847 protein-coding genes, 9 tRNA genes, 3 rRNA genes, 2 pseudogenes and 5 riboswitches (2 of these 866 running past the window's edge) are annotated in these 902,660 nt (G+C 66.3%); of the genes and pseudogenes, 438 read left to right on the top strand and 423 right to left on the bottom strand.

Annotated elements, in window-relative coordinates:
- The 10 genes from hemA to A3Q7_RS20690 all read right to left on the bottom strand — a co-directional run.
- Positions 1–772: the 5' portion of a glutamyl-tRNA reductase gene (hemA, locus tag A3Q7_RS0116490; protein WP_018413013.1), read on the bottom strand. It extends 500 nt beyond the left edge of the window; only the first 772 of its 1,272 coding nucleotides appear in the window; the start codon lies at positions 770–772; the stop codon falls past the left edge of the window.
- A gap of 117 nt (positions 773–889) precedes the next feature.
- Positions 890–1,651, bottom strand: a complete 762-nt coding sequence (locus A3Q7_RS0116485) for a S1C family serine protease (RefSeq protein WP_018413012.1) — start codon at positions 1,649–1,651, stop codon at positions 890–892.
- On the bottom strand, positions 1,644–2,543 hold the full coding sequence (locus tag A3Q7_RS0116480; protein ID WP_018413011.1) for a transglycosylase SLT domain-containing protein: 900 nt from the start codon (positions 2,541–2,543) through the stop codon (positions 1,644–1,646). The genes A3Q7_RS0116485 and A3Q7_RS0116480 overlap by 8 nt, the downstream gene beginning before the upstream one ends.
- Positions 2,540–3,607, bottom strand: a complete 1,068-nt coding sequence (locus tag A3Q7_RS0116475; RefSeq protein WP_026224946.1) for an SDR family oxidoreductase — start codon at positions 3,605–3,607, stop codon at positions 2,540–2,542. Before A3Q7_RS0116475 ends, A3Q7_RS0116480 begins: the two co-directional genes overlap by 4 nt.
- A 7-nt stretch (positions 3,608–3,614) precedes the next feature.
- Positions 3,615–4,895 carry a nucleotide sugar dehydrogenase gene (locus A3Q7_RS0116470; protein WP_018413009.1) on the bottom strand — a complete coding sequence of 427 codons (1,281 nt, stop codon included), beginning with the start codon at positions 4,893–4,895 and terminating at the stop codon, positions 3,615–3,617.
- Positions 4,896–4,919: 24 nt separating this feature from the next.
- Entirely contained in the window at positions 4,920–7,703 is a 2,784-nt protein-coding gene (gene prsT / locus A3Q7_RS0116465) for an XrtA/PEP-CTERM system TPR-repeat protein PrsT (protein ID WP_018413008.1), read from the bottom strand.
- A 15-nt stretch (positions 7,704–7,718) separates the two neighbouring features.
- The gene (prsR, locus tag A3Q7_RS0116460; RefSeq protein WP_018413007.1) at positions 7,719–9,068 is read right to left on the bottom strand and encodes a PEP-CTERM-box response regulator transcription factor; all 1,350 of its coding nucleotides are present in this window, start codon (positions 9,066–9,068) and stop codon (positions 7,719–7,721) included.
- An 11-nt stretch (positions 9,069–9,079) separates the two neighbouring features.
- Positions 9,080–11,167, bottom strand: a complete 2,088-nt coding sequence (gene prsK, locus A3Q7_RS0116455) for an XrtA/PEP-CTERM system histidine kinase PrsK (RefSeq protein ID WP_018413006.1) — start codon at positions 11,165–11,167, stop codon at positions 9,080–9,082.
- A 345-nt stretch (positions 11,168–11,512) separates the two neighbouring features.
- A complete protein-coding gene (locus tag A3Q7_RS0116450; protein ID WP_018413005.1) occupies positions 11,513–12,859 on the bottom strand; it encodes a TIGR03013 family XrtA/PEP-CTERM system glycosyltransferase in 1,347 nt (448 codons plus the stop codon).
- 344 nt (positions 12,860–13,203) lie between these two features.
- Positions 13,204–14,376: a hypothetical protein gene (locus A3Q7_RS20690; protein WP_157278217.1), complete on the bottom strand. Its 1,173-nt coding sequence runs from the start codon at positions 14,374–14,376 to the stop codon at positions 13,204–13,206.
- 233 nt (positions 14,377–14,609) lie between these two features.
- On the opposite strand from A3Q7_RS20690, the gene A3Q7_RS0116440 reads away from it, so the two are divergent.
- Positions 14,610–18,026, top strand: coding sequence for a VanZ family protein (locus A3Q7_RS0116440; RefSeq protein ID WP_198289177.1), 3,417 nt, complete (start codon positions 14,610–14,612; stop codon positions 18,024–18,026).
- Positions 18,027–18,045: 19 nt separating this feature from the next.
- Here A3Q7_RS0116440 and A3Q7_RS0116435 read toward each other — a convergent pair whose 3' ends face one another.
- The gene (locus A3Q7_RS0116435; protein WP_018413002.1) at positions 18,046–18,630 is read right to left on the bottom strand and encodes a tetratricopeptide repeat protein; all 585 of its coding nucleotides are present in this window, start codon (positions 18,628–18,630) and stop codon (positions 18,046–18,048) included.
- A gap of 329 nt (positions 18,631–18,959) precedes the next feature.
- Between A3Q7_RS0116435 and A3Q7_RS0116430 the strand changes: the two genes are divergently transcribed.
- The 16 genes from A3Q7_RS0116430 (at position 18,960) to A3Q7_RS0116355 (ending at position 37,049) form a co-directional block, all read left to right on the top strand.
- Complete coding sequence (locus A3Q7_RS0116430) at positions 18,960–20,420, top strand: lipopolysaccharide biosynthesis protein (RefSeq protein WP_026224942.1); 1,461 nt, start codon at positions 18,960–18,962, stop codon at positions 20,418–20,420.
- Positions 20,421–20,491: 71 nt separating this feature from the next.
- Positions 20,492–21,562 carry a glycosyltransferase WbsX family protein gene (locus tag A3Q7_RS0116425; protein ID WP_018413001.1) on the top strand — a complete coding sequence of 357 codons (1,071 nt, stop codon included), beginning with the start codon at positions 20,492–20,494 and terminating at the stop codon, positions 21,560–21,562.
- Positions 21,563–21,595: 33 nt separating this feature from the next.
- The gene (locus A3Q7_RS0116420; RefSeq protein ID WP_018413000.1) at positions 21,596–22,408 is read left to right on the top strand and encodes a polysaccharide deacetylase family protein; all 813 of its coding nucleotides are present in this window, start codon (positions 21,596–21,598) and stop codon (positions 22,406–22,408) included.
- Positions 22,405–23,352 carry a glycosyltransferase family 2 protein gene (locus A3Q7_RS0116415; RefSeq protein ID WP_018412999.1) on the top strand — a complete coding sequence of 316 codons (948 nt, stop codon included), beginning with the start codon at positions 22,405–22,407 and terminating at the stop codon, positions 23,350–23,352. The genes A3Q7_RS0116420 and A3Q7_RS0116415 overlap by 4 nt, the downstream gene beginning before the upstream one ends.
- Before the next feature lie 6 nt (positions 23,353–23,358).
- A complete protein-coding gene (locus A3Q7_RS0116410) occupies positions 23,359–24,303 on the top strand; it encodes a glycosyltransferase (RefSeq protein ID WP_018412998.1) in 945 nt (314 codons plus the stop codon).
- 34 nt (positions 24,304–24,337) lie between these two features.
- A complete protein-coding gene (locus A3Q7_RS0116405; protein WP_018412997.1) occupies positions 24,338–25,279 on the top strand; it encodes a hypothetical protein in 942 nt (313 codons plus the stop codon).
- Between the two features lie 27 nt (positions 25,280–25,306).
- The gene (locus tag A3Q7_RS0116400; protein ID WP_018412996.1) at positions 25,307–26,281 is read left to right on the top strand and encodes a glycosyltransferase family 2 protein; all 975 of its coding nucleotides are present in this window, start codon (positions 25,307–25,309) and stop codon (positions 26,279–26,281) included.
- 7 nt (positions 26,282–26,288) lie between these two features.
- Positions 26,289–27,248 (top strand): sulfotransferase family protein, encoded by a 960-nt coding sequence (locus A3Q7_RS0116395; RefSeq protein WP_018412995.1) that lies wholly within the window; start codon positions 26,289–26,291, stop codon positions 27,246–27,248.
- Entirely contained in the window at positions 27,245–28,141 is an 897-nt protein-coding gene (locus tag A3Q7_RS0116390) for a glycosyltransferase family 2 protein (RefSeq protein WP_018412994.1), read from the top strand. Before A3Q7_RS0116395 ends, A3Q7_RS0116390 begins: the two co-directional genes overlap by 4 nt.
- 7 nt (positions 28,142–28,148) lie before the next feature.
- Positions 28,149–28,997, top strand: a complete 849-nt coding sequence (locus A3Q7_RS0116385; RefSeq protein WP_018412993.1) for a glycosyltransferase family 2 protein — start codon at positions 28,149–28,151, stop codon at positions 28,995–28,997.
- Positions 28,994–30,613, top strand: coding sequence for an asparagine synthetase B family protein (locus tag A3Q7_RS0116380; RefSeq protein WP_018412992.1), 1,620 nt, complete (start codon positions 28,994–28,996; stop codon positions 30,611–30,613). The genes A3Q7_RS0116385 and A3Q7_RS0116380 overlap by 4 nt, the downstream gene beginning before the upstream one ends.
- 89 nt (positions 30,614–30,702) lie before the next feature.
- Entirely contained in the window at positions 30,703–31,920 is a 1,218-nt protein-coding gene (locus A3Q7_RS0116375; RefSeq protein ID WP_051079142.1) for a glycosyltransferase family 4 protein, read from the top strand.
- A 46-nt stretch (positions 31,921–31,966) separates the two neighbouring features.
- Positions 31,967–33,826 carry an asparagine synthetase B family protein gene (locus A3Q7_RS0116370; protein WP_018412990.1) on the top strand — a complete coding sequence of 620 codons (1,860 nt, stop codon included), beginning with the start codon at positions 31,967–31,969 and terminating at the stop codon, positions 33,824–33,826.
- Positions 33,807–34,997, top strand: coding sequence for a glycosyltransferase family 4 protein (locus A3Q7_RS0116365; protein ID WP_051079141.1), 1,191 nt, complete (start codon positions 33,807–33,809; stop codon positions 34,995–34,997). Before A3Q7_RS0116370 ends, A3Q7_RS0116365 begins: the two co-directional genes overlap by 20 nt.
- Positions 34,998–35,043: 46 nt before the next feature.
- Positions 35,044–36,015: a glycosyltransferase family 2 protein gene (locus tag A3Q7_RS0116360; RefSeq protein ID WP_018412988.1), complete on the top strand. Its 972-nt coding sequence runs from the start codon at positions 35,044–35,046 to the stop codon at positions 36,013–36,015.
- A 119-nt stretch (positions 36,016–36,134) separates the two neighbouring features.
- Entirely contained in the window at positions 36,135–37,049 is a 915-nt protein-coding gene (locus tag A3Q7_RS0116355; RefSeq protein WP_026224940.1) for a hypothetical protein, read from the top strand.
- A 45-nt stretch (positions 37,050–37,094) separates the two neighbouring features.
- Here the strand turns inward: A3Q7_RS0116355 and A3Q7_RS0116350 are convergent, their stop codons facing one another.
- The 22 genes from A3Q7_RS0116350 to A3Q7_RS0116245 form a co-directional block, all read right to left on the bottom strand.
- Positions 37,095–38,477: a hypothetical protein gene (locus A3Q7_RS0116350; protein WP_018412986.1), complete on the bottom strand. Its 1,383-nt coding sequence runs from the start codon at positions 38,475–38,477 to the stop codon at positions 37,095–37,097.
- Between the two features lie 22 nt (positions 38,478–38,499).
- Positions 38,500–38,895: a GtrA family protein gene (locus A3Q7_RS0116345; protein WP_018412985.1), complete on the bottom strand. Its 396-nt coding sequence runs from the start codon at positions 38,893–38,895 to the stop codon at positions 38,500–38,502.
- A 28-nt stretch (positions 38,896–38,923) separates the two neighbouring features.
- A complete protein-coding gene (locus tag A3Q7_RS20005; protein ID WP_232418011.1) occupies positions 38,924–39,919 on the bottom strand; it encodes a glycosyltransferase family 2 protein in 996 nt (331 codons plus the stop codon).
- 84 nt (positions 39,920–40,003) lie between these two features.
- Complete coding sequence (locus A3Q7_RS0116335; protein ID WP_018412983.1) at positions 40,004–41,341, bottom strand: putative O-glycosylation ligase, exosortase A system-associated; 1,338 nt, start codon at positions 41,339–41,341, stop codon at positions 40,004–40,006.
- 15 nt (positions 41,342–41,356) lie between these two features.
- A complete protein-coding gene (locus A3Q7_RS0116330) occupies positions 41,357–42,718 on the bottom strand; it encodes a phenylacetate--CoA ligase family protein (protein WP_018412982.1) in 1,362 nt (453 codons plus the stop codon).
- Positions 42,711–43,544: a sulfotransferase domain-containing protein gene (locus A3Q7_RS0116325; RefSeq protein ID WP_018412981.1), complete on the bottom strand. Its 834-nt coding sequence runs from the start codon at positions 43,542–43,544 to the stop codon at positions 42,711–42,713. Before A3Q7_RS0116325 ends, A3Q7_RS0116330 begins: the two co-directional genes overlap by 8 nt.
- Positions 43,537–44,784: a glycosyltransferase gene (locus A3Q7_RS0116320; RefSeq protein ID WP_018412980.1), complete on the bottom strand. Its 1,248-nt coding sequence runs from the start codon at positions 44,782–44,784 to the stop codon at positions 43,537–43,539. The genes A3Q7_RS0116325 and A3Q7_RS0116320 overlap by 8 nt, the downstream gene beginning before the upstream one ends.
- Positions 44,781–45,995: a TIGR04063 family PEP-CTERM/XrtA system glycosyltransferase gene (locus A3Q7_RS0116315; RefSeq protein WP_018412979.1), complete on the bottom strand. Its 1,215-nt coding sequence runs from the start codon at positions 45,993–45,995 to the stop codon at positions 44,781–44,783. The genes A3Q7_RS0116320 and A3Q7_RS0116315 overlap by 4 nt, the downstream gene beginning before the upstream one ends.
- A 15-nt stretch (positions 45,996–46,010) precedes the next feature.
- On the bottom strand, positions 46,011–47,924 hold the full coding sequence (locus A3Q7_RS0116310) for an XrtA/PEP-CTERM system amidotransferase (protein ID WP_018412978.1): 1,914 nt from the start codon (positions 47,922–47,924) through the stop codon (positions 46,011–46,013).
- 36 nt (positions 47,925–47,960) lie between these two features.
- Positions 47,961–49,085, bottom strand: a complete 1,125-nt coding sequence (locus tag A3Q7_RS0116305) for a TIGR03088 family PEP-CTERM/XrtA system glycosyltransferase (protein WP_018412977.1) — start codon at positions 49,083–49,085, stop codon at positions 47,961–47,963.
- Positions 49,082–50,596: an exosortase A gene (gene xrtA / locus A3Q7_RS0116300; protein ID WP_018412976.1), complete on the bottom strand. Its 1,515-nt coding sequence runs from the start codon at positions 50,594–50,596 to the stop codon at positions 49,082–49,084. The genes A3Q7_RS0116305 and xrtA overlap by 4 nt, the downstream gene beginning before the upstream one ends.
- Entirely contained in the window at positions 50,583–51,839 is a 1,257-nt protein-coding gene (locus tag A3Q7_RS0116295) for a TIGR03087 family PEP-CTERM/XrtA system glycosyltransferase (RefSeq protein WP_026224938.1), read from the bottom strand. The genes xrtA and A3Q7_RS0116295 overlap by 14 nt, the downstream gene beginning before the upstream one ends.
- 5 nt (positions 51,840–51,844) lie before the next feature.
- On the bottom strand, positions 51,845–52,900 hold the full coding sequence (locus tag A3Q7_RS0116290) for a FemAB family XrtA/PEP-CTERM system-associated protein (protein ID WP_018412974.1): 1,056 nt from the start codon (positions 52,898–52,900) through the stop codon (positions 51,845–51,847).
- The gene (locus A3Q7_RS0116285) at positions 52,890–53,744 is read right to left on the bottom strand and encodes an XrtA system polysaccharide deacetylase (protein ID WP_026224937.1); all 855 of its coding nucleotides are present in this window, start codon (positions 53,742–53,744) and stop codon (positions 52,890–52,892) included. Before A3Q7_RS0116285 ends, A3Q7_RS0116290 begins: the two co-directional genes overlap by 11 nt.
- Before the next feature lies 1 nt (position 53,745).
- Positions 53,746–54,885, bottom strand: coding sequence for a non-hydrolyzing UDP-N-acetylglucosamine 2-epimerase (wecB, locus tag A3Q7_RS0116280; RefSeq protein ID WP_018412972.1), 1,140 nt, complete (start codon positions 54,883–54,885; stop codon positions 53,746–53,748).
- Complete coding sequence (locus tag A3Q7_RS0116275) at positions 54,882–56,000, bottom strand: XrtA/PEP-CTERM system-associated ATPase (RefSeq protein WP_018412971.1); 1,119 nt, start codon at positions 55,998–56,000, stop codon at positions 54,882–54,884. The genes wecB and A3Q7_RS0116275 overlap by 4 nt, the downstream gene beginning before the upstream one ends.
- A 61-nt stretch (positions 56,001–56,061) precedes the next feature.
- Positions 56,062–57,585 (bottom strand): TIGR03016 family PEP-CTERM system-associated outer membrane protein, encoded by a 1,524-nt coding sequence (locus A3Q7_RS0116270; RefSeq protein WP_018412970.1) that lies wholly within the window; start codon positions 57,583–57,585, stop codon positions 56,062–56,064.
- The gene (locus A3Q7_RS0116265) at positions 57,585–58,568 is read right to left on the bottom strand and encodes an XrtA-associated tyrosine autokinase (RefSeq protein WP_018412969.1); all 984 of its coding nucleotides are present in this window, start codon (positions 58,566–58,568) and stop codon (positions 57,585–57,587) included. Before A3Q7_RS0116265 ends, A3Q7_RS0116270 begins: the two co-directional genes overlap by 1 nt.
- 10 nt (positions 58,569–58,578) lie before the next feature.
- Entirely contained in the window at positions 58,579–60,189 is a 1,611-nt protein-coding gene (locus A3Q7_RS0116260; RefSeq protein ID WP_018412968.1) for an XrtA system polysaccharide chain length determinant, read from the bottom strand.
- Positions 60,190–60,249: 60 nt separating this feature from the next.
- Positions 60,250–60,876, bottom strand: a complete 627-nt coding sequence (locus tag A3Q7_RS0116255) for an XrtA/PEP-CTERM system exopolysaccharide export protein (RefSeq protein ID WP_018412967.1) — start codon at positions 60,874–60,876, stop codon at positions 60,250–60,252.
- 84 nt (positions 60,877–60,960) lie between these two features.
- Complete coding sequence (locus A3Q7_RS0116250; protein WP_018412966.1) at positions 60,961–62,172, bottom strand: ABC transporter permease; 1,212 nt, start codon at positions 62,170–62,172, stop codon at positions 60,961–60,963.
- 2 nt (positions 62,173–62,174) lie between these two features.
- A complete protein-coding gene (locus A3Q7_RS0116245) occupies positions 62,175–63,404 on the bottom strand; it encodes an ABC transporter permease (protein WP_018412965.1) in 1,230 nt (409 codons plus the stop codon).
- Positions 63,405–63,537: 133 nt separating this feature from the next.
- Here A3Q7_RS0116245 and A3Q7_RS0116240 point away from each other — a divergent pair, with 133 nt between their 5' ends.
- Positions 63,538–64,425 (top strand): ThiF family adenylyltransferase, encoded by an 888-nt coding sequence (locus A3Q7_RS0116240; RefSeq protein ID WP_018412964.1) that lies wholly within the window; start codon positions 63,538–63,540, stop codon positions 64,423–64,425.
- A gap of 18 nt (positions 64,426–64,443) precedes the next feature.
- Positions 64,444–65,502 (top strand): nitroreductase family protein, encoded by a 1,059-nt coding sequence (locus A3Q7_RS0116235; RefSeq protein ID WP_018412963.1) that lies wholly within the window; start codon positions 64,444–64,446, stop codon positions 65,500–65,502.
- A gap of 1 nt (position 65,503) precedes the next feature.
- On the opposite strand, the gene A3Q7_RS0116230 is transcribed toward A3Q7_RS0116235, so the two are convergent.
- Positions 65,504–66,184, bottom strand: a complete 681-nt coding sequence (locus A3Q7_RS0116230; protein WP_018412962.1) for an acyltransferase — start codon at positions 66,182–66,184, stop codon at positions 65,504–65,506.
- Between the two features lie 264 nt (positions 66,185–66,448).
- On the opposite strand from A3Q7_RS0116230, the gene pepA reads away from it, so the two are divergent.
- A complete protein-coding gene (pepA, locus tag A3Q7_RS0116225; protein WP_018412961.1) occupies positions 66,449–67,243 on the top strand; it encodes a flocculation-associated PEP-CTERM protein PepA in 795 nt (264 codons plus the stop codon).
- Between the two features lie 116 nt (positions 67,244–67,359).
- On the opposite strand, the gene A3Q7_RS20000 is transcribed toward pepA, so the two are convergent.
- Genes A3Q7_RS20000 through A3Q7_RS0116210 form a run of 3 tightly spaced genes read right to left on the bottom strand, consistent with a single transcriptional unit; the run spans position 67,360 to position 70,733 of the window.
- On the bottom strand, positions 67,360–68,550 hold the full coding sequence (locus A3Q7_RS20000; protein WP_018412960.1) for a glycosyltransferase: 1,191 nt from the start codon (positions 68,548–68,550) through the stop codon (positions 67,360–67,362).
- Positions 68,551–68,580: 30 nt separating this feature from the next.
- Entirely contained in the window at positions 68,581–69,984 is a 1,404-nt protein-coding gene (locus A3Q7_RS0116215) for a DUF1302 family protein (RefSeq protein WP_040570706.1), read from the bottom strand.
- The gene (locus A3Q7_RS0116210) at positions 69,981–70,733 is read right to left on the bottom strand and encodes an ABC transporter ATP-binding protein (RefSeq protein ID WP_018412958.1); all 753 of its coding nucleotides are present in this window, start codon (positions 70,731–70,733) and stop codon (positions 69,981–69,983) included. Before A3Q7_RS0116210 ends, A3Q7_RS0116215 begins: the two co-directional genes overlap by 4 nt.
- A gap of 138 nt (positions 70,734–70,871) precedes the next feature.
- Here A3Q7_RS0116210 and A3Q7_RS0116205 point away from each other — a divergent pair, with 138 nt between their 5' ends.
- Positions 70,872–71,597, top strand: a complete 726-nt coding sequence (locus A3Q7_RS0116205) for an outer membrane lipoprotein-sorting protein (RefSeq protein ID WP_026224935.1) — start codon at positions 70,872–70,874, stop codon at positions 71,595–71,597.
- A 52-nt stretch (positions 71,598–71,649) separates the two neighbouring features.
- A complete protein-coding gene (locus A3Q7_RS0116200) occupies positions 71,650–72,399 on the top strand; it encodes a PEP-CTERM/exosortase system-associated acyltransferase (RefSeq protein WP_018412956.1) in 750 nt (249 codons plus the stop codon).
- A 77-nt stretch (positions 72,400–72,476) separates the two neighbouring features.
- Here A3Q7_RS0116200 and A3Q7_RS0116195 read toward each other — a convergent pair.
- The 5 genes from A3Q7_RS0116195 to groES all read right to left on the bottom strand — a co-directional run bounded on the left by A3Q7_RS0116195 (position 72,477) and on the right by groES (position 77,382).
- Positions 72,477–72,552: transfer RNA gene (locus A3Q7_RS0116195), tRNA-Phe, on the bottom strand.
- 309 nt (positions 72,553–72,861) lie between these two features.
- Positions 72,862–74,349, bottom strand: coding sequence for a sensor histidine kinase N-terminal domain-containing protein (locus A3Q7_RS0116190; protein WP_018412955.1), 1,488 nt, complete (start codon positions 74,347–74,349; stop codon positions 72,862–72,864).
- Entirely contained in the window at positions 74,336–75,010 is a 675-nt protein-coding gene (locus A3Q7_RS0116185; protein WP_018412954.1) for a response regulator transcription factor, read from the bottom strand. Before A3Q7_RS0116185 ends, A3Q7_RS0116190 begins: the two co-directional genes overlap by 14 nt.
- Before the next feature lie 387 nt (positions 75,011–75,397).
- A complete protein-coding gene (gene groL / locus A3Q7_RS0116180) occupies positions 75,398–77,044 on the bottom strand; it encodes a chaperonin GroEL (protein WP_026224934.1) in 1,647 nt (548 codons plus the stop codon).
- Positions 77,045–77,091: 47 nt separating this feature from the next.
- Entirely contained in the window at positions 77,092–77,382 is a 291-nt protein-coding gene (groES, locus tag A3Q7_RS0116175) for a co-chaperone GroES (protein ID WP_018412952.1), read from the bottom strand.
- Positions 77,383–77,612: 230 nt separating this feature from the next.
- On the opposite strand from groES, the gene tal reads away from it, so the two are divergent.
- The gene (gene tal, locus A3Q7_RS0116170; RefSeq protein ID WP_018412951.1) at positions 77,613–78,554 is read left to right on the top strand and encodes a transaldolase; all 942 of its coding nucleotides are present in this window, start codon (positions 77,613–77,615) and stop codon (positions 78,552–78,554) included.
- Entirely contained in the window at positions 78,551–78,760 is a 210-nt protein-coding gene (locus A3Q7_RS0116165; protein WP_018412950.1) for a DUF1289 domain-containing protein, read from the top strand. Before tal ends, A3Q7_RS0116165 begins: the two co-directional genes overlap by 4 nt.
- Here the strand turns inward: A3Q7_RS0116165 and A3Q7_RS19995 are convergent, their stop codons facing one another.
- From A3Q7_RS19995 to rsxA, 10 genes are all read right to left on the bottom strand, one after another.
- Positions 78,761–79,693, bottom strand: coding sequence for a VTT domain-containing protein (locus A3Q7_RS19995; protein WP_040570704.1), 933 nt, complete (start codon positions 79,691–79,693; stop codon positions 78,761–78,763).
- Between the two features lie 145 nt (positions 79,694–79,838).
- Positions 79,839–80,648 carry an ankyrin repeat domain-containing protein gene (locus tag A3Q7_RS0116155; protein ID WP_018412948.1) on the bottom strand — a complete coding sequence of 270 codons (810 nt, stop codon included), beginning with the start codon at positions 80,646–80,648 and terminating at the stop codon, positions 79,839–79,841.
- On the bottom strand, positions 80,645–82,264 hold the full coding sequence (locus A3Q7_RS0116150; protein WP_018412947.1) for a nitroreductase family protein: 1,620 nt from the start codon (positions 82,262–82,264) through the stop codon (positions 80,645–80,647). The genes A3Q7_RS0116155 and A3Q7_RS0116150 overlap by 4 nt, the downstream gene beginning before the upstream one ends.
- Positions 82,257–82,541 (bottom strand): RnfH family protein, encoded by a 285-nt coding sequence (locus A3Q7_RS0116145; RefSeq protein ID WP_018412946.1) that lies wholly within the window; start codon positions 82,539–82,541, stop codon positions 82,257–82,259. The genes A3Q7_RS0116150 and A3Q7_RS0116145 overlap by 8 nt, the downstream gene beginning before the upstream one ends.
- Positions 82,542–82,557: 16 nt before the next feature.
- Positions 82,558–83,241: an electron transport complex subunit E gene (locus A3Q7_RS0116140; RefSeq protein ID WP_018412945.1), complete on the bottom strand. Its 684-nt coding sequence runs from the start codon at positions 83,239–83,241 to the stop codon at positions 82,558–82,560.
- A complete protein-coding gene (rsxG, locus tag A3Q7_RS0116135) occupies positions 83,238–83,876 on the bottom strand; it encodes an electron transport complex subunit RsxG (RefSeq protein ID WP_018412944.1) in 639 nt (212 codons plus the stop codon). Before rsxG ends, A3Q7_RS0116140 begins: the two co-directional genes overlap by 4 nt.
- Positions 83,873–84,946, bottom strand: a complete 1,074-nt coding sequence (locus A3Q7_RS0116130) for an RnfABCDGE type electron transport complex subunit D (protein WP_026224933.1) — start codon at positions 84,944–84,946, stop codon at positions 83,873–83,875. The genes rsxG and A3Q7_RS0116130 overlap by 4 nt, the downstream gene beginning before the upstream one ends.
- On the bottom strand, positions 84,943–86,427 hold the full coding sequence (rsxC, locus tag A3Q7_RS0116125; RefSeq protein ID WP_018412942.1) for an electron transport complex subunit RsxC: 1,485 nt from the start codon (positions 86,425–86,427) through the stop codon (positions 84,943–84,945). The genes A3Q7_RS0116130 and rsxC overlap by 4 nt, the downstream gene beginning before the upstream one ends.
- Before the next feature lie 2 nt (positions 86,428–86,429).
- A complete protein-coding gene (locus A3Q7_RS0116120; protein WP_026224932.1) occupies positions 86,430–86,957 on the bottom strand; it encodes an RnfABCDGE type electron transport complex subunit B in 528 nt (175 codons plus the stop codon).
- A gap of 52 nt (positions 86,958–87,009) precedes the next feature.
- Positions 87,010–87,594 carry an electron transport complex subunit RsxA gene (gene rsxA, locus A3Q7_RS0116115; protein WP_018412940.1) on the bottom strand — a complete coding sequence of 195 codons (585 nt, stop codon included), beginning with the start codon at positions 87,592–87,594 and terminating at the stop codon, positions 87,010–87,012.
- Between the two features lie 313 nt (positions 87,595–87,907).
- Between rsxA and A3Q7_RS0116110 the strand changes: the two genes are divergently transcribed.
- The 12 genes from A3Q7_RS0116110 to A3Q7_RS0116050 all read left to right on the top strand — a co-directional run bounded on the left by A3Q7_RS0116110 (position 87,908) and on the right by A3Q7_RS0116050 (position 96,787).
- On the top strand, positions 87,908–89,116 hold the full coding sequence (locus A3Q7_RS0116110; protein WP_018412939.1) for an IscS subfamily cysteine desulfurase: 1,209 nt from the start codon (positions 87,908–87,910) through the stop codon (positions 89,114–89,116).
- A gap of 79 nt (positions 89,117–89,195) precedes the next feature.
- Positions 89,196–89,609, top strand: a complete 414-nt coding sequence (gene iscU, locus A3Q7_RS0116105; protein ID WP_018412938.1) for a Fe-S cluster assembly scaffold IscU — start codon at positions 89,196–89,198, stop codon at positions 89,607–89,609.
- Between the two features lie 17 nt (positions 89,610–89,626).
- On the top strand, positions 89,627–90,004 hold the full coding sequence (erpA, locus tag A3Q7_RS0116100; protein ID WP_018412937.1) for an iron-sulfur cluster insertion protein ErpA: 378 nt from the start codon (positions 89,627–89,629) through the stop codon (positions 90,002–90,004).
- 11 nt (positions 90,005–90,015) lie between these two features.
- The gene (iscA, locus tag A3Q7_RS0116095; RefSeq protein ID WP_018412936.1) at positions 90,016–90,339 is read left to right on the top strand and encodes an iron-sulfur cluster assembly protein IscA; all 324 of its coding nucleotides are present in this window, start codon (positions 90,016–90,018) and stop codon (positions 90,337–90,339) included.
- 34 nt (positions 90,340–90,373) lie between these two features.
- A complete protein-coding gene (gene hscA / locus A3Q7_RS0116090) occupies positions 90,374–92,245 on the top strand; it encodes a Fe-S protein assembly chaperone HscA (RefSeq protein WP_018412935.1) in 1,872 nt (623 codons plus the stop codon).
- Positions 92,242–92,574, top strand: coding sequence for an ISC system 2Fe-2S type ferredoxin (fdx, locus tag A3Q7_RS0116085; protein WP_018412934.1), 333 nt, complete (start codon positions 92,242–92,244; stop codon positions 92,572–92,574). Before hscA ends, fdx begins: the two co-directional genes overlap by 4 nt.
- 651 nt (positions 92,575–93,225) lie before the next feature.
- Positions 93,226–94,362 carry a homocitrate synthase gene (nifV, locus tag A3Q7_RS0116075; protein ID WP_018412932.1) on the top strand — a complete coding sequence of 379 codons (1,137 nt, stop codon included), beginning with the start codon at positions 93,226–93,228 and terminating at the stop codon, positions 94,360–94,362.
- The gene (cysE, locus tag A3Q7_RS0116070; RefSeq protein WP_018412931.1) at positions 94,359–95,171 is read left to right on the top strand and encodes a serine O-acetyltransferase; all 813 of its coding nucleotides are present in this window, start codon (positions 94,359–94,361) and stop codon (positions 95,169–95,171) included. Before nifV ends, cysE begins: the two co-directional genes overlap by 4 nt.
- On the top strand, positions 95,164–95,496 hold the full coding sequence (nifW, locus tag A3Q7_RS0116065; protein WP_018412930.1) for a nitrogenase stabilizing/protective protein NifW: 333 nt from the start codon (positions 95,164–95,166) through the stop codon (positions 95,494–95,496). The genes cysE and nifW overlap by 8 nt, the downstream gene beginning before the upstream one ends.
- Positions 95,497–95,508: 12 nt before the next feature.
- The gene (locus A3Q7_RS0116060) at positions 95,509–95,958 is read left to right on the top strand and encodes a ferritin family protein (protein WP_018412929.1); all 450 of its coding nucleotides are present in this window, start codon (positions 95,509–95,511) and stop codon (positions 95,956–95,958) included.
- A 14-nt stretch (positions 95,959–95,972) separates the two neighbouring features.
- Positions 95,973–96,296 (top strand): (2Fe-2S) ferredoxin domain-containing protein, encoded by a 324-nt coding sequence (locus A3Q7_RS0116055; RefSeq protein ID WP_018412928.1) that lies wholly within the window; start codon positions 95,973–95,975, stop codon positions 96,294–96,296.
- Complete coding sequence (locus A3Q7_RS0116050) at positions 96,293–96,787, top strand: hypothetical protein (protein ID WP_018412927.1); 495 nt, start codon at positions 96,293–96,295, stop codon at positions 96,785–96,787. The genes A3Q7_RS0116055 and A3Q7_RS0116050 overlap by 4 nt, the downstream gene beginning before the upstream one ends.
- 58 nt (positions 96,788–96,845) lie before the next feature.
- On the opposite strand, the gene A3Q7_RS0116045 is transcribed toward A3Q7_RS0116050, so the two are convergent.
- The 4 genes from A3Q7_RS0116045 to A3Q7_RS0116030 all read right to left on the bottom strand — a co-directional run bounded on the left by A3Q7_RS0116045 (position 96,846) and on the right by A3Q7_RS0116030 (position 99,508).
- On the bottom strand, positions 96,846–97,475 hold the full coding sequence (locus tag A3Q7_RS0116045) for a DUF938 domain-containing protein (RefSeq protein WP_018412926.1): 630 nt from the start codon (positions 97,473–97,475) through the stop codon (positions 96,846–96,848).
- Positions 97,472–98,029 (bottom strand): GNAT family N-acetyltransferase, encoded by a 558-nt coding sequence (locus A3Q7_RS0116040; RefSeq protein ID WP_018412925.1) that lies wholly within the window; start codon positions 98,027–98,029, stop codon positions 97,472–97,474. The genes A3Q7_RS0116045 and A3Q7_RS0116040 overlap by 4 nt, the downstream gene beginning before the upstream one ends.
- The gene (gene modD / locus A3Q7_RS0116035; RefSeq protein ID WP_018412924.1) at positions 98,026–98,946 is read right to left on the bottom strand and encodes a ModD protein; all 921 of its coding nucleotides are present in this window, start codon (positions 98,944–98,946) and stop codon (positions 98,026–98,028) included. Before modD ends, A3Q7_RS0116040 begins: the two co-directional genes overlap by 4 nt.
- Before the next feature lie 196 nt (positions 98,947–99,142).
- Entirely contained in the window at positions 99,143–99,508 is a 366-nt protein-coding gene (locus A3Q7_RS0116030; RefSeq protein ID WP_018412923.1) for a hypothetical protein, read from the bottom strand.
- A 222-nt stretch (positions 99,509–99,730) separates the two neighbouring features.
- Here A3Q7_RS0116030 and A3Q7_RS0116025 point away from each other — a divergent pair, with 222 nt between their 5' ends.
- From A3Q7_RS0116025 to A3Q7_RS0116005, 5 genes are all read left to right on the top strand, one after another.
- Positions 99,731–99,967, top strand: coding sequence for an FmdB family zinc ribbon protein (locus tag A3Q7_RS0116025; RefSeq protein ID WP_018412922.1), 237 nt, complete (start codon positions 99,731–99,733; stop codon positions 99,965–99,967).
- A gap of 605 nt (positions 99,968–100,572) precedes the next feature.
- The gene (locus tag A3Q7_RS0116020) at positions 100,573–103,338 is read left to right on the top strand and encodes a class I SAM-dependent DNA methyltransferase (RefSeq protein ID WP_018412921.1); all 2,766 of its coding nucleotides are present in this window, start codon (positions 100,573–100,575) and stop codon (positions 103,336–103,338) included.
- A gap of 32 nt (positions 103,339–103,370) precedes the next feature.
- Positions 103,371–103,664 (top strand): BrnT family toxin, encoded by a 294-nt coding sequence (locus A3Q7_RS0116015; protein WP_018412920.1) that lies wholly within the window; start codon positions 103,371–103,373, stop codon positions 103,662–103,664.
- On the top strand, positions 103,639–105,849 hold the full coding sequence (locus A3Q7_RS0116010) for a DEAD/DEAH box helicase (RefSeq protein ID WP_232418010.1): 2,211 nt from the start codon (positions 103,639–103,641) through the stop codon (positions 105,847–105,849). Before A3Q7_RS0116015 ends, A3Q7_RS0116010 begins: the two co-directional genes overlap by 26 nt.
- Complete coding sequence (locus A3Q7_RS0116005; RefSeq protein WP_232418009.1) at positions 105,746–107,017, top strand: GIY-YIG nuclease family protein; 1,272 nt, start codon at positions 105,746–105,748, stop codon at positions 107,015–107,017. The genes A3Q7_RS0116010 and A3Q7_RS0116005 overlap by 104 nt, the downstream gene beginning before the upstream one ends.
- A gap of 118 nt (positions 107,018–107,135) precedes the next feature.
- Here A3Q7_RS0116005 and A3Q7_RS0116000 read toward each other — a convergent pair whose 3' ends face one another.
- The 8 genes from A3Q7_RS0116000 to A3Q7_RS0115965 form a co-directional block, all read right to left on the bottom strand.
- Positions 107,136–107,744 (bottom strand): nitrogen fixation protein NifQ, encoded by a 609-nt coding sequence (locus A3Q7_RS0116000; protein WP_018412917.1) that lies wholly within the window; start codon positions 107,742–107,744, stop codon positions 107,136–107,138.
- A gap of 22 nt (positions 107,745–107,766) precedes the next feature.
- Entirely contained in the window at positions 107,767–108,078 is a 312-nt protein-coding gene (gene fdxB / locus A3Q7_RS0115995) for a ferredoxin III, nif-specific (protein ID WP_018412916.1), read from the bottom strand.
- A 6-nt stretch (positions 108,079–108,084) separates the two neighbouring features.
- Positions 108,085–108,282, bottom strand: coding sequence for a CCE_0567 family metalloprotein (locus A3Q7_RS0115990; RefSeq protein ID WP_018412915.1), 198 nt, complete (start codon positions 108,280–108,282; stop codon positions 108,085–108,087).
- A gap of 23 nt (positions 108,283–108,305) precedes the next feature.
- Entirely contained in the window at positions 108,306–108,782 is a 477-nt protein-coding gene (locus A3Q7_RS0115985; protein ID WP_018412914.1) for a NifX-associated nitrogen fixation protein, read from the bottom strand.
- Complete coding sequence (gene nifX / locus A3Q7_RS0115980) at positions 108,775–109,188, bottom strand: nitrogen fixation protein NifX (protein WP_018412913.1); 414 nt, start codon at positions 109,186–109,188, stop codon at positions 108,775–108,777. The genes A3Q7_RS0115985 and nifX overlap by 8 nt, the downstream gene beginning before the upstream one ends.
- A gap of 29 nt (positions 109,189–109,217) precedes the next feature.
- Positions 109,218–110,654 carry a nitrogenase iron-molybdenum cofactor biosynthesis protein NifN gene (gene nifN / locus A3Q7_RS0115975; protein WP_018412912.1) on the bottom strand — a complete coding sequence of 479 codons (1,437 nt, stop codon included), beginning with the start codon at positions 110,652–110,654 and terminating at the stop codon, positions 109,218–109,220.
- 10 nt (positions 110,655–110,664) lie between these two features.
- Positions 110,665–112,059: a nitrogenase iron-molybdenum cofactor biosynthesis protein NifE gene (nifE, locus tag A3Q7_RS0115970; protein WP_026224926.1), complete on the bottom strand. Its 1,395-nt coding sequence runs from the start codon at positions 112,057–112,059 to the stop codon at positions 110,665–110,667.
- 222 nt (positions 112,060–112,281) lie between these two features.
- On the bottom strand, positions 112,282–112,596 hold the full coding sequence (locus A3Q7_RS0115965) for a hypothetical protein (protein WP_018412910.1): 315 nt from the start codon (positions 112,594–112,596) through the stop codon (positions 112,282–112,284).
- Between the two features lie 134 nt (positions 112,597–112,730).
- Between A3Q7_RS0115965 and A3Q7_RS0115960 the strand changes: the two genes are divergently transcribed.
- Genes A3Q7_RS0115960 through A3Q7_RS19990 form a run of 4 tightly spaced genes read left to right on the top strand, consistent with a single transcriptional unit; the run spans position 112,731 to position 115,872 of the window.
- Positions 112,731–113,156, top strand: a complete 426-nt coding sequence (locus A3Q7_RS0115960) for a response regulator (RefSeq protein WP_018412909.1) — start codon at positions 112,731–112,733, stop codon at positions 113,154–113,156.
- An 8-nt stretch (positions 113,157–113,164) separates the two neighbouring features.
- Complete coding sequence (locus A3Q7_RS0115955; RefSeq protein WP_018412908.1) at positions 113,165–114,901, top strand: ATP-binding protein; 1,737 nt, start codon at positions 113,165–113,167, stop codon at positions 114,899–114,901.
- 15 nt (positions 114,902–114,916) lie between these two features.
- The gene (locus A3Q7_RS0115950; RefSeq protein ID WP_018412907.1) at positions 114,917–115,459 is read left to right on the top strand and encodes a flavodoxin; all 543 of its coding nucleotides are present in this window, start codon (positions 114,917–114,919) and stop codon (positions 115,457–115,459) included.
- 56 nt (positions 115,460–115,515) lie between these two features.
- The gene (locus A3Q7_RS19990) at positions 115,516–115,872 is read left to right on the top strand and encodes a hypothetical protein (RefSeq protein WP_018412906.1); all 357 of its coding nucleotides are present in this window, start codon (positions 115,516–115,518) and stop codon (positions 115,870–115,872) included.
- 799 nt (positions 115,873–116,671) lie between these two features.
- Here A3Q7_RS19990 and nifK read toward each other — a convergent pair.
- From nifK to nifH, 3 genes are all read right to left on the bottom strand, one after another.
- Complete coding sequence (gene nifK, locus A3Q7_RS0115940) at positions 116,672–118,231, bottom strand: nitrogenase molybdenum-iron protein subunit beta (RefSeq protein ID WP_026224925.1); 1,560 nt, start codon at positions 118,229–118,231, stop codon at positions 116,672–116,674.
- Positions 118,232–118,345: 114 nt separating this feature from the next.
- Entirely contained in the window at positions 118,346–119,800 is a 1,455-nt protein-coding gene (nifD, locus tag A3Q7_RS0115935; RefSeq protein ID WP_018412904.1) for a nitrogenase molybdenum-iron protein alpha chain, read from the bottom strand.
- A gap of 193 nt (positions 119,801–119,993) precedes the next feature.
- Positions 119,994–120,869 carry a nitrogenase iron protein gene (nifH, locus tag A3Q7_RS0115930; protein ID WP_018412903.1) on the bottom strand — a complete coding sequence of 292 codons (876 nt, stop codon included), beginning with the start codon at positions 120,867–120,869 and terminating at the stop codon, positions 119,994–119,996.
- 422 nt (positions 120,870–121,291) lie between these two features.
- Between nifH and A3Q7_RS0115925 the strand changes: the two genes are divergently transcribed.
- From A3Q7_RS0115925 to A3Q7_RS0115915, 3 genes are all read left to right on the top strand, one after another.
- Positions 121,292–121,759 carry a group II truncated hemoglobin gene (locus A3Q7_RS0115925; protein WP_040571010.1) on the top strand — a complete coding sequence of 156 codons (468 nt, stop codon included), beginning with the start codon at positions 121,292–121,294 and terminating at the stop codon, positions 121,757–121,759.
- A complete protein-coding gene (locus tag A3Q7_RS0115920; RefSeq protein WP_018412901.1) occupies positions 121,740–122,333 on the top strand; it encodes a hypothetical protein in 594 nt (197 codons plus the stop codon). Before A3Q7_RS0115925 ends, A3Q7_RS0115920 begins: the two co-directional genes overlap by 20 nt.
- A 113-nt stretch (positions 122,334–122,446) precedes the next feature.
- The gene (locus tag A3Q7_RS0115915; RefSeq protein WP_018412900.1) at positions 122,447–122,887 is read left to right on the top strand and encodes an ArsC/Spx/MgsR family protein; all 441 of its coding nucleotides are present in this window, start codon (positions 122,447–122,449) and stop codon (positions 122,885–122,887) included.
- Positions 122,888–122,922: 35 nt separating this feature from the next.
- Here the strand turns inward: A3Q7_RS0115915 and A3Q7_RS20830 are convergent, their stop codons facing one another.
- Positions 122,923–123,096, bottom strand: coding sequence for a hypothetical protein (locus A3Q7_RS20830; RefSeq protein WP_157278215.1), 174 nt, complete (start codon positions 123,094–123,096; stop codon positions 122,923–122,925).
- A gap of 16 nt (positions 123,097–123,112) precedes the next feature.
- On the opposite strand from A3Q7_RS20830, the gene A3Q7_RS0115905 reads away from it, so the two are divergent.
- A complete protein-coding gene (locus A3Q7_RS0115905) occupies positions 123,113–123,379 on the top strand; it encodes a DUF6156 family protein (RefSeq protein ID WP_026224923.1) in 267 nt (88 codons plus the stop codon).
- Positions 123,380–123,396: 17 nt separating this feature from the next.
- Here A3Q7_RS0115905 and A3Q7_RS0115900 read toward each other — a convergent pair whose 3' ends face one another.
- The 17 genes from A3Q7_RS0115900 to A3Q7_RS0115820 form a co-directional block, all read right to left on the bottom strand.
- On the bottom strand, positions 123,397–123,762 hold the full coding sequence (locus A3Q7_RS0115900) for a ribonuclease HepT family protein (protein WP_018412897.1): 366 nt from the start codon (positions 123,760–123,762) through the stop codon (positions 123,397–123,399).
- Positions 123,763–123,773: 11 nt separating this feature from the next.
- Positions 123,774–124,007, bottom strand: coding sequence for a hypothetical protein (locus A3Q7_RS0115895; RefSeq protein WP_018412896.1), 234 nt, complete (start codon positions 124,005–124,007; stop codon positions 123,774–123,776).
- Positions 124,008–124,056: 49 nt separating this feature from the next.
- The gene (locus A3Q7_RS0115890) at positions 124,057–124,353 is read right to left on the bottom strand and encodes a 2Fe-2S iron-sulfur cluster-binding protein (protein ID WP_018412895.1); all 297 of its coding nucleotides are present in this window, start codon (positions 124,351–124,353) and stop codon (positions 124,057–124,059) included.
- 38 nt (positions 124,354–124,391) lie between these two features.
- A complete protein-coding gene (locus tag A3Q7_RS0115885; RefSeq protein ID WP_018412894.1) occupies positions 124,392–125,240 on the bottom strand; it encodes an SIR2 family NAD-dependent protein deacylase in 849 nt (282 codons plus the stop codon).
- 9 nt (positions 125,241–125,249) lie between these two features.
- Positions 125,250–126,401: a DegT/DnrJ/EryC1/StrS family aminotransferase gene (locus tag A3Q7_RS0115880; protein ID WP_018412893.1), complete on the bottom strand. Its 1,152-nt coding sequence runs from the start codon at positions 126,399–126,401 to the stop codon at positions 125,250–125,252.
- A 14-nt stretch (positions 126,402–126,415) separates the two neighbouring features.
- A complete protein-coding gene (locus tag A3Q7_RS0115875; protein ID WP_018412892.1) occupies positions 126,416–126,679 on the bottom strand; it encodes a hypothetical protein in 264 nt (87 codons plus the stop codon).
- 1 nt (position 126,680) lies between these two features.
- A complete protein-coding gene (gene nifT, locus A3Q7_RS0115870; RefSeq protein WP_026224921.1) occupies positions 126,681–126,896 on the bottom strand; it encodes a putative nitrogen fixation protein NifT in 216 nt (71 codons plus the stop codon).
- 27 nt (positions 126,897–126,923) lie between these two features.
- On the bottom strand, positions 126,924–128,060 hold the full coding sequence (locus A3Q7_RS0115865) for a cysteine desulfurase family protein (protein WP_018412890.1): 1,137 nt from the start codon (positions 128,058–128,060) through the stop codon (positions 126,924–126,926).
- Entirely contained in the window at positions 128,057–128,425 is a 369-nt protein-coding gene (locus A3Q7_RS0115860) for a DUF3024 domain-containing protein (protein ID WP_018412889.1), read from the bottom strand. Before A3Q7_RS0115860 ends, A3Q7_RS0115865 begins: the two co-directional genes overlap by 4 nt.
- Before the next feature lie 17 nt (positions 128,426–128,442).
- The gene (locus A3Q7_RS0115855; RefSeq protein WP_018412888.1) at positions 128,443–128,715 is read right to left on the bottom strand and encodes a nitrogen fixation protein NifZ; all 273 of its coding nucleotides are present in this window, start codon (positions 128,713–128,715) and stop codon (positions 128,443–128,445) included.
- Positions 128,716–128,717: 2 nt separating this feature from the next.
- Positions 128,718–129,068, bottom strand: coding sequence for a nitrogen fixation protein NifZ (locus A3Q7_RS0115850; RefSeq protein ID WP_018412887.1), 351 nt, complete (start codon positions 129,066–129,068; stop codon positions 128,718–128,720).
- Positions 129,061–129,864 carry a 4Fe4S-binding leucine-rich repeat protein gene (locus A3Q7_RS0115845; RefSeq protein ID WP_232418007.1) on the bottom strand — a complete coding sequence of 268 codons (804 nt, stop codon included), beginning with the start codon at positions 129,862–129,864 and terminating at the stop codon, positions 129,061–129,063. Before A3Q7_RS0115845 ends, A3Q7_RS0115850 begins: the two co-directional genes overlap by 8 nt.
- Positions 129,861–130,424 carry a tetratricopeptide repeat protein gene (locus tag A3Q7_RS0115840; RefSeq protein WP_018412885.1) on the bottom strand — a complete coding sequence of 188 codons (564 nt, stop codon included), beginning with the start codon at positions 130,422–130,424 and terminating at the stop codon, positions 129,861–129,863. Before A3Q7_RS0115840 ends, A3Q7_RS0115845 begins: the two co-directional genes overlap by 4 nt.
- A 12-nt stretch (positions 130,425–130,436) precedes the next feature.
- Complete coding sequence (locus tag A3Q7_RS0115835) at positions 130,437–130,862, bottom strand: HesB/IscA family protein (protein ID WP_018412884.1); 426 nt, start codon at positions 130,860–130,862, stop codon at positions 130,437–130,439.
- Positions 130,863–130,870: 8 nt separating this feature from the next.
- The gene (locus A3Q7_RS0115830) at positions 130,871–131,083 is read right to left on the bottom strand and encodes a 4Fe-4S binding protein (protein ID WP_018412883.1); all 213 of its coding nucleotides are present in this window, start codon (positions 131,081–131,083) and stop codon (positions 130,871–130,873) included.
- Positions 131,084–131,140: 57 nt separating this feature from the next.
- Positions 131,141–132,715 carry a nitrogenase cofactor biosynthesis protein NifB gene (gene nifB / locus A3Q7_RS0115825; RefSeq protein WP_018412882.1) on the bottom strand — a complete coding sequence of 525 codons (1,575 nt, stop codon included), beginning with the start codon at positions 132,713–132,715 and terminating at the stop codon, positions 131,141–131,143.
- 280 nt (positions 132,716–132,995) lie between these two features.
- A complete protein-coding gene (locus A3Q7_RS0115820; protein ID WP_018412881.1) occupies positions 132,996–134,555 on the bottom strand; it encodes a flavin monoamine oxidase family protein in 1,560 nt (519 codons plus the stop codon).
- Between the two features lie 346 nt (positions 134,556–134,901).
- On the opposite strand from A3Q7_RS0115820, the gene A3Q7_RS0115810 reads away from it, so the two are divergent.
- The 3 genes from A3Q7_RS0115810 to A3Q7_RS0115800 are packed head-to-tail and all read left to right on the top strand — an operon-like array spanning position 134,902 to position 137,152.
- A complete protein-coding gene (locus A3Q7_RS0115810; RefSeq protein ID WP_018412879.1) occupies positions 134,902–136,437 on the top strand; it encodes a protein adenylyltransferase SelO in 1,536 nt (511 codons plus the stop codon).
- A 27-nt stretch (positions 136,438–136,464) separates the two neighbouring features.
- Positions 136,465–136,899, top strand: coding sequence for an Ohr family peroxiredoxin (locus A3Q7_RS0115805; RefSeq protein WP_018412878.1), 435 nt, complete (start codon positions 136,465–136,467; stop codon positions 136,897–136,899).
- 10 nt (positions 136,900–136,909) lie between these two features.
- The gene (locus tag A3Q7_RS0115800; protein ID WP_018412877.1) at positions 136,910–137,152 is read left to right on the top strand and encodes a hypothetical protein; all 243 of its coding nucleotides are present in this window, start codon (positions 136,910–136,912) and stop codon (positions 137,150–137,152) included.
- 899 nt (positions 137,153–138,051) lie between these two features.
- Here the strand turns inward: A3Q7_RS0115800 and nifA are convergent.
- Positions 138,052–139,695 carry a nif-specific transcriptional activator NifA gene (gene nifA / locus A3Q7_RS0115795; RefSeq protein WP_018412876.1) on the bottom strand — a complete coding sequence of 548 codons (1,644 nt, stop codon included), beginning with the start codon at positions 139,693–139,695 and terminating at the stop codon, positions 138,052–138,054.
- A 458-nt stretch (positions 139,696–140,153) separates the two neighbouring features.
- On the opposite strand from nifA, the gene A3Q7_RS20825 reads away from it, so the two are divergent.
- On the top strand, positions 140,154–140,576 hold the full coding sequence (locus A3Q7_RS20825; protein ID WP_018412875.1) for a SoxR reducing system RseC family protein: 423 nt from the start codon (positions 140,154–140,156) through the stop codon (positions 140,574–140,576).
- 22 nt (positions 140,577–140,598) lie between these two features.
- Here the strand turns inward: A3Q7_RS20825 and leuA are convergent, their stop codons facing one another.
- A complete protein-coding gene (leuA, locus tag A3Q7_RS0115785; protein WP_018412874.1) occupies positions 140,599–142,305 on the bottom strand; it encodes a 2-isopropylmalate synthase in 1,707 nt (568 codons plus the stop codon).
- Positions 142,306–142,776: 471 nt separating this feature from the next.
- Here leuA and A3Q7_RS0115780 point away from each other — a divergent pair, with 471 nt between their 5' ends.
- The 6 genes from A3Q7_RS0115780 (at position 142,777) to A3Q7_RS0115755 (ending at position 165,698) form a co-directional block, all read left to right on the top strand.
- On the top strand, positions 142,777–144,564 hold the full coding sequence (locus A3Q7_RS0115780; protein ID WP_018412873.1) for a glutamine--tRNA ligase/YqeY domain fusion protein: 1,788 nt from the start codon (positions 142,777–142,779) through the stop codon (positions 144,562–144,564).
- A gap of 25 nt (positions 144,565–144,589) precedes the next feature.
- The gene (locus A3Q7_RS0115775) at positions 144,590–145,150 is read left to right on the top strand and encodes a flavin reductase family protein (RefSeq protein ID WP_018412872.1); all 561 of its coding nucleotides are present in this window, start codon (positions 144,590–144,592) and stop codon (positions 145,148–145,150) included.
- A 73-nt stretch (positions 145,151–145,223) separates the two neighbouring features.
- Positions 145,224–146,258: a S1 family peptidase gene (locus A3Q7_RS0115770; RefSeq protein ID WP_018412871.1), complete on the top strand. Its 1,035-nt coding sequence runs from the start codon at positions 145,224–145,226 to the stop codon at positions 146,256–146,258.
- A 139-nt stretch (positions 146,259–146,397) separates the two neighbouring features.
- Entirely contained in the window at positions 146,398–147,981 is a 1,584-nt protein-coding gene (locus A3Q7_RS0115765) for a ShlB/FhaC/HecB family hemolysin secretion/activation protein (protein WP_018412870.1), read from the top strand.
- Between the two features lie 141 nt (positions 147,982–148,122).
- Positions 148,123–164,889 carry a two-partner secretion domain-containing protein gene (locus A3Q7_RS19985; RefSeq protein ID WP_018412869.1) on the top strand — a complete coding sequence of 5,589 codons (16,767 nt, stop codon included), beginning with the start codon at positions 148,123–148,125 and terminating at the stop codon, positions 164,887–164,889.
- A gap of 35 nt (positions 164,890–164,924) precedes the next feature.
- Positions 164,925–165,698 (top strand): FecR family protein, encoded by a 774-nt coding sequence (locus A3Q7_RS0115755; protein WP_051079214.1) that lies wholly within the window; start codon positions 164,925–164,927, stop codon positions 165,696–165,698.
- Between the two features lie 58 nt (positions 165,699–165,756).
- Here the strand turns inward: A3Q7_RS0115755 and A3Q7_RS0115750 are convergent, their stop codons facing one another.
- Both A3Q7_RS0115750 and A3Q7_RS0115745 read right to left on the bottom strand, forming a co-directional pair.
- The gene (locus A3Q7_RS0115750) at positions 165,757–166,470 is read right to left on the bottom strand and encodes a DsbC family protein (RefSeq protein ID WP_018412867.1); all 714 of its coding nucleotides are present in this window, start codon (positions 166,468–166,470) and stop codon (positions 165,757–165,759) included.
- Positions 166,471–166,521: 51 nt separating this feature from the next.
- Positions 166,522–167,688: a UbiH/UbiF family hydroxylase gene (locus tag A3Q7_RS0115745; RefSeq protein ID WP_018412866.1), complete on the bottom strand. Its 1,167-nt coding sequence runs from the start codon at positions 167,686–167,688 to the stop codon at positions 166,522–166,524.
- A 104-nt stretch (positions 167,689–167,792) separates the two neighbouring features.
- Here A3Q7_RS0115745 and A3Q7_RS0115740 point away from each other — a divergent pair.
- The 3 genes from A3Q7_RS0115740 to A3Q7_RS0115730 all read left to right on the top strand — a co-directional run bounded on the left by A3Q7_RS0115740 (position 167,793) and on the right by A3Q7_RS0115730 (position 170,002).
- Positions 167,793–167,869 (top strand) — tRNA-Met (locus tag A3Q7_RS0115740).
- A gap of 376 nt (positions 167,870–168,245) precedes the next feature.
- Positions 168,246–168,776 carry a class I SAM-dependent methyltransferase gene (locus tag A3Q7_RS0115735; RefSeq protein ID WP_157278213.1) on the top strand — a complete coding sequence of 177 codons (531 nt, stop codon included), beginning with the start codon at positions 168,246–168,248 and terminating at the stop codon, positions 168,774–168,776.
- 8 nt (positions 168,777–168,784) lie between these two features.
- Entirely contained in the window at positions 168,785–170,002 is a 1,218-nt protein-coding gene (locus A3Q7_RS0115730) for a glycosyltransferase family protein (protein WP_018412864.1), read from the top strand.
- Positions 170,003–170,028: 26 nt separating this feature from the next.
- On the opposite strand, the gene A3Q7_RS0115725 is transcribed toward A3Q7_RS0115730, so the two are convergent.
- Positions 170,029–171,663 carry a methyl-accepting chemotaxis protein gene (locus A3Q7_RS0115725; RefSeq protein WP_018412863.1) on the bottom strand — a complete coding sequence of 545 codons (1,635 nt, stop codon included), beginning with the start codon at positions 171,661–171,663 and terminating at the stop codon, positions 170,029–170,031.
- Between the two features lie 245 nt (positions 171,664–171,908).
- Between A3Q7_RS0115725 and A3Q7_RS0115720 the strand changes: the two genes are divergently transcribed.
- The 6 genes from A3Q7_RS0115720 to A3Q7_RS0115695 all read left to right on the top strand — a co-directional run bounded on the left by A3Q7_RS0115720 (position 171,909) and on the right by A3Q7_RS0115695 (position 178,127).
- The gene (locus tag A3Q7_RS0115720; protein WP_018412862.1) at positions 171,909–173,528 is read left to right on the top strand and encodes a sigma-54 interaction domain-containing protein; all 1,620 of its coding nucleotides are present in this window, start codon (positions 171,909–171,911) and stop codon (positions 173,526–173,528) included.
- A gap of 126 nt (positions 173,529–173,654) precedes the next feature.
- Complete coding sequence (locus A3Q7_RS0115715) at positions 173,655–174,800, top strand: acyl-CoA dehydrogenase family protein (RefSeq protein WP_018412861.1); 1,146 nt, start codon at positions 173,655–173,657, stop codon at positions 174,798–174,800.
- A gap of 11 nt (positions 174,801–174,811) precedes the next feature.
- A complete protein-coding gene (rd, locus tag A3Q7_RS0115710; RefSeq protein WP_018412860.1) occupies positions 174,812–174,991 on the top strand; it encodes a rubredoxin in 180 nt (59 codons plus the stop codon).
- Positions 174,992–175,051: 60 nt separating this feature from the next.
- Positions 175,052–176,386 carry a CmpA/NrtA family ABC transporter substrate-binding protein gene (locus A3Q7_RS0115705; RefSeq protein WP_018412859.1) on the top strand — a complete coding sequence of 445 codons (1,335 nt, stop codon included), beginning with the start codon at positions 175,052–175,054 and terminating at the stop codon, positions 176,384–176,386.
- A gap of 33 nt (positions 176,387–176,419) precedes the next feature.
- Positions 176,420–176,965 carry an OsmC family protein gene (locus A3Q7_RS0115700; protein WP_018412858.1) on the top strand — a complete coding sequence of 182 codons (546 nt, stop codon included), beginning with the start codon at positions 176,420–176,422 and terminating at the stop codon, positions 176,963–176,965.
- Positions 176,955–178,127: an FAD-dependent oxidoreductase gene (locus A3Q7_RS0115695; protein ID WP_018412857.1), complete on the top strand. Its 1,173-nt coding sequence runs from the start codon at positions 176,955–176,957 to the stop codon at positions 178,125–178,127. The genes A3Q7_RS0115700 and A3Q7_RS0115695 overlap by 11 nt, the downstream gene beginning before the upstream one ends.
- Here the strand turns inward: A3Q7_RS0115695 and A3Q7_RS19980 are convergent.
- The 5 genes from A3Q7_RS19980 to A3Q7_RS0115670 form a co-directional block, all read right to left on the bottom strand.
- Positions 178,090–180,669, bottom strand: coding sequence for a chemotaxis protein CheW (locus tag A3Q7_RS19980; protein WP_232418004.1), 2,580 nt, complete (start codon positions 180,667–180,669; stop codon positions 178,090–178,092). The two genes, A3Q7_RS0115695 and A3Q7_RS19980, sit on opposite strands and share 38 nt — an antisense overlap.
- Positions 180,670–180,866: 197 nt before the next feature.
- Positions 180,867–181,388 carry a PepSY domain-containing protein gene (locus A3Q7_RS0115685; RefSeq protein WP_018412855.1) on the bottom strand — a complete coding sequence of 174 codons (522 nt, stop codon included), beginning with the start codon at positions 181,386–181,388 and terminating at the stop codon, positions 180,867–180,869.
- A gap of 181 nt (positions 181,389–181,569) precedes the next feature.
- A complete protein-coding gene (locus tag A3Q7_RS0115680; protein ID WP_026224913.1) occupies positions 181,570–182,004 on the bottom strand; it encodes a hypothetical protein in 435 nt (144 codons plus the stop codon).
- 205 nt (positions 182,005–182,209) lie between these two features.
- Positions 182,210–187,948, bottom strand: a complete 5,739-nt coding sequence (gene uvrA, locus A3Q7_RS21205) for an excinuclease ABC subunit UvrA (RefSeq protein ID WP_018412853.1) — start codon at positions 187,946–187,948, stop codon at positions 182,210–182,212.
- A 116-nt stretch (positions 187,949–188,064) separates the two neighbouring features.
- Positions 188,065–188,745, bottom strand: coding sequence for a S1 family peptidase (locus A3Q7_RS0115670; RefSeq protein WP_018412852.1), 681 nt, complete (start codon positions 188,743–188,745; stop codon positions 188,065–188,067).
- 117 nt (positions 188,746–188,862) lie between these two features.
- Here A3Q7_RS0115670 and A3Q7_RS0115665 point away from each other — a divergent pair, with 117 nt between their 5' ends.
- Together A3Q7_RS0115665 and A3Q7_RS0115660 are read left to right on the top strand one after the other, a co-directional pair.
- Entirely contained in the window at positions 188,863–190,143 is a 1,281-nt protein-coding gene (locus A3Q7_RS0115665; RefSeq protein ID WP_018412851.1) for a dicarboxylate/amino acid:cation symporter, read from the top strand.
- Positions 190,144–190,190: 47 nt separating this feature from the next.
- Entirely contained in the window at positions 190,191–191,105 is a 915-nt protein-coding gene (locus A3Q7_RS0115660; RefSeq protein WP_026224910.1) for a ZIP family metal transporter, read from the top strand.
- 275 nt (positions 191,106–191,380) lie between these two features.
- Here A3Q7_RS0115660 and mltA read toward each other — a convergent pair whose 3' ends face one another.
- Entirely contained in the window at positions 191,381–192,673 is a 1,293-nt protein-coding gene (mltA, locus tag A3Q7_RS0115655; protein WP_018412849.1) for a murein transglycosylase A, read from the bottom strand.
- A gap of 97 nt (positions 192,674–192,770) precedes the next feature.
- On the opposite strand from mltA, the gene A3Q7_RS20960 reads away from it, so the two are divergent.
- From A3Q7_RS20960 to A3Q7_RS0115610, 9 genes are all read left to right on the top strand, one after another.
- On the top strand, positions 192,771–192,908 hold the full coding sequence (locus A3Q7_RS20960; protein ID WP_018412848.1) for a hypothetical protein: 138 nt from the start codon (positions 192,771–192,773) through the stop codon (positions 192,906–192,908).
- Complete coding sequence (locus A3Q7_RS0115645; protein WP_018412847.1) at positions 192,895–193,791, top strand: ATP-binding protein; 897 nt, start codon at positions 192,895–192,897, stop codon at positions 193,789–193,791. Before A3Q7_RS20960 ends, A3Q7_RS0115645 begins: the two co-directional genes overlap by 14 nt.
- Positions 193,788–194,744, top strand: a complete 957-nt coding sequence (locus A3Q7_RS0115640) for a Nudix family hydrolase (RefSeq protein ID WP_018412846.1) — start codon at positions 193,788–193,790, stop codon at positions 194,742–194,744. The genes A3Q7_RS0115645 and A3Q7_RS0115640 overlap by 4 nt, the downstream gene beginning before the upstream one ends.
- Complete coding sequence (locus A3Q7_RS0115635) at positions 194,744–195,619, top strand: TraB/GumN family protein (protein WP_018412845.1); 876 nt, start codon at positions 194,744–194,746, stop codon at positions 195,617–195,619. The genes A3Q7_RS0115640 and A3Q7_RS0115635 overlap by 1 nt, the downstream gene beginning before the upstream one ends.
- Before the next feature lie 99 nt (positions 195,620–195,718).
- Positions 195,719–197,755, top strand: a complete 2,037-nt coding sequence (locus tag A3Q7_RS0115630; RefSeq protein ID WP_018412844.1) for a methyl-accepting chemotaxis protein — start codon at positions 195,719–195,721, stop codon at positions 197,753–197,755.
- A gap of 16 nt (positions 197,756–197,771) precedes the next feature.
- Positions 197,772–199,472 carry a diguanylate cyclase gene (locus A3Q7_RS0115625; protein WP_040570701.1) on the top strand — a complete coding sequence of 567 codons (1,701 nt, stop codon included), beginning with the start codon at positions 197,772–197,774 and terminating at the stop codon, positions 199,470–199,472.
- A gap of 67 nt (positions 199,473–199,539) precedes the next feature.
- Complete coding sequence (locus A3Q7_RS0115620; RefSeq protein WP_018412842.1) at positions 199,540–200,385, top strand: 23S rRNA (adenine(2030)-N(6))-methyltransferase RlmJ; 846 nt, start codon at positions 199,540–199,542, stop codon at positions 200,383–200,385.
- A gap of 17 nt (positions 200,386–200,402) precedes the next feature.
- Positions 200,403–200,843 carry a DUF2721 domain-containing protein gene (locus A3Q7_RS0115615; RefSeq protein WP_018412841.1) on the top strand — a complete coding sequence of 147 codons (441 nt, stop codon included), beginning with the start codon at positions 200,403–200,405 and terminating at the stop codon, positions 200,841–200,843.
- Positions 200,844–200,997: 154 nt separating this feature from the next.
- Positions 200,998–202,464, top strand: coding sequence for an alkaline phosphatase PhoX (locus A3Q7_RS0115610; RefSeq protein WP_026224909.1), 1,467 nt, complete (start codon positions 200,998–201,000; stop codon positions 202,462–202,464).
- 51 nt (positions 202,465–202,515) lie between these two features.
- On the opposite strand, the gene recG is transcribed toward A3Q7_RS0115610, so the two are convergent.
- From recG to A3Q7_RS0115590, 4 genes are all read right to left on the bottom strand, one after another.
- Positions 202,516–204,552 carry an ATP-dependent DNA helicase RecG gene (gene recG / locus A3Q7_RS0115605; RefSeq protein WP_018412839.1) on the bottom strand — a complete coding sequence of 679 codons (2,037 nt, stop codon included), beginning with the start codon at positions 204,550–204,552 and terminating at the stop codon, positions 202,516–202,518.
- A gap of 42 nt (positions 204,553–204,594) precedes the next feature.
- Positions 204,595–204,975: a Rid family detoxifying hydrolase gene (locus A3Q7_RS0115600; RefSeq protein ID WP_018412838.1), complete on the bottom strand. Its 381-nt coding sequence runs from the start codon at positions 204,973–204,975 to the stop codon at positions 204,595–204,597.
- Positions 204,976–205,235: 260 nt separating this feature from the next.
- On the bottom strand, positions 205,236–206,027 hold the full coding sequence (locus tag A3Q7_RS0115595; RefSeq protein WP_018412837.1) for an SPOR domain-containing protein: 792 nt from the start codon (positions 206,025–206,027) through the stop codon (positions 205,236–205,238).
- A complete protein-coding gene (locus A3Q7_RS0115590) occupies positions 206,027–206,491 on the bottom strand; it encodes a DUF2802 domain-containing protein (RefSeq protein WP_018412836.1) in 465 nt (154 codons plus the stop codon). Before A3Q7_RS0115590 ends, A3Q7_RS0115595 begins: the two co-directional genes overlap by 1 nt.
- 95 nt (positions 206,492–206,586) lie before the next feature.
- On the opposite strand from A3Q7_RS0115590, the gene A3Q7_RS0115585 reads away from it, so the two are divergent.
- From A3Q7_RS0115585 to A3Q7_RS0115570, 4 genes are all read left to right on the top strand, one after another.
- Positions 206,587–207,336, top strand: coding sequence for a YdcF family protein (locus A3Q7_RS0115585; RefSeq protein WP_018412835.1), 750 nt, complete (start codon positions 206,587–206,589; stop codon positions 207,334–207,336).
- Positions 207,337–207,340: 4 nt separating this feature from the next.
- Positions 207,341–208,714: a chromate efflux transporter gene (chrA, locus tag A3Q7_RS0115580; protein ID WP_018412834.1), complete on the top strand. Its 1,374-nt coding sequence runs from the start codon at positions 207,341–207,343 to the stop codon at positions 208,712–208,714.
- Between the two features lie 87 nt (positions 208,715–208,801).
- Positions 208,802–209,497: a hypothetical protein gene (locus A3Q7_RS0115575; RefSeq protein ID WP_018412833.1), complete on the top strand. Its 696-nt coding sequence runs from the start codon at positions 208,802–208,804 to the stop codon at positions 209,495–209,497.
- Positions 209,498–209,526: 29 nt separating this feature from the next.
- The gene (locus A3Q7_RS0115570) at positions 209,527–209,814 is read left to right on the top strand and encodes a hypothetical protein (protein WP_018412832.1); all 288 of its coding nucleotides are present in this window, start codon (positions 209,527–209,529) and stop codon (positions 209,812–209,814) included.
- Between the two features lie 205 nt (positions 209,815–210,019).
- Here the strand turns inward: A3Q7_RS0115570 and A3Q7_RS0115565 are convergent, their stop codons facing one another.
- The 7 genes from A3Q7_RS0115565 to A3Q7_RS0115535 form a co-directional block, all read right to left on the bottom strand.
- Positions 210,020–210,556, bottom strand: a complete 537-nt coding sequence (locus A3Q7_RS0115565) for a GNAT family N-acetyltransferase (protein WP_018412831.1) — start codon at positions 210,554–210,556, stop codon at positions 210,020–210,022.
- Positions 210,557–210,600: 44 nt separating this feature from the next.
- Positions 210,601–214,284 (bottom strand): methionine synthase, encoded by a 3,684-nt coding sequence (metH, locus tag A3Q7_RS0115560; protein WP_018412830.1) that lies wholly within the window; start codon positions 214,282–214,284, stop codon positions 210,601–210,603.
- Positions 214,285–214,366: 82 nt separating this feature from the next.
- Positions 214,367–214,445: riboswitch (SAM riboswitch) on the bottom strand.
- Positions 214,446–214,474: 29 nt separating this feature from the next.
- Positions 214,475–214,873 (bottom strand): c-type cytochrome, encoded by a 399-nt coding sequence (locus A3Q7_RS0115555; protein WP_026224905.1) that lies wholly within the window; start codon positions 214,871–214,873, stop codon positions 214,475–214,477.
- A gap of 159 nt (positions 214,874–215,032) precedes the next feature.
- A complete protein-coding gene (locus A3Q7_RS0115550; RefSeq protein ID WP_026224904.1) occupies positions 215,033–215,407 on the bottom strand; it encodes a hypothetical protein in 375 nt (124 codons plus the stop codon).
- A gap of 60 nt (positions 215,408–215,467) precedes the next feature.
- The gene (locus A3Q7_RS0115545) at positions 215,468–216,676 is read right to left on the bottom strand and encodes a THUMP domain-containing class I SAM-dependent RNA methyltransferase (protein WP_018412827.1); all 1,209 of its coding nucleotides are present in this window, start codon (positions 216,674–216,676) and stop codon (positions 215,468–215,470) included.
- 33 nt (positions 216,677–216,709) lie between these two features.
- Entirely contained in the window at positions 216,710–217,144 is a 435-nt protein-coding gene (locus A3Q7_RS0115540) for a CopD family protein (protein ID WP_018412826.1), read from the bottom strand.
- Positions 217,141–218,076, bottom strand: coding sequence for an NAD-dependent epimerase/dehydratase family protein (locus A3Q7_RS0115535; RefSeq protein ID WP_018412825.1), 936 nt, complete (start codon positions 218,074–218,076; stop codon positions 217,141–217,143). Before A3Q7_RS0115535 ends, A3Q7_RS0115540 begins: the two co-directional genes overlap by 4 nt.
- A gap of 22 nt (positions 218,077–218,098) precedes the next feature.
- Here A3Q7_RS0115535 and A3Q7_RS0115530 point away from each other — a divergent pair, with 22 nt between their 5' ends.
- Complete coding sequence (locus tag A3Q7_RS0115530; protein ID WP_018412824.1) at positions 218,099–219,112, top strand: CDP-6-deoxy-delta-3,4-glucoseen reductase; 1,014 nt, start codon at positions 218,099–218,101, stop codon at positions 219,110–219,112.
- Positions 219,112–220,248, top strand: coding sequence for an EAL and HDOD domain-containing protein (locus A3Q7_RS0115525; RefSeq protein ID WP_018412823.1), 1,137 nt, complete (start codon positions 219,112–219,114; stop codon positions 220,246–220,248). The genes A3Q7_RS0115530 and A3Q7_RS0115525 overlap by 1 nt, the downstream gene beginning before the upstream one ends.
- Positions 220,249–220,395: 147 nt before the next feature.
- Here A3Q7_RS0115525 and ruvA read toward each other — a convergent pair whose 3' ends face one another.
- The 9 genes from ruvA to A3Q7_RS0115480 form a co-directional block, all read right to left on the bottom strand.
- Positions 220,396–220,971 (bottom strand): Holliday junction branch migration protein RuvA, encoded by a 576-nt coding sequence (ruvA, locus tag A3Q7_RS0115520; protein WP_018412822.1) that lies wholly within the window; start codon positions 220,969–220,971, stop codon positions 220,396–220,398.
- Positions 220,972–221,027: 56 nt separating this feature from the next.
- A complete protein-coding gene (gene ruvC / locus A3Q7_RS0115515) occupies positions 221,028–221,564 on the bottom strand; it encodes a crossover junction endodeoxyribonuclease RuvC (RefSeq protein WP_040571005.1) in 537 nt (178 codons plus the stop codon).
- Between the two features lie 11 nt (positions 221,565–221,575).
- Positions 221,576–223,324: a phosphoenolpyruvate--protein phosphotransferase gene (gene ptsP, locus A3Q7_RS0115510; protein WP_018412820.1), complete on the bottom strand. Its 1,749-nt coding sequence runs from the start codon at positions 223,322–223,324 to the stop codon at positions 221,576–221,578.
- Positions 223,325–223,594, bottom strand: a complete 270-nt coding sequence (locus A3Q7_RS0115505) for an HPr family phosphocarrier protein (RefSeq protein ID WP_018412819.1) — start codon at positions 223,592–223,594, stop codon at positions 223,325–223,327.
- Positions 223,581–223,988 carry a PTS sugar transporter subunit IIA gene (locus A3Q7_RS0115500; RefSeq protein ID WP_018412818.1) on the bottom strand — a complete coding sequence of 136 codons (408 nt, stop codon included), beginning with the start codon at positions 223,986–223,988 and terminating at the stop codon, positions 223,581–223,583. Before A3Q7_RS0115500 ends, A3Q7_RS0115505 begins: the two co-directional genes overlap by 14 nt.
- Positions 223,989–224,080: 92 nt before the next feature.
- Positions 224,081–224,899: a symmetrical bis(5'-nucleosyl)-tetraphosphatase gene (locus A3Q7_RS0115495; protein WP_018412817.1), complete on the bottom strand. Its 819-nt coding sequence runs from the start codon at positions 224,897–224,899 to the stop codon at positions 224,081–224,083.
- Positions 224,896–226,782, bottom strand: coding sequence for a polysaccharide biosynthesis protein (locus A3Q7_RS0115490; RefSeq protein WP_018412816.1), 1,887 nt, complete (start codon positions 226,780–226,782; stop codon positions 224,896–224,898). The genes A3Q7_RS0115495 and A3Q7_RS0115490 overlap by 4 nt, the downstream gene beginning before the upstream one ends.
- A gap of 2 nt (positions 226,783–226,784) precedes the next feature.
- Positions 226,785–227,777: an MraY family glycosyltransferase gene (locus tag A3Q7_RS0115485; RefSeq protein ID WP_018412815.1), complete on the bottom strand. Its 993-nt coding sequence runs from the start codon at positions 227,775–227,777 to the stop codon at positions 226,785–226,787.
- Between the two features lie 105 nt (positions 227,778–227,882).
- Positions 227,883–228,848, bottom strand: a complete 966-nt coding sequence (locus A3Q7_RS0115480) for an NAD-dependent epimerase/dehydratase family protein (RefSeq protein ID WP_026224901.1) — start codon at positions 228,846–228,848, stop codon at positions 227,883–227,885.
- A 165-nt stretch (positions 228,849–229,013) separates the two neighbouring features.
- On the opposite strand from A3Q7_RS0115480, the gene waaA reads away from it, so the two are divergent.
- A complete protein-coding gene (gene waaA, locus A3Q7_RS0115475) occupies positions 229,014–230,312 on the top strand; it encodes a lipid IV(A) 3-deoxy-D-manno-octulosonic acid transferase (RefSeq protein WP_018412813.1) in 1,299 nt (432 codons plus the stop codon).
- Here the strand turns inward: waaA and A3Q7_RS0115470 are convergent.
- A complete protein-coding gene (locus A3Q7_RS0115470; protein WP_018412812.1) occupies positions 230,281–231,456 on the bottom strand; it encodes a TIGR03790 family protein in 1,176 nt (391 codons plus the stop codon). The two genes, waaA and A3Q7_RS0115470, sit on opposite strands and share 32 nt — an antisense overlap.
- 121 nt (positions 231,457–231,577) lie before the next feature.
- Between A3Q7_RS0115470 and A3Q7_RS0115465 the strand changes: the two genes are divergently transcribed.
- Positions 231,578–232,588 (top strand): zinc-dependent alcohol dehydrogenase family protein, encoded by a 1,011-nt coding sequence (locus tag A3Q7_RS0115465; protein ID WP_018412811.1) that lies wholly within the window; start codon positions 231,578–231,580, stop codon positions 232,586–232,588.
- A gap of 18 nt (positions 232,589–232,606) precedes the next feature.
- Here the strand turns inward: A3Q7_RS0115465 and A3Q7_RS0115460 are convergent, their stop codons facing one another.
- From A3Q7_RS0115460 to scpA, 6 genes are all read right to left on the bottom strand, one after another.
- Positions 232,607–235,489, bottom strand: coding sequence for a CHASE domain-containing protein (locus A3Q7_RS0115460; protein WP_018412810.1), 2,883 nt, complete (start codon positions 235,487–235,489; stop codon positions 232,607–232,609).
- A gap of 206 nt (positions 235,490–235,695) precedes the next feature.
- Positions 235,696–237,687 carry an acetyl-CoA carboxylase biotin carboxylase subunit gene (locus tag A3Q7_RS0115455; RefSeq protein WP_026224900.1) on the bottom strand — a complete coding sequence of 664 codons (1,992 nt, stop codon included), beginning with the start codon at positions 237,685–237,687 and terminating at the stop codon, positions 235,696–235,698.
- Between the two features lie 346 nt (positions 237,688–238,033).
- Complete coding sequence (locus tag A3Q7_RS21310; RefSeq protein ID WP_269745089.1) at positions 238,034–238,159, bottom strand: hypothetical protein; 126 nt, start codon at positions 238,157–238,159, stop codon at positions 238,034–238,036.
- A gap of 116 nt (positions 238,160–238,275) precedes the next feature.
- Positions 238,276–239,808 (bottom strand): acyl-CoA carboxylase subunit beta, encoded by a 1,533-nt coding sequence (locus A3Q7_RS0115445; RefSeq protein ID WP_026224899.1) that lies wholly within the window; start codon positions 239,806–239,808, stop codon positions 238,276–238,278.
- 184 nt (positions 239,809–239,992) lie between these two features.
- Positions 239,993–240,967 (bottom strand): methylmalonyl Co-A mutase-associated GTPase MeaB, encoded by a 975-nt coding sequence (meaB, locus tag A3Q7_RS0115440; RefSeq protein WP_018412807.1) that lies wholly within the window; start codon positions 240,965–240,967, stop codon positions 239,993–239,995.
- Complete coding sequence (gene scpA, locus A3Q7_RS0115435) at positions 240,964–243,117, bottom strand: methylmalonyl-CoA mutase (protein ID WP_026224898.1); 2,154 nt, start codon at positions 243,115–243,117, stop codon at positions 240,964–240,966. The genes meaB and scpA overlap by 4 nt, the downstream gene beginning before the upstream one ends.
- A 266-nt stretch (positions 243,118–243,383) precedes the next feature.
- Between scpA and A3Q7_RS0115430 the strand changes: the two genes are divergently transcribed.
- From A3Q7_RS0115430 to A3Q7_RS0115410, 5 genes are all read left to right on the top strand, one after another.
- The gene (locus A3Q7_RS0115430; RefSeq protein ID WP_018412805.1) at positions 243,384–244,049 is read left to right on the top strand and encodes a GntR family transcriptional regulator; all 666 of its coding nucleotides are present in this window, start codon (positions 243,384–243,386) and stop codon (positions 244,047–244,049) included.
- Positions 244,050–244,252: 203 nt separating this feature from the next.
- A complete protein-coding gene (locus tag A3Q7_RS0115425) occupies positions 244,253–245,944 on the top strand; it encodes a SulP family inorganic anion transporter (RefSeq protein WP_018412804.1) in 1,692 nt (563 codons plus the stop codon).
- Between the two features lie 157 nt (positions 245,945–246,101).
- The gene (locus A3Q7_RS0115420) at positions 246,102–247,142 is read left to right on the top strand and encodes an aliphatic amidase (RefSeq protein WP_018412803.1); all 1,041 of its coding nucleotides are present in this window, start codon (positions 246,102–246,104) and stop codon (positions 247,140–247,142) included.
- Complete coding sequence (locus A3Q7_RS0115415; RefSeq protein ID WP_018412802.1) at positions 247,139–247,981, top strand: CbbQ/NirQ/NorQ/GpvN family protein; 843 nt, start codon at positions 247,139–247,141, stop codon at positions 247,979–247,981. Before A3Q7_RS0115420 ends, A3Q7_RS0115415 begins: the two co-directional genes overlap by 4 nt.
- Positions 247,965–249,638 carry a nitric oxide reductase activation protein NorD gene (locus tag A3Q7_RS0115410; protein WP_018412801.1) on the top strand — a complete coding sequence of 558 codons (1,674 nt, stop codon included), beginning with the start codon at positions 247,965–247,967 and terminating at the stop codon, positions 249,636–249,638. Before A3Q7_RS0115415 ends, A3Q7_RS0115410 begins: the two co-directional genes overlap by 17 nt.
- Before the next feature lie 109 nt (positions 249,639–249,747).
- On the opposite strand, the gene A3Q7_RS19975 is transcribed toward A3Q7_RS0115410, so the two are convergent.
- The gene (locus A3Q7_RS19975) at positions 249,748–250,707 is read right to left on the bottom strand and encodes a LysR family transcriptional regulator (RefSeq protein ID WP_040570700.1); all 960 of its coding nucleotides are present in this window, start codon (positions 250,705–250,707) and stop codon (positions 249,748–249,750) included.
- A 116-nt stretch (positions 250,708–250,823) separates the two neighbouring features.
- On the opposite strand from A3Q7_RS19975, the gene A3Q7_RS0115400 reads away from it, so the two are divergent.
- From A3Q7_RS0115400 to A3Q7_RS0115375, 6 genes are all read left to right on the top strand, one after another.
- Positions 250,824–252,998 (top strand): xanthine dehydrogenase family protein molybdopterin-binding subunit, encoded by a 2,175-nt coding sequence (locus A3Q7_RS0115400; protein WP_018412799.1) that lies wholly within the window; start codon positions 250,824–250,826, stop codon positions 252,996–252,998.
- Positions 252,999–253,078: 80 nt separating this feature from the next.
- Entirely contained in the window at positions 253,079–253,537 is a 459-nt protein-coding gene (locus A3Q7_RS0115395; RefSeq protein WP_026224896.1) for a (2Fe-2S)-binding protein, read from the top strand.
- A gap of 23 nt (positions 253,538–253,560) precedes the next feature.
- Entirely contained in the window at positions 253,561–255,771 is a 2,211-nt protein-coding gene (locus A3Q7_RS0115390; RefSeq protein ID WP_018412797.1) for a xanthine dehydrogenase family protein molybdopterin-binding subunit, read from the top strand.
- Between the two features lie 62 nt (positions 255,772–255,833).
- Positions 255,834–256,862, top strand: a complete 1,029-nt coding sequence (locus A3Q7_RS0115385) for an XdhC family protein (protein WP_018412796.1) — start codon at positions 255,834–255,836, stop codon at positions 256,860–256,862.
- A gap of 125 nt (positions 256,863–256,987) precedes the next feature.
- Entirely contained in the window at positions 256,988–257,575 is a 588-nt protein-coding gene (locus A3Q7_RS0115380; protein WP_018412795.1) for a nucleotidyltransferase family protein, read from the top strand.
- A gap of 84 nt (positions 257,576–257,659) precedes the next feature.
- A complete protein-coding gene (locus tag A3Q7_RS0115375; protein WP_018412794.1) occupies positions 257,660–258,787 on the top strand; it encodes an HD-GYP domain-containing protein in 1,128 nt (375 codons plus the stop codon).
- A 13-nt stretch (positions 258,788–258,800) separates the two neighbouring features.
- On the opposite strand, the gene A3Q7_RS0115370 is transcribed toward A3Q7_RS0115375, so the two are convergent.
- Positions 258,801–259,634 carry a S1 family peptidase gene (locus tag A3Q7_RS0115370; RefSeq protein WP_018412793.1) on the bottom strand — a complete coding sequence of 278 codons (834 nt, stop codon included), beginning with the start codon at positions 259,632–259,634 and terminating at the stop codon, positions 258,801–258,803.
- Positions 259,635–259,793: 159 nt separating this feature from the next.
- Between A3Q7_RS0115370 and A3Q7_RS0115365 the strand changes: the two genes are divergently transcribed.
- From A3Q7_RS0115365 to A3Q7_RS0115280, 18 genes are all read left to right on the top strand, one after another.
- Positions 259,794–260,657, top strand: a complete 864-nt coding sequence (locus tag A3Q7_RS0115365; RefSeq protein ID WP_018412792.1) for an urease accessory protein UreD — start codon at positions 259,794–259,796, stop codon at positions 260,655–260,657.
- A gap of 19 nt (positions 260,658–260,676) precedes the next feature.
- Positions 260,677–260,979 (top strand): urease subunit gamma, encoded by a 303-nt coding sequence (locus tag A3Q7_RS0115360; protein ID WP_018412791.1) that lies wholly within the window; start codon positions 260,677–260,679, stop codon positions 260,977–260,979.
- A 9-nt stretch (positions 260,980–260,988) separates the two neighbouring features.
- Complete coding sequence (locus A3Q7_RS0115355) at positions 260,989–261,267, top strand: hypothetical protein (RefSeq protein ID WP_026224894.1); 279 nt, start codon at positions 260,989–260,991, stop codon at positions 261,265–261,267.
- Between the two features lie 42 nt (positions 261,268–261,309).
- Entirely contained in the window at positions 261,310–261,618 is a 309-nt protein-coding gene (locus tag A3Q7_RS0115350; RefSeq protein ID WP_026224893.1) for an urease subunit beta, read from the top strand.
- A gap of 51 nt (positions 261,619–261,669) precedes the next feature.
- Positions 261,670–261,885, top strand: a complete 216-nt coding sequence (locus A3Q7_RS0115345) for a hypothetical protein (RefSeq protein WP_018412788.1) — start codon at positions 261,670–261,672, stop codon at positions 261,883–261,885.
- 7 nt (positions 261,886–261,892) lie between these two features.
- Positions 261,893–263,605, top strand: a complete 1,713-nt coding sequence (gene ureC / locus A3Q7_RS0115340; protein ID WP_018412787.1) for an urease subunit alpha — start codon at positions 261,893–261,895, stop codon at positions 263,603–263,605.
- A 117-nt stretch (positions 263,606–263,722) separates the two neighbouring features.
- Entirely contained in the window at positions 263,723–264,232 is a 510-nt protein-coding gene (gene ureE / locus A3Q7_RS0115335; RefSeq protein WP_026224891.1) for an urease accessory protein UreE, read from the top strand.
- The gene (locus tag A3Q7_RS0115330; protein ID WP_018412785.1) at positions 264,229–264,906 is read left to right on the top strand and encodes an urease accessory protein UreF; all 678 of its coding nucleotides are present in this window, start codon (positions 264,229–264,231) and stop codon (positions 264,904–264,906) included. Before ureE ends, A3Q7_RS0115330 begins: the two co-directional genes overlap by 4 nt.
- 138 nt (positions 264,907–265,044) lie before the next feature.
- A complete protein-coding gene (gene ureG, locus A3Q7_RS0115325; protein ID WP_018412784.1) occupies positions 265,045–265,677 on the top strand; it encodes an urease accessory protein UreG in 633 nt (210 codons plus the stop codon).
- A gap of 106 nt (positions 265,678–265,783) precedes the next feature.
- On the top strand, positions 265,784–267,187 hold the full coding sequence (trkA, locus tag A3Q7_RS0115320) for a Trk system potassium transporter TrkA (protein WP_018412783.1): 1,404 nt from the start codon (positions 265,784–265,786) through the stop codon (positions 267,185–267,187).
- Positions 267,187–268,632, top strand: a complete 1,446-nt coding sequence (locus A3Q7_RS0115315) for a TrkH family potassium uptake protein (protein WP_018412782.1) — start codon at positions 267,187–267,189, stop codon at positions 268,630–268,632. Before trkA ends, A3Q7_RS0115315 begins: the two co-directional genes overlap by 1 nt.
- Positions 268,633–268,692: 60 nt before the next feature.
- Positions 268,693–269,760: a uroporphyrinogen decarboxylase gene (gene hemE / locus A3Q7_RS0115310; protein WP_018412781.1), complete on the top strand. Its 1,068-nt coding sequence runs from the start codon at positions 268,693–268,695 to the stop codon at positions 269,758–269,760.
- A 360-nt stretch (positions 269,761–270,120) separates the two neighbouring features.
- Positions 270,121–272,304 carry a primosomal protein N' gene (locus A3Q7_RS0115305; RefSeq protein ID WP_018412780.1) on the top strand — a complete coding sequence of 728 codons (2,184 nt, stop codon included), beginning with the start codon at positions 270,121–270,123 and terminating at the stop codon, positions 272,302–272,304.
- 122 nt (positions 272,305–272,426) lie between these two features.
- Positions 272,427–273,203 (top strand): TlyA family RNA methyltransferase, encoded by a 777-nt coding sequence (locus tag A3Q7_RS0115300; protein WP_018412779.1) that lies wholly within the window; start codon positions 272,427–272,429, stop codon positions 273,201–273,203.
- On the top strand, positions 273,196–274,035 hold the full coding sequence (gene metF, locus A3Q7_RS0115295) for a methylenetetrahydrofolate reductase [NAD(P)H] (protein WP_018412778.1): 840 nt from the start codon (positions 273,196–273,198) through the stop codon (positions 274,033–274,035). Before A3Q7_RS0115300 ends, metF begins: the two co-directional genes overlap by 8 nt.
- A gap of 17 nt (positions 274,036–274,052) precedes the next feature.
- The gene (locus A3Q7_RS0115290) at positions 274,053–274,460 is read left to right on the top strand and encodes a hypothetical protein (protein WP_018412777.1); all 408 of its coding nucleotides are present in this window, start codon (positions 274,053–274,055) and stop codon (positions 274,458–274,460) included.
- Positions 274,457–275,638 carry a multidrug effflux MFS transporter gene (locus tag A3Q7_RS0115285; RefSeq protein WP_018412776.1) on the top strand — a complete coding sequence of 394 codons (1,182 nt, stop codon included), beginning with the start codon at positions 274,457–274,459 and terminating at the stop codon, positions 275,636–275,638. The genes A3Q7_RS0115290 and A3Q7_RS0115285 overlap by 4 nt, the downstream gene beginning before the upstream one ends.
- Positions 275,635–275,850: a hypothetical protein gene (locus tag A3Q7_RS0115280; RefSeq protein ID WP_018412775.1), complete on the top strand. Its 216-nt coding sequence runs from the start codon at positions 275,635–275,637 to the stop codon at positions 275,848–275,850. Before A3Q7_RS0115285 ends, A3Q7_RS0115280 begins: the two co-directional genes overlap by 4 nt.
- A 15-nt stretch (positions 275,851–275,865) precedes the next feature.
- Here A3Q7_RS0115280 and A3Q7_RS0115275 read toward each other — a convergent pair whose 3' ends face one another.
- Together A3Q7_RS0115275 and A3Q7_RS0115270 are read right to left on the bottom strand one after the other, a co-directional pair.
- On the bottom strand, positions 275,866–276,996 hold the full coding sequence (locus tag A3Q7_RS0115275) for a PilT/PilU family type 4a pilus ATPase (RefSeq protein WP_026224889.1): 1,131 nt from the start codon (positions 276,994–276,996) through the stop codon (positions 275,866–275,868).
- Between the two features lie 58 nt (positions 276,997–277,054).
- Positions 277,055–278,098: a type IV pilus twitching motility protein PilT gene (locus A3Q7_RS0115270; protein WP_018412773.1), complete on the bottom strand. Its 1,044-nt coding sequence runs from the start codon at positions 278,096–278,098 to the stop codon at positions 277,055–277,057.
- Between the two features lie 63 nt (positions 278,099–278,161).
- Here A3Q7_RS0115270 and A3Q7_RS0115265 point away from each other — a divergent pair, with 63 nt between their 5' ends.
- From A3Q7_RS0115265 to A3Q7_RS0115245, 5 genes are all read left to right on the top strand, one after another.
- Complete coding sequence (locus tag A3Q7_RS0115265; protein ID WP_018412772.1) at positions 278,162–278,851, top strand: YggS family pyridoxal phosphate-dependent enzyme; 690 nt, start codon at positions 278,162–278,164, stop codon at positions 278,849–278,851.
- A 90-nt stretch (positions 278,852–278,941) separates the two neighbouring features.
- Positions 278,942–279,904, top strand: coding sequence for a magnesium/cobalt transporter CorA (corA, locus tag A3Q7_RS0115260; protein WP_018412771.1), 963 nt, complete (start codon positions 278,942–278,944; stop codon positions 279,902–279,904).
- A gap of 99 nt (positions 279,905–280,003) precedes the next feature.
- A complete protein-coding gene (locus tag A3Q7_RS19970) occupies positions 280,004–280,624 on the top strand; it encodes a hypothetical protein (protein ID WP_077231409.1) in 621 nt (206 codons plus the stop codon).
- 62 nt (positions 280,625–280,686) lie between these two features.
- Positions 280,687–281,502 (top strand): prolipoprotein diacylglyceryl transferase, encoded by an 816-nt coding sequence (gene lgt / locus A3Q7_RS0115250; RefSeq protein WP_018412769.1) that lies wholly within the window; start codon positions 280,687–280,689, stop codon positions 281,500–281,502.
- Positions 281,499–281,963: a VOC family protein gene (locus tag A3Q7_RS0115245; protein WP_018412768.1), complete on the top strand. Its 465-nt coding sequence runs from the start codon at positions 281,499–281,501 to the stop codon at positions 281,961–281,963. Before lgt ends, A3Q7_RS0115245 begins: the two co-directional genes overlap by 4 nt.
- On the opposite strand, the gene A3Q7_RS0115240 is transcribed toward A3Q7_RS0115245, so the two are convergent.
- Positions 281,957–282,280, bottom strand: a complete 324-nt coding sequence (locus tag A3Q7_RS0115240) for a rhodanese-like domain-containing protein (RefSeq protein ID WP_018412767.1) — start codon at positions 282,278–282,280, stop codon at positions 281,957–281,959. The two genes, A3Q7_RS0115245 and A3Q7_RS0115240, sit on opposite strands and share 7 nt — an antisense overlap.
- An 11-nt stretch (positions 282,281–282,291) precedes the next feature.
- Positions 282,292–282,945, bottom strand: coding sequence for a protein-L-isoaspartate O-methyltransferase family protein (locus tag A3Q7_RS0115235; protein ID WP_018412766.1), 654 nt, complete (start codon positions 282,943–282,945; stop codon positions 282,292–282,294).
- Positions 282,946–283,076: 131 nt separating this feature from the next.
- Here A3Q7_RS0115235 and gcvT point away from each other — a divergent pair, with 131 nt between their 5' ends.
- The 3 genes from gcvT (at position 283,077) to A3Q7_RS0115220 (ending at position 288,526) form a co-directional block, all read left to right on the top strand.
- Positions 283,077–284,192, top strand: a complete 1,116-nt coding sequence (gene gcvT, locus A3Q7_RS0115230) for a glycine cleavage system aminomethyltransferase GcvT (protein ID WP_018412765.1) — start codon at positions 283,077–283,079, stop codon at positions 284,190–284,192.
- Between the two features lie 96 nt (positions 284,193–284,288).
- Positions 284,289–287,204 carry an aminomethyl-transferring glycine dehydrogenase gene (gene gcvP, locus A3Q7_RS0115225; RefSeq protein WP_018412764.1) on the top strand — a complete coding sequence of 972 codons (2,916 nt, stop codon included), beginning with the start codon at positions 284,289–284,291 and terminating at the stop codon, positions 287,202–287,204.
- A 110-nt stretch (positions 287,205–287,314) separates the two neighbouring features.
- Positions 287,315–288,526, top strand: coding sequence for an NAD(P)H-dependent flavin oxidoreductase (locus A3Q7_RS0115220; protein WP_018412763.1), 1,212 nt, complete (start codon positions 287,315–287,317; stop codon positions 288,524–288,526).
- On the opposite strand, the gene A3Q7_RS0115215 is transcribed toward A3Q7_RS0115220, so the two are convergent.
- Genes A3Q7_RS0115215 through A3Q7_RS0115205 form a run of 3 tightly spaced genes read right to left on the bottom strand, consistent with a single transcriptional unit; the run spans position 288,501 to position 289,683 of the window.
- The gene (locus A3Q7_RS0115215) at positions 288,501–288,923 is read right to left on the bottom strand and encodes a DUF6691 family protein (RefSeq protein ID WP_018412762.1); all 423 of its coding nucleotides are present in this window, start codon (positions 288,921–288,923) and stop codon (positions 288,501–288,503) included. The genes A3Q7_RS0115220 and A3Q7_RS0115215 overlap by 26 nt on opposite strands.
- A gap of 2 nt (positions 288,924–288,925) precedes the next feature.
- Positions 288,926–289,363 (bottom strand): YeeE/YedE family protein, encoded by a 438-nt coding sequence (locus tag A3Q7_RS0115210; RefSeq protein ID WP_018412761.1) that lies wholly within the window; start codon positions 289,361–289,363, stop codon positions 288,926–288,928.
- Positions 289,360–289,683, bottom strand: a complete 324-nt coding sequence (locus tag A3Q7_RS0115205) for an ArsR/SmtB family transcription factor (protein WP_018412760.1) — start codon at positions 289,681–289,683, stop codon at positions 289,360–289,362. Before A3Q7_RS0115205 ends, A3Q7_RS0115210 begins: the two co-directional genes overlap by 4 nt.
- Positions 289,684–289,813: 130 nt before the next feature.
- Between A3Q7_RS0115205 and A3Q7_RS0115200 the strand changes: the two genes are divergently transcribed.
- The 3 genes from A3Q7_RS0115200 (at position 289,814) to A3Q7_RS0115190 (ending at position 293,875) form a co-directional block, all read left to right on the top strand.
- Positions 289,814–290,587, top strand: a complete 774-nt coding sequence (locus A3Q7_RS0115200; RefSeq protein WP_026224888.1) for an MOSC domain-containing protein — start codon at positions 289,814–289,816, stop codon at positions 290,585–290,587.
- Between the two features lie 338 nt (positions 290,588–290,925).
- Entirely contained in the window at positions 290,926–291,909 is a 984-nt protein-coding gene (locus tag A3Q7_RS0115195; protein WP_040570699.1) for a TerC family protein, read from the top strand.
- 130 nt (positions 291,910–292,039) lie between these two features.
- Positions 292,040–293,875: a putative nucleotidyltransferase substrate binding domain-containing protein gene (locus A3Q7_RS0115190; RefSeq protein WP_018412757.1), complete on the top strand. Its 1,836-nt coding sequence runs from the start codon at positions 292,040–292,042 to the stop codon at positions 293,873–293,875.
- A 24-nt stretch (positions 293,876–293,899) separates the two neighbouring features.
- Here A3Q7_RS0115190 and A3Q7_RS0115185 read toward each other — a convergent pair whose 3' ends face one another.
- From A3Q7_RS0115185 to A3Q7_RS0115165, 5 genes are all read right to left on the bottom strand, one after another.
- Positions 293,900–296,086 (bottom strand): 3'-5' exonuclease, encoded by a 2,187-nt coding sequence (locus A3Q7_RS0115185; RefSeq protein WP_040571000.1) that lies wholly within the window; start codon positions 296,084–296,086, stop codon positions 293,900–293,902.
- 2 nt (positions 296,087–296,088) lie between these two features.
- On the bottom strand, positions 296,089–296,460 hold the full coding sequence (locus tag A3Q7_RS0115180) for a response regulator transcription factor (protein ID WP_018412755.1): 372 nt from the start codon (positions 296,458–296,460) through the stop codon (positions 296,089–296,091).
- Positions 296,461–296,544: 84 nt separating this feature from the next.
- Entirely contained in the window at positions 296,545–296,901 is a 357-nt protein-coding gene (locus A3Q7_RS0115175; protein ID WP_018412754.1) for a hypothetical protein, read from the bottom strand.
- A gap of 133 nt (positions 296,902–297,034) precedes the next feature.
- Positions 297,035–298,843 (bottom strand): sodium:solute symporter family protein, encoded by a 1,809-nt coding sequence (locus tag A3Q7_RS0115170; protein ID WP_018412753.1) that lies wholly within the window; start codon positions 298,841–298,843, stop codon positions 297,035–297,037.
- A gap of 4 nt (positions 298,844–298,847) precedes the next feature.
- Positions 298,848–299,102: a DUF4212 domain-containing protein gene (locus A3Q7_RS0115165; protein WP_018412752.1), complete on the bottom strand. Its 255-nt coding sequence runs from the start codon at positions 299,100–299,102 to the stop codon at positions 298,848–298,850.
- A gap of 320 nt (positions 299,103–299,422) precedes the next feature.
- Here A3Q7_RS0115165 and fabI point away from each other — a divergent pair, with 320 nt between their 5' ends.
- The 4 genes from fabI to A3Q7_RS0115145 all read left to right on the top strand — a co-directional run bounded on the left by fabI (position 299,423) and on the right by A3Q7_RS0115145 (position 303,518).
- Positions 299,423–300,196 (top strand): enoyl-ACP reductase FabI, encoded by a 774-nt coding sequence (gene fabI / locus A3Q7_RS0115160; RefSeq protein ID WP_018412751.1) that lies wholly within the window; start codon positions 299,423–299,425, stop codon positions 300,194–300,196.
- Positions 300,197–300,215: 19 nt separating this feature from the next.
- Entirely contained in the window at positions 300,216–301,655 is a 1,440-nt protein-coding gene (locus A3Q7_RS0115155) for a bifunctional enoyl-CoA hydratase/phosphate acetyltransferase (RefSeq protein ID WP_232418001.1), read from the top strand.
- Between the two features lie 2 nt (positions 301,656–301,657).
- A complete protein-coding gene (locus A3Q7_RS0115150) occupies positions 301,658–302,839 on the top strand; it encodes an acetate/propionate family kinase (protein ID WP_018412749.1) in 1,182 nt (393 codons plus the stop codon).
- A gap of 259 nt (positions 302,840–303,098) precedes the next feature.
- On the top strand, positions 303,099–303,518 hold the full coding sequence (locus tag A3Q7_RS0115145; protein WP_018412748.1) for a GlcG/HbpS family heme-binding protein: 420 nt from the start codon (positions 303,099–303,101) through the stop codon (positions 303,516–303,518).
- Between the two features lie 20 nt (positions 303,519–303,538).
- On the opposite strand, the gene A3Q7_RS0115140 is transcribed toward A3Q7_RS0115145, so the two are convergent.
- Positions 303,539–305,776 carry an AsmA family protein gene (locus tag A3Q7_RS0115140; RefSeq protein WP_018412747.1) on the bottom strand — a complete coding sequence of 746 codons (2,238 nt, stop codon included), beginning with the start codon at positions 305,774–305,776 and terminating at the stop codon, positions 303,539–303,541.
- Positions 305,777–305,961: 185 nt separating this feature from the next.
- On the opposite strand from A3Q7_RS0115140, the gene mscL reads away from it, so the two are divergent.
- Positions 305,962–306,390, top strand: coding sequence for a large conductance mechanosensitive channel protein MscL (gene mscL / locus A3Q7_RS0115135; RefSeq protein ID WP_018412746.1), 429 nt, complete (start codon positions 305,962–305,964; stop codon positions 306,388–306,390).
- Between the two features lie 72 nt (positions 306,391–306,462).
- Here the strand turns inward: mscL and A3Q7_RS0115130 are convergent, their stop codons facing one another.
- The 4 genes from A3Q7_RS0115130 to A3Q7_RS0115115 form a co-directional block, all read right to left on the bottom strand.
- On the bottom strand, positions 306,463–307,191 hold the full coding sequence (locus A3Q7_RS0115130; protein ID WP_018412745.1) for a response regulator transcription factor: 729 nt from the start codon (positions 307,189–307,191) through the stop codon (positions 306,463–306,465).
- 167 nt (positions 307,192–307,358) lie between these two features.
- Entirely contained in the window at positions 307,359–307,844 is a 486-nt protein-coding gene (locus A3Q7_RS0115125; RefSeq protein ID WP_018412744.1) for a WbuC family cupin fold metalloprotein, read from the bottom strand.
- Positions 307,841–311,323 carry a DNA polymerase III subunit alpha gene (gene dnaE / locus A3Q7_RS0115120; protein ID WP_018412743.1) on the bottom strand — a complete coding sequence of 1,161 codons (3,483 nt, stop codon included), beginning with the start codon at positions 311,321–311,323 and terminating at the stop codon, positions 307,841–307,843. Before dnaE ends, A3Q7_RS0115125 begins: the two co-directional genes overlap by 4 nt.
- Positions 311,324–311,404: 81 nt before the next feature.
- Positions 311,405–312,160: a PEP-CTERM sorting domain-containing protein gene (locus A3Q7_RS0115115; protein WP_018412742.1), complete on the bottom strand. Its 756-nt coding sequence runs from the start codon at positions 312,158–312,160 to the stop codon at positions 311,405–311,407.
- Between the two features lie 206 nt (positions 312,161–312,366).
- Between A3Q7_RS0115115 and A3Q7_RS0115110 the strand changes: the two genes are divergently transcribed.
- Positions 312,367–314,112, top strand: coding sequence for a pyrroloquinoline quinone-dependent dehydrogenase (locus A3Q7_RS0115110; RefSeq protein ID WP_026224885.1), 1,746 nt, complete (start codon positions 312,367–312,369; stop codon positions 314,110–314,112).
- On the opposite strand, the gene A3Q7_RS0115105 is transcribed toward A3Q7_RS0115110, so the two are convergent.
- Positions 314,113–314,679 carry a GNAT family N-acetyltransferase gene (locus A3Q7_RS0115105; RefSeq protein WP_232417998.1) on the bottom strand — a complete coding sequence of 189 codons (567 nt, stop codon included), beginning with the start codon at positions 314,677–314,679 and terminating at the stop codon, positions 314,113–314,115.
- Positions 314,680–314,892: 213 nt separating this feature from the next.
- On the opposite strand from A3Q7_RS0115105, the gene A3Q7_RS0115100 reads away from it, so the two are divergent.
- Positions 314,893–316,893 (top strand): methyl-accepting chemotaxis protein, encoded by a 2,001-nt coding sequence (locus A3Q7_RS0115100; protein WP_018412739.1) that lies wholly within the window; start codon positions 314,893–314,895, stop codon positions 316,891–316,893.
- Between the two features lie 142 nt (positions 316,894–317,035).
- A complete protein-coding gene (locus A3Q7_RS0115095; protein ID WP_018412738.1) occupies positions 317,036–317,491 on the top strand; it encodes a PA2169 family four-helix-bundle protein in 456 nt (151 codons plus the stop codon).
- A 245-nt stretch (positions 317,492–317,736) separates the two neighbouring features.
- Here the strand turns inward: A3Q7_RS0115095 and A3Q7_RS0115090 are convergent, their stop codons facing one another.
- The 7 genes from A3Q7_RS0115090 to A3Q7_RS0115060 form a co-directional block, all read right to left on the bottom strand.
- Positions 317,737–318,111 (bottom strand): hypothetical protein, encoded by a 375-nt coding sequence (locus A3Q7_RS0115090; RefSeq protein ID WP_018412737.1) that lies wholly within the window; start codon positions 318,109–318,111, stop codon positions 317,737–317,739.
- A 39-nt stretch (positions 318,112–318,150) separates the two neighbouring features.
- On the bottom strand, positions 318,151–318,669 hold the full coding sequence (locus A3Q7_RS0115085; protein WP_018412736.1) for a hypothetical protein: 519 nt from the start codon (positions 318,667–318,669) through the stop codon (positions 318,151–318,153).
- Between the two features lie 92 nt (positions 318,670–318,761).
- Positions 318,762–319,229, bottom strand: coding sequence for a DoxX family protein (locus A3Q7_RS0115080; RefSeq protein WP_040570698.1), 468 nt, complete (start codon positions 319,227–319,229; stop codon positions 318,762–318,764).
- Between the two features lie 2 nt (positions 319,230–319,231).
- Entirely contained in the window at positions 319,232–320,005 is a 774-nt protein-coding gene (locus A3Q7_RS0115075) for an HvfC/BufC N-terminal domain-containing protein (protein ID WP_018412734.1), read from the bottom strand.
- Positions 319,989–320,822, bottom strand: a complete 834-nt coding sequence (bufB, locus tag A3Q7_RS0115070; protein ID WP_018412733.1) for an MNIO family bufferin maturase — start codon at positions 320,820–320,822, stop codon at positions 319,989–319,991. Before bufB ends, A3Q7_RS0115075 begins: the two co-directional genes overlap by 17 nt.
- Before the next feature lie 47 nt (positions 320,823–320,869).
- Positions 320,870–321,136: a BufA1 family periplasmic bufferin-type metallophore gene (locus A3Q7_RS0115065; RefSeq protein WP_026224884.1), complete on the bottom strand. Its 267-nt coding sequence runs from the start codon at positions 321,134–321,136 to the stop codon at positions 320,870–320,872.
- A gap of 106 nt (positions 321,137–321,242) precedes the next feature.
- Positions 321,243–322,133, bottom strand: coding sequence for an ROK family protein (locus A3Q7_RS0115060; protein ID WP_018412731.1), 891 nt, complete (start codon positions 322,131–322,133; stop codon positions 321,243–321,245).
- Between the two features lie 69 nt (positions 322,134–322,202).
- Here A3Q7_RS0115060 and A3Q7_RS0115055 point away from each other — a divergent pair, with 69 nt between their 5' ends.
- Genes A3Q7_RS0115055 through A3Q7_RS0115045 form a run of 3 tightly spaced genes read left to right on the top strand, consistent with a single transcriptional unit; the run spans position 322,203 to position 323,096 of the window.
- Positions 322,203–322,523 carry a DUF1840 domain-containing protein gene (locus A3Q7_RS0115055; RefSeq protein ID WP_018412730.1) on the top strand — a complete coding sequence of 107 codons (321 nt, stop codon included), beginning with the start codon at positions 322,203–322,205 and terminating at the stop codon, positions 322,521–322,523.
- 55 nt (positions 322,524–322,578) lie between these two features.
- On the top strand, positions 322,579–322,914 hold the full coding sequence (locus A3Q7_RS19965; protein WP_232417997.1) for an Hpt domain-containing protein: 336 nt from the start codon (positions 322,579–322,581) through the stop codon (positions 322,912–322,914).
- The gene (locus A3Q7_RS0115045) at positions 322,911–323,096 is read left to right on the top strand and encodes an oxidoreductase-like domain-containing protein (protein WP_018412728.1); all 186 of its coding nucleotides are present in this window, start codon (positions 322,911–322,913) and stop codon (positions 323,094–323,096) included. Before A3Q7_RS19965 ends, A3Q7_RS0115045 begins: the two co-directional genes overlap by 4 nt.
- A 79-nt stretch (positions 323,097–323,175) precedes the next feature.
- Here the strand turns inward: A3Q7_RS0115045 and A3Q7_RS0115040 are convergent, their stop codons facing one another.
- The 5 genes from A3Q7_RS0115040 to A3Q7_RS0115020 form a co-directional block, all read right to left on the bottom strand.
- The gene (locus A3Q7_RS0115040) at positions 323,176–323,514 is read right to left on the bottom strand and encodes a P-II family nitrogen regulator (RefSeq protein WP_026224883.1); all 339 of its coding nucleotides are present in this window, start codon (positions 323,512–323,514) and stop codon (positions 323,176–323,178) included.
- 85 nt (positions 323,515–323,599) lie between these two features.
- A complete protein-coding gene (locus A3Q7_RS0115035; protein ID WP_018412726.1) occupies positions 323,600–326,701 on the bottom strand; it encodes an efflux RND transporter permease subunit in 3,102 nt (1,033 codons plus the stop codon).
- A gap of 48 nt (positions 326,702–326,749) precedes the next feature.
- On the bottom strand, positions 326,750–327,910 hold the full coding sequence (locus A3Q7_RS0115030) for an efflux RND transporter periplasmic adaptor subunit (protein ID WP_018412725.1): 1,161 nt from the start codon (positions 327,908–327,910) through the stop codon (positions 326,750–326,752).
- Between the two features lie 38 nt (positions 327,911–327,948).
- Entirely contained in the window at positions 327,949–329,169 is a 1,221-nt protein-coding gene (locus tag A3Q7_RS0115025; protein ID WP_026224882.1) for a TolC family protein, read from the bottom strand.
- A gap of 108 nt (positions 329,170–329,277) precedes the next feature.
- A complete protein-coding gene (locus A3Q7_RS0115020) occupies positions 329,278–329,607 on the bottom strand; it encodes a hypothetical protein (protein WP_018412723.1) in 330 nt (109 codons plus the stop codon).
- 225 nt (positions 329,608–329,832) lie between these two features.
- Here A3Q7_RS0115020 and A3Q7_RS0115015 point away from each other — a divergent pair, with 225 nt between their 5' ends.
- The 4 genes from A3Q7_RS0115015 to lipA are packed head-to-tail and all read left to right on the top strand — an operon-like array spanning position 329,833 to position 332,914.
- Positions 329,833–330,969, top strand: a complete 1,137-nt coding sequence (locus A3Q7_RS0115015; RefSeq protein ID WP_018412722.1) for a D-alanyl-D-alanine carboxypeptidase family protein — start codon at positions 329,833–329,835, stop codon at positions 330,967–330,969.
- 11 nt (positions 330,970–330,980) lie between these two features.
- Entirely contained in the window at positions 330,981–331,277 is a 297-nt protein-coding gene (locus tag A3Q7_RS0115010) for a YbeD family protein (protein WP_018412721.1), read from the top strand.
- Between the two features lie 37 nt (positions 331,278–331,314).
- Positions 331,315–331,944 (top strand): lipoyl(octanoyl) transferase LipB, encoded by a 630-nt coding sequence (lipB, locus tag A3Q7_RS0115005; RefSeq protein WP_026224880.1) that lies wholly within the window; start codon positions 331,315–331,317, stop codon positions 331,942–331,944.
- Positions 331,945–331,948: 4 nt separating this feature from the next.
- Positions 331,949–332,914: a lipoyl synthase gene (lipA, locus tag A3Q7_RS0115000; protein ID WP_018412719.1), complete on the top strand. Its 966-nt coding sequence runs from the start codon at positions 331,949–331,951 to the stop codon at positions 332,912–332,914.
- A 21-nt stretch (positions 332,915–332,935) separates the two neighbouring features.
- On the opposite strand, the gene A3Q7_RS0114995 is transcribed toward lipA, so the two are convergent.
- Positions 332,936–336,973, bottom strand: coding sequence for a PAS domain-containing hybrid sensor histidine kinase/response regulator (locus A3Q7_RS0114995; protein ID WP_018412718.1), 4,038 nt, complete (start codon positions 336,971–336,973; stop codon positions 332,936–332,938).
- Positions 336,974–336,985: 12 nt separating this feature from the next.
- A complete protein-coding gene (locus A3Q7_RS0114990) occupies positions 336,986–338,092 on the bottom strand; it encodes a response regulator (RefSeq protein ID WP_040570997.1) in 1,107 nt (368 codons plus the stop codon).
- Between the two features lie 156 nt (positions 338,093–338,248).
- On the opposite strand from A3Q7_RS0114990, the gene A3Q7_RS0114985 reads away from it, so the two are divergent.
- The gene (locus A3Q7_RS0114985; RefSeq protein WP_018412716.1) at positions 338,249–338,995 is read left to right on the top strand and encodes an SDR family oxidoreductase; all 747 of its coding nucleotides are present in this window, start codon (positions 338,249–338,251) and stop codon (positions 338,993–338,995) included.
- 19 nt (positions 338,996–339,014) lie between these two features.
- Here the strand turns inward: A3Q7_RS0114985 and A3Q7_RS0114980 are convergent, their stop codons facing one another.
- The 4 genes from A3Q7_RS0114980 to A3Q7_RS0114965 all read right to left on the bottom strand — a co-directional run bounded on the left by A3Q7_RS0114980 (position 339,015) and on the right by A3Q7_RS0114965 (position 344,915).
- Complete coding sequence (locus A3Q7_RS0114980) at positions 339,015–341,483, bottom strand: FtsX-like permease family protein (RefSeq protein ID WP_018412715.1); 2,469 nt, start codon at positions 341,481–341,483, stop codon at positions 339,015–339,017.
- Positions 341,476–342,168, bottom strand: coding sequence for an ABC transporter ATP-binding protein (locus A3Q7_RS0114975; RefSeq protein ID WP_018412714.1), 693 nt, complete (start codon positions 342,166–342,168; stop codon positions 341,476–341,478). The genes A3Q7_RS0114980 and A3Q7_RS0114975 overlap by 8 nt, the downstream gene beginning before the upstream one ends.
- A 30-nt stretch (positions 342,169–342,198) precedes the next feature.
- Positions 342,199–343,746, bottom strand: coding sequence for an EAL domain-containing protein (locus tag A3Q7_RS0114970; RefSeq protein ID WP_040570697.1), 1,548 nt, complete (start codon positions 343,744–343,746; stop codon positions 342,199–342,201).
- A 224-nt stretch (positions 343,747–343,970) separates the two neighbouring features.
- Complete coding sequence (locus A3Q7_RS0114965) at positions 343,971–344,915, bottom strand: asparaginase (RefSeq protein WP_232417995.1); 945 nt, start codon at positions 344,913–344,915, stop codon at positions 343,971–343,973.
- Between the two features lie 122 nt (positions 344,916–345,037).
- On the opposite strand from A3Q7_RS0114965, the gene A3Q7_RS0114960 reads away from it, so the two are divergent.
- Positions 345,038–345,259, top strand: a complete 222-nt coding sequence (locus A3Q7_RS0114960) for a hypothetical protein (protein ID WP_018412711.1) — start codon at positions 345,038–345,040, stop codon at positions 345,257–345,259.
- A gap of 84 nt (positions 345,260–345,343) precedes the next feature.
- Here A3Q7_RS0114960 and A3Q7_RS0114955 read toward each other — a convergent pair.
- The 13 genes from A3Q7_RS0114955 to A3Q7_RS21305 form a co-directional block, all read right to left on the bottom strand.
- A tRNA-Lys gene (locus A3Q7_RS0114955) sits at positions 345,344–345,419 on the bottom strand.
- Between the two features lie 39 nt (positions 345,420–345,458).
- A tRNA-Lys gene (locus A3Q7_RS0114950) sits at positions 345,459–345,534 on the bottom strand.
- 62 nt (positions 345,535–345,596) lie between these two features.
- Complete coding sequence (locus tag A3Q7_RS0114945) at positions 345,597–346,715, bottom strand: YeeE/YedE family protein (RefSeq protein ID WP_018412710.1); 1,119 nt, start codon at positions 346,713–346,715, stop codon at positions 345,597–345,599.
- Between the two features lie 106 nt (positions 346,716–346,821).
- A complete protein-coding gene (gene queC / locus A3Q7_RS0114940; RefSeq protein ID WP_018412709.1) occupies positions 346,822–347,499 on the bottom strand; it encodes a 7-cyano-7-deazaguanine synthase QueC in 678 nt (225 codons plus the stop codon).
- Positions 347,496–348,260: a tol-pal system protein YbgF gene (gene ybgF / locus A3Q7_RS0114935; RefSeq protein ID WP_018412708.1), complete on the bottom strand. Its 765-nt coding sequence runs from the start codon at positions 348,258–348,260 to the stop codon at positions 347,496–347,498. Before ybgF ends, queC begins: the two co-directional genes overlap by 4 nt.
- Entirely contained in the window at positions 348,260–348,820 is a 561-nt protein-coding gene (pal, locus tag A3Q7_RS0114930) for a peptidoglycan-associated lipoprotein Pal (protein WP_018412707.1), read from the bottom strand. The genes ybgF and pal overlap by 1 nt, the downstream gene beginning before the upstream one ends.
- A gap of 47 nt (positions 348,821–348,867) precedes the next feature.
- Positions 348,868–350,142, bottom strand: a complete 1,275-nt coding sequence (gene tolB / locus A3Q7_RS0114925; protein ID WP_018412706.1) for a Tol-Pal system beta propeller repeat protein TolB — start codon at positions 350,140–350,142, stop codon at positions 348,868–348,870.
- A gap of 33 nt (positions 350,143–350,175) precedes the next feature.
- Complete coding sequence (locus A3Q7_RS0114920; protein WP_018412705.1) at positions 350,176–351,015, bottom strand: energy transducer TonB; 840 nt, start codon at positions 351,013–351,015, stop codon at positions 350,176–350,178.
- A complete protein-coding gene (locus A3Q7_RS0114915) occupies positions 351,015–351,422 on the bottom strand; it encodes an ExbD/TolR family protein (protein WP_018412704.1) in 408 nt (135 codons plus the stop codon). The genes A3Q7_RS0114920 and A3Q7_RS0114915 overlap by 1 nt, the downstream gene beginning before the upstream one ends.
- 24 nt (positions 351,423–351,446) lie before the next feature.
- Positions 351,447–352,124 carry a protein TolQ gene (gene tolQ, locus A3Q7_RS0114910; RefSeq protein WP_018412703.1) on the bottom strand — a complete coding sequence of 226 codons (678 nt, stop codon included), beginning with the start codon at positions 352,122–352,124 and terminating at the stop codon, positions 351,447–351,449.
- Complete coding sequence (gene ybgC, locus A3Q7_RS0114905; protein ID WP_018412702.1) at positions 352,121–352,564, bottom strand: tol-pal system-associated acyl-CoA thioesterase; 444 nt, start codon at positions 352,562–352,564, stop codon at positions 352,121–352,123. Before ybgC ends, tolQ begins: the two co-directional genes overlap by 4 nt.
- Before the next feature lie 120 nt (positions 352,565–352,684).
- Complete coding sequence (locus A3Q7_RS0114900) at positions 352,685–354,232, bottom strand: cryptochrome/photolyase family protein (RefSeq protein WP_018412701.1); 1,548 nt, start codon at positions 354,230–354,232, stop codon at positions 352,685–352,687.
- Positions 354,225–354,395, bottom strand: a complete 171-nt coding sequence (locus tag A3Q7_RS21305) for a DUF2256 domain-containing protein (protein ID WP_077231366.1) — start codon at positions 354,393–354,395, stop codon at positions 354,225–354,227. Before A3Q7_RS21305 ends, A3Q7_RS0114900 begins: the two co-directional genes overlap by 8 nt.
- A gap of 118 nt (positions 354,396–354,513) precedes the next feature.
- Here A3Q7_RS21305 and A3Q7_RS0114895 point away from each other — a divergent pair, with 118 nt between their 5' ends.
- Positions 354,514–355,584 carry a GGDEF domain-containing protein gene (locus A3Q7_RS0114895; RefSeq protein WP_018412700.1) on the top strand — a complete coding sequence of 357 codons (1,071 nt, stop codon included), beginning with the start codon at positions 354,514–354,516 and terminating at the stop codon, positions 355,582–355,584.
- Between the two features lie 8 nt (positions 355,585–355,592).
- On the opposite strand, the gene A3Q7_RS0114890 is transcribed toward A3Q7_RS0114895, so the two are convergent.
- From A3Q7_RS0114890 to gshA, 3 genes are read right to left on the bottom strand one after another with little or no spacing between them, the layout of a single operon-like run.
- Positions 355,593–356,618: an FAD:protein FMN transferase gene (locus A3Q7_RS0114890; protein ID WP_157278209.1), complete on the bottom strand. Its 1,026-nt coding sequence runs from the start codon at positions 356,616–356,618 to the stop codon at positions 355,593–355,595.
- Between the two features lies 1 nt (position 356,619).
- On the bottom strand, positions 356,620–357,570 hold the full coding sequence (gshB, locus tag A3Q7_RS0114885) for a glutathione synthase (RefSeq protein WP_018412698.1): 951 nt from the start codon (positions 357,568–357,570) through the stop codon (positions 356,620–356,622).
- The gene (gshA, locus tag A3Q7_RS0114880) at positions 357,567–358,889 is read right to left on the bottom strand and encodes a glutamate--cysteine ligase (RefSeq protein WP_018412697.1); all 1,323 of its coding nucleotides are present in this window, start codon (positions 358,887–358,889) and stop codon (positions 357,567–357,569) included. Before gshA ends, gshB begins: the two co-directional genes overlap by 4 nt.
- Before the next feature lie 133 nt (positions 358,890–359,022).
- On the opposite strand from gshA, the gene A3Q7_RS0114875 reads away from it, so the two are divergent.
- On the top strand, positions 359,023–360,645 hold the full coding sequence (locus A3Q7_RS0114875) for an ABC-F family ATPase (protein ID WP_018412696.1): 1,623 nt from the start codon (positions 359,023–359,025) through the stop codon (positions 360,643–360,645).
- A 44-nt stretch (positions 360,646–360,689) separates the two neighbouring features.
- The gene (locus A3Q7_RS0114870; protein ID WP_018412695.1) at positions 360,690–361,541 is read left to right on the top strand and encodes a DUF3293 domain-containing protein; all 852 of its coding nucleotides are present in this window, start codon (positions 360,690–360,692) and stop codon (positions 361,539–361,541) included.
- 1 nt (position 361,542) lies between these two features.
- On the opposite strand, the gene A3Q7_RS0114865 is transcribed toward A3Q7_RS0114870, so the two are convergent.
- The 4 genes from A3Q7_RS0114865 to A3Q7_RS0114850 form a co-directional block, all read right to left on the bottom strand.
- Positions 361,543–362,046, bottom strand: coding sequence for a PEP-CTERM sorting domain-containing protein (locus A3Q7_RS0114865; RefSeq protein ID WP_026224875.1), 504 nt, complete (start codon positions 362,044–362,046; stop codon positions 361,543–361,545).
- 129 nt (positions 362,047–362,175) lie between these two features.
- Positions 362,176–362,886, bottom strand: a complete 711-nt coding sequence (locus A3Q7_RS0114860; RefSeq protein WP_018412693.1) for an anti-sigma factor — start codon at positions 362,884–362,886, stop codon at positions 362,176–362,178.
- Positions 362,883–363,443, bottom strand: coding sequence for a sigma-70 family RNA polymerase sigma factor (locus A3Q7_RS0114855; RefSeq protein ID WP_018412692.1), 561 nt, complete (start codon positions 363,441–363,443; stop codon positions 362,883–362,885). Before A3Q7_RS0114855 ends, A3Q7_RS0114860 begins: the two co-directional genes overlap by 4 nt.
- Positions 363,444–363,477: 34 nt before the next feature.
- Complete coding sequence (locus A3Q7_RS0114850; protein ID WP_232417994.1) at positions 363,478–363,885, bottom strand: COG4315 family predicted lipoprotein; 408 nt, start codon at positions 363,883–363,885, stop codon at positions 363,478–363,480.
- Between the two features lie 258 nt (positions 363,886–364,143).
- On the opposite strand from A3Q7_RS0114850, the gene A3Q7_RS0114845 reads away from it, so the two are divergent.
- Together A3Q7_RS0114845 and A3Q7_RS0114840 are read left to right on the top strand one after the other, a co-directional pair.
- Entirely contained in the window at positions 364,144–365,679 is a 1,536-nt protein-coding gene (locus tag A3Q7_RS0114845; protein WP_018412690.1) for a hypothetical protein, read from the top strand.
- A complete protein-coding gene (locus A3Q7_RS0114840) occupies positions 365,676–367,280 on the top strand; it encodes a hypothetical protein (protein WP_018412689.1) in 1,605 nt (534 codons plus the stop codon). Before A3Q7_RS0114845 ends, A3Q7_RS0114840 begins: the two co-directional genes overlap by 4 nt.
- Before the next feature lie 9 nt (positions 367,281–367,289).
- On the opposite strand, the gene phoR is transcribed toward A3Q7_RS0114840, so the two are convergent.
- A complete protein-coding gene (phoR, locus tag A3Q7_RS0114835; RefSeq protein ID WP_018412688.1) occupies positions 367,290–368,621 on the bottom strand; it encodes a phosphate regulon sensor histidine kinase PhoR in 1,332 nt (443 codons plus the stop codon).
- A 116-nt stretch (positions 368,622–368,737) separates the two neighbouring features.
- A complete protein-coding gene (gene phoB / locus A3Q7_RS0114830; protein WP_018412687.1) occupies positions 368,738–369,427 on the bottom strand; it encodes a phosphate regulon transcriptional regulator PhoB in 690 nt (229 codons plus the stop codon).
- Positions 369,428–369,559: 132 nt separating this feature from the next.
- On the opposite strand from phoB, the gene A3Q7_RS0114825 reads away from it, so the two are divergent.
- The 4 genes from A3Q7_RS0114825 (at position 369,560) to A3Q7_RS0114810 (ending at position 372,304) form a co-directional block, all read left to right on the top strand.
- Complete coding sequence (locus tag A3Q7_RS0114825) at positions 369,560–370,000, top strand: gamma-butyrobetaine hydroxylase-like domain-containing protein (RefSeq protein ID WP_018412686.1); 441 nt, start codon at positions 369,560–369,562, stop codon at positions 369,998–370,000.
- Between the two features lie 7 nt (positions 370,001–370,007).
- Positions 370,008–370,745 (top strand): bifunctional demethylmenaquinone methyltransferase/2-methoxy-6-polyprenyl-1,4-benzoquinol methylase UbiE, encoded by a 738-nt coding sequence (ubiE, locus tag A3Q7_RS0114820; protein WP_040570994.1) that lies wholly within the window; start codon positions 370,008–370,010, stop codon positions 370,743–370,745.
- Positions 370,746–370,830: 85 nt separating this feature from the next.
- Positions 370,831–371,733, top strand: coding sequence for a Tim44 domain-containing protein (locus tag A3Q7_RS0114815; protein WP_018412684.1), 903 nt, complete (start codon positions 370,831–370,833; stop codon positions 371,731–371,733).
- Between the two features lies 1 nt (position 371,734).
- Positions 371,735–372,304 (top strand): ubiquinone biosynthesis accessory factor UbiJ, encoded by a 570-nt coding sequence (locus tag A3Q7_RS0114810; protein WP_018412683.1) that lies wholly within the window; start codon positions 371,735–371,737, stop codon positions 372,302–372,304.
- Between the two features lie 77 nt (positions 372,305–372,381).
- Here A3Q7_RS0114810 and A3Q7_RS0114805 read toward each other — a convergent pair whose 3' ends face one another.
- The 9 genes from A3Q7_RS0114805 to A3Q7_RS0114765 form a co-directional block, all read right to left on the bottom strand.
- Positions 372,382–372,804, bottom strand: a complete 423-nt coding sequence (locus tag A3Q7_RS0114805) for a F0F1 ATP synthase subunit epsilon (RefSeq protein WP_026224874.1) — start codon at positions 372,802–372,804, stop codon at positions 372,382–372,384.
- Between the two features lie 56 nt (positions 372,805–372,860).
- Complete coding sequence (gene atpD, locus A3Q7_RS0114800; RefSeq protein WP_018412681.1) at positions 372,861–374,264, bottom strand: F0F1 ATP synthase subunit beta; 1,404 nt, start codon at positions 374,262–374,264, stop codon at positions 372,861–372,863.
- Positions 374,265–374,298: 34 nt separating this feature from the next.
- The gene (atpG, locus tag A3Q7_RS0114795; protein ID WP_018412680.1) at positions 374,299–375,168 is read right to left on the bottom strand and encodes a F0F1 ATP synthase subunit gamma; all 870 of its coding nucleotides are present in this window, start codon (positions 375,166–375,168) and stop codon (positions 374,299–374,301) included.
- Between the two features lie 20 nt (positions 375,169–375,188).
- Entirely contained in the window at positions 375,189–376,727 is a 1,539-nt protein-coding gene (gene atpA, locus A3Q7_RS0114790) for a F0F1 ATP synthase subunit alpha (RefSeq protein WP_018412679.1), read from the bottom strand.
- 10 nt (positions 376,728–376,737) lie between these two features.
- Positions 376,738–377,274 (bottom strand): F0F1 ATP synthase subunit delta, encoded by a 537-nt coding sequence (locus A3Q7_RS0114785; RefSeq protein WP_018412678.1) that lies wholly within the window; start codon positions 377,272–377,274, stop codon positions 376,738–376,740.
- Positions 377,275–377,278: 4 nt separating this feature from the next.
- Positions 377,279–377,752, bottom strand: coding sequence for a F0F1 ATP synthase subunit B (locus A3Q7_RS0114780; protein ID WP_018412677.1), 474 nt, complete (start codon positions 377,750–377,752; stop codon positions 377,279–377,281).
- A 45-nt stretch (positions 377,753–377,797) separates the two neighbouring features.
- The gene (atpE, locus tag A3Q7_RS0114775) at positions 377,798–378,040 is read right to left on the bottom strand and encodes a F0F1 ATP synthase subunit C (protein ID WP_018412676.1); all 243 of its coding nucleotides are present in this window, start codon (positions 378,038–378,040) and stop codon (positions 377,798–377,800) included.
- Positions 378,041–378,102: 62 nt separating this feature from the next.
- Positions 378,103–378,996: a F0F1 ATP synthase subunit A gene (gene atpB, locus A3Q7_RS0114770; protein ID WP_018412675.1), complete on the bottom strand. Its 894-nt coding sequence runs from the start codon at positions 378,994–378,996 to the stop codon at positions 378,103–378,105.
- Position 378,997: 1 nt separating this feature from the next.
- Positions 378,998–379,348, bottom strand: a complete 351-nt coding sequence (locus tag A3Q7_RS0114765) for an ATP synthase subunit I (RefSeq protein ID WP_018412674.1) — start codon at positions 379,346–379,348, stop codon at positions 378,998–379,000.
- 408 nt (positions 379,349–379,756) lie between these two features.
- On the opposite strand from A3Q7_RS0114765, the gene A3Q7_RS0114760 reads away from it, so the two are divergent.
- Genes A3Q7_RS0114760 through A3Q7_RS0114720 form a run of 9 tightly spaced genes read left to right on the top strand, consistent with a single transcriptional unit; the run spans position 379,757 to position 392,453 of the window.
- The gene (locus tag A3Q7_RS0114760) at positions 379,757–380,068 is read left to right on the top strand and encodes an ArsR/SmtB family transcription factor (protein WP_018412673.1); all 312 of its coding nucleotides are present in this window, start codon (positions 379,757–379,759) and stop codon (positions 380,066–380,068) included.
- The gene (locus A3Q7_RS0114755) at positions 380,065–381,234 is read left to right on the top strand and encodes an alanine racemase (protein ID WP_018412672.1); all 1,170 of its coding nucleotides are present in this window, start codon (positions 380,065–380,067) and stop codon (positions 381,232–381,234) included. The genes A3Q7_RS0114760 and A3Q7_RS0114755 overlap by 4 nt, the downstream gene beginning before the upstream one ends.
- Before the next feature lie 15 nt (positions 381,235–381,249).
- Positions 381,250–383,391 (top strand): bifunctional acyl-ACP--phospholipid O-acyltransferase/long-chain-fatty-acid--ACP ligase, encoded by a 2,142-nt coding sequence (gene aas, locus A3Q7_RS0114750; protein WP_018412671.1) that lies wholly within the window; start codon positions 381,250–381,252, stop codon positions 383,389–383,391.
- 2 nt (positions 383,392–383,393) lie between these two features.
- Entirely contained in the window at positions 383,394–384,629 is a 1,236-nt protein-coding gene (locus A3Q7_RS0114745; RefSeq protein WP_018412670.1) for an amidohydrolase family protein, read from the top strand.
- Between the two features lie 28 nt (positions 384,630–384,657).
- A complete protein-coding gene (locus A3Q7_RS0114740) occupies positions 384,658–386,265 on the top strand; it encodes a hypothetical protein (RefSeq protein ID WP_232417993.1) in 1,608 nt (535 codons plus the stop codon).
- An 11-nt stretch (positions 386,266–386,276) separates the two neighbouring features.
- A complete protein-coding gene (locus A3Q7_RS0114735) occupies positions 386,277–388,151 on the top strand; it encodes an MFS transporter (protein ID WP_018412668.1) in 1,875 nt (624 codons plus the stop codon).
- Between the two features lie 10 nt (positions 388,152–388,161).
- Positions 388,162–390,867, top strand: coding sequence for a DUF2339 domain-containing protein (locus A3Q7_RS0114730; RefSeq protein ID WP_026224871.1), 2,706 nt, complete (start codon positions 388,162–388,164; stop codon positions 390,865–390,867).
- Complete coding sequence (locus A3Q7_RS0114725; RefSeq protein WP_018412666.1) at positions 390,864–391,382, top strand: DUF3617 domain-containing protein; 519 nt, start codon at positions 390,864–390,866, stop codon at positions 391,380–391,382. Before A3Q7_RS0114730 ends, A3Q7_RS0114725 begins: the two co-directional genes overlap by 4 nt.
- A 60-nt stretch (positions 391,383–391,442) precedes the next feature.
- Positions 391,443–392,453 carry a hypothetical protein gene (locus A3Q7_RS0114720; RefSeq protein ID WP_018412665.1) on the top strand — a complete coding sequence of 337 codons (1,011 nt, stop codon included), beginning with the start codon at positions 391,443–391,445 and terminating at the stop codon, positions 392,451–392,453.
- Between the two features lie 240 nt (positions 392,454–392,693).
- On the opposite strand, the gene A3Q7_RS0114715 is transcribed toward A3Q7_RS0114720, so the two are convergent.
- From A3Q7_RS0114715 to A3Q7_RS0114705, 3 genes are all read right to left on the bottom strand, one after another.
- On the bottom strand, positions 392,694–393,119 hold the full coding sequence (locus tag A3Q7_RS0114715) for a type II toxin-antitoxin system VapC family toxin (protein ID WP_018412664.1): 426 nt from the start codon (positions 393,117–393,119) through the stop codon (positions 392,694–392,696).
- The gene (locus A3Q7_RS0114710) at positions 393,116–393,382 is read right to left on the bottom strand and encodes a type II toxin-antitoxin system Phd/YefM family antitoxin (protein ID WP_018412663.1); all 267 of its coding nucleotides are present in this window, start codon (positions 393,380–393,382) and stop codon (positions 393,116–393,118) included. The genes A3Q7_RS0114715 and A3Q7_RS0114710 overlap by 4 nt, the downstream gene beginning before the upstream one ends.
- A 175-nt stretch (positions 393,383–393,557) precedes the next feature.
- Positions 393,558–394,100 carry a YaeQ family protein gene (locus A3Q7_RS0114705; protein ID WP_018412662.1) on the bottom strand — a complete coding sequence of 181 codons (543 nt, stop codon included), beginning with the start codon at positions 394,098–394,100 and terminating at the stop codon, positions 393,558–393,560.
- Positions 394,101–394,144: 44 nt separating this feature from the next.
- On the opposite strand from A3Q7_RS0114705, the gene A3Q7_RS0114700 reads away from it, so the two are divergent.
- The 3 genes from A3Q7_RS0114700 to A3Q7_RS0114685 all read left to right on the top strand — a co-directional run bounded on the left by A3Q7_RS0114700 (position 394,145) and on the right by A3Q7_RS0114685 (position 395,216).
- Complete coding sequence (locus tag A3Q7_RS0114700; RefSeq protein WP_026224870.1) at positions 394,145–394,408, top strand: hypothetical protein; 264 nt, start codon at positions 394,145–394,147, stop codon at positions 394,406–394,408.
- Between the two features lie 173 nt (positions 394,409–394,581).
- Entirely contained in the window at positions 394,582–394,764 is a 183-nt protein-coding gene (locus A3Q7_RS0114690) for a hypothetical protein (RefSeq protein ID WP_018412659.1), read from the top strand.
- Complete coding sequence (locus tag A3Q7_RS0114685) at positions 394,761–395,216, top strand: YaiI/YqxD family protein (RefSeq protein ID WP_018412658.1); 456 nt, start codon at positions 394,761–394,763, stop codon at positions 395,214–395,216. The genes A3Q7_RS0114690 and A3Q7_RS0114685 overlap by 4 nt, the downstream gene beginning before the upstream one ends.
- A gap of 298 nt (positions 395,217–395,514) precedes the next feature.
- Here A3Q7_RS0114685 and A3Q7_RS0114680 read toward each other — a convergent pair whose 3' ends face one another.
- Positions 395,515–395,826 carry a Rieske 2Fe-2S domain-containing protein gene (locus tag A3Q7_RS0114680; protein WP_018412657.1) on the bottom strand — a complete coding sequence of 104 codons (312 nt, stop codon included), beginning with the start codon at positions 395,824–395,826 and terminating at the stop codon, positions 395,515–395,517.
- Positions 395,827–396,056: 230 nt separating this feature from the next.
- On the opposite strand from A3Q7_RS0114680, the gene A3Q7_RS0114675 reads away from it, so the two are divergent.
- The gene (locus A3Q7_RS0114675) at positions 396,057–396,362 is read left to right on the top strand and encodes a hypothetical protein (protein ID WP_018412656.1); all 306 of its coding nucleotides are present in this window, start codon (positions 396,057–396,059) and stop codon (positions 396,360–396,362) included.
- Between the two features lie 241 nt (positions 396,363–396,603).
- Here A3Q7_RS0114675 and A3Q7_RS0114670 read toward each other — a convergent pair whose 3' ends face one another.
- From A3Q7_RS0114670 to A3Q7_RS0114595, 16 genes are all read right to left on the bottom strand, one after another.
- On the bottom strand, positions 396,604–397,410 hold the full coding sequence (locus A3Q7_RS0114670) for a cobalamin-binding protein (protein ID WP_018412655.1): 807 nt from the start codon (positions 397,408–397,410) through the stop codon (positions 396,604–396,606).
- A complete protein-coding gene (locus A3Q7_RS0114665) occupies positions 397,407–398,288 on the bottom strand; it encodes a cobalamin-binding protein (protein WP_026224868.1) in 882 nt (293 codons plus the stop codon). Before A3Q7_RS0114665 ends, A3Q7_RS0114670 begins: the two co-directional genes overlap by 4 nt.
- A 68-nt stretch (positions 398,289–398,356) precedes the next feature.
- Complete coding sequence (gene cobD / locus A3Q7_RS0114660; protein WP_018412653.1) at positions 398,357–399,370, bottom strand: threonine-phosphate decarboxylase CobD; 1,014 nt, start codon at positions 399,368–399,370, stop codon at positions 398,357–398,359.
- Positions 399,367–400,293: an adenosylcobinamide-phosphate synthase CbiB gene (cbiB, locus tag A3Q7_RS0114655; RefSeq protein WP_040570992.1), complete on the bottom strand. Its 927-nt coding sequence runs from the start codon at positions 400,291–400,293 to the stop codon at positions 399,367–399,369. The genes cobD and cbiB overlap by 4 nt, the downstream gene beginning before the upstream one ends.
- Positions 400,294–400,313: 20 nt before the next feature.
- Positions 400,314–400,979: a 5,6-dimethylbenzimidazole synthase gene (bluB, locus tag A3Q7_RS0114650; protein WP_018412651.1), complete on the bottom strand. Its 666-nt coding sequence runs from the start codon at positions 400,977–400,979 to the stop codon at positions 400,314–400,316.
- Positions 400,976–401,281, bottom strand: coding sequence for a hypothetical protein (locus A3Q7_RS0114645; RefSeq protein ID WP_018412650.1), 306 nt, complete (start codon positions 401,279–401,281; stop codon positions 400,976–400,978). Before A3Q7_RS0114645 ends, bluB begins: the two co-directional genes overlap by 4 nt.
- On the bottom strand, positions 401,278–401,718 hold the full coding sequence (locus A3Q7_RS0114640) for a MotA/TolQ/ExbB proton channel family protein (RefSeq protein WP_018412649.1): 441 nt from the start codon (positions 401,716–401,718) through the stop codon (positions 401,278–401,280). Before A3Q7_RS0114640 ends, A3Q7_RS0114645 begins: the two co-directional genes overlap by 4 nt.
- Positions 401,719–401,730: 12 nt before the next feature.
- Positions 401,731–406,035: a cobaltochelatase subunit CobN gene (locus A3Q7_RS0114635; RefSeq protein ID WP_018412648.1), complete on the bottom strand. Its 4,305-nt coding sequence runs from the start codon at positions 406,033–406,035 to the stop codon at positions 401,731–401,733.
- Entirely contained in the window at positions 406,035–407,297 is a 1,263-nt protein-coding gene (locus tag A3Q7_RS0114630) for a cobyrinate a,c-diamide synthase (protein WP_040570991.1), read from the bottom strand. Before A3Q7_RS0114630 ends, A3Q7_RS0114635 begins: the two co-directional genes overlap by 1 nt.
- A 35-nt stretch (positions 407,298–407,332) precedes the next feature.
- Positions 407,333–407,932 (bottom strand): cob(I)yrinic acid a,c-diamide adenosyltransferase, encoded by a 600-nt coding sequence (gene cobO / locus A3Q7_RS0114625; protein ID WP_026224864.1) that lies wholly within the window; start codon positions 407,930–407,932, stop codon positions 407,333–407,335.
- On the bottom strand, positions 407,932–408,735 hold the full coding sequence (locus tag A3Q7_RS0114620; protein WP_018412645.1) for an ABC transporter ATP-binding protein: 804 nt from the start codon (positions 408,733–408,735) through the stop codon (positions 407,932–407,934). Before A3Q7_RS0114620 ends, cobO begins: the two co-directional genes overlap by 1 nt.
- On the bottom strand, positions 408,732–409,751 hold the full coding sequence (locus A3Q7_RS0114615) for a FecCD family ABC transporter permease (RefSeq protein ID WP_018412644.1): 1,020 nt from the start codon (positions 409,749–409,751) through the stop codon (positions 408,732–408,734). The genes A3Q7_RS0114620 and A3Q7_RS0114615 overlap by 4 nt, the downstream gene beginning before the upstream one ends.
- 29 nt (positions 409,752–409,780) lie before the next feature.
- Positions 409,781–411,628, bottom strand: coding sequence for a TonB-dependent receptor domain-containing protein (locus A3Q7_RS0114610; protein ID WP_026224863.1), 1,848 nt, complete (start codon positions 411,626–411,628; stop codon positions 409,781–409,783).
- Positions 411,629–411,745: 117 nt separating this feature from the next.
- A riboswitch (cobalamin riboswitch) is annotated at positions 411,746–411,961 on the bottom strand.
- Between the two features lie 257 nt (positions 411,962–412,218).
- Positions 412,219–413,673 (bottom strand): cobyric acid synthase, encoded by a 1,455-nt coding sequence (locus A3Q7_RS0114605; protein ID WP_018412642.1) that lies wholly within the window; start codon positions 413,671–413,673, stop codon positions 412,219–412,221.
- On the bottom strand, positions 413,670–415,343 hold the full coding sequence (locus A3Q7_RS0114600) for an ATP-binding domain-containing protein (RefSeq protein WP_018412641.1): 1,674 nt from the start codon (positions 415,341–415,343) through the stop codon (positions 413,670–413,672). Before A3Q7_RS0114600 ends, A3Q7_RS0114605 begins: the two co-directional genes overlap by 4 nt.
- Before the next feature lie 336 nt (positions 415,344–415,679).
- Positions 415,680–416,255 (bottom strand): NnrU family protein, encoded by a 576-nt coding sequence (locus A3Q7_RS0114595; protein WP_232418087.1) that lies wholly within the window; start codon positions 416,253–416,255, stop codon positions 415,680–415,682.
- 131 nt (positions 416,256–416,386) lie between these two features.
- Between A3Q7_RS0114595 and A3Q7_RS0114590 the strand changes: the two genes are divergently transcribed.
- Together A3Q7_RS0114590 and A3Q7_RS0114585 are read left to right on the top strand one after the other, a co-directional pair.
- Positions 416,387–416,764, top strand: coding sequence for a hypothetical protein (locus A3Q7_RS0114590; RefSeq protein WP_018412639.1), 378 nt, complete (start codon positions 416,387–416,389; stop codon positions 416,762–416,764).
- A 33-nt stretch (positions 416,765–416,797) separates the two neighbouring features.
- Positions 416,798–416,941: an entericidin A/B family lipoprotein gene (locus A3Q7_RS0114585; protein ID WP_018412638.1), complete on the top strand. Its 144-nt coding sequence runs from the start codon at positions 416,798–416,800 to the stop codon at positions 416,939–416,941.
- A gap of 91 nt (positions 416,942–417,032) precedes the next feature.
- Here the strand turns inward: A3Q7_RS0114585 and A3Q7_RS0114580 are convergent, their stop codons facing one another.
- The 5 genes from A3Q7_RS0114580 to A3Q7_RS0114560 form a co-directional block, all read right to left on the bottom strand.
- Complete coding sequence (locus A3Q7_RS0114580; RefSeq protein ID WP_040570990.1) at positions 417,033–417,455, bottom strand: cupin domain-containing protein; 423 nt, start codon at positions 417,453–417,455, stop codon at positions 417,033–417,035.
- Between the two features lie 26 nt (positions 417,456–417,481).
- Positions 417,482–418,411: a patatin-like phospholipase family protein gene (locus tag A3Q7_RS0114575; protein WP_026224861.1), complete on the bottom strand. Its 930-nt coding sequence runs from the start codon at positions 418,409–418,411 to the stop codon at positions 417,482–417,484.
- A 26-nt stretch (positions 418,412–418,437) separates the two neighbouring features.
- On the bottom strand, positions 418,438–418,941 hold the full coding sequence (locus tag A3Q7_RS0114570) for a M48 metallopeptidase family protein (protein WP_018412635.1): 504 nt from the start codon (positions 418,939–418,941) through the stop codon (positions 418,438–418,440).
- The gene (locus A3Q7_RS0114565; protein WP_018412634.1) at positions 418,941–419,315 is read right to left on the bottom strand and encodes a ribbon-helix-helix domain-containing protein; all 375 of its coding nucleotides are present in this window, start codon (positions 419,313–419,315) and stop codon (positions 418,941–418,943) included. The genes A3Q7_RS0114570 and A3Q7_RS0114565 overlap by 1 nt, the downstream gene beginning before the upstream one ends.
- 67 nt (positions 419,316–419,382) lie before the next feature.
- Positions 419,383–419,961 carry a DJ-1/PfpI family protein gene (locus A3Q7_RS0114560; protein ID WP_018412633.1) on the bottom strand — a complete coding sequence of 193 codons (579 nt, stop codon included), beginning with the start codon at positions 419,959–419,961 and terminating at the stop codon, positions 419,383–419,385.
- A 940-nt stretch (positions 419,962–420,901) separates the two neighbouring features.
- Between A3Q7_RS0114560 and A3Q7_RS0114555 the strand changes: the two genes are divergently transcribed.
- A complete protein-coding gene (locus A3Q7_RS0114555) occupies positions 420,902–421,846 on the top strand; it encodes an IS110 family RNA-guided transposase (protein WP_018412632.1) in 945 nt (314 codons plus the stop codon).
- Positions 421,847–421,887: 41 nt separating this feature from the next.
- On the opposite strand, the gene A3Q7_RS0114550 is transcribed toward A3Q7_RS0114555, so the two are convergent.
- The 3 genes from A3Q7_RS0114550 to A3Q7_RS0114540 form a co-directional block, all read right to left on the bottom strand.
- The gene (locus A3Q7_RS0114550) at positions 421,888–422,463 is read right to left on the bottom strand and encodes a YceI family protein (protein WP_018412631.1); all 576 of its coding nucleotides are present in this window, start codon (positions 422,461–422,463) and stop codon (positions 421,888–421,890) included.
- Between the two features lie 69 nt (positions 422,464–422,532).
- A complete protein-coding gene (locus A3Q7_RS0114545; RefSeq protein ID WP_018412630.1) occupies positions 422,533–423,111 on the bottom strand; it encodes a YceI family protein in 579 nt (192 codons plus the stop codon).
- An 87-nt stretch (positions 423,112–423,198) separates the two neighbouring features.
- On the bottom strand, positions 423,199–423,447 hold the full coding sequence (locus A3Q7_RS0114540; protein ID WP_026224860.1) for an accessory factor UbiK family protein: 249 nt from the start codon (positions 423,445–423,447) through the stop codon (positions 423,199–423,201).
- A gap of 314 nt (positions 423,448–423,761) precedes the next feature.
- Between A3Q7_RS0114540 and A3Q7_RS0114535 the strand changes: the two genes are divergently transcribed.
- The 3 genes from A3Q7_RS0114535 to A3Q7_RS0114525 are packed head-to-tail and all read left to right on the top strand — an operon-like array spanning position 423,762 to position 426,382.
- Positions 423,762–424,553, top strand: a complete 792-nt coding sequence (locus A3Q7_RS0114535) for a TorF family putative porin (protein WP_018412628.1) — start codon at positions 423,762–423,764, stop codon at positions 424,551–424,553.
- Positions 424,554–424,592: 39 nt separating this feature from the next.
- The gene (gene glnK / locus A3Q7_RS0114530) at positions 424,593–424,931 is read left to right on the top strand and encodes a P-II family nitrogen regulator (protein ID WP_018412627.1); all 339 of its coding nucleotides are present in this window, start codon (positions 424,593–424,595) and stop codon (positions 424,929–424,931) included.
- 17 nt (positions 424,932–424,948) lie between these two features.
- The gene (locus tag A3Q7_RS0114525) at positions 424,949–426,382 is read left to right on the top strand and encodes an ammonium transporter (protein ID WP_018412626.1); all 1,434 of its coding nucleotides are present in this window, start codon (positions 424,949–424,951) and stop codon (positions 426,380–426,382) included.
- 364 nt (positions 426,383–426,746) lie between these two features.
- Here A3Q7_RS0114525 and A3Q7_RS0114520 read toward each other — a convergent pair whose 3' ends face one another.
- Positions 426,747–428,648: an ATP-binding cassette domain-containing protein gene (locus A3Q7_RS0114520; protein ID WP_018412625.1), complete on the bottom strand. Its 1,902-nt coding sequence runs from the start codon at positions 428,646–428,648 to the stop codon at positions 426,747–426,749.
- Positions 428,649–428,744: 96 nt separating this feature from the next.
- Here A3Q7_RS0114520 and A3Q7_RS0114510 point away from each other — a divergent pair, with 96 nt between their 5' ends.
- Positions 428,745–429,464 carry a hypothetical protein gene (locus A3Q7_RS0114510; RefSeq protein WP_232417989.1) on the top strand — a complete coding sequence of 240 codons (720 nt, stop codon included), beginning with the start codon at positions 428,745–428,747 and terminating at the stop codon, positions 429,462–429,464.
- 13 nt (positions 429,465–429,477) lie between these two features.
- Here A3Q7_RS0114510 and A3Q7_RS0114505 read toward each other — a convergent pair whose 3' ends face one another.
- From A3Q7_RS0114505 to ubiB, 3 genes are all read right to left on the bottom strand, one after another.
- Positions 429,478–430,977, bottom strand: a complete 1,500-nt coding sequence (locus A3Q7_RS0114505; protein WP_026224859.1) for a sodium:solute symporter family protein — start codon at positions 430,975–430,977, stop codon at positions 429,478–429,480.
- Between the two features lie 161 nt (positions 430,978–431,138).
- A complete protein-coding gene (locus A3Q7_RS0114500) occupies positions 431,139–431,747 on the bottom strand; it encodes a chemotaxis protein CheC (RefSeq protein WP_018412622.1) in 609 nt (202 codons plus the stop codon).
- A 138-nt stretch (positions 431,748–431,885) separates the two neighbouring features.
- Positions 431,886–433,412 carry a ubiquinone biosynthesis regulatory protein kinase UbiB gene (gene ubiB, locus A3Q7_RS0114495; protein WP_018412621.1) on the bottom strand — a complete coding sequence of 509 codons (1,527 nt, stop codon included), beginning with the start codon at positions 433,410–433,412 and terminating at the stop codon, positions 431,886–431,888.
- A gap of 209 nt (positions 433,413–433,621) precedes the next feature.
- On the opposite strand from ubiB, the gene argS reads away from it, so the two are divergent.
- From argS to A3Q7_RS0114475, 4 genes are read left to right on the top strand one after another with little or no spacing between them, the layout of a single operon-like run.
- A complete protein-coding gene (gene argS, locus A3Q7_RS0114490; RefSeq protein WP_018412620.1) occupies positions 433,622–435,364 on the top strand; it encodes an arginine--tRNA ligase in 1,743 nt (580 codons plus the stop codon).
- Entirely contained in the window at positions 435,365–435,949 is a 585-nt protein-coding gene (locus A3Q7_RS0114485; protein WP_018412619.1) for an SPOR domain-containing protein, read from the top strand.
- A gap of 34 nt (positions 435,950–435,983) precedes the next feature.
- Positions 435,984–436,616 (top strand): thiol:disulfide interchange protein DsbA/DsbL, encoded by a 633-nt coding sequence (locus A3Q7_RS0114480; RefSeq protein WP_018412618.1) that lies wholly within the window; start codon positions 435,984–435,986, stop codon positions 436,614–436,616.
- Positions 436,613–437,416, top strand: a complete 804-nt coding sequence (locus tag A3Q7_RS0114475; RefSeq protein ID WP_269745088.1) for an SDR family oxidoreductase — start codon at positions 436,613–436,615, stop codon at positions 437,414–437,416. Before A3Q7_RS0114480 ends, A3Q7_RS0114475 begins: the two co-directional genes overlap by 4 nt.
- Positions 437,417–437,494: 78 nt before the next feature.
- Here the strand turns inward: A3Q7_RS0114475 and thiD (A3Q7_RS0114470) are convergent, their stop codons facing one another.
- On the bottom strand, positions 437,495–438,307 hold the full coding sequence (gene thiD / locus A3Q7_RS0114470; RefSeq protein WP_018412616.1) for a bifunctional hydroxymethylpyrimidine kinase/phosphomethylpyrimidine kinase: 813 nt from the start codon (positions 438,305–438,307) through the stop codon (positions 437,495–437,497).
- Between the two features lie 160 nt (positions 438,308–438,467).
- On the opposite strand from thiD (A3Q7_RS0114470), the gene vapB reads away from it, so the two are divergent.
- The 4 genes from vapB to A3Q7_RS0114450 all read left to right on the top strand — a co-directional run bounded on the left by vapB (position 438,468) and on the right by A3Q7_RS0114450 (position 439,888).
- The gene (gene vapB / locus A3Q7_RS0114465; RefSeq protein ID WP_018412615.1) at positions 438,468–438,704 is read left to right on the top strand and encodes a type II toxin-antitoxin system VapB family antitoxin; all 237 of its coding nucleotides are present in this window, start codon (positions 438,468–438,470) and stop codon (positions 438,702–438,704) included.
- A gap of 8 nt (positions 438,705–438,712) precedes the next feature.
- A complete protein-coding gene (locus A3Q7_RS19960; protein ID WP_269745087.1) occupies positions 438,713–439,150 on the top strand; it encodes a type II toxin-antitoxin system VapC family toxin in 438 nt (145 codons plus the stop codon).
- Positions 439,151–439,319: 169 nt separating this feature from the next.
- On the top strand, positions 439,320–439,610 hold the full coding sequence (locus tag A3Q7_RS0114455; protein WP_018412614.1) for a CopG family ribbon-helix-helix protein: 291 nt from the start codon (positions 439,320–439,322) through the stop codon (positions 439,608–439,610).
- A complete protein-coding gene (locus A3Q7_RS0114450; protein ID WP_018412613.1) occupies positions 439,598–439,888 on the top strand; it encodes a type II toxin-antitoxin system RelE/ParE family toxin in 291 nt (96 codons plus the stop codon). Before A3Q7_RS0114455 ends, A3Q7_RS0114450 begins: the two co-directional genes overlap by 13 nt.
- 164 nt (positions 439,889–440,052) lie before the next feature.
- Here A3Q7_RS0114450 and hemL read toward each other — a convergent pair whose 3' ends face one another.
- The 3 genes from hemL to thiD (A3Q7_RS0114435) are packed head-to-tail and all read right to left on the bottom strand — an operon-like array spanning position 440,053 to position 442,905.
- Positions 440,053–441,336 (bottom strand): glutamate-1-semialdehyde 2,1-aminomutase, encoded by a 1,284-nt coding sequence (gene hemL, locus A3Q7_RS0114445; protein WP_018412612.1) that lies wholly within the window; start codon positions 441,334–441,336, stop codon positions 440,053–440,055.
- A gap of 11 nt (positions 441,337–441,347) precedes the next feature.
- A complete protein-coding gene (gene thiE, locus A3Q7_RS0114440; RefSeq protein WP_018412611.1) occupies positions 441,348–441,977 on the bottom strand; it encodes a thiamine phosphate synthase in 630 nt (209 codons plus the stop codon).
- Complete coding sequence (gene thiD, locus A3Q7_RS0114435; RefSeq protein WP_198289175.1) at positions 441,967–442,905, bottom strand: bifunctional hydroxymethylpyrimidine kinase/phosphomethylpyrimidine kinase; 939 nt, start codon at positions 442,903–442,905, stop codon at positions 441,967–441,969. The genes thiE and thiD (A3Q7_RS0114435) overlap by 11 nt, the downstream gene beginning before the upstream one ends.
- Positions 442,906–442,981: 76 nt before the next feature.
- Here thiD (A3Q7_RS0114435) and A3Q7_RS0114430 point away from each other — a divergent pair, with 76 nt between their 5' ends.
- From A3Q7_RS0114430 to A3Q7_RS0114405, 6 genes are all read left to right on the top strand, one after another.
- A complete protein-coding gene (locus A3Q7_RS0114430; RefSeq protein ID WP_018412609.1) occupies positions 442,982–443,170 on the top strand; it encodes a rubredoxin in 189 nt (62 codons plus the stop codon).
- Positions 443,171–443,287: 117 nt separating this feature from the next.
- The gene (locus A3Q7_RS0114425) at positions 443,288–443,701 is read left to right on the top strand and encodes a response regulator (RefSeq protein ID WP_026224857.1); all 414 of its coding nucleotides are present in this window, start codon (positions 443,288–443,290) and stop codon (positions 443,699–443,701) included.
- A 17-nt stretch (positions 443,702–443,718) separates the two neighbouring features.
- On the top strand, positions 443,719–444,102 hold the full coding sequence (locus A3Q7_RS0114420) for a response regulator (RefSeq protein ID WP_018412607.1): 384 nt from the start codon (positions 443,719–443,721) through the stop codon (positions 444,100–444,102).
- Positions 444,095–444,604, top strand: coding sequence for a chemotaxis protein CheW (locus A3Q7_RS0114415; RefSeq protein ID WP_018412606.1), 510 nt, complete (start codon positions 444,095–444,097; stop codon positions 444,602–444,604). The genes A3Q7_RS0114420 and A3Q7_RS0114415 overlap by 8 nt, the downstream gene beginning before the upstream one ends.
- A 62-nt stretch (positions 444,605–444,666) precedes the next feature.
- Positions 444,667–446,730, top strand: a complete 2,064-nt coding sequence (locus A3Q7_RS0114410) for a methyl-accepting chemotaxis protein (protein ID WP_018412605.1) — start codon at positions 444,667–444,669, stop codon at positions 446,728–446,730.
- Positions 446,727–452,519, top strand: a complete 5,793-nt coding sequence (locus tag A3Q7_RS0114405; protein ID WP_018412604.1) for an Hpt domain-containing protein — start codon at positions 446,727–446,729, stop codon at positions 452,517–452,519. The genes A3Q7_RS0114410 and A3Q7_RS0114405 overlap by 4 nt, the downstream gene beginning before the upstream one ends.
- Before the next feature lie 36 nt (positions 452,520–452,555).
- On the opposite strand, the gene A3Q7_RS0114400 is transcribed toward A3Q7_RS0114405, so the two are convergent.
- On the bottom strand, positions 452,556–454,385 hold the full coding sequence (locus tag A3Q7_RS0114400) for a PHA/PHB synthase family protein (RefSeq protein ID WP_018412603.1): 1,830 nt from the start codon (positions 454,383–454,385) through the stop codon (positions 452,556–452,558).
- 25 nt (positions 454,386–454,410) lie between these two features.
- Positions 454,411–455,481, bottom strand: a complete 1,071-nt coding sequence (locus A3Q7_RS0114395; RefSeq protein ID WP_018412602.1) for an MBL fold metallo-hydrolase — start codon at positions 455,479–455,481, stop codon at positions 454,411–454,413.
- A gap of 156 nt (positions 455,482–455,637) precedes the next feature.
- Between A3Q7_RS0114395 and A3Q7_RS0114390 the strand changes: the two genes are divergently transcribed.
- The 12 genes from A3Q7_RS0114390 (at position 455,638) to A3Q7_RS0114335 (ending at position 463,944) form a co-directional block, all read left to right on the top strand.
- Positions 455,638–455,961: a hypothetical protein gene (locus A3Q7_RS0114390; RefSeq protein ID WP_018412601.1), complete on the top strand. Its 324-nt coding sequence runs from the start codon at positions 455,638–455,640 to the stop codon at positions 455,959–455,961.
- A 91-nt stretch (positions 455,962–456,052) separates the two neighbouring features.
- Positions 456,053–456,619 (top strand): LOG family protein, encoded by a 567-nt coding sequence (locus A3Q7_RS0114385; RefSeq protein WP_018412600.1) that lies wholly within the window; start codon positions 456,053–456,055, stop codon positions 456,617–456,619.
- Positions 456,609–456,992: a hypothetical protein gene (locus A3Q7_RS0114380; RefSeq protein ID WP_026224855.1), complete on the top strand. Its 384-nt coding sequence runs from the start codon at positions 456,609–456,611 to the stop codon at positions 456,990–456,992. Before A3Q7_RS0114385 ends, A3Q7_RS0114380 begins: the two co-directional genes overlap by 11 nt.
- Complete coding sequence (locus A3Q7_RS0114375) at positions 456,989–457,783, top strand: enoyl-CoA hydratase-related protein (RefSeq protein ID WP_018412598.1); 795 nt, start codon at positions 456,989–456,991, stop codon at positions 457,781–457,783. Before A3Q7_RS0114380 ends, A3Q7_RS0114375 begins: the two co-directional genes overlap by 4 nt.
- Entirely contained in the window at positions 457,783–458,697 is a 915-nt protein-coding gene (locus A3Q7_RS0114370) for a hydroxymethylglutaryl-CoA lyase (RefSeq protein ID WP_018412597.1), read from the top strand. The genes A3Q7_RS0114375 and A3Q7_RS0114370 overlap by 1 nt, the downstream gene beginning before the upstream one ends.
- Positions 458,694–458,888, top strand: coding sequence for a DUF1289 domain-containing protein (locus A3Q7_RS0114365; protein ID WP_018412596.1), 195 nt, complete (start codon positions 458,694–458,696; stop codon positions 458,886–458,888). The genes A3Q7_RS0114370 and A3Q7_RS0114365 overlap by 4 nt, the downstream gene beginning before the upstream one ends.
- A gap of 456 nt (positions 458,889–459,344) precedes the next feature.
- Positions 459,345–460,193 (top strand): RNase adapter RapZ, encoded by an 849-nt coding sequence (gene rapZ, locus A3Q7_RS0114360; RefSeq protein WP_026224854.1) that lies wholly within the window; start codon positions 459,345–459,347, stop codon positions 460,191–460,193.
- Complete coding sequence (locus A3Q7_RS0114355) at positions 460,190–460,567, top strand: NusG domain II-containing protein (RefSeq protein WP_018412594.1); 378 nt, start codon at positions 460,190–460,192, stop codon at positions 460,565–460,567. The genes rapZ and A3Q7_RS0114355 overlap by 4 nt, the downstream gene beginning before the upstream one ends.
- Complete coding sequence (locus A3Q7_RS0114350) at positions 460,567–461,091, top strand: Gx transporter family protein (protein ID WP_018412593.1); 525 nt, start codon at positions 460,567–460,569, stop codon at positions 461,089–461,091. Before A3Q7_RS0114355 ends, A3Q7_RS0114350 begins: the two co-directional genes overlap by 1 nt.
- A complete protein-coding gene (locus A3Q7_RS0114345) occupies positions 461,088–461,717 on the top strand; it encodes a flavin prenyltransferase UbiX (RefSeq protein WP_018412592.1) in 630 nt (209 codons plus the stop codon). The genes A3Q7_RS0114350 and A3Q7_RS0114345 overlap by 4 nt, the downstream gene beginning before the upstream one ends.
- A 91-nt stretch (positions 461,718–461,808) precedes the next feature.
- Entirely contained in the window at positions 461,809–462,150 is a 342-nt protein-coding gene (locus tag A3Q7_RS0114340) for an STAS domain-containing protein (RefSeq protein ID WP_018412591.1), read from the top strand.
- A 27-nt stretch (positions 462,151–462,177) separates the two neighbouring features.
- Positions 462,178–463,944: a SpoIIE family protein phosphatase gene (locus tag A3Q7_RS0114335; protein WP_018412590.1), complete on the top strand. Its 1,767-nt coding sequence runs from the start codon at positions 462,178–462,180 to the stop codon at positions 463,942–463,944.
- Positions 463,945–463,957: 13 nt separating this feature from the next.
- Here A3Q7_RS0114335 and A3Q7_RS0114330 read toward each other — a convergent pair whose 3' ends face one another.
- Positions 463,958–464,770 carry a peptidylprolyl isomerase gene (locus A3Q7_RS0114330; RefSeq protein ID WP_026224853.1) on the bottom strand — a complete coding sequence of 271 codons (813 nt, stop codon included), beginning with the start codon at positions 464,768–464,770 and terminating at the stop codon, positions 463,958–463,960.
- Positions 464,771–464,941: 171 nt separating this feature from the next.
- Between A3Q7_RS0114330 and A3Q7_RS0114325 the strand changes: the two genes are divergently transcribed.
- The 3 genes from A3Q7_RS0114325 (at position 464,942) to A3Q7_RS0114315 (ending at position 467,242) form a co-directional block, all read left to right on the top strand.
- Positions 464,942–465,700, top strand: a complete 759-nt coding sequence (locus A3Q7_RS0114325) for a GNAT family N-acetyltransferase (RefSeq protein WP_026224852.1) — start codon at positions 464,942–464,944, stop codon at positions 465,698–465,700.
- A 25-nt stretch (positions 465,701–465,725) separates the two neighbouring features.
- Positions 465,726–466,595 (top strand): lysophospholipid acyltransferase family protein, encoded by an 870-nt coding sequence (locus tag A3Q7_RS0114320; RefSeq protein WP_018412587.1) that lies wholly within the window; start codon positions 465,726–465,728, stop codon positions 466,593–466,595.
- 140 nt (positions 466,596–466,735) lie between these two features.
- A complete protein-coding gene (locus tag A3Q7_RS0114315) occupies positions 466,736–467,242 on the top strand; it encodes a macro domain-containing protein (RefSeq protein ID WP_018412586.1) in 507 nt (168 codons plus the stop codon).
- A gap of 5 nt (positions 467,243–467,247) precedes the next feature.
- Here the strand turns inward: A3Q7_RS0114315 and A3Q7_RS0114310 are convergent, their stop codons facing one another.
- From A3Q7_RS0114310 to A3Q7_RS0114260, 11 genes are all read right to left on the bottom strand, one after another.
- Positions 467,248–467,640 carry a hypothetical protein gene (locus tag A3Q7_RS0114310; RefSeq protein ID WP_232417987.1) on the bottom strand — a complete coding sequence of 131 codons (393 nt, stop codon included), beginning with the start codon at positions 467,638–467,640 and terminating at the stop codon, positions 467,248–467,250.
- A gap of 131 nt (positions 467,641–467,771) precedes the next feature.
- Positions 467,772–468,617: a DNA ligase gene (locus A3Q7_RS0114305; RefSeq protein ID WP_018412584.1), complete on the bottom strand. Its 846-nt coding sequence runs from the start codon at positions 468,615–468,617 to the stop codon at positions 467,772–467,774.
- Between the two features lie 57 nt (positions 468,618–468,674).
- On the bottom strand, positions 468,675–468,872 hold the full coding sequence (locus tag A3Q7_RS0114300; protein ID WP_018412583.1) for a hypothetical protein: 198 nt from the start codon (positions 468,870–468,872) through the stop codon (positions 468,675–468,677).
- Between the two features lie 3 nt (positions 468,873–468,875).
- Entirely contained in the window at positions 468,876–469,577 is a 702-nt protein-coding gene (locus A3Q7_RS0114295) for an ABC transporter ATP-binding protein (RefSeq protein WP_018412582.1), read from the bottom strand.
- Positions 469,570–470,358, bottom strand: coding sequence for an ABC transporter ATP-binding protein (locus tag A3Q7_RS0114290; RefSeq protein WP_018412581.1), 789 nt, complete (start codon positions 470,356–470,358; stop codon positions 469,570–469,572). The genes A3Q7_RS0114295 and A3Q7_RS0114290 overlap by 8 nt, the downstream gene beginning before the upstream one ends.
- Positions 470,355–471,461 carry an ABC transporter permease subunit gene (locus tag A3Q7_RS0114285; RefSeq protein WP_018412580.1) on the bottom strand — a complete coding sequence of 369 codons (1,107 nt, stop codon included), beginning with the start codon at positions 471,459–471,461 and terminating at the stop codon, positions 470,355–470,357. Before A3Q7_RS0114285 ends, A3Q7_RS0114290 begins: the two co-directional genes overlap by 4 nt.
- Positions 471,458–472,381 carry a branched-chain amino acid ABC transporter permease gene (locus A3Q7_RS0114280; RefSeq protein WP_018412579.1) on the bottom strand — a complete coding sequence of 308 codons (924 nt, stop codon included), beginning with the start codon at positions 472,379–472,381 and terminating at the stop codon, positions 471,458–471,460. The genes A3Q7_RS0114285 and A3Q7_RS0114280 overlap by 4 nt, the downstream gene beginning before the upstream one ends.
- 118 nt (positions 472,382–472,499) lie before the next feature.
- On the bottom strand, positions 472,500–473,702 hold the full coding sequence (locus A3Q7_RS0114275; protein ID WP_026224851.1) for a branched-chain amino acid ABC transporter substrate-binding protein: 1,203 nt from the start codon (positions 473,700–473,702) through the stop codon (positions 472,500–472,502).
- A 110-nt stretch (positions 473,703–473,812) separates the two neighbouring features.
- On the bottom strand, positions 473,813–474,757 hold the full coding sequence (locus tag A3Q7_RS0114270; protein WP_018412577.1) for an acyl-CoA desaturase: 945 nt from the start codon (positions 474,755–474,757) through the stop codon (positions 473,813–473,815).
- 162 nt (positions 474,758–474,919) lie between these two features.
- Positions 474,920–475,249 (bottom strand): c-type cytochrome, encoded by a 330-nt coding sequence (locus A3Q7_RS0114265; RefSeq protein ID WP_018412576.1) that lies wholly within the window; start codon positions 475,247–475,249, stop codon positions 474,920–474,922.
- A gap of 191 nt (positions 475,250–475,440) precedes the next feature.
- Positions 475,441–476,328 (bottom strand): DMT family transporter, encoded by an 888-nt coding sequence (locus A3Q7_RS0114260; RefSeq protein ID WP_018412575.1) that lies wholly within the window; start codon positions 476,326–476,328, stop codon positions 475,441–475,443.
- 88 nt (positions 476,329–476,416) lie between these two features.
- Here A3Q7_RS0114260 and cobT point away from each other — a divergent pair, with 88 nt between their 5' ends.
- Both cobT and A3Q7_RS0114250 read left to right on the top strand, forming a co-directional pair.
- Positions 476,417–477,481 carry a nicotinate-nucleotide--dimethylbenzimidazole phosphoribosyltransferase gene (cobT, locus tag A3Q7_RS0114255; protein ID WP_018412574.1) on the top strand — a complete coding sequence of 355 codons (1,065 nt, stop codon included), beginning with the start codon at positions 476,417–476,419 and terminating at the stop codon, positions 477,479–477,481.
- An 84-nt stretch (positions 477,482–477,565) separates the two neighbouring features.
- The gene (locus A3Q7_RS0114250; protein ID WP_018412573.1) at positions 477,566–478,333 is read left to right on the top strand and encodes an adenosylcobinamide-GDP ribazoletransferase; all 768 of its coding nucleotides are present in this window, start codon (positions 477,566–477,568) and stop codon (positions 478,331–478,333) included.
- Positions 478,334–478,589: 256 nt separating this feature from the next.
- Here A3Q7_RS0114250 and A3Q7_RS0114245 read toward each other — a convergent pair whose 3' ends face one another.
- The 4 genes from A3Q7_RS0114245 to mnmG are packed head-to-tail and all read right to left on the bottom strand — an operon-like array spanning position 478,590 to position 482,849.
- The gene (locus A3Q7_RS0114245) at positions 478,590–479,447 is read right to left on the bottom strand and encodes a ParB/RepB/Spo0J family partition protein (protein WP_018412572.1); all 858 of its coding nucleotides are present in this window, start codon (positions 479,445–479,447) and stop codon (positions 478,590–478,592) included.
- Between the two features lie 34 nt (positions 479,448–479,481).
- On the bottom strand, positions 479,482–480,252 hold the full coding sequence (locus A3Q7_RS0114240) for a ParA family protein (RefSeq protein ID WP_018412571.1): 771 nt from the start codon (positions 480,250–480,252) through the stop codon (positions 479,482–479,484).
- Between the two features lie 7 nt (positions 480,253–480,259).
- Positions 480,260–480,904, bottom strand: a complete 645-nt coding sequence (gene rsmG, locus A3Q7_RS0114235) for a 16S rRNA (guanine(527)-N(7))-methyltransferase RsmG (protein ID WP_018412570.1) — start codon at positions 480,902–480,904, stop codon at positions 480,260–480,262.
- 55 nt (positions 480,905–480,959) lie between these two features.
- Positions 480,960–482,849, bottom strand: a complete 1,890-nt coding sequence (mnmG, locus tag A3Q7_RS0114230; protein WP_018412569.1) for a tRNA uridine-5-carboxymethylaminomethyl(34) synthesis enzyme MnmG — start codon at positions 482,847–482,849, stop codon at positions 480,960–480,962.
- 163 nt (positions 482,850–483,012) lie between these two features.
- Between mnmG and A3Q7_RS0114225 the strand changes: the two genes are divergently transcribed.
- Complete coding sequence (locus A3Q7_RS0114225) at positions 483,013–483,327, top strand: hypothetical protein (RefSeq protein ID WP_026224850.1); 315 nt, start codon at positions 483,013–483,015, stop codon at positions 483,325–483,327.
- 32 nt (positions 483,328–483,359) lie between these two features.
- On the opposite strand, the gene A3Q7_RS0114220 is transcribed toward A3Q7_RS0114225, so the two are convergent.
- The 6 genes from A3Q7_RS0114220 to rpmH all read right to left on the bottom strand — a co-directional run bounded on the left by A3Q7_RS0114220 (position 483,360) and on the right by rpmH (position 488,077).
- Positions 483,360–484,121, bottom strand: a complete 762-nt coding sequence (locus A3Q7_RS0114220; RefSeq protein WP_018412566.1) for a sulfite exporter TauE/SafE family protein — start codon at positions 484,119–484,121, stop codon at positions 483,360–483,362.
- A gap of 33 nt (positions 484,122–484,154) precedes the next feature.
- Entirely contained in the window at positions 484,155–485,513 is a 1,359-nt protein-coding gene (gene mnmE / locus A3Q7_RS0114215; RefSeq protein ID WP_026224849.1) for a tRNA uridine-5-carboxymethylaminomethyl(34) synthesis GTPase MnmE, read from the bottom strand.
- A 99-nt stretch (positions 485,514–485,612) separates the two neighbouring features.
- A complete protein-coding gene (yidC, locus tag A3Q7_RS0114210) occupies positions 485,613–487,250 on the bottom strand; it encodes a membrane protein insertase YidC (protein WP_026224848.1) in 1,638 nt (545 codons plus the stop codon).
- A 49-nt stretch (positions 487,251–487,299) separates the two neighbouring features.
- The gene (gene yidD / locus A3Q7_RS0114205; protein ID WP_018412563.1) at positions 487,300–487,509 is read right to left on the bottom strand and encodes a membrane protein insertion efficiency factor YidD; all 210 of its coding nucleotides are present in this window, start codon (positions 487,507–487,509) and stop codon (positions 487,300–487,302) included.
- Positions 487,506–487,883: a ribonuclease P protein component gene (gene rnpA / locus A3Q7_RS20580; RefSeq protein ID WP_077231363.1), complete on the bottom strand. Its 378-nt coding sequence runs from the start codon at positions 487,881–487,883 to the stop codon at positions 487,506–487,508. Before rnpA ends, yidD begins: the two co-directional genes overlap by 4 nt.
- A gap of 59 nt (positions 487,884–487,942) precedes the next feature.
- Positions 487,943–488,077 (bottom strand): 50S ribosomal protein L34, encoded by a 135-nt coding sequence (gene rpmH, locus A3Q7_RS20575; RefSeq protein WP_077231362.1) that lies wholly within the window; start codon positions 488,075–488,077, stop codon positions 487,943–487,945.
- A 380-nt stretch (positions 488,078–488,457) separates the two neighbouring features.
- On the opposite strand from rpmH, the gene dnaA reads away from it, so the two are divergent.
- The 13 genes from dnaA (at position 488,458) to A3Q7_RS0114135 (ending at position 506,974) form a co-directional block, all read left to right on the top strand.
- Complete coding sequence (dnaA, locus tag A3Q7_RS0114195; RefSeq protein WP_018412561.1) at positions 488,458–489,912, top strand: chromosomal replication initiator protein DnaA; 1,455 nt, start codon at positions 488,458–488,460, stop codon at positions 489,910–489,912.
- Between the two features lie 247 nt (positions 489,913–490,159).
- A complete protein-coding gene (gene dnaN, locus A3Q7_RS0114190) occupies positions 490,160–491,260 on the top strand; it encodes a DNA polymerase III subunit beta (RefSeq protein ID WP_018412560.1) in 1,101 nt (366 codons plus the stop codon).
- 95 nt (positions 491,261–491,355) lie between these two features.
- On the top strand, positions 491,356–493,860 hold the full coding sequence (gene gyrB, locus A3Q7_RS0114185; protein WP_018412559.1) for a DNA topoisomerase (ATP-hydrolyzing) subunit B: 2,505 nt from the start codon (positions 491,356–491,358) through the stop codon (positions 493,858–493,860).
- Between the two features lie 247 nt (positions 493,861–494,107).
- Positions 494,108–496,222, top strand: a complete 2,115-nt coding sequence (locus A3Q7_RS0114180) for a type I restriction-modification system subunit M (protein WP_018412558.1) — start codon at positions 494,108–494,110, stop codon at positions 496,220–496,222.
- Entirely contained in the window at positions 496,223–497,509 is a 1,287-nt protein-coding gene (locus A3Q7_RS20335) for a restriction endonuclease subunit S (RefSeq protein WP_018412557.1), read from the top strand.
- Positions 497,510–497,590: 81 nt separating this feature from the next.
- A complete protein-coding gene (locus A3Q7_RS0114170; RefSeq protein WP_018410675.1) occupies positions 497,591–499,129 on the top strand; it encodes a transposase in 1,539 nt (512 codons plus the stop codon).
- 217 nt (positions 499,130–499,346) lie between these two features.
- Positions 499,347–502,607 (top strand): type I restriction endonuclease subunit R, encoded by a 3,261-nt coding sequence (locus A3Q7_RS0114165; RefSeq protein WP_018412556.1) that lies wholly within the window; start codon positions 499,347–499,349, stop codon positions 502,605–502,607.
- 196 nt (positions 502,608–502,803) lie between these two features.
- The gene (locus A3Q7_RS0114160) at positions 502,804–503,880 is read left to right on the top strand and encodes a Fic family protein (protein ID WP_018412555.1); all 1,077 of its coding nucleotides are present in this window, start codon (positions 502,804–502,806) and stop codon (positions 503,878–503,880) included.
- A gap of 192 nt (positions 503,881–504,072) precedes the next feature.
- The gene (gene rhuM, locus A3Q7_RS21195; RefSeq protein WP_232418083.1) at positions 504,073–504,168 is read left to right on the top strand and encodes a RhuM family protein; all 96 of its coding nucleotides are present in this window, start codon (positions 504,073–504,075) and stop codon (positions 504,166–504,168) included.
- The gene (locus A3Q7_RS0114150) at positions 504,134–504,475 is read left to right on the top strand and encodes an AbrB/MazE/SpoVT family DNA-binding domain-containing protein (RefSeq protein WP_232417985.1); all 342 of its coding nucleotides are present in this window, start codon (positions 504,134–504,136) and stop codon (positions 504,473–504,475) included. The genes rhuM and A3Q7_RS0114150 overlap by 35 nt, the downstream gene beginning before the upstream one ends.
- Positions 504,472–504,873, top strand: a complete 402-nt coding sequence (locus A3Q7_RS0114145; RefSeq protein ID WP_018412553.1) for a PIN domain-containing protein — start codon at positions 504,472–504,474, stop codon at positions 504,871–504,873. The genes A3Q7_RS0114150 and A3Q7_RS0114145 overlap by 4 nt, the downstream gene beginning before the upstream one ends.
- Before the next feature lie 69 nt (positions 504,874–504,942).
- Positions 504,943–505,281, top strand: a complete 339-nt coding sequence (locus A3Q7_RS0114140; protein WP_018412552.1) for a zinc ribbon domain-containing protein YjdM — start codon at positions 504,943–504,945, stop codon at positions 505,279–505,281.
- A 202-nt stretch (positions 505,282–505,483) separates the two neighbouring features.
- Entirely contained in the window at positions 505,484–506,974 is a 1,491-nt protein-coding gene (locus A3Q7_RS0114135) for an acetamidase/formamidase family protein (protein WP_018412551.1), read from the top strand.
- Between the two features lie 102 nt (positions 506,975–507,076).
- On the opposite strand, the gene A3Q7_RS0114130 is transcribed toward A3Q7_RS0114135, so the two are convergent.
- On the bottom strand, positions 507,077–507,529 hold the full coding sequence (locus A3Q7_RS0114130; protein ID WP_018412550.1) for a nuclear transport factor 2 family protein: 453 nt from the start codon (positions 507,527–507,529) through the stop codon (positions 507,077–507,079).
- 329 nt (positions 507,530–507,858) lie between these two features.
- Here A3Q7_RS0114130 and A3Q7_RS0114125 point away from each other — a divergent pair, with 329 nt between their 5' ends.
- Complete coding sequence (locus A3Q7_RS0114125) at positions 507,859–508,719, top strand: DMT family transporter (RefSeq protein ID WP_026224844.1); 861 nt, start codon at positions 507,859–507,861, stop codon at positions 508,717–508,719.
- A 31-nt stretch (positions 508,720–508,750) separates the two neighbouring features.
- Positions 508,751–509,533, top strand: a complete 783-nt coding sequence (locus A3Q7_RS0114120; RefSeq protein WP_018412548.1) for a helix-turn-helix transcriptional regulator — start codon at positions 508,751–508,753, stop codon at positions 509,531–509,533.
- On the opposite strand, the gene A3Q7_RS0114115 is transcribed toward A3Q7_RS0114120, so the two are convergent.
- The gene (locus A3Q7_RS0114115; protein WP_018412547.1) at positions 509,523–510,653 is read right to left on the bottom strand and encodes an aminotransferase class V-fold PLP-dependent enzyme; all 1,131 of its coding nucleotides are present in this window, start codon (positions 510,651–510,653) and stop codon (positions 509,523–509,525) included. The genes A3Q7_RS0114120 and A3Q7_RS0114115 overlap by 11 nt on opposite strands.
- A gap of 269 nt (positions 510,654–510,922) precedes the next feature.
- Between A3Q7_RS0114115 and hybE (A3Q7_RS0114110) the strand changes: the two genes are divergently transcribed.
- Positions 510,923–511,426, top strand: coding sequence for a [NiFe]-hydrogenase assembly chaperone HybE (gene hybE, locus A3Q7_RS0114110; protein ID WP_018412546.1), 504 nt, complete (start codon positions 510,923–510,925; stop codon positions 511,424–511,426).
- 16 nt (positions 511,427–511,442) lie between these two features.
- Here hybE (A3Q7_RS0114110) and A3Q7_RS19945 read toward each other — a convergent pair whose 3' ends face one another.
- Positions 511,443–512,696, bottom strand: coding sequence for a patatin-like phospholipase family protein (locus tag A3Q7_RS19945; protein ID WP_018412545.1), 1,254 nt, complete (start codon positions 512,694–512,696; stop codon positions 511,443–511,445).
- Between the two features lie 157 nt (positions 512,697–512,853).
- Between A3Q7_RS19945 and A3Q7_RS0114100 the strand changes: the two genes are divergently transcribed.
- The 29 genes from A3Q7_RS0114100 to A3Q7_RS0113960 all read left to right on the top strand — a co-directional run bounded on the left by A3Q7_RS0114100 (position 512,854) and on the right by A3Q7_RS0113960 (position 540,276).
- Positions 512,854–514,245, top strand: a complete 1,392-nt coding sequence (locus A3Q7_RS0114100) for a sensor histidine kinase (RefSeq protein ID WP_026224842.1) — start codon at positions 512,854–512,856, stop codon at positions 514,243–514,245.
- A 221-nt stretch (positions 514,246–514,466) separates the two neighbouring features.
- Entirely contained in the window at positions 514,467–515,549 is a 1,083-nt protein-coding gene (locus A3Q7_RS0114095) for a hydrogenase small subunit (protein WP_018412543.1), read from the top strand.
- A gap of 69 nt (positions 515,550–515,618) precedes the next feature.
- Positions 515,619–517,475, top strand: coding sequence for a nickel-dependent hydrogenase large subunit (locus A3Q7_RS0114090; protein ID WP_026224841.1), 1,857 nt, complete (start codon positions 515,619–515,621; stop codon positions 517,473–517,475).
- A 55-nt stretch (positions 517,476–517,530) separates the two neighbouring features.
- A complete protein-coding gene (locus A3Q7_RS0114085; protein ID WP_026224840.1) occupies positions 517,531–518,133 on the top strand; it encodes a HupE/UreJ family protein in 603 nt (200 codons plus the stop codon).
- A 23-nt stretch (positions 518,134–518,156) separates the two neighbouring features.
- Positions 518,157–518,888 carry a Ni/Fe-hydrogenase, b-type cytochrome subunit gene (cybH, locus tag A3Q7_RS0114080; RefSeq protein ID WP_018412540.1) on the top strand — a complete coding sequence of 244 codons (732 nt, stop codon included), beginning with the start codon at positions 518,157–518,159 and terminating at the stop codon, positions 518,886–518,888.
- A gap of 3 nt (positions 518,889–518,891) precedes the next feature.
- A complete protein-coding gene (locus tag A3Q7_RS0114075) occupies positions 518,892–519,233 on the top strand; it encodes a HigA family addiction module antitoxin (protein WP_232417983.1) in 342 nt (113 codons plus the stop codon).
- A 21-nt stretch (positions 519,234–519,254) separates the two neighbouring features.
- Positions 519,255–519,956 carry a HyaD/HybD family hydrogenase maturation endopeptidase gene (locus A3Q7_RS0114070; protein WP_018412538.1) on the top strand — a complete coding sequence of 234 codons (702 nt, stop codon included), beginning with the start codon at positions 519,255–519,257 and terminating at the stop codon, positions 519,954–519,956.
- Between the two features lie 2 nt (positions 519,957–519,958).
- Positions 519,959–520,285: a HypC/HybG/HupF family hydrogenase formation chaperone gene (locus tag A3Q7_RS0114065; protein ID WP_018412537.1), complete on the top strand. Its 327-nt coding sequence runs from the start codon at positions 519,959–519,961 to the stop codon at positions 520,283–520,285.
- Entirely contained in the window at positions 520,282–520,764 is a 483-nt protein-coding gene (locus A3Q7_RS0114060; protein WP_018412536.1) for a thioredoxin domain-containing protein, read from the top strand. Before A3Q7_RS0114065 ends, A3Q7_RS0114060 begins: the two co-directional genes overlap by 4 nt.
- A gap of 19 nt (positions 520,765–520,783) precedes the next feature.
- A complete protein-coding gene (locus A3Q7_RS0114055) occupies positions 520,784–521,647 on the top strand; it encodes a hydrogenase expression/formation C-terminal domain-containing protein (protein WP_026224838.1) in 864 nt (287 codons plus the stop codon).
- 31 nt (positions 521,648–521,678) lie between these two features.
- Positions 521,679–521,906, top strand: coding sequence for a rubredoxin (locus tag A3Q7_RS0114050; protein ID WP_018412534.1), 228 nt, complete (start codon positions 521,679–521,681; stop codon positions 521,904–521,906).
- A complete protein-coding gene (gene hybE / locus A3Q7_RS0114045) occupies positions 521,903–522,439 on the top strand; it encodes a [NiFe]-hydrogenase assembly chaperone HybE (protein WP_018412533.1) in 537 nt (178 codons plus the stop codon). The genes A3Q7_RS0114050 and hybE (A3Q7_RS0114045) overlap by 4 nt, the downstream gene beginning before the upstream one ends.
- A complete protein-coding gene (locus A3Q7_RS19940; RefSeq protein WP_018412532.1) occupies positions 522,436–523,515 on the top strand; it encodes a hypothetical protein in 1,080 nt (359 codons plus the stop codon). The genes hybE (A3Q7_RS0114045) and A3Q7_RS19940 overlap by 4 nt, the downstream gene beginning before the upstream one ends.
- Positions 523,508–523,852, top strand: coding sequence for a hydrogenase maturation nickel metallochaperone HypA (hypA, locus tag A3Q7_RS0114035; RefSeq protein ID WP_018412531.1), 345 nt, complete (start codon positions 523,508–523,510; stop codon positions 523,850–523,852). Before A3Q7_RS19940 ends, hypA begins: the two co-directional genes overlap by 8 nt.
- Before the next feature lie 62 nt (positions 523,853–523,914).
- Complete coding sequence (gene hypB / locus A3Q7_RS0114030) at positions 523,915–524,772, top strand: hydrogenase nickel incorporation protein HypB (protein ID WP_018412530.1); 858 nt, start codon at positions 523,915–523,917, stop codon at positions 524,770–524,772.
- Positions 524,769–525,929: a Kae1-like domain-containing protein gene (locus A3Q7_RS19935; RefSeq protein ID WP_198289174.1), complete on the top strand. Its 1,161-nt coding sequence runs from the start codon at positions 524,769–524,771 to the stop codon at positions 525,927–525,929. Before hypB ends, A3Q7_RS19935 begins: the two co-directional genes overlap by 4 nt.
- Positions 525,920–526,156: a HypC/HybG/HupF family hydrogenase formation chaperone gene (locus A3Q7_RS0114020; RefSeq protein ID WP_026224837.1), complete on the top strand. Its 237-nt coding sequence runs from the start codon at positions 525,920–525,922 to the stop codon at positions 526,154–526,156. Before A3Q7_RS19935 ends, A3Q7_RS0114020 begins: the two co-directional genes overlap by 10 nt.
- Complete coding sequence (gene hypD / locus A3Q7_RS0114015; protein ID WP_018412527.1) at positions 526,153–527,295, top strand: hydrogenase formation protein HypD; 1,143 nt, start codon at positions 526,153–526,155, stop codon at positions 527,293–527,295. Before A3Q7_RS0114020 ends, hypD begins: the two co-directional genes overlap by 4 nt.
- Positions 527,292–528,368: a hydrogenase expression/formation protein HypE gene (gene hypE / locus A3Q7_RS0114010; protein ID WP_018412526.1), complete on the top strand. Its 1,077-nt coding sequence runs from the start codon at positions 527,292–527,294 to the stop codon at positions 528,366–528,368. The genes hypD and hypE overlap by 4 nt, the downstream gene beginning before the upstream one ends.
- Before the next feature lie 115 nt (positions 528,369–528,483).
- Positions 528,484–529,932 (top strand): sigma-54-dependent transcriptional regulator, encoded by a 1,449-nt coding sequence (locus tag A3Q7_RS0114005; protein WP_018412525.1) that lies wholly within the window; start codon positions 528,484–528,486, stop codon positions 529,930–529,932.
- Positions 529,933–529,934: 2 nt separating this feature from the next.
- Entirely contained in the window at positions 529,935–531,761 is a 1,827-nt protein-coding gene (locus tag A3Q7_RS0114000; protein ID WP_018412524.1) for an NAD(P)H-dependent oxidoreductase subunit E, read from the top strand.
- Positions 531,758–532,450, top strand: a complete 693-nt coding sequence (locus tag A3Q7_RS0113995) for a 2Fe-2S iron-sulfur cluster-binding protein (RefSeq protein ID WP_018412523.1) — start codon at positions 531,758–531,760, stop codon at positions 532,448–532,450. The genes A3Q7_RS0114000 and A3Q7_RS0113995 overlap by 4 nt, the downstream gene beginning before the upstream one ends.
- Positions 532,447–532,995 (top strand): NADH-quinone oxidoreductase subunit B family protein, encoded by a 549-nt coding sequence (locus A3Q7_RS0113990; protein WP_018412522.1) that lies wholly within the window; start codon positions 532,447–532,449, stop codon positions 532,993–532,995. The genes A3Q7_RS0113995 and A3Q7_RS0113990 overlap by 4 nt, the downstream gene beginning before the upstream one ends.
- 4 nt (positions 532,996–532,999) lie before the next feature.
- Entirely contained in the window at positions 533,000–534,520 is a 1,521-nt protein-coding gene (locus tag A3Q7_RS0113985; protein WP_018412521.1) for a Ni/Fe hydrogenase subunit alpha, read from the top strand.
- Positions 534,517–535,020, top strand: a complete 504-nt coding sequence (locus tag A3Q7_RS0113980) for a hydrogenase maturation protease (protein ID WP_018412520.1) — start codon at positions 534,517–534,519, stop codon at positions 535,018–535,020. Before A3Q7_RS0113985 ends, A3Q7_RS0113980 begins: the two co-directional genes overlap by 4 nt.
- Positions 535,017–536,012: an NADH-quinone oxidoreductase subunit B family protein gene (locus tag A3Q7_RS0113975; protein ID WP_018412519.1), complete on the top strand. Its 996-nt coding sequence runs from the start codon at positions 535,017–535,019 to the stop codon at positions 536,010–536,012. The genes A3Q7_RS0113980 and A3Q7_RS0113975 overlap by 4 nt, the downstream gene beginning before the upstream one ends.
- Positions 536,009–537,460: a nickel-dependent hydrogenase large subunit gene (locus tag A3Q7_RS0113970; RefSeq protein ID WP_018412518.1), complete on the top strand. Its 1,452-nt coding sequence runs from the start codon at positions 536,009–536,011 to the stop codon at positions 537,458–537,460. Before A3Q7_RS0113975 ends, A3Q7_RS0113970 begins: the two co-directional genes overlap by 4 nt.
- A gap of 53 nt (positions 537,461–537,513) precedes the next feature.
- Positions 537,514–538,017, top strand: a complete 504-nt coding sequence (gene nikR, locus A3Q7_RS19930) for a nickel-responsive transcriptional regulator NikR (protein WP_018412517.1) — start codon at positions 537,514–537,516, stop codon at positions 538,015–538,017.
- A gap of 135 nt (positions 538,018–538,152) precedes the next feature.
- Positions 538,153–540,276, top strand: a complete 2,124-nt coding sequence (locus A3Q7_RS0113960; protein WP_018412516.1) for a TonB-dependent receptor — start codon at positions 538,153–538,155, stop codon at positions 540,274–540,276.
- A gap of 1,156 nt (positions 540,277–541,432) precedes the next feature.
- Here the strand turns inward: A3Q7_RS0113960 and dbpA are convergent.
- From dbpA to A3Q7_RS0113925, 6 genes are all read right to left on the bottom strand, one after another.
- Entirely contained in the window at positions 541,433–542,821 is a 1,389-nt protein-coding gene (gene dbpA / locus A3Q7_RS0113955; protein WP_018412515.1) for an ATP-dependent RNA helicase DbpA, read from the bottom strand.
- Positions 542,818–543,279 (bottom strand): DUF2127 domain-containing protein, encoded by a 462-nt coding sequence (locus A3Q7_RS0113950; protein WP_232417981.1) that lies wholly within the window; start codon positions 543,277–543,279, stop codon positions 542,818–542,820. Before A3Q7_RS0113950 ends, dbpA begins: the two co-directional genes overlap by 4 nt.
- 39 nt (positions 543,280–543,318) lie before the next feature.
- Positions 543,319–543,648 carry a hypothetical protein gene (locus tag A3Q7_RS0113945; protein WP_026224836.1) on the bottom strand — a complete coding sequence of 110 codons (330 nt, stop codon included), beginning with the start codon at positions 543,646–543,648 and terminating at the stop codon, positions 543,319–543,321.
- A gap of 78 nt (positions 543,649–543,726) precedes the next feature.
- Positions 543,727–544,200: a pyridoxamine 5'-phosphate oxidase family protein gene (locus A3Q7_RS0113940; protein ID WP_018412512.1), complete on the bottom strand. Its 474-nt coding sequence runs from the start codon at positions 544,198–544,200 to the stop codon at positions 543,727–543,729.
- A gap of 89 nt (positions 544,201–544,289) precedes the next feature.
- Positions 544,290–544,907, bottom strand: a complete 618-nt coding sequence (locus A3Q7_RS0113935; protein WP_018412511.1) for an FMN-binding negative transcriptional regulator — start codon at positions 544,905–544,907, stop codon at positions 544,290–544,292.
- Positions 544,908–545,475: 568 nt separating this feature from the next.
- Positions 545,476–545,742: a DUF2798 domain-containing protein gene (locus tag A3Q7_RS0113925; protein ID WP_018412509.1), complete on the bottom strand. Its 267-nt coding sequence runs from the start codon at positions 545,740–545,742 to the stop codon at positions 545,476–545,478.
- A 451-nt stretch (positions 545,743–546,193) separates the two neighbouring features.
- Between A3Q7_RS0113925 and A3Q7_RS0113920 the strand changes: the two genes are divergently transcribed.
- Both A3Q7_RS0113920 and A3Q7_RS0113915 read left to right on the top strand, forming a co-directional pair.
- Complete coding sequence (locus A3Q7_RS0113920; RefSeq protein ID WP_018412508.1) at positions 546,194–546,445, top strand: type II toxin-antitoxin system Phd/YefM family antitoxin; 252 nt, start codon at positions 546,194–546,196, stop codon at positions 546,443–546,445.
- Positions 546,442–546,696 carry a Txe/YoeB family addiction module toxin gene (locus tag A3Q7_RS0113915; protein WP_018412507.1) on the top strand — a complete coding sequence of 85 codons (255 nt, stop codon included), beginning with the start codon at positions 546,442–546,444 and terminating at the stop codon, positions 546,694–546,696. The genes A3Q7_RS0113920 and A3Q7_RS0113915 overlap by 4 nt, the downstream gene beginning before the upstream one ends.
- A 265-nt stretch (positions 546,697–546,961) precedes the next feature.
- Here the strand turns inward: A3Q7_RS0113915 and A3Q7_RS0113910 are convergent, their stop codons facing one another.
- The 3 genes from A3Q7_RS0113910 to A3Q7_RS0113900 form a co-directional block, all read right to left on the bottom strand.
- Complete coding sequence (locus A3Q7_RS0113910) at positions 546,962–547,261, bottom strand: hypothetical protein (RefSeq protein ID WP_018412506.1); 300 nt, start codon at positions 547,259–547,261, stop codon at positions 546,962–546,964.
- A gap of 97 nt (positions 547,262–547,358) precedes the next feature.
- On the bottom strand, positions 547,359–547,799 hold the full coding sequence (locus A3Q7_RS20820) for a hypothetical protein (RefSeq protein WP_157278205.1): 441 nt from the start codon (positions 547,797–547,799) through the stop codon (positions 547,359–547,361).
- A gap of 194 nt (positions 547,800–547,993) precedes the next feature.
- On the bottom strand, positions 547,994–549,532 hold the full coding sequence (locus tag A3Q7_RS0113900; RefSeq protein ID WP_018410675.1) for a transposase: 1,539 nt from the start codon (positions 549,530–549,532) through the stop codon (positions 547,994–547,996).
- Between the two features lie 724 nt (positions 549,533–550,256).
- Between A3Q7_RS0113900 and A3Q7_RS0113895 the strand changes: the two genes are divergently transcribed.
- The 3 genes from A3Q7_RS0113895 (at position 550,257) to A3Q7_RS0113885 (ending at position 551,966) form a co-directional block, all read left to right on the top strand.
- Complete coding sequence (locus A3Q7_RS0113895; RefSeq protein WP_040570693.1) at positions 550,257–551,267, top strand: integron integrase; 1,011 nt, start codon at positions 550,257–550,259, stop codon at positions 551,265–551,267.
- Positions 551,268–551,349: 82 nt separating this feature from the next.
- The gene (locus A3Q7_RS0113890; protein WP_018412503.1) at positions 551,350–551,583 is read left to right on the top strand and encodes a type II toxin-antitoxin system Phd/YefM family antitoxin; all 234 of its coding nucleotides are present in this window, start codon (positions 551,350–551,352) and stop codon (positions 551,581–551,583) included.
- Positions 551,580–551,966: a type II toxin-antitoxin system VapC family toxin gene (locus tag A3Q7_RS0113885; protein ID WP_018412502.1), complete on the top strand. Its 387-nt coding sequence runs from the start codon at positions 551,580–551,582 to the stop codon at positions 551,964–551,966. The genes A3Q7_RS0113890 and A3Q7_RS0113885 overlap by 4 nt, the downstream gene beginning before the upstream one ends.
- Before the next feature lie 143 nt (positions 551,967–552,109).
- Here A3Q7_RS0113885 and gatB read toward each other — a convergent pair whose 3' ends face one another.
- From gatB to gatC, 5 genes are read right to left on the bottom strand one after another with little or no spacing between them, the layout of a single operon-like run.
- Entirely contained in the window at positions 552,110–553,579 is a 1,470-nt protein-coding gene (gene gatB, locus A3Q7_RS0113880; protein WP_026224834.1) for an Asp-tRNA(Asn)/Glu-tRNA(Gln) amidotransferase subunit GatB, read from the bottom strand.
- 26 nt (positions 553,580–553,605) lie between these two features.
- Entirely contained in the window at positions 553,606–554,118 is a 513-nt protein-coding gene (locus A3Q7_RS0113875; RefSeq protein WP_018412500.1) for a hypothetical protein, read from the bottom strand.
- Complete coding sequence (locus A3Q7_RS0113870) at positions 554,115–554,429, bottom strand: hypothetical protein (protein WP_018412499.1); 315 nt, start codon at positions 554,427–554,429, stop codon at positions 554,115–554,117. The genes A3Q7_RS0113875 and A3Q7_RS0113870 overlap by 4 nt, the downstream gene beginning before the upstream one ends.
- A 6-nt stretch (positions 554,430–554,435) precedes the next feature.
- Complete coding sequence (gene gatA / locus A3Q7_RS0113865; protein ID WP_026224833.1) at positions 554,436–555,887, bottom strand: Asp-tRNA(Asn)/Glu-tRNA(Gln) amidotransferase subunit GatA; 1,452 nt, start codon at positions 555,885–555,887, stop codon at positions 554,436–554,438.
- Between the two features lie 8 nt (positions 555,888–555,895).
- Positions 555,896–556,183, bottom strand: a complete 288-nt coding sequence (gatC, locus tag A3Q7_RS0113860) for an Asp-tRNA(Asn)/Glu-tRNA(Gln) amidotransferase subunit GatC (protein WP_018412497.1) — start codon at positions 556,181–556,183, stop codon at positions 555,896–555,898.
- 276 nt (positions 556,184–556,459) lie between these two features.
- Here gatC and A3Q7_RS0113855 point away from each other — a divergent pair, with 276 nt between their 5' ends.
- From A3Q7_RS0113855 to A3Q7_RS0113830, 6 genes are all read left to right on the top strand, one after another.
- A complete protein-coding gene (locus A3Q7_RS0113855; protein ID WP_018412496.1) occupies positions 556,460–557,503 on the top strand; it encodes a rod shape-determining protein in 1,044 nt (347 codons plus the stop codon).
- A gap of 142 nt (positions 557,504–557,645) precedes the next feature.
- Positions 557,646–558,557: a rod shape-determining protein MreC gene (gene mreC, locus A3Q7_RS0113850; protein ID WP_026224832.1), complete on the top strand. Its 912-nt coding sequence runs from the start codon at positions 557,646–557,648 to the stop codon at positions 558,555–558,557.
- A gap of 127 nt (positions 558,558–558,684) precedes the next feature.
- Positions 558,685–559,209: a rod shape-determining protein MreD gene (gene mreD / locus A3Q7_RS0113845; protein WP_018412494.1), complete on the top strand. Its 525-nt coding sequence runs from the start codon at positions 558,685–558,687 to the stop codon at positions 559,207–559,209.
- Between the two features lie 834 nt (positions 559,210–560,043).
- Positions 560,044–561,933 (top strand): penicillin-binding protein 2, encoded by a 1,890-nt coding sequence (gene mrdA / locus A3Q7_RS0113840; RefSeq protein WP_018412493.1) that lies wholly within the window; start codon positions 560,044–560,046, stop codon positions 561,931–561,933.
- On the top strand, positions 561,914–563,080 hold the full coding sequence (gene rodA, locus A3Q7_RS0113835) for a rod shape-determining protein RodA (RefSeq protein ID WP_018412492.1): 1,167 nt from the start codon (positions 561,914–561,916) through the stop codon (positions 563,078–563,080). The genes mrdA and rodA overlap by 20 nt, the downstream gene beginning before the upstream one ends.
- On the top strand, positions 563,077–564,111 hold the full coding sequence (locus A3Q7_RS0113830; protein ID WP_018412491.1) for a septal ring lytic transglycosylase RlpA family protein: 1,035 nt from the start codon (positions 563,077–563,079) through the stop codon (positions 564,109–564,111). Before rodA ends, A3Q7_RS0113830 begins: the two co-directional genes overlap by 4 nt.
- On the opposite strand, the gene A3Q7_RS0113825 is transcribed toward A3Q7_RS0113830, so the two are convergent.
- Together A3Q7_RS0113825 and A3Q7_RS19925 are read right to left on the bottom strand one after the other, a co-directional pair.
- Positions 564,098–566,113, bottom strand: a complete 2,016-nt coding sequence (locus A3Q7_RS0113825; protein WP_018412490.1) for a M1 family metallopeptidase — start codon at positions 566,111–566,113, stop codon at positions 564,098–564,100. The genes A3Q7_RS0113830 and A3Q7_RS0113825 overlap by 14 nt on opposite strands.
- Positions 566,110–566,994, bottom strand: a complete 885-nt coding sequence (locus A3Q7_RS19925; protein WP_018412489.1) for a ChaN family lipoprotein — start codon at positions 566,992–566,994, stop codon at positions 566,110–566,112. Before A3Q7_RS19925 ends, A3Q7_RS0113825 begins: the two co-directional genes overlap by 4 nt.
- Positions 566,995–567,191: 197 nt before the next feature.
- Here A3Q7_RS19925 and A3Q7_RS0113815 point away from each other — a divergent pair, with 197 nt between their 5' ends.
- Genes A3Q7_RS0113815 through A3Q7_RS0113805 form a run of 3 tightly spaced genes read left to right on the top strand, consistent with a single transcriptional unit; the run spans position 567,192 to position 572,121 of the window.
- A complete protein-coding gene (locus A3Q7_RS0113815) occupies positions 567,192–570,173 on the top strand; it encodes an ATP-binding protein (RefSeq protein ID WP_232417980.1) in 2,982 nt (993 codons plus the stop codon).
- Positions 570,170–570,538, top strand: a complete 369-nt coding sequence (locus tag A3Q7_RS0113810; protein WP_018412487.1) for a response regulator — start codon at positions 570,170–570,172, stop codon at positions 570,536–570,538. The genes A3Q7_RS0113815 and A3Q7_RS0113810 overlap by 4 nt, the downstream gene beginning before the upstream one ends.
- Positions 570,538–572,121, top strand: coding sequence for a sensor histidine kinase (locus A3Q7_RS0113805; RefSeq protein ID WP_018412486.1), 1,584 nt, complete (start codon positions 570,538–570,540; stop codon positions 572,119–572,121). Before A3Q7_RS0113810 ends, A3Q7_RS0113805 begins: the two co-directional genes overlap by 1 nt.
- A gap of 597 nt (positions 572,122–572,718) precedes the next feature.
- Here A3Q7_RS0113805 and A3Q7_RS0113800 read toward each other — a convergent pair.
- The 5 genes from A3Q7_RS0113800 to A3Q7_RS0113780 all read right to left on the bottom strand — a co-directional run bounded on the left by A3Q7_RS0113800 (position 572,719) and on the right by A3Q7_RS0113780 (position 578,450).
- Positions 572,719–573,606, bottom strand: coding sequence for a DMT family transporter (locus tag A3Q7_RS0113800; protein ID WP_018412485.1), 888 nt, complete (start codon positions 573,604–573,606; stop codon positions 572,719–572,721).
- On the bottom strand, positions 573,606–575,132 hold the full coding sequence (locus tag A3Q7_RS0113795) for a helicase HerA-like C-terminal domain-containing protein (RefSeq protein ID WP_018412484.1): 1,527 nt from the start codon (positions 575,130–575,132) through the stop codon (positions 573,606–573,608). Before A3Q7_RS0113795 ends, A3Q7_RS0113800 begins: the two co-directional genes overlap by 1 nt.
- Before the next feature lie 70 nt (positions 575,133–575,202).
- Complete coding sequence (locus A3Q7_RS0113790) at positions 575,203–576,801, bottom strand: sensor domain-containing diguanylate cyclase (RefSeq protein ID WP_232417979.1); 1,599 nt, start codon at positions 576,799–576,801, stop codon at positions 575,203–575,205.
- Complete coding sequence (locus tag A3Q7_RS0113785; protein WP_018412482.1) at positions 576,791–577,213, bottom strand: type 2 periplasmic-binding domain-containing protein; 423 nt, start codon at positions 577,211–577,213, stop codon at positions 576,791–576,793. Before A3Q7_RS0113785 ends, A3Q7_RS0113790 begins: the two co-directional genes overlap by 11 nt.
- 4 nt (positions 577,214–577,217) lie before the next feature.
- Positions 577,218–578,450 (bottom strand): porin, encoded by a 1,233-nt coding sequence (locus tag A3Q7_RS0113780; protein WP_018412481.1) that lies wholly within the window; start codon positions 578,448–578,450, stop codon positions 577,218–577,220.
- Between the two features lie 138 nt (positions 578,451–578,588).
- Here A3Q7_RS0113780 and A3Q7_RS0113775 point away from each other — a divergent pair, with 138 nt between their 5' ends.
- From A3Q7_RS0113775 to metW, 4 genes are all read left to right on the top strand, one after another.
- Entirely contained in the window at positions 578,589–579,317 is a 729-nt protein-coding gene (locus A3Q7_RS0113775; protein WP_018412480.1) for a YebC/PmpR family DNA-binding transcriptional regulator, read from the top strand.
- A 19-nt stretch (positions 579,318–579,336) separates the two neighbouring features.
- Positions 579,337–579,654, top strand: coding sequence for a heavy metal-binding domain-containing protein (locus A3Q7_RS0113770; RefSeq protein ID WP_026224830.1), 318 nt, complete (start codon positions 579,337–579,339; stop codon positions 579,652–579,654).
- Between the two features lie 173 nt (positions 579,655–579,827).
- Positions 579,828–580,970, top strand: a complete 1,143-nt coding sequence (metX, locus tag A3Q7_RS0113765) for a homoserine O-succinyltransferase MetX (RefSeq protein WP_018412478.1) — start codon at positions 579,828–579,830, stop codon at positions 580,968–580,970.
- A gap of 8 nt (positions 580,971–580,978) precedes the next feature.
- Positions 580,979–581,581 carry a methionine biosynthesis protein MetW gene (metW, locus tag A3Q7_RS0113760; RefSeq protein WP_018412477.1) on the top strand — a complete coding sequence of 201 codons (603 nt, stop codon included), beginning with the start codon at positions 580,979–580,981 and terminating at the stop codon, positions 581,579–581,581.
- 3 nt (positions 581,582–581,584) lie between these two features.
- Here metW and A3Q7_RS0113755 read toward each other — a convergent pair whose 3' ends face one another.
- The 7 genes from A3Q7_RS0113755 to A3Q7_RS0113725 form a co-directional block, all read right to left on the bottom strand.
- On the bottom strand, positions 581,585–583,009 hold the full coding sequence (locus tag A3Q7_RS0113755; RefSeq protein ID WP_018412476.1) for an AmpG family muropeptide MFS transporter: 1,425 nt from the start codon (positions 583,007–583,009) through the stop codon (positions 581,585–581,587).
- 100 nt (positions 583,010–583,109) lie between these two features.
- Entirely contained in the window at positions 583,110–583,973 is an 864-nt protein-coding gene (locus tag A3Q7_RS0113750; protein WP_018412475.1) for an HDOD domain-containing protein, read from the bottom strand.
- Positions 583,974–584,091: 118 nt separating this feature from the next.
- Positions 584,092–584,379, bottom strand: coding sequence for a YqjK family protein (locus A3Q7_RS0113745; RefSeq protein WP_018412474.1), 288 nt, complete (start codon positions 584,377–584,379; stop codon positions 584,092–584,094).
- On the bottom strand, positions 584,376–584,756 hold the full coding sequence (locus A3Q7_RS0113740; protein ID WP_018412473.1) for a phage holin family protein: 381 nt from the start codon (positions 584,754–584,756) through the stop codon (positions 584,376–584,378). Before A3Q7_RS0113740 ends, A3Q7_RS0113745 begins: the two co-directional genes overlap by 4 nt.
- Before the next feature lie 8 nt (positions 584,757–584,764).
- Complete coding sequence (locus tag A3Q7_RS0113735; RefSeq protein WP_018412472.1) at positions 584,765–585,085, bottom strand: DUF883 family protein; 321 nt, start codon at positions 585,083–585,085, stop codon at positions 584,765–584,767.
- Positions 585,086–585,166: 81 nt separating this feature from the next.
- Positions 585,167–586,159, bottom strand: a complete 993-nt coding sequence (locus A3Q7_RS0113730; protein ID WP_026224829.1) for an SGNH/GDSL hydrolase family protein — start codon at positions 586,157–586,159, stop codon at positions 585,167–585,169.
- A gap of 83 nt (positions 586,160–586,242) precedes the next feature.
- Positions 586,243–587,037: an exodeoxyribonuclease III gene (locus A3Q7_RS0113725; protein ID WP_018412470.1), complete on the bottom strand. Its 795-nt coding sequence runs from the start codon at positions 587,035–587,037 to the stop codon at positions 586,243–586,245.
- Positions 587,038–587,093: 56 nt separating this feature from the next.
- On the opposite strand from A3Q7_RS0113725, the gene pyrE reads away from it, so the two are divergent.
- Both pyrE and A3Q7_RS0113715 read left to right on the top strand, forming a co-directional pair.
- Positions 587,094–587,714 carry an orotate phosphoribosyltransferase gene (pyrE, locus tag A3Q7_RS0113720; RefSeq protein WP_018412469.1) on the top strand — a complete coding sequence of 207 codons (621 nt, stop codon included), beginning with the start codon at positions 587,094–587,096 and terminating at the stop codon, positions 587,712–587,714.
- A gap of 26 nt (positions 587,715–587,740) precedes the next feature.
- The gene (locus A3Q7_RS0113715) at positions 587,741–588,343 is read left to right on the top strand and encodes a hypothetical protein (protein ID WP_018412468.1); all 603 of its coding nucleotides are present in this window, start codon (positions 587,741–587,743) and stop codon (positions 588,341–588,343) included.
- Positions 588,344–588,374: 31 nt separating this feature from the next.
- On the opposite strand, the gene A3Q7_RS0113710 is transcribed toward A3Q7_RS0113715, so the two are convergent.
- The 9 genes from A3Q7_RS0113710 to def form a co-directional block, all read right to left on the bottom strand.
- Positions 588,375–589,874 carry a YifB family Mg chelatase-like AAA ATPase gene (locus tag A3Q7_RS0113710; RefSeq protein ID WP_018412467.1) on the bottom strand — a complete coding sequence of 500 codons (1,500 nt, stop codon included), beginning with the start codon at positions 589,872–589,874 and terminating at the stop codon, positions 588,375–588,377.
- A gap of 89 nt (positions 589,875–589,963) precedes the next feature.
- Complete coding sequence (locus A3Q7_RS21300) at positions 589,964–591,211, bottom strand: sigma-54-dependent transcriptional regulator (protein WP_018412466.1); 1,248 nt, start codon at positions 591,209–591,211, stop codon at positions 589,964–589,966.
- A 15-nt stretch (positions 591,212–591,226) separates the two neighbouring features.
- Positions 591,227–593,329, bottom strand: a complete 2,103-nt coding sequence (locus A3Q7_RS0113700) for a sensor histidine kinase (RefSeq protein WP_018412465.1) — start codon at positions 593,327–593,329, stop codon at positions 591,227–591,229.
- Positions 593,326–593,937 carry a DUF4390 domain-containing protein gene (locus tag A3Q7_RS0113695; RefSeq protein WP_026224827.1) on the bottom strand — a complete coding sequence of 204 codons (612 nt, stop codon included), beginning with the start codon at positions 593,935–593,937 and terminating at the stop codon, positions 593,326–593,328. The genes A3Q7_RS0113700 and A3Q7_RS0113695 overlap by 4 nt, the downstream gene beginning before the upstream one ends.
- Positions 593,888–595,168 (bottom strand): 16S rRNA (cytosine(967)-C(5))-methyltransferase RsmB, encoded by a 1,281-nt coding sequence (gene rsmB, locus A3Q7_RS0113690; RefSeq protein ID WP_018412463.1) that lies wholly within the window; start codon positions 595,166–595,168, stop codon positions 593,888–593,890. The genes A3Q7_RS0113695 and rsmB overlap by 50 nt, the downstream gene beginning before the upstream one ends.
- A gap of 79 nt (positions 595,169–595,247) precedes the next feature.
- The gene (locus A3Q7_RS0113685; RefSeq protein ID WP_018412462.1) at positions 595,248–595,640 is read right to left on the bottom strand and encodes a DUF2237 family protein; all 393 of its coding nucleotides are present in this window, start codon (positions 595,638–595,640) and stop codon (positions 595,248–595,250) included.
- Between the two features lie 119 nt (positions 595,641–595,759).
- Positions 595,760–596,611: a zinc metalloprotease HtpX gene (gene htpX, locus A3Q7_RS0113680; RefSeq protein WP_018412461.1), complete on the bottom strand. Its 852-nt coding sequence runs from the start codon at positions 596,609–596,611 to the stop codon at positions 595,760–595,762.
- A 171-nt stretch (positions 596,612–596,782) separates the two neighbouring features.
- Positions 596,783–597,745, bottom strand: coding sequence for a methionyl-tRNA formyltransferase (gene fmt, locus A3Q7_RS0113675; protein WP_018412460.1), 963 nt, complete (start codon positions 597,743–597,745; stop codon positions 596,783–596,785).
- Positions 597,745–598,248, bottom strand: a complete 504-nt coding sequence (def, locus tag A3Q7_RS0113670) for a peptide deformylase (RefSeq protein WP_018412459.1) — start codon at positions 598,246–598,248, stop codon at positions 597,745–597,747. Before def ends, fmt begins: the two co-directional genes overlap by 1 nt.
- A 231-nt stretch (positions 598,249–598,479) precedes the next feature.
- On the opposite strand from def, the gene A3Q7_RS0113660 reads away from it, so the two are divergent.
- The 4 genes from A3Q7_RS0113660 to A3Q7_RS0113645 all read left to right on the top strand — a co-directional run bounded on the left by A3Q7_RS0113660 (position 598,480) and on the right by A3Q7_RS0113645 (position 603,952).
- Positions 598,480–599,496 carry a LysM peptidoglycan-binding domain-containing protein gene (locus tag A3Q7_RS0113660; protein ID WP_026224826.1) on the top strand — a complete coding sequence of 339 codons (1,017 nt, stop codon included), beginning with the start codon at positions 598,480–598,482 and terminating at the stop codon, positions 599,494–599,496.
- Positions 599,497–599,499: 3 nt separating this feature from the next.
- Positions 599,500–600,579, top strand: coding sequence for a DNA-processing protein DprA (gene dprA, locus A3Q7_RS0113655; protein ID WP_018412456.1), 1,080 nt, complete (start codon positions 599,500–599,502; stop codon positions 600,577–600,579).
- Positions 600,580–600,659: 80 nt separating this feature from the next.
- Complete coding sequence (locus A3Q7_RS0113650; protein WP_018412455.1) at positions 600,660–601,121, top strand: DUF494 family protein; 462 nt, start codon at positions 600,660–600,662, stop codon at positions 601,119–601,121.
- 227 nt (positions 601,122–601,348) lie between these two features.
- On the top strand, positions 601,349–603,952 hold the full coding sequence (locus A3Q7_RS0113645) for a DNA topoisomerase III (RefSeq protein ID WP_018412454.1): 2,604 nt from the start codon (positions 601,349–601,351) through the stop codon (positions 603,950–603,952).
- Positions 603,953–604,077: 125 nt separating this feature from the next.
- Here the strand turns inward: A3Q7_RS0113645 and A3Q7_RS0113640 are convergent, their stop codons facing one another.
- Genes A3Q7_RS0113640 through A3Q7_RS0113630 form a run of 3 tightly spaced genes read right to left on the bottom strand, consistent with a single transcriptional unit; the run spans position 604,078 to position 606,024 of the window.
- Entirely contained in the window at positions 604,078–605,016 is a 939-nt protein-coding gene (locus tag A3Q7_RS0113640; RefSeq protein ID WP_018412453.1) for an MBL fold metallo-hydrolase, read from the bottom strand.
- 53 nt (positions 605,017–605,069) lie between these two features.
- Entirely contained in the window at positions 605,070–605,579 is a 510-nt protein-coding gene (locus A3Q7_RS0113635) for an acyl-CoA thioesterase (RefSeq protein ID WP_026224825.1), read from the bottom strand.
- Positions 605,580–605,637: 58 nt separating this feature from the next.
- Positions 605,638–606,024 (bottom strand): hypothetical protein, encoded by a 387-nt coding sequence (locus A3Q7_RS0113630; RefSeq protein ID WP_018412451.1) that lies wholly within the window; start codon positions 606,022–606,024, stop codon positions 605,638–605,640.
- 119 nt (positions 606,025–606,143) lie between these two features.
- On the opposite strand from A3Q7_RS0113630, the gene A3Q7_RS0113625 reads away from it, so the two are divergent.
- The gene (locus A3Q7_RS0113625) at positions 606,144–607,001 is read left to right on the top strand and encodes a BPSS1780 family membrane protein (RefSeq protein ID WP_018412450.1); all 858 of its coding nucleotides are present in this window, start codon (positions 606,144–606,146) and stop codon (positions 606,999–607,001) included.
- On the opposite strand, the gene A3Q7_RS0113620 is transcribed toward A3Q7_RS0113625, so the two are convergent.
- Positions 607,002–608,456 carry a cryptochrome/photolyase family protein gene (locus A3Q7_RS0113620; protein ID WP_026224823.1) on the bottom strand — a complete coding sequence of 485 codons (1,455 nt, stop codon included), beginning with the start codon at positions 608,454–608,456 and terminating at the stop codon, positions 607,002–607,004.
- 126 nt (positions 608,457–608,582) lie between these two features.
- On the opposite strand from A3Q7_RS0113620, the gene A3Q7_RS0113615 reads away from it, so the two are divergent.
- The 5 genes from A3Q7_RS0113615 to A3Q7_RS0113595 are packed head-to-tail and all read left to right on the top strand — an operon-like array spanning position 608,583 to position 612,344.
- Positions 608,583–609,161 carry a YqgE/AlgH family protein gene (locus tag A3Q7_RS0113615; protein WP_018412448.1) on the top strand — a complete coding sequence of 193 codons (579 nt, stop codon included), beginning with the start codon at positions 608,583–608,585 and terminating at the stop codon, positions 609,159–609,161.
- On the top strand, positions 609,154–609,606 hold the full coding sequence (gene ruvX, locus A3Q7_RS0113610) for a Holliday junction resolvase RuvX (protein WP_018412447.1): 453 nt from the start codon (positions 609,154–609,156) through the stop codon (positions 609,604–609,606). Before A3Q7_RS0113615 ends, ruvX begins: the two co-directional genes overlap by 8 nt.
- Positions 609,593–610,090, top strand: a complete 498-nt coding sequence (gene pyrR / locus A3Q7_RS0113605; protein ID WP_018412446.1) for a bifunctional pyr operon transcriptional regulator/uracil phosphoribosyltransferase PyrR — start codon at positions 609,593–609,595, stop codon at positions 610,088–610,090. Before ruvX ends, pyrR begins: the two co-directional genes overlap by 14 nt.
- 2 nt (positions 610,091–610,092) lie before the next feature.
- Positions 610,093–611,061, top strand: coding sequence for an aspartate carbamoyltransferase catalytic subunit (locus A3Q7_RS0113600; RefSeq protein WP_026224822.1), 969 nt, complete (start codon positions 610,093–610,095; stop codon positions 611,059–611,061).
- Positions 611,058–612,344 carry a dihydroorotase gene (locus A3Q7_RS0113595; protein WP_018412444.1) on the top strand — a complete coding sequence of 429 codons (1,287 nt, stop codon included), beginning with the start codon at positions 611,058–611,060 and terminating at the stop codon, positions 612,342–612,344. Before A3Q7_RS0113600 ends, A3Q7_RS0113595 begins: the two co-directional genes overlap by 4 nt.
- On the opposite strand, the gene A3Q7_RS0113590 is transcribed toward A3Q7_RS0113595, so the two are convergent.
- From A3Q7_RS0113590 to queE, 3 genes are read right to left on the bottom strand one after another with little or no spacing between them, the layout of a single operon-like run.
- Positions 612,289–614,391 (bottom strand): transglycosylase domain-containing protein, encoded by a 2,103-nt coding sequence (locus tag A3Q7_RS0113590; protein ID WP_018412443.1) that lies wholly within the window; start codon positions 614,389–614,391, stop codon positions 612,289–612,291. The two genes, A3Q7_RS0113595 and A3Q7_RS0113590, sit on opposite strands and share 56 nt — an antisense overlap.
- Before the next feature lie 22 nt (positions 614,392–614,413).
- Positions 614,414–614,779, bottom strand: coding sequence for a 6-pyruvoyl trahydropterin synthase family protein (locus A3Q7_RS0113585; RefSeq protein WP_018412442.1), 366 nt, complete (start codon positions 614,777–614,779; stop codon positions 614,414–614,416).
- 29 nt (positions 614,780–614,808) lie between these two features.
- Positions 614,809–615,438 carry a 7-carboxy-7-deazaguanine synthase gene (gene queE, locus A3Q7_RS0113580; protein ID WP_018412441.1) on the bottom strand — a complete coding sequence of 210 codons (630 nt, stop codon included), beginning with the start codon at positions 615,436–615,438 and terminating at the stop codon, positions 614,809–614,811.
- A gap of 64 nt (positions 615,439–615,502) precedes the next feature.
- Between queE and A3Q7_RS0113575 the strand changes: the two genes are divergently transcribed.
- On the top strand, positions 615,503–616,561 hold the full coding sequence (locus A3Q7_RS0113575) for a serine/threonine protein kinase (RefSeq protein WP_018412440.1): 1,059 nt from the start codon (positions 615,503–615,505) through the stop codon (positions 616,559–616,561).
- 714 nt (positions 616,562–617,275) lie between these two features.
- On the opposite strand, the gene A3Q7_RS0113570 is transcribed toward A3Q7_RS0113575, so the two are convergent.
- The 3 genes from A3Q7_RS0113570 to A3Q7_RS0113560 are packed head-to-tail and all read right to left on the bottom strand — an operon-like array spanning position 617,276 to position 620,634.
- The gene (locus A3Q7_RS0113570; protein WP_157278201.1) at positions 617,276–618,487 is read right to left on the bottom strand and encodes a glycoside hydrolase family 2 TIM barrel-domain containing protein; all 1,212 of its coding nucleotides are present in this window, start codon (positions 618,485–618,487) and stop codon (positions 617,276–617,278) included.
- 44 nt (positions 618,488–618,531) lie between these two features.
- Entirely contained in the window at positions 618,532–619,833 is a 1,302-nt protein-coding gene (locus A3Q7_RS0113565; RefSeq protein ID WP_018412438.1) for a hemolysin family protein, read from the bottom strand.
- A 51-nt stretch (positions 619,834–619,884) separates the two neighbouring features.
- On the bottom strand, positions 619,885–620,634 hold the full coding sequence (locus A3Q7_RS0113560; protein WP_018412437.1) for a S1 family peptidase: 750 nt from the start codon (positions 620,632–620,634) through the stop codon (positions 619,885–619,887).
- A 271-nt stretch (positions 620,635–620,905) separates the two neighbouring features.
- On the opposite strand from A3Q7_RS0113560, the gene infA reads away from it, so the two are divergent.
- Positions 620,906–621,163: a translation initiation factor IF-1 gene (infA, locus tag A3Q7_RS0113555; RefSeq protein ID WP_018412436.1), complete on the top strand. Its 258-nt coding sequence runs from the start codon at positions 620,906–620,908 to the stop codon at positions 621,161–621,163.
- Positions 621,164–621,170: 7 nt separating this feature from the next.
- Here infA and dksA (A3Q7_RS0113550) read toward each other — a convergent pair whose 3' ends face one another.
- Positions 621,171–621,599 (bottom strand): RNA polymerase-binding protein DksA, encoded by a 429-nt coding sequence (gene dksA, locus A3Q7_RS0113550; RefSeq protein ID WP_026224820.1) that lies wholly within the window; start codon positions 621,597–621,599, stop codon positions 621,171–621,173.
- Positions 621,600–621,907: 308 nt separating this feature from the next.
- Here dksA (A3Q7_RS0113550) and A3Q7_RS0113545 point away from each other — a divergent pair, with 308 nt between their 5' ends.
- The 5 genes from A3Q7_RS0113545 to A3Q7_RS0113525 all read left to right on the top strand — a co-directional run bounded on the left by A3Q7_RS0113545 (position 621,908) and on the right by A3Q7_RS0113525 (position 630,528).
- Positions 621,908–623,029, top strand: coding sequence for a metallophosphoesterase family protein (locus tag A3Q7_RS0113545; protein ID WP_018412434.1), 1,122 nt, complete (start codon positions 621,908–621,910; stop codon positions 623,027–623,029).
- Positions 623,026–625,653, top strand: coding sequence for an AAA family ATPase (locus A3Q7_RS0113540; RefSeq protein WP_018412433.1), 2,628 nt, complete (start codon positions 623,026–623,028; stop codon positions 625,651–625,653). Before A3Q7_RS0113545 ends, A3Q7_RS0113540 begins: the two co-directional genes overlap by 4 nt.
- Before the next feature lie 79 nt (positions 625,654–625,732).
- Complete coding sequence (locus A3Q7_RS0113535) at positions 625,733–626,677, top strand: YcjF family protein (protein ID WP_018412432.1); 945 nt, start codon at positions 625,733–625,735, stop codon at positions 626,675–626,677.
- Positions 626,678–626,853: 176 nt separating this feature from the next.
- Complete coding sequence (locus tag A3Q7_RS0113530) at positions 626,854–629,229, top strand: bifunctional diguanylate cyclase/phosphodiesterase (RefSeq protein WP_018412431.1); 2,376 nt, start codon at positions 626,854–626,856, stop codon at positions 629,227–629,229.
- A 12-nt stretch (positions 629,230–629,241) separates the two neighbouring features.
- Positions 629,242–630,528: a diguanylate cyclase domain-containing protein gene (locus A3Q7_RS0113525; protein WP_018412430.1), complete on the top strand. Its 1,287-nt coding sequence runs from the start codon at positions 629,242–629,244 to the stop codon at positions 630,526–630,528.
- Here the strand turns inward: A3Q7_RS0113525 and A3Q7_RS0113520 are convergent.
- Together A3Q7_RS0113520 and A3Q7_RS0113510 are read right to left on the bottom strand one after the other, a co-directional pair.
- Entirely contained in the window at positions 630,509–630,838 is a 330-nt protein-coding gene (locus A3Q7_RS0113520; RefSeq protein WP_018412429.1) for a hypothetical protein, read from the bottom strand. The genes A3Q7_RS0113525 and A3Q7_RS0113520 overlap by 20 nt on opposite strands.
- Before the next feature lie 219 nt (positions 630,839–631,057).
- Entirely contained in the window at positions 631,058–632,776 is a 1,719-nt protein-coding gene (locus A3Q7_RS0113510) for an ABC transporter transmembrane domain-containing protein (protein ID WP_018412427.1), read from the bottom strand.
- A 74-nt stretch (positions 632,777–632,850) separates the two neighbouring features.
- Here A3Q7_RS0113510 and A3Q7_RS0113505 point away from each other — a divergent pair.
- From A3Q7_RS0113505 to A3Q7_RS0113490, 4 genes are all read left to right on the top strand, one after another.
- A tRNA-Leu gene (locus tag A3Q7_RS0113505) sits at positions 632,851–632,935 on the top strand.
- Positions 632,936–633,296: 361 nt separating this feature from the next.
- Entirely contained in the window at positions 633,297–634,034 is a 738-nt protein-coding gene (locus tag A3Q7_RS0113500) for a hypothetical protein (protein ID WP_026224819.1), read from the top strand.
- A 15-nt stretch (positions 634,035–634,049) separates the two neighbouring features.
- Positions 634,050–635,051: a DUF6976 family protein gene (locus A3Q7_RS0113495; RefSeq protein ID WP_018412425.1), complete on the top strand. Its 1,002-nt coding sequence runs from the start codon at positions 634,050–634,052 to the stop codon at positions 635,049–635,051.
- 166 nt (positions 635,052–635,217) lie between these two features.
- Complete coding sequence (locus tag A3Q7_RS0113490; protein WP_018412424.1) at positions 635,218–636,276, top strand: NYN domain-containing protein; 1,059 nt, start codon at positions 635,218–635,220, stop codon at positions 636,274–636,276.
- Positions 636,277–636,278: 2 nt separating this feature from the next.
- Here the strand turns inward: A3Q7_RS0113490 and A3Q7_RS0113485 are convergent, their stop codons facing one another.
- The 5 genes from A3Q7_RS0113485 to A3Q7_RS0113465 are packed head-to-tail and all read right to left on the bottom strand — an operon-like array spanning position 636,279 to position 642,011.
- The gene (locus A3Q7_RS0113485; RefSeq protein WP_018412423.1) at positions 636,279–638,309 is read right to left on the bottom strand and encodes a site-specific recombinase; all 2,031 of its coding nucleotides are present in this window, start codon (positions 638,307–638,309) and stop codon (positions 636,279–636,281) included.
- 46 nt (positions 638,310–638,355) lie between these two features.
- On the bottom strand, positions 638,356–639,054 hold the full coding sequence (locus A3Q7_RS0113480) for an ABC transporter ATP-binding protein (RefSeq protein WP_018412422.1): 699 nt from the start codon (positions 639,052–639,054) through the stop codon (positions 638,356–638,358).
- On the bottom strand, positions 639,051–640,274 hold the full coding sequence (locus A3Q7_RS0113475) for an ABC transporter permease (protein WP_018412421.1): 1,224 nt from the start codon (positions 640,272–640,274) through the stop codon (positions 639,051–639,053). The genes A3Q7_RS0113480 and A3Q7_RS0113475 overlap by 4 nt, the downstream gene beginning before the upstream one ends.
- Before the next feature lie 34 nt (positions 640,275–640,308).
- Positions 640,309–641,502 (bottom strand): efflux RND transporter periplasmic adaptor subunit, encoded by a 1,194-nt coding sequence (locus A3Q7_RS0113470; protein WP_018412420.1) that lies wholly within the window; start codon positions 641,500–641,502, stop codon positions 640,309–640,311.
- A 5-nt stretch (positions 641,503–641,507) separates the two neighbouring features.
- The gene (locus A3Q7_RS0113465; RefSeq protein WP_018412419.1) at positions 641,508–642,011 is read right to left on the bottom strand and encodes a TlpA disulfide reductase family protein; all 504 of its coding nucleotides are present in this window, start codon (positions 642,009–642,011) and stop codon (positions 641,508–641,510) included.
- Between the two features lie 36 nt (positions 642,012–642,047).
- Between A3Q7_RS0113465 and A3Q7_RS0113460 the strand changes: the two genes are divergently transcribed.
- Entirely contained in the window at positions 642,048–642,728 is a 681-nt protein-coding gene (locus tag A3Q7_RS0113460; protein WP_018412418.1) for a DUF4197 domain-containing protein, read from the top strand.
- Positions 642,729–642,789: 61 nt separating this feature from the next.
- On the opposite strand, the gene A3Q7_RS0113455 is transcribed toward A3Q7_RS0113460, so the two are convergent.
- Positions 642,790–645,117, bottom strand: a complete 2,328-nt coding sequence (locus A3Q7_RS0113455) for a Tex family protein (RefSeq protein WP_018412417.1) — start codon at positions 645,115–645,117, stop codon at positions 642,790–642,792.
- Positions 645,118–645,238: 121 nt separating this feature from the next.
- On the opposite strand from A3Q7_RS0113455, the gene A3Q7_RS0113450 reads away from it, so the two are divergent.
- Positions 645,239–647,248: a UvrD-helicase domain-containing protein gene (locus A3Q7_RS0113450; RefSeq protein ID WP_018412416.1), complete on the top strand. Its 2,010-nt coding sequence runs from the start codon at positions 645,239–645,241 to the stop codon at positions 647,246–647,248.
- Between the two features lie 112 nt (positions 647,249–647,360).
- Here the strand turns inward: A3Q7_RS0113450 and A3Q7_RS0113445 are convergent, their stop codons facing one another.
- Entirely contained in the window at positions 647,361–647,864 is a 504-nt protein-coding gene (locus A3Q7_RS0113445; RefSeq protein WP_018412415.1) for a c-type cytochrome, read from the bottom strand.
- 150 nt (positions 647,865–648,014) lie between these two features.
- On the opposite strand from A3Q7_RS0113445, the gene A3Q7_RS0113440 reads away from it, so the two are divergent.
- Positions 648,015–648,091 (top strand) — tRNA-Arg (locus tag A3Q7_RS0113440).
- Positions 648,092–648,584: 493 nt separating this feature from the next.
- On the opposite strand, the gene A3Q7_RS20330 is transcribed toward A3Q7_RS0113440, so the two are convergent.
- Positions 648,585–649,211: a DUF2726 domain-containing protein gene (locus A3Q7_RS20330; protein WP_018412414.1), complete on the bottom strand. Its 627-nt coding sequence runs from the start codon at positions 649,209–649,211 to the stop codon at positions 648,585–648,587.
- 617 nt (positions 649,212–649,828) lie between these two features.
- Here A3Q7_RS20330 and A3Q7_RS0113420 point away from each other — a divergent pair.
- From A3Q7_RS0113420 to A3Q7_RS21370, 16 genes are all read left to right on the top strand, one after another.
- Entirely contained in the window at positions 649,829–650,944 is a 1,116-nt protein-coding gene (locus A3Q7_RS0113420; protein WP_018412412.1) for a replication initiation factor domain-containing protein, read from the top strand.
- Positions 650,922–651,302, top strand: coding sequence for a hypothetical protein (locus A3Q7_RS0113415; protein ID WP_157278197.1), 381 nt, complete (start codon positions 650,922–650,924; stop codon positions 651,300–651,302). Before A3Q7_RS0113420 ends, A3Q7_RS0113415 begins: the two co-directional genes overlap by 23 nt.
- Positions 651,303–651,360: 58 nt before the next feature.
- Entirely contained in the window at positions 651,361–651,717 is a 357-nt protein-coding gene (locus A3Q7_RS0113410) for a hypothetical protein (protein ID WP_018412410.1), read from the top strand.
- A gap of 71 nt (positions 651,718–651,788) precedes the next feature.
- Entirely contained in the window at positions 651,789–652,082 is a 294-nt protein-coding gene (locus tag A3Q7_RS0113405) for a hypothetical protein (protein ID WP_018412409.1), read from the top strand.
- 49 nt (positions 652,083–652,131) lie between these two features.
- Complete coding sequence (locus A3Q7_RS0113400; protein ID WP_018412408.1) at positions 652,132–652,395, top strand: hypothetical protein; 264 nt, start codon at positions 652,132–652,134, stop codon at positions 652,393–652,395.
- Positions 652,392–652,994, top strand: a complete 603-nt coding sequence (locus tag A3Q7_RS0113395) for a DUF4417 domain-containing protein (protein WP_077231361.1) — start codon at positions 652,392–652,394, stop codon at positions 652,992–652,994. Before A3Q7_RS0113400 ends, A3Q7_RS0113395 begins: the two co-directional genes overlap by 4 nt.
- A complete protein-coding gene (locus tag A3Q7_RS0113390; RefSeq protein WP_018412406.1) occupies positions 652,994–653,209 on the top strand; it encodes a hypothetical protein in 216 nt (71 codons plus the stop codon). Before A3Q7_RS0113395 ends, A3Q7_RS0113390 begins: the two co-directional genes overlap by 1 nt.
- Positions 653,206–653,418: a hypothetical protein gene (locus A3Q7_RS0113385; RefSeq protein WP_018412405.1), complete on the top strand. Its 213-nt coding sequence runs from the start codon at positions 653,206–653,208 to the stop codon at positions 653,416–653,418. Before A3Q7_RS0113390 ends, A3Q7_RS0113385 begins: the two co-directional genes overlap by 4 nt.
- A gap of 63 nt (positions 653,419–653,481) precedes the next feature.
- Complete coding sequence (locus A3Q7_RS19915) at positions 653,482–653,694, top strand: hypothetical protein (RefSeq protein WP_198289173.1); 213 nt, start codon at positions 653,482–653,484, stop codon at positions 653,692–653,694.
- On the top strand, positions 653,675–653,890 hold the full coding sequence (locus A3Q7_RS0113375; RefSeq protein WP_018412403.1) for a major capsid protein: 216 nt from the start codon (positions 653,675–653,677) through the stop codon (positions 653,888–653,890). The genes A3Q7_RS19915 and A3Q7_RS0113375 overlap by 20 nt, the downstream gene beginning before the upstream one ends.
- 130 nt (positions 653,891–654,020) lie before the next feature.
- Entirely contained in the window at positions 654,021–655,523 is a 1,503-nt protein-coding gene (locus A3Q7_RS0113370) for a virulence factor TspB C-terminal domain-related protein (protein ID WP_018412402.1), read from the top strand.
- Between the two features lie 13 nt (positions 655,524–655,536).
- Positions 655,537–655,851 (top strand): DUF2523 domain-containing protein, encoded by a 315-nt coding sequence (locus A3Q7_RS0113365; RefSeq protein ID WP_018412401.1) that lies wholly within the window; start codon positions 655,537–655,539, stop codon positions 655,849–655,851.
- A gap of 41 nt (positions 655,852–655,892) precedes the next feature.
- On the top strand, positions 655,893–657,047 hold the full coding sequence (locus tag A3Q7_RS0113360) for a zonular occludens toxin domain-containing protein (protein ID WP_018412400.1): 1,155 nt from the start codon (positions 655,893–655,895) through the stop codon (positions 657,045–657,047).
- Positions 657,044–657,787: a TraX family protein gene (locus tag A3Q7_RS0113355; protein WP_157278195.1), complete on the top strand. Its 744-nt coding sequence runs from the start codon at positions 657,044–657,046 to the stop codon at positions 657,785–657,787. Before A3Q7_RS0113360 ends, A3Q7_RS0113355 begins: the two co-directional genes overlap by 4 nt.
- Positions 657,788–657,834: 47 nt before the next feature.
- Positions 657,835–658,068 (top strand): DUF1902 domain-containing protein, encoded by a 234-nt coding sequence (locus tag A3Q7_RS0113350; RefSeq protein WP_018412398.1) that lies wholly within the window; start codon positions 657,835–657,837, stop codon positions 658,066–658,068.
- A gap of 3 nt (positions 658,069–658,071) precedes the next feature.
- The gene (locus tag A3Q7_RS21370) at positions 658,072–658,269 is read left to right on the top strand and encodes a type II toxin-antitoxin system HicA family toxin (RefSeq protein ID WP_018412397.1); all 198 of its coding nucleotides are present in this window, start codon (positions 658,072–658,074) and stop codon (positions 658,267–658,269) included.
- 39 nt (positions 658,270–658,308) lie between these two features.
- On the opposite strand, the gene A3Q7_RS0113345 is transcribed toward A3Q7_RS21370, so the two are convergent.
- Both A3Q7_RS0113345 and A3Q7_RS0113340 read right to left on the bottom strand, forming a co-directional pair.
- On the bottom strand, positions 658,309–659,508 hold the full coding sequence (locus tag A3Q7_RS0113345; RefSeq protein WP_157278193.1) for a ParB/RepB/Spo0J family partition protein: 1,200 nt from the start codon (positions 659,506–659,508) through the stop codon (positions 658,309–658,311).
- Between the two features lie 13 nt (positions 659,509–659,521).
- Positions 659,522–659,761, bottom strand: coding sequence for a hypothetical protein (locus tag A3Q7_RS0113340; protein WP_018412395.1), 240 nt, complete (start codon positions 659,759–659,761; stop codon positions 659,522–659,524).
- Between the two features lie 623 nt (positions 659,762–660,384).
- Here A3Q7_RS0113340 and A3Q7_RS0113335 point away from each other — a divergent pair.
- The 13 genes from A3Q7_RS0113335 to atzF all read left to right on the top strand — a co-directional run bounded on the left by A3Q7_RS0113335 (position 660,385) and on the right by atzF (position 675,527).
- On the top strand, positions 660,385–661,242 hold the full coding sequence (locus A3Q7_RS0113335) for a tyrosine-type recombinase/integrase (RefSeq protein ID WP_018412394.1): 858 nt from the start codon (positions 660,385–660,387) through the stop codon (positions 661,240–661,242).
- Between the two features lie 14 nt (positions 661,243–661,256).
- Complete coding sequence (locus tag A3Q7_RS0113330; RefSeq protein ID WP_157278191.1) at positions 661,257–661,763, top strand: hypothetical protein; 507 nt, start codon at positions 661,257–661,259, stop codon at positions 661,761–661,763.
- A 216-nt stretch (positions 661,764–661,979) separates the two neighbouring features.
- A complete protein-coding gene (locus A3Q7_RS0113325; RefSeq protein ID WP_026224816.1) occupies positions 661,980–662,675 on the top strand; it encodes a hypothetical protein in 696 nt (231 codons plus the stop codon).
- Between the two features lie 245 nt (positions 662,676–662,920).
- Positions 662,921–663,922, top strand: coding sequence for an ABC transporter substrate-binding protein (locus A3Q7_RS0113320; protein WP_018412390.1), 1,002 nt, complete (start codon positions 662,921–662,923; stop codon positions 663,920–663,922).
- A gap of 24 nt (positions 663,923–663,946) precedes the next feature.
- Positions 663,947–664,912, top strand: coding sequence for an ABC transporter permease (locus tag A3Q7_RS0113315; RefSeq protein ID WP_051079207.1), 966 nt, complete (start codon positions 663,947–663,949; stop codon positions 664,910–664,912).
- 3 nt (positions 664,913–664,915) lie between these two features.
- Positions 664,916–665,830: an ABC transporter ATP-binding protein gene (locus A3Q7_RS0113310; protein ID WP_018412388.1), complete on the top strand. Its 915-nt coding sequence runs from the start codon at positions 664,916–664,918 to the stop codon at positions 665,828–665,830.
- A gap of 2 nt (positions 665,831–665,832) precedes the next feature.
- Complete coding sequence (locus A3Q7_RS0113305; RefSeq protein ID WP_018412387.1) at positions 665,833–666,594, top strand: creatininase family protein; 762 nt, start codon at positions 665,833–665,835, stop codon at positions 666,592–666,594.
- A gap of 34 nt (positions 666,595–666,628) precedes the next feature.
- Positions 666,629–668,005 carry a type III glutamate--ammonia ligase gene (gene glnT, locus A3Q7_RS0113300; protein ID WP_018412386.1) on the top strand — a complete coding sequence of 459 codons (1,377 nt, stop codon included), beginning with the start codon at positions 666,629–666,631 and terminating at the stop codon, positions 668,003–668,005.
- 19 nt (positions 668,006–668,024) lie between these two features.
- On the top strand, positions 668,025–668,516 hold the full coding sequence (gene nikR, locus A3Q7_RS0113295) for a nickel-responsive transcriptional regulator NikR (protein WP_018412385.1): 492 nt from the start codon (positions 668,025–668,027) through the stop codon (positions 668,514–668,516).
- Positions 668,517–668,532: 16 nt separating this feature from the next.
- A complete protein-coding gene (locus A3Q7_RS0113290; protein ID WP_157278189.1) occupies positions 668,533–669,345 on the top strand; it encodes an urea amidolyase associated protein UAAP1 in 813 nt (270 codons plus the stop codon).
- Positions 669,346–669,355: 10 nt separating this feature from the next.
- Positions 669,356–670,024: an urea amidolyase associated protein UAAP2 gene (locus tag A3Q7_RS0113285; protein WP_018412383.1), complete on the top strand. Its 669-nt coding sequence runs from the start codon at positions 669,356–669,358 to the stop codon at positions 670,022–670,024.
- Between the two features lie 99 nt (positions 670,025–670,123).
- A complete protein-coding gene (gene uca / locus A3Q7_RS0113280) occupies positions 670,124–673,717 on the top strand; it encodes an urea carboxylase (protein WP_018412382.1) in 3,594 nt (1,197 codons plus the stop codon).
- Between the two features lies 1 nt (position 673,718).
- Positions 673,719–675,527 carry an allophanate hydrolase gene (gene atzF, locus A3Q7_RS0113275; protein ID WP_157278187.1) on the top strand — a complete coding sequence of 603 codons (1,809 nt, stop codon included), beginning with the start codon at positions 673,719–673,721 and terminating at the stop codon, positions 675,525–675,527.
- Positions 675,528–676,484: 957 nt separating this feature from the next.
- Here atzF and mtgA read toward each other — a convergent pair.
- The 3 genes from mtgA to A3Q7_RS0113260 are packed head-to-tail and all read right to left on the bottom strand — an operon-like array spanning position 676,485 to position 678,974.
- Positions 676,485–677,177, bottom strand: coding sequence for a monofunctional biosynthetic peptidoglycan transglycosylase (gene mtgA / locus A3Q7_RS0113270; protein ID WP_018412380.1), 693 nt, complete (start codon positions 677,175–677,177; stop codon positions 676,485–676,487).
- Between the two features lie 8 nt (positions 677,178–677,185).
- Complete coding sequence (gene aroE / locus A3Q7_RS0113265) at positions 677,186–678,016, bottom strand: shikimate dehydrogenase (RefSeq protein WP_018412379.1); 831 nt, start codon at positions 678,014–678,016, stop codon at positions 677,186–677,188.
- Positions 678,017–678,023: 7 nt separating this feature from the next.
- On the bottom strand, positions 678,024–678,974 hold the full coding sequence (locus tag A3Q7_RS0113260) for an energy transducer TonB (protein ID WP_018412378.1): 951 nt from the start codon (positions 678,972–678,974) through the stop codon (positions 678,024–678,026).
- A gap of 133 nt (positions 678,975–679,107) precedes the next feature.
- Here A3Q7_RS0113260 and A3Q7_RS0113255 point away from each other — a divergent pair, with 133 nt between their 5' ends.
- Positions 679,108–679,929 (top strand): undecaprenyl-diphosphate phosphatase, encoded by an 822-nt coding sequence (locus tag A3Q7_RS0113255; protein WP_018412377.1) that lies wholly within the window; start codon positions 679,108–679,110, stop codon positions 679,927–679,929.
- Complete coding sequence (locus tag A3Q7_RS0113250) at positions 679,929–680,513, top strand: YqiA/YcfP family alpha/beta fold hydrolase (RefSeq protein WP_018412376.1); 585 nt, start codon at positions 679,929–679,931, stop codon at positions 680,511–680,513. The genes A3Q7_RS0113255 and A3Q7_RS0113250 overlap by 1 nt, the downstream gene beginning before the upstream one ends.
- Before the next feature lie 21 nt (positions 680,514–680,534).
- On the opposite strand, the gene A3Q7_RS0113245 is transcribed toward A3Q7_RS0113250, so the two are convergent.
- Entirely contained in the window at positions 680,535–682,004 is a 1,470-nt protein-coding gene (locus tag A3Q7_RS0113245) for a hypothetical protein (RefSeq protein WP_198289172.1), read from the bottom strand.
- Between the two features lie 153 nt (positions 682,005–682,157).
- Here A3Q7_RS0113245 and A3Q7_RS0113240 point away from each other — a divergent pair, with 153 nt between their 5' ends.
- Positions 682,158–682,952, top strand: coding sequence for a thymidylate synthase (locus A3Q7_RS0113240; protein WP_018412374.1), 795 nt, complete (start codon positions 682,158–682,160; stop codon positions 682,950–682,952).
- Positions 682,949–683,443, top strand: a complete 495-nt coding sequence (locus A3Q7_RS0113235; protein WP_018412373.1) for a dihydrofolate reductase — start codon at positions 682,949–682,951, stop codon at positions 683,441–683,443. The genes A3Q7_RS0113240 and A3Q7_RS0113235 overlap by 4 nt, the downstream gene beginning before the upstream one ends.
- 73 nt (positions 683,444–683,516) lie before the next feature.
- On the opposite strand, the gene A3Q7_RS0113230 is transcribed toward A3Q7_RS0113235, so the two are convergent.
- The 6 genes from A3Q7_RS0113230 to A3Q7_RS0113205 all read right to left on the bottom strand — a co-directional run bounded on the left by A3Q7_RS0113230 (position 683,517) and on the right by A3Q7_RS0113205 (position 689,865).
- Positions 683,517–685,769, bottom strand: coding sequence for an arginine/lysine/ornithine decarboxylase (locus tag A3Q7_RS0113230; RefSeq protein ID WP_018412372.1), 2,253 nt, complete (start codon positions 685,767–685,769; stop codon positions 683,517–683,519).
- A 110-nt stretch (positions 685,770–685,879) separates the two neighbouring features.
- Positions 685,880–686,545: a hypothetical protein gene (locus A3Q7_RS0113225; protein WP_018412371.1), complete on the bottom strand. Its 666-nt coding sequence runs from the start codon at positions 686,543–686,545 to the stop codon at positions 685,880–685,882.
- Between the two features lie 160 nt (positions 686,546–686,705).
- A complete protein-coding gene (locus tag A3Q7_RS0113220) occupies positions 686,706–687,398 on the bottom strand; it encodes a PEP-CTERM sorting domain-containing protein (protein ID WP_018412370.1) in 693 nt (230 codons plus the stop codon).
- Between the two features lie 120 nt (positions 687,399–687,518).
- A complete protein-coding gene (dcd, locus tag A3Q7_RS0113215) occupies positions 687,519–688,085 on the bottom strand; it encodes a dCTP deaminase (RefSeq protein ID WP_018412369.1) in 567 nt (188 codons plus the stop codon).
- A 191-nt stretch (positions 688,086–688,276) separates the two neighbouring features.
- On the bottom strand, positions 688,277–689,554 hold the full coding sequence (locus A3Q7_RS0113210; RefSeq protein WP_018412368.1) for an NAD(P)/FAD-dependent oxidoreductase: 1,278 nt from the start codon (positions 689,552–689,554) through the stop codon (positions 688,277–688,279).
- Positions 689,551–689,865, bottom strand: coding sequence for a c-type cytochrome (locus A3Q7_RS0113205; protein ID WP_018412367.1), 315 nt, complete (start codon positions 689,863–689,865; stop codon positions 689,551–689,553). Before A3Q7_RS0113205 ends, A3Q7_RS0113210 begins: the two co-directional genes overlap by 4 nt.
- 224 nt (positions 689,866–690,089) lie before the next feature.
- Between A3Q7_RS0113205 and A3Q7_RS0113200 the strand changes: the two genes are divergently transcribed.
- From A3Q7_RS0113200 to A3Q7_RS0113155, 10 genes are all read left to right on the top strand, one after another.
- The gene (locus A3Q7_RS0113200; RefSeq protein ID WP_018412366.1) at positions 690,090–690,467 is read left to right on the top strand and encodes an ArsR/SmtB family transcription factor; all 378 of its coding nucleotides are present in this window, start codon (positions 690,090–690,092) and stop codon (positions 690,465–690,467) included.
- A gap of 13 nt (positions 690,468–690,480) precedes the next feature.
- Positions 690,481–691,812: a sulfite dehydrogenase gene (soxC, locus tag A3Q7_RS0113195; RefSeq protein ID WP_018412365.1), complete on the top strand. Its 1,332-nt coding sequence runs from the start codon at positions 690,481–690,483 to the stop codon at positions 691,810–691,812.
- Complete coding sequence (locus tag A3Q7_RS0113190) at positions 691,796–692,818, top strand: c-type cytochrome (RefSeq protein WP_018412364.1); 1,023 nt, start codon at positions 691,796–691,798, stop codon at positions 692,816–692,818. Before soxC (A3Q7_RS0113195) ends, A3Q7_RS0113190 begins: the two co-directional genes overlap by 17 nt.
- Before the next feature lie 20 nt (positions 692,819–692,838).
- Complete coding sequence (gene soxY / locus A3Q7_RS21180) at positions 692,839–693,300, top strand: thiosulfate oxidation carrier protein SoxY (RefSeq protein ID WP_232417974.1); 462 nt, start codon at positions 692,839–692,841, stop codon at positions 693,298–693,300.
- Between the two features lie 36 nt (positions 693,301–693,336).
- Complete coding sequence (gene soxZ / locus A3Q7_RS21175) at positions 693,337–693,651, top strand: thiosulfate oxidation carrier complex protein SoxZ (protein WP_408630403.1); 315 nt, start codon at positions 693,337–693,339, stop codon at positions 693,649–693,651.
- Positions 693,652–693,756: 105 nt separating this feature from the next.
- Entirely contained in the window at positions 693,757–694,572 is an 816-nt protein-coding gene (soxA, locus tag A3Q7_RS0113175) for a sulfur oxidation c-type cytochrome SoxA (protein WP_026224810.1), read from the top strand.
- A gap of 10 nt (positions 694,573–694,582) precedes the next feature.
- Complete coding sequence (gene soxX / locus A3Q7_RS0113170; RefSeq protein WP_018412360.1) at positions 694,583–695,221, top strand: sulfur oxidation c-type cytochrome SoxX; 639 nt, start codon at positions 694,583–694,585, stop codon at positions 695,219–695,221.
- Between the two features lie 7 nt (positions 695,222–695,228).
- Complete coding sequence (gene soxB, locus A3Q7_RS0113165; RefSeq protein ID WP_018412359.1) at positions 695,229–696,953, top strand: thiosulfohydrolase SoxB; 1,725 nt, start codon at positions 695,229–695,231, stop codon at positions 696,951–696,953.
- Between the two features lies 1 nt (position 696,954).
- Entirely contained in the window at positions 696,955–697,929 is a 975-nt protein-coding gene (locus A3Q7_RS0113160; RefSeq protein ID WP_157278185.1) for an MBL fold metallo-hydrolase, read from the top strand.
- Positions 697,926–698,387, top strand: coding sequence for a thioredoxin fold domain-containing protein (locus A3Q7_RS0113155; RefSeq protein ID WP_018412357.1), 462 nt, complete (start codon positions 697,926–697,928; stop codon positions 698,385–698,387). Before A3Q7_RS0113160 ends, A3Q7_RS0113155 begins: the two co-directional genes overlap by 4 nt.
- A 44-nt stretch (positions 698,388–698,431) precedes the next feature.
- On the opposite strand, the gene A3Q7_RS0113150 is transcribed toward A3Q7_RS0113155, so the two are convergent.
- Together A3Q7_RS0113150 and apbC are read right to left on the bottom strand one after the other, a co-directional pair.
- Positions 698,432–698,740 (bottom strand): hypothetical protein, encoded by a 309-nt coding sequence (locus A3Q7_RS0113150; RefSeq protein ID WP_018412356.1) that lies wholly within the window; start codon positions 698,738–698,740, stop codon positions 698,432–698,434.
- A 44-nt stretch (positions 698,741–698,784) separates the two neighbouring features.
- Entirely contained in the window at positions 698,785–699,873 is a 1,089-nt protein-coding gene (gene apbC / locus A3Q7_RS0113145; protein ID WP_018412355.1) for an iron-sulfur cluster carrier protein ApbC, read from the bottom strand.
- A 148-nt stretch (positions 699,874–700,021) separates the two neighbouring features.
- On the opposite strand from apbC, the gene metG reads away from it, so the two are divergent.
- From metG to A3Q7_RS0113130, 3 genes are all read left to right on the top strand, one after another.
- Positions 700,022–702,169 carry a methionine--tRNA ligase gene (metG, locus tag A3Q7_RS0113140; RefSeq protein ID WP_018412354.1) on the top strand — a complete coding sequence of 716 codons (2,148 nt, stop codon included), beginning with the start codon at positions 700,022–700,024 and terminating at the stop codon, positions 702,167–702,169.
- Between the two features lie 6 nt (positions 702,170–702,175).
- The gene (locus A3Q7_RS0113135; RefSeq protein ID WP_018412353.1) at positions 702,176–702,469 is read left to right on the top strand and encodes an acylphosphatase; all 294 of its coding nucleotides are present in this window, start codon (positions 702,176–702,178) and stop codon (positions 702,467–702,469) included.
- A 571-nt stretch (positions 702,470–703,040) separates the two neighbouring features.
- Positions 703,041–704,051: a hypothetical protein gene (locus A3Q7_RS0113130; RefSeq protein ID WP_026224806.1), complete on the top strand. Its 1,011-nt coding sequence runs from the start codon at positions 703,041–703,043 to the stop codon at positions 704,049–704,051.
- 45 nt (positions 704,052–704,096) lie between these two features.
- On the opposite strand, the gene A3Q7_RS0113125 is transcribed toward A3Q7_RS0113130, so the two are convergent.
- The 4 genes from A3Q7_RS0113125 to thiC form a co-directional block, all read right to left on the bottom strand.
- Positions 704,097–704,663, bottom strand: a complete 567-nt coding sequence (locus A3Q7_RS0113125; RefSeq protein WP_018412351.1) for a YggT family protein — start codon at positions 704,661–704,663, stop codon at positions 704,097–704,099.
- Between the two features lie 65 nt (positions 704,664–704,728).
- Positions 704,729–705,541 (bottom strand): pyrroline-5-carboxylate reductase, encoded by an 813-nt coding sequence (gene proC, locus A3Q7_RS0113120; RefSeq protein WP_018412350.1) that lies wholly within the window; start codon positions 705,539–705,541, stop codon positions 704,729–704,731.
- A gap of 104 nt (positions 705,542–705,645) precedes the next feature.
- A complete protein-coding gene (locus A3Q7_RS0113115) occupies positions 705,646–707,625 on the bottom strand; it encodes a reprolysin-like metallopeptidase (RefSeq protein ID WP_026224805.1) in 1,980 nt (659 codons plus the stop codon).
- Positions 707,626–707,695: 70 nt separating this feature from the next.
- Positions 707,696–707,787: riboswitch (cyclic di-GMP riboswitch) on the bottom strand.
- Positions 707,788–707,881: 94 nt separating this feature from the next.
- On the bottom strand, positions 707,882–709,807 hold the full coding sequence (thiC, locus tag A3Q7_RS0113110; protein WP_018412347.1) for a phosphomethylpyrimidine synthase ThiC: 1,926 nt from the start codon (positions 709,805–709,807) through the stop codon (positions 707,882–707,884).
- Between the two features lie 36 nt (positions 709,808–709,843).
- A riboswitch (TPP riboswitch) is annotated at positions 709,844–709,949 on the bottom strand.
- A gap of 110 nt (positions 709,950–710,059) precedes the next feature.
- Between thiC and A3Q7_RS21295 the strand changes: the two genes are divergently transcribed.
- Positions 710,060–711,643, top strand: coding sequence for a carbonic anhydrase (locus A3Q7_RS21295; protein WP_026224804.1), 1,584 nt, complete (start codon positions 710,060–710,062; stop codon positions 711,641–711,643).
- An 81-nt stretch (positions 711,644–711,724) separates the two neighbouring features.
- Here the strand turns inward: A3Q7_RS21295 and ahcY are convergent, their stop codons facing one another.
- Positions 711,725–713,134 carry an adenosylhomocysteinase gene (ahcY, locus tag A3Q7_RS0113100; RefSeq protein ID WP_018412345.1) on the bottom strand — a complete coding sequence of 470 codons (1,410 nt, stop codon included), beginning with the start codon at positions 713,132–713,134 and terminating at the stop codon, positions 711,725–711,727.
- A 69-nt stretch (positions 713,135–713,203) separates the two neighbouring features.
- A riboswitch (S-adenosyl-L-homocysteine riboswitch) is annotated at positions 713,204–713,300 on the bottom strand.
- A 108-nt stretch (positions 713,301–713,408) separates the two neighbouring features.
- Here ahcY and A3Q7_RS0113095 point away from each other — a divergent pair.
- Positions 713,409–714,869 (top strand): C13 family peptidase, encoded by a 1,461-nt coding sequence (locus A3Q7_RS0113095; RefSeq protein ID WP_018412344.1) that lies wholly within the window; start codon positions 713,409–713,411, stop codon positions 714,867–714,869.
- A 108-nt stretch (positions 714,870–714,977) separates the two neighbouring features.
- On the opposite strand, the gene A3Q7_RS0113090 is transcribed toward A3Q7_RS0113095, so the two are convergent.
- The 14 genes from A3Q7_RS0113090 to A3Q7_RS0113025 all read right to left on the bottom strand — a co-directional run bounded on the left by A3Q7_RS0113090 (position 714,978) and on the right by A3Q7_RS0113025 (position 729,250).
- Positions 714,978–715,361 carry a hypothetical protein gene (locus tag A3Q7_RS0113090; RefSeq protein WP_018412343.1) on the bottom strand — a complete coding sequence of 128 codons (384 nt, stop codon included), beginning with the start codon at positions 715,359–715,361 and terminating at the stop codon, positions 714,978–714,980.
- Between the two features lies 1 nt (position 715,362).
- Entirely contained in the window at positions 715,363–717,462 is a 2,100-nt protein-coding gene (locus A3Q7_RS20325; protein ID WP_051079139.1) for a protein kinase domain-containing protein, read from the bottom strand.
- Positions 717,463–717,945: 483 nt separating this feature from the next.
- Entirely contained in the window at positions 717,946–718,818 is an 873-nt protein-coding gene (locus A3Q7_RS0113080) for a c-type heme family protein (protein WP_018412342.1), read from the bottom strand.
- Positions 718,819–718,940: 122 nt separating this feature from the next.
- Positions 718,941–719,324, bottom strand: coding sequence for a YkvA family protein (locus A3Q7_RS0113075; RefSeq protein WP_051079138.1), 384 nt, complete (start codon positions 719,322–719,324; stop codon positions 718,941–718,943).
- 97 nt (positions 719,325–719,421) lie between these two features.
- Positions 719,422–722,292, bottom strand: a complete 2,871-nt coding sequence (locus tag A3Q7_RS0113070; RefSeq protein ID WP_018412340.1) for an autotransporter-associated beta strand repeat-containing protein — start codon at positions 722,290–722,292, stop codon at positions 719,422–719,424.
- Between the two features lie 145 nt (positions 722,293–722,437).
- A complete protein-coding gene (gene rng / locus A3Q7_RS0113065) occupies positions 722,438–723,892 on the bottom strand; it encodes a ribonuclease G (protein WP_018412339.1) in 1,455 nt (484 codons plus the stop codon).
- Positions 723,893–723,938: 46 nt separating this feature from the next.
- Positions 723,939–724,565, bottom strand: a complete 627-nt coding sequence (locus A3Q7_RS0113060; RefSeq protein ID WP_018412338.1) for a Maf family protein — start codon at positions 724,563–724,565, stop codon at positions 723,939–723,941.
- A 103-nt stretch (positions 724,566–724,668) separates the two neighbouring features.
- Positions 724,669–725,139, bottom strand: a complete 471-nt coding sequence (rlmH, locus tag A3Q7_RS0113055) for a 23S rRNA (pseudouridine(1915)-N(3))-methyltransferase RlmH (RefSeq protein WP_026224802.1) — start codon at positions 725,137–725,139, stop codon at positions 724,669–724,671.
- A 64-nt stretch (positions 725,140–725,203) separates the two neighbouring features.
- A complete protein-coding gene (rsfS, locus tag A3Q7_RS0113050; protein ID WP_018412336.1) occupies positions 725,204–725,578 on the bottom strand; it encodes a ribosome silencing factor in 375 nt (124 codons plus the stop codon).
- 9 nt (positions 725,579–725,587) lie between these two features.
- On the bottom strand, positions 725,588–726,247 hold the full coding sequence (gene nadD / locus A3Q7_RS0113045) for a nicotinate-nucleotide adenylyltransferase (RefSeq protein ID WP_018412335.1): 660 nt from the start codon (positions 726,245–726,247) through the stop codon (positions 725,588–725,590).
- A complete protein-coding gene (locus A3Q7_RS19900; RefSeq protein WP_018412334.1) occupies positions 726,231–727,010 on the bottom strand; it encodes a BPSS1780 family membrane protein in 780 nt (259 codons plus the stop codon). The genes nadD and A3Q7_RS19900 overlap by 17 nt, the downstream gene beginning before the upstream one ends.
- Positions 727,001–727,957, bottom strand: coding sequence for a homoserine kinase (locus tag A3Q7_RS0113035; protein ID WP_018412333.1), 957 nt, complete (start codon positions 727,955–727,957; stop codon positions 727,001–727,003). The genes A3Q7_RS19900 and A3Q7_RS0113035 overlap by 10 nt, the downstream gene beginning before the upstream one ends.
- Before the next feature lie 44 nt (positions 727,958–728,001).
- Complete coding sequence (locus A3Q7_RS0113030) at positions 728,002–728,358, bottom strand: DUF2782 domain-containing protein (RefSeq protein WP_018412332.1); 357 nt, start codon at positions 728,356–728,358, stop codon at positions 728,002–728,004.
- A gap of 163 nt (positions 728,359–728,521) precedes the next feature.
- The gene (locus tag A3Q7_RS0113025) at positions 728,522–729,250 is read right to left on the bottom strand and encodes an LOG family protein (RefSeq protein WP_018412331.1); all 729 of its coding nucleotides are present in this window, start codon (positions 729,248–729,250) and stop codon (positions 728,522–728,524) included.
- 57 nt (positions 729,251–729,307) lie between these two features.
- Here A3Q7_RS0113025 and polA point away from each other — a divergent pair, with 57 nt between their 5' ends.
- A complete protein-coding gene (gene polA / locus A3Q7_RS0113020; RefSeq protein ID WP_018412330.1) occupies positions 729,308–732,031 on the top strand; it encodes a DNA polymerase I in 2,724 nt (907 codons plus the stop codon).
- Between the two features lie 39 nt (positions 732,032–732,070).
- Here the strand turns inward: polA and mog are convergent, their stop codons facing one another.
- Both mog and yjgA read right to left on the bottom strand, forming a co-directional pair.
- Complete coding sequence (gene mog, locus A3Q7_RS0113015) at positions 732,071–732,670, bottom strand: molybdopterin adenylyltransferase (protein WP_018412329.1); 600 nt, start codon at positions 732,668–732,670, stop codon at positions 732,071–732,073.
- The gene (gene yjgA, locus A3Q7_RS0113010) at positions 732,663–733,271 is read right to left on the bottom strand and encodes a ribosome biogenesis factor YjgA (RefSeq protein ID WP_018412328.1); all 609 of its coding nucleotides are present in this window, start codon (positions 733,269–733,271) and stop codon (positions 732,663–732,665) included. The genes mog and yjgA overlap by 8 nt, the downstream gene beginning before the upstream one ends.
- A 60-nt stretch (positions 733,272–733,331) precedes the next feature.
- Between yjgA and pmbA the strand changes: the two genes are divergently transcribed.
- Together pmbA and A3Q7_RS0113000 are read left to right on the top strand one after the other, a co-directional pair.
- Positions 733,332–734,672 (top strand): metalloprotease PmbA, encoded by a 1,341-nt coding sequence (gene pmbA, locus A3Q7_RS0113005; protein WP_026224801.1) that lies wholly within the window; start codon positions 733,332–733,334, stop codon positions 734,670–734,672.
- 61 nt (positions 734,673–734,733) lie between these two features.
- A complete protein-coding gene (locus A3Q7_RS0113000; protein WP_026224800.1) occupies positions 734,734–735,813 on the top strand; it encodes a TRAP transporter substrate-binding protein in 1,080 nt (359 codons plus the stop codon).
- A gap of 36 nt (positions 735,814–735,849) precedes the next feature.
- On the opposite strand, the gene A3Q7_RS0112995 is transcribed toward A3Q7_RS0113000, so the two are convergent.
- Positions 735,850–736,623: a hypothetical protein gene (locus A3Q7_RS0112995; protein WP_018412325.1), complete on the bottom strand. Its 774-nt coding sequence runs from the start codon at positions 736,621–736,623 to the stop codon at positions 735,850–735,852.
- A 3-nt stretch (positions 736,624–736,626) separates the two neighbouring features.
- Positions 736,627–737,790 carry a methionine adenosyltransferase gene (gene metK / locus A3Q7_RS0112990; RefSeq protein WP_018412324.1) on the bottom strand — a complete coding sequence of 388 codons (1,164 nt, stop codon included), beginning with the start codon at positions 737,788–737,790 and terminating at the stop codon, positions 736,627–736,629.
- A 167-nt stretch (positions 737,791–737,957) separates the two neighbouring features.
- Here metK and A3Q7_RS0112985 point away from each other — a divergent pair, with 167 nt between their 5' ends.
- From A3Q7_RS0112985 to A3Q7_RS0112920, 13 genes are all read left to right on the top strand, one after another.
- Positions 737,958–738,833 carry a lysophospholipid acyltransferase family protein gene (locus tag A3Q7_RS0112985; RefSeq protein ID WP_018412323.1) on the top strand — a complete coding sequence of 292 codons (876 nt, stop codon included), beginning with the start codon at positions 737,958–737,960 and terminating at the stop codon, positions 738,831–738,833.
- Between the two features lie 4 nt (positions 738,834–738,837).
- The gene (locus A3Q7_RS0112980) at positions 738,838–739,266 is read left to right on the top strand and encodes a CoA-binding protein (protein ID WP_018412322.1); all 429 of its coding nucleotides are present in this window, start codon (positions 738,838–738,840) and stop codon (positions 739,264–739,266) included.
- Entirely contained in the window at positions 739,263–740,096 is an 834-nt protein-coding gene (gene dapF / locus A3Q7_RS0112975) for a diaminopimelate epimerase (RefSeq protein ID WP_018412321.1), read from the top strand. Before A3Q7_RS0112980 ends, dapF begins: the two co-directional genes overlap by 4 nt.
- A 6-nt stretch (positions 740,097–740,102) precedes the next feature.
- Positions 740,103–740,753, top strand: a complete 651-nt coding sequence (locus tag A3Q7_RS0112970) for a DUF484 family protein (protein WP_018412320.1) — start codon at positions 740,103–740,105, stop codon at positions 740,751–740,753.
- Positions 740,754–741,132: 379 nt separating this feature from the next.
- The gene (locus tag A3Q7_RS0112965) at positions 741,133–742,335 is read left to right on the top strand and encodes a class I SAM-dependent rRNA methyltransferase (RefSeq protein WP_018412319.1); all 1,203 of its coding nucleotides are present in this window, start codon (positions 741,133–741,135) and stop codon (positions 742,333–742,335) included.
- A gap of 145 nt (positions 742,336–742,480) precedes the next feature.
- Positions 742,481–742,918 (top strand): RNA polymerase-binding protein DksA, encoded by a 438-nt coding sequence (gene dksA, locus A3Q7_RS0112960; protein ID WP_018412318.1) that lies wholly within the window; start codon positions 742,481–742,483, stop codon positions 742,916–742,918.
- 10 nt (positions 742,919–742,928) lie between these two features.
- Entirely contained in the window at positions 742,929–743,261 is a 333-nt protein-coding gene (locus A3Q7_RS0112955; RefSeq protein WP_018412317.1) for a hypothetical protein, read from the top strand.
- Positions 743,262–743,356: 95 nt separating this feature from the next.
- Positions 743,357–745,375 carry a TonB-dependent receptor gene (locus tag A3Q7_RS0112950; protein WP_026224799.1) on the top strand — a complete coding sequence of 673 codons (2,019 nt, stop codon included), beginning with the start codon at positions 743,357–743,359 and terminating at the stop codon, positions 745,373–745,375.
- Positions 745,376–745,535: 160 nt separating this feature from the next.
- Positions 745,536–746,747, top strand: a complete 1,212-nt coding sequence (locus tag A3Q7_RS0112945) for an STAS domain-containing protein (RefSeq protein WP_018412315.1) — start codon at positions 745,536–745,538, stop codon at positions 746,745–746,747.
- Positions 746,748–746,943: 196 nt separating this feature from the next.
- Positions 746,944–747,495: an ATP-dependent protease subunit HslV gene (hslV, locus tag A3Q7_RS0112940; RefSeq protein ID WP_018412314.1), complete on the top strand. Its 552-nt coding sequence runs from the start codon at positions 746,944–746,946 to the stop codon at positions 747,493–747,495.
- A gap of 5 nt (positions 747,496–747,500) precedes the next feature.
- Positions 747,501–748,823: an ATP-dependent protease ATPase subunit HslU gene (gene hslU / locus A3Q7_RS0112935; RefSeq protein WP_018412313.1), complete on the top strand. Its 1,323-nt coding sequence runs from the start codon at positions 747,501–747,503 to the stop codon at positions 748,821–748,823.
- Between the two features lie 29 nt (positions 748,824–748,852).
- Positions 748,853–749,332 (top strand): disulfide bond formation protein B, encoded by a 480-nt coding sequence (locus A3Q7_RS0112930; protein WP_018412312.1) that lies wholly within the window; start codon positions 748,853–748,855, stop codon positions 749,330–749,332.
- Between the two features lie 230 nt (positions 749,333–749,562).
- Positions 749,563–750,885 carry an NAD(P)/FAD-dependent oxidoreductase gene (locus tag A3Q7_RS0112920; RefSeq protein ID WP_026224798.1) on the top strand — a complete coding sequence of 441 codons (1,323 nt, stop codon included), beginning with the start codon at positions 749,563–749,565 and terminating at the stop codon, positions 750,883–750,885.
- Positions 750,886–750,950: 65 nt separating this feature from the next.
- On the opposite strand, the gene A3Q7_RS20320 is transcribed toward A3Q7_RS0112920, so the two are convergent.
- From A3Q7_RS20320 to gpmA, 7 genes are all read right to left on the bottom strand, one after another.
- Positions 750,951–753,755 carry a LamG-like jellyroll fold domain-containing protein gene (locus A3Q7_RS20320; protein WP_051079137.1) on the bottom strand — a complete coding sequence of 935 codons (2,805 nt, stop codon included), beginning with the start codon at positions 753,753–753,755 and terminating at the stop codon, positions 750,951–750,953.
- Positions 753,752–754,840, bottom strand: coding sequence for a PEP-CTERM sorting domain-containing protein (locus A3Q7_RS0112910; protein ID WP_018412309.1), 1,089 nt, complete (start codon positions 754,838–754,840; stop codon positions 753,752–753,754). Before A3Q7_RS0112910 ends, A3Q7_RS20320 begins: the two co-directional genes overlap by 4 nt.
- Before the next feature lie 188 nt (positions 754,841–755,028).
- Positions 755,029–755,793, bottom strand: coding sequence for a HesA/MoeB/ThiF family protein (locus A3Q7_RS0112905; RefSeq protein ID WP_018412308.1), 765 nt, complete (start codon positions 755,791–755,793; stop codon positions 755,029–755,031).
- A gap of 35 nt (positions 755,794–755,828) precedes the next feature.
- The gene (locus A3Q7_RS0112900; RefSeq protein WP_018412307.1) at positions 755,829–756,290 is read right to left on the bottom strand and encodes a hypothetical protein; all 462 of its coding nucleotides are present in this window, start codon (positions 756,288–756,290) and stop codon (positions 755,829–755,831) included.
- Between the two features lie 65 nt (positions 756,291–756,355).
- Positions 756,356–757,738 carry a S41 family peptidase gene (locus tag A3Q7_RS0112895; protein ID WP_018412306.1) on the bottom strand — a complete coding sequence of 461 codons (1,383 nt, stop codon included), beginning with the start codon at positions 757,736–757,738 and terminating at the stop codon, positions 756,356–756,358.
- 62 nt (positions 757,739–757,800) lie between these two features.
- Entirely contained in the window at positions 757,801–759,024 is a 1,224-nt protein-coding gene (locus A3Q7_RS0112890; RefSeq protein ID WP_018412305.1) for a murein hydrolase activator EnvC family protein, read from the bottom strand.
- Positions 759,021–759,842 (bottom strand): 2,3-diphosphoglycerate-dependent phosphoglycerate mutase, encoded by an 822-nt coding sequence (gene gpmA / locus A3Q7_RS0112885; protein ID WP_018412304.1) that lies wholly within the window; start codon positions 759,840–759,842, stop codon positions 759,021–759,023. Before gpmA ends, A3Q7_RS0112890 begins: the two co-directional genes overlap by 4 nt.
- A gap of 277 nt (positions 759,843–760,119) precedes the next feature.
- On the opposite strand from gpmA, the gene A3Q7_RS0112880 reads away from it, so the two are divergent.
- Genes A3Q7_RS0112880 through A3Q7_RS0112860 form a run of 5 tightly spaced genes read left to right on the top strand, consistent with a single transcriptional unit; the run spans position 760,120 to position 762,850 of the window.
- Positions 760,120–760,548 (top strand): rhodanese-like domain-containing protein, encoded by a 429-nt coding sequence (locus A3Q7_RS0112880; RefSeq protein WP_018412303.1) that lies wholly within the window; start codon positions 760,120–760,122, stop codon positions 760,546–760,548.
- 4 nt (positions 760,549–760,552) lie between these two features.
- Positions 760,553–760,810 carry a glutaredoxin 3 gene (gene grxC, locus A3Q7_RS0112875; RefSeq protein ID WP_026224796.1) on the top strand — a complete coding sequence of 86 codons (258 nt, stop codon included), beginning with the start codon at positions 760,553–760,555 and terminating at the stop codon, positions 760,808–760,810.
- Between the two features lie 33 nt (positions 760,811–760,843).
- Positions 760,844–761,323: a protein-export chaperone SecB gene (secB, locus tag A3Q7_RS0112870; protein ID WP_018412301.1), complete on the top strand. Its 480-nt coding sequence runs from the start codon at positions 760,844–760,846 to the stop codon at positions 761,321–761,323.
- Between the two features lie 2 nt (positions 761,324–761,325).
- On the top strand, positions 761,326–761,772 hold the full coding sequence (locus A3Q7_RS0112865) for an SH3 domain-containing protein (RefSeq protein WP_018412300.1): 447 nt from the start codon (positions 761,326–761,328) through the stop codon (positions 761,770–761,772).
- A gap of 34 nt (positions 761,773–761,806) precedes the next feature.
- A complete protein-coding gene (locus tag A3Q7_RS0112860) occupies positions 761,807–762,850 on the top strand; it encodes an NAD(P)H-dependent glycerol-3-phosphate dehydrogenase (protein WP_018412299.1) in 1,044 nt (347 codons plus the stop codon).
- A gap of 38 nt (positions 762,851–762,888) precedes the next feature.
- Here A3Q7_RS0112860 and A3Q7_RS0112855 read toward each other — a convergent pair whose 3' ends face one another.
- The gene (locus A3Q7_RS0112855; RefSeq protein ID WP_018412298.1) at positions 762,889–763,371 is read right to left on the bottom strand and encodes a tRNA (cytidine(34)-2'-O)-methyltransferase; all 483 of its coding nucleotides are present in this window, start codon (positions 763,369–763,371) and stop codon (positions 762,889–762,891) included.
- A gap of 260 nt (positions 763,372–763,631) precedes the next feature.
- On the opposite strand from A3Q7_RS0112855, the gene A3Q7_RS19890 reads away from it, so the two are divergent.
- Both A3Q7_RS19890 and A3Q7_RS0112845 read left to right on the top strand, forming a co-directional pair.
- The gene (locus A3Q7_RS19890; protein WP_018412297.1) at positions 763,632–765,920 is read left to right on the top strand and encodes an RHS repeat-associated core domain-containing protein; all 2,289 of its coding nucleotides are present in this window, start codon (positions 763,632–763,634) and stop codon (positions 765,918–765,920) included.
- Between the two features lie 41 nt (positions 765,921–765,961).
- Entirely contained in the window at positions 765,962–766,303 is a 342-nt protein-coding gene (locus A3Q7_RS0112845; RefSeq protein ID WP_018412296.1) for a hypothetical protein, read from the top strand.
- Positions 766,304–766,548: 245 nt separating this feature from the next.
- Here the strand turns inward: A3Q7_RS0112845 and A3Q7_RS0112840 are convergent, their stop codons facing one another.
- The gene (locus A3Q7_RS0112840; protein ID WP_018412295.1) at positions 766,549–767,307 is read right to left on the bottom strand and encodes a ComF family protein; all 759 of its coding nucleotides are present in this window, start codon (positions 767,305–767,307) and stop codon (positions 766,549–766,551) included.
- A 71-nt stretch (positions 767,308–767,378) separates the two neighbouring features.
- Between A3Q7_RS0112840 and bioB the strand changes: the two genes are divergently transcribed.
- From bioB to A3Q7_RS0112810, 6 genes are all read left to right on the top strand, one after another.
- Positions 767,379–768,359: a biotin synthase BioB gene (bioB, locus tag A3Q7_RS0112835; protein WP_018412294.1), complete on the top strand. Its 981-nt coding sequence runs from the start codon at positions 767,379–767,381 to the stop codon at positions 768,357–768,359.
- A 63-nt stretch (positions 768,360–768,422) separates the two neighbouring features.
- Complete coding sequence (locus tag A3Q7_RS0112830; RefSeq protein WP_018412293.1) at positions 768,423–769,277, top strand: methyltransferase domain-containing protein; 855 nt, start codon at positions 768,423–768,425, stop codon at positions 769,275–769,277.
- A complete protein-coding gene (locus A3Q7_RS0112825; protein WP_018412292.1) occupies positions 769,274–769,453 on the top strand; it encodes a hypothetical protein in 180 nt (59 codons plus the stop codon). Before A3Q7_RS0112830 ends, A3Q7_RS0112825 begins: the two co-directional genes overlap by 4 nt.
- A 197-nt stretch (positions 769,454–769,650) precedes the next feature.
- A complete protein-coding gene (locus tag A3Q7_RS0112820; RefSeq protein WP_026224793.1) occupies positions 769,651–770,859 on the top strand; it encodes an MFS transporter in 1,209 nt (402 codons plus the stop codon).
- A 141-nt stretch (positions 770,860–771,000) separates the two neighbouring features.
- Positions 771,001–774,081: an ExeM/NucH family extracellular endonuclease gene (locus tag A3Q7_RS0112815; RefSeq protein ID WP_018412290.1), complete on the top strand. Its 3,081-nt coding sequence runs from the start codon at positions 771,001–771,003 to the stop codon at positions 774,079–774,081.
- 20 nt (positions 774,082–774,101) lie between these two features.
- Entirely contained in the window at positions 774,102–774,608 is a 507-nt protein-coding gene (locus A3Q7_RS0112810) for a hypothetical protein (protein WP_018412289.1), read from the top strand.
- On the opposite strand, the gene A3Q7_RS0112805 is transcribed toward A3Q7_RS0112810, so the two are convergent.
- Both A3Q7_RS0112805 and msrP read right to left on the bottom strand, forming a co-directional pair.
- Positions 774,598–775,263, bottom strand: a complete 666-nt coding sequence (locus A3Q7_RS0112805) for a protein-methionine-sulfoxide reductase heme-binding subunit MsrQ (protein ID WP_018412288.1) — start codon at positions 775,261–775,263, stop codon at positions 774,598–774,600. The genes A3Q7_RS0112810 and A3Q7_RS0112805 overlap by 11 nt on opposite strands.
- Positions 775,263–776,216, bottom strand: coding sequence for a protein-methionine-sulfoxide reductase catalytic subunit MsrP (gene msrP / locus A3Q7_RS0112800; RefSeq protein WP_018412287.1), 954 nt, complete (start codon positions 776,214–776,216; stop codon positions 775,263–775,265). The genes A3Q7_RS0112805 and msrP overlap by 1 nt, the downstream gene beginning before the upstream one ends.
- A gap of 62 nt (positions 776,217–776,278) precedes the next feature.
- Here msrP and A3Q7_RS0112795 point away from each other — a divergent pair, with 62 nt between their 5' ends.
- Positions 776,279–777,079 carry a ferritin-like domain-containing protein gene (locus A3Q7_RS0112795; RefSeq protein ID WP_018412286.1) on the top strand — a complete coding sequence of 267 codons (801 nt, stop codon included), beginning with the start codon at positions 776,279–776,281 and terminating at the stop codon, positions 777,077–777,079.
- Positions 777,080–777,100: 21 nt separating this feature from the next.
- On the opposite strand, the gene A3Q7_RS19885 is transcribed toward A3Q7_RS0112795, so the two are convergent.
- Positions 777,101–777,751 carry a c-type cytochrome gene (locus tag A3Q7_RS19885; RefSeq protein ID WP_018412285.1) on the bottom strand — a complete coding sequence of 217 codons (651 nt, stop codon included), beginning with the start codon at positions 777,749–777,751 and terminating at the stop codon, positions 777,101–777,103.
- Positions 777,752–777,869: 118 nt separating this feature from the next.
- On the opposite strand from A3Q7_RS19885, the gene yihA reads away from it, so the two are divergent.
- The 3 genes from yihA (at position 777,870) to A3Q7_RS0112775 (ending at position 780,911) form a co-directional block, all read left to right on the top strand.
- The gene (gene yihA / locus A3Q7_RS0112785) at positions 777,870–778,505 is read left to right on the top strand and encodes a ribosome biogenesis GTP-binding protein YihA/YsxC (RefSeq protein WP_040570967.1); all 636 of its coding nucleotides are present in this window, start codon (positions 777,870–777,872) and stop codon (positions 778,503–778,505) included.
- 259 nt (positions 778,506–778,764) lie between these two features.
- Positions 778,765–779,778: a porphobilinogen synthase gene (gene hemB / locus A3Q7_RS0112780; protein ID WP_018412283.1), complete on the top strand. Its 1,014-nt coding sequence runs from the start codon at positions 778,765–778,767 to the stop codon at positions 779,776–779,778.
- A 134-nt stretch (positions 779,779–779,912) separates the two neighbouring features.
- Entirely contained in the window at positions 779,913–780,911 is a 999-nt protein-coding gene (locus tag A3Q7_RS0112775; RefSeq protein WP_018412282.1) for a choice-of-anchor A family protein, read from the top strand.
- Here A3Q7_RS0112775 and A3Q7_RS0112770 read toward each other — a convergent pair.
- Positions 780,898–781,518, bottom strand: coding sequence for a pyrimidine 5'-nucleotidase (locus tag A3Q7_RS0112770; protein ID WP_269745097.1), 621 nt, complete (start codon positions 781,516–781,518; stop codon positions 780,898–780,900). The genes A3Q7_RS0112775 and A3Q7_RS0112770 overlap by 14 nt on opposite strands.
- A 100-nt stretch (positions 781,519–781,618) precedes the next feature.
- The gene (gene argB / locus A3Q7_RS0112765) at positions 781,619–782,521 is read right to left on the bottom strand and encodes an acetylglutamate kinase (RefSeq protein WP_026224790.1); all 903 of its coding nucleotides are present in this window, start codon (positions 782,519–782,521) and stop codon (positions 781,619–781,621) included.
- 167 nt (positions 782,522–782,688) lie between these two features.
- On the opposite strand from argB, the gene A3Q7_RS0112760 reads away from it, so the two are divergent.
- Together A3Q7_RS0112760 and A3Q7_RS0112755 are read left to right on the top strand one after the other, a co-directional pair.
- Positions 782,689–783,054, top strand: coding sequence for a thioredoxin family protein (locus A3Q7_RS0112760; protein ID WP_018412279.1), 366 nt, complete (start codon positions 782,689–782,691; stop codon positions 783,052–783,054).
- Positions 783,055–783,065: 11 nt separating this feature from the next.
- Positions 783,066–783,428, top strand: coding sequence for a ribonuclease HepT family protein (locus A3Q7_RS0112755; RefSeq protein ID WP_018412278.1), 363 nt, complete (start codon positions 783,066–783,068; stop codon positions 783,426–783,428).
- A 38-nt stretch (positions 783,429–783,466) separates the two neighbouring features.
- Here the strand turns inward: A3Q7_RS0112755 and A3Q7_RS0112750 are convergent, their stop codons facing one another.
- From A3Q7_RS0112750 to A3Q7_RS0112690, 13 genes are all read right to left on the bottom strand, one after another.
- On the bottom strand, positions 783,467–783,931 hold the full coding sequence (locus A3Q7_RS0112750) for a hypothetical protein (protein ID WP_018412277.1): 465 nt from the start codon (positions 783,929–783,931) through the stop codon (positions 783,467–783,469).
- Positions 783,932–784,038: 107 nt separating this feature from the next.
- A complete protein-coding gene (locus A3Q7_RS0112745; protein ID WP_018412276.1) occupies positions 784,039–784,461 on the bottom strand; it encodes an Hsp20/alpha crystallin family protein in 423 nt (140 codons plus the stop codon).
- A 72-nt stretch (positions 784,462–784,533) separates the two neighbouring features.
- Positions 784,534–784,986 carry a dihydroneopterin triphosphate diphosphatase gene (gene nudB, locus A3Q7_RS0112740; RefSeq protein WP_018412275.1) on the bottom strand — a complete coding sequence of 151 codons (453 nt, stop codon included), beginning with the start codon at positions 784,984–784,986 and terminating at the stop codon, positions 784,534–784,536.
- On the bottom strand, positions 784,983–785,438 hold the full coding sequence (locus A3Q7_RS19880) for a barstar family protein (RefSeq protein ID WP_051079135.1): 456 nt from the start codon (positions 785,436–785,438) through the stop codon (positions 784,983–784,985). Before A3Q7_RS19880 ends, nudB begins: the two co-directional genes overlap by 4 nt.
- A gap of 2 nt (positions 785,439–785,440) precedes the next feature.
- Positions 785,441–785,821 (bottom strand): ribonuclease domain-containing protein, encoded by a 381-nt coding sequence (locus A3Q7_RS0112730; RefSeq protein WP_018412273.1) that lies wholly within the window; start codon positions 785,819–785,821, stop codon positions 785,441–785,443.
- 6 nt (positions 785,822–785,827) lie between these two features.
- Positions 785,828–787,621 (bottom strand): aspartate--tRNA ligase, encoded by a 1,794-nt coding sequence (gene aspS, locus A3Q7_RS0112725; protein ID WP_018412272.1) that lies wholly within the window; start codon positions 787,619–787,621, stop codon positions 785,828–785,830.
- 47 nt (positions 787,622–787,668) lie between these two features.
- Complete coding sequence (locus A3Q7_RS0112720) at positions 787,669–788,298, bottom strand: DUF502 domain-containing protein (RefSeq protein ID WP_018412271.1); 630 nt, start codon at positions 788,296–788,298, stop codon at positions 787,669–787,671.
- 3 nt (positions 788,299–788,301) lie between these two features.
- Positions 788,302–788,634 carry an FmdB family zinc ribbon protein gene (locus A3Q7_RS0112715; protein ID WP_018412270.1) on the bottom strand — a complete coding sequence of 111 codons (333 nt, stop codon included), beginning with the start codon at positions 788,632–788,634 and terminating at the stop codon, positions 788,302–788,304.
- A 197-nt stretch (positions 788,635–788,831) separates the two neighbouring features.
- Positions 788,832–789,695, bottom strand: coding sequence for a prepilin peptidase (locus A3Q7_RS0112710; RefSeq protein WP_018412269.1), 864 nt, complete (start codon positions 789,693–789,695; stop codon positions 788,832–788,834).
- Between the two features lie 7 nt (positions 789,696–789,702).
- Positions 789,703–790,935, bottom strand: coding sequence for a type II secretion system F family protein (locus A3Q7_RS0112705; protein ID WP_026224789.1), 1,233 nt, complete (start codon positions 790,933–790,935; stop codon positions 789,703–789,705).
- A gap of 53 nt (positions 790,936–790,988) precedes the next feature.
- Complete coding sequence (pilB, locus tag A3Q7_RS0112700; RefSeq protein ID WP_018412267.1) at positions 790,989–792,701, bottom strand: type IV-A pilus assembly ATPase PilB; 1,713 nt, start codon at positions 792,699–792,701, stop codon at positions 790,989–790,991.
- A 119-nt stretch (positions 792,702–792,820) separates the two neighbouring features.
- Positions 792,821–794,095: an HlyC/CorC family transporter gene (locus A3Q7_RS0112695; RefSeq protein ID WP_026224788.1), complete on the bottom strand. Its 1,275-nt coding sequence runs from the start codon at positions 794,093–794,095 to the stop codon at positions 792,821–792,823.
- Positions 794,096–794,098: 3 nt separating this feature from the next.
- Positions 794,099–794,905 carry a cytochrome C assembly family protein gene (locus A3Q7_RS0112690; protein ID WP_018412265.1) on the bottom strand — a complete coding sequence of 269 codons (807 nt, stop codon included), beginning with the start codon at positions 794,903–794,905 and terminating at the stop codon, positions 794,099–794,101.
- Positions 794,906–794,942: 37 nt separating this feature from the next.
- Here A3Q7_RS0112690 and ffh point away from each other — a divergent pair, with 37 nt between their 5' ends.
- Positions 794,943–796,298 (top strand): signal recognition particle protein, encoded by a 1,356-nt coding sequence (ffh, locus tag A3Q7_RS0112685; protein ID WP_026224787.1) that lies wholly within the window; start codon positions 794,943–794,945, stop codon positions 796,296–796,298.
- 115 nt (positions 796,299–796,413) lie between these two features.
- A complete protein-coding gene (locus A3Q7_RS0112680) occupies positions 796,414–796,968 on the top strand; it encodes a response regulator transcription factor (RefSeq protein ID WP_232417973.1) in 555 nt (184 codons plus the stop codon).
- On the opposite strand, the gene A3Q7_RS0112675 is transcribed toward A3Q7_RS0112680, so the two are convergent.
- Positions 796,951–797,562, bottom strand: a complete 612-nt coding sequence (locus tag A3Q7_RS0112675) for a lytic transglycosylase domain-containing protein (protein ID WP_018412262.1) — start codon at positions 797,560–797,562, stop codon at positions 796,951–796,953. The genes A3Q7_RS0112680 and A3Q7_RS0112675 overlap by 18 nt on opposite strands.
- Positions 797,559–799,286, bottom strand: coding sequence for a proline--tRNA ligase (locus A3Q7_RS0112670; protein ID WP_018412261.1), 1,728 nt, complete (start codon positions 799,284–799,286; stop codon positions 797,559–797,561). Before A3Q7_RS0112670 ends, A3Q7_RS0112675 begins: the two co-directional genes overlap by 4 nt.
- A gap of 139 nt (positions 799,287–799,425) precedes the next feature.
- Between A3Q7_RS0112670 and A3Q7_RS0112665 the strand changes: the two genes are divergently transcribed.
- From A3Q7_RS0112665 to coq7, 3 genes are read left to right on the top strand one after another with little or no spacing between them, the layout of a single operon-like run.
- Positions 799,426–800,001 (top strand): RNA pyrophosphohydrolase, encoded by a 576-nt coding sequence (locus tag A3Q7_RS0112665; protein ID WP_018412260.1) that lies wholly within the window; start codon positions 799,426–799,428, stop codon positions 799,999–800,001.
- 45 nt (positions 800,002–800,046) lie between these two features.
- Positions 800,047–800,619, top strand: a complete 573-nt coding sequence (locus A3Q7_RS0112660) for a CNP1-like family protein (RefSeq protein ID WP_026224785.1) — start codon at positions 800,047–800,049, stop codon at positions 800,617–800,619.
- 24 nt (positions 800,620–800,643) lie between these two features.
- A complete protein-coding gene (gene coq7 / locus A3Q7_RS0112655; protein ID WP_026224784.1) occupies positions 800,644–801,264 on the top strand; it encodes a 2-polyprenyl-3-methyl-6-methoxy-1,4-benzoquinone monooxygenase in 621 nt (206 codons plus the stop codon).
- A gap of 12 nt (positions 801,265–801,276) precedes the next feature.
- On the opposite strand, the gene A3Q7_RS0112650 is transcribed toward coq7, so the two are convergent.
- A complete protein-coding gene (locus A3Q7_RS0112650) occupies positions 801,277–801,693 on the bottom strand; it encodes an OsmC family protein (RefSeq protein ID WP_018412257.1) in 417 nt (138 codons plus the stop codon).
- A 411-nt stretch (positions 801,694–802,104) separates the two neighbouring features.
- Here A3Q7_RS0112650 and rplM point away from each other — a divergent pair, with 411 nt between their 5' ends.
- The 6 genes from rplM to erpA (A3Q7_RS0112620) all read left to right on the top strand — a co-directional run bounded on the left by rplM (position 802,105) and on the right by erpA (A3Q7_RS0112620) (position 805,639).
- Positions 802,105–802,533, top strand: a complete 429-nt coding sequence (rplM, locus tag A3Q7_RS0112645) for a 50S ribosomal protein L13 (protein WP_018412256.1) — start codon at positions 802,105–802,107, stop codon at positions 802,531–802,533.
- 13 nt (positions 802,534–802,546) lie between these two features.
- Positions 802,547–802,945, top strand: coding sequence for a 30S ribosomal protein S9 (gene rpsI / locus A3Q7_RS0112640; protein ID WP_018412255.1), 399 nt, complete (start codon positions 802,547–802,549; stop codon positions 802,943–802,945).
- A gap of 118 nt (positions 802,946–803,063) precedes the next feature.
- On the top strand, positions 803,064–804,095 hold the full coding sequence (gene argC / locus A3Q7_RS0112635) for an N-acetyl-gamma-glutamyl-phosphate reductase (RefSeq protein ID WP_026224783.1): 1,032 nt from the start codon (positions 803,064–803,066) through the stop codon (positions 804,093–804,095).
- A gap of 92 nt (positions 804,096–804,187) precedes the next feature.
- Positions 804,188–804,829, top strand: a complete 642-nt coding sequence (locus A3Q7_RS0112630; protein WP_018412253.1) for a DUF6776 family protein — start codon at positions 804,188–804,190, stop codon at positions 804,827–804,829.
- Between the two features lie 31 nt (positions 804,830–804,860).
- Entirely contained in the window at positions 804,861–805,262 is a 402-nt protein-coding gene (locus tag A3Q7_RS0112625; RefSeq protein WP_018412252.1) for a bactofilin family protein, read from the top strand.
- Positions 805,263–805,288: 26 nt separating this feature from the next.
- Positions 805,289–805,639, top strand: a complete 351-nt coding sequence (gene erpA, locus A3Q7_RS0112620; RefSeq protein ID WP_018412251.1) for an iron-sulfur cluster insertion protein ErpA — start codon at positions 805,289–805,291, stop codon at positions 805,637–805,639.
- 69 nt (positions 805,640–805,708) lie between these two features.
- Here the strand turns inward: erpA (A3Q7_RS0112620) and A3Q7_RS0112615 are convergent, their stop codons facing one another.
- A complete protein-coding gene (locus A3Q7_RS0112615; protein ID WP_018412250.1) occupies positions 805,709–806,797 on the bottom strand; it encodes an anhydro-N-acetylmuramic acid kinase in 1,089 nt (362 codons plus the stop codon).
- Between the two features lie 99 nt (positions 806,798–806,896).
- On the opposite strand from A3Q7_RS0112615, the gene tyrS reads away from it, so the two are divergent.
- The 10 genes from tyrS to A3Q7_RS0112565 all read left to right on the top strand — a co-directional run bounded on the left by tyrS (position 806,897) and on the right by A3Q7_RS0112565 (position 818,560).
- The gene (gene tyrS / locus A3Q7_RS0112610) at positions 806,897–808,096 is read left to right on the top strand and encodes a tyrosine--tRNA ligase (RefSeq protein WP_026224781.1); all 1,200 of its coding nucleotides are present in this window, start codon (positions 806,897–806,899) and stop codon (positions 808,094–808,096) included.
- A gap of 355 nt (positions 808,097–808,451) precedes the next feature.
- Positions 808,452–809,984, top strand: a 16S ribosomal RNA gene (locus A3Q7_RS0112605).
- Between the two features lie 123 nt (positions 809,985–810,107).
- Positions 810,108–810,184, top strand: a tRNA-Ile gene (locus tag A3Q7_RS0112600).
- Positions 810,185–810,213: 29 nt separating this feature from the next.
- Positions 810,214–810,289, top strand: a tRNA-Ala gene (locus A3Q7_RS0112595).
- 274 nt (positions 810,290–810,563) lie between these two features.
- A 23S ribosomal RNA gene (locus A3Q7_RS0112590) occupies positions 810,564–813,447 on the top strand.
- 130 nt (positions 813,448–813,577) lie between these two features.
- Positions 813,578–813,691, top strand: a 5S ribosomal RNA gene (gene rrf, locus A3Q7_RS0112585).
- The 16S, 23S and 5S rRNA genes sit together here with 2 tRNA genes alongside, the layout of an rRNA operon.
- 160 nt (positions 813,692–813,851) lie before the next feature.
- Entirely contained in the window at positions 813,852–814,667 is an 816-nt protein-coding gene (locus A3Q7_RS0112580; protein WP_026224780.1) for a tRNA threonylcarbamoyladenosine dehydratase, read from the top strand.
- 141 nt (positions 814,668–814,808) lie between these two features.
- Positions 814,809–816,281: a DEAD/DEAH box helicase gene (locus tag A3Q7_RS0112575; RefSeq protein WP_040570960.1), complete on the top strand. Its 1,473-nt coding sequence runs from the start codon at positions 814,809–814,811 to the stop codon at positions 816,279–816,281.
- A gap of 19 nt (positions 816,282–816,300) precedes the next feature.
- Positions 816,301–818,133 carry a DNA helicase RecQ gene (gene recQ / locus A3Q7_RS0112570; RefSeq protein WP_018412246.1) on the top strand — a complete coding sequence of 611 codons (1,833 nt, stop codon included), beginning with the start codon at positions 816,301–816,303 and terminating at the stop codon, positions 818,131–818,133.
- Positions 818,134–818,302: 169 nt separating this feature from the next.
- Positions 818,303–818,560 (top strand): hypothetical protein, encoded by a 258-nt coding sequence (locus A3Q7_RS0112565; RefSeq protein WP_018412245.1) that lies wholly within the window; start codon positions 818,303–818,305, stop codon positions 818,558–818,560.
- Positions 818,561–818,642: 82 nt separating this feature from the next.
- Here A3Q7_RS0112565 and A3Q7_RS0112560 read toward each other — a convergent pair whose 3' ends face one another.
- From A3Q7_RS0112560 to A3Q7_RS0112535, 6 genes are all read right to left on the bottom strand, one after another.
- Entirely contained in the window at positions 818,643–819,182 is a 540-nt protein-coding gene (locus A3Q7_RS0112560; RefSeq protein WP_232417970.1) for a c-type cytochrome, read from the bottom strand.
- Positions 819,166–820,404 carry a sulfite dehydrogenase gene (gene soxC / locus A3Q7_RS0112555; RefSeq protein ID WP_040570959.1) on the bottom strand — a complete coding sequence of 413 codons (1,239 nt, stop codon included), beginning with the start codon at positions 820,402–820,404 and terminating at the stop codon, positions 819,166–819,168. Before soxC (A3Q7_RS0112555) ends, A3Q7_RS0112560 begins: the two co-directional genes overlap by 17 nt.
- A gap of 62 nt (positions 820,405–820,466) precedes the next feature.
- On the bottom strand, positions 820,467–821,570 hold the full coding sequence (locus tag A3Q7_RS0112550; RefSeq protein WP_018412242.1) for an FIST signal transduction protein: 1,104 nt from the start codon (positions 821,568–821,570) through the stop codon (positions 820,467–820,469).
- 9 nt (positions 821,571–821,579) lie between these two features.
- Positions 821,580–821,975 carry a PhaM family polyhydroxyalkanoate granule multifunctional regulatory protein gene (locus A3Q7_RS0112545; protein WP_018412241.1) on the bottom strand — a complete coding sequence of 132 codons (396 nt, stop codon included), beginning with the start codon at positions 821,973–821,975 and terminating at the stop codon, positions 821,580–821,582.
- A gap of 215 nt (positions 821,976–822,190) precedes the next feature.
- A complete protein-coding gene (locus A3Q7_RS0112540) occupies positions 822,191–824,053 on the bottom strand; it encodes an ATP-binding response regulator (RefSeq protein WP_018412240.1) in 1,863 nt (620 codons plus the stop codon).
- Complete coding sequence (locus A3Q7_RS0112535) at positions 824,050–824,724, bottom strand: response regulator (protein ID WP_018412239.1); 675 nt, start codon at positions 824,722–824,724, stop codon at positions 824,050–824,052. Before A3Q7_RS0112535 ends, A3Q7_RS0112540 begins: the two co-directional genes overlap by 4 nt.
- Positions 824,725–824,915: 191 nt before the next feature.
- Between A3Q7_RS0112535 and A3Q7_RS0112530 the strand changes: the two genes are divergently transcribed.
- Entirely contained in the window at positions 824,916–825,560 is a 645-nt protein-coding gene (locus A3Q7_RS0112530; protein ID WP_018412238.1) for a response regulator, read from the top strand.
- Between the two features lie 48 nt (positions 825,561–825,608).
- On the opposite strand, the gene A3Q7_RS0112525 is transcribed toward A3Q7_RS0112530, so the two are convergent.
- From A3Q7_RS0112525 to mutY, 6 genes are all read right to left on the bottom strand, one after another.
- Complete coding sequence (locus A3Q7_RS0112525; RefSeq protein ID WP_018412237.1) at positions 825,609–826,319, bottom strand: P-loop NTPase family protein; 711 nt, start codon at positions 826,317–826,319, stop codon at positions 825,609–825,611.
- Positions 826,320–826,355: 36 nt separating this feature from the next.
- Positions 826,356–827,192, bottom strand: a complete 837-nt coding sequence (locus A3Q7_RS0112520) for a class I SAM-dependent methyltransferase (protein ID WP_018412236.1) — start codon at positions 827,190–827,192, stop codon at positions 826,356–826,358.
- 130 nt (positions 827,193–827,322) lie between these two features.
- On the bottom strand, positions 827,323–828,270 hold the full coding sequence (locus A3Q7_RS0112515) for an SdiA-regulated domain-containing protein (protein ID WP_018412235.1): 948 nt from the start codon (positions 828,268–828,270) through the stop codon (positions 827,323–827,325).
- Positions 828,271–828,288: 18 nt separating this feature from the next.
- Positions 828,289–828,957, bottom strand: a complete 669-nt coding sequence (locus A3Q7_RS0112510) for a lamin tail domain-containing protein (protein ID WP_018412234.1) — start codon at positions 828,955–828,957, stop codon at positions 828,289–828,291.
- A 114-nt stretch (positions 828,958–829,071) separates the two neighbouring features.
- A complete protein-coding gene (locus tag A3Q7_RS0112505; protein WP_018412233.1) occupies positions 829,072–829,350 on the bottom strand; it encodes a YkgJ family cysteine cluster protein in 279 nt (92 codons plus the stop codon).
- Positions 829,343–830,416, bottom strand: a complete 1,074-nt coding sequence (gene mutY, locus A3Q7_RS0112500; RefSeq protein ID WP_157278181.1) for an A/G-specific adenine glycosylase — start codon at positions 830,414–830,416, stop codon at positions 829,343–829,345. The genes A3Q7_RS0112505 and mutY overlap by 8 nt, the downstream gene beginning before the upstream one ends.
- Before the next feature lie 150 nt (positions 830,417–830,566).
- Between mutY and A3Q7_RS0112495 the strand changes: the two genes are divergently transcribed.
- The gene (locus A3Q7_RS0112495) at positions 830,567–831,055 is read left to right on the top strand and encodes a flavin reductase family protein (RefSeq protein ID WP_018412231.1); all 489 of its coding nucleotides are present in this window, start codon (positions 830,567–830,569) and stop codon (positions 831,053–831,055) included.
- A 1-nt stretch (position 831,056) separates the two neighbouring features.
- Here A3Q7_RS0112495 and A3Q7_RS0112490 read toward each other — a convergent pair whose 3' ends face one another.
- The 3 genes from A3Q7_RS0112490 to A3Q7_RS0112480 all read right to left on the bottom strand — a co-directional run bounded on the left by A3Q7_RS0112490 (position 831,057) and on the right by A3Q7_RS0112480 (position 832,883).
- The gene (locus A3Q7_RS0112490) at positions 831,057–832,085 is read right to left on the bottom strand and encodes a DUF481 domain-containing protein (RefSeq protein ID WP_026224775.1); all 1,029 of its coding nucleotides are present in this window, start codon (positions 832,083–832,085) and stop codon (positions 831,057–831,059) included.
- 189 nt (positions 832,086–832,274) lie between these two features.
- Positions 832,275–832,348: transfer RNA gene (locus A3Q7_RS0112485), tRNA-Gly, on the bottom strand.
- 82 nt (positions 832,349–832,430) lie between these two features.
- Positions 832,431–832,883: a cupredoxin domain-containing protein gene (locus tag A3Q7_RS0112480; protein WP_018412229.1), complete on the bottom strand. Its 453-nt coding sequence runs from the start codon at positions 832,881–832,883 to the stop codon at positions 832,431–832,433.
- 99 nt (positions 832,884–832,982) lie between these two features.
- Here A3Q7_RS0112480 and thiS point away from each other — a divergent pair, with 99 nt between their 5' ends.
- The 3 genes from thiS to trmB all read left to right on the top strand — a co-directional run bounded on the left by thiS (position 832,983) and on the right by trmB (position 834,815).
- The gene (thiS, locus tag A3Q7_RS0112475; protein WP_018412228.1) at positions 832,983–833,198 is read left to right on the top strand and encodes a sulfur carrier protein ThiS; all 216 of its coding nucleotides are present in this window, start codon (positions 832,983–832,985) and stop codon (positions 833,196–833,198) included.
- A gap of 15 nt (positions 833,199–833,213) precedes the next feature.
- Entirely contained in the window at positions 833,214–834,002 is a 789-nt protein-coding gene (locus A3Q7_RS0112470; protein ID WP_018412227.1) for a thiazole synthase, read from the top strand.
- A 96-nt stretch (positions 834,003–834,098) separates the two neighbouring features.
- Complete coding sequence (gene trmB, locus A3Q7_RS0112465) at positions 834,099–834,815, top strand: tRNA (guanosine(46)-N7)-methyltransferase TrmB (protein ID WP_018412226.1); 717 nt, start codon at positions 834,099–834,101, stop codon at positions 834,813–834,815.
- 104 nt (positions 834,816–834,919) lie between these two features.
- Here the strand turns inward: trmB and hemW are convergent, their stop codons facing one another.
- Genes hemW through A3Q7_RS0112440 form a run of 5 tightly spaced genes read right to left on the bottom strand, consistent with a single transcriptional unit; the run spans position 834,920 to position 839,354 of the window.
- Positions 834,920–836,128: a radical SAM family heme chaperone HemW gene (hemW, locus tag A3Q7_RS0112460; protein ID WP_018412225.1), complete on the bottom strand. Its 1,209-nt coding sequence runs from the start codon at positions 836,126–836,128 to the stop codon at positions 834,920–834,922.
- Entirely contained in the window at positions 836,125–836,727 is a 603-nt protein-coding gene (rdgB, locus tag A3Q7_RS0112455; protein WP_018412224.1) for an RdgB/HAM1 family non-canonical purine NTP pyrophosphatase, read from the bottom strand. The genes hemW and rdgB overlap by 4 nt, the downstream gene beginning before the upstream one ends.
- The gene (gene rph, locus A3Q7_RS0112450) at positions 836,724–837,446 is read right to left on the bottom strand and encodes a ribonuclease PH (RefSeq protein ID WP_018412223.1); all 723 of its coding nucleotides are present in this window, start codon (positions 837,444–837,446) and stop codon (positions 836,724–836,726) included. Before rph ends, rdgB begins: the two co-directional genes overlap by 4 nt.
- 1 nt (position 837,447) lies before the next feature.
- On the bottom strand, positions 837,448–838,371 hold the full coding sequence (locus A3Q7_RS0112445; protein ID WP_018412222.1) for a PP2C family protein-serine/threonine phosphatase: 924 nt from the start codon (positions 838,369–838,371) through the stop codon (positions 837,448–837,450).
- Complete coding sequence (locus tag A3Q7_RS0112440) at positions 838,368–839,354, bottom strand: serine/threonine protein kinase (RefSeq protein WP_018412221.1); 987 nt, start codon at positions 839,352–839,354, stop codon at positions 838,368–838,370. Before A3Q7_RS0112440 ends, A3Q7_RS0112445 begins: the two co-directional genes overlap by 4 nt.
- A 166-nt stretch (positions 839,355–839,520) precedes the next feature.
- Between A3Q7_RS0112440 and A3Q7_RS0112435 the strand changes: the two genes are divergently transcribed.
- From A3Q7_RS0112435 to A3Q7_RS0112400, 8 genes are all read left to right on the top strand, one after another.
- Positions 839,521–840,375, top strand: coding sequence for a YicC/YloC family endoribonuclease (locus A3Q7_RS0112435; protein ID WP_026224774.1), 855 nt, complete (start codon positions 839,521–839,523; stop codon positions 840,373–840,375).
- 364 nt (positions 840,376–840,739) lie between these two features.
- Positions 840,740–841,018, top strand: coding sequence for a type II toxin-antitoxin system RelE/ParE family toxin (locus A3Q7_RS0112430; protein WP_018412218.1), 279 nt, complete (start codon positions 840,740–840,742; stop codon positions 841,016–841,018).
- Between the two features lie 18 nt (positions 841,019–841,036).
- Complete coding sequence (locus A3Q7_RS0112425; RefSeq protein ID WP_232418071.1) at positions 841,037–841,336, top strand: HigA family addiction module antitoxin; 300 nt, start codon at positions 841,037–841,039, stop codon at positions 841,334–841,336.
- Between the two features lie 278 nt (positions 841,337–841,614).
- Positions 841,615–842,235 carry a guanylate kinase gene (gmk, locus tag A3Q7_RS0112420; RefSeq protein WP_018412216.1) on the top strand — a complete coding sequence of 207 codons (621 nt, stop codon included), beginning with the start codon at positions 841,615–841,617 and terminating at the stop codon, positions 842,233–842,235.
- 1 nt (position 842,236) lies between these two features.
- Positions 842,237–842,443 (top strand): DNA-directed RNA polymerase subunit omega, encoded by a 207-nt coding sequence (gene rpoZ / locus A3Q7_RS0112415; RefSeq protein ID WP_018412215.1) that lies wholly within the window; start codon positions 842,237–842,239, stop codon positions 842,441–842,443.
- A 54-nt stretch (positions 842,444–842,497) separates the two neighbouring features.
- Complete coding sequence (locus tag A3Q7_RS0112410) at positions 842,498–844,753, top strand: RelA/SpoT family protein (RefSeq protein WP_040570958.1); 2,256 nt, start codon at positions 842,498–842,500, stop codon at positions 844,751–844,753.
- Positions 844,754–844,792: 39 nt separating this feature from the next.
- Positions 844,793–844,999: a DUF3460 family protein gene (locus A3Q7_RS0112405; RefSeq protein ID WP_018412213.1), complete on the top strand. Its 207-nt coding sequence runs from the start codon at positions 844,793–844,795 to the stop codon at positions 844,997–844,999.
- On the top strand, positions 844,996–846,459 hold the full coding sequence (locus A3Q7_RS0112400) for an exonuclease domain-containing protein (protein WP_018412212.1): 1,464 nt from the start codon (positions 844,996–844,998) through the stop codon (positions 846,457–846,459). Before A3Q7_RS0112405 ends, A3Q7_RS0112400 begins: the two co-directional genes overlap by 4 nt.
- Before the next feature lie 9 nt (positions 846,460–846,468).
- Here the strand turns inward: A3Q7_RS0112400 and A3Q7_RS0112395 are convergent, their stop codons facing one another.
- The 6 genes from A3Q7_RS0112395 to lptM form a co-directional block, all read right to left on the bottom strand.
- Positions 846,469–848,880 carry a two-component system response regulator gene (locus tag A3Q7_RS0112395; protein WP_026224772.1) on the bottom strand — a complete coding sequence of 804 codons (2,412 nt, stop codon included), beginning with the start codon at positions 848,878–848,880 and terminating at the stop codon, positions 846,469–846,471.
- Entirely contained in the window at positions 848,877–849,965 is a 1,089-nt protein-coding gene (locus tag A3Q7_RS0112390) for a sensor histidine kinase (protein WP_018412210.1), read from the bottom strand. The genes A3Q7_RS0112395 and A3Q7_RS0112390 overlap by 4 nt, the downstream gene beginning before the upstream one ends.
- 205 nt (positions 849,966–850,170) lie before the next feature.
- A complete protein-coding gene (gene fae, locus A3Q7_RS0112385; RefSeq protein WP_018412209.1) occupies positions 850,171–850,707 on the bottom strand; it encodes a formaldehyde-activating enzyme in 537 nt (178 codons plus the stop codon).
- A gap of 70 nt (positions 850,708–850,777) precedes the next feature.
- Entirely contained in the window at positions 850,778–851,203 is a 426-nt protein-coding gene (locus tag A3Q7_RS0112380) for an RNA-binding S4 domain-containing protein (protein ID WP_018412208.1), read from the bottom strand.
- Positions 851,200–852,441, bottom strand: a complete 1,242-nt coding sequence (gene lysA, locus A3Q7_RS0112375; protein WP_018412207.1) for a diaminopimelate decarboxylase — start codon at positions 852,439–852,441, stop codon at positions 851,200–851,202. Before lysA ends, A3Q7_RS0112380 begins: the two co-directional genes overlap by 4 nt.
- Complete coding sequence (gene lptM / locus A3Q7_RS21160; protein WP_077231358.1) at positions 852,438–852,620, bottom strand: LPS translocon maturation chaperone LptM; 183 nt, start codon at positions 852,618–852,620, stop codon at positions 852,438–852,440. Before lptM ends, lysA begins: the two co-directional genes overlap by 4 nt.
- On the opposite strand from lptM, the gene cyaY reads away from it, so the two are divergent.
- Positions 852,619–852,951, top strand: a complete 333-nt coding sequence (gene cyaY, locus A3Q7_RS0112370; protein ID WP_332309905.1) for an iron donor protein CyaY — start codon at positions 852,619–852,621, stop codon at positions 852,949–852,951. The genes lptM and cyaY overlap by 2 nt on opposite strands.
- On the opposite strand, the gene A3Q7_RS0112365 is transcribed toward cyaY, so the two are convergent.
- Positions 852,917–855,421 (bottom strand): penicillin-binding protein 1A, encoded by a 2,505-nt coding sequence (locus A3Q7_RS0112365; protein WP_040570956.1) that lies wholly within the window; start codon positions 855,419–855,421, stop codon positions 852,917–852,919. The genes cyaY and A3Q7_RS0112365 overlap by 35 nt on opposite strands.
- Positions 855,422–855,590: 169 nt before the next feature.
- Between A3Q7_RS0112365 and A3Q7_RS0112360 the strand changes: the two genes are divergently transcribed.
- The 11 genes and pseudogenes from A3Q7_RS0112360 (at position 855,591) to A3Q7_RS0112315 (ending at position 869,797) form a co-directional block, all read left to right on the top strand.
- The gene (locus A3Q7_RS0112360; protein ID WP_018412204.1) at positions 855,591–856,670 is read left to right on the top strand and encodes a pilus assembly protein PilM; all 1,080 of its coding nucleotides are present in this window, start codon (positions 855,591–855,593) and stop codon (positions 856,668–856,670) included.
- On the top strand, positions 856,667–857,248 hold the full coding sequence (locus A3Q7_RS0112355) for a PilN domain-containing protein (RefSeq protein ID WP_018412203.1): 582 nt from the start codon (positions 856,667–856,669) through the stop codon (positions 857,246–857,248). The genes A3Q7_RS0112360 and A3Q7_RS0112355 overlap by 4 nt, the downstream gene beginning before the upstream one ends.
- Positions 857,245–857,910, top strand: a complete 666-nt coding sequence (locus tag A3Q7_RS0112350) for a type IV pilus inner membrane component PilO (RefSeq protein ID WP_026224769.1) — start codon at positions 857,245–857,247, stop codon at positions 857,908–857,910. Before A3Q7_RS0112355 ends, A3Q7_RS0112350 begins: the two co-directional genes overlap by 4 nt.
- A gap of 80 nt (positions 857,911–857,990) precedes the next feature.
- Positions 857,991–858,065 (top strand): annotated as a pseudogene (locus A3Q7_RS21290) (pilus assembly protein PilP); the annotation flags it as partial.
- Between the two features lie 83 nt (positions 858,066–858,148).
- Entirely contained in the window at positions 858,149–858,436 is a 288-nt protein-coding gene (locus A3Q7_RS21285) for a pilus assembly protein PilP (protein ID WP_332309909.1), read from the top strand.
- Positions 858,433–860,577 carry a type IV pilus secretin PilQ gene (locus tag A3Q7_RS0112340; RefSeq protein WP_018412200.1) on the top strand — a complete coding sequence of 715 codons (2,145 nt, stop codon included), beginning with the start codon at positions 858,433–858,435 and terminating at the stop codon, positions 860,575–860,577. The genes A3Q7_RS21285 and A3Q7_RS0112340 overlap by 4 nt, the downstream gene beginning before the upstream one ends.
- Positions 860,578–860,646: 69 nt before the next feature.
- A complete protein-coding gene (locus A3Q7_RS0112335; RefSeq protein ID WP_018412199.1) occupies positions 860,647–861,174 on the top strand; it encodes a shikimate kinase in 528 nt (175 codons plus the stop codon).
- Complete coding sequence (aroB, locus tag A3Q7_RS0112330; RefSeq protein WP_018412198.1) at positions 861,162–862,250, top strand: 3-dehydroquinate synthase; 1,089 nt, start codon at positions 861,162–861,164, stop codon at positions 862,248–862,250. Before A3Q7_RS0112335 ends, aroB begins: the two co-directional genes overlap by 13 nt.
- Complete coding sequence (locus A3Q7_RS0112325; protein WP_018412197.1) at positions 862,243–863,364, top strand: deoxyguanosinetriphosphate triphosphohydrolase; 1,122 nt, start codon at positions 862,243–862,245, stop codon at positions 863,362–863,364. Before aroB ends, A3Q7_RS0112325 begins: the two co-directional genes overlap by 8 nt.
- 282 nt (positions 863,365–863,646) lie before the next feature.
- Positions 863,647–868,313 (top strand): annotated as a pseudogene (locus A3Q7_RS19870) (glutamate synthase-related protein).
- A 17-nt stretch (positions 868,314–868,330) separates the two neighbouring features.
- Positions 868,331–869,797, top strand: a complete 1,467-nt coding sequence (locus A3Q7_RS0112315; protein WP_018412196.1) for a glutamate synthase subunit beta — start codon at positions 868,331–868,333, stop codon at positions 869,795–869,797.
- Between the two features lie 981 nt (positions 869,798–870,778).
- Here the strand turns inward: A3Q7_RS0112315 and A3Q7_RS0112310 are convergent.
- A complete protein-coding gene (locus tag A3Q7_RS0112310) occupies positions 870,779–871,297 on the bottom strand; it encodes a DUF4124 domain-containing protein (protein WP_051079206.1) in 519 nt (172 codons plus the stop codon).
- Positions 871,298–871,489: 192 nt separating this feature from the next.
- Here A3Q7_RS0112310 and glmU point away from each other — a divergent pair, with 192 nt between their 5' ends.
- Together glmU and glmS are read left to right on the top strand one after the other, a co-directional pair.
- Entirely contained in the window at positions 871,490–872,851 is a 1,362-nt protein-coding gene (gene glmU / locus A3Q7_RS0112305; protein WP_018412194.1) for a bifunctional UDP-N-acetylglucosamine diphosphorylase/glucosamine-1-phosphate N-acetyltransferase GlmU, read from the top strand.
- Positions 872,852–872,909: 58 nt separating this feature from the next.
- The gene (gene glmS, locus A3Q7_RS0112300; protein ID WP_018412193.1) at positions 872,910–874,748 is read left to right on the top strand and encodes a glutamine--fructose-6-phosphate transaminase (isomerizing); all 1,839 of its coding nucleotides are present in this window, start codon (positions 872,910–872,912) and stop codon (positions 874,746–874,748) included.
- A 69-nt stretch (positions 874,749–874,817) separates the two neighbouring features.
- On the opposite strand, the gene A3Q7_RS0112295 is transcribed toward glmS, so the two are convergent.
- The 3 genes from A3Q7_RS0112295 to A3Q7_RS0112285 form a co-directional block, all read right to left on the bottom strand.
- The gene (locus A3Q7_RS0112295) at positions 874,818–875,063 is read right to left on the bottom strand and encodes a type II toxin-antitoxin system Phd/YefM family antitoxin (RefSeq protein ID WP_026224767.1); all 246 of its coding nucleotides are present in this window, start codon (positions 875,061–875,063) and stop codon (positions 874,818–874,820) included.
- Positions 875,064–875,273: 210 nt separating this feature from the next.
- Positions 875,274–875,687: a type II toxin-antitoxin system VapC family toxin gene (locus tag A3Q7_RS0112290; protein ID WP_018412191.1), complete on the bottom strand. Its 414-nt coding sequence runs from the start codon at positions 875,685–875,687 to the stop codon at positions 875,274–875,276.
- Between the two features lie 17 nt (positions 875,688–875,704).
- Positions 875,705–875,959 carry an antitoxin gene (locus A3Q7_RS0112285; protein WP_018412190.1) on the bottom strand — a complete coding sequence of 85 codons (255 nt, stop codon included), beginning with the start codon at positions 875,957–875,959 and terminating at the stop codon, positions 875,705–875,707.
- A gap of 176 nt (positions 875,960–876,135) precedes the next feature.
- On the opposite strand from A3Q7_RS0112285, the gene A3Q7_RS20815 reads away from it, so the two are divergent.
- A complete protein-coding gene (locus tag A3Q7_RS20815) occupies positions 876,136–876,288 on the top strand; it encodes a hypothetical protein (protein ID WP_018412189.1) in 153 nt (50 codons plus the stop codon).
- Between the two features lie 271 nt (positions 876,289–876,559).
- Positions 876,560–876,808 (top strand): hypothetical protein, encoded by a 249-nt coding sequence (locus A3Q7_RS0112275; RefSeq protein WP_026224765.1) that lies wholly within the window; start codon positions 876,560–876,562, stop codon positions 876,806–876,808.
- Positions 876,809–877,111: 303 nt separating this feature from the next.
- Here A3Q7_RS0112275 and A3Q7_RS0112270 read toward each other — a convergent pair whose 3' ends face one another.
- The 6 genes from A3Q7_RS0112270 to A3Q7_RS0112245 all read right to left on the bottom strand — a co-directional run bounded on the left by A3Q7_RS0112270 (position 877,112) and on the right by A3Q7_RS0112245 (position 887,423).
- Positions 877,112–877,828, bottom strand: coding sequence for a M48 family metallopeptidase (locus tag A3Q7_RS0112270; RefSeq protein WP_018412187.1), 717 nt, complete (start codon positions 877,826–877,828; stop codon positions 877,112–877,114).
- 3 nt (positions 877,829–877,831) lie between these two features.
- Complete coding sequence (locus A3Q7_RS0112265; protein WP_018412186.1) at positions 877,832–880,942, bottom strand: type I restriction endonuclease subunit R; 3,111 nt, start codon at positions 880,940–880,942, stop codon at positions 877,832–877,834.
- 124 nt (positions 880,943–881,066) lie between these two features.
- Positions 881,067–882,701, bottom strand: coding sequence for an ATP-binding protein (locus tag A3Q7_RS0112260; RefSeq protein WP_018412185.1), 1,635 nt, complete (start codon positions 882,699–882,701; stop codon positions 881,067–881,069).
- A gap of 17 nt (positions 882,702–882,718) precedes the next feature.
- Entirely contained in the window at positions 882,719–883,666 is a 948-nt protein-coding gene (locus A3Q7_RS0112255; protein ID WP_018412184.1) for an endonuclease NucS domain-containing protein, read from the bottom strand.
- Positions 883,663–884,997, bottom strand: coding sequence for a restriction endonuclease subunit S (locus A3Q7_RS20315; RefSeq protein WP_018412183.1), 1,335 nt, complete (start codon positions 884,995–884,997; stop codon positions 883,663–883,665). Before A3Q7_RS20315 ends, A3Q7_RS0112255 begins: the two co-directional genes overlap by 4 nt.
- The gene (locus A3Q7_RS0112245; protein ID WP_018412182.1) at positions 884,994–887,423 is read right to left on the bottom strand and encodes a type I restriction-modification system subunit M; all 2,430 of its coding nucleotides are present in this window, start codon (positions 887,421–887,423) and stop codon (positions 884,994–884,996) included. The genes A3Q7_RS20315 and A3Q7_RS0112245 overlap by 4 nt, the downstream gene beginning before the upstream one ends.
- A gap of 355 nt (positions 887,424–887,778) precedes the next feature.
- Here A3Q7_RS0112245 and A3Q7_RS0112240 point away from each other — a divergent pair, with 355 nt between their 5' ends.
- The gene (locus A3Q7_RS0112240) at positions 887,779–889,413 is read left to right on the top strand and encodes an ATP-binding cassette domain-containing protein (RefSeq protein ID WP_018412181.1); all 1,635 of its coding nucleotides are present in this window, start codon (positions 887,779–887,781) and stop codon (positions 889,411–889,413) included.
- 20 nt (positions 889,414–889,433) lie between these two features.
- Here the strand turns inward: A3Q7_RS0112240 and A3Q7_RS0112235 are convergent, their stop codons facing one another.
- Together A3Q7_RS0112235 and A3Q7_RS0112230 are read right to left on the bottom strand one after the other, a co-directional pair.
- On the bottom strand, positions 889,434–889,826 hold the full coding sequence (locus A3Q7_RS0112235; protein ID WP_018412180.1) for a DUF4149 domain-containing protein: 393 nt from the start codon (positions 889,824–889,826) through the stop codon (positions 889,434–889,436).
- A 43-nt stretch (positions 889,827–889,869) separates the two neighbouring features.
- Entirely contained in the window at positions 889,870–890,814 is a 945-nt protein-coding gene (locus tag A3Q7_RS0112230) for a demethoxyubiquinone hydroxylase family protein (RefSeq protein WP_232418067.1), read from the bottom strand.
- A gap of 391 nt (positions 890,815–891,205) precedes the next feature.
- On the opposite strand from A3Q7_RS0112230, the gene A3Q7_RS0112225 reads away from it, so the two are divergent.
- Entirely contained in the window at positions 891,206–891,427 is a 222-nt protein-coding gene (locus A3Q7_RS0112225) for a hypothetical protein (protein WP_018412178.1), read from the top strand.
- 326 nt (positions 891,428–891,753) lie between these two features.
- Positions 891,754–892,590 (top strand): TOBE domain-containing protein, encoded by an 837-nt coding sequence (locus tag A3Q7_RS0112220; protein WP_018412177.1) that lies wholly within the window; start codon positions 891,754–891,756, stop codon positions 892,588–892,590.
- A 59-nt stretch (positions 892,591–892,649) separates the two neighbouring features.
- On the opposite strand, the gene A3Q7_RS0112215 is transcribed toward A3Q7_RS0112220, so the two are convergent.
- Positions 892,650–893,009 carry a winged helix-turn-helix transcriptional regulator gene (locus A3Q7_RS0112215; protein WP_018412176.1) on the bottom strand — a complete coding sequence of 120 codons (360 nt, stop codon included), beginning with the start codon at positions 893,007–893,009 and terminating at the stop codon, positions 892,650–892,652.
- A 177-nt stretch (positions 893,010–893,186) separates the two neighbouring features.
- On the opposite strand from A3Q7_RS0112215, the gene A3Q7_RS0112210 reads away from it, so the two are divergent.
- From A3Q7_RS0112210 to A3Q7_RS0112175, 8 genes are all read left to right on the top strand, one after another.
- A complete protein-coding gene (locus A3Q7_RS0112210) occupies positions 893,187–894,044 on the top strand; it encodes an SDR family oxidoreductase (protein WP_018412175.1) in 858 nt (285 codons plus the stop codon).
- 41 nt (positions 894,045–894,085) lie between these two features.
- Complete coding sequence (locus tag A3Q7_RS0112205) at positions 894,086–894,412, top strand: excalibur calcium-binding domain-containing protein (RefSeq protein ID WP_018412174.1); 327 nt, start codon at positions 894,086–894,088, stop codon at positions 894,410–894,412.
- 143 nt (positions 894,413–894,555) lie between these two features.
- Positions 894,556–895,113, top strand: coding sequence for a flavodoxin (locus A3Q7_RS0112200; protein ID WP_018412173.1), 558 nt, complete (start codon positions 894,556–894,558; stop codon positions 895,111–895,113).
- A 247-nt stretch (positions 895,114–895,360) separates the two neighbouring features.
- Entirely contained in the window at positions 895,361–896,800 is a 1,440-nt protein-coding gene (locus tag A3Q7_RS0112195; protein WP_018412172.1) for an aldehyde dehydrogenase family protein, read from the top strand.
- Positions 896,801–896,802: 2 nt separating this feature from the next.
- The gene (locus tag A3Q7_RS0112190; RefSeq protein WP_026224759.1) at positions 896,803–897,552 is read left to right on the top strand and encodes an SDR family oxidoreductase; all 750 of its coding nucleotides are present in this window, start codon (positions 896,803–896,805) and stop codon (positions 897,550–897,552) included.
- A 14-nt stretch (positions 897,553–897,566) separates the two neighbouring features.
- Positions 897,567–899,105 carry a citrate lyase subunit alpha gene (gene citF, locus A3Q7_RS0112185; protein ID WP_018412170.1) on the top strand — a complete coding sequence of 513 codons (1,539 nt, stop codon included), beginning with the start codon at positions 897,567–897,569 and terminating at the stop codon, positions 899,103–899,105.
- Positions 899,106–899,165: 60 nt separating this feature from the next.
- Positions 899,166–900,353, top strand: coding sequence for a CaiB/BaiF CoA transferase family protein (locus A3Q7_RS0112180; protein ID WP_018412169.1), 1,188 nt, complete (start codon positions 899,166–899,168; stop codon positions 900,351–900,353).
- 61 nt (positions 900,354–900,414) lie between these two features.
- Positions 900,415–901,233: an HpcH/HpaI aldolase/citrate lyase family protein gene (locus tag A3Q7_RS0112175; protein ID WP_018412168.1), complete on the top strand. Its 819-nt coding sequence runs from the start codon at positions 900,415–900,417 to the stop codon at positions 901,231–901,233.
- A gap of 50 nt (positions 901,234–901,283) precedes the next feature.
- Here A3Q7_RS0112175 and A3Q7_RS19860 read toward each other — a convergent pair whose 3' ends face one another.
- Together A3Q7_RS19860 and A3Q7_RS0112165 are read right to left on the bottom strand one after the other, a co-directional pair.
- Positions 901,284–902,270 carry a LysR family transcriptional regulator gene (locus A3Q7_RS19860; protein WP_198289170.1) on the bottom strand — a complete coding sequence of 329 codons (987 nt, stop codon included), beginning with the start codon at positions 902,268–902,270 and terminating at the stop codon, positions 901,284–901,286.
- Positions 902,215–902,660 carry the 3' end of a LysR family transcriptional regulator gene (locus tag A3Q7_RS0112165; protein ID WP_018412166.1) on the bottom strand. The gene runs 484 nt beyond the window's last position, so 446 of the gene's 930 nt are visible here — the last part of the coding sequence; the start codon falls outside the window, past its right edge — the gene reads right to left on this strand; the stop codon is at positions 902,215–902,217. The genes A3Q7_RS19860 and A3Q7_RS0112165 overlap by 56 nt, the downstream gene beginning before the upstream one ends.

Raw genomic sequence — 902,660 nt, 5'->3', positions numbered from 1 at the left:
TGATGGGCAGCGGACTGGCGGTACAGGACAGCACGATGTCGAAATCCGCCAGGCGATCGCCCAGCTCATCCAGACGCAATGCGTACATCCGGGTGCTGCCGCCAGCAAAGCGATCGGCCAGCGCCTGCGCGCGCTCCGGCGTGCGGTTGGCGATGGCCATCGCGCGCGGCGAACAGCCGGCGAAATGCGCGGCACACAGCTCGATCATTTCGCCGGCGCCGACGCACAGCACGTTCTGGCCGGAAATGCTGCCGAAAATGCGTTCCGACAGATGGACGGCGGCGGCCGCCATGGACACGATATTGGCGCCGATCGCCGTGGTCGAGCGCACTTCCTTGGCGACCGCGAAACTGCGCTGGAACAGCGTGTGCAGCAGGGCGCCCAGAGTGCCCGCGCCTTCGGCCACGCGCACCGCCTGCTTCATCTGCCCGAGTATCTGCGGCTCACCCAGCACCATGGAATCCAGACCGCTGGCCACGCGGAACACATGGCGCACCGCCTGCTGCTGCTCAAGCTTGTAGATGTAGGGCGCGATTTCCGACGGGCCGATGCGGTGATACTGCGCCATCCAGTCGAGCGCGCTGTCCGGGTCGTTGGTGGCGCAGTACAGCTCGGTCCGGTTGCAGGTGGACAGGATGGCCGCCTCCTGTACCGGACGGGCGCGAGTCAGCTCCCCGAGCGCCTCCGGCAGCGCCTCCGGCAGGAAGGTCATGCGTTCGCGCACGGCCAGCGGGGCCGTGTGGTGGTTCAGACCGAGCGCGAACAAGGACATGGGCGGGTGTTATCCGGGGAGTACGGTGACGGCAGCGCAGCACCGCGGCACGGCCAGCGGACTGCGGATAGATGCCGCGAAGTATAGCAGCGGGCCCGCGCGCGCCCGACCGGCGACTCAGCGCACCGATTCGAGCAGTGCCGCCAGATGCGCGATCGGGACCGCGTAGCTGATGCCGCTCGGCTGCGACAGCACGCTTTCCTTGCCGGCCTTGACCAGCACCATATTGAGTACGCCGATCACCTCACCGCTTTCCGCATCGAACAAGGGGCTGCCGCTGTTGCCCGGATAGGCGGTGGCATCAAGCTGGAACACGCTGAAGGTACCGCGCGCCAGACGGTTGCGGTTGGCCGTATTGAGCTGGCTCACGTGGTCGACCGGGATCACCATGGGCGTGATGGCCGACACGATGCCGCGGTGGGTGACCGGCACGAAGCCCAGCACGTTGCCGATCGGAAATCCGGTAAAGGCGATGGTCTGGCCTTCGCGCACCGCTTCCGAGCGCCCCAGCGGCAGGGCCGGCAGGGCCGGCCCCTGGATGCGCAGGATGGCCAGATCGTGCTCGGTGCTGGAGGCCACCACGGTGGCTTCACGCACCTGCTGCCTGCCACCGACACTGGCCAGCACGGCCAGCGTTTCCAGCCTGTCCTTGTCCAGCACCTGGTTGGCGACGTGCGCATTGGTCGCCACCAGCGTGCCGTCACCGATCACGAAGCCGCTGCCTTTCAGCTCGAACATGGGCGCGCGTGATCGCATATGGGTGCCGACGATCACGATGGCGGGCTTGATGCGGGCAATGGTGTCCGGCAGATCGGCGCGGACCGCGAAGGGGGCGGTCAGCAGCGCCGCACAGATCAGGCGTCGGGCCGGATCAACCACGGCGCGAAAGCAGGCTGCGCAGCACCGGCGAGGGCTGCGTCACGCTCTGGTCGAAACGGTGTTCCGTCTTGCCGAACAGGGCCTGGATACGCTTCACGTACTCGCGGGTTTCGCGATAGGGCGGCACGCCACGGTATTTGTCGACTGCGCCCTCACCGGCGTTGTAGGCAGCCGTGGCAAGCACCACGTCGCCTTCGAAGTAGGCGAGCAGCCAGCGCAGGTAAGCCATGCCACCGCGAATGTTCTGTTCCGGATCGTAGGCGTTGCGCACATTGAAACGCTCGGCCGTCTCCGGAATGAGCTGCATCAGGCCTTGCGCATTCTTCGGCGACTTCGCATTCGGATTGAAATCGGATTCGGTGCCGATCACCGCCAGCACCAGATGCGGATCGATATCGTAATGCGGCGCCAGCGCCCGGACGATCTCGATCACGCGCCTGCGTTCGGCGGTGGTGGCAAATGCCGCTTCCAGATCCGGGGGGATACCGGCGACCTGGACCGGCTCGGGCACGGGCGGGTCCTGCATGCACGGAGGCAGGTCGCGCGTGGGCTGTCCGGTGAACCGCAACATGCGCTGCGCGTGCTCATGGCCCTGGCGCGCGGCAAGGTCGAAGAAGGTTGCCGCCAGCGCATCATCGCGCTCGACGCCGCGTCCGTTCGCGTACATCCAGGCGAGATTGAATTGCGCATCGGCGTCGCCCAGTTTGGCCGCCTGACAATAGAGTGCGACCGCCCTCACCGGATCTCGCTGCACGCCCTCGCCGTGCTCGAAGGACTGAGCCTCCGCGAGCAGGCGACGCACCGTGCTGTCGCCGTCCGACGCGAACGCCGGCAGCGCGGTACATAGACCGGGCAGCAGAATGCAGGCGAATCGGCGCAGCAGATGGGTCATGTCGGAACGGATGCGGTGCGGGACGGTGCGAATCGGGCGACATACCAGTTCATCGCCTCGGCCAGGCCCTGGTCTACATCGTGCGTGGGCGCATAGCCGAGCAGCGTGCGCGCTCGGGTGATGTCGGCCAGGGAATGCCGGACGTCGCCGGCGCGGAAGTCCCGATACTGCGGTTGCGCGGCAGCGATGTCCGGGAAGCGTGTCACGAGACCGGCCCGCATGGATGCAAACAATTGATTCAGCGAGGTCTGGCGATAGGCCGCCACGTTGTAGACCGTGTTGCAGGCAGCGGCTTCCTCGGTCAGACCGGCGAGCAGATTGGCCTGCACCGCATTGTCCACATAGCAGAAATCGCGACTGGTTTCGCCGTCGCCATTGATGTGCACCGTTTCGCCCAGCAGCAGCGCGCGCGCCCAGCGCGGAATCACCGCCGCGTAGGCGCCGTCCGGATCCTGGCGCGCGCCGAACACGTTGAAATAGCGCAAGCCGATCACGCTCATGCCGTAGCAGCGCGCGAACACGTCGGCGTACAGCTCGTTCACGTACTTGGTGACCGCATAGGGCGACAGCGGCCGGCCTATCACGTCCTCGACCTTGGGCAGCGACGGCGAATCGCCATAGGTGGAACTGGATGCGGCATAGACGAAGCGGCGCACCTGCGCGTCGCGCGCAGCCAGCAACATGTTCAGGAAGCCGTTCACATTGGCATCGTGCGAAGCCAGCGGATCCGCCAGCGAACGCGGCACCGAGCCGAGCGCAGCCTGGTGTAGCACGACATCCACGCCGGCACACACGCGGGCACAGGTCGCGAGGTCCCGGATATCGCCTTCCACGAAGGTGAAGCGGCACGCGGCATCCGCACCGACGGCAGCCCTCACTTCATCGAGGTTGCGCCGGTGCCCGGTCGCGAAGTTGTCCAGTCCGACCACATGCTGGCCGGACAGCAGCAAGGCCTCGACCAGATGCGAACCGATGAATCCGGCCGCGCCGGTCACCAGCCAGCGTCGCGCATGCGCGTCGAGCCGGCCCGCCAGAGCGGCGGGCAACTGGGCAGGATGCGTCACGGCGCGTTCACAGCCGCCACACGTTGACGCCGTGCGCCTCGAGCGCGGCTGCGTCGAACTGGTACTTGATGTCCGACAGTACGCCACCCTTCTTCAGCTTGGCGACATAGTCCGACAGCGGGCGCGCCCTGAACTCGTTGTGCGACACGGCGGCGACGATGGCATCCACTGCCGGGATGTCGTCCCAGCGCACCAGCGACACCCCGTACTCGTGCTCGGCTTCGGCCGACTCGGCCACCGGGTCGTGCACGATCACCTCGACGCCATAGCTTTCCAGTTCGCGGATCACGTCAATCACGCGCGAATTGCGCAGGTCGGGACAGTTCTCCTTGAAGGTGAGGCCGAGCACAAGCGCCTTCGCACCCTTCACCGACGCCCCGCTCTGGATCAGCTTCTTCACCGTCTGTTCGGCCACATACTTGCCCATGCCGTCATTGATGCGTCGCCCGGCCAGGATGACCTGCGGGTGGTAGCCCACCATGTCCGCCTTGTGCGTCAGGTAGTACGGATCGACACCGATGCAGTGGCCGCCGACCAGGCCGGGGCGGAAGGGCAGGAAGTTCCATTTGGTGCCGGCTGCGCGCAGCACCTCCTCGGTATCGATGCCCAGCTTGTTGAAGATGATGGCCAGTTCGTTAACGAAGGCAATGTTCAGGTCGCGCTGGGTGTTCTCGATCACCTTGGCAGCCTCGGCCACCTTGATGCTGGATGCTTCGTACACGCCGGCGGTGATGACCGCCCGGTACAGATCCGACACCTTCTTCAGCGTGTCCGGCGTATCGCCCGACACCACCTTCAGTATCCTGGTGACGGTGCGTTCCTTGTCGCCCGGATTGATGCGCTCCGGCGAATAGCCGACATTGAAATCCTGCAGCCATTTCATGCCCGAGAACTTCTCGATGACCGGGATGCACACCTCTTCGGTCGCGCCGGGATAGACCGTGGATTCGAACACCACGACCGTCCCCCGCTTCATGTATCTGCCACAGGTTTCGGATGCGCCCACCAGCGGCGAGAAATCCGGCTGGTGCGCGTCGTCAACCGGCGTCGGCACCGCGACGATGATGAAATCGGCGTCCTTGAGCGCCGACCCGTCCGTGGTCACCTTGAGCTGGGTGGCCGCGCGCAGGTCCTCGCTGCTCACCTCGCCGGTCGGGTCGACGAATTCGCGATACGCGGCGACCTTTGCCTCGGACATGTCCAGACCTATGGTGGGCATCTTCTTGCCGAATTCCACGGCAAGCGGCAGGCCGACATAACCCAGACCGATGACGGCAATCGTGGCCATCTGGAGCTCCTAGTTAGATGATGTTCACAGTGATTTCAGCAGCGCGGCGGCTTCCGCCGAGCCGGGATAGTTACGCCCCAAGGCCGCAAGTTTTTCGAGATGCGGACGCGCCTCATCCTTCAACCCGCCCTGAACCAGGGCGCGCGCGAGATTCAGTCGCACATCGTTCGCCTGCGGCGCCTTTTCCACCGCACGGCGCAGCATGGCAAGTCCTTCCGCCTTCTTGTCGGCACTGATCAGCACCTGTCCATAGGTATCCAGCACGGCAGGATTGTTGCCCGCGCGACGGTAGGCGCGCTCCGCATAGCTCAGCGCCGAAGGATTGTTGAGCTTCATCAGACCCCAGGCCAGATTGTTCAGCACCAGCACATTGTCCGGCGCAAGCGCGTTGATTTTCTGATACCGCGCCACCGCAGCCTCGTAATGGCCCCGCACCAGATCGGTATCGGCCAGATGGATCTGCACCGCCACATCCTTCGGATTTTTCTGCTGCCACGCGTCGGCAAGCCGGACGATCTCGGCCTTCTGTCCGTCCAGATCAAGTACCGACAGCAGACGGATGAGCACGCCGGCCGAAGGCTCCAGCGCATAGGCCTGGCGGAACGACGACAGCGCGGCAGACCGCTGTCCGGATGCCAGTTGCACATCGCCCGCGACCATCCAGCCCACCGACCGCTTGGGAAACTTCTTCTGGATGTCGGTTGCCACCTGCATTGCGTCGGCGAAGGATTTGCGACCGACATGGACGGCTGCGAGCTGCACCATGAAATTGGGCGCATCAGGCTGCAACTGTATGGCCTTGCGCACGATCTGTTCGGCTTCGCCCCATTTGCCTGCATTCGTCAGTGCAACCGCCAGCTGGCTCAGCAGGTTCGCGTCATTGGGCGCCGCCTCCACCGCCTTGCGCAATGTCGCCTCGACCTGATCCGGCTTGCCCGCTTCCGCCTGGAGATTGGCAAGCAGTTCGAGCATGCGGGCATCGCCCGGCATGGCGTTCACCGCGTCCTGTGCCGCAGCGATGGCCTTGTCCCGGTCGCCGCGCAGGCGCGCCAGCTGTACCAGCGCCGCGCGCGGCTGCAGCGCCTTGGGGTGTGCCTTGACCGCGCGTTCGAGCAGGCGCTCGGCGTCCGCCACACCCTCGGGTTTCTGCGCCTTGAGGCCGGCAAGCGCAAGCAGCGCATCAAGGTGATCGGCATCCTGTTCCAGCACGCGCTCGAAGCGTTTGCCCGCGGCATCGACCTTGCCTTCGGCGACATCGAGACGCGCCAGATTGGATACGGCCGGGAAATAGGTGGGCTGCAGTTTCAGCGCCTGCTCGAAGGCCGCGCGCGCGGCCGGCATGTCGCGTTTCATCAGATAGGCCGATCCGCGCAGATTGGCGGCAATCGGATCTTCCGGTCGCTTCCTGGCCAGCGCATTCAGTGCCTCGATCGCTGCGTCGGGCTTGCTGTTGCGCAGATGGGCCAGCACCAGCATGAGGTCGGCGCGCGCTTCGGTGTCCCTGGACGCCGCCGACTCCAACGCCTTGACGCCCCCGTCGTAATCGCCATTCGCAAGACGGACCAGCCCGACCTGGGACAACGCATTCACGTCGTCGGGACGTCCGCGCAACGATCCTTCGAAGGACTTCAGCGCGGCTTCGCTTTCGCCGCTGGCCAGTTGCACCTGACCCGCCAGGGCGAGCACTTCAGGATGAGTCGGGTTGGCCTTGAGCACCGGCGCGAGCGACTGCTGGGCCTTGGCGACGCGTCCGGTGCGCAGATAGCTGCCTATCAGCACCTTGCGCATCAGCAGGGAATCGGCGCCGCGTGCAATCACCTTTTCGGCGTACTGTTCCGCCTGCGCATAGGCCTGCAACTCGAAAGACACCAGTGCCGCCAGCGACAGGGCAGGCAGATTGTCCGGCGACTTGGACAGCACCTTGTCTACGCTTGCGCGCGCCTCCTCGTACTTCTGCGTGCTGGCAAGCAGGTAGGCATTCAGATAATCCACCTCGAGCGCCTGTGGCGTGGCCTTGCGCAAGGCGTCCAGTTCCTGCCTCGCGTCATCGTAGCGACGCGCCTCGATCAGGGCGCTCACCACCAGACGACGGGCGGCTACGAGATCGGGGCGCAGGGACGCCACCTTGCGATAGGCCGCGATCGACTGTTCGGAACTGCCCTCGAGCTTGAGCATTTCCCCGTCCAGGAACCACGCCTCGGCATTGGCCGGATTGTCGACCAGCAAGGGCTTCAGCAGAGCCCGCGCGTCGCCGAAACGATTGGCATAGGCGAGCTGGCGCGCCTTGCCGACCACCACGAAGGGCTCTTCCGGCAGCACCGCGATGGCGCTGTCGAAGTGCCGGCCCGCCGCTTCCGTGTTGCGCGCGGCGAGATCCGCGTATCCGAGCGCGGCATCGAGAATGGCCTGACTTCCCGGTTGATCCAGCCGGGTCGTGGAAAAGCGCGTGGTGATCAACTGGAACTGGCCGGTTTCGGCGAGCAGCCTGGCCAGCAAGGGCACCGCCTCGTCCTTCGACGCGCCCAGTTCCAGCGCACGATTCAGCTCCTTCTCGGCTGACGCCATGTCGCGCATGCGATAGGACACCGTTCCCAGCGCGAGGCGTGCCGCCGCGAAATCCGGATTGATCTGGAGCGCGTTCTTCAACTGAATGGCTGCGCTGGACAGATCCTTGGCTTCCATCGCCGCCGTCGCCTGCTGCAGCAGTTCTTCCGGTGTCTGCCTGGCCGAGCAGGCCGCCAGGGCGACCCCGAGCGCCGCGGCCAGGGCGAGCCGTCGGGTCACCTTCAGTGCATTGCGTGAATTCATGGAATCTCCTGCGCTTCAGCGCAGACCGAAACGGTTCATCAGGTCGTAAAGGGTGGGGCGGCTGATGCCCAGAAGCTCGGCCGCCTTCACCATATTGCCATCCACCTTGGCCAGCACGGTCACCACCGCCTTGCGTTCGGCCTCTTCGCGTATCTGACGCAGATTGAAGAACGCAGTCTTTTCGCTGGCCGGTTTCAGCCCCAGGTCGTCCACCGATATCTGGTTGCCATCCGCCATGATGGTCGCGCGCTTCATGCAGTTCTCGAGTTCGCGCACATTGCCCGGCCAGTTGTGCGCCTCTATTGCGCCGACGGCCTCGCGCGACAGCGTGAGCGAGCCGCGCCCCTGTTCGCCGGCGAAGCGGCGGACAAAGGAATGCGCCAGCAGTGCCGCATCACCCTCGCGCTCGCGCAGCGGCGGGATGGTGACCACGATTTCCGCCAGTCGGTAATAGAGATCCTCGCGGAACCGCCCCTCGGAAATCAGCCCCTGCAGGTTCTGGTGCGTGGCACAGACCACGCGCACATCGATGGGAATCTCGTCACGCCCGCCCAGGCGTTCGATCACGCGCTCCTGCAGGAAGCGCAGCAGCTTGGCCTGCAGCGGGCCGGGCAGATCGCCGATTTCGTCGAGGAAAAGCGTCCCCTTGTGTGCCACCTCGATCTTGCCCGGCGTCTGCTTCGTGGCACCGGTGAAGGCCCCCTTCTCGTAACCGAACAGTTCGCTTTCCAGCAGGTTGTCGGGAATAGCCGCGCAGTTGATCGCCACGAAACGCTCGCCCGCACGCTCGGATCGGTCGTGCAAGGTTTTCGCCAGCACTTCCTTGCCGGTGCCGCTCTCGCCGAGCAGCAGCACGGTGGCGCGCGTCGCGGATACCTTTTCGACCGTGCGCAGCACACGCAGCATATTGGCATCGCGCGTGATGAAACGGCCTTCCGCACCGAGGTTCTGGTTGGCGAGCCGGGTGTTCTCGGCCTGCAGGTCGTACAGGCGGAAAGCGCGCTCGATCAGCAGTGCCAGCAGTTCAGGTTCGAAGGGCTTGGCGTAGAAATCGTATGCGCCCATGCCTATGGCGCGCAGCGCGTTCGCCCGGTCATTCTGTCCGGTCAGCACGATCACCTTGGACTGCGGCGACAGCGCCATGATGTCGCCCAGCAGGGCCATGCCCTCGGTCACATCGTCCGGCGCGGGGGGCAGGCCGAGGTCCATCGTGATCACCGCCGGTTCATGGCGCCGGATCTGCGCCAGTGCAGATTCCCGATCGCTGGCGAGCACCACCTCGTAACCATCGAAGCTCCAGCGCATCTGTTTCTGCAATGCCGGATCGTCCTCGACGATCAGCAGCGTGCGACCCTTTTCAGCCATGTGACTCCCGGTCAGGTGACGGCGTGGTCGGCCGTCTGCTGAGGAAAAACAAGCCGGAACAGACTGCCTCTGCCCGGTTCACTCTTTACTTCGATACGCCCGCCCAGGTCCTGGATGTAGCGGAAGCTTTCATACGCGCCGATGCCCATGCCGTTCGCCTTGGTGGACTGGAAGGGCTTGAACAGGCGCTCGCGGATGAATTCCTCGGTCATGCCGCAGCCGCTGTCCTCGACCTCGACCACGACATCGCCGGCATTCCTCCGCGCCCTGATACTGACTTTACCGCTTTGCGGCGTGGCATCCAGTGCATTCTGCACAAGATGCCCCACAACCCGTTCTATCCTGTCTTCGTGCGCCCGGATGACCAGGCCGTCCTCGACTTCCAGTTGCAGCGGGACCGCGGCTCGCGAGCGGGTGCGATGCAGACGCTCCAGCAAGGGCGACAGCGCGACCGGCGCGGCCTGCTCGATCGGCTGGGTGCCGGAACGCAGTTGCAGGAGCATGCTGTTCATGCGGCCGACCGCGTGCTCTATCGTTTCCAGCATGTCCTGCTGGAACTCGGGATTGTCGCGATGTTTCTCCGCATTGCGCAGCAGCAGCGACAACTGTGCGATCAGATTTTTCAGGTCGTGCACGACGAAGGCGCTCATCTTCGAGAAGGCTTCGAACTTCTTCGCCTCTATCAGGGCCTCCATCGCCTGCGTCTGGTTGAGTACACCGGCGACCTGGCGGCCGGCGGTCTTCAGCAGGTCGCGCACTTCCCAGTTCAGGTCCATCACCGCTCGCGGCCGGCACAGCACGACGAAGCCGAGCGGCATGTCTTCGCTGCCGAGCGGGGTGATGAGCCACGCATCGGGAATGAGGCTCACCCATTGCGGCAGCCTCAGATTGCCATAGGCGCCGGGGCGGGCACGATACTCCTCGAGGTTCACCACCCACATGCGCCCCAGCAGAAGCGCCACCAGCGGGCTGTCGGCGGGTTCCTCCGCGACCAGTTCCGGCAGATTGAGGCGGGCCGCCGGCGCATACTGCCCCCTGTCGTTGCGCAGCCACAGCATGCCGCCCGGACTTTCCACCAGATCCGCCATCACGCGTATCGCCGCCTCGCGCAGCATCGGTACGCTCGATGCGCGGTACAGCGTGTCCGCGAGCTTGAGCCACTCGGCGCGGTAGTCGTAGCGCAGGCTGAAGAAGTGCTTGTTCACGAATACGCGCAGGCGCGCCCGCACGCTGCCGGACGCGATGGACGCCAGCAGACCGAGTGCCCCGCTCGCCAGCACGACGGTCTGCAGGGCCTGCCCCCAGGCCCCCCCGAAGAAGCGCACGTAATAGCCGGCCAGCGCGATGATGAGCAGGGCGGCGCCCACCATGAGCAGCGCCGAGGTGTGGAAGACCGCTTCGCGCGACACATTGATGCGTATCGACCACTCGCGTATGCGGGCGCTGGACGCGGCAAAGAGCGGAATCGCGATCGCATGCAGCAGGCCGCGCACCGACCACAGATTGGAATCGAGCTCGCGGAACATCAGCGACTCGGCGAAAAAAAACAGGTCGAACATGAGCGTGAACGCCAGGCCCAGGGCCATGGGCTTCACGCCCCAGCGCCACTCGCGCGGCGTGTTGCGATAGAACTGTTCGGTCATCATGATGCCGAGCAGGCTGAGAGCCAGGCCTGCGCCGGTGAACCACACCAGCATGTCCCGGTTGCCCGGCAGCAGCCATGCGCACAACGCGTAGGCCAGCGACGACAGGAGTGCGCCCGACAGCCCCGCCTTGAACAGCCACGGCGCGCGCAGCAGAAGAACGCGCACGCGCTGTCGCCCGACCGGGTCCACGACGCAGGCGAGCATGAAAGTCATGAACAGCAGGGCGTGCAGCGCGTCGGCCGCATGGGCCAGCGCCCAGGCAAGACGGCCGGGCGCCCAGGCGAAGACGGCCTGACCCCCGCACCATGCCGCCCCTGCGCCCATGGTCCAGGCAAGCAGCCGCGCGCGCGCGGACTGGCCCGCTCCCAGCAGCAGTTGCAGCATGAAGATGAGGAATGCGCACGCCGCGGCGGAATACGCATACAGCGCCACGCTGGCGGGAAGAAAGTCCATCGACGAAGGAAACGTCAGGTCCGCATGTACCGGGAATGATCGGGCTGTCGGCACAGCGGCGACCATTCCCACCGGAAACGACCTGCTTGCACGGAAGCGGAGGCACTCACGTCGAAAATGCACGTGACGGCGCTCGGTGCAGCCCGCCAAGCCACTGCTGACGGCGCGCGGCTAGGGCACGACCCTCCGTCCGGCTCGTCGTCGCATCTCGGTGCTTCAGGCGCTTCAAGCCTGCGATTTGAACACAGCGGAAGAAGGTACGGGTCCTGGACCGGACCCGTCATGCGGTGACATGTCACGAACCGGACTGCAACGGCCCGTCCGACGGACTGCACACCGATGCGTTCAGCGTGCGCCCTCTCCGGTCAGCACCACGCGCACGGTCTGCAGCAGCACGAGCAGATCGAGGAAAAGCGTGTGGTTTTTCACGTAGTACAGGTCGTACTGCAGCTTCTGCACCGCGTCGTCCACCGAAGCGCCATAGCTGTAGCGCACCTGGGCCCAGCCGGTGATACCCGGCTTCACGCTGTGACGGGCGGCATAGAACGGAATCTGGTCAGTGAGCTGATCGACGAAATACGGGCGCTCCGGACGCGGACCGACGAAGCTCATGTCGCCATGCAGCACATTGAAGATCTGCGGCAGCTCGTCGATGCGGGTGCGACGGATGAAATGGCCGATGCGGGTGATGCGGTCGTCGTTGCTGCCCGCCCAGCGCGGCTTGCCGTCGGCTTCGGCGTCGAGCCGCATGCTGCGGAACTTGAGCACCTTGAAGGTGCGGCCACCCTGGCCGACACGCTCCTGGCGATAGATGACCGGACATCCGGATTCGATCGCGATGGCGATGGCGGTCAGCAGCATGATGGGCGCGGTCAGCACCAGCAGCACGCTGGCCGCCGCAATGTCGAACACGCGCTTGACGGCGGCACGGGCGAAACCTTGGCGGAAACCGTCGCCATAGATCAGCCAGCTCGCGCGCAGCGTGTCCAGGCGGACCTGGCCGCGCATGCGTTCGAAGAAGCTCGACAGGTCGTTCACCGTCACGCCGGCCAGCTTGCAATCCAGCAGTTCGCGCAGCGGAAGCACTCCGCCGCGACGCTCGCGCACCGCCACGACGATTTCGTTGGCGCGGAATTCGCGCGCCTTCTGCATCACGCAACTGCCTTCCGGCAGCACCATGCTGGACGGCACGTCAATCGAGCTGTCCGAGGCGACCGGCACGAAACCGACAATGGTGTGGGTCGAACTGGCGGAATTCGATACCGCGGCCCAGACCGACGCCGCCTCGGCACCGGTGCCGACGACCAGGATGCGGCGCACGAACATGCCGGCACCATCGGCCTGTACGAAGGAGGCGGCGCGCAGCAGCAGGATGCCGCCGAAGCCGAGACAGAGGGACACGTCCAGGGCCGGCATCGCCACGCTGCCTTGTGGCAGGAGGCGGAACACGAGGTAGGCGACCGGCAGGCCAAGCAGGAAGGCGAACAGCACGCGACCGACCAGTTCCAGCAGATTGCGCGGCTGTTCGCGCTGGTAGAGCCCGAGCGCGCTCATGAGCAGGGTCATCAGCAGGGCGAACACGGATGCGGGCAACAGCGCAGGCAACAGCGTATCGATGCCGCCCGGGGAACTGATCCAGGCTGCGCCAAAACCCGCGATCAGAAGCAGGACCGCCTCAGCAACAAGTCTCATGAGCGTGACGGAGGGTACGTAATGACTGAACAGTCTGACCACAATCAACCCCTTTTGCCGGTTGCACCGGAACCGCCGTGCAACCCACCGAATATGTTTTTGCGACAAATGCGTCGCACGCGTTGAGGCCGAACGATATGGACATGCCCGCGTATTGGGCGTGAATCTGGTCACACGAGCGAGCGGCCCATGACGCATGTGATAACTAAAGCACGTTGCGACGCCGTTTCAGGAGGGGGAGATTCGGTCGAGACACAATTTTCAACACAGCGGAAGCCGCTTCCGAAGCGCCGGAACGCCATCTGCGGGGACGCAAGTGTGACAGAACTGTGAATCGGTGCGGATCAGATGTAAGCGCTCAGCACGACCAGGATGGTGGTGGCGACAAGCGCAAGCGACAGCTTTCGGCGACGGCCGGTGGTGAGCAAGCGCGCCGGCAGCGCACGAGCGCGCGGCCACGGACGGTGGTCGAAAAGACGGTCGGCATCGGCGCCGCCATAGGCATGCGCCAGTGCCTCGACCGACACGAAGCAGAGGTCCGGACGCCGGCGCAGGGCCTGCTCGAGCAAGCTATCCAGCGCTTCCAGGCTGTCCGCCAGCCGGGCATGGCGACCGACGAAATTGGCACGGTGGGTTTCCAGCAGCAACGGGCGCCGCTGCGCCCACTTGCGGTCCAGCGCGGCCAGTCCGCGCCCGGCGCCGTGACCGCGCACCGGCTCGTAGTAGTCGTCCCTCACCAGAGCGACCAGCCCGCCGTCGCTGCGCTCACCGTTGCGATAGAAGCGGCCGGTATCCTCGGGCAGGCCATCTGCGCCACGCCTTTCATAGCGTTCGCCAGGCGTGACAATGGCAATCACGCCGGCGTCGGCCCAGGCCGCTTCCACCGCATCGTTCCAGACGAAGGTGGGTGGCACGGCAACCGCTGGAATCCGCCCGAACACGCGCTGGAACAGCTCGACCTCGGCGCGTGCGCGCTGCGCGACATCGGCCCGTGGCAAGGGTCGCGACGGCAGTACCGAGGCATCGGTCCACCGGCTTTGCAGCGGTGCCGGCAGGTCCTCGGTGCAGGGCAGCGGGTGCCAGCGCCACGCCTGCAGGGCGGCATCCTGTTGCATGGCGCGTTCCAGCACGGCGGGGTGATAGTGCTGCATGCCATGCAACTGCAGCGAAAACACGCCCCGCGCCACACCCGCCCGTATCGCCTCCAGCACCGGAGCCAGGGCCGGATCGTCCAGGTCCAGCCCATGTTCCAGATCTTCCGGCCGGGCAGGATGCGGCCCGGACAGGATGATGCCCAGCGTCATGACCGGATGCCGGCCCTGCGCGTCGGCATGCCGGGACAAGACACGCGTCAGCGCATGCAGCGCCGCGACCTGGTCGAGCGGGCCATAACCCCAGTCGTCCCCCTCGAACACCAGGACGGGCCGCCGCAGACAGGGCTCGCGCCAGGCAAGGCGCAGGTCCCGGCGCAACGCATACAGGCCCGCCCCCCACGCCAGAGCAACAATGATCGCCATCCACGCCGTCATCGGTCGATAACCTCTCCTCGCGACAATCTCTCACAGTCGCACCGCGCTCTGTGCCGATTTCCCGCCATCCGCGTGACGCCTGCCACTTGCACCGGTTGCCGGACAGCCATGCCGGCATGGACCGGAAGGTATAACGTCGCCATGAACACGGCCTATAGTCGACATTCACGCACGCACCGAACTTGCCGACAAGCAGCGGCCCTGCGCCGGACCGATCCTTCATGACCCCAGTTTCCCGACGCCAGGCAATGATGGCCCTGGCGGCCTACACCTGTCTCATCCTGTACGGCAGCCTGTTCCCCTTTTCCGGCTGGATGCCGCAGGCAGATGCCTGGGAACTGCTGCTGCAGGGCCAGCGCGGCGCCCACCTCTCGTTGCCGGATCTGGTGGTGAATGCGCTGATCTACATCCCGCTGGGCGTGTGCCTGCGGATTGCGCTGCAGCGACATCCGTGGCCGCTCGCGCTGCTCGTCGCAGGCCTGTTCGGCGGCATGCTGAGCCTGGGCGTGGAATGGGCACAGGCGCACATGCCGCAGCGCGTACCGGCGCTGTCCGACCTTTTTCTGAATACGGCGGGCGCCCTCACCGGCGCGCTGGCGGGCGGGCTGTTCAACCGTCAGCACCGCATGGCCGCTCGCGTGCAGGGCTGGCGCGCACGTCACTTCCGTTGCGACGCACTGGCCGACCTCAGCCTGCTCGCGCTGCTGGGCTGGGCGGCAGCCCAGCTCGCCCCTTTCATTCCGTCCTTCGACATCGGCCTGCTGCGCGCCGGCTTTTCGCCGCTGGCGGGCGTGCTGTCCGATCCGGCCCGGTACACCCCTGTCAATGCGCTGATCTACGCATTGCAGGTGATGGCGCTGGCGCTGCTCGCGCGCGACGCCCGACTGCGCGGCGCGCGCATCGGCCCGGCTCTGTGGAGTTTCTTCCTCGCCGTGCTCATCGCCAAGGCTTTCGTGATCAGCCGCCAGATATCTGCGGAAGCGCTGAGCGGCACCGTGGCAGGTCTGGCGCTGGCGCTGCTGTTGCCGCGTCATCTGCGGCCCTGGCGCCCCGCGCTGGCTGCGCTGGTGCTGATGGTCGCGGAAACGCTGAGCCAGCTTGAGCCCGACATCGGACCCATGCGCACGCTCAATCTGGTGCCCTTTCTGGCACATCTGAACAATCCGATGCTTGGCCTCGCGGTGCTGCTGGACAGCGCCTGGCCCTATCTCGCCCTGTCCGCGGCGCTCGCCAGCGCCGGGCTGATCGGTCGTCCCCGGATCATCGTACTGTTCTGCGCCGGCTTCGCATTCGCACTGGAGTGGTTGCAGCAATCGGTGCCCGGACGGGTGCCGGACGTCACCACCGCCGTCGTCGCCCTGTTCGCCGCCTGGCTGGCGACACGGCTCTTGCGCCGGATCTCGCACGCGGCATCATCGCCGCCGGCCGGACGCGCATGGCTGGCAATCGCCTTTTCGCTGCTGTCCTGCGTGCCGGCTGCGCTCTGGATGCTGGCCAGCACGCCCCCCGCGGTCGCGCGCAGTTCCGCATCCGCGCCGATGCTGCCCGCGCCAGAGGCACTGATGCCGGCCGACATTCCGGCCTTCCGCGTCGCACACCCCCGGCTGCCCCATCCGGACGCGCGCGACATCGCGCGACTGCGCAGCGAGAACCCGGGCTTCATCCTGGACACCGTGAGCCGCGCGCGCGGTGGCCAGGGCGATCTGAATGCCGTCATCCTCGCGGAAATGCTGCAACCGGGCAGCCAGGACATGCGCGCACTGACCACCCGCCTGCTCGCACTCAAGCCGACCTGGCGCGGTCACGAACAGACCAAGCCGATCGCACTGGCCTACGACTGGCTGCATGAGCGCATTCCGCCGGATCTGCGCCCGGCCATGCTGGACAAGGTGGCCGACGCCTGCAACTACCAGATCCATGTGATCCGCACGGAAAGGATGTCGCCGTACAACGTCTACCTGTACAACTCGCCCTTCCAGGCACTCATGGCCTGCGCCATCGCGCTGTACCGGGACGACCCGCGCGGCGGCCCCGTCATGGCCTTCACCGAGGATTACTGGCGTAACCGTGTGCTGCCGGTGTGGCGGCAGATCGGCGGGCGCAACGGCGGCTGGCACGAGGGTCAGGAGTATGTCGGCATCGGCATTGGCCAGGCCATCTACCAGTTGCCGGCGATGTGGCGCAGCGCCACTGGCGAGGATCTGTTCGCGCGTGAACCGGCCCTCCGCGGCTTCCTGGACTTCCTCATCCACCGGCTGCGTCCGGATGGGTCGGCCGAGCGCTGGGGCGACGGGCGCTTTCCTCGCCGCGATGTGCCGGACGCGATTGCGCTGGCGCTGGAATACCGGCACGCGGCGGCCTACACGCTGTTCGCGCCGCGCGAACGGCGCATCGGTCCAACCGCATGGCCCTGGGGCCCGCTGCCGGACGACACGCTGCGCGATCCCTCGGCAATCGCCGCCCTGCCGCTCACCCATGTCGCCGACGGTCTGGGTCTGGTGCTCACGCGCACGAGCTGGCGCGAAGACGCCACCTTCATTTCGTTCAAGGCGGGCGACAACTACTGGTCGCACAGTCATCTCGACCAGGGCGCGTTCACCGTTTTCAAGGGGGCGGCGCTGGCGCTGGACAGCGGCTGTTACTGCGGCTATGGCAAGGACCATCACCTGAACTACCACTACCAGACCATCGCGCACAACACGCTGACCGTGACCGATCCGGCCGACGATCTGCCACTGCCCGCGCGCAAGGACAAGCCACCGCGACCGATCGCCAACGACGGCGGGCAGCGGCGCGTCGGGTCCGGCTGGGATCTCAGTGCCGCGCCACTGGATCTCGGCGACTGGGAATCGAAGTACGCGGACTTCCACACCGGCCGGCTGGTGGCGGTGCATGACCGCGACGACCTGCTGGTCGCGCTGGCCGACATCACGCCCGCCTATACCAACAAGGACAGCGGAAACCGCCTGTTCCACGCACGCAGCCGCCGGGTGGAAAAGGCCTGGCGCATCTTCATCCACGATCGCAGGAGCGATGTGTTCGTGGTGTACGACGACATCGAAGCGACACAGCCGGAATTCACCAAGCGCTGGCTGCTGCACGGCGCGCTCGCACCCCGCATCGACGGCCGGCGCTTCACGCTGGAGCGGCCGGCCGACACGGTGCCGGGCGCCCGCGCGCAACTGCAGGGCGAAGTGGTATTCCCGCGCGATGCGCAGTTGCTGCCGATAGGTGGGCCGGGATTCGAGTTCTTCGCCGGCGAGCGCAATTTCGACGATGACGGCGCCGTTCAGGACATGGTCGCCAGGAACGCCCGCGATATCGATGCCGGCACCTGGCGGCTGGAAGTGATGCCGGCGCAGGGCGCCCTGCGCGACCGCTTCCTGGTGGTGATGCGCGCCGGGCTGGATGCGGGAGCACCGCCGCAGGTCACGCCGCTGGAGGATGCCGACGGACTGGGCGCGCGCGTGCAGTCGGCGGGACGGACGCTTACCGTGAAACTGTCAGAAGACCGGCTCGCAGCCGACGTGAGCGCCGACGGGCCGGAGGGCCGGCGCAGCGCACGCGTCACCGGCGACGGCAACCGGGCGCCGGCCGAGGGCTGGCTGCAGGCCTTGCGTCGCCTGCTGGCGCGCTGAACACCCTGGGCCGGACGATCTACTTCTTCTTCTGCATCTGTTCGATGCGCAGCATGATCTTGCGATGATCGCCGGCATGGGTGCGCGCATCCTCGAGCACCTTGAGCGCCTCGTCGCGCTGTCCGTTGTCGTAGAACAGGTCGCTCAGTGCCACCCACGCATCCACCGCGTCCGGCTTCATCTTGAGTGCCTGCTCGAAGGCGCCGCGCGCCTTGCCGGGGTCGTTCCAGAGCAGGTAGCCACGACCGAGGCTGATCAACGCATCGGGTCGCATGTAGAAATCCGGCCTGGTGTTCGACAGGATGTACTTCATGTTGGTGACCACCGAGCGTGCGTAGTAGCTGCGGGCCTTCTTGTCCGAATAGCTCGCGTACGCCAGACCCATGGCCTTCAGCCCGAAGCAGTAATGGTGGATGTGCATGAAGTTGTCACGCCCCATCTGCTTGATCCAGCGATCGATTTCCGCGGGTGGGCCATTGGTGAGTTTCACCCGGCAGAACGGCGGATACAGCGCGTAATCCTGCTCGGACCACTCCACCGTCTCGTCAGCCCGCGCCTGGCTGCCGACGAAGAAACTGAGAGCCACAAGGCAGAAGGTGGCCATCACGGCCCCGGAACGGAGCAAACGGACAATTCGCATGCGAGCTTCCTTGACCTGCCGGAACCGCCCGGCGCGGAATCAATGACGAGGAAAGCGTGCACTTTGCCCGGCTGGACGCCCGCTGTCACTCGATCAGCTCACGCTTGCCACCGGGCCGACCGTGACGGGATGGGCAGCACTGAAAGCCGGTTTCGCGCGATGATCGCGGCCGTTCCGCAGCGGTCACCGCGCGGCCGTCCGCTGCCCGGACCGGGCACGGCTTCCAGCACACGCCCTTATCCTATGTCCTCATGCCCCCTCGCGGCGCCGGTCGCGGCGCGCCACGACCGCCGATGAGCCTCGGCCAGTCCATACGCAGCAGCTCGAAATGGCTGGTCGGCAGCGCCCTGGCCGGCCAGGGCCTGCAGTTCGCGATCGGCATCGTGCTTGCACGCCTGCTGGTACCGGCTGACTTCGGCATGCTGGTGACGGTACAGATATTCACCGGTTTCGTCGGCCTGGTCGCATCCGGCGGTCTGGGACAGGCCTTGATCCGGGCGCGTGACGCCGCCGAACGCGATTTCCAGGTGGTGTTCACCACGCAGATCGCCATCGGCGTGGCCATCTATGTCGCCTTCTTCCTGATCGCCCCATGGTTCGCAGACTGGTTCGGACAGCCGCTGTATCGCGAACTGCTGCGAGTGTCTGCCCTCACCTTCCTGATCCGCCCCTTCCAGAACCTGCACAACATCTGGCTGCAGCGCCACATGCGCTTCCGCGAACTGTCCCGGCTGGGCGTGCTCACCGCCCTCATCGCCGGCTGCAGCAGCATCGCGATGGCAGCGGGCGGCCTGGGCGTGTGGAGCCTGGTGCTCAGCGGCCTGCTGGGCGGCGTGCTGTCGGCCCTCATCGTGTCGCGGCTCACGCCACTGCGTGCCCGCCTGCTGTTCGATCCCGCCATCGTCCGGCAGCACAGCGCCTTCGGCCTGAAAATGACCGGCAATGATCTGGTCGGCTATCTGAGCAGCCAGACCAGCAACTTCATCGTCACCAAGATGGGTGGCCCGGTCATGGTCGGCCTGTTCAACAAGGGCGACAGCCTGGCCAAGCTGCCCTTCAACATCATCAGTGCGCAGATCTACGCGCCCATCTTCCGCTCGATGTCGGCCGAACAGGACAGCGCGGATCGCATCCGCTACCTGTTCCACCGGGCGATCAGCCTGCTCCTGCTGTACACCCTGCCCCTCTATCTGGGCCTGGCCTGGCTGGCCGAGCCATTGATCGTCACCCTTTATGGTCCGAAATGGGCCGAAGCCGCCATTCCGCTGGAAATACTGGCGCCCCTCGGCCTGCTGTACTGCATCGGCCATCCGGCCGGCGCCGTGCTGGGCGCCACCAATCGCGCCGGACGCGAGGCGCTGGTACAGACGGCCGCCTGGGCGCTGGTTGCCGCCGGCTGCCTGATCGGTGTGTCGCACGGGCTGGCGGGCGTAGCGATCGCCATTGCGGTCAGTCAGTTGTATTCCACGTCACACATGTATCTTCTCGCCCGCAAGGCAGTCGGGGCCCGTCTGGGCGAACTGTTCGCAACCGCCGCACCTGCCCTGCTGCTGAATGCGCTCATGCTGGTCGCGCTGTGGGGCACGGACCGGTTGCTGCCCGCCGACATGCGGACATCGTCGCCGCTGCTGTACCTGATGGCGTCGGCGAGCATCGGCGGCCTTGTCTACAGCGCGGGTTTCCTGCTCATGCCGCCGCGCTTCTTCGGCGACGAATCCCTTCGCTGGCGCAGGATGCTGCGCCTGGGGCACTGAAGACAGCGCCTGCCGATGCCGATACGAATCACGGACGAATATTGATGAACACCACGCGGACGACTCCTTCGATGCCAGCTGCAGCCCGCCTGATCGCCTTCCATCTGCCGCAGTTCCACCCGACGCCGGAAAATGACGCGTGGTGGGGCAAGGGCTTCACCGAATGGACCAATACGGCGCGCGCCAAGCCGCTGTTCCCCGGCCATTACCAGCCGCATGTGCCGGCCGATCTCGGCTTCTACGACCTGCGCCTGCCGGAGGCGCGCGAGGCCCAGGCCGAACTGGCGCGACAGTACGGTCTGGCCGGCTTCTGCCATTACCACTACTGGTTCGGCGGCCGGCGCATCCTGGAACGTCCGGTCAATGAAATCCTCGCGTCCGGCAAACCCGACTTCCCGTTCTGTCTGTGCTGGGCCAACCACAGCTGGAGCACGGTGTGGGACGGCACCAACGAAACGCTGATCGAACAGGTCTATCCCGGCTGGGACGACCACGCCGCGCATTTCGACTGGCTGCTGCACGCCTTCCGCGATCCGCGCTACCTGACCGTCGATGGCAAGCCCATCTTCCTCATCTACATGCCGGACAGCGTGCCGGAAATGGCGAATGTGGCCGACTTCTGGCGCGAACGGGCGGTGCGTGCCGGCCTGCCCGGCCTGCACCTGGTCGGCGTATCGCACCGGAACGAGCGCTGGGACCCGCGCAGCAAAGGTCTGGATGCCTGCACCATGCAGGCGCTGCCGGCGCGCGACGGCCGCATCCCGCGGCGCTATCTGTCGACCAAACTCAAGCTCGCGCTGCGGGCGCAGAAGAGCGAACTGACCATCTGGGATTACAAGGACATCCTGCCCTCGCTGTTGCGCAGCAACCGCCCCGACTGGCTGGATTACCCGGTTGCGCTGCCGAACTGGGACAATACGCCGCGCAGCGGCAAGCGCGGTCTCGTGTTTCACGACGCCACGCCGGAACTGTTCCGCGGCCACCTGCGCGAAGCGATCCGCCGCGTGCAGCAGCACGAGCCCGATCAGCGCATCGTGTTCCTGAAAGCCTGGAACGAATGGGCCGAGGGCAACCATGTCGAACCCGATCTGAAGTGGGGCCATGCCTGGCTTGAAGTCATCCGCGATGAACTGTTCCGCTGATCCGCGCGGCGTCCGGCGCGCTCGTCCAGCGCCATGACCGACCCGCTCACCTCCTGGTTGCAGCGCGGTGCCGGTCATCAGGGTCCGGTCGCGCTCATGTACCACTCGGTGCGCCGCGACAGCGGCCAGCCGGCCTGGCCATGGGCCGTGTCGCGCGCGCGCTTCCGCGAACAGCTCGACGCACTGCGCGACCACGGCTGGCACACCGTCACCGTGGACCGGCTGGCGGCTGGCGCGGACCTGCCGGCACGCACGGTCGCCATCACCTTCGACGACGGCTATGTGGACAACCTTGATGCGGTCGAGGACCTGGTCGGACGCGGACAGTGCGCGAGCTGGTTCATCGTGTCGGGCAGCCTGGGCGCGGTACCCGCCTGGTCCGATCCGGGCCGTCCGGACGGACGGCTGCTGTCGGCGTCCGAACTGCAGCACATGGCGGCGGCAGGCATGAGCATCGGCTCGCACACCGTGTCGCATCCGCGGCTCACCGATCTGGACGACGCCGGGCTGGCGCATGAACTGTCGGCATCGCGCGACATGCTGCAACAAGCGACCGGGCGGAGCGTCGACACGCTGGCCTATCCCTATGGCGTATGGGACGCGCGCTGCGTCACGGCCGCGCGCACGGCAGGCTACCGTGCTGCGATCACCACACGCACCGGCTGGGCCCTGCGCGACGGCGACCCGCTGCAGATGCGCCGGCTCACCGTATTCAATACCGACACCGCAGCCAGCGTGCTGCGCAAGGTGGCGCTGGGCAGCAACGAAGCCCGTACCGGCCGCTTGCTGGCGCGAATGCTGCGCCGCTTCGGCGATCGCGCACTGCCCGGACGGAGTGCAGCATGAAGCCGGCGGTTTCCGTCATCATGCCCTGCTACAACGGGCTCGCCCATCTGCCGCGCAGCATCGCGTCGGTACAGGCGCAGACCTGTGGCGACTGGGAACTGGTGGTGATCGACGATGGCTCGCGCGACGGCAGTGCCGACTGGGTGGAATCGCTGGGCGATGCGCGCATCCGCTGCATCCGCCAGGCGAATTCCGGCGTCAGCGCGGCACGCAATGCCGGGCTGCGCGCCGCGCGCGGCGCGCGCATCTGCTTCCTGGATGCGGACGACTGCTGGGAAGCCACCCTGCTCGAAAAACTGTCCGCGGCGCTCGATGCGCAGCCGGATGCGGTGCTCGCCTATTGCGGCTGGCAGAACGTGGGGCTGGGTGGCGGACGCGACCTGCCCTTCGTGCCGCCTGACTACGAAACGCCGGACAAGGCGCAGCGGCTGTTTGCCGGCTGCCGCTGGCCCATCCACGCCGTCATGGTGCGCGCCGATGCGATACAGGCCGCGGGCGGCTTCGACACCGGGCTGCGCAATGCCGAGGACTACCTGCTGTGGCTGAAGATCGCCATCCCCGGCCGCATCGTTCGGGTACCGGAAGTGCTGGCGAAATACTTCTTCCACGGGCAGGGGCAGGCCTCGCAGAACAAGGCGCGTGCCGCGCTCGACTTCCTGCGCGCGCAGACGGCGCATCTGGCGGCCGACCCTGCGCTGCGCCGAACGCTCGGCCCCGCCGCACGCACGCTCATGTATGACGCACTGTTGCAGCGCGGCTACGAATGTTACTGGGCGCGCGAACTGGCCGATGCGCACCGCATCTTCCGCGCCGTGATGCGTGCCGGCTACGGCCGGCCCGCGGACTGGCGCCACATGCTGCCCGCCCTGCTGCCGCAGGGGCTGTTCGTGCGCCTTGTCGAATCGATCGATCGCGTGCGCGGTCCGTCGTCACCGCAGCGTTGACCGCCGATGAAATCGCTCACCTTCGCCTTCTGTACCTATAACCGCGCCGACCGGCTGGATGCGCTGGTCGCGGCGATGCGCGCCCAGGCCTGCCCGCTGCCCTTCGACATCCTGGCGGTGAACAACAACAGCGGCGATCACACCGAAGCCGAACTGCAACGGCTGGCCGCGCTGCCGGGTGCGACACTGCGCCATGTCACCGAAACGAAGCAGGGCATCGTGCCGGCGCGCAATCGCGCGATCGCCGAATCGCTCGATCGCGACATCCTGGTGTTCATCGATGACGACGAACTGCCCGAGCCCGGCCTGCTGACCGCCGCCTGCGACGCGTTGATGCGCGAAGGCGCGCGCTGCGTCGGCGGCGCGGTGCGCGTGGACTTTGCGCCGCATGTGCGACCGCGCTGGCTGGGCAAGGAATTGCTCGGCTTCCTGGCCGAAGTGGATCACGGCGACCAGCCACTGTGGCTGACTGACGACAGCCGTCTGCTGTGGACCGCCAACATCGCCTATGACATGTCGCTGTTCCGCGAGGACCCCGATCTGCGCTTCGACCGTCGCTACAACCGGATCGGTGCCGACGTCGGCGGCGGCGAGGATGCCGCCATGTTCCGTACCCTGGTGTCGCGTGGCGTACCGATACGCTACCGGCCCGACATGGTGACGCGCCATTTCGTCGAAGCCTGGCGCCTGCATCGGCGCTATTTCCTGCGTCTGCACTATCGTGCCGGCGAGCGCTTCGGTCAGTATGCGATGCAGGATGTCGGCGGCGGGCCGCTGGGCGTTCCGCCCTTCATGATCCGGCAATGGCTCGAACACACCTTGAGGTGGGGCATCATGCTGCTGGGCGGCCATCCGCAGTCGGTGCGCCAGGGCATGAATGCCAGCCATGCGCTGGGCAGCCTGGTGGGCTATCGCCGACGCCGGCGCGGCGCCACCGAAGCCCGCCCCTGACCTTACAACCGTCACTACAGCCTCCTCCGCAGCCATGGACCCGATACCGGACAGCGCGAATGCACAGGTAAGTTTCAGCGTGAATGTCTGCAATGCGGACGTTCCCTTCCTCGAGCCGACGATACGCCACATGATCAGGCAGCTCGACTATCGCTTCTGCGAACGCGTGCTCACCTACGACCCGGGCCGGCAGGAAGGCAAGTACAGCGAACGCCGCCAGGGCACCCGCGAGCAGATGGAACAGATACTGGACCGGCTGCTTGGCGACGGCGTGATCGACCGGGTGGATGTGGTGCCCTGGGAGAACGGCGAGCAGGAACGCATACTCGACCGCTATTTCTCCGGCGGCGACGTGGACGACCTGAAGGACTTCTCCGGCGCGCCCATCTACCAGTATCTCTATGCGCTGGATCGCTGCCGCGGCAATTACATTTTCCACGCCGATTCCGACATGCTGTTCCATCGCGGCGATGCGCGCTCGTGGATAGACATCGGGCTGGCGCTGCTGCGCGAGCGCGCCGATGCCGTGGTGTGCACGCCGCAGGGCGGGCCGCCCCGGGCCGCGAACCGGCTGGAGAAGCTGTTCGGGCGGCCACTGCTGCGTCGCGAGCCGATGGACGGCTGGCATGTCGCCACCTTCACCTCGACCCGCTACTTCCTGATGGATGTCGCCCGTTTCCACGCGGCGCTGCCATTGCAGCAGGCCAAGCCGCGCGAACCGCTGGAGAACAGCCTGAGCCACACCTTCAACAGCAAGGGTCTGCGACGCTACTCGATGAATGGCCATGTGCATTACGCTGTACATCCGTGGAAGCACGATGACAACCACATCCGCTACCTGCATGACCTGATCTGGGCGGTCGAGAATGACGTCTATCCCTTCGTGCGCAGTGGCTTCCCGTGGGACATGCGCACCGACGGCGATCTGATACACGAATGGCTGGGCGCCTTGCGCAAGGCCGGCCGCCCGGTCTGACACGGCGTCGACATGCACGCACCGTTCATGAGCTCTGCACAGAACCCGCCGGTCGACGACGCGCGCGAACTGCTGGTGGTGATCTGCACCCACGACCGCAAGGACCTGCTGCTGCAGACGCTGGCTACGCTGGATGCCGACCTGGCCGGCGACGCACACGGCAGCGCGCAGCGTTGCGCGCTGCTGGTGGTGCTGAACAACTGTTCCGACGGCAGCGCATCGGCGCTGGCCGCGCTGGCGGCAAGCCGGCCGCCGGATGCGGCGCCGCTGTACTGGCTGGAGGAAGCGCGGCCGGGCAAGTCGCACGCGCTGAACACCGCGATCGCCGCCAGCACGCATCCGCTGCTCGCATTCGTCGATGACGACCAGTGGGTGGAAGCGGGCTTCGTCGCCGCCATCCTGCGTGGCGCAGCGCAGTTCCCCCAGGACACGCTGTTCTGCGGTCGCATGATGCCGGCCTGGGATGGCAGCGAACCGGCCTGGGTCCACGCACAGGCACCGTACCGCATTCCGATACGGCCCTTCCCTGAATTCGATCTGGGGGCCACCGGCTTGCGCCTCGCGGCCGAGGCGCGCATGCCCAGCGGCGGCAATCTGGTGGTCCGTCGTACCGTGTTCGACCAGGTGGGCGCGTTCGACACCACGCTGGGTCCGACCGGCCACAACCTGCTCGGCGGGGAGGACCACGAATTCCTGCAGCGCGCGGTCGCCGCCGGCCATCTGCCGCGCTACCTGCCGGACATGCGCCAGTTGCACACGATAGATCCGGGCCGCATGGAAACCGGCTACACCTTGCGCAAGAGCTTCCTGCGTTCGCGCTCGAGCGCAATCATCCACAATCCCGGCCAGGCTCTGCGCCCCTTCATGTTCATGAAGCTTTTCGGTCACCTCATGCGCGCGCTGTTCACGCTGGATGGCAACCGCCGTTTCTATTACCTGGTGCGCTCGGCCGCCTCGCTCGGCGAAATGTCCGCCGCCACCACGCGCCACCGCCCGGACTGATCCGCCCATGGCCCGCTTTCTCGAAAAACTGTCCAAGCTGCGCGATCCGGACATCATCGCCAAGAACCTGGTGGAGCTGAAACGCAACGCGCGTGGCCTGTGGTGGGACATGACGCGTCCGGCCGCCGCGCCGCCGGTATTCCTGATCGGCTGTTCGCGCTCCGGCACCACGGTCACTTTCGAAACGCTGGGCGCCTCGCGCGAACTGGTGAATCTGGGCTTCGAAATCCCGCAGTTCTGGAACGACCTGTACGGGCCGCTGAACAATGGCTGGCATTCCGAGGCCGCCAGCGCGGAGCATGCGCGGCCGGCTCATCGCGATGCCGCGCTGCGCTTCTTCTACCGGCGGCTGGGTGGCGGCCGCATCCTCGACAAGACCTGCATCAACGTGATGCGCGTGGGCTATCTGCACGCCCTGTTTCCGGAGGCGAAGTTCGTATTCATCCAGCGCGACGGCCGCGACAACATCAGTTCCATGATCGACGGCTGGCGGCTCGGACGCACCGACGGCGACTTCCACCTGTCGCAGTTCCTCGGAGACTTTCCGGAACCGGTGGCCATCAACGGCGGCGAATACACCGACTGGGCCTTCTTCCTCGCGCCGGGCTGGCAGGCCTACAACCAGGCGCCGATCGAGGAGGTGTGCGCCTTCCAGTGGATCAGCGCCAACCGGCTCGCGCTCGACGCCGCGGCAACGCTGCCGCCGGACCGCTGGATACACCTGCGCTACGAGGACCTGTTCGAACGCCCGGTCGACATGTTCCGTGACGTGTTCGCGCGGCTGGACATCGCCTTCACTCCCGATATCGAGGAACGCTGCCGCACGCTGGACCAGCGGCCGACCAGCATCGTCAAGGGCAAGCCGGCGAAGGCGAAGTGGAAGCAGCAGAACCCGGCACTGATCGAGCGCATCCTCGATCGCATCGCGCCGATGCAGGCGCGCCTCGGCTACGACACCGGGTCATGAACGCCGCGCCGCGCGTCAGCGTCGTCATGCCGGCGTACAACTGCGCCTGGTGCATAGACCGCGCCATCGATTCGGTCGCGGCACAGCAGTTCCGCGATTTCGAACTGATCGTGGTCGACGATGGCAGCAGCGACGACACGCCCGCCCTGCTCGCCCGGCGCGGCAACGCGCTGCGCGTGATCCGGCAGGCCAATGCCGGCATGTCGGCCGCGCGCAACGCCGGCATCGCGGCGGCGCAAGGCGAGTACATCGCCTTCCTGGACAGCGATGACTGGTGGCGTCCGGCCAAGCTGGCGCAGCAGGTGGCACTGCTGGATGCGCACGGCGAACTGGGATTCTGTTCACATGCCAGCGAACTGCAGTCGCCCGACGGCGAGGTACTGGGACTGTGGGGCTGCCCGGACAGCGTGGACGGTCTGGTGGCGCGTGTGCTGGGCGGCCATTCCGCAGTGGCGGGCGGCGCCTCCTCGGTCATGGTCAGGCGCGCACTGCTGGCGCGCACCGGCGGCTTCGATGCCGCGCTGCGCGGAGCCGAGGACACCGATCTGTGGATACGGCTGGCGGCTGCCGGCCGATATGCCTGCCTGCCCGATCCCCAGGTGGTGGTGACGCGCAACCCGCACAGCGTGAGTCGCAACCGCGAAGCGATGCGGCGCGGCGCGCTCGACTGCCTGGACAAGAACCGGCACCTGCTGCCGGCGCATCAACAAGCCGGCTACTGGCGCGCCTGCCGCGCCAGCGTGCTGGCCGATTACGCGAAATGGCGCTATCGCGACGGCGAGCGGACGGCCGCCCTGGCCGATCTCGCCCGCGCCGCTGCGCTGGCGCCACGTGCGCGCGGCCGCCTCGCGCTGTCGCTGGCACTGGCCATGCTGCGCGGACAGCCGCTCTGAGCCGGCCATGCTGAGCGTGGTCATCCCGGCGCGTGACGCCGCCCGCTGGATAGGCAGCGCACTGGCCAGCGTGCATGCCCAGGACGGCATCGCCTTCGACGCGGTGATCGTGGTGGATGACGGCAGCCACGACGGCACGGCCGCCATCGCGCGCGCCGCCGGCGCGCAGGTGATCGCCGGTCCGGGCAACGGCCCGTCGGCGGCGCGCAATGCGGGGGTGGCGGCCTGCGACAGCGAGTACATCGCCTTCCTCGACGCCGACGACATGTGGCCGGACAACAGTCTGCTGCCGCGTCTGCAGCAACTGGCGGCCCACCCGGACGCGGCTTTCGTGTTCGGCGACTGCCGCCAGTTCGACGATCGCGACGGACGACGCTACCCGCATGTCCGTACCGTGTTCGAACAGTCCGGCTGTTCGGAAGCGCTGTTCGGCGATGCCGCGCGGGTGATGCAGCCATTGGCCGCGCTGCTCGACGCCGATTTCGTCACCACCGGCAGCGTCATCATGCGGCGCAGTGTGTTCGTGACCCTGGGCGGCTTCGACACGCGGCTGCGCCGGGTCGAGGATCTGGATCTGTGGCTGCGCGCCGCGGCCAGCCACGCTGTGCTGTGGCATCCCGGCCTGGCCTTGTTGCGTCGGCGCCATGGCGGCAATCTGTCGGCCGATGCGGCCGCCATGCTGGAAGCGCACATCGCGGTGCTGGAGCGGGTAGCCAAGCTGCCGCAAGCCGCCGCACTCGCTGCGCGGCTGCGCGGACTGCGCCGGCGCGACCGGCGCGCGCTGGCGGGCCTGCTGTGGTCGCGCGGCCAGCGACTGGTCGGCCTGGCCAGCCTGCTGCGGGCCTGGGCCTCATGAGCGACGCACACGGCTGCTTCGATCCGCGCAGCGGCTCGCTCACGCTGTCCGCCGGCTGGCGCGCGCTTGCCGACGGACTGTACTGTGCCGGCGCGGGTTTCGAGCACGAGCCGGCCCACCCGTTGCTCGAAGGTCATGCACCGACCTGCGACGGACCTTATGCTCTGGCCGGCCTCGCGTCCGACTGTTCCTCACTGGTGCTGGCGCGCGACCCGGCCGGCGCGCTGTCGCTGTTCTGGCATCGCGACCGCGATGGGGTGCTGAATTTCGCGCTCACGCTGCCGACCTTGCTGTCACGGCTGCCACAGCATCCGCCGTGGTCGCCCGCCAGCCTGGACGAATACCTGCGTCACCTCGATATCGCGCCGCCCAACACCCTGTACCAGGGTGTGCATGCCCTCGAGCCGGGTCAGGCGACGCTGTTCGATGGCCACGGCAGCCGTGACCTGCCAGCCGCGACACACGCCGTGGAACTGCCCGACGACTACGAGGGCGCCTGTGAACAGCTTGCGCAGCGTCTGTCTGCGGCCATCGCTCGCCGCCTCGACGGCGCACGTGCACCCGCCGCCTTTCTCAGCGGCGGCGTCGATTCATCCCTGTTGTGTGCACTGGCCGCCCGCGATGGCCATCCGATCAGCGCGTGGTCGGCCGCATTCGCCGACCCCGCGCTCGACGAATCCACCGTGGCCTCGCGCATCGCCGCCCATCTCGGCCTGCGTCACCAGGTGATCCGGCTGGATACGACGGCGCTGCTCGAGGTGTTCGAACGTGCGCACGCACAGGCCGAACAACCTTACTGCGACCCGGCCGGGGGCGCCACCCGCCTCATGTTCGAAGCCTGCGCCGCGCAGTGCGACCGCGTGCTCGACGGTACGGGCGCCGAGGCGCTGCCCGGCACCGCGCCGGCGCGCTGGCGGCGCATCGCGCACGACTGGCTGGCGCCGATGCCGCGGCCGCTGCGGCGCGCGGCGGCCGGCCTGCTGCGACCGCTGCCCGGCATCGGCGGCTATGCCCGCCTGTTCGATTTCGAACAGGCACACGACCTGTTCATCCGCTGGAACGGTTTCAGCGCACAGGACATCGCAGCCCTGACCGGACGGCCGGCCGATCTGTCGGGCACGCGCTTCATGCGCGATTACCGCGCCCTGCGCGGTGCGACGCACGCGCAGCGACTGGCGGTACTGCAAGGCGCTGCACTGCCCGACGACCGCATCCGTCAGGCCTGGCTGGGCAGCGGACTGCGCGTCGATCACCCGTTCAGCGCGCCGGACGTGACAGCGCTCATGACGTCGCTGCCGGCGGACTGGTGCCGGCAGCCCGGTCGCGACAAGCGCCCGCTGCGCGATCTGCTGGCCCGCCAGGTGCCCGAATCCATCTGGGCGCAGCCCAAGCGCGGCTTCAACATCGATCTGCTCGCCCTGCTGCGCGCCGACCACCACGCGCTGATCCGGCGCTGGCTGGACGCGGACGGACTGGCGCGCCTGCCGCTGGATGCCGCGACCGTGCGTCAGTGGCGCGATCGCTTCCTGAATGGCGAAACCTGGACCGCCCATCGCGTCTGGGCACTGTTGAACCTGTCGGCATGGACCGCCCGCCATGGCGACGGCGCGCACTGAGCAAGGCGGACTGCGGCATCTTCCCTCGCCGCAGCGGGGGCCGTCGGCTAGAGTACGGGCCTGTCATCGATATCCACCGTCCGGCCTGCATGAGCCCCAGCGCATCCAGCCTGTCCTCGCAGGACCTCGCCTCCCCCAGGGATCAGGCCATGCGTCCATTGCGGGTGCTGATGTATTCGACCTATTTCCCGCCGGAATTCAGCGGTGCGGCCCAGCAGGCGCTGATGCTGGCGAGACGTCTGCGGCAGATGGGTCATCACGTCGAATTCGTGACCGTACGCTGGCGCGACCTGCCGGAGCACGATGTGGTCGATGGCTTCTCGGTCACCCGACTGTATGCCGGGCGCGGCAGCAAGCATCGCGAACTGCGCCTGTGGTCCAATCTGTGCGCCTACGTGTGGCGCAGGCGGCATGACTTCGACCTGCTGCACAGCCACGGCGCCTATTACACGAATGCCATCGTCGGCCCGCTGGCCCGGGTCGCCGGCCTGAAATCCATCGTCAAGGCCAGTCTGGCCAATGATGACCTGCACGATGTCGGACGCAATCTCAGCGGCCGGCTGCACCGCGCGCTGCTGCACCAGGTACATGCCTGCGTCGCGATCAGCCGCGATCTGGTCGGTGAATTCGACGCCTGCGGGCTGCGCAAGGAACGCATCCACTATCTGCCCAATGGCGTCGACACCCGCTTGTTCCGGCCGGCAGCCGCCGACGACAGGCGAGCGCTGCGGGACGAACTGGGACTGCCCGCCGATCAGCCGATCGCGCTGTACGCGGGTGTGATGGACGAGCGCAAGAACATCGAGTGGCTGGCCCGGCAATGGGTGGGGCAACGCGCCTTCGGTACCGGCGCCCGACTGGTTGCGGTCGGACCGCAGAGCCGCGAGGACAGGCAGGGAGAACTGCTCGGACGCCTGCGCGCGCTGGCGTCCGGGGCTCCCGATCTGTTCGAGCTGCGGCCGCGCAGCGGCACGATAGACCGCTATCTGCGCGCATCCGACCTCATGGTGCTGCCGTCCCATCGCGAGGGCCTGCCGAATGTGGTGCTCGAGGCACTCGCCTGCGGACTGCCCTGTGTCGCCGCCGACGTGAGTGGCACCCGCGACCTGGTACAGCATGGTCGCACCGGCTACACCTATACGCCGGACAATGCCCAGGCACTGGCGGTGGCGGTGTCCGAAGCGCTGTCGCCCGCCGGTCGCGAGCTCGGCGAGAACGGCCGCATGCTGGTGGAACAGCATTTTTCGATGGACGCGGTCGCGGCCGGATACCAGCGGCTCTATGCCAGCCTGACTGGACAACACTGAATGCAGACGGCCCGCCTTGGCGGACCGCACCGACGGAGAAGGATGGATGAGCAAGATCTGCGGATGGCTGGACATTGACGGCGTTCAGATTGCCGATCGCGCGGCGACCGTGCAGCGCATGGCCGACCGGCTGGGCGGTCTGTCCGGCTGCACGGTGCAGTCACGGCTCGGGTTTCAGGCAGCACTGGCCGTGCGTGCGCGACCCGGACAGACTGAAATCTGCAAGGACGGCAACCTCTTGCTGGCGCTCGCCGGCCGGCCGCGCTGGTCCGACCCGCAGCGCGCCGCACAGGCGGCGGCGACCGGATTCGCGCAGTCGGTCTTGCACGCCTGGCGCGAACAGGGCCCTGCGCTGCTGTCCTCGCTGCATGGTCGCTTCTCGCTCGCCGTGCTCGATGGCGCGCGGAAAGAGGCGTTGCTGGCGATCGACCGTGTCGGCGCGGAAACCCTGTGCTACGCGACGCGCGGCGAAGGCCTGGTGTTCGGTGCAACGGCCGACGCCGTCACCGCCCATCCGGCGGTGCGCGCCGACATCGATCCGCAGGCGCTGTACGACTACCTCTACTGTCACATGGTGCCGGCACCGGCCACCATCTATCGCGACGTGTTCAAGCTGCTGCCAGCGCAGTATGTGCATCTGCGAGAAGGCCGGCTGGACAGCGGCTTCTACTGGTCCATGCCCTACGCCGACGACAGCCCGGACGACTACGCGCGCTATGCGTCGGAGTTCAGGCAGTTGCTGGAATCGTCGGTATGCGAGGCACAGACCGACGCACCGGTCGCCGCCTTCCTGAGCGGCGGCACCGACAGCTCGACCGTAGCCGGCATGATGGCCCGGGTAAACGGGCGCGGCCCCGATACCTATTCCATCGGCTTCGATGCCGAAGGCTTCGACGAGATGGAATTCGCGCGCACCGCCGCGCATCATTTCGGATGCACGCCCCACGAGTACTACCTGACGCCGGGCGATGTCGCCGATGCCATCCCGCGCATCGCGGCGCTGTATGACGAACCGTTCGGCAACGCTTCTGCGGTGCCCACCTATTTCTGTGCGCTCCGCGCGCGCGAGGATGGTCGCGCACTCATGCTGGCGGGCGACGGCGGAGACGAAATATTCGGCGGCAATGCGCGCTATGCCGATCAGGAAGTGTTCGAGCGTTTCGGCCAGTTGCCGTCGCCGCTGCGCGCGCTGCTGGGCGGCGTGTTCGGGAGCCTGCCCGATGCGCTGGCCGTGGGTGTGCTGCGCAAGGCGCGCAACTATGTGCAGCGCGCGCGCATACCGCTGCCCGACCGCATGGAAGTGTTCAACCATGTCGAGCGCGAGGGCGCAGCGACCATACTGGGCGACGCCTTGCTCCACCGCATCGCGACTGACCGGCCGCTCGAGTATGCACGCGAGGTCTATGCGCGCACGCGTTCATCCGCCATGGTGAACCGCATGATGCATCTGGATCTCAAGCAGACACTGGCCGACAGCGATCTGCGCAAGGTGTCGCGCATGTGCGAACTGGCCGACATCGACGTGCATTACCCGCTGCTCGACGAAAGGCTGATGGAGTTTTCGGCGAAACTGCCGGCCGACTACAAGGTGCGCCAAGGACGGTTGCGCTGGTTCTTCAAGGAGGCACTGAACGATTTCCTGCCGCAGGCCACGATCGCCAAATCCAAGCACGGCTTCGGCCTGCCCTTCGGATTGTGGATGCAGCAGGACGCGCGGCTGGGCGGCATGGCGAGCGCCGCGCTGGAAAATCTGGCCGCACGCGGCATCGTCCGGCAGTCCTTCGTGAGACATCTGCTGGAACGGCACCGCAGCGAACACGCCTCATATTACGGCGTGATGATCTGGGTGCTCATGATGCTCGAATACTGGCTGGCAGCGCATCCGGATGCGCGCCTGGAGGTCTGATGCGATGGCTGCACCCGACGCGCGCTACCTCGTCATCACCGAACTGTTCCAGCCGACCAAGGGCGGCACCGCCGTCTGGTTCGACGAGGTCTACCGTCGCCTCGGTGGCGCCGGCACGCACATCCTGACCGCCGATGTGCCGGGCGCGGCGGAACACGACCGGCACAGCCCGAACACCGTGCACCGGCTGGCACTGAAGCGCTACCCGTGGATACGGCCGGAATCCCTTCCGGTGTACCTCGAGTTCTTCCTGAAAACGCTGACCGTGGGCTGGCGCAATCCGGTCACGCAGATCCATGCCGGACGCGTGCTGCCGGAGGGGCTGGTCGCGGTGCGTGCCGGACGCCTGCTCAAGCGGCCGGTGGTGATTTACGCGCACGGTGAGGAAATCACGACCTGGCGCCAGCCACGCCGCGTGAAGGCGATGAAGGAGGCGTATTGCGGCGCTGATCTGGTGATCGCCAACAGCGACTTCACGCGCGGGCTGCTGCTGGACATGGGCGTTCACCCGGACCACGTCGCCATCATCCATCCAGGCGTCGATACCGAACGCTTCCGGCCCGACCTCGATGGCTCGGCACTGCGCGCCTCGCTGGGCCTCAAGCCCGAATCGCTGCTCATCCTGTCGGTCGGCCGGCTGTCGCGCCGCAAGGGCTTCGACTACGTGATGCAGGCGGTGCCCGAACTGGTGGCACGCGGGCTGGACGTGCATCACGCGGTGATAGGCAAGGGCGAGGACGCCGATTATCTGGCCGACATCCGCGCGCGCTCGGCCATGCCGGAGCGTGTGCACCTGCTCGGCGGCGTCAGCGGCGACGATCTGCCCCGGTGGTACGCCGCCTGCGACCTGTTCGCCATGCCCAACCGCGACATCGGTGCCGACACCGAAGGCTTCGGCATGGTGTATATCGAAGCGGCCGCCTGCGGCCGCACGTCGCTGGCAGGCAGTGCCGGTGGCACCGGCGCCGCCGTGCTCGATGGCCTGACCGGTCTGCGCTGCGACGGCAACTCGCTTGCGTCGGTCACCTCCGGCCTGCATCAGTTGCTGGACCGGAGCACCGGCTTCGGGGCCGCATGCGCAGCACGCGCCCGGGAGCGGGCGCATCGCGAGTTTTCCTGGCAGGCCGTCATGCAGCGCACGCAAGCGCTGTGCGGCGCGCTGGACCGATGACCGGCCACCCTGGCGGGCACCCGTGCGCACAGGGGCGGAACTAGCCATGGATTGGCCGCTGGTCACGGTCATCACGCCGGTGTTCAATGGCGAGGCCTTTCTGGACGCGGCGCTGGCGAGCGCGCTCGGTCAGGATTATCCGAATTATGAACTGATCGTCGTCGACGACTGTTCGACCGACGGATCGGCGGCCATCGTGGCGCGCCACGCCGGCGACCCGCGCGTGCGCGTTCTCGCGATGCCGCAGAACTCCGGCGTGGCGGCTTCGCGCAACCGCGCGCTCGAAGTCGCCCGCGGCCAGTACATCTGCTTCCACGACCAGGACGATCTGTGGGTCGCCAACAAGCTGTCCTTGCAGGTTGCCGTGATGCGCGCGCATCCCGAACTGGGTCTGCTGCACGCCCGCTACATCCGGATCGACGACCAGGGCCGGTCCATCGACGACCACCCCGGTCTGTGCGAAGCGGATTTCGGCGCCCGGGATGCAACGGTGAAGGTGGCGGACGTGTTCGCGGACATCTTCATCAGCAACGACATCCAGCCGCTGACCTCGATGATTCCGAAGGCGGTTCTGGACGAGGTCGGGCACTTCGAACCCGATCTGCCCGGCGTGGACGACTACGAACTGTGGCTGCGCATCGCCTACCGCTATCCGGTAGGCCATCTGCAGACCATCGTCGGCTATTGGCGCACGCACGCCCGACAGCAGTCACAGCAGGGCTACCGCATGCTGCAGGTGCGGCTGCGCGCGATGAATCACTTCCTGCAACGGCATCCGGACGCGCGGCAGCGTGTGCGGGCGGATGCCTTCGTCGCCCGGATGGGCGGCATGAACCGCAAGATGGGCGAATACTTCATGTATCACCATCATGACTACGGACAAGCCGCGGCGCATTTCCGGAACGCGCTGGCGCTGAGCCCCGGTGACGCGCGTACCTGGTTGAAGCTGGCTTACTGCAGCCTGCCGGCGCCGCTGCGCAACAGCGTGCGCGCTGTAAAAAGAGCCTGCGGCATGTAGCGCCTGCCCGCCCGGTCACGATATTGCACCGGCGTGTTTGGCGAACACGCGCAGGCATCCGGGCCGGGACTACACTGCAGGCTGGGCATGCGCGAGAGGGCCGCCGCATGAAAACCGGCATGGATATCCGTCGCCTGCTCCCCTGGCGCGTGGCACACGGGCTGGCTCAGCTCCGGCTGAAACTGTCCCGCGCCTTCTGGGATCGCGCGATCGTCCGCACCCGGCCTTTGCCGGCCGGCGGGGATGGCCGCTTCGAAGTCCACAGCCTGCTCGGCAGCAAGCATGTCGGCATGTGCCTGTGGGCGGTGAAAAGCCTGCTCCATTACGCCGGCAGGGCATACCAGGTCGTGCTGCATGATGACGGAACGCTGAGCGCGCGCGATATTGCGACACTCGAGGCGCATCTTCCCGGCGTACGCATCATCCGGCGCCGGTCTGCCGACGAGGCCATCAAGCCCTGCCTCGCGCGCCATCCGCATGTCGCCGCCTATCGCGACGGATCGCTGGGCAGGACGCCCTGGGGCCGCCGGATGAGCGTGTTCTCGCTGAAGATACTGGATTTCAACCTGCTGTCCGACGCGTGCAGGATTCTCGCGCTGGATACCGACGTCCTGTTCTTCCGCAGACCGGATGAAATCATCGACTGGATGGAGCGGGATGAGGACAGCGGTTCGCTTTACTGTTTCGAGGATTACCGTCCGCTGTTCGTGGCCGACCATCTGCTCGCCGGTTTCGAAAAGAAGCGCGAACCGCGCTGCTACTTCAATTCCGGGCTCATCTGCTTCGACAAGCGCGGTCTGGATCTCGATCTGCTGGAGCGCTGGATCCAGGACCATGCCGACGATGTGGACACCGCCTATACCTTCGAACAGCGCGCCTGGAACCACCTGATCCACGCCACCGTCAGCCATGCGCCGCTGCCGGAGACGTATTCCTTCAACTACACCGGATCCGAGTGCGTGGCCACCCATTTCGGCATGAAGCAGCTGTTCTTCGACAACCTGCCGCGGATATACGCCGCCCTGCGTCACTGAAGGTCGCGGCCGTACGCGCGAGCGCCCGGTCGCCCCCTGCCAGGATCAGCGCAGCCGGCCCACTCTCCGGTTGAGCGCCAGCGCCACATAGAGCACCAGCACCCAGGTCAGGCGGCTCATGTAGCGGTCGTCCGGGCGCGACAGGATGCCGGAGGTGAGCGAATTGCCGAGCAGCGCGGCGAGCAGGAACAGGAACAGCGGTGACAGCGTGCCGTACCGCTCCTTGCGATGCCGCAGTGCGAGCCCGGCCCCGATCAGCAGCGCGAGCGCGGTCACGGCGACATGCAGCGGCGCGAACAGGTCCAGATGCAGCTCGCCGGTGTTCTGGCGCGCGCCCAGGAATGCGTCCAGTTCGGATGGATAATAGGTTCGGATGACACGGGTCGTGCCATCGCCGTCCTGTGTGCCGAAAGGTTCCAGCCAGCTGCCGGTGTCCTGCGCCAGCAACTGCGTCCCCCAGTTGCGCAGGGACAGTCCGAACTGCCGCGCCGCGTGATCCTGCAGCGTGGCGCGGATGATGGCGGGTGCCTCATCGCGCACCGCCTTCACGCCGACGGAATAGAGCGGACTGTCCGCCGCCCACAGGAATCGGTCCGACATGGTGTAGGGATCGTCCGGACGCACTTCGATGCGGTCGATCTGCCCGCACAGCCTGAAGCCCGCTTCCGGACAGCGGGTGCGCAGCGTGTCGAGCGCCGTGCCATCGCCGATCAGCCGCGCGAGGATGAACACGTCCTTGTAGGGCGCGAAGCCTTTCTCGCCCTGGAACACCTTCTGCACCGCGAACAGCGCGAACACTGCGCTGGCCAGCGCCGCCGCGTGGAACAGATGTTCGCGGCGCAACAGGCCGCGCAGGCCTTCGTACAGCACACGCAGTCCGATCACTACGACGAGCAGGCCGGCAGCCAGCGAAACATGCGAGTAATGGGTCATGATGGCCGCCACCGCAAGCAGCCAGACATAGGCGTACTCGGCGCGGCCGAGCGCCGGCCGGCCATAGCCGATGACGAACAGCGCGAGCACCACGACCGCGGTGAAGAAATCGGGCAGCAGCAGGCCGACGAACCACGGTGCAGTGGACAGGCAGATCAGCGCGAGGCCGGTGGCCAGGAAGCGGGCGGCGACAACCTCTCCGTGCACGGTCTTGTGCACCAGCCAGAGCAGATGCGACAGCAGCAGGCCCTGCGCGAACACGGTCGGCCACAAGGACCAGCGCCACTGGGTCAGGTAGAGGAAGAGGTTGTAGAAGGGCGGGCGCGACCAGGCCACGCTGAGCCAGTGCCTGTCCACCGAAATGATGCCGCCTTCGATATAGGCGCCGGTATCGCCGGAAAACACCATGGGATAGCCATTCCACAGGGCGGTCCAGGCGAGGCCGAGGGCGACCAGGCAGATCGATGCGAAAGCGGCCGCCGGAGAGGTTCTCATGAGGTAGGCGAGCAGGCGGGCATCAGCGGACGCGGGCGGTGAACACGAATCTGCGCGATGCGAAGAAATTGAAGAACAGGCCGGCCACCGATCCGGCCGCCAGCGCGAGCCAAGGCGCCGACACCAGGGGCAGTCCGCTGCCCACCAGTGCGGCATAGACGCCGAGGTTGACCGCGCCGCCGGCGGCATTGCTCATCAGGAAGCGCGCCCATTCGCGCCACAGCGCATCGGTGCGCTCGGTGGCGAAGGTGAAATGGCGGTTCATGATCCATGTGCTGGTGGCGGCACACAGATAGGACAGGCCGCGCCCGGTGTAGGCGTCCAGCCCGAACACGTGCAGCGCCATCTGCAGCGCCAGCAGGTCGACCACGAAGCCGGCGGTGCCGACCAGAGCAAAACGGAAGAACTGCCGGCTCATGTCGTGCCTGGCAGACAGCGCTGCGGCATCATGCCGCGGAAGCCACCGGCCCGGCCGGCTGCAGCGGCGCAACCGGCGTCCGCTCGTGACCGGGCACTTCGCCATCGACCAGCGCCACCTGCAGATACTGCAAGCGCTTCAGTTCGCGACGCCCCAGGCTCACCGTATCGAGGATGAGGCCGGACGCGAAACTCAGGAAACCGAGAATCATGATGCTCACCGACAGCACCGCGGTCGGCAGCCGCGGCACCAGGCCGGTCTGCAGGAACTCCTCCACCACCGGAATGCCCAGCGCCAGCGATATCAGCGCAAGCACCGCGCCGACGCAGGAAAAGAACTGCAGCGGCATCTCCTCCTTCACCAGAATCATGATGGTTTTCAGGATGCGGATGCCGTCGCGATAGGTGTTGAGCTTGCTGACCGAACCTTCGGGCCGCGAGCGGTATGCGGTATCCACCTCGCCGACCGGCATGCGCAGATTGAGCGCGTGCACGGTCAGTTCGGTTTCGATCTCGAAGCCCTGCGACAGCGCCGGGAAGGACTTCACGAAGCGGCGCGAGAACACGCGGAAACCGGACAGCATGTCCTTGAACTGTTCGCCGAAGAACCAGCACACCAGCCCGGTGAGCATGCGGTTGCCGAGCCGGTGACCGGCGCGGTAGGCCGCGACTTCCTCGGTGATGCGCCGGCCATTCACCATATCCAGGCTCTCGTCGACCAGATGGCGTATCAGCGACGGCGCGGCGAAGGCATCATAGGTGTCGTCGCCATCCACCATCACGTAGACGTCGGCGTCGATGTCGGAAAACATGCGGCGCACCACATTGCCCTTGCCCTGGTGCCTTTCGGTGCGCACGATGGCGCCGGCCGCCCGGGCGATGGCGCGCGTGTCGTCCGACGAATTGTTGTCGTACACATGGACGGCAGCGCCCGGCAGCGCGGCGCGGAAATCGCGCACCACATTGCCTATCGTGGCGGCCTCGTTGTAGCAGGGGATCAGTACGGCGATCCGGAGCGGATTCATCGCAGGCGTATCCATCGCGGCACGGTCGGGAATTCGGAATCCCGGCAGCCTAGCCGGTTTCCGCGACGCGCAGAAGTACATTGGTCACGGCGACTTCCCGGTCAGCAGCCTGCGGAAGTTCGGCAGTCGCCCGCCGGCGAACAGACCGGCCGGCTGTACCTGCTGCCATTCCGTGTCCGGCATGCCGCCCTGGAGGCGTCGCTGGACCAGCGCACGGGTGGCGACCACGATCACGATGAGCGTGTAGTAATAGTCGAAATAGGCCAGCCCCAGGAACTGACCGGCGGTGGCGTAAGCCACCATGCTCACCTGCACCATGCGCATCATGTCGGCCACCCAGGCGATGTCCGGCATCCGGCGCGCCCGCCGCGCGGTCCAGCCCGCGCTGAACCAGGTGAACACGCCGAGCGCGGTGAAGATGGCGAGACCGATGTAGCCATGCTCGCCCAGCACCTCGAACACCACGCTGTGCACCTCGCGCGCATCGTCAGGATTGGGCGCGTACATCGCGAAGGTGGGCGGCCACCAGCAGTCGAAGCCGCCGCCGAGCAACCGGTCGTTGGCGAGATGGAAACTGGTCCACCACGCGTTCACGCGCCCTTGCGCCGATTTGTCCTCGTCGTGCGTCTTGATCGTGCCCATGCGCTCGTACCAGGACTCGGGCATGAAGTTGGCGATCGCCGTCGCGGTCACCGCCAGCACCACCAGCGTGAAGAACTTGTTGCGGCTGTTGATCCAGACGAAGGCGCCCATCGCGGCCATGCCCAGCAACGCGCCGCGGGACTGGGTGCCGATCGCGGCAAAGGCGGTCAGCACCACCCACACGGTCATGAAGGTTTTCAGTCCGGGGTTGGCGACGCGCGAACGCATGAAATAGAGCAAGGGCACCGTCATGGCCATGGCCAGGCCCAGCTCGTTGTTGCCGCCGATGAAGGTGCCGGGCGGCCCCTGCACGCGATAGACGCCGCCATGCAGCACGGTGAAGATGCCGCCCTTGAAACCATAGAAGCCGATCGACGCCGCAGATATCCAGACCAGGGCCTCGATGCGGTCGAAGCTGCGCATCAGGATGAGGGCCACCAGGATCATGAGCTGGATCTTGAGCACCTTCTCGAGCTGTATCTGCGCGAACTGCGGATACATCGCGAACACCGTGGTGAGGCACATCCACAGGATGAAGGCGATCAGCAGCCGCGTCTCGCGCGACCAGATCATCTTCTTCGGCTCCTTCGACGCCAGCAGGCCGACCAGCGTGGTGAGCGCGACAATCATCGCGAACGGGAAATTCAGCGAGAAACCATAGGCCAGACGGTGCGGGTTCATCAGGCTGAGCCAGGTGAACATGATGATGCCCAGCCAGGGCGAGCGGAAAATGAGCGGCAGCGCCCCGAAAACGATCGCGGAAATGAGCAGGTCACGCATCGGCGCTATACCTTGTCATGCCGCGACCTTGCTCACCACATAGCGGAACTTGCCCGATCCTTCGGCGGCGATCTGCGGCACATGCTCGACCAGCACCTCGACCTCGGCGCCGAGCCGGGCGCGCATGCCGTCGCGGATGCGCTGGTCGCCGTCGGCCGGATAGCCGGCTTCGGCCACCACCTTCACGCGCGTCAGATCCAGACTTTCCTGTTCGATGCGGAAGGCGGCCACGCCCGGCATGTCGCGCACGATGTAGATCAGCGCCAGCCCGTGCATCACCGTGCCGTCGCGCGCGACGATGAAATCGGTGGTGCGGCCCTGCACCTCCTTCAGCACCGGCAGCGTGCGGCCACAGCCGCAGGGCGCGTCATCCGGCGCCGCCAGGGTACCGACATCGCCGGTACGGTAACGGATGAAGGGGAAATCGCGCGTCGCCAGATGGGTCACCACGATTTCGCCCGATTCACCCGCGGGCAGCACACGCCCTTCGCGATCGACGATTTCGATGATCACGTCCTCTGCCGTGATGTGCAGGGAACCATGCGGACACTGATGGGCGATGAAACCGGCGTCGCGGCCGCCGTAGCCGTTGGCCACCGGCGCGCCGAAGGTCTGTTCGATCAGGCTGCGCTGGTGGTCGTACAGCCGCTCCGACGTGACGAACACCACCTTGATGCCAAGGTCGTCGATGCGCTGCCCCTGCCGCTGCGCATGCCGCGCGATATGCGCGAAGGCCGACGGATAGCCGAACAGCATGCGCGGCCGCATGGCGCGGATCTCGTCGATGAAACCCTGCACGCGCGCATCCGACATTTCGAAGGCAGGCAGCAGACGGGTGCGCATCAGACGATCGCGCAGCAGGCGCACGCGGTCCTGCGCACCCAGTTCGATCGGACTGCCCCACAGCACGATTTCCGGGTCGCCGATGTCCACGCCCCACCAGCGCGTCGCGCGCCACTTGGCCGCCACGTCCCGGCTGACGCGTTCGCTGCCGATGAAGAAGATGAGCGGCGTGCCGCTCGATCCGCCGGTATTGAAGCGGGCCAGGCCCCGCGCGTCGTCGGCCTTCAGCGCCTCGGTATGCGCGCGTATCGCCGGCTTGTCGAGGAAGGGCAGTCGTTGCAGATCGGCCGGCGACGCGACACCCGCCGGATCGAAAGCGAGCCGCCCGAACAGTTCGCGGTAGTAGGGCACGTGCAATCCGGCATGCGCCAGCAATGCGCGCAGCCGCTGCAGGCGCAGCGCCTCCAGCCGCGCGGCCGGCCACCACTGGCTGTCTTCCATCGCGCGCCGGTCGGCCACCGTGCTGTGGCGCTTCAGCCTCTCCTGAAGCGGAAACACCAGCGAAGCGATGAAGCGGGTGCGCAGGTCAGCCACCGGTGGCCTCCCGCTGCGCCTGGAAACGCTGCATCAGGCCGTCGCACAGGGTCACCAGCTCGCCGGATATCGGCGGCGGCGCCTTCTTGCTGATCGACGTCGCGAACACCTTGCGCGTGATGAAGGGCGTATACGGCAGATCGACGAAGCGGAAGGCCTGTTCGCATTCGAGCGCAGGCTGGGTGACCAGCGCCTCGTAGGACAGCAGCTTCACATCCCGCCTCCGGTCCAGGCCGAGCTGGAAGAACAGCAGATTGCGGAAATACCAGATGAGCGCTGCGGCATCGGCCTCGCTCATGTCCGGATGCCAGACGCTGCGCACCAGTCGGGTGGTGTCGTCGGACATGCCGCGGGCAAACCATTCGTCACCGGCCTTGTCGGTGGCGATGCGCTCGATCTGCTGCTTGAAGCGGCCGAAGGACACCAGCGCGGAATTCACCGCGTCGCGATACTCGCGCACGATCCACAGCGCCTTCGACGGCTGGAACTCGTCCATCAGCGCCGGCAACTGGTCCAGCTCGCACAGGCATTTGATGACGAAATGCGGCGCGCGCGACTGTTCGGCCAGGCGTCGGATGACCGGCAGCTCGCGCATCATGTAGTTGTCGAAGGCACGCGGATCGCGCTCGTGATAGACGTCGGTCAGCATGCTGCGCTCGATCAGATCCATCAGCATATTGGTGCCCGAGCGCTGCATGCCGGCCACGAACACATGGCGGCGCGCACCGCTGGCGCGCGGCAGACGTTGTATGCACCATTTTCCGGCGAGCAGGCTGCGATAACCCAGTTGCTCGCGCAGATGGCGCCATGTCGATACTTCAGCCAACTTGGCTCACTCCTCCAGTGACCGTCTGCCCGGCGCGCACCGCGTGCAGACCGCGAAAGGCGTCGACCAGCGCGGCGATGCGCCCGTCCCATGCATTGTCCCGCGCATGCGCCAGTATCGCGTCACGATCCCAGTTCCGGCCCAGCGCCTCGCGCAGTGCGCCCTGCAGCGCCGCCGCGTCACCGAAAGGCACGACGGCTCCCAGTTCATCGCGGCACACCACCTCGCGGTTGCCACCCACATCGGTGGTGACCACGGGCAGGCCGCAGGCCATGGCCTCCAGGAATACATTGGCCCAGCCTTCGTTGCGCGTGGCCAGCACGAACACATCGGCCGCGGACAGCGGATGCTTGAGCGCCTCGGGTGGCAGCGTGCCGAGGAAGCGCACGCAGTCGTCCAGGCCCAGATCGCGCACCTGCTGCTTCAGTTGCGGCCCGCGGTCGCCTTCCGCACTGGCGCCGCCGACGATCAGGAACAGCAGTCCGGGCAGCTCGCTGCGCAGCGCAGGGAGCAGTTCGATCACGCGGTGAAAGCCCTTGCGCTCGGTCAGGCCGCCCACGCTGATCAGTACCGTGGCGGTATCCGGTATGCCGAGCGAACGCCGCGCCTGGTCGCGGTCCACCGGGTGGAACTTGCCGGTATCGACGCCGTTGCCCACCACCTGCAGCTTGCTGCGCGCGATGCCCAGGCCGGCGGCGATATCCGCCAGCGAAGCCGATACCGAGAACACGCGGTCGGCACGCGCGAGCGCCGCCTGCAGCCTGTCGCGCAGGCCGGGCGTGCGCGCGTGGCGCGCTTCGGTACCCCGCAGCGTGACGGTGAATGGAATGCGCAGCCAGCGCGCGAGCAGCGAGGCGGCATAGCCGTCGGGATAGCCGAAATGCGCATCCAGCACGTCGAGCCGGCCTTCCCGCCGCAACCGGCGCAGACAGGCCAGCGCACCCAGCGCCAGCAGCACGCCGTCGAAGCGCTTGAACATGCCGGGCACCGACAGGAAGCGCGGATGCAGTACGGTCACACCCTGCTGAGTCTCGACGCGCGGCACATCCGGGCGGAAGTGCGGCCGGATCAGCCTGAGCACGGACTGGAAGGGAAACCAGGGTACCGGCGCAACGACGGTGAGCGGCAGTTCGGCACCGACCCGGAACATGCGCTCGCGGATGAACAGCCCGGCCTGCGGCTGGGCGGCATTCGGGAACAGCGTCGAGAAGACGACGATGTGCGGCCCGTCACGCGTCATGCCGCGGCGCGGCCGGTCAGACGGCCATAGACATCGCGATAGCGCGCCACCGACACCGCCCAGTTGCGCTCGGTCTCGACATGGCGCCGGCCGGCGGCGCGCAGTTGCGGCCAGACCTGCTGCATGGACAGCAGGCGCAGCACGCTGCGCGCCAGATCGTCGGCATCGCCGGCACGGAACAGCATGCCGGTTTCACCATCGCGTATCAGTTCCTTGTGGCCGCCGACGTCGGAGGCCACCAGCAGCAGGCCCTGCGCCATGGCTTCCAGCGGCTTCAATGGCGTGACCAGATCGGTCAGGCGCATCGAGTGGCGCGGATAGACCAGCACGTCGACCAGGCTGTAGTAGCGCTGCACCTGGGCATGCGGCACGCGGCCGGTGAATTTCACGTGATCCTGCAGCCCCAGTTCGGCAGCGAGCTTTTTCAGGTTGTCGTCCTGCGGTCCGCCGCCGGTCAGCAGCACCGCCACATCCGGCGCCTCGCGCAGGATGGCGGGCAGCGCGCGCAGCAGAAGGTCCAGCCCCTCGTAGGCGTAGAAGGAGCCGAGAAAACCGAGCACACGCTTGCCTGACAGTCCGAGCTCGGTGCGCAGCGCGTCGTCGCCCGGCACACCATAGGCGAAGTTGTCGATATCGACCGCGTTCGGAATGACAGTGATCTTGCTCTCCGGCACGCCGCGCGCGACCAGATCGCGACGCAGCCCTTCGCATATGGTGGTCACCGCATCGACCTGCTGCACCGCGCGCGTTTCCATCGCGCGCGTGGCGCGGTAGCGCAGGCTGCCTTCGCTGGTGGTGCCGTGGTCCACCGCCGCATCCTCCCAGAAGGCGCGGATTTCATACACCACCGGTATGCCCAGACGGCGTCCCACATTCAGCGCCGGGAAGGCATTCAGCACCGGCGAATGGGCGTGCAGCACGTCGGGCCGGACCTGGGTTGCCACCTCGAGCAGACGCCTTTCCAGCGCCTGCATCTGCGCACGTTCGCGCAGCACCGGCACGCGATCCACCGCGCCGGGGCTCCATGGTGTGCGGTGGAAGGTCAGGCCATCCACCTCCTCGACCAGCGGCCCCGGCGCAGTGTGCTTGACGCTGGTGACATGATGCGTCTCCCAGCCCAGCCGGCGCTGCTCGCGCAGGATGGCGGCGGTGCGGAAGGTGTAGCCGCTGTGCAGCGGAATCGAGTGGTCCAGTACGTGCAGGATGCGCATCGGTGACAGGAATCCTCAGGCGGCGTCGCGGAAGGCCGCGCCTTCCGCGTTGCGCAGGAAGGCGTCGAACATGAGCAGGGTCCACAGCGAGGCGCTGTAGTCGCGCAGGCCGGACTGGTGGGCATCGACCAGGTGCTCGAGATAAGGCCGGTTGAACCAGCCGGTATCGCCCAGCCGGCTGCCGAGCACCGCCTCGCGCACGCGCTGCTTGAGCGGACCGCGGAACCAGCGTGACAGGGGCACCGAAAAACCCATCTTGGGTCGGTACATGATGTCGTGCGGCAGGTGCGGTTCGAGCGACTTCTTGAACAGATACTTGCCTTCCTGGCCGCGCACCTTGAACGATGCCGGCAGCGTGGCCAGCCATTCGACCAGCGGATGGTCCATCAGCGGTTCGCGCACTTCGAGCGAATGCGCCATGCTGGCGCGATCCACCTTGGTATTGATGTCGCCGACCAGATAGGTGTTCAGATCGAGATACTGCACCAGCGACAGCGGTTCGTCAGAGGTGTGGCGCGCCGCGTGGCGGTGGAACACCTCGACCGCGTTGTAGCCGCCGAGCGCCGACTTCATGCGCGGGCTGAACAGGCGCTGGCGCATCGGATCGCGCAGGATGGACACCGAGTGGAAGTAGGCCTCGACCGAGGTGCGCGCCAGCGATTCGAAGGTGCTCTTGGCGCGGAATACGCGCGGCGCCCAGTCCGCCTTGGGATAGAGCTGCCCCAGGGTGCGGAACAGCGGGCGGCGCAGGCCGAGCGGCAGGCGCGCACGCAGCTTCTCTTCCATCAGGTGCAGGCGGTAGCGGCGATAGCCGCCGAAGTTCTCGTCGCCGCCGTCGCCGGACAACGCCACCGTCACGTGCTTGCGTGCAAGCTGGCACACGCGGTAGGTGGGCAGCGCGGAACTGTCGGCATAGGGCTCGTCGTACAGCCAGGCCAGCGTGTCGATCAGGTCGAAATCGTCGGATGCCACCATTTCGACGCGGTGATGGGTGCGGTAGCGGTCGGCCACCTGCTGCGCGAATTTCGATTCGTCGAAAGCCGGATCGTCGAACGCGATGGCGCAGGTATTGACCGGGCTGTCCGAGCCCTGCGCCATCATGGCCACCACCGCCGAAGAGTCCACGCCGCCGGACAGGAAGGCCCCCAGCGGGACCTCGGAAATCATGCGCAGGCTCACCGATTCGCGCAGCCGGCGGATCAGTTCTTCCTGCGCCTCGACCTCGTCGATCGCGTCCACGCGACCGAAATCCACATCCCAGTAGCGGCGCGGTGCCGGCGGCGTTTCGCCGCGGCGGATGCGCAGCGTGTGCGCCGGCTCCAGCTTGAAGGCGCCGCGATAGATGGTGCGCGGATCGGCGACATAGCCGAGCGCGAAATACTCCTCGACGGCGAGCGGATCCATGTCGGTCGCCAGGCCGCCGTGCGCCATCAGCGCCTTCAGCTCCGATCCGAAGATGAGCTGGCCGTCAGGCAGCAGCGAATAGAACAGCGGCTTCACGCCCAGCCGGTCGCGCCCGAGGAAGAGTACGTCCTGGTTGCGGTCGTACAGCGCGAACGCGAACATGCCGCGGAAGCGTTCGACACAGGCTTCGCCCCACTGCTCCCAGGCGTGCACGATGACTTCGGTGTCGCTGCGCGTGCGGAAGGTGTGGCCGAGTGCGGTCAGTTCGGGGATGAGCGACTGGAAGTTGTAGATCTCGCCGTTGAACACGACGATGACCGACCCGTCCTCGTTGCCCAGCGGCTGCTGGCCGCTGGCCACGTCGATGATGGACAGCCGGCGGTGACCCAGCCCCACGCCCGGTTCGAGATGCAGATCGCCTTCGTCGGGGCCGCGGTGATGCTGCGCCTCGTTCATGCGATGCAGGGTGTCGCGCCCGATGTCGCGCCGGCCACGCGTGTCGAAAATGCCTACGAAACCGCACATGCGGAAGGTGTCCTCTGGTGGAGTCGCCGTCAGGCGCTAGCGCGCACTGGACAGCTCGAAGTAGGCGTCGCGGTAGGCGGCCACCATGGCTTCAATGCTAAAGGAGGCCTCGATTTTCTGCCGTGAAGCACTTCCGTGCGCATCCCGCAGTGCGGCATGCGCTGCGTAATCCGCCACATGGTCAGCCAGTGCCTGCACATCGCCCGGCGAGAACAGGCGGCCATTGACGCCCTCCTCGACCAGTTCCGGCGTGCCGCCGACTGCGGTCGCCACGATGGGCAGGCCGCAGGCCATGGCTTCCAGTATGGTATTCGACACCCCCTCGCCCAGCGAGGGCAGCACGAACAGATCGAAGGCGCGCATCAGTTCTGGAATGTCGCGACGCTCGCCGGGCAGCCATGCCCGGTCGGCCACGCCCGCCTGGTCGAGCAGCGCCTGACAGACGGCACGCTCGCCACCGTCGCCGACGATGACCAGACGCAATCGCTCGCCGCCCGGTCGCGCCGCCGCCTCGATGAAGGCGCGCACCAGCGTCGGGTAATCCTTCACGCCCACCATGCGCCCGACGCTGCCGATCACGACCGCTTCCGCCGGCCAGGCGGCCGGCAGCACGTCGCGCGCCTCGCCGTCGCGCGGCCGGAAGCGCTGCTTGTCCACTCCGTTGTAGATCTGTATCACCCGTGCCGGATCGGCACCGATGACCTCCACCAGCCAGCGCTGCAGATCACGACTGACCGTCAGATAGCGGCTCACGAAAGGGCGCACGAGGCGGCGCAGCCGGTTGTAGCGGGCATTGCTGCCATCGAGATCGAACACGTCGCGCCCGTGTTCCCCGTGTATTCGTGCCGGCACGCCGGCCAGCCAGCCGATGAGCACCGCCTCGAGCGCCGACAGGTTGCGCGTGTGCAGGACGTCCGGCCGCAGGCGGCGCAGCAGGCGCCACAATCTGAAGTAATGCGCCGGATCCTTGCCCGGCTTCTTGCCGATGTCGTGGAACACCGCACCGCCATCGCGGATGCGTTCGACGAAACCGGCATGTCCTTGCAGGCACACCACGTGGTGTTCGAAATCACCCTGCGGAAAATGGTTGAACAGGATGACCATTCCGTTCTCCATGCCGCCGGTACCGAAGTGGTGCACCACGTGCACGACGCGCTTCATGGCGCGAGCGCCCCGGTCAACGCAGGCGCCAGCGCCGCGGAAAAATCCTCCAGACGCGCGCGGGCGGCCTTGCCCTCGGCGTCCTGCGGCGTCCACATGACCACCGCATGGCCGTCGTCGCCGCGCCCGAGCAGGATGTCGCGCGCGAACAGCAGCTTGGCGCGCACGCTGCTCGTGGTGGGCCGGTCACCAACCACGAACCAGTCGTGGATGAGCAGGCGCAAGGCGGGCGAGCGCAACTGGGTTTCGCGCACCGGATGCAGCGGGGTATCGGTAATCCTCTCGCCGACGTTCGACCACACCTCATGCTCCTGCCGGATCATGAAGTTGCGCGAGTTGATCAGTTCGGCATCCTGTCTCTGCTTGCCGTACCAGGCAAGCTCGAGCATCACAACCTCGTCATTGCGGCGGTACTGCACCACGTGCACGCGGTCCGGATTCTGGAAGGTGGGGCGCCAGTCGGTCAGCTCGGCACCGTCGTCACGCACCCAGCCACCGTCGAGCACGGCCGGCAGGCGGAAGGCCGGCGCCGGCGGCAGCGGCCGGCCATCGAACAGGGCGTTCAATGCCAGCGGCGCCAGCAGCAGTACCGCGGCGATCGCGGCGGTCATCCACAGGCGCGCGCGCGCGGTGCTGCGCTGCACCGCGGGTGAGGCGGCGGGGACCTCCACGGCATCGCTTTCCTGCCAGAAGGACCCGATCCAGAACAGCAGCAGCATGACCGCGCCGAAGAAAACCCAGCCGTAGATGATGTGATCCACGCCGGTGGCGATCTTCATGTCCGAGTAGTGGGCGAGCAGCACGATCATCAGCGCGCGCAGCCAGTTCGCCAGTACCGGCGTGGCCACAGCGGCGACGATGAAGGCGGCCCGGCGCCATGGGCTGCGATAGCTCAGGTAGGCATACAGGGCCCCCACCGTGAACGAGGCGATCAGGTAGCGCAGGCCGCTGCAGGCCTCGACCACCGACCAGCTGCCGGACGGCAGTTCGAAGAAAGTGCCCTCGCGGTACACCGGAAAGCCCATGGCCTGCAGCGCGAACACGGTGAAATCAGCAGTGGTGTTCATCAGCGGCAGCATCAGGCCTTCGCCCATGGGTACGCCAAGAAAGAGGAAGGCAAGCGGATAGGCGATGTCCCAGGCGATGCGCCAGCCCAGCACGGCAATCACCAGCGCCGGAATGCTGGCGACGAAGGCCAGTTGTCGCACCACCTGCACGCCGGCCAGGTCGGCGACGAGCCAGCCGGCGAAAGCCAGCACCAGCGCCAGCAGGCCGAGTGCGCTCGGCCGGGGATCGAGTGCCGCCAGCGCGGCGCGGCGCCGCCACACCAACCACAGGAAGACCGGCGGCACGATGAGCCCGTGGGCGAAGGTTTCCGAGCGCCACCAGATTTCGGCCATGGACAGTGCCGTATCGCGGTAGAGCACGAACAGCAGCGCGCAGAGCAGCAGGAAGACCGGACCGGCGGAGCGCCAGCCGGCAGAGGTGCGGACGGCATCAGCCACGGGCATGGAGGATGTCTCTGTGTTCATCGGTCAAGGAAAGGAGTGGCGGCGACAGCGGCGCATCCAGCCAGGCATCGAGCCTGGCCAGAGCGCCATCCCAGCGATAGACATGCTCGATGCGCACGCGCGCCGATTCGCCCATCGCCTGCGCCCGGGCGCGATCGAACAGCGCAAGCACCGCATGGCTGAACGAGGCGGCATCGCCGGCGGCGAGGAAATCACGCCCCTCCTGCGCATCCAGGCTGGTCGACAGCCCCTGCCACACGACCACAGGCCGCGCCATGGCCATCGCCTCCAGCACCTTGTTCTGGATGCCGCGGGCGACGCGCAGCGGCGCCACTGCGCAATCGGCATGCGCCAGCCACGGCCGCACGTCATCGACGCGGCCGGTCACGGTGACCACACCGGTCGCTTCCAGCGCGCGCACAGCCGGCGCGGGATTCATGCCGACCACGTAGAAGCGCGCCGCGGGCTCGACCTCCCGGATGCGCGGCAGGACTTCGCCGGCGAACCAGCAGGCGGCGTCGACATTGGGCCAGTAATCCATGGCACCGGTCATGACGATTGCGCGCCCGCCCGCGGGATAGGGCGAGGCATCGGCGTGGCGCGGATGGAAGAACGCGGCATCCACCCCGTTGGGCAGCGCATCGACCCGGCCCCGCACGGCGGGCGACAGCGATTCGAAAAGAGCGACCTCGGCCGGCGTCACCAGCAGCGCGCGGTCCGCGGCAAGCACCGCACGGGTTTCCAGATCGAGCAAGGTGCGCGCCTCGCGCCGGTAGAGCCAGGACATCGGCCAGCGATGGCGCGGCGCGTAGTCGGACCACTTAGCCGAATCGACATCGACCAGATCCACCACGCGACGCACATCGGGGTGGCGGTCGAGATACGGTGCCATGGTCGAACAGAACACGACTGCGCGACGGATGCCGTGCTGCGCGATCGTGCGGTCCACCCAGTCCTGCATCGCCGACGAGCGGTAATAGACACCGCTCAGCGACTCACCGCTCAACAATGCACGCAGGGACGCCAGCTTGCGCAGGCGCGGCGAAATCGGCTGCGCATGCAGCGAGGCACACTGCGCGGCCAGCGCCGGCACCTGCGGAAGATCAGCGGCATCGTCGACGAAGCTGCCCACGTGCACCGCATGGCGCGCGGACAGATGGCGCAACAGGTTCCAGGAGCGGATCTTGTCGCCCTTGTTGGGCGGAAACGGCAGCCGGTGGGCAAGGAAGAGCAGCGGCTCCACACCTGTCATCCCAGGTTGCGGACGATGAAGGGCCCCAGCGTGTTCGCGAGCGCACGCGGCATGCGGCGCCAGGCCTCGATCATGAGCTTGTACTTGGGATTGGAGGGGTTGTTGCGCGGCAGGCTGTCGCGCGTGTAGAGGCAGTATTCGTAGTGCAGCGGCGTCGGTTCGAAGCCCCAGTTCTTCTTGAACGAGAACGAGCCGGTGCCCTGCTTGCTGCGCCCGTAATCGAACACGCGGATGCCGCGCTCGCAGGCATGGCGCATCAGTTCCCAGTACTTGAAATCGTTCGCCGCGAGATCGCGTGCCGCCACCGCGTCACCCGCGTAGTAGGGCAGGATTTCGTCGCGGAAATGGAAGCTCATGACCGAACTGAGCCAGGCGCCATCCGGCCCTTCCACCGTCATGACCGAACAGCGCTCGCCGAAGGTGCTGCGCAGCGCGTCGAAATAGCGGCGCGACAGCGCAGGCGTGCCATGGCGGTGCACATTGTCCGAATACAGTTCGAAGAAGCGGCTGTTGTCGGCATCGAAGGCGGCCTTCAGGCCATTGGCGATGCCCTTGCGCACCATGGCGCGCTGCTTGCGCGGGATGGCCTTCATGTTTTCGTCGACATCGGGCGACATCACCTTGCGGAAGGTGACGTACAGATCCTCGGTCGGCCAGTCGGCATGACGCGCGGCGACATTGCGGAACTCGAGATGGGCCACGCCCAGGGTCTGCGCGATGCGCTGTGCCTCGGCTTCCAGCGCCGACGTGGCCTGTTCGTCCTCGCTCGCCACGCCGGCGTACACGGCGAACGGCAGGGACACCAGGGAATGACCGAACAAGCGGCTCTTCACCTCGGCCAGCGGCAGCACACCGCAGATGCGGCCGGCGCGCTCGGCAATCAGGTAATGCGTGCGGTGGCGGAACACGTCGCGCATGAGGTCGCGCCACTCGTACAGGTGGAAGAAGGTGGCCGGCGGACAGTGTTCGACGAAGGCGTTCCACGCGACGCGATCGGCGTCGGTCGCTGCTCGAACGGTCAACGCCGCCATGAATTCCGCCTCAGGCCGCACGTGCGATCTCCGGAAACACCTCGTCCATGCGGCCCCAGCGGAAATCGCGCATCAAGCGTGCAAGGCGACCTTCGGTGCGATGCAGATTGATGTAATGGCGGAAACGCGACTTCGCATCGACACCGGACACGCGCGGTTGCGCGGCGTCGATCTCCCACGGATGGCAGTAGAACATCGCTGGCTTGCCATCGCGCTTGTTCACCTGGTTCAGCAGCCAGCGCGAGGCGGCATAGGGCAGCAGCCGGAAGTAGCCACCACCGCCGGCCGGCAGATTGCGACTGCCGACGCGCACGGTGGTGACCGGCACTTCCATCAGACCTTCGCGCGAAGCGAACGGAAAGCGCGGCGCATCCGGCATGCCGTAGTGATCGTGCTTGACCGGATAGATGCTGGAGCTGTAGCGGTATCCGGCCTGTGCGACGCAGTCGAGCGCCCACGGGTTGGTGTGACCGATGGAAAAGCTGGGCGCACGATAGCCGTGCACTTCCTGCCCGGTGATGTCCTCGAGCACCTTCTTGGCACGGCTGATGTCGTCCAGGAATTCGGCCGGAGACTGCTCGGTCGCGCGCAGATGGGCCGTGCCATGACTGGCGACTTCGTGCCCCGCCGCGGCGATGCGCCGCACCATGTCGGGATGCCGCTCGGCAATCCAGCCCAGCGTGAAGAAGGTGGCCCGGTTGCCGCTGTCGGCGAGCAAGGCCAGGATGCGGTCGACATTGCGCTCGACGCGGCATTCGATGCTGTCCCAGCGCGCGCGATCGATATAGGGCGCCAGCGCCGACACCTGGAAGTAGTCCTCGACGTCGACGGTGAATGCGTTGCGGATACCGGTATCTGTCGTCATGTCATGCACCCCGCTGCTGCAACCAGCCGTAGAGGTCGGCGGCGATGCGCCGCGCCGCGTTACCGTCCCAGTATTCCGGCACGCGCCCGCGCTTGCCGCCGGTCACCAGGATGTCGTCCAGGCTGCGCACGAACAGCGCGGCGTCGATGCCGATCACGGTGTTGGTACCCTGCTCCACCGTGATCGGCCGCTCGGTGTTCTCGCGCAAGGTCAGGCAGGGCACGGACAGTGCAGTCGTTTCCTCCTGCAGACCGCCGGAGTCGGTGACCATGACCGTGGCGTCGCTCATCAGCCCCAGCATTTCCAGATAGCCCAGCGGCGGCAGCAGAGCGATGCGCGGATTCTGCAGCAACGCCCCCAGGCCGAATTTCTCGAGATTGCCACGCGTGCGCGGATGGATCGCGAATACCAGCGGCAGCCGTTCGGCCGCCTGCGACAGCATGGATGCCAGACGTTTCAGTTGTTCGGGGTCATCGACATTGCTCGGCCGGTGCAGCGTCACCACGCCATACCGTCCGTCGGCGATCAGTGCCGGATCGATGCCGTGGTCGGCCAGCGTCTTCACCGGCGGCACCGCGAGCGGGCGGCTGGACAGCAGCGAATCGATCATCACATTGCCGGCGAAATGTACCCAGCCGGCGTCCACGCCCTCACGCACCAGATTGTCCAGCGCGCTGCGTTCGGTGGTGTACAGGCGGTCGGAAACACGGTCGACCAGGATGCGGTTGATCTCTTCCGGCATCGCGCGGTCGCCACTGCGCAGTCCGGCCTCCACATGCACCACCGGCACGTGCTTCTTCACCGCGACCAGCGCGCAGGCCAGCGTGGAATTGACATCGCCCACCACCAGTACACAGGACGGACGGATATCGTCGACCAGCGGCTCGAAGCGCTTCATGATTTCGGCGGTCTGTACCGCATGCGTGCCCGAACCCACTTCCAGATTGTGCTGTGGCGTCGGCAGCCTCAGCCCCCTGAACAGGCGTTCGTTCATCGCATGGTCGTAATGCTGCCCGGTATGCACCAGCACCCACGGAAGGGCGGGATGGTGCTCGTCGAAGGCACGCAGGATGGGCGCCATCTTCATGTAGTTCGGGCGCGCGCCGACGACGCACAGCACCGGAGACAGCGTGGTGATCATTCTCCGCTCCTGCCGGTGGTGTCGGTCGAGCGCTCCGCGATCTCGTACAGCAGCGCCATCGTCTGTTCCAGCGCTCGTTCCATGCGCACCAGCCTTTCCTCGAGATTGCCGGCTTGATGCGCGTTCACGTAGTCGCGCACGCGCTGCGCCGATTCCGCATCGAGCTTGAACTGCGACAGATCCATGTCGAACAGCGGCGGCGGCGCGAGCAGGCTGCCGCTGCCGAACGCGGCCAGCGGCGGCGATTCCGGCGGCAACCCGCCGTCCGGACGCTTGGCGATGGCGGCCGCGGCGGCGGCGTCACCTGCCTCGTCCTTCATTTCATCGACCACTTCCATCACGTCATGCGTGCTGAAACTGCTGGCACCAGTGAGGAAACCGGCCAGCAGCAGCCGATCGCACAGCGTATTGATGCGGCGCGGCACGCCCTCGGTGGCCTTGAAGATGGCTTCATGAGCGCCCGGCTGGAAGGAGGGCTGGCCGCGCCAGCCGACATGCTTGAGCCGGTGCTCGATATAGGCCTCGGTTTCCGCCGCGTCCATCGGTCCGAGGTGATAGGACGCGATCACCCGCTGGCGCAACTGCTCCATGTGCGGGCTCTGCATGGTTTCCCGGAACTCGGGCTGGCCGACCAGAAAGCTCTGCAGCAGCGCATGTTCGCCAAGCTGGAAGTTGGACAGCATGCGCAGTTCCTCGACCGCGCGCGGCGTCAGGTTCTGCGCCTCGTCCACGATGAGCAGCGCGCGCTTCCCGGCTGCGGTCAGCGACAGCAGGAACATTTCGATCGACAGCAGCAGGTCGGCCTTCTTGAGCTGCTTGTTCGGCAGGCCGAAGGCGGCGGCCACCAGCCGCAGCGTGTCCTCGGCATCGAGATGGGTGCTCACCAGCTGGGCGGCCACCACCTTCTTGGCATCGAGCTTCTGCAGCAGGCTGCGTACCAGCGTGGTCTTGCCGGCGCCGATCTCGCCGGTAATGACGATGAAACCCTCGCTCTGATGCAGGCCGTACTCGAGATAGGCCAGCGCGCGACGATGTCCCTTGCTTCCGAAGAAGAAGGACGGATCGGGATTGAGCTGGAAGGGTTTGCCGGAAAGACCGTAGAAGGATTCGTACATGGACGGGAGGACGGAGGTAGCGGCGAACGGCCGTCGTCGAACGGCCGCTCGTCCGGCCGTATCAGTTGAACCGGGTCGACAGGGTGGCGATCACGGCATTCTCGTCCACATCCCCGTCGGTGACTGTGGCACGCGTCATGCGCAGGCCGATGGAGCCATTGGTGTAGGCACCCAGCTTGCGCGTCCATGTGGCATTCAGCACATCGCGGTCCGCATTGATGCCGGTACCGGCCTGACCGTCGGACTTGGACGAGGTGAGCGACAGATTCACCGACGACAGTGCCGACACCTTGTGATTGTAGTTGGCGGTCCAGCCGCGCTGGGTGATCACCGGGGACAGCGAGAAGTCATCGTTCGCCGTGGTGCTGCGTCCGCCGACGCCGCTGTCGCTGGTGGTGCGGAACACGGTGAGCGACAGCAGGCCGCGCGAGGAGGAATAGGACGCCGACAGTTGCAGGCGCGACTGCAGGAACTGGCGGTCGGACAGGATGACGCCCTGGATGCTGTCGAATCGGCTCAGGCCGCGCAGGGTCAGGAAGGCCTGCATGGCCTGCTCACGCTGAGTCTGGTCGGTGATGGCCTGGAACTGCGGCAGGGTTTCCAGAAAGTCGAAGCGGTCCACCTCGCCCTGGGACAGCAGCGCCTCGGCGCGCGTGGTCAGGTTGCGGTTGTAGGTCGCGCTCAGCGTGGTGCGCGGCAGGCGATGGCTCAGATTGATGGTATTGGTGCGGCCATACGGGCGCTGGTCGACATCGGCCCGCATGGAGGTGCGCGGGTCCGGCCGCCAGCTCACACCTGCACCATAGGTGGCGCCACTGCGCTGGCTCGAGAAGTTGGTGTCCTCGTAACCATAGCGGCCGGTCAGCGTGACCGTGGCATCCGGTCGGTAGTTCAGCGAACCGACGATGCGCTTGCGGTCGGTCGACTGCGAATAGTCGGAATCGGTCTTGGTCGAACTGACGTCGACCTGCCAGCCGACTTTCGCCGGGGTGCTGGCCAGGGTGCCGGTGAAGGTTTCCGAGGTGAGCGTGCCGGCCTGAGTGCCGCCGCTCAGATCGCTGCGCACGATGTTGTAACTGGACTTCCAGGTCGCCACATCGCCCAAGCGGACGGTACCGCGCAGCGACGGCGTGATGGAATAGGTGCGCGACTGCGAAAGCTGGTTCGACGCGATCGTGTTGTCGGTCGGCACCGCGTTGAACACCGACTGGCTGCGCTGGGTCGATACCGCACGCGCATCGAGAAAGAAGAAGTCATCGACGACCTCGGCACGGCCGAGGATGCTGAAGCCGTTCGACAGGCGGTCGTCGTAGGTGTCGTCCGCATAGTACAGATAGCGCGGCAGGTAGCTCGCGTCCAGCGTCAGTCGCGGACTGGTGCGCGACAACCGCACATTGGGCGACAGTTCGATCAGCGTGTCCGACGAAGGTGCGGTCGCCGAGAAGTTGATGTTGTCGCTGACGATGGCGCGTGTGCTCATGCCCGTCGTCACGCGCCAGTTCTCGGCATGCGCCGGCAGCGTGACCACGCCCAGGGCAGTGCACGACAGCCCGCTCAACAGCACGTGGAGCCGGCGCAGGCGCATCAGGCGGCCTTTCCTTCTTCGGCCGATGGCGCATCGCTGCCATAGCCGTAGCCATAACCGTAGTAGCCGTAGTAGCCGTCGGTGCGGGCATAGCGCGCCTTGTTCAGTACCAGCATCTTGACCTGGCAACCCTGCACCTTGGCCAGCGCCTGCTTGACCATGGTGTGGGTGGTACGGCCGGCTTCGACCACCAGCACGAGCTGGCCCATGGACTGCGCGAGCACGGGTGCCTCGGTGGTGACCATGAGCGGCGGCGAATCGAAAATGATGATGCGGTCCGGGTAGCGGTGCGCGAGCTCCACCAGCAGCGACTTCATCGAACTGCTGGCGAGCAGTTCGGTCGCGTTCTTGTGCGGCATGCCGGCCGGCAGGATGGTGAGCTTCTCGACATTGGTGCGCAGCAGCACGTCCGGCAGCCCGACGTTGCGGTCCAGCAGGACATCCATCAGGCCCTTGGCAGGCGGCAGGCCGAGCAGATTCAGCACCGACGGCCGGGCCACGTCGGCGTCCACCAGCAGCACCCGGTTGTCCAGTTCCATCGCGATGCTCATCGCGAGATTGATGGAATTGAAGCTCTTTCCCTCGCCCGGGACCGAACTGGTCACCATGATCAGGTTGCCGTTATCCACCGGCGCCGCGCCCTTGCCATGCGCGTTCGCGAGTATCGGACGCTTGATCACGCGGAACTCCTCGGCAATCTGCGAGCGCGGGGCCGAGGGCACCACCATGCCCATGGAGTCAAGCCGGGCCAGATCGAGATCGACATAGCGCGACTGCTCGTTTGCCGCGCGCGAAACCTCCACAGCCGGTTCCGCAGGCACGGGACGCGCCGTCGGCCGGGCATCGGCGACCGGACCGGCCTGCGTCGGCGCTGCCGAAGCCGGAGCGGAGGCGGTCGCCTCGTCCGGCGTCGCTTCACCGATGTCCACACCGGCCCGCTTGAGCTGTCCCATCCGTTCGATGGCTTGTTCGATGATGCTCATTGTTCCGTCCTCACGCGCTGCGCATCACGAGCGCCACGAAAGCCATCAAACCGGCGTAGGCGGCAACCAGCCCGCCGAGTCCGCCGAAGAACACCAGACTCCGGCGCCGTTCGTAGCGCTTGCGCTCACGTCCCATCAACATGGATACCGACCCCAGCACAGGTACCCCGGCCACTTCCGCCAGCAGACGTCCGTCGTGGAACACCGGCCGGACCTGCGACACCACGAAGGCACTCGCACCGCCCGCCACCAGGGCCGCCAGAAGCACCGCCGGCAGCAGTATCAACCGGTTGGGGGCCGCCGGCTTGGGATCGACCCGCGGCGGCTCGATGAGCCTGAATTCGGCCACGCCAGTGGCATCCATTTCCTCGGACATCGAAGCCGATTCGCGGCGCGCCACCAGGTTGTTGTAGTTGGTGCGATGCACTTCGTAATCACGGTTGAGCTGGCTGAACTCGGCCTCCAGCTCGGGCACCAGTCGCGACGATTGCTTGAGGGAATCCAGGCGCGCCTGGTATTCGCTCACCCGTGCCGACAGCGACGCGACGGAAGCTTCGGCCGAAGCGAGCGCCACCTTGATCTGCTGATACACCGGATTCGGAATCTGCGCGCTGCCTGCCGTCGCGGTCGCCTTCGGCGCAGCGGCCTTGCTGTCGGCATTCTTCGCCTGTTCGGCTTCGTACTTGTCGACGATCTGCTTGCGCTCCTCTTCCAGGCTCTTGATGCGCGCGCGCAACTGCAGCACATCCGGGTGCTTGTCGGTGTAGCGCTGCAACAGCCCTTCGATGTCATTGCGCATGGCCGAAATGCGGGCATCGATCTCGGCAGTCGACGGACCGCCTGCCGCACCGCCGCCATAGCTCGCGATCTGGCTTTCCGCCGCTATCGTCGGCTCTTCGCCCAGCAACTGGCGCTTCAGGGCGTCGCGCGAATTGGTGGCCTCGCGCAGATCGAGCTGGGCCTGATTGAGCTGCGACTGGATCTCGCCGAGGCTGCCGAAATAGTCCTTCTGTCCGCCACCAGGACGGTCCAGATTCTTCAGCTTGAATTCCTTCAAGCGGTTTTCCGCCTCGAGCAGCTTGGCCTCGTAAGCCTTGATCTGCTCCTCGATGAACTTGCGCGCCTGGTCGGCGTCCTTGCGCTTGCTGCCCAGCCCGGATTCGACGAACAGCGTCACCATGGCCTGCACGACCTTCTGCGCACGCGCCGGTTTCGGGTCACGGTAGGACACGATGTAGAGGTTGTCACGACCCGAGCCGCCCAGTTTCACATTGGCGATCAGGTCGTCGATCAATCGATCACGGTCGGCCTTGGTTTTGGCTTCCAGGTCGAGATCAGCCATGCGGATCAGCTTTTCGATGTTCGGGCGACTGATCAGCGTACGGCTGAGCATATTGATCTGCTGGTCGAGATTGGGCTGCACCGCCAGCCCCAGCATCAGCGGACGCAGTATGGACTGCGTATCGACATAGATCTTGGCGGTCGCCTGGTACTGGTCGGGCAGCACGAGCACGACGGCCATGCCGACCACGCCGACCACCCAGGATACGACAAGGCCGACCCAGCGGTAGCCCCATGCCGACCTCAGGTAGCCCGAGAACTGGCGCAGAAAATCATCCACGGTTGCACGACCCTTCCGGCTCTGCTGCCCTTGCGCGATTCATACGATGCCGCAGTCCGCTCAGAACCAGCTCTGCGGAATGATCAGGATGTCGCCCGGCTTGACGTCCACGTTGGCGGTCACGTCGCCGCGACGGACCAGGTCCTTCAGGCGGACGTTGTACTGTTTGTCGCCCTCGGACGTGCGCAGGATGGTGGCCGCGTTTCCGTCGGCAAAGTCGGTGATGCCGCCGACCGCGATCATCACGTCCAGCAAGGTCATCTTCTGCTTGTAGGCCAGCGCCTGCGGCTTGGCCGCCTCGCCGATCACGCGTATCTGTTCGCTGTACGGGCCGATGCCGCCGGCGACGATGACGGTCACGATGGGATCGCGGATGTACTTCGACAGCACCTGTTCGATCTCGCGCGCCAGCGTCGTGGGATCACGACCCGCAGCCGGCAGATCCTCGAACAGCGTGCCGGTGATCTTGCCATCCGGACGTATGGTGACGGTCGAGGAAATCTCCGGATTGCGCCAGACGACGATATTCACCGAATCGCCAGGACCCAGGATGTAGTTGTAGTCGTCGCTGTAGGCCTGGGCGGGCGCCAGCGGATAGGGCGAAGACGCGCACCCGGCGAACAGCAGCGGGGCAAGCAGCAATGCGCACAGGCGCAAGGCGGAAGTCAGTCCGTCATTACTCAACATTGCATCCTCCACAGGACAGCGGCAGACAAGTTTCGAATCATATCGACGCAGGCGCGAACGGGCTCACCATTGCGTCACGGCTTTTCAGATGTTGTACCTCAGCGCATCGACGATGGGCGTGCGCGACACGCGCCGGGCCGGAATCAGCGCCGCAGCAACGGTCGCCGCGATGCCGACCAAGAAAGACATCAGCACGGTATCCGGCAGCAACCGTATGGATGCGGTATAGCCGACGTTCGAATTCGGCGGCGGCGGCATCGGAATGCCGATCCTGCTCGCCAGCAACGCCACCGCGACGCCGATGATGAGGCCGAGCACAGCGCCTGCCAGCCCGAGCATCAGATTTTCGGTCATCACCAGACGGAACACATATCCTCGCGAATTCCCCAGTGCCATGAGCGTTCCGAATTCACCGACACGCTCGAAGACACTCATGTTCACAGTGTTGAACACGCTCAGCAGCACCATCATGAGCACGATCCATTGCAGCACGCCGAACTGGTTGCGATACAGCTCGACCGTCTTTGCGTAGAAATCCGACAGTTCTATCCAGTCGCGTACGTCGAACCCGCGTCCCTCGAGCTTGGGCTGCAGCAGATCCTTCACGCGCGAGGTATTCGCGGTATCGTGCAGCAACAGCACCACCGAATTGGCCCCGGCCCGGTCCACCAGCTTGCGCGCAGCGTCCAGTGGAATTCTTACGGCACGCGCATCGAAATCCTTCGAAAAACTCTGGAACACACCCACTACCGAGAATTCGCTGGTGTTGACCGCTCCGTCCACGGTGGTCAGCAGCAGCGTCACTGTGTCGCCCGGCTTCACCGCGAGCGCCTTGGCCACGCCGTCGCCGATCAGGATGCCGTCGGCGTCGCCGTCGGCAAGCGCTCTTCCCTGGATGACACGCACGAAAGTGCCCAGGTGGTTTTCCTTGTCCGGCTCCACGCCTTCGCCAATGATGGCCCAGTCCGCCTTGCCGTTGTTCAGCAGCCCGGAAAAGCTGACCCGCTGCAACGTGATATCGACCTCGGGCATGCGCGCCACGAAGTCGACGATTTCGCCCGCGTCGTCGATCACATACTTTTCCGGCGAACGCGCACCGTGCTCGTAATAGCCCTTCTTGAACAGTTGCACGTGGCCGAGCTGGCTGTGTATCGTCGCTTCCCCGAGCTGGGTGAGCACATCGGCGATGAAACCGCCGCTCAGGATGAGCCCGGCGACACCGAAGGCGATGGCGGCCAGCGTCATCGCGGTGCGCGATTTCTGGCGGAAAATGTTGCGCAGGGCCAGTCTGAACATGATCAGCGGCTCTGTCTCAACGCGTCGACGATATTCATGCGCGACGCCTTCCAGGCCGGGTAAACGCTGGATACCAGCGCGCTGCACACGGCGATCAGGAAGGCCTGCACGACGATGGGCAGGGTGAGCAGGATTTCGCCGTCGAACCCCTCGTCCATGCCCGGCGGCGGCGGCAGCGGAATGCCGACCCGCGACAACAGCACCGCCAGCAGACAGCCGATCGCCACGCCGAGGCCGCCACCCACCACGCCCAACATCACGCCTTCGAACAGGAAGATGCGGCGGATGCGGCTGCGATTGAGCCCGAGCGCCATGCAGGTGCCGATTTCGCTGATGCGTTCGAGCACGCTCATCGACAGCGTGTTGGAAATGCTCAGCACGATGATGAGCAGGATGATGAGCTTCACCACATCGAGCTGGCTGGAAAAAAGCTCTCGCGTCTTGTTGTAGAAGTCGGCCAGCCGGTACCAGGGAATCAGGTCGAGGCGGTCCGCCGGCAACTGCGCCCGCAGTTCCTGCATCCTGGCGTCGGTATTGTCGGTCTGGTCGATCAGCACCAGCCATTGCTGCGCGCCATTCACCCGCACCAGTTGCTGCGCCAGACCGATGGGCACGCGCAGCGAGGCGTCATCGAACTCCTTGCTCACCGACGCGAACACCCCTACCACCGGCGCTTCCACGGCGTTGATGCCGCCCGATGCGGTGGTCGCCAGCAGCACCAGGGTGTCGCCGACATCGGCGCCGAGGTTGGCCGCCAGCCCCCGGCCCATGATGATTTCGCTGGCCTGGTCCGACGACAGGTTGCGCCCGCGCATGATGCGTATGGATTTGGACAGCACCGCCTCGGCGGGGGGCGACACGCCCTGCGCGGAAAACGTGAGCGTGTTCTCGCCGCGGCTGGCCAGACCGTTGAATGTCAGGCGCGGCGCGACCACCCGGACACCCGGACTGCTGCGCACCGCATCGAAAGCCTTCTGTTCGCCGTCCATCACGAAACCGAAAGGATCCGAAGTGCCCCGCTCGATGAAGCCCGGGCGGACGATCTGTATATGACCCAGCTGCGATTCGATGGTCGATTCGCGCATGCCGCGCATCAGCCATTCGATGAAACCCGACGCAAGAATCATGGCGATCACGCCGAAGCTGACCGCAGCGACCGCGATGAGCGTGCGTCGCCCCTGGCGCAACACGCTGCGCATGGCCAGCCAGAGGTCGAGCAGCCAAAACTTCATGCGGAATCTAGGCCCGGGATGCTAAGGTATTGCCAGAATAACAGTTTTCACATCTTGACACTGAATACCAGAAGGGTGTTTACCCCTTTATTTCAGTGCATTGGAATGCACGCAATCACGGCGACAGGATCCGATGACAGCCATGAGCGCCCGGACTTTCGATTATCACGAGGCCTTCAGCCGCAACCTCGGCTGGTTCACCGAGGCGGAACAGGCCAGGCTGCGCAGCGCCCGCGTCGCCATTGCCGGCCTCGGCGGCGTCGGCGGCATCCATCTGCTGACGCTGGCACGGCTGGGCATAGGCCACTTCAATATCGCCGATTTCGACCGCTTCGATCTGGCCAATTTCAACCGTCAGGTCGGCGCGACCATGAGCACGCTGGATCAGTCCAAGCTGGATGTGCTGCATGCGCAGGCACTGGACATCAACCCCGGCATCGAACTGCGGGCCTTCCCGCAGGGCGTCACCGATGACAATCTCGACCGGTTCCTCGAGGGCGTCGATGTCTACGTGGACGGGCTGGATTTCTTCGCATTCTCCGCGCGTCGCGCCACTTTCGCCGCCTGTCACCGGCTCGGCATCCCCGCCGTCACCGCGGCGCCGCTCGGCATGGGCGCGGGACTGCTGGTTTTCCTGCCCGGCGGCATGAGTTTCGAGGACTATTTCCGGCTCGAAGGCTGCGACGAAACCGAAATGGCGCTCCGCTTCCTGATCGGGCTGGCGCCGGCCGGGCTGCATCGCCCCTATCTCGCGGACCCGTCGCGCATCGATCTTGCGAACCGGCGCGGCCCGTCGACCATGATCGCGTGCACGCTGTGCGCAGGAGTGGCCGCCGCCGAAACGGTCAAACTGCTGCTCGGGCGCGGCCCGGTGCGCGCAGCCCCCTGGGGGCTGCAATTCGATGCTTTCCGCAACCGCATGGCGACCACCTGGCGCCCGGGCGGCAATCGCCACCCATTACAGCGGCTGATGATCGCCATCGGCCGGCGTCAGCTGCTGCGCCAGCTGAATACGCGCTGACGCAGACCGGGAGATCCGATGCGCGCCATTGAAGCGATTCTCGACGCTGCCCGCTGGGCCCCGAGCGGCGACAACACCCAGACCTGGCAATTCGACATCCTGGCCGACGACCGGGTGCGCATCCATGGCTTCGACACACGCGACTGGTGTGTGTACGACCTGGATGGTCACGCCAGCCAGCTCGCGCTCGGCGCCCTGCTGGAAACATTGCGCATCGCGGCCAGCGCACACGGGCTGCGTGCCGAATGGACGCGTCGCGCGGCGACCGCCGACAACCACCTCATGATCGATGTCGTGCTGACGCCGGATCCCGGCCTGGGCGCGGACGAGCGCCGCCCTTACATCGAAAGCCGCTCGGTGCAGCGCCGCGCCATGGGAAGCGCCGCACTGAGCGCGGCGGAGAAGGCGGAACTCGAAGCTGCGGCCGTCCCCTGCCGGGTGATCTGGTTCGAAGCCCTGCCGGCACGCGCGTCGATCGCCCGGCTCAACTTCGACAGCGCAGAAATCCGGCTCACGATACCCGAGGCCTACCGTACGCATTCGACCATCATCGAGTGGGGCGCTCGCTTCAGCGAGGACAGGATCCCTGAAGTCGCCGTCGGCGTGGACCCGGCCACCGCGCGGCTGATGCGCTTCGTACTGGCGAGCTGGCGGCGCGTCGAATTTTTTAACAGGTGGCTCATGGGCACGCTGGTACCCCGCCTGCAGCTTGACCTGATTCCCGGACTGGCCTGTTCGGGGCACGCCTATCTGGTCATGCCCTCCCCGCCTGTCACGGTTGACGACTATGTCGCGGCCGGCCAGTGCATGCAGCGCTTCTGGCTGACCGTGGAAAAGCTGGGCATGCAGTCGCAGCCGGAAATGACCCCGCTCATCTTCGCCCGCTATGTGCGCGAGAACCGCCCTTTCACGGATCTGCCCGCCGGCCGGCAAGGCGCGGCCGGGATCGCGGACCGGCTGGCCGCCCTGCTCGGCCCGGAAGCGCTGGCCCGCGCCACCTGGGCTTGCCGCATCGGCCGCCGCCGCGCCCTGCCCGGCCGCTCGCTGCGCAAGCCGCTGTCCGCCCTGTTGCGCTGATTCAGGCCGACGCGGCAGCGCCGGCCGACCTCAGGCAGCGCGCCGGCACACCGCCCCACACTTCACCCGCCCGCACATGCGAACCCTTGGGCAGCACGGCGCCAATGGCAACGGTCGCGCCATCCTCGATCACGCAACCCGCGAGAATGACGGACCGCGCACCTATCGTCACGTTGTTGCCGATGCGCACCGGGTAATGCGCCAGTCTTTCGCCTTCGATCACATGCGGCACGATGAGGGCGCCCTGCCCGACTATCGTGTTCGACCCCAAGTGCTGGAAGGGCGGATCCATCAGGATGCCTCCGGGGTAGGTGTTATCGCCGAGGCGCGCGCCAAGTGCCTGATAGAAAAGGCGCATCAACGGCACCGGCAATATCATGCTGAACATGACCGGATAGAAGGCGATCAGGAAGAACAGCAGGTATACGTGATAGCGGAACTCGGCGGCCGACTCCTTCGGTATCTCTCCCTCGGGAAGGGGAAACAGCCGGCAGAACAGCCGGAAGATGACCATCAGCGCGAGATAGCTCGATGCCGCCGCGAGCAAGACCGTCACGATGGGCCGGTAGCCGGGCGCCGGCAGCAGGCTGCCAAGCCGCACGCCCGCAGTCACGCCGACGACCGCCGCACAGGACAGCAAAAACAGGAATACGACCACCTGCAGACCTGACACCTTGCGCATGACCACTCCACGAGTGAGACCCGTCAGGAATTGTCGTCGATAAGAGCGACCATGAGTAATGCCTGTACGCGTATGAATGAAGGTCGGGATGAGCTGTCGACATTTCTTACACACAGCGTGTTTCGCTCGCGGCCGCCTTCGAATAACCTTTTCTTTTCATGCACTTGCAAGTCTGGCACACCGGTTGCTAGATCAACCGTGTCTGAAAAGTCAAACCGAACGAATCAGATATCCGTTCGTTTCAATTCACTGGAGAGCTGAATCATGATGAAGCAACTGAAGACGCTGGCCGCCGCAGCAGCTCTGTTCGCGGGCAGCAGCGCCGCGATGGCGACCACCCTGACCAACTCCGCCGGCTCGTTCAACAACTGGGGTGGCTTCGACTGGGCGTCCAACGGCACCGCCGTCGTCGATGGCTACCTGCCCGTTGCCGGCGACACCTTCGAACTGACCTATTACGCCAAGGCCGGCACCATCACCGACTCGATCGGCAACATCATTGCCGGCGCGACGGTGGGTCTGCTGACCAACCAGTACGAATACACCATCCTGGTGACCCTGACCGAGCGCGTCGAAACGATTTCCGCCGACCTGTCGACGGCCACGTTCTCGATCCTGAGCGGTTCGTTCAGCATCTGGTACGACACCACCCCGGATACCAATATGGTGACCGGCACCGGCATCACCGACGGCATCCTGCTGATCAGCGGCGACATCGCTGCCGATGCAAGCGGCGGTTTCAACGTGATCACCGGTGGCAATGCAACCCTGGTGGGCGAAAACATCGTCACCAACACCACCTACATCTCGCCGACGCTGGAAAGCACGACTGCAACGACTACGCTGCAGATCGGTGCCACGCAGACTGGCTGGCTGCCGCCCACCGGCATGCCGGACACCGCGGGTGGCTCGCAGCCGCTGCCGGATCGCCCGATCCTGCTGCAGGCCGATGCGAACCAGATCTTCACGCCGACCACGGTTCCGGAACCGGGCACCATGGCTCTGCTGGGCGTTGCCGCTCTGGGCATGGGTCTGGCCCGCGCCCGCAAGAAGGCCTGAGTCCTTCTGCGGATCGATGCGGAAGCAGTTCCGCATCCTGAATGAAACAAAGCCACGGCATGCCGTGGCTTTGTTTTTTTACCGACACCGCAAAGCAGAAGCGGTGCAGGCGATGTTCAGTGCGCCAGTGAGAGAACGGCGTCGCACACCTTGCGGACGATATCCTCGTCGCGCCCCCCGGCCCCCGCCAACCTGGCTGCAGCCCTCCTTTCGTTGTCCAGATGCCTGACGGCCTCCCTGAGCTTCGCGGAAGAAAAGCGGTCACTGCGCACAACGCGCCCCAGGCCGTTGCGCAGCAGCGCTTCCATGTTCAGGAACTGATCCAGATTGCCCGGGATGCCGATCACCGGCTTGCCGGCGCGCAGCGCCTGCTGCGTGGTCGGACTGCCCCCATTGCACACCACGAGGTCGGCAAGCGCGCAGGCGGCTGAACCCGGCACCATGTCCGACTGCAGCACGCGCGGATGCGCCACGACTTCGCCACTTCGCCCCGCTGACGACAGGATGACCTGGAAACCTTCGTCCACCAGTGCATTCACTGCCGGCGCCACCAGTTCCGCCCGCCCGGAGCTGCCCAGCGTGACATAGGCGGTCGGCTCCCCATCCCGCAGCCGGTCCCAGCATTCCGGCCTGGAGACGGCGGGCGACCACGCGAGCGGCCCCACAATGCGATGATGAGGCGGCGCATGGTTCAGTGCGAACACCTCGGCCATGTCGCAGTAACAGACGAGGTCGGCATCGGTATAGACCTGCTGCAGGCTGACGTCCGCTGGCAGTCCGTGTTCCCGGCGCAGACGACGCATAGCGCGTGCGTGCATGGCGAAGGCCAGCGGCCGCGCCAGATTGAACAGCGCGCGGGCAAGAGGAATCGGCATGGCGCGGGTCAAGGGCAGATCCGGCACCGGCCAGCCATCCGGAAGGCGATAGTACGGGCTCCAGTAGGCGTTGCTGAGCGTCGCGTACGGACAATGGTCAAGCCGCGCGCTCACCGCGAGGGACAGACGGAAATCTCCCACGACGATGTCGGGCCGGTAAGCCCTGATCAGCTCGCGGTCGGCGGCAACATAGGCCTCCAGGGTGGCGAAGTCATAGAGCGGCTGCCCCCGGGCGAGCCGTTGCGCGAACACCTCGGGCGACTGGGCGGCAAGGTCGATGCACTCGAAACGACCACCATTCGCAATCCAGCCATATCTGTCCGGACGACAGAACAGGACTTCATGTCCGCGCCGGGACAGCTCTTCCGCCACCATGAGTGGCCGCCCCACATGGGCGAGCGTTGCGCCTTCTGCAAGGATCAGCACACGCATTGCTCATCCCCGGGCCCGTCGCCCACGCGTTCAGAAACTGTAGCGAAGTTCGCCGTAATAGCGATCGGCGTTGCCATAACGGCCGAACAGGCCGGCCGAATTGCCCCCGAACAGGTCTGCGCCGAACTGCGCACGCCAGTTCGGCTGCAGCCGCCAGATCAGTTTCGGGCGGAACATGTAGTCATTGCGCACCAGCGACTGCACCCACAGCAGTTCGCCTTCCACGCGATCGGCGAACTTGTGGTTATACAGGAAGGACCAGCCGTGCTCCCGCCGCGCGGCGAGCAGATCCGGATCACGATCGAGGTGGGTACGCTCGAAATACTGGAGATTGAGCCGCGACTCGGTCAGGAAGGGAATGTCGACGCCGATCGCGTAATCCACCATGTTCTGCCGGACCAGACCATCGGGCCGGTTGGCCAGCGGTGAAACCGGCACAAGGCGATCGAGCGTGAGCACCGCTTCCGCGCGCAACAGAAAAGTACCGAAATCCTTGCTGAGCGTACTGCCGTACTGGTGTATCCAGTCGTGGCGCGGCGTATAGATGACGTTCGCGCCACTGAACTCGCGTGCGAACACCGGGTTGACGTCGACGCTGCGGTAGTAGAAGGCAGACAGATCCCAGCCCTTGACCAGCGTACCGACGCGCAAGCCATAGTTGGAGTTCTTCAGGGAATGTCCGGGTTTCTGTTCCGACGCATAGACCGGGCTCAAGCCGAAATTCGGTTGCGCCGGATAGTAATCGCCTCCGAAGCGGCCGATGTTGTCCACGCTCACATAGGGCACCCAGATCAGCTCCGCCCGCCAATCCTTGGCGAAGTACTCGGCGCGGGCGGCCCATTGCGGGATGCGCAACTGGTCGAATTCCTGGGTGTAGAACTCGCGCATGTCCTTCGCCGACACGACGTCGGCGAAGAAAAGCCCGACCATTTCGCCCCAGACGATGTGCTGGCGACCGAGACGCAGTTCGACGTCGCCGAACGGGACGTCAACATAGACTTCGCGCCACGCGAATTCGGTGCGGCGGTCATCCCGCACCGCCGCCGGATAGAAGTCATCCTCCCAGCCGTAGGCCAGATCGACATCCACCCGGCCGACGGCCTTCCACTTGATACCCTGGCCGAAACTGCCGCTGCGCCCCAGTTCGGTCCGCAGCCGCGCCTTGGACCAGCGATCCTCGCCGGACGGGGTCCGTGCCAGCTCGAACTGACTGAATCCACGCCAGCCGGACACCGTGCTCGCTGCGGGTGACAGCTCCTCGGCTGCCGCCGACTTCCCGGCCACGGGACCACCAGGCGAAGCATCCTGCGCCGGCGGGTCGGCAAAAAGATCATCCACCGATTCGGCGCATGCGGGAAGCACCGGATTCAGCGCCATCGACGCGCACAAGGCCAGACCGGCAACGCGCGGAAGACCTGAGAAACGCTCGATCATGACGCCACCTTTATCGCGCTGTCGCGGGGCGGCTTGACATACGCCCACTCGCCGGGCGCCTTCTGCACCCCCAGAGCCGTCAGCTCGCCGTCCTCGATGCGCACCAGGCGATCGGCCATGGACATCACGCGCTTGTCATGGGTCGAAAAAATGAAGGTCGTTTTCATTGTTCGGTTGATTTCCCGCATCAACTGCAGAATCGAATCGCCGGTCTTGCGATCGAGATTGGCCGTCGGCTCGTCCGCCAGCACGATGGCGGGTTGCACGGCCAGCGCGCGGGCAATCGCTACGCGCTGTCGCTGTCCGCCCGACAACTGGTTGGGCCGGTGCGTCATCTTCGCGCCGAGACCGACGATGTCGAGAAAGTATTTGACCCGCTTTGCGCGCTCTTCCTTGCCGATCTCCGGAAGCTGCAGTAGCGGATACTCGACGTTCTCGTACGCGGACAGAACCGGGAGCAGATTAAAGGTCTGGAAGATGAAGCCGATGGTACGGGCACGCAGTCCCGCCAGTTCATCCGGCGACTTGCCCGACACGTCCTGACCGTTGATGAGTATCTGGCCGGAGGTCGGCGTGTCTATGCAGCCGATCAGGTTGAGCAAGGTGGACTTGCCGCTACCCGAAGGGCCGGCAATGGCGATGAATACGCCGTCCTCTATATCCAGCGTGATATTCTTGAGCGCATTGACCTGCTGCCCGCCCAGCATATAGCTGCGGCTCACGTTCCGGACCTGGACGACGTTGTTCATCAGCTTGCCCGACCCTGAAAATGGATTTGGCGTCCAACGCCGGAGAAACGAAACATGGCATCCACAGTCTTGCAACCGTTCGGAAGTACAGATGTTTCAATGTCGGGACGCGCGTCAAGCGCAGCCCGCCACGCACCCATGCTTCCCGCATTGTTCTTTTTCGCGCTGCTTGGCATCGCGTCGTCCGCCTGTGCGCAAGATGCGGCGAGTATACTGGAAAAGGCCGACACCATTCGCTTCCCGCGCGAAGCCTTCCAGGTCGAGGTGAGCGTCAATTCGGCGACCTCCAGCGGCGACGAATACCGCAAGTTCCGCATCCTGTCCAAAGGCAACGAGAACACCATCGTGCAGACGGTCGAACCGGCCTCCGAGCGCGGTCAGATACTGCTCATGAAGGCGCGCGATCTCTGGGTGTTCATGCCCAATGTATCGCAGCCGGTGCGACTGTCGCTGGCTCAGCGGCTGACCGGCCAGGTGGCCAACGGCGATCTGGCGCGCGCCAATTTTTCCGGCGATTACACACCAAGGCTCGTGCGCACCGAGAAGATAGACGGTCAGGATCACCACGTACTTGAGCTGACTGCGGTGGACCGTGGCGTCACCTATGCACGCGTCATCCTGTGGGTGCGCGCATCGACCAGCGCACCGCACAAGGCAGAGTTCTATTCGCTGTCGGACAAATTGCTCAAGACCTGCATCTATGAAGAATACAAGAGCCTGGGCGGCAAGCTTCGCCCGACACGCCTCATCATGCAGGACGCGCTGAAGCAGGGCGAGCAGTCGGTGCTGGAGTATTCGGCCATGCAGTTGCGGGACATTCCGGACAAGGTGTTCGACAAGGAATACCTGAAGAAGCTGCAGTAAGCACCTATCCACACACCGGGCCCCGGCGGGCCCGGCAACAGGCCAGACCATCATGTTTCTGCTTGAAGTCGGCAATCTCAAAGAGAATTTCGCCAAGTACTTCTCCGTGGAGCAGGCGACGGACGACGCGCTCAAGCATGAGATCTACCGGGTACGACATGCGGTCTACTGCCAGGAACTGGGCTACGAACCGACCAATCCGGAGCAGGAGGAGACCGACGAGTACGACGACCGCTCCCTGCTGATCGCGCTGCGCGCCCAGGCGTCAGGGCAGGTCGTCGGCTGTGTCCGCCTGGTGCAGACCGACCCCGACCATCCCGAGCAGTTGCTCCCCTTCGAGCACCTGTGCGCCGATGCGATTGACCGCAGCATCGTCGACCCGCAGGCCATGGACCGGCGCCACATCGTCGAGATTTCGAGGCTGGCCGTACTCCCGCAGTACCGCAAGCGGAAAGGTGACAGCGAAGGCCCGATCTCGATTTCGGAAGAGGACATGGGTACGCGCGAGCAGCCGCGCTTTCCCTACATTCCGGTCGGCCTCTATCTGGCCATGTTCGCGATGTCGGAAATCCACGGCATCGATCATCTGTTCACGCTGACCGAACCCCGCCTCGCGCGCCACCTGTCCGCGCTCGGCTTCCGCATCCACCTGATCGGCCAGGCAGTCGAACACCGCGGCAAAAGGGTGCCGTCAGTCATTCATCGCGATGAAGTCAAGCACACCCTGCCTGCCTTCATGCAACCGCTGTTCGACCAGCTCTACCAGGACATGTCGGCCCGCGCCGTCGCAACCGGCACCTAGCCCCATCGCCGAATGCGCCGCGGTTACGGCGCGCGCAAAAGAAAACGGCCCGCCTGAAAGGCGGGCCGTCTGGAGACTGGTGGCCTGGGGCGGAATCGAACCACCGACACGCGGATTTTCAATCCGCTGCTCTACCAACTGAGCTACCAGGCCAAGTGAGCGCGCAATAATAGTGAGTGGATGCGCCGGTGTCAAAGTGTTTTTTCCGGCCCCGCCGCTCGCGCAGATGCCCCCGGATCGTCGTCGCGGCAGGAGGATCGTGCCGCCCGAACGACCGGCCGCGAAGCCTGGAAACCGGACAGGAGGTGATCATTGGCGGCGCCTGGACGCATGTGTCGGCGGCTCGCTGCGCGCACCGATACGACACCGGCCCCGGCGCGAGCCCGGTCCCGTCACGCACATGTGACCATCTCGCAGGATGGCATCGGTGTGGTCAGTGTTCCTCGCCGCCCGCGCACAACTTCATGGAGACTGCGCCGGGGCGGTTTCGCCGACGCTGCTCGCCGGACCGGGCAGCGCAAGTATGCGTGGAAAGGACACGCGGACCAGAAGCCCGCCGGTCGGCGCATCGAGCAGTTCGACCGAAGCGCGATGCAGCTCGGCGATTTCGCGCACGATGGGCAGCCCCAGACCCGAGCCCCCGGCCTGGTTGCCCAGCACGCGGTAGAAGCGCTCGAACACCCGCTCGCGCTCGTCGGCGGCGATGCCCGGCCCGGAGTCCTCGACCTCGAACTGCGCGCGGATATCCGCGCGCAAGCGCACGGTCACGATACCGCCGTGAGGCGTGTATTTGATCGCGTTATCGATCAGGTTCCTGAACATTTCACCGAGCAGAACCGGATTGGCCGCCACATGCAGCGGCACGTGAGCACGTTCGAAACCGAGATCGATGCGCCGCGCGCGGGCCACCGGCACCCAGTCGGCCATCTGCGACTCGACCAGTGCATTCAGTTCGACATGTTCGACGGCATGGATCTTTTCGGTACTGGACTCGGCGCGCGCCAGCGCGAGCAACTGGTTGATCAGGTGAGCGGCCTGGGTGGAGCTGAGCAGTATCTGCTCCATGCACGCCCGTATCTGCGCCGGATCATTTTCCAGAAGCGCGAGCTGTGCCTGGCTGATCAAACCGGTGAGCGGCGTGCGCATCTGGTGCGCGGCGTCGGCGATGAAACGCTGCTGCGCGGCAAGATTCAGTTCCAGGCGCAGCATCATGTCATTGAGCGCAGTGACAAAGGGGCGGAGTTCTTCCGGTACGCGCCGCACCTCGATCGGCGAAAGATCGGTGGGGCGCCGCTGCTCAATCAGCGTCTGCAGGCGCTTGAGCGGTCGCAGGCCGCGTCCCAGCCCGAAGTACACGAGCACGACCGCGATCGGGATGATGACGAACTGCGGAAGCAGCACCCCGGACAGGATGCGAGACGTCAGCGCCTCTCGCTTGTTCAGGGTTTCCGCCACCTGGACCGACACGAAGCGGCCGGGCAGCGTGGTCACCGGCACGACCATGTGCGCGATGCGCACATCCTCGTTGTTGATCCGGCCTTCCCGGAAGTACAGTTCGCCGGGTTTCCATATCCGGTCATTCGGAATGTCCGGCAGCTCGATGTCGCCGGCGAGCATTTCGCCGGACACGCCGATCACCTGATAGTAAATGATGTCCTCGCCGTCGATGTGGAACAGATCGCGCATCTGCGGCGGTTTGGCGAGCATCGCGCCGTCCGGCGTGAAGCGGACCTGGCGGCTCAGTTCATAGACGCTGTCGCCCAGCACCTTGTCGTAGGGTGCATGTGCGATGTCGTCCGCCACATTGTGGATGATGGCAATGCTGATCGGCCACACGAACATGAGCGGTGCCAGCATCCAGTCGAGTATTTCGCCGAACAGCGAGTTGTATTCGCCCGACTTCTCCTCGACCGTACGCCGGCCCTTCCTCGACTTTTCACGCGACGGCATCCGGTCTTTCCAGGCAATAGCCCAGTCCGCGCAGCGTCACGATACGCAGCCCGCTGTGCTCGATCTTCTTGCGCAGGCGATGCACATAGACCTCGATTGCATTGTTGCTGACTTCCTCGCCCCAGCCGCACAGGTGATCGACCAGTTGTTCCTTGTTCACGAGCCGGCCGGCACGCAGCAACAGCACTTCGAGCAACGCCGTCTCGCGCGCCGACAGTTCGATCGGCTGTCCATTCACGCTGGCGACATGATCGGCCTGGTCGTAAGCCAGCGAACCGATCTCGATGCGCGTCGGCAGTCCGGTCCCGCGGCGCGTCAGAGCTCGCACCCGCGCTTCCAGCTCGGGCAGCGCGAACGGCTTGCACAGGTAGTCGTCGGCGCCCGCATCCAGCCCGCGCACGCGATCGTCTATCCCGTCCTGCGCGGTCAGTATGAGCACCGGCGTCGTGCTCTTGCGCGCCCGCAGCCGGCGGATCACCTCGATACCCGAAAGCTTGGGCAGGCCGATGTCTATGATGGCCAGATCGAAGGTCTGTCCATGCAGTGCGGCGTCCGCCTCGCCACCCGTGATCACGCTGTCGACCGCGTAACCAGCGCGGCGCAGCGCGCGCACAACGGCATCGGCAATGACCGAATCATCCTCGGCAAGCAGTATATGCATCGCTCATCGGCCGTCGGCCGCCTCCTCCATGAACGTCTGTCGCGTCCGCTTGCGCATGCATCGGCCATCGGCCGCCCCGCAGCCGACTTTGCCCTGCCTGTGCGAGATCTAGTGTAAGGGAGATGTAAGCGCTCAAGAATAGTCTGCGCAGCGCTGTACTTCTTTTGGTCTTGGGGGTCGTTGCTTCACGGCGCGCCCCGGGGAGCACCTTTCCCCCTGCACGGGGTGCTCCCCGCCGATTTTTCCCGCCCAAGCTTCGCCCATCGCATCGCGCCTTCGCAATGCGCCGCGCCTGCCTGCGCGCAAACGAAAAAAGCCCGCACCGAAGTGCGGGCTTCTTGCGGTCGGCGTGACCGGGCCCGGCCGCATGGAGCGGCCGGTCGGACCTTACATGTCCATGCCCATGCCGCCCATGCCGCCCATGCCGCCCGGCATCCCGCCGGCAGCCGGCTTCTCTTCAGCCAGCTCGGCCACCATGCAGTCGGTGGTGAGCATCAGCGAAGCGACCGACGCGGCGTTCTGCAGCGCGGTACGGGTCACCTTGGTCGGATCCAGAACACCCATCTCGACCATGTCGCCGTACTCGCCGCTGGCGGCGTTGTAGCCGTAGTTGCCCTTGCCTTCCTTCACCTTGGCAACCACCACGCTCGGCTCTTCACCGGCGTTGGCGACGATCTGGCGCAGAGGCTCTTCGACGGCGCGCATGATGAGCTTGATGCCGGCATCCTGATCGGCGTTGTCGCCCTTCAGGTTGCCGAGGTTCTGCAGCGCACGCACCAGGGCGACGCCACCGCCGGCCACGATGCCTTCCTCGACGGCGGCACGGGTCGCGTGCAGCGCATCTTCCACGCGCGCCTTCTTTTCCTTCATTTCGACTTCGGTCGCGGCACCGACCTTGATCAGCGCAACACCGCCAGCCAGCTTGGCCTTGCGTTCCTGCAGCTTTTCACGGTCGTAATCGGAGGTGGCCGATTCGATCTGGGTGTTGATGTTGGCGACGCGGGCCTGGATCGCATCTTCCGAACCGGCGCCATCGATGATGGTGGTTTCTTCCTTGCCCACTTCGATGCGCTTGGCCTGGCCCAGATCCTGCAGCGTGGCCTTTTCCAGCGACAGGCCGACTTCCTCGGCGATCACCGTGCCGCCGGTCAGGATGGCGATGTCTTCCAGCATGGCCTTGCGACGGTCGCCGAAGCCCGGCGCCTTGACGGCCACGGTCTTCAGGATGCCGCGGATGTTGTTCACCACGAGGGTGGCCAGCGCTTCGCCTTCGATGTCCTCGGCGATGATGAGCAGCGGACGACCGGCCTTGGCAACCTGTTCCAGCACCGGCAGCAGATCGCGGATGTTGCTGATCTTCTTGTCGTGCAGCAGCACGAACGGGCTTTCCAGGACGGCGATCTGACGGTCCGGATTGTTGATGAAGTAGGGCGAAAGGTAGCCGCGGTCGAACTGCATGCCTTCCACGACTTCCAGCTCGTCATTAAGCGACTTGCCGTCTTCCACGGTGATCACGCCTTCCTTGCCCACCTTGTCCATCGCTTCGGCGATGCGCTCGCCGACCGAGGTGTCGGAATTGGCCGAGATCGAGCCGACCTGTGCGATTTCCTTGCTGGTCGAGCAGGGCTTGGACACCTTCTTCAGCTCGCCGATGATGCCGGCGACAGCCTTGTCGATGCCGCGCTTCAGATCCATCGGGTTCATGCCGGCGGCCACGTACTTCATGCCTTCACGCACGATGGCCTGGGCCAGCACGGTGGCGGTGGTGGTGCCGTCACCGGCGACGTCCGAGGTCTTGGACGCCACTTCCTTCACCATCTGGGCGCCCATGTTCTCGAACTTGTCCTTCAGTTCGATTTCCTTGGCGACCGACACACCGTCCTTGGTCACGGTCGGGGCGCCGAACGAACGCTCGAGCACCACATTGCGGCCCTTCGGGCCCAGGGTCACCTTGACTGCATTGGCCAGCACATTGACACCGGCGACCATGCGTTCGCGGGCGGAATCACCAAAACGTACCTCTTTTGCGGGCATGTCCTAACTCCTTGAGAATTCAGTTAAACGTTCGGGCGGAAAGGCGATCAGGCCTCGACCACGCCCATGATGTCTTCTTCACGCATCACGAGGTATTCCTCGCCGTCGACCTTCACGGTCTGGCCGGAATACTTGCCGAACAGCACGCGGTCGCCGGCCTTCACGGCCATCGGGCGGACCTTGCCGTCGTCGAGGATCTTGCCGGCGCCAACGGCGATCACTTCGCCCTGATCCGGCTTTTCAGCAGCGGTGTCGGGGATCACGATGCCCGAGGCGGTCTTGCGCTCTTCTTCCAGACGCTTGACCAGCACGCGGTCGTGCAACGGACGGATTTTCATGCAATGACTCCTTGAGAATTGAAGGCGCGAACCCAGTCGCGACGATTGACGATATCCGGGGCGCTGCGCCGGGCGCAGCACCGTGTTAGCACTCACTGCCAACGAGTGCTAATAGTAGTGGCGGCATGTTGTGATTTCAAGAGTGCCGAACGCCTGATTTTTGTCCTCATATGTCCGCCCCGTTCACGGCACACTGCCGCCCTGCGTGATCAACCGCATCCGGAGCTCCCATGAATCACCTCGAATCGCTGAAACAGCATTCCACGGTCGTCGCCGACACCGGCGACATCGAGTCGATCGCCCGACTCAAGCCGCAGGACGCGACCACCAACCCTTCGCTGTTGCTCAAGTCGGCGCAGGACGCGCGCTATCGACCGCTGGTGGATGGCGCGCTGGCACAGGCTCGCGCCGCAGGCGAGGACGCCGCCGGCGCCATCGACCGCCTGTTCGTCGCCTTCGGCTGCGAAATCCTGAAACATGTGCCGGGCCGGGTATCGACCGAGGTCGATCCGCGCCTGAGCTTCGACAGCGAAGCCACCATTGCCCGCGCCCAGCGCCTGATCGCTCTGTACGAAAAGGCGGGCATCGCGCGCGATCGCGTACTGATCAAGATCGCGACCACCTGGGAAGGCGTGCGCGCCGCGGAGCGACTCGAGCGCGAAGGCATCCACTGCAATCTCACGCTGCTGTTCGGCATGGCACAGGCGGTGGCCTGCGCCGACGCCGGTGTGACGCTGATATCGCCCTTCGTCGGCCGCATCTACGACTGGTACTGCGCACAGCAGAAGGTGGCCGACATTCCGCTCGAACAGGATCCGGGCGTCGCGTCGGTCAGCCGCATCTACAGCTACTACAAGCAGTTCGGCTACCGCACCGAGGTAATGGGTGCGAGTTTCCGCAAGGTCGGTCAGGTGGAGGCGCTGGCCGGCTGCGACCTGCTCACCATCGCGCCCGATCTGCTGGACCAGATGGCGGCGCAACCCGGCGCCATCGAACGCCGGCTGGTCGCCGGCCAGGCCGCACCTATGGAACGCATAGCGCTCGACGAGAAGGCCTATCGCTGGCTGCACAACGAGGATGCGATGGCCGTGGAGAAGCTGTCCGACGGCATCCGCCGCTTCGATGTCGATGCGCGCAAGCTGGACCGCTTCGTCGCGGGCCTGTTCGCGTGAGCAGCGCCGACGAGGAAGCGGACACGCCCTGCGTCGCGATCTGCACCACCTTGTTCGACGATGTGTGCCGCGGCTGCGGCCGCACCGTCATGGAGGTGGCCAACTGGGTGTTCATGACGCCGGACGAAAAGCGCGCTGTGTGGGTGCGCATCCGCGCGGAAGGCTATCCCCGGCGCGACATCGCGTCGCCTGCCCGAGCGCGCTGATCAGGCCGCGGTGAAGCTTTCCACCTGGTAACCGGCGGCACGCCAGCCGTCTATGCCACCGCGCAAGGGACGCGCATGTCTCAGGCCTGCGGCATGCAGCTTGAGCGTGGCACGCACCGCCGACACGTCGTTCGGGCAGGCGCAATAGACGATGAGCGCGCCCTCGCGCGGCAGACTGGCGAGCAGCTTGTCCAGCTTCTCCAGTTCGATGTGCACCGCACCCGGAATGCGGACCGGCTGGGCATCGGCGATCAGCCCCGAGCGCACATCGACCACCGTCACCGGCTCACCGCTGCCGAGCAGGGCCAGCAGCTCTTCCGGCGCGACGCGCTCGGACTGCAACTGGCGGATCGCCTTCTGCCGTTCCACCCAGCGCCAGGCTATGTAGAGCGCCAGCAGCAGCGCAAGCAGTGCCGCCGCATAGCCACCCAGCTCGCCCAGCATGGCGAGCGCCGCCTCGATCTGCTGCGCGAACAGCAGGCCCAGCACCAGCGCCGCGCCGGCCCACAGCACCGCACCCAGCGTATTGAACAGCATGAAGGCCGACGGCTTCATGCCCAGCGCGCCAGCCAGTGGCGGCGCGATGGTGGACAGCCCGGGCACGAACTTGGCAATCACCAGGGTGGCGATTCCGTAGCGCGTGAACGTGGACTCGCTCTGTCGCACGCAGGTGTCCGGCGACAGCGATATCCGGCACAGCAAGCGCAGCACGCGATGGCCCTGCAATCGCCCCGCCACATACCAGGCGATGTCGCCGAGCGCCGACGCGAACACCGCGACCAGCAGCGCGAACACGCCGTAGATCGGATCGTCCACCGCCTGCGCGCCCGCCAGCATCACCAGCGGTACGGCCGGTATCGGCAGCCCGAGCTGTTCCGCCAGCACCACGCCGAACACCAGCCACAGGCCGTACTCGGCCAGCAATCCACTCACTGCGCTCTCCCGCGTCACCGGCGCCGCGACAGGAGCGGCGCTACCCTGCGGAGCATATCGGGGCGGGACGAGGAAAATCCAGCGGCACGCGAAGAAAGACCAGGAAGGGTCCTAGCTCCTGCCGGACCACCCACGGAGGCGCGGTTCAGCTCACCGTGTGCCGCAGCAGCCTGAGGCACTCGACGGTCGAGGCGAGATCGGCGGCCAGATAGTCGTCGTCGGTGCGCAGCAGCGGATCGGCGCCAAGGTCCAGCAACAGCGCCAGCATGTCGTGCTTGCCGCTGGACGCGCAGTACATGAGCGCGGTGGCACCCGTATCGTTGCGATTGTCCAGATCGATGCCGGCACCCGCCAGCGCGCGCACGATGGTGCTGCTGCCGCCGACGCAGGCCAGCCACAGCGCATTGTTGCCATCGCTGTTGCGACAGGCGACCGAAGCCCCGGCGGCCAGCAACGCGTCCGCAATGTCCTCGCGCGCGTCCAGTGCGGCACGCATCAGCGGCGTCAGGCCATAGGCCACTGGCTGATCGAGGTCCGCGCCGGAAAATCCATGCTCGACAATGAAGCTGCGCAAGGCGTCCGACGCATCGGCGGGCAGCGCGGGGGGCGTCGCCGCCGGCTGATCGGCGCGCGCCAGAGCACCGGCCAGCGCCGGATAGCCACCGTCGACGCTGTACACCTCCGGATAGCGGAAATCGCTGAAGCGTTCCGCCCACACCTGGCTGGCGTTGCCGTGATAGCAATAGACGATGACCGGCACCGAGCGCGGCACGCTCTGCAAGGCGGTGGAGAACGCCGCATCGGACAGCGGCTGGGCACCATCGACATGAGCGCGTGCATAGCTGGCGGCATCGCGGCTGTCAAAGATGGCCAGGCCCGGCAGATCGCCGGCGCGGTTGCGCTTGATCAGAGCGGCAGCCTGATCGGCAGCGATTCGCTGGAAAGAGGTGCTCATGCGGCCAGGGCCTCCGTGGCGATGCCGGCATAGGCCGGCGTGGTTTCGATGCGCGCGTCATCGATCGCGCGCCCTATCGTGAAGTGGTAGAGCGTGCGCACGCCGTCGTCCTCCAGACCCAGCAGCTCGTGCACCGCATCGTCGAAGAAGCAGCCGATGCCGGTGCCGCGCAGACCCAGTGCTTCCGCCTCGGTGTACAGCATCTGGCCCAGCAAACCGGCCTGGCGATGCAGTGCGCGGTAGGCCGAGGGTGCGCGTTCGATTTCGACCTGGAACTCGGCCAGCATGCCGAGCGAGAAGCAGGACATGGACGCGATGTCCTGATGGCAGTGCAGGCTCCGCGCGAGGCGGGCCAGTGCCGGTGCGCTCATGGTTGCCAGCAGGCGCAGGTCGCACTGCAGGCCCTCGACGCGCGGCAGAGCATGATGCATCGCGAGTGCCGGCCCCGCGCCTGCATCCAGCGGCCCCCGCGGCAGGAAGTACACGCCGGACTCGACGCCGGCCACGCGATGGATGAACAGCACCAGATCGATGCGACTGCTGTCGGGCAGCGCATCCCAGGGCGCCGCGCGACAGGGCTGCATACGCTGCATCATCCCGTCGAATTCCTCGCGCGCCATGACGTGGCGACCGTCGAAACGCTGCGCGCTGCGGCGCCCGAGCAGCACATGGCCGACCGAGCGGCCGCACGGCGCATCGACTTCCCTCGGCGGCACGGGCAGTTCGGCGGGAGGCAAGGCCTCGCGTGTCGCCTCGGCAATCTCGCCGATGACCGGCCAGCGATACATCGGATGCGGATCTATCGTGCTGGCCGTGCCGTACCAGCGCTGGACGGTGCGTACCGGCAAGGGCCCGGCGGGCTGTCCCGCGCCGACGCCGAGCAGAAGTTCCGCCTCTTCGATCTCGGTCGCCTGATCGCGTCGTGCCGGAAAGTCGGGCAGGCGATCCAGACCGAGCGCGGACGCAAGCAGGTCCGCCCGCACCGGCTGCGCGCTCAACGACCAGCCGAGCACCGCGGCGGCATTGCGCAGCGCTGCCACGGCATGACCGGTATCGAGCTGGCAGTAGCGGAAGGCGCGTTCGCCGTACTTCCAGGCCTCCCGCCACATGACGGAACTGAGCGCCACATGCAGCCCGGGGGCGCAACCCGGCTCGAACGATGCACGCAGTTCCAGCTCGTGGGTTTCCGGCAGGTAGTGCCACAGGCCGTCATCCAGGCCGGGCATGCCGACGGCAAACACCCAGCCCTCGACCGGATGCAGATTGCCGCTGGATGGATTGGCGCGTACCGCCCAGCGGTCGGGCCCGGTGGACTTCCAGGCGGTCAGGCCCAGAGCCAGATGCAGCAGGGTGCCCAATGCCCCCAGCGTGGCCGGCAGCGCCGGCAGCCCGGTGTCGAGCATGCGCCAGTCCAGCCTCAGCCGTGCGGCGACGTCGCTGTCATCGTCGGTCGCCAGCGGCAGGTGCACGCGCGGCGCGCCGACGTAGTGCCGGAACGGCGCGGGCTGGGCATCCCAGTCCAGCGTTTCCGGTCCGGCGGCATAGGTGGCGTAGCGGTGGGTGGTCCGGCGGTGATAGTCGCGCACGGTCTGCAGCGCGCTCTCGTGTTCAGTCATCGTCATCGTCGTCGTCGGCGCCATTCTTGCGCGGGACCTTGGCGGGGTCGCAGATGATGGGGCGATAGATTTCCACGCGGTCGCCCGGCCGCAGCGGTGCATCCTTCTTCACCGCCTTGCCGAATACGCCGATCTTCTGGGTGTCCAGATCGATCTCCGGACAGCGTTCGAGTATTCCTGACGCCGCTATCCCTTCCGCAACCGTACAGCCGTCGGGCACCTCGACCTGCAGCCACACCTTGTCGCTGACCCCGGCATAGGCAATATCCACCCTCATCGCACGCTCCCGCCCCTCAGTGCGCCGCAGCCGCTACGGCGACATCTGCGGTGCGCTTGTCGATCTGCTTCTGGAGCCAGCGCCGGCCGGCTATGAGCAGGCCCAGCACCAGAAATCCCCCGGGCGGCAGGATCATGTACAGGGCGCCGGTGTCGGCCGGCAGCACCTTTGTCTCGAGAAAGGCGAAGTGCTGGCCGAGCAGCAGATGCGCGTTCGCGAACAGCGTGCCGGCCCCGGTGATTTCGCGCACCGCACCCATGGCAACCAGCGCCACGGTGAAGCCCACGCCGGTCACCAGACCGTCCAATGCGGCGAGCGACACCGGGTGCCTGGACGCAAAGGCCTCGGCCCGTCCGAGCACGGCACAGTTCACGACGATGAGCGCGATGAAGATGCCGAGCACCTTGTACAGGTCGTGGAACCAGGCATTCATGCTGATATCGACCAGCGTGACCAGACCGGCGATGAGCACGATGAAAACCGGAATGCGCACCGCGTCGACCACCCATGCGCGCAGCGCGGAAATGAGCACGTTGGACAGCACCAGCACCGCGGTGGTGGCCAGTCCCATGCCCAGGCCATTGGTCGCGCTGCTGGTGACCGCCATGGTCGGGCACAGTCCCAGCATCTGGCCCAGCACGACATTGTTGTCCCACAGGCCGTCGCGCGTGATGTGCCTGAGTGAAGGTGAGTCGCTCATGAACGCTTCTCCTGTTGCCCGCCTGTCTGTCCGAGCAGCTCGTCGCGATGCGCGACAAAGAATTCCAGCCCCTGGCGCACGATACCCACCACGGCCCGCGGCGTGATGGTCGCGCCCGCGAACTGGTCGAAATCGCCGCCATCCTTCTTCACCGACCAGTGCGCCGGTGTCGGCTGCTGCAGCGACTTGCCATCGAAAGCGCGTATCCAGTCGTTGCGTGCCACTTCGATCCTGTCGCCCAGACCCGGCGTCTCGTTATGACGCGTGACACGCACGCCGACGATGCGGCCATCGGTGTCCACCGCCATCAGCAACACGATGCGGCCGCCATAGCCGTGACCGCTCATTTCGTACAGCACCGCGCGCAACACACCCTGCTTGCTCGCCCGGTGCACCACGAGCGGCTGCCCGTCGGGTCCTGCGAGCGTCAGCGTATCGGCGAGCAGATTGTTGTCGGCATATCCAGCGGGCAGTATCTGTTCGAGCTGCTGGCGGCTGTCGTCGGCCACCGCCTGCGCGATCCGGTCCGCGGTTCCCGCCTGGCCCAGCGCCAGTATCGCGGTGGTCGCCAGCATCACGACGCCCAGCGACAGCCCGGGATACCAGTGGGCCGATGTCAGTCTGTCCGCACTCATCGGATGAACTCCTGGCGACGGCGGGCCGGCAGCGAACGCCCGGTCAGACTGCGGCCGAAGATGCGCGGTCGGGCCCACAGATCGAGCAGGGGCGTGGTGGCGTTCATCAGCAGCACCGCAAAGCCGACGCCTTCGGGATAGCCTCCCCAGCTCCGGATGAGCCAGGTGAGCAGGCCGGCGCCGATGGCGAATATCCATTGCCCCGCCGGCGAACTGGGCGACGTCACATAGTCGGTGGCGATGAAGAAGGCGCCCAGCAAGGCCCCCCCGGACAGCAGATGCGCAAGCGGCGGCAGGAAATGATCGGGAGCGCTGGCATGCGCGATCGCTGCCGGTACGCACAGCCCGGCGATGAATCCCAGCGGAATGCGCAGGCCGATGATGCGCTTGGCCACCAGGAACAGCCCGCCCGCCACGACCAGCAGCGATGCCGTTTCCCCCAGGCTGCCGGCGCGCGATCCATCCAGTCCCTGGCCCGGTGTGAATGCGGACATCGCTTCGAGCAAGGGCACGCCACGGCCGAGATCCGTCTTCACATGTCCGAGCAGGGATGCGCTGGTATAGGCATCCGGAATGCCCCCGCCCAGCCCCACCTGCACGGCGAGCGACAGGTCGGTGCCCTGGGCCAGCATCTGCGGATTCACCCACTGCGTCATCAGTACCGGAAACGACACCAGCAGCACGGTGCGGCCCACCATGGCGGGATTGAACACATTGCATCCAAGGCCGCCGAACACCTGCTTGCCGATCACGATGGCGATGGCCGCACCGAGCACGCCCAGCCACCAGGGCGCCCACGGCGGCAGCGACAGCGCGAGCAGCCACCCGGTCAGGGCGGCGGAGCCGTCAAGCAGCACCGGCATGGCGCGCCGGCCGCCGATCTGCAGGCAGATGGCCTCGAACGTCACGCAGGACAGTATCGTCACCAGCCACAGGCAGAACGCCGGCCAGCCGAACTGCCAGAATCCGGCCACGGTCGCCGGCGCAAGCGCCAGCATGACCATCCCCATGATCTGGCGCGTGGTCCGCGTGGTGACCGCATGGGGCGAAGCATAGACAGGCGCATTCATGCCGCGGTCTCCTTTTTCGCCGCCGCCGCGCGCTCGGCCTTGCGCCGGGCTTGCGCCTCGGCCTTCTCCCGCGCTTCGCGCTCCAGCCGTCCGCTGCGCGCCTCGGTCAGTTCGCGCACGCGATCCAGGCGCTTGCCCTCGCGCTCGAGCGCGACCAGCTCGCCACGCGCGTGCATGAAGTACTGCACCAGCGGTATGCGCGAAGGACAGACGTAGCCGCAGGCGCCGCAGGTGAGACAGTCGCGCAGCCCGATGTCCTCCGCCTGTCCGAGTTCGCCGGCATGGATGCGGTTCGCCATTTCGAGCGGCAGCAGCCCGACCGGACAGGCGCTGACACAGCTTCCACAACGTATGCACGCGCTCGGTTCGCGTTCGCCCACTTCGGCATGGGTCAGCGCCAGCACGCCACTGGCGCCCTTGCCGATCGGAATGTCCAGATCGCCGACCGCCACGCCCATCATCGGTCCGCCGACCACCATGCGTGCCGGCTGCCGGCTCAGGCCGCCCGCGCGATCGATGAGCCACTGCAAGGGCGTACCGACACGCGCCCTCAGATTGCGCGGCGACGCGATGGCGCCGCCGGCAACCGTGACGACGCGTTCAATCAACGGCTCCCCGTAACGCAGCGCACGCCATACCGCCGCGGCCGTGCCGACGTTATGCACCACCACACCGACGTCGGCCGCCCGGCCGCCTGCGGGCGGCTCGACACCGAGCAGGGTGTAGATGAGCTGGCGCTCCGCACCCATGGGGTAGCGGCTGGGAATCTTCACCACCGACACTTCCGGGAAGGGGTGGGCAGCCACCTTCATCGCGTCGATGGCTTCCGGCTTGTTGTCCTCTATGCCCACGAGCACGCGCTTCGCACCGGTGGCCCGCATGATGAGCCGGGACCCTTCGATGATGTCGGCGGCGTTCTCGCGCATGACGCGATCGTCACAGGACAGATAGGGTTCGCACTCGCTGCCGTTCAGGATGACGGTATCGATCGCGCTGCGCTGGCCCAGCGCGAGCTTCACCGCCGCCGGAAACGCCGCCCCGCCCATGCCGACCACGCCCGCTTCGGCCACCCGGCGCGAAATCTCCGCCGGTTCCAGCCGGATCGGATAGGGGTCGCCGTGCAGTTCCACCCACCGGTCCTCGCCATCCGGCCGCAGCGAAATGGCCAGGCCGGGCAGACCGGAAGGATGCGGCATCGGCGCCTCGCCGATGGCGATCACCGTACCCGAGGTCGATGCATGCACCGCGGCGGAAATCGCGCCTGCCGGATCGGCAACCCTCTGGCCCTTGAGCACGTGTTCGCCCACCTTGACGACAGGACGGGCCGGCGCGCCGGCCTGTTGCGCCAGCGGCAGCACGATGAGCGGCGGCAGGCCGGCATCGACGATGCCCAGATCGGCGGCCGGAAACTTGTGCGCGTCCGGATGTATGCCCCAGCGGGTAAGCAGGTGGCGGATGGGCGGTATGACGAAATGAGCCATGATCAGGCTGCCAGTGCGGGTTTGGGCATGACCCAGGTGCTCGCGGTGGCCGGCAGCGACTGCAGCGAAATGGCGCCGGTGGGGCATTTCTCCACGCACTGGTTGCAGCCGGTGCACGCCTCGGCGAACACATAGTGAAGTTGCTTCATCGCGCCGATGATGGCGTCCGAGGGGCACTGCCGGTAGCACTTGGTGCAGCCTATGCACAGCGCATCCTCGACCACCGCCACCAGTGGGCCCTCATCCACGCCGTCGTCCTCGAGCGTCAGTCCGAGGTGGGTGGCGATGGCCAGCGCCACCACCTTGCCGCCCGGGGGACAGCAGGTCGGCGACGCGTCACCGGCGACAATGGCCTCGGCCGCGCCGGCGCAGCCTGGAAAGCCGCACTGGCCGCAATTGGCGGCCGGCAGCATGGCCTCGACTTCCTTCACCCGGCTGTCGCCCTCGACCGCGAAGCGCCGCGCCGCGGTACCGAGTATCCAGCCCAGCCCGGACCCGATCGCAGTCAGGCTGACCACCGCTGTAATCATCTGCTCCATCATCCGCTCCTCAGAACCGCTTCTTCGAACACGCCATTCCGCATCAATGCGCCGGCACCAGACCGGTGAAACCCATGAAGGCCAGTGCCAGCAGACTTGCCGTGATGAAAGCCAGGGGCGGCCCACGGAAGGCTTCCGGCACGCCGGCACGCTCCAGCCTCTCGCGCAATCCGGCAAACAGGGTCATCACCAGCGTGAATCCGACGCCCGATCCGAACCCGCCGAGCACGCTCATTCCCAGTCCGCTGCCGCTCTGCGCATTGAGCAGCGGCACCCCGAGCACGGCGCAATTGGTGGTGATCAAGGGAAGGTAGATGCCGAGCACGCGATGCAGATCGGGCATCGTCTTGTGCATCACCATCTCGACAAACTGCACAACCGCTGCAATCACGACGATGTAGGCCAGGATGCGCAGATAGGTCAGGTCGAACGGCAGCAGCAGCGCATGCTCGAGCGCCCATGCGGCAAGCGCCGACAGCGTCATGACGAAGGTCGTGGCCATGCCCATGCCGAGCGCGCTGTCGAGCTTGCGCGACACGCCCATGAACGGACACAGCCCGAGAAAGCGGACCAGCACCACGTTATTGACCAGGACCAGCCCGATCAGGGTCATCAGCACTTCTTGCATCGCAACCTCCTTCGAGGATGAGCAATGCATGCGCTGTGCCATGTCCCGCCGCCCCGGAATCGCACCGGCCCGGGCGCTGATGTCTACGCACGCATCCGCCCCCGTGCGCACGTGTACGCGCACGCGCGGGCGTTGGCCCGACGCGCGCTGTGCGCAGCGCTTAGTAGGCAACGCGACAAATTCGACAAGCGCTGTCGCACCAATCCGCACCACGCCCCGGCCGGATTCGCAAGTAGTTGATCCAGATCAATTTTCAAAACCGGCCCGCAAATTGCTGTGAGCTGTCCAGACCTTCCCTTTCGGAGATGCCGACATGAATCGCCCGATCTATCTGGACTACGCCGCCACCACTCCGGTCGACCCGCGCGTCGTGAGCAAGATGCTGCCCTGGCTGTTCGACAACTTCGGCAATCCGGCCAGCCGCTCCCACGCCTACGGCTGGGCCGCAGAAGAAGTGGTCGAGCTGGCGCGCGAACAGGTGGCCGCACTGGTCGGCGCAGATCCGCGCGAAATCGTCTGGACCTCCGGTGCGACCGAATCGAACAATCTGGCGATCAAGGGCACCATGCAGTTCCACGGCGGCCGCGGCAAGCATGTCGTCACCGTCAGGACCGAACACAAGTCGGTGCTGGACACGGTGCGCGAACTGGAGCGCAGCGGCTGCGAAGTGACGCTGCTGGACGTGAAGGAGAACGGCCTGCTCGACATCGATGCCTTCCGCGACGCGCTGCGCCCGGACACCGTCCTGGCTTCCGTCATGTTCGTGAACAACGAAACCGGCGTCATCCAGGACATCGGCGCGCTGGGCGCCATCTGTCGCGACAAGGGCGTGCTGTTCCATGTCGATGCCGCACAGGCCTCGGGCAAGGTGGCTTTCGACCTGGACAGCCTGCCGGTGGACCTGATGTCGCTGTCGGCACACAAGACCTACGGCCCGAAGGGCATCGGCGCGCTGTACGTCTGCCGCAAGCCGCGCGTGCGCATCGACGCCATCATCCATGGCGGCGGTCATGAGCGCGGCATGCGTTCCGGCACCCTGCCCACCCACCAGATCGTCGGCATGGGCGAGGCCTACTGGCTGGCGCGCGAGAACATGGGCGCCGAGAACGAACGCATCCGCATGCTGCGCGACCGCCTGCTCGACGGCCTGATGTCGCTCGACCAGGTATTCGTCAATGGCGATATGGAACGTCGCGTGCCGCACAACCTGAACCTCAGCTTCAACTTCGTCGAGGGCGAATCGCTGCTGATGGGCATGAAGGACATTGCCGTGTCATCCGGCTCGGCGTGCACCTCGGCCAGTCTGGAGCCGTCCTACGTGCTGCGCGCCATGGGCCGCAGCGACGAACTGGCGCACAGCTCCATCCGCTTCTCGATCGGCCGCTTCACGACCGCGCAGGAAATCGATGCGGTCATCGCGTCGGTGTCGTCCGCCGTGCGCAAGCTGCGCGAACTGTCGCCGCTGTGGGACATGCACAGCGCCGGCATCGACCTGTCCACCGTGCAGTGGGCGTCGCACTGAGCTGCAGACGCTCGCGAACGTCACGCCCGCGCCACCACACTTTGCTTCCCCGACCAACAGAAAGACTGGGAGAACCACCATGGCATACAGCGACAAGGTACTGGATCACTACGACAACCCCCGCAACGTCGGCTCCTATGGTGCCGAGGAAGACGGCGTCGGCACCGGCATGGTCGGTGCCCCGGCCTGTGGCGACGTGATGCGCCTGCAGATCAAGGTCGGCGCCGACGGCATCATCGAGGACGCCAAGTTCAAGACCTATGGTTGCGGCTCGGCCATCGCCTCCAGCTCGCTGGTCACCGAGTGGGTCAAGGGCAAGACGCTGGACGAAGCGCTCGCCATCAAGAACACCGAAATCGCCGAGGAACTGGCGCTGCCGCCGGTCAAGATCCACTGCTCCATCCTGGCCGAAGACGCCATCAAGGCCGCGGTGGCCGACTACCGCTCCAAGCAGGGTCTGGACACCCCGACCGAAACCGCCGAAGCCGCCTGAAAGGACACATCATGAGCATGCAAGTGGATGAATCGACCCTGGCGGCCGTGGCCGCGCCCGTGATGCCCGCCCCGCTGCGCTTCTGCGAAGCGGCGGCCGGCAAGGTGGCCGAACTGATCGCCGAAGAGGGCAACCCCGCGCTGAAGCTGCGCGTCTATGTGACCGGCGGTGGCTGCTCCGGCTTCCAGTACGGCTTCGCCTTCGAGGAGAAGGTGAACGAGGACGACACCCAGGTCATGACCAGCGGCGTCACGCTGCTGGTCGATCCGATGAGCCTGGGCTATCTGATGGGTGCCGAGATCGACTTCGAGGACGGACTGGAAGGTTCGCGCTTCGTCATCCGCAATCCGAATGCCACCTCGTCCTGTGGCTGCGGCAGCTCGTTCTCGATGTAAGGGGGCCCGCCATGACCATCACGCTGAGTGAAGCCGCTGCACGCCACGTGCAGAAAAGTCTGGGCAAGCGCGGTCAGGGCGTCGGCCTGCGGCTGGCGGTGAAGACCAGCGGCTGTTCCGGTCTCGCCTATTCGCTGGAATTCGCCGACGCCGCGCAACCCGAGGACATCCTGTTCGACAGCCACGGCGTGACCGTGCTGGTCGATCCGAAGAGCCTGCCCTTCCTCGATGGCACCGAGCTGGATTTCGTGCGCGAGGGCCTGAACGAAGGCTTCAAGTTCAACAATCCCAACGTCAAGTCCGCCTGCGGTTGCGGCGAGAGCTTCGGCGTCTGATCCACCCGCTGCATCGACGGAAGAGCCCGCGCCCATGGCCCTGCTGCAGATCGCCGAACCCGGCATGAGTGCCGCGCCCCACCAGCACAGGCTGGCGGTCGGCATAGACCTCGGAACGACCAATTCCCTCGTGGCCACGATAGCCAGTGGCCAGAGCCGCGTATTGCCGGACGACCAGGGCCGCATGCTGCTGCCCTCGGTGGTGCGCTACACCGGCGGGGAGGTGGTCGTGGGCCACGAGGCGCAGGCGGCGCAGACCGAGGATCCGCGCAACACCATCGTGTCGGTGAAGCGCTTCATGGGGCGTCGACTGTCCGACATCGACACGACACAGACGCCTTACGTACTGCTGGACACGCCGGGCATGGTGAGTGTGGACACCTGTGTCGGCGTGCGCTCGCCGGTCGAGGTATCGGCCGACATCCTGCGCACGCTGCGCTCGCGCGCCGAAGCGTCCCTCGGTGGCGAACTGGTCGGTGCCGTCATCACGGTGCCGGCCTACTTCGACGATGCGCAGCGCCAGGCCACCAAGGATGCAGCAAAGCTCGCGGGGCTCAACGTGCTCCGCCTGCTCAACGAACCGACCGCCGCGGCCATCGCCTACGGGCTGGACCGCGCGGCCCACGGCACTTTCGCGATCTATGACCTGGGTGGCGGCACCTTCGACATTTCCATCCTCAAGCTCTCGCGAGGAATGTTCGAAGTGCTGGCCACGGCGGGCGATGCCGCACTGGGCGGCGACGATTTCGATCACCGTATCGCCGACTGGCTGCGGCAGCACTGGGCACTCGCAGCGTCTTCCCCCGGCGAGACGCGCATGATGCTGGCGCGGGCGCGTAGCGCCAAGGAAGCGCTGTCGAGTGCACCCACGACGACCATCACGATGACGCTGGACGACGGCCGCTCACTGACGGCTGAACTGACACGCGAGTTCTTCGAACAACTGACCGCCGACCTGGTTTCACGCAGCATGGCGCCGGTACGGCGCGCACTGCGCGACGCGGGCGTGGCCGCCGACGAGATCGACGGCGTCGTGATGGTGGGCGGTTCGACCCGCATGCCGCACGTGCGGGCCGCCGTCGGCCGGCTATTCGGACAGGAGCCGCTGACCGATCTCGACCCGGATCAGGTGGTGGCACTCGGCGCCGCGATACAGGCCGACGTACTGGCCGGCAACAAGCCGGCCGGCAGCGAAGGCTGGCTGCTGCTGGATGTCTGTCCGCTGTCGCTCGGGCTGGAGACCATGGGCGGCCTCGTGGAAAAGGTGATTCCGCGCAACAGCACCATCCCCACCGCCCGCGCCCAGGAATTCACCACCTACAAGGACGGCCAGTCGGCGATGGCCATCCACGTGGTACAGGGCGAGCGCGAACTGGTGAGCGAATGCCGCTCTCTGGCGCGCTTCGAACTGCGCGGCATCCCGCCCATGGTGGCCGGCGCCGCACGCATCCGCGTCACCTTCCAGATCGATGCCGACGGCCTGCTGTCGGTCAGCGCACGCGAACAGATCAGCGGCGTGGAAGCCCATATCGAGGTCAAGCCGTCGTACGGGCTGACCGATACGCAGATCGCCGACATGCTGACCGACGCCTATGGCAAGGCCGACAGCGACATGGCGGTGCGCATGCTGCGCGAGGCCCAGGTCGATGCACGACGCCTGGTCGACGCGACGACCGCCGCGCTGGAAGAGGACGGACACGCCCTGCTCACGCAGGAGGAATTCAGCGGCGTGCAGGCGGCCGTGCATGCACTGGCGGAAGCGCTGCAGACCGAACAGGATGTGCAGAAGATCAAGCTGCTCACCGAAGCGCTCAACGCCGCCACCGCCAACTTCGCCGCGTTGCGCATGGACGCGGGCATCAAGCGCGCGCTGGCCGGTACCCGCCTGACGGAGCTGCAGCCATGAGCCTGCTCACGGTTCTGCCGCATCCCCAGCTCTGTCCGGAAGGCGCCCGCTTCGACGTGAAGCCGGGCACGTCCATCTGCGACGCACTGCTCGGCCAGCACATCGAGATCGAACACGCATGCGAGAAGGTGGCAGCGTGTTCGACCTGCCACGTCTATGTACGCGCCGGCATGTCCTCGCTGAACGAAGCGAACGACGAAGAAGAGGACCAGCTCGACGACGCCTGGGGCGTGCAGCCCAGCTCCCGCCTCGCCTGCTGTGCGCGCATCGGCGATGCCGACGTCACGATAGAACTGCCCCTGCACACCCGCAACCTCGCGCGGGAATAGCGCCAACCACGGCGCCAACCACGGAGCCCGCGTGCCCCATCGCGGCCAGAGGCCGCTCCCACGACAGCTCGCCCGAACCCCCATCGGAGCCGGTGTTTAGTGGGAGCGGGCTTGCCCGCGATGCAGCTTCGAACGAAGCCCGCGGCCCGCATGCGCCGCGTCGCGACCTTCGGGTCGTTCTTACAACAGCCCGCCCTGACCGCGAACGGAGCCGAGGTTCTGTAGGAGCGAGCCCCGCTCGCGACCGCGGCCCCGAACGAAGCCCGCGGCCTGCATGCGCAACGTCGCGACCTGGGGGTCGCTCCTACAACAGCGCGCCCTGACCGCGAACGGAGCCGAGGTTCTGTAGGAGCGAGCCCCGCTCGCGACAACACCCTCGAACGAAGCCACCGGCCCGCATGCGCCGCGTCGCGACCTTGGGGGCGCGCCTACAACCGTGCGCGCTGAGCGCGCACCGGGCGGGATGTGCGTGGGTGCTTCGATCACCTGTTGCAAACAAAACATTCGCGACAGCCGTCCGGGATCAGAACGGACAGCGGGTGTCGCCCCGACCGGCACGCGGTTGCAAAGCTGATCCACATCAAACACTTGCGCACTTTCCTGCGCGTGGCACAGCGCTTGCTGAACCACAGGCAAGGGAGGTCTGAACAGATGACTGGCGCATTCATCATCAACGACACCACATTGCGCGACGGCGAACAGACGGCCGGCGTGGCATTCACCGCCGACGAGAAGTTCGCGATCGCCCGGGCGCTCGACGCCGCCGGTGTGCCGGAGATGGAAATCGGCATTCCGGTCATGGGCGGCGCGGAGATCGAGGTGATCCAGGACATCGCCCGCCTCGGCCTGAATGCACGCCTGATGGTGTGGGCGCGCATGACGGCCAGCGATCTGCGCGCGGCGCTGGCCTGTCCGGTGGACATCGTGCACATGTCGCTGCCGGTGTCCGACCTGCAGATCGACAGCAAGCTGCGTCGCAGCCGCGACTGGGTGCTGGCGCAGATCCGCCCGCATGTCGAGCAGGCGCTGGACGCCGGCGTCGATGTGAGCATCGGCATGGAGGATGCGTCACGCGCCGACATCGATTTCGTGTGCCGGATCGCCGAGGAAGCGCAGGAAGCGGGGGCGCGCCGCGTGCGCTTCGCCGACACGCTGGGCATCCTTGACCCGTTCGGCACCTGGGCGCTGCTGTCGCAACTGCGTCGCGCGGTCGACATCGAGATCGAAATGCATGCGCACAACGACCTCGGGCTGGCCACCGCCAACACACTGGCGGCTTTCCGGGCCGGCGCGACGCACGCCAACACCACGGTGAACGGACTGGGCGAACGCGCCGGCAATGCGCCGCTGGAAGAGGTGGTGATGGCACTTCGCCACATCCACGGTCATGACACCGGCGTGGCACCCGCCGCCCTGCCCTCCATCTCGGCGCTGGTCGAGCGGGCGTCCGGGCGGCCGATCGCCGCCAACAAGAGCATCGTGGGTGCCGCCGTGTTCACGCATGAATCCGGCATTCATGTCGATGGCCTGATCAAGGATCCGCGCAATTACGAGGGTTTCGATCCGGCGGAACTGGGCCGTTCGCACCGCCTCGTGCTGGGCAAGCACTCCGGTTCGCAGGCAGTGCGCGCCGCCTGTGCGCTGATCGGGCTGCATCCCTCGGATGCCGAGGTGGCAGTAATGATTGAGCGCATACGCGCTTACGCGACGGAAACCAAGAGCGGGCCGGACGCGACGCAGTTGAGGGATTTCTATCTCGAAGCCAGCGAAAGCGAGGCGGTATCGTGAGTGCGGAGCAAGTGACGGTGGATGGAATCGAGGTGGCGCCGCGCGCGCCGGGCCTGCTGGCCATGCTGCGGGAAGACGTGGCCTGTGTGTTCGAGCGCGATCCGGCGGCGCGCAACCGGCTGGAACTGCTCACCATCTATCCGGGCATACAGGCGCTGGTGATGCACCGCTTCGCGCACGTGCTGTGGCGGCGCGGCCTGCGTTACCTGCCGCGGCTCATTTCCTTCGTGAGCCGCCTGTTCACCAATATCGACATCCACCCGGGTGCGCGCATCGGCCGCCGCTTCTTCATCGATCACGGCGCCTGTGTCGTGATCGGCGAAACCGCGGAGATCGGCAATGACGTGACGCTCTACCACGGCGTGACCCTGGGCGGCACGACCTGGTCGGCAGGCAAGCGACACCCCACGCTCGGTGACGGCGTGGTGGTCGGTGCGGGCGCAAAGATCCTGGGCCCCATCACGGTCGGCGACCGTGCCCGCGTGGCGGCCAATTCCGTGGTGATCGAGGACGTCACGCCGGGCATGACCGTGGTCGGCATTCCCGGGCGCATGGTGCTGCCCAAGAGCCAGCGCCGCATCGCCGGTGGCATCGATCTGGACCATCACCAGATGCCCGATCCGGTCGGCAAGGCCATCGCCTGTCTGCTCGAACGCATCGCCGACCTGGAACACGACGTGGCGCGTCTTGCCGGCGCCCAGAGCACCGTGCAGGGCGCCTGCCGCGACTGTGACGACACCTGTTCCCAACCCGCTTTCGACGGCAGCGTGCATGCCGCCGCTCAACAAGGAGTGATACGACATGGATGACCTGACCAAACGCCTGGCCCAGCTTTCGTCGGCCGAGGACTTCCTGCAGTTCTTCGCGCTGCCGTATGACCAGGCGGTGGTGAATGTGAACCGCCTGCACATCCTCAAGCGCTTCTACCAGTACCTGCGCAACGAGAAGGGACTGGCCGAGGGCGACGAAGGTACGGTCTATGCGCGTTACCGCGGCCTGTTGTCGCGCGCCTACGAGGATTTCGTGACCTCCACGCCGGCGCAGGAGAAGGTGTTCAAGGTATTCCAGGAACAGGATGGCCAGCAGCGCGTATCGCTCGACAGCCTGCGCGCCACCCTTCCCTCGGTGGCGTGAAGGAGATGCGCCATGCACGACAGCGATCAATTCCTGGCCAGCGTCGGCGCACTTGAAAGCGAAGCCGCGCGGCACTACGAGAAAGCCGCCCGGCAAGCCCTGGCGGCCGGCGATGCGGAACTGGAAGCCTTCTTCCTGAATCTGGCCGAGCTGGCCCGCATGGAGGCGCACGATGCGCTGCATGGCAAGCCTCTGCCGGCAGCGGTGGCATTGCCGCGCATCCGGCCGATAGAGATAGAGAAGCCGCGCACCGCGGTGAAGGTGATCAGCGACGAAGTGCTCGACCTGCACCTGGCACTCGAGCGCGCACTGGACCTGAAGCGTCGCAGCCACAGCTACTACGCAACCATGGCCGTACTCGCCCCCGACCCCGGCCTGCGCAAGATGGCGCGTGCGTTCGAGCACGACGACGCGGCGCATCTGGCCGAGATCGAAAAGTGGATCGCCCGCCTTACCGCCTGAAACCGGAGAATCAAATGGCCAAGCCCAAGAAGCATGTATTCGTCTGTTCACAGCAGCGCTCGCCCGGACATCCGCGCGGCTCCTGTGCCCACAAGGGGGGTGCGGAGGTGCTGCAGACCTTCTGGGCGGAACTGCAGAAGCGCAACTGCTACGAACAGGTGGCGGTCACCTACTCCGGCTGTCTCGGCCCCTGTGATCTCGGCATCAATGTGGTCGTGTATCCGGATGCGGTGATGTACTCCGCCGTGACCAAGGACGACGTCGCCGAAATCTTCGACCAGCACCTGCTCGGCGGCACGCCGGTCGAACGCCTGCTCACCCCGGAGCCGGTCTGGTGAATCTGTTCACGGGAGAAGCGTCGGACGAGTACTTCGGCGGCGAAGTGCCGCAGACCGTCCGGCGCCTGTTCGACGAAGCGGCGGGCGCACCGCCCCAGCGCATCGAAGCCCTGCTGTGGACGGCGCACGCGAGCGCGCCGGAATGCCTGCCGGTGTACTACCTGCTGTACAAGTTCCACGCCGGCCGCCGCCAGTTCGATCTGGCCGAGCGCGCGGCCAGCAAGGGCATCGCGGTGGCCGCGCGCCAGGCCGGGCTGGCCGCCGACTGGCGCGAGGTACAGCCCGGTGCGGCCGACTTCGCGGTGAATGGCCCGGCGCGCTTCTGGCTGTTCAGCCTGAAGGCGCTCGCCTTCATCTGCCTGCGTTCCGGCCGCAGCGACGAGGCGCGGGCCCTGGTCGCCCATATCGGCAGGCTGGACCCGACACACGGCCTGGGCGACGAGGTGATCGCCTCGCTGCTGGCCGGCAGCGGCGGTTCGTCGGCCCGCTGATCCGCCCGTCCGGCGCTGCATGACAGATGAACCGTCATGCGCGCGGCGAGCCGAACCATCAGCGGTCGAATACCAGGCAACGATTGTTGGCAGGCATTTCGATGTCGTGCGACAGCGCGAAGCCCTGCCGGCGCGCCAGCGACTCCACCGCCTCGAAGTCGCGTATGCCCTGGAGCGGATCGCGTGCCTTCAGCCAGCGGTCGAAGTCGGCGTTGCTGTCGCTGGTGAAACCGCCGCGGTAATTGAACGGGCCGTAGACGAGCAGCGTGGCCGACGGGCCGAGCACACCTGCGGCCCCGGCGAACAGTTGTTCCACCTGCTGCCAGGCCATGATGTGCAGGGTGTTCGCGGTGAACAGGGCATCGAAGCGCACATCCGGCCATTCGCCCGCGACATCGAGCGCGAGCGGTGGCGGCAGGTTGTCCAGCGCCGCTTCATCCAGCCACAGGCGCATGCCCGGAAGCATGTCGGCGCGATCGCTGCACTGCCAGACCAGGTGAGGCAGGGCCCGCGCGAAATGCACCGCGTGCTGACCGGTGCCGCTGCCGATCTCGAGCACCCGGCTGCGATGCATGAAGGCGGTGCGCAGCACCTGCAGGATGACGTCGCGGTTGCGATCGCAGGACGGGGCATAAGGCTTTTCCGGCATGCCGGACTGTTGCGCGGCGGTATCGTCCGGCATCGTCATTCTTCTCGTCTCACCTTTGCATGCATCAAGGCATCACGCGGTTGCGGCGACAGATTGGGGTGCAGGATGTAGCGGCCCAGCCGCGCCTCCAGCTTCATGCCCGCCTGCTGCAGCAGCCGGGAAGAGCGGTCGTTCTCGGCGTCGCACACCGCCTCGACGCGATAGACCGACGGGTGCGTGAATGCGACAGCGACCAGGGTGGCCACGGCATCGGTCGCCAGACCGCGCCCCCAGAACCGTCTCGCCAGCGCAAATCCGATCTGTCGTGTCGGTCCCTGGCCGATCACCTGGAACATGCCGCACACGCGGCGTTCCGGCAGGTCGAGCACCCAGGTCCGCGCCACGTCGCGCTGCCAGCGCGCCAGTTCGTAACTCACCAGATTGCGCGTCTGGTCCAGTGTCTCATGCGTCCGCCAGCCGAGATAGCGCGTGACCTCGCGGTCACCGGTGATGCCTTCGAACAGCGCTTGCGCATCGCCCGGCTGCAGCCGGCGCAACAGGCCGCACGCGGTGTGCAGTTCATCGGGCCAGGCGCCTGCGGCGGGGGCATTCATGGCGCACCCTCCCCGGCCGCGCTCACCGTCACCTTCACGTCCGCCCGCGGCGCCATGTAGGGCCATGAGGTCACCAGCATGTCCGCGCCGGCGCGCGCGTAGTCCAGCGCGGTGGCCGGTGTCACGCCGCCCGCCACCGCGAGCGCCGGAGCCGGCCGCCGGCCGTCCTGGTCGAGCCGCTGCCTGAGCGCCGCGAGCTGTTCGGGCGCGAAGCGTTCCAGTTGCAGCACCTCGGCCCCTCCGGCGGCAGCCAGCATGGCCTGGTCGATGTCGGTCACCTCGACCACGCGCTTCCTTTCCGGCTGGCTGCGTCCCATGCCGGTCAGAGCCTCGGGCCACAGGCCGGGGGCGAGCAACGCCCGATGTTCGGGAAACACCAGCAGCGTCTCCGACAGTCCGCAGCGATGCATCACGCCGCCGCCCGCCTGCACCGCGCGCACCGCCAGCGCGCGCGTGCCCGGGATGTTCTTGCGCGTGCAGGCGACCGGAACGTGATGCCCGGCTTCGGCCAGCATGCGCACCAGCAGGGCGGTCGCGGTGGCGATGCCCGACGCGACTTCAACCAGGGTCTGCGCCACCTTCCACGCGAGCAGAAGGGCGGGCGCATCGCCCTGCGCATGCAGCAGCGCCTGTCCGGGCAGCACGCGCTCGCCGCTCACCGCCGCGAGCGATGCCTGTCCGCCGCACAGTTCGACCAGCCGGACGGCTTCCTCGACACAGGCCACGGTACAGCTTTCCCGCGCGAAGAAGTCCATCCTGGCCGAACGGCCGCGCAGCGGCAGGCTGTCGGTGGTCAGATCACCATAAGGCGCATCCTCGTGCAGCCAGCTCCACAACAGGGTATCGGGCAGGCAACGCGAGGACGCGTACGGCCGTGCCGCCGACGTATCGAAAACCGGATCAGAAGACATATGCATGGCCGCCCGTCGTTTGTTCCGGCATGCCGGATGGCACGGCGCACTCCAGTACGATCGGCCATGTCGTCGGCGGAGCTCCGGTCATCCCGGCCCGCGAATCCATCCATCCGCGTGAAGGCCCGGTCGCCTGTCCACTTTGTCGGACATGCCACGCCAGGTGTCGCAGATGCGACATGACTCCGGTGCCGGCGGACATTCAGAGCCGCGGCACGTCCCGGGCGCTCACGCGCTCGTAGCCGCCATCCTGGATGCGGTGGCCGCAGATGCCCTCGCCCTGCGTCCTGACCAGGCGGCGCAGCCAGCTTCCGTCGCGGCATCGCCAGGCTTCCAGCGACTCGCCTCCGGCCTGGCGCTGGAACGGCAGATCGTCCTCGTCGAAGCATTCTTCCCACAGCATGAAGCTGTGGCGGTACCAGCACAAGGCGCCATCGGCACCGTAGCCGCGCCACTTGCTCGCCGGCACGCCGTCGTCGTGAAAGCTCTCGCTCCACAGCACCGGCACGACGTCCGCGCACAATTCTTCCGGCAGCCTCGCGCGCCAGTCGGTTTCATTGCTGATCATCTGTACACCCGCTCCTTGCGAACACTGCGTGCAGAGTTGCCGGAGCAGCCCCGCATATCGTTATGTCAGTCCGTGCATACCGGATGCCCAGCAGTTAGCGTGCCAACGAGAGCAGGACGACCGCGGCCTGCGCGTCGCGCTGGACGGCCAGGCGGCCCATCGGCCCCATTCTTGCTCGGAGCCGGAATATCGATACATCGCGCACCCCTGGAGGCCCGGGCCATGCCCATCTTCGAATTCCGTTGTCGCAACTGCGACAAACCCTTCGAGAAACTCGTACGCGGCAGCAGCACCGAGGTGCTCTGTCCGGCCTGTGGCAGCAATGCCGTCGACAAGCTGGTGTCCGCCCCGATGGCGCCCGGGCGCAGCAAGGCCCTCATCGCCGCGGCGCGCAGCCAGGCGAAGAAGGAAGGCCATTTCAGCAACTACTCGGCAGCCGAGCGCGCGCGCATCAAATAGCCCCGCCGGATGACCTGTGCGTGCGCGGGGGGATGCCCGCGCACGCGACGGACGCGACAGGGCGCACCGCCCGCGCGCCCCACATGCGCGTCCATGGCGGACGCGCACGACGCCCCTCGGCTACGCGTCAATGCGGCGGAAGACCCGCTGCACACCCGGAAGAGCGCCGCCGGTGAGAGGCCGATCCAGCACGCCCTCGCCCGGGAGCCTTCCCCACTTCTCGGCTCTGGCGTGACGGCCTGCAAGGCGGGCGAGGCTTTCCGGCACGCGACGGCCACTTCGCCGCGATTGCGGCGGCGCGCGGATTCGCCATCGCATCGCGCCACACCTCGCCCCATCACGCGGCCATCGCCCCGGTCATCACGCCCTGGAAGAGCGCGCAATTCGCCTGCCCAGCGCTGACGCGCTTCGGCGCTCCAGCGGCGCACGCGACCAAAAGGCCGATTGCAGAATGTCGTGACGTCCCCGAAAATTCCCGGTCCCCGAAAGTTGTCCTGCCCGGACGGCGACCGGATCGGCAGCGGCCACCACACAAGACGAAAAATGAGCATTCCGCACAACGACTGCACGCCAGCGTCCTCGCCCGGAGCGGGCGCCCCACGCCCATGAACGCCGTAGAAATCGAACAGGCGATCACCGACCTCGCGGAACAGCCCTTTGATCCTGCGGAGTTTCCCTACGCCTTTCTCGAAGCCTTCGGCAACAAGGAAACCACGCTCAAGCGACTGCGCGCGGGTACATCCAACAAGTCCGACCTGGGCGGGGTGCTGCAGACCAACAATATCCACATCCTGACCTGTGCCGCGGGTCAGGTCACGCAAGCGCTGGCGGCACTCAAGGCCAGCCCGGCCACCGTCAAGGCCAAGGCCCGCTTCATCCTCGCCACCGATGGCGTCGATCTCGAGGCGGAAGACCTCACGAGCGGCGATACGGTCGTCTGCATGTTCAAGGACTTCCCGGACCACTTCGGCTTCTTCCTGCGGCTGGCCGGCATCAGCACGATCCGGCAGATCCGCGAAGACGCGTTCGACATTCGCGCCACCAGTCGCCTGAACCGGCTCTATCTTGAACTGCTGAAGGACAACCCCGTCTGGGGTCAGGCAGACCGTCGCCACGACATGAACCATTTCATGGCGCGGCTCATCTTCTGTTTCTTCGCCGAGGACACCCATATCTTCGTCGGCAAGGGCTTCACGGAAACCGTGGCGCAGATGAGTGCCACAGACTCATCCAATACGCACGAAGTCATCAGCACGCTGTTCCGCACCATGAACACGCGGGCCGATGACCGGGCCGCCGCCGGCATCCCCCGCTGGGCGGCGCACTTTCCCTATGTCAACGGGCAGCTGTTCTCCGGCAACGACGACGTGCCCCGCTTCAGCAAGATCGCGCGTTCGTACCTCTTGCACGTCGGCGGACTGGACTGGACCAGGATCAACCCCGACATCTTCGGCTCGATGATCCAGGCCGTGGCCGAGGATGAAGAGCGCGGAGAACTGGGCATGCATTACACCAGCGTGCCCAACATCCTCAAGGTGCTCAACCCGCTGTTCCTCGACGACCTGCGCGCCAAGCTGGAACAGGCGGGCGACAATCCGCGCACGCTGCTGAACCTGCGCAAGCGCATGGCCCGGATCCGGGTATTCGACCCGGCCTGCGGCTCCGGCAACTTCCTGGTCATCGCCTACAAACAGATGCGGGAGATCGAAGCCGACATCAACCGGCGGCGCGGCGAGCCGGATCGTGCATCCGACATTCCGCTCACCAACTTCCGCGGCATCGAACTGCGCGACTTTCCGGCGGAAATCGCGCGCCTGGCGCTGGTGATCGCCGAATACCAGTGCGATGTGCTGTACCGCGGGCAGAAGCTGGCACTGGCCGATTTTTTGCCGCTGAGCAACGAGAACTGGATCGTCAGCGGCAATTCCCTTCGCCTTGACTGGCTGAAGCTTTGCCCACCGACAGGAACAGGTGTCAAAGTTCAATCAGATGACCTGTTCGGTACACCTCTAAAACAAGCAGAGATTGACTTCGCGAACGAAGGCGGTGAGACATACATTTGTGGAAATCCGCAATTTAAGGGTGCACGAAAGCAGTCAAGATCGCAGAAGCAAGACATGGCTCTCGTTTTCGGACAGGGTAATGAATTCAAAGATTGCGACTATGTCACGGCATGGTATCTGAAGGCTGCAGAGTACGTTAAAAGCACGGACGCCGTCTTTGCCTTTGTGTCCACGAGTTCGGTTTGTGAGGGGGAACAAGTAGCACACCTTTGGTCACGGTTATATGGTGACGGTCTTCACATTCAGTTTGCGCACCAAGGGTTCAAGTGGAGAAACAATGCTGCGAATAATGCCGTTGTCCAATGCGTGATCATTGGCGTGGGGGCCGCGAAACCCACACGATGCGCCTTGTATCAGGGCGAAACCAAACGGGAAGTTGATTCGATTTCGCCGTATTTGATTTCGGGGGCCGAACAATACGTTTGCGCGGAAGACTTGCCGCTTTCCCAAGACTTGAATCCGATGGTCATGGGCAGCATGGCCCGTGACGACGGTAACCTTATTCTTTCCGTCGATGAAGCGGCGAGACTGATCGAGCGCCGACCTGCTGCTGGGCAGATGCTCCGTGGCCTGCTAGGTTCTCAAGAACTGATTCACGTGCGCAATCGAAAATGTCTGTGGATCGAGGATGATCATCTGAAGCTAGCAACCGAGATCCCCGAGATACTTCAACGAATTGAAGCGGTCAGAGCATTTCGCAGCTCTTCGCCAGCCAAGACCACCAGGGGATATGCCACTATCCCCCACAAGTTTGCGCAGAGGGCGCACAAGGAATCTCTTGCTGTGATTGTTGCGGCAACCTCGTCCGAGGAACGCGAGTACATCCCGGCAGATCTGCTAGGCCCAGCCAACATCATTACTAATGCGGCATACGCAATCTATGGTGCCTCTGTTTGGGAGCTGGCCATTGTGGCGTCGAGGCTGCACATGGTGTGGATCGCCACAGTATGTGGCAAGTTAGAAACGCGACTTCGTTACTCTTCGACCCTTGGCTGGCACTCCTTCCCGCTTCCAATTCTTACCGAGAAGAACAAGTCCGACCTCACGCGCTGCGCGGAAGACATTCTGCTGGCGCGGGAACACCACTTCCCGGCGACCATTGCCGACCTCTACGATCCCGACAACATGCCGGCCGACTTGCGCGCGGCGCATGAGCGCAACGACGAAGTGCTGGAGCGCATCTACATCGGCCGGCGCTTCAGGAACGACACCGAGCGGCTGGAGAAGCTGTTCGATCTCTACACCAGGATGACGGCTGTCTCCACCCCGGTGAAGACCAAGAAGCGAAAGGCCGGCGCCAGCACATGAGCGACCGGCTCGAACACGTGGAATGACGCCCGATGAACAGATTCGAATGCGACAAGGACAAGGCGCGCGCAAACCATGTAAAACATGGCGTCCGCTTCACCGATGCCGGCAAGGCCATCAAATCGGCGCCTACCCTGACCGGGCGGTCGCCGCAGTCGGACGATCTGGGGGAGGAGCGCAATCTGTCGATCACGACGCTGGCCGATGGCCGGGCCGTCGTCGTGGTGTGGACGCCGCGCAACGGGAATGTGCGGATCATCAGTGTCCGGCACGCGCGCAAGAACGAAAGGGAGGCCTTGAATGCCTATCTCCAGAACCTCCAGTGACATGGGCGGTCTTGCCGACGAGGACATCGACGTGTCTGACATTCCTGAACTGACACCCGGCTTTTTTGCCGGCGCCATACTCAACCGCCCCGGCGCAAGCCTGATCGACACGGTGCGGGCCGCGCGGCGGACCATACCGACGGTTTCGGTCAGCTATGCGCGCAGCGGTGCCTCGACCAGGGCCAATGCGCTGGGCATGCGTCCGATGCAGGAACGCGCTTACGAGAAGCGCGGCGAGCAGTATCTGTTGATCAAGTCGCCACCGGCTTCGGGCAAAAGCCGGGCGCTGATGTTCGTGGCGCTGGACAAACTGGCGAACCAGGGCTTGAAGCAGGCCATCATCGTGGTGCCGGAACGGTCCATCGGCGCCAGCTTCAACGACGAAGCGCTGTCGCAATACGGCTTCTGGGCCGATTGGCATGTCGAACCGAAATGGAACCTGTGCAATGCGCCAGGCACCGACAACGGCGGCAAGGTCCAGTCTCTGGGCGCCTTCCTTCAGAGCGCGGACCCGGTGCTGGTGTGCACCCATGCCACCTTCCGCTTTGCGGTGGGCGCTTTCGGCGTGGAGGCCTTCGACGACCGCCTGATCGCGGTGGACGAGTTCCACCATGTATCGAGCAATCCCGACAACAAGCTGGGCGCGCACCTGGGGCAGTTCATCGCGCGCGGGCGCACGCACATCGTCGCCATGACCGGCTCGTACTTCCGCGGCGACGCCGAGGCGGTGCTGGCGCCGGGCGACGAAGCGAAATTCGACACCGTCACCTACACCTACTACGAACAGCTCAACGGCTATGAATACCTGAAGCGGCTCGACATCGGCTACTTCTTCTACGGCGGCTCGTATGTCGACGACATCCTGAAGGTGCTGGACCCCGCGGAGAAAACCATCATCCACATCCCCAGTGTCAATTCGCGCGAAAGCACGAAGGACAAGATCAAGGAGGTGGAACACATCCTGCATGAACTGGGTGAATGGCAGGGGACCGATCCAGCGACCGGCTTCCAGCGGGTCAGGATGGCGGACGGTCGCGTGCTGCGCATTGCCGATCTGGTGGACGACGATGCGGGCAAGCGCGACCGCGTTTCCGCCGCGCTGAAAGACCCGACGCAGAAGAACAACCGCGACCATGTGGACATCATCATCGCCCTGGGCATGGCGAAAGAGGGTTTCGACTGGATCTGGTGCGAACACGCGCTGACCGTGGGCTACCGCGCGAGCCTGACCGAAATCGTGCAGATCATCGGGCGTGCGACCCGGGATGCGCCGGGCAAGACCCGTGCGCGGTTCACCAATCTCATCGCAGAGCCGGACGCCAGCGAACAGGCGGTGACCGAAGCGATCAACGATACCCTGAAGGCGATTGCCGCGAGCTTGCTGATGGAGCAGGTGCTGGCACCGCGCTTCGAGTTCAGGCCCAAGCATGCCGACAGCGGCCCCGCGTCCGGTTTCGACTACGGCGAGAACGGCTACGACGCCGACAAGTGCAATGTCGGGTTCAACGGGCAGACCGGCCAGTTCCAGATCGAGATCAAGGGGCTGGCCGAGCCCAGGAGCAAGGAGGCCGCGCGCATCTGCCAGGAGGACTTGAACGAGGTCATCGCGGCTTTCGTGCAGGACAAGACCACCATCGAGCGCGGCCTGTTCGACGAGGAACTGGTGCCCGAGGAACTCACCCAGGTCCGCATGGGCAAGATCATCAAGGACAAGTATCCGGAACTGGATGCGGAAGATCAGGAAGCGGTACGCCAGCACGCCGTCGCCGCGCTGAACCTGACGCAGCAAGCCAAGCAACTGGCGGCCGGCTTCAATGAGACGAATGTGGACGATATATCGCCCAACACCGCCCTGGTCGATGGTGTGCGCCGCTTTGCCATGGATGTGCGGGAACTGGATATCGACCTGATAGACCGCATCAACCCGTTTGGTGAAGCCTATGCCATTCTGGCCAGGGCGATGAGCGAAGAGAGCCTGAAACAGGTGGCCGCGGCCATATCGGCCAAGCGCACCACGATCACGCCCGAAGACGCTGTCGTCATCGCCAGACGCGCACTTGAGTTCAAGAAAGAACGAGGCCGTGTTCCGTCCATCACCGCATCCGATGCCTGGGAAAAGCATCTGGCCGAGGGCGCAGCGGCGTTCATGCGCTTCAGAGCCGAAGGTCGATATGCGCAAGTCTGATCTGGACGAACTCGCGGACGAGCTCGCCGAGTTCGCCCCTCCCGAGAAAACGGCGGCGCGCCCGGCCAGCGAGGAGCGTGTCATTGCGGGCTTCGAGGAGATTCAGCGCTTCGTCGAAAAGCATGGCCGTCCGCCCCAGCACGGAGAGGACCGCGACATCTTCGAGCGGCTGTATGCCGTGCGTCTGGACCGCCTGCGCGCGCTGCCGGCGTATCACGATTTGCTGCGCCCGCTCGACCACCAGAATTTGCTGTCGGGTGCGCCATGTGCGGCGGAACCCCCGGCCAGCTACAACCTCGATGAACTGGCGGCCGAACTGGCGGCCGCATCTGACGCCGAAGACATCACCGTGCTGCGCCACGTTCGCACCAGCGCCGACAAGCGCGCAGCCGAGGAGATTGCGGACCGCAAACCGTGCGAGGACTTCGAAACCTTCCGCCCCTTGTTCGAACGCGCGGCAACCGAAATCAAGACCGGTCTGCGCCAGTCCCTGCCCATCACGGCAGGCAATCGTGCGGTGGAGGGCGGGGATTTCTTCGTTCTCGATGGCGTGACCGTGTACGTCGCCGAGGTCGGAGAGCCACTGAAAACCACCGCTGGCGAGGTGGATCGCCGGCTGCGCCTGGTTTTCGCCAACGGTACGGAAAGCAATCTGCTGCTGCGATCGCTGCAGCGTGCCTTCTACAATGACCCTGCCGCGCGCCGGCTGGCTTCGCCCGAGACGGGACAACTGTCTTTCGGGGGCGAACTGGAGGCCGACGATGTCGAGAGCGGCACAATCTATGTGTTGCGCTCGGACTCGGACCATCCCTATGTCGCGCAGCATCGCGATCTAATCCACAAGATCGGCGTGACCGGCGGCAACGTCGACACGCGCATCGCCAACGCAGAAAACGAGTCGACCTACCTGCTGGCGAAGGTCGAAGTGGTGGCGACCTACAAGCTCGCGGGCATCAACCGCACCCGGATGGAAAACCTCTTCCACCGGCTTTTCGCACCCGCGCGGCTGGACATCACGATTCAGGACCGTTTCGGCCACCCGGTGCAGCCGGAGGAGTGGTTCCTGGTTCCGCTCTTCGTCATCGATGAAGCTGTGGCACGCATCAAGGATGGCAGCATTACCGGATACGTCTACGATCCGGGGGCTGCAAGGCTGGTCAAGGCATAGCGGTGCGCGGATGGGTGAATGGCCTGGGTACAGGCCGTGATCCGCTGCGCGTGTCCAGCGTCGATCCGTGTGCGTTCCCGCCCTGCTTCTATCCAGCGCCGTCGCGCCGATCCCCGCCTCACTCCTCCGGCCCGAAGCACTTCGCGTAATCGCTGCACACGCTGCAACTGGGGGCCTTGCACACGCGGATCTGGGCGCGGTCGCATAGCTGCTTGTACAGGAACTTCTTCCACTTCATGTCCTGCGTGTTGCGCGCGGCGAGGGCTGCGAAGAAGGTGTTCATGAGCGCGGACAGGTGGCTGCGCGAGGGCAGTTGCATGTCCTGCCACAGGTGATCGTCGCCCAGGCAGCCGGTGGCGACCGCGTGCGCGAGCCACACGCCGTCCTCGCCGCTGCCCGGAGGCAGGTGCTCGACCAGCATGGCGAGCACATCGTCCATTTCGATGGCGTCGTCGAAGGCGGCCGGGGTGGCCGGCTTCAGCGAGGGCAGCCATTCGGCGCCCGGGAAGTGGCGCGCCAGCAGGCGCCGGGTGGTGGGCGCATCCAGTCCGTACAGCGGCTGTTCGTCCAGCCCGCGCACCTGCCAGCTACGGCCGATGACACCGGCAAGCGCGATGGACGCTAGGCTGTCCGGCCGCTTCGCGAGCCGCATGAGCAGGCCGCGGAAGGTGGGCGACAGCGGCTCGGCCGCCAGGGCGGCCGATACGAACAGGGCGTCGGAGTGCATCGCGATCTCCTTGCGTGAAGACTTACAGCTCGGCCGGTGCGTGCGTGTAGCATTTCTTCGGACAGACCTTGGAACAGGCCTGACAGCCTATGCAGTTGGCCTGGCGCGAAATGGTCATGACCTTGCGCTCGAATTCCTCGTCATCGTCGTCCTCGTTCTCGGGGTCGACCAGGATGACGTCGCCGTCCTCGGTGACGCCGGCGAGCTGCAGCACGTCGTTGGCACAGACCTTGACGCAGCGCGCACAGCCGATACAGGTGTCCTGGTTCAGCGTGGACACGAATTTCGGTGTCCACACTTCGCCGCTCGGCAGGGTGATGGTGAATGCGGCCATGATCGTTCAGGCGGTCGCGGCCGCCAGCTCCTTGCGTGCAGCCATCAGGTTCTGATGGGCGTCATAGGCGATCTGCGCGACTTCCATGATCTTCTCCCAGTTGGTCGGCAGGTCCTCGGACAGGTCGTGCAGGTCCATCTTGGCCTGCGTGGCCTGGGCGTTCAGCTTCTTCACCCGGGCCTTGAGTGCGTCGACGTCTTCCATCGCGTTCTTCCTTCCTTCGTGCGTCAGCCGTAAGTGGCCACTTCGTTGTACTTCTTCACCATGTCGACGCCTTCCTCGACGAACTTCGTGCCCGCCTCGGCCAGCTTGGCGAGACTGGGGAAGCCGAAGCGATGGGCATCGCGCAACTGCTTGTTCACCGCGATGAGCCGGCCGGCGATGAGCACCATGCGGCCGAAGCCTTCGTGGTGCATCTTCATCATGGGCGTGACCATGACGCCGGTGGCGCGCTCGATCGACAGGCCGATGGCGTTGTAGAACAGCTCGATGCGCCACAGGGTTTCCGGGTCCGGATCGCCCATCAGCGGCAGCGCGCGGCGCGCCTCGGCACTCAGGATGTAGGGCTCGAGCAACTGCGCATCGCTCTTGCCTTCCCATGCGCCGTGCAGGTCCTGCGCGCGGTACTGCTTGATCAGTTCGCGCAGGTAGGGGGTGGCCAGGGCTTCGTTGTCCTCGGCGCTCAGTTCCAGTGTTTCAGCCATGTTCTTCAACCTCGTCGTCAAAATCGAATGCGCGCTCGGAGCCCTTCTGCAGCACCTTGCGCAACCAGGGCGGCGGCGTGCCGCGCAGCACTTCCTGCAGCTTTTCCAGGATGTCCATGATGGGTTCCGGCTGGCTCACCTTGATCGGATGGATCTTGCTCGCCACCACGCGCGCGGCGGCCGAGCCGCCGATCGCCGCCACGTAGACGATGGCCACGTCCTTGATCGCATCGAGCTTGGGCGCGAGCTTGTCCTCGTCGCCGTCCTCGTCGAGCTTGCCGCCGAAGTCGAAGTCCTCGACATGGTGGTAGCCCTCCTTGTCGATCTCATACACAGCCAGATGCTTGGCCCAGCCGAAGTGCGCGTCGACGCGCTGCTTGTCCTGGGTGGCGAAGGCGATCTTCATGATGCGCTCCTTGCAGGGTGGGGCCGGATTCAGCCGGCCATCTCGGATTCGGTGCCGCTTGCCGGCGCACTGCTGCCGCAACCGCAACTGCCGCCACCGCTCGCACAGCCGCCACCCGCGGCGGCCTGCACGCTGGCCTCCGGCAGCGGCCAGTCGTTCGGGGTGTTCACATGCTCGTCGGCGAGGAAGGTGTTGGCCCACAGCAGGATGAGTTCGCGCGTGCCGCGATAGCCCACGCGCAGCACATGCGCCGCGCCCAGGCGGTCGAACATGGGCAGGCCCTCGCGCAGCAGCGGAATGCCCAGCCGTTGCGCGGCCTGGCGGCCGTGGGCATGGGTGATGAGCACCTGGGCGCCGGCCGCCTTCGCGCGCAGTTCCAGATCCTCGAGGTCGCCGATCAGCACTTCGTCGCAGGGCATGCCTTCGAGCACGCGCGACGGCGTGGTGGTGACGGCGGCGACCACTTCGGCCCCCATTTCGGCGGCGGTCATGGCCAGGCCGTACAGCAGGTCGGGCTCGGCGCCGATGGCCATCTTCTTGCCGCCGACCCAGAAGTGGGCGTCCAGCATCACGTCGAGCAACTGGGTGCGCGCGCGGCGATACTTCGCAGGCACCGGCCGCCCGGACAGTTGCGACAGATGGGCCAGGAAGTCGTCGAAGGCGGCGAGCCCGGTCAGGCGGTCGAACACCTTGTATGGCACGCCGCAGCGTTCCTCGATCGCGGCCGCCGCGGCATCCATGCGCGCGCCCAGCGCCAGCGTGGCACGGGCGGCGCCGAGCGTGCGCAGCCCGTCCATCTTCATGCCTCCCAGCGTGGTGGGCGTGAAGTTGTCCGGTATGTGCCCGTCGAGCGAACCGGAAATGTCCGGCAGCACGTTGGCGCGCAGGCCGAAAGCTTCCAGCGTTTCGCGCACCTCGTCGATGTCGGCCGGCGTCATCCAGGCCGCCGGCAGCACATTTACCCGATCGTCCTCGCGCGCGCACGGCTGCGCGAATGCGTCGATCAAGGCCAGCACCGCCTTGCCCCAGCCGTCCTCGAAGGCGCCCACGTAGTCCGGCGTGGACACGTACACGATTTCCGTGCCTTCCAGCGCCTCGCCATGCTTGCGCCGGATCAGGTTCAGATAGCCATCGACATCGTCACCCTTGGTTTCGGTCAGGCCGGTGGAGGCGATGGCGATCAGGCTGGGACTGGCGCGCTTCTTGATGTTCAGCACCGCCTGCTCGATGTTCTCCAGCCCGCCGAGTATGGTGCTCACCTCGTTCATCGCGGTGGTCTGCAGCGGAATCGCCTCCTTGAAGTGGCGCACCAGCAGCACCAGACCGAAGGACGTGCAACCCTGCGAGCCGTGCATCATGGGCATGCAGTTGTCCAGGCCCATGAAGGCATAGCAGGCGCCGAGCGGCTGGCTCATCTTGAGCGGATTGACCGTGCACGCCTTCTTCGATTCGACCACCTTGGCCATCGCGCGCTCCTCAGGCCGCAACCACGTCCCAGGGCGCCGGGCGGCGCACCTGTTCCCAGATCGGGTTGTACAGCGCCTTGTCGATCTCGCGCACCAGATCCACCATGCCTTCGTAACCGGCGTAGGCGTGGTGGCGTTCCTGGTTGATGTCCAGCCAGGGCATCTTGGCCTTGAGCGCGATGAACTGGCTGCGACCGCCGGACAGCATGATGTCGGCCTTGGCGTCCTTGAGCATCGCGTACATTTCGCGCGGCGTCATGTCGTCGATCATGTGGGCGTCCTGGCCCATCAGCTCCTTGATCTTTTCCTTGTCTTCCTTGGTGGATTTCTTGACGCTGGTACCGACGATCTCCAGGCCGGCTTCCTGCAGCGCGGCCACCACCGACCAGCTCTTCACGCCGCCGGTGATGAGCAGCACCTTCTTGCCCTCCAGCCTCGGCCGGTAGGCCGCGATGCGATCGAAGGCGCGCTTTTCCTCGACCGCGATGAGCGCTTCGGTGCGCGCCTTCAACTCTTCCGGCGCGCCCTTCTCGACCAGCAGGCGGGCGATTTCGCGCAGCGTTTCCGACATGTCGCCGATGCCGTAGAAGGAGCCCTCGAAGAACGGAATGTCATAGCGCTCTTCCATCTTGCGCGCGATGTTGATCATCGACTTCGAGCACACCATCATGGCCGCCTTGGCACGATGGCTGTAGGCCACTTCCTTGTAGCGGCCGTCGCCCGAGATACAGGACAGGATGCGCACGCCCAGCGCATCGAGCAGCGGCTTCACCTGCCACAGCTCGCCGGACAGGTTGTACTCGCCGATGATGTTGATGTCGTAGGGCGTGACGAACTCGGGCTCTTCGGTGCCGATCACGTAGTCGAGCAGCGCTTCGGCGCCCAGCTTGTTGCCGAGATTCTTCGGGCCGACGAAGCCCGGCGAGTTGACCGGAATGACCGGCTTGCCGAATTTCTCGGACGCCTTCTTGCACACCGCCTCGATGTCGTCGCCGATCAGCGCGGTGACACAGGTCTGGTAGACGAATACTGCGGGCGGGTCGTACTTCTCGATGATTTCCCGCACCGATTTGAACAGCCGCTTCTCGCCGCCATAGACCACGTCGAGTTCGTTGATGTCGGTGGTGAAGCCGGTGCGGTACAGCGAGGAACTGCTGGACGAGGAATTGCGGTTGTCCCACGAATTGCCTTCACAGGCGATCGGGCCGTGCACCAGGTGGGCGACATCGACGATGGGCTGCAGCGCGATTTTCGCGCCGTCGAAGGCACAGCCGCCGGCGGCCGCACCCGGCGAAAGCTGCTTGGTACAGCCCTTCTTCTTTTCCTTCGCCGACTTGTTCTGGTTGTGCTCGCAGGCCGGTTCTTCGAACACGTCCTGGATCTTGGCCGATACCCGTGCATCCATGGCACACCTTCCTTCCTGTCGATGTCTCGCGGCGCGAAGTGCTTCGCCCTGCACCGCAGCACGATTGATGCCAGCGCCGCGTTCCGCCATGAGGCGCCCTGCGCGGGCGGTATCGGGCTGCATCCGTGCGCCGGGCGCCGGCCGGCGTCCGACAATCGGCGGCTGCTTTGCGACAAACCCGACAGGCCGCCCCGGGCTCTGTCGCATCGCCGCCGCGCCCGCTTACTCGATGCCTTCCATGCGCGCCTTGTGATTGATGGCGTCCTGCAGGCGGCGGGCGATGCCGGTGGGACTGGCGTCGAAATCGCGGCTGGATTCGGTCAGCGCGTCCTGCGCGATCTGCGCCTCCTCGAGCGTGAGCGGCAGACGGCCGGCGACATGGGTGGCGCCGGGCACGGCGCGCTGTATCGCCTGCCGGTTCGGGTGTTCCAGCAGCGGCACCAGCCGGGTCGCCTCCGGCTTGCCGTCCAGACAGACCGCACCATCGATGACTTCGACGCGTCGCCCGTCCTGGGTCGTCTTCACAAGTACAGCCATGGCATATCTCCTGACAGTGGATGAGTGGACGCAAGCCACGAAGCGAAAGCCATGCCGCCATCGCCGCATCGGACACTGGAACGGAGCTTGCTGGTCACCCGGAAAACATCACATCGCCAACCGGGAGAAACGCCATGCAGATCGGAGTGGATAGCGAACGCGCGGTCGACAACAAGCGCGTATTCGTCGTGGACAACGACGACGTGGCCAGCACGGCCCTGCAGTTCATGCTGGCCGACGAAATGGAAACCCATGTCTACACGGATGTCGCGTCCGCGCTGGCGGCCGGTGCCGCGACGCCGCCCGATCTGATACTGCTGGGGGCTGGCGTGCTGGAGAGCGAGGGCGCCGAGGCGGTCACGCGGCTGAAAGGTGCGCTGGAAGGGGTGCGCATGCTGCTGGTCTGTCTCGACGCGGACGAGCCGGTGATCCAGCAGGCGCTGTCGCTGGGCGCGGAAAGCACGCTGCAGCGCCCGCTCAAGGTGGAAACCGTGCGTCGGCGCGTCGACGCACAGCTCGGCCGGCGTGCCGCGCTGGCGATTCCGGTGGTCACCCGCTGAGGCCGCCCATGAGCATGAATGTGTCGATGGATGCGCCGCTGGTCGAGCGCATGATAGAGGCGTATCCGGATCTGTCCGGCCTGCGCGATCAGTTGCGCTACGGTCACCGCATCGAGGTGCCGGTGTCCCGCCTGTCGGTCGGCGCGCTGCGCTTTCTCGCCGGCATCTATGCCGAATCCGGTCCGGTGCTGGCGCAGCGCGGCGCCCTGCTGTCCACGCTGGCCGATGCGCTGGATGGCGATGGCCAGCGCTTCGAGGCGGGTCAGCTCGAACAGCTCGTACCGGCGCTGGCGCGCCATCTGGCGCGCAACGCGATACGCGGCTGGCTGTTCACCGCCAATGCGACGACGCGTCCGCTGCCCTGGGTGGTGACCCGTCTGGATTACACGCCCGCCAACAACGAGGAGACCGGCAAGGTCTTCATCGAACTGAAGGCGAACGTGAAAGCCAGCATCGCCACCCAGGTGATACGCATCTACGGCAGCGACATCGAAAACCGCACCGTCGCCGAGGTGCTCGCCGAGAAGGGCTTCGTGAAGGAAACGGCGGCGCTGGTCGCGGCATCCGACGTGACGACCGAACGCTACGTGGAGTGGCGCGCGCGCTATGGCGCGCAGTTCTCGGGCGATGGCACCGGCTTTCATGCGGAAGATCCCACGGCCACGCATCGCGACACCGACTGGTCACGCAAGGACAGCGTGGTGCTGAGCGCGGGCGGTGGCCGTGCGCGCCTGGTGAACGACGAAGGCATCCTGCCGCCGCGCTCGCTGCTGCTCGATGCGCCGGGCGACATCCTCGGCCCCTATCTGCGCAAGGCGGCCAAGAGCAACCGCTACGAAGCGGAGGACGAGGTCGATGCCTCGCGCGCGGAAATGCCGGAGGGGCTTTTTTCGCAGCTTCCGGTGCATCCCTTCATGCTCATGTTCCATCTCGACCTGCATCACCACGTGTGGGTGCATGTGGACGACATCGAGCCGTGGGCCTATCAACCGGGCCTGAAAGCCAAGCTGGTGCTGCCGCCGGCGCAGACCGACCTGATCGACATCCTGACCGCCGAGATGGATGTGCTGATGGACGACATCGTCGCCGGCAAGGGCGGCGGCACCACCGTGCTGTGCGCCGGCCCCCCCGGCGTGGGCAAGACCCTCACCGCCGAGGTGTACGCCGAAATCATCGGCCGCCCGCTCTATCGCGTGCACTCCGGGCAACTCGGCCTGAACGTGGCACAGATGGAATCGGCGCTGAAGAACGTGCTGGTGCGCGCGCAGCGCTGGGGCGCGGTCATGCTGATCGACGAGGCGGATGTCTATATCAAGCGGCGCGAGGACGACATGACCATGAATGCCGTGGTCGGCGTATTCCTGCGCGTGCTCGAGTATTTCAACGGCCTGCTCTTCCTGACCACCAACCGCATCGACGACATCGACGAAGCCATCGTGTCGCGCTGCATCGCGCTCATCCGCTATGACGCGCCCGACCTGCCGGCGCGCGTGCGCATATGGCAGGTGATGGCGGCGCAGTTCGGCCTGTCCATCGACGAGGCGCTGTGCACCGAACTGGCCCGTCGCTACCCGGACGCCTCGGGTCGGGACATCAAAGGCCTGGCCAAGCTGGCAGCCAAGTACTGCCAGCACAAGCTTTCCGCGCCCACGCTGGACGTGTTCCGGCGCTGCGCGGTCTTCAGGGGCATGAACGAAGGTCCGGAATACCGGAACGAAGCCGCCCCGCATTCACCACCGCACTGACTGGAGTTTCATCCCATGGCACGCATCGGACTCTTTTTCGGCACCAACAGCGGCAGCACGCGCAAGGTCGCGAAGCAGATCAAGAAGCGCTTCGACGACGACACGATGGCCGAACCGGTCAACATCAACAAGGCCAGCGTCGAGGATCTGCTCGCCTACGACTATCTCATCCTCGGCACGCCCACGCTGGGCGACGGCCTGCTGCCCGGCATCGAGGCGGAATGCGACGACGAAAGCTGGGCCGAAGCACTGGGCAAATTCAAGGGCGCCAGCTTTGCCGGCAAGACGGTTGCGCTGTTCGGCCTGGGCGACCAGGACACCTACGGCCACGAATTCGTCGATGGCCTCATCCTGCTGTACGACTTCTTCAAGGACGCCGGCGCGCGCATCGTCGGCGCCTGGCCGACCGAAGGCTACAACTTCACCGAATCGCAATCGGTGATCGATGGCAAGTTCGTCGGCCTGGCGATCGACCAGGACATCCAGCCGGACATGACCGCCGAACGGCTGGAAGGCTGGCTCAAGCTCATCGCTCCGGATTTCGGCCTGCCGGCCTGATCCATCCTGATGACCGGGGACGGCCTGCGCCGTCCCCCGACACCTGTGCATACCTCATGGCCCGCTCACTGATTGCCGCCCTGCCCGCCGCGCCGGATGTCACGTCGCTCAATGCCGCACTGAAGCGCGCCGGTTTCGCCTTGCGCGTGGAAGCGGAATGGGACGACCCCGACCACACCGGCTTCACGCCCTGCACGCTTGACGGCGAGGACGCCGGCTTCGAACTGAAGCGCAGCCCCGGACAGCTTCAGGTGCGCTGGAGCGGCGACCCGCGCGAACACGCGGCCGCCCTCGCCGTCGTCGCGGTTCTGGCGGACGCCTTCGGCGCGCAGGTCAGCGCCCCCGATTCCGACGCGCCACTGTCGCCGCCGGAACTGAAGGACAATGCACACGCGCTGTTCGAAGGGCTCTGACGCCTGCACCGCCTCGACGTCGAGCGACGCTCGATCGCTTGCAGGAGCACGCACCGCTCGCGACCCCACCCTCGAACGAAGTCGCCGGCCCGCGTGCGCCGCGTCGCGACCTGGGGGTCGCTCCTACAGAACCGTGCGCTGACCGCGAACGTAGCGAAGATGTCGTAGGAGCGAGCCCCGCTCGCGACCCCACCCTCGAACGGAGCCGCCGGCCCGCGTGCGCCGCGTCGCGACCTGGGGGTCGCTCCTACAGAACCGTGCGCTGGCCGCGAACGGAGCGGGGTTGTCGTAGGAGCGAGCCCTGCTCGCGACCCTAGCCTGGAACGAAGGCTGCGGCCGACATGGGCCGCGTCGCGACCTGGGGGTCGCTCCTACAGAACCGCGCGCTGGCCGCGAACGGAGCGGGGTTGTCGTAGGAGCGAGCCCTGCTCGCGACCCTAGCCTGGAACGAAGCCTGCGGCCGGCGTGGGCCGCGTCGCGACCTGGGGGTCGCTCCTACAGAACCGCGCGCTGACCACGAACGGAGCGGGGATGTCGTAGGAGCGAGCCTTGCTCGCGACCCTAGCCTGGAACGAAGCCTGCGGCCGGCGTGGGCCGCGTCGCGACCTGGGGTCGCTCCTACAGAACCGCGCGCTGACCACGAACGGAGCGGGGATGTCGTAGGAGCGAGCCCCGCTCGCGACAACACCCGCAAACGAAGCCCACGGCCGGCATGCGCGGCGTTGCGCCCTTGGGGCGAAGGGGCAAAAAAAAGCCGCGCCTGCACGGAAGTGCGGCGCGGCAACCAAGGAAATGCGGTTCAGCGGATGATGTCGTACGAGTAGTCGGTCTTGCCCGGCACGATGGTGTTCGTGTCGATGGACTCGAAGAACTCGTCCAGCAGCATGACCAGCACGCGCAGGCCGCCTTCGTAACCCCAGATCGGGTAGCGGTGGTAGTGGTGACGATCGAAGATCGGGAACACCATGCGGATCAGCGGGGTGCCGGTGTCGCGCTCGAGATACTTGCCGTAGGTGTTGCCGATCAGGAAATCGACCGGTTCCGTGTACAGCAGGGAGCGCATGTGCCAAAGGTCGCGCTTCGGATACACCTTGCAGCCGCCGCCATAGGGCGAGGCGTCGAGCACCTGCTGCACCTTCGCCGCCCACTCCTTCTCGCCATTGGTGGCGAGGATGTGCACCGGCTCGGCACCCAGCTCGAGCAGGAATTCGGTCAGGCCCAGCATCATGTCGGGGTCGCCGTACATGGCGTAGCGCTTGCCGTGCAGGTGAGCCTGCGAGTCGGCCATCGCATCGACCAGTTGGCCGCGTTCCTTTTCCAGCTCGGCCGGGATGGGCTTGCCGGTCAGGCGCGAAATTTCCATCAGGAACTTGTCGGTGCCGGCAACGCCGATCGGGCTGTTCAGCAGCACGACTTCCTGGCCATGGTCGGCGATGAACTTGGCGGTACGCTCGCAGCAGAACTCCTGGAAGATGACCGTGGCCTTGGAATGCAGGGCGCGCTCGACGGTTTCCTTGGTGGTGCCGCCTTCGTACATCCGGAATTCGCCATCGGTCGGCGTGTTCCAGGTTTCCGACGGATCGCAGATGATGTTGTAGTCGATCTCGAACATGTCGAGGATGCGCTTCATTTCCTTCATGTTGCCGACGACGAAGCCGTCGAAACCGAAGATGAAGTTGATCGCATCGTTGGGCTGGCGCTCCAGCTTGGGCGCGGTGTCGGCCTTGCCGTCCCAGAAGTGGCGCAGGATGCCGAGCAGCGCGTTGTCGTAGCCGGTGATGTGGCTGCCGACGAAGGCCGGGGTGTGCGCGAACGGCACGTCGAATTCCATCGGCACGCTGCCCTTGTCCTTCGAGGTCTTGATGAAGGCGTTCAGGTCATCGCCGATCACTTCGGCCATGCAGGTGGTCGACACGGCGATCATGTCGGGCTTGTACAGATTGTACGAGTTCGCCAGGCCATCGATCATGTTGTTCAGGCCACCGAACACCGCTGCATCTTCGGTCATCGACGAGGACACGCAGGAGGTCGGTTCCTTGAAGTGACGCGAGAAGTGCGAACGGTAGTAGGCGACACAGCCCTGCGAGCCATGCACGAAGGACAGCGTCTTGTGGAAGCCATTGGCTACATAGACGGCGCCGAGCGGCTGGCAGGCCTTGGCCGGATTGACGGTCAGGGCTTCACGGGCGAAGTTCTTTTCCTTGTAGTCCTCGGTCTTCGTCCATTCGACGATTTCCTGGATCTTCGCGTCCGGATGGTTGTACTCGAACTGTTCCTTCTTGTTCTTCAGAAGGTCCTGGTATTCCGGCTCGCGGAACAGGTGTTCGTGGTCGAGGATCTTGTCGGCTGATTGAGGCATGGTGAACACTCCTTGTTGTAGGGTGGGCAGGGGCTGATCCCCGCCCGGTGACCTTGCGGTCCTGGTGGTGGGTTTCGGTGCCCTCAACCCACCCTACGCTTCACGTCGTACTGCTTACTTCTTCCACGGAGCCCTGGACAGGCCCCAGATCGGCGAGCTGATCGCCATGTCCATGTCACGGGCGAAGATGGCGAAGCCGTCGTAGCCGTGGTACGGACCGGAGTAGTCCCAGCTGTGCATCTGACGGAAGGGCACGCCCATCTTCTGGAACACGTACTTTTCCTTGATGCCGGAGCCGACCAGGTCGGGCTTCACCTTTTCGACGAACTTCTCGAATTCGTAGCCGGTGACGTCGTCATAGATCAGCGTGCCGTCCTTGACGTAATGCGTGGTGCGCTGGTAGTCGTCGTTGTGGCCGAATTCGTAGCCGGTGCCGACCACTTCCATGCCCAGGTCCTCATAGGCACCGATCACGTGACGCGGACGCAGACCGCCCACGAACAGCATGACCTTCTTGCCTTCCAGGCGCGGACGGTACTTGTCGATCACCGCCTGCATCAGCGGCTTGTACTTGGCGATCACCTTCTCGGCGTTTTCCTTGATGCGATCGTCGAAGTGTGAGGCGATCTCGCGCAGCGATTCTTCGATCTTGCTCGGGCCGAAGAAGTTGTATTCCACCCATGGGATGCCGTACTTCTCTTCCATGTGGCGGCTGATGTAGTTCATCGAGCGATAGCAGTGCAGCACGTTCAGCTTCGCCTTCGGGGTGTTCTCCAGCTCGGCGATGGTGCCGTCGCCGGACCACTGGGCGATCACGCGCAGACCCATCTCTTCCAGCAGGATGCGGCTGGACCAGGCGTCGCCACCGATGTTGTAGTCGCCGATGATGGCCACGTCGTACGGGGTGGAGACGAACTCGCGTTCCTTCTTGGTGGTGCCTTCGAACACCCAGTCGCGGATCGCGTCATTGGCGATGTGGTGGCCGAGCGACTGGCTGACGCCGCGGAAGCCTTCGCAGCGCACCGGCACGATGGTGTGGCCGCCGTATTCCTTCGACTTCTTCTTCGACACCGCTTCGATGTCGTCACCGATCAGGCCGATCGGGCATTCCGACTGCACGCTGATGCCCTTGTTGAGCGGGAACAGTTGCTGGATTTCATCCATGATGACTTCCAGCTTCTTGTCACCGCCGAACACGATGTCCTTTTCCTGGAAGTCCGACGTGAACTGCATGGTGACGAAGGTGTCGACCCCGGTCACGCCGATGTAGTAGTTGCGGCGGGCAGCCCACGAGTACTGGCCGCAGCCGACCGGGCCATGCGAAATGTGGATCATGTCCTTGATCGGGCCCCACACCACGCCCTTGGAACCGGCATAGGCACAGCCACGGATGGTCATCACGCCGGGCAGCGACTTGATGTTGGACTTGACGCCGCAGTCCGGCTTGCCTTCCTCATGCACATTGAGGTGCTTGGCGCGCTTCTTGGCGGTCTTTTCCGGGTAGGCCTTCAGCACTTCGGCGATCAGTGCTGCGTTCTGTGCCTTCTTTTCGTCTACGGTCATGCTCATGTGAATACTCCTGTCGTATCAAGCGCCCCCCAGGGCCGGTCTGTCCGGCCCCTCCCCCGCGGGGGATGAGCGGATCGCGGGGCGTCCTGCGTTCCGCTCAGAGAGCAGAGGGAGGGAGAGTCGCGGGCTTGCTGGCGCTGGCCGGAAAGCCACGGACCGGAATCCGCGACTCCCCTTACTCGACTCTCGCTTCTCAGGCGGCAGTTGCGGCCTTGCCGACCTGCGACTCGTCGACCTGGGCCATGACGCCGTGCTCCATCAGCAGGTCTTCGAGTTCGTCCATCGTGATCGGGGTCGGGATGATGCCCTGGCCCTTGTTCGCATGGACCTTCTCCGCCAGCATGCGGTACTGACCGGCTTGCGCAGAATCCGGCGCATACTCGATCACCGTCATGCGGCGCAGTTCGGCGTGCTGCACGATGTTGTCGCGCGGCACGAAGTGGATCAGCGTGGTGCCCAGCTTCTTGGCCAGCGACTCGGCCAGTTCCAGTTCCTTGTCGGTCTTGCGCTCGTTGCAGACCAGGCCGCCCAGACGCACGCCGCCCGAATTGGCGTACTTCAGAATGCCCTTGGAAATGTTGTTGGCGGCGTACATGGCCATCATTTCGCCGGACATGACGATGTAGATTTCCTGCGCCTTGTTTTCGCGGATCGGCATGGCGAAGCCGCCGCACACCACGTCACCCAGAACGTCGTAGGACACGTAATCGACGCCTTCGTAGGCGCCGTTCTCTTCCAGGAAGTTGATCGAGGTGATCACGCCACGGCCGGCGCAGCCGACGCCGGGTTCCGGGCCACCGGATTCGACACAGCGGATGTCGCGGAAGCCGATCTTCATGACGTCTTCCAGTTCCAGGTCTTCCACCGAACCGGCTTCAGCGGCCAGCGACAGGATGGTGTCCTGTGCCTTTGCGTGCAGGATCAGGCGAGTCGAGTCAGCCTTGGGATCGCAACCGACGATGAGGATCTTCTGACCCATTTCGGCCAGCGCGGCCAGGGTGTTCTGCGAAGTGGTCGACTTGCCGATACCACCCTTGCCATAGAAGGCGATTTGTCTGAGAGAGGACATGTGTGTTTCTCCTGAGTCGATGAGACGTTGAATGCCGCCAAGCACAGGGTCTTGACGGAGTACCGTGCCACCGGATGCAGCCCCTCGTGCCCATTGTTGGTCTTCATGGTCAGCCACTGGTCGGCAAGACATGGTCGGTGCATGACCGATTCAGCAACTGGCGTGCCATTCTTCATGGAGGACATCGGAATGGCGTGCGCACGCCGTTCCAGAGAGTTCCGGGGGTGCCGTGACGGGCACCGCGCGCTTGCGACAAATGCGACAAATCCCTCAGCGTTGTGGGGTTTTGTCCGGGAACGATGGCAATGCGACAGCGTTGTGAGTCTCGCGACATTCCGCGTGCACAGGCGGTTTGGCGTCGCCGCGGGCAAACGGGTACGGCGCTTGCTCCCGTGGTCATGTCAACCCATAGGCAGATGATCATGAACCCGCGCCCGCCTGCCCCGCCTCCCGTTGCACCGTCGGTGGCTTCGGCCCCCGTTGCGCACAATCCGCATTACGAGCGCATAGGTGGAGAAGCGACGATCACCCTCCTGGTCGATCGCTTCTACGCCCACATGAGCGAGCGGGAGGATGCGCAGGCCATCCGTGCCATGCACGGACCGGACTTGCGCGATGTGAAGCGTGTGCTCGTGAACTATCTGGTCGAGTGGATGGGTGGCCCGCAACGCTATTCAACGGAGCGCGGCCATCCGCGACTGCGCCGCAAGCATCTGTCCTTCCGCATCGGCCAGGCCGAACGCGATGCGTGGATGGTCTGCATGCGCGCAGCGCTGACGGAAACGGTGAGCGACGACAACCTGCGTCGCGAACTCGACAACGCCTTTTTCAAGACCGCGGACTTTCTCCGCAACGATCAGGGGACCCCTCATGAGCATTCAAATCGCTGAAACCGCATTCGCCGGCCTGGACGCAGACAAGCGTCTGCTGAACCCGGTGTTCAAGGGTGAAACACCCAAGGGCGGACGCTTCGGCTTCCGCGGTGACATCGCGCTGAAATTCGCCCAGCAGTTCGCGGATGAGGCCCGTCCTCCGGAAATCAGCACCGACCAGGTCATCATGGCCGCCGAGGCGGGCTCGTCGCACATCGCCTACTTCACCGGCTTCCTGCTGTCCTTCGAGTACCTCGCGCTGCTGGCCGACGTACTGGGTGACGCACTGTCGCCGAGCGGCAAGTACTTCCTGTTCTGCGACAACATCGACCTGTCGACCCGTTACCAGGTGCAGTACGGCGGAGCGACCTTCTACATCCTGCCGATCGACGAAGCCACCGTGTACAACGAAATGCTCGAGTTGCTCTATCTCGAGAAGAACGACCTCAAGAAGCTGGACACCGGCGGCAAGGTCGATGCCATCGCCGACGCGGCGGCGAAGTTCACCGGCAAGTTCCCGGAAATCACCTATGAGGAAGGCCTCAAGCTCATGGGTCCGATCCGCAATATGTACGAGAATCGTCCGGTCTGAGATGGAGGCCCCCACGCTCGCTTCGCTCGCACAGGGCCGGCTTTGCATGGCCGGCCCGTTCGGCAGGCGCAGCGCGGCGGTACACATGACATGTGCACGGAGGATGAATCTGTATGGCACACGTGGTGTTCTACGAGAAGCCGGGCTGCGGCGGCAACCCGCGCCAGAAGAAATGGCTGCAGGACGCGGGCCATACGCTGACGGTGCGCGACCTGCTGAGCGAGCCGTGGTCGGCCGAGCGTCTGCTCGATTTCCTGGATCCGCTGCCGGTGACCGACTGGTTCAACCGCGCCGCACCCCGTATCAAGCAGGGCGAAGTGGTACCGGAGTCGCTGGAACGCGGGGAGGCGCTGCGGTGGCTGCTGGCCGAGCCGCTGCTCATCCGTCGTCCCTTGCTGCAGGTGGGTGACGAAAGGCGGGTGGGCTTCGACCCGGCCGCGATCGACCTGTGGATAGGGCTCACGCCGGACGCCGCGGCGCGTGCGCAAGCCGCGGCGGAAGGCTGTGCGGCCGGCCCGGCGAAGGCGGCACAGGGGTGCCAGCCACCGGTCTGACCCGGCGCTGCGCGCACCGGTCCGGCGCGACGCATTCAGTCCGGCGTCATGTCCGGCTGCAGCACCACCTCGTCCGGCAGGCCGCCACCGTTGCCGAGCATTTCCAGCGCACCCAGCGGCGAATAGCCGGCGTCGCCCTCGAGCAGCACCGTGGCATCCGCGGGCATGTCCTGCAGCGCGGCAATCAACTGTTTCACCGTCATCGACATCGAATCACCTCACTTCATGAGCACGATGCATACACGCTACTTCCTGACCTATCGCGGCGTGAAGCTGCCGCTGCAGTTCGCCGAGGAACTTCAGCCGGAGGCCCTGCGCAACCGGAACACCTGGTTCCAGGTCGATTACGACGCCTCCGGCCGCATCGTCAGTTGCGAAAAGAAGGTGTATGGCGAAACCGAAATGCGCCACGACTACGAGTGGGATGGCGAGCGGCTGGTCCGCGCCCGCATCGCGATCGGCGACGACGAACCCCAGGTCATGGAGTTCTGACCGCAAGTGCCGGCCTCTCAGCTCGCGAACGAAAACAGACCGGGTTCGCGCTCGCGGTACAGGCGCAACCACATGAGCGTGGCCGGCACCAGTGAGGTGACCGCGAACCATATCGTGTCATCCGCCGGCGGACCGCCATCGGGCAAGGCCCGCGACAGCAGCGACCAGCCGGCCCAGTCGATCTCGGGCAGACGCTGACAGGCTTCCGGCGGCATGCCCTGCATCAGTCGCGCGATGATCTGCAGCAGGCGGCACACCTCGGAACGGGTCAGGCGCGAACCGAGGAATTCGTCGCGTTCCAGGCCTTCCGCGAGGATGAGCACGCCACTGCAGCTTTCATCCAGCATGGACAGCGAGGCGGCACTGAACAGCACGCCGGTCATCGCGATCCGCCTCAGGCGCCGATGCGGTATTCGTAGCTCACCGGCCTGGCCTTGCCGACCGCGCCGCACTTGGTGCAACGGAAGCCGGCGGAATAGGCCTGGTTGGAACAGGCGTTGTCGTAGGTCTGACGGCAACCGACATTGCCGCATTCGCACTCGAACAACTGTCCGTTGCACTTGCCGGCAAGACCGGGGCGGTTTCCGGCACACAGGCCGCGTTCGGATTTGATCGCATCGTAGCTCATGGTGTTCTTCCTGTAGTCCTGGTCGTTTTTGTCGAGGGGGCCGGTCGCGTCAGACGAAGCTGAGCAGTTCGACCGTCACGTTCTCTTCACCCATCTTCGCCTGACAGGCGAGACGGGATTTCGAGCCGACGCCGACGATGCTGTCGAGCTTCTCGTTCTCGACGCCGCTGGTCCGGGACAGACTTTTGCGGCCTTCGAGAACGAACAGATGACAGGCGCCGCATTTGGCTTCGCCGCCACACTTGCTGGCAAGCTTTTCGCCGGCAGCCAGAATGGCGGCCAGCAGCGAGGTACCCGGCGCGACTTCGGTGGTGGCGCCGGACGGCTGTATCGTGAGAGTGGGCATGATCAGTTCTCCTTGTGAGGGTGGGACAAAAGGGCGGGTCAGACAGCCGCCGGCGCGAGCACGCGTTCGGCGAATTCGGACAGCGGCATGACAATGCGGGTGATGTTCTGTTCGCCCAGGAACTTCGCCTCCATGCGCGTCGGTTCTTCCGGCATGACGACCCAGTGACGGTCGCTGGAGCGCTTCATGATCTGGCGCGCGAAGGTGCGCGTGAGCTGGTCGTTGAAGCGGCAGCCGAGGAACAGGAAGCTGCGCCCGCTGCGCAGGGCCTGGATTTCCTGCGGAATCGGCGTCTGGATGTCGATCTCGGTCAGCACTTCGACATAGTCGGTGTCCGACACCAGGTAATTGGCCGCCGGCGACGCCGAGCCTATCGGCTTGTACAGGATGGTCTTCCAGTCCGGCGCGCGGTCCGGCACCGGATTGCCGTCCTTGTCGTACCAGCCGGTCCAGGTGCCGAAATGTTCGGACTGCGACAGTCCCTGCACCTCGCCCCAACTGACGCCGGCTTCCTGCAGTGCAGCCGCCATGGCTTCGTCGTACCAGGCATCGACGATCAGCGGCAGACCCAGTCCGGCCAGCCAGGCATGCAGCGGCGATGCGAGCGGCGACGCGGCGAACGCGCTGTTCATCTGGTCGACCAGGGTCTTGCGATGCTTGAAGTTCTCGATGAACTGCGCAGCCTGGGTCAGGCGGTTGCGTATCTTGTGCGGTACCGACACCCTGGCGGTGAGCAGGGCCACCAGCGCCTCGGGATTGGCCGGCACCGCGTACTCCGGTACCAGGGACAGCATGCCCGGGCCGAGATAGGGCACGACGGTGCCCGCGCGCAGGCCGTCCTCGATGGCGCCGATGCGGGCCGACAGATCGCTTGTGCTCGTGGTCATTGGAATTCCTTATAGATAGATGGCGGCGCCGGCACCGACATTGGTGGCGGCGTCCTTGAGCGTCTTGACGATGAAGCGCACTTCGTCCAGCTCGATGAAGCCGTGGAAGGGCAATGCCAGCGAGCGGTCGGCGATGCGGTCGGTATTCGGCAGGCTGCCCTTGGTGTAGCCGTACTGCTGGTAGTGGAACTGCTGGTGCAGCGGCCGACAGTAGCCGGCCGTCTCCACCGCCTCGGTATCCATGTCCTCGATGAGCTGCTGACGCGCGCTCGCGGTGAAGCGCTTGCCCAGATGCACCACGTAGAGCATCCAGTGAACCTCGTCGACGTCCTGCGCCAGATACGGCGGCTTGATGCCTTCGAAGGTCTGCATCTGTTCGTGGTACCAGACCTCGACCTGCTTGCGCCGGGCGTGGATTTCGTCGATGCGTTCCGCCTGGGCGATGCCGATGGCGGCCGCGATGTCGCTCATATTGGCCGACAGCGGTACCCGGCTGCCGACCGATACCGAATTGCGGTCGGCCAGCGAATGCGCGCGCAGATAGCGCAGCTCCGACGCCAGCTTGGGATCGTCGGTCAGCACCATGCCGCCCTCGCCACAGTTCATCGCCAGCGGCTGCGAGAAGTCGAAGATGGACATGTCGCCGAAGGTGCCGACCAGTTTCCCCATGTAGCGGGAGCCGATGGCCTCGGTGGAATCCTCGATCAGGGCCAGGCCGTGCGCGTCGGCAATGTCGCGCAGCGGCTTCCACGCGGCGGGATGGCCGTTGCAGTTGTTGGCGATGATGGCGCGTGTACGCGGCGTGATCTTCGCCTGCACGGCTTCCGGCGCCACCGCGCCGCACCAGTAGTCGATGTCCGCCAGCACCGGCGTCGCACCCACGTGCACGATGGCATGCGCGATGTGATGCCAGCTGTAGGCGCTGGCGATGACCTCGTCGCCGGGGCCGATGCCGAGCGCGCGCAGCGCCATCCACGCACCCGCCATGCCGCTGGACACCGCGACCGCATAGCGGCGGTCGTGCAGGTCGGCAAACACCGATTCGAAGGCTTCGACCATGGGACCGCCGGACAGGCGCCCGGATCGCATCACCTGTTCGACCAGCAGGGATTCGCGTTCGCCGACGTCGGCGATCGAAAGGGGGATCCAGTCACTGTCCATGTCGTTCTCCCGGTTCAGGTGTTCTGCGTCAGCACGATGCCGTGCGCGTTCAGCGGGTCGGTGGTGACCGACCAGCAGTGACCGTCGCTGTGCATCAGGAAGAGGTCGCGGTCGCCGATGCGCAGCGCCGGCTGCTCGCCGCGCATGTCGTAGGGATCGACCGCCGAGGCGTGCACCCCGGGCAGGGCCTGGCGCACGCCGGTGATTGCCTCACGCAGAGTGGGCGCGGCCAGCGTGATGCGCGCCACCTCGCGCAACTGTTCTGCGTTCAGAGCCATGTCAGTCCTTGCCTCCCGTCAGCCGGGCTTCCACCGTGATCGGCAGCTTGGTGTCGGCAGCCATCTCCGGCAGGTCCAGGGTCCAGCCGTTGCCCAGCGTGATCTGGCCACCCCACATATCGGGGCGCTCCATCTGGACGATGGGCTCCTCCAGGTCCTTCTTGGGCACATAGAGCGACAGTTCGCCCTTGCTGCTCCTGCGGATCATGACTTTCATGAAGACTCCTTCTGTTGGGTGATCGGTTCACGCCGCCTCGGCGGCGGCTTCGGTCTGCAGGCTGCGCAGCACGTGCACCACGTGCGACAGGTGTTCGGCGTCGGTGCCGCGGCCGAGCGATATGCGCACGGCGCCGCGCGCAAGACCTTCCGGCACGCCCATGGCAAGGAGCACATGCGAGGGCGCATTGCCGCCGGACGAACAGGCGGCGCCCGATGCGGCATTCAGACCTTCGCGCTCCAGACGCGACAGCACCCGGTCGGCGGAAAAGCCCTCGATCGCGAAGAACAGCGTGTTGGGCAGGCGCGGCACGCCGCGGCCGAACACGGTCAGTCCACTCACGGTTTCCAGCAGCGCGTCTTCCAGCGCGTCGCGCAGCGCGCCGAGCCGCAGAGCTTCCGACTTCAGGCTGGCCTGAGCCTGCCGGGCGGCGGCGGCACAGCCGAGGATGCCCGGCATGTTCTCCGTGCCGCCGCGACGGCCGCGTTCCTGCTGGCCGGGCATCAGCGCGGGCCAGTCCAGTCCCTTGCGTTGCACCAGCACACCGCAGCCCTTGGGACCGCCGAACTTGTGTGCCGACAGCGACATCAGGTCGACGCCCCAGCCGGCGAAGTCCACCGGCATGCGGCCGACCTGCTGGGTCGCATCGATGTGCACCGGCACGCCGGCAGCGCGGGCGGCGGATACCACCTCGCCCACCGGCTGCAGCACCCCGGTTTCGTTATTGGCCGCCATGACCGACACCAGAGCGGCGGGCGTGGCGAGCGCGACACGCAAGGCATCGAGGTCCACCACGCCCAGCGGCGTAACCGGAACGAGTTCGACCTCGACCCCCTGGTCGCGCAGCTTCTGCGCGGCCTTCAGGAAACCGCTGTGCTCGATCGCGGACAGCAGTACGCGCGCCGGTACCGATGCCCGGGCGAGCGCGCCATGCAGCACATGATGATTGGCTTCGGTGGCGCCGCTGGTGAATATGATTTCCGCCGGCTGGGCGCCGATCAGTGCCGCGACGTCGGCCCGCGCCGCCGCCAGCGCGCGCTTCGCCTCCTGACCGGCCGGGTGCTTGGACGACGGGTTGGCCCAGAGCTGGCGCATGCACGCCACGATGGCGTTGACCACCTCGGGCAATGGCTCGGTCGTCGCGTTGTAATCCAGGTAGATCATGGCCAGAACTCCTTGCAGGGATCGTGAACAATGAGATCCAGCACGCGGTCCAGACTGTTGGACCGGGTATGAGCGACCCAGCGCGATGCCGCGTGATCGCGCGCCTCGAGCAGCCAGCTCGCGTCGACATGGCGGATGCGTGCGATGTCTATGCTGCCGCCCTCCGGGTCTACGTTGCGCGAGCAGCACGGACTGGTGATCAGCCAGCCATCGTCGATGTCGTGCAGCACCGGATGCACGTAGCGGTAACGTTCGCGCTGCGCCAGCGCGCGCAGCACGCGCCGCCGCAGCAGCTCCGATTCGGCGACCAGCACGCCGCCGCCGGACACGGCCGCGATGCTGACCGGGCTCAGTGCGGGCGTCATGGCGCGGTCCGCACCGGTCAGACCGGTGCGATCTCCTCTTCCAGCACGCCGATCACGCACGGGCGCGGCTTGTCGTCGGTGCTGCCCGGACCGGCCGCGAACTCGACCATGTAGATCGGAATGTTGGCTTCCTCGTGATGTCCGATCTGCACGATTTCGCCGGGTGCGCCTTCGGCCACCAGCAAGGCATCGAGCGGCACATCGGGATGCGAGCCGTCGTTGTACAGATCGACCGTGGCGGTCACTCTCTGACCCCACTGGTACTTCGCTTCGCGCAGATCGGCAAACATGGTCAGGCGCTCCCCGGACGTATGCCCGACAGTTGCTCGATCTTCTCGTTGCCGAGCGCCTCGGCAACATGGTCGGGCAGGTTGTCGAGGGACACCAGCTCGCGCCCGCGCATGCCGACGCGGTTGCCGGTGTCGATGAACTCGACCGCGTAGATGTAGTACTGCTGCAGGAAATTGCCGATCGACGTGACGAAACCGACGTCACCCTTGCGCGCGAGCACTTCGCCGATGTCCTTGCCGACATAGGTGCCGTCGTTGCGTATCGTGTAGCGGCTGATCACGCGCTCGCCATACTTGAATATCGGCGGAGCCGTCAGTTCGACGGTGTCGCTGTCGCGGCTGATGTCACCCATTGCGATCTCCCTGGTTCAGTCCATCAAGTTCCTCGATGCGCATGCGCGCACGCTCGCGCACATCCTGTTCCGGATCCGCGGCGGACATGCGCAGCGCAAGTTCGCGGTCGGCACGGGCCGCGACCTCCCAGCGCACCTCCCAGGCCGGGTCGTCCGCCATGCGGTACAGCTGCGCAACCGGCAGCCGCTCGACCACCTCGCGCCGCACCGCGGGCTCGCGGTCGCCGCACATGCGCAGCAGTCCCGGCATGCCTATGCGCTTGATCGCCTCCAGCCTCACTTCGGCATCGCGGTCGTCCAGCATGCGCGGCAGCAGGGACAGCGGCAGCCGCTGCGCCACCAGCTTGCGCACGTAGTAGTCCTCGTCTCCGGCCATGGCCAGCAGTTCGCCCCCCTCCAGCCGCATGGCGACGCGGATGCGCACCTCGCGATGCGGGTCCTCGCGCAGACGCACGGTCTGCGCCAGTGGCAGACGCACCGCGACCGAAAGCCGCACGGTTTCGTCTTCGTCGTCGATCAGGGACATGAGACGGAACACGTCGGCATGGCGACAGGCGATCGCCCTCACCTCGAAATAGGGGTGATGCAGGAAGTGATTGCTCAGCGCGGGATTCCAGCGGAAGAAGCGGTCGATGCGCTTGGCGTAGCGGTCCTGCACGCAGGCATGGCCGCGCTGGCAGCGCGCGCCCTGCTCGCGCGCCTCGCAACCGGTGCAATCGAGGTCGGCGCCGGTCCAGTCCAGCGGAGGAATGTCGTCGCCGAACCCGCGTTCGATATCGGCCGTGGCACTCATCATGGCGTCGCCTCCACCGGCGGGGCGGCAATATCCGGACAGTCCTCGTAGCCGATATCGTCCCGTCCCATCCGGGCCAGCACCGCCTTGATCACCTTGTGGCCGACCTTGTCGTCAGGATCCAGTTCGTCCAGTTTGGCAAGCGCCCGCCGCGACGCATCCAGCTCGCCCAGGCGCGCGCTCAGATAGGCGTGGCCCTTGAGACAGAACAGCAGGAAGCGCGGCAACACCTCGAGCCGCGAGAAGCGTTCGTCGGCAGCGATGAGCGCCCAGTCGGCAGGCAGGTCGAGCGCGGATGTGGCCAGAGCGATGGCCCGGTCGGCCACCTCCCGCGCGTCGGCGAGCCGGTTGCCGTAGAAGTGAAAGCGATACAGCGCGATCAGCGTCGCCGGATGATCGGGTGCCAGCGCGCACGCCTGTTCGAGCAGGGCCTGCGCCTCGGCAACGCGGGAACGCACGGTTCCCGCGCGGGCTATCAGCGCTTCGGCCTCGGCCGGCAGACCGTGGCCGAGTGCGGCCAGATCCACGCCGCCCAGCGCGTCCTCGTTGCCGATCGCCTGCATGACATCGCTCCTTCAGCTCCGCCGGATCGCGTCCAGACCGACAGTCACGACGCCAGGCATTGCATGCCCGTGACCGTCGTGTCCATGCGCGTGCTGAACCACCGGCGCACCAGCCGGCGCGCTGCTGCTGCAGGCGCATGGCGCCTGGTTCGGCACGATGAAGGTGAGGCCGCTCTTGGTCGGCGTGTCCGCGAAATCTATGGTCACCCCCTCGAGCAGCAGACGCGACTCGGCGGGCAGGAACAGGCGGCTGCCCGACACCTCGACGACGGAATCGCCGGACGCCGGTGCGGCCTCGACGGTGAACTCGGCGTTGTAGCCCGAGCAACCGCCCGGACTCACGAGCAGGCGGAAGCCGGCTCCTGCGGGTTCACCGGAGAAGCGCACCATGCGCTGGATGAATTTCGACGCGGCGGGCGTCAGGGTCACGTTGGTCATGGTTGTCCTCAGGCGGCTGCCTCGGTTTCAAGGGGGAGGATGCAGTCGTCGATCGGACAGACCGACAGGCACTGCGGGTCATCAAAGTCGCCCTCGCATTCCGTGCACTTGGCCGGATCGATGACGAAGATGTTCTTCAGTTCGCTGATCGCGTCGTTCGGACATTCCGGCTCACAGGCCGAACAGCCCGTACAGAGATTGGCGACGATCTTGAGTGACATGGCTCTTTCTCCTTGGCGAGGGGGACCGCGGCCTGCGCCGCGGTCCGTCCGGACAGATCAGGCTGCGGCGGTGAAGGCACCCTGGCGGATCGATGCATCGCCGCGCGGCACATGCGTGATCTCGCCGCGGGCAACGCGGCCGGTGTAGTCGGCAAACCACGACAGCGCCGCCTTCTCGATGAACTCGTCGGCATAGCGATCCACCGGGTCGATGCCGGCGCCCACCAGTTCGTCGCGCGGGCAGGCACCGATCTTGGACACCAGCACCGCGTGGCAGTCGTTGATCGCATTGACGATGGAGGGCAGTTGCTCGTCCTCGCCATAGCCGCCCTGGCAGTACAGATCGACACGACGGTGACCGACGAACAGCGCCTCGCCCGCCGACACCTCGAAGATCTGGAATTCGTCGGCGTGACCGAAATGCTGGTTCACGCGTCCGCCACCGGTGGTGGCCACGGCGACCAGCACCTTGATGTCCTTGGTCAGCTCGTTGACCTCGGTCGCGCTGAGCGCCTCGATCTTGGCAGCGTGCTGCGCCTGACGTTCGGCTTCGACGCGCTCCTGGTAGCTGCGGCGGCGATCCAGGTCATACACCACTTCCATCTCGTCGATCTTGTCGAGCGTGAATTCCGCGCTGCGGTCCTCGCCCAGCAGGCCGACCGCATCGGCGCGACACTGGCGGCAGTGACGCATCAGGTTGGCACCGCCCATGCAGGCGTCCTGCACCGCCTTCAGCTCTTGCGCGGTGGGGCCGCGCTGGCCGGTCAGGCCGAATACGGTGCCGTGCTCGGCTTCCGAAATGAGCGGCATGATGTTGTGCAGGAAGGCACCGCGTTCCTTGACCGCCTTGTTCACCTCGATCATGTGCGCATCATTGATGCCGGGGATGAGCACCGAATTGATCTTGGTGAGCACACCGCGCGCGGTGAGCATTTCCAGGCCCTTCATCTGCTGCTCGTGCAGGATGCGGGAGGCTTCGACGCCGGTCACGCGCTTGTGGTCCCAGAAGATCCACGGATAGATCTTGGCGCCGATTTCCGGATCGACCATATTGATGGTGATGGTCACGTGGTCGATGTTGTACTTGCAGATCTCGTCGACCAGATCGGGCAGCGCCAGGCCGTTGGTGGACAGGCACAGCTTGATGTCGGGCGCCTGCTCCTGCAGCATCCTGAAGGTGTCGAAGGTCTTCTTGGGATTGGCCAGCGAGTCACCGGGGCCGGCCACACCGAGCACCGTCATCTGCGGGATTTCGCTGGCGACCGCCACCACCTTCTTCACCGCCTGTTCCGGCGTCAGCTTCTGTGACACCACGCCCGGACGCGACTCGTTCGAACAGTCGTACTTGCGGTTGCAGTAGTTGCACTGGATGTTGCAGGCCGGCGCCACCGCCACATGCATGCGTGCATAGTGGTGATGCGCCTCTTCCGAATAACAGGGATGGTTCTTCACCTTGTCCCAGATGTGGGAGGGCATGTCATCCGGACCACCGGACGTGCCGCAACTGGCCTTGCCCTCTCCACCCTTGGTTCCACAGCCCGAATGCGACGGGGCTTCATTGGTGACCGCCAGGGCGTTGCCACTGGATTTCAGGTCAGCCAGGCTGACATAGCTCGCTGCTGCACTTTCCATGAATAGGCTCCTTCTTCTGCTGTGGCGCGACGTGGGCTGGCCCGTTCAAATTAGCCAGTTCCGTGCCACCGCAATTTCCTCTTTTTATTCATGGACATGCAGACACCCTGCCGACCACCTCGATTGCGCGTAAACCTACGCTTGCGACAAACCCCACAAAGCATCCGCTGCACCGGTGAAATGCGGCGACACGGCGCACCGTGCCCCCGCCCCCATCCGCATCCGCACAAATGAAACGGCCCGGCAGCGACGCTGCCGGGCCGGCCTCCCGGTCGATCGGTCAGAGCGAGGGCTGAGAGGTCGCCAGGCCCCTCTCGATCAGCAGATCGTTGATCGACTGCGCGAAAGCGCGCCACGCGATCAGCATGTCGCGGCGAATGAGGCCGAGGTAGTCATCCGACGGCTGGTGTTCGTCCGGGAAGTTGGACAGTGCACAGGAGGTGCGGTTGTGCTGCACCGCCGTTTCGATCAGTGTTTCGCTGAAGCCGGAAAACGGCTGCAGCAGATGCGGCGTTAGCACGCATCGGCCCTGCTGAACCGAAAGCTCCGCCACGTCGAATTGCAGCGATGCCGCGTGATCGAGCGCCGACTGGTAAACATGGTCGGTCACCGCGGCCAGCACCGCCTGGGTCATGCCCTCACTGCGCGATGCCGACAAGGCGCGCACCACGCTTTGCCGATACAGGTCGGGCGCCGCCGCCCGCTTGGTTGCCACCCATTCGGCGAAGGCCTGGACCGCCGCCTGGTTCGACGCCGACAATGGCGTCGCCACTGCCGGGTGGCGCAGACGGGCCGCCACGCGCGCCGCCGAATCCAGTGCCCCCTCAAGATAGCCGGCTCCGCGGCTGGCGGTTTCACTGCCCGCCAGATGCAGACGGCCGTTCCACAGTGCGGCGGCGAGCAGGGCTACATTGTCGTCCGGATGACCGCCGGGCTCGGCGGCATCAAGCGTGCTGCAGGTATAGGGTTCGCCCGCCCAGTCGCGCAGGTGCAGTTCGCCCTGGTCCATCTCCGGACCGAATATCTGTGCGAACTGGCTGCGCACCATCAGCGGCATGGCGGACGCGCAGGCGCGCCGCATGTCCGGCTGCAGGGCGACGAAGCCCCCGAGTGCAGCCGCGCCGCCGGGCGCGCAGGCATCGAACACTTCCGCCAGCACCGCCTGACCGTGCGTGACGAAGGCGTTGCCGGACTGGCCGCGTTCGCGCCAGAACGCGCGCGGCAGACGGATGCAGGCCTTGGCCTGCGCCGCCATCCAGGTCGGCGTCTCGCGCAGCGTCTGCACCACGGTGCGGTCCAGCGGCGGATCGAAGGTGATGGATTCGGCGATCAGGCGCGGCGGCAGCGCGAGCACCACATGGCGCGCGACGATGGTGACCGTTTCGGCGCCGGATCGCGCGCCGACCTCCACGTGATCGCCACGCAGCCGGATGGCCTCCACCACGCAGCCGGTGCGCAGCCGGTCGCCGATCGCGCGCACCAGCGCATCGACCAGCTTCACCATGCCGCCTTCCAGCCGTCGCGCGCCGTTATGCACCGGTCCGTTCGACAGCACCTCCGGATTGCCGTCGGCTTGCGAAAGCTGCAGCACCGCCCCGCTGTCGTGCTGTTCGAAGCTGGGCAGACCCAGTTCCTGCACCAGCGCGGCCATGCGCGGCTGCACCTCGGGCCAGAACCAGCCGGGACCGAGATCCAGCGGTGCCGCGCCAGCCACCGTATCCACGCGCCCCCCCGCGCGATGTCGCGCCTCCAGAACCAGCACGTCGCGACCGCTTGCGACGAGGTGACGACAGAGCGTCAGGCCGGCCACGCCGGCGCCAATGATCAGCGTATCGAGCATGCTGCAGTCCTCCGGCAGACATTCGTGAGTCGTGACGCGGCACGCAGCAAGCATCGCGCCATCGCGCGCGACCTGCGCCCGGCGAGCGATGGCGCGGCGCAGGTCGCGTGGCGGCGCCCTGTCGGCGCGACCGGCTTGCCGCGTCCGGACGTCGCGTGTCGGCTGCGACACGGCAGGCTGTCGGCTTTGTCGCGCCTGCGACAGCGCGACCCGCCGACCGCCCCGGATGCGTCATCCGGCTCGCGCGTTGCGGACGGCGTCGGCTCGGGGCTGATCCCGGGCCGACCGTGAGCAGCACCGCCAGCGGACCGATTCTTGCTGCGCGATCCTCGCCACGGATATCGACATGAACGCTCCGCTTCCTCCTCCACTGCCCTTTGCGCGACATCTGTCGCCACCAAAGACGCTGGAACAGCTCATCACGGGCAGCCGCCAGGCGGCGTTGCCTGCGGCCTTTCACGTCCGTGTTGCGCCGGTGCCGCTAAGCGAACCGCGTTTGCTTGCTTTCAGCCCCGACGCGGCCGGGCTGGTCGGGCTGGACGACGCACAGATGACGCGCCCCGAGGCGGCTGCCTGGCTGTCCGGATCGCAGCTCCTGCCGGGCGCGCAGCCGCTGGCCACCGTCTATGGCGGTCATCAGTTCGGCACCTGGTCCGGACGGCTGGGCGACGGCCGTGCGCATCTGCTGGGCGATGCGGACAGCGCCGACGGTCCGCTGGAAGTCCAGCTCAAAGGCTCAGGCGCCACACCGTATGCGCGCTTCGCTGACGGGCGCGCGGTCCTGCGCTCGTCCTTGCGCGAATTTCTCGCATCCGAAGCCATGCATGCGCTGGGCATTCCGACCACGCGTGCACTCAGCATCGTCGGCTCATCGCTCGAAGTGCAGCGCGACGGGATGGAAACCGCCGCCGTGGTGACCCGCCTGGCGCCGTCCTTCGTGCGCTTCGGCACACCGGAGCATTTCCACGCGGAAGACGACACCGCCCATCTGCGCCTGCTCGCCGACCATGTGATCGCCCATTTCCGGCCCGAACTGCGGGACGCCGCGCAGCCTTACGCGGCACTGCTCGCGGATGTCTGCAACACCACCGCCGCACTGGTCGCGAGCTGGCAGGCCATCGGCTTCATACACGGCGTCATGAACACCGACAATATGTCGCTGCTCGGCCTCACGCTGGATTACGGCCCGTTCGCCTTCATGGACCGTTTCGATCCCGGTCGCATCAGCAACCGCTCGGACACCTACGGCCGCTACGCCTTCCGCGCCCAACCCCGCATCGCGCACTGGAACCTCTATGTGCTGGCGGACGCGCTGGGACCGCTGATCGGACACCCGGACGTGACGCGCGACATCGTCGACCGGCATTTCCAGCCCGCCTTCGACCGCTGTTACGGCGAGCGCATGCGCGCGCGCCTGGGCCTCATGCACGCACTGCCTGGCGACGACGATCTGATCGCCGGCACGCTGGGACTGCTCGCGCGCGAACGGGTGGATTACACCTTGTTCTTCCGCACGCTGTCGCGCCTGCCCGGGGCGCCCGCGCGGGACGAGCGCGCATGCAGCGACGCGCCGCTGCGCGACCTGTTCGCCGACCGCGAAGCCTGCGACGCCTGGCTGATCGGCTGGCGCGCCCGGCTGGCACGCGAAGCCAGCCGCGACGAGCCGCGACAGACAGCCATGCTCAAGGTCAATCCGCGCTACATCCTGCGCAACTGGATGGCCGACGAAGTGATCCGCGATGCGCGGCAGGGTGATCTGCGCAGCCTTCACCGGGTGCTGGACTGCCTGCGCCAGCCCTTCGACGACCAGCCCGCTCTCGCGCGCTACGCGCAACCGCCGGCGGACAGCGCATGCTCCGCGCCGCTCAGTTGTTCCAGTTGAACCTTCCACCCCGCCAGGAGATTTTTCATGGACCTCATCTACAGCACACGCATATTCAGTCAGGGCGGCCGCAACGGTCGCGTCCAGAGCGAGGACGGCCAGCTCAAGCTGCAGCTCGCAGCGCCTGAATCCATGGGCGGCAGCAAGCCGGGCGCCAATCCGGAACAGCTCTTCGCGGCGGCCTATGCCGCCTGTTTCGAGCATTCGGTGCGCCACATCGCGCGCGCGGACCGCCTGCCGTTGAAGGGCTGCATGGTGGAGGCGGAAATTTCGCTGTTCAAGAACTTCGAGGAGGCCTATCGCATGGCGCTGCGCTTCACCGTCATCCTGAACGGCATCGATCAGCCGACCGCGGACAGCCTGGTGGAACGGGCACTCAAGGTCTGCCCCTACACCGATGCAACCAAGAACAACGTGACAGTGAGCGCATCCGCGGTGCTCGAAGATCCCGCGCTGGCGTGAAGGAGCGGAGATGACTTCTGAAACCGGCTATTTCATCGACTGGAACGGCAACGCGCGCAGTGTGCAGGACGCAGGAGGCGATCTCACGGTAGAGGTCGACATGCCGTCCAAATACGTCGCACTGTATTCGAAGAGCGGCACGCTGATGCATGAAGCGACGTTCTACCGCACGCTGGACGACATCGCGAAAAAGGGCATCACCGCCGAGCTGGTGCCCGGCTCGCATCCCTGGGGCATGCGCAAGGAATGGTGACAGGGGCGTCGCGATGCGATGCTCGCTCCGGCCTGGAATGCGGGGCGTTCCGCGGCCATGGCGCGCTTCTGTGGGAGCGGCCTCTGGGCGTGATGCGGAATGTGCCGGCCGCGGGCTTCGTTCGAGGGTGCAATCGCGGGCAAGCCCGCTCCCACGAAACCTTCGCTCCGTTCCCGGCCTGGCCGAGCTTTTGTGGGAGCGGCCTCTGGCCGCGATGCGGGCTATGCCGGCCGCAGGCTTCGTTCGAGGGTGTAATCGCGGGCAAGCCCGCTCCCACGAAACCTTCGCTCCGTTCCCGGTCTGGCCGAGCTTTTGTGGGAGCGGCCTCTGGCCGCGATGCGGGCTATGCCGGCCGCGGGCTTCGTTCGGGGGTGCAATCGCGGGCAAGCCCGCTCCCACGAAACCTTCGCTCCGTTCCCGGTCTGGCCGAGCTTTTGTGGGAGCGGCCTCTGGCCGCGATGCGGGCTATGCCGGCCGCGGGCTTCGTTCGAGGGTGCAATCGCGGGCAAGCCCGCTCCCACGAAACCTTCGCTCCGTTCCCGGCCTGGCCGAGCTTTTGCGGGAGCGGCCTATGCCGGCCGCGGGCTTCGTTCGGGGGTGCAATCGCGGGCAAGCCCGCTCCCACGAAACCTTCGCTCCGTTCCCGGTCTGGCCGAGCTTTTGCGGGAGCGGCCTCTGGCCACGATGCGGCATTTGCACGCCGCAGGCTTCGTTCCAGGCCGCAATCGCGGGCAAGCCCGCTCCCACGAAACCTTGGCTCCGTTCCCGGCCTGGCCGAGCTTTTGTGGGAGCGGCCTCTGGCCGCGATGCGGGCTATGCAGGCCGCAGGCTTCGTTCAAGGCCGCGGGCTTCGCTTGAGGGTGGAATCGCGAGCTGCGCTCGCTCCTGCGGCACACAGGTCAGAAGCGACGCACCTCGATGTCGTACTTCTTGAGCGCGTAGCCCATCTGGCGCGGCGTGATGTTGAGCAACCGCGCCGCCTTGGCCTGTACCCACCCGCACTGCTCCATCGCCCAGATCAGGCGTTCGCGCTCGCCATCCGGCTTCTCGCCGCCGACCGCCGGACGGACCGGTAGTGTCATTCCGGACGGGCTACAGGATTCCGCGTCATCCTCGGCTGCGCCGACGGTTGCTTCGACTGGCGCCACCGCGTCGTCCTTCTTGACGAAATGCAGCACCTGGGTCAGGCAGCGATTGGCCGAACAGGGAAAATCCGAGGCCTCGATGGCGTCGTGATGTGCCATGGTGGCGGTACGCTCGATGCAGTTCTCGAGCTCGCGCACATTGCCCGGCCAGTAACAGTGCATGATCACCGCCTGACCGCTGGGCGCGATCCGCATCTGGCGGTCGTTCTCGCGATTGAAGCGGTCGACGAAATGCTGTGCCAGCGCGGGCAGATCGTCGCGGCGTTCGCGCAGAGGTGGCAGGAAGATGCTCACCACGTTGATGCGGAAATAGAGATCGGCGCGGAAGGTGCCGGCGGCCACCATCTTTTCCAGATTGCGGTTGGTGGCACAGATCAGGCGCACATCGACCTTGATCGCCTTGCTGCCGCCGACGCGCTCGAATTCGCGCTCCTGCAGCACGCGCAACAGCTTGGTCTGGAAGGCCGGGGATATGTCACCGATCTCGTCCAGGAACAGGGTGCCGCTGTCGGCCAGCTCGAACCGGCCCTTGCGCTCGCTGGTGGCGCCGGTGAACGATCCCTTCTCGTGACCGAACAGCTCGGATTCGAGCAGGGACTCGGACAGCGCCGCGCAATTCACCTTGATGAAGGGCGCGCTCTTTCGGGGCGAAAGTTCGTGAATGGCACGGGCGATCACTTCCTTGCCGGTACCGCTCTCGCCCCGCAACAGCACGGTGGATCGGGTCGGCGCAACCTGGTGCGCCTCGGAAAACACCTGCTGCATGCGTGCGGAGCTGCCGATCACATTGTCCAGCTTGACGCGACCGCGACTTTCGCGGCGGATCTGCTTGGCCTGATGCAGCAGGCGTTCATGTTCGTCATTGACCACACGCTGCAGGGCAACAGACTGCCCGATCAGATTGGCCGCCATGGACAGCACGCGCACGTCGTTGCCAAAGCTGCCGTGACGCGATGCGACACGGTCGGCGCAGAGCACGCCCAGCATGTCGCTGCCGGCGCGCATCGGCACACAGATGAAGGCGATCGCCTCGTCGGTCTGCTGGTCGAGCGCGCCGGTGCGATTCAGGAACAGCGGTTCCATCGATATGTCGGGCACCACGACCGGCGAGCCGGACGCGAACACGCGCCCGATGATGCCCTCACCCGACCGGTAGCGTCCGCTGGACCATTCCTTGGTGGTCAGGCCCACAGCCGCAGCCAGGCTCAGCGCCTCGCCGTCGTCGTCCGCCAGCGCGATCATCATGCGCCGGAACTCGAGGTGATGCGTCAGCAGGTTCAGCGCCTCACGCAAGGTCTTGCCCATGTCCAGTGATGAACTGAGTATCTTGCTCAGTTCGTACACGGTCACCAGTTCGACGTTCGCCCGAACGTTCACATCACTGCCGATTGCCGCCATGGCACAGCCCCCAGGTCATGCGTTTCACGGGCGTCCGTTCCGGACGCACCTTCCCCTTTTGTTCGCTGCCCCTGCTCTGCTTCTTCTGTCGGGGAATTACCGGCGTACTCTCCGCCTCCACGCATGCCACCACCGGTAAGGCCGACGGATGTCGACTCCGCGGGCCAGTTGTCACAAAGCAAACCTTGTACCGAGAATCAGGCTCCTGCCCGGTGTCGAGGAAAGGCGTCTATAAGCCCTTCTGTCGAAATGCCTCCGGCGCCCGCACATATTCCGCTGTCAATGTTGGTGCAGCGCGTCACAAAACGGTGCGCAGACCGCTTGAATGCAAGGTTTGTCGCGTTTGTCGCGGAGCCAACACAGCCACTTTTTCGTCCAGTTCACCGCCCGGCCCAACTGGCCGGCGTGCTTCGTTGGCACGCAGTCTGCTTCGGTCCCGAGCAGGGAGGATTGCATCGATGAGCGAACGTATTGCGCAAGTGCTCGGCATCCAGGGCGCACGGTTGACCGTGCGCACCGAATCGCCCGAAGCATGCGGTAGCTGCAGGTCGCAATCGGCTTGCGGCAGCGGAAGCAGCGCAGTGCACCGGATCGAGGTCGATGCCGGGCTTGCTGCGCGCCTGCGCGCCGGCGACCACATCACGCTGAATGTTGACGATGGCGTACCCGCGACCGCCGCACTGCTCGCCTATGTCGTGCCTCTGGCCGGTCTGCTGCTCGGCATGGGGCTGTACGGCGCGTCCGGCGGACCGGAAGCCGGCATGCTGGTCGCGGGCATGACCGGACTGGGCAGCGGATGGTGGCTGTCACGCCGCCTGTCGCGCCGCTGGGGCCAGGCACTGCAGCCGCAGGTATGCGGCAGCAAGCGCGACGCGGACTGAATCGCGCCGCGCGCGGCCGCACTCACTCCGTCGCGGGAGCAGCGCAACCGTCCAGCAGCTTGAGCGCAGCGGCCGGGTCGAGCTTGGCGATGCCTCGATTCAGGCCGCTGATCAGGGCGAGCACCGAAGCGGTCACGATGTTGCGGTGCATGCCGGCACCGAAGGTCGTACCGGGCACGCCTTCGATCACGAATTCCGCGAAGGCGATGGCGGCCGCATCGGCACCGTGACCGATGGCGCGCTCTTCGTAATCGTGCAGACGTACCGGCAGTGCGAGCGCGTCCAGCGCGGCGGCGATCGGTCCGTTGCCGCGTCCGGAAAGACGGCACTCCACGCCGCGCACCCTCACGACCAGGTCCATGCCCTGTTCGTCGCCGATCTCGTACAGGTGATGGGTGACATAGTCGAGCGGCGCATCGGCTTCGAAGTAATTCTGCGCGAACAGCTTCCAGATATCGGCGGCGCACACTTCGCGGCCACTGCTGTCGGCGATCTGCTGCACCGCGCCCGAGAACTCGACCTGCAGTCGGCGCGGCAACGATATGCCGTATTCGCTTTCGAGCAGGAAGGCGACGCCGCCCTTTCCGGACTGGCTGTTCACACGGATGATGGAATCGTAGGTGCGGCCGAGGTCGGCCGGATCGACCGGCAGATAGGGCACCTCCCACAGCGCGTCCGGCTGCTGTACAGCCAGGCCCTTGCGGATCGCGTCCTGATGCGAACCCGAAAAGGCCGTAAACACCAGGTCGCCCGCGTAGGGATGGCGGGCGTGCACCGGAATGCCGGTGCACTGCTCGACCGTGCGCGCAATGTCGTTGATGCGCGAGAAATCGAGACCCGGGTCGATGCCCTGCGTGTAGAGATTGAGCGCCAGCGTCACCAGATCGACATTGCCGGTGCGTTCGCCGTGGCCGAACAGGCAGCCCTCGATGCGGTCGGCGCCGGCCATCACCGCCAGTTCCGCGGCCGCTACAGCGGTACCGCGGTCGTTGTGCGGATGCACGCTGAGGATGATGGCGTCGCGCCTGGCCAGATTGCGGTGCATCCATTCGATCTGGTCGGCGTAGTGATTGGGCGTGGCGATCTCCACCGTCGCCGGCAGGTTCAGGATGACCGGCCGCTCGGGCGTCCCGCCCCAGGCATCAACCACGGCGTCGCACACGTCCTTCGCGAAATCGAGTTCGGTCGCGGTAAAGGTTTCCGGGCTGTACTGGAAGGTCCATTCGGTTTCAGGCCGCGCGTCGGTCAGGCGCTTGATGAGCAAGGTGCTATCGACCGCGAGCTGCTTCACCTCGTCGCGGCTCATGTCGAACACGACACGGCGAAAGGTAGGCGAGGTCGCGTTGTAGACATGCACGATGGCGCGCCTGGCCCCACGCAAGGATTCGATGGTGCGTTCGATAAGGTGCGGGCGCGCCTGTGTGAGCACCTCTATGGTCACGTCGTCCGGAATGTGGCCGCCTTCGATCAGCGTGCGCACGAAGCTGAAGTCGGTGTCCGACGCCGACGGGAAGGCGACTTCGATCTGTTTGAAGCCAATGTCCACCAGCATCCTGAACATGCGCATCTTGCGCTCGCCGTTCATCGGCTCGAACAGGGCCTGGTTACCGTCGCGCAGGTCGGTGGACATCCAGATCGGTGCGCGGGTGAGGGTGCGCGACGGCCACTGGCGGTCGGCGAGTGGAACAGGGGTAACGGGACGGTACTTGGTATTCGGCTGCTTCAACATGATGGGCTCCGGCTTGGATTCAAGGAAAAGTGGCCGGAATGCAGGGCTGTCAGGCGGCCACGGGTTTCTCGGCCTGACAACCGCTGCGCAGTCGCAGCATCGGCAAGGTTTGATACAGCTCGAACATGATGGGAATGCTCCGGGAAAACGGAATTCACCCCCCCGGTCCATCGACCGGAGGCAGGCACTGCACGACAGGAGGGGGAAGTTTTATGTGCGCGCGGGGCGCAGCAGCAGACCCGACGCGAGCAGCGTCGAGGGGAGGAAGGGCAGTTGGGTCTGGTGCGAGGGCATGGGCTAGACCATAGGCAAGCCGCAAAAAGCTGTCAAGCCTGAATTTCGCCGGCAAGCAGCTAGAATTGTGTTCTTTCGTCAGGCTACGGCCTGAGCCCTGCATCGAGCGGACAGCCTGACGGCTGCCGCTCATGCTCTGGCAACGACACTCATCCTCAGATTTCTCCGCTGCCCAACATGTCCGAACGCAATACCCCAGCCCCGGCGTCCAATTTCCTGCGTGCCGTGATCGAAAAGGATCTGGCCAACGGCACCTACGCCAGCCGCCGCTGGGCGCGCAGCCCGGGCGACGCTGCCCACCACGCCGCTGGCGAAGCCGATCCGGCGAAAATACGCACCCGCTTTCCGCCCGAGCCCAACGGCTATCTTCATGTGGGCCACGCCAAGTCCATCTGCCTGAACTTCGGCCTGGCCCGCGACTACGGCGGCGTCTGCCACATGCGTTTCGACGACACCAATCCGGAAAAGGAGAACGTCGAATACGTCGAATCGATCAAGGACGCGGTGCAGTGGCTGGGTTTCGGCTGGGACGCCTTCGGTGCGTCGCACCTGTATTTCGCCAGCGACTACTTCGACTTCATGTACCGCGCGGCGGAATACCTGATCACCGCCGGCCATGCCTACATCGACCAGCAGACGCAGGAGGAGATGCGGGTCAACCGCGGTTCGCTGACCGAACCGGGCAAGGATTCGCCGTGGCGCAATCGGCCGGCCGAAGAATCGCTGGCGCTGTTCCGCGAAATGCGCGACGGCCGGCATGCGGATGGCGCCATGGTGCTGCGCGCGAAGATCGACATGGCCAGCCCCAATATCAATATGCGCGACCCGGCCATCTACCGGATCAAGCATGCTCACCATCACAACACCGGCGACAAGTGGTGCATCTACCCGATGTACACCTATGCCCACCCGCTGGAAGATGCGGTCGAGGGCATCACGCATTCGATCTGCACGCTGGAATTCGAGGACCAGCGTCCGTTCTACGACTGGGTGCTGGAACGACTGGCCGAGGGCGGCCTGCTGGCTCATCCGCTGCCCAGGCAGTACGAATTCGCGCGTCTGAACCTCACCTATGTGGTCACCAGCAAGCGCAAGCTCATGCAACTGGTGACCGAGAAGCATGTCAGCGGCTGGGACGACCCGCGCATGCCCACCATCGTCGGTCTGCGCCGCCGCGGCTACACGCCCGAAGCGCTGCAACTGTTCGCCGAGCGCATCGGTGTATCCAAGGCCGATTCGTGGATCGAATACTCGACGCTGGAAGGCGCGCTGCGCGACGATCTCGATGGACGTGCGGCGCGCGCGATGGCGGTACTCGAACCGCTCAAGCTCAAGCTCACGAACTGGAAAGAAGTGTTCGGTGAGCGTGACGAGGAGCCCTGCTCGGCGCCGGTGCATCCGCATCACCCGGAGCGCGGCACGCGCAGCTTCAACCTGACGCCGGAAGTCTGGATCGAGCGCGACGACTTCATGGAAGAAGCGCCCAAGGGCTATCACCGGCTGTTTCCCGGAAACAGGGCGCGGCTCAAGTACGGCTATGTGATCGAGTGCACCGGCTGCGAAAAGGACAGCGACGGCCGCGTCACCGCGGTACTCGCCACCCTCGTGCCGGATACCAAGAGCGGCACGCCGGGTGCCGACAGCGTGAAGGTGAAGGGCGTCATCACCTGGGTCAGCGCAAGCCAGGGTCTGGCCGCCGAAATCCGTCTGTACGACCGATTGTTCACCGAAGCACATCCGGATGCAGGCGGCCGCGATTTCCTGACCGTGATGAACCCCGATTCGATCAGGTCGGTGCACGGCTGGGTCGAGCCCGGTCTGGCCGCGTGCGCGCCGGACGACAAGTTCCAGTTCGAGCGCCACGGCTATTTCGTCGCCGACCGTGTCGACTCGAAAGCGGGCGCGCCGGTGTTCAATCGCGCGGTGACGCTGAAGGACAGTTGGTCGGCGCCGGCGGGCAAGTAGGCACGGCGTTTCCGGAGAGTCCGTCATGAGCATGCAAGCCGTTCCGCTGGCCAAGGCCTATCGTCTGCTGAATCATGGGCCCACCGTGCTGGTGAGCGCGGCCGCTGATGGCCGGCGCAATCTGATGGCGGCGGCCTGGTGCATGCCGCTCGATTTCGAACCGCCCAAATTGCTGGTGGTGCTGGACAAGGCCACCTACACGCGCGAACTGATCGAGCGCTCCGGCGAATTCGTCATCAATGTGCCGCCGCGCCGCATGCTGGATGTCACGGTGGCCGCCGGCAATCGAAGTGGCCGCGAGGGCGACAAGTTCGTCGAACTGGGTGTCGCGGCCGAGCCGTCGCAGCGGGTCGCGGCGCCCTGCGTCGCCGGCTGCATCGCCTGGCTCGAATGCGTGTTGCTGCCGGAAGCCCACAACCAGAGCCGTTACGACCTGTTCATCGGCGAGGTGGTGGCCGCACGCGCGGACGAGCGCGTGTTCAGCGACGGTCGCTGGCACTTCGGTCCGCAGGATGACGCGCTGCGTACCTTGCATCATGTGGCGGGCGGCGCCTTCTTTGCCATCGGTGAAGAACTGGACGGCTGAACCGGACAGACTGAACTTTCGCGGCGGTCGGCCGCTCCGATCACCGATGCCGCCATTCCCACCGGAGCTTACGATGCCGCGCCTGACCCTGCTGCTGTCCGCGTTGCTGTGTTCGCCGGCTTTTTACCCTGCCGCCATGGCCGCCGATGCGCCGCGAGAATTCGGTTCGGCCTTCTTCACCGGACTGTCCATCAGCGTGGTCCAGGTGCGGGTGGCCGACGCCGCGGGCAAGAGCTACTTCGGTTCCGGCGTCGTGGTCGCCGAGAACGAGGTGGTGACCAACTGCCACGTGACCCGCCACGCGGCCAGGCTCGAAGTGGCCAAGGGCGCCCTGGTGTTCCCGGTATTCGGGCAGAAGGCCGACATGGACAACGACCTGTGCCTGCTGCGCACCGCCCCCATGCCATTGCGCGTGGTCGCGCTGCGCGATTCGGCATCGGTGAAGCCGGGCGAACGATCCTTCTTCTACGGCTACCCGGGAGGGATGGAAGCCTTTTTCGCGCCGGGCCGCATTTCCACTCTGCATCCGCACGGCGGCAGCGCGATCTTCGAAACCTCCAGCGGCTTCACGCTGGGCGGCAGCGGCGGCGGTCTGTTCGACGACCAGGGGCAGCTCATCGGCATCACCACCTTCCTGAACGCCGGTCATCGCGGCGGCTATTTCGCCATGCCCGCCGACCGGGTGAGCGCGCTGCGCAGCCTGCCGGAACGCGACATCGGACCTCTGACCGGGCTTGCGCTGTGGGAAAGGCCGGACGCGGAACAACCCTGGTTCCTGCGCGTCGCGCGGCTTACCGCCCAATCGCGCTGGCAGCAGGCAGCCGACACGGCACTCGCCTGGACACGCGCAGAGCCCGACAATCCGGACGCCTGGCACCAGGCCGGCGCGACACTGGTGCGCGGCGCGCGCTACCAGGACGCGATCGCGCCGCTGCAGAGGGCGCTGGCCGGGATGCCCGATCATCCGGACGTACTTTTCCACATGGCGCTGGCGCTGAGCCTGTCCGGTTCGGCGGAACAGGCCAGCGAAATGCGCATGAAACTGGTCGGTGCCAACGCCGAACTGGCCCGCAGGCTCGATGATCTGCTGGAGCATCGCGACCGCTGATACATTCCGCAACGGTGTACCCGTACGGTTTGCCCGCGGTTCCGGCCATGTTGCGTAGGCCTTAAGTACTACAGTCATCGGGCTGCGAAAGCACTAGACTTCAACGGATAAAAGTCCTTACATCCGGGCGGGGTCAGCGGTGGTCAGAATCGGCGTGCTGTGCGCACTCATCTGTGCGGTACAGCTTTCAGCAGTGGTCGCACATGCGGAAGAGGCGGCGGACGGACCGCGTTTCGAGGTGCGCGCCTATTCGCTCGCCGGCGGTTCGGTATTCCGCCCCTCGGAAATCGACGCACTGCTCGCCCCCTATACCGGCCGCGAGGTCGGTTTCAGCCAGATCGAAGCGGCGCGCACCGCGCTGCAGACCGCCTACCACCGGCGCGGCTTCGGCGCTGCACAGGTCAGCGTGCCGGAACAGGAGCTGAGCGACGGCACCGTCATCCTCGAGGTTCTGGAACCACGGCTCACCGAGATCACGCTGCAGGGCGCCCGTCATCACGACGATGACAACATCCGGCGCAGTCTGCCCGGTCTGGCGGACGGCCGCATGCCCAACACCACCGACGTGGCGCGCCAGTTGTCGCTGGCCAACGAGAACAGTTCCAAGCAGAGCGACGTGGTGTTCCGGTCCGGACGCAAGCCAGGCGAGATCGCCGCCACGGTATCGGTCGCCGACGACAATCCGTTGCGCCGCTTCATCACGGTGGACAACAGCGGCACACCTTCGACCGGCACGCACCGCGTGGCCGTCGGCCTGCAGCACGCCAATCTGTTCAATCGCGACCATGTCGCCACCTTCCAGTACACCACCTCGGTCGAGCAACCAGCCGACGTGACGATTTTCGGTCTTGGTTATCGCATCCCGCTTTATGAAAGCGGCAATTCGATCGACCTGATCGCCGGCTATTCCAGCGTCAACTCCGGACAGGTACAGATACTGAATTCGACCGCCAGCGTGTCGGGCGCCGGCCGCATCTTCGGTGCGCGTCACAACTGGCATCTGCCGCGCGACGGCGAACTTTCCCAGCGCATCAGTCTGTCGCTCGACTGGCGCGACTTCGACAGCAGCCTCACGCTGGACAATGTGCCGGGCAATCTGGTGCCGCGTGTCATCACGCATCCGGTCAGCCTGGGCTGGTACGGCAACTGGCGCAATGACATGCGGGAAGCAGCGGTCAATGTGAGCATCGCCCGCAACATCCCCGGTGGCGAGCATGGTCGTGACGAGGACTTCGCCGCGCTTCGCGCGCGGGCAGACGCGCGTTTCGTCATCGTGCGCGCCGGCGCGTCCTGGCTGCAGTTGCTGCCGCGCGACTGGCGGCTGCGGCTGCAGGCGCAGGCGCAGTACACCAATGACGCACTGGTATCGGGCGAACAGTTCGGTGTCGGCGGCGCCGATTCGGTGCGCGGCCTGCGCGAGCGCGTGCTCGCCGACGACCGCGGCTGGCGTATCGGTGCCGACCTCGATACGCCAGCATGGATCGCCGCGGACACCTGGGTGATGCGCGGCGTGCTGTTCGCGGATGGCGCACACCTGTACCGCGCGCGCGCAGAACCGGGCGAAGTCACATCCTATGGCGTTCTGTCGGCCGGCATCGGCCTGCGCGTCAACTATTCCACGTGGTTGTCGGGGCGCGTCGACTACGCTCAATTGATGGACGGAGCCGGCAGATACGACTCCGGCAGCCACCGCGTGCACGCATCGTTCAGCCTGACCTTCTAGCGTCTGTCAGGCGGTTCCGTTCAATGAATGCCGCATCGGCAAGGTTGCCGGTGAGGCCGAAATCCTTCCGTTCCGGCGCGCCGCGCGCGAGCAGCATCCCGATGCGCTCATCGGCCCGGAAACCGGAAACTTGAGGTCAGCATGAACAAAGGTCGCTACACCCTGGTGTATTCCGATGCGCAGGGCACTTATATGCCCGCGCCGGAGGAAACGAGCCGCCGCGGCAAGGGACGCGGCAGCCGGGCATTGCGCCGGCTGGTCGCCGCCATGGCCGCAGCCATGCCCGGTCTGGTCATCGCCAATCCGAGCGGACATCAGGTGATCCAGGGGCCGGTCGAGGTGCAGCAGCAGGGCAATACGCTGAACATCACGGCGGGCGACAAGTCCATCATCCACTGGAAGCACTTCTCGATACAGGCGGGCGAAGTCACCCGCTTCATCCAGCCGGACGCGAACTCCAGCGTGCTGAACCGGGTGGTCGGGCAAGACCCCTCGCACATCCTGGGTTCGCTGATCGCCAACGGCAAGGTGTTCCTGATCAACCCCAACGGCATCCTGTTCGGTGCCGGCGCACGCGTCGACACCGCCGGGCTGGTGGCCTCGACACTGAACATCAGCAATCAGGACTTCGCCAGCGGCCGCCTGCGCTTCACTGCCGAAGGCGCCGCCGGCAAGCTGCGCAACGAGGGCACGCTGAAAACCACGGGTGGCCCGCTGCTGCTGATCGCGACCGACATCGAGAACACCGGACTGATCACCGCGGACAACGGCGACATCGTGCTCGCCGCCGGCAAGAGCGTAGACATCGCAGATCCTCACCAGCCGGCTCTGCGCGTGCGCATCGAGGCGGGCGGCGAGGCGGTCAACCTGGGACAGATCATCGCACGCAGCGGCAATGCCGGCATGTTCGGCGCCGCGCTCGTGCAGGGCGGCAAGGTGCAGGCCACCGGCGCGGAACGGACGGCGGACGGCCGCATCGTGCTGAAGGCGTCGAAATCGGTCACGCTCACCGCGCAGTCGGAAACGACCGCGCGCACCAGCCAGGGCGATGGCGGCCAGGTCGACATCGCGGCACCGGAAGTGAAGGTCGAGGCAGGCGCGGTGATCGACACCAGCGGCATGCGCGGTGGCCGCATCGATATCGCGGCCGAACATCGGGCGGTGGTCGAGGGCACGCTGCGATCGGTGGGCAGACTGCCGGCTCCGGCGCCCGCGCCAGCGCCAGCCGCCCCCGCCGACATCGAACTTCCGGCCACCGCCGCCGGCCCGCTATCGCCCGGCACCCCGCCGGTCGATGCAGGCCAGGGCGGCCACATCGTGGTTACCGGCGAAACGGTACGCATCGGTGCAGAAGCCGAGCTGGATGCCTCCGGCGACCGCGGCGGCGGTTCGCTGCTGATCGGCGGCGACTGGCAGGGCGCCAATCCGGCGGTGCGCAATGCGCAGACGACGCAGGTGGCTTCCGGCGCGCGACTGCTGGTCGACGCACTGCAGGAAGGCGATGGCGGCAAGGTGGTGGTGTGGGGCGATCAGGTCACGGCCTTCCACGGCAATATCTGGGCGCGTGGCGGCCGTGATGGCGGCAACGGCGGCCAGGTGGAGGTATCGGGCAAGGTCGCCCTGCTCTATCGCGGACGCACCGACACCTCGGCGGCCCGCGGCCGCAACGGCACCCTGCTGCTCGACCCGCTGGCCATCGTGATCCAGGGCGGAAGCGGCGACGGATCAATCGATGGCAACGCAAGTTTCGGCGACGACGGCCGCATCGATGCCGGCGCGCTCGGTCCCACCGTGCTGTTCGAGAGCGAGATCGAGGAACAGAGCAAAACCACCGACATCGTGCTGCGCGCGCAGCGCTCGGTTACCGTCGGTGATCAGGCCTTCAGTTACACAGGCAGCGGCAATGCCAGTGGCGAAACAAGCGGTCAGCTCACGCTGGCGGCGGACAGCAGCCTGCTGATCGAGACGCGCAATCTCGGCACCGCGGAAGGCGGTGCCAGCGCCGGCATCGATCTGGTGACCGGCGGTGCGCACGGTGCTGCGCTGCGCATCGTGACCCAGGGCAGCGGCAGCATGACGCTGCAGACCGGCTACAGCAACGGTGTGCAGGTGGGCGACCAGCGCGCCGACATCGTGCTGCCGGTGCTGCAGACGGCGGCCGGCGGCATCCTGATCCGCGCTGGCAGCAGTTCGACCGTCGACCTGCGCGGCAGCCGCTATGACTCGGGCGCCGGCATCGACATCGACGCCGGCACCGTCACGGGCGGCGTCACCTTCAACGCGAGCGATGGCACGCACATCGACGGCGACTACAGCGCGACATCGGGCACACTCACCTTCAATGGCGGCGCATCGTCCATCAGCGGACGCCTGACGCTGGCCGCCAACCTCGGTGGCAATGCCGCACTGACGCTGGGCGGCCTGCTGTGGCAGAGCGGCCAGATGCTGAGCGGCGCCACCACGACGCTGACCGGCAGCGGCCTGATCGACAACAGTGTCGCCTACCGCTACCTCGACCGTCGGCTCAACGTGACCGGCCAGCTCGAACTCGCCAACAGCGCCGGTTACGACCTGTACGTGCGCGATGGCGGACAACTGAACATCAGTGCCGGCGGCAGCGTCGGTACCGCGGCCGCCGACGGCTTCCTGCGCCTGGCCGCGTCCTCCGGCACCGCCCTGTTCAGCGCTGAAGGCAGCGCCAGCCTGGCTCTGGGCGACGGCAGCACATTCAACCTGTCGTCCGACAACGCGGCCGGCAATCTCATCGCCGGCAGCTTCACCACCACCGGCAACGGCCTGCTTCTGTTGGCGGCGGGTCGGATAAATACCGGCGCCGATACGACCATCAGCGGCAGCGGCTCACTGCGTCTTGCGAATTCAGGCGCGATCGGTGGCAGCCACGTGCTCACGGTCGCTACGCTGTTCGACTGGCGTGGCGGCAGCATGGACGGCAGTGGCAGCACGGTGCTGAGCGGCAACGGCCTGATCGACGACAGCAGCGCCTATCGTTACCTGCAGCGCACGCTGCGCATCGACGGCACGCTGACGCTGGACAACCCGACCGGCTATGACCTTCGCATCGGCAACGGCGGGCATCTGCACATCGGCTCGACCGGCACGCTCGCCACCGGCACGACGAACGGCTTCATCTACATGCAGGCCGGCACCGGAGGTACGACGACGCTGAGCGCCGACGCGGGCGGGCGCATCGCAGTGGCCGACGGCACCATGCTCACGCTGCGCAGCGACAGCAACAGCGGCAACCAGCTTGCGGGCAGCTTCGATCTCGATGGAAGCGGCGTGCTGCATCTGGACAGCGGCGCGATCCATGTCGACGGCAACGCCACCTTCGGCGGTGACGGCCTGCTGCGCATGAGCGGCGGCGCAACGATCAACGGCGGCGGCACGCTGACGATCGCCAGCGGTTTCGACTGGCGTGGCGGCCGCTTCGGCGGCAGCGGCACCACCCGCCTGATCGGCGACGCCGTCATCGACAACACCTCCGCCTACAAATACGCAAGCCGCAGGATCGAAGTGTCCGGCCATCTCACCTTCGGCAATTCGGCCGGTTACGACCTGCGCATCGAGAACGGCGGCGCACTGCATCTGGCGGCGGGCGGACGGTTGTCCACCGCCAGTAATGGCCTCATCTACATGCAGGCGGGCAGCGGCGGCAGCGCAGCCTTCTCCGCCGCCGCCGGTTCGGCGATCACGGTCGGCGAAGGCACCACGCTCACACTGCGCGGCGACGGCAACGCAGGCAACACGCTGGGCGGGCAGTTCGTGCTCGACGGCGCCGGCGCACTGCACATCGACTCCGGCCTGTTCACGACAGCCGCCCCCACCACCGTCGGCGGTACCGGTCTGCTGCGCATCAGCGGTGGCACGACCCTGAACTTCGATCACGCCTCGACCATTTCGACGCAGTTCCGCTTCGAGGGCGGCACGCTGGGCGGCAGCGGCAACGTACTGATCAACGGCCCCATGATCTGGTCGGGCGGCACCTTGTCCGGCAGCGGCACCGCCACCCTGGCGGGCAATGCGGTGATCGACAACACGGCGGCTTACAAGCTGCTGAACCGCCGCATGGTGGTGACCGGCTCCATGCAGTTCGGCAACAGCAGCGGCTACTACCTGCAGATCGGCGCCGGTGGCACTCTGCACATCGCCGCCAGCGGGCGGCTGTCCACCGACGCCGCAGCCGGCATGATCTACATGGCGGCCGGCAGCGCCGGCAGTGCGCTGTTCAGCGCCGACGAAGGCGCGCGCATCGATGCGGCCAGCGGCGCGGACCTCACGCTGCAAGCCGACAGTAGCGGCAACAACTTCATCGGCGGTCATTTCACGCTGGGCGGCACCGGGGATGTTCACCTCGATTCCGGGCTGATGCGCACCTCGGCCAGCACGGTCATCGACGGCAGCGGCCGCCTGCGCATCAGCAGCGGCGCCACGCTGGAAGCCGCCGCTGCACTGACCCTGGCCGGCCCGGTGCGCATGGATGGCGGTACGCTGGGCGGCAGCGCCGACATCGTGCTGAGCGGCGACTTCAGTTGGGGTGGCGGCACCATGGCGGGCTCCGGCACGACCACGCTCACCGGCCACGGCCATGTCGATGGCAGCTCGGCATACCGCTATCTTGACCGCCGCATGGTGGTCGGCGGCGAGCTGCTGTTCAGCAACAGCACCGGATATTTCCTGCAGATCCGCCAGAACGGCGGCGACAGCGGCGCGCTGCACATCGCGACCGGCGGACGTCTGCTCACCGATGGCGCGAACGGCTACATCCATATGGCGTCCGGCAGCGGCGGCAGCGTGCTGCTGTCTGCCGACGCCGGTTCCGTGATTTCGCTGGGCAGCGGCACCACGCTGCGCCTGCAGTCGGACAGCAATGCGGGCAACCGCATCGCCGGACAGTTCACGCTGGAAGGCGACGGGCGGATGCACCTGGATTCCGGCGTCATTTCCGCGGACGCGGACACCACCTTTGCCGGCGACGGCATACTGCAACTGTCCAGTGGTGCGACGCTGGCCGGCAGCGGGCTGGTGAACATCGCATCGCGCTTCGAATGGCTGGGCGGCAGCATGGCCGGCAGCGGCACGACGCGGCTGCTGCGCGACAGCGCGCTGAGTGGCAGCGGCGCACGCTATGTGGATCGCCGTTTCGAGGTGGCGCAAGGCGTCACCCTGAGCCTGGGCGACAATGTGTCGCTGCAGCGCTCGACCAGCAACGGCGGCAGCGGCGCACTGATCGCATCGGGCGAGGTGGTGAAGGACAGCGGCAGCGGCACCGCCTACCTCCAGTACCTGGACCTGTCGGGCACCATCGCGTCGTCCAGCGGCACGCTTTCCTTGCATGGCAACACCCAGGGCAGCAGCCTGCATGGCCTGCGCGCCGCCACCCGCGACAGCGGCTTGCTGCGTCTGGATTCGGGCCTGTTCACGCTGGGCGACGGGCAGCAGCTCGCCATCACCGCCGGCCGCCTGGATCTGAGCGGTGCCACGCTCGCCAGCAGCGGCAGCGCCACCGTCCAGGGCACGGGACAGTTCCGCATCGAATCCGGCACCCTGGGCGGTGCCGGCACGCTTACCGTCAGCGCCGGCTTCGACTGGACCGGCGGCAGCATGTCGGGTACCGGCACCACGCGCCTTGACACCTCGGCAACGCTGACCGGCAGCGGCACACGCACGCTCGACCGCACGCTGGAAGTCGCCGCCGGCCGCACGCTCACGCTGGGCGAGAACGTGGCCATACAGCGCTCGACCAGCAATGGCGGCAGCGGTACGCTGGTCGCGCTGGGCAATGTGGAGCGCAGCGGCGATGGCACCGCCTATCTGCGCTATCTCGACCTGCGCGGCAACGTCACCGCCACCAGCGGCATCCTGTCGCTGGTCGGCAACACGGCGGGCAGCCGCATCGGCGGCGCCGTGCTCACGACCTCGGGCAGTGGTTCGCTGCGGCTGGATTCCGGCAGCTTCGTACTCGATGCCAACGACACGCTGCAGATCGCCGCCGGATCGCTCGAGCTGTCGGGCGCCACACTCACGACTTCCGGCAACAGCAGCATTGCCGGCGCCGGACGGCTGCGTTTCACTTCGGGCAGCATCACCGGCAGCGGCGTGCTCGATATACGGACCGACATGGACTGGAGCGGTGGCAGCATGGCCGGCGCCGGCACCACGCGTCTGTCCGGCGCAACGCGCATCCTGTCGGGTTCTTTGCGCGCGCTCAGCCGCACGCTGGAAATCGCCGGGACGACGCTCGCACAGAACACCAGCGGTGCGCTGCAGATACAGACCGGCGGCCGCCTCGCCATCCTGTCCGCCGGTGAGCTGGAACTGGCCGGGGCGCCGCAGATCACCCACGAAGGCAGCGGGCGCATGGACAACGCGGGCCTGCTGCGCAAGACCGGCAGTGCCACCGCCACGCTGGCCATGCCGCTGACCAATACCGGCACGCTCAAGGTGGAGAGCGGCACGCTCATCACCAGCCAGTTCCCGCTCAACGCGGGGCTGATCGACGTGACGGCGGGCGCGACACTGCAGACCGGCGCTGCGGCACTGAACAATACCGGCATCGTCCAGGGTGGCGGCACGCTGAATCTGGGCGGCGCGCTGTTCAGCAATGCAGGCACCGTGCGCCCGGGCGGCCAGGGCAGCGCCGGCACGCTCACCTTGATCGCTCAGTTCGAACAGACCGCCGAAGGCGTGCTCGAAGCCGATGTGCTGGGCACTGCCGCGGCCGACCAGGACAAGCTGGTGGTCAGCGGCAGCGCTGAGATGGGTGGCGCGCTGGTCATGCTGCCCGCCGACGACGTCAAGTTCGGCGCCAACGATCGCTACACCGTGCTGTCCTGTGGCAGCGACGGCTGTCTGAGCGGACGCTTCGCACGCATCGACACCGGCGCGCTGCAACTGAGCGCCAACACGTTCTCGAATGCGCTGAGCTTCGCCACCGGCACCATTGCCAGCAACTGGATATCGGAAAGCTCCGGCTACTGGGACGTGGCGGCGAACTGGGCCGGTGGCCTCATCCCGACCGACGGCAACGAGGTGATCATCGATCGCGCGGGCGACCTGACGATCACGATACGCAGCAGCACCCGCTACAGCGAAATCCGCCTGGCATCGCTGTTCTCCAACGAGAACATCGAAGTGACCGGCAGCACGCTCACCCTGAGCCGAGATTCAGTCATCAATGGCCGGCTCGTCATGAGTGGCGGCACCATCAACATCGGCAGCGAACTGCGCACCGGTGGCTTTGCGCTCAGCGGGGGCACGATACGCGGCGGAACGCTGATCTCGGACAGTCTGGTGAGCACGCTGTCCGGCGGCCGGCTGGACAGCCTGGATCTGGTGCTGGGCGAACGGCTCAATGCCAGCGGCGGCACGCTGTCGAACGTGACGCTGTCGGCCACCGGCAACCGCGCCGGCGCCGGGAATATCGTGGTGAGCAATGGCGGCGATCTGCAGGTGGCCGGCGCGCTGGTGCTGGACGGCAGCACGGTCACGCTGGCTTCCGATGGCAGTTCCACCTTCCTGCGCGGCACTTCCGGCGCATGGTCCATCGGCGGCAATGGCACCATCCTGTTCGCCGGTTCGCACGACGCCGTGCGCGCCAACAACTACCTCGGCTACAGCTCCAATTCCCCGCTGTCCATCGGCGCAGGCGTCACCGTCACCGGCACCAATGGCGGGTACATCTACTTCTCGGACAACGGCAGCAATGCCGGCACCATCCTCGCCGCCAGTGCCGGCAAGGAGATTTCCCTCAACGCATGGAACAGCGGCGCGAGCTGGACCAATAGCGGCACGCTGCAACTGGATGGCGGCGGCTTCCATTCCGGCAGCAATATCCTGAACACCGGACGCATCGTCGGCGCCGGCGAAATTTCGATGAGCGGCCGCACGCTCACCAACGCCGGTCTGCTCGAGGTCGGCCGCGGACTGTTGCTGCTCACCGGTAATCTGACCCAGACCGCGGACGGCACGCTGAGCATGGATATCGGCGGCCTCGATCGCGGCAGCGGGCATGGCGCGCTCGATGTCGATGGCACGCTGGCCTTTGGCGGCCGCCTGCTCGTGCGCCATGTCGATGGCTTCGAGCCGGACAGCAGCGAAGCCTTCCCGCTCATCCGCTACAACGTCCGCGCCAGCGGCAGCGCGTTCGCCAGCCTGGATACCCCGACCGGCTATGGCTACGGCAGCTTCTATGGTGTCGGCACCTTCCTCATCGCGCGCGGCGACGCGCTGGACGGGCAGGTGAACGAGTGGATATCCAATTCCAGCGGCGACTGGGCCACCGGCACCAACTGGTCGCTCGGCGTCGCGCCGAATGGCGAAGCAATGACGGTGCTGATCGACCGCATCGGCTATACGCCGACGGTCACCGTGTCATCCGGCAACTGGACGGTGGCGGAGCTCATATCGCAGGAGCATCTGAGCATCACTGGCGGTTCGCTGACCGTGACCAACGAACTGGAGATCGCCGGCAACCTCACGCTGAGCGGCAGCGGCCAGCTCACCGCACTCACACCGGTCGACCTCGCCACGGTGACACTGAATGGCAGCTCCGCGCGCTTCACGGTGCGTGGCGACGGCCATATCGGCAGCTTCCTGCAGTACAACGGCACCTCCACCTTCGCCGGTGCGGGCCTGGCCTTCGACGCCATCGCCATCAGCGGCGGCACGGTGAATTACGACGCCGCCCTGCTGCTGCCCTCCTCGCTGCTGCGCGTCGCCGGTCATACCGCCAATCTCAACGCGGACCAGGGTCAGACGCGCATCGAACTCGTGTCCGGCACGCTCAACCTCAACCTCGCCACGCTGGCCTCGGACATCGCGCTCAGTGGCGGCACGCTGAATGTCGCCGGCAGCACCGACAGCAGCGGCAGACTTGAATGGACTGGCGGCACGATAGCCGGCGGCGGTCGCCTCGCGGTCGGCGGTGTACTGACCGTGGGCGGCGGCAACGCGTCGTTCGGCCTGGACAACACGGTGCTCGCCCATGCCAACACCAGCGGCGACAGCCGCATCGCCAAGACCGGCGGCTACTTCTACCTGACCGGCAGCGAGGCGCAACTGATCAACGAAGCCGGCGCCGTGCTGACGGTGGACACCGGCGGCGGCAGCTTCGGCACCTATTACACCGGCGGCAGTGGCGGCACGCTGAACAATCAGGGCACGCTGATCAAGAGCGGGTCCGGCACGCTGTCGGTGTACAGCCCGACCCGGTTGCAGCAGGACGGCGTGCTGGACATCCGCGAAGGCAGCGTCGCGCTGACCGGAGCCGGCAACGAATTCAATGGCCGCACCACGCTCGCGGCCGACACCGCGCTGCAACTTTCCGGCAGCGCCGCTGCAAGCGCGGGCGAGACAGCGCGCTTCACCGGCGCCGGCCGGATCCAGCAGTCCGCGGGCACGCTCACGCTGGCACAGGGCGCCCGCATCGACACCGACTACCTGCTGTCCAATGGCAACCTGGTGCTCGCCGGCTCGGCGGCGCTGAATGGCCGCTTCACCTGGACCGGCGGCTCGCTGCGCGCCGCCGACGCGGCAAACGCCGGCACGCTGACCGTGGCCGGTCGCTTCGAGCAGAGCGGCAACAACACCGTCTATCTGCGCGACGGGCTGACGCTGGCGCACACGAACGACTCGGGCGACAGCCGCATCAGCAACAGCTCCAGCAGCGGCTTCAACATCGAGAACGGCGCCATCTTCCGCAACACCGGCACGCTCACGCTGGAGTCAGCGAATGCTGAAAACATCCTGTACATCGATCAGGACAGCGGCAGCGCCGGCCTGTTCGAAAACACCGGCACGCTGATCAAGACCGGCGCAGGCCGGCTCGATTTCGGCAGCTACGGCAATCTTGCGTTCAGCCAGATCGGCAGTTTCGACATTCGTGCGGGCCAGGTCGATCTGGGCGGCAGCAACATCACGCTGGCCCAGCTCGGCATCGCCGGCGATGCGCGTGTGCTGGTGCGGGCCGGCACCTCGAGCACGCTGAGCGGCTTTACCGCGACCGGAGACGGTGTGCTCACGCTCGCCGGCGGCACACTGGTACTCGGCAATGCATCGGCCATCGGCAGCCGGCTCGAAATGTCGTCCGGTACGTTGCGGGTGGACACCGGAAGCAGCGTTTCGGTCGACGGCGATTTCGGCTGGACCGGCGGCGTCATCACCGGCGGAGGCACGCTGCAGCAGCGCGGCGTGCTGAGCCAGACCGGCAGCAACCCGGTCTACCTGCGCGGCGGCACCGTGTTCGATCACCGCAACGCGAGTGGTGACAGCCGCATCGCCGCGACCATCCAGCGCAGTCTGGTACTCGACGAGGGCAGCGAGTTCCGCAACGGCGGCACGCTCACGTTCGACGTGGCGGGCAGCGGCGTGCAGTACATCGACCAGGACAGCGGCGCGGCGGGTCGCTTCGTCAATACCGGCACGCTGATCAAGACCGGCAGCGGCCGCCTGGATTTCGGCGCATCCGGACAGGTCGCGCTCGCGCAGAGCGGTCGCCTGCGGGTGGATGCCGGACGCATCACGCTGACCGGCAGCCAGACCGAACATCAGCTCGGTGGCCAGATCGAGATCGCGGATGCCGGGACAATGGACATCACCGGCGGCGCCAGTCGCGCGCTGGCCGGCGTCGTCGTGTCCGGCGCCGGTGTGCTGCAGATCAGCGGCGGCACGCTGACGCTGGACGACGGCGTGAACCTCGCCGGCATCGTGCGCCAGAGCGGCGGCAGTCTGGCCGGCAACGGCAGCAACGAACTGTCCGGACGCTACGAGTGGACCGGCGGCAATGTGACCGGCAGCGGCACCCTCACGGTGAGCGGCGTGCTGCAGATCAGCGGCAACGGCAGCTTCGGACTGGCCGGTCGCTCGCTGCGTCACACCAACGCGTCCGGCGGCAGCGCGCTGTACAAGAGTTCCGGCTACCTGATGCTGAGCGATGGCGCGGACTTCATCAATGCCGACGGCGCGCTGTTCTATCTCGACAGCGGCAGCGGCAGCGGCGCCGGCACCTGGTACAGCGGTACCGCCGGCCGCTTCGTCAATGACGGCACGCTGGTCAAGCAGGGCAGCGGCCGGTTCAGTTTCTGGCAGCCGACGCGGCTGGTGAACAACGGGCAATTCACGGTCGCCCAGGGATCCATCCTGGCCGATGGCTTCTCGGCCAACGCGGGCACGCTGCACCTGTTGAACGGCACCGGATTCTCGACCCAGAACAGTGCGCTCACCAATACCGGCACCATATCCGGTTTCGGCACGCTCACCGTGGGCGGCACCGGCCTGCTCAATCGCGGCATCGTGGCGCCGGGCGGCGCGGGCGCTACCGGCACGCTGCGCATCGCCGGCGTGTTCACGCAGGCCTCCGATGGCAGTCTGCTGGTCGAGCGCGGCGCAAGCGGCACCGATGCGCTGTTGGTCGACCGCACGGCGGCGATCGATGGCGCCCTGGTGGTGAGCATGCTGGACGGTTACACGCCGGTGAATGGCAGTACGCCCTTCGTCAGCGCGTCGGCGGTCAGCGGACAGTTCCGCACGCAATCACTGCCCGATGGTTTCAATGTGTCGAGCAGCACGCAGCAGTTCATCCTGAATTACACCGGCATCCAGTGCGCCGGCATCTGCTGGGACGGTGGCGCCGGCACGCTGAGCTGGCTCGATGCGGCGAACTGGACCGGCGACGTGCTGCCGGGTGTGAATGACCTGGTGTTCATCGCGCTCGATGGCGGCGTCACGGTGGAACTGTCCTCCGGTGACCACAGCATCGCCGCGCTCACCACGCTGGCCGGCAACACGCTGTTGCTGAGCGGCGGCACGCTGCGGTTCACCGGCGGCGCCCAGGGGCTGGCCACCTCCTCGCTCGCCGGCGACGTGCTGCTTGCCGGCGGCACACTGATCGCCGATACCGCGACCACCCTGCAGCGGCTGCTCCTGAGCGCCGGCACGCTGGCCGGCAGCGCCACGATCACGCTCACCGGCAACGGCTCGAGCTGGACCGGCGGCAGCATGACAGGCAGCGGACGCATGGTGCTCGATGCCGGCGCCCGCCTGGATTACGACGGCGACGACAGCAGCAGTTCGCGCTTCACCGAAGTCCGCCAGGGGGCCGTGCTGCGTCACCTGGGCGGCGTGCTGACGCTGACCGGCGGCAGTACCGTGGCCGGCGCGGTCGATTACGCGGCAGAAGCCACCGCGCGCTATGGTGGCAGCGCCAGCTACCATCTGGACAGCACCGGCCAGCTCGGCGGGGCGGGCCGGCTGGAGTTCATCGGCAACGCGGTCGGTACGACCGCCAGCACTGCAGCGGTCGTCGCGGGGGCTGACTACACGGTACGGGTGCAGGACAACGCGCGCTTCACCGTGCAGTCCGCTGCAGCAATCCCGCATCTGGAGATCGCCGGCAGCGCCCAGGTCGTGCTGCAGGCGGGTCTGCTCGCCGGGTCGATCGCGCAATCCGGCGGCAGCGTCACGGTGAATGCCGATTCCGCCACGAATGCCTTCACGTGGACCGGCGGCACGCTGACCGGCCCGGCTTCCCTCACGCTGACCGGCGCGGGCGAATGGTTGCGCGGTACGCTGACCGGCCATCTGCGCATCGCCGAGGCGGCAACGCTCACCTTGCGCACCACCGGCAGCGACGACGTGCAGAGCGGCAGCTACAAGCGCTTCGGCGCCGGTTCGCTCACCAATCTGGGCACGCTGGACTGGCAGGAAGGTCATGTCGACATCGTCGGCAATGCGCGGCTGGACAACGCCGGGCGCTTCGCGATAGCGGGCAATTTCTCGATGGGCGACCGCTCGGTCGGCACCGGTACGCTCACGCTGAACAATCTGGCCGGCGGTCTCATCCGCAAGGACGGCGGCGGCGAAACCAGCATAGGCACGCTGGGCATACCGGGCGGCACCGCGAATTACGCGCTGGTGAGCAACGCGGGCCGCATCGAGGTCGGCAGCGGCAGCCTGCGCTTCGGCATCGGCTACGCCAATGCGCCCGGTGGCGGCAGTTTCACCCACACCGGCGAGATCGACATCATCGCCGGCGCCACGCTGGAAATCGGCGGCAGCTTCAGCCACGCCGGTCACACCTTCATCGACCGCGGCGCGACGCTGCGCCGCACCGGCGGCTTCACCGTGAATGCCGGCAGCACGATGCAGGGCTTCGGCACCCTGGACGTCGGCAGCAATGGCACGCTGATCAACCAGGGCACGCTGCAGGTCGGCGACACGGAATCCGGTGTTCATGTCACCGGCACGCTGACGGTATCGGGTCACTATGTGCAGGGCGATGACGGCCAGCTCGTGGTGACGGTCGGCGGCAATGCCACCGGCCAGTCCGATCGCCTGGCAGTGAGCGGCAGCGCCAGCCTGTCCGGACATCTCGAAGTGTCGGAATCGCCGGGCACGGCCACCACCAACCTGCAGGTCGATGTGGTGAGCGCGGGCGAAGGCGTGAGCGGGCGCTTCACCTCGACCCGCCTGCCGGGTGCCGACTACAGCCTGCGCTACACGGCGGATGCCGCGCGCGTGAGCTTCGCCCGCGTGCAGTGCGGTGGCATCTGCTGGGACGGTGGCGCCGGCACCAACCTGTGGACCGATGCCGCGAACTGGACCGGCGATGTGCTGCCCGGCGTGAACGATCTGGTATTCATCGCGCTGGATGGCGGCGCCTCGGTGCTGCTGTCCAGCGGCGACCAGCGCATTGCGGCGCTCAACACAGCGACCGGCAGCACGCTGACGATAGCTGGCGGAACACTCACGCTCACCGGCGGCACCAACGCCAGCCTCGCCTCGTCGCTGCAGGGCGATGTGCTGCTCACCGGCGGCACGCTCGCCGTGGCCGGTCCGGCCAGCTTCGCCCACCTGCAGCAAAGCGGTGGCTTCAGCCAGTTCGATGGCGTCGTGACGATGGACAGGCTGACGCTGTCCGGTGGCGAGAACGTCACGCTGCGCAGCCATGGCGAAGTCACCGTTACCGGCGAATTCGACTGGCGCGACCGTGCCGATATCGACGGCGGCGGACGCTTCACCACCGCCGGGCACACCACGGCCACGGGCGGTGGCGGCCAGGGCTTCGGCATCAGTGTGGTCTGGCACAACAGCGGCCGCATCGACCTGGTCGACGGCGCGCTGCTGCATTTCTACGATACCAGCGACGGCGATGGCGGCGCGCTGATCAACGCGGCGACCGGCATCCTCGACATCAGCGGCGGCAATGCCCTGGCCGTGGGCAGCCACAGCGGCAGCGACTCGCGCTTCGAGAACTTCGGCACGGTGATCAAGAACGGCGCGAACGAACAGCGCATGGAAGGCGATTACCGCTTCGACAACCACGGCGTCGTGCAGGTGAATGCCGGTCGTCTGGACATCCGTGTCTCGGGCGGCGACGGCGACAGCGGGGTGTATGCCGTCGCCTCGGGTGCAACGCTGGCCTTCGGCGCCGGCCAGCGCACGCTGGCCGCAGGCAGCGACGTGAGCGGCGCCGGCACGGTCGAGTTCGCCGGTGCGCAGCTTGTCGTGAATGGTGGCTACGGCATCGCGGCGACCGGGCACACCCGTGTCACCGACGGGCGGGTCGATTTCGCGCCGGCACTGCAGTTCATCCAGCCTCTGGTGCTGCGCGGCGGCATCGTGAACTTCAACGGAGCCACCCGCCTGAGCCGGCTCGACATGGGCTGGACCGGCGGTCAATACACCAGCCTGGGTGGCCTGGGCACGCTCACGCTGACCGGCAGCGGTTCGACCGTGAGCGATGGCGTCATCGCCAGCGGCCTGATCAGCGGCTACGACATTGCCGGCGGCCCGCTGTACGCGCTGCCGCCGGAAGGCCAGCGTCTGCTCACCGTCGCAGAGGGCGCCGACCTCAGCTTCGGCGGCGCTCAGTACGCCGATCTGTCCGGCCTGCACATCGTCAACGACGGCACGCTCACGCTGGTGAGCAATGTGCATTTGAATCTTGCGAACCGCATCACCAATCACGGCACCCTGAACCTCGGCAGCGACACCACCGCGCTGGCGGACCTGGCCGATGTGGCGTGGACGCCAACCGGCACGCTCACGATAGACAACACCGGCGACGGCCTGCTGGTAAAGCGGAACGACGCCAGCACGCTGCTCGATGCGGACATCCTGAACAGCGGCACGCTGGAACTGGTCGACGGCACGCTGCAGCTCGGCGGCAGCTTCAGCCAGTCCGCCGGCGGTGTACTCATCACGCATGTCGATGACGACGGCGCCGGCCTGCTGCGCACCGCTGGCAGCACCACGCTGTCCGGCGCGCTGCAGGTGGTCGAGGACAGCGGCTACGACCGCGTGCCGCTGGATGCCGACATCGTCACCGCATCCGGCGGCGTGAGCGGCGGCTTCCAGACCACGACATTGCCGGAGGGCTACACCACGGCCAGCAGCACCGGCAGCCTCAAACTGCGCTACCAGCCGGTGCAGTGCGGCGGCATCTGCTGGGATGGCGGTGCCGGCACGCTGAGCTGGCTGGATGCCGCCAACTGGAGCAGCGATGTGCTGCCCGGCCTGACCGATCTGGTGTTCATCGATTTCGCCGGCGGCGCGCAGGTGACGCTGAGCAGCGGCAGCCACCAGATCGCCGGCCTGCACATCGGCGCCGGCAACCGGCTCACATTGAGTGACGCGACGCTTGCGCTGGGCAACGCCGACCCGACTTTGAACCTCGCCAGTCAGCCTTCGGTCGTCGGCGGCGACCTCGTGCTGGGCGGCGGCGCCACGCTGGCACTGGTCGACGGTCACCAGATGAATGTGTTCGGGCGCATGGACTGGAACGGCGCCGGGCGCATCGAAGGCGGCCGGCTGGCGATAGGCGAAGGTGGCGAGTTCCGGATAGGCGGCGCGTCCGGCGGCCATGTGCTGTCCGATGTGCGGGTGCAGAACGGCGGCAGCCTGACGATAGAAACCGGCGGCAGCGCGGAGGTCGCCCAAGGTCTGGCCGCGGCCGCCGCGGCAGCGGACGGCCTGCAGATGCTCGATGGCAGCCTGATCGACAACAGCGGTGTGGTCACCCTGGTCGGCGACAGCAGCGTGGAGGGCAGCGGCACCGTGCTCATCAATCGCGGCCTGGTCATCAAGACCGGCAGCGGCGGCACGCGCTTCGCCGATGGCGCGCTCGTCGACAACACCGGCGCCGGTACGCTGGATGTGCGCGAAGGATTGCTTGCGCTCGCGCTGTCCCGCGGCAATGCCGGCCGCATCACGCTCGCGTCGGGTGCGGCGCTATTGCACACCGGCACGCTGGACAGCAGCGGCATCATCGACGGCGGCGGAACCCTGTACGGCGAGGTGGTGAATGCCGGTGTGCTCAGACCGGGTGGCGCGGCCGGCATCGGCACGCTCACGATAGAAGGTTCGCTCACCCAGACCGGCGCCGGCCGCATGGAATTCGACCTGGCCGCGTCGTCGCAGGACCGCATCGTGGTGCGCGATGGCGGCACGCTGCTCGATGGTGTGCTGGCCATCACGCGCCTCGGTAACGTGCAACCGGTGCAGGGCGAAAGCCGCGAACTGGTAAGTGCTTCCGACATCGCCGCCGGCGCACTGGTACTGCAGGCGGCCAGCGGCGACGAGCTGGGCCGCTCGGCGAATGTGCTGGTGCTGCTGCATCCGGCCTGCGTGAGCAACTGTGGTGGCGAAGCACCGGTCGAGCCCGCGCCGGTCGATCCCGGTACGACGCCGATCACCGTCGTACCCCCGCTGCTGCCCGAAGTGTTCAAGCCACCGCGCATCGATCCGCCGACGCCGCCGGCCACGCCGCGCGTGCCGACGCTCAACGTCGCCGACACGGTGGAAGCCGTCGGCAGCATTGCCACCGCGGCTGGTCCGCAGCCGGATCAGCCGTTGCGCGACTTCCGCGCCAGCCGGCTGCAGTGCCGCTGAGCCCAGCGCATGGCAACCTTACCCAGGAGAACCTCATGAGTCCGCTCCGCCTTCCGCTTGTGCTGCTGGGCCTGCTGCTGTCCGGCACATGCGTCCATGCGCAACAATCATCGTCGCAGGCGGCGGGTCGCGTGAGCTATCTGTCGGGCACCATGTATGTGCAGACCCCGGACAACAAGACGCGCATCCTTGCGCGCGATTCGGCGGTGTATTCGGGTGACGTGATCAGTACCGAGAAGGCCACGGTGGCGCGCATCGAATTCGGCGACGGCTCGACGCTGGCGCTGCGGCCGCGCAGCCAGATCCGCATCGACGGCTATGCCTTCGACGAGGCGAAACCGGAAAGCGACAGCCTGCTGTACAGCCTGGTCAAGGGCGGCCTGCGCGCGGTGACCGGGCTGATCGGCAAACGCAATCGACAGGGCTACCGCGCGAGTACGGTGACCGCAACGATAGGCATACGCGGCACCCGGTTCGGCCTGCTGCTGTGCGACGAAACGACCAAGGAAGAACCCGCCTGCATCAAGGCGCTGCAGGACGCGAAGGAAGAGCGCGGCAGCGAACCGGCGCTGGTGCTGGATGTCGAGGAGGGCAGCATCGAGGTGAAGAACGATGGCGGCAGCAAGACCTTCGAAGTCGGTCAATCGGGCATCGTCATCGGCAGCAAGAGCGCACCACAGTCGCTGAACGAAAACCCGGGACTGGATGGCGCACTGCCCTCGTCCACGGCGCCGCGCCCGGGTGCCGGCGGGCTGGGCGGCAGCACCGGACTGGGCAGCGACGCCGACGCATCGTGCACGGTCCAGTAAGCGGCGTGGGCGCACAGGCCAGGCCGCTTGCCGGACCGCCCGCGTCGCGTCGCTCAGCTCACTTCACCGCACTCATGCGCTTGTCGAGCTGGGCGACCGGCACATAGCCGGGTATGCGCTCGCCATTGCTGAGGAATATGGTCGGCGTGCCGCGCACCCGGTACTTCTCGCCGAGCGCCGCGGATTTCTGCAGACCGCTCAGGTCGCACGAAGCTTGCTGCGCAGCGGGCGCCACATTGGCGGTCATCCAGTCGGTCCAGGCCTTCTGCCGGTCGAGCGAACACCAGATGGCTTCCGACTTCTTCTGCGAATCCGGGCCCAGCACCGGCGTCAGGAAGGTGTAGACGGTCACGTCATTGAGCGACTGCAGTTCCTTCGCCAGCTTCTTGCAATAGCCGCAGTTCGGATCCTCGAAGGTGGCGATGACGCGCTTGCCATTGCCGCGCACCTGCTTGATCGCCAGTTCCAGCGGCAACTCGGCGAAATTGATTGCCGACAACTGCGCCTGACGTGCCTGCGTGATGTTCTGCCGGGTCTTGGCGTCGAGGATTTCACCGAGCAGCAGGTAGTTCGCCTTTTCGTCGGTGTAGATGATCTCGCCGCCGACACGCACCTCGTACAGGCCGAGATACGGCGTCTTGCTCACCCCCTCGACCTTGGCGCCGCCGCCCAGCGTGGCTTCGACCGCGGCCTTGATGGTGTCCTCCGGACCGGCCCAGGCCAGCGAAGAGGCGAGAACGCAGGCGATGGCTGCGGTGTGCTTGATGGACATGTGTTTTCCTCGTCGGGGTGCCTGTGGCACCCATTGATGTAATCGGTCGGCTCAGCCGAGCGCATAGCGTACCAATGCGTTGCGTACGACCGGCAGCCGGCGCGTCAGGTTCAGCCCGGTATTGCGCAGCCAGGAAAGTGCCGGCCACTGCGGCCGGAACAGTTCGTGCAGCGCATGGGTGGTGAGCTGCATCGCCTTCACTTCCTCGGCGCGCCGCCGCTCGTAGCGGCGCAGCACGCGCACGTCGCCCAGCACCGACCGGTCGACGCCGGAAATCACCTCCGCCATCACGCGCGCATCGGCGAATCCCAGGTTTACGCCATGGCCGGACAGTGGATGGATGGCGTGCGCCGCATCGCCGATCAGCGCCAGCCCGGGCGCGATCACCTGCGGCACCTGCATCAGGCGCAGCGGAAAGCCGGCGGCCGGCGTCACCAGCTCGAGCCGGCCCAGCACATGTTCGCCCGCGGCGGCCACATGCGCCGCCAGTGTCGCCGGCTCATATTGCAGCAGTTCGTGCGCCACCGCCTCCGGCGCGGACCACACCATGGACATGTGCTGATCGGGCAGAGGCAGGAAAGCCAGCACGCCGTCGTTGCGGAACCACTGCCAGGCGGTGCCCAGGTGCGGCTTCTCGCACCGGAAATTGGCTACCACGCCCTGCTCGCGGTAGTCGGTGAAGCGTGCATCCAGTCCGGACTGCGCCCTGACCCAGGAATTGACCCCGTCGGCACCGACCACCAGCGCGGCATCCAGCACCCGTCCATCTTCCAGCGTGAGCCGGCTGCGGCCATCGCTCGCGTGCAGCGCCTGCGGCCGCGCCGGGCACAGCAGCGTGACATTCGCCTGCCGCTTCACGCCTTCCCACAGTTCGCGCGCGATCAGACTGGATTCGCCTATCCAGGCCAGTTCCGGCACCCCCACGTCAAAAGCGGAAAAATCCAGCCGCGCGCCGCGATCACCGAACACCTCGATGCGCTTCATCGGTTGCAGCCGCGAGCGATCGAGGTGGGCCCAGGCACCCACGCCGTCGAGAAACCGCGCGCTGCCCGGGCTGAAGGCATAGACCCGCGCATCCCAGCCACCCACCGGCCATTCCGGCACGCGGCCCTCGACCAGGGCCACCGAAATCTGCGCACGCCGCAACGCCGCACACAGCGCCAGGCCCGGCAGGCCGGCACCGACCACCACCACATCGAATTCCAGATCCCGCTGCATCGCGGACTCTCCAGCGTTGTTCGGGGCAAGCCCGCAATTGTCCGGCGCCACCGCCGTCCTTGACAAGTCCCCGCCGCTCCACGAAAATCCACCGCCTTTCGCGTGGTGATGTAGCTCAGCTGGTTAGAGCGACGGATTCATAATCCGTAGGTCGAGGGTTCAAGTCCCCCCATCACCACCACTAGATTCAAGCACTCAGGCCAACTCTTCGGGGTTGGCCTTTTTGCTTTTGCAGGCCCGATGAAGCCGTGGTGTCGCCGGCTTCCGGGTCGACCGGAGTTCGGCTCCGCCCATCTTCGCAGCCCTGCGCCTGTCCCGGCGCGGCGGTGACGCAGTGCGCTCACGTCAATGTACTATCTGCGACGGCTGTGCGCAGTCCGACCGCATGCCTGCTGCCGCACATTGCTGCGGTTCGTGCCCCGACCCTTGCCACCCCAGTTGACGCCTGCCGCGCGATGAATCTTCCCGCCGCCGCCCGCCGTGTCCGCTCCGCCGTCCGCGCGTGGCGCTGGCGTCGCCGGCTCGCGGGCTTGCCGGCGACGGCGGACGGGCGGCGGTTGCTGCACATCGGCTGTAGCGACGTCGATGCGCCGGGTTTCATCAAGCTCGACGCGCGTCCGCTGCCGCATGTCCATTTCGTCCGCCGCGACATCACGCGGCTGACGATGATTCCCGATGCTGCGCTGGACATGGTGTACATGTGCCATGTGCTGGAACATGTGATGCGCCCGCGCATCGTCGCCACGCTAAAGGAAATGGCGCACATATTGAGGCCGGGCGGTCTGCTGCGCCTGTCGGTGCCGGATTTCGACCGCATCGTGCGCCTGTATGAGGCCGCCGGCCGCGACATCCGGGCCATCGCCGCGCCGCTGGTGGGTGGACAGGACTACGCCCACAACATTCACTACGTGGCATTCAATCGCGATTTCCTCGCCGATCAGTTGCTGCGGGCGGGCTTTGTCGGGATCGCCGACTGGCATCCCCACGCGTGCGCGCACCACGATTTCGAAGACTGGGCTTCACGGCCCATCCATCTGGGCGACCGCTCCTTTCCGGTCAGCCTGAATCTCGAAGCGCACAAACCGTGAGCCCTGCCATGGCGTCCGAAGACCGCTCCGCACCGTTGCAGAAACGCATTCTTGTCGTCGGTCCTTTCATGCACAGGCTGGGGCACTACTCCACCTTTCCGCACGACCTCGCGCGCGGATTCGCGCTGAATGGCGCGCAGGTGACCGTGCTCGCACCCGCGCAGCCCGCGCTGGCGACACCCGCCGATGCCCCCTACCGGCTCATCAGCCTGGCCACGCTGGCTCCACCCGGCGGCGGCGTCGCGCGCGCAGCCTGGCATGCGCTGCAGCGCGCGCCGATACTGCTCGCGCTGTTCTGGATCGCGCTCAATACGCGCCCTGCCGACTACGATCTGGTGTACTGGACGGACTTCAAGCCGGACAACCAGCAGAGCACCTGGCCGCTCGCCGTGGCACGCTGCCTGGGTCTGTATCGACACCGGACGGCATTCACCGAACACTACAGCTTCAGTTGGACGCGGCACCGGCTGCAGCGTCTGCTGCGGCTGGACCGTCTGCGCCTGCACAAGACCACCCTGATCGTGCACTCGCGAAAGCTGCTCGAGTGGGTGCGCCTGAACATGGCGTGGCCGGACAAGGGCCACTATGTGCCTTGGGGTCTGTGGCCGGTCGCCCCCGCGCACCTGGACCGGACAGCCGCGCGGCGCGCGCTGGGCATGGCGGAGGACGCGCGTGTGCTGCTGGTATTCGGCATGCAGGCGATACGCCGAAAGCATGTCGACACGCTGGGTGCCGCGATCGACCGGATGACTCTCGATCGCCCGCTTACCCTCGTGTTCGCCGGCATCCGCACCTCGCACGACGAGGAACATCCTTTCGATTCGCCCGCCCTGCTGGCGAAGCCGCAGTTGACCGTGATGCGGCACGAGCACTTCCTGGACGACGACGCGGTGACGCGCCATTTCGCGGCAGCCGACGCAGTCTGGGCCTGTTACCGCGATTTCATGGGTGCATCGGGCGTACTGTGCCAGGCGATCGCGCACCGACGGCTCGCCCTGTGCGCGGATGCGGCGGAAAGCGGGGCACTGGTGGCCGACTACGGCGTTGGCCTGATGCCCGCCCGGACCGACGTCGAAGGGGTGCGGCAAACCTTGTGCCGCTTCATCGGAATGAGTGCCGGCGAGCAGGCGAGCTACGAAGCGAACACCGTTGCTGCTGCGCGCGAGCTGGCCTGGCCGCACGTCGCGCAGCGCATCCTCGCACTCGCGCTCGCGGCGGACGACTGAGCGCGCGCCGTGCCCCGGCGCGCGGCTCAGCCGGCGATGCGGAAGCGGCTCACCGTGTGTTCCAGTCCGTCGGCAAGCTGCTTGAGTTCCTCGGCACGCGCGGCCGAGCGGCTGGTCGATGCGCGCGCCTCGTCGCTCATGCCGGCAATGCGTTCCACGCCCTGCGCGATCTGGGTGCTGGCATGGCGCTGTTCGGACAGCGCGTCGTTGATGGCACCCACCGCAGCGCTCACCCGCGTGGCACCATGTTCCAGCGACGCCAGCGCCTCGCGCGCCCGGCCGGCGCTGTCGGCGCCGCGTCCGGCCAGTTCTCGTCCTTCTTCCATGCTGGCGATGGCTTCGCGCGTATTGGCCTGCACCCGGCCTATCATTTCCGTGATCTGTCGCGTCGACTTGCCGGTGCGCTCGGCCAGCTTGCGCACCTCGTCGGCCACAACGGCGAAACCCCGTCCGGTTTCACCGGCACGCGCCGCCTCGATCGCGGCATTCAGCGCGAGCAGATTGGTCTGATCGGCGATTTCCTCGATCACCCCGGTGATCTGCGAAATGCTCGCTGCGCTTTCGGCCAGTTCGGCCACCACCGCGGCAGACGCCGTCATCCGTTCGGCGACGCGGCTGATCGCATCCACCGCTTCGTTGATCACGACAACACTGGCACGCACTTCCGCCTCGGTGTTGATGCCGAGCTGGTTGGCTTCGGTCGCGTGGTCGGCCACGACGGCAATGCTGGCCGTCATCTGTTCCACCGACGCAGCGATGGACTGCGTGGCTTCACTCTGCATATCGGATGCGCTGGCCACCTGCCCCTGATCCGCGTGCAGACCTTCCGACGCGCTGACCACGCGCGCTGCTTCGGCGCGTATGCCCCGTATCATGGCCTGCAGGGAGTCCTGCATGTCCTTCATCGCGGCCAGCATGCTCTGGCTCGCACCGCGCCCGCAGACAACCGGCTGCTGCAGATCGCCGACGGCAATGCGTCGCGCCACTTCGGCGGCGTAGGCGGGTTCGCCGCCAAGACGGCCGAGCACCGAGCGGACGACCATGAGGGATGCGCCGACACAGGCGCACAGCGCGACCAGACCGAGCCCGGCCACGACGAACATGCCCCGTTCCAGTGCCGCCGCCGAATCCGAGCGCATCGCCAGCGCCAGTTTCTGCAGGTGTTCGCTCTGTTTCATCAGTTCGGCGCGCATTTCCCGCCAGGCGGGCGTTTCCGCGCGCACCAGGGTGTCGCGTGCAGTGGCCACATCGCCCGGCTGAACCTGCGCGACCACCTGCGCCTGCAGCGGCACCCAGGCCTTGGCCAGTGCCTCCATGCGGGCAGCGGCATCCGCTCCGCCATCAAGCAGGGTGGCGTGCTGACGGATGAGGGGCAGCGCCTCATCGAAGGCCTTGCGTGCGCGGTCGAGATTGTCGTAAGCCTTCTTGTTGGCCGGATCGAGCAGGATGTTGCGCAGCGCCTGCCCCATCTGCAGGCCCTGGGCATAGGCCTGCACAACATGGCGCTCGACCGCCAGTTCGTTGTCGATGAAAGCGGACAGACGCGTGCCGCTGACCTTCATCTGCCACAGCGCACCGGCCAGCGCCACGCCCAGCAGGCCGCAGGTGACGAGCGCGAGGAAGCCGAGCTGGGCGCGGATGGAAAGATTACGTATCTGCATGGTTGGAACACCTCGGGGTTCGTGGGCTGTTTCGCCTCATGGTGTACAAGGCATTGAATCCACGAGCTTCTACGGCGCCCGTTCGCTCGACTTGACCGAATTTTTTACGCGTACGAAAAATGCACCGGGCAGTGTGCGCCGGCCCGGCGTGGAACGCGATGCCACGTACGCACTTTCCCTGCCCGCTCCGGACCTGCGGCGGACAGCGTTATGCTTGGCGCGGATTCCCACGCACATCCGCGCCCATGACCCGCACCCGCAACGCATCCTCCACCGACCACGAACACCTCGTGGAACAGGAACAACTGCTGCTGCGGGAAAGCATACGGCTGGTCGGCAAAGGGCTGGCGCCGGATCGCGCGGTGCGTGAAATCCTTCACCTCATGTCGGAACTGCTGGGACTGAACCGCGGCCGCTTCATGATGCCCGACGCGGCCACCGGAGAACTTGCGATACGCGTGGCCTACGGACTGACGCGGGCGGAAGTCGCGCGCGGCCGCTATGCGCCGGGCGAGGGTGTGAGCGGCCGCGTGATGCAGACCGGCGAGCTGCAGATCGTGCAGGACATCGACGACGAGCCGGTCTATCTCGCTCGCGCGGTCGCGCGCAGCACGCTGCCGGATGAAACCGTGTCCTTCATCGCGCTGCCGGTGCGCGCCAACCGCAGGACCATAGGCGTGCTGGGCGTGCACCGGCTGCGTTCGCGCAAGCGCGCTCTGGGCGCCGACATCGAGGTGCTGCGCACGGTGGCGGAACTGATGGGCCAGATCTACCGCATCCACGAACTGGTGGAGAAGCGCACGGCCGATCTGCAGCAGGAGAACCGCACCCTGAAGGCCGCGCTCGAACATCGCGCGTCGCCGGGCGCGAACTGGGGCATCGTCGGCGATTCGCCCGCGCTGCGCGCCGCGCTCGGCCAGCTCGAACAGGTGTCGCCCACCGACGCCACCGTGCTGCTGCTGGGAGAATCCGGCACCGGCAAGGAGCTGTTCGCGCGCGCGCTGCACCTGCAGAGCCTGCGCCGCGATCAGCCCTTCGTGAAGGTGAATTGCGCGGCCATTCCCGAAACGCTGTTCGAGGCGGAGCTGTTCGGCCATGAGAAGGGCGCCTTCACCGGCGCCAGCGAGCGGCGCATCGGCCGGCTGGAGCAGGCCAGCGGCGGCACGCTGTTCCTGGACGAGATCGGGGATCTGCCGCTGCCGGTGCAGGTGAAGCTGCTGCGCGCGCTGCAGGAGCGCGTGATCGAGCGGCTGGGTGGACGTGTCGAGATACCGGTGGATGTGCGCATCGTCGCCGCCACCCACCAGGACCTCATGGCCCTGGTGCAGGGCGGCCGCTTCCGGCTCGACCTGTTCTACCGGCTCAACGTGATCCCGATACGGTTGCCGGCACTGCGCGAGCGGCCGGGCGACATCCGCCAGCTCGTGCGGGTGTTCGTGTCGCAACTGAACCAGCGCCACCAGCGCAACATCACCGTGCCGGCCGATGCGCTCGCCCTGCTGGAAACCCACGACTGGCCCGGAAACATCCGTCAGCTCTACAACGTGGTCGAACGTGTCGTGCTGCTCACGCGCAGCGACCTGGTCGGCGCGTCCGACATCGCGGCCGTGCTCGCCAACGAAGCACCGGCGCAGGCGGCATCGGTTGCGCGCAGTCCCGGTGGCCTCGCGCACTCGGTCATCCGCGACTATCAGCCGGTGGCATCCGACGAAGCGGCGCGCATCGCGCAGGCGCTGCAGCAGCACCGAGGCAACAAGTCGCGCGCGGCGCGCAGCCTCGATCTGACGCTGCGTCAGTTGAATTACCGGATACAGGTGCTGGGGATAGACGTGGCATCGATAAAGTCGACATTGTGTAAACAATAAGTGAACATTGGCACCCGCGCGCCCGGGCAGGCGGAATCGACAACCGCTTGATCCGCAACAACTTTCCAGTCTGGCACGGCACTTGCGAAAGCGTCTGCAACACAGATCGTCACGCAGGAGAGTTGAATGTCCGCCAGCGCACTTGCCGAACGCGCCTTCCCCGCCGCTGCCGATGACCTGTCGGCCATACGCGCACTGATCGCTTCGTCGCTCGCCCCCAAGGTGCTGGACATCGACCAGAAGGCGGAATACCCCGAGCAGTTCCTGCGTGCACTCGGTGCGGCGGGCGGCTACCGGGGCGCGGCACACGCCGGCCCGGATGCGGGCCTCGCCCATGTGATAGACGTGATGGACGAGGTGGCTCGCGAATGCGTATCCACCGCCTTCACCGTGTGGTGCCAGACCGCCTGCGCACGCTACATCCAGCAGTCCGACAACGAAGGGCTCAAGCGCAGCCTGCTGCCGCGCGTCCTCAGCGGCGAACGGCTCGCCGGCACCGGTCTGTCCAACACGCTGAAGTCGGGAGATGGCATCGAGGACTACCGGCTCTCGGCCGTGCGGGTCGACGGTGGCTACCGCGTCAATGGTGTGCTGCCCTGGGTATCCAACCTCGGTCCCGACCACGTGTTCGTGACCGGTTGTCCGGTACTGCGCGACGGCACGCAGGACGGACTCATGTTCATGCTCATCGATTGCGCGCAGGAGGGTTTCCGCCTGGTGGACTGCGCACATTTCGTGGGACTGGAGGGCACGCGCACGCTGGCCTGCCATTTCCGCGACACCTTCGTGCCGGATGCCCATGTGCTCGCCCACCCCGAACAATCGGCCGAGTATGTGAAACGCATCAAGCCCGGCATGATCCACGGCCAGATGGGCATGGGACTGGGCCTGGTCGAAGCCTGCATCCGCCTGATGGAACAGTCCAACCGCACGCATGCCCATGTGAACCAGTATCTGGACGATCAGGTCGGCCCGCTGCGCATCGCGCTGGACGCGGCGCGCGAGCAGGCGCGGGCGCTGGCGCTGCAGGTCGATGCCGGCAGCGCCGACGTTCTGGACATCCTGAAGCTGAGGCTGGCGGGCGGCGAACTGGCGTTGCGCGCCGCGCAGGCGGCAATGCTGCACATGGGCGCCAAGGGCTACCTGCTGCGCAGCCCGGCACAGCGACGCCTGCGCGAAGCCTATTTCATCGCCATCGTCACACCGGCCACCAAGCACCTGCGCCGGGAGATCGCGCGCATCGAAGCGGCACGCGCCGCCGTTCCCGCCTGACCGGAGCCACCATGAACACGACTGTCACGCGTGCCTGGATATGCAAGGTGTGCAACTGGATCTACGACCCGGAACAAGGCGATCCGCAAGGCGGCATCGCACCCGGCACCGCGTTCGAGGACATCCCGGATGACTGGTACTGCCCGGAGTGCGGCGTCACCAAGACCGACTTCGAGCCACTCGATTTCTGAGTGCCTCCCGCTCGCATCACGCAACGATACCTCGCACCTCTTCGACCCGGGAGTTCCGCCATGCCATCTGATCGATCCGACGATACGCCCCACGCCCATGCCGGCTGCCGCTGCGGCCGCCATGCCTCGGAAGCCGAACACGCCCGCGCCACCTCGCTCGATGCCGGCATCCTGCAGTCGGCCGCGCTGCGCGCGATCGTGCCGGACGCGCGACAGCGTCGCGGCTTCCTGCGCGCGGTAGGGGCGTCCGGCGCGATGGCCGCCCTGTCGGCCCTGTTCCCGTTTTCCGCGCTGGAAGCGATGGCGGACGAAAAGCTGCCGCTGGAAAAAAAGGACCTCAAGGTGGGCTTCCTGCCCATCACCTGCGCCACACCCATCATCCTGGCCGGCGCCGCCCACTTCTACGACAAGGAGGGGCTGAAGGTCGACCTTCAGAAAACGGCGGGCTGGGCGGTGGTGCGCGACAAGGTGCTGTCCAGGGAGTACGACGCTTCGCACATGCTGTCACCGATGCCGCTGGCGATATCGATGGGCCTGGGCTCGACCTCGGTGCCGATGGTGATGCCGGTGATGGAAAACACCAATGGCAACGCGATCACGCTGCACACGAAGCACCGCGAGAACCGCGATCCGAAGAACTGGAAGGGCATGCGCTTCGCCATTCCATTCGACTACTCGATGCACAACTTCCTGCTGCGCCACTATCTGGCCGCGCACGGCCTGGATCCGGACCGCGACGTGCAACTGCGCGTGATGGCGCCGCCCGACATGGTGTCCAACCTGCGCTCGGGTGCGATCGACGGCTTCATCGTTGCCGAGCCCTTCAACCAGCGCGCGGTCTATGACAACGTCGGCTTCATCCACTTGCTCACCAGCGAAATCTGGGACAACCACCCGTGCTGCGCCTTCGCGGCGAGCGACGAGTTCGTGCGCGCCAATCCGAACACCTTCGCCGCCCTGGTGCGCGCGCTGATACGCGCCACCGCCTACGCCAACAAGGCGGAGAACCGCAAGCAGGTGGCCGACCTGATCGCCCCGGCCAACTACCTCAACCAGCCCCTGACCGTGGTGGAACAGGTGCTGACCGGGCGCTTCGCCGACGGGCTGGGACAGGTGCGCAACGAACCGAACCGCATCGCCTTCGACCCCTTCCCCTGGCACTCGATGGCGGTGTGGATGCTCACCCAGATGAAGCGCTGGGGCTATGTAAAGGGCGACGTGAACTTCCGCGACATCGCCGAGCGCGTATTCCTCGCCACCGACGCGCGCAAGCGCATGGCCGAACTGGGCCTGGCGCCGCCGGGCGACACTTATCGCACCCACACGATTCTGGGCAAGACCTTCGATCCGGCCAAGCCGGATGCCTATCTCAAATCCCTGCAGGCCAGCCTCTGAGCCGGTCCGCCCCCTCACCCACAGGAGCATGCAATGAGTACCGAAACCGTCAAGACCTATCTGCGCCCGATCGATCGCGAAGGTCTGCTGAAGTTCGCCGCCGCCGGGCGTGAGAATCCCGAGCGCAAGGGCATCAACAAGGTGCACACCGTGATGCAGGGTCAGTACCGCTCGTGGAGCTTCGTCGGCATCCACAACCCGGTGGTGGTCGACGAACCGCTGCATCTGTTCGGCGAGAACACCGCGCCGGCGCCCGGCGAGATCGTGCTGTCGGCGCTCGGTGGCTGCCTCGCCGTGGGCATCACCGCGGTCGCGACCTATCGCCAGATCCGGCTCAGCCGGCTGGAGGTGTTCCTTGAGGCGGACATCGGCAACACCGCCGCGTGGGGTGCCGGCGGCGCCGAGCGCAAGCCGGAGCAGATGGGCTTCCAGAACATCCGCGTCAAGGTGATCGTGGAGGGCGAGGGCTCGGCCGAGGAGATGGATGACATCGTGAAGACCGCCAACTACTTCTCCCCGGTCGCCAATACGATGCGCAATCCCATCCCGTTCAGCATCGAGCGCGTCGATGCCGCCTGAGAGCGACGCCGGCATCGTCGTCGTCGGCTGCGGTCACGCGGCGCTGTCCCTGGTGCGCGAACTGCGCCGCCGCGATGCGCGGCGTGCGCTCACCATCGTGACCGCGGACAGTGGCGATGTGTATTCCAAGCCGGCCTTGTCCACCGCGCACGCGGACCAGCGTCCGGTACAGGCCCTGGTGAGCCAGAACGCCGCGGCCATGGCGGAGGCGCTGGACGTCCGGCTGCTCGTGCACACGCGCGCGCTGTCCATCGACGTACCGTCGCGGCTGTTGCACACCGACCGCGGCATGCTGCGCTACGAGGCACTGGTGCTTGCCACCGGCGCCTCGCCACGGCCATTGCAGGTGAGCGGAGACGGCGGCGCCGACGCGATCGCGGTGAATTCCCTGGACGACTACCGTCGCTTGCGCGCCCGTCTCGGGCTCGATGCGCGGGTGGCAGTGATCGGTGCCGGGCTGGTCGGCTGCGAACTGGCGCTCGATCTGCGCACCGGCGGCCATGCGGTCGCACTGTTCGACAGCGCATCGCGGCCATTGCACCGCCTGCTGCCGGACTTCGCATCGCAGCGCATTGCGGGCGCGCTCGCGCGCGCCGGCGTCGCGCTGCACCTGGGACAGGCACCGGACCGCGTGGTGCGAGGTCCGGGCGGCTACCGCGTCGGCGCGGGTGCGATCGAGGAAGAAGTCGATGTCGTCATATCCGCCATCGGTCTGCATGTGGAGGCCGGTCTGCCGGGCAGCGCCGACATCGCGACCGCGGCCGGCATTGTGACCGACGACTGCCTGCGCACTTCGGCGCCCCATGTGTTCGCGCTGGGCGACTGTGTGCAGATCGACGGCCGGCTGCAACCTTTCCTGCTGCCCATCATGCATGGTGCGCGGGCGCTCGCGGCCACGCTGTGCGGCACGCCCACGGCGGTGCACTACCCACCCATGCCGGTCACGATCAAGACCCCCGCCTGCCCGACACTGATGTGTGCGCCCGCCCCTGCGGATGCCGGCCGGTGGGTCGTCGAGGCGGATGACTCTGACGGTCTGCGCGGCGTCTTTCTCGCCGACGCATCGGACGATGTGCTCGGATTCGTGTTGCAGGGCGGCCGCATCCGCGAACGCGCGGCCATGCTCACCCGCCTGACGCAGCGCTCGCCAGTCGTGGCGTAAGGGACGGCACAGGCGGCTGTGCGCCGCCATGACCGGCCTGTTCGAGCAGGGCCGGATCGATCAGCTCGCCGCGCATGCGCTCACGCAGCATGTCGTAGAGCGCATCCAGATCCAGCACGGTCGCCAGCGGCCGGTCGCGCCCGGTGATGATGAGGCGTTCCAGCCAGCGGAAGCGTGCGGTGAGCATGTCCGGAACCGGGCGCACGTTGTCCGGCCCGAATTCGGCTACGGTGAGCAGGTCGTCGACGATGAGGCCGAGGCGGCCGCGCGCGCACTGTGTCACCACCACGTGACCTCGACCGGGCTGCAGCGGCAGGTCGAAGAAGGCACGCAGATGGATCACCGGCACATGTTCGGCGCGCACGCCTTCATCCAGTTGCAGCACACCGGCGACCAGTCCTTCGCCGCTGCCGAAGCAACGCACACGGTCTGGCTCGGCCGCTTCCAGCACGCGCTGTGCGGTGACCGCGAGATGGCGGTCGTCGAGACGAAACAGGGCGAATTCCTCGCCTTCACCCTCTCTCACGTCCACCTCATAGGCGGCCGCCAGTTCGTCCAGCGACACACTTGCACTGCGAGCCCCGGGCAAGGGCATGGCGACCACCGCCAGCACATCGTTACGGTAGTCGCCTGTGGTCTTGTATTCGCGGTAACCCGCAGAGGCGGCGATGCCTATGCTGTGACGTGTGCCAGCCAGTTCGTCGACCGCGTGTCGACTCGCACCCGCGGCCAGCCCCTGCGCCAGCCCGCCCAGCGGAAGCCGGGCGCCCGGCGGCAGGTCGGCCCGGGTGCTGGCGATCACCCTGCCGTCCGGTTCGCAGAAGGCAGCCCATACCCCTTCGCGCTGCGGCAACAGCTCACCCAGCATGGCGCGGAATTCGCGGCCGGATTCGAACACGATGCCAATGCCACCGACCACGCGCGCGTCGTCGTCCGGCGCGCGCACCGCCGCGCAGTAGATGTAAGTATGTTCGCCGCGATGCAATGGCGTCGGCTCGAACGCAGTCACCGTATAGGACTGCGTATCGGGCAGGCGCCGTACCGCATCGAGCAGCGCAGCATCGACATGCCGACCCAGTGTGCGCTCCGCCGCACCGGACAGATTGCTGCACGCCACGATGCAGCCCTGTTCGTCGAACACGAACAACCTGTCGTAGACGGTGTAGAGCCGGTTGATGTCGTCCAGCAGCCGGCCGAGCATGTGCGCGTCCGGCCGTCCGCCCGCAAGACCGGCACGCAGCGCGGGCGCGAGCGACCACCAGCGGCAGTCGTTGGCGCGTTCGTACAGATTGCGGTCCATCACATCCATCATGAGCCGCGACACGAACTGAAGATCGAGCAGCGTGGTGCTGTGCACCGTGTCGGACAGCGTGGCGAGCGCTCCTGAAAAAACGGCGCGCATGCGTTCGCCGGTTTCGCTGATCTGCTGCAGCATGGATTTCAGTTTCAGCGAATCGCCGCGGCGTCCGCCCGCCATGACCTGGCCGTTCCACACGACACGGTTCAGCGCGTCCTTGATCGCGCCTGCCTGGGCCTCGATCGCCATCAGCTCGCCGGATTGCAGAGCCCAGTCGGACCCGTCGGCCGGGACGTCGCCCGCCACCTTCTCGTCGCGGAAGGCGGTGTCGGCCGGCACCATGACCTGGCCGCGCCAGCCCGGGCCGGCATAGCCCTGGTAACCGGTGGCTTCACGGGTACACACGATGTATTCGCGACCGCCGAACTCCACCAGTCCGCCGCCTGAAGCGTCCCTCTCGTTATCCGGGCTGCGGCCCAAGGGGACATGGTCCGGATCGCTGCTGGCGATGACGCGTCCGCCGGCATCCAGCAACAGCATGACGGCGCGGTCGCGCGGCCGGCGGAAGGTGGCGAAAATGCCCGCCATTTCGTTGTCGAAACGAAAGGACAGCACCAGCACACCGAGCGCCCGCCCCTCGCATTCGATACGGTGCGCGTACAGCAGCGCCCGCTCGCGATCCGGCAACAGCGTGCTGTGGCCGAAATGCTCGACATGCCCCTGCGCGTGCAGCGCGCGTTCGAACAGCGCATGCTCCAGACGCGCACTGCTTGCCCCGCCTATCGCCGCTGCCACATCGCCCCGGTGATCGAGCACGAAAATGCCGTCGTAGACGGTGTATTTGCGGATGTATTCGTGCAGCCGCGCTTCGAGCAGTTCGCGGTCTCCGGCATCCTCCATCAGGAAGCGACAGATGTCTGCGTCGGTCGACAGGAAACCGACATCGGCAGTGCGCTCGTACAGATTGCGCACGACGACGTCGACCACCGCCTGTGCCCGCGCCGACAACTGCAGCGCCACCTTGCGCACATTCTCCGCCGCGAGCGCGCGCACAAGATCCGATTCCAGTTGTCCGAACGCTTCACGCGTACTGGCCATGGCCGGCAATATGGTCTTGGCTTCGGCCGGACACACCATCTTGGCGGTGGTTTCGATCAGGCGCCAGGTCAGCCGCAGCTCGGCAAGTTCGCGCTCGCAGGCGAGCACGCCCCTCATATGGGGCAGCAAGGTTTCAGTTCCGGTCACCGGGGGCTCCGCTCAGGATTGGAAGGCATTTCGCTCCCTGAACGACCGCACCGGCCGGAAGTTGAGAAAATCCTGAAAAATCACAGATATGGTGCGGACTTTGCACCAGATCGGCCCATTTCCGGCCGGTGAACGAAAAAAGGGGCGGTGTCGACCGCCCCTTCTTCAATCGGCTCGCTGTCGAAGACAGCGCTGCATCATTCCTTGCCGATCTGCCAGGCCTCATCCGACTGCGACGTGATCTCGCCGCTTTCGGTATCCACTTCCAGCTTCACTTCCTTGCCGTCCGCGGTCTTGATATCGAACTCGTAGGAACCCTTGCCGTCGGATTCGATTTCGTACTCGACTTCGACGATCTCGCCCGGCACCTTCTTCAGTGCGATTTCACGCGCCGCAGCTTCGTTCACCTTGGCACCCGCGAACTTGGGATGATCCTTGGTGACTTCTTCCTCGATTTCGGTCACCTTGCCGGACTTGCCTGCACATTCGACATCCCAGGCCTTGCCATCCGGCGTTTCGATGTCGAATTCATAGTTGTAGCCTTCGCCCTTCTCGTTCTTCAGCTCGACCTTCACAATGGTGCCGGACTTGGCCTTGAGCGCGGCTTTCATGCACTTTTCGAGGCCGGCATTGGTCTTGGGCATGTGATGGTCGGCGGATGCCGGCGCTGCGATACCGGCAGCGAGCAGGGCAGATGCGATGAGGTGCATGGATTTCATGGGATTCTCCTTGGTAGATGCTGTGCGCACAGCCGCAATTCTTGCGACGCAACAATCACAGTCTATCGATATTTCGGGAAAATTTCCCACCAAGCCCAGGGAATGGGTCCATATTGGGATCTTTTCCCGACAAATACGGGATTTTTTCCCTGTTCAACGCCACTTCCGGAGAGTTCGCTGTTCACCCGCCCCGGCCGCGCTCGTCACCCCTCCTGTCGTGCGGGCCGCCGCGCTTGCCGTGCGGGCCACCGCGGTGTTCATCGTGATCGTGCGGGCGATGCCGCTCGCGGTAGGCCGGCGCGTAAACAGTGTTGTACCAGCGATCCTGCACGAAATACACCGGTCGTCCGCAGGCGCCGTAGCGGCCGCAGTACCTGCGCCACTCCTTCGCGTGGCCCGGCGGCACATGCATGTAGATGGGCGGCGGCAGCGCCGGACCCCGGACGATCACGACCGGCTGCGGATAGATGAGCTGCGGCCGCGGATAGGCGTCGTCGATGTCGATATGCCCGTAGAAGCCGGGCTGGCCGATGCTGATGGACACGCCCACGTCAGCGGCCTGGACTGGCCACGCACTTGCGGCTGCGAGTGCTGCAATCACCATGCTTCTCTTCATGCTCTCGTCTCCTGTAAGGACAAGGAGAGCAACGATTGCCGCTGCCGTGCGAGTGACGCCCGCATGTAGCAAAGCTGCTTCAAATCGTATCCGCCGGCTCCTCGTCAGATGGCGCGCAGTCTGGGGCAGCCAGCGAAACGTTCACGTAGGAATCGAGGAAGAAGGCTGTCAGGACACGGCGCAACGACGGCGCCCGGCATACGCGTCAACCGGCGCGTGCCGTGCGGAAGCGCGCAAGCTCGCGCGCCGTGTGCGAATGCGCTGCAGCGGACAGAATATCCGCCGGTGCGCCCGCGGCGATCACCTGTCCGCCCTGGCCCCCGCCTTCCGGACCCAGATCGATGATCCAGTCCGCCTCGGCCATCAGGTCAAGGTCGTGTTCGATCACCACCACTGAATGGCCGGCATCGACCAGCCGGTGCAGCACGCCGATCAGTCTGGCGATGTCGGCCATGTGCAGGCCGGTGGTCGGTTCGTCCAGCACGTACAGCGTGTGCGGATTGCCGCGACCGCGCCGCGCGCTCGCAGGGTCGTTCGCATCGGACGGTGATTTGGCCAGTTCGGTCACCAGCTTCATGCGCTGCGCCTCTCCGCCGGATAGCGTCGGGCTGTGCTGGCCCAGCGTCAGATAGCCCAGCCCTACTTCCTGCATCAGCTTCAGCGTGTCGGCCAGCTTGCGGTGGGCGGCGAAGAACTCCACTGCCTCGTCCACGCTCATCGCCAGCACGTCGGCAATGCTCTTGCCGCGCCAGATGACCGCCCGCGTTTCCGAGTTGAAACGGGCGCCATTGCAGGCTTCGCACAGCACCCGCACGTCCGGCAGAAAGGACATTTCGATCTGCCGCAGGCCCTGTCCCTCGCACACCGGGCAGCGGCCGGGACCGGTGTTGAACGAGAAGCGCGCGGCGGTGAAGCCGCGCTCGCGCGCATCCTGCGTGTCTGCGTACAGCTTGCGTATCGCATCCCAGAAGCCGATGTAGGTCGCCGGGCAGGAGCGCGGCGTCTTGCCGATCGGCGTCTGGTCGACTTCGAGCACGCGGCCGAGCGCACCCCAGCCTTCGATGTCGCGGCAGCCGGTGAGTGTCGCCTTCGGGTCGCCCAGCCGCTGTGCCACGCCATCGCGCAGCACGTCGCGCGCGAGCGACGATTTGCCGGAGCCGGACACGCCGGTCATCACGACCAGCCGACCGAGCGGCACCCGCACATCCATGCCCTTCAGGTTGTGCAGCGTGGCGCCGCGCACGACGAGCGAAGGCGTGTCGTCGGCGACCGGTCGGCGTGCCTTGAAGCTGTGTTCCAGCGGACGCGCCAGGAAACGGCCGGTGATCGATTCCGGCTGCTTCGCCAGATCGCTGGCGTGTCCTTCGGCGATCACTTCGCCACCGAGCCGGCCGGCGCCCGGGCCGAGGTCGATCACGTGGTCGGCGCGCAGGATCGTGTCCTCGTCGTGCTCGACCACCAGCAGCGTATTGCCCTTGTCGCGCAGCTTCACCAGCGTGTCGAGCAGCACTTGGTTGTCGCGCGGATGCAGGCCTATGGTCGGTTCGTCCAGCACGTAACACACGCCGCGCAGATTCGAGCCGAGCTGGGCCGCCAGCCGGATGCGCTGCGCCTCGCCGCCGGACAGCGTGGGCGCGGCACGATCCAGCGACAGATAGCCGAGGCCGACCTCGCTCAGGAAATGCAGCCGGCTGTTCAGTTCCGCGATCACGTCGCGCGCGATTTCGCCTTCGCGGCCTTCGAGCGACCAGCGGGCAATCGCCAACTGCAGCGCCGATACCGGCTGCGCCGTGAGCCGGGCGATGGACTGGCCGAACAGCTTCACGTTGCGCGCCACCGGATTCAGCCGCTCGCCGTGGCAGGCCGGGCATTCTTCTGGCTCGTCCTGCTGCCACTCGTTCCAGGTGGCTTCCTCGCCCGTCTGTTCCGCATCGAAACCCGGCAGCTTGAGGCCGGTGCCCATGCACTTCGGACACCAGCCATGTTTCGAGTTGAACGAGAACAGGCGCGGATCCAGTTCGGCGAAACCGGTGCCGCAGCTCGGGCAGGCGCGCTGGGTCGAGTACACCTCCACCGCGGGCAGCGGCGCATCCGGCTGCCCCAGCCGGTCCAGCGGCGACATCAGGTGCAGCACGCCCTTGCCGTGTTCCAGCGCCTGGCGCACCGCATCGCGCAGCGTGCGCTCGTCGCGTTCGTTCACGACGAAATCGCGGATCGGCAGTTCTATCGTGTGTTCCTTGAAGCGGTCGAGCCGCGGCCACGGCGAGGTGGGCAGGAATTCGCCATCGACACGCAGATGGGTGTGGCCGTGCGACTTCGCCCAGCGCGCCAGTTCGGTGTAATAGCCCTTGCGGTTGATCACCAGCGGCGCCAGCAGACCGATGTGCTGGCCGCGCCGCTCGCGCAGGATGCGCGCCACCATCGCGTCCTCGCTCTGCGGCGCGATTGCGCAGCCGCAGTCCGGACAGTGCTGAACGCCCAGCTTCACGTACATCAGGCGCAGGAAATGATAGATCTCGGTCTGCGTCGCCACCGTGCTCTTGCGGCCGCCCCGGCTGGTGCGCTGGGCGATCGCCACCGCCGGTGGAATGCCGAACACGCCATCGACGTCCGGCTTGCTCTCCGGCTGTACGAACTGGCGCGCATAGGCGTTCAGCGATTCGAGGTAGCGTCGCTGGCCCTCGCCGAACACGATGTCGAAAGCCAGCGTGGACTTGCCGGAGCCGGATACGCCGGTCACCACGGTGAAGCGCTCGCGCGGAATGTCGACCTCGATGTTCTTCAGATTGTGCTCGCGCGCCCGGTGCACAACGATGCTGTGCGCAGCGCGCGCGCGCAAGCTGGAAGCGTGGTCGTAGCTTGCAGGCTCTTCCCTCACCCCGACCCTCTCCCGCTGATGCGGGAGAGGGAGCGAACCGTCGCCCGAACGTCCGTTCCGCGGCACGCTCAGGGAAGCGGGTGTCCCGCTCGTCTCCCTCTCCCCGATCTTGGAAGCCGAAGTCCCGCGCTTCTCCCTCTCCCCGATCACGGGGAGAGGGTCGGGGTGAGGGGCAAAGACCTCCGCCAGCCGGTACTCCGCCAGCGCCCGCCCTGTGTGCGAGGTGACGCACGCCGTGATCTGCGCCGGCGTGCCTTCGAACACGAGCTGGCCGCCGTCCTCGCCCGCTTCCGGACCGAGGTCGATCAGCCAGTCGGCCGCGGCGATCACGTCGAGGTTGTGTTCGATTACCAGCACCGTGTGGCCGGCGTCGAGCAGCCTGGCGAAGGCGCCGAGCAGGCGCGCGATATCGTCGAAGTGCAGGCCGGTGGTCGGCTCGTCGAGCAGGAAGAGCTTGCCGCTGTCGGCCTTTTTGTCGGCCTTCCTGCCCGCCTCGGCGCCCTTCACGTTCGCCGCCTCGGCCAGGAAACCGGCCAGCTTGAGCCGCTGCGCCTCGCCACCGGACAGCGTGGGCACCGGCTGGCCCAGCGTCACGTAGTCGAGACCGACATCGACCAGCGCCTGCAGGCCGGCCACCGCGTTGTCCGCGTGGCGGCGCAGCTTGGGTTCGAGGTCGGCCAGATCGCGCAGCCAGTCCAGCGCATCGCGCACGGTCATCGCCAGCACGTCGGAAATGCTGCGGCCGTCGAGCCGGATTTCGCGCACTTCGGCGCGGTAGCGGGTGCCGTCGCAGTCCGGGCAGCGCAGGTACACGTCGGACAGGAACTGCATTTCGACGTGTTCGAAACCGGTACCGCCGCAGGTCGGGCAGCGCCCCTTGCCGGCGTTGAACGAAAAAGTGCCGGCGGTATAGCCGCGCTGTTTGGCCTCCGCCTGCAGCGCGAACAGTTCGCGCACCGGGTCGAAGGCGCCGACATGGGTAACCGGATTGGAGCGCGCGCTCTTGCCGATCGGCGACTGGTCTACCATCACCACGTCGGCGATGTGTTCCAGCCCCTCGAGCGCGTCGTGCTCGCCGGCCGTTTCGGTCGGCCGGCCGTAGTGCTTGAGCAGCGCCGGATGCAGCACGTCCTGGATCAGCGTGGACTTGCCGGAGCCGGACACGCCGGTCACCGCGACCAGGCGGCCGAGCGGGATGGCGATGTCGACATTCTTCAGATTGTGCGCACGGGCGCCGCGCAGCAGCAGGCGCGGCGTCACATCATCGACCGGCCGGCGGCTGCCGAGCGCGGCATCCACCTTGCGACGGCCGGCCAGATAGTCGGCGGTCAGCGTGTCGGCGCCGGCCATGGCCGCCGGTGCGCCGTCGAACACGATGTTCCCGCCGCGCGTGCCGGCGCCGGGGCCGATGTCGAGCAGGCGGTCGGCGTGACGCATGATCTGCGGGTCGTGCTCGACCACCACCAGCGTGTTGCCGGCGTCCTTCAGCCGCTGCATCACGCCGATCACCCGTTCCATGTCGCGCGGGTGCAGGCCGATGGACGGTTCGTCCAGCACGAACAGCGTATTCACCAGCGAAGTGCCGAGCGCGGTGGTGAGGTTGATGCGTTGCACTTCGCCGCCGGACAGCGTGCGCGATTGCCGGTCGAGATTCAGATAGCCCAGGCCGACGGTGCAGAGATAGCCCAGTCGGGTGCGGATTTCCGCCATCAGTTCTTCGGTGGCCGAATCGAGCGGCGGCGGCAGGTCGAGCGCGTCCATCATCGCGCGCAGCTTCACCACCGGAAGCCGCATCAGATCGTGTATCGACTGCCCCTCGATCTTCCACAGCGCGGCGTCGGGCTTGAGCCGGCTGCCGCCGCAGGCCGGGCACTCGGTGTAGGCCCGGTAGCGCGACAGCAGCACGCGGATGTGCATCTTGTAGGCCTTGGTTTCCAGCCACTCGAAGAAATGACGCACGCCGTACCAGGTGCCGGGCCAGGACTTCTGCCAGCTCTTCCACTTCGGGTCGCCTTCGAGCACCCACTGCCGGTGCTCCGCCGACAGCTCGTCGAACGCTGCATCGAGCGGCACGCCGTACTTCGGCGCGAGTTTTTCCAGGTCGGTCTGGCACTCCTTGTAGGACTCGGTCTGCCAGGGCTTCACCGCGCCGCCGCGCAGCGTCTTGCGGCCGTCCGGAATGACCAGGCCGAAGTCGATGCCGATCACGCGGCCGAAGCCACGGCAGGTTTCGCAGGCGCCGATCGGCGAATTGAACGAGAAGGTGGCCGGCATGGCCGGGCTGTAGGCGATGTCGCAGTCGGCGCAGTGCAGCGTGTTCGAGAAGGCCCAGCGCTCGCCGCCCTCGCTGTCCAGCACCTGCACATGCATGCGGCCGTGACCCAGCTTCAGCGCCGCTTCGACTGCCTCGGCGATGCGCGACTCGCCGGCGTTGCCGGCGCGGAAGCGGTCCTGCACCACGTGCAGCACCGTGCCGTCGCGCGCGTGGATGCGGGTGTAGCCCTGGCGTTCCAGCCAGCCCTGTACCTCGGCGTCGGTGAAGTTGTCCGGCACGGTCACCGGCGCAGTCACCGCCAGCCGCGGGTCGCCCGCCGCGGCGGCGCGTTCGGCGATCCGCTGCGCGATGCGGTCCGCTGTGTCGGCCTGCACCGGCTCGCCGCAACAGCGGCAGTGCAGCGTGGCCACGCGGGCGAACAGCAGCTTCAGGTGGTCGTTCAGTTCGGTCATGGTGCCGACCGTCGAGCGCGAGGTGCGCACCTGATTGGTCTGGTCGATGGCGATCGCCGGCGGTACGCCTTCGATGCGGTCCACCTGCGGCGCATCCATGCGGTCCAGGAACTGCCGCGCGTAGGGCGAGAAGGTTTCGACATAGCGGCGCTGGCCTTCGGCGTACAGCGTGTCGAACACCAGCGAGGACTTGCCGGAGCCGGACACGCCGGTCACCACGGTCAGCTTGCCGAGCGGAAAGTCGACATCGAGGTTCTTCAGATTGTTCTGCCGCACGCCGCGCAGGCGGATGGCGGCGTCCGGCGCGGCGGCCAGGGGACGATAGGACTTGCGGGACACGGGAGGCGGACCGGTAGTTCGTTTCGGGAGATAGGGTAACAGCGTGGCGGACGTCGACAGCGCGCCGGCCGCGTCACGCGCGCGATGACTGCGGCCGGAGGCCCGCCACGAAGCATCTACTGCAGGAAGGCGGGCCGCAGTTCCGGACCGGCCTGCCAGAACGGCTCGCGCCGGCTGGCGTCGATGTCGGCATCCAGCCATTCAATGGGAATGGCGTAGCGCTCCTCGCCGGGCGTCCGGGCGACGAAGGCCATGATGCCGACCAGTTCGCCCGCGGCATTGAACAGCCCGCCGCCGCTGTCGCCGATCGCGAAAGGCACGCTCACCTGCATGACCGGCGCGCCATCCATGTCGAAAGTACGCTCCAGCGCACCGACCAGCAGCCTCACGTCGACCCCGTAGGCGCCGTTGAAGGCAAGCAGCCGGTCGCCGGCCTTCAGCCCTCCGGCACGCGCGATCACCGCGGCCGGCGCCGACAGGCCGGGCGCCGACAGCACGCACAGGTCGCGCCATTCATCGCGCCGCAGCACGGTCGCCGGCTGGGCCACATATTTGTAGCTCGCCTTGAGCGTCTGCGCGCCGCGGATGACGTGGCAGGCGGTGACCACGCGCTCGCCCGGCAGCACCACGCCACTGCCTATCGATAGCGAACCATCCGGCCGCATCGCCTGCACCCGCACGGTGGTCTGTATGGCCACCGCCACGTTCATCGCGGCAACCGGCCCCGCGGTCAGCACGCCGCAGGCCGTCGCCGCCGTGGCGAGACAACGGGCGAAGCTCTGCACACTCCTGTTCATTCCGGCTCCGGGTGTTTCATTCGACGCATGTTCGGACTGCGAAGACAGCACTTGGTTTCCGCCCGCAGCGCAGGCCGCCGGTGGTAAGTTGGCAACCTCGATCATGCGGACATCGACATGCGTCTTTCGCTCAACACACAGATACTGATAGGCGCCATTGCCGGCGTGGTCGGCGGACTCGCGCTCGGCCAGCTTGACGGCGACAGCGCGCTGCGCGCGCAGGCGCTTTACCTGGCCGGCCTGATCGGCGCGGTATTCATCGCCCTGCTCAAGATGGTGCTGGTGCCGCTGGTGTTCGCGTCCATCGTGGTCGGCGTGGCGCAGTTGCGCCAGCATGGCAATATCCAGCGGGTATGGCGCATCACAGTGGGGTTCTATCTGTTCACGTCGCTGATCGCGGTGGTACTGGGCGTCAGCGCCGCCAATCTGTTCCGGCCGGGCGAAGGCTTGCAGGTCGACATGTTCGCCGACGCACTGGCCGGCTTTCAGGCGAAACAGATGCCGTTTCCGGACTTCGTCCAGCAGTTCCTGACCGGGCTGTTCCGCAATCCATTTTCCGCACTGGCCAATGGCGACATCGTCGCGCTGGTGGTGTTCGCGCTCATCCTGGGCGCCGCGCTGGTGAAGGCGGGTGAGCGCTACACGGTGATCAGCCGCGCAATGGAAGAGGCGCTGGACCTTTCGTTGCTCATCGTCAATGCCATCATGAAGCTGGCGCCCTGGGGCATTGCGGCGCTGCTCGCGAAACTGATTGCGACCCAGGACGTGGCGCTGCTGGAAACCATGGCGCGTTTCGTGGCCGTGGTGCTGGGCACCACGCTGTTCCACGGCCTCGTCGTGCTGCCCGGCCTGCTGTGGCTGATCGCCCGGGTGAGCCCGCTCGCACTGTGGCGAGGCGGCCGCGAATCCTTCCTGACCGCGCTCGCCACCAGTTCCAGCTCGGCCACCATGCCCATCACCATGCGCATCACGCGTGACCATTTCGGCGTGCGTCCGGCCACCGCGGGCTTCGTGATACCAGTGGGCACCACCATGAACATGGATGGCACGGCACTGTATGAAGCGGCGGCCGCACTTTTCATCGCCAGTCTGGTCGGCATAGACCTGAGCCTGGGGCAGCAGATGCTGGTATGCGGCATGTCCATGCTGGCGGCCATGGGCGCGCCAGGCATACCGAGCGCCGGCATGGTGACCATGGTGATGGTGCTGCAGTCGGTCGGCCTGCCGGCCGAAGCCATCGCCATCCTGCTGCCCATAGACCGGCTGCTCGATGCGGTGCGCACCGTGGTGAACGTCGAGGGCGACATCATCGGCAGCATCGTGGTCGATCATCTCGCCGGAGACGATTCCGCGCTGAACGATGCGCAGGCTCAAGCGAATCTTGAGGCAAGAATCTGACGCGGGTGATTATGATGCGGGGAACGCCCCGAGCATCGATGATCGCCATGGATCCGACACCTGCCGCTTCGCCACGTCCATCCCCGCTGTTCCCCTGGTTGCGCATGGACCCGGCGCTTCAGTTCATGTTCATGATGGGCATCGCAGTCGTACTGGCACTGCTGTCCTGGGTCTTCGCCGACACGCGTACCCCCCAGGCCATGCGGCTGGGGCTGATGGCGGGACTGGCCGGTTTCGCCGCGACGGCGATCGGTGCGCTCCCCGCACTCGGCCTGCGTTCGCTCGGTCAGCGCGGATCTGACATGCTGCTCGGATTCGGTGCCGGCATGATGCTGGCCGCGTCGTCGTTCTCGCTCATCGTGCCCGGTCTCGATGCCGGCGAGACGGTGACCGGATCGCGCAGCGGTGGAGCGGCGGTGGTGGTGATCGGCATGGCCCTGGGCGTCTGGTTCATGATGGCGCTCGATGCCATGACCCCGCACGAGCACGAACACTGCGGCAGTTGCGGGCCGGAAACACGGATGGGCCGCGTCTGGCTGTTCGTCAATGCCATCGCGCTGCACAACCTGCCGGAAGGCATGGCCATGGGCGTGTCCTTCTCGCAAGCCGACATGGCGGTCGGCCTGCCGCTGTCCACGGCGATCGCTATACAGGACATTCCGGAAGGACTTGCGGTCGCCGTCGCGTTGCGTGCCGTCGGCATGTCGCCATTCAAGGCAGTCGGGATCGCGATCGTCAGCGGTTTCATGGAACCGCTGGGGGCGCTGATCGGTGTCGGGCTGTCCAGCACCTTCGCGCTGTTCTACCCGGGCGGACTCGGCCTGGCTGCCGGCGCGATGCTGTTCGTGGTGTCGCACGAAGTCATCCCGGAAACCCATCGCAACGGTCATGAAAAGGTCGCGACCCTCGGCCTGATGGCCGGTTTCATGGTCATGATGGTGCTCGACACCACGCTGGGCTGAATACCCGTACCGCGGTCCGGCGCCGCTCGTGGTCATGGCGCGCTTCTGTAGCGCCCCCAGGGTCGCGACGCGGCGCATTCAGGCCGCAGGCTTCGTTCAAGGCTGCATCGCGGGCACGCCCGCTCCCACAAAAAGCCGGCTTCGTTCGCGGACAGGGCGAGCTTCTGTGGGAGCGACCTGTGGCCGCGATGCGGCGTGTGCAGGGCCGCCGGCTTCGTTCGGGGAGTGTTGTCGCGAGCTTTGCGCCCGCCTGCAAGACCCGGCTCCGTTCGTGATCAGGGCGTGATGCCATCCGGCAACAGTACCCACATCCGCCCCTGCTGCTTCATCCTGCCCGCCTGGGCGCCCGCTTCCGGGCCGAAGCCCCAGAAGAAGTCGGCGCGCACGCCGCCCTTGATCGCACCTCCCGTGTCCTGGGCCATCATGAGCCGGCGCAGCGGCTGGCTGCTGTTGGGTCGGGTGGTATCCAGCCAGACCGGCGCGCCCAGCGGCACGCTGCGCGGATCGACCGCGATCACCCGGCCACCCGCGAGCGGCACGCCAAGTGCGCCGAGCGGCCCTTCGGGAAGGCCGGGCGCCTGTTTTCCGATCGGCAGTTCGCGGAAGAACACATAGCTCGGATTGGCCGCCAGCAATTGCGGCACGCGCGCCGGATGGGCCCGCGCCCAGTCGCGTATGCCCTGCATGGACGCCTGTTCCAGCTTCAGTTCACCCTGGTCGACCAGCCAGCGGCCTATCGACGCATACGGATGTCCGTTCTGGTCGGCATAGCCGACGCGCACCCGGCTGCCGTCCGGCAATTCGACCTGCCCCGAACCCTGCACCTGAAGGAAGAACACATCCAGCGCGTCGGTCGCCCAGAACAGCACCTTGCGCTCCAGATCGGCCGCGCGCTGGTCCAGTTCGGCGCGACTCCAGTAGGGCACCACCTTGCGCCCGTCGATGCGGCCACGCAAGCGCATGTTCTTCAGGTCCGGATTGACGCTGGCAAGATCGATCACCAGCAGGTCATCCGGCACCGCGTGGATGGGATGCGTGTAAGCCCCGCCACGCGTCCGGCTGGCCTTGAGCAGCGGCTCGTAATAGCCAGTGATGAGGCCCTGCTCGCTGCCATCGCCGTTCTGCAGTTGCCAGGGCCGGAAGTGCGTTTCATAGAAGGCGCGCACCGCGTCGCGGTCGCCGGCATCCAGCCCCTCCAGCGCGCTGCATGCGGCGCGCCAGCCCGCGCGGCTGGCCAGCGCACTGCAGGACGCGCGCAGGGCCGGCAGCGACTCGCGCACATCGTCGTCCTGCCAGCCATCGAGCTGCTTCCAGTCGGCCGGCAGCAGGCGCGCCTGCTGCGGTTTCGCTTCCGGCGCCGGTACCGCCGGACAGACCGGGCAGGCCGGACACAGTGGGCAGGCCGGGCACACCTTGTCCGGAACGACCGGCGCAGGTGGACAGGCCGGCGCGGCCACCGGTGTCTGTTCGATCGGGGGCGCCGTTACGGGGGTGCCGGAACATGCCGCCATCAGCAGCGACAGACAGATCAGGGCACTCGCCCCGCGCAGGCGGATTTGCTGGAACATCGGGATTTATTTAGATTGGCGCGCCCACAGGCGCCGAGTGCGCAATGATAACGAGCCCTGACCGCGCCGCCGGCGCTCACTGACGGAAGCCTTGCCCATGTGGTTATTCCTGCTCGAAGCCGGCACCGCGCTGGCGCTGTTCATATTCATCCTGTGGTGGACACTCCCCAAGAAGGACCCGGCCAGACCGGCGGAACCCGATCATGAAAAGAAGGATGACCATGGCCAGCACTGACAGTTTCGAAAGCCTGATCGCACGCGCCCACGCCCTGTTCGACCGGCTGGAACACCTGCTGCCACCACCACCGGCGGCCCCGGACTGGAAGGCCATCGCTTTCCGCTGGCGACGCAGCAACGGCCGCGGCCGCCTGGAAGCGGTGAGCCACCCGCACAAGCTCCGCCTGTCCGACCTGCGTGACATCGATGTGCAGAAGGCGCGGCTGAAGGCCAATACCCTGCAGTTCGTCGAGGGGCGACCGGCCAACAACGCGCTGCTGACCGGCGCGCGCGGCACCGGCAAGAGCTCGCTGGTGAAGGCGCTGCTGAACGAATACGCGAAGAAGGGCCTGCGCCTGATCGAGGTCGACCGCGACGATCTGACCGACCTGCCCGACATTACCGACCTGATCGCCAGCCGGCCGGAGCGCTTCATCATCTACTGCGACGACCTGTCCTTCGAATCGGGCGAGCCCGGCTACAAGGCGCTGAAGAGCATACTGGACGGCTCGGTGTCGGCAGTGCTCGACAATGTGCTCATCTACGCCACGTCCAATCGCCGCCATCTGATGCCCGAGTACTTCTCGGAAAACCTGGAGGCCCGGCATGTCGACGGCGAGGTACACCCGGGAGAGGCGATCGAGGAAAAGGTGTCGCTGTCGGAGCGGTTCGGGCTGTGGCTGTCCTTCTATCCTTTCGACCAGGAGGCCTACCTGGATATCGTGAATCACTGGCTGAAGCGCTTCGGTCTGACGGCCGGCGAGATCGAGGCGGCGCGCAGCGCGGCGCTGCTGTGGTCGCTGGAACGCGGCGCGCGCAGCGGGCGGGTCGCCTGGCAGTTCGCGCGCGACTGGGCCGGACAGCACGCGACGGGCGCCTCCGCTTCACGGAGCGGACGATGAGCACACGCAAGCAGGTTGCGGTGGCGGCCGCCGTCATCCTGCGCGACGGCCCGCAAGGACGGGAGTTCCTGCTCGGCCAGCGCGCACCCGGTACCTTCTACCCCGGCTACTGGGAGTTTCCCGGGGGCAAGGTGGAGCCCGGCGAAGCGCCTGTGGATGCGCTGAAACGCGAACTGGACGAGGAGCTGGGCATAAGGGTCGAGCGATGCACCCCCTGGATTACGCTGTCGCACGAGTACGAGCATGCCCACGTGCGGCTGCACTTCTTCCGCGTGGAACGCTGGAGCGGCGACGTGAAGGACCATGTGCACAGCGCGCTGTCCTGGCAACGCGCCGATGCCCTGACGGTGGAGCCCATGCTGCCTGCCAACGGACCGGTCATGAAGTCGCTGCGTCTGCCTGAGCGCATGGCCATCACCCATGCCTTCGCCATCGGTGCCGCCGCGCAGCTCGACGCCCTGCATGTGGCCTGCCGGCAGGGGCCGCTGCTGCTGCAGATCCGCGAGCCGGCCCTTGACGCAGCGGCAATCGCGTTCGCGCGCGAGGCGATACGCATTGCCCGTGCACACGGCTGCCCGGTGGTGCTGAATGGCGAAGCCGCACTGGCGCGCGAACTGGGCGCGGATGGTCTGCACCTGAAGGCCGGCAGACTCATGCAGACCGCGAACAGACCCGATTTCGCGTGGGTGGGTGCGTCCTGTCACACGCTGGACGAACTGGAGAAGGCAAGCCGGCTGGGCCTCGACTACGCGGTGGTCGGGCCGGTGCTGCCCACGGCCACGCATCCGGACGCGGAGGCGCTGGGCTGGGAGTGCTTCGCCGGACTGATACACGGTGCCGCACTGCCGGTGTTCGCAATAGGCGGGCTGGACGCGGATCACCTCGAGCGCGCTCAGCGGTGCGGCGCGCACGGCATTGCCGCGATACGCGGCGCGTGGCGGCAGGCGCTGTGATGCGCCGCCTCCTGTTCAGCCTGGCCTGCGCGGTGTGCGCGGCGCTGCCGCCGGGCGCGCTGCATGCCGCCGATTTCGAGCGTGGCGTGCTGTGGACGGTGCGCTGCGGCGATGCGCCGGTGAACCATCTGTTCGGCACGCTGCACATCGGCGACCCGCGCGTGCTGGCGCGTGCCGAACCGCTGCGACCGCTGATCGCGCAGGCGCGCGTATTCATGCCCGAGCTGAATCTCGACGCCGGCGCAGTGGCGCTCTATGCCAGCGCCAGCAGCTACGAGCGCGAGGAGCTGCCGCGCAAGGTCGGCCGGGCGAAGTGGGCCCGTATCGAGAAGGCGCTCGCACTGCACGGCGTGGACGCGCGCGTCGGCGCACGCCTGCGCCCATGGGCCGCACTCATCCTGCTGTATCAGCCCATGCAAAGCCGCGGACCGACGCTGGACGAAACCCTGATACGGTTCGCGCAGACGCAGCGTGTGCCGGTACGCGCACTGGAACAGATGCAGGAGCAGATAGACGCGATCGCCCTGTTGCCGGAAGCAACGCTGCTCGATCTGCTGATCGATGCCGCGCGCCGGCACGACAGGCTGCAGGCCGGCAACGAACCCATGGTGCAGGCCTGGCTGGCCGGCGACCTGCCCGCGCTGGCGCGCATCAACAGCGATCTGATGCGGGAGGCGCCGGACATGCGGGCGCAGGCGCAGGCGCTGATCGATGCGCTGCTGACCCGGCGCAACCCGCGCTTCGTCGAACGCCTGCTGCCCGAGCTCAGGGAAGGCGGCGTGTTCTCGGCCTTCGGCGCCTCGCACCTGAACGGACCGGACGGCGTACTTGCCCGGCTTTCGGCGCAAGGCTGCTCGGCCAGCCCGGGACCGTGATTCAAGTCTCATGGCCAGGCAGCCGTAAACAGGGTCTCGGACCGGCATGACCGGATCGCCAGGATGGCGCGATCCGGAGCAAACCAAAGGAGGCCCGCCATGTTTTCGTTCAACCGTATGTCGGTTGTCAGCCAGCTCTCTCTGTCCATCGGAGCGCTCTGTGCCGTCGTTTTCGCAGTGCTCATCGGCATGGTGACGATATCGAGCAACCATACCGCGCTTGAAATGACCGAGGACAAGCTCGGCGAACAAGCCGATGCGGTCGCCAAACTGCTCGATCTGAGCTACGAGAACGCGATCACGACCGCGGACAAGGGCATGGGAGCCTTCAAGCGCGCGCTGAATGGCGAGGTCACCATCAGCGACGACACCATGGCCATGGGCAAGTATCCGGCGGTGCGCATCGCACGCGTCGGCGGCAGTACGATCAATGGTGACGAAGCCCGCATGAAGGGCATACGCGACCTGATCGGCGCCGATCCGGCGGTCATGGTGCGCGTGGGCGACGAGTTCGTGCGCGTGGCCACCCTGCTCAAGGACGCGGAGGGACGTTCCCAGGCCGGTGTTGCCATCAAGAGCGGGCCCGACACCGAGACGCTGCTGCGCGGCGATGCCTACAAAGGTGTGGTGGTGCGCAACGGCAAGTACTACATCTCGTCGCTGGAGCCGATCAAGGATGAGGCCGGCAAGGTGGTGGGCGCACTGTCGTCGCGGGTCGAGGTGCAGCAGGTAATCGACCAGCTTTTCGCGTCACTGCGAAGCCTGAAGGCCGGTGAAACCGGCTACGTCTACATCATCAAGGCCGGCAAGGATGCGGAATCGAGTGAAATGGTGCTGCACCCGACGCTGGCCGGCAAAACCATCGCCGAGGTGAACAACCCCGTCCTGACCGGTCTGGTCAAGGAGCAACTCGACAAGAAGAACGGGCATGTCGTGTATGACTGGCCCACCCCGGATGGTGACAATGCGCCGAAAATCGTGGCCTTCCGCACCTCCGACAAATGGAAGTGGATAGTCGCCACCGGTTCGCACGTGCACGAATTCACCGGTGATTCGATCGCGCTGCGCAATATGCTCATCCTGATCTGCGTTTCGGCCGCCGTGCTGCTCGCCGGCATGACCTGGTGGCTCACCCGCAGCCGCCTAGCGCGACTGCAGACGGTATCGGCTGCGATGAACCGGCTGGGCAATGGCGACTTCAGCCAGCGCCTGCCGGTGGTGTCGGGCACCACGCACAATGAACTGGATCTGATCGCGATCCAGATGAATGAAGCGACACGCAAGACGGCTGCGCTGATCAGCACGACCGCCGATGCGGCACGCGCAGTCGGTGAAGCGGCGCGCACGCTGCGCGCCGGGTCCTCCGAGGTGGTGCATGGTTCGACCGAACAGAGCACGGCCGCCGCCGGACTCGCCGCCGCAATCGAGGAACTGTCGGTCAGCATCACCCATGTCGCGGACAGCGCCGGCGTGGCCGACAGCATCACGCGCGAGGCCCGCAGCGCGGCGTCCGAAGGCGAACAGAAGCTGGACAGCATGGTGCAGAGCATGCAGCGCATCGTGACCGAGATTGGCGATGCATCGGCCGCCGTGACCGCGCTGGCGGGACGCACGCGCGAAATCTCCAACGTCGGCCGCATCATCCAGGAAATCGCCGAACAGACCAATCTTCTGGCGCTCAATGCGGCGATCGAAGCGGCGCGTGCAGGCGAATCCGGGCGCGGCTTCGCGGTGGTGGCCGACGAAGTGCGCAAACTCGCCGAACGCACCGCCGCGTCCACCCAGGAAATCGCGAACATGGTCACCACGGTGCAGGCCGATGCCGACAAGGTGGTGCGCCGCATTTCCGAAGTGAGCGGTCAGGTTGACAGCGGCATGCAACTTGCGGCCGATGCCGGCGAGGTGTTGCGCGTGATCAGCGGCCACAGCGAACGCACCGCGGATGCGATGCGGGAAATCGCGGCGGCCACGCGCGAACAGAGCAGCGCCAGCCAGGTCGTGGCGCAAGGCGTGGAACGCATCGCCTGCATGGCCGAACAGAACGCTGACATCACCCGCAAGGCGGACGGCCAGACCGAGGGGCTGGAAACCCTGGCCGGCGACCTTCAGGGCAATGTCAGCCGATTCGTGATTTGATGAGATAAGGGCGTCCATGCTCCGCCAAACTCCTGCCGGATTGCGCCGGCGCAGCACGGTCTGGCTGGCGTGCCTGATCGTGATCGCCGTCAATGCTGCATGGGTGTGGCACAGTCTGGATACCCTGGTCGCCGAGAAGGAACCGGTGAAGCAGGCGCACCTCAAACTGCGCTCCAGCAGTATTCTGCTGGAAAACCTGCTGGAGGCGGAAATCAGTCTGCGCGGCTATCTGCTGACCGGAGACCAGCACTTCCTGCGGGACTATCACGGCGCACTGGCCATGCTGCGCCAGTTGCGGCAAGAGGTCATGCGCCAGATGAGCAGCCATCCGGCGCACGCCGCGCGCGTGCCCGACCTCGAACTGGCGATAGACGACAAGCTCAACGAGCTGGACGAGAAGATGACGCTCTATGCCGGGGGCGAACATGCGGCCGCCCTGGCGAAGGTGGCCGAAGGTCAGGGGCCGCGGCGCATGGAAAAAGTGCGCACCTTGCTGAATGACTACCGCACCGCGGAACAGGCCATCCTCGACACGCACTTCAGCATCCAGGCCGCAGCGGTACGCCACGCCTATCTCACGTTCGCCATTTCGACCTTCATCAGTGTCGTGCTGGTGGCACTGGTGGCCTGGCTGGTGCGCAGCACCGCACAGCGGAACGCCGAGGCGGAAGCCGAACTGCAGTCGCGCAATGCCGAACTGCGCCAGGCGCTCGATCGTGCGGCCAGACAGAGCGAGCACAGCCATGCGCTGTCCGAACTCGGGCGCTTCATGCAGTCCTCGCGCGACCTGGACGAAGCCATGGCGCTGCTCAACCATTACCTGCCCACCGTATTCGATGCCTCTTCCGGCGCACTCTACCTGACGGCATCCTCGCGCAACCAGTTGCGTCTGGCCTGTCAGTGGGGCAACCGGATGCACGAGGAATTCTTCGAACCCGGGGACTGCTGGGGCCTGCGTCGCGGTCAGCCCTACGACCAGCCTGAGGTGGCCGGCCCGACATGCTGCGGACATCTTCACCCGCAGGATGTCGCCGACAGCCGCTGCCTGCCGATCACCGCCCATGGAGAAGTCATCGGCCTGATCACGCTGCATGGCTGCAGCGCAACGGGGTTGCATGCCGAAAGCCACATGGCGCAGACGCTGGAACAGGTGGCACTGTCCATCGGCAACCTGCAGTTGCGCGAAACGCTGCGGCAGCAGTCGGTACGCGACGCGCTGACCGGCCTGTTCAACCGCCGCTACCTGGAAGAGTCGCTGGCACGCGAGTGCGCCCTCGCACAGCGCAAGGGACAGTCGATCGCGGTATTCATGATCGATGTCGATCACTTCAAGCAATTCAACGACAGACACGGCCACGAAGCGGGCGACACGGTGCTGCGCGCGGTCGGACGATTGCTGCGCGAACACGCCCGCGAATCCGATATCGCCGCCCGCTACGGCGGCGAGGAATTCACGCTGGTACTGTCGGAAGCCGAGCGCGAGGTCGCACTTGCCCGCGCTGAAACGCTGCGCACGGCGGTCGAGGCGCTGGAACTGTCCTTCCATGGCAGTGCACTGGGTTCGATCACGATATCGACAGGCATCGCGCTCTATCCGCAGCAGGGCAGGACGCCGTCCGAACTGATGCAGGCAGCCGATCAGGCGCTGTACGCCGCCAAGCGCAACGGCCGCAACCAGGCCCGACTTGCCGGTCAGAGCGAGCCGATCGCCGCCTGAATCCGGCCGCGGCGGCGATTCCCGCACACCCGGCGTATACTTGCGCTCGCCCTTCCTACGCGCCCCCATGCTCAGCTACCGCCACGCCTTCCACGCAGGCAATCCGGCCGACGTGCTCAAGCACTTCGTGCTGGTCGAACTGCTCCAGTACCTGAACCAGAAGGACAAACCCTACTGGTATATCGACACGCACGCGGGTGCCGGTGCCTACGCGCTGGACAGCGGCTACGCTGCCAAGAACGCCGAGTACGCGCAGGGCATCGGTCGTCTCTGGAATGCACCGGACCTGCCCGCGGCGCTGGGCACCTATGTGGACGTCGTGCGCGCATTCAATGACGGAGACGCACTGCGCGCCTACCCCGGTTCGCCGATGATCGCCCGCGCACTGCTGCGCGAGCAGGACAGGATGAAGCTGTTCGAGCTGCACAGCACCGACTACCGCCTGCTCGGCGAGAACTTCGCCGGCGCAGGACGCAGCGTGCGGCTGGAGAAGCTGGATGGCTTCTCCAATCTGAGGTCACTGCTGCCGCCGCAGCCGCGACGCGCGCTGGTGCTGATCGATCCGCCTTACGAAATGCGCGAGGACTATCGCTACACCTTCGAAACGCTGCGCGATGCGGCGGCCCGCTTTCCGACCGGCACCTACTGCGTGTGGTATCCGCAGTTGCAGAGGATGGAATCGCGCGATCTGCCGGCGAAATTCAAGCGCATGAAGGTCGACAGCTGGCTGCATGTTTCGCTGACCACGCGCACGCCTTCGCCGGATGGCTTCGGCATGCTCGGCAGCGGGCTGTTCATCATCAATCCGCCATGGACGCTGCCCGCCACGCTGAAATCCGTCATGCCGTGGCTGGTCGAACGGCTGGGCAGCGACGCCGGCGCGAAGTACGAACTGGAATTCCATATCCCCTGAACTCCTGGCCGGTATCCATGTTGCTGCAGACGACGATAGACACGATCACGCACGCCATCGGCCTGGCCGTGGCACCGGTGTTCCTGCTCACGGCGATCGCCACGCTCATCACGACACTGAACAACCGGCTGGGCCGCGTGATCGATCGTCGCCGCGTCGTGCTCGCACGCGGCGGTCAGCAGTGCGAGGATGAAACCATGAGCAATGCGACCGAGCTCGAACTGCTGTCGCGGCGTGCCAAGCTCATCTACCTGGCCATCCTGTTCGCGGTCGCCGCCGCGCTGCTGGTCTGCCTGGTCGTGGCCTGCGCCTTCTTCGGCGTACTGTTCACCGTGGTGCTGTCCGGCCTGCTCGCCGTGCTGTTCGTGCTCGCCATGCTGGCGCTCATTTCCTCGCTCGGCCTGTTCCTGCGGGAGGTATTCGTCGCGGTCGCCACCGCCACCCATGCCAACCGCTGACCAGCACGGCATATCGCCGTTGTCATTAATGGCGCTTAATCTTTCATGCGCCATTCGGACCAGCCGGGGCCAGGATGATGATCACATGACATGAACACGGACTGACTACCCTGCGCTCACCCTGCACCGTGCAGGGCGACACAGGGAGTCAGACATGCATACTCGCAAGCTTGCCATAGCCGCCGCCATGGGCCTGATGGGCGTCAACGCCCCACAGGTTCTGGCCGCAGACCTCACCCACTTCGACAATTTCACGCCGCTGCCGGTCTCCGCGGGCCCTACCGCCATGCCCGCCGCGCCGCTCACGCTGTCGTCGCCGAACTTTTCGCAGAAAACCATCGCCGACCGTGCGACACAGAACCTGACGACGCCGAACTCGAACTCCGGCAACTGGGACATGATCACCGCGAACGAAAGCGGCCCGGATGCGGGACGCTATCTGTTCATGCCGTTCGAGACCGGTCAGGGCGGGGTACAGCGCATCGACCTGTGGGACGAGAACTACGCCACGCGCACCGTCACCCTCGTGGCGCCCGGCACCCAGGGCTTCGTTTCTGGCGATGCCTCGCGCTGGACTCCCTGGGGCAGCTATCTCACCGCCGAGGAATCCTGGGGCAACGGCAGCAGCAAGGGCCGGCTGTTCGAAATCACGAATGCCACCAGCGCCGGCGCGAACGGCGGCGAATTCGTCCAGCGCAACGTCATCCCTCGCGTGTCGCACGAAGGTCTGGCTTTCGACCGGCACAACAGCTTCTACTTCATCGACGAACTGAATGGCGGTTCGATCTACAAGTATGTGTCCGCGAATCCCGATGCGAGCACGGGTGACGAGTACTTCAGCAAGGGCCAGACCTTCGCGCTGAAGGTCGGCGCAGGCGGCCAGTTCGAAGGCAACAATGGTCCGGCCATCACGGGTGCGGCGCAGTGGGTGGCGATCACCACCGCCAGCGGCACGCCCACCGGCGAAACGTTCTCGGCGATGCTCAATATGGGCGGCGGCAACTTCTCGCTCGACGGACGCGTCGCGGCCGATCTGGTGGGCGCGACCGGCTACAACCGGCCGGAGGACCTGGAAGTGCAGACCCGCGCAGACGGTACGCAGATGCTGTACTTCACGACCACGGATTCCGACAGCAACGGCAACAGCGGAGATGGTCGCAGCCGCGTCTATACGATAGATGTCGAAAGCGGTGCGGTGAATCTGTTCGCAGACGCATCGACCATCGATCTGGCCACCGGGCAGCCGGTCGGCGGCGCCCTGCGCAATGCGGACAATCTGGCCATCGACGCGAACGGCAACATCTACCTGATCGAGGATCGCGATGGCGCGGTCGATGACGACATCTGGTTCGCCAGGGACATCAACAAGGACGGTGACCTGCTGGACGAAGGCGAGGGGCTTGCGCGCTGGGCATCGAACGGTACGCCGGGCTCGGAACTCACCGGACTGTACTTCGACAAGTTCAATCCCAACGTGGCCTATGTGAATGTGCAGCATCCGGCCGACGGTATCGACCGCACGATACAGATCACCGCGGTACCCGAGCCGGAAAGCCATGTCATGTTCCTGGCCGGCCTGAGTCTGCTGGGCGTGGTGGCGCGTCGCCGCATGCGCGGCTGAGGCCCGCATCCGGCATCGGGGCAGTCGGGGAGGACCGCGCGCCTCCCCTCTTCATGCCTTGAGCAGATCCTCCCGCCCGGCCAGCCAGCGGGAAAGATGCAGATCGGCGGCGGCGACATGGTCGCGCAGCAGGGTGTCGGCCGCCTCGCGCGCCTGTTCCACCAGCCCCTCGTCGACCACCAGATCGGCAAAGCGCAGCAGCGGCTGACCGGACTGGCGGCTGCCGATGAACTCGCCCGGACCGCGCAGCTTGAGATCCTCGGCGGCGATCATGAAGCCGTCGGTGTAGGCATGGATGACGCGCAGGCGTTCGCGCGCGGTCTGTGACAGCGGTCCCTCGTACAGCAGCACGCAGGCCGATTCGCGACTGCCGCGACCGACCCGTCCGCGCAACTGGTGCAACTGCGACAGGCCGAAACGTTCCGCATGCTCGATCACCATGAGGCTGGCATTGGGCACATCGACGCCCACCTCGATCACCGTGGTCGCCACCAGAAGATGCGTGTCGCCGGCGACGAAACCGGCCATCACGGCCGCTTTCTCGTCCGGCTTCATGCGGCCGTGCACCAGCCCCACGGCCAGTTCCGGGCACGCGGCCACGAGTTGCGCATGGGTATCCAGCGCGGTCTGCAACTGCAGCGTTTCCGATTCCTCGATCAGCGGACATACCCAGTAGGCCTGGGCCCCGGCCGCACACGCATCGCGCACGCGCGAAACCACCTGATCGCGGCGCGCGGCGGCGATGAGCTTGGTCAGTACCGGCGTGCGCCCGGGTGGCAGTTGGTCGATCACCGACACGTCGAGATCGGCGTAATAGCTCATGGCCAGGGTGCGCGGGATGGGCGTGGCGCTCATCATCAACTGGTGCGGGCTCACATCGCCGGCCTTGGCGCGCAGCGCCAGCCGCTGGCGCACGCCGAAGCGGTGCTGCTCGTCGATCACCGCCACGCCCAGGCGCGCGAAATCGACCGCATCCTCGATCAGCGCATGAGTGCCGACCGCCACCGGCGCCGCGCCGCTGGCGATCGCCTCCTTCATTGCGCGCTTGTCGCGCGCCTTCAGGCTGCCGGACAGCCAGGCCACCTGCACGCCCAGCGGCGCGAGCCACTCGGCCAGCTTGCGGTAGTGCTGCTCGGCCAGGATTTCGGTCGGCGCCATGAAGGCGGCCTGATAGCCGGCCTCGACCGCACGCAGGCAGGCCAGCGCGGCCACCACTGTCTTGCCGGAGCCGACATCGCCCTGCAACAGCCTCTGCATCGGCCAGTGCTGCGCCAGATCGGCGGCAATCTCGATCCAGGCGCGCGTCTGCGCGCCGGTCAGCGCGAACGGCAGGCCGGCCAGGAAGCGCTCGATCAGCGTGCCGGCGCCATCCACCGGCTGCGGCAGCACCGGCGCATCGCGATCACGCCGCGCCGCGTGCGCGCGCTTCAGGCTCAGTTGCTGCGCCAGCAGTTCGTCGAACTTGATGCGCCGCCAGGCCGGCGCCAGCCGTTCGTCGAGATCGCGCAGCGATTCGCCGGGACGTGGACGATGCAAGGCCTGAACGGCAGCGCCGAAAGGCACCAGCGCATAGTGACGGCGCAAGGCGTCCGGCAGGCTGTCGCTCAGATCGGTGCGCTCCAGGGCATCGTCGATGGCGCGGCGCAGATTCGCCTGGGACAGCCCGGCGGTGGCGGGATAGACCGGCGTCAGCCGGTCCGGCAACGGCGAGTCCTCGCCCACGCTGCGCACGCGCGGATGCAGCATTTCCGCGCCGAAGAAGCCCGGATTGATGTCGCCGAACAGGCGTACCCGCTTGCCCGGCGCCAGTTGTTTCTGCTGCGATGGATAGAAGTTGAAGAAGCGCAGCGTCACCGTGCCGCTGTCATCGGCGGCGGTCACCACCAGTTGCCGGCGCGGACGGAACTTCACTTCGCACTGCGTCACTTCGACTTCGACCTGCACCGGCTGGCCGGCGCGCGCCAGCGCCACCGGCGTGATGCGGGTCTCGTCCTCGTAGCGCAGCGGAAAGTGCAGCACGAGCGCGGCATCCGAGCCCAGGCCCATCCTGTCCAGCGCCTCGGCCAGCGCTTCGCTGCGGGTAGTCACCGGTGGCGACGGTCAATGGCGGAGCGGTACGCCGCGAGCGGGTCAGTCGATCACCAGCACCGCATCGACCTCGACCAGCGCGCCGCGCGGCAGCGCGGCCACGCCGATGGCCGCACGCGCCGGAAACGGCTCCTTGAAATAGCGGGTCATCGCCTCGTTCACCTTGGCGAAATTGCCCAGGTCGGTCAGGAACACGTTCACCTTGACCGCATCATCCAGCGTCGCACCGGCCGCAGCGGCGACCGCCTTCAGGTTGTCGAACACGCGTGCGATCTGCGCGTCGATGCCATCGGCCATGGTCATGGTGGCGGGATCGAGACCGATCTGGCCCGACATGTAGACGGTGCTGCCGACCTTGACCGCCTGCGAATAGGTGCCGATGGCTGCGGGGGCGTCTGGAGTGGATACGATGGTGCGCGACATGCGAAGTCTCCGGGGTGGGATGGAAAACCTGGCGGCGCGGTCTGTGCCGAGCCGGTGAGCCCCGGATTATCGCGGATTCCCGTCCGGCCGGGCGCGTCGGCAGTGCAAGGGAATGCGGCGTGGCCGGTTCGGCCGCCAGGCTCACGCGGCCCGCTTCGTCGAACACGACAACCGGCTCGCGCGCCCGGCGCCGCATGATCGCCGGCCCACCCCGGTCCGGGGATGGCGCCATGCCATTCCGGTTCTGCGGGTCGACGGATTCAGCGTGCAGGAGCGCGCGCCGGCGCCGGCGCGGCGGCTTCCATTCCCAGGGCCTTCAGCCGGGCGCGTGCCTGGTCCGCTTCGGCGCGCGTCCGGAAGGGGCCGACCTGCACCCGCGCCTCGATCTGCGCCGGAATCCCGTTGAGCGCGAGCTTTGCCCGCACCTCCTCGGCATTGGCGACATTGCTGAACACGCCGACCTGGACGATGTAGCCGGCAGGCGCGGGCGCCGGCCGCGACAGCGGGCGCGCCGCAGCAGGGGGCGTGTCCGGCACTGTCTGCGCTGTCGGAGCGGGCGGTGCTGCAGGTGCGAAGGCGGCGGGTGCCCCGGGCCGGGCGGTCTCTTCGGGCACGGCCGCGACCGGCGTTTCCGAGGCGCGGGCAGACGGGCCGCTCGCACGACGCGGTTTGGCCGCCGGGCCTGCATCCGCGGGCGGCGGCGCGTCGGACGCCGGTGCGGGCGTCTCCGCGGTCCGGGCATCCGCGTCCGGCAGCGGCGGTGGCGCGTCCTGCAGCGCCGCCGGTCCGGCGTCGACCGCCGGCGTTTCCTCGGCCGGGGGCGGCGGCGCCGGCTCAGCCGGTGCCGGCTCGGCAGGCTTCGCGGGCGCGACCCTCGGCGGTTCCGGCGGCTCCAAGTCCCCGGCCGGCTGGCGGCTGGCTTCGAACAGAGCCAGACCACCGATCAGCGCGGCGATCAGTCCGCCGGCAACCGCCACCCTTCGCAGCAGCGCGCTGCGCTGGGCCGATGCGTCGTCGTCACGTCCCGCATGATCGGCTGTACCGGTCGCCATCATCGTTCCCCCGTATCCCGACTGTGCGCAAGATTGAGTACCAGTTCGGCTTCGCCGACCGACATGCCGCACTGTTCCGCGATGTCCTGGGCCGAATAGCCGCGTGCCGCGAGCGACAGCGCCTCGCTGTACTGTGGCGCGACCGGCGGCAACTGGTTGACGGTTTCGATGCGGCGACCGACGCCATCCAGCCTGTCCTCGATCAGGTCGAGCCGCGTTTCGATCGCCTGCATCAACGGCGCAAGCCGGGCATCGAACAGGGCGTCGAGCTCGGCCTGCAGATCGACGGGCGGCGGGGGCGGGGGCGGCGGAGCGACCGCTTCCTGCGGCGCGATGGCCACCTCGTCGCGCTGCCGCGCATTCAGCATGGACAGGCGCATCAGGGCGTACCCCATGTAGGCCGCGAGGATGATCAGCGCAATCAGCGCCGCTTCTTTCCAGCCGATGGCCGACAGATCGATCAAACCCCTCTCCGCGAAATCGACGTGCGCAGGACGACAGTCCACGCGCGCGCAACAATGGCCGGGATAATACGGCTTTTCGCAAGGCCGCGCCGACCATGGATTCCCTGTCCTTCCTGCTGAAGAAGCTCCTGTCCTTCATGGTGCTGCCGCCAGCCAGCCTGCTGCTGCTGATCGCGGCCGGCCTGCTGCTGTCGCGCTGGCGCCGGCGCAGCGGCATGGTGCTGGCATCGGTCGGGCTCGCCCTGCTGTATGCCTTGAGCACACCGATGCTGTCCGGCCGGCTGGAACGCAGCACCTATGCCGACGACACCTTGCCCGGCGTCCCGGCCGGCGCGGCCGCCATCGTGGTGCTGGGCGCGGGCATACAGGACAATCTGGTCGACTACGGCGGCGATACCGTCAATGGCTGGGCGCTCGAGCGCGTGCGCGCCGGTGCCCGGCTGGCGAAACAGTCCGGACTGCCGGTGCTGGTGAGCGGCGGCGTCGTATGGGGTGGCCGCCCCGAGGGCGTGCTGATGGCCGAAGCCATGCAGGATTTCGGCATCCGCGTGCGCTGGATTGAATCGACCTCGCGCGATACTGCGGACAACGCGCGCATGTCGGCGGCCATGCTGGGTGAAGCGGGCATCCACCGCGTCGCCCTGGTGACTCACGCGATGCACATGCGGCGCTCGCTCGCCGAGTTCCGGCGCGCCGGGCTGGACCCGGTGCCCATGCCGACCCTGATCCGGCGCCCGGGCGACGACACCTTGACCGATCTGCTGCCGGGCACACGTGCCTTGCAGCAGTCCGCCTGGGCGCTGCACGAGTGGCTGGGCTGGCTGGCACTTGCACTGCGGTCATGACGGCATGAATCCGACCGACACGGACGAACACGGCACTCGCATCGCGCCGGCCGAGGTGAGCCGCGGCGAGGCCTTCCGCTTCTGGCTCAAGCTCGGTTTCATCAGCTTCGGCGGACCGGCCGGGCAGATCGCCGTCATGCACCAGGAACTGGTGGAACGCCGGCGCTGGATTTCGGAACGCCGCTTCCTGCACGCGCTGAACTACTGCATGCTGCTGCCGGGGCCGGAGGCCCAGCAACTGGCCACCTATATCGGCTGGCTGATGCACCGCAGCCGGGGCGGCATCGTTGCCGGCGGTCTGTTCGTGCTGCCGTCGCTGTTCATCCTGATCGCGCTGTCATGGGTCTATGTCGCCTTCGGCAATGTGCCGCTGGTGGCCGGCTTGTTCTATGGCATCAAGCCCGCAGTCACCGCCATCGTCGCTCATGCCGCCTGGCGCATCGGCGGACGCACGCTGAAGAACGGCGTGCTGTGGGCCATCGCTGCCGCCGCCTTCATCGCCATCTTCGCGCTGAACATGCCCTTTCCAGCCATCGTCGCGATCGCGGCAGCGATCGGCTACGCCGGCGGACGGATCGCACCGGCGCGCTTCCGCGTCGGCGGCGGCCACGGCGCCACGCGCACGGCCACCGGCCCTGCACTGATCGACGACGACACGCCGCCGCCGCCGCATGCGCGCTTCAGTGCATCGCGTCTGGCCGGTGTGGCGGTCGCCGGCGCCCTGCTGTGGTCGGTGCCGATGGCCCTGCTCACGCTCGCGCTGGGCTGGTCGCACCCGCTCACCCAGATGGGCTGGTTCTTCACCAAGGCGGCGCTGCTCACCTTCGGAGGCGCCTACGCGGTGCTGCCCTATGTCTATCAGGGTGCGGTCGCGCACTACGGATGGCTGACGCCCACCCAGATGATCGATGGCCTGGCCCTGGGCGAAACCACGCCCGGACCGCTCATCATGGTGGTGGCCTTCGTCGGCTTCGTCGGCGGCTATCTGAGCGACGAAATGCGCGCGCTGTTCGGCCCGGACATCCCCTTCCTCGCCGGCGCGGCAGCGGCCGCGCTGGTGACCTGGTTCACCTTCCTGCCCTCCTTCCTGTTCATCCTGGCTGGCGGCCCGCTGGTGGAATCCACGCACGACGACCTGAAGTTCACGGCGCCGCTCACCGCGATCACCGCCGCCGTGGTGGGCGTGATCGTGAATCTGGCACTGTTCTTCGGCTACCACGTTTTCTGGCCGGCCGGTCCCGGCACTGCGCCCGACTGGATCGCGGCGGCGATGGCGCTGGCGGCCGCGCTGGCCTTGTTCCGCCTGCGCGTGGGCGTGATTCCGGTCATCGCCGCAAGCGGCCTGACCGGTCTCCTGCTGCGCACACTGACAACCTGAGCCGCGTTGCTTTTGCGACAGGTCAAACCACGGCAATGCGGCACGCGTACAGTAGGTCATCCCGCCATCCGTCCACCGTCCCCGACCATGCATGCTGAAGATGACAACCTGCGCTTCCTGAATGCGCAAAGAGCCCGTTTCGACGCGGTAATCGCCGAGCATGAGGGCCAGGACAGCCTGCCACAGGCCCTGCTGGACAACGCGGTCGAACATTTCGAGCGTGCGTTGTGCGAACGTCTCGCCGCGGAAACCGGTCACGCCACGGCGACGTCCTGTTGTCGCTCGGCACTGCGCGCAACCCCTCCGGAGGTGCTGTCCATCGCGCATCATCTGCGTTCGCTCGATGTCGCCCAGCGCGACGCACTGCTGCGGCGCATGGATGCCCGCGAGGCAGAGCGCGGCGCGAGCTGTGCCTTCGCCATCGCCGGCGCCTGTTCGATCGAGGGGGTGAAACCCCTGACCTGTCGCAGCGGCTGTCGCTGCGGCGCGACCGGCACGCTGGCGCATCAGGTGGTGCGCAGCCTGGTGCAGGACGCGCTGCAGGCCGCGCTGCGCGACGCGGGCTATGCCTGGATGCGCTGCGAACTCGATCCGGCATTGCGCATCGCGCTGGTGCATCCGGATCCGCTGGCCGCCTGGCTGGACGGCGAGGATGTGTTCGCCGATGCGAGCAGCACCGATCTGCCGCCAGCCGAAATCGGCCAGACCTTCGACTGGCTGCGCCGGCGGCCGCGCACGGCTCGCCGGGAAACAGTCGATGCCGAGCCCGGCAATGAGGCATGATGCGCTTTCGTTCCACCGGGAGACCTCCGATGAAAACCGTGATCACAGCAATCCTGGTCGCCGTGTGCGCCAGCGGCACCGCCTGGGGTGCCGAAGTGACGGCATGTGAAGCGCGCGCCGTCGACAAGAACGGCAAACCGCTGTCCGGCGCCGCCAAGATTTCCTTCCTGCGCAAATGTGAACGCGAACTGGCACCGCGCAACGACTGCGAAGCCGCCGCGGTGAGTGCGGACGGCAAACCGCTGTACGGCGCCGCGCGCACTTCGTCCATCCAGAAGTGCGAGCAGGACCGCGCAGCGGCCAGCGCCAACCGCTAGGGTCGGTCGACGCGGCACCGCCAGCCGCGTGCGAATCCCGGTGTGCCCGGAGCAAGGCGGTCCGACGCCGGGCTGACGGTCCGTGACTCCAGGCATTTCAAGGCGTATCTGGCCGCATCCGGAATGCACAGCGGATGAGCCGGGTGGGTGGTCCGGAACGAGCGGGTAATCGCGGTGTGCCGCAGCGCAGGTTCAGGTGGTCTGCTCATGCCGCGCCGTGCAGCGCGCGACTCATGTAGCAGGCGCCGGGGCCATAGCCGGTGAGCGGCTGCGCACGGTGCGGCTCGGCGCGATAGCCGCGGCGCTGCCAGTAGGACGCGGCACCGGCCACCGCCACCAGCGCCCCCTTGCGCAGGCCGCCACGCTGTGCGGTCGCCAGTGCGCAGTCATACAGTGCGCCGGCGATGCCCAGGCCGCGCGCAACTTCGTCGATCGCACAGTCGTGCAGATACCACAGCGCAGGACAGGCAGGCAGTCGCCGCAGCACTGCGTCCAGCTTGGGCGGTTCGTCGCCGTGCCAGGGGTGGGACACCAGATAGCCGAGCAAGCGGTGTCCGCGCGCTTGCGCGACCAGGCAGTACGCGGGCGCAACAGCGATGCGATCGAGGAAGACCGCAGCGCTTTCGGGGGCGAAGCCGGCCATGGCGTACGCTGCGGCCTGCAGCCGCAACACCTCGGGCAGGTCGTCCGGGCGCATTGGCCGCACGACGGTCACCGCATCGCTCTGTGCTGGATGCTGCATCGGCAGGACCGACAGCGAGGAGCACCTCGCCGCGGATTCAGCGTTCAGATGACCGGCGCCAGCCAGCGCTTCATGATCGGCTCGGGCATGCCCTTGCGCACCGCCAGATCGGCCACCTGGTCGGCACCGACCTTGCTGATCGCGAAGTACTGAGCGTCCGGGTGGGCAAGGTAGAAGCCGCTCACCGCTGCGGTCGGCAGCATGGCGTAGCTTTCGGTCAGCGACACGCCTATCGCCGCTTCCGCATCGAGCAGGCGGAACAGATCGCCCTTCTCGGTGTGATCCGGGCAGGCCGGATAGCCGGGGGCGGGACGGATGCCGCGATACTTCTCGGCGATCAGGGCTGCGTTGTCCAGATGCTCGTCACGCGCATAGCCCCAGTCCTCGCGGCGCACCTTCTCGTGCAGCCATTCGGCGAAGGCTTCCGCCAGGCGGTCGGCCAGTGCCTTCAGCATGATGGCGTGATAGTCGTCGTGCTGCGCCTCGAATTCCGCCAGCTTGCGTTCGATGCCGATGCCGGCGGTCACCACGAAGGCGCCCGCCCAGTCGGCGACACCGCTGGCACGCGGCGCCACGAAATCGGACAGGCAGTAGTGCGGCTTGCCGGCCGGCCGTTCGTGCTGCTGGCGCAGGTTGTGCCAGGTCATGGCGGTATTCAGCCGCGTCTCGTCGGTATAGAACTCGACATCGTCGCCGCGGCTGTTCGCCGGCCAGATGCCATACACCGCGCGCGCGATCAGCCACTTCTCGTCCACGATGCGCTTCAGCATGGCCTGCGCATCGGCCAGCAGCTTGCGCGCCTCCTCGCCGACGATGGCGTCATCCAGGATGGCCGGATACGGACCCGACAGTTCCCAGGTCTGGAAGAAGGGCCCCCAGTCGATGTAATCGACCAGCGCCGCGAGATCCTGGTCGACGATGACCTGGCGACCGATGCGCTCCGGTTTTTCCGGAATCACCTCGCTGCCCCAGGCACAGCAGTAGCCGTTGTCGCGCGCGGCCTCCAGCGGCACCAGCGTCACGCCCTTCTTCGCGGCGTGCTGTTCGCGGATCTTCGCGTAATCGGCCGCCACTTCCTCGGCATAGGCGGCGCGCTGGTCCTGCGACAGCAGGCTGGTCGCCACGCCCACCGCACGCGAGGCATCCGGCACATACACCACCGGATGATCGTAATGCGGCGCGATCTTGATCGCGGTATGCGCGCGCGACGTGGTGGCACCGCCGATCAGCAGAGGAATGTCGAAGCCCTCTCGCTTCATTTCCGACGCGACATGACTCATCTCTTCCAGAGACGGCGTGATCAGGCCGGACAGGCCGATGATGTCTGCATCGTGCTCGCGCGCCGCATGCAGGATCTTGTCGCAGCCCACCATGACCCCGAGGTCGATCACGTCATAGCCATTGCAGCCGAGCACCACGCCGACGATGTTCTTGCCGATGTCGTGCACATCGCCCTTCACGGTCGCCATGACGACGCGGCCCTTGGTTTCGCCAACCTTCTTCGACGCCTCGATATAGGGCTGCAGATGGGCCACCGCCTGCTTCATGACGCGGGCCGACTTCACCACCTGCGGCAGGAACATCTTGCCGGCGCCGAACAGGTCTCCGACATGGTTCATGCCGGCCATCAGCGGGCCCTCGATCACCGCCAGCGGCGGCTTGCCTTCGGCTTCCAGCCGCGCGCGCACCTCTTCGGTGTCTTCGACCACGAATTCGGTAATGCCCTTGACCAGCGCGTGTTCCAGCCGCTTTTCCACCGGCCATTCGCGCCACGCCAGATCCTGCGTCGATTCCTTGGCCTGCCCCTTCACCGTGATCGCGAATTCGACCAGCGCGTCGCCGGCACCCGGATGACGGTTCAGCACCACATCCTCGACCTTGTCGCGCAGCGGCTGCGGAATGTCTTCGTACACGCCGAGCTGTCCGGCGTTCACGATGCCCATGGACAGGCCGTTGCGGATCGCGTGGTACAGGAACACCGTGTGGATCGCTTCGCGCACCGGGTCGTTGCCGCGGAACGAGAAGCTCACGTTGGACACGCCGCCCGAGGTCTTCGCATAGGGCAGGTTCTTGTGTATCCAGCCCACCGCTTCGATGTAATCGACCGCGTAGTTGTCGTGCTCGGCAATGCCGGTGGCGATCGCGAAAATGTTCGGATCGAAGATGATGTCTTCCGGCGGGAAGCCCACCTGTTCGGTCAGCAGCGTGTAGGCGCGCTGGCAGATTTCGGTCTTGCGCTGATAGGTGTCGGCCTGGCCCTTCTCGTCGAAAGCCATCACGATGACCGCGGCGCCGTAGCGGCGCGCCAGTTTCGCCTGACGCAGGAATTCGGCTTCGCCTTCCTTCATCGAGATGGAATTGATGATGCCCTTGCCCTGGATGCACTTCAGGCCGGCTTCGATCACGCTCCACTTGGACGAATCGAGCATGATGGGCACGCGCGAAATGTCCGGCTCGGAGGCGATGAGCTTCAGGAAGCGCTCCATCGCGGCGACCGAATCCAGCATCGCCTCGTCCATATTGATGTCGATCACCTGCGCGCCGTTCTCGACCTGCTGGCGGGCCACCGCCAGCGCATCGTCGTAGCGCGATTCCAGGATCATCCTGGCGAAGGCGCGCGAGCCGGTCACATTGGTGCGCTCACCCACGTTCACGAACAGCGCGTCGGCGCCGACGTTGAACGCTTCCAGCCCGGACAGACGCAGCTTGCGCTCGATCTCCGGCACGGCGCGCGGCGGCATGTCGGCCATCGCCTCGGCGAAGGCGCGGATGTGGTCCGGCGTGGTGCCGCAGCAGCCGCCGACGATGTTCAGGAAGCCGGACTGCGCCCATTCGCGCAGATGGGCCACCATATCGGCCGGCGTTTCGTCGTATTCACCGAAGGCGTTCGGCAGGCCGGCGTTCGGGTGGGCGGACACATGGGTGTCGGCCAGATGCGCCAGTTCCTCGACATGCTGGCGCATGTCCTTCGGACCGAGCGCGCAGTTGAAACCGAAGGAGATCGGATTGGCGTGACGCAGCGAATTCCAGAACGCCTCGGCGGTCTGGCCGGACAGGGTGCGGCCGGAGGCGTCGGTGATGGTGCCGGAAATCATGACCGGCCAGCGGCGGCCGACCTGGTCGAAGAACTGCTCGACCGCGAACACCGCCGCCTTCGCGTTCAGCGTGTCGAACACCGTTTCGATCAGCAGCAGGTCGGCACCGCCTTCGGTCAGGCCGCGCGCCGCGGCGACGTAATCATCGACCAGTTGATCGAAGCTCACGTTGCGGTAACCCGGGTCGTTCACGTCCGGCGAGATGGAACAGGTGCGCGAGGTCGGGCCCAGCACGCCGGCAACGAAGCGCGGCTTGTCCGGGTTCTTCGCGGTGTATTCGTCGCACACCTCGCGCGCGATGCGCGCGCCCTCGACGTTCAGTTCGTGCACGATGGCTTCCAGGCCGTACTCGGCCTGCGAAATCACGGTGGCGTTGAAGGTATTGGTTTCGATGATGTCCGCGCCGGCCTCGAGATAGGCCGCGTGGATGCCACGGATCACGTCCGGCCGCGTCAGCAGCAGCAGATCATTGTTGCCCTTGAGATCTTTCGGATGGTCGGCGAAGCGGCTGCCACGGTAATCGGCCTCGACCAGCCTGTGCTTCTGCACCATGGTGCCCATTGCGCCATCCAGTATCAGGATGCGGCGGGCCATCAGGGCCTTGAGCTGTTCGGTGCAATCTGGGCGAATCATCGCTGTCTCCGTGGAGCGGGACCCGTGATGACAGGAAAGGGCGGACGCAGAAGCGAGAAACCCGCCAACGCGGAAAGCGCGCTGACGGGTCGGGCAGCTCGCTTTAGCGGCATTTATAACGCGCCCGCAAGCTGGAGGCTCAAATCGGCGCGGACCCGCACCTTAAGGGGGTGCGGGGTGCAAGTCAAGTTCAGCGGACATCCATGGACAGTATCCAGCCCACCAGCCGGTTCGCGTCGCGTTCGCTGATCGCCACCGCATTGGGTGGCATGGCCAGCCCGGCCGCCCTGCCCTTCCAGTGGCTGTCGTATGGACTGGAGCCCTTCAGCACGGTCTGCACGAGCTGTTTCTGCGCGTCCTTCACCCCGTAGTAGCGCGCCGCGACGTCGCGCCAGGGCGGGCCGACCGGCGTGCGGCCATCGGCGTCCTGCTTCGGCTCGACACTGTGGCAGGCGGTGCAGCCGCTGCGCGCGGCCAGCCCGAGCATGGCGGCGTCGACCTCGGGATCGGCGGCGGAAGCCGCACCCGCGATGGCGATGGCGAGCGCGGAAAGCGAATGGAGGGCGACAGAACGACGTAGCGTGCTCACGATGATCTCCCGTGACGGATGGAATGCCTTCCGGCGCGCCGGCCGGTTCATGCCATTACGCTAGACGCAGCCGCGGACAGCGGATTGACATGCATCAACGGGATGTTGCAACGCAAAATATTTCGCTTCGCGCGCAAAGCGGCGCCGTGGCGCCTGCGTTCAGAAGCAGCTTGCTTCGGCAAGCTGCAATCGGCAGCTCCACTGGAACTGTTCGCGCAACTGCTTGACCGAGCGCTGGAACATGGCGGTCGGCTCGGCCAGTATGGCATCCGGCAAGGGCACCGCCGGGGTGGCGCCGGTGCTGTTGGTGAAGAAGCGCAGGAAGCAGGTCTCTTCCTTGCCGCAGCTCTGTTCGATCACCCGGTTGTAGTAATCGCGGTCACGCGCCGAGCCCTCCGGCACGACGATGAACTGCATCAGTCCAAGTCGACCGGCGACAGTCCAGTCGCGCACGTCCGGCGCCGCAGCATCCGGCGTAGTGGCGATGGCGCCGACAGTCACGGTCATCAGGCATGCGGCAAGCAGGATTCTCATCTGTCGTCCTCCATTCCGGTGCGTCGTCTCACCGTGTCGTCCTCCGACCGGCCGCCGTACTCAGGGTTCTGCGCTGTCCTTGCGTGCGCGCAGGCTGCCTTCGACCATGCGGTACTCGAACAGCCGGCATTCCAGCGCGCCGTTGTACAGCGGCGTGCGCCGGCTGGCTTTCAGTTTGATCAGCTTCGGGAAGTCCGGATCGGCGGTGATGAACAGGCAGCGCCAGCCGGCATAGCGCCGCTTCAGCAGATCACCCAGCCTGGGGTAGAAGGCCTGCAGCGCGGTCTGGTCTTCCAGTCGCACACCATAAGGCGGGTTGGTCACCATGACGCCACGCTCGGCAGGCGGGTCACGCTGCAGCAGGTCCGCACCTTCCACCTTCACCACCCAGGGCAGCTTCGCCGCCTGCAGATTCTCCTTGGTGCGCGCCAGTTCACGCCCGGAAATGTCGGAGCCGAAGATGGGCAGTTCGCGCGGCGGCTGGGCACGGGCGGCGGCGGCATCGCGCACGGTGTGCCACACCGCGGGGCTGAAGGGCGTGAGCTTTTCGAAGGCGAAACTGCGCCCCAGGCCGGGCGCGATGTCGAGCGCCATCTGCGCCGCCTCGATCAGGAAGGTGCCGCTGCCGCACATCGGGTCGAAAAAGGGCTCCTCCCTGTCCCAGCCGGACAGCATGATGATGCCGGCCGCGAGGTTTTCCTTGATCGGCGCCTCGACCGCAGCCACCTTGAAGCCGCGCTTGTACAGCGGCTCGCCCGAGGTGTCGAGATAGAGCGTGGCTTCGCGATCGGTCAGGAAAACGTGGGCGCGCACGTCCGGGTTGGCCGTATCTATGCTCGGCCGCTGCCGGGTCTGTTCGCGCATGCGGTCGCAGATCGCGTCCTTCACGCGCAGCGTCACGAAATCGACGCTCTTCAGCGGCGAGCGCACCGCGGTGGTGTAGACGCGCAGCGTGCGCTTGGGGCTGAACCAGCGCTCCCAGGGCAGGCCGTAGGCCAGCTTGAAGATGTCGTCTTCCTTGCGGTAGGGGCCCTGGCCGACGCGCCACAGCACGCGGGTGGCGATGCGGCTTTCCAGATTCACCGTGCAGGCGAGCTTCCAGTCACCGGAAAAGCCGACGCCGCCGGGCACGCCCTTCACCTCGGCCGCGCCCAGTCTGCTCAGTTCGTCAGCCAGTACCTGTTCCAGGCCGCGCGGACAGGGTGCGAAGAAATGCTGGCCGGCCTGCAGCTCGGGTTCGTCACGGACGACACGGCGCACGGCGCGCACGCCTGGCCTGGGAGGATTCGATGGGTTCATGGATCAGAAAGGCTTGAGCACGACCAGCACCACCACGAGCAGCAGCACGAGCACCGGAACCTCGTTGAACCAGCGGTACCAGACATGGCTGCGCGTGTTGCGGCCGGCCTCGAAATCGCGCAGCAGGCGCGCACAGTAGTGGTGATAGCCCACCAGCAGCAGAACCAGGGTGAGCTTGGCATGCATCCAGCCGCCGCCTATGCCTTCACCCAGCCACAGCCACAGCCACAGGCCGAAACCGACCGCCAGCCCGGCCAGCGGACCCATGAAGCGCAGCAGCTTGCGCGCCATCAGCAGCAGCCGGTCGCGCACCGCCACCTCGTCCGGCCCGAGCATGGCAAGATTCACGAAGATGCGCGGCAGGTAGAACAGGCCGGCGAACCAACTGGTGACGAATACGATGTGCAGGGCCTTGGTCCAGAGATAGCTGCTGGTCATCGGGAAATCCTCGGATCGTGAAGGAAGGCCGCGAGCACCGCGTCGACATCGGGCCGGGCCAGCCGGATACGCAGTTCGCGCTTCATGCGGCGATTGTCGAGGATGCGGGATTCGGCCATGAAGGACAGGGTCATCGGCGACAGCTTCTGTGCCGCTTCGGCCCGGCTCACGCGCGGCGGGCGCGGCAGGCCGCAGGCATCGGCCACGCGGTCGTAGTAGTCGGCCATGCGCAAACGGGTGTCGTCCGACGCATTGTAACTGCGCCCTCCGCGCGCACGGTGCAGCGCCGCCCAGGCCAGCCGGGCCAGGTCGGCGGCATCGATGTGATTGGTATGCACATCGTCCTCATCCCGCAGCACCGGATCACCACGTTGCAGACGCTCCAGCGGCAGGCGGTCCGGCCCGTAGATGCCGGGCGCGCGCAGGATGGACGCCGCGACGCCACGACGGGCAAGGCAGCGCACCGCGCGCTCGGCGTCGACCCGGCGCCGGCCGCGCGCGCTGACGGGCCGCAGCGGCCGCGTCTCCGGCACCACGGCGCCGGCGCAATCGCCATAGACGCCACTGGTGCTGATGTAACAGAGCCGGCGCACCCGACGCGACGCGAGCAGGGCAGCCACCAGCGCCCGGCTGCGCGGGTCATGCGGACCGCCGGCAGCGGGCGGTGGCGCGAAGTGCCAGACCCGGGGCGCAAGCGATGCAATGCGCCGCAGGCTGCGCCGGTCGTCGAGGTCGGCCCGTATGCAACGCACGCCCAGTGGGCGCAATGCTGCGGCAGCGGCGTCCGATCGGACCGCCGCCAATACCCGCATGCGCGGCGCGAGCCAGGGCAGCGCGCGACGCGCGACATCGCCACAGCCTACAATCAGCAGTCTTGCGCGCGGGCCGCACCATGTGTTCGGCGCCGTTCGCGGCCGTTTCACCCTGTTCATAACCGGATTGTCTCACGCAGCCATGTCTTACCAGGTCACCATCCAGCCCAGTCAGCACAGCTTCAGCATCGATGACGAAACCCGCCTGCTCGATGCGGCCCTCGCCGCCGGCTTCAATCTGCCCTATGGCTGCCGGAACGGCGCCTGCGGCTCGTGCAAGGGGAAAATCCTGTCCGGCACCGTGGATTACGGCCACTATCAGGCGGGCAAGCTGAGCGAGCAGGAAAAGACCCAGGGCTATGCGCTGTTCTGCGTCGCGAAAGCCTGTTCCGACCTGGTGCTCGAATGCCGCGAAGTGGGCGGCCTGAAGGATATCGCGGTGCGCACGCTGCCCACACGGGTACAGGAAATGCACCGGCTTGCCCCCGACGTGATGCTGCTCAAGCTCAAGCTGCCGGCCAACGAACGGCTGCAATTCCTGGCCGGCCAGTACATCGACTTCCTGCTGAAGGACGGCAAGCGGCGCAGTTTTTCCATCGCCAACGCACCGCACGACGATGAATTCATCACGCTGCACATACGCGAAGTGCCGGGCGGCCATTTCACCGGCCATGTTTTCAATACCATGAAGGAACGCGACATCCTGCGCTTCGAAGGGCCGCATGGCAGTTTCTTCCTGCGCGAGGAGGTCGAGCGGCCGGTGGTCATGCTGGCAGGCGGCACCGGTTTCGCGCCGATGAAGGCGGTGATCGAACATGCCATCAAGATCGGCTACGCACAGCCGATCACCCTGTACTGGGGCGCACGCACGAAAAAGGATCTGTACATGAACGAACTGGCAGAGAGCTGGCAGTCGGACCTGCCCGGCTTCCGCTACGTCCCGGTGCTGTCGGAGCCGGCCGCAGACGACGCCTGGACCGGCCGGACCGGTCTGGTGCACCACGCGGTGATGGCCGATCTGCCTGATCTGTCCGGCCACCAGCTCTATGCCTGCGGCAGCCCCGGCATGATAGATGCAGCGAAGGAAGACTTCACTCGCCGCTGCGCGCTGCCGATAGAACACTTTCACGCCGATTCCTTCACCTTTTCAACGTAATGGATCAGCACGTCTTTTTCACGCGGGAACCCGTCGTCAACAAGCAGCGCGCGATCACCGCAACCCGCCTGCGCGTGCATGCGCCGACCTGTGCCGCTGCGGTTGCGGCCCTCGATTGCATCGGTGAGGACTGGCCTCCGGCGCGCCCGGTATTCGTCGGTCTCGCCGGCTGCACACCGGATGCATCACTGGCCGACTGGATCGCGCCGGAAGGCGCCATGCTGGAAGTGGGCGCACAATCTATGGCCGAGCCGGTCACGGCGAATGCGGTCACCCAGCTCGCGCAGTCCGGCCTGCCGCTGGTGCTGTCCGACTACAAGGCCGGCATCGAATTGCCGGGTGGCCTGTCCTTCCGCTTCGTGATGGCCGACGCACGCGTGCAACCGGTCACCATCAAGGTGCCGGGCATCCTGCTCGCCACCGGCCTGACAGATCCGACCGGTTTCGATGCCGCAGTGAAGGATGGCTATGGCGGCGCCACCGGCTGGTTCTTCAAGAATGCGCTCGCCAGCGGCAAGAAGCTGGCACCCGCCCACGCGCAGATCGTGCGCGTGCTGAACCTGGTGCGTCGCAATGCCGATCCGAAACAGATCGAGGACGCGTTGAAGCAGGACGTCGCGCTGTCCTTCAAGCTGCTGCGCTACATCAATTCAGCCGGCTTCGGCCTGATGTGCCAGGTGCAGTCCTTCCGCCACGCGGTGGTCATCCTCGGCTACGAAAAGCTGAACAAGTGGCTGTCGCTGCTGCTGGTGACCGCAAGCAAGGATCCGTCGGCACCGGCGCTGATGCAGGCGGCGATCGCCCGCGGCCGGCTCATGGAAGTGCTCGGCGCAGAATTCTTTCCGCGCGAGGAACACGACAATCTGTTCATCACCGGCGCCTTCTCGCTGCTGGACCGGCTGCTCGGTGTGCCGATGGAATCGGTACTGGAGGAAATGACGCTGCCGGACCGCATCGGCGACGCACTGCTCGGACAGGACGGCGCCTACACGCCCTTCCTCGAACTGGCGCGCGCCTGCGAAAGCGACAGCGCCGAAGCGCTGGCCGCCCAGACTCACGCGCTCGGGCTGGGCAGCGAAGCGGTGAACCGGGCACAGCTCGCCGCGCTGAAGTTCGCCGACACGCTGGAGTTCTGACCGCGCGCCTGGCCGCCGGAAACCGCGCGGGGCCGATGCCGGCGCCACATACCCGGCGCCGTCCGCGATCACGCCTCGACCGATGCCGAACCGCCCGCCAACGCCGCATCGCGGCAGAACGGGCCGCGGGCGGACCCCGCCCCCGATTCAGGACCGGGACAGGGCCTTCAGCGCCAGCCTGATGCCATCGGACACGCCCACGCCTTCGGGCAGGGTCTTCAGCGCCGTCTGCGCTTCGCGCTCGCTGTACCCGAGCGCCATCAGGGCGTTCAGGATGTCGGCGCCGGCATCCGGCGCCACCGCGGCAGCCAGCGACACGGAGGGCATCAGCTTGTCGCGCAGCTCCAGCAGCAGCCGCTCGGCCGTCTTCTTGCCGATGCCCGGAATCTTCGTCAGCCGCCCCGCCTCCTGCATCGCCACCACGCGCGCCAGTTCATCGACCGACATGCCGGACAGCACGGCCAGTGCCATGCGCGGACCGATGCCGCTGATTTTCACCAGTTGCCGGAAGGCGGCCAGCTCAGCCGGTGCGCCGAAGCCGAACAGGAAATGTCCGTCCTCGCGCACGACGAAATGCGTGTGCAGTGTCACCCGCTCGCCGATGGCGGGCAGGTTGTAGAAGGTGCTCATCGGCACATCGACTTCATAGCCCACGCCCTGCACGTCGAGCAGGATGCGCGGCGGATTCTTTTCCAGCAGGGAGCCGGTGAGGCGACCGATCATAGGGACTCCGGAGTGGTCGGGGACGCGGAAAAAGCGGAACAGGCGGCGAAGGCCGGTCAGGCCGGGCGACGCGCGATGATACGCCCGCCCCGGCGGCGCGCACCCGGGCCACCGATCGCCCCCATGCCGCGTGCGGCATGGGCGTGGCAGATGGCGCACGCCAGCGCGTCGGCCGCGTCGCTACCGGGCGCGCTCGCCAGCGCAAGCAGGCGGGCCACCATGTACTGCACCTGTTCCTTGTTCGCCTTGCCGTGGCCAACCACCGCCTGCTTGACCTGCAGCGCCGTGTATTCGGCCACCGGCAACGCGGTGGCGGTCAGCGCCGACAGTGCCGCGCCGCGCGCCTGACCGAGCAGCAGCGTCGATTGCGGATTGACGTTCACGAATACGATTTCCACTGCGGCGTGGGTGGGCTGCCAGGTGTCCACCACCTCGCGTATGCCGGAAAAAAGCGTGGCGATACGCGCCGGCAGCGGATCGCGCTGGTCGGACGTGATGCGGCCGCTGGCGATGTAGCGCAAGGTCGCCCCTTCCGCCTCGAGCACGCCGAAGCCGGTGATGCGCAGGCCGGGATCTATGCCCAGTATCCGCATGCCCTGCATGCTCACGGCTGGACCGCGCTGCCCGCATTGATGCGGTCCAGTTGTTCGCGTATGCGCACCGGATCGTCCGAACGCAGCAGCTTCTGTACACGCGGCGCGATGTCGCCGCAGTCACAGCGCAGTACTTCGCGCTTCACCTCGAGCAACTGCGACGGATGCATGGAAAACTGCCGCAGGCCCATGCCCAGCAGCAATCGCGCGAACTGCGGCTCGCCAGCCATCTCGCCACATACCGCAACCGGCATGCCCGCGCGCTTGCCCTGCGCGATCACCTGCTGCACAAGACGCAGCACGGCCGGATGCAGCGGGTCGTACAGATGGGCGACCGCCTCGTCGGCGCGATCGATGGCCAGTGTGTACTGGATGAGGTCGTTGGTGCCTATCGACAGGAAGTCGAACTGGTTGGTGAGCGTACCGAGCGCCATCGCCGCCGCAGGAATCTCGACCATGGCACCGATCTCGACCCGCTCGTCGAACTTGCGGTTGGCATCGCGCAACTGTTGTTTGGCCAGTGCGATCATGGCCAGAGCCGACTCGATCTCGTGCTGGAAAGCCACCATGGGCAGCAGGATGCGCACCTTGCCATAGTGGGCTGCACGCAGGATGGCGCGCAACTGGGTGACGAACATGCGCGGTTCGGCCAGACAGTAGCGTATCGCGCGCAGACCCAGCGCCGGATTCGCTTCACTGCGCTCGGCACCGCGCAGCGCCTTGTCCGCCCCGATGTCCAGCGTGCGCAAGGTCACCGGCTTGCCCTTCATGGCCTGCACCACGCTGCGATAGGCCTCGAACTGCTCGTCCTCGTCCGGCAGCAGGTCGCGATTGAGAAACAGGAATTCGGTCCGGAACAGGCCGATGCCGTCAGCATCGACCTCCTTCACCTGCTCGACGTCCTGCGGCAGTTCGATGTTGGCGAACAGTTGCACCGATTCGCCATCCAGCGTGGTCGATTCGGTGCGCGTCAGGTGCCTGAGCTTGGAGCGCTCGATCTCGATTTCGCGGGCGCGCAGCCGGTACTCGTCCAGCAACTGCTGGTCCGGGTTCACGATGAGCACCCCGCGCGTGCCATCCACGATCAGCAGATCCTCGTCGCGGATGAGCGTGCGGGCGTGATGCGCGCCGACCAGCGCGGGAATGGCCAGGCTGCGGGCGACGATGGCGGTGTGCGAGGTGGCGCCGCCGAGATCGGTCACGAAGGCGGCGATGCGCTGCGCCTTGAACTGTATGGTGTCGGCCGGCGACAGATCGTGCGCCACGATGATGCTGTCGGTGTCGCGACGGCGCGCGCTGAGCCGGCGGCTCTTGCCGGCGAGCGCCTTGAGCACGCGCTCCACCACCTGCACCACATCGGCGCTGCGGCTGCGCAGATAGGCGTCGTCGATCTCCTCGAACTGTTCGACCAGACGGTCCATCTGCACCTTGATCGCCCACTCCGCATTGCAGCGGCGCGAACGGATGTACTCGCCCGCCTCGTCGAGCAGCATGGGGTCGTCCAGTATCATGCTGTGCAGATCGACGAAGGCCAGCAGTTCGCTGCGCGCGTCCGGTCCGTCGGCGAACAGCCCGCTGCGCAGCTCGCTCAGTTCGCCGCGGACCGTGTCGAACGCCTTGCCCAGGCGGCCGACTTCGTCATCCACGCGGCGCGGTGGCAGCGTGTAGTGCGCCACTTCGAGCGTCGCGTGCGACACCAGATAGGCATGGCCGATCGCGATGCCACCGGACACCGCCAGCCCGTGCAGCATGAAGGCCACTTACTCTCCCTCGCCGAACTTGTCCTCGATCAGCGCGACCAGCGCCTGCATCGCCGCGTCGGCATCCGTGCCTTCGGTTTCTATCGTGACGACCGTACCCTTGGCCGCGGCCAGCATCATGACGCCCATGATGCTCTTGGCGTTGATGCGACGGCCATTGCGTTCGAGCCACACATCGCACGCATGACGGCTTGCGATCTGCGTGAGCTTGGCGGAAGCCCGTGCGTGCAGGCCCAGCTTGTTGGTGATTTCGATATCACGTCTTGGCATCGCGCCCCATCCTCATTGCCATCACGCCATCGCGGCCGCCACTGACCGCCTTGTTCACCAGACCGTGCAGATCCTCGCGCTCGCGGTAGGTGAGCGTGCGCAGCAGCATGGGCAGGTTCACGCCTGCCACCGCCTCGACATGGTCGCGCTCGCACAGCTTGAGCGCCAGATTGGCCGGCGTGGCGCCAAACACGTCCGTCAACAGCAACACCCCTTCACCGCTGTCGATCACGGACATCAATCGCTTGGCCATCGGCAGCAGATCCAGCGGATCGTCCTGGCCGGACACCCCGAGCTGCACCATCTGCGGGGGCCGGCTGTTCAGTACATGGCAGGCACACTGGATCAGCGACTCGCCATAGCTGCTGTGGGTTATCAGAAACAGCCCGATCATCGTCCGTCCTTTTCGTGTCGAGGCTGCATTCTATGCGCAGGTAAGGCTCCGCCGCCGCTTCGCGTGCGCGGCCGCCGACGACACGACCGGATTCAATCGCGCGCGCAGCGCTCACAGCCCACCTGCACCGCATGTCCGTCCTCGAGCCGCACCGCCGTCAGCGCGCCGCCCCACAGGCAACCCGAATCGAGCGACAGCAGCGGCGGCTGGTCACGATAGCCGAGCGCCGACCAGTGGCCGCACACCACGGTGTGGGTGCGCGCCCATGCAGCAGCGGGAATCGAGAACCAGGGCAGGTGACCGGGCGGCGGCTCGTCGGGAGAGCCCTTGCGCGAGAACTCCATGCGGCCATCCGGCGTACAGAAGCGCATGCGCGTAAACGCGTTGACTGCCACGCGCAGCCGGTCCCAGCCGGTGAGTCCATCGTCCCACGCGGCCGGGTCGCTGCCCCACATGTGGCACATGAATTCGTCGTGCGCCGGCCCCTGCAGCGCCACCTCGACCTCACGCGCCAGCGTCTGCGCCTGGTCGACCGTCCATTGCGGCAGCAGCCCCGCATGCACCATGGCGTACCGCCCCTCCACATGCATCATCGGACGGTCGCGCAACCAGGCCAGCAGCTCGTCGCGATCGGGGGCATCCAGCACATGGTCGAAGGTATCCAGCCGGTGCTTCTTGCCATGGCCGGCCGCGATCATGAGCAGCGACAGGTCGTGATTGCCCAGCACCGTCACCGCGGCATCGCCCAGATCGCGCACGAAACGCAGCGTTTCCAGCGACTTCGGCCCGCGATTGACCAGATCGCCGACGAACCACAGGCGGTCGCGGCGGCGGTCGAAGCCGCATTTCCCGAGCAGGGACTGCAACGGGTCGAAACAGCCTTGCAGGTCGCCGATGGCCCAGGTGCTCATGCCGATCCCGTCGCCGCGTTCATATCGTTCGGCACGACAGGTCCCGGCGCGGGACCGTCGTTCTGCGGCTGGTACTCGGGCACCCAGCCAGCCAGCTCCAGGCGCAGAGCGGCCGGCGCGTCCGGCAGCGGACCGGCGAGCCAGCGTTCCAGCCGGCCCAGCCACAGCGCGTCGTCAACCGGCCGCGCACGCGCGATGCGCACCTTGGGATGATGAGTGGGACGTGTCGTTTCGTCGCTCGCCAGCAGTTCCTCGAACAGCTTCTCGCCCGGCCGCAGGCCGGTGAACTCGATGCGCACATCAGCCTCGGAGGCGCCGGACAGGCGGATCATGTCGCGTGCAAGCTCGGCGATGCGCACCGGTTCGCCCATGTCGAGCACGAATATCTCGCCGCCGTCGCCCATCAGTGCCGCCTGCAGCACGAGCTGTGCCGCCTCGGGTATGGACATGAAATAGCGGATGATGTCCGGATGGGTGACCGTGACCGGACCGCCGCGGGCGATCTGTTCCTGGAACTTGGGAATGACGCTGCCGGCGCTGCCCAGCACATTGCCGAAACGCACGGTACTGAACAGCGTATTGCCGCCACGCGCGGACAGCGCCTGGCAGGTCATTTCCGCCAGACGCTTGGTCGCACCCATCACGTTCACCGGATTCACCGCCTTGTCGGTCGACACCAGCACGAAGCGCGCCACACCGCAGGCTTGCGCGGCCCGCGCTGCGGCCAGCGTGCCGCCGACGTTGTTGCGTACCGCTTCGACCGCATTGCCGCTTTCCATCAGCGGCACGTGCTTGTAGGCGGCGGCATGGAACACGGCGACCGGCCGGAAGCGCTGCATGACCGCATGCAGTCGCGCCTCCTCGCGCGCGTCGCCGATCACCGGCTCGACCGGCACGTCCGGAAACAGCTCGGAAAACTCCTCGGTGAGCGAATACAGGAAGTACTCGCTGCGCTCGAACGCCACGATCATGGACGGCGCGAAGCGCGCGATCTGGCGGCACAGTTCGGAGCCTATGGACCCGCCTGCGCCGGTCACCATGACCACCTGCCCTTCGATCAGCAGGCGCAACCGCGGCGCGTCGATCTTCACCGGATCGCGGCCAAGCAGATCCTCGACCTGCACTTCCCGCACGGTGGCGATTTCCACCCTGCCGCTGATCAGGTCGTCGAACGACGGCACGGTGAGCGGCTTCACCCCCGCGCGCACGCACATATTGGCGGCGTTGCGCCGGCGCTGGTGCGAGTCGCCGGGCATCGCGATGATGGCGTGCGATACCTTGAGATCCCGCGCGAAGCGTTCGAGCTCGCCCAGGGTGCCGAGCACCTTGTGTCCGTACAGCGTGCGATGCCGCTTGGCGGGGTTGTCGTCGAGCAGCCCCACCACCCGCCACTGTCCGGAGCGCGACAGCTCGCGCAACAGCGTGGCGGCGGACTCCCCGGTGCCGAGCACCAGGACCGGCTTGCCGGTCGCCATCAGCGCGCCGAATTCACGGTGCTCGCGCCAGGCGCGGTAAGCGAAACGTGCACCGCCCATCAGCAGCATGAGCAGTATGGGATCGAGCACATACACCGAGCGCGGTACGACCGACGGCATGATCATGAGCACGATGACCGGCGCGCACAACGAGGCCGCCCCTATCGTCCTGACCAGGCGCTGCAGGTCAGGCAGGCTGGCGAAGCGCCAGATTCCCTGGTACAGCCCGAACAGCCTGAACACGACGGCCTGCGACAGGACCACCCAGGGCAGGGTGACCAGGAAGGAATGGAAGTACTCCGGCGGTATGCTGAAATTGAAGCGCAGCAGGTAGGCCAGATACCAGGCGCTCGCCGCCAGCACGATGTCACAGATGCAAACGATTACCGAACGCGACACTCTGCTCATGGTCAAGATGCGCTCCCCGCAGCTTCGGACTGATGATGGGCCCAGCGCCGGTCCAGCCTGCGCCCCCACGCCACCGCCAGTGCGGTCCACGCGAACAGCACCGGATAGCCCGCCCAGGGATGCAGTTGCTGGGCCAGCACAGCGGATGCCGCGCAACCGGTCATCGCCACCGCGTAAAGTCTGGCGGTCGCGGCGTGGCCGAAACCCATGCGCACCAGACGCTGGTAATAATGCGTGCGATGCGCCTGCCAGACGCGCTCGCCACGCAGGCCGCGCTGTACCAGCGTGGCCGTGGCATCCAGCACGAACACCAGGAAGGCCAGCAGCGGAAACCAGGGCGCCCAGATATCGCGCACCACACCGAGCAGGCCGACCGCGGCGGCCAGGAAGCCGAGCGGAATGGATCCGCCATCGCCCATGAATACGCTTGCAGGATGGCGGTTGCGCAGCAGGAAGGCGAGCGCCGCGCCGCACACGGCGAGCGACACCGTGCAGATCTCGACATCGCCGGCCAGCGCCGCCGCGAGCGCGTAGGCGGCAAAGCCGGTGAGCGCCATGCTGCCGGCCAGCCCGTCGGAACCATCCATGAAATTGAACAGATTGGTCATCCAGACCATGGCCAGCACCAGCGGCACGACCCACATGACATGCAGCGGCAGTTGCATGACGAAGACCGTCGCCACGGCGAGCTGGATCAGCAGCCGGGGCAGGAAGGGCAGGGAAAGGAAATCGTCGGCGAGCGACACCGCAGCCAGCACGGCAAGCGGCCACAGCCAGTGCGGAAAAGCGATTCCACCGTTTGCCCAGGCGAGGGCGAGCGCGCCGCCCGCGAGCATGGCCAGTCCGCCGAAACGCGGTATCGGCCGCACATGCAGCGATCGCTCGTTTGGCTGATCCACCGGCAGCAGATGTCGCGCCCACTGCAACGCAAGCTGCAGGATGACGCCGGTCAGCACGAAGGCGGCCAGAGCCGGTGCAAGAATTTCAATGGACATCGACAAGGTCGGGGAAGGCGTACGGAATATTCATTTTAGCAAGTGCGGCATGCACGCCCGATGTCATCGTGCAAAGTTGCGGCGTACGCTTGGTGAGCAGTCGTTTCAGGGGCTGTCTGCCTGCCGGGCAGGGGCCAGCGCGCGCGCCAGTCCCTGGTCGAGCGATACGACCGGACGCCACCCCAGCAGCGCCTTGCTGTCCGACACATCGACCGTGAGATCGCCGGCGAGCCGCTGCATGAGGCCCCGGCGCCCAAGCAGACCGGCCAGCACATCGAGCAGCCCGCGCGGTACCGTCAGCAGCCGGGCCGGTCGGCCCATGGCTGCGCCCATGCGACGCACCAGGCCGGCGGTCGATACGTCCTCGTCGTCGCTCACCATCCACACCCGTCCCGGCGCGCGCTCATGCGTCACGCACAGCGCGACGAAGTCGGCCAGATTGTCGACCGCAACGAGCGATCGCCGGTTGCCATCGAGCGCGCCCAGCGGCAAGGGCCACCCACCGGCGAGCGCGCGTGCAAGCGAGCGGAAATTGCCGGCAGCCTCCCTGCCATAGACCAGAGGCGGGCGGACGATGACGAGCTCCAGCGGACCGGCGGCGGCAAGCGCATGCAGGCCGGCTTCCGCGGCCGCCTTGGACCGGCCGTAGGCGTCGGCGGGGGCCGGCGCCTCGTCCGGGCGATAGGGCTGCCCGGGGCGCCCTTCGCCGCTGACCTTGATGCTGCTCACGAACACGAAGCGCTTCACGCCCATGTCCTGTGCCACCCGCGCCAGTGCGAGCGTACCTTCGCAGTTGGCGCGGTGATGCAGCAACTCCGCTTCATCGGCACGCTCGTGCATCTGGTGCACACGTGCGGCGAGATGCACCAGCACGTCCGGCGGCGGCACCTTCCTGAGCCACTCGGCCGGCCCATCCAGGTCACCCGCTGCGACCGTGCCGGGCAGGCCGTCCGGCCGGCGCATCGCGCGCAGCACCTCGTGGCCCTGCGCGGCCAGCACTGGGCACAGCGCGCGTCCCACGAAGCCCGAAGCCCCGGTCACCAGTACTCGCATTGCAGTCCTCGCACTCATGGGTCGCTCCTGCTCGGGTGCGACGGGTGCGCAGCTTAGCGCCTCACGCCGGCGGCGCCCAGCCCCGCGGCGGGGTCCTTCGCGGCCCGCGGGTGCGGCCGGAAGACATGCGAGCGGACCGGGATTGCTATCCTTCGCTCCCACGTCCACCTGTCGCCAAACCCCTTGTCCCGCACCCTCTATTCGCTGCTGTGGCTCTGCCTGCTCCCGCTGGCCGTTCTGCGCCTGCTGTGGCGGTCGCGTCGCGAACCGGCGTACCGGCTGCACATGGCGGAACGACTGGGCATGTCCGCCCGCGCCATCGGTTCGCCCGTGATATGGATCCATGCGGTGTCGGTCGGAGAAACCCGTGCCGCACAGCCGCTCATCGAAGCGCTGCAGCGCCAGCGGCCGGACGCGGTCATCCTGTTGAGCCAGACCACCGCAGCCGGTCGCGGCGTGGCGGAAACGCTGTTCGATGGTCGCGTAATGCTCGCCTGGCTGCCCTGGGATCTGCCGTGGGCGCAGCGCGCCTTCCTGCGCCGCTGGCAACCGGAGCTCGGCATCGTGCTGGAAACCGAAATCTGGCCCAATCTGTTGCACGAAGCCGCGCGTGCCGGCATACCGGTGGTACTCGCGAACGCCCGACTGTCGGCCCGGTCGGCCCGCGGCTATGCCAGGCTGGGTGGTTTCATCCGGCATGCCGTCAGCACTTTCGCTCAGGTGATCGCGCAGACCGATGCAGACGCCGTTCGCCTGCGGGCACTCGGCGCCCGCCAGGTCACGGTCGCGGGCAATCTGAAGTTCGACATGGCGCCGCCCGCATCGCAGACGCGGCAGGGCAGCGATTGGCGTGCCTCGCTGGCCCGGCGTGCGGTCGTACTGCTCGCCAGCACCCGCGACGGCGAAGAGACGATGCTGCTGGATGCGCTGTTGCCGGTGCTTCCGGCCGAGGTACTGATCGCTCTGGTACCGCGCCATCCGGATCGCTTCGACGAGGTGGCGGCGCTGGTGCGCGCCCGCGGTATTTCCATGTGCCGGCGCGGCGCCGGCGAAATGCCCGCTGCCGGCACACGCCTGTGGCTGGGCGACTCGATGGGCGAAATGTCCGCCTGGTACGCGCTCGCCGACATCGCCCTGATCGGTGGCAGCTGGCTGCCGCTCGGTGGTCAGAATCTGATCGAGGCGTGCGCGGTCGGCTGCCCGGTCATCGTCGGTCCGCACACATTCAACTTCCAGCAGGTCACCGCGGACGCCGTTGCCGCCGGAGCCGCGCTGCGTGCCCGCGACACGGCGGAGGCTGCGGCGCAGGCGGTGCGCCTGCTCGGCGACGCGCAACGGCGTGCCGCCATGGGCGAAGCCGGGCGCACCTTCTCCGCCGCGCACCGCGGCGCCACCGCTCGCACGATGGCGGCGATCGAACCGCTGCTGCGCCGATCAAGCGAGGGTGCGATCAGCGCACCCGGACCGCGCCCGCGCTCCTGACCGGCAGCTTCTGCCGGGAGTAGCCCGGTGGCAGCATGGCGGCGCCCACGGCCCGGTAAGGACCGACGATGCTGGGCGCGACTTCCAGTACTGCGCGCCGGCCGGCGGCCGTGTGGGCCTCGACCCACCACGCACCGTCCTCCTGCACGGTACGCGTGCCGAAGGGGCGCGCGAGCGGCTCGCCGATGAACACCCCCTCGCCCGGCCACGCCACGCTGCGCCAGTAGGCCTCGATCAGCGTTTCGCCGTTGGCATAGGCATTCATGAGCAATGCCGGATTGGGGAACTTGCCCAGGTGATTGCAGGGCTCGACCACCGTCCCGTAGCTGGCGGTGGCGCCCGCCTTGAGCCATTCGAGGGCACTCATCTGCGACTTGTTGTCCAGCAGTTGCCCGCCGAAGGAAGTCAGATGGTCGGCCGGCGCGCCGGGCAGGAAATGCAGCGTATCCAGGCCGGGTACGCGCACCGCGCCGGTGAAATAGCCGAGCACGTCCTGGCGTCCCTGCGCGTCTGCCGCAGGGACATTCTCGAAATGCAGGCCCTTGATGATCTGCACCGTCTGATCGAAGGTGACCGCGCGCACATTGCGCGCCGCGTCCTCGGTGCGCACCAGGTAGACGCTGCCCTTCGGATAGGTGAAATCGGATGCCAGGCCACGGTCGATGAGCTGATGCACCTGCTGCCGCGATTCACCAGCCAGCAACATGGCCGGCCGCGGCATCAGCGCATCCTCGGGCGCGTGGACGCCTCCGTTGTAGAAGCGGCTGCTGCGGGTGGGGCCGCAGCTCGCCGAGCAGAAGCTTTCGTCATAACCGAAGGCAAAGGCCGACGTGATGCTCATGCAGCCGGCCCGCCAGGGGCGGGTCCATGCAAGTGCGAAGGCCTGTATGCCCGGCGGCAACCGTCTTTCCACGTCGCGGTAGAGGTCCTCGAATTCGCCGCGCGTCAAGGCGGCGCGGTCGTGCGGGAAATTGACGGTGATCACGTTGGCTTCGGGAATGCCCCTGCGCTCCCGGTAATAGCGCGCAATGTCCACGCTGTCCGGGTCCGCACCATTGACGATGACGGCGAGTTCGGCGGGGCCGAGCGCATGGGCGTGCCCGATCGCGAGCAGCAGGGAGAGAAGGCAAAGAATGCGGATCATGCGGACGACGGGCTGCTGGAGGAACGCCGACAGTCTAGCGGCACCTGGCGGCAACTGGACGTGGCACGATATGTTGCCGCATGGCAACCCGATCAAGAACAACCCACGAGGACAGTTCCCGATGCGCTACCACGCTTACCGCGAGCACTGCGATGCCGACAGCCTGACCCTTTTCGAATCCGCGGTGCCACGCCCCGGACCCGGCCAGGTCCTGGTGCGCATGCGCGCCGCTTCGCTCAATTACCGCGACCTCCTCATCGTGACCGGGCGCTACCCCGGCATGGAATCGCGCGGTCTCGTTCCGTGCTCCGATGGCGCCGGCGAAGTGATCGAAGCCGGCCCGGGGGCCGACCGCTTCAAGGTCGGCGCGCGCGTGATCGGCACCTTTTTCGAAACCTGGCTCGGCGGACCCATGCTTCCGGCCCATTACGCCGCTTCGCTGGGTGGAACGGCACCGGGTGTGCTGACCGAGTACCGCATCTTCCCGCAGGAGGCCCTGGTCGCGATACCCGAACACCTGAGTTTCGAGGAAGCGGCCACCCTGCCCTGCGCGGCGCTCACCGCGTGGAATGCGCTGTTCGAAGGTCCGGTCGCGCTGCGCCCGGGCGACACGGTGCTGATACAGGGCACCGGAGGCGTGTCGATGTTCGCGCTGCAGTTCGCGCGGGCGGCCGGCGCCCGCATCATCGCCACGTCGTCGAGCGACGCCAAGCTGGACAAGGTGCAGTCCATGGGCGCGCACGTGCTGATCAACTACCGCACCCATCCGGACTGGGACATCGAGGTGAGGCAAGCCACCGGCGGTACCGGCGTGGATCACGTGGTCGAGGTCGGCGGACCCGGCACGCTGCAGCGCTCGATCGCCGCCGCGCGGCACGGTGGCTGGGTACACCTGATCGGCGTACTGACCGGCGGCGACATCAACCCGCTGCCGATACTGTTCAATACGACCACGGTGCGCGGCGTGTTCGTCGGCTCGCGCGACATGTTCGAGGCGATGAACAAGGTGATTTCGCTGCACGGGCTGCGGCCGGTGATCGACCGCGTATTCGCCTTCGAAGAGGCGCGTGCCGCGCTGGCTCACCTGGAGAGCCAGGCGCACTTCGGCAAGGTCGTGATCCGGATCGCCTGAAGCGGTGCGCACCGGCGCTCAGCGGGACGGCAGCCACAGCGTGACCGTCGTCCCCTCGCCCGGCGCGCTGTCGACATCGATGTCACCGTCGTGCAGCGCGACGATCTCCTTCACCAGCGCCATGCCAAGGCCTGTGCCCGGCACCGGTCCGGTGGGATCGGCACGGTAGAAGCGCTCGCACATGCGCGCCTTCTGTTCCTCCGTCATGCCGATGCCGTGGTCGCGCACCGATATGCCGGCCATGGCGCGTCCGGCGCGCGTGCCTTCGCCAACCGCGATGCAGACCTCGCTGCCTGGAGGCGAATACTTGAACGCGTTGGTGAGCACATTGATCAGCACGCGCACCATCTTGTCGCGGTCGGCACGCACACAGGGCTCGCTGTCCGGCAGGTCGAGCGCCACCGGATGCGTGTCGTCGATCGCACCCAGGCTCTCCAGCGCGGCGCTCACCAGCCACTTGAGCGGCACCTCCTCGTAGCGGAAATCCTTGCCTGCGCGAGCCTCGATGCGTCCAAGATCGAGCAGGTCGTTCACCAGGTTCACCAACAGACGCGACTGGCGATGGATGATGCCGTACATGCGCTTGCGCGCGGTTTCGTCGTACTCGCGGTTCAGAAGCAACTCGGCGAAACCCGATATCGATGCCAGTGGCGACCGCAGCTCGTGCGCCGCTGTGCCGAGGAATTCGCTCTTCACGCGATCCAGTTCGATCTGCTGGGTGACATCGCGAAAGTACAGTACCGTCTCGGACCGGCCCTCGCGCACCATGCGCACCCGTCGCTCCAGCACACGCGGCTCCGGTATCCGCATCCACAGGTGATCGGCGCTATCCCGCGCCGCATCCTGCGCCACGGGAGGCCAGCGCCGCGAAGGGTCGGCCAGCGCGGACATCGCACGATCCAGGCCGTCAAGGGTCAGCCCCTGAAGCGCAGGCGCCGACAGCCCGGTCATCTGCAGGAAAGCGGGATTGACGTTGCTGATCACCCCGCCCGCGTCAATCGTCACGAAACCATCCGGCGACAGCGAGAACACGGCGTTGAGCCGGTGCGTGCGGCGGATGAGTGTGCGTTCGAAGCGCACCCTCTCGCTGACATCGCCGATGATGTCGATGTAGTGCGTCACCCGCCCGGTCACGTCGCGCACCGGCGAGCTCGACAGCGCCAGCCACAGCACCTCGCCGGACGGCAGGCTCACTTCCACCGTGGTCGACAAGGTCCTGTCCTGCGCGATCGCGCGGCGCAGATCGTCGTAGACCGGATGTCGTTCATCCGCGTCGCGGGAGAACGTGAACGGGCGACCGATCAGATCCTCGCCGCGCAGTTTCATCATACGTTCGAGTGCCGGATTGACATAGACGACCGGGTAGGCAGGATCGCGCACATCGCGTATCACCACACCCTCTCCCGACGACTCCAGCGCACGGTCATGCAGACGCATGCGCATCTGCGCCGCCTGCTGTTCGCTCATGTCGTGCAGCAGCAAGGTGTAGTTCATGCGTCCGTCCATCTCGAAACGGCTGGCGAGCACGATGACCGGAAAATGCTGGCGCGCATTGCGCACGGCCGACATTTCCGCCCGGAACTGCCAGCGCGCCGCGCCCGCCCCCTCGCTCCGCCAGCGCAGGAAGCATTCGGCATCCAGGTCGGGTATGAGGCGGGACAGGGGCAGGCCGATGAGCCGGGACGGATCGCGCCCGAACATGTTCACCGCGGACTGGTTCAAGGTCAGCAGGCGCCCGCTTTCGTCGGTCGTGACGATGCCATCGGGCGCGTGATCCAGCACCGCCGACAGCCTCTTTTCGCTGCGTGCCCGTTCGTGACTGCTGATCTGCGCCTGCAGCCTGGCCTCCTGCGAACGGGTAAGCAGGCGCAGCAGATGGAACAGCAGACCGCTCAGCAGCGCGCCACCCAGCGGCAGCAACCACAGCAGCGGGCGCGCCGAGGCGAAGCCGGACGGCGCACGCGTCAGCAAGGTCCATTGATGGCCGGCAAGCCGCAGAACGCGCTGGTCGGTGAACGCTGCCTCGCCTTCCGGGGCCGGACCAGCGCGGAAAAGTCTGCGCACGGGCGATGGCGTGTCGCCGTCGAACAGCTCTATGCCCAGTTCCCGGCTGTACGCCTGCAAGGTGTTGCCGAACAGGTCGTGCGCGCGAAAAGGGCTGTAGGTGAAGCCGATCAGCGCCTCGCGCCGGGACCCTGCGCTGTCCGGCACGCTGTCGCGGCGATAGACCGGGTAATAGAGAAGAAAGCCGGGCTGCACATCGCGCCCGTCCTCCTGCACGAGTACGACCTGGCCGGACAGCGCGGCCACGCCATTGTCGCGCGCACGCGCCATGGCCTCGGCACGCGTGGGTTCGGAGTACATGTCGTAGCCGATGGCGCGCAGATTCCGCGCATCCATGGGCTCCAGATAGACGATGCTGTGATACTCGTCGCGCGCCGTGTCCGGCCGGATCGCATAGGGCGGATATTCCTCGCGCACGGTGCTCTCATGCGCACGCCTGTCGCTGGACGGGATGCGCAGTGACAGGCCCAGACCCTGCAAGCCCGGGTAGTTGCGCTGCAGTTCGAGCTGGTCGGTATAGCGCTTCCAGTCCTCGCGCGACACATGATCGCTGGCGCGCAGCAGACCTGCGGCGCCGCGCAGCAGCGATTCGTGGGCGATCATGCGCCGCTCGATGCGCGCCTCGATACGTTCCACCTCATGCAGGAAGCGGGCGCGGTCGACCTCCGTCATGCGGATGGACACGTACACGGTCAGCAGCACGGTGAACAGAAGTCCGGCGCACAGCGCGCACCAGGGCAGACCGATAGCCAGCCAGCGCCGACGATTTCCCCATGCATGCGCACGCGTGAATCGCGTGGCCACCGGGTCGAGGGTATCCAGTCCAGCCCTGTCCATCCGCTTCGGTCACCTCAGTCGGGCAGTGCCGCCGCCGGGGCGGCCCCTGAGCCGGACACCCGACAGGGCGGCCATGGCCGGGCAGCGATGCGATGGCAGAGGGTGTCGGCGTTGCCGATGAGCGGCTTCATTGATCGCGGCGGTTCCCGGGTCTGGTTCATCATTCCTTCAGGTTAACGGCCGCAGGACGCCTGCCTGAACCGCGCTCAGCGCGGCGCGAACACCAGGATGACCTGATCCACGGACAGGCTTTCACCGGCCGCCGCCGACACTTTCTCGACCACGCCATCGCGTTCGGCACGCAGGATGTTCTCCATCTTCATCGCCTCGATCACCGCGAGACGCTCGCCCGCCTTCACCGCCTGTCCGGGCTGCGCGCTCACCTCGCGCAGCAGGCCCGGCATCGGCGACAGCAGGAAGCGCGACATGTCGGGCGCCGCCTTCTCCGGCATGCGGGCGAGCAGTTCGGCGGCACGCGGACTCATCACCTCGGCGTCCACGCGCACGCCACGGTGCTGCAGCCGGTAGCGCAGTCCGGTACGCTCCACCTGCACGGCAAAAGGGCGGCCATCAAGTTCGGCGCGATACACCGGATCGGATACCTTCCAGTCGGACACGAGCCGGTGCGGGTGTCCGTCGATCATGACCACGTGATCGTCGCCATCGACCTCGAGCTGCACGAAATGGGCGACACCGCGCAGCCGCACCACCGCCTCCGGCTTGATGCGGAACTCATGGCCGGGCAACTGGCCCACGATGCGCGACGCGCGCTCGTTGTAGCGCTGGTGCACGCTGGCGGCCACCGCCAGCAGCAAGGGTTCGTCCTCGAAAGCCGCCACCGCCGGGTCGTAGCCCTGCGGGTACTCCTCGGCGATGAAGGCGGTCGTGAAGTGCCCGCCGGCGAAGCGCTCATGACCCAGCACGGCCGACACGAAAGCGATGTTGTGGTTCGGCCCGCGGATCACGAAGGCATCCAGCGCATCGCGCAGCCGCGCGATCGCCTCGTCCCTCGTCCTGCCATGGCAGATGAGCTTGGCAATCATCGAATCGTAGTGCATCGACACCTCGCCGCCTTCCTGCACGCCGGTATCGACCCGCACCGACGCCGACTGCACCGGCGGTCGGTACTTCACCAGTCGGCCGACGGAAGGCAGGAAGCCGCGCGCCGGGTCCTCGGCACAGATGCGCGCCTCGATCGCCCAGCCATCCAGCTTCACATCTGCCTGCGTCATCGCCAGCGGCTCGCCAGCGGCAACGCGGATCATCTGTTCCACCAGATCGAGGCCGGTGATCAGCTCGGTCACCGGGTGCTCGACCTGCAACCGCGTATTCATTTCGAGGAAGTAGAAGGACTTGTCGCGGCCGACCACGAATTCCACGGTACCGGCCGACTGGTACTGCACGGCCTTCGCCAGCTTCACCGCCTGTTCGCCCATCGCGCGCCGGGTGTCCGCGTCGATGAAAGGCGACGGCGCCTCTTCGATCACCTTCTGGTGGCGACGCTGGATGGAGCACTCGCGCTCGTTCAGGTAGAGCACGTTGCCGAAGGCGTCGCCCAGCACCTGGATTTCGATGTGGCGCGGCTCCTCGACGAATTTCTCCATGAATACGCGATCGTCGCCGAAGGCGTTGCGTGCCTCGTTGCGGCAGGACGCGAAACCCTCGTAGGCCTCGCCATCGTTGAACGCCACGCGCAGCCCCTTGCCGCCGCCGCCGGCGCTGGCCTTGATCATGACCGGATAGCCGATGCCGCGCGCAATCTCGACCGCGCGCTCCGGGCTTTCGATCGGATCGTTCCAGCCGGGAATGGTGTTCACACCCGCCTCTTTCGCCAGCTTCTTGGACGCGATCTTGTCGCCCATGGCAGCGATGGCGTGCGTCTTCGGGCCGATGAACACGATGCCTTCGCGCTCCAGCGCCTCGCAGAAGGATTCGTTCTCCGACAGGAAGCCATAGCCCGGATGCACCGCCTGGGCGCCGGTGGCCTTGCAGGCGGCGATGATGCGGTCGGCCACCAGATAGGACTCGCGCGCCGGTGCCGGGCCGATGCAGACCGCTTCATCCGCCAGCTCCACGTGCAGCGCATTGGCATCCGCCTCGGAGTACACCGCAACCGTCGCGATGCCCATGCGGCGTGCGGTGCGGATGACGCGGCAGGCGATCTCGCCGCGGTTTGCGATCAGGATCTTGTCAAACATGGTGGCTCCCCGCGGCGAGATCGCCTTCACACGCTTCGCGTGTCAGGCGAAATGGGTTGTTCGCAGCGCGGCCGCGCTGCCAGGCGCCGCGGTTGGAGATCAGCATCCTGTCAGACATGGCGAGCCTCCCCAGCGAGATCGATTCCACACGCCGCGCGTGTCAGGCGAAATGGGTTGTTCGCAGCGCGGCCGCGCTGCCAGACGCCGCGGTTGGCGATCCGCATCCTGTCAGACATGGCGAGCCTCCCCAGCGAAATCGATTCCACACGCCGCGCGTGTCAGGCGAAAAGGGATGTTCGCAGCGCGACCGCGCTGCCACACGCCGCGGTTGGCGATCAGCATCCTGTCAGACATGGCGAGCCTCCCCAGCGAGATCGATTCCACACGCCGCGCGTGTCAGGCGAAAAGAGATGTTCGCAGCGCGGCCGCGCTGCCAGGCGCCGCGGTTGGCAATCAGCATCCTGTTGAACATGGCAGGTCTCCTGCGATCCGTACGTTCTGGAACATGTCATGGCATTGCGCAGCGAACACGCACCACTCCCCTCTCCTGCATCAGCGGGAGAGGGGTCGGGGGTGAGGGTGCATGCCTCACAGCGGAATGTTGCCGTGCTTGCGCCACGGGTTCTCGATCTGCTTGTCGCGCAGCATGGCCAGCGAACGACAGATGCGCTTGCGCGTCTCGCGCGGCATGATCACGTCGTCGATGAAGCCGCGCTTGCCGGCAATGAAGGGGTTGGCGAACTTCTCGCGGTACTCGGCTTCGCGCGCGGCGATCTTTTGCGGATCGTTCTTCTCGTCGCGGAAGATGATTTCCACCGCGCCCTTCGGTCCCATCACCGCGATTTCCGCGCTCGGCCACGCGAAATTCACGTCGCCACGCAGGTGCTTGGAACTCATCACGTCGTAGGCGCCGCCATAGGCCTTGCGCGTGATCACGGTCACCTTGGGTACCGTGCATTCGGCATAGGCGTACAGCAGCTTGGCGCCGTGCTTGATGATTCCGCCATATTCCTGTGCGGTGCCCGGCATGAAGCCCGGCACATCGACCAGGGTGATGACCGGAATGTTGAAGGCGTCGCAGAAGCGCACGAAACGCGCCGCCTTGATCGAGCTCTTGATGTCGAGGCAGCCCGCCAGCACCAGCGGCTGGTTGGCGACGATGCCCACCGTGCTGCCTTCCATGCGGGCGAAGCCGACAATGATGTTCTTCGCGTAGTCCGGCTGTATCTCGAAGAAGTCGCCGTCATCCACCATCTTGACGATGAGCTCCTTCATGTCGTAGGGCTGGTTCGCGTTGGCCGGCACCAGCGTGTCCAGGCTGGGGTCGAGGCGGTCCCCGGCGTCGCTGCTCGGACGGACCGGTGGTTTCTCGCGATTGGACAGCGGCAGGTAGTTGAACAGGCGCCGCGTGTACATGAGCGCGTCGACATCGTTGTCGAAGGCCAGGTCGGCCACGCCGGACTTGCTCGTGTGGGTGGTCGCGCCGCCCAGATCCTCGGCGCTCACTTCCTCGTGCGTCACCGTCTTCACCACTTCCGGGCCCGTGACGAACATGTAGCTGGAATCGCGCACCATGAAGATGAAGTCGGTCATGGACGGCGAATACACGGCACCGCCCGCGCACGGCCCCATGATGAGCGAAATCTGCGGGATGACGCCGGAGGCCATCACATTGCGCTGGAACACCTCGGCATAGCCGCCGAGCGACGCCACGCCTTCCTGGATGCGCGCACCGCCCGAGTCATTGAGGCCGATCACCGGCGCGCCGACCTTCATCGCCTGATCCATCACCTTGCATATCTTCTCGGCGTGCGCCTCGGACAGCGAACCACCGAACACCGTGAAGTCCTGCGAGAACACGAATACGAGGCGGCCATTGATGGTGCCGTAACCGGTCACCACACCGTCGCCCGGCACCGATTCGTCGGCCATGCCGAAATCGGTGCAGCGATGCTCCTTGAACATGTCCCACTCTTCGAAACTGCCTTCGTCCAGCAGCACCTCGATGCGCTCGCGCGCAGTGAGCTTGCCGCGCGCGTGCTGCGCCTCGATACGACGCTGCCCGCCGCCCAGCCGGGCCTTGTCGCGCTTTGCGTCGAGCTTGCGGATGATGTCCTGCATCGTGTCTGCCTCCTGTTCGACCCGCACACCGATATGTGCGCGTCACGCCTCAACCCTTGCTCATGTCCGGGCAGGTGCGCGGTGACCCGCACGCTGATGCGTGCTGCCCCCCTCACCGCGACCCTCTCCCGCGGGGAGAGGGCGAATTCATGCACCGCTGTCCGGCTCACGCCGGGCCACGGTGTTACTCCATTGCCTGCAGCAACCTCATTGCGGCGGCGGATGCAGGCAGGGTGCCTGCGGCGACCGCCGCGCGGATATCCGGCAACGCGGCTCGCACCGCCGGATGATGTTCGAAGCGATGGCGCAGGCCCTGGTCAACCAGGGCCCACATCCAGTCCAGCGCCTGCCGGCTGCGCCGCGCCTCCCAGGCGCCAGTGGCCTGCATGACCTTGCGATAGCGCAGGATGACCGACCAGAAATCCTCCAGCCCGTCGTGCTTCACCGCCGACGCCTTGAGCACCGGTACCGTCCAGTCGGGCGACGCGGCACGCAGCAGGTGCAGCGCACCGGTCATCTGCTGCATCGCGCGTTCGGCCGCCGCTTGGTCGAGATCGGCCTTGTTGAACACGACCACATCCGCCAGTTCGACGATGCCCTTCTTGATCGCCTGCAGGTCGTCGCCGGCATTGGGCAGTTGCAGCAGCACGAACACGTCGGTCATGCCGGCGACCGCCGTTTCCGACTGACCCACGCCCACCGTTTCGACGATGACCACGTCGAAGCCGGCCGCCTCGCACACCAGCATGGCTTCGCGTGTGCGCGCCGCCACGCCGCCCAGACTGCCGGCCGACGGTGACGGACGGATGAAGGCATCCAGACTCTGCGACAGATGCTCCATGCGCGTCTTGTCGCCAAGGATGGAGCCGCCGGTGAGCGACGACGACGGATCGATCGCCAGCACCGCCACCTTGTGCCCTTGTGCGATCAGCGACAGGCCGAGCGCCTCGATGAAGGTGGACTTGCCGACGCCGGGTACGCCGGAAATGCCGATGCGGATCGAGCGGCCGGTGCGCGGCAGCAGTGCGTGCAGCACCTCGCCGGCGCGTTGCCGGTGATCGTCGCGGGTCGATTCGATCAGCGTGATGGCCTTGGCCAGCGCTCGGCGCCGGCCGGCCAGAACGCCATCGATCAGTGACTGATCGGACGCGTCGATCACGCGACCTTCGCCCGGATCGCGGCCAGCGTATCCTGAGCCGCCTTCGGAATCGGCGTGCCCGGCCCGAACACGCAGGACACACCGTGGCCGTACAGCTCGTCGTAGTCCTGCGCAGGAATGACGCCGCCCACCACCACCACGATGTCGTCCGCGCCCTGGGCGCGCAGCGCATCGATCAGTTGCGGCACCAGCGTCTTGTGGCCGGCCGCCAGCGTCGACACACCGACCGCATGCACGTCATTTTCGATCGCCTGCCGCGCCGCCTCTTCCGGCGTCTGGAACAGCGGCGCGATGTCGACATCGAAGCCGAGGTCGGCAAACGCGGTGGCGATCACCTTGGCACCGCGGTCATGACCGTCCTGCCCCAGCTTGGCGATCAGGATGCGCGGGCGACGGCCCTGCTCTTCGGCAAACCGGCTGACCTCCTCCTTCATCGCGCCCCATCCTTCGTCGTCGGCCACCACGGACTGATACACGCCACTCACCGCCTGCGTGCTCGCGCGGTGACGACCCCACACCTTTTCCAGCGCGTCCGACACCTCGCCCACCGTGGCACGCGCGCGCATCGCGGCGACCGACAGTTCGAGCAGATTGCCCTGGCCCGACTCGGCCGCCGCAGTCAGCGCCGCCAGCGCGGCCTTTACCGCGGCGGTGTCACGGCTGGCGCGGATGCGCGCGAGCTGCGCTACCTGCGACTCGCGCACCGCGACATTGTCGATCACCAGCACATCGAGTGCGTCTTCCTTGTCCAGCCTGTACTTGTTCACGCCGACGATGACGTCGCGGCCGGAGTCGATGCGCGCCTGCTTCTCGGTGGCGCACTTCTCGACCTGCAGCTTGGCCCAGCCGGATTCGACCGCCCTGGTCATGCCGCCCATCTGTTCGACTTCCTCGATGATGGCCCAGGCGTGGTCGGCCATGTCCTGGGTCAGCTTTTCCATCATGTAGCTGCCGGCCCACGGATCGATCACGTTGGTGATGTGGGTCTCTTCCTGCAGGATGAGCTGGGTGTTGCGCGCGATGCGTGCCGAGAATTCGGTGGGCAGCGCGATCGCCTCGTCGAAGCTGTTGGTGTGCAGCGACTGCGTGCCGCCGAACACGGCGGCCATCGCTTCCACGGTGGTGCGCACGACGTTGTTGTACGGGTCCTGTTCGGTCAGCGACCAGCCCGAGGTCTGGCAGTGGGTGCGCAGCATCTTCGACTTGGCGCTCCTGGCGCCGAAGCCGTCCATGATGCGGCTCCACAGCAGCCGTGCGGCGCGCAGCTTGGCCACCTCCAGATAGAAGTTCATGCCGATGGCGAAAAAGAAGCTCAGTCGCCCGGCGAAATCGTCGACGTCCATGCCGCGCGCCATCGCGGTGCGCACGTATTCCATGCCGTCGGCCAGCGTGAGTGCCAGTTCCAGGCCCTGGGTCGCGCCCGCTTCCTGCATGTGGTAGCCGGAAATCGAGATGGAGTTGAAGCGCGGCATATTGCGCGCGGTGTATTCGATGATGTCGGCAACGATGCGCATCGACGGCTGGGGCGGATAGATATAGGTGTTCCGCACCATGAATTCCTTGAGGATGTCGTTCTGGATGGTGCCGGACAACAGGGCCTGCGGCACGCCCTGTTCCTCGCCGGCAACGATGAAGCCGGCCAGCACCGGCAGCACCGCGCCATTCATGGTCATCGACACACTGATCTTGTCCAGCGGAATGCCGTCGAACAGGCGCTTCATGTCTTCCACGCTGTCGATCGCCACACCGGCCTTGCCGACATCGCCCACCACGCGGGGGTTGTCCGAGTCGTAGCCGCGGTGGGTGGCCAGATCGAAGGCCACCGACACCCCCTGGGCGCCGGCCGCCAGTGCCTTGCGATAGAAGTCGTTCGACGCCTCCGCGGTCGAGAAGCCGGCGTACTGACGTATGGTCCAGGGCCGCGCCGCGTACATCGTGGCCTGCGGACCGCGCACGAAGGGCGCAAAGCCGGGCAGCGTGTCGGCGTGCGGCAGACCGTCGACATCGGCGCGCGTATACAGCGCCTTGACGGTCAGGCCTTCCGGCGTGATCCAGTCCAGCCTGGCCGGGTCGCCGCCCGGCGCGGATTTCGCCGCGGCCTTGAGCCATGCTGCGTAGTCGGGAGGGGCGCTGCCGGTGGTGTCGGCCATGGTTCTGTCCTTGCGCTGTACTTGCGCGCTGTACTTGCGTATTGCGGGTCGGCGCCGGAGCAGCGGCATGCACGATGCCGGCTTGACTCAGCGCGCAACGGAGAATACTTTATCCATAATTATGAATGCAAGAGGATGTTGCGGCGCGAGAAGCCGTGCTGAATCCGACAGGGCGGGCCGCGCGTGTCTCAGCACACCGCGCCCCGCCGCGTCCAACGGATACAGCGGCGTGAGCGCCGTCCATCCGCGTTAAGCTCCGGACCCACATGAACAGCGAAACCCTGAACCCCGCCGCCGACGCCATCGCGCCCCGCGCCCTGTATATCGAGGTCGCCGACCGGCTGCGCCGGCTCATCCAGAGCCATGCACTCGCCCCCGGCGCATGGATAGACGAACAGGCGCTGGCGCAGCAGTACGGCATTTCACGCACGCCGCTGCGCGAGGCGCTCAAGGTGCTGGCCACCGAAGGCATGGTGGTGCTCAAGCCGCGGCGCGGCTGCTATGTCGCGCAGATCAGCGGCGGCGACCTGGAAGAGATCTACCCCATCATGTCGCTGCTTGAAGGCGAATGCGCCGCCATGGCCGCGCGCCGCGCCTCCGACGCCGATCTGGCCGAACTGGCCGGCCTGCACGCCGCGCTCGAGGACAGCGCGACCGCGCGCGACATCGACCGCTTCTTCGACGCCAACCAGCGCTTCCATCTGTTCATCCACCACATCGCCGGCAACCGCCGCATGGCGCAGATGATCGAGGACCTGCGCGCAGTGCTGAAACTGCAGCGCCACGATTCGCTCTACCTGGAAGGCCGGCTGGTCGCCTCGCTGGAAGAACACCGCACGCTGCTCGCCGCGCTGCAGGCGCGCGACGGCGAAGCCGCCCGGCGCGCGATGCAGGAGCACATCGAAAGCAGCCACCGCGCGCTGAGCGGCTGAGCGGCCCCGGTCGTCCACTGCGCACGGTCTGGACAAGCCCGCCCGCCGGCGCACACAATCCGTACATGAATCCCCGTGGTGATCCGCCATGCCGCTGACCGCGACCAAACGCTGGGTCGTGCTGCGTCATGCCGGGCACGGGCCACAGTCTCCGCACCGCCTTGCGCCCAGCGCAGCGCCCCTCATTCGATTGCGGAGACATCATGACCTTCAGTTTCAGACCCAAGCTTCTTGACACCCTGCCCGGCTACGGCAAGGGCGCCTTCGCCGGCGACCTGTCGGCCGGCATCACGGTGGGCGTGCTCGCGCTGCCGCTGGCGATGGCATTCGCGATCGCCAGCGGCATGTCGCCCACCACCGGCATCTGGACCGCCATCGTCGCCGGCTTCCTCATTTCGGCGCTGGGCGGCTCGCGGGTGCAGATAGGCGGCCCGACCGGCGCCTTCATTCCCATCGTCTATGGCATCGTCGCCGACTTCGGTGTGGCCAATCTGCTGGTCGCCACCATGATGTCCGGCGTCATGCTGTTCGCGCTGGGCGCGTTGCGGCTCGGCAGCATGATCCGCTTCATTCCGCTGTCGGTGGTGATCGGCTTCACCAACGGCATCGCCGTGGTCATCTTCCTGTCGCAGATCAAGGATTTCCTCGGCCTCGAGATCGCCGTCATGCCGGGCGAGTTCTTCGCCCGGATGCAGGCGCTGTGGTCCGCCCTGCCCACGCTGGATCCGCTCACGCTCGCCGTGGCGCTCGCCTCGCTCACCGTGCTGCTGGGCTGGAACAGGCTGGCGGTGCGCCTGGCGTGGATGCGCCGCCTGCCGGGCCCGCTCGCCGTGCTGGTGATCGCCACCGGCGCCAACGTGCTGCTGCAGTTGCCGGTGGACACCATAGGCAGCCGCTTCGGCGGCATTCCGCGCGAACTGCCGGATTTCGGACTGCCCGCGCTGTCGCTCGGCCTGCTCGGCAAGCTGATCGCGCCGGCGCTGGCGATCGCGCTGCTGGGCGCCATCGAGTCCCTGCTGTCGGCAAGGGTGGCGGACAGCCAGATCGACGACCGGCACGACCCCAACCAGGAACTGATGGCCCAGGGCATCGCCAACGTGGCCGCGCCGCTGTTCGGCGGCTTCGCCGCCACCGGCGCGATCGCGCGCACCGCGACCAATATCCGCACCGGCGGCCGTACCCCGGTGGCCGGCATCGTGCATGCGACGGTGCTGCTGCTCATCGTGCTGGCGGCGGCACCGCTGGCCGCGCACATTCCGCTCGCCACGCTGTCCGCCATCGTCGTCGTGGTGGCAGTCAATATGGGCGAATGGCACGCCTTCGCGCCCGGCGAACTGAAGCGCTATTCGGCCGGCTATCGCACGATACTGCTGGGCACCTTTCTGGTGACCGTGGTATTCGACCTCACGCTGGCGGTGGAACTGGGCATGCTGCTGTCCAGCCTGTTCTTCATCTGGCGCATGTCCGACCTCACCCGCATCGAGCGCGTGCCGCTGGAAGAGCACTATGGCGTCGATGCCCTGAACCGGCCCGACGGCACGCCGCGCATCCTGGCCTGGCGGCTGTCCGGCGCGCTGTTCTTCGGCGCCGCGAACAAGCTGGAAAACCTGATGTTGATGCAGGACGGGCATCCGGACGCGGTCATCCTGGACCTGGAAAAGGTGATCCACCTCGACACCACCGGTCTGGACATCCTGCGCACCTTCCACCGCACGCTGGACCGACGCGGCGCGGCGCTCATCCTGTGCGACCTGAACGCACAGCCGGCCTCGCTGATCCGCCGTTCCGGTTTCGCCGACGCGATCGGCGAACAGCGCATCGCCGGCAACCTGACCGACGCGCTGCTGATCGCCCAGCGCACGCCGCCCGCGCCGGTCCGCATCGCGTACACCTGAACCGAAGCCCGCGGGTTCCCCGACGCCGATACGTCGTTCACCGTATTGGCCTCGCGCTGCACATTCGCAGAATGGAAGGTCCCTTTCGCCGGTTCCTGGACATACGGGTTCCACCCCTTCCATCCGTCACCCCTACCCTTACGCAGCGGAGGCCACAATGCACCACGGGGACATATCGAGCAGCAAGGACACAGTCGGCGTCGCGGTCGTCAATTACAAGATGCCGCGCCTGCACACCAAGGCAGAAGTGCTGGACAACGCACGCAAGATCGCCGACATGATCGTCGGCATGAAAGCCGGGCTGCCCGGGCTGGACCTGGTCATCTTCCCCGAGTACAGCACGCACGGGATCATGTATGACTCGAAGGAAATGTACGACACCGCGTCCGCCATCCCGGGCGAGGAAACCGACATCTTCGCCGCCGCCTGCAGGAAGGCCAAGGTGTGGGGCGTGTTCTCGCTGACCGGCGAGCGCCATGAGGAACATCCGAACAAGGCGCCGTACAACACGCTCATCCTGATGAACGACCAGGGCGAGATCGTGCAGAAATACCGCAAGATCATGCCCTGGGTGCCGATCGAAGGCTGGTATCCGGGTGACTGCACCTATGTGTCGGATGGCCCCAAGGGCATGAAGGTCAGCCTCATCATCTGCGACGACGGCAACTACCCGGAAATCTGGCGCGACTGCGCGATGAAGGGCGCCGAACTGATCGTGCGCTGCCAGGGCTATATGTATCCGGCCAAGGACCAGCAGGTGACCATGGCGAAGGCCATGGCCTTCGCCAACAACTGCTATGTGGCGGTCGCCAATGCCGCCGGCTTCGACGGCGTCTATACCTACTTCGGCCATTCGGCCATCGTCGGCTTCGACGGCCGCACGCTGGGCGAATGCGGCGAAGAAGAGATGGGCATGCAGTACGCCGCACTGTCCAAGAGCCTCATCCGCGACTTCCGCAAGAACGGTCAGTCGGAAAACCACCTGTTCAAGCTGCTGCACCGCGGCTACACCGGCCTGATCAATTCGCGCGAAGGCGACAAGGGCGTGGCGGCCTGCCCCTACGAGTTCTACTCGAAGTGGGTGAACGATCCGGAAGGCGTACGCAAGGCGGTCGAGGCATTCACGCGCAGCACGGTGGGCACCGAGGAATGCCCGATCGAAGGTCTGCCCAACCCGGCCACCGTCGGCCACAAGTGAAGCCGCTGCACACCGCCGGATCGGGCGACACAGCCGCCCATCCGCTGGACGACTGGCGCATCCGGGACGAACCCTGGTATGCGCCGGTCGGCGACGAGATCGCCGCCTTCGAGGCCGCGCATGCGCGCGGCCTGCCGCTCATGCTCAAGGGGCCCACCGGCTGCGGCAAGACGCGCTTCATCGAGCACATGGCGTGGAAGCTCGGCCTGCCGCTGATCACCGTGGCCTGCCACGAAGACCTGTCGGCGGGCGACCTGATAGGCCGCTTCCTGCTCGACGGTCACGGCACCCGCTGGCAGGACGGGCCGCTCACGCGTGCGGTGCGGCATGGCGCGATCTGCTATCTGGACGAACTGGTCGAGGCGCGCGCCGACACCACGGTGCTCATCCATCCGCTGACCGATGCGCGACGCCAGTTGCCGCTGGCCGCCACCGGCGAACTGCTGCACGCGCATCCGGACTTCCGGCTGGTGGTGTCCTACAACCCCGGCTATCACGGCGTGCACAAGACCTTGAAGGCATCGACGCGGCAGCGCTTCACCGCGCTCGAGTTCGGCTACCCGGATGCCGCGCGCGAAGCCGCCATCGTGACGCACGAATCCGGCGTCGATGCCGCCCTCGCGCAACAACTGGTCGGTCTGGCCGAAGGCACGCGCCGGCTGGCGGGCGAGGAACTGGACGAAGGCGCCTCCACGCGCATGCTCATCCATGCCGGCCTGCTGATCGCCGAGGGCCTGACGCCGCGCACAGCCTGCCGCCAGGCAATCGCGGTGCCGCTGTCGGACGACGCCGAGGTGGGCCAGGCGCTGGCCGCCATGGTCGATGCCTGCATCGCCTGAAGCATCGCTCACGGGCCAGCGCGCGCTGGGCATCTATCTGTCCGCCCTGTGGTCGGTGCAGCCGCGGCTGGCTGCGCTGGCCACGCAGGACGAGCGGCCGCGCGCCATCCTGTCGCGCGCCGGCACGCGGCCGGTGCTGCACCTGCCGCCGGCTGCCGCGACGCTGACACGGGCGCGCGCCGCGCATGCCGCCGCCCATCTCGTGTGGGGCGGGCCGCCGCAGCCGCGCGCGCAGCTCAAGCCGATACAGCGGGTGTTGCTGGAAACGCTGGAGGACGCGCGCGTCGAGTGGCTGGCGATGCAGGCACTGCCCGGCCTGCGCGCGCTGTGGGCGCCCTTTCATGTCGCCGACGCGAGCTGGGGCATGGGCTTCGACGCGCTGCTGGTGCGGCTGGCGCACGCGCTGTTCGATCCGCGGCATGAGGACGGCCACGCCTGGATCGCCAGGGTGCGGCGCATGTTCTTCACCCCGCACGGACAGCTCGCGCTCGACACGCCGCAGCGGCTGCGCGAAGCGGCCTCGCTGCTCGGCAACGACATCGGCCAGATGCGCCTGTACTTCAATCCCGCCGGCTGGCGTGTGGAGCCGGCCTATCGCGACGACAACCACCATCTGTGGAGCAGCGACGACAGTCTGCCGCCCTCGGCCAGCGAACTGGAGCGGGAGGACGCCGACAGCCATGGCGGCGGTGAGGGCGATGGAACGGCGGAACGCCCCCCGCCGCAAGCCATCGCCGGAGCCGGACACGGCGACGGCGGCGCGGCGGCGCTGTGGGCCGAGGCGCCGCTGCGCACCTTGAAGTATCCGGAGTGGGACCGCCTGATCGAGCGCACGCGCACCGACTGGTGCACGGTGATCGAAAGCCGGCCGCTGGAAGCGGATGGCCGTGCGCTGAAGGCGCGTCTGGCGCCCGCGCTGCGCCGCCTGTCGCGACGCGATGTCCGGTGTCATGGCGGTCGGCCTGGCAGCGGGCGCGAACGCGAAGGCGAGGTGCTGCACACCGACGCGCTGGTCGAGGCCGGCATCGCGCTGCGCGCGCGTACCCGGCCGCCGGCGCGCCTGTATCGCGCGCCGCGCGCGGCCGGAGCCGGCCGTGACCTGCTGCTGCTGATCGACGCCTCGGCCTCCACCGGCCACCCGTGCGAAGACGGACGCCCCTTGCTGGATGCGCTGCGCGAGGCTGCCCTGCTGGCCGCGCGCGTGCTGGAGGACGAAGGACACGTCGTGCGCATCTGGGCCTTCGCATCGGACACCCGGCATCGCGTGCGCGTGCAGCATCTGAAGGCGGAGCGGGAGAACGCACTGGACGTGCGCGTGCGCGCGCGCGCCGCCGGACTGCGCAGCCATGGCTCGACCCGCATCGGTGCGGCGCTGCGGCACGCGGTCGCGCACCCGGTCGGTGTGCGCCCCGCCGTGCTGGTGCTCACCGACGGCGAGCCGCACGACATCGACGTACACGACGCACGCTATCTGCTGGAGGATCTGAAACAGGCGGTGCGCGAAGCGCGCCGCGCCGGTACCGAGGTGCATTGCCTGCACATCGGTCCGGCGGCACCGGCCGGCCTGCGCCATGCCTTCGATGCCGGCCGCTGCCAGGCGCGGGCGGATACCGGCCGGCTCGGCGAAGCCGTGCTGGACAGCCTGCGCGGACGATGATCATGAAGGGGCACGCACGCGGATCCGTCGCCGGTCCTGCGCGGCCGGGATGGCCGGCTGCACGATCCGCGGCCAGACCGGACGCCGGCCGGGACGTGGCGGATGGCCGCTAGCCGACGCTCGCGGTCAGGCGACTCGCCGTCTCGGGCACCGCCGGTTCGTTCGCTTGCTGGAAGTAGTCGATGAATACGCGCAGCCGCTGCGGCATCTGCGCACGGCTCGGAAAATACAGATGGATCGCGGACATGGGCGTCGCGTGCTCGCTCAGCACCGCGCACAGCCGGCCCTGCGCCAGATCGTCCGACACCAGGGATTCCAGCGTCTGCACCATGGCCAGACCGCGGCGGGCGAGATCGATCTCGACTTCCGCATCGTTGACGATGTAGCGCGCATCGACTTCCACCTCGAGTGGCCGGCCTTCGCGCTGGAACATCCAGCGCATGGTGCGACCGCTGGACGCGAAACGATAGCTCACGCACTCGTGGCGTCCGAGGTCATCCACCGAAAGGGGCGCGGGACGGCGCGCCAGGTAGTCCGGCGCCGCCACCGTGATCATGCGGTTGGGCCCGCCCAGGCGCACCGCCACCATGTCCGCCTCGATCGCCTCGCTCATGCGCATGCCTGCATCGAAGCGCCCGGCCACGATGTCGGCGAAGCCATCGTCGAGGGCGAATTCCAGTTTCACGTCCGGATGACGCACCGAAAAACCGGCCAGATGCGGCGCGATCAGCACGCGATAGGCGGGCCGCGGCATATTGATGCGCAAAGTGCCGCTGGCGCGCCCGCGCGACGCCGCCACACCTTCCAGCGCAGCGGAAAACTCGTCCAGGCCGATGCGCACGCCGTCGTAGAAACGTTCGCCCTCGTCCGTCAGCGACACGCTGCGCGTGGTGCGGGTCAGCAAGCGCACCCCCAGCCGCTGCTCCAGCGTGCGCACCGACTGCGACAGCGCCGACGCCGACACGCCCAGTTCGGCTGCCGCGCGCGTGAAGCTGGCATGGCGCGCCACGCATTCGAAAGCGCTGAAGGCCGGCAGGAGGGTGGGCTCTATTTTTAAGTTTTGCTTCATAGGTCTTAAAAGATTAACCAGTCGACCTAAAAAAACAAAGGGGCTATGTTGCGCACTGTGTCGCCGCCTCCCGGGCCTCGTGCCCCCTCTCCCCGCACAGCAAGGAGGATTCCCGCATGCAGATGACCCTACCGAGGACGGATTCCGGTCCCGGCCTGAACCGGCGCACCTTCCTGAAACTGAGCGCCGCCACCGGTGGCGGCCTGCTGATCGAACTGACGCTGCCGGGTGCGCGTGCGCTGGCGGCCGATGGCGCCGCGCTGGCGCCGAACGCCTTCATCCGCATCGGCCGCGACGGCGTGGTAACCCTGGTCATGCACAAGGTGGAAATGGGCCAGGGCACGTACACCGCCATTTCCCAGCTCATCGCCGAGGAGCTCGAAGTGCCGCTGGATTCGGTGAAGCTCGAGCATGCCCCACCCGATCCACGCTATGCCGACCCCATCATCGGCGCCCAGGTCACCGGCGGTTCGACCTCGATACGCGGCGCCTGGAAACCGATGCGCGAAGCCGGTGCCACCGCACGCATGCTGATGATCCAGGCGGCGGCGAAGAAGTGGGCGGTCGCCCCATCGCGGCTGACCGCGCGTGACGGCGTCGTGATGGAAACCGGCGGCACGCGTCGCGCCGGCTACGGCGAGCTGGTGGATGTCGCCGCCACGCTGCCGGTACCTGCCACCGTCACGCTGAAGGATCCACGGGATTTCCGGCTGGTGGGCACCCCTACGCGCCGCATCGATGCGCGCGGCAAGGTGGATGGCAGCGCACGCTTCGGCATCGACGTCGCGCTGCCCGGCATGAAGATCGCGACGGTCGCCGCCTCGCCGGTATTCGGTGGCACGCTGGCGGGTGTCGACGAAGCGGCTGCGTTGAAGGTGAAGGGCGTACGCCAGGTGGTGAAGCTGGACCATGCGGTGGCGGTGGTGGCGGATCACATGTGGGCCGCCAAACAGGGTCTGGCCGCCTGCAAGCCGCGCTGGAACGACGGCGCGCACGCGAAGCTGGATAGCGCGGCCATCTTCGCCCATCTGGAAAAGTCGTCGGCCGGCCCGGGCGCCATCGCGCACAAGGCGGGCGATGCGGCGGCGGCCATGCAGTCCGGCACGCGCCACTTCGAAGCGGTGTACCGGCAGCCCATGCTGGCGCATCTCACGATGGAACCGATCAACTGTACGGTGGACGTGAAAGCGGACGGCGTGGATGTCTGGGTCGGCACCCAGGTCCCCGGCATCGCGCAGGCGGTGGCGGCGCAGACTGCCGGTGTGAAGCCGGAGCAGGTACGCATCCACAACCACCTGCTGGGTGGCGGCTTCGGTCGCCGGCTCGAAGTCGATTTCATCGCCCAGGCGGTGGCCATAGGCAAACAGGTGCGCGGACCGGTGAAGGTCGTCTGGTCGCGCGAGGAGGACGTGCAGCACGACATGTACCGCCCGCCCTATCTGGACCGCATCGCCGCCACGGTGGACGCGAAGGGCATGCCGCTGGCGTGGACCCATCGCATCGCCGGCGCCTCCATCATGGCGCGCTTCTTCCCGCCCGCCTTCAAGGATGGCGTGGACCCCGACGCGGTCGATGGCGCGGTGGAACTGCCCTATGCCATTCCAGCCGTGCAGGTCGAGTACCAGCGGGTGGAGCCACCGGCGGTGCCCACCGCCTTCTGGCGCGGCGTCGGCCCGACCCGCAACGGTTTCGTGGTGGAAGGTTTCATCGATGAACTGGCGGCCGCGGCCGGACAGGATGCGGTGGCCTACCGCCGCGCGCTGATCAAGGATGCGCGCACGCGGCACGTACTCGACCTGGCCGCGGAAAAGTCCGGCTGGGGCACGCCGCTGAAGGCGGCAGCCGGTACGCGTGCCGGGCGCGGCGTGGCGGTCATGCATGTGTTCGGCAGCTACATTGCGCAGGTCGCCGAAGTCGAGGTGAATGCCGACAACGAGGTGCGCGTGCGCCGCGTCACCTGTGTCATCGACTGCGGCTTCGCGGTCAACCCGCTCAGCGTCACGGCGCAGATGGAAGGCGGCATCGTATTCGGCCTCAGCGCCGCGCTGTGGGGCGAAATCACGCTCGCCGACGGCCGCGTGCAGCAGAGCAATTTCCACGATGCACGCGTGATGCGCATGAACGAGATGCCGCACATCGCAGTCCATATCGTGTCCAGCGCCGAAGCGCCCGGCGGCGTCGGCGAGCCGGGCACATCGCTGGCCATTCCGGCGCTGGCCAACGCGGTGTTCGCCGCCACCGGCCAGCGCATCCGCACGCTGCCCATCGCCGGGCAACTGACGACGGCCTGATTTTCCATTTGAACTGCGGGCGCTGCCCGCACATTCCAACCACCACCGGCGGCCTGACCGCCATCGATGAGGGCTCAATCATGGCAACGATCAATCTGAACGGACGCGATGTCAGCGTCGACATGCCGGACGACACCCCGCTGCTGTGGGCGCTGCGCGACGGCCTGAACATGACCGGCACCAAATTCGGCTGTGGTATCGCGATGTGTGGTGCCTGTACCGTGCATGTCGACGGGCAGGCCACGCGCTCCTGTGTCACGCCCTTGTCTGCGGTCAAGGGCAAGAAGATCACCACCATCGAATCGGTCGGTGAGGCCAAGGTCGGCGCTGCGGTACAGGCCGCCTGGCAGAAGCTGGACGTGGTGCAGTGCGGTTACTGCCAGTCCGGCCAGATCATGTCGGCCACCGCGCTGCTCGCTTCGAATCCGAAGCCGAGCGACGCCGACATCGATGCCGCGATGAGCGGCAACGTGTGCCGCTGCGCGACCTATGTGCGCATCCGCGCGGCCATCCACGAAGCCGCGAAAACGCTGGCCTGAGTGCATACCCGAGGAGCGCACAGATGATCTTCCGCATCGAAAACGCATTGCAGACCACCCGCCGCGGTTTCCTCAAGGGCGGCGCCGGCCTGGCGCTGGCCATCGTGACGCCGGCCGTCGCGCTGGGCGAGACCGGCGGGCCCGGCCACGCCGGCAGCGCGATGGTCGACGGCGAATTCTCGCCGAACGCCTTCCTGCGCATCGGCACCGATGGCACGGTCACCGTGGTGTCCAAGCACCTGGAAATGGGTCAGGGTGTCTACACCGGGCTGGCCACACTGGTCGCCGAGGAACTGGACGCCGACTGGTCGCGCGTGACGGTCGAAGGCGCGCCGGCCGACGCGAAACGCTACAGCAACCTGTTCTGGAAGGCGCAGGGCACCGGCGGCAGCACCGCCATCGCCAACTCCTACGAACAGATGCGCCGCGCGGGCGCCACCGCGCGCGCGATGCTGGTGTCCGCGGCCGCGGAGCAGTGGAAGGTGCCGGTGTCGCAGATCACGGTGAAGAACGGCGTCGTGTCGCACGCGGCCAGCGGCCGCAAGGCCGGCTTCGGCGAACTGGCCGAGGCGGCGGCACAACGGCCGGTGCCGGCGGACGTGAAGCTGAAGGATCCGAAGCAGTTCAACCTGATCGGCCGCGCCGCACCGCGTGTGGACAGCGTGGCGAAGACCACCGGCCGCGCCATCTTCACCCAGGACATCAAGCTGCCCGGCATGCTGGTCGCCGTGGTCGCCCACCCGCCGCGTTTCGGCGGCGTCGTCAAGTCGGTCGATGACAAGGCCGCGCGCGCGATCAAGGGCGTGAACGACGTCGTCGTCATCCCGAACGGCGTGGCGGTGCTCGCCACCGACTACTGGACCGCGAAGAAGGGGCGCGACGCGCTCAAGGTCGAGTGGGACGAGGCCAAGGCCTGGCGCGGCAGCAGCGATGCCATCGTCGCCGACTACCGCGAGCGCGCGAAGACGCCGGGCCTGAACGCGCGCAACGACGGCAATGCCGAAGCCGCGCTGGCCAGGGCCGGCAAGGTGATCGAGGCTGAGTACGTGTTCCCCTATCTGGCGCACGCGTCGATGGAGCCGCTGAACTGCGTCATGAAACTGGAGAACGGCCAATGCGAGGTGTGGAACGGCGAGCAACTGCACACCGTCGATCAGTTCGCGCTGGCCAAGACGCTGGGCATCGACGCTGACCGCGTGAAGCTGAACATGGTGTATGCCGGCGGCAGCTTCGGCCGCCGCGCCAACCCGCAGTCGGACTACCTGCTGGAAACTGCGCAGATCGTCAAGGCGATCAACGGCCGCGCGCCGGTCAAGCTGGTGTGGAGCCGCGAAGACGACATGCGCGGCGGCTACTACCGCCCGCTCTATCTGCATCGCGTGCGCGCCGCGCTCGACGCGACGGGCATGCCGATCGCCTGGCAGCAGCGCATCGTCGGCCAGTCCATCATCGCCGGCTCGGCATTCGAGCCCATGCTGGTGAAGGATGGCGTAGACGTCACTTCGGTCGAGGGAGCGGCCACTCTGCCCTACGCCATCCCCGACCTGAACGTCGATCTGCACACCACCAATGCCGACGTGAAGGTACCGGTGCAGTGGTGGCGCTCGGTCGGTTCGACGCACACCGCCTATGCGACCGAACTGTTCCTCGACGAGCTGGCGCTGGCCGCCGGCAAGGACCCGGTCGCCTACCGCCTGGCGCTGCTGAAGAAGCATCCGCGCCACGCTGGCGTACTCAAGCTGGCCGCCGACAAGGCGGGCTGGAACAAGCCGCTGGCGCCGGCCGCCGACGGTGCGAAGCGCGGCCGCGGTGTCGCGGTGCATGAATCGTTCAACAGCTTCGTCGCCGAAGTGGTCGAGGTGACGGTGCAGAAGGACGGCAGCTTCAAGGTCGACCGCGTGGTGTGCGCGGTCGATTGCGGCGTGGTCGTGAATCCGGACGTGGTCAAGGCGCAGATGGAGGGCGGCATCGGCTACGCGCTCGCCGCTGCGCTGACCGGCGCCATCACGCTGAAGGACGGCATGGTCGAGCAGTCGAATTTCAACGACTACCCGGTGTTGCGCATCAACGAAATGCCCAGGGTCGAGGTGCATATCGTGAAGTCGGCCGCCGCGCCCACCGGCGTCGGCGAACCGGGCGTACCGCCGCTGGCCCCGGCGCTTGCGAGCGCGCTGCGCGCAGCCACCGGCAAGGCCATCCACACGCTGCCGATCGGCGAACAGTTGCAGGCCTGAGCGGGGCGTGCCCCCGCGGGCGGCCGCTCACGCGCGCCGCCCGCGTCATGAAGGAATGACCTATGGACAGCCTTGATCTCGACGTACTGACCCGCGCCCGCGACTGGTTGCGCGACGGCCACCGCGTCATGCTGGCGACCGTGGTGCGCACCTGGGGCTCGTCGCCGCGGCCGCCCGGTGCGCTGCTGGCGCTGCGCGAGGACGGCCGCGCGGTCGGTTCGGTGTCCGGCGGCTGCATCGAGGACGATCTGATGCACCGCTTGCGTCGTGACGGCATGCCGCACAGCGCGCATGCGGTGAGCTATGGCGTCAGCGCGGATGAGGCACGCCGCTTCGGCCTGCCCTGCGGTGGCACGCTGCAACTGGTGCTGGAACCGCTCGCCGACGCCGACGCCCTCGACGAGCTGCTGGCGCGGCTGGCCCGCGGCGAACTGCTCACCCGCCGGCTCGACCTCGCCAGCGGCCGCGCCGTGCTGCACGCCGGCCACGCCGACCAGGCGCTGCATTTCGACGGCCACACGCTGATCAGCGTGTTCGGACCGCGCTACCGGCTGCTGCTGATCGGCGCAGGACAACTGTCCGCCAGCCTCGCCCGCATCGCACAGACGCTGGATTTCGCGGTCACCGTGTGCGACCCGCGCGAGGAATACAGCGAGGAATGGTCAGTGCCCGGCACCACGCTTACGCGTGGCATGCCGGACGATGTGGTGATCGCAATGCAGCCGGACGCACGCACCGCGGTGATCGCGCTCACGCACGACCCCAAGCTCGATGACCTGGCGCTGATGGAGGCGCTGAAATCGCCCGCCTTCTACGTCGCCGCGCTCGGCTCGCGGCGCAACAATGATGCGCGTCGGGAACGGCTGAAGGAGTTCGACCTGGGCGAGGCGCAGATCGACCGCTTGCGCGGACCGGCCGGGCTGTACATCGGCAGTCGCACGCCAGCCGAAATCGCGGTATCCATCGCCGCGGAACTGGTGGCGATGAAGAACGGCGCCGCCGCCGACACGCTTCTCAATGTGCGCGACGCCAGGGCTGCACTCGACATCGCCGCCGACACGCTGTCGTCGTGCACGCTCAGCCCGAACTGAATCTCGCGCCCGCCCGCGCGGACTCGAGCACCAACGGCGTGCGTCCGCCGGGCACACGACACCCCCCCTCCGTCATCGTTCCGGCGCGTCGGCACGCCGTATCCCGGTCGCCGGCACATCGGCCGATGATGCAGGGCATCCTGCTCGCCGCCGGCTACGGCCGGCGCTTCGACCCGAGCGGCCGCAGCAGCAAGCTGCTGGCTGCGCTGGCTGACGGCCGCAGCGTCGCCTGGCACGCTGCGCGCGCACTGTGCAGCGCGCTGCCCGGCAGCATCGCGGTGATCCGGCCAGGCCACGCCGCACTGGCCGAAGTGCTGCGCGACGCCGGCTGCCGCGTGCTGGAAAGCCACGACGCCGAGCGCGGCATGGGCTCGGCCCTGGCGCACGCGGTGCGCGAAACCGCCGGGGCCGACGGCTGGCTGGTCGCGCTGGCCGACATGCCCTGGCTGCCGCCCGATACCATCGCCCGCGTGGCCCGTGCGATCGACCACCCGCTGCGCCTCGCCGCCGCCTTCCATGACGGCCGACGCGGCCACCCGGCCGCTTTCGGCGCCGCCTGGTATCCGCTGTTGAGCGAACTGGATGGCGACCAGGGCGCGCGCAGCCTGCTCGCCGGGCATGAAGTGGTGTGCGTGGACAGCCCGGACGACGGCGTACTGCGCGACGTGGACCGTCCTGCCGATCTGACCCGACCCCTGTCCGGTCGCGGCTGATTGCGCTTATCATCGGCATCAGCCGGAAACCCGCCCCGGCTGGCACCCGCAGCCCGAACCCCGCTGCACGAGGACACGCCGAACATGACCCGACAGGTATCGTTCGATGCATTGAGTGAGGACGGCGGCACATCGCTGACCGAGCAGATGGCCTGGCTGCATGACCAGATCAGGCAAGGTCATCCGCAGGTGCACCGCATCGCCATCGCGCTCTACGACGCCCGGCACGCGCTGCTGAAAACCTATGTGCACAGCAGCGATGTGAGCGACCCGCTCGACCGCTACCAGAAGCTGCTCAGCGAGGTACCCTCGCTCGAGGAACTGGCGCTGCGACGGACCAGCCGTATCATCAGCGACCTCACCCGCCTGCCCGCTCCGCACGGCGAACACACGCTGTGGCTGCTCGGTCACGGTTACCGCAGCAGCTATACCGTGCCGCTCTATCAGGCCGGTGCGCTGCTCGGCTTCCTGTTCTTCGATTCGCGCAAGCCGGCCGCCTTCGACGGCTCGCTGCCGGCTGCGCTGCAGATTCACGTGCAACTGTGCCGGCTGTCGGTGCTGAACGTATTCAATCTTTCGCACGCGGTCGAGGGCATGGTGAAGATCGCGCGCGGCCTGGCCCATTTGCGCGACATCGAGACCGGACGCCATCTCGACCGCATGGCGAGCTATTCGCGGCTGATCGCGCAACGGGTGGCGGCCCGGTTCGGGCGCGACGACGAATTTGTCGAGCATGTCTATCTGTTCGCCCCGTTGCACGACATCGGCAAGGTGGGCATACCCGACAGCATCCTGCTCAAGCCCGGGCGGCTGGCCGACGACGAGCGCGCCATCATGCAAGGTCATGTGGACCTCGGCGTGAAACTGGTGGACGAGGTGATGCAGGAGGCCGGGCTCGCCACGACCCCCTATCTGTCCACCCTGCGCAACATCGTCGGCGCGCATCACGAATGGATGGATGGCAGTGGCTACCCGCGCGGCCTGAGCGGCGACGCCGTTCCTCTGGAGGCGCGCATCGTCACCATCGCCGACGTTTTCGACGCACTCACATCCGAGCGCCCGTACAAGAAGCCCTGGCACAACGAGGATGCCTTCGACGAACTGGGCCGCATGCGCGACGCGGGCAAGCTCGACCCGGTGTGCGTGTGCGCATTGCGCGACGCCCTGCCGGCCGTACAGGGCATACAGCAGCGCTTCGGCCTGAGCGCCTGAGCGCCTGCCGTGCTCAGTGAGCGCCGCCGACCCGGCTCAGCGCCAGATCCAGCGTGTCCTGCGCCTCGAGCGCAGCCGGCTCGCGCGCCAGCCAGTCCCGCGCATGGTCGGCGAGCCGATCCCAGCGCCCCTCGAACTCGTACTGCACCGCCTGCAGGAAGGGCAAACGGGCATCCTGGGCGTCGGCCCAGAACGGCTGCACGCCGGGCAGGCGAGGCTGTATGCCGCGTGCCAGCACTTCGGGTACCCAATCGGCCGGGATGGCGAAGAACATGCTCTTGTCGCGGCTGAGCCTGTAGAAGGTAAGGATGCCCACCAGCCGTCCTTCGGCATCGAACAGACCGCCGCCCGACGCGCCGGCGGCGAAGGCGGCGCTGCCGCGCAGCACGCGACTGCCCGCCATCGAATAAGTCTGCGTGACCTCGCCCAGATCGTAGGCAAAGCGCCCGGCGGTGAAGCCCATGCTGACCACCGGGTCGTTCTTGTTCACCTGGCTGGCCGGAATGAGCGGAGCGGCGCGCGCATCGATCTGGTCGGAGCGCATGATGCACAGGTCGCGCCGCCAGTCCGCAGCCACCAGCGCGACCGGCAGCGCATCGCCTGTCTGCAGCACCACCGCCTGCGTGGCACCGTTGAGCACATGGCAACTGGTGGCGAGCAGACCGGGACCGACCACCACCGCCGAGCCGCTGGAGGTGCCGCGCTCACCCTGGGCATAGAGCTGGAACACCGTGCGCGCGGCGGCAGGAATGCGCTGCAGGATGTCGGTCGTCGTGTCGGCCGCCCACGGGGTTGCCGGCGCAAGTACCATGCAGGCCCACAGCAGGCCGCGTGTCGCTTCCCTCATGATGGCTACTTTCTTTCCTTGCGGGTTGGGCACATGTCGTGCTTGCTTCGCCCCGGCGGGTCCGACCGTCCGGTACGGACAGCCGGTCGATCCGCAGTCACGCACGCGAGCAACAGACCCTGGACATCCGGCCCGGTTCCATCGCCGGACCAACCCGACATGACATCGATACTTTCTTCCGCACCCGTCGGCAACGAAGCCGGCTGGCAGGCGGGCATCACGCTGGGCTACACCGCCGAGGGCGGCCGCACGGTGCTCACCCGCCGCATGCACGTCGGTCCGCTGCGCGTGCAGAAGCCGCTCTACCCGGAGGGTGGCGACATCTGCCACACCTTGCTGCTGCATCCACCGGGCGGCATCGCCGGCGGTGACCGGCTGCAGATGGACATCGCCGCCGGCAGCGGCGCGCATGCCCTCGTCACCACGCCGGGCGCCGCCAAGTGGTACCGCAGCGCTGGCGGCCAGGCGCGCGCGGACCTTTCGCTGAAGGTGGCGGCCGGTGCCATGGTGGAATGGCTGCCGCAGGAATCCATCGTGTTCGACGGTGCGCGAGCGCACAGCGCGGCGACGATAGACATCGACACGGGGGGGCTGTTCATCGGCATGGACCTGTGGTGCCTCGGCCGCACCGCCAGCGGCGAACGCTTCACGTCCGGCACGCTTGCACTGGATACGCGCATCCGCATCGACGGGCGCTCGCGATGGCTGGAACAGGCGCGACTGGAAGGTGGCGGTCCGCTGCTTGGTTCGCCCGCGGGGCTGGCGGGCGCACCGGTTTTCGGCAGCCTGATCGCGGCCGGCTTCGACGCCGACGACGCCCTGCTCGCCGGCTGTCGCGCCGTGCCGGCACCGACAGGCAAGGCGAGCAGTTGCGGAGTCACCCGTCTGCCCGGCATGCTGATTGCGCGCTATCGTGGCGGCTGTACGCAGGAAGCCCGGGCATGGTTCGTGCATCTCTGGGCGCTGATACGTCCGGCCATGACCGGACGGCCTGCGCGTACGCCGCGCATCTGGAACACCTGACGGGCACACACAGAACAATATGGAACTGACACCCCGCGAGAAGGACAAGCTGCTCATCTTCACCGCCGCGCTGCTGGCAGAGCGCCGCAAGGCGCGCGGTCTCCGGCTCAATTACCCGGAAGCGGTCGCCTACATCACCGCCGCCATCATGGAAGGTGCGCGCGACGGCCGCACCGTGGCGGAACTGATGAGCCATGGCACCACGCTGCTGACGCGCGCCGACGTGATGGAAGGGGTGCCGGAAATGATTCCCGACATCCAGGTGGAAGCCACGTTTCCGGATGGCACCAAGCTGGTCACCGTTCATCATCCGATTCCGTGAGGGCGCGCCGTGAGTGACGACGACATGGAGCTCGCGCGCCGGCTGGCGCGTTTCAAGCTGGGCGTGCGCCGCACTCTGGGCGAGTCGGTCAATCTCGACGCATTGCGCACCGATCTCGACTATCGTGTGCGCACGCTGGCCGACATCGAGGAGCGCACCGACGACGAAGAGCTCCTGGTGAGCCTGCTGCTGGTGCGCGAAATGCTCGAACGCCGACGCGAGCCCGCGGCACCGTCCGAGGGCATGAAGCCGGCCCGCGATTACCGTTTTGGTGCGCGTTCGGGTTGAGCGCGCCTCCACTGACACTCCCACGCCCCCGATGACATGTCACTGATACCCGGACAGATGCAGGTCGCCGACGGCGACATCGAACTGAACGCCGACCGGCCCACATTGACGCTGGACGTGCGCAACACCGGCGACCGCCCGATACAGGTCGGATCGCATTACCACTTTGCTGAAACCAATGACGCGCTCGATTTCGACCGCGCGGCGGCACGCGGCTTCCGGCTCGACATCGCCGCCGGCACCGCGGTGCGCTTCGAACCCGGACAGTTGCGCACCGTGCAGCTCGTCGCGCTGGCCGGCGAACGCAAGGTCTATGGATTCAAGGGCCGCATACAGGGCCCGCTCGACTGATCCCTTCCGCCTCCACCCCGCCACCATGGATGACACCACCGGAGACCCGACATGAAGATGATCGCCCCCCTGATTGCCCTCGCCACCAGCAGCGCCGCCCTTGCCCATCCGGGCGGGCATCACGGCAATGTCGGCAGCACGCTGCTGCACCTGATGAGCGAGCCCGACCACATCGCGCTGCTGGTCGCCGCCGCCGTGGCCGGTGGCCTGGGCGCCCTGTGGATGCGCCGTCGCGCCGCGCGTTCGCGCAGCATGTTCAGGGACTGACGCGCGCATGAGCACACGCATCAGCCGGCAGGCCTATGCGGAAATGTTCGGCCCGACCACCGGCGACCGCCTGCGGCTGGCGGACACCGAGCTGTGGGTCGAAGTCGAGCGCGACTACACCGTGTACGGCGACGAGGTGAAGTTCGGCGGCGGCAAGGTGATACGCGACGGCATGGGCCAGAGCCAGCGCTGCGCCGCCGACGTGATGGATACGGTCATCACGAATGCGCTCATCATCGATCACTGGGGCGTCGTGAAGGCCGACATCGGCATCAAGAACGGCTTCATCGCCGCCCTCGGCAAGGCCGGCAATCCGGACATCCAGCCGGGTGTCGGCATCGTGATCGGCCCCGGCACCGAAATCATCGCCGGCGAAGGCATGATCGTCACCGCGGGCGGCATAGACAGCCACATCCACTTCATCTGCCCGCAGCAGATCGAAGAGGCGCTCATGTCCGGCGTCACCACCATGCTGGGCGGCGGTACCGGGCCGGCCACCGGCACCTATGCCACCACCTGCACGCCGGGGCCCTGGCACATCCATTCCATGCTGTCCGCGGCGGACGCCTTCCCGATGAATCTCGGCTTCCTCGGCAAGGGCAACGCATCGCAGCCGGCGCCGCTGCGCGAACAGGTCGAAGCCGGTGCGATCGGCCTCAAGCTGCACGAGGACTGGGGCACCACGCCTGCCGCCATCGACACCTGCCTGTCGGTGGCCGACGAGATGGACGTGCAGGTGGCCATCCACACCGACACGCTGAACGAATCGGGCTTCGTCGAAGCCACCATCGATGCATTCAAGGGCCGCACCATCCACACCTTCCACACGGAAGGCGCGGGCGGCGGCCATGCGCCGGACATCCTGCGCGCCGCCGGCCTGCCCAATGTGCTGCCGTCGTCGACCAACCCGACCATGCCGTACACGGTGAACACCATAGACGAGCATCTGGACATGCTCATGGTGTGCCACCACCTGGATGCGGGCATCGCCGAGGACGTGGCGTTCGCGGAAAGCCGCATCCGCCGCGAAACCATCGCCGCGGAGGACATCCTGCACGACCTCGGCGCCTTCTCGATGATGTCGTCCGACTCGCAGGCCATGGGCCGCGTCGGCGAGGTGATCATCCGCACCTGGCAGGCGGCACACAAGATGAAGGTGCAGCGCGGCACGCTGTCCGACGCGCAGGGCCGTTCGCCGGCCGCCGACAATTTCCGCGTGCGCCGCTACATCGCGAAATACACGATCAACCCGGCCATCACGCACGGCATCGGTCACATCGTCGGCTCGGTCGAGCCGGGCAAGCTGGCCGATCTGGTGCTGTGGCGCCCTGCATTCTTCGGCGTCAAGCCCAGCCTGATCCTGAAGGGCGGCATGATCGCCGCCGCCGCGATGGGCGATCCGAACGCCTCCATCCCGACGCCACAGCCGGTGCATTACCGGCCGATGTTCGGCAGCTATGCCGGCGGCCTCAAGACCTCGCTCACCTTCGTGTCGCAGGCGGCGATGAACAATCCGCGCGTCACCGGGCTGGGCCTGGCGAAGCGGCTCGAGCCGGTGCGCAACATCCGCACGCTGCGCAAGGCCGACATGGTGCTGAATGACTGGCAACCGACGATAGAGGTCGATCCGGAGAACTACCTGGTGCGCGCCGACGGCGAACTGCTCAGCTGCGAACCGGCCGAGGTGCTGCCGATGGCACAGCGGTATTTCCTCTTCTGAATGTAGCGGTGCCGGCGACGGTTGCCGGCATCGGTGAGGCAGGCGGATCCGTCACGCACCGCATCGATGCGCGCGGACACCTGCCGCCTGGGCACTCACCGCGCTGGAACGGACTTCATGCTGCTGATAGAAACCTTCGCGCCGGCCGACGCCGCGCCGGCCGACGCCGCGCCGGCCGATACATTGACGCTGACCTTCGAACTGCGCGCCAAGTGCCGGCTGCGCACGCGCCTGGATTCGGGCGAAGAGGTCGGGCTGTTCCTGCCGCGCGGCACCATACTACGCGGCGGTGACCGGCTGGCCGGCAGCGACGGCCGGGTGGTGGCGGTGCGCGCGGCGGACGAGGAGGTGATCGAGGCGCGCTGCGACGACCCGCTGCTGCTCGCGCGCGCTGCCTATCACCTCGGCAATCGCCATGTGGCGGTCGAGGTGAAGCCGGGCCTGCTGCGGCTGGCGGCCGACCATGTGCTGTCGCAGATGCTGGAAGGCCTGGGCCTGGCTGTCGCCGTCACCCGTGCGCCCTTCGAACCGGAAGCCGGCGCCTATGGTGGCCACCCGGCCCACCATGCGCATGCCCATGCGGAAGAGACCGGCGCGCGGCTGCATCTGTTCGGATCGCGACCATGACTCCGCTTGCGCTGGTGCGCCTGCTGCATCTGGCCAGCCCGACGCTGCCGGTCGGCGCGTTCAGCTATTCCCAGGGCCTGGAGTGGCAGGTGGATAGCGGCGCCATCCGCAGCGAAGCCGATGCCGGCGAGTGGATAGCGGCGGTATTCGACGCCGGCATCGCGCAGTTCGAACTGCCGCTGCTGGCGGCGCTGATGCGCGCCTGGGCGGCGGACGATCCGGCCGCTGTGCGCGAATTGAACGACGATTACCTGGCCAGCCGTGAAGCGGCCGAACTGCGCGCCGAAACCGTGCAGATGGGCTATTCCTGCGTGCAGCTCGTGCAGGCGCTGGACGCTTGCGCGGCGGTGGCGGCACCCCTGCGCGCGCTGGGCGAGGTGGCCTATCCCACCGCATGGTCGGCGGCTGCCGTCGCGCTGGCGGTGCCGGTGGACGATGCGCTGACCGCCTGGGCCTGGGCCTGGGCGGAAAACCAGGTGATGGCGGCGATCAAGGCGGTGCCGCTGGGCCAGACCGCGGGCCAGCGCCTGCTCATGGCGCTGGGCGAGGCGATACCGCCACATGTGGCGCGCGCGGCTGCGCTGCCGCGCGAGGCATGGAGCAATTTCGCGCCCGGCCTGGCGATCGCCAGTTGCCGGCACGAAACCCAGTACTCGCGGCTGTTCCGCTCATGACCCCGTCTCCTGCGACTGCGCTCGCCGGTCGCGACAGGCCATGAATCGCCAGCGGCGGATGATGCGCAGCCGCATCGCGACCGGTGGACGCTCATGCCGCGGCAACATGATGACTGACACTGACGAAAGGACAGCACAATGACCGCATCCACTCCCCGCCCGCCGCTGCGCGTGGGCATAGGCGGCCCGGTCGGCTCCGGCAAGACCGCGCTCACGCTGGCGCTGTGCCGCGCATTGCGCGACCGCTACAACATCGCCGCGGTGACCAACGACATCTATACCGAGGAGGATGCGCAATTCCTGGTGCGCAACGAGGCACTGCCGCCGGAGCGCATCGTCGGCGTGGAAACCGGCGGCTGCCCGCATACCGCGATACGCGAGGACGCGTCGATCAATCTGGAGGCGGTGGCGCGGCTGAACGCGCGCTTCTCCGGGCTGGAAATCATCCTGATCGAATCCGGCGGCGACAATCTGGCAGCCACCTTCAGCCCGGAACTGTCCGATCTCACGCTGTATGTGATCGACGTGGCGGCGGGCGACAAGATTCCGCGCAAGGGCGGGCCGGGCATCTGCAAGTCCGATCTGCTCATCATCAACAAGATCGATCTCGCGCCCATGGTGGGCGCCTCGCTCGAGGTGATGGAGCGCGATGCGAAGAAGATGCGCGGCGAGCGCCCCTTCCTGTTCTCCAACATGAAGACCGGCCACAACCTCGATGCCATCATCGCCTTCATCGAGAGGGAAGGCATGCTGGCCGGTACCGCAAGCTGAACCCGCGGCACACCCGCCATCCGGCGGCCGGGCGGTCAGACCCTGATCAAGCCGGCCACCTGCCATTCCCGCTACACTCGCGCCACTTTCCTCAGCGGGCCATGGCGTGAAGATCATCATTCTCGGAGCAGGTCAGGTCGGTTCGTCGGTCGCCGAAAATCTGGTGTCGGAAGCCAATGACATCACGGTGGTGGATACCGATGTGCCACGCCTGCAGGCCTTGCAGGACAGGCTGGATCTGCGTGTGGTGGTCGGCAATGCGGCGAGCCCGGCCGTGCTGGCGCAGGCGGGCGCCGACGATGCCGACCTGCTGGTCGCGGTCACCGCGTCCGACCAGACCAATCTGTGCGCCTGCCGCATCGCGCGCACGCTGTTCAACCTGCCCACCCGCATCGCCCGGCTGCGCTCGATGGATTACACCGACCATCCGCAGTTGCTGGACGAGGACAATTTCGCGGTCGATTTCTCGATCTGCCCGGAGCAGGAGGTCACCGATTACCTGAAGCGCCTGATCGCCTTCCCGGAAGCGTTGCAGGTGATCGAGTTCGCGGGCGGCCGCATCACGCTGATCGCCGTGCGCGCGGTTGGCGGCGGGCCGCTGGTAGGCCGCCAGATCAAGACGCTGCGCGAGCATCTGCCACACATCGATGCGCGCATCGTCGCGATATTCCGGCATGACCGCGCGATCGCGCCGGATGGCGACACGGTGATCGAGCCGGGCGACGAGGTGTTCTGCCTGGCCGCCACCGAATCGGTGCGCGCGGTCACCGCCGAACTGCGCCCGCTGGACAAGCCGATGCGCCGGCTCATGATCGCCGGCGGCGGCAATATCGGCTTCCGGCTCGCCGCGTCGCTGGAAAAGAACTACGAGGTGAAGCTGATCGAACACTCGCGGCCGCGCGCGGAATTCCTTGCATCCAGCCTGCACGACACGCTGGTGCTGCAGGGCGACACCACGGACGAAATGCTGCTCGAGGCGGAAAACGTCGACGACATGGATCTGTATCTCGCGCTGACCAATGACGACGAGAACAACATCATGTCCTCGCTGATGGCCAAGCGCATGGGCGCCCATCGGGTGGTGGCACTGATCAACCGGCGCGCCTATGTCGACCTGGTGCAGGCCGGCCGCATCGATGTGGCCATCTCGCCCGCCCAGGTGTCCATAGGCTCTCTGCTGGCTCACGTGCGCCGCGGCGACGTGGTCGCCGTTCACAGCCTGCGGCGCGGTGCCGCCGAGGCGCTGGAACTGGTGGTGCACGGCGACCGTCGCACGTCCAAGGTGGTGGGACGTCGGATAGACGAGATCGGCTTGCCCGAGGGCGCAATGATAGGCGCCATCGTCCGGCGACGGCAGGGCGACGGCGATGAGCGGGGGCGCGACGAGGTCATCATGCCGCATCACGACACGGTGATCGCGGAGGACGACCATGTCGTCGTGTTCTGCGCGAACCGGCGCATGGTGAGCCGGGTGGAAAAACTGTTCCAGGTCGGACTCGGATTCTTCTGATGCTGCATGTCGCGAATGTCCTCGGCCGGCTGCAGATCGTTTTCAGCCTGACCTATCTCGCTCCGATACTGTGTTCGCTGATCTACCACGACGGCATGGTGTGGAACTTCATCGACAGCATGGCCATCAGCGCCGCCGGCGGCGCCCTGCTCTACATCGCGACCCGCCGCCACATGCGCGAACTCAAGCCACGCGACGGATTCCTGCTGGTGACCCTGTCCTGGATACTGATGTCGTCGATCGCGGCACTGCCACTGGTGCTGGCGCATGACATGAGCTTCACCGATGCCTTCTTCGAAACGATGTCCGGCCTCACCACCACCGGCGCCACCGTGATGACCGGTCTGGACCACGCGCCGCAATCGATCAATCTGTGGCGCCATCTGCTGAACTGGATAGGCGGCATGGGCATCATCGTGTTCGCGGTCGCCATCCTGCCTCTGCTCGGCGTGGGCGGCAGCCAGCTCTACAAGGCGGAAACGCCGGGGCCGATGAAGGACAGCAAGCTCACCGCCCGCATCGCCGATACCGCGAAGGCGCTCTACCTGGTGTATCTGGGCATCACGCTGGTGTGCGTGCTGGCCCTGAAACTGGCCGGTCTGGACTGGTTCGACGCGATCTGTCACGCCTTTGCCGCAATGGGACTGGGCGGTTTCTCGACGCGCGATGCCAGCATCGGCGCGTTCGATTCGCCCTGGATCGAGGGCGTGCTCACCGTGTTCATGCTGATCGCGGCCATGAATTTCGCCACCCACTTCCTCGCGTTCCGCGGGCGCTCCCTGCGCGTCTATCTGGCCGATTTCGAAGTGCGTGGCGTGCTGATCGCCTGCCTGGGAAGCAGTGCGCTGCTGGCCGGCTACCTGGTCTGGACGGGTACCTATCCGGGCTACTGGACGGCGCTGCGCCACGTGAGTTTCAACCTTGTGTCGATCGCGACCGACTGCGGGTTCGCCAGCACTGACTACGGTCAGTGGCCGATCTTCGTACCGCTGTGGATGCTCTTCCTGTCCTGCGTCACGGCCAGTTCAGGCTCGACCGGCGGCGGCATCAAGATGGTGCGCACCCTCATCCTGATCGGGCAGGCGCGGCGCGACATGCTGCGGCTGGTGCACCCGAACGCGGTGATCCCGCTCAAGGTCGGCCGCGTCTGCGTGCCGGAATCGGTCGCACAGTCCGTACTGGGCTTCATCTTCCTCTATTTCATGAGCGTGGTGCTGCTCACCTTCGTGCTGCTTCTGTCGGGCCTGGACTTCATGTCGGCCTTCAGCGCGGTGATCGCGACGATCAACAATGCGGGGCCGGGCCTGGGTGTGGTCGGGCCGGCGGGCAACTACCAGGGGCTGAGCGACTTCCAGACCTGGGTGTGCAGCTTCGCCATGCTGCTCGGCCGGCTGGAGGTCATGTCGCTGCTCATCATCTTCAGCCCGGGATTCTGGCGCAAATGAGCGGGCGGCGGGCAGGCACGCCATCGGCTATCCTTGCGTACTGAACCTCCGGGACATTCCATGGCCACACTTCGCAACGACACCTTCCTGCGCGCGCTGCTGCGCCAGCCCACGGACCACACGCCGATCTGGCTGATGCGGCAGGCGGGTCGCTACCTGCCCGAGTACTGTGCGACGCGTCGGCGCGCCGGCAGCTTCCTGAACCTGTGCAAGTCGCCCGCCATGGCCTGCGAAGTGACGCTGCAGCCGCTGGAGCGCTTCCCGCTGGACGCCGCCATCCTGTTTTCCGACATCCTGACGGTGCCGGACGCCATGGGGCTGGGCCTGTATTTCGCCGAGGGCGAAGGGCCGAAGTTCGAACGTCCACTGCGTTCGGAAGAGGCCATCCGCGCGCTGGCGGCACCCGATCCCACGGTGGAGCTGTCGTACGTCATTGATGCGGTGAGTGAAATCCGCCGCGCCCTCGACGGGCGCGTGCCGCTGATCGGCTTTTCCGGCAGTCCGTGGACGCTGGCCTGCTATATGGTCGAAGGCGGGGCATCGGACGACTATCGGCATCTGAAGACGCTGATGCTGGACCGGCCGGAACTGTTGCACCACATGCTGGGCGTCACCGCCCAGGCGGTCACCGACTACCTGAATGCGCAGATCGAGGCGGGCGCGCAAGCCGTCATGGTGTTCGATTCATGGGGCGGCGCACTGTCGGCGCACGGCTATCGCGAGTTTTCGCTGGCCTACATGCAGCGCATCGTGCAGGGCCTGACACGGGAGAAGGACGGGCAGCGCGTGCCGGTCATCCTGTTTACCAAGGGCGGCGGACAGTGGCTGGAAATGCAGGCCGAAACCGGCGCCGACGCGCTCGGGCTGGACTGGACCACCGATATCGGCGAAGCCCGCCGGCGCGTGGGCGACAGGGTGGCGCTGCAGGGCAATTTCGATCCGACCGCGCTGTTCGCGCAGCCGGAAGGCATACGTGCGGAAGCACGCCGCATCCTTGACAGCTACGGCAATCATCCCGGCCATGTATTCAACCTGGGCCACGGCATATCGCAACACACACCGCCCGAGCACGTTGCCGCGCTGGTCGACGAGGTGCATCGCCACAGCCGCGCCATCCGGGGGCGATGAATCCAGGAACAGGGCGCGTACACGCCCTGTTTGCGTGCATGTCGTTTGCTTGAAGGGGTTGACTTATGCACAGTCGCCCTCACACGTCGCCTGCAAGCCAAAGTCCTGTTTGCCTCCGGACACCGCCCTGCCAACAGAATGATTTTCAAAGGAAAAATTTTTTCTTGACGGTGGGAATCTTTTTTGGTGAGCGTTCAGAAGTCCTGTATGACGGATTGCAACGAAGTTTCCCACAAAGTTATCCACAGCTTTTCGGGCAGCCAAAAACCTGCCGGATGAGTGTCTTGCACAGAGAAACGCCGAGTCTTGTTGAACGACATGACGCAAGCCACTGAATCCATTAACACTCGGCGCCAGAGCTTGGAAAGCACCGCAGCAAAACTGTCACAATCGTTGGTCGAGGTGGCCCTGCCCCGCCCCATTCCGGCGCTGTTCGACTACGACGCGCGCGATTTTCCCGATACCGAGCCGGGTGACCGCGTGAAAGTGCCCTTCGGGCGGAGCGAACTGTGGGGCATCGTATGGGGCCGCAAGGACGTGGGCGAGCTTGCGCCCGAGCGCATCAAGCCCCTGCTCGCGCTCGATCGCGCCACGCCGCCGCTGCCGGCGACCTGGCGCGCCCTGGTCGACTTCATCGCCGGTTATTACCAGCAACCGGTGGGCGAGGTCGCCGCGATGGCGGCACCGCCCGCCATCAGTGCACGGCGGGCGGAACGGGCGCTCCGCCGCTACCGGGTAACAGCGGCCGGACGGTCGGGCATGGACGATCTGCCGACGCGGGATGTAGGCCGCAAGCTCATCCAGGCCCTGATCGCGGCCGGCGAAATGTCGGAAGCCGAACTGTGCGCGCTGTCGACGCGCGCGCGGACAGCCATCGTCCGCCTGCTCGAACAGGGCTGGCTGGAGCCGGCCCAGCCTGCGGTCGCGGCCGAACCGGCCCATGTGCTGACCGAAGGACAGGCGGCGGCACTGGCTGCACTGCTGGGCGACAACGGGTACCGCGCCAGCCTGCTGCACGGCGTCACCGGCAGCGGCAAAACCGAGGTCTATCTGCGGCTGATCGAAGCGCAGATCGCCAACGACCGGCAAAGCCTGCTGCTGGTGCCGGAAATCGCGCTCACCCCGCAACTGCAGGCGCGCGTCGCCGCCCGCTTCCCGCGCGCCTGCCTGCACGTGATGCACAGTGAAATGAGCGATGGCGCGCGCGCCATGGCGTGGGCGGCGGCGCAGTCGGGCGAAGCGGACATCCTGCTCGGCACCCGGCTCGCGGTCTTCGCACCGCTGCCGCGCCTGGGCTGCATCATCCTGGACGAGGAGCACGATCCTTCGTTCCGTCAGACCGAGGGCGTACGCTATTCGGCACGCGATGTAGCGATCTGGCGCGCGCGTAACGAGAACGTGCCCATCGTGCTGGGCAGTGCCACCCCGTCTCTGGAGTCGCTGCGCCATGCCATGGACGGCCGCTATCGCTGGCTGCGCCTGAATGCGCGCGCCGGCGAGGCGAAGCTGCCCGCGGTGCACCTGGTGGACAGCCGCGTATTCCGCGCCACCGACGGTCTGAGCCAGCCCATGGTGAACGCCATAGAAAGCCGGCTGGCGCGCGGCGAACAGACCCTGCTTTTCATCAATCGCCGCGGCTACGCGCCGGTGCTGAGCTGCCCCGCCTGCGGCTGGGCTGCCGGCTGCACCCAGTGCAGCGCCCATCTGGTACTGCACGCGGCCGACCGCCGGCTGCGCTGCCACCATTGCGGCGCCGAAGGTCCGGTGCCGCCGGCCTGCCCGAAATGCGGCAACCAGGACATCCAGGGCTATGGCCGCGGCACGCAGCGGCTGGAGGAGACGCTGGCGCAGCGCTTCCCGCAGGCGCGGCTGCTGCGCATAGACCGCGACAATGTGCGCGGACGCGAACACTGGCAGTCCCAGCTCGACCTGATACGCCAGGGAGAGGTGGATCTGGTGGTCGGCACCCAGTTGCTGGCCAAGGGCCATGATTTTCCGCGCATCACGCTGGTGGGCGTGATCGGGGCCGATGCCTCGCTGCACGCCGCCGACTTCCGCGCGCAGGAAAGACTGTTCGCCCAGCTCATGCAGGTCGGCGGTCGGGCCGGACGCGGCGACAGCGCGGGCGAAGTGCTGATACAGACCGCGCAACCGGAACATCCCCTGTTCGCCGCGCTGGTCGCCCATGACTTCGATGGCTTCGCGCGCAGCCAGTTGGCCGAGCGCGCGCTGCTCGGCCTGCCGCCGCACGGCTTCCAGGCGCTGCTGAGCGCCGACGCGCCGGAACTGCCTGTGGCGCTTGAGTTCCTCGAGGCGGCACGACGCGCGGCGCGGGCCCTGCAGGTGGAAGGCGTGCAGATCTACGATGTGGTGCCGATGCGCATGGTCCGGCGCGCCAACCGCGAACGCGCCCAGCTCGTCGTCGAGTCGCGCAGCCGGCCCGCACTGCGCGCGCTGCTGCAGCCCTGGATCGCCAATCTGTACCGGCTGCGTCTGGCGCGCGGCCTGCGCTGGCATGTCGACGTGGATCCGGTGGACGTGTGACCGAAAGGACCTTCCGCCCCCGGACACGATGATGAAACGAGGGCAGGTGCGCGGGTCACCGCGAAAGCGGGCGCCGCGCAGCCGTTTTTACAATCAAGGACTTGCATCGATACCGGAACACCATGAGAGCCGACCAATTGCTTGTCGCACGCGGGCTTGCCCGCTCACGCACCGCCGCGCAGGGCCTGATCGCCGCCGGTCGGGTGAGCATGGTCGACGTGGCCGGACTGACGTCAGTGACCAAACCGGCGCAGGACATCCCGGACAGCGCCGAACTGCGGGTGCAGCCCGCGCCGGAAGACCGCTATGTGTCGCGCGGCGGACTCAAGCTCGCCGGCGCCCTGGCACGGACCGGCATCGATGTGGCGGGACAGGTGTGCCTGGACGTCGGCCAGAGCACCGGTGGCTTCACCGACTGCCTGCTGCAGCAGGGCGCGCAAGGCGTGGTCGGCGTGGATGTCGGCCATGGCCAGCTGGCCGCACGGCTGCGCGAAGATGCGCGCGTCACCTGTCTGGAACACCTGAATGCGCGCGCACTCGATGCGGCAATGCTGGGTCCGCACCTGCCGCCGCGTGGCTTCGACCTCATCGTGTGCGACGCCAGCTTCATTTCGCTCACGCTGCTGCTGCCGCGCTGGGCGGCACTGCTGGCAGCGCATGGACGGGTGCTTGCGCTGGTCAAACCGCAGTTCGAACTCGGACCCGACGCATTGGGCAACGGCGGCATCGTGCGCGATGCGGCACAATACCCTGCCCTGGAAGTGCGCATGCGCCGCTTCGCCGACGAGAACGGCCTGCGCACCCTGGACTATTTCGACAGCCCGATCACCGGCGGTGACGGCAACCGCGAGTTCTTCCTGTTCGCGGCCCGGCGCCCGGCCCCCGACCATCATGACTGACACTTCACAACGCGTCTGCAGCGTCGAATTCTTTCCTCCCGCCACCGAAGAGGGGGCGGAAAAGCTGCGTGCGACCCGTCGCCAGCTCAGGCAGCTCAATCCCGCCTTCTTTTCGGTCACCTACGGCGCGGGCGGCACCACGCGCGACCGCACACTGGACACCGTGCTGGAAATGAAGGCGGAAGGTCTGAATGCCGCACCTCATCTGTCCTGCATCGGGTCCACCCGGGACAACATCCGCTCCATCCTGCAGCGCTACCGCGACGAGGGCATCCACCACATCGTTGCGCTGCGCGGCGACCTGCCGTCGGGCGTGGTCGACCCGGGCGATTTCCGCTACGCCAACGAACTGGTGGAGTTCATCCGCACGGAAACCGGTGACTGGTTCCACATCGAGGTGGCGGCCTATCCGGAAGTGCATCCGCAGGCGCGCAATGCCGGCCGCGACCTGCAGAACTTCGTGCGCAAGATGCAGGCCGGTGCCGATTCGGCGATCACGCAGTACTTCTACAACACCGACGCCTACTTCGCCTTCGTCGATGACGCGCGTGCGCTCGGTGTCGATGCACCGATCTACCCCGGCATCATGCCGATTGCCAATTTCTCGAAAATTTCGCGCTTTTCGGAGGCCTGCGGCGCGGAAATCCCGCGCTGGATGCAGCGCAAGTTCGAAAGCTTCGGCGACGACGCCGCATCCGTGAAAGCCTTCGGCCTGGACGTGGTGACCACGCTGTGCGAACGGCTGCTCGCCGGCGGCGCGCCGGGCCTGCATTTCTACACGCTGAACCAGGCCGGACTCACGTCGACCATCTGGCAGCGGCTCGGCCTCTGAGCGGACGGAGCCCACCCATGCGCCTGTTCTCGGTACTTGCGGCACTCATCGCGCTGTTCGGCGGCTACACCTGGCTGGTGCTGAACTGGAGCTATTCCAGCGGCGAGCGCGCCGGCTACGTGCAGAAGTTTTCCAGCAAGGGCTGGATCTGCAAGACCTGGGAAGGCGAGCTGGCCATGGTGACCATGCCCGGCACGCTGACCGAGAAGTTCGAATTCAGCGTGCGCGATCCCGAAGTCGCGAAGAAACTCAATGAAAGCATGGGAAAGCGCGTGTCGCTTCATTACGAACAGCATATCGGTGTGCCCACCTCCTGCTTCGGCGAAACCCAGTATTTCGTCGACGATGTGCGCGTGGTCGATGTGCCGGATGCAGAACGATCGCTCATGCCGATGACGGCGCCTGCCGCGGTACCGGCAGAGTGAGCCGCTCGCCGCGCAGCCTTGCGCTGACCCTGGCCGGCCTGACGGCCATCGGTCCGTTCGCGATCGACACCTATCTGCCCGCCTTCCCGGCCATCGCCGCCGATCTGGGTGCCACCCGGCTCGAGGTGCAGCAGTCGCTCACCATCTATCTGGCTGCCTTCGCGCTGATGACGCTTTGGCACGGTGCGCTGGCCGACGCGCTGGGGCGGCGGCGCGTGGTGCTGTGGTCGCTGGCCATGTTCTTCATCACCTCGGTCGCCTGCGCGCTGGCCACGCAGATCGAACATCTGTGGATCGCGCGCGCGCTGCAGGGGGTGTGCGCCGGCGCCGGCATGGTGGTGGGACGCGCCGTCGTGCGCGATCTGTTCGACGGCCGCGAGGCACAGCGCCTGATGAGCACGATACAGCTGCTGTTCGCGCTGGCCCCGGCCGCGGCCCCCATCATAGGCGGCTGGGTGTACGGCCTGTTCGGCTGGCGCGCGGTATTCGGCTTTCTCGCGTTGTATGCCGCGGTGATGTGGGGAGTGTGCTGGTTCCGGCTGCCGGAAACGCTGGACCCGGCGCATCGGCGCAGTCTGCATCCGGTGAAGCTGGCGCGCGATTACCTGCACATGTATTCCAGTCCGGCGCTGCGCGCGCTGGTGATCGCGGTGTCGATGAACTTCGCCGGTTTCTTCCTGTACGTGATGTCGGCACCCGCCTTCCTGATCGATCACCTGGGCGTGTCGCCTCAGGGCTTCGCCTGGCTGTTCGGTCCGACCGTGGCGGGCATGATGACCGGTTCCTGGCTGTCGCGGCGACTCGCCGGCGGCATGCCGCAGGCCACGCAGTTGCGCATCGCCTACGCCATCATGCTTGCCGCGGCCTTCATCAATGTCGCGATGAATCTGCTGATGCCGGCGGCGCTGCCCTGGGCGGTACTGCCGATCGCGCTGTACAACGTGGGGCAGGCACTGGCCATGCCCATACTGTCGCTGCTGGCACTGGAACTGTTTCCCAGATCGCGCGGCATGGTGTCGTCCTGCCAGGCGTTCGCACAGTCGCTCACCAACGCCGCCGCCGCCGGACTGGTGGTGCCGCTGCTGTGGGGCGAACCGCTGCACCTGGCGTGCGGCATGGCCGGTTTCATCCTCGTCGGCTGGCTGGCCTGGCTGCGCTATCGCGCGAAGCATCCATGAGCGAGCGACGTTTCCAGGTACGCAGCCGCAGCGAGCACAATTTCTGGCTGCACGAGGTGTTCGACAGCAGCACCGGTCAGACCGTGCTGGAACCGCACACCGACCTGTCCTGGTGCTTCGATGGTGCGGCCCTGCTCGAATCCGGACTGAGCGTGGACGAAACGCTGGAACTGCTGGCGATCAGACCGGTGATACGCCAGTGCGGCTGCTGAAGAGCCGCCGCACCGTCACACCAGATCGAGACCGCTGGTGTTGAGGTTGCGGTCCTTCGCTTCCTTGCTGTTGAGCTTGATCTGCAGCCGCAGGTCGTTGACCGAATCGGCATTGCGCAGCGCGTCCTCGTAACTGATGCGACCGGCTTCGTACAGATCGAACAGCGCCTGGTCGAAGGTCTGCATGCCCAGTTCGCGCGAACGCTTCATCACGTCCTTGATGTCGCCGACATTGCCCTTGAAGATCAGATCGGCGATCAGCGGCGAATTCAGCATGATTTCGATCGCTGCCGCGCGACCCTTGCCTTCCTTCAGAGGCACCAGCCGCTGCGAAATCATCGCGCGCAGGTTCAGCGACAGATCCATCAGCAACTGTTCACGCTTGTTCTCCGGGAAGAAGTTGATGATGCGGTCTATCGCCTGGTTGGCGCTGTTGGCGTGCAGCGTGGCCAGGCACAGGTGGCCGGTTTCGGCGAACTGGATCGCGTGCTCCATCGTTTCGCGGTCGCGGATTTCACCCATCAGGATCACGTCGGGCGCCTGGCGCAGCGTGTTCTTCAGCGCGATTTCCCAGTCCGCGGTATCGAGCCCGACCTCGCGCTGGGTCACCACGCAGTTCTTGTGCTCATGCACGTACTCGATCGGATCCTCGATCGTAATGATGTGGCCGTAGCTGTTGGTATTGCGCCAGTCGACCAGGGCCGCCAGCGAGGTGGTCTTGCCGGTGCCGGTGCCGCCGACGAAGATGACCAGACCGCGCTTGGTCATCGCCACGTCCTTCAATACCGGCGGCAGGTTCAGTTCGTCCAGCGTGGGAATCTTGGAATTGATGGTGCGCAGCACCGCGCCGATCTTGCCCTGCTGCACGAAGGCATTCACGCGGAAGCGGCCGATGCCGGCCGGCGAGATCGCGAAATTGCATTCCTTGGTCGACTCGAATTCGGCCGCCTGGCGGTCGTTCATGATGGCGCGCGCCAGTTCGGCCGTGTGCTGCGGCGTGAGCGACTGGTTGGACTGCGGGATGATGCGGCCGTCGACCTTGATGGCGGGCGGAAATCCGGCGGTCACGAACAGATCCGAGCCGCGCTTGGTCACCATCAGGCGCAGCAGGTCGTACATGAATTTGAGGGCCTGGTCTCTTTCCATCTGCGCTCTCCGCGGGCGTGGGGTGTACTGTGTCCAGTGTAGCCGCTGTGGCGCATGTTCAGCCGGCGAACATATCCTTGTTCTGCGCACGGGTGCGCGCTTCGGCCGGGGAAATGACGTTGCGGCGAACCAGTTCGGTGAGGTTCTGATCCAGCGTCTGCATGCCCATCGCCTGACCGGTCTGGATGGCGGAATACATCTGCGCGATCTTGTTCTCGCGTATCAGGTTGCGGATGGCCGGGGTACCGATCATGATTTCGTGCGCCGCAACGCGACCACTGCCATCCTTGGTCTTGAGCAGGGTCTGCGAAATGACCGCGCGCAGCGACTCGGAGAGCATGGCGCGCACCATGTCCTTTTCCTCGGCCGGAAACACGTCGACGATACGGTCGATGGTTTTCGCGGCGCTGGAGGTGTGCAGCGTGCCGAACACCAGGTGACCGGTTTCGGCCGCGGTCAGCGCCAGCCGTATGGTTTCCAGGTCACGCATTTCGCCCACCAGGATCACGTCCGGATCTTCCCGCAGTGCCGAGCGCAGCGCATTCGAGAAACTGAGCGTGTGCGGCCCGACCTCGCGCTGGTTGATCAGGCAGCGCTTGGATTCATGCACGAACTCGATCGGGTCCTCGACGGTCAGGATATGGCCGTACTCGTTCTCGTTGATGTAATCGACCATGGCCGCCAGCGTGGTCGACTTGCCGGAGCCGGTCGGACCGGTCACCAGCACGATGCCGCGCGGCGTATTCGCGATGTCCTGGAAAATCTTGGGTGCCTTCAGGTCCTCCAGCGTGAGCACCTTGGACGGAATGGTGCGGAACACGGCGCCAGCGCCGCGGTTCTGCACGAAGGCATTGACCCGGAAGCGGGCGAGATTGGGCACCGCGAACGAGAAGTCGCACTCCAGGTGCTCCTCGTACACCTTGCGCTGGGTGTCGTTCATGATGTCGTAGATCATGCCGTGCACGTCCTTGTGCTCCATCGGCGGCAGATTGATCCGGCGCACGTCGCCATGCACGCGGATCATCGGCGGCAGACCGGCCGAGAGGTGCAGGTCGGACGCCTTGTTCTTGACGGAAAACGCGAGCAGTTCGGTGATGTCCATGGCGGGTCTCCATCGTTGGCGGGCCGTGACGGGCCACTATAATCCGAAGAAATTCAGGGCATTATGATGAGTGTTTCAGACAACCTGCAAGCCATTCGGCACCGTATCTCCGAAGCGGCGCGCGCCTGTGGCCGCGACGCTGCCGACATCCTGCTGCTGGCGGTGAGCAAGACCAAACCCGATGCGGACATCATTGCCGCCCACGCGGCCGGCCAGACCGCCTTCGGTGAGAACTACGTACAGGAAGGCTGCGACAAGGCGCAACGGCTGACCGAGGCCGGGCTGAAGCTGGACTGGCATTTCATCGGCCCGATCCAGAGCAACAAGACGCGGCCGGTGGCCACCTGGTTCGACTGGGTGCATTCGATAGACCGCGAAAAGATCGCCTCCCGATTGTCCGAACAGCGCGACGCACACCGCCCGCCACTCAATGTATGCATTCAGGTCAACGTCAGCGGCGAAACATCGAAGAGCGGCGTCGCTCCGGATGAACTGCCGGCACTGGCGGACGCCGTCGCCCGGCTGCCGCGGCTGGCATTGCGCGGATTGATGGCCATTCCCGAGCCGACCGACGATGCCGCCCTGCAGCGCCGCCGTTTTGCCCATTTACGGCAGTTGAGGGACGAACTGAACGCGCGCGGTCACGCGCTGGACACCCTGTCCATGGGCATGTCGCAAGACCTCGAGGCCGCCATCGCCGAAGGCGCCACCCTCGTACGCGTCGGCAGCGCGCTGTTCGGCGCGCGGAGCTGACCGCCCGGTTCGTCATCGCGCGCCGGCGACGGCACGCTTGCGCATGCAGCCGCCACGCATGCCCGCGCACCACCTTCGAAAGGCTTTTCCATGCTGCACTGCTATGCCCTGGTTGACGGACGACTGTCGCACATTGCCGACGATGCGGTGGATGCGTCGCTGGACCGCATCGTCTGGATAGACGCGGTGTCTCCGGACGCCAAGGAAACGGTCTGGCTGCTGGAACAGGCCGGCATAGGCGTCGATGCGCCGGACGACGACGCCGACATCGAGGCGAGTGCCCGCGCCTTCATCGACGAGAACGGCGCCCTGCATCTGCGCACCGACATGCTGATCGGCCGCGCCAGCAGCTACACCACAGAGGCCTTGCGCTTCGTGATCGGTCGGCAACGGCTGGTCAGCCTGCACGACGAGGACCTGCCCATCATGCGGCTGCTGCGGCTGCGCAGCCGGGCGCGTCCGGGTCGCGTCACCCAGCCGACCGACATCGTGGTCGAACTGTTCGCGCTCGATGTCGAACAGTCCGCCGACGCGCTCGAGGACATCTACGCCGAGCTGGAATCGGTCAGTGCGCGCGTGCTCGGCGAACAGCGCGGCTCGGACGAGGATGCGGCCGAAAGCATCACCCGCCTCGCGCGCAACGAAGACCTGAACGGCACGATACGCCGCAACCTGATGGATACACGGCGCGCGCTGTCCTGGCTCATGCGCGAGCACCGTCTGAGCAAGGCCCAGACCGACCAGGTGAAGCAGATCCTGCGCGACATCGAGTCGCTGAACGGCCACACCGCTTTCATCTTCGACAAGATCAACTTCCTGATGGATGCCATCATCGGCTTCATCAACCTGAACCAGAACAAGGTGGTGAAGATCTTTTCGGTCGCCTCGGTCGCCATGCTGCCTCCCACGCTCATTGCCAGCATCTATGGCATGAATTTCGAATACATGCCGGAGCTGCGGCAGAGCTGGGGCTATCCGTTTTCGCTGGTGCTCATGGCCCTCAGCGTCGCGCTGCCGTTCTGGTACTTCCGGCGCAAGGGATGGCTGAAATGACCGCGCGGGCCGCGCAATCGTGATCATTTCCTTGGCATGACCTGCCGGAGCAGGCCGACAATGCAGGTGACCCGCTTCGTGGCGACCGCCGGACTCACCATGGACAGACATTCACGGAATTCCGCATCGGCCTGGCATCGGACACTGAACCGACGGGCCGCAACGGGTGCACTGTGCGCCGTGCTCACCGGCGCACTGGTGCTCGGTTTCATGTGGGACATGGGGCGGCCCACCGCACCGGTCGGCGAGCTGTCCAGGCAGATGGCCGCACCCCGCGCACCGACGCCCACCCCGCTGTCTCCGCCCGCCGCGGCGGCCATAGTCGCGCCGCTGGCCACCCGGTCCACCGTACCGGCCTCCGGCATCCATCGCTGCGTTGACGGCGCACGCGTGATCTATGCCGACCGCCCCTGCGGCGCCAACAGCGTAGCAGTCGCCCTGCCGGCACCAAGTGCCGGGCTGCAGCCCGATCGAAGCTATGCCGAACAGTTGGCACGCGTGCGCGCCGAGCGGGCCCGGAATGCCGCCCCCCGACCGATGGCGCAGGTGAGCGCCGTGCCGGTCCGCGACGAAGGGACGCGCTGCGCCGCCATCGACGCGAGCATCCGGCAGATCGACGCCACCACCCGGCAGGCGCTGACAGTGCCGATGGCCGAGTACTACCGGGCGCAGCGACGTGCCCTGATGGACGAACGCTTTTCCATCGGCTGCAATGGCTGAACCGGGGTGGTCGGCCGCGCTCGCGGTACACTCCGCTTTCACGCCGTCCGCCAAGCTTCCCCGTGCCCATTCACGACTACCTGATCCACCCCACCATTTCGCCGATCGCTTTCGAGATCGGACCGCTGGCCGTGCGCTGGTACGGTCTCATGTATCTGGTCGCCTTCGTCGCCTTCATGCTGCTGGGCCGCGTGCACGCGCGACGCATGGCCGCGCAGGGCGTGGCGACGCTGGATGCGAAGCAGATCGACGATCTGCTGTTCTATGGCGTGCTGGGCGTGGTGCTGGGCGGCCGTCTCGGCTATGTGCTGTTCTACAAGCCGGCTTACTACCTCGAACACTGGATGGAAATACCGGCCGTGTGGTCGGGCGGCATGAGCTTTCACGGCGGCTTTCTCGGTGTTCTGGTGGCCTGCGCGCTGTTCGCGCGGCGCATGGACTGGCGCTTCCTGCAGCTCACCGATTTCATCGCGCCGCTGGTGCCGCTCGGGCTTGCGGCGGGCCGGCTGGGAAATTTCATCAATGCCGAACTGGTAGGCCGGGTGACCGATGTGCCCTGGGCCATGATCTTCCCGAGCGTGGACATGCTGCCGCGCCATCCTTCCCAGCTCTACCAGTTCGCCGGCGAAGGGCTGGCACTGTTCGCGCTGCTGTGGTGGTATGCGCGCCAGCCGCGCCCGGTGGCCGCGGTATCGGCCATGTTCCTGATCGGCTACGGCTGCTTCCGCTTCCTGGCCGAATTCGGCCGCGAACCGGATGATTTCCTGGGTCTGCTGGCAGGCGGTCTGTCCATGGGACAGTGGTTGAGCCTGCCCATGATCGTTGCCGGCGTCGTCATGATGGTGCTGGCCCATCGCCAGAAAGGAGCCCGTCCATGAATCGTCCCTTCCGCATACTCGGCCTGCAGCAGATCGCCATCGGCGGGCCGGATCGCATGAAGTTGCGCACTCTGTGGGTGGACCTGTTCGGCCTCGGGCTGGAGGGCGACTTCACGTCGGAACGCGAGAACGTGGTGGAGGACATCGCGGTGCTCGGCCGAGGCGCGCACCGGGTCGAGGTGGACCTGATGCAGCCGCTGGATCCGGCCAGGAAGCCGCGGGTGGACGAACCACCGCTCAATCACGTCGGCCTGTGGGTGGACGACCTGCCGCGTGCGGTGGAATGGCTCACCGCCCAGGGTCTGCGCTTTGCGCCCGGCGGCATACGGCGCGGCGCGGCCGGACACGACATCGTTTTCGTCCATCCGCGCGGCAACGAACAGTTTCCGCTGTGCGGCGAGGGCGTGCTGATCGAACTGGTGCAGGCGCCGCCCGACGTGATCGTGGCACTGACTCAGTAGCGCGGCATCGAGTTATCGACCTGGGTGGCCCAGGCGTCCACGCCACCGGCCAGGTTGTAGACCTGACCGAATCCGTTGCGCTCCAGGAACATGGCCACCTGCATCGAGCGGCCACCATGGTGGCAGACGCACACGACAGGCTGGTCCGGGTCCAGCGCATCGATCTGCGACGGTACGGTGTTCATCGGCATGAGCCGGGCGCCATCGATGTGGCAGATGGCCCACTCCTGCTGTTCCCGCACATCCAGCAGTTGCGGCTTGTCGCGGCTGTCATCGGCCAGCCAGGCCGCCAGGTCGGTCACGGAAAGCTGCTGCATCGCCAGTCCCTTCAGAAAACGAAGCGCTGGGCGCCGCGCGCGTTCTTCAGCGTGGGCACCACGGTTTCGAACAGCACTTCGCTGCTCTGGCTGCCGTCTGCATTGAGCTTGATCAGGGTGCAGTGCATCAGCGGATCTTCGCCGATGAAAGCGACCAGACGACCGCCCGGACGCAGCTGGGCGACCAGTTCCTGCGGCAACACCGGCAGTCCGCCGGACACCACGATGACATCGTAGGGCGCATGGACCGGCCAGCCAGTCGCGGCATCGCCCACTTCGACGCGCACGTTCAGCGCACCGGCGGCGGTCAGGCTCTCGCGCGCCTTCTGCGCAAGCGCAGGGTCGATCTCGACCGAGGTCACCTGGCTGGCGCGTGCGCCCAGCAAGGCGGCCATATAGCCGGAACCGGTGCCGATCTCGAGCACGCTGTCGGTGCTGCGCACTTTCAGCTCCTGCATCACGCGCGCCTCGATCTTGGGTTCCAGCATGGATGCGCCATGACCAAGCGGGATGGCGGTGTCGACGAAAGCCAGCTCGCGCAGCGCGGGCGGCACGAAAAGTTCACGCTTCACGATGAACAGCAGGTCGAGCACGTCCTGGTCCAGCACGTCCCACGGCCGGATCTGCTGTTCCACCATATTGAAGCGAGCCTGTTCGATATCCATGAGTCCATCCCCTGAAAGAAGCCGCAATTGTAGCGTGACGCAATGCGGCAGAAACGGGCATTGCGCATGGCCTATCATGTCCGGGCCCACAAGGCAGAACACGCGCTACGGTACCCCCGAAAGGAGTCCAGATGGACCACGACGCGCCATCCTCGCTGCACACCACACCGCTGCACCCGCTGCATGTCGCGGCCGGTGCCCGCATGGTGCCCTTCGCTGGCTGGGACATGCCGGTCCAGTACGCGGCAGGCATCGTGCAGGAGCATCTGCACACACGCGCCCATGCCGGTCTGTTCGACGTGTCCCACATGGGCCAGATCGACGTTTCCGGCACCGGCGCAGCGGCCTGGCTGGAATCGCTCACCACCGCCGATCTGGTCGGTCTGGCGGACGGACGCCAGACCTACACGCTCATGCCCAACACGGCCGGCGGTCTGATCGATGACCTGATGATCCAGCGCCTCGGCGACTTCTTCCATGTCGTGTGCAACGCGTCGCGGCGGGCTGCCGTGCTGGCGCAGTTCAACGCGCACCCTCCCGGCGCCGACTGTACCTGGACAGTGCGCGAGGACCGCGCACTGCTCGCACTGCAGGGACCGGATGCGCAAGCTGTTCTGCAGCCGTACGGCGATCTGCCCGGCATGCGCTTCCTCGACGTGCGCACCTTCCCGCAGGACCTGCGGGTGAGCCGCAGCGGCTATACCGGCGAGGACGGTTTCGAGATTTCGCTGCCGGCCGTGGCGGCCCCGGCCTTCGCCACGCGCCTGCTGGAACATCCTCATGTCCGCTGGATCGGCCTCGGCGCGCGCGACACGCTGCGCCTGGAAGCCGGCATGTGCCTGTACGGCAACGATATCGACGAACGGACGACGCCGGTGGCCGCCTCGCTGGGCTGGGCGGTGGCCCCGGCACGGCGCGCCGGCAGCGGGCGGGCGGGTGGCTTTCCAGGAGCCGCGGCCATCCTGGGCGAGTTCGTCACGCCACCGTCTCGCATGCGCGTCGGCCTGCTGCCGGAAGGTCGTGCGCCCCAACGCGCCGGCAGCACGGTGACCGATGCCGACGGACGCGAGCTCGGTATCGTCACCAGCGGCAATCACAGCCCGTCGCTGGGCCGGCCGATCGCGATGGCCTCCATCGAGCGTGCAGCGAAGGCAGCCGGCACCGCCCTGTTCATCGAATCACGCGGGCAGCGGGTGCCTGCCGCGCTGACCGCATTGCCCTTCGTGCCCCACCGCTATACGCGCTGAATGCTGTACTCGACTCCGGTGGCGCCGTCGATGCGACGGACCGCCGGTACCTTGTGAAAAGGGCCGCCACAAGCGGTCCGGAAAGGACAGTTGAACATGGAAAAGCGTCCCACCCTGGAAGCACTCGAAGATCGCGGTGACTTCATTCGCCGGCATATCGGTCCGGACGAGCGCGATCTCGCGGTCATGCTTGCCGCGCTGGATGTGGCCAGTCTGGACGCACTGATCGACCAGACCATCCCGTCCGACATCCTGCTCGATCAGCCGCTCAACCTGCCGCCACCGCGCTCGGAACGCGTGGTCGACGATGCGCTGCGCCGCATGTTCGCGCGCAACGAACTGCACACCAGTCTGATCGGCATGGGCTATCACGACACCATCACGCCCAATGTCATCAAGCGCAACGTGCTGGAGAACCCGTCCTGGTACACCGCCTACACGCCCTACCAGGCGGAAATTTCGCAGGGCCGGCTGGAAGCCTTGCTGAACTTCCAGCAGATGGTGATCGATCTGACCGGCCTGCCGGTCGCCAATGCGTCGCTGCTGGACGAGGCGACCGCCGCCGCCGAGGCAATGACCATGGCGCATCGCATTTCCAGGGTGAAGTCGCCGCGCTTCATCGTCGATGCCGATACCCATCCGCAGACGCGGGCGGTGGTGCGCACACGCGCCGAGCCGCTGGGCATCGAAGTGGTGGAGTGCGATCCGTGGGCCGGCGTGGACGGCGAGTATTTCGGGCTACTGCTGAGCTACCCGGGCTCCAGCGGCCGCCTGCGCGACCCGGCGCCGGTGATCGCGGCTGCGCGTGCCGCAGGCGCACTGTCGGCGGTGGCGGCCGACCCGCTGGCGCTGGTGCTGCTGAAGGAGCCCGGAACCACGGGCGAGGACGGTCTGGGCGCCGACATCGTGCTGGGCAGCGCGCAGCGCTTCGGCGTGCCCATGGGCTACGGCGGTCCGCACGCGGCCTTTTTCGCCTGCCGCGACGAACACAAGCGGCAGATGCCCGGTCGCATCATCGGCGTGTCCACAGATGCCGCCGGCCGCCCGGCGCTGCGCATGGCATTGCAGACACGCGAGCAGCACATACGGCGGGAAAAGGCGAACAGCAATATCTGCACCGCCCAGGTGCTGTTGGCGGTGATCGCCGCCTTCTACGCCGTATATCACGGCCCGCAGGGACTGCGCACCATCGCCGAGCGTGTGCACCGCATGGCGGTGCTGTTCGCGCACGGTCTGCGCGCGCTGGGCTTCACCGTGGTCCATGACTGCTTCTTCGACACGGTGCAGGTGCGCGTACCGGGCATCGCCCGCCGCATCGCCGCGCGGGCCCGCGCGGCCGGATTCAATCTGCACGTGATCGATGCCGACCACCTGTCCGCCGCGTTCGACGAAACGTCGCGCCGCAGCGAACTGAAGCTGTTGCTGTCGGTATTCGCGACCCGCGCCGACACGCTGCTCGATCTCGGCCGCATGGATTCCGGGGCAACCGACTGCATACCGGATGCACTGCGGCGGCGTACGCCGGTGCTCACCCACCCGGTGTTCCAGCGCTATCACTCGGAAACCGAAATGATGCGCTACATGCGCAGGCTGGCCGCGCGCGACATCGCGCTGGACCGCTCGATGATCCCGCTCGGCTCATGCACCATGAAGTTGAACGCGACGACGGAAATGGTGCCGGTGAGCTACCGCCTGTTCGCTGCGCTGCATCCGTTCGCGCCGCTGGAACAGGCCCAGGGTTACCAGCAGTTGTTCGAGGAACTGGAAGAGCGGCTGTGCGAAATCACCGGCTTCGCCGCCATGTCCTTCCAGCCGAACGCCGGTTCCCAGGGTGAGTACGCCGGACTGCTGGTGATCCGCAAGTATCACCGGACGCGTGGCGAGGGTCATCGCGTCGTGTGCCTGATTCCGGCATCGGCGCACGGCACCAACCCGGCCAGCGCCGTGCTCGCCGGCATGGAGGTGGTGGTCGTGGACTGCGACGCGCACGGCAATGTGGACCGCGACGATCTGGCGGCCAAGGCGGCGCTGCACGCCGACAGGCTGGCCGCGCTCATGATGACCTACCCGTCCACGCACGGCGTGTTCGAGGAAGGTGTGCGCGACATCTGCGCACTCATCCATGCGCATGGCGGCCAGGTGTACATGGATGGCGCCAACATGAATGCCATGGTCGGACTGGTGCGCCCGGCGGACATCGGCTTCGACGTGTGCCACCTGAATCTGCACAAGACCTTCTGCATTCCGCACGGCGGCGGCGGACCGGGCATGGGGCCGATAGGTGTGGCGCCGCACCTCGCCCCCTTCCTGCCCGACCACCCGGTGGTACAGGGCGTGAACCCGGTTGCGGGCGCGGCCGGCACCATAGGCACGATATCCGCCGCGCCCTGGGGTTCGGCCGGCATACTGCCCATCGTGTGGGCCTATATCGCGCTGATGGGCGCGGCCGGACTGAAGCGTGCAACCCAGGTCGCCATCCTGAATGCGAATTACATCGCGCACCGGCTGGCGCCACACTACCCCGTCCTGTACAGCGGCAAGCGCGGGCGTGTCGCGCACGAATGCATCGTCGACCTGCGGCCGCTGAAGGACAGCAGCGGCGTGACGGTGGAGGATGTGGCGAAGCGACTGATGGATTACGGCTTCCATGCGCCCACCATTTCCTTCCCGGTGCCCGGCACCATGATGATTGAACCGACCGAAAGCGAGAACCGCGCGGAGATCGATCGCTTCTGCGATGCGATGATCGCCATCCGCGGCGAGATCGCGGACATCGAAGCCGGCCGCGCCGACCGCGAGGACAATCTGCTCAAGCACGCACCGCACACGCACGACCTGCTGATCGCCGACGAATGGGCGCGCCCGTACAGCCGGCGCGCCGCCTTCTTCCCTTGTGCGTCGCCGGACCGCGACAAGTACTGGCCGCCGGTGGCGCGGGTGGACAACGTGGCCGGTGACCGTCATCTGGTGTGCACCTGCCCGCCTCTGTCGGCCTATGCGCACGACGAGTGAAGGCGGCCCGCCTTGCCTGCGCACGCGCCTGCGTGCGGCTTGACCTCGCTCAAGCCGCACGGGTGAGGTGGCGGCTATCTTGATCGCCCGCCACTTACGAACCTTCCGCCATGCCGTCAACGGTCGAGCCCGCCACCGATCTCCCGCACGCTGAATCCTTTGCGCGCAGTGGCCTGAAGCTGCTGCACCTGGCCGGACGCCGCCTGCTGCCCATCGTGCAGGGCGGCATGGGTGTCGGCGTGTCGGCGCACAGGCTGGCGGGTACCGTCGCGCAGCAGGGTGGCGTGGGCACGATATCGTCGGTCGACCTGCGCCGTCACCATCCCGATCTGATGGACGCGACACGCGGTCTGCATGGCGAGGCGGCGAAGGCTCGCATCGATGCCGCCAACGTCGAGGCGCTCGGCCGCGAAATCCGCGCCGCGCGCGCCCTTTCCGGCGGACACGGAATGCTCGCAGTGAACGTGATGCGCGCGATCAGCGCCTATGCCTCGCATGTGAAGACCGCGCTCGAATGCGGCATCGACGCCGTGGTGGTCGGTGCCGGCCTGCCTCTGGATCTGCCCGATCTGGCGCGCGAACACCCGAAGGCCGCGCTCATCCCCATCCTGTCGGATGCGCGCGGCGTCCACCTGCTGCTGCGCAAGTGGGAACGCAAGCAGCGCATGCCGGACGCCATCGTGCTGGAACACCCCGGCTGGGCCGGCGGCCACCTGGGCGCGGCACGCATCGAGGACACGCACGACGCGCGTTTCGAGTTCGAGCGCGTGGTACCGGAGACGCTGGACGTGCTGCACCGGGCCGGCCTGGCCGATACGGTGCCGCTCATCGTCGCCGGCGGCCTGCGTTCGAACGAGGACATCCGCCGCATGCAGGCGCTGGGCGCCTCTGCGGTTCAGTTTGGTACCGCCTTTGCGGTCACCGAGGAATGCGATGCCGACGACACCTTCAAGCGCGTGCTGGCCGGCGCGAGCGAGGACGACCTGGTCGAATTCACCAGCGTGGCCGGCCTGCCGGCGCGGGCGGTGCGCACACCCTGGCTGCAGAAATACCTGTCGTTGATCGAACGCACACAGGCGGCAGCGCATCCCAAGTCACGCTGTGCGAAGCACTTCGACTGCCTGGCCCAGTGCGGCCTGCGCGACGGCCTGAAGGGCTGGGGGCAGTTCTGCATCGACCACCAACTCGCGGCCGCGATGCGCGGCGACGTCAGGACCGGGCTGTTCTTCCGCGGCCGCGGCACGCTGCCCTTCGGCAACCAGATCCGCAGCGTGCGTGCGTTGTTCGATCACCTGCTCACGCCGGTCTGCGCCACCGCGTGATCAGCGCGTGCAGGGCCATGCCGGCCAGCATGGCCAGCACGAAGGTGTCGGCGGCGGCCGAGTCGAGACCGAGCGACACCAGGGCCGGGCCGGGGCAGTAACCGGCCAGCCCCCATCCGACACCGAAAGCCAGACTGCCCAGCACGAGCGGGGCGTCGATGCGGTGTGCCGTCGGCAATACCAGGGCATCGCCCGACCAGGCACGGCTGCGACGCCTTGCCACGGTGAACGCCGGCAGCGCAAGCGCGATGGCCCCGGCCATCACCAGCGCAAGAGACGGGTCCCATTCCCCTGCCAGGTCCAGAAAGCCGATCACCTTGGCGGGTTGGGCCATGCCCGACAGCAACAGGCCGACGCCGAACAGCAGACCGGCAGCGAGAGCGATCACGACCTGCATGTTCAAGCTCCGGACAGAAGATGACGCACCGCGTAGACGGTGGCGAAGCCCGCGCCCATGAAGACCAGCGTCGCCGCCAGCGAGCGCGGCGAAAGGCGCGACAGCCCGCACACGCCGTGGCCGCTGGTGCATCCCGAGCCGTAGCGGGTACCGACACCGACCAGCAGTCCGGCCAGCACGATGACCTCTGTGCCGGCCACCGGCGGCACCGCGGGCAGGGGCAGGAACAGTCCCCACAGCACGGGGGCGGCGATCAGGCCGATCAGGAAGGCCAGGCGCCAGCGCGTATCCGGGCTGCGCGGTACGAACAGGCCGCCAAGTATGCCGCTGATGCCGGCGATGCGGCCGGCTCCCAGTATCAGCAGCGCGGCGGACAGACCGATCAGCGCGCCACCGGCCAGCGCGGACCATGGGGTGAAGGCATGCCAGGCAATCGTCATGGGGCGACTCCATCGGACTCGTTGCAGAAGCGCGCGTGCAAGGTGCGCAACAGGGCCAGCGCGTCGTCGCTGGCGATGCGGTAATGGATGTACTTGCCGTCGCGTCGCGTATCCACCAGGCCTTCGCGACGCAGCACCCCAAGCTGCTGGGACAGCGTGGGCTGCACGATGCCCAGCCTGGCTTCCAGTTCACCCACCGTGTGCTCGCCACCGCTGAGCTGGCACAGCAGCACCAGCCTGTCCTCGTGGGCGAGCGCTCGCAGCAGGGCACAGGCCCGCGACGCCCGGGTACGCAGTTCATCGAGAGCTGGCCGATCCATGCATTCAATATACCAATCTATATATTGTTTTTCAATCAATTGTTACTGCCCGACTGCGTCGAATGACTTATTGCCGCAGCGCCTCGCCGAAGCGAGCATGCGGCGCATCCGCCACATACGGGTTTTCGCCATGATCACGCTGCGTCAGCTCTACCGTTATCCGATCAAGGGCCTGTCGGCCGAGCCCATGGACCAGGTCGCATTGCGCGCCGGCGAGGGACTGCCGCTCGACCGCGTCTATGCCATCACCAATGGCGGCTGGGACTACGATCCGGCGACCTACCAGCCCCGTCCCAAGACCGATTTCATCGCCCTCATGTCGCATGCAGCGCTGGCGGCGCTGACCACGCATCTGGACGACGAGGCGCGCCGGCTCACCGTGCGCGACGCCAGTGGCGAATGTCTGGAAGTGGACCTGGATGACGCCGGTGGCTGCGCCGACTTCGCCCGCTTCGTCTATGGCCGGCTGGACGCCCGTTTCGAGGCGCCGCCCGCTTTCGTCGCCGGCGAAGGTTTCCGCTTCACCGATGTGAGCGTGCTGTCGCATGGCATGATGAACGCCGTGTCCCTGATCAATCTGGCCACGGTGCGCCACATGGGCGAAGAATGGGGCGTGGAGCTCGACCCTCTGCGCTTTCGCGCCAACCTCTATATCGATGGCGCGGCCCCCTGGGAAGAGGCGGGCTGGCTGGACCGCGAACTGAGCATCGGCGAAGTGCGCTTCAAAGTGGTGATGCGTACGCCGCGCTGCGCCGCCACCAGCGTGAACCCGCAGACGGCCCTGCGCGACATGAATCTGCCGGCCACCATGATGGAACGCTACGGACATCGCGACCTGGGCGTCTATCTGCAGGTCGTGCGGGGCGGCTCGATCGCACCGGGTGCCGAACTGGTGATCGCCTGACAGGCGTTCGAAGCCGGTTCCTCCGCCCGGTCGGAACCGCCTGCGGATCATGCCCCGGCACGCCTGTAGGAATCGTCCGGCAGCGCAGTGATGGCACCGGCCGCTATCTTTCGCAGGTCCCAAGGGGGAGTAGCTCCAACCGCTGTGTCGTCATTCCGATCCGCCCACCGGGCGATCCGGCACACCGGGCGCCGCGCCGTGCAAGACGGCACGGCGCGAGCAAGACCTTTGCCGCGATGGCAAAGGTCGTTCCGGTCCGCCGGTCGGTCCGTGCGCCAGCGCATGGACCGGGGTGCCGCAGACGCGGCACGAGGCAGACACTCGACGGAACTCTTCTGATGGAAACAATAGGCACCTGGTGGATGTGGGCCGGCTTCTTCGGCATCGTCCTCGTCATGCTGGCGATCGACCTGTTCGTGGTCGGTGGCGGCAAGCAACATCGCGTGAGCGTCAAGGAAGCGGCCATCTGGTCGGGCATCTGGGTCAGCGTATCGATGGCCTTCGCCGGCTTGCTGTGGTGGTATCTCGCCGGCAGCGCCGGCCGGGCGGTCGCCGACCAGAAAGCGCTCGAATATCTGACCGGCTACGTGATCGAGAAGTCGCTTGCCATCGACAATGTGTTCGTATGGCTCATGCTGTTCAGCTTCTTCCACATTCCGCTCGAACTGCAGAAGCGCGTGCTGGTGTACGGCGTACTGGGCGCCATCGTCATGCGCACCGGCATGATTTTCGCGGGCGCCTGGCTCATCACCCAGTTCCACTGGCTGCTGTACGTGTTCGGCGCCTTCCTGCTGGTCACCGGCGTCAAGATGTGGTTCATGGCCGAGCACCAGCCCGACCTGGAGCGGAATCCGGTCATCCGCTGGATACGCGGCCACATGAAGGTGACCGACCGGCTCGAGGGCGAGCGCTTCTTCGTGATGAAGGAAGAAGGCGGCCGCATGGTGCGCTATCTGACGCCGCTGTTCCTGGTGCTGGTGCTGGTCGAGCTGACCGACCTCATCTTCGCGGTGGATTCCATCCCGGCCATCTTCGCCATCACCACCGACCCCTTCATCGTGCTCACCTCGAACGTATTCGCCATCCTCGGCCTGCGCTCGATGTACTTCTTGCTGGCCGACATGGCCGACCGCTTCTCGCTGCTGAAGTACGGTCTGGCGCTGGTGCTGGTATTCGTCGGCGCCAAGATGCTGCTGATCGATCTGGTGAAGATTCCCATCCTGCTGTCCCTGGGTGTGGTCGCCACCCTCATCGCCGCATCGGTCGTGCTGTCCTTGCGTCGCGGGCCGCCGTCCCGGTCCGCACCCGCGACGCAGGACTGACGCAGCGGTCGCCCGACCTGGCCGTCCCGCTTGCTCACGATCAAGCGGGACCTGCCGAATACAGGCATGCTGCGCACTGACGGGCGCCGCATCCGGTGTCATCGGAGCGGGTCCTTGCGGAGGAGCATGAATGCCGATGGACGATGGCGCAGACAAACGTGTACTCAGACGTGCGCTGGCGGCCCAGCGCGTGTTCTCGCAGCTCGATCCCGCGGCGCGCGAGGCGCTGCTGGACGGGACACAGATCGTCGTCCTCGACGGTGATGCGACGATAGACGGCGAGGCCCTCTACATGGTGATCGACGGCCGCATTTCGCTCGTTCACACGGAACAGGCGTGTACTGCGAAGCTGGGGCCGGGCGATCTGTTCGGCCACGGCACGCCGGCCACCGTACCCGACCCCTGGTCGGTCAGGGCGGACCGCGCAACGCTGGCCCGTATCGGGGCTGCCGACATCGACGCAGCATGCGCCAGCCAGCCGGTATTGCAGGCCTTCCTCACGCTGCGGGGTTCAGGGCCGCCCCCCCGCGGCAACGACCCCTTGCTCAACCTGATGACCACGCCGGTACGCGCGCTCGCGCGCAGAGCACCGGTAACGGTTGCGCCCGGCACGCCCGTGCGCGATGCCGCACGGCTGATGGCGGAACATCGTGTGTCATCCGCACTGCTCGTGAAGGACGGACAACTGGTGGGCGTGGTGACCGACCGCGACCTGCGCAGCCGCGTCATCGCCCAGGGTGTGGACACCGGGCGTCCGGTGATCGACGTCGCAAGCACCGCCCCCATCACCATGGACCTGCGCAAACCGGCTTTCGAAGCACTGCTGCTGATGGCGCGCCACAACATCCATCACGTGCCCCTCATGGATGGCTCGACCGTGGCGGGCATGGTCAGCGCGACCGACCTGAGTCCGCAGCACAGTACGTCGGCAGTCTATCTGGCCGGCGACATCTATCGCCAGCAGGACGTCGCCGGTCTGATCGAAGCGGCGTCGCGCGTGCGCAGCCTGCAGCAGGCGCTGGCCGCAGCCGGTGCTTCGGCCTACAGCACCGGCCACATCATCACCGCGATTACCGACGCGATCACGCGCCGCCTGCTGCAGCTCGCCGAAGCACGCTTCGGCGCGCCGCCGGTCGACTACGTGTGGGTCGCGGCCGGGTCGCAGGCACGCAGCGAACAGACCGCCAAGTCGGACCAGGACAACTGCCTGGTGCTCGACGATGCCTATGACGAGGCAAGGCATGGCGAGTACTTCCGGCAGTTCGCCACCTGGGTGTGCGACGGCCTGGATGCCTGCGGCTATGTCCATTGCCCGGGCGACATGATGGCCATGACCGACCAGTGGCGACAGCCACGCACTCGATGGCTGAACTACTTCGACCGCTGGACCGCCCAGCCCGAACCCAAGGCGCTCATGCTCACCTGCGTGTTCTTCGATCTGCGCGCGATCGGGGGACGCAGCGAGCTGCTGGATGCGCTGCGCGCCGAGGTGCTCGCACGGACACGCGGCAACCGCCTGTTCCTGGCTCACATGGTGGGCAATGCGCTCACCCACACGCCGCCACTGGGCCTGTTCCGTTCGCTGTCGGTGCAGCGCAGCGGCGAGCACAAGGGTACGCTGGACCTGAAGCATGGCGGCATCGTGCCGGTGGTCGATCTGGCACGCGTGTATGCGCTGGCAGGCGGGCATGAGGCCGTGAACACCCACGACCGCCTGGCCATCGCGGCGGACAGTGGCGAAATCAGCGCGCAGAGCGCACGCGACCTGAGCGATGCACTCGAATTCATCGCCACGCTGCGCATCCGGCACCAGGCGCGCCAGATCGCACAGGGCGTGGGCGCCGACAACCATGTGTCGCCGGACGAACTGTCGAATTTCGAACGCAGCCAGCTCAAGGATGCATTCTCGGTGGTGCAGACGCTGCAGAGCGTGCTCGGCCAGCGCTACCAGGGACTGCGTCGCTGAGCACAGCGGGTGCGGCTGTCCTGGTCAGTACTTGAGGCGGGCGAAATAGGTTTTCTGGGAGGCATCCATCGCCTCACCCAGCGTGTGTATGCCCATGCCGGCAAGCAGCGGCAGCAGCTTGAGCAGCACTTCCGCGGTGACCAGGGCGTCGCCCAGAGCGGTGTGGCGCGCGGTGATGACGACGCCGAAACGCTCGGCGATCGCATCCAGCCGGTGCGACGGCAGTCCGGGATGGACCAGGGCCGACAGCAGCAAGGTATCGAGTACCGGCTGATCGAAACACACACCGGTACGTGCTTCCTTCAACTGCAGGAAGCGCATGTCAAAGGCGGCGTTGTGCGCGACCAGCACGGTGTCGCGGGCGTAGGCATGGAAGGCGGGCAGCACGGCATCGATCGCCGGCTGTCCGCTCACCCTGTCCTGCGTGATGCCATGTATCGGTATCGACGCCGCGGGAATCGGACGACCGGGGTCTATCAGCTGTTCGAAACTTTCCTGCCGGAGCAGTCGCCGGTTCAGGATGCGCACCGCACCGATCTGGATGATTTCGTCGCCCGCCGAAGGATCGAGCCCGGTGGTTTCGGTATCGAACACGGTATACGCCAGTTCGGACAGCGGTCTGTCCACCAGTGCCCGCCCGGATTCACTGAGCGCGAACAGGTCGAAATCGTAGAATTCCGGTCGCCCTTCGGCGCGCATGCAGGTTTCGCTGTCGGTGACATCGCAGGCCTTCAGCCGCGGCAGGCGGAAGCGGAAGAATGCGCGATGGCGCACGCGTTCGCGCTCCAGCCAGAACTCGCCGCCGTGCCGTTCCACCACCTCGCGCACGGATAGCGTGGACCGCTCGTCGCCGGCGTTCATCGCATCCATCTGCCAGCCCATGATGGTTTCGGTGCTCATGGTCTGACCCTGCCAGATCAGATCGAGATGCGCGCGGTCGTCCTGCGGCGACGCCTCCAGCCTGATCTGCAGCGCCCGGATGTCATATTCGTCGTTCAGGCGAGCCGCCAGATAGGCCAGCGCCTGCAGCAGGGAATAGCTGTCCACGCGCAGCCATACCTCGGCCGCGACCTCGTCAGCCAGCACACGCATGCCGGGAAGCGCACCTATCCGGCGCACGGCTGCATTGACCAGATCGGAACCCAGCATGTCCTCCAGCGGCCAGCGGGTCTTCATGCCGCGCGCCGCGTACTCCGCCAGTTCCTTCACGCGCGCCGTCATCGCGCCCACCTCGTCCCGGATCACTGTCTGGAACCGCATGCGCGTAGGCTCATCCAGATCCGGGCAGTCGAGCATGTCTATCGCCATCTGCATGCTGGCCAGCGATCCGCGGCTGCCGTCGGTCAAGGTCAGCAGCATGCGGTCACGCGCGGTTTCGTCCTCGAAGGCGCGCGTGATGTTGTCCAGCATGAGCACGAAACCGCCCAGCGCAGAATCGGTGCACGCGCCCTCGTCCGCCTCTCTTACCGGTGCCACCTGCACACGCAGCAACTGGCCACTGCGCGTGGTGGTGACGAACTGCGCAAGCGGACTGGCGGCACCGCGCTGCAGCCGGTGAGCAAGGGAATCCAGCGCGTGCACCACCAACTGCCGGTCGAACACCGCGTAGATCGATCGGCCGAGCCCGAGCAGCTCGGCGCCATCGGCCAGCAGGGGTGTGTCGGACAGGGTGCGGAACTGCAGCCGGGCGCGGTTGTTGTACAGCAGGATGCGGCCATCCATATTGCACACCACGATGGCCTGGCTCAGCTCCGACATGAGCGCGGCCAGCCGGCTGCGTTCGCGCTCGAGCGAACGGCTGCTCGCCTCTATCCGCGCCGCGATATCGGCACGCAAGTCGCGGCGTTGCCGGACAAAGCCATTGATCCTTCGCACCAGCGCACGCAGTTCGTCGCTGCCTCGCTCCGGCAGCATGCGTTCGGTGTCGGTATCGAGCAGGATGCCCGCCTCGTCGGCAAGGCAGGCGAAATCGCCGATCAGGCGCCGGTAGAGAAGCATGAGTCCGTAGGCGGCCGGCAGCAGCACGCACAGCAGCGCCACCAGCGGCAGGGGCCACCGGCCTTCGAACAGGGTCGACAGTTGCGCACGCTGGGCTGCGTCGAGGGTGGACAACAGCAGCGCCGCACTGAGGGTGCCCCAGGCCAGCAGCAGACCGATGAGCGCCGCCAGAGCGAACCAGAACCGCCGGTCGGGGCGACGGCTGCGGCTCACCGTCACTGTCCAGCGGTCAGGGATTGCACCGTCCGCAGCAGCTCGCGCGCGGTGAACGGTTTGGCCAGCACCGCGTCGGCCCCGAGTGCGCGTCCGCGCATGGCGTCGTCATGCCGCGTCGAGCACGACAGAAGCACGATGCGGACCGGCCGCGCATCGGCGCGACGCCGGATTTCCTGGCATATTTCATAACCGGAACGCCCGGGCAAGGCTGCATCGAGCAAGAGCACATCGGGATGCACCCGCTCCAGCGTTGCGTCAAGATGTGACGCATCCTCGGCGACGCTGACCGAATAGCCTTCGCGCGTCATCAGATGGTCCAGCGCCTGTCTTATCGTGGGCTCGCCATCGGCAATCAGCATGCTGCATGCCATGTCCCGTCCTCCGCCGACTGATCGTTCAGTCTGGCGCGTGAAGCATCGCGCCACCTTGTCATGGATCAGCCCGCCAGCGCTTGTTCACACCGTCTTGCCGGAGCGGGACTTCAGATGCGCATGCCGGCCGAGCGCGAAACTCGCCATCAGCTTGCACCAGATGGTCGAACCGGCAATGGCCGACCATGTTTCGTAATTCAAGGTTGCGGTCACGATACCCCCTATCACGAACACAAGGATGATACCGGCCAGAGCATTGATCACCAGTTCATAGGGCGCCCAGCGCTCGGCATCCGCCGGCGGCTCACCCGCTTTGAGGGCCACCTCGGAAAAATCGCGTTTGACCGCGATGCGCCAGGCACGACGCAACCAGAAGAAACTCATCGGAAACAGCGCGAGGAACAGGATCCAGGTCAATGCAACGCTGACATCGAACACCATCTGACATCTCCTGCCGGCACGGTTGCGAAATCCGCAAGGCTCCGGACTGCAAAGTGAAAAGGCCCCGCCAGGGTCGCCGGCGGGGCCTTCTGGACGCGGCCCTGCCGGGCCGCGTCCGGGGCTGTCGCCGAACTCAGTGAGCGCCGTCGACCGCCTTGGCACCGCGCGGGATACGCACGGCTTCAACCATGTGCTGGATGTGCTCCGGCGGTTCCTTGGTCACCTTGTCGACCACGAAGGCGACGATGAAGTTGAACAAGGCACCGACCGCACCGAACGCTTCCGGCGTGATGCCGAAGAAGCTGTTGGCGCCGCCGATCAGATCCAGGTACTCGGTTCCCTTCACGAAGAAGATGCCCTTGTGCGCGAACACGTAGAACAGCGTGACCGCGAGACCTGCCAGCATGCCGGCGATGGCGCCCTCCTTGTTCATCTTCTTCGAGAAGATGCCCATCATGATGGCGGGGAACAGCGAGGAGGCGGCGATGCCGAAGGCCAGCGCGACGGTACCCGCAGCGAAGCCCGGCGGGTTCAGACCCAGCCAGCCGGCGATCACGATGGCCACCGCCATCGAAATCTTGCCCGCCATCAGTTCGCCCTTTTCGCTGATGTCCGGCTTGAACACGCCCTTGATCAGATCGTGCGACACGGCGGCGGAAATCGCCATCAGCAGACCGGCCGCGGTCGACAGCGCGGCAGCCAGGCCGCCGGCCGCCACCAGCGCGATCACCCAGTTCGGCAGCAGCGCGATTTCCGGGTTGGCCAGCACGATGATGTCGGCGTTCACCGTCAGCTCGTTGCCCTTCCAGCCAGCCGTTTCGGCCTTCGTCTTGAAAGCCGCGTCCTCGCTCTTGTCGTTGTAGTACTGGATACGACCGTCACCGTTCTTGTCCTCGAACTTCAGCAGGCCGGTGGCTTCCCAGCGCTTCATCCAGTCCGGACGCTTTTCGTACTCGATCTGCGAGCCGGCCTGATAAGGATCGGCATTGCTCATCACGACGCCGGGCGTGACCGTACGGATCAGATTGGTCTTCGCCATCGCGGCCACCGCCGGAGCGGTGGTGTAGAGGATGGCGATGAACACCAGCGCCCAGCCCGCCGACGAGCGCGCGTCCTTCACCCGGGGCACGGTGAAGAAACGCATGATCACGTGCGGCAGACCGGCGGTACCGATCATGAGCGACATGGTGTAGACGAACATGTTGAGCGTGGAACCCGCCGTGGTCGTCGTGTACTTGCCGAAGCCGAGATCGGTCACCACCTGATCGAGTTTCGCCAGCAGGGACAGATCCTGTCCGACCAGGTTGGAACCCAGACCCAGTTGCGGAATCGGGTTGCCGGTGAGCTGCAGCGAAATGAAGATGGCCGGGATGGTGTAGGCCAGGATGAGCACGATGTATTGCGCCACCTGGGTATAGGTGATGCCCTTCATGCCGCCGAACACCGCGTACGCGAACACGATGGCCATGCCGACATAGATGCCGGTGTCGCTGGACACGCCGAGGAAGCGCGAGAACGCGACGCCGACGCCGGTCATCTGGCCGATGATGTAGGTGATGGACGCGGTCAGCAGGCAGATCACCGCCACCGTCGAGGCCGACTTCGAGTAGAAGCGGTCGCCGATGAACTGCGGCACGGTGAACTTGCCGAACTTGCGCAGGTAGGGCGCGAGCAGCATGGCCAGCAGCACATAGCCGCCGGTCCAGCCCATCAGGAACAGACCGCCGCCGTAACCCATGTTGGAAATCAGGCCCGCCATCGAAATGATGGACGCGGCCGACATCCAGTCGGCTGCCGTCGCCATGCCGTTGGTGACCGGATGCACGCCGCCGCCTGCGGCGTAGAACTCCGCCGTGGACCCGGCACGGGCCCAGATGGCGATGCCGATGTAGAGCGCGAAGCTCAGACCGACCACGATGTAGATGGTTGTTTGCAGATCCATGTGCTCAGTCCTCGTGTACGTCGAACTCGCGGTCGATATCGCCCATCTTCTTCGCGTAATAGAAGATCAGCGCGATGAAGACGTAGATCGAACCCTGCTGCGCGAACCAGAAACCGAGCGGGTAGCCGCCCAGATGGATGCCGTTCAGTGCGTCGGCAAACAGGATGCCGGCACCGAAAGAGACTGCGAACCAGATGATCAGGATCTTGGTCAGCAGGCCAAGCGTGGCTTTCCAGTAGCCTGCGCTCTTACCGTCCATGGATGTCCTCCTCCGTGTTTATTGATGACCCGGTCCATCGTGCCGACGGGCGGACCGTCGGCGCCGGGCGCCTTGACTGCAGCGTGGCGGATGCTAGGCAGGAAACCTTACGGCAAGCTTATAAATGCGGCGCAACTTATGGTGCACCGCAACCCCGGAAACCCGCACCGGAGAGGGGTTTGCCGGCATGCAGGGCGGCTGCGCTCCGCCGGCCGGCGGCAGGAAACACCGCGAAAACCCTTGTTTGCGCTGCAGCAAGAATTGCGCAACCGGGATGCGCTAAGGTGCATACTCCGAACAACTTCGAGCGAGACACGTCCATGGCCGAGATTCTCCCTTTGCTGACGGGCAAGAAGGGGCTGATCGTCGGCCTGGCCAACGAACACAGCATCGCCTGGGGCTGCGCGCGGCTGGCGCACGCGCAGGGCGCGCAACTCGTGCTGTCGTGCGCCAGCGACAAGGCGCGCAACTGGGTGCAGCCGCTGGCCGACGGCATCGCCAGCCCGCTGCACGCGTGCAACGTCGAGAACGACGGCGAACTGGCAGCTCTGGTCGATGCCGCAGCGCAATATCTCGGCCAGATCGACTTCGTCATCCACTCGATCGCATGGGCGCCTCTCGAGGACCTGCACGGTCGCGTGGTCGACAGTTCCAGTGCCGGCTTCACACACGCGATGGACGTGTCCTGCCACAGCTTCGCGCGTCTGGCGCGGCGGTGCCTGCCCCACATGCCGGCGGGTGGCAGCCTGGTCACCATGTCCTACCTGGGCGCCGACGAGGCGGTACCCGATTACGGGCTGATGGGACCGGTGAAGGCGGCGCTCGAATCCATGGTGCGCTACATGGCGATGGAACTGGGGCCGCAGGCGATACGCGTGCACGCCGTATCGCCCGGCCCCGTCCCGACGCGCGCCGCCTCCGGGCTCGCCCATTTCGACCGCCTGCTCGACGACGCCCGGCGCAAGGCACCGCTCGGCCGGCTGGTCACGCTGGACGAAATCGCGCAGCTCACCACCTTCCTGTGTTCCGACGCGTCCTCCGGCATGACCGGGCAGACGCTCTATGTCGACGCCGGCTATCACGCCATCGACTGATGGAGAAATGCATACCGCCATGATGATGACGCCCCCCGATCACGACACACCCCGTCCGGAGTGGATAGAGAACGTCACCTTCGACGAACTGCAACCGGGCCAGGGCGCCCGCCTGCTGCGCACGCTGACACCCGCCGACATCCAGGCCTTCGCGGCGGTATCGGGCGACACCAATCCGGCGCACATGAACCCGGAGTACGCGGAAGACACCGCCTTCCACGGCGTGATCGCGCACGGCATGTGGAGCGGCGCCCTCATTTCCACGCTGCTGGGTACCCGGTTTCCCGGTCCGGGCACCATCTATGTCGAACAGGTGCTGCACTTCTCGCGTCCGGTGCGCATCGGCGACACCCTGGCGGTCAGTGTCACGGTGACGCGCAAGGACGAAGCGAAGAAACTGGTGGAACTTGATTGCCAGGTGGTGAACCAGCGCGGCGAACGGGTGCTGCATGGCATCGCCCGGGTACTGGCCCCGGTGCGCAAGCTGCGCATCGAACATGTGCGGGCGCCGCGCATCCAGCTGTTCGACCCGGAAGCACGCTTTCGCGAACTGCTGGCTCTCGGCCAGGGCATCGCGCCGGTGCGCTGCGCGGTGGTCCACCCGTGCGACGGAGGTTCGCTGCAGGGCGCGCTGGATGCGGCGCGGCACGGCCTCATCGTGCCGCTGCTCATCGGTCCTGAGGCACGCATACGACGCGCGGCAGAAGAGGCCGGTCTCACGCTCGAACACGCCGAACTGATTCCGGCGCCGCACAGTCACGCGGCGGCGGACATGGCGGCGGACATGGCCGCTGCAGGCGATGTCGGCATGCTGATGAAGGGCAGCCTGCATACCGACGAATTGCTGCACGCGGTGCTGGGCCGGCCGGCACTGCGCACCGGCCGGCGCATGTCGCATGTATTCCGCTTCGATGTGCCGACCTACAGCAAGCCGCTGCTCATCACCGATGCCGCGCTGAATATCCGGCCGACGCTGGCGGAGAAGGTGGATATCGTGCAGAACGCCATCGATTTCGCGCACATCCTGGGCATCGTCGAGCCCAAGGTCGCCCTGCTGTCGGCAGTGGAAACGGTCAGTCCCAACCTGCCCTCCACGCTGGACGCCGCCGCCCTGTGCAAGATGGCGGACCGTGGACAGATCAGGGGTGGCGTGCTCGATGGCCCGCTGGCTTTCGACAATGCGATATCGGCCCATGCCGCACAGATCAAGCAGATCGTCTCACGTGTGGCGGGTGACGCCGATATCCTGGCGGTGCCGGACCTCGAGAGCGGCAATATGCTGGCCAAGCAGCTCGAGTACCTGGGCGGCGCAACGGCATCCGGCCTGGTGCTCGGCGCCCGCGTACCGATCGCGCTCACCAGTCGCGCCGACGGCCCGATGTCGCGGGTGGCCTCGGCGCTGCTGGGCGTGCTGGTGGCGAGCGCCAGGAACGGCGCGCGCAACACGATCACTGACTGATCATGGCCATACTCGCGGTCAATGCCGGGTCCTCTTCGCTCAAGTTCTCGCTGCATCCGCTGCAGGGCGCCGACATTGCCGCAGCGACACTGATCGGGAGCATCCAGGGTCTGGAACCCGGCGGCGCACCGTTCATGCGCTGGCGCGAAGGCGGCGAGCGCGGCGAACAGACCTTGCCCGGCGGCGGGCATGGCGCGGCGCTGGACGCGCTGCGCCGCCTGATCGCTGACAGACATCCGCGCGACATGCAGGCGGTGGCGCACCGGGTGGTTCATGGCGGCAGCCGCTTCCGCGAACCGGTCGTGGTGACCGACGAAGTGCTGACCGCGCTGTCGGCACTGGACGCGCTCGCACCGCTGCATCAACCGCACAATGTAGCCGGCATCCGCGCCTTCCGCAGCGCGTTTCCGGATACGCCGCAGGTGGCCTGCTTCGACACCGCCTTCCATGCGACGGTATCCGACACCGCCAGCCGCTTCGCGCTGCCGCGCGCACTGCACGACGAAGGCATACGCCGCTACGGCTTTCACGGCCTTTCCTACGAATACATCATGTCCTGCCTGCTCGGCGCATCGCGGCGCGCCCGCGGTCGCGTGCTCATGGCCCATCTGGGCAATGGCGCCAGCCTGTGCGCCGCCGTCGACGGCCGCAGCCAGGCCACAACGATGGGTTTTTCCGCACTCGACGGCCTGATGATGGGCACCCGCAGCGGCGCGCTGGATGCCGGCGTGCTGCTCTATCTGATGCAGCGCGGCTGGGATCACGACCGGCTGCAGACGCTGCTGTACCGGGAGAGCGGCCTGCTCGGCGTGTCCGGCCTGTCGGCCGACATGCGCACGCTGCGCGCGGCCGACCGCCCCGAGGCGCGGGAGGCGATCGCGCTGTTCACCCACCGTATCGTGCACGATGCGGGCGCCATGGCCGCCTGCATCGGCGGGCTGGACGCGATCGCCTTCAGCGGTGGCATCGGCGAGCATGACGTCGTGCTGCGTACCGATGTGTGCGCGGCACTTTCGTGGATGGGCGTGCGCATCGATGCACAGCGCAACGAGGCGGCCAACGGCAGCGCCATGATGCGCATCGACGATCCGGCGAGCGGCATCGAAGTCTGGGTGGTACCGACCGACGAAGGCAGGGTAGCGGCGCGTTGCGCGGCACGGCTGTTGTCGGGTGCACCGGCCTGAACACACGCGGCGTGCCGCAGTTGGCACACGGCGCACGCCGCCGTCGCGGCCGGGAACCCGGCCGCCATCGGTCGGTGTAGGATGCGGGCTGCAGCAAGACGCACAGTGCGCGCGACCATCCCCCCGCCCGCCTGCGCCCGGCCGGACCACCCGTCACGGCACGCGTCGCCGGGGAATCGACGCCTGTCCGAAAGCTTCGCGCCGTACTTCCCCGTCAGTCCAGAGGTCGCCAGACCCGCCCACCTGACGGAGACTATCCATGAAAACCCGCCTCACCCTCACCCTCGATGACGCAAAGCAGATTGCCGCCGCGGCCGAAGCCGAGGCCCTGCGCCGCAACTGGGCCGTCACCATTGCCATCGTCGATGATGGCGGCAACCTGATGTGGTTGCAGCGCCTCGACGGCGCGCCGCCGATGAGTACCCAGATCGCACCGGAAAAGGCGCGCACCTGCGCGCTGGCGCGCAAGCCCAGCAAGGCGGTCGAGGATGTGGTCAACAGCGGCCGGCTGGCCGCGCTGCGCATGCCGGTGCTGCCGCTGGAAGGCGGCGAAATGATCATCGTCGACGGTCAGTGCGTTGGCGGGGTCGGCGTGTCCGGCGTGAAATCGAGCGAAGATGCCATCGTTGCCCGTGCCGGCATCGCGGCCATCGGCGCGGCCTGGGACATGCCGGTCTGACAAGCACCGGCCGGCGCCGCTCACTGGCCGATCAGGCCTTTCAACGCGTCGCCGGCACCTTCGCCCAGTCCTTTCCGCAGCCTGTCGGTGGCCGCATCGCGCACACGGGCGCCCTGATCCTGCAGGGTGGCCCGGGCCGCCTCCTTGATCAGATTGCCGGGTTCCAGCCGATAGGACAGATCGCCGAACGGACCCGAGAGGCGCACCGGAAGCGTGATGCCCGCCAGATCGTGCAGCGCGCGCCCGTCCTGCCCCTTGCTGGTGGCGACCACGCTCACCCGCGCGTGATAGTCCAGGCTGGACGCGGGCAGATCGATCTGCCCGTTGCCGGCCAGGCGCAGGAAAGGCGAACTGGCTTTCAGGTCGTCGTTGCGGGCGATGCCGTCCTTGATGCGGAAGCTTGCGCTGAGCTCGGACAAGTCGGTCTTTTCACCGGCACGGGCCTTCTGCTCGGCGGCTTGCCCGCCAACCAGCATGGCTCTCGCCTCACGCAGGCTCTGCGCCAGATTGATGCCGCGCACCGCCCCGTCGCGCAGGCTGACGCGCGCACTGCCGGCGAGCGAGGACTTGAGTTCGGCCAGCGAGCTGACGCCGCCGCTGAGGTCCAGCGACAGACTGCCGCGTCCTTCCAGCATGTCCACGCCGGCCGCGGCGGACAGCAGCGGATGCAGATCGACATCTTTCAGGGTCTGCGTGAGCGCCATGCGGCGGTTCTCCGCATTGACGATGAAGCGCCCGTCCAGCCGCCCCTGGTAGAGCTGGGCCGAATAGGGCGCCAGTTCCAGCCGGCCCTTCGCCAGCTTGAAGTCGGCAGCGACCTTGTCGAGCTTGAGTCCGGCGGCGCCCAGCGCACCGATGCGGACGCGGCCGCCGGCATCCAGCGCACGCAGCGGCGATAGATCGATCGCCGCATCGTCCGGCCGTGCCGCCGCATCGCCGGTATCCGGGGCAATATAGCGGTCAATGTCGATGCGCGCCGCCTCGACATCAAGCGTCAGGGCCAGCGGCTCGAAGCGCATCGCAGCGAGCTTGATCGACAGCGGCTCCTCGTCGAGGCGGCCCTCAACCGCCAGATCCGCGCGTTTCTGCGCGAAATCGGCGGCGGCGCGACCGTTCATCGTCAGCTTCGCACTGCCCGCTGGCCATGACGGATCGCTGGCCAGCAGTTCGCCCTCGAGCGCAGGCAGTTCGACGGCGGGCAACTCGGGCCGGACGCGGACCGGGGACGCCACGCTCACCTTGACGTTGCGGCTTCCTTCGCTCGCATCCAGCTTGAGCGTCACCGTCGCTGACACACCGTCTTCCACCACGTAGCTCGCGCCGGTCAGGGCCAGATCGGCCGCGACCGTGCGCGCCGGCGCGCTGAGCCTGAATGCCAGTTTCGCCTCATCTGCCTGCCAGCGGCTGCCGTCGAATGCAATGGCGGGCGAGGCCGCGCCGAGTGACAGTGCGTCTTCGGCGCGGCGTCCCGACAACTCAAGCGCCGGCTTGCCGATCTGCATGGCGCCATCGCCGGACATGACCAGCCGGTCCGCGGAGAAACGCCCGTTCAGATTCTGCATGTCCATCGCCTCGCCTTCGAGCGAAAGCGCCACCTGGCCGATTTCGTACCGCCCCGCAACCATGTCGTAATCATACGAAGCGTCGAGAGTCAGACGTGCATCCGCGGCCGGTCGGGCCGAACGCGCATGGGCCGACAGCTGCACCTTCCCCCTTGCGGTCTGCGCGATCCTGCCTACGGTGAGCTGCATGCCATCCAGCGAAAGCTCGACACCGCTTGCCTCGTCACGGTAGGACAGCGATGAATTCGACAGACGGAAACCCGCGACGTCGAACCTGACAGGCGAGTTGTCCCGGCTTTCGTTACTCAGCAGATCGGCGAAGTTGTAACGTCCGTCCTTGAGCCGCACCGCGCTGAGCCGGGCCCCGTCTATGCGTATCTCGTCCACCACCAGCTCGCCCGACAACAGCGGCAGAACGGCGACCGACACCCGCGCCGACTCGAGCTCTGCGAAACGGTCCGCACTGCCCGGCTCGGACAGCGTGACGCGACCGAGCGAAAGGCCCAGATTGGGGTAGAAAGACAGATCGACCTGTCCTTCCACCTCCAGCGTGCGCTGCTTCTGTTCCTGCACCACCCGTTTCAGCTCGACCTTCAGGCGCTCGGCATCGAACGTGATCGCGACATAGAGCACTGCAGCGGCGATCAGCGCCGCGATGCTGCCGAGCGCAAATGCTGCATATCTGATTATCTTCATGCCTTCTCCATGCGAAACGGACAGTCGGGCATGAGCAGCAGGACTGTCCCGTCGGGGCACTCGTTGAGCACGATGGCCCGCGAGCGTAACAGAGAAGGCCGCAGCTGACCCGGAAGCGCTGCGCGGGGCGGCTGTGCTATCTTCCCGGCCGATCGGCAGTCCCACATGGAACAGAGGAGAACCGCATGAGCTTCGTATCCGAATTCAAGGCCTTCGCGATGAAGGGCAATGTGGTCGATCTCGCGGTCGGTGTGATCATCGGCGCCGCCTTCGGCAAGATCGTCGATTCGGTGGTGGCCGATCTCATCATGCCGGTCGTCGGCGCGATTTTCGGCGGACTGGATTTCAGCCAGTTCTATTTCGTGCTGAAGGACATCCCGCCCGGCGTGCCGAATACGCTGGCCGATCTGAAAAAGGCAGGCGTGCCGGTGTTCGCGTGGGGCAGCTTCCTGACCGTGTCGCTGAATTTCGTCATCCTGGCCTTCATCATCTTCATGATGGTGAAGCAGATCAACCGGCTGAAGCGCGACGAACCGGCAGCACCTGCCGCTCCGGCCGAACCGCCGGAAGACATCGTGCTGCTGCGCCAGATCCGCGACGCGCTGAACAAGTAGCCCCGGCGGCGTCGTCCGCTGCAGAGAAAAAAAGGAGCCAGCGGCTCCTTTTACATTTGCGCACGGAAGGCCTCAGGCGGCGGGCTGTTCGTCTGCACGCCTGAGGTCGTCGGCCACCCGCTCGAGGCGATAGCCGTAGTTGTAGGTCGACGCCAGGCGATAGCCGTTCTCCGGACGCAGTGCCAGCTTGGACCGCACACGCGACATATGGGTATCGACGGTGCGGGTAGGCACATCGCCCTTGCGACCCCAAAGCGATTCGAGCAGGTGACCGCGCGACACCAGGCGGCCCACATTGCGGAACAGGAAAACCGCGAGTTCGAATTCGCGCTCGGTCAGTTCGACCTCCTCGCCATTCAGCCGTGCGGTGTGCGAATTCAGGTCGAACTGGTAGGGCTCGGCATCGATCACCGGCTGGTCGGCCGGCGGGCGGCTGCGGCGCAGGACTGCCTCGATACGGGTGAGCAGTTCCATCCGTCGCGCAGGCTTCACGATGTAGTCGTCGGCGCCGGCAGACAGCGCGGTCACGATGTCGTCCTCTTCCTGACGCGCGGTCACGAAGATGACCGGGGTGTGCAGCGCCTTTTCGGTGCGCAGCCAGCGCAGCACATCCGCGCCCGGCAGATCGGGCAGTTCCCAGTCGATCAGCAGCAGGTCAAAGCTTTCACGGACCGCCTCGCGCATCAGATCACGCGAGCGCATGAAGGTATGCACGTCATGGCCGGCCGCCTTCAGCCAGCCGCCGAGAATTTCGACCTGGACCGGGTCGTCTTCAAGCAATGCGATTCGGGCGTTCTGCACGGCAGTTCAGTATCCGGAAGAAAACGGGTTCAGACAGCGTTCACGGCAGACATTGCGCGGACTGAAGAGCTTCTGTGTCATTTCGTGAAATCCTCCTGGCTACCGGCCATGCGGCAGGGATAGGGACGCGTGGCACGCTCGCCCGTTGCGCGTCGGCCATTGTCGGCTCAGCCGGCCGATGCGAAAAGCCCCTTCATCCAGGCCAGCCAGCGCTCGGCCGCCTCGCCGTCCGCTGGCGCCCAGGGTGCGAATTCCGCCGTCTCCAGCGGCCGGTACGGCCCGGCCTTGGCCTCGAACATGACCGATCCGGCTTCCAGCGCGACCAGGCTGTGGAACTGGCCGTGCGCGATATCCACGCCGATGCGCTCGCCATCCGGCTGCAGCACGCAACAGTCCTGCACCGCACCATCGTCGGCAAACAGTATGCACCCGAGACGACCGCGCAGGCACAGAATGGTTTCGTCCTTCGAAGCATCAAGATGGCGGTGCGGCCTTACATAACTGTCCGGCTCGATCGCATTGAGCAGCCTGTGCGCCGGATGCGCGTCATGCGGATGGAAATTCAGGTTCATCCGGCCGCGCGCGCTGTCACGCGCACGCGCCGACACCGCATCGAGCAGCGCGCGGTCTATCCAGCGCGTGTCCTCGCTCATGAGTAGGCCACCGTCACCGCGTCCGGAGGCAGCCAGTCGCGCAAGCCCTCGAACAGTGCATCGTCCAGCCTGACACGCCAGGGATCGCCGAAATCCAGCGGTCCGACCGCGTCGCTGCGGCGATAGTGCAGCCGCACCGCACAACCGCCTTCGCTGCGGAACGGTTCGAGCAGGCTGCGCAGCCTGGCACAGGCCGCCTGCGGTCCCAGCTCGCTCACTTCGCCATTGAGCTTCAGTTCCAGCCGGCGGGCAAAGCGCGCGCGCGCCTCGCCTGCGGTGAGCAGCGTGTCCGCCACCACCCGCATCGAATTCGAGTACTCGTCGAACTGCGCACGCCCCTCGACCACCAGCACCTCGTCCTCGCGCAACTTGTTGCGCGAGGCCTCGAACAGCTCATTGAACACCGATACCTCGATCTGCGCGCTGCCGTCGTCCAGCGCCACGAAGGCCATCTTGCCCCGCTTGGTCATCTGCACGCGCGAGCTGACCACCAGGCCGGCGACCACCGTCGGATCGCGCGAGGACTCGAGCTGGGCCAGCTTGCGCCGTGCGAAGCGCGAGAACTCCTGCGCATAGGTAGTGTAGGGATGCCCGGACAGATAGAAGCCCAGCGCCTGCTTCTCGTTGGCCAGCTTCTCGCGTTCGGGCCAGGGTTTGACCTGAATGTATTCGGGCGCGGGTGCGCCCTGCCCGGCCGGCGCGTCGTCGAACAGCCCGCCCTGGTGCGCATTGGCCGCGGCCTGCTCGGCCGCCTCCATGGCCAGCGCGACGCTGGCCATCAGCGTATTGCGGTCGTGCGGCGTGCCGGCCAGCGTGCCGTCGAAGGCGCCGGCGCGGATCAGCGCCTCTATGGTGCGGCGGTTCACCATGCGGCGATCCACCCGCATGCAGAAATCGAACAGGTCCTTGAACGGACCGCCGGACCTGCGCGCTTCCAGGATGCAGTTCACCGCCTGTTCGCCGGTGCCCTTCACCGCGCCCAGGCCGTAGCGGATTTCGCTGCGCGATACCGGCACGAAGCGGTACTCCGACTGATTCACGTCGGGCGGCAGCACCGTCAGCCGGTTCTTCTTCGCATCGAGATAGAAGATGTTCACCGTGTCGGTGTTGTCCATGTCGGACGACAGCGACGCGGCCATGAAGGCGGCGCAGTGGTGCGCCTTCAGCCAGGCGGTGTGATAGGTAACGACGGCATAGGCGGCGGTATGCGACTTGTTGAAGCCGTATTCCGCGAATTTGGTCATCAGGTCGAACAACTGCTCGGCAAGCTGCGGGTCGTAGCCCTTCTTCGCGGCCCCCTCGGCGATGGTGGCGCGATGCTTGGCCATTTCCTCCGGCTTCTTCTTGCCCATGGCCCGGCGCAGCATGTCCGCGCCACCGAGCGTGTAGCCGCCGATGATCTGCGAAATCTGCATCACCTGTTCCTGGTACACGATGACGCCGTAGGTCGGCGACAGGCAGGCTTCCAGGTCCGGGTGGAAATAGTCGATCGCCTGCTGGCCCTTCTTGCGCAGGATGAAGTCATCCACCATGCCGGAACCCAGCGGGCCCGGCCGGTACAGCGCCAGCACCGCGATGATGTCCTCGAAGCGGTCCGGCGCGAGCTTGCCGAGCAGCTTCTTCATGCCCTCGGATTCAAGCTGGAAGATGGCGGTGGTATTGGCGTCCTTCAGGATCTGGTAGGCGGCCGGATCGGTGAACGGCAGGCTGAGCAGGTCCGGCTTGTCACCGGTCATGCGCTCGATGTAGTCCAGCGCCAGCTCGATGATGGTGAGGTTGCGCAGGCCCAGGAAGTCGAACTTCACCAGGCCGATGGCTTCCACGTCGTCCTTGTCGAACTGGCTCACCGGAGAGGCGTCGTCGCCGTCCTGCTGGTAGAGCGGGCAGAAATCGGTGAGTTTGCCGGGGGCGATCAGCACGCCGCCGGCATGCATGCCGACGCCGCGGGTCAGACCTTCCAGCGGCTCGCACAGCCGCAGCAGCTCCGCCACCTCTTCTTCCGCCTGTTCGCGCTCGGCCAGTTGCGGCGCCTGCTCGCGCGCCTCGGCCAGCGACAGCGGCTTGTTCTGCACGACCGGGATCAGCTTGGACAACTGGTCGCAGAAGTTGTAGCCCATGTCGAGCACGCGGCCGACGTCGCGGATGACGGCGCGCGAGGCCATGGTGCCGTAGGTGGCGATCTGGCTCACCGCGTCGGCGCCATACTTCTGGCGCACATACTCGATCACCTTCCAGCGGTTGTCCTGGCAGAAGTCCACGTCGAAGTCGGGCATGGACACCCGTTCCGGATTCAGGAAGCGCTCGAACAGTAGCGCATAGGCCAGCGGATCGAGATCGGTGATGCCGAGCGAATAGGCCACCAGAGAACCGGCGCCGGACCCGCGCCCCGGCCCCACCGGCACGCCGTTGTTCTTGGCCCAGTTGATGAAATCGGCCACGATGAGGAAGTAGCCGGGAAAACCCATCTGGATGATGGTGTCGCACTCGAACTTGAGCCGCGCCTCGTATTCCGGCCGCTTCTGTTCGCGCTCTGCCGCGTCCGGATAGAGCTGGGCCAGCCGCCTTTCCAGACCGGCCTTCGCCTCGGCGATCATGAAGTCGTCGATGGTCATGCCGGGCGGGGTCGGGAACTGGGGCAGGAAGTTCTTGCCCAGCGTGAGCGTGAGATTGCAGCGGCGCGCGATCTCCACGGTATTGGCGAGCGCCTCCGGAATGTCGGCGAACAGTTCGGCCATTTCGGCCGAGGTCTTGAAGTACTGCTGTTCGGTGAATTCGCGCGGCCGGCGCTTGTCGGTCAGCACATAGCCCTGGGCAATGCATACCCGCACCTCGTGCGCCTTGAAGTCCTCGCGCGCCATGAACTGCACCGGATGCGTGGCGACCACCGGAATGTCCATTTCGGACGCCAGCGCGCAGGCATCCGCGATATAGGCCTCGGTATTCGGGTGGCCGGCACGCTGCAGTTCGATGCAGTAGTCGCCATCGAACAGCCGCAGCCATTCGCTGGCGGCGCGGCGGGCCGATTCCATATTGCCGGCGAGAAGGGCCACGCCGACATCACCCTGCATCGCGCCGGACAGCGCGATCAGGCCGGTCGTGCCCTCGGCGTCGCGCTCGAGCCACTCGCGCCTGATTTCGGCGCGGCCGCGGTACTTGTTCTCCAGGTAGGCGCGTGTGAGCAGACGGCAGAGCGTGCCATAGCCTTCGCGATTGCGCGCCAGCAGCAGCAGGCGGTGCGGCTTGTCACGTTCGGCGTCATTCGTGACATAGACGTCGACCGCGCAGATGGGCTTCACGCCCTTGCCGCGCGCAGCCTTGTAAAGCTTGACCAGCGCAAACACATTGGTCAGGTCGGACACGGCGAGCGCAGGCATGCCGTCCTGCGCGGCGGCCTTGACCGCGGCGTCGACCGTCACGATGCCGTCGACGATGGAAAATTCGGAATGAAGCCGGAGATGAACGAAGGCGGGAGCAGACATGCGCGAAGTTTACTACCCGCACACTGCGCCAGGGAAAATCGGCGCGGAACCGCCAGGATTCCGCGCCGATGAACCGGTCGCTCAGCCGCGGCGACGGGCGGCGACGCCGATCAGGCCGAGGCCGGCCAGCAGCAGCGCGTAGGTTTCCGGTTCCGGCACCACGGCGATCTGGAAGTTCGTGGTGTCGGGCACCGTGCTGGCGTAACTGCCATTCGCGGTATCGACGGTCCAGTTCTTCGCATCGGCCAGCAGCGCGCGGTAGGCGTCAGCAGTCAGGCCGGTACGCGGCCCGGTGTACTCGGCATAGTCCGGCGAAGCGCTGGTGGCATAGGCATTCAGGCGGATGGCGCTTTCGCCTTCGCTCAGGCCGGTGCCGGTGAGCGAGCCATCGGCGGTGAAGCTGCCATTGGTGATGGCGGCCAGGAAAGAAGTCGGAGCGGTCGCGCTCGTGCCCAGATAGGCGTAGACCGTCTCGTTCGAATTGGCGATGCCCCAGTTCGAGCTGCCGGACACGGACACGCGGCTCAGCGTGCCGACCGACGCGGACAGCGAAGTCTTGTCATAGGCCGACAGACGCACCACGGTGCCGGCGGCGATGACCGACGACCCGGACGACCACTGGTTGTAGCTCTCGCCGGTATTGAAGGCGGAACCGTTCCATTCATTGTCGGAGAAGTAGATGGTCGTATTGGCATCGATATCGGCCAGCGCGACGAAGGACAGGCCATCCTCGTCAGCGTTGAAAGAGGTGAGGGCGATGTCGCCGGCGCTCAGCGCGGCGTGTGCGCTGAAGCCGAGCGAAGCCAGCACCAGTGCAAGGGCGGTATGGCGGAACATGGATATCTCCGGATAGTGGACGGAGCACCGGACGGACATCCGATGCGCGCCGCTACTTTCCGCAAGACGCGTTACAGGACTGCGGGCCGACGCCCGGCCGCTTCATGATCCGAACGGATCAGCGCGCGTCATTCATCGTGCACCGCCGGATGACCCTGCGACGGCGTCACCCTATGATGCCGGCTCCACCACCATGACTGACCGCCATGCGCCGAGTGCTCTGCCCCGCCCTCATCATGTTGTGTCTGGCCCAGGCCGCGCCAGCCGCCGATCGCGAGTGGCCCAGTTTCGGACTGGATCCGGCGAACACCCGGCTCGCCGACCTGCCCGGCCTCACCCCCAAGACCGTGCGCAAGCTGGTGCCGAAGTGGATCTATCAGAGCGGCATCGCGGCAACCTTCCAGGCCACGCCCATCGTGGTCGGCGACCGCATGTACGTATCGCTGCCCGGCTCGCACGTGGTCGCGCTCGACGCACGCAGCGGCGAGGAACTGTGGCGCTACACACACAGGAAGCGCAGCGGGAAGCTGTGCTGCGGTCCGGCCAACCGCGGCGTGGCGGTGGATGACGGGCGTGTGTTCGTCGCCACGGTCGATGCCCGGCTGGTGGCGCTGGATGCCTCGACCGGCAGGCCGCTCTGGGACATCGAACTGGCGAAGCCTGACAGCGCGATCACCGAAAGCGGTGAAGGCATCAAGGGCGAAGTCGGCGGCGGCTCGGGCGTCGGAGCGGCCGCCGCCCCGCTGGTGGTGGATGGCAAGGTGATCGTGGGCATCAACGGGGTGGGCTATGGCCTGCATATCGATGCACAGGGCCGGGCCGGACAGCTCGCCGCGGTTGTAGGTCTGGCCGGCAAGTACGGCGGCATCGGCTTTCTGGCCGCGTTCGACGCGAAGACCGGACAGCGCGTATGGCAGTTCGACACCGTGCGCAAACCGGAAGATGGCGGCTGGGAAGGCGATTTCGTCGAGCGCACTGCGGACGGCCTGGCGCTGAACCGCAATGTCGCTGAAGAGCGGGCCCAGGCGGAGCGCCATCGCGACGCGTGGGAATATGGCGGCGGATCGGTCTGGAACGCGCCGGCCTACGACGCGAAAACCGGCCTGCTGTACTTCGGCGTGGGCAACCCCAGTCCGCAGATCAACGACAGCACGCGCCCTGGCGACAATCTGTACACCGCGTCGCTGGTGGCCATCGATGCGCGGACCGGGCGTTACGCCTGGCATTACCAGCAGGTTCCGCACGACAGATGGGGCTATGACGTGGCCAGTCCCGCCGTGCTGTTCGACCATCGCGAATCCGACGGGCGTGTCGTGCCGGCGGTCGGACAGGCCTCCAAGCTCGGCTGGTTCTATGTGCATGACCGCCGCGACGGTCGTCTGCTGTACAAATCCGACCCCTTCGTGCCGCAGGACAATCTGTTTGCCGCAGCCAGCCGTGAAGGCACGCGCATCACGCCGGGTGTGGCGGGCGGCGTCAACTGGTCGCCCGCTGCGGTGGACAGCGGTCGCGGCCTCGCCTTCGTCGCCGCCATGCACATGCCCATGCGTTACTGGATCAAGGAAACGCCGGCCACCGCCGACAAGCCCGCACAGCGCTACGACAGCATGGAGCCGGCCGACGAAGCGCGCTGGGGCGTGCTGGCCGCGCTCGATCTGAAACAGCGAGGAAAACTGAAATGGACGGTGAAGACCGACCAGCCGCTGGTCGGCGGTGTGCTGGCACTGAAGTCAGGCGTCGTGTTCACCGGCGAAGGCGATGGCCACCTGTCGGCATTCGACAGTCTCACCGGCCGGCGGCTGTGGCGATTCCAGACCGGCGCCGGCGTAAACGCGCCACCGATAGGTTTCACGCTGGATGGCAAACCCTATGTCGCGGTCGCGGCCGGCGGCAGCGCGATCTGGGGGTATCGTCAGGGCGACGCGGTCATCGTGTTCGGCCCGCCGGACTGATCAATCGCCGCCGACCAGCCGGGTCAGAGCGTCGCCATCCAGCCGCATGACATCTTCCAGCCCGTCGACCGGATCGATGAAGGATGCGATGCGAACGAAACCGGTGCTGCACAACAAGGACGAAGATGCCGCGTTGTGCGGCTGGACCGATGCGACGAACTGTGTGACGCCACAATCGACATGCGCCCAGCGCACGAGCGCGGTCAGGACTTCGCGCGCGTAGCCGCGGCGGCGATAGGCCGGATAGATCGCGTAGCCAAGTTCAACCCCGGTGGGCGCGAAGGCGGCGAGGTATTCCGGCGCCGGCACCGTGTGAAAACCCGCATGGCCGATCATGAGCTCCGGTTCGCGCAACACGACCGCGCGCAAGGACCACGGTGCAAACGCGGCGTCCTGTTGCAGATCGCCGAGACGCAGCGCCGCAAGATCGACTTCCTCGCGCCAGTCCTCCGGCACGCAAAAGCCGGCCAGCACGGACAGCGCGGCGGCCGGGCGTCGCTCCAGGGTGGCGCGGAGAAAGGCGCTGTCCATCGGCTTGAGGACAAGTCGGGGAGAGTGGATATCCACGGGTTCTGGCCTGCACTGGGGACCGCCAAGATAGCGTGCCGCTCCCGTCATCCGTGCTGCAACAGGCCGGTACAGCGCCGGATACGGCCCGGAGTGTGTCGCCTGAGAGACACATTCCGGATGTGGTGCATGCCATGCACCAAAAGTCATCCTTAAGTAACGACGGCGGAAGGTCGACGTACACATGTATCGATAACCCGCTTCCGGAGATGGATGATGCAATCCCTCAGCCTGCGCGCCAAACTGCTGTGGTCCACCGTGGCCACCGTGGTGCTTGGCTTTTCCATCACGCTCGGTGTGCTGTCATGGCGCGCCGAGCAGGCCATACTCGAACAGGGCATGGCCCGCGCAGACACTGTGGCGCTTGAAACGGCCCGCGCGGTGGGCAATACCCTGGACGACGCGATGTCGGTGTCGTCCACGCTGGCGCTGTCGCTCGAGGGGATGCGCGCACACGGCACGCCGGACCGCGCAGACGTGAATGCGCTGTTGCAGGCGGTACTCCAGGGTCGCCCCGGCCTGCTCGGCGTCTACACAGGCTGGGACGCCCACACTTTCGATGGTCGTGACGAGAACTTCGCCGGCACCGCCGGCCACGATGCGAGCGGACGCTTCGTTCCCTACTGGAGCCGCAATGGCGACAAGATTTCGCTCGAACCGCTGGTCGATTACGACAAGCCGGGCGCCGGCGACTACTACCTGAAGCCCAAGCAGACCGGAAAGGCGTATCTGGCCGATCCCTACGAGTATGTCGTGGCCGGCAGACCCATGCTCATCACCTCGCTGGTCCAGCCGGTGCGGAAAGAGGGTCAGGTGATTGGCATTGCCGGCGTCGACATGGCGCTGGATGGGGTCGTCAGCATGCTGGACACGATGAAGCCTTTCGGCGTCGGCGCCGTTTCGCTCTACACGCCCGGTGGCACCGTGGTCGCGCACCGCGACGGCGCGCTGATCGGCAAGACGGCCAGTCATCTGCCCGCCGAAGCGCTTGCCGCGCTGCGCGAAGGACGCGGCCTGCATTGGCGCGACGACCAGGGGGTGCTGCATTTCCTGCAGAAGGTGGCGCTGACCGACGCCGATGCCTGGTGGGGCAGCGTCGTATCGGTGCCGGAGGCGGTCATCACCGAATCGGCGGCGAGCCTGCGCTATACCGCCATTGCCATGGGTGTGGTCAGCGTGCTCATCACGGGCAGTGTGCTGTCCTTGCTGCTCGGCGCGCTCACCCGTCCGCTGCAGACGCTGGCCGACGCCATGCAGGCGCTCGCCGGCGGCGAAGGTGACCTGACGCGGCGCCTTCCCGAAACGGGCGGTCAGGATGAACTCGGACGGGTGGCACGTTCGGTCAATGCCTTCCTGTCGACGCTGCAACGCATGTTCAGTGACGTGCGCGACCAGAGCCATGCGCTGGTGCAGGGCCTGCACGACGTCCGCCACACGACGGAGCGCATTGCCGACAGTTCCCACCTGCTGTCCGGCAGCACCAATGCCAATGCAGCAACGATAGAGCAGATCACCGTTTCCATCGGCCACATCGCGGATCACGCGAAGGAGGCCGACGACACCATGACCGACACGCGTGCAGCCTCGCAGCGCAGTGGTGCCGCAGTGCATGACATGCAGGGTCATATGCGCGACATCGCGGGGAGCATGGAAACGCTCGCCAGTTCGCTGAACGGGCTGGCAGAGCGCTCGCAGCAGATCAATGGCATCGTCCAGGTGATCCGGGAAATCGCGGACCAGACCAATCTGCTGGCGCTCAACGCCGCGATCGAAGCGGCGCGCGCCGGAGAGCAGGGACGCGGCTTTGCGGTGGTCGCCGACGAGGTCCGCAAGCTGGCGGAACGCACCAGCGGCGCCACCACCGAAATCCGCGAAATGATAGAAGCGATGCGCAGCGAGACCGGCGATGCGGTCAGTCGCATGCACGCAACGCGCGGCGCGGTGGAATCCGGTGTCCAGCGTGCCGTGCGGGTGGCGGAGGAAATCGTCGGCATTGAACAGGCAATGAACCGCGCCGCCGGGCGTGTGCGGGAAATTGCCGATGCCACACGGGAACAGTCTGCGGCGACGACAGCGCTCGCGCAATCGGCAGAGCAGGCATCGACGGTCGTGCAGAGCACCGACGCGGCCATCCAGCATACTTCGCAGACCCTGCAGCAGCTTGGCCGGACCTCGGACCACCTGGGCGAACTGGTGGGTCGTTTCAAGCTGTGATGCCGGTTCGGCGCAGGTCGGCGCACACCTACAGCGTCCTGCGCCGGCAGCCCACAGACCGGCCGTCCGCTGACGCCTAGCATGCAAGTTCAGTGGCGTGCCGGCATCCCGCCGGCGCCGCATCACCTGCCAGGAGACGACCATGACAAACGCTTCCAAGGTCATCGATACGCTGAACGCACTGATCGAAACGTGCAAGGACGGCGAATACGGCTTCCGCGAATGCGCGGAACACGCGACCGCCGCCCCGCTCAAGTCCATGTTCAACGACCGCGCTCTGGAGTGCCAGGCGGCAGCCGCCGAGTTGCAACGGGCGGTGGCGCAGGCCGGGGCAGAACCGGGTACCGGCGGCAGCGTGAAAGGCGCCTTGCATCGCGGCTGGCTGTCCCTGCGCAGCGCCTTCCCGGGCGACGACAACGTCGCCATGCTGGATGAAGCCGAACGCGGCGAGGACCGCGCGCTCGAAAGCTATCGTCAGGCGCTCGCCGAAGATCTGCCGCCCAATGTGCGTCTGCTGGTGCAGCGCCAGCTCATCGGCGTCCAGCGCAATCACGACCGCGTGCGCGAACTGAAGGAACAGTATCGCGCGGTGGCGTAGACGCCCCGCCGCGGGCTGCGGACGAGGCCTGATCCGCGCCCGGCCGCACCCGGTCATCGGCAGGCAGCCGATGGCGCGCCGCGGCCGGTGCCGCCCGGACCGTCGTGTGATCCCGAGCGGATCGCGTGCATCGCGGCGGCATGGTTGCCTGCGACAAGGCCGGAACAGAACGGAGTCGGCGGCCGCAGCATGCCGCACCGCCGCTCCTGGCCGCCCGGCGTACGCGGTACCCGGATTTGCGCGCGCTAGCGCCCGAGTACCGACGCCAGAGTCGCCACGACCGCGACCAGCAGACCTGCCCCGGCGAGTGTGAGCACACGCACGCGAAGCTGCAGCGCATCGGCCTTTGCGATGAGCTGAGCGTTCTGTTCCGCCAGGGTACGTATGAGTTGCGACGATGCGAGCGCTTCCTTCTGCAGCTCGACCACCGTTCGTTCCAGCGCCGCGATGCGATCGCCCTCCGGTTCGCCCGGGTGGACGGCAGGGGCCGCCTCGTCACGGCCGCGTTTCCTCGCCACCCTTTCCCACAGCGCATTTGCGCCTTGCACCACGCCCGGTGCCGCCGCGATGACATCGCCCCAGGGCACCGCCTTGACCGCTCCTATCCAGCTGATGGCCATACAGATCCTCCTGCCCGCCGGCACGGCTCGAAGCCGCACCTACCATTTGAACAGATCCACCCCTATGGTGAACATTACGCCAGCGGTGCCCAGCAGCGCGACCTGGGCATTGAATCGATCCACCTGATAGCCGATCGCCGGGATGACTGCAAACGCCACGCCATCGTGGTTGAAGGGAATCTTGTCCTCGTAACGCCCGGTGTAACCGACCAGGGCACCCGCGGTCACCTTGGCGTAGAGATTGGGGCTCAGGCCGTCGAGATCCCAGCGCTTGCCGGCGTAGTAATACTCGGTCGGCTGACCGAACGAGTTTCTCAGGATGGAAGCCCCCGCCAGCCATTGCGACGGCGCCATGTATTCCACGCCGATCAGGCCCGGTGTGTTGTCGTGCTCGGGATCGCTGTCCCAATGCAGGACGTAGGGAGCGAATTGAAGTCCTATCGTGTGGCCCTTGTCCTGCGCATGCGCCGGTGACGCGCAAAGGAACAGGCCAAGTGCCGGCAGACCGAATGCCCGTGCGCCGGATGTCCATCGCAACGGGTCGAGTTTCTTTTTCATGGGGATACGTGTGAAGCCGGTGGGTACCGGATGGGGCACGCATCCTGCCCGTGATGTTCCCATCCGCCATGATGCGGATGTTGCCGGATGTATCAGCGCGCTGCGCCGATCCGGCGCACGAGCAACCGGTCGAGCGACCAGCCGCCCGGCCCGAAACCGACCAGAAGCAACAGTCCGAAGCCCCACGCGAAGTGCGACTGGATCGCGGCGGGGCATTCGAATCCCCACAACGCCGGGTAGGCCAGAACCGCCACGGCATTCACCACGAACAGCCCCAGCGCGGCAAAACGGCCGGCCAGTCCCAGTACGAGAAGTACCGGCAGTGCGAGCTCACCCGCGGTGCCCATGAAGGCGGCCAGCGGCGGCGGCAGCACCGGTACCGCGTACTCTTCGGTAAACAGGAAGAGCGTGGTGTCCCAGTCGGCGATCTTGGTCAGGCCCGACTTGAAGAACACCGATGCGAGATACAGCCGCAGCAGCAGCAGCAGCGCGGGCTGCAGCACATCGGCCAGACCAGCGACCCGCTCGGTCACCGCACGCAATCGATGCAAGGCATTCATGGTCATTTCTCCCGTACGGATGCCGCGAGCCAGCCGTGGGCGATGGCGCCCGCCAGGCTTGCGGCCAGATCAAAACCGGATTGCAGCGCGCTGGCGGCATGCCAGCCCTGCTCGATGCTGCCGCCTGCAGACACGACGGCCCAGAACGCATGCTCGGCCTGCGTCACCGCGATGACCCTCACCCGCAAGCCCTCCCGCCACACCACCGCGCACTCGCCGCGCGCCAGCTCGACCTGCGGATCACGATCGCTTTCCTGATGCTGCGACCAGATATCGACCACCGGCCACGCACTTTCCAGAAGCGCGAATCCGGGCGTGCACCGCAACGTGGACACGGCCAGCTCATCGATGCTGGAAGCGGCGAATACCGTGTGATCCGCGGGCTCGCAATCGGCAGCCATTGACGCCGCATGAACCCGCCATTCGAGTCGTGCGACATCCGGCAGATAGGGCAGCGCACGCGCCGGCTCGAAGCCGTCGAGAAAGTCGGCGAACAACAAACCGTAGCGATTCAGATCACCGTCGCGCGATGCGATCGCCACCCGGTAATGACGCACCAGCGCCTCGAAACCCTGCGCTCCGACCAGCCTGGCGCAGACCGGATGACTGAGTTCAAGCGCAGAGACCGCATTGGCAATCGACGTCCTGCGATAGATCGACAGCAGCGCCCGGTTGCGCGCCGGCTCGCCCGACAGGCGATGAAGCAGGGCATCGTCGCCACCGGGCGTCAGCAAGGCAGCGGCGAAGAGCCGCTGCGATTCAAGCAGCGTCGACATCGGCCATCTGCCTCGCATCGATGCCGTCGGCACGCGCCGCTTCGTCGACCAGGACGTCCAGCGCCGGCAGAGCAGTGTCCCACTCGATCAGCGCGGGCGCCTTCACACCTCGCCGTCTCACCTCGCTGAACAGCGTCCACACCGCTTCGCACACCGCTTGTCCATGCGTATCGATGCGACCGTGCTCGGTGATTTCGTGTCCTGCCAGATGAATTTCGCCGACCGCGTGCAATGGCAGGACATCCAGCACGCCTCGCGCATCCTCGTCGAAGTTGCAGGCGTTCACGTAGAGATTGTTCAGGTCGAGCAACAGCCCGCAACCGGTGCGGCGCACCAGGTCCGCAAGGAAGTCCGCCTCGGTCATTTCGCTGTCGGCAAAGCGTACGTAGGCCGACAGGTTCTCGATCAGCAGCCGGCGCTTGAGCCGGTCCTGCAAGGCCGACACGCGTGCGGCAACGCGATGCAGCGCTTCAGCGGTGTACGGAAAGGGCAGCAGATCGTTGAAATGCCGGCCGTCCACGCGGCCCCAGCACAAATGCTCGGAAACGAGCACCGGCTCGACACGCTCGACCAGCGCAGCCAGACGTTCCACATGGCCGTCGTCGTCGGCATCGGCCGACGCCAGGGCGAGACCGACGCCATGCAGGCTGAGCGGATAGTGCTCGCGCACCCGCTCCAGCACGCGCAGAGCGGCGCCGCCGTCGTGGAAGTAGTTTTCGCTGTGCACCTCGAGCAGACCGAGCGGCGGCAGCGACTGCACGAGTGCGGTGTAGTGCGGCTGGCGCAGGCCGATGCCGCAGCGGGGGATGGGGTTCATGGCTTGAAGCATGTCACCGGGGCATGCGCCCCGGATACCGGACAACCTTACTTGCCCGGCGGCATGGTCTTGCCACCCATCTTTTCGCAGGTGCCGGCCGCGACGAATTTCCATTCGTTCGGATCGTTGTCGGTCTTGGCCTGGCCGGCGCAACTATGGCTGCCATTGGCCGATGCGCAGTCATTCGCGCCCTTCTTCGCAACCCCGAAACATTTTTCCTTGTCCTTGCCTTCGGCGGCGGATGCGGTCTGGGTAGCCACGCTCATGGCCAGTACCGATGCCAGTGCTGCGCCAAGTGCGACGGATGCCTTCATGGTGCTCTCCTTCATGGGTGGTTGAAGCCGGCCGATCCGGCTTTCGTTGCAGTAGACCGCCTGCCGCGGCAGACCTTACATCGACCAGGCAGGGTCGCACAGCCCCTCACCACAGCCAGGCCGCACCGCGCACACCCGACGCATCGCCATGTACGGGCGGCAGCAATCGCGTGACGATGGAATCGGAGAACACGTGCGGCCGCCACAGTTCAGGCACCGTGCGATAGAGCCGCTCGAGCCGCGACAGACCTCCGCCGAGCACGATGACATCCGGATCGAGCAGATTGATCACACCCGCGAGCGCGCGAGCCAGACGCTCTTCATAGCGCTGCAGCGATGCAACGCAGTCCGTATTCCCGGCCATGGCGGCCTCGGCGATATCGGCCGCAGACATGTGCGCGCCACCATGGCGCACATGATCGGCAGTCAGCGCCGGCCCGAACAACCAGGTTTCGATGCAGCCGGTGCGTCCGCAATAGCAAGGCTGCGCCTGACCGTCGCCATTGCCCGCCCCGGGCAGAGGGTTGTGGCCCCATTCGCCGGCCACACCGTTGGCGCCGGCGAGCACGCGACCGGCAATCGCGATGCCGCCGCCAACCCCGGTGCCCAGGATGACGCCGAATACCACCTGAGCACCGCTGCCCGCACCATCGACCGCCTCGGACAAGGTGAAACAGTTTGCGTCATTCGCCAGACGAACTTCACGTGCGAGCGCAGACTCCAGATCCTGCTTCAGCGCCCGGCGGTTCAGGCAGGTCGAGTTCGCGTTGCGCATCAGTCCGTCGCGCGGCGAAATCGATCCTGGCGTGCCCACCCCCACGCTGCAGCGGACGTTCACCGCGATCTCGGCGTCGCGCACCATGGCGGCGATCTGGGTTACCGTGGCGAGGTAGTCGCCGCCAGGGGTTGGGCGCCGGTCGCGCATACGGACCGCACCGAACTCATCGAGTACGACCAGTTCGGTCTTGGTTCCGCCCAGATCGATGCCTATACGCATGACGCCTCCGGCGCAAGGCGCGCGAAAATGGTGTTCATTCCGATATCTGCGCAAAGTGGAGCTGCATTCATGATCGTCACCTTCAAATCCCGGGCCACGGCCGATACCCTCATGTTCGGCGAAAACGCGGAACAGTTGCTGCAGGCGATCGGCAAACCTTTCGAGGCGCGCGGAATTATCACGCTGGAACAACTTCCGGCCGCCATCGCGGCATTGAAGGCGGCGGTGGCCGCGAGCCGCGAGACCGAGCGATCGGTAGCCGAGGACGACGACGAAGACCGGCCGCCTGCGATGCTGATGCCGGTATCGCTGGCACAGCGAGCGGCGCCCCTGGTGGAGCAGCTCGAGCGCTCGCTGCAGGCCGGCGAGCCGGTGATCTGGGAAAGCTGACGGCGGCGGGCAGATGGGCGACCTCCCGGACAGCGATGTGGACCCACGGCCTGTGATGGACACCGCCCGGCTGACAGAACTCGGCAAAATGGTGGGTGGCTCACTGGATGTGGTGCTGTCTGCCTGGGCGGAGGACACCGATGCCCGTCTCGAGCAACTTCAGCACGCGCTCGAGCAGCGGGACATCGAGTCCGCACGTCTGTGCGCTCATGCGATAAAGGGCAGCAGCCTGAACGTGGGCGCCGCAAGAACGGCAAGTGCGGCGCGCGAGCTCGAACACGCCCTGGACGCGCAGCATCCGGATTGCGCTGCAGCATCGATCACGCTGGCAAAGCTGCGCGGGCAGTACGAAAATGCGGCCCGTCTCATTCGAGAACGACTGGATTCATGACCGAAGAACTGCTGCTGGACGACCCCGCCCCGATCGCCCCCGACATGCCCTCCGAATCCGAATGCTGCGAGTCCGGCTGTGACCGCTGCGTGTGGACGGTGTACCAGGAACACAAGCTCGACTACGAAAGACGCTACGCCGCCTGGCTGCTGCGCCATCCCGAGGCGCGCCCCGGAATCTGATTCCACGCGCGCAGACAAAAAGACCGGTACGCCCCGGAAAGAGCGTACCGGCCCGGTTCATCGCGAAAGCTGGCGGCAATCAGCCGTGCGGCGACCCCACCGTGGTCTTGTTGATGAACACCGCGCGGTCTATCGGCACCACCCAGACCAGTCCATCTCCGGTCTGACCGGTGCAGGCGATGTTGATGATGCGCCTCACGATGTCATCGACCATTTCATCGGGCGACACGATTTCTATCCTCACCTTGGCCGAGTAATCGGTCAGCTCCTCCTTGATGTTGTGCGGCACATGGGTCTTCGGCGCGCCGAAACCCTCCACCTTGCCCACCGTCATGCCCGGAAAACCGGGCATTTCACGCAGCACAGTGCGCAGCTTGGGCAGCTTGTTCGGCCGGATGACGGCCCGAATTTCCTTCATGTCGCGTTCTCCATAACCCTGCGGTGTGCGCACACCGCCCCGCCGGGCAGGCGGCAGGTCGATGTGGCGCATCCATTTGTCAAGCTCAAGCTTCGAACGGCTTGTCGTCGAACCATGTATACAGCGCAGGCACCACCACCAGCGTGAGCAGCGTGCAGGTGATGAGCCCGCCGATCACCACGATGGCAAGCGGGCGCTGCACCTCCGAGCCCGGCCCGGTCGCGAACAGGAAGGGCACGAGGCCCAGCATCGCTACCGTCGCCGTCATCATGACCGGCCGGAAACGCATCTTCGCGCCCTGCACGACAGCCTGCATCAGTTCCATGCCCTCGTTGCGCAGGCCCCGGATGTAGGACACCAGCACGACCCCGTTCAGCGTGGCGATGCCCCACAGCGCGATGAAGCCCACCGATGCCGGCACCGACAGGTATTCCCCACTGACGAACAGTCCGACCACACCTCCTATCGATGCGAACGGCAGCACCGTGATGATGAGGGTGGCAAAGCGCAGCGAACCGAACAGCAGGAACAGCAGGAAGAAAATCGCTGCCACCGTGATCGGCACGATGATGGACAGGTGACCCAGCGCGCGCTCCATGTTCTGGAACTGCCCACCCCATTCGAAGTAGTAGGCCTCGGGCAGTTGCACCTGGGCTTGCACCTTCTGCTGCAGCTCTGCCACGAAACCGCCGAGGTCACGATTCGCGACATTGATGCCGATCACGATGCGGCGCTTGCCGGTTTCGCGCGAAATCTGCGCCGGGCCGTCGCGCACGTCGATGGTGGCCAGGCTGGACAGCGGAATGCCCGCACCATCCGGCGTGGGCACCAGCAGGTTGCGGATCGCCTCGATATTGTCGCGGAAGCGCTCCGGCAGACGGACCACCGCTGCGAAACGACGCTCGCCCTCGAACACATCCGTCACATGGCGACCGCCGATGGCCGCTTCGATCAGATCGTTCACATCACCGACATTCAAACCGTAGCGCGCAATCGTCCGCCGATCAATCTCCACCGTCAGGTATTGCTGTCCGGTGACGCGTTCGATCTTGATTTCGCTGGCACCCTGGATGGTGCGTGCAACCCGCGCAATCTCGTCGGCCTTGGACTTGAGCAGGTCGAGGTCGTCACCGAAAATCTTCACCGCGACGTCGGCGCGCACACCGGTCACCATTTCATCGACGCGATCGGAAATCGGCTGCGCCATGATGATGTTGACGCCCGGCAGCGCGGTGAGCTTCTCGCGCATGGCTTCCTGGATGGTTTCCTGGGTCCAGCCCTCGGGCCACTCGTCGCGCGGCTTGAGCGAAACGATGGGGGTGGATTCGTTCTGCGACTGCGGGTCCGCCGGCGATTCGCCGCGACCGACGCCGGATACCGCAGACTTGACCCCGGGCACCTCCATCACCAGACGCATCGCTTCGCGCTCCATGCGCAGCGATTCCTGCAGCGAAATGTTCGGTACACGGTCCATTGCAGGCACCACCGAACCCTCCTTCATTTCCGGGATGAAGGCGGTGCCGAGCAAGGGCAGCAACAGGACCGCGCCGACGAAGGCGGCCACGGCAAGCGCCACCGTCTTCCTGGTGTTCTTCACTGCCCATTCCAGCATCGGTACATAGGGCTTCTTCAGCGTCCGGATGAGCCAGGTATCGTGGTCGCCCCCCCCCTTGAGCATGTAGGAGCACAGCACGGGAGTGAGCGTCAGCGACAGCACCAGCGAAACGGCAAGCGCGATGGCGATGGTATAGGCGAGCGGAGCGAACATCTTGCCTTCCATGCCCTGCAGCGTCATCAGCGGCAGGAACACCAGGATGATGATGCCGATACCGAAAATGACCGGCGTAGCCACTTCCATCACTGCGGACAGGATGACGCGGATGCGGCTCTCGCCCTCTTCCTTGGCATGGCCCAGGCGCTCGAATGCGTTCTCGACCACCACCACCGATCCATCCACCATCAGACCGATGGCGATGGCCAGCCCGCCGAGCGACATCAGGTTGGCGGACAGGCCGAGCTGGTTCATGAACATGAAGGTGACCAGCGGCGTGATCACCAGCGTGGAAATCACGATGACCGACGAGCGCAGATCTCCGAGGAAGAGGTAGAGCACGATGACAACGAAGATGACACCTTCGATCAGCACCTTGATGACGGTGGCAAGCGCCGCGTCTACCAGTTCGGAACGGTCGTAGTAGGCCTCTATCTTCAATCCGCCCGGCAGCATGTTGTTGTCGTTGATCTCGGCCACTTTCTTCTTGATGTCCGACACCACGGCCTTGGCATTGCCGCCGGCCATCATCATGACGATGCCGCCGACCGCTTCGGTGGTGCCGTTCTTCACCACCGCACCCACCCGCACCGCGTGGCCGAATGTCACGTCGGCGACATCGCGTATGTACACCGGCGTACCGCCCGTCTCCTTCACCACGATGAGGCGGATGTCGTCCAGGTCCTTCACCAGGCCGACGCCGCGTATCAGGTACTGTTCGGCGTTCTGCGGCAGGATGCCGCCGCCGGCATTGGCATTGTTGCGTGCCAGCGCCTCGTACACATCCTTCACCGTGATCTGGTAATGGCGCAGCCGGTCCGGATTCACCAGCACCTTGTACTGCTTCTGATAGCCGCCCTGCGAGTTGATTTCGGCCACGCCGCGTGTGGACCGCAGCAGCGGTCGCACCACCCAGTCCTGGATGGTGCGGCGCTCGGTCAATTCCTGCTGCGTCAGTTCGCGATCCCCGTCGTCCGGACGCACCAGCGTGTACTGGTACACCTCGCCCAGACCGGTAGACACCGGGCCCAGCACGGGCACCACGCCATCGGGCATGCGGTCGCGCACCTCGAGCAGGCGCTCCATCACGAGCTGGCGCGCGAAGTACACATCGGTCTGGTCGGTGAACACCAGGGTGATGAGCGACAATCCGGGCTTGTTCAGCGAGCGCATCTCGACCAGGCCCGGCAGGCCGGTCATGCCGATCTCGATCGGCACCGTGATGAAACGCTCGACCTCTTCCGGCGAACGCCCGGTCGCATCGGTAGCGATCTGCACCTGCACATTGGTCACGTCGGGGAACGCATCCACCGACAGCTTGCGCGCCGCATCCAGGCCGAAGGCCAGCAGACACAGCGCGACGACAACGAGGACGAGACGCTGCTTGAGCGCCCCGCGCACGAGGGATTCAATCATGGCGGCTCCAGTTCATCGGTTGCGCGGAGAGGCGACTTCGTGCGGCACTCATTCGAGTTCCTTGCGCTTGCGCTCGTTGTTCAGATGAAAGGCGCCTTCCACCACCACCGGCGTGCCTTCGGCCACGCCGCCCAGAACCGGTCTCATGTCACCGATCGCCGCACCCAGCGCCACCTCGGTCAGGCGGTACTGCTGCGGGCCGACCTCGACGAACAGGTAGTCCTTGTTGTTTTCGCGCACGATGGCGGTGGCCGGGACCGCGAGGCGTGCGGTCGGACGACCTTCGATCATCACGGTGGCCAGCATGGCGGGCTTGAGCGAGCGGTCGCTGTTGTCCAGCTCACTGCGCACCATGACGGTACGGGTGGCCGGATTCACCGTATCCGCGATGAAGATGAGCTTGGCGGTGAGCTGCTGGCCGAGCGCCGGAATCTCGACCTGGATGTTCTGTCCCGGGCGCACCGCGGCCGCCTGCTGTTCAGGCACTTCCGCCTCGACCCACACGCGCGACAGATCGGCCACCGTGAACATGACTTCGCTCGGCTGCACGACCTGGCCCTGGGCCACGAGGCGCTCGACCACGGTGCCGCCCATGGTGGCGACCACCGGCGACACCGAATTGATGGTGCCCTTTTCCGACAGCTTCTCCAGCGACTTCGAGGACACGCCGAGCACGCGGAGCTGGTCGGCCGCGGCGCGCTGTTCCGCGAGCGAGATCGCCAGTTCGCTCTCGCGTCGCTGCAGTTCGGCACTGCCGATCACGTCCGCCGCGAACAACTGCTGCGCGCGCTCGACATTGCGCTGGTTGAGCTGTGCCTGTGCGCGCGCCTTCATGTAGGACAGTTGCGCCGCGCCCAGCTCGGTACTGTTGAGCACCGCCAGCGTATCGCCCACCTTCACCGGCTGACCCAGCGTCGCCACCAGTTCGGTGACGCGCCCGGTCACCGTCGCACCGATGCGGGTGACGCGCTGTTCGTCGAAGTCGACCTGGCCGGCCACGCGCAAGGTGTCGGACAGCTCGACCTTGCTCACCTTGCCCATCTTGATGATGTTGCCGAGGTTGTCGCCCGCCGTGACCAGGTTGGGATCGGCCGGCGCCTGCGCCTGGGATGCTGCCGGTTTGTCGGCATCGCCGTCTGAACATGCGCCAAGCAGGAGCGAAGCACCGACCAGTGCTGCGCTGAGGACCGGGAATTGGATGCGTTTCATTTTGTGCACTCGGATCTTGAGGAATTCTGTTCAGTGGCTCAGCGCAGGGCGCCCAGCCGCTCGATTTCGGTGACCGCATTGATCAGTTCGTAGCGGGCGCTGATCAGCTCGTTGCGGGCGGCACGGAACACGCGCTGCGCGTCCAGGAAATCCAGGATGCCGCGCTCGCCGAACTTGTAGGCGGCTTCGGCCACCTTGAGTGCGCCCTCTGCTTCGCGCAGGATGCCGTTCTCCAGTGCGGTGATCTGCATGCGGGACAGTTCGTACTGACGGTAGGCAGCGTCCAGTTGCTGCTGAAGTTCGAAGGTGCGGCCTTCCAGCGCCATGCGGGTGCGTTCGCCCTGTGCAGCGGCCTGGGCAATCGGCCCCTGACGACGATCGAACAGCGGCACCGTCACCGCCACGCCAATCTTGTTGGCTTCGTATTCGGGATCGCGGTCATAGCCCAGGCGCAAGGACACATCCGGCATGCGGCGCAGCTTCTCCAGCTCGAGCTGCTGTTTCGAACGCTCGATTTCCGCCTTCAGCCGCTGCATGTCCGGATTGGTATCGAGCATGGTGTCGCGCAACTGGTCCAGCGGCGGCAGCGTCAACTCGCTTGCCAGCACGCCATCCACCTCGAAGTCCGCCGGCACGCCTCCTCCCACCAGCGCGCGCAGCCGCGCCTTGGCCTGTGAAATGCGCAGCACGGCGGCATCCGCGTTCTTCTGCGCATTGAGCAGTTCCGTGTCGGCCTTGATCAGCTCGTAGCGCGCCGCTTCGCCGGTATCGACCCGCACGCCCACGCGATTGCGTATCGCCTGCGCCAGTTCCAGGTCCTCGCGCGCGGCGCGCAGCTCGCTCTCGTATCTCACGACGAGGAAGAACGCCTGCTTCAGGCGGGCCAGCAGATCGATCTCGAAGGCCTGCGCCCCGGAACGCGCCGACGCGACGCCCGCTTCGGCAACACGCAACCGGGCATCGCGCTGTGACGGGTAGTCGAAGCGCTGCGACAAGGTGACCGAAGCGAGCGAACCGGGCGCCAGCCCCGGGCTGCGCGCATCGCGATCACCACCGGACACTTCGATCTCCGGATTGGGATAGGCGCGGGCAGTCAATGTGTCGGCCTTGCTCACGTCGACGTCGGCACGCGCGGCACCCAGGGTGGCATTGCCGGACAGCGCGAGCGATCGCAACTGGTCCAGCGTGAAGCGTTCGGCTGCCATCGCAGGAATGGACAGGCCGAGCAGAAGCACGAGGGCAAATGCTTTTCTTTTCATGGGTCGAATGCCCTGACAAATATGGAAAACGGCGAAACAGCGGGCAACGCCTGCCACATCCGGCAGACGTTTGGCGGAGACCAGGCTCCGCCGGAGAAAGCGCTTTGCTCAGGCCAGTCTTGGTGGCCGGAGAAGCACGCGCGAAGCGTGTGGATCGAGCAGTGCGAGAAAGCCGGCCACCCATTCCGGACGGGCCTCGCGCGCGGGACGACGACGGACTTCCGCCACGAAGTTATCCGGGGGATCACCGGCAAGCTCGAACTTGTGCATCAGCACGCCATAGACATCGGTCGGCGCGAAATCAGGCGTTTCGACGACTTCGCATTCCACGCACTCCTGTGGTGCATCGGCGAGCGCCGACGCGCCAGGCCATTGCAGATGAACCGCGAGGGCCAGCACCAGTGTGATGAACAGCAGAGGGAGACGGGTATATGTCATCAGGCGCGTCAGAACGCATGAACGTAGCCGGAGTTCCTTGCGCAGGAAGCCCGGCGCGGCGCGGACGCAAGTCGCCGCGGCATTACTGTGAATGAAAACACATCTTAATGAAACCATTGTTGCCGGCTGCACTGCAACACGAAGTAATCAAAGCAGATTCCATGCCGGATGACGGCGCAGCTTTGCTAAAATTGCGGCGCTGTCCTGCTCACCCCGGTACCTCAAATGTCCAAGTTGTTGCGCTGCTGCGCGCTCGTTGCATCCGCCTTCCTCCCGCTGCATGCGTCCGCCGAACAGATTCCCCCGCCCCAGCCGGATGCAAAGGCCTGGCTGGTGATCGATCATGAGTCGGGCGCCGTGCTCGCGCAGTCCCGGCCCGACGATGCAGTCGAGCCGGCTTCGCTCACCAAGCTGATGACCGCCTACCTGACCTTCAAGTCATTGAAGAACGGACAGCTCAAGCCCGACCAGGTGATACCGGTCAGCGTTGCCGCGTGGAAGACCGGTGGCTCCAAGATGTTCATCGCGCCGGACAAGCCGGTCACGGTGAACGAACTGATACGCGGCATGATCATCCAGTCCGGCAACGACGCCTGCGTCGCGCTGGCGGAAGCCATCGCCGGGTCGGAGGCCGCGTTCGCCCAGATGATGAATGCCGAAGCGAAGCGGCTGGGCATGACCGGAACCACCTACCGCAATGCCACCGGACTGACCGAGGAGGGCCACACCACGACGGCACGCGATCTTGCCCTGCTCGCGCGCGCGCTGATCACGGATTTTCCGGAGTACTACCCGCTCTACTCGACGCTGGATTACACCTACAACGGCATCAAGCAGGGCAACCGCAACCGGCTGCTCACGATGGACCGCAGCGTCGATGGCATGAAGACCGGGCATACCGATGCCGCCGGCTGGTGTCTGGTGTCGTCCGCCAAGCGCGACGGGCGCCGCATCGTGTCGGTGCTGCTGGGTGCGCCGAACGAGAAAGGCCGCATCGAATCGTCCGCCACCCTGCTGAACTACGGCTACAACGCATGGGAAAATGCGCGCGTGGCTCTGGCCGAAGAGGTGCTCGCCGCGCCAGCGGTGTACAAGGGCAGCGCCGGCAGCGTGCAACTGGGGGTGGCACACGACGTCGTGCTGACGCTGCCGCGCGGACAGGGCGGGAAGGTGAGCCGCGACATCGTGCTGCAGTCGCCGGTGATCGCGCCCGTCGCCGCAGGCCAGGCACTGGGCACCATGAAGGTGTCGATCGACGGCAAACCGGCCGGTGAGTATCCGCTGGTGGCCAAGGTGGCGGTCGAGGAAGGCGGTTTCTTCCGCCGCGCATGGGACCAGATCCGGCTCTGGCTGGGTCTCTGAGGAATACTCGCATGGCCGATGGACAGGACGCATCGCAGACCGGCTCGCGCGCCGATACGCTGCTCGAATTCCCGACCGATTTCCCGCTCAAGATCATGGGCGAACGCCACGACGACTTCGCCCAGGTCGTGGTCGAGGTGGTACTGCGGCACGCGCCGGATTTCGATCCTGCCACGCTGGGCATGCGTCCGTCGTCCGGCGGTCGCTACATCGGACTGACCGCCACCATACGCGCAACCTCGAAGGCCCAGCTCGACGCGCTGTACCGCGAGCTGAGCAGCCACCCGATGGTGAAAGTGGTGCTATGAACACGCACCCGCCGCATGCCGGCAAGGGGGCGAGGCGGTGAGCGCGTGCGTGCGCACGCTGGGCCGCCGCGACTACCTGCCGGTGTGGCGGGACATGCAGGCCTTCACCGCCTGCAGGGAAGCGGGCACGCCGGATGAGCTCTGGTGCGTCGAGCACCCGCCGGTGTTCACGCTGGGACTGGCCGGCCGCCGCGAGCACCTGCTGCATGATATCGACGTGCCGGTGGTGGACAGTGATCGCGGCGGGCAGGTGACCTATCACGGACCGGGCCAGGTGATCATCTACACACTGCTCGACCTCAGGCGCGCCGGCCTCGGCGTGCGCGAGCTGGTCCGGCGCATCGAACAGGCGGTCATCGAGCTGCTGGCTGACCACGACATCCGGTCGCAGCGACGCGAGGGCGCGCCCGGCATCTATGTCGGCACCGGTGCGGACGAGGCCAAGATCGCCGCGCTCGGGCTGCGCGTGCGCAACGGCTGCACCTACCACGGGGTGTCGCTGAACGTGGATATGGATCTTTCCCCGTTTGCCGCAATCAATCCCTGCGGTTACAGTGGCCTGCGCGTCACACAGACGCGCGATCTCGGCCTGGACCTCCCACCGGAGGTGCTGGGCCGGCAACTGACGGATGCGCTACAGCGTGTCCTCTATCCTCCGCGAACCTGAAGCCATGAGCGAATCGACCGCCTACGACCCGACCGCAAAACAGAAGGGCAGCTCCAAGACCGCACGCATTCCGATCAAGGTGGTGCCGGCGGAAACGCTGCGCAAACCCGAATGGATACGGGTGCGCGCTGCACGCCACGACAGCCGCTTCGGCGAGATCAAGCAGATCCTGCGCGAACACGGCCTGCATACCGTGTGCGAGGAAGCAAGCTGTCCGAACATCGGCGAGTGTTTCGGCGGCGGCACCGCCACCTTCATGATCATGGGCGACAAATGCACGCGCCGCTGTCCGTTCTGCGACGTCGGCCACGGGCGCCCCGACCCGCTCGACGCCGAGGAGCCGGAGAAGCTCGCGCAAACCATCGCCGCACTCAAGCTGAACTATGTCGTCATCACCAGCGTGGATCGCGACGACCTGCGCGACGGCGGCGCACAGCATTTCGTGGACTGCATACGCGCGGTGCGCCTTCATTCGCCGCACACCCGCATAGAGGTGCTGGTGCCCGACTTCCGCGGTCGCCTCGACATTGCGCTGTCCATACTCGACGCCGCGCCGCCGGACGTGATGAACCACAATCTGGAAACCGTGCCCCGCCTGTACAAGGTGGCGCGCCCCGGTTCCGACTACGCGCATTCGCTGGACCTGCTGCGTGAGTTCGGCGCACGCCACCCGGAGGTACCGACCAAGAGCGGTCTCATGCTCGGACTGGGCGAGACCGACGACGAGATACTGGACGTGATGCGCGACATGCGCGCGCACGGCGTGCAGATGCTCACCCTGGGGCAGTATCTGCAACCGTCGGGCGGTCACCTGCCGGTGCTGCGCTACGTGCATCCGGATACCTTTGCGAGGTTCGAACGCGAGGCGCAGGCCATGGGCTTCACTCATGCCGCCTGCGGCCCTCTGGTGCGCTCCAGCTACCACGCCGATCGCCAGGCACACGCGGCAGGGGTGGCCAGCGCAGGCTGAAGCGGCCCGCCCTGCCGCGCTTCACGGACGGGCGAGGCCGGGATGGGCAGCAAGCAGTGCCCGCAGTGCCACGCTGGCCTCGCTGAACTCGAAGGACTCGATCAGCCGTGCGAGTTCTCCGATGCCGGCACCGCCATAACGCGCCTGCAACTGAGGTTTCAATTCCCGCCATACGGTCGATGCCCGCATGTCGTCATGTTCGAGCAACAGGCCGAGGTGGGCGAGCAGATCGCGCAGCACGCCATCGTCGGCCGACGATGAGCGATCACAGTTCACTTCCGGCAAACGGGCGATTTCGTCCAGCACCGACTGCATCGCCTGACGGCATTCCGCCAGGTGACCGGGCGCACAGCCGCCGCCGCTCCGCAAAGCGCGCTCGACGTTCGCGGCGCAGGTCTGGAGCGCGCGCGCGCCCAGCGTGGCCGCAACGCCTTTCAGCGCATGCACGACATGGATGGCCATCTGCGTGTCCTGCCGCGCCAGCGCCTCCTCAAGCGCATCCACATCCTGCGCATGGTGCTCGGCGAACACCGTCAGCAGGCTGCGATAGGAGTCCCAGTCTCCGGCGAGCGACTGCAGTCCGGCTTCCACATCGAGTACGTCCGCGCAGGCCGGGGACCGCAGCGCCGGAAGCACACTCGCGGTGATCACCGGCGATGCGGCAGCAAACTCATTGTCATCGTCGTCCGCGGCGATCCACTGCGAGAGGGCGGCAAACAGACGTACCGGATCGACTGGCTTGCTGAGGTGCCCGTTCATGCCGGCTTCGATGCAACGCCGCCTGTCCTCCTCGAACGCGTTCGCGGTCATCGCGAGAATCGGCAGATCCGCCATGCCATCCAGTGCACGTATCCGGCGCGTGGCTTCCAGGCCATCCATGACCGGCATCTGCATGTCCATCAGCACGAGATCATAGCCGCCGGCCCGCATCGCATCGACCGCCTGCTCGCCATTCGCTGCCACATCCACCTTGAGCCCGAGGCGCAGCAACAGCTCACGCGCCACTTCCTGGTTGATCGGATTGTCTTCCACCACCAGCACCCGGGCGTCGTGACGCAGGGCCCTGCGCACGCCGTCGGTCCGGGCGTCGACAGGTGAGTGCAGGCGTCGGAAACGGGCCGTGAACCAGAAACAACTGCCCACTCCGGGTTCGCTCATCACGCCGGCCTCGCCACTCATGAGACGCGCCAGTCTCCTGCAGATGACCAGCCCGAGACCCGTGCCGCCATACTTTCGCGTGGTCGAGGCCTCGGCCTGCTCAAATGGCTCGAACAGCCGCGGCAACTTCTCCGGAGTGATCCCTATGCCGGTATCCTCGACTTCGAAGCGCACCAGCACGTGGTCCTCCTCCTCGTCCTGCAACCGAGCCCGCAGCGTGATGCGACCCGCCTCGGTGAACTTCACCGCGTTGCCGATGTAGTTGATCAGCACCTGGCCGACGCGCAGCGGATCGCCCAGGAGCTGCAGACCGTTCAGCGCGGGGTCGACCTGCTCGACCAGACTGAGATGCTTCGCCACGATGCGTTCGGTCATCATGCTGCGCGCATGGTCTATCGTCGCCAGCACGTTGAACGGCACTTCCTCGAGCTGCAGCCGGTCAGCCTCGATCTTGGACAGATCCAGCACGTCGTTGATCAGACCGAGCAGATGCGTCGCCGAAGCCGACACCTTGTCCAGTTTCTCGATCTGCGACGGCGTGGTCATTTCGCGTCGAAGCAGATGGGTGAAGCCGATGATGGCATTCATCGGGGTACGGATCTCGTGGCTCATATTGGCGAGGAAGGTGCTCTTCGCGCGGCTGGCCGCTTCCGCGTCGATACGCGCCCGCTCCAGTTCCGCTGTGCGGCTGCGTACCAGATCCTCAAGATGGTGCCGATATGCATGCAGCTCGGCTTCGGCCGCCTTGGTTTTGGAGATGTCGCGGGTCACGCCCTGCAGCAGCGTCACCCGGCCATGCGCATCGGTACGCAGGGTGATCGCGATGTCCACCCACAGACAGCTTCCGTCGCGCCGCAGCTTCTCGATCTCGATCGACCGCGTACGGGCCGCTTCGTCTCCCGCCGCGAAGTCAGCGATCTGGGCCGCGAGCGCTGCCGTGACGCGGCGGTAGCTGTCCGCTGTCATCACCTGCTCGAAGGACAGTGCCATCGCTTCCGTCACCGTCAGGCCGGTGATGCGTTCGACCGCCTGGCTGATGTACAGGAAGCGCTGCGCATCCAGGTCATACAGCCAGATCACGTCATTCGCGTTCTCCGACAGAAGACGGTACCTCTCCTCGCTTTCGCGCAGCCTCTCCTCGGCCTCGCGGCGCTCCGACACATCGATATGGGTGCCGCTGATCACCAGCGGCTGTCCCGACGGCGTACGGCGGGTCACCTGGCCTCGCGCCGCCACCCAGACGTAGCGACCTTCACGGTGTTTCATCCGTATGTCGTATTCGTAATGCGGGGCCTCGCCCGCCAGATGCTTGAACAGCCGGTCGCGCGCGACCGCCAGATCGTCTGGATGCACGTAGCGCTCAAGGTTGTCGATGGTCAGCGGCATCACCTCGGCCAGCGTATGGCCAAGCATATCGGCCCAGCGCTCGTTCACGCGCATGGCACCGGTGCTCAGCTCGAGTTCCCAGGTAGCGGCGCGCGTGGCATCGATGATGTCCTGCAGGCGGCGGCGCTCGCGATCGAGCTGGGCCTGTACCTTGGAACGCTCCGTGATGTCGGACCAGATGCTGGAAAGGTAGATCCGGCCCTGGAGCTGGATGGCCTTCACGCTTACCCTGACATCGATGACGGTGCCGTCCTTGCGCCGGCCCCGCACATCGAAGTCGCCGCCACCGGCCTCGACCAGACGTGCGATGTTGCGGCGGACCTCGGCCTCGTCCTGGTCGGCCTGCACATCGGTCAGCCGGAGCCGCGCGAACTCCTCGCGCGTGTAGCCGTGGGAACTGCATGCCGCATCGTTGAATTCGACAAAGGCCAGCGTCTCGACATCGATCAACGTGATCGCCTCGGAGGCCTGCGAAACGATTGCGCCGTAGATCTGGGCGGTGCGACGCGCCTGGGCTTCGTCCTCGCGTCTCTGGATGGTGCTTACAAGCCGATCGGCGACCGCCTCGAGTAACAGCCTCTCTTCGATCAGGAAAGGATCGGGTACGCCCCCCACCCCGACGGGGTAGGCCACCGTCACGCTGCCGCGCGGCACGCCGCGGATTTCGAGTGGCTCCTCGATCCGGCTCACCGCCAGGTCGAACTCGCCACTCTCGTATGTCCGGCCGTCATACTCGATGCAGGCACAGGCACGGTCCGCATGCAACCATCCGGCGGGCAGCAGGGCCACTACCTCGCTCAGCACCTGGTCCAGCGGCCGCAGCAAATCCTCGGTCGCACGGAATACCGCGTAGAGGCAACGCTGTTCCTTGATGCGCTCAGCGAGAGCCAGCTCGGCACGCCGCGCCTCGGTGATGTCGCGCGCGATGCCCAGCACACCGACCGGTACGCCGCTGCGATCCACCACCGGTGTCTTGGTGGTCAGGAACAGCCCGTGATAACCGGTAGAGGAGAACGTCAGCCATTCCTCGTTGGAGCGCGGACCGTCGGCCTCGAGCGCCGCCCTGTCCTTGGCCCGGAAGAAGTCGGCCAGTTCGCGGTCGACGAAGGCATAGTCGTCGCGACCGATCAGATCCGGCTCGCTGCATCCGTAAAGTTGCTCGAAACGCGGATTGCAGAAGCGGTATTTTCCATCTACGTCCTTGAACCACACCAGATCCGGGATGGCGTTGAGCAGCATGCGCAGCCGCGCACGCTGCTGCGCCAGATCGGCGGCATCGCGATCGGCCTGGGCCCGGGCGCGGCGCAGATGGCGGGCATGCATGCCCTGCAGGATGATGAGTGCGCAGACAAGCAGCAGGGCGGCAAGCAGTACGATCATGAAGCTGAAGTGATCGCGCCAGACCTCGACGGCATCGCGCGCGAGCGCCTCCAGCAAACCGGCTGCGCGCGCGACGTCCGGCGCGAGCAACACCAGTGCCGCACACCACGGACCGGCTGCGAACCGCCCGCTCATTGCCGGCCCCGTTCAGGCGGCCCGGCCATCAGCGTAGCGGGCGGCGATTTCGGCAAAGTTGTCGGCTCGCATCAGAAAGGCATCGACCACGTCGGGGTCGAAATGGCTGCCTCGTCCGGCGCAGATGATGGATTTTGCCTGCTCCATCGGCAGCGCCGGCTTGTAGCACCGCTGGCTTATCAGCGCGTCGAACACATCAGCCAGCGCCATCAGCCGTGCCGCAAGGGGAATGTCCTGACCGGCCAGGCCGTCCGGGTAGCCGCTGCCGTCCCATCTCTCATGGTGATGGGCAGCAATGTCCATCGCCACGTAAAGGAAATCCAGGGCCTCGCGTTCCTCATTCCGGTCGTGATCGCGGATGGCGCGCCAGATCGCGTCCGCACCCTGTCGCGCATGGGTTTTCATGACCGCCCATTCATCCTCGCTCAGGCGGCCCGGTTTGTGCAGGATGTGATCAGGTATGGCGACCTTGCCGATATCGTGCAGCGGTGCCGCCCTGCTCATCGCGTCTATGCGCTCCTGCGTCATGAGCGACCGGAAACCGGGCCGTGTCGCGAGCGTCTCCGCAAGAGTCCGCACATAATTCTGGGTGCGCAGTACGTGATTGCCGGTTTCATTGTCGCGCGCCTCGGCGAGGCTGGCCAGCGCGCGCATGCTGACATCCTGCATCATGCGGTACTGCCCGATCCGGCGCGCGATCTCGGATTCGAGCCACTGCGCATGGTCGCGTGCATGGTCGCGCGAAGTCTTCAGTTCGAGCTGACCCCGCACACGCGCCAGCACGATGGCCGGACGAACCGGCTTGGTGATGTAGTCGACCGCACCCAGTTCGAGTCCGTGCGCCTCATCCTCCGTGGTGTCGAGCGCGGTCACGAAAATGACCGGAAGGTCCACGGTCCTCGGGTCCTGGCGCAGGCGGCGCAGGACTTCGTAGCCATCCATGTCCGGCATCATCACGTCGAGCAGCACCAGATCCGGCCGTGGATCGGTCATCGCTGCACTCAGCGCACGCGAGCCGGAACTGGCCACCCGCACCCGGTAGTACGGCATCAGGATTTCGCCAAGAACAGTGAGGTTCTCCGGCGTATCGTCAACCAGCAAAACGGTCTTCTGCGCCATGTCGGCGTCGGTGTGCGGTGCGTTCAATGCAATCTCCGGGACATGCGCCGCGCTCGATGTAAGCAAATATTACTCCGCAAGGGCCATCGTCCGGATGGCGTAATCCCTCGGCGCAGGCTGAGTGACAATCCGGACTTCCCGAATCGGATCTGGAATATGGATATCGGCAACTGGCGAGCCGTCGTGACCGGTCACAGCAGCGGACTGGGCCTGGCGCTGGCTCATGCGCTGCTGGACCGGGGCATGACCGTGCTTGGCATTTCCCGACGAAGGCTTAACGGCAGCGTACGCGCCGGGCTTCAACAGCAGTCCCTCGATCTGTCCGATACCGGCGCACTGCGCAAATGGCTGGACGGTCCTGCGCTGCGCGAGTTCCTGGCGTCCGGGGACCGTGTGCTGCTGATCAACAACGCGGGCACGCTGGGGCCGGTCGGGGCACCGGGCACACAGTCGGGCGAAGCCATCGCACGCGCGATCGCGCTCAACGTGACCGCACCGCTGATGCTGACCGATGCCGTGCTGGCGGCCAGCGCGCAGGCCGCCGAGAGACGTATCGCCCATGTGTCGAGCGGTGCCGCCGGCACCCCGTATGCCGGATGGTCCATCTACTGCGCGAGCAAGGCCGCGCTCGACCAGCATGCGCGCGCAACCGCACTGGACGCGCCGGCGCGCTGCCGGATATCGAGCGTCGCGCCGGGCGTTGTCGACACCGACATGCAGGCGCGTATCCGCGCCTGCGATCCCGCCGATTTCCCGCAGCGCATCCGCTTCGACGCACTGAAGCGCGACGGTCAGCTATGGACGCCCGATGCCTGCGCGCAGCGCTTTGTCGCCCACCTGCTTTCCACACACTTCGGCAATGCGGCGGTGGTCGACCTGCGACGGCTGGACGAAGCCGGCTGACAGCGCAGTGCGAAGGCGGTCAGTCGCCCCTGCGCACTGCGCGCACCGGCTGCACGCCCAGGGCCTGGCGCGCGCCCAGCAGCGCGGCACTCATCGAGCAGGTCAACATGGCAAGCACGATGCACAGCAGCAGCATCCAGGGCACCTCCCATTCCATGCTCCAGTGAAAGGACTGACGGTTCACCACCTCGATCAGCAGCGCGCTCATCACGAATCCCGCCAGCAATCCGAGCAGCAGCCCCGGCAATGCGGTCAGCAGGCCTTCGGCTGCCAGTTGCAGCGCGATCTGCCGGCGCGTGCAGCCGATGTGGCGCAACAGCCCGAATTCGCCGATACGCGCCGCAGCCGATGCGGCGAAGGCGGCCGCGATGCCGGCCAGTCCGATCAGCGCCGAGGCGGCTTCAAGCGCGTAGGTCGCGGCGAAAGTGCGGTCGAACACGCCCAGGGAGAGGCGGCGGATGTCGGCGCTGGAACTGAGTTCGAGCGTATCGCCGCGCCCGCTCGCCCGACGCAGCCCTGCGGCAACCGCGGACGCGTCGGCGTCGGCACGCAGCCATATGGCGAAGTCGTCCGTCAGCTCATCCCCGGTGAGCTGACGGTACTGAGCGAGATCGATCACGATGGCTCCGTGCTGGCGTGCGTAGTCCCGCCACAGGCCGGCGACCTGCACGCTGACCGTACGGCCGGCCAGCGGCAGATCGACCTGCAATCCGGCGCGCCAGCCGTAAAGATCGGCCATGGCTTCCGAAGCCCACACGCGCGGCAAGTCCGTCGGCGGAGCGAGGGGCCCGACGCGAGGCAGCACGCGCCCTGCATCCTCGGGCACCGGCCGCGCAATGAGCGCGACAGCCGGCAGGTCCGGACCTAGCTGGAGCGTACGGTGGCGCAGCGGCTCGACGCGCTCGACCCCGGGGACCTGTTCCAGCCGTCCCGCCACGTCGTGCGGCCAGGGGCGGTCCCGGTCACCCCGGACATAGAACTCGGCGGGCAGCACGTCGCCCAGCCAGCGGTCGACCGAGGATCGAAAGGACGTGACCATGACAGCCATTGCGGCCATCAGCGCGGTGGCCGCAAGCATGCCCGCCGCGCTGCGCGACGCGAAGGCCGGTTCGGCACGCAGACGGTGCAGCGCAAGAGCGAGCGGCACGCTGGCGGGCTCGGGGAGCCGCGCAGTCAATGCAGCCGTGGCCCAGGGAATGCACAGGATGGCCAGCGACAGCGCACAGGCAATCGCCACATAACCGCCCAGTGGCAAGCCGGCCACCGGTGGCGCCAGCGCCGCCGCCACACCGGCTGCCGTCAGCACGAGCAGCAGGGCTCGGCGCGCACGGTCACCAAGCAGACGGACCCGAGGCGCGAACACGCCGGCGCGCAGCGCGCGTGCAGGCATCATGGCCAGCGCGTCGCGCGCCGGCCATGCCGCGCCAATCGCCGCCGCGACCATACCCAGCACGCCATACTGCAGACTTGCCGCGGCATCGAAAACCAGTTCCGGAGCCACACCCGTCACCAGTCCGGCCCCCAGATCCGCGCCCATCACGCGCAGCACCAGCGCGGCGAAACCATGGCCGAAGAGAATCCCCAGCAAGGCGCCTGCCGCGCCCTGCAGCACCCCTTCGCCCACGAGCAGGCGCATGAGCTGGGCGCGCGTCATGCCGAGTGCACGCATGAGGGCAATTTCCGACGCACGACGCGCAATCGCCGATGCCTGGGTGGCGGCGACCAGGAAGCTGCCGACGGCAAGCGCGATCAGCGCAAGCAGGCCAAGATTGACGCGGTAGGCGCGCGACAGCCGGTCGGCGCGCTCGAGGGCCTGGTCAGGCGTCTGCAGCAGCACGTCCGGCGGCAACACCGCCACCACGCGCTGCAAAGCGGCCTCGCGCGACACCCCCTCCCGCAGCCGCAGGGCAATCCGGCTCAACTGCCCGGGCGTGCCCAATCGCCACTGCACCTCGGCGATGTCGGCAACCGCCAGCACCGCGCCTTCACCGGCCGCCGGCAACAGCCCGCTTACTGCGAAACGGTGACCGAGCAGATCGAGCCCGTCGCCTGGCCGCACGCCGAGAACGCGCGCGGCCGCAGGGCTCAGAAACAGCGACGAAGGTTCCATCAGCCGGGCCGCCGCGTCCGGGGGTGGCAACAGCGTGGGCTGCACGTCGCGGGCACGGAACAGATCGATGCCGACCACGCGCAGGCGCAGTGCGCGGCCCTGGCTTTCCACGCCGACCTCGCGTTCGACCACCGGGCTGGCTGCAGCGACATCGGGCAATCGGGCCAGTTGAGGGTAGAGCCGCTCGTCCATGCCGCCCGGCGCCACCGCCTCGACGTCGGCACTGCCGGACACGCCGCGCATGCCCGCCTCGAACTCGTCGAGCGCAGCGCGATGGATGGCGGATACCGCAACCCCGAGCGCCACGCCGAGCGCGATCGCCAGCACGGCCAGCACGCGCAGGCCGCGGCGCGCCGATCGCCAGACCAGCTCAAGCACGATGCAACCGGCCGTCGCGCGCGAGTCGCAGCACGCGATCCGCGGTGGCGGCCACGGCGGCCGAATGCGTCACGATGAGACCGCACGCCGTACTGGTCTTGACCGCATTTCGCAGCAGCGCGGCAATACGTTCCGCGTTGTCGGCGTCGAGATTGCCGGTCGGTTCGTCGGCCAGCAGCAGCCGCGGCCGGTGCACCAGTGCGCGCGCGATCGCCACGCGCTGCAGCTCTCCGCCCGAAAGACGGGTCGGACTGTCGTCGGCGCGCCCCTCCAGGGCAACCGTCCGCAAGGCCTCTCGCGCACGCCGCTGGCGTTCGCCACGCGCGGCGCCAGCAAGCGCCAGCGGCAGCGCGACATTGTCCGCGAGGTCCAGCCAGGGCAGTACATGGAAGGACTGGAACACGAAGCCGACCTCGCGCCGGCGCCAGAGTGTCGCGGCATCCTCATCCAGGACGGACACGTCGTCATCGCCGAAACACACGCTGCCTGAGTCGGGCCGATCGAGCGCCGCCACCAGATTGAGCAGGGTGGATTTGCCGGCACCGGATTCGCCGACGATGGCCACGTACTCGCCGGGCGCGACCGAGAGGTCCACGGAATCCAGCAGGCGGCGCAGCGGCGGGCCGGGCAAGGTCTTGCTGAGAGCGCGCAGTTCAAGCACGGTAGCGTCCAGATCCAGGGGCATCCGGCGTCGACTGTGCCGGTCGGCGCGCGTTCAGCTCCGGGTGGCGAGGAAGTGCCGGAATTCGCCGGCATCCATGGGCCGCGCATACAGATAGCCCTGCGCGATCTCCACCCCCTGCTCGCGCAGATAGCGTGCCTGCTGTTCGGTTTCCACGCCTTCGGCCACCATCTGCAGGCTGCGTGCGCGCGCAATTTCTGCGATGTGCGGGATGAGCGGCGCATGCGGCGTGTCGGCACCTATCGTGCCGACGAAAGCGCGGTCTATCTTCAGCGCATCCACCGGCAGGTCGTGCAGATAGGACAGGCTGGAATAACCGGTGCCGAAATCGTCAAGCAGCACTTTGTGTCCAGCCTCGCGCAGACGTGCCAGCGCATCGGCGGCGGCCCCCGCCTGTATCAGGGTGCGCTCGGTCAGTTCGAGTTCGATCTGGCTGCGCCGGATGCCGCTGGCGTCCACCACCTCATTCAGCAGCTCGCTCAGATCGCCGCGCTCCAGATCGAGCGAAGCGAGGTTCAGCGATACGGTGAGCTCCGGTCGTCGCTGCAGCAAGTCCCCGATCTCCGAAATCGCGTTGCGCAGCACGCGTGCGGTGATCTCGTGCTCGAATCCCGAGTGTTCCGCCAGATGGACCAGATCATCGGTAGTCATGACCGGATCGTTCTGGTCCGGCCAGCGCACCAGCAGTTCGGCGCCCACACAGCGGCCATCGGACAGTCGTATCTGCGGATGATAGGCAACGCGCAGTTCGCCGCGTCGTATCGCCGACAGCAGGGCGGAAGCCGGCGAGAAATAGTCGCGCGAAAAGCGACGTACCGCCCACACCAGCAAGGCGCTCACCAGGATGCCCAGCGCGGTCATCATGACCAGCGGCTCGGTCCACGCGGCAAGAAGCTGGGCCCGTGTCTGTGCGCCCACCACCACCATGGGCAGATGGCGGGACTGCACCACGGCATACAGGCGGTCGCCCTGTATGCGCTCGCGGCCGGTGACCGCGGTATCGATCATGCTGGGCAGAAGGAGCTCGTCTATGGGCGCGAGCGGCAGCCAGTCGGTCGTGCTCAGCACCGCCAGCCGCGTATCACCCACGGCGCGTGTCTCGAAGTGGCTGGCGTGTATCAGGGCGAGGTAATGCCCCCGCCCTACGCCCACCGACGGCTTCTTGTCATCCAGTGCATGGGTGACGCGGAACCATATCTGGCGGCCCTGGCTGTCCGCCCAGTCGGGAGCCGGCAGGCGGCGCTGGAAGCCATCGCCCATGCTCGTGCAGAGGATTTCCCCGTTATCGACATAGGCGATCTCGCGCACGAAAGGCGTGCGGTAGTTGATGTCGCGCAGCGCCTGCACATGCTCTTCCGAGCAGACCTGGCCGTGATGATCCTGCAGCAGATCGAGCCCGACTTCAGCATCATCGAATACCTGCTCCGCACGATTGAGGGCGTGCTGGGCCAGGGCGTCCAGATGCAGGGTTTCCACCCGCAGCGTATACACCCACGAAAAGTACAGCGCCGCCACGACGGGCAGCAGGCCGGCGACCAGCGCCGCGGCAGTGAGCAACCAGGTCAATGCGCGACGTCGCATTGGAAATCTTCTTGTGTTCTGCGGCCACACCTGACAGGGCGCCCGGAATCGAAGCGCTTTCAGTCGGGCGGCACTTGTGGTGTGTGCACGGAATTTACAAGTGTAAGCGTACATGCGCGCGCAGCACGCATTCGGCACCGGATTTGCGCGCGCCATTCTGTGAAACTTTGCTGAAAGCCGTGCGGCTTTCACCGCTGCGGCACCTGCATCGTACGCAACGATCGCTACAGCAGACGCAACAGCAGTTCGACCCTTGCCTGCACCGGCGTCAGCGCGCCGGCGGAGGGGAGTCGCGATGCCGAGCCGTCGATCAGACTCCCCCGCGCGACGCGGCCCGCGCGCAGCACGGCGATGCCCGCCTCCTGCGCACGCAGCAGTGCCGATTCGAGCGAGGACGACAAGGTGCCGTTGCCGGTACAGGCCGCCACGAAACCGCGCGTGCCCGACGCGAGCAGAGCATCGACGATGCGACCATCGGCACCGACGTGATTCATCACGATATCGACGCACGGCCAGTCAGTGCGTTCCAGGCCCGCCACCCCGCGCGGGGTTCCGGCAGGCCAGTCACGCAGGCGACGCAAAGCGCCTTCCTCCATGTAGCCGAGCGGCCCGGCATCGCCGGAATCGAAGGCGTCGAGCCGGTAAGGATGGATCTTGCGCACCTCGGCGCCGGCATGCACCTGCCCGGCCATGCAGACCAGCACACCGCGCGCCTCCGGCATCGCGGCGAGATGCAGCGCATCGAGCAGGTTCTGAGGGCCATCCGCCGCCAGCGAGGTGGCCGGCCGCATCGCCGCGGTGAGCACGACCGGGCGCGAAGGCGCGAACACGCGGTGCAGGAAATAGGCGGTTTCCTCCAGCGTGTCGGTTCCGTGCGTGATCACGATGCCGGCGACGTCCGCGCGCGCAAGATGATGCGCAACGCGCTGTGCCAGACGGCGCCAGATATCGAAGGACATGTCGCGCGAATCGATCTGCGCGATCTGCTCGGTTTCAAGCCGCGAATCCGGCTGCGCCGGCACACCGGCGACGAGATCGTCGACCGCCACGCGGCCCGCCTCGTAGCCGACATTGTCTCCAGCCTGGCCAGCCAGTCCGGAAATGGTGCCGCCGGTACCCAGAATGACGATGCGCTTCATCGATGGAAACAGTGCGGATAACCGCTGCATTCTCGCGACCGCGCGCCCCCCGTGCAAGGCATACCGCTCGCGGCGCCGTGACGACACGGGATGTGCAGGTCCGCAGGCTTGCGACACAATGCGGCTTCACGCCCCGAACGGATCACGCACCGATGCGCCTGCTGTTCTTCTTCGCCGCGCTGGGCTTCGCCATACTTGGCATGTCCGGCGTCACGCTGAGCCTGCTCAACCTGATCGACGACAGCCAGACCGGCGGCTGGTCGCTGGGGCTTTCGCTGCCGATGGCGGCGGTTGGCGCCGGCGGCTTCCTGTACTGCCTGGTACGCGTCATCCGCGGCGTAAGCGGCGACGCCACGACCAAGGGCGAGCGCTGAGCACACATGGATGGGGCCGATAGCGAAAGAAAACCGGACCCGGAAAGCAAAACGGGCCGCAGAATGCGGCCCGTCCTGAGCGTCTGGTGGGTTGTGAGTGGCTCGAACACTCGACCTACGGATTAAGAGTCCGCTGCTCTACCAACTGAGCTAACAACCCGGAAATCTTTTTATTCGCAACTTTTCTCGGCCCACCGTGTGGTGGGTCGGGCGAGACTCGAACTCGCGACCAACGGATTAAAAGTCCGCTGCTCTACCGACTGAGCTACCGACCCTCGCCTTGCGAAGAGCGCGGACTATAGGCGAGCGTCACGGGTCTGTCAACCCGCACACCGCCTCACTCGCGCATCATCCACCACAAGGTCAGCTTCATCGTCAGTGCGCAGCCGGCGATCATCGACAGCAGTGCAAGGAAAGATCCGAACGCCAGCGTGGATACGCCGGTGATGCCCTGTCCTATCGTGCAGCCGAGCGCGAGTACCCCGCCGATGGACATGAGCGCGCCGCCCACGCCATGGCGCACAAGGTCGCCGGCATTGCGGAAGAACTCGATGCGGAAACGGCGGCTGACGAGCGCGTAGAGGAAGGCGCCGACGATCACGCCGGCCAGCGCCATGACCCCGAAGTTGATCAGCGACGTATTGCCCGGGTCGGCCAGATAGCGGGCGGTATCGGCCATCGGCGCGACGAAGGTGTAGGACTGCGCTTCGACCCGGCTGGGCACCACTTCGCTGAATTCGGCAAATTCCTTCCAGGCGGCCGCGCGCGGGCCGGCGGTGAGCCACCAGCCGAGCAGCACGGCGACACCGAAACCCAAGCCGCCGGCAAGCTGGTCCGGATTGCGTCTGAATTCCGCCGAACTGAAAACCCACAGCGCGAGCGCGCCGGCAAGCAGCCAGGGCAGCACGGCGTGGGTGCGCGCCGCATCGATGCCAGCAAGACCGGCAAGGATTGCGGACAAGGACTGACTGCTCATGCCCGACGGTTCCAGCGGCACGGTGAACTCATGCGTCCAGCCGAACACCGCGTGATTGAAGTCGGTGTAGTTCATCAGATAGGCGAAGCCGCCGGCCACGACCAGCACGAACAGCGATTTCAGGTTGCCGCCGCCGATGCGCACAAGTGTCTTGTTGCCGCAACCGCTGGCCAGCGTCATGCCGACGCCGAACAGCAGGCCGCCTGCAATATTGCGCAGCCAGGCGAGCTGGGGCGCGCGGTAGGCGGGGTAGGTGGTGGTCAGATCGATCACCCCGCCCGCTTCCATCGCCGCCACGCCGGCAATCGCGGTGGCCACCGCCAGCATCCACGAACGCATGCGGCCCAGGTCGCCCATGTTCACCCAGTCGGATACCGCACCCATGGTGCAGAAGCCGGTGCGTGCGGTCAGCGCGCCCAGCGCCACCGACACCGCGAACACGGCGGCGAGCGTTTCGGTATGTATGTTCAGTTCCGTCATTGCGGTTCAGCCAGTTTGTGATCGCAGGCACGATGCGGACGCGCCCGGGTTTCCGCGCCCCGGGGCGGGCAGCGGCCGCCCCTTGCGCAGACCGGGGCCCCGCCACTCAGCAATAGCGCGTGGGATCGGACAGCCCGGCTGCCGCAAAACCTTCCCGCCGCAGCCGGCAGGAATCGCACAGGCCGCAGGCGCGGCCTTCATCGTCGGCCTGATAGCAGGACACGGTCAGGGCGTAATCGACTCCGAGCTGCGTGCCGGCACGGATGATACCCGCCTTGGTGAGACTGATCAGCGGCGCGTGAATGGAGAGCTTCGCGCCCTCGACCGCCGCCCTGGTCGCCAGATTGGCCATGGCTTCGAAAGCGCGGATGTATTCCGGGCGACAGTCCGGATAGCCGGAGTAATCGACCGCATTCACACCGCAGAAAATGTCGTTCGCGCCCAGCACCTCGGCCCAGGCGAGCGACAGCGACAGCATGATGGTGTTGCGCGCCGGAACATAGGTGACCGGAATGCCCGCTTCGAGGCCGCCGGTCGGCACGTCGATCGCACTGTCGGTGAGCGCCGAGCCACCGAAAGCGCGCAGGTCGAGTGCGATCGTGCGATGACTGGCGGCACCCAGCGCCGCGGCGACCCGCTCGGCGGCCACCAGCTCGGCGCGATGCCTCTGGCCGTAATCCAGCGACAGGCAATAGCACGCGTAGCCGTCGGCGCGCGCCATCGCGAGCACGGTGGCGGAATCCAGCCCGCCTGACAGCAGCACGACGGCGCGGCGCACGCTCACTTCTTCTGCGCCATCTGCTTGAGCCGCTGGCGCGCGGTATCTGCCGAAGAAGTGCCGGGATACTGGGCCACCACGGTATCCAGCGTCTTCTTCGCGCCCTTGACGTCGCCCTGAACCTGCTGCGTGTTGGCCAGACCCAGCAGCGCCTCCGGCGCCCGCGCGTCATCCGGCCACTGCACCTGCACCTGCCGGTACAGTTCGGCGGCCCGCGAATAGGCCTTGGTCTGGAACGCGGCGCTGGCCGCCCAGTAATGGGCCGCCGGCAGGAAGCTGCTCGCCGGCCAGGTCTTGATGAAGCTCTCGAACGCCACCTGGGCCTCGGCGTACTTGCCCCCCTTGAGCAGGTTCAGCGCCGCCTCGTAATCGCGCGATTCCGCGGCGGGATCGACTGCGGGCTGAGCCGGCTGGGCCGCCGCCGCGGCGGCAGTGCTCTCGACCGCGCGCAGCCGGTTGTCCAGGTCCAGATAGAAGTCCTTCTGCCGCTTGGTAGCGGCTTCCAGCTCGTAGGTGAGCACCTCGACCTGGCCCCTCAGTTTGGCGATTTCACCCTTCAGCGCCTCGATCTGGTTGTTCAGGTCGATCTGCACGCGCTGCGCCTGCTCGACCTGGCCATCCAGCTTGCCGAGCCGGTTCTTCGTCTCGGCGCGCAGGTCCTCGATGCGCTGGCGCGCGACCTCGTCATCGAACAGCGCAGCCCGCGCCGGCGCCGCGACCAGAAACAGCGCGGCGAGCGCAGCCGCGACACCGGTGCGGGCCGACATCAGTATTCACCCGAATAGAGGATTTCCGAACGGCGGTTCTCGGCGTAGGACTCTTCATCGGTGCCGGATGCGCGCGGCTTTTCCTCGCCCAGGCTCACCGCTTCGAGCTGCGCCTCGTTCACGCCCAGCAGCATGAGTGCACGCTTGACCGCCTCGGCGCGCTTCTGGCCCAGCGCGAGGTTGTACTCACGCGAGCCGCGCTCGTCGGTATTGCCCTGGATGAGCATCCTGAACTTCGGGTTGGCGACCAGGAACTTGGCATGCGCCGAAATCAGGCTGGCATAGCTGTCCTTGATCGCGTAGCTGTCGTAGTCGAAATAGATGATGCGCTTGGACAGCGGGCTGTTCGGGTCCTTCAGCGATGCCAGCAGGGCTTCTTCCGGCGTCATCTGCTTGCCGGTGACTTGGGACGGCTGGACCGCGCTGCCGGTCGGACCGGACGGCGTCGCCGGGCTCTTGTCTTCGGTCGGAGCGGCCGGCTGTTCCGGGCCGGTGGACGAGCAGCCGGCCAGCACGGCCAGCGTCAGTGCAGCGATCGTAAGCTTGGTGGTGGTGCGCATGATGAAAGGCCTCTCCGAGGAAGTGCCGACAGTGCGTCGGCTGGTGATCAAGGTTGATTGAACGGACCCCAGGCCGGCTCGCGGACATCGCCGCCCGCCGATCCCGACAGTTTCTGCTTGACGCGGCCATCGGCCGATACCGCCGACAGCACGCCCCGACCGCCGATTTCCGATGCATACAGGATCATGCGGCCATTCGGTGCGAAGGACGGCGATTCGTCGCGCGACGATTCGGTCAGTATCTGGGTCTGACGCGTCGCCAGGTCCATCACGGCGATCTGGAAACGGCCGCCATTGCGGGTGACGTAGGCCAGCGTCTTGCCGTCTGGCGACAGGCGCGGCGTCACGTTGTAGCCACCTTCGAAGGTGACGCGCTCGGCATTGCCGCCGCCGGAGGGCACGCGATAGATCTGCGGGCTGCCGCCGCGGTCGGACGTGAAATAGATATGGGCGCCATCGGGCGAGAACTGGGGCTCGGTGTCGATCGCGCTGGAACTGGCCACGCGGGTGAGACCGCTGCCATCGACATTGATGGTGTAGAGCTGCGAGGAACCATCCTTGGTCAGCACGACCGCCAGCCTCTTGCCGTCCGGCGCCCAGGCCGGCGCCGAATTCGAACCCTTGAAGTTGGCCACCACGGTCTGCACGCCGGTGGCCAGCGAATGTACGTAGATGATGGGCTTCTTGGCCTGGAAGGACACATAGGCCAGGCGTGTGCCATCCGGCGACCAGGCGGGCGAAATGATGGGCTCGGTCGAGCGCAGCGCGATGCGCGGATTCTGCCCGTCGGCGTCATCCACCTTCAGTTCGTAACGACCGGCGCTCTTGCTCACGTAGGCGATGCGGGTCGAGAACACCCCCTTCTCGCCGGTGAGCTTCTCGTAGATGAAATCGGCAATGCGATGGCCGGTCTCGCGCATGGTGGCCGATGCAAACACGAAAATCATGCCGTCCGGCTTGCCCTGCCGCGCGATGTCATACAGGCGCATGCGGATTTCGTAGCGACCGCCGGGGGCCGGCACGATGCTGGCCAGCGCGAGCGCATCGGCGCCGCGCTCCTTCCACTGAGTCAGATCCACCGCGGCATTCTCGGCCACCTGTGCCGGGCCCGGGTCGACCAGCTTGAACAGCCCGCTGCGTTCGAGGTCGGCGCGCACGATGCCGGTGAGGGCCTGCGGCAGCAGGCCTTCGCCGGCGAAATTGGCGATGGCCACCGGAATGCGGTTGGCGCCGGCGCCGGTGATTTCGACCGTAAGCTGGGCCCAGGCGCCGTGCGCGACGAACAGACATGCAGCCAGCAGCCATCTGAAATGCTTGATCATCGAATCCCTTCCCTGAATGTCCATCGGTTCCGCCTAAGGTTCAAGCGGCCTGAAAATGAGTTCGACATTGCGCTCGAAAGCCGCTGGGTCCTCCGGCTTGGGCAGCGGCGACGACTTGACGATGGCACGCAGTATCGCCGCATCAAGCGCAGCATTGCCGGTCGATCGCTTCATGCGCGGCTCGCCGACCACCGAACCATCCGGCAACAGCGAAATCGACACCAGCGCCTCGGGCTGGCCGCTCACGCCCGGCGGCAGCACCAGATTGCCGCGCACCTTGGCGCTGATGCGGCCGGCCCAGCTGTCGCGCGCCTTGCTGCGCGCGCCATCGGCGGCAAGCCGGGCGATCAGGTCGGCTTCCTGCGCCGCCTGGCGGCGCATCTGCTCTGCGTTCTCGCGCGCGAGCGACTCCTTCATCAGCTTTTCCTGCAGCGCCTGTTCGATGCGCGGATCCGGTCGGGGCGGCACGGGCGCCTTCGCCTCCGGCTTTTTCTCGACCTTGGGTTCCGGCTTCGGTTCCGGTTTCTTCTCGACCCTGGGTTCGGGCCGTTTTTCAACCTTGGGCTCGGGCTTGACCTTGGCAGGCTCCTTGATGACGATATCCGGCTTGGGCGGCGGAGGCGGCGGCGGTTCGACCACCGGCTCCGGCCGCTTCTCGATTGCCGGCTCCGGCGGAGGCGGCACCGGGGCTGGCGCGGGCGCCTCGACTGGCGGCAGGCTGCCCACCAGTTCGACCTGCACTGCCGCAGGCTTGCGGGTCTGCCAGCTCACGCTGTAGTACAGGAAAAGGCCGAGCAGCACATGCATGCCGACCGCCAGCGCGGCGGACTGCCATTTACCCGGTTGCGGCCGTTTCAGCGCGAAGTCGTGCATCAGCGCGCGGGCCCTGTCGGCTGGCCGGTCTGCACCAGCAGGCCGATGCGGGTGAATCCATTGTTCTGCAGCGCATCCATCACGCGCAGGATGTCCTCGTAGCGCGCGGCCTTGTCACCGGCCACCACGATGTTGCGCGGGGCGTCACCCTGCATCTCGCGCAGGCGCTCGACCAGGCTGTCGCGGCTCACCGCGGTTTCCTTGCTGCCGCGATCGCGGTCGCGCAGCGCCAGCTTGCCGTCCGCCTTGACGATCACCTCGATAGGCTGAGCCGGCGTCTGCGACGACTTGCCGACGCTGGGCAGCTCGATGCTGCCGGTCGGCGTAGCCTGCGGCGCCACCATGAAGATGACGAGCAGCACCAGCATCACGTCGATATAGGGCACGACGTTGATCTGGTTCATCATGCGGCGCTGTCTTCTCATGGTGGCTTACCGGGTCTGGCGCTGCAGGATGTTGGAAAACTCCTCCATGAAGCTTTCCCAGCGGATGGAAATGCGGTCGATGTCGTGCGCGAAGCGGTTGTAGGCCACCACCGCGGGAATGGCGGCAAACAGGCCGATGGCGGTGGCGACCAGTGCCTCGGCGATGCCGGGCGCCACATGGCTCAGCGTCGCCTGGCCGACATTGGACAGTCCGCGGAAGGCATTCATGATGCCCCACACGGTGCCGAACAGACCGATGTAGGGGCTGACCGAACCGGTGGATGCCAGGAAGGCGGTGTGCGATTCCAGTTCGTCCACTTCGCGCTGGTAGGTCGCCCGCATCGCGCGTCGCGCGCCATCGACAATGGTGGCCGCATCGAGATTGGGACGCGCGCGCAGCTTGGTGAATTCACGATAGCCGGCTTCGAAGATGCGCTCCATGCCACCCGCGTTGTGACGGTCGTTCGCCGCACTCTGGAACAGCGCATTCAGGTCACCGCCGGACCAGAACTCGAGCTCGAACTTGTCGGTACGCAGCCGCGCATCGCGGATCGCGAAGAACTTGCGGAAGATCCAGTACCAGCTGATGAACGAAATGGCCAGCAGCAGGCCCATCACCAGCTGCACCAGCAGGCTGGCGTGCGCGACAAGCGAAATGATGGAAAGGTCTTCGGTGACGTTCATGAATGTGTGCGGACGGGTTGGATGTGGGGATGCAGACGTTCGCGCAGCGCTGCCGGCACGGCGATCGGCCTGAGCGTGGCTGCATCGATGCAGACCACGCCGACCGTGCCCTCGAGCAGCAGTTCCTCGCCGCGGAACACCTGCTGTTCGAAATCCAGCACGCTGCGCCGGTTCGCCCGGACGATGCTGCGCACCTCCAGTGCATCGTTGAAACGCGCGGGCTTGAAATAAGTGCACTGCACCGTGCGCACGACGAAACCTATGCCCTGTCCTGCCAGCTCAACCTGGTCGACACCGAGCGCGCGCAGCCATTCGGTGCGCGCGCGCTCAAGGAAACGCAGATAGTTCGCGTAATAGACCACGCCGAAGCTGTCGGTGTCTTCGTAATAGACGCGCACCGGCCAGCGGAACACCGGCGCGTCCTGCGCAGGAGAGGTCATGGCGCCCGATTTTACCCGAGGCGACCGTCAGTCTTGGCGCACAGCAGCAAAATCCGCCGGAAAACGAATGTAAGCGCGCATGTGAGGCGCCGCCGCTGCGACGCAGGCGTCGTGCTCGCGTCACAGCCTGTCCAGATTCTGCAGCAGTTCGCCAGCCTTGTCGCGCACAGCCGCGCGCTCGGCATCGCCCAGTCTGGCGAGATTCTTCGCCATCAGGGCGGTGCGCGGGTTGGCCGCCAGGCTGGCTTCGTTGCGATCGACGAAATGCCAGTACAGCACGGTGACCGGGCAGGCCGCATCACCGCTGCGCAGCGTCGGACGGTAGCGGCAACCGTCGCAGTAGTTGCTCATGCGCTGGATGTAGGCGCCGCTGGCGACATAGGGCTTGCTGGTGAAGCGGCCGCCATTGGCGTACAGCGTCATGCCGGCCACGTTGGGCAGTTCCACCCATTCCACCGCATCCACGTAGACCGCGAGATACCAGTCCTCGACCTGCTTCGGGTCGATGCCGGCCAGCAGCGCGAACTGGCCGGTCACCATGAGGCGCTGGATATGGTGGGCGTAGCCATGGCGGAGCGTCTGGCCGACGACCGCCTTCATGCAGGCCATGCCGGTGTCGCCGGTCCAGTACCAGCGCGGCAGCGCGCGCGTGTGGCCATAATGATTGGCTTCGCGCAGTGCCGGCATGTCCAGCCAGTACATGCCGCGGACGAACTCGCGCCAGCCCAGCACCTGGCGCACGAAGCCCTCGACCGACTGCAAGGGGAGGTTTCGCTCGCGCCAGGCGGCGAGCGCCGCATCGATCACTTCGCGCGGAGACAACAGCTTGAGGTTCATCGCGGCGCTGAGCCGCGCATGCCACAGCCACGGCTGCCCGGTCCACATCGCGTCCTGGTGCGGGCCGAACAGATCCAGGCGATGGGCGATGAAGTCCTCCAGCGCCTGCAGCGCATCCACACGCGTGACCGGCCAGTCGAAATCGACCGCCGATCCGGGGTGGCCGGCGAAACGCGCCGACACCTCGTCCATGACCCGCCGCGTCAGCGCATCAGGCGTAAAGCGGCGCGGCGGCGGCACCGGACCCGGACCACGGCGCCCGAAGCCGCTGCGATTGTCGGCATCGAAGTTCCAGCGCCCGCCGACCGGCTCTCCATCCTCCATCAGCACGCCATGGCGCTCGCGCATCATGCGGTAGAAGAATTCCATGCGCGGCTGCCTGTAGCGGGCGGCCCAGCGCGCGAAGTCGCCGCGCCCGATCATGAAGTGCAGGTCCTCGCGCAGATCCAGCGCCAGCCCGAGGCGCCCGCACATGTCGCGCAGGCCCTGTTCCAGCCACCACTCGCCCGGCTCCACGACGATCAGGCGCTGCGGCATGTCCGCCCGCAGCCGGTGCTCAATGACATCGAGCAGGTGGTCACCACCCTCACCGCTCCCCGGCAGCGCGCGATAGTCGACCTGCCAGCCGCGCGCGCGCAGCGATGCCGCGAAGTGGCGCATCGCGGACAGGAACAGCACGATGCGGGCAGGATGGCTCCAGATGCGGGTCGATTCGCCCGCCGCCTCCACCATGAGTACGCGGTCGGCCCCGGGGTCGAAGCCAGCAAAGGCCGTCGAATCAACATCGAGCTGGTCGCCCAGCACAAGCACGATATTGCGCGGATCAGCCATCTGCGCGACCCTTGCGTCGACAGGCCTGCGAGCAGTACCTGACCTGCCCCCACGTGTTGCGCCACGCGCGACGCCAGCTCATCGGCCGACCGCACGCCATGCAGGGCTTGCTCGGCAGACTGGATTTGTTGCCCCGGAACGGGGTCTTGCGATCATGGGACATCACACCTCCGCAGGCTTTCGCGACGCAGACCGGAATCGCGGCAGCGGGTTCCGCCTCGCTACGGTGCATTCAGGATTGCTGCTGGGCGGACGTTGATGCCAGCCATGGAAGGGACACCATGAAACAGGCGCCGATTCCCGAGCGCGAGGATGAACGGCTGAGTGCGCTGCGGGCGATGGCGGTGCTGGACACGCCCCCCAGCCAGGCCTTTGACGACCTGACCCGGCTGGCCAGCGCGCTGTTCGATCTGCCGATTGCGCTGGTGAGCCTGGTCGACAGCGACCGGCAGTGGTTCAAGTCGGTACAGGGGCTGTGCATCAGCAGCACCCGGCGTGATCAGGCCATGTGCGCCCGCACCCTCGTCGCGCGCGACGGGCTGATGGTCGTGCCCGATCTGGCGCTGGACGAACGCTTTGCCGACACCGAACTGGCGCGCGCGCATGGCGTGCGTTTCTACGCCGGCGCCACGCTGTACAGCCCGGATAGTCATGCGCTGGGTGCTTTCTGCGTCATGGACAGACGACCGCGCCAGCTGGACCCGGCGCAGCAGGAGCTGCTGCGCGCGCTGGCGCGCCAGGCACAGGCGCAGCTGCAGCTCGTGCTGAGGCTGGACCAGTTGCACACGCTGGCGAGCGAACTTCACCTGCGGCAGCAAATACTGGAACAACGGTGCGTGGAACTGGAAAACGAAGCCAGCACCGATGCGCTGACCGGGGTCGGCTCCCGCCGGGCGGCCGAGGACAGACTCCGTCACGAATGCGCGATCGCGCAGCGGCTGAGGCTACCCTTTTCGCTGTGCCTGATCGACGTCGATCACTTCAAGAAGGTAAACGACCGGTACGGCCATCCTCACGGGGACGAGGTGCTCAGGCAGGTCGCCTCGCTCATCGCCGACGCGGCGCGGAGCACGGATTACATTGGACGCTGGGGTGGCGAGGAATTCATCGCGCTGTTGCCGAACACCGATCAGGGCGGTGCGCACGCGATTGCCGAACGGATACGCCGGCGGGTCGAGAACGGCGACTGGGACAGACCCGAGGCACTCACGGTCAGCGTCGGACTGAGCACATTCACCGCCCGCCAGCCAGGCGCGGAACATCTGATCGGTCTGGCCGACGCGGCGCTCTACCGGGCCAAGGCGGCCGGGCGCAACCGCATCGAAGCCGCCGCCACACCGGGAGACGGCTGACCGGATGCTCACGGCGCGATCAGTCGCGCCTTCATCGCATCGGTCATGTCCATCGATCCATCGACGTCCACGCGCAGGGCCATCGCCACGCCCATGCGCTGCGCCAGCGCATGCCAACCCTCCCGGCCGACGATGAACAGCGGCTTGCTGTCCGCATCCGAGCGCGCGCCGGCATCCGGCGCCGCCGGCATGAGCACGGTGAGCGACTGCGTGTGGCGCACCGGCTCCGCCGTGCGCGGGTCGATCAGATGGCAGTAGCGCTCGCCATCCATCTCGAAGTAGCGCTGATAGTCGCCCGATGTACCGATGGCTTCACCGTCGTGCAGTTCTACCGTGGCTAGCGCCTCGGGCTTGCGGGGATGCTGGATGGCAATGCGCCACGGCTTGCTTCCCTTGGCGCCGACCGCCATCACATTGCCACCGATATTGATGAGCGCACAGCACAGGCCACGCGCGCGCACCAACGCGGCCGCGCGATCCAGCGCATACCCCTTGGCGTAGCCGCCGAGATCGAACTGCACCGCACGGTTGCGGCTGGTGAGCCGGGCTCCGCCCTCCGGCTTGGCTGCGATATCGATATCGGCCATGCTCGGGCGCGCCGCCAGCCAGCGCTCGCGGAAAGCCGGATCGGGACGGTGCGGCACGAATTCGTCGGCATGGAAGCCCCAGGCGGCGATGAGCGCGCCGGCCGCCGGGTTGAACAGTTGTTCGCCGCGCGCTGCCTCGGTCTGTGCGCCGCGCAGGATGGCGGCCATTTCGGCATCGATATCGACCGCCTGCCCATCGGCGATGGCCCGGTTGATACGCGTCAGTTCCGACGGCTGCCACGCATGCAACAGCCGGTGCAGCCGGTCGAATTCCCGCAGCACCTCGCCCAGCGCCTCGCGCGCGACGGCGCGGTCGGCGCCATACACCACCACTTCGACACGGGTGCCGAACACGAAGGATTCCTGCCGCTCGACCTGCTCGCGGCTGCCGCACCCGGCGGCCAGCGCACACAGCAGGCACAGCGCGACGCGGAACATGCGGCCCATGTCAGCAGGCAGCGGCGCGCTCCAGCGCATCCACGAACATGGAAGCGACGTCGAAGCCGGTCTGCTCGGTGATTTCGACGAAACAGGTGGGACTGGTGACATTGATTTCGGTGAGCCGGTCGCCGATCACATCCAGCCCGACCAGCAGCAGGCCGCGCGCGGCCAGTATCGGCCCGAGCCGGCGCGCGATCGCCAGATCGGCGTCCGACAGCGGCTGCGCGACGCCGCGACCGCCGGCGGCGAGATTGCCGCGCGTCTCGCCCGCCTTCGGAATGCGTGCCAGGCAATAAGGCACCGGTTCGCCGGCGATCAGCAGCACGCGTTTGTCGCCGTGGATGATGTCCGGAATGTAGCGCTGCGCCATCAGGGTGCGCGCGCCATCCTCGGTCAGCGTTTCGATGATCACATTGCGGTTGGCGTCATCGGCGCGCACGCGGAATATCCGTGACCCGCCCATGCCGTCGAGCGGTTTCAGTATCGTGTCACCGTGCGCGTCGATGAAGGCGTTGATGGCGAGCCCGTCACGCGACACCAGGGTGGGTGCGATCAGATCAGGGAACTCGCAGATCGACACCTTCTCCGAATGATCGCGTATCGCGCGCGGATGGTTGAATACGCGCGCGCCATCGGCGGCAGCGCGTTCGAGCATCCAGGTCGCGGTGATGTATTCGAAATCGAAGGGCGGATCCTGACGCATCAGCACGGCGTCGAACGCCCGCAGCGCGCAGGTCGCGCTTTCCTGCTCCAGGTACCACGCGTCGCCGTCAAGCTGCGGCAGGATGCGCACCGCCCCGGCGCTCACCGCGTCGCCGTGCAGGCTGAGCGCGCCGCGCTGCACGGTCCAGATCTGGTGGCCGCGGCGCGCTGCTTCACGCATCATGGCGATGCTCGAATCCTTGGCCGGCTTGAGCGCATCCAGCGGATCGACGATGAAGGCCAGACGCAGGCTCATCCTCTCACTTCCGCCTCGAGTGCCTGTTCCGCCTCGCTGAGCGGCAAACCGCGTTCCAGTTCCAGGCTGGCCGCCAGCAGCGCCAGCCTGGCCACCACGCCATAAGCGTAGAAGCGGTTGGGCGGCGCATCCGGCGCGCAGCCGGGATCGGGCATGGAACAGCAGGATTCGAACGCCAGCGGCTTGAAATGCATGCCCGGCGCGTTCAGGTTCTCGTCGATGCCGCGCTCGCCATGCACGCGGTAGAAGCCACCGACCACATAGCGATCCATCATGTACACCACGGGTTCGGCAGCGCCGCCATCGACGCTTTCGAAGGTGGGCACGCCTTCCTGGATCATGACCGAACTGACCTCCAGGCCTTCCTTGACCACCGCCATCTTGTTGCGCTGCTTGCGGTTCAGCCCGACCACCTCGGACGGATCGCGCACCGTCATGATGCCCATGCCGTAGGTGCCGGCATCCGCCTTCACGATGACGAAAGGTTCATGGTCCACGCCGTGCTGCGCGTACTTCTCGCGGATGCGTGCCAGCAGCGCACCGACGCGCGTCGCCAGGCACTCCTCGCCCGCGCGCTCCTGGAAGTTGATTTCGCCGCACACGTCGTACAGCGGGTCGATCACCCACGGGTCGATGTCCATCACCGCCGCGAACTGGCGGGCAATCTCGCTGTAGGCCTCGAAATGCTGAGACTTGCGGCGCGTGGTCCAGCCGGCGTGCAGCGGCGGAATGAAGGTCTGCTCGTTCACATCGCGCAGCAGATCCGGCACGCCGGCGGACAGGTCGTTGTTGAGCAGGATGGCGCAGGGGTCGAATCCCTCCACGCCGAGGCGCCGACCGCCGGCCAGCCTGACCAGCGGTTCGACCGTCAGCGTCTGGCCGTCGCCCAGATCGAGAGGCGTCGGGCCGGCAAGGTCGGGAATCAGGCTGCCGATGCGCACGTTCAGCCCGGCCAGCTTGAGTATGTGGGCCAGCCGCGCCACATTGCGCAGGTAGAACAGGTTGCGCGTGTGGTTCTCCGGCACCAGCAGCAGGTTGCGCGCTTCCGGGCACAGCTTTTCCACCGCGGTCATGGTCGCCTGCACGCACAGCGGCAGGAATTCCGGGTTCAGGTTGTTGAACCCGCCGGGAAACAGATTGGTATCGACCGGTGCCAGCTTGAAGCCGGCATTGCGCAGATCGACCGAGGCGTAGAACGGCGGCGAATGGTCCAGCCACTGGGCGCGGAACCATTGTTCGATATCGGTCTGGCGTTCGAGAAAGCGGCTTTCCAGCGCGAGCAGCGGGCCGGTGAGCGCGGTCGTCAGGTGAGGCACCATGGGCGTGAGCGGTCGCGATCCGCGGTGATATTCGGGCCCGCGGATTCTACACCTGGGCCGGGACGTGCTTTCCGCTCCGGTACAATTGCGCCTTCCCTGCGCATCCGCGCATGTCCCGCCCTGTGAGTTCCCCATGCTGTCCGCTTCAAACATCACCATGCAGTTCGGCGCCAAGCCGCTTTTCGACAACGTCAGCATCAAGTTCGGTGACGGCTTCCGCTACGGCCTGATCGGCGCCAATGGCGCCGGCAAGTCCACCTTCATGAAGATACTGGCCGGCGTGCTGGAGCCGACCGCGGGCAATGTGTCCCTCGATCCGCACGAGCGCATGGCCTTCCTGCGCCAGGACCAGTTCGCCTACGAAGATGAGCGGGTGCTCGACGTGGTCATGATGGGCCATGCCGAAATGTGGGCCTGCATGAAGGAAAAGGACGCCATCTACGCCAATCCGGAAGCAAGCGAGGATGACTACATGCGTGCCGCCGAACTGGAAGCGCAGTTCGCCGAATACGACGGCTACACCGCCGAATCGCGCGCCGGAGAGCTGCTGCTGGGCGTGGGCATCCCGACCGAACAGCACAACGGACCGATGCGCGAGGTCGCGCCGGGCTGGAAGCTGCGCGTGCTGCTGTGCCAGGCGCTGTTCGCCAATCCGGACATCCTGCTGCTGGACGAACCGACCAACAACCTGGACATCAACACCATACGCTGGCTCGAGAACACGCTGAACGAGCGCAACAGCACCATGGTGATCATCAGCCACGACCGCCATTTCCTGAACCAGGTGTGCACCCATATGGCCGACCTGGATTACGCCACGATACGGCTGTATCCGGGTACCTGGGACGATTACATCGAGGCGTCGACCCAGGCACGCGAGCGCGCCGCCGCGGCGAACGCCAAGGCCAAGGAAAGAGTGGCCGAACTGCAGGGCTTCGTGCGCCGTTTCTCGGCCAACAAGTCCAAGTCCAAGCAGGCCACCTCGCGGCTGAAGATGATAGACAAGATCAAGATCGAGGAATTCAAGCCCAGCTCGCGCCAGTACCCCTGGATACGCTTCGAATACGACGCGAAGGACAAGCTGCACCGCCAGGCGGTGGAGCTGGAGAACGTGGTGTTCGGCTACGAGAGCGGGCCGCAGATCCTTAAAGGCTTCACCGCCACCTTCGACGGCGGCGACCGGGTGGCCATCATCGGCGAGAACGGCGTCGGCAAGACCACTTTCCTCAAGCTGCTGGTGGGCGAGCTGCAGCCACAGCATGGCGCGATCAAGTGGGCGGAAAAGGCCCGGCTGGGCTATTTCGCGCAGGACCATTCGGCCGATTTCGACAGCGACGCGAACCTGACCGACTGGATCAGCGGCTATGTGCGCGAGGGCGGCTACGAGGGCGACGACGCGATCACGCTGGTGCGCGGCACGCTCGGCCGCCTGCTGTTCGGCGGCGACGACGTGAGGAAGTCGGTGCGCGTGCTGTCCGGCGGCGAACAGGGCCGCATGATGTTCGGCCGTCTCATGCTGCAACGCAAGAACGTGCTGCTGCTGGACGAGCCGACCAACCACATGGACATGGAATCGATCGAATCGCTCAACGCCGGCCTCGATGCCTTCGAAGGAACGCTGTTCTTCGTGTCGCACGACCGCGAATTCGTGTCCTCGCTGGCCACCCGGGTCGTGGAAATCCGCGGCAACGGCGACATCATCGACTACCGTGGCGGCTACGAGGACTACCTCGCCAGCCAGGGTATCGAGGGTTGATGAGATGAAGGCCCCCGGGCTCTTCGCGTATCGACGTGACTGCGATGGCTGACAACTGCCCCCTCTGCGACGACCTGCCCGGCCACCACTGGCTGTGGCGGGACGACCGGCTGCGCGTGATCGACGCGCGCGAGCCGGATCATCCGGCCTTCCTGCGCGTGATCTGGAACGCACACGTGAAGGAAATGACCGATCTGGCGGACGCCGACCGCCAGCACCTGATGCAGGTCGTTTTGCAGACGGAAAGCGCGGTGCGCGACATCAGCCAGCCGGACAAGATCAATCTGGGCAGCCTTGGCAATCGCGTGCCTCATCTGCACTGGCATGTGATCGGCCGCTGGGCGGACGATGCGCACTTTCCGGATTCGGTGTGGAGCGCACGGCAGCGCGAGGGCGCGGCGCGCCCGCGCATTCCGTCGGCGCTCTGGCGGACCGCGCTGCTGGCGCGGCTGGGACTGCCGACGGTGCCGGTGAGCGATGCGCTTGCCGCAGCGTACGAACACAGCGACTACGCGATATCGCTGCCCGATGGCGAGGCGGTGGTGCACGCCGGCAGCCCGACGCCGATGCTGGACCGCTGGCTGACCACGCAGCCGGTGCAGCAGTGGGCGCTGCTCAGCGCGGCCAACCCATGGTCGTCCCGCTGTGACGAGGCCGACAACCGCCACGCACTCGCCGCGCTGCGTGCATTGCTCACGCAGCGCGGGCTTGTCGTGCTGGACGGCGAAAACCGCGCACCGGAAGGCGGCTGGAGAGAAGCGTCGCTGCTGTGCGCCGGGCTGACGGCGGACGATGCGCTGCGCATCGGTGCCGCCTTCGGCCAGAACGCTGTGCTCACCGGCGAGGCAGGCGAAGTCGCCCGCCTGCGCTGGTGCGTCCGTCGCAGCGGCGACTGATTCAGGCTGAACGCATGCGGTGTCGGGCCACACCCGCCACCGCCACCAGTCCGGACAGCAGCATCGCGACGCGGGTCGGTTCGGGCACCGCTGCCGTGATGCCCAGACGGTAGCTGGGGTTGCTGAGCGAGTTGTCGGTACCGGACACGGTCACCAGGAACTGCGTGCCGCTGGCGAACGGGAATGCGCTGCTGCCACCGCCGGTGAACGGCCCCCAGGCGAACGTGAGATTGCGCCCGAAACTGCCGACGATTTCCGTTCCATTGAGGAGGACGGACAGCGATGCGCGCGAGCCCAGCCCGAGATTGCTGAAATCCAGCGTGAAGTCGACCGGCTCGCCGACCACGAAGCTGAAGCTGTCGGCGAAACTGCCGGCGCTTTGCTCGAACTGCAGCGTTTCCCCCAGTTCCACCACCCCGAGATCGACGATTTCCGCCATTGCAGGTGAAGCGAGGGCACATGACAGGCCGGTACCCAGCAAGGCCGCACGAATGAGGTTATGCATGACAAGCTCCTTCGAATGAGAGGTGAATGAAAGCGGATGCTTTCATCACGCATCTACGGAGCGGTCGTGGAAACAGAGGCGGACACAGGGAGCGCGCCGCGCGACCGGTGTGACGCAGTTCCGGATTCGCTACCAGAGCTTGACGCAGTGGCCGCGCAGCGCGAACCGCGCAGGGTCGGGCAGATCGGGAATATTGCCGGCCGCTTCGATCGACACCGCCAGTTCGGCCACATTGGCGAGCAGCTTTTCCGAGGTATCGGCCAGCGTGACCCGTTGCTTGGCCTGTGGCTGCAGCGTGCCGAGCCGGAACGGATGCCCCTGTTTCGGCAGGGCCCACAGCACCGCGACCTGTCCTTCGGACAGCACCGGCGCATGCAGGAACTTGACCCCCAGATCGCGACCGTGCCGCCGCGAAGACGCCAGAGCGGCCGGACGGCCGTCGCGATCCAGCAGCAGCCCGACATAGCTGGCCGGCAGCACCGAATGCTCCGGCAGTTCGGGTGCCTGCCCGCGTTCCGGCAACGGACCGACGATGGACACCGTCAGCAGCACACCAAGTGCGAAACCGAGGGCGGGACGCAGCCATGCGCGCCAGCCGGCGGCGGCACCGACTCCTGCGGTACGGCGCTCGATCTCGCGCCACACGCGCGGAGCGGGCTTGACCGGCGGCACGACGGCCGCCAGACGCGCCGAATGCGCCTCCCATACGTGCAGTGCGTGTGCCGCCGCATCGCTGCGCCGCGCCAGTTGCAGGAAACGGCGGCGCGCACGCGGGCTCAGCGTGCCGAACACGCAGGCCGCTGCCAGCCGGTCCAGCAGATCGGGATTGTCATATCTCACGACAGCGGCTCCATGCAGCGACGCAGCCGCTCGAGCCCGCGCCGCAGCCACGCCTTCACGCTGCCGACCGGCGCGCCGAGATGGCTGGCCAGTTCGGCGTGCGACAGACCGTGATAGCAGGCCAGCGCGAGACACTGACGCTGGGGACCCTCTATCTGGTCGATGCAGCGGCGCAGATGCAACGCATCAGCCGCCCGTTCCAGCAGGCCGAGAGGCGTGGGTCGCTCATCCGCGGATGCCGCACCCTCGTCCTCCTCTTCCAGCGCCTCGGTCGGGCGCGACGCTTCTGCGCGCAACAGGTCGAGCGCACGATTCCGGACCACCGCAGTCATCCAGGTCATGGGCCGGCTCGCCTGCGGGCGATAGCTTTCAGCGCGGAGCCAGATGCCGGTAAAGGCGTCCTGCAGCACGTCTTCCGCCAGATCGCGGCGCCGCAGCAGGCGCAGCGCCACACCGAGCAGCGGCGGCGCGCAGGCGTCGTAGAGCTGGCGGAATGCTGCGCGGTCGCGCAGTGCTACGCATGCGAGCAGATATTCCAGGTGAGCGGGATCCGGCATGGCCGCATCATGCCATGTTCATCGAGCGGGCGGATCAGTAGCCATCCGGCCGGTAGTTCCCTGCAGCGGCTGGCGCGGCACCGCTGCGGATCACATGCCATACGCCCTTCACGCCATCGCCGGCGCTCTCCCCGGGCCGCTGGTCACCGGCATAGAAGTACAGCGGCCGTCCGCGCAACGCCCACTGCCGACGGCCGTCATCACGCGTGAACAGTGCGTACTCGCCCACCGGACGGGCGTCCGCATCGGCGGTAAAGGGCGGCCACAGCGCGGCGCACGCGTCCGTGCACCGACTGCGCGCTTCGCTGTCCTTGTCGAACACATAGAGCACGCGTCCGGCAGCATCGGTCAGCAGACCCGCGGCATCGACCACCGGTTGCGCCAGCGCGGCGCCCGACAATGACGCCAGGCACAGGGCGAAGTTGAGCATGGGGGAGTTCATGGTGAATCTCCTCGTCTGACAGGATGAACGTGGCGGACAGGTGTCCGCCTTCCCGCATGTACGTACGCGGCGGCCATCCGGAGGCAGTGCAGGGAGCGGATGGCGACTGCGCACCTGACCCGGCACCGACCGCCGCCGTGCGGGCTGAAGCACCCCGTGACTGTCAAACAGCTTGTCACCCCCGCTTTTCCGACGCACGCAGGGTGGTCCTTGAACATAGAATGAGCAATCTCCAAGTCAAACGGCCTGCCGTCTCGAATGTTCCATTTCGGTCTTCCAGCCACCTCGACGCAGACACGTCCGGATTTCGTCGATGCGCGCGGCGCGCGCGAGTGGCTGACGGAACTGGATTCAAACCAGCCGCTTCCGGCGCAAGCGAAGCTGGTGGGCCAGCTCAACCTGTTGAATCGCTTCGTCGTGCCGGCGGTCGAGCGCCTGCGCATGGTCGAGGAATTGCGACCCGCGGTGCTCGCGGTACAGGCGAACACGATCGTCCGTTTCGCCGGCCGCCCGTTGCCGCTGGCCAACAGCGAACGTGCCGCGCTGGATGCCAACCAGAGCCTGTGGGACACCCTGGCCACGGCCTACCTGCACTGCCTGTCCGCCGCACTGGACGGCGACGGCAAGGTGGTCGGCCAGACCGCGCTCATCGCTCATCGCGCGCTGAGCGCGCTGGCCTGCATGCAACTCGATGCGCTGCGCGCGGCCCACGTTCCGGCCGCGGGATACTGGCGACGCGTACATGCCTGCTTTCTCGCCGCCGACAGTCTTGCCGCGAGCGAGCGCCGCATCCGCGACGAAGTGATGCACGAAGAACGGCCCACCGCCGTGCGTGCGGCCTACGTGCTGTGCGTGCTGCTGAATGTGGCCAGCCCGTTCGGGCTGAATCACCGGCAATTGAAGATACTGTTCCGCTGGCTGGGGAAATGGTCGGGCAAGGTGGAAACAAGCCTTTCGCCGGTCGCCGGATCCGCTCTGCCCCCGCTGATGGTGGATCTGAACGCCGACGACCCGGTAGCGCGTGCTCCACAGGCGCACAGCCGCATGCGCTGGCTCATCCTGGACGAGTTCGCGCACACGGTGCGCAAACGTCTCCTTCTGCTCGCGCAGGGCGAGGCGCCGGCGACCCTGCGCTTGGGCGAGGAGTTGAGCCCGTCCCAGGCCAACAGACTGCTGCGCCATCTGCATGGCCACTGCTGCCGGGGCGGACTCACGCGTACCGAGGCACGCCGTCCGGTCCGGCGCAGTGCTGCGGTGGTCATCGGCATGGATGGGGTGCTGCGGCTGCTGGCCGGCGGCACCGCGCCGGATGCTGCAACAGCGCCGGACAGCTCCTCGCCTGCCGCGATCGAAACCTGGCAGATCGTCGACGACAGCGCGACCGGCCTGCGTCTGACCCGGCGTGCCAGCGGTGACGGCACGCGCATCGGCCTGGGCATGCTGGTGGCGGTGAGGCCGGATGACGCCGCACAGTTCATGCTGGCCCACGTGTGCTGGACCATGGCCATCGACGGCGATCTGAACATGGGCATCAGCCTGCTGGCCGGTACACCGACGGCGGTCGACATTGCACGCACGCCGGACGGTGAGGGTGTGCAGTTCTCGCGGGCACTGCTGGTGCCCCGGGTCGAACGGGTCGGCCAGCCGGAATGTGTGGCGCTGCCCAGTGGCTGGTATCGCAAGTCGCGCGACATCGTGCTCGGCGGTGACGGCCTGCGGCGACGGGTGAGACTGGCGGAGTCGCTAGAGCGCGGCAGCGATTTCGATCTTGCCCGCATCGAATCGCTTTCATGAGCGCACCCACACTGAATTACCGCGACGCGGCGCAATGCATGACCTTGATCGCCGAACTGCCGCTGACCAATGTGCCGCGTGTGCGCGACACACTTACTCGCATGTTGTACGGCTTGCGCCAGACTTCGCCCGCCAGCGTCGACTATCTGTCGGTCCTGGAAGCGATGCGCGCACCCATGCATTTCCTTCAGGAAAGCCTGGGCAAGCGCTACAGCAGCCGGCCGGTCGCTCCGGGCGGCAGCGAGGACGCCGTATTGCGTCAGGTGGTCGCACTCTGGCTGGCCATGGCGCAGGCCTACGCACAGGCTGCCGAGAATGCCGGTGCGCTGCCGCTGGACGACGGCCGGCTGGCGCTGGTGTGCCAGCGCTGCGTGCTGTATGCGGGCCGCGCCGTGCTGGAGTACTTCCGTGCACGCCGCGCGCCGCCGCGCGGACTGTGGCTGGATCTGCACGGCTACTACGGCAGCGCCGAGGAATGGGGGCTGGCGCTGCAGCCGGTGGCGGACAGCCTGAAGGAAGGCGGCCACCCGCAAAGCGCAGCGGAGGCCTACTGCACGGTGCTGCTGGTCGATCTGGCCAATCCCTACGGGCGCAGTCCACGCGAATTCGAGTGGGTGTGCCGCTGGTCAGACCAGTATGCCGGCCTGACCGAAATCATGCCGGTGTTCGGCGGCACCGATGCCCGGACCTATGCGGTGGACCTGAACCAGGACTGCGGCGCCAAACCGCTGGAAGTTTTCCAGCGCACGCCGCATCTGCGCCGGCTCGGCGCATCGCGGCTGGCCAACGAGATCGAACGCGTGATCGCCGGTCTGAAGAAGGGCCTGTCGCCCGAAACGCTCGGACTGGGTGCCGATTGTCATCCGGTGTCGGCCGGCCGCCTGCTGCTCAACCTGTACAAGCCATGGTGTCATGCCGCCAATCCGCGCCGCGTGCAGCGCAGGCAGGGGAGCGGGGACATCGACATTGCGCTCACGACCGAGGCGATGCACTACTTCATCGCCGGCGAGGAATTCGTGCAGCCACCGGCAGCGCGCGTCTACAGCCACAGCGACTTCCTCGACATCGCCACCTTCGGCGAACGTGCCACCGAAGGGGGCGGCCTGGTGCTGCGCCAGGCCGGCGCGCGTGCCCGCTATCCTGCACAGCGCTGGACCATGCTGGATCACAGCGTGATGGGCTACCGCCTGCTCGCGCCGGCCGATGCACCGGCCATCGAATATTCGCAGATGCTGGCCGTGTTCGGCCCTGACGCCGAACACTGGCGCCTGGCCCGCGTGTCCTGGCTCATGTATGACCACGATGGAAGGCTGAGTACCGGGCTTTACGTACTGCCCGGGGTGCCGCGCGCCGTGGCTGCGCGCCCGATGCCGGAAGAGGGGCAGGCGGCCGAGCGCTTCGCGCGCGCCTTCGTGCTGCCGGCGGTCCCGCTGATGGGCGAGGACGCCACGCTGGTGCTGCCGCGCGGCAGCTTCATCCCGGAACGCGTGATGGAAGTGTTCATGACCGGCCGCCTGCGGCGCCTGAGACTGCATGCACTGCACAGCTTCGGGATCAATTATGAGCGCATCACCTTCGCCGATGCCGCGGCGCCCGCCTGATGCGTCCGCTCACCCTCCGGCCAGAGCAGGTTCGGGCTGCCTGCGCGTGCGCAGCGGCGGAAAACGCACCGTGAAGGTGCTGCCCACGCCCGGTTGGCTCTCTACATGGAGTGTCGCCTGGTGGCGTTCCAGTACGTGCTTCACGATGGCCAGACCGAGGCCGGTGCCGCCAGTCTCGCGCGATCGACCGCGATCGACGCGATAGAAGCGCTCGGTGAGCCGGGGAATATGCTGCGCGGCGATGCCGATACCGTTGTCCGATACCGAGAACATCCCGCCGCCATCCGGTTCGATGTGCCAACGCAGCGTGACGCGGCCTCCATCCGGGGTATAGCGCACCGCATTGCTCGCCAGATTGCCCAGCGCACTGCGCAGGTCGCGCGCGCAGGCCAACAGCCCTCCCGGCGCGCCATCGACCTGCAGCGACACGGTATGCCGGCCGGAGGACAGCGCCCGCGTTTCGACTGCGATCACGTCCAGCAGATTTCGCATGTCGACCACCTCCTCCTGCGCCGGCGTGTCGGTCTCCAGCGCGGACAGCGTCAGCAGGTCATCGACCAGGCGCTGCATCCGTATCGATTGCTGCTGTGCCATGCGGATGAAGGACAGCGACTGTTCGGGCGGCAGGTCCTGCAGGCCGTCCTCCAGCGTTTCCAGGAAACCGTGGATGACGGTGAGCGGCGTCTTCATTTCGTGCGACACGTTGGCGACAAAATCGCGCCGCATGGTTTCGAGCTTCTCGAGCTGGGTGACATCGCGCGTGAGCAACAGCCGCTGGTCGTCGCCGAAGGGCACCACCAGCAGTTGCAGCGTGCGCCCGGGATGTCGCGGCGAGGGCATGGTGAGCGGTTCGCTGTACTCGCCCGATTCCAGGTAGGCGGAGAACTCCGGCTGACGCAGCAGATTGAGCACCGGCATGCCCAGGTCGCGCCGGCCATCCAGCCCCAGATGCTCCTCCGCCTTGGGGTTCAGCCATTCGATCAGTTCGTCGCGCGACATGATGAGCGCACCATCGGGCATGGCACGGCTGGCTTCGCGCATGCGCTCGAGCCGGCTGCGCAAGTCCTCGCGCAACTGGCGGGCCGTGCGCTCGCGACGCGCCAGCTTGGCAAACAGGAACTCCCACTGCCCGGCCCCATCGGGGACCTCCTCGCCTTCGCTCGTGGAACTGAGCCAGCGGTCGAAGCGCACGATTTCGTACTGGTCGCGCAGGCTGCCGAACAACAGCACCAGACAGGCGATCACCAGTGCCGGTACCAGGGCATTGACTGCGTAACCGAACAGCAGGCCCAGCAGCAATACGATGCAGCGGCCAACGGCACGGATCCAGAATTCACGCATTCGAGGCAGATGAGGAAGTCAGCAAGGGCTTTGCAACCGGCGGCGGTCCCGCGCCGGCGCCTGTCGGAGCACGGGAAATTATGCGCGCACGCGGCGCTGGCGTCCTGCCGTGCGCCTCATTCCTTCTGCGCGGACAGTCGATAGCCACTGCCGCGCACGGTCTGTATCAGCGCGTCGTGCCCGCTCGCTTCCAGCGCGCCACGCAGGCGGCGGATGTGTACATCGACCGTGCGCTCCTCGACGAACACATGGTCGCCCCAGACGCTGTCGAGCAACTGGGCACGCGAGTGCACACGTTCGGCGTGGGTCATGAAGAAGTGCAGCAGCCGGAACTCGGTCGGGCCCAGCACCACGGCCTGGCCGTTGGCGGTGACGCGATGCGTCGCCGGATCGAGGCGCAGCCCCTCGATCTCCACCGGATCCTCGGTCGCCTGCGGCTTCTGGCGGCGCAGTACCGCCTTGATGCGGGCCGCCAGTTCGCGTGGAGAGAAGGGCTTGGTGACATAGTCGTCGGCGCCGGTTTCCAGCCCGGTCACCTTGGATTGTTCATCGCCGCGCGCGGTGAGCATGATGATGGGCACGCTGCGGGTACGGTCGTCGGCACGCAGTCTGCGTGCCAGATCGACGCCGCTCTGCCCGGGCAACATCCAGTCCAGCAGCACGAGATCGGGCAGTTCGGCCTGCATCAGCTTGAGCGCGCTTTCCGCATCGTTCGCGCGGAGCGGATCGTGACCGGTACGCGTCAGCGTGACACCGATCAGCTCCTGGATGGAGGGTTCGTCTTCGACGATGAGAATGCGGGCCATGTCTGTGCAAGGTTGGATGACGTGAACACGACACAGTCTATTTCAGCAAGGTGACGGTTTGGTGACGGCATGCCGCCGTTTCATGCGAGGCGCGAGGGGTATCATTCGGTTTCCATTCGAGGAGTGCAGGACATGGCTGGACTGGACAAGGACACCCCCATCCCCACCGAAATCACGGTGCAGCAGAAATCCCGACAGATGCAGGTGAGCTTCGACAACGGCCGCAGTTTCACCTTCACATTCGAGTTTCTGCGCGTGTGCTCGCCGTCGGCCGAGGTGCGCGGCCATGGGCCGGGACAGGAAACACTGCAGGTGGGCAAGCGCGACATCGATATCGTGCGCGTCGAACCGGTCGGCAGCTACGCCATCAAGCCGGTGTTTTCCGATGGCCACGACAGCGGCATCTATTCGTGGGATTACCTGTACATGCTGGGCGAACACCAGATCGCGCTGTGGGACGACTATCTGATGCGGCTGACGGCTGCCGGCGCCAGTCGTGACGCCGACCAGAGCGTTCCGCAGGCGCAGCGGGGCGCGGACGGCTGCGGCGGCGGTTGCGGCCACCATCACTGAGATGACGATGAGCGACAACACCACCGATTTCGGTTTTGAACGGGTAGACGAGACCGCCAAGGCACAGCGCGTGGCCGGCGTGTTTTCGTCGGTAGCACGCCGCTACGACGTCATGAATGACCTCATGTCCATGGGCCTGCATCGCGCGTGGAAGGCGTTCGCCATCCAGATGGCCGGTGTGAGGCCGGGCCATCGCGTGCTCGACGTGGCCGCCGGCACCGGCGATCTCACCGTCGCCCATGCACGGCGCGCCGGCAGCAGCGGCGAGGTCTGGCACACCGACATCAATCCGGACATGCTGAGCGCCGGTCGCGACCGCCTGCGCGACGCCGGGCTGGTGCTGCCCAGCCTGCTGTGCGATGCCGAGAAGCTGCCTTTTCCGGACAACCACTTCGACTGCGTGACGGTTGCTTTCGGTTTGCGCAACATGACGCACAAGGATCGCGCACTGACCGAGTTCCGGCGCGTGCTCAAGCCGGGCGGTCGCGCGCTGGTGCTCGAATTCTCGCGTGTGGCCCGGCCGCTGGAGAAGGCCTACGACCTCTATTCGTTCAAGGTGCTGCCCTGGCTGGGCCGTCGTGTCGCGAACGACGAAGCCAGTTACCGCTATCTGGCCGAATCGATACGCATGCATCCCGACCAGGAAACGCTGGCCGGCATGATGCGCGACGCGGGTCTCGGCCGGGTCGAGTACTTCAATCTCAGCGCCGGAGTCGTGGCGCTGCATCGCGGTTTCAAGCTTTGATACAGAGTTTTTGAGAACTCCGTTTGGCATCCGGACTCAATTCGTGTGCTAACTTTTCGTTTTTTCCAACGCGGAGACCTCTTTCATGAAAAAAATGCTGTGCGCGCTGAGCGTCGTTCTCGTCGCCCTGACCGGCGCGATCCAGGACGCGGAAGCGGCCAAGCGCATGGGTGGGGGCAAGTCCTTCGGCGCCCAGCGCGATTCGTCGGTCATGCGACGTGACGCCGCACCGGCGCCGGCGGCGCCTGCGCAGAATGCCGCCGCCGCGCAGCGGCAGGCGCAGCCGGGTACGCCCGCGGCGGGCGCCCAGACGCCCAAGCGCTCGTGGATGGGGCCGCTGGCCGGGCTCGCCGCCGGTCTGGGCCTGGCTGCGCTGGCGTCTCATCTGGGCTTCGGCGAGGAACTGGCATCCTTCATGATGATCGGTCTGCTGGTACTGGCCGCGCTGATCGCCTGGCGCTTCTTCGCCGCACGCAAGGCGGGCGCGGGCAGCACGGATGCGGTCCGGACCTCCCCTTACGCGATGGCGGGCAATGTCAGCGGAGCCCCGGCCCGCTTCGAATCCGCCGCACCGGCGGCTGGCGCTGCGCCGCAGACGAGCGCATCGCCGGCCATCCCGGCCGATTTCGATGTGGACGGTTTCCTGCGTCAGGCCAAGCTCAATTTCGTGCGGATGCAGGACGCCCATGACAAAGGCGATATCGACGACATCCGCCAGTTCACCATGCCCGAGGTGTTTGCCGAAATCCGCATGCAGATCCAGGAACGTGGCGCGTCGTCGCAACATCTCGACATCGTGCAACTGGATGCCGCCCTGCTCGACCTGGCCGAGGACGCAGGACAGTACGTCGCCAGCGTCCGGTTCAACGGCCTCATCCGTGAGGATGCCGATGCGGCGCCGTCTGCCTTCGACGAGGTCTGGCATCTGGCGAAACCGGTGGCGGGCGACCGCGGCTGGATGGTCGCCGGCATCCAGCAGATGCAGTGACATGCTCGCCACGGCCGCGCTGCGCATCCTGAACCATCTGATAGGGCATACACCGGGTGCCGCAGCGCGGCTCGCCCGGCATCAGGGCGCGCGTGCGCGGCTGTCCGCCGGAGGACTGGCGGTGGATTTCCGGATAGACGGCGATGGACGCTTTGTCGCGGCCGACGACGGCACGCCTCAGGTCATCCTGAGTCTGCAGGCCGACGCACTGTTCCGTCAGGCTTATGAGGCGGGTGCCCTCACCCGTGGCGCACGCATAGAAGGCGATGCCGCGCTGGCCGAGTCGCTTGGCCAGGTGCTGAAAACCCTGCGCTGGGATGCAGCGGAAGATCTCAGCCGTGTGGTCGGCGACCCGCTGGCTGAACGCATGGTCGGCACCGCCTCGCAGGTCGCCGCCGGCGTGCGTGATCTGGGCGGACGCATGGCATCCGCGCTCGGCGAATATGCCGCGGATGAAGCCGGTCTGCTGCTGCGTCCTTCCGCGCTGTCCACCTTCAGCGATCGGGTCGACACCTTGCGAGACGACCTGGCACGACTGGAAAAACGGATATCGCGGCTGGAAAGGCGTTAGCCAGGCGGAGCAGGAAAGAAAAGGACAACAAAAAAGCACGCCTGAGCGTGCTTTTTTGTTGTCTGCGTCACGCTGGATCAGTGGCGCTTGCGCAGCTTCTGGATTGCCGCAAGCTGGGCGATGGCCGATGCCAGTTCCGCCTGGGCCGCTGCGTAATCCACGCCGGCCTGGCGATTGGTCAGGGCCTCTTCGGCCAGACGCTTGGCCTCGCTGGCCTTCGCTTCGTCAAGATCCTGACCGCGGATCGCGGTATCGGCGAGAACGGTCACCAGACCCGGCTGCACTTCCAGCAGGCCGCCAGCGACGAAAATCAGCTCATCGGTGGCCTGGTTGGGCACCTTGATGCGGACTTCGCCCGGACGGATGCGGGTGATCAGAGGCGTGTGACCGGGCAGGATGCCCAGTTCGCCGCTTTCGCCCGGCAGCGCGACGAATTCGGCCAGTCCGGAAAAGATCTTTTCTTCCGCGCTGACGACGTCGACATGTACGGTCATAGCCATGATTACTCCGTCTAAGCGGCACCTGATCCGGAGACAACCGGATCAGGTGACCGGCTTCACTGCAGGGACTTCGCCTTTTCGAACGCTTCCTCGATGCCGCCGACCATGTAGAAGGCCTGTTCCGGCAGGTGGTCGCATTCGCCATTCACGATCATGTTGAAGCCTTTGATCGTGTCGGCCAGCGGAACGATCTTGCCCGGCGAACCGGTGAACACTTCCGCGACGTTGAACGGCTGCGACAGGAAACGCTGGATCTTGCGGGCGCGCGCCACGGCCAGCTTGTCTTCCGGCGACAGTTCGTCCATGCCCAGGATGGCGATGATGTCGCGCAGTTCCTTGTAGCGCTGCAGCGTGGTCTGCACCTTGCGGGCCACCGTGTAGTGTTCTTCGCCGACGATCAGCGGATCGAGCTGACGCGAGGTCGAGTCGAGCGGATCGACTGCCGGATAGATGCCCAGCGAAGCGATGTCGCGCGACAGCACGACCGTGGCGTCCAGATGCTGGAAGGTGGTGGCCGGCGACGGATCGGTCAAGTCATCCGCGGGCACATACACGGCCTGGATGGAGGTGATCGAACCGACCTTGGTCGAGCTGATCCGCTCCTGCAGGCGGCCCATTTCGTCAGCCAGCGTCGGCTGGTAGCCCACGGCGGAAGGCATGCGGCCCAGCAGCGCGGACACTTCGGTACCGGCCAGCGTGTAGCGGTAGATGTTGTCCACGAAGAACAGGATGTCGCGGCCTTCGTCGCGGAACTTCTCTGCCATGGTCAGGCCGGTCAACGCCACGCGCAGGCGGTTGCCCGGCGGTTCGTTCATCTGGCCGAACACCATGGCCACCTTGTCGAGAACCTTGGACTCTTCCATCTCGTGGTAGAAGTCGTTGCCCTCGCGGGTACGCTCACCCACACCGGCGAACACGGAGTAACCCCCGTAGCTCTTCGCGATGTTGTTGATGAGCTCCATCATGTTCACGGTCTTGCCCACGCCGGCGCCACCGAACAGGCCGATCTTGCCGCCCTTGGCGAACGGGCAGATCAGGTCGATCACCTTGATGCCGGTAGGCAGCAATTCGACCGACGGGCTCAGTTCGTCGAACTTGGGCGCCTTCTGATGAATGGCGCGGCGTTCTTCGGTCGCGATCGGGCCCGCTTCGTCGATCGGGCGGCCCAGCACGTCCATGATGCGACCCAGGGTCGCGGTGCCGACCGGCACGCTGATCGCGGCGCCGGTGCTCTTCACCTTCATGCCGCGACGCAGACCGTCGCTGGAACCGAGTGCAATGGTACGCACGACGCCGTCGCCCAGCTGTTGCTGGACTTCGAAGGTCAGGCCGGCTTCGGCGGTGTGGCTGCCATCCGCCTCGTCGAGTTGCAACGCTTCATAAATCTTAGGCATCGAGTCGCGCGGGAACTGGATATCCACCACGGCGCCGATACACTGAACGATGTTTCCGGTATTCATCGTCTATCCCCAATACAAAAATTCGTTTGCGCGATCAGACTGCCGCAGCACCGCCGACGATTTCCGCCAGCTCCTTGGTGATCGCCGCCTGACGGGTCTTGTTGTAGACCAGCTGCAGCTCACCGATCACATTGCCTGCGTTGTCGGAAGCGGACTTCATCGCCACCATGCGGGCGCTCTGTTCCGACGCCATGTTCTCGGCGACCGACTGGTACACCAGCGCCTCGACATAGCGCACGAGCAGGTCGTCGATCACGGTCTGCGCGTCCGGCTCATACAGGTAGTCCCAGGTGCCTTCCGGCGTGCCCAGGCGATCACCGGTCAGCGGCAGCAACTGCTCCAGCACGGCTTCCTGCTTCATCGTGTTGATGAAACGGGTGAAGGACAGGTACACCGCGTCGAGTTCGCCGGACTGGAAGGCGTCGATCATGACCTTGACCGGTCCGATCAGCTTTTCCAGATGCGGCGTGTCACCCAGCTGGGTGACCTGCGACACGACCTTGGCGCCGATGCGCTGCATGAAGCCCAGACCCTTGTTGCCGATCGCGGCAACGCGAACCTCGGTGGCGCCCTTGGCTTCCCATTCCTTCATCGTGTTGGTCGCGAGACGCAGCACGTTGGTATTCATGCCGCCGCACAGACCCTTGTCGGTCGTGACGACGATGACACCCACGCGCTTGATCTGACCGACCGTGGCGAGGAAGGGGTGCTTGTAATCGCTGATCGTTGCGGCAGACAGATTGGCAGCAAGACGGCGGATCGTTTCGGCGTAGGGCCGGGCAGCCCGCATCCTGTCCTGCGCCTTGCGCATCTTGGATGCGGCCACCATCTCCATCGCCTTGGTGATCTTCTTCGTGTTTTGCACGCTCTTGATCTTGGAACGGATCTCTTTTCCGCTGGCCATGGCTTATCTCCGTCCGCGCTTTACGCCCAGCTCTTCTTGAACTCGGCCACCGCGGCAGCGAGCACCTTTTCCGATTCACCGTCGAGATCCTTGGTGGACTCGATCTTGTTCATCAGATCAGCGTACTTCTGCTGCAGGAACTGGTGCAGGGCCGATTCGAAGGCAAGCACGCGCGACACTTCGATGTCGTCGAAGTAGCCGTTGTTGGCGGCATACAGCGACACGCCCATCTGGGCCACCGACAGCGGTGCGTACTGCGGCTGCTTCATCAGTTCGGTCACGCGGCGGCCGCGCTCGAGCTGCTTGCGGGTCGCTTCGTCCAGGTCGGACGCGAACTGCGCGAATGCAGCCAGCTCGCGGTACTGGGCCAGCGCCAGACGCACACCGCCGCCCAGCTTCTTGATGATCTTGGTCTGTGCGGCACCGCCGACGCGGGACACCGACACACCGGCGTTGATGGCCGGGCGGACGCCTGCGTTGAACAGATCGGTTTCCAGGAAGATCTGGCCGTCGGTAATCGAGATCACGTTGGTCGGCACGAAGGCGGACACGTCACCAGCCTGCGTTTCAATGATCGGAAGAGCGGTAAGCGAACCGGTCTTGCCCTTCACTTCGCCGTTGGTGAACTTCTCGACATATTCGGGATTCACGCGTGCCGCGCGTTCGAGCAGACGACTGTGCAGGTAGAACACGTCGCCCGGGTAGGCTTCGCGGCCCGGCGGACGGCGCAGCAGCAGCGAAATCTGGCGATAGGCGACGGCCTGCTTGGACAGATCGTCGTACACGATCAGCGCGTCTTCGCCGCGATCGCGGAAGTACTCGCCCATCGTGCAGCCGGCGTACGGAGCCAGGAACTGCATGGCGGCCGAATCCGAGGCCGACGCGGCAACCACGATGGTGTATTCCATCGCGCCATACTCTTCCAGCTTGCGCACCACGTTCGCGATGGTCGAGGCCTTCTGGCCCACCGCAACGTAGATGCAGGTCATGTTCTGACCCTTCTGGTTGATGATGGCGTCGACGGCGACCGCGGTCTTGCCGGTCTGACGGTCGCCGATGATCAGCTCACGCTGACCGCGGCCGACCGGCACCATGGAGTCGATCGACTTCAGGCCGGTCTGCACCGGCTGCGACACCGACTGGCGTGCGATCACACCCGGCGCGACCTTCTCGATCTTGTCGGTCAGCTGGGTGTTGATCGGACCCTTGCCGTCGATCGGCTGGCCCAGTGCATTCACCACGCGGCCGATCAGCTCGGGGCCGACCGGCACTTCGAGAATACGGCCGGTGCACTTGACGGTCTGGCCTTCGGAAATGTGTTCGTAGTCACCGAGAACCACGGCGCCGACGGAGTCGCGCTCGAGGTTGAGCGCCAGACCAAAGGTATTGCCTTCGAATTCCAGCATTTCACCCTGCTGGACGTCGTCCAGGCCGTGCACGCGAACGATGCCGTCGGTCACCGAAACCACGGTGCCCTCGGTGCGTGACTGCGACGTCAGATGCAGGTTCTGGATCCGGCTCTTGATCAGGTCGCTGATTTCAGACGGATTGAGGTTCATCAAAAAACTCCTAGTTCTGTAGCGCAGTGGCCATCGCGGCAAGCTTGCCGCGGACCGAGGCATCGATCACTTCGTCACCGACCGCAACCTTCACGCCGCCGATCAGCTCGGGGTCGAGCGTGACCTCGGCCTGCAGCTTGCACCGGAATCGCGGCTCCAGGTCGGCCAGCAGGCGCGACACGGTGGCATCGTCCATCGGGAAGGCAGAACTGATGCGGGCGACGGCGGCGCGCTCATGCTCGTTCTTCAGCTCGACGAAGAGCTGGAAGATTTCCGGCAGGATGGCCAGACGGCCATTCTGCGCGAGCAGGCGGGCGAAACTGCGGTGCTCGTCGGTCAGTTCGCCGGGCACGGCGACGAGGAAAAGGAAGCCACGGTCGGTCGAGGTACGGATCGGATCCGCCAGCAGCTGCTTCAATGCCGGTTCGGATGCGGCGGCCGCCATGCGGCCAAGCGCATCTTCCCAGGCCGGCAGCTTGCCCGCGTCACGGGCAAGCTGGAACGCGGCTTCGGCGTAGGGTCGCGCGATGGTGACGTTCTCGGCCATGATGTCAGCTCAGTTCCTGCTTGAGGTTGGCGAGCAGATCGGCGTGGACTTGGGCATTGATCTCGCGGCGCAGGATGCGCTCCGCACCGGCCACGGCCAGCTGGGCGACCTGATCGCGCAGCGCGTCCTTGGCCTTCTGCGCGGCGGCATCCGCCTCGCCAGCGGCCGCTTCGCGCGCTGCGGCGATGATGCGGTTGGCTTCCGCGCGGGCATCCTCGAGCAGCTTGGCAGCCTGCTTTTCGGCACCGGAGCGCAGTTCGGCCGCGGATTCCCGCGCGGAGCGCAGTTCCTCGATCGACTTCTTCTCGGCGTTGGCCAGATCCGTCTTTGCCTTTTCCGCAGCCGCCAGTCCGTCAGCGATCTTCTTCGCGCGCTCGTCGAGAGCCTTGACGATCGGGGGCCACACGAAGCTCTTCGTGAACCACACGAACGTCAGGAACACGACGATCTGGATGATGAGCGTTGCGTTCAGATTCACGGCAACTTTCCCTTCATTAAATCGGTGTTGGGGCGGGTGCCGTTCTTACTTCAGGAAGGTCGAAGTGGCGAACCAGAGAGCGATACCGAGACCGATAATGAAGGCGGCGTCGATCAGGCCGGCCAGCAGGAACATCTTGACCTGCAGCGCGTTCATCAGCTCGGGCTGACGGGCCGACGCTTCCAGGTACTTGCCACCCATCATCGCGATGCCGATACATGCGCCAATGGCGCCCAGACCGATGATCAGACCGCAGGCGAGGGCGACGAGACCGTACACTTGTTCCATGACAACTCCTTAGATTATTGAAGTGATAAACAAAAACAACGAACCGGACTGAAACAGCAAGCTCAATGACCTTCGTGAGCCTGACCGATGTACACCAGGGTCAGCATCATGAAGATGAATGCCTGGAGCGTGACCACGAGGATGTGGAACACCGCCCACGCGAAGCCCGCGACGATGTGGCCGAAGGCGAGCAGGAAGCTCGGCAGGTTGGCCCCCGTCCAGGCGGCACCCATCAGCGCGATCAGCATGAAGATGAGTTCGCCGGCAAACATGTTGCCGAACAGACGCATGCCATGCGACACGGTCTTGGCAAGGAATTCGACGATGTTCATCGCGAAGTTGAACGGCGCCAGAATGAGCTTGTCGCCGAACGGCGCCGAGATCAGTTCGTGCGCCCAGCCGCCCGGGCCCTTGATCTTCACGTTGTAATACAGGCACACCAGCAGCACGGAAATCGACATGCCCAGCGTGGCATTGATGTCGGCGGTCGGCACGACGCGCATGTAGGCGTGATGCGGATCGTGACCGGCCGAGGCATAGATGCCTTCCCAGATGCGGGGCAGCAGATCCAGCGGCAGGAAGTCCATCGAATTCATCAGGAAGATCCAGACGAACACGGTGAGCGCCAGCGGTGCCACGGTACGGCGCGATTCTTCGCTGTGGATCAGCCCCTTGGCCTGGTCGGCCACCATTTCCACAAGGATTTCGACCGCCGCCTGGAAGCGGCCCGGCACGCCGGACGTCGCCTTCGACGCGGCGCGCCACAGGACGAAAAGACCGATGACGCCGAGCAGGATGGCGTAGAACAGGGTATCGACATTCACCAGCCCCCAGTTCACGAGTTCTTTCTGGGGCTCGCCGGAACTGTTGAGGAAGGTGAGGTGGTGGGCGATGTACTCGCCGGGGGTCGGGCCGTGATGCGCCGCTTCGGTCGCCAGTTCGGTTCCAGATGCCATGTCAGTGTTTGAGCAAAAAAGCAAAAAAACCTGCCTGCAGCGCAACTATCAACCCTCCAAGAAACCAGCCCCACGACAGGCCCGGCACGAAGAAGTGACAGAGCAGCAACAGCCCAATCGTCGAGGCAACCTTGATCGCCTCGCCGACGAAGAATTCAACCGGGTACGACACTGCTGTCCCGGCCGACCGATGAGCCAGCCGGCCAAGGCGGATCGCGAACAACAGGCTGGGCAGCGAATAGCTCAAACCACCCAGCAGGGCAGACATGCCCGCCGACGATCCGCCTGTCAGCAGACCGACGCCGGTCACAAGCAGCACCATGGAGAGCTGCAGCATGATGGCCTTCAGCATGCGACAGACTCCTGTGCGACTTGGCCTGACCTGGGTTCACGAACGCCCTGATCTTTTATAAGACACAAGTGTTCGCACTGCGACGCGCCGGAACTGCCCTGGCAACGCGCGCAAAGCCCTTGACGATACATACGCTTACAGCACCCGTCAAGAAGTTCCCGGATTGTGCCGTTATTTCAAGGTTGTGCAACACCCCGGCGAAAATTTTTCTTCCTGTCGCCTCGTGGGCGGGACGCATGTCGGGGCAGACGTTCGCCGAAAGAGGGCACCAACACGGTGCAGACATCCCGCGGGGCATGCGCGCCCCTCCCGCACGCTCAGCCGCCAATCCGCACATGGCGGGTCGTATGACCGCTCATCCTTCCGGCCGATTTGACCGCGGCGCCAAAATAGTCGATATTTTTCGACATGAGAAAGACCTACGCACAAACCATCCCGGCCGAATGGCAACAGTACTCGCAACTGTTCGCGGCGCTGGGCGATCTTGAACGACAGCGCATCCTGCTCACCTTCGAGCCGGGCGAAACGCTGAACGTGACCGACCTGACGCGTGCGTCCTCGCTGAGCCGCCCCACCGTGTCCCACCATCTCAAGCTGTTGTGCGAGGCCGGCGTGCTGGAGCGCGAAAAGCGCGGCCGCGAAGTGCATTTCCGGCTGCGCGCCGACGCGCTGATCGAACGGCTGCAGACGGTAATCGACTATCTGGGCGAGCACCGGTGAAACCCGCACTCCTGCCGCTGGACGAACTGCTTGCACGGGCCGGTTCGACACCCTTCTACGCGATCGATATCGCTGCCGTGCGGGACAAGATTGCCGGCTTGCGCGCACTGCTGCCGGCCGATCTGCAACTGTGCTACGCGGTCAAGGCGAATCCGCTGCCGGCCTTGCTGCGCGCGATCGCGCAGTCGCTGGATGGTGCCGATGTCAGTTCCGCGGGCGAACTGGTCAGAGCGCTCGATGCCGGCTTCCGCGCGGACAGCCTAGGGTTCACCGGGCCAGGCAAGCGCGATGACGAACTGCGGCAGGCCATCCTTGCCGGCGCGCGCATCTGTGCCGAATCGACCGGCGAGATCGGACGCATCGCCGCGCTGAGCGAGCAGCTCGGCCGGGCGGCGCGGGTTGCCTTGCGCGCCAATCCGGACTTCACGGTCGACACCAGCCGCGTGCGCATGAGTGGCGACAGCTTCTTCGGCATGGACAGTGCCTTGCTGCCCGCGGCCATCGCCCAGCTTCGCCACGCCGGCCTCGAATTCGCCGGCCTGCACTATTACTGCGCGTCGCGCATGCTCGATGCCGCAACGGTGCGCGCACTGCATGCGCACTGCGCGGAAGAGGCGCTGCGCATCTGCGACGCGGCGGACCTCGCCCTGCCCTGGCTCAACCTGGGCGGCGGCTTCGGCGTTCCGGTGGCGAAAGACGAATCGCCGCTGGACATGGTGTCGGTCGGCGATCACCTGCGCGCGCTGAGCGACATGCTCAAGCGCGCATGCCCCGGCATCGTGCTGGCGCTCGAGCCGGGACGCTATCTGGTCGCGGAGGCAGGCCATTACATCTGCCGCGTGATCGACCGCAAGACGACGCGCGGACGCACCTGGCTCATCGTGGACGGCGGTGCGCACCAGCACCTGCACGCCACGCTGCAGCCGGATCGCAGCGAGCCGGCCGCCTTCCCGATGACCTTGCATCCATCGGTCCCCGGCGAAAGGGAAATCGTGAGCATCGCCGGGCCGCTGTGCGCGCCTTTCGACATATTCGCGCGCGACATCGAGTTGCCTCGGGCATCGCCCGGCGATCTGCTGGTGGTGCACTGCTCCGGCGCCTATGGCGCCAGCGCCAGCCCGCTGCATTTCCTCGGCCATCCATCGCCGGCCGAAATCGTGTTCTGACCTGACGGAGCCTCCATGCTGCGTTCCTTCGCACGCCCCCTGCTCGCATTCGCCTGCCGCATCCTGTTCCGCATACAGCCGCCCACCGGGCTGCCACCACAGCCGTCGCGGCTGCTGGTCGTGGCCAATCACGAATCCTTCCTCGACGGCCTGCTGCTCGGCCTCTTCCTGCCTTTCGATCCGGTGTTCGTGGTGCACACGGGCGTCGCGCGCAACCCCTTCTTTCGCCTGTTGCTGTCGCTGGTCGACTACCTCGCGGTCGACCCGACCAGTCCGATGGCGATGAAGAAGGTAATCCGCCTGATCGAATCCGGTCGTGCCGTGGTCATTTTCCCGGAGGGCCGCATCACCACGACCGGCAGCCTGATGAAGGTGTACGATGGCCCGGCCTTCGTCGCCGCGAGGACCGGTGCCACGGTGCTGCCGGTACGGCTGGATGGCGCGTCGCGCAGCTATTTCTCGCGCGTGTCGGGCCGCTACCCGAAGTCGCTGTTCCCGCGCATCGCGATCACCGTGCTGCCGACGACGCAGATCGCCATGCCGGAAGCGGGCAGCGCGAAGGAACGCCGCCGCCGCGCGGGCGACGCGATGCGTCGCCTGATGCAGGAAATGATTTTCGCATCGCGTCCGCAACAGACGCTGTTCGACGCGCTGTGCGATGCCGCCGAGATACATGGCCGCGGCCGCCGGCTGATCGAGGACATGAAGCAGATCGAGTATTCCTACGGCGATCTGTTGAAGATGGCCTTCGCGCTGGGACGTCTGGTTGCCCGCATCACGCGGCCGGACGAGCGCGTCGGCATTCTGCTGCCCAATCTCGCGCCGACGCTGGGCCTGCTGTTCGGACTGAACGCCCATCGCCGCGTGCCGGCCATGCTGAACTACACGGCCGGCGTCGACGGCATGCAGGCGGCGTGCACCGCAGCCGGGCTGCGCGTCATCGTCACCTCGCGCGCCTTCGTCGATCAGGCCAAGCTGGGCGACAAGCTGGCGGTGCTGCAAGGTATCGAACTGCACTACCTGGAAGACCTGCGCGAACGCATCACGCTGACCGACAAGCTGTGGCTCATGCTGTGGGCACTGCGGGCACCGCGGCTGGCGGCCGAAAGGCTGTCGCCGGAGGCGCCTGCGGTCGTGCTGTTCACCTCCGGTTCTGAAGGCAAGCCCAAGGGCGTCGTACTGTCGCACCGCGCCCTGCTCGCCAATATCGCGCAGATCCGCGCGGTGATCGACTTTTCGGTCGACGACAAGATCCTGAATGCGCTGCCGCTGTTCCATTCCTTCGGCCTGACCGCCGGCGGCCTGCTGCCGCTGCTGACCGGCGCCAACGTGTTCCTCTATCCGTCGCCGCTGCACTACCGCGTCATTCCCGAACTGGCCTATGACCGCAACTGCACGGTACTGCTGGGCACCAGTACCTTCCTCGGCAACTACGCGAAGTTCGCCCACCCCTACGACTTCTACCGGCTGCGCTACGTCATCGCCGGCGCCGAGAAGCTGTCGGAAGCGGTGCGCAGCGCCTGGTTCGAGAAGTTCGGTCTGCGCATTTTCGAAGGCTACGGCGCCACCGAAACCGCACCGGTTCTGGCGGTGAATACGCCGATGGCCTATCGCAGCGGTACCGTCGGCCAACTGCTGCCCGGCCTGCACGCGAAGCTGATGCCGGTGACCGGCATCGATCGTGGCGGCGTGCTGCACGTGAGCGGCCCCAATCTGATGAGCGGCTATCTGAAGTGGGACCAGCCCGGCGTACTGCAGCCGCCCATGTCGGAGGCGGGCACAGGCTGGTACGACACCGGTGATGTGATCGAATTCGACGACGACGGCTTCGTGCGCATCGTTGGCCGTGTCAAGCGCTTCGCCAAGGTGGCCGGCGAAATGATGTCGCTCGAAACCGTCGAGAAGCTCGCCACCGCGGCCAGTCCGGCGGCGCAGCACGCAGCGTCGACACAGCCCGATCCTGCGCGCGGCGAAACCATCGTGCTGTTCACGACCGACGCCGCGCTCGGCCGCGACGCGCTGCAGACGGCCGCCCGCGAGCGCGGTGCGCCGGAGATGGCGGTGCCGCGCAAGATCGTCGTCGTCGACGCGCTGCCGCTTCTGGGCACCGGCAAGACGGACTACGTGACGCTGAAGCGGATGGCGGAGTCCGCCTGACCATGGATGCCCGTCGTCGTCGCCTGCTGAAGACCGGCCTCCTGCTCGGCGGTGCCGCGGCCAGCGGCTGGGCGCTGAGCACGGTCGCGCGCAGCCAGCTGATGAATCCCTGCCTCGCCGCGCTGCCGCCGGAACTGGCCGGCCACGAACTGATCGCGCACACCTTCGACGGGCTGGATCCGACGCTGCTGCGCGACGTCCACGTGCATCTGGCCGGCACCGGCGATTCCGGCCGCGGCATCGAAATGACGCCGCGCATGCTGAGCCCGCTGCATCCGGCCGAATACGTGCAGCGCCTGTTCTACCTGAACGCCGGTTGTGCGCACGAAGACCCGGGCCGCGTCGACGCCAGTTACGTCGACCGCCTGCACAACCTGGTCGAGGCGCTGCCGGCCGGCTTCAAACTGATGCTGTTCGCCTTCGAGCGCGCCTACGACGCAGCCGGTCGCCATCTGCCCGAGCACACCGCCTTCCATGTGCCGGACACCTATGCGCGTGACGTCGCCCGCGGCAACCCGGACCATTTCGAATGGGTGTGCTCGGTCCACCCTTACCGCGAAGACGCGGTCGACGCGCTCGAAACGGCAGCGCGCGACGGCGCGCGCGCCATCAAGTGGCTGCCGCCGGCGATGGGCATCGACCCGTCCTCGAAACGCTGCGATCGCTTCTACGCCGCTGCCGCCCGACTCCGCCTGCCGCTGATCAGCCACGCCGGCGAAGAAAAAGCGGTGCATGGCGCGGGCGGGCAGGCGCTGGGCAATCCGCTGCGTCTGCGCCGCGCCCTCGACCACGGCGTCAACGTCATCGTCGCTCACTGCGCAAGCATGGGCCGCGATGTCGACCTCGACGCCGGCCGCAGTGCGCCGCTGCGCAGCAGCTTCGACCTGTTCGCGCGGCTGATGGGCGAACGCCGCATGGGTCGTCTCTATGGCGATATTTCGGCGATCACGCTGCGCAATCGCGACGTCGAGATCATCCGCGCACTGCTGCGCAATGAAGACTGGCACGACCGCCTGCTGTACGGTTCCGACTATCCGCTGCCGGGCATCCTGCCGCTCATGTCGCCCGCCTCGCTGGCGCGCGCCGGCCTGCTCGACGCGGCCGCTGCGCCGGTGCTCGAACAGGTACGCGAGCACCATCCGCTGCTGTTCGATTTCATGCTCAAGCGCCTGCTGCGCGACGGGCACCATCGCTTCGCCCACAGCGTGTTCGAAGCCGCGCCCGCCTTCCCCACCTGACCCGCTCACTCGACCGACTCCACTCCGCATGCGCATTCCCGTCGCCCTCCTTACACTGGCACTCATGACGAGTGCTCTTCCCACGCACGCTGTACCGCGCAACGCGCTGGCCGACAAGCGCATCGGCCTGTACGCCGGCAGCGACTTCCGCCTCACGACCGGTCGCTGTTCCGACTGTCCGGCGCCCGCGCAGGCGCTGTGGTACTTCGCGGACGACACCGTCGCCGTACCGCTGACCGGCGCAGCGGGCTTCGTCGCCACGCTGCCGGCACAGGACGACGTGCGACAGTGGGCGTACGCCAATGAGTGGCAGCCGGACGCGCAGAAGCCCGCGCTGATCTGGCTCGGCTCGCCGTTGATCGCACACGACGCCCGACTCGATGCCGACGGCCGCGCGCTCAGCTTCGCAGACGGCGCGCGCAGCGGCTTCGCGCTGGTGTCGCGGCTGCCGTCCAATGTGTCCTGGTTCAACGCCGACAGCACGGCCTGGCTGCAGGGGCAGCGGCTCGCACTGCGCGGCGTGCAGTCGGACGGCACCTTCACCGCGCGCACCATCTGGCCGTCGACCTTCGACATCGATCTGGCGGCCCTCGCGCCGCAGCCTCTCAAGGACGGCGAAACGCTGGCGACCCTGGTGCGCGCCGACGACGGCGGCGCCCGCCTGCCGGCCTCGGCGCGCCTGCTATGGGAACGCACGCCGGGCGCCGCACGGGCGGCGGCCGGCAAGCCGGTGCTGGCCATCATGCTCAATGGCGCGCAGGGCGACGACGACGAGGCGCACGGCGGTCACTTCGCGCTCGCCACCGGCATATTGGGCGCGCGCGGCGAGTGGAACGACTGGCTGGTAGCCAATTTCTACAACCTCGACATCCACAGCGAGAAGGGCATCGTGGCGTCCATGCTGCCGATGGACGCCTATCTGACCGACCTGAACGCCGGACAGGGCTGGTACCGCCCCTCATGGATGGTGGTGGCGGTACTGCGCGACGAGCGCGGCGCACGACTGGTCGACCAGGGCCTGGCGCGCGTATTCAACCATTTCTACCGGCACGATTTCAGCTACCGTCATGCCACCGCGAACTGCGCCGGCATCAGCCTGGACACCTTGCGTTCGCTGGGCTGGGCGTTGCCGGTGCTGGGGCCGACCTCGAAGGCGAAGGCCTGGCTGGGCCTGCCCTGGATGGCGATGCGCGAACTGAGCGTGGACAGCGGCCTGCAGGCCTATGAATACATGATGGCCGAGCGCAGCGGCCTGTTCCCCTTCGTTGCCTTCAATCTCGCCGGCAGCGACCTGCTCGGTCGCCTGACCGCAGGCAAGGTGAATGACAGCGGACTGGAGCGCACGCTGGCCGACGACGTCGAGGCGGTGATCTTCGTCCGCGTGCCACAGATTCCGTCCTCGCGCGCCTTCGGCCGCGAGCCGGTGGCGTCCTACGACGAATACATGGCGCGGGTGCCCGCCGACCGCAGCAGATGGATCGTGCGCCCGGCGCCGCCCCGGCCCTTCCCCGATGAACTGCGCGATCCGGGCGCGCCGAAGGAGCCGCTGCCCGCCTCGCGCCGGGCGCTCATCGTGTGGCTGATGGGCGCCGTCGCCGTGCTCGGCTTCATCGCGCACCGGCTGCTGCGACGCTGAACGGAGATCGCATGAGTTCACAGTTCCATCTGCTGAAGGAAGGTCGCTTCCGCCCCTTCTTCCTGACCCAGCTTCTGGGTGCGCTCAACGACAACGTGTTCAAGACGGCGCTCATCACCCTGCTCACCTTCCGCGCCGGCAGCATCACCGATGTGTCGCCCGCTCTGCTCGCCACCGTGCTGCCGGGCGTGTTCATCCTGCCCTTCTTCCTGTTCTCGGCTACCAGCGGGCAGATTGCCGACAAGTACGACCGCGCCCTGCTGGCGCGCCTCAGCAAGGTGATCGAAATCGCGGTGATGGCGCTGGGTGCCATCGGTTTCGTCGCCGCCAGCCTGCCGGCGCTGGTACTCGCGCTGTTCCTGATGGGCAGCCAGTCCACGCTGTTCGGACCGGTCAAGTACGCCTATCTGCCGCAGCATCTGGACGACAGAGAACTGGTCGGTGGCAACGGCCTGGTCGAGTCGGCCACCTTCGTCGCCATCCTGCTCGGGCAGATCGTCGGTGCGTGGCTGGTCGGCGTGACCGATGCCTGGGGGCTGTCCGCCGCGGTGCTGCTGCTGGCCGTCGCCGGTTGGTGGACCAGCCGCGGCATCCCGCGCTCGCCGGCTCCCGAGCCCGGCATGCGCATCGACTGGAATCCGCTGAGCTCGACCCGCGACACGATACGGTTCGCCACCGGCAACCGCACCGTCTGGCTGTCGCTGCTCGGCATTTCCTGGTTCTGGTTCTATGGCGCAACCCTGCTCGCACAGTTTCCGGTCTATGCGTCGGACGTGCTGGGCGGTGGCGAAGGCGTGTTCATCCTGCTGCTGGCGGTGTTCTCGGTGGGCGTCGGCGCCGGTTCGCTCATGTGCGAAAAGCTGTCCGGCGGACGCATCGAGATCGGGCTGGTGCCTTTCGGCGCCATCGGCCTCACGCTGTTCGGCATCGATCTGTTCCTCGCGACACCGGCCGCCGCCCTGCCCGGGGATGGCAGCGTGAGCACCTTCCTGCAGCACGCGTCGCACTGGCGCATGCTGACGGACATCGCGCTGCTGGGCGCCGCCGGCGGCCTGTACATCGTGCCGCTGTACGCGCTCATCCAGACCCGTTGCGAGCGCAGCCACGCCGCACGCATCATCGCCGCCAACAACATCCTGAATGCCGGCTTCATGGTCGCGTCGGCCGGCATCAGCCTGTTGCTGCTGCACGCAGGCCTGGACATTCCACAGCTCTTCCTGGTCGCCGCACTGTTCAATGCCGCAGTAGCGGCATTCATCTACATGCTGGTACCGGAATTCCTGCTGCGCTTCGTCGTCTGGCTGCTCATCCATACCGTGTATCGCCTGCAGGTCAGGCATATCGACGCGATCCCCGAGCAGGGGCCCGCGGTCATCGTGTGCAATCACGTGAGCTTCGTCGATGCGCTGGTGATCAGCGCCGCCTGCCGCCGGCCGATACGCTTCGTGATGGATCACCGCATTTTCCACACGCCGCTGCTCGGCTGGCTGTTCCGCAGCAACCGCTGCATCCCGATCGCGTCGGCGAAAGAGGATCCTGCCTTGCTCGCACGCGCCTATGACGACATCGCGGCCGCGCTCGAGGCCGGCGAACTGGTGGGCCTGTTCCCGGAGGGGCGCATCACCGGGGACGGCGAGCTGCAACCTTTCCGCAACGGCATCCTCCGCATCGTCGAACGCACGCCGGTTCCGGTGATACCGCTGGCGCTGCGCGGTCTGTGGGGCAGCTTCTTCTCGCGCAAGGATGGCCGTGCGATGAGCAAACCGCTGCGCCGCGGTCTGTTCAGCCGCATCGAGCTGGTGGGCGGCGAACGGCTGGATCCGCAGAACGCCACGCCGGAGGCGCTGCATGCGCGCGTCGCCGCGCTGCGTGGCGACCGGCGCTGACGGAGGAGACATGCAGGCTCTCGTACTGGCACTGCTCGGACTGCTCGCCGGATCGGCACACGGCGTGTTCGAGGCCTTCGCCGGCACGCTCGGCGGTCTGGGTGCGGGCCTCTGGATCGCATCGCGCACGTCCGCGCGCGAACGCCTGATCGACGACAAGCTGCGCGACCTCGATCGCAAGACGCGCTGGTTGTACGAAGCGCAGAAGGAGGGCAACGCGTCCACGGAACGGCCGCATCCGGCCGGCGAGCAGGTGAGTGCTGCGGACACCGAAGGCTCGGCCGCCGCCACGACTCCGGACTTGCTGGAAATGCCGGAAATGCCGCACGCGGCCGAGTCGCGCGCAGCCGGGGCCGTGCCATCGCCCGCGCGTCCACCCGCGACGCCAGAACGCGACGCGGTGGCGCTTGCGGACACGGCCCCACCCTGGCTGGCCAGCCTGTGGTCACGCCTGATGGGCAGCAACCCGCTCGCGCGCATCGGCATCGTCGTGCTGTTCTTCGGCGTCGCGTCGGCGATGCGCCTCGCGGTGCAGGCGGGCTGGCTGCCGCCCGCGCTGCGGCTGGCCGGCACGGTTTTCGCGGGTCTCGCGCTGATCGCCGGTGGCCTGCGCATGGCGACCCGCGGCGCCGAAGGCCAGCGCCTGATGTTCGCGCTCACCATACAGGGCGGCGGCTTCGCGCTGCTCTACCTGGCGGTGTATTTCGCGCTGGCGCGTTACCACTTCCTGGAAGCCACGCCAGCCTTCCTGTTGTTCGCCGCACTGGGCGTCGCATGCGCGGTGACGGCGGCGCGCCAGTCCTCGCAGGCGCTGGCATTGCTCGGTCTGTCCGGCGCCTTCGTCGCACCCATGCTCGCCTCCACCGGCGGCAACGACTACATGCTGCTGTTCAGCTACTTCCTGCTGCTCGATGCCTTCATCATCGCGCTGAGCTGGCGGCGCGCCTGGCGCGCGCTGGTGCTGGCCGGCTTCCTGTTCACCTTCGCCATCGGCACCGGCTGGGGCCTGCACGGCTACACGCCGGACGATTATCCGGTGGTACAGGCCTTCCTGATCGCCTTCTTCCTGCTGTTCACGGCCAGCCATGTCGCGCAGACGACAGTGCACGCACCCGGCGGGGCAAGCTGGGAATCGGGCGCGCTGCTGTTCGGCCCGCCGCTGGCCGCCGGCGTGCTGCAGATGGCGCTGGTGCAGCCCTTCGCCCATGGCGGCGCGCTCAGCGCGGCTGCCGCCGGCATCTACTATCTGCTGCTGGCCAGGGTGCTGGCACGCCGGGCGCCTGAGGCGGATCTGCTGCGGCGCGCGCATGCCGGCATCGGCGCCGCGCTGCTGACGCTGGCCGTTCCGCTCGCGCTGGACCTGCAGATGACCGCCGCGCTGTATGCGGTCGAGGGCGCCGCGGCGGTGTGGTACGGCTGCGCGCGCAAGGCAAGGCTCAGCCTGTGGTCGGGCCTGCTGCTGCAAGGCGCGGCTGGCCTGTACCTGATCGATGCGCTGCCGCTCCCCGCCGGCCAGTGGCCGCTGCTCAATGGCCGCAGCCTGGGCGGCCTGCTGCTGGCGGGCGCCGCCCTGTGGTCGGTGCGCGTGCTGCGGCGAAGCGATGTCGCGCGGCCGGACTGGCTGCTGCCGCTGCTGACGCTCTGGCTGGCGGGCTGGTGGCTGTTCGGCGGACTGGCCGACATCGACGATTTCGTGCCGCTCCACCTGCAGCCCGCGTGCGCGCTGCTGTTCGTGATGGCAAGCTGCACCGTGGCGCAATGGCTGGGCCGGCGCCATGCATTCGCGTTTGCGCGCGCGCTGGCCGCGCTGTCGCTGCCGGTGCTGTGGCTGGGCAGCGCGTTTGCGTGGGATGCGCACCACCATCTGCTGTACGGCGCCATGGTGCTCGTGCTGCCGCTCGCCTGGGCCACCCATTTCCGGATGCTGCGCCAGCAGGACGAGGACGGCGACGCTCTGTTCAATCCCTTCCGTCACATCGCCGGCGCGTGGACGCTCATGCTGTCGATCGGGGTGGAGGCTGGACGGTGGCTGGACGATGTGCTGCCCGACCCGGCGCTCTGGCAGTGGCTCGCCTGGACCGCAATCTGGCTGCTCGCCGCGCGGATCGTGCAGCGGGGCCTGCAATCCACTGCGGAATGGCCCTGGGGCGTCACGCCGGACGGCTGGCGCCGCGCCGTGCTGCGACCGGCCGCCGCGCTGACGCTGCTGACCGTGCTGACGCTGCAGTTCGCGCATGACGGCGCATCGGCCCTGCCCTACCTGCCGCTGCTGTCGGTGCTGGACCTGGGCAGCCTGATCGCGCTGGCCTGGCTGGCACGCAGCGCGCTGCTGCCGCCGGTCGTCGTCGGCATCGGCGCCCTCACATGGGTGTCCGCACTGGCGGCGCGCAGCGTGCATCACCTGGCCGGGGTGGCGTGGTCGGCCTCCGCCATGTTCCAATCCACGCTTTTGCAGGCGGTGCTGTCGCTGACCTGGGCGCTCACTGCGCTCGCGCTGATGATGCACGCGACACGACATGGCGCGCGCAGCCTCTGGTTCGCCGGTTTCGGCCTGCTCGGGGCAGTGGGCGGCAAGATGCTCATGGTGGATCTGGCCGGCGCCGGTACGCTGGAATGGACCGGCTCGCTGCTGGGCATAGGCGTGCTCATCCTGATCGCCAGTTATGTCGCGCCAGTGCCGCCCGCAGCGCCACCCGTATCCGAGGATCTACGATGAAACGAGTGCTGACCGGCTTTCTGATCGCGTCGGGCCTGTGTGCGCCGGCTTTCGCTGCGGACATCCAGCCAGGGCTGTGGGAATTCCGATCGCGGGTCAACCTGCCCGGCATGGGCGACGCGATGGCGCGCATGCAGGAAGAACTGAAGCGCATGCCGCCGGAAACGCGCCGCATGATGGAAGAGCGCATGGCGTCGCAGGGCGTGGCACTGGGCAATGGCGGGGCGATCAAGGTGTGCATCACTGCGGAAGACGTGAAGCGCAGCGACGTATTCTCCGGGCGCAAGGAAGGCGACTGCAGCTACAGTCAGGTCGCCAACACACCCAATCTGGTCAAAGGCACCCTGCAGTGCAGGAACCCGAAGGCCAGCGGACAGTTCGAAGCTCGCATAGACAGCCCGACGCATTTCACTTCGACTGTTAACATGGCGTCCGAACACGGTGCCATGCAGTCGGAAACCGACGCCCGCTGGATCGGGGCGGACTGCGGTGCGCTCAAACCCACGGCCCGTTGACGGCCCTTGCGGCGGCGGCCAGGTCCGTCGCTCTCTCATTGCAGGAAACGCTGAACAGGAATGAAGGATTCGCTGCGGAGGGCCATGCCCGCCACCGGACAGCAGGCCGCTCCGCAGACGCCTGAACAGCCCATGCACACCCGCCACCCCGAACACCCGCGCAACCGCCGCCGCGCCGACAGCCTCGCTCCGTTCTCGGTCGACGTCGAACGTTCGCCGCTGGGCGACACCAGCGTGCATCTGCACCTGCGCCCGAGCGGCCTCGTCGCGTTGATCGCCGCGCTGCTGCTGCACGGTCTGGCGCTGTGGTGGGTGCTGTCGCCACGCACCCTCCCGGAACAGCCGCTGGGCAGCAATCAACCCATCAGCGTGCGCATGATCGAGCCCGACACGCCGCGTCGGGCCGCCGCCGCACCCCCTCCGGCCGCCGCGCCTGAACCGCCCGCGCCCAGGCCGAAGAAGCAGACCGCCCAGAAAAAGCGCGACAGCCGCAAGACGCCGCCGCGTCCGCCGGAGCCGCCGCCGGTGGCGCGCGTCCCGGTACCCGAGCCCGCCCCACCGCCGCCGCCCAGGCCGGCACCGGCACCGGATGCACCGACCGACATGGCCTCCTACGTGGCCGCGCAGCGCGAGAAACGCCGTCTGGCAGAGGAGGCTGCGGCGTCAGAGAACGCCGAAGCCCGCGCGCGCGAGCGCGGCCCGTCCGCCGACGACATCGCCGCCGCCAACATCAAGCGCAACCTGCAGCAGCCCGGCACCAACGGCATCTTCCGCATCACGCGCAAAGGCGTGCGCACAGCCGCTTTCGAATTCCGCGGCTGGACCACGGACGCCGGCAATGCGCGCAAGGAATTCATCGAAGTCGACGCCGGCCTGCACGGGGACATCGAACGCGCCATCGTGCAGCGCATGATCGAACTGATACGGCGCTACTACAGCGGCGACTTCAACTGGGAATCGCTGCGCCTGGGCCGCACCGTCGTGCTGTCGGCGCGCCCGGAACACCAGAAGCAGCTCGAGGACTTCCTGATCAAGGAGTTCTTCCAGGTGGGCGCCTACTATCCGCAATGATGGCCGGCCGGTCGGCGGTACGGCTTTGCCGCATGCAGCCGGTCTGCATGGAGTCACACCTGATCGCGCAGGCAGCATGACCTTCGCGCCGGAGCGGAAGGAAGGGTCCGGGGTAAGGAATCCCGATCAGGACAAGGACTGCCACAGGACACGCCGAACGCGGTGGCGTGGATCAGATCACGGGAGCGTGATGAGCGCCGCCGGCGCCCAAGTCCTTGCGGCGGCAGTCGCCCGTTGCCGCTACCCCGTGCTCCGCATTCCCAGCACTCTGGCCGCCTTGTTGAGCCGGCTATCGAAACAGGCAAAGGCGACCGCGCCGACACCCGCCAGATTCAGCGTCTGGGCTGCGGCGAGCTGGATGCTGTCGTAGCCGCGCAAGGCGAAGGTATCGGCATAGTCGCCGGCCAGTTCGACCAGCGTCTGCGTGATCTCGACGATCGCGAAGTCCGGCCAATGCGTCCGCAGACGGCCGCGGGCCTCGTCCACGATCGCGTCGTCCGCCGGATTTTCGCGAGCACGGCGCGCAAAAGCGGCCATCGCTTCGGCCCACGCGACGCGACACACCGCGACCACCGACGAGCCGGCCACTGCATCCAGCAAATCCGCGCTGCCCTCTTCTTCGATATAGAGCTTGACCAGCGCCGACGTGTCGCAGAAGACGATCACCCGCGGTCCTCGATCACCATCCGGGCGATGTTTGTCCCGCCCGCGCCGGGTTTCAGTGGCGCAGCGAACACCGGCTTGCGACCTGACCAGGTCAGGGCCTGGCTTGCCACCAGCCGCTGCAGCGGCGTGTCGGCCTCCGGCGGGATGCCTGTGATCCGCGCGATGGGCTTGTTGTGCGAGCGCACTTCAACCACCTCGCCGGCACGGGCTCGCGCCAGATATTTCGACAACTGCGCCTTCAGTTCTCGTACCGCCACGTCCATAGAATAAGCTTTACAGAGCAATAGATGTGATCCCAATATAGCATCCAGCCATTAATTGTGACCACAATCGTTCCGGCACCGCCTCACCCCCGATCGCCAGGACTGCACGGTCAATGCGCAGAACGGGATGTTCACATGACGATGAGGAGGACATCGGCCCGGCGCCCTCCTCCATTCAGCCCCCGCCGAACACCGTCTCCAGCGCCGGCTGCAGCATGCCGCCCTCGTCGCCCAGCCAGATCTGCCCCTCCTGCACGATGCACTGCAGGTCGGCGCCGCGCTGGGCGAGGCCGGCCAGGGCCTGGCTGTCGGCGGGCGACAGCCGGTAGACGGTCAGATTGGCCAGCTTCGCCAGCGTCGCCTTCGACTGTTCCCACCACTGCGCGGCGGTACGGCCGTAGCTCAGCACCACCACGCGTGCCGCGCGTGCCGCCGCCTTGCGCACCAGACGTTCGTCCGGCAAGCCGACATCCAGCCACAGCCGGATCGCGCCGGTCAGGTCCGCGGCATGCAGGTCGGCTTCGTCCTCGCTGCTCAGGCCGCGGCCGAAGCGCAGGTCATCATCGGCGTGCAGCGCGAACGCCAGCACGCGCACCATCATGCGTTCGTCGTTCTCCGACGGATGGCGGGCGACGGTCAGCGCATACTCGCCGTAGTGGGGGCGGTCCATGTCGGACACGTTCAGCTTGAACTTGTAGATGGTGGATTTCAGGGCCATGGCCGACAATGTGCGCAATTCGAAAGACCGCACAGGATACCGACGTGAAGAAAACAGATCTGTACAAGAACGAAAGACTGAAAGTCGTGGCGCAGATGAAGCACGCCGCTGGCGCGAAGGCACCGCTGGGCGCGGCGCCGCTGCTGGACCGCAAGGAACAGCGCAGGCTGGATGCGGAACGCGGCCTCGTGCCCTTCGCGGTCAAGATCCCCTCCGACCTGGCGAGCCGCTTGCGCGATCTGGCGAACGAACGCCAACTGTCGCTGAACGACCTGGTGACCGAGTTGCTGACCCGGTCGCTCGACTGAATCCGGCCATGCACATCGATCGGCGACGCCGCGCCGAATGGCACGGCACGACGTGGCGGCAGGCGACCGCGCGGAGCCATCACGCGAAGGGCGAGGCCCATACGTTGGACCTGTTTGCGACGAAGCCCTCTGTCGGCGACGGGACGGGTACCCGCACCGGAGCGCCGCGCTAGATGCTGCGCCTGGTCTTCCTGCTCAATGTCGCCACCGTCGGACTGTTCTACGGCCCCGGCTGGCTGCTGCTCAAGGTGTTGAGCCTGGGCCGCTATCCGCCGCGCGGCGAACCGCACAGCGTCGCCTTCGTCGCACTGACCGGCCTGGCCCTGGTGGTGACGCTGCTGGTGGTGCTGACATGAATCCGCTGTCGGTCTGGGTGGATGCCGACGCCTGTCCGGCGCCGGTCAAGGACACCCTGTTTCGCGCCGCCAACCGCGCCGGACTTACGCTCACGCTGGTGGCCAACCGCCTGCTGCGCGTGCCGCCGTCACCGCATATCCGCGCCGTGCAGGTGGCGCATGGTTTCGATGCAGCCGACCGCTATATCGAACAGAAAGTGGCAAGCGGCGATCTGGTGATCACCGCCGACATTCCGCTGGCGGCCGCCGTACTCGCGCGTGGCGCCCATGCGCTGGAGCCGCGCGGCGAGTGGTTTTCCGCGGACACCATCCACGAACGCCTGCAGATGCGCGCGCTGATGAGCGAATTGCGCGACAGCGGCGTCATGAGCGGCGGACCGTCGGCGTTCTCGCCCGCCGACACACGCGCCTTCGCCGCCGCGCTCGACCGCTTCCTCGCCCGGCGACGCTGACCGCGAACGGTGCGGGTGTTCGGCGATGCTGCTTCGAACAAAGCCCGCGACATGCCAAGGCCGCATCGCGGCCAGAGGCCGCTCCCACAAGAGCTCGCGGCAAACACGAATGGAGCGCGGGCTGGGCGGGAGCGGGCTTGCCCGCGATTGAAGCCTGGAACGAAGCCGGCGGCTCGCCAAGGCCGCATCGCGGCCAGAGGCCGCTCCCACAAGAGCTCGCGGCAAACACGAACGGAGCCAGAATTTCGTGGGAGCGGGCTTGCCCGCGATGCAACCCCGAACGAAGCACGTGACGTGTTCAATCCGGCAGGTCCACCTCGACCATGCCGTCGACCACGCGCATCGGGTATTCGGTCATTTCACAGCCGGTGGGTGACAGTCCTTCGCCGTTGCGACCGTCGAACACCCAGCCATGCGCGATGCAGATGAGGGTGCGGCCATTGAACACGCCGCGCGCGAGCGACACGTCCTCGTGCGGACAGGCGGCGTCCCAGGCGCGCGGCCGGCCGCCGTCCGGCCACATGATGAGCAGTTCGTGGCCGTCCGCCCGGCACGGCACCAGTTCCCCCTCGTACAGGATCTTCTCTTTGCATACCGGCTTGTAGGCCATGTTCCGATTCTCCGCGACGGATGCGACAGACCTGGCAGCGCCACGTGCGCTTCGCGACAGAACGCGGCGCCGGACGAGCCCCCGCGCCTTGCCGAGCAAGATGCGCACCCATTACCGCCGGACGATGCGTTGACCTGGCTCAAGGAACGCCGCGGTCGCGATGCGTAGTCTGCGCAGCGACCCGTGACGCCAGCGACGGGTCACCCCACCACACTCAAGGAGAAATCGACATGGTTCGTGAGTTCTTCTATCGGGGCGACCGTTACCGCGCAACGGTGCATGGCCGGCCCGGCAAGGAAGAGATTTTCATCGTGCAGATGCTGGATGACGATGAGGAAGGCCCGGAAATTTCGATCGACCGTTTCGAGGATGCATCGAACGATCCGGAAGCAAGCCTGGAAGCCGCGATCGCCACCCTGGTCGACCGCATGCACGTGGAACAGGGCCTGCGCGCAAGCGATCCCGCCGCCGCATTCGCGTGGTCCGACGGCAAGGTGATGGCCCGGGTCCATAACGGCGTGCAGCTCGCTCACTGAGCGGACAGCCGGTCGCACCGGTATCCCGCCCGTATCGCGGTTCTCTTTTCCGGCCCGGCCGGACCGTGAACGGAGCGGTCGCGACTTCCGTCCCCCCGCAGCACCCTGATCCCCGGGGCATAAGAAAAACATCGGAAAAACCACGCAAGAACTTCGCCTCAGCCAGCGCGGTCCTTCCCGGGTTCAGGCTTCTCCCGCCGCCTTTTCTTCCGCTCTCGCGAGACCGGCGCGATGCGCGCGCTCAGCCGTCCAGACAGGCCTCCAGCGCGACCAGTCCGTCGGTCAGCGCGGCGATGCCGGGCGCCAGTATCAATGGCGACTTGATTTCGTATACGCGATTCGCCGCCACGGCCGGCAGCGCTGCCCAGCCGGGTCTGGCGCGCACCTGCGCCGGCTGGAATTTCTTGCCGCACCACGAAGCGATCATGACGTCGGGCGCGCGCGCCAGCACGCTTGCCGGGTCGTCTATGCGGCGCTCGCGCGCGCTGTGGAAGCGGGACAGATCGGCGAACACGTCCTCGCCACCCGCCAGTTCGATCAGCTCGGACACCCAGCGTATGCCGGATATCAGCGGCTCGTCCCATTCCTCGAAATAGACGCGCAGGCGCCGGCCATGGCGGGCGATGCGCGCCTCGCCGCGCATGCGCGCCGCTTCCAGCCCCTGCCGCAGCCGCTCGACCAGCGCCTGCGCCTCGACACTCCGGCCGACCAGCGCGCCCAGCGTCGTCACCATGCGCAGGATGCCGTCGAGCGAGCGCTGGTTGAATACATGCACCTCCAGCCCGGCACGCACCAGATCGCGACACAGGTCGGCCTGCAGATCGGAGAAGGCCAGCACCAGATCGGGTTGCACCGCCAGGATGCGCTCCACCTTGCCGGTCGAGAAGCCGCTGATCTTCGGTTTTTCGCGGCGCGCTTCGGGCGGCCGCACGGTGAAGCCGGAAATGCCGGCGATACGGTCGGCTTCGCCGAGCGCGTACAGCACCTCGACCGCTTCGGTGCACAGGCAGGCGATGCGGCGTGGCAGCCGGTCCGCGGGCGAAGTCATCGTGGCGCCCTGCCGCGCGCCTGTTCGAGCTGTTCGCACAGACGCGTGGCGCCATCGAGGATGCGCGGCGTGTGCCGTTGCAGGATTTCCGGCGGAATGAAGTACAGGTTGTCGTTCTTCACTGCCGGCAGCGCGCTCCAGCGACGCCAGGCATCCAGCCATTCCGGCCGTGACTCGCCCATGCCGCTGGCGACGATCACCTCGGGTGCGGCCGCCAGCACCGCCTCCTCGGTCACCGTCGGCGCCAGCATGGGCAGGCCGGCGAACACATTGCGCCCGCCACACAGCGCCATCACATCGGAAATGAGGTGCTGGCCGTTGATGGTCATCAGCGGCTTGTTCCAGATCTGGTAGAACACGGTGAGCGCAGGCCGCTGCGCGTACTGCGCCGCCAGCGCATCGCGGCGCGCACGGAAGGCGCGCGCGGCCGCCTCCGCTTCGCGCGGCGTGCCGGCCAGCCGGCCGAACTGTTCCAGCGAACGCGCCACGTCCTCCAGCGAGCGCGGTTCGTTCACATACACCGGGATGCCCAGCTTCTGCAGCCTGTCGTACTGCTGGTTGCGGTTGCCGCTCTTCCAGGCGATCACCAGATCGGGCTTGAGCGCCACCACCGCTTCCATGTCGACCGAGGTATAGCCGCCCACGCGCGGTACCGCCTTCGCTGCCTCCGGCCAGTCGCTGTACTGCGTGGCGCCCACCACCTGTGCACCGGCGCCGGCGGCGAACAGCAGTTCGGTCACATGTGGCGCCAGACTGACGATGCGCCGGGCCGGCGCCGGCAACACGACGGCATGGCCGGCGTCGTCGGTCACTTTCAGTTCCGCCGCCGCCGCCGGCAGCGCCAGCACGGCACACAACAGGACACACAAGGTTCTCATCGTTCTCTTTCCGGATTCCATCCCTTCATGCGGGGACATGCCCACGCTGGCGCACCCCGCGCTCGTCCTCATGCGGGCACGCCGCGCAGCGCATCGATCGCCGCTTCCAGCCGCTGCCACTGCGCCGCGTCACCCGGCAGGCCGAAGCGCAGCGCGGACGGCGCGTCGAACAGGCGCAGCAGGATGCCGCGCCGGCAGAAGGCGTCGTGCACCGCCGCGGCACGCGTGGTCAGCACGCGCTGGAACAGCGCACAGCCACTGACCTCGCCCCAGCCGCTTGCGCGCAACAGCGCCGCCAGCCGTTCCGCGTCGGCGGCCAGCCGCGCGCGCTGCGCGTGCTGCCAGTCGCGATCGGCCAGCGCACGCGCCGCCACCCAGCGCGACGGACCGGCCACCGGCCACGGTCCGATGTCGGCGGCCAGGCGCTCGCGCAGCGCACGCGGGCCGAACAGGAAGCCGACCCGCGCCCCGGCCAGCCCGAAGAACTTGCCGAGCGAGCGCAGCACCACCAGGCCCGGCACCTCGTCTCCGCAATACGAAACCACGCTGGCATCCGGCTGCGCATCGATGAAGGCTTCGTCCACGATGAGCGTGCCGCCGCGCGCGGCCAGCCGGGCATGCCAGTCCAGCACCTGGCCGACCGGAAACAGCGTGCCGCACGGGTTGTTGGGCTGCACCAGCAGCAGCACGTCGCTGTCATCGACCGCCGGTTCGATGTCGCGCGGTGCGACACCGCGCACCGCGTGGCCGGCGCGCAGCCAGCCGTGCGGATGTTCGTTGTAGGTGGGCGCGAGCAGGGTCACCCGGCTGCGCGGAAACAAGGACGGCAGGCGCTGTATCGCGGCCTGGGATCCGGCCAGCGGCAGCAGCGCGGCGCTCCCGTAACAGGCCGCCGCGATGGCATCCAGCCCGTCGTCATCCTCGGGCAGACGCTGCCACACCGACTGCGGCAGCGGCGGCACCGGCCAGGGTTCGGGATGGATGCCGGTGGACAGGTCCAGCCAGTCTTCCACCGGAATGTCGTAACGGGCGGCGGCCTGCAGCAGCCGGCCGCCATGTTCGGGTGTCGCGGTGCTCCTCATGCGAACTGCAACAGCACCGCCACGATGGCGAGCACGGTCATCCACACTCTGAGTGCTGCGCCGACCAGCGCCACCGCGCGGTCGATGTCGGCGGCCGACGGCTGGGCCCCCTCGCCCAGCGGCGGTCGCTGTTCCACATTGCCGTGGTAGATGGCCGCGCCGCCCAGCGACACGCGCAAGGCACCGGCGCCGGCAGCCATCACCGGGCCGGCATTCGGGCTGTCCCATGCCGGCGCCTGGGTGCGCCAGCAGGCGAGCGCGCGTCCGGTGGCGCCGCACAGCGCATAGCTCAATGCGGTGAGCCGGGCCGGCACGAAATTGAGCAGATCGTCGATGCGCGCCGCGGCCCAGCCGAAGTAGCGCAGTGGCGGCGTGCGGTAACCCCACATCGCATCCAGCGTGTTGGCCAGCCGGAACAGCAGCGCGCCGGGCCCGCCCAGCAGCAGGAACCAGAACAGCGCAGCGAACACCGCGTCGTTGCCGTTTTCCAGCACCGACTCGGTGGCGGCGCGCGCCACGCCCGCCTCGTCGAGCTGCGAAGTGTCACGGCTCACCATCCAGCCGACGCGGCGACGGGCCTCGCCGAGGTCGCCGGCGGCCAGCGGCCGCGACACTGCATGCGCGTGTTCGGCCAGACTGCGCGCGCCCAGCGCGAGATAGAGCAGGCCGACATCGACCAGCACCGCGAGCGACGGATCCAGCCCGCGCAGCCAGCCGGCCAGCCCCACCAAGGGCAGCACCGCCAGCGACCAGGCGATGAGGCCGGTGAGCCGGGTCGCCGGATCGCGCTGCGTGAGCGGCGCATTCATCAGGCGCTGCAGACGCCCGGCCAGGGTACCGAAGGCGACCAGCGGATGCAGGCGGCGCGGCTCGCCCAGCGCGCGGTCCAGCATGATGGCGGCGGCCGCGCACAGCACCGTCATCAGGAAGCCCTGCTGGGCGATCACTGCGCATCCTCCGGCCAGCGGTTTTCGCCGATCAGCATGTCTTCGGGCAGGCGCTGCGCCCAGCCCTCCATCTCCAGCATGGGCGCCGGGTAATAGCCATCGACATGGCCCAGGCACAGCACGGCGAGCGGGCGGGCGCCCTCGGGCATGGCGAGCAGCGCGGCCAGACGGGCGGGATCGAAGATGGAAACCCAGCCCATGCCCAGGCCTTCGGCGCGCGCCGCCAGCCACATGTTCTGGATGGCGCAGGCGCAGGAGGCGACATCCATGTCCGGCATGGTGCGGCGGCCGAACACGTGGCGCTCGCGATCGGCGCACAGCGCCACCACCACCACCTCGGCACAGTCCAGCACGCCTTCGACCTTGAGCCGCATGAATTCCTGTTCGCGTTCGCCCAGCGCCTGCGCGGTGGCGACGCGCTCCTCGTCGATCAGCGCGTGCATGCACTGGCGCAGCGCGCGGTCGGTCACGCGCACGAAGCGCCAGGGCTGCATGTAGCCGACGCTGGGCGCGTGATGCGCCGCCCACAGCAGTCGCGCCAGCACATCCGGCGCCACCGGATCCGGACGGAAATGCCGCATGTCGCGCCGCTCGGCGATGGCGCGGTACACCGCGGCACGTTCGTCGTCGGCAAAATCGGGCAGAGGCTGGCGTGAAGTCATGGGGCGCGGGTCGCGGGCTGTTCGATCAGTATCATTTTGCCGGTCTGCGGATCGAGATACACCTGACCCAGCGCCTGCATGCCATCGCCGGGCTGGCGGGCGCCACGCTCGGGCGCACTGATTTCGCGGCCGCGCTCGACCTCGACCGGCTTCAGGATGGCCTGACCGCCGGCGGTCAGCGCGGCCAGCAGACCGCAGGCGAATACCAGCATCACGTCGACCAGGTTCACCAGGCTGGCGCGCGGATCCTCGTCACCGGTGTCGAAACGCGAATGCAGCCGGCGCGGCAGCGTGCGCCTCATCGTACGCCCTCCATCTCCAGTTCATCCAGCAGTTCGTCATACCAGCGGCGGCGCAGCCGGCCCACCCACAGCCCGACGATGCCGGCAGCCAGGCCGAGCACCGTGGCATCGAAGGCCACCGTGACCGCCTGCGCCAGCAGTTGCGATTCGCCGCGACCGAGCGCGGCCAGCCCCGGCCCGAGCGGAATGATGGTGGCCATCAGACCGAGCATGGGCGGCACCCGCGCCAGCAGGTCGGCGCGTTCGAGCCGGCGCCGCGCCAGTCTTTCCACCGCATGTGCGTCGCCCTGCGCGCGCAGGCGCGCCAGTCCGCGCAGCCGCTCGCCAGCCGCCAGCCCGGCTTCCAGCAGCGCCAGCGCACACGCGGCGAGCAACACCGCCATCACCGGCAGCAGCAAGAGCTTCACCCCTTCATGGACCCAGGACAGATCGGTCATCGCTTCATCCTTTCATCGAAATCGTGACAGGCCGGCACCGCGTGCGGCGCCGACCGCGACCAGCAGCACGGCCAGCGCCGCCAGCGGCCAGGGCGGGGAGGACGGCGCAGGCGCGGGTGCGCGCTGCAATTCGGTCCACTTCAGCGCAGCGGAGGCGGCAACGGACGCCGCCGCGGTCGCTTCGTCAGGCCGTTGCGCAGGGGCCGCCGCGCCGGGCCGGGTCGCAGCGTCGGCAGCGACCGCCGGGCGTGCGGCAGACTCGCCGCGCGCGCCATCGAGCACCGCGCGCAGGCTGCGCGCATCGCCATCGTCGAGCCGGGGCACCAGCCAGTCCCACATCGGATGCCCGGGCGCGGTATGACCGCTGCCGGGCAACCCGGTGCGCCGCAACTGGGCCACCAGATCGTGCGCCAGACGCCGCACGGTCGCGTCGTCGGCCTGCCAGAAACCCTTGTGTACCGCGACCAGCATGATGGCCAGCATCTGCGCCTTCACATGTCCGTTGTGCCCGCGTTCGAGGAAGGCCGGCAGACCGAGGCCGTGACGGTCGTCAAGATAGACCTGCTTCACTTCTTCCCACGCCCAGTCGCGGATCAGATCGGGCCGCGTGACCTGCCAGCCCCACAGGTTCTCCATGAATTCCTGGCCGAAGGTGCGCGCGCCGGCATAGCCATGCCCCATCAGCGGCCCTATCCACTCCGGGTTCAGATAGCGGCCGCGCAGTTCCGACAGCAGCGCGGTCGCCAGCGGCTGCACATCGGTGCGCGCAGGGTCGGCGTTGTACAGCACCTGCGCATCCGGCACGCGACCGGTCAGCGTTTCCGCCGCCAGACTGAGGCCACCGAGATAGTCGAAGGCATCGTTGTTGTCGAGCAGGCCATACAGATTGCTGGCGCGTCCGTGATAGGTGCGTGCGAGCTGCGCAACGGAAAGATCGAAGGCGGCATGCGCCGGTTCGCCGCCGGCATCCAGCCCGTAGGCATGACCCATGCGGCGCAGATAGACGCGGCCGAGCTGTACGCGCGACTGCCAGCTTCCCGAACGCTCGGCCAAGCGGTTCACGCCGGCACCATAGGCACCGGGCGCGTCGCCGAACACGCGCCAGGCCGCTGCGCGCCCGGCCTGTTCCGGGCTGTGGCCAGCGGCCATCAGTGCCTGTGCGCGCTGCCGCCATTGCGAGGCCACCGCATTGCTGTCCAGCGGCTCGTCGCCCGCCGCCGGCACGGCATCGCCCAGCGGCGCAAGCGCCGCCCGCAGCGCCTGCGCCAGCCTGTCGTCGCCGGCGGCGATGTGGTGCGCGCTGGCGGCCAGCGCCAGGCGCCCGGCGCGGTCCAGCATGTTCACCAGATTGGGATAGAGGTCGCGGAACAGGCCGGACGTGGTGACGATGACATCGCGACGACCGCCCTCCGGGGCCGGCGCCAGCGTCAGTCCCTGCACCACGCCGCGCGCATTCCACTGCGGCTCCACGCCCATCAGCGCCAGGCTGAAGCCGAGCATGACACCTTCGTCGCGCACCGCATCGGACGCCCACATGACCACGCCCTCCGACCCGCCCGCCGCCGGCCGCGCGAGCACGCGCGCCGCCTGTTCGCGGCCGAGCGCATGGCCGAGCCGGGTCGGCAGCACGTCGCCATCCACCGCATGGAAATTGCGGCCGGTAGGCAGCGCATCGGGCGCGCGCAGCGGATCGTTGCCCTTGCCGGGCGCGACGAAACGGCCGTCGAGCGCGGCCAGCAGGGCGGCCATTTCCGCATCGGGCGATGCCGCCAGCCGCGCGCGCACCATGTCGGCGTCGTCGCCGCGCGCCATGGACACCATCATGGTGTCCAGCGCCTGCTCGCTCCAGCGCCGGCCGAACACATGCAGTCCGAGCGGCATGAACTTTTCCTGCAGCTTGGTCAGGTAATGGCCGATTTCGTGCGCGAGCAGTTCATCGTCCACCTGTTCGAAGCGCAGACCGCGCACGGTAAGTACATCGGCCATGCTGGCTTCCAGCTCGGCGCGCAGTTCCAGCGCTTCGACCTGGCGGCGCATTTCGCCGGCAGCGCGCGCGCGCAATTCGTCCGAACTGGAACTTTCGAAGCTCTCCACCAGCTGGCGCAGCGTGAGCAGGCTGTCATACAGCGGCGTGGCAGACAGCGGCGGCGTCAGATGATCGATCATGACCGCGCCGCCGCGGCGCTTGGCCTGGGTGCCTTCGCCCACGCCATCGACGATGTAGGGATAGATGCCGGGCAGATCGCCGGCGATGAGCGAGGGATAGTCGGTGGCCGCCAGACCCACCGCCTTGCCGGGCAGGAATTCATAGGTGGAATGGCGGCCCACATGCACCAGCGCATCGGCGCGGAAGTGCTCGCGCAGCCACTGGTACACCGCCAGATACTGGTGCGGCGGCGGGATGCTGGTGTTGGCGTGCAGCAGTTCCTCATCCACTTCCCAGCCGCGCGGCGGCTGCGGACCGACCCACACATTGCCGAACTGCAGACCGGGTATGACCAGCCGGCCGCCGCTCACCATGACCCGCCCGGGCGCACGGCCCCAGCCGCGCAAGCCCGGAATGCCGAGCGCGACGATGTCGCGCCGCAACTGCGCGGCATGCGCGCAGTGCTCGCCCGGATCGCGCGCGACACAGCGCAGCCAGGCCCGTTCGATGGTGTCGAGCAGCGCCAGCGCGCGCTCGCGTCGCGGATGTTCGATGCCTTCCAGCAGATGGCGCAGCTCGGCCACGCCATGCTCGATGCGCGCGCGACCGGTGGCGGGCAGACCGGCTTCGCGCGCCGCCAGCACATCACCGTGGATGCGCCCCGGCGCGCCTTCGGCCACTTCCAGCCGCAGCGCCAGCGGCAGGGTATCGAACCAGCGCTGGTAATCCGTCGCTCCGAGCGAAGGCAGCTCGCGCGCCAGTCGCGCCAGTTCGCGGCCGTCCTCCGGCAGATTCACACCGCGATCCATCAGCATATCGAGCAGGGCCTCCGGCGTGTCGGGCAGCGCACCGGTGTGGTAGCCGGCGGCCTGCAGCGCCTGCAGCATCTGCAACAAGGACGCCGGCACATCCAGATTGTCGGCACCGATGTTCTGCCGGCCTGGCGGATGGTTGTAATAGATGAGGGCGATGCGTCGCTGCGCCGGGGGCGTGTCGCGCAGCGACTGCCAGCGGGCGACGCGCGCGGCCAGACGCGCCATTTCCGCCTGCAGCGGTTGCGGGCGACGGAGCTGCACACCGGTCAGCGCATCGATCATCAGCGGACCGGCCACCGCCACCACCTGCGGCTGGCCCACGCCCTGCAGTTCCGGCAGTGCGATCCGGTACTGCACGCTGGCCGCCGGCAAGCCGTCGGCGGACAGCGCCCATTCGGCGCGGCTGCGTTCCTGCAGCCGCAGCGCCTTGAACACCGGCACATCCAGCGACTGCAGCGCGGCGGTCACCGCCTCGCGCCCTTCCGCCGCGCCGAGCACGAAATCCTGCAGCACGACCAATGCGGACAGCCGCGCGGGCGCGATGCGTGCCGGCAGCGACAGCACGGCGCGCCGGGTGGCCTCGCCCCAGCGCGCCATGACCGCGACACAACGCAGTCCGCGCGCGCGGAGGGCAGCGCACTGCGCATCGGCGATGTGCGCGTCCTGGTTCACCAGATCGAGCACCGCCACCACCGGGCCGTCCGCCGGCAACGCCAGCATCTCGTCATCGCCATGCGCGCGTCCATCCACACGCCATATCAGGTCGGCGACCGGGCGCACGGCGGGCAGCGGACCGGGCTGTGCCAGATGGCGCAGCAGGGCGACCAGATTGTCGGCGCCACCGGCCTGCCACAGCGCCCGCAGCGCGCGCCACTCGCGCAGCAGCGCATCGCTGTCGCCGCGCGCCGCGGACGCGGCATCCGCCGGCTCGCGCAGCAGCACCGACAGCGCCTCCGGCGACCACGCCTGCAAGGACGACGTGCCGCGCCGGGTCAGTGGCGCCAGCGCGCCCGGGCCTTCGGCATTGAATGCGAATACCGCAGGACGGGGCGGCAGCGCCTCGAGCGCGTGCCGCAGTCGCGGGCCGGACTCGCCGAAGGCGGCCACCGCCAGCACCGTATCGGCCGCGGCCAGCGCGCGGCCCAGTTCCGCCGCCGACATCGCCTCGATCTGCGCCGGCGTGCGCACGCGCAGCGTGTGGCGCCGGGCGAAGGCCGGATCCGCGGCAAGTACCGCAGCGGCAGCGGCCACATCGGGCGCCGCGCGCTCGGACACCACGGCGAACACGGTGGCGGCCATCGCTGGCAGCGACAGCCCGCAGCACAACAGGCACAGTGCGAACAGGCGCATTGCCATCAGGGCATGAACAGCGCGGCCACCGCCTGCGGCTGTGACGGGAAGTACAGATGGACGTAGCTGGCGGTGAGCCGGCCGACGCGATACACCGCCTCGCCCGGACGTCCGTCCGGTGTGCTCGCCTGCAGCACGGGCGGCAGCGGCGTATCGGCCACCGAGTAGTGGAAGGTGTGGCCGCGCACCAGGCCTTCCGGCAGCGCGACCTGCTGCAGGCCGAGTGCGGCCAGACGCGCCTGCATGCGCACCGTGCCGGGCAGCAGGCCGGCGCCGCAGTGGCAGGCGCCGGCCTTGTCGGCGAGGGTTTCGAACAGGCTCATCATGCCGCCGCATTCGGCGAGCAGCGGGCGACCGGCATCGACATGCCGGCGCAGGGACGCATGCATCGCCGTATTGCCGGCCCAGCGCGCGGCATGCAGTTCCGGGTAGCCGCCGGGCAGCCACACCGCATCGCAGTCGGGCAGCGCCGCGTCGGTCAGCGGCGAGAACTCCGTCAGTTCCGCGCCGAGTGCGCGCAGGCATTCGATATTGGCCGGATAGACGAAGCAGAAGGCGGGGTCGCGCGCGACCGCGACACGCACACCGTCGAGCAGGCGCGGCAGCGGCGCATGCGCGAGCGGCGCGAACGCCACCGCCGGCGGCAGATCGGCTGCGGCCGACGCGCCCAGCAGTTGCGCGGCGATGTCGAGCTGCGCATCCAGCCCGTCGATCTCCGCGGCGGGCAGCAGGCCGAGGTGTCGTTCCGGCAGCGCGATGCGCTCGTCGCGCGGCAGACCGCCGTACCAGGCGATGTCGGCGGGCAGACTGTCGCGCAGCATGTCGGCGTGGCGCGCGGAACCGATCCGATTGGCGATCACCGCACACAGGTTCACACCATCGCGATAGTGCTTCAGGCCGTGCGCCAGTGCGCCGAAGGTCTGCGCCATGGCGCGCGCGTCGATCACCGCCAGCACCGGCAGGCCGAAGCGGCGCGCGATGTCGGCGCTGGACGGGCTGCCATCGTGCAGGCCCATGACCGATTCGACCAGGATGAGGTCCGCCTCGCCCGCCGCGGCATACAGCCGTGCGGCGATATCGTCTTCGCCGGTCATCCACAGATCGACGTTGCCCACCGGCGCACCGCTGGCCAGCGCATGGATCTGCGGGTCGAGGAAATCCGGTCCGCACTTGAACACGCGCACGCGCCGGCCGCACGAGCGATGCAGACGGGCGAGTGCCGCGACCACCGTGGTCTTGCCCTGACCGGACGCCGGTGCCGCCACCATCAGCGCCGGACAGCGGCGGATTGCCGGCGACACGCTCACCATTCCAGTCCGGGCATGGCCTTCACGCCGGCCTTGAACGCGTGCTTCACCAGAGTCATGTCGCTCACCGTATCGGCGGCTTCGATCAATTCCGGCGGCGCCGCGCGGCCGGTCACGATGACGTGCTGCATGGCCGGCCGCGCGCGCAGGTCGGCGATGACGGTGGCGACATCGAGATAGCGGTATTTCAGCGCGATATTCAGCTCGTCCAGCACCACCAGACCGATGGCCGGATCGCCCAGCAGCCGGCGCGCCTGCTGCCAGGCCGCCTCCGCGGTGGCGACGTCGCGCGCGCGGCTCTGCGTCTCCCAGGTGAAGCCCTCGCCCGACACATGCCAGCTCACGTCCGGCTGGCGGCGGAAGAAGGCTTCTTCGCCGGTGTCCGAGCGGCCCTTGATGAACTGCACCACGCCCACCTTCATGCCGTGGCCGAGCGCGCGCGCCACCACGCCGAAGGCGGCGCTGGACTTGCCCTTGCCATTGCCGGTGTTCACCACCAGGACGCCGCGTTCGACCTGGGCAGCGGCGATCGCCTGATCCACCACCGCCTTCTTGCGCTTCATGCGCGCCTCGTGCCGCTCATCGATATCGCTCATCACGTCCTCCGCTCATTCCCTTCCTGCGCCGGCACGAAATAGCGCCGGCCCTCGTCGCGCAATTCCTTCAGCGGATGGCAGAAGGCGCGCGACAGCACCTCCGCCTGCAGCACTTCGTCGACCGGTCCGCACAGCCAGGCACCCGCACCGGTCAGCAGCAGTGCGCGATCGGCGAAGCGCAGCACCTGATTCAGATCGTGCAGCACCGCCACCACCGCGCGGCCCTGTTCGCGCGCCAGACGGGCGAACAGATCCAGCGTTTCGATCTGGTAGTCGAGATCGAGATGGGTGACCGGCTCATCGAGCAGGCACAGTGGCGCCTGCTGCGCCAGCAGCGCGGCGATGGCCACACGCTGCCGCTCGCCGCCGGACAAGGAGCGCACCTCGCGCAATTCACGCCCGCGCAGCGACACCGCCGCCAGCGCCTCGAGCGCGATCGCGACATCGGCATCGCTCTCGTCGGCCCAGCGGCCGATGTGCGGATGGCGACCGACCAGCACCGTATCGAGCACGGTCGATGCGAAGTGATCTTCGTGCGACTGCGGCAGCAGCGCACGCCGCTTCGCCAGTTCCCGCGCCGGCCAGGCGCCCGGCGCGCGGCCATCCAGCAGCACGCTGCCAGCAGCAGGTGCGCGCAGGCCGGCGAGCGTCGCCAGCAGTGTGGACTTGCCGATGCCGTTGCGGCCGACGATGGCCAGCAGTTCGCCGGCGCGTACCTCCAGGTCGACGCCCGCGCACAGCACATGGCCGGCCACCGATACATCGACACCGCGCGCGACGAGGGATGCGTGGCCGGCCGTCATCGATGGCGGTTGAGCAGGAACAGGAAGACCGGCACGCCAAGCAGCGCGGTGAGTACGCCCACCGGCAACTGCGCCGGCGCGATGACGGTGCGCGCGGCGGTATCGGCCAGCAGCAGCAGCGCGGCGCCGGCCAGCGCACTGGCCGGCAGCAGCAGGCGCTGGTCATTGCCGAAGGCCAGCCGTATCAGGTGAGGCACGACCAGGCCGACGAAACCGACCGAGCCTACGGTGGTGACCGCGACCGCGGTCAATGCCGACGCCAGCAGATAGACGACGAGCCGCAGCCGCGCCACCGGCACACCGAGCAGTTGCGCCGTCGCATCGCCGCGCGTGAGCAGATTGAGATCGCGCGCCAGCGGCGCGCAGGCGAGCAGACCGGCGATCAGCACGATGGCGGCCACACCGGGGCGGCTGGCGGTGCTGGCGTCGCCCATGAGCCAGAACAGCATGCCGCGCAGCGACTGTTCATTCGCCACCGCGAGGATGAAGGACACCGCGGCGCCACAGCCGGCCGACACGATGACGCCGGTGAGCAGCAGACGGGTGGGCGTGCGGCTGCCCGCGCCATGCGCCAGCCCGAACACCAGCGCCATGGCGGCAAGCGCGCCGGCGAAGGCGGACAGTTCCAGCAAGGCGGACGCCACGCCGAACAGCATGGCCAGCAACGCACCCACCGCAGCGCCACCTGAAATGCCCAGCACATAGGGGTCGGCCAGCGGATTGCGCAGCAGGATCTGCATCAGCGCGCCGGCCAGCGCGAGCAGCCCGCCGCAGGCCGCCGCCGCGATCGCGCGCGGCAGGCGCAGCGTCGCGACGATGGCACCCGCCATGCCGGCATCGCCACCGGTCACCAGGGTCCACAGATCAACCCATGTGACCGGCACGCTGCCCACCGCCAGCGCCAGCACGAATGCCGCCGCGAGCAGCAGCGCAAGCAGCGGCAACACCCACACCCGGCGGCGCCGCAGATCGGCGACCGGCACGGGTACGGTGGCGGCGGAAGCGTGGCTGTCCATCGGGCAAGTATGGCGGTCGTTGGGCGTGATCAGAGGCGCGGCGTGTAGCGCAGGCCGACGAATACCGTGGCGCCCGGGGTCGCATAGCCATAGACGGTGCTGTACTCCCGGTCGGTCACATTGTTCATCCTGCCTTCAAGCGCCAGTTCCGGCGTCACCTTCCATACACCGAACAGATTGATGACCGAGTAGCCGGCCACCCAGTCGCGCTGGCCAGCGGTCGAATACGTATCCCCGACCAGCAGCAGTTCGATGCCCACGCGGCCCCACGCAAGATGCTGCTGCACCATCAGATTGCCGCTCTGCGCCGCGCGCCGACGCAGCCGCAGGCCGGTGTCCTCGTCCTCGGCATGCAGCAGGTCAAGGCTTGCCGACAGTTCGGTGTGGCCGACATAGGTGGATGCGGCGAAGGTTGCGCCGCGCAGCGTCGCATGCGCCACGTTCTGCACCGGCAGATTGGTGCCGGGTGTCTGAATCAGGCCGTCCACGCGATTGTCGTACAGGGTGACCGAAGCGCGTGAGCCACGGCGCTGCCACACCAGCCCCGCCTCCTTGTTGCGCGAGGACTCGGGCCCGACATCGGGATTGCCGAAGTTGGAGCTCGGGCTGTACAGCTCGTTGAACGTGGGCAGGCGGAAAGCCGTGCCATAGCCGGCGTGGATGCGCCACTCGTCGGTGAGGTGATAGCCCCAGGCCGCGTTGCCGGTGCTCTTGCTCTGACCGCCGGAAAACCTGTCATGCCGGCCATTGAGCTGCAGCGTATGGGCGCCGATGCGACCGGACCAGCCCAGTTGCGCGGAATCGATGTCGCGCCGGCGGTCTATCGCGGCGGTATCGACATCCTGGCTGCGATGTTCCACCGCCGCGAACAGCGATCCACCGGCCAGCTTGAGCCGGGCATCCAGCGTGCTGCTGTCCTCGACCGTGCGGAAGGGCGACACGACGCTGGTGATGCTGTCGTAGGAATCGACCGCGCGCGCCACCCGCAGCGTGGTGCTGAAGTCCTCGTTCCAGGACTGGCGGATATGAACGCTGCCGCTGTAGTTCTCGAATTCGTTGCGATCGTCGGTGGTGAGCCGGCTGTCATAGCGGTTGCGGCCGCTCGAGTACAGGAACTGGCTGCCCAGTTCGGTGCCGCGCACCGGCGTGAAACTGACGCTGCCGGAATAGCTGCGGTTGATGTAGCCGTCCAGATCCGGGTTGCGTGAGGAGGCCGAGCGCCGCGAGTTGGAGGCATTGATGCCGTCGGTGCGCAGCACCGATGCGCCAAGCGACAGCCGCCAGCGTTCGTCGCCGCCGCGCAGGAAGGCGCTGGCTTCGTTGGTATCGTGGGTACCGGCGCCGGCGAAGGCATCCAGCGTCATCCCGTCGTCGCTACCGCGCCGGGTGAATATCTGGATCACGCCGCCCACCGCATCGGCGCCATACACCGCGGAGGCCGGACCGCGCACGATTTCGATGCGCTCGATCTGCGACAGCGGCAGGTATTGCAGCGAAGCAGTGCCGGTGGTCGCGGATCCCACGCGCACCCCGTCGATCAGCACGACATTCTGTTTCGATTCGGCGCCGCGGATGTAGTAGTCGCTGCTGGCACCCGGGCCGCCATTGCTGAAGGTCTGCACCCCCGGCTGACGGGCCAGCAGTTCGGTCAGCGTGGACTGGCCGGCCGCCTCGATCTGTTCGCGATCGATGACGGTCACGTCGGACAGCGTGTCCTGTACGCGCTGTTCGGTGCGGGTGGCGGTCACCACGACCGCGTCGAGCGCATGTGCGTCGGCCCGGGCCATCGAAGCGGGCAAGAGGGTTGAAACAAGGACCGATGCGAGTGCAGCGGCCGGCGCGGTGCCGCGCGCAGCCGGCGGGGTGAGGCTTGGCATGTGTTGTCGTGCTCCCTGTGCCGTCGCCCGTCCCCGAACGACAGCCGTGTCATGAAGCCATGACCGGGGAAGACACACAGGCAGCAAGGCCCGGTGACGATGCCACACCCCGGGCATGACCGCTCAGCACGCAAGGCCGGTATCCGGGCTCGTGGCTGCGGTCGATGTCGACCACGGATGTACCGCCTTCCCGGGCAAAGAGCCCAGTGGCATCCGGCACGTCCTGACCACTTACCGTTGCGGGGGCAGCGCAGGCATTGCGAAGGATCCGCTCACCTGCTTCCCGTTTAACTTCCGGCCTGCGCCGGAAGCACCCTGCACGCGTTCCGCCATGGCGGAACAGGCGCGCACGATACCACCACACCCGGCCGCGCCCAAATCCGACCGACGGACGCACGGCGGGCGCAGGCTTCGTTCGAGGGTGCATCGCGGGCAAGCCCGCTCCCACCAAACACCGGCTCCGTTTGTGGTGCGGGCGAGTTCTTGTGGGAGCGGCCTCTGGCCGCGATGCGGCATTGGCACGCCGCAGGCTTCGTTCCAGACTGCAATCGCGGGCAAGCCCGCTCCCACAAAGCCGGGCTGCGGTCGGCCTACAGACCGCACAGACGGTCGATGTCGATTTCGGCCGCCATGCAGTCGGCCAGCCGGTCCAGACTGGCTTCGCGCAGGGCCTGCAGGTCTACGGTGAGCGGACTGTCCAGGCCGGCCCAGGCGAGCAGCGCGCGACAGGCCTCCGGCGTGTCGAACAGGCCGTGCAGATAGGTAGCCAGCAACTGTCCGTCGTCCGATCGCGCGCCATCCGGGCCGTGTTCCAGTTCGAGCGCCGCTTGCGCCAGCGCCGGGCCCTCGCTCACGCCCATGTGTATTTCATAGCCGCGCACCGGCTCGCCGCCGGGCAGCAGCCGTCCGCGCGTGACCCGCAACAGCTTGTCCGGCGCCAGCGTGCTGGCGTAGTCCAACAGTCCCAGCCCCGGCACGCTGCCTGGCGCACCTTCCAGACCCAGCGGATCGTGCAGCACGCGGCCCATCATCTGCATGCCGCCGCAGATGCCGAGCACACGGCCGCCGTAACGCAGGTGGCGCGCGATCTGCGCGTCCCAGCCAGCGGCGCGCAGCGCGGTCAGGTCGGCCTGCACGCTCTTGCTGCCCGGCAGGATGACGAGGTCGCAGGCCGGCAGCGCTCGCGACAGCGGCGCGAACTGGAGGTCGACCTGAGGATGCGCGCGCAGCGCGTCGAAATCGGTGTGATTGCTGATGCGCGGAAACACCGGCACTGCGACGCGCAAGCGTTGCCCGTCGCCGCCGGACTGTTCGGTGCGCAGCGCGTCCTCGGCATCCAGGTGCAAGTCCTTCAGCATCGGCAGCACGCCAAATACCGGCAGGCCGGTACGCCGTTCCAGCCAGTCCTCGCCGCCGCGCAGCAGCGCGCGGTCACCACGAAAACGGTTGATGATGAAGCCGCGCACCAGTGCCCGTTCCTCGTCCGACAGGCAATCCAGCGTGCCGACCAGATGCGCGAACACGCCGCCACGGTCGATGTCGGCGACGATGACCACCGGGCAGCCGGTCGGCAGCGCGAAACCCATATTGGCGATGTCACGGTCGCGCAGATTGATTTCCGCCGGGCTGCCGGCGCCCTCGACCACGACGAAGTCGTACTGCGCGGTGAGTCGCTGCCAGGACTGCATGACCGCATCCATCGCGATGCGCTTGTAGTCGTGGTAGGCACGCGCTTCCATATTGGCCAGCGCGCGACCCTGCACGATCACCTGCGAGCCGGTATCGGAATTGGGCTTGAGCAGCACCGGGTTCATGTCGGTGTGCGGCGCCAGCCCGCAGGCCTGCGCCTGCAGCGCCTGGGCGCGGCCGATCTCGCCGCCATCTTCGGTGACCGCGCTGTTCAGCGCCATGTTCTGCGGCTTGAACGGCGCAACGCCGACGCCGCGCCGGTGCAGGATGCGGCACAGGCCGGCCGCCACCGTGCTCTTGCCGGCATCGGAGGTGGTGCCCTGCACCATGAGCGCGCGCCCGGACAGTCGACTCATGACGCAAGCAGCGGACCGAGGCGTTCGCGCAACTGCGCCGCCGCACGGTCGCTGGCCACCAGCACCAGCTTCATCATCGCCCGCGTGGCACCGACGAACAGCTTGCGCAGTACGCGCTCGTCCAGCGTGTCGAAGTCGATCTCGGCGAGGATGACCGCGGGCGCCGACTGCCCCTTGAAGCGATACACCGATTCGATCAGCACCTCGCCATCCTTGTATTCGGGCTGGCCCAGCAGGTCGTACTGGCCGGTGAAGCTGCGCAGCGCATTGGCGCCCAGCCTGTCGTGCTTGAGCAGTTCCGACTGTTCGCGGCCGCGCCAGCTGATGATGGCGACATCCGGCGCGTGAAAGCCGGCGGCGAAACACAGCCGTATCGCTTCCTTGACGCGCTGGGTCAGCGAGTGTGCCGCGTCGACCGACAGCAGCACCACGTCGTCCGCATCGAAGGGAGACGCCGCCTCGATGCGCTCAACACCCGGCATGACGCCTTCCATCAGCGTCTGCAGCATGCGCACCACCGGTCGCGGGCTGCGGAAATTGCTGTGCGCATGCAAGGTGACCCAGCCCGGCAAGGCAATCGGCGTGCGCCCGTAAAGATTCTGCATCGGGTCTTCCAGCCAGATGCGCCGCGCATGCGCATCGGCGTGGCGCCACAGCGGATCGGCCCATTCGGCGGCGAAATCCTGGCCTTCATCGACGATGAGCGCATCGAAGCGCAGATCGTCCGGCACCGGCAGTTCGGCGGCGCGCGCGATCAGGGCATCGAAGGCATCCGGTCGCGCGTAGTCGGGCCGCTCGCCATGCGCGGCGAGCACGCGTTCGCACAGGTGATGGAAGGTGCAGGCCAGCCCGCCCTCGGGCGCGATGCGCGCAAGATGATCGGCCAGCGGGCGGTTGAAACAGACATACAGCGGCCGACCGCCCGCCGCGAGCGTGGCGCTGTATTCGGTCAACGCGAGCTGGGTCTTGCCGGAGCCGGCGGTACCGACGACACGCAGATGGAAGGGCTGGAAATCCAGCGATCGCGCCCACTGCGTGAGTCCGCCCGACACGCGCGTGATGCGCTCGCGCGCCATGCCAAGTCGCGCCGACACATCGGGTTCGAGACGGATTTCGTCGCGCAGGAAACGATGTACCTCGGCTGCTCGCGGCGCCGGGTCCGCTTCGGGCAACACGGCGCGTATGCGCGCGACAAGCTGGTCGCGCAGCGCGGCGTCGATGATGCGCTCCGGGTCCAGGCCCGCAGCATGCGGCTGCCGCACGAAGTGATCAGGACAGTAGAGCAGGTACTCGATGCGCGGCGCTGTCTCGCCCAGCCGCTGCCCGAGACGCGACTGCAGGGCGTGGCGCGAGCGCGCGATGCCCATCGCCACGCTGCGGCTGCGACCACGGCGGCGCGAACTCAGGCCCTGCGGACCCTCCTCCAGGAAGCCGCTGCGTTGTTCGATGGCCAGCAGGTCACCGGCGGCATTCACCACGACGAAATCGATGTCGCCATAGATGGAAAAGCCGCTGTCGTCGAGGCGCGTCCAGTGCACGCCGTGATAGACCGTGTAGCCGGATGGCAGGCCGCGTTCGAGCAGCGCGAGGGTCGCCAGCTCGCGCTCCGCGGCGCTGCCGGCATCGCCTCCTGCCAGCTCGCGCCAGCCATCGGGAACGACCTTGGCCACTCTTCCATCCATCCCGGAAAAAACCGCGAGCTTACACGTACGCTGCAGCGAACCCTCACGCGCCGATTTATCCACAGCTTCTGTGGACAATCGCCCTCGGTTTCATCGCCCCGCCGCGCGGGCTAAAGGAGTCAATAGGGTTGCTGCATTTTTGAGCAACTGTACGTGTATGGATAATCTGCACCACCTGGCCGCCGATGTCAGGGTATCGCCCCCCCGGCGCGATCGCTTCATCCACAGCTTCTGTGGACAACCATGTGAGCGGAAAATGTATAGCGCCGGCAAACGACCACTGCATGCGGCTGTCAAGCGCCCTGCCTGTTTTTTGGGCAGGTGTCACATGAACGGTCGTACGCCGATCAGGGGCTGATGCAGCCAGAACGCGAACACCGCCCAGGCGATCACGCCTACAGACAGCACCACGACGTCGCTGCGCGATGTGGCCGGCGGTCCTTTCCGCTTCTCCGGCGTCTCGCGCCGGTACAGCAGCACGAAGGACAGCAACCCGGACAGCAACAGGCTGCCGAACAGCAGAAGGTCACCCAGCGTGCCATTCGCCCACAGGTGTCCGGCCGCCCACCATACTACCGCGGCAGCCAGGGGCTGGCGCACACGCCGGGCGATGCGTGAGCCCGGCACCACGGCCGCCGCCAGCAGTATGAAACTGAGCAGCATGCAGGCCCCGGTCAGGTGCGCCGCGCCGGCAGGCGGCAGCCACAGCCAGACCGGCCCTTCCCGCCGCACGGCAGCGTAGCCAGCCACCACCAGGACCAGCCCGAGCGAGGACACGCTGGAATGCAACAGGTGCCAGGCGCCCGCCCCGGCACGTTCGATCACGCGCGCACGCAGGCCAGGAGCGAGCGGCCGCAGCGCATGGACTGCGATGACGCAGCACAGCCCTGCAATGAGCATGATCAAGAAGCGGCCCTCCATGGCGAAGCGATGACGGATCAGTCCTACACCGGCCGCTGTTGGCGGATGACAGGCGGAAAAGGGCGGGCCCGCAATACTGCCACCATGCCAAGACGAAGGGGATTCCGATCATGACCGGACGTATCCTGACCACCACTCTCGCTGTTGCGCTCGCCGCCGTTGCGCTGTTTGCCGCCTATCAGACCGGGCGCATCGACAGCGGCGCGGATGCGACGCACGTGGCCTTGTCCCCGCTGGACGGACGCGAGGTATTCGACGAGGACGGCGCCACGCTGGGCGTGGTTGAACAGACCGTGGCCGCACGCCACGGCGAGCGCGGTGCGCGCTACGCGATGGTTCGCGTGAGCCGCGGCCAGGATGCGGGACTGCGTCTGGCCATCCCTGAATACCGTCTGCAGCCGGTGGAGGACGGACTCATGCTGTCCGTCGATGTGGACGAGGAAGGCGATTTCCAGCCCACCATGGCCCAGCTCCGCAACCGCACCTGATATCCCTCACCCGACCTCCAGGAGAGTTCGTTCATGCGCAAACTGATCACACTCATCACGCTGTGCGCCGGCTTCGCACTCGCCGGCTGCAACACGATTGCCGGTGCCGGCAAGGACATCGAAGCCGGCGGCGAAAAGGTGCAGGACACCGCCCGCGACGTGCAGCGCAAGATGTAGCGGGCCGCACGCGGGGTTCCCGCGCCGGCGCTTCACCGTTGCTCCCTCCTCCTTGCGATGGCCCGGTTCGACCTGAACCGGGCTTTTTTTTTCATCGCATGCGCGTTGCGGTTGGCCCGGAGCCCGACTCCTGGTACTCGACATCGCCCTCGCGCGCCCACACCCAGTGCGGTACGCCAGCCGGCGCCTCGTACAGCATGCCGGCCGGCACCGCGATGGCTGCCGCCTCGTCCATGGTGTCGCCAAAGCCGACGTGGAGAGTGCCGGACAGCACCGTGGTGTAGCGGCGGTCCGGATGGGTATGCGGCGGCACGCGGCCACCGGCGGCCAGCTTCACGCGCAGCACATAGGGGCCGGGCAGTGTCTCGTCACCTGCCAGCCAGGCCGCGCGCAAGCCGGGCAGCGATGGCGGCGCGAACCAGCGCGCAAGTGCCGGATCCAGCGCTTGCGGCGAGGGATCCGCGACCGCGGCGAAGGCGGCAAGCAGAAGGGCCAGAGGGAGCGCAGTGTGCATGGTTGCGTTGCTGATGCCGCTGGCGATCACTGTCCGCGGTCGCTGCGCAGCGGGCTGTGCCCGTTGCTGGCGCGGCTGCGCTCGCAGGCATCCAGTGCGTCGGCGGCCAGTTGGCGGCCGATGGCGATGAGCGGTGTCGCGAGATGGAATTCATGGAAGGCGCAGGTGTTCTTCGGCACCGATATCACGACGTCCGGCCAGAAAGCCGCCAGATGCTGGCGGGTGATCGCCGCCTGCATGGTTTCCAGCGAGCGCATGAGCACGGCCGACATGGCGATGCCGGTTTCCACCGGCCGGTTGTCCCCCCCGCCGCCTCCGGGCAGGTATCCGCGCAGCCGCGCGAACAGCCCCGGACCTTCGTCGGGTGCCGCCTTCTGCAACGCGGCCGACGCCACCACCTCGCCATTCAGGTCGACCACCACCGTCAGATCGGTCAACGTGCGCTGAGTGGGTGCCACCGGGACCGGATTCAGCACGCCGCCATCGACCAGCATGCGGCCGCGGTAGCTGTGCGGGGTGAAGATGGAAGGCACTGCCATCGAGGCGCGCATGGCCTCGAACAGCGATCCGTCGGTGAACCATACTTCGCGGCCGCGTTCGATATCGACCGCCACCGCGGTGTAGTCCAGCGGCAGATGCTCGATGTCGCATTCGCCCACCAGTTCGCGCAGCCGGCCCATGAGCAGTGCGCCGCGTATCGGTCCGCCGCCGGACAAGGTCCAGTCGAGCAAGCGGAACAGGTCGCCCTGCGCCAGCCCGGTCACCCAGGTTTCGTACGCATCCAGCCCGCCGGCGGCATAAATGCCGCCCACCACCGCGCCCATGGATGAGCCCGATACCGCGCGGATGTCGTAGCCGCGCGACTGCAGCTCGCGGATGACGCCGATGTGTGCGAAGCCACGCGCACCGCCCGAGCCGAGCACAAGGGATACCGTCCTGTTGCGCTGTGTTTGCATGCGCGCAGTGTAGCGCCGGCCGGCGCTCAGGCGGTCCCGCCGGACAGATCGAGGCAGGTCAGATGCAGGCGCAGATCGAATTCGTACTGGTGATAGCGCGGCTCCATGTGGGTACACAGCGCGTAGAAGCTCTTGTCGTGATCGCGCACCTTCAGGTGGGCCAGTTCGTGCACCACGATCATCTTCAGGAACTCGGGCGGACCGTCGCGGAACAGGGAGGCGACGCGGATTTCCCGCTTGCTCTTGAGCCGGGCGCCCTGCACGCGTGACACCGTGGTGTGCGTGCCGAGCGCGCGTGCGGCCAGCCCGAGACCGCTGTCGTAAGTCACGCGGGCGAGCGGCGGCGCGGTGCGCAGATAACGGTTCTTCAAGTCGAGCACGTAGTCGTACAGCGCGGCATCGCTGCGCACCGCGTGGCGCTCGGGGTAGCGCCGCAGGAGATGACCGGCCAGATCATCGCGCGCGATGAGTGCGCGCACCTGTTCCTGGATGTGGGCCGGATAGGCCGCAAGGTACTTCAGCGGCGGCATCAGGCGACACGGTTGGCCGCCTTGCGCGGCCGCTCGGCGGCCAGCACCCGTTCCGCGTCCAGCGACGAGATCGCCACCCGGGTGTCGGCCGGAATCGCCCCGGCGAGCTGCAGCGCCATGTAACGGCCACAGCACACGCGCAGGAAGGAGGTGAAATTGGCCGGCAGCAGATGGCCGCCGCCGGCCTCGGCCAGCTCGTCATACAGTTTGGAAATGAGCCGTGGCAAGGTGAGGCCGTCGCGTGCGCCGATCTCCTCGAGGATGTCCCAGAACTGGTTCTCCAGCCGTATGCTGGTGGCGACACCGCGCAAGCGCATGGAGCGGCTGCGCATCACATACAGTTCTGAATCGGCGCGAATGAAGATCTGGCACATGGGGGCTTACCTCCTGCCCCTATTGTAGACAGTGTGAGGTGCGGGGCGCGAACGCCCCGCATCGCACCTATTCGATGCGCGTGCCGAGCACAGCCAGGAACTGGCCGATCCAGGCGGGATGCGCCGGCCAGGCAGGTGCGGTGACCAGATTGCGGTCGGTGACCGCGGCGTCGATCGCGACTTCCGCGTAGCGGCCGCCAGCCAGCTCCACCTCGGCGCGGCAGGCCGGATAGGCCGAGCACAGACGCCCTTCGAGCACTTTCGCACCCGCCAGCAACTGCGCGCCGTGGCAGATCGCGGCGATCGGTTTGTCGGCCAGCGCGAAGTGGCGCACGATGGCCAGCACCTTGTCGTTCATGCGCAGATATTCCGGTGCGCGGCCGCCCGGAATCACCAGGGCGTCGTAATCCTCCGGCTTGACCGCATCGAAGCTCGCATTGAGCGCGAAATTGTGGCCGCGCTTCTCGGAATAGGTCTGCTGGCCTTCGAAGTCGTGGATGGCAGTCGCCACCGACTCGCCCGCCTTCTTGTCCGGGCACACCGCATGCACGGTATGTCCCACTGCCTGCAGCGCCTGGAAAGGCACCATGATTTCGTAGTCCTCTACGAAGTCGCCGGCCAGCAACAGAATCTTCTTCACTTTCATGTCCGTCCTCCTCGGGTATGCGCATCTCGGGCGCGGATGCATACCGTGCCAAGGAGCGGACATTGCCGGGTGGTAACCGGTTAACACATGAACCCAGCCCCCGGTCGCGGTTCGGGGCACGCTCTTGTGGGAGCGGCCTCTGGCCGCGATGCGGCGCTTGAAGGCCGCGGGCTTCGTTCCAGGCCGCAATCGCGGGCAAGCCCGCTCCCACCAAACACCGGCTCCGTTTGTGGTTCGGGCGAGTTCTTGTGGGCGGCCTCTGGCCGCGATGCGGCGTTTGAAGGCCGCGGGCTTCGTTCCGGGCCGCAATCGCGGGCAAGCCCGCTCCCACCAAACACCGGCTCCGTTTGTGGTGCGGGCGAGTTCTTGTGGGAGCGGCCTCTGGCCGCGATGCGGCATTGGCACGCCGCGGGCTTCGTTCCAGGCTGCAATCGCGGGCAAGCCCGCTCCCACCAAACACCGGCTCCGTTTGTGGTTCGGGCGAGTTCTTGTGGGAGCGGCCTCTGGCCACGATGCGGCATTTGCACGCCGCAGGCTTCGTTCCAGGCCGCAATCGCGGGCAAGCCCGCTCCCACCAAACACCGGCTCCGTTTGTGGTGCGGGCGAGTTCTTGTGGGAGCGGCCTCTGGCCGCGATGCGGCATTGGCACGCCGCAGGCTTCGTTCCAGGCTGCAATCGCGGGCAAGCCCCCGCTTGTATGTTCTGCCGTGGCAAGCGTAGGAATAGCTTGTCGGGCGGAGGGACCCAGTCCGGATCTGACGGCAAGCACGTACAGACAGTGGGAGAGATGTCCCGCCCTCACCCCAAGCACCGATCAGGAATCCATCGGACCGTGACCGCGGTACCGTCCATACCCTGCAAGCCAGTGCTGTGGTGAATCCCGACAAGCCTTTTGAACCTTAGTCGGGAGGATCCCATCGTGACAAGTCAGAACGAGGCAGTGTGCTTTGGCATCGACGTCTCCAAGCACTGGCTGGACATCGCCGAGCATCCCAGCGCGCAGGTAACGCGCGTCGACAACACCGCTGCGGCCATCCGCGGCTGGTTGCGCACGCTGCCCAGAGGTGCCCAGCGCATCGCCTGCGAATCGACCGGCAGCTATCACTGCACGCTCGTCAAGTTGCTCATCAAGGCCGGGCATCAGGTGTTTCTGATCGACGGCTTCAAGCTGTCCAGGTACCGCGACACCGTGGGCCAGCGCGCCAAGACCGATCGGCACGACGCACGCCTGATCGCCCGCTACCTCGCGCACGAGGGCACGGATCTGCGTCCGTTCTCGCTCCCGGCGCCCGCGGTCACAGAACTGCGCTGCCTGCTGCGTCGTCGCGCAACCGTGGTACGCAGCCTGGGTCGCATCCGTCAGAGCATGGAAGATCTGCCCGGCTTTGCTCGCGAAGTGCGTGTGGCTCTCGCGCGGCTCACCGCCTTGATCAAACGGTTCGAACAGCGCATCGCCTCGCTGATCAACGAGAGCGGATGGACTGAACCGTACCGGCGCATCCTGAAGATCGAAGGCGTCGGCGCGCTCACCGCCGCCGGCCTGTGCGCGATGTTCCATCGCGCTGCCTTCAGCGGTGCGGACGCCTTCATCGCCTTCCTTGGCATGGACGTCAGCGTGCGCGATTCGGGCAAGAAGACCGGACGCCGTGCGCTGAGCAAGAAGGGGGACTCGGAGATGCGCCGCCTGCTCTACAACGCCGCCATGGCGGCCAGCAGATCCACGACCTGGCAGCCGTTCTACCAGCGCATGCTCCAGCGCGGATTCAGCCGCACCCAGGCGCTGGTTGCGCTGGCAAGAAAACTCGCTCGCGTTGCCTTCTCTGTGATGAAGAACGCGGCCGACTATGTCCCGAAACAACACGAAAACGCTTGCGGCGGAACATAGAATCTCCCACCAAACCTCCGGCTCCGTTCGAGGGCGGTCGCTCAGTCCCTGAAGGCCTCGACCGGGATCTTGATCACCACCTCGTCGGCGATGCTGGGCACGTACTTGGTCATGCCGAATTCAGAGCGCTTGATCGTGGTGCTCACATCCGCCCCGCACAGCGGCTTCTTGTTGATCGGGTGGGTGCCGCAATTGAAACCCTTCACCTCCAGGCGTATCGGCCGCGTCACGCCCAGCAGCGTGAAATCGCCGTCGGCGCCGACCAGCTTGTCGCCATCGAAATGCAACCTGGTCGACTTGAAATTCATGGTCGGGAATTTCTCGACATTGAAGAAATCCTCGCTGCGCATCTGCTTGTCCCAGGCGTCCATGCCCATGTCTATCGACGCGCTGTCGATCGAAATGTCGATGCTGCCGCTTTTCTGTTCCGGCACCAGCATGATCTTTCCGGTGACATTGTTGAAGCGTCCGCGCTGAGTGGAAAAACCCAGATGGTTGATCTCGAACACCGGAAAGGTGTGGCGCGAATCTATCGTATAGCTGTCCGCCGCCATGGCGGCGGATGTCATGGTGAAGCCGGCACAGCAGGCGAGCAGCAGACTGGAAATCCTGGTCATCGTGAGCGCTCCGTCAGAAGGTGAGAAAGGAAGCGGCGGGAGGCGCGGAAGGGGCCGCGCCGGGCAGGATCACTTTCCCGCCACGGTGAGCCGGAAACGGATCTGCACTTCATCGGCCACCACCGAGGTATCGCCCCAGGCACCGGTGCCAATGCCATAGTCAAGGCGCTTGATCGGGAAACTGCCTTCAAGCACGGCCATCGCACCGTCCTGCTTCAGCGTGAACGGGGCGCTGACTTCACGCGTCTTGCCCTTGATGCTCATCTGGCCGCGCACCTCGAACTTGCCGCCGCCCAGAGACTTCACCGCCGAGGACACGAAATGAGCGGTGGGGAACTGCTTCACGTCGAACCAGTTCTTGCCCTTCACCTCGTCGTTCGCTTCCGGGCCTCCGGCATCTATCGACGCGACATCGATGTCCAGTGTGGCCTTGCCCGCTTCCGGCTTTGCCGGATCGAAATCCAGCGTCGCGGAAAAGCGCTTGAAACTGCCATCCACCGACACCCCCATCTGCTGCGACACGAATGCCAGACGGCTCTTGTCCGGCAGGATGCGCGTATAGGTCACGGCGGAGGCCGCGGCGGCAAACGCCATGCCCGACACGAGCACGACCGCACGGCAAGCCGAGGTTGCTGAAATCCACTTCATGAAAACTCCGTTGGCTGCTGTCTGGAATGCTTCTGGATACGGACTGACTGTGGGGCCGGGGAAAAATTCCGGCCGTTTGCGGGATGATCAGCCCTCTTTCTCGAGGAGGCGACGTTCCAGTTCGGCCACGCGGACTTCCAGCGCCTCCAGTTGCGCCCTGGTGCGTGCGAGGACCTCCTGCTGCACCTCGAATTCCTCGCGTGTCACCAGATCGAGCCGGGAAAACATCGCACTCGCCATGGCTTTGGCGTTCTTTTCCAGGTCACGCGCCGGGCTGGCGGCAATCAGTTCGGAAAAGCGTGCGCTCAGTTCCTCGAGCATTTTCGGGTTCAGCATGGCGATCTCCATCGTCTGTCATCCAGACCACCACGGTCTGGCCGCGCATTGTGCCCTGAAGTTTCCCCGCGGGTCTGTCGCACCGATTACGCACAAAAAGTGATCGCGCCCAAGGATGCACCACAATAATGCACTGTTATGGTGCGCGGCTGGATGATCGCGCGTGAACTTGGGGCGACCGCGTGTTGCAGTTCACGCTCCGATCCGGCACATAAAACGCAAGTCGTTGAAAAACTTGAAACAACTTTGCTGGCACAGTCCGTGCAAGAAACCCTCCGCAGTTTTCCCGATAGATATCGAAAAGGAGTGAATCCATGCAAAAGACCCTGATCGCCGCCGCACTGGCCAGCGCACTCGCCGTTCCTTCGTTCTCCGCCATGGCGGAAGAGCCGGCCAGCCCGCACACCTTCACCGGCAACGTCGGTCTGTTCAGCCAGTATGTGTTCCGCGGTCTGAGTCAAACCAACGAGGACGTCGCGCTGCAGGGTGGTTTCGACTACTCGCACGCCAGCGGCTTCTACGTCGGCACCTGGGCGTCCAACATTTCTTGGCTCGAAGATTTCGGTGCCTATCAAAGCTCCAGCCTCGAAGTCGATGTCTACGGTGGCTATCGCGGTGCAATCACCGACGACATCACCTACGACGTCGGTGTCCTGCAGTATCTGTATCCGGGTTCGAAGTTCGCGGCTGCGGTGAATCCGAACACGACCGAAATCTATGGTGCACTCGCCTGGAAGTGGCTCAGCGCCAAGTACTCCTACGCCGTTACCGACGCATTCGGCGTGGACGACAGCAACGGCACCTGGTATCTCGACCTGAGCGCCGCCTACCCGATCACCGACAAGCTCACTCTGAACCTGCACTACGGTATCCAGGAATTCGACGGTCGCAGTGGCCTTTGCGCAAGTGGCAAGAACGACGACTGCGCCTCCTATGAAGACTGGAAGATCGGCTTGGCATACGCGCTGCCGCAGAGCTTTACCGTCGGTGTTTTCTACACCGACACCAGCATGAACCGTCAGCAGACGACCAATTACACACCGACCTCGACGGGCAAGTTCATCGGCGACGAACAATACGTCGTCTTCCTTTCGAAGACCTTCTGATCCACCACAACGCTTCAAGGCATCTGCCAGGGGAATGTCATGAAACTAGTCACTGCCATCATCAAGCCATTCAAGCTTGACGAAGTGCGTGAGGCGCTGTCCGCCATCGGCGTGCAGGGCATCACCGTCACCGAGGTCAAGGGATTCGGCCGCCAGAAAGGCCACACCGAGCTGTATCGCGGTGCCGAGTACGTGGTCGATTTCCTGCCCAAGGTGAAGATCGAAGCGGCGATCAGCGATGAGCTGGTCGACAGCGTCGTCGAAGCGATCGAAAAGTCGGCCAGTACCGGCAAGATCGGCGACGGCAAGATTTTTGTGTTCGATCTCGAACAAGTCGTCCGCATCCGCACCGGTGAAACCGGCGTAGACGCGCTCTAAGAAAGGGAGAATGGGAGATGAAGCGCTTTTTGAGCATCCTGTGCGCAACGCTGGCCATCGGCCTGGCAGCGCCTGTCATGGCAGAAGACCCCCCGGCAGCGCCGGCGGCGGCTGAAGAATCCGCAGCCGCCCCGGCCACCGAAACCGTGGTGACCGAAACCGTGGTCGCCGCCGAAGCCGCGCCGGCCGCGGATGCGGCGCCGGCCGAAGAAGTGAAGGGCGAAGTTCACAAGGGTGATGTGGCCTGGATGCTGGTCGCCACCATCATCGTGCTGTTCATGGCCCTGCCGGGTCTGGCGCTGTTCTACGGCGGCATGGTCCGCGCGAAGAACATGCTGTCGGTGCTGATGCAGGTCATGGTGGTGTTCTCGCTGATCGGCGTGCTGTGGGTCATCTATGGCTACAGCCTGGCCTTCACCGAGGGCAATGCCTTCATCGGTTCGCTGAGCAAGCTGTTCCTGAGCGGCGTGACCGTCGAATCGGTGTCCGATACCTTCTCGCCGGAAGCCAAGCTGCCGGAGTATCTGTTCATCATCTTCCAGCTCACCTTCGCCGGCATCACCGCCGCGCTGATCGTCGGTTCCTTCGCCGAACGCGCGAAGTTCTCCGCCGTGCTGCTGTTCTCGGTGCTCTGGTTCACCTTCTCGTACATCCCGATCGCCCACATGGTGTGGGGTGCCGGCGGCTATCTGCTCGGCCAGGGCGCGCTGGACTTCGCCGGTGGTACGGTGGTGCACATCAACGCCGGTGTCGCCGGTCTCGTCGGCGCCTACGTGATCGGCAAGCGTGTCGGTTACGGCAAGGAATCGATGGCGCCGCACTCGCTGGTGCTCACCATGGTGGGTGCGTCGATGCTGTGGATGGGCTGGTTCGGCTTCAACGCCGGTTCCAACCTGGAAGCCAATGCGACCACCGCGCTGGTCGCACTGAACACCATGATCGCCGCCGCCGCCGCCACCGTGGCCTGGATCGCCGCGGAAGCCATCTTCAAGGGCAAGCCGTCGATGCTGGGCGCCGCCTCGGGTTCGATCGCCGGCCTGGTCGCGATCACCCCGGCCTGCGGTACCGTCGGTCCGATGGGTTCCCTGGTGATCGGCCTGCTCGCCGGCGTGATCTGCCTGTGGGGCGTGAATGGTCTGAAGCACATGCTGGGCGCCGACGATTCGCTCGACGTGTTCGGCGTGCATGGCGTCGGCGGCATCCTGGGTGCCATCCTGACCGGCGTATTCACCGCGCCGTCGCTCGGCGGCACCGGTGCCGAAGACTTCGCGATGGGTGCGCAGGTCGGCATCCAGGCGCTGGGCGTGGTGATCACCATCGTGTGGTCGGGCGTCGTGTCCTTCGTGGCCTACAAGGTGGTCGACATCTTCATCGGCCTGCGTGTGCCGGAAGACGAAGAGCGCGAAGGCCTGGACGTGACCGCCCACGGCGAAACCGCCTACCGGCTGTAAGCCGACGCAAAGAACACTCCTCCAGCAATGGTTTCGGGCGCCCTCGGGCGCCCGTTTTTTTTTGATCGCGTGATGACGGAACGACCGATGCGGACCTGCGGTCCGGACTGGCTTCGATTCCGGTCCTGGGCGGAGGCGCGTCCCGGGCAGGAGCGATGCTTCCATGCCGGGTGCGGCAGGCCGGCGCCGTGCGCAAGCCCTGCATCGGATGGGGCCACGCTGGCGAGCCGGACGTCCGCCTGCGGGCGGCACGCGCTGCGCCGGTCAGCGGAACGAACAGAGCGGCCTTGTGTCCGGTCGGGCTTGATCCGGATGCATCCGCATTCGCGCACGGGCCGTGCTCGAATGGCAGCCGGCTCTCGCGCTAGGGCACGGGCAACTGCTCGAGCGCGTCCTGCACTTCCAGCCAGCGCAGTTCGACCGCATCGACCTGTTGTGCCAGATCGGACTGGCGCTTCAGCAAGGAGGCCAGTTCCGGACTGCCTCCAGCTTCGTAGAGAGCGGCGTCGGTGAGCCTCTGATCCAGCAACGCCTTTTCGCCATTCAGGGATGCGAGCTTCTTTTCGAGCTGCTCGGCCTCCTTCACCAGCGGTCGCCGCTTCGCGAGCAAGGCATTGCGGTCTGCCTGGGACAACGCACGTTCTTCGCGACGTGCGTCGCGCGCCTCATCCCGGTTGCCGTCGCGCAGCGCCGCCTGGGTCTGGGCGGTCAGCCAGCCCGCATATTCGTCGAGATCGCCCGCGTAAGGCCCGGCTTCGCCCGCGTGCACCAGCCACAGGTCGTCACAGCAGGCGCGTATCAGGTGACGGTCGTGCGACACCAGTACCAGTGCGCCATCGAAGGCCTGCAGCGCGAGCAGCAGCGCCTCCCGCATATCGAGGTCAAGATGGTTGGTGGGTTCATCCAGCAGCAGTATGTTGGGCCGTTCCCAGATGATGAGGGCGAGCGCCAGTCGCGCGCGCTCGCCCCCGGAAAACCGCCCGCAAGGCGCATCGGCGTGGTCGCCGCCGAAATCGAAGCCACCCAGGTAGTCGCGCAGCTCCTGCTCCCTTGCATCGGGCGCCAGGCGCGTCAGATGAACCAGGGGAGAATCCTGTTCACGCAACTGTTCGACCTGGTGCTGCGCGAAATAGCCTATGCGTGCGTGGCGGGAAAGGATGCGCTCCCCGGCGGACGGCGCCAGCTCGCCGCACAGCATCTTGACCAGCGTGGACTTGCCCGCGCCATTGCGCCCGAGCAGACCCAGCCGCGTACCGGGGCGCAAGGTCAGATCCACACGGCGCAGCACGACGCGTTCGCCATAGGCGGCGCACGCACGTTCGAGCTGCAACAGAGGGTCCGACATGGCCGGCGCTTCGCGGAAAGCGAAGCGCAGCGGCGAATCGACGCGCGCCGCTACCACCTTTTCCATGCGCTCCAGCGCCTTGATGCGGCTCTGGGCCTGGCGCGCCTTGGTCGCCTTGGCGCGGAAGCGGTCGATATAGCCCTGAAGGTGCGCCACTTCGCGCGCCTGCTTCTCGAAGGCCGACTGCTGCTGAGCCAGTTTCTCGGCGCGCGCGTTCTCGAAATCGGTATAGCCGCCGCTGTACAGCGTGAGTGCGCCCTGCTCGATATGCGCGATGCGCTGCACCACGCGATCCAGGAAATCGCGATCGTGGGAGATCACGATGAGGGTGCCGCGATAGGCCTGCAGCCAGCCCTCAAGCCAGAGGATGGCGTCCAGATCCAGGTGATTGGTCGGCTCATCGAGCAGCAGCAGATCGGAACGGCACATGAGCGCTCGCGCGAGCGCCAGTCGCATGCGCCAGCCGCCGGAGAAATCGCCTACGGGTCGCGCGAACTGTTCATCGCTGAATCCCAGGCCATGCAACATCGCACTGGCACGCGCACGAGCACCATAGCCTTCGATGTGTCGCATGTCCTCGTGCAGACTGCCCAGTGCGTGGCCGTCGTTCGCCGCTTCGGCCGCCGCGATGGCCGCCTCGATGCGGCGGAAATCGAGGTCGCCGTCGAGCGCGAATTCGAGCGCCGGGCGGTCCAGATCATCGATGTGCTGTTCCACTCGTGCCCGGGTCCACGCCGCCGGGATGTCGCAATCGCCGGTGTCGGGCACGATGTCGCCCCACAGCAGCGCGAACAGGGTGGACTTGCCACAGCCATTCGCGCCAACCAGCCCGATGCGCTGTCCATCGTGGATGCGGGCTTCCGCGTTACTGACCAGGGTACGGCCAGCGCGCGAAAAACTGAGCTTACGGAGTACGATCATGGGCTTTCATGCCGTGGCAACGCACGGCGTGCTGGATTCGATGGACGACGGGGCGCGCAAGCATAGCGCCATTGCCCCGGATGCAAAGGATAGCGAGTGAACAAGTGTGTACTTCATGGGGCGGCGTTCGCGCTGCTATTGACGGTACGCGCCGCTCTCGGCGCAGAAGTGAAGGCGCCTGCTGCGGCGGCCGGCGAACTGTTCCCGGCAGCGGAACGTACGCGGCTGAGCGAGCGCGCCGCGGATCTGAAGCAGCAGGCCGCCCTGATCGAGGACAGGGCGCGTCGCACGCGCGATGCCGAACAGACGGAATGCTGGAAGCGTGTCCTGGTCTCCTCCTGCCTTGAGGAGGCGGAGGAGCGCTACCGCAAGAGCACGGCCGAGGCGCGCCGCATGGACCAGGATGCGGGCGACATCGAGCGCGAAATCCGTACCCGGGCGGCCGAAGCGCGCCGCGCCGAGAAGCGCGACGCAGCCGCTGCGCGGCGCGAGAAGGGCATCGAAATGAGCGTGCGCACCCGCGAGCAGGAGGCCGAGCGGGAGCGCGCGGCTGCCGCGCGGGCGGACAAGGATGCGACCATGTCGGAACGGGCTGCGGCCGAAGCCGAGGCACGCGCGGAAAAGGAGGCGGCGCAAGAGGCGAAGCGCGCGCGCGAAGACGCGCGGGCCGCACAACGGGCCGCCGACCAGCAGGAACGTGCGGCAAAGGTGGACGAGCGCATCCGCAAGCGCGAGGAAGCGCGTGCGAAACGCGACGCCGATGCGGCCGCGCGCGCGGCCGCAAAGGAAGCGGAAAGCCGCCGCGGCGCGGAATAGACGGGACCGGCGGTCAGCGCGGGCCGTGGCCGCCGCCCGGCGCGTGATGCGTACCGGCGGCGGCATGGTGGTGCAGCGCCGCGTGCTCCGGCTCGTGCGGCAGGCGATGGCCCACCCATTGCGGCAGCAAGGATCCGGCGACCATGCCCGCCATGCTCACCGCGAGTCCGATGAGCTGGGGCGGCACCGGGCTCGCTTCGCCGATCAGCACCTCGATCATGAGCCAGGACGTGAGACCGCCGAATATCGCAGCCAGCGCGCCCTGCGTGGTTGCCCGCTTCCAGAAGGCGCCGAAGAACAGGGGCACGAAGGCACCCGCGAGCGTCACCTTGTAAGCGTTCTCGACCATGCCGAAGATGCTGGTTTCGGAATTGAGCGCCACCAGCAGCACGGTGCACGCGAAACCGACGATGGTCGAGCGCATCACGCGCAGCAACTGACGGTCGCCCATGCGCGGGTAGAAGCCCTTCACGATGTTCTCGGCGAAGGTGACCGAAGGCGCCAGCAGCGTGGCGGACGAGCAGCTCATGATGGCCGACAGCACGGCACCGAAGAACAGGATCTGCGCGATCAGCGGTGTGTGCTGCATCACCAGCGTGGGCAGCACGCGCTGCGAATCTTCCTCGATCAGCGCGCCGAAGGTGGCCGGGTCGATCAGCGTCGCGGAGTAGGCGATGAACATCGGCACGAAGCAGAAGCAGAAATAGATGCTGGCGCCGAGCACCGAACCGCCGACCGCAATCTTCGCGCTCTTGGCAGACGTGACGCGCTGGAACACGTCCTGTTGCGGGATGGACCCCAGCATCATGGTGAGCCAGGCGCCGATGAAGGTGACCCACAGCCAGGGGTCGGCCGGCGGGAAGAAATCGAGCTTGCCGGCGGCCGACGCGTGTTCGATCACCGGCGCCACGCCACCGGTCAGGCCGCTGATGATGTAGGCGATGTACAGCAGCCCGCCCATGGACACGGCCATCTGTACGAAGTCGAGGATGGCGACCGAGAACATGCCGCCGAAAGTGGTGTAGGTGAGCACGATGGCCGCGCCCAGCACCATGCCCGCCTCCTGGCTCACGGCGCCGTCGGTCACCATGAAGAAGATGAGCCCCATGGCCTTGATCTGCGCTGCCACCCAGCCCAGGTAGGACACCACGATGCACAGCGAGGTGATCACCTCGACCGGGCGGTTGTAGCGCATCCGGTAGTAGTCGCCGACGGTCAGGATGTTCAGCTTGTACAGCTTGGTGGCGAAGAAGAAGCCGGCGATGATGAGACACATCGACGAGCCGAACGGATCGGCCACCACGCCACCCAGCCCTTCGGTCACGAACTGCGCCGATACGCCGAACACCGCCTCGGCACCGAACCAGGTGGCAAACACCGTGGCGGTCACGACCGGAAGCGGCAGCGACCGGCCCGCCACGGCGAAGTCCTTGGCGTTGTGAACATTCTTGGAGGCATACAGGCCGATGCCGACCGACACCATCAGATAGAGCACTACGAACCAGATCAGCATGGCAACGCCCGACAGGATGAAGGACCTGCGCGGCAGAAGGCCGCGCGCACGCAATGATAGCGGCGCGCGGCGCGCATGGGATCAGGCTTTCACGATAATTGCCGGGGGCGATTCCAGGGCTGCGCGAAAATGCGCCGACCGGCCGGGCACGCAGCGGGCTGTCAGGTCGGCATCGCCGGCATCAGTGGCTGGGCCAGCACCGAATCAGGGCGCAGTTCAAGCACCACCCGCGCCTCGACACACAGGCCACTCAGATGGATGTGCGTATGGGTGACCAGGGCATGCTGCAGGCTGTCTTCCAGTCCGTAGCGGTGGTCGCGCTCGACCAGCGCGACGCGCGGCCGCAATGCTTCGATCTGCCAGCCGAACGCACCGGCCAGCCCCAGGGTGCAGGCGTCGATCACGATGCTGCCGGCTTCGGCCAGCGCATCCTGTTCCAGTTCGCTGAGGGAAGCACTCAGGCCGGACATCCCGAGCATGCGTCGCACCACCAGCAGAGCGCCCTCCTCCGGCAGCACCAGCATGGCGTCGGCACGACGATCTTCCGGCGTGCGCATCGATTGTGCGATGACGCAGAGCCGGCCACCGCTGCATTCATCGAGCGCCTCCAGGCTGCGCAGCAGCCCCTCGCGATCGGCCAGCGCCACGTGGGACACCGACATGCCCACACGCTCGGAAACGATCTGGGAAAAGGTGAGCGCCGCGCCCAGCATGCTGCGGCTCATCGACCCGGCGAGCGCACCCAGCCTGGCCAGCCGCGCGGCACTCAAGGGGTCACCTCGCGTGAAATACAGAAACGCCTGCCTACCGTGGTCGTTGTCATCGTTGTGATCTCCCGGCATGAAACTGCACTAACGACGACACGATGGAGGACTTGAGAAGGCCTTCCCGGGAAAACATCCCGAACTTCAGTGATGGAATGCGCGCCAGAGCTCGACGGCGATCAACACCGCGAGCAGGACACTCACGATGCGCAGCCAGCGCAACTGCCGGCGATGGCGGCGTTCCGCACGCGCATCGTCCGGCAAGGCATCGAGCGCGGCGCTGCGGCTGAGCACGCGATGCGCCAGGCGAGGCAGTTCCGGCAGCGTGAGCGCCCAGCCCGGCGCCTCCTCGACCAGCTTGCGGCGCAGCGCGCGCCAGCCCACCTGTTCGCTCATCCAGCGTTCGAGAAAGGGCTTGGCGGTCTTCCACAGATCGAGATCGGGATCGAGCTGGCGCCCCAGCCCCTCGATGTTCAGCAGCGTCTTCTGCAACATGACCAGTTGCGGCTGTATCTCGACATTGAAGCGGCGCGACACCTGGAACAGGCGCAGCAGGGTACGGCCGAATTCGATTTCCTTCAGCGGCTTGTCGAAGATGGGTTCGCACACCGCGCGTATCGCCGCTTCGAACTCGTCCACCCGGGTGCCGCGCGGCACCCATCCCGCATCGACATGAGCCTGCGCCACGCGCTTGTAATCGCGCTGGAAAAAGGCGAGGAAATTCTGCGCCAGGTAGTTCTTGTCGACGTCGGTGAGCGTGCCCATGATGCCGAAGTCCAGCGCGATGTACTGGCCGTCGGGTGCGACGAAAATATTGCCCGGATGCATGTCGGCATGGAAGAAGCCGTCGCGGAATACCTGGGTGAAGAAGATTTCGACACCGGCGCGCGACAGCGCGGCCATGTCCACGCCCTGGGCACGCAATGCCTCGACCTGGGAAACCGGCAGGCCATACATCCGCTGCATCACCATCACTGCGGGTCCGCAATAGTCCCAGTAGACCTCTGGCACCGCCAGCAAGGGCGAATCGCGGAAATTGCGCCGCAGTTGAGAACAGTTCGACGCCTCGCGCATCAGATCGAGCTCGTCGCCCAGATGCTTGGAAAACTCAGCCACCACCTCGCGCGCCTTGAGGCGCCGGCCTTCCGACCATACGCGCTCCAGCAGCGCGGCAGCGGTTTCCATCAACGCAATGTCGTTCGCAATGACGCGTTCGATGCCCGGGCGCAGCACCTTTACCGCCACGTCTTCTCCCGATGGCAGCAGAGCGAAATGCACTTGCGCAACCGAGGCCGACGCGACCGGCACGCGTTCGAAGCGCGCGAACACCTGGTCGAGCGGACGTCCGTAGAAGGCTTCCAGCCGCGCGATCGCCAGTTCCGACGGAAAGGGCGGCACGCGGTCCTGCAACTTCGCCAGTTCGTCGGCCAGATCCGGCGGCAGCAGATCGCGGCGCGTGGACAGCATCTGGCCGAACTTGACGAAGATGGGCCCCAGGGCCTCCAGCGCCTGCCGCAGGCGCACGGCGCGCGGTGCGTCGAAACGCCGCCCGAAGCGGGTAACCCGCAACAGGCTGGCGAAACGCAGCCGGCTGCCGGCATCGATCAACATCTGGTCCAGCCCGAAGCGCAGGCTGACCGTGATGATCTTGAGCAGTCGCAACCAGCGCATGGGTTCAGCTCCCGCGACCGGACAGGCGATGGATGACGATGGGAGAGGTCTGTTGAAACGTCATGTTGCGATCGGTGACGGCTGCGCGGCGAGCGCGCACTGTACAAGAAGGCCTGCCGCCCCGGAAGGCGCGGCGAAGGGCCGACATCGCCTCGCGCTATAATCCGCGGTTTGCGAATGCCGGTGCGTCCCGCACTGCTGTTTCATCCATGACTCCCGAATTGCGCCTGGAACTGACCCGCCTGCTCCACGCCGCGCTTGCCAGCGTGGCACCGGAACTGGCCGCGCCCGAAATCATCCTTGACCGCCCGAAGCAGGCCGCCCACGGCGATCTCGCGTGCAATGTCGCGCTGCAGCTCGCCAAGGCGCTCAAGCAGAACCCGCGCGTGATCGCCGAACGCATCGTGCGCGAACTGCCGCCGTCACCGCTGATCGAGCGCGCCGAGGTGGCCGGCGCAGGATTCATCAATGTCTTCTTCAGTGCGGCGGTCAAACAGGGCATCGTCACCCGCATCCTGGGCGAAGGCAAGGACTACGGCCGCTCGGACATCGGCCGTGGCAAAAAGGTGCAGATCGAATTCGTATCTGCGAATCCGACCGGTCCGCTGCATGTCGGTCATGGACGCGGCGCGGCCTATGGTTCCGCGCTGTCCAATCTGCTGGAAGCCGCAGGCTACGCGGTGACGCGCGAGTTCTACGTGAACGACGCCGGCCGCCAGATGGACATCCTCGCCGTATCGGTGTGGCTGCGCTATCTGGAAGCCCAGGGCATGGCCGTGAAGTTTCCGGCCGATGGCTACCGCGGCGACTATGTGCGCGACATCGGCTCGGAACTGTTCGTGCAGCAGGGCAATCGTCTGAATCGTCCGGTCGCCGAACTGCCCGATGCGTCCCGGCCGGGCGATACCGCGGACGCCATGCTCGACGCGCTGATCGCCACCGCAAAGAAGGCGCTTGGCGATGACTGGTGGACCGTGCACCGCTTCGCGCTGGATGCCATGCTCGCCGATCAGCGCAACGATCTGTCGGAGTTCCGCGTGCATTACGACGTGTGGTACTCGGAACAGTCGCTGCATGCCAATGGCGCGGTCGATCGCGCGGTGAAGCGGCTGCAGGACGCCGGCCACATCTACGAGCAGGACGGCGCGTTGTGGTTCCGCTCGACCCACTTCGGCGACGAAAAGGACCGCGTGGTCCGTCGCGACAACGGCATCTACACCTATTTCGCATCCGATATCGCCTATCACGCGGAAAAGTTCGCGCGCGGCTTCGACCGGGTGATCGACGTGTGGGGCGCCGACCACCACGGCTACATCCCGCGCGTCCGGGGCGCGCTGACCGCGCTCGGCGAGGACCCGGACAAGCTGGAAATCGCACTGGTGCAGTTCGCGGTGCTCTATCGCGGTGGCGAGAAGGCGGCCATGGGCAAGCGCTCCGGCGACTTCGTCACGCTGCGCGACCTGCGCGCCGAGGTGGGCAACGACGCGGCGCGTTTTTTCTACGTGCTGCGCAAGAGCGACCAGCATCTGGATTTCGACCTCGACCTCGCGAAATCGGAATCCAATGACAACCCGGTCTACTACATCCAGTACGCGCACGCACGCATCTGTTCCGTCATCCGCGAGGCGGTGGCCAACCATGCGCTGGACACCTCTTTGTTGCCACAGGCGGCGGTCGATGTGCTGACCGGCGAGAAGGAACTGCTGCTGGCGCAAAGGCTGGCCGAGTTCCCGGATGTGATCGCGCAGGCGGTGGCCGAGCGCGCGCCGCACACGGTGGCCTTCTATCTGCGCGATGTGGCGTCCGACTTCCACGCTTTCTACAACGCCTCGCGCATGCTGGTGGACGATCTGACGGTGCGCGAGGCACGCCTTGCGCTTGCCGCCGCAACCCGGCAGGTCATTGCCAACGGCCTCGCCCTGCTTGGCGTATCCGCCCCGGAATCCATGTAAATGGCGACACAGAAAAAGTCTCCGGCCCGCAAGAACCGGGGCGGCACCTTGCTCGGAGTGTTCATCGGCCTGGTGCTGGGCGTGGTGCTGAGCGCAGCGGTCATGTGGTACATCAATGGCTCTTCCCTGCCGCTGCAGGTGCGGCCGAGCGCCCCGCCGCCCGCCGCGCCGCCTGCGGAACCGGCGGCCCTGCCCGGCAAGCCGGGCGACAAGGCGCCGGAAAAGCGCTTCGACTTCTACGATCTGCTGCCTGGCGACGCCAGGACGCCGGGCGACACCCCGTCCGGCGGTGCAGAAACGCCCGTCTCACCGCCACCGGCGGACACGCCCGCCACCCGGCCTGACGACAAGGCGTCGGCGACCCTCTTGCTGCAGGCCGGAGCCTTCTCGTCGGAGGACGATGCTGACAACCTGCGCGCGCGACTTGCGTTGATCGGCATTGAATCCCGTGTGCAGAAGAGCGATGTACCGGGCAAGGGCATGATGTACCGCATCCGGCTCGGTCCGTTTGCAAACGTGGAAGACATGCAGCGCGTACGCGCTGAACTGGCACAGAACGGAATCGACGCCTCGATTGTCCGATGAGCTCGATTCGGAACCCCGGAACACAGGAGACAGCATGAAATTCCTCAGCACCCTTGCCGCGCTTGCCGTTGCCGGCTTCATGTCGCTGTCGGCCAGCGCCGCGCTGACCGACAAGGACTACCGTGAAATCAAGCCGGCACAGGCCACCGAACCGGGCAGCAAGGTCGAGGTGATCGAGTTCTTCTGGTACGGCTGCCCGCACTGTTTCGACCTCGAACCCAAGCTGAAGAAGTGGCTGGCATCCAAGCCGGACGACGTGATCTTCAAGCGTGTGCCGGCCATCTTCCGGCAATCCTGGGTGCCGGGTGCCGCCACCTATTACACGCTGGAAACCATGGGCGAGCTCGAGCGCCTGCACGGCAAGGTGTTCGATGCCATCCATATCGAGCGCCAGGCCTTCAACGATCTGGGCGCCATATCGACCTGGATGGGCAGGAACGGCGTGGACTCGAAGAAGTTCGAAGAAACCGCCAAGTCCTTCGCGGTGGCCGGCAAGGTGCAGCGTGCGCAGCAGATGAGCGCGGCCTATCAGCTCACCGGGGTGCCGGCGCTGGTGGTCGATGGCAAGTACATCGCCCAGGGCGGCAGCTTCGACGCGATGCTGGACAACCTGAACGCGCTGATCGACCGCGCCCGCGGCGAGCGTGCCGCTTCCGGCAAGAAGTGAGCGAACCGTCCGGTTCCGCTGCAACGGGTGCCCGCGCGGCACCCGTTGTTTTTTTGACCGGTGCGTCGACCGGCATCGGCGAAGCACTGGCACGCCATTACGCCGCAGCCGGCGCGACCCTGGGTCTGGTGGCGCGTCGCGGGGACCTGTTGCACCGCGTGCGCGACAGCCTGCCCGGCAGTCACCACAGCTATGTCGCCGACGTGCGCGATGCAAAGGCGTTGCAGCAGGCCGCAGCCGACTTCATGCAGCGGGCCGGTCTGCCCGATGTGGTGATCGGTAACGCCGGCGTGTCGGTCGGCACGCTGACCGGCGAACAGGAAGACCTGCCGGCCTTCGAAGCGGTGATCGACATCAATGTGCTGGGCCTGGTGCGCACCTTCGCGCCCTTCGTCAAACCGATGCAGGCGCGCGGCCGCGGCACGCTGGTCGGCGTCGCCTCGGTCGCCGGCATACGCGGCCTGCCCGGCGCCGGCGCCTACAGCGCGTCGAAGGCGGCGGCCATCAGCTATCTGGAAAGCCTGCGCGTCGAACTGCGCGGCAGCGGCGTGAAGGTGAAGACGCTGTGCCCCGGCTATATCGACACGCCGATGACCGAAAAGAACCCCTACCCCATGCCCTTCATGCTCGAAGCGGCCGATGCCGCCGAACGCTTCGCGCGTTTCTTCGACAGCCGGCGCAGCTACGCGGTCATCCCGTGGCAGATGGCGGTGGTCGCGAAACTGATGCGGCTGCTGCCGGATCCGGTGTATGACGCACTGGCAGCCAGATCGGGGCGCAAACCGCGCGGCACGCTGTAGCACCCGCACACCTCGCGCGCGACGTGTTCGCCTGGGTGAGCCCGGTTCCAGCCACGCAGATCAACACCGACGTCGCGGTCAGTCTGCGTGGGGGCGCGGCCACAGCGCGTGGAAGTGGTGCACCGGCCCGCGTCCGGAGCCCACGTCCAGCTCAGCGGCGGCCGCCAGTGCCGCATTGAGATACTCCTTCGCCCGGCACACCGCGCGCACCAGGTCATTTCCCGGCAACAGCGCCGCCGCAGCGGCAGCCAGCGTGCAGCCGGTACCGTGATCGCGCGTGGTGGCGATGCGCTGCGCCGGCAGTTCGAGCGCGCCTTCCGGCCCGCCCAGCAGGTCTGTGCTGTGTGGCGCGCGCAGATGGCCGCCCTTGAGCAGCACCCACCGCGGCCCGAGCGCACAGAGCGCGACCAGCATGGCACGCATGTCGTCCAGCGTCTGCGGCGGCGGGCAATCGAGCAGCACCGCCGCCTCCGGCAGATTGGGCGTGATCAGCGTGGCCAGCGGCAGCAATTCGTCGCGCAGCGCGGCCACCGCGTCCGGCAACAGCAGATGATCGCCGCTCTTGGCCACCATGACCGGATCGACCACCACCGGGCAGCGTGCGTGCCGGCGCAAGCGGTCAGCCACCACACGGGCGATCGCGGCGTTGGCGATCATGCCCACCTTCACTGCATCGACGCGCACATCGTCGAACACGGCGTCGATCTGTTCACCGACGAAATCCGGCTCCAGCGCGACGAAACTGCGCACACCGCGCGTGTTCTGCGCGACCACCGCGGTGATCGCGCTCATGCCATAGGCGCCGAGCGCGGAAAAGGTCTTCAGGTCGGCCTGTATGCCGGCGCCGCCGGTCGGGTCGGTGCCGGCGATGGTGAGGACGTTGTGGATCATGGAACGGGTTTCAGCGAGCGGGCGATCATGATGGCGCAAGCGGCGCGCGGCGGTCGAATCCGTGTGCAGTGAAACGGCAGATACGCTCCGAGTTTCCGTCTGCAGGTGCCGACACTCGGTTATATGGCCCGCGTATATCGCATTGGATCGAGGCCCGGCCATGACCACCAGCACCGTGTTTACCAACAGCCGCACCCAGGCCGTGCGCCTCCCCGCGGAGGTGCGATTTCCTGAAGAGGTGAAGAAGGTCGTCGTCCGGGTCGCTGGCCGGGAACGCATCATTTCGCCAGCGGATGCGGTGTGGGACAGCTTTTTCCCGGGCAGCGACAACGCCGCCACCGACGACTTCATGACCGAGCGCGCCAGCCAGGATGAACCGGCGCGCGAGTCGTTCTGAGCAAGGCCATGCTGCGCTATCTGCTCGACACGAATATCGTCATCGATGTGATCAGGCGCCGGCCGCCGGAAGTGCGCGAGGTGTTCAACCCGCGGCACGGCCGCATGGCCATTTCGGCCATCACGCTGGCCGGGCTGGCGCACGGCGCCGAAAGGAGCAGCGACCCGCCGCGCAATCTGGCGGTGATCGAGGAATTCTGCAGCCGCCTGGAAGTGCTGCCCTACACCGCCAAGGCGGCCATGCATTTCGGCAGCATCCGTGTAGCCCTCAAAGCGCGCGGCACCCCGATCGGCCCGATGGTCAATCCCGGTCCTCCGCATCGCCGCCCATGCGCGCAGCGAAGGCCTGACGCTGGCGACCAACAATCTGCGCGAATTCGAGCGGGTGCCGGGGCTGTTGAGCGAAAACTGGCTGTAAGGGCCCGGGCGGCCTCTCGATGCCCATGACGCCGCGTTCGGGCCTGTTCACCGGAATCCATCCCTGCACTGCGACCGCGGCTTCAGTCTCCGGATCGGCTTTTCCGGACGGCCACGGGGCGATCCGGCGCAGAGCGGGTAAAGGGCCCGGACCATCGGGTATAGTGAGGTAATACCAAACGATACCTGGTAATTCACCATGCCTGCTTCGACCCCACGCCCGGTAGCGGTCAAGATCGACGACGAGCTCCGGATGCGTGTGAAACGCCTGGCCGATCTGCGTCAGCGCACCCCGCACTGGCTGATGCGCGAGGCCATCGCGCAGTATGTCGAGCGCGAAGAGAAACGCGAAGCTTTCCGCCAGGACACTATGAAGGCATGGGAGGCCTACCGCGCCACCGGACTGCATCTCAGCAGTGAGGAAGCGGATGCCTGGCTGGCCCGGCTTGAACAGGGCGACGATGCAGAGCCGCCCGAATGCCACGTCTGATCTGGTCGCAGGCAGCGCTGTCGGACGTGCAGCGCCTCCACCGTTTCCTCGCCGACAAGAACCCCGACGCCGCCCGTCGTGCCATCGCGGCCATCCGTAATGAGGTGAACGTGCTGACACGGCAGCCCGCCATCGGCCGTCCGGTCGACGATCTGCCCATCGAATTCCGCGAGTGGCTGATCGACTTCGGCGACAGCGGCTATGTACAGAGATATCGCCTCGACGCAGACCTCGTCGTCGTGCTGGCCGTGCGCCATCAGAAGGAAGCGGGGTACTGACGGGCGATGGATGCAACAACAGCGCGACGTCATGTCCCCGGCTCTGCCTTCGACCGAACCGTGCGCAGGGCTCCCCACCCAGTCCCTTGGAGGCTGAAGCCTTCAGGAGAGAAGAAAGGTCTTGCGTCTTTCCTTGCACCTTTGGGCGTACGTTTCGCGCAGCCTCAAGCCACCTTGGCAAACGCCGCCTTCGCCCGCGCGATCGTCTGCGCCACGTCGTCCTCGCTGTGTGCGGCCGATACGAAGCCGGCTTCGAAGGCCGACGGCGCGAGATAGACGCCGGCATCCAGCATGGCGTGGAAAAAGCGGTTGAAGCGCTCGCGGTCGGACTGCATCACTTCGGCGTAGCTCGCCGGGCAGGCGTCGCGGAAGTAGAGGCCGAACATGCCGCCGACCGACTGCGCGGAGAAGGCCACACCGGCGTCTTTCGCGGCGGCGACCAGGCCGTCGCAGAACTGCCTGGTGCGGGCGGCGAGGCGGTCGTGGAAGCCGGGGACGTCGATCAGTTCCAGCGTTTTCAGGCCGGCGGCCACCGCTACCGGGTTGCCGGACAGCGTGCCGGCCTGGTAGACCGCGCCCAGCGGCGCGATGGCCGACATGATGTCGCGCCGGCCGCCGAAGGCGCCGACCGGCATGCCGCCGCCGATCACCTTGCCCAGCGTGGTGAGGTCGGGCGTGATGCCGAACAGGCCCTGGGCGCCGGTCGGGCCGACGCGGAAGCCGGTCATCACTTCGTCGAAAATGAGCACGGCGCCGTACTTCGTGCACAGCGCGCGCATGGCGTCGATGAATGCGCGGCTGGGCACGATGAGGTTCATGTTGCCGACCACCGGCTCGACGATGACGCAGGCGATGCGGTCGCCATGGTTGCGGAAGCAGTCTTCGAGCTGCTGCACGTCGTTGTAGTCGAGCACCAGCGTGTGCCTGGCGAAATCGTCCGGCACGCCGCCCGAGCTGGGATTGCCGAAGGTGAGCGCGCCGGAGCCGGCTTTCACCAGCAGGCTGTCGGCGTGGCCGTGGTAGCAGCCTTCGAATTTCACGATGGCGTCGCGGCCGGTGAAGCCGCGCGCCAGCCGGATGGCGCTCATGGTCGCTTCGGTGCCGGAGCTGACCAGGCGCACCTGTTCGATCGACGGCACGCGCGCGCAGATCGTTTCCGCCATCAGGATTTCCGCTTCGGTCGGCGCGCCGAAGGACAGTCCGCCGACCGCCGCCTGCTGCACCGCGCGAATCACCTCGGGATGCGCATGACCGAGTATGGCCGGCCCCCAGGAGCCGACATAGTCGATGTATTCGGCTCCGTCGGCATCCCACAGCCGGCTGCCTTCGCCGCGGGTGAAGAAGCGTGGCGTGCCGCCGACCGAGCGGAAGGCGCGCACCGGCGAATTGACGCCGCCGGGAATGCTGCGCTGGGCACGTTCGAAAAGCTGTTCGTTGCGGCTGCTCATGAGGGTTTCCTTCAGAAAAGTCGCGCGTAGGCGCGGGCCCGCGCGGCGATGTCGGGGGCGTCGAACAGGTCGGACACCACGGCCAGCAGATCGGCACCGGCGGCTATCGGTTCCGGCGCCCGCTCCAGCGTGATGCCACCGATGGCGCAGCGCGGCAGGCCAAGATCCGCCACTTCGGCGAAGCGATGCAGCGAAGCGGCTGGCGCCAGCGGCTTGGTGGAGGACGGATAGAGAGCACCGAAAGCGACATAGTCGGCGCCCTGCGCCGCGGCGGCCCGGGCGCGGGCGGGATCGTCATAGCAGGAGGCGCCGATCACCGCCGCGGCGCCCAGCCGCGCCCGTGCGGCGGCGATATCGCCGTCGTCGCGGCCAAGATGCACGCCATCGGCCGCGCATTCGAGCGCCAGCTCGACATCGTCATTCACGATGAACAGCACGCCCAGTTCGGCGGTGATGGCGCGCAGTGCCCGCGCATCCACCCGGCGGCGCACGGGGTCGGACGACTTGTCGCGATACTGCAGCAGGCGGGCACCGCCGCTGCAGGCGGCGCGTACCGCTGCGTGCAGCGCGGGACCGTGCAGCCCCTGCGGGGTGACCGCATACAGGCCGCGCAGCGCACTGCGCCGTTGTTCAGGCGTCATGTCCGTCGTCGCTTCCGGACTGCCGCAGCGCGAACAGCCGGTCCGGAATGTACTGGCCCATGCCGGGCCGGAAACCGTCACGCAGCGCGTGCCAGGTGTAGGCCTGCGCGGCGCGTGCCGCCTCCGGCAGGTCCATGCCGCGCGCCAGGCAGGCGGCGAGCGCCGATGCCAGCGTGCAGCCCGAACCATGGTAGCTGCCGGGCAGGCGCTCCCATTCGTCGCGCCGGATCACCCCGCTGCGGCCGTACAGCACATTGCTCACCCGCACGCCCGATTCATGCGTGCCGGTCAGCAGCACATGGCCGCAGCCGGCGGCGATCAGCGTCTGCGCGCACTGGTCGAGCGAAGGATCCTCCGGCACATCGCCGTGCGCATCGTCACCATCGGCCAGCTCGTCCGCCAGGTCGTCATCGCGCTCGATATCGCCGTCATCGTCCTCATCGATCTCGTCGTCGTCCGACCACTGTGCAAGCCGCCGCGCTTCCAGGCTGTTGGGCGTGAGCACCGTGGTGAGCGGCAGCAGCAGTTCCTGCAGCGCGAGCACCATGTCCTCGTCGGCCAGTTCGTCACCGCGGCCGGACGACAGCACCGGGTCGAGCACCACCGGCACATCGGGATAGTCGGAAATGATTTCGGCGATGGCAGCGATGTTCTCGACGCTGCCCATGACGCCGATCTTGAACGCGGCAACCGGCATGTCGGCGAGCAGCACACGAGCCTGATCCACCAGCAGGTCGTCGTCCATCGGCACCACTTCCTCGACGCCGGCGCTGTCCTGCACCGTGACGGCCGTCACGACCGTGAGTGCATGGCAGCCCAGTGCCGCAATGGTGAGCAGATCCGCCTGCATGCCCGCGCCGCCCGTAGGGTCGGTGGCGGAAAAGCACATGACAAGCGGAGGAAGCGCCCGCACCTCGTTATCGACCATAAAGCGCGCGCCCGGAGTGTCGTTACAGATGGTTAATTACGGTAATATCGACCGGATTCTAACAAAGCAGCCTGCCATGAGTTCCACAGTGACGGCCGAATTCCAGACTTATATGTGCCTCATCTGCGGCTTCATCTACGACGAAGCCGCCGGCTTGCCCGACGAAGGCATCCCGCCCGGCACGCGCTGGGCCGATGTGCCGCCGAACTGGACCTGTCCCGAGTGCAGCGCACGCAAGGACGACTTCGAAATGGTCCAGATCTGACGCGGGGTCGGCCCCCGGTGCGCGAGCGCCCGGGCCGTTCACCCCGGCAGGCAGGACGACCACCGGCTTCCCGCGCATTCCGTGCTCGCGGCAGCCGGTCACAACAGGGAGGGCATCTTGGCTGATTCGGGTGGCAAGACCGGCGTCAAGGTGATGGTGATCGACGACAGCAACACCATACGCCGCAGCGCCGAAATCTTTCTGGTACAGGCCGGCTATCAGGTCGTGCTGGCCGAAGACGGCTTCGATGCCCTGTCCAAGATCAGCGACCATCATCCGCAGGTCATCTTCTGCGACATCATGATGCCGCGTCTGGATGGCTATCAGACCTGCGCGCTGATCAAGAAGAATCCCCGCTTCGCATCGACGCCGGTGGTCATGCTGTCGTCGCGCGACGGCCTGTTCGACCGCGCACGCGGTCGCATGGTGGGATCGGACGAATACCTGACCAAACCCTTCACCAAGGACAGCCTGCTGCAGGCCGTGACCCGACACGCCCGCAGCGCGACTGACCGGACCAGCACCCCGTAAGGCACGTGGAGCCCACAATGGCGATCAAGCGCATCATGGTGGTGGACGACTCTCCCACCGAACGCCATGTCCTCAATGAATTCCTGAGCCGCAAGGGCTTCGAGGTCATCATCGCCGAGAACGGCGAACAGGCGATCGAGAAAGCCAAGGCCGAGAAACCCGACCTCATCCTGATGGATGTCGTGATGCCCGGCATCAATGGCTACCAGGCCACGCGGACCATCACCCGCAACGAGAGCACCCAGGACATTCCCATCATCATGTGCACCAGCAAGGACCTGCCGACGGACCGCATCTGGGGCATGCGCCAGGGCGCGCTCGACTACATGGTCAAGCCGGTCAATCTCGATGAACTGCTGGGCCGCATCAACCAGCTCAATGCAGCAGGCAGCGATGGCTAAGCTCTCGCTGCGCGAATTCCAGGAAGAACTGGCGCGCAAGCTGTCCGACACGTCGGGACAGAGCAGCGCGCGGGCACTGCTCGGCCTGCAGGCCGGCGGCGAGCTGTGGCTGATCGATCTGGCCGAATCCGGTGAAATCCTGCCGGTGCCGCCGCTCACGCCGGTGCCGCTGGCCACCGGCTGGCTGCGCGGCGTGGCCAATGTGCGCGGCGTGCTGTACGCGGTGACCGACCTGGCCGCCTTCCACGGCGCTACGCCCACGGTCTCCGGCAGCGAGGCACGGCTGCTGCTGCCGCACGCCAAGTTCCACTGCAACAGCGCATTGCTCGTGTCGCGCGTGCTGGGCCTGCGCGCGTTCGAGGATTTCGAGGCGGCGGACGCGCCGGACGATGCCCGACCCTGGGTGGCCGCGCAGTACGCCGACACCCAGGGTCGGCTGTGGCGACGCATCGATCCGCGCAAGCTCTACACGCATGAACGCTTTCTCGATGTTGCCGCCTGAGCACGCCATGGACTGATGGCCGCCGTACCCCAGACACCGAACCGATTCCCAGGAAAGCCCACATGGCACAAGAACTCCAAGGACTGACCTCCGGCCGGACCGCAGACGGGAGCACACTGCGTCGCGGCGCGCTCGGCCTGCTGAGCGGCCGGCTGCCGTTGATCGGACACCTGCCGCTGGCGCAGCAGGTGAAGGTGCTGGCTACCCTGTTCCTGTTCTTCATCGCCATCGCCGCCTTCATGGTGTGGCAGGATCTGCGCATCACCCGCTTCAATTCGAGCTATGTGTCGGCCGCCGGCCAGATGCGCACACTGGCCCAGTCGCTCGCCCGCTCGACGCAACAGGCAATGGCCGGCGACCGGAAGGCCTTCGGCGAATTGCGGCGCGACCGCGATGGCTTCTTCCAGTTGCTGGATCGCCTGACCCGCGGCGGCGAAATCGACGGCGTCAATGTGCCGGCGAGCACCGCGGACGGCGTTCTGAAGCAGCTTGATGCAAGCTGGACCGGCATCGACCGGAACATTTCGGTCGTACTGTCGAACGAAAAGGGACTGCGGGCGGCGGGTGACCTGTCCACCGCGCTGAACGCGAATGCCGGCGCCTTCGCCGTGCGCGCGTCGCAGGCAACGGCGAAGGATCCGGCCAGCTTCCGCACCTTCGCCGGCTTGCTCAGCGAAGTGCAGGCCGGCGTGCATGCGCTGGCATCGGTGTCGGGCAGCGCCGAACAGGTGGCCTTGCTCGCGCGCTCGGTACCGGCACTGCGCGAAGCCGCGGCCCTGATCGAACAGATGGCCGACGGTGAAGCACGCGTCGCGTTCGCTGCCGAGCGCGAAAAGCTCGATGCGCAACTGGGCTCGCTGGGCGAGCATCTGGACAAGGCGGACGAACTGGCGGCCACGCACAAGGCGGGACTGGCGGTGCTGGGCGAATCGGCGACGCTGTCCGGGCTGACCGAACAGCTCAATGCGGCCTTCGTCGCCGAACGCGAGGGGCGGCTCGCGCTGGCCGGGGCCGGCGCACTGTGCGTGGTGCTGGCACTGGCCTGCGTGTTCATGATGGTGCGCGCCTACAACCAGGAACAGAACGAACAGCGCATGCAGGCGGAAATGTCGCGCGAGGAAGCCAAACGGGAAAAGGATCAGACCCAGCAGGCCATCCTGCGCCTGATGAATGAAATGGGCGACCTCGCGGACGGCGACCTGACCGTGCGCGCGACCGTGTCGGAAGACATCACCGGTGCGATCGCCGATTCGGTCAATTACACGATCGAGGAACTTTCGGTGCTGGTGAAGCGGATCAACGATGCCGCAAGCCGCGTGACCGAGGCCTCGGAAACCGCCCAGCGCATTTCCGCGCAACTGCTGTCCGCAGCCGAGAGGCAGTCGCGCGAAGTGACCGACTCCGGCCAGTCCGTGCTCACCATGGCGCAGTCGATGAACGCGGTGTCGCAGGAGGCAACGCGTTCGGCCCAGGTGGCGCGACAGGCGCTGGCCGCCTCGCAGAACGGCTCGAACGCGGTGTCGAACTCGATACGCGGCATGAACGACATCCGCGAACAGATCCAGGAAACATCCAAGCGCATCAAACGACTGGGCGAGTCGTCGCAGGAAATCGGCGAAATCGTGGAACTCATTTCCGACATTACCGAACAGACCAATGTGCTTGCGCTCAACGCCGCCATCCAGGCGGCAAGCGCCGGCGAAGCGGGCCGCGGCTTCACCGTGGTGGCGGAAGAAGTGCAGCGCCTGGCCGAACGCTCGGCTGAAGCGACCAAGCAGATCGCCGCCATCGTGCGCACCATTCAGACCGACACTCAGGATGCCGTAGCCGCAATGGAAAATTCGACGCGCGGTGTGGTCGAGGGTGCGCGCCTGTCCGACGCCGCAGGACAGGCGCTGGGCGAGATTTCCACGGTGTCGTCCGAACTGGCGCAACTGATCGAATCGATCTCCTCGGCAGCGCAGGTGCAGGCCGAGCAGGCCACGCGCGTCGCACAGGGCATGCAGGGCATTCTGAGGATCACGGAACAGACCACGGTGGGCACCAAGCAGACAGCGGTATCGATCGGCCAGCTCGCTGACCTCGCGGCCGAACTGAAGGGCTCGGTTGCGGGCTTCAAGGTATGAGCGCCCGCGCCGGGGATCAGGACCTGGGCCCGCTGATCTGGGTCCGCGGCGAGATCGATCTCGCGCTGGTGCGGGCGGCCGAGGCGCTCGGCGATGCCGCTCATCCGCCAGGCGCCGAAGCGCTCAAGTTCGCGCAGACCCATGTGCACCAGGCCCGCGGCGCCTTGTCCATCGTCGGGCTGGACGGTCTGACCCATTTCTGCGATGCGATCGAACAGACCTTGTCCGACTGGCACGCCGGCCGGGTGAGCGACAGCGCTGCGGGCAGCATCGTGCAGCGGGCAATTTCGGCGCTGCGCACCCATCTCGATGAACTGGTGGCGGGCGGTGAAGACCGTCCGATGCGCCTGATGCCGCTGTACCGCGACCTGATGGCGGCACGCGGCGAGCCGGTGGTTGCGCCATCGGAACTGTTCTTCCCCGACCTGTCGCTGCGCCCCCCCGCTTCGGCCACACATGGCATGGCGCTGTCACCGCTCGACCGTTCGCGCGCACTGCGCAATGCGCGCAGCCTGTTCGAACGCGGGCTGCTGCGCTTCCTGCGCGACGACCGCGAAGGCCTGACGCAGATGCGCAAGGCGGTCAAGGCGATCGAACAGACGCAGACCGCGCCGTCGACGCGCGCCTTCTGGTGGGTGGCCGGCGCACTGTTCGACGGCATGGCACAGGGCGCGATCGAAGGCGATATTTTCATCAAGCGCCTGTGCGCACGCATCGACGTGCAGATGCGTCGCCTGCTCGAGGGCTCGCGCGGCGTGGCCGAGCGCCTGATGCGCGATTCGCTTTACTTCGTCGCCAACGCCTCCCATGTGACACCGGCGCTGCGCGCAGTACGCGAGGTCTATCACCTCGATGCGCTGCTGATCAGCGGCGAAGCCGATGCACGCGACGATCTGGCCGCGCTGCGCCCGGCCATCGCATCGCTGCGCGAAGCGCTCGGTCAGGCAAAGGAGGCCTGGACGCGCTTCTCGTCCGGCTCGGCGGTCGCGCTGCCACAGTTCCATGAGCACTGCGAGTCGATGGTGGCCGCGGCCACGCGGGTCGGTCAGGCCGATCTCGCGCGGCTCGCCGCAGCGTTGCTCGACCTGGGACAGTGGCTGCGGCGCGATCCGCTGCAGCACCAGGACAACCTGGCGATGGAGGTCGCCACCGCACTGCTGGTGATGGACGCACTGGCCGAACAGTACGGCCGCGCTGCCGCGGACGATCTGCCGGCGCAGGTTGATACGCTGATTGACCGGCTGGCGCGCGCACGTCGCGGCGAGGCGCTGCCGGCGATGCAGATACCGCTGTTCGACGAAATGTCGCGTCGTGCGCAGGAACGCTTGTTCATGGGCCAGGTGGCACGCGAGATCCAGGCCAGCCTGACCGAGGTCGAACAGCAGCTCGATGCGCATTTCCGCGATCCATCGAAGCCGGGGGAGCTGGCGTCCCTCGCCGCGCCGCTCAAGCAGGTCGAGGGCGCGCTGAACATCCTCGGCCAGGATGCGGCGGTCGCTCTGGTGCGTCGCTGCGCACGCCAGATCGCACAGATGGCGCAACCCGATCACCTGCCGGGCGAAGGCGAGTTCGAACAGCTCGCCCATCAGCTTTCGGCACTCGGTTTCTTCGTCGAACGCCTGCAGTACGGACCGGCGGACCTGGAAGCCATCCTGAATCCACGCGCGTCACAGCCCACGGGCGACGACCCTGCGATCGAAAGCGACGCGCAGAGCGTGGAAAGCGAACTGGCGGCCCGGCGTGCCGAAGCCGGACAGTTGCTGGACCGGCTGGCGCGTGGCGACGCCGACGAAGGCACGCGCGACGAATTGCGCAGTGCGCTGGAAACCATGCGTCAGGACGCCGCGCTGCTGGCCGACGAGCAGCTCGAACGCCGCGTGGGCGAGGCACTCAGCGCGCTGAAAGCCGGTGATGCGCTGCAGTCGGAAGCCGTGCAGGCTCTCGCCGAGCCGACGGTGGAGTCGCTGACGCCGTCGGCCGACACGGTGCGGCTGGCGGAAGCCAGCCAGGAAGAGTTCGACGCCGAACTGCTGGACATTTTCATCGAGGAAGCGCGCGAGGTGCTGGAGGCCATTTCGGCCAGCAATCAGGCTGCGCGGGCAGCGCCGCACAGCCAGGACGTGCTGACCGCACTGCGCCGCGGTTTCCACACGCTCAAGGGCAGCGGCCGCATGGTCGGCCTGCGCGATCTGGGCGAAGCCGCCTACGCGGTCGAGCAGGTGATGAACCGCTGGCTGGCCGGCGAACGCGATGGCACGCCGGAATTGTTCGACCTGCTGGAACGGGCACGCACCCTGTTCGCCGACTGGGTCGAGCAGTTGTCGAGGGGCGATACCGCAACGCCGGGTCACCAGTGGTTGCTCGAAGCCTGCGCGACGCTGCTGGGCAGCGACGCCACCGGTGCCGACGTGGCATCGCCCGCGGAACCTGACCTCGTCGTGCCGCCGGTATCCGCCAGCACGGGACCGGACGACGACGCAGAACTCGATTTCGATCTCGGCGAAGCACTGCCCGCGCTCGACGCGGGTCCGCTTGACGTGGAGCTCGACCAGCCGCGCGAACCGCATCCGGCGGATCCCTTCGCCGAGCTGGATTTCGACCTTGACCTCGCACCGCCATCGGCCGAGGCCGGTTCGCCGGACCAGGACAGGCCCGCCGCCCGCACCCTGGACATCACGGCCGACGTCGATGCCGAGGACCTCGCACTCGACGCCGGCACCGACCGCACCTTGTTCGAACTGTTCATCGCCGAGGCGCAGATCCATCTGGCGACACTGCGGCGCGAACTGGCGCGGCTGCACCTGAACCCGACGCTGCGGCCGAACGCGGACAGCCTGCTGGCCGCGCACACGCTGGGCGGCATTTCCCGCACCGTGGCGCAACACGACATCAGCGCGCTCGCGCGCGAACTGGAGCACGCGCTGCAGCGTTGCCAGACTTACCGCGATACGCTGCTGGATACTGAATCGACATTGCTGAACAGCGCCGCCGGCATGCTGGAAAAGCAGGTCGCTGCAGTGGCCGCGGGCGGTCTGGCGCCGGCCGCACCGGAACTGGTGGCCGGATTGAACGCCCTGTTCCAGCCGCCTGGCCCGCCGTCGAAACTGGTAGAGCTGCCGGTGTTCGAACTGCCCTTGCTGGAGAACGGCGAGCAGGCGGCAAACGAGGCCCCCGCTGCCCGTTCGGTGCTGAGCGATCCCGCCGCACTGCGCTGCGGTGTCGACGCGGACGGCAACACGCTGCCGGAACCTGCGCCGCGCAGCGAGGAAGCGGAGGCGCTGGTGGAGGACTCCGCCGCGGACGCCGTCGCCCTACCCGCGGTCGATACGCTGGAGTCAGCGGAATCCGGGCACGGCCTCCGCCACGAAGCGGAGCTTGAAACCATAGACCTGGAAGCGGGCGAGCTCGACCTCGAACTGCCGGACGCACCGCACTCGGATTTCGGCGACGTCGAAAAGGTTGCGCTGCCCGACGAGTATGTGCCGGCGGACACGCCCTTGCAGGCGGCCTCGCCGGTCGCCTTCGAGACGCCGCGCGAGCCGGCGGAGACCGACGGTCCGCGGCTGAGCGATGATGTCGATCCGCAGCTTCTGCCGATTTTCCTCGAGGAAGCGCGCGACCTGCTCGGCGAGATCGGCCACGAACTGCGCGCATGGCGCGATCAGCCCGACCAGCTCTTCGCGTCGGATGCGCTGCGCCGCCAGTTGCACACGCTCAAGGGCAGCGCACGCATGGCCGGCGTCATGAGCTTCGGCGACCTGGTGCACGGCATGGAAGGCGTCATCGAGGCGCCGTGTGACGGGGACGAACGCGCGTCCGTTCTGGACGAGCTGGATCAGGCCTACGACCGCTGCGAACAGATGGTGCAGCGCCTGGAACGCGGCGAGGATGCGGTACCGGTGGCCACGCCGGAGGCGTCTGCCGACAGCGTGCCGCAGAGCGAGGACGACAGCGGGACGCTGCGCGAACGGCCGACCGTACGCGTGCGCTCCGACATGGTGGACCGCTTCGTCAACGAAGCGGGCGAAATGAGCATTTCGCGCACCCGCATCGAAGGCGAACTGCGCGCCCTGCGCGGCTCGCTGAACGACCTGACCGAGAACGTGCAGCGCCTGCGTGGTCAGTTGCGCGAAATCGAAATCCATGCGGAAAGCCAGATGCAGTCGCGCATGGCCGCGGCCGAGGCGCAGCACGAGGACTTCGATCCGCTGGAAATGGACCGCTTCACGCGTCTGCAGGAACTGTCGCGCCTGATGACCGAAAGCCTTTCGGACGTCACCACGGTGCAGTACAACCTGGTGCGCAACCTGGACAACGCCGATACCGCCATCCAGGCGCAGGCGCGGCTCAACCGCGAGCTGTCCCAGGCACTCATGTCGGTGCGCATGGTGCCGTTCTCGACGCTGGAGGACAGGCTGTATCGCGTAGCCCGGCAGTCGGCCAAGGAGCTGGGCAAGAAAGTGAACCTGGAGCTGCGCAACACGCAGATCGAGCTGGACCGCGAAGTGCTCGAACAGATGACCGGGCCGATCGAGCACCTGCTGCGCAATGCGGTGGCGCATGGCATCGAGACGCGCGAGGAAAGGCTGGCGGCCGGCAAGTCGGAAACCGGCGAAATCGTCATCACGCTCACACAGCAGACCAATGAAGTGGTGATCGAACTGAGCGACGACGGCGGCGGACTGGCGCTCGACCGCATCCGCGCGCGCGCCATCGAACGTGGCCTGCTGGCGCAGGACGAGGACGCCGACGAACGACGCCTCACCGGCCTCATATTCGAGCCCGGCTTCAGTACGGCAACCCAGGTATCGGAACTGGCCGGTCGCGGCGTCGGCATGGACGTGGTGAAGAATGCAACGACCGCCCTGGGCGGCCGCATCGAAACCAGCACCGAAGCCGGCCGGGGCACGCGCTTCCGGCTGTCCCTGCCGATGACGCTGGCGGTCATGCAGTCGGTTCTTGCGAGCAGCGGCGGCAAGACCTATGCCATTCCGTCATCCATGGTGCAGCATGCGCGCGAGCTGAAAAGCGGCGGCGACGCACTGCGCGGAGCCGGCGGCCAGGAATGGCTGGGTACCTTCTACCGCTATCAGTATCTGCCGCACCTGCTGGGCGAAACGCACGCGCGACCTGGCCCCGGCACCTGGGTGCTGCTGATCAGCAGCGGTAACGAGCTGATGGCGCTTGAAGTCGATGCGCTGCGCGGCAACCAGGAAATCGTCGTGAAGCCGATCGGCGCGCAACTGTCCAAGCTGGTGGGCATATCGGGTGCCACCGTGCTGCCCGATGGCGAGGTGACGCTCATCATCAACCCGGTCGCAATCGCGGCGCGCCTGCGCGGCGATCTGTCGCGCGCAGGCGAACAACCGGTCGAGGCGGCGCCGCCGCTGCCGGCCAGCGAAGTGCCACTCATCATGGTGGTGGACGATTCGCTGACGGTGCGCAAGATCACCAGCCGGCTGCTGGAACGCGAGGGCTATCGCGTAGTGACCGCCAAGGACGGCGTCGATGCGCTGGAAAAGCTGATCGATACGGTGCCGGCGGTCATGCTGGTGGATATCGAAATGCCGCGCATGGACGGTTTCGACCTCACGCGCAACGTTCGGGCGGACGCCCGCACGCGCGGCGTGCCCATCATCATGATCACGTCGCGCACGGCGGAAAAGCACAAGACCTATGCGCGCGAGATCGGCGTGAATCACTACCTCGGCAAGCCCTACAACGAGCAGGAACTGATGGCGCTCGTTTCCGGCTATGCGCCCTTGCCCGAGGACGCCGCGCCGCTGTGAGGCCGGGGGCGTTCCCGGCTCGCAGCGGCGCCGGCCTTACTTCTTCATCGTATCGAGGCGCAGCTTGGCGTAACGCCCCGGCGCATCCTCCACCGGCTTGAGCTTGCCCCTGGCCGGATCGCGCGCCGGCACGCGCTCGTCGTCCTGCGCGCTGACCCACTGCTGCCAGTCGGTCCACCACGACCCGGCATTCTGGGTGCAGCCTTCGAACCACTCGTCGGCAGACGCGGGCAGCTTCACGCCTGGATGCGTCCAGTAGCCGTATTTGTTCGCGGCCGGCGGATTGACGATGCCGGCGATATGGCCAGACCCGCCGAGCACGAAGCGCACCGGCCCGGACACCAGGCGAGCGCCGCCATAGGTGGTCTTCCACGGCGCGATATGGTCCTCGATGGTGGAAATGAAATAGGTGGGCACCTTCACCTTGCCGATGTCTATCGGTTCGCCCAGCACCGTGATGCCGCCCGGCTCGCGCAGCTTGTTCTCCAGATACATGCGGCGCAGATAGTAGCTGTGCATGCAGGCGGGCATGCGGGTGGAATCGGAGTTCCAGTAAAGCAGGTCGAACGGGAAGGGCTCGCGCCCCATCAGGTAATTGTTCACCACGAAGGACCAGATCAGGTCGTTCGAGCGCAGCATGTTGAAGGTGCCGGCCATTTCCGACCCTTCCAGATAGCCACGCTCGAACATTTTTTTCTCCAGCCCCTCGACCGCTTTCTCGTCGATGAACACGCCCAGTTCGCCCGGCTCCGCGAAATCGATCAGCGTGGTGAAGAAAGTGGCGCTGGCGATGCGCTTCTGCTTTTTCCCCGCCAGATACGCCAGCGTGGTGGCCAGCAGCGTGCCGCCCAGACAGTAACCGGCGGCATTCACCTCGCGTTCGCCAGTCTGCTTCTCGATCATGTCGAGCGCCGCCAGCGGGCCCTTCTCGACATAGTCCTCGAATGTGAGCTGGGCCAGCTTCTCGTCCGGATTGACCCAGGACATCACGAACACGGTATGCCCCTGATCGGTCGCCCACTTGATGTAGCTGTTCGATTCGCGCAGGTCGAGGATGTAGTACTTGTTGATCCAGGGCGGCACGATGAGCAGCGGACGGCGGAACTGGGTTTCCGTCGTCGGCGTGAACTGCAGCAGCTGCATCAGCTCGTTTTCGGCCACCACCTTGCCCGGCGTGGTCGCCACGTTGCGGCCCAGCTCGAAGGCCGAGGTGTCGGTCATGCGCACGCGCAACTGGCCGTCGCCGTCCTCGATGTCGCGCAGCAGGTTGTTGAAGCCCTTCACCAGGTTCTGACCGTGGCTGCGCACGGTCTCGCGCAGCACCTCCGGATTGGTCAGCGCGAAATTGCTGGGGCTGAAGGCATTGATGGTCTGCCGGGTGAAGAAATTCACCTTCTGCAAGGTGTGATCGTCCATGCCTTCCACATTGCTCACCACGTCATGGATGTGGCGGGCGGCGATCAGATAGCTCTGCTTGAAAAAATCGAACAGGAAGTGGCTTTCCCACTCCTCGTCGCGGAAGCGGTTGTCGCCCTTGATCGGCGTGACCACTGGCGCCGCGTCCACGCCCATGAAGCGCAGCATGGATTGCTGCCACAGCGTGTAGTAGTCCCACACCAGGCTCATCTGCGCCTGCGCAAGCTTGTAGGGGTTGGACAGCAGGCGCGCGGTCATGTCCATGAAGGCCTGGGCGATGCCCAGTTCGTCGGCGGGCGGCGTGATGCCGCGCTTGAGCTGGCGCTGCGCATGTTCAGCCAGCAGCTTGGACGCCCGTTCGGCAACCTGGGCATAGGTGCGGGCCACTTCGGCCGGATCGGGCAGTGCGGGCTTTTCTTTGGTGGCGTCGTTCGCTGCAGGCTTGTTCATGGTCTCCCCCTGGGCTGGTTCGAGGCTAAGGCTGGATCTCGTGCTGTGCAAAACGGAACACGCCGTCCGCGTGCTGCTCACGGCGCAGGCGTCCGGTCAGGAACAGGTGGTTCAGATGAGCAATCACTTCGCCCATCGCAAAACGCGTCTGGAAGCTGTCGAGTGCGCGCTTGAACAGGTGAGGCAGCAGATCGAATGCCGCCGTGGGCCGCGCGCACAGTGCCACCATCTGGTCCAGACGTTCCGCATGATGGGCGCGCAGCGCATCCACGCGGGCGGCGATGCCGCGGTACGGATCGCCATGCGCCGGCAGCACCAGCGTATCCGGATCGAGCGCGCGGAAGCGCTCGATCGAATCGAGATACTGCCCGACCGCGTCGGCCTCCGGTTCGAACGGCAGCGTCGGCGTATTCGGCGAAATCTTGGGCAGCAGCATGTCGCCGGCAATCAGCACCGGATCGTGCGGGCGATGGAAGGACAGATGTTCCGGCGAGTGACCATAGCCGACGATGGCCTGCCAGCGGTCGCGACCTATGGTAATCGCTTCGCCCGGCAGGATGCGCCGCATCGCGACCGGCAGTGCACCGACGGTGCGCCGGTAGCGGCTGCCTTCGCGCCGCATGGCATCGGTCTGTTCGGCGGGCAGGCCGTGCAGGCGGAAGAAGTCGGCCATGAGATCGATGCCCGAGGCCGGCGTATCGCCGAACCACGCCTGGGCGGTCAGATACTCGCCAAGCGACATCCAGATGCGCGCACCGGTCTGTTCAGCCAGCCACTGGCCGAGACCGAAGTGATCCGGATGGCAGTGGGTGACCAGTATGCGGCGCACCGGCCGGCCGCCCAGATCGCCGGTCAGCGCGGTCAGCCAGCTCGCGCGCGTCGCATCGTCCGGAAAGCCGGCTTCGACCAGCGTCCAGCACGGCCCGCGTTCATCTTCGTCTTCCAGCGCCCACACATTCACGTGACCGGGCGCGAACGCAACCGGCATGCGCAGCCACCACACGCCACGCGCAAGCGGTACCGCGCGACCGGGCGAGGGACTGTCGGATGAACTGAACTGCAGTGCGGACACAGTGAAGTACCGGCGCGTACGCAAGATTGGAGGTCGTTGAATGGTAACCCGAAAGCCGGCTCATGGTGCGGTGCAATATGGACGGGAAGTCTTCCCTTGGTACCCTTGCGACCGCCACGTCCGCGCGGACGGAACACGGCACAGACCGTGTGCTCCAACACCAGTAAAGAGAGGAGAACCATGCGAGCAGCCCTGCTTGTCGCCGGCCTGTCGATCTGCGTCGCGGCGGTCGCCGAGGATGAGGACCCGACCCGGTTCGTGACCTTCAGCCAGGATTTTGCTGCCCAGTGCGTGTCGCGCAACGGGGTGCAGATTCTGGTCGGCAACAGCCATCCCGGCCGCACCGTCACGGTCTGGCTCGACCGTTATCACATGGGCGTCGGTACCGGCGACCGTTCCAAGACCGAAATGAAACCGGGGTCGGAGCCGGTGCCACTGGGGTGTTCGCGCACGATGGACGGCCCCCAGGAATGGCGCATCGTGCGCGCGAAGTTTTCAGACTGACACAGGGCGGTCCGCCCGGCGGTCGTGCCGAGCGTGCAACGCCCGGTCCGGCCGGTGCATACTTCGCATTCCCCATCATGAACGCGTGCCCATGCGTGTCTGTGTATTCTGCGGTTCGCGCACCGGCGACGCACCCATCCATGCCGACACCGCGCGCCGGTTCGGCCGGCTGATCGCGTCGCAGGGTCACGGCCTGGTCTACGGCGGCGGCAATATCGGGCTCATGGGTGTCATCGCCGACAGCGCGCTGGAACAGGGCGGCGAAGTGATCGGCGTCATCCCGCAGCACCTGCTCGAGCGCGAGGTTGCGCACCAGGGTCTGAGCCAGTTGCACGTGGTCGACAGCATGCATACCCGCAAGGCGCTGATGGCCGACCTGGCCGATTTTTTTGTTGCGGCACCGGGCGGTTTTGGCACTCTGGACGAGTTGTGCGAAATTCTGACCTGGGCGCAGCTCGGTTTGCACCGTAAACCCTGTGGGTTGCTCAATATCGCCGGCTACTTCGACCCCTTGCTCGCGATGTTCGACCGGGCGACCCACGAAGGTTTTCTCAGCCAGTCTCATCGCCAGCTGATTGTTTCGGACGACGATCCGTCCCGCCTGCTCGAACGGCTGGCGGCCGGAAGGATTTCGGGAGTGAATGCGCATGAAGCCTGAACGGACGCGCCTCGTGTTTGCCTGCATCGTGCTGGCCCTGCCCTGGTCGGCAAGCCAGGCCGAAAGCAATGACTGGCTGCGCCCGGTCGATCTCATCGAAGCGGTACCTTTGCTCGACGACAACGGTCGCGCCGGCTATGGCCGCTTCCTGCAGGTGACCATGCGACCCCGCGCCTTCGCGCTGAACATGAATGGCGAGTGGGCGTGGCACGCTGGCGACGGCGCGGTGCGCGAAGCGCTGTCCGCCTGCGAAGCGCAGGGGCTGCCCTGCCAGCTTTACGCAATCGACGATGAAGTCGTGATGCCCGGGTTCGAACTGGGCGCGCCGCTGCGCGCCCTCGGTGGTTCGCTGGTGCAGGGGACGGCCCCTTGATCGGACACCGCGATGCGCTGGTCCTGACCGAATGCGCGGACGGCATCGGCATCATTACGCTGAACAGGCCCGACTGCCACAATCTTCTCGACGCCTCGCTGGCGGAATCGCTGATCGCCGCGATCGAAGGCATGGTGGAACGCAGCGACGTGCGTGTGCTGGTGCTGTCGGCGCTCGGTGACAGTTTCTGCATCGGCACCGATCCGCTGGAGCTCGACCGCCACGGTCTGATGGCAGTCGAACCCGCGGCAGTCGCCCGCCTCATGCGCGCGCTGGGCGAATGCCCCCGCCCGGTGGTCGCCCGCGTGCAGGGAACCGCGGTCGGCATCGGTGCCGGCCTGCTCGCCGCGTGCGACGTCGCTGTCGCCAGCTTCGACGCCCATTTCGCGTTCGACGCAGTGCGCACCGGTCGGGTGTCGGCGGTGATCGCTCCTCACGTGATGGCGGCGCTCGGTCCGGCACGCACACGGCGCTATTTCCTGACCGGTGAACGCTTTTCCGCATCCGAGGCCTATCGCATCGGCCTGGTATCGGAAATCGTCGCTTCGGCGAACGACCTCGATGAGGCGATCGGCGAAATCGTCGACGCGCTTCTGCTCGGCGGCCCGCGCGCGCAGCAGCAGATCCGCGCGCTGGTGCGCGCCCTCGGGCGGCCGCGTGCCGACGACAAGACACTGGACCACGTGGTCGAGATGGAAAACCGGCTCGATGCCGGCGCCGAGGCGCAGGAAGGGCTGGATGCACTGCTCGCCCGACGCCGGCCGGGCTGGGTGCCGGGTCTCGCGAGCTGATGTCCGCGTTGCCGGCACGGGCGCGCATCGTCGAAGTCGGCCCGCGCGACGGCCTGCAGAACGAAGCGGTCGCGCTCGACATCGATACCCGCCTCGAACTCGTTCGGCGGCTGATGGATTGCGGTTTGCGGGACATCGAGGCCGGCGCCTTCGTGTCGCCCCGACGCGTGCCGAATATGGCCGGCAGTGGCGATCTGGCGCGCCGCCTGCCGGCGCCGGAAGGCGTGCACTTTCCCTGTCTGGTTCCGAACGATACGGGCCTCGACGCGGCACTGGCTGCGGGCTGTCGCGACATTGCCGTGTTCACCGCGGTGTCGGAAACCTTCTCGCAGCGCAATACCGCCTGCAGCGTCGCCGAGTCGCTGCAGCGCCTGTCCGGCGTCGCTCGGCGCGCGCTGGATGCCGGGGTGCGTGTGCGGGGCTATCTGTCCTGCGTCGCCACTTGCCCGTATGAAGGTCCGGTCGCCGCGGAACGCGTGGCGGACCTGGCGCAGCGCCTGATGGACATGGGCTGCTACGAAGTCAGCCTGGGGGACACGACGGGCACAGGCACGCCGGAACAGATCAGGCGCCTGTTCGATCTGGTGTCGCGCCGGGTACCGACCGACCGCCTGGCCGGACACTTCCACGATACCTGGGGCATGGGCGTGGCCAATGTCTATGCGGCACTGCTGTCCGGCGTCAGCGTATTCGATGCATCGGTCGGCGGCCTCGGTGGCTGCCCGTTCGCGCCCGGCGCAAGCGGTAATGTGGCAACCGAAGATGTGGTGTATATGCTGTCGGGCGCCGGTATCGAAACCGGCGTGGCACTGGATGAACTGGTCGATACCGCGTGCTGGATCAGCGCGCGACTCGGCCGCCCCCCGGCTTCGCGCGTCGCGCGGGCGCATCGGGGAAGCGGGAGGATTGGATGATCGCATCACCCTGTACCGGCGTGTGTACTCTGGACCGGATCAGCGGACTTTGCGTGGGCTGTCTGCGCTCGCGTGACGAAATCGCTGTCTGGGGCACGGCAAGCGACCGCCAGAAGCTGCAGATACTGGCGCAGATCGCCGACAGAGAATCCGCGGGCACGCGCGAACGATTCGTCGAACCGACGCGCTGACGGCTGACGGCGAAGCCGGCGTCCCCCGATTCAGTTCGACCGACGGCGGCGACCTTCCGGTGGCTGACCGCTGCTCGGTGCCTCGCGTTCGGCACTGTCGGCGGGCATTTGCGGCGGACGGGCCGCCTGGAGAGAATTGCGTTCGGCTTCACGCTCGGCCCTGCGGCGGTTCGCCTGGCTGCGCTGAAGTCTCAGATATCGCATGGTGTACACCTCCGCTCGGGTGTCCCGGATACACGGCAATTGGGTGTCCGGATGCAGCGGGACGTTACGAACATTGCGAACCTCGTGCCGGACGGGGGGTCCCTCGCGGGACGCATCCGGCCAGGTGCGCTATCGTTTGTCTGACCACACCCTGTAAGGGTAGTTTCCAGACGCGTGGTGTCAACGATTCATTTTGCATGAGCATGACTTTCCGGCAGGTGAAGCACTGTGAGTGAACCCCGTCGCGGCGCGATGCGCCTGGTACTGATCACCGGCATGTCCGGTTCCGGCAAGAGCGTCGCACTCAACGTACTGGAGGACGCCGGCTTCTTCTGCGTCGACAACCTCCCGGTGCCTTTGCTGCCGCAGCTCGTCGGACATCTGCGGGACGCCGGCTACAGCAAGGTGGCAATCGCGGTCGATGTGCGATCCGGCAAGAGCATGACCGCGCTGCCCCCCATGCTGGGCGTGCTGCGCAACGGCACGCAGATGCAAACGCTGTTCCTGGATGCGCGCGACGAAACCCTGATCGCCCGTTTCTCGGAAACGCGCCGCCGCCATCCGCTGGGCAATGACCAGACCTCTCTCGGCGAAGCGATCCGGCGCGAGCGCGACATGCTGGCGCCCATCGTCGCACTCGGCCATCGCATCGACACCAGCGATCTGCCGTCGGCGGTACTGCGCAAGTGGGTACGCGAACTGGTGCAGATCGACGAAGGTTCGGGGCTTACCCTCATGTTCGAGTCCTTCGGCTACAAGCACGGCATTCCGCTGGATGCGGACCTGGTGTTCGACGTACGCTGCCTGCCCAATCCGTTCTACGACCCGGTATTGCGGCCGCAGACCGGGTATGACCCGCCGGTGATCGATTTTCTCGAGCGCAGCGCCGACGTATTGCGCATGCGCGACGACATTGCGCGCTTCGTGCGCGACTGGCTGCCCTGCTACGTCAAGGACAGCCGCAGCTACCTGACGGTGGCGATCGGTTGTACCGGTGGCCAGCACCGCTCGGTCTATCTTGCACAATGGCTGGCCGATCACTTCCGCAGCGCGGCGCGCGTGCTGCTGCGCCACCGCTCGCTGGACGCCAGCAGCAAGTGAATGGCGTGAAGCCGGGCGACTGGCTCATGGTTGCCGCGGGACTTGCGCTCACGCTGTGGACCGCTGCGCTGCAGTGGGGAAAACCGTCGCCCACCGTCGCCCAGGTAAGACTGGACGGCCGCATCGTTGCGGAACTGCCACTCGTGGGCAGGCACCGCATCGAGATCGACGGTGCGCTGGCGGCGCAGGGCGGCCCCACGGTGATCGAGGTCGATGCGGGCCGCGCGCGCATCGCGCGCGATCCGGGTCCACGCCAGTACTGCGTACACCAGGGGTGGCTCAACCGGGCCGGTTCGGTGGCGGTGTGCGCGCCCAGCCATCTGACGCTGCAGCTTGTGGGCCCGGGCAGCGACCAGGACACGGTGGCGTTCTGATGGATGCAACTGCCCGACAGATCGAGGTCCGGCCCAGCCCGCGCGACCGGCGCCTCGCGCGCTACGCCGCCGCCGCCATCGCCGCCTCCCTGGTCGAGGCGGCCATTCCCAGTCCGCTGCCCGGCGTGAAACCGGGCCTGGCCAACATCATCATCCTGCTGGTCCTCAGCCGGCACGGCTGGCGCGACGCCGCCTGGGTGAATGCCTTGCGCGTCGTGGCGGCATCGCTTCTCGCCGGCCAGTTCCTGGCGCCCGGTTTCTTCCTGTCGGCCTGCGGCGCATTGTGCAGTCTTGCCGTGCTTGGCGCACTGAGCACCGTCCCTTCGCGCTGGCTGGGTCCGGTCGGTCTGTCGGTGGCGGCAGCGTTCGCCCACATGAGCGGCCAACTGCTACTGGCCAGACTGTGGCTGGTGCCGCACGACGGCCTGTTCAACCTCGCACCGGTGTTCTTCGCCGCCGCCCTGCTGTTCGGCGTCGTCAATGGCGTGGTGGCGGCGCGCTTGTTGCGGGACAATGGGGCATGACTTCATCGCACGCTCCCACCATCCTGGTCGCGCTGACCGGTGCATCCGGCATGCCTTACGGCCTGCGACTGATCGAAATGCTGGTGACCAGCGGTTGCCGGGTATGGGTGGTGTACTCGCAGGTGGCACAAATCGTGGCCAGCCAGGAGAGCGAACGGGTGCTGCCGGTGCAGCCGCAGCAGGCGGCACGCGAACTCGCCGCCCTTTTCGGCGCCGCACCGGGGCAACTCGAGGTATTCGGCCGCGAGGACTGGAACTGCCCGCCCGCCTCCGGCTCGAACCCGCCCGACGCCATGGTGGTGTGCCCCTGCTCCATGGGCACGCTGGCGGCCATCGCACACGGTCTGGCCTCGAACCTGATCGAACGCGCCGCCGACGTGGTGATGAAGGAAAGACGCACCCTCATCCTGGTACCCCGCGAGACGCCTTTTTCCACGCTGCATCTCGAGAACATGCTGGGCCTGTCGCGCAACGGCGTAGTCATCCTGCCGCCGTCGCCCGGTTTCTACCAGAAGCCGCAAAGCATTGCCGATCTGGTCGATTTCGTGGTCGCACGCATCCTCGACCAGTTGCGCATCCCGCACGCGCTGCTGCCGCGCTGGGGCGAGCCACGCGAAGAACGCTGACGCTGTCACACGCCTGACATGCCAATGAAACAAGCTGACGGTCCGGCCATGCGCATGCGCGCGCGCGGCCGCCCAATTCAGGAGCACCTGCATGAAGATGGACAGCCAGCCGCTGGAAGGCGGCGTCACCCTGATCCGGCTGGACGGCCGGCTCGATATCGAAGGCACGGAAGCGCTGGACCAGCCCTTCATCTACGCCACCAGCACTCATCCCGCGAAGATCGCGGTCGATCTGTCGGGCGTGAGCTTCCTCGCATCGATAGGCATCCGCACTCTGCTGTCCGCGGCGCGCGGACAGGCGGCGCGCGGTGGCCGGCTCGTCATGTTCGGCGCTCAACCCATGATACGTCGCGTACTGCAGACCGCCGGCGTGGACCAGTTGCTGACATTGTGCGACGACCTGGAAAGCGCGCTGGCCGCTCTGGCGGACTGACCGATCCAGCCTCCGGCGGAGCGTGCGGTGCATAGCGCCCACGCGCGCCGCAGCCTGCGGCTGATCAACGACAGTGGCGCCATTTCTGCGGCGAGCGCCTGGCTGCGTTCGCTGGGCGACACTTTCGATCTGGGCAGCGAACTGGTGTTCCGGCTCGACCTGTGCGCGTCGGAGCTGGTCGCCAACATCGTGAACTACGCCTTCGATGACGAAGCGCCGCATACGATCGCACTCGATCTGATCCTCGAACCGCAGTCGGTCAAGCTGGTGGTGGCCGACGACGGCCGCGAATTCGACCCGCTTTCGCTGCCCGAACCGGTGCCGCCGGCGACGCTGGAGGCAGCGAGCCTGGGCGGCCTGGGCGTACACCTGGTGCGCCAGTTCGCCGAACAGGTCAGTTACGAACGCGCCAGCGGGCGCAACCAGGTCACGCTGGCCTGGACCCGTCCCGGCCGTAACGAACGCGGACCGCGCACGCCGATCCGGCGCGGCATCGAGCGGCGGCGCCAGCAGGCGCCCGCCTTTCCGGTCCAGCGCGCCCGGCTGGGAATGGTTGAACGGGACGAGCGCAGCGGCCTGGAGCGCCGCGCACTCGGCTTCATTTCACGGCTGGAACTGTTCCGCGACGTGCCCTATGCGCTGATCGAGGGCGTGCTTGCGCATTGCGCGCAGCGCGACTACCCGGATGAGTACATCGTGCTGTCGCCCGGCATGCACAACGATCATGTGGCGCTGGTCATCGAAGGACGGCTGCGCGTGCATCTTGAAGATCCGGCGCGGGAGCCGTCGCTGAGCGGGGTGAGTTTCATCGGTCGCGGAGAATGTGCGGGCGAACTGTCCATCATCGACGGCGAACCGGCCTCCGCCTGGGTGGTCGCCGAGCCCGGCACACGACTGCTGCTCATCGATGCCCACACCTTCTTTTCCGAACTGCTGCCACTGCCCCAGGTCGCGCGCAACCTGCTGCGGCTGATGGCCGGTCGCATGCGCCGTGCCAATCAGCAGACGGTGGAACAGGTGCGTGCGTCGATGCTGCTCGAGCGCCTTCAGTCTGAACTGCGCACCGCGCGGGAAATCCAGTCAGGCATGCTGCCGATGCGTTCGCCCATGTTCGCCGAACATCCGGAAATCGAATGCGAAGCCAGCATCCAGCAGGCCCAGGAAATCGGCGGCGACTTCTTCGATGCCTTCTTCATCGATGAACATCGCGTCTTCGTCGCCATCGGCGATGTGTGCGGAAAGGGCATGCCGGCCGCCCTGCTCATGATGCGCACGCTCACCACGCTGCGCGCGGAAGCGGCGCGCAAGCAGGGCCAGAAGGGCCACCTCGAACGGGTGATGGAACGGACCAACCGCAAGCTCGCGCTGAACAATGAACGCATGCTGTTCGCCAGCCTGTTCATCGCGCTGCTCGATACGCGCAGCGGCAGCCTGCGCTACGCCAATGCGGGCCATCTGCGGCCGGTGCTGCTGCGTACCCGCCACACGCCGGCCTTGCTCAAGGTGCCGCGCAACCCGATCGCCGGGATCGATCCGACCATCGATTACAGCCTGGGCGAAACCCAGCTCGGTCCGGGCGATCTGCTGGTGCTCTATACCGATGGCGTGACCGAGGCGCTGAACGGACGCGGCGAGCTGTACGGCGAACAGCGCCTGCTGGCCACGCTGGCCGGAGTCTGCGGCGCACCCGGCGCAATCGAAGCGGTGCGGCAATCGATGCAGCAGTTCTGCGCCGGCAGGTCGCCGTCGGACGACGTGACGCTGCTGGCGCTGCGTTACAACGGGCCGGCCTGAACGGCCCGCTGCTTCACTCGATCTTTGCCTTGCTCACCAGGGATTCGATGTGCTTCTGCACCGCCTGCTGCTTCATCGATTCCATCAGGCGTTCCTTCACCAGCTCGAATTGAGGTGGCTGCACCGCCCGCGTGTCTTCCAGCAGGATGATGTGATAGCCGAAGTCGGTCTTCACCGGTTCGGTCGTGTACTGGCCTTTTTCCAGCTTGGTCAGCGCCGCGTCGAATTCCGGCACGAAGGCGCCGGTGCGCGTCCAGCCCAGTTCGCCGCCGCTGTCCTTGCTGCCCGGATCCTTCGACACCTCGCTCGCCAGATCGGCGAAAGCCTTGCCTTCCTTCAGCTTGGCAATCGCATCGAGCGCGTCCTGCTCGGTTTCGACCAGGATGTGTCGCGACAGGTATTCGCGGGGCGCAGCGCTTTCCTTCAGCAGTCGCTCATATTCCGCGCGTGCAGCCTGTTCGCTGATCGGATTCGCTTCCACCCAGCGTGACAGATAGGCGTTGGCCAGCAACTCGCTGCTGGCGAAGCCGATGCGCTGACGCACTTCCGGCAGCTTGTCCGTGCCGGCCTTGCGCGCAGCCTGCTGCAGCACCTCGATGCGCACCAGGTGCTCGCGCACGCGCTCGCGCAGTTGCGCGCTGTCCGGGCTCTCTTCCTGCGAAGCCTGCGCCTGGTCCTTCACCAGCATGTCGGCAAGCGAGGCCGGGATGGCCACGCCATTGACGCGCGCCAGCGGCGCCGCCGCCGGCTGCTTGTCGGCCGCATGGGCCGGCAGAACAAAACTGAAACTCAGGGCGGCGATCAGTGCGCCAGCGCGGTAATCCATGTTGTCGTCCTCTTGATGGTCGGTGTGCGCGGCGCATGCCGCGCCTGCGCCGTGCTTATACGCCGTTTCCGCGCCGCGTGCGAGCGTGCCTGTAACCATAGCGTCGTCATGTCGTCACATCGCCTGAACACGCGCTGCCTATCGTGAAACCGATCTTTCATGGAGACAGGCATGTTGCAACTGGATCCGGCACGCGAACGGCGTGCCGAGCGCAATCTGAGCGTAAGGCTCTCGGCCTGCGCGTCCGAAGTGCTGGCCGCCCAGCAACTGCGCTGGCGGGTATTCGCGGAAGAACTGGGCGCCCGGCTGGACAGCCCGATCGACGGCGCCGACATCGACCGCTTCGATGCCGTGTGCGAACACCTCATCGTGCGCGACGACGACAACGGTCGCATCGTGGGCTGTTACCGCATTCTGTCACCCGAAGGTGCGCTGCGTGCCGGCGGGTATTATTCGGAAACCGAATTCGATCTGGGCCGGCTCGATCATCTGCGGCCGCATCTGGTGGAAATCGGCCGCTCCTGCATCGACCCCGACTATCGCAGCAATGCGGCAGTGATCAGCCTTCTCTGGTCCGGCCTCATGCGCTTCATGGTGGAACGCGGCCACCGCTACCTGATGGGCTGTGCCAGCATAGGCATGGCTGACGGCGGCCACAACGCGGCGGCCATCTGGGCCGGTCTGGGCGGACACATGGTCGATCCGGAATACCACGTTTTCCCGAAGCTGCGCCTGCCTCTCGAGCGCCTCAGCCCGAGCGCCGCCAGCGTCACCCCGCCCCTGGTCAAGGGCTATCTGCGCGCCGGTGCGCGCGTGTGCGGCGAACCCGCCTGGGACCCGGATTTCAACACGGCCGATCTGCCCATGCTGCTCGATATCGCACAGATGGACGAACGCTACGCGCGCCATTTCATGCCCAGGGCGGCCTGAACCCGGAAACGCTGGAGGCGCTAAGATGTCCGTGATCAGTCTGTTTTCCGATCTGGAACCCTTCTTGTACCGACCGTCCACCGAAGCCCACGACGGCACCGCGCCGCAGACGCCCGCCACTGCCCTGCCATTGCCCGCCGACGCAGATGGCCTGCGCGGCCATCTGCGCATGAGCTGGCGCATCGCCCGTCTCGCGGCACACCTCGCGGCCGGCTGTACCCGCGTCGCGCTGCTCTATCCACTGGTGAGCGAACGAACGCAGCGCAAGATGCGCGCACGCTGGTCACGCCAGTTGCTTGAAGTGCTCGGCATCGAACTGCGCGCGCGCGGTGCCCTGCCCCGACCCGGCAGGCTGCTGGTGAGCAACCACATTTCGTGGATAGACGTATTCGCGATCAATGCCATTTCCCCGCTGTCCTTCGTGTGCAAGGACGATGTGCGCGGCTGGCCGGTCATCGGCTGGCTGGTGGCACGCAACCACACGGTTTTCATCCGGCGTTCAAGCCGCAGCTCGGCGGCCGAGGTGCGCGACCGGCTTGTGCACGCGCTGGCGCGCGGGAACAGCGTGATGGTGTTTCCGGAAGGCACGACCAGCGACGGACGCGATGTGCTGCCCTTCCGTGCCGCGCTGTTCCAGTCGGCCATCGATGCCGGTCGCGCGGTGAAGCCGGTACGCCTGCGCTATGTCGATCATCGTGGCGAACATTCAGAGGTGGCGCCTTACATCGACGAGGTGAACTTCTGGCAATCGGTGTGCATGATCGCCCGCGCACCGCGCACTGTGGCCGAGGTGGAACTGCTGCCCGAGCTGCCCAGCCACGGCCTGCACCGCCAGGATCTGGCCGCGCTCGCGCACGCCCGCATCTGCGGCAAGGACGGGCCGCAGCCGGTTTGACGACGGTCAATGGGCGGTCGCACCGGCGGCGTACCTTGTGATCATGGTTGCCGGCGCGGTGCCGGCAGCGGACCGGGGCAGGACGGCCATCTTCGCGTACGCACGGACAGGCGGTCGGCGCAAGCCCCAAGGAGACCATCATGATCCGGGAAGTCAGCGGCGACATCCTGCTCAGCAAGGCGCAGGTGATCGCGCACGGCATTGCCGTGCAGGAACATTTCGACCACGGACTGGCGCTCGCGCTGCGCGAGCGCTGGCCGGCGATGGCGCGCGACTACCGCCACACTCAGCACGGCCGGCACATGAATGCCGGCGAGGTATGGACGTGGGCTGGCGTGGACAACGCGGGTCAGACCCGCAGCATCGCCAATCTGCTCACCCAGAACATGGTGGGCGAAGGACCGTCGGCCCGGCCCGGCAAGGCGACGGTGGAAAACGTGCATCACGCGCTGAAATCGCTGGCGCGGCAACTGCAGGCCGGCGGCGTGCGCAGCGTCGCCCTGCCGCGTCTGGCGACCGGCGTGGGGGGCCTCGACTGGGACGACGTGAAACCGCTGATCGAACAGCATCTCGGGCCGCTCGGCATCCCGGTCATCGTCTATGAAACCTACCGCAAGGACGTGGCGGCCGACGAAAGACTGAACTGAACGGATCAGCGGCCGTCGCGCAGACTGTCGATGAGCGCCATATTGTGTTCGAGCAGACGGTTGCATTCGTCGTCGCGCCGCTCGAAGGCCTCATCCAGCGCGGCAGCGCCGGCGGCATCGGCGCGCCGCTCGGCGACGGCCTTTCTTTCCTTGCCCAGTACGGCACCGATCTGCGGCTTTTCGCCCAGTCTCATGGCCAGCGAAGTGTAGTTCTTCGCCGCGTACTGGATGCGCAGCACCCGGCTCGATTCCGGGTGCGCCCGGGCCATGTCGTCGAACAGGGCCGAGCACGCGGCCAGCCTCTCCGCCAGCGCCTGCCGGTCCAGCACCTGGGCACCCGCCGGCGCAGCCATTGCGGCCAGGATCAGCCCGGTCCCCAGCATGGACATTGCTCTCATCTGTGTTCTCCTCCTCGACAAAGCGACGCAGCGTAGACAGCTCGCCAGCGCAATGGCACGCGCGCGGTCGATTTCGGGCGCAACACCCCGGTGTCGCGGGACGCCATCCCGCCACGCGAAGCCACGAGCACTCAGGGCAGCGAACGTTCGCGCACGAAAACCGGAAAGCGCGGCACGCCGCGCGGCGTGCGTTCGCGATAGCGGAAGGTGATGCGCGCGCCGACCGCCGGCGGATCCATGCGTTGCGCGTCGCTGAAGCCGGACCCGACCGAGAACACGCGGCCCTGGTCGTCGCGCACCCGCAAGGCGCCCAGACGACCCTGCAACCGTCCCCGCCCCGGCACATGCGCGATCACTTCGGCCTCTTCATCCAGAAAGGGGGTGAGCTTGAGCAGTGCCGGGCTGCGACCGGGCTGCCAGCGCGCGTCGGCGCGATGCAGCACGAGCCCCTCGCCGCCGCCGTCGAGCACCTGGCGGTACAGCGTCCGCAACGCGGCCCGGTCGACCAGTCGCTGCTGCGGAACGACCTCGACCCAGGGCGCCTCGATGCGCGCCGCCAGCGCCTGCAAGGCGTGCAGACGCGCACTGAAGTCCCCGTCGGCGCCCGGCAGTTCGAACAGCATGTAGCGCACCTGGCGCCAGCGCGCATCGTCGACGCGCAGGCGCCGGACCAGGCCCGAAAGTTCGTCGAAGCGGCGGCGTCCCAGCCACAGTTCTCCGTCAAGCACGACACCGGCAGGCAGTGGCGCGACGAACCAGTCCGGCACCACGACAGGTTCGCCATTGCGGAAGCGCAAGATCCGTCCGTCCCAGCGGGCGCGCACGCCATCGAGCTTCTCGCTCACCCAGTACGCGGCGGGATCGGGATCGTCCGGCGCACGCTGCGCCAGCATCGGTGGAAGATCCAGCGCCAGTCCCCGCGCGGGCCACGCTCCCAGGCACAGAAGCAGGCACAGCGGAATGAATGCGATTCGCATGGCGCACTCTCCATCCACATGCGGAATGTCGACGATGCGTCATGATGCCATATGCATTCAGGGGGCCGGCTTGTCCTTTTCTTTCCGGTAGCGCTCGTAATCCATGTCGGCAGCCTCCATGCAGCGACGATGTTCCGCGCTGTCGACCACCTGGTCGCACTGGCTGCGCCGCAAGGGCTGGGCGCTGTCATACATCTGTCTGCCGCTGCAGGCGCACAGCAGCACCGCGGCCAGCACGATCATCCACTTCGTCATCGCTCATTCTCCAAGATAGGCTGCGCGCACCGCGGGATTGTCCAGCAACGCCGCCGAAGGCGCCTCGAGCGTGACCCGGCCGCTGTCCATCACATAACCGCGATCGCACAGCGACAGCGCAAGCCGGGCGTTCTGTTCCACCAGCAGCAGCGTCACGCCCTCGCGCGCGACTTCGCGTATCACGTCGAACACGGTGTCCACCATGATGGGCGACAGGCCCATGGACGGCTCGTCGAGCAGCAGGATGCGCGGCCGGCTCATCAACGCACGCCCTATCGCCACCATCTGCTGCTCGCCGCCGGACAGGGTGCCGGCGGTCTGGGTGGCGCGCTCCTTCAGGCGCGGCAACAGCGCGAACACGCGCTCGATGTCGGCCAGGATCTGCGCCCGGTCAGTGCGCGAATACGCGCCCATTTCGAGGTTCTCGAGCACCGACAGACGCGCGAACACGCCGCGTCCCTCCGGCACCAGCGCCAGCCCCCTGCGCACCAGCGCATGCGGTGCCGCGTGCGCGATGTCCTCACCTTGCAGCTTCACGCTGCCGCGCGCCGGCAGCATGCGCGCGATCGCCTTCAGCGTGCTGGTCTTGCCGGCACCATTGGCGCCGATCAAGGCCACCTTCTCGCCCGCCGCGACATGCAAGTCAATGCCCTTGACCGCAGCGATGCCACCGTAATGAACCTGCAACCCGGCCACCTCAAGCATCGTTCAGCTCCGTACCAAGATAGGCGCTGATGACGCGCGGATCGCGACGCACGAGCTCGGGGATGCCTTCAGCGATCTTCTCGCCATAATCCAGTACCGCGACGCGATCACACAGGCCCATCACCAGCTTCACGTCGTGTTCGATCAGCAGTACGGTCAGTCCGTCCGCACGCAGCTTTTCTATCAAGGCGCGCAGACCGGCGGTTTCCGTCGCATTCATGCCGGCCGCCGGTTCATCCAGCGCCAGCAGTTTCGGTTCGGTGGCCAGCGCGCGCGCGATTTCCAGCCTGCGCTGGTCACCATAGCTCAGGTGGGTAGCCTGGTGGTTGGCCAGGCGATCGATGCCGACATAGCGCAACAGGTCGTGCGCGCGCGCCTCGGTTTGCGCTTCCTCGCGACGCGTCGCCGCTGTGCGCAGGACGGCGCCCAGCACACCGCTGTGCAGCCGCGCATGGCGCCCGACCATCACGTTCTCGAGCGCGCTCATGGCCCCGAACAGACGGATGTTCTGGAAGGTGCGCGCAATGCCGAGACCGGCGATGCGGTGCGGCACGCCGAGCGGCAGTGGCTGGCCGTCGAAAATGACCTGGCCCTGATCGGCGGAATACAAGCCGGTCAGCACATTGAAGAAGCTGGTCTTGCCAGCGCCATTCGGTCCGATCAGACCGCAGACCTCGCCCCGGCGCAGTGCAAGCGACACGTCGCGCAGCGCCTGCACGCCACCGAAGCGCTTCGATATGCCCGAGGCGACCAGCAATTCATTCGCAGCCTGCCCGTTCATGCGCCATCCGCCGCATGGGTCGACAACTCGCGACGGCGCAGCGCGGACGGCCACAGCCCTTCCGGACGCCAGCGCATCACCAGCACCAGCGCGACACCGAACAGCAGCAGCCGCAGCGATTCCGGGTCGATGAGCACCTTGCCGAACAGCGACTGCTGCATGGGCACCGCGCCCCAGCGCAGCGCCTCGGGCAACAGGGCGAGCAGCACCGCACCGAGGATGACGCCGGGTATGTGTCCCATGCCGCCGAGCACCACCATGCACAGCACCATGATGGATTCCAGCAGTCCGAACGACTCCGGACTGACGAAGCCCTGGAAGGACGCGAACAGTCCGCCGGCCACGCCGCCGAAAGTCGCACCCAGCCCGAAGGCCAGCAGTTTCACATTGCGCGTGTTGATGCCGCACGCGCGCGCGGCCACCTCGTCTTCGCGTATGGCCACCCAGGCGCGGCCCAGCCGCGAATCCTGCAGGCGCACGCAGACGAAGATGACCAGCAGGGTGAGCGCGAGAAAGAAGTAGTAATGCAGATGCACGCCCGGCAGCACGATGCCGAACAGCTCCAGCGGCCTGTTCAGCGCGTGCCCGCCGATGTGCACCGCCGCGATGTTGTTGATGCCCTGCGGGCCGTTCGTGATGTTGGCCGGCGCATTCAGGTTGTTCAGGAAGATGCGGATGATTTCGCCGAAACCCAGCGTCACGATGGCGAGGTAGTCGCCACGCAGCTTGAGCGTGGGCGTGCCGAGCAGCACGCCGCACAGCCCGGCCAGCCCGGCACCCAGCGGCAGCACCAGCCACACCGGCCAGCCCGGTGCCGCCGCGAACAGGGCGGGAAAGGCCTGCGCGAGATGCGGGCTGGACAACAGGGCGTACAGATAGGCACCGACCGCGTAGAAGGCGATATAGCCCAGGTCGAGCAGGCCGGCGAAGCCGACCACGATGTTCAGGCCCAAAGCCAGCATGATGTAGAGCAGCGCAAAGTCGATGATGCGCACCCAGGAATTGCCGAAACCGGCGCCGACGACGAAGGGCAGCACGGCCAGCGCCACCGCGATCAGTGCGATGCCGAGGCGCGATTTCAGGCGGGCATTCGTCGCGCTCATGCCCGCTCCGCCACCTTTTCGCCCATCAGGCCGGAGGGCCGGAACACGAGTACCAGGATGAGCACGAAGAAGGCGAACACATCCTTGTAATGGCTGCCGAGGAAGCCACCGGTGAGGTCGCCGATGTAGCCGGCAGCCAGGCTTTCGATGATGCCCAGCAGCAGGCCACCGAGCATGGCGCCGCCCAGGTTGCCGATGCCGCCGAGCACTGCCGCGGTGAAGGCCTTGAGGCCCAGCATGAAGCCCATGGCGTAATGCGCGATCGAATAGTTGGCCGCCACCATGACGCCGGCGACCGCTGCCAGCGCCGAACCGAGCACGAAGGTGAACGAGATGACCCGGTCCACATCCACACCCATGAGACGCGCCACCGCCGGATTCTCCGCCGTCGCACGCATGGCCCGGCCGAGCCGCGTGCGATTGACCAGCCAGACCAGCCCGGCCATCAGCACGGCTGCGGTCAGCACGATGATGATCTGCAGGTCGGTAATGGCGGCGCCGGCAAACTGATGCGGCGCGGTCGGCAGCAGTGCCGGAAAGGTGTGGTAGTTGCGGCCCCACCCTATCATCGCCAGTTGCTGCAGCACGATGGACACACCGATCGCCGTGATGAGCGGCGCCAGTCTCGGCGCATGGCGCAGCGGGCGGTAGGCGATGCGCTCGACCGTGAAGCCGACCGCCATGCACACCGGAATGGCGATCAGCAGACCGGCGAGCACGAGCATCGGGCCGGGCAGACCGGCCGGCAGCAACAGACCGATTGCGGTCAGCGCCGTGAGCGCACCGATCATGACCACTTCGCCGTGCGCAAAATTGATCAGGCCCAGAATGCCATAGACCATGGTGTAGCCGAGTGCGACCAGCGCATAGATACTGCCAAGCACCAGGCCATTGATGATCTGCTGGATGAAGATATCCACGTGTGGTCGGGGTCCTGTACCGTACAGTGGCGTCGAGGCAACGCCGTGAGGAGGAGCGCCGGAACCGCCCGGCGGTCAGCGCGCAAGGCCGGCCGGCGCGGAGCCGGCCGGCGCGAGGTCAGTTGGAGGCCTTGCCGCCCATGGTTTCCAGCGCCTGCCAGGCGCCGCTCTTCGCTTGATAGAGCGTGATGGCACCGTCCTTGATGTCGCCCTTCTCGTCGAACTGGATCTGGGCGGTCAGACCGGGATAGTTCAGCGCCGCCAGCGCCGGCAGGAATTTGTCGGTGTCGGTCGAGCCCGCCTGTTTCATCGCTTCGGCGACCACGCGCACCGCGTCGTAGGCATAGGGTGCGTAGAGCTGGATTTCCGAGTTGTACTTCGCCTTGTAGCGTTCGCGGAAGGCATTGCCACCGGCCATCTGCTCCAGCGGTACGCCGGGCAGCGAGCAGTAATTGCCCTCCGCCGCATCGCCGGCCAGCTTGTGGAACTCGACCGTGCATCCGCCATCGCCGAACAGCATGGGCACGGCAAGACCCAGTGTCTTGATCTGCCTCGCCATCGGGCCAGCCTGGGTATCCATGCCGCCGTAGAACACGAGATCGGGCCGCGTCGATTTCACCTTGGTCAGGATGGCGGCGAAATCGGTTTCCTTGTCCGTCGTGTATTCGCGCGTCACGATGCTCGCGCCAGCAGCCCTGGCGGCCTTCTCGAATTCGTCGGCCAGGCCCTGGCCGTATGCGGTCCGGTCATCGATGATGGCGATCTTCTTCGCGCCCAGCGTGCTCACCGCGAAGGCGCCGAGCACGCTGCCCTGCTGCACGTCGTCGGCAAACACGCGGAAAGCGGTCTTGTAGCCCTGGCGGGTGTAGGTCGGATTGGTCGCCGACGGCGACACCTGCACGATGTGCGCGTCGTGATAGATGCGCGACGCCGGTATCGTGGTGCCGCTGTTCAGATGACCGATCACCGCATGCACATGCGCATCGGCCAGCTTCTGGGCCACCGTCGTGCCCTGGCGCGGATCCGCCTGGTCGTCCTCGCCCAGCAGTTCGAATTTCGCGACCCGGCCGCCTATCAGCATCTTTTCGGCATTCAGGTCATCGATCGCCAGCTGCGCTCCGTTCTCGTTGTCCTTGCCGAGGTGAGCCTGCGGACCGGTCAGCGGTGCGACATGGCCCAGGCGCACAGTGAGGGTCGCCCCGCCCGCATCCGCCGCCACGCTCGCGGAGGGCGCCGGCGCATCGGACTGCTGGCCGCAGGCCGCGAGCATGCAGGCGGCTGCGAGGACGGACAAAGGGCGCAACGGGACATGCTGGGTCATCGATCTCTCCGCAATGGACACGGGTCGGCCGACCCGTGAAGACTGTTCAGTCCCGGATTTTGCGGGCGGCCGCGCGGAGCGTCAATTTCAACGCTCTGCGAAGCGGCCGCTCATCGACCGATGCGGCGTGCTCCCAGCATGCCGCCCAGACGCCCTTCTTCGATCACGTCATCGGGCAGACGGTCGCGCAGATCGTGGATGATGCCGAGCGCGGCAAGCAGGCGCAGGATGTAATAAGTGATGTCGATCTCATACCAGGCAAAGCCGGCGCGGGCGCTTGCCCCGTAGCGATGATGGTTGTTGTGCCAGCCGCCGCCGAAGGTGAACAGGGCAAGCAGCGGGCGGTTGACCGAATCGTCATCGGTATCGAAGCGGCGGTAGCCGCCCGGCAGGAAACGGAAATGGCCGACTGAATTGACCAGCGACACGGTCTGGACGCCGAGCGCGGTGGGCAGGAAGAAGCCCCACATCAGTGCCGCCCCGCCGGTCACCGAGGAACCGAAGGCGCCCGTTTCGGCCAGGCCCCAGATCAGCGCAGCACCGGCCAGCATGAGCAGGGTGTAGTGCTTGTTCACCCACAGGATTTCCGGGTAGCGCGCGAAGTCGGGCACGCGGTCCAGATCGGTGTCCTTGTAACGCTCGCACCACACCCAACCGACATGCGAATGGAACAGGCCATGCTGGCGCGGTGAAATGGGGTCGTCCGGGCGTTCGACATTCTGGTGATGGTGGCGATGTACCGACGCCCACCACAGCGGCCCATGCTGTCCGCACTGCGAAGCGATCACCGCCAGGATGAACTGCACCGGACGCGAGCAGCGGAACGCACGGTGCGAGAAATAGCGGTGGTAGATGCCTTCGACACCGAACATGCGTATCGCGTAGCTGGCCAGCGCCAGCAGCACGAGCGGCCAGGTCGGCGGATAGATGAAGGGGGTGGCGATCGCCGCGACACACAGCACGACATAGCGCACGCGCGTCTGCTGTATCGATTCGGTGACCTGCTTGCCGTACCGGGTACGGGCGTGCGGGAGGGAGTCTTGCAAGGCGCTCATGGTCGATGTCCGTCCGTCGAAGGATGTGGTCGCGCATGAGTCTAGGCGCTTCTGATGCACAGTTTGCCGCAGAATAGCCGTGACGGAATACCGTATTTCAGATCCCGGAAACAAAAAAGCCGGTCCCTGGGGACCGGCTTCGGACCGGGCGCGCCGCGTCGATCACTTGGCGCCGGCGAGCACCCATGCCGCCAGGGTCTTGGCGTCGGCTTCGGAAACCTGGGCCTGTGCCGGCATCGGCATCGGGCCACCCCAGATGGTCTTTGCGCCCGCCGGCGTGCCGGCGCGGATGAAGGCGGCCAGCTTGCCCACGGCATCCTTCTGGCCGGCGTACTTCTTGGCGACGGCCGCATAGCCCGGACCGATCTTGGTGTCCGCACCCTGCGAATGACAGGCCAGACAGCCCTTGGCCGTGGCGAGATCCTTGCTGGCGAAAGCCGGGGCTGCCGCAAGCGCGGCAGCACAGACGACGGCGGAAATCAGTGCTTTCATGAGTGTCCTCGATGGTGTTTTGAAAGGTCCGACAACGGTAGTCGCGTGGCTCGCCGACCGTGCTGACTGGCGCTGCTGCGCGGCTTGCGAGTCTATGCCAGGCGACGCCGGTCTACAAGGGGCTGGCTGTGCTGGCTGACTCGTATAACGGCGCGAACAAGGCCTGCGTTGACCCCGTGCGACAACATGTCTCAGGACCGGTCCGGCGCGCGGCGGTTCCGCGCCCCTCCGACGCTGAGCGCGGTGCCGATCAGGATGATGGCGGTGCTGCCCAGCATGGCCAGCGTGGGCCATTCGTCGAACAGCAGATGGCCCCACAGCATGGCAAAGGGCGGGATCAGGAAAGTCACGCTGAGCGCCTGTGTGGCGCCCATCAGCCTGACCAGCCGGAAATACATGAAATTGGCCAGTGCGGTCGATACCAGCCCGAGTACTGCGACCGCCACCAGCGCCCGCGGCGACGGCATGACTGGCGGCGGATCGATGAGTGCCCACGGCAACAGCAGCAGCGCGCCAACCAGAGAGAAGGCGGTGGCCACCGACGACGATGGCAGGGCATGCAGGCGGCGCCGTACGAGCTGCACGCACAGACCGTAGGACGCGGCACCGGCGAGGCCCAGTCCCACTGCGTCCAGGCCCACGCGCAGCGGACCGGTTTCGCGCAGCGCGGTGAGCATCGCCACGCCGGCGAAGCCGAGCAGCAGCCCGAAAGCCTTGCCGCGCGACACCGTCTCGCGCCAGATGAAGATGCCGAGCAGGGCGGAAAACAGCGGCGAGGTGGCATTCAGCACAGCGGCGAAACCGGCGCTTGAGCGCATGACCGTTTCGGCGAACAGCGCGAATGGCAGTGCGGTGCTGCCGGCGCCGGCCAGCAGCAACCAGGGCAGGACACGGCCGATGTCGTCGCGCGCGATCTGCCGGAGCGGCCAGCCGAATACCGCAATCAAGGCGGCGGCGGCCAGCGACAGCCGCAGCGCAACGGTCAGCGGAAGGCCCAGTTCCGGTATCGCCACGCGATAGAGCACGAAGGATGCGCCCCAGATCAGCGCCAGGAAGAGAAATTCGAGTCGTACGCGCACGGCGGCGGTTGGATGGCGAGAAGTGCCATTGTCGCCGGACCCCGGCCGGCCGGCTACACTCGCGGCCTGCTCCACACTCCGGCACGCCATGTCATCCCGCCCTGCCCTTCCGCACTTCGCTCTCGACCCACCCGCGCCCGACCTCGGTCCGGCGCTGCAAGCCTGTCTCGACGGCAAGACCAAACCGGTCGGATCGCTGGGCAGACTGGAGTCGCTGGCGCTGCAGATCGGACAGGTATTCGGCACGCTGGTGCCGGAACCCGGCACCGGTCACCTGCTGGTATGCGCCGGCGATCACGGCGCGCTGCGCGATGCACGCGGGCGCGGGCTGTCTGCCTATCCGGCGGATGTGACCTGGCAGATGGTGGAGAACTTTCTGGCCGGCGGTGCCGCGATCAATGTGCTGGCACGTGAAGCCGGCCTCGCGCTGCATGTGGCGGACTGCGGCGTGGCGCATGATTTCGGCACGCGCCCCGGACTGCTGGCCTGCAAAGTGGGCCATGGCACCGCGAGCTGGTTCGACGGTCCGGCCATGCAGGACAGCGAATGCGCCCGCGCGCTGTCGAATGGCGCAGACTTCGCACGCGGGCTCGCGGCGCAGGGGGTGCGCGTGCTCGGTTTCGGGGAGATGGGCATAGGCAATACCGCGTCGGCATCGCTGCTCACCCATCTGCTGACCGGTGTCGCCATGGACGATTGCGTCGGCCGTGGTACCGGTCTCGACGACGCTGCGCTGGCCGAAAAGAAGCGCGTGCTGGCTGCGCTGGCCGATGGCTATCGAGGCGAGCGCGAAGCGTGGTCGGTGCTTGCCGCCTTCGGCGGCTTCGAGATCGCCACCATGGTGGGCGCCATGCTGGCCGCCGCACAGTCGCGCATGCTGCTGCTGGTCGATGGTTTCATCAGTTCGGCCGCGGCACTGGTGGGCTGCGCCCATGCGCCCGCGCTGCGCCATTACTGCGTGTTTTCGCATCGCTCGCAGGAACGCGGCCATGCGATACAACTGTCCCACATGCAGGTGCAGCCCTTGCTGGATCTGGATCTGCGCCTGGGCGAAGGTACCGGCGCCGCGCTCGCCTGGCCGCTGGTGCGATCCGCGGCAGCCATCCTGCGCGATATGGCGAGCTTCGAGTCGGCCGGAGTATCGAAGGCGTGAACCGCACTGCGCGCATGGTAGCGATGGGCGCAGTGCAGGGCCTGCCGGCCGCCTCCTTTGCGCCTGCTCGCGGGTGACGGACGCATGATGCGCCGCGAACTTGAACTGTTCTTCAATGCGCTTCGCTACTTCACACGCCTGCCGGTGCCGGCCTGGGTCGGTTGGTCCACCGACATCATGAATGCCTGCGCGCGCTGGTTTCCGGCAGTCGGCCTGCTGGTCGGCGCGGTGGCAGCGGCGGTGCTGTGGGTCACCGGCCAGTGGCTGCCGGCGGCGCTGGCAGTCGTGCTGTCCACCGCGGCCACCCTACGTCTGACCGGCGGCTTCCACGAGGACGGCTGGGCCGATGTGTGCGACGGCTTCGGCGGCGGATGGACGCGCGATCAGATCCTGACCATCATGAAAGATTCGCGCATCGGCGCCTATGGCGCCATGGGTCTGGTGATCATGCTGGCGGCAAAGATGGTGGCGCTGTCGTCGATGCCACTGGCGAGCGCGATGCTGGCGCTTCTGGTCGCCCACCCCGTGTCGCGCCTGTGCGCCACCGTCCTCATCTTCACGATGCGCTACGCGCGCGACGAGGACCCGGACGGCGTATCGCGTGCCAAACCGCTGGCGGTCCGGCTGTCCGGTGGCGGCATGGTGTGGGCGGCGCTGTGCGGACTCGCACCGCTGGCGCTGCTCGCGCCATGGCAGATCGTCGCAGTGATCGCCCTCGCGGTGCTCGCCACCGTCGCGGCCGCCCGTCATTTCCAGCGCCGCATCGGCGGCTATACCGGCGACTGTCTGGGGGCGACGCAACAACTGGCCGAAGTGGCCGTGTACATCGCGCTGTGCATGCGTCCGGGCTGAGCCCGCACACCACACCCCGGCTCCGTTCGCGGTTTGGGCGAGCTGTTTCAGGAGCGACCGCAGGTCGCTATGCGGCATTTGAAGGCCGCTGGCTTCGTTCCTGGCTGTATCGCGCGCAAGCCCGCTCGCCCGCATCAGCGGGAGAGGGTGGCGCGCAGCGCCGGGTGAGGGTCAGCGGTTTCTACGGGCCGCAGGCCTCGTTCGCGGGTGGATCGCGAGCTGCGCTCGCTCCTGCACAACCTGGCGCCGGTCGCGGTCAGCCGCGCAGGCGGGCGATCAGGCCATCGAGCTGGTCAAGATCGGAGAAGCGGATGCTGAGCTTGCCGGCGCCGCGGGCATTTGCCGAAATCGACACCGGCGCGCCTATCGCATCGGACAGTTCTTCTTCCAGCCGTGCCAGATCGCGCGACGGCTCGGCTCTGGCCCTGACGCCCTGCTCCGCCAGTCCACCGCGGGCGACCAGCTTTTCGGTGTCGCGCACGGTCAGGCCCTGCGCGACGACGCGATTGGCGAGCGCGATCTGGTCACCCTTGGGCAGGCTGAGCAGCGCTCTCGCGTGACCCATATCCAGGTCGCCGGTCACCAGTTGTTCCTGTACCGGCTCGGCCAGTTGCAGCAGACGCAGCAGATTGGTGGTGGCGGAACGCGATCGGCCGATCGCGTTGGCCGCCTGTTCGTGCGTCATGCCGAATTCGTCGATCAGGCGCTGCACGCCGGCCGCCTCTTCCAGCGGATTCAGGTCCTCGCGCTGGATGTTCTCGATCAGGCTCATGGCCAGTGCGGCGTCATCCGGAATGTCGCGGACCAGTGCCTGTACCTCGCTCAGGCCGGCGATCTGCGCGGCACGCCAGCGGCGTTCGCCGGCAATGATTTCGAAGCGGCCGCCACCTATGCCGCGCACGATGACGGGCTGCATCAGCCCCTGCGCCTTGATCGATTCGGCCAGTTCCTCCAGCGAACCCGGATCCATGCGGGTGCGCGGCTGGTACTTTCCTGGCTGCAGCAAGCCCACATCCAGCGTGCGCAGTTCGCCGCTGTGGGCAGCTTCGCCGGAATTGCCGGCCAGCAGCGCATCGAGGCCGCGGCCCAGGCCCTTGAGTTTGGGAGGAGTCATGGTTGTTCTGGCAAGTGTGGGGTGGCGGGCGGGTTCAGAAATCCTTCACCCGCTCGATCATTTCCTGAGCGAAGGCGTTGTAGGCTTGCGCGCCCTTGGCGGCACGGTCGAACAGCACGCCCGGAATGCCGTAGCTGGGCGCTTCCGCCAGCCGTACATTGCGCGGCACCAGGGTGCGGAACACCTTGTCGCCGAAGTGTGATTCGAGCTGGGCCGATACCTGCTGCGACAGGGTGCTGCGCGGATCGAACATGACACGCAGCAGACCGATGATCTTCAGGTCGCGGTTCAGGTTGGCGTGCACCTTCTTGATGGTGTTCACCAGGTCGGACAGGCCTTCCAGCGCGTAATACTCGCACTGCATCGGAATGATGACGCCATGCGCCGCGCACAAGCCGTTCAGCGTAAGCAGGCTCAGGCTGGGCGGACAGTCTATGAGCACGAAGTCGTAATCGGCCGCATGTTCGGCGATGGCGTTCTTCAGCCGGTTTTCGCGGTTCTCCAGCCCGACCAGTTCGACCTCGGCACCGGCGAGGTCGCGGTTGGCCGGCAGCACGTCCAGACCGCTGTGCGGGCTGCTGACGCGCGCATCGGCCAGCGACGACAGGCCGACCAGCACCTGATAGACGCTGGCTTTCACGGTGCGTTTGTCGACGCCGGCACCCATGGTGGCATTGCCCTGCGGGTCGAGATCGACCAGCAGCGTGCGCTGGCCGGCCTGGCCCAGGGCGGCGGCGAGATTGACGCTGGTGGTCGTCTTGCCCACTCCACCCTTCTGATTGGCGACTGCGAAGATATGCGGCATGGCGGGCTCAGGCGGTGGCGGCTTCGCGAGCCAGCCAGAGCAGGTGACGGGCGCCGTCGACGCCGGGCACCTTCAGCTCCTCCGAGCGTGACAGTTTCCAGCCGGCCGGGATGGCGCGCACCTCTTCGTCCGGATACACGCCTTTCATCGCCAGCATGCGGCCATCCGGCTTGAGCAGATGGCCGGCCACCTTGATGAAATCGGCCAGGTCGCCGAAAGCGCGCGAAATCACGAAGTCGCGCAATTGCGACGCATCCGGTTTCACCTGCTCGGCGCGCGCGGTCTGCACCTCGAAATTGTCGATCGCCAGATCGATGCGTGCCTGCTGCTGGAACGAAGCCTTCTTGGAATTCGGTTCGATCGACAGCACCTCGATATCGGCGCGCGCGATGGCCAGCGGTATGCCGGGCACGCCCCCGCCGGAACCGATATCGGCCAGACGGGCGCCGTCCGGAATGAAGCGGGCGACCGACAGCGCATCCAGCAGATGATGGGTGAGCATGCGCGATTCCTCGCGTATCGCGGTCAGGTTGTACACCGCGTTCCACTTGGCCATCAGGGCAATGTAGCGCAGAAGACGCTCACGTGCGGACGGGGCGAGAGCAAGGTCCAGCTCGGCGAGGCCGGTTTCGAGTTCTGTGTGCAAGGTCATGCGTGATCCAGACAGCTTCGGTTCGGTCCGTCCGGTCGCCCGGAACGGGAGAGGTTCAGGCCACGCTGCGTACGGCCTGGCGCTTCTTCAGATGCACCAGCAGCAGCGAAATGGCGGCTGGGGTGATGCCCTGGATGCGTGAGGCCTGCCCCAGGGTTTCCGGTCGGTGAGCGGCCAGCTTCTGCTGCACCTCGCGCGACAATCCGCCGACGGCGGCGTAGTCCAGGTCATCCGGCAGCCGCAACGATTCGGTGGCGCGCAGCTTGTCGACCTCGTCCTGCTGCCGGTCGATGTATCCCTGGTACTTGGCCAGGATGTCGAGCTGCTCGATGGCCTGTGCGTGATCCACCGGCTCGGGCGCGCCCGGCAAGGTCATCAGCGATGCGTAGCTCACATCGGGCCGGCGCAGCAGATCGAACAGCGAGTACTCGCGCTCGATCGCTTTGCCGAGCACGCGAAGCGCATCGTCCGCCGGCAGCGTTTCCGGACGGACCCAGGTCGAGCGCAGTCGCTGTTCCTCGGCCGCGATGGCATCGCGCTTGCGGTTGAAGGCATCCCAGCGTTCGTCGCTGATCAGACCCATGTCGCGCGCGATTGCGGTCAGGCGCAGGTCGGCGTTGTCCTCGCGCAGACTGAGCCGGAACTCGGCACGCGATGTGAACATGCGGTAGGGCTCGGACACGCCGCGCGTGATCAGGTCATCCACCAGTACGCCCAGATAGGCCTCGTCGCGACGCGGGCACCAGGGATCCAGATCCCGCGTCTGGCGGGCTGCGTTCAACCCGGCCAGCAGACCCTGCGCCGCCGCCTCTTCATAGCCGGTCGTGCCATTGATCTGGCCGGCGAAGAACAGTCCGCCTATCGCCTGGGTTTCCAGGGAGGACTTCAGACCGCGCGGATCGTAGTAGTCGTACTCGATGGCATAACCCGGACGCAGGATGTGCGCGTTCTCGAGACCGGGAATGCTGCGCACCAGATCGACCTGCACATCGAAGGGCAAGGAGGTCGAAATCCCGTTCGGGTAGACCTCGTGCGTGGTCAAGCCCTCCGGTTCGAGGAAAATGTTGTGGCTGTCGCGGTCAGCGAAGCGGTGGATCTTGTCCTCGATGCTCGGGCAGTAGCGCGGTCCGACCCCTTCGATCACACCGGTATACATCGGCGAACGGTCCAGTCCGCCGCGGATGATGTCGTGGGTACGCGAAGTCGTGTGCGTGATCCAGCACGGCAACTGGCGCGGGTGCATGGCACGCGAGCCGATGAAGCTGAACACCGGCGTCGGTTCGTCGCCCGGCTGCGGCTGCATCGCGGAATAGTCGATCGTGCGACCATCGATGCGCGGTGGCGTGCCGGTCTTGAGGCGGCCCTGAGGCAAGCCCAGCTCCTTCAGCTTTTCCGCAAGACGGATGGCCGGAGGATCACCTGCCCGGCCGGCCGAATGATTCTGCAGACCGATGTGCACCCGTCCGTTCAGGAAGGTGCCGGCGGTGAGCACGACCGCCCGTGCATGAAAGCGGATGCCGGCTTCGGTCACCACACCGGCCACGCGGTCACCTTCCATGATCAGATCGGCCGCCGCCTGCTGGAACAGATCGAGACAGGCCTGGTTTTCCAGGCGGCCGCGGATGGCCGCCTTGTACAGCACACGGTCGGCCTGGGCGCGCGTGGCGCGAACGGCCGGTCCTTTGCTGGCATTCAGGATGCGGAACTGGATGCCGGCTTCGTCGGTTGCCAGCGCCATGGCGCCACCCAGCGCATCGACTTCCTTCACCAGATGGCCCTTGCCTATGCCGCCTATCGACGGATTGCAGGACATCTGACCCAGGGTTTCGATATTGTGGGTGAGCAGCAAGGTACGAACACCGACCCGGGCAGCGGCGAGCGCGGCTTCGGTGCCGGCGTGGCCGCCACCGATCACGATCACGTCGTAACGAGTCGGAAAATCCATGTTCGCTGCGATGCGGAAGAGACGAAGGGGCTGAATGATACGACCTTGCCTGCGGAACATAAAGGCTGAAAGGTTGACACCGTTTCACGGCCTTACAGTTACTTACGGCGCAAACTATCGCACCGTCCTAGATTGGAATCGTGTTCCCTACATGAGAAACGACATGAAAACGCTGGGTACTGCTGCTGTCGCTGCGCTGACCATGGCTTTCAGCGGCGCCGCCTGTGCAGATTGGGACGATCATCGCCGCCATCAGTATCGTGGCGATCATCATCGCCATCATGGAGGCAATCACTGGAAGCATCACGACCGGCACTTTCATCAACACCATCACTACCGCGGACCGGCAGTGGGCTACGGCTACTATCCGGCACCGGTGTACGTGCCGCAGCCGTATTACGCACCACCGCCCCGCTATCATCATCGGCCACGCGATGGCGTGACCATCATCCTGCCTCCGGTGCGCATCGGCTTCTGATGTTCCACGTGAAACACACCTGAATCCGCGGTTCAGGACACGATGTCCCAGATCAGGCGGGCGATCAGCACGCTGACGACGACGATGAACACACGGCGCACGAACTGTGCGCCGTTCTTTATCGCGAGATGCGCACCTACCCAGGCCCCGGCGAGATTGGCAACCGCCATCATCGCTGCGATCTTGGCCATGATGGCCCCCACCGGTATGAACCATGCCAGTGCCGCGAGATTGGTACTCACGTTGACCACCTTGGCCGCTGCCGAGGACCGCAGGAAGTCCCACGCATAGCACCGCGCAAACAGGAAGATGAGAAAGCTGCCCGTACCCGGTCCGAAGAAGCCGTCGTAAAAACCAATGGCGGCACCGAGCGCCAGAGCCAGCAGCGGTTTCGGGCGATGCGCCAACCCTTCTGCACGCAACACCCCGAAGTCCTTCTTTTTCAGCGTATAGACCAGCACCGCCAGCAGCAGAACCACCACGACCGGACGCAACATCGCCGGCGGGAAGAGGCCGACCGCAGCCGCACCCGCGAAGGATGCGACAAAGGCCGCCAGCGCAGCACGCCCGACCACCCCCCAATCCATATCGACCTGACGGATGTAGCGTCGCGCAGCGAAACCGGTGCCGACCACGCTCACTGCCTTGTTGGTCCCGAACAGCGTTGCCGGCGCCCCATTCGGGAATACATTGAACAGAAGCGGAATCTGGACGAGCCCTCCTCCGCCGACCATCGCATCCACCAGTCCCGCGAAGAATGACCCCAAGCAAAGAAGCAGCAGTTCACCGACCATGGTGCGGACGGCCGTAATGTTTCACGTGAAACATCATTTACCGATACAGAAACGAGTGAATATTTCGCCCAGCAGATCGTCCGGAGTGAACTCGCCGGTGATCTCACCCAGCGCCCGATGCGCCAGCCGCAATTCCTCCGCGAACAGTTCGAGCTGCAACGTCGCGCCTGAAATACAGCATTCCGCACGCTCGACATGTGAAGCCGCCATATCCAGAGCATGCAGATGACGCCCTCGCGCGGACAGCGCATCCTCGCCGCCACCTGACCAGGCGACCTGCTCCAGCAGCACCCGCGAAAGATTCGACAGACCCTGCCCGGTCTTCACCGACACCCTGACCGTGGTCAGCTCACCCTGGTGATCGACACGTTCCGTTTCCCCGGTCAGATCTATCTTGTTGAACACGCGGATGCGCCGTAACCCGATCGGCAGACTGTCGTCAATTGCGCGCGCACTGTCGTCGAAACCCGTGCGCGCATCCATCAGGTGGACCACCGCATGCGCCCGCGCAAGTTCGCGCCGGGTTCTGTCCATGCCAGCGCGCTCGACCGGATCGTCGGTCTCGCGCAATCCGGCGGTATCGATCACATGCAGCGGCACGCCGTCTATCTCGATCAGTTCACGCAAGGTATCCCGGGTCGTCCCGGCGATGTCGGTGACGATGGCGCGGTCAGCCCCCGCCAGCGCATTCAGCAGGCTGGACTTGCCCACATTCGGCGCGCCCGCCAGCACCACGGTCAGCCCCTCGCGCAGCACCGATCCGACGCGTGCCCTTTCCCGCAAGGCGGCGAGTGCGGCGTTCACATCAGCAAGCTTGGTCCGTGCGCCGGACTGTTGGAGAAACTCGACTTCCTCTTCCGGAAAATCCAGCGTCGCCTCGACGAACATGCGCAAGTGGATGAGCGACTCTTCCAGCGCATGTACATGGCGCGAAAACTCTCCATCGAGCGAACGCATTGCCGAGCGCGCAGCAGCCCGGGTACTTGCATCGATCAGGTCGGCCACCGCCTCCGCCTGCGCCAGATCCATGCGGTCGTTCAGGAAGGCGCGCTCGGTGAACTCGCCGGGTCGTGCCGGTCGCGCGCCCGCCTCGAAACATCTTTCCAGAAGCGCGCGGAGTACCGCCACCCCCCCGTGCCCTTGCAGTTCGAGCACATCCTCGCCGGTGTAGGAGGCGGGTGCGGCAAACCACAATGCGAGTCCGTGATCGATCACCGACCCGTCACCCGCGCGGAAAGGCAGGAAAGCAGCGTGCCGTGCAGGTGGCACCCGCCCGAGCACAGCCCTCGCCACATCGGCAGCCCCCGCACCCGATATGCGCACGACGCCTACCCCACCCCGTCCGGGTGGCGTCGCGATGGCGGCTATGGTGTCACGTGCGATTACGGACATGAGCTTTCGGAAAACGAGGTCGCAGTCGTGACAAGGGCGTCGCCCTCGCAGGATCATGCCCGCGCGAACGACGCCCCGGATGGGTTCGAGAACGGGCGCTCAGCTCTTCTTCTCGCCCTCGATCATGCGCGTGATCTGCCACTGCTGTGCGATCGACAGGATGTTGTTCACCGTCCAGTACAGTACCAGACCGGCCGGGAAGAACAGGAACATGCCGGTGAACACCACAGGCAGCACCAGCATCACCTTGGCCTGGATCGGGTCCGGCGGGGTGGGATTCAGCTTGGTCTGCACGAACATGGTGACGCCCATGATGAGCGGCAGCACGAAGTACGGATCCTTTACCGACAGATCGGTAATCCAGCCTATCCACGGCGCATTGCGCATTTCCACGCTGCCCAGCAGCACCCAGTACAGCGCGATGAACACCGGAATCTGGATCAGGATGGGCAGGCAGCCACCGAGCGGATTGATTTTCTCGGTCTTGTACAGCTCCATCATTTCCTGCTGCATGCGCATGCGGTCGCTGCCGTAGCGCTCCTTGATCTGCTGCATGCGCGGCGTGACCAGACGCAGCTTGGCCATCGAGCGGTAGCTCGCGGCCGACAGCGGGAAGAACAGCGCCTTGATCAGCACCGTGAGCAGGATGATGGACCAGCCCCAGTTGCCCACCATTCCGTGCAGCTTTTCCAGCACCCAATGCATGGGCGAGGCGATGATGGTGAGCCAGCCATAATCCACGACCAGATCCAGCCCCTCGGCCATGGACTTGAGGTTGGACTGGATCTGCGGCCCGGCATACAGCGGCACGTCCAGCGTACCGGTGCTGCCCGGCGCCACCGTCGGCAGCGGCACCACCACGCCGGCCGAATACAGGTTGTCCGCGATCTTCTTGGCGAAGAATTCGCGCTCGACGCCCTGTTCAGGCACAAAGGCGCTGACGAAGTAATGCTGCACCAGCGCCACCCAGCCATCGCTGGACTTGGCCACGAACTTCGCCTTGCCCTTGTCGATATCGCTGAATTCAACCTTCTGGTACTTGCCGGCCTGGGTATAGAAAGCAGGACCGGTGAAGGTGCTCAGCATGCTGGTGCCGTTGGAAATCTTGTGGCCGTCGCGCAGGATCTGGAAGTAGGCATGCGCCTGCACCGGCTCGCCGGATGCATTCGCGATTTCGAAGCGCGTGTCGATGCGGTAGCTGCCGCGATGGAAGGTGAGCACCTTGGTCACGGTCACGCCTTCCGGGCCGGCCGCGGTCATGCGCAATTCGACCTTGTCCTGCCCTTCGGCCAGGCGCAGCTCGCCTTCCGGCAACTGATATACCGTCTTGTGATTCGGCAGGTCCTTGCCTATCAGGCCGCTCTGCGCGTGGTAGAGACTGTTCGCACTGTTGTCGAGCAGCACGAAATTGCCTTCCGCATCCGGACCCGCTTCATGTTTGAGCAGTTCGAGGCGGATGAGCGAACCACCCTCGGCCGACACATCGGCAGCGAACAGATCGGTCACCACCTTCACCGCCGTCTTCTGCGTCGCTGCAGCGGCCTGCGGAACATCCGACGGCGCCACCGGCGTGCTCACCGTAGGCACCGGCGCCTGCGAGCCGGCCGAAGGGGTGGCCGCTTCGCCCGCGGCGGGTGCCGCGGCGGGCGGCGGGCTGGTGAATCGCTGCCAGCCATCCCACAGCATGAACAGCGAAAACAGGAAAACCATCAACAGGGCTGAACGTCGGGTATCCATCGTCGGAATGATTCAATAGGAAGAGGGGAGAACGCGCATGCGGGAGGGCTCAGGGCACCGGATCGTAACCGCCGGGATGCCACGGATGGCAGCGCAGCACGCGTTTCAGCGACAACCATCCGCCGCGCACGCTGCCGTGCCGGGTGATGGCTTCCACTGCGTATTCGGAACAACTGGGCATGAAGCGGCAACTGCGCCCCAGCATCGGACTGATCGCATAGCGGTAGATGCGAAGCAGGGTGAGCAACAGATACTTCATTGCGCATTCTCCGGTGACCTGCGCAGGCGTGCGATCAGACCATCGATCTCGCCGCGCAGTGCCTTGCGGTCCATGACGTCCGGACGCGCATTGAGCCGCAGCACGATGTCCACCGGCTTCAGATGACCGCGCAGATGCCTGAATGACTCGCGCGCGAGCCGCTTCAGCAGATTGCGCGCGTGCGCCCGCTTCACGAAGCGCTTGGCGATCACCACACCAAGACGAGCGCCAGCGCAGCCCGACGGTCCGTGATGAATCACGAAATGCCGACTGCGCTGGGTACGCCTCAAAGCAAAAACGGATGAAAACTCATCCGTTTTTCTGAGCCGGTATTCCGGGCGGAAGGCATGGCGGCCTTCGACAGCCGCATCCATCCGCTTTTCAGGCCGTGCAGCGGGGCTCACCTGCAGACCGGCCGGACAACTTCGGGTCGTCAGACCGCCAGGCGGGCGCGGCCCTTGGAACGACGGGCGCGGATGACAGCGCGGCCACCGCGGGTACTCATGCGGACCAGGAAACCGTGGGTGCGGGCACGACGAATCTTCGACGGCTGATAAGTACGCTTCATGGCGTGCTCTCTGTATGTTGGCGAAAACGCGCGATTACAGCGTAGAAGCGTCGTTCTGTCAATCACTTCCGCCGGCTGCGCGAGTACCCAGCACCGGCGCGGAAAAATTTTTTCGCTGGCGCAGTACCGTGCTTTCGTCGCCATGGCGGCCGCACTCCGGCCTGCCATGCAGCTCTCCGCGCGCAACGGCCCTGTGGATAAGATGGCCCGAAGTCGCTAGAATTCACACCTCGACACAGCCATAAGAAAGCCGCTCCGGACCGGAGCTCGCATCGTCCTCAGCCCGCATGCGAAATCATCGGCTCATCCGCCCGGTCCCGGACGCATCCCGCAACGCTGTCCCACCCACACACCCAATCGACCCGGCGACCACGCAGACCATGATGCAAGAGTTTTGGGAAGTCTGCCTCAGCCGCTTCGAACAGGAACTTCCCGCTCAGCAGTTCCAGACCTGGATCAAGGGTCTGCGTATCGGACAATGCGAAGGCGATGACACGCTTGCGCTGGTTGCGCCAAACCGATTCGTGCTGCAGTGGGTCCGCGAACGTTACGTTTCGCGCATCGAAGCGCTGGGGCTGGAGTATTTCTCTCAGCCGCTGTCGGTCAGGCTGAGCCTGCCCGATCCGGCGGCCAAATCGGGGCCGGCCGCACACGCCGCTGAGGCCACGGCCGGCGCCGCCCGTACCGCGGACTCCGGTGATGCCGGCCGCGCCGCCAACGCGTCCAAGGCCGCCGCACTCAGCGCCAATCCGACCAGCAATACGCAGATCAGGCTGCCCGGCATCATCGTGCCTGCGCGCGACGGCGAACGCGACCGCTCGCGCCTGAATCCCGGCTTCACCTTCGACAATCTGGTGACCGGACGCGCCAACGAACTGGCGCGCGCCGCGGCGATCCAGGTCGCGCAGAACCCCGGCATGTCGTACAACCCCATATTCATCTATGGCGGTGTCGGCCTGGGCAAGACCCATCTGGTGCACGCGCTGGGCAACGAGGTGATGCGGCACAACCCGGACGCGGTCATCCGCTACGTGCATGCCGACGACTACTACGCCGACGTGGTGCGTGCCTACCAGCAGAAGAGCTTCGACGCCTTCAAGCGCTACTACCGCTCGCTGGACGTGCTGCTGATCGACGACATCCAGTTCTTCAACAACAAGACGCGCACGCAGGAAGAGTTCTTCTATGCCTTCAATGCGCTGACCGAGGCGAAGAAGCAGATCGTCATCACCTGTGACACCTATCCGAAGAACATCCAGGGCGTTGAAGAGCGCCTGACCACGCGCTTCGGCTGGGGCCTCACCGTGCAGATCGAACCGCCCGAGCTGGAAATGCGGGTGGCCATCCTGAAGAAGAAGGCCGAGATGGAGCGCGTGAAGGTGGGCGAGGACGTCGCCTTCCTGATCGCCAAGAACATCCGCAGCAATGTGCGCGAGCTCGAAGGTGCGCTGAAGAAGGTGATCGCCTACGCACACTTCCACACGACGCCCATATCGCTCGAGGTGGCGCGCGAGGCGCTGAAGGATCTGCTGGGTGCGCACAACCGGCAGATCACGCTGGAATTCATCCAGAAGACCGTGTCCGACTACTACAAGATCAAGGTGGCGGACATGTACTCGAAGAAGCGGACGCGGGCCATCGCCCGGCCGCGTCAGGTAGCGATGTTCCTGGCCAAGGAACTGACGCCGGAAAGCTATCCCGCGATCGGTGAATCCTTCGGCGGGCGTGACCACACGACCGTGCTGCACGCCTGTCGCACCATCGCCGACCTGAGACTGAAGGACGAAGTGCTGAATCACGACCTGCACGTGCTCATCCAGACCTTGCGCAAGTGAAGGCGGGGCTGTGCAGGACATGTTGACGCTGTATGGATAACCACGCCGGCAAACATGTATGAATGCTGTGGATAACTGCCCCTTTCTGCACGGGGGTCCGATTCACCCACATTTGTTCATGCGTTGACCGGTGGCTTATACAGACAACCATACATACCGCAGGTATCTGATAGTTTTACGGTTTCGGTTGTTTTCCACAGAAATCGGCTGACGTTTACGGTTTACAGAGGTTTATAAAATGCTCTTAATGAAGATCGAACGCGAACAGCTTCTGCGCCCCCTGCAGTCGGTGAGCGGCATCGTCGAGAAGCGCCACACGCTGCCCATCCTGTCCAACGTTCTGATCGAAACCGAAGGCGACGCCCTCACGCTGCTCGCGACCGACATCGAAATCCAGATCCGCACCCGGTCCACCGGCAGCATCAGCGCCGCCCAGCCCGCCGCGCTGACCGTGGCCGCGCGCAAGCTGCAGGACATCCTGCGCGCCCTGCCGGAAGGCCAGGAAGTGAGCCTCGATGCCGACGACCGCAAGCTCACGGTGCGCGCCGGCAAGAGCCGCTTCACGCTGCAGACGCTGCCGGCGCAGGACTACCCGCGCATGCAGCTCGCCGAGGGCAGCACGGTGAAGCTCAGCGTCACGCAGAAGAAGCTCAAGCGCCTGCTGTCGCTGGTGCAGTACTCGATGGCGCAGCAGGACATCCGCTACTACCTGAACGGCCTGCTGCTGTCGGTCGGCAACGAGGAACTGCGCCTGGTGGCCACCGACGGTCACCGCCTGGCCTTCGTGTCGGAAGCCATGCCGGGTGTGAGCGACAAGCTCGACGTCATCCTGCCGCGCAAGACCGTGCTCGAACTTTCGCGCCAGCTCGCCGAAACCGACGACCCGGTCGACATCGAACTGGGCAGCAACCAGGCGCGCCTGCGCTTCGGCTCGGTCGAACTCATCACCAAGCTGATCGACGGCAAGTTCCCCGACTACGAGCGCGTCATTCCGAAGGATCACCCGAAGGAACTGATGCTGCAGCGCGCCACCTTCCTGCCGTCGCTGCAACGTGCCGCCATCCTGACCAACGAAAAGTTCAAGGGCGTGCGCATCGTGCTGTCGGCCGGCACGCTCAAGCTCATTTCCAGCAACGCCGAACAGGAAGAAGCGGTGGAAGAGCTGGAGGTCGATTACAACGGCGAAGGCCTCGACATCGGCTTCAACGTGAGCTATCTGCTGGACGTGCTGAACAACGTGAGCGGCGACACGCTGAGCCTGAAGCTCAATGACGGCAACAGCAGCGCCCTCATCACGTTGCCCGGCACCGAAGATTTCAAGTACGTCGTGATGCCGATGCGCGTGTAAGCCGCGCGCACCCGCAGCCACCGCCCGGCCCTGTGCCGGGCGTTTCCGTTTTTTGATGGATCCCGCGCACCCCGTGCGCAGCACCGGAATACGCCATGTCTGACGAAGCACAGAGCCCGAATACGCCCAACCCTGCCCCGGCCGGCACGCCCAACGCCGATGCCTACGGCGAAGGCAGCATCCAGATCCTCGAAGGTCTGGAAGCCGTGCGCAAGCGGCCGGGCATGTACATCGGCGACACCTCGGATGGCACCGGTCTGCACCACCTGGTGTTCGAAGTCGTCGACAACTCGATCGACGAGGCGCTGGCCGGCCACTGCGACGACATCGTCATCACCATACACACCGACAACTCGATTTCGGTCACCGACAACGGTCGCGGCATCCCGACCGGCATCAAGTTCGACGACAAGCACGAGCCCAAGCGTTCGGCCGCCGAAATCGCGCTGACCGAACTGCACGCCGGCGGCAAGTTCAACCAGAACTCCTACAAGGTGTCCGGTGGTCTGCACGGCGTCGGAGTGAGCTGCGTGAATGCGCTGTCCAAGTGGCTGCGCCTCACCGTGCGTCGCGACGGCCAGAAGCACTTCATCGAATTCGAACGCGGCGTGCCGCTGGACCGCGTGGTCGAAGTGCAGAACGGCGTCGAGGTTTCGCCGCTGAAGGTGATCGGTCCCACCGAAAAGCGCGGTACTGAAGTGCACTTCCTCGCCGACGAAACGATTTTCGAGAACATCGAATTCCACTACGACATCCTGGCCAAGCGCCTGCGCGAGCTGTCCTTCCTGAACAACGGGGTAAAGATCAAGCTGATCGACCAGCGCAACGCGAAGGAAGAGGATTTCGCCTTCGCCGGCGGCGTGAAGGGCTTCGTCGACTACATCAACCGCAACAAGACGGTGCTGCATCCGAACGTGTTCTACAGCGCCGGCACCTCGGTGCTGAATGGCGTGCAGATCGACGTCGAAGTAGCGATGCAGTGGAACGACAGCTATGCCGAACAGGTGCTGTGCTTCACCAACAACATCCCGCAATCCGATGGCGGCACCCATCTCACCGGCCTGCGTGCCGCGATGACGCGCATCATCAACAAGTACATCGAAGAAAACGAAATCGCGAAGAAGGCCAAGGTCGACATCACCGGCGATGACATGCGCGAAGGCCTGGCCTGCGTGCTGTCGGTGAAGATGCCCGACCCGAAGTTCGCGTCGCAGACCAAGATGAAGCTGGTGTCGTCGGAAGCGCGCCCAGCGGTGGAAGAAGTGGTGGCGCAGAAGCTTGCCGACTTCCTGCTCGAGCGCCCGAACGACGCCAAGACCATCTGCGGCAAGATCGTGGAGGCCGCGCGCGCGCGCGACGCTGCCCGCAAGGCGCGCGACATGACGCGGCGCAAGGGCGTGCTCGATTCCTTCGGCCTGTCCGGCAAGCTCGCCGACTGCCAGGAGAAGGACCCGGCCAATGCCGAGCTCTACCTGGTCGAGGGTGATTCCGCAGGTGGCTCGGCCAAGCAGGGCCGCGACCGGAAGTTCCAGGCCATCCTGCCGCTCAAGGGCAAGATCCTGAACGTCGAAAAGGCGCGCTTCGACAAGCTCATTTCCAGCCAGGAAATCGTCACGCTCATCCAGACCCTGGGCACCGGCATCGGCAAGGACGAATACAAGCCGGAAAAGCTGCGCTACCACCGCATCATCATCATGACCGACGCCGACGTCGACGGCGCCCACATCCGCACCCTGCTGCTCACCTTCTTCTACCGCCAGATGCCCGAGCTGGTCGAGGGCGGCCACATCTACATCGCCCAGCCGCCGCTGTACAAGATCAAGCACGGCCGCACCGAGCTGTACGTGAAGGACGACCACGAGCTGAACCAGTACCTGCTCAAGCTCGCCTTCGACGACGCCAGCCTGCTGCCGCGCGAAGGCGGCGAACTGCTGGCCGGCAGCGCATTCGAGGAAATGGCGCGCGAATACCTCACCGCCGAAGCCATCGTCGACCGCCTGGCCGAATATGCCGACGGCGAACTGCTGCGCGCCCTGCTCGAACACAATATCGCGCTCGACCTCGCCGACGAAGTCGCCGCCCGCGCCAGCGTCCAGCGTCTGGCCGCCGTCATGCCCACCGGCGGCAAGCTCGATGCCGAATACAACGACAAGACCGAAGCCTGGCAACTGCGTGTCGAACGCATGCATCACGGCAACCGCAAGGTGGGCCATGTCGACGGCGAATTCCTGCTGTCCGGCGACTACCAGCGCATCCGCCACGCCGCCGAACTGGTGGCCGGCCTGATCGGCGAAGGCGCCACCGTCAAGCGCGGCGAGAAGTCGCAGGACGTGAAGTCATTCGGCGAAGCCGCCCACTGGTTGCTCAACGAAGTCGAACGCAACCTCGGCAAGCAGCGCTACAAAGGCCTGGGCGAAATGAACCCCGAACAGCTGTGGGAAACCACCATGGACCCCACCGTGCGCCGCCTGCTCAAGGTGCAGATCGAAGACGCCATCGCCGCCGACGAAATCTTCACCACCCTGATGGGCGACAACGTCGAACCGCGCAGGGACTTCATCGAGCGTAATGCGCTGAATGCGCGGAATATCGATGTTTGATCTTGACGGACACAGCCGTTACTGAGCCCTCAGCGAAGTTTCTGCGAAATCAATGTCATATATAGCGACGAAAGCTCCGCAAGGAGCTTTCGTTTTTTCAACTTACTGGAACGGTGGACGTCTGGTTTGAACAACAAGCGATAGAGCGCTTGGTGCGAGGCAGATAAGTATCATCTGTGGCCGAATTTGGCGTGTGCCGTGTTGGCCCGCCACCAAGCTTTTTCACACGACCGTCACCTAACTATCTGTGAATAGAGAACAACTCAAAAAGCTGGAGCGCGACCTGTGGGCCGCCGCTGACAAGCTCCGCGCCAACTCGGACCTCAAGGCCAGCGAGTACAGCACGCCTGTCCTTGGCCTGATATTTCTCAAGTTTGCCGACAACAAGTACCGACAGCACGAAGCTGCCATCCTCCAGGAATACGAAAAACTTAAAGGCACGCGGCGAGAACGGAGTCTCGAGGAAGTCGCGATCGAAAAGTGCGGCTTCTACCTGAACCCCCACGCGCGCTATGACTACTTGTTGAACCTGCCTGAACAGCAGAACATCGCTCAGGCCATACGCACGGCAATGGCCAGCATCGCGAATACAAAACCCGAGCTGCTGGGCGTACTGCCGCAGGAGGAGTACGACCGCTTCACCCGCAGCCCCAAGAACCAGCACATCCCCAAGGATCTGCTCAAGCTGTTCTCCGACATCCCGGTCGATGCCTCGGGCGATGTGTTCGGCCAGATCTACGAGTACTTCCTCGCCAACTTCGCACTCAGCGAGGGCCAGGGCGGCGGCGAGTTCTTCACGCCGCGCTCCGTCGTCAAGCTGATGACCGAGATCATCGAGCCCCATGGCGGCAAGGTGTTTGACCCCGCCTGCGGCTCGGGTGGCATGTTCGTGCAGTCGGCCGATTTCATCCACCAGCACCAGGCCGACAAGGCGGCCGACCTGGACGTGTTCGTCTGCGGCACCGAGAAGACGCTGGAGACGGTGAAGCTCGCCAAGATGAACCTCGCGGTGAACAACCTGCGCGGCGACATCAAGCAGGCCAACACCTACTACGAAGACCCCTTCAACGCCTTCGGCGCCTTCGACTACGTGATGGCCAACCCGCCGTTCAACGTGGACGACGTGACGCTGGACGCCGTGGAGAAAGACCGCCGCTTCAACACCTACGGCGTACCCCGCAACAAGACCAAGGCCAAGGGTGCGGCGGGCAAGGACGGCAAGGAAAAGGCCGTCGAGACCGTGCCCAACGGCAACTACCTCTGGATCAACCTGTTTGCCACGTCGCTCAAGCCCGGCGGCCGAGCCGCGCTGGTGATGGCCAACTCGGCCAGCGATGCCCGCCACTCCGAGGCCGACATCCGCCGCACGCTCATTGAGCAGAACCTCATCTACGGCATGCTCACGCTGCCGTCCAACCTGTTCTACACCGTCACGCTCCCGGCCACGCTGTGGTTCTTCGACAAGGGCAAGACCGATGACAAGGTGCTGTTCATCGACGCCCGCAACATCTTCACGCAGGTGGACCGCGCCCACCGCGAGCTGAGCGACGAGCAGATCCAGAACATCGCCCTCATCCCCCGCCTGCACAAGGGCCGCCGCCAGGAGTTCGTGGACCAGGTGGACCGCTACCTGCACCAAGGCATGGCGCAGCTCAAGGAAGCCGCCGAGCACCTGCCCGCCCTGAGCGAGAGGCTGTTGGCCGTGCTGGCCGAAGAGGCGGCCGATGCCCAAACCAGCCAGGCCGCGCGCGACGCCATTGCCGCGCTGCAGGCCCAGTGGGGCCAGCTCGCCGCGCTGGCGCAGGCGCAGGACCAGCACGAGCGCACCCGCGGCCAGAAGCACAGCGTGGACGAGCGCAACCAAGCCCAGCACCTGCTGCGCGCCCAGTTCACGCCCTTCTTCACCGGCCTGCACGCGGCCGTGAAGGCGCTGGACAAGGCCATCCGCGAGATGGACAAGCGCAAGGCCGAGGCCGCCAAGGCAGACGGCAAGCGCGCCACCGCCAACCGCCAGACCAAGGGCGTGAAGGCCGCGGTGCAGGCCCTGCACGACGAGCTGAAGGCCGCCGAGCTGTACTACCAGCATGTGAGCTGGCTGCAGGAGCGCTTCCCCCACGCTGCCTACGAAGACGTCACCGGCTTGTGCAAGCTGGCCAGCCGCGAGGAGATCGCGGAGCAGGATTGGTCGCTGAACCCGGGGCGGTATGTGGGCGTGGTGATTGAGGAGGATGGGAAAACGGAGGAAGAGTTCCTGGCGGACCTGCAGTCGTCCATGGATGAGTTGGACGAGCTTGACGGCGCAGCGCTGCGTTTGAAGGCTGTCATCGACGCCAACCTCAAGATCATCTGCGAGGTTGGCTAAGTGAACGGTTGGCGCGACATCAAGCTCAAAGAGGTGAGCGAGTACGTGACCGTGGGCTTCGTTGGCTCCATGGCCGATCAGTACATCGAAGCCGGTGTCCCATTCCTGCGGTCACTGAACATCCAGCCGTTCAGGCTCAACTACAACGACTTGAAGTACATCCCTGAGTCGTTCCACGATGCCATCAAGAAGTCGAAGTTGCGCCCTGGCGATGTGGCCATCGTTCGAACCGGGTATCCCGGCACAGCCTGCGTGATTCCGGCTGATCTGCCAGATGCCAACTGCAGTGACCTCGTCATCCTGCGCCCTGGCGCGGAGTTGAATCCGCACTACATCGCTGCCGTCTTCAATTCCTCGTTTGGGCAGAACCTGGTTGGCGGCAATCTGGTCGGTGCCGCGCAGCAGCACTTCAATGTGACGGTCGCGAAGGAGTTGAAGCTGCGACTGCCGCCTCGGGCCGAGCAAGACAAGATCGCAGCCGTCCTCGTTGGCCTGAACGACCTGATCGCCAACAACCAGTGCCGCATCGCCTTGCTGGAGTCCATGGCCGAGGAGATCTACCGCGAGTGGTTTGTGCGGATGCGGTTTCCTGGCTATGAAACGGCGGCACACGAGCGGGGAATGCCTTTGGGCTGGCAGGCATCAACGGCCGCCGCAATGGTGCAGGTTCAAGGTGGTGGCACGCCAAGCACCGAGGTCAGCCAATACTGGGGTGGTGAGATCCCCTTCTTCTCTCCGAAGGATTCGCACGACGGTGCGTATTGCCTGCAGACCGAGCAGAACATCACCGAACTGGGCTTGGAGAACTGCGCATCCAGGCTCTTCCCCAAGCACACGATCTTTATCACCGCACGGGGCACGGTTGGCAACCTGGTGTTGTCCGGTGAGCCGATGGCCATGAACCAGTCCTGCTACGCACTGGTCCCCAAGCTCGATAAGAAGCCGTACTTCGTGTTTGCCGGGCTGAGGTGCGCAGTCGATGTGATCAAAGGAGTCTCCAACTCTGGCGTCTTCGACAACGTGGTCATGGATACGTTCAAGATCATTCCGCTGGTCAACCCCGGCGACGGCCTTCGTGACAGGTACAACGAAGTAGCCGGGCCCATCTACGAGCAGTCGCTAATGCTGCGCCGAGCCAACGCCCGCCTCCGCGCTACCCGCGACGCCCTGCTCCCGCGCCTGATCTCCGGCAAACTCCGCGTCGACGCGTTAGACATCCAGTTCCCGCCCAGCATGCAGCCGCCGCCCGCAGAGGCCGCGCCGCGTGGTGAGGCGATAGCCCGTTGAGGCTGTAGAAAAACCCCTCCTTCCGCCCCACCGTTCACATGCCGTTGTTATGATTGCGCATCGCCTCTGCGGAGCCCTGCGATGCCGCGATTCAAGACCCCCGACTACGGCCTGAAGCTCATCCCGGTCGATTTCGCGCAACAGGTGCTGCCCGGCACCTTCGAGTTCGCGCTCTGCCACCTGGTCGACAACGACCTCGATCTTTCCGTCCTCCGTGCCCGCTACGCCAACGACGCCGGCGGTGCCCCGGCCTTCGATCCGGCGGTGCTGCTCAAGATCGTGCTGCTCGCCTACTCGCGCGGCGTGCTCAGTTCCCGCTCCATCGCCACCGCCTGCCGCCACAACGTGCTGTTCATGGCCGTCTCCGGCGACAGCGCCCCGCACTTCACCACGGTTGCGCACTTCATCAGCACGCTGGGTGACGAGGCCCAGGCGCTGTTCACCCAGGTGCTGCTGGTATGCGACCGCCAGGGCCTGATCGGCCGCGAGCTCTTTGCCATCGACGGCGTGAAGCTGCCGTCGAACGCATCGAAGGCCAAGAGCGGCACGCGTGCCGATTTCGAGCGCGAGGCGGCGAAGATGGACGCGGCCGTGCAGCGCATGATCGAGGAGCAGAAGGCGCGCGATGCCGCCGGTTGCGACGACGAGGCCGCCCGCGCACAGCGCACCCGCGAACGCTTGAGTCACGAAGCGGCAAAGATACGCGACTGGCTCGCGCTCAATCCGGACGAGCGGCGCGGCGCCAAGGGCGGGGTGCGCCTGAGTAACCGCACCGACAACGACTCGGCCAAGATGGCCACCGCCAAGGGCGTGATCCAGGGCTATACCGGCGTAGCGGCGGTCGATGCCGCGCACCAGATCGTGGTCGATGCGCAGGCGCACGGCACGGGCTCGGAACAGGAACTGCTGCTGCCGGTGATCGATGCCTGCGCACCACAGCGCCACACCGACACGGCGATCTGCGCCGACGCCGGCTATCACTCCGAGAAGAATCTCGCTGGACTGGATAGCCGAAACATTCCAGCCTGGATCTGTGACAACGGCTACCGGCAGCGCGACCCGAGGTACGCCGATCAGGCGAAGCACAGAGCCAAGCCCGATGCGCTGTGGGATAAGAGTGACAAGGCGAAGGCAGCGCGCAGCGCCAGCAAGAACAAGCGCTACGCCAATACCGACTTCACCGAAGCGGACGACCGCAGCCACTGCATCTGCCCGGCGGGCAAGCGGCTGTATCGCAACGGCGGCGACTGCACGATCAACGGCTACGCCGCCACGAAGTACACCGGCGCCGAGCGCGACTGCGTGCCGTGCGCGCTGCGCACCCGTTGCCTGCGCACGCCGGAGACGACGAAGGTGCGACAGGTCGCCTTCTTCCGCGGCAAGCGCGATGGCATCGAATCACACACCGAGCGGATGAAGCGGCGCATCGATTCAATTGAGGGCAAACGGATGATCGCCGCGCGCTTCGCCACCGTCGAACCCGTGTTCGGCAATCTGCGCCACAACAAGCGGCTCACCCGCTTCACGCTGCGCGGACGCAGCAAGGTCGATGGGCAATGGAAGCTGTACTGCCTGGTGCACAACATCGAAAAGCTCGGGCACCATGGCTACGCGAACTAGGTAAGCTGGCGGCCGACACCGACGCCATTCGAGTGCGCCGGGCAGCGGCCGAGGCAGACCTCAGGAGACGACGATGAAGCGAAGATCGCGAGACTGAAATGAGGAAGAACGACTTCGAACCGGCGAGGGCCGGAAGCAACTGCTTGCCCCGGAATGGGGTTTTTCTACAGCGTCGTTAGCAGGTCTTCTCCACAACCGGCAACACCAGGGAGGTGCCGTGGCCGCCGCGAAGAATTTCATCAGCGAGGACGACATCGAGCAGGCCCTGCTGCAGCGGCTGGAGCAGCAATGCGGCTTCGATGCGCTGAACTGCTTCACGGCCCAACCTGATGACCTGAACGACGGGTCCGGCCGCGCCGACAAGCGCGAGGTCATCCTGGCCGACCGTGTGCGCGCCGCGCTGGAGCGGCTGAACCCGCAGGCCCCGGCCCACGCGGTGGACCAGGCCCTGGCCCAACTGGTGCAGCCGCGCACGGCGATGAGCCTGGTGGCGGCCAACCGCGAGCTGGACGCACTGATCCGCGATGGCGTGCCCGTGACCTACAAGCCAGAGGCCGGGCCGCAGGCCGGGCAGACGGTGACCGAGCGGCTGAAGGTGATCGACTTCGACGCGCACGACCCGCGCACCGGCCGCAACCACTACCTGGCGGTGAGCCAGCTCTGGGTGCGCGGCGAGCATGGCTACCGCCGGCCCGACGTGCTGCTGTACGTGAACGGCCTGCCGCTGGTGTTCATCGAGCTGAAGAACAGCAACGTGAAGCTCCGCGCGGCCTTCGACGACAACCTCACCACCTACAAGGCCGAGATCCCGCAGTTGTTCGCCGCCAATGCGCTGTGCCTGCTGAGCAATGGCATCGAGACCCGGCTGGGCAGCATCACCGCGCAGTGGGAGCACTTCTTCACCTGGCTGCGGGTGAACGACGAGAAGGAAAAGCTGGACCGCCCGGCCATTGCCGCCCAGGGTCTGAGCGTCGAGCGGGTGGTGCTGGGCCTGCTGAAGCCCGAGCGGCTGCTGGACTACGTGGAGAACTTCTGCGTGTTCTACCGCGAGACGCAGAAGGTCATCGCACAGAACCACCAGTTCATTGGCGTGAACAACGCCTTCGAGCAGTTCAGGCGCCGACGCGAGCTGGGCGGCAAGCTGGGCGTGTTCTGGCACACCCAGGGCTCGGGCAAGAGCTTCTCGATGGTCTTCTACACGCGCAAGATCTTCCGCAAGCTCACCGGCAACTTCAGCTTCGTGGTGGTCACCGACCGGGACGACCTGGACGGGCAGATTTACCGCAACTTCCTGCATACCGGCGTGGTGGCGCCCAAGGACGATGTGCGGCCCAAGGGCAGCGCGCAACTGCGCGAGATGCTGGGCAAGAACAAGCGCGTGGTGTTCACGCTGATCCAGAAGTTCCGCTTCGAGAAGGGCAAGGACTACCCGCTGCTGTCCGACCGCGACGACATCGTCGTCATCGTGGACGAGGCGCACCGGACCCAGTACGCCGGCTTGGCCGAGAACATGCGCGCCGGCCTGCCGAACGCGAACTACCTGGCCTTCACCGGCACGCCGCTGCTGGGCCAGGAGCGCAAGACGAATGCCTGGTTCGGCGATTACGTGTCGGAATACAACTTCCAGCAGAGCGTGGAGGACGGTGCCACGGTGCCGCTGTTCTACGAAAAGCGCGTGCCGGAGGTGCTGATCCAGAACGACGACCTGAGCGAGGAATTCGCCGCGATCCTGGAAGACGAGAACCTGGATGGCGAGGCGCAGGAGAAGCTGGAGAAGCGATTCGCGCGGGAGATGGAGGTCGTCAAGCGCGAGGACCGGCTGGACACGATTGCGCGCGACATCGTCTACCACTTCCCCCGCCGTGGCTACCTGGGCAAGGGCATCGTCATCTCGGTGGACAAGTTCACCGCCGTGACGATGTTCGACAAGGTGCAGGCGCTGTGGAAGGCCGAGATCAAGGCGCTGAACGGCCGCATCGCCTCCACGACCAACGACGTGGAGCGCCAGCGGCTGAAGCAGCTCAAGGCGTGGATGGGCACGGTGCAGATGGCGGTCATCGTCAGCGAGGAGGCGGGCGAGGAGGAGAAGTTCGCCAAGAAGGGCCTCGACATCAAGCCGCACCGCCAGCGCATGAATGCGCTGGATGAGCACAGCCATGACATCGAGTTCAACTTCAAGGACCCGGAGCACCCGCTGCAACTGGTGTTCGTCTGCGCGATGTGGCTGACGGGCTTCGATGCGCCCACGGTGAGCACGCTCTACCTGGACAAGCCCATGCAGGGCCACACGCTGATGCAGACCATCGCGCGGGCCAACCGGGTGAGCGGCCACGAGATCCTGGGTGTGGCCAAGCGGCACGGCGAGATCGTGGACTACTACAACGTCTTCCGCCGCATGAAGAAGGCGCTGAAGGACTATGCCGCCGGCCCCGAGGATGACGAACTGCCGGTGCGGGACAAGAGCCATTTGTTCACGCTGCTGGATGAGGCCATCGAACAGGGCCTGGCCTACTGCCATGCCCAGGGCGTGCCGCTGCACGAGGCGCTGGAGCGCAGCGACGTGTTCACCAAGCTGGGCCAGTTCAACGGCTTTGCCGACACGCTGCTGGCCAGCGACGAGCAGCGCAAGTCCTTCAACGTCTACGAGAACACGATCTCGTCGCTCTACGAGGCCTGTAAGCCCGAGGTGCTGGGCCGCAAGCTGGCCCGCGTGGTGTCGGCCTTCCAATACCTGCGGGGGATAATCGACTGCGTCGTCGAAGGCACCGACATCGACGGCGCGGTGCGGCGCATCGAGGTGCTGCTGGACGCAAGTGTGGTGGTGGACAACACCGAGGCCTTCTCCGCGAAGGAGTTCGAGGCGCAGTACCAGATCGTGCAGCGCGGTAAGGCCTGGGACCTGAGCAAGGTCAACGTCGAGAAGCTGCGGGAGGAGTTCAAGCAGGCACCGTTCAAGAACATCCAGATCGCCGACCTGCAGGCCTTCCTGCAGCGCAAGCTGGCTGAGATGCTGGCGCAGAACAGCACGCGGGTAGACTTCCTGCAGCGGCTGCAGAACGTGATCGACGCCTACAACTCCGGCGCTACCTCGACAGAGAACTACTATGACGAACTTACGGCCTACGCGAGGGAGCTGCAGGATGAGGCCGAGCGGCACATCCGTGAAGGCCTGACCGAGGACGAACTGGAACTGTTCGACCTGCTCAATAAGGCGTCACTGACGCAGGACGAGACCCAGCGCGTGAAGCTTGCGGCCAAGCGATTGTTGAAGCGTCTGATTGACGAGCATCCCAAACTGCTGGTTCAGGATTGGTTCAAGGATCGTCAGTCCATGCAACAGGTACGGTCGGAAATCGAGCGAGTGCTGGATGAAGCCCTTCCAGAAAGTTATGACCGGACGACGTTCAAGCAGAAGTGCGACAACATCTTCGATCTCGCGGTTGATCATGCTGCGCATCATCGACGGTGGGCTGCCTGAGACGTTGATCCATGAATGCGGGGGCTGGTCGATTTCGTACGTCGAATCGGCTCGCTAGCTGAAATAGACCCTCTCCGTATTTGCAGCCATTGCGACCGATGCACATGTATAGAAAACAGCGATTTCTATACAGATCACTCGCAATATGTCTAAAAAGTATCTATTTTTAGACATGTCCTCACACAAGAGTCACTGAATGCCGTTCGATCGCGCGCAGCCCTACAACGATCTACCCCTCCTTCCGCCGTCGGTCGAACTGGAAACCAAGGCAGTACTGAAGCAGGCGATCAGCGCAAATCGTGTGCTGGCCAACCTGCGCGGTCTGGCGGCACAGATCCCGAACCAAGGCATGCTGATCAGCAGCATTGCGTTGCAGGAAGCCCGTCTTTCGTCCGAGATCGAGAACATCGTCACCACCAACGATGAGCTGTATCGGGCCGATGCCGATCCCGAAGGCAAGAGCGATCCGCACACGAAGGAAGTGCTGCGCTACCGCGAAGCGCTTTATCACGGCTTTCAGGCGCTGAAGGCACGGCCGCTGACGACCAATCTGTTCATCGAAATCGTCCGCTTGATCAAGCAGACGGAACTGGACATCCGGGCGATTCCGGGTACTGCGCTGAAGAACGACGCCGGCCAGGTGATCTATACCCCGCCGGTCGGCGAGGCCGTCATCCGCGACAAGCTGGGCAATCTCGAACAGTTCATCCATGCCGAGGACGGCATCGATCCGCTGGTGAAGATGGCGGTGATGCATTACCAGTTCGAGGCCATCCATCCGTTTCCGGATGGCAATGGCCGTACCGGGCGCATCATCAACCTGCTCTATCTGGTCGAGAAGGGGCTGCTCGACATCCCGGTCCTGTTCCTGTCGCGCTACATCATCGCCAACCGCGCTGCCTACTACGAAGGTTTGCGCCGCGTCACCGAGTCGCAGGACTGGGAGAACTGGATTCTGTTCATGCTGCGCGCCATCGAATCGACGGCGCAGCAGACCCATGACCAGGTGCAGCGGATCCGTGCCCTGATGGAAAGCGTGCGCGCACGGGTGCAGACCGAAGCGCCGGCGATCTACAGCAAGGATCTGATCGAGGTCATTTTCCGGCACCCGTACACCAAGATCCAGTTCGTCGTCGACGCAAGCATCGCCAAGCGGCAGACCGCCTCGACTTACCTGCAGACGCTTGCCGGGCTGGGCATCCTGCGCGAGCAGAAGCATGGCCGTGAGAAGTACTACATCAACGAAGCCCTGTTCAACGAACTGGCCAGTTGAGCGCGGGACGCGTCGACGCGATCGACACGTCCGGAAAACGTGTCGATTTTCAGCGGACTTTTAAACACGAACTTCGCATGTGTCGATTCGCTCGACAGGTTTCAGTGCATTCTGAGCCAGGACGGAGAGTTGGACCCCGCAGCAACTGTCAAGGAATCCTTGACAACTGCGGCCGACGGAAAGCGGAATGGGATGCAGCGCTACGACCCCGATGCCATCCTCGCCGTCGGCTACCGGGTCCGCTCACCCCGCGGTGTGCAGTTCCGCCGCTGGGCATTCTGCCTTTGATCGACGCTTCCTCTTCGCCTATGATTCCTTACCTCAAGTAAGGAAACCGGAGGCCGGGGTGACCACATCGACACTGACGAGCAAGGGCCAGATCACTGTGCCGCTGGCTGTTCGTACCGCGCTCGGTCTGCAGACTGGCGACAAGGTGGATTTCGTCGCCGATGGTGCAGGCTTCCGGATCGTTCCGCTGCGCAATGACATTCGCAATCTGAAAGGTCGCTTCGCCGGCCGCACAGATGTGCCGATATCGATCGACGACATGAATGCGGCCATCGCCGATGCTGCAGCGGGCGTTGGCGAAAAATGATCGCGCTCGCCACCTGCGTACTGGTGCGCTACCTGGCGCAGGACGACGCTCAGCAATCCGCGCTCGCCACCCGTCTGATCGAACAGGAAGTGAGCGAAACGTCGCCAGCCTTCGTATCGCTCGTTGTGCTGGTCGAAACCTGCTGGGTGATGCAGCGCCTGTACAAGGCGTCGAAGCGTGAAATCTGCGAGCTGGTGCGCGATCTGCTCGATTCGCGCCAGTTGCAGATCGATCAGCGCGCCACCGTGAACCAGGCGCTGGCCGCGATCGAGGCGGAACCGTCCATCGACTTCCCGGACGCGCTCATCGTGGCGAGCGCACGCGCCGCCGGTTGCGAGCGCATCGTGAGCTTCGATCGCGGCGCGCAGCGGGCAGGCATGGAACTGCTCGCAACGTGATCGCCGGCCAGCGCTACACGGCGGCCTCCTCTTCCAACCTTTCCATCCCTTTTTTCCCCGAGGACACTCGTGAGCACCCTTCCCCCCTGCCCGCAATGCAATTCCGGATTCACTTACCACGATGGCGCCCAGCTCGTCTGTCCTGAATGCGGCCACGAATGGCATCCGGACGCGACCGCCGCTGGCGACGAACAGCGCGTGTGGAAGGACGCACATGGCAATGTGCTGCAGGACGGCGACACCGTCACGCTGATCAAGGATCTGAAGGTGAAGGGCAGTTCGTCGGTACTGAAGGTGGGTACCAAGGTGAAGAACATCCGCCTGGTCGAGGGCGACCATGACATCGATTGCCGCATCGACGGCTTCGGTTCCATGCAGCTCAAGTCGGAATTCGTGAAGAAGGTCTGACCGGCCTCGAGCCGTGCGTCCAGGGCCAGGGCATGGCGCGCCAACCGGCCGTGCTTCGCGCCGCCGCAGTGCGCCCGCACCTTCAAGGGGCACGCTCCTTGTCTGCGAACCATTGATCTGAAAGGACTTTTCAACTGGCACGAATGCTGCGCGGGGTGGGCACCCCTTCCGTCCCATCCAATCCACGATAGGAGCGCATCACATGGCTGGTTGTACCCATCCCGCACATCAGCACTGCAGTTTCTGTGACGCCAAGGGCCGTCTGACCGTACAGGTCGATGGCAACGGAGACCCGCACCTCGACGACCCGGCACCCCGGGATCCGGCGCGGCGCGGGTTGTTGAAGGGCTCACTTGCGGCGGCGGCGGGGCTTGGCACGCTCAGTGCCGGACTGGTGGGCAGTTCGGTGGCGCGGGCGGCGGATGGCACGCTGCAGAAGCGCAGTCATTACTTCATCCCGGCGAGCGCCGACACGGTGCACTGGGGCTATTTCTCGAAATCGCTGAAGCCGCAGGTCGAGATCAATTCCGGTGACTTCGTCACGATAGAAACGCTCACCCACCATGCCGGCGACGACTTCGATCGCATGATCAAGGGCGATCCGGGCGCCGAGAGCGTGTTCCACTGGGACAAGAAGAAAAAGGGCGTGAACCGTCGTGGTGCCGGGCCGATGGATGCCAGCCTGTTCGGCCGCGGTGCGGGCGAAGGCCTGGGCGTGCACATCTGCACCGGCCCGGTCTATGTGAAGGGGGCGGAGGAAGGCGATGTGCTCGAGGTGCGCATCGTCGATGTCACGCCGCGTCCGAGCGCCAATCCGCAGTACAAGGGCAAGAGCTTCGGCGTGAATGCGGCGGCGTGGTGGGGTTTCCACTACAAGGACCTCATCACCGAACCGAAGGAGCGCGAGGTCATCACCATTTACGAGATCGACGCGCAGATCGACAAGAACTGGGCGCAGGCGGTGTACAACTTCCAGTGGATGCCGCAGACCGACCCCTTCGGCGTGGTGCACAAGACCATCGACTATCCCGGCGTCGTGGTCGATCACAGCACGGTGAAGGAAAACCATGGCGTACTGAAGAACATCCGCGTGCCGGTGCGCCCGCATTTCGGCGTGGCGGGCGTGGCGCCGAAGGAAGCGGACATGGTGGACTCGATTCCGCCCAGCTATACCGGCGGCAATATCGACAACTGGCGCATCGGCAAGGGCGCCACCATGTACTACCCGGTCGCGGTGAAGGGCGCGCTGTTCTCGGTGGGCGATCCGCATGCCGCCCAGGGCGATTCGGAACTGTGCGGTACGGCCATCGAATGTTCGCTCACCGGCACCTTCCAGTTCATCCTGCACAAGAAGGCCGACCTCGCCGGCACCTCGCTCGCCAGGCTGCAGTACCCGCTGCTGGAAACGCAGGACGAATGGGTGATCCACGGCTTCAGTTTCGCCAACTATCTGGCCGAGCTGGGCGAGAAGGCACAGAGCGACATCTACTCGAAATCTTCGGTGGATCTCGCGCTGCGCGATGCTTTCCGCAAGAGCCGCGCCTTCCTGATGGACACCCAGGGCCTGACCGAGGATGAAGCCATTTCCTTGCTGTCGGTCGGCGTGGACTTCGCGGTCACCCAGGTGGTCGACGGCAACTGGGGCGTGCATGCCGTGATCAAGAAGGCCCTGTTCTCCGGCGGCAGCCTGTAGCAACCCGGCCGAGGCTCCGTTCGAGGCTGTAATCGCGGGCAAGCCCGCTCCCACCAAACCCCGGCTCCGATGCCGGTCCGGCCGAGCTGTTGTGGGAGCGGCTCAGAACATGGTGTTGTCGTTGTGCGACTTCGCCGGCACCGGCTGGTCTACGTCCCAGTGCTCGACCAGCCAGCCGTTCTCGACGCGGAAGATGTCCACCAGCGCCGAGCCGCGGTCCTTAGGATCGTCCGGGTCGTTACGGCAGTGGCTGTGGATCGCCACCAGATCGCCTTCGGCAATCACGCGCTTGATGTCGCAACGGTATTTCGAGATCGATATGTAGTGCGCGACGCCGTCGATGAATTCCTCGCGGCCGTCGCCCGCGCCCGGACTGTGCTGGATGTAGCGCTCGGGCGAAATGTACTTCTTTGCCGCCTCCACCGGCTTGCGCTGCACGAAAGCCAGGTCGAAGAAAGCGACCGCGATGTCCCTGGGCGAACGCGTGTCCGCCATGATCGACATGCTCAGCAATGCGCCGGCCAGTGCCACCGCGCTCGGCAGGAAAGTCTTCACATCGGGCCTCCGTGAGGTGCGAAGCCGCGATGATAAGAGGCATCGCGGCCGGCGGCGCGGGTGGCGCTCCCGTCCGCATGCACAGGCCCCACATCGTCCCGCTCCTCGCGCAAGGGGCGATCGCGGTGCACGATGCGATCCATGTCCTCGGCCACGCTGTCTCGCCGGCGCAGAGCCGGCCGTCGGTCGTGCCGCATGCCGGATCGATCGCAGGGCGCCCTGACATCATCGACTCGGGAGCACAGTTTCCGGCGATTGCAGTTTTCGACAAGACAGCCGCGCGGCGGACCCGGCAGACTGCGCGCCTTGTCTGTCGCGACCTGTCCGTCATGCTGTCCATGCTCGCTCCGGCGCTGTTCGTGCTCGTCTGGTCCACCGGCTTTGTCGTCGCGCGGGCCATAGATGGCGTCGCCGATCCCAACCTTTTCCTGCTGGCCCGCTTCGTCGCCACCACCGCGCTGTTTGCCGCGATCGCGCGCGCCACCGGCGCGCCGTGGCCGGCGCGCGCACAGTGGCCGCTGCATCTGCTGGCGGGCGCGCTGCTGCAGGGCGCGTACATGGGTGGCGGCTACTGGGCGGTCGCCCATGGATTGTCGCCTGCGGTGATGGCGCTGCTCGCCACGCTGCAGCCGGTGCTGACCGCGCTGGCGGCACGCCGGCTGTTCGGCGAGCGCGTGGCGCCGCGTTTCTGGCCCGGCGTGCTGGCCGGCGTGGCCGGTGTCGCACTGGTACTGGCGCCGCGTCTGGCCGCGGCGGGGCCGCAGGCGCTGTCGCCGCTGGTGGTGGCGGTGGCGCTGCTGTCGGTGTCGGCCATCACCGCGGGCACGCTGATCCAGAAGACATCTCTCGCAGCGGCCGATCTGTTCGCGGCGTCGTCGGTACAGAACGCGGGCGGTGCCCTGGTGTGCGCGCTGGCGGCCGCGCTGCTGGGCGAATCCCTGTGGGTGCCCGGCATCGCGCTGTGGGGCGCGCTCGCCTGGGCGGTGTTCGGCCTGTCGGCGGTGGGCAGCACCCTGCTGGTGTGGATGGTGCGCCGCGGGTCGGCCGCGCGGGTGACCGTGCTGGTGCTGCTGGCCCCCCCGCTGGCGGCGCTGCAGGCCGCCCTGCTGTTCGGCGAAAGCCTGGATGCGGTGCAGATGGCGGGCTTCGCGCTCACGCTGGTCGGCGTGCTACTGTGCCGGCGTCGCTGAGCATACGGCCAACATCGTCAGCCGCACCGCCATGCATACCGCCGATCCCAACGTCGATACCCGCTGTTACGAGGCCGAACCGGCCGGGCATGCGCATGACTTCCATCAGGTCGTGCTGGGTGGCGAAGGCGGGACCGAACTCGAGGTCGAGGGCCATCTGCACCGGGTGGATGCGGGCGCCGGCCTGCTCATTCCGGCCGGCACCCGTCACGATTACCGCGGCCTGGGCGAGAACCGGCAGCTCGTGGTCGACCTGCCGGCGGATTCCGTCGCGCTGCCCGCCGCACTGTTCGAGCGCACCGCAGGCTTCGTGATCGACGAGCGCCTGCGTACCCGGGTCCGCCCCTTGCTGGGTGTGCAGGGCCGGCGGGTGTCGCGACCTGCGCACTGGATGCTGGCCGCGCGTTTCGCCGACGATCTGGCACAACGGCTGCAGGACGGCTCGCCGGCGCGGGATGCGCGGCCCGGCGACGCACGGCGCTTTCCGGTCGCGCGCATCGATGCCTGGCTGCGCGCCCATGTCGGCGAACTGCCGACGCTGCCGGCGCTGGCGGCCCGTTTCGGCTATGGCCCCCGCCGCTTCCACGACCTGTTCGCGGAAGCGTTCGGCTGTCCGCCGCACCGCTACCTCACGCGTCTTCGGCTGGATGCCGCGCTCACGCTGATGGCCGAGGGCGGCCATGCGCTGAGCGATGTCGCGGCCGCCACCGGTTTCGCCGACCAGAGCGCCTTCACGCGGCGCTTCGCGCAGCGCTTCGGCGTTTCGCCCGGCCGCTGGCCGAAGGCCGGCGCGCTCGAGTGCGTCAGCCGCTGATGCGGTCCAGCGCGTCCTTGAAGCTGGCCACCGTGCGCTCGACGTTCTGCAGCTTGTCCAGGCCGAACAGGCCGATGCGGAAGGTGCGGAAATCGGCCGGTTCGTCGCACTGCAGCGGCACGCCGGCAGCGATCTGCAGGCCCTGTGCGGCGAACTTCCTGCCGGACTGGATATCCGGGTCGCTGGTATAGCTCACCACCACGCACGGCGCCTGGAAGCCTTCCGCCGCCACGCTGGCGAAGCCGCGGGCTTCGAGCAGCGCGCGGATCCGGCGGCCCATTTCGATCTGGTTGGCTTTCACCTTGTCGAAACCGAAGCGCTCGGTTTCCAGCATGACCTGGTGCAACTGGACCAGGCCGTCGGTGGGCAGCGTGGCGTGATAGGCGTGGCCGCCGCTCTCGTACGCTTCCATGATCTGCAGCCACTTCTTCAGATCGGCCGCGTAGCTGGTGCTGGTCGTTGCGTCGATGCGCGCGCGGGCGCGTTCGCCCAGCATGACCAGGCCGGCGCACGGCGAACCGCTCCAGCCCTTCTGCGGCGCGCTCACCACGATGTCGATGCCGAGCGCGGCCATGTCCACCCACAGCGTGCCAGCGGCGATCGCGTCCACCACGAACAGGCCGTCGACCTCGCGCACCGCGGCGGCGATCTGCTTCAGGTAGTCGTCCGGCAACAGCATGCCGGCCGAGGTTTCCACCTGCGGCGCGAACACCACGGCGGGTCTGTGTTCGAGGATGGCGGCCACCGCCTCCTGCACCGGCACCGGCGCGAACGGCTTCTGCGATCCGGCTTCGGTCTGGCGCGCCTTCAGCACGATCTGCTCGGACGGGATGCGGCCCATGTCGAAGATCTGCGTCCAGCGATAGCTGAACCAGCCGTTGCGCAGCACCATCACCTTGCGGTCGGTGGCGAACTGGCGTGCCACCGCTTCCATGCCGAAGGTGCCGCTGCCCGGAACGACCACCGCGGAGCGGGCGTTGTAGACCTGCTTCAGGACGCGGGAAATGTCCTTCATGACGCCCTGGAAGGCGACGGACATGTGGTTCAGCGCCCGGTCGGTGTAGACGACCGAGTACTCGAGCAGACCTTGCGGGTCGACATGGGGAAGCAGGCTGGGCACGGTGAATCTCCGTCAATCGAAAGGGCCGGTCGCACGACCGGCCGGAACGCCGGTCCGCGCGGCCGTTCGTGGCGGCCGCCAGCGCCGGCGGGCTGGGGTCCGGAGCGGCCTTTCGCCGTCCGGAGGGCGAGCATTCTAATCCACCGCCGCAGCGTGTCGACATGACGGAATTCCGTCATGGCTTCGCACCTGCCGCACCGGTTCCGCCGCCCGGGCCGACTTGACCGACAATGGCGATCTGCCTCCGCCCTCCGCCCTCCGCACTCACGATGACCGACCCCGCGCTGCCCGACCCCATGGTGGATTACCGCCTGTCCGCGCTCGAAGCCGTATTCCGGCGGCAGGCGGAGGGTGCGCGCAGCACGTTGCCACCCTGCAATGAGGCGCTCGATGTGGAGCGGGTCGATTTCCTCGCCCTGCCCGCCGGCCCGCAGCCGGAGCGGCTGGAAGGCGCGCTGGTCACGCCCTGGTCCATCCTGCTGGTGCGTCTGCCGCTGGTGCGCGAGGACGCGGCATGGCGCGTGGGCGAGGCGCGCTGGCTCACGCTGGGTCACGAGCGCTTCGAATTCGTCGCCGCGCACGATGCCATGCTGGGCACTTTCGACGTGCACACGCTGTTTTCGCCGCTGCACGATTTCGCCAGCCAGGCGCTGGCGGTGGCGGCGGCGCGCGCCGTGCTCGAGCGTGCCCGCCGCGCGCCGCCGGCCGTGGAGGACGGGACGGGCCTGTCCAGCCCGTCGCGCCGGGGCTTCCTGTTCGGTCGCCGCGGCTGATCGCGCGCCGCGCCGGTCAGCCCCCGGCTGCGGCCAGCGTGCGACGCAGATTCTTGTAGCCTTCCCAGTCGAAGCCCGTGCTCTTGCCCGGCTCGCCGCACAGGAAGGTTTCCGCGGTTTTCACGCCGGCCACGAAAAGCTGCAGCTTCTCGTCGTCCGCCATTTCGAAGTTCAGCCAGTTGTGGCTGTCCTCCACATCGATATTGGCCACAAGCTGCCGGTAATCCGGATTGCTCACGATGAAGTCGTAATCCAGCGTGTGGCGGGCGGAATCGAATATCGCGCCTATCAGTGCCGCTGGCTTCGTCACGTCGCGCGCGCGCCGGTCGAAGCCGATCTTGGCGCCGAAGGTGGGCGCGTGCGGCACCCGGTTCTTCACGTGGAAGGTGTTGATCGGGAAGTTGGACATGATGCCGCCATCCATGAACATCGCCTTCTTCGGCAGCGGGTGGGTATAGCTCGCCAGTTCTTCCCAGCGCTTGCGCGATTCCTCGCCCTGCGGCACATCGACCGTGAAGGGATGGAAGAAGAAGGGAATGGACATCGATGCGCGCGCCAGCCGGGCCGGATTCACCTTGGCCGGGTCCGTCCAGTACAGCGGCGCCATGCGCGGGAAGTCCACCTTGGTTTCGGTGGAAATGTCGGCGGCGATGATGACCAGGCGGCCGCACTCGCGGTCGCCCCTGAAGGCGGCATCGTCGAGCCGGTGCTTCAGTCCGGGCGGCACCTGCTGCAATACCGCCTCCAGGTCGCCCAGCGTGCGCACGCCCTGCTTGGCCAGCACGTCCGACAGCCAGTTTTCGAACTTGCGGCCCGGGTGCAGGCCGAGGTCCTCCTTCAGGTTGTCGATGCATTGCGCGGCCTTGAACAGCAGCTTGGCCGGACCGGACTTCGCCAGCATGGCCTGGGTGAAGTCGCGCGCGTCGCCGTCGCCGTCGATGAAGGACGCCATCGGCATGGCGGCCAGGATGTCGACCGCGCGTTCCGCCTTGGCCTGGTCGGCACGGCCGAGCGCGGCGAGGATGAGCGCAACGATGGAGCCGGCCGACGTGCCGCCTATGCCGAGCAGACGTATGCCGGCCTGTTCCAGCGCATAGACATAGCCGAGCAGCGAAATGCCGAGTACGCCGCCGCCTTCCATGACGAAATCGACATACTGCCGGCCCTCCGCGTCCACGATGTCGGACCAGGCGCGGCCGCGCGAACATTCGGCGATGCGCTTCACGGCGTCGCGCACCTGTGGGTCCTGCGTGAACAGATTGCCCATCATGCGTCCTCCTCCACACGGTGAAGGCGCGAGTGTAGGCCCGGGATCCGGGACTGCACGCGGTTAACCGCATTGGATGAGGGGCATTCCCGGCTGCGCGGCAACGGTGCGCGCCGACGTGCTACCGTACCGCGATCACCGAATGACCCACCGTGCCGCCATGTCCGACGCACGCAAGGAAGCCGGTATCGCGCCGGACCATCCGCTCACCGCCCGCAGCGCCATCGACGGCGTGGACGAAGCCACCTGGCTGGATGTGATCCAGCGCATGGACGAGGTGTATTCGCAGCTCGTCAGCGACGAAATCGCGCTGGAACAGAAGAACGTCGAGCTGGAAGAGTCGCAGCAGTTCATCTTCAGCATCATGTCGGCGATGTCCGATGTGCTGCTGGTGTGCAACGAAGGCGGCGAGATCGAGGAAACCAATGCCGCGCTGTGCGAGCTGGTCGGCCGCAGCGACGACCAGTTGCACGGCATGCCGGTATTCGCGCTGCTGGCCGACGCCGACAGCGTCGAGCGCATGAAGCGCTTCCTGGCCGATGCGCAGGCATCGCGCCGCGGCCAGGCGAGCGAACTGAACCTGGTCGATGCCGAAGGCCGGCCGGTACCGGTGGATGCCAACCTGACGCCGCGTTTCGCGCGCAACGGGCGGCGCGCCGGCACCGTGGTGGTCGGCCGGCCCACGGCCGAACTGAAGCGCGCCTATCACGAACTGCGCGAGGCGCATGAGGCGCTGAAACGGGCGCAGCAGCAGCTCCTGCACTCGGAAAAGATGGCCTCGCTCGGGCGTCTGGTGGCCGGCGTGGCGCACGAGCTGAACAACCCGATCAGCTTCGTGCTCGGCAATGTGCATGCGCTGAAGAAGTACGGCGAACGCATGGGCCGCTACATCGACGCGGTGCATGCCGGGGTGTCCGGGGAAGCGCTGGCCGATCTGCGCGAGCGCCTGCGCATCGAACATGCGCTGGCCGACCTGCCGTCGCTGATCGAAGGCACGGTGGAGGGCGCACAGCGCACCGCCGACATCGTCAATGGCCTGAAGCGCTTTTCGGCGATGGATACCGGCAGCCGCGAGGCGGTGGATCTGAATGCGGTGATCGACCGTGCGCTGCACTGGACCGGCAAGGGCCGCGCGATACCGGTGGAACTGCACTGGCAGCCGGGCGAGGCCTGCATCGTGCAGGGCAGCGCCGGCCAGTTGCAGCAGGTGGTGATGAACCTGCTGCAGAACGCCTGCGATGCGGCCGGCACCGCCGGTGACGCGGCGGGCGGCACGGCGCGTCTGCACATCGCCTGCGCGGTGGAGGGCGACCGCGTGCGCATGACCTTGCGCGACAACGGCCCGGGCATTCCGGAACAGTATCTGTCCCGCATCTTCGAACCCTTCTTCACCACCAAGCCGGTCGGCAAGGGCACCGGGCTCGGGCTGTCCATCAGCTATGGCATCGTCGAACAGCATGGCGGCCGGCTGTCCGCGCGCAACCATCCCGAAGGCGGCGCCGAATTCACGCTCGATCTGCCGCGGTCAACCGACAGCCCGGCGTCCACCTGAGCGTCATCTCTGGCAGCGCAGTGACCGGCGCAGCCGCGTCAGGCAAACAGGCGTTCGTGACGGACTGCATAACTTTCGCACGCCGGAACAAAGACTTGATCTGAATCAAGCGCCTGCTGCGCCGCCATAAAGGCGGCTGGCCCGCTCCTTGTTAGTCCTCTCCACCGCCCGGTCACCGCCGGGGACCGCCGACAACAAGAAGCCGCAGAGAGGAGAGCAGGATGGAAACCTTCTACGAGGTGATGCGTCGCCAGGGCATCTCGCGCCGCAGTTTCCTCAAGTACTGTTCATTGACCGCCACCTCGCTCGGGCTCGGTCCGGCCTTCGTGCCGCAGATCGCGCACGCGATGGAAACCAAGCCGCGCACGCCGGTGCTGTGGCTGCACGGTCTGGAATGCACCTGCTGTTCCGAGTCCTTCATACGCTCGGCCCATCCGCTGGCCAAGGATGTGGTGCTGTCCATGATTTCGCTCGATTACGACGACACGCTGATGGCCGCCGCCGGCCACCAGGCGGAAGCCATCCTCGAGGAGATCATGACCAAGTACAAGGGCAACTACATCCTGGCGGTCGAGGGCAACCCGCCGCTGAACCAGGATGGCATGAGCTGCATCATCGGCGGCAAGCCCTTCATCGACCAGCTCACCCATGTGGCCAAGGATGCCAAGGCCATCATTTCCTGGGGGTCCTGTGCGAGCTGGGGCTGCGTGCAGGCGGCCAAGCCCAACCCGACCCAGGCCACGCCGGTGCACAAGGTGATCTTCGACAAGCCCATCATCAAGGTGCCGGGCTGTCCGCCCATCGCCGAGGTGATGACCGGCGTCATCACCTACATGCTCACCTTCGACCGCATCCCCGAACTGGATCGCCAGGGGCGGCCCAAGATGTTCTACAGCCAGCGCATCCACGACAAGTGCTACCGCCGCCCGCATTTCGACGCTGGCCAGTTCGTCGAAGCGTGGGACGACGATTCGGCGCGTCGCGGCTACTGTCTGTACAAGGTCGGCTGCAAGGGCCCGACCACCTACAACGCCTGTTCCACCGTGCGCTGGAATGAAGGCACCAGCTTCCCGATCCAGGCCGGCCACGGCTGCATCGGCTGTTCCGAGGACGGCTTCTGGGACAAGGGTTCGTTCTACGACCGCCTGACCGACATCCACGCCTTCGGCATCGAAGCGAATGCCGACCAGGTCGGCGCCACCGCCGCCGGTGTGGTCGGCGCGGCAGTCGCCGCGCACGCCGCGGTATCGGCGATCAAGCGCGCGTCGGTCAAGCAGGACGCCACCTCCACCACAGAACAGTAAGTGCCGGCCGTGCCGCGTCCGCCGTGAGGGCGGCGCGGACCGTCCCGCCGCCAGACAAGGAACACGAAGATGGGTGCATACGAAACTCAGGGCTTCAAGATGGACGACTCCGGCCGGCGCATCGTCGTCGATCCGGTCACCCGCATCGAAGGCCACATGCGATGCGAAGTGAATGTCGATGAGAACAACGTGATCCGCAACGCGGTGTCCACCGGCACCATGTGGCGCGGCCTGGAAGTCATCCTGAAGGGTCGCGACCCGCGCGACGCCTGGGCCTTCGTCGAGCGCATCTGCGGCGTCTGTACCGGCTGTCATGCGCTCACGTCGGTGCGCGCGGTGGAGGATGCGCTGGGCATCAAGATCCCGCTGAACGCCCACCTGATCCGCGAAATGATGGCCAAGACGCTGCAGGTGCACGATCACGTGGTGCATTTCTACCACCTGCATGCGCTGGACTGGGTGGACGTGGTGTCCGCGCTCAAGGCCGATCCGAAGCAGACCAGCGAACTGCAGCATCTGGTGTCGCCGTCGCATCCGCTGTCCTCGCCCGGCTATTTCCGCGACATCCAGAACCGCCTGAAGAAGTTCGTCGAAAGCGGCCAGCTCGGTCCGTTCATGAACGGCTACTGGGGCAGCAAGGCCTATGTGCTGCCGCCGGAAGCCAATCTGATGGCGGTCACCCACTATCTCGAAGCGCTCGACCTGCAGAAGGAGTGGGTCAAGGTGCACACCATCTTCGGCGGCAAGAACCCGCACCCGAACTATCTGGTCGGCGGTGTGCCGTGCGCGATCAACCTCGACGGCACCGGCGCCGCCGGCGCGCCGATCAACATGGAGCGGCTGAACTTCGTCGAGGCGCGCATCAAGGAAATGATCGAGTTCAACAACAAGGTCTACATCCCGGATGTGCTGGCCATCGGCACGATCTACAAGCAGGCGGGCTGGCTGTACGGCGGCGGCCTGTCGGCGACCAATGTGGCCGACTACGGCACCTACGAGAAGGTGCCGTACGATCACGCCACCCAGCAGCTTCCGGGCGGCGTCATCCTCAATGGCAACTGGGACGAAATCCACGAAATCGACCCGCGCGATCCGGAACAGGTGCAGGAATTCGTCGCGCACAGTTGGTACAAGTACGCCGACGAAAGCAAGGGCCTGCACCCGTGGGATGGCGTGACCGAGCCGAATTTCGAGCTGGGCGCGGGAACCAAGGGCACGCGCACGAACATCGAGGAAATCGACGAAAGCGCGAAATACTCGTGGATCAAGTCGCCGCGCTGGCGCGGTCACGCGGTTGAGGTCGGCCCGCTGTCGCGCTACATCCTCGGCTATGCGCACGCCAGCAAGGGCAACAAGTGGTGCCAGCGCGTGAAGGAACAGATCGACGGCGCCGCGATCGCGATCAACAGCGCCATCCCGAAGGCGCTGGGCCTGCCGGAAACCGCGTTCACCGCGAAGCAGCTGTTGCCCACCACCATAGGCCGCACGCTGGCGCGCGCGCTGGAAAGCCAGTACGCAGGCGAAATGATGTATGACGACTTCAAGCAGCTCGTCGGCAACATCAAGGCGGGCGACACCAGCACCGCCAATGTCGAGAAATGGGATCCCAGCACCTGGCCGAAGGAGGCCAAGGGCGTGGGCACGGTGGCCGCGCCGCGCGGCATGCTGGGCCACTGGATACGCATCAAGGACGGCCGCATCGAGAACTACCAGTGCGTGGTCCCCACCACCTGGAACGGCAGTCCGCGTGACACCAAGGGCCAGATCGGCGCCTTCGAGGCCAGCCTGATGAACACGCCCATGGTGAATCCGGAACAGCCGGTGGAAATCTTGCGCACCCTGCATTCCTTCGATCCCTGCCTCGCCTGCTCCACCCATGTCATGAGCGAGGACGGACGCGAACTGACCACCGTGAAGGTGCGCTGAACGCCCCGGCGCCATCGTCACCGGACCCACCCGACAAGAACACGAAGGAGGAAACATGAACATGTCCCCGATCCGCCGTGCTGCCTTCGCCACCGTGTTGCTCGCGGCGGCGGGCGTGGCCCAGGCGCATGAGGCGGCCGTCGCGCACAGCCATGTCGGCGGCTTCGCTGCCGGCTTCACGCACCCGCTCTCCGGCCTCGACCACCTGCTCGCCATGCTGGCGGTCGGTCTGTGGTCGGCCGCCGCGCTGCCGCCATCGCGCCGGCTGGTCGCGCCAACGCTGTTCATGCTCACCCTGTTCGCCGGTGCGCTGCTGGGCCTGTCCTTCGGCGCCGTACCGTTGACCGAGACGGGTGCCGCGCTGAGCGTGGCCCTGTTCGGCCTGCTGCTCGCCGGTCGCGCGCGTCTGCCGCAGGCGGCCGGACTGGGTGTCACTGCGGTCGCCGGCCTGCTGCATGGCGTGGCGCACGGCGCCGAGTGGGTGCCCGGCGCATCCTTCCTCGCCTATGTCGCCGGCTTCATGGCCGCCTCGGCGCTGCTGCACGGCGCCGGTCTGTCGCTGGGCGCACACCTCGCCACCCGCGGCGGCTGGCTGTGGCGGGCGCAGGCGGCGCTGTTCGCGGCCGCCGGTCTGTTCATGCTCGCCACGCGCGTCTGATCGCAGTCACCGGGAGAACCGCCATGTCAGCCAGTACCTCGGAAAAGCTGTCGCACGCCACCGGCATCGATGAAGGTGCGGTCGCGCACGGCCGCTCGATCAAGTCGGTCTATGTCTATGAAGCGCCGGTGCGCGCCTGGCACTGGATCAATGCGCTGGCCATCACGGTGCTGGCCATCACCGGCTATTTCATCGGCTCGCCGCTGCCGACCCAGCCGGGCGAGGCCAGTGCCAACTACCTGATGGGCTACATCCGCTTCGCGCATTTCAGTGCCGGCTATGTGCTGGCGGTCGGCTTGATCGGTCGTGCCTACTGGGCGCTCGCCGGCAACCACCACGCGCGCGAGCTGTTCTCGGTGCCGGTATTCACCCGTGCCTACTGGGTCGAGGTGCTGGGCATGCTCAAGTGGTACGCCTTCATCAGTCCGCGTCCGGGCCGCTATGTCGGCCACAACCCGCTGGCGCGCTTCGCCATGTTCTTCGGCTTCCTGCTCATCACCCTGTTCATGATCGTCACCGGCTTCGCGCTGTACGGCGAGGGCGCACAGATGGGATCGTGGCAGGAGCGGCTGTTCGGCTGGGTGATCCCGCTGTTCGGCCAGTCGCAGGATGTGCACACCTGGCATCACCTCGGCATGTGGGCGCTGGTCGTGTTCGTCATCCTGCATGTCTATGCGGCGATACGCGAAGACATCATGGGCCGCTCCAGCGTGGTGAGCACCATGATTTCCGGTCACCGCACCTTCAAGGACTGAACCGTGTCCTCCTCACGCCCCGGACCGCTGCGTCGTCCGCACCTGCCAGCCGGCATTCCGGTGCGGGCGCCGTGGCATCCGGGGCGCTTTCTCCAGCGCAACTTCCTGTCGCCGCTGGGCCTGACGCAGAGCGAAGCCGCGCGCGCGCTCGGCATGTCGCGCCGGCGCCTGCATGAAATCGTGCACGGCCAGCGCGCGCTGACACCCGACACCGCCATACGCTGCGCACTGCTTTTCGGCACCGATACCGCCCTGCTGCTCGCCATGCAGTCGGCCTGGGACAGCTTCCATGCGTGGAAGACCCTGCGCGCCGAACCCGCCGCCCTGCCGCGCGCGGCTCACTGACCGTTACGGAGTCATCACACCATGCGCATCCATCCGTCCGGAATCGCCTGTCACCCCGGTGGTGACAGCATCGTCGTGCTCGGCATCGGCAATGTGCTGTGGGCCGACGAAGGCTTCGGTGTGCGCTGTGTCGAAGCGCTGCAGCAAGGCTGGGAGTTGGGCGCCGAAGGGACCTCGGCGGGCGACGCCATCGATTCCGCGGCAGGAGGACCCGACGTGCAGCTCATCGACGGCGGCACGCAGGGGCTCTACCTGGTGCAGCACGTGCAGGCAGCCGACCGCCTGCTCATTTTCGACGCCATCGACTACGGCCTGGCGCCGGGCAGCCTGCGCTGCATCGTCGACGACGAGGTGCCGCGCTTCATGGGTGCGAAGAAGATGAGCCTGCACCAGACCGGCTTCCAGGAGGTGCTCATGCTGGCCCAGCTCACCGGCCGCTATCCGCGCGAGGTGCTGCTGATCGGCTGTCAGCCCGCGGTGCTCGAGGATTACGGCGGCAGCCTCAGCGCACCGGTGCGCCAGGCGATGGACGAGGCGCTGCGTCTGGGCCTCGCCGCGCTGGCGCGCTGGGGCGCCCGGCCGCGCGTACGGCGCACCCCGCTGACCGAGCGCGAGCGCATCACCTTTGCCGAACTGGATCTGGCGCGCTACGAGGCGGACCGTCCGCCGGCGGACGCCGCCTGCCGCCACGGCGACGAGCGCTTCATGCCGGGCGGGCGCTGACCATGTGCCTGGGCATTCCGATGCAGGTGACCGCAATCGACCCGGGCCACGCCTGGTGCGACGGCCGGCTCGGCCGGCAGCGGGTGCGTACCGCGCTGGTGGGCGAGGTCGCCGTCGGCGACTGGCTGCTGGTCTTCCTCGACAGCGCGCAGTCGCGCATCGGCGCCGAACGCGCGCGCGAGATCGAGGCGACGCTGGATCTGGTCGAGTCCGCCATGCGCGGTTCGGGCGGCGAGGGCGATGCATCGTTCGCGCTGCCGTCGGCCATGGATATGGATTTTCTGCGGTCGCTGTCCGGCGGCCGCTCTCATGGAAAGGAGCAGGCATGAGTTCCGAGCTGCAACAGACGGGCGCCACGTTGCCACTGCAGGTGGGGGCACCGGTGGCGATACCGCCGCTGGTGGACCGCCTGGTGAGCGCGCATGGCGCGCAGTGGCTGGACAGTGACGATGTGGCCGCGTGGGCGGCCGAAGGCGGCGACCGCATCATTTTCCTGGTTGGCGATCCGGTGCGTTTTCCCGAGGCACTGGACGTGGCGGTGGTGCTGCCGGAGCTGCTGGCCCGCTTTCCGCAACGCTTCCGCGTCGGCGTGGCGCGGCGCGAACACGAGGACGCGATCGCCCGCCGCTACGGTTCCATCCGCTGGCCGGCACTGGTATTCGTGCGCGATGGCGGATATGTCACGACGCTGTCCGGCATGCTGGACTGGGAGGTGTTCGTCGAGCGCGTGGCCAGCGCGCTGGACATGCCCACCTCGCGCGCACCGATCGCGCTGCGCAACGGCAATGCCGACGCATCCTGTCACTGAACCCGGCGGAGACCCCGACATGAAACCATTCCCGATTCCCGTCGCGATGATCGGTCCGGGCAGCCAGGTCGAGGAGGACACGCTGCAATATCTGCAGATGCCTGGCGGCATGGACACCTACCGACCGCCGGTGCTGCCCGAGCCGGAACAGCTCGCCGGTCACGACGGCGCGGTCGCCGCGTTGCGAGCGGTACAGGCGGCGCTCGAGCGGTGTCGCGACGACGGCGTGAGTCGACGCATCGATCTGGCCGGGCTCGCGCCGGCCGACCTGCAGCTCATCAACCAGGTGATGGGCGAGGGTGAGGTGAGCGCCCAGGTGCGCAGCGATGACGGCGGCGTGCGCGTGGCGGTGCAGGAATCCGTGTTCGCAGGCGTGTGGCGGGTGGTGACGCGCGATGGCGACCGCGTGGTCGCCGACGCCATCGAGGTCGGCGCCATTCCGGAGGCGCTGCGCCGCGCGCCGGCCGAGGACCTGTGGCGCGAGCTGCCGCGCTGGCAGGGCGCGCTGCCGCCCAATGTGCAGAATGCGCCAGCGGTGCTGGCCGAGATCGAGGATCACTGGCGCGGCTGGAACGCCGGTATGCCGGCGCAGGTGGTCAATCTGACGCTGCTGCCGATGTCGGTCGAGGACATCGGCTTCCTCGATCATCACCTGGGCACCGGCCGCGTGCTCATCCTGTCGCGCGGCTACGGCAACTGCCGCATCACCAGCACGCGCGTGCCCAATACCTGGCGCGTCGTGTATTACAACTCGCAGGACGTGGTCATCCTGAACACGGTGGAAGTGAGCGCGCTGCCGGATGTCGCGCTGGCCGCGCGGGAAGACCTCGAGGACTCGCACGAGCGTCTGGCCGAGGTGCTGGATTGGGTCGCCCGTTCATGACCGGCGTGCCGCACCTGCCGGAGCCCGCGCGATGAGCGCTCCGGCGACCCGTTTCGAAGGCAGCTATCTGGGCGACGCCGCCCGGCTGCCGGCGGATGCGCGGCTGGAATGCAAGATCTGCTGGTGGGTGTACGACCCGGCCGAGGGTGACCCGGTATGGCAGATTCCACCCGGCACCGCCTTCGCCGACCTGCCGCCGCACTGGCGCTGCCCGCAGTGCGATGGCGACGCCGAACAGTTCATGGTGATCGAGCCGTGAGCGACAACGGCGCCCTGCTGGCCGCGCGCGTGGACCTGCTCGCCGCCACCTTCCGTGACATCGCGCGCGAGCGCATGCACGGGCTGCCCATGGTGAATCCGGCGCTGCAGGTCGAGGCCATCGGCTTCATCGTCGATGAAGGCGTGGCTGACGAGCCGCCGGTGGCCGCCGGCGTGCTGCTGACGCCCTGGTTCATGAGCCTGCTGCGTCTGCCTCTGGTGCGCGTGGACGACCTGTCCGGCATCGGCCTCTGCCGTCGTGTCGCCTTCGGATGCGAGCATTTCGATTTCATCGGCAGCCACAAGCCCGCTTTGGGCCGCTTCGAAAGCTGTTCGCTGTTCTCGCCGGTATTCGAATTCGCGGACCTCATCGCCGCGCGGGCGACCGCGCTTGCCGTACTCGATGCCTTGCGCGGCGTGCCGCCGGAGGCGAGCGCAGCACCCGCGGCACCGGTGCAGCCGGGGCGTCGGGGCTTCCTGTTCGGTCGCGCCGCCGGCGCCATGTCCGGTGACGGCAGGAGCGCACGCCGATGACGCCGGCCGTCGATGCGCTGGCCGGTGCGCTGCACGTCCGCCTGCGCGCCGACGGTCGGCACACACTGTCGTGCGACCGTCCCGACATCGCGGCGCGACTGGCGCGCGGCCGCGGAGCGGACCTGCTGCCGTCGCTGCTGTCGGCGGTATTCAATCTGTGCGGTCATGCCCATCGCAATTGCGCCGCGATGGCGGTCGCAGCGGCGCGGGGCCGCGAGCCGGCCGTGATCGGCGCGCAGGCGAATGACACGCTGCGCGATCATCTGCACCGGGTGCTGCTCGACTGGCCCGCGCTGTCCGGCGATGCCGGCCACGCCGAGGTGGGCCATGCGCTCGCCACCTGTCCGCTGCTGGCGGCGCGCGAGCCCGGGCAGGCGGCGCACTGGCTGCATCATGTCCTGCTCGGGGCCGAGCCGACGCGCTGGCTGGACGACTGGCGGCGCGATCCGGCTGTCGCCCTCAAGAACTGGCAAGACGGTTCGCGCGGCTGGCTGGCGGCATGGCTGAACCGGCATGCCGAGCTGATCGAACGGCCGCTGGAACTTGCCCCGCCCTTGCGCATCGCCGACATCGACTGGTCCGACATGGCGCAGGCCATGCGGACGCAGGCGGATTTCACGCGCCGCCCGCAGTGGCGGGGCGACTGCGCCGAAACCGGCTGCTGGACGCGCGACGGCCTCGCGCCCTTGCCACCAACCGCGGTCGCCCGCATCGGTGCGCGCATCGCCGAACTGGTGGCGCTGGCGCTGGGCGAGCCCGTGCGGCTGAGTGCCGGCGCGCGCGCGCTGGGGCCGGGCGAGGGCATCGCGTGGATGGATACCGCGCGAGGTCTGCTGGTTCATCATGTGGTCCTGGACCGTCCGGGCGAACATGCGCGGGTGGACGCCTGCCACGTGCTGGCGCCGACCGAATGGAATGCGCATCCCGACGGTTCGCTGGCGCGTGCCATCGCGAACGTCGATGCGGCGGCGCCGGATGCGGTCCGCCGGGTATCGGTGCTTGCCGCCGCCTGGGACCCGTGCGTGAAACTGGATATCGAGTGCCCGGACATGAGCGAGAACACGGACCATGCATGAAGCCAGCCTCGCCGGCGGCGTGCTGCGACTGGTCGAGCAGACCGCGCAGCGCGAACGCTTCAGCCGCGTTGCCCGGCTGCGGCTGGAAGCGGGTGCGCTCGCCGGTGTCGAGGTGCGTGCGCTGCGTTTCGCGCTGGAAGCCATCGCACCCGGCACCGTGCTCGAGGGCGCGGTCATCGATATCGACCAGCCGCCGGGCCAGGCCTGGTGCATGGATTGCAGCATGACGGTGGCCATGGCGCAGCGCGGCGACGCCTGTCCGCACTGCGGCGGCTACCGCCTGCAGCCGACCGGCGGCACCGAGCTCCGGGTGGTCGATCTCATGGTCAATGATTGAAGCGGGAGGAGGACGCGATGTGCGTGGTATGCGGATGCGCCGGTGACGGCGGCGGAGTGACGATGGACGGGGCGGGACATGCGCATGCGCCGAATCCGTATTCGCCGGCGGCGCGACGGCCGGCGCGTACCAGGGCGGCATCCGCGGTCGCGGTGGATGCGGCGACCGGCGACCTGCACTTCGGCGCCGGCGCGGCGCGCGTGTCGGTGCCCGGCATGAGCCAGACGCGCGCGATCCGGCTGGAGACCGACATCCTCGGCGAGAACGATCGCATCGCCGCGCGCAACCGCGCGAGCTTCGCGGCGCAGGGCGTGACCGCGCTCAATTTCGTATCCAGCCCGGGGTCCGGCAAGACCACGCTGCTGTGCGCCACGATAGACGCGCTGAAGGCCCATGCGCCGCAGTTGCCGGTGGCGGTGATCGAGGGCGACCAGCAGACCGCCTTCGACGCCGAACGCATACGCGCCACCGGCGCCCCGGCGATACAGGTGAATACCGGCAAGGGCTGCCATCTCGACGCGCCCATGGTGGGCGAGGCCTTCGCCCGGCTGCACGGCTTCGCGCATGCGGCCCCGCGCAGCCTGCTGTTCATCGAGAACGTGGGCAATCTGGTGTGCCCGGCCATGTGGGATCTGGGCGAGCAGGCCAAGGTCGCGGTGCTGTCGGTGACCGAGGGCGAGGACAAGCCGCTCAAGTATCCGGACATGTTCGCCGCGTCCGCCCTCATGCTGCTGAACAAGGTCGATCTGCTGCCCCATCTGCGCTTCGACGTCGAGCGCTGCATCGAACTGGCGCGCCGCGTGAATCCGGCGATATCGGTCATCCGGCTGTCCGCGGTCACCGGCGAAGGCATGGCGGAATGGCTGGCCTGGCTGGATGGCCGGCTGTCGGCGACGGCGCAGCGCGGAGCCGCGGCATGAACACCGGGCTGCCCGCGGTGCTCGCCTGTGGCGCCTGGCTGAAGAACGCGGCCTGCCTGCTCGAGCAGGGCGAGCCGCACTGGTCGCCGGTGCATGGCGACCTCGGCGATCCCGCCGCGTGCGCGGCGCTGGATCGCTCGCTCGATGCGCTGCGGGCCGGGGCGCGCACGGGCATCGCCGCAGTCGCCCACGACCTGCATCCGGATTTCTACAGCACGCAGCGCGCGCACGCGCTGGCGGCGCATCTGGGCGTGCCGGCCATCGGCGTGCAGCACCACCACGCGCACATTGCCGCCGTGATGGCCGAGCACGGCATCGCCGGGCCGGTGATCGGTCTGGCGCTCGACGGCGTCGGCCTGGGCAGCGATGGCGGCGCCTGGGGCGGCGAACTGCTGTGGGTGGCGCCGCAGGGCTGGCGCCGTCTGGGCAGCCTGTGGCCCTTGCGCCTGGCCGGCGGCGACATCGCCGCGCGCGAGCCGTGGCGCATGGCCGCCGCGGCATTGCATGCGCTGGGCCGGAACGACGAGATCGAAAGCCGCTTCGCGCCCGTGGTCGGTGCGCAGGCGGCGCGCGTGGTTGGCCGCATGCTCGAGGGCGGTCTGAACAGCCCGGCCACCAGCAGCACCGGCCGCTGGTTCGACGCGGCGGCCGGTGCGCTCGGTCTCAGCGTGCGGCAGTCGCACGAAGCCGAAGCGGCGATCGCGCTGGAACAGGCGGCCACGCGCTGGCGCGGCGGCGAGGTGTCGACCGACGGGCTGTTCGCACTGGGCGCCGATGGCCGGCTGGATCTGCGACCGGCGCTGGCCGCGCTGCTCGACCGACGCTTTCCCGCGGTCGAACAGGCGGCGGCGGCGTTTCATGCCGCGCTGGCCGACGGGCTCGCACAGTGGGCGCTCTCCGCCGCACGCGCGCACGGCTGCGATACCGTGTGCCTGGGCGGCGGCTGTTTCATGAATGCGCTGCTGAGCGCGCGCGTCGCGCGCGTCCTGCAGCAGGGCGGACTGCGCGTGCTGCGCCCGCAGGCCGCATCCTGTGGCGATGCCGGGCTGGCGCTCGGACAGGCATGGGCGGTGGCGCAGCAACTGCACGCGGGACACTGCACCACGCCGGATCACACCGGACCGCACCATATCGAGGAGATGCGCGCATGTGCCTAGCGATACCCGCCCGCGTGGTCGAACTGCGCGACGACGAACAGGCCCTGGTCGAGCTGGGAGGCCTGCGCAAGGCCATATCGGTCGAACTGGTGCCGGAAGCCCGCGTCGGCGACTACGTCATCGTGCATGTCGGACACGCGATCGGCATGGTCGATCCCGACGAGGCCGAACGCACGCTGGCGCTGTTCGGCGAAATGGCCGAAGCGGTGAAGGGAGCCACGCCATGAAATACATCGACGAATTCCGCGACGGCGACATCGCGCGACGCATCGCCGAACGCCTGCAGGCCGAGGTCGACCCGTCGCGCCAGTACGGCTTCATGGAGTTCTGCGGCGGCCACACGCACGCGATCTCGCGCTATGGCGTGAACGATCTGCTGCCCGCGAACGTGCGCATGATCCACGGTCCGGGCTGTCCGGTATGCGTGCTGCCCATCGGCCGCATCGACATGGCGATACGGCTGGCGCTGGATCATGGCGCCATCGTGTGCACCTATGGCGATACGCTGCGCGTGCCGGCGTCCGGCGGCCTGTCGCTGATGCGCGCGAAGGCGCGCGGTGGCGACATCCGCATGGTGTATTCGGCGGCCGATGCGCTTACCGTGGCGCGCGACAATCCGCAGCGCGAAGTCGTGTTCTTCGCCATCGGCTTCGAAACGACCACACCGCCGACCGCGCTGGCCATCCTGCGCGCGCAGCGCGAAGGTCTGAACAATTTCAGCGTGCTGTGCTGTCATGTGCTGACGCCCGCCGCCATCACCCACATTCTCGAGTCGCCGGAAGTGAGCCGCTACGGCACGGTGCCGCTCGATGGCTTCGTCGGGCCGGCGCATGTGAGCATCGTCATCGGCTCGGCGCCCTATGAGCCCTTTGCCGCGGCCTATCGCAAGCCGGTGGTGATTGCCGGCTTCGAACCGCTGGACGTGATGCAGGCGGTGCTCATGCTGGTGCGCCAGGTGAATGAAGGCCGCGCCGAGGTGGAGAACGAATTCACCCGCGCGGTCGACCGCCAGGGCAATGCCGGCGCGCAGCACAAGATGGCGCAGGTGTTCGCCATGCGGCCCGCGTTCGAATGGCGCGGCCTGGGCGAGGTGCCGCACAGCGCGCTGTGCATGCGGCCGGAGTTCGCGCAGTTCGACGCCGAGCGTCGCTTCGACATCGGCTACAGCGCGGTGGCCGACAACAAGGCCTGCGAATGCGGCGCCATCCTGCGCGGCGTCAAGAAGCCGACCGACTGCAGGATTTTCGGCACCGTCTGCACGCCGGAAAACCCGGTCGGCTCCTGCATGGTGTCGAGCGAAGGGGCGTGCGCGGCACACTATGCGTACGGCAGATTCAAGGATATTCCGGTCAGGGCAAGCGCATGAACGCGAGAGACGACAGCAAGGGCGGCACGGTGCGTGCCGGCTATGTCCGGCCGCTGGACATCCGCAACGGGCGCATCGACATGAGCCATGGCGCAGGCGGGCGCGCCGCCGCACAACTGGTGGACGAAATCTTTCTCGCCGCCTTCGACAATCCCTGGCTGCGCCAGGGCGACGACGGTGCGGCGCTCGTCATGCCGGCCGGCCACACCCTGGTCATGGCGACCGACGCCCATGTCATTTCGCCGCTGTTCTTTCCCGGTGGCGACATCGGCTGTCTGTCGGTGCATGGCACGGTGAACGATGTGGCGATGATGGGTGCCGTGCCGCTCTGGCTGTCGGCCAGCTTCATCCTGGAAGAGGGCTTTTCGCTGGCCGATCTGCAGCGCATCGTGCAGTCGATGGCGGCGGCGGCGCGCGAAGCCGGCGTGGCGGTGGTGACCGGCGATACCAAGGTGGTCGAGAAGGGCAAGGGTGACGGGGTGTTCATCAGTACCACCGGCGTCGGCGCGGTGCCGCCCGGGGTGCGTGTGTCGGGGGCGCAGGCGCGGCCGGGCGATGTCATCCTGCTGTCCGGTCCGGTCGGCGACCACGGCGTGGCGGTGCTGTCGCAGCGCGAATCACTGGAATTCGAAACCACCATCGTGTCCGACACCGCAGCGCTCAACGGTCTGGTCGCCGCCATGCTGGAGGTCTGTCCCGGTGTGCGCGCACTGCGCGACCCGACACGCGGCGGCTTGGCCACCACGCTGAACGAGATCGCGCGCCAGTCCGGTGTCGGCATGCTGATCGACGAGGCGGCGATACCGGTGCGCCCGGAGGTCGACGCCGCCTGTGAACTGCTCGGGCTGGATCCGCTGTATGTCGCCAACGAAGGCAAGCTGGTTGCCATCGTGCCCGCCGCCGCCGCCGACGCGGTGCTGGCCGCCATGCGCGCGCATCCGCGCGGCCGCGAGGCCGTGCGCATCGGCGTGGTGCAGGAAGACCCGCATCGCTTCGTGCAGATGGCGACCCGCTTCGGCGGCCGGCGCGTGGTCGACTGGCTGGCCGGCGAGCAGTTGCCGCGCATCTGCTGAGCGGCATGTCGGGCGTACAATCCGCCGTGTCGCGCCGATTCCGGATGAGCCGCACTCGCATGACCTGCCCCGTTTCCGCCATGCACCCATCCTGTAGCCCGGGCGCCGCAGCGTCATGAGCGCCGCGCTGCGCCTGCCCACCGTGCTGGTGGTCGATGACGAGGTGCGTTCGCAGGACGCGATGCGCCGCACGCTGGAAGAGGACTTCACCGTACTTACCTCGAGTGGGGCCGGCGAGGCGCGGCAGCAGCTCGAACGGCAGGAGGTGAATGTCATCCTGTGCGACCAGCGCATGCCCGAGGTAAGCGGCGTCGCCTTCCTGAAGGAAGTGCGCGAGCGCTGGCCGGACGTGGTGCGCATCATCATTTCCGGCTACACCGATTCGGAAGACATCATTGCCGGCATCAACGACGCCGGCATCTACCAGTACATCCTGAAGCCCTGGGTGCCCGACCACCTGCTGGCCACGGTGCGCAACGCGGCGGAGGCGCAGAGCCTGCAGCGCGAAACCGCGCGACTGGACCTGGAACTGCGCACCGCGACACCGGTATTGCGCGAACGCGCGGCCGACAAGCGGGAGCGCGCGCGCAGCGCCTTCGGCTTCGAACGCATCGAGCGCTCGCCCGGCAGTCCGCTCGACAGCGTGTGCGACATGGCGGCGCGCATCGCGCGCTACGACCTGTCGGTGCTGGTGCTGGGCGAATCCGGCACCGGCAAGGAATTGCTGGCGCGCGCCATCCACTACACCAGCCCGCGCGCCCATGGCGCCTTCGTGGTCGAGAACTGCGCGGCGATACCGGAAACCCTGCTCGAATCGGAACTGTTCGGCCACAAGCGGGGTGCCTTCACCGGCGCCTATGAGGACCACGTCGGCCTGTTCCAGCGTGCCGATGGCGGCACCGTGTTCCTGGACGAGATCGGTGAAACCTCGCCCGCCTTCCAGGTGCGACTGCTGCGCGTGCTGCAGGAGGGCGAGGTGAGGCCGGTCGGTGCGGCGCGCGCGGTGCCGGTGGACGTGCGCGTCATCGCCGCTACCCATCGCGATCTGGAACAGCGCGTGCGCGACGGCCAGTTCCGCGAGGATCTCTATTACCGCATCGCCGGCGCCACTTTCACCGTGCCGCCGCTGCGCGAGCGCGCGGGCGATATCGGCGCCATCGCCCGCCGCATGCTGGCCGAGGTCGGGCTGGAGCTGGGCCGGCCGGACGCCATGTTGAGCGACGACGCCATGGCCTGTCTGATGGCCTATCCCTGGCCGGGCAATATCCGCGAGCTGCGCAACGAACTGGCGCGTGCGCTGGCACTCAGCGATGGCGCGCGCATCGAGCCTCCCGCCCTGTCGCAGCGCGTGCTGCAGGGACAGGCCGGTCGCAGCGCGGCCGCCGCGGCGCCTGCCCTGCCCGCGTCCGGCACCCTGGCCGAGCGGCTGGATGCGATGGAAGCCATGCTGTTGCGCGAAACCCTGCTGCGTCACCGCTGGAACAAGACGCGCGCGGCGAAGGAACTTGGCCTGTCGCGCGTCGGGCTGCGCGGCAAGATGGCGCGCTTCGGTCTGGAGGGTTGAGCATGGATGCGGCGGACAGCGACGGACCGGCGCGCCTCGCGGCCGATGCCGTCATGGCGCGCTGGCGGCGCGACCCGCATGCGCTGGTGCAGATCCTGCGCGACACGCAGGCGGTCACGCACTGGCTGTCGCGCCCGCTGCTCGCCCACATCGCCGGCGCGCTCGGCCTCACGCTGGCACAGGTCGAAGGCGTGGCCGGTTTCTACCGCTTCTTTCACACCCGTCCGGTCGGCCGCACGCGGCTGCTGTTCTCGGACAACATCACCGATCGCATGCTGGGCAGCGAAACCCTGCTGGCGCAACTGTGCGCGCGCCTCGGCGTGGCGCCGGGCGAGGTGGATGCGCAGGGCCGCTTCAGCGTGGACCGCTGTTCCTGTACCGGGCTGTGCGACCAGGGGCCGGCGCTGCTGGTGAATCACCACCAGGTCGTCACCCGCCTGGACGCGGCGCGCGTCGACGCGCTGGCCGATCTGCTGCTCGCCGGCACGCCGGTCGGGCAGTGGCCGGCGGAGTGGTTCGCCGTGGTCGATGGCGTGCAGCGCGCCGATGTGCTGCTGGGCGGTCTGGCGGACGACGCACCCGCGTTGCCGGTGGTGCTCGCGCAGTCGCCGCAGGCCCTGCTCGACGAAGTGGCGGCGTCCGGCCTGCGCGGACGCGGCGGTGCCGGTTTTCCCGCCGCGCGCAAGTGGCTGGCCTGTCGCGACGCGGCCGGCGACCTGCGTGTCGTCGTCTGCAATGCCGACGAAGGCGAGCCCGGCACCTTCAAGGACCGCGTGCTGCTCGCGAGTCATGCCGACGCCGTGTTCGATGGCATGACGGTGGCGGCGCGCGCGGTCGGCGCGCAGCAGGGCTTTGTCTATCTGCGCGGTGAATACCGCTTCCTGCTGCCGCAGCTCGAACAGGTGCTGGCGCGCCGCCGCGCCCAGGGCCTGCTCGGCCCGGACGCGTGCGGCATCTCCGGTTTCGATTTCGATATCGCCCTCCATCTGGGTGCCGGTGCCTATGTCTGTGGCGAGGAATCCGCGCTGATCGAATCGCTGGAAGGCAAGCGCGGCACGCCGCGCATCCGTCCGCCCTTCCCGGTGCAGGCCGGCTATCTCGGCCGGCCGACCGTGGTGAACAACGTGGAAACCTTCTGCGCGGTCGCCCACATCGCGCGCCGTGGCGGCGCCTGGTGGGCCGGCATCGGCACCGCGCAATCGACCGGCACCAAGATCCATTCGGTGTCCGGCGACTGTGCGCGACCCGGGCTGTACGAATACCCTCTGGGCACGCCCATCGCGCAGATGCTCGACGACTGCGGCGCCCGCGACGCGCAGGCGGTGCAGGTGGGCGGGCCGTCCGGCACCTGCGTGCCGGCGCCGGAATTCAACCGCGCCATCGCCTTCGAGGACGTGCCGAGCGCCGGCGCCTTCATGGTGTTCGACCGCACGCGCGATCTGTTCGAGGTGGCGCGCCACTTCGCCCGCTTCTTCGCGCACGAGAGCTGCGGCCTGTGCACGCCCTGCCGCGTCGGCACCGAACTGGTGGTGCGCCGGCTGGACAAGCTGGCGCATGCGCGCGGCGCCGGGCAGGGCTCGGCCTTCGACATCGCACTGCTGCACGATCTCGATACCGCGCTGCACAGCGGCACCCACTGCGGCCTCGGCGCCTCGGCCTGCAATCCGCTGCGCGACACGCTGCGACATTTCGGCGCCGCCTACGCGCAGCGCGCGACCGCGCCGCAGTTCCAGCCGGATGTCGACCTCGATGCCGAACTGTCGTCGGCGCGCCGCGCCACCGGCCGCGACGACGCCGGCGCCCATCTGCACACGGACACACCGGCATGAGCGCCGTCGATCCGACCTTCGACCTTGACGGCCAGCCGGTCCCGCTGCAGCCGGGCGACACGATACTGAGCGCCGCGGCGCGCGCCGGGCTGGACATCCCTCACCTGTGCTGGAGCGACGAAGTGTCGGGCAGTGCGTCGTGCCGGTTGTGCACGGTGCTGGCCGACGGCCGGCCGGTGGCCGCCTGTGTCACGCCGGCGGTGGCCGGCCAGAAGGTGGAATGCCGCACCGCCTCGCTCGCCACGCAGCGGCTGCGCCTCTTGCAGATGCTGTTCGTCGAGGGCAATCACTTCTGCCCCGGCTGCGAGAAAAGCGGCAACTGCGTGCTGCAGGTGCAGGCCGAACGCGCCGGCATGACCGCCCTGCATTTCGAGGCGTTGAACCCGGAACGGCCGGTCGATGCCAGCCACCCGGACGTGCTGTTCGAACCGAACCGCTGCATCCTGTGCCAGCTCTGCGTGCGCGCCAGCGACGAAATCGACGGCAAGCGGGTATTCGCGATCGGCGGCCACGGCATCGCCACCCGCCTGCTGATCGACAGCCCGAGCGGCCGCCTCGGCGACAGCGCGCTGTCGGTGCACGACCGTGCCGCCCACATCTGCCCGGTCGGTGCGCTGCTGCCCAAGCGGGTCGGCTTTGCCGTGCCGATCGGCCGGCGCCGCTTCGATAACGAGGACACGCGCGGATGAATGCGCCGGTCGCATCCACACCGCCGCGCAAGCTGCGCGTCGCCACCGTGTCGCTCGCCGGCTGCTTCGGCTGCCACATGTCGCTGCTCGATATCGACGAGCGGCTGTTCGATCTGGTCGAGCGGGTGGAGTTCGACCGCTCGCCGCTGACCGACATCAAGACCGTCGGCGAGCACGACAGATGCGACATCGGCCTGGTCGAAGGCGGGCTGTGCAATGCCGAGAACGTCGAGGTGCTGCGCGCCTTCCGCGACCGCTGCACCGTGCTGGTGGCGGTCGGCGCCTGCGCCATCACCGGCGGCCTGCCGGCACTGCGCAATCACCTGGATGTCGGCACTGTGCTGCAGTCGGTGTATGGTCGGGTACCGGATGACCCGGAGCTGCCGCTGCCGCTGAACCGGGTGTTGCCGATACACGAGGTGGTGCACATCGATCACGCGCTGCCCGGCTGTCCGCCGCCGGCCGATGCCTTCTGGCAACTGCTGCAGGACCTGATGGCCGGTCGCGCGCCCGCATCGGCGCCCGGACTGATCCGCTACGACTGAAGCCATGAGTACGCGCCCGCTCGAAACCGCCGCCGACCCCGAAGGACTGCGCCGCATCGCGATCGACCCGCTGTCGCGCGTCGAAGGGCACGGCAAGGTGACCTTGCTGCTCGACGACGACAACCGCGTGCGCCAGGCGCGGCTGCACATCGTCGAATTCCGTGGTTTCGAGAAATTCATCGAAGGCCGGCCGTACTGGGAAGTGCCGGTCATGGTGCAGCGGCTGTGCGGCATCTGTCCGGTGTCGCATCACCTGGCCGCGTCCAAGGCGCTCGACCGTGTGGTGGGTGGCTGGCCGGTGCCGCCGGCGGCCGACCGCATCCGTCGCCTCATGCACTACGGCCAGATCGTGCAGAGCCACGCGCTGCACTTCTTTCATCTCGCCTCGCCCGACCTGCTGTTCGGCTTCGATGCCGAGGTCGACCGCCGCAACATCGTCGGCGTGGCGGCCGCCTTTCCGGATGCTGCGCGTCAGGGCGTCATGCTGCGCAGGTTCGGTCAGGAAGTGATCCGCATCACCTCGGGCAAGCGCATTCACGGCACCGGCTCGATACCGGGCGGCATGAACCGCGCGGTCGATCCGGCCGAGCGCGACGCGCTGCGCGCCGGACTGCCGCAGATGCTGGACTGGGCGCAGGACGCGGTGACGCTGGCGCGCCGCCTGCACGAAAACCTGCCGGCGCGCTACGCCGGTTTCGCCGACACGCCGGCCGCCATGCTGTCGCTGGTCGGCCGCGACGGCGCGATGGAACTGTACGACGGCGTGCTGCGACTGCGCGAGGCCGACGGTCGCATCGCCATCGACGGCTTCGACGATCAGCGCTACCGCGAACTGATAGCCGAGGCGGTCAAGCCCTGGACCTATATGAAATTCCCCTACCGCCGCAGTCTCGGCGTGGACCAGGGCTGGTACCGCGTCGGCCCGCTGGCGCGCGTGCAGAACTGCGATTTCATTCCCACGCCGCGCGCCGAAGAGGCGCGCCAGGGCTTCGTCGCCGCGCACGGCGGGCAACCGGTGCACGCGGTGCTGGCCACCCACTGGGCGCGCATGATCGAACTGCTGCACGGGGTCGAGACGGTGGCCGAACTGCTGGACGATCCGCTCATCCTCGGCGGACCGCTGCGGACCGAGGGGCCGCGCCAGTGCTCGGGCATCGGCATCATCGAGGCGCCGCGCGGCACGCTCATCCACGAGTACGAAGTCGGCGACGACGATCTGGTCACGCGCTGCAACCTCATCGTGTCGACCACCCACAACAACCAGGCGATGAACGAGGCGGTGCGCGCGGTGGCGCTGCGCCATCTCGACGGTGAAACGATTACCGAAGGCCTGCTCAACCATATCGAGGTGGCGGTGCGCGCCTACGACCCCTGTCTGTCCTGTGCCACTCACGCGCTCGGCCAGATGCCGCTGGCGGTGAGCCTGCGCGCGGCCGACGGCCGCCTGCTCGACCATGTATTGCGCAGCCCGGGCGGCGAACTGCTGCGCGACGCGCCCGCGCACGCCGCGGAGACCGCATCGTGAGCGCGCCCGTCGCACCACTGCTGGTACTGGGCTGGGGCAATCCGGCGCGCGCCGACGACGGCCTCGGCCTCATGCTGGTGGACCGGCTGGCGCAGTACGCCGAGCGCGCGCTGCCCCCCGGCCGCGTGGAATGCCTGTGCGATTTCCAGCTCCAGGTCGAGCACGCCGTCGATCTGGCGGGCCGCGAGCGCGTGCTGTTCGTCGATGCCGCGCACGGCCTCGCGCAGCCCTTCGCGGTGAGCACGGTGCGGCCGCAGCGCGAACGCCATTTCACCACCCACGCGCTGTCCCCGGAGGCGCTGCTTCAGGTGTATGTCGATGTGCAGCGGGCGGCGCCGCCCGCCTGCACGCTGCTCGCGCTGCGCGGCCGGCACTGGACGCTGGGCGAGGCACCGGATGCGCAGGCGCTGGACGACCTCGCCCGGGCGCAGGTCTGGGCCGAGCGCTGGCTGCAGGGTGAAGTCTCGCCCGCCGCGCCCCCGCCGGGAGCGAACCCGTGAATGTGCTGTGGTTGCAGTCGGGCGGCTGCGGCGGCTGCAGCATGTCGCTGCTGTGCGCCGATACGACCGACTTCCACGGCGAACTGCGCGACGCTGGCATCGAACTGCTGTGGCATCCGTCGCTGTCGCTGGAAAGCGGCGCCGAAGTGACCGCGCTGTTCGACCGCATCCTCGACGGCGAACTGCCGCTCGATGCGCTGTGCATCGAAGGTGCGCTGCTGCGCGGCCCGCATGGCAGCGGCCGCTTCCACATCATGGCCGGCACCGGCCAGCCCATGATCCACTGGGTGAGCCGGCTCGCCGCGTGCGCGCGCCATGTGGTGGCGATCGGCAGTTGCGCCGCCTGGGGCGGTGTCACCGCTGGCGGCAGCAATCCGACCGAAGCCTGCGGCCTGCAGTACGACGACGAGGTGCGCGGCGGCCTGCTCGGCGCGGAGTTCCGTGCGGCCGGCGGTCTGCCGGTCATCAACGTCGCCGGCTGTCCCACCCATCCGGGCTGGGTCATCGACACGCTGACGGCGCTGGCCGCCGGCAGCTTCAACGAAGCGGACCTCGACACGCTGGGTCGCCCGCGCTTCTTCGCCGACCAGCTTGTGCACCACGGCTGCTCGCGCAACGAGTACTACGAATTCAAGGCCAGCGCCGAGAAGCCGTCGGACCTCGGCTGCATGATGGAACACCTGGGCTGCAAGGGCACGCAGGCGCATGCCGACTGCAATACCCGGCCGTGGAATGGCGAAGGTTCCTGTACCCGTGGCGGCTACGCCTGCATAAGCTGCACCGAGCCGGGCTTCCAGGAACCGGGCCACCCCTTCCATGCCACGCCCAAGCTGGCCGGCATCCCGATCGGCCTGCCCACCGACATGCCCAAGGCCTGGTTCGTCGCGCTCGCCTCGCTGTCCAAGTCGGCCACGCCGAAGCGGGTGAAGGTGAACGCGGTGTCGGACCACGTGGTGGTGCCGCCGGTGGCGAAGAGGACACGGTTGAAGTGAGCCGCCTCATCGTCGGCCCCTTCAACCGCGTCGAGGGCGATCTGGAAGTGACGCTGGACGTGGCCGAGGGTCGTGTCGTGTCGGCGCATGTCAATGCGCCGATGTACCGCGGCTTCGAACAGATCCTGCGCGGTCGCGATCCGCACGATGCGCTGGTGTATGTGCCGCGCATCTGCGGCATCTGTTCGGTGTCGCAGTCGGTGGCGGCGGCGCGTGCACTGGCGGCGCTGGGTGGCATCACCATGCCGCCCAACGGGCAGCATGTGACCAATCTGGTGCTGGCCACCGAGAACCTGGCCGATCACCTGACCCATTTCTACCTGTTCTTCATGCCGGACTTCGTGCGTCCGGTCTATGCCGGGCGGCCCTGGCACGCGGAAGCGGCGCGCCGCTTCGCGCCGCACACCGGCGAGCGCGTACGCGCGGCGATCGCGGCGCGCCAGCGCTGGTTCACGCTGCTCGGCACGCTGGCTGGCAAGTGGCCGCACACGCAAAGCCTGGATCCGGGCGGTTCGACGCGTGCGATCGATGCGTCCGAACGCAGCCGGCTGCTGGCGCGCGTGCGCGAGTTCCGGCGCTTCCTGGAAGCCGTCACCTTCGGCGCCGCGCTGGAAGAGGTGGCGGCGCTGGACAGCGAAGCCGCGCTCGATGCCTGGGTGGATGCCGATCCGCAGCGCGGCGACCTGCGCTTCTTCCTGCAGATCGCGCGCGACACCGCGCTTGCCGCGCTCGGTCCGGGCCCCGGCCGCTTCCTGAGCTATGGCGCCTATCCGCAGCCCGCGGGCGGCCATGCGCTGGGAGGTGGCGTGTGGCAGGCCGGCAAGCTGTCGCCGCTCGATGTCGAGGCGATACGCGAGGACGCGACCCACGCCTGGCTGAGCGACGAGGGTGGCGCGCGCCATCCGGCATCGGGTCTGACCGAACCGGTCGCGGACAAGCCGGGCGCCTACACCTGGAACAAGGCGCCGAGGCTGGCCGGCGAAGTGGTGGAAACCGGTGCCATCGCGCGCCAGCTCGCGAGCGGACATCCGCTGGTGCTCGACCTGGTGCGCCGTCACGGCGCCTCGGTGCACGGTCGTGTCGTGTCGCGGCTGCTGGAACTGGCGCGCGTGCTGCCGATGATGGAAGACTGGTTGCGCGCGCTGCGTCCGGGCGAGGCCTTCTGCACGCCGGGCAGCCTGCCGGACGAGGGGGTGGCGGCGGGCCTGGGCGAGGCGGCGCGAGGCAGTCTCGGACACTGGCTGTCGGTGCGCGAACGGCGCATCGCCAACTACCAGATCGTTGCGCCCACCACCTGGAACTTCTCGCCGCGCGACGCGGCAGGCCGCCCCGGCGCGCTGGAAGCCGCGCTCGAAGGCGCGCCGGTGCAGCCCGGTGAAACCACGCCGGTGGCGGTGCAGCACATCGTGCGTTCCTTCGATCCGTGCATGGTGTGCACCGTGCACTGAAAGCCGGGAGCAGGTCTTAGAATGGCCGCCACCCCTTCGCGCACCGATTACGTATGCAACGTTTCACCATTTCCCTCGACGACCAGCTCGCGGCGCAGTTCGATCAATGGATCGCCCGGCGCGGCTATGAAAACCGTTCCGAGGCGGTGCGCGACCTGTTCCGTGCGGAACTGGAGCGCACCCATCAGCAGACCGGCGCGGCCAGGCATTGCGTGGCCTGCCTGTCCTATGTGTTCAACCATCACGAGCGCGACCTGTCGGAGCGGCTGACCGGCTTGCAGCACGCGCATCACGACCTCACCGTGTCCACCATGCACGCGCACCTGGACCACGACCACTGCCTGGAAACCGTCATCCTGAAAGGCGAGCTGTCGGCGGTGCGGCAGTTCGCCGACGCGGTGTGCGCCGAACGCGGCGTGCATCATGGACACATCAATGTGATCAGCGTCGAGCTGGATACCTCGCAGCACCATGCGGCCGCTGGCTCGCATCCCTACCGCGCCCGCCACGCGCGCGGCCCCGGCTTCGGTCACGTGCACATCAAGCCCGCTACCTGAACCCGGCGCGGGCGCCCTCTATCCTTCCGGGCGGAAGCCGTTCCAAGCGGCGCTGGCTGCAATCAATCGGTCATCGTTTTCTGGCAACATCGTGATGTAAGAAAAAATCAACAAACATCACAAAAAGAGAGCGCCATGAAACAGGGAAGCAAGGGCCGCACGCCGGGCTCATTCCGTCCGACGCGGCTGACGCGCGCATTGATGCAGGCGCTGTGCCTCCCGCTTGTCGGCATCCCGGTGATCGCGCAGGCGCACGAGGCGGCGCCGGTCGGCCACCACCTCGACCCGGTCGCCGTGGAAGGGCATTACGACAATGCGGTCGGCACCTCCGACGCCGCCAGCCAGGGCAGCGTCACCGCCAGGCTGATCGAGAACCGTCCTACGCTGCGGCCGGCGGAAATCCTCGAATTCGTGCCCGGCGTCATCGTCACCCAGCACAGTGGCGGCGGCAAGGCGAACCAGTACTTCCTGCGCGGTTTCAACCTCGACCATGGCACCGACTTCGCGACCTGGGTGGACGGCATGCCGGTCAACATGCCCACGCATGCGCACGGTCACGGCTACACCGATCTGAACTGGCTCATTCCCGAACTGGTCGAGCGCATCGATTACCGCAAGGGCCCCTATTACGCCGAAGAAGGCGACTTCTCGTCCGCCGGCTCGGCACGGCTCAGACTGCGCGACCGTCTGGATGCCGGCATGGCGGAAGTGACGCTGGGCGAGGACGGTTACCGTCGCGCGCTGATGATGAATTCGCATGCGCTGGCCACCGGCACCCTGCTGTACGCGCTTGAAACGTCGCGCAATGACGGGCCGTGGACCAATCCCGAAGACTTCCGCCGGGTGAATGGCGTCTTGCGCTACACCCTGGGCGAAGGCGCGCAGCGGACCTCGATTACCGCCATGGCCTATACCGCGCGCTGGGACTCCACCGACCAGGTGCCGCTGCGCGCGCTGCAGTCCGGACAGATCGGCCGATACGATGCGATCGACCCGACCGATGGCGGACGCAGCCGGCGCTACAGCCTTTCGGTGGACAGCCAGCAGTTGCGTGACGATGGCGTGCTGCGCGTGCAGGCCTATGCCATACGCTCCGAACTGGACCTGTGGTCCAACTTCACCTACGTGCTGGACAACGATCCGGACGGCGACCAGTTCCGTCAGTCCGAGCGACGCAACACCTATGGGGGCGCGATCAGCCGGAGCTGGGACGGTCACCTTGGCGGCCGTGCCGCCACGCACACCCTGGGTGTGCAACTGCGTCACGACAGGCTGGATCCGGTCGGGCTCTACAGCACCGTCGCGCGCCGGACCACCTCCGTCACGCAGGAAAGCCGGGTGCGTCAGACCAGCGTCGGCGTGTTCGGCGAAACCAGCGTGCAGTGGAACGACTGGCTGCGCAGCGTGGCCGGCCTGCGCTTCGACCGCTACGACTTCGATGTCGACAGCTCCATCGCCGCCAACAGCGGCGACGCGTCGGACCACATTGCTTCACCCAAGCTGTCGCTCATCTTCGGGCCGTGGTCGCGCACCGAATATTTCCTGAACTACGGCTTCGGCTTCCACAGCAACGATGCGCGCGGCACCACCGCGCGCGTGACGCCGGGCGGCGATCCGGCACAGCGCGTCGACGCGCTGGCGCGCGGTCGCGGCGGCGAACTGGGCGTGCGCACCGAAGTGCTGCCCGATGTGCAAAGTTCGCTCGCGCTGTGGCAGCTCAACCTGGATTCCGAACTGCTGTTCGTCGGCGATGCGGGCGAAACCGAAGCGACGCGCGCGAGCCGCCGTCAGGGCATCGAATGGTCCACCCGCTGGACACCGCAGAACTGGCTGCTGTTCGACCTCGACATATCGCTGTCGCGCGCCCGCTTCACCAATGACGATCCCGCCGGCGACCGCGTGCCCGGTGCCGCCGCCCGTGTCATTGCCTTCGGCGCCAGCCTGACCGACAGCAATCCCTGGGCGCGCGGCTGGTTCGGCCACCTGCAGGTGCGTCACATCGGCCCGCGCGACCTGGTCGAGGACGGCTCGGTCAAGTCCGACACGGTCACGCTCGCCTATCTGCGCGTCGGTCGCGCGCTTACGCCGTCGGTACGTCTGATGCTGGATGTCTATAACCTGTTCGACAGCAAGGACAACGACATCGAGTACTACTACACCTCGCGCCTCGCGGGCGAGGCCGCCGGCGGCGTCGACGACCGCCACATCCACCCGGTCGAGCCCCGCACCCTGCGCCTGACGCTGAACGCGAAGTTCTGACCGGAGCGGGTCCTCTCCCACAAAAACTTGGCTCCGATGCCGGTTTGAGCGAGCTGCTGTGGGAGCGGCCTCTGGCCGCGATACGGCGGATGCGTGCCGCAGGCTTTGTTTGAGGCTGCATCGCGGGCAAGCCCGCTCCCACCAAACCCCGGCTCCGCTCGTTTGTCGCGAGCTGCTGTGGGAGCGGCCTCTGGCCGCGATACGGCGGATGCGTGCCGCAGGCTTTGTTTGAGGCTGCATCGCGGGCAAGCCCGCTCCCACGAAAACCAGGCTCCGCTCGTGTTTGTCGCGAGCTGTTGTGGGAGCGGCCTCTGGCCGCGATACGGCTGATGCCGGCCGCAGGCTTCGTTCGAGGCTGCATCGCGGGCAAGCCCGCTTCCAGGAAACCCGCGGCTCCGTTCGCGATCGGGGCGAGCTTTTGTGGGAGCGGCCTCTGGCCGCGATGCGGCGCGTGCGGGCCGCAGGCTTCGTTCGAGGCTGTATCACGGGCAAGCCCGCTTCCAGGAAACCCGCGGCTCCGTTCGCGATCGGGGCGAGCTTTTGTGGGAGCGGCCTCTGGCCGCGATGCGGCGCGTGCGGGCCGCAGGCTTCGTTCGAGGCTGTATCACGGGCAAGCCCGCTTCCAGGAAACCCGCGGCTCCGTTCGCGATCGGGGCGAGCTTTTGTGGGAGCGGCCTCTGGCCGCGATACGGCGCATGCGGGCCGCAGGCTTCGTTCGAGGCTGTATCGCGGGCAAGCCCGCTCCCACCAAACCCCGGCTCCGCTCGTGTTTGTCGCGAGCTGTTGTGGGAGCGGCCTCTGGCCGCGATGCGGCGCGTGCGGGCCGCGGGCTTCGTTCGAAGCTGTATCGCGGGCAAGCCCGCTCCCACCAAACCCCGCCTCCGCTCGTGTTTGTCGCGAGCTGGTGTGGGAGCGGCCTCTGGCCGCGATGCGGCGCGTGCGGGCCGCAGGCTTCGTTCGAGGCTGCATCGCGGGCAAGCCCGCTCCCACCAAACCCCGGCTCCGTTCGCGATCGGGGCGAGCTGTTGTGGGAGCGGCCTCTGGCCGCGATACGGCGGATGCGGGCCGCAGGCTTCGTTCAAGGCTGTATCGCGGGCAAGCCTGCTCCCTCAAAAACCCTCGCTCCATTCATGGCGCACCGTGCCGGCAAATCCTTCTATTCCTCCACCACCTTCACCTTCACGTAGCGGCCTTTCACCATGCCGCCATCCAGCTTGAGCACCACGGCGCGCGCGATGCTGCGTTCGACCGCGACGAAGGTGAGGTAATCGGTGATGTCGATGCGGCCGATCTGTTCGCGCGTGAAGCCGGCCCATGCGGTGAGCGCGCCGAGCACGTCGCCCGGGCGCATCTTTTCCTTGCGGCCGCCCAGTATCTGCACCGTGGCCATCGGCGGCTGCAGCGGCGCCGGATCGGCGCTGCCCAGCGCGTCCAGCGTCTGCCACATGAGCGGCTGACCGCGCATGTCGGCAATGCGCTGCGCGCGCACCTGTTCGAAGGGCGCGACCAGCGCGTAGGCGCGGCCGGCGGCGTCGCCCCGGCCGGTGCGGCCGATGCGGTGCACATGCACTTCGGGATCGGGAGTGAGATCGACGCTGACCACCGCATCCAGCCCGGCGATATCCAGGCCGCGCGCCGCGACATCGGTCGCCACCAGCACGGACACGCTCTGCTGGGCGAAGCGCAGCAGCGCGCGATCACGGTCGCGCTGTTCCATGTCCCCGACCAGCTCGATCGCGACGATGCCGGCTTCGCCCAGCTTCTGCACCAGGTCGTGGCAGCGACGGCGGGTGTTGCAGAAGGCGAGGGTGCTGACCGGCCGCACGCGCCGCAGCAGGTCGACCGCGGTCGCCAGACGCGCCGCTTCGTCGATCTCGATGAACACTTCGTCCACCGCACGCGGCGCGTGCGCGGTGTCCACCGCAATGCGTTCGGCCTCGCGCATGAACTGCGCGGCGATGCGCTCGACACCGTCGGGAAAGGTGGCCGAGAACATGAGGGTCTGGCGCGCCGGCGGACACTGGCGCACCACGTCGGCAATGTCGTCGAAGAAGCCCATGTCCAGCATGCGGTCGGCTTCGTCGAGCACCAGTGTGGAAATGCCGCGCAGGTCCAGCGTGCGTCGTTCGATATGGTCGAGCAGCCGGCCGGGCGTGCCCACCACGACATGCGCGCCATGCGCCAGGCTGTCGATCTGCGGACCGATCTTGGCGCCGCCGCACAGCGTGAGGATCTTGATGTTGGGGATGCCGCGCGCCAGCTTGCGCATTTCGCGCGCCACCTGGTCGGCCAGTTCGCGTGTCGGGCACAGCACGAGGCCCTGCGGCGAGAACCAGCGCGGATTGAGCTTCTGCAGCAGCGGCAGCGAAAACGCGGCGGTCTTGCCGCTGCCGGTGCGCGCCTGGGCGATCAGGTCGCGGCCGGCCAGCGCGGCGGGCAGCGCGGCCGCCTGTACCGGCGTCATCGCGTTGAAGCCGAGTGCGCCGAGGTTGGCGAGTGTGGCGGCCGACAGCGGCAGCGTATCGAAGGAGGAGGCGGAGTTCATGCGCGATTATCGTCGATGCGACGACGCCGGCGCAGCAAAGCGCGCACCATCACCGCCACCACCGCAAGATTGGCGATGAACAGCGCGATGGCCAGCGCGGAACCGCGGGTCAGCACTTCTGCCAGTTCGAACGGCACATAGATGGCGCCGCTTGCCGCCGCCAGCAGCTCCGCCCAGGCGCGGTCGAAGTACAGGCCCCAGCCTTCGGCCAGCCGCAGCACGCCGTAGGCGGCGGCACCGGCCGCGAGCAGCATCAGATGACGGTCATCGAGCGAGGCTGCGGCGTCGATGAAGATGCGCGGGTAATGCGACGCCGGGTTCAGGTGCGCATGCGCCACCAGCGAGGCGGCGAGCGCATGCACGTCCTTGTGCAGCAGCGTGAGCACGCCGCTGCCCGCCAGCAGCACCAGCACGCCCTTGAGCGCCTCGAACAGCGCGATCAGGCGAAGCGGACTCACGGCCTGCAGACGCGGTTCGCGATTCAATGCCGACAGACCCTAAAGGATGGCATAGGCGATGATGGAGCAGATGCCGGCCATGGCCACCAGCCCGCACAGGAACAGCGTATCCACCACCACGCGCAGGCGCCGCCGCAAGGCGATGTGACGGGTCTTGAACGACCAGAAGGCCAGACAGGCACAGCTCACGAACACCAGTGCATCGATCGCCAGCAGATCGTCGCCCACCGTCTGCACCTTGGTTTGCGACGCGATCAGGCGCAGCAGGCCGATCGCGGTCAGGCACACGCCCACCATGCCGGCCGACACGGTGAACACATGCATGGTCAGTTCGTGTTCGCGGATTTCCTTTTCCGGGGCGGGGTTCATGGTGGCGGGGCAGGACGGGACGCGCGCCATCATAGCCGCGCCGCGTGAATGCGGCGCGCCGCGCTGTTGCGGAATCCTTCAGCCGGCGGTGGCGGTCGCGAATTGCGTGGCGGTGAGCGACAACGCCTGTGCGAAGCCGGCAACGAAGCGCGCGGACTCCACGGTGATCAGGAACAGCGAGAAATCGCCGAAGGAGAACAGCTCTTCGCTGTCCGGCAGACGTGCGACATAGGCGGCGCGCAGGGCGGCGTAGCCGGCCGAATCCGGCGCACAGCGCGCGGCCTGACCGCGCACGCTGAGCCGGGCCAGTGCAAGCGGCGACGTGCCCGCGATCAGCGGCGCGGTCACCATGACACCGACCGCGGGATGCGCCAGCATGTCGGCCGTATGCGTGGCCAGACCGCTCACATGGATGATGAAGCCGCGTCCGTCCGGCCGCAGCGCGAAGGGCACCATGGACACCGCCGGGTCGCCCTTGTGCAGCGTGGCGAGTGCGGCGCAGGGCTGGTCGGCCAGCAGTTGGCGCAGGGTCCGGGTCTGTTCGGGCGTCATCGGGCAGGAGGTGGCGGGCGATGACCCATGATCGCGCGCCGCCATCGCCGGACGCAAGGCCCGCGCCGGCAACGCGCCGCGGCGAGCGGTCAGTCGCCGCGCACCGCGGCCGCGACCGCGCGCGCCTGCGCGTCGTGCAGCGCGTCCAGACCTTCGGCCACGCCGCGCCGGTTGTCCGCCGGCTGGTTCTGGCTCATTTTCCACTTGCCCTGCATGTGCAGGATGGACAGTTCCAGACCCACCACGTGGTCCAGCATGCGCGCCATGTAATCGTCGGGTGCATCGGCGATTCGCCAGGGCGCGGCCTGACCGGCTTCGTGCGTGTCGGTCAGCCGCTGCAGCAGCGCGCGCAGCCGCGCCGGGTCGTCGAAGCTGCGCAGCGTGGCGCGCACATGCACCACCGCATAGTTCCAGGTCGGCACCACGCGCCCGTCGCGCGCCTTGGACGGATACCAGTTGGGCGACACATAGGCCGCCGGCCCCTGGAACACCAGCAGCAGCGCGTGATCGGCCGGCGTGCGCCACAGCGGGTTGGCGCGCGCGACATGGCCCAGCAGCATGCCGCGCGCCGGATCCGCCAGCAGCGGAACGTGATCGGCCACCAGTCCGTCGTCCGACTGGCGTACCACCGTGGCCAGCGGATGACGCGCGATCAGGTCGAAAAGGAGGTCCGGATGCGTTTCCTCGAAATGCGCGGGGCAGTACATGCGTCGACTCCAGCGGGTGCAAGCGCCATGGTGAACCATGCTTCGCCGCCCGGCGATGGCGCGGGCCCGACTGTGCCGGCGCGTCCGCGCATACAGCGCAAGCGGGCTCGCGTCGCCGCGCTCAGTCGTCCGCGCAGTCGGCTGAAATCGCCCTGCCTTCGGACCCGGCCCATCCGTGCAGCGCGGCCGTCCGCTGCGCCGTCTCGATGTGACCCTCGCCCGCATCAGCGGGAGAGGGTGGCGCGAAGCGCCGGGTGAGGGCTGGCGGCCGCCATGGATCGCCGGCTTCGTTTCGGGCCCTGTCGCGGGCAAGCCCGCTCCCACAAAAACTCGCCCTGAGCGCGAACGGAGCCCCGCTGTTGTGGGAGCGCCCTGGGGCCGCGATGCGGCGCAACCAGGCTTCGTTCTCGGTCGGCATGCTCGCGCTCACGATGTCGAACGCAAACCTGAGGTCTTTCTGCTTCACCCGGGTCCGGCTCATCCGTCCTCCTTTCGGTTCAGGGCGCGCGCCGGCACTCGCCGGAATGGCGATGCAACGACCCGTGCCGGTGCGCGTCGGATCGACCGGTCAGGCTGTTTGAACGATCATGGCAGTCAGTTTGCGGACGACGGGCAAGACAAGCAGCAGCACCGGAAATGCGACGAGCCAGGAAAGTGCCCACGCACCGGGCCAGACCTCGAAGAAGTCTGGGCTCCAGCCGATACTTCTCAGTGTGCTGATAAGCGACACCACGCATGTCATCAGCACCGAAAGTATCAGTGGCATGACGATGCCCGCATAGCGAACAGGAAGCTTGCGAATGCCATCAGTGGATTGCGATTTCAGGAAGTTCATGGATGCTCCATAAGCCGGTCAGGCAAGGCGCCTTCCCTTCACAAGAAGAGAAATCAACCCCCGGCGTGAGCCGGCAGAAGTGGCGCGTTGATTGACGTAAACGCTTACGGCGTGCTTCGACTGAAGATCGCAAACGAAAGCTAGCAGATGCGGGCGAGGCGCGCCAGGGCGATCCTTCGTGAAGCGCCCGGACGCCACCGCATCCCTGCGGCGAAGCACCGCCACTCGCCTTGCCGTCGGACCTCGTCGCGACCGGGCAGCCAGGTCGGCCGGTGTGCGTTCCGGAAGGCGTCGAGTCAGCGCGGCCAATCGCGGTCGGGATTCCGTGCACCCGTGAGCGGCAGGCATCCAGGCGTTGGCTGCCGTAACGGGTCGCCTTGAACGACTTGTCAGGCGGCTGCTCCGCGGCGCGCCATCGTTGTACAATAGAACGTACATACAGGAGCTCGACATGGACGCGATCACCTACAGCGCCGCCCGCGCCAACCTTGCCAAAACGATGGATCGGGTTTGTGATGACCATGAACCGCTGATCATTACCCGAAATGGCGAACAGTCGGTCGTGATGCTGTCGCTGGAGGACTACAAGGCGCTGGAAGAGACCGCCTACCTGTTGCGCAGCCCGGCCAATGCGAAGCGCTTGCTTTCTGCAACGGCGCAGCTTGCGGCTGGAAAAGGCGTCGAACGCAAGCTGGCCAAATGAAGCGGGTGTTTGCGGACGAAGCCTGGGACGACTACCTGTACTGGCAGAAACAAGATCGGAAGATGGTTGAGCGGATAAACCGCTTGATCCAGGAAATACGGCGCGAGCCATTCTCCGGCGTCGGCAAACCGGAGCCCTTGAAACACGCACTGGCAGGCTTTTGGTCACGACGGATCACTGACGAGCACCGGATGGTGTATCGCGTTGACGGCGATGAACTCCTGATTGCTCAGCTTCGCTATCACTACTGAACTCCGTTCAGCCGCCCAACGACGCTGTACCTGAAGACGGCGATCCAGCATGGTGTCGGCAGCAAGTTTTCGAGCTTTAGGTTGATTGCGTAGGCCAATGAGGCTACGGCAAACCCGAGAAAAAGATTGGCCGCGAAAGATAGCTGCGTGATTCGATGGTCTTGCCATCGTACGTATCGCGCGTGATCGTCGGGAGTCATGGGCGCCTTAGGCATGACGATTAAGGCCAGCGGCGGCCGAAGGCCGTCCGTGCTGGGCCGACTTGTTAAACCTCATGATCACGCACGCTCTCCTTCCAGTCGAGAAGAATTCGGGCAACCTCGCTGTCATGATCCGGTCGCGACGAAAGTCCCATGCGCTCCGTGGTGATCGACGTGAGGACTGCTGCGATTGCGAACTGGTCCGCTCCGTCACGCAACAAGCCGAAGACCTGCGGTAAGTAGCCGTGGTATTCGTCGCGTGCTTGCGGCACCCCACAGACCCCGATCGGGTCCCAGACGTAATGCAGAACTTCGTCAACGGCGCGATACAGCAATAAATCCGGTCCACTGAGCTTTTGCCCCATGCTGTTTAACGTGGAGCTAACCGGCCGCCGGAGCGGAAGGCGGAGGGGACCTGCAAGCGCAGCTTGCAGGCGGTCCGGTTGAGCGCAAGGTTATGCATCACGGCTGCTTGCCGAAGACCATTTCAGGCGGTAGGACCGCCGCCGCCTCGGTGTGGAACTTGAATTCGGTAGTGACCCATGTGCCCGACTTGGTTCGGTAGGCCTGGAACCGGCCAAACACAACACCTTTTGCGTGATTGACTGCGAACACAACCATTTGAGATCGAGGAGAGATGGCGTTCTCCTTCACGATGTCGTAACTCTCCGGCTTACCGTAGAAGTCTTCGATTTGTCTAAGACTGTTTGCTTGAGTAAGGGCTTGGGTATTGCCTTCCATTCCGCTGCCTTTCAACCACGCTTTTATCGCTGCATCCGGACCACCGGTGAGATAGGCCGACAAACCGCGCTCAACAAGCGCTTTTGCTCCGGGATCGGCGGCGAGAACGGAATTGGTCAGGAAACTTGAACAAAGAACAAGAACAACCGAGAGCATGCGCATGATGACTCCTGATGCATAACGACGCTGTAGAAAAACCCCATTCCGGGGCAAGCAGTTGCTTCCGGCCCTCGCCGGTTCGAAGTCGTTCTTCCTCATTTCAGTCTCGCGATCTTCGCTTCATCGTCGTCTCCTGAGGTCTGCCTCGGCCGCTGCCCGGCGCACTCGAATGGCGTCGGTGTCGGCCGCCAGCTTACCTAGTTCGCGTAGCCATGGTGCCCGAGCTTTTCGATGTTGTGCACCAGGCAGTACAGCTTCCATTGCCCATCGACCTTGCTGCGTCCGCGCAGCGTGAAGCGGGTGAGCCGCTTGTTGTGGCGCAGATTGCCGAACACGGGTTCGACGGTGGCGAAGCGCGCGGCGATCATCCGTTTGCCCTCAATTGAATCGATGCGCCGCTTCATCCGCTCGGTGTGTGATTCGATGCCATCGCGCTTGCCGCGGAAGAAGGCGACCTGTCGCACCTTCGTCGTCTCCGGCGTGCGCAGGCAACGGGTGCGCAGCGCGCACGGCACGCAGTCGCGCTCGGCGCCGGTGTACTTCGTGGCGGCGTAGCCGTTGATCGTGCAGTCGCCGCCGTTGCGATACAGCCGCTTGCCCGCCGGGCAGATGCAGTGGCTGCGGTCGTCCGCTTCGGTGAAGTCGGTATTGGCGTAGCGCTTGTTCTTGCTGGCGCTGCGCGCTGCCTTCGCCTTGTCACTCTTATCCCACAGCGCATCGGGCTTGGCTCTGTGCTTCGCCTGATCGGCGTACCTCGGGTCGCGCTGCCGGTAGCCGTTGTCACAGATCCAGGCTGGAATGTTTCGGCTATCCAGTCCAGCGAGATTCTTCTCGGAGTGATAGCCGGCGTCGGCGCAGATCGCCGTGTCGGTGTGGCGCTGTGGTGCGCAGGCATCGATCACCGGCAGCAGCAGTTCCTGTTCCGAGCCCGTGCCGTGCGCCTGCGCATCGACCACGATCTGGTGCGCGGCATCGACCGCCGCTACGCCGGTATAGCCCTGGATCACGCCCTTGGCGGTGGCCATCTTGGCCGAGTCGTTGTCGGTGCGGTTACTCAGGCGCACCCCGCCCTTGGCGCCGCGCCGCTCGTCCGGATTGAGCGCGAGCCAGTCGCGTATCTTTGCCGCTTCGTGACTCAAGCGTTCGCGGGTGCGCTGTGCGCGGGCGGCCTCGTCGTCGCAACCGGCGGCATCGCGCGCCTTCTGCTCCTCGATCATGCGCTGCACGGCCGCGTCCATCTTCGCCGCCTCGCGCTCGAAATCGGCACGCGTGCCGCTCTTGGCCTTCGATGCGTTCGACGGCAGCTTCACGCCGTCGATGGCAAAGAGCTCGCGGCCGATCAGGCCCTGGCGGTCGCATACCAGCAGCACCTGGGTGAACAGCGCCTGGGCCTCGTCACCCAGCGTGCTGATGAAGTGCGCAACCGTGGTGAAGTGCGGGGCGCTGTCGCCGGAGACGGCCATGAACAGCACGTTGTGGCGGCAGGCGGTGGCGATGGAGCGGGAACTGAGCACGCCGCGCGAGTAGGCGAGCAGCACGATCTTGAGCAGCACCGCCGGATCGAAGGCCGGGGCACCGCCGGCGTCGTTGGCGTAGCGGGCACGGAGGACGGAAAGATCGAGGTCGTTGTCGACCAGGTGGCAGAGCGCGAACTCGAAGGTGCCGGGCAGCACCTGTTGCGCGAAATCGACCGGGATGAGCTTCAGGCCGTAGTCGGGGGTCTTGAATCGCGGCATCGCAGGGCTCCGCAGAGGCGATGCGCAATCATAACAACGGCATGTGAACGGTGGGGCGGAAGGAGGGGTTTTTCTACAGCCTCAACGTTCAAGGTGAGGGGCGGCCCGGCGGCGAAGCCGACGGGGAACCTGCAAGCGTAGCTTGCAGGCCGTCCCCTCGACCGCAGGGTTGGGCCACGCGCCCCGAAGAACCGCATTGCAAGCGGCACGACAGGGCACGGACCGACGAGAGCGAGAGGAATGAGCTTTTGGGAGCCACGAAGCGCAGGCCGTCGAGCACAGATGAGCGAACCTCTCGCGGAGGCTCATACTCAGCAAAGGACGGGACGACCACAGGCCGCCACAACTCGATGATTCCGCGCCCTCAGGCGCGGCACCACTGAAACCGACGTTCTGTCCAAGTGCGCGTCGAGCACCCACGGAAAATCGAACAGGCGACGACCGACCGATAGCCAAGAAGTCAACGGCGCGAGGGCGAACCACTGTGCATTGAAGAAGACCACCGACGCAAACGCCACCGCCACCGAGAGACGGCGCCTGGAAAGGCAGATGCAGAGGGGCTAGACGGAGCATGGGATTACGGGGCCCAACGTGAGGTCGACGCCAGATTCGGCGAGTAAGCCGGCGTCTGTCCGGATAAGCCGTCAAACCGGACATCAAATTCACTTTGCATTTTCTGGTTCTCCGGTCTATTGCTGTGTTTACGTACAGTACGAAAGAGACCATGAAACCGGACACCCACTCGCCCGGCGCTGCGTCGCCTGCCCAGCCTCGGCTGCTTGATCGCATGCGCGATGCCATCCGCGTGCGCAACTATAGCGTGCGCACCGAGAAATCGTATCTCGGATGGGTACGTCGCTACATCCGGTTTCACGGCCTCAGGCACCCGGCGGACATGGGCGGGGTGGAGGTTGAAGCCTTCCTGTCTCATCTTGTTTCGCAGCGCGATGTGGCGGCGGCGACCCAGCAGCAGGCGCTGGCGGCGATCCTGTTTCTCTATCGGGATGTGCTGGGCGTCCAGTTGCCCTGGCTGGATAACGTCGTGCGGCCGAAGAAGCCGCGGCGGTTGCCGACCGTGCTCAACCGAGACGAGGTGATGCGGGTGCTCGCGTTGATGGACGGCCGTCACGGCCTGATGGCGCGCCTGCTCTATGGTTCCGGCATGCGGTTGATGGAATGCCTGCGGTTGCGGGTGAAGGACGTCGATCTGCAGCGCCGCGAGATCATGGTGCGTGAGGGGAAGGGCAACAAGGACAGGGTGACGGTGCTGCCGGAAACGCTGGTTGCGCCTCTGGTGGGGCAACTGCAGCGCGCGCGCGCGCTTTTCGAGCTCGATCAGGCGCAAGGGCGCGCCGGCGTCTTCATGCCGGATGCGCTGGACCGGAAGTATCCGGCTGCCGGTGCGTCATGGGGCTGGTTCTGGGTGTTTCCCGCCGACGGTCATTCGGTCGACCCGCGCACCGGTGTGGTTCGCCGTCATCACATGCACGAGAAGTCGCTGCAGCGCGCACTTCAGATCGCATCGCGACAGGCAGGCATCACGCGGCAGGTGTCCGTGCATACGCTGCGCCATTCGTTCGCGACCCACCTGCTGGATTCGGGGCAGGACATCCGCACCATCCAGCAACTGCTCGGCCATGCGGACGTCAGCACCACGATGATCTACACGCACGTGCTGAATCGCGGGGCGCACGGAGTCCGGTCGCCGCTGGATGCATTGGGGATGGTGCGCTGAGGAACGGAGGATTGCGGAGCCTCTTGATCCGGCCAGACTTAGTCCTCAAACGTAGTCCGATCAATCCTTCTCAGGAGTCGCTATGCCGCTGATCGTCAATGTGCACGAAGCCAAGACGAATTTTTCGCGTTTGCTGGAGCAGGCTCACGCCGGACAGGAGATTGTGCTGGCGAAGGCGGGCAAGCCCTATGCACGTCTGGTGCCCTTGGCGCCCGAATCGGCTGGCCGGCGACCCGGCAGATTGCCCGGCCGCATCGATGCGTCTTTTTTCGAGCCCTTGCCTGAGGACGAGACGCGCGTTTGGGAGGGCAGATGAAGGCGCTGCTCGACACCCATGCGCTGCTCTGGTGGTGGACGGACGACCCTCTGCTCTCAGCGACGGCTCGCTCCTTCATCCAGAACCAGGACAACACCATTCTGGTCAGCGCAGCGAGTGCCTGGGAAATCGTGACCAAGCATCGTCTTGGCAAACTGGAATCTGCCGCCGAGGCGGTGTCCTGTTTTCACGAACTGGCCACGCTTGACGCCTTCGAGCATCTGCCGGTGACGAGCCTGCATGCGCTGCGTGCAGGTACGCTGGAAGTCGACCACCGTGACCCCTTCGACCGCATGCTGGCCGCGCAATGCGAACTCGAAGGAGTGCCGCTGATCACGTGCGACGCGACTTTTGCCGGCTTTCGCGTACGGACGGTGTGGTGAGGCGGGCGCCCGCTTGCGGCCATGGCATGTATCCGCGGTCCGCGGCGTGCAGGCGCAGTTGCCCTTACCCGGCGCTGCGCGCCACCCTCTCCTGCTGATGCGGGCGAGGGGGAAACCGGAGCGCCCGCATGAGGGGCGCGGCCTCAGCCTTCCAGCTTCTTCTTCAGCAGTTCGTTCACCTGCGCCGGGCTGGCCTTGCCGCGGCTGGCTTTCATCACCTGGCCGACCAGGGCGTTGAAGGCCTTTTCCTTGCCGGCGCGGTACTCCTCGACCGACTTCGGGTTGGCGGCCAGCACCTCGTCGATGATGGGTTCGATGGCCGAGGCGTCGGTCACCTGCTTCAGGCCCTGCGCTTCGATGATGGCGTCGGCGTCACGGCCTTCGCCATTCCACAGCGCGTCGAACACCTTCTTGGCGATGCTGTTCGAAATCGTGTTGTCGGCGATGCGGGCGACCAGGCCCGCGAGCTGGGCCGGGCTGACCGGGCTGTGCGCGATGTCGCGCTCTTCGCGGTTCAGGCGCGCGGCCAGTTCCCCCATCACCCAGTTGGCGAGCGGTTTGGCCAACTGAGTGGCCTGCCCCGCGCCGGCGACGGCGAGCGCGTCGGTGAAGTACTGGGCGGTTTCGCGGCTGGCGGTGAGGCCGGCGGCGTCGTAGGCGGACAGGCCACAGTCCGATTGCAGCCGCGCGGCCAGCGCGGCCGGCAGTTCGGGCATGGCGCGGCGCACTTCGTCCACCCACTCGGCGGCGATCACCAGCGGCGGCAGGTCGGGATCGGGGAAGTAGCGGTAGTCATGCGCGTCTTCCTTGCTGCGCATCATGCGGGTTTCGCCGGTGTCCGGGTCGAACAGCACGGTGGCTTGCTGGATCTTGTGGCCGTCCTCGATCTGTTCGATCTGCCACTGGATTTCGTAGTCGATGGCCTGCTGCAGGAAGCGGAAGCTGTTCAGGTTCTTGATTTCGCGGCGGGTGCCCAGCGGCTCGCCGGGACGGCGCACGCTCACGTTGGCGTCGCAGCGGAAGCTGCCTTCCTGCATATTGCCGTCGCAGATGTCCACCCAGCGCACCAGCGCGTGCAGCGCGCGCGCGTAGGCCACCGCCTCGGCGCTGGACGACATGTCCGGTTCGCTGACAATTTCCAGCAGCGGCGTGCCGGCGCGGTTCAGGTCGATGCCGGACATGCCGTGGAAATCCTCGTGCAGGCTCTTGCCGGCATCCTCTTCCAGGTGGGCACGGGTGAGGCGCACCACTTTTTCGTAAGCCTTGTCGCCCTCGCCGACGCGTATGGTCAGCGTACCGCCCTGCACCACCGGCAGTTCGTACTGGCTGATCTGGTAGCCCTTCGGGAGATCGGGGTAGAAGTAGTTCTTGCGCGCGAACACCGAGCGCGGCGCCACCGTGGCGCCGATCGCCAGACCGAAGCGGATGGCGCGCTCCACTGCGGCGCGGTTCATCACCGGCAGCACGCCGGGCAATGCCAGATCCACGGCGCTGGCCTGCACGTTCGGCGCCGCGCCGAAGGCGGTCGAGCTGCCGGAGAAGATTTTCGAGGCCGTGTTGAGCTGGGTATGCGTCTCCAGCCCGATCACGACTTCCCAGTTCGATCTGCTCATGATGCGTTCTCTCTGTATGCGGTGGCTCAGCGGCAGCCGCCGGTTCGGCGGCTCACCAGCGTGGGCCACAGGTAATCGTTCGCGCCCGGCGTGCAGTGGGCCGCGCAGTTGCGGTAGGACACGGTGACTTCGTCCTTCTGCTCCCACATGCTGATGGTGCACGCACCGGCCACCAGTGTGGGCGTGTGGTCGAAGCGGGTCTGCGTGAAGGCGGACAGGTCGAAGCTGCAGCGGCCTTTTGCGCCCATGTCCACCTCGGATGCGAAGCGCTCCACCCGGGAATCCTGCACGTCCAGCACCAGCCGGCCTTCGGTGCCGCCGTCGTCGCGATAGCGGCAGTCGGCCCGGGCCTGCAGCGCGCGCGCCGGTATCGGCAGGGGCTTGGCGCTGCGGCCGGGCGCCGGCCGGACCACCGTGGGCGGCAGCGCGGACGGCGCCGGCGCTTCCGGGGCGGACGGCGCGCCGGGCGGCTTCAGCGGCGCGCAACCCGCCATCAGCAGGGCGGCCAGCGCACCGGGGCGGATCGCGCCAGCCCTCAAAGCAGGGCGTCCCGCTTCTTGCGCAGCCCTTCCGGCATTTCCAGGCTCGCCTTGTCCCAGCCTTCCAGTTCCAGCACGCGGTCGAAAGCGTCCTCGAGCAGTGCATGCGCCTGCGCCGCCGCCTCGGCGATCGCGCGATGACTGTCCACCATGTCCGGCATGTCGCCCATGCAGGCGAGCTGGTAGTCGTGCAGCTTCCGCAGTTCCAGCAGTTGCACCGCAAGCTGCGCCGGGCAGGCGCACATATAGATGCCGGCCTGGTCGACGATGGCCTGGAGCTGTCGGGTGCTGTAGCGGAAGGTGTTGTTCATGGTGGCTTACTCCGGCGTGCGCAGATGCCAGTCGGTCGCCTGCTGGAACTGGTGCGCCACGCCCAGCATGCGCGCTTCGTCGAAATAGTTGCCGACGATCTGCAGGCCCACCGGCAGCCCGTTGGCGCCGAAGCCCGCGGGAATGCTCATGCCGGGCAGGCCGGCCAGGTTGATCGACGTGGTGTAGATGTCGCCGAGGTACATGGCGAGCGGGTCTTCGTCGTTCTGGCCCAGCGCGTACGCGGTGCTCGGCGTGGTCGGCCCCATGATGACGTCGCACTGCGCGAAGGCGGCGCGATAGTCGTCGGCGATCAGCCGGCGCACCCGCTGCGCCTGCAGGTAGTAGGCGTCGTAATAGCCGTGCGACAGCACATAGGTGCCGATCAGGATGCGCCGCTTCACCTCGGGGCCGAAGCCCTGCGCGCGGCTCTTGCCGTACATGTCGTCCAGGTTGCCGTAATCGGGCGCGCGGTAGCCATAGCGCACGCCGTCGAAGCGGCTGAGGTTGGAGCTGGCTTCGGCCGGCGCGATGACGTAGTAGGCGGGCACCGCATAGCCGGCGCGCGGCAGGCTCACGTCCACGGTCACCGCACCGAGCGTGCGGAAGGTGGCGAGTGCGGCGTCGACCGCGGCGCGCACGTCGGCCGACATGCCATCGCCGAAGAACTCCTTCGGCACGCCGATGCGCAGGCCGGCCAGCGGCTGCGCCAGCGCGCGCGTGTAGTCCTCGGCCGGGCGCTGCAGGCTGGTCGCGTCGCGTTCGTCGAAGCCGGCGAAGGCATTGAGCAGCAGCGCGCAGTCCTCGGCGGTGCGCGCCATGGGGCCGCCCTGGTCCAGGCTGGACGCGTAGGCGATCATGCCCCAGCGCGACACGATGCCGTAGGTGGGCTTGATGCCGCTGATGCCGCAGAAGGCGGCCGGCTGGCGGATCGAGCCGCCGGTGTCGGTGCCGGAGGCGGCGGGCGCCAAGCCGGCGGCGATGGCGGCGGCCGAACCGCCGCTCGATCCGCCGGGCACGTGCGCGCTGTTCCACGGGTTGCGTACCGCGCCGTAGTGGCTCGATTCATTGGTCGAGCCCATCGCGAACTCGTCCATATTGGTGCGGCCCAGCGTGACCAGGCCGGCGGCGCGGGAACGTTCGATCAGGCCGGCGTCGTACGGCGCGGCGAAGCTTTCCAGCATTTTCGAGCCACAGCGCGCGTGCCATCCGGTCTGGCAGAAGATGTCCTTGTGCGCGATCGGCACGCCGGTCAGCGGACCGGCGCGGCCCTCGGCGCGCAGTGCGTCGGCGGCCCGGGCGTCGGCCAGCGTGGCGTCCTCGTTGATTTCGACGAAGGCATTCAGCGCCGGGTTGGCCGCGCGTATCCGCGCCAGATAGTCCTGCGCCAGCTCGACCGCCGACGCTTCGCCCGCCGCCAGCTTCGCCGACAGCGACTTCACGGTTTCGGGGGGGCTCATGCGATCGCTCATTCGATGACCTTGGGCACGAGATAGAGGCCGTCCTCGACCGCCGGGGCGACCGCCTGGTAGGCCGCGCGACGGTCGCCTTCGGTCACGCGGTCCTCGCGCAGCCGCAGCACGAGATCGGTGGCGTGCGCCATCGGCTCGACGCCGGTGGTATCGATGGCCTGGAGCTGTTCGATCAGGCCCAGCATGGAATTCAGATGGCTGCGCGTGCGCTCGATGTCGGCATCCGGCAGTTCGATGCGGGCCAGTCGGGCGATGTGGCGCACCTGTGGGTCGGTCAATGACATGGGGTGACGTTCCGGGATGTCGGGCCGGGGCGCCTGTCTGGCATTCCCGGACACCGGGGTACAAAGATGTTTCGGTTCAAGGTGCTTATGCGCCGTTGGGTTATCATTATGAACCATTCAGGCTGCGCGCCCGGCAGTGGGCCTGGATGCGCGAGCGGGGCGGGCAGTCCCCGGCTGGCGCGAGCAGCCGCCGGGCCCGGCAGGACAGTACTGATCGATCACATCCGCCCGATTCTTCACCGGCCGCTGAGCGGCCGCTTTCATATAAGACCATTCATGTTCGGTTTCCTGCGTTCCTATTTTTCCAATGACCTCGCGATCGACCTGGGCACCGCCAACACGCTGATCTACGTCCGTGGCCAGGGCATCGTGCTGGACGAACCGTCGGTCGTGGCCATCCGTACCGAAGGCGGCCCCAACGCCAAGAAGACCATCCAGGCCGTGGGCCTGCAGGCCAAGCTCATGCTCGGCAAGACGCCCGGCAACATCACCGCCATCCGGCCGATGAAGGACGGCGTGATCGCCGACTTCACGGTGACCGAGCAGATGCTCAAGCAGTTCATCAAGAAGGTGCACGATTCCCGGCTGTTCTCGCCCAGTCCGCGCATCATCATCTGTGTGCCCTGCGGCTCCACCCAGGTCGAACGCCGCGCCATCCGTGAATCGGCGCTGGGTGCCGGCGCCAGCCAGGTGTACCTGATCGAGGAACCGATGGCCGCCGCGATCGGCGCGGGCCTGCCGGTGTCCGACGCCACCGGCTCCATGGTGGTCGATATCGGTGGCGGCACCACCGAGGTGGGCGTGATCTCGCTGGGCGGCATGGTGTACGCGGGCAGCGTGCGCGTCGGTGGCGACAAGTTCGACGAAGCCATCATCAATTACATCCGCCGCAATTACGGCATGCTGATCGGCGAAACCACCGCCGAGGCGATCAAGAAGGAAATCGGCTCCGCCTTCCCCGGCTCCGAGGTGAAGGAAATGGAAGTGAAGGGCCGCAACCTCGCCGAAGGCATTCCGCGCAGTTTCACCATCTCTTCCAACGAAATCCTCGAGGCGCTGACCGAACCGCTGAACCAGATCGTGTCGGCGGTGAAGAGCGCGCTGGAACAGACGCCGCCGGAACTGGGTGCCGACATCGCCGAGCGCGGCATGGTGCTGACCGGCGGCGGCGCGCTGCTGCGCGACCTGTACCGGCTGCTGATGGAAGAGACCGGCCTGCCGGTGGTGGTGGCCGACGACCCGCTGACCTGCGTGGTACGCGGTTCCGGCACCGCGCTGGAAAAGATGGACCAGCTCGGCAGCATTTTCGCCAACGAGTGATTGCTCCATGATGTCGCGGTCACGGCGCGCGCCTGCAATCGAGGCGGCCGCCTTCGGCCGCGGTCACCGCCTGCCCGCCGCCGGCCACGCCGCGCGGCGGATCGGCCTCCCTCCCGCAACTGCGAAGTCGGTCTGCTGATTCATGGTTTCACCGGTCGCCGGACATTCTCCCCCGCCCTTCTTCCGGCGCGGTCCTGCGCCTTTGGCACGCCTGGTCGTGCTGGTGAGTGCCTCGCTCACGCTGCTGGTGGTCGATCACCGGCTGCACTATCTCGAACTGGTGCGCCAGGGCCTGTCGGTGATGACCACGCCGCTGCAGGTACTGGCCGGCATGCCGGTCAAGGGCGTGCGTTCGGCCGGCGACTACTTCGCCGATCTCGCGCAACTGCAGGCGGAAAACACCGAACTGCGGCGCGAGCACACCGAACTGTCCACCATGCGGCTGCGCCAGGAACAGCTCGACCGCGAGAACACGCGGTTGCGCGCCTTGCTCGACATGCGCGAGCGGGCGCAGGTCGAGTCGCGCGTGGCCGAGGTGGTGTACGAGGTGCGCGATCCGTTCTCGCGCCGCATCGTGATCGACAAGGGCATCACGCACGGCATCGAGGCCGGCAGTCCGGTGGTGGACGATGTCGGCGTGATCGGCCAGGTCACGCGCGTGTATCCGCTGTATGCCGAAGTCACCCTCATTTCCGACAAGGACCAGGCGCTGCCGGTACAGGTGGCGCGCACCGGTGTGCGCGCCGTCATGTTCGGCGCCGGCGCCGGCCTGCTCGAACTGCGCTATCTGGCAACCGACGTCGATCTGCGCGAGGGCGACCGCATCGTCACTTCGGGACTGGATGGCGTATTCGTTGCCGGTCTGCCGGTGGCGCGCGTGAAGTCGGTGGACCGCGACGGCGTCGGCGGTTTCGTGCGCATCGTGTGCGTGCCGGTCGCCGGCGTCGAGGCCCATTCGACGGTGCTGGTGATGAAGCCCGGTCAGCCGGTGCTGCCCGAGGTCGACATGCCCACCGCGGCGGGCGAGGAGAAGCTGGAGGCGGTGCGCAAATGATGCGGAACACGACGATCGAGCCGCGGCACGAGGCGCCGGGCATCCGGCAAGGCGCGAGGCGGCGGCAGGGTGCGCCGCACCGCACGGATGCCGCACGGATGACGTGTGGTCGGGCGGAGGGCGGTGGATGAACCAGCCCACCTTCAGCTCGCGTCGCATCCTGCGCCCGGTAAGGCCCTGGTTCATCTGGCTGTCGCTGTTGCTGGCGCTGCTGGTGAACCTGATGCCGCTGGGCCGGGCATTCTGGTTGCCGGACTGGGTCGCCCTGGTGCTGTGCTTCTGGTGCGTACGCGAACCGCTGCGTGTCGGCATGGGCGCCGGCTTCGTGTTCGGACTGGCGATGGATATCGGCTATGGCAGCCTGATGGGCCAGCATGCGCTGGCCTATGTGCTGCTCGCCTACGCGGCCACCTCGCTGTCGCGGCGCATCCTCTGGTTCGGCCCTTTGCAGCAGTCGCTGCATGTGCTGCCCATGCTGTTCGGCGCGCACTGCGTCATGCTGGCTGTGCGCATGGTGGCCGACGCCGACTTTCCCGGCCCGGTGTACTTTCTCGGTCCGGTCATTTCCACCCTGCTCTGGACGCCGGTCGGCATGTTGCTGATGCTGCCGCAGTACCGGCCGGAAGAGAAGGACGAGAACCGGCCGATATGAGGGCCCCCACGCTCACTTCGTTCGCTGCCCCCCAGGGGGGCTGCGCTCGCCCTCGGGGCGGCGCTACCCACGGTCGGCTTTGCACAGCCGACCGGTTGCGCGGGCGGCGAGCAGTGCTCGCCGAAACCCCCGCTTCACCCCCCACGCTCACTTCGTTCGCACAGGGTCGGCTTTGCACAGCCGACCCGTTCGGCAGGCGCAGCGCAATGCGCTGCGAAATCCCGAGGCACGGGGACCGGCTTTGCACAGCCGGCCTGTTCGGCAGGCGCAGCGCATGCGCTGCGAAACCCCTGCCTCACCCCCCACCAAGGGGGCTGCGCTCGTTCCGCGGTCGGCTTTGCACAGCCGACCGGTTGCGCGGGCGGCGAGCAGTGCTCGCCGAAAGCCCCGCTACACCCCCCACGCTCACTTCGTTGGCACGGGGGCCGGCTTTGCACAGCCGGCCTGTTCGGCAGGCGCAGCGCAATGCGCTGCGAAACCCCGAGGCACGGAGGTCGGCTTTGCACAGCCGACCTGTTCGGCAGGCGCAGCGCAATGCGCTGCGAAACCCCGAGGCACGGAGGTCGGCTTTGCACAGCCGACCTGTTCGGCAGGCGCAGCGCATGCGCTGCGAAACCCCGAGGCACGGGGGCCGGCTTTGCACAGCCGGCCTGTTCGGCAGGCGCAGCGCATGCGCTGCGAAACCCCTGCCTCACCCCCCTCCCCACGGGGGCTGGGCTTGTTGTCGGGGCGGCCCCGCGATCCGCTTGGAAGCAGGGCGCGTGCTCGTCCGCATGCGGCCCGTTGCGCTCGGCGGGTCCGATGGCGCTGGATTGACGCGATGACCCGCCTGTCATGATCGATCTGCTGAGTCCGGAAACACAGGTCTTGCGATTCCGCCGCCGCGTCTATTTCGCGGCCGGCATCGTGCTGGTGTGCTTTGGCCTGCTGTTCGCGCGCTTCGTGTGGTTGCAGGTGGTGATGCACGACTACTACCAGACGCGCGCCGAGGACAACCGCATCGCGCTGATGCCGATCTCGCCCAACCGCGGCCTCATCGTGGACCGCAACGGCGAAATCCTGGCGCGCAACTACTCTGCCTACACGCTGGAAATCCAGCCGTCGCGCGTCACCCATCTCGACGACACGCTGGACGAACTGGCGCGCGTGGTGACCATAGAGCCGCGCGACCGGCGCCGGCTGCGCAAGCTGATGGAGGAGTCGCGCAACTTCGATTCGCTGCCGATACGTACCCGGCTCACCGACGACGAGGTGGCGCGCTTCATCGCCCAGCGTTACCGCTTTCCGGGTGTCGAGGTGAGGGCGCGCCTGTTCCGGCAGTATCCGAACACCGAGCTGGCGTCGCATGTGCTGGGCTATATGGGGCGCATCAACAAGCGCGACGCCGAGCGCATCGACGAGACCGGCAACGCCGACAACTACCGCGGCACCGATCACATCGGCAAGGCCGGTCTCGAACAGTTCTACGAAAGCGATCTGCACGGCGTGACCGGCTACGAACAGGTCGAGGTGACGGCCGCCGGCCGTCCGGTGCGCGTGCTGTCGCGCACGCCGGCGCAGAACGGCAACAATCTGCGCCTCACGCTGGACGCCGGGCTGCAGCGCGTGGTCGAACAGGCCTTCGGCGAGCGGCGCGGCGCGCTGGTGGCGATCGAACCGTCCACCGGCGGCGTGCTCGCGCTGGTGAGCAAACCCACGTTCGACCCCAATCTGTTCGTCGATGGCATCGACGCGACGAACTGGGACCTGCTGAACAATTCGCCGGATCACCCGCTGCTGAACCGCGCCATCTATTCTTCCTATCCGCCCGGCTCGACCTTCAAGCCGCTGATGGCGCTGGGCGCGCTCACCGCCGGCAAGCGAACGCCGGAATTCGCCATCGCCGACCCCGGCCATTTCGATTTCGGCGGCCATCGCTTCCGCGACGACAAGGTGGGCGGCCACGGCATGGTGGACATGCACAAGTCCATCGTCGTGTCCTGCAACACCTACTATTACCGGCTGGCCGCCGACTGGGGCATAGACGGCATCGCCGGCTTCATGTCCCAGCTCGGGCTGGGCAGCCGCACCGGCATCGACCTGGAGGGTGAATCCACCGGCGTGCTGCCATCGCCGGAATGGAAGAAGAAGCGCTTCAAGCGGCCGGAGCAGCAGAAATGGTATGCCGGCGAAACGGTGTCGGTCGGCATCGGTCAGGGCTACAACGCCTACACCATGCTGCAGATGGCGCACGCGGTATCCATACTGGCCAATGACGGCGTGGTGTACAAGCCTCACCTGGTGAAGCAGGTCGAGAATGTGCGCACCGGTGCCGTGCGCAGGGTGGAAGCCGAGCCGACGCGCAGGGTGAATCTGAAGCCGGAGCACATTGCGGTGATCAAGCAGGCCATGGTGGACGTGAACCGCGAAGGTACCGGCGCGAGAGCGTTTGCCGGCGCGCCCTACACGGCGGCCGGCAAGACCGGCACCGCGCAGGCCTTTTCGCTGCGTGGCGCGCAGTACCGCGGCAGCAAGCTGGCCGAAAAGCTGCGCGATCACGCGCTGTTCATCGCCTTCGCGCCGGTCGAGAACCCGAAGATCGCGCTGGCGGTCATCGTCGAGAATGCCGGCTTCGGCGCGCAGTCGGCGGCACCGATCGCGCGCCAGGTGTTCGATTACTACCTGCTCGGCAACAAGCCGGAGGGACCGGCGCCGGAGGACAGCGATGCAACTGACAGCGAATAGATGGTCCGTCCTGCGCGAGCGCATCGGCCGCCTGCTGTCGGCGCTCGATCCGCCGCTGCTGCTGATCACGACCGTGCTGCTGTCGCTTGCCACGCTGGTGATGGCGAGCGCCACCGCCGACTTCATGTTCCGCTTCGAAGCCCATCTGGTGAATCTGCTGGTGGCCGGCAGCGTCATGGTGCTGGTGGCACAGATTCCGCCGTTGCGGCTCATGCAGCTCGCGCTGCCCTTCTACATCCTCGGCGTGGTGCTGCTGTTGGGGGTGGAACTGTTCGGCGAAACGTCCAAGGGCGCGCAGCGCTGGCTCCACATCGGCTTCACGCGGATACAGCCATCGGAAATGATGAAGATATCGGTGCCGCTGATGCTGGCCTGGTACTTCCACCGTCACGAGGCCCAGCTCAGGGTGCGCGACTTCGTCGTCGCGGCAGTCATCCTGCTGATTCCCGTGGTGCTCATCTTCCATCAGCCGGATCTCGGCACCGCCATCCTGGTGCTGGCGGCTGGCGTATTCGTCATTTTCTTCGCCGGCCTGTCGTGGAAGCTCATCATTCCGGTGCTGGCGGTCGGCGTGGTGGCCATCACCGCGCTGGCCATCGAGGGCGATGCCATGTGCGCCGACGGCGTCGAATGGCCCGGGTTCAAGGCCTACCAGCGGCAACGCGTATGCACGCTGCTGGATCCGACCACTGATCCGCGCGGCAGCGGCTTCCACATCATCCAGTCCAGCATCGCCATCGGCTCCGGCGGCATTTTCGGCAAGGGCTGGCGCGAAGGTACCCAGACCCATCTGGAATTCGTGCCCGAGCGGCATACCGACTTCATCTTTGCCGTGATGGCGGAGGAGTTCGGCCTCGCCGGCGCGGTGGTGCTGCTGCTCATCTATATTGCGCTGATCGGCCGCGGGCTCATGATCGCCGCCAGTTCGCCGCTGCTGTTCGGCCGTCTGCTCGCCGGCGCGATTTCGCTGTCCTGCTTCACCTATGCCTTCGTGAACATGGGCATGGTGACCGGCATCCTGCCGGTTGTCGGCGTGCCGCTGCCCTTCGTGAGCTACGGCGGCACCGCGCTGGTCACGCTGTGCACGGGCCTGGGCCTGCTCATGTCGATCGAGGCGCACCGCCGCCGCCGGAGGGAAAGACGGTGATCGGTCCGCTGCGAACCGGCGCGCCATGCGCGCTGCTGCTGGCGCCCCTGCTGCTGTTGCTGGCGGCCTGCGCCGGCACGCCGGTCTCCACCCCCGACGCCGCGTCCGGTGCGCCGTCGCCCCGCGACGATGCCGCGCTGGATGCGCCCGCGCCGTCAGCGCCGGTCAGTGCGCCCACGGCACCGCGCCGGCCGGCCGGCGGCGGCTACTACCTGGATGACGGCCCCGGCGACAACCCGCTGGACGCGGCCGCGCTGGCCGCCATTCCGGATGCCGTGCCGCGCGATGAACCGCTGCATCGTTTCGCCAACCGTCCCTATACCGCGCTCGGCATGCAGTTCGTGCCGATGACCGAAGCGCAGCCGTTCCGGCAGCGCGGCCGCGGCTCCTGGTACGGCCGCAAGTTTCACGGCCAGAAGACCTCCAGCGGCGAGCCCTACGACATGTACGGCATGACGGCCGCGCATGCCACGCTGCCCATTCCGAGCTATGCGCGCGTCACCCACCTGGCGAGCGGCCGCTCGGTCGTGGTGCGCATCAACGACCGCGGTCCGTTCAAGCCGGGCCGGGTGATCGATCTGTCATGGACGGCGGCGGCCAAGCTGGGCTATGTGAATGACGGCAGTGCCGAGGTCGAGGTCGAGGCGGTATTTCCGGAAGGCAGCGCGGCCGACCTGCTGGCGCGTCGCGCCGCCGGCCGGCCGGAACGCGTGCGATCCGCACCGGCGGAGGTCCCGGCCACGGACGACGCCATCGCCGCACTGGCGCGCGACGGAACGGCCGCCACAGCGGAGGCGTCCGGCCGGCACTGGCTGCAACTGGGCGCCTTCGCGGCGCTGGACAATGCGCAGGCGCTCAGCCGGCGCGTCGCCGATGGCCTGGCCGACTGGGCCGAGCGGCTGCGCGTGACCAGCGAAGGCAGCCGTCACCGCGTGCAGGCCGGCCCGTTCGCCAGCCGCGACGCCGCGGAATCCGCGGCGCGCGAACTGCGCGAACGGCTGGGCCTGGAAGCGCTGCTCATCGTGCGCTGAGCGCGGCCGGGGCATTGGCCGGGCAGATTCGCGTCCAGCGCGGTGCGGCCGGCCACTGTCCGCGTTCGACCGCGCGGCCGCCGCGCAACACCACCCAGCCCTGCTGTCCGTAGTGCGGCAGTCCGCGTCGGGCGGCAGCCAGCGCATCGGCGTCGCGCGCGGCCACCAGCGCCAGCACGCCCCCTTGCGGGGCGCGCATCGCCCAGGCCACCACCTCCCCGTCGTGCGGGCGCGCCGGCAAGTTGTGCCTGCGCAACCAGCGATCGAGCGCCGCAGTGCTGCCGACCACCAGTCGTGCCTCGCTGCCAGGCGGGCTGTCGGCGCCGGGACGGGGCGGGCGACGGTCCAGCCAGTCGTCGAGCAAGCCTTCCGCCGCCGCGCGCAGGCGCGTGTCACCGTCATCGAGCACGGTCACCGTGAGCGCCGGATCCAGCGTCGCCTCGCGCAGTATCGGTGGCGCTTCGCCAGCGGCCAGCCGGCGCGCGAGGCGGAAATCGGGGTCGAGCGCGATATCGGCACAGCGCGTCAGTCCGAGCTGCACAGAGGTGTCCGTTCCGCGCAGCGCGATCTTCTCGATGCGCGTGCTGCCGTCGCCGGTATCGCGCAGCGCGAGCGGCACGGTCAGCGCATAGGCCGGGCCGGCCTGCCGCAGCGTCAGCGTCACCGCGCCCGGCTGTGCGCGCAGGTCGTGCAGCGACAGCGCGGGCAGGCCGGCGCGCCGTATCCATTGTTCGAACAAGGCGCCCAGCTTGCGGCCCGAGCTGCGCTCGAAACTGTCCTGCAGCGTCGTCCAGCTCGCGCGCCGGAAGCGCTGTTGCTGCCAGAAGTCGCGCAGCGCCCGCGCGAACGCTTCCTCACCCAGCTCGTCGCGCAGCATCAGGAACACCAGCGCCGCCTTGTGGTAGCCGACCGCCTGCGAGGCGTCGTGGGTACGGCCGCGGAACGCCGCCAGCGTGCCCTGGCTGGCGTCCGGCAGCGCCGACAGGCCGCGCAGCCAGTCCAGCCGCATGGCGCGCGCCGCGTCCTCGCCCTGCGCTTCACGCTGCGCGTAGTCGGCCATGAAGGTGGTGAGCCCCTCGCTCCAGTTGCCGCTGTCCGGATCGACATACACGCCATTGCCCCACCAGTTGTGCAGCACCTCGTGCGGCAGCGAGGTGTGGCGGATGAAGGGCAGGCGCAGCACCTCGCTGCCGAGATAGGTCAGCCCGGCCATGCCGAAACCGGTGGGCGTCGGCGATGCGGCGATGGTGAAGCGGCGATAGGGATAGGCACCGATGCGTGCCTCGTAGCGGGCCAGCGCGTCGGCCGCCGCGTCGAGATAACCCGCCGCCTCGCCGGCCAGTGCGGCCGGGAACAGCGTGGCCAGCTCGATGTTGCGCCCGTCGATCGAACGCACGCTGCGCAGCGTTTCCTGCCACGGGCCGGCCATCACATCCAGCCCTTCGCCATCGGCCTCCTGCTGCCACACCAGGCGGCGGCGCGCGCCGTCGAGCTGTTCGCTCACCCGCTCGCCGGTGCTCACTGCGCGCTGGCCGGCCGGCAGGTCGATCCGCACGCTGCAGCGATGCAGTGCCACCCGTTCGCCGTCCATCGGCAGCGGATACCACCCGGCCTGGGCGGGCAGGAAGCTGCCGGTTTCATCGATGCGCAGCGCGAAATCGGTCAGCGTGTCGCGATGACGCTGGCCGCTTGCCATCGCATCGCCGGTGAGGGTCCACTTCAGCGTCAGCGTGCGCGGGCCGGGCGCTGGCGTCAGGTCGATCTGCCACAGCCCGTCACGAGCAGTTGTCGCATGCGGCCGTCCGTCGACCTCCAGCGTGTGGATCGGATGCCGCGCATCCATGCGCAGCGCGACGCCTTCGCCCGCCGCCAGCATGAAGCGCCCATGCGCGCGCGCGCTGTGCGTGGCCGGGTCGAGCGACAGTTCGATATCGCAGCCGGGGGCTGCGCGGGCGCACGAGGCTGCGAGCAGCAGTGCCAGGCCGACGCGAACCGTCGTCACTGGCGCGCCTCGTGCCGCGGCGACTCCAGGCCATACACGCCGTCGGCCAGGCCGCGCACCAGATCGTCGCAATCCGCATGGTCGTCCCACGGCAGCAGGCTGCCGACGGCGGGCAGGCCGAGCGCACGCAACTGATGTTCCACGCCATGGCCGTGCACGATGTGGCCGCTGCCCATGAGGCCGATCACCAGCGCCTGCGGATGTGACCGCGCCGCATCCGCCAGCGCTTCGGCCATGGCGCGGTCCCACAGCAACTGTCCTTCGATGAAGCGCTCGCGCGCGGCGTCGCCACCGCGTGCGTGGGCGACATGGCCGCGCCATATTTCCTCCAGCCAGGCGCGATAGTCGGCGTCCGGCGCGGCCGGATCGCCCACGCCCTCGCGCCGCTCGCGCGGCACGCCGGCCAATCCGCTGCGCGACACCTCGCGCACGATGGAACGGTCGATGTTGAGTGCATGCATCGGAATGCGTTGTTCGCGCGCGAAACGGAAAATGTCGACATACAGCGCCGACGGCACGCCCCAGGCCTTGTTCCAGTCGGCGAGCCGGAACAGCGTGACTTCGTCGAGTTCGCCGCGCACCCACGCATCGAGTACCGGTTGCGCGCTGCGTGGCAGCATTTCCAGTCCGATCACCAGTTGCGGCCGCAAGTTCTTCAGCGTGCGCAGCGTGTCGAGCTGCCATTGATGATGCGCCGCGACATCGTGCTTCTCGCCCAGCAGCAGTACGGTCTGCTGGCTGGCCTGCGCAAATACCTGCTCGGCCGGGATTTCCCCCGCGCCCGGTTCCACCCAGCGTCCGGCGGGCACGCAGGACGCGGCACTCGCGCAGGCCGGTACGCAACACAGCAGCCAGGTGGCCAGGGTGGAGGCAAGATTCACGGCATTCTCCCGGAACGACATGCTTGGAGCGGGTGGCGCCACGCGGCGCCGGTGCGTGGACGGGCGACACACGCCTTCGTTCCCGGTCGGCCGGACGCTGCTGACCGGGCCGACGTCACGCCGGAACGCAATCAGCGGATGAAATTCGCCGCAACAGACCCTAACATGGCGACCGGTCCATCGCACGCAGCCCCATCGTGTCCGCATTGTCGCGCGCCCTGCTGCAGCTTCCTGCCCTGTTGCTGACACTCGTGGCCTGTGTGGCGGCGGGGCTGATCGATCCCATGCTCGGCCTGAGCGAAGGCCAGCCCCCGGTACTGCAGATCCGGCTGGGTGTCGCGTTCTCCGCGATACTGATGTTCGGACCGCTGCATGTGCTGCCCGCTGCGCTGGCCGATGGGTTGCTGTCGCTGATGCACGGCGGGTCGCCGTTGCCGGCGATCGCCCACGCGCTTGCGCTGGGCGTCGTGCTGGTGGCGGCGGTACGCGTGCTGCGCACCTATCCGCTGCAGCCCTTTCCGCGCATGCGGGCCGACCACTACGGCTGGTTCCTCGGGGCCGCGCTGGCGGTGGCCATCCTGCATGCGGCGGTGGATGCGTGGTCGCCGGATGAAGGTCTCCCTCTGTCCGACTGGACCTTGCACGCGGCCGCCCAGTTTGCCGGCGCGCTGCTGGTGGTGCAATTGGTCGCCGGCTGGAGCGGTGTGCATGTGTGGCGACGCGTGCCGGCGGATCTGCCGCGTGCGCTGCCGTGGATGCTGATCGCGCTTGCGGTGGCCGCCGCCATCTTTCTGCGCCTGTTCGACGGTCCCGAGCCCTATATGCTGGTGCTGCCCGCCGTGCTGGTGTGGGCGGCGATCACGCTCAAAGTGCGCTGGATGGCGCTGCTGCTGGTGCTGATGAATCTGCTGGCGCTGTACGGCACCCGGAACGGCACCGGTCCGTTCGGCAACGAAACGCCGCTGCGCGCACTGCTGCTGCTGCAGACCTTCCTCATCGCCATGTCGGTCGCCGTGTATTCGCTGTCCATCACGCTGAGCGAACGGGCCACCGCCTCGCGCCGGGCGCGCACCCGCGAGGCCCAGTTGCTCGATCTGGTCGATGGTTCCATCCAGGGCATCCTGATCCATCGCGAATTCCGGCCGCTGTACGCCAACCGGCGCGCGGCCGAACTGCTGGGTTTCCACTCGGTGGCCGACCTGATGGCGCAGCGTTCGCTTGCCGGCATTGTCGTGCCGGACGATCTGGCACGCATTTCCAGCGAGCAGAGCCGCCGCCAGCTCGCCGCCGGACGCATGCTGCCGATGCAGCTCGACGTGATACGCCAGGACTGCAGCCGTCGTACGCTGGATTCCATGGTGCGTCACGTCATGTGGGACGGCGAGCGCGCGGTGCAGGCGACTTTCATCGACGTGACCGACGATCTGCGTGCGCGGCAGGAACAGCGCGAGCGGCTCGAGCGCCAGGAGAAGCAGCTCGCGGCGATGCTGCGGCTCGGTGTCGATCCGCTGCTTTCGGTGGGCGACGAACTGGGGCTGTGTGTGCTGACCGAGGCGGTGTCCGAGGCACTCTCGGTCATCCGCGTCAGCGTGTGGCAACTCGATGCGGACCAGATGCATCTGGTGTGCCTGGATCTGTTCGATCGTCGCGCACTGCACGACCGCTCCGGACTGCAGGCCCACCAGGCCGGAAGCCGGCTCGCCGTTGCCGACTATCCGGGCTACTTCGACGCCTTGCGTGGCGGCCAGCCGGTGGTGGCCAACGATGCGCGCGCCTGTGCGCAGACCCGCGAGTTCGCGTCGCTCTACCTGAACGATGCCGGCATCGAGGCCATGCTGGACGCACCGGTCTTCCTCGATGGGCGACTGGCCGGCGTCGTCTGCATCGAACACGACGGGGGGACGCGCGACTGGGCGCACGACGAAGTGCGCTTCGCGGGCGAGATCGCCACCCTGCTCGGCCGCTTCCTGGTGGCACGCGCGCGGCGTGACATGCAGCGCGAGCAGGACCGGCTGTCCGCCATCCTGGATGCGACGCCCGACTATGTGTCCACGGTCGACACCGAACTGCGCTTCAGATATCTGAACCTGGCGGCCCGCCGCACGCTGGGCCTGAGCGACGGCGGCGAACTGCCGACCGACATGCGGGTGCGCGACCTGTATACGCCGGACATGTACCGCCATTACCTCGAGGTGCAGTTGCCGGCAGTGCTCAGGGACGGCATCTGGGTCGGCGAGATCGAGCTCAAGACGCCGGTCGGCGGCGTGCGCCCGGTGTCTGCGGTGCGGGTTGCGCATCGCGATGCCGACGGACGCCTGCTCTACATTTCCAGCCTGCTGCGTGACATCACGGCGATCAAGCAGACCGAACTGGCTCTGCGCGAGGCGAACGAAACGCTGGAACAGCGGGTGTCCGAACGCACGGCCGAGCTCGCGCGCGCCAACGAAAGGCTGAAGGATCTGGACCGGCTGAAATCCATGTTCATCGCCTCCATGTCGCACGAACTGCGCACGCCGCTCAATTCCATCATCGGCTTCACCGGCGTGGTGCTGGCCGGCATGGCCGGCGAACTGAACGAACGCCAGCGCGACCAGCTCGGCCGCGTCTATGGTTCGGCCCGTCACCTGCTCGCGCTGATCACCGACGTGATCGACATTTCCAAGATCGAAGCCGGTTTCATCGACGTGTTCGAGGAAACTTTCGAGGTCGAGAAAATGATCGACGAGGCGATACAGACCGTCATGCCGGGGGCGCGCGAGAAGAAGCTGGCGGTCGAGGTGCAGGTGCCGCCCGGGCTCATGGTGCGCGCCGACCGCCGCCGCCTGTTGCAATGCGTACTGAATTTCACCAGCAACGCGGTAAAGTACACCGTTGAAGGACGAATCCGCGTGGAGGCAAGTGTGCACGGAAGCTGGCTCGACATCAGCGTCGAGGATACCGGGATCGGCGTTGACGAAGCCGGTCTGGCGCGGCTTTTCCAGCCTTTCGAGCGCATCGATTCCCATCTGCGGGTCAAGACACCGGGCACCGGACTGGGGCTGTACCTGACCCGCAAGATCGCCACCGAACTGCTGGCTGGCGGCGTCGATGTACACAGCACACCGGGGGTGGGCAGCCGCTTCACGCTGCGCATCCCGCGCGAGGGCTCGGGTCGGGCCGCGGAGGGTGCGCGACCGTGAAGACCGCGCTGGTGATCGAGGACAACGACAATAACCTCGAACTGATCTCGTTCATCCTGAATGCCCGCGGCTACGCGACCCGCAGCGCGATGACCGGCCTCGACGGCGTGGCCGAGGCCTTGCGCGAACGCCCCGATTTCATCCTGCTGGACATACAGCTCCCCGACATCGATGGCATCGAGGTTGCCCGGCGCATCCGCGCAGGCGAAACTGCGCCGCCCATCCCGATGATCGCGATCACCTCGTTCGCCATGGCCGGCGACCGGGAGAGGGTGCTGGCGGCCGGCTGCAACGGCTACATAGAAAAACCCATAGACCCGCTGCGGGTCATGACCCAGATAGAAGACGTGCTGGCCCAAGCCTGATGGACATCCTGATTGCGGAAGACGACGAGAACTCTCGCCTGATGTTGTGTGCAGCGCTGGAGGCACGTGGTCACGCCGTGCGTTCGGCACCCGACGGACGCACGGCGCTCGAACAGGCGCTCGCGCGGCCGCCCGATCTCATCGTGTCCGACATCCTGATGCCCGACCTCGATGGCTATGGTTTCTGTCGCGCGGTGCGCGCTCATCCCCAGTTGTCGGCCACGCCATTCGCCTTCTACACCGCCACCTTCACCGACCGGCGCGACGAGGAACTGGCTTACCGGCTCGGCGCCGACCTTTTCCTGGTCAAGCCGTGCGAGATCGACAAGCTGGTGGCGGAACTGGAAACCCTGGGCAACACCCGCGCGAAGCGGACCCAGGCGGGGGAGGTGGATGCCCTGTATGCCGAACGCCTGCGCGACAAGCTGGACAAGAAAATAGGCGAACTCGAGGCCGAGCGCACCCGCTTGCGCGATTTCGCCGAAGCGGCGGCCGACTGGTTCTGGGAAACCGACGCCGACGGGATCATCGTCTACACCTCGGAAGGTGCCTGGCCCTTGCGCGGGCTCACGCTCAATGCCTTGTTCGCAATGCGCCGTCCCGGTCCGCAACGGCACGACGATCTGGCGCAGCTCGCCTCCGAGTTCCGCCCGTTCCGCGACATCGTGATCGACTGGCGACAGCAGGACGGCGGCGTGCGCATCATGGCGCTCTCCGGCCGGCCGTGGAAGGACGCCAGCGGCCGCACGGGCGGTTACCGCGGCAGCGCGCGCGACGTGAGCCGGCAGGTGCGCGCCGAGGAGGAACTGCGCGCGCTGAATCATGAACTGGATGAACGCGTGCGCAGCCGCACTTCCAGCCTGCGCGCCGCGTTCGAGGAACTGGAAAGCTTCAGCTACTCGGTGTCGCACGATCTGCGCGGCCCCTTGCGGTCGATACACGGCTTTGCCAGCGTGCTCGAATCCGAACTGATGCGACCGGATGTGTCCGGTCTGTCGCCCGCGACCTTCGATGCGCTGGCGCGCATCCTGCGTGCCGCGCTGCGCATGGAGCATCTGGTGGACGATCTGCTCGAGCTGTCGCGCGTAACGCGCCTGCCCTTGCAGCGTCAGCCTGCCGACCTGAGCGCCATCGCGCAGGACCTGGCGGACGCGCTGCGCGCCAGCGATCCGCAGCGAAAGAGCACGATCAACATACAGCCAGGCATGCTGGTGGCAGGTGATGTCGGCCTGCTGCGCATCGCACTCGACAACCTGCTGCGCAACGCGTGGAAGTTTTCCGGCCCGGTCGACGATCCGGTCATCGAGGTCGGCGCCGAGGGCCGTGGCCAGCAGGCGGTCATCTATGTGCGCGACAATGGCGTCGGTTTCGACATGGCGCACGCGGACAAGCTGTTCACTCCGTTCGCGAGACTGCACCGCGACGGCGAATTCGAAGGCACCGGCATCGGTCTGGCGCTGGTCCAGCGCATCGTGCGCCGCCACAACGGACGTGTCTGGGCGCGCGCCGAACCGGGCAAGGGCGCCACCTTCTGTTTCACGCTGGGTGACACCGAAACGGAACTGCCTTCGACAGCCGCCTGATCGAGCCACCGCCTGCCGCCCGCAAGAACTCGCCCGGACCGTGAACGGAGCCGGGGTTTCGTAGGAGCGGGCTTGCCCGCGATGCAGCCTGGAACGAAGCCGGGCGGCCTGCATCCGCCGCATCGCGGCCAGAGGCCGCTCCCACGGAATCTCGCGACAAACGTGAGCGGGGCCAGGGTTTCGTGGGAGCGGGCTTGCCCGCGATGCGGCCTTGAACGAAGCCGGGCGGCCGGCATCCGCCGCATCGCGGCCAGAGACCGCTCCCACGGAATCTCGCGGCAAACGTGAGCGGAGCCAGGGTTTCGTGGGAGCGGGCTCGCCCGCGATGCAGCCTGGAACGAAGCCGGGCGGCCGGCATCCGCCGCATCGCGGCCAGAGGCCGCTCCCACGGAATCTCGCGACAAACGTGAGCGGAGCCAGGGTTTCGTGGGAGCGGGCTTGCCCGCGATAGAGCTTCGAACGAAGCCCGCGGCCCGCACACGCCGCATCGCGGGCAAGCCCGCCCACAACAGCTCGCCCGAACCGCGAACGCAGCGGGTTTTGCGGAGCGAGCACCGCTCGCGACCCCGCCCTTGAACGAAGCCCGCGGCTGCGGTGCTATTTGCGGCCCACCGCCAGCACGCCGGCGATCACCAGCGCGGTGCCGGCGAGCTGCAGCGCGGACAGCGGCTCGTCCAGCATCCACCAGCCGAGGAATACGGTGATGACCGGGCCGGTACTGCCTACCAGTGCGGCGGTCTGCGCGCCCATGCGGCGTATCGCCACCGATTGCAGGAATACTGGCAGCACCGTGGCGAAAAGCGCCATGGCGACCGCCAGCCACAGCACCGGCGCCGGCTGCGCCAGCGCTTCCAGCGGTCGCAGCGCGGCGAAATGCAGCATGACCGCGACGGTGGACACCAGGGTGGCGAGCGCGGAGAAACGGGTGGCGCCCATGCGGCGTATCGGTTCCGCTGCGCCGGTCAGGTAGATGGCGAAGCTGAGCGAGGACGCGAACACCAGCCCGCAGCCCAGCGCGATCGCCGCGGCTTCGCCACTCACTTCGATGTCATGGACTACCGCCAGCGCGATGCCGCCGTAGCAGAGCAGGCTGGCGACGATCTCGCGCGCGGCGATGCGGCGGCCATGGGCGATCCAGCCTATCAGCAGCGTCAGCGTGGGATAGGTGAACAGCACCAGGCGTTCGAGGCCGGCCGAGATGTAGAGCAGCCCGTAGAAATCGAGCATGCTGGCGCCGTAATAGCCGAACAGGCCGAGCAGCGCGACGGTCGCCCAGTCGCGCCCGCTGAGGGCCGCGCCGCGTGCCGCCTCGCGCCAGGCCACCACCACGAACACCGGTGCCGCGAGCAGCATGCGCAGCGCGACCAGGGTGACCGGATCGACGCCATGCGGGTAGGCCAGCTTGGCGAGGATGGCTTTCAGCGAGAAACCGGCCGACGCGATGATGGCCAGCCACACGCCCAACTGCCTGTCGTGCGCCGCCACTAACGTTTTCGCCCGCCGAGCAGGGAACCGAGGACGCCGCGCACGATTTCCCGGCCGATGGAACTGGCCACCTGGCGCGCCACGGTTTTGGCCGCGGTCTGGATCAGGCCGTCGCGCTGACCGCCGCGCGGGCCGGTGGATCCGAACACCAGGTCCTGCAGCCCGCCCAGCATGCCGCCATCGGCGCCGCTCGCAGTGCCACCTGCCCCGGCACCGGGCAACGGCTTGCCGGTAGCCTGCGGCGCAGCGGTCACCGCGGCGGTGAGCATTTCGTAGGCGGATTCGCGGTCCAGCGCCTGTTCGTAGCGGCCCTGCAGCGGAGATTGCCGGATCGCGGCACTGCGTTCTTCCGCGCTGAGCGGGCCCAGGCGGGAGGCGGGCGGCAGCACGAAGGCACGCTCCACCACCGACGGCCGTCCCTTCTCGTCGAGGAAGGAAATGAGTGCCTCGCCGGTACCCAGTTCGAGTATGGCCTGTTCGGCGTCGAACTTCGGGTTCTGCCGCATGGTCTGCGCCGCGGTCTTGACCGCCTTCTGGTCGCGCGGCGTGAACGCGCGCAGTGCGTGCTGCACCCGGTTGCCGAGCTGGGCCAGCACGCTGTCCGGCACGTCGAGCGGGTTCTGCGTCACGAAATACACGCCCACGCCTTTGGAGCGGATGAGGCGCACCACCTGTTCGATCTTCTCCAGCAGTGCCGGCGGCGCCTCGTTGAACAGCAGGTGAGCCTCGTCGAAGAAGAACACCAGCCTGGGCTTGTCCATGTCACCCACTTCGGGCAACTGTTCGAACAGTTCGGCCAGCAGCCAGAGCAGGAAGGTGGAGTAGAGCTTGGGCGAGTTGTACAGCCTGTCCGCCGCCAGGATGTTGATGGTGCCGCGGCCGTGCTCGTCGAAGGTCATCAGGTCGGCGATGTCCAGCATGGGCTCGCCGAAGAAGCGGTCGGCGCCCTGCTCCTCCAGTTGCAGCAGGCCGCGCTGTATCGCGCCGATGGATGCGGTGGAAATGTTGCCGTACTGCGTCTTGAACTGCGCCGCGTTGTCGCCGACATGCTGTACCAGCGCCCGCAGATCCTTCATGTCGAGCAGCAGCAGTCCGTGGTCGTCGGCCACCTTGAACGCGATGCTGAGCACGCCGGCCTGGGTGTCGTTCAGGCCGAGCAGGCGGGCCAGCAGCAGCGGGCCCATGTCGCTCACCGTGGCACGCACCGGGTGGCCGGATTCGCCGAACACGTCCCAGAAGCGGACCGGGTTGGCATAGGGTACGAAATCGGTGATGCCGAGCAGGTCCAGCCGCTGCTGCAGTCGGGGGCTGACGGTGCCGGCCGCGGCCATGCCCGACAGGTCACCCTTCACGTCGGCCATGAATACCGGCGTACCGATATAGGAGAAGCGCTCGGCGAGCGACTGCAGGGTGACTGTCTTGCCGGTGCCGGTGGCACCGGTGATCAGGCCATGGCGGTTCGCCATGCCGGGCAGCAGCGCGATGGATGCGTCGCCGGCGCGGGCGACATGGAGCGGATCGGCCATGGCATCTGTCCTCGGAAGGGATGGCCGATGCTACCAGTGCGCGGGCCCGCCGGCGGTGTGGAAATCCGAATCAGGACGCGAAGCGGTACTGCGACTTGCCGGCGCGCTTGGCTTCGTACATCGCCTCGTCGGCACGACGCATCAGCGCGTCCGGCATTTCGTCGCGGGTGCGTGTGTACGCGATGCCGACGCTGGCGCCGATGCGTGCGTGCACCGCGCCATCCAGCTCGATCGGCCGCGCCAGCGAGGTGACGATCTTGGCGGCGATGAAGCGCGCGGTATCGGGCGAATCGAGCGCGCCCAGCACGACGATGAATTCGTCGCCCCCGAGTCGCGCCACCACGTCGCTGCGCCGGACGATGGATTCGAGCTGCCGTGCCACCGCGGTCAGCACGCGGTCTCCGGCCTCGTGTCCCAGGGTGTCATTGACCTCCTTGAAGCCGTCGAGGTCGACCAGCATGAGCGCCAGCCCGCCTTCCTGCAGACCGTCCAGCGCCTGGTCGAGCCGGTGTTCGATGCCGCGGCGGTTGAGCAGGCCGGTCAGTGCATCCCGCTCGGCCATGGCGATGGCCGAGGCCTCGGCGCGCTTCTGGTCGGTCACGTCGTTCACGATGCCCTGAAGAAGCTGGCCCGACATCGGGTTGAGCACCAGGTGCAGCCACAGCACATGGCCGTGTGCCGAGGTGGTCTGGAAATCGGCGGCGGCCGGTCTGTGATCGGACAGTGCGCGCACCATCAGCGCATCCAGGCGCGAAGCTTCGGGACCCAGCAGCCTGCGCAGGGAATAGGGCTCGGTGTCCTCGTTGCAGGCGGGCAGGCCCAGGGTACGTGCCAGCCACGGGTTCCAGTTGTGCATGCAGCCTTCGGCATCCAGCGTGAACATGCCGGTCTGCGCTGCCTCGAAAATGAGCCGGAATCGCTTTTCCGACTCCTCGCGCTGCGCGCGCAGCTCGCGTTCGCTGTCCAGCATGCCTTCCATGCGCACGATGAGGCCATTGATGTCGCCCGCCAGACGGCCGATTTCGTCGCCGCTGTGCCCGGCCGGCACCGGCACCCGGTCGCCGCTGCCGGCGCGCAGACTGTGCAGGCTGTCCGACAAGGTCTTGACCGGGCGTGTGATGACATTGAGCACGACCCACGCGGCCGCCAGCGCCACCGCCACCAGTTGCATGCCCAGGATGACCGCGATGAAGCGCGAATAGGCACCGGCATCCTCGTCGATGCGGTGGGCTGCCGGCCAAACCTCGATCTCGCCCACCTGCTGCTCGGGCATGAAGGGCGACATGAGCGGACGCACCTGCACCGGCAGAGCACGCCCGCTGCGTGCCGTTTCATGGCCGAGTTCGATCATGACGCGATTGCCCTCGCGTATCACCACCTTGTGCACCGAGCGGTTGCCGAGCAGGCCCTGGGCAACCTCGGCGGCGAGCTGTTCGTCGCGCGCGAAGGCGGCGACGCTGGCGGTGCGCTCGACCGACTGGATGAGGTCGGTCACGTTCTGCTGCAGGCGCTTGCGCTCTTCCTGCGCGACGACCACCGTGCTGCCCAGCGCCACCAGGGCACCCACCAGTCCGGCGAAGAAAAGGATGAGCAGCGTCGTGCGGCTGACGATGCCGTGGAGCAAGGGCTGCCGCCGCTGGCGCGCGGACGGTGACGGTTCAGTCGCCAAGGCGCAGCACCTGTCTGACGCGCCGGTCGTTCGCCGGCATTTCGACAAAACCTATCGCGCCGGGCTGGCGTGCGACACGCTCGAGCACTTCGCTCGCATCCTCGATCTGGTCCGGCGGCTGGGTGCGGCCGGAAAAGCGCAGGCGTGCCCAGTAGGCGTTGATTTCAGGCAGGCTCTTGCCGACCAGGGCACGATAGAACGCCTCGCGCAGCGGCCGGGTGTCCAGCACCACTGCCGGCGTACCCGAAGGCAGGGTCTTGAGACGGCCAAGGAAGACGTGGCTGGCTTCTTCACGGCTCAATTGTTCGATGCCCGAGCCCTGGTTCACGATGATCATCAGTTCGGCCGCCGGCGTACGCGTGCCGCACAGCGCGAGCAGGCTTATCAGTGCGGTGTTGACGACAGCCTTCATCGGCTCAGAACACGAAATCGAGTGCGATGGTAAACAGCGTGACACTGCGGTCCCGCACCGGCTGCCCGGCCTCGTCCACCAGCAGGAAAGACGCTGCTGCATCGACGTGGTCCACCTGCATCTTCAGGGCGTAGCGCCCGCCAAAGTCATAGCGTACCCCGGCGGTCACGGTATGGCTTTCCATGCGCAGACGGTCGCTCACCCGGTCGTACGACGCCTGCAGCGCGGACAGCACCGGCGGCAGCGCGAGCGGTTTGTCCTGCGGCTTCAGATGATTGAAGCTGTAACCGAGGTAGGGCTTGAACGCCCCGATGCGCCAGGCGGCGACCAACGATCCCGCCCAGCCCTCGAACACCGGAAAGGCACTGAAGCGTTCGCGGCCGATCACCGCCTCCAGCGACAGCGGCCCGCGTTCGTACAGCACGCCCATGCCGGCATGGGTCACCCGCGTTTCCTCGTCGATCTGTCCGGCCCGGATCGCGGCCTCCGGCACCAGCGCGGATGCGGTGAGCAGGGCATCGCGCAGCGTCAGCAGCGAGGGGTCGTGGTGGGTGCGACTGCTGCCCCAGGATGCCTTGACGGTGAGCGTTTCATTGCTCCATTCGGCGGTGGCGCCGAGGCGCAGCGGCTTGTCCTTGGTGAAGGACTGGCCATAGAGGTAGTAGCCGCCCCGCGCGCGGCCGCCATACACCTTGAAACTGCCGATCCCGCTGCCGAGCGGCCGGCTGGCCGTCAGTTCGGCGCCGTCGAACACGTCCTCGGTGCTCATTCCGAATACGTCGGCGGGTGGCCGTATCGTCGTATAGGCGTATCCGACGTGGCGGGATTCGCCGTGAAGATAGATGTCGGCCACCATGCGGCCCATCCGCAGATCCAGCCAGTCGCTGGCCGAATACCGGACGACCGCCCAGGTGAGTTCGGGCGACCAGTCGCCTTCGCGGCTCATGCGGCTCACCGCCTGTGCCATCACCGACCAGTCCGGCGAGAAATCGCGGTCTATCTGTACGCCGAGCCGGGTGTCGGTGCGCAGACCGAGCCTGTCGGCCTCGTAGCCGCGGGACTGATCGAGATCGCGCCGATACTGCACGCCGTCGCTGCCATGGTAGCCGGCGCCCAGCGTGCCGAAGCCGCCCAGCCGCCACCGGTCGGCCTCGTCGGCGGCCCGGACCGGGGCGGAAGCGATCGCGCATGCGATGCAGACGGTGATCAGAAAAGAAAGGAAACCAGTGCGCCTCATGCCGAACGGGGCCGCAGAAGGTCCCGGTCCAAAGAATGCCCGTAGGGCTCTAACGGATGGGCCGTCGTGGCGCTTGAGCCCGCCGGGCGGCGCCTCGTCTAAAATCCCGTTTTCAACATCACTGGACGGAAGTCTGAAATGGCCGGTCATTCGAAATGGGCCAACATCCAGCACCGCAAGGGGCGTCAGGACGCCAAGCGGGGCAAGGTGTTCACCAAGCTGATCAAGGAAATCACCGTCGCCGCGCGCATGGGCGGTGGCGACCCCAACTTCAATCCTCGTCTGCGCATGGCCATCGACAAGGCCAAGGCCGAGAACATGCCGGGCGACAATATCGATCGCGCGGTCAAGCGCGGCACCGGCGAGCTCGACGGCGCGAGCTACGAGGAAATCCGCTATGAAGGTTATGGCATCGGCGGCGCCGCGGTCATGGTGGATTGTCTCACCGACAACCGTACCCGTACCGTGGCCGACGTCCGTCACGCGTTTTCCAAGCACGGCGGCAATCTGGGTACCGACGGTTCGGTTGCCTTCATGTTCAAGCACTGCGGCCAGTTCATCTTTGCACCCGGCACCGCCGAGGACGCGCTGATGGATGCGGCGCTCGAGGCCGGCGCCGAGGACGTGCTGAGCAATGACGACGGCTCGATCGAAGTGATCAGCCCGCCGGCCGATTTCGTCACCGTGAAGGATGCGCTGGAAAAGGCCGGCTTCAAGGCCGAATTCGCCGAAGTGACGATGAAGCCGCTGAACGAATCGCCGCTCGCTGGCGACGACGCCGCCAAGATGCAGAAACTTCTCGACGCCCTGGACAGTCTGGACGACGTGCAGGAGGTCTACACCACGGCGGTGATGGACGAAGAGTAATCCACTGGAGGACATGCGCATGCTGCTCGCCACCACCCCCACGCTCGAAGGTCGTCCCGTCCGCCAGTATCACGGCGTGGTGACCGGCGAGGCCATCATAGGCGCGAACATCTTCAAGGACCTGTTCGCCAGCATACGCAATGTCGTCGGCGGGCGCGCCGGTGCCTACGAAAGCACGCTGGCCGATGCCCGCAACGCCGCGATGGAGGACATGAGCGAAGCCGCCGCCCGCCTGGGCGCCAACGCCATCGTCGGCATAGACATCGACTACGAGGTGCTGGGCGCCGACAACGGCATGCTCATGGTGTGCGTCAGCGGCACCGCGGTGACGGTCTGACTGCCCGACCGATTGACTTTCCGGCCCGATTCGCGAGAATGGGGTTTGTTTAAGGGCGCCGATTTGTCTCAGCTTGCGGGCGCCCGGGTTTTTCCGGCTTGGCCGGATTCCCTCATAAATTCGGCTAAAGCGAGGGCGAACCCGGTCCTGGCTTTGGCCTACCGGGTTTTTTCATGACCACTGAACATGCCATTCCCGCCGACAGCGTGGGCGTCGTCAGCCCGCTGTGCGCGCGTTTCGATTCGCCGCTGACCTTGAAGAGCGGCGCCGTACTGCCGGCTTTCGAGTTGATGTACGAAACCTACGGCGAACTCAATGCGGCGCGCAGCAATGCGGTGCTGGTGTGTCCGGCGCTGTCCGGCCATCACCACGCGGCCGGTTTCTACGCCGACGCGCCGAAGAACCTCGGCTGGTGGGACAACCTGATCGGTCCGGGCAAGCCGCTGGATACGCGCCGCTTCTTCGTCATCGCGGTGAACAACCTCGGCGGCTGTCACGGCTCGACCGGGCCGATCACGGTCAATCCGGAAACCGGCAAGCCTTGGGGCGCCGACTTCCCGGTGGTGACGGTCGAGGATTGGGTGGCGGCGCAGTCGCTGCTGGCCGACCGCCTCGGCGTCGGCGAATGGGCGGCGGTGATGGGCGGCAGCCTGGGCGGCATGCAGGCGATGAGCTGGAGCATCCATTGTCCGTCGCGCGTGCGCCACGCCATCGTGATCGCGTCCGCGCCCAAGCTCACCGCGCAGAACATCGCCTTCAACGAGGTGGCGCGCCAGGCCATCATCACCGATCCGGACTTCCACGGCGGCCACTTCTACGAACACGACACGCTGCCGCGTCGTGGCCTGCGGCTGGCACGCATGCTGGGTCACATCACCTATCAGTCGGACGAACTGATGGCCGAGAAATTCGGTCGCCGCCTGCGCGAGGGCGGGCGCAAGTTCAGTTTCGAGGTGGAATTCGAGGTCGAATCCTATCTGCGCTACCAGGGCGACAAGTTCGCCGGCAGCTTCGACGCCAACACCTATCTGCTGGCGACGCGTGCGCTTGACTACTTCGATCCTGCGGGCGATGCCGGCGGCGATCTGGCGGCGGCCTTCGCGCCTGCGCGCGCCGACTTCCTGCTGGTGTCCTTCTCGACCGACTGGCGCTTTGCGCCATCGCGCTCGCGCGAAATCGTCGACGCGCTGATGCGCAACCGCCGCAATGTGAGCTATGCCGAAATCGAATCGAGCGCCGGCCATGATTCCTTCCTGCTGGACGATCCGCACTACCACTCGGTGCTGCGCGCCTACTTCGACAACATCACGACTTGAGGCCTGCCATGAGCGCATTTGACGGACGTGTGGATTACGGCGTGATCGCCGGCTGGGTCAGCGAAGGCAGCCGCGTGCTCGACCTCGGCTGCGGCGATGGTTCGCTGCTACGCCATCTGGAACGCACGCGGGGAGCGACCGGCTACGGCGTGGAGATCGACATCGAGCGCGTGATCGCCTGCATGAAGAACGGCATCAACGTGCTGCAGATCGATCTGGAGAAGGGGCTGTACGACTTCGTCGACCAGAGCTTCGACCTGGTCATCATTTCCAATGCGCTGCAGACCCTGCACCGGACCGAAAAACTGCTGACCGAAATGCTGCGCGTCGGCCGCGAGGCGGTAGTGAGTTTCCCGAACTTCGCCTTCTGGAAGCACCGCATGGCCATCATGGACGGCCACATGCCGGTGTCCGACCGCCTGCCTTACCAGTGGTACGACACGCCCAATGTCCGCTTCTTCACCATCGTCGATTTCGAGTCGCTGTGCGACAAGCTGGGCATACGGATACACGAACGCCTGGTGCTCGACGACGACGGCCAGCCGGTCAAGGACGAACCGAACTTCCTGGGCAGCTTTGCGCTGTATCGGCTTGGAGGGACTGGAGGCTAGGGATCAGGGAGTTCCGGGCGGCGAAACCGCCCGCATGCTTTCTCCAGCCCCTGGCCCCTGTTCCCTGCCCTTCGCGCGCGCAGCGAGCAGCACCAGCGCCAGCACCGGTACACCGAGCAATGCGGTACCGGTGAAGAAGGCTTCGTAGCCGTGGGCATCGACGTACACACCTGAAAAACCGGCCACGAATTTCGGCAGCAGCAGCATGAGCGAACTGAACAACGCATACTGGGTGGCCGAGTAGGCGACATTGGTCAGGCCCGACAGATAGGCGACGAAAGCCGACGACGCGATGCCGGCCGACAGGTTGTCGGCGGATACCGCGAATATCAGGCCGTTCACGTCGTGGCCCCGCCCGGCCAGCCAGACGAACAGCAGATTGGTTGCCGACGACAGCAGCGCGCCCAGGAACAGCGTTTTCATGACGCCCAGCCGGGCGGTCAGCACGCCGCCGATGAAGGCGCCCGCTATGGTCATGGCCACGCCATACACCTTGGCCACGCTGGCCACTTCGTCCTTGGTGTACCCCATGTCCACATAGAAGGTATTGGCCATGATGCCCATCACCACGTCGGAAATGCGGTAGGTGCCGATCAGTGCGAGCAGCAGCACCGCCTGCCAGCCGTAGCGCCGGATGAAATCGACGAAGGGCGAGACCGCCGCACCGTGCAGCCAGGTCGCGAGCTGCAGCAAGGGGCCGTGCAGCCCGCCCCGCATGAGCCATTCGCGTGCGCGCCGTTCGCGCTGCAGCGTGTCGGCCGACACCGGCGCGTCCGGTTCGCGGATGAGCAGCGTGGTCACCACGCCGACCGCCATCATGGCCGCCATCACCAGATAGGCGAAGCGCCACGGGCCGTGTTCGTAAAGCTGTTCCGTCGTGTCGGCCCAGGCCGCCAGCCACAGCACGCCGGCTGAAGCGACGATCATGGCGATGCGGTAGCCGCCCTGGTAGGTGGCCGCCATCGCGCCCTGCAGGCTCTGTTCGACCGCTTCGATGCGATAGGCATCGAGCGCGATGTCCTGGGTTGCCGAGGCGAAGGCGACCGCCAGCGCACACCAGGCCATGCGTTCGATCGCCTGCGCGGGGTCGGTCTGCGCCATGCCGAACAGCGCGCCGGCGATGGCGAGCTGCGACAGCAGCAGCCAGGCGCGGCGGCGGCCCAGCCTGCGGGACAGCAGCGGCAGCGGCAGCCGGTCCACCAGCGGCGACCACATCCACTTGAAGCCATAGGCCAGCCCTATCCAGCTGAAATAGCCTATGGTCGAGCGCTCTATGCCGGCTTCGCGCAGCCAGAAGGACAGCGTGCCGAGCACCAGTATCAGAGGCAAGCCGGCGGAAAAACCGAGAAAGAACATGCCGGCCACGCGCGGGTGCGCATAGACCTTGAAACTGTCCAGCCAGCCGGACAGCGGGGACGAAGGATTCACGGGTGCGGATCGGTGGAAGCGGCGTCAGCCGGCGAAGATACCAGTCCGCGCCCGCGTGTGCCGCATTTCCTCGGATGCCTGCCGCTGCGCGGCGCCGCGTTCAGGCGAAGTCGGTGAAGAAGAGGTTCATCACCGCACCGAGGGCGCTCGACGCCTCGGCGCAGGCGCCTTCGAAGGCCTGGGGCTCCAGGCGCACGATGTGCCAGGCGGTGGGATGCGTGCTGGCGACGATGCGTGCGGAATCGACCAGTTCCGCGTCATGGCCGACTGCGTTGCGCGCAAGATGCAGCAGCGACGCCTCGAATTCATGCGGTGCAGCACGCAAGGGGTCGAGCTGGCCGCCTATCGATACCGCGAAGCCGCGCGGCAACCGCCATTCCTGCAGCAGCGCGGCACCGACCTGGGCGTAATCGCAGCCGACGATGTCGCGTTCGAGCTGATCCAGCGCGGCGCCCGAGGTGCGGCTTTCCACCAGCGCCTGTTCCGCCCGTTGCGGCGTCTGCATGTACATGACCATGTGGCCGATGTCGGCCAGTATGCCGCCGACGAAAAGACGTTCCGCATCGAGCAGGCCGCAGCTCTTGGCTGCAGCGCGGGCGAGCAGGCCGCGCATCGCCGAACAGCGCCAGAACCGGGCCACATCCATCCGTTCGGGACGCATGCCGGCAAACACCGAGGTCACCGTGGTGGCGAGCACGATGTCGTGCACCTGTTGCATGCCGAGCACGCTGACCGCGCGCGACATCGTTTCGATGCGCCCGGGAAAGCCATAGAACACGCTGTTTACGACCCGCAGCACGCGCAGGGTGATGCCCGGATCCGCCGCCACCACCTTGGCCAGTTCGATGACCGATCCATCCGGATCGTCGATCACCTGTTTGACGCGGTGATAGATGGCCGGCAGCGTGACCAGTTCGGTGGTGCGCCGCGCCAGTTCTTCGGCGGTATGGGGAGTGCTGCTCATGGACGGGAGGGTGTGATCTGTGCGGATGAGCTGAATTCGGCCTCGTTGCCAGAAACTTGAGTGTCGCCTGCCTCGGGCGACCGGTCGGTTCGCCCGGTCTTCCCGGGAAAAACTCCGATCAGCGATCCAGCCGCTGGTGCAGCGACCCGAGAAGGCGCCATGCGCCCCACAGTCGCAGGCCCCAGCGCCATACCCTGCGGGGCCGGACCAGCGCGAACCCCACCACCCCGGCTGCCAGCATCTCGGGATTGCGGCGCACCCAGGCGATGCCGTCCCGGACATGGTCTATCGTGTTGAACAGCGGATCGAGCACCGCGGACTGCGTTGCGGCTTCACGGCGCAGCCTGCGCGAACGCTCGACCAGGCGTTCCCTGCGCAACGCCAGGCGCAGCCGACGCTCGTTCATGAGTCCAGCATGTCCCGATCGCGTCTCAGCTCGTCCAGCGTGGAGGCGAACAGACGCGTGCCCTCGGCGATGCGCGCGCGGGCGATCACGGCGGCAATGCCACCGAGCGTGATGAACAGCGTGGAAAACAGAGTAAGGACCAGCAGACGGTGGCTGTCCCACAGAAGCACGGTCAGCAGCACAGCGAGAAAGGCGATGCCGAAGGTGAGGAAAGCGACCGCCAGCGCGCCATAGACCAGCAGTTCGGTCAGGCGCAGGGCCTCATCGCGTGCTTCGACGGTCAGCAGTTCCAGCCTGACATGAATGATTTCGATCAGGCTGGAAATGAGTCCCTTGAGCGAAACGGCAGCACGTTCGGGCCGGGGAGGGGCGGCCACGATGATGCTCAGCGGCGGCCGATCAGCAGGCCCACGAGCAGGCCGACACCCGCAGCCACGCCCATGGATTTCCATGGGTGCTCGTGAACGTAGTCGTCGGTGGCGCGCGCCACTTCGCGCGACTTTTCCTTCAGCGCGGCTTCCGCATCGGCCAGCTTGTGGCGCGCGGAAGTCAGGTTTTCCTGCATGCGGGCACGCAGTTCGACGACCTTTTCGCCGGCCTGGTTGGCAGTGGCGCGCAGAAGCTCTTCCGCGTCGGCGATCACCACCTTGAGGTCCGCCACCAGCTTTTCCTTGGTGACATTGCTTTGATCGATCAGGTCGGACATATCAGTTCTCCTTGTTCGTTGCATCGTTCCGCGATTCGGAACCGGTAGGTCGAAGGTAAAGCTTTATGGCATCGGCCGCAATCAAAGCCTGTCGCTGTTTGCCGTCCTGCGTTGTAGGCGCAGGGCTACGCCGGTCGCGAACAGTCCGCCTGCCAGCAGCATCCACGAATGCGGCTCCGGCACCAGCGCGACCGCAAAGGTCTGTGCCACCAGTCGATGCGCCTGGGAGGTGATGTGAACGTCATCCCAGAACAGATGGCCCACGCCGCTGACCACGCAGGCCAATACTTCCCTGCAGGGTGTGTCGACATCGGTGAAGCCGTATTGATCCGGATCAGCGATGGCCGATTCCATCATGCCGAACACATCGGCGCTGCGGATGTCGGCGTTCGCCAGTGTCAGGTCGAGCGAGGCAAGCAGGCTCTCCAGTGCTGCGTTGTGCTCGATGCTGCGCTGGCTGCCGAGGGTGGATACCAGCGGCCCCTCCTCCAGCAGCGAGGGCGTGCGGCCGAGGTCGGCCATGTTCGGGATCAGGAAGTTGCGGGCACCCTGGTCGTACAGCGCGGTGATGGCGCTGCCGATGTGGGCGATCGCATTGCTCACGGTGGCGGACGAGGACAGCGCGTCGGGCAGAAAATAATCGTTCGGACCGGCCCAGATCAGGTACAGCGCATTCGCGTCGGCGCCGCCGGCATCGCCCAGGTAGCGGGCGACCTGGGCCGTCACGCCGGTGCCGTTGAAGGCGTTGGCGGGCAGACCGAGCAGACCGCTGTCGTCCACATAGTTGTCCGATCCCCCGCCGGCCGGGGTGCCGGTGCGGGCGCCTCCAAACGCGTAATTGGTCAGCGTCGTGCCCAGGCTGTCCGCCAGGTACTCGACCGCGACCGGTCCGTTGGAAAAGCGTCCGCTGGCATAGCCGAAGGCGGGCGACGGGAAGACATTGCCGGTGGCCGCCAGGAAATTACCGGTGTCGGACAGGCTGTCGCCGAACACGTACAGACCTGAATAGGCTGCGGCCGCCGGCATGGACAGCGACAGCGCCGCAATGTACGCAAGGACCTTGACCCGCTTCATGATCCCTCCTCCTCGCTCGGTGAGCTGTTTCTCGGCCCGACGCCATCCGGGTTCGGCCGGTTCCGTCAATGCGCTCCGCACCTTCACGCGCTATCGACATCGTAGTCGACAATGAGCGGAGCATGATCGCTGAAGCGTACGTCCTTGTAGACGCGGGCCGCGCGGGCACGCGCCGCGATGCCCGGTGTGGCGATCTGGTAGTCGATGCGCCAGCCCACGTTCTTCGCCCTGGCCTGGCCGCGGTTGCTCCACCACGTATAGCAGTCCTCGGTGGCGTCCGGATGCAGCATCCGATAGACATCCACCCAGCCGAGTTCCCCGAGCAGGGCGCTCATCCAGGCGCGTTCCTCGGGCAGGAAGCCGGAATTCTTCAGATTGCCCTTCCAGTTCTTGAGGTCCATCTCCTGATGGGCGATGTTCCAGTCGCCACAGATGACGATTTCGCGGCCGCGTGCCCGCAGGGTGGCCAGATGCGGCACGAAGGCGTCGAGGAAGCGGAATTTCGCTTCCTGGCGCTCGGGCGCGCTGGAGCCGGACGGCAGGTAGAGCGATACCACGGTGAATTCGCCGAAATCGGCTTCGACGTAACGGCCTTCGTCGTCGAACTCGGGTACGCCGAAGCCGGTGATGACGCGTTGAGGGGCCTGACGGGCGTACAGGCCGACGCCGCTGTAGCCCTTTTTCTGCGCGAAATGGAAATGGCCGTCGGCCCCGCCCATCGCCGCCGGAGCGCGCATCGTGCTGTCGAGATCGGCCTGCTGCGCTTTCAGTTCCTGCACGCACAGCACGTCGGGCGCTTCGGTCGCCACCCAGTCCCAGACCCCCTTGCCGGTCGCCGACCGGATACCGTTGAGGTTGAGCGACACGATACGTAACATGATCGGTTTGTCCGTTCGAGTGATTGGAAAAGCCCGTGGATTCTAGACGTGAATTCGTGAAGTTCGCCTGCGATGCCGGCGTGTTGCGGTTCGGCCGCTTCACCACCAAGGCGGGGCGCGAATCCCCGTACTTCTTCAACGCCGGCCTGTTCAACAGCGGCGCCTCGGTGCTCAAGCTTTGCGGCTTCTATGCCGAAACCATCCTTGAACGCGCGCCGCAGTTCGACATGCTGTTCGGTCCGGCCTACAAGGGCATTGTGCTGGCCGCCGGTACCGCGATGCAGATCGCGCAGCGGGGGCGCGACCTGCCTTTCGCGTACAACCGCAAGGAGGCGAAGGACCATGGCGAGGGCGGCACCCTGATCGGAGCACCGCTCAAGGGCCGCGTGCTCATCATCGATGACGTGATCAGCGCCGGTACCTCGGTGCGCGAATCGGTGGACATGATCCGGGCGGCGGGCGCCGAACCGGCCGGTGTGGCGATTGCCCTCGACCGCATGGAAAAGGGCACGGGAGAATTGTCAGCGGTGCAGGAAGTCGAAAAGGCCTACGGTATCCCTGTCGTGGCGTGCGCGACGCTGGCGGATCTCATCGCCTATGTGCAGGATGCGCCGGCACTGAAAGACAACCTCGAAGCGGTGCGCGCCTACCGCGCACGCTATGGAGTAAGTGACTGAACATGCGATCGGCCACGCTGCGGCAGATGACGGGAGGGCTGTTCGCCCTGGGACTGCTGCATGCATCCTGTACCGAGGCGCGCGTCTTTTGCTGCAAGGATGCGCGCGGCCAGCAGGTGTGCGGAGACACGCTGCCGCCGGCTTGCGCCGACCGCGGCTATCGCGAACTGAACAGCCAGGGCGCGACCGTGCGGCAGATCGAGGCGCCGATGACCGAGGATCAGCGCGCACGCCGTGACGCCGATGCAAAACGCCAGGCGGACGAGGAGCGGGCGCGCCAGGAATTGCGCCGGCGCGATACCACCCTGCTCAATACCTACACCAGCGAAAAGGAAATCATGTCGGCGCGCGATCGGCGCGTCGCCGACCTCGAGGAATTGCTCGCCCGGCTGCGCGAACAGCAGGGCACGCTGGCCGAGCGCCGCAAGAAGCTGGAGGAGGACGCTGCGCGCTTCACCGGCCAGGGCAAGCGCGTCCCCTCGGGCATCCAGGACAGGCTGGACACCACGCGCGAGGATCTGCGCCAGATCGGCGAGAACATCGCTTTCAAGGAACGCGATCTGGCGGACACCCGCAAGCGCTTCGAGGACGATCTGAAGCGCTTCCGGGAGTTGCACAAGCAGCCCTGAGCCTGGCTGTCGCCGGTGAGAGGGTCATCCCTCAGTCCGGCCTCGCATCGAGCTGACGACGGTATTGCACGGCCTCCGCCACATGGGCGGCCGACAGGTGCGCCGAACCCGCGAGATCGGCAATGGTGCGCGCGACCTTCAGGCAGCGGTGATAGGCGCGCGCCGACAGTTGCAACTGGCCCATCGCGCGCGCCATGAGCGCGCCGGCACCTTCATCCATGATGCACATGCGATCGATGTCCGAGGCGTCGAGCGCCTGATTGGGCTTGCCCTGACGCGTCCGCTGCCGCTCGCGCGCCGCGTGCACGCGCAGACGCACGGTTGCGCTGTCCTCGCCCGGCTTGCCGCGCAACTCCTCGGCGGTCAGCGCAGGTACGTTCACCATGATGTCGATGCGGTCGAGCAGCGGGCCGGACAGCCGTCCGCGGTAACGGGCGATCTGATCCGGGGTGCAGCGACACCGGCAGGACGGGTGGCCCAGATAGCCGCAGGGACAGGGGTTCATCGCCGCCACGAGCTGGAAGCGCGCCGGAAACTCGGCGCGCCGGGCCGCGCGCGCAATGCATACGCGACCGGTTTCCAGCGGTTCGCGCAGCGACTCGAGCACGCGGCGATCGAATTCCGGCAATTCGTCGAGGAAAAGCACGCCGTGATGGGCCAGCGATATTTCTCCCGGACGAGGCAGCGTGCCGCCGCCCACCAGCGCCGCCATGCTGGCGGAGTGATGCGGCGCGCGGAACGGTCGCTGCCCCAGCCGTGCCGGATCGAACAGGCCGACGGACGACAGCAGGGCGGCGCTTTCCAGCGCCTCGTTCTCGTCCATGTCGGGCAGCAGGCCGGGAAAGCGCGCGGCCAGCATGGATTTGCCGGTGCCGGGCGGGCCGCTCATCAGCAGCGAATGCGCCCCGGCAGCGGCAATTTCCAGCGCCCGCCGCGCACCCTGCTGGCCGCGCACATCGGCCAGGTCCGGGGGCGGGATGAGGAGGCGCGGCCGGTCAGGGTGAGCGGGAGGCAGGATGCGCTGTCCGCACAGGTGAGCGCACACATCGAGCAGCGTGCGCGCGGCACGGATGTCGCAGCGGGCCGCCAGTACCGCTTCGCCTGCCGATTCCTCGGGCAGTATGAATGCGCGACCGGCGCTGCGCGCACCCAGTGCCATCGGCAGCGCGCCGCGCACGGGTCTGAGCGCGCCGGTCAGCGACAGTTCGCCGGCGAACTCGATGTCATCCAGAGCGGACGCGTCCAGCGATCCGGCGGCGATCAGGATGCCGAGCGCGATCGGCAGATCGAAGCGACCCGATTCCTTGGGCAGGTCGGCCGGCGCAAGATTGACCGTGATGCGGCGGGACGGGAAATCGAAGCCGGAACTGAGGATGGCGGCGCGCACGCGATCGCGCGCCTCGCGCACCTCGACATCGGGCAGCCCGACCAGGCTGAAGGCCGGCAGGCCGTTCGAAACATGTACTTCGACGGTGACTTCCGGCGCATGCATGCCGGCGAGGGCACGGCTGCGCAACAGGGCAAGAGACATGGCATCGCCATCCGACGGGATGGCATGCAGTCTATACAAATGTCATTGCCGGTGCGCGCCCTGCGCGCGTCACCCGGCTCCGCCACCGACTACTCGTGCGTTTCGCTGCGGCGCCCGACCGGCAGTCCCAGTTGCTTGAGCTTGCGGTACAGATGGGTGCGTTCCAGTCCGGAGCGCTCGGCCAGGCGCGTCATGTTGCCGCCCTCGCGTTCCATGTGATGTTCGAAGTACATGCGCTCGAAGGCCTCGCGCGCCTCGCGCAGCGGCTGGTCCAGTCCGGGCATCGACGGCGTGCCGGCCTGGCGCAGCAGCGGGCGCAGGGCCGAGGCGTCGATGTCCTCGCCCAGTTCCGCCAGTGCGGCCGAGCGCAGTACCGATACCAGTTCCGCATAGCCATTGGGCCACGCGTGCTGTCTGAGCATGGGTCGCGCACTGTCGGCCAGTCGCCGCGCCGGGACTTCGCCGGAGTCCACCAGGTGCTTCAGCACGTCTTCCGCGAGGTCGGCGACCTCGTCGCGCAGATCGGCCAGCGGTGGCAGCGGCAGAACGATTTCGAACAGCCGCGCGAGCAGGCCGGGATCCCAGCCTGCGGCCTGCAGCTCGGCCGGATGCTGGGCACAGCATCCGATCAGGCGCGCGTCCAGCCGGTCCAGGCGCTCCAGCGCAAACGCGAGGTTCTTCTGCTGCATGCGCGACAATGTCGCGATGTCGCCTGCGTACAGCACGCCGCTGCGCGCACCATCGAGCTGCTCCTGCGTGATCGGGCCGGCGATGCCAGCGAAGTCAAGCCAGCGCCGACCCGGCACCATGAGGGTGCGCGCCGCGAGTTCGCCAAAGCTGGAAGGTCCGCAGCGCAGCAGTATGGTGCGCGAGCGAGTGGACATCTGTTCGATCTTGCGCCGCACGTCGCGCAGCATGCCGCTGCGGCCGATGGCCGACAGCGACGGTGCAGTCGGCCGCGCGTCGGGTGAACTGGCGCGCGCCAGTGCACGCTTCACGGTGGCCAGCAGCTTGGCCAGTGCGATCGGTTTTTCGAGAAAGTCCATGGCGCCGATGCGGGTGGCTTCGACCGCCGAATCGATGGTGCCGTGACCGGACATCATGACCACCGGCATCGTGAGCTGTCCGGCCGCGGCCCATTCCTTGAGCAGCGAAATGCCATCGGTGTCCGGCATCCAGATGTCGAGCAGCACCATGTCGGGTCGCTGCGCGGCGCGCGCGGCGCGCGCCGCGGCGGCATTCTCGGCGAGCGTCACGTCGTGTCCTTCATCGCTGAGGATTTCGGACAGCAGTTCGCGTATGCCCATTTCATCGTCTACGACCAGTATGCGAGCCATTCTTTCCTGATTCCTTCATGCCGCCAACGGCAGCGATATGCGGATTTCCGCGCCATGGGGCGCGATGTTCTCTATTTCGATGCGTCCTTCGTGCTCGTCGACGATCTTCTTGACGATGGCCAGACCCAGGCCGGTACCTTTTGCCTTGGACGTCACATAGGGTTCGAACGCGCGCGCCAGCACCTGCGGAGGAAAGCCGCTTCCGTTGTCGCGTACCGCAAGTTCGGCACGGCTGCCGCGGCGTCGCGTCTGGATGCAGATGACCGGTGCACCGGCGTCGGTCAGCGCATCTTCGGCGTTCTGCAGCAGGTTGTGGATGACCTGCCGCAACTGACCTGCATCGCCGGACACCCTTGGCAGGCCGGCAGCAAGTTGCCGCTCGATGCGTGCATTCGATGTTTCGTACAGGTCGAGCACCTCATCCACCAGGCCATTGAGGTCCAGAGGCGCGAGCGCGGGCTGCGGCAAGCGCGCGTAGTCGCGGAAGGCGTTCACCATATTCTTCATCGCTTCCACCTGTTCGACGATGGTGGATGTCGCGCGTGACAGCATGCGGCGACCGTCCTCGTCCAGACGTTCCGACAGCTTGAGTTGCAGCCGTTCGGCCGACAACTGTATCGGCGTCAGCGGATTCTTGATCTCGTGCGCGAGCCGCCGTGCCACTTCGCCCCATGCCGCGCTGCGTTGCGCGGCGATGAGCTGGGTGATGTCGTCGAACACGACGACGAAGCCGCCACCGCCCGCCTGCGGCAGTTGCGATCCGCGTATCAGCAGTGTGGTACCGGGTCCGTAGGGATCGGGAATGTCGATCTGGCGACTCCACGCCTCCTGGCCGTCGTCGATGGCGGCAACGATGGCGTCGCGCAGTTCGAGGTGGCGCGGCCATTGCGCCAGCGTCAGCGTTTCCCAGCCATCCAGCGCGTCGCGCAGTATGGACATCGCCCCCTGGTTGGCCGCGCGCAGCCGGGTTGACGGGCTGAACGCCAGCACGCCGGCCGACAGATTGCCCAGCACGCCTTCCAGATAGGTGCGCGCCGCTTCCGTTTCGGCACGGCTCTTTTCCGCTTGCGCACGCGCGTCCTGCAACTGTTCGGTCATGCGACGGAAGGACTGGGTCAGCGCACCCAGTTCGTCGCGCGAAGCCACGGCCGGAATCGGGCTGAAGTCGCCCTGCATCACGGCATCGGTGCCGCGCGCCAGGATGGACAGCGGCGCCGACATGCGCCGGCTGATCACGAAAGCCACCGCGAGCGCGGACAGCAGTGCGAGCAGCAGGGCCAGCGTCAGCGTAAGTCCGAAAATGCGCTTGAGCCCCGCGCGCGCCAGCGACAGTTCCTCGTAGTCGCGGTAGGCACTCTGCACCGCTTCGGCATTTTGCGCCAGCGACGGCGGCAGGGGCTGTATCAGTTGCAGCACCGGCGCGTCGCCTGCCAGCGCGGTGCCGCCTATCATGACCAGTGCGCGTACGCGCAGACCTTCGCTGTTGTCGGTGTCGACCGCCGCGATGCCCATGCCCTGACGCGCCTGACGCAATTGCGATGGCGTGGGCAGCGGCGGCACCAGCCGGGTGGCGGCCGAGCTGGTGGACATGACGCGGCCCTGCGCCGAGAACAGCGCCGCGCTCGCCACGCCGGCCTGTTCGCGCAACTGGTCCATGCGCGCGCCGCGCTGCGCCGGCGGTGTGTCGGCGAGATCGAGCGCGATGGCGCGCGCCTTTTCCAGCAGATCCTCCGACAGGTAATCCAGCGTGTTGCGCCCGAGATTGAGACCACCCTCCAGCGCCTGTTCGATCCGCACGTTGAACCAGGAATCGACCGAACGCGACACGAAGCTCACCGACAGCACATAGATCATCGCGCCCGGCGCCACCGCAAGCGCGGCAAAAGCGGCGAACAGCCGCAGCTTGAGGCGCGAACCGAACACCGCGCGGCGGTTCTCGCGCAACAACTGGCTCACCAGCCAGGCGACCAGGCCGAGCAGGCCGAGCGCCGCGGTCACATTCAGCCCGAGCAGCAGTGGATAGTTGCGCGCGAACAGTTCGGTGTTCTCGCTGGCCAGCGACAGCAACACGAGCAGCACGCCACTGATGGCCGTGGTGATGACGATGAACAGCCTCATCGATGTGTCCCCGCTTGTGCCGTGAAGCCCCAGCGCGCCCAGTCGGATTCCAGCGTCCAGTCGCGATTGCTCATGGCGCTGAGCTGGAAGGGCTTGGGCAATTGCGTCACGTCCAGCCGCAGTCGCAAGGCCGCGACATAGCTCGCGCCCGGCGTGAGCTTGCCGGTGTCCACCACGGCCCAGCCATGCACGCGACCGATCAGGCGAAGTGCGTCGTCCAGGGTGTCGAAGCTCTGGTGCAGCGCCCCGGTGGATACGCGGTACTGCCGCGTCAGCGCGTGATAGCTCAGGCGGTAGGTCTGGCTGCGTTCGACCACCTCCTCATCCAGCCAGTACCAGCGCGGCCGGGTGATCTCGAACTCGAGCACGAAGTAGAGCGGAACGCCGCGGGTCACCGCATCGGCCAGCCGCTGCGACAGCGTGACCGCCACGTCGGTGCTGAGCTGGTAGCCCTCCTCGCCGTGATCCAGCCTGACCTCGCGCAGCGTGATGCTGCCGGCGAGCACGGCGCACGACCACAGGGCGAGCAGCAGGGCTGCCAGCCAGGCGCGCGGCCGTTCAGCCCTGGCGCGGCCGCTTCTGCAGCAATGCGTAGTAGAAGCCGTCATGCTCGGCGGTCGGCAACAGTTGCAGATCGGGCGCACCACATGGGCTCAGTTGTTCACAGTCGGGATGGCGGGTCAGGAAGGCCGCCACCTGATCCTGATTCTCGGCGCGGAACACCGAGCAGGTGGCATAGAGCAATTTACCACCCGCAGCGAGCAGCCGCCAAAGTGCGTCCAGGATGGCGCGCTGCTGAGCGACGAAATGCGCGATGTCACCCGGGCGGCGCAGCCACTTCGCGTCGGGGTGGCGCCGCAGTACGCCCGAGGCGCTGCAGGGCACGTCGGCCAGGATGCGGTCGAAAGGTCGACCGTCCCACCAGTCGTCAGGCTGCGCCGCATCGCCGATCGCGACGCGTCCGGGCAGCCCCAGCCGGCTGAAGTTCTCGTCGATGCGCCTGGCCCGGACCGGGTTGTGGTCGAGCGCCAGCAGATCGATGTCGGCGACTTCCAGCAGATGACAGGCCTTGCCGCCGGGGGCGGCGCTGGCGTCGAGCACGCGCTGGCCATTGCCGGCATCGAGCAGTCCGGCGGCATGTTGTGCGCCGATGTCCTGTACCGACAACTCTCCCTCGGCAAAGCCGGGCAGCCGCTGTACCGGTACCGGCTTGTCCAGCAGCAGGCCACAGTCGCCGCGCACCTGGGCGGACAGCCCGGCATCGACCAGACGTGCTTGCGCGCGCGCGAGGTCGGTGCGGCGGCGATTGATGCGCAGGGCCATCGGCGGGTGGGCATTGCCGGCACGCGCGATGTCCTGCCAGTGCCGCGGATGATCCTGTTGCAGGCGCTCCAGCCACCACTGCGGATGCTGCCACTGCGCCGCCGGGCTGGCCGCGACCGCGTCGTCCAGCGCCTGGGTGCGACGCTGCGCGGTGCGCAGCACCGCATTCATCATGGACGCGAAGCGGTCGCCGCCGAGCGTGCGTGCGGCATCCACTGCCTGGCTCACCGTGGTGTGCGCGCTGTCCGGCCGAGCTTCCATGCGACACAGCGCCACCAGCAGCAGCGCCTGGCGGTCGGCTTCGCGCAACGCGCGCGGCACCAGCACGCCCAGCCGCGTCTGGATGGCGGTATGCGCACGCAGGCACTGATAGGCCATGTCGCGCACGGCAGCCGTATTCACGGCGTGAGCCGCGCCGCGCGACAGCGCTTCGTCGAGGGTGCTGCCGGCGATCACCGCGGCGACCGCGCGGGCCGCATCGAGCATGGATGCCGCGAGCGACTCGGCCGGCGGCATGCGGGAAGGGGAAGGACTTTTCAAGTGCGCAAGGTGTATGGCCGGAGCGCGATTGTACGCGTGCCGCCACGATCGGCGGTTACGGGCCCGGCCAGGCGTGCTGCTGCAGCGCCTCCAGCGGTACATGACGCAGCGCGGCCCGATGCGTGGCGACCAGGATGACCTGCGGGGCCTGACCGGCGGCAAAAGCCTCGTACCAGCGCGTGGCGCAGAGGCACCAGCGGTCGCCCGCCCGCAAGCCGGGGAAATCGAATTCCGGCCGTGGCGTGGACAGATCGTTGCCACGCGTGCGCGAAAACGCGAGGAATTCATCGGTCAGCACCACGCACACGGTGTGCGAGCCGAAGTCGTTCTCATCGGTATTGCAGCAGCCGTCGCGGAAGAAACCGGTCAAGGGCTTGAACGAACAGGGTTCGAGCGGGCCCCCGAGAACGTTCTGTGCGCCACCTCCGCCGTTCCAGCCTCTGTCCATCGGTGATGATCCCGTCGCCTGAAAAAGGAAATCCGCAGTCGCGGTCATGCACGGGCATGAACCGCACTGCGGTCATGATGCCGGATCAGCGTCGCTGTGTCGCGCCGCCCGGCTGCCGTTCAGCGACCGGCAGCGAAGGCGCGCAGGCGCGCGATGCGTTCCTCGGTTGCCGGATGGGTGCTGAACAGGCCGCGCAGGCCACCGCCGGACAGCGGATTCATGATCATCATCTGCCCGGTTTCCGGATGCGCTTCCGCGGTCGGCATCGGAATGCCGCGCGCGTAGGCATCGATCTTGGCGAGCGCGCTGGCCAGCGCCTCCGGGTCGCCGGAAATTTCGGCGCCGCCCCGGTCGGCACCGAACTCGCGCGTGCGCGAGATGGCCATCTGTATCAGCATGGCGGCGATCGGCGCGAGGATGGCGACGATGATGCCGACCACCGGATTGGCCGGCCGGCCTTCCGAATCGCGACCGCCGAAGAACATGCCGAACTGGGCCAGCGCGGAAATCGCGCCGGACACCGTGGCGGAGATGGTCGAGATCAGGATGTCGCGATTCTTCACGTGTGCCAGTTCATGCGCCATCACGCCGCGCAGTTCGCGCGCCGACAGCATCTGCATGATGCCGGTCGTGGCGGCCACCGCCGCGTTCTCCGGGTTGCGGCCGGTGGCGAAGGCATTCGGCTGCGCCTCGTCGATCACATAGACGCGCGGCATCGGCAGCTCGGCGCGCCTGGCCAGCTCCGCCACCATGTTGTAGAGGTAGGGCGAGGACGCGGCATCGACTTCGCGCGCGTTGTACATGCGCAGCACCATCTTGTCCGAGAACCAGTAGGCCCACAGATTGGTGGCGCCGCCGAACAGCAGTGCGATCAGCATGCCCTGCTGACCGCCTATGGCCGCACCGACGACGCCGAACAGCGCGACGATGCCCGCCATCAGTATCGAGGTCTTGAGCCAGTTGCCGAACATGTGTGACACCTTTCAGTAGAGAGGAAGCGCACTATAGATTGTGCGCGAAGAAAGAAATTCAAGCGGACCGCGCAAGGAAAAACGCGGTCACAAATCGGCGCGACGGCGCGCCGTGAGCGAGTCGACGCGAGGCGAGGCGCAGGGCGGTGCGCGTCCCGGCGTGTCCGCCTTTCAGCGCACCGGCAACTGTGCCTGCTGGCCGGCTTCGAACGCGTGACCGCGCAGGAAATCGGCGACCGCAAGCCGCTTGCCGCCCGCCTTCTGCATTTCGGTGACCCGCAGGCAGCCGCTGCCGCAGCCGATCACCACGCCGCGGTCGCTCACCTCCACGATGCGGCCGGGCTCGCCGGTGCGTTCGATGGCCTGCGCGCGCCACAGCTTGATCGCGACGCCCTGCATCGTCATCACCGCTCCGGGGAAGGGATCAAAGGCGCGAATGGCACGTTCCAGCTCGCCCGCCGGCCGGGCGAAGTCGAGCTGCGCCTCGCCGCGCGAAATCTTGGCCGCGTAACAGGCGCCTTCGGCCGGCTGCGGCACCGGCTGGATCCGCCCCGCCAGCAGCGCGGGCAACGTGTCGATCAGCAGGCGGGCGCCGCATTCGGCCAGCCGGTCGTGCAGGCTGCCGGTGGTGTCGGCGGGCAGGATGTCCAGCGCGCGCTCGGCCAGCATCGGACCGGTGTCCAGCCCTTCGTCCATCTGCATCAGCGTGATGCCGGTGCGCACGTCGCCGGCTTCGATCGCGCGGTGTATCGGTGCGGCGCCGCGCCAGCGGGGCAGCAGCGAGGCGTGGATATTGATGCAGCCCAGTCGGGGAATGTCCAGCACACTGCGCGGCAGCAGCAGTCCGTAGGCGACCACCACCAGCAGGTCCGGTGCGGCCTCGAGCAGCGGCGCGCGCAGTTCCGGCGTTTTCAGGGTTTCCGGCTGGGCCACTGGCAGCCCGTGCGCCAGCGCACGCTGCTTCACCGGGCTCGGCATGAGCTTCATGCCGCGTCCGGCCGGACGGTCCGGCTGCGTCAGCACCAACGGGATATCACAGTCGAATGTCGCGAGCGCATCGAGCGCCCGGGCCGCGAATTCGGGCGTGCCGGCGAACGCGATGCGCGGCAGCTTGCTGTCGGGAACGGTCGGCATCACGCGCTTTCGCGCGCCTGCTTCATGAGCTTGGTGCGGATGCGGGTCTGTTTGAGCTGGGACAGGTGATCGACGAAAACCTTGCCCTGCAGGTGATCCATTTCGTGCTGGATGCACACCGCGAGCAGACCGTGCGCGTCGATGTCGGTTTCGCTGCCATCCAGCGTCAGCGTGCGCACCTTCACATGCTCCGAACGGGTCACCTTGTCGTAGATGCCCGGCACCGACAGACAGCCTTCCTCGTACACCTGTTCGCCGTCGCGCTCGACGATGCGCGGGTTGATCAGCGTGATCAGCCCGCTCTTGTCCTCGCTGATGTCGATCACGATCACCTGCTTGTGCACATCGACCTGGGTCGCGGCCAGACCGATGCCCGGCGCGGCGTACATGGTTTCCGCCATGTCCGCGGCCAGCTTGCGGATGGCGTCATCCACCGCGGCAACCGGCGCCGCCTTCTTGCGCAGGCGGGGATCCGGGAATTTCAGAATCGGGAGCAGGGCCATAAAAGTCGTGCTGATTTAATGGATTAGCGCAGGGAATTCATGCAGACTGTCATTACACGACACCGCTTGCTACACTGCGGCATGCGAATGGCGTGCCGCGTCTGCGACGAGCTCCTTTTCCGGCGCGCGCCACTTCAGGCGGCACCGGTTGTTCACGATATTGAAAGGCAAACCCTGGGCAGGTTCCGCATGCGCCGTCGCGCAGCGGCCTGGTCCGAGCGAGGCCCCAACATGCGCAAGATTATATGCTCCCTGCTGGTCGCGCTTTCAAGCGCAGCCACCGTCGCCCATGCCGCGTCGCCGGCGATCGCTCCCGACGCGCCCGACCGCCATGTGGTCAAGCCGGGCGATACGCTGTGGGGCATCGCCGGCATGTTCCTGAAGGAGCCCTGGCGCTGGCCCGAGGTGTGGCGTCTGAACAGGGAGCAGATCCGCAATCCGCACCTCATCTATCCGGGCCAGATCGTCTATCTCGAGGATTTCGGCGGCGACCCGCGCCTGCGTCTGGGGCAGCCGGTCAGGCTCACGCCCAGGACCTACGAAGAGCCGGTGGCGGAGCCGATCGCATCCATCCCGCACAAGGCGATCGAACCCTTCCTGGCCAAGCCGATCGCGGTCGAGGCCGGTTTCAACGAGACTGCGCCGCGCATCGTCGCGACCGAGGAAGGGCGGGTCTATCTGGGCGCCGGCGATACCGCCTACGCGACCGGCGTGACCGAAAGGACGGAAATCTGGAATGCCTACCGCCCGGCCGCCCCCATACGCGACCCCGAAACCCGCCAGATCATCGGTTTCGAGGCCGAATATCTGGGCGACCTGAAACTGGTGCGCGAAGGCGACCCGGCCACCTTCCAGGTCGTTTCGTCGCAATACGAGATCGGCAAGGGTGACCGCCTGGTGCCCGCCCGTCCGCCCGAACTGATCGCCTACGCGCCGCGCGCGCCGGAGACGCAGATCGAGGGCAGCGTGGCGCGCATCGTCGGTGGCGTGGAGTCGTCGGGGCGTCACAATGTGGTGCTGCTGAACCGTGGTAGCAACGACGGCGTCGAGGTCGGTCACGTGTTCGGGGCCTTCCTGGCCGGCAAGCTGGTCAGCGTCCGCGAGGACCAGAAGGTCGAGAACTACCGCCTTCCGGACGAACGCTCGGGCCTGCTGTTCGTGTTCCGGGTGTACGACACCATTTCCTACGCGCTCGTGATGGACGCCAAGCGTCCGATCGAGGTCGGCGACCGCTTCCGCAATCCCTGAGGCGTGCCGCTGCACGACCACGCATCGGCAGCCGCCTGGCTGCAGCTTACGCTGACGCGCGGGGTCGGGCTGGACGCGCAGCGCCGCCTGCTGTCCGTGTTCGGGCTTCCCGAACGCATCCTCGCCGCCTCCGGTGCCGCTCTGAAAGCGGCCGTGGGCGAACGCATCGCGCATGCCCTCGCCACCTTCGACCGGCACGAGCTGGTCGCGCGCACGCTGGACTGGGCGCAGCAGCCGGGCAACCACATCGTCACGCTGGCCGACGCAAGCTATCCGCCCACCCTGCTCGAAATCGCCGATCCGCCGTCCCTGCTTTACGTGAAGGGCCGGCTGGACCTGCTCGACCGGCGCGCACTGGCCATCGTCGGCGCGCGCAACGCGACCGCCCAGGGGGTCGTCAATGCACGCCAGTTCGCGCGCGAGCTGGCGTGCGGCGGGCTGACCATCGTGAGCGGGCTGGCGCTGGGCTGCGACGCCGCCGCGCACGAGGGCGCGCTGGATGGCATCGGTTCCACCATCGCCGTGATCGGCACCGGAGCCGACCGCATCTACCCGCCGCGCAACCAGGAACTGGCCCGGCGCATTGCCGAGCTTGGCGCCATCGTGACCGAGTTTCCGCTCGGCACGCCGGCGCTGCGCGAGAACTTCCCGCGCCGCAACCGCATCATTTCCGGTCTCGCGCGCGGGGTGCTGGTGGTGGAAGCGGCCGCCCGCAGCGGCACCCTCATCACCGCCCGGCTGGCCGGCGAACAGGGGCGGGAGGTGTTCGCCATTCCGGGTTCCATCCATTCGCCGCTGTCCAAGGGCTGCCATCAGTTGATACGGCAGGGGGCCAAGCTGGTGGACGATGCACGCGACATCCTGTCCGAGCTGCAGGCCGCGCCGGCCGCCGCGGTGGAGAAAGCGAGCGATGCCGGCGAACAGCGGCTGCTCGACGCGATGGGGTACGACCCGGTCGGAATCGACCTGCTGGCGCAACAAACCGGCTTGACGGCCGACACCCTCTCTGCCACGCTGCTTGCGCTGGAGCTTGAAAAGCGGGTGGCTGTGCTGCCCGACGGACGGTTCCAGCGCATCAGGTAGCACGGTGACGGCCCTGGCCGTCACCGGGTGACAAAACCGCCGGCGGGCTGACCTGCCGCCGGCTCGCGCGGAGCCGAATCATGATCGACGTACTGGTCTATCTTTTCGAAACTTACGCGCACCTCGACAGCTATCCCGAGCCCAATCTGCTGGCTCGCAAGCTCTCCGCCGCCGGTTTCGAGCAGGACGAAATCGAAGAGGCGATGGGCTGGCTGTCAGGCCTTGAAAGTGCGGGCGGCGCCGACAGGCCGCAGATCGCGGCGGACAGCCGGTCCATCCGCATGTACTCGGCCACCGAACAGGCCCGGCTCGATACCGAGTGCCGCGGTTTCCTCGCCTTTCTCGAGGAAGCGGGCGCGATCAATGCGTTGACCCGCGAAATCGTGCTTGAGCGCGCGCTTGCGCTGGAAGACGAAGAAGTTTCCCTGTCGCAGCTCAAGGTGATCGTGCTGATGGTGCTGTGGAATCAGCAGGTGACCACCGACACGCTGGTACTGGAAGAGCTGCTGTCGGACGACGACGAACCGCGCGCGCCGCACTGAGTGGCATGTCGGGGGCGGAGCGGCGGGGTTTCCGACGCTCCGCTGCCGACGAGGCGCGAAAGCCTCGACGCGAGGGGGTTTGCGACGGCGCGAGCGGTCACAGTGCGCGCCTTTGCCGCCGCACGGCTTGCCTGTTCCGATTTTTTGTCCCTATCATGCGCCGCTTTCCCGCCGCTTGATCCCGCGTGCATCCTGCACGCACAAGCCGGCGCAGGGTCCGGGCATCCATGGGCAAGAAACTGATCATCGCGGAAAAGCCGTCGGTGGCGCAGGACATCGCACGCGCCGTAGGCGGCTTCACGCGCGACGGCGACTATTTCGAAAGCGAGGACTACGTGCTGTCCTCGGCGGTCGGCCATCTGCTCGAACTGGCCGTGCCGGAGGAGTACGAGGTCAAGCGCGGCAAGTGGTCGTTCGCCCATCTGCCGGTGATTCCTCCGCGTTTCACGCTGAATCCGATCGACAAGACGGCGGAGCGGCTGCGTCTGCTCACCCGGCTGATCAAGCGCAAGGATGTGGACGGCCTGGTGAACGCCTGTGACGCGGGGCGCGAGGGCGAACTCATCTTCAATTACATCGTCGAGCACAGCAAGACGAACAAGCCGGTCGAGCGGCTGTGGCTGCAGTCCATGACTGCGGCCGCGATCCGCGACGGCTTCGCGTCGCTGCGCGCTGCGCGCGATGTCGAAGGGCTGCGTCAGGCGGCGATGTCGCGCGCCGAGAGCGACTGGCTCATCGGCATCAACGGCACGCGCGCGATGACCGCCTTCAATTCCAAGACCGGCGGTTTCCATCTGACCACGGTCGGGCGTGTGCAGACGCCGACGCTGGCCATCGTGGTGCGCCGCGAAGAGGAAATCCGCCGTTTCAAGTCGCGCGATTACTGGGAAATCGAAGGCCGTTTCGGCGTTGCCGCCGGCGAATACGCCGGGCGCTGGTTCGACGAGAAGTTCAGGAAGCCGGAAGGCGACGAACACGCGCGCGCCGAGCGCCTGTGGGACGAAGCAAAGGCGAAAGCCATCCAGGCCAAATGCGCCGGCAAGACCGGCACGGTGGAAGAAGAGGCCAAGCCGTCGACCCAGTTGTCGCCGCTGCTGTACGACCTCACCTCGCTGCAGCGCGAAGCCAACGGCCGCTTCGGCTTTTCCGCGCGCGTCACGCTGCAGATCGCGCAGGCCTTGTACGAAAAGCACAAGGTGCTGACCTACCCGCGTACCGATGCGCGCGCGCTGCCGGAGGATTACCTGCCGACCGTCACCGATGTGCTGGCCCGTCTGCCGCAGACCTACGCGCCGCACGCCAACGAGATCGTCAAGCAGGGTTGGGTGCGTCCGAACAAGCGCATTTTCAACAACGCCAAGATTTCCGATCACTTCGCCATCATCCCGACCGGCACCGAGCCGAAGTCGCTTTCCGAGGCGGAAGCCAAGATCTACGACATGGTCACCCGCCGCTTTCTGGCGGTGTTCTTCCCGGCCGCCGAATACCGCATCACGACGCGCATCACGCGCGTCGAGGGCGAGGCATTCAAGACCGAAGGCAAGGTGCTGGTGAATGCCGGCTGGCTGGCCGTGTATGGCAAGGAAGCGGCGATTGCCGACGAAGAGGGCAAGGACAAGAGCGAAACCGCGTCGGCCAGCCTGGTGCCGGTGAAGCCGGGCGAGCAGGCGCGCGTCGATGACATGATCCTCAAGGCGCTGCAGACCAAGCCGCCGGCGCGCTATTCGGAAGCGACCTTGCTGACCGCGATGGAAGGCGCTGGCAAGACGATAGATGACGAGGAACTGCGTGCGGCCATGGCCGGCCGTGGCCTCGGCACTCCGGCCACGCGCGCGCAGATCATCGAAAACCTGATACTCGAGAGCTATATGCTGCGCGAGGGGCGCGAGCTGATTCCGACGGCCAAGGCCTTCCAGCTCATGATCGCGTTGCGCGGCCTGAAGATAGACGAGCTGAGTTCGCCCGAACTGACCGGCGAATGGGAGTACAAGCTGTCGCAGATCGAACGCGGTGCGCTGTCGCGCGATGCCTTCATGCGCGAGATCGCCGACATGACCAAGCACATCGTCGATCAGGCCAAGAGCTACGAGAGCGACACCATTCCGGGGGACTTCGCCACGCTGGCCGAAAAGTGCCCGCGTTGCGGCGGTGTCGTGAAGGAGAACTACAAGAAGTTCCAGTGCCAGAGCTGCGACTTCTCGCTGTGGAAGATCGTTGCCGGTCGCCAGTTCGAAACGCACGAGATCGACACGCTGCTGCGCGAGCGTCAGGTCGGTCCGTTGACCGGATTCCGCAACAAGATGGGCCGCCCCTTCAATGCGGTGATCAAGCTCAACGACAAGCTGGAGCCGGAATTCGATTTCGGGCAGCCGCGCGAGGACGAAGCCGGCGAAGCGGTGGATTTTTCGCAGCAGACCTCGCTCGGGCCATGCCCGAAATGTTCCGCCGGCGTGTACGAACTGCCCATGTCCTATGTGTGCGAAAAGTCGGTCGGGCCGGACAAGTCCTGCGATTTCCGCTCCGGCAAGATCATCCTGCAGCAGCCGATCGAAGCGGAACAGATGCAGAAGCTGCTCGGTGCCGGCCGCACCGACCTGCTGAAGGGCTTCGTGTCCTCGCGCACCAAGCGCAAGTTCTCCGCCTTCCTGGTGCGGCAGCCGGATGGCAAGGTCGGCTTCGAATTCGAACCGCGTCCGGTCAAGCCCAAGGCCGGTGCCAAGGCGAAGGCCACCGATGCGGCGGTGGACACCGAAGCCGAAGCGCCGACGAAGAAACCTGCCGCTGCGAAAAAACCCGCCAGCAAGGCCGCCGCGCGCAAGAAGTCGGCATAGACCCGGAACCACGGTGCCGGCCGGTCGCTGTTGGCGCGGCAGCGGCCGGTGACGGCGCCTCGCGCGGGAGGCCGCTCATCCGCTGGCGAATCGCCGCCGCGCCCGTTCCGCCGGCGCCGCAGCGGTCATGCCGCCGCGCCATCCAGCCACACCTCCAGCCCCTGCGCGTTCAACTCGATGTCCAGCCCCCAGATCGCCATCGCCTCATCATGGGTCAGCGGGCTGCCATGCGCGCGCAGCTCGTCCATCAGATAGAGGCTCAGCGCCGACAGCAGCGCCTGCTTGCGGCCGTCCCCCGCGGTGGCCGCGGCGCGCGCGATCGCCACGTGTGCATCGATGCGCGCGAGCAGCGCGCGGCCCAGCTCCGGTACATGGGTCACGCGACCGTAATGGGTCAGGAACATGGCCTCCGGGTTGCGCGCCAGCAGGCGTTCCACCGAGGCCTTCATGGCTTCCGGATCGAACTGCACCGGCGAACTGGTCGGGAAGATGAAGGCGCGACCGTCCACCGTGCATTCCGGATAGGCGAGGCCGAAGGTGTCGCCGGTGAACCAGCTCGCCGAACGAGCATCCCAGATGCAGTGATGATGCTTCGCGTGTCCGGGCGTGTCGATGAATTCCAGCGGCCGCCCGTTGAAGTCGAGCACGAAGCCGTCGTGCGTTTCGATCACGCGTGCGGCGTCAACCGGCAGGATGTCGCCGTACATGACGGCCATGGCCTGTTCGCCATACACCGCCGTGGCGCCGGCGATAAGCTTCGATGGATCGACCATGTGGCGGGCGCCGCGCGGATGCACCACGAGTTGCGCATCCGGGAAGGCGCGCATCGCCGCTCCGGCGCCGCTGGCGTGATCGAGATGCACATGGGTGAGGATGATGTAGCGCAGCGCCTCCGGCGCGACGCCGCGGGCGGTCAGCGCAGCCCGGACATTGGGCAGCGAATGGCCGGTGCCGCAATCCACCAGCGCCGCCTGGTCGCCCGCGCGCAGCAGGTGGATGGCCGCCATGCCATGGCGGATCAGGTCGGCGTCGATCGCCGATATGTCGTGCTCGTAATCGATCATGTCGGGCCTCCGGAGCGGATGCCCGACAGTATGAAGCAGCGGCGGAGGCTGCGTCAGGCGCCGCGCCCGGCCTTGGCCTGTTCCTCTTCCATCAGCTCCTGGAAGCGCGCGTCGAATTCCTTGCGCAATTGCCGCCTGACCTGGGCCGCCGTATGCCGGCGCTGCTCATCCGGCGTATGCGGAACCAGTTGCGGCACCTGGGTCGGCCGCCGATGCTCGTCCATCGCCACCATCGTGAGATAGCAGGTATTGGTGTGCCGGGTCGTGTGTTCCTGGATGTTCTGGGTCATCACCTTCACGCCCACTTCCATCGAGGTGTTGCCGGTGTAGTTCACCGAGGCGAAGAAGGTGACCAGTTCGCCGACATGGATGGGGCAGCGGAAAATGACCTGGTCGACCGACAGGGTCACCACATAGGACTGCGCATAGCGCGCGGCGCATGCGTAAGCCACCTGGTCGAGCAGCTTGAGCAGGGCGCCGCCGTGTACGTTGCCGGAGAAATTGGCCATGTCGGGCGTCATGAGCACCGTCATGGTGAGCTGGTGTGTGGGCAGTTCGTTCATTGCATCGATTCCGTGGCCGCCGTGCGGCCGCTGCATGTCCGTCAGTGCCCGCGACCGGTCAATCGCGCTGTTCTATGCGCCAGCCCGGTTTGCTGTAGTCGCGGACGTTGCTGTAAGGCGCGGTCGGATAGACGCTGGTGCCGTACGCATCTTCCTCGATGCGCATGCCCGGTCTGGAATAGTCCCGGATCTGGGTGCCGCGCAGGGTCGGGTAGATGTCCGTGGTGCGGCTGCGCGCGTTGGGCCGGATCAGCTCACGCGGGTGCTGTCCTATCATGCCGCCCGGGGTGCCGCCCGGGGTGCCGCCCACGCCCTGTCCGTAGGCATCGCTGCCCAGCGGGGTGACCGGCACATGACCGCTGCCGCCGGCCGCCGCCAGTACGGGGGCGTACAGGCAGGCCGACGCGGTCACGGTGCTCGCTGCGATCAGGATGAAGGGCTTCATGGCGACCTCCGGTCGGGTGACCTGAATGGACCCGTGCAGTGTAGAACCAAACCGGCTGCACCGGCCGCCAAGCGCGACACGCGGCGCCTGATGTCACGGATTGTGAGCACATCGGCGACATGCCCGCCGCCGCAAGTGTGCATCTGCAACGCAGTGCGGACGGTATGGCCACCTTGTGGAATCATGCGCGCATGGACGCCGACCCTCGCAATCCCTTCGACCCCGCCTCCGCCAGTCCGGGTGCGGACAATATGCCGCCCGGCAAGGACCGGACCGAGCCGGATTCCCGTTCGGTCGCCGCTGGCCAGGGCCTGGAATGGCTGCGTCAGGGCTGGCAGGCCTTCCTGGCCGCGCCCGGCGTCTGGGTGGTGGTCACGCTGCTGTGGGTGGTCGCCGTCGTCGTGCTCAATCTGGTGCCGCTGTTCGGCATGATTGCCGCGACCCTGCTCGCTACCGTCACGATAGGCGGCCTCATGCAGGGTTGCCGCGCGCTGTCGCGCGGCGAACCTTTCGACATCGCCTGGCTGTGGGCCGGCTTTGGCGAACGCGTCAATCCGCTGCTGGCGCTCGGCGGCTGGTATCTGCTCGCCTCGCTGGCGATCGGCATGCTGGTGGTGCTGCTGTCGGCGGTCACCGCGGGGCTGGCCGGGCTGGCCGCGGTGGCGGGCGTGGCGGTGCTGATGGCCGCCATACCTTCCATGCTGGTGATCGCCATCGTACTGATGGCGCCGGTGCTGATGGCGGTGTGGTTCGCGCCCGCCCTCATCGTGTTCCACCGGCTGCCGGCGCTGGATGCGATGCGCGTGAGTTTTTTCGCCAGCCTGCGCAACGCGCCGGCCTTCCTGGTGTTTTCCCTGCTGTACTTCGTGCTGGTGATGCTGGCGTCGCTGCCCGCGATGCTGGGCTGGCTGGTGCTGCTGCCGGTCACCTTCGGCACGATGTACGCCAGTTATCGCGACGTGTTCGCACAGCCCTGATCAGTCCTCCGGTGCCTCGCTGGCGCCCTTTACCGCCTTGAAGCGTGCCAGCGTCGCCTCGCGCGCCTGGGCGTGGTCGACGATGGGCGCCGGATAGTCACTGCCGATCGCGCAGCCAGCCATCTTCTGTTCCAGCGGCGTGGCCAGCCAGGGCGCGTGAATGCGCGTGTTGTCGAATTTCGCCAGTTCGGGACAGTAGCGGCGGATGAACTGGCCGTCGGCATCGAATTTCTGCGACTGCGTGACCGGATTGAAAATGCGGAACCAGGGCTGGGCGTCACAGCCGGTGGACGCCGCCCACTGCCAGCCACCGTTGTTGGCCGCCAGGTCGAAATCGTTGAGCTGGCGCGCGAACCAGTGTTCGCCGCGCCGCCAGTCGATGCCCAGGTCCTTGGTCAGGAAGGACGCGCTCACCATGCGCAGCCGGTTGTGCATGTAGCCGGTCTGCGCGAGCTGGCGCTGCGCCGCATCCACCAGCGGATAGCCGGTGCGGCCCTCGCACCAGGCGCTGAACTTCGCGTCGTCGTCCTCCCAGCGCAGCGCGTCGTACTCGGGCCGGAAGCAGGCGCCGACCACCTGCGGGTGGTGCCACAGGATCTGGAAATAGAAGTCGCGCCAGATCAGTTCCGACAGCCAGGTTTCGGCACCGGCGCCGCCGCGCTCATGCGCTTCGCGCGCGAGCCGGCGTATCGACAGGGTGCCGAAGCGCAGATGCACCGACAGATAGCTGGGGCCCTTGGCCGCCGGATAGTCGCGCAGCGTCTTGTAGCGGTCGATGCGCTCGCGGAAATCATCGAACAGCGCCTCCGCGCCGGACATGCCGGTCGGCAGTTTCAGCGACGACAGATTGGTGGGCGCGAAGCCGAGCTCGGCCAGCGAGGGCAGGCCGCCCGGCGGCGGCGGGGCCAGCGCAGAGATGTATGTGCGCACCGGATAGGCCTTCAGATGAAAGGCGGTGAGCTTCTTCAGCCAGGCGTTCCGGTACGGCGTGAACACCGAGAACGGTTTGCCGCCCTGGGTGAGCACCTCGTCGCACTCGAACACCACCTGGTCCTTCCAGCTTTCCAGGGCGATGCCGGCCGCCGCCAGCGCAGTCTCAACCACGGCGTCGCGCCGTATCGCCGCCGGCTCGTAGTCACGGTTCACGCATACCGCCGCCACGCCCAGTTCGCGAGCCACGGCCGGCACCATGTCCTGCGCGCGGCCGTGGCGCACCATCAGCCCGCCGCCCAGCGCGCGCAGCGCGTCGTCCAGCTCGCGGATCGAAGCCAGGATGAATTCGACCCGTCGGTCTGCGCTCACGCCCTCGGCGCGCAGCTCGTCCAGGATGTCGGTGTCGAACACGAACAGGCACCAGGTCGGGCCGCCCGCGCGCAATGCGTGGTACAGGGCCGCGTGGTCGTCCAGCCGCAGATCGCGGCGGAACCACACCAGCCGGGAAGCATCTCTTGCCATGAAACTCGGATCCGGGTGACGACGAAAGGGTGGGCGCGGTCCGACTTGCCGGACCGGAACGGCCCCTTGGAGCGCGCTCGGGACATGCGGTTCGCGACAGGCGCCCCAAACGGATAAAATCATCCCATGTCTTCCCATCCCACGACGCCCACGGTCGACCTGACCGGACACTTCCTGATCGCCATGCCCGCCATGGTCGACAAGAACTTTTCGCGTACGCTCACCCTGGTGTGCGAACACAATGAACAGGGCGCGCTCGGCGTGATCGTGAACAAGCCGATCGACATGTCGCTGGATGACCTGTTCGAGCGCATCGACCTCACGCTCGAATCGCCGCGCTTCCAGGGCCAGCCGGTGTATTTCGGCGGGCCGGTGCAGACCGACCGCGGCTTCGTGCTGCACCGGCCGATCGGCGACTTCCAGTCCTCGATCGACATCGGCAACGGCCTCGCGCTCACCTCGTCGCGCGACGTCCTGCAGGCGCTGGGTGGCGAGCACGAGCCGGACGACGTGCTGGTGACGCTGGGCTATGCCGGCTGGCAGGCGGGCCAGATCGAGTGGGAACTGGCGCAGAACGCATGGCTTACCGTGCGTGCCGATCCGCAGATCATTTTCGCCCTTCCGCCGGAAGAGCGTCTGGTGGCTGCCATGCAGCTGCTGGGCGTCGATTACGCGACGCTGTCGGACGTGGCGGGGCATGCCTGATCCGGCCGTGCTGCCCGCGCGCGGATCCGTGCTTGCATTCGATTTCGGCGAGAAGCGCATCGGTGTCGCGGTCGGCGAATGCGAGCTGCGCACCGCTTCTCCGCTCACCACGCTGGAGGCGGCAAGCAACGATGCGCGCTGGTCCGGCATCGCAGCGCTGCTTGACGAATGGAAGCCGGTGCTGCTGGTGGTCGGCCTGCCGCTGAGCGCCGACGGCCTGCCGCACGACATGACGGCGCGCGCGCAACGTTTCGCACGCCAGCTCGAAGGGCGCTACCGGCTGCCGGTGGCTTTGCAGGACGAGCGCTACACCTCGACCGAAGCGGACGCGCAATTGCGCGATCAAGGCGGCCGCGCCATGAAGGACTGGCGCGAGCGCAAGAAACAACTGGACGCGCATGCGGCCCAGCTCATCCTGAAGGACTATTTCGATGTCACTGCCTGACGCAGAAGCCCTGCTCGCCGGACTGGCCGAGCAGATGCGCCCGCATGTCACGCCCGACACCGCGCTGGTCGGTCTGCACACCGGCGGTGTGTGGGTGGCCCAGCGCCTGCACGCGCAGCTGGGGCTCACCCAGCCCCCCGGTGCGCTCGACGTGAGCTTCTATCGCGACGATTACGCCCAGCGCGGCCTGGCGCGCGACACCCGCAGCTCCAGCCTGCCCTTCGATGTGGAAGGGCGCCACCTGGTGCTGGTGGATGACGTGCTGCACACCGGCCGCACGGTGCGCGCCGCGCTGAACGAACTGTTCGACTACGGCCGCCCGCAGCGGGTGGAACTGGCGGTGCTGATCGACCGCGGCGGTCGCCAGTTGCCGGTGGCGCCGACCTACTGCGCGACCCGATACATGCCGCCCGACGGCCAGCGCGTCAAGCTCGCACAGGAGGACGACCGCCTCCTGCTGCGACTGGCCCCGGATACGGAGTGAACATGGCGCGCAATCCGCAACTGAACAAGCACGGCGAGCTGCAGCACCTGCTCACCACCGAGGGCCTGCCGCGCGACGTGATCACGCGCATCCTCGACACCGCCGAACCCTTCGCCGGCGTGGCCGAGCGCGAGGTGAAGAAGGTGCCGCTGCTGCGCGGCAAGAGTGTGTTCAACCTGTTCTTCGAGAACAGCACGCGTACCCGCACCACCTTCGAAATTGCCGCCAAGCGCCTGTCGGCCGACGTGATCAACCTGAACATCGCGACCAGTTCGACCAACAAGGGCGAAACCCTGCTCGACACGGTGGACAATCTGGCGGCCATGCAGGCCGACATGTTCGTCGTGCGCCACGCGTCGAGCGGCGCCCCCTACCTGATCGCACAGCATCTCGAAGCCACCGGGCGCGACCACATCCATGTGGTGAATGCCGGCGACGGGCGCCACGCGCACCCGACCCAGGGCCTGCTCGACATGTACACCATCCGCCACTACAAGCGCGACTTCACGCAACTGTCCGTGGCCATCGTCGGCGACATCCTGCATTCGCGCGTGGCGCGCAGCCAGATCCATGCGCTCACCACGCTGGGCGTGCCCGATCTGCGCGCGATTGCGCCGAAGACGCTGCTGCCGCACGACATCGAGCGCCTCGGCTGCCGCGTGTTCAACGACATGCGCGAAGGCCTGCGCGACGTCGACGTGGTGATGATGCTGCGGCTGCAGAACGAACGCATGCAGGGTTCGCTGCTGCCCAGCGCGCAGGAGTATTTCAAGTTCTTCGGCCTGACCGAGGACAAGCTCGCACTCGCCAGGCCGGATGCCATCGTGCTGCATCCGGGCCCGATGAACCGCGGCGTCGAGATCGATTCGGCGGTGGCCGATGGCCGTCAGGCCGTCATCCTGCCCCAGGTCACCTTCGGCATCGCGGTGCGCATGGCGGTGATGGCCATGCTGGGCGGAGGAAACGCATGAAGATCCATATCAGGGGTGGCCGGCTCGTCGACCCGGCGCAGGACATCGATGCACCGACCGATGTGTTCATTGCCGCCGGCAAGGTGGTGGCGCTGGGCACGGCCCCGGACGGCTTCCATGCCAACCGGGTGGTCGACGCGCGGGGCCAGGTGGTGGCGCCCGGGCTGATCGATCTGTGCGCGCGGCTGCGCGAGCCGGGGCAGGAATACCGCGCCACGCTGGAATCGGAAATGGCGGCCGCAGTGGCCGGCGGCGTCACCAGCCTGGCCTGCCCGCCGGATACCGACCCGGTGCTCGATGAACCCGGTCTGGTGGAAATGCTCAAGCATCGCGCGCGCATGCTCAACCTCGCCCATGTCTATCCGCATGGCGCGCTGACCGTGGGCCTGAAGGGCGAGCGGCTGACCGAGATGGGCGAACTGACCGATGCCGGCTGCATCGCCTTCAGTCAGGCCAATTCTTCGGTCGACAACAGCCAGGTGCTGTTCCGCGCCATGCAGTACGCGGCCACCTTCGGTTACACCGTCTGGCTGCAGCCGACCGACCCGCATCTGGCCGCAGGCGGGGTGGCGCACGATGGCGAGATCGCGGCCCGGCTCGGACTGGTGGGCATTCCGGTGCTCGCGGAAACGCTGGCCATAGGCCGGTTGCTTCAGCTTGCGCGGTCCACCGGCTGCAAGCTGCACCTGACCCGCATTTCCAGCCGTGCCGGCCTCATGCTGATCGACCAGGCCAGGCTGGATGGCATGCAGGTAAGCTGCGACGTCGCCATCCACGCGCTGCATCTGTGCGATGTGGACATCGGCTATTTCGATCCGCAGTGCCGCACCGTGCCGCCGCTGCGCGCCCAGTTCGACCGCGAGGCGCTGCGCGCCGCGCTGGCCGACGGCCGCATCGATGCGCTGTGTTCCGACCACACGCCGGTGGATGACGATGCCAAGCAGGTGCCATTCGCCGAAGCGGAACCGGGTACCACCGGCCTGGAGCTGTTGCTGCCGCTGACGCTGGCCTGGGCGCGTGAAATGCAGTTGCCATTGTCGCTCGCGCTGGCGCGCATCACGTCCGATGCGGCGCGGGTGCTCGGGCTGGATGCCGGCCATCTGCGCGTGGGCAGCGCCGCCGATGTGTGCATTTTCGATCCGGAGGCGCCGCTGCGCATCACGCGGGAATCCCTGCGCAGCCAGGGCAAGAACACGCCCTGGCTGGGCCGCGAGGTGCTCGGCCGCGTCAGCGCGACGCTGGTGTCGGGCCAGGTGGTGTACGAGGCGCCGGCAGCGCGCTGAGCGTGTCTGCCGTCGGGTGCTCGAGCCGGATTTCGAATTCGGTCGCCTCGATCTGCAGTCCGGTCGCATCCTCCAGCACCAGCCGGTGCCGGCCCGGCCGTGGCGCCCACAGCGCGCGCCCTTCCACCGCCGGCACGCGTTCGCCATTGATGTGCCACACCAGACCGGGCTGCGGCGGCCGCGCTTCGAACAGCAGTGGCTGCCGTCCGCCGGGAATGGCCGCGCTCACCAGCTTGACCCCGGGTGCCGGCAGCACGATGCGTGGCCGTCCGTCCGGCAGATCGTGCGTGGCATCGACGAAGGCCTGGCGCGTGCCCGGCAGGAAGAATTCATCGCGTTCGGGTTCGATGTCGGGTTCGAAATGCACACGTGTGCGTTCCAGTCCGGCCGGCGGAGGCAGGCCCTCCTGCGGCAGCGGATCCACCGCCTGCGCCACCGACTGCCACAGACCTTCGATCGGCTGGCTGCCGCGCACAGCGATCGTGTAGCGCCGCGTCCAGCCTATGGTCCAGTGGGTGCCGCCATCGCTGCTGCGTCCGTGCGCGCGGGCGAACCCGAGCCTGCGCTCGCCGCCGTTCGCCTGCGAGCTGCGGCTGGACAGCAGGTCGCCGATCAGCCAGGCCACTGCGGGCGACCACACGCGCCGCTCGCTGCCGGCGCCTTCACTCGGCGATGACACCGGCTCGAGCAGCCAGGGACTCCACAGTCCCTCGTTGGCGAGCGCGCGATAGGCGTTCGCCAGATCGGGCAGGGCGGCACGCACGCTGCCCGCACTGCTCTCCAGTTCGAGCTGACGCAGTCGCTGCGCCAGTGCCTCGTCGCCCACCATGGCACGCAGGCGCAGCGCCGGGAACTCGGCGCTGCGCGACAGTGCGCTGCGCACGCTGAGCAGGCGACCGCTGCCTTCGCCCGCAGCCGGACGTGCCGGCAGGGCCAGCAGCGTCGGGCTGTCGTCGAGCACGCTGGCGGCGCTGATCCAGCGCTGTTCCAGTGCAAGTCCGTAGAGGAAGGGCTGGATCGCGCTGCCCGCCGGCAGCCGGCGCACCACCGCATCGTTGTCCTCGCCGCCCACCCAGGCCAGCGCCTCGCCGGTCAGGTTGTCCAGCACGATCGCTGCCGCGTCGCGGCGGGCGCTGCCCAGCGCGTCCAGCGTCTTCTTCTGCAGCCGCACATCCAGCGTGGTGGTGCGTCGTTCGCCCGGCGTACGCAGCAGGCGTCGCGCCAGTGGCAGAGCGTCCTGCCAGCGCGGCTCCAGTCGGTAGCGCTGACTCAGCGTGCGTTCGGCGAGCGCCTGCAGCGCCTCGCACGGCGGCGGCGGACTGAGCCGCTTCGCCACCGCGCAGGCGCGGCGTGCGACGCGTTCCGGTGGTGCGTTCGGACCGCGCAACAGGGCGGCCAGCACGACCGCTTCGCGCGCATCGATGCTGCCCGGATCCTTGCCGAACAGGCCGTGGCTGGCCGCCGAAATGCCGCGCAGCTCGCCGCGGAACGGGGCCAGATTGAAATAGGCTTCGAGTATCTGCGCCTTGTTCCAGCGCCGTTCGATATCGCGTGCGGCCGCGGCCTGGTCCCACTTCTGACCGACGCTGCGGCGCTTGCCCTGCAGGCTCAGCGCCGGATCGATCAACCCGGCGAGCTGCATGGTCAGCGTGGACGCGCCGCGCGGGCGGCGGCCCTCCAGCGTGCGCCAGATATTGTCCCAGGTGGCGCCGGCCAGCGCCGTCCAGTCCACGCCGCTGTGTTCGAGAAAGCGCTTGTCCTCGGCCACCAGCAGCGCGCGCACCAGAGGTGGCGACAGCGTCCGCGCATCCACCCAGTCCAGCCGGCGCTCGCTGAAATCCAGACGCAGTTCGGCCAGCGGCTGTCCGTGGCGATCCAGCAGGCGCGCCTCGGACGAGCGCCAGGCCGCCCTGACCGTATCGAAATCCGGCGCCATCGCCCTTGCCGGCAGCGTGGTCATCACGGCCAGCGCGAACAGGAAGGAATAGCGGGCGCCGCGCAGCGCGGTGCGGCGAGCCGGGTATCCGCGACGCTGGAATGCGGTCATTCCGGGAAACGGCGCGTCCGTGTCAGCACGCGGACAGCGAGCATTTGTCGCCGGAAGCCTGTCGTTCCACCGTCACCCGCGCCAGTTGCGGCAGCACCGGCGCCAGTTCGCGCCACAGGTAGTGACAGAGGTTTTCCAGCGTGGCCGGACCGATGCCCTCCACCTCGTCGAGGAAGCGGTGGTCGAGCTGCTCGCGTACGCGCGCCAGCTCGGCGCGGAACAGCGCCAGATCCATCAGCATGCCGCTGGCCGGATCCGGTTCGCCGCGCAGCGTCACCTCGGCATGATAGGTGTGGCCATGGATGCGCAGGCTGGATTCGGTCTCCACCTTGCGGTGCAGGGTGTGGGCGGCTTCGAAGAAGAAGCGCTGGCTCAGTTCAACAAGCATTCGATGACATCCGGAAAGAAACGGACGGTTCAGCGCAGGCCGACCGCCTTGTGCGTCTGGAAGGACAGCCTCCAGCGCGGGTTCTGCAGGCACCAGGCGATGGCCCAGCGCGTATTGTCGGCCACCGCCGCATTGTCCATCGGCTGCACCAGGAAGTGGCGGAAATCCCAGCTTTCCATCGCCGCCAGATCCAGTCCGGGCTGTGGCACCACGACCTTCAGTTCATGCCCGCGTGTCTGCAGCACCGGATTGCCGGCCTTGGGGCTGACGCAGATCCAGTCCAGCCCGTCCGGGGCGATCAGCGTGCCATTGGTTTCCACCGCGATTTCGAAGCCGCGCGCATGCAGCGCGGCGATCAGCGGCGCGTCCACCTGCAGCAGCGGTTCGCCACCGGTGAGCACGGCGAGGTGCGCGCCGCCCTGCCCCTGCCAGCAGGACGCAATGGCGTCGGCCAGCGCTTCCGCGTCGTAGCGGCCGCCCAGCGTGCCGTCGGTACCGACGAAGTCGGTGTCGCAGAAGCGGCACTGTGCGCTCGCGCGGTCCGCCTCACGCCCGCTCCACAGATTGCAGCCGGCGAAACGACAGAAAACGGCGGCGCGACCCGCGTTCAGGCCCTCGCCCTGCAGCGTGTAGAAGATTTCCTTGACCTGGTAAGCCACGACCGATGCCAGAAATGGCGCAAAACACGTTAGGGTAGCGTGTTTATTGAAATTTTCCCATGCGATGAGCGATGCAACGGCGGCCGACAAGGCCGCGCCAGACCCTGACCAGCCGTCGGAGCAGTCCGCAGGGCAGCCTTATGCCGACCTCGATCCCGACACCGTGCTCGATGCGCTGGAGTCGGCGGGCTATGCGGTGGATGGCCGGCTGCTCGCGCTCAACAGTTTCGAGAACCGGGTCTATCAGGTCGGGCTGGATGAAGGTCCGCCGGTCATCGCCAAGTTCTACCGGCCGGCGCGCTGGAGCGACGACGCCATCCTGGAAGAACACGCCTTCTGCCTCGAACTGGCCGGCCACGAGATTCCGGTCGTCCCGCCGCTCGTGCTGCCGTCGGGTGGCACGCTGGCGCGCCATGGCGGCTACCGCTTCGCGGTGTTCGCGCGCCGCGGCGGGCGGGCGCCCGAACTGGACCGGCGCGACACGCTGGAATGGATAGGCCGCTTCATGGGCCGCATCCACGCGGTCGGCGCCGTGCGACCGTACGCACACCGGCCGGCGCTGGACATCGCCAGCTTCGGCGAGGAGCCCGCGGCATTTGTACTCGACGGCGGTTTCGTGCCGCCCGAACTCGAGAAGGTGTATCGCGGCGTGGTCGCGCAGGCGCTCGATGGCGTGCGCGCCGCCTTCGACCGTGCCGGCGCGGTGGCGCGTATCCGCACCCATGGCGATTGTCATGTCGGCAATATGCTGTGGGTGGAGGGGCAGGGGCCGCATTTCGTCGATTTCGACGACAGCCGCATGGCGCCGGCCATTCAGGATCTGTGGATGCTGCTGTCCGGCGATCGCGAGGACCGTGCGCGCCAGCTTGGCGACGTGCTGGCGGGTTACGAGGAGTTCTGCGAGTTCGACCTGCGCGAACTGCATCTGGTCGAGGCGCTGCGCACCCTGCGCCTCATCCACCACAGCGGCTGGATCGCGCGCCGCTGGCAGGATCCGGCCTTTCCGGTCGCCTTCCCGTGGTTCGACACCCCGCGCTACTGGGAAGCGCGCATCCTCGAACTGCGCGAACAGATCGCCGCGATGGACGAGGCGCCGCTGTGGCGCGCGCCTGGCATGGCTTGACCACGAACGGAGCCGGGGTTTGCGCAGGAGCGAGCGCAGCTCGCGATACCACCCCCGAACGAAGCCCGCGGCCTGTCGATGCCGCTGGCCCTCACCCGGCGCTGCGCGCCACCCTCTCCCGCGGATGCGGGCGAGGGTCACATCGGCGCCTGTCTCCCCTCGCCCACATCAGTGGGAGAGGGGCCGGGGGTGAGGGTGAGCGGGCTTGCCCCGCGATGCGGCCTTGAACGAAGCCGGGCGGCCTGCATCCGCCGCATCGCGGCCAGAGGCCGCTCCCACGGAATCTCGCGACAAACGTGAGCGGAGCCAGGGTTGGGCGGGCGCGGGCTTGCCCGCGATGCAGCCTTGAACGAAGCCGGGCGGCCTGCACACGCCGCGTCGCGGCCAGAGGCCGCTCCCACAACAGCTCGCCCGAACCGCGAACGCAGCGGGTTTGCGCAGGAGCGAGCGCAGCTCGCGATACCACTGACGAACGAAGCCCGCGGCCTGTCGATGCCGCTGGCCCTCACCCGGCGCTGCGCGCCACCCTCTCCCGCGGATGCGGGCGAGGGTCACATCGGGGACGGCGCCTGTCTCCCCTCGCCCACATCAGTGGGAGAGGGGCCGGGGGTGAGGGCGCGCGCGGGCTTGCCCGCGATGCAGCCATGAACGCAGCCGGCGGCCCGCCGGACCGCCACCGACAAGGCCGCGGTCGGCTTGCGCTGGCGGAGCATTTCAGCGCACGCGGAACGGCAGGTTGGCGGTGGCCACCTTGCCGTGACGGTCGCGCAGCGTGATGAACAGCCGGTAGGCGCCGGGCGTGGCCGGGGCGATGAAGCGCACGCTGCGTGCATCGGCGTGCAGCACGTTCACCTCGATGCGCGGCGGCACCGCTTCGATGTCGCCGCCCACGCGCAGGTCGGTGGCTTCCGCGCGCACCGTCCACTCGGTGTCCAGTGGCGAGCCCTCCGCCGCGGTCGCATCGACGCCCGCCGACACTTCCGCGCCGGGCGCGAATTCGTCGGCCGCGATACCGATGCCGGCGATGCGCGGTGCCGCGTGCTGCGGTGGCCGGCCCCAGGCGGTGGCGATGGCGTCGGTCATCGCGGTGAGCCGGCCGTCCGCCAGCAGGCTGTGCCAGGTCGCCGTCTGTTCCTGCTTTTCGCCCCACAGGAAAGGATGGGCGGCGACGATCTGCGGCTGCCCGGCAACGAAAGCCAGCGCATCGCGGAAGAAGTCGGCCTTCTGCGTGCTGGTCAGTTCCACCGGCGCGCCCCAGGGTTTGCGTCCGGCCTGCCACTGGCCCAGCGGCCCCAGTTCGCTCACCAGCACCGGCTTGGCGATGCCCAGCGCCTTCAGCCGCGCCGGCAGATTGAAGATGGACCCGCCGTACAGATTCAGTCCCAGCAGATCGACCTGATGGCAGCAGTCGGCCAGCGGACGCAGCCAGTCGTCGCTGTTGTCGGCCACCACCATGAGTGTCGGGTGCTTCGGGTCCAGCGATTTCACGATGCCGGCGAGGCGGTTGATTTCGCGCCACAAGGGCAGCGGCTCGGCAACCCCGGTTTCCACCTCGTTGCCCACGCCCCAGGCCAGCAGCGCCGGGTGAGACCGGTGGCGCTGCACGAAATCGCGCACCCGTGCCTCCTGCGCCGCCACCTGCATCGGGTCGGCGTAGTTGAAGCCGTGGCGCGGATGCCCCAGCCAGATGCCCATCACCACCTTCAGGCCCAGCGCCTGCGCGGCGTCGAGCACCCACGCATCCTGTTCGCGATAGACGCGCACCACGCGCGCGCCGGCATCGGCCAGCTTCTGCAGCGCTGCATGATCGCCTTCGAAGGCGGCGCCCTGCCAGGCCGGATCGGCGGCATGACTCGGGACGAACGGACCGAACAGCATGAGCGCGCACGCTGCGCGACGGAGTGATCGCAGAGCAGTCTGATGCATGCCCGTCAGAGCCGCCGGCGCGCGAAGCGTTCCCGTACGCCCGCTCAGCTTCCGGCTTCCGGCACCACCCGCGTCACCATGACCTGATCGATGCGGAAGGCGTCCACGTCCATCACCTCGAAGCGGTAGCCGCCCCAGGTGACGGTGTCGGTGCGGCGCGGCACGCGGCGCAGCATTTCCATCAGGAAGCCGGCCAGCGTGTCGTAATCGGCTTCGTTCAGCAGTTCGTCGATGCCGAGCACGCGCTTCACGTCGGCGATCGGCGTCACGCCGTCGATCAGCCAGGAATTGTCGTCGCGGCGCACGATCTGTTCCTCGTACCAGGGCGACACCAGATCGCCCATCACCGTGCTCATGACGTCGTTCAGCGTAACCAGGCCGACCACCAGGCTGTATTCGTTCACGATGATGGCAAAGTCCTCGCCCACCTGCCGGAACTGGTCCAGCACCTCGGCCAGCGTGAGCCGGTCCGGCACGATGAGCACCTTGTGCACCAGGCTTTCGTCGGCCAGCGACAGCGGCTGGTTCTTGAGCACGCGCTGGAACAGGTCCTTGGCGTCGACATAGCCGATCACGTGGTCGATGTCGCCGTCGCACACCGGATAGGTGGAGAAGGGTTCTTCCGTGATGCGGGCGCGGATGACCGCATCCGGGTCGTCACGCAGGAAGTAGGCGATGCGTTCGCGGTGGGTCATCGCGCTCGGCACGGTGCGGGTGTCCAGCTCGAACACGTTCTCGATCACCTGCTGCTCGCGCCGCGCCAGCGCGCCGCTCTGCGCGCCCGCTTCGGCCAGCGCCAGGATGTCGTCCGGGGTCACCCTGTCCTCGCGCACCTGCGGCAGGTGCAGCAGCTTCATCAGCAGGTCGGTCAGGCGGGCGTAGATCCATACCGCGGGCCTGAACAGCGCGGTCATGAACATCATCGGGCCGGCCACGCGCACCGCCAGCGCCTCCGGCACCACCATGCTCACGCGCTTGGGGATGAGGTCGGCGCACAGCACGAACAGCGAGGTGACGATGAGGAAGGACAGCACGAAGCCTGCGGTGTCGGCGGTGCCGCTGCTCATCCAGTGCGCGAGCACGCCGGCGACATAGGGGCTCAGCATGCCCTCGCCAACGATGCCGCCGGCCACTGCGATGGCATTGACGCCGATCTGCACCACGGTGAAGTAGTGGCCCGGATCCTCCTGTATGCGCATCACCTTTTCCGCGCGCGCGTCGCCGTCGTCCGCCATCTGGCGCAGGCGCAGCCGGCGCGATGCGGCGAGCGCGATTTCGGCGATGGAAAAGAAGGCGCTGGCCAGTATCAGCGCGAACAGGATGAACAGGTTCTGGGTCAGGCTCATGGCAGGTGCGCCGGCCTGCGCGCCGGCGGGTCGTGCTGCGATGCGCGCAGTCTACCTGCTGGCGCTGAGTGTCATCAGGATGTCGGCGTACCAGGCGCAGTTCAGGCCCAGCGCCTCGTCCAGTTCCAGGTCGCGCGTGCCGACATCCAGCCGCGCCGAATGGACGCCGAGCAGCATCCACGGCAGGTCGCCCAGCCGCGCCGGATCGTCGGCCACGCGCATCACCACCGGCGCGCCGCTGATGCCGCGATGCGTGCGCGCATCGGTCAGGAAATAGCCCTGGCCCTGAAAGCGCAGGCCGAACGACGAGGCGATGCCCGCCTGGCGCACCACCGGCATGTGATGCAGCGTGTCGTGGAAACCGAGCGGGAAGCCGACCACCAGCAGCGAACTGCCTACCTCGATGCGATCCAGATCGGCCGACAGGTGGGCCGGCGTATAGGCGCGCCAGACGGCGGATGGCGGCAGCGCACGGCGATCGACCTCGATCAATGCCACGTCGATGGCACCGGCGCGATCGGTGCCCTGTCGCCACAGGCTCTTGCCGTCGCGGTAGAGCGGGATGGAAAAGCCGGTGGAGCGCGTCATGTTGGCCGCGTCGACGTGCAGTTCGATCTCGATGCGATCGGGAAAATGACGGCTCGGCTCGTCATGCAGCACATGCCGGCTGGTGACCAGGAACAGACGCTTGTCGCGCTCGAAGAAGAAGCCGCTCGCATTGGTGAGCACGCGCGTGCCATTGAAGGTGCAGATGCGCGCCGCGGCGAGCAGCAGCGGTTCGATCACCGGGTTTGCCTGCATGGGATATCCGTCCTGTGATGCTTCGCCCGCAGATTTCCGGGCAGAAAATGAACAATCGGTGCATAGTAGCGGCCGGTGCCGCGCCACGGACAAGTCATCCTGCGTCACCGCCACTGCAGTTTTCCGGTTTCCTTCCCGCGCAGACTCTGTCGTCGGCGACCCGAATCCATTCGCATCCCAAAGCGATTCCGCAGTCAGTCCCGCCGATGCCCGCTGGCCAGAATGGCCGCCGCCCGGCATCTTTTCTCATGCCCTATCCGGGAGTATCGCAATGGCCAAAGAAGAACTGTTGGACATGAATGGCGTCGTGACCGAAGTGCTGCCCGATTCGCGCTATCGCGTCACGCTGGAGAACGGTCACATGATCGTGGCCTACACCAGCGGCAAGATGCGCAAGCACCACATCCGCATCATCGCCGGCGACAAGGTGTCGCTCGAAATGTCGCCCTATGATTTCAGCAAGGGCCGCATCACCTTCCGCTTCATCGACGGCCGCGGCGCCGCCGCGCCGGCACGGCGCACGCACTGAGGCGGCATCAGCCGCCGCGCATGCGGCGGCGCTTCTCGTGCAGTTCCTGCGCCTCGACCGACAGCGTGGCGGTCGGTCTCGCCAGCAGGCGCGCCAGCCCTATCGGTTCGCCGGTGAATTCGCACCAGCCGTAGCTGCCGTCGTCGATGCGTGCGAGCGCCTCGTCTATCGTGTGCAGATGCTTGCGCTCGCGATCGCGCACACGCAGTTCAAGCGAGTGGTCTTCCTCGAGCGAGGCGCGGTCCGACGGGTCGGGCGTGCGCTCGAATTCGTGCAGATGCAGCGTGGTCTGGTGAGCCGACTTCAGCAGCGCGTCCCGCTCGGCGAGCAGTCGGGCGCGAAAGAAGGCAAGCTGCGCGGGCGACATGTATTCGGACGGCGGGGATGCCAGCAGTTCGGCTTCGCTGTCGACGTCGGTCACGGCGGGTTGTGTCATGAGGCTGGCCTTCCGGTGACGCGTGGGCGGGAGCACGCCTTGCGGTGTGCCTGACGGTCGGGTGGGCAGCACCGACCCGTGAAAACCATCATACACGCGCAGCACGGCAGGTGTTCGATCGTCGCGCGAGCGGCCTTGCGTCAGCTTGATGACCGCTGGTGCCGGCGTATCGGCATCGCGCCGCCCCCTCGTGTGCCGTCATTTTTCGCGGCGCGCGGCTCGAGTCGCCGTCCGCCCCGGGGACAAGGCTGCGCACGCGGATAGAATGCCGGTGCAGTGCGCGCCCATCGTGTCCTTCATTCCATCCAGTGCTCACAATCCTCCACACCGCCGATTGGCAGATCGGCAGGCAGTACGGTCAGTTCGAAGCGGACGAAGCGGCCCTGCTCGCCGAGGCGCGGCTCGCCGCGGTCGAGCGCCTGGCCGCGCTGGCGCATGAGCGGCGCTGCGACCTGGTGCTGGTCGCCGGCGATGTATTCGATGCCCAGGGCATCGCCGACAAGACCGTGCTGCGGCTGTTCAATGCGCTGCGCGGCTTTGCCGGTCCGTGGGTGCTGCTGCCGGGCAATCATGACGCCGCGCTGGCCGAATCGGTGTGGACGCGTGCATTGCGCTTGGGCGCGGTGCCACCGCATGTGCACCTGTGTCTGTCGCCACAGCCCTTGCATCTGCCGGCGCAGTCGGTGGTCGTGCTGCCGGCGCCGCTGACGCAGCGTCACACCTACAGCGACCTGACCGAGTGGTTCGACGCGCAGGCCACACCGCCGGACCTGTTCCGGCTCGGGCTTGCGCACGGCGCGGTGCAGGGTGTGCTGGCCGAGGACATCGATTCGGCCAATCCGATCGCGGCCGACCGCGCGGCGCGTGCGCGGCTCGACTACCTCGCGCTGGGCGACTGGCACGGCTGCCGTCGCATCGATGACCGCTGCTGGTACAGCGGCACACCGGAAACCGATCGCTTCCGCAACAATGATTCCGGACGCGCGCTCGTGGTCGAACTCGAGTGCGCTGGCGCCCCGCCGCGGGTCGAGCCGGTGAGCACCGGCCGCTATCGCTGGCGTGACGAACAGCGCAGCCTGCGGGTCGACAGCGATGTCGATGCGCTGTGCGACTGGCTGGCCGCGCTGGAGCCGCACGAGGTGGTGCAACTGGGCATCGACGGCCAGGTTGACCTGGCCGGGCTGAACCGCGTGCGCGATGCACTGAACCACGCGCGCGGCCGCGCGCGTGCGGTGCTGGCCGATGTCGACCGGCTGTGCATCGAACCCACCGATGCCGACATCGCTGCGCTGGCGGCCGAGGGCTATCTGGGCGAGGTGATCGCCGATCTGCGCGCCGCCCAGCAGGAGGCCGACGGCGAAGCGGCACGCGACGCCCTGGTGCTGCTGGCCGGTCTGCTCGACGCGCGCCGCACGGGGGCGTCGCGATGAAAATCACGCGTCTGCGCGTGGAGCAGTTCCGCCGCTTCCGCCAGCCCTTCGAGATCGCCGGCATGGACGCCGGCATCAATCTGTTCGCCGGCCCCAACGAGGCGGGCAAGAGCACGCTGGTCGCGGCACTGCGTGCGGCCTTCTTCGAGCGCTACCGCTCGGGCGCGGTCGAACATCTGCGGCCGTGGGACGATCCGGCTGCGTCTCCCGAGGTCGACATCGAGTTCGAACTGGATGGCCGGCACTGCCGCTTGAACAAGCGCTTCCTCGGTCGCAAGCGCTGCACATTGCAGTACGGCGACAGGTCGCTCGAGGGCAGCGAGGCGGAGGACTTCCTCGCCGCTCGGCTGGGCTTCACGCATGCGCTGCGCGGCGCGAGCAAGGCCGAGGACTGGGGCATACCCGGCCTGCTGTGGATAGAGCAGGGCGGCGCGCAGGAGGTGGGCGACGCGGTGACGCATGCCACCGACCACCTGCGCGGCGCGCTCACCGCCTCGCTGGGCGAAGTCGCCGGCGGCGACGGTGACGAGGTGACCGCCGAGGTCGAGAAGCTGCGTAACGAACTGCTGACGCCGGCATCCGACAAGCCGCGCGGAGCCTGGCTGGACGCGCAGCAACGATGTGGCCGCCTGGCGGATGAACTGGCGCGGGTCGATGCCGATCTGCAGGCATGCCGGCAGAAGGTGGATCGCCTGGCACAGTTGCGTGGCGAGCAGGCGGCCGACGCCGCCGAGCGTCCATGGGAGACGCTGCGCACGCAGGCGGCCGCTGCACGCAGCGCGCTGGCCGAAGCGCAGTCCATGCAGACGCGTGTGGCGGTCGAACGAGAGGCGCTGGATTCGCTGGATGCGCGCATCGACCTGCTGCGCCGCCAGCTCGACGCGCTGGCCGGCGAGCAGCGCAGCGCGGAGGTGCGCGAGCAGGCGCTGCGCGAAGCACGGCAGGTGCACGATGATGCGCTCGCGGCGGCCGCGCCGTGGCAGCGGGAGGCGGACGCTGCGCAGCGGCGCCATGACGAGGCGCGCCGGGTACTGGCTGCCGTACGGATGCGTGACAGCCACACCGCGGCGCAGCGCGAGCGCGACGAGCTGCGCGCCCGCATCGCCGCGCTGCAGACGACGCTTGCCCAGGCGGAGGCGGAGCAGACGCGCGTACTGGCGCTGCAGGCTGCGGCGGCCGCGTGTGAAGTGCGCGCGGCCGATCTGGCCGCGCTGCGCGAACTGGCGCAGCAGATGCGCGAACTGGACATCCGGCGCGCGGCGGTGGCCACGCGGTTGCGCTTCGCACTCGACGACGGACGGGCGCTGCACATCGGCGATGAGGTTTTCAGCGGCAGCGGCGAACGCCTGCTGTCCGAGGCGACGACCGTGCTGCTGCCCGGCCACGGTCGCCTGCGCATAGAGCCGGGCGGTCGCGACCTGGCCGCACTGGCGCGCGAAGGCGCGCAGTTGGCCGACCGGCACGCGGCACGGCTGCTCGCACTGGGGGTGGCATCGCTGGATGAGGCGGAGGCGCGTCAGAAGCGTCATGCCGGACTGCAGGGCGAATCGCGCGCCGCGGCGGCCGCACTCAAGGTACTGGCGCCACAGGGTGTGGACGCATTGCGGGTGAGCCATGCGGCCCTCGGTGGCCGTCTGGCGGAACTGGAAAAGCGGCTGCAGGCCGCACCGGAACACGACGACGGCACCCTGCCCACGCTGGCGCACGCCGAATCCGACGAGGAATCGGCGGGGCGTGCCCTCACCGAGGCGACACGGCGCCTGTCCGAGGCGCGCAACCGCTGCGCCGCCAGCGAGGCGGCGCTGCATGCCGCGCACCGCGAATCCGTCGCGGCGCGCGCCCGGCTGGACGATCCGGCGCGGCGGCAGCAACAGGACACGGCACAAGCGGCCCTGGTCGATGCCGTCTCGCAGCGCGCCGTGCTTGCGCAGCGCATCGATGCACTGCTGAACGAACTCGAGCGCGTCCGGCCGGATGCCTTGCAGCAGGACGTGCAGCGCCTGGAGCGCAGCGCCGAACTGCTGGCGCACACGCAGGCGCAGCGACGCGACGACATCACCCGGCTGGAAGCCGAATTGCAGGCCATCGGCGCGCAGGGGCTGGACGAAAGACGGGCCGCTCTGGCGCGCGATCTGGCGGCGGCCCGGCGCCGGCAGGACGAACTGGCACGGCGTGCCCGCGCGCTCGATCTGCTGCTGGCGCGGCTGCGCGAAAAGCGGCAGGCGCTGACACGGCGGCTGCAGGCACCGCTGCAGCGTCATCTGAACCACTATCTCGGCCTGCTGTTCCCGGGCGCCGTCGTTACGCTGGACGAAGACCTGAAGCCCGGCCCGCTGCGGCGCGACGATGGTGTGCCGGGGCGGGTGGACGAACTCAGCTTCGGCGCTCGCGAGCAGATGGGCGTGATTACCCGTCTCGCCTGTGCCGATCTGTTGCAGGCCGCCGGCCGCCCCACGCTCATCATTCTCGACGATGCGCTGGTACACAGCGACAGCGAGCGACTGGCGCGCATGAAACGCGTGCTGTTCGATGCTGCGCAGCGCCATCAGATACTGCTGTTTACCTGCCATCCGGAGAGCTGGCGGGATATCGGGGTGCGACCGCGTGCGCTGAGCACCGCTTGATCGCGCGGCACGGCCGCGGAACTGCAGCCGGTGTTGCCGGCTCACAGCACAGTCCCTTTCCGCATGAAGCCCTCGCCCCATGACAACCGATCACGCCCTGCTCACCCTCGCGCTGTTCGCCGCCTTTGCCGACGGCATGAAGGATGACCGCGAGCGCGAACATGTGCGCCGCTTCGCCGAATCGCTCGGCAGCGAGTTGCCGGATCTGCCGCGCATCTACCAGGACGTGCTGCTGCGGCGCGTGACGGTGGACGCCGCGGTGGCGGCGCTGCCGGACTTGGCGCAGCGACAGCTCGCTTACGAGATCGCGGTATGTGTGTGCGATGCGGATGGCCGGCAGTGCGACGCCGAACGGGCCTTCCTCGCGGACCTGAAATCCCGGCTCGGACTGGCGGCTGACACGCAGGCGACCGATGTCGAACGGCGGGCCGATGCCTTGTCCGATCTGACGACGCTGACGCCGGCCGCGGCGCCGTTGCCAGCGGCGGCATCCGCCAGCGGAACGGCGGTAGACCCGGCGGCGCTGGACCGCAGCATCCTGAACTACGCCATCCTGAACGGCGCGCTGGAACTGCTGCCGCAATCCTGGGCGTCGGTGGCCATCATCCCGCTGCAGGTGAAGATGGTCTATGGCATCGGTCGCAGCCACGGCTATGAACTCGACCAGGGGCACATCAAGGAATTCCTCGCCACCGTGGGCGTCGGCCTCACGTCGCAGTATCTCGAACAGTTCGGACGCAAGTTGCTCGGCGGGCTGCTCGGCAAGGCAGGGGGGCGCATGGCGGCCGGTCTGGGGCGCGCCGCGACCGGTGTCGCCTTCTCGTTCGCCAGCACCTGGGCGCTGGGCCATCTGGCCAGGCGCTATTACGCCGGCGGACGGCAGATGAATGCCGACGCGCTGCGCCAGGGCTTCCAGCAGATGCTGGAACCGGCGCGCCAGATGCAGGCGCAGTACCTGCCGCAGATGCGCGAGCGGGCGGCCGGACTGGACGCGGCCAGCCTCATGGCGCTGGTGAAAGGCTGATCCGCCGCCCTTTCGCCTGTTGCGGCTGAACCACTGCACACTGGCGCGCCGTCGCCGCGGCTAGAATCCGTCTCGAATACCCGCAGGACATCCTGTTCGCGGCGGGGATGCCCGACTGGAGAAACAATGCGCGGCGGCTGTCACATCCCGTCCCGGCCGGACGGAGGGCTCGATCCGTGAGCCTGCGCCTGCGCATCCTTGCGCTGGTGTGCGCTTCGTCATTGCTGCCGCTGCTGGTGGTGCTGTGGACCCTGCTCGAAAGCCGCTCGGCAGCCATCGTGCAGGCGCGCGAGCGCATCGGCACGCGCGCCACACAGCTCGCCGCCGAACTCGACGACAAGGTGTCCGGTACTGCCCAGCTCCTGTTCGGGCTGTCGCGCGCCAATGTGCTCGACAGCGGGGACGTGGCGGCCTGTTCCGATTTTCTGGCCGACGTGCTCAGTGCCCATCCACACTACGCCGGTCTGCTTACGGTGCGCCCCGACGGTTGGATGAAGTGCGATTCGCTGCGCACCGGCCGCAAGCTGAACGTGAGCGACCGCAATTACTTCAGGCGCGCCTTGCAGGCGCAGGGCATCGTGACCGAGTCCGCCATCGGCCGGCTCACCGGCAAGGGTGTGCTGCAGATTGCCTATCCGGCACGCCAGGCCGACGGCAGTCTGGCCTTCGTGCTGCTCGCGTCGATCAATCTCGATGAATTCGGCAGCAATGCGGCGCGTTCGTTGCCGTATGGCCGCATGAACCTGCAGATGTGGAACCATGATGGCAGCCTGGTGCTGGATTATCCGGCCGAAGGCATGGCAAAGCTGTCGCCCGAGGTGTCGGAGCGCGCCTTCGTGCTCGCGGCCCAGGCACCGAAGGTCGGTGAATCGACGCGCGACCCGGACGGTCGCCTGTGGGCGGTGGCGCCGCTGTCCGCAGGCGGCGGCACCGGCATCAGGCTGGTGCTCAGCGTGCCGCAGGATGAACTCGAGCAGGCGGCCGACCGTCAGTTCCGCAACGCGCTGTATGGCATGGTGCCCTTGGTGCTGCTGATGCTGGTGGCGACCGCTCTGCTCGGCGAATTGGCCTTGCGCCGGCAGGCACAGCGAGTGGTTCAGGGCATCGCCAGGCTGGATGCGGGCGAGTATGAAGAACCTCTCGGTCCGCCCTATCCGCGCGGCGAACTGGGCATGGTGATGAGTGCGCTCGACCGCATGGGCCGCTCGCTGCGCCAGCAGCGTGAGGAACTCCAGCTCAATACGCAGCAGCTCGAGCGCCAGGCCACCATCGATGCATTGACTGGCCTGGCCAATCGCGCATTGCTGACCGACCGGCTGGCGCAGGCGCTGATCCATGCGCGCCGTCGCAGCGGTGGGGTCGCCGTGCTGCTGCTGGATCTGGACCGATTCAAGACGGTGAACGACAGCCTCGGACACCGCAGCGGCGATGAACTGCTGCAGGGCGTGGCCCAGCGGCTGCGCGCATGCGTGCGCGAGGGCGACACCGTGGCACGCCTGGGTGGCGACGAATTCGTGCTGGTGCTGCCGGCGGCCGACAGCATGGCGGATGTGGCGCCGGTGGCAAAGAAGATACTCGACAGCCTGCTGCAGCCGCTCGCGGTGAATGGGCATCCATTGACCGTAGGTGCGAGCATAGGCGTGGCCATGTTTCCCAGCGACGGACTGAATGCCGACGACCTGCTGCAGCACGCCGATCTTGCCATGTACCGCGCCAAGGCACAGGGCGGCAATGTCGCCGCCTACTTTTCGCTGGAAATGATGCAGGCATCGGTCGAGCGGCTCAGGCTGGAAGCCGGTCTGCGGCGAGCGATCGAACAGGGCGAATTCGTGCTGCACTATCAGCCCGTGGTGTCGGCGGACGGCGGCCACGTGGTGTCGGCGGAAGCACTGATACGCTGGCTGGACCCGGAGCGTGGACAGATACCGCCGGTTGCGTTCATCGGCATCGCCGAGGAAACCGGCCTCATCGTTCCGATCGGCGAATGGGTGCTGCGCACCGCATGCGCGCAAGCGGTGGCCTGGCGCCGGCAGGGGCTGGGCGAGCTGCCGATCGCGGTCAACATCTCGCCGCGCCAGTTCCGTTCACCCGCCTTCGACCGCGTGGTGGCCGGCGTGCTGTCGGCCACCGGCTGTCCTCCGGCGCTGCTGCACCTGGAACTGACCGAAAGCAGCATCATCGATCAGCCGGAAGCGGCGCTGCTCATGCTGGAGCGGCTGAATGCGCTGGGTGTCGGATTGTCGATCGACGATTTCGGCACCGGCTATTCATCGCTCAGCCGCCTGAAGCAGCTTCCGGTCGAGAAGCTCAAAATCGATCGCTCCTTCGTGCGCGAGATCGAACGCGACGACAGTGACCAGGTGATCGTCGAAATGATCATCATGCTGGCGCGCAAGCTGGGCCTGCGCACCGTGGCCGAGGGGGTGGAGACGGAAACGCAGCGCGCCATGCTGCGCGCACTGGGTTGCGACGAGCTGCAGGGCTTCCTGTTCGCCGCGCCCATGGAGGCGTCCGGCTTCGAGCGTTTCATCGGCGCGCTCGCGCCGGCCTGAGCAGGCGATCCGATGGCGCATCGCGGCATTCCTCTGGACACCATCCTGGATCTCATGCTCGATGCGGTCTGCGTGGTCGATCCCCATGGGCGGTTCCTGTACGTCAGTCCTGCCTTCAGCCGCATTCTGGGTTACGACGGCGAAGAGGTGCTGGGCCGGAACATGATCGAATTCGTGCATCCGGACGATCGCGCCCGTACGCTCGAAACCGCGCTGGAAATCATGTCCGGTCAGCCCAAGCCCCTGTTCGAGAACCGCTATCTGCATCGCGACGGCCACGTGGTGCATCTGATGTGGTCGGCACGCTGGTCGGATGATCGGCAGGTCCGCGTGGCGGTGGCGCGCGACATTACCGCGCGCAAGCGGGCGGAAGCGATGCAGGCGGCGCTGTACGCCATGTCGGAGGCAGCGCATGAGGCGCGCGCGCTGCCCGAACTGATGGCCTGCATGCAGTCGCATCTGATCGGTCTGGTACCCGCAGCGCAATGCGTGCTCGCCTTGCGCACCGACCCTGCGGGCGATCTGCGCGTGGAATACGCCGTGGATCAGGCCGGCCACCCGCTGGCGCACGTGCCGGCGGCGGGCCGCGATTTCCTGGCGCGCCTGGCCGATGGCTGCGAAGCCCGGATATTCCGGGACGGGCTGGCCGCACAGTGGTGTGGTGCGCCGGTCGGATCGGCACCCGGATGCGAGGGGGTTCTGGCCGTCATGCGCCCGGCGGATGGTCCGGGCTTTTCCGAGGCCGATGCCGAACTGCTGCATTTCGTGGCGCTGCAGGTGGCGACCGCGCTGCAGCGGCTGCGGCTGCAGCAGCGACTGCGCCAGATGGCGCAGTTCGATGCGTTGACCGGTCTGCCCAATCGCGCCTTGCTGATCGACCGCATGGAAACCGCCATTGCGGCCGCGCGCCGCGCCCGGGTGAGACTGGCCGTGCTCTACCTGGATGTCGATCGCTTCAAGTCGGTCAACGACACACTGGGGCACGCGGCCGGCGACACGCTTTTGCAGGTGGTGGCGCAGAGACTGCGCGCCAGCGTGCGCGATGCCGACACGGTGGCCCGCCTCGGCGGAGACGAGTTCGTCGTGCTCATCCCCGAGTTGCGCCGACGCGACGATGCCGACGCGGTGGCCGACAAGATCCGGACGGCGCTGGCACTGCCGGTGGACATCGACGGACATACCCTGCAAGTGGGCGCCAGCATCGGCGTCGCGCTGTGGCCCGCCGACGGCGAGGACGGCCGCGCCCTGCTGTCGGTCGCCGATGCCGCGATGTACGCGCTCAAGCGTCGCGGTGCGTGAAATTCCTCTGCACGCGATGCAACCGTCGGGCGCGCTGCCGTCGCGGCGCGTGAAGCGCGTGTCGGGCGAGGTCGCCACCAGCAGACCGAGCCGCCCATCCCAGTCTGCCGCCAGATAGGCAGGCTTCGGTGTAGGGATACAACCCGTCCGGAGCATCCTTGTAGAGGTAGCGGGCCACACCTGCCTGGAACTGCCACCGCGCGTCGAGCTGGCGCTGCCAGCCCAGCCCGAGGATGGCTTCGACAGCCCCGCCGTCGTGCAGCGTGGCACTGCTCAGCGACAGCAGCCAGCCGCCGTCGCTGCGCCACACCGATGGCGATGCTCATGTCGCGGGGCAGGTCCGGTCCTGCCGTGGCCGCTGCGCAGGGCAGCAGCAGCGCGGCAGCCAAGCCGCACAGCAGTCGGTGGGGCGCGGTGCGCGCGGGGTATTCACGCATGGGCTTGCATCGGATCCGGCAAACGGAGAGGGGCGGGGGCGACCGCCCGCGCCCGGGCATTCTGACAGACGACCCCGACATCGCCGCGACGGTCAGCCGTGCGCGATGAACTGCAGCCGCGCGAGCTGGGCATAGAGGCCGCCGCTGTCCATCAGTTCGACATGGCTGCCCATCTCGACCACGCGTCCGTGGTCCAGCACCACGATGCGGTCGGCACGCTGCACGGTGGCCAGCCGATGCGCCACCACCAGCGTGGTGCGGCTGGCCATCAGCGGTTCCAGCGCCGCCTGCACCATGCGCTCGCTTTCCGCATCGAGCGCCGAGGTCGCCTCGTCCAGCAGCAGGATGGGCCGGTCGGCCAGGATGGCGCGCGCAATCGCGATGCGCTGGCGCTGACCGCCGGACAGCCGCACGCCGCGCTCGCCGAGCGGGCTGTCATAGCCGCCCGGCAACTGTGCGATGAAGCCGTCGGCAAAGGCCGCGACGCAGGCGGCGCGCACCTCGTCGTCGCTCGCCTGCGGCCGTGCATAGCGTACATTGTCCGCGACGCTGGCGGCGAAGATGACCGGCTCCTGCGGCACCAGCGCGATGTGCTGTCGCACCGCCTGCGGGTCGGCCTGGTCGAGCGCCACACCGTCGAGCGTGATGCGGCCGGACTGAGGATCGTAGAAGCGCAGCAGCAACTGGAACAGCGTCGACTTGCCGGCGCCGGACGGGCCGACCAGGGCCACCGTTTCGCCAGCGCGCACCTGCAGCGAGAAATCGTCGAGCGCAGGGGTGTCCGGCCGGCTCGGATAGCAGAAGCGCACGGATTCGAACGCAAGGTCGCCGCGCGGCGGTTGCGGCAAGCCGCGGGGCGAAGCCGGCGCCGCGATCGCTGGCGATGTGTCGAGCAGTTCGATCAGCCGCTCGATGGCGCCGGCGGCGCGCTGCAGTTCGCCCCACACCTCGGACAGCGCACCGACCGAGCTGGCGACGATGGCAGCGTAGAAAACGAAGGCGGACAGCTCGCCGGCGCTCAGCCGCCCGGCCAGCACATCATGCCCGCCCACCCACAGGATGAGCGCGACCGAACCGAACACCAGCAGCATCACCATCACGATCATCGCCGCGCTGTGACGGTAGCGCCGGATGCCGGTGGCGAAGCTGCGCTCGACCAGTGCCGCGAAATCGCGCCGGTCGGCGTCCTCGTGCACGCTGGCCTGCACCATGCGTATCGCGTGCACCGTTTCGTCGATATGCGTGCCGAGGTCGGCGATGCGCTCCTGGCGTTCGCGCGACAGGCCGCGTACGCGGCGGCCGAACAGCACGATGGGTGCGACCACCAGCGGCACGCCGGCCAGCACCATCAGTGTCAGCCGTCCGCTGGTGAGCGCCAGCATGATCAGACCGCCGCTCAGCAGCAGCACATTGCGCAGCGCGATGGAGAGAGTCGATCCCACCACGTTCTCGATCTGTGCCGTGTCGTTGGTGAGCCGGGAAATCACCTCACCGGTACGACCGGCCTCGAAGAAGGACGGTGGCAAGGACAGCAGGTGGTCGAACACCCGCCGCCTGAGGTCGGCCGCGACGCGCTCGCCCAGCCAGGACACATTGTAGAAACGCAGCCAGGTCGCGCCGGCCAGCAACACCACCAGCGCCAGTGTGCCCAGCAGCGCGCGGTCCAGCCACTGCGCGTCGCCGGCCGCGAAGCCCTGGTCGATCACGCTGCGCAGCCCCTGGCCGAGCGCCAGCGCGGCGCTGGCCGCGAGCACCAGACCGGTCGCCGCCAGCAACAGCCGTGCGCGATGCGGTCGTATGAGGCCCCACATCACCTCGCGAAGTCGTCTTGAATCAGTCACGCAGAACAATCCTTTTTGTTGTATATTCCCGCCCCTACCCAAGTGCGCGGGTGGCGAAATTGGTAGACGCGCTGTCTTGAGGGGGCAGTGCCGCAAGGCGTGAGAGTTCGAGTCTCTCTCCGCGCACCACATCCTTCTGCACCTGCCGGTGCAACCGGCATCGTTCGATGCCTGTGCTTTTCCCCGATCCTATCGTTTGCGTTGCACCGCAGTGTGCGCGTCTCGGCCGTGCTGCCGGCCCGGTGACCGCCACGCACATTTTTCCGTCGCCCGCGATCGATGCGCTGGCGAAGACATGAAAAATGTCACGCTGCATTGCTGCTGGGCGCAGCAAGGCATTCCTCCGGCATGTTGCACGTCGCAATGCTTTGCTAACATGCGGCTCGCCCCGTGGTGCCCCGCATGGACCGCGCGGTCAGCCCAAAAATTCAGAAGATCCCCGGCCATGAAGGTGCCCGGGGGCGGGAAACGGGTCGGAGAAGGAGACACCATGGCGTTGGACAAGGTCCTGCTGGGACGCTTGCTGCAGTTGAATGAACCGTGGACGGTACGCGATTTCCGTTTCGATCCGGGGTCTCGGCGCATCGATGTGTGGATAGGTCTCGAGGTCCAGCGCGGCTGGTTCGGTCTGGGCCGCAAATCGGCAGAGCCGGAAGGCGCAGAGCGCGTCTGGCGTCACATCGATCTGGCCGGCTGGCGCACCCATCTGCGCGTGCTCGCACCCCCCGACGCCGATCTCAGCGCGCTGCCCTGGGCAGGCAGCGCCGACATGCCCTTCTCGCAGGCGCTGTCGAAGCAGGTGTTCGCGCTGTTCAATGAAGGTGTGTCGCTCAACGGCATCTGCGCCATCACCGGCATTCCGCTGCAGGAACTCTGGAAATTCAAGTACGCGCTGGACCAGGGCAAGACCGCGATCGGCGACGCGAACCGCATGGCGAGCGCGGTGGTGCCCGACCTGACCGCTTCGGCGGCACCTGTCGGCGATGCGGTCGGGGCCGACGACGTCCCCGATCTTGCCGACCCGATCTGGCTGCAACTGATCGAGGGGCAGCGCGACATCGATATCCGCGCGCTCAGCCTCAAGCTGCTGATGACGCGCCTGCGCAGCCAGATGGAACTGATCACCGACGACGAAGTGCGCATGCTCAAGCTGCGCGAGCTGCACCGCTACTTCGTCAAGAACGCTCGCATGCTCGGTCATGAGCTGTCGCAACTGCGTACCCACTGATTTCCGGACACATCCATGACCATACCGACCACGTCCGCGACGGGCGGACGCATGATGGGCCTTTCCGAAGCCACCGCGCTGATCCGTTCCGGCGGCTATTTCAGCGTCGCCGGCGATGAAGCCCTGCTGCGCCAGTTGCCGCGCGGCCACTGGATAGGCGGCACCATTCCCTATTTCATGGGCCAGGACGGCGGCGTCACCACGCGTGACCAGCTCTATGTATCGCAGGTGCCGGGCAACATGCCGCTGATCCGTTTCTACGACCCGATCAGCCTGGAGCGGGTGTGCGTCGATGCGCCGGAGAACGGCTTTTCCATCATCGTGATGCCCGCCTTCTCTGCGGTGCACTCGCTGTTCGCGCGCAACGCGCCGGGCTACGAGGACATGTTCCTGAAGCCGCTGGTGGGCTGGGTGTCCGGCATTCACCTGTCGGATATCGGCCGCATCAGCCCGCTGGTGGTGAACGGCGAGACGCTGGAATTCGATGGCGAGCGCGCGCTGGTGATGCATGTGCCGTTACCCGAGGACAAGTACGCACGCATCGACATCATCAATCTGTTCACCCAGGGCGATGGCGACCGCATACGTTTCCCGGCCAAGGGCTTTTCGGCGACCGAATGCCTGATCAACGGACAGCCCGGCAATTTCGCGCAATACGTGCAGTCGCGCGGCATCGACACGCGACTGCCGCTGGTTGCCGACTACAGCGGCGCGATGATCAATATCTGCATCAAGTCGGTCGACCCCGCCAAGGGTGTGGTGGATTTCTATGCACCGGTATTCGACGACGTGGAATACCGCTTCGCCGCGCCGGTGCCCGATTACGTGAGCGCCTTCCACGCCGCGCTGCCGCAGCAGACCGGGCCGCTCGGCTTCAGTTGCAATTGCGTGCTGAACTACCTGTACTGCGAACTGGAAGGCAAGCGGGTACCGTCGATGCTCGGACCGATGACCTTCGGCGAGGTCGCCTACCAGTTGCTGAACCAGACCCTGGTGTATCTGACGGTCGAAGGCTGAGCGCCGAGGACTGCACAGGCATGATGGCGAGCGGCGCCCGCGGTCATGCAAACCCCGGCTCCGCTGGCGAGCGAGGGACGTGCGCGAGCGGGGCGACGTGCCGCGACAGGGCACTCATCGATCCGATCGCGTAGCATCGCTACTTTGGACTGTCCCGGTTTTCCGCATGAACGACACCTCATCGCAAAGTCGCCGCCTGGCGCTGGTCATCGACGCCGACAACGCACAGCCTTCGCTCATCCAGCCGGTGCTGCTCGCCGCGGCCTCGCGCGGGCGGGTGACGGTGCGCCGCATCTATGGCGACTGGACGTCGCCCAACATGACGAGCTGGAAGGCTCACCTGCTGGATCATTCGATACGCCCGATCCAGCAGTTCCGCATCGTCGGCGGCAAGAATGCCACCGACAGCGCCATGATCATCGACGCGATGGATCTGCTGCATTCCGGGCTGGTCGATGGCTTCTGCATCGTGTCCAGCGATTCCGACTTCACGTCGCTCGCCCGCCGCATCCAGGAAAGCGGTCTGTTCGTGATGGGCGTAGGCCGGCGCACGACGCCTCTGGCTTTCCAGCGCGCATGCGAGGAATTCGTGTTCACCGACGACATGCGCGCGGTGCCGTCTTCCGGCGTGCCGAAGAAAAAGGCCGGTGCGCCGGTGCGCGGCAGCGAACAGCCGGCGCGCAAGCCGCGCAGCCGTCAGCCGGACGCACAGATACTGGAGCTGCTGGCGCAAGGCATACGCTCGGCGGCCGACGAGGACACCGGCTGGGCCGGCATTGGTCGTATGGGTCAGATCGTGCGTCAGTTCGAACCCGGCTTCAGCCACAAGGACTACGGTTACGCCAGCCTGTCCGGATTGCTGGAAGCGCATCCCGAGCTGTTCCGCCTGCACAAGGGGGACAACGGACAGGCGCAGGTGCAGTTGATCGAACGTGTTGCCGACAAGCAACTGGAGCTGTTACCGGATCCGTTGCCCGATCCGGGCGCAACGCCGGCCACGGAACCGGAGGCGGCGCCTGCGTCCCCGCGCCGCAGCCGGCCTGCCCGCAAGTCGCGTTTGGCGGACGCCGGCGGCGAAATGCCGCTGCTGCGTGGCGAGGCAAGCGCGCCTGCCGAAGCAATGCCGGCTGCTGTCCCGTCTGATGACGCTGGCAAACCCGTCAAGACGCGTACGCCGCGGCGCAGCCGTCCGCGCAAGCCGGCGGGCGACACACCGGCCGGCTGAGTTCAGTCGCGTTCGGTTTCCGGCCCGGCGGCGTCGGACCTGGGCGGCCAGAAGAAGTCGCGCGGACGGGTCAGGAAGCGACGCAGCAGCTTGACCGACAGGCCGCGCGTATCTTCCGGTTCGACGCCGCGCGAACGCAGCGCCGTCTTCATGGCAAGACTGAAGCTGACGATGAGATTGGTCAAGCCTATCAGTATCACGCCCGATGCGCTGATCACCACGTCATGCCAGTCGACGTCGAAAGCCAGTGCCTGCAGGCCGTAGGCCAGGTTGGCCGACGCGAATGCGACGTGGCGGATGTCCAGCGGCAGGCCCAGCAGGCCGCCGATGATGGGTGTGCAGCCCAGCATGCAGCCGAACAGGAAATTCCCCATCAGCGCGCCCAGATTGTGTTCGACATAGTCCGACAGTCGATGCAGGCGCTGTTCGCCCAGTAGCGTGCGCAGCCACTTCACGCGGCGTAGCCGTTCCGGCACGCGATGGTACAGCGACTGGTTGTCGTAGTAGCCGGAGATGAGTCCGCTCAGGAACAGGTAGATGCCGGCGATCGCTGCGTGCAGCAGGGCAAGGCTCTGCCATGGATGCAGGTCATGCAGCAGATGCGCCCCCTTGGCCGGATCGACCGGCTGCCAGCCCAGGAACTGACCGCCCACCATGGCGATCGCCAGCGCCGTCAGGAAGCCTATCGATACGTTGCCGGCGATGGATATCCACTGCGTGCGGCTCACCTGGGCCGCCAGATCGGTCAGCACGTTCAGCCGCGCCTCGCGGTTCTGCTTGCCATCGAGCGCGGCTGCAAGCGTCGCTGCGGTCATCGCGGGCTGCTTGGTGGCGATGGTGAGGTGCAGGATGTGTATCAGCACGAAACCCAGGCCGTAGTTCAGGCTGTAGGCCAGCGCCTCCCACACCGGCGGCAGGGCGAGCTTGGCGGTCAGTATCTTGATCATGGCCATTGCGCCGATGATCAGGCCGGCCCCGGCCGCTGCGCGGAACATGCCCAGGAATTCGCTGCGCGTGCCGGTGACGTAATGTTCCCCCGACTTGCTCGCCTGTTCGGTCACGCGTCGCGCGAGCAGTTGCGTGGTGCCATTGAACAGATCGCGCACGCTGTGCCGGCGGTTTTCCTGGCGCACCAGGTCGACGAAGAAATCGATCGCCTGACGACGCATGTCGAGCGGATCCTGTCCGGCGGCCGGAAGCGCCAGCGAGCGCAGCAGCTTGAGCCGCTGCACGATCTGTTCGATGCGCGCCAGGATGAACACCAGGTTTACGCCCACGCCAGCTTCGCGCGAACGCCGGCGTATCGTGTCCACATAGTTCATGCACTGTTCGAGCAGCACTTCGAGGTGGCCGTCATGTTCGGTTTGCTCGTCGGAATGCGCGTGCCGGTCGATGAAGCCGCGTACCTCGTCGCTCTGCGCGAGGAAGGGCGATTCGTGGCGGGCCAGGGCCGGCTGGTACCGCAGCAGCGCGGGTTCCATTCCCAGCGCGGCCAGACGGTGCGAGGCCATGCGCATGGCCTCGAACACTTCGTGCCGGCAGCGCTGCCGTGCCGGCGCGAAGGCTTCGCCGTCGAGCGACAGCACGGCGAACAGATCCAGCCAGTCCTCGCGCGGGATGGCCGCCATCCATTCGCCATCGCGTGCATCGTCGAATACTTCGCTGAAAAGATCGCGCAGGAAATCGGCGTCGATGGCGGGCGGCAGCAGGCGTCCCAGGATGCGGCTGCCCAGCCCGCTGAAAAAGCCCTGGTTCGCAAGAACCCCCGATTCCGCGTACAGCGCGCGGTGCATGCGGGCGGTGAGTACCGCATTCAGGTGCGTGGTGAGCACCCGGGCGAGTTCAGGGCGCGATTCGAACAGGCGCAGCAGTGCCCTCAGGCGCGATTCGGCGACCTCGGCGCCTGCGCCGCGACCGGGTCGCAGCAGCGCCACCAGTCGCGCCAGGTGTTCGCCGCCCGTATCCTGCGGGTCGAGCGCCAGCTCTTCGAGCAGTGCGGTCAAGTCGGCGACAAAGGTGGATGATGTCGTCATGGTCGGGCCCGGAGATGAAGTGCAGGTGGCGGTGGCGCGAGCCTGATCAGCGGCCGTCGCGGGCGACGCGACCGTCGACCAGTTCGATCTGGCGATCGCATCGTGCCGCAAGGCGGGGGTCATGCGTCACGATCAGGCAGGCGCTGCCGCGTTCGCGGTTGAATTCGCGCAACAGCGCAAAAATATCATCCGCAGTTTGCGTATCGAGATTGCCGGTGGGCTCGTCCGCGAGTATCAGGCGCGGCGCCAGCGACAAGGCACGGGCAATCGCAACACGCTGTTGCTGACCGCCGGAAATCTGGTTGGCCTTCTTGTTCTCGTGGCCCTTCAGACCCACACGCGCCAGCAGCTCGCGCGCCGTCGCTTCGGCTTCTGCCGTGGCGACGCCGCGTTCGATGATGGAAGGCATCATGACGTTCTCCAGCGCGGTAAAGGCGGGCAGCAGGTGATGGAACTGGAACACGAAGCCGATGTGACGGCCACGCAGGCGGGTGAGCGCCTGTTCGCCCAGTCCGCGGGTGGCTTCGCCGGCGATGGACAGTTCGCCGGAGGTGGGGCGTTCCAGCAGACCGATCAGGTTCAGCAGCGTGCTTTTGCCCGAACCGCTGGGGCCGATCAGCGCGCAGAACTCGCCTTCGGCCAGATCGAAATCGATGCCATGCAGCACTTCGACCTCGACCGGCGTGCCCACCCCATAGGACTTGCGCAGCCCGCGCAGCGATACGATTGCGCCGTGTCCGCTCACGACCGTATCGCCTGTACCGGGTCCATCTTGGCGGCGCGGCGCGCGGGGATCAGCGCCGCCAGCACGCCCACCACCAGGGCGATGCCGGCTGCGGACAGCGCGATGCCGGCATCGAGCTGCGGCTGGAACAGCGGCGCGCCGTCGCCGCTGCGATAGACGGTGGAAAAGAACACGAGCAGCCCCCATGCCAGCGCCACGCCGACCAGCGCACCGACGAATCCGACCAGACCGCCCTGCAGCAGGAAGATGCCCATGACGCGGTTCGAACTGGTGCCCATGGCGCGCAGGATGCCGATTTCCTTCTGCTTCTGTACCACGCTCACCACCAGCACGCTGGAAATGCCCAGTGCGACGATGACGATGACGAAGCTGCGGATCAGGTTGTTCGACACCGTCTGGTTGCGCAGCGCCGCGAGAAGCTGCGAATTGGTGGTCATCCAGCTTTCCACCGTGAGGCCGCTGCCGGCCTGCAGCCGGTCGCTCACATCCTGCGCATCGAAAATGTCGGCCACCGTGATGTCGATGTTCGACACGCCGCCCGGCAGGTCGAGCAGCGACTGGGCGAGCTTCATGGTGGTGAACACCCAGCGCCGGTTCAGGTCCTTGTTGCCGATGTCGAACAGACCGGTGATCTGCAGCAGTTCGTCGCGTCCGCCGGCGGCGCGCAGGTACATCTTGTCGCCCACGGTGACCCCGAGATCCTTGGCCAGTTCCACGCCTATGATGGCGTTGCTGCCTTCGACCTGGAAGGTGCCGCGCGTCATATAGGTATCCATCTTGACGATGCGCCGGTAGCGATCCGGATCCACACCAAGCAGCGCCACCGATTTGCTGGCGCGTCCGCGCAATGCGAACGCCGGTCCGCTCACCACCGGCGACACGGCGACCACGCGCGGCTGTACCTCGGCCAGCTTCACCATGGCTTCCCACTGGTCTATCGAGCGCAGGCGCTGGGCGCGCGGCTCGACCAGCGCGATGCTGCCGGCCTCGGGCATCGCCCGCAGGTTGGCCTCTTCCAGCGGACGCATCACCACATGCGCCTGGCTGCCCAGCACGCGGTCGATGATGCTGGCCTGCAACTGGGAGATGAGCTGGGACAGGAACACGATGACCGCCACGCCGCCGGTCACGCCGAGCAGGATGAGCGCGGTCTGCATGCGTCCTTCGCGCAGGAAGCGCAGCGCGACCAGGAACTCGAAAGGCAGGCGGGGGCGGGACATGCTTGAATTCTAAGGGGCCAGGGGCTGGGGCGAGTCAGCGCTTCTTCCTGATGCGGATGCGGTCGCCTTCGAGCGCGCCACCTGCCGGCATGATGACCGCATCGCCTTCGTCCAGCCCCTCGCTCACTTCGACCCGGCCGACGCCGCGCAGGCCGACCTTGACCGGCTGCTTCGCCGCCCGCCCGTCGCGCGCGACCAGCACCCAGGGCGTCTTGCTGTCGATGTCGCGCACCGCTTCCAGCGGCAGCGACATTGCCTGTTCGTTGCGACCGATCACCACCTCGACCGACACCGTCATGTCCGGCCGCAGGAAGCCCGGCGGATCGATCACGCGCAATCTCACCTCCACCGTGCCGCGTTGCGCGTCGACCGCCGGTGACAGGTAGTACACCTCGGATTCGAAGGGCTGGCCCGGGAAGGCGTCGGCCACCGCCAGGGCCCGCGCGCCGATCTGCAGGTAACGCAGGTTCTTCTCGTCCAGCGTGGCATGGATGCGCGTTTCGCCCGCTTCCGCCAGCGTGAGCAGGGCGCGTCCGGCCTGCGCGACGTCGCCCGGTTCGGCGTCGCGCGCGATCACCAGGGCGTCCACCGGCGCGCGCAGTGTGAGCAAGTCGCGCTTCGCCTGCGCCAGTTCGAGCGCTGCCTGCGCCTGCGCCATCCGTGCCTGCGCGTTCTGGCGCTCGGCACCGCGCGGCGTGTTGGCATCGCGCTGCGCCTGCATGGTGCGCAGTTGCGCGCGCGCGGTTTCGAGCTGGCGCGCCGCCTCGTCCAGCTTGGAAGGCGAATAGAACTGCTGCGCTACCAGCGCCTCGGCGCGCCGGTATTCCGCTTCCGCCACGCGCAGATTGGCCTCCGCCTGGCGCAGTGCCTGTTCGGCCACCGGCAGGCCCACCGCATCGAGCTGCACGAAGCGCGCCTGCGCCTCGGCGATCTGCGAGCGCGCCTGCGCTATCGATGCGTCGGCTTCGGTTGCGCGCAACTGGACCAGCACATCGCCGGCCTTCACGCGTGCGCCCTCGCGCACGGCGACCGCATCGATGATGGCCGTCACCTGGGTGCCCACTTCTATCCGGGACGGTGTGGCGATGCGCCCGGTGGCGACCACGCTCTGGGTCAGCGGCGCGCGCTGTGCGTTCTCCACATCGACCGCGACGCCGCGTGGCCAGGCCCACCACGCGACCAGCGCCGCTGCAGCGAGCAGCAGCGCGACGAGATGTCTTGATTTCATGGGGATCAGGAGGACTGCGTCAGCATCTGTTCGATGCGCTGGTCGAGTGCACGATGGTCGGGAATACCTATATAGCGTTTCACGATACGGCCGTCGCGGTCTATCAGGTAGCTGGTCGGCGTGGCGTTGACGCCGCCGAAGCCCTGGCCGATCGCACCGCTGGGGTCGAAGCCTACGCGAAAAGGCAGGTTTTCGCGCCGTGCGAAGGCGCCGACGTGCTCCGGCGCGTCATAGGGCATGGCCACCGCCACGACCTCGAAACCGCGCGCCGCGAACTTGCGGTGGGTTTCCGCCAGCCGCGGCATGCCGCGTATGCAGGGCGCGCAGGATGTCGACCAGAACTCGACCAGCCTTACCCGGCCATCGGCGCTGCCCAGATCCAGATGCTGCCCGTCGAGCAGCGCCACGGTGAGCGGAGGCACCTGGTCGGGATGACCCTGACCGCGCAGCATGAGCACGCTGGCGATCAGGGCGGCCAGCACTATCGGCGATGTCCATTTGCCCTTCATAATTCCGCTTCAATGTGACCGGGGGAGGTGTAGACCATGCGTGCGATTGTCGGTTTTGTGGCGTGTCTTGTCATGTGCACTCAGGCGTGGGCACTTTCGCTGGCCGACCTCAGCGACAAGGATGCCAGCGGGGGACTGAAGGAGGCGCTGACCCAGGGCGCGTCGAGGGCGGTGGACCTGCTGGGCAGGCAGGATGGCTTCCTGAAGAACGCCAAGGTCAAGATCCCGATGCCGGACGGACTGCGTCAGGCGGAAAAGCTCATGCGCACCTTCGGCATGAAGAAGCAGGCCGACGAACTGGTGACCGCGATGAACCGCGCGGCCGAGGCTGCGGTGCCTGAAGCCCGGGACTTGCTGGTCGGCGCGGTGAAGGACATGAGCGTCGACGATGCGAAGAAGATCCTCACCGGCGGCGATACTTCGGCGACCGAGTACTTCAAGGGCAAGACGTCTGCGCAGTTGAAGGAGCGCTTCCGCCCCATCGTGCAGAAGGCGATGGAAAAGGTGAATCTCGCCAGGACCTACGAGAAGTTCGCGTCCAGGGGCGCGCAGTACGGCGTGATCAGCAAGGAGGACGCGGATCTCGACAATTACGTGACGCAGAAGGCGCTCGACGGCTTGTTCACGATGGTGGCCGAGGAAGAGAAGGCCATCCGCAAGGACCCGGTCGGCGCCGCCGGCAGCCTCGCCAAGAAGGTGTTCGGCGCGCTGCGCTAGGCCTCGCGCGATGCCGCAGCCGAGCGGAGCGGCCGCGCGGCCCGGATGAGTCGCGCGCGTGTCAGCGCTTCGCGGCGCGCGCGAAGGCGGCCGCCAGGGCGTTGTTGGCGGCCGGCGCTTCCTTCGCCTTCGCCATCGCCCGCGCATCCGGGCGCGCGCCGCGATTGTCGCGGGCCCCGCCTGCCGGCTTCCTCACCGCCTCGTCGCCCAGACGCATGGACAGCGCGATGCGCTTGCGCGCGAGGTCGACCTCGATCACCTTCACCTTCACGATGTCGCCCGCCTTGACCACTTCGGCCGGGTCCTTCACGAAGCGGCTGGACAGTGCCGACACGTGCACCAGACCATCCTGATGCACGCCGATGTCGACGAAGGCGCCGAAGTTGGTCACATTGGTCACCACGCCTTCGAGCTGCATGCCCGGCTCCAGGTCCTTCAGCTCCTCGACGCCATCGCGGAAGCTCGCGGTCCTGAATTCGGGGCGCGGATCGCGTCCGGGCTTTTCCAGTTCGCGCAGGATGTCCTGCACGGTGGGCAGGCCGAAGCGCTCGTCGGTGTATTTCTGCGGCGACAGCGTCTTCACCGTGGCGGCGTCGCCGATCAGTTCGCGCGCCTGCTTCCGCACGTCGGCGAGTATCCGCTCGACCACCGGATAGGCTTCCGGGTGCACCGCCGACGCATCCAGCGGGTTGTCGCCATTCATGATGCGCAGGAAGCCGGCGCACTGTTCGAAGGTCTTGTCGCCCAGCCGCGGCACCGACATCAGCGCCTTGCGCGACGGGAAGGCACCGTGCGCATCGCGATGCGCGACGATGTTCTGCGCCAGCGTGCCGTTGAGGCCGGAAATGCGCGCCAGCAGCGGTGCCGATGCGGTGTTCACATCCACACCGACGGCATTCACGCAGTCCTCGACCACCGCGTCGAGCGAACGCGCGAGCTTGCTCTGGCTCACGTCGTGCTGGTACTGGCCCACGCCTATCGCCTTCGGGTCTATCTTCACCAGTTCCGCCAGCGGGTCCTGCAGGCGGCGTGCGATCGATACCGCACCACGCAGGCTCACGTCGAGATCCGGAAACTCCTTCGCCGCCAGTTCTGACGCGGAATACACGGAAGCGCCCGCTTCCGACACCACGATCCTGGTCAGTTTCAGTTCCGGTTTCATGCCGATCAACTCAGCCGCCAGCTTGTCCGTCTCCCGGCTCGCCGTGCCGTTGCCGATGGCGATCAACTGCACGCCGTGCTTCTGCGCCAGCGCGGCCAGCGTGTGCAGCGCGCCGTTCCAGTCGCGGCGCGGCTCGTGCGGATAGATGGTGGCGGTATCGACCAGCTTGCCGGTAGCGTCCACCACCGCCACCTTCACGCCGGTGCGCAAGCCGGGGTCCAGACCCATGGTGGCGCGCGGGCCGGCCGGTGCGGCCAGCAGCAGGTCCTTCAGGTTCTTGGCGAACACACGGATGGCTTCCAGTTCGGCGCGGCTGCGCAACTCGCCCATCAGGTCGAGCTCGATGTGCACCGACAGCTTCACGTTCCAGGTCCAGCGCGCGGTATCGACCAGCCAGCGGTCGGCGGCGCGACCCTGGTCGCGAATGCCCGCGTGCGCCATGATGCGGCGCTCGCACGGATTGGGCTCCGGCGAGCGGCTGCCGTCTTCCGGGTCGGAGTCCAGCGCCAGCTTCACCCGCAGCGCTTCTTCATTGCGACCGCGGAACAGCGCCAGCGCGCGATGCGACGGAATGTCGGCCAGCTTTTCGCGGTAGGCGAAGTAGTCGCGGAACTTGGCCGCCTCGGCATCGTTGTCCTTGCCGTCGGCCACCACCGACACCACGACGCCATGTTCCGCCACGTAATCGCGCAGCGCGCCGACCAGGGTGGCGTCCTCGGCGAACTGCTCCATCAGGATCTGGCGCGCGCCGTCGAGCACCGCCTTGATGTCGGCGAAGCCGGCTTCCGCGTTCAGATAGCCCGCCGCCTCGGTGTCCGGCGTCAGCGTCGGGTCGGCCAGCAGAGCCTCGGCCAGCGGACCGATGCCCGCTTCGCGTGCGATCTGCGCCTTGGTGCGCCGTTTCTGCTTGTACGGAAGATAGAGATCCTCCAGCCGCTGCTTGCTGTCCGCGTTGTCGATCTCGGCGCGCAGTTGCGGCGTGAGCTTGCCCTGTTCGGCTATGCTGGCGATCACCGCGGCGCGGCGTTCTTCCAGTTCGCGCATATAGCCCAGGCGCTCTTCCAGCAGGCGCAACTGGGTGTCGTCCAGGCCGCCGGTCACTTCCTTGCGGTAGCGGGCGATGAAGGGCACGGTAGCGCCCTCGTCCAGCAGCGATACCGCGGCCTGGACCTGTTGCGGGCGCGCGCCCAGTTCGGCAGCGAGACGTTGTTCTATCGGTGGAAGCATCTGGAGCGGACGGGTAATGCAACGGAAGGCGCGAACCTTACCCACGTGGGCGGTTCGCCGCAAGCCGGTAGAATGCAGGCAATCCCATCCCCGACCGGTGCGCCTGCGTGCCGGGCCTCCCATGCTGTCCGACATGAACGCGCCTCAGCGCGAGGCGGTGAAGTATCTCGACGGCCCGCTGCTCGTGCTGGCCGGCGCCGGTTCCGGCAAGACGCGCGTGATCACGCGCAAGATCGCGTATCTGGTGCAGGAATGCGGTTTCGATCCGCGCAATATTGCGGCCATCACCTTCACCAACAAGGCGGCACAGGAAATGCAGGAGCGCGCATCGCACCTGCTCGAAGGGCGCGCCGGCAAGCAGCTCAACATTTCCACCTTCCATGCGCTGGGCGTCAAGATGCTGCGCACGGAAGCCGCTGCCGCCGGGCTCAAGCAGGGTTTTTCCATCCTCGATTCCTCGGACGCCATGGGCATCGTGTCCGACATTTCGAAGGAGACCGAGAAGTCGCGTTTGCGCGCGCTGGTGTCGCGCATATCCAACTGGAAGAACGCGCTGCTGACGCCGGCCGCCGCCGCCTCGCAGGTGAATGACGAGCTCGATGTGCAGGCCGCGCGCGTGTTCGAGGAGTACGAACGCACGCTGCGCGCCTACCAGGCGGTGGATTTCGACGACCTGATCGGCATCCCGGCGCGCCTGCTCGCCAGCGACGAAGCGCTGCTGAAACGCTGGCAGGGCCGGCTGCGCTATCTGCTGATCGACGAATACCAGGACACCAACAGTTGCCAGTACCAGATCGTGAAACTGCTGGCCGGTCACCGCGGCGCCTTCACCGCGGTCGGTGACGACGATCAGGCCATCTATGCCTGGCGCGGCGCCGACGTGGAAAACCTGCGCAATCTGCAGCGCGACTATCCCAAGCTCAAGGTGATCAAGCTGGAACAGAACTACCGTTCCATGCAGCGCATCCTGACCGCCGCCAACACCCTCATCGCGCGCAACGAAAAGCTGTTCGACAAGAAGCTGTGGTCGGACATGGGGCGCGGCGATCCGATCACGCTGTTCGTCGCGCGCGACGCTGAACACGAAGCGGAAAGCGTGGCCATGCGCATCGCCTCGCACAAGTTCGAACATCGCGGCAAGTTCAGCGACTATGCGGTGCTGTACCGCGGCAACCACCAGGCGCGGGTGATCGAAACCGCGCTGCGCGAACAGAAAATTCCCTACGTCATCAGTGGAGGCCAGAGCTTCTTCGACCGCGCCGAAATCAAGGACGTGATGGCCTACCTCAGGCTGATCGCCAACGCGGACGACGATCCGGCCTTCATCCGCGCGGTCACCACACCCAAGCGCGGCATCGGTGGCGCCAGTCTCGAGGCGCTGGGCCGCTATGCCGGTGAGCGCCACGTGAGCCTGTTCGCCGCGCTGTTCGAAACCGGTGCCGAACATGCGCTGCCGGCGCGTGCGCTGGCGCCGCTGCGTGAGTTCGGCGATTTCATCAACCGCATGGAATGGCGCGCCCGCACCGAGTCCGCGCGCCTTTTGCTGGAGGACCTGCTGCGCGGCATCGGCTACGAAACCTGGCTGTTCGAACAGTTCGAACCCAAGGACGCCGAGACGCGCTGGTCCAATGTGCGCGATTTCGTGGACTGGATGGGGCGCAAGGGCGAGGACGACGGCAAGACGCTGATCGAGCTCACGCAGACGGTCGCCCTGATCACCATGCTGGACAAGCGCGACGGCGACGAGGAGCGCGACGCGGTGCAGCTATCGACGCTGCACGCGTCCAAGGGCCTGGAGTACAAGCACGTCTATCTGATCGGACTGGAAGAAGGCATCCTGCCGCACCGCGAATCGATCGACGGCGGCAAGATCGAGGAAGAGCGCCGGCTCATGTATGTCGGCATCACGCGCGCCCAGCGCACGCTCACACTGAGCCATTGCGAACGCCGCAAGAGCGGCCGTGAATCGCGCGATTGCGAACCGTCGCGCTTCATCGGCGAAATGGGCGAGGACATCAAGCGACCCGATGCCAACAAGGGGGCGCCGAGCGCTGCAGATCGTGCCGCCAACGTCGCGCGCCTCGAGGCGATGAAGGCGCTGCTCGCGGGCAAGGCGCCGCCCGGGGGATGAGGCGCGGTGCCGCGCATTCGTGCACGCAGGCTCCGCCCGGCGTGTTGCGATCCCGCGCGCGCAAAGAAAAAGCCCGCCGGAAGGCGGGCTTGCGGTGACGGAAAGACCCGACTTACTTGGCCGCTTCTTCCGCCTCTTCCATCTTCGGCTCCGGGAACTTGGCGCCGCCCTGGTTCGCCAGGTACACCACCGCGCGGGTGATTTCCTCTTCGGTCAGCGAGGCATTGCCGCCCTTGGCCGGCATCGCGCCCTTGCCATTCACCGCCGAATGCACCAGCGCATCCAGGCCGGTGGCAATGCGCGCGGCCCAGGCCCCGGTGTCGCCCTTCTTCGGTGCGCCGGCCATGCCGGCGTCGTGACAGGCCGCACAGACGCCCTTGTAGATCTGTTCGCCGGTCTTCGGCCCCTTGGATTCCGGCTCACCCAGCGTCAGTTGCGCAACCGGCTGGATCGCGCGTGCCACATCCTCCGGATCGGCGCTGCTCACGCCACGATAGCCCGACGACACGAACTGGGACACGATCACCCCGATGCCGACGAAGCCCACAAACGACAGTACGACGACCGCGGCCAACTGTTTCGGCGTCTTGATGAGTGTTCCGTGCTCTTCCGACATGGTGCCTTTCCTCTGTGACCTGGATGGTGAAAAAACAAAACGCGCCATTATAACGGCAGCCGCCCGACCTGCGCCGGCCGCGTGTACATGGACGCGCGGCGCCAAAGCCGCTATCCTTCGCGGCCTGCGGGGCCTTGCGGCCCCCTTCCCGCGCCCGTAGCTCAGCTGGATAGAGTACTGCCCTCCGAAGGCAGGGGTCGTGCGTTCGAATCGCGCCGGGCGCGCCAGTCATCAGAAAGGGTCAGACCGTCATGGTCTGGCCCTTTCTTCTTTTCTGCTTCAAGTACGTCGTTCCAGTACTTCAGCTTCACGGGGTTCACCTCGCGCTCGATCTCCAGGCGCGCGGTCACTTCGCGGAAGGTCCTCTTCGTCAGCTCGGCAAGCTTTGCCTTCGCATACTCGTCCGGGTAGCTTCGTCCGTGACGATATCCGCTGATCGTCTGCCGTGTTATGCCAATGGCTTCCGCAAGCTTGTAGTCGCTTGGCAAGCCCGCCTTCTCTTTCGCCTCGTCCATCAGGAACTCGAGCTGGTTCATGTCTAAGACCTCCTACGTTTGAGGTTACAAACGTCTGAGGATGTTGACAATGTACGAAACTTCTTACTACAGTAGTAAGCAAGTTCTTACGTCCCTTGTCTCTGACTATGGCTCTTGCTCGGTCCTGTGTTGTTCTCGCTTCTGGTAGTGCCGGTTTTCGGCACTCCAGAGCCGTTGCGCCGGCTCAAGTCTGCTGGTCAGGCGCGAGGCGCGTTCGCGGCGTTGCGGTCTTCGGTACCGCTCTCGGGGTGTTCTCCTCTTCCTTCAACGTGACGTGCTCGAGGATGGCCTTCCGTATCGTCTCGACGTTGGGCAGCCTGCGCGCCTCCCAGGTGATCAGCGGAATCCCGGCCGACTTCAAGGCCGCTGCTTTGTCGATATCCGAAGCGATCCGGTCGCCAGCGTTGTGGCTCCTGTCGTTTACCTCTATCGCTACCAGCGGCACGAACATCGCATCGCAGATGAGGAAGTCGAGTGACTTCCGGATGATGCGATCAAGAGGTGCTTTCGATTTGCTTGCCGGTTGCACGACACGAGGCAAGTGCACCTGCGCCAGCACCACCAGTTCCGGCAGCGCCTTGTTCAGTCGCTCGTACAGGATCTTCTCCGGTGGCGATGCGACATGGTGGAGTGACACATACCTGTATTGCGAAGCGTCGCCGGTCCGTTCGTCCGCCCGTTCCGCTTTGCGCTGTTTCATCCACCTGTTGAACCAGTACTTGATCAACAGGCTTGCGATCCCTATCAGCACCATCCAGAAGATGATTCCTTTCATCGCGCCGATGACGGCATCCGCAGGATTCGGCGTCATGTCCACTCCTGATATTTATAAAGCCATCGAGCATAACAAACACGCTTTCCGGCAAGCGGAGCGCGCAGGCGAAAGGGATGAGAAGGGATTCATTCCCGAAGGGATGAGCGCAAGCGAACCCGTATCAGTCCGTTCCCCTATGGGGATTCGCACAATGTGGCAGTGCTGACATGCATCCCGGCCACCTCAACGTCATCCAGGACCTCGAACGCCAGCTTTCGGCGCCGATGCCGCCGTCCATGCGCCGCGCGAAGGAAAGGCACCTGAAGCGCGAAATCGAAAGCGCGAGGAAGGCCGGCTATCAGGCGCAAGCGATTCTTGATGCGCAAAGGCGTGGAAGGAATCTCCGGTGATCGCCCTTCCTCTTTTCTCCTGGGTGTTCATGCGCTGTTACGACTGCGCCTTCCTGTGGCGGGAAGCGTGCTTGACGTTCAACGGTCGCGAGACGCGCCCGGCATTCAGCCGCATCTGCATCGATTGCGGGTCCATCGAGACATTCGAGCGCGGCCGCGCAGCGCCGGGACCGCAGGGCACGGCCGGCGCGGCCGCGCCCCCCCTGACTAACAGGGGGGGAACACGGCAGACAACCCAAACGAAGTATCCGAGGAGGAACCGGCGTGCTCGCTTTCACTGAAACCCATTGGCCCCGGAACCGGCACGGCGAACGCTTCACGCTCAATCACCGGGGTGAAGAGTCCGTCGTTCTTGAAACCTCATCGCGTGGTGATGGCAAGGCCTTCATCGACTGGCTCACCGTCACCTTCCCCGATTCCGCAATCCATCCCGATAAGGGATGGAACTGCCTCGTGCCCGTCGTGGATGAGGACTTCGCCCTCGCGCTGGCTGCGCGCCTGGAACAGATCCTCGGATTCGGCGTGTTCGAGAAGCGCAAGAACGGCCATAAGTTCTATCTGAACTCGTGGTCACTCGGCCCGGAAGGGCGCTTCGGCTATATCGCCATCGGCGGCCAGAAGGGCACCGTACTGTTCGAGCTTACCGGCGAGGGCTGCATGCACGCAAAGCCCGGCTGGGAACAGACGATGTACGACTTCCTGCGCTCGGGCGAACTGGCGACACCGAAGATCACGCGTATCGATCTCACGCACGATGATCGCGAAGGCCGCTACAACGTCGACCGCGCCTTCGACGACTGGTCGAACGACCGCTTCAGGTTGCCGAAGGCGCCGCAGTCGCCGGCCATGGCGCAGTTCGGGAATTGGGCCAGACCGGACGGACGCGGCCGAACGCTCACCGTTGGCCGTCGCTTGTCCGGCAAATTCCTGCGCGTCTATGAGAAGGGCAAGCAACTGGGCGATCGTGAGTCGCCCTGGACGCGGATTGAACTCGAGCTCAAAGCCGAAGATCGCGTCATTCCCTTCGACACCCTCATCCGCCCCGGCGAATACCTCGCCGGCGCATATCCCGCGCTCGAATTCCTGAACGCGAAGCAAGAACGCCTTGCCACGGTCCGCCACACCGCGAAGCAAGGCTGGCTCTCGATGCTCAAGTACATCCGCCGCGCCGCCGGTCCTGCACTGGCGGTTGCGCTGTCCGTGGTCGGTGCCCAAGGCGTGGAAGATCTGGTCGCCGACGTCACGCAGGACGACATTCATCGCCAGCTCGTGAAACGCGGGATGGACGTTCCCTTACACCTCGTCGCCGATCTCGCCGAATCGGAGCACGACGCACCAGGCGAACCACTGAAAGGAAATGACGATGTCCATCCTGTTTGACATGGCCGAAGCCGAACAAGTCCGCACCGAACGCCGTGTAGTTCTCGGCGCTCGGGGTCGGCAATTCAACATCGACGGCACGAACTTCGACTACACCGAACTGTTCCTCACGGTGCCGCTGGCGCGTCCGGATGATCCCAATCCGATGAGCTGGGGCCTGGGCGTGGAAGTTCTGAAGATGCCCGGCAGCAAGCACGCGATGCAGATCAAGCAGCCGGACGCCTTCCTCGCGGAAATCCAGATCCGCGAATACCAGGCGGGTAAGGATGTGCGCAAGGAAGTCGTCAGCGTGAAGCCCTTGCACATGCTCGGCCAGAACGGGAAACAAGCCGCTGCGCCCCAGGCGCCAAAGGCGTAAGGTGATCCGCACGCGTTTCGCATGCGAAACGCGCCATCCATTTCAAAGGGGGTAGCACATGAAGATTCAATTCAACGGCGATGGGCTGACCGTGAATGGTCAGCCCGCGAAGTGGTGGCAAGCGGTGCTCGCGCTGCTCGGCGCACCGCTGCTGTTTCTCTTCCTCTTGCTGGATGCGCTGCTCGAGGCGCCGGGCAAGTTCGGCATGTGGTTCTGCAACACGCTGGGCCGCGCGGGACTGCCTGAGATTGGCGGCGCCCTGCTTGCAATCTTCAAGCCATGGGCGCGTTACGAGTGGCTGCCCGAAGGTGAAGAAGCGGATCTGGTCGACGCGCTCGAGACGCTGCGCGGTCGATCCATGGCGCATCTGCGCGAACCGCACTTCATCCGCGTGCGCGTGATTCGCGATGACTGAAAAGAAAAAGGCCGCACGCGGCGGCCTTTGAAATTCCTTTCGTAGGGCTTTGGCCCGGAAAGGAAAGTGTCATGAAAAAGTCTATCACGCTGTTTGGTTGGAAAGTAGTTGTTTCAGTTGAAGCATCACGCATCGATCGGCCCTTCGTGATCGAAGTCATGGATGCGCGAAAGTCCTTAGAGCTCCTGGAGTACCGCTACAGCAACCGGAAAGATGCTTTGAAGCGCTTCCGGCGGCTGGTGAATGAGTACATCCGGGACGGAAAGGAATACCGCGTCTCCCTGTCATGCGATGGCGAAGAACAGGTCGTCGAAAGAGTGGGCCGTGTATTGAGGTACGACGTCACCTATCGCAGCAAGAAGTAATCCTCATCAATAAGTAACCGATGGGCCGAAGCCCTACGAAAGGAATTTCATGATGTCTCATCCCGCACTCGTTCCGCCGCCCGCGACCGGTACCGGCGAACACCTCATGTCGCGCGCCGTGTCCGTGCTGTCGGTCACCCAGATCAAGGGCGCCTTCCACGTCGCCCATGTCCAGCTCGAGAACGGACGCTACGGTGATGTGCCGTGCGATCCGGACGTGACCAAGGCCGACCGTGTCGGCCTGTTCAGCTCGATCCAGATCCGCAATGGACGCATCGAAGCCCGGCTTCGCCTGCGGAGGCTGCACGCATGACACGCCGAATCGGATTTCCGGAGGCCTTCCGGTCTGTGGATCCGACCGCGCTGTGGTGCGATCCGAACACGCCCATTCCTGACGATTGGGCACCGCGCGGTCGCTGGCGCGTTGGCCAGGCCATGCACACCTTCACCGATGACTATCGCCAGGAATTCTTCTGGCGCCGTCCAGAAGAAGGCAGCCTCATCGCCATGGCGGCACGCACGTGCACCGCACCGGATTACACCGTGTGGGTCGAGGATCCGGACGAATGGGGCCGTCACCAGGCGTGGCGATCGGCGCTCGTCGGTGCCTACTGGCAAGCGCTCGGCGTGACCGTCATCCCGGTCATGACCTGGTGTGCGGCGCTTCAGGACTACATCGCGCCGGGCTCGCTGTGGGCGGTGCGCGGTCCGCGCCGTGACGATCCGGGCTGGCGTGAGCGTGCGGCCGTGTTTGAGGACACGCTCGAGCCCGGCGCTGTGCTGGTGTTCGGTAACGAACCGCCGGCGGGCGCGTTCTCGTGCCCGGTCATTCGCCGTCCTTTGCATTCCGGCAAGGTTGAGGCGCTGCACACAAAGAGGGGTGAAGCGCCATCCCTGCGCAGGGTGGCGTGATGGGGGGTCGCACTGAACGCAAGGAACGCCAGACGCCTGACCGCGAGCTGTGGATTCAGGAAGTGAGCGAACAGCGCCTGGCTCGATATGAACTCATGCTGTCCTCGGGTGGACGCGTGCATCGCTCGGACGGCTCGACGCAGAGAACGAACGATCAGCAGGCGTACTTCCGGGATCTGATCGCGCGCGAACGCAACAGAAGGAATCGGACATGAACCTCACGACGGAATGCACGGTGCGCCAGGTCAAGCGCGCCGGAAACGGAATGCGCATCGCCATGGTTGAACTGCCGGATGGCACCTATGGCGAGTTGCCCGCGGCTGAAGGCCTCAAGCCGGGGGAACCGGCGCGGCTGTCGGTCACCATCGGCCTGCAGCTGGGCCGACTGTATCCGCGCGCGTTGCGCGCCGAACGCAAGGACTGAATCACTTTCGCGAAAGGATCAGACATGTTGTGCGTAACGGTAGGCGAGGGCGGTGCTCTCGTCGTGCAAGACCCTCAACCCGCAAACCTCAGCGAATGCGGGATGGTGGTGCTTTCGGGCTCGGAGGCGATGGGTAACCCCTTCGCGCTGAGTGCGGAAGCGGGGGCGACCATCGCGGTCGCCATCATTGGCGTGTGGGCTGTTGCCTTTGGCATACGCGCCGCAATTCAAACCCTGTTCCTGAAAGGAAGCAATCATGAAGAAGTATCTGCGTAAGGTCGGTGGTGTCGTCGTCTCCGCTCCGCTGCTCGCTGTCGGCACCGCGCACGCCTCGGGCGGTGGCGGCATCGACGTGTCCGCCGTGACCTCGGCCATTTCCAGCGCTGGCGGCCCCATCGCCACCATCGGCGCGGCCGTGCTGGTCGTGCTCGTGGGCATCAAGGTCTACAAGTGGATCGCGCGCGCCCTGTAAGGGTCGAGTGATCGAAGTTCGGTAGTTCAGTCGTACAAGCAGTAACCCGGGGGGCTGCGGTCGGTCCCGGCATTCACCTGGGGGAATCAACGATGGGCGCTTACGTCATGATTGCGCTGCTGGGGGCCGCATGGATCATCTTCCGCTACTGAGCCCGCAGCGGCTCGCACGCGCCTTCGGCGCGTTCCTTCTGGCGCTGGTTTCGGTAGTCGTCGCCAATCCCGTTTTTGCCGACTATCCACCGATCTATGACTATCGGGTCGCGAACTCGACTCAGCCGAACATTCCCGGCGATGCGGCGAACGCCTGCAACAACTTTTGTACGAAGTCTCCTCCGTATTGGCCGATTACGTCGGACGGCTGGACCTACGTGTCGACCTCGTTCCCGACCTGCACATGCAGGAATCCAGGCGGAACCACGTCGCACTACACGATGGAGAAGAACCCGTTCTGCATCTATGGTGGCTCGGGCTTCAACGCAAGCACCGGGATGTGTGGTGGCACGCCATCGTGTCCGTCCGGCCAGTCGTTCAATACAAACACGGCGAAGTGCGAGGAGAACGCATGTGCCCCCGGCCAGGTCCGCAACACCATCACCAATCAGTGTCAGCCCCCGTGCCACGCAGCCGGCACCGCCGGCGGCTCGAACTACGTCTCGCCCTACACCACACTGCCGCCGGTCATCTGCCGCGACGGCTGCTCGCTGACGGTCGGCGGCGGTACCACCATCCCGAATTCCAGCGGAACGCCCTGGTACATGGTGACCGGCCTGGTTCATACCGGAAACTTCTGCTCGGGAACGATCGACGGCAACGGTACCGGTAGCGGCGATCCGTACGAAGGTCCCGAAGATGAGCCACCCGTCACCGTGACACCCGATGACGATCCGCCCAAGTGCACCGCCGGTCAGTGCCCCGGCACGGTCAACGGCGTCATGGTGTGCGTGGCCTGCTCGTCGGTGGCCACGCCCGAGAAGCCGGTCACTCAGTACGACAAGAAAACAGAAACCACCACCACCGGCACTCCGCCGAATCAGACCACCGAAACCAAGACCACAGAGACGAAGGCCACGCACGACGGATCGGGCACGGTCACGACCACCACCACGACCAGCACGACCAAGACGGACGGCAACGGCACCAGCACCACCGAACAGAGCAAGACCGAGAAGAAGGAACCGCAGGAGTCCTTCTGCAAGGACAACCCCACGTCCGCCTTCTGCAAGGAAGGCAAATGGGGCGGCTCCTGCGGTGGCTTCACCTGCGACGGCGACGCCGTGCAATGCGCGATCGCGAAGGAGATTTACCAGCGCAATTGCGAAGGGGTCGCGAGCAACAAGTACACCGACCTGTCCGATGCGGCGGAGGCTGGCACGGATACCGGGGCCAACTACGTGCAGGGCCAGAAGGATGCCCCCGGCCTCGACGTCCAGGCGAAGTTCAATCAGAGCGTCCAGGCGTCGCCCATTGCGGCGTCTTGCCCTTCGTCCCGATCGGTTGCGCTGCCCGGTGGCAACAGCCTGGAAATCTCCTTCGAAAAGCCTTGCGAATACGCCAGCGTGCTCGGCCGCTTCGTCGAGGCCTTCGCCTATCTCTTCGCGGCACTGATCGTGTTGCGCAACCCCGCATCGTGATGGAGCGCGAACCATGGCCCTGCCTCTGATCCCCATCATCGCCGCCAGCTCCATCGGCGGCATCCTGCTGTCCATCGTGACATCGCTGGTCGGGCGCGTGCTGCTTGCGCTCGGCCTCGGACTGGTGACTTACCAGGCGCTCGATCCGCTGCTCGAAACCTTCAAGAGCAGTTACTTCAGCCAACTGTCCGGACTGCCGTCCGAGATTGCCGGCTTCGTCGGCCTGCTGCGCGTCGGTGAGGCGGTGCAGATCATCTTTGCAGCGCTCGCTACCAAGCTCTTCATGTCCGGAGTGCAGGGGCTGATCAAGCGCTGGGTGGTGAAGTGATGTCCTGCAAGGTGAAGCGCTGCACACAATGAGGGGCTGAGGTGATCGAACTGCAAACCGGTCTGCCTGGCGCCGGCAAGACCCTGTACACCTTGTGGCGCATCAAGGCACGGGCGGAGGCCGAAGGCCGGCCCGTCTACTTCGCCGGCATCCCGGACCTGAAGCTGCCTTGGCTGCCGCTGGAAGATCCGACGAAGTGGTACGAGTGCGAAGCAAACGCCATCATCGTGATCGACGAGGCGCAGACCTACTTCCGACCGCGCGGCAATGGCTCGGCCGTCCCCGAACACGTCGCCAGGCTGGAAACGCATCGCCATCAAGGCATCGACCTGGTGTTGATCACACAGCACCCGATGCTCATCGACAGCAACGTCCGGCGCCTGTGCGGCAAGCACTTCCATTCGGTGCGCCAGTTCAGCCAGCAGAAGGCGCGCGTGATCGAGTTCGAGTCGGTCAAGGACAACCCGCTCGCCGCACGCGCCAATGGCCTCGAACACAGCTTCAGCTACCCGAAGGAAGCCTTCGCCTGGTACCGCTCGGCCGAGGTCCATACGCACAAGACGAAACGGCCAGCGCGCTTCTACCTGCTCTTCATCTTGCCGCCGGTCTTCATTGGCCTGGTCGCCTATACCGTGTCGTGGTTCTACGCGCGCACCCAGGGCGAACCGCTGGGCGCTGGCGCCTCCGCATCGCAGCGCGGGCAAGCCTCGGCGCCACAGAACAGCGCGCCCAGCAGGACGCGAGAGGGCAAGCTCACGACTGCGCAGTATCTGCACGAACAGCGCCCACGCGTCGAAGGCCTCGCCTACACGGCGCCGATGTACGACGAAGTGACCCGACCGACACAAGCGCCGTATCCGGCCGCCTGCGTCGATCTGAAGGGGCAATGTCGCTGCTACAGCCAGCAGGCCACGCGCCTGCCGATGACTGAAGAGCTGTGCAAAGCCATCGTGAAGGACGGCTTCTTCATCGCCTGGGATGCGCGCAGCGCAGAACAGCGCGAACGCAAGAGCGACAAGGCCACGTCCGCGCCGCTGCTGGCCAGCGCCGACACCGTCACATCACCTCACACCGTGATCGAAGCGCCGGCACCTCGCCAGGGCCTGAGCGGCGGGGCCACCACGACCACACCCCAGACCGAACAACAGCCGTATCAGCCACGCGTGCCGGCGACGTCGCCATGGCGCGCGCAATGATCCGCCGACTGCTCGATCTCCCGGAAAGGGCGGTCGAGGCCTTCCGGGGCATGCTGCTGCCGGTGCATCCGCTGCAGATCGACGTGCTGAAGGCGATTGCATGCGTGTGCATGCTCATCGATCACATCAACACCTGTCTATTTGATCGCGCCTCGGTCTGGGCCTGGCTGATCGGCCGTCTCGCCTTCCCTCTTTTTTCTTTCACCTTTGTTGTTACCCTCACCGAGTCGAACGCGCTTCGCACCGCCAAGCGCACAGCGGCCGCCGGCGTTCTCGTGCAACCGATCTACGCCGTAGCCTTTGCGGACGCGGGTTTCAGTCCGTGGTGGGCTGGAAATATCCTGATTTCCTTTGCCGTCGTTGCCTACCTTGTCGAACTTGTGAAGGCTCTAACCTGGTCAAACATCGTTCAGGCCGTGGCCTTGCTGATGCTGGCCAGCGTCGTTCAAGCGCCGTCGTCCTTCGGTGTGGCAGGTATCGCGTTTATGTTGGCGCTTTGGTTTACGCTGCACCGTGTCGCGCCTTGTATCGGTTCGGCCGTTGCGGCAGTCGCGTTCCTGAACTTGAATCCCGGCGCCCTGGCCGTGTCCGTGTCCATGGCGCTCGCGCTCGTGCTCATTCTTTTCGCGTCCGGCGCATTGCGCGCTTCTCCCCCGCGTCGCTTGCTTCATCCACGCGCGACGCTGTGGTTCTATGCTGGACACCTCGCTGTGATTGGGTCTCTCGTCAGTTCCTTTTGAACGATGTACCCTATTGTTTTGCAGTGGGGTAAATGCGGAGATTCCTTATGGAAAATTATCGAGTTCGGTGCTCCTGGGATGAAGAGGCAAAGGTCTGGTATGTCGAGGACTCGAACGTGCCTGGTCTGGCTGCCGAAGCACCGACCTTCGAAGGCCTTGTTTCCATGCTCGAAAGGCGTGTTCCTGAACTGCTCGATGAGAACGACGTTTCGGATGGGACGGAAATTCCGCTTGAAATCACGTCGTCGTCGCACCGCGTCGTCCATCGTCACGCGGCCTGACGCATGGGGAGCGGCTACACGGCAAAGCTCAAGGAAATTCTTCGAGAGGCTGGCTGTTACTACGTGCGTCCGGGCAAGGGCGATCATGAAATCTGGGAGAGTCCGATTAGCGGTACGCGCTTCCCTGTCGATCACACGATCAAGTCGCGGCACACGGCGAACCAGGTACTGAAGCAAGCAGGACTGCCTAAGCAGTTCTAACGTTAGAAGCCGGCTTTTGCCGGCTTCTTCCATTCGCCATCACCGTTTCGCATGCGAAACGACCGTCCCCCTGAAATCCCGCAAGAACCCCCTTAGCACCTCTTCCTCACTCTCTGGCAACGGCTTCGGCTGCATCGCAACCCATAGCATCACTGGCAGTACATCCGGTTCTTCTTCCAGAGCCGCGACCGCCGCCCGTTCCATCATCTTCGGCAACAGATCGCCATCGAGCGCATCGTTAATGACATCGTTCCAGTACGCCCGCGCTTCCGGTTCCAGGTGCGCATAGATCTCGAGCTGCGCCTCGTTCGGCTCTTCATCCAGCGTCGCCACGCTCAACAGTTCCCACATCCCGCACTGTCTTTTGGCCCTCGACTTTCGCTTCATTTCGGCCGTTTCCTGCCGATACCTTTCCTGCTCTGCCTCGCGCTTCGCCTGGGCCTCCGGCGACGCGTCCTCGTCTGTCTGCCGCAGCCTGGCGGCGGTGTCGCCGTCGCCGCCATTCATCTGTCCGACCAGATCCGCCTTCGGCTCCTTCGCCTTCCTCACCAGCTCGCGCAACGAGTCCCGGTTCTCTTCACCAGCCCGCAGCCGGGTCGCCGCCCAGTACGCACCTCCCCAATCGAGCCCCGACAGTTCCTTCAACGTCAGGACGACTTCCGGATCTTCGGTGATCTCCTCGTCCACCAGTTGGGCGACGAATGACGGTAGTTCGTCCACGCACGCGATGCGCTTGCACACCCAGGACCGCGACTTGTTCACCAGTCCGCCCAACTCCGCCAGGGTCATCCCCTCATCGCGCAGTGCCAGCAGCGCCCGCCCCTCTTCCAGCAAGGTGAGGTCTTCGCGCTGGATGTTCTCGGCAAGCTGCGCCTTCTTCGCGTCGAGCGTCGAGAACTTCGTCACCACCGCCGGCACCGCGGTGGCCGTCGTCAGCCGGACGGCCGCTGCGCGGCGATGACCGGCCACGACCTGGTACTTGTTCCCCTTCGCTGGCGTCACCACGATGGGCTGCAGCAGTCCGCGCACCTCGATGTCACGCGCAAGCTGCTGAAGCGCTTCTTCGTCCATGGCTTCGCGGATGTTCTGATCCGTCACCAGATCATCCAGCGGCACCAGCACCACATTCGCCACGCTGGCCAGCTCCGGCCGCTTCGGCTTCGCCGTCTTCGCAGCCGTCGCGGAGGTCTTCTTCACTGCCTTGGCCGGCGTCGCTTTCTTCTCGCTCGTCGTCGTCATGGTCAGCACCCTCTCAAAACCACTTGTCCGCGTGCGCGTTATTGTTGCGCTCGTCGTACTGCCAGAAATCGAACGCACCCTCCGCTTCCCAAGAGCCCGGCCGTTCGTGCTGCGATATCGCGTAGTGCAGCAGCGCTTCAAGGTATTTCGCCGGCGTCGTCTCGTTCGCGGCCGCGATCTCTGCAAGCTTCGCCTTGGCGGTCGGATGAATCCGTACCGTTGCCTTAGAATTACGGTGTTCGGTAGTACGCATGTCCTTGTCCTTTCGTCTGTCAAAGCCGACCTAGCCGCTAGATTCCGAGCCCCCGAGTGTTGTTTCGGGTTTTCACGGATCGACAGGCTGCGGCGTCTCCTGCCGTCCCATCCGCTGAGTTCCTCGCCCCAAAGGGTCGCGGACAGCACGCGAAGCGTCTTCCACACAAAAGCACGCAAGAAGGCATGACAGCGGCCTTATCGCTGGCGTGACTTCTTGCCTGCTTTCAAACCAAGGAAGCGATATGCGAGGAAGGAAGCGGATGGAACGGCGGGCGCTGGCGGTTGAGACGCGACAACCCGAAACCCCGCGCAGCGGGCTCCGGGCACAGCCCGCAAACACCGGCTGTCCAAAGGACAGGGTCCGGCCTCGAGCTGGACGATGTGTGCGTGCACACTTCGTCGCCTTTGATCTTCGGTGGTGCGCAGCACGACCGGCGGTTTGTGTTTGGTCTCATGCTTCGCGCAATCGGAATTTGCGCGTCATTTCTGCATCGTCCAAACGGCTGATCAAGTACCGATGCATTCAGCCGATTGCTTCCGCATGCATCGGCAGAACGACGCCCTAGAGCGACGACCGCTGACAGTGCAGAGGACGCAACTCAACTCGGCAGGCTCACGCGCATGAACTTCGAAGAAGTCGTGGGCGCCTACCTATCTGCGCGTGCGCACACCCAGCAGAAGTCGGACCGTGACAGCTACAGTCTCAAGAGACTGCAGCCGCACTTTGGCGGCCGCAGGATTCGTGACCTGAAGCGCGCCGACGTTCGCAAGTACGTCCAGCACCGACTGGACGAGGGCGTGAAGATCAGCACTGTTCGCCGTGAGCTGCGATTGTTCTGCGCCGCCATCAACTTCGTGCGGCTCGAGTACGAGCTGGACGACATGCCGAACCCGGCGGCCAAACTCGGCCTTGCGTCGGAAGAACCCAGAGTTCGATGGCTTACAAGAGAGGAGGCGCGCCGCCTGCTTCAGGAGGCCGAGAGGAGTTCATCCAGGCCGCACCTCGCATGCTTCATCCGGCTCGCACTCAACACCGGTTGCCGGCGTGGTGAGTTGCTGAATCTCGAGTGGTCGCGTGTCGACTTCGAGGGGCGCCGGTTCCTTCTTGAAGCCAGGCACACAAAGGCGCGGCGTCGAAGAACCGTTCCGCTGAACGATGACGCGATCTCGACCCTGCACCGGCTACGTATTTGGCAGCAGCGTCATGTTCCTGGCTCACCGTGGGTTTTCGGATGGCGTCCCGGAGGTCGCATCACGACGTTCAAGACTTCGTGGACAGCCGCTCTCAAACGGGCGGATATCCACGATTTCCGGATACATGATTTGCGACATACTTTCGCCAGTTGGCTGGTTATGCAAGGTGAGTCGCTGTACGTGGTAAAAGAGCTGCTCGGTCATGCGAGTGTTACGCAGACCGAGGTCTACGCGCACCTTGCGCCAAGTGCTTCTGCCCAGGCTGTGCAACGACTACTGTTCTAGTATCGGAGATCTTTGTGGACCATGCTTCGGATTGGGCTGCCGTTATCGTTGCGGCCTGCGCGCTCGGGATTTCGATCTGGCAAGGGTTTGTTGCTCGAACTCACGCACGTCGTAGCGTGCGGCCTCACCTCGTGTGGTGCGAGAACAAGGAAAAGACAGAACAAGGCGTCGGCGTCACGTTCTCGGTCAGCAACTACGGGATAGGGCCTGCGGTCATTCGGGATCGGTACTTCGAGCTTTCTGGTGCTAGGTACGCTTCTGCAGATACTGAAGGCGATCTTGTTGAGGAACTCGTTCGTCAACTACTCGGAGACAAATTCGCCCATCGGCTTCTAGTGCACGGCTTGCCCGGTATGAAGTCGGCTATTCCCCAAGGGGGAAGCCAGGTGATAGCTAGCATTTTCTTCCCGGAAGGCAATGACAGCACGGTCAAAACTCTGCGGCATCACCTTGAGTCCGTCGTCTTCGTGGTCGAGTACTCGTCCATCTATGGGGAAAAGTTCACCTTCCGAACCGATTAACGTCATGACAATACCCTCCGAAGGCAGGGGTCGTGCGTTCGAATCGCGCCGGGCGCGCCAGTCATCAGAAAGGGTCAGACCGTCACGGTCTGGCCCTTTGTCTCATCCGGCCACGCTTTTGTCCGCAGGCTCATCCAGCCGGACGGAGCCGCGCAATGTGTTGCTTACGGGCGACGGGGGCACGCCTGCAACAGGTCGCACCTACACTGCGCAGCCATGCGCTCCCCTGTGAATGTCTGCATCGCTTGCCTGCTGGCGGTCCCGGTGGCCGCGCACGCTGCGCGCCCCTTCGTCACTGACGATGCCCGCCTGAGTACCGCCGGCAGTTGCCAGCTCGAGAGCTGGAGCCGCGTGCATGCGCACAGCGTGGAGCTGTGGGCGCTGCCGGCCTGCAACCCTTACGGCGATCTCGAATTCACGGCCGGTGTCGGCATCGCGAAAGCGGATGCCGGCACCAGCGACTACGTGTTCCAGCTCAAGACCCTGTTCCGGCCGCTGGATACCCATGATTGGGGCTGGGGGGTGGCCGTGGGCACGGTGCGGCATCCGGCGGTCAATCCCGGCCCGAATCTGCTCGGCAACAGCTATGTCTATGTGCCGCTGTCGCGGTCTCTGCTGGATGACCGCATCGTGCTGCACGTGAACGCGGGCATGCTGCATGACCGTCAGTCGGACCGCTCCAACCTGACCTGGGGCGTGGGCGCCGAAGTGAAACTGGGTGGCGCCTGGACAGGCATCGTCGAAACCTTCGGCGACAACCGTGACAAGCCCTTCTGGCAGGTGGGTGCGCGCTACGCGCTGGTGCCCGACCGGGTGCAGATCGACGCCACGATCGGCCAGCAGTTCGCCGGGCCGGGCGACAGCCAGTGGTTTTCGCTGGGGCTGAGACTGACGCCCGACCGCCTTTTCTGAACGCGTATTCCGGCACTGCCCGCGCCTGCCGCCCGCGGCAGTGCTCCGCACTTGCGCAGTGCAAAAAACCGGTTCTTGCACCAAAGGCGTGATCGTCAGCGCACTCGCCTTTCCTGTCCATGAATGGCAAGTCATTTTTAATCAACGGCTTGCCTTGGGGTCTCCCCATGGCATCGTTCCTGCTACATCGATTAAAGTATTACTAACAAACACGCCAGTAATATTTGCCATCACAGGAGCCCGCCGTGAACATCCTTTCCCTGAGCAATAGCCTGAAGCGTCTGACCACCCGTCTGCTGATGCCCGTCGCGCTGGTTGCGGCCTCGCTGGCGGCGCAGGCAGCGCCGCCACTGAAGATCGGATACAGCGACTGGCCGGGCTGGGTGGCCTGGCAGCTGGCGATCGAAAAGGGCTGGCTCAAGGAAGCGGGGGTGGATGCGAAGTTCGAGTGGTTCGACTACTCGGCTTCGCTGGATGCTTTTGCGGCCGGCAAGCTGGATGCGGTCACCATGACCAATGGCGATGCGCTGGTGACCGGCGCCGGCGGCGGCAAGAGCGTCATGCTCATGCTGACCGACTATTCGAACGGCAACGACATGATCGTCGCCAAGCCCGGCATCAAGTCGATCAAGGATCTGAAGGGCAAGAAGGTGGCGGTCGAGTTCGGCCTGGTCGAACACCTGCTGCTGCTCAATGGCTTGAAGAAGGCGGGCCTCAAGGAAAGCGACGTCATCCTGGTCAATGCCAAGACCAATGAAATGCCGCAGGTATTCGCATCGCCCGACATCGCGGCAATCGGCGCCTGGCAGCCGATTTCCGGCGAGGCGCTGAAGGCGGTGCCGGGTTCGCGCCCGATCTACACCTCGGCCGACGAGCCGGGTCTGATCTATGACGTGCTGGCGGTGAGCCCCGCCAGTGCCAAGGCGCGCAAGGCTGACTGGGCCAAGATGCTCAAGGTGTGGGACAAGGTCGTCGCCTACATCCGCGATCCGGCCACCCAGGCCGACGCGGTGAAGATCATGGCGGCCCGTTCCGGCGTGTCACCGGCCGATTACCTGCCGCTGCTCAAGGGCACGCATTTCCTGAGCATCGAGGACGGCCGCAAGATCTATGTGAAGGGCGAGGGCTTCGGATCGCTGTATGGCTCGACCCGCTTCGTCAATGACTTCAATGTCGCGAACAAGGTGTATGCCGCGCCGGAAAAGATCGAGGCCTATCTCGATCCGTCCTTCACGCAGGCCAAGTAAGCGGCACACCGGGGCGCGATGACGATGCAAGCCTTCCTGTCACGTTCGGGCGCATGGCTCAAGGGCCCGGCATCGAGCCGCCTGCTGGTGGTCGCGTCCTTCGTGTTGCCGGTGCTGCTGTGGGCGCTGGTGAGCTATGTCCCCTTCCTCTGGCATCCCAAGGTGCTGGTCGAGGAGGTCGGCGGGGTCGATTACTTCCAGGTCGGCATGCGTGTCGATCGCGCCGAATTCGATGACCAGGTGAAGGAGATGCGCGAGGCAGGCGAGGCACTGCCTGCGGGCCGCCCGGCCAACCCCATCTACCTGCCGGCGCCGCACGAGGTGGCGAGCGCGCTGTATACCGCGTTCACCACCGCACCGGAGCAGCGCGGCGCGCCCTGGCTGCACGAAAGTCTGTGGCACAGCATACAGATCATCTTCTGGGGCTTCGTGCTGTCGTCGGCACTGGGTGTGCCTCTGGGCATACTGGCGGGTACCTATGCCGGATTCTCGCGGCTGACCGAGCCCTTCATCGAATTCTTCCGCTATCTGCCCGCGCCGGCTTTCGGCGCACTGGCCGTGGCCGTGCTGGGCATCTACGACGGTCCCAAGATCGCCATCATCTTCATCGGCACCTTCTTCCAGCAGGTGCTCATCATCGCCAATACCACGCGCAAGCTCGACCGCACGCTGATCGAAGCGGCGCGCACGCTGGGCACGCGCGGCAGCCGGCTCATCACGCGCGTGGTGCTGCCCGGCATCCTGCCCGATCTGTATCGCGACCAGCGCATCCTGCTGGGCTGGGCGTGGACCTATCTGCTGGTGGCCGAACTGATAGGCACCAGTTCGGGCATCACCTTCTTCATCACACAGCAGGCGCGCTACCAGCACTTCGACAACGTCTATGCGGCCATCATCATCATCGGCGTGATCGGCCTCGGGTCCGACCTGCTGCTGGCCGCGCTCGGTCGCAAGCTGTTCCCCTGGGACCAGGCGCAGAAAAGAGGCTGAGCCATGACACAGAGCGGACTACCCAGCTATCTCGAACAGTCGGACGCGGTGCGCGAACGCTTCGCGCGCATCCGCGAGCGCGAGGTCATTCTCGAGGTACGCAATCTGCACAAGCGCTATCCGGCGCCGGGTGGCGAGACCGAGGCGCTGCGCGACGTGAGTTTCCGCATCCACCGGCGCGAATTCGTCTGCGTCATCGGCGCCTCCGGCTGCGGCAAATCCACGCTGATCCGCACGCTGGCCGGACTGGAGAAGCACAGCGCCGGCGAGGTGCTGCTCGACGGCAAACCGGTGGACGGGCCGGGCCGTGATCGCGGCATGGTGTTCCAGGGCTATTCGCTGTTCCCCTGGCTCACCGTCAAGCGCAATGTCATGTTCGGACCGCAGATGAGCGGTCACAGCTTCGATGCCGCCGAGCGGCAGGCGCGGCAGTGGCTGGAGCTGATCGGGCTGTCCAAGTTCGCCGACAGCTATCCGCACCAGTTGTCGGGCGGCATGCGCCAGCGCGTGGCCATCGCGCGCGCGCTGGTGAACCAGCCGCGCATCCTGCTGATGGACGAGCCCTTCGGCGCACTGGACGCCCAGACGCGCAGCCGCATGCAGAGCCATCTGCTCGACATCTGGCGCAATATCGACATCACCATCCTGTTCATCACGCACGATCTGGACGAGGCCATCTACCTTGCCGATCGCATCCTGGTGCTGAAGCCGCATCCGGGCGAGGTGCTCGAATTCATCGAGGTGCCGGTGCCGCGCCCGCGCACGCCAGCCCAGTTCTCAAGTCCCGAATTCCTCGCCACCAAGGCGCGCCTGGACGCGCTCATCCATCCGCCGGAGGCGGAAGCCGATCACGACGACGACAGCGGCGACAAACCTTCGATCTACCGGCTCACCGACGTGGCCGACAGCGTGGAGTAAAGATGATGAAGTGGTCGGACCTGACCTGGGAAGAACTGCCCTCCGCGCTCGCCGCCTGCGGCCAGGCCGCCATGCTGCCGGTGGGTGCCACCGAGCAGCACGGCCCGCATCTGGGCTGCGGCGTGGACAGCGTGATTGCCGAAGAGCTGTGCCGCACCGTGTCGGCGCGCACCGGCGTGCCCATGCTGCCGACCCTGCCCTATGGCTGCTCGCTCGGTCACAGCCGCCGCTGGCCCGGCACCATCGCGCTGCCGCCGGTGCTGCTGATCGAGCTGGTGAAGCAGATCGGCGACTGGGCCTATCACAGCGGCGTGCGCCGCCTGTTCATCGTCAATGCCCATGTCACCAATGCCGCACCGCTGCGCTGCGCGCTGGAAATGCTGCGTGCCGAGCACGACGACCTGATGGTGGCGGTGATCAATACCGCCACGCTGAGCGAGCGGGTACGCGAGTTCCACAGCGCCGACGCCGCGGACTGGCACGCCAATGACGCCGAGACCTCGATCATGCTGGCGATCGCGCCGGAAGGGGTGCGCCCGGATCGGCTCAAGGATGCCGACGATCCCGACCGCACCTGCGGCTGCGTGTTCGCCCATCCGGTCAATCGCACCAGCCTCAATGGCGTGACCGGCAAGCCGAGCATCGCGTCGCGCGACAAGGGCGACACCTGGTTCAACTGGCTGGCGGACGACCTCGCCGCGCTGCTCGAGTCGGGCTGCCGCGAAAACCCGCCACTCGATCATTCCTGGTACAGCCGCGTCTGACGCGGCCTTCACAACGACACCCACGAGGACAGTCATGAGCACTCCCACCGATCACACGACGACCGACATCGCCGCGCTGCAGGCCGATCTCGAAGCCCGCGGCGTCAAATACTGCATAGGTGCCTATGTGGACATCCACGGCGTGCCCAAGGCCAAGGTGGTGCCGATCAGCCATGTCGGCCACATGGCAAAGGGTTCCGAGCGCTACACCGGCTACGCGCTGGATGGCCTTGGCCAGGCACCGAACGAGGACGAACTGACCTCCATCCCGGATTTCTCGCGCCTGATCCAGCTTCCGTGGGAACCGAAGATCGCGTGGATTCCGTCCGACAACCATTTCCAGGGCAAGCCCTATCCGCTGAATACGCGGGTCGCGCTGCAGAACCAGCTCGCCGAGGCGGCGAAGATGGGCTTCGGCATGAATCTGGGCATCGAATGCGAAATCTATCTGCTCAAGCAGGGTGAGGACGGCGCGCTGAGCGTGCCCGACCCCGAGGACAAGCTGGTGAAGCCGTGCTACGACGTGCGCGGATTCACCAACAATTTCGAGTGGCTGGACAAGATGGCCAGCGCCATCAACGGCCTGGGCTGGGATCTGTATTCCTTCGATCACGAAGATGCCAATGGCCAGTTCGAATTCGACTTCCAGTACGCCGATGCGATCACCACCTGCGACCGGCTCACCTTTTTCCGCTTCATGGCCAAGCACTATGCGCGCGAGCAGGGCCTGCTCGCCACCATGATGCCCAAGCCCTTCGCCGACAAGACCGGCAATGGCGCGCACTTCAACATGTCGCTGTACGACCTGAAGAGCGGCGCCAACCTGTTCGCCTGCGACCCGAAGGAAGACCCGCACGGCATCGGCCTCACCCCGCTGGGCTACCAGTTCATCGCCGGCATCCTGAAGCATGGCCGTGCGCTGTGCGCGGTGTTCGCCCCCACGGTCAACAGCTACAAGCGGCTGGTGCGGCGCGGCGCCATGAGTTACTTCTCGTGGGCGCCGGTGTTCAACTCCTGGGGTTCCAACAACCGGACCAATTCGGTCCGCGTGCCGGCCGGCGGCGGGCGCTGCGAATCGCGCAATGCCGATGGCGCGGTCAATCCCTATCTCGCCGCGACGCTGGTGCTGGCAGCCGGCCTGGAAGGCATACGCGAGGGGCTGGACCCGGGCCGTCCGAACGAGGACAACCTGTATGCCATCAGCGAGGAGGAACGCCGCGCGCGCGGCATCGAGTTCCTGCCGCAGACGCTGCAGGAGGCGGTCGCCGCCTTCGCCGCCGACCCGCTGGTCGAGAAGGTGCTCGGTGCCGGTCTGCGCGACGAATTCATCCGCTACAAGAGCGAGGAATGGGAGGCCTATCACCTGTCGGTGAGCAAGTGGGAAGTCGAGCGCTACAGTTACATGTTCTGACCACGTCACGCACAGGAACATGAACGACAAGGCCCGCACTCCAGGCAGGTCGCGGCAGGATGCCGGCAGCACGCCGGTCAGCCGCATCAGCATGTCGCTGCCGCCGCAACTGCTCGACGAGCTGGACCTCATGGTCGCCAGCCGCGGCTATGACAGCCGCTCGCAGGCGATCGGCGAAATGGTCACCTACCAGCTTGCCGAACACAAGCGGCGGCTGGGCAACGACGTGATGGTGGGTACCATCACGCTGCTGTACGACCGCCTGACGCGCGGCCTGCAGAAGAAGCTGGCCGACCTGCAGTACCAGCACATCGATGAGGTGATCAGTTCGCTGCATGTTCACCTCACGCATGACCAGATGATGGAAGTGATACTGGTGCAGGGTCCGGCCAATCTGCTGCAGGACATCGCCGACGAAATGATCGCGCAGCGCGGCGTGCGCACCGGCCGGCTGCAGTTGCTGGCGGCGGTCATCCCGCCGCTGCATGCGGCGACCGACGATGCACCGTGACGACGAAGGAGCTGCAATGAGCCTTACCCCGGACAGCCTTGCCCCCGCCGATCCGCCGGCCGAGCAGCCGGTGGACGTGTTCGACCACTGGCGGCGTTTCGCCCCCGACCTGGCCGATCGCGCCGTGCTGTTTTCCGAGCTGCTGCCCGGCGGCGCGCACTGGTCCTGGCGGCTGCCGCGCGGCACCACGCTGCGCATGACCGCGCTTGAAGCAGGTGCCAACCTGAGCATGGTGCTGTACTCGGCGCAGGAGAAGCTCGAGCGCTACAACATGCCGGATTCGCTGAAGGCGCAGCACACCGCGCACTACACGCGCGGCCACGTGCTGATGAGCGACATGGGGCGAGCCATGGCGTCCATCACCGGCGATGCGCTGGGCTGGCACGATCCGCTGGGCCTGTTGCTGGACGCGCAGCGCATGGCGGCCAAGTATGGTGAGCGGCGCTACCAGGAGGCGCGCAACGGCATGTATCGCGCCGGCCGCGAAGGCCTGCTGATCGAGATCGGCAAGTACGGTCTGCGCGCGCGCGACCTGGTGGCGCCGGTCAATTTCTTCACCCGCGTCGAGGTGGACGACGAAGGCCGCTTCCGTTTCGATCCATCGCACTGCCCGGCTGGCGCCTGGGTGGACCTGCGCTTCGACATGGACGTGATCGTCGCCATCAGCACCGCACCGCACCCGCTCGACCCGGCGACGACCTATGCGCCGAAGAAGGTCGGGGTCGCGCTGTGGCGCTCCGGTCCGGCCGCCGCGGACGACTTCTGCCGTCGTTTCCGGCCGGAGAATGCGCGCGCGCTGCACAACACCGACATGATGTATCTGGCCTGAGGACATCGCGATGAGCATCGATCAAGCATCCGCCGCCGCCATCCGCATCCGCGAAAGTACGCTCGACCCGGCACACGCGGTCTTCGACCGTGTGCAGCCGGCGGGCGAGCCGCTGCTGTGGGAAATCCGCAAGGGCCAGACCTTGCGCATCGTCGATGTCGAAGGCAACCAGGCCGCCGACGTCATCTTCTACAACCGGCACGATACCGACGAGCACTACAGCGCGACCGACACCATGCTGCAACAGGGGGGCATCTATCTCACCACCGGCAGCGTGCTGTATTCGAACGCGGGTCGCCCCATGCTCACCATCGTTGCCGACACCTGCGGCCGGCACGATACGCTCGGCGGCGCCTGCGCCGCCGAAAGCAATACCGTGCGCTACGCACTGGCGAAGAAGTTCATGCACAGTTGTCGCGACAACTATCTGCATGCCATCCAGCATTCCGACAGCGGGCTGAGCAAGGCCGACCTGGTGCCCAACATCAATTTCTTCATGAATGTGCCGGTGACCGCGCAGGGCGAACTCACCTTCGCCGATGGCGTGTCGGCGCCGGGCAAGTATGTCGAGATGCGCGCCGAGATGGATCTGTACGGCCTGCTGTCGAACTGCCCGCAACTGAACAATCCGTGCAACGCCTACAACCCGACGCCGGTGCGCATCCTGATCTGGGACTGAAGCGCGTCGCACACCGTCCGGCGCCGCCGGCCTCCGGGACGACCCGGATGGACAGACCGACCTCGCGGGACGACCCGCAGCTTTCGCGAGACACGCATCATGTTCAGCAAAGTCCTCATCGCCAATCGCGGCGCCATCGCCTGCCGGGTCATCCGCACGCTGCGCAGGCTGGGCATCCGGTCGGTCGCGGTGTACTCCGAGGCGGATGTCGATTCGCTGCATGTGAGCCTGGCCGACGAGGCGGTGTGCATCGGTCCTGCGCCCGCCGCCGACAGCTATCTGCGCGGCGAGCGCATCCTCGAGGCGGCGCGCGGCACCGGCGCCCAGGCCATACATCCCGGCTATGGCTTCCTGTCCGAGAACCCTGATTTTGCGGAGGCGTGCGAGGCGGCCGGCATCGCCTTCATCGGTCCGACGCCGGCGCAGATGCGCGCCTTCGGCCTCAAGCACACGGCACGCGATCTCGCCATGCAGGCCGGCGTACCGCTGCTGCCCGGCAGCGGACTGCTGGCCGATGCGGCACACGCGCGCAGCGAGGCGGCGCGCATCGGCTATCCGGTCATGCTGAAGAGCACCGCGGGCGGCGGTGGCATAGGCATGCGGCTGATACGCGGCGAAGGCGAGCTGGACGAGGCATATGCCTCGGTGGACCGGCTGGCGCGCGCCAATTTCAAGGAAGCCGGCATCTATCTCGAGAAGTTCGTCGAGGCGGCTCGCCATATCGAGGTGCAGGTGTTCGGTGACGGACAGGGCCATGTGCTGGCGCTGGGCGAGCGCGACTGTTCGGTGCAGCGTCGCAACCAGAAGGTGATCGAGGAGACGCCGGCGCCCGGACTGAGCGAGGCGCAGCGCCAGGGGCTGGCCGATACCGCGTTGCGCCTGATGCAGTCGGTCGCCTACCGCTCGGCCGGTACGGTGGAATTCGTCATGGATGCGCCGACCGGCGAGTTCTACTTCCTGGAGGTGAATACCCGGCTGCAGGTCGAGCATGGCGTGACCGAGGAAGTGACCGGTCTGGACCTGGTGGAATGGATGGTGACGCTGGCATCCGGTGACCTTGCGCTGCCGGCCGCAGCCCCCGCGCCGCGAGGCGCGTCGATACAGGTGCGGCTGTATGCCGAGGATCCGGCGCGCAACTTTCAGCCCTCGTCCGGCCTGCTGACCGAGCTGGTGTTCCCGCCCGGGGTGCGCATCGAAACCGCGGTGAGCGCCGGCTCCGAAGTGCCGCCCTACTACGATCCCATGGTGGCCAAGATCATCGTGCGCGCCGACGACCGGGTGGCCGCCATCGACGCGCTGATCGCCGCGCTCGATCGCACGCGCGTGCACGGCATCGAAACCAATCTCGCCTATCTGCGGCAGATACTCGATGGCGATGTGTTCCGCGCCGGGCTGCAGACCACGCATTACCTGAACCGCTTCCGCTATGTGCCGCACACCGTGGAGGTGCTGGAGGCCGGCGTGCAGACCACGGTGCAGGACTGGCCGGGGCGTGTCGGTTACTGGGACGTCGGCGTGCCGCCATCCGGCCCGATGGACGATCTGTCGCTGCGTGCCGCCAATCGCCTGGTCGGCAATCCCGAAGGCACGGCCGGGCTGGAATGCACCATGGCCGGCCCCAGTCTGCGCTTCAACTGCGATGCGGTGATCGCGCTTACCGGCGCGCAGACCGGTGCCACGCTGGATGGCAAGCCGTTGGCCTTCTGGTGCGCGCACCGCGTGTCGGCCGGGGCGGTGCTCAAGGTCGGCGCACCGCTCGATGCCGGTGTGCGCAGCTATCTCGCCATCGCCGGCGGCATCGACGTGCCGGACTATATGGGCAGCCGGTCCACGTTCACGCTCGGCCAGTTCGGCGGGCATGGCGGCCGCACACTGCGCCCCGGCGACGTGCTGCACATCGAGCCGGCCACCGCACTGCCCGCCGCGCCGGCATACCATGCGCCGGCATTCGGCCATCGCTGGGACATCGCCGTCATGTACGGTCCGCATGGCGCGTCCGACTTCTTCACCGACGCCGACATCGACACTTTCTTCGCCACCGACTGGGAGGTGCATTACAACTCGAGTCGAACCGGGGTGCGGCTGATCGGCCCGCGTCCGCAGTGGGCGCGCAGCGATGGTGGCGAAGCGGGCCTGCATCCGTCCAATATCCACGACAACGCCTATGCCATAGGCGCCATCGATTTCACCGGCGACATGCCGGTCATCCTCGGTCCGGACGGGCCCAGCCTGGGCGGCTTCGTCTGTCCGGCCGTGGTGGTGCAGGCCGAGTTGTGGAAGCTGGGTCAGTTGCGTCCCGGCGACCGCGTGCGTTTCGTGCCGGTGCTGCGCGCGACCGCCGCGCACAGGCTGGCGGCGCTGGATGCCGTCCTCGCTGGCGGCGGTGCGCTGGACTGGGCCGCACGACCCGATGACGGCGCACGCGCAAGCCCGGTTCTGGGCGAATTGCCGGCGCAGGGCGAGCGGCCGCGCGTCGTATATCGCCAGGCGGGCGACGCCTATCTTCTGGTGGAGTATGGACCGCTGGTGCTGGACATCGAGCTGCGCTTCCGCGTGCAGGCGCTGATGGACTGGCTGAAAGCGCATCCCCAGCCCGGCATCGTCGATCTCACGCCGGGCATCCGTTCGCTGCAACTGCATTTCGATCCGCGTCGCACCGACCCGGCCGCGCTGCTCGCGACCTTGCAGGCGGCGGAGGCGCTGTTGCCGCCGGTGGATGACATGGAGGTGCCCAGCCGTACCGTGTGGCTGCCGCTGTCCTGGGACGATCCGGCGACGCGGCTGGCGATAGACAAGTACATGCAGTCGGTGCGCAAGGATGCGCCCTGGTGCCCGTCCAATATCGAGTTCATACGGCGCATCAACGGACTGGATTCGATCGAGGCAGTGCATGACATCGTGTTCGGCGCCAGCTATCTGGTGCTTGGACTGGGCGATGTCTATCTTGGCGCTCCGGTGGCCACGCCGGTCGATCCGCGCCATCGCCTGGTCACCACCAAATACAATCCGGCGCGCACCTGGACGCCGGAAAACGCAGTCGGCATCGGCGGCGCCTACATGTGCGTCTATGGCATGGAAGGGCCGGGCGGCTATCAGTTCGTCGGCCGCACCGTGCAGATGTGGAACCGCTGGCGGCGCACGCGCGAATTCGAACGGCCCTGGCTGCTGCGCTTCTTCGATCGCGTGCGCTTCACGCCGGTCGGCGAACAGGAGCTGCTGCAACTGCGGCGCGACTTCCTGGCCGGACGCGCGAGTCTGCGCATCGAGGAAGGCCGCTTCCGTCTCGCCGACTACCGCCGCTTCCTGGCGGACAACGCGGATGACATCGCGGCGTTCAAGCAGCGCCAGCAGGCCGCTTTCGATGCCGAGCGCGAGCGCTGGAAGGCCGCCGGCCAGGCCGAATACATCGACGAAGCCGATATCGCGGCCGCGGCACCCGACAGCGAAATCGACCTGCCGGACGGCGCGCAGCTCATCGCGGGCCATGTGCCGGGCAATGTGTGGAAGGTGATGGTGGACGCCGGCAGCCGCGTGCAGGCGGGCGACACGCTGGTCATCATCGAATCGATGAAGATGGAATTCGCGGTCGTGGCGCCGGCCGATGGCGAGGTGCTGCAGGTGTTCTGCCGTGCCGCCACACCGGTGGCTGCCGGTCAGGACCTGCTGGTGTTCAGGGCTCACGGAGATGAATGACATGACCGATCTGCTGCCCGCGAGCCTGGATCTCGCCTCGCTGTCCGCCGCCTACCGTGCCGGACTGAAGCCCTCGCAACTGTTCGCCCGGCTGCACGAACGGGCGTCGGCCGACGCATTGAACGCCTGGATCAGCCTGATGCCGCGCGATCGCCTGCTGGCCATGGCGGCGGCGCTCGACGCGCGTGATCCGGCGGATCTGCCGCTGTACGGCGTGCCGTTTGCGGTGAAGGACAATATCGACGTGGCCGGCCTGCCGACCACTGCCGGCTGCCCTGATTACGCCTATGCGCCGCAACGGAATGCCTTCGTGGTCGAGCGGCTGATCGCGGCCGGCGCCATTCCGCTCGGCAAGACCCAGCTCGACCAGTTCGCCACCGGACTCAATGGCACGCGTTCGCCGCATGGCGCCTGCCGCAACGCGTTCCGGCCCGAGTACATTTCGGGCGGTTCCAGTTCCGGCTCGGCGGTGACGGTAGCCGACGGCCAGGTGAGCTTTTCGCTCGGCACCGATACCGCCGGCTCCGGTCGCGTGCCAGCGGCCTTCAACAATCTGGTGGGCCTCAAGCCCAGCTGCGGCACCTTGTCCGCCCGCGGTGTGGTGCCGGCCTGCCGTTCGCTGGATTCGGTGTCCATCTTCGCGCTCACCGCGGCCGACGCGGCCAGCGTGTTCGCCGTCGCGCACGCGGTCGATGACGCCGACGCCTACAGCCGCGCCCTGCTGCCGCACGGTCGGCTGTTCGACGCGCAGACCGGCTTCCGCTTCGGCGTGCCGGCGCGCGACCAGCTCGAATTCTTCGGCGATGGCGAAAATCCTGCGCTGTTCGACGCAGCGGTCCAGCGCTTGATCGCGCTGGGCGGCACACCGGTCACGCTGGATTTCGCCCCCTTCCTGGAAACCGCGCGGCTGCTGTACGGCGGACCCTGGGTGGCCGAGCGTTATCACGCGATCCGCGATTTCATCGAACGACAGCCGGATTCGCTGTTCCCGGTCACGCGCGACATCACGCTGGGCGGCGCGCGCGCCACGGCGGTGGACGCGTTCGATGCCGCTTACCGGTTGCAGGCGCTGAAGCGGCGCTGCGACGCGGTCTGGCGCGAGGTGGATGTCGTCGTCACGCCGACCGCGGGACGGCATCCGACCATTGCCGAAGTCGAGGCGGACCCGGTGCGCATCAATACCGACCTCGGCTACTACACCAACTTCATGAATCTGCTGGATTACGCGGCAGTGGCGCTGCCGTCGGCGCAGCGCGGCGACGGCCTGCCCTTCGGCATCACGCTGTTCGCGCCGGCGCACCAGGATCTGCCGTTGCTGGAACTGGGTGCGCGCTGGCAGGTCGAGGCGGGCTTGCCCATGGGGGCGACCGGCCAGCCGCTGGTGGCCGGGCGCCTGCCGGTCGAGCGCTATCAGGCGGGCACGATACGCGTGGCCGTGTGCGGCGCCCATCTGTCCGGCCTGCCGCTGAATCCGCAGCTCACCGCGCGCGGTGGCCGGCTGGTGGCCAGCGTGCGCTCGGCGCCCGAGTACCGCTTCTACGCGCTGGCAGGCGGTCCGCCGCGCCGGCCCGGCATGGTGCGCGTGACCGAAGGCGGCGCGGCGATCGATATGGAGGTGTGGGAGCTGCCGATGGAGCACTTCGGCAGCTTCGTCGCCGGCATTCCGTCGCCACTGGGCATAGGCAAGGTGAAACTGGCCGATGGCAGCGAGGTATGTGGCTTCATCTGCGAAGCCGCTGGCGTCGCGGGCGGCGAGGACATCACCGCCTTCGGTGGCTGGCGCGCGTGGCTGGCTGCGCAGCCGGGCTGAGCGCGCGGCTGCGTCAGCGGCCTCTGGCCGCGATGCGGTGCATGCCGGCCGCGGGCTTTGTTCAAGGTTGAATCGCGGGCAAGCCCGCTCCCACAAAACCGGGCTCCGTTTGCGGTTTGAGCGAGTTCTTGTGGGAGCGGCCTCTGGCCGCGATACGGCGCATGCCGGCCGCGGGCTTCGTTCAAAGCTGCAATCGCGGGCAAGCCCGCTCCCACAAAACCGGGCTCCGTTTGCGGTTTGAGCGAGTTCTTGTGGGAGCGGCCTTTGGCCGCGACGCGGCGCATGCCGGCCGCGGGCTTCGTTCAAGGTTGAATCGCGGGCGAGCCCGCTCCCACCAACCCCGGCTCCGTTTGCGGTTTGAGCGAGTTCTTGTGGGAGCGGCCTCTGGCCGCGATACGGCGGATGCGTGCCGCAGGCTTTGTTTGAGGCTGCATCGCGGGCAAGCCCGCTCCCACCCAACCCCGGCTCCGTTTGTGGTCCGAGCGGGGCTGTTGTGGGAGCGGCCTTTGGCCGCGATGCGGCGTGGGCATGCCGCAGGCTTCGTTCAAGGCTGCAATCACGGGCAAGCCCGCTCCCACAAAACCGGGCTCCGTTTGCAGTTTGAGCGAGTTCTTGTGGGAGCGGCCTCTGGCCGCGACGCGGCGCATGCCGGCCGCGGGCTTCGTTCAAGGTTGAATCGCGGGCGAGCCCGCTCCCACCAAACCCCGGCTCGTTCACGGTCCGGGCGAGCTTTGGTGGGCCTGACAACCGGCTCCGTTCGCGCTTTGAGCGAGCTCTTGTGGGAGCGGCCTTTGGCCGCGACGCGGCGCATGCCGGCCGCGGGCTTAGTTCAAGGTTGAATCGCGGGCAAGCCCGCTCCCACCCAACCCCGGCTCCGCTCGCGTTTGTCGCGAGCTGTTGCGGGCGCGGCGTCTGGCCGCGATGCGAGTGCGCGCGCCGTCCGCGGATGGGTCGCGCTCAGGGTACCTGCGAATACTGCATGCGAGCCGCGACACGGGCGGCATGGGCCTGCAGGCGCGGGCCGAAGGTCTTTTCGTACTTGCGTGGATTGGGCAGCATGACCGCCAGACGCGCCGCCTGTTCCGGGCCCAGGCGGGCGGCCGGTATGCGGTAGTAGCGCTGCGCCGCGGCTTCGGCGCCGAATACGCCGTCGCCCCATTCGACCACGTTCAGATAGATTTCCAGGATGCGTCGCTTGTCCATCACCGCTTCCATCATGAAGGTGATGGCCGCTTCCTGCGCCTTGCGCAGATAGCTGCGGCTGGGGCTCAGGAAGAGGTTCTTCGCCAGTTGCTGGCTGATGGTGGACCCGCCGGCGACCGCGTGGCCCTTGCGGCGGTTCTTTTCCATGGCTTTCTGTATGCCTTCCCAGTCGAAGCCTTCGTGGTCGACGAAGCCGTCGTCCTCGGCCGCCACCACCGCGCGCTTCAGGTGCACCGAGATGCCTTCGTACGCTACCCAGGTGTGGCGCAACTGCGCGTCCGGCCTGCGTTCCCGCAGCTCCTGCAGGCGCAGCGACATGAAGCTCGTTTCGCCGGGATTGAAGCGGGTCCACCACAGCAGGTGGCCGAATACCCAGAGCTGATAGGCGAGCACCAGCAGCACGAGGCCGGCCAGCAGCCATTTCAGTGCGCGAAGAAAGCGACGCATGGTGATCGTCAGGTCAGCGGCGGCAGCGCCGCACGCAGCATGGCGCATACCGGACCGGTGTCGGGGCGCACGCCGCGCCACAGCGCGAAGGACTCGGCGGCCTGCTCGACCAGCATGCCCAGGCCGTCGGCCAGCCGCACGGCGCCGTCGGCCCGGGCCTGGCGCAGGAAAGCGGTGAGGCCACGGCCATATACCATGTCGTAGGCGAGGCCGTCCGGTGCGTACAGGCCAGCGGGCAGCGGCGGCGCCTGGTCGCTCAGACTGGCACTGGTGGCGTTGATCACCACGTCGTGGCGGCCGGCGACATCGTTCCAGCCACCTGCATCCAGCGCACCGCGCGCATCGTGCGAAGCGAAATGCAGGCGCAGCGCCGCTGCCTTGTCCGGTGTGCGGTTGGCGATCATCAGCGCGGACACACCCGCCTCGAGCAGCGGCAGGATGACGCCGCGCGCGGCGCCGCCCGCACCAAGCAGCAGCACGCGCGCCCCCGCGAGTTTTGCGCCCAGCGCATCGAGGTCGCGCACCAGGCCCGCACCGTCGGTGTTGTCGCCGAGCAGATCATCATCGAATGCCAGCGTATTGACGGCGCCGGCCAGCCGGGCCCGTTCGGTCAAGCGATCGGCCAGTTTCCATGCCTCTTCCTTGAACGGCACGGTCACGTTGGCACCGCGTCCGCCTGCGGCGCGGAACCCGGCCACGGTATCGGCGAAGCCTGCCAGCGGCGCGAGCAGCGCTTCGTAGCTCAGGTCCTGTCCGGTCTGCGCGGCGAAGGCGGCATGGATGGAGGGCGATCGGCTGTGGGCGATCGGGTTGCCGATGACGGCGTAACGGTCGGTCATGACATGCTCAGTGCGATTCGAGCTGGTCGGCCTGGGTGAAGGACCAGGTGCGGGTGATGGACAGGATTTCGTAGTCGCGGCGAATGTCGGGCGGGAACGCGGCGTAGGGGGCCGCCATGCGCACGATGCGCAGGGCGGCGTCATCCAGCACCTTCTGGCCCGAAGAGCGGTTCAGCTCCACTTTCTCGATTTCGCCGTTGGCGCGTATTTCCACAGTCAGCGTCAGGTTGCCGTACAGCTTGCCACGCGCCGCAGGCGGATAGTTCAGATTGCCGATGCGTTCCACCTTCTGACGCCAGTCCTCGATGTACTGCGCGAAGCGGTACTCCTGCGCGCGCGCGCCGATGAATTTCTTGCGCGGGCGCTTGTTGTAGTCCTCGACGTTGCGCGCGATTTCGGCTTCCAGCCGCGCCATGGCCATGGCGCGCGCTGCCAGTTCCGCGCCGGACAACTGTTGCAGCGGTGTCGGCGCCGGCTCCGGCTGTTCCAGCTTGCGTTCCTGCGGCGTGGCGCGCGCGCGCGATTCGAGTTCCGCCAGCAGCTTCTGCTGCTGCGCTTCCATCTCCTGCACCCGTCGCTGCGCCTCGGTGAGCTGGTCACCGGCCTTGTCGCGCCGGCTTGCCGGCAAGGGGGTTTTTGCGCGTACATCGCGATCGGTCGTGCCGCCGCCATCGAGGCTGGCCTGCGCCAGCACCTGGGGATCGAGCGGTTTCTGCCGGCTGCGCGCGTTCACCAGCACCACCTCGAGCGGCTGGTCCCTGGCCTTCTGTTTAGGCTGAGTCTCCGGGCTGAACTGGATGGCCAGCGCCAGCGCGTGCAGCAGGACGGACAGCGCGATGCCGATCGCCAGCGGCGGGATGGCCGGTGCGTCGGCCGCCACCGGCGGCGCAAGCACGCGCGGTGCGGCAGCGTGGGCGGGAGCAGCGGACTTGCCGCGGGCGGCGCGTTTCTTCGACATGGCGCGGGATTTTACAGGCGGGCGGTGAAATACCGCCCGCCCGCAGATCGAAACCCGAACCCGCTTGACGCGGTGTGAAGGGATCGTCGCCTATACTCGGGCGCCTGTTCCGACTTTATTGCACTGCAACTTCATGGATCTGCTGCTGATCAAGGCCGTCATTCTCGGCGTTCTGGAAGGCCTGACCGAATTCCTGCCGATTTCGAGCACCGGCCATCTCATCATCGCCGGCAGTCTGCTGGGCTATACCGACGACACCAGCCGCGTATTCAAGATCGTGATACAGCTTGCCGCCATTCTCGCCATCTGCTGGGAATACCGTCGCAAGATCATCGATGTGGCGGGCGGTCTGGGGCGCGATCCGGCGGCCAACCGTTTCGTCACGCATGTGCTGGTCGCCTTCCTGCCGGCCGCAGTGCTGGGCTTCCTGTTCCACGGCCTGATCAAGAGCTACCTGTTCAATCCGCTCACGGTGGCCGCAGCGCTCATCGTCGGCGGTGTCATCATCCTGCTGGTCGAGCGGCGCGAGCGCGTGCCACGCTATGAAACGACCGATGATCTGGACTGGCGCGCCGCGCTGAAGGTGGGATTCGCGCAGGCGGTGGCGATGTTTCCCGGCGTGTCGCGTTCCGGCGCCACCATCATGGGTGGGCTCATGTTCGGCCTGTCGCGCCGCGCCGCCACCGAATTCAGTTTCTTCCTGGCGATACCGACCATGTTCGCCGCCACGGTGTACGACGTGTACAAGAACTGGGCCCTGCTGAGGCTGGAGGATCTGCCGGTATTCGCGGCCGGTTTCGTCGCCTCTTTCCTGGCCGCCTTCTTCAGCGTGCGCTGGCTGCTGCGCTACATTTCCAGTCACACCTTCGAACTGTTCGCCTGGTACCGCATCGTGTTCGGCCTGTTCGTGCTGGCCAGTGCATGGTTCGGCTGGGTGGACTGGTCCGATCACTGATGCAGAAGCTGCTGTATTTCCACGGTTTCCGCTCCGGGCCGCAGTCGGTCAAGGCGCAGCAACTGCGCGCCCACCTGGCGCGCCGCGGTCGCGCCGGAGACCTCTGGTGCGAACAGTTGCCGCCCGCGCCGGACGCGGCGATGGCCTTGATCGAGGCGGTACTGCTGCCGGCGCTGGACGCCGGCACCGAGGTGTCGCTCGCAGGTTCTTCGCTGGGCGGGTACTACGCGCTGCACCTGGCGGAGAAGTACGGCCTGCGGGCGGCGCTGATCAATCCAGCGGTGGTCGCGCCACGTTCGCTGGCGGACTACATCGGTGAGCACACCCACATGTACACCGGCGAAGCCTTCACCTTCAGCGAGCAGGATGTCGCCGCGCTGCGCGCGCTCGATCTGCCGGCGATCACGCGGCCCGAGCGCTACCTGGTGCTGCTGGAAACCGGGGACGAAGTGCTGGACTGGTGGCAGGCGGTGTTGAAGCTGCGCGGTGCGAACATGGTGATACATGCCGGCGGCGACCACAGCCTGCGCTGTTTCGCCGAGGAACTGCCGCGTCTCACGGATTTCCTGCTGCCCGAGCGCTGATTGCCGGGCAGGCGACTGGATTCAACGGAAGTCGCTGACGCGGAAGCGGGCAAGGTCGAAATTGGTACCGCGCTCTATCAGTTCCACCGGATCCAGCCGCACGTGGCGGCCATTGATCGACGCGTGCAGCGGGTATTCGGCCGAATACCCGGTGCCATTGATGGCCAGCCGCACCACCGCGCCGGTGACCGGCTCGTCCAGCGCAACCGCCTCGCCGCTGTTGCGCTCGGAAAACACCTCCAGCGGACGGGCCGTGGTCGACAGCGTCTGTATGCCCACGGTGCCGCGTGCATCGCGGCCACGCAGGTAGCGGCGCACGACGCCCACCAGCCAGTTGTCGCCGCCGGAGGGCTGCATGCCGACCAGGGAGCCGACGCGCACCCATTCCGCGCTGGCAGTCGGCGCGGTGGCGCCGATGCCGCCCAGGCTGGCATCCGACATTTCCCAGCGATAGATGACCGCCTCGTCGCGCGCGCCGCGCAACACGTGGTGCAGGTGCTTGATGCCATTGGCCACCGCCAGAGCACCGCCGAGCGCGTGGCGGCGATACTGGCGGGTGGGCGGGTCGAGCGCCCACTGGGTCGCCAGATGACGCTGCAGGCGCGCCAGTTCCGACGCTGAAGGCGGGTCTTCCAGCGTCAGCGTATCCGGCGTTTCGCCGTTCTCCAGCCGGCGCGCCAGCGCCAGCGCAGCGTCGGCGGCGGCGATGCCGGAAAAGAAGCGGATGCCGTCGGAAGGCTGAGGCGGGCGAACCAGACGCAAAGGTGGCGCCGGCTGGTTGGCATCCATCCAGTGCGTGCTGCCACGCTCTATCGTGCTGGACATCGAATAGCGCGCGGCGAAGTAGCTGGTGAGCTGTTCGGTCAGCCGCACATTGTTAGGCGTCAGGCCTTCCGGTGCGGCGACATGCAGCGCGATCAGGCGCAGGTATTCGCGTTCGACCGAGGTCGGCACTTCGTCGGCCGCATTGACCACCTCGCGCGCTTCCGCGCCCGAGGCCTGGGCCAGCAGATAAGCCTGGCCGGCCACCTGCCACAGGCCGGCATCGACCGGCCCGTTGTGATACACGTCCCATTTGAAGCGCTGGCGACAGGCGCGCACGGTGCGGGCGGCCAGCCGCGACAGGCCGCTCAGCACCGAGGCATGCGCGGGGTCGGAAATGTAACGGTCGAGCGCCAGTTCGTAGGCGCCCGACAGGATGGCCCAGAAGTCGCGTCCGGTACGCCACACCACGTCCTTGCCTTCCGGGTCGTCGGCATAGATGAGGTCGAGCTTGCGCAGATGAGGCTGCGCGCTGGAATCGAACTGGTAGAGCAGATTGACGTGATGGGCGAGATCGATGTTCGGCGCGTCGCCGACGGTTTCCACCCAGCCGGTCAGTTCATTGATCGCCAGGTCCGGCTGTGCGGAGGCGATTTCGGCCAGCACGCGGCGCAGCTCGGCCGGGTTGCCGAGCACGCTCGCGGGAGAAGATGAGAAGACGCCGAACATAGACTGCTACCTCCGCCCGCCGGACGCTCGCCGGCTGGCTGCTGAGTGTGTTCTTGTACACGACCACGATCCGCTGCCGTGGTGGCGCAGGATGCGACCCCGGTGGTCTAGAATCCCGACCTGATAGCGTAACGCGACTGCGCAAACTTTTCCATGCAGCAATATCTCGACCTCATGCGCCATGTTCTTGAACATGGCGCGGTCAAAAGCGACCGCACGGGTACCGGCACCCGCTCGGTTTTCGGCTGGCAGATGCGTTTCGACCTCGCCGAGGGTTTTCCGGTACTGACGACCAAGAAGCTGCATCTGCGGTCCATCATCGTCGAACTGCTGTGGTTCCTGCGTGGCGACACCAATATCGCCTGGCTGAAGGAACACGGCGTCAGCATCTGGGACGAATGGGCCGATGCCGACGGCAACCTGGGCCCGGTGTATGGGGCCCAGTGGCGAAGCTGGCCCGCCCCCGACGGACGCCGCATCGACCAGATCAGCGAGCTGCTGGAAGGCCTGCGCCGCAACCCGGATTCGCGCCGTCACATCGTGAGCGCGTGGAATCCGGCCGACATTCCGTCGATGAAGCTGCCGCCCTGCCACGCACTGTTCCAGTTCTACGTTGCAGACGGTCGACTTTCCTGCCAGCTGTACCAGCGCAGCGCGGACATATTTCTCGGTGTGCCCTTCAATATCGCCAGTTATGCGCTGCTGACCATGATGATCGCCCAGGTGTGCGGGCTGCAAGCGGGCGAATTCATCCACACGCTGGGCGATGCGCATCTTTACAGCAATCATTTCGCGCAGGCGCAGGAGCAGCTCGCGCGCACGCCGCGACCGCTGCCCGCCATGTGGATCAATCCCGAGGTGAAGGATCTGTTCGCGTTCACGCTGGACGATTTCCGCCTCGAGGGCTATGACCCGTGGCCGCACATTGCCGCCAGGGTGGCGGTATGACGCCGCGCCTGTCCCTGATCGCCGCGCTGGCGGCCAATGGGGTGATCGGCCGCGACAACGGCATGCCCTGGCATCTGCCGGAAGATCTGAAGCGCTTCCGCGCGCTCACCACCGGCCACCCCATCATCATGGGGCGCCGCACTTGGGATTCACTTGGCCGGCCGCTGCCCGGCCGCACCAGCATCGTGATCAGCCGTCAGCAGGATCTGTCCCTGCCCGGCGCGCTCGTCGTGCCCTCGCTCGATGCCGCGATCGATGCCGCGGCGTCCGCCCCGGGCGGTGAGGAGGCCTTCATCATCGGCGGGGCCCAGCTCTATGCGCTGGCGCTGCCACGGGTGCACCGGCTGCTGCTCACCGAGCTCGCCGACGCGTTCGACGGCGACACGGCATTCCCGCCCTTCGATCGTGCAGCCTGGCGTGAGAGCGTGCGTGAGGAGGCGGTCAGTGCCGGTGGGCTGCGCTACGCCTTTGTCGACTATCAACGGCGTTGACCCGGGCCGTGGGCCCGGATGAGCACCTGTGTCACCGTCGCGTCCGGCGCGGGCCGCGATGCCTCTCCGGGCTTCAGTCCCGCACGCAATCGACGGCGTAATCCAGCACATCGCCTTCGCCGATGCCGACCAGACCGTGAATGTCGGTTTCGAACCCCGGGAAAGCACGGTTGAATTCGCGCGCGAAACGCAGGTAATTCACGATGGTGCGGTTGAAACGCTCGCCCGGAATGAGCAGCGGTATGCCCGGCGGATAGGGCGTCAGCAGCACGCTGGTGATGCGGCCTTCCAGCTCGTCGATGCCGACGCGGTCGATCTCGCGATGCGCCGTGCGCGCCCACGCGTCGGCCGGCTTCATCGCCGGTTCCATCGGCGACAGGTACATCTCTGTCGTCAGGCGGGCGATGTCGTGCTTCTTGTACATTTCGTGGATGCGGGTGCACAGATCGCGCAGGCCGACCCGCTCGTAACGCGGATGGGCGGCGACGAATTCCGGCATGACGCGCCACAGCGGCTGGTTGTTGTCGTAATCGTCCTTGAACTGCTGCAGCTCGGTCACCATGGTGTTCCAGCGGCCCTTGGTGATGCCTATCGTGAACATGATGAAAAAGCTGTACAGCCCGGTCTTCTCGACGATGATGCCGTGCTCGGACAGATAGCGGGTCAGGATGCCGGCCGGGATGCCCCAGTCGGCGAAATCGCCATCGACATCCAGGCCCGGTGTGATGACCGTGGCCTTGATCGGGTCCAGCATGTTGAAGCCGTCGGCCAGATCGCCGAAGCCATGCCAGCGCTCGCCGGCGCGCAGCGTCCAGTCCTCGCGCGATCCCAGTCCCTCGTCGGCGAGATGGTCGGGACCCCACACCTTGAACCACCAGTCGTTGCCGAATTCGGCCTCGACCTTGCGCATGGCCCGGCGGAACTCGACCGCCTCGGTCAGCGACTCCTCGACCAGAGCGGTGCCGCCCGGCGGTTCCATCATCGCGGCGGCGACGTCGCACGAGGCGATGATGGCGTACTGCGGGCTGGTCGAGGTGTGCATCAGGTAGGCTTCGTTGAACACGTCGCGGTCCAGTGAGCGCGTTTCCGAATCCTGCACCAGGATCTGCGACGCCTGCGACAGGCCGGCCAGCAGCTTGTGGGTGGACTGGGTCGAGAAGATCATCGACTCCTTGCAGCGCGGCCGGCCTTCGCCGATCGCGTGGTAGTCGCCATAGAAGTCGTGGAAGGCGGCGTGCGGCAGCCAGGCTTCATCGAAGTGCAGCGTGTCGATCTCGCCGTCCAGCACCTCCTTGATCGCCTCGACGTTGTACAGCACGCCGTCATAGGTGGATTGCGTGATGGTGAGGATGCGCGGCTTCTTGTTCGCGACCTCGCGCGCGAACGGATTGGCTTCGATCTTGCGCCGGATGACCTCCGGGCTGAATTCCGACAGCGGAATCGGGCCGATGATGCCGTAGTGGTTGCGCGTCGGCGTCAGGAACACCGGGATGGCGCCGGTCATGATGATGGAGTGCAGGATGGACTTGTGACAGTTGCGGTCCACCACGACGATGTCGCCGGGCGCCACCGTGGAATGCCACACCATCTTGTTCGACGTCGAGGTGCCGTTGGTGACGAAGAACAGGTGGTCGGAATGGAAGATGCGTGCCGCGTTGCGCTCGCTTGCCGCGACCGGGCCGGTGTGGTCGAGCAGCTGGCCCAGCTCCTCCACCGCGTTGCACACGTCGGCACGCAGCATGTTCTCGCCGAAGAACTGATGGAACATGCGGCCCACCGGGCTCTTCAGGAAGGCAACCCCGCCCGAGTGGCCCGGGCAATGCCAGGAATAGGACCCGTCCTGCGCGTAATGCGTCAGCGCGCGGAAGAAGGGCGGCGGCAGCGAATCGAGGTAGGCGCGCGCCTCGCGCACGACGTAGCGCGCGATGAATTCGGGCGTGTCCTCGAACATGTGGATGAAACCGTGCAACTCGCGCAGGATGTCGTTCGGGATGTGGCGCGTAGTGCGCGTCTCGCCGTACAGAAAGATCGGGATGTCGGCGTTGCGGCGGCGGATCTCGGCAACGAAATCCCGCAGGTGGGTGAGCACCGCCTCGATCTCGGCGCCGCTGCCCGAGCCGAATTCCTCATCGTCTATCGACAGGATGAAGGTCGACGCCCGGCTCTGCTGCTGCGCGAACGACGTGAGGTCACCGTAGCTGGTGACCCCGAGCACGTTCAGGCCTTCCTTTTCGATTGCTTCGGCCAGTGCGCGTATGCCCAGACCGGACGCGTTCTCGGAACGGAAGTCCTCGTCGATGATGATGATAGGAAAATCGAAGCGCATCGCCGCCACCCTCAAAGTAAAGAGGGCGCCCCGGGGCGCCCATGTCCAAGCGCGCGATGGTATCAGGTCGATGTGTCAATACAACCGCCGGCGCCGGGCGGCAGCGGGGCTCAGCGCAGGCTGCGGCGTATCATCGCCAGCACCGCCACCAGCCCGGCCAGCAGCATGGCGTAGCCATCGGCTTCCGGCACGACGCTGACGACGCCGCTGGACAGGAACTCCACGCGCACGCCGGTCGGGTTGCCCGATGCCCGGGCGAAATTCAGCACATGGAACTCCAGCGTGTTCACACCCGCGACGAAGCCGGCGGCTGCACTGAAGGAGGTCGGGCTGGACAGTCCGACGCCCGATGACACGGTCTGGCCATTCAGGACCACATAGCCGTCGTTGTCCGCCCACCAGCGGCCTTCCAGCCAGGCGGAATCGGCGTCGTAGCCGGTGAGGTCGAAGCTGAGCGACCACACATAGTGGCCGTTGCGCTGCGGATCGTAGGACTGTCCTGCCGCGGCGTCCGGGGTGAGCCAGGATGAATCCTCGCTGTTCGCACTCCAGATCGGGAAGGGGAAACCATTGCCCGAGGTGACCACGCCGTGCCCCGAGGTGCCGCTTGCCGTACCGTCGATGACCGAAAATGCGTAGTGCGTGTCGAGCTGGCCAGCGTCGGATTCCTGTCCGGTGCTGTACAGACCGCCGATCGCTTGCTCGTCCGCATGGGCCGCCGGGAGTGCCGCAGCGAAGGTCAGTACGGCGATGGCGAGGAGTAAGCGCGGGTTCATGGGGGGCGATGTGCGAAGATGGAATGGACCGAGTCTAGGCGGGTCCGCGCGAGACAGGCGCTGCATCCCGTCACGCTCCGCGCGCATCCGTCGCATCGCAAAACAAAAAGGGTCTCACCTCGCGGTGAGACCCCCCGTGCGCCTGCACCTTGACGCAGGATTAGCCGATGCGGCGACGGGCGATCGCGCCCATCACGGCCAGACCGGCCAGCAGCATCGCATAGGTTTCAGGTTCCGGCACCGGTACGCTGGGCGTCGGAATGACCGGCGGCTGTTCGACGATCAGTTCCTCGGCGAAGCTCTCCCCGAATTCGACGCGGATGCCGGTCGGATTGCCGGTGGAGCGCGCGAGGTTCGTCACGTAGAAGTCCAGCGTGTTGATGCCTGCCACGAAGCCTGCGCTGGCGGCGAAGCTCGTCGCCGAGCGGTAGCCGGCGCCGGACGAGATGGTGACGCCATTGAGCTGGATGTAGCCGGTGTCGTCGGCCCACCACTTGCCCGAGAAGAAGGCGCTCTCGGTGTCGAATCCGGTGAGGTCGAAGGTGAGTGTCCATTTGTACACGCCGTTGCTCACGCCATCGTAGCTCTGGCCGGCATTGGCTGTGGGGGCGAGCCAGCTCGACGCTTCCGAATTGGCCTGCCAGTTCGGGAAGGGGTGGCCTATGCCGCTGGTCACGACGCCGTAGCCGTCGGTACCGGTTGCCGTGCCGCTGATGGAGGCGAAGCTGTAGTGCGTGTCGACCTGACCGGCGGCGAAACCTTCGCCGGTGTTGTACAGGCCTTCGATCCCGGCCGCCGAAGCGGACATGGCGGTCAGCGCCAGTCCCGAGGCGATGAGCAGTTGCTTGATCATTGTTGTGCTCCGTTGCAATTGAAGTCGGACGGAGTGTGGCAGTCGGCCACGCTCGCTTCCGTTCATAAAATCACGACTTCAGCCGCCGGGAACGGATGGAGACAATCCTTAACAGAGGTGTCAGATCTTGGGCAGGGTGACGCCGGTCTGGCCCTGGTATTTGCCGCCGCGGTCCTTGTACGAGGTTTCGCAGGGCTCGTCGGATTCGAAGAACAGCATCTGCGCGACGCCTTCGTTGGCGTAGATGCGCGCCGGCAGCGGCGTCGTGTTGGAAAACTCCAGCGTCACATGGCCCTCCCATTCCGGCTCGAGCGGTGTCACGTTCACGATGATGCCGCAGCGCGCGTAGGTGCTCTTGCCCAGGCACACCACCAGCACGTTGCGCGGGATGCGGAAGTACTCGACCGTGCGCGCCAGCGCGAACGAATTGGGCGGAATGATGCAGGACTCGGCATCCATCTCCACGAAGGAATCCGGATCGAAGGTCTTCGGATCGACGATGGTGGAATTGATGTTGGTGAACACCTTGAATTCCGAGGCACAGCGCACGTCGTAGCCGTAGCTGGATGTGCCGTAGGACACGATGCGCCGTCCGTCGACATGGCGCACCTGACCTGGCTCGAACGGGTCGATCATGTGGTGCTCCTGGGCCATGCGGCGTATCCAGCGGTCGGATTTGATGCTCATCTGCGTGCTTCCTGACGGAGGGGCGTGGGTAAGCGCGCGATTGTAGCTCGGTCGTACCGGGTGGCAGGCATCCGCCATGCGGCGGGCGGAAAGCCCGGCTGCGCTGGCTTGTGCGGACATGGGCCGGCGGTGTTCCCGGGCACCCCGCAGGGCAGGCGGCGGAGGGCGCTGCCTGGCCGCCTGCCTGGCTGTCAGGTGAGCATGTCCGCCCAGATGTTGCGCGCCCATGCCAGCGCGAACTTGCCTTCCATTTCGCTGGGTGCCGGCGACAGGCCGCCTGCGCCCTTCACCGGCTGGACCTGCTTCGTCGCCGCGTCGTAGGCATGCACCGACGACACGTGGATCGCGCTGGACGCATCCACGAAGCTGTAGCAGGTATTCATGACCAGCGGCGAATCCGATGGCGGCATGCCGGACATCATGTTGATGAGGGCGGCTGCCGCGAGCTTGGCGTGCTGGTTCGCCATATGGCCGGACTTGGGCATGGTGGGCGCCGGGAAGATGGCGTCTCCGAGCACATGTACATGCGGCGTCGAGGTCGACTGCATGGTGAGCCAGTCGATGTCCACCCAGCGGTTGTTGATGAGCTTGAGCCCGGCCTGCGCAGCGATGTGTCCCGCGCGCTGCGGCGGGATCACATTCAGCACGTCCGCTTTCACCTGTTCGAACTCGAGGATCGCCGTTCTGCCTGCGACGTCCACGTCGCGCAATTCGCTCTGCGGACGGTACTCGATGATGTCCTTGTAGTGGTCCGCCCACGCCTTCAGGAACAGGCCCTTCTTGGACACGATTTCCTCGTTCGCGTCCAGCACCAGCACTTTGGATTTCGGTTTGCGGGTCTTGAAGTAATGCGCCACCACGCTGGCGCGTTCGTACGGTCCGGGCGGGCAGCGGTAGGGCGCCCTGGGAATGGCGATGGCGAACACACCACCATCCGGCATGGCCTCGAGCTGCCGGCGCAGAGCCACCGTCTGCGCGCCGGCCTTCCAGGCGTGCAGGATGGCCTGCTGCGCGGCGGCGGATTGCATCCCGGGCAGCGCGTCGTAGGTGAAGTCCACGCCCGGCGACAGCACCAGCTTGTCATAGCTCAGGTTGCCGCCGCGCGCCAGCCTGACGACACGCCGTTCCGGATCCACGGCCGTCACCTCGTCCTGCACCACCTTGATGCCGTACTTGGCCAGACCTTCGTAGCCGACCGTGATGTCGGACATCTGCCTCTCGCCAGCGATCACCAGGTTGGATATCGGGCAGGACACGAAGGCCGCGTCGCGCTCCACCAGTGTCACCCGTATGCTGCCATTGCTCCACATCGATATGTACTTGGCCGCGGTTGCGCCGCCATAGCCCCCCCCGACCACTACCACATGCCCCTTGCCCGAGCCCTTGCCCGCGCCGGCGCAGCCGTACAGTGCGGCCAGGGCCGACGCACCGGCGACGCCCTGAAGGAAATTCCGACGATGCATGCTCATCGGGCACCTCCTGCCGTAACGGAAGCGAAGTAGTCCGCAATGAGCTCGAGCTGATCCTCGGTATAGCCCCTGGAAATCTGATGCATGATGGTCGCCGGCTTTTCGCCTGCGCGGAATGCCTTCAGCGACGCCAGAAGCTTGCTCCTGGGCATGCCGGCAAGCGCTTCCATGCCGCCTGCGCTGCGACCGTCCGTGCCATGGCAGTTGGCGCAGGTCGCGGCCAGATTGCGGCCAATATTCGGGTCGGCGGCGTGGCTGCCTGGGGTACAGAGCGACAGCGCCAGCGCGGCGACCGGCAGGGTTCTCGTCACGGTGCTTCCTCCTCGTTATGAGCCCTCTCGGGGCGGGCCGCGTCCGTTCCGTTGTCATGACGTGGCGCGGGTTACCGACACGCTAGACAAAAAAAACCGCTCCCTCAAGTCAAAAAAATGGAAATCTTTTCTTGCAGATATGCGCAAATGCGCATATGCTGAATTGAAAGGATATGCACAAAAAGACATATCCGCAGTCCAAACAACGAGTTGGAGGAGCAGCGATGGAGCACGATCCGGAGCTGGACACTGTTTTCGAGTCCGTTGCCGATTATTTCGGCCTTCTGGCTGAACCCGCGCGACTGAAAATCCTGCACTGCCTGTGCGGGGGCGAGCGTTCCGTCGCCGACGTCGTTGCCCAGTCGGGCCTCAGCCAGACCAATACCTCACGCCATCTCAACATGCTGTACCGCGCCGGCATCGTCGGCCGGCGCAAGGACGGCAGCATGGTGTTCTACAAGCTGATCGATCCGAATTTCCCGTCGATCTGCCGCACCGTCTGCATCCAGATTGCGTCGGGCAGCGCACTCAATCTGCCCAGCAAACCCAGCAAGGCTTCGCTGAAGAAGGTGGGGCGCGCGCTCGAGATCGCGTCCGAGTAAATACGGAGAACACATGTCCCAGCTACCGGTACGTCCCGGGCGCATACGCCGTGCGCCCGAGGGCTTCCTCACACCCGAACAGGTCGGCGACGTGGCGGCCGGCAGGCGCGATTTCCTGCGCCAGGCCTTCGCTGCGGCCAGCGTCACCGCACTCGGCGTGTCGGCGGCGCATGCCGCCGACGGCGATCCGGCCATCCTGAACCTGCCGGAGCACAGCACTTCGCTCGGGCGACCGGTGGCGGAGCGCCCTTACGGCCTTCCGTCGCAGTATGAAGCCGGGCTGAAGCGGCGCGAAAGTCCCGGCCTCACGCGGGTGGCCGCGGCCTCTGTGTCGTTCGCGCCGCTCCAGGGCTTGTTCGGCATCATCACGCCGTCAGGCCTGCATTTCGAGCGGCATCACCAGGGCTGGCACGACATCGATCCGGCGCGCCACCGGCTCATGATCAACGGCCTGGTGAAGGAGGCTCGCGTCTACACCATGGACGACCTGATGCGCCTGCCGTCGGTGTCGCGCATCCATTTCATCGAATGCGGTGCCAATACCGGCATGGAATGGGGCAATGTGGCCGTGCCCACCGTGCAGTACACGCACGGCATGCTGTCCTGTTCCGAATTCACCGGCGTGCCTCTGTCGGTGCTGCTGGACGACTGCGGCATCGACATGAAGCGTGCGAAGTTCGTGCTGGCCGAAGGTGCGGACGGTTCCAGCATGACGCGCACCATTCCGCTCGATCGAGCGCTCGACGACGTGATCGTCGCGTGGGGTCAGAACGGCGAAATGCTGCGCCCGGAGAACGGCTATCCGCTTCGCCTCGTGGTGCCCGGCATACAGGGCGTGTCCTGGGTGAAGTGGTTGCGTCGCATCGAGGTGGGCGACCAGCCCTGGGCGACCAAGGATGAGGCGGTGCATTACATCGATCTGCTGCCGGACGGCACCCACCGTCAGTACACGTCCATCCAGGAGTGCAAGTCGGTCATCACCACGCCATCCGGCGGGCAGACCTTGCTCGATCGCGGCTTCCACAACATTTCCGGGCTCGCATGGTCCGGCCGCGGGAAGATCCGGCGGGTGGACGTCTCCACCGACGGCGGGCGCAACTGGCGCACTGCACGGCTGGAGACGCCGGTGCTGTCCAAGGCGCTCACCCGCTTCAACATCGACTGGGTGTGGGATGGCAGTCCGGCCATCCTGCAATCGCGCGCGATGGACGACACCGGCTACGTGCAGCCCACCTACCGCCAGTTGCGCGAAGTGCGCGGCACGCGTTCGATCTATCACAACAACGCCATCCAGTCCTGGAAGCTGGCGGAAAGCGGAGACGTGAGCAATGTCCAGGCTTACTGAACTCGCGCTGGTGGCAGCGCTCATGTTCGGCGCGACCGGAAGTCACGCAGCGGGTCGCTACGAGGGCATAGGCCGGGCCGCGACGCCGGCCGAGGTGAAGGCTTGGGACATCGATGTGCGCCCGGATTTCAAGGGCCTGCCCGCCGGATCCGGGTCGGTGGATCACGGCATGGAGGTGTGGGAAGCGAAATGCGCCTCCTGCCACGGCACATTCGGCGAAAGCAACGAGGTGTTCACGCCCATCGTCGGCGGCACGACGAAGGAGGACATCGAGACCGGCCGGGTCGGTGCATACATCCGCGGTGATGCGCCGCAACGCACGACGCTCATGAAGGTGGCGACGGTTTCCACGCTGTGGGACTACATCCATCGCGCGATGCCGTGGAACGCGCCCAAGTCGCTGAGCGTGGACGATACTTATGCGGTGCTCGCCTACATCCTGAATCTGGGCGAGATCGTGCCGGCCGACTTCGTGCTGTCGGACAGGAACATCGCCGATGTGCAGAAGCGCATGCCCAACCGCAACGGCATGACCACCCGGCACGGCCTGTGGGACGTGAAAGGCAAGCCGGACGTGAAGAACGTGGCCTGCATGAAGGACTGCCGGACGGACATCACGATCGGGTCCAGTCTGCCGGACTACGCGCGCGACGCCCATGGCGATCTGTCGGCACAGAATCGCACGGTGGGACCGGTGCGCGGCCAGCATACCGGCAACGCGACCGCTGCCGCCGCGATCAAGCCGCATCCGGCTCTGGAACTGATGAAGAAGAACGGCTGCAGCGGCTGTCACGGCATCGACAGCAAGGTTCTGGGGCCGGGCTTTCGCGAGGTCGCAAAGCGCTACAAGGACGACAAAGGTGCAGAATCCAGCCTCTCCGCGCGCATCCGCAAAGGGAGCAGCGGCAACTGGGGCGATGTGGCCATGCCTGCGCAGAGCCAGGTCAGCGACGCCGACCTGGGCGCGCTGGTGAAATGGATCTTGTCGGGTTCGCCCGAAAACTGAGGAGGAAGAAGCAGATGAACATGCAGCGAAGAGAGGCCCTGAAGAGCACGGGCGCCATGGGCCTGTTCGGTGTGCTGGTGGCCGCCGGACTGATCACGCCCGAACTTGCGCACGCAGCCTGGGACAAGGCGGCGTTCGAAGCGAAGTCGATGGAGGATGTGCTCAAGGCACTGGGAGCGGGCAAGCCGGCCGATTCCAAGGACGTGCAGCTCAGCGGTCCGGATATCGCCGAGAACGGCGCCGTGGTGCCGGTGGGCGTGAAAAGTGCGCTGCCGGGCACCGAGTTCGTCGCCATCCTGGTCGAGAAGAACCCGAACATGCTGGCCGCCAGCTTCACGTTGCCGGAAGGCACGGCGGCCGACGTGAGCACGCGCATCAAGATGGGCCAGACCTCGAACGTCTATGCGCTGGTCAAGGCTGGCGGCAGCTACTACATGACGGTCAAGGAAATCAAGGTGACGCTGGGCGGCTGCGGCGGCTGAGCGTACCCACGAGCGAACGAAGAAAAGGAGCAGGACATGGCAGCAGGCCCGATGCGCATCCGCGCAGCCAGCAATGGCACCGAAACCGAAGTGAAGATACTGATGAGCCACGACATGGAAACCGGTCAGCGCAAGGACGCGTCCGGCAACCTGATCCCGGCACACCACATCACCGAAATCACGGCGACCCACAATGGTCGCGTGGTCCTTGCCGGCCAGTTCGGACCGGCCGTGGCGAAGAACCCCTATCTGCAGTTCAAGTTCAAGGGGGGCGCCAAGGGTGACAAGGTGAGCGTGAGCTGGGTGGACAACAAGGGCGAGAAGCGCACCGACGAAGTCGTGGTGTCCTGAGTCCAGGTCCGCGCAGACGGACCACGCAGGCACCGGTGAAGGCGGGCGATCCGATCGGGATCCGGCCCGGCACGGTCGAGTCATCACAGGACTGGAGGAAGAGACATGAAAGGCAGTCGATATGCCGTATGCCTGGCAACGTCAGCGCTTGCGCTGATGCTGCCGGCGACGCCCGCAGGGGCCGATGAGACCGCAGAGGGCATTGCCAGGTATCGCGAAGCGCTGGCCGACGGCAACCCCGCCGAGCTGTGGGAGATGCAGGGTGAAGAGCTGTGGCGCACCGCACGCGGACCGAAGAACGGCACGCTCGAGAAGTGTGACCTGGGCCAGGGGCCGGGTGTGGTGAAGGGCGCCTTCGTCGGCTTGCCGCGCTATTTCGCAGATACCGGACGCGTGCAGGATCTCGAATCGCGCCTGCTCACCTGCATGGAAACCCTGCAGGGCATCCCTGCGGACGAAGTCGCGAAGACGCCGTTCGGCAAGGGCGAGCAGAAGAACATCGAGGCGCTGGTGGCCTGGATTTCCGCCGAGTCACGCGGCATGAAGTTCAACGTGCCGATGCAGCATCCGGAAGAGCGGCGCATGTATGAAATCGGCAAGCGCGTGTTCAATTACCGCAGCGGCCCGCACGATTTCGGTTGCGTCACCTGTCACGGCGAGGATGGCAAGCGCATCCGCCTGCAGGACCTGCCCAATCTGACCAAGTCAGCTGATGCGGCGCGTGGCTTCGGCGCCTGGCCGGCCTATCGCGTGTCCTCCGGCGAGCTGTGGAGCATGCAGCGTCGCCTCAACGACTGCTTCCGCCAGCAGCGTTTCCCCTATCCCTTGTACGGCTCGGAAGTGACCGTCGCCCTGTCCACCTATCTGGGGGTGACCGCCAACGGGGCGGGCGAGAGCACCGCACCGGCCATCAAGCGCTGAGGAGAGAACGATGACAACGAATCTGCGAAATGCCGTGCTGGTTGCGGGCGCGATCGCCGCCGTCGCCGGCTGTGCCGGTACCGGGTCCAGCCCGGAGCAATCGGCCGCCTGGGATCGCGAAGCGCAGGAGGTGATGGCGCGCTCCTTCCGTGACCAGGGCATCGCCACGGTCGACCGCCTGAAGCAGGACGAGGTGATGGCCGCCTGCTCCACGCACGGCCAGCACATCGACGACGAACTGCGCGAGCGCATACAGGCCGCCGCACAGGCCGACATCAAGTGGCCGTCCGACGGGAACTACCTCGGCGACTGGAAGGAAGGCGAGAAACTTGCGCAGAGCGGACGCGGCATGACCTGGTCCGACAAGGCCGACGCACCGAATGGTGGCAACTGCTACAACTGCCACCGCATCACGAAGAAGGAAATTTCGTACGGCACGATAGGCCCCAGCCTCTACCAGTACGGCAAGCTGCACGGCAATACCGAAACGACGCAGAAGTACGTGTGGGGCAAGATCTGGAACCCGAATGCCTACACCGCGTGCACCAATATGCCGCGCTTCGGCGCACACGGCATCCTCGACGAGAAGCAGATCAGACATCTGGTTGCGCTGCTGCTCGACCCGAAGTCGCCGGTCAACGCGGAGTGATGCGCCGATGAGCATGCACCGCCGCGAATTCCTGCAGTTGCTCGCGATGGCCAGCGCCGGTGGCATGGCGCTGCACAGCGACTTCGCCCGCGCGGCGGGCGCCGCTTCGTCGATGTACGAACTGCCCCGCTTCGGCAACGTGAGCCTGCTGCACATGACCGACTGCCATGCGCAGCTGATGCCGATCTATTTCCGCGAACCGGATGTCAATCTGGGCATAGGCGACATGGCGGGCCGGCCGCCGCATCTGGTGGGCGACAAGCTGCTGAAGCAGTTCGGCATCGCGCCCGGCACGCCGCAGGCGCACGCGTTCACCTTTCTCGACTTCGCGCAGGCGGCCAGGACCTACGGCAAGGTGGGCGGCTTCGCCCATCTCGCCACCCTGGTCAAGCGCATGAAGGCCAGCCGGCCCGGTGCGCTGCTGCTCGATGGCGGCGACACCTGGCAGGGTTCGGGTCTGTCGCTGTGGACCAAGGGCCAGGACATGGTCGACGCCTGCAAGCTGCTCGGCGTCGACGTGATGACCGGCCATTGGGAATTCACCTACGGTGCCGAGCGCGTGAAACAGATCGTCGACGGCGACTTCGCCGGCAAGGTCGATTTCGTCGCGCAGAACGTGAAAACCACCGACTTCGGCGATCAGGTGTTCCCGCCCTTCGTCATCCGTCAGATCAATGGCGTGCCGGTGGCCATCGTCGGCCAGGCCTTTCCGTATACGCCGATCGCCAATCCGCGCTATTTCACGCCGGAGTGGAGCTTCGGCATCAACGACGAATCGATGCAGGAACATGTCGATGCCGCCCGCGCGAAGGGCGCGCAGGTGGTGGTGGTGCTTTCGCACAATGGCATGGATGTCGACGTCAAGATGGCGTCGCGCGTGCGCGGCATCGACGCCATTCTCGGCGGCCATACGCACGACGGTGTTCCGGCGCCGATCGTCGTGAAGAACGCGGGCGGACAGACCCTGGTCACCAATGCCGGCTCCAATGGCAAGTTCCTCGGCGTGCTGGATTTCGACGTGAAGGGCGGCAAGGTGAGCGACTTCCGCTATCACCTGCTGCCGGTGTTCTCCAACCTGCTGCCGGCCGATCCCGACATGACTGCGCTGATCGCGAAAATGCGCGCGCCCCATGAAGCCAGGCTGGGCGAGAAGCTGGCGGTGACCGAAGGTCTGCTGTATCGCCGCGGCAACTTCAACGGCAGTTTCGACCAGCTCATCCTGGATGGGCTGATGAAGATGAAGGACGCCGAAATCGCGTTCTCGCCGGGCTTCCGCTGGGGCACCAGCCTGTTGCCGGGCGACACCATCACGATGGAAAACCTGCTCGACCAGACCGCCATCACCTATCCCTACACCACCCTTACACCGATGACCGGCGAATTCATCAAGACGGTGCTGGAGGACGTGTGCGACAACCTGTTCAATCCCGATCCCTACTACCAGCAGGGGGGCGACATGGTGCGCGTGGGCGGACTGCAGTACCGCTGTGATCCGACCGCGAAGATGGGCGGCCGCATCAGCGGCATGATGCTCAACGGCAAGCCGCTGGAAGCGTCCAAGACCTATCGTGTCGCGGGCTGGGCGCCGGTGTCGGAAGCGGCCAGGGATGCCGGCGGCGAGCCGATCTGGGACCTCATGACGCGCTACCTGAAGGACGTGAAGACGGTTGCGCCGATCAAGCTCAATCTGCCGGAGCTGCATGGCGTGGCCGGCAATCCCGGAATGGCCTGACATGGCCGCGCCGCGTCGCCCGCTGTTCCGGCGCATGGTCGCCGCCTGCGCGCTCCTCCTCGCGCAGTGCGCAACGGCGGGCGACGCACCCGGCGTTTCCGTTACGCTCAAGCCGGTACAGGTCGGTCCGCACAGCTGGTATGTGCAGGGCGATTCCGGGCCGGCCAGTCTGGCCAATGAGGCCTTCAATTCAAATGCCGGCTTCGTGGTGACCGGCGATGGCGTCGTGGTGATCGATGCGCTGGGCTCGCCGGCCCTCGGTCAGGCCCTGGTCGCGGCAATACGCGGCGTGACCGACCAGCCGATACGGCGCGTGCTCATCACGCACTATCACGCCGATCATTTCTACGGGCTGCAGGCATTCAAGGCGGTGGGCGCCGAAGTGTGGGCGCATCGCGCCGGCCGCGAGTACATCGAGGGCGAAGAGGGGCGCGCGCGGCTGGAGCAGAGGCGACGTGATCTCGACCCCTGGGTCGACGCGAACACGCGGCTGGTGCCCGCCGATCTGTGGCTGGAAGGCGATACCAGCTTCCGCCTGGGCGCGCTCACCTTCGAACTGGTCTACATGGGCCCGGCGCACGCGCCGGACGACATGGTGGTGATCGTGCGCGAGGACAGGGTCGTCTATTCCGGCGACATCCTGTTCATCGGCCGCATTCCCTTCGTCGGCGATGCCGACAGCCGGCGCTGGCTCGCAACCATGGATCAGTTGCTGGCGCTCAGGCCGGGGACCCTGGTGACCGGCCATGGTCCGGCGTCCACCGATCCTGCGCGCGATCTCGCGATGACGCGCGACTACATCGGCTATCTGCGCAGTGAAATGGGCAAGGCGGTGGCGGAATTCGTGCCTTTCGACGAAGCCTACGCCCGCACCGACTGGAGCCGCTGGCAGAAGGTGCCCGCGTTCGATGCGGCCAACCGCATCAATGCCTATGGCACCTATCTGCGCATGGAGCAGGAGGTGCTGGGCAGATGAAGAGCCTGCTGGTCGCCCTGCTGTGCATCGGACTGAGCGCGCCCGCGCTGGCCGCAAAGCCCGCGCGGGCGACGGCGCCGGTATTGCCGCTGCTGCTCGATGCGGGCGGCGATGTGCGGCCCGGCAGCCTTCTTGTCGTGCTGTTCTCGCTGCCCGACTGTCACTGGTGCGAGGAGGTCCGCAGCCACTATCTCGCCCCGCTGGCACGCGATGCGGGACTGGTGATACGCGAGGTGGATCTGAACGGGCGTCGTCCGCTCACCGACTTTGATGGCACTGTGACCACGCAAGCGGCGTTCGCGAAGCGGCTCAAGGTGCAGTTCGCACCCACCGTGCTCTTTCTCGATGCGCAGGGACGCCAGGTCGCCGCGCCTCTGGTCGGCGCGGGCAAGGCCGATTTCTATGGCGCCTACCTCGACGAAGCCATCGCCAGCGGCCGCAGGGCCGCGTCGAAATAGCGACTGCGAGCCGCCGCGGCCGCTTGCGCTCGCCCGGAGCAAGCTCAGCGGAACTTGTAGTACTGCCGGTTCAGGTAGGCGACCACATGCGCCTCGTCCTCGGGAAACCAGCCGGTGCTGAGCTGCGCGTTGCATACACTGACCTGTGCGGCCAGTTGTGCCAGCGAATTCACGCGCCGGTCGCTGCGCAGATAGATCTGCGTGCCATCGCCGCCGCCATAGCGGTCACTGTGGCAGTCTTCGCACCGCGCCTCGATCACCAGCGTCCTGCCCTGGTCGGCGTCGGCCGCAAGAGCATGCGCTGGCGGCCAGCCGATACAAGCGACAGCGAGCAGGTGGTGCGGCAGCTTCATGGCCTTCTCCTGATCGACGCCGGGTACTCCGGCGGGCGGGTGCTTCAGGTGTTCTGCACGACGATGCTCGGGAACTTCGCGCTCATGTCCTTCGCCTTTTCCGCGATACGGATCGCAACGCTGCGCGCGATGCTGCGGTAGATCTCGGCCACCCGGCTGTCCGGATCGGCCACCACGGTCGGTCTGCCGGAATCCGCCTGCTCACGGATCTGCATCGCCAGCGGCAACGAACCGAGCACGTCGAGACCGTAATCGGCCGCCATGCGCGCGCCGCCACCCTCGCCGAAGATGTGTTCCTCGTGGCCGCACTTGGAACAGGTGTGCAGGCTCATGTTCTCGACGATGCCGAGTATGGGGATGCCCACCTTCTCGAACATCTTGAGCCCCTTGCGTGCATCCAGCAATGCGATGTCCTGCGGCGTGGTGACGATGACCGCGCCGGTGACCGGCACCTTCTGCGCCAGCGTGAGCTGGATGTCGCCGGTACCCGGCGGCATGTCGATCACCAGGTAATCCACGTCCTTCCAGGCGGTCTGGGTCAGGAGCTGTTCCAGTGCAGAGGTCACCATCGGACCGCGCCACACCATGGGCGTCTCGACATCGATCAGGAAGCCGATGGACATGGTCTGCACGCCGTGCGCCATCATCGGTTGCAGGGTCTTGCCGTCGGGAGATTCCGGCTGACCGGAAATGCCCAGCATCTGCGGTTGGGAAGGACCATAGATGTCGGCATCGAGCAGGCCGACGGTCGCCCCTTCCGCAGCCAGCGCCAGCGCGAGGTTGGCCGAGGTGGTGCTCTTGCCGACGCCGCCCTTGCCCGATGCCACCGCGATGATGTTCTTCACGCCCGGCAGCAGCTTCACGCCACGTTGCACGGAATGCGACACGATCTTCTGCGTCACGTTCACGCTCACGTTCGCTGCGCCCGGGATGGCACGCAGGCGGGTGATGACGAGATGGCGAAGGTGCTCGATCTGGCTTTTCGCCGGATAGCCCAGTTCGATATCCACCGACACGTCGGCGCCATCGACACGGATGTTGCGGGCACTGCGCGTGGTGAAGAAATCCTTGCCGGTGTTCGGATCGATCAGCTCCTTGAGGGCGCTCTGGACCTGGGCTTCGCTGAGTGACATGTCTGCTCCATGTGTCGGGCTGCCCGCCGCCGCACGTGCTGCGCGGCCGTCGCGGAATACCCGATCAATTTAGTACAGTATAACCGATGGCCGGCCGCCTGCGCTCCGCGGCAGTAGAATCGCGGGTTTTCCGGCTTCAACTTCCATCATGTCCCGCCGCAGACTGCTCGTCACCAGTGCCCTGCCCTACGCCAATGGGGCCATCCACCTCGGCCACCTGGTCGAATACATACAGACCGATATCTGGGTCCGCTTCCAGCGCATGCGCGGTCATGAGGTGCACTATGTGGGTGCGGACGACCAGCACGGCACGCCCATCATGCTGCGCGCCGAGAAGGAAGGCATCACGCCGCGCGAGCTGGTCGAGCGCGTGCTGCACGAACATGCCCGCGACTTCTTCGGCGGTCTCGATGTGCAGGCCGCCTGGAAGAAGGGCGCCGGAGAGCTGGGCGGCTTCCTGATCAGTTTCGACAATTACCATGAAACCGATTCGGACGAGAACCGCGCCTTCTGCGAGGACATCTACGGCAAGCTGAAGGCGGCCGACCTGATCGCGCAGCGCTCGGTCGAGCAGTTCTACGACCCGGTCAAGGACATGTTCCTGCCGGACCGCTTCATCAAGGGCGAATGCCCGAAATGCGGTGCGAAGGACCAGTACGGCGATTCGTGCGAAGTGTGTGGCGCCACCTATGCCCCGACCGATCTGAAGAACGCCTATTCAGTGGTGTCCGGCGCCGCGCCCGAGCGTCGCTCGAGCGAACACTATTTCTTCCGGCTGTCGGCGCCGCAGTGCGAAAGCTTCCTGCGCGCGTTCACCCAGGGTTCCGGCCGGCTGCAGCCGGAAGCGGCGAACAAGATGAAGGAATGGCTGGGCGAGCCGGGTGACAACCGCCTGTCCGACTGGGACATTTCGCGCGACGCGCCCTACTTCGGCTTCCGCATTCCGGGCACCGACAACAAGTTCTTCTACGTCTGGCTGGACGCGCCGGTCGGCTATTTCGGCAGCTTCCGCAACTACGTGGCGAAGCAGAAGGCGCTCGGCCACGACATCGACGAGGTGGACTTCCTCGACGCCGCGGGTGCGAGAGCCGCCGGCACCGAAATGGTCCATTTCATCGGCAAGGACATCCTGTACTTCCACGCCCTGTTCTGGCCGGCCATGCTGGAGCACTCCGGCTACCGCACGCCGACCCAGATCAACGCGCACGGCTTCCTGACCGTGAATGGCGAGAAGATGAGCAAGAGCCGCGGCACCTTCATCACCGCGCAGAGCTATCTCGACCTCGGCCTGAATCCGGAGTGGCTGCGCTACTACTTCGCCGCCAAGCTGAATGGCTCGATGGAAGACATCGATCTGAACCTCGACGACTTCGTCGCGCGCGTCAATTCGGATCTGGTCGGCAAGTACATCAATATCGCCAGTCGCTGTGCAGGGTTCATCAGCAAGCGCTTCGGCGGTGCGCTCGCCGCGCCGACGGTACCCTTCCACTGGCACGAGGCGTCTATCAGGGAAGCTTACGAATCGCGCGACTACGCGCGCGCGCTGCGAGAGGTGATGGCCTGCGCCGACCAGGCCAACGTGTTCGTGAACGACCACGCGCCCTGGGTGCTGGCCAAGCAGGACGGCCAGGACGAAAAGCTGCAGTCGGTGTGCAGCACCGCGCTCGAACTGTTCCGCCAACTGTCGGTGCTGCTCAAGCCGGTTCTGCCGCGTCTGGTGGCCGAGGTGGAGCGTTTTCTGAACATCGCGCCGCTGAGCTGGGATGACTTCGGAACTGCGCTCAAGGCCGGTCACAGGATCAACGAATACAAGCACCTGATGACCCGCATCGACCCGAAGCAGATGCAGGCACTGGTCGACGCCAACAAGGAATCCCTGGTGAACACGCAAGCCCCCGCCGCGCCGGCCAAGACCGAAGCCCCGAAGAAGACCGACGCCCCGGCCGCCGACGCCGGTGCCCACATTTCCATCGATGACTTCTCCAAGGTCGAACTGCGCATCGCGAAAATCGTCGCTGCCGACCATGTCGAGGGCGCGGACAAGTTGCTGCGCCTGCAACTGGACATCGGCGAAGAGCGACCGCGCCAGGTGTTTGCCGGCATCAAGTCGGCCTATGACCCGGCCGCGCTGGTCGGCCGGTTGACCGTCATGGTGGCCAATCTGGCGCCGCGCAAGATGAAGTTCGGCATGTCGGAAGGCATGGTACTGGCGGCCTCCGACGACAAGGGCGAGCTGCCGGGCCTGTTCATCCTGTCGCCGGATTCGGGTGCAGCCCCTGGCATGCGCGTGAAATAAGCCGCGATGGACGAGAACGAAGTCGAAGCGCTGCATTTCGCAGTCCGCGGATTCGTGCAGGGCGTGCATTTCCGCGCCTCCATGGTGCAGGAAGCGCGCCGCCTCGGCGTCACCGGGTGGGTGCGCAACCGGCGCGACGGCTCGGTCGAGGCTTATGCGGTCGGACGCCCGGCCGCGCTGGATGCGCTCGCCACCTGGGCCGAGCGCGGCCCGGCGGCCGCCCGGGTCGACGAGTGCATCGTGACACCGGCCGAAGCCGACCGCAGCCTGACCGGTTTCGTCCAGGCGCCCACTGCCTGAGGCAGGCGCGCGGCGGTCCGAGCGCGCGCTTTGCTGCACTGCCGCCATGGCAGTGCGTCATGACTCCTGCTGTGCGGCGTTCTAAGCTGGAATTCAGGCACGCACATGGACGCGATCCACCTTGAGTGGAGGAGACAACCATGCTGCCAATGGAGGATGCATGTAAAGCGCCTTGTCGCGTGCCTGCCCTCCACCTTCATTGCATCCGCGAACCGCTTCCCTTGATCCACGCAGCCCCTGTGGGCGCCGGCGCCGCCCGGCAGGGCCACACCCGCCCTGCATAGTCTCTGACCCTGCGGAAGCGCATCTGCCGGACGTAAACCCTGACATCCGCCCGGACCGCGAAACGCACGTCCGGCTGACGCCCCCGTCCGGGGTGCGGCGGCTGCATCCGACTGCTGTCAGATGCCGCGCCGCCAAGCCGCCCGCGGCTGGTGGCGATGCGTGTTCCCGTCCTTCACGCATCGTCGCCGAGCAGGATGGGCAACGGGCGTGCGTTTCCTTGTCCGGGCGGATACGCGTGGCGCCATGCCGCGCGGCCCGAGGTCAGAACACAACAAGGAATATGACAATGAAGGTCAGCAGCCATACGGTCGGGCTCGCATCGAGCCATGCGGAAAGCCGTCGCCTGAAAGTCAGCGAACGGATCGAACAATGGTCCGGGCCTCCGCCGGATTCATCTGCAAGGGTCGAGCTGTCGGGACAGGGGCAAGCCGCCCTGCAGGCCGATGCCGCATCGGCCACTCCGGAACTGGAGGATGCCTTCCGCGACGATGCGCGGCTTACACTGCTCGTCATGCTGATCGAGAAGATCACCGGCAGGCCGGTGCGCTTCATGCGGGCCTCCGATCTGCCCGCTCTTGCCGACGCGAAGTCCGCATCGGCTGCAGCGGAGCCGGGCGCGCCCGCCGCTGCGGAGTGGGGCATGATCCGTGAAACCCGCACCGAGTACAGCGAGCAGGAATCCACCCGCTTCGCGGCCCGCGGCACGGTGCGTACCGCCGATGGCCGCAGCATCGAGTTCGATCTGCAGATCGACATGTCGCGCAGCTTCAGCATGAGTACATCGGACACGCTGCGCGAGGGCAATGCGCGGCTCAAGGATCCGCTCATGCTCGATTTCGCGGGGCCGGCTTCTGCACTGTCCGACCAGCGCTTTGCCTTCGATCTCGACGCCGACGGCGTGAAGGACGCGGTGCCGCTGCCATCCGGTCGTGGCATGCTGGCTTTCGATCGCAATGGCAATGGCCGGGTAGATGACGGGCGCGAGCTGTTCGGGCCGCTCTCCGGGGACGGCTTCGCCGAACTGGCGGCGCTCGATGACGACGGCAATGGCTGGCTGGATGAAGCCGATGCGGCCTTCGGCCGCCTCATGGTCTGGCAGCCTGACGCCTCCGGCGCCGGAACGCTCACCAGCCTGAGCCGCGCCGGCATCGGCGCTTTCTACCTCGGTCGCGTCGATACGCCCTTCTCGGTGCGCAACGCCGCGAACGACACATTGGGCGAGGTGCGCGCGACCAGTGTCTATCTCAACGAGGATGGCAGCGCCGGCACCGTGAGCCAGGTGGATCTGAGCGTGTGAACGCGATCGCCGCGCGCCACGGAAATGACGCGCGCACGCCGCGCCTCAGATCAGCAGACCGAACAACTGGCGCGACAGGGCGTCGATCAGGTAGAGCACGATCTGCAGCAGCAGGATGAGCACCAGCGGCGACAGGTCGACATTCGCGATCGGCGGTACGACGCGCTGGACGGGCTGCAGGAAGGGGCGCGTGATCGCATTCATCATGCCGCCTATCGGATTGCCTGGCGATACCCAGCTCAGCACTGCCGAAATGATGAGCACGATGATCAGGAACCACACCGACAGGCGCAGAATTTCGATCAGACCACTCATGAGAGCCATCGGGATCAGTCCATCTGCCCCCAGCCTGCCATGCAGCGCGGCGGCGACGATGATGAGTGCGACCTGGATCAGCCACGCGACCATCAGTGTGGCGGTGTCCAGACCCGCAATGGAGGGGATGATGCGGCGCGCCGGCAGCACCGCCCAGTCGGTGGTCTGTATCACGAAGGCGCCGAGCTGGTTGCGGAAGCTCACGCGCGCCCACTGCATGTAGAAGCGGGCCAGCAGCAGCGTGGTCACGAAGCTGGCCACGGCATTCAGCACCATCAGTACGAGATCGTTCAGCATGGAATCCTGTGTCGTGTCATGAGTTGTTCGGAAATGGTGCGCAGACAGCGCCCGCGCGGGGCGGTTCAGGCGCGGCCGAGCCGGTCGCCCAGTTCGGCGCCGCGCGTCGCCGCGGCCGCCAGTGCCCGCACGATGGCGTCACTCACCTGGTCGGCTGCCATCGATTCCAGCGCCGCCTCGGTGGTGCCGCCCTTGGAGGTGACCCGTTCGCGCAGCGTTGCCGGGCTGTCCGGGCTGCCGGCCGCGAGCGCGGCAGCGCCGGTGAAGGTGGCGAGCGCCAGGTCGCGCGCCTGCGACGCGCTCAGCCCCAGTGCCTCGCCGCCACGTACCATGGATTCGATGAAGTAGAACACATAGGCCGGCCCACTGCCTGATACCGCGGTCACGGCGTCGATCTGCTTCTCGTCATCCACCCACACGGTGCTGCCGACCGCGCGCAGCACCTGGTCGGCCTGATCGCGTACCGCCTGACCCAGGGCCGGATCGGCATACAGGCCGGTCACGCCCTGGCCGATCAGCGCCGGCGTATTGGGCATGGCGCGGACGATGCGACCGTGTCCGCCCAACCAGCGCGACAGATCCGCCACGCGCAGTCCGGCGGCGATGCTGAGCACCGTCTGTCCGGACATCCGTCCGGCGATGCCCGCGCACACCTCGCGCATCTGTTGCGGCTTGACCGCCAGCACCAGCAGGTCGCAGGCCGCCGCGTCCTCATCCAGCGCGGCCGCCGTGCGCACGCCGAAGTCGCTGCCGAGCCGCGCGCGCGCCTCGGCCTGCAGTTCGATCACGCACAGATCGCTCGCCGAAGCGCCGCGCGCCAGCAAGCCGCCGATCAGCGCGCTGGCCATATTGCCGCCGCCGACGAAAGTAATCTTCATGTTTGCCCCGCTTGAAAGACCGCTCGGTCGCAGGGCGCTATGGTACCCGCGTCCGCCGCACCCGCAGCGTGCGGCGGGTGGTTCGGTCGCGGCAGGGTGCTGACTCAGCGTACGACGAAATTGCCCTGCGTGACCGAAGCCCGCACGTTCGTGAACGAGAATCTGCTCGGCGTGATCACGCCGCTGACCCGGGGGGCGATGGAGCCGGTCCAGCCAGCCGGCACCGAGCACGTATAAGCGCCATTGGAGCCGGTTGCGCCGCAGCTCGCGCCGCTGCTTGCGGTCATCGCCACCTTGGCGAGCGCGCGCCCGGCGCGCGATACCGTGCCGGATATCTGGTAGCGGGTCGCGACCGTCACGCTCATCCAGTTCGCCACCGCGGCGCGGTTGTTGCTCAAGGCCAGCGCATTGTGGGCGCTCTGTGCACTGTTGATCGGCACGCCGCACGCGTTGCTGCCACCGCAGGTCGACAGATCGGGGTTGGAGAAGCGGCCGATGACCGGCGAGATGTAGCTCATGACGGTGCCGAAGCTGCCGCTGCGGCCATGGCCGTAGGCATAGGGGTGGCTGCCCCGGCCGCCACCCTGCTTCGCGACCGTGGCGCGGTCGTGCATCAGTCCCATGTTGTGGCCGAGCTCGTGGGTGAAGGTGTAGTCGGTGCAGTAGTAGCTGCTGCCCGCCACATCGCGTCCGTCGCTCACCACCGAATAGCCGTAGGCGGCGTAGTTCGCGATGTTCGCGCCGTTGTAGCCGCCGACATAGCCGACACCGCAACTGCCGCCCTGGGCGCTCATGTAGAACGGCCGGATCAGGGTGACCAGATCGGCGCCGTACTTGCGGCGCAGCGCCGGTACGCCGGAAAAGCTGCCCGAGCCGGCCGCGAGTGCGCTCAGCGTCGTACTGTTGCTGGTGGTGTCGGCGATGGAAATCTGTTCGCTGCCGACCAGCCGCAGCGTGATCGGCACGTTCGAATCCTTGTAGGCCTGATTGCCGAGCGCGATCAACTGCGCGATGCGGGTGGCGTGCAGGCTGCCGTGCCGGCTCACGAATCCCGGCGTGTAGAGCACCAGCACATCGATCGTCGTGGTGCTGCCGCTGCTTGTGGTGCCGGTCGTCGTGCCGCTGGTCGTGCTGCTGCTGCCGGTCGTGGCCGCCGCCGTATTGCCGTCGGCGGTCACCCCGCCGGCAGCGACTTCCGCGCCCACGGCATCCACATGTTCCGACTCGTAATGGGTCAGACCGGAGCGCACCGGATCGACCAGCCACTGCCGGCCGCCGGACTCGACCAGCATCAGTTCGCCGGAGGGCGTCAGGATGTTGCCCACGCTGCCATCGGGACCGGACGTGATGATGACGCGGAACTCGCTGCCGTAGTCCTTGAGATGGCCGACCCAGGTGCTGGTGCCCGCCGCGCCGGCATCGCTGCCATCGAAGCTCACGCGGTAGTCCCCGTGTTCCGGGATGGACAGAACGACCTCGTCGCCCGGGTTGAGCGCGGACATGGCGATCAGGTTGAAATCGACCGGATGCGCGACATCGGCCGGCGGCTCCACAGCGCGGGCGCGCGCGCCGCGCCCGACATCCGCGGCGGTCCGGTCGCCGTCGGCGTCGGCTGCCGAGAACATGGCGGGCAGACCGTCCAGCACGATCGGTACGCCGGCACGGGACAGATCGTTACCCATGAGCTGGGTGCCATCGACTCGTCCCAGCACGAAGCTGCCCTCGGGCGTACGGATGACGCCGGCCACACCGGTATCGTCCAGGCGCAGCCGGACCGCGTACTGGCGTCCTGCCACGTGATGGCCTATCCACTGCGGACCGCTCTCGCCGCCCAGTCGGGCATCGAACACGATGTCCAGCGTGCGACCGTCAGGCAGCGCGAAATGAACGCGCTGTCCGGCCTGTACCGACCGCAGTGCGGACACATCCACCTTCACTGGCCACATGCCGCCGATGTCCTGCGACGGGAGAGACTCCACCACCCGCTGCGCCGTCGTGCTGCCGGTTGCTGCTGCGGGCGTATGGATCAAGGCGGCGCAGACCAGGGCGGCGCACAGGGCGGACAGGCGGGGAAGGGCGTTCATCGTCAGGGAACTCCGGTCGTGGTGTTTGATCACGCCACACGTCGGGTTCGCCCTCACGGAGGAGAATGGATCTGGCGACCCCGCTGTCGTGCCGCGCTCGCGCGCGGATTAGACCGGTGGCTTTGCGTCCCCGGCTTTCGCGCGGGTTTGCCTTTTTCAGCTTCGAACTGGATTACGGGTGACCGGCGGATGACTTGAGGGCGCCGCGCGGAAAAGATGTGTTTCCCCCGCGGTCGCCCTGTGCCCGCGCAAGCCGTCACACCTTGCGATAGAGCTCGGCGCCCGACTGCACGAATTCCACCGCCTTCACCTGCATGCCCTTCTCCAGCGCCTCGTCGTCGTTCAGACCCTGGGCGGCGGCGAAGTCACGCACGTCTTGCGTGATTTTCATCGAGCAGAAGTGCGGGCCGCACATCGAACAGAAGTGCGCCACCTTGGCCGATTCCTTGGGCAGCGTCTCGTCGTGGAAGCTCTTGGCCTTGTCCGGATCGAGGCCGAGGTTGAACTGGTCCTCCCAGCGGAATTCGTAGCGCGCCTTGCTCAATGCGTTGTCGCGGATCTGTGCGCCCGGATGACCCTTGGCCAGATCGGCGGCGTGCGCGGCCAGCTTGTAGGTGATGATGCCTTCCTTCACATCGTCCTTGTCCGGCAGCCCGAGGTGCTCCTTGGGCGTGACATAACAGAGCATGGCCGTGCCGTACCAGCCTATCTGCGCGGCGCCGATGCCGCTGGTGATGTGGTCGTAGCCCGGGGCGATGTCGGTGGTGAGCGGACCCAGTGTGTAGAAGGGCGCTTCCTTGCAGTACTCGAGCTGCAGGTCCATGTTTTCCTTGATCAGGTGCATGGGCACGTGACCCGGACCTTCGATCATCACCTGCACGTCGTGGCGCCAGGCGATGTCGGTCAGCTCGCCCAGCGTCTTCAGTTCACCGAGCTGCGCCTCGTCGTTCGCGTCGTAGATCGAGCCCGGGCGCAGGCCGTCGCCCAGCGAGAAGGCCACGTCGTAGGCCTTCATGATTTCGCAGATCTCTTCGAAGTGGGTGTAGAGGAAGCTTTCCTTGTGGTGGGCCAGACACCACTTGGCCATGATGGAGCCACCGCGGCTCACGATGCCGGTCATGCGGTTGGCGGTCAGCGGCACGTAGCGCAGCAGGACGCCGGCGTGGATGGTGAAGTAATCGACGCCTTGTTCGGCCTGTTCGATCAGCGTGTCCCTGAAGATGTCCCAGGTGAGCTCTTCCGCCTTGCCATCCACCTTTTCCAGTGCCTGGTAGATGGGCACGGTGCCGATCGGTACCGGCGAGTTGCGGATGATCCACTCGCGGGTTTCGTGGATGTTCTTTCCCGTCGACAGATCCATCACCGTGTCGCCGCCCCAGCGTATGGCCCAAGTCATCTTGTCGACTTCCTCGTTGATCGAGGAGCCGAGCGCCGAGTTGCCGATGTTGGCGTTGATCTTCACCAGGAAGTTGCGGCCGATGATCATCGGCTCGCTTTCCGGGTGGTTGATGTTGTTCGGAATGATGGCGCGGCCGCGCGCGACCTCGTCGCGGACGAACTCTGGGGTGATTTCGGCGGGGATCGAGGCACCGAAGCTCTGGCCCGGGTGCTGGCGGGTGAGCAGGCGGGCCATCTTTTCGCCGGTGGGACCGGTCGCGCGCAGGCTCTCGACGTAGGCCGCACGGTTCATGTTCTCGCGGATGGCGATGAATTCCATCTCCGGCGTGATGAGGCCCTGACGCGCGTAGTGCATCTGGGTCACATTGCGACCGGCGCGGGCGCGGCGCGGGTGACGATGCAGACCGGGGAAGCGCAGTTCGTCCAGTTTCGTGTCGGCGGCGCGGGCGCGCCCGTACTCGGACGACAGGTCGGTGAGCTGTTCGGTGTCGCCGCGCTCCTCTATCCAGCGTGCGCGCAGCGCGGGCAGTCCGCGACGGATGTCGATACCGGCAGTCGGGTCGGTATAGGGGCCGGAACAGTCGTAGACGAAGACCGGCGGGGTCCTCTCCCCGCCGAAGCCGGTCGGCGTGTCCGACTGCGATATCTCGCGCATCGGCACACGGATGTCCGGGCGCGAACCCTGGATGTAGACCTTGCGCGAATTCGGCAATGGCGCAATGGCGGCCGCATCGACATGGGCCTCGTTGGCGATGAAGGTGTGCAGCGGGTCTTTGGCGTTCATGGAAGCTCCTGGTGGCGGGGAAGCCGGCTCCCATGACAGAAGAGATGCCCGTTTCCCTACGCCGGCATGATCCGGATCAGGTGTTGAGGGTGTTTCTCAGCCGGCGGCATGAAGCGGCGTACCGGCACCCCTAACGTGTGCCGCGCAAAGGTAACCCGCCCGCCCGGCCCGCGCAAGCAGGCCGTTCAAGCCGGTCCGCCGGCCTGCCGTAAACCCTTCATCGCGTGCTGGACCCGCCCGACGAGACCGGATATGAGTACTTCCAGATTGTTCCGCCCCGCCCTGATCGCGCTCGCGGTCGGCGCCGCCAGTCCCGCCGTCATGGCGGCGGACTGGCACACCATTTCCACCGAACGCGGAAAGAAGATAGAGATAGACCGCGACAGCGTGCTGCGTGCCGAGGGCGGAAAGAAGGTGGCCTGGGGCCGCCTGGTGCTTGGCGATGCCGATGCGGAGAAAACCGGCTACGCCATGGTGCAGGCACTCAACCGCTACGACTGCCAGAGCCTGCGCTTTGCCACCATCAAGCGTGTCTATCTGGACGCGAACCAGCGCATCCTGCGCGAGGAGCGCACCGGCAGCGATGCCGAGATCGCGCTGCTGCCCGGCACCCTGGACGAAAAGCTGTTCCGCGAGGTGTGCCAGCCGCCTGCCGCGGAGGAGCTGAAGCAGGTGGCCGAGCAGGCGGGCCGCGCGGCGCGCACGGCAGCGGGTGAAGCGGACAAGGGCCGGGTCGAGCGGACCGATATGGTGAGCATCAAACCCGACCTTCGTGAAGCGGCGGCCGCCTCGCGCGAGGAAATGGCTGCCCGCACGGGCGACAAGCCGGCCGACAAGGCGGCTGGCAAGGCGGGTGCGGAAAAGTCGCCCGCCAAGGCTGCCGACAAGAGCGCCGACAAATCCGCCAAGCCCATGCTGGCCGCGGCGGAACAGAGCAAGCCAGCCGAAGCCGCGCAGGGCGCAAAGACCGCGCCCGCACCCGCATCCAGGCCGGATGCGCAGCCGGAAAAGGCCCGCCCCCCGGCGCGCAGCGACATTCCGCTGCCACCGCCCCCGCCGGCTCCGAAACCGCATGCGCGACCGGCGTCCCAGATCGCACTGGCGGCGCCGCGCAAGCCGCCGGTCCCGCCCCTGCCGGAACCGGCGCTGCACGCGCATGGCGACATCCACTGGAGCTACGAAGGCGAGTTTGGTCCGCAGAACTGGGGCAAGCTCAAGCCCGAATGGGCACAGTGCGGCGCCGGCCGCATGCAGTCGCCGATCGATATCCGGGAAGGCATACGGGTGGATCTGCCGCCGATACAGTTCGACTACAAGCCGACCTATTTCACGGTGATCGACAACGGCCATACTGTGCAGGTGAATGTGGGCGAGGGCAGTTCGATCACGCTGGTCGGCAAGCGCTACGAACTGGTGCAGTTCCACTTCCACAAGCCGTCGGAAGAGCGCGTGAATGGCAAGACCTATGACATGGTCGCCCATCTGGTGCACAAGGATCTGGATGGCAAGCTCGCGGTGGTGGCGGTTCTGCTGGACCGCGGCACTGAACATCCGCTGTTCAATACGCTGTGGGCCTACCTGCCGCTGCAGAAGAATGTCGAATCGCGCCCCGACGTGAGCATCGATCTGGCCAAGCTGCTGCCGGACACGCGCGACTACTACACCTTCATGGGTTCGCTCACCACGCCGCCGTGCAGCGAGGGCGTGACCTGGCTGGTGCTGAAGACGCCGCTGCAGCTTTCGCCGGACCAGATTTCCATCTTCGGCAGGCTCTACCGCAATAACGCGCGGCCGGTCCAGGCAGCGAATGACCGGCTGATCAAACAGTCGCGCTGATCGCAGCGGTCATGAAAAAGGCCATCCCGAGGGATGGCCTTTTTCATCGTAGGCGCGTCGGATGGCCGGCGCACACGCCGATCAGTAACGGTAGTGATCCGGCTTGTAAGGACCTTCCTTGTGCACGCCGATGTAGCGGGCCTGCGCATCGGTCAGTTCGGTGAGCTGTGCATTCAGCTTCTTGAGCTGCAGGCGCGCCACCTTTTCGTCCAGATGCTTGGGCAGCGTGTAGACGCCCACCGGATACTTGTCGGTTTCGGTGAACAGCTCGATCTGCGCGATGGTCTGGTTGGCGAAGCTCGACGACATCACATAGGACGGGTGACCGGTGCCGCAGCCCAGGTTCACCAGGCGACCCTTGGCCAGCAGGATGATGCGGCGGCCCGACGGGAAAATGACGTGGTCGACCTGCGGCTTGATCTCTTCCCACTGGTATTTCTCCAGCGAGGCGACATCGATCTCGTTGTCGAAGTGGCCGATGTTGCAGACGATGGCCTGGTCCTTCATCTTCGCCATGTGGTCGTGCGTGATCACATGGTAGTTGCCGGTGGCGGTCACGAAGATGTCTGCGTGTTCGCAGGCGTAATCCATGGTGACCACGCGGTAGCCTTCCATCGCTGCCTGCAGCGCGCAGATCGGATCGACTTCGGTCACCCACACCTGGGCCGACAGCGCGCGCAGCGCCTGCGCCGAACCCTTGCCCACGTCGCCGTACCCGGCCACCACCGCCACCTTGCCGGCCACCATCACATCGGTTGCGCGCTTGATGCCGTCGACCAGCGATTCGCGGCAGCCGTACAGGTTGTCGAACTTGGATTTGGTGACCGAATCATTGACGTTGATGCCGGGGAAGGCGAGGCGGCCTTCCTTGTGCATCTGGTACAGGCGGTGCACGCCGGTCGTGGTTTCCTCGGTCACGCCCTTGATGTGCTTGATGCGCTTTGAGTACCAGTTCGGGTCGCGCGCCAGCGTGGTCTTGATCGCGTTGAACAGGCACACCTCCTCCTCGCTCGCCGGGTGATGCAGCGCGGTCGGGTCGGTTTCGGCCTTGGTGCCCAGATGCAGCAGCAGCGTCGCGTCGCCGCCGTCGTCCAGGATCATGTTGCTGTAGCCACCATCCGGCCATTCGAAAATGCGGTGGGTGTAGTCCCAGTACTGTTCCAGCGTTTCGCCCTTCACCGCGAATACCGGTGTGCCGGCGGCGGCGATGGCGGCGGCGGCGTGGTCCTGGGTAGAAAAGATGTTGCACGAGGCCCAGCGCACTTCGGCGCCGAGCGCTTCCAGCGTCTGGATCAGCACCGCGGTCTGTATGGTCATGTGCAGGCTGCCGGTGATGCGCGCGCCGCGCAGCGGCTGCTGCGTGGCGTACTCCTCGCGGATGGCCATCAGGCCTGGCATTTCGGTTTCGGCGATCGCGATTTCCTTGCGTCCCCAGTCGGCCAGCGACAGGTCGGCAACGACGAAATCCTTCAGTTCGGCGGGTGCGTTCATTACGGGCTCCTTGTCAAACGGCAGGTGTGCTCACCTGCCAGCCACGGCCGGATGACGATCCGTGGCGGGTCCAGGCGAGCGCCGTTGCAAAATGCCCGCGACCGTTGCGGTCTGGCGGGGTCCGAGCCTGGGGGCCTTGCGGCACCTTGCAGCGCTCCTCGGAAGGTCGTGATTATACGGTCAGACATCAGGCGCTGATCGCAGCATCACGGCGACGAACAGACCCTGCTCGGGCATCATCCGTTCCCGCATCGTTCATTATCGGCATTGCCTCATGGAACTTGAATCGAGTGTCCGTCCCGATCTGCCTGCGCCCGGCGCGGCCCGCTCACTGCGCGCCAACCTGATCGCCGGGCTGCGCTTTCTTGCGCTGCGCGATGGCTGGACCCCGCTGCAGGCGGGCGTGGGCGCGTGGTTGCTGCTGCTCGCGCTGATGCAGGCAAGCGCGCTGGTGTTCGACATCCTGCGTGTTGACGGTCCGGGCCGGTTCGCCGCCGACGCATTGCCGCAGCGGCTGGCGCCGGTCATGTGGAGCATGCTGGCCGTATGGGTGGTCGTCCGCGTGCTGGGCCGGCCCGGAGCCTGGCTGGCCGGCGTCACCGGCGTGGCGGCGATCGGGCTGTGGATCAATCTCGTGTGGGGCGGGTTGAGTTTCGCTCCGGACGCGTTCTGGAGCGCGCTGTCCGATCTGCTGGGCGAGGCGGGCGACTGGCTGTGGTGGTTGCCCGCGCTGTGGGCGCTGTGCGCGGTCACGATCGCGCTGGCGCGCCTGTGTCGGGCTTCGCCCGGGCAACGGCTGTTCGTCTTTGCGGTGGTCGGTCTGGTCGATCTGCTGCCTTCGCTCACGCTGGGCGATCATGAGCCACTGTGGGTGGCTGTTGAGCGGGACGAAGGCGAAGACGCCGACGATCGCTGGGCGGCGGCGCGCAGCGAAGCGGTGATGTATCGGCAGCCGGTGCTGCTGGCAGAGGCGATCGCGCGCGTCGAACCGGGGCAGGCAGGCAAGCCGGAACTGTTCCTGCTGGCGGTGGCCGGCCACGCGGCACAGGACGTGTTCCTGCGCGAGGTGGACAAGGTGGAGCGGCTGTTCGCGGAGCGCTTCGGCACCGCCGGGCACAGCATCGTGCTGGCCAACAACCCGGCCACGGTGCTCGATCGCCCGCTGGCCACGGCGAGCGCGATCGAAGCCAGCCTCAATGCGCTGGGGGCACGCATGAACCGCGACGAGGACGTGCTGTTCGTGTTCCTGACTTCGCATGGCGCGGAGGACTACCGCTTCGATCTCAGCATGTGGCCGTGGGAACTGGAGCAGCTCACGCCCTACCGGCTGGCCGGCATGCTGGACGCGGCGGGCATCCGTCACCGCGTCATCCTGGTGTCGGCCTGCTATTCCGGCGGCTTCATCGGTCCGTTGTCCGGTCCGGACAGCCTGGTCATGACGGCGGCGCGGGCCGACCGCAGCTCGCACGGTTGTTCGCATGAGGCCGACTGGACCTTCTTCGGGCGCGCTTTCTTCGACGAAGCGCTGCGCGCCACCACGTCCTTCACCGAAGCGTTCGCGCGCGCCAGCGCGGCGGTCCGCGAGCGCGAGAAGGCGGAAGGGCTGACACCCTCCGAACCGCAGATCGCGGTGGGCGAGGCGATCAAGCCGCATCTGGATGGCCTCGATCACGTGCTGCGTCAGTCGCCGCCGGTGCATGCCGCCGGCGACTGCGGACGCAGTACGGCATGCTAGGGACTGTTCGCGATCGATGCCGGCGCAGTGCCGGAGGTCCATCCCGCAATGCCTCCGGCAAGCCGCCGCGACGCAGCCGACCGTGCGCGTTCCGCGCGCCGGTTTTCCTCAGGCACTTCCCGACAGGAACCACCAGCCGCCGCCGGCAGCGAACAGCAGCGCGACCACCACGATGGCGATGTTCCGCTGCAGCGGGAAGCGCTCCAGCTTGACCAGAGGCGTGCGATAGCAGATGTACAGGAAGCCGCCGCCGAACAGCGCGAGCACGGCCAGCAGAGTCCACCGGTTGCCGATGCGCGCGGCCGCCCGCAGCAGGGTGCCGCATACCAGGATGAGCCCGAAGTGCGCGAGCAGCGACAGCGGCGTGATGCCGGTGCATGAGCGCCCGCCACAGGCCGGACACACCGCCGGCGAGCGATGGCGGGCAGTGAGCTTGAGCAGGCGCGGGATGGTGTGCTGCCTGCAGTGCGGGCAGCGGTTCAGTGCCGCCACGTCAGCGGCCGGCCAGGAAGGCGGCGCGCTGGGCCGGATCGGGTATTTCGCGTGCAAGGTCCTCGAGCAGGGCCTGTTCAGTACTGACCCGCTTCAGTGCGCGCGTGATCAGGATGCGCGCGACCGGGCCGATGCAGCGCGCCAGCCTTTTTTCGATGTCGGCCAGCGTCGCTTCGTCGAGCGGCCGCGAGGTATAGCCGCGCGAGCCGCTCACCGGTACGCTCGGTGAACTTGCCGGCGCGCTGCGCGGCGTGCCGGACAATGCCGCGGAAGCACCGCTGCGACCTACTGCCGACAGGCTGGACGTGCCCGACAGATGACGCCGCGCCTCGATCAGGAAGCCGGCACGTTGGGCTTCGCCCGGAATGTGCACCGCGAGCTGTTCGATCAACTGTGCCGGGCCTGCGGCCTGCGTCGACAGGCGCGCGACCAGCACGCGCGACATGGGGCCGATATGGCGTGCCAGCAGCGCTTCCACTACCGGTGTGAAGCCGTCGTGCAGCGGCTGCGAAAGTCCTTCGTCCAGCCGGCGCGTGATGCCGCTGCGCGCGTCCAGCTCGAACACCTCCTGGCTGCGCGAGGCGATGTCGGCGCGCTGGCCGGTGGCGCGCAGGCCATCCGGCGCGCCGCTGCCCAGTGCCGACACCGTTTCGTAATAGGCGCGTGACACCAGAACCTGCCCCGGCTGGGCCAGCCGCGCCAGCGCGCGCGCGGTATCCACGCCGTCGCCGTGCAGGTCGAGCGCGCCGGTGCCGGCTCGCGTCACCCGCACCGGACCGAGGTTGATGCCCTGGCGCACGCCGCCTGCATCATCGAGATCGAGCTTGCGCAGCCGCTGCGCGACGACGCAAGCGTCCTCCGGCTCGCCCAGCAGGCACAGCACGGCACCATCCGGCGTGTCGTGGATGAGCCGGCTGTCGATATCCACCGAGCGCGCCGCGCGTGCCAGCGCCTCGTCCAGTTCCGACTTGCTGGCCAGCCGGCGCGCGGTGTCCAGTTCTTCGCACTGGTCTATCCGCGTGTACAGCACGCTGCACACGATGGTGCGGCGTTCTTCCGAGGCCCCGCTCGCATGCACGGCGGGTGCGGCCGGCGGGTTGCCGCTGGCCAGCGGCCCGCGCGCGGCCTGCGCCGGCGCCGGCATGAAGACGCGCCGGAAATCCGCCACGCTGCGCGGGCGGCGGGTCTCGTCCGGCTCCAGTCCCCAGTCGATCGCGCGCAGCAGCGAGGCGCCGAACACATTGGCGTCGGCCGCGCGCGCCGCCGGCTGCAGCGGATCGTTGTGCACCCGTGCCGCCGATTCCACCGGGCGTTGTCCGGTCACCAGCCAGTACATGACCGCGGCCAGCGAATAGATGTCGGTCCATGGCCCCTGGTTGCCATGCGAGTGGTACTGCTCGAAGGGCGCGAAGCCCGGCGTCACGATGGCGGTCAGCGTGTGCCCGCCATCGTGGTAGCGACGGGCGGCGCCGAAGTCCAGCAGTACCGGCATGCCGTCGTCGCGGATGCAGATATTCGCCGGCTTGATGTCGCGATGCAGGAAACCGCCGTCGTGAATCACCTGCAGTCCTTCCAGCAGCGGCTTCACGATGGCCACCAGCGTCGTGCGGTCGAGCGCCTCGCGCCGTTCGCGCATCCACTGGCTCAGCGTGCGACCCTGTACATAGTCCATCACCATGTAGGCGCTGCCATTCGCCTCGAAGAAGCGATTCACGCGCACGATGTTGGGGTGGCGGAAATTGGCCAGCGCGCGAGATTCGTCCAGGAAGCGGCGCAGGCCCTGCTCGAACATGTCCAGTGCCGGACCGGCGCGCGGCATCACGCGCTGGCCCTCGCCGCGCACCGCCAGATCGGTGGGCAGGAATTCCTTGATGGCGACCTTGCAGTCGAGCAGCGTGTCGTGCGCGAGATAGGTCAGGCCGAAGCCGCCGCCGCCGAGCAGCGACTCGATGCGGTATTCGTTCAGCGCCCAGCCCGAGGGCAGGGCGCCGGCCGAAGTGGTGGCCGTGGGCAGGAAACCGCTGCCCTTCAGCACATCGCGGACAACGCTGTCCTCGGTGATCGAGTCGTCGTCATCGTCTTCCGGCGGACCTTCGGTCATTTCAGTCACCCGCGGCGCACCGCGCCTTGCCTGCCAAACCGGTCGGCTGTGCAAAGCCGACCGTGGAACGAGCGCAGCCCCCGTGGTGGGGGTGAGGCCGGGGTTTCGCGGCGCATGCGCCGCGCCGGCTGAACGGGCCGGCTGTGCAAAGCCGGCTCTGTACGAACGAAGTGAGCGTGGGGGGTGTAGCGGGGGTTTCGGCGAGCACTGCTCGCCGCCCGCGCAACCGGTCGGCTTTACAAAGCCGACCGTGGGTAGCGCCGTCCGCCGGGCCGCCCCAAGGGTGTAGCGGGGGTTTCGGCGAGCATTGCTCGCCGCCCGCGTAACCGGTCGGCTGTGCAAAGCCGACCGTGGAACGAGCGCAGCCCCCGTGGTGGGGGTGAGGCCGGGGTTTCGCGGCGCATGCGCCGCGCCGGCTGAACGGGCCGGCTGTGCAAAGCCGGCCCTGTGCGAACGAAGTGAGCGTGGGGGCCATATTTCCCCTCAACCGTCGATCATGCGCATCGCCGTTTCCAGGCTGCGGCGCATGCGGTTGAATGAAGCGCCGAGTACCGACACCTCGTCACGCCCGTGATCCTTGAATTCGGGCACCGTGAAATCGCCGGTGCTGATGCGGTCAGCGGCAGCGGACAGACGCGCCACCGGACGGATGATGAGCCACTCGAGCATCACGTTCAGCGCCACCATCACGAACACGAACACGCCCACCAGCGATGCCATGAAGGTGGTGAAGGCGCGGTCGGCATTGGCCACCGGCACCGTCATCGGCACCGATACCACCTGTGCGCCGATGATTTCGTTGAGCTTCCAGCCGAAGCCATTCGCCTCGCCATACACCTTCACCATGGAGGCGGGCGCCACCGACGGCGTGGTGTGGCAGGCCAGACAGGCCGGATTGGTGATCTGGATCGGGCGCGCGATATACATGTGGCGACCGGTCGGCGTGTCGCGCTCTCCGGTCAATTCCTTGATCTCGCTGGCATTGCGGAAGCTGGTGACCAGATCCGCTTCCCAGTCGGAGGCGCGATCCCGCGGATTGGTCGGATTGAGCGTCGCCTCCTTGTAGGCGTACTCGGGATGATTCTTGCGCAGTTCGTTCAGCGTTTCGGTCGCCGCGTAGGCCGGCACGGTCTGCGGCAGGAACTGCTCCGCCAGCATGGGATCGAGGTGGGGCTTGATCTGGCTCACCGTGTAGGCGCGGATGGCCAGCGCCGTTTCCATCATGAGCCGCGCGTTGCGCTCCACCTCGGCGCGCGCATTGTCGTGCAGCAGACGGTGTGACAGCACGGCGCAGGCCGCCAGGCCGAGCGCGAACACGCCGATCAGCACCAGGTTGAATTTGAGTCTGAGTCCCATCTGAGGTCCCGGTCAAAAGAGTGCGGTGGCTTCTTCCGGGCCACGCGCTGCGGCCCGATTGTAAGTCATCGACCGGAGTGCAAGGAATTGTGACAGCCCCGCCGGGGGGCCGCAGTGACGATTCAGGCGGCGACCTCGCGCTGCATCCACCACCACACGAGGGCGGCGATCGACCCGGCCCACAGCAGCGCGATGAAACAGCCGGCCACCCAGTTCGCCGGCAGTTTGCCGGCGCGTGCGCGGGCGCGCGCCGCCTCCATCACGTCCGGCGGAATCATGCGCACCGCCAGCCAGATGCCCAGCGGCAGCAGCACCAGCTCGTCGAGCAGGCCGAGCACCGGGATGAAATCGGGAATGAGGTCGATCGGGCTGGCCGCGTAGGCCAGTACGAACAGCAGCAGGATCTTCGCGCGCCGTGGCGTGCGGGTGTCCTGCGCCGCGACGGCGAGCGCCATCACCTCGAGTTTCATCGCCTGGATACGCGCCTTGAGACCTGACCCCGCCATGATCGCCCACCTGGAGCTGTTGTGATTTTGCGCGATCAAACCACAAAACGCGGCGGGCGTCAGCCGCGCGGGCAGAGGAAGGTGCGCGGCACGCCGTTCATGCATGCACGCGGGTGACCCGCCGTCCGCCCCAGGCGACCACGGTCAGGCCCGCAAGCATCAGGGCGATCGACGAGGGCTCTGGCACCGGGGCAGCCAGCAATGCGATCGAACCTCCGGACGTTTCGATGCGGTAACCTGCCTGTGTCAGTTCGTCGGACAAGGAGAGTCGTCCGCCTTCCGCAAAAACGATGTCCCCGGCCCGTACCAGTTCCACGCGTGGTGCGCGACCGGCGACATCCAGTCCGCTCAACACGACTTCCACCGCCTGCGAAATGGTCAGCCTGCCGGCCGCCAGCAGCGGGCCGCGCCATGCGTGCGGCGCAAGATCGATGTTCAGACCGCCCTCCAGGTCGATGTCGCCGGAAACCTCGAGCGCATCGCCGGTCAGCCACAGGCTGCCGCCTTCGCTGACCGATATATCGCCGCCAAGCACACCGGATGCGACCAGTCGCGCGCCGGCCAGTACTTCGAAGCTGCCCTTGAGCGCACCGGCGAGAACCAGTTCGCCGCCTGCGACGACGGTGTGTCCGGCGTAGTCGTAATCGCCCAGCAGGGTCAGTCGGCCGTCGCCGGTCTTGGTCAGCCCGCCCGGCCCGTCGATGCGGCCGCTCAAGATGATGTCGAAACCATTGCTGTCCAGCGTGCCGCCATCGGCGCCGAGGGCGATGTGCCGCCGCAGTTCCAGATCGGCCAGCGCCTGCAGCGTGCCGCCGGCGATCAGCAGGCCGGCGCCCGCGGCGCCGAGCCGGGCGTCGCTGTCGACGCGCAGCGTGTTGCTGATCGCGGTGCCGCCGGTGTGTTCGTAGCGGCCGGCCAGTGTCAGCGCGCCACTGCCGTAGCTGTAGAGCACGCCGGCGCCACGGATCACACCGTCGTGCCTGTCGTCCTGGTCGATGAAGAAGGCCACGCCCGCATCCTTCGCCACTTCGATGTCGCGGCCCAGCGTACTGCTGCGCCCGGCCAGCACGCCCTGCAGAATCTGGACCCTGGCCTGGCTGTTGGCACCACGCAGCCACAGCAGACCGCTGCCGTCCTTGATGAAGCGACCGCCACCCGACAGTTCACCCGACCACGCCGCGGCGCTGCTGGATGGTGTCATCCGCAACACGCCTTCGTTATGGACGCGCTGACTGGCCATGCTGGAGTCGACCACCAGTTCACCAGCCAGGATGCGCGTGGAGCCTGTCCACGCTGCATCGCCGACGTGCAGGGTACCTGCACCGTCCTTCTCGAAGGCGCCGCTGCCTTCGATGCGGCCGGCGAACCCGTCGCTTCCCGCATGCGCCACACGCAGCGTGTTGGCGCCCAGCTTCACCACGGCTCCGCCATCACCGTTCGACAGCCCGGCAAGTACGCGCGGGCCCGCCGCGCCCTCGAGGTCGAACACGGTGTCACGTGCGAGCACGATGCGGCTGTTCGCGCCGCTATCGCCCTGGCCGAGAAGCGTCAGCGAGCCGCTTCGGACATCCACCGTGCCGACCAGATCGCCCGCCTGCGTCAGTGCCAGATCGCCACTGCCAGTCTTTGTCAGCACACCGTTGCCGGACAGGGCCTGGCCCAATACGAACCGATGCTCCCCCTGGTCGAGCACGCTGCTGCCCGTGCTGTGCAGCACGCGGTCGAGCTCGAAAGCAGAGGAAAGCGTCAGTTGACCGTCATCCAGACGCAAGGCCTTGCCCGTTGCGCCCAGGCTGGCATCGCTGCCGGCGACCAGCGTGCCGCGCACCAGTGTTCCACCTGCCTGCGTATTGTGTCCGGTCAGTTCGATGCGCGCACCGCCGTCCACTTCGAGCGCACCGGCGCCGGACAGGCGGCCGGCGAAACTGTCGCCGGCCTGGGCCTCGGCCAGGATGCGCAGTGCGCCGCTGCCCAGCACTACGTCGCCGCCGCCTGACAGTGTCGCCACAGCGGTCACGTCCGCCCGCGCGGCCAGATCGAATGTGGCACCGCCCTCGACCAGGATACTTGCACGCTCGCCGGGCGTGGCTTCGGCGGACAGCGTCAGCCGGCCCTCGGCAACATGCAGTTGGCCAGTCAGTGCCTGGGCACGGCTCAGCAGCAGATCGCCCTGGCCCGCCTTGACCATGGTGCCACTGCCCGATACCCCATGATCGAAGCGGTCGGCTGATATCTGTTCGAAGCGCAGGGTTGCGCCGGATGCAAGGGACACGTCGGTGCGCAGGCTCGCGGCCGATGCCGCGAGCACGCCCCCATTCACCACCGGTGCGGCCAGCCACACATTGTCGCCATGGGTCAGGCTGAGCGTGCCTGCGCCCTGTTTGTAGAGTGTCTGGTAGGCGGTGACCTTGCCGTGAATGGCGAAATCGTTCCCCTGCGTGTCTATCCACACCGGCCCGGCTGGACGGGGCTGGGGCGGTGGCGGTGGCGGAGGCGGTGCAACCGGAAGCTCGCCCGCAGCCGGTTCAAGTATGAAAACGACCGGGTCCGCGTACTCGACAGAGTCGCTGGGGCGCGTTGTATACCCGATCACCACATCGCGGAAGGTGGCGAAACTGGCGCCGATATGAAGGACTTCAGATCCGAGGTAGAGGGTGCTGCCCGGTTCGCCGAAATCGGCGTCGCTGTAGACGGTCCGTCGAGCGATGTTCGTGAAGATGGGGAAATAGGCGTCCGCGGGTGTGCTGTCGTGGATGATGACGCCAGTACCGGGGCCGATGCCGTCATGGGTTGCACCGCCGTGGATGGGGCCGATGAGATAGATCTCGTCGTGCAGCCTTTGCCAGCCCTCGTACGCGGCAACAAGGGACGCCGCATCGACCGGGCCGTCGTACAGCCCGGCTGTTGCAGGCAAGGGCGTAACCAGAGCCAGCGTCAGCAGGAACGGAGGGAATCTTGTCGAATTCATGACGGTACGCTACCCGGACGGAATCGCATTCAGCCTACCGCGGACGCCCGACTGCGAGGTGAATATTCGATGACGCTGCGTCCAGCGTTCTTGTGCCGCCGGCAGCCCTGTCCCGGCAGGGCTCAAGCCGGCGGACCGATGACCGTCAGAGCAGCACGATGTCGAACTGTTCCTGCGAATAGCTGGCTTCGGCGTGCAGCGAGATCGGCTTGCCGATGAAGTCCGACAGCATGGCGAGTGACTGCGATTCTTCCTCGAGGAAGAGGTCGATCACCTTGGGATGCGCCAGGATGCGGAATTCGCGCGCGCTGAACTGGCGGGCTTCGCGCAGCAGCTCGCGCAGGATGTCGAAGCTCATGGTCTGCGCGGTCTTCACTTCGCCGCGGCCGCCGCAGGTGGGGCAGGTTTCGCACAGCACGTGGGCGAGCGATTCGCGCGTGCGCTTGCGCGTCATTTCGACCAGACCGAGCGAGGTGAAGCCGCTGACCGAAATCTTGGTGTGGTCCTTGGACAGCGCCTTGTTCAGTTCGGCCAGCACCTGGGCGCGGTGCTCCTCGCTTTCCATGTCGATGAAGTCGATCAGGATGATGCCGCCGAGATTGCGCAGCCGCAGGTGACGCGCGATCTGGTGCGCGGCCTCGAGATTGGTCTTGAATATGGTTTCGTCGAAATTGCGCGAGCCGACGAAGCCGCCGGTATTCACGTCTATCGTCGTCATCGCCTCGGTCTGGTCGAAGATGAGATAGCCGCCCGACTTCAGGTCGACGCGCCGCGCCAGCGCCTTCTCGATTTCCTCGTCCACGCTGTGCAGTTCGAACAGCGGGCGTTCGCCGGTGTAGTGTTCGAGCAGCCGGGTGAGCTGCGGCATGTACTCCTCGGCGAAGGCGCGCAGCTTCACGTAGTTCTCGCGTGAATCGATCTGTATGCTCTGCGTGTCGGCGCAGGCCAGATCGCGCAGCACGCGCTGCGCCAGCGTGAGGTCCTCGAATACCAGCGACGGCGGCCGGGCAGACTGAGCGCGATTGCGGATGTCCTGCCAGGTCTTGCGCAGGTAGGCGATGTCGGCCGCCAGCTCTTCGTCGGTGGCGCATTCCGCCATGGTGCGCACGATGTAGCCACCCGGATCTTCCTGCGGCAGCAGCGCGTGGATGCGCGCGCGCAAGGCCTCGCGTTCCTCGGTCGATTCGATGCGCTGCGAAATGCCGATGTGGCGGTCCTGCGGCAGATGCACCAGCAGCCGGCCGGCGATGCTGATCTGGGTCGACATGCGCGCGCCCTTGGTGCCTATCGGGTCCTTCAGGGCCTGTACCAGCACGTTCTGTCCCTCGTTCAGGATGCGCTCGATCGGTTTCGGCGGCTCGCCGTTCTGGCGTGCCTCCCAGATGTCGGCGACGTGCAGGAAGGCGGTGCGTTCGAGGCCGACATCGATGAACGCCGACTGCATGCCGGGCAGCACACGTACGACACGGCCGAGATAGATGTTGCCGACGATGCCGCGCGCGCTGCTGCGCTCGATGTGCAATTCCTGCACCGCGCCCTGCTGCAGCAGGGCGACGCGGGTTTCGGCTGGCGTGAAATTGATGAGGAACTGGTCGTTCATGGCGCGGACCGGATGTGCGGGTTCTGGGCGTAAGCGATGGGTCGGATCAGATATCCATGCCGAAACGGCGAAGAAGCTGCCAGGTTTCGTTCAGCGGCAGACCGACAATGCCTGTGTACGAGCCTTCTATATGTTCCACGAAGGCGCCGGCCCGACCTTGTATGCCATAGGCACCGGCTTTGTCCATCGGTTCGCCGCTGAACACATAGCGCTCGATGTCGCGGCTGTCCAGCCGGGCGAAGCGCACCGTGGTGGCCGACAGCACGTGTTCCAGCCGCTGGCCGTCGCTCAGCGCAACCGCGGTCAGCACGCGATGGGTGCGACCGGACAGCCGGCCGAGCATTGCCGCTGCGTCGCCCGCGTCGCGCGGCTTGCCGAGTATGTCGCCATCGAGCTCCACCGTGGTGTCGGCCGCCAGCACCAGTCCGGGTGACATGCGTCGCCACGACAGCCGGGTTTCACCGCCCAGCGCCTTGGCGCGGGCGACCCGTACGACATAGCTGTCAGCGTCCTCGCCGTCGCGCACATCCTCGCTGACATCCTCGTCCTCACGCGGCAGTCCGCGGAAGGGCAACATCAGGTAGTTCACGCCGATCTGTGTCAGCAGATCGCGTCGGCGCGGGCTGCGCGACGCGAGATAAAGGACGGGCGGGACGGTGTTCAGCAGGCTCATGGTCGTGATTTCAACACGAAGCAGCACGCCGTGAGGGTCGACGCCGCCCGAGCGCGGGTCCGGTTCGTCGCGGTCCGGGCGGGCGCAGCGGGACGTGGCGGCTTCATTCGCGGTGATAGGGATGGTTGGATTCGACAGTGAACGCACGATACAACGCTTCGGCCAGCAGCAGGCGTGCAAGCGCATGCGGCAGCGTCAGGCTGGACAGCCGGATCAGTTCATGCGCGCGCGATTTGAGCGTCGGTGACAGTCCGTCCGGCCCACCGATCAGCAGAACGACGTCGTCCCCTTCGGCGCGCCAGCGTCGCAGGCGAGCGGCCAGTGCCACCGTCGAGAGGTCGTCGCCGCGTTCGTCCAGCGCGACGATGCGGGCGCGCGCCGGGATGGCTGCTTCGATGCGCTGGCGTTCGGCGTCCAGCAGCGCATCGACCGGCTTGCCCTGGGTGCGCGGTTCGGCCTTCACCTCGACGATCTGCAACGGCAGGTCGCGCGGCATCCGGCGCACGAATTCGTCGACACCGGCATCGACCCAGTCCGGCATGCGGTGCCCGACGCAGACAACCTTCATCTTCATGTCCGTCGTATCCGCCGGGTGGGTGGGACGGCGGTGTGGCGGCCGTGTCGCGACACGCCTGCGTTCAGCGCAGCGAGCCGCGCGCGCGCGCCGCGGCGGCCTTGTCGCCCGGCCTGGCCTGGCCGGACCACAGTTCCTCGAGGTTGTAGTAGGCGCGCACCGCCGGCTGCATCACGTGCACCACGATGTCGCCCAGATCGACCAGCACCCATTCTCCGGTGTCCTCGCCCTCGACGCTGATCACTGCGCCGCCGGCTTCTTTCACCTTCTCCTGGACGTTGCGCGCGAGTGCGCGGGTCTGACGGTTGGAGTCGCCGCTGGCGATGACCAGACGATCGAACAGCGAGTTGAACTTCGAGGTGTCTATCACCTCGATGTCCTTGGCCTTGATGTCTTCCAGCGCGTCGATCACGAGCGCCTGCAGTGCGTTGATGTCCATGTGCAACTTTCAGTAGAGCCGTTGTTGGCGTATGTATTCGAGGACGGCGTCGGGCAGCAGATAGCGCACGCTGGCGCCATGCGCCAACCGCGCCCGGATGTCGGTCGCGGAAACCGCCAGCGGCGTCATGTCGAAGCGTACGATGCGGCCGGCCGGCGCATCGCGCAAGTCCTGCTTGTTGTCGCTGGCGCGGGCGGCCAGTTCGGCGGTCAGTGCCGGGTCAAGCGTCAGCGCATCCACCGATTGACCGGCGCGGGAGGCAAGCCCGATGTGTGCCAGCCCGAACAGCTCACGCCAGCGATGCCAGGTGTGCAGCGCCGAAAAGGCATCCGTTCCGAGTATCAGCACCAGCGGACGCAGGTCGCCTTCGGCCGTACGCAGGGCGGCAAGCGTATCCACCGTGTAGCTGGGCCGGCCCGCGGCGACCTCGCTGCCGTCGGCTTCGAAAGCGTCATTGCCGGCGATGGCCGCCCGCACCATGCCGAGCCGATGCTGCGGCGACGTGCGCGGCGGCGCACGGTGCCAGGGCTGGCCGGCCGGTATCCAGCGCACGCGGGCAAGGCCCAGCGCTTCGCGCGCCTCTTCGGCCAGCCTGAGGTGGCCGATGTGCACCGGGTCGAAGGTGCCGCCGAAAACACCGAGCGGGCCTGGCTCAGGCGGGTGCGCCATCGCCGTCGGTGGCGTTCTCGCCACGCTGGAACACCGTCCTGAAACTGAGATAGGTGGCCGCCGCCACGGTTGGTACGCAGACGAAGAACACCATCATGAACATGGCCGACATCGCCACTTCGGCCGGCAGGCCGATGGCACCGAGCGTCAGGGTCAGCGCGGTGGTGATCAGCATCATGAGGGCCAGACCCGCCGCCGCGAATACGGCGAAGGGCAGCAGGTTGCGCAGCACGCCGATCAGGCCGAAGAAGATAGCCTTGCCAAGGCCCAGGTCGAACACGGCGATCAGATAGGGCGGAAACCACATGAGCAGCACCCACGGCAGCACCAGCGGCAAAAGTTTCAACTGGGACGAGGACCAGGTCGCCACATCCTCCGGGGGTGCCGCCTCGCCCGGCAGCCCCATCGTCATGTGTACGATGAGGGTGACAAGCTGGGTGATGGCGAGCTGGGTCAGCCCCAGGTAGACGAGCGTGCGGCCATTGCGACGTATGCCGGCCGCCAGTTCGTCGCCATTGAGCTTGAGCCTGAAGTCGACGATGCGTACCGCGTTGAACACCACGACCGAGAACGAGGGCAGCACCAGTGCGCCCACCAGCGGACCGATCACGCCGCTGTACGACAGCGCCAGAGCCACCACCACATAGCTGAGCGCCATGGCGGTGATCAGCGGCGGGTTGCGCCGGAACAGCGCGAAACCTTCGCGTATCCATTGCCAGCCTGCCGAGGCCGGCAGCGTCTTCGCCTGCAGTCCTATGGCCATGGCAGGGCATCACCGGCGCGGATGCGCGCGCGCAGCACGTCGCGAAAACGGCTGGGGTCGTGCTTGTGCACCATTTCCCCTTCCCGCGGCAGGTGGTAGTCGTACAGCCGGGACATCCAGAAGCGCAGCGCTGCGCCCCGCAGCATCAGCGGCCACGCGCGGCGTTCCGCGTCGCTCAGCGCCCGCTCCGCGCAGTAGGCCCGCAACATGGCTTCCGCACGCTCGGCCACCAGTTCGCCATCGCCATCGGAACACCAGTCGTTCAGCGTGACCGCGAGGTCGAACAGCAGGAAATCGTCACCGGCGAAATAGAAGTCGATGATGCCGCCCACGCGTTCGCCATCCATCAGGCAGTTGTCGCGGAACAGATCGGCATGTACCACGCCCGCCGGCAGCTCGCGGCACAGACCCTGTTCGCGGGCGCTGCGCTGGAAGGCGATTTCGTCCTGCAACAGCGCGCGTTCGTCGGCCGGCAGGAAGTCGAGCAGCACCGGCGCGGTCGCGCACCACCAGTCGAAGCCGCGTGGATTCGGGAAGCGGCGGCCATAGCTCTGGCCAGCCACATGCATGGCGGCCATCATGCCGCCGATGGCCGCGCAGTGTGCCGGGCCGGGTTCCATCTGCGAACGCCCGGACAGCCGGGTGGCCAGCATGGCCGGCTTGCCGTGCAGCATGCCCAGGTATTCGTTGTCGCGGTCGGCGATCGGCGCCGGGCAGGGAATGCCGTGGCGCGCCAGGTGGGCCATCAGATGCACGTAGAACGGCAGTTCGGCGCGCGTGAGCTTCTCGAACACGGTCAGCACGTAGCGCCCGTGCGAAGTGTCGACGAAGTAATTGGTGTTTTCGATGCCGGCCGGAATTCCTTCCAGCGACACCAGATGGCCGATGGAGTAATTCTTCAGCCAGTCGCGCAGTTCGTCTGCGGTGACGGTGGTGAAGACGGACACGAGTCAGAACGGATGGTTGGGCGGGCGCTCGGTGCGCCCGCGGGTCAGTCGAATGAGAAGATCACCCACTTCGGCACGCGCAGGCCGGAATCGAGGTCGTCGTAGCGCGTCATCGCGCCGGAACCGGTCTCGTCCATCAGGTAGTACGGCACGCCATGCCTGGGCGTCACCTTGATCATGTAGAGCTTGCCGTTCACGCGATGCTCCTCGACGGTTTCACCGTCGCGCTGCTTGATCGTGATCTGCGGCTCGACCGCGACGCCGCCATCCAGCGGCTCGGGCGGCGGCGGCGGTTCCGGAATGGGCTGCAGGTCGGCCGGCCGGTTGGCCTGCGCGAACACGGGCGGCACGGTGGCCGCGAGAGCGGCGGCGATCAGGGCGGCGGAAAGAAGCGGTCGCATCGAAAATCCTTTGTGATTCCGGCAGTTTAACAGAGGCGGGAAGAGGAACTGGTGCAGAGGGAGGGGCTGGGAGCCCGTGGCCAGGGGTCAGTGAAAATCTCGCACGGCGCCGGCCGCGCCTGTTCGCTCGCCCCTCATCCCTGGCCTCTGCACCCCCTTCCCTTCAAAGATTCAGCATCGCCTCATGCTCTTCAGGCAGCGGCATGAAGCTGCGGTTCTCGTAATGCCGGAAAATCGCGTCCACCACCTGTACCGGGTCGTCGATCACCTGTACCAGATCCAGATCGGCGGGAGAAATCATGCCTTCGGCCACCAGCGTATCGCGGAACCAGTCGAGCAGGCCCTGCCAGAACGGCGAGTGCACCAGGATGATGGGAATGCTGCGGCTCTTGCGCGTCTGGATCAGCGTGAGCGCTTCCATCAGTTCGTCCAGCGTCCCGAAGCCGCCAGGCATCACGACATAGGCGGCGGCGAAGCGCACGAACATGTATTTGCGGGCGAAGAAGTGCTCGAAGGAGTGAGAGATGTCCTGGTACTCATTGGCATGCTGTTCCATCGGCAACTGGATGTTCAGCCCCACGCTCGGCGACTTGCCATGGAAAGCCCCCTTGTTGGCCGCTTCCATGATGCCCGGGCCGCCGCCCGAAATGACCGAGAAGCCGGCGTCCGACAGCGCGCGTGCGATGCGCTCGGTCAGAACGTAGTAAGGATGGGTGTCCGGCGTGCGCGCACTGCCGAAGATGCTCACCGCCGGGCGTATCGCCTGCAGTCTTTCCGTCGCCTCGACGAATTCGGCCATGATGCCGAAGATGCGCCAGGCCTCGCGGGCACTGCTGGCGCGCGCCGCATCGCCCGGGTCTATCATGCCCGGCAGTTTGTCTTTCGCACTCATGGGAAGGTGTCCGGTGATAATCGCGGGCTGACCGAATGACCCCAAGCGGAATCCGCCATGCCCACATTGCTGCTCGTCGATGGTTCGTCCTACCTCTACCGCGCCTTCCACGCCATGCCCGACCTGCGCAACAGGCAGGGCGAACCTACCGGCGCGCTGCGCGGTGTCATCAACATGCTAAGGCGGCTGGCAGCCGACTACAAGGCGGACTATCGCGCGGTCGTGTTCGATGCCAAGGGACCGACCTTCCGCGACGAGTGGTATCCGGACTACAAAAGCCATCGCCCGCCCATGCCCGAGGATCTGGCGGCGCAGATCGCGCCCATCCACGAGGCGGTGCGCGCGCTGGGCTGGCCGCTGCTGTGTGTCGACGGCGTGGAGGCGGACGATGTGATCGGTACGCTGGCGGCGCACGCGACACAGCGTGGCATGGAATGCATTGTTTCAACCGGCGACAAGGATCTCGCCCAGCTCGTGAACAAGCATGTGATGCTGGTGAACACGATGAGCGAAGAAAAGCTGGATGAAGCCGGCGTGCTGGCCAAGTTCGGCGTGCCGCCGTCCGCCATCGTCGACTATCTTGCACTGATCGGCGACAGCGTGGACAACGTGCCGGGTGTGGACAAGTGCGGCCCGAAGACGGCGGTGAAATGGCTGCAGCAGTACGGCACGCTGGATGCCATCGTCGAGCACGCCGCCGACATCGGCGGCAAGGTGGGCGAAAACCTGCGCGCGCATCTGGACTTCCTCCCCATGGCGCGCAGGCTGCTGACCGTGAAGTGCGACGTCGAACTGCCGCAGCCGCTGGAATCGCTCACCTCCGATGGCGAGAACGCAGAGGCGCTGCGCCCGCTCTACGAGCGCTACGGCTTCCGCGGCCTGCTGGAGGACCTGGGCAAGGCGCCGCGCGCGGGCGTGCAGGCCGCAGCGCCGGCCGCCGACGCACCGGCATCGACCGCGCCCGAAGGCAGTCACCGAGCCGATTACGAAACCCTGCTGGACTGGCCCGCCTTCGAGCGCTGGCATGCGAAGTTGAGGGCGGCCTCAGTCGTGTCGCTGGATACCGAAACCACCAGTCTGGATCCGATGGAGGCGCGGCTGGTGGGCATCAGCTTCGCCACCGCGGAGGGCGAGGCCGCCTATGTGCCGCTGGGTCATGTCTATCCCGACGCGCCGGCACAGTTGCCGCTGGACGAAGTGCTTGCGACGCTGCGGCCATGGCTGGAATCGCCGGCGCACGGCAAGCTGGGCCAGAACCTGAAATACGACCGGCATGTGTTCGCCAACCACGGCATCCGGCTCGCAGGCGTGGTGGATGACACGCTGCTCGAAAGCTATGTGCTGGAAGCCGACCGCAACCACAATCTGGATACCCTGGTCACCCGTCATCTCGGCCTGAAAGTGATCAGCTATGACGAAGTGACCGGCAAGGGCGCGTCGCGCATCGGCTTCGAACAGGTGCCGGTCGAGCGCGCCTCCGCCTACGCGGCCGAGGATGCCGACGTGACCTTGCGTGTGCATGAGGTGCTGGCACCGCGCGTGCAGGCCGACAGCAAGCTTGCATACATCTATCGCGACATTGAACTGCCGGTGTCCGACATCCTGTTCCGCATGGAGCGCACCGGCGTATTGCTCGACACGGCATCGCTCGCCGCGCAGAGCAACGAACTGGGCCAGAAGATGCTGGAACTGGAGCAGCGCGCGCACGAGGCCGCGAAGCAGCCGTTCAACATCAATTCGCCAAAGCAGCTTGCGGAAATCCTGTTCGAGCGCGAAAAGCTGCCGGTGATCAAGAAGACGCCGTCCGGCACGCCGTCCACCGACGAGGAAGTGCTGTCGCAACTGGCGCTCGATTACCCGCTGCCGGCCCTCATCCTCGAATACCGCAGCCTGGCCAAGCTGAAAGGCACCTATACCGACAAGCTGCCGCGCATGGTGCGCGCCGACACCGGCCGGGTGCACACCAGCTTCGGTCAGGCGGTGGCGGTGACCGGCCGGCTGTCGTCCAACGATCCCAATCTGCAGAACATTCCGGTACGCACCGCCGAGGGCCGGCGCATCCGCTCCGCCTTCATCGCGCCGCCCGGGCATGTGCTGGTCAGTGCCGACTATTCACAGATCGAACTGCGCATCATGGCCCACCTGTCGCAGGACGCGCGCCTGCTGCAGGCCTTCGCCGACGGCGAGGACATCCATCGCGCCACCGCGGCCGAGGTGTTCGGCGTGGCGCCGGAACAGGTGAGCAGCGAACAGCGCCGCTATGCCAAGGTGATCAACTTCGGCCTCATCTACGGCATGAGCGCGCATGGTCTGGCCAAGAACCTGGACATCGAGCGCAGCGCCGCGCAGACCTGGATAGACCGCTATTTCGCGCAGTACCCCGGGGTGGCGCGCTATATGGACGAAACCCGCGCGCTGGCGCGCGAGCAGGGCTATGTCGAAACCGTGTTCGGTCGCCGGCTGCAGTTGCCGGATATCCGCGCCCAGCAGGTCGGCCGGCGCCAGGGCGCGGAACGCGCCGCCATCAATGCGCCCATGCAGGGGACGGCGGCCGATCTGATCAAGCTGGCGATGATCGCGGTCGACGGCTGGCTTGCGGCCGAAGGTCTCGACACGCGACTGATCCTGCAGGTGCACGATGAACTCGTGCTCGAAGTGCCGGAGGCTGAACTTGACCGGGTGCGCGAGCGCGTGCCGGCCCTGATGGAAGGGGTGGCGCAGCTCGCGGTGCCGCTCAAGGTCGAGGCCGGCGTCGGCCGCAACTGGGATGAGGCGCATTGAGCCGGGACGCGGCAGCCGACCGGCAGGCGCTGTATCAGATCAGGTTTGTGGCGGACGCTGCGCCGACTTCGGCCGGAACGCCTTCACCACGCTGTCGTCGGTGACCACATAAGGACCGCCTATCAGATCCAGGCAGTAGGGCACGGCAGCAAAAATGCCCGGCACGACGGACTTGCCCTCCACGTCCTTCAATCCTTCCAGCGTTTCCCTGATCGATTTGGGCTGACCGGGCAGGTTCAGGATGAGCGTGCTGCCGCGGATTGCCGCAGTCTGTCGGGACAGGATGGCGGTGGGTACGAAGTGCAGGCTGATCTGGCGCATCTGTTCGCCGAAGCCGGGCATCTCCTTGTCCGCGACAGCCAGCGTCGCGTCGGGCGTAACGTCGCGCCGGGCCGGGCCGGTGCCGCCCGTGGTCAGTACCAGATGACAACCGGCGCTGTCGCACAGTTCGATCAGCGCGGCTTCGATCTGCGGTCGCTCGTCCGGGATGAGACGGGTTTCAAAGCGTACTGGCGACGTGAGCGCGCGCATGAGCCATTCCTGCAATGCCGGAATGCCCTGGTCCGGGTACACCCCGCTCGATGCGCGATCCGACACCGACACCAGGCCAACGATCAGTGTCTCTTCCTGTTCACTCATTTTCCGGTTCGCCTTCCTGCATGTCCTGTTCGTCCTGCGTCGCGTCATCGCCAGATGCCGCGTTGTCGAGCTGCCGCAACACCTTGAAGATGTCTCGATAGGCGCGCGGCGGCTTGTGCTGTTCGCGTTCGCGCAGGGCGTTCCTGCGCAGCGTGCGCAGATGCGTCAGGTCGGCATCCGGCCACTGGGCGGCGATGTCGCCCAGCACCTGTTCGTCTTCCAGCAGGCGTTCGCGCATGCGCTCCAGCATGTGCTCCCGCGCCACCGCACGCGCGGACAGGCCGCGTATCACATCCAGTGCCTCGACCAGCGGTTCGGTATCGACGCCGCGCATCACCTTGCCGACATACTGCATCTGCCGGCGCAGGCCTTCGTGGCTGCGCGTGCGCTGCGCTTCGGCGATCGCGCTGCGCAGCGTGTCCGGCATGTCGATGCGCCGCAATTGTTCGGCCGACAGCGCCACCAGTTGCGAACCGAGGTCCTGCAGCGCGTGCGCGTCGCGCTTCTTCTGGCTCTTGCTCGGGCGCCCGGCGAAGGCGTCCTCTTCCCCGGCGTCTGCCGGTGTTGCGGGATCGGTGGTCGGAAATGATTTGCGGCGCATGGCAGGGTGGTCACGTTTCAAGCGGCTATTATTGCAGCTTTGCCCGAACACGAATCCGCCATGTCCCGACAGGGTTTCAGCTATAACGACGCCAGCCTGCGCGATATCGCGCAACAGCTTATCGATCATGCCCGCGCAGGCGGGGCCTCCGCAGCCGAAGTCGACGTGTCCGAAGGTTTCGGCCAGTCGGTCACGGTACGCCGTGGTGAGGTTGAAACCATCGAATACAACCGCGACAAGGGCATAGGCGTCACCGTCTATGTCGGCCAGCGTCGCGGTTACGCCAGTTCCAGCGACTTTTCCGCCGACGCCATGCGCGCCACGGTCGATGCCGCGCTTTCGATCGCCCGGTTTACCGCCGAGGACGATGCGGCAGGACTGCCTGAAGCGTCGCTGCTGGCGACCGAGTTCCGCGACCTCGATCTGTTCCACCCCTGGGAGCTGCCGGTCGAATCCGCCATCGATCTGGCGCGCCGCTGCGAGGACGCCGCGTTCGCGCTGTCGCCGGACATCCGCAATTCCGAGGGCGCTTCGGTGTCGGCCCAGCAATCGCAGTTCGTGTCGGCCAACAGCCTGGGCTTCATGGCCGGCTATGCGAGCACCCGCCAGTACATCAGTTGTTCCGTCATCGCCGGCGAAGGCGATGCGATGCAGCGCGAGGACTGGTACGCCAGCCGGCGCGCGGCCGGCGACCTGCCCGATCCGGAGGCGATCGGCGACTATGCCGCGCGTCGCGCGCTGGCTCGCCTTGGCGCACGCCGCATCAAGACCACGCGCGTGCCTGTGCTGTTCGAGGCGCCGCTGGCCATCGGCCTGCTCGGGCATTTCGTGCAAGCGGCCAGCGGCGGCGCGCTGTACCGCAAGTCGTCCTTCCTGCTCGACAGCCTGGGCAAGCGGATTTTCCCCGCGCACATCAACATTTCCGAGCGGCCACATCTGCCGCGCGCCATGGGCTCAGGCATGTTCGACGACGACGGCGTCGCCACCCGTGACCGCGAAGTGGTCGAAGGCGGCGTGTTGAACGGCTATTTCCTGAGCAGCTATTCCGCCCGCAAGCTGGGCATGCAGACCACCGGCAATGCCGGTGGCTCGCACAATCTCATCCTGCAGTCGGGCAAGCAAAGCCTGAACGATCTGATCCGCAGCATGAAGCGCGGACTGCTGGTGACCGAGTTGCTGGGCCACGGCGTGAATTACGTGACTGGCGACTACTCGCGCGGCGCCGCGGGCTACTGGATAGAGAACGGAGAGATCGCGCACCCGGTGCAGGAAATCACCATCGCCGGCAATCTGCGTGACATGTTCATGGGCATACAGGCGGTGGGTTCGGACGCACTGGTGCGCGGCTCGAAACAGAGCGGTTCCATCCTGATCGACCGCATGCGGATCGCGGGTGCGTGAGTGTGAGCACCCACGCTCACTTCGTATGCGCAGGGCCGGCCTTGTGCGGCCCGAGGTACGCATGACTGACCGGCGCGGCTTCCTGAAGGCGTCACCCCTCGCGGCTCTGGCGGGAGCGCCGGCGATCGTTGCTGCTCAGCCGGCCTTGCGCTGGCGTCTTGCGTCCAGCTTCCCGAAGGCGCTCGATGCGCTGTACGCGGCCGCAGAGCAGGTGGCGCAGCAGGTCAGTGCGGCCACCGGCGGGCGTTTCCAGATCCAGGTATTCGCCGCCAACGAGATCGTGCCGCCCTTCGGCGTGCTCGATGCGGTGCGCGAAGGCACGGTCGAGTGCGGGCATTCGGCATCCTATTACTACATCGGCAAGGACCCCACCTTCGCGTTCGACTGTGCCATGCCTTTCGGGCTGAACAGCCGGCAACAGTCCGCCTGGCTGGTCGATGGCGGTGGCATGGCGCTGCTGCGCGAACTGTTCGCCGGCTACAACATCGTCAATTTCCCGTGCGGCAATACCGGCGCGCAGATGGGCGGCTGGTTCCGCCGCGAGATACGCAGCGTGGCCGACCTCAAGGGCCTGAAGATGCGCATCGGCGGCTATGCGGGCCAGGTGGTGTCGCGGCTGGGCGTGGTACCGCAGCAGATCCCCGGTGCCGACGTCTATCCCGCGCTGGAGAAGGGCGCCATCGATGCCGCGGAGTGGGTCGGCCCGTACGACGATCTGAAGCTTGGCTTCTACAAGGTTGCGCCGTATTACTACTATCCGGGCTGGGCCGAAGCGGGGCCGCAGCTCACGATCTATGTCAATCGGCAGGCCTTCGACGCCTTGCCGGCCGACTACCGGCAGATACTCGAATCGGCCTGCGCTGCGGCGCATGTCGGCATGCAGGCGCGCTACGACGCGCGCAATCCCGCCGCGATGAAGAAGCTGATCGAGGGCGGCGCGCAGTTGCGCATGTTCTCGCGCGACATCCTGCTCGCGCTGCAGAAGGAAGCGTTTGCGCTGTACCGCGAAACCGCGGCCGCCAACCCGCAGTTCCGCAAGGTGTTCGAACCGTGGAGCCGCTTCCGTTCGGAACAGCATTTATGGACGCGCATCGCCGAGAACTCGGTGGATGCCTTCGTGGGAAGGCATCCGGTTCCCTAGCGCGCAGTCGTCACCGCTTGCAGCACGCCGGCTGCATCAACGGCGGGAGACCTTTTCCGTCGTGTCGATTGCGTGTTTCAGACGCAGAGCGATCTGCAGCATGCCGTCGTCCTTGGGGTGGATGTCCACGCCGACATTCGTGAAGTCACGTGTGCTGCGATCCGGGTTGCCGGGGCGGCCGAAAATGTCGCCGATATGCACCACGCGTCCGCCATGCGCCGAACAATGATGACGGATGATGAAATCGGTCAGCGGGGTTTCCCACCAGGTCGACACGCAGAACAGGCGATCGCTTGCCGCGCCCGCCGCCTTGGCCAGCGCGCCGAAATTGAACCAGAAGCTGTACAGATGGCGCAGCGTTTCGAGCGGTTGCCCGCTGTCCACCGTCACGTTGTCGCCCAGTTGCAGAACGATGATGTCGGGCCGGGACGCGAATACCGTCTGCAGCGAAGCCAGATGATCGTCGCGTACCGCGCCGTCCGTCTCGAAAGGATAGAAATTGCGGATGTAGGCTGCGGTGACGGGCACCGACAGCATGTCCAGCAGGCGGTGTGCGTAATCCTTGTCCGGTCTGCTTGCCGCCATGCCGTGGTCGCCCTGCCAGCCCAGTTCAGGTTTGGGCGGATGCAGGGTGATGCTGTTGCCGATGAGGGCGATGCGCGGGGCCGCCGGCATTGCCGGCGGTGGATAGCCGGTGAAGCGCTCGCGGTCGTCCGAACAGCCGGAAAGCACGATCAGGCTGGCCGCCAGCGCGCTCCTCGCGCCGCGGGCGGCGGCGGACCTAGAAGCGGTGCGCGCCGCCGTCGCCATGAATCAGACTCCGGCGTCCGCTTTCAGCGCAGCGGCCCTGTCCGTCGCTTCCCATGTGAATTCCGGTTCGTCGCGGCCGAAGTGACCGTAGGCGGCGGTCTTCTGGTAGATCGGCCGCAGCAGGTCCAGCATCTGCACGATGCCTTTCGGGCGGAGGTCGAAATGCTGGCGCACCAGCTCGGTCAGCTTTTCGTTTGAAACCTTGCCGGTGCCGAAGGTTTCGACCATGACCGAGGTCGGCTGGGCAACGCCGATGGCGTAGCTCACCTGAACCTGGCACTTCGACGCGAGGCCGGCGGCGACGATGTTCTTCGCCACGTAGCGGCCGGCATAGGCGGCCGAGCGGTCGACCTTGGACGGATCCTTGCCGGAGAAGGCGCCGCCGCCGTGCGGCGCGGCCCCGCCATAGGTGTCGACGATGATCTTGCGGCCGGTCAGCCCGCAGTCGCCCTGCGGGCCGCCGATGACAAAGCGGCCGGTCGGGTTCACCAGATACTTGATTTCGCCTTTCACCAGTTCCGGCGGCAGCACCGGCTTGATGATGTCCTCGATCACCGCTTCGCGGATGGCTTCCAGCGACATGTCCGGCGCGTGCTGGGTGGACAGCACCACGGTGTCGATGCGTTCCGGCTTGCCGTCGACATAGCGGATGGTGACCTGGCTCTTGGCGTCCGGGCGCAGCCAGGGCAGGCGGCCGTCCTTGCGCAGGTGGGCCTGGCGCTCGACCAGACGGTGCGACAGGTGCAGCGCCAGTGGCATCAGCACCGGCGTTTCGTCGCAGGCGTAACCGAACATGAGCCCCTGATCACCGGCACCCTGGTTCAGGTAGTCGTCGCTGGCGCGGTCCACGCCCTGGGCGATGTCCGGGCTCTGCTTGTCGTAGGCCACCAGTACCGCGCAACCCTTGTAGTCGATGCCGTATTCGGTGTTGTCGTAGCCGATGCGCTTGATGGTGTCACGCGCGACGTGGATGTAATCCACATTGGCCGTGGTGGTGATTTCACCGGCCAGTACGACCAGCCCGGTGTTGCACAGCGTTTCCGCGGCGACGCGGGCGGTCGGATCCTGCGCCAGTATGGCATCGAGGATGGCGTCTGAAATCTGATCGGACACCTTGTCCGGATGACCTTCCGAAACCGATTCGGACGTGAAGAAATATTCTGACATCTGCCTGCTCCTGTGTTCTTCCCTGTGCTGGTTCGTCGAACCAGCCCCGGGAATCAGGCAGGCGACGCTTTAGCAGTATTTGTAAACCGCCCTGCAAGTTGTCCGTTTAACTCGGCGGTAACGGTAGTCTACTGCGTCCTGTCACCTTTGCGAAATACGAATTACCGATGAATGACGTCGCGAGTTGCGCGGTCATCCTGGCATTCCGGCTCCTGGCCATGCTACCGCTGCGTGGGCTGCATGCGGTGGGTGCGATGACCGGACGCCTGATGCATCGCCTGTCCGCCCGTTTCCGCCGTGAGTTCGACCGCAATATCAAGGTGGCGATTCCTGGCGCCGATGCAGCGCTCATCCGTCACGCCGTGGAACAGTCAGGGCGAACGATTCTGGAGTTGCCCTGGCTCTGGTTGCGTCCGCGCCGGCAGGTACTGAAGAGTGTGGTCGAGGTCAGCGGATGGGAATATGTCGAGCGGCTGCATGCCAGCGGGCGCGGCGTCGTGCTGTTGACGCCGCATATGGGCGCGTTCGAGATCGCCGCCCGCCTGATCGGTTCGCGGCTTCCGATCACGGTGCTCTATCGCGCGCCTCGTCAGCGCTGGCTCGGCCCGCTGATGGAACGCGGACGCGCCGGCGATGGGGTGTCGCTGGCCGCTGCCGACGGTACCGGGGTGAGGCGGCTGCTGCGCACGATCAAGGACGGCGGGCTGGTCGGCATCCTTCCGGATCAGGTGCCGCAGAACGGCGAGGGCGTGTGGGCCGGTTTCTTCGGCGGACAGGCCTACACCATGACGCTGGCGGCGCGCCTGACATCCATGGCCGCCGGCACTCTCATTGTGTTCGCGGAACGGCTTCCTGATGCGCGTGGCTATCACCTGCATTTCATCGAGCCGGACGTGCCGATCGAAGGCGACACGCTGCAGCGTGTCGAGGCGATCAACCGCAATGTCGAGGCGTTGGTGCGGCGCTGGCCGGCGCAGTACATCTGGGGCTACAAGCGCTACAAGTGTCCGCCCGGTGTGCAGCGTCCGGCGCCTGTAGAATAGAAGGATGTTTTCCAATCCTTCGCCACAGGCCATAGGCGATCTGTTGCGCCGCGCGCGCACGGTGGCGGTGGTGGGTCTGTCGCCCAATCCCTCCCGCCCCAGTCACGGCGTCGCGCGTGCAATGCAGCGCTTCGGCTGGCGTATCGTGCCGGTGCGCCCTGCAGTGGACCAGGTGCTGGGCGAACCCGCGCATGCCACGCTGAGCGACATCCCCGAGCCGTTGCGACGTCAGATCGATCTGGTCGACCTGTTCATTTCCGCCGATCGCGTCGGGCGTTTCGTCGATGAAGCGGTCGCGTTCGGGTTTCCCGCAGTGTGGATGCAGGACGGTGTGATCGATGAAGCGGCGGCGCTGCGTGCGCAGGCTGCCGGCCTGACCGTGGTGATGAACCGCTGCGTGTGGCGCGACTACGTTTCCATGGTGGCCGAATGAAACTGCGTTTTTCGAAGATGCACGGGCTGGGCAATGATTTCATCGTGATCGACGCCATCCGCCAGCGGGTCGATCTCACGCCGGAACAGGTGCGTTTCCTGGCCGACCGCCATTTCGGCATCGGGTGCGACCAGTTGCTGGTGGTCGAACGGGCGCAGCAGCACGGCGTCGATTTCCGTTACCGCATCTTCAATGCCGATGGCGGCGAGGTGGAACAGTGTGGCAATGGTGCGCGCTGCTTTGTCCGCTTCGTGCGCGAACAGGGTTTGACCGACAAGCGCGAAATCCGGGTCGAGACGCAGGCCGGGGTGATCACCCTGATCGCCGCTGACGACGAGCATGTGACCGTCAACATGGGGGCACCGGTGTTCGAGCCGGCCCGCATTCCTTTCCTGTCCGATTCCGATGCCTTCGTACAGCCGCTGGATGTCGCTGGCGTGAGGGTGCCGATCACCGCGGTGTCCATGGGCAATCCGCATGCGGTGCAGGTGGTGGCCGATGTCGACACTGCGCCGATCGCGCAGCAGGGACCGCTGATCGAGAGGCACGAGCGCTTTCCTGCTCGCGTCAACGCCGGCTTCATGCAGGTGGTCGATGCGCATCACATCCGGCTGCGCGTGTACGAGCGGGGTGCCGGCGAGACGCTGGCCTGCGGCACCGGCGCCTGCGCCGCGGTGGTGGCCGGCATTGTGCGCAACCTGCTGGAAAGCCCGGTCCGCGTCAGCACCCGCGGCGGGGATCTGAACATCGCATGGGCCGGCCCCGGGGAGCCGGTACTCATGACCGGACCTGCCATCACCGTATTCGAAGCCGACATCCATCTGGAGTAGCTGTTCATGAAAGCCGACGACGTCGCGCGCTATCTGCAGGATCATCCGCAGTTCTTCGAGCAGTATCACGAACTGCTTGCCCATCTCTACGTGCCTCATCCGCACGGCGGCCGCGCCATCTCGATCACCGAACGGCAGATACTGACGCTGCGCGAGAAGGGGCGCACCCTGGAATCCAAGCTGTCCGAACTGCTGCGCTTCGGCGAGGACAACGACGTCATTTCGACCCGTGTGCACGCCTTGTCCATTGCGCTGATGACTGCCGGCAGTTTCGATGCAGTCATGAATGCGCTGCGGGAACAGTTGTCCGAGGGGTTCTCGGTGCCGCACACCGCGCTGCGTCTGTGGAACAGCGTGCTTACCCGCGACAGCGAGGTGTTCCTGCCGGTGGACGAAGGAGTACGCGTATTCGCCAACGAGGCGCGGCAACCGTATTGCGGGCCGGTCAACAACCTCGGGGTCGAGGGCTGGTTCGGCGAGGCGGCCTCCGCCGTGCAGTCGATCGCACTGGTGCCTTTGCGTCGCGACGCACGCGTGGTGGGGCTGCTGGCGCTCGGTGCCAATGATGACGCGCGCTTCGTGCCGGACATGGGCACGCTCTACCTGGAGCGCATCGGCGAGTTGCTCGGCGCCGCGCTGATCCGCGAGCTGGGATGAGAGTGAGGGCCCCCACGCTCACTTTGTTCGCGCAGGGTCGGCTTTGCACAGCCGGCCCGTTCGGCCGGCACGGCGCAGTGCGCCGCGCAACCCCGTGGCACGGAGGCCGGCTTTGCACAGCCGGCCCGTTCGGCCGGCGCAGCGCAGTGCGCCGCGCAACCCCGGCCTCACCCCCCGCCGAGGGGCTGCGCTCGTCCACGGTCGGCTTTACGCAGCCGACCGGTTACGCGGGCGGCGAGCAGTGCTCGCCGAAACCCCCGCTACACCCTTGGGGCGGCCCTGCGGGCGGCGCGTCGGACTCCACGTTCCCTTTGTTCGCGCAGGGTCGGCTTTGCACAGCCGGCCCGTTCGGCGGGCGCGGCGCCATGACTGACCCAGCATGAGTGCCACCCTGATTCTTGCGCCGGGTCGCGAGCGCTCGGTCATGCGCCGCCACCCCTGGGTATTCGCAGGTTCGGTCGACCGTCTGGAAGGGCGGGCGCGACCGGGCGATACCGTGCTGGTGCAGGCAGCGAACGGGCGGGTGCTCGGACGTGCAGCCTACTCGCCGGCCTCGCAGATCCGCGCCCGCATGTGGACCTTCGATGACGTGTCGGTGGATGATGCATTCTTCCGCCGTACCGTGAGCCGGGCGGTGGAACAGCGTCGCGAACTGCCGGAACTGGCGGCGGAATTCGGCCCGGCCGGCGGCGTGCGCCTGTTGCATGGCGAATCGGACGGCCTGCCGGGCGTGATCACCGATCGCTACGGCGATGTGATCGTGCTGCAGATCACCAGCGCCGGTGGCGAGAAGTGGCGGCTATCAATAGCCGATGCGCTGGTGCGGGCCACCGGCCTGACCCGCGTGTTCGAACGCTCCGATTCGGATGTGCGTGCGCTCGAAGGACTGGAGCCGCGCTGCGGCTGGCTGGTGGGCGACGGCGACGCACCGTTCCCGGTGATCGCGGAGCATGGCGTGAATATCGAGGTGGATGTCGCCGGCGGACACAAGACCGGCTTCTATCTCGATCAGCGCGACAACCGCCGCCTGTGCGGCGAACTGTCCGCCGGCCGCCGCGTACTGAACTGTTTCTGCTACACCGGCGGCTTTTCGTTGCACGCGCTCGCCGGCGGTGCGCAGTCGGTGCTGTCCATCGATTCATCCGGTCCGGCGCTGGAGACCGCGCGGCGCAATCTGTCGCACAATCCTGCGCTGGATTCCGCTCGCGCCGACTGGCTGGAAGCCGACGTGTTCCAGGCGCTGCGCACTTTCCGCGCCGAAGGGCGGAAATTCGATCTGATCGTGCTCGATCCGCCTAAATTCGCCCCTTCGGCCGCGCATGCGCGATCCGCTGCGCGCGCCTACAAGGACATCAATCTGCTCGGTTTCCGGCTGCTGGCACCCGGCGGGCTGCTGATGACCTATTCCTGTTCCGGCGGTGTCGATCCCGACTTTTTCCAGAAGATCGTCGCCGATGCCGCAGCCGATGCCGGGGTGTCGGCACAGGTGCTGCGCCGGCTGGCGGCCGGCGCCGACCATCCTGTGGGCCTGGCGTTCCCCGAAGGCGAGTACCTGAAGGGGCTTCTGCTGCGCCTGTGCTGAGACCGCTCTGCGGGCGGCCGGGCGCCGTCCGCGCGGTCGCCCGCGCCGCCATCCGCCGGCCATCGGGGCAAAGTGAAGTGGTCCACTGTTTTTGTCCAAAACATTGGTATCCTCTGCGCCTTCCCAACCTCCGGAGTTCCTGCGGATGGCCACCAAGAACGCCAGCAAGGCCGACAAGCCGCTGACCGAAGCCGACATCCTGAAGATGCCGGAAAAGGACTATATGAACGAGGCGCAGCTCGCCTTTTTCCGCGACCTGCTTGCCCGCATGCGCGACGACATCCTGCGCAAGGCCGACGAAACCGTGGAGCACATGCGCGAGGTCGACAACGTGTCCGACCCGGCAGACCGTGCCACGGTGGAAGAGGAACACACGCTGGAACTGCGTACCCGCGATCGCGAGCGCAAGCTGCTGAAGAAGATCGAGCAGGCGATAGACCGCATCGACGCCGGCGAGTATGGCTACTGCGACGAAACCGGTGAGCCCATCGGTATCGCCCGCCTGCTCGCGCGGCCGACCGCCACGCTGACCATCGAGGCGCAGGAGCGTCGCGAGCGGCTGCAGAAGCTCTACGGCGACTGAGGTCGAGCGCGTGTTGTCCGGGCGCCTGGGTGCACTGCGCCTGTTCTGGCTGCTGCTGTGCCTGATCGGCGCGCAGCACGCGTCCATTGTTCATGCCTTCCAGCATCTGCCCACGCCGGCCGCGACGCTGTCGCAACCGGACGAGGGCAGCGCGTCTCATGCAGCCACCTGCCCGGAGTGCCTGTCCGCGTGCTCCCTCAGTGTGCTTGCGGTCGGTGCGGCGCCCGCCTCCAGCCCTCCCGTACTGGGGCATGTGTTTCACGCGGTCGCGCAGTCCTTCGCGCGGCACGGTTCCGCCCCGGAACCGTGCGCGCACGATCCGCCTCGTTTCTCCCTGATCTGATCCCCGGCCTTCGCGGCCACCCAAACATACAGATTCCGGATCCATACGCCTGTGCGTGCGCAGGCGCGCCCGCGTTCGGGCGCAGGGAGATACTCATGCAGATGAAACCATACGTGCGTGCCGCCATGCTGGCGGCCGCCTCCATAAACTTTTCCGTGCCGGTATTCGCGCAGGCGCTCAAGGAATTGCCGGCCGTCGTGGTGACCGGCAATCCGCTGGGCAGCGACCTGTCGGACCTGGTCAGTCCGGTGTCCGTGATGGATGACCACGATCTCACGCTGCGCGGTGCCAGTACGCTGGGCGAAACGGTGGGCACTCTGCCCGGCGTCAGTTCGACCTGGTTCGGCCCCAACGCCAGTCGCCCGGTCATCCGCGGCCTGGATGGCGACCGCGTGCGCATCCTTGGCAATGGCAATGGCACCGTGGATGCGTCGTCCTTGTCCTTCGATCACGCGGTGACCGTGGATCCGCTGGTGATCGAGCGGGTCGAGGTGGTGCGCGGCCCGGCGGCGCTCATGTATGGCGGCAACGCCATCGGCGGCGTGGTGAACGCCCTGGACAACCGCATTCCGCAGGCGCCGCAGGACGGCGTGAGCGGGCGGGTCGATGGCGTCGTCGGCGGCGCGGATTCCACGCGTGCCCTGGCCGGGCGCGCCGAGATCGGCAAGAACGGGCTCACGCTGCACGCCGACGGTTTCACGCGGTCCACCTCCGATCTGCGCATTCCGGACAGCACCGGCGCCTCGCGCCTGCGAAATTCGGCAGCCGACACCGATGGCGGCGGCATCGGCGCGTCGTTTGCGGGTGACAAGGGCTATATCGGCGCGTCCTACGGTGTGTATGACTCGACCTACGGTACGGTCGCGGAAGAGAACGTCACGATAGACATGCGCAGCGAACGCTGGGACCTGGCGGGCGAGCTGCGCGATCTGGACGGTTTCATCACCGGGGTGAAATTCCGCGCGGGCCACACCGACTATCGCCATGTCGAACTGGATGACGGCGAGCCGGCGACGCGCTTCTTCAGCAAGGGGACCGATCTGCGGCTGGAAGCCAGTCACCGGCAGATCGGCGCCTTCCGTGGCGTGATCGGTGCCCAGTACGACAGCAGCGACTTTTCCGCGCTCGGCGACGAAGCCTTCGTGCCATCCACCCATACCCACAACCGCGCGCTGTTCGTGTTCGAGGAAACCCGCGTCGGCGACCTGAAGCTCACCTTTGGCGGCCGCATCGAGCGGGTCGAGGTGGGCAGCGAAGGCGGCGGGCCCGATGATGCGAACAATCCCGGCACGCCGCGTTTCGATCCGTCGCAGGAGCGACGCTTCACCGCGCGCAGCGCGGCCTTCGGCGCGATCTATCCGCTGAATGACATGTTCTCGGTCGCGTCACAGCTCGCACACACCGAACGGGCGCCCACCTTCTACGAGCTGTATGCCGACGGCCCGCATGCGGCGACCGGCAATTACGAGCTCGGCGACTCGACGCTGGACAAGGAAAGGTCCAATTCCATCGACGCCCAGTTGCGCATCAGGAAGGGAGAACACAGCGGCAGCATCGGCGTGTTCCATAGCCGCTTCAGCAATTACATCGCGCTGGCGGGGACGGGGACGCTGCGCGACGAGGACGGCCTGGTCAACAACGCGACCGGCGAGTTGCCGGAGTTTCTCTACCAGGGCGTACCGGCGAAATTCTACGGAGTCGAGGCCCAGGCCCACTTGCTGCTGTGCCATTGCGCCGGCGACCTGCACCTGGACCTGCAGGCCGACATGGTGCGCGCGAGCAACCGGGACACCGGCGAACCTCTGCCGCGCATCGCGCCGGTGCGCGGTCTGGCTGCGCTGAACTGGCAGCGCGAGGCAGTGAAGCTGCGGCTGGAGGTGCAGGGCGCGCGTCGTCAGGACAGGGTGGATGCCGAAAGCACGCCGACCGCGGGTTACACCCTGGTCAATGCCTTTGCCAGCTATGCCTTCCAGTCCGGGGGCGTCAACTGGGAGGCCTGGCTGCGCGGCAACAATCTGTTCGACACCGAGGCGCGCAATGCGGTGTCTTTCCTGAAGGACATTGCACCGATGGCTGGCCGCAGCGTCATGGCCGGGCTACGCGCGAGCTTCTGATCGCCAGGACGCGGTTGGGGGCGATTGGCCCCTGCAATTGTCAAGAGACTTTTGCAGGGGTTCAGTCGGGCCGCCTCGAAGGGTAAAGTTGCAGTTCTTTGCAGTTTTCGTCGGTGCTGCCGTTAATACCGATTCGTCGGCCCGACCTCCCTTACACACCGTGGCTTTCTCCTTTTTCAAGAAGAACTCCCAGGCGACGCCCCAGGTCGAGGTGCGCAAACCGGCACGTCCGGCCGGTGCACCGTCCGAACCGTCGCCGTCCGCCCCGCCGGCCAGCGATTTCGGCAGTCTGGCACCGTCCTCTGCCGGATTGGCGTCGCTGGATTTCGTGTCGCGCGATCCGCTCGACGGTGCGCGTCGCAGCGGCAAGGGAGAGTTGCAGGTACAGGATGTGTCGGCGGGTCTGCACCCGGTGGTCGAGGAGGCCGCCATGCTGTTCGCCAATGGCGACGATGAGGCTGCGCTGAGCGCACTGGAGCGCGCCACCTTCGACGACCTGGGCAGTTCCACCGAACAGGTGTGGGCCATGCTGTTCGACCTGTGTCACGCGCTGGGCCGGGTTGAGGCTTTCGAGGCTCATGCGCTGGCCTACGCCGAGCGCTTCGAACGCTCGGCGCCCGCCTGGCCGTCCCAACCTTCGTTGTCGAGCGGTGGTGCCGCACCGACGCTGACGCTGTCGGGCAGGCTGACCGGTGCATCACGCGCGTCGGTGGACCAGTTGCGCCGCCTGTGCGCCAAGCTCCCCGTGGTGCGCGTCGATCTGACCCGGCTGCAGGGGGTGGATGATGAAGGCGCCTCTCTCTTGCTCGATGCACTGACCGAAATCCGGCGTCGTGGCCAGGGAGTCGCCATGCTCAAGGCCGAAGTGCTGCGCGATATCCTGGCGCCGCAGGTGGTGCCCGGCACACCCGAGCACCCGGCGCTGTGGCGGCTTTATATCGAGGCCCTGCAGCAACTGGGCGATGAGCCGAATTTCGAGGAATTCGCGATCCAGTACGCCGTCACCTTCGAACAGTCGCCACCGTCCTGGGATGCGCGCTGGGTCGCATCCACCTTGCTGCCGGCCGAATCCGGAACGCCGCACAACGAGCGCGCGAGCATGATCGCCTTGTGCGGCGAAGTCGTCGGTGCGCGGCAGGACGCTTTTTCGGCGCTGCAGTCGTCGGATCTGCCGCAGGGGGTGGTGAAGGTCGATTGTTCCGCGCTGTGCCGCATGGATTTCATCAGCGCCGGCCTGCTGTTCAACGTGATCACCGCGATGCAGGCCACCGGTCGGCAGCCCCGCCTGATCGATGTGCGACCCATGGTCGCAGCACTGCTGCTGCTGCTGGGCGTAGCCGCGGTGGCGGAGATCCAGCAGCGGCGGTTCTAGCCCCCGCGTGCCGGGCTACAGCCGGTATGTGAAGCGGTGGCCGGACATTTTTGCGGCACAGGCGATCTTATCCGCGCCCACGCTGTCCATGCCGGCAAGTCGGGGCGACACGGCGGAGCGGGCGATGCTGGAGACCGGTTTGGGGTTTAATGTGCGCCCCTGTGCGCCTGTCGATGCGCATTTCTCAGGAACAACCATGGAACAGTTTCACGGCACCACCATCCTGTCCGTGCGTCGTCCCTGTCAGGTCGCGCTGGGTGGCGACGGTCAGGTCACGCTCGGCAACATCGTCGTCAAGGCCAGCGCGCGCAAGGTGCGCCGCCTTTATCAGGGCCGCATCCTCGCCGGTTTTGCCGGTGGCACGGCGGACGCATTCACGCTGTTCGAGCGCTTCGAATCCAAGCTGGACAAACACCAGGGTCATCTGCTGCGCAGCGCGGTCGAACTGGCCAAGGACTGGCGGACCGACCGCATGCTGCGGCGGCTCGAAGCCATGCTGGCGGTGGCAGACCGCGAATGCTCACTCATCATCACCGGAAATGGAGACGTGCTTGAACCGGAGGGTGGCATTGTCGCCATCGGATCCGGCGGCGCCTACGCCCAGTCGGCCGCGCGCGCACTGATCGACAACACCGAACTGCCGGCGCGCGACGTGGTGGCCAAATCGCTCGCGATCGCCGGCGATCTGTGCATCTATACCAATCAGAGCCACACCATAGAATCGATAGACTGGTCCGTCACAGCCTGAAAATCATGACCCCATCCGAAATCGTGTCCGAACTGGACAAGCACATCGTCGGCCAGTCGCGCGCGAAAAGAGCGGTGGCCATCGCCTTGCGCAATCGCTGGCGACGCGCGCAGGTCGATGAACCGCTGCGCAGCGAAATCACGCCCAAGAACATCCTGATGATAGGGCCGACCGGTGTCGGCAAGACCGAAATCGCGCGTCGGCTGGCCCGGCTGGCGAATGCGCCCTTCATCAAGGTGGAAGCGACCAAGTTCACCGAAGTGGGCTATGTAGGGCGCGATGTGGATACCATCATCCGCGATCTGCTCGAAATCGCGATCAAGGACCTGCGCGAGAGGGCGATCAAGGCGGTGCGCACGCGTGCCCAGGATGCGGCCGAGGACCGCATCCTCGATGTGTTGCTGCCACCGGCGCGTCCGGTCGGTTTCGGCGTGGATGCGCCATCGTCCGACGATTCCGCCACGCGCCAGAAATTCCGCAAGAAACTGCGCGAAGGCGACCTGGACGACAAGGAAATCGACATAGAAGTCGCAACAGCACCGCCGACGATGGAAATCCTCACGCCTCCCGGCATGGAGGAACTGACCGGACAGCTCCAGTCCATGTTCCAGAACATGGGGGGGCAGCGCAGGCGCAGCCGCAAGATGACCTTGCGCGAAGCGATGCGCGTGATCACCGACGAAGAGGCGGCACGCCTGATCAATGAAGAGGAAGTGAAGCAGCAGGCGCTGGCCGCGGTGGAACAGCACGGCATCGTGTTCATCGACGAGATCGACAAGGTGGCGACGCGCTCCGATCACAGTGGTGCCGACGTGTCGCGCCAGGGTGTGCAGCGCGACCTGTTGCCGCTGGTCGAAGGAACCACGGTCACCACCAAGTACGGCATGGTGAAGACCGATCACATCCTGTTCATCGCCAGCGGGGCTTTCCACCTGTCGCGGCCCAGCGATCTCATTCCGGAGCTGCAGGGGCGCCTGCCCATTCGCGTCGAGCTGGATTCGCTGTCGGTGGAGGACTTCGAGCGCATACTCACAGCCACCGATGCCTGCCTTACGCGCCAGTATGTGGCGCTGCTGGCTACCGATGGCGTGGCGCTCGAATTTGCGCCGGATGGCATACGCCGGCTCGCCGAAATGGCCTGGTCGGTCAACGAGCGCACCGAGAACATCGGCGCCAGGCGGCTGCATACCGTCATGGAAAAGCTGCTCGAGGAAGTGTCCTTCGACGCCGGGCAGCGTGAAACCGCGCTGCGCATCGATGCCGCCTATGTCGATGCCCGGCTCGGCGAACTCGCGCAGAGCGAAGACCTCGCCCGCTACGTCCTCTGAACCTGCTGTCTTCCCGAAGAAAGTTGCTGATGACTCCGATCGCCCGCACGCGACTGAATTTCCTTCTGTCCTACCTCTGTTTCGGCCTGGTGGCCTTCGCGCTCTGGTTGCAGCATGCCGAGCAGCTCGCGCCTTGTCCGCTGTGCATCCTGCAACGCTACGCCTTCGTCGGCGCCGGCGTGTTCTTCCTGCTCAGCGGCCTGTTCGGCGGATCGCTGGCGCGCAGCGGTCTGTGGGCTGGTGCGCTGGTGTCAGGGCTGGGGGTGGCCGTGGCCGCGCGGCACGTGTATGTGTTGTACAACCCGTCGGTCAGTTGCGGACTGGATCCGGTCGAGGACTTCGTCAACAGCCTGCCGCCGGCGCAGTGGTTGCCCCAGGTGTTCTTTGCCGACGGCACTTGCGGCGCGAAGCTGCCGCCCTTCCTCGGGCTGGACATTCCGGAGTGGTCACTCATCTGGCTGGTGCTGCTCACCGTCGTTGCTCTGGTCCTGTCGCTGCGCCGCCAGTGAGCGTCCCCGTCATGTTGCAGCGGTTCAGACCGCGCCGTCCGCGCCGATAACGTCGATGGGGTCCGTTCACTTCCCCGGCATTCTCATGCCGCGGCGCGGCCTGTTCGGGTATCCGCGCGATGCGCGGATCGGAGGTGACGGCGCCGTGTGTGCATCGCACAACAGGCGGGCCATGTAGCAGAATGCGCCCTTCGCGTCCGTGCGGGGCGGAAGAACAATCCGAGGAAACCATGAACAATTCCAAGAAGCCTGTCATCGTGGTTGTGGGAGGCGGTGCAGGCGGTCTCGAACTGGTCACCCGGCTGGGTGACCGATATGGCGCGAAGGGCCAGGCCGACATCGTACTGGTCGATGCGTCGCCCATCCATATCTGGAAGCCGCATCTGCATGAAGTGGCGGCCGGACGCATGGACATGCACATGCACCGGCTGGAGTATGTGGCGCAGGCGCGCTGGCACAGCTTCGAATTCCAGCTTGGCCGCATGACGGCCATCGATCGCAACCGCAAGATCATCCGCGTCGAGGCGGTGCCGGATTCCGATGGCGAACCCATGCTGCCGGAGCGCGAACTGCACTATGACTTTCTGGTGATCGCCGTGGGCAGCACCGTGAATACCTTCGGCATTCCCGGTGCCGACGAGCACACCATGGCGCTCGACACCACGCATGACGCGGAGCGCTTCCGCCAGAAGCTGGTCGCCGCCTGCATGCGCGCCGATGCGTGTGCCGAACGCGGCGAGCCGCATGCCGTGTCGATTGCCATCATCGGTGCCGGTGCCACAGGGGTAGAACTGTCGGCTGAACTGCGTCATACCAGCAAGGTGTTGCGCGCCTTCGGCGTGCACAGCCTGGACCCGAGCAACGACGTGAAGATCACGCTGATCGAGGCGGCCGACCGCATCCTGCCGGCCCTGCCGCCGCGCATTTCCGCCTCCGCGGAAGAACTGCTGGGTGGCATGGGCATTGAGGTTCGCAAGTCCGAGCGTGTCAGCGAGGTGCGTTCTGATGGCCTGCAGACGGCTGGCGGCCAGTTCATACGCGCCGACCTGATGGTGTGGGCGGCCGGCATCAAGGCGCCCAATATGCTGTCCGGCTTTGGCGGGCTGGAATCCAACCGCATCAATCAGTTGGTGGTCGACGATCATCTGTGCACCACGCACGATCCCGACATCTACGCCTTCGGCGACTGCGCGGCCTGTACCTGGCTGGGCGGTGAAGGCACCATTCCGCCGCGCGCACAGGCCGCTCACCAGCAGGCGAGCTATCTGGTGAAGGTGTTCGCGATGCGCCTCGAAGGCAAGGGCGATCCGGGCCCCTTCCGCTATCGCGACTTCGGTTCGCTGGTATCGCTGGGCAAGAGCGGCGCCACCGGCAACCTGATGGGCGGTCTGGTCGGTGGCAGCATGTTCATCGAAGGTCTGGTTGCGCGCATGATGTATCGCTCGCTGTACCAGATGCACCAGATCGCGCTGCACGGCTGGTTCAAGAGCACGCTGGACGCGGTGGCGCGCTTCCTGAAGCAGAGCACCGAGCCGCATGTGAAGCTGCACTGACATCAGGGATCAGGGATGAAAAAAAAGGGGCGCCGGATGGCGCCCCTTTTTTGTTTCGCGCGTGCTCAGTGCGCGCGCTGGTACAGGAACTCCGACGGCGCCAGGGCGCGGCCGCTGATGCGGACCTCGCCTATGCAGCCATTGAAGATGTACGGACCGTGCTCGTAGTGCGATGCCCCGAGCATCCAGCCCGCGCCCATGGCGCTGGCGGCCAGCCCGGCGGCGTCGCTCACCGTCGGGTTGCGGAAGTCGGTCACGCCGTCGATGTAGAGCCGGATTTCCTTGCCGTCATTCACCGCCGCCACGTGATGCCAGGTTTCGCGGGGGATTTCGAAGCTCCATGCGGTCTGCATGTCGCTTCGGCTTGCCGGGAAGGTGGCCCACTGCACTTCGCGAATGTTGGAAATGTTCAGGCCGGCTGCCGATTCGCCGGCGTCGCCGCCGCCGCGTCCGGCTTCCGCCCCGGTTTCCACGCGCGAAATGATGCCTGACCAGCGATTCAGGTCGGCATTGAAGTTGCGCGACAGCTTGAAGAAGGCTTCGAAGGTGTAACCCTTGCGGAAGCTTTCCGTGCCCAGGGGCATGCCTTCGAAGGTGGTGAGATAGGCCCCGGGCGCGCCATCTCGGCCGCCACCTGCGAAGCATACGCTGCCGCGCGAGGCGGAGCCGGGATGGGCGTCCGACGAGAACACCAGCGCCTGTTCGTCCGGACCATTGAAGTCCACGCGCACCAGATCGTTGCCCTGACCGCTCACGTCGACGAACAGCGGCATGCCTGCGGGTACCGGATCACCGTCCGCCTGACCGTCGAAGCGCCAGTGGGCCAGCGTTTCCTGCACCTGAGGGTAGTCCAGATCGCCCTGGGCGGGCACGTGCTGCAGTACCGGCGCCGCCGGCAGCGCGGCGATGTCGGCACGCACCAGCGCGAGCGCATCGGGCGCGCTGTCGTTGGACGCGAAGTCGGGACGGCGTCCGCTGATGCCGGCGATGCGGGAAGCCAGATCGAAGTCGATCGAGAACGTTTCCTGTGGTCCGGTGCGCATCGCGCGGTCCAGATGGTTGAGCGCTTGACCGCTGCCTGCCTTGGCCATCACCCAGGGCGAGAAATCCAGCGTGCTGATGCGGTTGTCGGCCAGGTCGAGCTGCAGCAGGCGCATGTCGCCGTTGCCGCCCTGATAGCCGACCTGGTAGTCGACCACCATGAACAGCACCGGATTGCCGGCGTCATTGCTGCGGATGTCGCGCGCCGCACCGTGGTGATGGCCGCTCAGCACGACAAAGATCTGGTTGCTGGACTTGATCAGGTTGTCCCACACATAGTTGCCGTAGGAGGTCCACAGCGGCGACACTTCATCCGCCTGGATGTCTATCACCTGGTGACTGGTCAGGATGACCGGCAGATCCGGATAGGCCGCCATCACGCGCTTGGCCCAGTCCAGCGTCTGCGTGGTGGAGTTCCAGCCCAGCGCCAGCGTCAGGAAGCGCTGTCCCTGCGCCTCGATCAGGTGGTACTCGGCATAGCCGAGCGGATCGCGTCCGCCGAAGGTAGCCGGGTTGCGGTTGACCCGGCGTGTGCCGAACCAGCTCAGATAGTTCTCGCGCGACGCGGTGCGCGCGTTGTCCCACTGGCCTGAGCTGTATACGTCGTGATTGCCGGGCAGGATGCTGTAAGGCAGGCCGGCGGCATCCAGCTTCTTCATCGCGGTGTCGGCGGCCTGCCACTGCGCGGTTACGCCATGCTGGTCGACCACATCGCCCAGATGCAGGGTGATCGGTATTTCCAGGCGCGCGGCGTTGTCGACGATCCACTGTGTCTGAGCGTTGTAGATGCGCGGGTCGTAGCGCGAGGCGTTCTGCGTGTCCGGCAGCACGGCCAGCGTGACGGTGCCCGGGCGCAGTCGGGTGGCCGGGCTCACGGCAGGTCGGCTGAACAGGAAGCGGTCCGGCGTCAGCGCTTCGTCGGAAATGCGCACTTCGTCGATGTAGCCGAAGAAGCGGTCGGCGTGGTTGTCGCCCTGTCCGTTGCCGCTGCCGTAGCGTCCGCGTCCCACGGTCCAGCCCCATTGCGTGTCGCCCGCGCTGCTCGAGCCGGCCGTGTCGTAGGCCAGGCGGCGGTCCCCGCTGCCCAGACCGGTGGACCCCACCAGCGCGTAGCCGCTGCCGGAATCGCGATACAGGCGCAGCGTCACGCCATCGCTCACCGCGGCCACGTTGTACCAGGTGTTGGCCTGAAGCGCGCCGCCGCTGTCGGACACGCGGTACTGCTGGCCGGACTTGTCGGTGAAGATGATGGTGACTACGCCATTGACCGTCTGGAAGTAGAGCGGTGCGGCGCTGCCGTCACTGCCGACGCCATTGCCGTCGCGGCCGACGAAGGTCTGGTTGCCGCCCAGCGATGTCAGGTTGATCGAAGCCTCTATCGTCCAGCGCAGCGGCGTGACGGTTTCGATGTCCACTTTCGGCTGGCTCTGCTTCGACCAGGTGAACAGTGCCGGGTAGCTGCCCGCATTGCGCACGCTGAAGCCGTTGCTGTCGCCGGTCTGCGGAATCACCGTGGCCGGCACCGCCGACTGGTAGGTGTGGCCGGCCCAGGCGTGGTCCCAGGCCCACATGTCGTTGCCATTGCCGGACACGTCCTTGACGCGGATGCCGGTGCCGGTCGCGGTGGTGGCACGGCCATTCGTGTCCTCGACCTGGGTGCTGCCGGCGACCGGCACGTTCGCGCCGTCGCCTTCGAAGCGCCAGTAGGCCAGCGTGGCTGCTTCCGCCGCCATGCCCTGGGCGGCCAGCAGTGCGGCCAGAAGCGTGGGCCGGAATGCGGCCGCGCGGATGTTCTTGTGCATGATGAATTCCTTGATGCGTAATGTCATGCCGGCAGGCGGCGACGGGCGAAGGCGCCGATCACGGCGATGCCGGCGACCAGCAGGGCCCAGCTTTCCGGTTCCGGTACCGCCTGCAGCAGAACGGCGTGCGACACGCCGTTGAACGAGGCGGTGGCGGCGATCCAGCCCTGGTTGTTGATGCTGCGCGCATCGGTGACGGTCCAGCCGGCGTACTCTTCGCCCAGCAGCGTGCTCAGCAGGACCATGCCGGAATCGGCGCGCCACAGGAAAGCCTGGTTGCCGCCTTCCACCCGGACCTGGCCGACCACCCAGCCGGCGTCATTGATGTCGTAGGCGGTTGCTGCACCGGTGGCGCCGGCGACCGAGGCGATCTGGCTGATCTGCCCGTCCTGCCAGATGGCGGCGAAGCTGCCGCTCGCGCCGACGATGGTGCCGCTGGCATTGATGGCATTGGCGCGGCTCGTGGTCGTGCCATCCAGCACGCCCAGGTCGCTCATCACGCCGTTCTGCCATACGAAGGCGTGCTGGCCGCCGCTCGCGCTGGAATAGCCGACGATGGTGCCTGCAGCGTTGATGTCGTTGGCGTAGCTGGCGAATCCGCCGCTGGCGGCACCGTCGTTCAGGCTGCCCAGATCGGTGAGCACGCCGTCCTTCCACATGACCGCGCGGCTGGTGGCGCCGGTGCCGGCGCTGCCGGTGCTGTAGCCGACCACCACGCCCTGTCCATTGACCGCGGTCGCGGTGCTGAACACCGCGCCGCCGGGAAGATCGCCGATGCTGGTCGAGCTGCCACCGGCAGGGAGCGAGAAGCCGGCGCTGCCGAAGGAACCCGCGACGGTGCCCGAGGCATTGATCGCGTTGGCGATGCTGGTACCGGTGAAGCCGAGATCCAGGATCTGGCCGTCCTTCCACATGACGGCGCGCTGTCCGGCCGCGCTGCGTCCCCAGCCGACCACGGTGCCGGCATCGTTGATCGACAGCGCGGCGCTGCTGTCGCTGCCCCCGGCCAGATCGCCGAGATCGACGAGGGTGTAGAGGCTGGCCGCATTCGCCGATCCGGCGAACAGTGCCAGCGCCAGGCCGCTGATGGCGGCGTGTCTGATGACCTGCATGGTGCTTCTCCCTGAAAGACTGATGTGCGGCGACCGGCTGAAACGCGGGCCGCTCGGACGGGAGAAGCTAGAGGTGGAAGGTTACGCGTATAGTTATTCTGTCTGGATCGCGATGGTTCTTTCGGACCATGGGAGTGATCCGAACGGCTCATTGGCGGCAGATTTTCAGCGGGATGGCCCGGCGCGTGTCACGAATGTTGACGCGATGGCGATGCGCAGACCGCACAGCCGGGGTCGCGTGGCACGCCTATGCTGCGCCACTCCATGCTCAGCGCGTCGAGCAGCAGCAGCCGTCCGGCCAGCGAGCGGCCGGTGCGCGCCAGCAGTTTCAGCGCTTCCGCCGCCTGCAGCGTGCCGACGATGCCGGTCAGCGGGGCGAACACACCCATGACCGCGCAGCGCACCTCCTCGACGTCGTCCGCCTCCGGGAACAGGCAGTGATAGCACGGCGCGTCGTCGTCGCGGCTGTCGAACACCGCGATCTGGCCATCGAAGCGGATCGCGGCGCCCGATACCAGAGGGGTGCCGGTCTGCACACAGCCTCGATTGATCGCGTGACGGGTGGCGAAGTTGTCGCTGCAGTCCAGCACCACGTCGGCTGCCGCGATCTGTTCCATCAGCGCGTCGCCGGTCAGGCGCATCTTCAGCGGGATCACTTCGCAGCCGGGGTTCAGTTCGCGCAGCGCGTCGCGCGCCGAGTCCACCTTGGGACGACCGACCGAATGTTCGCGATGCAGGATCTGGCGCTGCAGATTGGTCAGGTCCACCTCGTCATCGTCGGCGATGACTATCGTGCCGACACCCGCGGCCGCAAGGTAGAGCGCCGCCGGACAGCCCAGGCCACCCGCACCGACGACGAGTGCCCGGCTGGCGAGCAGTCTTTCCTGGCCTTCGATGCCTATCGGATCGAGCAGGATGTGGCGGCTGTAGCGCAGCAGTTGTTCGTCATTCATGGCGCTCGCGTCCCGATGCGCGAGGCCGCGCCTGCTCAGCGGTATTCGCGCAGTTCGTTCGGCGTGTCGTCGTGGTCGCCGTGCCGATGCTGCTGCCAGGCCTGCACATAGATTTCATTGGATTTCTTGATCAGTCTTTCCGGCTGCCGCAGATTGCGCAACTGGGTGTCTTCGCAGAAATACAGCAGTGCCCGGACCAGCCGCATCCACGGCGACGCGTCGAGCACGAAACCGCGTGCGCCGAAGTGGCGCTCGATGCTGCGGAAGCTGTGGTCGGACAGACTGTATTCGATGGCCACGCGGCGCGGCAGTACCGCTGTGACGCGTATGCGCCCGAGATGATCCAGTGTGTCGAGCACCTCGTCGGTACTGCGCGTGCAGTGGCGGCAGAAGCGCAGTTCCCTGTGCTTGAGCAGTCCGGTCTGCGGACCGTAACCCGGCTTGCGCGGTGCGCGGTGTTCGCGGCCGAAACGGCGCTGGCTGGCATGTGCGACCATGGTTCAGCTCCTGCATCCGGTGACCGCCATGCAGCGGCGGTCACGTGATCCGGCCCGGGCCGGGTTCAGTTCTTCTGGATGATCTGCAAGCCCTTCAGCAGATTCAGTGCCTGCGTGAACTGGTAGTCCGACGCGGTGGCGAATTCGAAGGGCGCGGCGGGCTTGGCGTCGTCGTCGTCGTCGCGCGCCGGGCGCGCCGGCTTGCCGCTCGCTTCCGGCTTCGCGGCTTCTTCCGGATCCTTGTCGTTGTTCAGATGGCGATCGAGATCCGCTTCGCGCAGACGGATGCCGCCGCCGCCATTCGCGCTTTCCTCGACGACGATGTCAGGCACGATGCCCTTCGCCTGGATGGAACGCCCGTTCGGCGTGTAGTAGCGCGCCGTGGTGAGCTTGATCGCCGCGTTGTTGGGCAGTGGCATGATGGTCTGCACCGAGCCCTTGCCGAAGGTCTGCGTGCCCATGATGATGGCGCGCTTGTGATCCTGCAGTGCGCCGGCCACGATTTCCGATGCCGACGCGGATCCGGAATTGACCAGCACGACCAGCGGCACCGACTTGATGCCGGCCGGCAGACCCTGCAGGTAGTCGTCCTGCGAGGCGCGGTAATCTTCCGGCGACGCGAAGAACTTGCGCTTGGCATCCTCGGTGCGCCCGTCGGTGGATACCACCAGGGATTTCGGCTGCAGGAAGGCGGCGGATACGCCGACCGCACCGTGCAGCAGGCCGCCCGGGTCGTTGCGCAGATCGAGCACCAGACCCTTCAGGTCGCCGTCCTTGTACAGCTTGCCGATCGCCTTGGCGAGGTCGGGCGCGCTCTGCTCCTGGAACTGGGTGAGCCGCAGATAGCCGTAGCCGGGCTCGACCAGCTTGGATTTCACGCTCTGCACCTTGATGATTTCGCGCGTCAGCGTCACTTCGATCGGCTTGGCCTCTCCCTTGCGCGCGATGGTGATCCGGATCGCGGTATCCGGCTTGCCGCGCATGCGCTTGACTGCCTCGGCCAGCGTCAGCCCCTTGGTCGAGGTGTCGTCAAGCTTGATGATGAGGTCGCCCGCCTTGACCCCGGCGCGGAACGCCGGCGTATCCTCGATCGGCGACACGACCTTGACGAAGCCGTCTTCCATCCCGACCTCGATGCCGAGGCCGCCGAACTCGCCCTGGGTACCCGCCTGCAGATCCTTGAACGCGTCCGGATCGAGATAGGCGGAGTGCGGATCCAGTCCGGACAGCATGCCGCTGATGGCATGCGTGATGAGCTTCTTGTCGTCGACCGGCTCGACATAGCTGGTCTTGACCGCATTGAGCACGTCGGCGAACTGGCGCAGTTCCTCGACCGGCAGCGTGCTGCCGGACACCTTGTTCGCGTTGGCGGAGAAATTCAGACTGAGCAGTACGCCGGCACACAGCCCGATCATGACCAGTCCGGTTTGCTGCAGCTTTTTTTGCATCGAACATCACTCCGCTAGAGGTATCCGGCCGGGCGACCGCATGCAGACCGGGTGGTCCGGTGCTACGGATTGGGGCGTGCGACCCATTTCAACGGGTCCAGCGCCTGTCCCTGGTGCCGCAATTCAAAGTATAAACCCGATTCCGAAGCCCCACCGCTGGCGCCGATCGAGGCAATCGGCTCGCCGCTGCGCACCTGCGTCCCCACCGTCTTCAACAGGGCTTCGTTGTTGCCATACACGCTCAGATAGTTGTCGCCATGATCGACGATGATGAGGTTGCCGAAGCCACGCAACCAGTCGGCAAATACAACGGTTCCGGCGGCCACCGCCTTGACCTCTCCGTCGGCGGCGCGAATGAACACGCCGCGCAGCGGGGTGCCGCCTTCCGCGCCTTGGGCACCGAAACGGCGGGCGAGTTCGCCGCTCGCAGGCCAGGGCAGGCGACCGCGCAGCTTGCCGAAGGGCTGGCCGCCGTGGTCCACCACCACCGAGTGCACGATGGGGCCGCCGCTTTCCCGTGCGCGTGGCGTGCCGGCACCGTCGTCCGGCGGCGTGCGCGCAACCGGCGGGCGCGCCGGCCGGCGCGACAGCGCATCGATCAGCCGGCTCAGCCGCGCTTCGTCGCGTTTCAGCCGGGTCAGTTCCTTGCGCTCGCTGCGCAACTGGCCGGCGATGCGATCGAGTACCTTGCGGCGTACCGCGTGCTCCGCCTGCAGGGTGCGCCGCTGCTTGTCCTGTTCGGCCTCGATCTGACGCATCTCGGCCAGCTTGCCGTCCAGGTCCGCCTGCAGGCTGCGTTGCCGCGACAGCGTGTCGCGGTGCGCCTGGATCAGTGCGAGCTGGCCTTTCGACAGACTGCGCAGATAATGCAGGTCGCGTGCGCTCTGGTTGGGGTCGCTGCCGGACAGCAACTGGCGCAGCGCATCGGCCTCGCCCGCGCGCTGATGACCGCGCAGCAGCCGCGCGAGTTGTTCCTGCTGGCCGCGCAGCGTGGCTTCGGTGTCGGCGATGGCCTTGCGCGTCTGTGCCAGCGACGCCTCGATTGCCTTGCGCCGGCCCGCGATGTCGCGCAGCGTGCGCGTGGCATCGGAAATCGATTGTTCCGAGGCGCGCAATTCGTCGCGCGCTTCGCGGTGCGCCGATTCGGACTGGTTCAGCTCATCGCGCAGCGCTTCCATGCGCTGTTGCAGCGCGCGCAGTTGTTCCGGACCGGGAGGCGCAGCGCGCTCGGCCTGGCTCAGACCCGGCAACACACACAGCAGCGCCGACAGAATCCAGCGCCTCACTCCATCCACGGCGTGCGCTGTTCGGGCGTCTGCGGCTCCTCCGCCTGCGGGATGGGGGGGCGCTGACGCTGCGGCACGGCGCGGCTCTGGTTGGCCACCGCGTCGATCGCTGCGCGTATGGCTTCCTGGTCGCCGAGGTAGTAGTGACGGAGAGGCTTCAGGTTCTCGTCCAGCTCATACACCAGCGGCTGGGCGGTGGGAATGTTCAGGCCGAGGATGTCCTGCTCGGACACATCGTCCAGATACTTGATCAGCGCGCGCAGGCTGTTGCCGTGCGCGACGATGAGCACATTTCGGCCGGCCTTGATCTGCGGCGCGATCTCGGCGTCCCAGAACGGAATGACGCGGGCCACCGTGTCCTTCAGGCATTCGGTGCGCGGGAACTGCTCGTTGGCCACTTCGGCGTAACGCGGATTCTTGCGGTCCAGCCGCGGATCGTCCTCTTCCAGCGCGGGCGGCGGCGTGTCGTACGAGCGGCGCCACACGAGCACCTGTTCCTCGCCGAATTTCTGCGCCGTCTGCGCCTTGTTCAGACCCTGCAGCGCGCCGTAGTGGCGTTCGTTCAGGCGCCAGGTCGGGCGGATCGGGATCCACATCAGATTGAGCTGCTCGAGTGCCACATACAGCGTCTTGTTGGCGCGCTTGAGCACCGAGGTGAAGGCAACGTCGAAACGGTAACCTTCACGATGCAGCAGGCGACCCGCTTCGCGGGCCTCGATTTCGCCTTTTTCGGTCAGACCGACGTCGGTCCAGCCGGTGAAACGGTTTTCCTTGTTCCAGACGGATTCGCCGTGGCGCAGAAGAACGAGCTTGTACATATGTCGGGTGGGCTATGTGTGAAGTGCACGCCATCCGGGTGCGGCATTGGGCTGCGGACTCGTGGTCTGCAGGTGGACGGGTCGCGCTTGGGCTAAAATGCGCATTTTCCCAGAAAACGCGTGTCACGGCCCGGTAAAAAGTCTACAAGTCATGACACCCGTTCCTGATCGGCTTGTCCTTGACGGAACGAATGACCATCATGTCGGCCACAGCGCATGCCGGGCGCCGGCCCCCGCCGCCTTCACGGCAACCCTTCATGGACACGCAGCACTCAGAATGACCTCTCCGATCGATTTCCTGACACACGACAACAACTACATCTGGGCCATCACCGCCGCCGTCAGCGGCATCGCGCTGCTGGTCATGACCTTGCGCCAGAAGTCCGGCGGCGCCCTGCTGTCGCCGGCGCAGGCGACGCTGAAGATCAACCGTGAGGACGCGGTGGTGATCGACGTGCGCGATGACGGCGAATGGTCCAAGGGGCGCATCAGCGGCGCGCGCCACATTCCGTCCGGCCAGGTCGGCGAACGCCTGGGCGAGCTGGACAAATACAAGCAGCGACCGGTGATCGTCGTGTGCGCCAGCGGCCATCGCTCGGCCAGCGCGAGCGCCACGCTGCGCAAGGCGGGCTTCGAACAGGTGTTTTCGCTCGATGGCGGCATCGGCGCCTGGGAACAGGCCGGCCTGCCTCTGACCAGGAAGTGACACCATGGCGCAAGTGCGGATGTACACCAGCGGCTACTGTCCTTACTGCGTGCAGGCGGAGCGCCTGCTGCGCAGCAAGGGCGTCGACGACATCGAAAAGCTTCGTGTCGACACCGATCCGGCACTGCGCACTGAAATGATGGAGAAAACCGGCCGTCGTACAGTGCCGCAGATTTTCATCGGCGACTTCCATGTCGGCGGATGCGACGATCTGCATGCGCTGGACCGGGAAGGCAAGCTGGACCCCCTGCTGCAGGGCTGACCTGCGGCGATCAACACTACAGAGAAGAGAGATATGGCCGACGAAGCAGTGCAACCCCAACAGCCCCAGGGCCCCGTGTTCTCGATCGAGAAGGTCTATGTGAAGGACCTGTCGATCGAAGTGCCGAATGCGCCGGAAATCTTCCTGAACCGCGAAAACCCCAATGTGCAGATCCAGTTGCAGACCGAGGGCAAGGCCGTGCAGGACGGCGTGTATGACGTGACGCTCACCGTCACCGTCACCGCGAAGATCGGCGACAAGAACATGTTCCTGGTCGAAGTGCGTCAGGCCGGCATCTTCCAGATCCGCAACGTGCCGCAGGAAGACATCCAGCCCATCCTCGGCATTGCCTGCCCGAACATCCTGTTCCCGTATGCGCGTGAGAGCGTGTCCGACGCGGTGAACCGCGCCGGCTTCCCGCCGGTCATCCTGGCGCCGGTCAATTTCGAGGTGCTGTACCAGCAGCGTGCGGCCCAGGCGCAGCAGACGAACGGCGCCCCGACCGTGCAGTGACGATGCGCACGGCTCGGGCACTTCTCCTGGCCATCGCACTGACGCCCGCCGCGGTGTGTGCGGCGGGCATCGAATATCGCTCGCTTGCCGACGTCGCCGTCATGTATGACGCGCCGTCGCGGCAGGCGAGACAGCAGTACGTCATCGCGCGCCAGACCCCGGTCGAGGTGGTGCGCACCCAGTCCGGCTGGGCCAAGGTGCGCGAGCCGGGCGGCATGCTGGCCTGGGTCGAATCGTCCGTGCTGTCCCCCCAGCGCACTGTCATCGTCACCGCGGACAAGGCGCGCGTGCTGGCGCAGCCGCAGGACGACGCGCCGCTGGTGTTCGAAGCGGAAAAGCGCGTGCTGCTCGAACCGGTCAGCGAAGCCGCGCCCGCAGGCTGGACGCGGGTGAAACACCGCGACGGCCAGACGGGTTACGTCCGCATTTCCCAGATATGGGGCTTGTGATGCGAACGGCCGCACGAGCCGGAAGGTCGTTCCGATGAAGCTGTGCGTGCTGGGCGCAGGCGCCTGGGGCACCGCGCTGGCGGTCGCCTACAGCGCTGATCACGACGTCACGCTATGGACGCGCGATGCCGCCCACGCGGCGCTGCTCACCCGCGCGCGCGAAAACGCGCGCTATCTGCCGGGCATCACGCTGCCGGAGAATCTGCGCATCACCGCCGAGCGCGCGGCTGCATTGCACGGCTGCGATCTGGCGCTCATCGTTACGCCGATCGCCGGCCTGCGCGAAGCGCTGAAGGCGGTGGCGGCGGCCGGTACGCCAGCCGTGCTGTGGGCGTGCAAGGGCTTCGAGGCGGGTAGCGGCCTGCTGCCGCACGCGGTGGCGGAACAGGAACTGCCGGCCGCGGTGGCGCGTGGCGCCCTGAGCGGCCCCAGCTTCGCCATCGAAGTGGCGCGCGGGCAGCCGACCGCCATCACGGTCGCGAGCAAGGATCTCGCTTTCGCCAGTCGCATGGCGGCCGAACTGCACAGTCCGCGTCTGCGCCTGTACGCGCAGGACGACCTTACTGGCGTTGAGGTGGGCGGTGCGGTGAAGAACGTGCTGGCCATCGCCACCGGTGTGTGCGACGGCCTGGGGTTCGGGCTGAACGCGCGTGCCGCGCTCATCACCCGCGGCCTCGCGGAAATCGCCCGCCTCGGTGAAGCGCTTGGCGGGCACGGCATCACCTTCATGGGGCTGGCCGGCATGGGCGACCTCATCCTCACCTGCACCGGCGACCTGTCGCGCAACCGGCGCGTCGGCCTCATGCTGGCCGAGGGACTGTCGCTCGCCGAGGTGCTGGACAAGCTGGGTCACGTCGCCGAAGGCGTGTCCACCGCGCGCGAAGCCGCCGCGCTGGCGCGCCGCACCGGCGTAGACATGCCGATCACGCGCGCCGTCGCCGATGTGCTCGACGGCCGCGTCAGCGCGCGCGATGCAGCGGAACGACTGCTTGCGCGCGATCCCAAGGTCGAGCAGGAAGCCGTGCTCGAACGCGCCGACGAAGCCGACATCGCACCGCTGCAATCGCCCCGCGGCTGAACCGGCTCCCGGCTGCGCCGGCTTGACCGGCGCTCCATTCAGGGCGCGAGCGCACCCTCGAAATCATGCTGTCGCCATGCCTCGTAGGCGACGATGGCCACCGAATTGCTCAGGTTGAGGCTGCGGCTGTCCGGCCGCATCGGAATGCGCAGCCGCTGTGCCGACGGCACGGTATCGAGCAGCCATTGCGGCAGGCCGGCGGTTTCCTGACCGAACAGCAGAATGTCGCCGGCGCGGTAGCGCGGCGCGGTGTGCGGCGTGCGGCCGCGCGTGCTCAACGCATACAGCCGCGCATCGTCCGGCTGCAGCGCCAGCGCCTGCGCCAGCGCCGGCCAGTCCTCATGCACCGTCACATTGATCAGGTCGCGGTAATCCATGCCGGCCCGTTTCAGGTGGCGGTCGCTGATATCGAATCCCAGCGGCTTCACCAGATGCAGCCGGAAGCCGCCATTCGCGCACAGCCGCATCACATTGCCGGTATTGGGCGGAATTTCGGGCTGGAAAAGAACGATGTGGAACATGTGGGGCAGGGCGGTTGGACTGGCGCGATTGTGCCGCAGACTGGCGGGACGGGGCGAAACCGGCTCAAACCTCGTCGCGCGCGGGACGGAAGTGGCAAGTCAGCTCCACCTGAAACGCGCAGACCTTGATGCGCGGGAGTGAGGTTCAGCAAGGGCCGACTTGCCATCGGCACTGAACCACTCCATACGGAATATCTATTTGGTATTCGTGGTGCGTCCCCTATTGTTTATTCGCAAGGACGCATGACGACTGGGGACGGTTGCTGACCGAAACCGACCCGCTCGGGCGCGTCTGGCGCTGGAGCTGGAATGTGCACGGCCAACTGGTATCGAGTCAGACGCCCGAGCAGGCCGCCGCGAATCGCTCCACGGCATACACCTACGGAGTGAAGGGCAGCCCGGGTCAGATACAGGGGCAATTGCGGCGCAAGACGGCTAGCGGAGAGCAGACCGTCATATGGACGCGCAACCGGCTGGGACAGGTGAGTCGCGTCGAAACCCTGGATGGTGAGGGCAAGCTTGTCGTGGCCTATGACTATCGCTACGACATCGCGCATCGCCTGTCCTCGGTAACGGACAGTCGGGGCAACAAGACGCTCGAATATGCATGGACACCGGGTGGGCGCCTTGCGAGGGTGGCCGACAGCGATGGACATGTGACCAGCTATGCCTATGACGCGGTCGGGCGCTTGGCCACCATTACCGCACCCAATGGGCAGAACATTTCGCTCACCTGGGATGCAGCCGGCCGTTTGACCGAAAGGCGATTCGAGTCAGGCTTGCGCACGACGTTCGCGTGGTTCGAGGACGGCAGCCTCAAGCAAAAGAGAAACCTCTCGGGCTCGACGATTCTGAGCAGTCACCTCTATGGTCTCGATGCGCAAGGTCGCCGCATGAGCCAGGCGGAAGCACTGGGTGGAGTGACCCGCAACCTGAGTTACAGCTATGACAATCTCGACCGGCTGATCAGTGCCAATGATGGCGTCCTGGAAACCTACAGCTACGACATCTGGGGCAACCGTCGCAGCAAGACACGGGCCGGCGAAACCCGGGCCTACCTCTACGATGCAGCGCACCAGTTGTTCGCGATACGACAGGGGAGCGATGCAGGTCAACGGATCGGCGCGGCGACCCACAATCGGGACGGACAGCTAACGGAGCTATGCTTCGTGGCCGGTTCAGGCTCTGTTTCAGAGGACTGCGGATCGAGCACTAGCGTTATTGATTCGATCAAGCTGTCCTGGACTTCGCTTGGAATGATGGCCAGCGCAACGCCTCCTGCCTCTGCGGGTGGGGGGAACTCATCGTATGAGTATGACCACGAGGGGCGCCGGCTCAGCGTTACTAACCTAGTCATTTCTCAAGTCCTTCCGCCCCAGACCCAGATGCGACGTTACTGGTACGACGGAGACGACATCCACGCCGAACTGGATGGAACAGGGGACGCTGGCGCATCGCCTTCTGCTGTGTATGTACACGGAGCAGGCATTGATGAGCCTCTGTTGAGACTCACGGGGGCTACGCATTCCCCGTCGGCGCAGCAGAGCGCCTACATCGCGGACGGGCTGGGCAGCGTGATCGGTCTGGTCAATGGAGGATCGCTGGCGGCAAGCCAGCGCTTCGACGCCTGGGGCAAGGTGGTCGCGGCCAGTGGCGCGGTGCCGGCTTTCGGCTACACCGGCCGCGAACCGGATGCCACCGGCCTGGTGTACTACCGTGCGCGCTATTACCATCCCGAAATCGGCCGCTTCATCAGTAAGGATCCGCTTGGGTATGCGGCAGGGGATGTCAATTTCTATGCTTATGTCGGGAATAACCCGGCTAACTACAACGACCCTACCGGTGAGGTTGCCAACTTTGTGGTTGGGGCGATTTATGGGGGCATAGCTGGTGGTGTCGGTGGCGTAATCACTGCTGGGTTTTCACCAGATCAAACCATTGGGAGCACGTTAAAGAGTTGGGGATTGGGCCTTCTCGCTGGTGCTGCAACCGGGGCGGTAGCGCCTTGGCTCTCAAATCAGGCGGGTGCCGCAGCCGCTGCTGCGGGTCTTGCGCGCACGGTTGGTACAGTGACGGCCACGGCGGCAGTGGGTGGAGCTTCCAGCGCTGCGGGCCAGTTATCTGGTAACGTAGCCATCGGTCAGCCTCTCGGCACGAACTTCAGTTGGGGCGCGGTAGGCGGTTCGGCCATTGGGGCGCCAATGGCCATTCTGCCGGCCAAGCTGGTGGGCAGCATGGCGGCTACAGCGGTGGGAACAAACATAAGCTGGGGCTCTCGCTCCCTGACCATCGCCACGCCCACTGTTCAGCACACCGGCAGCACTTTCCGAGCTCTGACGGAAGGAGCCTTCGGCGGGGTCTTCGAGGTGGGCGGGCAAGCCATCGAGAACATGCTCGTCCCTGACAGGGCTAGCGGGGGTGCATCGAGCGGCGGCCAGACCCTGCAAAGCTTCGAGCAGTTGGCCAGCCCTTCGGGCGCGGCCGGCGGTTATCTGCTCGATCCCAACCAGTCCAACACCGGCATCATGCAGTCGGTGTATGGGAAGTAAGCAAGGGGCCGGCTACTTCAGCGTTGTGCAATTGAAATCAAATGAGCGGCGTTGACGAAAACGATCCCCTGATTCCAGCAGAAGGCAGACTCCGCATCGCGATAGCTTGGCTGTCTTGGTTGTTAATACTCGTTGGCTGTGGACTCGCCTTGGCTTATCTGCTCATTTTTATCTCATTCCTTGCGATCGGGGGCGTAGAGCTTGTTTCTGGTGTGCTGGCTGGACAAGAGAAAACTGCTCCGATGCACACAAGGATTATTCTGGTTGCGCTCTTTATTGGTTGGCCGCCTGGCGCCATCTTAGGCGTCCGCCTGTGGGCGCGGCTGATGCGGCGGATGGGTTGGATCAGCGCGGAGCGGATCAAGCGGATGAGCGGGTTCTGAGGGCGAAGGATGTTTAGTGATCTGGCTCGCCGCTTTGTTGGAGCAAACCCTGGCCCGTTGGTCTGAGTGATGCGGCGGTACCGCGCCGCAGGGGCGGCATGATGTGGGTCAGGGCGATGAGGGTCGGTGGCGTGACCTGCCCTGTTTCTTCTGCCCCGCATTTTTCCGAACGAGGACGTCCGGGCGTGTCGCCACGCCGGGGTGTCACCGACTGCGCCGCGACCCGCCAGCGCCGGGCGCGGCGTTCAGCGCCCGCGCAGCCTCGGCGTGCGGGCCAGCACGACGGTGCTGACCGATGCCGCGCCGGCCGCTTTCAGCACCTTGGCCAGTTCGTGCAGGCTGGCGCCGGTGGTGAGCACGTCGTCCACCACCGCGACATGCAGGCCGGCGACGTCGGCGGTGCAGGCGAAGGCGCCGCGTACATTGCGCCGGCGCTTCGCCCAGGCCAGTTCGCGCTGCGGCGGGGTGTCGTGCAGCCGCACCAGCGCACATGGATCGAAGCGCCAGCCCTGCATGCGCGCGAGCGCGCGGGCGATTTCGACCGACTGGTTGAAGCCGCGCTCGCGCAGCCGGTTCGGATGCAGCGGCATGGCGAGCAGCAGGTCCGGCCTGTACGGTGCGTGCGCGGCCGCCTGGGCCGCCGGCGCGGTGACGCCCTCGTCGGTGCGTTCTGCAGCGCGTTCTTCGGCAAGATGGGCGACCAGTTGTGCCGCGAAGAAGCGCGCGAGCGGCAGGCAGGCGTGGAATTTCAGATCGTGGATGAGCCGGTCGGCGGGCGCGTCATAGGTCCAGAGTGCGCGCGTGCGGTCGAAGGCGGGCGGATGGCGCAGGCAGCGCCCGCACACCTGACTGTGCGGCTGCGGCAGCGCGCACACCGGGCAGTGCGCGCGCGGCAGACGCGGCAGGTCGGCGCGACAGCCCGCGCACACCGCGTGCGCGCCGGAGGGCAGGCCGCACAGCCGGCAGGACTGGGGCAGCAGCGCGTCGATCACGCGCCGCAACATGGATGCCCCGTTTTCGAAGAAAATGGCGGTTTGGTCGTTCCGGCGCCCGCTGAGGCGCCCGTCTTGTCGCCATGCATACACAGGTCATCCATCTTCCGCCTTCCTCCCGTACCGAAGCGCCCGCGCGCTGGAGCACCGCGCAGGTCGAGGCATTGTTCGAACTGCCGTTCAACGATCTGCTGTTCCGCGCGCAGACCGTGCATCGTCAGCATTTTGATGCAAATGCCATACAGCGTTCCACCCTGCTGTCGATCAAGACCGGCGGCTGTCCGGAAGACTGCGGCTACTGTCCGCAGTCGGTGCGCCACGACACCGGCGTCACCAGCCAGGAACTGATGCCGATCGACGAGGTACTCGAAGCGGCCCGCGCGGCCAGGGACGCCGGCGCGACCCGCTTCTGCATGGGCGCGGCCTGGCGCGGCCCCAAGGACCGCGATGTCGAAAAGGTGGCCGAAATGATTTCGGCGGTGAAGGGCCTCGGCCTGCAGACCTGCGCCACGCTGGGTCTGCTGCGCGAGGGACAGGCGGAAAAGCTGAAGGCGGCCGGCCTCGACTACTACAACCACAACATCGATACCGCGCCGGATTACTACGGCGAGGTGATCGGCACGCGCACCCAGCAGGACCGCTTCGACACGCTGGAAGCGGTGCGCGAGGCCGGCATGAATGTGTGCTGCGGCGGCATCGTCGGCATGGGTGAATCGCGCCGCGCGCGCGCCGGCCTGATTGCCACGCTGGCGTCCATGGATACGCCGCCGGAATCGGTGCCGATCAACAATCTGGTGAAGGTGGACGGGACGCCGCTGGCCGACGCGCCCGACCTCGATCCGTTTGAATTCGTGCGCACCATCGCCGCGGCGCGCATCACCATGCCGACCAGCCATGTGCGCCTGTCCGCCGGACGCGAACAGATGAGCGACGAAATGCAGGCGCTGTGCTTTCTCGCTGGCGCCAATTCCATCTTCTACGGCGACAAGCTGCTCACCACCGGCAATCCGCAGGCGGAGAACGACCGCCGTCTGTTCGAGCGCCTGGGCCTGCGCTCGGTCTGAGCGCGGAGAACCGCGATCGCCGCACGTCCTCCCCCCGCATTCGCGCTCGACCGCCGTGCCGTCGTGCGCGGCTTCGAGCGGGCGGCCGCGCGCTTCGACGCCGCCGCGGTGGCGCACCGCGAGGTCGCGCGCCGCATGGCCGAACGCCTGGACATGGTGATGCTCAAGCCGCAGCGCCTGCTCGATCTGGGCTGCGGTACCGGCGCCGATCTGCAGCCGCTGCGCGCGCGCTATCCGGAGGCGCAGATGACCGGGCTGGACGCATCGGCGGCCATGCTGGCGATCGCCGCCGCGCGCACGCCGCGCTGGCGGCGCTGGCTGCCCGGCGTGCTGGGCGGCAGCCAGACTGCCTTCGTGCGCGCCGATATCGCCGCTCTGCCGATCGCGCCGCGCAGCCAGTGCATGGTGTGGTCCAATCTGGTATTGCACTGGCTGCCCGACCTGCCGGGCGCGCTGCGCGAAATCCAGCGCACGCTGCGTGTGGGCGGCCTGTTCATGTTTTCCATGCTGGGGCCGGACACGCTGCGCGAACTGCGCGCGGCACTCGACGAAGCCGGTCTGCCCGGACGCGCCCATCAGTTCGTCGACATGCACGATGTCGGCGACATGCTGGTCGAAGCGGGTTTTGCCGAGCCGGTGATGGACATGGAACACCTCACGCTCACCTTTGGCGAGCCGGCCGCGCTGTACCGCGATCTGGCCGACACCGGCGGCCTCACCGCCCTGATCGACCGACCGCGCGGACTGCTGACACCGCGCGCGCTGCGGCGGCTGGATGCGGCGCTGATGCGCCGGGTGGACGATGGTCGCCTGGCCACCACGCTGGAAATCACCTATGGCCATGCCTGGCGAGGTGAGCCGCGGCAGACCGAAGACGGCCATGCCATCGTGCGCTTCGAACGCGGACTGCGGCGATGAAGACGCGCACCGCTGCTCGACTGGCCGCGAAGCCGCGTACGCTGAAGCCGCGCAATCCGCTCGCCACCGCGGCGCTGATGCGCAAGGGCGGCGAACATGCGGAACGCGGAAAGAAGGCCAGCCGCGCGCGACAGAAAGCCGACTGGCTGCGCAAGGGCGGCCGCGATGACGGCTGACGTGGGGGCTGGCATCGGGGCTGACGTGGGGTGCCGGAGCCGGCGGTGCGCGCGACGACCCGCGAGCGGCCGCGCGCCGGGGCGGCTGCGTCGGCCTGCGGCATGACGCATCGCGCGCACCCCCGGATGGACTGCGCGCTTGCGCGCCTGCCGGCGCGCGGACGGCTGCGCCGACCGGGCCGGCGATCGGGGCGAGCGTGAATCGGCCTCTCGGCCCCGGCCGGCTCACGCTGCTCATGTGCAGCGCCGAAGTACTCGGCATGACCAGCCTTGCCGCCTACCCGTCCTTCCTGACCGAATTGTCCGCGCTGTGGTCGCTCACCGGTGCCGAAGCCGGCTTCATCGGCGGCGCTTTCTTCTTCGGCTACATGCTGGCCGTGCCCTTCCTGTCCGGCGCCACCGACCGTGTCGACGCGAGGCAGGTCTATATCGCGTCCAATCTGCTGATGGCGCTGGGCATGTTCGGCTTTGCCTTCGCCGCCTCCGGCTTGTGGACCGCGGCACTGTTCCAGGCGGTCAGCGGGGCCGGTCTGGCCGGTTGCTACATGCCCGGCCTGCGCATACTGGCCGACCGCATTCCGCCGTCGGCCGGCACGCGCCCCATCGCCTTCTACACCTCGAGCTTCGGCATCGGCACCAGTGGCGCGCTGTTGCTGGCGGGTGTGTTGGACCGCGTGTTCGACTGGCATCACACGGTGGCGCTGATGGCGACCGGTCCCTTGCTCGCTGCCTTGCTGGTGTGGTGGCGGGTGTCCCGCGTCGCGCCGCCGGCTGCGCACGAGGCCCGCTGGCTGCCGCGCTTCGGTCCGGTGCTGTCGCATCCGCGCGTGCGCAGCCTGGTCGCCGGTTACGCGGTGCACTGCTGGGAACTGTTCGGCCTGCGCTCCTGGCTGGTCGCCTTCATCGCCTTCGGCTGGACGCGGTCGGCATCGCCGCCTGCCATGACGCCGACCGAAGCGGCCGCGCTGGTCATGCTGCTGGGCCAGCCGGCCAGCATTCTCGGCAACGAGATGGCCGGCCGGGTCGGGCGCAATCGCTGGATCGCCGGCGTCATGCTGGCGTCCGGCCTGTCGTGCTGGCTGGCAGGCGCCAGTGCCGGATCGCCCTGGTGGTGGCTGCTCGCGCTGCTGTGCCTGTACAACATCGCGGTCATGGCCGATTCGGCCTCGCTGACCGCCGGCCTGGTGCATGCCGCGCCAGCCGCTCAGCGCGGCGCCGCGATGGCGCTCTATTCGCTCGGTGGATTCGGTGCCGGCTTCATCGCCCCGCTGGTGTTCGGTGCCGCGCTCGACGCGACCGGTGGCGCGGCGGATGCCGATGCCTGGATGTTCGCCTTCGGCACCCTGGGTGCGGGCTGCCTGCTGTGGGCGCTGCTCTCTCGCGGCCGCGCGTCATCGGCCGGATAGTCTGTTCGGACCATGGGCTGCCGTCGTGCCGGACGACGGCTGTCACATTCGTCTTCTAGTCTTGCGCACCGATTCCTCCCCGCGCTCGCTCCCATTTCGAGAGCTTGGCGCGGAATCGATTACGCTATCCGGATGTCATCCATGTCGCTCAAGCCCCCCGCGTGTCACCTGGCGCTCGCCATTGCCGTCGCCAGCCTGTTTGCCGTTCCGGCGCAGGCCGATCTTGTCGCACAGAGCCTGCCGTATTCGCAGGACTGGTCGAACACCGCCCTCATCGGCAGCAACGACAACTGGGACGCGGTGCCCGGCATCATGGGCTATCGTGGTGACGATCTCACCAGCGCAACCGGCACCGATCCGCAGACCTTGCTCGCCGAGGGCGGCGGCGTGATCGATGTGAATGTGAACCAGAGCGCGCCGAATACCTATACCACCGGTGGCGTGGCGGAGTTCCAGCTCGCCGACCCGGTGGTCGCGCTGAATGGTTCGGGCACGGCCGATGCCCCCTTCCTGCTGCTGTCGCTGAACACCACCGGCCACAGTGGCATCACGGTGCGCTACGACCTGCGCGACCTGGACGGATCGGCCGACAACGCGGTGCAGCAGGTCGCGCTGCAGTACCGTATCGGCGCCAGCGGGGCGTTCACCAACGTGCCGGCCGCGTATGTGGCGGACGCCACCGAAGGGCCATCGCTGTCCGGCAAGGTGACGCCGGTTTCTGTCACGCTGCCGGCGGCGGCCGACAACCAGGCCCTCTTGCAGTTGCGCATCATCACCACCAACGCCCCCGGTAATGACGAGTGGGTGGGTGTGGACAACATCGTCATCGCCAGCGGGTCGGGCGGCGGCGTGAATGCGTCCATCCTGACCACCTGCCCGGCACTCAATCTGACGCAGGGCGAGGCCGGCAGCGTGACCGTGAGTGCCAGCGATGCCGACAGCCGGGTGAATGCCCTGAGCCTTACCAGCACGCTCCCGGCCGGCTTCTCGCTCGATGCGCTGCAGCCGGCCGCCGCCGATGGTGAAACCGCCTCGGCCACACTGAACGTGTCCGCCAGCGCCGCCGCCGGCAGCTACGCCATCGGCCTGCGCTTCGCGAATGACGACGCACAGAGCGCCGACTGCACCGCGAACGTGACGATAGGCGCCGCTGCGGCGATCACGCGCATCCCGACCATCCAGGGCAGCGGAGACGCCAGCCCGCTGGCCGGACAGACGGTCACCACCGAAGGGGTGGTGAGCGCGGTGTTCCCGGGACTGTCCGGCTTCTACCTGCAGGACGAGGCGGGCGATGGCGACGCCGCCACCTCGGATGGCATCTTCGTCTATGCGCCTTCGACCGCGGTCGACGTCGGCCAGCGCCTGCGCCTGACCGCCTCGGTGACCGAATTCAATACGGTGACCGAACTGGTGTCGCCGTCCGCGCTGCAGGTGCTGGGCTCGGCCACGATACAGCCGACCGACATCGTGCTGCCGGAAAGTGTCGAAGGCGAGCTGGAGCGTTACGAAGGCATGCTGGTGCGCATCGTGACGCCGCTCACCGTGTCGCAGAACTACTTCCAGGGTCGCTACGGCCAGGTCACGCTGTCCGCCGACGGCCGGCTGGAAATCCCGACCAATCGCCATGCGGCCGGCAGTGCCGGTGCGCTGGCCCTGCGCGACGAGAATGCGCGTCGCCGCATCGTGCTGGATGACGGCTCGAGCGCGCAGAACCCGAATCCCATCCCCTTCATCGGCGCCGACAACACGCTGCGTGCGGGCGACACGGTGCAGATGCTGACCGGCGTGATCGATCACGGTCTGATCACCGCATCCAGCGATGGCCCGCGCGACTACAAGATCCATCCGGTCGTCACGCCGGTGTTCGAGCGCAGCAATCCGCGCAGCGCGACGCCGGCCAGCGTCGGTGGCAATGTGAAGGTGGCCAGCTTCAATGTGCTGAACTACTTCACCACCATCGATCAGAGCGGCGCCTCCTGCTATCCCAGCGGCACGCGCAGCGATTGCCGCGGCGCCGACAGCGCGGAGGAATTCACCCGCCAGCGCGCCAAGATCGTCGCCGCATTGCGCGCGCTCGATGCCGACGTGGTCGGGCTGATGGAAATCGAGAACAATGGTCAGGTGGCGGTGCAGAACCTGGTCAATGCGCTCAATTCCGCCGCGGGTGCGCAGATCTACGCGGCGGTCGGCGCGCCGACCGGCGGCAGCGGCACCGACGCGATACGCGTGGCCATGATCTACAAGCCGGGCAAGCTGTCCCTGGTCGGCAGCGCGGTGAGCGACACGGCGGCCATCCACAACCGCCCGCCGCTGGCGCAGACTTTCGCCGCCGCCAATGGCGAGCGCTTCAGCGTGGTGGTGAACCACTTCAAGTCCAAGTCCTGCGGCGATGCGAGCGGCAGCAATGCCGATCTGGGCGATGGACAGGGCTGCTGGAATGCGCTGCGCGTGCAGCAGGCGCAGGCGCTGAATGGCTTCGTGCAGCAGCTTGCCACGCGCACCGGCGCCGGCGTGATCGCGCTCGGCGACTTCAACGCCTATGCGAAGGAAGATCCGATCAATGCGCTGGTTGCAGGCGGCATGGTCGATCTGTCCGCAGGCATTCCGCTGCGCTACACCTACACCTTCGATGGCGAGAGCGGGCAGCTCGATCACGCGCTCGCCACGTCGGCAATCGCCGCCCGGGTCAGCGCTGTGGGCGAATGGCATATCAATACCGATGAGCCCTTCGTCATCGATTACAACACCGAGTACAAGCCGCAGGATCTGTACGCCGCCACGCCCTACCGCTCGTCCGACCACGATCCGGTGCTGATCGGCCTGTCGCTGTTCAAGCCGCTCGACGGCACGGCGGGGCGCGATGCGCTGACCGGTACCGCAGGGGATGACGAAATGTACGGGGGCCTCGGTGCGGACACGCTGACCGGCGGCGCCGGCAATGACCGCTTCATCTATCGCAGCCTGCGCGACGGGGTCGATACCGTCACCGACTTCGTGCCCGGCAGCGATCGCATCGTGCTGGACGAACTGCTGGCTTCGCTCGGCCTGTCGGCCTCGACCGCCTGGGCGTCCGGTCATGTGACGCTGGTGGACAGCGCGGCCGGCCTCAGTGTGCAGATCGACACCGATGGCAGCGCAGGCGCCGGTGTGCCGCGCGCGCTGGTGGTGTTGCGCGGCGTGACCGCCGCCCGTATCGACGTGGCCCGCGATCTGGGCCTGTGAATTCAAAAAGGATGTGTGAAATGAACAGAACCCTTGTTGCCGCGCTGGCTTTTGGCGCACTCATGAGCGGCGCGCCCGCGCAGGCCGCGGTGCAGAACTGGACCTTCTCCGGCAGCTTCGATTCCGGCGTATATGCCGGTGCGAGCTACAGCGGCAGCGTGAGCTTCGATGACGCGGGCGTGCTCGGCGCCGGTCAGGAATGGATTGCGCTGGACGGCTTTTCGATCAGCCTGCTCGGTCACAGTTTTTCGCTGGCCGACGCGCTCGGTCTGGCCGAAGCCGCCTTCTTTGACGGCAGTTTCGTCGGCGTGAGCTACTCGGTCAATGACGCAGCCGAGCCGCTGTTCTCGATGATCGCCGGCTATGCCGCGATCGAGGACGCCTTCATCGCCTACGACAGCGCCAACGGCTTTTCCGGCGCGGGTTCGCTGCTGTTCGCGCCGGTGCCTGAAGCGGACGGCTGGATGATGATGCTGGCCGGCCTGTGCGGCATGGGCGTGATCGCCCGTCGGCGCATCACGCGCTGACCCGCCGCGCGCCGTTCGCGTCGGCGTCGGCCTGAACGGCCAGCCGGCGCGTACGGCGCAGCGCGTGCCACAGGCGCAGCGCGAACAGCAGGCCGAGCACGCCCGCATAGATGGCCGGTTCGGTGATGTCCTTCTTCACCAGCCACCAGTAGTGGGTGACGCCCAGCACCGCGACCAGGTAGACCGCGCGGTGCAGCCGCTGCCAGTTGCGGCCACCCATGCTGCGCATCATCGCGTTGGTCGACGTGACGGCCAGTGGCAGCATGAGCACGAAGGCCGCGAAGCCCAGCGTGATGAAGGGTCGTTCGATGATGTCGTCGACGATGGCCACCCAGTCGAAGAACTGGTCCAGCCACAGATAGGTCATCAGGTGCAGGCTGCCGTAGAAGAAGGCGTACAGCCCGAGCATGCGGCGCAGCCGCACCAGCCAGTGCAGCCCGGTGAGCTGGCGCAGCGGCGTGATGGCCAGCGTCAGCAGCAGCAGGCGCAGCGTCCAGTCGCCGGTGCCGCGCGTGATCGCCTCGATCGGATTGGCACCCAGCGCATCGCGCATGCCGGACAGCACCATGTCCAGCAGCGGCCACAGGCAGGCGATCCACACGGCGCGCCAGATGAGGGTGAAACGTTCGCGGTCCGGCGTGAGCAGCGCTTGCATCAGTAGTTCTTCTTCAGGTCCATGCCGGTGTAGAGCGAGGCGACCTGGTCGCCATAGCCGTTGAACATGAGGGTCTTGCGCTTGCCGAACTCGCCCAGGCGGCGTTCGCGTGCCTGGCTCCAGCGCGGGTGGTCGACCTCAGGATTCACGTTCGAGTAGAAGCCGTATTCGCGCGGCGCGGCGGCGGTCCACGACGACACCGGCTCCTTGTCGGTGAAGCGTATCCGGACGATGGATTTCGCGCTCTTGAAACCGTATTTCCACGGCACGACCAGACGCATCGGCGCACCGTTCTGGTTGGGCAGTACCTCGCCGTACAGGCCGACCGCGATCAGCGTGAGCGGATGCATGGCTTCGTCCAGCCGCAGACCTTCGACATAGGGCCAGTCGAGCACGCGGCTGTTTACGCCGGGCATGGTCTTCGCGTCGGCCAGCGTCGTGAATTCGACATACTTCGCGCTGCCCAGGGGCTCGACCTGCTTGAGCAGGGCGGACAGCGGCATGCCCACCCAGGGAATGACCATGGACCAGGCCTCGACGCAGCGCAGCCGGTAGATGCGCTCTTCCAGCGGCGCCAGCTTGAGCACGTCCTCGATGGCCAGCGTTTTCGGCTTGTGCACCAGGCCTTCGATGCTCACCGTCCATGGCCGCGTCTTCATGCGCTGGGCGTAGCGGGCGGGGTCGGTCTTGTCGGTGCCGAATTCGTAGAAATTGCAGTAGTTCGTGATGTCCTTGTAGTCGTTCAGCTTCTCGTCGGTCGAGAACGGACTTTTCTGCAGCGGGCCGAGCGACGGGTTGCCGTAGCCGGCGTGCGCGTCGCCGGGCAGGGCGCCGTACAGCAGCGCCGCGCCCACGCCCAGCCCGGCGTGACGCAGGAAGTCGCGACGGCCATCGAACAGCGCGCGCGGGGTGATTTCGGACGGGGCGATATCGTCGGGATGTCTGATCAGCATGTGTACACTCCTGGTTTCCACTGCAGCAGACCGTGCTGCACCGCGAGACCTTACGACCGCACATGAGCCGAAAGATTTACCGCGAATTGCAGGCGGCGCTGATGAGCGCCGACGCCGACGACAAGTGCGCACGGACCGCCGCGCTGTGGGCCGACTGGCAGGCCGGCGTCGCCTTTTCGCTGGCGGCCGATCCGGCGCCGCCGATCGAGGATGCCGGACGGCCGGCGCGGCCGGAACTGGTCGATCCGTCGGCCCTGCGTTCGCGCCGGCTCGGGTCGCGCGAGGGCCATGGTGCGATGATCCACGCCATCTGCCACATCGAGTTCACCGCCATCAATCTGGCGCTGGATGCCGCCTGGCGCTTCCGCGATCTGCCGCGCGAATTCCTCGCTGACTGGCTGCGCATCGCGGCCGACGAAGCGCGCCACTTCGGGCTGCTGCGCGCCCATCTGCGCGGGCTCGGCTACGACTATGGCGATTTCCCGGCGCATGCCGGCCTGTGGGACATGGCGCGTCGCACCGCGCACGACGCGCTGGTGCGCATGGCACTGGTGCCACGCGTGCTCGAGGCGCGCGGCCTGGATGCCACGCCGCCCATCATGGCGAAGCTGCGCGCCATCGGCGACCAGGCTGCGCTGGACATCCTGGACATCGTGCTCCGCGACGAAATCACCCATGTCGCCGCCGGCGATCGCTGGTTCCGGCATCTGTGCAATCAGCGCGGACTGGATGCCGAAGCCACCTTCCTGCAACTGTTCGATGCCTTCGATGCGCCGCGCCTGCAGCCGCCGGTCAACGAAAAAGCCCGCCAGCAGGCGGGCTTCTCGTCGCATGAACTGTCACGGCTCACGGCGCGGCGCTGAGCGCGCCGAAGCGCTCGTGTTTCAGTGCAGGCCGGCCGCGTAGTCGGCCACGGCCTTGATTTCGGCGTCCGACATCTTGGCGGCGATCATGCGCATCATCTTGGCCGGATCGTTGGCGCGTTCGCCGGCGCGGAAGGCCTTCAGTTGTGCTTCGGTGTAGTCGGCATGCTGACCGGCGATGCGCGGGTACGGCGCCGGCAGGCCGGCGCCGGCCGGGCCGTGGCAACCGGCACAGGCGGGCAGGCCCTTGCTCAGGTTGCCGGCGCGCCAGATCTTCTGGCCCAGATCCACGCTTTCGCGCGCGCCCTTGGCCTCACCGCCGGTCGGCTTCTGGCTCGTGTAATAGGCGGCGAGGTTGCGGATGTCCTGATCGGACAGGCCGGCGGCCATGCCATTCATGATGCTGTTCACGCGCTCCGGCTGTTTGCCATCCTTGGCCTGGAAGTTGTGCAGTTGCTTGGCGATGTACTCCGGATGCTGGCCGGCGAGCTTGGGGTTGGCCGGAATGATGCTGTTGCCGTCCGCGTTGTGACAGGCCGCGCACACCTGGCCGGCAATCGCCTTGCCCGCCGCAGGATCCGCCTTGGGCGCGGCTTTTTCATCCGAAGCCAGTACGCTGGCCGATGCAAATGTCAGGGTGAGGGCGAAACCAAGAGCGGTGAGGTGGCGCATGACTATCCTTGTGCGTGTGTTCCCGGCCCGGGGCCGGCGGAAAGTTCGTGAATGGCAGGGATACGCTAAACTCCTCATTTTACCGTGTTTTCCAGGGCGCGCATTGCGCGAATCCGATTTGTCCTCATTGTTCCGCGGCGCCGAGTTCCACATTTCCGTTGCCAAGCCATCCGGCCTGCCGCCGGCCACCGGCCCGGAAATCGCATTCGCCGGACGGTCGAATGCGGGTAAATCCAGTGCCATCAACACGCTGGTCGGTCACACCCGGCTCGCCTTCGTGAGCAAGACGCCGGGGCGTACCCAGCTCATCAACTATTTCAGGCTGGTGAAGGGCGGATTCCTGGTCGATCTGCCCGGATATGGCTATGCACAGGTCCCGGTCGAGGTGCGTCGCGCCTGGGCCGGACTGATAGAGCGCTACCTGAAGGAAAGGGACAGCCTGGTCGGCCTGGTGCTCATCATGGATGCCCGTCACCCGCTCACCGAGCTGGACTGGAACATGATCGAGTGGTTTTCCGGAACCGGTAAGCCGATGCATGTGCTGCTCACCAAGGCCGACAAGCTGACACGCAGCGCCCAGGCGCAGACGCTGGCGACGGTGCGCAAGGCGCTGGGCGAGCTGCCGGGTGAAGTGACGGTGCAACTGTTTTCCAGCCTGAAGAAGACCGGTGTGGACGAAGTCGAGAAAGTCGTATCGCCATGGCTTCGTTCTGCGCTGGACCCGACGGGCCTTCCGGAGGGCGGTGTCGCGTGATGTCGTGCAAAAAAGAAGAAGCCCACGGCCAAAGGGGATGAAGCCGTGGGCCCGAAACGCCTCGCGAACAAGGCACCCGCTCAGGGAGGTGAAGCGGGTAACGGCTCGCACCGTCGCTTGCATAGACCGGCCCCTGTTGTGCCGAGTTCCCGGTTTGTCCAGGACAAACCGGGGTGTTTTTTGCGACCGGAACAGGCCCACTGCATTCGCAGCGCCGATCGGGTCCTCCCCGAAATGATCTGATCACCACGGATACGCCATGCCGCAGAAACTCATATCCTCCGCTTTTCCGTCCACCCGCATGCGCCGCATGCGCCGCGACGATTTTTCGCGCCGGCTGATGCGCGAGCACCGCTTGACTGTCGATGACCTGATCTATCCGGTGTTCGTGCTGGACGGGCCGACGCGCAGCGAAGCAGTGGCGTCGATGCCGGGCGTGCATCGCCTGAGCGTGGATCGCCTGCTGGGTGTCGCCGAACAGGCGGTGTCGCTGGGCGTGCCGGCGCTGGCGCTGTTTCCGGTCATAGAGGGCGCGCTCAAGAGCGAGGACGCGGCGGAGGCCTGGAACCCCGATGGCCTGGTGCCGCGCACCGTGCGCGCGCTCAAGCAGCGCTTTCCCGAACTGGGCGTGATCACCGATGTGGCGCTCGATCCCTATACCTCGCATGGCCAGGACGGGCTGATCGACGCGTCCGGCTACGTGCTGAACGACGAAACGCTGGAAGCGCTGGCACGGCAGGCGCTCTGTCACGCGCAGGCGGGGGCCGACGTGGTCGCCCCGTCCGACATGATGGATGGTCGGGTCGCGCGCATCCGCGCGGAACTGGATGGGCAGCGGCTCATCCACACGCGCATCCTCGCCTATTCCGCCAAGTACGCGTCGGCCTTCTACGGCCCGTTCCGCGACGCCGTGGGTTCGGCGGGCAATCTGGGCAAGGGCAACAAGTACACCTACCAGATGGACCCGGCCAACAGCGACGAGGCGCTGCGCGAAGTGGCGCTGGACATTGCCGAAGGCGCCGACATGTTCATGGTGAAGCCGGGCCTGCCCTATCTGGACATCGTGCGCCGCGTCAAGACCGAACTGGGGGTGCCGACCTACGCCTACCAGGTGAGTGGCGAATACGCCATGCTGAAGGCGGCGGTGGCCAATGGCTGGCTGGACGAGCGCGCAACCGCGCTGGAGTCGCTGCTCGCGTTCAAGCGCGCGGGCGCCGATGGCATCCTGACCTATTACGCGCTCGACGCGGCGCGCTGGCTGGCAGGCAAGTAGGACACGCCCGCAGCGGCGCGAGCCGGGCGTGCCGTGAGCCGTTTCACGCTCGTGCTGAAAACAATCGTCAATAAGGGGCCGCTTTTGTTGCGGTGTGTCATAGCACGCATCGCGCGGCCCGCACCGACGCTAGCATGGACTCCATCGACGCGGGCCTCAGCCCGCAGCGCACCGAATATCTGTTACCGGAGTCCATGATGTCCTTTGCCAAGCGCCTTCTGCCTGTTGCCTTTCTTGCCGCCACCGGCGCCGCCCAGGCCGGTGTGCTCGATCTGGGTGCGGCCGCTTCCTACAATCTGCTGAGCTTCGGCGACTTCGTCGCCAGCGGCAGCGATGTGGAAGGCGCGGTGGCGGTGGCGGGCAATGTCCAGGCATCCTCGTACAGCATTAACGCGAACAACCGTGCCGCCAATGGCTATGCGCTGGTGGTCGGCGGCAACCTGAACTACGGAAACGGGTCCATCAGCCATGGCGACGCCTATGTCGGCGGCAGTCGTTCGACCTACAGCCTCGGTTTTTCCGGTGCCTGGCAATCCGGCGTGTCGCCGCTGTCCTTCAGCGACCAACTGAACTACCTGAGCAATGTGTCGCTGTCGCTGTCGGGTCTGGCTTCGACCGGCACCACGGCGGCGCAGTGGGGTGGGCTGTATTTCACCGGAGGCGGCAGCGGCGTCGAGGTGTTCAATGTGAGCGGTTCCGATCTGGCGTCGGTGAACTGGGCCTCGCTGTCCAATATCGCCGCTGGCAGCACCATCATCCTGAACGTGAGCGGCAGCAGTGCAGGTCTGTCGGGCGGCACGCCCAATGTGTTCGCCAACTACAACGTGCTGTACAACTTCTACGAAGCGACTTCGCTGTCGTTCAACAATGTCGGCGTCTATGGGTCCATCCTTGCGCCACTGGCCAGCGTGACCGGCGGTGGTGGCCAGATCAACGGCAATGTGATCGTCGCGGACTGGAATTCCGGCATCCAGGTCAATGCCAACCGCTACTTCGTGGCGACCGACATCCCCGGCTTCACGCTGGCGGTGCCCGAGCCCCGGCAGTACATGATGCTGCTGGCCGGTTTTGCGATCATCGTCATGATGTCGGCCCGGCGTCGCCGCCAGCCGGCGCACTTCAGAAAAGTCTGAGCGCGCGGCGCAGATCCAGCGCCGATCCCACTCTCAGATCCACGTAAGGGTGGTGGGCTGCGCTGCGACTCACCCACACCGTGCGCATGCCCAGTTGCTTGGCGGTGCGCAGGTTTTCCGCCGTATCCTCGACCATGATGCAGCGCGACGCCGTCAGCCGGTGGTCGCGCAGCAGCCGCAGGAATCCGCCCACGCGCGGTTTCGGGGCGTAGCGTGAGTGCTCGATCGCGTGTACGCCGTCGACCAGCGATTCCAGTCCGGTCGCCCGCAGCACGGCACGCGCATAGTGCTCCGGCCCGTTCGTGAATACGATCTTGCGGCCGGGCAGGCGCCTGAGCATGTGGCGGATGGCGCGGTCGAATACGATGCCCGGGCGCAGTGCCTCGACGTCGTGCGTGCCATGCAGGAAGTGGCGGGGCTGCGTGCCATGGTGCCGCATCAGTCCCAGCAGCGTGGCGCCGTAGCGATGCCAGTAATGCATCCGCAGCCGGTCAGCCTCGTCGTGCGGCAGGTCCAGTTCCCGCATCAGCCAGTTCGTCATCGCCCGGTTCAGATGCGGAAAGATGTGCGGGTTGGCGTCGTGCAGCGTGTTGTCCAGATCGAATATCCAGACCGGCGTGCTGTCGGTGCGCAGGACGTGACTGCGGTCGGTGCTGATATTTCACCCCTCGGGCGAACGGACCGTGGCGCCCGGTCCTGGGGACAGGCTACTTGCTCTTGATCAGCGTGCCGACACCGTCGTCGGTCAGCACTTCGAGCAGCAGCGCATTCGGCACGCGGCCATCGATGATGTGCACGCTCTTGACGCCGCTGCGCGCGGCATCCAGCGCCGAACCGATCTTGGGCAGCATGCCGCCGGACAGCGTGCCGTCGGCGATCATCGCGTCGACGTCGCGCGGCGTGATGCCGGTCAGCAGATTGCCGGCCTTGTCCAGCACGCCCGGCGTGTTGGTCAGCAGCACCAGCTTCTCCGCCTTCAGTATCTCCGCCAGCTTGCCGGCCACCACGTCGGCGTTGATGTTGTAGCTCTCGCCTTCCGGGCCGACCCCGATAGGCGCGATGACCGGAATGAAGTCGCCACTGTCCAGGAAGTTGATGATGGTCGGGTCGATGGACACGATGTCGCCGACCAGGCCGATATCCAGCATTTCGTCCGGCTTTTCCTTGTTCGGCATCATGAGTTTGGTGGCGCGGATGAAGGATCCGTCCTGCCCTGTCAGGCCCACCGCCTTGCCGCCGGCCTGGTTGATCAGGTTCACGATGTCCTTGTTCACATGGCCGCCGAGCACCATTTCGACGATGTCCATGGTTTCCTCGTCGGTCACCCGCATGCCCTGGATGAAGGTGCCCTGCTTGCCGATCTTCTTCAGCACCTCGTCGATCTGGGGGCCGCCGCCGTGCACCACCACCGGATTCATGCCCACCAGCTTCAGCAGAACGACGTCGCGCGCGAAGCCGAGCTTCAGCGCCGGATCGGTCATCGCGTTGCCGCCGTACTTGACGACGATGGTCTTGTCCTGGAAGCGGCGGATGTAGGGCAGCGCTTCCGCGAGCACGGCCGCTTTGGCGTTGGGAGAGATTCCGGAAGTGAGGTCGGCGTGGTCGGTCATGGGCGCGCACCGGTCGGTGCCGGTCGAGGAACGGACGATGGGGCGGAATTCTAGCGCTTTGCCCGGCTGCCGCACCAAATGCTTGCAGCGCATCCCGGCGCATCATTTGCTTGGTCCGGAGGGAACAGGACATCCGTCGGGGATGGCCGTCGGGCGGAGCTTTCGATATGTCGGTGCGTGGGGTGACGGCGGACGACTTCCAGCAGGTGGTGCGCGACAACGCGGTGGTGGTGCTGGATTTCTGGGCGGCGTGGTGCGGCCCGTGCAGGGGCTTCGCGCCCATTTACGAAGCCGCCGCGGCGCGACACGGCGATGTCGTGTTTGGCAAGATCGATACCGACGCCGAAGCGGATCTGGCGCGTTCGTTCGAAATCAGGTCGGTGCCCACGCTGGTCATCATCCGCGACGGCATCATGGTGATGCGCGAAACCGGCGCGGTGTCGGCCGGCACGCTCGATGACATGCTTCGCTTCGTACGCGAGCTCGACATGGATGAGATACGTGCCGAAATCGCGGGCGGGGAGCCGTCCTGATCGTGCCCGACATGCTCACCGCGGCACTGCTGGCCAACTTCTTCGAGGCGGGGTGGTCGGTGCAGGTCCTGCTTGGCGACATGGACAGGTCGCAGTATCTGTCGTCCCGGCTCGCCCGACCGCAGATCGAGAAGCATCTGAGAACAATGGCCGAGACGGCCGGTGCCTTGCCTGAGGAGATACGCCGGCAGATGCCGAACGTGGACTGGGCATCCTGGGCCGCGCTGGCGTCCGCCCTGCCACCGAACAACGCCGCCAGGATGGACAGGGTATGGACCGCCATCACCGAATGGTTGCCGCCGACCGGTCTGGCCATGCGGCAGTACCGCTTCCGGATGCCGGAACTGTTCGCCTTCCGGCTGCCTGGCCGATGAGCGGCCTTGCCGTCGGCCTGCGCCGGCATCCGCAGGCGTCAGACCATGCGCACCGGCTCGTCGAGCAACTGCAGCTCCAGCCTGTCCGCGCGCTCGAAGGCACAGACCGGTATGTCGAACACGATGCGGTTGTCGTACCAGGCGCAGGCGTAGGGCAGGAAGATCTGCGGCTGGCGCATTTCAAGCAGCAGGTCCGTGCCGGACCACAGCCGCAGCGACAGGCCGATATTGGGCGCGAGCGGCGTGTTGTTGTCGCCGAACACCTCGAACAGCAGGAAGAGCTTGGCGCTTTCAGCCCCGCCTTCGATCGTCCTGACCGCGATGGCGCGCACATTCTGGTACATGCGGCCGACCCGGCCGTCGTCCAGAGCCTGAGAGAACTCACCCAGCTTGCCCTTCTTGACCAGGGTGCCCTCGACCAGTGGCACCCCCAGCTCGTTGAGGCCGGTGGTTTTCGCGGGCGCGAGATCGATGGTTGTACTGTTTGCTACAAGCGCGGGCACGGCGGGCTCCTGTTTTCGTAGGGTTGGCGACAAGCCGGATACGTACCTGACGGTCCGTGCCCGGCTTTGCCTCACCTAGCAACTTGGATGCCCCCTTGCCGGGCGGCTCACTGGATGGTGAGCTTGCGCGATGCCGCGCTCACCTTCTTCGGCAGCTTCAGTTCCAGCACGCCGTCAGCGAAGCGCGCCTCGGCCCGTGACTCGTCGATGTCCTGTCCAAGCTGGAAGCTGCGCGACACCTTGCCGAAGTGCCGTTCCGAACGCAGCACGCGTTCGCCGTCGCGGTTCTCCACCGTGCGCTTCTTCTCTGCGCTGATGGACACCACCGCGCCCTCGATGCTCACGTGGATGTCATCCTTCGCGACGCCGGGCAGGTCGGCGTGCACCGTGTAGTTCTCCTTGTCCTCCTTCACATCCACCTTGAGTGCGGGGACATCGGGATTGCCAGCGAAATCGACCGGCTGCAGCACGAGGCCGCGGAAGTCCTTGAACAGGTTTTCAAACGGATCCCAGCGGGTGACTTGGCTCATCGTTCCTCTCCTTCGGTTCGTCGGGTGCGGATCGTCCGCATACCTGCAAACTAGGGGTCGGTCACGACGATTTCAAGGCGTCGGCGAGCGCAGCGGCTTGCGCTGGATCAACATCCGTATGGCATCGCGGTTGGTCCATGAAAACACGGCATCCTGCGCCTCGCGCCAGGGCAGCCAGCGCCAGTCGCGATGTTCGTCCGGCGCCAGGCGGATCGGCGTGTCGCGCGGCACGCACAGGCTGAACGCGTGCTCGGTGTTGTGCGTGACGCCGGGCGGATAGCGATGGCGCCAGATCGGATAGATCTCGAAGCGGCTGCTGTGATGCCAGCGGTCAAAAGCTTCGGCTGGCGCGACGATGCCGGTTTCTTCCTCGACTTCGCGCTGCGCCGCCTGTTCCGGCGTTTCGCCTGCTTCGATGCTGCCGGTCACCGACTGCCAGTAGCCGGGATGCTTCACCCGCTCGATCAGCAGCACTTCGCCTTCCGGACTGTGGATCAGCACCAGGACCGAATGCGGGCGCTTCATTCCGCCTCCTCGAACAGCGGCAGACCGGGGCGCGACAGGTCCAGCAGCACATGGGCGGCGATGCCGCGGGCGCGCCAGTCGTCCACCGCGTCGCGTACGACGTCCAGCACATCGTCGAAAGCTTCGGTACATGTGGTGGCGGGCATGGCGCAACCTTCGATCACGATGAGCAAGCCGTACTCCGGCGCCAGCCAGTCCAGATCGGTCAGGCAGTCGAGCAGTGCGTCGAGGTTGTGACCGAAATGATCGGGGAAGGACAGTGCATCGGCGAACACCGTGAGCAGGCCTGCCTTGTCGGTGACATGTGCGACATCCAGCAGGCGGACCTGCAGGCCACCCGCGTGCGCCACGCTGGTGGCGCGCCGTCGGTCTGCGGGCGTCGCCAGATAGACGCCGGAGCGATCGGGGTCGCGCAGACGGGCGAGCAGAGCACTGTGCGCGGACGATGCCATGTTCACTCCTTGATACGGCGGAAACTGCGGTAGTGGTCGGCCGTGTACCAGTACTCGCCCGAGCTGCGGACATCGCTGTCGCGGCCGGAACCGGCGACGATGCGCCGTGCGCCGCGGTGTTTCAGGCCGGGCGTGGGCACCGTGTATTCGCGGTAGTAGCCCCGCGGGCGTTCGGGCAGCAGGCGTTCGCGGTTCTGGAACACGATGCCGTCGCGACGATGCGGGAACGGGCCGCCCTGCTTGATCAGCGCCAGCGTCTGCGCTGCCTCGGGCGGCAACTGTGCCAGCTCCACCTCGGGCAAGGCGAAGCCGGTCAGCAGGAGCCAAAGCGCCAGAACCGGTGCCAGCAGCGACACCTGGAGCCGGTTGAGCGGGCCGGCCATCGAGGCTTACGCGCCGGTGTCGGCCTTCGGCGCGTTGCGCAGCTTGATGTGCAGCTCGCGCAACTGGCGCTCGTCCACCGGGCTTGGCGCCTGGGTGAGCAGGCACTGCGCGCGCTGCGTCTTCGGGAAGGCGATCACGTCGCGGATCGATTCGGCGCCGGTCATCATGGTGACGATGCGGTCCAGACCGAAAGCCAGGCCGCCGTGTGGCGGCGCACCGTACTTCAGCGCGTCGAGCAGGAAGCCGAACTTGAGCTGCTGCTCTTCCGGGCCGATATTGAGCGCGTCGAACACGGTTTCCTGCACGTCGGCGCGGTGGATACGCACCGAGCCGCCGCCGATTTCCCAACCGTTCAGCGCCAGGTCGTAGGCCTTGGCCAGGCACTTGCCCGGATCGGTCTTGAGCAGCGGAATGTGTTCGTCCTTCGGACTGGTGAAGGGGTGGTGGCAGGCGTTCCAGCGCTTCTCGTCCTCGTCGTACTCGAACATCGGGAAGTCGACCACCCACAGCGGACGCCAGGCCTCGCCGGTGACATAACCCTTCTCGTGGCCGATCTTCAGGCGCAGCGCGCCGAGCGCGTCGGACACCACCTTGGCCTTGTCGGCGCCGAAGAAGATCAGGTCGCCGCTCTGCGCGCCGGTACGGGCCATGATGGCGGCCAGCGATTCCGCGCTCAGGTTCTTCACGATGGGCGACTGCAGGCCTTCCTCGTTCAGCTTGCTGACGTCGTTCACCTTGATGTAGGCCAGGCCCTTGGCGCCGTAGATCTTGACGAATTCGGTGTAGCCATCGATCTCGCCACGCGACAGAGAGGCGCCGCCGGGCACGCGCAGTGCGGTGACACGGCAGGCCGGGTCATTGGCCGGACCGGAAAACACCTTGAACGCCACGTCCTTGACCGCGTCGGCCACGTCCACCAGTTCCAGCGTCACGCGCAGGTCCGGCTTGTCGGAGCCGAAGCGGCTCATCGCCTCGGCGTAGCTCATGCGCGGGAAGGGCGCCGGCAGTTCGACCGCCAGCGCTTCCTTGAACACGTAGCGGATCATGTCTTCCATCAGCGCGGTGATGTCGTGCTCAGTCAGGAAGCTGGTTTCGATATCGACCTGGGTGAATTCCGGCTGGCGGTCTGCGCGCAGGTCCTCGTCGCGGAAGCACTTGGTGATCTGGTAGTAACGGTCATAGCCGGCCACCATCAGGAGCTGCTTGAACAGTTGTGGCGACTGCGGCAGCGCGAAGAACTGGCCGTCGTGCACGCGGCTCGGCACCAGGTAGTCGCGCGCGCCTTCCGGCGTGCTCTTGGTGAGCATCGGCGTTTCGATGTCGATGAAACCCTGGCTGTCGAGGAAGCGGCGGAAGGCCATCGCCGTCCTGTAACGCAGCATCATGTTCTTCTGCATCGCCGGGCGGCGCAGATCGATCACGCGGTGGGTCAGGCGCACGGTTTCCGACAGATTGTCGTCATCCAGCGGGAAAGGCGGCGTGACCGACGGATTCAGCACTTCGACCTCGTGCGCCAGAACTTCGATCTCGCCCGACACCAGATTCGCGTTGGTCGTGCCCTCAGGGCGGCGACGCACGCGGCCGACCACCTTCAGGCAGAACTCGTTGCGCACCGATTCGGCGACGGCGAAGGTGTCCGCCCGATCCGGGTCGCACACCACCTGCACCAGGCCCTCGCGGTCGCGCAGGTCGATGAAGATGACGCCGCCGTGGTCGCGGCGGCGGTGCGCCCAGCCGAACAGCGTGACGGTCTGGTCGAGATAGCCTGCATCGAGCAGGCCGCAGTATTGCGTGCGCATGGTGTGATTCCGGAATTGGCAGGGTGGGCGCGGGGTTCCGGCCCGGTTCAGTTGTCGAGTGCGGGTGCGGCCGCGGGATGTGGCTTGGGTTTGCGTGCCGGCGGGACCACGCCCATCGACACGATGTACTTGAGTGCTTCGTCCACCGTCATGTCCAGCTCTATGGTGTCCTTGCGCGGCACCATAAGGAAGAAACCCGACGTCGGATTCGGCGTCGTCGGTACATAGACGCTGATGTGATCCTGCAGGTGATTGGCGACGTCACCGCCCGGCTGGCCGGTCATGAAGGCGATGGTCCAACTGCCGGTGCGTGGGTACTGGATCAGCAGGGCCTTGCGGAACGCCTCTCCCGAACTCGAGAACAGGGTATCCGAAACCTGTTTCACGCCGTTGTAGATCGACTTCACGACAGGGATGCGGGACAGCAGGCCCTCCCAGTAGCGCAACAGGCGCTGGCCGATGATGTTGTGACCGATGACGCCGCTGACCAGGATGACCAGCAGCGTCAGGATGACGCCCAGACCCGGGACGTCGAATCCGAACAGCTGGGCCGGACGCCACTGCCAGGGCACCAGCAGCATGGTCTGGTCCAGCGTACCGAGTATCCATGCCAGCACCCACAGCGTGATGGCCAGCGGAATCCAGATCAGCAGTCCGGTGATGAAGTAACGTTTCATCAATCAGTGGCAGGCGCAGGATCCGCCGCACGGCGTCGCCGGGGCGGAGCTGCTGCTTTCCGCGCTTGGCGCGGCAGCTTCACTCTTGCCGGCGGGTGCGCCGCCCCCTTCGCCAGCGGTGCCGCCGCTCGAGCTTCCGCTGCTGCCGGAGCCGTTGCCGCGGAAGTCGGTCACGTACCAGCCGCTGCCCTTGAGCTGGAATCCGGCCGCGGACAGTTGTTTGGTGAAGGTTGACGCGCCGCAGGACGGACAGTCGGTCAGCGGCGCAGCACTGATTTTTTGCATCACGTCCTTTTCGAAACCGCAGGACGTGCAGCGGTAACCGTAGATCGGCATTTCGGACTCCAGAAAACACGCAATTATAGACGACCGGCGTTGCCTTTCCCGCCGATCCGGCATCGGCACCCTTGGCGAGGCAGCACCTCCGGGGCAATACAGGCATGTTTCATACCCGTTGCCCGACATGCGCAGAGCGCATTGCAGATGGAGGCGATCGCCGGCTGATTCAAGAGTCGGGGGCGATCCGGTGCGGGTCAGGTCGGGAACAGGCCGAGGTAACGGCTGACCAGGTCCTTGCCGAAGAACAGGGCGATCAGTCCGGCGGCGGCCAGGTAGGGACCGAATGGAATCGGTGTTTCGCGGCGGTGTGCGCGGGCGACGATCAGCAGGATGCCGACCAGTGCGCCGACCACCGATGACAGCAGGACGACCGCGGGCAGCATCTGCCAGCCGAGAAAGGCGCCGATGGCCGCGAGCAGCTTGAAATCTCCATAGCCCATGCCCTCCTTGCCGGTCACCAGCTTGAACAGCCAGTAGATGCTCCACAGCACCAGGTAGCCGCACATCGCCCCGAGCACGGCCGACTCCAGGTCGGTGAAACCGCCGTGGAGATTGATGGCCAGCCCGGCCCACAGCAGCGGCAGCGTGATGCTGTCCGGCAGCAACTGCGTGTCCAGATCGATGAAGGTGAGCGCAACCAGTGCCCAGCAGAACAGCAGCGCACCGATCAGGAGCATGCCCGGGCCGAACACCTGGGCACAGGCGACACTGAGCGCCGCAGTGAGCAGTTCGACCAGCGGATAGCGCATGCCGATGCCGGTGCCGCAGGCGCGGCAGCGACCGCGCAGCCATAGCCAGGACAGCACCGGAATGTTCTCGAGCGCGCCGATGCCGTGGCCGCAGTGCGGGCAGCGCGAACGCGGCCGGAGCAGCGACAGCGGGGCGGCGGCGGGTGGATCTTCACCACGGAGTTCGGCGCACTGCATGGCCCATTCCCGTTCCATCATCAGAGGCAGACGATGGATGACCACGTTCAGGAAACTGCCCACGGCCAGACCGAGCAGGCCGGTCAGCGGCAGCAGTGATCCGCTGGCGGCCAGCGCTTCGAGCGTATCCACTGCGCGGTCAGACGGTCTGAGCGACCTTGAAGATGGGCAGGTACATCGCCACCACGAGCCCGCCTATCAGTGTGCCGAGCACCACCATGATGATGGGCTCGAGCAGGCTGGACATGGCTTCCACCGCGTCATCGACCTCCTGCTCGAAGAAGTCGGCGACCTTGGACAGCATGGAATCAAGCTGCCCGGATTCCTCGCCGATGGACGCCATCTGCACCACCATGACCGGGAACACGCCGGTGTTCTGCATCGCCACCGTGAGGCTGGTACCGGTGCTCACCTCGGACTGGATCTGCCGGGTGGCGGTCTTGTATACGTGGTTGCCGGCGGCTCCGCCGACCGAATCCAGTGCCTCGACCAGCGGGACGCCTGCGGCGAACATGGTCGACAAGGTGCGCGCCCAGCGCGCGACTGTCGCCTTGCGCAGGATTTCCCCGAGTACCGGCAGCTTGAGCACGAAGCGGTCGACCGCGATCTGCAGCGCTTCCGAGCGCTTCAAGGCATAGACGAAACCGGAGAACGCGGCAAAGGCGCCACCGAAGATGAGCCACGAGTATTCGATGAAGGCATCCGATATCGCGATCACGAACAGCGTCGGCGCGGGCAGGTCGGCGCCGAAACTCTCGAATACCTTCTTGAACTCGGGAATGACGAAAATCATGATGACCGCGGTGATGACGATGGCCACCACGATGACCGCGATCGGATAGAACATGGCCGACTTGATCTTGCCCTTGATCGCCAGGATCTTCTCGCGATAGGTCGCGAGGCGGTCGAGCAGGCCGTCCAGGATACCGGCCTGTTCGCCCGCCGCGACGAGGTTGCAGAACAACTGGTCGAAGTGCTGCGGATACTTGCGGAAGGCCTGGTTGAGGCTGGAACCGGATTCGACCTCCAGCCGGATGTCGCCCAGCAGCTTGGATACCGCGCGGTTGCCGGCACCCTTGCCGACGATGTCGAACGCCTGCAGCAGCGGTACGCCGGCCTTCATCATGGTGGCCAGTTGCCGCGTGAACAGCGTGATGTCCTTTTCCGTGACCTTGCCGCCACGCCCGAAACTGCGCTTCTTGATCTTGGTGACAAGGATGCCCTGCCGGCGCAGTGTCGCCTGCACCATGGCTTCACCGCCGGCGCGCATTTCGCCACGCACCTGCTTGCCGGTCTTGTCCTTGCCTTCCCAGTTGAAGACGTGTTCCTTGGAACCGCTGTCCTTGCGTACGGTGCGGGTTGCGGTGGCCAAATCAAGCTCCTTGCAGCGGTTGTGCATCCGGGCGTCGCGGCGTCCGGATCACCCTATTCATTGGTGCAGGCCAGAACCTCGGCCAGCGATGTCACGCCCTGCTTGACCTTCAGCAGCCCCGACTGGCGCAGATCCTTCACGCCCTCACGTCTCGCCTGGTTGGCGATGTCGATCGAATTGCCGTTGGTCATGATGATATGCGCAATCTCGTCCGATATCGGCATCACCTGGTAGATGCCGACCCGGCCCTTGTAGCCGCTGCCCTTGCAGCGTTCGCAGCCGACCGGCCCGTACGGCTGCCAGCTCCCGTCCAGGTCGGCTTCGGTGAAACCGGCTTCGAGCAGCGCTTCGACCGGAATGTTCACCGGCTGCTTGCAGGAGCATAGACGGCGGGCCAGACGCTGCGCGGTGATCAATATGACACTCGATGCAATATTGAAGGCCGCGATGCCCATGTTGCGCATGCGGTCCAGCGTGGTCGGCGCATCATTGGTGTGCAGTGTGGACAGCACAAGGTGACCGGTCTGGGCGGCCTTGATCGAAATCTCTGCAGTTTCCAGGTCGCGGATTTCGCCCACCATGATCACGTCCGGATCCTGCCGCAGGAAGGACTTCAGCGCTGCGGCAAAGGTGAGGCCGGCCTTGTCGTTCACATTGACCTGGTTGATGCCGGGCAGGTTGATTTCAGCCGGATCTTCCGCGGTCGAAATGTTCACTCCCGGCTTGTTCAGCAGGTTCAGGCAGGTGTAGAGCGACACCGTCTTGCCGGAACCGGTCGGACCGGTCACCAGGATCATGCCGTAGGGCCGTTCTATCGCGTGCATCATCGCGGCTCGCTGTTCCGGCTCGTAACCCAGCGCATCGATGCCCAGCATGGCCGAACTCGGGTCGAGGATACGCATCACGATCTTCTCGCCGTGCAAGGTCGGCAGCGTGCTCACCCGGAAGTCGATGGCCTTGTTCTTGGACAGCACGAATTTCATGCGGCCATCCTGCGGCACACGCTTTTCCGATATGTCCAGCCGTGAAATGACCTTGATGCGCGACGCAATCTTCTCGCGCAGCACCAGTGGTGGCTGGGTAATCTCGCGCAGCACGCCATCGGTGCGGTAGCGGATGCGGTAGTACTTCTCGTACGGCTCGAAGTGGACGTCGGACGCCCCCTCGTTGATGGCGTCGAGCAGGATCTTCTGGATGAAACGCACGACCGGCGCGTCGTCGATATCGACCTGCGGTTCGCCCGCGCCGCCCTCTTCTTCCGGCGCCAGTTCGCCCTCGAAGTCGAAATCCACCGACGAGATCGATTCGAGGGTCTTTTCGACGGTTTCGGAGAGCTTGTCGACCAGGGTTCCCAACTTGTCGGATTCGACGACCACCGGGTCGACCGCCAGCCCGGTCTGGAAGCGCACTTCGTCGATCGCGCGCAGGTTCGAAGGGTCGGCGATCGCGACGGCAAGCCGGTTGCCGCGCTTCTTCAGCGCGAGCACGCGGTGCGTGCGCATCAACTTCTTGTCGATGGCGTCGGCAGCGAACTGGTCGGGGTCGAACTGCGTGAGGTCGAGCAGCGGATAGCCGAAGGTTTCCGACGCGAAGGTGGCCACGTCGCGCGCGTTCATGCGACCGCTTGCCACCAGTTGGGCGACAAAGCCGTTGCCGGACTGACTGCCTTCGCGCATCAGCGATTCCGCTTCGTTCTCGGTCAGTCGTCCGTTCTGCGCGAGGGCCCGGGCCAGACCGGACAGTGCATTCTTGGCAGTGGCAGCCATGGCGCGGTCAGTGAAGGGATCCGGTTATTTGAAGTATCGCCTTCGATGATGACGATTCGGGCTTGATCTGTAAACGGATTGCACCGGCCATTCTTGAGGCGGGACGGGGCTTCGCGGGCCTATTCGGGTTGCGCCTGCGGCTGGAAGATGCGTACGCTGCGCACCATGCGATCCTCGGTGTGCAGGATTTCCATCGCCACCTGACCGATACGCACCGACAGGCCCGATTCAGGAATGTCCTGCAGGTGTTCCAGCAGCAGGCCATTGAGCGTTTTCGGTCCTTCGAGCGGCAGACTGAGTCCCAGCTTGGCGTTCAGTTCGCGCAGGCTGCGGCCGCCATCGACGATGACGCTGCCGTCGGTCCAGTTCAGCGCATCCACCTGCCCGGGTTGGCCGGTGGTGAACTTGCCGACGATTTCCTCGATGATGTCCTCGAGCGTGAGCAGGCCTTCGACCTCGCCGTACTCGTTCACCACCAGCGCCATGCGTTGGCGGTTCTCCTGGAAAAATTGCAACTGGCTGTAAAGCGGGGTGGCCGAAGGCACGAAATAGGGGCGGGTGAGCAATCCGCGTATCTCGTCCTTGTCCAGTTCCCCCGCCGACAGTGCGCTGACGACACGGCGCTGCGGCAGCACGCCGAGCACGCGGTCGAGGTCGCCTTCGAAAACAGGTACCCGGCCATGGTGCGCGGTCGCGATCTGCTCCTGTATCGCTTCCAGCGGCTGCTCCAGGTCTATGGCTTCGATCTGGTTGCGCGGCGTCATCACGTCTTCGACCGTCACGTCCTCCAGTTCGAACAGATTGATCAGGATGCGGCGGTGGGCGGCCGGAATGAAATGGCCGGATTCGGTCATGAGCGCGCGCAGTTCGTCGGCCGACAGGGTCTGGTTTTCTTCCTGGCGCGTCGGCTGCAGACGAGTGATCTTGAGCAGCGCCGACACGAACAGGTTGACCGTCCACACCACCGGATAGAACAGGCGCAGCAGCGGTGCGAGCACAAAGGCAACCACCGGCGCGAGGGAATTGGCATAACCGGCACCGATCACCTTCGGGGTGATCTCGGAAAACACCAGAATGAGGAAGGTAACGACGATGGTGCCAAGGCCCAGCGCAAGTTCGCCTTCGCCGAACAGGTCGATGGCGAGTACGCCGGTAAGGGTCGCCGCGGCGGCGTTGATGAGGTTGTTGAACAGCAGGATGACCCCGAGCAGCTTGTCGGTCTGCGCCAGCAGATCGAGTGCCCGCTGCGCACCGCGCGACCCGGCACGGGCGGCCGCCTTCAGCCGGAAGCGGTTGCAGGCCATCATGGCCGTTTCGGCCATCGAGAACAGGCCGGACAGCACCAGAAGCACGCCGAGCGCCATCATCTGGGTCGATTGCGGCACAGAATCCATGTATCAGCTTCGGCCCAGCACGACTTCAAGGACGAACTGCGTGCCGATGTAGGCCAGCAGCAGTACGAAGAATCCGCCCAGAGTCCAGCGCAACGCCATCCTGCCTCGCCAGCCGCGGAAGTGGCGACCGGCCAGCAATGTGCCGAACACCACCCACGCGGCGATGGCGAATACCGTCTTGTGACTGAAGGCCAGCGGCTTTCCGAATACCTGCTCGGAAAAGGCGATACCGGTAACCAGTGTGGCGCTCAGCAGCACGAAGGCGATGGTGATGAGGCGGAACAGCAGGCCCTCCATCACCAGCAGGGGAGGCAGATTTTCAAGTACGCGACTGAGCCGGCCACGGTGCAGGTTGCGTTCCACCGCCGACATCAGCATGGCGTGCAGGGCCGCCAGCGTGAACAGGCTGTAGGCGGTCATCGCCATCACAAAATGTGCGCGGAACAGCGGGCTCGCGGCATTTCCGATTTCGTGCCTGGCGGGCAGCAGCAGTGGCGCTGCCGCGCACAGCGCGGCAGCAGGCAAGGCCAGCATGTGCAGGCCGTCCAGCCGTGAGGACAGGCTTTCCACCCAGTAGAACACCAGAGCGAGCCAGGTCATGACGGCCAGCGCATCACCGGCCCCGAAACGCATGTGGCCATCCGGGAATATCTGGTGTGACAGCACGAAGGCGTGGATCACCAGGGCGGCAGCAAGGCCGGCCGAACGCACGCCCCCGCCGCCGGTCGGCCTTCCATTGCCAGCCGGCCGCATGAACCAGATGGCCAGCGCGGCGTAAAGGGCGGTCGGAAGCAGTTCGATTAGAATCATCTGCTTCAGTTTAACCCATGGCGCCCGCTGCTCTCCGATGCTGGATAACCTTACTCAACGCTTGGCCAAGGTCGTCAAGACCTTGCGTGGACAGGCCCGCCTGACCGACGAGAACATTTCCGACATGCTGCGCGAAGTGCGCATGGCATTGCTGGAAGCGGATGTGGCATTGCCGGTGGTGAAGGACCTGATCGGCCGGATAAGGGAAAAGGCGGTCGGGCAGGAGGTCCTTGGTTCGCTGACGCCGGGCCAGGCGCTGGTCGGTGTGGTACACGACGAACTGGCGGCGCTGATGGGTGGCGCCACCGCCGGCCTGAATTTCGCGACCCAGCCGCCGGCCATCGTACTGATGGCCGGTCTTCAGGGGGCCGGCAAGACCACCACGGTGGGCAAGCTGGCCAAATGGCTGAAGGAAACGCAGAAGAAGAAGGTGCTGACGGTGTCCTGCGACGTCTATCGTCCAGCCGCCATCGAACAACTGCGGACTGTCACCGGCCAGGCCGGCGCCGAGTTCTTCCCGTCGACGCCGGACCAGAAGCCGGTCGATATCGCGCGCGCCGCAGTCGAATTTGCCCGAACCCGCTACTTCGACGTGCTGCTGGTCGATACCGCCGGCCGGCTGGCAATCGATCAGGCGATGATGGACGAGATCCGCGCGCTGCATCACGCGCTGGATCCGATTGAAACGCTGTTCGTCGTCGATGCGATGCTCGGGCAGGACGCGGTCAATACCGCCAAGGCGTTCAAGGATGCGCTGCCGCTGACCGGCGTCGTGCTGACCAAGCTCGATGGCGATGCGCGCGGCGGTGCCGCGCTGTCGGTGCGCCACGTCACCGGTGCGCCGCTCAAGTTCGCGGGCGTCGGCGAAAAGCTGACCGGGCTGGAGGAATTCCATCCGCAGCGCATGGCCTCGCGCATCCTCGGCATGGGCGACATCATGGGCCTGGTCGAGGAGGCGAGGCGTCAGGTCGACGAGGATCAGGCCCGGGAGTTCGCGCAGAAGCTCAAGAGCGGCAAGGGCTTCGACCTGAACGACTTCAAGACGCAGATCGCGCAGATGCGCAAGATGGGCGGGCTGTCGGCGCTGATGGACAAGCTGCCGGCGCAGTTTGCCGGTGCCGCGCAACAGTTGCAGGGTGGCGCCGACGACAAGGCGATCCGGCGCATCGAGGGCATCATCAATTCGATGACGCCAGCGGAGCGCGGCAAGCCCGAACTGATCAAGGCAAGCCGCAAGCGGCGGATCGCGGCTGGATCCGGCACGTCCGTGCAGGAGGTGAACCGTCTTTTGAACCAGTTCGAACAGACGCAGAAAATGATGAAGCAGTTTTCCAAAGGCGGAATGCAGAAGCTCATGCGCGGCATGAAGGGCATGCTGCCGGGAATGCGATGACTCGATTGTGTGCGAACCGTCACCACGACCGCGACTGTGCATCATAGAGGGGGACACGACCCTGCGTCGGGCTGTGGCCCAGGCGCTCATGCCCCTGGACGCCGAGCAGGTTCTCATGCAGGGGCTTACCGACCTGCTGCATGAGCGCGATGTCGCGCAGTCGGCGCGATGTTTCGTCATCGGCGCCAGTCAGCGCAGTCTGGACGGGCAGGAGCCGGTGGAGTGTACGCGACGCATGGGCTTGCGCGCGCCGGTCGTGCTGCTGTCCGGCCCCTGCGACGTGGCATTTGCGGTTCGTCAGATGAGGGCCGGTGCGTTCGACTTCCTGCTGACGCCGGTACAGCCATCGGCACTGAGATTGTCAGTGTCGGAGGCGATGGATTTCGCTGCGGCCCGCGCGGCGCGGGAGACGCGCTTGCAGTGGACGACCCAGGCAGTCGATGGATTGACCCCGCGCGAGAAGGAGGTGCTCGACCGCGTGGTGACCGGATTGTCCAATCAGGGTGTCGCCGACTCGCTCTGCATCAGCGTGAAGACCGTGGAGCAGCATCGCGCGCGCGTCATGCAGAAAATGCGTGCCGCTTCGCTTGCCGAGCTCGTGGCGATGGTGACCGAGTGGCGACTGATGAAAGCGGGCGCCCCGGGCACGTCGTCAAGGATTGCTGGCTGACGTGAGCGCGGGCCACGACCAGTGGCGTTCCCACGCAGCGCGCACCATGTTCGGATACTCCGCACGACCGAGGCTGCCGTTGTAGCGGCCGAGCGCCCTGAACAGATTGCCTCTTTCTATGTCGAGGTAGTGGCGCAGGATGGTGCAGCCGAAGCGCAGATTCGTGCGCAGGTGGAAAAGGTTGCTGTCCTCGCTGCCGATGAGCTTGATCCAGAACGGCATCACCTGCATGTAGCCACGTGCGCCGGCTCCCGAGATGGCGTATTTGCGGAATCCGCTTTCCACCTGGATCAGGCCGAGCACCAGCTGTGGGTCCAGACCCGCACGTGTGGCCTCGTAGTGGACCGTCTTCAGGAATTCCTGGCGACCGGCTTCGTCCGGCATCTTTTTCGCGAGCCGCTCGGACATTGCATCGAGCCACATCTTCTGCTGCGGAGAAGACAGCTCCGGCAGATCCGGTGCCGCGCGGTCGCTGATCGCAAGATGAAGCGCCGCGCGCACGCTGTCGGCCAGGGGTTCGTACTGTTGCGACGCATGACCATCACCGCCCCGCAGGGCGATGATGGTCAGGGCGACGGACAGCGCAGTCTTCATCGTCCGGCGGGTTTGCCCAGGGCGGTGCGTACCGCATCGGGTGTGAGGCGGGTGGCTGCGGCATCGCGGCGATGCTGGTATTCGACAATGCCGTCCTTCAGTCCGCGCTCACCCACCGTGACACGATGCGGAACGCCTATCAGCTCCCAGTCGGCAAACATGACACCGGGCCGCTCGTCGCGGTCGTCAAGGATGACATCGAAACCCGCTTCGGCCAGTTCGTCATAGAGCCGCGTGGCCGCGTCGCGCACCGCCTCCGACTTGCTCCAGCCCACCGGGCAGATGACGACCTCGAAAGGTGCGATGGCCTGCGGCCAGATGATGCCGCGCTCGTCATGGTTCTGTTCGATCGCCGCGCCGACCAGCCGGGTGACGCCTATGCCATAGCAGCCCATCACCATTGCGCGCGGTTTGCCGGTTTCGTCGAGATAGGTGCAGTTCATCGCTTCTGAATACTTGGTGCCCAGGAAGAAAACGTGGCCGACCTCGATGCCGCGCTGGATGCTGAGCCGTCCCTTGCCGTCCGGCGACGGGTCGCCTTCGACCACGTTGCGCAGATCGGCCACCGTCTCCGGCTCGGGCAGATCGCGCCCCCAGTTCACGCCGGTCAGGTGCGCATCGATTTCGTTTGCACCGGTGACGAAGTCGCTCATATTGGCCACCGTCAGATCGGCAATCACATGCACCGGCTTGCGCAGCCCTACCGGCCCGAGATAGCCCGGCCGGCAGCCGAAGTGTTCGACGATTTCCGCCTCGCTCGCGAAACGGAAGCCGTCCTTCAGTCCGGCCAGCTTGGATGCCTTCACCTCGTTCAGCTCGTGATCGCCGCGCAGCATGAGCAGCCACAGATCGGTCCTGCCTTCCTTATCGGTTGCAAGAACGACGGACTTGACCGTGCGTTCGATCGGCAGGCCGAGCAGCTTGGCGACGTCCTCGCATTTCATGGTGTCCGGTGTGGCGGCCCGGGCCATGGTTTCGCCAGGCGCCTGTCGTTGCGCGACCAGCGGCATGGCCTGTGCAAGTTCGATGTTCGCGGCGTAATCGGAATCCGGACACCAGGCGATCAGATCCTCCCCGGTGTCCGCGATGACCTGGAACTCGTGACTGCGCGAACCACCGATGGCGCCGGTGTCGGCGGCCACCGCGCGGAACTCGAGGCCCAGGCGGCGGAAGATGCGCATGTAGGCGTCGAACATCCGGTCGTAGCTGCGGGCAGCCCCTTCCTCGTCGCGGTCGAAGGAGTAAGCGTCCTTCATCGTGAACTCGCGCCCGCGCATGACGCCGAAGCGGGGGCGGCGTTCGTCGCGAAACTTGGTCTGGATGTGATAGAAGTTCTTCGGAAGCTGGCGCCAGCTGTGTATCTCCGCGCGAGCGATATCGGTCACCACTTCCTCCGAAGTGGGCTGGATGATGAAGTCGCGGTCGTGCCTGTCCTTCACTCGCAGAAGTTCCGGGCCCATCTTGTCCCAACGGCCGGTTTCCTGCCACAGCTCGGCCGGCTGGATCAGCGGCATGAGCAATTCGATTGCGCCCGCGTGGTCCATTTCGTCGCGGATGATGCGTTCGATCTTGCGGATCACCCGCAGGCCCATGGGCATGTAGTTGTAAATGCCTCCAGCGAGCTTGCGGATCATGCCTGCGCGCGTCATGAGCTTGTGTGATACGACCTCGGCGTCCGAGGGGGCTTCCTTGAGCGTGGATACGAAGAATTTGCTGGCGTACATGGTGACGGTTGTGCCGGAAGAGGCAATAAACCTTTAATTCTAGCCGTTTACGCCAGGATTGCCCGGGCGGCCCATCTGCTTTGATTCGGCGTGGAATTGTGAAAGAATCCATGGAAATTTTCACTTGGCAGGACCAACCATGCTCGACCGGGAAGGGTACCGCCCGAATGTCGGCATCATTCTGATCAACGGGCGCAATGAGGTCTTCTGGGGCAAGCGCATCGGAGAGCATGCGTGGCAGTTTCCCCAGGGCGGCATCAATCACGGCGAATCGCCCGAGCAGGCCATGTATCGCGAGCTATGGGAAGAACTCGGCTTGCGGCCCGAACATGTTCGCATCATCGGTCGTACGCGTGACTGGTTGCGCTATGACGTGCCGCGCAACTGGGTGCGACGCGAATGGCGCAGCGCCTATCGCGGTCAGAAGCAGATCTGGTATCTGCTGCGCATGGTCGGCCGGGATTGCGATGTCTGTCTGCGCGCGACCGATCATCCGGAGTTCGACGCCTGGCGCTGGAACGATTACTGGATTCCGCTCGAGACGGTGATCGAGTTCAAGAGGCAGGTCTATCAGCAGGCGCTGACCGAACTCGCCCGGCTTGCTTTCCGCGGCGCGCGAGCGCGCCAGAGCCGCCCCTGGCCGGTGATGGAGCAGCCGTCGCTCACCCAGGTCGCCGATGGCAGCCCGGGTGAGGGCGTACGCTCCGCCGGCTGAATTTCGCTGCGGCACAGTAACGCTCCCTTCGTACGTACTGGATCGATGCCTTCATATTTCTTTCCCCGGATCGCACTCGCCGCTTTCGTTTTGAGTGTTGCAGCCCTTGCGCAGGCGCAGATCACCGACTGGGACCGTGCCAAGTCCACGTATGAAGCGCCCGAGGGATCGGGTATTCCGGTCAAAGAGGATGATTACGAACCGCCAGCGCTGGCTTCGGGCGTCAAGTGGCAGGAGTACTACCTCAACGCGTCGACACGCAACGAGTACTTCGTCGCCCGCGATTTCATTTCCATCGGTCAGGACGGCGCCATCCGCTACGTGTCGCGTGTGGTGTCGTCGAATGGTACCGAGAACATCGCCGCCGAGGGCATCCGGTGCAGCACCGGTGAGCGGCGGGTTTACGCGACCCTCAATTCACGCAAGGAATGGGTTGCGGTCAGGGGCAGCCGTTGGCTGCCCATTGGCGGCGGCAACCGCCTCAATTCTTACGCGTTCGCGCTGTATTCCGACTACATGTGTTCGGCAGAAGTGGCTGTGCCGCCGAAGAAGGTGCTCGAGAACCTTGCGAACAGTTTCACAGCGCGCACCGGTACGCCGCTTAGCGGCTATCGGTGATTGTCCAGATCAAGGGGGGGGGGCATGCTTGACGCCATCATTTCGGAATTGGATCGCATCCTGCGGACGCTTGCTGCGCCAGCGCGTACCCTTCGCCCCCTGCCCGGAGGGGACTTGCCGGACGTGGATATGGATGAGGCGCAGCGTCGTCGTGTCGGCGCCCTCATGCGCATCAATCATGTGGGAGAGATCTGCGCGCAGGCGCTTTACCAGGGGCAGGCTCTGACCTGTCGCGATCCGGGGGTGCGAAATGCCCTGAAGCAGGCGGCGCACGAAGAGGTGGAGCACCTGTCCTGGACCGCATCGCGCATGCAGGAGCTGGGCGCTCGTCCCAGTCTGCTCAATCCCTTGTGGTATGGCGGTGCGCTGGCCATCGGGGTGACTGCGGGCCTGATCGGCGACAAGTGGAATCTCGGATTTCTGTCCGAGACGGAGAAGCAGGTCGAGGCACATCTGCAGAGCCATCTCGACCGTCTGCCTGCGGGTGATCAGAAGTCCTGGCGCATCCTTGAACAGATGCGTCAGGACGAACGCGAGCACGCGTTGACGGCGCAACGCCTGGGCGCTGCGGAACTGCCCGCTCCGGCGCGACTGGCGATGAAGGCCGCTTCGAAAGTGATGACCGGTCTCGCCTATTACGTCTGATATCGGTTGCGCTCAGGCTTCGGCGATTTCCCAGGTGTGTTCTATCGTCGCGGTCTTGCCGAGCATGATGGACGCCGAGCAGTACTTCTCGGCCGACAGGTGGATGGCGCGTTCCACCGCTTCCGGCTTCAGATTGCGACCCGTGATCCGGAAGTGGAAGCCGATGCGGGTGAAGACCTTGGGGTCATGCTCCGCGCGGTCGGCCCTCAGCGTGACTTCGCAGCCGCTGACGTCGTGGCGGCCCTTCTTCAGGATGAGCATCACGTCGAATGCGGTGCATCCGCCGGTGCCCGCGAGAACCAGTTCCATCGGCCGCGCAGCGAGGTTACGGCCCCCGGCCTCGGGCGCGCCATCCATCGTGAGCATGTGTCCGGATCCGGTTTCCGCCACGAAACTCATGTGATCAACCCACTTCACCACGCATTCCATCTTCAGCTCCTTGTCGAGGACGCAGATTCTACTGTCCGGCGAGCACTTCTGCGGTGAGTGGGGCGTGGTGCGGCGCAAGATCGGTCCATCGTTCTCCGGAAATTAAAAAGTGTCGAGGATGACGGGCAGTGTTCCTGCGGTGAAAAGCGCCTGGTTGCCGTGATGGTGCGATGCAAAATAATCCTTGCTTTTGCGCCTTGCGTTGTCAATAATTCAGACAGGTTTTGCAGAGTTCTGTCTGGACTTTCTGCCGCAAGTGTCTCCTCCACCCTCCTCCATTGGTGTGGATTCAGCGCGACTCATCTGAGTCGCGCTTTTTTTGTTCCCGCCCGCATCAGTTGACATGATCTGGCACGCACGCTAAATTCGCGGGCTTTTGGGCGATCTCGCCCAGAACACAGGACGTTCGAGATGAAAACCTTTTCAGCCAAGCCGCATGAAGTCGTGCGCGACTGGTACGTTGTCGATGCCTCTGACAAGGTACTCGGGCGCCTCGCCAGTGAGATCGCCCGTCGCCTGCGCGGCAAGCACAAACCCGTATTCACGCCGCACGTGGACACCGGTGACTACATCGTGGTTGTCAACGTCGACAAGATCCGCGTGACCGGCGACAAGGCCCAGGACAAGAAGTACTACCGCCACTCGGGTTACCCCGGTGGTATCTACGAAACCAACTTCACCAAGCTGCAGCAGCGCTTCCCGGCGCGCGTGCTTGAGAAGGCCGTCAAGGGCATGCTGCCCAAGGGTCCGCTCGGTTACGCGATGATCAAGAAGCTGAAATGCTATGCCGGCGGTGAACATCCGCACGCCGCACAGCAGCCGAAGGCTCTGGACATCTGAGGACGGAACGGTCATGGCATTCAAAGTTGATTATTACTACGGCACCGGCCGTCGCAAGACCGCCGTCGCCCGCGTCTTCCTCCGTCCTGGCAAGGGCGCTTTCGTGGTCAATGACAAGCCGGTCGATGAGTTTTTCTCGCGCGAGACCGGTCGCATGGTCGTTCGCCAGCCTCTCGAACTGACCGAGCATGTCAGCACATTCGACATTCTCGTCAACGTGACGGGCGGTGGCGAGTCGGGTCAGGCCGGCGCCGTGCGTCACGGCATCACCCGTGCTCTGATCGATTACGACGCGAATCTGAAGCCGGTGCTGAGCAAAGCCGGATTCGTGACGCGGGATGCGCGCGAAGTGGAGCGCAAGAAAGTCGGTTTCCACAAGGCGCGTCGTCGCAAGCAGTTCTCGAAGCGCTGAGCGCTGCTCGTTGCGTCGAAAAGGCCGCCTTCGGGCGGCCTTTTTCATTTCTGGCATCATGCTCAATTTTCTGCTGTCCAGCGCTTTTGCTGGAGGGTGATTCGTCGGGAGCGTCGGAGTGGTCATCAAGGTCGGTATCGTTGGCGGGACGGGATACACGGGGGTCGAGTTGCTCAGACTCCTCGCCCGTCATCCCGAGGTCGAGTTGTCGGTCATCACCTCGCGGGGAGATGCGGGCCGTCCGGTTTCGGACATGTTTCCCAGCTTGCGCGGTGTGGTCAGTCTGGCGTTTTCCGATCCCTCCGAAGCGGATCTGGGCAAGTGTGATGTCGTGTTCTTCGCTACACCTAACGGCGTCGCCATGCAGCAGGCTGCTCGGCTGATTGACTCCGGAATACGCGTCATCGACCTTGCTGCGGATTTCCGATTGAAGGATCCGGACGTCTGGGCCGAGTGGTACGGCATGCCGCATTCGTCTCCTGATCTGCTCGATGTGGCGGTGTACGGACTGCCTGAAGTCAACCGTGACAAGATCCGTGCTGCCCGGCTGGTCGCCAATCCGGGTTGCTATCCGACTGCTGTACAGCTGGGCTTCATTCCGCTCGTCGAGGCGGGGGTCGTCGACGTCGGCAGTCTGATCGCCGATGCCAAGTCGGGCGTGTCGGGGGCGGGGCGCAAGGCGGAGGTGCACACGCTGTTCGCGGAGGCCGGCGACAATTTCAAGGCGTATGGTACGCCAGGGCATCGTCATCTGCCCGAAATACGGCAAGGCCTGTCGGCCGCTGCCGGATGTGCTGTCGGGCTCACTTTTGTCCCGCATCTGACGCCTTTGATCCGCGGCATTCATGCGACCTTGTACGCCCGGCTGACCCGCGAATGCGATCTGCAGGCGCTGTTCGAGAACCGCTATGCAGGAGAGCGTTTCGTCGATGTCCTGCCGACTGGAAGTCATCCCGAAACGCGTTCCGTCCGTGCTTCGAACATCTGTCGCATCGCCGTGCACCGACCCCAGGGCGGCGATACGGTGGTGGTGCTGTCGGTGATCGACAATCTGGTGAAGGGCGCCGCCGGACAGGCTGTCCAGAATATGAACCTGATGTTCAACATCCCTGAATCGTGTGGGCTAGAACTCGTTCCGGTATTGCCCTGAAGGCGCGCCGCTGGCGGCTGCGCCACGGCCTCGCGGCTCAATCTGTCTCGATTCGGCAGCGGGTTCCATGGTGGCTGAAGCTGCCTGCGGCCGTGCTCGTGCTCGTTGTGGCTGTGCTGGCGGCGCTCGCGATCTATGAATCCGGCCGCGGTTGGACGGGCGTAGGGCTGGAGGTCTTCAAGGCGGAACTTGCGCAGGTGCGGGCCGAGCTGACCGCGAAGGATGCCGAGCTGGGTCTCGCCCGGCAGCAGGTCGATGCCGCGCACAGTGCCCTGCAGATCGAGAAGGCGTCGCAGGAGCAGCTTGCAGCACGGATACGCACCCTCGAGGCCGAGAACGCGCGACTGCGGGAGGACGTCCTGGTGTTCGAAAGTCTCGCGGGCGGCGCGTATGCCGGAATACAGCCCGGCTTCAAGATCAACCGGTTTGCGGTCGAGCCGGATTCGGTCCCCGGTCGTTTCCGCTACCGCATGCTTATCCTGCGTCAGGGCGGGCGGGTCGAGGCCGAGACCAAGGGGTCCTACCAGTTGCTGGCCACCATTGACCGAAACGGTCAGGGTGCTACCATCCAGTATCCAGCAGAAGGGAATCCTGCTGCCTCAAGGATTGCCTTCAAGCATTTCCAGCGGGTTGAGGGGGTTTTTCAGCTGCCGGCGGATTCACGGCTTGTTTCGATCGAGGTCCGGTTTCTTCAGGACGGACAGATCCGCGCAAAGGCTTCCGCTTCGCTCTGACGCACTTTCTCCCGACAAAGGAGGTATCCGGATGTTTGGAAAGAAGGCTGAAAAGCCCAGCAAGAGGATAGACAGCCTGATCGGTGCGGGTACCCGCATCAGCGGGGACATACACTTCCGTGGGGGGCTGCGCATTGATGGCGAGGTGATCGGGAATGTGCGCGCCGAGGACAGTGAATCCAGTACGCTGGTGCTCAGCGAACACGCAAGGATCGAGGGTGCTGTCAGTGTGACCCATGCGATGATCAACGGGACCGTGGCCGGTCCCATCGTGTCGACCGAGTTTCTCGAACTGCAGCCTCAGGCACGAATCTCAGGGGATGTGGTCTACAACAGGCTGGAAGTGCACTTGGGCGCCATCGTGAAGGGTCGCCTGGAGCATCAGGAATCGGCGCATCGCGCCGTGGAACTCAAGTTGGCCAGCGGCAGCTGACCGACAGCAACACGAGGAGTCAAATCATGAATGCAGTCACCGACATGCCGCTGCCGTTGAATTTCACCGACAGCGCCGCCAACAAGGTGAAGGAGCTGATACTCGAAGAGGGCAATCCCGATCTGAAGCTGAGGGTGTTCGTATCGGGCGGCGGCTGTTCGGGCTTCCAGTATGGCTTTACATTCGACGAAGTCACCAATGACGACGACACCACGCTGGAAAAGAATGGGGTGCTCCTGCTGATTGACCCGATGAGCTATCAGTATCTGGTCGGTGCCGAAATCGACTATACCGAGGGTCTGGAAGGCGCGCAGTTCGTCATCAAGAATCCGAACGCGACATCGACCTGCGGGTGCGGCTCGTCCTTCTCCGTCTGAAATCCGTTCGAGCAGTCGGGGCGCGTTGTGTTGCCCCGTTGCTGGCGATCGGTGACTCATGCGGGCCATTCATGCGGGCCATATTGCACCGATCACGCGTGCGCCTCTCGCCCCGGTGACCGCGGGCAGGTTGGCCGGGCGACCATTCAAGGTCTGGTGAGCAAGCCAGGCAAATGCGAGAGCCTCCACCTGGTCGGGGGGGATTCCATATTCGGCAGTTGACAAGACCGGGCGTTCGACGAGCCTGGTCAGGCGCTCGAGCAGGTAGCCGTTGAATGCCCCGCCTCCGCACACCAGCCACTCGTCGCCGTTGAATCCCGTTCTGTCAACTGCGTCCGCCACTGATCGCGCGGTCAGCTCCAGCAGCGTTGCCTGCACATCCTCAGCGCGAAGTGCTTCAACCTCGAGTTCGTTCAGCCACCGGAGATTGAACTCCTCGCGGCCACAGCTTTTGGGTGGATCGAGCCTGAAGAATGCGTGGCCAAGCATGCGTGCGAGAAGGGCCTTGTTCGCGGTCCCGGATCGCGCCCAGTCGCCATTGGAGTCATAAGGCCGGCCTCGCCGTGCATGTATCCAGCCGTCCATCAATACATTGCCTGGGCCACAGTCGAAACCACGCGTCGTGGCGCCCGGATCCAGCAGGGTGACGTTGCTCATGCCCCCGATATTGAGCACGACGCGTGAACGCGATGCATGTGAGAACTGCGCCGCGTGAAAGGCCGGGACAAGGGGGGCGCCCTTACCACCCGCCGCTATATCGCGCGAACGGAAGTCCGCGATTACGCAGATTCCCGTCAGCTCGGCCAGTCGAGCCGGTGCGTTGAGCTGGACGGAATAGCCAAGCTCCGGTCGATGGCGAATCGTTTGACCGTGGCATCCGATGGCAGCGATCCGGCCGGCTACCACATCTGCTTTCCGCAGTAACGCTCGAACGGTGTCGGCGTAAATCCCGGTGAGTGCAAGTGCCGTCCGATGAACTGCATCGACGCCATCGTCTTCGGCTTCGCTGAGCGCCAGCAAAGTGGCGCGTAATCGGGCCGGAAGCTCTGCGTGGACATGCGCGAGCGCACGGCATCCCGGCTCATCGATCTCTGCGAGTACCGCATCGACGCCGTCCAGGCTCGTACCGGACATCAAACCGATGTAGAGCGCGCTCATCGAGTGCCCTCCGCGCTCGCCCTGTGCATGCGATAACATCGAACGCTTTGCCGGAAAGGGCGTGCAGACGGACTGCGCCCGAACTTACAGGATCGAGTCATGGTTGATGTGGACAAGGCGTTGGCGTTGATAAAGAGAGGGGTGGACGAACTGCTCCCGGAGGCGGATTTGCTCGAGAAGCTCAAGAGCGGGCGTCCGTTGCGCATCAAGGCGGGATTCGATCCTACCGCACCGGATCTCCACCTTGGGCATACCGTGCTGCTGAACAAGATGCGCCACTTCCAGGATCTTGGCCATCAGATCCTCTTCTTGATCGGCGACTTCACCGGCGCCATCGGGGACCCTACCGGAAAGAATGTGACACGCCCGCCTTTGTCGCGGGAGCAGGTTCTGCAGAACGCTGAGACATACAAGGAACAGGTGAGCAAGATACTCGACCCCGCTCGGATGGAGGTGGTTTTCAACTCGGCCTGGATGGGCGAACTGGGCGCAGAAGGCATGATCCGGTTGGCCTCGCGCCACACCGTTGCTCGCATGCTCGAACGGGACGATTTTGCTAAACGCTATGCGGCGAACCAACCGATTGCCATCCACGAGTTCCTTTACCCGCTGTGCCAGGGATACGATTCCGTGGCGCTCAAGGCGGATGTCGAATTGGGTGGCACCGACCAGAAGTTCAACCTGCTGATGGGCCGCGAGTTGCAGAAGCAATACGGCCAGTCGCAACAGGTTGTGTTGATGATGCCGCTGCTCGAAGGACTGGACGGCGTCAACAAGATGTCGAAATCGCTCGGCAACTACATTGGCGTCTCCGAGCCGCCCGGCGAGATTTTCGGCAAGGTGATGTCGGTTTCCGACGAACTGATGTGGCGCTACTACGACCTACTGTCGTTCAAGACAGGCGAAGAGATCGATCGCTTGCGGACGGAGGTCGCCGAGGGGCGGAATCCGCGTGACGTCAAGGTCCTGCTTGCACAGGAACTCGTGGGACGTTTCCATGGCGCAGGTGCTGCGGCCGCCGCGCTTGCCGACTTCGAGTCGCGTTTCCGGCAAGGCGGTATACCGGAGGATCTGGCCGAGCATGTACTGGAAACGCATGGCGCTGGCCTGCCGATTGCCCAGGCTCTGAAGTCGAGCGGCTTGACGGCGACAAGCTCGGAAGCGCTGCGGATGATCGATCAGGGTGGCGTGCGGCTGGATGGCGAGAAGGTGTCCGAGCGGAATCTTCTGCTGGCGGCTGGAACGAGTGTCGTTGCACAGGTGGGAAAGAGAAAATTCTGCAGGTTGGTGGTGCGGTAGGTGAAGCATGTAAGTCCTTGTCGCGCTGACTCTAAATTATTCCTCCGGGGTATGCGTGGGCGGCGTGAAAAGAACCGATGGAAAAAAACTTCAAAAATCTTTCGGGAAGGTGTTGACGCTCTCGAAATTCTCCGTAGAATGCGCACCTCTCGTTGCTCAGCAGCGAACGCTCTTTAACAAAACAAACAGCCGATAGGTGTGGGCACGGCGATGTTGTAACGGCGAGCAGCTGTCGTTCCAGGGGAACCTGGGGTGGTGGTTGTGGCCATGACAACTAAATTGAAGTGCTCATACGAATCAGAGGTTTTAAGCGAAAGCTTATATACCTGTGAATTCTGATTGAGTTTTGGGAATTGAACTGAAGAGTTTGATCCTGGCTCAGATTGAACGCTGGCGGAATGCTTTACACATGCAAGTCGAGCGGCAGCGCGGTCTTCGGACTGGCGGCGAGCGGCGAACGGGTGAGTAATACATCGGAACGTACCCAGTCGTGGGGGATAACACTTCGAAAGAAGTGCTAATACCGCATACGTCCTGAGGGAGAAAGCGGGGGATCGCAAGACCTCGCGCGATTGGAGCGGCCGATGTCAGATTAGCTAGTTGGTGGGGTAAAGGCCTACCAAGGCAACGATCTGTAGCTGGTCTGAGAGGATGATCAGCCACACTGGGACTGAGACACGGCCCAGACTCCTACGGGAGGCAGCAGTGGGGAATTTTGGACAATGGGGGCAACCCTGATCCAGCCATTCCGCGTGAGTGAAGAAGGCCTTCGGGTTGTAAAGCTCTTTCGGCAGGAACGAAACGGCGGGCTCTAACATAGCCCGTTAATGACGGTACCTGAAGAAGAAGCACCGGCTAACTACGTGCCAGCAGCCGCGGTAATACGTAGGGTGCGAGCGTTAATCGGAATTACTGGGCGTAAAGCGTGCGCAGGCGGTTGTGTAAGACAGGTGTGAAATCCCCGGGCTTAACCTGGGAACTGCGCTTGTGACTGCACGGCTAGAGTACGGCAGAGGGAGGTGGAATTCCACGTGTAGCAGTGAAATGCGTAGAGATGTGGAGGAACACCGATGGCGAAGGCAGCCTCCTGGGCCAGTACTGACGCTCATGCACGAAAGCGTGGGGAGCAAACAGGATTAGATACCCTGGTAGTCCACGCCCTAAACGATGTCGACTAGTTGTTCGGTGAGGAGACTCATTGAGTAACGCAGCTAACGCGTGAAGTCGACCGCCTGGGGAGTACGGTCGCAAGATTAAAACTCAAAGGAATTGACGGGGACCCGCACAAGCGGTGGATGATGTGGATTAATTCGATGCAACGCGAAAAACCTTACCTACCCTTGACATGTACGGAACCCTGCTGAGAGGTGGGGGTGCTCGAAAGAGAGCCGTAACACAGGTGCTGCATGGCTGTCGTCAGCTCGTGTCGTGAGATGTTGGGTTAAGTCCCGCAACGAGCGCAACCCTTGTCATTAGTTGCTACGCAAGAGCACTCTAATGAGACTGCCGGTGACAAACCGGAGGAAGGTGGGGATGACGTCAAGTCCTCATGGCCCTTATGGGTAGGGCTTCACACGTCATACAATGGTCGGTACAGAGGGTTGCCAAGCCGCGAGGTGGAGCCAATCCCAGAAAGCCGATCGTAGTCCGGATCGCAGTCTGCAACTCGACTGCGTGAAGTCGGAATCGCTAGTAATCGCGGATCAGCATGCCGCGGTGAATACGTTCCCGGGTCTTGTACACACCGCCCGTCACACCATGGGAGTGGGTTTCACCAGAAGAGGCTAGCCTAACCGTAAGGGGGGCGGTCGCCACGGTGAGATTCATGACTGGGGTGAAGTCGTAACAAGGTAGCCGTATCGGAAGGTGCGGCTGGATCACCTCCTTTCTAGAGTCAGCGACGTCGTCGTGGCCACAACCTATCGGCTGTTAAAGCAACAAGGGCAAGGAGCTCGGGCGTGCTTCCGGAATGGGAGCAGGTTCGCAGTGAGCACCCGACCCTGGAAAGACCGGGTCTGTAGCTCAGCTGGTTAGAGCACCGTCTTGATAAGGCGGGGGTCGTTGGTTCGAACCCAACCAGACCCACCAGATTGCCTGCATGAAGTCTGTGTAGTCATGGGGGATTAGCTCAGCTGGGAGAGCACCTGCTTTGCAAGCAGGGGGTCGTCGGTTCGATCCCGTCATCCTCCACCATGATCTGTCGGATGCGGTTTGTTCTTGTTGCGCACTGTTGAGTGTGAGGCGTGGGATGTAGAGATACTGCCCAGACCTCACCCGCAAGGGTGTGGAAGATTGATCTTTAAAAATTTGGAAGAAGTAAAGGGATGTCAGCGTTCAACCGCGCTGGCATCCATGGGTAGTGATTGCATCGTCCCACCTCTTTGAACCAGCGGTGGGATGGATAGCGCGAGCGCTTGAGAAGAACCTGTAGTGAAGTGCAAGACGCAAGTCGAGCACAGCGTTATAGGGTCAAGTGAATAAGTGCATGTGGTGGATGCCTTGGCGATCACAGGCGATGAAGGACGTGCAAGCCTGCGAAAAGCTGCGGGGAGCTGGCAATGAAGCTTTGATCCGCAGATGTCCGAATGGGGAAACCCGGCCCGTAAGGGTCATCCCTGGCTGAATACATAGGCCAGAGGAGGCGAACCGAGCGAACTGAAACATCTAAGTAGCTCGAGGAACAGAAATCAACCGAGATTCCCAAAGTAGTGGCGAGCGAACTGGGAGTAGCCTGCACGACTAAACCATTTACTTAGCAGAACGGTCTGGAAAGTCCGGCGATACAGGGTGATAGCCCCGTATGCGAAAAGTAGATGGCGGGTCTGAGCGTGCGACAAGTAGGGCGGGACACGTGAAATCCTGTTTGAAGATGGGGGGACCATCCTCCAAGGCTAAATACTCGTGATCGACCGATAGTGAACCAGTACCGTGAGGGAAAGGCGAAAAGAACCCCGGGAGGGGAGTGAAATAGATCCTGAAACCGCATGCATACAAACAGTGGGAGCCTCGCAAGGGGTGACTGCGTACCTTTTGTATAATGGGTCAGCGACTTACGTTCAGTAGCGAGCTTAACCGAATAGGGGAGGCGTAGCGAAAGCGAGTCTGAATAGGGCGATTCAGTTGCTGGGCGTAGACCCGAAACCAGATGATCTATCCATGGCCAGGATGAAGGTGCCGTAACAGGTACTGGAGGTCCGAACCCACTAGTGTTGAAAAACTAGGGGATGAGCTGTGGATAGGGGTGAAAGGCTAAACAAATCTGGAAATAGCTGGTTCTCCCCGAAAACTATTTAGGTAGTGCCTCATGTATCACTCTCGGGGGTAGAGCACTGTAATGGTTGGGGGGGTCATTGCGATCTACCCCGCCATAGCAAACTCCGAATACCGAGAAGTGCGAGCATGGGAGACAGACGGTGGGTGCTAACGTCCATCGTCAAGAGGGAAACAACCCAGACCGCCAGCTAAGGCCCCCAATGCGTGGCTAAGTGGAAAACGAGGTGGGAAGGCATAGACAGCCAGGAGGTTGGCTTAGAAGCAGCCATCCTTTAAAGAAAGCGTAATAGCTCACTGGTCGAGTCGTCCTGCGCGGAAGATGTAACGGGGCTCAAGCCACGAGCCGAAGCTGCGGATCTCGAAAGAGATGGTAGGGGAGCGTTCTGTAAGTCTGCGAAGGTGTCTGGTAACGGATGCTGGAGATATCAGAAGTGCGAATGCTGACATGAGTAGCGATAAAGCGGGTGAAAGGCCCGCTCGCCGAAAGCCCAAGGTTTCCTACGCAACGTTCATCGGCGTAGGGTGAGTCGGCTCCTAAGGCGAGGCCGAAAGGCGTAGTCGATGGGAAACAGGTCAATATTCCTGTACCAATCCATGATGCGATGGGGGGACGGAGAAGGTTATAGCAGCCGGGTGTTGGACGTCCCGGTTTAAGCAGGTAGGCGTGCTGCGTAGGCAAATCCGCGCGGCTTAGCCGAGATGTGATGACGAGGAGCCACGTGCTCTGAAGTGCTAGATACCACGCTTCCAGGAAAAGCCTCTAAGCTTCAGTCATGGATTGACCGTACCGCAAACCGACACAGGTGGGCAGGATGAAAATTCTCAGGCGCTTGAGAGAACCCAGGAGAAGGAACTCGGCAAATTGATACCGTAACTTCGGGAGAAGGTATGCCCCAAGTAGGTGAAATCCCTCGCGGATGGAGCCCAAAGGGGTCGCAGAGAATCGGTGGCTGCGACTGTTTAATAAAAACACAGCACTCTGCAAACACGAAAGTGGACGTATAGGGTGTGACGCCTGCCCGGTGCCGGAAGGTTAAGTGATGGGGTGCAAGCTCTTGATCGAAGCCCCGGTAAACGGCGGCCGTAACTATAACGGTCCTAAGGTAGCGAAATTCCTTGTCGGGTAAGTTCCGACCTGCACGAATGGCGTAACGATGGCCACACTGTCTCCTCCTGGGACTCAGCGAAGTTGAAATGTTTGTGAAGATGCAATCTCCCCGCGGCTAGACGGAAAGACCCCATGAACCTTTACTGTAGCTTTGCATTGGACTTTGACGGGACTTGTGTAGGATAGGTGGGAGGCTGTGAGACGTGGTCGCCAGATCACGAGGAGCCATCCTTGAAATACCACCCTGGTGTCGTTGAGGTTCTAACCTAGGCCCGTGAATCCGGGTCGGGGACCGTGCATGGTGGGCAGTTTGACTGGGGCGGTCTCCTCCTAAAAGGTAACGGAGGAGTTCGAAGGTTCGCTTGGTACGGTCGGACATCGTACCTAAAGTGCAATGGCAAAAGCGAGCTTGACTGCGAGACTGACACGTCGAGCAGGTGCGAAAGCAGGACATAGTGATCCGGTGGTTCTGTATGGAAGGGCCATCGCTCAACGGACAAAAGGTACTCTGGGGATAACAGGCTGATTCCGCCCAAGAGTTCACATCGACGGCGGAGTTTGGCACCTCGATGTCGGCTCATCACATCCTGGGGCTGTAGCCGGTCCCAAGGGTATGGCTGTTCGCCATTTAAAGTGGTACGTGAGCTGGGTTTAAAACGTCGTGAGACAGTTTGGTCCCTATCTGCCGTGGGCGCTGGAAGTTTGAGGGGGCCTGCTCCTAGTACGAGAGGACCGGAGTGGACATACCTCTGGTGTACCGGTTGTCACGCCAGTGGCATCGCCGGGTAGCTAAGTATGGAAGAGATAAGCGCTGAAAGCATCTAAGCGCGAAACTCGCCTCAAGATAAGACTTCCCGGGGACTCGATCCCCCTGAAGGGTCGTGGAAGACCACCACGTTGATAGGCTGGGTGTGGAAGTGCAGTAATGCATTAAGCTAACCAGTACTAATTGCCCGTGCGGCTTGACCCTATAACCGTGTGCTCAGCAAAACCTTGCATCGCACCGGTGACCCAAGTGCCTCGCGCACCGCAATCACCCCACCTTTACTTCTTCCACATGGGCGCGCAACCGCACCGCGCGCGACCATGAAAAGCTTCAGCCTGGTGCCCATAGCGCTGTGGAACCACCCCTTCCCATCCCGAACAGGACCGTGAAACGCAGCCGCGCCAATGATAGTGAGCAATCCGCTCGCGAAAGTAGGTCAGCGCCAGGCTACCCCTCTAAACGCCCGATCACCCTCCCGTGATCGGGCGTTTGCATTTGTGCATCCCCAGTGCGCATCCCGATCACGCCCCCCCCTGCAGCCGCCCCCCTCACCAACACTAGGCGAATAAACTAAACAAACTGAACCGATCCCTCGCCCCTCAGCTTCCATGCCCCTCCAAACACCCTCACAGCAAAACACACCCCCTCGCGCCTTCTCCGCAATCGAACGACTCCACGGCAACGGATCCCACCAAATAATCAGAAAATCAACCCTACTCATCGCAGGCATCGGCGGCGTAGGTTCGTGGGCGGCGGAGGCGCTGGTCCGACACGGTATCGGGCAGATCATTCTGGTGGATCTGGACAATGTTGCCGAATCCAATATCAATCGGCAGCTGCAGGCACTGCCGAGTACGATGGGCATGGCCAAGGTCGATGCGCTGGGCGAGCGACTGGCCTCGATCAATCCAGAGTGCGCCATCCAGCGCATAGAGGATTTTATGACGCCTGACAATGCGGCCGGTTTGCTCGCATGCAGGCCGGATGCGGTGCTCGACTGCACCGACCAGACCTCGGCCAAGGTCGCAATGGCCGAGCACTGCCACCTACTGCAGCTCCCGCTGTTCATGGCCGGCGCAGCGGGCGGGCGTTCCGATCCGACCTGTGTCCGTCACTCAGACCTGGGGGCCACGCAGGGCGACGCACTGCTCGCGCGCGTGCGCTCTCTTCTGCGTCGCAACGGACGGATGTCGCTCGCGCGCAAGGACCGTTTCGGAATCCGCGCGGTCTATTCCACCGAGCCGATGCGCCGCCCCCAGGAGGGCAGCTGCAGCACCAGCGACGGTCAGGCGCCGCAAGGCCTCAACTGCGCAGGTTATGGATCAAGCGTCTGCGTAACCGGTACCTTCGGATTCGCGCTCGCTGCGTGCGCCATCGACCATCTGCTCGCACGCGGGACAGCGCGTGACACACAAACACGCTAGAATCCCTCAGCGTTTTGCCAATAGACGCATTCCCTTGTCTGCCTGACAAGAGGGAGTCGAACTCCCCTTCCGGAAATCCTCACTTGCCTGCCTGTATTGGTGTCTCTCAGCTTGAGCGACGGGCTGTCGCTGGAGAACTGTTTGAACACTGAAGTTGAATTTTCCGGGCTCGGCCTTGCCGAGCCTTTGCTGCGCGCCGTTTCCGAACAAGGTTACTCGCATCCCACCCCGATCCAGCAGAAGGCCATTCCACTGGTCATGGAGGGCCGCGATCTGCTCGCAGCCGCCCAGACCGGAACCGGCAAGACCGCCGGCTTCACGTTGCCCATCCTGCATTCGCTGCTGCAGCGTCCGGTAAAGGTCCAGCCAGGACGCCCTCGGGTTCTGGTCCTGACGCCGACACGTGAACTGGCGGCCCAGGTCGAGGAATCGGTCCGGACGTACGGGGCGCACACCTCGCTCCGCTCCATGGTCATGTTCGGTGGTGTCGGCATGAATCCCCAGTTGCAGGCCTTGAAGCAACGCATCGACATTCTGGTCGCGACACCCGGCCGCCTGCTGGATCATGCGGGTGAGAAGACGCTGGATCTGTCGGGGATAGAAATCTTTGTTCTTGACGAAGCCGATCGCATGCTCGACATGGGCTTCATTCGCGACATCCGGAAGGTGATTGCCGCGCTGCCCGCGAAGCGGCAGACCTTGCTGTTCTCGGCCACCTTCTCCGCCGAGATTCGCACCTTGGCGCACGGACTGCTGAAGGACCCCGCCGAGGTCGAAGTCGCGCCACGCAACACCACCGCGGAACGCGTTGACCAAGGCGTGTATCTGGTGGATCAGAAGCAGAAGCGACATCTGCTTGCGCACCTGATTTCGGCCGGAAACTGGTCCCAGGTGCTGGTGTTCACGCGAACCAAGCACGGCGCGAACCGACTTGCCGAACAACTTGAGAAGCAAGGAATATCGGCCGCCGCCATCCACGGGAACAAGAGCCAGAATGCGCGTACGCGTGCGCTGGCCGATTTCAAGTCCAATGCGCTGCGCGTACTGGTTGCCACCGACATCGCAGCGCGCGGTCTGGATATCGATCAGTTGCCGCACGTGGTGAACTTCGAGCTGCCCAATGTGGCGGAGGACTATGTCCATCGGATCGGACGAACCGGACGTGCGGGCGCCAGCGGCGCCGCAGTGTCTCTGGTTGATCGTGAAGAAGCCAAGCTGCTGACCGCAATCGAGAAGCTGACTCGCCAGACCATACCGCGACTTTCCGCGCAAGGATTCGTGCCGGTTACCGCCGCCGCAGACGAAGCGGAACGTGCGCCGCGGCCGCCGGCACGACCGCGCCAGGAATCGCGAGGGCGCAACGATGCGCGCGTGACAGGCGGGCAGGCACCGGTGCGTCCGGCCGCCAGCGCAGGCGCGCGTTCCTCCGGTGAGCGAGCCGCCCAGCCGCGTCGCTCCAATGCGAATCCGCGTCAGGGCGGCGATGGCCGGACGCGGATTCAGCCGGATATGAGAACCGAATCGTCGGGAGGGGCTGTGCCGAAGGCGGCGGATCAGCCACGCCGCCCGGCTGCCGCGTTGTTTACGCCGCGCAACCGCGGTGGGCAGCGCTGAACGGAACACGCCCTAAGTGATGCGCGCGCCGGACACTTCATCGCACGATGCCGCGCTGCATGTGCTCAAGGAAGTGTTCGGTCACGCGGCCTTCCGTGGTGCCCAGGGCGAGATCGTTACGCACCTTGCCGGAGGCGGCGACGCGCTGGTCCTCATGCCGACAGGCGGTGGCAAATCGCTGTGTTATCAGGTGCCCGCGCTGCTCAGGCAGGGTACCGCGGTCGTCGTGTCGCCGCTGATCGCGCTCATGCAGGACCAGGTAGCGGCGCTCACGCAGCTCGGCGTGCGTGCCGCATTCCTGAATTCGACACAGGATCTCGAGCAGGTCAGGCAGGTCGAGCGCGGTCTGCTCGATGGTTCGCTCGATCTGCTCTATGTCGCGCCGGAGCGACTCAACACGCCGCGGCTGCTCGACATGCTCGATCATGTGCGACCGGCGCTGTTCGCGATCGATGAAGCCCATTGCGTCGCGCAGTGGGGGCATGACTTCCGTCCGGAATACCTGCAGCTTTCGGTGCTGCATGAGCGCTTCCCGCAGGTGCCGCGGATCGCGCTCACCGCCACCGCCGATCCGGCCACCCGTGCGGAAATCATCGATCGGCTGTCCTTGCATGACGCACGGGTGTTCGTATCCAGTTTCGACCGGCCGAACATCCGCTACACCATTGTCGACAAGGACGATGCGCGCAAGCAGTTGCTTCGCTTCATCCGCAACGAGCATCCGGATGAGGCGGGCATCGTGTACTGCCTGTCGCGCAAGAAGGTGGACGAGACAGCCGAATGGCTGTCGGCACAGGGGCTTAAGGCGCTGCCTTACCACGCCGGTATGGACGCCGCGACGCGGGCGGCACATCAGGCGCGCTTCCAGCGCGAGGAGGGGCTGATCGTCGTGGCGACGATCGCCTTCGGCATGGGCATAGACAAACCGGACGTGCGCTTCGTCGCACACCTCGATCTGCCGCGATCGGTCGAGGGCTACTACCAGGAGACCGGTCGCGCCGGACGTGACGGCGCGCCGGCGGACGCCTGGATGGCATACGGGCTGGCCGATGTGGTGCAGCAGAGACGCTTCATCGAACAGTCGGAGGGGAGTGAGGCTTTCCGCAGACTGTCAGGCGCCAAGCTTGATGCGCTGCTCGGCCTGTGTGAAACCGCGCAGTGCCGTCGCGTGCATCTGCTCGCCTACTTCGGCGAACAGGGCGAACCGTGCGGCAATTGCGACAACTGTCTCAACCCACCGGAAACATGGGATGCCACGATTGCCAGCCAGAAGGCGCTGTCAGCCATATACCGCACCGGACAGCGCTTCGGTGCCGGCCATCTGATCGATGTGCTGCGCGGCAAGGACAGCGAGCGCATCCGTCAGTTCGGGCATGATGCCCTGAGCGTGTTCGGCATCGGCAAGGCGGAGGACGATCACCACTGGCGCGGCGTGTTCCGCCAACTGGTGGCGCTGGGCATCGTCCGCGTGGACCACGAGGCCTGGGGAGCGCTGCGGCTCACGGAAGCCGCGCGGCCGGTACTGCGCGGCGAGCAGCTTGTCATGATGCGCCGGTTGAGCGCACGGCAGCGCGATGCCTCCACCCGCAGAACACGGCCGGCCGCGCCGCTGTCCATGGCGGGCGTGAACGGCGGTCTGATGAGCGAACTCAAGGCATGGCGACTGAACGAGGCTCGTGCCCAGTCACTGCCTGCATACGTCATCCTGCACGACAGTACGCTCGCCGAACTTGCACGCGAAATGCCGCATGACCTGGAGCAGTTGGCCGGGATTTCCGGCATGGGTACCCGCAAGATAGAACGCTATGGCGACGCACTGATGGCCTTGATCAGGCGTCACGTGACGGGTTGATGCTGCACTGCAAAAGTGCAGGTGAGTGCGAATGCGCATACTCGGTGCAGGATTTCAGCCAGTCCTCGCAGGGTTGCTTTTCATAATCAACAGCTTGTTCTCCGCTCGAAACCGGGTCCATATATTGCATAGTGCATCAGTGACCAGGTAATCCGAGCAGGAGGCAGTCATGCGGTGCATCAAACAAACCCTGTTCTTCATTCTTGCAGCCGGTTGCATGTCCTTGGCCCACGCGGCACCGTCGTGCGAACCCGGCGTCGATCCGGCACTGGACGAGTGCGCACTCAATCCGGGCGGCGCTGAAGCGCGGGAACGCAAGTGGTCCTATCCCTATCCAGAACTGTTCGGCGACGTGGGCTCCGGTACGTCGCTGACGGTCGCATCCTCCCTGCTCTTGCTGTTCGCTGCCCGCGCCCGCGCGCGCTGAGTCGGGGCGGCCATGGCCGCGCTGCGTTGCGTCATGCACTTACGGGATGGCGGCAGCAAGTCGAATCGATTGCGACCCCTCGTCAGGGAACGGCCTCGATCCAGATGAAGCCGTCCCGGTTGGGCATGCGCACCGCGGGCAGGGAATGAGCATCCAGTGTCGCGTCGCGTTCCAGGACGCCATTGAGATACAGCAACCACGCACACAGCGCATAGACTTCGTCCGCGTTCAGGGTGGCTGGCGCGGTCATCGGCTTGGCACGACGGATGTAGTCGAACAGTGTCGTGGCATGGGGCCAGTAGCTGCCTATGGTCTTGTCGGGATGGGGCACGGTGAGCGGGCGCTGCGCGCCGGCCAGCTCTTCCGCACTTCCGCCTCGGCCATCGCGACCGTGGCAGGCAGCGCAATGCTGCGCGAACAGCCTTTCTCCGCTGGCGACGTCGCCGCTTCCGTCCGGAAGGCCTCGCCCGTCCGGAAACACATTCCATCGCAGTGCGGCGATGTCGTGGTCCGCGACCGGGATGCCGAGGCGGGGCGCCTGCGCAACGGGCACAGGCTGGGCACAGCTCGCCGTCAGCGCCACGGCGCAGGCGATACCGAATCGCTCAATAGGTGTGCGCAACACTGCCATCTTCGTCAACTGCCCAGCTCACGATGCCGTTGTAGTGGAAGTATCCGGAGCGACCGCGTTCGGCGATCAGTGCGGCGCGTGTCGGTTGCACATGGCCGTGCTCGTCGCTTGCACGACTCATCAGTACCGCAGGGCGCCCGTCCCATCGCCACGGGATGCGGAAGCGGGTAAAACAGCGCGCCAGTACCGGCGTCTGCAGAGCGGCGACCGCCCAGCTCCTGCCTCCATCCGCCGATACCTCGACTTTGCGTATGCGCCCGTGGCCGCTCCATGCGAGGCCGCTCACCTGGTAGATGTCCGGCCGCGGCAGCGTGTGGCCGTGGGATGGAGAGGTGATGAGCGACTTGCACTCCATCGTGAAGGTGAACTGCCGGGCCTTTCCCGACGGCATCAGTTCGGTGTACTTCGATGTTTCGTTGCGTGCCATGACCGGCTGGTCAGCCAGTTCCAGTCTCTGCAGCCATTTCACGTGCAGTACGCCCTCCCAGCCGGGAACGATGAGCCGCATCGGATAGCCGTTCTCCGGGCGCAGGCGCTCACCGTTCTGGTAAAGCGCGACCAGACAGTCGTCCCGCATCTTGGCCAGCGGAATGCTCACATTCATCGCCCCGGCATCGGCGCCCTCGGCGATGATCCATTTGGCTGTCGGCTGAACACCGGCTTCGTCCAGCAACAGCGAGACCGGTACGCCAGTCCATTCTGCACAGGACACCAGTCCGTGCATGGACCCTGCGGGACGCTGCATGGGTTCCGTATGCCAGCCCGCATTGCTGTTGCCGCCACACTCGATGAACAGCATCTGCGAATGCATCGGATAGCGCAACAGTGACTTCACCGTGAAGGACAGCGGCTGCTCGACCTGTCCGTGCAGGGTCAGGCTGTGTCGCGCCGGGTCGATGCGGGGTACGCCATTGTGATGACGCTCGAAATGCAGGCCGTTCGGCGTGATCACGCCTTCGAGCTCGTCGAGTGGCGTGAACGACACGCCATTGCCCGCTACGGCCCGATTGGCGCCTATCCGGCGCGTGGTTCCCCTTTCCGTCTGGGCTGGCTGGCCATAAGCGGAAAACGGTGCTCCCGGCTCGTGCAGCCAGGCCGGGTCTTCGCCCTGCGCCGGCTGCGTTGTGCCCGCACCGACGGCCGTCGCGAACACCATGCCGCGACGCAGGAAAAGTCTTCGATCAAGCAATCCGCCGCCAGCTCCTTCAGGCATGTCGGCCGGTGCTGCGGGGCGCGATTTCATAGGGGCGATCGGAAGTCCGCCTCGGCAATGGATCAGAGAAAGAGCGTGAGTACGCCAGTGTAGCCATACAACTGGTCATGGGAGATTTCCCCGCCCGCGAAGAAGCCCGCGACCGGCAGACCGGGAAACACTTCATCCAGCATCTGCGCTTCGGCATTGTCATCGCCGAACATCTGCATGCCGCGTGCCGCGCAGGACACGTAAAGCCCGGCAAGCGGAGGATGCTCAAGCGAATCGCGCAGGTCGGCGAGCATGCGCCTCATGTCCGCGCGAGCACAATCCGCGTCCCGTCTGAAGAAACGCAGCTTCTGACCGGCTTCCACGCTGTCATTGATGGCGATCAGTCCGTTGTCCGGATCCAGTCCGATCACATTGCGCACCCGGAAGCTTGCATCGTCGCGACCGGTCACTCCCAGACCGGGCAGAATGTAGCGCGCGGCGCGTCTGAGGTCCTGTCCCAGCGAGGTACCGGCGGCCGACAGGAACGCATCCATCGCCGGACGGCCATCTATTTCGCTGATCACGTTGCGTTCGCTGGCAGTCACCGTATGAACGTCGCCGACCGGGCAGCAGCCCTGCGTCAAGCGCGTCGTGACCATGATCTGTTCGGAGAAAGCCACGCCGCTGATGCCTCCGTGCAAGGCGCCATTCGCGAGCATGGGGGCTTGTCCGCGAGCGAGCGCAAGCCCGCCGGTCACGAAGCCGCTCGATACCTTGCTCGCCATGTCGGCGACCAGATCGGCCATGTCGGGGGTCGAAGGGTCTGCGTGAACGATGGCGAAATAGGGCTGCTCGGCATCAGTGTCCGTGCCCTGCGGGTTGGGCAGGCGCTCGCGACCGGAAAACACACGGAAGCTGCCCTCGGGCAGGTTGCCCACCAGCAGGGACATGCCGGTCTGATCCTGAGCGCCCATGCCCTGACCGATGATGCCGACAGAGCTGGTGCCGACCCAGTTCGGAATGCCCGTCAGCTTGACCAGGCGGTCGAACATGTCCTGGACATTGCCACCGTACTGATCCGAGAAGTAGGCGAATCCGAGGCTGGCGCGCCGTGGAATGTCCAGTCCGGACACGGCCAGATCCATGGCGACCGGCCAGTCTTCGTGAAATGCCGAACTGGCGGAAAAACGGATCATCGAATCTCCTCAGCCGCTTTCTTTTCCCGGCGGTACGGGATCGGACGCATCTGCCGGCGAGGCAGGGCTCTGCATCATGGACCAGGGCCACAGGGCCGGGTTGCCGAAGGCCTGCATCGGATTTGCGGAAGATTCGCTGCCGGCGGCGGCTCCGGCAGCACTGGCCGCCATGGACTGCATGGTCGCCAGCGTGGCGCGCTGGACTTCCAGTGCCTGGATACTGGTGTGAAGCATGCCGAGATTCATGCGCAGCCAGCCTTCCACAGCCTTGAGATCGGCGATGCGTTTGTCGAGTTCGCCGACATCCAGCGTGGGTGTGACGAAACCCGGCACCGGAAAGGGCATCTGCCCCCATACCGATCGCAGGAATTCCATCGGGTCGTAATGCGACGAATCGTTCGCCATGTCTTCGCCCCTCGAGGTCCGTGTGCGACAAGCATAGCGCGCACCAGAGGCGGTCGCGCACTCCCGCGCCCAAAAAGAAAACGCGGCCCGGCGGACCGCGTCAAGGGAGACACAACGTGCACAACGCCTTCATTGTCTGCCCGCTGACGGGCGACGACAATCGTCCTTTGGTACTAAGACGGATGTAGCGACGCGACAAGGGGCCGAGCGGGACCTCAGGCCGGCTGTTCCTTCAGCTTGAACTGGATGAGCGTGCGCAGCTTGGCGGGCATGACCGGCTTGAGCAGCAGATGGTGTCCCAGGTCCTTGGCCTGTTCCAGGCGTTCCGGCGTTGCGCTGCCGGTGACCAGGATGGCCGGAATCTCACGGCCGAAGTGTCGACGCACTGCCGCGACCACATCCGGACCGACCTCGCCGTCGCGCAACTGGTAATCGGCGATGATGAGGTCTGGTGGTGCGTCGCGATCGCTCACCTTTCGGAGGGCTTCTTCCCCGCGGCTGGCGAGCACCGTGAGTGCGCCCCAACTGCCGAGCAGTGCGCCCATGCCGTCGACGATGCTTGCTTCATCGTCGATCACCAGGATGCAGCGTCCGCCGAGGTCAGCCTGGCTGCGTTCGCTGCGAACCGCGGTCGCCCGCACCACCGGTGCCCGGCCCATCGGGACATCCACCCGGAACACGGTGCCGCGCCCGGAGCGCGACGCGAGTTGCACGGGATGGCCCAGCAGCGACGCCAGTCGCTGCACGATGGACAGCCCCAGGCCAAGGCCCTTGCGGCGGTCACGTTCGGCATTGGCGAGCTGGACGAATTCCTCGAAGATGCGTTGCTGGTCTTCCGCCGCGATGCCCAGGCCGGTATCCCACACCTCGAAGCGCAGCTTGCCACCCCGAATGCGCGTGCTCACCAGCACACCGCCCTGCGGCGTGTAGCGCATCGCATTCGAAATGAGGTTGCGCAGGATGCGCTCCAGCAGCACCGGATCGCTGCGCACCCACGCGGCACGGGAGCGGATACGGAAGACCAGACCTCGTTCGAAGGCTTCAGGCTCGAAGTCCATGCGCAGACGATCGAACAGTGCGCTCACCGACACGTCGGTCACCTCCGGCTTCACCTTGCCCGAATCGATCTTCGAAATGTCGAGCAGTTCGTTGAAAAGCCCTTCCAGCGCCTCGACCGAACTGCTGATACTGGTCACCAGATTGGCGACCTCCGGCTCGTGCGCCTTGGCCGACAGGGCGGCCGCGAACAGGCCCATGGCGTGCAGAGGCTGGCGCAGATCGTGGCTGGCGGCCGCGAAGAACTGACTCTTTGCGCGGCTGGCCTGATCAGCACGGTCACGCGCCTGGGCCAGTTCCACGTTCTGCGATTCAAGCCGTCGGCTCAGTACCTCGTTCGCATAGCGGCTGCGCAGCGCCCGCTCGATCAACGCATTGAAATTCTTCCCCACTCGCCATAGCGCAATCATCAGCACGCTGATGATGAAGGCGATCAGCAGGTCGTCCCGGCTGCCTTCCCACACATAGCGCGCGATCACCGGAAGCAGGGTGGCCGCAAGGAAGGTGTAGTAGCTGGCCAGGTGCATGGACGTCAGCGCTGCGGCGACGCCGCAGATGGACACCAGCAGGGACATGAGCACGATCTGCTGCTGTGCGGCCGCCGGACTGAAGAACAGCCAGAGCGTGGAGCTCCACAGCACGCCTGAAACCGCTGCGCCCACCAGCCAGTAACGCCCCCAGCGTGGCGCGGCATCGGGGTCGGGATTGGTACGGCGATAGCTGCGCAGAAGCAGCAGTCGCGAAATCTGGTTTGCCATGGACAGCACGAACCACGTGATCACCGTCCATGGCGGGCTGGTGTCCATGACCGCCCACGCCACCAGCAAAGTACCGAGCACCTGACCGCCGAAGGCAGTACCCAGATTCGCATACAGCATCTGGATCTGGGTCGCGAGTACCTCGCGATCCAGAGCCGACTGCTCCTCCGGACTCAGTCGCGCCGCCGCGTCCCCCCGGTCGCGCGTCAGCGACTCTATCGTCGTGCCGGAGGGCGCGAGCAGTTCCGGCGCGGGCGTGCTCACCGAGAGCCACCCGTGGTGCCGAGCTTGAGGCCGATACGGCTTACCGCCAGCACTGCCTGCGTGCGGTTGCTGGCGCCGAGCGCCTTCAGGATGGCGGTGATGTGCACCTTCACCGTGCCTTCGGCCAGATTGAGCTCGCGACAGATTTCCTTGTTCGGCTTGCCCTGCACCATCAGCGTCAGCACTTCGGCCTGGCGTTCGGTCAGACCGATGTCGGAAGCGGTCTGTGACTTGCGGGAACTGTCTTCGACCCGCGGCGAGCCCATTCCCAGCTCACCCACGATGGCCTGACGGGGCACGTAGATGCCGCCCGACAGCACCAGGCGCAAGGCCCCCAGCAGCACCTCATTGGAACTCGATTTCGGAATGAAGCCCATGGCCCCCTCGTCGAGGGCCGCCAGCACGGTGCTCGCATCGTCGAAACCGGACAGTACGACGATGGGCAGGGCCGGATGGGCACCGCGGAAGGTCTGCAGGGCGCTCATGCCGCTGCTGCCAGGCAAGGTCAGGTCAAGCAGTGCGAGATCGAGATCGGGGTGCTGGTCGGCCAGCTTGAGCCCGGATTCGCAGTCGGGTGCGTCCAGCAGCCGGATATCCGCAGCCAGTCCGGGCAGCACGTGACGCAGCGCCTCGCGGATCAACGGGTGGTCATCGACGATCAGGATTTTCATCTGCAGGGGCGGGGGCGACTGACGCGCGCGCAAAAGATGAATGATGGCGCAAAGCGCGCTTTCTGGGAGGATGGATGTATAACTTTAGTCGTAGTCCGCTTGGACGAACTTGATGTGATAACGCGTACGCTTAAACTGCGCATCCCGGCGCGGGAGCCCGTGCCTTGCTCCCGCATGCTCCTGGAGGCATTTTGGCCAGTCTTCTGCTCGTTGACGATCACGTACTGGTGCGCGAGGGTCTGGCGCAGACCATCGCTCGCGCATGTCCCGACTGGACGCTCATCGAGGCCTCGGATGCGGCCCAGGCGCTTTCCATCCTGGATGCAGGCGCGGATATCGACCTGGTGATGACCGATCTGATGCTCCCCGGGATGAACGGTTTTTCACTGCTTGCCACCTTGCGGGAGCGTGATCCGTCGTTGCCGGTCATCGTCGTGTCCGCGCTGGGCGATCGCGCCACGGTTGCCCGGGCGCTGCGCCAGGGGGCGTCGGGTTTCGTGTCGAAGTCGGATTCCGGCGAGCAGCTTGTGCGCGCCCTGCGTGCCGTACTCGACGGCGACATCTACATGCCGTCCGACAAACGGCCGCAGGCGGCGGGCAATCACGGCGCCGCTGCGTCGCTCCACTCCTTGCCGGATGACTTCGGTCTGACCCAGGCCCAGCAGCGTGTGCTCGATCTTTTGGGACAGGGGCGTTCCAACCGCGAGATTGCCGAGTCGCTGGGCCTCGCCGAAGGCACGGTCAAGGTCCATCTGTCGCGCATCTTCAAGGCGATGAAGGTGGGTTCGCGAGCGCAGGCGCTCATCCTGCTGTCGCAACGTCGCGCGCGCAAATGAAAAGAAAAGGGCCGCGAAACGCGGCCCGCTGATGGCGTGTCCGGACAATCAGTGGGTGGCGCCGAGGACCGCTTCGGGTTCCAGAGTGGCGCGCGCGGTGGCCGCCATGTCGGCGCCTTCCATCGCATCCTCGGCGTCGATATCCACTTCTTCGTGATCGATGCGCAAGATGTCCAGCACCGGTGCCGCGACGCGCCGGCAGGCATTTGCCAGTGGCGACGGCAGCGAATCGGGAATGCGCTTCTGCAGCAGCAGCTTGGATGACGAAATCGCGAACACCGGCTCGAGTATGCGATGGTGGTACTTGCCCAGCTGGCTTTCGACCAGCTTGTCGGCGGCCTCCCGTGCCCACGGATTGGTCGGCCACTGCATCGGGACGGCCAGCGCACGCGGGAAGGTTTCCAGGTCCTGCATCACGGTGCGGATATCCTCGTGCGAGTCGCGGAAGGGCAGCAACACGAGGTGGGCGAGACCATAGAGGTGACGATCCATTTCACCGCGATTCGCGCCGCCATCGATCACCCCCATCCACTTGTTAAGCGCCCGTATCTTGTCCACGACCTTGGCCAGCGCATCGCGCGAGCGCGCGTCGGCCGTGAGGTAGCGGCGCCCCTCCGGATCCAGCGGCTCGCGACCGATGTCGGTGAGCACGCACACCGAACGCTGGTCCAGCAATCCGAGGCCCTGACAGAGCATATGCGACAGGGTGGTCTTGCCAGTGCCGCCCTTGTTTCCGATGACGCAGATGATTTCAGCCATGTCCTGATCTCCAGCCTGTGCGGGTGTGAACGTCCATTATTCAGCGATCAGTCCGTGTCCATCGCCGGAAAGTGCAGTGGAATCCGCCCGCAATTCCGCCTCGGGTTCGACCACGGTGCGGCCATTCTTGCCGCGCCGGGCGGCAAATCCGTAGACGTGCAGCGGGCGGGCAGCAGGGTCGTTATCGATCACACGGTCCGCACGCATGCCGGGAATGGTGAAACTGTTGGAAATGAACAGCGCCTGCGGGCGCATTTCGATGGCCGCCTTGCGGCCAAGACGCGGCATGGGCACCGGCGACAGAAAAGCGTATATGACGTCGAAGTCGCCAAGGTCGACCGCCCACAGATCCTGCCGCCGTATGGTCACATTGGGCAGGCCGCGATTGGTCCAGCGGGCGACGAGCCAGGGAAGTGGCGCGTTTTCCACGCCGGTGAAGGTGCAGTCCGGGCGGGACAGCGCAAGCCTGCGCAGCAGGCCGCCGGTGCCGCAACCCAGATCGACCAGATGGATGGCGCGATCCTGAGGCAGCGCCTGCAGCAGGCTGCGCGCAGTGGCCTGGTTGGTCAGGAACAGTGGCACGCGGCTGCGGAAGGTTGACCAGAATACCGCGGCCAGCGCCACGAAGGCGGCGAGATACCAGGCGGGGGCGATAGCCAGCGTGCGGGTGATGACGATCAGCGGCGAGAACAGCAGGTGGATCATCACCCACCAGCGCGGGGCGCGCATTGCCAGCGCGAATGCGCCCGCGATGCCCGCCTGCATGATGACGACCGAACCCAGTCCGGCCGGAGGCGTGATGGTGTAGCGCAGCGCGAACAGCGCGACGATCCAGGAAACGAGCTGTATGCCGAGCGCGCGCAGCAGGTGCATGGGATGCCCCGTCGGAAGGTCACCTTCGAACAGTAGATCATTTGGCGCCCGAATACCCGTGGATAAGCGGGCGCAAACGACGGCAATCCCGGGAGGCGGGCGGAGGTGCGTGCCTTCCGCCCGACCCCGATCAGGCTGTGCGGCGGGTACGGCGGGCCAGCGGCGCGATCAGTGCCAGACCGGCCAGGGACATCGCCCAGCCGGCAGGTTCGGGCACCGGCGTCAGTACGAACAGACGGGAGTTCGGCGTGCCGGAATCTTCCGCGACGAGATAGATGATGCCCTTCTCGTCTATGGTCACTCCTTCGATCGCCTGGTTGGTGATGCCGCTCAGATCGAAGCTGCTCAGCACCTGGCCGCTGCGGTCGATCTCGACCAGCAGACGCGAGTCCAGGCTCAGGATGAGCAGGTTGTCGGCGGCCGAGGTGCCGGCCAGCGCGTCGACCGGCGACAGCGTCTGCACGTCCGACAGGCTGGCCAGCCCGAACAGGGACGTCCCGCTGAACAGCGTCTGCATCGTCGATACGCCACCACCCTGGGCGAAGGTGAGGCCGCCGGCCAGCAGGGCCTGCGGATTGTCCTGCTTGACGCTCACGAAGCTGCCGTCGCGCGGGTCGTAGCTGATCCCCTCGGTGCCGACGTTGCCGACGGTGGCGCCGATGGAGACCGAGTCTGCCTTCGCCAGATCGACGCTGCCGCCCGCGACATAGGTGAAGCGGTAGGCGTCCTGCAGGCGTTCCTCGGCGACCACCAGCACACCGTTACCGAGATAGGTCAGGCCCTCGGCATCGTTGTTGGTGCTGGTTGCCGGCCAGCCGGAGAACTCCATGGACGACAGGACCTGGCCGGTCAGGCTCAGTTCGATCACGCCCAGCCCTTCGTCACCGACGACGAACAGGCTGCCGCGGTCGCGCGCATAGGTGACGGCGGAGGCCTCGAGGCCCAGTTCGCCGAGGCTGTCTATCGTGTAGTTGCCGGTGACCGAGTAGTTGGCGAGGTTGAGCGAGCTCGCCGCGCCTGCGCCGGCAGACAGTGCAGACAAGACGGCAACGGACAGCAGTTTGCGAATCAGAGTCATGATGGTGTGTTTCCCAGATCAGTTGAAGCGGCGGCGCGCGACCGCGGCCACGATGGCCAGGCCGGCCAGCATCAGTGCGTGCGTGGTCGGTTCCGGCACCGGTGCGTAGATGAAGCTGCCCGGGTTGCCGATGTCGCCATTGGACGAGGCGTAGGAGCCGAAGCTGTCGCCCGCGCTGGCCAGTACCCAGCCGGTGGTTACGGTGCTGGGCACGAGGTCGGCGACCACCGACGGATTGCCGCTGGCGTTCTGGGCACGCACGGTGCCGGCGATGGCGTTGTCGCCATAGGTCAGGCGATCGACCAGCGAGCCGGACGCGTCGTACAGATTGATTTCGTCGCCGCGGCCCAGATTGTTCGTGTTGCCACCGATCACCTTGACCGAGGTGTCGAGCGACCAGGCCGCGCGAAAGGCGCTGGCGGCCGCTTCGGTCAGGATGACCGACTGTCCCGGCAGCACGATGCCGAAGGCCGACAGGTCGACCGAGCCGGCGGCGCGCGAGCTGTCGTCGAAGGACCAGCCGGCGAAATCGACCGCGCTGCTGCCCATGTTCGTGAATTCGATGTACTCGCCGGTTTCATCGGCGCCGTTGTACATCCATTCGGTGATCTGGATGTCCGGGCCGGCAGCGAAGGCCGATGAGGTGGCGATGGCCGCGATCAGACCGCTCAGTGTTCTGGTTTTCATGGAAGTCTCCGGGGTAGGAACAACCCGGGCGGCTTGGCGCTTCGCCCGGTGCGACGAAGCTTCCTTATATTCAGCGCAGGCTACCGAAATATGACAGTCCCGCGACGGCGTGTGTCAGGACGCGCCGTCCGGCGCGGTCTGCCTTTCCAGCCAGGTGAGATGGTGCAGGGCGTGCTCGCGGCTGCCGCCACACATGGCCTCGCCCGGTTGCAGCGAGGCACACACGGGCGGTCGCTCCGGATGCCCGAAGATACGGCAGCGCAGCCGCTCGTCGAGCTGTACGCAAGGCACGCCCGCCGGCTTGCCTTCGGGCATGCCGGGAATCGGACTCGATATCGACGGCGCGATGCAGCAGGCGCCACAGTCCGCGCGACAGGCAATGCCATCAGCCATCGAGCGATTCCAGCAGGCGGCGCACCGGCGCTGGCAGCGCGGCTCCTGCGAGTGTGGAGCGGTCCTGCCAGTCCAGCGCGGTGTCCGCGGCGAACGGCGTCGCCGCGCGTACATCGGCGCGGATCGGATACAGATGCAGTTGGAAATGGGTAAAACCGTGCTGTACCGCCGGCAGCGGCCGCAGCGATTCGCTTTGCAGCCCGTGTGCCTGAAGCCATCGCAGTGCTTCGTCGTGCGCAGCGGCCGGTGTGTCTGCGGCCAGTTCGGGCAGGCTGAGCAGTCCGCCCCAGATGCCGTGGCCGGGGCGTCGTTCCAGCAGCACGGCATCCGGCCGCAGCACCAGCAGAGCGTGGCGTTCCCGCAGCGGACGCGCGCGCGCGGGGCGCGGGGCAGGCAGTTCGCGCTCGCGTCCCTGCACATGCGCCACGCAGTCCGCGGCGACCGGACAGGCTGCGCAGCGCGGGCGGTTGCGGGTACAGACCGTGGCGCCCAGGTCCATCAGTGCCTGCGTGTAGATCGCCGCATCCTGCTGCGGCATCCGTTCCTGTGCCAGCGCCCACATGCGCTGCTCGACAGCACGCAGTCCCGGAAAGCCCTCGATGCCGAACACGCGCGCGAACACGCGCTTCACATTGCCATCCAGTATCGGTGCTCGCGCGCCGAAGCAGAAGGTGGCGATGGCCGCCGCGGTAGACCGCCCGATGCCCGGCAGGCTTTCGATGTCCTCCACAGCGTGCGGGAAACGCCCGTCGAAGCGGGTCATGATTTCGCGCGCCGCGCGGTGCAGGTTGCGTGCCCGCGCATAGTAGCCGAGGCCCGACCAGTGCTCGAGCACGCTCGTCTCGTCGGCCTCGGCCAGCCGCCGGAGGGTCGGAAAGCGTTGCATGAAGCGTTGATAGTAGGCGATCACCGTCTGCACCTGGGTCTGCTGCAGCATGATTTCCGACACCCACACACCATAGGCATCCGCGCCCTGCCACGGCAGATCGTGACGGCCGTGCCTGCGCTGCCAGTCGATCAGCACGGCAGCGAAATCCATATCGGTTCCAGGGGTTTTCTGCTTCATCGGTGGAATTGTAGGGGCGGAGGCAAAAGCGGCGATAATCCGGTCGATGATTTCAGCCGCTTTTTCCATGACGCGCCCAATACACGCGGCCGGCCTGTGGCCGGCCGAGCATCGCCCACGCCATCAAGCTGTGTCCTCAGGTGGCCGTCGATGAGCAATCCCGTCCATGACAGCCGCGCCTTTCGTGATGCGCTCGGCCTTTTCGCCACCGGCATCACCGTCGTTACCACGCGAGGCGCCGACGGTGAGCCGGTCGGCCTGACCGTGAACTCGTTCAATTCGGTGTCGCTCGAACCGCCCCTGGTGCTGTGGAGCCTGTCACTCGGATCGTCCAGCGCGCCGCCCTTTCGCACCGCCTCGCATTACGCCATCCATGTCTTGTCGGCGGCGCAGGTCGGGCTTTCGAAGCAGTTCTCGGGCAGCCGCGAACAGCGCTTCAAGGGCTTGCAGACGGTGGAGGGACTGGGCGGCGTGCCACTGCTGGAAGGTTGCCTCGCCCGCTTCGAGTGTCGCAACGATCTGCAGTACGCCGGTGGCGACCACCTCATTTTCGTCGGACGGGTTGAGCGTTTCGAGCGTGGCGCCGGCGAGCCGCTGCTGTATTTCGGCGGCGCCTATCGCGCCATAGGCGCGCCCTGACTCACCACAGGTAGCCCAGACCCAGCAGAAGCGTGGTGTCAGTCGCCTTGCGGCCCGGAGCGGGCGTCCTTTCCCAGTCGGCGTTGAGCTGGGCCGATGCGGTGATGCCGCCGGCGATGGGCAGGCGCACGCCGCTCTTTGTCCGCAGCGTCAGGAAATCCGGATCGGAAAGACTCAGGAAGCCGTCCTGGTCGTGGAACAGCTCCGCGCTGCGATTCATTATCCAGCGCGAGGCGCGCACGCCCCAGCCGAGTGCGGGGTAGTCCTCGTCCATGCCGGCCTCGCGGTCCAGCCGGACATAGTCCAGACCGGAACGCAGCGACAGTTTCGTGGTTTCGTCGTCGTAGAGCTGCCAGCCGTAACCGGCACCGGTCGTGGTCCGCAGGCGTATGTCCTTGAACTTGTCCTGCTGCAGCGATGCGCGACCATAGATGAAGTGACGATCATCGAGGAAATGGTCGTAGTTGCCGTCGAAAAGCCATTGCCGCGCGGTCGACACGCCGCGATCCTCGCGCTTGTCCACCTTCATGCCCAGTCCCCAGCCATAGGTCTTGGCGCGCGCGAGAAGCGAAGCGTCGCCATAGAGCCGCTCATTGTCCGAATTGCCGTTGACGATGGCCGCGGACACATTGGCACGCCCGGAATAACTTACGCCGCGGCCGGACTGCTCCGGCGTGGGGTTGATGAAGACGATGTCCTGTCTTTGCACGACGGTGCGGCCGTCTTCGCTGCTCAACTCGATCCGGTCGCCGCCGGTGCTGCCGAGTCTGGCATCCGGCATGAACGAGCCATCGCGGGTCTGGACCGCCATGGTGTCCTCCGTGAACAGGCTAGACACCTGATCCCAGCGCAGCTTGATCTGACCTGCATAGTCGGTATCGACCACCAGCTCATTGTCAGCCTTGCTCACGATGCGGCCGGTGATGCGGTCGCCGTTGATCATGCGGATCTCGTCGGCCGTGGCGGTCATCGGCAGAGACAACGCGGGCAGTGAAAGGGCGAGGCAGAGCGGCAGGCGGCGCAATCGCATGGGCAATCTCCTGGATTGTGTGGCGTGCGTGACGGCAGGGCCGTCGGACAGGCGCGGTCAGGGAAAAAAGCGGTGGTGCGGGGATGAAGTGAAAAAGGCTTCGGCACATCGTCAGCAAGTCTAGCGACCGGAGCCGCAGCGGGCTGTAGGACTGGGCGAAGCCGAACGGACCGGACAAGGCTTGCAGGCTGGAGCGGGTGAAGGGAATCGAACCCTCGTATGCAGCTTGGGAAGCTGCCGTTCTGCCATTGAACTACACCCGCGCCGATGGGGCAGCGGGCGGATTGTACGCTGGCCCGGGCGCCGCCTCCAGTGGGGACGCAGTTCGGCGGCGGTGCCCGCGGCCTACTGGACTTCTATGGTCGCCCGCATGCCGGCGTCGAACAGGCTGCGCGTGGACATGACGTCCTCGAAGCGACCGGTGCGCACCGGCAGGAACCACCACTCGACGGTGTGGCCGGCGGCGATTTCCATGCGGCGTGTCGGGCCATAGATCTCGGCCACCACCTTGCCGGCGGCATCGAGGGCCACCACCTTGCGCGTATAGACCGCGTCGGCCAGCCCCTGCGAGCCGAAGTACATCGGCCGGTCGGTGGCATTGCTCACCTTGAGCGCATACAGCCGCCCGGTTTCCAGCGTGAGCTGCTCGGGCAGGAAGCGTGGCTTGCCGTCCTCGACCGCCATGCGCAAGGCGACATTGAGCGGATCCTGCTTGCCGAGGTCGCCGGCCGCCAGAGCGGGCGCTGCGGCGAGCAGGGCGGTGAGGGCGATGGCAACAACAGGGCGACGCGCGTTCATTGATCATCCTCCGGTGACAGGCGACAGGCCGGTCATTGGACGGCGCAACGGCATCCGGGTTCTCGACCGCCTCCATGCATAACCCGGTAAACTTGCGGCGTGAGCGAACTTCTTACTTCGATACAACTGAATGGCCGGCTGCATCCGATACAGCCGGGCCAGACCTTGACAGACCTGATCGCGGCCCTGGCGCTGACCGGCAAGCGCATCGCGGTCGAGCGCAATGGCGAAATCGTGCCGCGGGCACATCATGCCGCCACCGTGCTGACGGCGGGCGACCGCATCGAAATCGTCATCGCCGTCGGTGGCGGCTGAAACCTGGAACATCCCATGAAAAAGGACACCCTGAACATCGGTAAGCGCGAGTTCTCGTCGCGCCTGCTGGTCGGCACCGGCAAGTATCGCGATTTCGACCAGACGCGCGACGCGGTCGAGGCGTCCGGCTCGGAAATCATCACGGTGGCGATACGCCGCACGAATATCGGTCAGGAACCGGGTCAGCCCAGCCTGCTCGACGTGCTGCCGCCGGATCGCTACACGCTGCTGCCGAATACCGCCGGCTGCTATACCGCGGACGACGCAGTGCGCACGCTGCGGCTGGCGCGCGAACTGCTCGATGGCCACAACCTGGTCAAGCTGGAGGTGCTGGGCGATGCGGATACGCTGTTCCCGGACATGGTGCAGACGCTGGCCGCCGCCGAAACACTGGTGCGCGACGGCTTCGACGTGATGGTCTACTGCTCGGACGACCCCATAATGGCCAAACGGCTGGAAGAGGTCGGCTGCGTTGCGGTGATGCCGCTGGCCAGCCTGATCGGCTCCGGCATGGGCATCCTGAACCCGTGGAACCTGCGCCTCATCATCGACAACGCGCGCGTGCCGGTCATCGTCGATGCCGGCGTCGGCACCGCGTCGGACGCAGCCATCGCGATGGAGCTGGGCTGCGACGGCGTGCTGATGAACACCGCCATCGCCAAGGCGCAGAACCCGGTGCTGATGGCCAGCGCAATGAAGAAGGGCGTCGAGGCCGGTCGCGAAGCCTTCCTCGCCGGACGCATGCCGCGCAAGCTGTACAGCGCTGCCCCCAGTTCGCCGACCGGCGGTCTGATTAACGGCTGACGTCCGCACCGCGGCGCGCTCTTCCATCACTTTGTGTCCGGCGTCTGCCGGACGCGTCGAACCGCATGGGCCGGACCATGCGGCAGGACTGCTTTCATGAACGAAGAACATACAGATTCCGCCGGTGATGCGGGCGACCCGTCATTGCAGCGCCACATCCGCAGCTATGTGCTGCGCCAGGGGCGCATGTCGCCCGCGCAGATCCGCAATATCGAACAAGGCATGCCGCGCTGGGGCATCGCGCATGCGGAGGCGCCGCTCGATTACGCGGCCCTGTTCGGCCGCGTCGCGCCGGTGGTGCTGGAAATCGGCTTCGGCATGGGCTTCTCCACCGCCGAAATCGCCGCCGCGCGTACCGATACCGATTTCATCGGCATCGAGGTGCACGGGCCTGGCGTCGGCAATCTGCTCAAGTTGATCGCGGAACAGGGGCTGAACAATATCCGGGTGATCCAGCACGACGCGGTGGAGGTGCTGCGCGACATGATTCCGCGCGACTCGCTTGCCGGCATCCATGTCTATTTTCCTGACCCCTGGCCGAAGAAGCGCCATCTGAAACGGCGACTCATCCAGGCGCCGCTGGTGGCCCAACTTGCCTCGCGGTTGGCGCCGGGCGGCTATCTGCACTGCGCCACCGACATCGAGGACTATGCGCAACAGATGCTGGACGTACTGGCCGCCGAACCGCTGCTCGAGAACACCGCGCCGGGTTTCGCACCGCGCCCCGACTATCGCCCGCTCACCAAGTTCGAGGTGCGCGGCATCAAGCTGGGTCACGGCGTGTGGGACGTCATCTTCCGGCGCAGGGGCTGAAGCGCCGGGCCTTTTTCATGGGCGCAACGGAAAGCAGGCCCGGTGAATGCGCCGTTCAAGCGGTGCAGGGAGCGTCCATCGATGCTTGACGCAGCCCGGCCACGTCAGTCCAGGAAGCGCTGCAGCAGTTCGTTCAGGAAGCGCCGGCCGCGCAGCGTCGGCTTGACCAGCCCCGCATCCAGCGTGAGCAGTCCGTCTTCGCGTGCGGCGAGCAGATCCGGCAGCAGGCGGTCCGGCGGCAGGCTGGTGTGGCGACCGAACAGATCGATATGGAAGCCGTCGTTCAGGCGCGCCGCATTCATCATGAATTCGAACGGCAGTTCGGCCGCGCCCACCTCGCGCGATTCCTGGATGAAGTGCCTCGAGGCGGCCGCTTCGAGATAGGCGTTGGGATGGCGTTGCCGCATGTCGCGCCGGATGCGGTCGTGGAAGCTCAGCTTGCCATGGGCACCCGCGCCAATGCCGAGATAGTCGCCGAACTGCCAGTAGTTCAGGTTGTGCTGGCAACGCTGTCCCGGTTTCGCGAAGGCCGATGTTTCGTAGTGCTGGAAGCCGGCATCTGCCAGCGCTGCCTCGATCGCTTCCTGCATGTCGGCCGACACATCGTCATCCGGCAGTGCCGGCGGCGCTGCGGCGAAGGGCGTGTTCGGCTCCAGCGTCAGGTGATAGCAGGACAGATGGGTCACACCGCTGGCCTCGGCGGTACGCAGGTCGAGCAGTGCCTGATCCAGAGTCTGCTGCGGCAAGGCGTACATCAGATCGACGTTCACCCGTTCGAAGGTGTGCAGCGCCAGATCGATCGCGCGCCGTGCCTCGGCATGGTCATGGATGCGGCCGAGTGCGGCCAGGTGAGCATCGTTGAAGCTCTGTACGCCGATCGACAGCCGGTTCACCCCGGCGTCGCGGAAGCCGGCGAAGCGCGCCGCCTCGACCGTGCCCGGATTCGCCTCGAGCGTGATTTCCGCGTCCGGCGAAAGATGCGTGCGCATGCGTACCGCGGTGAGCAGCCGGTCCAGCCCTTCGGCCGACATGAGGCTGGGCGTGCCGCCGCCGATGAACACGGTCTGGATGCGCCGGCCCCAGATGTCCGGCAGCGCGCTTTCCAGGTCGGCGATCAGCGCCTCGATATAGACGGCCTCCGGAATGCTGTCGCGCACGGTGTGCGAATTGAAATCGCAATACGGGCACTTGCGCACGCACCAAGGAAAATGGATGTACAGCGACAGCGGTGGCGGCGTGGTGAAGGAGAGCGCCGCTTCATCGGCAGGCGCGCGCGCGGCCCGTGCCGGATGCAGCGGGATGATGCGGGTCATGGTGTGGCGAGCAGGCGCAGCCGGTCGAGCAGGTGTCGCATGGCCGCAGCGCGATGCGACAGCGTGTTCTTGAGTTCCGCCGGCAACTCGGCTGCCGTCTGGTCAAGCGACGGCACCCAGAAGTGCGGATCGTAGCCGAAGCCACCGTCGCCACGCGCATCGGCGACGATTTCGCCATGCCATTCGCCGTCGGCGATCAGCGGCTGTGGATCGTCGGCCGAACGCACCAGCACGATGACCGAATAGAAGTGAGCGCGGCGATCCGCGACGCCGTGCAGGTCCGCAATGAGGCGGGCGTTATTGGCGAGATCGGATCGGGGTTCGCCGGCGTAGCGCGCGGACAGCACGCCGGGGCGTCCGCCCAGCGCATCGACGCACAGTCCGGAATCGTCGGCCAGCGCCGGCAACCCGGTTTCGCGCGAGGCATGGCGTGCCTTGGCCAGCGCGTTCTCGACGAAGGTGGGCCAGGGTTCTTCCGCCTCGCCGACACCCAGTGCGCCCTGGTTTACCACCTCGATGCCGAGCGGTGCCAGCATGGCATCCAGTTCCCGCAGCTTGCCGGGATTGTTGCTGGCGAGCACCAGTTTCTCGAGTTTCATCGGATCTCCAGCGCGCTGCGCTGCGCCGCGATCAGCGCTGCAATGCCGTTTTCCGCGAGGTCCATCAGCGCATTCAGTTCGCTGCGCGTGAACGGTGTGCCCTCGGCCGTGCCCTGCACTTCGCACAGTCCGCCGGAGGCGGTCATCACCACATTCATGTCGGTGTCGCAGGCCGAGTCCTCGTCGTAGTCCAGATCGAGCACAGGCGTGCCCTCGAAGATGCCCACCGATACCGCGGCCACGAGTTCGCGCAGCGGGTTGGCTGCAAGCAGTCCCTTCGTGACCAGGCCGTTCAAGGCATCGTGCAGCGCGACGCAGGCCCCGGTGATGGCGGCGCAGCGCGTGCCGCCATCGGCCTGCAGCACGTCGCAATCCAGCGTGATCTGGCGTTCGCCCAACGCCGCGAGATCGGTGACCGAACGCAGGCTGCGACCGATCAGGCGCTGGATTTCCTGCGTGCGGCCGCTCTGCTTGCCCTTGGCCGCTTCGCGCGCGCTGCGCGTGTGCGTGGAACGCGGCAGCATGCCGTATTCGGCGGTCACCCAGCCCTGGCCCTTGCCGCGCAGGAAGGGCGGCACGCTCTCTTCCACGCTGGCGGTGCACAGCACGCGCGTCCGCCCGACTTCGATCAGCACCGATCCTTCGGCGTGGCAGGTGAAATGGCGGGTGATGCGCAGCTCTCGCGCCTGGTCCGGCCGGCGGCCGCTGGGTCGGGTCACGTCATGATCCTTTCGAATACTTGTTGATGGCGGAATTGATTTCCGCGATGGCCGATTCGATCGCCGAATCGTCCCATTCCTCACGCATGGAGGCACGGTCGCCGAAGCTTTCGATCACCGTGGTGTGGCGGTCGAGCGGCAAGGTGCGCGTCGTGACCGCGCCATGCGGCGCATCCGCGTCGGCATAGTTGTCGTGCCAGTTGATCGCAATCATGGTGAGGTTGTCGCAGGTTTCCGCACCCGCGATTTCGGCCTGATCCATCACGCGCGGTACCGCCGTCATGACGTCGGTGTTTTCGAACAGCTTGAGCAGGCTGTCGTTGCCCAGCGGCCCCCAGACACCGTCGCTGCAGAGCACGATGGTATCGCCCGCCAGCAGTGGCGTCTTGCGCGAATAGTCGATCTGCGGCGCGATCGGTCCGCCCAGGCAACTGTAGATGCGGTTGCGGTGCGGGTGTGTGGCGGCGCCGTCCTCGTCCAGCAGGCCGCGATCAATCATGCGTTGCACGCGGGAGTGGTCACGCGTCTGTGTCATCACATGGCCGGCGCGCAGGATGTAGAGCCGCGAATCCCCGGCATGCGCCCAGTAGGCCACCGAGTCCTGGATGACGCAGGCGACGCAGGTGGTGCGCGGGCCGTCCTCCAGATCGCGCTCGTCGGCGTAATCCAGGATGGCGCAGTGTGCGTTGGTCATGCCGCGCGACAGGAACAGGAAGGGGTCGTTCAGCTTGGGCTTGGCTTCGCGCTGGAACGATTCGATCAGGTACTGCACGGCGATCTGCGCGGCGACCTCGCCCTGGAAGTGTCCGCCCATGCCGTCCGCCACCACCATGAGCAGTGCATCGCGCGAATAGGAGTAGGCCATGCGGTCCTGGTTCGCCTTGCGCTTGCCAAGCCGGCTTTCCTGGTAGATGGTGAATCTCATCGGTTCATCCAGGTGCTGAAGCGGCTGAACTGGGCGCGCACACGATCGAGCCAGCGATCGCTCGACGGCCGCGGTACGCCGCCGACCGCTTCGCCGTCCTCACCCGCGCGGTCCCAGTTGGCGAGCGATTTCTGCAGTGCGAACACGCTCTGCGGGCGCTTGAGGTGGTTGAGCTGCATGCACAGGTCTATCGTTTCGAGCAGGTGTTTCGAGTACTGGCCTATCCAGCGTTCGGCCGCCAGAATGACCGAATCGTTCTCCAGACGCTGGTCCGCCGCCTGCGGCGGACCGCCGGCGAGGCAGGCATACATGCTGGCGCCCACGCTGTAGATGTCGCTCCACGGGCCGAGCAGATCGCGGTTGCGATAATGCTCGGGCGCCGCGAAACCCGGCGTGTACATCGGCTTGAGCATGGGCGTGTCGACCATGAGTGTGTTGCGCGCCGCACCGAAATCGATCAGTACCGGCGAGCCGTTGTTGCGCAGATAGATGTTCGAAGGCTTGATGTCCAGATGCAGCAGCTTGTGCGCGTGCACTTCGCGCAGGCCATTGAGCAGGCGCGTGAACACGTAGCGGATGAAGCTTTCGCGAATCTCGCCGCGCCGGCGCGTGATGTAGTCCTGCAGCGTGCGTCCCCGCTCGTAGCGCATGACCATGTACACCGTGTCATTGGCCCGGAAGAAGTTCAGCACGCGCACCACATTGGGATGGTTCAGGCCGGCCAGCGTGCGCCCTTCCTCGAAGAAGCACTTCATGCCGTAGCGGAAGGCAGGCAGGAATTCCTCGGGAATGTTGGGCTTGATCTGCCCCTCTTCGCGCAAGGCCAGCGCATTCGGCAGATATTCCTTGATCGCCACCGGCGAATTGTCGCGGTCGTATGCCAGATAGACGATGGAGAACCCGCCCAGGCTCAATTGGCTGTGGATGCGGTACTGATCGAGTTCGAAGCCCGGCGGCAGGGCGCAATTGACTTGTGGGGGCATTCTGCGGGCCGCTATGATCCTTGTTTCGGCGCGATTCTGGGCGTTTGCCCGGAGGCTGTAAAGCTGGATGCCGGCCGCCCAGGTGCGGCAAGCCGGCCTGTCATCGACGACCACTTCAAAAACTTTCGACGCGACGGGGGAACACTGCGTGAGTGGCATACACAGCATGACCGGATTCGCGACGGCTGCAACAGGCATCGGCGGGGCAACGCTGAATCTTGAGCTGCGCACCGTCAATTCCCGATTCCTTGACCTTCATTTCCGCCTGCCGGACGAATTGCGCGCCATCGAGCCGGTGCTGCGCGAGCAGATCACCGCTGCGCTCGGTCGCGGCAAGGTCGATTGCCGTGCCAGCCTGCAGGCGAGCGGCGATGCCGGCCGCGAACTGGCGATCAATGCGGGATTGCTGGCACGGCTTGCGGCGCTCGATGCCGGCGTGCGTGCCGCCCTGCCGCAGGCCGCGCCACTGTCGGTGGCCGAGGTGCTGCGCTGGCCCGGAATGCTGGGCGACGATGCCATCGCGAGTGAGGCCTTGGTCGAAGCAGCGGGTCGCCTGGTCCGTCAGGTTCTGGCCGAACTGACCGCCAGCCGGGCGCGCGAGGGCGGGCGGCTGGCCGCCATGCTGATGGAGCGCGTCGTGCGCATGCGCGAACTGGTGGCCCAGGTCACGCCGCGCGTGCCGGAAGTGGTGCGCGACTATCAGGCCAGGCTGGTGCAGAAGCTGCAGGAAGCGATCGGCAGCGCGGACGACGAACGCATCCGCACCGAAGTCGGCCTGTTTGCGGTGCGTATCGATGTAGCCGAGGAACTGAACCGGCTGTCCGCCCACCTGGACGAGGTCGAGCGCATCCTGGGCAAGGGCGGCACCGCCGGCAAGCGGCTGGATTTCCTGATGCAGGAACTGAACCGCGAAGCCAACACGCTGGCATCCAAATCGGTTGCGCAGGACGTGGGCGCCGTTGCGATGGAGCTCAAGATACTGATCGAGCAGATGCGCGAGCAGGTGCAGAACATCGAGTAGTGAATCAGGTCGTTTCTTTCCGTGTCAGTACCTTGTGAAAAGCCCGTGCACGCGGGCTTTTTTCATTTCATCCCGTTCCACGTCGTGTCACGCAAGTGCAGAGTTTCGTCCACGGGTTTCGACGGACTGCGCGTACCTACCCCGAAGCCCTGGGGGCGCCGCCACACGTCGCCGAGCGGTGCCTGAACCACAAGATCAAGGGTGTCGAAGGCGTCTACAACCGGCATGACTATCTCGAGGAACGTCGGGAAGCGCTCTGCAGATGGGCAGACCTGCTCGACGAGCGACGAGAGCGAATGTTGTGGCGATGCGGGCCGATGCGTCTGCCGATTGAAGCCTGTGCCTATACGCTATACACTCTGAAATGATCAAGAGCTTCGAGCACAAGGGGCTGCAGGCCTTCTTCGAGAAGGGCAGCAAGGCAGGCATCCAGCCGCACCACGCCAGCAGACTGGCGAGGCAGTTGGCGCGTCTGGATCTGGCGAAGGGGCCAGAGGACATGAACTTGCCGGGTTGGCGCTGTCATGCCCTGGAAGGAGGGCTTCGCGGGCACTTTGCGGTGACCGTGAATGGAAATTGGCGCCTCACCTTCCGCTTCGACGGCGAGGATGCCGTATTGGTCGACTATCAGGACTATCACTGAAAGACTGCCGTGACCCGAATGCACAACCCGCCGCACCCTGGAGAGACTATCAGGGATGACATCCTTCCCGCCTTGGGGCTGACCGTTACCGAGGCCGCAGCACAACTTGGCGTTACTCGTGCTGCGTTCTCGCGGGTGCTGAATGGACGGGCGGGCATCTCGCCGGAAATGGCGCTGCGGATCGAAGGCTGGCTCGGCGTCGAGAACGGAGGCCGGGCCGATGCCTGGATTGCCCAGCAAGCGGCCTACGACCTGTGGAAGGCCCGCTGTGCCGGTACGCCGAAGGTGCAGCGCGCACCGTTGGCGACGCCCGCCTGAGAAGTAGAACCGCGCCGGCCGGTAGCCGGCAATGCGGCGGAACAGGGTGTTCTGTTCCGCCCGACGTAACGACCGGGCAAGGAGCCTGTCGATCACTTCTTGCCCGTCAAACTGCGCAGGCGCAGAACATCGAGTGAGGCGGGCGCCGGACGGCAATGCGCATCTGTGCTGGAGGGTCGGTCGCCGCGGACGTGACATGTACGGATGAACTGCGGCACCATCCATTTTTTGGCTGCCCGGCCGGTGCTCTTCGCGCGCGGCCGATTTCCAGGACACACATGGCACAACGCGGCGTACTTTTCATCGTCAGCGCACCGTCCGGTGCCGGCAAGACCACCCTCGTGCGCGGGCTGCTCGAACGCGATCCGAAGATCGGTCTGTCGATTTCCCATACGACCCGGGCACCGCGCCCGGGCGAACTGGACGGGGTCGCCTACCACTTTGTCGGCATGGACACCTTCGAGGCCATGCGCGACGCCGGCGATTTCATCGAATGGGCTCAGGTGCACGGCAACTGCTACGGCACGTCGCGGCGCTGGCTGGAAGATCGGCTCGCGGCAGGGCACGATGTGCTGCTCGAGATAGACTGGCAGGGTGCCCGGCAGGTGCGGGTGAAGTTTCCAGAGGCGGTCGGCATCTTCATCCTGCCGCCTTCGCTCGATGCGCTGGCGCAGCGGCTCACCGGGCGCGCATCGGACGCGCAGGAAGTGATCGAAAGACGGCTTGCGGCGGCGCGTGAAGAGATCGGCCACGTGCACGAATTTGATTTCGTTATAATTAACAATATTCTCGAGCAGGCGCTGGATGAAATGGTCACGGTGGCGCGCGCCGCGCGTCTGTTGACCTCCAGCCAGCTGGCTCGTCATCCCGACTTCTTCAATTCCCTGGGTGTGAACTGACATGGCACGCATTACCGTCGAAGATTGCCTGAAAAGAATCCCGAACCGCTTCCAGCTCACGCTGGCCGCTACCTACCGCGCGCGCCAGCTTTCCGCCGGCAGCACGCCGCAGGTCGACGCGGAGAAGGACAAGCCGACCGTGATCGCACTGCGCGAAATCGCGGTCGGCAAGGTAGGCCTTGAAGTGCTCAATCGAGGTCAGGCCTGATGAGGCCGGACTGCAAGCGCTGAACTGAATACGCGACCGGTGGACAAACTGATCATGCACACACCGGTCGCTCACATCCCGCCTGTCCAGGCTCTTGCCGGCCTCGATCAGGCCGACAACGATCCGCATGCCGGCGAGCCCTGTCCGACGGCGGAAGACCTCGAACGCCTGATCGATACCATTTCCGGCTATCTGCGCGACGAGGACGTGCAGCGTGTGCGCGACGCCTACGCACTTTCGGCGTCGGCCCATGCGGGCCAGTACCGTATGAGCGGCGAGCCCTATGTGTCGCATCCGCTCGCGGTGGCCGAAATCCTCGCCGGCTGGCAACTCGATTCGCAGGCGCTGTGCGCCGCACTGCTGCACGACGTGATGGAAGACACCGCCATCACCAAGGCGGAAATCGCGGAGCGTTTCGGCAAGGTGGTGGCCGAACTGGTCGATGGCGTGTCCAAGCTGGACAAGATCGAATTCCAGTCGAAGGAAGACGCGCAGGCCGAGAACTTCCGCAAGATGCTGATGGCGATGGCGCGCGACGTGCGTGTCATCCTGATCAAGCTGGCGGACCGCATGCACAATATGCGCACGCTCGGGTCCATGCGGCCCGACAAGCAGCGCCGCATCGCACGCGAAACCCTCGAGATCCACGCGCCCATCGCCAACCGGCTGGGCCTGCACGCGGTATTCCGCGAACTGCAGGACCTGGCCTTCCACGCCATGCACCCGATGCGCTATCGCGTGCTGGAACGCGCGATGAAGGCGGCGCGCGGCAACCGGCGCGAGGTGGTGGGCAAGATCACCGAGGCGATCCGCACCCGGCTTCCCGAGCGGGGTATCGAAGCCGACGTGTTCGGGCGCGAGAAAAGCCTGTATTCCATCTTCCGCAAGATGCGGGACAAGCACCTCACCTTTTCGCAGGTGCTCGACATCTACGGTTTCCGTGTGGTCGTCAAGGACGTACCGGCGTGCTATCTCGCGCTGGGCGCGCTGCACGCGCTGTACAAGCCGGTACCGGGCAAGTTCAAGGACTACATCGCCATTCCCAAGGCGAACGGCTACCAGTCTCTGCACACCACGCTGATCGGCCCCTTCGGCACACCGGTGGAGGTGCAGATACGTACCTCGGAAATGCACCAGATCGCGCAGAACGGGGTGGCGTCGCACTGGCTGTACAAGGACAGCGAACAGTCGCTGGACGATCTGCAGGCCAATACCCACCGCTGGCTGCAGTCTCTGCTCGAACTGCAGAGTTCGGCGCCGGATTCGGCGGAATTCCTCGAGCACGTGAAGATCGACCTGTTCCCGGGCGAGGTCTATGTGTTCACGCCCAAGGGCAAGATCATGTCCCTGCCGCGCGGCGCCACCGCAGTCGACTTTGCCTATGCCGTGCACACCGATGTCGGCCACTGCTGTGTCGCCTGTCGCATCAACCAGGAGCTCATGCCGCTGCGCAGCGAGCTCAACAGTGGCGACCAGGTGGAAATCATCACCGCCACCCACCCCAATCCCAATCCGGCCTGGCTGGGCTATGTCAAGACCGGCAAGGCGCGCGCCCAGATCCGCCATTTCCTGAAGAACATGCAGGTCGAGGAGTCGGCCCAGCTTGGCGAACGCCTGCTGACCCAGGCGCTGCGCCAGTTCGGCGTCACGCCGGACGAGATCGGCGATGCCTCGTGGGCGCAGTGGCTGGAAACCGCCGAGGTGAAGAACCGCAAGGAAGCCCTGGCCGACATCGGCCAGGGCAAGACCTCGGCCACCTTCGTCGCGCGCAGCCTGCTCAAGCTGCAGACCGCCAGCGACAGCCAGGGCACACCCTTGCCGACACCGGAAAGCGCGCTGCTGATACGCGGCGCCGAAGGCATGGCGGTGCAGATCGCACGCTGCTGCCAGCCGATACCGGGTGACCCCATCGTCGGCCAGTTGCGCGTCGGTTCCGGGCTCATGATCCATGCGCACGACTGTCCGACGCTGCGTCGTCATCGCAAGGACGGCGACCAGTGGGTGGATGTCGAGTGGGAGCGCGATCCGGGGCGCGTGTTCGAGGTCGGTATCCGGGTGATTGCCGCGAACAAGCCCGGCGTGCTGGCCAAGGTCGCGTTCGAGATCGCCGAGTGCGGCGCCAATATCCAGAACGTGGGCATGGAGGAGGACGGCAGCCTCTATACCCAGATCCATTTCACGCTGCAGGTGACCGATCGCGTGCATCTCGCGCGCATCATGAAGGGCCTGCGCCGCGTGCCGGAAGTGGTCCGCATCGCGCGCGTGCGTGCGGCCGACAAGAGCGACAACGGTCGCAACAAGTCGAACTGAGGTGTCCGCCCGGACACCGGACGAATAACGGAGCAAGTCGTGGCAGAGTACGAATCGGATCACACGCGCTTCATGCGCGAATACCTCGAAAAGCATCCCGAACAGGTCGAGGAGCAGCGTCGCGGTCGTGCGTTGTGGTGGGACAAGCCGCAGGATGCCGAACAGCAGCGTCGTTTCGACGCAGCGCGTGTGCCGCAGAAGTCCTACCCCTACCAGACCGATCTGACATCCAGCGACACGCATTGAGCCTGTTCGAACGCCCGCTCGCCATCGTCGACCTCGAAACGACCGGTGGCGACCCGCGGGCCGATCGTGTCACCGAGGTCGGTGTCATCCTGGTTGATGGCGAGCGCAGACAGAGCTGGTCCAGTCTGGTCAATCCGGGCGTGTCCATACCGCTGTCCATCCAGCGCTTCACCGGTATCACCGATGACATGGTGGCGGCCGCGCCGCGCTTTGCCGACATCGCGCCCGAGCTGGCGGAGCGCTTGCACGGCCGCCTGTTCGTGGCGCACAACGCGCGTTTCGACCAGGGCTTCCTGCGCAACGAATTCGCCCGCGTCGGACTCGATTTCTCGCCACGCGTGTTGTGCACGGTCAAACTGTCCCGCACGCTGTATCCGCAGTTTCCCCGCCACGGTCTGGATGCGCTGATCGAACGTTTCGGACTGGCCTGCGCAGCACGGCATCGCGCACTCGATGATGCACGCTTGGTGCTCGATTTTCTCGATATTGCGACGCGCGAACGCGACGCGGCCAGCATCGAAAGCGCGATGGACCGTGCCGCACGTACCACGGCGACGCCACCCGGGCTGCCCGCGGGTGCGCTGGACGACGTGCCCGACGCGCCCGGTGTTTACCTGTTCTATGGCGAGGCGCCGGCCTCATCCGATCTGCTGCCCGCCACGGGCGAAATGCCGCTTTACGTCGGCAAGAGCCGCAATCTGCGCTCGCGCGTGCTGGCCCATTTCACCGGTTCGCACAAGGGCGGGCAGGCGGCCCGCATGCTGCGCGAGACACGCCGCGTGGACTGGGTGGAAACCGCTGGCGAACTCGGCGCGCTGCTGCTCGAAGCCCGGCTGGTGAAGCAACTGCAACCGCTGTACAACCGGCAGTTGCGGGCGAGCGGACCGGCGGTCGCCTTGCTGCTGCATGGCGGGCCGGGCGAAGAGTTGGCGGCGGGTGAGGTGGCGCTGAAGCGCATCGATCTCGATCGCGTATTGCCGCATCAACTGGCAGGCCTCTACGGTCCGTTCCGCTCACGCCGTGACTGCACGGCCGCGCTGCGCGACATGGCCACGGCATGGCAGCTCTGCCCGAAACGCATAGGTTTGCAGGAGGCGGAGCGCCACACCGCCGCCTGCGTCAATGTTCAGGTCAGGCGCTGCCGGGGCGTGTGCTGCGGACGCGAAGACCCGCGCCAGCATGACCTGCGGCTCATGAGCGCGCTCGATGGCCTGCGCATTCCGGTCTGGCCCTGGCCAGGCGAGGTCGTGCTGGACGAGCGGCGACCCGGTCGCCTGTACGGCGACCGGCACTGGCTGTCTCACTGGTGCTACCTCGGTACCACGCGCGACGAAGACAGCGGCCGGCCCGCAGGCGAAATGCGCTTCGACTACGACCACTACCGCATCCTGCGACGGCATCTGGACGGCTTGCCGGAGGATGCGGTCGAGCGCGTGGCACCGGGAGAGGTGGACGTCTGAAACGCGGCTTCAGACAAGGCGCCGCAGGTCCGTCAGCGTCATCGGGCGCGCGAACAGGAAGCCCTGTCCTTCGACGCAGCCGAGCCGCCGCAACATGTCCTCCTGTTCCTGCAGCTCTATGCCTTCGGCAATCGTGCTCATGCGCAGCGAGCGTCCGAGCGTGAGCATGGCCTCGACCATGACGCGCGTGTCGTCGTTGTCGGTGAGGTCGACCACGAAGGAGCGATCTATTTTTATGCGGTCAATCGGCAGGTCGCGCAACACGCTCAGCGATGAATAGCCGGTGCCGAAATCGTCGATGCTGATGGTGATGCCGGCGGCCTTCAGCCGGTTCAGAACGCCGCTGCTGTGCTCGATCACCTGCAACGTCGATTCGGTGATTTCCAGTTCGAGCGACGCCGCGGGAAATCCGGTGTCGCCGACGACCTCCAGTACATGGGACACGAAGTCGTCGCGCAGGAACTGACGCACTGACACATTCACGGCAAGACGCAACTGACGTCCCTCGGCATCGGTCATGCCCAGCACATCCCGGCACGCGTGCCTGAGCACCCACATGCCGAGCACCTCGATGATTCCGCTTTCCTCGGCGACCGGAATGAAGCGCGCCGGCGAAATCATGCCCAGCTCCGGATGTTGCCAGCGTACCAGCGCCTCGACACCGATGATGCGCCGATCGGACAGCCGGATCTGTGGCTGGTAATACACCTCCAGTGCATCGGCCTCTATGGCGCGACGCAGGCCCTGTTCCATCTGCATGCGTTCGCGCGTGCGTTCCGACATGTCGGCGGTAAAAAACTGGTAGCGGTTGCGGCCCTGAGCCTTCGCGGCATACATGGCGATGTCCGCCGCGCGCATGAGCTGGTTACCGTCCTGCCCGTGATCCGGATACATGGCAATGCCTATGCTGGCCGAAATGCGGATCTGTTCGCTGCCCACATAGAAGGGCTGGCACAGCGCGGCGAGCAGCTTCACGGCAAGATGGCCCGCATCGTCGGGCGATGTGCCGAAGGTGAGTACCACGAATTCGTCGCCGCCCAGCCGGGCCAGCGTGTCGCTGCGGCGCAGGGTGTCGCGCAGGCGACCGGCGACGGCACGCAACAGATCGTCGCCGGCAGAATGGCCCAGTGTGTCATTCACCACCTTGAAGCTGTCGAGGTCGAGAAACAACAGGGCGCAATTGAGGCTGTGCCGCCGTGCCTGCTCCAGCGCGTGGGCGAAGCGGTCGTCGAACAGCAGCCGGTTCGGCAGATCGGTCAGCGCATCGTGATGGGCAAGATGGTTGAGCTTTTCCTCCGCCACATGGATGGCGGTGAAATCGGACAGCGCGGCGACGAAGTGAGTCAGGCGACCGCGCGCGTCGCGCACCGCACTGATGCTTTCCCACGCAGGGAAGCGTTCGCCGCTTGTGCGCCTGCACAACACCTGACCCTGCCAGTATCCGCCACCGCTGTCGGCGCCCAGTGCGCGGTAGAAGGACTCGTCATGGCCGCACTCGAGTACCGCCTCCGGATCGAGGCCGATCACATCCTTTTCCAGATGGCCGGTGATGCGCGTGAACGCCTCGTTGACCGCGACGATGCGGCGCGTGCAATCGGATATGACGAGAGCTTCGGCGGCGGTATGGAACACCACGCTGGACTGGCGCAACCGCGCCTCGTCCTGCTTGCGCTGGGTCACGTCCTGCAGGATGCCTACCACGCGCCGCTGTCCATCCTTGTAGTCGTAGGCGCGCGCGTGCGCCTCGATGGCGCGGGCTCCGCCGTTTCCGACCGTGCGGAACTCGACGCGCACCGGGTCGCCTTCCGACAGCGCGGACGTGAGCATGTCCAGGACGTGCTGCCGGTCCTCGGGCGTGACGCGTGCGACAAAGGTGTCCCAGTCCTCGTCCAGCGGGAGCGGACGATCGCCGAACAGGCTGCGCAGATGACCTTCGCCGCGCAGGCGCATCGATTCGGGCAGCCATTCGAGGACGCCCAGCGACGCGGCGTCGAGTGCCTGTTTGAAACGCTGTTCGCTGCGTTCCACCGACGCTTCGACCTCGCGTCGGGCAAGCGCCATCTGTATGGTCGCGTGCAGTTCACGTGGTTCGCAGGGCTTGACCAGATAGCCGAAAGGACGCGAGGCCAGCGCGCGCTTCAGCGTGTCGTCTTCCGCATAGGCGGTCAGGAATACGACCGGAACGCGATGCCGGCTCTGCATCTGCAATGCCGCATCGATGCCATCTATCGGGCCTTCGAGATTGATGTCCATCAGCACCAGGTCCGGCGCAAGCTCGGCAACGCGTTCGACCGCCTGTTCGCCGTTGGCGAGCACCGCCCCGACGCGGTAACCGAATGACTGAAGCTGGTTCTTCAGATCGAACGCGATGACGCGTTCATCCTCGACCAGCATAAGATTGACCGGCAAAGGAGCGTTCATGTTGTCGCTGCTCCCGGAATCTGGCCCGAGAAATTGATCCGGTAGTGGGCGCCGCCGCCCGTCGGCATGTCGAGTCGCGCGTGCAGTTGGTCGGTCAGCAAAGGTACGAGCTGCAGCCCCAGCGATTTCACGCTTTCCAGAGAAAAATCGTCCGGCAGACCGACCCCGTCATCGCGTACCGTCAGCGTGACGCTGCCATCCTCTTCGCGCGCAAGTTCTATCGTGATTTCACCGTGGCGCGGAGGCGGAAACGCATGCTTGAACGCGTTCGTCACCAGTTCGTTCACCAGCAGACCGCATGGAATGGCCCGCTCAAGATCGAGATAGACCGGGGTATCGGGGCGCTCGAGCCGCAGTTCGATACGGCTGGCGCTTTCGCGATAGCTGCCGCGCAGAAGCTGGGGGAGCCGGTACAGATAATCGCCCAGATCCATTTTCGAGAAATCCTTGCGCTCGTACAGCAACTGGGGTGTGAGCGACATCGCCCGTACCCGGTTCTGGCTTTCGCTGAGGATGTCGCGCAGACGGGGGTCGTCCGCATTGTTCGCCTGCAGGTTGAGCAGGCTGGTGATCACCTGCAGATTGTTCTTTACCCGATGGTGCACCTCGTTCAGCAGTACGGTCTTTTCGAGCAGCGCCTGTTCCAGTACCTGTTGCGCACGCTTGCGTTCGGTGATGTCCACGATGGATGCGAGCACCAGCGTGCCACCTTCGGTGGGCATGGGGTTCAACCCGATCTCGACCGGGAACTCGCTGCCGTCGGCGCGTCGCGCGTGCAGGTCGCGGCCTGCGCCCATGGGGCGCGGACTCGGCGTGGACAGGAAGCCGTCGCGAAACTGCGCATGGTGGGCTCGCGCAGCCTGTGGCACCAGCAGGTCGACGCTGTGGCCGATCAATGCGGAGCGCGGATAGCCGAACAGCCTTTCCGCCTGCTCGTTCACCATTACGATGGCGCCGCGCGTATCCACCAGCACCATGGCGCTGGGCGCATATTCGACGACGCGTCGGAAGGCATCATCCGTCATCTGCGGCAGCAGTGGACTGCCGCGTTCGCTGGCGGGATCGGGGTGGGCGCGAGCATCCATCCGGCACTCCTCCGTATCGACGCACCGGCCGGGGCATCCTGCAATCAGTGACCGGATGTCATGAGATTCGACATTCCAGTGTGGACGTTATCCGGGCATGACACAAGAGAAAGGGCCCGTTCCCCGAAGCCCCTCGTTTCGCGCGACAGCGGAAAGAAAAAACCCCGCCTGAGCGGGGCCGATCTTCCTGGCACGCCGATTGCGCTCACGCGTCCGGGTCGTACATGCAGTGCTTGATCTTGTGGCGGTTGGCGATCAATTCGTCCGCTGTCGGCTTGCCGGTCAGCGCGCGCTGTATTGCCAGCTTGGTGGCTTCGTAATTGGTACGGTACAGATCCTTCATGTCGAGGTTGGGGTCCTTGACCGCGTTCGGATCCAGCCACACCAGATCGATGATCACCAGCTCGTCCACCAGGTCCTTCGGGATGATGCCCTCGGACACGCAATCGACGACCGCATCGGCGGTCGCCGCCTGCACCACGCCACCGAGCAGTTCCACGGTGCGGGAATTCTTGATCGTGACCTTGGGCACCATCATGGTCGCCGGCTTGGCCATCTGGTTGCAGTCGCGCACGGCGAGCATGCGGGTGTGGCCGGCGGTCTGCCCCATCATCTGGGCGAAGGCCTGGCCGACCGGGCCGTCGATCGAACCGATCACGATTTCCGGCATGGCGTCGGTGAACTGGCCTTCCTTGGCGAATACGGTGGCTTCACCCACCTTCATCACGATGCGTTCGGACATGTGTATTCCTCTGTCTGGGTTTGAATGCGTCTGGCGTCGTCGCCGCGCCCCGCGGGGGCCGGCAGCACGCTCAGCCGCCGCGAAGTTTAGCGCGCATGCGGTCGATTTCGCGCCGCTGCGTCTTGGTCGGCCGTCCATGCAACATCTGTGACGGTTCCGGCGCAAGTCGTCGCTGCTCGCGCTCGCGCTCCCGGCGGGCGAGACTGTCCCCGGTTTCGGCATAAAGCCGGCGCGCTTCCTCGGCCGGTCCGCGGCGTCCGGACAATGCCTGCACGATCACCGAATAGCGCACCTCGGGTGCCTGGATGTCGAGCTGGTCGCCCACGTGCACCTCGCGCGAAGGTTTGGCGCGCGCGCCATTCACCTGGATGCGTCCGGCGTCGATCGCATCGGAGGCGAGGGTGCGCGTCTTGAAGAAGCGCGCCGCCCACAGCCACTTGTCCAGCCGCAGCCGCTCGTGTCCGGCGTCATCGTCGGGGTCGGGCTTGCGGCTCACGGCAGCAGGCGCTCCCCGGCGAACAGGGCGTCGACGCGTTCGCGTTCGCGGATCAGGTGCGCGGCTTTGCCGTCGACCATCACCTCGGCGGCGCGTGCGCGGGTGTTGTAGTTGGAGCTCATGGTCATGCCGTAGGCTCCGGCCGAGAAGATCGCAACCAGATCTTCCTGCTGCACGGCCAGCGCGCGTTCGCGCCCCAGGAAATCGCCGCTCTCGCAGACCGGACCGACCACGTCATAGGTCTGCGCCTCGCCGTGTGGCCGCACCTCGGCGATACGGTGGTAGGCATCGTACAGCGCAGGCCGCGCGAGATCGTTCATCGCGGCGTCGATGATGGCGAAATTGCGATCCTCTCCGCGCTTCAGATATTCGATCCTCGAAAGCAATACACCGGCATTGCCCACCAGCGACCGGCCCGGTTCGAGCAGCAGACGTTCCTTGCGGCCGGCCAGGGCGGCAAGAAGTGGCGCCAGATAATCGGCCGTGGCCGGTACCGCCTCGTCGTCATAGCGTATGCCCAGGCCGCCGCCCAGATCCAGATGGGCGAGCTCGATGCCGTCCGCGTTCAGCGCTTCAGCCAGCGCCACGACCTTGGTGGCCGCTTCCGCGACCGGCGCCGGATCGAGCAGTTGCGAGCCGATATGGCAGGCAATGCCGCGGATGTCGAGCTGGGGCAGCCCGGCTGCGGTGCGATAGAGGCGCCGCGCATCAGCGATCGGTACCCCGAACTTGTTGCACTTCAGTCCGGTGGAAATGTAGGGATGAGTCTTCGGGTCGACATCCGGATTCACGCGCAGCGCGATCGGTGCGCGCACGCCGAGCGTGCCGGCGACCTCGGCGAGCCGGTGCAGCTCCGGTTCCGATTCCACATTGAAGCAGTAGATGCCCAGTCCGAGCGCCGCTCGCATTTCGTCACGCGTCTTGCCGACGCCCGAGAACACGACCCTGCCCGGATCCGCGCCCGCGGCGACAACGCGGGCCAGTTCTCCGCCGGACACGATGTCGAAGCCGGTGCCCAGCCGCGCGAACACGTTCAGGATGGCGAGATTGGAATTCGACTTGACCGCGTAGCACAGCATCGAATCGCGGCCCGACAGCGCGGCCGCGTAGGCTGCGTGGGCCTCGGTCAGCGCAGCGCGCGAATAGACGAAGGTGGGCGTGCCGTGTTCCGCGGCGATCCGCTCCAGGGACACGCCTTCCGCGTGCAGCGTTCCGTCGCGAAGTTCGAAGTGTTTCATCGGGGAAAGGCCTTGTTACTATCGTACGGGTTGCTGGTCGGAGCGGCGACGGGCGGTTTCGTCGGGTGGCGGGTGGTCGTGTCGCCCGGTTTCGGCGGCAGGGTCAGCGGCCCCTTGGTGCCGCACGCGGCAAGTGCCAGCGCCGCAGCGGCTGCACACAGGACGGATCTGGAAAACATGTCGGATGGCCGGGTTATGAACGAGAGTGAATTTAACAAATTGGCTGATGCCATGCTGGCGCGGATCGAGCAGTCGATCGATCGCTGCGGGGCGGACATCGATTACGAGCTGCAGGCCGGTGGAGTGCTCGAGCTCGAATTCGGCGATGGCTCGAAGATGGTGATCAACCGGCATGCCGTGGCACAGGAAATCTGGGTTGCCGCGCGTTCCGGCGGTTTCCATTTCCGGCACGAGAACGGTCGCTGGATCGGTACGCGCGACGGCAAGGAGCTGATCCAGGCGCTGCAGGAACTGGTCAGCCAGCAGGCTGGCGTGTCAGTGACGCTGTAGCGCGCGGACATGCTCCGCGCGGGCGGCAGGCCGCGGTAGCCACCGGCGCGCCGGCTGCGGCGGGCGGAGCGAGCCGGGCCTCTCCCGGCACGATGTGACCGGTCGGCGACGGCTGTCTCGGGGCGGGAGACGGCGCAGGTGCGGGCGCTGGTGCCGGCGGCAGCTCGCCTTCCGAAGCCGGACCTTCCGGTTCCGAAGGCAGGGAATCCGGCTCCGGCGGCAGATGTTCCTCGTACATCAGGTCGGTGCGCTGCTGTCCCTTCGCATCGATACCGGCGTCGATGCGGATCAGTCCGTCGGGCATCGGCAACTGCTGTTCCTCCACGTTCTTCAGCGCCTGCCGCATGTAGTCCACCCACATCGGCAGCGCCGCCGAACCCCCGGTTTCGCCGCGGCCGAGGGTGCGCGGATTGTCGAATCCTATCCAGGAAATGGTGACCAGCGAGGGCTGGTAGCCGCAGAACCATGCATCCAGATAGTCGTTGGTCGTGCCGGTCTTGCCCGCCAGATCGCTGCGGTTGAGCGCGAGTGCGCGGGTGGCCGTACCCCGTCGCACCACGTCCTGCATCATGCTGTTCATCAGGTAGGCATTGCGCTCGTCGATCACGCGCAGCGAATCGTCGCCGGCCTTGCGTGGCGTGAAGCGTGCAAGCACGTGACCTTCACTGTCGGTGATTTCCTTCACCACATAGGGTTCCACGCGGTAACCGCCATTGGCGAACACGGCATAGGCGGAGGCCATCTGCCAGGGCGTGACCGAGCCGGCGCCCAGGGCCATGGTCAGGTAGGGCGGGTGACGCGTGGCGTCGAAGCCGAAGCGCGTGACATAGTCCTGGGCGTAGCGTGTGCCGATGGCGCGCAGCACGCGGATCGACACCATGTTCTTCGATTTCGCCAGCGCGGTGCGCAGCGAGATCGGTCCGTCGTACTTGCCGTCGTAGTTCTTCGGCTGCCAGCTCTGGCTGCCGGTTTCGCCGGCCGGCACGACAAGAGGCGTGTCTTCTTCCACCGTCGCCGGGCCATAGCCCTTTTCCAGCGCGGCCGAATAGATGAAGGGTTTGAAACTGGAACCTGGCTGACGCCAGCCCTGGGTGACGTGGTTGAACTTGCTGCGGTTGTAGTCGAAGCCGCCGACCAGCGCGCGCACGCTGCCGTCCTGGCTGTCGATCGATACCAGCGCGGCCTCGACCTCGGGCATCTGGCCGATCACCCAGCCCAGCTTCGCATCCTGCATCACGCGCACAATGGCGCCGCGGCGCAGCTTGCGCGCCGCGGGCGCCTTGTCGTCGAGCATGGCGCGCGCGAACTTGATCGCGTCGGCGCCCAGCGTGAGCACCTCTCCGCCGCGCTTGTACACCTTGAGCGAGGCCGGCGAGGCGGCAAGCACCACCGCCGCGTGCAGGCCTGCGGCATCGGGTACGTCCTGCAGCAGATCATCGAGCAGTTCGTCGTCGTCGCTGCCGACGTCCTTCATGTCCACAAAGCCCTCGGCACCCCGGTAACCGTGGCGGCGGTCATAGTCGAACACGCCCTTGCGCACGGCGTCGATGGCGGCTTCCTGGTCCGACCTGCGTATGGTGGTCGTGACGCGCAGCCCCATCGTGTAGGCGTGCTCCCCGAAGCGCTCGACCGCGATCAGTCGCGCCATCTCGGCGACGAAATCCGCCTGCTGGCGTTGCCCTGGCGTGCCGGCGCCATCGCTGCGGCGCACCTGCAGCTCTTCCTGCTGCGCCTGTGCCCGTGTGTCCTCGTCGATGTAGCCCAGTTCATGCATGCGCCTGAGCACATAGGCCTGACGCAGGGCGGCGCGCTTGGGATTGACCACCGGGTTGTACTTGGACGGGGCTTTCGGCAGCCCGGCGAGCATGGCCGCCTCGGCGACGCTAATGTCCTTCAGGTTTTTGCCGAAATAGGCTCTTGAGGCGGCGGCGAAGCCATAGGCTCGCTGGCCGAGGTAGATCTGGTTGATGTAGAGCTGGAGTATCTGGTCTTTTGTGAGGCTGTTCTCGATTTTGAACGCCATCAGGGCTTCATACACTTTACGGCGCAGTGTACGTTCGCTCGAAAGGAAGAAGTTGCGCGCCACCTGCATGGTGATGGTGCTCGCACCCTGGCTGCGTCCGCCGCTGGTCAGATTGCTCAGCGCGGCGCGCGCGACGCCCACGTAGTCGATGCCCGAGTGCTGGTAGAAGCGTTCGTCCTCGGCGGCGATGATGGCGTGCTTCAGGGATTCGGGCACCTGTCCGATGGGCACGACCGAACGTCGCTCCTCGCCGAATTCGCCGATGAGCTGGCCGTCGGCGCTATAGACGCGAAGCGGGATCTTGGGACGGTAGTCGGTAAGGATGTCGAGCGACGGAAGTTGCGGGTAGGCGAGCAGTACGACGATGACCGCGAGGGCGGCGCCAATGGCGGCAAGTCCGGACAGGGCGATCAGCGGGTAGGCGATCCAGCGTAGCGAGGGGGACAAGACGGTCGGCTTCCGGAGCAGGTGCAAACCCGAAAGTATAGCTGGCCGACCGTGAGAAGCTTGTCAGAACCCATAACCAAAATGTGTTTACTTGTCCAGACCTTGCTGCTAGCATCTTAATGTAATTTGTCGGTATTCTGCCTAAAATACTGTCTTTAAAGGAAAAAGCTTGGCTTTCGACCTGTCGATTTTCAACCCTGGAGCGCGTCCCCTGCTGGGATTGGACGTGTCATCCTCGGCGGTCAAGCTGGTCGAGCTGTCCCGGACAGCGAAGGGCGAGCACCGCATCGAGCGCTATGCGATCGAGAACCTTCCGCGCGATTCGGTCGTGGATGGCAATATCGCCAAGCTCGAGGAAGTGGCCGAGGCGGTCCGCCGTGCCTGGAAGCGCATGGGGACATCGACGCGCAATGTTGCGCTGGCTCTGCCGGCAGCGGCGGTCATTACCAAGAAGATCATCGTTCCGGCGAACCAGCGAGAGCAGGAGCTCGAGGTGCTGGTCGAGTCGGAAGCCAACCAGTACATCCCTTTCCAGCTTGACGAGGTGAACCTCGATTTCCAGGTCGTGGGGCCGGCGCCGGGCAATCCGGAGGAGGTCGAGGTGCTGATTGCCGCCTCGCGCAAGGAGAAGGTCGAGGACCGGGTGGCGGTTGCCGAGGCGGCCGGCCTGCGCGCGGTGGTGGTGGATGTCGAGTCCTATGCGGCGCAGGCGGCTTTCGAACTGGTCGAGCGGCAGCTTCCGGAAGGTGGCAAGGACAGCAATATCGTGCTGGTCGATATCGGCGCCAATGTGATGAACGTGATCATCCTGCGCAACGACCAGCCGGTGTATTCGCGGGAGCAGGCCTTCGGCGGCTACCAGCTTACACAGGACATCATGCGCAACTACGGCATGAGTCCGGAAGAGGCGGAAGCCGCCAAGCGTACCAACACCCTGCCCGAGAATTACGAGAACGACCTGCTGCGTCCCTTCATGGACAACCTTGCGCTCGAAGTGTCGCGCGCGCTGCAGTTCTTCTTCACGTCCACGCAGTACAACGGCGTCGATCACATCGTGCTCGCGGGGGGATGCGCCGTGATCCAGGGGCTGGATGAGGTGGTGGCCAACCGGACCCAGGTGGAAACGCGGGTCGCGAACCCCTTTGTCGACATGCAGCTCGCCCCCTCGGTGACCGCGAAGCGGCTGAGCCAGGACGCGCCATCGCTGCTGGTGGCGTGCGGCCTCGCCCTCAGGAGGTTCGACGCATGATACGCATCAACCTTCTGCCGCACCGCGAAGAGAAGCGCAAGGCGCGGCGCCAGCAGTTCTACGCGCTGACCGGGCTGACCCTGGTGCTGGGCGGTCTGATCGTGGCGCTGGTCAACGGCATCATCAGCGGTTATGTGTCCGCTCAGGATCAGAAGAACGCCTTCCTGAAGACCGAAATTGCCGCGCTGGACAAGACGATCGACGAAATCAAGCGCCTGCGCGAACAGACCGAGGCGCTGCTGCAGCGCAAGCGCGTGATCGAGTCGCTGCAGGGCAATCGCTCGGAGGCGGTCGGACTGTTCAACGAGCTGGCCCGTCACGTGCCTGAAGGCGTCTATCTGCGCAAGGTGGCGCAGCAGGGCAACAAGATCAATCTGGTTGGCTACGCCCAGTCGAATGCGCGCGTATCCAGCCTGATGCGCAATCTCGAGTCCTCGCCACTGCTCGAGCGGCCCACGCTGATCGAAATCAAGGGTGTCAGCGTGGACAAGCGCCGCATGAACGAATTCAGCCTCGACCTGTTCATCACCCGTACGGTGGATGAGAACGAAGGCAAGTCGAACAAGGGGCGTTCATGAAAGCGATGCAGATGCCCAGGTTCGATTTCGAACGGCTTGCAGATGATTTCCGCAACCTCGATCCGAAGGATGTCGGCAACTGGGCGCCCGCGCCCAAGGCGGCCGTGCTGGTTGGCGTGCTCGTCGCCACGCTGGCGGCCGGCTGGTGGTTCCTGTGGGATCCGCTGCAGATGGAGCTGGAGCAGAAGCGTGGCGAAGAGCAGGCACTGAAGGACGAGTGGCTGAACAAGAAGCGACAGGCGGTGAACCTCGATCAGTACCAGCAGCAGCTCGCCGATATCGACAAGTCCTTTGGAGCGCTGCTCAAGCAGTTGCCGAACAAGGCGGAAATGGAATCGCTGCTGGTCGATATCAGCCAGGCCGGTCTGAGTCGTGGCCTCACCTTCGAAACCTGGAAACCGGGCGGCGAGGCGGTGAAGGATTTCTATGCCGAAATGCCGATCACGATACGGGTGCTCGGGGGTTACCATGACCTGGGCAACTTTGCCGGAGACGTGGCCAAGCTGTCGCGCATCGTGACGCTGGGCGGCCTGGTGGTCGAGTCGACCAAGGATGGCCTTCGCATGGACGCGGTTGCCACCACCTATCGCTATCTCGACGACGAGGAAATCGCGCGTATCCGCAAGGAAAAGGCGGACAAGGCGAAGGGAGGCAAGAAGTGAAGCGCCTCGCCCTGTTTGCCGCACTGTGCGTCCTGCTCGCCGGCTGTGGCGACGAAAGTCACGACGATATCCGGGCCTGGATGGAAGAAAGCACCCAGGGCATGAAGGGGCAGGTCAAGCCCCTGCCCGAAATCAAGCCGTCCATCGTCGTTGCCTATGAAGCGGCTGCGTTGATCGATCCGTTCAACGTGCAGAAGATCGAACCGGAACGCAAGCGGGGCGGTGGGGGGGGACCGGTCTGTCTCCCGATCTGGATCGGCGCAAGGAGCCGCTGGAGCAGTATCCCCTGGATTCGCTGGCCATGGTCGGGGTGCTCGAACAGGGCAAGGTGCGCTATGCCCTGGTTCGCGCCGATTCCACGTTGCACCGGGTGCGCACCGGAAACTACATGGGCCAGAATTTCGGCGTCATCACGGCGATCGAAAGCGACGGCATCACGCTGAAAGAAATCGTTCAGGACGCGGACGGCGAGTGGGTCGAACGCACCAGCATGCTCCAGCTGCAGGAGCAGGAGGCCAAGAAATGAATTACGTTCCCCGTCTTTTCCGCCTGTTCGGGGCGCTGGCGCTGGGTTTTCTGCCCGCGCTCGCGTCGGCGCAGGCCGAACCCAAGGCCCCGTCCAATGCGATCGAGTCGCTTCTCGTGTCGCAGCAGGCGGGCGAAGTGCTCATCAAGATCACCACCCGCAATGAACTGCCGGCGGTGCCCGCCAATTTCAGCGTGTCGCAGCCGGCACGCATTGCCTTCGATTTCCCGGATACCGGCAACGGCCTCGGTCGTTCGTCGCAGACCATCAATGAAGCGCACCTGCGCAGCTTCAACGTGGTGGAAGTCGGAGACCGCACGCGACTGGTGCTGAACCTGAACAAGCTGTCCACCTTCAACACCCGTCTGTCCGGGCGCGATCTCTACATCACGCTGGCCGCTCCGGCGAGCGCGGAACCGGCGGTGGCCAGCGACAAGGCCGCCCGTTTTGCCGAACCGGGCAGCAGCGTCGGCAAGGAAGCACCCGCGCTGCGCAATGTCGGCTTCAGGCGCGGCAAGGACGGCGAAGGTCGCGTGGTGGTCGAACTGTCCGATCCGGATACCGGCATCGACATCCGCCAGCAGGGCAGCAAGCTGGTCGTTGACTTCCTGCGTGCCACGGTCGCCGACGAATTCCTGAAGCGTTACGACGTGACGGATTTCGGCACCCCGATCACGCAGATGGACGTCGTGCGTTCGGGCGCCAATGTCCGGCTCACCATCACGCCCAACGGCCTGTGGGAGCACAACGCCTACCAGAGCGAAAACCAGTTCATCCTCGAGGTGAAGCGTCTGGTCGAGGATCCGAACAAGCTGGTCCAGGGCAGCAAGCCGGGCTACCAGGGCGAGAAGCTGTCGCTGAATTTCCAGAACATCGATGTGCGGTCGGTGCTGCAGGTGATCGCCGATTTCACCGACAACAACATCATCACGTCCGATACCGTGGGCGGCTCGCTCACGCTGCGCCTCAAGGATGTGCCGTGGGACCAGGCGCTGGACATCATCCTGGACGCCAAGGGGCTGGACAAGCGCAAGACCGGCAACGTGATCTGGATCGCCCCGCGCGACGAACTGGCCGCCAAGGAAAAGCTGGCGCTGGAGAGCCAGATGCAGGTGAGCGAGCTTGAACCGCTGCGTACCGAAACCTTCCAGCTCAACTATCACAAGGCCGACGTGATCTACAAGGCGATCACCGAGAAGAAGGATTCCGATCGCAGCTTCCTGTCGAAGCGCGGCTCCATCGTGATGGACACGCGCACGAACAAGCTCATCGTGACCGACATCCCGAGCCGCCTGGAAGAGATCCGCCGCATCATGAGCGAGCTCGACATCCCGACCCGCCAGGTGTTGATCGAGGCACGCATCGTCGAAGCCAGCGAAGACTTCGCGAAGAACCTCGGCGCACGCCTCGGCATCAACCAGTCGCAGGCCGGGTCGGTCCAGCTCGGTCGTGCCGGCCTGAACATCGGCGGCTCCACCTCGGCTTCCGGCTTCCAGACCGGTCAGGTGCAGACCACACCGAACTACCTCACCGACTCGATGGGTGTGAATCTGCGCGCGTCGAACATCAGCGGCCGCTCGCCCGGTCAGTTGTCCTTCGTGCTGTTCAATTCCGCCGCATCGCGCTTCCTGAACCTCGAACTGTCGGCGCTGGAGCAGGACGGCAAGGGCAAGGTGATTTCCAGCCCGCGCGTCATGACCTCGGACCAGAACGAGGCGCTGATCGAGCAGGGCGTGGAAATTCCTTACCAGCAGGCCACCAGTTCGGGCGCCACCAGCATTTCCTTCCGCAAGGCCAACCTGAAGCTGCAGGTGAAGCCCCAGATCACGCCGGACGGCCGTGTGCAGATGGCACTCGACGTGAACAAGGACACCCCGAACACGGCGCTGGCCACCGGCGCCGGCGTGGCCATCGATACCAAGCACGTCAAGACCGATGTGCTGGTCGAGAACGGCGGCACTGTGGTGATCGGCGGCATCTACACCCAGGAAGAGCGGCGCACCCAGACACGCATCCCTGTCCTCGGCGACCTGCCCTACGTCGGTTTCCTGTTCCGCAATACCGAAACCGACAACAGCCGCGCCGAACTGCTCATTTTTGTGACGCCGCGCATCGTGAGTGATGCGCTCACGCTGCGCTGAGCCCGAGCGCTGCGTTCCCGATGCGGCCGCTGGGGCCGCATTGTCGGGGCGCGCTGCTAGAATCGGCGCGTGGAACACAGTGACAACATAATCCTGGTCGGCATGATGGGGGCGGGCAAGACGACCGTCGGCCGCCAGCTCGCCCGTCGTCTGCACAAGCGCTTCGTCGATTGCGATCACGAAATCGAGGCGCGCACCGGCGTCAGCATTCCGACCATCTTCGAAATCGAGGGCGAGGCCGGCTTCCGTCGCCGCGAGGCGGCGACCATCGAAGCGCTGTCGCACGAAACCGGCCTTGTGCTTGCCACGGGCGGCGGCGTGGTGATGGATCCCGCGAACCGGCGCAACCTGAAGGCCGGTGGCTGGGTGGTCTACCTCGATGTGCCGCCCGATGTGCTGTGGTCACGCACGCGCGGTGATCGCAACCGCCCTCTGCTGCAGGTCGACGATCCGCGCGCCCGCGTGCGAGAACTTCACGGCGTGCGCGACCCTCTGTACCGCGAGGTCGCCGATTACATTGCGGAAAGCGGCCAGGGCAGTCCGCTGTCCATCGTCCGCAAGCTAGAACGGGAATACCTGAACCGATGCGCAGCCTGAATGTGGCGCTCGACGAGCGCGCCTACGACATCCATATCGGCAGCGGTCTGATCGATCGCGGCGATCTTTACGCCTCGGTGCTCAAGCGCAAGCGCGCGGTGGTCATCAGCAATGACGTGGTCGCACCGCTGTATGCGTCGCGCGTGCTCGATGCGCTGGACCGCGCCGGCGTGGCCCACCAGCTCGTGGTGCTGCCGGATGGCGAGGCGCACAAGGACTGGCCCACGCTCAATCTGATTTTCGATGCGCTGCTCGGCGCGCGCGTGGAGCGTTCCACCACGCTCATCGCGCTCGGAGGTGGCGTGATCGGCGACATGGTGGGTTTTGCCGCGGCCACCTACCAGCGCGGCGTGCCTTTCATCCAGGTGCCCACCACGCTGCTGGCGCAGGTCGATTCGTCGGTCGGTGGCAAGACCGCGATCAACCATCCGCTGGGCAAGAACATGATAGGCGCCTTCCACCAGCCGCGGCTGGTGCTGGCCGATACCGCCACGCTGGATACGCTGCCGGAGCGCGAGCTGAAGGCCGGCCTGGCCGAGGTCATCAAGTACGGCCTGATCCGCGACCGCGAATTCTTCGACTGGCTGGAAGTGAACATGCCGCGTCTGCTGGCGCGCGAGCCGGACGCGCTGTCGCATGCGATCGAGCGTTCCTGCCGCAACAAGGCCGAAGTGGTGATAGAGGATGAAACCGAGACCGGCGTGCGCGCCACGCTCAACCTTGGCCACACCTTCGGCCACGCCATCGAAACCGGTCTTGGCTACGGCGAGTGGTTGCACGGTGAGGCGGTGGCGTCCGGCACGCTGATGGCGGTCGAGCTGTCGCGTCGCCTCGGCTGGCTGAACGACGATGACGTGGCGCGCATCCGCGATATCCACGCGTCGGCCGGCCTGCTGTTCGCCGGTCCGCGACTGGGCGTCGAGCGCTATCTCGAACTGATGTCGCACGACAAGAAGGTGGACGCCGGCAAGCTGCGGCTGGTGCTGCTCAAGCGCATCGGCGAAGCGGTCATCCATGGCGACGCGCCGCTGTCCGACATTGCCGCCGCGATAGAACACTGCTGCGCGCATGCCTGAACTCGCGCCCTACGCCGCCTGCGACGACAACTCCCGCGGCCGTCGCTTCGCCGAGGATTCACCGCCGGGCCGCAGTCAGTTCCAGCGCGACCGCGACCGTATCGTGCACAGCACTGCCTTTCGCCGGCTGGAATACAAGACCCAGGTGTTCGTAAACCATGAGGGCGACCTGTTCCGCACGCGGCTGACGCACAGCATCGAAGTGGCGCAGATCGCGCGCTCCATCGCCCGCGCGCTCCAGGTGAACGAAGACCTGGCCGAGGCGGTGTCGATCGCGCACGACCTCGGGCACACGCCTTTCGGTCACGCTGGCCAGGATGCGCTGAACGACTGCATGCGCGAATACGGCGGTTTCGAGCACAACCTGCAGAGCCTGCGCACCGTGGACCTGCTGGAAGAACGCTACGGCGCCTTCGATGGCCTGAATCTCACGTTCGAGACGCGCGAGGGCATCCTGAAGCACTGCTCGCCGAACACCGCGCGCGCGCTGGGCGATCTGGGCGAACGCTTCCTGAACCGCACACAGCCGACGATAGAGGCGCAGATCTGCAATCTTGCCGACGAGATCGCCTACAACAACCACGATGTCGATGACGGTCTGCGCTCCGGTCTGATCACGCTGGAACAGCTCGAGCAGGTGCCCATCTTCGCGCGCCATCGCGCCGAGGTGGTGCGGCTCTATCCGCAGATCGCCGGTCGCCGGCTGATCCACGAAACCATCCGGCGCATGATCAATGCGCAGATCATCGATCTGGTGAGCGAAAGCGCCCGCCGCATCGCCGCCGCCGCGCCGCGCACGATAGACGAGGTACGCGCGGCACCCGTGCTGGTCGCCTACAGCGACGGCATGAAGGCGGAGCAGCTCAAGCTCAAGCAGTTCCTGCGCGACAATCTCTATCGCCACTACCAGGTGCTGCGCATGACCGCCAAGGCGCGGCGCATCATCGCCGAACTGTTCGCCGCTTTCATGGACGATACCCGCCTGCTGCCGCCGCAGTACCAGGCGATGGCGCGCGATGACACCGCCCGCGCCATCGCCGACTACATCGCCGGCATGACCGACCGCTACGCGATGCGCGAGCACCGGCGGCTGTTCGCCGTCGGCGAGATCTGAGGCGGCCTCTGCCCCGTACAGCGCCTGCTCGTGCGCTGCGTCACAGGTGGTTGTACGCAGCGTATCAAGGTCTTATACTCCGCCGTCCACCCCAAAAGTGCCCGTTTTGACCCTGTGCAGGGTCCGCCCGGGCCACCCGAGCCGGTGTCCGCCTCGTTTCTTTCAATGAAATGACCGCGGAAGCCGGCTTTTTCACGGTTACTGGCGGTGATCTTCCCGCAGCGGCCAGCGATCAGAGCGAAGCCGTGCGCGGTTGGCAAACGAGTTCCGAGGACGAAAGCAATGGGTCTTCCCCATAGTCAGGGTCTGTACGACCCCGAAAACGAGCGCGATGCATGTGGTGTGGGTTTCGTTGCGAACATCAAGAACCGCAAGACCCACGACATCATCGAACAGGGTCTGCTGATCCTGAAGAACCTCGACCATCGCGGTGCGACTGGCTATGACCCGCTGCTCGGCGACGGCGCCGGCATCCTGATCCAGATGCCGGATGCACTGCTGCGCGAGGAAGCCGCCAGGATCGGCATCACACTGCCGGCGGTCGGCGACTATGCCTGCGGAACCGTTTTCCTGCCTCAGTCGGCCAATGGCTGTGCCGCCTGTGAATCGGTCGTCGCACGTGTCATTCACGAAGAAGGACTGACCTTCCTGGGCTGGCGCGACCTGCCGCGCGACAGCAGCATCCTGGCCGAAGCCGCGCGCGCGATCGAACCGCGCATGCGCCAGGTTTTCATCGCGCGCCCGGACACCGTGGCCGATCAGACCGCCTTCGAACGCAAGCTGTTCGTGGTGCGCAAGCGCGTCGAGCATGCGGTGCGCGCGCTCAAGCTCGCCGACGTGAAGCAGTTCTACATCCCGTCGCTGTCCTCGCGCACCATCGTCTACAAGGGCATGCTGCTGGCCCACCAGGTGGGCGAATACTTCGCCGACCTGACCGACCCGCGTGCCACCTCGGCGCTGGCGCTGGTGCACCAGCGCTTCTCGACCAATACCTTCCCGACCTGGGATCTCGCCCATCCCTTCCGCATGATTGCCCACAACGGTGAAATCAACACCGTGCGCGGCAACATCAACTGGATGAAGGCGCGCCAGAAGTCCATGAAGTCGGCCGCTCTTGGCGCCGATCTCGACAAGCTGTGGCCGCTCATCGTCGAGGGCGGTTCCGACTCGGCCTCGTTCGACAATGCGCTCGAACTGCTGGTGATGGGCGGCTATTCCATGGCGCATGCCATGATGATGCTCATCCCGGAAGCCTGGGCCGGCAACCCGATGATGGACGAGGAGCGCCGCGCCTTCTACGAATTCCACGCCGCCATCATGGAGCCGTGGGACGGACCGGCCGCGGTCGCCTTCACCGACGGCCGCCAGATCGGCGCCACGCTGGACCGTAACGGCCTGCGTCCGGCGCGCTTCCTGGTGACCGACGACGACATGGTGGTCATGGCGTCGGAAATGGGCGTGCTGCCGATTCCGGACGAGCGCATCGTGCAGAAGTGGCGCCTGCAGCCGGGCAAGATGTTCCTGATCGACCTCGAGAAGGGCGCCATCATCGATGACTCGGCGCTCAAGCACGAGCTGGCGACCGAATATCCGTACGACACCTGGATCAACGATTCGCGCTTCTTCCTGACCGAACTGGAAGAGATCAAGTACAGCACCGAGCGCAGCGAATCGCTGCTCGATACGCAGCAGGCCTTCGGCTACACGCAGGAAGACATCAAGTTCATTCTGGCACCGATGGCGGCCGGCGGCGAGGAAGCCATCGGTTCGATGGGCAATGACAGTCCGCTGCCGGTGCTGTCGGACAAGAACAAGCCGCTGTATTCCTACTTCAAGCAGTTGTTCGCCCAGGTCACGAATCCGCCGATCGATCCGATCCGCGAAGAGATCGTGATGTCGCTCGCCTCCTTCATCGGCCCGCGTCCCAACCTGATGGGCGTGGCCGACAACGAGGACGGCCTGACGCCGCGCCTGGAAGTGACCCAGCCGGTGCTCACCAACGAGGACGTGCTGCGCCTGCGCGATATCGAGCGCCTGACCGGCGGCAAGTACCGTTCGCTGGTGCTGGACATCACCTATCCGGCCAGCGAAGGTTCGGCCGCCATCGAAGCGCACATCAAGCGCCTGCAGGACGCGGCGGAAAAGTCGGTCAACGACGGTTTCAACATCGTCATCCTTTCCGACCGCACGGTGTCGCGCGACCGCGTCGCCATTCCGGCGCTGCTGGCCACCTCGGCGGTGCACCATCACCTGGTGCGCAAGGGGCTGCGCACGCTCACCGGTCTGGTGATCGACACCGGCTCGGCGCGTGAAACCCACCACTTCGCGCTGCTCGCCGGTTACGGCGCCGAAGCCATCTGTCCGTGGCTGGCCTTCGACACCATCGCCGAAATTTCCAACGAGCTGCCGTCCGGCCTGTCCACCAAGGAAGCGTCCAAGCGCTTCATCAAGGCGGTCGGCAAGGGGCTGAACAAGGTCATGTCCAAGATGGGCATTTCGACCTACCAGTCCTACAGCGGCGCGCAGATTTTCGAAGCGATCGGCCTGAATTCGGCTTTCGTTGCGCGCTACTTCACCGGTACCGCCACCCAGGTCGAGGGTATCGGCCTGGTCGAGGTGGCCGACGAGGCGCTGCGCACCCACGCCCAGGCTTTCGGCAGCGATCCGGTGCTGGCCAATGCGCTCGATGCCGGCGGCGAATACGCCTTCCGCGTGCGCGGCGAAGAGCACATGTGGACGCCGGATGCGATCGCCAAGCTGCAGCATTCGACGCGCGCGAACAAGTACGACACCTACAAGGAATACGCGCGCATCATCAATGACCAGACGCGCCGCCACATGACGCTGCGCGGTCTGTTCGACATCAAGCCGGCGGGTCCGCCGGTGCCGCTGGACGAAGTCGAACCGGCGGCCGACATCGTCAAGCGCTTCGCCACCGGTGCCATGTCGCTCGGCTCGATCTCGACCGAAGCGCACACCACGCTGGCGATCGCGATGAACCGCATCGGCGGCAAGTCCAACACCGGCGAAGGCGGTGAAGACCCGATCCGCTTCAGCCCGGTGACCGAAGACACAACGCTGGACAAGCTCATCGGCTCGTCGCGCGTGGAAGTCGCGCTGCCGCTGAAGAAGGGCGATTCGCTGCGTTCCAGGATCAAGCAGGTCGCCTCCGGCCGCTTCGGCGTCACCGCCGAGTATCTGGCCAATTCCGACCAGATCCAGATCAAGATGGCGCAGGGCGCGAAGCCGGGCGAAGGCGGTCAGCTGCCCGGCCACAAGGTGACGCCAACATCGCCAAGGTCCGTTGCGCCGCCCCGGGCGTCGGCCTGATTTCGCCGCCGCCGCATCACGACATCTATTCGATCGAGGATCTGGCCCAGCTCATCCACGATCTGAAGAACTCGAATCCGACTGCGTCCATCTCGGTCAAGCTGGTGTCGGAAATCGGCGTCGGCACGGTGGCGGCCGGTGTGTCCAAGGCCAAGGCCGACCATCTGGTGATCGCCGGCCATGACGGCGGCACCGGGGCCAGCCCGATTTCGTCGATCAAGCACTGCGGCACGCCGTGGGAACTCGGCCTGGCCGAAACCCAGCAGACCCTGGTGCTGAACCGCCTGCGCGGCCGCATCCGCGTGCAGGCCGACGGCCAGATGAAGACCGGCCGCGACGTGCTGATCGGCGCGCTGCTCGGCGCCGATGAATTCGGCTTCGCCACTGCGCCGCTGGTGGTCGAGGGCTGCATCATGATGCGCAAGTGCCATCTGAACACCTGCCCGGTGGGCGTGGCCACGCAGGACCCGGTGCTGCGCAAGCGCTTCTCCGGCCAGCCGGAACATGTCGTGAACTATTTCTTCTTCGTCGCCGAGGAAGTGCGCGAACTGATGGCGTCGATGGGCATCCGCAAGTTCGACGACCTGGTCGGCCGTTCCGACCTGCTGGACATGCGCGCCGGCATCGAGCACTGGAAGGCGCGCGGCCTCGACTTCTCGCGCATCTTCTACATGCCGCCGGTTCCGTCCGAAGTGTCGCGTCTGCACACCGAGACGCAGGACCACGGCATCGAGCGCGCGCTCGACCACACGCTGATCGCCCAGGCCAAGGACGCCCTTGAGAACGGCAAGCCGGTGGTGATCGAGTCGCCGGTGATCAATGTGAACCGCACGGTCGGCACCATGCTGTCGCATGAAGTCGCCCGCCGCTACGGCCACAAGGGCCTGCCGGACAACACCATCATGGTGAAGCTGCGCGGCACCGCCGGGCAGAGCTTCGGCGCCTTCATCGCGCGCGGCATCACGCTGGAACTGACCGGCCAGGGCAACGATTACGTGGCCAAGGGCCTGTCCGGCGGCCGCATCATCATCCGTCCGTCGGACGCCTTCCGCGGCGCGTCCGAGAAGAACATCATCGTCGGCAACACCGTGCTCTACGGGGCTACCGAAGGCGAGTGCTACTTCCGCGGCGTGGCCGGCGAACGCTTTGCCGTGCGCAACTCGGGCGCGGTCGCGGTGGTCGAAGGTACGGGTGATCACGGCTGCGAGTACATGACCGGCGGCACCGTGGTGGTGCTCGGCCAGACCGGCCGCAACTTCGCCGCCGGCATGTCGGGCGGCGTCGCCTATGTGTTCGACGAGGACGGCAGCTTCGGCAAGCGCTGCAACATGTCCATGGTGGAACTGGATGCCATCAGTGGCGACCTGGCCGACGCCGCCGACGAAGCGATCATCGGCGAGGCGGCCATCAATCATCTGACCATGTCGGACGAAGCCATCCTGCGTCGCCTGATCGCCCGTCATGCGGCGTTCAGCGGCTCCAAGCGCGCCGCCGACATCCTGGCCGACTGGGCGAATGCCCGCGGCAAGTTCGTCAAGGTGATGCCGACCGAGTACCGTCGCGCGCTGCGTGAAATGGCTGCCAAGGCGGATGCGCCGGCTGCAGCGATGGCCAAGTAACAGGAAAAGAATCGAACATGGGAAAGTCCACCGGTTTTCTGGAATACCAGCGTCTGTCCGAGGCCTCGCTGCCGGTTGCGGAACGCGTCCGCAACTACAAGGAGTTCGTGCTTCACCTGAGCGACGAAGAAGCCAAGATCCAGGGTGCGCGCTGCATGGACTGCGGCATTCCGTTCTGCAACAACGGCTGCCCGGTCAACAACATCATCCCTGACTTCAACGACCTCGTTTACCGCCAGGACTGGAAGCAGGCGATCGAGGTGCTGCACTCGACCAACAACTTCCCGGAATTCACCGGCCGCATCTGTCCGGCTCCGTGTGAGGCCGCCTGTACGCTCAACATCAACAGCGACGCGGTGGGCATCAAGTCGATCGAGCACGCCATCATCGACAAGGCCTGGGAAAACGGCTGGGTCGTGCCGCAGCCGCCGGCGAAGAAGACCGGCAGGAAGGTGGCCGTCGTCGGTTCCGGCCCGGCCGGCATGGCCGCCGCCCAGCAGCTCGCGCGAGCCGGTCACGACGTGACCGTGTTCGAGAAGAACAGCCGCGTCGGCGGTCTGCTGCGCTACGGCATTCCCGACTTCAAGATGGAAAAGTCGCACATCGACCGCCGCGTCGCGCAGATGGAAGCTGAAGGCGTCACCTTCCGCACCGGCGTGCAGGTCGGTCCGCTGCCGGAAGGCTCGCCGGTGCACAGCGACGCCAGCACGGTGGTCACGCCCGACCAGCTCAAGGCCGAGTTCGACGCGGTCGTGCTGGCAGGTGGCGCGGAACAGCCGCGCGACCTGCCGGTGCCCGGGCGCGAACTGGCAGGCGTACATTTCGCGATGGATTTCCTGCCGCAGCAGAACCGCGTGGTCGCCGGCGACAAGCTGCCCGACCAGATCATGGCCACCGGCAAGCATGTGGTGGTGATCGGCGGTGGCGATACCGGTTCTGACTGCGTCGGCACCTCGAATCGCCACGGCGCGGCCAGCGTGGTCCAGTTCGAACTGATGCCGCAACCGCCCCAGGCCGAGCACAAGCCGCTGGTGTGGCCGTACTGGCCGATCAAGCTGCGTACCTCGTCCAGCCATGAAGAAGGCTGCGAGCGCGACTGGGCGATCGCCACCAAGGAATTCATCGGCGAGAACGGCCGCGTCACCCAGGTGAAGACCGTGCGCGTCGAATGGAAGGACGGCCGCATGCAGGAAGTGCCGGGCACCGAACAGTTGCTGAAGGCTGACCTGGTGCTGCTCGCCATGGGCTTCGTCAGCCCGGCCGCCAGCATCATCGACAGCTTCGGCGTGGAAAAGGATGGCCGCGGCAACGCGCGCGCCACCACCGACGGCGAAGGCTGCTACGCCACCAATGTGCCCAAGGTGTTCGCGGCAGGCGACATGCGCCGCGGGCAGTCGCTGGTAGTGTGGGCGATCCGTGAAGGGCGTCAGTGCGCCCGCGAGGTCGATCAGTTCCTGATGGGCAGCACCACCCTGCCGCGTTGAGTGTCGTCCGGCTCCGCGCGCGGTTCGGGCGAGTTCCTGTGGGAGCGGCCTCTGGCCGCGATGCGGCGTAAGCATGTCGCCGGCTTCGTTCGAAGCCGTAATCGCGGGCAAGCCCGCTCCCACCAAACCCGCGCTCGCTTGAGGTCAGGGCGCGCTTTGATGGGTCAGACAACCGGCTCCGTTCGTGGCTCGGGCGAGTTCCTGTGGGAGCGGCCTCTGGCCGCGATGCGGCGTAGGCATGTCGCCGGCTTCGTTCGAAGCCGTATCGCGGGACAAACCCGCTCGCCCTCACCCCCGGGCCCCTCTCCCACTGATGTGGGCGAGGGGAGGTAGGCGTCGCCGAGGTGACCCTCGCCCGCATCAGCGGGAGAGGGTGGCGCGCAGCGCCGGGTGAGGGCCGGCGGCCTTAGCGAGCCGCCGGCTTCGTTCGAAGCTGCAATCGCGGGCAAGCCCGCTCCCACCAAACCCGCGCTCGCTTGAGGTCAGGGCGCGATTTGATGGGTCAGACAACCGGCTCCGCGCGCGGTTCGGGCGAGTTCTTGTAGGAGCGACCCCAGGGTCGCGACGCGGCGCATGCGGGCCGCGGGCTTCGTTCGAGGGTGTTGTCGCGAGCGGTGCTCGCTCCTACGGCAGGCATCGCGCTGTTCGCGGCCAGGGCGCGCTGTTGTAGGAGCGACCCCAAGGTCGCGACGCGGCGCATTCGGGCCGCGGGCTTCGTTCGAGGGTGTTGTCGCGAGCGGTGCTCGCTACGGCAGGCATCGCCCCCTTCGTGGCAAGGGCGCGCTGTTGTAGGAGCGACCCCAAGGTCGCGACGCGGCGCATTCGGGCCGCGGGCTTCGTTCGAGGGTGTTGTCGCGAGCGGTGCTCGCTACGGCAGGCATCGCCCCCTTCGTGGCAAGGGCGCGCTGTTGTAGGAGCGACCCCAAGGTCGCGACGCGGCGCATGCGGGCCGCCGGCCTCGTTCGTGATCCGGGCCCAGCCTCAGGGCAGCTTGCGCATCAGCACCGGAGGTTCGCTCGGCGCGGGGCGGGGGGGCTGGACCGGAGCGACCGGGTAGGTCGGGTGACGCCGCACGATGCGCGGCGTCACATAGACCGGCTCGTCCAGCGCGCCGGCCTGGTCGCAATCGACCCGGCGCTGTTCTTCGCAGCGCTTGCGGGCTGCCATGCGGGCGGCCTCGGCTTCGCTGGCCGCTTCACGCTCGCGCGCCAGCCGTTCGCGGCGCATCGCATCCTCGATTTCCTCGCGCACGGCCCGGCGGTCCAGCGCGTCCTGACGGCTGCCCGGAGCCTGCGCCGGGGGCGCATCGGCCGTTCTTTCCGTCGCCAGCGGGTCGGTGGTGACGATGCGCGTCGTCTTGCGGCCTTCCGGCGGACTGTCGCCGTAATTCACCACGCCGCGCTCATCCACCCAGCGATGTATCGTGGCCTGTGCGTGACAGATCACCGGAACCAGGCATAGTGCAGCGCCGATCAAGCCATTAAGGGCGGGCATATTCATGTCGTACACCTCCTGAGGCCTGCTCTCCGCAAAGAGAGGCGGGCGGCCCGACGCATGTCCGGGCCTCGAGCGTAAGGCAATATCCATGCTTACTGGTTGCATCCGCACCGTCCGCCGAGAACTGCTGCGCAGCAGGCGATACGGGCGCGGATGCTAGAATCCATGCGGTTTTCCGCCGAATCGTGGTGTCCGATGCAGATCGTCATTCTGGCAGCAGGACAGGGCAAGCGCATGCGCTCCGCCCTGCCCAAGGTGTTGCAACCCCTGGCTGACCGGCCGCTGCTCGGCCATGTGCTGCGCACCGCGGCTGCACTTGAGCCCAGCCGCACCTGTGTGGTGTACGGCCATGGCGGCGACGCCGTGCGCGCGGCCTTTCCCGATCTGCCGGTCGACTGGGCGCTGCAGGCCGAACAACTCGGCACCGGCCATGCCGTCATGCAGGCGCTGCCGGCGCTTACGCGCGACGAACCGGTGCTCATCCTTTACGGCGATGTGCCGTTGCTGCGCGCCGACACGCTGCGCACCCTGGTGGACGCGGCGGGCGCGGACAAGCTCGCCATCCTGACCGTCACGCTGGACGATCCCACCGGTTACGGCCGCATCGTGCGCGACGGCGCAGGGCGCATCGTGCGCATCGTCGAACAGAAGGACGCGTCCGAGTCCGAGCGCGCCCTCCGCGAAATCAATACCGGCATCATGGTGGTGCCGGGTGACCGGCTTGCCGGCTGGCTGGACCAGCTTTCCAACAACAACGCCCAGCGCGAGTACTACCTGACCGATGTGGTGGCCGCCGCGGTGCGCGATGGCGTGCCGGTGGTGAGCACCCAGCCTGCCCGCGTTTCAGAAACGCTGGGCGTGAACGACAAGGCGCAACTGGCCGAACTGGAGCGCATCCACCAGCGCGAGAATGCCGAGCGCCTGCTGGCCGACGGCGTCACGCTGCGCGACCCGGCGCGCATCGACGTGCGCGGCGAGCTGGTCTGCGGCCGCGATGTCGAGATCGACATCGGCTGCATCTTCGAAGGTCGCGTCGAACTGGGCGATGGCGTCAAGGTGGGCGCGCATTCGGTGCTGCGCAACGTCACCGTCGCCGCCGGCACCGTCATCGCGCCGTTCTGCCATTTCGACGACGCCGTGGTTGGCGCCGGCTGCCAGCTCGGCCCCTATGCCCGGCTGCGCCCCGGCGCCAATCTGGCGGAGGACGTGCACATCGGCAACTTCGTCGAGGTCAAGAACAGCGACATCGCCGCGCACAGCAAGGCCAATCATCTCGCCTATGTCGGCGACGCCACCGTGGGCAGCCGCGTGAACATCGGCGCTGGCACCATCTGCTGTAACTACGACGGCGCGAACAAGTTCCGCACCGTCATCGAGGACGATGTATTCATCGGCTCGGACACCCAGCTCGTGGCACCGGTCACCGTCGGCCGCGGTGCCACGCTGGGCGCCGGCACCACGCTCACCCAGGACGCGCCGCCCGACGCGCTCACGATTTCGCGCGTGCGCCAGATCACGCTCACCGGCTGGAAGCGGCCGGTGAAGCAGAAGAAATAGGGCCGTCGCTCGCGGGCAGGCACCGTAACCAACGCATCGCAACGCCAAAGGAATTTCCATGTGCGGCATCGTCGCGGCCATCGCCGGCCAGAACATCGTCCCCGTCCTGCTTGAGGGGCTGCGCAAGCTCGAGTACCGCGGCTACGATTCCGCCGGGCTGGCCGTGCTCAATGGCGCGCAGGGCACGCAACTGCGCCGCCTGCGCGCGGTCGGGCGCGTGGCCGAACTGGCCGCCCAGGCGGACGAACAGAAGCTCGATGCCGCCATCGGCATCGCCCACACGCGCTGGGCCACGCACGGCGTGCCGTCCGAGCGCAACGCGCATCCGCACATCAGCGACGGTCTGGCCGTCGTGCACAACGGCATCATCGAGAACTTCGAGCCGCTGCGCGCCCGCCTCACCGGTCTGGGCTACACCTTCACGTCGGAAACCGATACCGAAGTGATCGCTCATCTGGTGCGCCATCACTTGAAGAACCATCCGGACCTGGTCGATGCCGTGCGCGCCACCTGTGGCGAACTGATTGGCGCCTACGCGATCGCCATCGTCACCGAAGGCGAAGACTCGCGCGTCGTCGTCGCCCGCCACGGCTCGCCTCTGGTGCTGGGCCAGTCGGATTCCGGCAACTATGCGGCTTCCGACACCTCGGCGCTGCTGCAGGTCACGCGCAACATGATCTACCTCGAGGACGGCGACATGGCCGAACTCACGCGCGACGCGATGCGCATCATGCGTCTCGACGGCACGCCGGTCGCACGCCCGGTGCAGGTGAGCCAGCTTTCGGCCGACGCGGTCGAACTGGGCAGCTACCGCCACTACATGCAGAAAGAGATTTTCGAGCAGCCGGCCGCGCTGTCGAACACGCTCGAAATGCTGGCCCAGGCGCGCTCGATCACGCCCAATCTGTTCGGCGTCGAAGCCGACAACGTGTTCCGTTCGGTGCGCCGCGTGTTGGTGCTCGCCTGTGGCACCAGCTTCCACGCCGGCCTGGTCGCCCGCTACTGGCTGGAGGACATCGCCGGCATCGAATGCACGGTGGAAATCGCCAGCGAATACCGCTACCGCAAGCCGGTGGCCGACCCCGACACGCTGGTGGTCACCATTTCGCAGTCCGGCGAAACCGCCGACACACTGGCCGCGCTGAAGTACGCCAAGTCGCTCGGCATGACCCGCACGCTGGCCATCTGCAACGTGCCGGAATCGGCCATCGTGCGCGAATCCAGCTTGCGCTTCATCACTCGCGCCGGCCCGGAAATCGGCGTCGCCTCGACCAAGGCCTACACCACCCAGCTCGCCGCGCTCGCGCTGCTCACCCTGGCCATGGCCAAGACCCGCGGCACGCTCAGCGTCGCGCAGGAAGAGAAATACCTCGGCGCGCTGCGCCACCTGCCGGGCGCGGTCACCCGCGTGCTCGAGCTTGAGCCGCAGATCCAGGCCTGGGCCGAACGCTTCGCGATGAAGCACCACGCCCTCTTCCTTGGCCGCGGCCAGCACTACCCGATCGCGCTCGAAGGCGCGCTCAAGCTCAAGGAAATTTCCTACATCCACGCCGAAGCCTACCCGGCCGGCGAACTCAAGCACGGCCCGCTGGCGCTGGTCGACCGCGACATGCCGGTCATCGCCATCGCCCCGAACGACGCGCTGATCGAAAAGCTCAAGAGCAATATCCAGGAAGTGCGCGCCCGCGGCGGCGAGCTCTATGTCATCGCTGACGCCGGCACCGAAATGGCCGAGGGCGAGGGCGTGCACATCCTGAACATGCCGGAGAACTACGGCCTGCTGTCACCGGTGCTGCACGTCGTGCCGCTGCAACTGCTCGCCTACCACGCGGCGCTGGTGAAGGGTACCGATGTGGACAAGCCGCGGAATCTGGCGAAGAGCGTGACGGTGGAGTGAGGCGCGCTGCGCACGCTCAGCAGCGGATGATGGTGTCGCTGTGGCGCGCCACGGTTATCGAGCCGTGCGTCATGGCTTGGCGCCGCTGAAATTCTGCGCCAGCTCCGCGTTGTGCGCGTCGATATCCTCCGGTACCTCGAACAGCCCTTTGGCTACTCCGAGGCGCGGTCCCGGCTGTTGCGTGTCAACAGAGACCAGCCGGGCAACCGGCCGGCCATTGCGCGCGATCACGATCTCCCGCTCTTCACCCAGCTCGATCGCCTCCACCAGACCGGAGAGTGTCGTCCTGGCCTGCAACATATTGACTGAACGCATGGTTTCCTCCGGCGCAGATGCGAGGTTAGTCTCGTCTGGCTAAGGCACGTAGTCGAACCCGGTCGTCATCCGGAAAGACGCGCTGATCGAAAAGCTCAAGAGCAAGGTCGAGGCGGTGCGCGCACGCAGTGGCGAACTCAAGGACATGCAACGAACCGGCCAGCGCATGGCCCGCTGGCCGAGGGTCGAGGTCGGCCGCCTGTTCCGGCGTCAGCCCGCGGGCTCGTGTGCCGGCGTATTGCCGGCCGACCAGTCGAATGTCCTCAGACCCGGCACGTGCGCGAACGCGCGGTCGGCGGTGATGAGAGTGCAGCCCTCGGCGACGGCCTGGGTGGCGATCAACAGGTCCATCGCGGCGAGACTCACGCCATGGGCTTCCATCCGCGTGCGCAGTTCGGCAAAGGTCGCGGCGGTGGATGATGTCCAGGGCACGATGGGCAGGGCTTGCAAAAAGGTGTCGACCGCACGCGCAAGGCGGTTGGCTTCCGGGCGGCGGCGCACGCCGTAGCGAAGTTCCGCTTCGGTGATGACCGAGAGGCACACGCGCTGTTCGACCATCGCGGCCAGCAGCACCGGATGCGCGTTGCCGCGTATCAGTGCCGACGCGGCATTGGTGTCGAGCATGCAGGGGCCGAGTGGTGTCATGGCCAGTCGCGCAACTGCGGCGGCGCGCTGTCGCGCGGGATGTCGAAGTCGGCGAATTCCTGCGGGGCTTCGGCAATGAGCGCGTCGCGCAATGCGAGCCAGTCCGAGAAGGTGCGTCTGTACGGGCTCAGGATGACGTCGCCGGTTTCGGGGTCACGCCGAATGCGGACCTCGTCACCTTCGAAGCGGAATTCGGCCGGCAGGCGTACCGCCTGACTTCGGCCGTTCTTGAACAGTTTCGCCGTGGTCATGGGAGGTGTTCTCGATAGGGTATATACAGTGGTATATACCACCTGTTGCCGGGCGCTTCAAGTTCTCGCGGTCGGCATTTCTCCCCGGCCGGACCGAGGACGTAAAGGCGGGGCAAACCCGTCAGCGCGAGCAATGAGTGTGGGCAAGGTTCGCGCGCAGTCGCTGCGCCTCACGGGTGATCGCGCTCATCATCCCGCGCTTCGACCGCAGGCTGATGCAGCTCGCGCGCGCCGAGAACGATGCCGACCGCGGCGATGCCACGGGCGCTGCCTTCCGATCGGACAGGCTGCGGATGTCCTCGCTCGGTAACGGCATCGACCAAGGGTGAATCGAAGGTCGCAGCGAGCAGACTGAGATGATGATGGCGAACGGCGGGCATCATTTCGCGAGCTCATGGATTTGCCTCACAGCCTCCCTCCATCCCGCGGTCGATGACGCGAAGAGATCTTCCTGCTGACCACCATCCGGCATCCAATCCGGCTGTCGCGCTGACACACGCTTTCCCCCGGCGAAGGCCGGCAGCGAAGCAATCCGCCGTGAGGTCTGGACGCCGGCGCGGCGGTGGAACACGATCAGCCTGTTCAGCGATGGAGCAAGCGATGCGCACAACGAAGCAAGGCGGCATGATCCCGGCCGAGGGCAAGGCTGGCGAAGCAAACGAGATGGCCCGCACGGGCGAATGCGCGAGAGAAGGCGAAGTCATCCGTGATGGCCGGCGCGCTGTGGAGAACTGGCTCGTCCGGCAGATCGGGCCGGCTTATGACGCCTTGAAGGCAGATCCGTCGCGCGCCGTGACGGCCGATGCAGTGAGGGCAAGGCTGGCGGCCGAATATGCGAAGGCTCGATGAGCGATCGCGTGGCGCGTCCTTCCAGAGGCACGGAGCGCGCACTCGCAGCAGATGACCAGACCCATGTAGCGAGACCGCACATGAATCGATAGGCTGCGCAGAATCCTGTCACCTTTCCACCGGGAGCCGGCCATGGGGTTTTCAGCGCGCGACGTGGTGCCCTTCACCCATTTGGCCGGTGGGAAATTGATCACGGGGCGGTGGTGTCGTCGGGGTGCTGTCTGATCACTCCGGAGCGAGAGTGAGCACGATTCCCTGGCGCAGATCGCCCACGATATGCCGGTCGTTGCCATCGCGTCCGGGTCAATACGCCCAATCCTCATGCCTCACCGGCAATCTGTTGAGTTGCTTCCGCAGGTGCTGCCAGTGCGGCAAGTACATATCCATGAGTGCAACGAAGCGCGCGTTGTGCGTCGGCTCAAGCAGGTGGATCAACTCGTGCACAACGATGTATTCCAGGCATTCGGGTGGTTTCTTGGCGAGGTCGGTGTTTAGCCGGATGTAGCCAGATGCAGGCGTGCAACTGCCCCACTTGGTCTTCATGCGCTGCACGAAGACGCGGTTCGCCTTCACGCCCAGCAAGGGCTGCCACCGTTCGAGCAGGGCCGGGACCGCATCGCGCACCTGCTGCCTGTACCACGCATCCAATACTTCTTCGCAACGGGCCTGGTCGGCATCAGGCCGCATCTGCAGATACAACTTCCTCGGGCTCAAGCTGACCATGGGTGCGGCGTCGGCGTGCGTGATCTCTAGCAGGTAGCGCTTGCCCCACAGGTAGTGGCTTTCCTTGCTCAGGAATTCGCGTGGCGTTTCGCGCTCCTGCGCCTGCAGCTTGCGCTGCTGCGACCTGATCCAGCCCAGCTTCGACACCACGAACAAGCGGATCGTGTCCAGCGGCATGCTCTGGGGTGCCGCCACGCGCACCTTGCCCGCTGGCGGCAGCACGCTGAGGTGCACGTGCTTGATCGCCTTGCGGGTGACCTCCGCATGCAACTCGCCAAGATCAAGCAAGTCCCGCACGGGTCAGTACTCCTTCTGCGCGAACACGATGGGGAACAGGCGGTTCACTTCCTTTATGTCCTGCAGCACATCGAACATCGCCTGCTTGACCATTTGCTCCTTCGCCACCACGCCGCGCCAGCCATCCGGCCTGTTGGCCTTGATGGCGGCATCCAGCTTCAGCGCCTTGTCCAGCGCCAGTGTCGTGTCGGTATAGGGCGCCTCTGGCTGCTGCGCCGCGTTTGTGGCCACATGGTCCTTCAGGTTGTTGTACAGAGCCAGCTGGCCGGCTGTCTTCAACTGCTCCGGCGCATCGTCGGCCTTGCCGGCGCTCACCTTCTTGACTACGTCTGCGATGCGGGCCAGGTAGTCCTCGTACTCGATGGCCTTCTCTTTGCGCAGGCGGATGACCTCGTCCAGCAGTGCCGACATCTTGGCGAAGTAGGCCGGGTCGGTCAGTTGCTCTTTCAGGATCTTGCTGCGCACGTTGTTCTCGATCGTCTCGGCAATCGACTCCTTGTTGCCCTTCATGTTGCCCAGGCGCTCGGCAATCGCGTCCGCGATGCCGGTCCTGACGATCAGGTCGAGCAGGCCGATGCCGTCGAAAGGTGAAATCTTCCGCGGTGCCTGCGCCTCGATGTAGGTGTCGATCAGGTGGCGCATGTCCGCCTCGTAAGGCTTCAGGTCCAGCGTCTCGCCGGCCGCCTTGCGGATGATCTCGCGCAGGTTCAGGTAGTGCTTCTGCAGCGCCTTGAGGTTGTCGATCTGCGCGGGCGTGTAGCCCGCCGCCTCCAGCTCGTCGGCCAGGTTGGCATAGGCGCGTATCAAGGCCACCACGGCTTTGTAGAGCGCCATACGGTGAGGCTCGCGCGTCTTCAGGTCGTCAGCAAGCTCGGTGTTTCCGCAGAAGTAATGGATGTGCTCCAGATCGCCTTTTGGGGGCTCCACGGGCTCGCACAGCAGGGCCAGGGCCTCCACGGCGTCGTCCAGGCGCTCGCGACCAATTTCCAGCCGGTCCTTGACCAGGATCTCCGGGGCGCTACCGCCCGCGCTGTGGTCCAGCTCGGCGGTGTAGACGGCGATGGCCTTCTCCACCTTCTTGAACAGATCCTTGTAGTCGACGATGTAGCCAAAGTCCTTGTCGTCACCGTCCAGCCGGTTGGTGCGGCAGATGGCCTGGAACAGTCCGTGGTCCTGCATCGACTTGTCGATGTAGAGATAGGTGCAGGGCGGCGCGTCGAAACCGGTCAGCAGCTTGTCGACCACGATGAGCAGCTTCATCTGTGCAGGCGCCTTGATGAAGCGGTCCTTCACCTGCTGTTCGTAGGTTTCGGTCCTGGTCTTTCCGGGCTCGGCGACCACGTCCTGCAGCAACTCGGTGTAGGTGTTGTAGATGAACTGCCTGTCGCTCTCGGTGTTGGCGCCGGTTTCTTCCTTGCTCACGTCCGACGCCTGCGGGTTGTACGAGGTCACCACCGCGCAACGCCCCTTGAACACCGTCTTGCCGAACAGCACGAAGTACTTGCACGCCTCGTAGATGCTGGACGCCACCAGGATGGCGTTGCCGCGCTCGTTCGACAGCCGCGGCTTCACCGCAAAGTCGAACACGATGTCGGCCACCACCCGGTCCATGCGGGCGCGTGAGCTGAGCACGTTCTGCATCGTGCCCCACTGCTTCTTCAGTTCGTCCTTCTGCCAATCGTTCAGGCCCTTGGTCTTGGCATCGAACCACTGATCGATCTGGTCCGTGCTGCCCAGCTTCTGATCAATGTCGCGAGCTTCATAAACGAGGTCCAGTACCACCTTGTCTTCCACCGCCTCCGCAAATTTGTAGGTGTGGATGTAGCCGCCGAACACCTCCAGACTGGTCTGCGCATCGCTCTTGAGCAGCGGCGTGCCGGTGAAGCCGATGAACACCGCGTTGGGCATCATGGCCTTCATCAGCCGGTGCAACTTGCCGCCCTGGGTGCGGTGGCATTCGTCTACGAAGACGTAGATCTCGCCCTGTGTCTGGCTGGGCTGCGCGGCCAGTTCGCGGATGAAGGCCTCGAAATCATCGACATCCCGGCGGCCGAACTTGTGCACCAGCGAACACAGCAGCCGGGGATTGGGCTGCGCCAGTTGCGCCATCAGATCGCGGCCGCTCTGGCTGCGGTGGATGGTCTCGCCCGCGTCCTTGAACACGCGCTCGATCTGCCGGTCCAGCTCATCCCGGTCGGTAATGATGGCCACGCGCGCCGCGGGCCGGTTCTCCAGGATCCACCGTGCCAGCAGCACCATCAGGATGCTCTTGCCCGCGCCCTGCGTGTGCCAGATGATGCCGCCGCGCCGCTGCTGCACATGCGCCTGCGCCGCCTTGACGCCGAAGTACTGGTGCACCCGCGGCAGCTTCTTGATGCCGCCGTCGAACAGCACGAAGTCGTGCATCAGTTCCAGCAGCCGGGCTTTGCCGCACAACTTGGCCAGGTACTTGTCGAGCTTGTAGCCCGCGTTGTCGGCCTCGTCTTCCTTCCAGGTCAGGAAGTACTTTTCCTGCGTTTCGATGGTCCCGTAGCGCAGACCTTCCGAGTCGTTGCCCGCCATCACCAGTTGCACCGTACTGAAGAACCAGTCGTTGAATTCCGGCTGCTGGTTCGACAGGCACTGTCGGATACCCTCGCCCAGCCCCACGCGGCTGTTCTTCAGCTCCAGCACGCCCACGGCAATGCCGTTGAGGTACAGCACGATGTCGGGCCGGCGCTCGTGCCCGCCCTTGAGCGTCACTTCCTCGGCGATGGCGAAGTCGTTGTCAGCCGGCAGGTCCCAGTTCACCAGATGAACAGTCTCGCTCACCTCGCCGGCCGCCACCTTCACCGACACGCCATAGCGCAGCAGTTGGTAGACCGCCTGATTGGCGGCGTAAAGCGTGCGCCCATGCACCTGGGCCTCGGCGCGCAGCTTGTACAGGGCGGCGCCGATGTGAGCAGGGCTGTAGCCGTTGCGCTGCAGATGGGACGTCAGCAGTTCCTCATCGATGCAGTGATTGACTGTGCGGTCCGACCAGTCGCCCAGGTAACGGTAGCCCAGTTGCTGGGTGAACAGTTCGATCACCCGCTTCTGGGTGACGCGCTCAGGCTTGCCGATCTGTTCAGGCATCCAACCTCCCTTGGTGCGCTTGGTCGATATAAGTTTTTGATTAATTGGTGTTCGGCAGCCTATCGATCTGAATCTATCGCCCCGCTATCCGCGATAGGACAGGGCTTGTCCGATAGCGACCTCGTCATGTTGCCCAGTAGCGCCGCCAGCGCTTCTCGCCCTCGAAGCGTACTTCGCCGCGACTGACCAGTTCGTCGATGACGCGCTTGATCTGTTTGGGATGGATCTCGGCTCCAACGCGCTGATGCACGGCACTGATGGCCGACGCGGGGTAGCGACGCAGATCCTCCATCACCAGCGCGGCCAGCCGGTGCGGCTCGATGCGCTTGAGCGTCGTGGTGCCCTGAAAGTCCAGGGTTTGCAACAGATCCGGGGCGACGAAGTAACGCATGGCCTGCGTGCGGCCGCTGCTGTGCACCAGCTGCCAGTCCAGCAGGCGCTTGAGCCACGGCGCCAGTGCCTCCGCCGTGGGCAGCTCCAGCGCCGCCATCAATTCACGCGCCGTCATTGCCTCGTGCTGCGCCAGCAGACCCAGGGTGATGCGCTCGCGCTGGGTGAGCGGGTGGGTCTGGTCGGCCCTGGCAATGAAGTCGATCACGCGGGGCGCCAGGATGCGGCGGCGCACCGTCACCTGCACGCGGTCGTGGGTTTCGCTCAGCTCCGGCGCCGGCCGGCCCTGCGACAGCAGCACTTCGTATACCTTGTCGAAGCCGCTGCCTTCGCGCTCCATCATCTTCAGGTCGTGAAACAGGCGGGCCAGGTGCTCGTTGCGCCGCACCGTGGTGTGCAGCACGTTCTGCGGCGTCACGCCCAGGGGCAGCGGGCCGGGGTTCACCACCTCCAGCCGGTCCGGGTACAGGTTCAGGAAGATGTCGCCGCGCTGGGTGTAGGGCCGGTGCACCAGCGCATTGACCAGCAACTCGCGCACCACCACTTCGTCAAACGCCGGCACATGCTGGCGGTACAGTCCGTCGGGCAGTTCGTAGCGCTCACGAAAATCGGGCACCTCGGCCCACACTGCTTCGATCAGCGCAATCGGGCTCAGGGTGTGGTCATCCCACACCAGCTTGTTCACCTTCTCGCCCCGCTCGTCAAACTTGATGAACTGGATGACCGGCGCCGAAGCCAGTTGCGCCCGCTGGTGCTGGCGGCCGATGCACAGCACGCCGAGGTGGGTGAGCCACGGCCCCTGAGCGAGCTGATAGTGGTCGAGCAGCTCATCGTCCGTTTTCTCTTTGACCGATGGCTTCACACGGTCACTCGCACGCAGATCGTGCAGCAGGTGCGTCCGTTGGGCCGGATCCGCTTCCGATCGAGGCACCTCCAGCGTGGTCAGCGTCTCCCACGGCCGCGCGGCCCGCTCGTTGGTCAGTCGCTGCACGTCGTCGCCGGTCACTGGCCGGCTCTGGTCGGACACCCGCAGGTAATAACGCCCGTCGGCGGTGGACGCCACGGCCAGCGAGCGCGGCACGCGCAGCGCGACGAACTCGCCGCCGTTGGCCGCGGTCACCACGTCCGGCAGCACCGTTACGTTGACGGTCCGTTCGGCCAGCTTGCGGCGCAGCGTGTCCGGCAGCTCGGCCGGAATGCGCTGCCCGGCCGGCGGCTGGTCCTCGCCGTCCTCGATGCCCAGCAGCAACTGCCCGCCCGTTGCGTTGGCAAAGGCAACGCAGTCCTTGGCCAGCTCGCCCCAGTCGGCCGTCCTGCCGGTGACGGCGCGCAAGGACTTCTGGTCGCGGAGTTGGCCTTCCAGGCTCACTGCCTTGCCTCCCGTTTTCAGTGCCGGATGAGCTTGAAGCTCACCTGGTAGCGGTAGAAGCGGATGCTGGGTACCACCGCGATGGCCCAGCGCAGCTTCTGGTCGTCATCCAGCGCAATGATCGCGCCTTCCACGGTCTGGTGCGGCTCGGCGATCTGCTCTTTGACGTAGCCCATGTAGCGCAGGATCTGGCCCACCACCACGTCCGACGCGCGGCCGCGCTTGAGTTCAACCACCAGCAGGCGCTGGCCGTCGCGGCTCACCGCCAGGATGTCGATGGGCCCGGCATCGGTAGCGTACTGCTGGCCCACCAGCTCGCCGTCGTCTTCGTAGATCTTGAAATCCTGGGCCAACTCGGTCTGCGCCCAGTTCTGGACCAGGAATGCCTCCAGATGCTTCTCCATCGCGAACGCCACCGGGTCCTCCACCACCGGGTCGGTGGCCACGATGTTGGGCGCGGTTTGGCCGGGCAACGCGGCCAGAAACTGCTCGATCTCCTGGTGGTACTCGCTGATGTTGGCCACCGTCAGCAGCGAGCCGGTGGAATTGCGCAGCGCCTCGCTCATGGCCGCGCGATCGATGGCGATGGGCAGCCATTTCACCGGGCGGCGGTGCGGCAGCGCCTGACCGGGCGCGTAGCTGTAAGCGCCCTGTACCTCGCCCACGTGATAGCGGCCGCTGCCGTCCGGGCACAGCACGACGTCGCCGGTGCGTATGCCCTTGGCCACGGTCCATAGCGCACCGCACGCCAGGCCGGCCGCGATCCGGCTCTTGTCGGGATGGCCGGCCAGGAACACCGGAATGAAGGCGGCGTTGAACTGCCGCCACTCCTCCGGCAACTGGCCACTCAGGTCTTGCTCGATGCCGAAGTCGGCGCCGATGAAGCCGCCCGCCAGGCACTCGGCGGCATGGACGCTCTGGCGGCCCAGCATGACGCGGTAGTAGTGCTTGGCGGGTTGGGTCATGCGGTGGGCTCCTGGGTGCGCGCCGGGCCGCTCCCAAGCGCGCCCACCCCCTTGGGGGGGGGAACCGGCACAGCCGGTTCCTGGGGGTCCAAGGGAATGCGGATGCGGCCGGTCAGCAGGGCTTGGGCCATGGCTTGCTTGAGGGCGCGGGCTTTAGTCAGGCGGGATTCGAGGGCGGTGGTCTCGGCATCTATGTCGGACAAAACGGCGGCGATTTCGCGCTGCTCGTCAAAGCACGGATAGGTAATCTGGAGCTTCTCAATGTCGCCCATGCCGAGATTCCCTTGCGACGATGAATTCGTAAGTACTGCGATCTGTGTTGAAACTGACCGACTCTGCAGTTGGTAGAACAGAAACCGTGAGTCCAGCTCTTCAACGGTTCGGATCAGTGCGATCGGTGACCAGATGTTGAAGTCAAGGTCATCTTCAACTATCGCAACTTTGCCCACCGAGGCAGCCTTTCCGAGAAGGACATCGTCCTTCTGCGGCTTGCATTTTCGGGCGAATAGCTGGTCGTCTTCTTTGGTGATGAAGCGTAGATCTGTGAAGTCGATGCGATTGCCCACCAAGTTGTTGACTGACAGGAACGGGACACCTGACTCAACAAAGACTGGGGTCGCGTGAGGCCCATCTGTCACCGGGGTTCGGACTAGGTCTCGCACCTCCTTGCACGACCATGCTTTGGTAAACCCTGGCAACCGCCGCTTGCCGGTGAGCAGCTCCTGCATGGCGCCTTGCTTGATCTGGCGCTTCTTGGTCAGCAGTTGCTCCAGCGAGTCGATCAGGGCGTCAGCATCGGCTAGAGCAGTTGCTATCGCCAACTGCTCGGGCAACGGCGGGAACTTCAGTTCGACTCGACGAAGGTTGTCCTGCCCGATGTTTGCGCGTACCGCACCTTGACCCATCGCAATGATTTGGGTCCGCACATCCGGTGCCCGCAACGCATATGCGGCAAAGCTCGAGTCAATCAACTTTGAGACCGGTCGAGCTCGAATGACGAATCCACCAAACACTACGCACTCGGTGCCGAGGTACGTTGCGGCAAGCCCCACCTCGTCTCCGATCTCCGATGTCCGATTGAAGACCAAGTCCCCTTCGCGCACCTCGTATGCAGCGACTGCAGCTCCGGGCAGATCTACGCGCCCTGATATCTCATGGCCCTTCAGATGCGAGAAGGTTATGGGTTCAAGGACGTTAATAAACGGGACGCCTCGGCCGTAGGCCTGCCGATCTGCATTGACGCCGTTCTTGAACTCATAGAGATCTGAAAGGGAGGCCTGCATCCACTTGCTGCGGTCTGACATCGACGACTCTGGCTTCGCCCCTTTCATGCGAACCCCATCTTCGCCAGATGCCCCGCCACCCGAGCCTCAAAGTCGTTCACCTGCTGCACCAGCTCCGGCATGGTCCGCCCATAGCGCTCGGCCAGTTCCTTGACCCGCCCGGTCAGCGCCTGACTCACCCGGTCCAGCTCACCATGCACCGCCGCATCCAACGCCGCCATCCATTTATGGTCCACCACCAGCGCCTTCACCTCGTCGGGCGTCAGCGACGGGTAGCGGGCCAGGACCTTGGCGTCCAGATCGGCCTCTAGCGTCTTCAGGCGCTTCTTCAGGCCGTTGGCCTGCTCCGACAGGTCCAGCCACTGCTTCAGCACGGCCAGCTCATCAGCCGAGTCTGCATCGGTGGTGGCATCATGCCCAATCTCCTTGATGCGCGACTTCACTTCCTTGTCGTTGATCTTGTCGAAGCCACCGAACACGGCATCGTCGCCGCTGTGCTCTTCTTCCAGCTCGGTCTGCGCGGCCTGCGTGCTTTCCAGCTCGGCGCCGAGCCGGTCCAGCTCAGCCTGCTCGGCGGCAAAGTGGTGCTGCACCAGCAGCGCCTTGGGCACCAGGTCGCAGGCCCAGCCCTTGTCCACCGTCTTGCCTGGTGAGCCGTCCTTGTTCTTCTTGGTCTCCAGCACGCGGTAGGGCTCGGCCTTCCAGCCGTCTTCAGCGATCAGGTAGGCGTCGTCCTGCATGGTCTCGGCCCAGTAGTCCATCAGGTGCTGGTAGACGGCATAGGGGTCGATCAGCTTCTCAGCGGTGGGCAGGTGCTCGTAGTGGTCCAGCAGGCCTTCAGCGCCTTTGATCAGGTCTTTGGGGTGGAAGCTGCCCTTGTCCAGCGACTTCAGGCGCTTCACGGCTGACGCGCGCCACTGGTCGAAGTGCGCGTTCATGGCGGCGGTGAAGGCCTGGAACTCGGGGTGCTGGTGGATGGTGGACTTGATGGCGGCGGGCGCCACGGCCAGGTCCAGGTAGCCCGGCCGTCGGGGCTTGAACAGCGCGGCACGCAGCTGCGGGCACACGGCCCAGTAGCGGCTGAGCGCCTGCACATCGGCCTCCGGGATGCCGCCGTTCAAGTGAGCATCGATGTCCTGCGGGTCTTCCGGCGTGCTGCTGTCAATGTAGCGCGGCAGGTTGAGGTTGAAGTCGTTCTTCTCGATCTCGTCCAGCCCCACCATGCGGGCGTAGCGCGGGTCGCTGCCGTCCAGCGAGGTGAAGGTGTCGACGATGCGGTGGATGTCGCGCTCGCGCAGCCGGTTCTTGGGGCCGTCCTTCATGAAGCCCTGGGCGGCGTCGATCATGAAGATGCCCTTGCGGGCCGACGCGCCGGCCTTGTCGATGACCAGGATGCAAGCCGGGATGCCGGTGCCGTAGAACAGGTTGGCCGGCAGGCCGATGATGGCCTGGATGAGGCCACGCCGCACCAGGCTCTTGCGGATCTCAGCCTCGGCATTGCCGCGGAACAGCACGCCATGCGGCAGGATGCAGGCGGCCCGGCCGGTGCTCTTGAGCGAGCGGACGATGTGCAGCAGGTAGGCGTAGTCGCCCTGTTTGTCGGGCGGCGTGCCGAAGCCTTCGAAGCGCTTGTAGGCATCGCCCACCAGGCCGTTGCTCCAGCGCTTGTCGGAAAACGGCGGGTTGGCCACCACGTAGTCGAAGGTCTTGAGCTGGCCGCCTTCCAGAAACTTGGGGTCGGCCAGGGTGTTGCCCTGTTCGATCACCGCACCGGGGTTGCGGTGCAGGATCATGTTCATGCGGGCCAGGCCACTGGTGACTTCGTCCTTCTCCTGTCCATAGATGCTGACAGGCGTAGGTGCGGCCTCGGCCACCTTGAGCAGCAGCGAGCCCGAGCCACAGGTCGGGTCGTAAACGGTGGTGTTGGGCGTCGTGTTGGCCTTGGCGATGCCCAGCACCTGCGCCATCACGCGGCTCACCTCGGCCGGCGTGTAGAACTGGCCCTTGCTCTTGCCACTCTCCGTGGCGAAGTGGCGCATCAGGTACTCGTAGGCATCGCCCAGGATGTCGTCGCCGTCGGCGCGGTGACGGCTGAAGTCCAGGTCCTTCGACTCGAAGATGCCGATCAGGTTGGTGAGCTTGTCGACCTTCTCCTTGCCCTGGCCCAGCAGCGCATCGTCGTTGAAGTCGGCCTTGATGCGCAGGCGGTTGGCTTCTTCCAGCGGGCGGACGATCTTCTTGTTGATCTGGTCGCCGATGTCACTCTTGCCTTTGAGCGCCACCATGTCGGCGAAGCTGGCGCCCTCGGGGACCTGGATGGCTGCGAAGGGCTGACCGGCGTACTTGTCGCTGATGTACTTGATGAACAGCAGTACCAGCACGTAATCCTTGTACTGGCTGGCGTCCATGCCGCCGCGCAGTTCGTCGCAACTGGCCCAGAGTTTGGAATAGAGGTCTGACTTCTTGACGGGCATACGATTCGGGTTAAGGCGAGACATGTCAAAGCGATGGCGCCTGAGGCAACCGATGGCGCAAAGTGCAGGAGCGCCACTTGTCCGGCTTGTGCTGCAGGCGAACTGCTCTATATCACGACTTTCCCTGCTGCCGAACTGCTCACTGTGAGCCGAGTGAGCTGTGCCGCCGGGGACGGGCACAATACGCCCCGGCGTCGCACCATCGGTTCAGGCCGGAGCGTGGCGAACCCGAGGACGTTTACTCCCCATGACCGCATCGACCCCAGCCCCACCTCGCCCCGCCATCAGCCTCCCCACCGCCGCCCGCGACCTCTACCGCGCCCTCTGGCTCCACGCCCGCGGCGCACGCGCGCAGATGTTGGGCGCCGCGGCGCTGCTGTCCGGCGCGCAGCTGCTGCGCCTCACCATGCCGTGGCTGGCCGCGCAGGCGATCAATGCTTTGCAGCAGGGCGACATGGCGACGGCGGGGCGGTGGATTCTTTATCTGGTCGGCATCTATCTGCTGTCGTGGCTGCTGCACGGGCCGGGGCGGGTGCTGGAGCGCAATGTCGGCGTGCGGGTGCGCGCGCGGCTGGCGGATGCGCTGTATGCGCGCATCGCGGCCGCACCCTTGGCGTGGCGGGACGGGCGGCATTCGGGTGAGCTGCAGCACCGGGTGATGCAGGCGAGCCGGGCGTTGTCGGACTTCGCGCAGAACCAGTTCGACTATCTGCAGAGCGCGTTCAACTTCGTCGGCCCCTTGGTGGCGCTGGCGCTGCTGTCGCGCACCAGTGGCGCGATCGCGGTGAGCGGCTATGTGGTGATCGCGCTCATCATCCTGCGCTTCGACCGCACGCTGATGCAGCTCGCGCGCGCCGAGAACGATGCCGACCGCCGCTATGCCGCGGCGCTGCTCGATTTCGTCGGCAACGCGGGCACGGTGATCGGGCTGCGGCTGCAGGCGGCTTCGCGCGTACTGCTGGGCCGGCGCATGGAGGCAGTGATGGCGCCGCTGCGGCGCGCGGTGATGGTGAACGAGGGCAAGTGGTTCGCGGTGGATCTGCTCGGCATGGGGCTCACCTGGGTGCTGGTGGTGGTGTATGTCATGCAGGTGCGCACGCCGGGGCAGGCGGTGGCGCTGGGCACGGTGTTCATGATCTACCAGTACGCGCAGCAGGCGGCCGGCGTGGTGGCGTCGCTGGCGTCGAACTTCCAGGGCTTCGCGCGCATGCACACCGACTACTGCAGCGCCGAGCCCATCTGGGCCGCGCCCGGCGAGCCGGATGCGGCGGTGCCTGCGGTGCAGGCGGACGCGCCGTGGCAGACGCTGGCACTGCGCGGCGCCACCTGGCGCTATGGCGACGACGCGCGTGGCGGTCTGCGCGGCGTGGATCTGGAGTTGCGACGCGGCACGCGCGTCGCGCTGATTGGCCCGAGCGGCGGCGGCAAGAGCACGCTGCTGCGCACGCTGGCCGGCCTCTACCTGCCGCAGCAGGGTGAACTGCTGCGCGACGGCGTGCCGGTGCCCTGGGCCGAACTGCGCACCCTGGCGACGCTGATTCCGCAGGAGGCTGAAGTGTTCGAAGCCAGCGTCGAAGAGAACCTGACTTTCGGCCAGCCGGCCGACCCGGCGGCGCTGCAGTCGGCCATGCACGCCGGCGTGTTCGACGAAGTGCTCGAGCGCCTGCCCGATGGCCTGCAAAGCGGTCTGAGCGAGCGCGGCGGCAACCTCTCCGGCGGTCAGCGGCAGCGCCTGGCACTGGCCCGCGGTGCGCTGGCGGCGCAGGGCAGTTCGCTGCTGCTGCTCGACGAACCGACCAGCGCGCTCGACCCGCAGGCCGAAGGCCGGGTGTTCGACCGCATGGTGGCGGCGTTTCCGGCTGCCTGCATCGTCGCCTCGGTGCACCGGCCCAGCCTGCTCGCGCGCTTCGACACCGTGGTGGTGGTCGAGGCAGGCCGCGTGGTCGACGCCGGCCTGCGCGACGCGGTGCTGGCGCGGCGCGGGCACTGATTCAGCGGTGTGGCGCTGCTTCAGACGAAGCGTGCGAGCACCACGCCGGCGAGCGCGATGTGCGCCAGCGTCACCAGCACCGACAGGCCGTGCAGCCACTTGAAGCGGCCGTGCTGCCCGGCGTCGGTCGCCGCATTGATCGCCGGCATCAGCACCTGTCGCGTCGGTAACGTGGTGAGCGCGATCAGCGCGAGCAGCAGGGCTGACAGGGTGTCGCGCGGCCAGGCGAGCAGCGCGGCGAGGCCGGCGTTGGCGATCACGTACAGGTAGAAGTGCGGGAAGGTGTGCCGCAGCGTGCGGCGCGCCATGTCGATCGGCAGCGCTGAAAACAGCGCGGCGGCGAAGCCGGCCGAGAACAGCAGCATGCCGCCGAACAGCAGGGCGACCGACAGGAGGCAGGCGATTTCGAGCATGGGGTGTCCGGTGTGGTGGGGCGTGGGTGAGCCGTCGAGGGCGCTACACGCGGCGCGCCAGCGTCACGGCGGCGGCCGACCCGCGGCCGACCAGCGCGCACCAGATGCGCAGTGGCCAGCCGGGACGGTGGTCGCTCAGCGCCGCTGCTTCGTCGCGATGCGCGCATTCATCCGCCTGGCAGCGCAGCAGCGCGGGCAGCAGCCCTTCCGGGCCCGCATGGGTGCGCAGATGGTCGATCTGCTGCTGGTAATGACGGTCGACAAAGGTTTCCACCGCCGCAACGGTGGCGTAGACGGCGCGCGGCCCGAACAGCGCCGGCAGTGCGCCGGTGAGCCAGCCGGCCACGCGCCATGCGCCGAGCAGACGGCTGCGATGCGAGGGCGGCAGCCAGCTTTCGATCAGCGCCAGATGTCCGGCTTCGGTTTCGCCGTGCCTGCGCGCGAAATCGAGCAGGGCGTGGTCGCCGCGTCGGCGCGCCACCGCAACGATGCCGCGATAGATATGGATGGCGCCGGTTTCACCCGCGTGGTCCGAGCGCAATTCGCGCTCGATGTGCGCTGACAGCGCCGCGGCACCGCGTCCGGCGGTATCGCCATCCGGATGATCGAGCCTGCGCGCCGCGCGCTGCATCCAGGGCCGGATGCGCAGGAAGCCGCGATAAGCCAGTTCCAGCAATGGCAGGGCGCCGGGCAGACGCGCGAGGCGGGCCAGCCAGCGCCAGCCGGGCAGGCGCTGCCACATCGCCACAAAGGCGGCCGCGCCATCCAGACGCGAGCCGTCGGCGCGCTGCACATGTAAGCGCGCAAGCAGCGTCGCGCGCTCGGCGGGCAGGCAGGCGTTGTCGTGGCTGATGTCGATGAAGTCGAGCGCGCAGTTGCCGCGGCTGTCCGCGAGGCGCCGCACATGGGCGATTTCGCGGCGGCACAGCGGGCAGGCGCCGTCGTAGAGCACCGTCAGCGGTTCCGGCTTGTCGGGCGTAGTCACCATCATTCCTCGTCACGAAGCGGACAGGGCGCGCCGACCGGAGGGCGTCGCGCGGCTGACGCTATGGACGATGGCGCCCGCCTCCGGGTTCCGCCGGTGCCGGCTGTGCGACGCGGTGGTGGGTAATCACGGGCCGCGACGCGGTGTATTGATATGGATCAATTTTTGCTGGAGTCCGGTGTGAGGCATGTTTTCATGTCGATCTTGTCGTGTCTGTCGCAACTCGACACAGCCGGTTCCGGTGGCCGCGTGCCTGCGCCCGATGGGGCGGGGATGCATTCAGGCCGCTGCGGGCCGGCGGTCGAGCTTGCAATGATTGGGCGCCGGCGGCGCGTTCGAACGCCGCCGGCGTCGCCTTTTAGCCCGCGCCGCCAACGCCAGAAGGAGACCTGCCATGACGCTTCGTACCTACAGCATCGATCAAGACACGGCCAGCGGTGCGCCCGCCGGCGCCTATGTCAGTGCGGAAGATGCCGCCAAGCTGGAGGAAACCCTGTCCACCCTGATCTGGAGCGTGCTGTACGGCAAGCCCTTCGATGGCTCGCGCGCCGCGGTGCAGGCGGAACAGGTGCTGACCGGGCTGCGCGTTAAACCGCCGGTCGAGGCGGCCGCCTGATGCGCGCCCCGCACCCGCTGGCGGTCCGGCCGATGTCGTCCTGTCGCTGAGCGGCGGCCGCGCGCCGTCGCCCATGTCTGCCGACGCTGCGTCCCGTGACGCGGCGCCGGCACCGCTCTCCCTTCCGTCTGCCTGCTCGCCGCGCGGGCAGCGTGCGCTCGCTCGCGCGATTGCACACCGTTCCATCCATGCCACGATGAGGGCTTGCGGCCGTCGCGACCGCGTGCCTGCCCCGGTCCGGGACAGGCCGTCCGGCGGGCCGCGCACGCACGCGCGTCCGCCTTCCGGATGCGCGCCGTCCTTCATTCCCGAAGCCTTACCGGCGCATGACAGAACCTGGAAGTACGCACACGCAGACGGATCCGGCACGCTTGTCCATCGATGGCAGCCTGTGGTTCACCGTGGGCCGCGAGCAGCTTGGCGGGCAGCCGCGCATCGCCCTGCTGGCCAAGATCGCGGAATATGGATCGATCAACCGGGCGGCGCGCGAGCTGGGCATTTCCTATCGCGGCGCCTGGGACACCATAGATGGGATGAACAATCTGGCCGGCGAGGCGCTGGTCGAGCGCGTCGTCGGCGGGCGCGGTGGCGGCGGCACGCGGCTGACCGAACGCGGGCACCGGCTGATCGAAACCTACCGCCTGCTCGAACGCGAACATCGTCGCTTTCTGGAGCGGCTGGAGGGCGCGCTGGACCGGCTCGGCGACGAGCGCGAACTGCTGTCCCGGCTCGGTTTGCGTTCGAGCGCACGCAATGTGTTCCGCGGTCAGGTGGCGGGCATGCGTCGTCACGATCACCTGGACGAAGTGCATGTCGTGCTGCCGGGCGGGCTGTCGCTGATCGGATCGCTCACCCACGAAAGCACCCAGCAGCTCGCGATGAGCGAAGGCATGCACCTCATGCTGCTGGTGAAGGCGTCGGTCATGCAGGTGGTTGCGGCCGGGGATCCCGCGCCGGCGGGGCTGCGCAACGAACTGCGCGGCACCGTGGCGCGCATCGAGTCGGGCCGGCTGAATGACGAAATCGTGATCGCATTGCCGAGTGCCCAGTCGGTCGCGGCCGTGGTGGACAAGGACACGGCGCGCCGGCTGCGCCTGCGCGCGGGGCTGGAAGTGCGCGCCTGTTTCGCGCCGAGCGCCGTATTGTTCGTTCTGCTCGACTGAACGCGCGCGACAGCGGCCGCCGCCTGGCCCGCAACGGCGGCCGGGTAGCCCGGGGCGGGTCAGCGCCGGTCTTCGCGCGCTGCCATGATGGCCGGCAGATTGCCTTCTATCCAGCCGACCAGTTCGTTCACCCGCGTGCCGACCTGGGTGCCCAGTTCCGTCAGCGAATACTCCACATGGGGCGGCACCACCGGAAAGGACACGCGCGCCACGAAGCCGTCGCGCTCCAGCGCCTGCAGGGTCTGCGCCAGCATCTTCTCGCTGACGCCGCCTATCCTGCGCCGCAGCTCGCTGAAACGGTGGGTGCCGCCCATGAGCACCAGCAGCACGAGCACGCCCCAGCGACTGGTGACGTCATTGAGGACCTGGCGCGACGGGCACAGTGCGGCAAGCACGTTGCCGCGCCGCAGCGCGCTCAATGCGTCCTCGAGATCCGGTGGGGCCGTTGTGCCGGAATGCGGACCGGCGGACGGGGCGGGCGAGACAGCGGTCGATGTGGACTTCGCCATAACTAACTTTCAGGTGCGTACTTACGAAAAGTAAGTATAGGCGATAAGGTGGCTCACCTCATCCATTCCATCTGAAGGAGTCCTGCCATGATCGTCATCACCGGCGCTTCCGGCCAGCTTGGCCGCCTTGTCATCCAGACCTTGCTGGATCGCGGCATCGATCCGGCAAGCATCGTTGCCGCGGTGCGAAATCCGGCCAGGGTCGCCGATCTCGCGGCGCGTGGCGTACTCGTGCGCGAGGCCGACTACGACCGGCCCGCCACGCTGCTGGCCGCCTTCCGTGGCGCGCGCAAGCTGCTGCTGATCTCGTCCAGCGAAATCGGCCGGCGCGTGGCTCAGCACCGCAACGCGATCGAGGCGGCGCGCGAGGTCGGTGTCGGCCTGATCGCCTACACCAGCCTGCTGCACGCCGACCGCTCGCCGCTGGGCCTGGCGGGAGAACACCGCGCCACCGAACAGTTGCTGCGCGAATCCGGCCTGCCGGCGGTCATCCTGCGCAACGGCTGGTACACCGAAAACTATCTCGCCAGCGTACCGGCGGCGCTGCAGCACGGCGTGTTCATCGGCTGCGCCGCAGATGGCCGCATCGCGTCGGCCGCGCGTGCCGATTACGCCGAAGCGGCGGCGGCCGTGCTGCTGCAGGACGGCCAGGCCGGCAAGGTGTACGAACTGGCGGGCGACGACGCCTATACGCTCGCTGACTTCGCGGCCGAACTGGGCCGGCAGGCGGGGCGCGCCATTCCGTACGTGAATCTGAGCGAAGCCGACTTCCTCGACGCGCTGCTCGGTGCGGGCTTGCCCCAGCCGCTGGCCGAACTGCTGGCGGATTCCGATACCGGCGCCGCGCAGGGCGCGCTGTTCGACGACGGCCGTGCGCTGAGTACCCTGATCGGACGTCCGACCACGCCGCTGGCGGTGCTGATGGATGGCGCGGTGAACGGCTGAACGCCGCATAGAATGGGCGCTCGCCCTTCTGTGTCGCGCCCATGTCCGCCGTCCGCCACACGTCCGTGCTCGGCATCGCGCTGGCCCTCATGACCAGCGCGGCGGCGCATGCCCATTCCGGCGGGCTGGATGCCGACGGCTGCCACCACAACCGCAAGACCGGCGACTATCACTGCCACCGCGCGGCGGCGACGCCGCGCCCGGCCGATGCCGATGCCGGCGCCGCGTCCGCCAGCCGGCCGTTCCGCAATTGCAGCGAGGCGCGCGCGGCCGGGGCCGCGCCGGTGCGCGCGGGCGAACCGGGCTACGGCCCGCATCTCGATCGCGATGGCGACGGCATCGGCTGCGAGCCCTTCCGCCGGCGCTGACGCGCAGCACGCTTCTTGCATCGTCCGTCCGCGCGCGCTTCGGCCGGCCACGACCCGGCCGCCCGGCGCGCATCCGACCGATTCTGTCGCCTTTGTCGCATGCCCTGCGACAAAGGCGTCGTCACGCATGGACGAGGTGAGCGATGGACAAGATAGGCATCTTCTTCGGAACGGAAACCGGCACCACACGACTGGTGGCCAAGAAGATCCACGCCCGGTTGGGCGATGCGCTGGCGGCGAAGCCGGTGAATGTGAATCGCATCGAAGCGGACGATCTGCTGCAGTACGACGCACTCATCCTCGGCACCCCCAGCTATGGCGTCGGGCAGATACCCGGGCGCACGGCGGGCTGCCTGGAAGCGAACTGGGAGGAGTTCCTGGCGAAGATGCCGGCGGGTACCGATATGCGCGGCAAGCGCATCGCCCTGTACGGACTGGGCGCGCAGGAGCGCTACAGCGAACGCTTCGCCAGTTCGCTGAAGAGGCTGCACGAGGTGTTCGCCGGCTACGGCGCCGAACTGGTGGGCGACTGGAGCACCGAGGGCTATGTGTTCGAGCACTCGGCATCGGTGGTGGATGGCCGCTTCGTCGGTCTGGTGATCGACCAGCGCACCCAGGGCATGCATACCGACGCGCGGCTGGACGCCTGGCTGGAGCAGGTGAAGCCGCTGCTGGTCGAGCGGCTGCGCCAGGTCGCCTGAGACCCTGCTCCTTCCGCACCGTCCTGAGACGGGCTGCCGGTGCCGCCTGCGGCCAGCGGCTTCGCGTTTTTAGTGTTCGCATTCTGCGAAATCTGGCGTGACCAGATATCAATTCCGGCGAAGGCTTCCCGCGCTCTAAGATGCGTCCGTCCGGTGCCGTGCGAGGGCGAACGCGTCGTCGCACCTCCACTCGAAACCGGGTGGGGCGCTGTCATGCGCCCGGCACGCAAACTCTGGGGCGAAGCAGATGATAGACAAGATGTTCATAGGCGGACGGTTCGTCGAGGCGTCGACCCGCGAAACCTTTCCGTCGCTGAATCCGGCCACCGGCGAAGTGATCGGCCAGGTGCCGCGCGGCGGCAAGGCGGATGTCGATCGCGCGGTGGCGGAAGCACAGGCGGCGCGCGCCGGCGAATGGGGGCGCATGAGCGCACTGGAGCGCGGTCGCGTGCTGATGCGCATCGCGCAGCGCATCCTCGACGACGCGGAAGAACTGGCGCAACTGGAGGCGCTGGACACCGGCAAGCCGCTCACCACCGCACGCAATGACATCCAGGTACTGGCGCGCTACTTCGAGTTCTACGGCAGCGCCGCCGACAAGGTGCATGGCGAGGTCATTCCCTTCCTGAACGGTTATACGGTGAACCTGTTGCGCGAGCCACTGGGCGTGACGGCGCACATCGTGCCGTGGAACTATCCGGCGCAGATGATAGGCCGCTCGGTGGCGCCGGCCCTGGCCATGGGCAACGCCGCGGTACTCAAGCCGGCGGAGGACACCAGCTATTCCGCGCTGTACATCGCGCGCATCGCGCAGCAGGCCGGGCTGCCGGACGGCGCGCTCAATGTGGTGACCGGTCTGGGTGAGGAAGCGGGCGCGGCATTGGCGTCCCATCCCGACATCGACTTCATCAGTTTCACCGGCTCCAACGAGGTCGGCACGCTGATCCAGACCGCCGCCGCGCATACGCCGGTGAAATGCGTGCTCGAACTGGGCGGCAAGTCGCCGCAGATCGTGTTCGACGATGCCGATCTCGAGCGCGCGGTGCCGGTCATCGTGCGTGCCATCGTGCAGAACGCCGGGCAGACCTGCACCGCCGGCAGTCGCCTGCTGGTGCAGGAATCCATCTATGACGTCTGCGTGTCGCGCGTGGCCGAGGCCTTTGCGCGGGTGAAGGTCGGAACGCCGGACATGGATCTGGACTGCGGCCCGCTGATGAATGCCGCGCAGCGCACGCGCGTGCAGCGTTACATCGACGACGCGCGCGCCGCCGGCGTGCCGGTGCTCGCCGAGGGCAGCCTGGCGGACGGCCTGCCTGCCGGCGGCTTCTTCGTGCGCCCGGTCATGTTCGGCCCGGTGGCGCCGGATGCGGTCCTGGCGCAGGATGAGGTGTTCGGACCGGTGCTCAGCGTCATTCCGTTCCGCGATGAAGCGCATGCCGTCGCAATCGCCAACGGCACACCCTACGGTCTGATCGCAGCGGTGTGGACCGAGAACGGCGGTCGCCAGCAGCGCATGGCGCGCGCTGTGCGCGCCGGCCAGGTGTTCATCAATTCCTATGGCGCAGGCGGTGGCGTCGAACTGCCATTCGGTGGCACCCGGCGCAGCGGCCACGGCCGCGAAAAGGGTCTGCTGGCGCTCGAAGAAGTCAGTACGACCAAGACTGTCATCCAATTCCACGGTGAATGAATATGAGACTGCAGAACAAGGTGGCCATCGTCACCGGCGCGGCGTCCGGCTTCGGCGCCGCCATCGCCCGGACCTATGTCGAACATGGCGCGCGCGTGGCAATCGCCGACATCAACCAGGAAGGCGCGCAGGCGCTGGCGTCCGAGCTGGGGGATCACGCGATCGCGGTGCGCTGCGACGTGAGTCGCAAGGAGGACATCGAGGCGCTGGTCGAACAGTGCGTGAATCGCTTCGGTACGCTGGACATCGTCGTGAACAACGCCGGCACCACCCATCGCAACCAGCCGCTGCTGAATGTCGATGAGGCGACCTTCGACCGCATTTTCGCGGTGAACGTGAAGTCGCTCTATCACATGACCTTCGCCGTGCTCCCCATCTTCCGTGCCCGACGCGCGGGCGTCATCCTGAATGTGGGCTCGGTGGCGGGCATCCGTCCGCGTCCCGGTCTGACCTGGTACAACGCGTCCAAGGGTGCGGTGAATACGCTGTCCAAGTCGATGGCGGCCGAACTCGGCCCGGACGGCATACGCGTGAATGCGATCTGTCCGGTCATGGGCGCGACCGGCCTGCTGGAAGCCTTCATGGGCATGCCGGACACGCCCGAAAACCGCCAGAAATTCCTGGCCAGCATTCCGCTCGGCCGTCTGGCCGAATCGCAGGATGTCGCCAACGCCGCGCTGTTCCTCGCATCGGACGAAGCCGCCTTCATCACCGGCGTCGAGTTCCCGGTCGATGGCGGCCGCATCGTATAAGGGCGAGTCGCGCGATGCTGAATTCCATCGGCCGGCAGGTGCCCGAGCACATTCCGGGCTACCGGGTCGTCAAGCCCTACCTCGGCGCCTATGGCGCCCCCGACGGGCAAGTGCAGATACGACGCACGGTGAGCGGCCCGAAGCCGGAGGCGAGCAAGCTGCTGCCGGACGTCGCCGCGGCGATCGACGCGTGCGGGCTGAAGGATGGCGACACCATTTCCTTCCACCACCATCTGCGCAATGGCGACCATGTGATGAACAGGGTGCTGGCGGAAATCGCCCGCCGCGGCCTGCGCGACATCCGTGTCGCCGCCAGCTCCTTCTTTCCGGTGCATGCGCCCATCATCGAACACATCGCCTCGGGGGTGGTGGGCGGGCTGAGCGCGACCTATATCAGTGGCCCGCTCGGCGAAGCGCTGGTGCGCGGCGCGCTGCGCGAGCCGGTCATCATGATGACGCACGGCGGCCGCGCGCGCGCCATCGAGTCGGGCGACATCACGGTGGATGTCGCATTCATCGCGGCGCCAGCGGCCGATGCCAGTGGCAATCTGAATGGCGTGCAGGGGCCCTCGGCCTGCGGCACGCTGGGCTATGGCATGGTGGATGCGCGCTTCGCGCGTCGTGTCGTCGCCATCACCGATCATCTCGTTCCCTACCCGGCATCACCCGCGGACATCACCCAGGACCTGGTGGATTTCGTCGTGCGGGTGGATCGCATCGGTGACCCACAAGGCATCGCGTCGGGAACGACCCGTGCAACGCAGGACCCGGTGGGCCTCGCCATCGCGCACCGCACCGCGCAGGTGGTCGCGGCATCCGGACTGCTGAAGGAAGGCTTTTCCTTCCAGACCGGCGCCGGCGGCATTTCGCTCGCGGTTGCCGACGAATTGCGCCAGATCATGGTGGAGCGCGGCATACGCGGCAGCTTCGCGTCGGGCGGCATCACCGGCTACCTGGTCGACATGTTCGAGGCCGGCCTGTTCCGGTCCTTGTTCGATGTGCAGTGCTTCGACCTGAAGGCGGTGGATTCCTATCGCCGCAATGTCGATCACCAGTGCATGTCGGCCTCGCTGTACGCCAATCCGCACACCTGCGGTCCGGTGGTGAACAACCTGGACGTGGTCATCCTCGGTGCGGCGGAAGTGGACCGCGATTTTCATGTCAATGTCACGACCGGCACCGATGGTGTCATCCTGGGCGGATCCGGCGGACATGCGGACACGGCGGCCGGCGCCAAGCTGGCCATCGTTACCACCAAGCTGAAGGGTGGCGGATTCGCCAAGGTGGTGGATCAGGTGACCACGGTCACCACACCCGGCGAAACGGTGGATGTGCTGGTGACCGAGGCCGGCGTTGCGGTGAATCCTCTGCGCGGCGAGCTGCGCGAGCGGCTGATCGGGCATGGCGTGGAAGTGCTGGAGATCGATGCGCTGATCGCCGCCGCGCGCGCCGAGGCCGGCCTGCGACGCCCGCCTCCACAGACCGATCGTGTTGCGGCGGTGGTCGAGTACCGCGACGGATCGGTGATCGATGTAGTGCGCACGCTTGCGTGAGGCGTGGCATGCGAAGGGGGCGCCTCGCGCCCGCTGTTCAACTGAGCTGTGGTGCGGCATATGAACGACACGACAAGACCGCTGGATGGCATTACCGTCATCGCACTGGAGCATGCGATCGCGGCCCCTTTCTGTACCCGGCATCTCGCCGATCTCGGGGCGCGCGTGATCAAGATCGAGCGCCCGGGCGGCGGTGATTTCGCGCGGGGCTATGACCGGCGCGTACAGGGGATGGCGTCACATTTCGTGTGGGTCAACCGCTCGAAGGAAAGCCTGACCCTGGATCTGAAGCATCCGGATGCCCGTGCCGTGCTCGATCGCTTGCTGGCGCAGGCCGACGTGTTCGTGCAGAACCTCGCGCCCGGTGCCGCCGAGCGCATGGGCCTGTCCTTCCAGGCCCTGCATGACGATTTTCCGCGCCTGATCGTGTGCGACATTTCCGGCTATGGCGATGGCGGTCCCTATCGCGACAAGAAGGCCTATGACCTGCTGATCCAGGGTGAATCCGGATTCCTGTCCATCACCGGCGACGGCGACCAACCGGCGAAGGCCGGCTGTTCCATCGCCGACATTTCGGCCGGCATGTATGCCTACAGCGGCATCCTCTCGGCCTTGATCCAGCGCCAGCACACCGGTCTGGGCAGCCGGGTGGAGGTTTCGCTGCTCGAAACCATGACCGAGTGGATGGGCTATCCGCTGTATTACGCGTATGACGGCGCCAGTCCGCCCGGCCGTTCCGGGGCCGCGCACGCCACCATCTGTCCGTATGGTCCTTTCCAGACCGGCGACGGATTGACCGTGCTGCTCGGCGTGCAGAACGAGCGTGAGTGGGCGTCCTTCTGCGAAGTCGTGCTCGAGCAGCCCGCGTTGGCGGACGACCCCCGCTATGCCTCGAATGTCCTGCGCCACGAGGCGCGCGCAGAGGTCGAGTCCCGGATACGCGACGTGTTCGCGACGCTCACGTCCGGGGCAGTCATGGCGCGGCTGGATCGCGCACAGATCGCCAACGCGCGTCTGAACGAGATGAAGGACGTGTGGGCGCATCCGCAGTTGCATGCGCGCGGACGCTTCCGTTCGGTCATGACACCGGCCGGTGAGGTGCCTGCGCTGCTGCCGCCAGCGCTGCCCGAAGGCGTTTCGCCACGCATGGATCCGGTGCCTGCGGTCGGTCAGCACACCGAGGCCATCCTGGCGGAGCTGGGCCTCGCATCGTCCATCGACAGGCTGCGCGCCGACGCAGCGATCTGAAGCGCTGGCGCCAACGCGTCGACCGCCGGGCCGACGCTGACGTGCGCCACCAGGAAACGACATGCCGGATCTGACTTATCTTTTCGTGCCCGGTCATCGGCCGGACCGATACGCCAAGGCGTTGGCCAGCGGTGCCGACGCCGTCATCCTCGACCTCGAGGACGCGGTGGCCGACGCCGACAAGGCGGCGGCGCGCACCGCCGCTGCGAGCTGGCTGCAGCGGGACGGACGCGCGGTGCTGCGCATCAACGCCGAGGGCACGCCGCACTTCGCCGACGACGTCGCCTTGCTTCATCTGCCCGGGGTGTCGGCGCTCATGCTGCCCAAGGCCGAATCGCCCGACAGCCTGCGCCGTCTGCACGCGCAATATCCGTCGCTGCCACTGCTTCCACTGATTGAAACCGCGCGCGGCCTGGCCGAGGTCGCGCGCATTGCCGAAGCGCCGGGGGTCGAACGTCTGGTGTTCGGATCGATAGACCTTCAGCTCGATCTGGGCATGAGCTGCGCGGACGAAGAACTGGATGCGCTGCGTGTCCCGCTCGTGCTGGCGTCACGGCTGGCTGGACTCGCGGCACCGGTGGATGGCGTGTGCGTCGCGCTCGACGACGAGGCGCGTCTGGAGCGCGAAACGCTGCGCGCCCGGCGCCTGGGCTTTGGCGCCAAGCTGTGCATCCATCCGCGCCAGTTGCCGACGGTGGCACGCTGCCTGCGGCCGGACGAACAGGCGCTGCGCTGGGCGCGCGAGGTGCTGGTTGCCGATGCGAACGCTGCGGGTGCGGCGGTCCGCCTGAACGGCCAGATGATAGACAGACCGCTGGTGGCGCGCGCGCGTGCCGTGCTCGCCGCAGCCGGCGTGGAGGCCCGCCACGGGTCGGACTGAGTGCACCACGCCGGTCCGGCGCCGCGCGCGTGCCGGCTGCGGCGACCCGGTCAGCCGCCGTCCTGGTCGCGCGGCGAGAGCCTCTGCTCGGTGTCCGGATCGGCGAGCAGTTCCACCAGCTTGCGTCCGGCCAGCGGCAGCGCATCCATGCCGCGGAAGCAGATGAGCATCTGTCGCGTGGCCCAGCGATCGGTCAGCTTGATGATGCGCAGGCCCATCTCCTTCGCGAAATTGCGCGCGGCGTTCTCCGGCAGCACGCCGATGCCGACGCCGGCCTGCACGAACTTGCACACCGCCTCGAAACTGGCCACCTCGACGCTGAGCCGCAGCGGTCGCGACAGGTCGGCCGCGGCCTGCAGCAGCAGCCGCATCATCGCGGTGTCGCTGTCCAGACCGACCAGGTCGTAGTCGAGGATTCTCGCGAACGGCACCGTCTTGGACTTCAGCTCATGTCCGCGTGGCACCACGGCGGCCAGCCTGTCCTGCTGGTAGGGCAGATAGCTGATGCCCTCCAGCGTGTCGCCGCTCATGACGATGCCGATATCGGTCCTGCCCTCGCGCACGTTCTGGTTGATCACGTGACTGCGGCTTTCCACCAGTTCGATCTTCACCTCGGGATAGCGGTGCGAGAACACGGCAAGATCGCGCGGCAGGTGCTGGGTGATGGCCGATGTGTTGGCCTGTATCCGCACGTGTCCCTTCACGCCCTGCGAATAACTGGATAGCTCGGCACGCAGCAGTTGCTCCTGTCCCAGTATCTTCTGCGCATGGAAGGCGAGTGCCTTGCCGGCGGGGGTGGGCTCCACACCCTTGGCCGAGCGGTAGAGCAGTTGCGTGCCGTAGCAGTGCTCCAGGATGGCGATGCGGCGGGATGCAGCGGCGAGCGCGAGATGTCTTTCGCGTGCCGCCTTGGACAGGCTGCGGCTTTCCACTGCGCGCAGGAACAGGGCGAGACTTACCAGGTCGGGCAGCATGGCGGCCTCATGCACGATCGCGATGTGCCGCGACGCCTGCCTCGATGCGTGCCAGATAGTCATCGACATGTCGCATGAAATTGAGCGTCATCGGCGGAACGCGGCTGGAACGCGTGTGTGCCACCCACAGCAGCGCAGGCGGCGTGTCATCCTCGATCTCCACGTAGACCACGCCCTCCGGGTGCAACTGGCGCATCGACTCGGGCACGATGGCGATGCCGACGCCGGCCGCCACCAGATTGACGGTCGAGGTCATCTGCGGGGCTTCCTGCGCGATGCGCGGGCTGAAGCCGGCGTTGCGGCAGGCGGCGATGATGGAGTCGTACAGCAGGCTGCCGTTGAGTCGCGGATACAGCACGAACATGTCGTTGGCCAGTTCGATCAACCGCAGCGCGCTCCGCCCGCTCAGCGGATGGCGCTTGGGCAGCGCCAGCCACAGGCGTTCCGCCGGCA

The organism is Methyloversatilis thermotolerans (assembly GCF_000372885.1).
Taxonomy (GTDB): domain Bacteria; phylum Pseudomonadota; class Gammaproteobacteria; order Burkholderiales; family Rhodocyclaceae; genus Methyloversatilis; species Methyloversatilis thermotolerans.
Note: the sequence above shows the minus strand (reverse complement) of the source record. Positions and strands in the feature narration are given on the sequence as shown.

What these genes read in the sequence shown, in the direction of transcription:
- A3Q7_RS0116480 (WP_018413011.1), bottom strand. Translation starts at nt 2,543, where the DNA reads ATGACCCATCTGCTGCGCCGATTCGCCTGCATTCTGCTGCCCGGTCTA.
- A3Q7_RS0116470 (WP_018413009.1), bottom strand. Translation starts at nt 4,895, where the DNA reads ATGGCCACGATTGCCGTCATCGGTCTGGGTTATGTCGGCCTGCCGCTT.
- prsT (WP_018413008.1), bottom strand. Translation starts at nt 7,703, where the DNA reads ATGAATTCACGCAATGCACTGAAGGTGACCCGACGGCTCGCCCTGGCC.
- prsR (WP_018413007.1), bottom strand. Translation starts at nt 9,068, where the DNA reads ATGGCTGAAAAGGGTCGCACGCTGCTGATCGTCGAGGACGATCCGGCA.
- prsK (WP_018413006.1), bottom strand. Translation starts at nt 11,167, where the DNA reads ATGGACTTTCTTCCCGCCAGCGTGGCGCTGTATGCGTATTCCGCCGCG.
- A3Q7_RS0116450 (WP_018413005.1), bottom strand. Translation starts at nt 12,859, where the DNA reads ATGAGACTTGTTGCTGAGGCGGTCCTGCTTCTGATCGCGGGTTTTGGC.
- A3Q7_RS20690 (WP_157278217.1), bottom strand. Translation starts at nt 14,376, where the DNA reads ATGGCGATCATTGTTGCTCTGGCGTGGGGGGCGGGCCTGTATGCGTTG.
- A3Q7_RS0116440 (WP_198289177.1), top strand. Translation starts at nt 14,610, where the DNA reads ATGACCCCAGTTTCCCGACGCCAGGCAATGATGGCCCTGGCGGCCTAC.
- A3Q7_RS0116435 (WP_018413002.1), bottom strand. Translation starts at nt 18,630, where the DNA reads ATGGCCACCTTCTGCCTTGTGGCTCTCAGTTTCTTCGTCGGCAGCCAG.
- A3Q7_RS0116430 (WP_026224942.1), top strand. Translation starts at nt 18,960, where the DNA reads ATGAGCCTCGGCCAGTCCATACGCAGCAGCTCGAAATGGCTGGTCGGC.
- A3Q7_RS0116425 (WP_018413001.1), top strand. Translation starts at nt 20,492, where the DNA reads ATGCCAGCTGCAGCCCGCCTGATCGCCTTCCATCTGCCGCAGTTCCAC.
- A3Q7_RS0116420 (WP_018413000.1), top strand. Translation starts at nt 21,596, where the DNA reads ATGACCGACCCGCTCACCTCCTGGTTGCAGCGCGGTGCCGGTCATCAG.
- A3Q7_RS0116415 (WP_018412999.1), top strand. Translation starts at nt 22,405, where the DNA reads ATGAAGCCGGCGGTTTCCGTCATCATGCCCTGCTACAACGGGCTCGCC.
- A3Q7_RS0116410 (WP_018412998.1), top strand. Translation starts at nt 23,359, where the DNA reads ATGAAATCGCTCACCTTCGCCTTCTGTACCTATAACCGCGCCGACCGG.
- A3Q7_RS0116405 (WP_018412997.1), top strand. Translation starts at nt 24,338, where the DNA reads ATGGACCCGATACCGGACAGCGCGAATGCACAGGTAAGTTTCAGCGTG.
- A3Q7_RS0116400 (WP_018412996.1), top strand. Translation starts at nt 25,307, where the DNA reads ATGAGCTCTGCACAGAACCCGCCGGTCGACGACGCGCGCGAACTGCTG.
- A3Q7_RS0116395 (WP_018412995.1), top strand. Translation starts at nt 26,289, where the DNA reads ATGGCCCGCTTTCTCGAAAAACTGTCCAAGCTGCGCGATCCGGACATC.
- A3Q7_RS0116390 (WP_018412994.1), top strand. Translation starts at nt 27,245, where the DNA reads ATGAACGCCGCGCCGCGCGTCAGCGTCGTCATGCCGGCGTACAACTGC.
- A3Q7_RS0116385 (WP_018412993.1), top strand. Translation starts at nt 28,149, where the DNA reads ATGCTGAGCGTGGTCATCCCGGCGCGTGACGCCGCCCGCTGGATAGGC.
- A3Q7_RS0116380 (WP_018412992.1), top strand. Translation starts at nt 28,994, where the DNA reads ATGAGCGACGCACACGGCTGCTTCGATCCGCGCAGCGGCTCGCTCACG.
- A3Q7_RS0116375 (WP_051079142.1), top strand. Translation starts at nt 30,703, where the DNA reads ATGAGCCCCAGCGCATCCAGCCTGTCCTCGCAGGACCTCGCCTCCCCC.
- A3Q7_RS0116370 (WP_018412990.1), top strand. Translation starts at nt 31,967, where the DNA reads ATGAGCAAGATCTGCGGATGGCTGGACATTGACGGCGTTCAGATTGCC.
- A3Q7_RS0116365 (WP_051079141.1), top strand. Translation starts at nt 33,807, where the DNA reads ATGCGCGCCTGGAGGTCTGATGCGATGGCTGCACCCGACGCGCGCTAC.
- A3Q7_RS0116360 (WP_018412988.1), top strand. Translation starts at nt 35,044, where the DNA reads ATGGATTGGCCGCTGGTCACGGTCATCACGCCGGTGTTCAATGGCGAG.
- A3Q7_RS0116355 (WP_026224940.1), top strand. Translation starts at nt 36,135, where the DNA reads ATGGATATCCGTCGCCTGCTCCCCTGGCGCGTGGCACACGGGCTGGCT.
- A3Q7_RS0116350 (WP_018412986.1), bottom strand. Translation starts at nt 38,477, where the DNA reads ATGAGAACCTCTCCGGCGGCCGCTTTCGCATCGATCTGCCTGGTCGCC.
- A3Q7_RS0116345 (WP_018412985.1), bottom strand. Translation starts at nt 38,895, where the DNA reads ATGAGCCGGCAGTTCTTCCGTTTTGCTCTGGTCGGCACCGCCGGCTTC.
- A3Q7_RS20005 (WP_232418011.1), bottom strand. Translation starts at nt 39,919, where the DNA reads ATGAATCCGCTCCGGATCGCCGTACTGATCCCCTGCTACAACGAGGCC.
- A3Q7_RS0116335 (WP_018412983.1), bottom strand. Translation starts at nt 41,341, where the DNA reads ATGCGTGACCTGCTCATTTCCGCGATCGTTTTCGGGGCGCTGCCGCTC.
- A3Q7_RS0116320 (WP_018412980.1), bottom strand. Translation starts at nt 44,784, where the DNA reads ATGACGCGTGACGGGCCGCACATCGTCGTCTTCTCGACGCTGTTCCCG.
- A3Q7_RS0116315 (WP_018412979.1), bottom strand. Translation starts at nt 45,995, where the DNA reads ATGCGCATCCTGCACGTACTGGACCACTCGATTCCGCTGCACAGCGGC.
- A3Q7_RS0116310 (WP_018412978.1), bottom strand. Translation starts at nt 47,924, where the DNA reads ATGTGCGGTTTCGTAGGCATTTTCGACACGCGTGGCCGGCGCGACATC.
- A3Q7_RS0116305 (WP_018412977.1), bottom strand. Translation starts at nt 49,085, where the DNA reads ATGAAGCGCGTCGTGCACGTGGTGCACCACTTCGGTACCGGCGGCATG.
- xrtA (WP_018412976.1), bottom strand. Translation starts at nt 50,596, where the DNA reads ATGCCCGTGGCTGATGCCGTCCGCACCTCTGCCGGCTGGCGCTCCGCC.
- A3Q7_RS0116285 (WP_026224937.1), bottom strand. Translation starts at nt 53,744, where the DNA reads ATGACGACAGATACCGGTATCCGCAACGCATTCACCGTCGACGTCGAG.
- wecB (WP_018412972.1), bottom strand. Translation starts at nt 54,885, where the DNA reads ATGATCACCACGCTGTCTCCGGTGCTGTGCGTCGTCGGCGCGCGCCCG.
- A3Q7_RS0116275 (WP_018412971.1), bottom strand. Translation starts at nt 56,000, where the DNA reads ATGTACGAATCCTTCTACGGTCTTTCCGGCAAACCCTTCCAGCTCAAT.
- A3Q7_RS0116270 (WP_018412970.1), bottom strand. Translation starts at nt 57,585, where the DNA reads ATGCGCCTGCGCCGGCTCCACGTGCTGTTGAGCGGGCTGTCGTGCACT.
- A3Q7_RS0116265 (WP_018412969.1), bottom strand. Translation starts at nt 58,568, where the DNA reads ATGAGCATCATCGAACAAGCCATCGAACGGATGGGACAGCTCAAGCGG.
- A3Q7_RS0116255 (WP_018412967.1), bottom strand. Translation starts at nt 60,876, where the DNA reads ATGTTGAGTAATGACGGACTGACTTCCGCCTTGCGCCTGTGCGCATTG.
- A3Q7_RS0116250 (WP_018412966.1), bottom strand. Translation starts at nt 62,172, where the DNA reads ATGTTCAGACTGGCCCTGCGCAACATTTTCCGCCAGAAATCGCGCACC.
- A3Q7_RS0116245 (WP_018412965.1), bottom strand. Translation starts at nt 63,404, where the DNA reads ATGAAGTTTTGGCTGCTCGACCTCTGGCTGGCCATGCGCAGCGTGTTG.
- A3Q7_RS0116240 (WP_018412964.1), top strand. Translation starts at nt 63,538, where the DNA reads ATGACAGCCATGAGCGCCCGGACTTTCGATTATCACGAGGCCTTCAGC.
- A3Q7_RS0116235 (WP_018412963.1), top strand. Translation starts at nt 64,444, where the DNA reads ATGCGCGCCATTGAAGCGATTCTCGACGCTGCCCGCTGGGCCCCGAGC.
- A3Q7_RS0116230 (WP_018412962.1), bottom strand. Translation starts at nt 66,184, where the DNA reads ATGCGCAAGGTGTCAGGTCTGCAGGTGGTCGTATTCCTGTTTTTGCTG.
- pepA (WP_018412961.1), top strand. Translation starts at nt 66,449, where the DNA reads ATGATGAAGCAACTGAAGACGCTGGCCGCCGCAGCAGCTCTGTTCGCG.
- A3Q7_RS20000 (WP_018412960.1), bottom strand. Translation starts at nt 68,550, where the DNA reads ATGCGTGTGCTGATCCTTGCAGAAGGCGCAACGCTCGCCCATGTGGGG.
- A3Q7_RS0116215 (WP_040570706.1), bottom strand. Translation starts at nt 69,984, where the DNA reads ATGATCGAGCGTTTCTCAGGTCTTCCGCGCGTTGCCGGTCTGGCCTTG.
- A3Q7_RS0116210 (WP_018412958.1), bottom strand. Translation starts at nt 70,733, where the DNA reads ATGAACAACGTCGTCCAGGTCCGGAACGTGAGCCGCAGCTATATGCTG.
- A3Q7_RS0116205 (WP_026224935.1), top strand. Translation starts at nt 70,872, where the DNA reads ATGCTTCCCGCATTGTTCTTTTTCGCGCTGCTTGGCATCGCGTCGTCC.
- A3Q7_RS0116200 (WP_018412956.1), top strand. Translation starts at nt 71,650, where the DNA reads ATGTTTCTGCTTGAAGTCGGCAATCTCAAAGAGAATTTCGCCAAGTAC.
- A3Q7_RS0116190 (WP_018412955.1), bottom strand. Translation starts at nt 74,349, where the DNA reads ATGCCGTCGCGTGAAAAGTCGAGGAAGGGCCGGCGTACGGTCGAGGAG.
- A3Q7_RS0116185 (WP_018412954.1), bottom strand. Translation starts at nt 75,010, where the DNA reads ATGCATATACTGCTTGCCGAGGATGATTCGGTCATTGCCGATGCCGTT.
- groL (WP_026224934.1), bottom strand. Translation starts at nt 77,044, where the DNA reads ATGCCCGCAAAAGAGGTACGTTTTGGTGATTCCGCCCGCGAACGCATG.
- groES (WP_018412952.1), bottom strand. Translation starts at nt 77,382, where the DNA reads ATGAAAATCCGTCCGTTGCACGACCGCGTGCTGGTCAAGCGTCTGGAA.
- tal (WP_018412951.1), top strand. Translation starts at nt 77,613, where the DNA reads ATGAATCACCTCGAATCGCTGAAACAGCATTCCACGGTCGTCGCCGAC.
- A3Q7_RS0116155 (WP_018412948.1), bottom strand. Translation starts at nt 80,648, where the DNA reads ATGAGCACCTCTTTCCAGCGAATCGCTGCCGATCAGGCTGCCGCTCTG.
- A3Q7_RS0116150 (WP_018412947.1), bottom strand. Translation starts at nt 82,264, where the DNA reads ATGACTGAACACGAGAGCGCGCTGCAGACCGTGCGCGACTATCACCGC.
- A3Q7_RS0116145 (WP_018412946.1), bottom strand. Translation starts at nt 82,541, where the DNA reads ATGAGGGTGGATATTGCCTATGCCGGGGTCAGCGACAAGGTGTGGCTG.
- A3Q7_RS0116140 (WP_018412945.1), bottom strand. Translation starts at nt 83,241, where the DNA reads ATGAGCGACTCACCTTCACTCAGGCACATCACGCGCGACGGCCTGTGG.
- rsxG (WP_018412944.1), bottom strand. Translation starts at nt 83,876, where the DNA reads ATGAGTGCGGACAGACTGACATCGGCCCACTGGTATCCCGGGCTGTCG.
- A3Q7_RS0116130 (WP_026224933.1), bottom strand. Translation starts at nt 84,946, where the DNA reads ATGAATGCGCCTGTCTATGCTTCGCCCCATGCGGTCACCACGCGGACC.
- rsxC (WP_018412942.1), bottom strand. Translation starts at nt 86,427, where the DNA reads ATGGCTCATTTCGTCATACCGCCCATCCGCCACCTGCTTACCCGCTGG.
- A3Q7_RS0116120 (WP_026224932.1), bottom strand. Translation starts at nt 86,957, where the DNA reads ATGATTACAGCGGTGGTCAGCCTGACTGCGATCGGGTCCGGGCTGGGC.
- rsxA (WP_018412940.1), bottom strand. Translation starts at nt 87,594, where the DNA reads ATGCAAGAAGTGCTGATGACCCTGATCGGGCTGGTCCTGGTCAATAAC.
- A3Q7_RS0116110 (WP_018412939.1), top strand. Translation starts at nt 87,908, where the DNA reads ATGAATCGCCCGATCTATCTGGACTACGCCGCCACCACTCCGGTCGAC.
- iscU (WP_018412938.1), top strand. Translation starts at nt 89,196, where the DNA reads ATGGCATACAGCGACAAGGTACTGGATCACTACGACAACCCCCGCAAC.
- erpA (WP_018412937.1), top strand. Translation starts at nt 89,627, where the DNA reads ATGCAAGTGGATGAATCGACCCTGGCGGCCGTGGCCGCGCCCGTGATG.
- iscA (WP_018412936.1), top strand. Translation starts at nt 90,016, where the DNA reads ATGACCATCACGCTGAGTGAAGCCGCTGCACGCCACGTGCAGAAAAGT.
- hscA (WP_018412935.1), top strand. Translation starts at nt 90,374, where the DNA reads ATGGCCCTGCTGCAGATCGCCGAACCCGGCATGAGTGCCGCGCCCCAC.
- fdx (WP_018412934.1), top strand. Translation starts at nt 92,242, where the DNA reads ATGAGCCTGCTCACGGTTCTGCCGCATCCCCAGCTCTGTCCGGAAGGC.
- nifV (WP_018412932.1), top strand. Translation starts at nt 93,226, where the DNA reads ATGACTGGCGCATTCATCATCAACGACACCACATTGCGCGACGGCGAA.
- nifW (WP_018412930.1), top strand. Translation starts at nt 95,164, where the DNA reads ATGGATGACCTGACCAAACGCCTGGCCCAGCTTTCGTCGGCCGAGGAC.
- A3Q7_RS0116060 (WP_018412929.1), top strand. Translation starts at nt 95,509, where the DNA reads ATGCACGACAGCGATCAATTCCTGGCCAGCGTCGGCGCACTTGAAAGC.
- A3Q7_RS0116055 (WP_018412928.1), top strand. Translation starts at nt 95,973, where the DNA reads ATGGCCAAGCCCAAGAAGCATGTATTCGTCTGTTCACAGCAGCGCTCG.
- A3Q7_RS0116045 (WP_018412926.1), bottom strand. Translation starts at nt 97,475, where the DNA reads ATGACGATGCCGGACGATACCGCCGCGCAACAGTCCGGCATGCCGGAA.
- A3Q7_RS0116040 (WP_018412925.1), bottom strand. Translation starts at nt 98,029, where the DNA reads ATGAATGCCCCCGCCGCAGGCGCCTGGCCCGATGAACTGCACACCGCG.
- modD (WP_018412924.1), bottom strand. Translation starts at nt 98,946, where the DNA reads ATGCATATGTCTTCTGATCCGGTTTTCGATACGTCGGCGGCACGGCCG.
- A3Q7_RS0116030 (WP_018412923.1), bottom strand. Translation starts at nt 99,508, where the DNA reads ATGATCAGCAATGAAACCGACTGGCGCGCGAGGCTGCCGGAAGAATTG.
- A3Q7_RS0116025 (WP_018412922.1), top strand. Translation starts at nt 99,731, where the DNA reads ATGCCCATCTTCGAATTCCGTTGTCGCAACTGCGACAAACCCTTCGAG.
- A3Q7_RS0116020 (WP_018412921.1), top strand. Translation starts at nt 100,573, where the DNA reads ATGAACGCCGTAGAAATCGAACAGGCGATCACCGACCTCGCGGAACAG.
- A3Q7_RS0116015 (WP_018412920.1), top strand. Translation starts at nt 103,371, where the DNA reads ATGAACAGATTCGAATGCGACAAGGACAAGGCGCGCGCAAACCATGTA.
- A3Q7_RS0116010 (WP_232418010.1), top strand. Translation starts at nt 103,639, where the DNA reads ATGCCTATCTCCAGAACCTCCAGTGACATGGGCGGTCTTGCCGACGAG.
- A3Q7_RS0116000 (WP_018412917.1), bottom strand. Translation starts at nt 107,744, where the DNA reads ATGCACTCCGACGCCCTGTTCGTATCGGCCGCCCTGGCGGCCGAGCCG.
- fdxB (WP_018412916.1), bottom strand. Translation starts at nt 108,078, where the DNA reads ATGGCCGCATTCACCATCACCCTGCCGAGCGGCGAAGTGTGGACACCG.
- A3Q7_RS0115990 (WP_018412915.1), bottom strand. Translation starts at nt 108,282, where the DNA reads ATGGAAGACGTCGACGCACTCAAGGCCCGGGTGAAGAAGCTGAACGCC.
- A3Q7_RS0115985 (WP_018412914.1), bottom strand. Translation starts at nt 108,782, where the DNA reads ATGGCTGAAACACTGGAACTGAGCGCCGAGGACAACGAAGCCCTGGCC.
- nifX (WP_018412913.1), bottom strand. Translation starts at nt 109,188, where the DNA reads ATGAAGATCGCCTTCGCCACCCAGGACAAGCAGCGCGTCGACGCGCAC.
- nifN (WP_018412912.1), bottom strand. Translation starts at nt 110,654, where the DNA reads ATGGCCAAGGTGGTCGAATCGAAGAAGGCGTGCACGGTCAATCCGCTC.
- nifE (WP_026224926.1), bottom strand. Translation starts at nt 112,059, where the DNA reads ATGGATGCACGGGTATCGGCCAAGATCCAGGACGTGTTCGAAGAACCG.
- A3Q7_RS0115965 (WP_018412910.1), bottom strand. Translation starts at nt 112,596, where the DNA reads ATGGCTGTACTTGTGAAGACGACCCAGGACGGGCGACGCGTCGAAGTC.
- A3Q7_RS0115960 (WP_018412909.1), top strand. Translation starts at nt 112,731, where the DNA reads ATGCAGATCGGAGTGGATAGCGAACGCGCGGTCGACAACAAGCGCGTA.
- A3Q7_RS0115955 (WP_018412908.1), top strand. Translation starts at nt 113,165, where the DNA reads ATGAGCATGAATGTGTCGATGGATGCGCCGCTGGTCGAGCGCATGATA.
- A3Q7_RS0115950 (WP_018412907.1), top strand. Translation starts at nt 114,917, where the DNA reads ATGGCACGCATCGGACTCTTTTTCGGCACCAACAGCGGCAGCACGCGC.
- A3Q7_RS19990 (WP_018412906.1), top strand. Translation starts at nt 115,516, where the DNA reads ATGGCCCGCTCACTGATTGCCGCCCTGCCCGCCGCGCCGGATGTCACG.
- nifK (WP_026224925.1), bottom strand. Translation starts at nt 118,231, where the DNA reads ATGCCTCAATCAGCCGACAAGATCCTCGACCACGAACACCTGTTCCGC.
- nifD (WP_018412904.1), bottom strand. Translation starts at nt 119,800, where the DNA reads ATGAGCATGACCGTAGACGAAAAGAAGGCACAGAACGCAGCACTGATC.
- nifH (WP_018412903.1), bottom strand. Translation starts at nt 120,869, where the DNA reads ATGTCCTCTCTCAGACAAATCGCCTTCTATGGCAAGGGTGGTATCGGC.
- A3Q7_RS0115925 (WP_040571010.1), top strand. Translation starts at nt 121,292, where the DNA reads ATGAACCCGCGCCCGCCTGCCCCGCCTCCCGTTGCACCGTCGGTGGCT.
- A3Q7_RS0115920 (WP_018412901.1), top strand. Translation starts at nt 121,740, where the DNA reads ATGAGCATTCAAATCGCTGAAACCGCATTCGCCGGCCTGGACGCAGAC.
- A3Q7_RS0115915 (WP_018412900.1), top strand. Translation starts at nt 122,447, where the DNA reads ATGGCACACGTGGTGTTCTACGAGAAGCCGGGCTGCGGCGGCAACCCG.
- A3Q7_RS20830 (WP_157278215.1), bottom strand. Translation starts at nt 123,096, where the DNA reads ATGTCGATGACGGTGAAACAGTTGATTGCCGCGCTGCAGGACATGCCC.
- A3Q7_RS0115905 (WP_026224923.1), top strand. Translation starts at nt 123,113, where the DNA reads ATGAGCACGATGCATACACGCTACTTCCTGACCTATCGCGGCGTGAAG.
- A3Q7_RS0115900 (WP_018412897.1), bottom strand. Translation starts at nt 123,762, where the DNA reads ATGACCGGCGTGCTGTTCAGTGCCGCCTCGCTGTCCATGCTGGATGAA.
- A3Q7_RS0115895 (WP_018412896.1), bottom strand. Translation starts at nt 124,007, where the DNA reads ATGAGCTACGATGCGATCAAATCCGAACGCGGCCTGTGTGCCGGAAAC.
- A3Q7_RS0115890 (WP_018412895.1), bottom strand. Translation starts at nt 124,353, where the DNA reads ATGCCCACTCTCACGATACAGCCGTCCGGCGCCACCACCGAAGTCGCG.
- A3Q7_RS0115885 (WP_018412894.1), bottom strand. Translation starts at nt 125,240, where the DNA reads ATGACCACGAGCACAAGCGATCTGTCGGCCCGCATCGGCGCCATCGAG.
- A3Q7_RS0115880 (WP_018412893.1), bottom strand. Translation starts at nt 126,401, where the DNA reads ATGGACAGTGACTGGATCCCCCTTTCGATCGCCGACGTCGGCGAACGC.
- A3Q7_RS0115875 (WP_018412892.1), bottom strand. Translation starts at nt 126,679, where the DNA reads ATGGCTCTGAACGCAGAACAGTTGCGCGAGGTGGCGCGCATCACGCTG.
- nifT (WP_026224921.1), bottom strand. Translation starts at nt 126,896, where the DNA reads ATGAAAGTCATGATCCGCAGGAGCAGCAAGGGCGAACTGTCGCTCTAT.
- A3Q7_RS0115865 (WP_018412890.1), bottom strand. Translation starts at nt 128,060, where the DNA reads ATGATCTACCTGGATTACAACGCGACGACCGAGCCATTGCCCGAGGTG.
- A3Q7_RS0115860 (WP_018412889.1), bottom strand. Translation starts at nt 128,425, where the DNA reads ATGACGCCCGCACTGAGCCCGGTCAGCATCGCGGCCGTGTCCGGCGGC.
- A3Q7_RS0115855 (WP_018412888.1), bottom strand. Translation starts at nt 128,715, where the DNA reads ATGTTTGCCGATCTGCGCGAAGCGAAGTACCAGTGGGGTCAGAGAGTG.
- A3Q7_RS0115850 (WP_018412887.1), bottom strand. Translation starts at nt 129,068, where the DNA reads ATGGGTGACATCAGCCGCGACAGCGACACCGTCGAACTGACGGCTCCG.
- A3Q7_RS0115845 (WP_232418007.1), bottom strand. Translation starts at nt 129,864, where the DNA reads ATGATGAGTGCCACGGCCGATATCGAACGCGGGTTCGGCGACGACATT.
- A3Q7_RS0115840 (WP_018412885.1), bottom strand. Translation starts at nt 130,424, where the DNA reads ATGCAGGCGATCGGCAACGAGGACGCGCTGGGCGGCGTGGATCTGGCC.
- A3Q7_RS0115835 (WP_018412884.1), bottom strand. Translation starts at nt 130,862, where the DNA reads ATGACCAACGTGACCCTGACGCCCGCCGCGTCGAAATTCATCCAGCGC.
- A3Q7_RS0115830 (WP_018412883.1), bottom strand. Translation starts at nt 131,083, where the DNA reads ATGTCACTCAAGATCGTCGCCAATCTCTGTACGGGCTGTTCGGCCTGT.
- nifB (WP_018412882.1), bottom strand. Translation starts at nt 132,715, where the DNA reads ATGGAAAGTGCAGCAGCGAGCTATGTCAGCCTGGCTGACCTGAAATCC.
- A3Q7_RS0115820 (WP_018412881.1), bottom strand. Translation starts at nt 134,555, where the DNA reads ATGCTCGATACGCTGATCATTGGCGCCGGCGTGGCCGGCCTGACGCTC.
- A3Q7_RS0115810 (WP_018412879.1), top strand. Translation starts at nt 134,902, where the DNA reads ATGAACGCTCCGCTTCCTCCTCCACTGCCCTTTGCGCGACATCTGTCG.
- A3Q7_RS0115805 (WP_018412878.1), top strand. Translation starts at nt 136,465, where the DNA reads ATGGACCTCATCTACAGCACACGCATATTCAGTCAGGGCGGCCGCAAC.
- A3Q7_RS0115800 (WP_018412877.1), top strand. Translation starts at nt 136,910, where the DNA reads ATGACTTCTGAAACCGGCTATTTCATCGACTGGAACGGCAACGCGCGC.
- nifA (WP_018412876.1), bottom strand. Translation starts at nt 139,695, where the DNA reads ATGGCGGCAATCGGCAGTGATGTGAACGTTCGGGCGAACGTCGAACTG.
- A3Q7_RS20825 (WP_018412875.1), top strand. Translation starts at nt 140,154, where the DNA reads ATGAGCGAACGTATTGCGCAAGTGCTCGGCATCCAGGGCGCACGGTTG.
- leuA (WP_018412874.1), bottom strand. Translation starts at nt 142,305, where the DNA reads ATGTTGAAGCAGCCGAATACCAAGTACCGTCCCGTTACCCCTGTTCCA.
- A3Q7_RS0115780 (WP_018412873.1), top strand. Translation starts at nt 142,777, where the DNA reads ATGTCCGAACGCAATACCCCAGCCCCGGCGTCCAATTTCCTGCGTGCC.
- A3Q7_RS0115775 (WP_018412872.1), top strand. Translation starts at nt 144,590, where the DNA reads ATGAGCATGCAAGCCGTTCCGCTGGCCAAGGCCTATCGTCTGCTGAAT.
- A3Q7_RS0115770 (WP_018412871.1), top strand. Translation starts at nt 145,224, where the DNA reads ATGCCGCGCCTGACCCTGCTGCTGTCCGCGTTGCTGTGTTCGCCGGCT.
- A3Q7_RS19985 (WP_018412869.1), top strand. Translation starts at nt 148,123, where the DNA reads ATGAACAAAGGTCGCTACACCCTGGTGTATTCCGATGCGCAGGGCACT.
- A3Q7_RS0115755 (WP_051079214.1), top strand. Translation starts at nt 164,925, where the DNA reads ATGAGTCCGCTCCGCCTTCCGCTTGTGCTGCTGGGCCTGCTGCTGTCC.
- A3Q7_RS0115750 (WP_018412867.1), bottom strand. Translation starts at nt 166,470, where the DNA reads ATGTCCATCAAGCACACCGCAGCCATCGCCTGCGTTCTCGCCTCTTCG.
- A3Q7_RS0115745 (WP_018412866.1), bottom strand. Translation starts at nt 167,688, where the DNA reads ATGCAGCGGGATCTGGAATTCGATGTGGTGGTGGTCGGTGCCGGCCTG.
- A3Q7_RS0115730 (WP_018412864.1), top strand. Translation starts at nt 168,785, where the DNA reads ATGGCGTCCGAAGACCGCTCCGCACCGTTGCAGAAACGCATTCTTGTC.
- A3Q7_RS0115725 (WP_018412863.1), bottom strand. Translation starts at nt 171,663, where the DNA reads ATGCAGATACGTAATCTTTCCATCCGCGCCCAGCTCGGCTTCCTCGCG.
- A3Q7_RS0115720 (WP_018412862.1), top strand. Translation starts at nt 171,909, where the DNA reads ATGACCCGCACCCGCAACGCATCCTCCACCGACCACGAACACCTCGTG.
- A3Q7_RS0115715 (WP_018412861.1), top strand. Translation starts at nt 173,655, where the DNA reads ATGTCCGCCAGCGCACTTGCCGAACGCGCCTTCCCCGCCGCTGCCGAT.
- rd (WP_018412860.1), top strand. Translation starts at nt 174,812, where the DNA reads ATGAACACGACTGTCACGCGTGCCTGGATATGCAAGGTGTGCAACTGG.
- A3Q7_RS0115705 (WP_018412859.1), top strand. Translation starts at nt 175,052, where the DNA reads ATGCCATCTGATCGATCCGACGATACGCCCCACGCCCATGCCGGCTGC.
- A3Q7_RS0115700 (WP_018412858.1), top strand. Translation starts at nt 176,420, where the DNA reads ATGAGTACCGAAACCGTCAAGACCTATCTGCGCCCGATCGATCGCGAA.
- A3Q7_RS0115695 (WP_018412857.1), top strand. Translation starts at nt 176,955, where the DNA reads ATGCCGCCTGAGAGCGACGCCGGCATCGTCGTCGTCGGCTGCGGTCAC.
- A3Q7_RS0115685 (WP_018412855.1), bottom strand. Translation starts at nt 181,388, where the DNA reads ATGAAATCCATGCACCTCATCGCATCTGCCCTGCTCGCTGCCGGTATC.
- A3Q7_RS0115680 (WP_026224913.1), bottom strand. Translation starts at nt 182,004, where the DNA reads ATGAAGAGAAGCATGGTGATTGCAGCACTCGCAGCCGCAAGTGCGTGG.
- A3Q7_RS0115670 (WP_018412852.1), bottom strand. Translation starts at nt 188,745, where the DNA reads ATGAACAGGAGTGTGCAGAGCTTCGCCCGTTGTCTCGCCACGGCGGCG.
- A3Q7_RS0115665 (WP_018412851.1), top strand. Translation starts at nt 188,863, where the DNA reads ATGCGTCTTTCGCTCAACACACAGATACTGATAGGCGCCATTGCCGGC.
- A3Q7_RS0115660 (WP_026224910.1), top strand. Translation starts at nt 190,191, where the DNA reads ATGGATCCGACACCTGCCGCTTCGCCACGTCCATCCCCGCTGTTCCCC.
- mltA (WP_018412849.1), bottom strand. Translation starts at nt 192,673, where the DNA reads ATGTTCCAGCAAATCCGCCTGCGCGGGGCGAGTGCCCTGATCTGTCTG.
- A3Q7_RS20960 (WP_018412848.1), top strand. Translation starts at nt 192,771, where the DNA reads ATGTGGTTATTCCTGCTCGAAGCCGGCACCGCGCTGGCGCTGTTCATA.
- A3Q7_RS0115645 (WP_018412847.1), top strand. Translation starts at nt 192,895, where the DNA reads ATGGCCAGCACTGACAGTTTCGAAAGCCTGATCGCACGCGCCCACGCC.
- A3Q7_RS0115640 (WP_018412846.1), top strand. Translation starts at nt 193,788, where the DNA reads ATGAGCACACGCAAGCAGGTTGCGGTGGCGGCCGCCGTCATCCTGCGC.
- A3Q7_RS0115635 (WP_018412845.1), top strand. Translation starts at nt 194,744, where the DNA reads ATGCGCCGCCTCCTGTTCAGCCTGGCCTGCGCGGTGTGCGCGGCGCTG.
- A3Q7_RS0115630 (WP_018412844.1), top strand. Translation starts at nt 195,719, where the DNA reads ATGTTTTCGTTCAACCGTATGTCGGTTGTCAGCCAGCTCTCTCTGTCC.
- A3Q7_RS0115625 (WP_040570701.1), top strand. Translation starts at nt 197,772, where the DNA reads ATGCTCCGCCAAACTCCTGCCGGATTGCGCCGGCGCAGCACGGTCTGG.
- A3Q7_RS0115620 (WP_018412842.1), top strand. Translation starts at nt 199,540, where the DNA reads ATGCTCAGCTACCGCCACGCCTTCCACGCAGGCAATCCGGCCGACGTG.
- A3Q7_RS0115615 (WP_018412841.1), top strand. Translation starts at nt 200,403, where the DNA reads ATGTTGCTGCAGACGACGATAGACACGATCACGCACGCCATCGGCCTG.
- A3Q7_RS0115610 (WP_026224909.1), top strand. Translation starts at nt 200,998, where the DNA reads ATGCATACTCGCAAGCTTGCCATAGCCGCCGCCATGGGCCTGATGGGC.
- A3Q7_RS0115600 (WP_018412838.1), bottom strand. Translation starts at nt 204,975, where the DNA reads ATGTCGCGCACCATCGTATCCACTCCAGACGCCCCCGCAGCCATCGGC.
- A3Q7_RS0115595 (WP_018412837.1), bottom strand. Translation starts at nt 206,027, where the DNA reads ATGGCGACCGGTACAGCCGATCATGCGGGACGTGACGACGACGCATCG.
- A3Q7_RS0115585 (WP_018412835.1), top strand. Translation starts at nt 206,587, where the DNA reads ATGGATTCCCTGTCCTTCCTGCTGAAGAAGCTCCTGTCCTTCATGGTG.
- chrA (WP_018412834.1), top strand. Translation starts at nt 207,341, where the DNA reads ATGAATCCGACCGACACGGACGAACACGGCACTCGCATCGCGCCGGCC.
- A3Q7_RS0115575 (WP_018412833.1), top strand. Translation starts at nt 208,802, where the DNA reads ATGCATGCTGAAGATGACAACCTGCGCTTCCTGAATGCGCAAAGAGCC.
- A3Q7_RS0115570 (WP_018412832.1), top strand. Translation starts at nt 209,527, where the DNA reads ATGAAAACCGTGATCACAGCAATCCTGGTCGCCGTGTGCGCCAGCGGC.
- A3Q7_RS0115565 (WP_018412831.1), bottom strand. Translation starts at nt 210,556, where the DNA reads ATGCAGCATCCAGCACAGAGCGATGCGGTGACCGTCGTGCGGCCAATG.
- metH (WP_018412830.1), bottom strand. Translation starts at nt 214,284, where the DNA reads ATGATTCGCCCAGATTGCACCGAACAGCTCAAGGCCCTGATGGCCCGC.
- A3Q7_RS0115550 (WP_026224904.1), bottom strand. Translation starts at nt 215,407, where the DNA reads ATGAGAATCCTGCTTGCCGCATGCCTGATGACCGTGACTGTCGGCGCC.
- A3Q7_RS0115540 (WP_018412826.1), bottom strand. Translation starts at nt 217,144, where the DNA reads ATGACCAGCAGCTATCTCTGGACCAAGGCCCTGCACATCGTATTCGTC.
- A3Q7_RS0115535 (WP_018412825.1), bottom strand. Translation starts at nt 218,076, where the DNA reads ATGAACAGGGTGAAACGGCCGCGAACGGCGCCGAACACATGGTGCGGC.
- A3Q7_RS0115530 (WP_018412824.1), top strand. Translation starts at nt 218,099, where the DNA reads ATGTCTTACCAGGTCACCATCCAGCCCAGTCAGCACAGCTTCAGCATC.
- A3Q7_RS0115525 (WP_018412823.1), top strand. Translation starts at nt 219,112, where the DNA reads ATGGATCAGCACGTCTTTTTCACGCGGGAACCCGTCGTCAACAAGCAG.
- ruvA (WP_018412822.1), bottom strand. Translation starts at nt 220,971, where the DNA reads ATGATCGGTCGCCTCACCGGCTCCCTGCTGGAAAAGAATCCGCCGCGC.
- ruvC (WP_040571005.1), bottom strand. Translation starts at nt 221,564, where the DNA reads ATGCGGATACTGGGCATAGATCCCGGCCTGCGCATCACCGGCTTCGGC.
- A3Q7_RS0115505 (WP_018412819.1), bottom strand. Translation starts at nt 223,594, where the DNA reads ATGCCAAGACGTGATATCGAAATCACCAACAAGCTGGGCCTGCACGCA.
- A3Q7_RS0115500 (WP_018412818.1), bottom strand. Translation starts at nt 223,988, where the DNA reads ATGATCGGGCTGTTTCTGATAACCCACAGCAGCTATGGCGAGTCGCTG.
- A3Q7_RS0115495 (WP_018412817.1), bottom strand. Translation starts at nt 224,899, where the DNA reads ATGAGCACCTGGGCCATCGGCGACCTGCAAGGCTGTTTCGACCCGTTG.
- A3Q7_RS0115490 (WP_018412816.1), bottom strand. Translation starts at nt 226,782, where the DNA reads ATGAGCAGAGTGTCGCGTTCGGTAATCGTTTGCATCTGTGACATCGTG.
- A3Q7_RS0115485 (WP_018412815.1), bottom strand. Translation starts at nt 227,777, where the DNA reads ATGTCCATTGAAATTCTTGCACCGGCTCTGGCCGCCTTCGTGCTGACC.
- A3Q7_RS0115480 (WP_026224901.1), bottom strand. Translation starts at nt 228,848, where the DNA reads ATGAGTGCGAGGACTGCAATGCGAGTACTGGTGACCGGGGCTTCGGGC.
- A3Q7_RS0115470 (WP_018412812.1), bottom strand. Translation starts at nt 231,456, where the DNA reads ATGATCCGCATTCTTTGCCTTCTCTCCCTGCTGCTCGCGATCGGGCAC.
- A3Q7_RS0115465 (WP_018412811.1), top strand. Translation starts at nt 231,578, where the DNA reads ATGCGCTACCACGCTTACCGCGAGCACTGCGATGCCGACAGCCTGACC.
- A3Q7_RS0115460 (WP_018412810.1), bottom strand. Translation starts at nt 235,489, where the DNA reads ATGGACAGGGCTGGACTGGATACCCTCGACCCGGTGGCCACGCGATTC.
- A3Q7_RS0115455 (WP_026224900.1), bottom strand. Translation starts at nt 237,687, where the DNA reads ATGTTTGACAAGATCCTGATCGCAAACCGCGGCGAGATCGCCTGCCGC.
- A3Q7_RS21310 (WP_269745089.1), bottom strand. Translation starts at nt 238,159, where the DNA reads ATGTTCAACAGGATGCTGATTGCCAACCGCGGCGCCTGGCAGCGCGGC.
- A3Q7_RS0115445 (WP_026224899.1), bottom strand. Translation starts at nt 239,808, where the DNA reads ATGCAGGACATCATCCGCAAGCTCGACGCAAAGCGCGACAAGGCCCGG.
- scpA (WP_026224898.1), bottom strand. Translation starts at nt 243,117, where the DNA reads ATGGCCGACACCACCGGCAGCGCCCCTCCCGACTACGCAGCATGGCTC.
- A3Q7_RS0115430 (WP_018412805.1), top strand. Translation starts at nt 243,384, where the DNA reads ATGAACAGCGAAACCCTGAACCCCGCCGCCGACGCCATCGCGCCCCGC.
- A3Q7_RS0115425 (WP_018412804.1), top strand. Translation starts at nt 244,253, where the DNA reads ATGACCTTCAGTTTCAGACCCAAGCTTCTTGACACCCTGCCCGGCTAC.
- A3Q7_RS0115420 (WP_018412803.1), top strand. Translation starts at nt 246,102, where the DNA reads ATGCACCACGGGGACATATCGAGCAGCAAGGACACAGTCGGCGTCGCG.
- A3Q7_RS0115410 (WP_018412801.1), top strand. Translation starts at nt 247,965, where the DNA reads ATGCCTGCATCGCCTGAAGCATCGCTCACGGGCCAGCGCGCGCTGGGC.
- A3Q7_RS19975 (WP_040570700.1), bottom strand. Translation starts at nt 250,707, where the DNA reads ATGAAGCAAAACTTAAAAATAGAGCCCACCCTCCTGCCGGCCTTCAGC.
- A3Q7_RS0115400 (WP_018412799.1), top strand. Translation starts at nt 250,824, where the DNA reads ATGCAGATGACCCTACCGAGGACGGATTCCGGTCCCGGCCTGAACCGG.
- A3Q7_RS0115395 (WP_026224896.1), top strand. Translation starts at nt 253,079, where the DNA reads ATGGCAACGATCAATCTGAACGGACGCGATGTCAGCGTCGACATGCCG.
- A3Q7_RS0115390 (WP_018412797.1), top strand. Translation starts at nt 253,561, where the DNA reads ATGATCTTCCGCATCGAAAACGCATTGCAGACCACCCGCCGCGGTTTC.
- A3Q7_RS0115385 (WP_018412796.1), top strand. Translation starts at nt 255,834, where the DNA reads ATGGACAGCCTTGATCTCGACGTACTGACCCGCGCCCGCGACTGGTTG.
- A3Q7_RS0115380 (WP_018412795.1), top strand. Translation starts at nt 256,988, where the DNA reads ATGATGCAGGGCATCCTGCTCGCCGCCGGCTACGGCCGGCGCTTCGAC.
- A3Q7_RS0115375 (WP_018412794.1), top strand. Translation starts at nt 257,660, where the DNA reads ATGACCCGACAGGTATCGTTCGATGCATTGAGTGAGGACGGCGGCACA.
- A3Q7_RS0115370 (WP_018412793.1), bottom strand. Translation starts at nt 259,634, where the DNA reads ATGAGGGAAGCGACACGCGGCCTGCTGTGGGCCTGCATGGTACTTGCG.
- A3Q7_RS0115365 (WP_018412792.1), top strand. Translation starts at nt 259,794, where the DNA reads ATGACATCGATACTTTCTTCCGCACCCGTCGGCAACGAAGCCGGCTGG.
- A3Q7_RS0115360 (WP_018412791.1), top strand. Translation starts at nt 260,677, where the DNA reads ATGGAACTGACACCCCGCGAGAAGGACAAGCTGCTCATCTTCACCGCC.
- A3Q7_RS0115345 (WP_018412788.1), top strand. Translation starts at nt 261,670, where the DNA reads ATGAAGATGATCGCCCCCCTGATTGCCCTCGCCACCAGCAGCGCCGCC.
- ureC (WP_018412787.1), top strand. Translation starts at nt 261,893, where the DNA reads ATGAGCACACGCATCAGCCGGCAGGCCTATGCGGAAATGTTCGGCCCG.
- ureE (WP_026224891.1), top strand. Translation starts at nt 263,723, where the DNA reads ATGCTGCTGATAGAAACCTTCGCGCCGGCCGACGCCGCGCCGGCCGAC.
- A3Q7_RS0115330 (WP_018412785.1), top strand. Translation starts at nt 264,229, where the DNA reads ATGACTCCGCTTGCGCTGGTGCGCCTGCTGCATCTGGCCAGCCCGACG.
- ureG (WP_018412784.1), top strand. Translation starts at nt 265,045, where the DNA reads ATGACCGCATCCACTCCCCGCCCGCCGCTGCGCGTGGGCATAGGCGGC.
- A3Q7_RS0115315 (WP_018412782.1), top strand. Translation starts at nt 267,187, where the DNA reads ATGCTGCATGTCGCGAATGTCCTCGGCCGGCTGCAGATCGTTTTCAGC.
- hemE (WP_018412781.1), top strand. Translation starts at nt 268,693, where the DNA reads ATGGCCACACTTCGCAACGACACCTTCCTGCGCGCGCTGCTGCGCCAG.
- A3Q7_RS0115300 (WP_018412779.1), top strand. Translation starts at nt 272,427, where the DNA reads ATGAGAGCCGACCAATTGCTTGTCGCACGCGGGCTTGCCCGCTCACGC.
- metF (WP_018412778.1), top strand. Translation starts at nt 273,196, where the DNA reads ATGACTGACACTTCACAACGCGTCTGCAGCGTCGAATTCTTTCCTCCC.
- A3Q7_RS0115290 (WP_018412777.1), top strand. Translation starts at nt 274,053, where the DNA reads ATGCGCCTGTTCTCGGTACTTGCGGCACTCATCGCGCTGTTCGGCGGC.
- A3Q7_RS0115280 (WP_018412775.1), top strand. Translation starts at nt 275,635, where the DNA reads ATGAGCGAGCGACGTTTCCAGGTACGCAGCCGCAGCGAGCACAATTTC.
- A3Q7_RS0115275 (WP_026224889.1), bottom strand. Translation starts at nt 276,996, where the DNA reads ATGGAAAGAGACCAGGCCCTCAAATTCATGTACGACCTGCTGCGCCTG.
- A3Q7_RS0115270 (WP_018412773.1), bottom strand. Translation starts at nt 278,098, where the DNA reads ATGGACATCACCGAACTGCTCGCGTTTTCCGTCAAGAACAAGGCGTCC.
- A3Q7_RS0115265 (WP_018412772.1), top strand. Translation starts at nt 278,162, where the DNA reads ATGATGAGTGTTTCAGACAACCTGCAAGCCATTCGGCACCGTATCTCC.
- corA (WP_018412771.1), top strand. Translation starts at nt 278,942, where the DNA reads ATGCTGCACTGCTATGCCCTGGTTGACGGACGACTGTCGCACATTGCC.
- A3Q7_RS19970 (WP_077231409.1), top strand. Translation starts at nt 280,004, where the DNA reads ATGGACAGACATTCACGGAATTCCGCATCGGCCTGGCATCGGACACTG.
- A3Q7_RS0115245 (WP_018412768.1), top strand. Translation starts at nt 281,499, where the DNA reads ATGAATCGTCCCTTCCGCATACTCGGCCTGCAGCAGATCGCCATCGGC.
- A3Q7_RS0115240 (WP_018412767.1), bottom strand. Translation starts at nt 282,280, where the DNA reads ATGCAGCAGCTTTCCGTGACCGACCTGGCGGCCTGGCTGGCCGATGAC.
- A3Q7_RS0115235 (WP_018412766.1), bottom strand. Translation starts at nt 282,945, where the DNA reads ATGGATATCGAACAGGCTCGCTTCAATATGGTGGAACAGCAGATCCGG.
- gcvT (WP_018412765.1), top strand. Translation starts at nt 283,077, where the DNA reads ATGGACCACGACGCGCCATCCTCGCTGCACACCACACCGCTGCACCCG.
- gcvP (WP_018412764.1), top strand. Translation starts at nt 284,289, where the DNA reads ATGGAAAAGCGTCCCACCCTGGAAGCACTCGAAGATCGCGGTGACTTC.
- A3Q7_RS0115220 (WP_018412763.1), top strand. Translation starts at nt 287,315, where the DNA reads ATGCCGTCAACGGTCGAGCCCGCCACCGATCTCCCGCACGCTGAATCC.
- A3Q7_RS0115215 (WP_018412762.1), bottom strand. Translation starts at nt 288,923, where the DNA reads ATGCAGGTCGTGATCGCTCTCGCTGCCGGTCTGCTGTTCGGCGTCGGC.
- A3Q7_RS0115210 (WP_018412761.1), bottom strand. Translation starts at nt 289,363, where the DNA reads ATGACGATTGCCTGGCATGCCTTCACCCCATGGTCCGCGCTGGCCGGT.
- A3Q7_RS0115205 (WP_018412760.1), bottom strand. Translation starts at nt 289,683, where the DNA reads ATGGATCGGCCAGCTCTCGATGAACTGCGTACCCGGGCGTCGCGGGCC.
- A3Q7_RS0115200 (WP_026224888.1), top strand. Translation starts at nt 289,814, where the DNA reads ATGATCACGCTGCGTCAGCTCTACCGTTATCCGATCAAGGGCCTGTCG.
- A3Q7_RS0115195 (WP_040570699.1), top strand. Translation starts at nt 290,926, where the DNA reads ATGGAAACAATAGGCACCTGGTGGATGTGGGCCGGCTTCTTCGGCATC.
- A3Q7_RS0115190 (WP_018412757.1), top strand. Translation starts at nt 292,040, where the DNA reads ATGCCGATGGACGATGGCGCAGACAAACGTGTACTCAGACGTGCGCTG.
- A3Q7_RS0115180 (WP_018412755.1), bottom strand. Translation starts at nt 296,460, where the DNA reads ATGGCATGCAGCATGCTGATTGCCGATGGCGAGCCCACGATAAGACAG.
- A3Q7_RS0115175 (WP_018412754.1), bottom strand. Translation starts at nt 296,901, where the DNA reads ATGGTGTTCGATGTCAGCGTTGCATTGACCTGGATCCTGTTCCTCGCG.
- A3Q7_RS0115170 (WP_018412753.1), bottom strand. Translation starts at nt 298,843, where the DNA reads ATGGATCTGCAAACAACCATCTACATCGTGGTCGGTCTGAGCTTCGCG.
- A3Q7_RS0115165 (WP_018412752.1), bottom strand. Translation starts at nt 299,102, where the DNA reads ATGGACGGTAAGAGCGCAGGCTACTGGAAAGCCACGCTTGGCCTGCTG.
- fabI (WP_018412751.1), top strand. Translation starts at nt 299,423, where the DNA reads ATGGCCGAGATTCTCCCTTTGCTGACGGGCAAGAAGGGGCTGATCGTC.
- A3Q7_RS0115155 (WP_232418001.1), top strand. Translation starts at nt 300,216, where the DNA reads ATGATGATGACGCCCCCCGATCACGACACACCCCGTCCGGAGTGGATA.
- A3Q7_RS0115150 (WP_018412749.1), top strand. Translation starts at nt 301,658, where the DNA reads ATGGCCATACTCGCGGTCAATGCCGGGTCCTCTTCGCTCAAGTTCTCG.
- A3Q7_RS0115145 (WP_018412748.1), top strand. Translation starts at nt 303,099, where the DNA reads ATGAAAACCCGCCTCACCCTCACCCTCGATGACGCAAAGCAGATTGCC.
- A3Q7_RS0115140 (WP_018412747.1), bottom strand. Translation starts at nt 305,776, where the DNA reads ATGAAGATAATCAGATATGCAGCATTTGCGCTCGGCAGCATCGCGGCG.
- mscL (WP_018412746.1), top strand. Translation starts at nt 305,962, where the DNA reads ATGAGCTTCGTATCCGAATTCAAGGCCTTCGCGATGAAGGGCAATGTG.
- A3Q7_RS0115125 (WP_018412744.1), bottom strand. Translation starts at nt 307,844, where the DNA reads ATGAGCGAGGACACGCGCTGGATAGACCGCGCGCTGCTCGATGCGGTG.
- dnaE (WP_018412743.1), bottom strand. Translation starts at nt 311,323, where the DNA reads ATGTCTGCTCCCGCCTTCGTTCATCTCCGGCTTCATTCCGAATTTTCC.
- A3Q7_RS0115115 (WP_018412742.1), bottom strand. Translation starts at nt 312,160, where the DNA reads ATGTTCCGCCATACCGCCCTTGCACTGGTGCTGGCTTCGCTCGGCTTC.
- A3Q7_RS0115110 (WP_026224885.1), top strand. Translation starts at nt 312,367, where the DNA reads ATGCGCCGAGTGCTCTGCCCCGCCCTCATCATGTTGTGTCTGGCCCAG.
- A3Q7_RS0115100 (WP_018412739.1), top strand. Translation starts at nt 314,893, where the DNA reads ATGATGCAATCCCTCAGCCTGCGCGCCAAACTGCTGTGGTCCACCGTG.
- A3Q7_RS0115095 (WP_018412738.1), top strand. Translation starts at nt 317,036, where the DNA reads ATGACAAACGCTTCCAAGGTCATCGATACGCTGAACGCACTGATCGAA.
- A3Q7_RS0115090 (WP_018412737.1), bottom strand. Translation starts at nt 318,111, where the DNA reads ATGGCCATCAGCTGGATAGGAGCGGTCAAGGCGGTGCCCTGGGGCGAT.
- A3Q7_RS0115085 (WP_018412736.1), bottom strand. Translation starts at nt 318,669, where the DNA reads ATGAAAAAGAAACTCGACCCGTTGCGATGGACATCCGGCGCACGGGCA.
- A3Q7_RS0115080 (WP_040570698.1), bottom strand. Translation starts at nt 319,229, where the DNA reads ATGAATGCCTTGCATCGATTGCGTGCGGTGACCGAGCGGGTCGCTGGT.
- A3Q7_RS0115075 (WP_018412734.1), bottom strand. Translation starts at nt 320,005, where the DNA reads ATGTCGACGCTGCTTGAATCGCAGCGGCTCTTCGCCGCTGCCTTGCTG.
- bufB (WP_018412733.1), bottom strand. Translation starts at nt 320,822, where the DNA reads ATGAACCCCATCCCCCGCTGCGGCATCGGCCTGCGCCAGCCGCACTAC.
- A3Q7_RS0115065 (WP_026224884.1), bottom strand. Translation starts at nt 321,136, where the DNA reads ATGAAGGCATCCGTCGCACTTGGCGCAGCACTGGCATCGGTACTGGCC.
- A3Q7_RS0115060 (WP_018412731.1), bottom strand. Translation starts at nt 322,133, where the DNA reads ATGCGTATAGGCATCGATCTGGGCGGAACCAAGACCGAACTGGTCGTA.
- A3Q7_RS0115055 (WP_018412730.1), top strand. Translation starts at nt 322,203, where the DNA reads ATGATCGTCACCTTCAAATCCCGGGCCACGGCCGATACCCTCATGTTC.
- A3Q7_RS19965 (WP_232417997.1), top strand. Translation starts at nt 322,579, where the DNA reads ATGGACACCGCCCGGCTGACAGAACTCGGCAAAATGGTGGGTGGCTCA.
- A3Q7_RS0115045 (WP_018412728.1), top strand. Translation starts at nt 322,911, where the DNA reads ATGACCGAAGAACTGCTGCTGGACGACCCCGCCCCGATCGCCCCCGAC.
- A3Q7_RS0115040 (WP_026224883.1), bottom strand. Translation starts at nt 323,514, where the DNA reads ATGAAGGAAATTCGGGCCGTCATCCGGCCGAACAAGCTGCCCAAGCTG.
- A3Q7_RS0115035 (WP_018412726.1), bottom strand. Translation starts at nt 326,701, where the DNA reads ATGATTGAATCCCTCGTGCGCGGGGCGCTCAAGCAGCGTCTCGTCCTC.
- A3Q7_RS0115030 (WP_018412725.1), bottom strand. Translation starts at nt 327,910, where the DNA reads ATGAAACGCATCCAATTCCCGGTCCTCAGCGCAGCACTGGTCGGTGCT.
- A3Q7_RS0115025 (WP_026224882.1), bottom strand. Translation starts at nt 329,169, where the DNA reads ATGAAAAGAAAAGCATTTGCCCTCGTGCTTCTGCTCGGCCTGTCCATT.
- A3Q7_RS0115020 (WP_018412723.1), bottom strand. Translation starts at nt 329,607, where the DNA reads ATGACATATACCCGTCTCCCTCTGCTGTTCATCACACTGGTGCTGGCC.
- A3Q7_RS0115015 (WP_018412722.1), top strand. Translation starts at nt 329,833, where the DNA reads ATGTCCAAGTTGTTGCGCTGCTGCGCGCTCGTTGCATCCGCCTTCCTC.
- A3Q7_RS0115010 (WP_018412721.1), top strand. Translation starts at nt 330,981, where the DNA reads ATGGCCGATGGACAGGACGCATCGCAGACCGGCTCGCGCGCCGATACG.
- lipA (WP_018412719.1), top strand. Translation starts at nt 331,949, where the DNA reads ATGAGCGAATCGACCGCCTACGACCCGACCGCAAAACAGAAGGGCAGC.
- A3Q7_RS0114995 (WP_018412718.1), bottom strand. Translation starts at nt 336,973, where the DNA reads ATGAGCGGGCGGTTCGCAGCCGGTCCGTGGTGTGCGGCACTGGTGTTG.
- A3Q7_RS0114990 (WP_040570997.1), bottom strand. Translation starts at nt 338,092, where the DNA reads ATGGCGCAGAAGACCGTTTTGCTGGTTGACGATACGCCGGAGAACCTC.
- A3Q7_RS0114985 (WP_018412716.1), top strand. Translation starts at nt 338,249, where the DNA reads ATGGATATCGGCAACTGGCGAGCCGTCGTGACCGGTCACAGCAGCGGA.
- A3Q7_RS0114975 (WP_018412714.1), bottom strand. Translation starts at nt 342,168, where the DNA reads ATGCCCCTGGATCTGGACGCTACCGTGCTTGAACTGCGCGCTCTCAGC.
- A3Q7_RS0114970 (WP_040570697.1), bottom strand. Translation starts at nt 343,746, where the DNA reads ATGCGACGTCGCGCATTGACCTGGTTGCTCACTGCCGCGGCGCTGGTC.
- A3Q7_RS0114965 (WP_232417995.1), bottom strand. Translation starts at nt 344,915, where the DNA reads ATGCAGCGGTTATCCGCACTGTTTCCATCGATGAAGCGCATCGTCATT.
- A3Q7_RS0114960 (WP_018412711.1), top strand. Translation starts at nt 345,038, where the DNA reads ATGCGCCTGCTGTTCTTCTTCGCCGCGCTGGGCTTCGCCATACTTGGC.
- A3Q7_RS0114945 (WP_018412710.1), bottom strand. Translation starts at nt 346,715, where the DNA reads ATGACGGAACTGAACATACATACCGAAACGCTCGCCGCCGTGTTCGCG.
- ybgF (WP_018412708.1), bottom strand. Translation starts at nt 348,260, where the DNA reads ATGTCGGCCCGCACCGGTGTCGCGGCTGCGCTCGCCGCGCTGTTTCTG.
- pal (WP_018412707.1), bottom strand. Translation starts at nt 348,820, where the DNA reads ATGCGCACCACCACCAAGCTTACGATCGCTGCACTGACGCTGGCCGTG.
- tolB (WP_018412706.1), bottom strand. Translation starts at nt 350,142, where the DNA reads ATGATCAAGCATTTCAGATGGCTGCTGGCTGCATGTCTGTTCGTCGCG.
- A3Q7_RS0114920 (WP_018412705.1), bottom strand. Translation starts at nt 351,015, where the DNA reads ATGCACGACTTCGCGCTGAAACGGCCGCAACCGGGTAAATGGCAGTCC.
- A3Q7_RS0114915 (WP_018412704.1), bottom strand. Translation starts at nt 351,422, where the DNA reads ATGATGAACCAGATCAACGTCGTGCCCTATATCGACGTGATGCTGGTG.
- tolQ (WP_018412703.1), bottom strand. Translation starts at nt 352,124, where the DNA reads ATGAACGTCACCGAAGACCTTTCCATCATTTCGCTTGTCGCGCACGCC.
- ybgC (WP_018412702.1), bottom strand. Translation starts at nt 352,564, where the DNA reads ATGACCTCTCCTGCGCAGGACGCGCCGGTGTTCCGCTGGCCGGTGCGC.
- A3Q7_RS0114900 (WP_018412701.1), bottom strand. Translation starts at nt 354,232, where the DNA reads ATGGCTGATCCGCGCAATATCGTGCTTGTGCTGGGCGACCAGCTCGAT.
- A3Q7_RS21305 (WP_077231366.1), bottom strand. Translation starts at nt 354,395, where the DNA reads ATGTCCCATGATCGCAAGACCCCGTTCCGGGGCAACAAATCCAGTCTG.
- A3Q7_RS0114895 (WP_018412700.1), top strand. Translation starts at nt 354,514, where the DNA reads ATGAAACAGGCGCCGATTCCCGAGCGCGAGGATGAACGGCTGAGTGCG.
- A3Q7_RS0114890 (WP_157278209.1), bottom strand. Translation starts at nt 356,618, where the DNA reads ATGGGCCGCATGTTCCGCGTCGCGCTGTGCCTGCTGTGTGCGCTGGCC.
- gshB (WP_018412698.1), bottom strand. Translation starts at nt 357,570, where the DNA reads ATGAGCCTGCGTCTGGCCTTCATCGTCGATCCGCTGGATGCGCTCAAG.
- gshA (WP_018412697.1), bottom strand. Translation starts at nt 358,889, where the DNA reads ATGGTGCCTCACCTGACGACCGCGCTCACCGGCCCGCTGCTCGCGCTG.
- A3Q7_RS0114875 (WP_018412696.1), top strand. Translation starts at nt 359,023, where the DNA reads ATGCTGTCCGCTTCAAACATCACCATGCAGTTCGGCGCCAAGCCGCTT.
- A3Q7_RS0114870 (WP_018412695.1), top strand. Translation starts at nt 360,690, where the DNA reads ATGGCTGACAACTGCCCCCTCTGCGACGACCTGCCCGGCCACCACTGG.
- A3Q7_RS0114865 (WP_026224875.1), bottom strand. Translation starts at nt 362,046, where the DNA reads ATGCATAACCTCATTCGTGCGGCCTTGCTGGGTACCGGCCTGTCATGT.
- A3Q7_RS0114855 (WP_018412692.1), bottom strand. Translation starts at nt 363,443, where the DNA reads ATGCCGGATCCCGCTCACCTGGAATATCTGCTCGCATGCGTAGCACTG.
- A3Q7_RS0114850 (WP_232417994.1), bottom strand. Translation starts at nt 363,885, where the DNA reads ATGAACTCCCCCATGCTCAACTTCGCCCTGTGCCTGGCGTCATTGTCG.
- A3Q7_RS0114845 (WP_018412690.1), top strand. Translation starts at nt 364,144, where the DNA reads ATGTTCCATTTCGGTCTTCCAGCCACCTCGACGCAGACACGTCCGGAT.
- A3Q7_RS0114840 (WP_018412689.1), top strand. Translation starts at nt 365,676, where the DNA reads ATGAGCGCACCCACACTGAATTACCGCGACGCGGCGCAATGCATGACC.
- phoR (WP_018412688.1), bottom strand. Translation starts at nt 368,621, where the DNA reads ATGCGTGAATTCTGGATCCGTGCCGTTGGCCGCTGCATCGTATTGCTG.
- phoB (WP_018412687.1), bottom strand. Translation starts at nt 369,427, where the DNA reads ATGGCCCGCATTCTCATCGTCGAAGACGAACCCTCCATCCAGGAGCTG.
- A3Q7_RS0114825 (WP_018412686.1), top strand. Translation starts at nt 369,560, where the DNA reads ATGGCTGGACTGGACAAGGACACCCCCATCCCCACCGAAATCACGGTG.
- ubiE (WP_040570994.1), top strand. Translation starts at nt 370,008, where the DNA reads ATGAGCGACAACACCACCGATTTCGGTTTTGAACGGGTAGACGAGACC.
- A3Q7_RS0114815 (WP_018412684.1), top strand. Translation starts at nt 370,831, where the DNA reads ATGAAAAAAATGCTGTGCGCGCTGAGCGTCGTTCTCGTCGCCCTGACC.
- A3Q7_RS0114810 (WP_018412683.1), top strand. Translation starts at nt 371,735, where the DNA reads ATGCTCGCCACGGCCGCGCTGCGCATCCTGAACCATCTGATAGGGCAT.
- A3Q7_RS0114805 (WP_026224874.1), bottom strand. Translation starts at nt 372,804, where the DNA reads ATGGCTATGACCGTACATGTCGACGTCGTCAGCGCGGAAGAAAAGATC.
- atpD (WP_018412681.1), bottom strand. Translation starts at nt 374,264, where the DNA reads ATGAATACCGGAAACATCGTTCAGTGTATCGGCGCCGTGGTGGATATC.
- atpG (WP_018412680.1), bottom strand. Translation starts at nt 375,168, where the DNA reads ATGGCCAGCGGAAAAGAGATCCGTTCCAAGATCAAGAGCGTGCAAAAC.
- atpA (WP_018412679.1), bottom strand. Translation starts at nt 376,727, where the DNA reads ATGAACCTCAATCCGTCTGAAATCAGCGACCTGATCAAGAGCCGGATC.
- A3Q7_RS0114785 (WP_018412678.1), bottom strand. Translation starts at nt 377,274, where the DNA reads ATGGCCGAGAACGTCACCATCGCGCGACCCTACGCCGAAGCCGCGTTC.
- atpE (WP_018412676.1), bottom strand. Translation starts at nt 378,040, where the DNA reads ATGGAACAAGTGTACGGTCTCGTCGCCCTCGCCTGCGGTCTGATCATC.
- atpB (WP_018412675.1), bottom strand. Translation starts at nt 378,996, where the DNA reads ATGGCATCTGGAACCGAACTGGCGACCGAAGCGGCGCATCACGGCCCG.
- A3Q7_RS0114765 (WP_018412674.1), bottom strand. Translation starts at nt 379,348, where the DNA reads ATGCTGAAGGCCATCATGCTGCAGCTCTCCATGGTGCTGCTTGTGACC.
- A3Q7_RS0114760 (WP_018412673.1), top strand. Translation starts at nt 379,757, where the DNA reads ATGAGAAAGACCTACGCACAAACCATCCCGGCCGAATGGCAACAGTAC.
- aas (WP_018412671.1), top strand. Translation starts at nt 381,250, where the DNA reads ATGCTGCGTTCCTTCGCACGCCCCCTGCTCGCATTCGCCTGCCGCATC.
- A3Q7_RS0114745 (WP_018412670.1), top strand. Translation starts at nt 383,394, where the DNA reads ATGGATGCCCGTCGTCGTCGCCTGCTGAAGACCGGCCTCCTGCTCGGC.
- A3Q7_RS0114740 (WP_232417993.1), top strand. Translation starts at nt 384,658, where the DNA reads ATGCGCATTCCCGTCGCCCTCCTTACACTGGCACTCATGACGAGTGCT.
- A3Q7_RS0114735 (WP_018412668.1), top strand. Translation starts at nt 386,277, where the DNA reads ATGAGTTCACAGTTCCATCTGCTGAAGGAAGGTCGCTTCCGCCCCTTC.
- A3Q7_RS0114730 (WP_026224871.1), top strand. Translation starts at nt 388,162, where the DNA reads ATGCAGGCTCTCGTACTGGCACTGCTCGGACTGCTCGCCGGATCGGCA.
- A3Q7_RS0114725 (WP_018412666.1), top strand. Translation starts at nt 390,864, where the DNA reads ATGAAACGAGTGCTGACCGGCTTTCTGATCGCGTCGGGCCTGTGTGCG.
- A3Q7_RS0114720 (WP_018412665.1), top strand. Translation starts at nt 391,443, where the DNA reads ATGAAGGATTCGCTGCGGAGGGCCATGCCCGCCACCGGACAGCAGGCC.
- A3Q7_RS0114710 (WP_018412663.1), bottom strand. Translation starts at nt 393,382, where the DNA reads ATGGACGTGGCGGTACGAGAACTGAAGGCGCAGTTGTCGAAATATCTG.
- A3Q7_RS0114705 (WP_018412662.1), bottom strand. Translation starts at nt 394,100, where the DNA reads ATGGCCCTGAAATCCACCATCTACAAGTTCAAGCTGAACGTGTCCGAC.
- A3Q7_RS0114690 (WP_018412659.1), top strand. Translation starts at nt 394,582, where the DNA reads ATGCTGCGCCTGGTCTTCCTGCTCAATGTCGCCACCGTCGGACTGTTC.
- A3Q7_RS0114685 (WP_018412658.1), top strand. Translation starts at nt 394,761, where the DNA reads ATGAATCCGCTGTCGGTCTGGGTGGATGCCGACGCCTGTCCGGCGCCG.
- A3Q7_RS0114680 (WP_018412657.1), bottom strand. Translation starts at nt 395,826, where the DNA reads ATGGCCTACAAGCCGGTATGCAAAGAGAAGATCCTGTACGAGGGGGAA.
- A3Q7_RS0114675 (WP_018412656.1), top strand. Translation starts at nt 396,057, where the DNA reads ATGGTTCGTGAGTTCTTCTATCGGGGCGACCGTTACCGCGCAACGGTG.
- A3Q7_RS0114670 (WP_018412655.1), bottom strand. Translation starts at nt 397,410, where the DNA reads ATGACTTCGCCCGCGGACCGGCTGCCACGCCGCATCGCCTGCCTGTGC.
- A3Q7_RS0114665 (WP_026224868.1), bottom strand. Translation starts at nt 398,288, where the DNA reads ATGAGAACCTTGTGTGTCCTGTTGTGTGCCGTGCTGGCGCTGCCGGCG.
- cobD (WP_018412653.1), bottom strand. Translation starts at nt 399,370, where the DNA reads ATGAGGAGCACCGCGACACCCGAACATGGCGGCCGGCTGCTGCAGGCC.
- cbiB (WP_040570992.1), bottom strand. Translation starts at nt 400,293, where the DNA reads ATGACGGTGCTGTGCGCGGCCGCCGCCATCATGCTGGACCGCGCGCTG.
- bluB (WP_018412651.1), bottom strand. Translation starts at nt 400,979, where the DNA reads ATGACTTCACGCCAGCCTCTGCCCGATTTTGCCGACGACGAACGTGCC.
- A3Q7_RS0114645 (WP_018412650.1), bottom strand. Translation starts at nt 401,281, where the DNA reads ATGAGGCGCACGCTGCCGCGCCGGCTGCATTCGCGTTTCGACACCGGT.
- A3Q7_RS0114640 (WP_018412649.1), bottom strand. Translation starts at nt 401,718, where the DNA reads ATGACCGATCTGTCCTGGGTCCATGAAGGGGTGAAGCTCTTGCTGCTG.
- A3Q7_RS0114635 (WP_018412648.1), bottom strand. Translation starts at nt 406,035, where the DNA reads ATGGCAATGCGCCTGTTCGCACTGTGCCTGTTGTGCTGCGGGCTGTCG.
- A3Q7_RS0114630 (WP_040570991.1), bottom strand. Translation starts at nt 407,297, where the DNA reads ATGGTGGCGGCACCGGCGTCCGGTCAGGGCAAGACCACGGTGGTCGCG.
- cobO (WP_026224864.1), bottom strand. Translation starts at nt 407,932, where the DNA reads ATGAGCGATATCGATGAGCGGCACGAGGCGCGCATGAAGCGCAAGAAG.
- A3Q7_RS0114620 (WP_018412645.1), bottom strand. Translation starts at nt 408,735, where the DNA reads ATGACGGCCGGCCACGCATCCCTCGTCGCGCGCGGTGTCGATGTATCG.
- A3Q7_RS0114615 (WP_018412644.1), bottom strand. Translation starts at nt 409,751, where the DNA reads ATGGACAGCCACGCTTCCGCCGCCACCGTACCCGTGCCGGTCGCCGAT.
- A3Q7_RS0114610 (WP_026224863.1), bottom strand. Translation starts at nt 411,628, where the DNA reads ATGCCAAGCCTCACCCCGCCGGCTGCGCGCGGCACCGCGCCGGCCGCT.
- A3Q7_RS0114605 (WP_018412642.1), bottom strand. Translation starts at nt 413,673, where the DNA reads ATGAGTCGACTGTCCGGGCGCGCGCTCATGGTGCAGGGCACCACCTCC.
- A3Q7_RS0114595 (WP_232418087.1), bottom strand. Translation starts at nt 416,255, where the DNA reads ATGCTCATTGCAGGGCTGTGCTGCGTCATCGCAGTCCATGCGCTGCGG.
- A3Q7_RS0114590 (WP_018412639.1), top strand. Translation starts at nt 416,387, where the DNA reads ATGACCGGACGTATCCTGACCACCACTCTCGCTGTTGCGCTCGCCGCC.
- A3Q7_RS0114585 (WP_018412638.1), top strand. Translation starts at nt 416,798, where the DNA reads ATGCGCAAACTGATCACACTCATCACGCTGTGCGCCGGCTTCGCACTC.
- A3Q7_RS0114580 (WP_040570990.1), bottom strand. Translation starts at nt 417,455, where the DNA reads ATGCACACTGCGCTCCCTCTGGCCCTTCTGCTTGCCGCCTTCGCCGCG.
- A3Q7_RS0114575 (WP_026224861.1), bottom strand. Translation starts at nt 418,411, where the DNA reads ATGCAAACACAGCGCAACAGGACGGTATCCCTTGTGCTCGGCTCGGGC.
- A3Q7_RS0114570 (WP_018412635.1), bottom strand. Translation starts at nt 418,941, where the DNA reads ATGCCGCCGCTGAAGTACCTTGCGGCCTATCCGGCCCACATCCAGGAA.
- A3Q7_RS0114565 (WP_018412634.1), bottom strand. Translation starts at nt 419,315, where the DNA reads ATGTGCCAGATCTTCATTCGCGCCGATTCAGAACTGTATGTGATGCGC.
- A3Q7_RS0114560 (WP_018412633.1), bottom strand. Translation starts at nt 419,961, where the DNA reads ATGAAAGTGAAGAAGATTCTGTTGCTGGCCGGCGACTTCGTAGAGGAC.
- A3Q7_RS0114550 (WP_018412631.1), bottom strand. Translation starts at nt 422,463, where the DNA reads ATGACCAGGATTTCCAGTCTGCTGCTCGCCTGCTGTGCCGGCTTCACC.
- A3Q7_RS0114545 (WP_018412630.1), bottom strand. Translation starts at nt 423,111, where the DNA reads ATGAAGTGGATTTCAGCAACCTCGGCTTGCCGTGCGGTCGTGCTCGTG.
- A3Q7_RS0114540 (WP_026224860.1), bottom strand. Translation starts at nt 423,447, where the DNA reads ATGCTGAACCCGAAAATGCTCGAGGAACTGAGCGCACGCTTTTCCGAA.
- A3Q7_RS0114535 (WP_018412628.1), top strand. Translation starts at nt 423,762, where the DNA reads ATGCAAAAGACCCTGATCGCCGCCGCACTGGCCAGCGCACTCGCCGTT.
- glnK (WP_018412627.1), top strand. Translation starts at nt 424,593, where the DNA reads ATGAAACTAGTCACTGCCATCATCAAGCCATTCAAGCTTGACGAAGTG.
- A3Q7_RS0114525 (WP_018412626.1), top strand. Translation starts at nt 424,949, where the DNA reads ATGAAGCGCTTTTTGAGCATCCTGTGCGCAACGCTGGCCATCGGCCTG.
- A3Q7_RS0114520 (WP_018412625.1), bottom strand. Translation starts at nt 428,648, where the DNA reads ATGATCGTACTCCGTAAGCTCAGTTTTTCGCGCGCTGGCCGTACCCTG.
- A3Q7_RS0114505 (WP_026224859.1), bottom strand. Translation starts at nt 430,977, where the DNA reads ATGCTGATCTGGTTCGTAGTGCTCTATCTGATGGTGTCGGTCGGCATC.
- ubiB (WP_018412621.1), bottom strand. Translation starts at nt 433,412, where the DNA reads ATGCGCTGGTTGCGACTGCTCAAGATCATCACGGTCAGCCTGCGCTTC.
- argS (WP_018412620.1), top strand. Translation starts at nt 433,622, where the DNA reads ATGACTCCCGAATTGCGCCTGGAACTGACCCGCCTGCTCCACGCCGCG.
- A3Q7_RS0114485 (WP_018412619.1), top strand. Translation starts at nt 435,365, where the DNA reads ATGGCGACACAGAAAAAGTCTCCGGCCCGCAAGAACCGGGGCGGCACC.
- A3Q7_RS0114480 (WP_018412618.1), top strand. Translation starts at nt 435,984, where the DNA reads ATGAAATTCCTCAGCACCCTTGCCGCGCTTGCCGTTGCCGGCTTCATG.
- thiD (WP_018412616.1), bottom strand. Translation starts at nt 438,307, where the DNA reads ATGATCCACAACGTCCTCACCATCGCCGGCACCGACCCGACCGGCGGC.
- vapB (WP_018412615.1), top strand. Translation starts at nt 438,468, where the DNA reads ATGACCACCAGCACCGTGTTTACCAACAGCCGCACCCAGGCCGTGCGC.
- A3Q7_RS19960 (WP_269745087.1), top strand. Translation starts at nt 438,713, where the DNA reads ATGCTGCGCTATCTGCTCGACACGAATATCGTCATCGATGTGATCAGG.
- A3Q7_RS0114455 (WP_018412614.1), top strand. Translation starts at nt 439,320, where the DNA reads ATGCCTGCTTCGACCCCACGCCCGGTAGCGGTCAAGATCGACGACGAG.
- A3Q7_RS0114450 (WP_018412613.1), top strand. Translation starts at nt 439,598, where the DNA reads ATGCCACGTCTGATCTGGTCGCAGGCAGCGCTGTCGGACGTGCAGCGC.
- hemL (WP_018412612.1), bottom strand. Translation starts at nt 441,336, where the DNA reads ATGAGCAGCCGCAACGAACAGCTTTTCGAACGTGCCCAGCGCAGCATT.
- thiE (WP_018412611.1), bottom strand. Translation starts at nt 441,977, where the DNA reads ATGACGCCTGAACAACGGCGCAGTGCGCTGCGCGGCCTGTATGCGGTC.
- thiD (WP_198289175.1), bottom strand. Translation starts at nt 442,905, where the DNA reads ATGGTCGATAACGAGGTGCGGGCGCTTCCTCCGCTTGTCATGTGCTTT.
- A3Q7_RS0114430 (WP_018412609.1), top strand. Translation starts at nt 442,982, where the DNA reads ATGAGTTCCACAGTGACGGCCGAATTCCAGACTTATATGTGCCTCATC.
- A3Q7_RS0114420 (WP_018412607.1), top strand. Translation starts at nt 443,719, where the DNA reads ATGGCGATCAAGCGCATCATGGTGGTGGACGACTCTCCCACCGAACGC.
- A3Q7_RS0114415 (WP_018412606.1), top strand. Translation starts at nt 444,095, where the DNA reads ATGGCTAAGCTCTCGCTGCGCGAATTCCAGGAAGAACTGGCGCGCAAG.
- A3Q7_RS0114410 (WP_018412605.1), top strand. Translation starts at nt 444,667, where the DNA reads ATGGCACAAGAACTCCAAGGACTGACCTCCGGCCGGACCGCAGACGGG.
- A3Q7_RS0114405 (WP_018412604.1), top strand. Translation starts at nt 446,727, where the DNA reads ATGAGCGCCCGCGCCGGGGATCAGGACCTGGGCCCGCTGATCTGGGTC.
- A3Q7_RS0114400 (WP_018412603.1), bottom strand. Translation starts at nt 454,385, where the DNA reads ATGAACAAGCCTGCAGCGAACGACGCCACCAAAGAAAAGCCCGCACTG.
- A3Q7_RS0114390 (WP_018412601.1), top strand. Translation starts at nt 455,638, where the DNA reads ATGCGAGCAGCCCTGCTTGTCGCCGGCCTGTCGATCTGCGTCGCGGCG.
- A3Q7_RS0114385 (WP_018412600.1), top strand. Translation starts at nt 456,053, where the DNA reads ATGCGTGTCTGTGTATTCTGCGGTTCGCGCACCGGCGACGCACCCATC.
- A3Q7_RS0114380 (WP_026224855.1), top strand. Translation starts at nt 456,609, where the DNA reads ATGAAGCCTGAACGGACGCGCCTCGTGTTTGCCTGCATCGTGCTGGCC.
- A3Q7_RS0114370 (WP_018412597.1), top strand. Translation starts at nt 457,783, where the DNA reads ATGTCCGCGTTGCCGGCACGGGCGCGCATCGTCGAAGTCGGCCCGCGC.
- A3Q7_RS0114365 (WP_018412596.1), top strand. Translation starts at nt 458,694, where the DNA reads ATGATCGCATCACCCTGTACCGGCGTGTGTACTCTGGACCGGATCAGC.
- rapZ (WP_026224854.1), top strand. Translation starts at nt 459,345, where the DNA reads ATGCGCCTGGTACTGATCACCGGCATGTCCGGTTCCGGCAAGAGCGTC.
- A3Q7_RS0114350 (WP_018412593.1), top strand. Translation starts at nt 460,567, where the DNA reads ATGGATGCAACTGCCCGACAGATCGAGGTCCGGCCCAGCCCGCGCGAC.
- A3Q7_RS0114345 (WP_018412592.1), top strand. Translation starts at nt 461,088, where the DNA reads ATGACTTCATCGCACGCTCCCACCATCCTGGTCGCGCTGACCGGTGCA.
- A3Q7_RS0114340 (WP_018412591.1), top strand. Translation starts at nt 461,809, where the DNA reads ATGAAGATGGACAGCCAGCCGCTGGAAGGCGGCGTCACCCTGATCCGG.
- A3Q7_RS0114330 (WP_026224853.1), bottom strand. Translation starts at nt 464,770, where the DNA reads ATGGATTACCGCGCTGGCGCACTGATCGCCGCCCTGAGTTTCAGTTTT.
- A3Q7_RS0114325 (WP_026224852.1), top strand. Translation starts at nt 464,942, where the DNA reads ATGTTGCAACTGGATCCGGCACGCGAACGGCGTGCCGAGCGCAATCTG.
- A3Q7_RS0114320 (WP_018412587.1), top strand. Translation starts at nt 465,726, where the DNA reads ATGTCCGTGATCAGTCTGTTTTCCGATCTGGAACCCTTCTTGTACCGA.
- A3Q7_RS0114315 (WP_018412586.1), top strand. Translation starts at nt 466,736, where the DNA reads ATGATCCGGGAAGTCAGCGGCGACATCCTGCTCAGCAAGGCGCAGGTG.
- A3Q7_RS0114310 (WP_232417987.1), bottom strand. Translation starts at nt 467,640, where the DNA reads ATGAGAGCAATGTCCATGCTGGGGACCGGGCTGATCCTGGCCGCAATG.
- A3Q7_RS0114305 (WP_018412584.1), bottom strand. Translation starts at nt 468,617, where the DNA reads ATGCGAATCGCATTCATTCCGCTGTGCCTGCTTCTGTGCCTGGGAGCG.
- A3Q7_RS0114300 (WP_018412583.1), bottom strand. Translation starts at nt 468,872, where the DNA reads ATGACGAAGTGGATGATCGTGCTGGCCGCGGTGCTGCTGTGCGCCTGC.
- A3Q7_RS0114295 (WP_018412582.1), bottom strand. Translation starts at nt 469,577, where the DNA reads ATGCTTGAGGTGGCCGGGTTGCAGGTTCATTACGGTGGCATCGCTGCG.
- A3Q7_RS0114290 (WP_018412581.1), bottom strand. Translation starts at nt 470,358, where the DNA reads ATGAACGGGCAGGCTGCGAATGAATTGCTGGTCGCCTCGGGCATATCG.
- A3Q7_RS0114285 (WP_018412580.1), bottom strand. Translation starts at nt 471,461, where the DNA reads ATGAGCGCGACGAATGCCCGCCTGAAATCGCGCCTCGGCATCGCACTG.
- A3Q7_RS0114275 (WP_026224851.1), bottom strand. Translation starts at nt 473,702, where the DNA reads ATGACCCAGCATGTCCCGTTGCGCCCTTTGTCCGTCCTCGCAGCCGCC.
- A3Q7_RS0114270 (WP_018412577.1), bottom strand. Translation starts at nt 474,757, where the DNA reads ATGAGCGCCTTGCAAGACTCCCTCCCGCACGCCCGTACCCGGTACGGC.
- A3Q7_RS0114265 (WP_018412576.1), bottom strand. Translation starts at nt 475,249, where the DNA reads ATGAAAGCACTGATTTCCGCCGTCGTCTGTGCTGCCGCGCTTGCGGCA.
- cobT (WP_018412574.1), top strand. Translation starts at nt 476,417, where the DNA reads ATGTCATCCCGCCCTGCCCTTCCGCACTTCGCTCTCGACCCACCCGCG.
- A3Q7_RS0114250 (WP_018412573.1), top strand. Translation starts at nt 477,566, where the DNA reads ATGATGCGCCGCGAACTTGAACTGTTCTTCAATGCGCTTCGCTACTTC.
- A3Q7_RS0114245 (WP_018412572.1), bottom strand. Translation starts at nt 479,447, where the DNA reads ATGACTCCTCCCAAACTCAAGGGCCTGGGCCGCGGCCTCGATGCGCTG.
- A3Q7_RS0114240 (WP_018412571.1), bottom strand. Translation starts at nt 480,252, where the DNA reads ATGCCGCATATCTTCGCAGTCGCCAATCAGAAGGGTGGAGTGGGCAAG.
- rsmG (WP_018412570.1), bottom strand. Translation starts at nt 480,904, where the DNA reads ATGACCTTGCACACAGAACTCGAAACCGGCCTCGCCGAGCTGGACCTT.
- mnmG (WP_018412569.1), bottom strand. Translation starts at nt 482,849, where the DNA reads ATGGATTTTCCGACTCGTTACGACGTGATCGTGATCGGTGGCGGCCAC.
- A3Q7_RS0114225 (WP_026224850.1), top strand. Translation starts at nt 483,013, where the DNA reads ATGAAAACGCTGGGTACTGCTGCTGTCGCTGCGCTGACCATGGCTTTC.
- A3Q7_RS0114220 (WP_018412566.1), bottom strand. Translation starts at nt 484,121, where the DNA reads ATGGTCGGTGAACTGCTGCTTCTTTGCTTGGGGTCATTCTTCGCGGGA.
- mnmE (WP_026224849.1), bottom strand. Translation starts at nt 485,513, where the DNA reads ATGTCCGTAATCGCACGTGACACCATAGCCGCCATCGCGACGCCACCC.
- yidC (WP_026224848.1), bottom strand. Translation starts at nt 487,250, where the DNA reads ATGGATACCCGACGTTCAGCCCTGTTGATGGTTTTCCTGTTTTCGCTG.
- yidD (WP_018412563.1), bottom strand. Translation starts at nt 487,509, where the DNA reads ATGAAGTATCTGTTGCTCACCCTGCTTCGCATCTACCGCTATGCGATC.
- rnpA (WP_077231363.1), bottom strand. Translation starts at nt 487,883, where the DNA reads ATGGATGCGGCTGTCGAAGGCCGCCATGCCTTCCGCCCGGAATACCGG.
- rpmH (WP_077231362.1), bottom strand. Translation starts at nt 488,077, where the DNA reads ATGAAGCGTACTTATCAGCCGTCGAAGATTCGTCGTGCCCGCACCCAC.
- dnaA (WP_018412561.1), top strand. Translation starts at nt 488,458, where the DNA reads ATGATGCAAGAGTTTTGGGAAGTCTGCCTCAGCCGCTTCGAACAGGAA.
- dnaN (WP_018412560.1), top strand. Translation starts at nt 490,160, where the DNA reads ATGAAGATCGAACGCGAACAGCTTCTGCGCCCCCTGCAGTCGGTGAGC.
- gyrB (WP_018412559.1), top strand. Translation starts at nt 491,356, where the DNA reads ATGTCTGACGAAGCACAGAGCCCGAATACGCCCAACCCTGCCCCGGCC.
- A3Q7_RS0114170 (WP_018410675.1), top strand. Translation starts at nt 497,591, where the DNA reads ATGCCGCGATTCAAGACCCCCGACTACGGCCTGAAGCTCATCCCGGTC.
- A3Q7_RS0114160 (WP_018412555.1), top strand. Translation starts at nt 502,804, where the DNA reads ATGCCGTTCGATCGCGCGCAGCCCTACAACGATCTACCCCTCCTTCCG.
- rhuM (WP_232418083.1), top strand. Translation starts at nt 504,073, where the DNA reads ATGCAGCGCTACGACCCCGATGCCATCCTCGCCGTCGGCTACCGGGTC.
- A3Q7_RS0114145 (WP_018412553.1), top strand. Translation starts at nt 504,472, where the DNA reads ATGATCGCGCTCGCCACCTGCGTACTGGTGCGCTACCTGGCGCAGGAC.
- A3Q7_RS0114135 (WP_018412551.1), top strand. Translation starts at nt 505,484, where the DNA reads ATGGCTGGTTGTACCCATCCCGCACATCAGCACTGCAGTTTCTGTGAC.
- A3Q7_RS0114125 (WP_026224844.1), top strand. Translation starts at nt 507,859, where the DNA reads ATGCTGTCCATGCTCGCTCCGGCGCTGTTCGTGCTCGTCTGGTCCACC.
- A3Q7_RS0114120 (WP_018412548.1), top strand. Translation starts at nt 508,751, where the DNA reads ATGCATACCGCCGATCCCAACGTCGATACCCGCTGTTACGAGGCCGAA.
- hybE (WP_018412546.1), top strand. Translation starts at nt 510,923, where the DNA reads ATGACCGACCCCGCGCTGCCCGACCCCATGGTGGATTACCGCCTGTCC.
- A3Q7_RS19945 (WP_018412545.1), bottom strand. Translation starts at nt 512,696, where the DNA reads ATGATGGGCAATCTGTTCACGCAGGACCCACAGGTGCGCGACGCCGTG.
- A3Q7_RS0114100 (WP_026224842.1), top strand. Translation starts at nt 512,854, where the DNA reads ATGTCCGACGCACGCAAGGAAGCCGGTATCGCGCCGGACCATCCGCTC.
- A3Q7_RS0114095 (WP_018412543.1), top strand. Translation starts at nt 514,467, where the DNA reads ATGGAAACCTTCTACGAGGTGATGCGTCGCCAGGGCATCTCGCGCCGC.
- A3Q7_RS0114090 (WP_026224841.1), top strand. Translation starts at nt 515,619, where the DNA reads ATGGGTGCATACGAAACTCAGGGCTTCAAGATGGACGACTCCGGCCGG.
- A3Q7_RS0114085 (WP_026224840.1), top strand. Translation starts at nt 517,531, where the DNA reads ATGAACATGTCCCCGATCCGCCGTGCTGCCTTCGCCACCGTGTTGCTC.
- cybH (WP_018412540.1), top strand. Translation starts at nt 518,157, where the DNA reads ATGTCAGCCAGTACCTCGGAAAAGCTGTCGCACGCCACCGGCATCGAT.
- A3Q7_RS0114070 (WP_018412538.1), top strand. Translation starts at nt 519,255, where the DNA reads ATGCGCATCCATCCGTCCGGAATCGCCTGTCACCCCGGTGGTGACAGC.
- A3Q7_RS0114065 (WP_018412537.1), top strand. Translation starts at nt 519,959, where the DNA reads ATGTGCCTGGGCATTCCGATGCAGGTGACCGCAATCGACCCGGGCCAC.
- A3Q7_RS0114060 (WP_018412536.1), top strand. Translation starts at nt 520,282, where the DNA reads ATGAGTTCCGAGCTGCAACAGACGGGCGCCACGTTGCCACTGCAGGTG.
- A3Q7_RS0114055 (WP_026224838.1), top strand. Translation starts at nt 520,784, where the DNA reads ATGAAACCATTCCCGATTCCCGTCGCGATGATCGGTCCGGGCAGCCAG.
- A3Q7_RS0114050 (WP_018412534.1), top strand. Translation starts at nt 521,679, where the DNA reads ATGAGCGCTCCGGCGACCCGTTTCGAAGGCAGCTATCTGGGCGACGCC.
- A3Q7_RS19940 (WP_018412532.1), top strand. Translation starts at nt 522,436, where the DNA reads ATGACGCCGGCCGTCGATGCGCTGGCCGGTGCGCTGCACGTCCGCCTG.
- hypA (WP_018412531.1), top strand. Translation starts at nt 523,508, where the DNA reads ATGCATGAAGCCAGCCTCGCCGGCGGCGTGCTGCGACTGGTCGAGCAG.
- hypB (WP_018412530.1), top strand. Translation starts at nt 523,915, where the DNA reads ATGGACGGGGCGGGACATGCGCATGCGCCGAATCCGTATTCGCCGGCG.
- A3Q7_RS19935 (WP_198289174.1), top strand. Translation starts at nt 524,769, where the DNA reads ATGAACACCGGGCTGCCCGCGGTGCTCGCCTGTGGCGCCTGGCTGAAG.
- A3Q7_RS0114020 (WP_026224837.1), top strand. Translation starts at nt 525,920, where the DNA reads ATGTGCCTAGCGATACCCGCCCGCGTGGTCGAACTGCGCGACGACGAA.
- hypD (WP_018412527.1), top strand. Translation starts at nt 526,153, where the DNA reads ATGAAATACATCGACGAATTCCGCGACGGCGACATCGCGCGACGCATC.
- hypE (WP_018412526.1), top strand. Translation starts at nt 527,292, where the DNA reads ATGAACGCGAGAGACGACAGCAAGGGCGGCACGGTGCGTGCCGGCTAT.
- A3Q7_RS0114005 (WP_018412525.1), top strand. Translation starts at nt 528,484, where the DNA reads ATGAGCGCCGCGCTGCGCCTGCCCACCGTGCTGGTGGTCGATGACGAG.
- A3Q7_RS0114000 (WP_018412524.1), top strand. Translation starts at nt 529,935, where the DNA reads ATGGATGCGGCGGACAGCGACGGACCGGCGCGCCTCGCGGCCGATGCC.
- A3Q7_RS0113995 (WP_018412523.1), top strand. Translation starts at nt 531,758, where the DNA reads ATGAGCGCCGTCGATCCGACCTTCGACCTTGACGGCCAGCCGGTCCCG.
- A3Q7_RS0113990 (WP_018412522.1), top strand. Translation starts at nt 532,447, where the DNA reads ATGAATGCGCCGGTCGCATCCACACCGCCGCGCAAGCTGCGCGTCGCC.
- A3Q7_RS0113985 (WP_018412521.1), top strand. Translation starts at nt 533,000, where the DNA reads ATGAGTACGCGCCCGCTCGAAACCGCCGCCGACCCCGAAGGACTGCGC.
- nikR (WP_018412517.1), top strand. Translation starts at nt 537,514, where the DNA reads ATGCAACGTTTCACCATTTCCCTCGACGACCAGCTCGCGGCGCAGTTC.
- A3Q7_RS0113960 (WP_018412516.1), top strand. Translation starts at nt 538,153, where the DNA reads ATGAAACAGGGAAGCAAGGGCCGCACGCCGGGCTCATTCCGTCCGACG.
- dbpA (WP_018412515.1), bottom strand. Translation starts at nt 542,821, where the DNA reads ATGAACTCCGCCTCCTCCTTCGATACGCTGCCGCTGTCGGCCGCCACA.
- A3Q7_RS0113945 (WP_026224836.1), bottom strand. Translation starts at nt 543,648, where the DNA reads ATGAACCCCGCCCCGGAAAAGGAAATCCGCGAACACGAACTGACCATG.
- A3Q7_RS0113940 (WP_018412512.1), bottom strand. Translation starts at nt 544,200, where the DNA reads ATGACGCCCGAACAGACCCGGACCCTGCGCCAACTGCTGGCCGACCAG.
- A3Q7_RS0113935 (WP_018412511.1), bottom strand. Translation starts at nt 544,907, where the DNA reads ATGTACTGCCCCGCGCATTTCGAGGAAACGCATCCGGACCTCCTTTTC.
- A3Q7_RS0113925 (WP_018412509.1), bottom strand. Translation starts at nt 545,742, where the DNA reads ATGAACTTCCTGAAATCGCAATCCACTGATGGCATTCGCAAGCTTCCT.
- A3Q7_RS0113920 (WP_018412508.1), top strand. Translation starts at nt 546,194, where the DNA reads ATGGACGCGATCACCTACAGCGCCGCCCGCGCCAACCTTGCCAAAACG.
- A3Q7_RS0113915 (WP_018412507.1), top strand. Translation starts at nt 546,442, where the DNA reads ATGAAGCGGGTGTTTGCGGACGAAGCCTGGGACGACTACCTGTACTGG.
- A3Q7_RS0113910 (WP_018412506.1), bottom strand. Translation starts at nt 547,261, where the DNA reads ATGGGGCAAAAGCTCAGTGGACCGGATTTATTGCTGTATCGCGCCGTT.
- A3Q7_RS20820 (WP_157278205.1), bottom strand. Translation starts at nt 547,799, where the DNA reads ATGCGCATGCTCTCGGTTGTTCTTGTTCTTTGTTCAAGTTTCCTGACC.
- A3Q7_RS0113900 (WP_018410675.1), bottom strand. Translation starts at nt 549,532, where the DNA reads ATGCCGCGATTCAAGACCCCCGACTACGGCCTGAAGCTCATCCCGGTC.
- A3Q7_RS0113895 (WP_040570693.1), top strand. Translation starts at nt 550,257, where the DNA reads ATGAAACCGGACACCCACTCGCCCGGCGCTGCGTCGCCTGCCCAGCCT.
- A3Q7_RS0113890 (WP_018412503.1), top strand. Translation starts at nt 551,350, where the DNA reads ATGCCGCTGATCGTCAATGTGCACGAAGCCAAGACGAATTTTTCGCGT.
- A3Q7_RS0113885 (WP_018412502.1), top strand. Translation starts at nt 551,580, where the DNA reads ATGAAGGCGCTGCTCGACACCCATGCGCTGCTCTGGTGGTGGACGGAC.
- gatB (WP_026224834.1), bottom strand. Translation starts at nt 553,579, where the DNA reads ATGAGCAGATCGAACTGGGAAGTCGTGATCGGGCTGGAGACGCATACC.
- A3Q7_RS0113870 (WP_018412499.1), bottom strand. Translation starts at nt 554,429, where the DNA reads ATGAACAACACCTTCCGCTACAGCACCCGACAGCTCCAGGCCATCGTC.
- gatA (WP_026224833.1), bottom strand. Translation starts at nt 555,887, where the DNA reads ATGAGCCCCCCCGAAACCGTGAAGTCGCTGTCGGCGAAGCTGGCGGCG.
- gatC (WP_018412497.1), bottom strand. Translation starts at nt 556,183, where the DNA reads ATGTCATTGACCGACCCACAGGTGCGCCACATCGCCCGACTGGCCCGC.
- A3Q7_RS0113855 (WP_018412496.1), top strand. Translation starts at nt 556,460, where the DNA reads ATGTTCGGTTTCCTGCGTTCCTATTTTTCCAATGACCTCGCGATCGAC.
- mreC (WP_026224832.1), top strand. Translation starts at nt 557,646, where the DNA reads ATGGTTTCACCGGTCGCCGGACATTCTCCCCCGCCCTTCTTCCGGCGC.
- mreD (WP_018412494.1), top strand. Translation starts at nt 558,685, where the DNA reads ATGAACCAGCCCACCTTCAGCTCGCGTCGCATCCTGCGCCCGGTAAGG.
- mrdA (WP_018412493.1), top strand. Translation starts at nt 560,044, where the DNA reads ATGATCGATCTGCTGAGTCCGGAAACACAGGTCTTGCGATTCCGCCGC.
- rodA (WP_018412492.1), top strand. Translation starts at nt 561,914, where the DNA reads ATGCAACTGACAGCGAATAGATGGTCCGTCCTGCGCGAGCGCATCGGC.
- A3Q7_RS0113805 (WP_018412486.1), top strand. Translation starts at nt 570,538, where the DNA reads ATGGACATCCTGATTGCGGAAGACGACGAGAACTCTCGCCTGATGTTG.
- A3Q7_RS0113795 (WP_018412484.1), bottom strand. Translation starts at nt 575,132, where the DNA reads ATGGCCGATCCGCTCCATGTCGCCCGCGCCGGCGACGCATCCATCGCG.
- A3Q7_RS0113785 (WP_018412482.1), bottom strand. Translation starts at nt 577,213, where the DNA reads ATGAAGGCTGTCGTCAACACCGCACTGATAAGCCTGCTCGCGCTGTGC.
- A3Q7_RS0113780 (WP_018412481.1), bottom strand. Translation starts at nt 578,450, where the DNA reads ATGAGGCGCACTGGTTTCCTTTCTTTTCTGATCACCGTCTGCATCGCA.
- A3Q7_RS0113775 (WP_018412480.1), top strand. Translation starts at nt 578,589, where the DNA reads ATGGCCGGTCATTCGAAATGGGCCAACATCCAGCACCGCAAGGGGCGT.
- A3Q7_RS0113770 (WP_026224830.1), top strand. Translation starts at nt 579,337, where the DNA reads ATGCTGCTCGCCACCACCCCCACGCTCGAAGGTCGTCCCGTCCGCCAG.
- metX (WP_018412478.1), top strand. Translation starts at nt 579,828, where the DNA reads ATGACCACTGAACATGCCATTCCCGCCGACAGCGTGGGCGTCGTCAGC.
- metW (WP_018412477.1), top strand. Translation starts at nt 580,979, where the DNA reads ATGAGCGCATTTGACGGACGTGTGGATTACGGCGTGATCGCCGGCTGG.
- A3Q7_RS0113750 (WP_018412475.1), bottom strand. Translation starts at nt 583,973, where the DNA reads ATGAGCAGCACTCCCCATACCGCCGAAGAACTGGCGCGGCGCACCACC.
- A3Q7_RS0113745 (WP_018412474.1), bottom strand. Translation starts at nt 584,379, where the DNA reads ATGAACGAGCGTCGGCTGCGCCTGGCGTTGCGCAGGGAACGCCTGGTC.
- A3Q7_RS0113735 (WP_018412472.1), bottom strand. Translation starts at nt 585,085, where the DNA reads ATGTCCGACCTGATCGATCAAAGCAATGTCACCAAGGAAAAGCTGGTG.
- A3Q7_RS0113730 (WP_026224829.1), bottom strand. Translation starts at nt 586,159, where the DNA reads ATGAAGCGGGTCAAGGTCCTTGCGTACATTGCGGCGCTGTCGCTGTCC.
- A3Q7_RS0113725 (WP_018412470.1), bottom strand. Translation starts at nt 587,037, where the DNA reads ATGTTACGTATCGTGTCGCTCAACCTCAACGGTATCCGGTCGGCGACC.
- A3Q7_RS0113715 (WP_018412468.1), top strand. Translation starts at nt 587,741, where the DNA reads ATGACGGGAGGGCTGTTCGCCCTGGGACTGCTGCATGCATCCTGTACC.
- A3Q7_RS0113710 (WP_018412467.1), bottom strand. Translation starts at nt 589,874, where the DNA reads ATGTCTCTTGCCCTGTTGCGCAGCCGTGCCCTCGCCGGCATGCATGCG.
- A3Q7_RS21300 (WP_018412466.1), bottom strand. Translation starts at nt 591,211, where the DNA reads ATGGCTCGCATACTGGTCGTAGACGATGAAATGGGCATACGCGAACTG.
- A3Q7_RS0113700 (WP_018412465.1), bottom strand. Translation starts at nt 593,329, where the DNA reads ATGAGGCTGTTCATCGTCATCACCACGGCCATCAGTGGCGTGCTGCTC.
- A3Q7_RS0113695 (WP_026224827.1), bottom strand. Translation starts at nt 593,937, where the DNA reads ATGACGGCTTCTACTACGCATTGCTGCAGAAGCGGCCGCGCCAGGGCT.
- rsmB (WP_018412463.1), bottom strand. Translation starts at nt 595,168, where the DNA reads ATGCCGCCGGCCGAGTCGCTCGCGGCATCCATGCTCGATGCGGCCCGC.
- A3Q7_RS0113685 (WP_018412462.1), bottom strand. Translation starts at nt 595,640, where the DNA reads ATGGACAGAGGCTGGAACGGCGGAGGTGGCGCACAGAACGTTCTCGGG.
- htpX (WP_018412461.1), bottom strand. Translation starts at nt 596,611, where the DNA reads ATGTTCGGCAACTGGCTCAAGACCTCGATACTGATGGCGGGCATCGTC.
- fmt (WP_018412460.1), bottom strand. Translation starts at nt 597,745, where the DNA reads ATGCCGACCGTTCCCGACAGCAAGCTGCCGCGCATCGCGTTCGCCGGC.
- def (WP_018412459.1), bottom strand. Translation starts at nt 598,248, where the DNA reads ATGGCCCTGCTCCCGATTCTGAAATTCCCGGATCCCCGCCTGCGCAAG.
- A3Q7_RS0113660 (WP_026224826.1), top strand. Translation starts at nt 598,480, where the DNA reads ATGCGCAAGATTATATGCTCCCTGCTGGTCGCGCTTTCAAGCGCAGCC.
- A3Q7_RS0113650 (WP_018412455.1), top strand. Translation starts at nt 600,660, where the DNA reads ATGATCGACGTACTGGTCTATCTTTTCGAAACTTACGCGCACCTCGAC.
- A3Q7_RS0113645 (WP_018412454.1), top strand. Translation starts at nt 601,349, where the DNA reads ATGGGCAAGAAACTGATCATCGCGGAAAAGCCGTCGGTGGCGCAGGAC.
- A3Q7_RS0113640 (WP_018412453.1), bottom strand. Translation starts at nt 605,016, where the DNA reads ATGATCGATTACGAGCACGACATATCGGCGATCGACGCCGACCTGATC.
- A3Q7_RS0113635 (WP_026224825.1), bottom strand. Translation starts at nt 605,579, where the DNA reads ATGAACGAACTGCCCACACACCAGCTCACCATGACGGTGCTCATGACG.
- A3Q7_RS0113630 (WP_018412451.1), bottom strand. Translation starts at nt 606,024, where the DNA reads ATGAAGCCCTTCATCCTGATCGCAGCGAGCACCGTGACCGCGTCGGCC.
- A3Q7_RS0113625 (WP_018412450.1), top strand. Translation starts at nt 606,144, where the DNA reads ATGCCCGCCGCCGCAAGTGTGCATCTGCAACGCAGTGCGGACGGTATG.
- A3Q7_RS0113620 (WP_026224823.1), bottom strand. Translation starts at nt 608,456, where the DNA reads ATGGCAAGAGATGCTTCCCGGCTGGTGTGGTTCCGCCGCGATCTGCGG.
- A3Q7_RS0113615 (WP_018412448.1), top strand. Translation starts at nt 608,583, where the DNA reads ATGTCTTCCCATCCCACGACGCCCACGGTCGACCTGACCGGACACTTC.
- ruvX (WP_018412447.1), top strand. Translation starts at nt 609,154, where the DNA reads ATGCCTGATCCGGCCGTGCTGCCCGCGCGCGGATCCGTGCTTGCATTC.
- pyrR (WP_018412446.1), top strand. Translation starts at nt 609,593, where the DNA reads ATGTCACTGCCTGACGCAGAAGCCCTGCTCGCCGGACTGGCCGAGCAG.
- A3Q7_RS0113600 (WP_026224822.1), top strand. Translation starts at nt 610,093, where the DNA reads ATGGCGCGCAATCCGCAACTGAACAAGCACGGCGAGCTGCAGCACCTG.
- A3Q7_RS0113595 (WP_018412444.1), top strand. Translation starts at nt 611,058, where the DNA reads ATGAAGATCCATATCAGGGGTGGCCGGCTCGTCGACCCGGCGCAGGAC.
- A3Q7_RS0113590 (WP_018412443.1), bottom strand. Translation starts at nt 614,391, where the DNA reads ATGACCGCATTCCAGCGTCGCGGATACCCGGCTCGCCGCACCGCGCTG.
- A3Q7_RS0113585 (WP_018412442.1), bottom strand. Translation starts at nt 614,779, where the DNA reads ATGCTTGTTGAACTGAGCCAGCGCTTCTTCTTCGAAGCCGCCCACACC.
- A3Q7_RS0113575 (WP_018412440.1), top strand. Translation starts at nt 615,503, where the DNA reads ATGAGCGATGCAACGGCGGCCGACAAGGCCGCGCCAGACCCTGACCAG.
- A3Q7_RS0113570 (WP_157278201.1), bottom strand. Translation starts at nt 618,487, where the DNA reads ATGCATCAGACTGCTCTGCGATCACTCCGTCGCGCAGCGTGCGCGCTC.
- A3Q7_RS0113565 (WP_018412438.1), bottom strand. Translation starts at nt 619,833, where the DNA reads ATGAGCCTGACCCAGAACCTGTTCATCCTGTTCGCGCTGATACTGGCC.
- A3Q7_RS0113560 (WP_018412437.1), bottom strand. Translation starts at nt 620,634, where the DNA reads ATGCAGGCAAACCCGGTGATCGAACCGCTGCTGCTCGCCGCGGCGCGC.
- infA (WP_018412436.1), top strand. Translation starts at nt 620,906, where the DNA reads ATGGCCAAAGAAGAACTGTTGGACATGAATGGCGTCGTGACCGAAGTG.
- dksA (WP_026224820.1), bottom strand. Translation starts at nt 621,599, where the DNA reads ATGACACAACCCGCCGTGACCGACGTCGACAGCGAAGCCGAACTGCTG.
- A3Q7_RS0113540 (WP_018412433.1), top strand. Translation starts at nt 623,026, where the DNA reads ATGAAAATCACGCGTCTGCGCGTGGAGCAGTTCCGCCGCTTCCGCCAG.
- A3Q7_RS0113535 (WP_018412432.1), top strand. Translation starts at nt 625,733, where the DNA reads ATGACAACCGATCACGCCCTGCTCACCCTCGCGCTGTTCGCCGCCTTT.
- A3Q7_RS0113525 (WP_018412430.1), top strand. Translation starts at nt 629,242, where the DNA reads ATGGCGCATCGCGGCATTCCTCTGGACACCATCCTGGATCTCATGCTC.
- A3Q7_RS0113510 (WP_018412427.1), bottom strand. Translation starts at nt 632,776, where the DNA reads ATGTGGGGCCTCATACGACCGCATCGCGCACGGCTGTTGCTGGCGGCG.
- A3Q7_RS0113500 (WP_026224819.1), top strand. Translation starts at nt 633,297, where the DNA reads ATGGCGTTGGACAAGGTCCTGCTGGGACGCTTGCTGCAGTTGAATGAA.
- A3Q7_RS0113495 (WP_018412425.1), top strand. Translation starts at nt 634,050, where the DNA reads ATGACCATACCGACCACGTCCGCGACGGGCGGACGCATGATGGGCCTT.
- A3Q7_RS0113490 (WP_018412424.1), top strand. Translation starts at nt 635,218, where the DNA reads ATGAACGACACCTCATCGCAAAGTCGCCGCCTGGCGCTGGTCATCGAC.
- A3Q7_RS0113485 (WP_018412423.1), bottom strand. Translation starts at nt 638,309, where the DNA reads ATGACGACATCATCCACCTTTGTCGCCGACTTGACCGCACTGCTCGAA.
- A3Q7_RS0113475 (WP_018412421.1), bottom strand. Translation starts at nt 640,274, where the DNA reads ATGTCCCGCCCCCGCCTGCCTTTCGAGTTCCTGGTCGCGCTGCGCTTC.
- A3Q7_RS0113470 (WP_018412420.1), bottom strand. Translation starts at nt 641,502, where the DNA reads ATGAAATCAAGACATCTCGTCGCGCTGCTGCTCGCTGCAGCGGCGCTG.
- A3Q7_RS0113465 (WP_018412419.1), bottom strand. Translation starts at nt 642,011, where the DNA reads ATGAAGGGCAAATGGACATCGCCGATAGTGCTGGCCGCCCTGATCGCC.
- A3Q7_RS0113460 (WP_018412418.1), top strand. Translation starts at nt 642,048, where the DNA reads ATGCGTGCGATTGTCGGTTTTGTGGCGTGTCTTGTCATGTGCACTCAG.
- A3Q7_RS0113455 (WP_018412417.1), bottom strand. Translation starts at nt 645,117, where the DNA reads ATGCTTCCACCGATAGAACAACGTCTCGCTGCCGAACTGGGCGCGCGC.
- A3Q7_RS0113450 (WP_018412416.1), top strand. Translation starts at nt 645,239, where the DNA reads ATGCTGTCCGACATGAACGCGCCTCAGCGCGAGGCGGTGAAGTATCTC.
- A3Q7_RS0113445 (WP_018412415.1), bottom strand. Translation starts at nt 647,864, where the DNA reads ATGTCGGAAGAGCACGGAACACTCATCAAGACGCCGAAACAGTTGGCC.
- A3Q7_RS20330 (WP_018412414.1), bottom strand. Translation starts at nt 649,211, where the DNA reads ATGACGCCGAATCCTGCGGATGCCGTCATCGGCGCGATGAAAGGAATC.
- A3Q7_RS0113415 (WP_157278197.1), top strand. Translation starts at nt 650,922, where the DNA reads ATGACGATGTCCATCCTGTTTGACATGGCCGAAGCCGAACAAGTCCGC.
- A3Q7_RS0113410 (WP_018412410.1), top strand. Translation starts at nt 651,361, where the DNA reads ATGAAGATTCAATTCAACGGCGATGGGCTGACCGTGAATGGTCAGCCC.
- A3Q7_RS0113405 (WP_018412409.1), top strand. Translation starts at nt 651,789, where the DNA reads ATGAAAAAGTCTATCACGCTGTTTGGTTGGAAAGTAGTTGTTTCAGTT.
- A3Q7_RS0113400 (WP_018412408.1), top strand. Translation starts at nt 652,132, where the DNA reads ATGATGTCTCATCCCGCACTCGTTCCGCCGCCCGCGACCGGTACCGGC.
- A3Q7_RS0113395 (WP_077231361.1), top strand. Translation starts at nt 652,392, where the DNA reads ATGACACGCCGAATCGGATTTCCGGAGGCCTTCCGGTCTGTGGATCCG.
- A3Q7_RS0113390 (WP_018412406.1), top strand. Translation starts at nt 652,994, where the DNA reads ATGGGGGGTCGCACTGAACGCAAGGAACGCCAGACGCCTGACCGCGAG.
- A3Q7_RS0113385 (WP_018412405.1), top strand. Translation starts at nt 653,206, where the DNA reads ATGAACCTCACGACGGAATGCACGGTGCGCCAGGTCAAGCGCGCCGGA.
- A3Q7_RS0113375 (WP_018412403.1), top strand. Translation starts at nt 653,675, where the DNA reads ATGAAGAAGTATCTGCGTAAGGTCGGTGGTGTCGTCGTCTCCGCTCCG.
- A3Q7_RS0113370 (WP_018412402.1), top strand. Translation starts at nt 654,021, where the DNA reads ATGGATCATCTTCCGCTACTGAGCCCGCAGCGGCTCGCACGCGCCTTC.
- A3Q7_RS0113365 (WP_018412401.1), top strand. Translation starts at nt 655,537, where the DNA reads ATGGCCCTGCCTCTGATCCCCATCATCGCCGCCAGCTCCATCGGCGGC.
- A3Q7_RS0113355 (WP_157278195.1), top strand. Translation starts at nt 657,044, where the DNA reads ATGATCCGCCGACTGCTCGATCTCCCGGAAAGGGCGGTCGAGGCCTTC.
- A3Q7_RS0113350 (WP_018412398.1), top strand. Translation starts at nt 657,835, where the DNA reads ATGGAAAATTATCGAGTTCGGTGCTCCTGGGATGAAGAGGCAAAGGTC.
- A3Q7_RS21370 (WP_018412397.1), top strand. Translation starts at nt 658,072, where the DNA reads ATGGGGAGCGGCTACACGGCAAAGCTCAAGGAAATTCTTCGAGAGGCT.
- A3Q7_RS0113345 (WP_157278193.1), bottom strand. Translation starts at nt 659,508, where the DNA reads ATGACGACGACGAGCGAGAAGAAAGCGACGCCGGCCAAGGCAGTGAAG.
- A3Q7_RS0113340 (WP_018412395.1), bottom strand. Translation starts at nt 659,761, where the DNA reads ATGCGTACTACCGAACACCGTAATTCTAAGGCAACGGTACGGATTCAT.
- A3Q7_RS0113335 (WP_018412394.1), top strand. Translation starts at nt 660,385, where the DNA reads ATGAACTTCGAAGAAGTCGTGGGCGCCTACCTATCTGCGCGTGCGCAC.
- A3Q7_RS0113325 (WP_026224816.1), top strand. Translation starts at nt 661,980, where the DNA reads ATGCGCTCCCCTGTGAATGTCTGCATCGCTTGCCTGCTGGCGGTCCCG.
- A3Q7_RS0113315 (WP_051079207.1), top strand. Translation starts at nt 663,947, where the DNA reads ATGCAAGCCTTCCTGTCACGTTCGGGCGCATGGCTCAAGGGCCCGGCA.
- A3Q7_RS0113310 (WP_018412388.1), top strand. Translation starts at nt 664,916, where the DNA reads ATGACACAGAGCGGACTACCCAGCTATCTCGAACAGTCGGACGCGGTG.
- A3Q7_RS0113305 (WP_018412387.1), top strand. Translation starts at nt 665,833, where the DNA reads ATGATGAAGTGGTCGGACCTGACCTGGGAAGAACTGCCCTCCGCGCTC.
- glnT (WP_018412386.1), top strand. Translation starts at nt 666,629, where the DNA reads ATGAGCACTCCCACCGATCACACGACGACCGACATCGCCGCGCTGCAG.
- nikR (WP_018412385.1), top strand. Translation starts at nt 668,025, where the DNA reads ATGAACGACAAGGCCCGCACTCCAGGCAGGTCGCGGCAGGATGCCGGC.
- A3Q7_RS0113290 (WP_157278189.1), top strand. Translation starts at nt 668,533, where the DNA reads ATGAGCCTTACCCCGGACAGCCTTGCCCCCGCCGATCCGCCGGCCGAG.
- A3Q7_RS0113285 (WP_018412383.1), top strand. Translation starts at nt 669,356, where the DNA reads ATGAGCATCGATCAAGCATCCGCCGCCGCCATCCGCATCCGCGAAAGT.
- uca (WP_018412382.1), top strand. Translation starts at nt 670,124, where the DNA reads ATGTTCAGCAAAGTCCTCATCGCCAATCGCGGCGCCATCGCCTGCCGG.
- atzF (WP_157278187.1), top strand. Translation starts at nt 673,719, where the DNA reads ATGACCGATCTGCTGCCCGCGAGCCTGGATCTCGCCTCGCTGTCCGCC.
- mtgA (WP_018412380.1), bottom strand. Translation starts at nt 677,177, where the DNA reads ATGCGTCGCTTTCTTCGCGCACTGAAATGGCTGCTGGCCGGCCTCGTG.
- aroE (WP_018412379.1), bottom strand. Translation starts at nt 678,016, where the DNA reads ATGACCGACCGTTACGCCGTCATCGGCAACCCGATCGCCCACAGCCGA.
- A3Q7_RS0113260 (WP_018412378.1), bottom strand. Translation starts at nt 678,974, where the DNA reads ATGTCGAAGAAACGCGCCGCCCGCGGCAAGTCCGCTGCTCCCGCCCAC.
- A3Q7_RS0113255 (WP_018412377.1), top strand. Translation starts at nt 679,108, where the DNA reads ATGGATCTGCTGCTGATCAAGGCCGTCATTCTCGGCGTTCTGGAAGGC.
- A3Q7_RS0113250 (WP_018412376.1), top strand. Translation starts at nt 679,929, where the DNA reads ATGCAGAAGCTGCTGTATTTCCACGGTTTCCGCTCCGGGCCGCAGTCG.
- A3Q7_RS0113245 (WP_198289172.1), bottom strand. Translation starts at nt 682,004, where the DNA reads ATGTTCGGCGTCTTCTCATCTTCTCCCGCGAGCGTGCTCGGCAACCCG.
- A3Q7_RS0113240 (WP_018412374.1), top strand. Translation starts at nt 682,158, where the DNA reads ATGCAGCAATATCTCGACCTCATGCGCCATGTTCTTGAACATGGCGCG.
- A3Q7_RS0113235 (WP_018412373.1), top strand. Translation starts at nt 682,949, where the DNA reads ATGACGCCGCGCCTGTCCCTGATCGCCGCGCTGGCGGCCAATGGGGTG.
- A3Q7_RS0113230 (WP_018412372.1), bottom strand. Translation starts at nt 685,769, where the DNA reads ATGCGCTTCGATTTTCCTATCATCATCATCGACGAGGACTTCCGTTCC.
- A3Q7_RS0113225 (WP_018412371.1), bottom strand. Translation starts at nt 686,545, where the DNA reads ATGAACCCGCGCTTACTCCTCGCCATCGCCGTACTGACCTTCGCTGCG.
- A3Q7_RS0113220 (WP_018412370.1), bottom strand. Translation starts at nt 687,398, where the DNA reads ATGATCAAGCAACTGCTCATCGCCTCGGGACTGGCGCTGACCGCCATG.
- dcd (WP_018412369.1), bottom strand. Translation starts at nt 688,085, where the DNA reads ATGAGCATCAAATCCGACCGCTGGATACGCCGCATGGCCCAGGAGCAC.
- A3Q7_RS0113210 (WP_018412368.1), bottom strand. Translation starts at nt 689,554, where the DNA reads ATGAGCATGCATCGTCGGAATTTCCTTCAGGGCGTCGCCGGTGCGTCG.
- A3Q7_RS0113200 (WP_018412366.1), top strand. Translation starts at nt 690,090, where the DNA reads ATGGAGCACGATCCGGAGCTGGACACTGTTTTCGAGTCCGTTGCCGAT.
- soxC (WP_018412365.1), top strand. Translation starts at nt 690,481, where the DNA reads ATGTCCCAGCTACCGGTACGTCCCGGGCGCATACGCCGTGCGCCCGAG.
- A3Q7_RS0113190 (WP_018412364.1), top strand. Translation starts at nt 691,796, where the DNA reads ATGTCCAGGCTTACTGAACTCGCGCTGGTGGCAGCGCTCATGTTCGGC.
- soxY (WP_232417974.1), top strand. Translation starts at nt 692,839, where the DNA reads ATGCAGCGAAGAGAGGCCCTGAAGAGCACGGGCGCCATGGGCCTGTTC.
- soxZ (WP_408630403.1), top strand. Translation starts at nt 693,337, where the DNA reads ATGGCAGCAGGCCCGATGCGCATCCGCGCAGCCAGCAATGGCACCGAA.
- soxA (WP_026224810.1), top strand. Translation starts at nt 693,757, where the DNA reads ATGAAAGGCAGTCGATATGCCGTATGCCTGGCAACGTCAGCGCTTGCG.
- soxX (WP_018412360.1), top strand. Translation starts at nt 694,583, where the DNA reads ATGACAACGAATCTGCGAAATGCCGTGCTGGTTGCGGGCGCGATCGCC.
- soxB (WP_018412359.1), top strand. Translation starts at nt 695,229, where the DNA reads ATGAGCATGCACCGCCGCGAATTCCTGCAGTTGCTCGCGATGGCCAGC.
- A3Q7_RS0113160 (WP_157278185.1), top strand. Translation starts at nt 696,955, where the DNA reads ATGGCCGCGCCGCGTCGCCCGCTGTTCCGGCGCATGGTCGCCGCCTGC.
- A3Q7_RS0113155 (WP_018412357.1), top strand. Translation starts at nt 697,926, where the DNA reads ATGAAGAGCCTGCTGGTCGCCCTGCTGTGCATCGGACTGAGCGCGCCC.
- A3Q7_RS0113150 (WP_018412356.1), bottom strand. Translation starts at nt 698,740, where the DNA reads ATGAAGCTGCCGCACCACCTGCTCGCTGTCGCTTGTATCGGCTGGCCG.
- apbC (WP_018412355.1), bottom strand. Translation starts at nt 699,873, where the DNA reads ATGTCACTCAGCGAAGCCCAGGTCCAGAGCGCCCTCAAGGAGCTGATC.
- metG (WP_018412354.1), top strand. Translation starts at nt 700,022, where the DNA reads ATGTCCCGCCGCAGACTGCTCGTCACCAGTGCCCTGCCCTACGCCAAT.
- A3Q7_RS0113135 (WP_018412353.1), top strand. Translation starts at nt 702,176, where the DNA reads ATGGACGAGAACGAAGTCGAAGCGCTGCATTTCGCAGTCCGCGGATTC.
- A3Q7_RS0113130 (WP_026224806.1), top strand. Translation starts at nt 703,041, where the DNA reads ATGAAGGTCAGCAGCCATACGGTCGGGCTCGCATCGAGCCATGCGGAA.
- A3Q7_RS0113125 (WP_018412351.1), bottom strand. Translation starts at nt 704,663, where the DNA reads ATGCTGAACGATCTCGTACTGATGGTGCTGAATGCCGTGGCCAGCTTC.
- proC (WP_018412350.1), bottom strand. Translation starts at nt 705,541, where the DNA reads ATGAAGATTACTTTCGTCGGCGGCGGCAATATGGCCAGCGCGCTGATC.
- A3Q7_RS0113115 (WP_026224805.1), bottom strand. Translation starts at nt 707,625, where the DNA reads ATGAACGCCCTTCCCCGCCTGTCCGCCCTGTGCGCCGCCCTGGTCTGC.
- thiC (WP_018412347.1), bottom strand. Translation starts at nt 709,807, where the DNA reads ATGAACGCCAAAGACCCGCTGCACACCTTCATCGCCAACGAGGCCCAT.
- A3Q7_RS21295 (WP_026224804.1), top strand. Translation starts at nt 710,060, where the DNA reads ATGAGTACTTCCAGATTGTTCCGCCCCGCCCTGATCGCGCTCGCGGTC.
- ahcY (WP_018412345.1), bottom strand. Translation starts at nt 713,134, where the DNA reads ATGAACGCACCCGCCGAACTGAAGGATTTCGTCGTTGCCGACCTGTCG.
- A3Q7_RS0113095 (WP_018412344.1), top strand. Translation starts at nt 713,409, where the DNA reads ATGGAACTTGAATCGAGTGTCCGTCCCGATCTGCCTGCGCCCGGCGCG.
- A3Q7_RS20325 (WP_051079139.1), bottom strand. Translation starts at nt 717,462, where the DNA reads ATGACCGAAGGTCCGCCGGAAGACGATGACGACGACTCGATCACCGAG.
- A3Q7_RS0113080 (WP_018412342.1), bottom strand. Translation starts at nt 718,818, where the DNA reads ATGGGACTCAGACTCAAATTCAACCTGGTGCTGATCGGCGTGTTCGCG.
- A3Q7_RS0113075 (WP_051079138.1), bottom strand. Translation starts at nt 719,324, where the DNA reads ATGGCGGGGTCAGGTCTCAAGGCGCGTATCCAGGCGATGAAACTCGAG.
- A3Q7_RS0113070 (WP_018412340.1), bottom strand. Translation starts at nt 722,292, where the DNA reads ATGAATTCGACAAGATTCCCTCCGTTCCTGCTGACGCTGGCTCTGGTT.
- rng (WP_018412339.1), bottom strand. Translation starts at nt 723,892, where the DNA reads ATGAACGACCAGTTCCTCATCAATTTCACGCCAGCCGAAACCCGCGTC.
- A3Q7_RS0113060 (WP_018412338.1), bottom strand. Translation starts at nt 724,565, where the DNA reads ATGAGCCTGCTGAACACCGTCCCGCCCGTCCTTTATCTCGCGTCGCGC.
- rlmH (WP_026224802.1), bottom strand. Translation starts at nt 725,139, where the DNA reads ATGAAGATGAAGGTTGTCTGCGTCGGGCACCGCATGCCGGACTGGGTC.
- rsfS (WP_018412336.1), bottom strand. Translation starts at nt 725,578, where the DNA reads ATGGACATCAACGCACTGCAGGCGCTCGTGATCGACGCGCTGGAAGAC.
- nadD (WP_018412335.1), bottom strand. Translation starts at nt 726,247, where the DNA reads ATGGCGCACCCGCCTGAGCCAGGCCCGCTCGGTGTTTTCGGCGGCACC.
- A3Q7_RS19900 (WP_018412334.1), bottom strand. Translation starts at nt 727,010, where the DNA reads ATGGCCATAGGACTGCAGGCGAAGACGCTGCCGGCCTCGGCAGGCTGG.
- A3Q7_RS0113030 (WP_018412332.1), bottom strand. Translation starts at nt 728,358, where the DNA reads ATGCGACCGCTTCTTTCCGCCGCCCTGATCGCCGCCGCTCTCGCGGCC.
- A3Q7_RS0113025 (WP_018412331.1), bottom strand. Translation starts at nt 729,250, where the DNA reads ATGAGTGCGAAAGACAAACTGCCGGGCATGATAGACCCGGGCGATGCG.
- polA (WP_018412330.1), top strand. Translation starts at nt 729,308, where the DNA reads ATGCCCACATTGCTGCTCGTCGATGGTTCGTCCTACCTCTACCGCGCC.
- mog (WP_018412329.1), bottom strand. Translation starts at nt 732,670, where the DNA reads ATGAGTGAACAGGAAGAGACACTGATCGTTGGCCTGGTGTCGGTGTCG.
- yjgA (WP_018412328.1), bottom strand. Translation starts at nt 733,271, where the DNA reads ATGCGCCGCAAATCATTTCCGACCACCGATCCCGCAACACCGGCAGAC.
- pmbA (WP_026224801.1), top strand. Translation starts at nt 733,332, where the DNA reads ATGTCCCGACAGGGTTTCAGCTATAACGACGCCAGCCTGCGCGATATC.
- A3Q7_RS0113000 (WP_026224800.1), top strand. Translation starts at nt 734,734, where the DNA reads ATGACTGACCGGCGCGGCTTCCTGAAGGCGTCACCCCTCGCGGCTCTG.
- A3Q7_RS0112995 (WP_018412325.1), bottom strand. Translation starts at nt 736,623, where the DNA reads ATGGCGACGGCGGCGCGCACCGCTTCTAGGTCCGCCGCCGCCCGCGGC.
- metK (WP_018412324.1), bottom strand. Translation starts at nt 737,790, where the DNA reads ATGTCAGAATATTTCTTCACGTCCGAATCGGTTTCGGAAGGTCATCCG.
- A3Q7_RS0112985 (WP_018412323.1), top strand. Translation starts at nt 737,958, where the DNA reads ATGAATGACGTCGCGAGTTGCGCGGTCATCCTGGCATTCCGGCTCCTG.
- A3Q7_RS0112980 (WP_018412322.1), top strand. Translation starts at nt 738,838, where the DNA reads ATGTTTTCCAATCCTTCGCCACAGGCCATAGGCGATCTGTTGCGCCGC.
- dapF (WP_018412321.1), top strand. Translation starts at nt 739,263, where the DNA reads ATGAAACTGCGTTTTTCGAAGATGCACGGGCTGGGCAATGATTTCATC.
- A3Q7_RS0112970 (WP_018412320.1), top strand. Translation starts at nt 740,103, where the DNA reads ATGAAAGCCGACGACGTCGCGCGCTATCTGCAGGATCATCCGCAGTTC.
- A3Q7_RS0112965 (WP_018412319.1), top strand. Translation starts at nt 741,133, where the DNA reads ATGAGTGCCACCCTGATTCTTGCGCCGGGTCGCGAGCGCTCGGTCATG.
- dksA (WP_018412318.1), top strand. Translation starts at nt 742,481, where the DNA reads ATGGCCACCAAGAACGCCAGCAAGGCCGACAAGCCGCTGACCGAAGCC.
- A3Q7_RS0112950 (WP_026224799.1), top strand. Translation starts at nt 743,357, where the DNA reads ATGCAGATGAAACCATACGTGCGTGCCGCCATGCTGGCGGCCGCCTCC.
- hslV (WP_018412314.1), top strand. Translation starts at nt 746,944, where the DNA reads ATGGAACAGTTTCACGGCACCACCATCCTGTCCGTGCGTCGTCCCTGT.
- hslU (WP_018412313.1), top strand. Translation starts at nt 747,501, where the DNA reads ATGACCCCATCCGAAATCGTGTCCGAACTGGACAAGCACATCGTCGGC.
- A3Q7_RS0112930 (WP_018412312.1), top strand. Translation starts at nt 748,853, where the DNA reads ATGACTCCGATCGCCCGCACGCGACTGAATTTCCTTCTGTCCTACCTC.
- A3Q7_RS0112920 (WP_026224798.1), top strand. Translation starts at nt 749,563, where the DNA reads ATGAACAATTCCAAGAAGCCTGTCATCGTGGTTGTGGGAGGCGGTGCA.
- A3Q7_RS20320 (WP_051079137.1), bottom strand. Translation starts at nt 753,755, where the DNA reads ATGACATTACGCATCAAGGAATTCATCATGCACAAGAACATCCGCGCG.
- A3Q7_RS0112910 (WP_018412309.1), bottom strand. Translation starts at nt 754,840, where the DNA reads ATGCAGGTCATCAGACACGCCGCCATCAGCGGCCTGGCGCTGGCACTG.
- A3Q7_RS0112905 (WP_018412308.1), bottom strand. Translation starts at nt 755,793, where the DNA reads ATGAATGACGAACAACTGCTGCGCTACAGCCGCCACATCCTGCTCGAT.
- A3Q7_RS0112900 (WP_018412307.1), bottom strand. Translation starts at nt 756,290, where the DNA reads ATGGTCGCACATGCCAGCCAGCGCCGTTTCGGCCGCGAACACCGCGCA.
- A3Q7_RS0112895 (WP_018412306.1), bottom strand. Translation starts at nt 757,738, where the DNA reads ATGCAAAAAAAGCTGCAGCAAACCGGACTGGTCATGATCGGGCTGTGT.
- gpmA (WP_018412304.1), bottom strand. Translation starts at nt 759,842, where the DNA reads ATGTACAAGCTCGTTCTTCTGCGCCACGGCGAATCCGTCTGGAACAAG.
- A3Q7_RS0112880 (WP_018412303.1), top strand. Translation starts at nt 760,120, where the DNA reads ATGACCTCTCCGATCGATTTCCTGACACACGACAACAACTACATCTGG.
- grxC (WP_026224796.1), top strand. Translation starts at nt 760,553, where the DNA reads ATGGCGCAAGTGCGGATGTACACCAGCGGCTACTGTCCTTACTGCGTG.
- secB (WP_018412301.1), top strand. Translation starts at nt 760,844, where the DNA reads ATGGCCGACGAAGCAGTGCAACCCCAACAGCCCCAGGGCCCCGTGTTC.
- A3Q7_RS0112865 (WP_018412300.1), top strand. Translation starts at nt 761,326, where the DNA reads ATGCGCACGGCTCGGGCACTTCTCCTGGCCATCGCACTGACGCCCGCC.
- A3Q7_RS0112860 (WP_018412299.1), top strand. Translation starts at nt 761,807, where the DNA reads ATGAAGCTGTGCGTGCTGGGCGCAGGCGCCTGGGGCACCGCGCTGGCG.
- A3Q7_RS0112855 (WP_018412298.1), bottom strand. Translation starts at nt 763,371, where the DNA reads ATGTTCCACATCGTTCTTTTCCAGCCCGAAATTCCGCCCAATACCGGC.
- A3Q7_RS0112845 (WP_018412296.1), top strand. Translation starts at nt 765,962, where the DNA reads ATGAGCGGCGTTGACGAAAACGATCCCCTGATTCCAGCAGAAGGCAGA.
- A3Q7_RS0112840 (WP_018412295.1), bottom strand. Translation starts at nt 767,307, where the DNA reads ATGTTGCGGCGCGTGATCGACGCGCTGCTGCCCCAGTCCTGCCGGCTG.
- bioB (WP_018412294.1), top strand. Translation starts at nt 767,379, where the DNA reads ATGCATACACAGGTCATCCATCTTCCGCCTTCCTCCCGTACCGAAGCG.
- A3Q7_RS0112825 (WP_018412292.1), top strand. Translation starts at nt 769,274, where the DNA reads ATGAAGACGCGCACCGCTGCTCGACTGGCCGCGAAGCCGCGTACGCTG.
- A3Q7_RS0112815 (WP_018412290.1), top strand. Translation starts at nt 771,001, where the DNA reads ATGTCGCTCAAGCCCCCCGCGTGTCACCTGGCGCTCGCCATTGCCGTC.
- A3Q7_RS0112810 (WP_018412289.1), top strand. Translation starts at nt 774,102, where the DNA reads ATGAACAGAACCCTTGTTGCCGCGCTGGCTTTTGGCGCACTCATGAGC.
- A3Q7_RS0112805 (WP_018412288.1), bottom strand. Translation starts at nt 775,263, where the DNA reads ATGCAAGCGCTGCTCACGCCGGACCGCGAACGTTTCACCCTCATCTGG.
- msrP (WP_018412287.1), bottom strand. Translation starts at nt 776,216, where the DNA reads ATGCTGATCAGACATCCCGACGATATCGCCCCGTCCGAAATCACCCCG.
- A3Q7_RS0112795 (WP_018412286.1), top strand. Translation starts at nt 776,279, where the DNA reads ATGAGCCGAAAGATTTACCGCGAATTGCAGGCGGCGCTGATGAGCGCC.
- A3Q7_RS19885 (WP_018412285.1), bottom strand. Translation starts at nt 777,751, where the DNA reads ATGCGCCACCTCACCGCTCTTGGTTTCGCCCTCACCCTGACATTTGCA.
- hemB (WP_018412283.1), top strand. Translation starts at nt 778,765, where the DNA reads ATGCCGCAGAAACTCATATCCTCCGCTTTTCCGTCCACCCGCATGCGC.
- A3Q7_RS0112775 (WP_018412282.1), top strand. Translation starts at nt 779,913, where the DNA reads ATGGACTCCATCGACGCGGGCCTCAGCCCGCAGCGCACCGAATATCTG.
- argB (WP_026224790.1), bottom strand. Translation starts at nt 782,521, where the DNA reads ATGACCGACCACGCCGACCTCACTTCCGGAATCTCTCCCAACGCCAAA.
- A3Q7_RS0112760 (WP_018412279.1), top strand. Translation starts at nt 782,689, where the DNA reads ATGTCGGTGCGTGGGGTGACGGCGGACGACTTCCAGCAGGTGGTGCGC.
- A3Q7_RS0112755 (WP_018412278.1), top strand. Translation starts at nt 783,066, where the DNA reads ATGCTCACCGCGGCACTGCTGGCCAACTTCTTCGAGGCGGGGTGGTCG.
- A3Q7_RS0112745 (WP_018412276.1), bottom strand. Translation starts at nt 784,461, where the DNA reads ATGAGCCAAGTCACCCGCTGGGATCCGTTTGAAAACCTGTTCAAGGAC.
- nudB (WP_018412275.1), bottom strand. Translation starts at nt 784,986, where the DNA reads ATGAAGCGCCCGCATTCGGTCCTGGTGCTGATCCACAGTCCGGAAGGC.
- A3Q7_RS19880 (WP_051079135.1), bottom strand. Translation starts at nt 785,438, where the DNA reads ATGGCATCGTCCGCGCACAGTGCTCTGCTCGCCCGTCTGCGCGACCCC.
- A3Q7_RS0112730 (WP_018412273.1), bottom strand. Translation starts at nt 785,821, where the DNA reads ATGGCCGGCCCGCTCAACCGGCTCCAGGTGTCGCTGCTGGCACCGGTT.
- aspS (WP_018412272.1), bottom strand. Translation starts at nt 787,621, where the DNA reads ATGCGCACGCAATACTGCGGCCTGCTCGATGCAGGCTATCTCGACCAG.
- A3Q7_RS0112720 (WP_018412271.1), bottom strand. Translation starts at nt 788,298, where the DNA reads ATGAAACGTTACTTCATCACCGGACTGCTGATCTGGATTCCGCTGGCC.
- A3Q7_RS0112715 (WP_018412270.1), bottom strand. Translation starts at nt 788,634, where the DNA reads ATGCCGATCTACGGTTACCGCTGCACGTCCTGCGGTTTCGAAAAGGAC.
- pilB (WP_018412267.1), bottom strand. Translation starts at nt 792,701, where the DNA reads ATGGCTGCCACTGCCAAGAATGCACTGTCCGGTCTGGCCCGGGCCCTC.
- A3Q7_RS0112695 (WP_026224788.1), bottom strand. Translation starts at nt 794,095, where the DNA reads ATGGATTCTGTGCCGCAATCGACCCAGATGATGGCGCTCGGCGTGCTT.
- A3Q7_RS0112690 (WP_018412265.1), bottom strand. Translation starts at nt 794,905, where the DNA reads ATGATTCTAATCGAACTGCTTCCGACCGCCCTTTACGCCGCGCTGGCC.
- ffh (WP_026224787.1), top strand. Translation starts at nt 794,943, where the DNA reads ATGCTGGATAACCTTACTCAACGCTTGGCCAAGGTCGTCAAGACCTTG.
- A3Q7_RS0112680 (WP_232417973.1), top strand. Translation starts at nt 796,414, where the DNA reads ATGCAGGGGCTTACCGACCTGCTGCATGAGCGCGATGTCGCGCAGTCG.
- A3Q7_RS0112675 (WP_018412262.1), bottom strand. Translation starts at nt 797,562, where the DNA reads ATGAAGACTGCGCTGTCCGTCGCCCTGACCATCATCGCCCTGCGGGGC.
- A3Q7_RS0112670 (WP_018412261.1), bottom strand. Translation starts at nt 799,286, where the DNA reads ATGTACGCCAGCAAATTCTTCGTATCCACGCTCAAGGAAGCCCCCTCG.
- A3Q7_RS0112665 (WP_018412260.1), top strand. Translation starts at nt 799,426, where the DNA reads ATGCTCGACCGGGAAGGGTACCGCCCGAATGTCGGCATCATTCTGATC.
- A3Q7_RS0112660 (WP_026224785.1), top strand. Translation starts at nt 800,047, where the DNA reads ATGCCTTCATATTTCTTTCCCCGGATCGCACTCGCCGCTTTCGTTTTG.
- coq7 (WP_026224784.1), top strand. Translation starts at nt 800,644, where the DNA reads ATGCTTGACGCCATCATTTCGGAATTGGATCGCATCCTGCGGACGCTT.
- A3Q7_RS0112650 (WP_018412257.1), bottom strand. Translation starts at nt 801,693, where the DNA reads ATGGAATGCGTGGTGAAGTGGGTTGATCACATGAGTTTCGTGGCGGAA.
- rplM (WP_018412256.1), top strand. Translation starts at nt 802,105, where the DNA reads ATGAAAACCTTTTCAGCCAAGCCGCATGAAGTCGTGCGCGACTGGTAC.
- rpsI (WP_018412255.1), top strand. Translation starts at nt 802,547, where the DNA reads ATGGCATTCAAAGTTGATTATTACTACGGCACCGGCCGTCGCAAGACC.
- A3Q7_RS0112625 (WP_018412252.1), top strand. Translation starts at nt 804,861, where the DNA reads ATGTTTGGAAAGAAGGCTGAAAAGCCCAGCAAGAGGATAGACAGCCTG.
- erpA (WP_018412251.1), top strand. Translation starts at nt 805,289, where the DNA reads ATGAATGCAGTCACCGACATGCCGCTGCCGTTGAATTTCACCGACAGC.
- A3Q7_RS0112615 (WP_018412250.1), bottom strand. Translation starts at nt 806,797, where the DNA reads ATGAGCGCGCTCTACATCGGTTTGATGTCCGGTACGAGCCTGGACGGC.
- tyrS (WP_026224781.1), top strand. Translation starts at nt 806,897, where the DNA reads ATGGTTGATGTGGACAAGGCGTTGGCGTTGATAAAGAGAGGGGTGGAC.
- A3Q7_RS0112580 (WP_026224780.1), top strand. Translation starts at nt 813,852, where the DNA reads ATGCCCCTCCAAACACCCTCACAGCAAAACACACCCCCTCGCGCCTTC.
- recQ (WP_018412246.1), top strand. Translation starts at nt 816,301, where the DNA reads ATGCGCGCGCCGGACACTTCATCGCACGATGCCGCGCTGCATGTGCTC.
- A3Q7_RS0112565 (WP_018412245.1), top strand. Translation starts at nt 818,303, where the DNA reads ATGCGGTGCATCAAACAAACCCTGTTCTTCATTCTTGCAGCCGGTTGC.
- soxC (WP_040570959.1), bottom strand. Translation starts at nt 820,404, where the DNA reads ATGCCTGAAGGAGCTGGCGGCGGATTGCTTGATCGAAGACTTTTCCTG.
- A3Q7_RS0112550 (WP_018412242.1), bottom strand. Translation starts at nt 821,570, where the DNA reads ATGATCCGTTTTTCCGCCAGTTCGGCATTTCACGAAGACTGGCCGGTC.
- A3Q7_RS0112545 (WP_018412241.1), bottom strand. Translation starts at nt 821,975, where the DNA reads ATGGCGAACGATTCGTCGCATTACGACCCGATGGAATTCCTGCGATCG.
- A3Q7_RS0112535 (WP_018412239.1), bottom strand. Translation starts at nt 824,724, where the DNA reads ATGAAAATCCTGATCGTCGATGACCACCCGTTGATCCGCGAGGCGCTG.
- A3Q7_RS0112525 (WP_018412237.1), bottom strand. Translation starts at nt 826,319, where the DNA reads ATGGCTGAAATCATCTGCGTCATCGGAAACAAGGGCGGCACTGGCAAG.
- A3Q7_RS0112520 (WP_018412236.1), bottom strand. Translation starts at nt 827,192, where the DNA reads ATGCACCTGCTGCGCGCGCTCGGCATACAGCTCGTTTCCTGGATCGTC.
- A3Q7_RS0112515 (WP_018412235.1), bottom strand. Translation starts at nt 828,270, where the DNA reads ATGACTCTGATTCGCAAACTGCTGTCCGTTGCCGTCTTGTCTGCACTG.
- A3Q7_RS0112510 (WP_018412234.1), bottom strand. Translation starts at nt 828,957, where the DNA reads ATGAAAACCAGAACACTGAGCGGTCTGATCGCGGCCATCGCCACCTCA.
- A3Q7_RS0112505 (WP_018412233.1), bottom strand. Translation starts at nt 829,350, where the DNA reads ATGGCTGATGGCATTGCCTGTCGCGCGGACTGTGGCGCCTGCTGCATC.
- mutY (WP_157278181.1), bottom strand. Translation starts at nt 830,416, where the DNA reads ATGAAGCAGAAAACCCCTGGAACCGATATGGATTTCGCTGCCGTGCTG.
- A3Q7_RS0112495 (WP_018412231.1), top strand. Translation starts at nt 830,567, where the DNA reads ATGAGCAATCCCGTCCATGACAGCCGCGCCTTTCGTGATGCGCTCGGC.
- A3Q7_RS0112490 (WP_026224775.1), bottom strand. Translation starts at nt 832,085, where the DNA reads ATGCGATTGCGCCGCCTGCCGCTCTGCCTCGCCCTTTCACTGCCCGCG.
- A3Q7_RS0112480 (WP_018412229.1), bottom strand. Translation starts at nt 832,883, where the DNA reads ATGAACGCGCGTCGCCCTGTTGTTGCCATCGCCCTCACCGCCCTGCTC.
- A3Q7_RS0112470 (WP_018412227.1), top strand. Translation starts at nt 833,214, where the DNA reads ATGAAAAAGGACACCCTGAACATCGGTAAGCGCGAGTTCTCGTCGCGC.
- trmB (WP_018412226.1), top strand. Translation starts at nt 834,099, where the DNA reads ATGAACGAAGAACATACAGATTCCGCCGGTGATGCGGGCGACCCGTCA.
- hemW (WP_018412225.1), bottom strand. Translation starts at nt 836,128, where the DNA reads ATGACCCGCATCATCCCGCTGCATCCGGCACGGGCCGCGCGCGCGCCT.
- rdgB (WP_018412224.1), bottom strand. Translation starts at nt 836,727, where the DNA reads ATGAAACTCGAGAAACTGGTGCTCGCCAGCAACAATCCCGGCAAGCTG.
- A3Q7_RS0112445 (WP_018412222.1), bottom strand. Translation starts at nt 838,371, where the DNA reads ATGAGATTCACCATCTACCAGGAAAGCCGGCTTGGCAAGCGCAAGGCG.
- A3Q7_RS0112440 (WP_018412221.1), bottom strand. Translation starts at nt 839,354, where the DNA reads ATGCCCCCACAAGTCAATTGCGCCCTGCCGCCGGGCTTCGAACTCGAT.
- A3Q7_RS0112435 (WP_026224774.1), top strand. Translation starts at nt 839,521, where the DNA reads ATGACCGGATTCGCGACGGCTGCAACAGGCATCGGCGGGGCAACGCTG.
- A3Q7_RS0112430 (WP_018412218.1), top strand. Translation starts at nt 840,740, where the DNA reads ATGATCAAGAGCTTCGAGCACAAGGGGCTGCAGGCCTTCTTCGAGAAG.
- A3Q7_RS0112425 (WP_232418071.1), top strand. Translation starts at nt 841,037, where the DNA reads ATGCACAACCCGCCGCACCCTGGAGAGACTATCAGGGATGACATCCTT.
- gmk (WP_018412216.1), top strand. Translation starts at nt 841,615, where the DNA reads ATGGCACAACGCGGCGTACTTTTCATCGTCAGCGCACCGTCCGGTGCC.
- rpoZ (WP_018412215.1), top strand. Translation starts at nt 842,237, where the DNA reads ATGGCACGCATTACCGTCGAAGATTGCCTGAAAAGAATCCCGAACCGC.
- A3Q7_RS0112410 (WP_040570958.1), top strand. Translation starts at nt 842,498, where the DNA reads ATGCACACACCGGTCGCTCACATCCCGCCTGTCCAGGCTCTTGCCGGC.
- A3Q7_RS0112395 (WP_026224772.1), bottom strand. Translation starts at nt 848,880, where the DNA reads ATGAACGCTCCTTTGCCGGTCAATCTTATGCTGGTCGAGGATGAACGC.
- A3Q7_RS0112390 (WP_018412210.1), bottom strand. Translation starts at nt 849,965, where the DNA reads ATGGATGCTCGCGCCCACCCCGATCCCGCCAGCGAACGCGGCAGTCCA.
- fae (WP_018412209.1), bottom strand. Translation starts at nt 850,707, where the DNA reads ATGTCCGAACGCATCGTGATGAAGGTGGGTGAAGCCACCGTATTCGCC.
- lysA (WP_018412207.1), bottom strand. Translation starts at nt 852,441, where the DNA reads ATGAAACACTTCGAACTTCGCGACGGAACGCTGCACGCGGAAGGCGTG.
- cyaY (WP_332309905.1), top strand. Translation starts at nt 852,619, where the DNA reads ATGTCGGATGGCCGGGTTATGAACGAGAGTGAATTTAACAAATTGGCT.
- lptM (WP_077231358.1), bottom strand. Translation starts at nt 852,620, where the DNA reads ATGTTTTCCAGATCCGTCCTGTGTGCAGCCGCTGCGGCGCTGGCACTT.
- A3Q7_RS0112355 (WP_018412203.1), top strand. Translation starts at nt 856,667, where the DNA reads ATGATACGCATCAACCTTCTGCCGCACCGCGAAGAGAAGCGCAAGGCG.
- A3Q7_RS0112350 (WP_026224769.1), top strand. Translation starts at nt 857,245, where the DNA reads ATGAAAGCGATGCAGATGCCCAGGTTCGATTTCGAACGGCTTGCAGAT.
- A3Q7_RS0112340 (WP_018412200.1), top strand. Translation starts at nt 858,433, where the DNA reads ATGAATTACGTTCCCCGTCTTTTCCGCCTGTTCGGGGCGCTGGCGCTG.
- aroB (WP_018412198.1), top strand. Translation starts at nt 861,162, where the DNA reads ATGCGCAGCCTGAATGTGGCGCTCGACGAGCGCGCCTACGACATCCAT.
- A3Q7_RS0112325 (WP_018412197.1), top strand. Translation starts at nt 862,243, where the DNA reads ATGCCTGAACTCGCGCCCTACGCCGCCTGCGACGACAACTCCCGCGGC.
- A3Q7_RS0112315 (WP_018412196.1), top strand. Translation starts at nt 868,331, where the DNA reads ATGGGAAAGTCCACCGGTTTTCTGGAATACCAGCGTCTGTCCGAGGCC.
- A3Q7_RS0112310 (WP_051079206.1), bottom strand. Translation starts at nt 871,297, where the DNA reads ATGAATATGCCCGCCCTTAATGGCTTGATCGGCGCTGCACTATGCCTG.
- glmU (WP_018412194.1), top strand. Translation starts at nt 871,490, where the DNA reads ATGCAGATCGTCATTCTGGCAGCAGGACAGGGCAAGCGCATGCGCTCC.
- glmS (WP_018412193.1), top strand. Translation starts at nt 872,910, where the DNA reads ATGTGCGGCATCGTCGCGGCCATCGCCGGCCAGAACATCGTCCCCGTC.
- A3Q7_RS0112295 (WP_026224767.1), bottom strand. Translation starts at nt 875,063, where the DNA reads ATGCGTTCAGTCAATATGTTGCAGGCCAGGACGACACTCTCCGGTCTG.
- A3Q7_RS0112290 (WP_018412191.1), bottom strand. Translation starts at nt 875,687, where the DNA reads ATGCTCGACACCAATGCCGCGTCGGCACTGATACGCGGCAACGCGCAT.
- A3Q7_RS0112285 (WP_018412190.1), bottom strand. Translation starts at nt 875,959, where the DNA reads ATGACCACGGCGAAACTGTTCAAGAACGGCCGAAGTCAGGCGGTACGC.
- A3Q7_RS0112275 (WP_026224765.1), top strand. Translation starts at nt 876,560, where the DNA reads ATGCGCACAACGAAGCAAGGCGGCATGATCCCGGCCGAGGGCAAGGCT.
- A3Q7_RS0112265 (WP_018412186.1), bottom strand. Translation starts at nt 880,942, where the DNA reads ATGCCTGAACAGATCGGCAAGCCTGAGCGCGTCACCCAGAAGCGGGTG.
- A3Q7_RS0112255 (WP_018412184.1), bottom strand. Translation starts at nt 883,666, where the DNA reads ATGACCCAACCCGCCAAGCACTACTACCGCGTCATGCTGGGCCGCCAG.
- A3Q7_RS20315 (WP_018412183.1), bottom strand. Translation starts at nt 884,997, where the DNA reads ATGAAAGGGGCGAAGCCAGAGTCGTCGATGTCAGACCGCAGCAAGTGG.
- A3Q7_RS0112245 (WP_018412182.1), bottom strand. Translation starts at nt 887,423, where the DNA reads ATGCCCGTCAAGAAGTCAGACCTCTATTCCAAACTCTGGGCCAGTTGC.
- A3Q7_RS0112240 (WP_018412181.1), top strand. Translation starts at nt 887,779, where the DNA reads ATGTTGGGCGCCGCGGCGCTGCTGTCCGGCGCGCAGCTGCTGCGCCTC.
- A3Q7_RS0112235 (WP_018412180.1), bottom strand. Translation starts at nt 889,826, where the DNA reads ATGCTCGAAATCGCCTGCCTCCTGTCGGTCGCCCTGCTGTTCGGCGGC.
- A3Q7_RS0112230 (WP_232418067.1), bottom strand. Translation starts at nt 890,814, where the DNA reads ATGGTGACTACGCCCGACAAGCCGGAACCGCTGACGGTGCTCTACGAC.
- A3Q7_RS0112225 (WP_018412178.1), top strand. Translation starts at nt 891,206, where the DNA reads ATGACGCTTCGTACCTACAGCATCGATCAAGACACGGCCAGCGGTGCG.
- A3Q7_RS0112220 (WP_018412177.1), top strand. Translation starts at nt 891,754, where the DNA reads ATGACAGAACCTGGAAGTACGCACACGCAGACGGATCCGGCACGCTTG.
- A3Q7_RS0112210 (WP_018412175.1), top strand. Translation starts at nt 893,187, where the DNA reads ATGATCGTCATCACCGGCGCTTCCGGCCAGCTTGGCCGCCTTGTCATC.
- A3Q7_RS0112205 (WP_018412174.1), top strand. Translation starts at nt 894,086, where the DNA reads ATGTCCGCCGTCCGCCACACGTCCGTGCTCGGCATCGCGCTGGCCCTC.
- A3Q7_RS0112200 (WP_018412173.1), top strand. Translation starts at nt 894,556, where the DNA reads ATGGACAAGATAGGCATCTTCTTCGGAACGGAAACCGGCACCACACGA.
- A3Q7_RS0112195 (WP_018412172.1), top strand. Translation starts at nt 895,361, where the DNA reads ATGATAGACAAGATGTTCATAGGCGGACGGTTCGTCGAGGCGTCGACC.
- A3Q7_RS0112190 (WP_026224759.1), top strand. Translation starts at nt 896,803, where the DNA reads ATGAGACTGCAGAACAAGGTGGCCATCGTCACCGGCGCGGCGTCCGGC.
- citF (WP_018412170.1), top strand. Translation starts at nt 897,567, where the DNA reads ATGCTGAATTCCATCGGCCGGCAGGTGCCCGAGCACATTCCGGGCTAC.
- A3Q7_RS0112180 (WP_018412169.1), top strand. Translation starts at nt 899,166, where the DNA reads ATGAACGACACGACAAGACCGCTGGATGGCATTACCGTCATCGCACTG.
- A3Q7_RS0112175 (WP_018412168.1), top strand. Translation starts at nt 900,415, where the DNA reads ATGCCGGATCTGACTTATCTTTTCGTGCCCGGTCATCGGCCGGACCGA.
- A3Q7_RS19860 (WP_198289170.1), bottom strand. Translation starts at nt 902,270, where the DNA reads ATGACTATCTGGCACGCATCGAGGCAGGCGTCGCGGCACATCGCGATC.